Annotated in this window: 812 protein-coding genes, 18 tRNA genes, 6 rRNA genes, 3 pseudogenes and 1 CRISPR repeat array (2 of these 840 only partly in view); of the genes and pseudogenes, 443 read left to right on the top strand and 396 right to left on the bottom strand. The window is 42.4% G+C overall.

What is annotated here, in order from left to right:
• The 3 genes from L6E24_RS02625 to L6E24_RS02635 all read left to right on the top strand — a co-directional run.
• Nucleotides 1–233, top strand: partial view of a hypothetical protein gene (locus tag L6E24_RS02625; protein WP_257743175.1) — the 3' portion only. It extends 379 nt beyond the left edge of the window; 233 of the gene's 612 nt are visible here — the last part of the coding sequence; its start codon lies off the left edge, out of view; it ends in the stop codon at nt 231–233.
• Nucleotides 234–388: 155 nt separating this feature from the next.
• A tRNA-Arg gene (locus tag L6E24_RS02630) sits at nt 389–460 on the top strand.
• 211 nt (nt 461–671) lie between these two features.
• The gene (locus tag L6E24_RS02635) at nt 672–1,844 is read left to right on the top strand and encodes a YwqI/YxiC family protein (protein ID WP_257743176.1); all 1,173 of its coding nucleotides are present in this window, start codon (nt 672–674) and stop codon (nt 1,842–1,844) included.
• Nucleotides 1,845–2,012: 168 nt separating this feature from the next.
• Here L6E24_RS02635 and L6E24_RS02640 read toward each other — a convergent pair whose 3' ends face one another.
• The 8 genes from L6E24_RS02640 to L6E24_RS02675 form a co-directional block, all read right to left on the bottom strand.
• On the bottom strand, nt 2,013–2,417 hold the full coding sequence (locus tag L6E24_RS02640) for a hypothetical protein (protein ID WP_257743177.1): 405 nt from the start codon (nt 2,415–2,417) through the stop codon (nt 2,013–2,015).
• A gap of 171 nt (nt 2,418–2,588) precedes the next feature.
• Nucleotides 2,589–3,827: an aldo/keto reductase gene (locus tag L6E24_RS02645; protein ID WP_257743178.1), complete on the bottom strand. Its 1,239-nt coding sequence runs from the start codon at nt 3,825–3,827 to the stop codon at nt 2,589–2,591.
• A 264-nt stretch (nt 3,828–4,091) separates the two neighbouring features.
• Nucleotides 4,092–4,213: ribosomal RNA gene (rrf, locus tag L6E24_RS02650) — 5S ribosomal RNA — on the bottom strand.
• Nucleotides 4,214–4,321: 108 nt separating this feature from the next.
• Nucleotides 4,322–7,248, bottom strand: a 23S ribosomal RNA gene (locus L6E24_RS02655).
• 148 nt (nt 7,249–7,396) lie between these two features.
• Nucleotides 7,397–7,469, bottom strand: a tRNA-Ala gene (locus L6E24_RS02660).
• 79 nt (nt 7,470–7,548) lie between these two features.
• Nucleotides 7,549–9,017: ribosomal RNA gene (locus L6E24_RS02665) — 16S ribosomal RNA — on the bottom strand.
• The 16S, 23S and 5S rRNA genes sit together here with 1 tRNA gene alongside, the layout of an rRNA operon.
• A 552-nt stretch (nt 9,018–9,569) precedes the next feature.
• Nucleotides 9,570–10,037: a hypothetical protein gene (locus L6E24_RS02670; RefSeq protein WP_257743179.1), complete on the bottom strand. Its 468-nt coding sequence runs from the start codon at nt 10,035–10,037 to the stop codon at nt 9,570–9,572.
• Nucleotides 10,038–10,066: 29 nt separating this feature from the next.
• Complete coding sequence (locus tag L6E24_RS02675; RefSeq protein WP_308219139.1) at nt 10,067–11,650, bottom strand: RNB domain-containing ribonuclease; 1,584 nt, start codon at nt 11,648–11,650, stop codon at nt 10,067–10,069.
• 99 nt (nt 11,651–11,749) lie between these two features.
• Here L6E24_RS02675 and L6E24_RS02680 point away from each other — a divergent pair, with 99 nt between their 5' ends.
• From L6E24_RS02680 to L6E24_RS02765, 18 genes are all read left to right on the top strand, one after another.
• Complete coding sequence (locus L6E24_RS02680; RefSeq protein ID WP_257743180.1) at nt 11,750–12,403, top strand: hypothetical protein; 654 nt, start codon at nt 11,750–11,752, stop codon at nt 12,401–12,403.
• Nucleotides 12,404–12,521: 118 nt separating this feature from the next.
• Nucleotides 12,522–13,400, top strand: a complete 879-nt coding sequence (locus L6E24_RS02685; protein ID WP_257743181.1) for a PadR family transcriptional regulator — start codon at nt 12,522–12,524, stop codon at nt 13,398–13,400.
• Nucleotides 13,401–15,485, top strand: coding sequence for a CDC48 family AAA ATPase (locus L6E24_RS02690; RefSeq protein WP_257743182.1), 2,085 nt, complete (start codon nt 13,401–13,403; stop codon nt 15,483–15,485). It begins immediately after the preceding gene.
• 156 nt (nt 15,486–15,641) lie between these two features.
• Nucleotides 15,642–15,851: a gas vesicle structural protein GvpA gene (gene gvpA, locus L6E24_RS02695; RefSeq protein ID WP_257743183.1), complete on the top strand. Its 210-nt coding sequence runs from the start codon at nt 15,642–15,644 to the stop codon at nt 15,849–15,851.
• Between the two features lie 32 nt (nt 15,852–15,883).
• Entirely contained in the window at nt 15,884–17,092 is a 1,209-nt protein-coding gene (locus tag L6E24_RS02700) for a hypothetical protein (RefSeq protein ID WP_257743184.1), read from the top strand.
• 82 nt (nt 17,093–17,174) lie between these two features.
• Nucleotides 17,175–18,119 carry a gas vesicle protein GvpN gene (gene gvpN / locus L6E24_RS02705; RefSeq protein WP_257743185.1) on the top strand — a complete coding sequence of 315 codons (945 nt, stop codon included), beginning with the start codon at nt 17,175–17,177 and terminating at the stop codon, nt 18,117–18,119.
• A gap of 6 nt (nt 18,120–18,125) precedes the next feature.
• Nucleotides 18,126–18,500 carry a hypothetical protein gene (locus L6E24_RS02710; protein WP_257743186.1) on the top strand — a complete coding sequence of 125 codons (375 nt, stop codon included), beginning with the start codon at nt 18,126–18,128 and terminating at the stop codon, nt 18,498–18,500.
• The gene (locus L6E24_RS02715; RefSeq protein ID WP_257743187.1) at nt 18,478–19,347 is read left to right on the top strand and encodes a GvpL/GvpF family gas vesicle protein; all 870 of its coding nucleotides are present in this window, start codon (nt 18,478–18,480) and stop codon (nt 19,345–19,347) included. The genes L6E24_RS02710 and L6E24_RS02715 overlap by 23 nt, the downstream gene beginning before the upstream one ends.
• Nucleotides 19,348–19,423: 76 nt before the next feature.
• The gene (locus L6E24_RS02720) at nt 19,424–19,606 is read left to right on the top strand and encodes a hypothetical protein (RefSeq protein WP_257743188.1); all 183 of its coding nucleotides are present in this window, start codon (nt 19,424–19,426) and stop codon (nt 19,604–19,606) included.
• A gap of 4 nt (nt 19,607–19,610) precedes the next feature.
• A complete protein-coding gene (gvpO, locus tag L6E24_RS02725) occupies nt 19,611–19,886 on the top strand; it encodes a gas vesicle protein GvpO (protein WP_257743189.1) in 276 nt (91 codons plus the stop codon).
• Nucleotides 19,887–19,914: 28 nt separating this feature from the next.
• The gene (locus L6E24_RS14820; RefSeq protein ID WP_308219140.1) at nt 19,915–20,283 is read left to right on the top strand and encodes a gas vesicle protein; all 369 of its coding nucleotides are present in this window, start codon (nt 19,915–19,917) and stop codon (nt 20,281–20,283) included.
• Nucleotides 20,264–20,839 (top strand): gas vesicle protein, encoded by a 576-nt coding sequence (locus L6E24_RS02735; RefSeq protein ID WP_257743190.1) that lies wholly within the window; start codon nt 20,264–20,266, stop codon nt 20,837–20,839. The genes L6E24_RS14820 and L6E24_RS02735 overlap by 20 nt, the downstream gene beginning before the upstream one ends.
• Nucleotides 20,840–21,127: 288 nt before the next feature.
• A complete protein-coding gene (locus L6E24_RS02740; protein ID WP_257743191.1) occupies nt 21,128–22,129 on the top strand; it encodes an ArsA family ATPase in 1,002 nt (333 codons plus the stop codon).
• Between the two features lie 87 nt (nt 22,130–22,216).
• Entirely contained in the window at nt 22,217–22,447 is a 231-nt protein-coding gene (locus tag L6E24_RS02745) for a hypothetical protein (RefSeq protein ID WP_257743192.1), read from the top strand.
• A gap of 134 nt (nt 22,448–22,581) precedes the next feature.
• Nucleotides 22,582–23,340 (top strand): GvpL/GvpF family gas vesicle protein, encoded by a 759-nt coding sequence (locus tag L6E24_RS02750; protein ID WP_257743193.1) that lies wholly within the window; start codon nt 22,582–22,584, stop codon nt 23,338–23,340.
• A gap of 151 nt (nt 23,341–23,491) precedes the next feature.
• A complete protein-coding gene (locus tag L6E24_RS02755) occupies nt 23,492–24,022 on the top strand; it encodes an Hsp20/alpha crystallin family protein (protein ID WP_257743194.1) in 531 nt (176 codons plus the stop codon).
• 11 nt (nt 24,023–24,033) lie between these two features.
• Nucleotides 24,034–24,342, top strand: a complete 309-nt coding sequence (locus L6E24_RS02760; protein WP_257743195.1) for a gas vesicle protein K — start codon at nt 24,034–24,036, stop codon at nt 24,340–24,342.
• Nucleotides 24,339–26,009 carry a GvpL/GvpF family gas vesicle protein gene (locus L6E24_RS02765; RefSeq protein ID WP_257743196.1) on the top strand — a complete coding sequence of 557 codons (1,671 nt, stop codon included), beginning with the start codon at nt 24,339–24,341 and terminating at the stop codon, nt 26,007–26,009. Before L6E24_RS02760 ends, L6E24_RS02765 begins: the two co-directional genes overlap by 4 nt.
• A 19-nt stretch (nt 26,010–26,028) precedes the next feature.
• Here L6E24_RS02765 and L6E24_RS02770 read toward each other — a convergent pair whose 3' ends face one another.
• The 6 genes from L6E24_RS02770 to L6E24_RS02795 form a co-directional block, all read right to left on the bottom strand.
• Nucleotides 26,029–27,231 carry a PAS domain-containing response regulator gene (locus L6E24_RS02770; protein WP_257743197.1) on the bottom strand — a complete coding sequence of 401 codons (1,203 nt, stop codon included), beginning with the start codon at nt 27,229–27,231 and terminating at the stop codon, nt 26,029–26,031.
• Nucleotides 27,232–27,380: 149 nt separating this feature from the next.
• Nucleotides 27,381–27,731 carry a DUF1622 domain-containing protein gene (locus tag L6E24_RS02775; RefSeq protein WP_257743198.1) on the bottom strand — a complete coding sequence of 117 codons (351 nt, stop codon included), beginning with the start codon at nt 27,729–27,731 and terminating at the stop codon, nt 27,381–27,383.
• 222 nt (nt 27,732–27,953) lie between these two features.
• Nucleotides 27,954–29,321 (bottom strand): MBL fold metallo-hydrolase, encoded by a 1,368-nt coding sequence (locus L6E24_RS02780; protein WP_257743199.1) that lies wholly within the window; start codon nt 29,319–29,321, stop codon nt 27,954–27,956.
• 30 nt (nt 29,322–29,351) lie between these two features.
• Nucleotides 29,352–31,154, bottom strand: coding sequence for an SLC13 family permease (locus L6E24_RS02785; protein ID WP_257743200.1), 1,803 nt, complete (start codon nt 31,152–31,154; stop codon nt 29,352–29,354).
• A gap of 241 nt (nt 31,155–31,395) precedes the next feature.
• Nucleotides 31,396–33,135, bottom strand: coding sequence for a cache domain-containing protein (locus L6E24_RS02790; protein ID WP_257743201.1), 1,740 nt, complete (start codon nt 33,133–33,135; stop codon nt 31,396–31,398).
• A 137-nt stretch (nt 33,136–33,272) separates the two neighbouring features.
• The gene (locus L6E24_RS02795) at nt 33,273–38,210 is read right to left on the bottom strand and encodes a hypothetical protein (protein WP_257743202.1); all 4,938 of its coding nucleotides are present in this window, start codon (nt 38,208–38,210) and stop codon (nt 33,273–33,275) included.
• Between the two features lie 506 nt (nt 38,211–38,716).
• On the opposite strand from L6E24_RS02795, the gene L6E24_RS02800 reads away from it, so the two are divergent.
• The 7 genes from L6E24_RS02800 to L6E24_RS02830 all read left to right on the top strand — a co-directional run bounded on the left by L6E24_RS02800 (nt 38,717) and on the right by L6E24_RS02830 (nt 47,683).
• Nucleotides 38,717–41,989: a PEGA domain-containing protein gene (locus L6E24_RS02800; RefSeq protein WP_257743203.1), complete on the top strand. Its 3,273-nt coding sequence runs from the start codon at nt 38,717–38,719 to the stop codon at nt 41,987–41,989.
• 20 nt (nt 41,990–42,009) lie between these two features.
• Nucleotides 42,010–43,347 (top strand): metallophosphoesterase family protein, encoded by a 1,338-nt coding sequence (locus L6E24_RS02805; protein ID WP_257743204.1) that lies wholly within the window; start codon nt 42,010–42,012, stop codon nt 43,345–43,347.
• A gap of 23 nt (nt 43,348–43,370) precedes the next feature.
• On the top strand, nt 43,371–44,237 hold the full coding sequence (locus tag L6E24_RS02810; protein WP_257743205.1) for an argininosuccinate synthase: 867 nt from the start codon (nt 43,371–43,373) through the stop codon (nt 44,235–44,237).
• Nucleotides 44,238–44,241: 4 nt separating this feature from the next.
• Nucleotides 44,242–45,129, top strand: a complete 888-nt coding sequence (locus L6E24_RS02815; protein WP_257743206.1) for an argininosuccinate synthase — start codon at nt 44,242–44,244, stop codon at nt 45,127–45,129.
• A 9-nt stretch (nt 45,130–45,138) separates the two neighbouring features.
• A complete protein-coding gene (locus tag L6E24_RS02820; protein ID WP_257743969.1) occupies nt 45,139–45,765 on the top strand; it encodes a molybdopterin-binding protein in 627 nt (208 codons plus the stop codon).
• Nucleotides 45,752–46,768 carry a tungstate ABC transporter substrate-binding protein WtpA gene (gene wtpA / locus L6E24_RS02825; RefSeq protein WP_257743207.1) on the top strand — a complete coding sequence of 339 codons (1,017 nt, stop codon included), beginning with the start codon at nt 45,752–45,754 and terminating at the stop codon, nt 46,766–46,768. Before L6E24_RS02820 ends, wtpA begins: the two co-directional genes overlap by 14 nt.
• A 105-nt stretch (nt 46,769–46,873) precedes the next feature.
• Entirely contained in the window at nt 46,874–47,683 is an 810-nt protein-coding gene (locus tag L6E24_RS02830; protein WP_257743208.1) for a sulfite exporter TauE/SafE family protein, read from the top strand.
• On the opposite strand, the gene acpS is transcribed toward L6E24_RS02830, so the two are convergent.
• The 6 genes from acpS to L6E24_RS02860 form a co-directional block, all read right to left on the bottom strand.
• Entirely contained in the window at nt 47,657–48,067 is a 411-nt protein-coding gene (gene acpS, locus L6E24_RS02835; protein ID WP_257743209.1) for a holo-ACP synthase, read from the bottom strand. The two genes, L6E24_RS02830 and acpS, sit on opposite strands and share 27 nt — an antisense overlap.
• Nucleotides 48,067–48,384, bottom strand: coding sequence for a TFIIB-type zinc ribbon-containing protein (locus L6E24_RS02840; protein WP_257743210.1), 318 nt, complete (start codon nt 48,382–48,384; stop codon nt 48,067–48,069). Before L6E24_RS02840 ends, acpS begins: the two co-directional genes overlap by 1 nt.
• A 97-nt stretch (nt 48,385–48,481) precedes the next feature.
• Nucleotides 48,482–49,129: a DUF1016 N-terminal domain-containing protein gene (locus L6E24_RS02845; RefSeq protein WP_257743211.1), complete on the bottom strand. Its 648-nt coding sequence runs from the start codon at nt 49,127–49,129 to the stop codon at nt 48,482–48,484.
• Nucleotides 49,116–49,589 (bottom strand): Fic family protein, encoded by a 474-nt coding sequence (locus L6E24_RS02850; RefSeq protein ID WP_257743212.1) that lies wholly within the window; start codon nt 49,587–49,589, stop codon nt 49,116–49,118. Before L6E24_RS02850 ends, L6E24_RS02845 begins: the two co-directional genes overlap by 14 nt.
• On the bottom strand, nt 49,586–49,891 hold the full coding sequence (locus tag L6E24_RS02855; RefSeq protein ID WP_257743213.1) for a virulence RhuM family protein: 306 nt from the start codon (nt 49,889–49,891) through the stop codon (nt 49,586–49,588). Before L6E24_RS02855 ends, L6E24_RS02850 begins: the two co-directional genes overlap by 4 nt.
• Nucleotides 49,878–50,045 carry a hypothetical protein gene (locus L6E24_RS02860; protein WP_257743214.1) on the bottom strand — a complete coding sequence of 56 codons (168 nt, stop codon included), beginning with the start codon at nt 50,043–50,045 and terminating at the stop codon, nt 49,878–49,880. Before L6E24_RS02860 ends, L6E24_RS02855 begins: the two co-directional genes overlap by 14 nt.
• Before the next feature lie 271 nt (nt 50,046–50,316).
• Between L6E24_RS02860 and L6E24_RS02865 the strand changes: the two genes are divergently transcribed.
• From L6E24_RS02865 to L6E24_RS02875, 3 genes are all read left to right on the top strand, one after another.
• Nucleotides 50,317–50,901 (top strand): flavodoxin family protein, encoded by a 585-nt coding sequence (locus L6E24_RS02865; protein WP_257743215.1) that lies wholly within the window; start codon nt 50,317–50,319, stop codon nt 50,899–50,901.
• 107 nt (nt 50,902–51,008) lie between these two features.
• A complete protein-coding gene (locus L6E24_RS02870; RefSeq protein ID WP_257743216.1) occupies nt 51,009–51,569 on the top strand; it encodes a LemA family protein in 561 nt (186 codons plus the stop codon).
• Nucleotides 51,570–51,582: 13 nt separating this feature from the next.
• Nucleotides 51,583–53,406: a DUF2207 domain-containing protein gene (locus L6E24_RS02875; RefSeq protein WP_257743217.1), complete on the top strand. Its 1,824-nt coding sequence runs from the start codon at nt 51,583–51,585 to the stop codon at nt 53,404–53,406.
• Between the two features lie 90 nt (nt 53,407–53,496).
• On the opposite strand, the gene L6E24_RS02880 is transcribed toward L6E24_RS02875, so the two are convergent.
• Nucleotides 53,497–53,874: an HIT family protein gene (locus L6E24_RS02880; protein ID WP_257743219.1), complete on the bottom strand. Its 378-nt coding sequence runs from the start codon at nt 53,872–53,874 to the stop codon at nt 53,497–53,499.
• 213 nt (nt 53,875–54,087) lie between these two features.
• On the opposite strand from L6E24_RS02880, the gene L6E24_RS02885 reads away from it, so the two are divergent.
• The 5 genes from L6E24_RS02885 (at nt 54,088) to L6E24_RS02905 (ending at nt 59,565) form a co-directional block, all read left to right on the top strand.
• Complete coding sequence (locus tag L6E24_RS02885) at nt 54,088–55,356, top strand: cation diffusion facilitator family transporter (protein ID WP_257743220.1); 1,269 nt, start codon at nt 54,088–54,090, stop codon at nt 55,354–55,356.
• A 183-nt stretch (nt 55,357–55,539) separates the two neighbouring features.
• A complete protein-coding gene (locus L6E24_RS02890; RefSeq protein ID WP_257743221.1) occupies nt 55,540–56,946 on the top strand; it encodes a phosphoadenosine phosphosulfate reductase domain-containing protein in 1,407 nt (468 codons plus the stop codon).
• Nucleotides 56,924–57,535, top strand: a complete 612-nt coding sequence (gene hisH, locus L6E24_RS02895) for an imidazole glycerol phosphate synthase subunit HisH (RefSeq protein WP_257743222.1) — start codon at nt 56,924–56,926, stop codon at nt 57,533–57,535. Before L6E24_RS02890 ends, hisH begins: the two co-directional genes overlap by 23 nt.
• A gap of 517 nt (nt 57,536–58,052) precedes the next feature.
• The gene (locus L6E24_RS02900) at nt 58,053–58,898 is read left to right on the top strand and encodes a MerR family transcriptional regulator (RefSeq protein WP_257743223.1); all 846 of its coding nucleotides are present in this window, start codon (nt 58,053–58,055) and stop codon (nt 58,896–58,898) included.
• A gap of 58 nt (nt 58,899–58,956) precedes the next feature.
• A complete protein-coding gene (locus L6E24_RS02905) occupies nt 58,957–59,565 on the top strand; it encodes an antibiotic biosynthesis monooxygenase (protein WP_257743224.1) in 609 nt (202 codons plus the stop codon).
• 48 nt (nt 59,566–59,613) lie between these two features.
• Here the strand turns inward: L6E24_RS02905 and L6E24_RS02910 are convergent, their stop codons facing one another.
• Entirely contained in the window at nt 59,614–61,707 is a 2,094-nt protein-coding gene (locus L6E24_RS02910; protein ID WP_257743225.1) for a histidine kinase N-terminal 7TM domain-containing protein, read from the bottom strand.
• A gap of 393 nt (nt 61,708–62,100) precedes the next feature.
• Between L6E24_RS02910 and L6E24_RS02915 the strand changes: the two genes are divergently transcribed.
• Nucleotides 62,101–62,781, top strand: a complete 681-nt coding sequence (locus L6E24_RS02915) for a ferredoxin-like domain-containing protein (RefSeq protein WP_257743226.1) — start codon at nt 62,101–62,103, stop codon at nt 62,779–62,781.
• 139 nt (nt 62,782–62,920) lie between these two features.
• Here L6E24_RS02915 and L6E24_RS02920 read toward each other — a convergent pair whose 3' ends face one another.
• From L6E24_RS02920 to L6E24_RS02940, 5 genes are all read right to left on the bottom strand, one after another.
• A complete protein-coding gene (locus L6E24_RS02920) occupies nt 62,921–64,366 on the bottom strand; it encodes a PKD domain-containing protein (protein ID WP_257743227.1) in 1,446 nt (481 codons plus the stop codon).
• 168 nt (nt 64,367–64,534) lie between these two features.
• Nucleotides 64,535–68,188: a PKD domain-containing protein gene (locus L6E24_RS02925; RefSeq protein WP_257743228.1), complete on the bottom strand. Its 3,654-nt coding sequence runs from the start codon at nt 68,186–68,188 to the stop codon at nt 64,535–64,537.
• A 629-nt stretch (nt 68,189–68,817) separates the two neighbouring features.
• Nucleotides 68,818–70,206: a COG1361 S-layer family protein gene (locus L6E24_RS02930; RefSeq protein WP_257743229.1), complete on the bottom strand. Its 1,389-nt coding sequence runs from the start codon at nt 70,204–70,206 to the stop codon at nt 68,818–68,820.
• Between the two features lie 16 nt (nt 70,207–70,222).
• On the bottom strand, nt 70,223–71,509 hold the full coding sequence (locus tag L6E24_RS02935) for a COG1361 S-layer family protein (RefSeq protein WP_257743230.1): 1,287 nt from the start codon (nt 71,507–71,509) through the stop codon (nt 70,223–70,225).
• Nucleotides 71,510–71,651: 142 nt separating this feature from the next.
• On the bottom strand, nt 71,652–73,079 hold the full coding sequence (locus tag L6E24_RS02940) for a 4Fe-4S binding protein (RefSeq protein WP_257743231.1): 1,428 nt from the start codon (nt 73,077–73,079) through the stop codon (nt 71,652–71,654).
• 319 nt (nt 73,080–73,398) lie between these two features.
• Here L6E24_RS02940 and L6E24_RS02945 point away from each other — a divergent pair, with 319 nt between their 5' ends.
• Both L6E24_RS02945 and L6E24_RS02950 read left to right on the top strand, forming a co-directional pair.
• Complete coding sequence (locus tag L6E24_RS02945) at nt 73,399–75,642, top strand: efflux RND transporter permease subunit (RefSeq protein ID WP_257743232.1); 2,244 nt, start codon at nt 73,399–73,401, stop codon at nt 75,640–75,642.
• A 70-nt stretch (nt 75,643–75,712) separates the two neighbouring features.
• On the top strand, nt 75,713–76,429 hold the full coding sequence (locus L6E24_RS02950; RefSeq protein ID WP_257743233.1) for a CatB-related O-acetyltransferase: 717 nt from the start codon (nt 75,713–75,715) through the stop codon (nt 76,427–76,429).
• A gap of 233 nt (nt 76,430–76,662) precedes the next feature.
• On the opposite strand, the gene L6E24_RS02955 is transcribed toward L6E24_RS02950, so the two are convergent.
• The 5 genes from L6E24_RS02955 to L6E24_RS02975 form a co-directional block, all read right to left on the bottom strand.
• Entirely contained in the window at nt 76,663–76,947 is a 285-nt protein-coding gene (locus tag L6E24_RS02955; protein WP_257743234.1) for a YciI family protein, read from the bottom strand.
• An 84-nt stretch (nt 76,948–77,031) separates the two neighbouring features.
• The gene (locus tag L6E24_RS02960) at nt 77,032–77,721 is read right to left on the bottom strand and encodes a hypothetical protein (protein ID WP_257743235.1); all 690 of its coding nucleotides are present in this window, start codon (nt 77,719–77,721) and stop codon (nt 77,032–77,034) included.
• A gap of 184 nt (nt 77,722–77,905) precedes the next feature.
• Complete coding sequence (locus tag L6E24_RS02965; protein ID WP_257743236.1) at nt 77,906–78,091, bottom strand: hypothetical protein; 186 nt, start codon at nt 78,089–78,091, stop codon at nt 77,906–77,908.
• Between the two features lie 122 nt (nt 78,092–78,213).
• Nucleotides 78,214–79,539, bottom strand: a complete 1,326-nt coding sequence (locus L6E24_RS02970) for a BaiN/RdsA family NAD(P)/FAD-dependent oxidoreductase (RefSeq protein ID WP_257743237.1) — start codon at nt 79,537–79,539, stop codon at nt 78,214–78,216.
• 135 nt (nt 79,540–79,674) lie between these two features.
• Nucleotides 79,675–80,454 carry a TrmB family transcriptional regulator gene (locus L6E24_RS02975; RefSeq protein WP_257743238.1) on the bottom strand — a complete coding sequence of 260 codons (780 nt, stop codon included), beginning with the start codon at nt 80,452–80,454 and terminating at the stop codon, nt 79,675–79,677.
• Nucleotides 80,455–80,531: 77 nt separating this feature from the next.
• On the opposite strand from L6E24_RS02975, the gene L6E24_RS02980 reads away from it, so the two are divergent.
• Nucleotides 80,532–80,963 (top strand): hypothetical protein, encoded by a 432-nt coding sequence (locus L6E24_RS02980; protein WP_257743239.1) that lies wholly within the window; start codon nt 80,532–80,534, stop codon nt 80,961–80,963.
• Between the two features lie 102 nt (nt 80,964–81,065).
• Nucleotides 81,066–83,405: an efflux RND transporter permease subunit gene (locus L6E24_RS02985; protein WP_257743240.1), complete on the top strand. Its 2,340-nt coding sequence runs from the start codon at nt 81,066–81,068 to the stop codon at nt 83,403–83,405.
• 101 nt (nt 83,406–83,506) lie between these two features.
• Here the strand turns inward: L6E24_RS02985 and L6E24_RS02990 are convergent, their stop codons facing one another.
• Nucleotides 83,507–83,725 carry a hypothetical protein gene (locus L6E24_RS02990; RefSeq protein WP_257743241.1) on the bottom strand — a complete coding sequence of 73 codons (219 nt, stop codon included), beginning with the start codon at nt 83,723–83,725 and terminating at the stop codon, nt 83,507–83,509.
• Nucleotides 83,726–83,935: 210 nt separating this feature from the next.
• Here L6E24_RS02990 and L6E24_RS02995 point away from each other — a divergent pair, with 210 nt between their 5' ends.
• Nucleotides 83,936–85,141, top strand: a complete 1,206-nt coding sequence (locus L6E24_RS02995) for an ammonium transporter (RefSeq protein WP_257743242.1) — start codon at nt 83,936–83,938, stop codon at nt 85,139–85,141.
• A 43-nt stretch (nt 85,142–85,184) separates the two neighbouring features.
• On the opposite strand, the gene L6E24_RS03000 is transcribed toward L6E24_RS02995, so the two are convergent.
• Nucleotides 85,185–86,102 carry an AEC family transporter gene (locus L6E24_RS03000; protein ID WP_257743243.1) on the bottom strand — a complete coding sequence of 306 codons (918 nt, stop codon included), beginning with the start codon at nt 86,100–86,102 and terminating at the stop codon, nt 85,185–85,187.
• 222 nt (nt 86,103–86,324) lie between these two features.
• Here L6E24_RS03000 and L6E24_RS03005 point away from each other — a divergent pair, with 222 nt between their 5' ends.
• Both L6E24_RS03005 and L6E24_RS03010 read left to right on the top strand, forming a co-directional pair.
• Nucleotides 86,325–88,592 (top strand): S8 family serine peptidase, encoded by a 2,268-nt coding sequence (locus L6E24_RS03005; RefSeq protein WP_257743244.1) that lies wholly within the window; start codon nt 86,325–86,327, stop codon nt 88,590–88,592.
• A gap of 106 nt (nt 88,593–88,698) precedes the next feature.
• Nucleotides 88,699–93,306, top strand: coding sequence for a NosD domain-containing protein (locus L6E24_RS03010; RefSeq protein ID WP_257743245.1), 4,608 nt, complete (start codon nt 88,699–88,701; stop codon nt 93,304–93,306).
• Nucleotides 93,307–93,384: 78 nt separating this feature from the next.
• On the opposite strand, the gene L6E24_RS03015 is transcribed toward L6E24_RS03010, so the two are convergent.
• Complete coding sequence (locus L6E24_RS03015; protein ID WP_257743246.1) at nt 93,385–94,578, bottom strand: M24 family metallopeptidase; 1,194 nt, start codon at nt 94,576–94,578, stop codon at nt 93,385–93,387.
• A gap of 210 nt (nt 94,579–94,788) precedes the next feature.
• Nucleotides 94,789–97,479, bottom strand: a complete 2,691-nt coding sequence (locus L6E24_RS03020) for a UPF0182 family membrane protein (RefSeq protein WP_257743247.1) — start codon at nt 97,477–97,479, stop codon at nt 94,789–94,791.
• Between the two features lie 322 nt (nt 97,480–97,801).
• On the opposite strand from L6E24_RS03020, the gene L6E24_RS03025 reads away from it, so the two are divergent.
• Nucleotides 97,802–102,856, top strand: a complete 5,055-nt coding sequence (locus L6E24_RS03025) for a PAS domain S-box protein (protein ID WP_257743248.1) — start codon at nt 97,802–97,804, stop codon at nt 102,854–102,856.
• Here the strand turns inward: L6E24_RS03025 and L6E24_RS03030 are convergent.
• Complete coding sequence (locus L6E24_RS03030; protein ID WP_257743249.1) at nt 102,836–103,489, bottom strand: response regulator; 654 nt, start codon at nt 103,487–103,489, stop codon at nt 102,836–102,838. The genes L6E24_RS03025 and L6E24_RS03030 overlap by 21 nt on opposite strands.
• A 227-nt stretch (nt 103,490–103,716) precedes the next feature.
• Between L6E24_RS03030 and L6E24_RS03035 the strand changes: the two genes are divergently transcribed.
• On the top strand, nt 103,717–105,006 hold the full coding sequence (locus tag L6E24_RS03035; protein WP_257743250.1) for a PAS domain-containing protein: 1,290 nt from the start codon (nt 103,717–103,719) through the stop codon (nt 105,004–105,006).
• Between the two features lie 7 nt (nt 105,007–105,013).
• The gene (locus L6E24_RS03040; protein ID WP_257743251.1) at nt 105,014–105,592 is read left to right on the top strand and encodes a DUF7504 family protein; all 579 of its coding nucleotides are present in this window, start codon (nt 105,014–105,016) and stop codon (nt 105,590–105,592) included.
• Nucleotides 105,593–105,818: 226 nt separating this feature from the next.
• On the opposite strand, the gene L6E24_RS03045 is transcribed toward L6E24_RS03040, so the two are convergent.
• The gene (locus tag L6E24_RS03045; protein ID WP_257743252.1) at nt 105,819–108,062 is read right to left on the bottom strand and encodes a sensor histidine kinase; all 2,244 of its coding nucleotides are present in this window, start codon (nt 108,060–108,062) and stop codon (nt 105,819–105,821) included.
• A gap of 160 nt (nt 108,063–108,222) precedes the next feature.
• Here L6E24_RS03045 and L6E24_RS03050 point away from each other — a divergent pair, with 160 nt between their 5' ends.
• The gene (locus L6E24_RS03050) at nt 108,223–108,402 is read left to right on the top strand and encodes a hypothetical protein (RefSeq protein ID WP_257743253.1); all 180 of its coding nucleotides are present in this window, start codon (nt 108,223–108,225) and stop codon (nt 108,400–108,402) included.
• Nucleotides 108,403–108,681: 279 nt separating this feature from the next.
• Nucleotides 108,682–112,227 (top strand): RecQ family ATP-dependent DNA helicase, encoded by a 3,546-nt coding sequence (locus L6E24_RS03055; RefSeq protein WP_257743254.1) that lies wholly within the window; start codon nt 108,682–108,684, stop codon nt 112,225–112,227.
• A 104-nt stretch (nt 112,228–112,331) separates the two neighbouring features.
• Here the strand turns inward: L6E24_RS03055 and corA are convergent, their stop codons facing one another.
• The 8 genes from corA to cas3g all read right to left on the bottom strand — a co-directional run bounded on the left by corA (nt 112,332) and on the right by cas3g (nt 130,744).
• Nucleotides 112,332–113,474, bottom strand: coding sequence for a magnesium/cobalt transporter CorA (gene corA / locus L6E24_RS03060; RefSeq protein ID WP_257743255.1), 1,143 nt, complete (start codon nt 113,472–113,474; stop codon nt 112,332–112,334).
• Nucleotides 113,475–113,712: 238 nt separating this feature from the next.
• Entirely contained in the window at nt 113,713–116,556 is a 2,844-nt protein-coding gene (locus L6E24_RS03065) for a PAS domain S-box protein (RefSeq protein WP_257743256.1), read from the bottom strand.
• A gap of 651 nt (nt 116,557–117,207) precedes the next feature.
• Nucleotides 117,208–121,099: a CRISPR direct-repeat array (repeat unit 36 nt; unit sequence GCTTCAATGGAGCCACATCTTTTCAGATGTGGAAAG).
• A 291-nt stretch (nt 121,100–121,390) separates the two neighbouring features.
• The gene (gene cas2, locus L6E24_RS03070) at nt 121,391–121,687 is read right to left on the bottom strand and encodes a CRISPR-associated endonuclease Cas2 (RefSeq protein WP_257743257.1); all 297 of its coding nucleotides are present in this window, start codon (nt 121,685–121,687) and stop codon (nt 121,391–121,393) included.
• Nucleotides 121,688–121,691: 4 nt separating this feature from the next.
• Nucleotides 121,692–123,356, bottom strand: coding sequence for a CRISPR-associated endonuclease Cas4g/Cas1g (gene cas4g/cas1g, locus L6E24_RS03075; protein ID WP_257743258.1), 1,665 nt, complete (start codon nt 123,354–123,356; stop codon nt 121,692–121,694).
• Nucleotides 123,357–123,388: 32 nt separating this feature from the next.
• Nucleotides 123,389–124,864, bottom strand: a complete 1,476-nt coding sequence (gene csb2, locus L6E24_RS03080; RefSeq protein ID WP_257743259.1) for a type I-G CRISPR-associated protein Csb2 — start codon at nt 124,862–124,864, stop codon at nt 123,389–123,391.
• Nucleotides 124,865–124,881: 17 nt separating this feature from the next.
• The gene (gene cas7g, locus L6E24_RS03085; RefSeq protein ID WP_257743260.1) at nt 124,882–125,913 is read right to left on the bottom strand and encodes a type I-G CRISPR-associated RAMP protein Csb1/Cas7g; all 1,032 of its coding nucleotides are present in this window, start codon (nt 125,911–125,913) and stop codon (nt 124,882–124,884) included.
• A 21-nt stretch (nt 125,914–125,934) separates the two neighbouring features.
• Nucleotides 125,935–128,349 (bottom strand): type I-G CRISPR-associated protein Cas8g1/Csx17, encoded by a 2,415-nt coding sequence (gene cas8g1, locus L6E24_RS03090; protein ID WP_257743261.1) that lies wholly within the window; start codon nt 128,347–128,349, stop codon nt 125,935–125,937.
• Complete coding sequence (gene cas3g, locus L6E24_RS03095; protein ID WP_443987714.1) at nt 128,342–130,744, bottom strand: type I-G CRISPR-associated helicase/endonuclease Cas3g; 2,403 nt, start codon at nt 130,742–130,744, stop codon at nt 128,342–128,344. Before cas3g ends, cas8g1 begins: the two co-directional genes overlap by 8 nt.
• 658 nt (nt 130,745–131,402) lie before the next feature.
• Between cas3g and L6E24_RS03100 the strand changes: the two genes are divergently transcribed.
• From L6E24_RS03100 to L6E24_RS03115, 4 genes are all read left to right on the top strand, one after another.
• Entirely contained in the window at nt 131,403–132,032 is a 630-nt protein-coding gene (locus L6E24_RS03100) for a hypothetical protein (protein ID WP_257743263.1), read from the top strand.
• Nucleotides 132,033–132,376: 344 nt separating this feature from the next.
• Nucleotides 132,377–132,589 carry a type II toxin-antitoxin system HicB family antitoxin gene (locus L6E24_RS03105; protein WP_004078501.1) on the top strand — a complete coding sequence of 71 codons (213 nt, stop codon included), beginning with the start codon at nt 132,377–132,379 and terminating at the stop codon, nt 132,587–132,589.
• A 95-nt stretch (nt 132,590–132,684) separates the two neighbouring features.
• On the top strand, nt 132,685–132,816 hold the full coding sequence (locus tag L6E24_RS03110; protein WP_505481589.1) for a type II toxin-antitoxin system HicA family toxin: 132 nt from the start codon (nt 132,685–132,687) through the stop codon (nt 132,814–132,816).
• A gap of 261 nt (nt 132,817–133,077) precedes the next feature.
• Complete coding sequence (locus L6E24_RS03115) at nt 133,078–133,272, top strand: type II toxin-antitoxin system MqsA family antitoxin (protein WP_257743264.1); 195 nt, start codon at nt 133,078–133,080, stop codon at nt 133,270–133,272.
• Nucleotides 133,273–133,405: 133 nt separating this feature from the next.
• Here L6E24_RS03115 and L6E24_RS03120 read toward each other — a convergent pair whose 3' ends face one another.
• From L6E24_RS03120 to L6E24_RS03130, 3 genes are read right to left on the bottom strand one after another with little or no spacing between them, the layout of a single operon-like run.
• A complete protein-coding gene (locus L6E24_RS03120; RefSeq protein ID WP_257743265.1) occupies nt 133,406–136,513 on the bottom strand; it encodes an MTBMA_p00010-related P-loop-containing protein in 3,108 nt (1,035 codons plus the stop codon).
• Nucleotides 136,510–136,872 carry a hypothetical protein gene (locus L6E24_RS03125; RefSeq protein WP_257743266.1) on the bottom strand — a complete coding sequence of 121 codons (363 nt, stop codon included), beginning with the start codon at nt 136,870–136,872 and terminating at the stop codon, nt 136,510–136,512. Before L6E24_RS03125 ends, L6E24_RS03120 begins: the two co-directional genes overlap by 4 nt.
• A complete protein-coding gene (locus L6E24_RS03130; protein ID WP_257743267.1) occupies nt 136,865–137,056 on the bottom strand; it encodes a hypothetical protein in 192 nt (63 codons plus the stop codon). The genes L6E24_RS03125 and L6E24_RS03130 overlap by 8 nt, the downstream gene beginning before the upstream one ends.
• A gap of 763 nt (nt 137,057–137,819) precedes the next feature.
• Here L6E24_RS03130 and L6E24_RS03135 point away from each other — a divergent pair.
• The gene (locus L6E24_RS03135; RefSeq protein ID WP_257743268.1) at nt 137,820–138,872 is read left to right on the top strand and encodes a sensor histidine kinase; all 1,053 of its coding nucleotides are present in this window, start codon (nt 137,820–137,822) and stop codon (nt 138,870–138,872) included.
• Nucleotides 138,873–139,007: 135 nt separating this feature from the next.
• The gene (locus L6E24_RS03140; RefSeq protein ID WP_257743269.1) at nt 139,008–141,179 is read left to right on the top strand and encodes a methyl-accepting chemotaxis protein; all 2,172 of its coding nucleotides are present in this window, start codon (nt 139,008–139,010) and stop codon (nt 141,177–141,179) included.
• Between the two features lie 110 nt (nt 141,180–141,289).
• Here the strand turns inward: L6E24_RS03140 and L6E24_RS03145 are convergent, their stop codons facing one another.
• On the bottom strand, nt 141,290–143,038 hold the full coding sequence (locus L6E24_RS03145) for a PAS domain-containing sensor histidine kinase (protein WP_257743270.1): 1,749 nt from the start codon (nt 143,036–143,038) through the stop codon (nt 141,290–141,292).
• A 135-nt stretch (nt 143,039–143,173) separates the two neighbouring features.
• On the opposite strand from L6E24_RS03145, the gene L6E24_RS03150 reads away from it, so the two are divergent.
• Entirely contained in the window at nt 143,174–143,398 is a 225-nt protein-coding gene (locus tag L6E24_RS03150) for a hypothetical protein (RefSeq protein ID WP_257743271.1), read from the top strand.
• A gap of 67 nt (nt 143,399–143,465) precedes the next feature.
• On the opposite strand, the gene L6E24_RS03155 is transcribed toward L6E24_RS03150, so the two are convergent.
• The 3 genes from L6E24_RS03155 to L6E24_RS03165 form a co-directional block, all read right to left on the bottom strand.
• Entirely contained in the window at nt 143,466–143,639 is a 174-nt protein-coding gene (locus L6E24_RS03155) for a hypothetical protein (RefSeq protein ID WP_308219152.1), read from the bottom strand.
• 144 nt (nt 143,640–143,783) lie between these two features.
• Nucleotides 143,784–144,026, bottom strand: coding sequence for an AbrB/MazE/SpoVT family DNA-binding domain-containing protein (locus L6E24_RS03160; protein WP_257743272.1), 243 nt, complete (start codon nt 144,024–144,026; stop codon nt 143,784–143,786).
• A gap of 383 nt (nt 144,027–144,409) precedes the next feature.
• Nucleotides 144,410–144,709 (bottom strand): zinc ribbon domain-containing protein, encoded by a 300-nt coding sequence (locus L6E24_RS03165; protein ID WP_257743972.1) that lies wholly within the window; start codon nt 144,707–144,709, stop codon nt 144,410–144,412.
• A gap of 365 nt (nt 144,710–145,074) precedes the next feature.
• Here L6E24_RS03165 and L6E24_RS03170 point away from each other — a divergent pair, with 365 nt between their 5' ends.
• The gene (locus tag L6E24_RS03170; protein WP_257743273.1) at nt 145,075–145,626 is read left to right on the top strand and encodes a master DNA invertase Mpi family serine-type recombinase; all 552 of its coding nucleotides are present in this window, start codon (nt 145,075–145,077) and stop codon (nt 145,624–145,626) included.
• 183 nt (nt 145,627–145,809) lie between these two features.
• Here the strand turns inward: L6E24_RS03170 and L6E24_RS03175 are convergent, their stop codons facing one another.
• Entirely contained in the window at nt 145,810–146,724 is a 915-nt protein-coding gene (locus L6E24_RS03175) for an Rpn family recombination-promoting nuclease/putative transposase (protein ID WP_257743274.1), read from the bottom strand.
• Nucleotides 146,725–147,374: 650 nt separating this feature from the next.
• Here L6E24_RS03175 and L6E24_RS03180 point away from each other — a divergent pair.
• The 3 genes from L6E24_RS03180 (at nt 147,375) to L6E24_RS03190 (ending at nt 149,996) form a co-directional block, all read left to right on the top strand.
• Entirely contained in the window at nt 147,375–147,650 is a 276-nt protein-coding gene (locus tag L6E24_RS03180) for an AAA family ATPase (RefSeq protein ID WP_257743275.1), read from the top strand.
• A 282-nt stretch (nt 147,651–147,932) separates the two neighbouring features.
• On the top strand, nt 147,933–148,925 hold the full coding sequence (locus tag L6E24_RS03185) for a hypothetical protein (RefSeq protein WP_257743276.1): 993 nt from the start codon (nt 147,933–147,935) through the stop codon (nt 148,923–148,925).
• Nucleotides 148,926–149,045: 120 nt separating this feature from the next.
• Entirely contained in the window at nt 149,046–149,996 is a 951-nt protein-coding gene (locus L6E24_RS03190; RefSeq protein ID WP_257743277.1) for a LamG-like jellyroll fold domain-containing protein, read from the top strand.
• Nucleotides 149,997–150,000: 4 nt separating this feature from the next.
• Here L6E24_RS03190 and L6E24_RS03195 read toward each other — a convergent pair whose 3' ends face one another.
• From L6E24_RS03195 to L6E24_RS03205, 3 genes are all read right to left on the bottom strand, one after another.
• Complete coding sequence (locus L6E24_RS03195; RefSeq protein ID WP_257743278.1) at nt 150,001–150,336, bottom strand: hypothetical protein; 336 nt, start codon at nt 150,334–150,336, stop codon at nt 150,001–150,003.
• A gap of 2 nt (nt 150,337–150,338) precedes the next feature.
• Nucleotides 150,339–151,625 carry a Fic family protein gene (locus L6E24_RS03200; RefSeq protein ID WP_257743279.1) on the bottom strand — a complete coding sequence of 429 codons (1,287 nt, stop codon included), beginning with the start codon at nt 151,623–151,625 and terminating at the stop codon, nt 150,339–150,341.
• A gap of 102 nt (nt 151,626–151,727) precedes the next feature.
• Complete coding sequence (locus tag L6E24_RS03205; protein WP_257743280.1) at nt 151,728–152,444, bottom strand: M48 family metallopeptidase; 717 nt, start codon at nt 152,442–152,444, stop codon at nt 151,728–151,730.
• A 107-nt stretch (nt 152,445–152,551) separates the two neighbouring features.
• Here L6E24_RS03205 and L6E24_RS03210 point away from each other — a divergent pair, with 107 nt between their 5' ends.
• On the top strand, nt 152,552–153,025 hold the full coding sequence (locus L6E24_RS03210; protein WP_257743281.1) for a hypothetical protein: 474 nt from the start codon (nt 152,552–152,554) through the stop codon (nt 153,023–153,025).
• Between the two features lie 65 nt (nt 153,026–153,090).
• The gene (locus L6E24_RS03215) at nt 153,091–153,552 is read left to right on the top strand and encodes a hypothetical protein (RefSeq protein ID WP_257743282.1); all 462 of its coding nucleotides are present in this window, start codon (nt 153,091–153,093) and stop codon (nt 153,550–153,552) included.
• On the opposite strand, the gene L6E24_RS03220 is transcribed toward L6E24_RS03215, so the two are convergent.
• Together L6E24_RS03220 and L6E24_RS03225 are read right to left on the bottom strand one after the other, a co-directional pair.
• Entirely contained in the window at nt 153,545–154,003 is a 459-nt protein-coding gene (locus L6E24_RS03220) for a type I restriction endonuclease (RefSeq protein WP_257743283.1), read from the bottom strand. The genes L6E24_RS03215 and L6E24_RS03220 overlap by 8 nt on opposite strands.
• 17 nt (nt 154,004–154,020) lie before the next feature.
• Nucleotides 154,021–155,613 carry a DUF4062 domain-containing protein gene (locus L6E24_RS03225; protein WP_257743284.1) on the bottom strand — a complete coding sequence of 531 codons (1,593 nt, stop codon included), beginning with the start codon at nt 155,611–155,613 and terminating at the stop codon, nt 154,021–154,023.
• Nucleotides 155,614–156,253: 640 nt separating this feature from the next.
• On the opposite strand from L6E24_RS03225, the gene L6E24_RS03230 reads away from it, so the two are divergent.
• Nucleotides 156,254–157,396 carry a Fic family protein gene (locus L6E24_RS03230; RefSeq protein WP_257743285.1) on the top strand — a complete coding sequence of 381 codons (1,143 nt, stop codon included), beginning with the start codon at nt 156,254–156,256 and terminating at the stop codon, nt 157,394–157,396.
• Nucleotides 157,397–157,687: 291 nt separating this feature from the next.
• Here L6E24_RS03230 and L6E24_RS14705 read toward each other — a convergent pair whose 3' ends face one another.
• The gene (locus L6E24_RS14705; protein WP_308219141.1) at nt 157,688–158,533 is read right to left on the bottom strand and encodes an acyltransferase; all 846 of its coding nucleotides are present in this window, start codon (nt 158,531–158,533) and stop codon (nt 157,688–157,690) included.
• Between the two features lie 394 nt (nt 158,534–158,927).
• Between L6E24_RS14705 and L6E24_RS03240 the strand changes: the two genes are divergently transcribed.
• Both L6E24_RS03240 and L6E24_RS03245 read left to right on the top strand, forming a co-directional pair.
• Complete coding sequence (locus L6E24_RS03240) at nt 158,928–159,911, top strand: hypothetical protein (protein ID WP_257743286.1); 984 nt, start codon at nt 158,928–158,930, stop codon at nt 159,909–159,911.
• 107 nt (nt 159,912–160,018) lie between these two features.
• Nucleotides 160,019–161,368 carry a radical SAM/SPASM domain-containing protein gene (locus L6E24_RS03245; protein WP_257743287.1) on the top strand — a complete coding sequence of 450 codons (1,350 nt, stop codon included), beginning with the start codon at nt 160,019–160,021 and terminating at the stop codon, nt 161,366–161,368.
• Between the two features lie 275 nt (nt 161,369–161,643).
• Here the strand turns inward: L6E24_RS03245 and L6E24_RS03250 are convergent, their stop codons facing one another.
• The 5 genes from L6E24_RS03250 to L6E24_RS03270 form a co-directional block, all read right to left on the bottom strand.
• Nucleotides 161,644–161,880 carry a Nif11-like leader peptide family natural product precursor gene (locus tag L6E24_RS03250; RefSeq protein WP_257743288.1) on the bottom strand — a complete coding sequence of 79 codons (237 nt, stop codon included), beginning with the start codon at nt 161,878–161,880 and terminating at the stop codon, nt 161,644–161,646.
• A gap of 228 nt (nt 161,881–162,108) precedes the next feature.
• Nucleotides 162,109–163,482 (bottom strand): IS701 family transposase, encoded by a 1,374-nt coding sequence (locus tag L6E24_RS03255; RefSeq protein WP_257743289.1) that lies wholly within the window; start codon nt 163,480–163,482, stop codon nt 162,109–162,111.
• A gap of 526 nt (nt 163,483–164,008) precedes the next feature.
• The gene (locus tag L6E24_RS03260) at nt 164,009–164,248 is read right to left on the bottom strand and encodes a Nif11-like leader peptide family natural product precursor (protein ID WP_257743290.1); all 240 of its coding nucleotides are present in this window, start codon (nt 164,246–164,248) and stop codon (nt 164,009–164,011) included.
• Between the two features lie 177 nt (nt 164,249–164,425).
• Nucleotides 164,426–164,563 (bottom strand): hypothetical protein, encoded by a 138-nt coding sequence (locus tag L6E24_RS03265; RefSeq protein ID WP_257743291.1) that lies wholly within the window; start codon nt 164,561–164,563, stop codon nt 164,426–164,428.
• A gap of 477 nt (nt 164,564–165,040) precedes the next feature.
• A complete protein-coding gene (locus L6E24_RS03270; RefSeq protein ID WP_257743292.1) occupies nt 165,041–165,277 on the bottom strand; it encodes a Nif11-like leader peptide family natural product precursor in 237 nt (78 codons plus the stop codon).
• A gap of 224 nt (nt 165,278–165,501) precedes the next feature.
• On the opposite strand from L6E24_RS03270, the gene L6E24_RS03275 reads away from it, so the two are divergent.
• A complete protein-coding gene (locus L6E24_RS03275) occupies nt 165,502–165,741 on the top strand; it encodes a hypothetical protein (RefSeq protein ID WP_257743293.1) in 240 nt (79 codons plus the stop codon).
• A 188-nt stretch (nt 165,742–165,929) separates the two neighbouring features.
• Here the strand turns inward: L6E24_RS03275 and L6E24_RS03280 are convergent, their stop codons facing one another.
• Together L6E24_RS03280 and L6E24_RS03285 are read right to left on the bottom strand one after the other, a co-directional pair.
• Nucleotides 165,930–166,178: a Nif11-like leader peptide family natural product precursor gene (locus L6E24_RS03280; protein ID WP_257743294.1), complete on the bottom strand. Its 249-nt coding sequence runs from the start codon at nt 166,176–166,178 to the stop codon at nt 165,930–165,932.
• 136 nt (nt 166,179–166,314) lie between these two features.
• Complete coding sequence (locus L6E24_RS03285) at nt 166,315–166,554, bottom strand: Nif11-like leader peptide family natural product precursor (RefSeq protein ID WP_257743295.1); 240 nt, start codon at nt 166,552–166,554, stop codon at nt 166,315–166,317.
• A gap of 506 nt (nt 166,555–167,060) precedes the next feature.
• Between L6E24_RS03285 and L6E24_RS03290 the strand changes: the two genes are divergently transcribed.
• The 8 genes from L6E24_RS03290 (at nt 167,061) to L6E24_RS03320 (ending at nt 175,505) form a co-directional block, all read left to right on the top strand.
• On the top strand, nt 167,061–167,681 hold the full coding sequence (locus tag L6E24_RS03290; RefSeq protein ID WP_257743296.1) for a hypothetical protein: 621 nt from the start codon (nt 167,061–167,063) through the stop codon (nt 167,679–167,681).
• Nucleotides 167,682–167,696: 15 nt separating this feature from the next.
• Nucleotides 167,697–169,910 carry an NHLP family bacteriocin export ABC transporter peptidase/permease/ATPase subunit gene (locus L6E24_RS03295; protein WP_257743297.1) on the top strand — a complete coding sequence of 738 codons (2,214 nt, stop codon included), beginning with the start codon at nt 167,697–167,699 and terminating at the stop codon, nt 169,908–169,910.
• A 5-nt stretch (nt 169,911–169,915) separates the two neighbouring features.
• The gene (locus L6E24_RS03300; protein WP_257743298.1) at nt 169,916–172,759 is read left to right on the top strand and encodes an NHLP bacteriocin export ABC transporter permease/ATPase subunit; all 2,844 of its coding nucleotides are present in this window, start codon (nt 169,916–169,918) and stop codon (nt 172,757–172,759) included.
• A 161-nt stretch (nt 172,760–172,920) separates the two neighbouring features.
• Complete coding sequence (locus tag L6E24_RS03305) at nt 172,921–173,556, top strand: GNAT family N-acetyltransferase (protein WP_257743299.1); 636 nt, start codon at nt 172,921–172,923, stop codon at nt 173,554–173,556.
• 137 nt (nt 173,557–173,693) lie between these two features.
• A complete protein-coding gene (locus L6E24_RS03310; protein WP_257743300.1) occupies nt 173,694–173,873 on the top strand; it encodes a RelB antitoxin-like protein in 180 nt (59 codons plus the stop codon).
• Between the two features lie 3 nt (nt 173,874–173,876).
• On the top strand, nt 173,877–174,143 hold the full coding sequence (locus tag L6E24_RS14745) for a type II toxin-antitoxin system RelE family toxin (protein WP_373021176.1): 267 nt from the start codon (nt 173,877–173,879) through the stop codon (nt 174,141–174,143).
• Between the two features lie 158 nt (nt 174,144–174,301).
• Nucleotides 174,302–174,571, top strand: coding sequence for a GNAT family N-acetyltransferase (locus tag L6E24_RS14750; protein WP_373021256.1), 270 nt, complete (start codon nt 174,302–174,304; stop codon nt 174,569–174,571).
• A gap of 43 nt (nt 174,572–174,614) precedes the next feature.
• Nucleotides 174,615–175,505: an Rpn family recombination-promoting nuclease/putative transposase gene (locus tag L6E24_RS03320; protein WP_257743302.1), complete on the top strand. Its 891-nt coding sequence runs from the start codon at nt 174,615–174,617 to the stop codon at nt 175,503–175,505.
• A 122-nt stretch (nt 175,506–175,627) separates the two neighbouring features.
• On the opposite strand, the gene L6E24_RS03325 is transcribed toward L6E24_RS03320, so the two are convergent.
• Nucleotides 175,628–176,248 (bottom strand): hypothetical protein, encoded by a 621-nt coding sequence (locus L6E24_RS03325; protein ID WP_257743303.1) that lies wholly within the window; start codon nt 176,246–176,248, stop codon nt 175,628–175,630.
• Between the two features lie 232 nt (nt 176,249–176,480).
• On the opposite strand from L6E24_RS03325, the gene L6E24_RS03330 reads away from it, so the two are divergent.
• A complete protein-coding gene (locus L6E24_RS03330) occupies nt 176,481–177,701 on the top strand; it encodes a DNA adenine methylase (RefSeq protein ID WP_257743304.1) in 1,221 nt (406 codons plus the stop codon).
• A 247-nt stretch (nt 177,702–177,948) separates the two neighbouring features.
• Here the strand turns inward: L6E24_RS03330 and L6E24_RS03335 are convergent, their stop codons facing one another.
• The 6 genes from L6E24_RS03335 to L6E24_RS03360 form a co-directional block, all read right to left on the bottom strand.
• Entirely contained in the window at nt 177,949–178,101 is a 153-nt protein-coding gene (locus L6E24_RS03335; protein WP_257743305.1) for a 30S ribosomal protein S27ae, read from the bottom strand.
• Between the two features lie 5 nt (nt 178,102–178,106).
• The gene (locus L6E24_RS03340) at nt 178,107–178,406 is read right to left on the bottom strand and encodes a 30S ribosomal protein S24e (protein ID WP_257743306.1); all 300 of its coding nucleotides are present in this window, start codon (nt 178,404–178,406) and stop codon (nt 178,107–178,109) included.
• Nucleotides 178,407–178,592: 186 nt separating this feature from the next.
• On the bottom strand, nt 178,593–179,372 hold the full coding sequence (locus L6E24_RS03345; RefSeq protein ID WP_257743307.1) for a hypothetical protein: 780 nt from the start codon (nt 179,370–179,372) through the stop codon (nt 178,593–178,595).
• Nucleotides 179,373–179,549: 177 nt separating this feature from the next.
• On the bottom strand, nt 179,550–180,509 hold the full coding sequence (locus L6E24_RS03350) for a type II toxin-antitoxin system antitoxin SocA domain-containing protein (protein WP_257743308.1): 960 nt from the start codon (nt 180,507–180,509) through the stop codon (nt 179,550–179,552).
• 152 nt (nt 180,510–180,661) lie between these two features.
• On the bottom strand, nt 180,662–181,333 hold the full coding sequence (locus L6E24_RS03355; RefSeq protein ID WP_257743309.1) for a response regulator: 672 nt from the start codon (nt 181,331–181,333) through the stop codon (nt 180,662–180,664).
• A gap of 34 nt (nt 181,334–181,367) precedes the next feature.
• Nucleotides 181,368–181,517, bottom strand: a complete 150-nt coding sequence (locus tag L6E24_RS03360) for a hypothetical protein (protein WP_257743310.1) — start codon at nt 181,515–181,517, stop codon at nt 181,368–181,370.
• A 508-nt stretch (nt 181,518–182,025) separates the two neighbouring features.
• On the opposite strand from L6E24_RS03360, the gene L6E24_RS03365 reads away from it, so the two are divergent.
• Entirely contained in the window at nt 182,026–182,877 is an 852-nt protein-coding gene (locus L6E24_RS03365; protein ID WP_257743311.1) for a YecA family protein, read from the top strand.
• Nucleotides 182,878–183,059: 182 nt separating this feature from the next.
• A complete protein-coding gene (locus tag L6E24_RS03370; protein WP_257743312.1) occupies nt 183,060–184,775 on the top strand; it encodes a hypothetical protein in 1,716 nt (571 codons plus the stop codon).
• Between the two features lie 70 nt (nt 184,776–184,845).
• On the opposite strand, the gene L6E24_RS03375 is transcribed toward L6E24_RS03370, so the two are convergent.
• The 3 genes from L6E24_RS03375 to L6E24_RS03385 all read right to left on the bottom strand — a co-directional run bounded on the left by L6E24_RS03375 (nt 184,846) and on the right by L6E24_RS03385 (nt 187,141).
• Nucleotides 184,846–185,061: a hypothetical protein gene (locus tag L6E24_RS03375; RefSeq protein ID WP_257743313.1), complete on the bottom strand. Its 216-nt coding sequence runs from the start codon at nt 185,059–185,061 to the stop codon at nt 184,846–184,848.
• 167 nt (nt 185,062–185,228) lie between these two features.
• Entirely contained in the window at nt 185,229–185,840 is a 612-nt protein-coding gene (locus L6E24_RS03380) for an RloB family protein (protein ID WP_257743314.1), read from the bottom strand.
• Between the two features lie 2 nt (nt 185,841–185,842).
• Nucleotides 185,843–187,141: an AAA family ATPase gene (locus L6E24_RS03385; protein ID WP_257743315.1), complete on the bottom strand. Its 1,299-nt coding sequence runs from the start codon at nt 187,139–187,141 to the stop codon at nt 185,843–185,845.
• A gap of 176 nt (nt 187,142–187,317) precedes the next feature.
• Here L6E24_RS03385 and L6E24_RS03390 point away from each other — a divergent pair, with 176 nt between their 5' ends.
• The 4 genes from L6E24_RS03390 to L6E24_RS03405 all read left to right on the top strand — a co-directional run bounded on the left by L6E24_RS03390 (nt 187,318) and on the right by L6E24_RS03405 (nt 190,935).
• Entirely contained in the window at nt 187,318–188,409 is a 1,092-nt protein-coding gene (locus L6E24_RS03390; RefSeq protein ID WP_257743316.1) for an AAA family ATPase, read from the top strand.
• A 3-nt stretch (nt 188,410–188,412) separates the two neighbouring features.
• Entirely contained in the window at nt 188,413–189,045 is a 633-nt protein-coding gene (locus tag L6E24_RS03395; protein ID WP_257743317.1) for a DUF3226 domain-containing protein, read from the top strand.
• A gap of 133 nt (nt 189,046–189,178) precedes the next feature.
• Nucleotides 189,179–189,904: a hypothetical protein gene (locus L6E24_RS03400; RefSeq protein WP_257743318.1), complete on the top strand. Its 726-nt coding sequence runs from the start codon at nt 189,179–189,181 to the stop codon at nt 189,902–189,904.
• A 209-nt stretch (nt 189,905–190,113) separates the two neighbouring features.
• Complete coding sequence (locus L6E24_RS03405) at nt 190,114–190,935, top strand: EFR1 family ferrodoxin (RefSeq protein ID WP_257743319.1); 822 nt, start codon at nt 190,114–190,116, stop codon at nt 190,933–190,935.
• A 197-nt stretch (nt 190,936–191,132) separates the two neighbouring features.
• On the opposite strand, the gene L6E24_RS03410 is transcribed toward L6E24_RS03405, so the two are convergent.
• From L6E24_RS03410 to L6E24_RS03420, 3 genes are all read right to left on the bottom strand, one after another.
• On the bottom strand, nt 191,133–191,459 hold the full coding sequence (locus L6E24_RS03410; RefSeq protein WP_257743320.1) for a hypothetical protein: 327 nt from the start codon (nt 191,457–191,459) through the stop codon (nt 191,133–191,135).
• A 225-nt stretch (nt 191,460–191,684) separates the two neighbouring features.
• Nucleotides 191,685–193,103, bottom strand: a complete 1,419-nt coding sequence (locus L6E24_RS03415) for an MATE family efflux transporter (RefSeq protein ID WP_257743321.1) — start codon at nt 193,101–193,103, stop codon at nt 191,685–191,687.
• A gap of 27 nt (nt 193,104–193,130) precedes the next feature.
• A complete protein-coding gene (locus L6E24_RS03420; RefSeq protein WP_257743322.1) occupies nt 193,131–193,661 on the bottom strand; it encodes a MarR family winged helix-turn-helix transcriptional regulator in 531 nt (176 codons plus the stop codon).
• A 156-nt stretch (nt 193,662–193,817) separates the two neighbouring features.
• Between L6E24_RS03420 and L6E24_RS03425 the strand changes: the two genes are divergently transcribed.
• Entirely contained in the window at nt 193,818–194,231 is a 414-nt protein-coding gene (locus tag L6E24_RS03425) for a very short patch repair endonuclease (protein WP_257743323.1), read from the top strand.
• On the opposite strand, the gene L6E24_RS03430 is transcribed toward L6E24_RS03425, so the two are convergent.
• The 4 genes from L6E24_RS03430 to L6E24_RS03445 all read right to left on the bottom strand — a co-directional run bounded on the left by L6E24_RS03430 (nt 194,228) and on the right by L6E24_RS03445 (nt 202,439).
• The gene (locus L6E24_RS03430; RefSeq protein ID WP_257743324.1) at nt 194,228–195,493 is read right to left on the bottom strand and encodes a DNA cytosine methyltransferase; all 1,266 of its coding nucleotides are present in this window, start codon (nt 195,491–195,493) and stop codon (nt 194,228–194,230) included. The genes L6E24_RS03425 and L6E24_RS03430 overlap by 4 nt on opposite strands.
• A gap of 81 nt (nt 195,494–195,574) precedes the next feature.
• Nucleotides 195,575–198,022: an AIPR family protein gene (locus L6E24_RS03435; protein ID WP_257743325.1), complete on the bottom strand. Its 2,448-nt coding sequence runs from the start codon at nt 198,020–198,022 to the stop codon at nt 195,575–195,577.
• 67 nt (nt 198,023–198,089) lie between these two features.
• Nucleotides 198,090–200,939, bottom strand: coding sequence for a Z1 domain-containing protein (locus L6E24_RS03440; RefSeq protein ID WP_257743326.1), 2,850 nt, complete (start codon nt 200,937–200,939; stop codon nt 198,090–198,092).
• A gap of 12 nt (nt 200,940–200,951) precedes the next feature.
• A complete protein-coding gene (locus L6E24_RS03445) occupies nt 200,952–202,439 on the bottom strand; it encodes an ATP-binding protein (RefSeq protein WP_257743327.1) in 1,488 nt (495 codons plus the stop codon).
• 445 nt (nt 202,440–202,884) lie between these two features.
• On the opposite strand from L6E24_RS03445, the gene L6E24_RS03450 reads away from it, so the two are divergent.
• The 6 genes from L6E24_RS03450 to L6E24_RS03475 all read left to right on the top strand — a co-directional run bounded on the left by L6E24_RS03450 (nt 202,885) and on the right by L6E24_RS03475 (nt 219,400).
• Nucleotides 202,885–206,016 (top strand): DEAD/DEAH box helicase, encoded by a 3,132-nt coding sequence (locus L6E24_RS03450; RefSeq protein ID WP_257743328.1) that lies wholly within the window; start codon nt 202,885–202,887, stop codon nt 206,014–206,016.
• A 16-nt stretch (nt 206,017–206,032) separates the two neighbouring features.
• Nucleotides 206,033–210,631 carry a sacsin N-terminal ATP-binding-like domain-containing protein gene (locus L6E24_RS03455; RefSeq protein ID WP_257743329.1) on the top strand — a complete coding sequence of 1,533 codons (4,599 nt, stop codon included), beginning with the start codon at nt 206,033–206,035 and terminating at the stop codon, nt 210,629–210,631.
• Nucleotides 210,632–210,766: 135 nt separating this feature from the next.
• On the top strand, nt 210,767–212,656 hold the full coding sequence (locus tag L6E24_RS03460; RefSeq protein ID WP_257743330.1) for a UvrD family DEAD/DEAH box helicase: 1,890 nt from the start codon (nt 210,767–210,769) through the stop codon (nt 212,654–212,656).
• 11 nt (nt 212,657–212,667) lie between these two features.
• Complete coding sequence (locus tag L6E24_RS03465; protein ID WP_257743331.1) at nt 212,668–215,877, top strand: helicase-related protein; 3,210 nt, start codon at nt 212,668–212,670, stop codon at nt 215,875–215,877.
• Entirely contained in the window at nt 215,867–217,705 is a 1,839-nt protein-coding gene (gene drmB / locus L6E24_RS03470) for an MrfA Zn-binding domain-containing protein (RefSeq protein ID WP_257743332.1), read from the top strand. Before L6E24_RS03465 ends, drmB begins: the two co-directional genes overlap by 11 nt.
• 6 nt (nt 217,706–217,711) lie before the next feature.
• Nucleotides 217,712–219,400 carry an NERD domain-containing protein gene (locus L6E24_RS03475; RefSeq protein ID WP_257743333.1) on the top strand — a complete coding sequence of 563 codons (1,689 nt, stop codon included), beginning with the start codon at nt 217,712–217,714 and terminating at the stop codon, nt 219,398–219,400.
• Between the two features lie 29 nt (nt 219,401–219,429).
• On the opposite strand, the gene L6E24_RS03480 is transcribed toward L6E24_RS03475, so the two are convergent.
• Nucleotides 219,430–219,879, bottom strand: coding sequence for a nucleotidyltransferase family protein (locus tag L6E24_RS03480; RefSeq protein WP_308219142.1), 450 nt, complete (start codon nt 219,877–219,879; stop codon nt 219,430–219,432).
• 311 nt (nt 219,880–220,190) lie between these two features.
• On the opposite strand from L6E24_RS03480, the gene L6E24_RS03485 reads away from it, so the two are divergent.
• Nucleotides 220,191–221,504, top strand: a complete 1,314-nt coding sequence (locus L6E24_RS03485; RefSeq protein WP_257743334.1) for an ATP-binding protein — start codon at nt 220,191–220,193, stop codon at nt 221,502–221,504.
• A gap of 184 nt (nt 221,505–221,688) precedes the next feature.
• Here L6E24_RS03485 and L6E24_RS03490 read toward each other — a convergent pair whose 3' ends face one another.
• The 8 genes from L6E24_RS03490 to L6E24_RS03525 all read right to left on the bottom strand — a co-directional run bounded on the left by L6E24_RS03490 (nt 221,689) and on the right by L6E24_RS03525 (nt 226,064).
• Entirely contained in the window at nt 221,689–222,192 is a 504-nt protein-coding gene (locus L6E24_RS03490) for a winged helix-turn-helix domain-containing protein (RefSeq protein WP_257743335.1), read from the bottom strand.
• A gap of 119 nt (nt 222,193–222,311) precedes the next feature.
• Entirely contained in the window at nt 222,312–222,587 is a 276-nt protein-coding gene (locus L6E24_RS03495; protein WP_257743336.1) for a hypothetical protein, read from the bottom strand.
• Nucleotides 222,588–222,698: 111 nt separating this feature from the next.
• Nucleotides 222,699–223,331 (bottom strand): hypothetical protein, encoded by a 633-nt coding sequence (locus L6E24_RS03500; RefSeq protein ID WP_257743337.1) that lies wholly within the window; start codon nt 223,329–223,331, stop codon nt 222,699–222,701.
• A gap of 133 nt (nt 223,332–223,464) precedes the next feature.
• Nucleotides 223,465–223,818, bottom strand: coding sequence for a putative zinc-binding protein (locus tag L6E24_RS03505; RefSeq protein WP_257743338.1), 354 nt, complete (start codon nt 223,816–223,818; stop codon nt 223,465–223,467).
• Nucleotides 223,819–223,890: 72 nt separating this feature from the next.
• Nucleotides 223,891–224,316 (bottom strand): arsenate reductase ArsC, encoded by a 426-nt coding sequence (locus L6E24_RS03510; RefSeq protein ID WP_257743339.1) that lies wholly within the window; start codon nt 224,314–224,316, stop codon nt 223,891–223,893.
• A gap of 47 nt (nt 224,317–224,363) precedes the next feature.
• Nucleotides 224,364–225,086 (bottom strand): aromatic aminobenezylarsenical efflux permease ArsG family transporter, encoded by a 723-nt coding sequence (locus L6E24_RS03515; RefSeq protein ID WP_257743340.1) that lies wholly within the window; start codon nt 225,084–225,086, stop codon nt 224,364–224,366.
• Complete coding sequence (locus L6E24_RS03520) at nt 225,083–225,544, bottom strand: nitrophenyl compound nitroreductase subunit ArsF family protein (RefSeq protein WP_257743341.1); 462 nt, start codon at nt 225,542–225,544, stop codon at nt 225,083–225,085. The genes L6E24_RS03515 and L6E24_RS03520 overlap by 4 nt, the downstream gene beginning before the upstream one ends.
• Nucleotides 225,545–225,692: 148 nt before the next feature.
• Nucleotides 225,693–226,064, bottom strand: a complete 372-nt coding sequence (locus L6E24_RS03525) for an ArsR/SmtB family transcription factor (RefSeq protein WP_257743342.1) — start codon at nt 226,062–226,064, stop codon at nt 225,693–225,695.
• A 251-nt stretch (nt 226,065–226,315) separates the two neighbouring features.
• Between L6E24_RS03525 and L6E24_RS03530 the strand changes: the two genes are divergently transcribed.
• The 5 genes from L6E24_RS03530 (at nt 226,316) to L6E24_RS03550 (ending at nt 230,050) form a co-directional block, all read left to right on the top strand.
• Nucleotides 226,316–227,386, top strand: coding sequence for a permease (locus L6E24_RS03530; protein ID WP_257743343.1), 1,071 nt, complete (start codon nt 226,316–226,318; stop codon nt 227,384–227,386).
• A gap of 50 nt (nt 227,387–227,436) precedes the next feature.
• A complete protein-coding gene (locus L6E24_RS03535) occupies nt 227,437–227,673 on the top strand; it encodes a thioredoxin family protein (RefSeq protein WP_257743344.1) in 237 nt (78 codons plus the stop codon).
• Nucleotides 227,674–227,676: 3 nt separating this feature from the next.
• Entirely contained in the window at nt 227,677–228,576 is a 900-nt protein-coding gene (locus tag L6E24_RS03540; protein ID WP_257743345.1) for a putative zinc-binding protein, read from the top strand.
• A 281-nt stretch (nt 228,577–228,857) separates the two neighbouring features.
• The gene (locus tag L6E24_RS03545) at nt 228,858–228,956 is read left to right on the top strand and encodes a thioredoxin domain-containing protein (protein ID WP_257743346.1); all 99 of its coding nucleotides are present in this window, start codon (nt 228,858–228,860) and stop codon (nt 228,954–228,956) included.
• A 98-nt stretch (nt 228,957–229,054) separates the two neighbouring features.
• Nucleotides 229,055–230,050: a hypothetical protein gene (locus L6E24_RS03550; protein ID WP_257743347.1), complete on the top strand. Its 996-nt coding sequence runs from the start codon at nt 229,055–229,057 to the stop codon at nt 230,048–230,050.
• Nucleotides 230,051–230,189: 139 nt separating this feature from the next.
• Here L6E24_RS03550 and L6E24_RS03555 read toward each other — a convergent pair whose 3' ends face one another.
• Entirely contained in the window at nt 230,190–231,251 is a 1,062-nt protein-coding gene (locus L6E24_RS03555) for an RNA-guided endonuclease TnpB family protein (protein ID WP_257742101.1), read from the bottom strand.
• A 273-nt stretch (nt 231,252–231,524) separates the two neighbouring features.
• On the bottom strand, nt 231,525–231,710 hold the full coding sequence (locus L6E24_RS14755; RefSeq protein ID WP_373021182.1) for a LysE family transporter: 186 nt from the start codon (nt 231,708–231,710) through the stop codon (nt 231,525–231,527).
• On the opposite strand from L6E24_RS14755, the gene L6E24_RS03565 reads away from it, so the two are divergent.
• The 3 genes from L6E24_RS03565 (at nt 231,646) to L6E24_RS03575 (ending at nt 232,527) form a co-directional block, all read left to right on the top strand.
• On the top strand, nt 231,646–231,780 hold the full coding sequence (locus L6E24_RS03565) for a hypothetical protein (protein ID WP_257743349.1): 135 nt from the start codon (nt 231,646–231,648) through the stop codon (nt 231,778–231,780). The two genes, L6E24_RS14755 and L6E24_RS03565, sit on opposite strands and share 65 nt — an antisense overlap.
• Nucleotides 231,781–231,913: 133 nt before the next feature.
• On the top strand, nt 231,914–232,120 hold the full coding sequence (locus L6E24_RS03570) for an antitoxin VapB family protein (RefSeq protein WP_257743350.1): 207 nt from the start codon (nt 231,914–231,916) through the stop codon (nt 232,118–232,120).
• Nucleotides 232,117–232,527 (top strand): type II toxin-antitoxin system VapC family toxin, encoded by a 411-nt coding sequence (locus L6E24_RS03575; protein ID WP_257743351.1) that lies wholly within the window; start codon nt 232,117–232,119, stop codon nt 232,525–232,527. Before L6E24_RS03570 ends, L6E24_RS03575 begins: the two co-directional genes overlap by 4 nt.
• Before the next feature lie 29 nt (nt 232,528–232,556).
• Here the strand turns inward: L6E24_RS03575 and L6E24_RS03580 are convergent, their stop codons facing one another.
• Nucleotides 232,557–233,180 carry a LysE family transporter gene (locus L6E24_RS03580; RefSeq protein ID WP_257743352.1) on the bottom strand — a complete coding sequence of 208 codons (624 nt, stop codon included), beginning with the start codon at nt 233,178–233,180 and terminating at the stop codon, nt 232,557–232,559.
• A 115-nt stretch (nt 233,181–233,295) separates the two neighbouring features.
• Nucleotides 233,296–233,628, bottom strand: coding sequence for a hypothetical protein (locus tag L6E24_RS03585; RefSeq protein WP_257743353.1), 333 nt, complete (start codon nt 233,626–233,628; stop codon nt 233,296–233,298).
• 459 nt (nt 233,629–234,087) lie between these two features.
• On the opposite strand from L6E24_RS03585, the gene L6E24_RS03590 reads away from it, so the two are divergent.
• Complete coding sequence (locus L6E24_RS03590) at nt 234,088–234,591, top strand: hypothetical protein (protein WP_257743354.1); 504 nt, start codon at nt 234,088–234,090, stop codon at nt 234,589–234,591.
• Nucleotides 234,592–234,728: 137 nt separating this feature from the next.
• Here L6E24_RS03590 and L6E24_RS03595 read toward each other — a convergent pair whose 3' ends face one another.
• From L6E24_RS03595 to L6E24_RS03605, 3 genes are all read right to left on the bottom strand, one after another.
• Nucleotides 234,729–235,010: a hypothetical protein gene (locus L6E24_RS03595; RefSeq protein ID WP_257743355.1), complete on the bottom strand. Its 282-nt coding sequence runs from the start codon at nt 235,008–235,010 to the stop codon at nt 234,729–234,731.
• Between the two features lie 128 nt (nt 235,011–235,138).
• Nucleotides 235,139–236,224, bottom strand: coding sequence for an HsdM family class I SAM-dependent methyltransferase (locus tag L6E24_RS03600; protein ID WP_257743356.1), 1,086 nt, complete (start codon nt 236,222–236,224; stop codon nt 235,139–235,141).
• A gap of 237 nt (nt 236,225–236,461) precedes the next feature.
• Complete coding sequence (locus L6E24_RS03605) at nt 236,462–236,596, bottom strand: type I restriction-modification system subunit M N-terminal domain-containing protein (protein WP_257743357.1); 135 nt, start codon at nt 236,594–236,596, stop codon at nt 236,462–236,464.
• A 107-nt stretch (nt 236,597–236,703) separates the two neighbouring features.
• Here L6E24_RS03605 and L6E24_RS03610 point away from each other — a divergent pair, with 107 nt between their 5' ends.
• The 6 genes from L6E24_RS03610 (at nt 236,704) to L6E24_RS03635 (ending at nt 238,675) form a co-directional block, all read left to right on the top strand.
• Entirely contained in the window at nt 236,704–236,907 is a 204-nt protein-coding gene (locus L6E24_RS03610) for a hypothetical protein (protein WP_257743358.1), read from the top strand.
• A gap of 94 nt (nt 236,908–237,001) precedes the next feature.
• Nucleotides 237,002–237,262 (top strand): UPF0175 family protein, encoded by a 261-nt coding sequence (locus L6E24_RS03615; protein WP_257743359.1) that lies wholly within the window; start codon nt 237,002–237,004, stop codon nt 237,260–237,262.
• On the top strand, nt 237,243–237,746 hold the full coding sequence (locus L6E24_RS03620) for a PIN domain-containing protein (RefSeq protein ID WP_257743360.1): 504 nt from the start codon (nt 237,243–237,245) through the stop codon (nt 237,744–237,746). Before L6E24_RS03615 ends, L6E24_RS03620 begins: the two co-directional genes overlap by 20 nt.
• Before the next feature lie 138 nt (nt 237,747–237,884).
• Nucleotides 237,885–238,055 carry a type II toxin-antitoxin system HicB family antitoxin gene (locus L6E24_RS03625; RefSeq protein ID WP_257743361.1) on the top strand — a complete coding sequence of 57 codons (171 nt, stop codon included), beginning with the start codon at nt 237,885–237,887 and terminating at the stop codon, nt 238,053–238,055.
• Nucleotides 238,056–238,093: 38 nt separating this feature from the next.
• On the top strand, nt 238,094–238,330 hold the full coding sequence (locus L6E24_RS03630) for a nucleotidyltransferase domain-containing protein (RefSeq protein WP_257743974.1): 237 nt from the start codon (nt 238,094–238,096) through the stop codon (nt 238,328–238,330).
• Between the two features lie 120 nt (nt 238,331–238,450).
• Nucleotides 238,451–238,675: a type II toxin-antitoxin system HicB family antitoxin gene (locus L6E24_RS03635; protein WP_257743362.1), complete on the top strand. Its 225-nt coding sequence runs from the start codon at nt 238,451–238,453 to the stop codon at nt 238,673–238,675.
• Nucleotides 238,676–238,775: 100 nt separating this feature from the next.
• Here the strand turns inward: L6E24_RS03635 and L6E24_RS03640 are convergent, their stop codons facing one another.
• From L6E24_RS03640 to L6E24_RS03650, 3 genes are read right to left on the bottom strand one after another with little or no spacing between them, the layout of a single operon-like run.
• Complete coding sequence (locus L6E24_RS03640) at nt 238,776–238,955, bottom strand: hypothetical protein (protein ID WP_257743363.1); 180 nt, start codon at nt 238,953–238,955, stop codon at nt 238,776–238,778.
• 56 nt (nt 238,956–239,011) lie between these two features.
• The gene (locus tag L6E24_RS03645; RefSeq protein WP_257743364.1) at nt 239,012–239,350 is read right to left on the bottom strand and encodes a Fic family protein; all 339 of its coding nucleotides are present in this window, start codon (nt 239,348–239,350) and stop codon (nt 239,012–239,014) included.
• Nucleotides 239,343–239,549: an ATP-binding protein gene (locus L6E24_RS03650; protein ID WP_257743365.1), complete on the bottom strand. Its 207-nt coding sequence runs from the start codon at nt 239,547–239,549 to the stop codon at nt 239,343–239,345. Before L6E24_RS03650 ends, L6E24_RS03645 begins: the two co-directional genes overlap by 8 nt.
• An 89-nt stretch (nt 239,550–239,638) precedes the next feature.
• Here L6E24_RS03650 and L6E24_RS03655 point away from each other — a divergent pair, with 89 nt between their 5' ends.
• From L6E24_RS03655 to L6E24_RS03675, 5 genes are all read left to right on the top strand, one after another.
• Nucleotides 239,639–240,919 carry a site-specific integrase gene (locus L6E24_RS03655; RefSeq protein ID WP_257743366.1) on the top strand — a complete coding sequence of 427 codons (1,281 nt, stop codon included), beginning with the start codon at nt 239,639–239,641 and terminating at the stop codon, nt 240,917–240,919.
• A gap of 216 nt (nt 240,920–241,135) precedes the next feature.
• Nucleotides 241,136–241,324, top strand: a complete 189-nt coding sequence (locus tag L6E24_RS03660) for a type II toxin-antitoxin system CcdA family antitoxin (protein ID WP_257743367.1) — start codon at nt 241,136–241,138, stop codon at nt 241,322–241,324.
• Entirely contained in the window at nt 241,321–241,512 is a 192-nt protein-coding gene (locus L6E24_RS03665) for a hypothetical protein (protein ID WP_257743368.1), read from the top strand. Before L6E24_RS03660 ends, L6E24_RS03665 begins: the two co-directional genes overlap by 4 nt.
• 80 nt (nt 241,513–241,592) lie before the next feature.
• The gene (locus L6E24_RS03670) at nt 241,593–241,931 is read left to right on the top strand and encodes a hypothetical protein (protein ID WP_257743369.1); all 339 of its coding nucleotides are present in this window, start codon (nt 241,593–241,595) and stop codon (nt 241,929–241,931) included.
• A complete protein-coding gene (locus L6E24_RS03675) occupies nt 241,928–244,594 on the top strand; it encodes a hypothetical protein (RefSeq protein ID WP_257743370.1) in 2,667 nt (888 codons plus the stop codon). Before L6E24_RS03670 ends, L6E24_RS03675 begins: the two co-directional genes overlap by 4 nt.
• Nucleotides 244,595–245,004: 410 nt before the next feature.
• On the opposite strand, the gene L6E24_RS03680 is transcribed toward L6E24_RS03675, so the two are convergent.
• Together L6E24_RS03680 and L6E24_RS03685 are read right to left on the bottom strand one after the other, a co-directional pair.
• Nucleotides 245,005–245,430: a hypothetical protein gene (locus L6E24_RS03680; protein ID WP_257743371.1), complete on the bottom strand. Its 426-nt coding sequence runs from the start codon at nt 245,428–245,430 to the stop codon at nt 245,005–245,007.
• A gap of 204 nt (nt 245,431–245,634) precedes the next feature.
• On the bottom strand, nt 245,635–245,808 hold the full coding sequence (locus L6E24_RS03685) for a hypothetical protein (protein WP_257743372.1): 174 nt from the start codon (nt 245,806–245,808) through the stop codon (nt 245,635–245,637).
• Nucleotides 245,809–245,896: 88 nt separating this feature from the next.
• Here L6E24_RS03685 and L6E24_RS03690 point away from each other — a divergent pair, with 88 nt between their 5' ends.
• The 4 genes from L6E24_RS03690 to L6E24_RS03705 all read left to right on the top strand — a co-directional run bounded on the left by L6E24_RS03690 (nt 245,897) and on the right by L6E24_RS03705 (nt 249,980).
• Complete coding sequence (locus L6E24_RS03690; RefSeq protein WP_257743373.1) at nt 245,897–246,373, top strand: hypothetical protein; 477 nt, start codon at nt 245,897–245,899, stop codon at nt 246,371–246,373.
• Nucleotides 246,374–246,795: 422 nt separating this feature from the next.
• Nucleotides 246,796–247,074 carry a hypothetical protein gene (locus tag L6E24_RS03695; protein ID WP_257743374.1) on the top strand — a complete coding sequence of 93 codons (279 nt, stop codon included), beginning with the start codon at nt 246,796–246,798 and terminating at the stop codon, nt 247,072–247,074.
• Nucleotides 247,075–247,085: 11 nt separating this feature from the next.
• Nucleotides 247,086–247,913, top strand: coding sequence for a hypothetical protein (locus L6E24_RS03700; RefSeq protein ID WP_257743375.1), 828 nt, complete (start codon nt 247,086–247,088; stop codon nt 247,911–247,913).
• A gap of 3 nt (nt 247,914–247,916) precedes the next feature.
• The gene (locus L6E24_RS03705; protein ID WP_257743376.1) at nt 247,917–249,980 is read left to right on the top strand and encodes a hypothetical protein; all 2,064 of its coding nucleotides are present in this window, start codon (nt 247,917–247,919) and stop codon (nt 249,978–249,980) included.
• Nucleotides 249,981–250,860: 880 nt separating this feature from the next.
• On the opposite strand, the gene L6E24_RS03710 is transcribed toward L6E24_RS03705, so the two are convergent.
• The 3 genes from L6E24_RS03710 to L6E24_RS03720 form a co-directional block, all read right to left on the bottom strand.
• A complete protein-coding gene (locus L6E24_RS03710; RefSeq protein ID WP_257743377.1) occupies nt 250,861–252,075 on the bottom strand; it encodes an ATP-binding protein in 1,215 nt (404 codons plus the stop codon).
• A gap of 142 nt (nt 252,076–252,217) precedes the next feature.
• Nucleotides 252,218–257,488 (bottom strand): hypothetical protein, encoded by a 5,271-nt coding sequence (locus L6E24_RS03715; RefSeq protein ID WP_257743378.1) that lies wholly within the window; start codon nt 257,486–257,488, stop codon nt 252,218–252,220.
• A 37-nt stretch (nt 257,489–257,525) separates the two neighbouring features.
• Nucleotides 257,526–257,774, bottom strand: coding sequence for a hypothetical protein (locus L6E24_RS03720; protein WP_257743379.1), 249 nt, complete (start codon nt 257,772–257,774; stop codon nt 257,526–257,528).
• A gap of 169 nt (nt 257,775–257,943) precedes the next feature.
• On the opposite strand from L6E24_RS03720, the gene L6E24_RS03725 reads away from it, so the two are divergent.
• Nucleotides 257,944–258,495: a nucleotidyltransferase domain-containing protein gene (locus tag L6E24_RS03725; protein ID WP_257743380.1), complete on the top strand. Its 552-nt coding sequence runs from the start codon at nt 257,944–257,946 to the stop codon at nt 258,493–258,495.
• Nucleotides 258,496–258,700: 205 nt separating this feature from the next.
• Nucleotides 258,701–258,970 (top strand): HEPN domain-containing protein, encoded by a 270-nt coding sequence (locus tag L6E24_RS03730; RefSeq protein ID WP_257743381.1) that lies wholly within the window; start codon nt 258,701–258,703, stop codon nt 258,968–258,970.
• A 39-nt stretch (nt 258,971–259,009) separates the two neighbouring features.
• Here the strand turns inward: L6E24_RS03730 and L6E24_RS03735 are convergent, their stop codons facing one another.
• Both L6E24_RS03735 and L6E24_RS03740 read right to left on the bottom strand, forming a co-directional pair.
• Nucleotides 259,010–259,684, bottom strand: a complete 675-nt coding sequence (locus L6E24_RS03735) for a LamG domain-containing protein (RefSeq protein ID WP_257743382.1) — start codon at nt 259,682–259,684, stop codon at nt 259,010–259,012.
• A gap of 447 nt (nt 259,685–260,131) precedes the next feature.
• On the bottom strand, nt 260,132–261,289 hold the full coding sequence (locus L6E24_RS03740) for a transposase (RefSeq protein ID WP_257741824.1): 1,158 nt from the start codon (nt 261,287–261,289) through the stop codon (nt 260,132–260,134).
• 252 nt (nt 261,290–261,541) lie between these two features.
• On the opposite strand from L6E24_RS03740, the gene L6E24_RS03745 reads away from it, so the two are divergent.
• The 5 genes from L6E24_RS03745 to L6E24_RS03765 all read left to right on the top strand — a co-directional run bounded on the left by L6E24_RS03745 (nt 261,542) and on the right by L6E24_RS03765 (nt 269,049).
• Nucleotides 261,542–261,706: a hypothetical protein gene (locus L6E24_RS03745; RefSeq protein ID WP_257743383.1), complete on the top strand. Its 165-nt coding sequence runs from the start codon at nt 261,542–261,544 to the stop codon at nt 261,704–261,706.
• 402 nt (nt 261,707–262,108) lie between these two features.
• Complete coding sequence (locus L6E24_RS03750) at nt 262,109–263,215, top strand: iron ABC transporter substrate-binding protein (protein WP_257743384.1); 1,107 nt, start codon at nt 262,109–262,111, stop codon at nt 263,213–263,215.
• A 23-nt stretch (nt 263,216–263,238) separates the two neighbouring features.
• The gene (locus L6E24_RS03755) at nt 263,239–264,306 is read left to right on the top strand and encodes a FecCD family ABC transporter permease (RefSeq protein ID WP_257743385.1); all 1,068 of its coding nucleotides are present in this window, start codon (nt 263,239–263,241) and stop codon (nt 264,304–264,306) included.
• 616 nt (nt 264,307–264,922) lie between these two features.
• Complete coding sequence (locus tag L6E24_RS03760) at nt 264,923–265,759, top strand: nitroreductase family protein (RefSeq protein ID WP_257743386.1); 837 nt, start codon at nt 264,923–264,925, stop codon at nt 265,757–265,759.
• Between the two features lie 173 nt (nt 265,760–265,932).
• Nucleotides 265,933–269,049, top strand: a complete 3,117-nt coding sequence (locus L6E24_RS03765) for a PAS domain S-box protein (RefSeq protein WP_257743387.1) — start codon at nt 265,933–265,935, stop codon at nt 269,047–269,049.
• 47 nt (nt 269,050–269,096) lie between these two features.
• Here the strand turns inward: L6E24_RS03765 and L6E24_RS03770 are convergent, their stop codons facing one another.
• Nucleotides 269,097–270,110 carry a DUF4435 domain-containing protein gene (locus tag L6E24_RS03770; protein ID WP_257743388.1) on the bottom strand — a complete coding sequence of 338 codons (1,014 nt, stop codon included), beginning with the start codon at nt 270,108–270,110 and terminating at the stop codon, nt 269,097–269,099.
• On the bottom strand, nt 270,103–271,848 hold the full coding sequence (locus L6E24_RS03775) for an AAA family ATPase (protein WP_257743389.1): 1,746 nt from the start codon (nt 271,846–271,848) through the stop codon (nt 270,103–270,105). Before L6E24_RS03775 ends, L6E24_RS03770 begins: the two co-directional genes overlap by 8 nt.
• 310 nt (nt 271,849–272,158) lie before the next feature.
• Between L6E24_RS03775 and L6E24_RS03780 the strand changes: the two genes are divergently transcribed.
• A complete protein-coding gene (locus L6E24_RS03780) occupies nt 272,159–272,686 on the top strand; it encodes a hypothetical protein (protein ID WP_257743390.1) in 528 nt (175 codons plus the stop codon).
• 36 nt (nt 272,687–272,722) lie between these two features.
• On the opposite strand, the gene L6E24_RS03785 is transcribed toward L6E24_RS03780, so the two are convergent.
• Together L6E24_RS03785 and L6E24_RS03790 are read right to left on the bottom strand one after the other, a co-directional pair.
• Nucleotides 272,723–275,206: a YgjP-like metallopeptidase domain-containing protein gene (locus tag L6E24_RS03785; RefSeq protein WP_257743391.1), complete on the bottom strand. Its 2,484-nt coding sequence runs from the start codon at nt 275,204–275,206 to the stop codon at nt 272,723–272,725.
• Between the two features lie 143 nt (nt 275,207–275,349).
• Nucleotides 275,350–276,723, bottom strand: a complete 1,374-nt coding sequence (locus L6E24_RS03790; RefSeq protein WP_257743392.1) for an ATP-binding protein — start codon at nt 276,721–276,723, stop codon at nt 275,350–275,352.
• A gap of 219 nt (nt 276,724–276,942) precedes the next feature.
• On the opposite strand from L6E24_RS03790, the gene L6E24_RS03795 reads away from it, so the two are divergent.
• Nucleotides 276,943–277,107 (top strand): type II toxin-antitoxin system HicB family antitoxin, encoded by a 165-nt coding sequence (locus tag L6E24_RS03795; RefSeq protein ID WP_257743393.1) that lies wholly within the window; start codon nt 276,943–276,945, stop codon nt 277,105–277,107.
• A 56-nt stretch (nt 277,108–277,163) separates the two neighbouring features.
• On the opposite strand, the gene L6E24_RS03800 is transcribed toward L6E24_RS03795, so the two are convergent.
• Together L6E24_RS03800 and L6E24_RS03805 are read right to left on the bottom strand one after the other, a co-directional pair.
• The gene (locus L6E24_RS03800) at nt 277,164–278,594 is read right to left on the bottom strand and encodes a Fic family protein (protein ID WP_257743394.1); all 1,431 of its coding nucleotides are present in this window, start codon (nt 278,592–278,594) and stop codon (nt 277,164–277,166) included.
• Nucleotides 278,591–279,235, bottom strand: coding sequence for a DUF4062 domain-containing protein (locus L6E24_RS03805; RefSeq protein ID WP_257743395.1), 645 nt, complete (start codon nt 279,233–279,235; stop codon nt 278,591–278,593). The genes L6E24_RS03800 and L6E24_RS03805 overlap by 4 nt, the downstream gene beginning before the upstream one ends.
• Nucleotides 279,236–279,637: 402 nt before the next feature.
• Between L6E24_RS03805 and L6E24_RS03810 the strand changes: the two genes are divergently transcribed.
• Nucleotides 279,638–280,852: a tyrosine-type recombinase/integrase gene (locus tag L6E24_RS03810; protein ID WP_257743396.1), complete on the top strand. Its 1,215-nt coding sequence runs from the start codon at nt 279,638–279,640 to the stop codon at nt 280,850–280,852.
• Here the strand turns inward: L6E24_RS03810 and L6E24_RS03815 are convergent.
• A complete protein-coding gene (locus tag L6E24_RS03815; protein ID WP_257743397.1) occupies nt 280,815–281,741 on the bottom strand; it encodes a hypothetical protein in 927 nt (308 codons plus the stop codon). The two genes, L6E24_RS03810 and L6E24_RS03815, sit on opposite strands and share 38 nt — an antisense overlap.
• A 280-nt stretch (nt 281,742–282,021) precedes the next feature.
• Here L6E24_RS03815 and L6E24_RS03820 point away from each other — a divergent pair, with 280 nt between their 5' ends.
• The 5 genes from L6E24_RS03820 (at nt 282,022) to L6E24_RS03840 (ending at nt 286,723) form a co-directional block, all read left to right on the top strand.
• Entirely contained in the window at nt 282,022–282,159 is a 138-nt protein-coding gene (locus L6E24_RS03820; RefSeq protein WP_257743398.1) for a hypothetical protein, read from the top strand.
• On the top strand, nt 282,160–282,330 hold the full coding sequence (locus L6E24_RS03825) for a hypothetical protein (RefSeq protein WP_257743399.1): 171 nt from the start codon (nt 282,160–282,162) through the stop codon (nt 282,328–282,330). It begins immediately after the preceding gene.
• 259 nt (nt 282,331–282,589) lie between these two features.
• Nucleotides 282,590–283,489, top strand: a complete 900-nt coding sequence (locus L6E24_RS03830) for a hypothetical protein (protein WP_257743400.1) — start codon at nt 282,590–282,592, stop codon at nt 283,487–283,489.
• 370 nt (nt 283,490–283,859) lie between these two features.
• Nucleotides 283,860–285,530, top strand: a complete 1,671-nt coding sequence (locus tag L6E24_RS03835; protein ID WP_257743401.1) for a 3'-5' exonuclease — start codon at nt 283,860–283,862, stop codon at nt 285,528–285,530.
• The gene (locus tag L6E24_RS03840) at nt 285,527–286,723 is read left to right on the top strand and encodes a toprim domain-containing protein (protein WP_257743402.1); all 1,197 of its coding nucleotides are present in this window, start codon (nt 285,527–285,529) and stop codon (nt 286,721–286,723) included. Before L6E24_RS03835 ends, L6E24_RS03840 begins: the two co-directional genes overlap by 4 nt.
• A gap of 1 nt (nt 286,724) precedes the next feature.
• On the opposite strand, the gene L6E24_RS03845 is transcribed toward L6E24_RS03840, so the two are convergent.
• Complete coding sequence (locus tag L6E24_RS03845) at nt 286,725–287,177, bottom strand: hypothetical protein (RefSeq protein WP_257743403.1); 453 nt, start codon at nt 287,175–287,177, stop codon at nt 286,725–286,727.
• A 466-nt stretch (nt 287,178–287,643) separates the two neighbouring features.
• Here L6E24_RS03845 and L6E24_RS03850 point away from each other — a divergent pair, with 466 nt between their 5' ends.
• The 5 genes from L6E24_RS03850 (at nt 287,644) to L6E24_RS03870 (ending at nt 292,028) form a co-directional block, all read left to right on the top strand.
• Nucleotides 287,644–288,009: a hypothetical protein gene (locus tag L6E24_RS03850; RefSeq protein ID WP_257743404.1), complete on the top strand. Its 366-nt coding sequence runs from the start codon at nt 287,644–287,646 to the stop codon at nt 288,007–288,009.
• 2 nt (nt 288,010–288,011) lie between these two features.
• Complete coding sequence (locus tag L6E24_RS03855) at nt 288,012–288,440, top strand: hypothetical protein (protein WP_257743405.1); 429 nt, start codon at nt 288,012–288,014, stop codon at nt 288,438–288,440.
• Between the two features lie 341 nt (nt 288,441–288,781).
• Entirely contained in the window at nt 288,782–289,084 is a 303-nt protein-coding gene (locus L6E24_RS03860) for a hypothetical protein (RefSeq protein ID WP_257743406.1), read from the top strand.
• A complete protein-coding gene (locus L6E24_RS03865) occupies nt 289,081–289,917 on the top strand; it encodes a hypothetical protein (protein WP_257743407.1) in 837 nt (278 codons plus the stop codon). The genes L6E24_RS03860 and L6E24_RS03865 overlap by 4 nt, the downstream gene beginning before the upstream one ends.
• A gap of 5 nt (nt 289,918–289,922) precedes the next feature.
• Nucleotides 289,923–292,028, top strand: a complete 2,106-nt coding sequence (locus tag L6E24_RS03870) for a hypothetical protein (protein WP_257743408.1) — start codon at nt 289,923–289,925, stop codon at nt 292,026–292,028.
• A gap of 698 nt (nt 292,029–292,726) precedes the next feature.
• Here L6E24_RS03870 and L6E24_RS03875 read toward each other — a convergent pair.
• The 3 genes from L6E24_RS03875 to L6E24_RS03885 form a co-directional block, all read right to left on the bottom strand.
• The gene (locus L6E24_RS03875; RefSeq protein WP_257743409.1) at nt 292,727–292,891 is read right to left on the bottom strand and encodes a hypothetical protein; all 165 of its coding nucleotides are present in this window, start codon (nt 292,889–292,891) and stop codon (nt 292,727–292,729) included.
• A 97-nt stretch (nt 292,892–292,988) separates the two neighbouring features.
• Nucleotides 292,989–293,060, bottom strand: a tRNA-Thr gene (locus tag L6E24_RS03880).
• Nucleotides 293,061–293,247: 187 nt separating this feature from the next.
• The gene (locus L6E24_RS03885) at nt 293,248–293,556 is read right to left on the bottom strand and encodes a DUF3467 domain-containing protein (protein ID WP_257743410.1); all 309 of its coding nucleotides are present in this window, start codon (nt 293,554–293,556) and stop codon (nt 293,248–293,250) included.
• A 44-nt stretch (nt 293,557–293,600) separates the two neighbouring features.
• Between L6E24_RS03885 and L6E24_RS03890 the strand changes: the two genes are divergently transcribed.
• Nucleotides 293,601–294,377, top strand: a complete 777-nt coding sequence (locus tag L6E24_RS03890; protein ID WP_257743411.1) for a Dna2/Cas4 domain-containing protein — start codon at nt 293,601–293,603, stop codon at nt 294,375–294,377.
• Between the two features lie 59 nt (nt 294,378–294,436).
• On the opposite strand, the gene L6E24_RS03895 is transcribed toward L6E24_RS03890, so the two are convergent.
• Nucleotides 294,437–294,952 (bottom strand): cob(I)yrinic acid a,c-diamide adenosyltransferase, encoded by a 516-nt coding sequence (locus L6E24_RS03895; RefSeq protein WP_257743412.1) that lies wholly within the window; start codon nt 294,950–294,952, stop codon nt 294,437–294,439.
• 163 nt (nt 294,953–295,115) lie between these two features.
• On the opposite strand from L6E24_RS03895, the gene L6E24_RS03900 reads away from it, so the two are divergent.
• Nucleotides 295,116–296,432 (top strand): Glu/Leu/Phe/Val family dehydrogenase, encoded by a 1,317-nt coding sequence (locus L6E24_RS03900; RefSeq protein ID WP_257743413.1) that lies wholly within the window; start codon nt 295,116–295,118, stop codon nt 296,430–296,432.
• Between the two features lie 29 nt (nt 296,433–296,461).
• On the opposite strand, the gene mmp10 is transcribed toward L6E24_RS03900, so the two are convergent.
• Nucleotides 296,462–297,700 (bottom strand): methyl coenzyme M reductase-arginine methyltransferase Mmp10, encoded by a 1,239-nt coding sequence (gene mmp10, locus L6E24_RS03905; RefSeq protein WP_257743414.1) that lies wholly within the window; start codon nt 297,698–297,700, stop codon nt 296,462–296,464.
• Nucleotides 297,701–297,859: 159 nt separating this feature from the next.
• Between mmp10 and L6E24_RS03910 the strand changes: the two genes are divergently transcribed.
• A tRNA-Thr gene (locus L6E24_RS03910) sits at nt 297,860–297,931 on the top strand.
• A gap of 275 nt (nt 297,932–298,206) precedes the next feature.
• Nucleotides 298,207–298,278, top strand: a tRNA-Thr gene (locus tag L6E24_RS03915).
• Between the two features lie 30 nt (nt 298,279–298,308).
• Here the strand turns inward: L6E24_RS03915 and L6E24_RS03920 are convergent.
• Genes L6E24_RS03920 through kaiC form a run of 5 tightly spaced genes read right to left on the bottom strand, consistent with a single transcriptional unit; the run spans nt 298,309 to nt 303,904 of the window.
• Nucleotides 298,309–299,970: a PAS domain S-box protein gene (locus tag L6E24_RS03920; RefSeq protein ID WP_257743415.1), complete on the bottom strand. Its 1,662-nt coding sequence runs from the start codon at nt 299,968–299,970 to the stop codon at nt 298,309–298,311.
• Nucleotides 299,967–301,517 (bottom strand): sensor histidine kinase, encoded by a 1,551-nt coding sequence (locus L6E24_RS03925; RefSeq protein WP_257743416.1) that lies wholly within the window; start codon nt 301,515–301,517, stop codon nt 299,967–299,969. Before L6E24_RS03925 ends, L6E24_RS03920 begins: the two co-directional genes overlap by 4 nt.
• 19 nt (nt 301,518–301,536) lie before the next feature.
• On the bottom strand, nt 301,537–301,893 hold the full coding sequence (locus L6E24_RS03930; RefSeq protein ID WP_257743417.1) for a circadian clock KaiB family protein: 357 nt from the start codon (nt 301,891–301,893) through the stop codon (nt 301,537–301,539).
• A 5-nt stretch (nt 301,894–301,898) separates the two neighbouring features.
• Nucleotides 301,899–302,192 carry a circadian clock protein KaiB gene (kaiB, locus tag L6E24_RS03935; protein ID WP_257743418.1) on the bottom strand — a complete coding sequence of 98 codons (294 nt, stop codon included), beginning with the start codon at nt 302,190–302,192 and terminating at the stop codon, nt 301,899–301,901.
• A 5-nt stretch (nt 302,193–302,197) separates the two neighbouring features.
• Nucleotides 302,198–303,904: a circadian clock protein KaiC gene (gene kaiC / locus L6E24_RS03940; protein ID WP_257743419.1), complete on the bottom strand. Its 1,707-nt coding sequence runs from the start codon at nt 303,902–303,904 to the stop codon at nt 302,198–302,200.
• 529 nt (nt 303,905–304,433) lie between these two features.
• Here kaiC and L6E24_RS03945 point away from each other — a divergent pair.
• Genes L6E24_RS03945 through L6E24_RS03960 form a run of 4 tightly spaced genes read left to right on the top strand, consistent with a single transcriptional unit; the run spans nt 304,434 to nt 307,539 of the window.
• Entirely contained in the window at nt 304,434–305,888 is a 1,455-nt protein-coding gene (locus L6E24_RS03945; RefSeq protein ID WP_257743420.1) for a class I SAM-dependent DNA methyltransferase, read from the top strand.
• Between the two features lie 10 nt (nt 305,889–305,898).
• Nucleotides 305,899–307,008 carry a PDDEXK nuclease domain-containing protein gene (locus tag L6E24_RS03950; RefSeq protein WP_257743421.1) on the top strand — a complete coding sequence of 370 codons (1,110 nt, stop codon included), beginning with the start codon at nt 305,899–305,901 and terminating at the stop codon, nt 307,006–307,008.
• A 35-nt stretch (nt 307,009–307,043) separates the two neighbouring features.
• On the top strand, nt 307,044–307,220 hold the full coding sequence (locus L6E24_RS03955) for a virulence RhuM family protein (RefSeq protein ID WP_257743422.1): 177 nt from the start codon (nt 307,044–307,046) through the stop codon (nt 307,218–307,220).
• Complete coding sequence (locus L6E24_RS03960) at nt 307,210–307,539, top strand: virulence RhuM family protein (protein WP_257743423.1); 330 nt, start codon at nt 307,210–307,212, stop codon at nt 307,537–307,539. The genes L6E24_RS03955 and L6E24_RS03960 overlap by 11 nt, the downstream gene beginning before the upstream one ends.
• An 82-nt stretch (nt 307,540–307,621) precedes the next feature.
• On the opposite strand, the gene L6E24_RS03965 is transcribed toward L6E24_RS03960, so the two are convergent.
• Together L6E24_RS03965 and L6E24_RS03970 are read right to left on the bottom strand one after the other, a co-directional pair.
• A complete protein-coding gene (locus L6E24_RS03965) occupies nt 307,622–307,906 on the bottom strand; it encodes a GYD domain-containing protein (RefSeq protein WP_257743424.1) in 285 nt (94 codons plus the stop codon).
• A 391-nt stretch (nt 307,907–308,297) separates the two neighbouring features.
• Nucleotides 308,298–309,590 carry an RNA-binding domain-containing protein gene (locus L6E24_RS03970; RefSeq protein WP_257743425.1) on the bottom strand — a complete coding sequence of 431 codons (1,293 nt, stop codon included), beginning with the start codon at nt 309,588–309,590 and terminating at the stop codon, nt 308,298–308,300.
• Between the two features lie 631 nt (nt 309,591–310,221).
• Between L6E24_RS03970 and L6E24_RS03975 the strand changes: the two genes are divergently transcribed.
• The 5 genes from L6E24_RS03975 to L6E24_RS03995 all read left to right on the top strand — a co-directional run bounded on the left by L6E24_RS03975 (nt 310,222) and on the right by L6E24_RS03995 (nt 316,345).
• Nucleotides 310,222–311,253 (top strand): ABC transporter substrate-binding protein, encoded by a 1,032-nt coding sequence (locus L6E24_RS03975; protein WP_257743426.1) that lies wholly within the window; start codon nt 310,222–310,224, stop codon nt 311,251–311,253.
• A gap of 18 nt (nt 311,254–311,271) precedes the next feature.
• Entirely contained in the window at nt 311,272–312,852 is a 1,581-nt protein-coding gene (locus L6E24_RS03980) for a sensor histidine kinase (protein ID WP_257743427.1), read from the top strand.
• A 3-nt stretch (nt 312,853–312,855) separates the two neighbouring features.
• Nucleotides 312,856–313,215 (top strand): response regulator, encoded by a 360-nt coding sequence (locus L6E24_RS03985; RefSeq protein WP_257743428.1) that lies wholly within the window; start codon nt 312,856–312,858, stop codon nt 313,213–313,215.
• On the top strand, nt 313,212–314,771 hold the full coding sequence (locus L6E24_RS03990; protein WP_257743429.1) for a response regulator: 1,560 nt from the start codon (nt 313,212–313,214) through the stop codon (nt 314,769–314,771). The genes L6E24_RS03985 and L6E24_RS03990 overlap by 4 nt, the downstream gene beginning before the upstream one ends.
• Before the next feature lie 398 nt (nt 314,772–315,169).
• Nucleotides 315,170–316,345: a serine hydrolase domain-containing protein gene (locus L6E24_RS03995; RefSeq protein ID WP_257743430.1), complete on the top strand. Its 1,176-nt coding sequence runs from the start codon at nt 315,170–315,172 to the stop codon at nt 316,343–316,345.
• 589 nt (nt 316,346–316,934) lie between these two features.
• On the opposite strand, the gene L6E24_RS04000 is transcribed toward L6E24_RS03995, so the two are convergent.
• From L6E24_RS04000 to L6E24_RS04040, 9 genes are all read right to left on the bottom strand, one after another.
• Complete coding sequence (locus L6E24_RS04000) at nt 316,935–317,819, bottom strand: aspartate/glutamate racemase family protein (RefSeq protein WP_257743431.1); 885 nt, start codon at nt 317,817–317,819, stop codon at nt 316,935–316,937.
• A gap of 50 nt (nt 317,820–317,869) precedes the next feature.
• Nucleotides 317,870–318,430: a permease gene (locus L6E24_RS04005; protein WP_257743432.1), complete on the bottom strand. Its 561-nt coding sequence runs from the start codon at nt 318,428–318,430 to the stop codon at nt 317,870–317,872.
• Nucleotides 318,427–318,855 carry a hypothetical protein gene (locus L6E24_RS04010; protein WP_257743433.1) on the bottom strand — a complete coding sequence of 143 codons (429 nt, stop codon included), beginning with the start codon at nt 318,853–318,855 and terminating at the stop codon, nt 318,427–318,429. The genes L6E24_RS04005 and L6E24_RS04010 overlap by 4 nt, the downstream gene beginning before the upstream one ends.
• Nucleotides 318,856–318,950: 95 nt before the next feature.
• Nucleotides 318,951–321,059 (bottom strand): AlbA family DNA-binding domain-containing protein, encoded by a 2,109-nt coding sequence (locus L6E24_RS04015; RefSeq protein WP_257743434.1) that lies wholly within the window; start codon nt 321,057–321,059, stop codon nt 318,951–318,953.
• A gap of 97 nt (nt 321,060–321,156) precedes the next feature.
• A complete protein-coding gene (locus tag L6E24_RS04020) occupies nt 321,157–321,312 on the bottom strand; it encodes a zinc ribbon-containing protein (RefSeq protein ID WP_257743435.1) in 156 nt (51 codons plus the stop codon).
• Nucleotides 321,313–321,477: 165 nt separating this feature from the next.
• On the bottom strand, nt 321,478–322,215 hold the full coding sequence (locus L6E24_RS04025; RefSeq protein ID WP_257743436.1) for a hypothetical protein: 738 nt from the start codon (nt 322,213–322,215) through the stop codon (nt 321,478–321,480).
• Nucleotides 322,212–323,738: a hypothetical protein gene (locus L6E24_RS04030; RefSeq protein WP_257743437.1), complete on the bottom strand. Its 1,527-nt coding sequence runs from the start codon at nt 323,736–323,738 to the stop codon at nt 322,212–322,214. The genes L6E24_RS04025 and L6E24_RS04030 overlap by 4 nt, the downstream gene beginning before the upstream one ends.
• Nucleotides 323,739–323,889: 151 nt before the next feature.
• On the bottom strand, nt 323,890–324,675 hold the full coding sequence (locus L6E24_RS04035; RefSeq protein WP_257743438.1) for a hypothetical protein: 786 nt from the start codon (nt 324,673–324,675) through the stop codon (nt 323,890–323,892).
• 116 nt (nt 324,676–324,791) lie between these two features.
• Nucleotides 324,792–325,490: a hypothetical protein gene (locus L6E24_RS04040; RefSeq protein WP_257743439.1), complete on the bottom strand. Its 699-nt coding sequence runs from the start codon at nt 325,488–325,490 to the stop codon at nt 324,792–324,794.
• A 231-nt stretch (nt 325,491–325,721) separates the two neighbouring features.
• Here L6E24_RS04040 and L6E24_RS04045 point away from each other — a divergent pair, with 231 nt between their 5' ends.
• A complete protein-coding gene (locus L6E24_RS04045; protein WP_257743440.1) occupies nt 325,722–326,714 on the top strand; it encodes a hypothetical protein in 993 nt (330 codons plus the stop codon).
• A gap of 12 nt (nt 326,715–326,726) precedes the next feature.
• Here L6E24_RS04045 and L6E24_RS04050 read toward each other — a convergent pair whose 3' ends face one another.
• On the bottom strand, nt 326,727–326,876 hold the full coding sequence (locus L6E24_RS04050; protein WP_257743441.1) for a hypothetical protein: 150 nt from the start codon (nt 326,874–326,876) through the stop codon (nt 326,727–326,729).
• A 161-nt stretch (nt 326,877–327,037) separates the two neighbouring features.
• Between L6E24_RS04050 and L6E24_RS04055 the strand changes: the two genes are divergently transcribed.
• Entirely contained in the window at nt 327,038–328,927 is a 1,890-nt protein-coding gene (locus L6E24_RS04055; RefSeq protein WP_257743442.1) for a transporter substrate-binding domain-containing protein, read from the top strand.
• 119 nt (nt 328,928–329,046) lie between these two features.
• Here the strand turns inward: L6E24_RS04055 and L6E24_RS04060 are convergent, their stop codons facing one another.
• Complete coding sequence (locus L6E24_RS04060) at nt 329,047–329,607, bottom strand: flavodoxin family protein (protein ID WP_257743443.1); 561 nt, start codon at nt 329,605–329,607, stop codon at nt 329,047–329,049.
• A 110-nt stretch (nt 329,608–329,717) separates the two neighbouring features.
• Entirely contained in the window at nt 329,718–330,608 is an 891-nt protein-coding gene (locus L6E24_RS04065; protein WP_257743444.1) for a DUF6159 family protein, read from the bottom strand.
• A 200-nt stretch (nt 330,609–330,808) separates the two neighbouring features.
• On the opposite strand from L6E24_RS04065, the gene L6E24_RS04070 reads away from it, so the two are divergent.
• The 5 genes from L6E24_RS04070 to L6E24_RS04090 all read left to right on the top strand — a co-directional run bounded on the left by L6E24_RS04070 (nt 330,809) and on the right by L6E24_RS04090 (nt 334,416).
• Nucleotides 330,809–331,075, top strand: a complete 267-nt coding sequence (locus tag L6E24_RS04070) for a hypothetical protein (protein ID WP_257743445.1) — start codon at nt 330,809–330,811, stop codon at nt 331,073–331,075.
• Nucleotides 331,076–331,177: 102 nt separating this feature from the next.
• Entirely contained in the window at nt 331,178–331,744 is a 567-nt protein-coding gene (locus L6E24_RS04075) for a hypothetical protein (protein WP_257743446.1), read from the top strand.
• A gap of 88 nt (nt 331,745–331,832) precedes the next feature.
• A complete protein-coding gene (locus L6E24_RS04080) occupies nt 331,833–332,027 on the top strand; it encodes a helix-turn-helix transcriptional regulator (RefSeq protein ID WP_257743447.1) in 195 nt (64 codons plus the stop codon).
• A 198-nt stretch (nt 332,028–332,225) separates the two neighbouring features.
• Complete coding sequence (locus L6E24_RS04085) at nt 332,226–332,978, top strand: class I SAM-dependent methyltransferase (protein ID WP_257743448.1); 753 nt, start codon at nt 332,226–332,228, stop codon at nt 332,976–332,978.
• A gap of 175 nt (nt 332,979–333,153) precedes the next feature.
• A complete protein-coding gene (locus L6E24_RS04090; RefSeq protein WP_257743449.1) occupies nt 333,154–334,416 on the top strand; it encodes a C1 family peptidase in 1,263 nt (420 codons plus the stop codon).
• Nucleotides 334,417–334,525: 109 nt separating this feature from the next.
• Here the strand turns inward: L6E24_RS04090 and L6E24_RS04095 are convergent, their stop codons facing one another.
• From L6E24_RS04095 to L6E24_RS04115, 5 genes are all read right to left on the bottom strand, one after another.
• Complete coding sequence (locus L6E24_RS04095; RefSeq protein WP_257743450.1) at nt 334,526–334,930, bottom strand: pyridoxamine 5'-phosphate oxidase family protein; 405 nt, start codon at nt 334,928–334,930, stop codon at nt 334,526–334,528.
• Nucleotides 334,931–335,085: 155 nt separating this feature from the next.
• Nucleotides 335,086–335,655 (bottom strand): hypothetical protein, encoded by a 570-nt coding sequence (locus L6E24_RS04100; RefSeq protein WP_257743451.1) that lies wholly within the window; start codon nt 335,653–335,655, stop codon nt 335,086–335,088.
• 71 nt (nt 335,656–335,726) lie between these two features.
• Nucleotides 335,727–336,173: a site-specific integrase gene (locus L6E24_RS04105; protein WP_257743452.1), complete on the bottom strand. Its 447-nt coding sequence runs from the start codon at nt 336,171–336,173 to the stop codon at nt 335,727–335,729.
• A gap of 250 nt (nt 336,174–336,423) precedes the next feature.
• Nucleotides 336,424–338,610, bottom strand: coding sequence for an adenosylcobalamin-dependent ribonucleoside-diphosphate reductase (locus tag L6E24_RS04110; RefSeq protein WP_257743453.1), 2,187 nt, complete (start codon nt 338,608–338,610; stop codon nt 336,424–336,426).
• A 158-nt stretch (nt 338,611–338,768) separates the two neighbouring features.
• Nucleotides 338,769–339,254 carry a DUF2115 family protein gene (locus L6E24_RS04115; protein ID WP_257743454.1) on the bottom strand — a complete coding sequence of 162 codons (486 nt, stop codon included), beginning with the start codon at nt 339,252–339,254 and terminating at the stop codon, nt 338,769–338,771.
• A 121-nt stretch (nt 339,255–339,375) separates the two neighbouring features.
• On the opposite strand from L6E24_RS04115, the gene L6E24_RS04120 reads away from it, so the two are divergent.
• Nucleotides 339,376–340,158: a winged helix-turn-helix domain-containing protein gene (locus L6E24_RS04120; RefSeq protein ID WP_257743455.1), complete on the top strand. Its 783-nt coding sequence runs from the start codon at nt 339,376–339,378 to the stop codon at nt 340,156–340,158.
• Between the two features lie 553 nt (nt 340,159–340,711).
• Here the strand turns inward: L6E24_RS04120 and L6E24_RS04125 are convergent.
• The 6 genes from L6E24_RS04125 to L6E24_RS04150 form a co-directional block, all read right to left on the bottom strand.
• Nucleotides 340,712–344,575, bottom strand: a complete 3,864-nt coding sequence (locus L6E24_RS04125; protein WP_257743456.1) for a PGF-pre-PGF domain-containing protein — start codon at nt 344,573–344,575, stop codon at nt 340,712–340,714.
• A gap of 362 nt (nt 344,576–344,937) precedes the next feature.
• The gene (locus L6E24_RS04130) at nt 344,938–345,345 is read right to left on the bottom strand and encodes a hypothetical protein (protein WP_257743457.1); all 408 of its coding nucleotides are present in this window, start codon (nt 345,343–345,345) and stop codon (nt 344,938–344,940) included.
• Between the two features lie 142 nt (nt 345,346–345,487).
• On the bottom strand, nt 345,488–345,832 hold the full coding sequence (locus L6E24_RS04135; RefSeq protein WP_257743458.1) for a hypothetical protein: 345 nt from the start codon (nt 345,830–345,832) through the stop codon (nt 345,488–345,490).
• Nucleotides 345,833–346,109: 277 nt separating this feature from the next.
• On the bottom strand, nt 346,110–347,045 hold the full coding sequence (locus L6E24_RS04140; protein WP_257743459.1) for a flavin reductase family protein: 936 nt from the start codon (nt 347,043–347,045) through the stop codon (nt 346,110–346,112).
• A 96-nt stretch (nt 347,046–347,141) separates the two neighbouring features.
• The gene (locus L6E24_RS04145; protein ID WP_257743460.1) at nt 347,142–347,939 is read right to left on the bottom strand and encodes a hypothetical protein; all 798 of its coding nucleotides are present in this window, start codon (nt 347,937–347,939) and stop codon (nt 347,142–347,144) included.
• A gap of 101 nt (nt 347,940–348,040) precedes the next feature.
• Nucleotides 348,041–348,382 carry a hypothetical protein gene (locus L6E24_RS04150; protein WP_257743461.1) on the bottom strand — a complete coding sequence of 114 codons (342 nt, stop codon included), beginning with the start codon at nt 348,380–348,382 and terminating at the stop codon, nt 348,041–348,043.
• Between the two features lie 924 nt (nt 348,383–349,306).
• On the opposite strand from L6E24_RS04150, the gene ltrA (L6E24_RS04155) reads away from it, so the two are divergent.
• Together ltrA (L6E24_RS04155) and L6E24_RS04160 are read left to right on the top strand one after the other, a co-directional pair.
• Entirely contained in the window at nt 349,307–350,806 is a 1,500-nt protein-coding gene (gene ltrA / locus L6E24_RS04155; protein WP_257743462.1) for a group II intron reverse transcriptase/maturase, read from the top strand.
• A gap of 170 nt (nt 350,807–350,976) precedes the next feature.
• Nucleotides 350,977–352,704, top strand: coding sequence for an ATP-binding protein (locus L6E24_RS04160; protein WP_257743463.1), 1,728 nt, complete (start codon nt 350,977–350,979; stop codon nt 352,702–352,704).
• Nucleotides 352,705–352,884: 180 nt separating this feature from the next.
• On the opposite strand, the pseudogene tnpB (L6E24_RS04165) reads toward L6E24_RS04160, so the two are convergent.
• Nucleotides 352,885–353,998 (bottom strand): annotated as a pseudogene (tnpB, locus tag L6E24_RS04165) (IS200/IS605 family element RNA-guided endonuclease TnpB).
• A gap of 161 nt (nt 353,999–354,159) precedes the next feature.
• On the opposite strand from tnpB (L6E24_RS04165), the gene L6E24_RS04175 reads away from it, so the two are divergent.
• Entirely contained in the window at nt 354,160–355,098 is a 939-nt protein-coding gene (locus L6E24_RS04175) for a hypothetical protein (protein WP_257743465.1), read from the top strand.
• Nucleotides 355,099–355,184: 86 nt separating this feature from the next.
• On the top strand, nt 355,185–356,711 hold the full coding sequence (locus L6E24_RS04180) for a phosphoadenosine phosphosulfate reductase domain-containing protein (RefSeq protein WP_257743466.1): 1,527 nt from the start codon (nt 355,185–355,187) through the stop codon (nt 356,709–356,711).
• A gap of 123 nt (nt 356,712–356,834) precedes the next feature.
• On the opposite strand, the gene L6E24_RS04185 is transcribed toward L6E24_RS04180, so the two are convergent.
• Both L6E24_RS04185 and L6E24_RS04190 read right to left on the bottom strand, forming a co-directional pair.
• The gene (locus L6E24_RS04185) at nt 356,835–358,259 is read right to left on the bottom strand and encodes an MATE family efflux transporter (RefSeq protein ID WP_257743467.1); all 1,425 of its coding nucleotides are present in this window, start codon (nt 358,257–358,259) and stop codon (nt 356,835–356,837) included.
• A gap of 313 nt (nt 358,260–358,572) precedes the next feature.
• Nucleotides 358,573–358,959 (bottom strand): hypothetical protein, encoded by a 387-nt coding sequence (locus L6E24_RS04190; protein WP_257743468.1) that lies wholly within the window; start codon nt 358,957–358,959, stop codon nt 358,573–358,575.
• Nucleotides 358,960–359,481: 522 nt separating this feature from the next.
• Here L6E24_RS04190 and L6E24_RS04195 point away from each other — a divergent pair.
• The 23 genes from L6E24_RS04195 (at nt 359,482) to L6E24_RS04305 (ending at nt 387,349) form a co-directional block, all read left to right on the top strand.
• Complete coding sequence (locus L6E24_RS04195; RefSeq protein ID WP_257743469.1) at nt 359,482–363,033, top strand: methyl-accepting chemotaxis protein; 3,552 nt, start codon at nt 359,482–359,484, stop codon at nt 363,031–363,033.
• A 9-nt stretch (nt 363,034–363,042) separates the two neighbouring features.
• Nucleotides 363,043–363,501 (top strand): chemotaxis protein CheW, encoded by a 459-nt coding sequence (locus L6E24_RS04200; RefSeq protein ID WP_257743470.1) that lies wholly within the window; start codon nt 363,043–363,045, stop codon nt 363,499–363,501.
• Between the two features lie 23 nt (nt 363,502–363,524).
• Nucleotides 363,525–364,145, top strand: a complete 621-nt coding sequence (locus L6E24_RS04205) for a CheR family methyltransferase (RefSeq protein ID WP_257743471.1) — start codon at nt 363,525–363,527, stop codon at nt 364,143–364,145.
• 54 nt (nt 364,146–364,199) lie between these two features.
• Nucleotides 364,200–364,778 (top strand): CheR family methyltransferase, encoded by a 579-nt coding sequence (locus L6E24_RS04210; protein WP_257743472.1) that lies wholly within the window; start codon nt 364,200–364,202, stop codon nt 364,776–364,778.
• Between the two features lie 365 nt (nt 364,779–365,143).
• Nucleotides 365,144–367,726, top strand: a complete 2,583-nt coding sequence (locus tag L6E24_RS04215; protein ID WP_257743473.1) for a methyl-accepting chemotaxis protein — start codon at nt 365,144–365,146, stop codon at nt 367,724–367,726.
• Between the two features lie 12 nt (nt 367,727–367,738).
• Complete coding sequence (locus tag L6E24_RS04220) at nt 367,739–368,212, top strand: chemotaxis protein CheW (RefSeq protein WP_257743474.1); 474 nt, start codon at nt 367,739–367,741, stop codon at nt 368,210–368,212.
• Nucleotides 368,213–368,925: 713 nt separating this feature from the next.
• Nucleotides 368,926–371,946, top strand: a complete 3,021-nt coding sequence (locus L6E24_RS04225) for a methyl-accepting chemotaxis protein (RefSeq protein WP_257743475.1) — start codon at nt 368,926–368,928, stop codon at nt 371,944–371,946.
• 15 nt (nt 371,947–371,961) lie between these two features.
• On the top strand, nt 371,962–372,423 hold the full coding sequence (locus L6E24_RS04230) for a chemotaxis protein CheW (protein WP_257743476.1): 462 nt from the start codon (nt 371,962–371,964) through the stop codon (nt 372,421–372,423).
• A gap of 302 nt (nt 372,424–372,725) precedes the next feature.
• Entirely contained in the window at nt 372,726–374,747 is a 2,022-nt protein-coding gene (locus L6E24_RS04235; protein WP_257743477.1) for a GAF domain-containing protein, read from the top strand.
• Nucleotides 374,748–375,001: 254 nt separating this feature from the next.
• Nucleotides 375,002–377,230 carry a methyl-accepting chemotaxis protein gene (locus tag L6E24_RS04240; RefSeq protein ID WP_257743478.1) on the top strand — a complete coding sequence of 743 codons (2,229 nt, stop codon included), beginning with the start codon at nt 375,002–375,004 and terminating at the stop codon, nt 377,228–377,230.
• Between the two features lie 12 nt (nt 377,231–377,242).
• Complete coding sequence (locus tag L6E24_RS04245) at nt 377,243–377,704, top strand: chemotaxis protein CheW (RefSeq protein ID WP_257743479.1); 462 nt, start codon at nt 377,243–377,245, stop codon at nt 377,702–377,704.
• 145 nt (nt 377,705–377,849) lie between these two features.
• Nucleotides 377,850–378,686, top strand: a complete 837-nt coding sequence (locus L6E24_RS04250) for an STAS domain-containing protein (RefSeq protein ID WP_257743480.1) — start codon at nt 377,850–377,852, stop codon at nt 378,684–378,686.
• 3 nt (nt 378,687–378,689) lie between these two features.
• Entirely contained in the window at nt 378,690–379,052 is a 363-nt protein-coding gene (locus L6E24_RS04255; protein WP_257743481.1) for an STAS domain-containing protein, read from the top strand.
• A 20-nt stretch (nt 379,053–379,072) separates the two neighbouring features.
• On the top strand, nt 379,073–379,468 hold the full coding sequence (locus L6E24_RS04260; RefSeq protein ID WP_257743482.1) for an ATP-binding protein: 396 nt from the start codon (nt 379,073–379,075) through the stop codon (nt 379,466–379,468).
• Complete coding sequence (locus L6E24_RS04265; protein WP_257743483.1) at nt 379,465–380,469, top strand: ATP-binding protein; 1,005 nt, start codon at nt 379,465–379,467, stop codon at nt 380,467–380,469. The genes L6E24_RS04260 and L6E24_RS04265 overlap by 4 nt, the downstream gene beginning before the upstream one ends.
• On the top strand, nt 380,470–380,904 hold the full coding sequence (locus L6E24_RS04270; RefSeq protein ID WP_257743484.1) for a hypothetical protein: 435 nt from the start codon (nt 380,470–380,472) through the stop codon (nt 380,902–380,904).
• A 104-nt stretch (nt 380,905–381,008) separates the two neighbouring features.
• Nucleotides 381,009–381,572, top strand: a complete 564-nt coding sequence (locus L6E24_RS04275; protein WP_257743485.1) for a DUF7504 family protein — start codon at nt 381,009–381,011, stop codon at nt 381,570–381,572.
• A gap of 292 nt (nt 381,573–381,864) precedes the next feature.
• Nucleotides 381,865–382,419, top strand: coding sequence for a hypothetical protein (locus L6E24_RS04280; RefSeq protein ID WP_257743486.1), 555 nt, complete (start codon nt 381,865–381,867; stop codon nt 382,417–382,419).
• Between the two features lie 3 nt (nt 382,420–382,422).
• Nucleotides 382,423–383,679 (top strand): ABC transporter substrate-binding protein, encoded by a 1,257-nt coding sequence (locus tag L6E24_RS04285; RefSeq protein WP_257743487.1) that lies wholly within the window; start codon nt 382,423–382,425, stop codon nt 383,677–383,679.
• Complete coding sequence (locus tag L6E24_RS04290; protein ID WP_257743488.1) at nt 383,676–384,506, top strand: class I SAM-dependent methyltransferase; 831 nt, start codon at nt 383,676–383,678, stop codon at nt 384,504–384,506. Before L6E24_RS04285 ends, L6E24_RS04290 begins: the two co-directional genes overlap by 4 nt.
• On the top strand, nt 384,490–385,611 hold the full coding sequence (locus tag L6E24_RS04295) for a FecCD family ABC transporter permease (protein WP_257743489.1): 1,122 nt from the start codon (nt 384,490–384,492) through the stop codon (nt 385,609–385,611). The genes L6E24_RS04290 and L6E24_RS04295 overlap by 17 nt, the downstream gene beginning before the upstream one ends.
• Nucleotides 385,608–386,417: an ABC transporter ATP-binding protein gene (locus tag L6E24_RS04300; RefSeq protein ID WP_257743490.1), complete on the top strand. Its 810-nt coding sequence runs from the start codon at nt 385,608–385,610 to the stop codon at nt 386,415–386,417. The genes L6E24_RS04295 and L6E24_RS04300 overlap by 4 nt, the downstream gene beginning before the upstream one ends.
• Nucleotides 386,418–386,599: 182 nt before the next feature.
• On the top strand, nt 386,600–387,349 hold the full coding sequence (locus L6E24_RS04305) for a hypothetical protein (RefSeq protein ID WP_257743491.1): 750 nt from the start codon (nt 386,600–386,602) through the stop codon (nt 387,347–387,349).
• A gap of 64 nt (nt 387,350–387,413) precedes the next feature.
• Here the strand turns inward: L6E24_RS04305 and L6E24_RS04310 are convergent, their stop codons facing one another.
• From L6E24_RS04310 to L6E24_RS04330, 5 genes are all read right to left on the bottom strand, one after another.
• Nucleotides 387,414–387,833, bottom strand: a complete 420-nt coding sequence (locus tag L6E24_RS04310) for a hypothetical protein (protein WP_257743492.1) — start codon at nt 387,831–387,833, stop codon at nt 387,414–387,416.
• A gap of 853 nt (nt 387,834–388,686) precedes the next feature.
• Nucleotides 388,687–389,211, bottom strand: a complete 525-nt coding sequence (locus tag L6E24_RS04315; protein ID WP_257743493.1) for a hypothetical protein — start codon at nt 389,209–389,211, stop codon at nt 388,687–388,689.
• 85 nt (nt 389,212–389,296) lie between these two features.
• Nucleotides 389,297–390,055: a DUF4956 domain-containing protein gene (locus L6E24_RS04320; RefSeq protein ID WP_257743494.1), complete on the bottom strand. Its 759-nt coding sequence runs from the start codon at nt 390,053–390,055 to the stop codon at nt 389,297–389,299.
• Nucleotides 390,046–390,876: a polyphosphate polymerase domain-containing protein gene (locus tag L6E24_RS04325; protein WP_257743495.1), complete on the bottom strand. Its 831-nt coding sequence runs from the start codon at nt 390,874–390,876 to the stop codon at nt 390,046–390,048. Before L6E24_RS04325 ends, L6E24_RS04320 begins: the two co-directional genes overlap by 10 nt.
• A 28-nt stretch (nt 390,877–390,904) precedes the next feature.
• On the bottom strand, nt 390,905–391,162 hold the full coding sequence (locus tag L6E24_RS04330) for a hypothetical protein (protein ID WP_257743496.1): 258 nt from the start codon (nt 391,160–391,162) through the stop codon (nt 390,905–390,907).
• 217 nt (nt 391,163–391,379) lie between these two features.
• On the opposite strand from L6E24_RS04330, the gene L6E24_RS04335 reads away from it, so the two are divergent.
• The 3 genes from L6E24_RS04335 to L6E24_RS04345 all read left to right on the top strand — a co-directional run bounded on the left by L6E24_RS04335 (nt 391,380) and on the right by L6E24_RS04345 (nt 393,395).
• Nucleotides 391,380–392,777 (top strand): ATP-binding protein, encoded by a 1,398-nt coding sequence (locus L6E24_RS04335; protein WP_257743497.1) that lies wholly within the window; start codon nt 391,380–391,382, stop codon nt 392,775–392,777.
• Between the two features lie 94 nt (nt 392,778–392,871).
• Nucleotides 392,872–393,078, top strand: a complete 207-nt coding sequence (locus L6E24_RS04340) for a hypothetical protein (RefSeq protein ID WP_257743498.1) — start codon at nt 392,872–392,874, stop codon at nt 393,076–393,078.
• Nucleotides 393,079–393,161: 83 nt separating this feature from the next.
• Nucleotides 393,162–393,395 (top strand): hypothetical protein, encoded by a 234-nt coding sequence (locus tag L6E24_RS04345; RefSeq protein ID WP_257743499.1) that lies wholly within the window; start codon nt 393,162–393,164, stop codon nt 393,393–393,395.
• A gap of 174 nt (nt 393,396–393,569) precedes the next feature.
• Here the strand turns inward: L6E24_RS04345 and L6E24_RS04350 are convergent, their stop codons facing one another.
• From L6E24_RS04350 to L6E24_RS04375, 6 genes are all read right to left on the bottom strand, one after another.
• A complete protein-coding gene (locus L6E24_RS04350) occupies nt 393,570–393,767 on the bottom strand; it encodes a hypothetical protein (protein WP_257743500.1) in 198 nt (65 codons plus the stop codon).
• Between the two features lie 36 nt (nt 393,768–393,803).
• Nucleotides 393,804–393,875: transfer RNA gene (locus L6E24_RS04355), tRNA-Ala, on the bottom strand.
• A 295-nt stretch (nt 393,876–394,170) separates the two neighbouring features.
• On the bottom strand, nt 394,171–395,178 hold the full coding sequence (locus L6E24_RS04360) for a transcription initiation factor IIB (protein WP_257743501.1): 1,008 nt from the start codon (nt 395,176–395,178) through the stop codon (nt 394,171–394,173).
• 18 nt (nt 395,179–395,196) lie between these two features.
• Nucleotides 395,197–395,430 (bottom strand): H/ACA ribonucleoprotein complex subunit GAR1, encoded by a 234-nt coding sequence (locus L6E24_RS04365; RefSeq protein ID WP_257743502.1) that lies wholly within the window; start codon nt 395,428–395,430, stop codon nt 395,197–395,199.
• Nucleotides 395,431–395,521: 91 nt separating this feature from the next.
• Entirely contained in the window at nt 395,522–396,169 is a 648-nt protein-coding gene (locus tag L6E24_RS04370; RefSeq protein ID WP_257743503.1) for a histidinol phosphate phosphatase domain-containing protein, read from the bottom strand.
• A 2-nt stretch (nt 396,170–396,171) separates the two neighbouring features.
• The gene (locus tag L6E24_RS04375) at nt 396,172–396,441 is read right to left on the bottom strand and encodes a signal recognition particle subunit SRP19/SEC65 family protein (protein WP_257743504.1); all 270 of its coding nucleotides are present in this window, start codon (nt 396,439–396,441) and stop codon (nt 396,172–396,174) included.
• 53 nt (nt 396,442–396,494) lie between these two features.
• Here L6E24_RS04375 and hypB point away from each other — a divergent pair, with 53 nt between their 5' ends.
• From hypB to L6E24_RS04400, 5 genes are all read left to right on the top strand, one after another.
• A complete protein-coding gene (gene hypB / locus L6E24_RS04380) occupies nt 396,495–397,142 on the top strand; it encodes a hydrogenase nickel incorporation protein HypB (RefSeq protein WP_257743505.1) in 648 nt (215 codons plus the stop codon).
• 119 nt (nt 397,143–397,261) lie between these two features.
• The gene (locus L6E24_RS04385; protein WP_257743506.1) at nt 397,262–397,639 is read left to right on the top strand and encodes a 30S ribosomal protein S8e; all 378 of its coding nucleotides are present in this window, start codon (nt 397,262–397,264) and stop codon (nt 397,637–397,639) included.
• A gap of 182 nt (nt 397,640–397,821) precedes the next feature.
• Complete coding sequence (locus L6E24_RS04390; protein WP_257743507.1) at nt 397,822–399,747, top strand: hypothetical protein; 1,926 nt, start codon at nt 397,822–397,824, stop codon at nt 399,745–399,747.
• Nucleotides 399,748–399,857: 110 nt separating this feature from the next.
• Nucleotides 399,858–400,274, top strand: a complete 417-nt coding sequence (locus tag L6E24_RS04395; protein ID WP_257743508.1) for a hypothetical protein — start codon at nt 399,858–399,860, stop codon at nt 400,272–400,274.
• Complete coding sequence (locus L6E24_RS04400) at nt 400,267–400,743, top strand: DUF2240 family protein (RefSeq protein ID WP_257743509.1); 477 nt, start codon at nt 400,267–400,269, stop codon at nt 400,741–400,743. Before L6E24_RS04395 ends, L6E24_RS04400 begins: the two co-directional genes overlap by 8 nt.
• A gap of 32 nt (nt 400,744–400,775) precedes the next feature.
• On the opposite strand, the gene L6E24_RS04405 is transcribed toward L6E24_RS04400, so the two are convergent.
• Together L6E24_RS04405 and infB are read right to left on the bottom strand one after the other, a co-directional pair.
• Nucleotides 400,776–401,180, bottom strand: a complete 405-nt coding sequence (locus tag L6E24_RS04405; RefSeq protein WP_257743510.1) for a 30S ribosomal protein S6e — start codon at nt 401,178–401,180, stop codon at nt 400,776–400,778.
• A gap of 57 nt (nt 401,181–401,237) precedes the next feature.
• Nucleotides 401,238–403,040, bottom strand: coding sequence for a translation initiation factor IF-2 (infB, locus tag L6E24_RS04410; RefSeq protein WP_257743511.1), 1,803 nt, complete (start codon nt 403,038–403,040; stop codon nt 401,238–401,240).
• 510 nt (nt 403,041–403,550) lie between these two features.
• On the opposite strand from infB, the gene L6E24_RS04415 reads away from it, so the two are divergent.
• The 3 genes from L6E24_RS04415 to L6E24_RS04425 all read left to right on the top strand — a co-directional run bounded on the left by L6E24_RS04415 (nt 403,551) and on the right by L6E24_RS04425 (nt 404,797).
• Nucleotides 403,551–403,623 (top strand) — tRNA-His (locus L6E24_RS04415).
• A 529-nt stretch (nt 403,624–404,152) separates the two neighbouring features.
• Nucleotides 404,153–404,368, top strand: a complete 216-nt coding sequence (locus L6E24_RS04420) for an antitoxin VapB family protein (RefSeq protein ID WP_308219144.1) — start codon at nt 404,153–404,155, stop codon at nt 404,366–404,368.
• Entirely contained in the window at nt 404,369–404,797 is a 429-nt protein-coding gene (locus L6E24_RS04425; RefSeq protein WP_257743512.1) for a type II toxin-antitoxin system VapC family toxin, read from the top strand.
• A 444-nt stretch (nt 404,798–405,241) separates the two neighbouring features.
• Here the strand turns inward: L6E24_RS04425 and L6E24_RS04430 are convergent, their stop codons facing one another.
• Nucleotides 405,242–405,784, bottom strand: a complete 543-nt coding sequence (locus L6E24_RS04430) for an IS1096 element passenger TnpR family protein (RefSeq protein WP_257743513.1) — start codon at nt 405,782–405,784, stop codon at nt 405,242–405,244.
• Between the two features lie 232 nt (nt 405,785–406,016).
• Between L6E24_RS04430 and hsdR the strand changes: the two genes are divergently transcribed.
• The 5 genes from hsdR (at nt 406,017) to L6E24_RS04455 (ending at nt 414,540) form a co-directional block, all read left to right on the top strand.
• Nucleotides 406,017–408,293, top strand: a complete 2,277-nt coding sequence (gene hsdR, locus L6E24_RS04435) for an EcoAI/FtnUII family type I restriction enzme subunit R (protein ID WP_373021257.1) — start codon at nt 406,017–406,019, stop codon at nt 408,291–408,293.
• Between the two features lie 62 nt (nt 408,294–408,355).
• A complete protein-coding gene (locus L6E24_RS04440) occupies nt 408,356–409,798 on the top strand; it encodes a type I restriction-modification system subunit M (RefSeq protein WP_257743515.1) in 1,443 nt (480 codons plus the stop codon).
• Between the two features lie 55 nt (nt 409,799–409,853).
• The gene (locus tag L6E24_RS04445; protein WP_257743516.1) at nt 409,854–411,533 is read left to right on the top strand and encodes an RNA-binding domain-containing protein; all 1,680 of its coding nucleotides are present in this window, start codon (nt 409,854–409,856) and stop codon (nt 411,531–411,533) included.
• Between the two features lie 741 nt (nt 411,534–412,274).
• A complete protein-coding gene (locus tag L6E24_RS04450; RefSeq protein WP_257743517.1) occupies nt 412,275–412,649 on the top strand; it encodes a hypothetical protein in 375 nt (124 codons plus the stop codon).
• A gap of 100 nt (nt 412,650–412,749) precedes the next feature.
• The gene (locus L6E24_RS04455) at nt 412,750–414,540 is read left to right on the top strand and encodes a restriction endonuclease subunit S (RefSeq protein ID WP_257743518.1); all 1,791 of its coding nucleotides are present in this window, start codon (nt 412,750–412,752) and stop codon (nt 414,538–414,540) included.
• A gap of 14 nt (nt 414,541–414,554) precedes the next feature.
• Here the strand turns inward: L6E24_RS04455 and L6E24_RS04460 are convergent, their stop codons facing one another.
• Nucleotides 414,555–414,713 (bottom strand): hypothetical protein, encoded by a 159-nt coding sequence (locus L6E24_RS04460; protein WP_257743519.1) that lies wholly within the window; start codon nt 414,711–414,713, stop codon nt 414,555–414,557.
• 352 nt (nt 414,714–415,065) lie between these two features.
• Between L6E24_RS04460 and L6E24_RS04465 the strand changes: the two genes are divergently transcribed.
• From L6E24_RS04465 to L6E24_RS04490, 6 genes are all read left to right on the top strand, one after another.
• Nucleotides 415,066–415,956, top strand: coding sequence for a Fic family protein (locus L6E24_RS04465; RefSeq protein WP_257743520.1), 891 nt, complete (start codon nt 415,066–415,068; stop codon nt 415,954–415,956).
• A gap of 323 nt (nt 415,957–416,279) precedes the next feature.
• A complete protein-coding gene (locus L6E24_RS04470; protein ID WP_257743521.1) occupies nt 416,280–416,510 on the top strand; it encodes a type II toxin-antitoxin system HicB family antitoxin in 231 nt (76 codons plus the stop codon).
• 55 nt (nt 416,511–416,565) lie between these two features.
• Nucleotides 416,566–416,787, top strand: coding sequence for a type II toxin-antitoxin system HicA family toxin (locus tag L6E24_RS04475; RefSeq protein ID WP_257743522.1), 222 nt, complete (start codon nt 416,566–416,568; stop codon nt 416,785–416,787).
• Between the two features lie 464 nt (nt 416,788–417,251).
• Complete coding sequence (locus L6E24_RS04480) at nt 417,252–417,473, top strand: hypothetical protein (RefSeq protein ID WP_257743523.1); 222 nt, start codon at nt 417,252–417,254, stop codon at nt 417,471–417,473.
• Nucleotides 417,474–417,484: 11 nt separating this feature from the next.
• A complete protein-coding gene (locus L6E24_RS04485; RefSeq protein ID WP_257743524.1) occupies nt 417,485–418,093 on the top strand; it encodes a hypothetical protein in 609 nt (202 codons plus the stop codon).
• A gap of 69 nt (nt 418,094–418,162) precedes the next feature.
• Nucleotides 418,163–419,050 carry a Fic family protein gene (locus L6E24_RS04490; protein WP_257743525.1) on the top strand — a complete coding sequence of 296 codons (888 nt, stop codon included), beginning with the start codon at nt 418,163–418,165 and terminating at the stop codon, nt 419,048–419,050.
• Nucleotides 419,051–419,168: 118 nt separating this feature from the next.
• On the opposite strand, the gene L6E24_RS04495 is transcribed toward L6E24_RS04490, so the two are convergent.
• Both L6E24_RS04495 and L6E24_RS04500 read right to left on the bottom strand, forming a co-directional pair.
• A complete protein-coding gene (locus L6E24_RS04495) occupies nt 419,169–419,447 on the bottom strand; it encodes a type II toxin-antitoxin system HicA family toxin (RefSeq protein ID WP_257743526.1) in 279 nt (92 codons plus the stop codon).
• Nucleotides 419,447–420,514 carry a hypothetical protein gene (locus L6E24_RS04500; protein ID WP_257743527.1) on the bottom strand — a complete coding sequence of 356 codons (1,068 nt, stop codon included), beginning with the start codon at nt 420,512–420,514 and terminating at the stop codon, nt 419,447–419,449. The genes L6E24_RS04495 and L6E24_RS04500 overlap by 1 nt, the downstream gene beginning before the upstream one ends.
• 275 nt (nt 420,515–420,789) lie before the next feature.
• Here L6E24_RS04500 and L6E24_RS04505 point away from each other — a divergent pair, with 275 nt between their 5' ends.
• From L6E24_RS04505 to L6E24_RS04515, 4 genes are all read left to right on the top strand, one after another.
• On the top strand, nt 420,790–421,020 hold the full coding sequence (locus L6E24_RS04505) for a type II toxin-antitoxin system HicB family antitoxin (protein WP_257743528.1): 231 nt from the start codon (nt 420,790–420,792) through the stop codon (nt 421,018–421,020).
• A 127-nt stretch (nt 421,021–421,147) separates the two neighbouring features.
• Nucleotides 421,148–421,249, top strand: a complete 102-nt coding sequence (locus tag L6E24_RS14760) for a type II toxin-antitoxin system HicA family toxin (RefSeq protein ID WP_373021258.1) — start codon at nt 421,148–421,150, stop codon at nt 421,247–421,249.
• 398 nt (nt 421,250–421,647) lie between these two features.
• Nucleotides 421,648–422,895, top strand: coding sequence for a GTPase HflX (hflX, locus tag L6E24_RS04510; protein ID WP_257743529.1), 1,248 nt, complete (start codon nt 421,648–421,650; stop codon nt 422,893–422,895).
• Nucleotides 422,896–423,225: 330 nt separating this feature from the next.
• The gene (locus L6E24_RS04515) at nt 423,226–423,378 is read left to right on the top strand and encodes a hypothetical protein (RefSeq protein WP_257743530.1); all 153 of its coding nucleotides are present in this window, start codon (nt 423,226–423,228) and stop codon (nt 423,376–423,378) included.
• A 12-nt stretch (nt 423,379–423,390) separates the two neighbouring features.
• On the opposite strand, the gene L6E24_RS04520 is transcribed toward L6E24_RS04515, so the two are convergent.
• From L6E24_RS04520 to L6E24_RS04530, 3 genes are all read right to left on the bottom strand, one after another.
• Complete coding sequence (locus L6E24_RS04520) at nt 423,391–424,740, bottom strand: ATP-binding protein (protein ID WP_257743531.1); 1,350 nt, start codon at nt 424,738–424,740, stop codon at nt 423,391–423,393.
• A gap of 224 nt (nt 424,741–424,964) precedes the next feature.
• Nucleotides 424,965–426,410 carry a C45 family autoproteolytic acyltransferase/hydrolase gene (locus tag L6E24_RS04525; protein WP_257743532.1) on the bottom strand — a complete coding sequence of 482 codons (1,446 nt, stop codon included), beginning with the start codon at nt 426,408–426,410 and terminating at the stop codon, nt 424,965–424,967.
• A 536-nt stretch (nt 426,411–426,946) separates the two neighbouring features.
• Nucleotides 426,947–427,771 carry a DUF2202 domain-containing protein gene (locus L6E24_RS04530; RefSeq protein WP_257743533.1) on the bottom strand — a complete coding sequence of 275 codons (825 nt, stop codon included), beginning with the start codon at nt 427,769–427,771 and terminating at the stop codon, nt 426,947–426,949.
• A 237-nt stretch (nt 427,772–428,008) separates the two neighbouring features.
• Here L6E24_RS04530 and L6E24_RS04535 point away from each other — a divergent pair, with 237 nt between their 5' ends.
• The 3 genes from L6E24_RS04535 to L6E24_RS04545 are packed head-to-tail and all read left to right on the top strand — an operon-like array spanning nt 428,009 to nt 430,600.
• Nucleotides 428,009–428,917, top strand: a complete 909-nt coding sequence (locus L6E24_RS04535) for a metal ABC transporter solute-binding protein, Zn/Mn family (RefSeq protein WP_257743534.1) — start codon at nt 428,009–428,011, stop codon at nt 428,915–428,917.
• Between the two features lie 3 nt (nt 428,918–428,920).
• Entirely contained in the window at nt 428,921–429,736 is an 816-nt protein-coding gene (locus L6E24_RS04540) for a metal ABC transporter ATP-binding protein (protein WP_257743535.1), read from the top strand.
• A gap of 42 nt (nt 429,737–429,778) precedes the next feature.
• Nucleotides 429,779–430,600: a metal ABC transporter permease gene (locus L6E24_RS04545; RefSeq protein ID WP_257743536.1), complete on the top strand. Its 822-nt coding sequence runs from the start codon at nt 429,779–429,781 to the stop codon at nt 430,598–430,600.
• Nucleotides 430,601–430,663: 63 nt separating this feature from the next.
• Here the strand turns inward: L6E24_RS04545 and L6E24_RS04550 are convergent, their stop codons facing one another.
• Nucleotides 430,664–431,857: a branched-chain amino acid ABC transporter substrate-binding protein gene (locus L6E24_RS04550; protein WP_257743537.1), complete on the bottom strand. Its 1,194-nt coding sequence runs from the start codon at nt 431,855–431,857 to the stop codon at nt 430,664–430,666.
• Nucleotides 431,854–433,908 carry an Nramp family divalent metal transporter gene (locus tag L6E24_RS04555; RefSeq protein WP_257743538.1) on the bottom strand — a complete coding sequence of 685 codons (2,055 nt, stop codon included), beginning with the start codon at nt 433,906–433,908 and terminating at the stop codon, nt 431,854–431,856. The genes L6E24_RS04550 and L6E24_RS04555 overlap by 4 nt, the downstream gene beginning before the upstream one ends.
• Before the next feature lie 175 nt (nt 433,909–434,083).
• Between L6E24_RS04555 and L6E24_RS04560 the strand changes: the two genes are divergently transcribed.
• Nucleotides 434,084–435,103, top strand: coding sequence for a DUF3089 domain-containing protein (locus L6E24_RS04560; protein ID WP_257743539.1), 1,020 nt, complete (start codon nt 434,084–434,086; stop codon nt 435,101–435,103).
• Nucleotides 435,104–435,121: 18 nt separating this feature from the next.
• On the opposite strand, the gene L6E24_RS04565 is transcribed toward L6E24_RS04560, so the two are convergent.
• The 5 genes from L6E24_RS04565 to L6E24_RS04585 all read right to left on the bottom strand — a co-directional run bounded on the left by L6E24_RS04565 (nt 435,122) and on the right by L6E24_RS04585 (nt 441,572).
• Nucleotides 435,122–436,435, bottom strand: coding sequence for a methyl-coenzyme M reductase glutamine C-methyltransferase (locus tag L6E24_RS04565; RefSeq protein ID WP_257743540.1), 1,314 nt, complete (start codon nt 436,433–436,435; stop codon nt 435,122–435,124).
• Nucleotides 436,436–436,503: 68 nt separating this feature from the next.
• Nucleotides 436,504–437,832 (bottom strand): PEGA domain-containing protein, encoded by a 1,329-nt coding sequence (locus L6E24_RS04570; RefSeq protein WP_257743541.1) that lies wholly within the window; start codon nt 437,830–437,832, stop codon nt 436,504–436,506.
• A gap of 167 nt (nt 437,833–437,999) precedes the next feature.
• Nucleotides 438,000–438,572, bottom strand: coding sequence for a hypothetical protein (locus L6E24_RS04575; RefSeq protein WP_257743542.1), 573 nt, complete (start codon nt 438,570–438,572; stop codon nt 438,000–438,002).
• A gap of 103 nt (nt 438,573–438,675) precedes the next feature.
• Complete coding sequence (locus tag L6E24_RS04580; protein WP_257743543.1) at nt 438,676–439,752, bottom strand: ABC transporter permease; 1,077 nt, start codon at nt 439,750–439,752, stop codon at nt 438,676–438,678.
• A 2-nt stretch (nt 439,753–439,754) separates the two neighbouring features.
• On the bottom strand, nt 439,755–441,572 hold the full coding sequence (locus tag L6E24_RS04585; RefSeq protein ID WP_257743544.1) for a PrsW family glutamic-type intramembrane protease: 1,818 nt from the start codon (nt 441,570–441,572) through the stop codon (nt 439,755–439,757).
• Nucleotides 441,573–441,826: 254 nt separating this feature from the next.
• Between L6E24_RS04585 and L6E24_RS04590 the strand changes: the two genes are divergently transcribed.
• Nucleotides 441,827–442,720: an ABC transporter ATP-binding protein gene (locus tag L6E24_RS04590; protein ID WP_257743545.1), complete on the top strand. Its 894-nt coding sequence runs from the start codon at nt 441,827–441,829 to the stop codon at nt 442,718–442,720.
• Between the two features lie 92 nt (nt 442,721–442,812).
• Here the strand turns inward: L6E24_RS04590 and L6E24_RS04595 are convergent.
• A tRNA-Lys gene (locus L6E24_RS04595) sits at nt 442,813–442,886 on the bottom strand.
• 252 nt (nt 442,887–443,138) lie between these two features.
• Nucleotides 443,139–443,212 (bottom strand) — tRNA-Lys (locus L6E24_RS04600).
• A gap of 96 nt (nt 443,213–443,308) precedes the next feature.
• Between L6E24_RS04600 and L6E24_RS04605 the strand changes: the two genes are divergently transcribed.
• From L6E24_RS04605 to L6E24_RS04615, 3 genes are read left to right on the top strand one after another with little or no spacing between them, the layout of a single operon-like run.
• Nucleotides 443,309–444,799: a DHH family phosphoesterase gene (locus tag L6E24_RS04605; RefSeq protein ID WP_257743546.1), complete on the top strand. Its 1,491-nt coding sequence runs from the start codon at nt 443,309–443,311 to the stop codon at nt 444,797–444,799.
• A 29-nt stretch (nt 444,800–444,828) separates the two neighbouring features.
• Entirely contained in the window at nt 444,829–445,449 is a 621-nt protein-coding gene (locus L6E24_RS04610; protein WP_257743977.1) for a 6-hydroxymethylpterin diphosphokinase MptE-like protein, read from the top strand.
• Nucleotides 445,439–447,109, top strand: coding sequence for a radical SAM protein (locus L6E24_RS04615; protein ID WP_257743547.1), 1,671 nt, complete (start codon nt 445,439–445,441; stop codon nt 447,107–447,109). The genes L6E24_RS04610 and L6E24_RS04615 overlap by 11 nt, the downstream gene beginning before the upstream one ends.
• A 52-nt stretch (nt 447,110–447,161) precedes the next feature.
• Here the strand turns inward: L6E24_RS04615 and L6E24_RS04620 are convergent, their stop codons facing one another.
• Nucleotides 447,162–448,322, bottom strand: coding sequence for a CBS domain-containing protein (locus tag L6E24_RS04620; RefSeq protein WP_257743548.1), 1,161 nt, complete (start codon nt 448,320–448,322; stop codon nt 447,162–447,164).
• A gap of 52 nt (nt 448,323–448,374) precedes the next feature.
• Here L6E24_RS04620 and L6E24_RS04625 point away from each other — a divergent pair, with 52 nt between their 5' ends.
• Nucleotides 448,375–448,635: a PRC-barrel domain-containing protein gene (locus tag L6E24_RS04625; protein ID WP_257743549.1), complete on the top strand. Its 261-nt coding sequence runs from the start codon at nt 448,375–448,377 to the stop codon at nt 448,633–448,635.
• Nucleotides 448,636–448,658: 23 nt separating this feature from the next.
• On the top strand, nt 448,659–449,405 hold the full coding sequence (locus L6E24_RS04630) for a tRNA(His) guanylyltransferase Thg1 family protein (RefSeq protein WP_257743550.1): 747 nt from the start codon (nt 448,659–448,661) through the stop codon (nt 449,403–449,405).
• Between the two features lie 139 nt (nt 449,406–449,544).
• Here L6E24_RS04630 and ileS read toward each other — a convergent pair whose 3' ends face one another.
• Nucleotides 449,545–452,703: an isoleucine--tRNA ligase gene (gene ileS, locus L6E24_RS04635; protein WP_257743551.1), complete on the bottom strand. Its 3,159-nt coding sequence runs from the start codon at nt 452,701–452,703 to the stop codon at nt 449,545–449,547.
• 356 nt (nt 452,704–453,059) lie between these two features.
• Here ileS and L6E24_RS04640 point away from each other — a divergent pair, with 356 nt between their 5' ends.
• From L6E24_RS04640 to L6E24_RS04680, 9 genes are all read left to right on the top strand, one after another.
• A complete protein-coding gene (locus L6E24_RS04640) occupies nt 453,060–454,385 on the top strand; it encodes a D-aminoacyl-tRNA deacylase (protein WP_257743552.1) in 1,326 nt (441 codons plus the stop codon).
• Nucleotides 454,385–455,494 (top strand): cell division protein FtsZ, encoded by a 1,110-nt coding sequence (ftsZ, locus tag L6E24_RS04645; RefSeq protein ID WP_257743978.1) that lies wholly within the window; start codon nt 454,385–454,387, stop codon nt 455,492–455,494. Before L6E24_RS04640 ends, ftsZ begins: the two co-directional genes overlap by 1 nt.
• Before the next feature lie 10 nt (nt 455,495–455,504).
• Nucleotides 455,505–455,684: a protein translocase SEC61 complex subunit gamma gene (locus L6E24_RS04650; RefSeq protein WP_257743553.1), complete on the top strand. Its 180-nt coding sequence runs from the start codon at nt 455,505–455,507 to the stop codon at nt 455,682–455,684.
• Nucleotides 455,685–455,711: 27 nt separating this feature from the next.
• Entirely contained in the window at nt 455,712–456,185 is a 474-nt protein-coding gene (locus tag L6E24_RS04655) for a transcription elongation factor Spt5 (protein WP_257743554.1), read from the top strand.
• Nucleotides 456,186–456,296: 111 nt separating this feature from the next.
• A complete protein-coding gene (locus L6E24_RS04660) occupies nt 456,297–456,770 on the top strand; it encodes a 50S ribosomal protein L11 (RefSeq protein WP_257743555.1) in 474 nt (157 codons plus the stop codon).
• Nucleotides 456,771–456,841: 71 nt separating this feature from the next.
• The gene (locus L6E24_RS04665; RefSeq protein WP_257743556.1) at nt 456,842–457,486 is read left to right on the top strand and encodes a 50S ribosomal protein L1; all 645 of its coding nucleotides are present in this window, start codon (nt 456,842–456,844) and stop codon (nt 457,484–457,486) included.
• A complete protein-coding gene (locus L6E24_RS04670; protein WP_257743557.1) occupies nt 457,486–458,340 on the top strand; it encodes a 50S ribosomal protein L10 in 855 nt (284 codons plus the stop codon). Before L6E24_RS04665 ends, L6E24_RS04670 begins: the two co-directional genes overlap by 1 nt.
• Nucleotides 458,341–458,367: 27 nt before the next feature.
• On the top strand, nt 458,368–458,673 hold the full coding sequence (rpl12p, locus tag L6E24_RS04675) for a 50S ribosomal protein P1 (protein ID WP_257743558.1): 306 nt from the start codon (nt 458,368–458,370) through the stop codon (nt 458,671–458,673).
• Nucleotides 458,674–458,890: 217 nt separating this feature from the next.
• Nucleotides 458,891–460,225 carry a GntP family permease gene (locus L6E24_RS04680; RefSeq protein ID WP_257743559.1) on the top strand — a complete coding sequence of 445 codons (1,335 nt, stop codon included), beginning with the start codon at nt 458,891–458,893 and terminating at the stop codon, nt 460,223–460,225.
• Between the two features lie 73 nt (nt 460,226–460,298).
• Here the strand turns inward: L6E24_RS04680 and L6E24_RS04685 are convergent, their stop codons facing one another.
• Nucleotides 460,299–488,174, bottom strand: coding sequence for a PEGA domain-containing protein (locus L6E24_RS04685; RefSeq protein ID WP_257743560.1), 27,876 nt, complete (start codon nt 488,172–488,174; stop codon nt 460,299–460,301).
• Between the two features lie 950 nt (nt 488,175–489,124).
• On the opposite strand from L6E24_RS04685, the gene L6E24_RS04690 reads away from it, so the two are divergent.
• The 3 genes from L6E24_RS04690 (at nt 489,125) to L6E24_RS04700 (ending at nt 492,222) form a co-directional block, all read left to right on the top strand.
• Nucleotides 489,125–489,802: a peptidase associated/transthyretin-like domain-containing protein gene (locus L6E24_RS04690; protein WP_257743561.1), complete on the top strand. Its 678-nt coding sequence runs from the start codon at nt 489,125–489,127 to the stop codon at nt 489,800–489,802.
• 457 nt (nt 489,803–490,259) lie between these two features.
• Nucleotides 490,260–491,417 (top strand): transposase, encoded by a 1,158-nt coding sequence (locus L6E24_RS04695; RefSeq protein WP_257742442.1) that lies wholly within the window; start codon nt 490,260–490,262, stop codon nt 491,415–491,417.
• A 427-nt stretch (nt 491,418–491,844) separates the two neighbouring features.
• Nucleotides 491,845–492,222, top strand: a complete 378-nt coding sequence (locus tag L6E24_RS04700) for a response regulator (protein ID WP_257743562.1) — start codon at nt 491,845–491,847, stop codon at nt 492,220–492,222.
• A 122-nt stretch (nt 492,223–492,344) separates the two neighbouring features.
• Here L6E24_RS04700 and hypF read toward each other — a convergent pair whose 3' ends face one another.
• Nucleotides 492,345–494,555: a carbamoyltransferase HypF gene (gene hypF / locus L6E24_RS04705; protein ID WP_257743563.1), complete on the bottom strand. Its 2,211-nt coding sequence runs from the start codon at nt 494,553–494,555 to the stop codon at nt 492,345–492,347.
• A gap of 248 nt (nt 494,556–494,803) precedes the next feature.
• On the opposite strand from hypF, the gene L6E24_RS04710 reads away from it, so the two are divergent.
• From L6E24_RS04710 to L6E24_RS04745, 8 genes are all read left to right on the top strand, one after another.
• Entirely contained in the window at nt 494,804–495,316 is a 513-nt protein-coding gene (locus tag L6E24_RS04710; RefSeq protein WP_257743564.1) for an ArsR family transcriptional regulator, read from the top strand.
• Nucleotides 495,297–496,106: a DUF7839 domain-containing protein gene (locus L6E24_RS04715; protein ID WP_257743565.1), complete on the top strand. Its 810-nt coding sequence runs from the start codon at nt 495,297–495,299 to the stop codon at nt 496,104–496,106. The genes L6E24_RS04710 and L6E24_RS04715 overlap by 20 nt, the downstream gene beginning before the upstream one ends.
• Complete coding sequence (locus L6E24_RS04720; RefSeq protein ID WP_257743566.1) at nt 496,103–498,106, top strand: DEAD/DEAH box helicase; 2,004 nt, start codon at nt 496,103–496,105, stop codon at nt 498,104–498,106. Before L6E24_RS04715 ends, L6E24_RS04720 begins: the two co-directional genes overlap by 4 nt.
• 340 nt (nt 498,107–498,446) lie before the next feature.
• The gene (locus L6E24_RS04725) at nt 498,447–498,608 is read left to right on the top strand and encodes a rubredoxin (protein WP_257743567.1); all 162 of its coding nucleotides are present in this window, start codon (nt 498,447–498,449) and stop codon (nt 498,606–498,608) included.
• A gap of 1 nt (nt 498,609) precedes the next feature.
• Nucleotides 498,610–498,768: a rubredoxin gene (locus L6E24_RS04730; RefSeq protein WP_257743568.1), complete on the top strand. Its 159-nt coding sequence runs from the start codon at nt 498,610–498,612 to the stop codon at nt 498,766–498,768.
• Nucleotides 498,769–498,770: 2 nt separating this feature from the next.
• A complete protein-coding gene (locus tag L6E24_RS04735; protein WP_257743569.1) occupies nt 498,771–499,955 on the top strand; it encodes an FprA family A-type flavoprotein in 1,185 nt (394 codons plus the stop codon).
• A gap of 17 nt (nt 499,956–499,972) precedes the next feature.
• Nucleotides 499,973–500,353, top strand: a complete 381-nt coding sequence (locus L6E24_RS04740; protein ID WP_257743570.1) for a desulfoferrodoxin — start codon at nt 499,973–499,975, stop codon at nt 500,351–500,353.
• 106 nt (nt 500,354–500,459) lie between these two features.
• On the top strand, nt 500,460–501,917 hold the full coding sequence (locus tag L6E24_RS04745) for a TrkH family potassium uptake protein (protein ID WP_257743571.1): 1,458 nt from the start codon (nt 500,460–500,462) through the stop codon (nt 501,915–501,917).
• Nucleotides 501,918–501,942: 25 nt separating this feature from the next.
• On the opposite strand, the gene L6E24_RS04750 is transcribed toward L6E24_RS04745, so the two are convergent.
• The gene (locus L6E24_RS04750) at nt 501,943–504,003 is read right to left on the bottom strand and encodes an acetate--CoA ligase family protein (protein WP_257743572.1); all 2,061 of its coding nucleotides are present in this window, start codon (nt 504,001–504,003) and stop codon (nt 501,943–501,945) included.
• Between the two features lie 300 nt (nt 504,004–504,303).
• Between L6E24_RS04750 and L6E24_RS04755 the strand changes: the two genes are divergently transcribed.
• On the top strand, nt 504,304–504,864 hold the full coding sequence (locus tag L6E24_RS04755; RefSeq protein WP_257743573.1) for a TATA-box-binding protein: 561 nt from the start codon (nt 504,304–504,306) through the stop codon (nt 504,862–504,864).
• 141 nt (nt 504,865–505,005) lie between these two features.
• The gene (gene mreA / locus L6E24_RS04760; protein WP_257743574.1) at nt 505,006–505,383 is read left to right on the top strand and encodes an MreA family transcriptional regulator; all 378 of its coding nucleotides are present in this window, start codon (nt 505,006–505,008) and stop codon (nt 505,381–505,383) included.
• Here mreA and rpiA read toward each other — a convergent pair.
• The 28 genes from rpiA to L6E24_RS04900 form a co-directional block, all read right to left on the bottom strand.
• The gene (rpiA, locus tag L6E24_RS04765; protein ID WP_257743575.1) at nt 505,369–506,061 is read right to left on the bottom strand and encodes a ribose-5-phosphate isomerase RpiA; all 693 of its coding nucleotides are present in this window, start codon (nt 506,059–506,061) and stop codon (nt 505,369–505,371) included. The genes mreA and rpiA overlap by 15 nt on opposite strands.
• 185 nt (nt 506,062–506,246) lie before the next feature.
• The gene (locus L6E24_RS04770; protein ID WP_257743576.1) at nt 506,247–506,984 is read right to left on the bottom strand and encodes an SIMPL domain-containing protein; all 738 of its coding nucleotides are present in this window, start codon (nt 506,982–506,984) and stop codon (nt 506,247–506,249) included.
• Nucleotides 506,985–507,163: 179 nt separating this feature from the next.
• Nucleotides 507,164–508,120, bottom strand: a complete 957-nt coding sequence (locus L6E24_RS04775) for an EF-Tu/IF-2/RF-3 family GTPase (protein ID WP_257743577.1) — start codon at nt 508,118–508,120, stop codon at nt 507,164–507,166.
• 97 nt (nt 508,121–508,217) lie between these two features.
• Nucleotides 508,218–509,387, bottom strand: coding sequence for a histidine kinase N-terminal 7TM domain-containing protein (locus L6E24_RS04780; RefSeq protein ID WP_373021260.1), 1,170 nt, complete (start codon nt 509,385–509,387; stop codon nt 508,218–508,220).
• Between the two features lie 161 nt (nt 509,388–509,548).
• Nucleotides 509,549–510,682 (bottom strand): IS200/IS605 family element RNA-guided endonuclease TnpB, encoded by a 1,134-nt coding sequence (gene tnpB / locus L6E24_RS04785; RefSeq protein ID WP_257743579.1) that lies wholly within the window; start codon nt 510,680–510,682, stop codon nt 509,549–509,551.
• 229 nt (nt 510,683–510,911) lie between these two features.
• Nucleotides 510,912–512,600 (bottom strand): glutamate--tRNA ligase, encoded by a 1,689-nt coding sequence (locus tag L6E24_RS04790; protein ID WP_257743580.1) that lies wholly within the window; start codon nt 512,598–512,600, stop codon nt 510,912–510,914.
• Nucleotides 512,601–512,603: 3 nt separating this feature from the next.
• Nucleotides 512,604–513,569 carry a polyprenyl synthetase family protein gene (locus tag L6E24_RS04795; protein ID WP_257743581.1) on the bottom strand — a complete coding sequence of 322 codons (966 nt, stop codon included), beginning with the start codon at nt 513,567–513,569 and terminating at the stop codon, nt 512,604–512,606.
• Between the two features lie 19 nt (nt 513,570–513,588).
• Complete coding sequence (locus L6E24_RS04800; protein ID WP_257743582.1) at nt 513,589–514,935, bottom strand: RNase J family beta-CASP ribonuclease; 1,347 nt, start codon at nt 514,933–514,935, stop codon at nt 513,589–513,591.
• 3 nt (nt 514,936–514,938) lie between these two features.
• Complete coding sequence (gene fni, locus L6E24_RS04805) at nt 514,939–515,991, bottom strand: type 2 isopentenyl-diphosphate Delta-isomerase (protein WP_257743979.1); 1,053 nt, start codon at nt 515,989–515,991, stop codon at nt 514,939–514,941.
• Between the two features lie 162 nt (nt 515,992–516,153).
• A complete protein-coding gene (locus L6E24_RS04810) occupies nt 516,154–516,918 on the bottom strand; it encodes an isopentenyl phosphate kinase (protein WP_257743583.1) in 765 nt (254 codons plus the stop codon).
• Nucleotides 516,908–517,777 (bottom strand): mevalonate kinase, encoded by an 870-nt coding sequence (gene mvk, locus L6E24_RS04815; protein WP_257743584.1) that lies wholly within the window; start codon nt 517,775–517,777, stop codon nt 516,908–516,910. The genes L6E24_RS04810 and mvk overlap by 11 nt, the downstream gene beginning before the upstream one ends.
• A gap of 4 nt (nt 517,778–517,781) precedes the next feature.
• Nucleotides 517,782–518,588 carry an AmmeMemoRadiSam system protein B gene (gene amrB, locus L6E24_RS04820; protein WP_257743585.1) on the bottom strand — a complete coding sequence of 269 codons (807 nt, stop codon included), beginning with the start codon at nt 518,586–518,588 and terminating at the stop codon, nt 517,782–517,784.
• A 17-nt stretch (nt 518,589–518,605) separates the two neighbouring features.
• A complete protein-coding gene (gene rpsB, locus L6E24_RS04825; RefSeq protein ID WP_257743586.1) occupies nt 518,606–519,214 on the bottom strand; it encodes a 30S ribosomal protein S2 in 609 nt (202 codons plus the stop codon).
• Between the two features lie 19 nt (nt 519,215–519,233).
• Entirely contained in the window at nt 519,234–519,401 is a 168-nt protein-coding gene (locus L6E24_RS04830; RefSeq protein WP_257743980.1) for a DNA-directed RNA polymerase subunit K, read from the bottom strand.
• A gap of 44 nt (nt 519,402–519,445) precedes the next feature.
• Nucleotides 519,446–519,518, bottom strand: a tRNA-Pro gene (locus L6E24_RS04835).
• An 8-nt stretch (nt 519,519–519,526) separates the two neighbouring features.
• Nucleotides 519,527–519,715 carry a DNA-directed RNA polymerase subunit N gene (locus L6E24_RS04840; protein ID WP_004076523.1) on the bottom strand — a complete coding sequence of 63 codons (189 nt, stop codon included), beginning with the start codon at nt 519,713–519,715 and terminating at the stop codon, nt 519,527–519,529.
• A 32-nt stretch (nt 519,716–519,747) separates the two neighbouring features.
• On the bottom strand, nt 519,748–520,149 hold the full coding sequence (locus tag L6E24_RS04845) for a 30S ribosomal protein S9 (protein WP_257743587.1): 402 nt from the start codon (nt 520,147–520,149) through the stop codon (nt 519,748–519,750).
• A 16-nt stretch (nt 520,150–520,165) separates the two neighbouring features.
• The gene (locus tag L6E24_RS04850) at nt 520,166–520,588 is read right to left on the bottom strand and encodes a 50S ribosomal protein L13 (protein ID WP_257743588.1); all 423 of its coding nucleotides are present in this window, start codon (nt 520,586–520,588) and stop codon (nt 520,166–520,168) included.
• 7 nt (nt 520,589–520,595) lie between these two features.
• Complete coding sequence (locus tag L6E24_RS04855; protein WP_257743589.1) at nt 520,596–520,958, bottom strand: 50S ribosomal protein L18e; 363 nt, start codon at nt 520,956–520,958, stop codon at nt 520,596–520,598.
• Between the two features lies 1 nt (nt 520,959).
• Nucleotides 520,960–521,784: a DNA-directed RNA polymerase subunit D gene (locus L6E24_RS04860; RefSeq protein WP_257743590.1), complete on the bottom strand. Its 825-nt coding sequence runs from the start codon at nt 521,782–521,784 to the stop codon at nt 520,960–520,962.
• 3 nt (nt 521,785–521,787) lie between these two features.
• Nucleotides 521,788–522,186, bottom strand: a complete 399-nt coding sequence (locus L6E24_RS04865) for a 30S ribosomal protein S11 (protein ID WP_257743591.1) — start codon at nt 522,184–522,186, stop codon at nt 521,788–521,790.
• Nucleotides 522,186–522,734 (bottom strand): 30S ribosomal protein S4, encoded by a 549-nt coding sequence (locus L6E24_RS04870; protein WP_257743592.1) that lies wholly within the window; start codon nt 522,732–522,734, stop codon nt 522,186–522,188. Before L6E24_RS04870 ends, L6E24_RS04865 begins: the two co-directional genes overlap by 1 nt.
• 13 nt (nt 522,735–522,747) lie before the next feature.
• Nucleotides 522,748–523,197, bottom strand: a complete 450-nt coding sequence (locus L6E24_RS04875) for a 30S ribosomal protein S13 (RefSeq protein WP_257743593.1) — start codon at nt 523,195–523,197, stop codon at nt 522,748–522,750.
• 33 nt (nt 523,198–523,230) lie between these two features.
• Nucleotides 523,231–523,315, bottom strand: a tRNA-Ser gene (locus L6E24_RS04880).
• A gap of 115 nt (nt 523,316–523,430) precedes the next feature.
• Complete coding sequence (locus L6E24_RS04885; RefSeq protein WP_257743594.1) at nt 523,431–524,414, bottom strand: deoxyhypusine synthase; 984 nt, start codon at nt 524,412–524,414, stop codon at nt 523,431–523,433.
• 116 nt (nt 524,415–524,530) lie between these two features.
• Complete coding sequence (locus L6E24_RS04890) at nt 524,531–525,307, bottom strand: CBS domain-containing protein (RefSeq protein ID WP_257743595.1); 777 nt, start codon at nt 525,305–525,307, stop codon at nt 524,531–524,533.
• Nucleotides 525,308–525,497: 190 nt separating this feature from the next.
• Nucleotides 525,498–526,361, bottom strand: a complete 864-nt coding sequence (locus L6E24_RS04895) for a CBS domain-containing protein (protein WP_257743596.1) — start codon at nt 526,359–526,361, stop codon at nt 525,498–525,500.
• Between the two features lie 149 nt (nt 526,362–526,510).
• On the bottom strand, nt 526,511–527,077 hold the full coding sequence (locus L6E24_RS04900; protein WP_257743981.1) for a CBS domain-containing protein: 567 nt from the start codon (nt 527,075–527,077) through the stop codon (nt 526,511–526,513).
• 513 nt (nt 527,078–527,590) lie between these two features.
• On the opposite strand from L6E24_RS04900, the gene dipA reads away from it, so the two are divergent.
• The 3 genes from dipA to L6E24_RS04915 are packed head-to-tail and all read left to right on the top strand — an operon-like array spanning nt 527,591 to nt 529,108.
• Complete coding sequence (gene dipA / locus L6E24_RS04905; protein WP_257743597.1) at nt 527,591–528,232, top strand: divisome-positioning GTPase DipA; 642 nt, start codon at nt 527,591–527,593, stop codon at nt 528,230–528,232.
• A gap of 5 nt (nt 528,233–528,237) precedes the next feature.
• Nucleotides 528,238–528,618 (top strand): divisome-positioning protein B, encoded by a 381-nt coding sequence (gene dipB / locus L6E24_RS04910; RefSeq protein ID WP_257743598.1) that lies wholly within the window; start codon nt 528,238–528,240, stop codon nt 528,616–528,618.
• A 52-nt stretch (nt 528,619–528,670) separates the two neighbouring features.
• The gene (locus L6E24_RS04915; protein ID WP_257743982.1) at nt 528,671–529,108 is read left to right on the top strand and encodes a Zn-ribbon domain-containing protein; all 438 of its coding nucleotides are present in this window, start codon (nt 528,671–528,673) and stop codon (nt 529,106–529,108) included.
• A 138-nt stretch (nt 529,109–529,246) separates the two neighbouring features.
• Here L6E24_RS04915 and L6E24_RS04920 read toward each other — a convergent pair whose 3' ends face one another.
• The 3 genes from L6E24_RS04920 to L6E24_RS04930 are packed head-to-tail and all read right to left on the bottom strand — an operon-like array spanning nt 529,247 to nt 535,556.
• On the bottom strand, nt 529,247–533,641 hold the full coding sequence (locus L6E24_RS04920; protein WP_308219145.1) for a PKD domain-containing protein: 4,395 nt from the start codon (nt 533,639–533,641) through the stop codon (nt 529,247–529,249).
• A 41-nt stretch (nt 533,642–533,682) separates the two neighbouring features.
• Nucleotides 533,683–534,537, bottom strand: coding sequence for a type IV pilin N-terminal domain-containing protein (locus tag L6E24_RS04925; RefSeq protein ID WP_257743599.1), 855 nt, complete (start codon nt 534,535–534,537; stop codon nt 533,683–533,685).
• Nucleotides 534,538–534,587: 50 nt separating this feature from the next.
• The gene (locus tag L6E24_RS04930; RefSeq protein ID WP_257743600.1) at nt 534,588–535,556 is read right to left on the bottom strand and encodes a hypothetical protein; all 969 of its coding nucleotides are present in this window, start codon (nt 535,554–535,556) and stop codon (nt 534,588–534,590) included.
• Between the two features lie 228 nt (nt 535,557–535,784).
• Here L6E24_RS04930 and lysS point away from each other — a divergent pair, with 228 nt between their 5' ends.
• From lysS to uppS, 3 genes are read left to right on the top strand one after another with little or no spacing between them, the layout of a single operon-like run.
• Complete coding sequence (lysS, locus tag L6E24_RS04935; RefSeq protein ID WP_257743601.1) at nt 535,785–537,332, top strand: lysine--tRNA ligase; 1,548 nt, start codon at nt 535,785–535,787, stop codon at nt 537,330–537,332.
• Nucleotides 537,316–538,287 (top strand): radical SAM protein, encoded by a 972-nt coding sequence (locus L6E24_RS04940; protein WP_257743602.1) that lies wholly within the window; start codon nt 537,316–537,318, stop codon nt 538,285–538,287. The genes lysS and L6E24_RS04940 overlap by 17 nt, the downstream gene beginning before the upstream one ends.
• The gene (gene uppS / locus L6E24_RS04945; protein ID WP_257743603.1) at nt 538,284–539,063 is read left to right on the top strand and encodes a polyprenyl diphosphate synthase; all 780 of its coding nucleotides are present in this window, start codon (nt 538,284–538,286) and stop codon (nt 539,061–539,063) included. The genes L6E24_RS04940 and uppS overlap by 4 nt, the downstream gene beginning before the upstream one ends.
• Here the strand turns inward: uppS and L6E24_RS04950 are convergent.
• Nucleotides 539,051–539,572, bottom strand: coding sequence for an undecaprenyl diphosphate synthase family protein (locus tag L6E24_RS04950; RefSeq protein ID WP_308219146.1), 522 nt, complete (start codon nt 539,570–539,572; stop codon nt 539,051–539,053). The genes uppS and L6E24_RS04950 overlap by 13 nt on opposite strands.
• 274 nt (nt 539,573–539,846) lie before the next feature.
• On the opposite strand from L6E24_RS04950, the gene dph5 reads away from it, so the two are divergent.
• The 3 genes from dph5 to L6E24_RS04965 all read left to right on the top strand — a co-directional run bounded on the left by dph5 (nt 539,847) and on the right by L6E24_RS04965 (nt 542,293).
• Nucleotides 539,847–540,599, top strand: a complete 753-nt coding sequence (gene dph5 / locus L6E24_RS04955) for a diphthine synthase (RefSeq protein WP_257743605.1) — start codon at nt 539,847–539,849, stop codon at nt 540,597–540,599.
• A 3-nt stretch (nt 540,600–540,602) separates the two neighbouring features.
• Nucleotides 540,603–541,175 (top strand): DUF357 domain-containing protein, encoded by a 573-nt coding sequence (locus tag L6E24_RS04960; RefSeq protein WP_257743606.1) that lies wholly within the window; start codon nt 540,603–540,605, stop codon nt 541,173–541,175.
• 62 nt (nt 541,176–541,237) lie between these two features.
• Nucleotides 541,238–542,293, top strand: coding sequence for a lysylphosphatidylglycerol synthase transmembrane domain-containing protein (locus tag L6E24_RS04965; protein ID WP_257743607.1), 1,056 nt, complete (start codon nt 541,238–541,240; stop codon nt 542,291–542,293).
• Nucleotides 542,294–542,295: 2 nt separating this feature from the next.
• Here the strand turns inward: L6E24_RS04965 and ppcA are convergent, their stop codons facing one another.
• From ppcA to L6E24_RS05010, 9 genes are all read right to left on the bottom strand, one after another.
• Complete coding sequence (gene ppcA, locus L6E24_RS04970) at nt 542,296–543,774, bottom strand: phosphoenolpyruvate carboxylase (protein ID WP_257743608.1); 1,479 nt, start codon at nt 543,772–543,774, stop codon at nt 542,296–542,298.
• A 222-nt stretch (nt 543,775–543,996) separates the two neighbouring features.
• On the bottom strand, nt 543,997–546,174 hold the full coding sequence (locus L6E24_RS04975; RefSeq protein ID WP_257743609.1) for a response regulator: 2,178 nt from the start codon (nt 546,172–546,174) through the stop codon (nt 543,997–543,999).
• A 219-nt stretch (nt 546,175–546,393) separates the two neighbouring features.
• Nucleotides 546,394–546,515 (bottom strand): 5S ribosomal RNA (gene rrf / locus L6E24_RS04980).
• 108 nt (nt 546,516–546,623) lie between these two features.
• A 23S ribosomal RNA gene (locus tag L6E24_RS04985) occupies nt 546,624–549,550 on the bottom strand.
• 145 nt (nt 549,551–549,695) lie between these two features.
• Nucleotides 549,696–549,768 (bottom strand) — tRNA-Ala (locus L6E24_RS04990).
• 79 nt (nt 549,769–549,847) lie between these two features.
• Nucleotides 549,848–551,316: ribosomal RNA gene (locus L6E24_RS04995) — 16S ribosomal RNA — on the bottom strand.
• A 666-nt stretch (nt 551,317–551,982) separates the two neighbouring features.
• Entirely contained in the window at nt 551,983–552,705 is a 723-nt protein-coding gene (locus L6E24_RS05000; protein ID WP_257743610.1) for a segregation/condensation protein A, read from the bottom strand.
• The gene (gene smc / locus L6E24_RS05005) at nt 552,698–556,138 is read right to left on the bottom strand and encodes a chromosome segregation protein SMC (protein WP_257743611.1); all 3,441 of its coding nucleotides are present in this window, start codon (nt 556,136–556,138) and stop codon (nt 552,698–552,700) included. Before smc ends, L6E24_RS05000 begins: the two co-directional genes overlap by 8 nt.
• 50 nt (nt 556,139–556,188) lie before the next feature.
• The gene (locus L6E24_RS05010; RefSeq protein WP_257743612.1) at nt 556,189–557,091 is read right to left on the bottom strand and encodes a DUF7518 family protein; all 903 of its coding nucleotides are present in this window, start codon (nt 557,089–557,091) and stop codon (nt 556,189–556,191) included.
• 176 nt (nt 557,092–557,267) lie between these two features.
• On the opposite strand from L6E24_RS05010, the gene glyA reads away from it, so the two are divergent.
• From glyA to cofE, 4 genes are read left to right on the top strand one after another with little or no spacing between them, the layout of a single operon-like run.
• Nucleotides 557,268–558,539 carry a serine hydroxymethyltransferase gene (glyA, locus tag L6E24_RS05015; protein ID WP_257743613.1) on the top strand — a complete coding sequence of 424 codons (1,272 nt, stop codon included), beginning with the start codon at nt 557,268–557,270 and terminating at the stop codon, nt 558,537–558,539.
• The gene (gene folD / locus L6E24_RS05020; RefSeq protein ID WP_257743614.1) at nt 558,536–559,372 is read left to right on the top strand and encodes a bifunctional methylenetetrahydrofolate dehydrogenase/methenyltetrahydrofolate cyclohydrolase FolD; all 837 of its coding nucleotides are present in this window, start codon (nt 558,536–558,538) and stop codon (nt 559,370–559,372) included. The genes glyA and folD overlap by 4 nt, the downstream gene beginning before the upstream one ends.
• Nucleotides 559,359–560,174 (top strand): dihydropteroate synthase, encoded by an 816-nt coding sequence (gene folP / locus L6E24_RS05025; protein WP_257743615.1) that lies wholly within the window; start codon nt 559,359–559,361, stop codon nt 560,172–560,174. The genes folD and folP overlap by 14 nt, the downstream gene beginning before the upstream one ends.
• Nucleotides 560,171–560,950: a coenzyme F420-0:L-glutamate ligase gene (cofE, locus tag L6E24_RS05030; RefSeq protein ID WP_257743616.1), complete on the top strand. Its 780-nt coding sequence runs from the start codon at nt 560,171–560,173 to the stop codon at nt 560,948–560,950. Before folP ends, cofE begins: the two co-directional genes overlap by 4 nt.
• Here cofE and cofC read toward each other — a convergent pair.
• From cofC to L6E24_RS05070, 8 genes are all read right to left on the bottom strand, one after another.
• On the bottom strand, nt 560,894–561,532 hold the full coding sequence (gene cofC / locus L6E24_RS05035) for a 2-phospho-L-lactate guanylyltransferase (RefSeq protein WP_257743617.1): 639 nt from the start codon (nt 561,530–561,532) through the stop codon (nt 560,894–560,896). The two genes, cofE and cofC, sit on opposite strands and share 57 nt — an antisense overlap.
• A 259-nt stretch (nt 561,533–561,791) precedes the next feature.
• The gene (locus L6E24_RS05040) at nt 561,792–562,088 is read right to left on the bottom strand and encodes a ferredoxin-thioredoxin reductase catalytic domain-containing protein (RefSeq protein ID WP_257743618.1); all 297 of its coding nucleotides are present in this window, start codon (nt 562,086–562,088) and stop codon (nt 561,792–561,794) included.
• 27 nt (nt 562,089–562,115) lie between these two features.
• On the bottom strand, nt 562,116–562,811 hold the full coding sequence (purQ, locus tag L6E24_RS05045; protein ID WP_257743619.1) for a phosphoribosylformylglycinamidine synthase I: 696 nt from the start codon (nt 562,809–562,811) through the stop codon (nt 562,116–562,118).
• Entirely contained in the window at nt 562,808–563,053 is a 246-nt protein-coding gene (gene purS / locus L6E24_RS05050; protein WP_257743620.1) for a phosphoribosylformylglycinamidine synthase subunit PurS, read from the bottom strand. Before purS ends, purQ begins: the two co-directional genes overlap by 4 nt.
• 4 nt (nt 563,054–563,057) lie before the next feature.
• The gene (gene purC / locus L6E24_RS05055) at nt 563,058–563,783 is read right to left on the bottom strand and encodes a phosphoribosylaminoimidazolesuccinocarboxamide synthase (protein WP_257743983.1); all 726 of its coding nucleotides are present in this window, start codon (nt 563,781–563,783) and stop codon (nt 563,058–563,060) included.
• Nucleotides 563,784–563,796: 13 nt separating this feature from the next.
• Nucleotides 563,797–564,804, bottom strand: coding sequence for a 7,8-didemethyl-8-hydroxy-5-deazariboflavin synthase subunit CofG (gene cofG, locus L6E24_RS05060; protein ID WP_257743621.1), 1,008 nt, complete (start codon nt 564,802–564,804; stop codon nt 563,797–563,799).
• A gap of 158 nt (nt 564,805–564,962) precedes the next feature.
• The gene (gene fen / locus L6E24_RS05065) at nt 564,963–565,964 is read right to left on the bottom strand and encodes a flap endonuclease-1 (protein ID WP_257743622.1); all 1,002 of its coding nucleotides are present in this window, start codon (nt 565,962–565,964) and stop codon (nt 564,963–564,965) included.
• A 39-nt stretch (nt 565,965–566,003) separates the two neighbouring features.
• Nucleotides 566,004–566,318, bottom strand: coding sequence for a hypothetical protein (locus tag L6E24_RS05070; RefSeq protein ID WP_257743623.1), 315 nt, complete (start codon nt 566,316–566,318; stop codon nt 566,004–566,006).
• A 400-nt stretch (nt 566,319–566,718) separates the two neighbouring features.
• Here L6E24_RS05070 and L6E24_RS05075 point away from each other — a divergent pair, with 400 nt between their 5' ends.
• The gene (locus L6E24_RS05075; protein WP_257743624.1) at nt 566,719–567,639 is read left to right on the top strand and encodes a presenilin family intramembrane aspartyl protease PSH; all 921 of its coding nucleotides are present in this window, start codon (nt 566,719–566,721) and stop codon (nt 567,637–567,639) included.
• Here L6E24_RS05075 and L6E24_RS05080 read toward each other — a convergent pair.
• On the bottom strand, nt 567,575–568,552 hold the full coding sequence (locus tag L6E24_RS05080) for an NOG1 family protein (RefSeq protein ID WP_257743625.1): 978 nt from the start codon (nt 568,550–568,552) through the stop codon (nt 567,575–567,577). The two genes, L6E24_RS05075 and L6E24_RS05080, sit on opposite strands and share 65 nt — an antisense overlap.
• A gap of 48 nt (nt 568,553–568,600) precedes the next feature.
• Between L6E24_RS05080 and L6E24_RS05085 the strand changes: the two genes are divergently transcribed.
• The gene (locus L6E24_RS05085) at nt 568,601–569,479 is read left to right on the top strand and encodes a CBS domain-containing protein (protein ID WP_257743626.1); all 879 of its coding nucleotides are present in this window, start codon (nt 568,601–568,603) and stop codon (nt 569,477–569,479) included.
• Nucleotides 569,480–569,643: 164 nt separating this feature from the next.
• Entirely contained in the window at nt 569,644–569,895 is a 252-nt protein-coding gene (locus tag L6E24_RS05090) for a PRC-barrel domain-containing protein (RefSeq protein ID WP_257743627.1), read from the top strand.
• On the opposite strand, the gene L6E24_RS05095 is transcribed toward L6E24_RS05090, so the two are convergent.
• From L6E24_RS05095 to L6E24_RS05115, 5 genes are all read right to left on the bottom strand, one after another.
• Entirely contained in the window at nt 569,884–570,597 is a 714-nt protein-coding gene (locus tag L6E24_RS05095; RefSeq protein WP_257743628.1) for a phosphoglycolate phosphatase, read from the bottom strand. The genes L6E24_RS05090 and L6E24_RS05095 overlap by 12 nt on opposite strands.
• Nucleotides 570,598–570,615: 18 nt before the next feature.
• Nucleotides 570,616–571,590: a DNA repair and recombination protein RadA gene (radA, locus tag L6E24_RS05100; RefSeq protein WP_257743629.1), complete on the bottom strand. Its 975-nt coding sequence runs from the start codon at nt 571,588–571,590 to the stop codon at nt 570,616–570,618.
• Nucleotides 571,591–571,676: 86 nt separating this feature from the next.
• Nucleotides 571,677–573,518 (bottom strand): single stranded DNA-binding domain-containing protein, encoded by a 1,842-nt coding sequence (locus L6E24_RS05105; RefSeq protein ID WP_257743630.1) that lies wholly within the window; start codon nt 573,516–573,518, stop codon nt 571,677–571,679.
• Between the two features lie 22 nt (nt 573,519–573,540).
• The gene (lysA, locus tag L6E24_RS05110) at nt 573,541–574,836 is read right to left on the bottom strand and encodes a diaminopimelate decarboxylase (RefSeq protein WP_257743984.1); all 1,296 of its coding nucleotides are present in this window, start codon (nt 574,834–574,836) and stop codon (nt 573,541–573,543) included.
• Nucleotides 574,833–575,981: an LL-diaminopimelate aminotransferase gene (locus L6E24_RS05115; RefSeq protein WP_257743631.1), complete on the bottom strand. Its 1,149-nt coding sequence runs from the start codon at nt 575,979–575,981 to the stop codon at nt 574,833–574,835. Before L6E24_RS05115 ends, lysA begins: the two co-directional genes overlap by 4 nt.
• A gap of 363 nt (nt 575,982–576,344) precedes the next feature.
• Between L6E24_RS05115 and L6E24_RS05120 the strand changes: the two genes are divergently transcribed.
• Nucleotides 576,345–576,641: a DUF1894 domain-containing protein gene (locus L6E24_RS05120; RefSeq protein WP_257743632.1), complete on the top strand. Its 297-nt coding sequence runs from the start codon at nt 576,345–576,347 to the stop codon at nt 576,639–576,641.
• Nucleotides 576,642–576,662: 21 nt separating this feature from the next.
• Complete coding sequence (fdhD, locus tag L6E24_RS05125; protein ID WP_257743633.1) at nt 576,663–577,394, top strand: formate dehydrogenase accessory sulfurtransferase FdhD; 732 nt, start codon at nt 576,663–576,665, stop codon at nt 577,392–577,394.
• 180 nt (nt 577,395–577,574) lie between these two features.
• On the opposite strand, the gene L6E24_RS05130 is transcribed toward fdhD, so the two are convergent.
• The gene (locus L6E24_RS05130) at nt 577,575–580,385 is read right to left on the bottom strand and encodes a U32 family peptidase (protein WP_257743634.1); all 2,811 of its coding nucleotides are present in this window, start codon (nt 580,383–580,385) and stop codon (nt 577,575–577,577) included.
• 225 nt (nt 580,386–580,610) lie between these two features.
• On the opposite strand from L6E24_RS05130, the gene L6E24_RS05135 reads away from it, so the two are divergent.
• Nucleotides 580,611–583,676, top strand: coding sequence for a HEAT repeat domain-containing protein (locus tag L6E24_RS05135; RefSeq protein WP_257743635.1), 3,066 nt, complete (start codon nt 580,611–580,613; stop codon nt 583,674–583,676).
• 336 nt (nt 583,677–584,012) lie between these two features.
• Nucleotides 584,013–586,043 (top strand): HEAT repeat domain-containing protein, encoded by a 2,031-nt coding sequence (locus L6E24_RS05140; protein WP_257743636.1) that lies wholly within the window; start codon nt 584,013–584,015, stop codon nt 586,041–586,043.
• A 174-nt stretch (nt 586,044–586,217) separates the two neighbouring features.
• Here L6E24_RS05140 and L6E24_RS05145 read toward each other — a convergent pair whose 3' ends face one another.
• The 5 genes from L6E24_RS05145 to tuf all read right to left on the bottom strand — a co-directional run bounded on the left by L6E24_RS05145 (nt 586,218) and on the right by tuf (nt 591,500).
• Nucleotides 586,218–587,045, bottom strand: coding sequence for a hypothetical protein (locus L6E24_RS05145; RefSeq protein ID WP_257743637.1), 828 nt, complete (start codon nt 587,043–587,045; stop codon nt 586,218–586,220).
• Entirely contained in the window at nt 587,042–587,890 is an 849-nt protein-coding gene (locus L6E24_RS05150; RefSeq protein ID WP_257743638.1) for a polymer-forming cytoskeletal protein, read from the bottom strand. Before L6E24_RS05150 ends, L6E24_RS05145 begins: the two co-directional genes overlap by 4 nt.
• Before the next feature lie 281 nt (nt 587,891–588,171).
• A complete protein-coding gene (locus L6E24_RS05155; RefSeq protein WP_257743639.1) occupies nt 588,172–589,749 on the bottom strand; it encodes a flippase activity-associated protein Agl23 in 1,578 nt (525 codons plus the stop codon).
• A 132-nt stretch (nt 589,750–589,881) separates the two neighbouring features.
• Nucleotides 589,882–590,190, bottom strand: coding sequence for a 30S ribosomal protein S10 (gene rpsJ / locus L6E24_RS05160; RefSeq protein ID WP_257743640.1), 309 nt, complete (start codon nt 590,188–590,190; stop codon nt 589,882–589,884).
• Nucleotides 590,191–590,222: 32 nt separating this feature from the next.
• Complete coding sequence (gene tuf, locus L6E24_RS05165) at nt 590,223–591,500, bottom strand: translation elongation factor EF-1 subunit alpha (protein ID WP_257743641.1); 1,278 nt, start codon at nt 591,498–591,500, stop codon at nt 590,223–590,225.
• A gap of 197 nt (nt 591,501–591,697) precedes the next feature.
• On the opposite strand from tuf, the gene L6E24_RS05170 reads away from it, so the two are divergent.
• A complete protein-coding gene (locus L6E24_RS05170) occupies nt 591,698–591,985 on the top strand; it encodes a hypothetical protein (protein WP_257743642.1) in 288 nt (95 codons plus the stop codon).
• Nucleotides 591,986–592,217: 232 nt separating this feature from the next.
• Here L6E24_RS05170 and L6E24_RS05175 read toward each other — a convergent pair whose 3' ends face one another.
• Together L6E24_RS05175 and cobS are read right to left on the bottom strand one after the other, a co-directional pair.
• Nucleotides 592,218–593,075 (bottom strand): ferredoxin-like domain-containing protein, encoded by an 858-nt coding sequence (locus L6E24_RS05175; protein WP_257743643.1) that lies wholly within the window; start codon nt 593,073–593,075, stop codon nt 592,218–592,220.
• 124 nt (nt 593,076–593,199) lie between these two features.
• Nucleotides 593,200–593,925 carry an adenosylcobinamide-GDP ribazoletransferase gene (cobS, locus tag L6E24_RS05180; protein WP_257743644.1) on the bottom strand — a complete coding sequence of 242 codons (726 nt, stop codon included), beginning with the start codon at nt 593,923–593,925 and terminating at the stop codon, nt 593,200–593,202.
• A 194-nt stretch (nt 593,926–594,119) separates the two neighbouring features.
• On the opposite strand from cobS, the gene L6E24_RS05185 reads away from it, so the two are divergent.
• The 9 genes from L6E24_RS05185 (at nt 594,120) to L6E24_RS05225 (ending at nt 601,701) form a co-directional block, all read left to right on the top strand.
• Nucleotides 594,120–594,812 (top strand): molybdopterin-dependent oxidoreductase, encoded by a 693-nt coding sequence (locus L6E24_RS05185; RefSeq protein ID WP_257743645.1) that lies wholly within the window; start codon nt 594,120–594,122, stop codon nt 594,810–594,812.
• 39 nt (nt 594,813–594,851) lie between these two features.
• Nucleotides 594,852–595,076: a hypothetical protein gene (locus L6E24_RS05190; RefSeq protein WP_257743646.1), complete on the top strand. Its 225-nt coding sequence runs from the start codon at nt 594,852–594,854 to the stop codon at nt 595,074–595,076.
• Between the two features lie 92 nt (nt 595,077–595,168).
• Nucleotides 595,169–596,179: a nicotinate-nucleotide--dimethylbenzimidazole phosphoribosyltransferase gene (locus L6E24_RS05195; protein ID WP_257743647.1), complete on the top strand. Its 1,011-nt coding sequence runs from the start codon at nt 595,169–595,171 to the stop codon at nt 596,177–596,179.
• Nucleotides 596,180–596,266: 87 nt separating this feature from the next.
• The gene (locus L6E24_RS05200) at nt 596,267–596,827 is read left to right on the top strand and encodes a GMP synthase subunit A (protein ID WP_257743648.1); all 561 of its coding nucleotides are present in this window, start codon (nt 596,267–596,269) and stop codon (nt 596,825–596,827) included.
• A gap of 12 nt (nt 596,828–596,839) precedes the next feature.
• The gene (locus tag L6E24_RS05205) at nt 596,840–597,403 is read left to right on the top strand and encodes a YkgJ family cysteine cluster protein (protein ID WP_257743649.1); all 564 of its coding nucleotides are present in this window, start codon (nt 596,840–596,842) and stop codon (nt 597,401–597,403) included.
• Nucleotides 597,396–598,607 (top strand): TraB/GumN family protein, encoded by a 1,212-nt coding sequence (locus L6E24_RS05210; protein ID WP_257743650.1) that lies wholly within the window; start codon nt 597,396–597,398, stop codon nt 598,605–598,607. The genes L6E24_RS05205 and L6E24_RS05210 overlap by 8 nt, the downstream gene beginning before the upstream one ends.
• 214 nt (nt 598,608–598,821) lie before the next feature.
• Nucleotides 598,822–599,316: a nitroreductase family protein gene (locus tag L6E24_RS05215; RefSeq protein WP_308219147.1), complete on the top strand. Its 495-nt coding sequence runs from the start codon at nt 598,822–598,824 to the stop codon at nt 599,314–599,316.
• A gap of 178 nt (nt 599,317–599,494) precedes the next feature.
• Entirely contained in the window at nt 599,495–600,781 is a 1,287-nt protein-coding gene (locus L6E24_RS05220; protein WP_257743652.1) for a bifunctional hexulose-6-phosphate synthase/ribonuclease regulator, read from the top strand.
• Between the two features lie 491 nt (nt 600,782–601,272).
• Nucleotides 601,273–601,701 carry a dCTP deaminase gene (locus L6E24_RS05225; RefSeq protein ID WP_257743653.1) on the top strand — a complete coding sequence of 143 codons (429 nt, stop codon included), beginning with the start codon at nt 601,273–601,275 and terminating at the stop codon, nt 601,699–601,701.
• A gap of 71 nt (nt 601,702–601,772) precedes the next feature.
• On the opposite strand, the gene L6E24_RS05230 is transcribed toward L6E24_RS05225, so the two are convergent.
• The 8 genes and pseudogenes from L6E24_RS05230 to L6E24_RS05260 form a co-directional block, all read right to left on the bottom strand.
• Complete coding sequence (locus L6E24_RS05230; protein ID WP_257743654.1) at nt 601,773–602,930, bottom strand: hypothetical protein; 1,158 nt, start codon at nt 602,928–602,930, stop codon at nt 601,773–601,775.
• 87 nt (nt 602,931–603,017) lie between these two features.
• Nucleotides 603,018–603,971, bottom strand: a complete 954-nt coding sequence (locus L6E24_RS05235) for a methyltransferase domain-containing protein (RefSeq protein WP_257743655.1) — start codon at nt 603,969–603,971, stop codon at nt 603,018–603,020.
• Nucleotides 603,972–604,142: 171 nt separating this feature from the next.
• Complete coding sequence (gene dnaJ, locus L6E24_RS05240) at nt 604,143–605,282, bottom strand: molecular chaperone DnaJ (RefSeq protein ID WP_257743656.1); 1,140 nt, start codon at nt 605,280–605,282, stop codon at nt 604,143–604,145.
• A 23-nt stretch (nt 605,283–605,305) separates the two neighbouring features.
• Nucleotides 605,306–607,165, bottom strand: coding sequence for a molecular chaperone DnaK (dnaK, locus tag L6E24_RS05245; RefSeq protein WP_257743657.1), 1,860 nt, complete (start codon nt 607,163–607,165; stop codon nt 605,306–605,308).
• A 5-nt stretch (nt 607,166–607,170) separates the two neighbouring features.
• A complete protein-coding gene (locus L6E24_RS05250) occupies nt 607,171–607,770 on the bottom strand; it encodes a nucleotide exchange factor GrpE (protein WP_257743658.1) in 600 nt (199 codons plus the stop codon).
• Nucleotides 607,771–607,936: 166 nt separating this feature from the next.
• Nucleotides 607,937–608,143: a hypothetical protein gene (locus L6E24_RS05255; protein WP_257743659.1), complete on the bottom strand. Its 207-nt coding sequence runs from the start codon at nt 608,141–608,143 to the stop codon at nt 607,937–607,939.
• Nucleotides 608,144–608,191: 48 nt separating this feature from the next.
• Nucleotides 608,192–608,515, bottom strand: a pseudogene (locus L6E24_RS14765) (hypothetical protein); the annotation flags it as partial.
• Nucleotides 608,516–608,905: 390 nt separating this feature from the next.
• A complete protein-coding gene (locus L6E24_RS05260; RefSeq protein WP_257743660.1) occupies nt 608,906–610,141 on the bottom strand; it encodes an ISL3 family transposase in 1,236 nt (411 codons plus the stop codon).
• 186 nt (nt 610,142–610,327) lie between these two features.
• Between L6E24_RS05260 and purH the strand changes: the two genes are divergently transcribed.
• From purH to dinB, 5 genes are all read left to right on the top strand, one after another.
• Entirely contained in the window at nt 610,328–611,815 is a 1,488-nt protein-coding gene (purH, locus tag L6E24_RS05265) for a bifunctional phosphoribosylaminoimidazolecarboxamide formyltransferase/IMP cyclohydrolase (RefSeq protein ID WP_257743985.1), read from the top strand.
• A gap of 265 nt (nt 611,816–612,080) precedes the next feature.
• The gene (locus tag L6E24_RS05270; protein ID WP_257743986.1) at nt 612,081–613,589 is read left to right on the top strand and encodes a sodium:solute symporter family protein; all 1,509 of its coding nucleotides are present in this window, start codon (nt 612,081–612,083) and stop codon (nt 613,587–613,589) included.
• 266 nt (nt 613,590–613,855) lie between these two features.
• Nucleotides 613,856–613,984, top strand: coding sequence for a hypothetical protein (locus L6E24_RS05275; RefSeq protein WP_257743661.1), 129 nt, complete (start codon nt 613,856–613,858; stop codon nt 613,982–613,984).
• A gap of 33 nt (nt 613,985–614,017) precedes the next feature.
• Nucleotides 614,018–614,458, top strand: coding sequence for a DUF4143 domain-containing protein (locus tag L6E24_RS05280; protein ID WP_257743662.1), 441 nt, complete (start codon nt 614,018–614,020; stop codon nt 614,456–614,458).
• A gap of 44 nt (nt 614,459–614,502) precedes the next feature.
• Nucleotides 614,503–615,597, top strand: a complete 1,095-nt coding sequence (dinB, locus tag L6E24_RS05285) for a DNA polymerase IV (protein ID WP_257743663.1) — start codon at nt 614,503–614,505, stop codon at nt 615,595–615,597.
• 155 nt (nt 615,598–615,752) lie between these two features.
• Here dinB and L6E24_RS05290 read toward each other — a convergent pair whose 3' ends face one another.
• From L6E24_RS05290 to eno, 5 genes are all read right to left on the bottom strand, one after another.
• Entirely contained in the window at nt 615,753–617,342 is a 1,590-nt protein-coding gene (locus L6E24_RS05290) for a DEAD/DEAH box helicase (protein ID WP_257743664.1), read from the bottom strand.
• A 387-nt stretch (nt 617,343–617,729) separates the two neighbouring features.
• Nucleotides 617,730–618,380, bottom strand: a complete 651-nt coding sequence (locus L6E24_RS05295; protein WP_257743665.1) for a protein-L-isoaspartate(D-aspartate) O-methyltransferase — start codon at nt 618,378–618,380, stop codon at nt 617,730–617,732.
• Between the two features lie 133 nt (nt 618,381–618,513).
• Nucleotides 618,514–619,920 (bottom strand): MFS transporter, encoded by a 1,407-nt coding sequence (locus L6E24_RS05300; RefSeq protein WP_257743666.1) that lies wholly within the window; start codon nt 619,918–619,920, stop codon nt 618,514–618,516.
• The gene (locus L6E24_RS05305) at nt 619,917–620,255 is read right to left on the bottom strand and encodes a hypothetical protein (protein ID WP_257743667.1); all 339 of its coding nucleotides are present in this window, start codon (nt 620,253–620,255) and stop codon (nt 619,917–619,919) included. The genes L6E24_RS05300 and L6E24_RS05305 overlap by 4 nt, the downstream gene beginning before the upstream one ends.
• 117 nt (nt 620,256–620,372) lie before the next feature.
• Entirely contained in the window at nt 620,373–621,665 is a 1,293-nt protein-coding gene (gene eno / locus L6E24_RS05310) for a phosphopyruvate hydratase (protein ID WP_257743668.1), read from the bottom strand.
• Between the two features lie 186 nt (nt 621,666–621,851).
• Between eno and L6E24_RS05315 the strand changes: the two genes are divergently transcribed.
• The 7 genes from L6E24_RS05315 to L6E24_RS05345 all read left to right on the top strand — a co-directional run bounded on the left by L6E24_RS05315 (nt 621,852) and on the right by L6E24_RS05345 (nt 628,907).
• Nucleotides 621,852–623,165 (top strand): protoporphyrinogen/coproporphyrinogen oxidase, encoded by a 1,314-nt coding sequence (locus tag L6E24_RS05315; RefSeq protein ID WP_257743669.1) that lies wholly within the window; start codon nt 621,852–621,854, stop codon nt 623,163–623,165.
• Between the two features lie 117 nt (nt 623,166–623,282).
• On the top strand, nt 623,283–624,704 hold the full coding sequence (locus L6E24_RS05320) for an MFS transporter (RefSeq protein ID WP_257743670.1): 1,422 nt from the start codon (nt 623,283–623,285) through the stop codon (nt 624,702–624,704).
• Nucleotides 624,705–624,780: 76 nt separating this feature from the next.
• The gene (locus L6E24_RS05325; RefSeq protein WP_257743671.1) at nt 624,781–625,491 is read left to right on the top strand and encodes a glycosyltransferase family 2 protein; all 711 of its coding nucleotides are present in this window, start codon (nt 624,781–624,783) and stop codon (nt 625,489–625,491) included.
• Between the two features lie 140 nt (nt 625,492–625,631).
• Complete coding sequence (locus L6E24_RS05330) at nt 625,632–625,805, top strand: CxxC-x17-CxxC domain-containing protein (protein ID WP_004076623.1); 174 nt, start codon at nt 625,632–625,634, stop codon at nt 625,803–625,805.
• Between the two features lie 654 nt (nt 625,806–626,459).
• A complete protein-coding gene (locus tag L6E24_RS05335) occupies nt 626,460–626,633 on the top strand; it encodes a CxxC-x17-CxxC domain-containing protein (protein WP_257743672.1) in 174 nt (57 codons plus the stop codon).
• A gap of 263 nt (nt 626,634–626,896) precedes the next feature.
• On the top strand, nt 626,897–627,070 hold the full coding sequence (locus L6E24_RS05340; protein ID WP_257743673.1) for a CxxC-x17-CxxC domain-containing protein: 174 nt from the start codon (nt 626,897–626,899) through the stop codon (nt 627,068–627,070).
• Nucleotides 627,071–627,365: 295 nt separating this feature from the next.
• The gene (locus L6E24_RS05345) at nt 627,366–628,907 is read left to right on the top strand and encodes an AMP phosphorylase (RefSeq protein WP_257743674.1); all 1,542 of its coding nucleotides are present in this window, start codon (nt 627,366–627,368) and stop codon (nt 628,905–628,907) included.
• 63 nt (nt 628,908–628,970) lie between these two features.
• Here the strand turns inward: L6E24_RS05345 and L6E24_RS05350 are convergent, their stop codons facing one another.
• Together L6E24_RS05350 and L6E24_RS05355 are read right to left on the bottom strand one after the other, a co-directional pair.
• On the bottom strand, nt 628,971–629,915 hold the full coding sequence (locus tag L6E24_RS05350) for a ribose 1,5-bisphosphate isomerase (protein ID WP_257743675.1): 945 nt from the start codon (nt 629,913–629,915) through the stop codon (nt 628,971–628,973).
• A 567-nt stretch (nt 629,916–630,482) separates the two neighbouring features.
• On the bottom strand, nt 630,483–632,252 hold the full coding sequence (locus L6E24_RS05355; RefSeq protein ID WP_257743676.1) for a CHASE4 domain-containing protein: 1,770 nt from the start codon (nt 632,250–632,252) through the stop codon (nt 630,483–630,485).
• Between the two features lie 266 nt (nt 632,253–632,518).
• On the opposite strand from L6E24_RS05355, the gene L6E24_RS05360 reads away from it, so the two are divergent.
• Nucleotides 632,519–632,653: a hypothetical protein gene (locus tag L6E24_RS05360; protein ID WP_257743677.1), complete on the top strand. Its 135-nt coding sequence runs from the start codon at nt 632,519–632,521 to the stop codon at nt 632,651–632,653.
• 733 nt (nt 632,654–633,386) lie between these two features.
• Here the strand turns inward: L6E24_RS05360 and L6E24_RS05365 are convergent.
• Entirely contained in the window at nt 633,387–634,679 is a 1,293-nt protein-coding gene (locus L6E24_RS05365) for a response regulator (RefSeq protein ID WP_257743678.1), read from the bottom strand.
• 286 nt (nt 634,680–634,965) lie between these two features.
• Between L6E24_RS05365 and L6E24_RS05370 the strand changes: the two genes are divergently transcribed.
• The 8 genes from L6E24_RS05370 to L6E24_RS05405 all read left to right on the top strand — a co-directional run bounded on the left by L6E24_RS05370 (nt 634,966) and on the right by L6E24_RS05405 (nt 640,080).
• Nucleotides 634,966–635,181: a FeoA family protein gene (locus L6E24_RS05370; RefSeq protein WP_257743679.1), complete on the top strand. Its 216-nt coding sequence runs from the start codon at nt 634,966–634,968 to the stop codon at nt 635,179–635,181.
• The gene (locus L6E24_RS05375; RefSeq protein ID WP_257743680.1) at nt 635,178–635,408 is read left to right on the top strand and encodes a FeoA family protein; all 231 of its coding nucleotides are present in this window, start codon (nt 635,178–635,180) and stop codon (nt 635,406–635,408) included. The genes L6E24_RS05370 and L6E24_RS05375 overlap by 4 nt, the downstream gene beginning before the upstream one ends.
• Before the next feature lie 17 nt (nt 635,409–635,425).
• Nucleotides 635,426–636,040, top strand: a complete 615-nt coding sequence (locus L6E24_RS05380) for a FeoB small GTPase domain-containing protein (protein WP_257743681.1) — start codon at nt 635,426–635,428, stop codon at nt 636,038–636,040.
• Nucleotides 636,040–637,254 (top strand): nucleoside recognition domain-containing protein, encoded by a 1,215-nt coding sequence (locus tag L6E24_RS05385; protein WP_257743682.1) that lies wholly within the window; start codon nt 636,040–636,042, stop codon nt 637,252–637,254. Before L6E24_RS05380 ends, L6E24_RS05385 begins: the two co-directional genes overlap by 1 nt.
• Entirely contained in the window at nt 637,255–637,713 is a 459-nt protein-coding gene (locus L6E24_RS05390) for a hypothetical protein (RefSeq protein WP_257743683.1), read from the top strand. It begins immediately after the preceding gene.
• Nucleotides 637,714–637,838: 125 nt separating this feature from the next.
• Entirely contained in the window at nt 637,839–638,282 is a 444-nt protein-coding gene (locus L6E24_RS05395) for a metal-dependent transcriptional regulator (RefSeq protein ID WP_257743684.1), read from the top strand.
• Between the two features lie 139 nt (nt 638,283–638,421).
• Nucleotides 638,422–638,973 carry a ferredoxin domain-containing protein gene (locus L6E24_RS05400; protein WP_257743685.1) on the top strand — a complete coding sequence of 184 codons (552 nt, stop codon included), beginning with the start codon at nt 638,422–638,424 and terminating at the stop codon, nt 638,971–638,973.
• Between the two features lie 36 nt (nt 638,974–639,009).
• Nucleotides 639,010–640,080 (top strand): GHMP kinase, encoded by a 1,071-nt coding sequence (locus L6E24_RS05405; protein ID WP_257743686.1) that lies wholly within the window; start codon nt 639,010–639,012, stop codon nt 640,078–640,080.
• Nucleotides 640,081–640,190: 110 nt separating this feature from the next.
• Here the strand turns inward: L6E24_RS05405 and galU are convergent, their stop codons facing one another.
• The 10 genes from galU to L6E24_RS05455 all read right to left on the bottom strand — a co-directional run bounded on the left by galU (nt 640,191) and on the right by L6E24_RS05455 (nt 651,066).
• Nucleotides 640,191–641,060 (bottom strand): UTP--glucose-1-phosphate uridylyltransferase GalU, encoded by an 870-nt coding sequence (galU, locus tag L6E24_RS05410; RefSeq protein ID WP_257743687.1) that lies wholly within the window; start codon nt 641,058–641,060, stop codon nt 640,191–640,193.
• Nucleotides 641,057–642,331: a UDP-glucose dehydrogenase family protein gene (locus L6E24_RS05415; RefSeq protein WP_257743688.1), complete on the bottom strand. Its 1,275-nt coding sequence runs from the start codon at nt 642,329–642,331 to the stop codon at nt 641,057–641,059. Before L6E24_RS05415 ends, galU begins: the two co-directional genes overlap by 4 nt.
• A 169-nt stretch (nt 642,332–642,500) precedes the next feature.
• Nucleotides 642,501–644,240 (bottom strand): glutamine--fructose-6-phosphate transaminase (isomerizing), encoded by a 1,740-nt coding sequence (gene glmS / locus L6E24_RS05420; protein ID WP_257743689.1) that lies wholly within the window; start codon nt 644,238–644,240, stop codon nt 642,501–642,503.
• A 5-nt stretch (nt 644,241–644,245) separates the two neighbouring features.
• Nucleotides 644,246–645,400, bottom strand: a complete 1,155-nt coding sequence (gene glmU / locus L6E24_RS05425; RefSeq protein WP_308219149.1) for a bifunctional sugar-1-phosphate nucleotidylyltransferase/acetyltransferase — start codon at nt 645,398–645,400, stop codon at nt 644,246–644,248.
• Between the two features lie 2 nt (nt 645,401–645,402).
• Nucleotides 645,403–646,605: a bifunctional sugar-1-phosphate nucleotidylyltransferase/acetyltransferase gene (gene glmU, locus L6E24_RS05430; RefSeq protein WP_257743690.1), complete on the bottom strand. Its 1,203-nt coding sequence runs from the start codon at nt 646,603–646,605 to the stop codon at nt 645,403–645,405.
• Between the two features lie 22 nt (nt 646,606–646,627).
• Nucleotides 646,628–647,881: a phosphopentomutase/phosphoglucosamine mutase gene (locus L6E24_RS05435; protein WP_257743691.1), complete on the bottom strand. Its 1,254-nt coding sequence runs from the start codon at nt 647,879–647,881 to the stop codon at nt 646,628–646,630.
• A gap of 75 nt (nt 647,882–647,956) precedes the next feature.
• Nucleotides 647,957–648,565: a hypothetical protein gene (locus L6E24_RS05440; RefSeq protein WP_257743692.1), complete on the bottom strand. Its 609-nt coding sequence runs from the start codon at nt 648,563–648,565 to the stop codon at nt 647,957–647,959.
• Nucleotides 648,562–649,185, bottom strand: a complete 624-nt coding sequence (locus L6E24_RS05445) for a cyclase family protein (protein WP_257743693.1) — start codon at nt 649,183–649,185, stop codon at nt 648,562–648,564. The genes L6E24_RS05440 and L6E24_RS05445 overlap by 4 nt, the downstream gene beginning before the upstream one ends.
• A gap of 46 nt (nt 649,186–649,231) precedes the next feature.
• Nucleotides 649,232–650,350, bottom strand: coding sequence for a SufD family Fe-S cluster assembly protein (locus L6E24_RS05450; protein WP_257743694.1), 1,119 nt, complete (start codon nt 650,348–650,350; stop codon nt 649,232–649,234).
• The gene (locus tag L6E24_RS05455; protein WP_257743695.1) at nt 650,332–651,066 is read right to left on the bottom strand and encodes an ABC transporter ATP-binding protein; all 735 of its coding nucleotides are present in this window, start codon (nt 651,064–651,066) and stop codon (nt 650,332–650,334) included. The genes L6E24_RS05450 and L6E24_RS05455 overlap by 19 nt, the downstream gene beginning before the upstream one ends.
• 264 nt (nt 651,067–651,330) lie before the next feature.
• Here L6E24_RS05455 and L6E24_RS05460 point away from each other — a divergent pair, with 264 nt between their 5' ends.
• Entirely contained in the window at nt 651,331–651,513 is a 183-nt protein-coding gene (locus L6E24_RS05460) for a hypothetical protein (RefSeq protein WP_257743696.1), read from the top strand.
• Nucleotides 651,514–651,663: 150 nt separating this feature from the next.
• Here the strand turns inward: L6E24_RS05460 and L6E24_RS05465 are convergent, their stop codons facing one another.
• The gene (locus tag L6E24_RS05465; RefSeq protein ID WP_257743697.1) at nt 651,664–652,683 is read right to left on the bottom strand and encodes a phosphoribulokinase; all 1,020 of its coding nucleotides are present in this window, start codon (nt 652,681–652,683) and stop codon (nt 651,664–651,666) included.
• A gap of 397 nt (nt 652,684–653,080) precedes the next feature.
• Between L6E24_RS05465 and L6E24_RS05470 the strand changes: the two genes are divergently transcribed.
• Both L6E24_RS05470 and L6E24_RS05475 read left to right on the top strand, forming a co-directional pair.
• Entirely contained in the window at nt 653,081–653,728 is a 648-nt protein-coding gene (locus L6E24_RS05470) for a winged helix-turn-helix domain-containing protein (protein ID WP_257743698.1), read from the top strand.
• A gap of 216 nt (nt 653,729–653,944) precedes the next feature.
• A complete protein-coding gene (locus L6E24_RS05475; protein WP_257743699.1) occupies nt 653,945–654,379 on the top strand; it encodes a hypothetical protein in 435 nt (144 codons plus the stop codon).
• Between the two features lie 98 nt (nt 654,380–654,477).
• Here L6E24_RS05475 and L6E24_RS05480 read toward each other — a convergent pair whose 3' ends face one another.
• From L6E24_RS05480 to L6E24_RS05555, 16 genes are all read right to left on the bottom strand, one after another.
• Nucleotides 654,478–656,259 carry an SLC13 family permease gene (locus L6E24_RS05480; protein WP_257743700.1) on the bottom strand — a complete coding sequence of 594 codons (1,782 nt, stop codon included), beginning with the start codon at nt 656,257–656,259 and terminating at the stop codon, nt 654,478–654,480.
• Nucleotides 656,260–656,293: 34 nt separating this feature from the next.
• Entirely contained in the window at nt 656,294–657,400 is a 1,107-nt protein-coding gene (locus L6E24_RS05485) for a sensor histidine kinase (RefSeq protein WP_257743701.1), read from the bottom strand.
• Between the two features lie 65 nt (nt 657,401–657,465).
• The gene (locus L6E24_RS05490; RefSeq protein ID WP_257743702.1) at nt 657,466–657,606 is read right to left on the bottom strand and encodes a hypothetical protein; all 141 of its coding nucleotides are present in this window, start codon (nt 657,604–657,606) and stop codon (nt 657,466–657,468) included.
• A gap of 148 nt (nt 657,607–657,754) precedes the next feature.
• Complete coding sequence (locus L6E24_RS05495) at nt 657,755–658,498, bottom strand: MIP/aquaporin family protein (RefSeq protein ID WP_257743703.1); 744 nt, start codon at nt 658,496–658,498, stop codon at nt 657,755–657,757.
• 8 nt (nt 658,499–658,506) lie between these two features.
• Complete coding sequence (locus L6E24_RS05500; RefSeq protein WP_257743704.1) at nt 658,507–658,716, bottom strand: DUF2180 family protein; 210 nt, start codon at nt 658,714–658,716, stop codon at nt 658,507–658,509.
• A 19-nt stretch (nt 658,717–658,735) separates the two neighbouring features.
• Entirely contained in the window at nt 658,736–660,232 is a 1,497-nt protein-coding gene (locus L6E24_RS05505) for a DUF2193 domain-containing protein (RefSeq protein ID WP_257743705.1), read from the bottom strand.
• 274 nt (nt 660,233–660,506) lie between these two features.
• Complete coding sequence (locus L6E24_RS05510; RefSeq protein WP_257743706.1) at nt 660,507–661,532, bottom strand: DUF1848 domain-containing protein; 1,026 nt, start codon at nt 661,530–661,532, stop codon at nt 660,507–660,509.
• A 47-nt stretch (nt 661,533–661,579) separates the two neighbouring features.
• Nucleotides 661,580–663,163: an O-phosphoserine--tRNA ligase gene (gene sepS / locus L6E24_RS05515; RefSeq protein WP_257743707.1), complete on the bottom strand. Its 1,584-nt coding sequence runs from the start codon at nt 663,161–663,163 to the stop codon at nt 661,580–661,582.
• A 1-nt stretch (nt 663,164) separates the two neighbouring features.
• Nucleotides 663,165–664,064 (bottom strand): 4-demethylwyosine synthase TYW1, encoded by a 900-nt coding sequence (gene twy1, locus L6E24_RS05520; RefSeq protein ID WP_257743708.1) that lies wholly within the window; start codon nt 664,062–664,064, stop codon nt 663,165–663,167.
• Nucleotides 664,045–665,709 carry an arginine--tRNA ligase gene (gene argS / locus L6E24_RS05525; protein ID WP_257743709.1) on the bottom strand — a complete coding sequence of 555 codons (1,665 nt, stop codon included), beginning with the start codon at nt 665,707–665,709 and terminating at the stop codon, nt 664,045–664,047. The genes twy1 and argS overlap by 20 nt, the downstream gene beginning before the upstream one ends.
• 174 nt (nt 665,710–665,883) lie before the next feature.
• Nucleotides 665,884–667,158 (bottom strand): peptide chain release factor aRF-1, encoded by a 1,275-nt coding sequence (gene prf1, locus L6E24_RS05530; RefSeq protein ID WP_257743710.1) that lies wholly within the window; start codon nt 667,156–667,158, stop codon nt 665,884–665,886.
• A 216-nt stretch (nt 667,159–667,374) separates the two neighbouring features.
• Nucleotides 667,375–668,283, bottom strand: a complete 909-nt coding sequence (locus tag L6E24_RS05535; RefSeq protein ID WP_257743711.1) for an alpha/beta hydrolase — start codon at nt 668,281–668,283, stop codon at nt 667,375–667,377.
• 61 nt (nt 668,284–668,344) lie between these two features.
• On the bottom strand, nt 668,345–668,866 hold the full coding sequence (locus L6E24_RS05540; RefSeq protein ID WP_257743712.1) for an NUDIX hydrolase: 522 nt from the start codon (nt 668,864–668,866) through the stop codon (nt 668,345–668,347).
• A 38-nt stretch (nt 668,867–668,904) separates the two neighbouring features.
• Nucleotides 668,905–669,645 (bottom strand): 7-cyano-7-deazaguanine synthase QueC, encoded by a 741-nt coding sequence (gene queC / locus L6E24_RS05545; protein ID WP_257743713.1) that lies wholly within the window; start codon nt 669,643–669,645, stop codon nt 668,905–668,907.
• On the bottom strand, nt 669,645–670,259 hold the full coding sequence (locus L6E24_RS05550) for a 7-carboxy-7-deazaguanine synthase QueE (RefSeq protein WP_257743714.1): 615 nt from the start codon (nt 670,257–670,259) through the stop codon (nt 669,645–669,647). Before L6E24_RS05550 ends, queC begins: the two co-directional genes overlap by 1 nt.
• Nucleotides 670,260–670,285: 26 nt before the next feature.
• On the bottom strand, nt 670,286–670,696 hold the full coding sequence (locus tag L6E24_RS05555; protein ID WP_257743715.1) for a 6-carboxytetrahydropterin synthase: 411 nt from the start codon (nt 670,694–670,696) through the stop codon (nt 670,286–670,288).
• Between the two features lie 703 nt (nt 670,697–671,399).
• Here L6E24_RS05555 and L6E24_RS05560 point away from each other — a divergent pair.
• The 3 genes from L6E24_RS05560 to L6E24_RS05570 are packed head-to-tail and all read left to right on the top strand — an operon-like array spanning nt 671,400 to nt 674,702.
• On the top strand, nt 671,400–671,828 hold the full coding sequence (locus L6E24_RS05560; protein WP_004076668.1) for a 30S ribosomal protein S12: 429 nt from the start codon (nt 671,400–671,402) through the stop codon (nt 671,826–671,828).
• 5 nt (nt 671,829–671,833) lie between these two features.
• Complete coding sequence (locus tag L6E24_RS05565) at nt 671,834–672,469, top strand: 30S ribosomal protein S7 (RefSeq protein WP_257743716.1); 636 nt, start codon at nt 671,834–671,836, stop codon at nt 672,467–672,469.
• 37 nt (nt 672,470–672,506) lie between these two features.
• Complete coding sequence (locus L6E24_RS05570) at nt 672,507–674,702, top strand: elongation factor EF-2 (protein WP_257743717.1); 2,196 nt, start codon at nt 672,507–672,509, stop codon at nt 674,700–674,702.
• 142 nt (nt 674,703–674,844) lie between these two features.
• Here L6E24_RS05570 and L6E24_RS05575 read toward each other — a convergent pair whose 3' ends face one another.
• A complete protein-coding gene (locus tag L6E24_RS05575; RefSeq protein WP_257743718.1) occupies nt 674,845–675,444 on the bottom strand; it encodes a flagellin in 600 nt (199 codons plus the stop codon).
• 47 nt (nt 675,445–675,491) lie between these two features.
• A complete protein-coding gene (locus L6E24_RS05580; protein WP_257743719.1) occupies nt 675,492–676,052 on the bottom strand; it encodes an archaellin family protein in 561 nt (186 codons plus the stop codon).
• Between the two features lie 231 nt (nt 676,053–676,283).
• Between L6E24_RS05580 and L6E24_RS05585 the strand changes: the two genes are divergently transcribed.
• Genes L6E24_RS05585 through L6E24_RS05605 form a run of 5 tightly spaced genes read left to right on the top strand, consistent with a single transcriptional unit; the run spans nt 676,284 to nt 679,082 of the window.
• On the top strand, nt 676,284–676,598 hold the full coding sequence (locus L6E24_RS05585; RefSeq protein ID WP_257743720.1) for a NifB/NifX family molybdenum-iron cluster-binding protein: 315 nt from the start codon (nt 676,284–676,286) through the stop codon (nt 676,596–676,598).
• A 14-nt stretch (nt 676,599–676,612) separates the two neighbouring features.
• On the top strand, nt 676,613–677,473 hold the full coding sequence (locus L6E24_RS05590) for a nucleotide-binding protein (RefSeq protein WP_257743721.1): 861 nt from the start codon (nt 676,613–676,615) through the stop codon (nt 677,471–677,473).
• The gene (locus tag L6E24_RS05595; protein WP_257743722.1) at nt 677,470–678,336 is read left to right on the top strand and encodes an ATP-binding protein; all 867 of its coding nucleotides are present in this window, start codon (nt 677,470–677,472) and stop codon (nt 678,334–678,336) included. The genes L6E24_RS05590 and L6E24_RS05595 overlap by 4 nt, the downstream gene beginning before the upstream one ends.
• Nucleotides 678,336–678,743 carry a DUF134 domain-containing protein gene (locus L6E24_RS05600; RefSeq protein WP_257743723.1) on the top strand — a complete coding sequence of 136 codons (408 nt, stop codon included), beginning with the start codon at nt 678,336–678,338 and terminating at the stop codon, nt 678,741–678,743. Before L6E24_RS05595 ends, L6E24_RS05600 begins: the two co-directional genes overlap by 1 nt.
• A gap of 3 nt (nt 678,744–678,746) precedes the next feature.
• Entirely contained in the window at nt 678,747–679,082 is a 336-nt protein-coding gene (locus L6E24_RS05605; RefSeq protein WP_257743724.1) for a NifB/NifX family molybdenum-iron cluster-binding protein, read from the top strand.
• A 371-nt stretch (nt 679,083–679,453) separates the two neighbouring features.
• Here the strand turns inward: L6E24_RS05605 and L6E24_RS05610 are convergent, their stop codons facing one another.
• The 3 genes from L6E24_RS05610 to L6E24_RS05620 all read right to left on the bottom strand — a co-directional run bounded on the left by L6E24_RS05610 (nt 679,454) and on the right by L6E24_RS05620 (nt 682,245).
• Nucleotides 679,454–679,633: an MFS transporter permease gene (locus tag L6E24_RS05610; protein ID WP_257743725.1), complete on the bottom strand. Its 180-nt coding sequence runs from the start codon at nt 679,631–679,633 to the stop codon at nt 679,454–679,456.
• Between the two features lie 191 nt (nt 679,634–679,824).
• Nucleotides 679,825–680,874, bottom strand: a complete 1,050-nt coding sequence (locus L6E24_RS05615) for an AI-2E family transporter (RefSeq protein WP_257743726.1) — start codon at nt 680,872–680,874, stop codon at nt 679,825–679,827.
• A gap of 189 nt (nt 680,875–681,063) precedes the next feature.
• Nucleotides 681,064–682,245: an aminotransferase-like domain-containing protein gene (locus tag L6E24_RS05620; protein ID WP_257743727.1), complete on the bottom strand. Its 1,182-nt coding sequence runs from the start codon at nt 682,243–682,245 to the stop codon at nt 681,064–681,066.
• Between the two features lie 127 nt (nt 682,246–682,372).
• Between L6E24_RS05620 and L6E24_RS05625 the strand changes: the two genes are divergently transcribed.
• A complete protein-coding gene (locus L6E24_RS05625) occupies nt 682,373–683,485 on the top strand; it encodes an aminotransferase class I/II-fold pyridoxal phosphate-dependent enzyme (RefSeq protein WP_257743728.1) in 1,113 nt (370 codons plus the stop codon).
• A gap of 97 nt (nt 683,486–683,582) precedes the next feature.
• On the opposite strand, the gene L6E24_RS05630 is transcribed toward L6E24_RS05625, so the two are convergent.
• The 3 genes from L6E24_RS05630 to tnpB (L6E24_RS05640) all read right to left on the bottom strand — a co-directional run bounded on the left by L6E24_RS05630 (nt 683,583) and on the right by tnpB (L6E24_RS05640) (nt 686,601).
• A complete protein-coding gene (locus tag L6E24_RS05630) occupies nt 683,583–684,224 on the bottom strand; it encodes a trimeric intracellular cation channel family protein (protein ID WP_257743729.1) in 642 nt (213 codons plus the stop codon).
• Nucleotides 684,225–684,328: 104 nt separating this feature from the next.
• On the bottom strand, nt 684,329–685,273 hold the full coding sequence (locus L6E24_RS05635) for a magnesium transporter CorA family protein (protein ID WP_257743730.1): 945 nt from the start codon (nt 685,271–685,273) through the stop codon (nt 684,329–684,331).
• Between the two features lie 197 nt (nt 685,274–685,470).
• Complete coding sequence (tnpB, locus tag L6E24_RS05640) at nt 685,471–686,601, bottom strand: IS200/IS605 family element RNA-guided endonuclease TnpB (RefSeq protein WP_257743731.1); 1,131 nt, start codon at nt 686,599–686,601, stop codon at nt 685,471–685,473.
• Nucleotides 686,602–686,914: 313 nt separating this feature from the next.
• On the opposite strand from tnpB (L6E24_RS05640), the gene eif1A reads away from it, so the two are divergent.
• Nucleotides 686,915–687,232, top strand: coding sequence for a translation initiation factor eIF-1A (eif1A, locus tag L6E24_RS05645; RefSeq protein WP_257743732.1), 318 nt, complete (start codon nt 686,915–686,917; stop codon nt 687,230–687,232).
• Nucleotides 687,233–687,240: 8 nt separating this feature from the next.
• Here eif1A and L6E24_RS05650 read toward each other — a convergent pair whose 3' ends face one another.
• The 7 genes from L6E24_RS05650 to L6E24_RS05680 form a co-directional block, all read right to left on the bottom strand.
• Nucleotides 687,241–688,071: a DUF7289 family protein gene (locus L6E24_RS05650; protein ID WP_257743733.1), complete on the bottom strand. Its 831-nt coding sequence runs from the start codon at nt 688,069–688,071 to the stop codon at nt 687,241–687,243.
• Nucleotides 688,072–688,644, bottom strand: a complete 573-nt coding sequence (locus tag L6E24_RS05655; protein ID WP_257743734.1) for a hypothetical protein — start codon at nt 688,642–688,644, stop codon at nt 688,072–688,074.
• Between the two features lie 28 nt (nt 688,645–688,672).
• Nucleotides 688,673–689,059, bottom strand: a complete 387-nt coding sequence (locus tag L6E24_RS05660; RefSeq protein WP_257743735.1) for a hypothetical protein — start codon at nt 689,057–689,059, stop codon at nt 688,673–688,675.
• Nucleotides 689,047–689,562 carry a DUF7288 family protein gene (locus L6E24_RS05665; protein WP_257743736.1) on the bottom strand — a complete coding sequence of 172 codons (516 nt, stop codon included), beginning with the start codon at nt 689,560–689,562 and terminating at the stop codon, nt 689,047–689,049. Before L6E24_RS05665 ends, L6E24_RS05660 begins: the two co-directional genes overlap by 13 nt.
• A complete protein-coding gene (locus tag L6E24_RS05670; protein ID WP_257743737.1) occupies nt 689,556–690,560 on the bottom strand; it encodes a hypothetical protein in 1,005 nt (334 codons plus the stop codon). The genes L6E24_RS05665 and L6E24_RS05670 overlap by 7 nt, the downstream gene beginning before the upstream one ends.
• Nucleotides 690,561–690,630: 70 nt before the next feature.
• Nucleotides 690,631–691,251, bottom strand: a complete 621-nt coding sequence (locus L6E24_RS05675) for a hypothetical protein (protein ID WP_257743738.1) — start codon at nt 691,249–691,251, stop codon at nt 690,631–690,633.
• A 276-nt stretch (nt 691,252–691,527) separates the two neighbouring features.
• Nucleotides 691,528–692,787: a DUF1015 domain-containing protein gene (locus L6E24_RS05680; protein WP_257743739.1), complete on the bottom strand. Its 1,260-nt coding sequence runs from the start codon at nt 692,785–692,787 to the stop codon at nt 691,528–691,530.
• A 201-nt stretch (nt 692,788–692,988) separates the two neighbouring features.
• Between L6E24_RS05680 and rimI the strand changes: the two genes are divergently transcribed.
• The 17 genes from rimI to L6E24_RS05765 all read left to right on the top strand — a co-directional run bounded on the left by rimI (nt 692,989) and on the right by L6E24_RS05765 (nt 704,318).
• Nucleotides 692,989–693,453 carry a ribosomal protein S18-alanine N-acetyltransferase gene (rimI, locus tag L6E24_RS05685; protein WP_257743740.1) on the top strand — a complete coding sequence of 155 codons (465 nt, stop codon included), beginning with the start codon at nt 692,989–692,991 and terminating at the stop codon, nt 693,451–693,453.
• A gap of 117 nt (nt 693,454–693,570) precedes the next feature.
• Nucleotides 693,571–695,070 (top strand): cryptochrome/photolyase family protein, encoded by a 1,500-nt coding sequence (locus L6E24_RS05690; RefSeq protein ID WP_257743741.1) that lies wholly within the window; start codon nt 693,571–693,573, stop codon nt 695,068–695,070.
• Between the two features lie 91 nt (nt 695,071–695,161).
• Complete coding sequence (locus L6E24_RS05695; RefSeq protein WP_257743742.1) at nt 695,162–695,617, top strand: hydrogenase maturation protease; 456 nt, start codon at nt 695,162–695,164, stop codon at nt 695,615–695,617.
• Between the two features lie 137 nt (nt 695,618–695,754).
• Complete coding sequence (locus L6E24_RS05700; protein ID WP_257743743.1) at nt 695,755–696,336, top strand: hypothetical protein; 582 nt, start codon at nt 695,755–695,757, stop codon at nt 696,334–696,336.
• A 14-nt stretch (nt 696,337–696,350) separates the two neighbouring features.
• On the top strand, nt 696,351–696,875 hold the full coding sequence (locus L6E24_RS05705) for a hypothetical protein (RefSeq protein ID WP_257743744.1): 525 nt from the start codon (nt 696,351–696,353) through the stop codon (nt 696,873–696,875).
• 20 nt (nt 696,876–696,895) lie between these two features.
• The gene (gene minD, locus L6E24_RS05710; protein ID WP_257743745.1) at nt 696,896–697,699 is read left to right on the top strand and encodes a cell division ATPase MinD; all 804 of its coding nucleotides are present in this window, start codon (nt 696,896–696,898) and stop codon (nt 697,697–697,699) included.
• Nucleotides 697,689–697,883, top strand: coding sequence for a hypothetical protein (locus tag L6E24_RS05715; protein ID WP_257743746.1), 195 nt, complete (start codon nt 697,689–697,691; stop codon nt 697,881–697,883). The genes minD and L6E24_RS05715 overlap by 11 nt, the downstream gene beginning before the upstream one ends.
• A gap of 35 nt (nt 697,884–697,918) precedes the next feature.
• Nucleotides 697,919–698,164, top strand: a complete 246-nt coding sequence (locus tag L6E24_RS05720; RefSeq protein WP_257743747.1) for a 4Fe-4S dicluster domain-containing protein — start codon at nt 697,919–697,921, stop codon at nt 698,162–698,164.
• A gap of 1 nt (nt 698,165) precedes the next feature.
• Nucleotides 698,166–698,729 carry a hydrocarbon binding protein (contains V4R domain) gene (locus L6E24_RS05725; protein WP_257743748.1) on the top strand — a complete coding sequence of 188 codons (564 nt, stop codon included), beginning with the start codon at nt 698,166–698,168 and terminating at the stop codon, nt 698,727–698,729.
• A 13-nt stretch (nt 698,730–698,742) separates the two neighbouring features.
• The gene (locus L6E24_RS05730; RefSeq protein ID WP_257743749.1) at nt 698,743–699,660 is read left to right on the top strand and encodes an NADH-quinone oxidoreductase subunit B family protein; all 918 of its coding nucleotides are present in this window, start codon (nt 698,743–698,745) and stop codon (nt 699,658–699,660) included.
• Nucleotides 699,657–701,042, top strand: a complete 1,386-nt coding sequence (locus L6E24_RS05735) for a Ni/Fe hydrogenase subunit alpha (protein WP_257743750.1) — start codon at nt 699,657–699,659, stop codon at nt 701,040–701,042. The genes L6E24_RS05730 and L6E24_RS05735 overlap by 4 nt, the downstream gene beginning before the upstream one ends.
• 13 nt (nt 701,043–701,055) lie before the next feature.
• Nucleotides 701,056–701,403 carry a roadblock/LC7 domain-containing protein gene (locus L6E24_RS05740; RefSeq protein WP_257743751.1) on the top strand — a complete coding sequence of 116 codons (348 nt, stop codon included), beginning with the start codon at nt 701,056–701,058 and terminating at the stop codon, nt 701,401–701,403.
• A complete protein-coding gene (locus L6E24_RS05745) occupies nt 701,400–702,086 on the top strand; it encodes a roadblock/LC7 domain-containing protein (RefSeq protein WP_257743752.1) in 687 nt (228 codons plus the stop codon). The genes L6E24_RS05740 and L6E24_RS05745 overlap by 4 nt, the downstream gene beginning before the upstream one ends.
• A 275-nt stretch (nt 702,087–702,361) precedes the next feature.
• Entirely contained in the window at nt 702,362–702,754 is a 393-nt protein-coding gene (locus L6E24_RS05750) for a cupin domain-containing protein (protein WP_257743753.1), read from the top strand.
• Between the two features lie 15 nt (nt 702,755–702,769).
• Nucleotides 702,770–703,045 carry an NAC family transcription factor gene (locus L6E24_RS05755; RefSeq protein WP_257743754.1) on the top strand — a complete coding sequence of 92 codons (276 nt, stop codon included), beginning with the start codon at nt 702,770–702,772 and terminating at the stop codon, nt 703,043–703,045.
• Nucleotides 703,046–703,108: 63 nt separating this feature from the next.
• Nucleotides 703,109–703,429 (top strand): type II toxin-antitoxin system PemK/MazF family toxin, encoded by a 321-nt coding sequence (locus L6E24_RS05760; protein WP_257743755.1) that lies wholly within the window; start codon nt 703,109–703,111, stop codon nt 703,427–703,429.
• Nucleotides 703,430–703,532: 103 nt separating this feature from the next.
• A complete protein-coding gene (locus L6E24_RS05765; protein ID WP_257743756.1) occupies nt 703,533–704,318 on the top strand; it encodes a 4Fe-4S binding protein in 786 nt (261 codons plus the stop codon).
• A 53-nt stretch (nt 704,319–704,371) separates the two neighbouring features.
• Here L6E24_RS05765 and hmgA read toward each other — a convergent pair whose 3' ends face one another.
• The gene (gene hmgA, locus L6E24_RS05770) at nt 704,372–705,589 is read right to left on the bottom strand and encodes a hydroxymethylglutaryl-CoA reductase (NADPH) (RefSeq protein ID WP_257743757.1); all 1,218 of its coding nucleotides are present in this window, start codon (nt 705,587–705,589) and stop codon (nt 704,372–704,374) included.
• Here hmgA and L6E24_RS05775 point away from each other — a divergent pair.
• The 4 genes from L6E24_RS05775 (at nt 705,566) to L6E24_RS05790 (ending at nt 709,386) form a co-directional block, all read left to right on the top strand.
• On the top strand, nt 705,566–706,549 hold the full coding sequence (locus L6E24_RS05775; protein ID WP_308219150.1) for a class I SAM-dependent methyltransferase: 984 nt from the start codon (nt 705,566–705,568) through the stop codon (nt 706,547–706,549). The two genes, hmgA and L6E24_RS05775, sit on opposite strands and share 24 nt — an antisense overlap.
• A 163-nt stretch (nt 706,550–706,712) precedes the next feature.
• The gene (locus L6E24_RS05780) at nt 706,713–707,546 is read left to right on the top strand and encodes a mechanosensitive ion channel family protein (RefSeq protein WP_257743758.1); all 834 of its coding nucleotides are present in this window, start codon (nt 706,713–706,715) and stop codon (nt 707,544–707,546) included.
• A gap of 152 nt (nt 707,547–707,698) precedes the next feature.
• A complete protein-coding gene (locus L6E24_RS05785) occupies nt 707,699–708,736 on the top strand; it encodes an inorganic phosphate transporter (protein WP_257743759.1) in 1,038 nt (345 codons plus the stop codon).
• Complete coding sequence (locus L6E24_RS05790) at nt 708,733–709,386, top strand: DUF47 domain-containing protein (RefSeq protein WP_257743760.1); 654 nt, start codon at nt 708,733–708,735, stop codon at nt 709,384–709,386. The genes L6E24_RS05785 and L6E24_RS05790 overlap by 4 nt, the downstream gene beginning before the upstream one ends.
• A gap of 2 nt (nt 709,387–709,388) precedes the next feature.
• Here L6E24_RS05790 and L6E24_RS05795 read toward each other — a convergent pair whose 3' ends face one another.
• The 5 genes from L6E24_RS05795 to L6E24_RS05815 all read right to left on the bottom strand — a co-directional run bounded on the left by L6E24_RS05795 (nt 709,389) and on the right by L6E24_RS05815 (nt 713,402).
• Nucleotides 709,389–709,901, bottom strand: coding sequence for a TspO/MBR family protein (locus tag L6E24_RS05795; protein ID WP_257743761.1), 513 nt, complete (start codon nt 709,899–709,901; stop codon nt 709,389–709,391).
• 186 nt (nt 709,902–710,087) lie between these two features.
• Nucleotides 710,088–710,480 carry a Zn-ribbon domain-containing OB-fold protein gene (locus L6E24_RS05800; protein WP_257743762.1) on the bottom strand — a complete coding sequence of 131 codons (393 nt, stop codon included), beginning with the start codon at nt 710,478–710,480 and terminating at the stop codon, nt 710,088–710,090.
• A 2-nt stretch (nt 710,481–710,482) separates the two neighbouring features.
• Nucleotides 710,483–711,652 carry an acetyl-CoA acetyltransferase gene (locus L6E24_RS05805; protein WP_257743763.1) on the bottom strand — a complete coding sequence of 390 codons (1,170 nt, stop codon included), beginning with the start codon at nt 711,650–711,652 and terminating at the stop codon, nt 710,483–710,485.
• Nucleotides 711,652–712,698: a hydroxymethylglutaryl-CoA synthase gene (locus tag L6E24_RS05810; RefSeq protein WP_257743764.1), complete on the bottom strand. Its 1,047-nt coding sequence runs from the start codon at nt 712,696–712,698 to the stop codon at nt 711,652–711,654. The genes L6E24_RS05805 and L6E24_RS05810 overlap by 1 nt, the downstream gene beginning before the upstream one ends.
• A gap of 2 nt (nt 712,699–712,700) precedes the next feature.
• A complete protein-coding gene (locus L6E24_RS05815) occupies nt 712,701–713,402 on the bottom strand; it encodes a transcriptional regulator (RefSeq protein WP_257743765.1) in 702 nt (233 codons plus the stop codon).
• 113 nt (nt 713,403–713,515) lie between these two features.
• Between L6E24_RS05815 and L6E24_RS05820 the strand changes: the two genes are divergently transcribed.
• The 5 genes from L6E24_RS05820 (at nt 713,516) to L6E24_RS05840 (ending at nt 719,378) form a co-directional block, all read left to right on the top strand.
• Nucleotides 713,516–714,187, top strand: coding sequence for a DUF120 domain-containing protein (locus tag L6E24_RS05820; RefSeq protein WP_257743766.1), 672 nt, complete (start codon nt 713,516–713,518; stop codon nt 714,185–714,187).
• Nucleotides 714,180–714,857, top strand: coding sequence for a 3,4-dihydroxy-2-butanone-4-phosphate synthase (gene ribB, locus L6E24_RS05825; protein WP_257743767.1), 678 nt, complete (start codon nt 714,180–714,182; stop codon nt 714,855–714,857). Before L6E24_RS05820 ends, ribB begins: the two co-directional genes overlap by 8 nt.
• A 518-nt stretch (nt 714,858–715,375) precedes the next feature.
• Nucleotides 715,376–716,545, top strand: a complete 1,170-nt coding sequence (locus tag L6E24_RS05830) for a PAS domain-containing protein (RefSeq protein WP_257743768.1) — start codon at nt 715,376–715,378, stop codon at nt 716,543–716,545.
• Between the two features lie 274 nt (nt 716,546–716,819).
• Nucleotides 716,820–717,968 carry an iron-containing alcohol dehydrogenase gene (locus L6E24_RS05835; RefSeq protein WP_257743769.1) on the top strand — a complete coding sequence of 383 codons (1,149 nt, stop codon included), beginning with the start codon at nt 716,820–716,822 and terminating at the stop codon, nt 717,966–717,968.
• Between the two features lie 261 nt (nt 717,969–718,229).
• Nucleotides 718,230–719,378, top strand: a complete 1,149-nt coding sequence (locus L6E24_RS05840) for a PAS domain-containing protein (RefSeq protein WP_257743770.1) — start codon at nt 718,230–718,232, stop codon at nt 719,376–719,378.
• Between the two features lie 150 nt (nt 719,379–719,528).
• Here L6E24_RS05840 and L6E24_RS05845 read toward each other — a convergent pair whose 3' ends face one another.
• Together L6E24_RS05845 and L6E24_RS05850 are read right to left on the bottom strand one after the other, a co-directional pair.
• Nucleotides 719,529–719,960 carry an FAD synthase family protein gene (locus L6E24_RS05845; RefSeq protein ID WP_257743989.1) on the bottom strand — a complete coding sequence of 144 codons (432 nt, stop codon included), beginning with the start codon at nt 719,958–719,960 and terminating at the stop codon, nt 719,529–719,531.
• Nucleotides 719,957–720,328 (bottom strand): Mov34/MPN/PAD-1 family protein, encoded by a 372-nt coding sequence (locus tag L6E24_RS05850; RefSeq protein WP_257743771.1) that lies wholly within the window; start codon nt 720,326–720,328, stop codon nt 719,957–719,959. Before L6E24_RS05850 ends, L6E24_RS05845 begins: the two co-directional genes overlap by 4 nt.
• Nucleotides 720,329–720,537: 209 nt before the next feature.
• On the opposite strand from L6E24_RS05850, the gene L6E24_RS05855 reads away from it, so the two are divergent.
• Nucleotides 720,538–720,987 carry a universal stress protein gene (locus L6E24_RS05855; protein ID WP_257743772.1) on the top strand — a complete coding sequence of 150 codons (450 nt, stop codon included), beginning with the start codon at nt 720,538–720,540 and terminating at the stop codon, nt 720,985–720,987.
• An 87-nt stretch (nt 720,988–721,074) separates the two neighbouring features.
• On the opposite strand, the gene L6E24_RS05860 is transcribed toward L6E24_RS05855, so the two are convergent.
• Nucleotides 721,075–722,511 (bottom strand): dihydropteroate synthase-like protein, encoded by a 1,437-nt coding sequence (locus tag L6E24_RS05860; RefSeq protein ID WP_257743773.1) that lies wholly within the window; start codon nt 722,509–722,511, stop codon nt 721,075–721,077.
• Here L6E24_RS05860 and L6E24_RS05865 point away from each other — a divergent pair.
• Together L6E24_RS05865 and truA are read left to right on the top strand one after the other, a co-directional pair.
• Entirely contained in the window at nt 722,465–723,238 is a 774-nt protein-coding gene (locus L6E24_RS05865; protein WP_373021234.1) for a CehA/McbA family metallohydrolase, read from the top strand. The two genes, L6E24_RS05860 and L6E24_RS05865, sit on opposite strands and share 47 nt — an antisense overlap.
• Nucleotides 723,235–724,017, top strand: a complete 783-nt coding sequence (truA, locus tag L6E24_RS05870) for a tRNA pseudouridine(38-40) synthase TruA (RefSeq protein WP_257743774.1) — start codon at nt 723,235–723,237, stop codon at nt 724,015–724,017. Before L6E24_RS05865 ends, truA begins: the two co-directional genes overlap by 4 nt.
• A gap of 105 nt (nt 724,018–724,122) precedes the next feature.
• On the opposite strand, the gene L6E24_RS05875 is transcribed toward truA, so the two are convergent.
• Together L6E24_RS05875 and L6E24_RS05880 are read right to left on the bottom strand one after the other, a co-directional pair.
• A complete protein-coding gene (locus L6E24_RS05875; protein WP_257743775.1) occupies nt 724,123–725,037 on the bottom strand; it encodes a hypothetical protein in 915 nt (304 codons plus the stop codon).
• A gap of 99 nt (nt 725,038–725,136) precedes the next feature.
• Nucleotides 725,137–725,769, bottom strand: a complete 633-nt coding sequence (locus L6E24_RS05880; RefSeq protein WP_257743776.1) for a DnaJ domain-containing protein — start codon at nt 725,767–725,769, stop codon at nt 725,137–725,139.
• 168 nt (nt 725,770–725,937) lie between these two features.
• Between L6E24_RS05880 and L6E24_RS05885 the strand changes: the two genes are divergently transcribed.
• From L6E24_RS05885 to L6E24_RS05900, 4 genes are read left to right on the top strand one after another with little or no spacing between them, the layout of a single operon-like run.
• The gene (locus L6E24_RS05885; RefSeq protein ID WP_257743777.1) at nt 725,938–726,819 is read left to right on the top strand and encodes a thiamine pyrophosphate-dependent enzyme; all 882 of its coding nucleotides are present in this window, start codon (nt 725,938–725,940) and stop codon (nt 726,817–726,819) included.
• On the top strand, nt 726,813–727,925 hold the full coding sequence (porA, locus tag L6E24_RS05890) for a pyruvate ferredoxin oxidoreductase (RefSeq protein ID WP_257743778.1): 1,113 nt from the start codon (nt 726,813–726,815) through the stop codon (nt 727,923–727,925). Before L6E24_RS05885 ends, porA begins: the two co-directional genes overlap by 7 nt.
• Entirely contained in the window at nt 727,925–728,452 is a 528-nt protein-coding gene (locus tag L6E24_RS05895) for a 2-oxoacid:acceptor oxidoreductase family protein (protein WP_257743779.1), read from the top strand. Before porA ends, L6E24_RS05895 begins: the two co-directional genes overlap by 1 nt.
• Nucleotides 728,449–728,694 carry a 4Fe-4S binding protein gene (locus L6E24_RS05900; RefSeq protein WP_257743780.1) on the top strand — a complete coding sequence of 82 codons (246 nt, stop codon included), beginning with the start codon at nt 728,449–728,451 and terminating at the stop codon, nt 728,692–728,694. The genes L6E24_RS05895 and L6E24_RS05900 overlap by 4 nt, the downstream gene beginning before the upstream one ends.
• A 53-nt stretch (nt 728,695–728,747) precedes the next feature.
• Here L6E24_RS05900 and L6E24_RS05905 read toward each other — a convergent pair whose 3' ends face one another.
• The 12 genes from L6E24_RS05905 to L6E24_RS05960 form a co-directional block, all read right to left on the bottom strand.
• On the bottom strand, nt 728,748–729,644 hold the full coding sequence (locus tag L6E24_RS05905; RefSeq protein WP_257743781.1) for an ATP-binding protein: 897 nt from the start codon (nt 729,642–729,644) through the stop codon (nt 728,748–728,750).
• A gap of 15 nt (nt 729,645–729,659) precedes the next feature.
• Entirely contained in the window at nt 729,660–730,502 is an 843-nt protein-coding gene (locus tag L6E24_RS05910) for a 2Fe-2S iron-sulfur cluster-binding protein (RefSeq protein WP_257743782.1), read from the bottom strand.
• Nucleotides 730,499–732,184, bottom strand: a complete 1,686-nt coding sequence (locus tag L6E24_RS05915; RefSeq protein ID WP_257743783.1) for a (2Fe-2S) ferredoxin domain-containing protein — start codon at nt 732,182–732,184, stop codon at nt 730,499–730,501. The genes L6E24_RS05910 and L6E24_RS05915 overlap by 4 nt, the downstream gene beginning before the upstream one ends.
• Nucleotides 732,174–732,668 (bottom strand): NADH-quinone oxidoreductase subunit NuoE family protein, encoded by a 495-nt coding sequence (locus L6E24_RS05920; RefSeq protein WP_257743784.1) that lies wholly within the window; start codon nt 732,666–732,668, stop codon nt 732,174–732,176. The genes L6E24_RS05915 and L6E24_RS05920 overlap by 11 nt, the downstream gene beginning before the upstream one ends.
• A gap of 41 nt (nt 732,669–732,709) precedes the next feature.
• Nucleotides 732,710–734,599, bottom strand: a complete 1,890-nt coding sequence (cooS, locus tag L6E24_RS05925) for an anaerobic carbon-monoxide dehydrogenase catalytic subunit (protein WP_257743785.1) — start codon at nt 734,597–734,599, stop codon at nt 732,710–732,712.
• Nucleotides 734,600–734,632: 33 nt separating this feature from the next.
• Nucleotides 734,633–735,250 (bottom strand): 4Fe-4S dicluster domain-containing protein, encoded by a 618-nt coding sequence (locus L6E24_RS05930; RefSeq protein WP_257743786.1) that lies wholly within the window; start codon nt 735,248–735,250, stop codon nt 734,633–734,635.
• 500 nt (nt 735,251–735,750) lie between these two features.
• Complete coding sequence (locus tag L6E24_RS05935; RefSeq protein WP_257743787.1) at nt 735,751–736,281, bottom strand: hypothetical protein; 531 nt, start codon at nt 736,279–736,281, stop codon at nt 735,751–735,753.
• Nucleotides 736,282–737,038: 757 nt separating this feature from the next.
• Nucleotides 737,039–737,569: a hypothetical protein gene (locus L6E24_RS05940; RefSeq protein ID WP_257743788.1), complete on the bottom strand. Its 531-nt coding sequence runs from the start codon at nt 737,567–737,569 to the stop codon at nt 737,039–737,041.
• A gap of 247 nt (nt 737,570–737,816) precedes the next feature.
• Nucleotides 737,817–738,638, bottom strand: coding sequence for a hypothetical protein (locus L6E24_RS05945; protein ID WP_257743789.1), 822 nt, complete (start codon nt 738,636–738,638; stop codon nt 737,817–737,819).
• A gap of 523 nt (nt 738,639–739,161) precedes the next feature.
• Nucleotides 739,162–739,234, bottom strand: a tRNA-Asn gene (locus L6E24_RS05950).
• A 43-nt stretch (nt 739,235–739,277) separates the two neighbouring features.
• The gene (locus L6E24_RS05955) at nt 739,278–739,580 is read right to left on the bottom strand and encodes a hypothetical protein (protein ID WP_257743790.1); all 303 of its coding nucleotides are present in this window, start codon (nt 739,578–739,580) and stop codon (nt 739,278–739,280) included.
• A 228-nt stretch (nt 739,581–739,808) separates the two neighbouring features.
• Nucleotides 739,809–740,006 carry a hypothetical protein gene (locus L6E24_RS05960; protein ID WP_257743791.1) on the bottom strand — a complete coding sequence of 66 codons (198 nt, stop codon included), beginning with the start codon at nt 740,004–740,006 and terminating at the stop codon, nt 739,809–739,811.
• 109 nt (nt 740,007–740,115) lie between these two features.
• Between L6E24_RS05960 and L6E24_RS05965 the strand changes: the two genes are divergently transcribed.
• The 5 genes from L6E24_RS05965 (at nt 740,116) to L6E24_RS05985 (ending at nt 744,754) form a co-directional block, all read left to right on the top strand.
• Nucleotides 740,116–741,234, top strand: coding sequence for a M24 family metallopeptidase (locus tag L6E24_RS05965; RefSeq protein WP_257743792.1), 1,119 nt, complete (start codon nt 740,116–740,118; stop codon nt 741,232–741,234).
• A complete protein-coding gene (map, locus tag L6E24_RS05970; RefSeq protein ID WP_257743793.1) occupies nt 741,231–742,124 on the top strand; it encodes a type II methionyl aminopeptidase in 894 nt (297 codons plus the stop codon). The genes L6E24_RS05965 and map overlap by 4 nt, the downstream gene beginning before the upstream one ends.
• Nucleotides 742,125–742,419: 295 nt before the next feature.
• Nucleotides 742,420–743,703: an ATP-binding protein gene (locus tag L6E24_RS05975; RefSeq protein ID WP_257743794.1), complete on the top strand. Its 1,284-nt coding sequence runs from the start codon at nt 742,420–742,422 to the stop codon at nt 743,701–743,703.
• Entirely contained in the window at nt 743,700–744,419 is a 720-nt protein-coding gene (locus L6E24_RS05980; RefSeq protein ID WP_257743795.1) for an MBL fold metallo-hydrolase, read from the top strand. Before L6E24_RS05975 ends, L6E24_RS05980 begins: the two co-directional genes overlap by 4 nt.
• Before the next feature lie 65 nt (nt 744,420–744,484).
• Entirely contained in the window at nt 744,485–744,754 is a 270-nt protein-coding gene (locus L6E24_RS05985) for a DNA-directed RNA polymerase subunit L (protein WP_257743796.1), read from the top strand.
• 186 nt (nt 744,755–744,940) lie between these two features.
• Here L6E24_RS05985 and L6E24_RS05990 read toward each other — a convergent pair whose 3' ends face one another.
• On the bottom strand, nt 744,941–745,552 hold the full coding sequence (locus L6E24_RS05990; protein ID WP_257743991.1) for a translation initiation factor IF-2 subunit beta: 612 nt from the start codon (nt 745,550–745,552) through the stop codon (nt 744,941–744,943).
• A gap of 195 nt (nt 745,553–745,747) precedes the next feature.
• Between L6E24_RS05990 and L6E24_RS05995 the strand changes: the two genes are divergently transcribed.
• From L6E24_RS05995 to L6E24_RS06045, 11 genes are all read left to right on the top strand, one after another.
• The gene (locus L6E24_RS05995; protein ID WP_257743797.1) at nt 745,748–748,699 is read left to right on the top strand and encodes a PAS domain S-box protein; all 2,952 of its coding nucleotides are present in this window, start codon (nt 745,748–745,750) and stop codon (nt 748,697–748,699) included.
• Nucleotides 748,700–748,842: 143 nt separating this feature from the next.
• Entirely contained in the window at nt 748,843–749,214 is a 372-nt protein-coding gene (locus L6E24_RS06000; protein WP_257743798.1) for a response regulator, read from the top strand.
• A 254-nt stretch (nt 749,215–749,468) separates the two neighbouring features.
• Nucleotides 749,469–751,541: a phosphoribosylformylglycinamidine synthase subunit PurL gene (gene purL / locus L6E24_RS06005; RefSeq protein ID WP_257743799.1), complete on the top strand. Its 2,073-nt coding sequence runs from the start codon at nt 749,469–749,471 to the stop codon at nt 751,539–751,541.
• 924 nt (nt 751,542–752,465) lie between these two features.
• Nucleotides 752,466–753,404, top strand: coding sequence for a GTP cyclohydrolase MptA (mptA, locus tag L6E24_RS06010; protein ID WP_257743800.1), 939 nt, complete (start codon nt 752,466–752,468; stop codon nt 753,402–753,404).
• A gap of 268 nt (nt 753,405–753,672) precedes the next feature.
• Nucleotides 753,673–755,043, top strand: coding sequence for a coenzyme F420 hydrogenase subunit alpha (gene frhA, locus L6E24_RS06015; RefSeq protein WP_257743801.1), 1,371 nt, complete (start codon nt 753,673–753,675; stop codon nt 755,041–755,043).
• 5 nt (nt 755,044–755,048) lie between these two features.
• Nucleotides 755,049–755,615 carry a coenzyme F420-reducing hydrogenase, FrhD protein gene (gene frhD, locus L6E24_RS06020; protein ID WP_257743992.1) on the top strand — a complete coding sequence of 189 codons (567 nt, stop codon included), beginning with the start codon at nt 755,049–755,051 and terminating at the stop codon, nt 755,613–755,615.
• The gene (gene frhG, locus L6E24_RS06025) at nt 755,548–756,600 is read left to right on the top strand and encodes a coenzyme F420 hydrogenase subunit gamma (RefSeq protein WP_257743802.1); all 1,053 of its coding nucleotides are present in this window, start codon (nt 755,548–755,550) and stop codon (nt 756,598–756,600) included. The genes frhD and frhG overlap by 68 nt, the downstream gene beginning before the upstream one ends.
• 1 nt (nt 756,601) lies before the next feature.
• Entirely contained in the window at nt 756,602–757,465 is an 864-nt protein-coding gene (gene frhB, locus L6E24_RS06030; RefSeq protein WP_257743803.1) for a coenzyme F420 hydrogenase subunit beta, read from the top strand.
• A gap of 165 nt (nt 757,466–757,630) precedes the next feature.
• Entirely contained in the window at nt 757,631–757,987 is a 357-nt protein-coding gene (locus L6E24_RS06035) for a response regulator (RefSeq protein ID WP_257743804.1), read from the top strand.
• Between the two features lie 10 nt (nt 757,988–757,997).
• Nucleotides 757,998–758,597: a chemotaxis protein CheC gene (locus L6E24_RS06040; protein WP_257743805.1), complete on the top strand. Its 600-nt coding sequence runs from the start codon at nt 757,998–758,000 to the stop codon at nt 758,595–758,597.
• 1 nt (nt 758,598) lies between these two features.
• Nucleotides 758,599–759,714, top strand: coding sequence for a PAS domain-containing sensor histidine kinase (locus L6E24_RS06045; protein WP_257743806.1), 1,116 nt, complete (start codon nt 758,599–758,601; stop codon nt 759,712–759,714).
• Nucleotides 759,715–759,821: 107 nt separating this feature from the next.
• Here the strand turns inward: L6E24_RS06045 and L6E24_RS06050 are convergent, their stop codons facing one another.
• Nucleotides 759,822–760,304, bottom strand: coding sequence for a DUF2124 domain-containing protein (locus tag L6E24_RS06050; protein WP_257743807.1), 483 nt, complete (start codon nt 760,302–760,304; stop codon nt 759,822–759,824).
• Between the two features lie 97 nt (nt 760,305–760,401).
• Here L6E24_RS06050 and L6E24_RS06055 point away from each other — a divergent pair, with 97 nt between their 5' ends.
• Nucleotides 760,402–761,922 (top strand): GAF domain-containing sensor histidine kinase, encoded by a 1,521-nt coding sequence (locus L6E24_RS06055; RefSeq protein WP_257743808.1) that lies wholly within the window; start codon nt 760,402–760,404, stop codon nt 761,920–761,922.
• A gap of 41 nt (nt 761,923–761,963) precedes the next feature.
• Here the strand turns inward: L6E24_RS06055 and L6E24_RS06060 are convergent, their stop codons facing one another.
• Nucleotides 761,964–763,157 carry a cation:proton antiporter gene (locus L6E24_RS06060; protein ID WP_257743809.1) on the bottom strand — a complete coding sequence of 398 codons (1,194 nt, stop codon included), beginning with the start codon at nt 763,155–763,157 and terminating at the stop codon, nt 761,964–761,966.
• 229 nt (nt 763,158–763,386) lie between these two features.
• Between L6E24_RS06060 and L6E24_RS06065 the strand changes: the two genes are divergently transcribed.
• From L6E24_RS06065 to L6E24_RS06080, 4 genes are all read left to right on the top strand, one after another.
• The gene (locus L6E24_RS06065; protein WP_257743810.1) at nt 763,387–763,968 is read left to right on the top strand and encodes a flagellin; all 582 of its coding nucleotides are present in this window, start codon (nt 763,387–763,389) and stop codon (nt 763,966–763,968) included.
• Between the two features lie 74 nt (nt 763,969–764,042).
• Entirely contained in the window at nt 764,043–765,275 is a 1,233-nt protein-coding gene (locus L6E24_RS06070; RefSeq protein ID WP_257743811.1) for a COG1361 S-layer family protein, read from the top strand.
• A gap of 10 nt (nt 765,276–765,285) precedes the next feature.
• Nucleotides 765,286–766,488: an ABC transporter permease gene (locus L6E24_RS06075; RefSeq protein ID WP_257743812.1), complete on the top strand. Its 1,203-nt coding sequence runs from the start codon at nt 765,286–765,288 to the stop codon at nt 766,486–766,488.
• 78 nt (nt 766,489–766,566) lie between these two features.
• Nucleotides 766,567–767,244, top strand: coding sequence for an ABC transporter ATP-binding protein (locus tag L6E24_RS06080; protein WP_373021265.1), 678 nt, complete (start codon nt 766,567–766,569; stop codon nt 767,242–767,244).
• Between the two features lie 74 nt (nt 767,245–767,318).
• On the opposite strand, the gene L6E24_RS06085 is transcribed toward L6E24_RS06080, so the two are convergent.
• From L6E24_RS06085 to L6E24_RS14845, 4 genes and pseudogenes are all read right to left on the bottom strand, one after another.
• Complete coding sequence (locus L6E24_RS06085; protein ID WP_257743814.1) at nt 767,319–767,489, bottom strand: hypothetical protein; 171 nt, start codon at nt 767,487–767,489, stop codon at nt 767,319–767,321.
• A 55-nt stretch (nt 767,490–767,544) separates the two neighbouring features.
• Nucleotides 767,545–769,047, bottom strand: coding sequence for a transposase (locus L6E24_RS06090; RefSeq protein ID WP_257741295.1), 1,503 nt, complete (start codon nt 769,045–769,047; stop codon nt 767,545–767,547).
• Between the two features lie 134 nt (nt 769,048–769,181).
• On the bottom strand, nt 769,182–769,364 hold the full coding sequence (locus L6E24_RS06095) for a hypothetical protein (RefSeq protein ID WP_257741296.1): 183 nt from the start codon (nt 769,362–769,364) through the stop codon (nt 769,182–769,184).
• 156 nt (nt 769,365–769,520) lie between these two features.
• Nucleotides 769,521–769,592 (bottom strand): annotated as a pseudogene (locus L6E24_RS14845) (hypothetical protein); the annotation flags it as partial.
• Between the two features lie 207 nt (nt 769,593–769,799).
• Between L6E24_RS14845 and L6E24_RS06100 the strand changes: the two are divergent.
• A complete protein-coding gene (locus L6E24_RS06100; RefSeq protein ID WP_257743815.1) occupies nt 769,800–770,741 on the top strand; it encodes a hypothetical protein in 942 nt (313 codons plus the stop codon).
• 38 nt (nt 770,742–770,779) lie between these two features.
• On the opposite strand, the gene L6E24_RS06105 is transcribed toward L6E24_RS06100, so the two are convergent.
• Entirely contained in the window at nt 770,780–771,673 is an 894-nt protein-coding gene (locus L6E24_RS06105) for an HdeD family acid-resistance protein (protein WP_257743816.1), read from the bottom strand.
• Between the two features lie 150 nt (nt 771,674–771,823).
• Between L6E24_RS06105 and L6E24_RS06110 the strand changes: the two genes are divergently transcribed.
• From L6E24_RS06110 to L6E24_RS06125, 4 genes are read left to right on the top strand one after another with little or no spacing between them, the layout of a single operon-like run.
• Nucleotides 771,824–772,405 carry a flavodoxin domain-containing protein gene (locus tag L6E24_RS06110; RefSeq protein ID WP_257743817.1) on the top strand — a complete coding sequence of 194 codons (582 nt, stop codon included), beginning with the start codon at nt 771,824–771,826 and terminating at the stop codon, nt 772,403–772,405.
• A gap of 36 nt (nt 772,406–772,441) precedes the next feature.
• A complete protein-coding gene (locus L6E24_RS06115; RefSeq protein ID WP_257743818.1) occupies nt 772,442–772,576 on the top strand; it encodes a hypothetical protein in 135 nt (44 codons plus the stop codon).
• Entirely contained in the window at nt 772,551–772,973 is a 423-nt protein-coding gene (locus L6E24_RS06120; protein ID WP_257743819.1) for a hypothetical protein, read from the top strand. The genes L6E24_RS06115 and L6E24_RS06120 overlap by 26 nt, the downstream gene beginning before the upstream one ends.
• A 12-nt stretch (nt 772,974–772,985) precedes the next feature.
• Nucleotides 772,986–773,552: a VTT domain-containing protein gene (locus L6E24_RS06125; protein ID WP_257743820.1), complete on the top strand. Its 567-nt coding sequence runs from the start codon at nt 772,986–772,988 to the stop codon at nt 773,550–773,552.
• Nucleotides 773,553–773,760: 208 nt separating this feature from the next.
• Here the strand turns inward: L6E24_RS06125 and ltrA (L6E24_RS06130) are convergent, their stop codons facing one another.
• Complete coding sequence (gene ltrA, locus L6E24_RS06130; RefSeq protein WP_257743821.1) at nt 773,761–775,224, bottom strand: group II intron reverse transcriptase/maturase; 1,464 nt, start codon at nt 775,222–775,224, stop codon at nt 773,761–773,763.
• Between the two features lie 1,030 nt (nt 775,225–776,254).
• Here ltrA (L6E24_RS06130) and L6E24_RS06135 point away from each other — a divergent pair.
• Genes L6E24_RS06135 through L6E24_RS06145 form a run of 3 tightly spaced genes read left to right on the top strand, consistent with a single transcriptional unit; the run spans nt 776,255 to nt 778,172 of the window.
• Nucleotides 776,255–777,490 carry an ISL3 family transposase gene (locus L6E24_RS06135; RefSeq protein WP_257742375.1) on the top strand — a complete coding sequence of 412 codons (1,236 nt, stop codon included), beginning with the start codon at nt 776,255–776,257 and terminating at the stop codon, nt 777,488–777,490.
• A 46-nt stretch (nt 777,491–777,536) separates the two neighbouring features.
• On the top strand, nt 777,537–777,743 hold the full coding sequence (locus L6E24_RS06140; RefSeq protein WP_257743822.1) for an antitoxin VapB family protein: 207 nt from the start codon (nt 777,537–777,539) through the stop codon (nt 777,741–777,743).
• On the top strand, nt 777,744–778,172 hold the full coding sequence (locus tag L6E24_RS06145) for a type II toxin-antitoxin system VapC family toxin (protein WP_257743823.1): 429 nt from the start codon (nt 777,744–777,746) through the stop codon (nt 778,170–778,172).
• Between the two features lie 75 nt (nt 778,173–778,247).
• Here L6E24_RS06145 and L6E24_RS06150 read toward each other — a convergent pair.
• From L6E24_RS06150 to L6E24_RS06160, 3 genes are all read right to left on the bottom strand, one after another.
• Nucleotides 778,248–778,330: transfer RNA gene (locus tag L6E24_RS06150), tRNA-Leu, on the bottom strand.
• A gap of 261 nt (nt 778,331–778,591) precedes the next feature.
• Entirely contained in the window at nt 778,592–787,438 is an 8,847-nt protein-coding gene (locus L6E24_RS06155) for a glycoside hydrolase family 94 protein (protein ID WP_257743824.1), read from the bottom strand.
• A 747-nt stretch (nt 787,439–788,185) separates the two neighbouring features.
• Nucleotides 788,186–792,073: a DNA-directed DNA polymerase II large subunit gene (locus L6E24_RS06160; protein WP_257743993.1), complete on the bottom strand. Its 3,888-nt coding sequence runs from the start codon at nt 792,071–792,073 to the stop codon at nt 788,186–788,188.
• Here L6E24_RS06160 and L6E24_RS06165 point away from each other — a divergent pair.
• Both L6E24_RS06165 and L6E24_RS06170 read left to right on the top strand, forming a co-directional pair.
• Nucleotides 792,072–792,239: a hypothetical protein gene (locus L6E24_RS06165; protein ID WP_257743825.1), complete on the top strand. Its 168-nt coding sequence runs from the start codon at nt 792,072–792,074 to the stop codon at nt 792,237–792,239. The genes L6E24_RS06160 and L6E24_RS06165 overlap by 2 nt on opposite strands.
• Entirely contained in the window at nt 792,232–792,924 is a 693-nt protein-coding gene (locus L6E24_RS06170) for a thymidylate synthase (protein WP_257743826.1), read from the top strand. Before L6E24_RS06165 ends, L6E24_RS06170 begins: the two co-directional genes overlap by 8 nt.
• Before the next feature lie 113 nt (nt 792,925–793,037).
• On the opposite strand, the gene tnpB (L6E24_RS06175) is transcribed toward L6E24_RS06170, so the two are convergent.
• Together tnpB (L6E24_RS06175) and L6E24_RS06180 are read right to left on the bottom strand one after the other, a co-directional pair.
• On the bottom strand, nt 793,038–794,150 hold the full coding sequence (gene tnpB, locus L6E24_RS06175; RefSeq protein ID WP_257743827.1) for an IS200/IS605 family element RNA-guided endonuclease TnpB: 1,113 nt from the start codon (nt 794,148–794,150) through the stop codon (nt 793,038–793,040).
• Between the two features lie 164 nt (nt 794,151–794,314).
• Nucleotides 794,315–794,827 carry a HEAT repeat domain-containing protein gene (locus tag L6E24_RS06180; protein WP_257743828.1) on the bottom strand — a complete coding sequence of 171 codons (513 nt, stop codon included), beginning with the start codon at nt 794,825–794,827 and terminating at the stop codon, nt 794,315–794,317.
• A gap of 148 nt (nt 794,828–794,975) precedes the next feature.
• Between L6E24_RS06180 and L6E24_RS06185 the strand changes: the two genes are divergently transcribed.
• Nucleotides 794,976–795,299: an acylphosphatase gene (locus L6E24_RS06185; RefSeq protein ID WP_257743829.1), complete on the top strand. Its 324-nt coding sequence runs from the start codon at nt 794,976–794,978 to the stop codon at nt 795,297–795,299.
• 116 nt (nt 795,300–795,415) lie between these two features.
• On the opposite strand, the gene cas1 is transcribed toward L6E24_RS06185, so the two are convergent.
• Nucleotides 795,416–796,351 carry a CRISPR-associated endonuclease Cas1 gene (gene cas1, locus L6E24_RS06190; RefSeq protein ID WP_257743830.1) on the bottom strand — a complete coding sequence of 312 codons (936 nt, stop codon included), beginning with the start codon at nt 796,349–796,351 and terminating at the stop codon, nt 795,416–795,418.
• Nucleotides 796,352–796,607: 256 nt separating this feature from the next.
• On the opposite strand from cas1, the gene L6E24_RS06195 reads away from it, so the two are divergent.
• From L6E24_RS06195 to L6E24_RS06220, 6 genes are all read left to right on the top strand, one after another.
• Nucleotides 796,608–797,411: an ABC transporter substrate-binding protein gene (locus L6E24_RS06195; protein ID WP_257743831.1), complete on the top strand. Its 804-nt coding sequence runs from the start codon at nt 796,608–796,610 to the stop codon at nt 797,409–797,411.
• A 147-nt stretch (nt 797,412–797,558) separates the two neighbouring features.
• Nucleotides 797,559–798,242: an amino acid ABC transporter permease gene (locus L6E24_RS06200; protein ID WP_257743832.1), complete on the top strand. Its 684-nt coding sequence runs from the start codon at nt 797,559–797,561 to the stop codon at nt 798,240–798,242.
• 3 nt (nt 798,243–798,245) lie between these two features.
• Entirely contained in the window at nt 798,246–798,995 is a 750-nt protein-coding gene (locus L6E24_RS06205) for an amino acid ABC transporter ATP-binding protein (RefSeq protein ID WP_257743833.1), read from the top strand.
• Nucleotides 798,996–799,007: 12 nt separating this feature from the next.
• Nucleotides 799,008–799,676 carry an amino acid ABC transporter permease gene (locus L6E24_RS06210; RefSeq protein WP_257743834.1) on the top strand — a complete coding sequence of 223 codons (669 nt, stop codon included), beginning with the start codon at nt 799,008–799,010 and terminating at the stop codon, nt 799,674–799,676.
• Between the two features lie 143 nt (nt 799,677–799,819).
• Nucleotides 799,820–801,514 carry a CHASE4 domain-containing protein gene (locus tag L6E24_RS06215; protein ID WP_257743835.1) on the top strand — a complete coding sequence of 565 codons (1,695 nt, stop codon included), beginning with the start codon at nt 799,820–799,822 and terminating at the stop codon, nt 801,512–801,514.
• Between the two features lie 19 nt (nt 801,515–801,533).
• Nucleotides 801,534–801,896, top strand: a complete 363-nt coding sequence (locus tag L6E24_RS06220; protein WP_257743836.1) for a response regulator — start codon at nt 801,534–801,536, stop codon at nt 801,894–801,896.
• Between the two features lie 139 nt (nt 801,897–802,035).
• Here the strand turns inward: L6E24_RS06220 and L6E24_RS06225 are convergent, their stop codons facing one another.
• A complete protein-coding gene (locus L6E24_RS06225) occupies nt 802,036–802,836 on the bottom strand; it encodes a basic amino acid ABC transporter substrate-binding protein (RefSeq protein ID WP_257743837.1) in 801 nt (266 codons plus the stop codon).
• A gap of 186 nt (nt 802,837–803,022) precedes the next feature.
• On the opposite strand from L6E24_RS06225, the gene L6E24_RS06230 reads away from it, so the two are divergent.
• From L6E24_RS06230 to L6E24_RS06245, 4 genes are all read left to right on the top strand, one after another.
• Nucleotides 803,023–804,315 (top strand): phenylacetate--CoA ligase family protein, encoded by a 1,293-nt coding sequence (locus L6E24_RS06230; RefSeq protein ID WP_257743838.1) that lies wholly within the window; start codon nt 803,023–803,025, stop codon nt 804,313–804,315.
• Complete coding sequence (locus L6E24_RS06235) at nt 804,312–805,613, top strand: phenylacetate--CoA ligase family protein (protein WP_257743839.1); 1,302 nt, start codon at nt 804,312–804,314, stop codon at nt 805,611–805,613. The genes L6E24_RS06230 and L6E24_RS06235 overlap by 4 nt, the downstream gene beginning before the upstream one ends.
• Nucleotides 805,613–806,047 (top strand): ACT domain-containing protein, encoded by a 435-nt coding sequence (locus L6E24_RS06240; RefSeq protein WP_257743840.1) that lies wholly within the window; start codon nt 805,613–805,615, stop codon nt 806,045–806,047. Before L6E24_RS06235 ends, L6E24_RS06240 begins: the two co-directional genes overlap by 1 nt.
• Before the next feature lie 238 nt (nt 806,048–806,285).
• Nucleotides 806,286–806,357, top strand: a tRNA-Arg gene (locus L6E24_RS06245).
• A gap of 36 nt (nt 806,358–806,393) precedes the next feature.
• Here L6E24_RS06245 and L6E24_RS06250 read toward each other — a convergent pair.
• The 3 genes from L6E24_RS06250 to L6E24_RS06260 form a co-directional block, all read right to left on the bottom strand.
• Nucleotides 806,394–809,441 (bottom strand): VWA domain-containing protein, encoded by a 3,048-nt coding sequence (locus tag L6E24_RS06250; RefSeq protein WP_257743841.1) that lies wholly within the window; start codon nt 809,439–809,441, stop codon nt 806,394–806,396.
• A 236-nt stretch (nt 809,442–809,677) separates the two neighbouring features.
• The gene (locus L6E24_RS06255) at nt 809,678–811,084 is read right to left on the bottom strand and encodes a collagen binding domain-containing protein (protein ID WP_257743842.1); all 1,407 of its coding nucleotides are present in this window, start codon (nt 811,082–811,084) and stop codon (nt 809,678–809,680) included.
• A gap of 330 nt (nt 811,085–811,414) precedes the next feature.
• A complete protein-coding gene (locus L6E24_RS06260; RefSeq protein ID WP_257743844.1) occupies nt 811,415–813,949 on the bottom strand; it encodes an MEMAR_RS02690 family S-layer glycoprotein in 2,535 nt (844 codons plus the stop codon).
• Nucleotides 813,950–814,667: 718 nt separating this feature from the next.
• Here L6E24_RS06260 and L6E24_RS06265 point away from each other — a divergent pair.
• Both L6E24_RS06265 and L6E24_RS06270 read left to right on the top strand, forming a co-directional pair.
• Nucleotides 814,668–814,740: transfer RNA gene (locus tag L6E24_RS06265), tRNA-Gln, on the top strand.
• Between the two features lie 625 nt (nt 814,741–815,365).
• Nucleotides 815,366–815,569: a hypothetical protein gene (locus L6E24_RS06270; RefSeq protein WP_257743845.1), complete on the top strand. Its 204-nt coding sequence runs from the start codon at nt 815,366–815,368 to the stop codon at nt 815,567–815,569.
• Nucleotides 815,570–815,626: 57 nt separating this feature from the next.
• Here L6E24_RS06270 and L6E24_RS06275 read toward each other — a convergent pair whose 3' ends face one another.
• The 5 genes from L6E24_RS06275 to L6E24_RS06295 form a co-directional block, all read right to left on the bottom strand.
• Nucleotides 815,627–816,331 (bottom strand): DUF1614 domain-containing protein, encoded by a 705-nt coding sequence (locus L6E24_RS06275; protein WP_257743846.1) that lies wholly within the window; start codon nt 816,329–816,331, stop codon nt 815,627–815,629.
• A gap of 139 nt (nt 816,332–816,470) precedes the next feature.
• On the bottom strand, nt 816,471–816,824 hold the full coding sequence (locus L6E24_RS06280; RefSeq protein ID WP_257743847.1) for a type II toxin-antitoxin system VapC family toxin: 354 nt from the start codon (nt 816,822–816,824) through the stop codon (nt 816,471–816,473).
• Between the two features lie 33 nt (nt 816,825–816,857).
• Nucleotides 816,858–817,085: an antitoxin VapB family protein gene (locus L6E24_RS06285; RefSeq protein ID WP_257743848.1), complete on the bottom strand. Its 228-nt coding sequence runs from the start codon at nt 817,083–817,085 to the stop codon at nt 816,858–816,860.
• A 71-nt stretch (nt 817,086–817,156) separates the two neighbouring features.
• On the bottom strand, nt 817,157–817,771 hold the full coding sequence (locus tag L6E24_RS06290) for a fibrillarin-like rRNA/tRNA 2'-O-methyltransferase (RefSeq protein ID WP_257743849.1): 615 nt from the start codon (nt 817,769–817,771) through the stop codon (nt 817,157–817,159).
• Nucleotides 817,768–818,676, bottom strand: a complete 909-nt coding sequence (locus tag L6E24_RS06295) for an NOP5/NOP56 family protein (protein WP_257743850.1) — start codon at nt 818,674–818,676, stop codon at nt 817,768–817,770. Before L6E24_RS06295 ends, L6E24_RS06290 begins: the two co-directional genes overlap by 4 nt.
• Before the next feature lie 275 nt (nt 818,677–818,951).
• Between L6E24_RS06295 and L6E24_RS06300 the strand changes: the two genes are divergently transcribed.
• The gene (locus L6E24_RS06300; protein ID WP_257743851.1) at nt 818,952–819,869 is read left to right on the top strand and encodes a calcium/sodium antiporter; all 918 of its coding nucleotides are present in this window, start codon (nt 818,952–818,954) and stop codon (nt 819,867–819,869) included.
• A 94-nt stretch (nt 819,870–819,963) separates the two neighbouring features.
• Here the strand turns inward: L6E24_RS06300 and L6E24_RS06305 are convergent, their stop codons facing one another.
• The gene (locus L6E24_RS06305; protein WP_257743852.1) at nt 819,964–821,169 is read right to left on the bottom strand and encodes a tripartite tricarboxylate transporter permease; all 1,206 of its coding nucleotides are present in this window, start codon (nt 821,167–821,169) and stop codon (nt 819,964–819,966) included.
• Between the two features lie 153 nt (nt 821,170–821,322).
• On the opposite strand from L6E24_RS06305, the gene L6E24_RS06310 reads away from it, so the two are divergent.
• The 4 genes from L6E24_RS06310 (at nt 821,323) to L6E24_RS06325 (ending at nt 824,930) form a co-directional block, all read left to right on the top strand.
• Nucleotides 821,323–822,012 carry a uroporphyrinogen-III synthase gene (locus L6E24_RS06310; RefSeq protein ID WP_257743853.1) on the top strand — a complete coding sequence of 230 codons (690 nt, stop codon included), beginning with the start codon at nt 821,323–821,325 and terminating at the stop codon, nt 822,010–822,012.
• 1 nt (nt 822,013) lies between these two features.
• Nucleotides 822,014–822,991, top strand: a complete 978-nt coding sequence (locus L6E24_RS06315; RefSeq protein ID WP_257743854.1) for an RNA-guided pseudouridylation complex pseudouridine synthase subunit Cbf5 — start codon at nt 822,014–822,016, stop codon at nt 822,989–822,991.
• A gap of 195 nt (nt 822,992–823,186) precedes the next feature.
• A tRNA-Ser gene (locus L6E24_RS06320) sits at nt 823,187–823,272 on the top strand.
• Between the two features lie 59 nt (nt 823,273–823,331).
• Nucleotides 823,332–824,930 (top strand): tyrosine-type recombinase/integrase, encoded by a 1,599-nt coding sequence (locus L6E24_RS06325; RefSeq protein WP_257743855.1) that lies wholly within the window; start codon nt 823,332–823,334, stop codon nt 824,928–824,930.
• Between the two features lie 26 nt (nt 824,931–824,956).
• Here L6E24_RS06325 and L6E24_RS06330 read toward each other — a convergent pair whose 3' ends face one another.
• Nucleotides 824,957–825,859: a hypothetical protein gene (locus L6E24_RS06330; protein WP_257743856.1), complete on the bottom strand. Its 903-nt coding sequence runs from the start codon at nt 825,857–825,859 to the stop codon at nt 824,957–824,959.
• A gap of 253 nt (nt 825,860–826,112) precedes the next feature.
• On the opposite strand from L6E24_RS06330, the gene L6E24_RS06335 reads away from it, so the two are divergent.
• The 6 genes from L6E24_RS06335 (at nt 826,113) to L6E24_RS06360 (ending at nt 830,911) form a co-directional block, all read left to right on the top strand.
• Nucleotides 826,113–826,340 (top strand): AbrB/MazE/SpoVT family DNA-binding domain-containing protein, encoded by a 228-nt coding sequence (locus L6E24_RS06335; protein ID WP_257743857.1) that lies wholly within the window; start codon nt 826,113–826,115, stop codon nt 826,338–826,340.
• Nucleotides 826,341–826,365: 25 nt separating this feature from the next.
• The gene (locus L6E24_RS06340; protein ID WP_257743858.1) at nt 826,366–826,524 is read left to right on the top strand and encodes a hypothetical protein; all 159 of its coding nucleotides are present in this window, start codon (nt 826,366–826,368) and stop codon (nt 826,522–826,524) included.
• 262 nt (nt 826,525–826,786) lie between these two features.
• On the top strand, nt 826,787–827,689 hold the full coding sequence (locus tag L6E24_RS06345; protein ID WP_257743859.1) for a hypothetical protein: 903 nt from the start codon (nt 826,787–826,789) through the stop codon (nt 827,687–827,689).
• Entirely contained in the window at nt 827,686–828,006 is a 321-nt protein-coding gene (locus L6E24_RS06350; protein ID WP_257743860.1) for a hypothetical protein, read from the top strand. Before L6E24_RS06345 ends, L6E24_RS06350 begins: the two co-directional genes overlap by 4 nt.
• A 41-nt stretch (nt 828,007–828,047) precedes the next feature.
• Nucleotides 828,048–829,718 carry a 3'-5' exonuclease gene (locus tag L6E24_RS06355; RefSeq protein WP_257743861.1) on the top strand — a complete coding sequence of 557 codons (1,671 nt, stop codon included), beginning with the start codon at nt 828,048–828,050 and terminating at the stop codon, nt 829,716–829,718.
• Nucleotides 829,715–830,911, top strand: a complete 1,197-nt coding sequence (locus L6E24_RS06360) for a toprim domain-containing protein (RefSeq protein WP_257743862.1) — start codon at nt 829,715–829,717, stop codon at nt 830,909–830,911. Before L6E24_RS06355 ends, L6E24_RS06360 begins: the two co-directional genes overlap by 4 nt.
• An 18-nt stretch (nt 830,912–830,929) precedes the next feature.
• Here L6E24_RS06360 and L6E24_RS06365 read toward each other — a convergent pair whose 3' ends face one another.
• Nucleotides 830,930–831,364 (bottom strand): hypothetical protein, encoded by a 435-nt coding sequence (locus L6E24_RS06365; RefSeq protein WP_257743863.1) that lies wholly within the window; start codon nt 831,362–831,364, stop codon nt 830,930–830,932.
• A 204-nt stretch (nt 831,365–831,568) separates the two neighbouring features.
• On the bottom strand, nt 831,569–831,742 hold the full coding sequence (locus L6E24_RS06370) for a hypothetical protein (protein ID WP_257743864.1): 174 nt from the start codon (nt 831,740–831,742) through the stop codon (nt 831,569–831,571).
• Nucleotides 831,743–831,830: 88 nt separating this feature from the next.
• Here L6E24_RS06370 and L6E24_RS06375 point away from each other — a divergent pair, with 88 nt between their 5' ends.
• The 4 genes from L6E24_RS06375 (at nt 831,831) to L6E24_RS06390 (ending at nt 835,860) form a co-directional block, all read left to right on the top strand.
• Entirely contained in the window at nt 831,831–832,310 is a 480-nt protein-coding gene (locus tag L6E24_RS06375) for a hypothetical protein (protein ID WP_257743865.1), read from the top strand.
• Between the two features lie 365 nt (nt 832,311–832,675).
• A complete protein-coding gene (locus tag L6E24_RS06380; protein ID WP_257743866.1) occupies nt 832,676–832,954 on the top strand; it encodes a hypothetical protein in 279 nt (92 codons plus the stop codon).
• An 11-nt stretch (nt 832,955–832,965) separates the two neighbouring features.
• Entirely contained in the window at nt 832,966–833,793 is an 828-nt protein-coding gene (locus tag L6E24_RS06385) for a hypothetical protein (RefSeq protein ID WP_257743867.1), read from the top strand.
• Nucleotides 833,794–833,796: 3 nt separating this feature from the next.
• Complete coding sequence (locus L6E24_RS06390) at nt 833,797–835,860, top strand: hypothetical protein (RefSeq protein WP_257743868.1); 2,064 nt, start codon at nt 833,797–833,799, stop codon at nt 835,858–835,860.
• A gap of 560 nt (nt 835,861–836,420) precedes the next feature.
• On the opposite strand, the gene L6E24_RS06395 is transcribed toward L6E24_RS06390, so the two are convergent.
• From L6E24_RS06395 to L6E24_RS06420, 6 genes are all read right to left on the bottom strand, one after another.
• Entirely contained in the window at nt 836,421–836,564 is a 144-nt protein-coding gene (locus tag L6E24_RS06395; RefSeq protein ID WP_257743869.1) for a hypothetical protein, read from the bottom strand.
• A gap of 338 nt (nt 836,565–836,902) precedes the next feature.
• A complete protein-coding gene (locus tag L6E24_RS06400) occupies nt 836,903–839,620 on the bottom strand; it encodes a protein kinase domain-containing protein (RefSeq protein WP_257743870.1) in 2,718 nt (905 codons plus the stop codon).
• 461 nt (nt 839,621–840,081) lie between these two features.
• The gene (locus L6E24_RS06405) at nt 840,082–840,915 is read right to left on the bottom strand and encodes a PP2C family protein-serine/threonine phosphatase (protein ID WP_257743871.1); all 834 of its coding nucleotides are present in this window, start codon (nt 840,913–840,915) and stop codon (nt 840,082–840,084) included.
• A gap of 117 nt (nt 840,916–841,032) precedes the next feature.
• Nucleotides 841,033–843,018, bottom strand: a complete 1,986-nt coding sequence (locus L6E24_RS06410) for a zinc-ribbon domain-containing protein (protein WP_257743872.1) — start codon at nt 843,016–843,018, stop codon at nt 841,033–841,035.
• Nucleotides 843,019–843,057: 39 nt separating this feature from the next.
• Nucleotides 843,058–843,672: a hypothetical protein gene (locus L6E24_RS06415; RefSeq protein WP_257743873.1), complete on the bottom strand. Its 615-nt coding sequence runs from the start codon at nt 843,670–843,672 to the stop codon at nt 843,058–843,060.
• Nucleotides 843,673–843,696: 24 nt separating this feature from the next.
• Entirely contained in the window at nt 843,697–844,299 is a 603-nt protein-coding gene (locus L6E24_RS06420; RefSeq protein ID WP_257743874.1) for a chromosome assembly protein, read from the bottom strand.
• A gap of 139 nt (nt 844,300–844,438) precedes the next feature.
• On the opposite strand from L6E24_RS06420, the gene L6E24_RS06425 reads away from it, so the two are divergent.
• The 6 genes from L6E24_RS06425 (at nt 844,439) to L6E24_RS06450 (ending at nt 851,947) form a co-directional block, all read left to right on the top strand.
• Nucleotides 844,439–844,972, top strand: a complete 534-nt coding sequence (locus L6E24_RS06425; protein WP_257743875.1) for a hypothetical protein — start codon at nt 844,439–844,441, stop codon at nt 844,970–844,972.
• 123 nt (nt 844,973–845,095) lie between these two features.
• Entirely contained in the window at nt 845,096–846,301 is a 1,206-nt protein-coding gene (locus L6E24_RS06430) for an ATP-binding protein (protein ID WP_257743876.1), read from the top strand.
• 488 nt (nt 846,302–846,789) lie between these two features.
• On the top strand, nt 846,790–848,430 hold the full coding sequence (locus tag L6E24_RS06435; RefSeq protein WP_257743877.1) for a hypothetical protein: 1,641 nt from the start codon (nt 846,790–846,792) through the stop codon (nt 848,428–848,430).
• A 2-nt stretch (nt 848,431–848,432) separates the two neighbouring features.
• The gene (locus L6E24_RS06440; RefSeq protein ID WP_257743878.1) at nt 848,433–849,389 is read left to right on the top strand and encodes a hypothetical protein; all 957 of its coding nucleotides are present in this window, start codon (nt 848,433–848,435) and stop codon (nt 849,387–849,389) included.
• Nucleotides 849,382–850,767: a zinc ribbon domain-containing protein gene (locus L6E24_RS06445; protein ID WP_257743879.1), complete on the top strand. Its 1,386-nt coding sequence runs from the start codon at nt 849,382–849,384 to the stop codon at nt 850,765–850,767. Before L6E24_RS06440 ends, L6E24_RS06445 begins: the two co-directional genes overlap by 8 nt.
• A 178-nt stretch (nt 850,768–850,945) precedes the next feature.
• Complete coding sequence (locus tag L6E24_RS06450; protein ID WP_257743880.1) at nt 850,946–851,947, top strand: zinc ribbon domain-containing protein; 1,002 nt, start codon at nt 850,946–850,948, stop codon at nt 851,945–851,947.
• 166 nt (nt 851,948–852,113) lie between these two features.
• Here the strand turns inward: L6E24_RS06450 and L6E24_RS06455 are convergent, their stop codons facing one another.
• Nucleotides 852,114–852,725 (bottom strand): DUF2179 domain-containing protein, encoded by a 612-nt coding sequence (locus tag L6E24_RS06455; protein WP_257743881.1) that lies wholly within the window; start codon nt 852,723–852,725, stop codon nt 852,114–852,116.
• A 97-nt stretch (nt 852,726–852,822) separates the two neighbouring features.
• Between L6E24_RS06455 and L6E24_RS06460 the strand changes: the two genes are divergently transcribed.
• A complete protein-coding gene (locus L6E24_RS06460) occupies nt 852,823–853,254 on the top strand; it encodes a DUF2178 domain-containing protein (protein WP_257743882.1) in 432 nt (143 codons plus the stop codon).
• Nucleotides 853,244–853,435 carry a helix-turn-helix transcriptional regulator gene (locus L6E24_RS06465; RefSeq protein ID WP_257743883.1) on the top strand — a complete coding sequence of 64 codons (192 nt, stop codon included), beginning with the start codon at nt 853,244–853,246 and terminating at the stop codon, nt 853,433–853,435. The genes L6E24_RS06460 and L6E24_RS06465 overlap by 11 nt, the downstream gene beginning before the upstream one ends.
• A 118-nt stretch (nt 853,436–853,553) precedes the next feature.
• On the opposite strand, the gene L6E24_RS06470 is transcribed toward L6E24_RS06465, so the two are convergent.
• The 3 genes from L6E24_RS06470 to L6E24_RS06480 are packed head-to-tail and all read right to left on the bottom strand — an operon-like array spanning nt 853,554 to nt 856,741.
• On the bottom strand, nt 853,554–854,762 hold the full coding sequence (locus tag L6E24_RS06470) for an ABC transporter permease (protein WP_257743884.1): 1,209 nt from the start codon (nt 854,760–854,762) through the stop codon (nt 853,554–853,556).
• A complete protein-coding gene (locus L6E24_RS06475; protein WP_257743885.1) occupies nt 854,752–855,435 on the bottom strand; it encodes an ABC transporter ATP-binding protein in 684 nt (227 codons plus the stop codon). The genes L6E24_RS06470 and L6E24_RS06475 overlap by 11 nt, the downstream gene beginning before the upstream one ends.
• A gap of 19 nt (nt 855,436–855,454) precedes the next feature.
• Nucleotides 855,455–856,741 carry a COG1361 S-layer family protein gene (locus tag L6E24_RS06480; RefSeq protein ID WP_257743886.1) on the bottom strand — a complete coding sequence of 429 codons (1,287 nt, stop codon included), beginning with the start codon at nt 856,739–856,741 and terminating at the stop codon, nt 855,455–855,457.
• Nucleotides 856,742–856,935: 194 nt separating this feature from the next.
• Between L6E24_RS06480 and L6E24_RS06485 the strand changes: the two genes are divergently transcribed.
• Nucleotides 856,936–857,898: a mechanosensitive ion channel family protein gene (locus L6E24_RS06485; RefSeq protein WP_257743887.1), complete on the top strand. Its 963-nt coding sequence runs from the start codon at nt 856,936–856,938 to the stop codon at nt 857,896–857,898.
• Nucleotides 857,899–857,989: 91 nt separating this feature from the next.
• Here L6E24_RS06485 and L6E24_RS06490 read toward each other — a convergent pair whose 3' ends face one another.
• The gene (locus tag L6E24_RS06490) at nt 857,990–858,610 is read right to left on the bottom strand and encodes a hypothetical protein (RefSeq protein WP_257743888.1); all 621 of its coding nucleotides are present in this window, start codon (nt 858,608–858,610) and stop codon (nt 857,990–857,992) included.
• A gap of 350 nt (nt 858,611–858,960) precedes the next feature.
• On the bottom strand, nt 858,961–860,547 hold the full coding sequence (gene serA / locus L6E24_RS06495; RefSeq protein WP_257743994.1) for a phosphoglycerate dehydrogenase: 1,587 nt from the start codon (nt 860,545–860,547) through the stop codon (nt 858,961–858,963).
• Between the two features lie 308 nt (nt 860,548–860,855).
• Here serA and ppsA point away from each other — a divergent pair, with 308 nt between their 5' ends.
• The 6 genes from ppsA to L6E24_RS06525 all read left to right on the top strand — a co-directional run bounded on the left by ppsA (nt 860,856) and on the right by L6E24_RS06525 (nt 867,635).
• Nucleotides 860,856–863,123: a phosphoenolpyruvate synthase gene (gene ppsA / locus L6E24_RS06500; RefSeq protein ID WP_308219151.1), complete on the top strand. Its 2,268-nt coding sequence runs from the start codon at nt 860,856–860,858 to the stop codon at nt 863,121–863,123.
• A 13-nt stretch (nt 863,124–863,136) separates the two neighbouring features.
• On the top strand, nt 863,137–864,234 hold the full coding sequence (gene mfnA / locus L6E24_RS06505; RefSeq protein WP_257743889.1) for a tyrosine decarboxylase MfnA: 1,098 nt from the start codon (nt 863,137–863,139) through the stop codon (nt 864,232–864,234).
• Entirely contained in the window at nt 864,227–864,778 is a 552-nt protein-coding gene (hpt, locus tag L6E24_RS06510; RefSeq protein WP_257743890.1) for a hypoxanthine/guanine phosphoribosyltransferase, read from the top strand. Before mfnA ends, hpt begins: the two co-directional genes overlap by 8 nt.
• Nucleotides 864,756–865,706 carry a diphthamide biosynthesis enzyme Dph2 gene (gene dph2, locus L6E24_RS06515; protein ID WP_257743891.1) on the top strand — a complete coding sequence of 317 codons (951 nt, stop codon included), beginning with the start codon at nt 864,756–864,758 and terminating at the stop codon, nt 865,704–865,706. Before hpt ends, dph2 begins: the two co-directional genes overlap by 23 nt.
• Nucleotides 865,707–865,836: 130 nt before the next feature.
• Nucleotides 865,837–866,442 carry an METTL5 family protein gene (locus L6E24_RS06520; protein ID WP_257743892.1) on the top strand — a complete coding sequence of 202 codons (606 nt, stop codon included), beginning with the start codon at nt 865,837–865,839 and terminating at the stop codon, nt 866,440–866,442.
• Nucleotides 866,443–866,447: 5 nt separating this feature from the next.
• Entirely contained in the window at nt 866,448–867,635 is a 1,188-nt protein-coding gene (locus L6E24_RS06525) for an MFS transporter (protein ID WP_257743893.1), read from the top strand.
• On the opposite strand, the gene L6E24_RS06530 is transcribed toward L6E24_RS06525, so the two are convergent.
• On the bottom strand, nt 867,628–869,022 hold the full coding sequence (locus L6E24_RS06530; protein WP_257743894.1) for a HEAT repeat domain-containing protein: 1,395 nt from the start codon (nt 869,020–869,022) through the stop codon (nt 867,628–867,630). The two genes, L6E24_RS06525 and L6E24_RS06530, sit on opposite strands and share 8 nt — an antisense overlap.
• Nucleotides 869,023–869,360: 338 nt before the next feature.
• Here L6E24_RS06530 and L6E24_RS06535 point away from each other — a divergent pair, with 338 nt between their 5' ends.
• Both L6E24_RS06535 and L6E24_RS06540 read left to right on the top strand, forming a co-directional pair.
• Nucleotides 869,361–870,413 (top strand): PAS domain-containing protein, encoded by a 1,053-nt coding sequence (locus L6E24_RS06535; RefSeq protein ID WP_257743895.1) that lies wholly within the window; start codon nt 869,361–869,363, stop codon nt 870,411–870,413.
• Nucleotides 870,414–870,428: 15 nt separating this feature from the next.
• Nucleotides 870,429–870,992 carry a DUF7504 family protein gene (locus L6E24_RS06540; protein WP_257743896.1) on the top strand — a complete coding sequence of 188 codons (564 nt, stop codon included), beginning with the start codon at nt 870,429–870,431 and terminating at the stop codon, nt 870,990–870,992.
• 216 nt (nt 870,993–871,208) lie between these two features.
• Here L6E24_RS06540 and L6E24_RS06545 read toward each other — a convergent pair whose 3' ends face one another.
• The 5 genes from L6E24_RS06545 to L6E24_RS06565 form a co-directional block, all read right to left on the bottom strand.
• Nucleotides 871,209–872,417, bottom strand: a complete 1,209-nt coding sequence (locus L6E24_RS06545) for an RNA-guided endonuclease InsQ/TnpB family protein (RefSeq protein WP_257743897.1) — start codon at nt 872,415–872,417, stop codon at nt 871,209–871,211.
• 656 nt (nt 872,418–873,073) lie between these two features.
• A tRNA-Gln gene (locus tag L6E24_RS06550) sits at nt 873,074–873,146 on the bottom strand.
• A 244-nt stretch (nt 873,147–873,390) separates the two neighbouring features.
• Entirely contained in the window at nt 873,391–873,747 is a 357-nt protein-coding gene (locus tag L6E24_RS06555) for a hypothetical protein (RefSeq protein ID WP_257743898.1), read from the bottom strand.
• Nucleotides 873,748–873,884: 137 nt separating this feature from the next.
• Complete coding sequence (gene tnpB, locus L6E24_RS06560) at nt 873,885–874,997, bottom strand: IS200/IS605 family element RNA-guided endonuclease TnpB (protein ID WP_257743899.1); 1,113 nt, start codon at nt 874,995–874,997, stop codon at nt 873,885–873,887.
• A gap of 102 nt (nt 874,998–875,099) precedes the next feature.
• Entirely contained in the window at nt 875,100–875,465 is a 366-nt protein-coding gene (locus L6E24_RS06565) for a tyrosine-type recombinase/integrase (RefSeq protein ID WP_257743900.1), read from the bottom strand.
• Nucleotides 875,466–876,110: 645 nt separating this feature from the next.
• Between L6E24_RS06565 and L6E24_RS06570 the strand changes: the two genes are divergently transcribed.
• Both L6E24_RS06570 and cofH read left to right on the top strand, forming a co-directional pair.
• Entirely contained in the window at nt 876,111–876,812 is a 702-nt protein-coding gene (locus tag L6E24_RS06570; RefSeq protein ID WP_257743901.1) for a S24/S26 family peptidase, read from the top strand.
• Complete coding sequence (cofH, locus tag L6E24_RS06575; RefSeq protein ID WP_257743902.1) at nt 876,809–877,900, top strand: 5-amino-6-(D-ribitylamino)uracil--L-tyrosine 4-hydroxyphenyl transferase CofH; 1,092 nt, start codon at nt 876,809–876,811, stop codon at nt 877,898–877,900. Before L6E24_RS06570 ends, cofH begins: the two co-directional genes overlap by 4 nt.
• A 91-nt stretch (nt 877,901–877,991) precedes the next feature.
• Here cofH and recQ read toward each other — a convergent pair whose 3' ends face one another.
• Nucleotides 877,992–880,190, bottom strand: coding sequence for a DNA helicase RecQ (gene recQ / locus L6E24_RS06580; RefSeq protein ID WP_308219153.1), 2,199 nt, complete (start codon nt 880,188–880,190; stop codon nt 877,992–877,994).
• A gap of 706 nt (nt 880,191–880,896) precedes the next feature.
• Between recQ and L6E24_RS06585 the strand changes: the two genes are divergently transcribed.
• Together L6E24_RS06585 and L6E24_RS06590 are read left to right on the top strand one after the other, a co-directional pair.
• The gene (locus L6E24_RS06585; protein WP_257743903.1) at nt 880,897–881,256 is read left to right on the top strand and encodes a tetratricopeptide repeat protein; all 360 of its coding nucleotides are present in this window, start codon (nt 880,897–880,899) and stop codon (nt 881,254–881,256) included.
• A 20-nt stretch (nt 881,257–881,276) separates the two neighbouring features.
• Nucleotides 881,277–881,828, top strand: coding sequence for a hypothetical protein (locus tag L6E24_RS06590; protein ID WP_257743904.1), 552 nt, complete (start codon nt 881,277–881,279; stop codon nt 881,826–881,828).
• Between the two features lie 303 nt (nt 881,829–882,131).
• Here the strand turns inward: L6E24_RS06590 and L6E24_RS06595 are convergent, their stop codons facing one another.
• The 4 genes from L6E24_RS06595 to L6E24_RS06610 all read right to left on the bottom strand — a co-directional run bounded on the left by L6E24_RS06595 (nt 882,132) and on the right by L6E24_RS06610 (nt 888,141).
• Entirely contained in the window at nt 882,132–886,235 is a 4,104-nt protein-coding gene (locus tag L6E24_RS06595; protein ID WP_257743905.1) for a tetratricopeptide repeat protein, read from the bottom strand.
• Between the two features lie 131 nt (nt 886,236–886,366).
• Nucleotides 886,367–886,939: a flavodoxin family protein gene (locus L6E24_RS06600; RefSeq protein WP_257743906.1), complete on the bottom strand. Its 573-nt coding sequence runs from the start codon at nt 886,937–886,939 to the stop codon at nt 886,367–886,369.
• 138 nt (nt 886,940–887,077) lie between these two features.
• On the bottom strand, nt 887,078–887,545 hold the full coding sequence (locus tag L6E24_RS06605) for a GIY-YIG nuclease family protein (RefSeq protein WP_257743907.1): 468 nt from the start codon (nt 887,543–887,545) through the stop codon (nt 887,078–887,080).
• Entirely contained in the window at nt 887,545–888,141 is a 597-nt protein-coding gene (locus L6E24_RS06610; RefSeq protein ID WP_257743908.1) for an MBL fold metallo-hydrolase, read from the bottom strand. Before L6E24_RS06610 ends, L6E24_RS06605 begins: the two co-directional genes overlap by 1 nt.
• A gap of 39 nt (nt 888,142–888,180) precedes the next feature.
• On the opposite strand from L6E24_RS06610, the gene thiC reads away from it, so the two are divergent.
• Nucleotides 888,181–889,449: a phosphomethylpyrimidine synthase ThiC gene (gene thiC, locus L6E24_RS06615; RefSeq protein WP_257743909.1), complete on the top strand. Its 1,269-nt coding sequence runs from the start codon at nt 888,181–888,183 to the stop codon at nt 889,447–889,449.
• A 40-nt stretch (nt 889,450–889,489) separates the two neighbouring features.
• Here thiC and purE read toward each other — a convergent pair whose 3' ends face one another.
• Nucleotides 889,490–889,885: a 5-(carboxyamino)imidazole ribonucleotide mutase gene (gene purE, locus L6E24_RS06620; protein ID WP_257743910.1), complete on the bottom strand. Its 396-nt coding sequence runs from the start codon at nt 889,883–889,885 to the stop codon at nt 889,490–889,492.
• 114 nt (nt 889,886–889,999) lie between these two features.
• Here purE and L6E24_RS06625 point away from each other — a divergent pair, with 114 nt between their 5' ends.
• The 12 genes from L6E24_RS06625 (at nt 890,000) to L6E24_RS06680 (ending at nt 900,710) form a co-directional block, all read left to right on the top strand.
• Complete coding sequence (locus L6E24_RS06625) at nt 890,000–890,656, top strand: HAD family hydrolase (RefSeq protein WP_257743911.1); 657 nt, start codon at nt 890,000–890,002, stop codon at nt 890,654–890,656.
• 551 nt (nt 890,657–891,207) lie between these two features.
• Nucleotides 891,208–892,338, top strand: a complete 1,131-nt coding sequence (locus L6E24_RS06630; protein ID WP_257743912.1) for a pyridoxal-phosphate-dependent aminotransferase family protein — start codon at nt 891,208–891,210, stop codon at nt 892,336–892,338.
• 14 nt (nt 892,339–892,352) lie between these two features.
• Nucleotides 892,353–892,814, top strand: a complete 462-nt coding sequence (gene ribC, locus L6E24_RS06635) for a riboflavin synthase (protein ID WP_257743913.1) — start codon at nt 892,353–892,355, stop codon at nt 892,812–892,814.
• A 44-nt stretch (nt 892,815–892,858) separates the two neighbouring features.
• On the top strand, nt 892,859–893,266 hold the full coding sequence (gene ribH, locus L6E24_RS06640; protein ID WP_004076844.1) for a 6,7-dimethyl-8-ribityllumazine synthase: 408 nt from the start codon (nt 892,859–892,861) through the stop codon (nt 893,264–893,266).
• 30 nt (nt 893,267–893,296) lie between these two features.
• Entirely contained in the window at nt 893,297–894,433 is a 1,137-nt protein-coding gene (locus tag L6E24_RS06645) for a pyridoxal phosphate-dependent aminotransferase (protein ID WP_257743914.1), read from the top strand.
• Between the two features lie 154 nt (nt 894,434–894,587).
• A complete protein-coding gene (locus L6E24_RS06650) occupies nt 894,588–895,319 on the top strand; it encodes a small multi-drug export protein (protein ID WP_257743915.1) in 732 nt (243 codons plus the stop codon).
• 99 nt (nt 895,320–895,418) lie between these two features.
• Nucleotides 895,419–895,829, top strand: coding sequence for an arsenate reductase/protein-tyrosine-phosphatase family protein (locus L6E24_RS06655; RefSeq protein WP_257743916.1), 411 nt, complete (start codon nt 895,419–895,421; stop codon nt 895,827–895,829).
• A gap of 70 nt (nt 895,830–895,899) precedes the next feature.
• A complete protein-coding gene (locus tag L6E24_RS06660; protein ID WP_257743917.1) occupies nt 895,900–896,910 on the top strand; it encodes an arsenate reductase/protein-tyrosine-phosphatase family protein in 1,011 nt (336 codons plus the stop codon).
• A 115-nt stretch (nt 896,911–897,025) separates the two neighbouring features.
• Nucleotides 897,026–897,664: a Yip1 family protein gene (locus L6E24_RS06665; protein WP_257743918.1), complete on the top strand. Its 639-nt coding sequence runs from the start codon at nt 897,026–897,028 to the stop codon at nt 897,662–897,664.
• Between the two features lie 9 nt (nt 897,665–897,673).
• The gene (locus L6E24_RS06670; RefSeq protein WP_257743919.1) at nt 897,674–898,837 is read left to right on the top strand and encodes a COG1361 family protein; all 1,164 of its coding nucleotides are present in this window, start codon (nt 897,674–897,676) and stop codon (nt 898,835–898,837) included.
• A 32-nt stretch (nt 898,838–898,869) separates the two neighbouring features.
• A complete protein-coding gene (locus L6E24_RS06675; RefSeq protein ID WP_257743920.1) occupies nt 898,870–899,547 on the top strand; it encodes an ABC transporter ATP-binding protein in 678 nt (225 codons plus the stop codon).
• Nucleotides 899,544–900,710, top strand: coding sequence for an ABC transporter permease (locus L6E24_RS06680; protein ID WP_257743921.1), 1,167 nt, complete (start codon nt 899,544–899,546; stop codon nt 900,708–900,710). Before L6E24_RS06675 ends, L6E24_RS06680 begins: the two co-directional genes overlap by 4 nt.
• A gap of 55 nt (nt 900,711–900,765) precedes the next feature.
• On the opposite strand, the gene L6E24_RS06685 is transcribed toward L6E24_RS06680, so the two are convergent.
• From L6E24_RS06685 to L6E24_RS06705, 5 genes are all read right to left on the bottom strand, one after another.
• The gene (locus L6E24_RS06685; protein WP_257743922.1) at nt 900,766–901,044 is read right to left on the bottom strand and encodes a hypothetical protein; all 279 of its coding nucleotides are present in this window, start codon (nt 901,042–901,044) and stop codon (nt 900,766–900,768) included.
• 17 nt (nt 901,045–901,061) lie between these two features.
• Complete coding sequence (locus tag L6E24_RS06690) at nt 901,062–901,811, bottom strand: DUF2953 domain-containing protein (RefSeq protein ID WP_257743923.1); 750 nt, start codon at nt 901,809–901,811, stop codon at nt 901,062–901,064.
• Between the two features lie 43 nt (nt 901,812–901,854).
• Complete coding sequence (locus tag L6E24_RS06695) at nt 901,855–902,265, bottom strand: GerW family sporulation protein (RefSeq protein WP_257743924.1); 411 nt, start codon at nt 902,263–902,265, stop codon at nt 901,855–901,857.
• A 103-nt stretch (nt 902,266–902,368) separates the two neighbouring features.
• The gene (locus tag L6E24_RS06700) at nt 902,369–903,217 is read right to left on the bottom strand and encodes a hypothetical protein (RefSeq protein ID WP_257743925.1); all 849 of its coding nucleotides are present in this window, start codon (nt 903,215–903,217) and stop codon (nt 902,369–902,371) included.
• A gap of 40 nt (nt 903,218–903,257) precedes the next feature.
• Entirely contained in the window at nt 903,258–904,559 is a 1,302-nt protein-coding gene (locus L6E24_RS06705; RefSeq protein ID WP_257743926.1) for a DNA methyltransferase, read from the bottom strand.
• 101 nt (nt 904,560–904,660) lie between these two features.
• On the opposite strand from L6E24_RS06705, the gene L6E24_RS06710 reads away from it, so the two are divergent.
• The 3 genes from L6E24_RS06710 to L6E24_RS06720 all read left to right on the top strand — a co-directional run bounded on the left by L6E24_RS06710 (nt 904,661) and on the right by L6E24_RS06720 (nt 907,607).
• Entirely contained in the window at nt 904,661–906,022 is a 1,362-nt protein-coding gene (locus L6E24_RS06710) for a TrpB-like pyridoxal phosphate-dependent enzyme (protein ID WP_257743927.1), read from the top strand.
• An 8-nt stretch (nt 906,023–906,030) separates the two neighbouring features.
• Nucleotides 906,031–907,161, top strand: a complete 1,131-nt coding sequence (locus L6E24_RS06715) for an ATP-NAD kinase family protein (RefSeq protein WP_257743928.1) — start codon at nt 906,031–906,033, stop codon at nt 907,159–907,161.
• Nucleotides 907,162–907,307: 146 nt separating this feature from the next.
• Nucleotides 907,308–907,607 (top strand): YunC family protein, encoded by a 300-nt coding sequence (locus L6E24_RS06720; protein ID WP_257743929.1) that lies wholly within the window; start codon nt 907,308–907,310, stop codon nt 907,605–907,607.
• Between the two features lie 150 nt (nt 907,608–907,757).
• On the opposite strand, the gene L6E24_RS06725 is transcribed toward L6E24_RS06720, so the two are convergent.
• From L6E24_RS06725 to L6E24_RS06740, 4 genes are all read right to left on the bottom strand, one after another.
• Entirely contained in the window at nt 907,758–908,246 is a 489-nt protein-coding gene (locus tag L6E24_RS06725; protein WP_257743930.1) for a helix-turn-helix domain-containing protein, read from the bottom strand.
• A gap of 62 nt (nt 908,247–908,308) precedes the next feature.
• Nucleotides 908,309–908,698, bottom strand: coding sequence for a hypothetical protein (locus L6E24_RS06730; protein WP_257743931.1), 390 nt, complete (start codon nt 908,696–908,698; stop codon nt 908,309–908,311).
• 139 nt (nt 908,699–908,837) lie between these two features.
• Nucleotides 908,838–910,649 carry a methyl-accepting chemotaxis protein gene (locus L6E24_RS06735; protein WP_257743932.1) on the bottom strand — a complete coding sequence of 604 codons (1,812 nt, stop codon included), beginning with the start codon at nt 910,647–910,649 and terminating at the stop codon, nt 908,838–908,840.
• 385 nt (nt 910,650–911,034) lie between these two features.
• Nucleotides 911,035–912,258: a phosphoglycerate kinase gene (locus L6E24_RS06740; RefSeq protein WP_257743933.1), complete on the bottom strand. Its 1,224-nt coding sequence runs from the start codon at nt 912,256–912,258 to the stop codon at nt 911,035–911,037.
• A 71-nt stretch (nt 912,259–912,329) separates the two neighbouring features.
• Here L6E24_RS06740 and L6E24_RS06745 point away from each other — a divergent pair, with 71 nt between their 5' ends.
• The 4 genes from L6E24_RS06745 to L6E24_RS06760 all read left to right on the top strand — a co-directional run bounded on the left by L6E24_RS06745 (nt 912,330) and on the right by L6E24_RS06760 (nt 914,698).
• Entirely contained in the window at nt 912,330–912,509 is a 180-nt protein-coding gene (locus L6E24_RS06745; protein WP_257743934.1) for a hypothetical protein, read from the top strand.
• 85 nt (nt 912,510–912,594) lie between these two features.
• Nucleotides 912,595–913,341, top strand: a complete 747-nt coding sequence (locus L6E24_RS06750) for a class I SAM-dependent methyltransferase (protein ID WP_257743935.1) — start codon at nt 912,595–912,597, stop codon at nt 913,339–913,341.
• A gap of 50 nt (nt 913,342–913,391) precedes the next feature.
• The gene (locus L6E24_RS06755) at nt 913,392–914,000 is read left to right on the top strand and encodes a flavodoxin family protein (protein WP_257743936.1); all 609 of its coding nucleotides are present in this window, start codon (nt 913,392–913,394) and stop codon (nt 913,998–914,000) included.
• A 152-nt stretch (nt 914,001–914,152) separates the two neighbouring features.
• The gene (locus tag L6E24_RS06760) at nt 914,153–914,698 is read left to right on the top strand and encodes a YqhA family protein (protein WP_257743937.1); all 546 of its coding nucleotides are present in this window, start codon (nt 914,153–914,155) and stop codon (nt 914,696–914,698) included.
• An 85-nt stretch (nt 914,699–914,783) separates the two neighbouring features.
• On the opposite strand, the gene L6E24_RS06765 is transcribed toward L6E24_RS06760, so the two are convergent.
• Nucleotides 914,784–915,266, bottom strand: a complete 483-nt coding sequence (locus tag L6E24_RS06765; protein ID WP_257743938.1) for a YkgJ family cysteine cluster protein — start codon at nt 915,264–915,266, stop codon at nt 914,784–914,786.
• A gap of 182 nt (nt 915,267–915,448) precedes the next feature.
• Here L6E24_RS06765 and L6E24_RS06770 point away from each other — a divergent pair, with 182 nt between their 5' ends.
• The 7 genes in view from L6E24_RS06770 to L6E24_RS06800 are tightly spaced (at most 24 nt apart) and all read left to right on the top strand, a layout consistent with a single transcriptional unit that may run on beyond the window.
• Nucleotides 915,449–916,036, top strand: a complete 588-nt coding sequence (locus L6E24_RS06770; protein ID WP_257743939.1) for a restriction endonuclease subunit S — start codon at nt 915,449–915,451, stop codon at nt 916,034–916,036.
• On the top strand, nt 916,036–917,559 hold the full coding sequence (locus L6E24_RS06775; protein WP_257743940.1) for a type I restriction-modification system subunit M: 1,524 nt from the start codon (nt 916,036–916,038) through the stop codon (nt 917,557–917,559). Before L6E24_RS06770 ends, L6E24_RS06775 begins: the two co-directional genes overlap by 1 nt.
• A 4-nt stretch (nt 917,560–917,563) precedes the next feature.
• Nucleotides 917,564–918,442: a DNA damage-inducible protein D gene (gene dinD / locus L6E24_RS06780; RefSeq protein WP_257743941.1), complete on the top strand. Its 879-nt coding sequence runs from the start codon at nt 917,564–917,566 to the stop codon at nt 918,440–918,442.
• Complete coding sequence (locus L6E24_RS06785) at nt 918,442–919,494, top strand: virulence RhuM family protein (RefSeq protein ID WP_257743942.1); 1,053 nt, start codon at nt 918,442–918,444, stop codon at nt 919,492–919,494. Before dinD ends, L6E24_RS06785 begins: the two co-directional genes overlap by 1 nt.
• Nucleotides 919,484–920,737: a restriction endonuclease subunit S gene (locus L6E24_RS06790; RefSeq protein WP_257743943.1), complete on the top strand. Its 1,254-nt coding sequence runs from the start codon at nt 919,484–919,486 to the stop codon at nt 920,735–920,737. Before L6E24_RS06785 ends, L6E24_RS06790 begins: the two co-directional genes overlap by 11 nt.
• A gap of 2 nt (nt 920,738–920,739) precedes the next feature.
• Nucleotides 920,740–922,308 (top strand): DUF6119 family protein, encoded by a 1,569-nt coding sequence (locus L6E24_RS06795; protein WP_257743944.1) that lies wholly within the window; start codon nt 920,740–920,742, stop codon nt 922,306–922,308.
• Between the two features lie 24 nt (nt 922,309–922,332).
• A protein-coding gene (locus L6E24_RS06800; RefSeq protein ID WP_257743945.1) for a type I restriction endonuclease subunit R crosses the window boundary here: on the top strand, nt 922,333–922,746 show its beginning. It continues 2,772 nt past the right edge of the window; 414 of the gene's 3,186 nt are visible here — the first part of the coding sequence; it begins with the start codon at nt 922,333–922,335; its stop codon lies beyond the right edge, outside the window.

Here is a 922,746-nt window from a genome sequence, read left to right on the forward strand (position 1 = left end):
CAACAAATCCAAATCCGGCTGCATTTTATTATATACGTGTATATGATGACTGCTCCGGCGAGCTGATTAAAGAAACCGGAATTGATCAGTTTGCAAAGCTTAGCCAGAGAGGGGAAATGAAAATATTCGCACCCGGAAAGATGCATATTGAATTATATGGCAATATTGCAGATGTCAAAACTAAGATCCATGTCGCGCCCGATAACATAAATGCAACATCTGCACCCTGCTGAAAATCCAGAATTTTATTTTTTTCAGGCACACATATCGCCGATTGACTGCTTAATTTTGAAACAGACCACACATTGGCATTTTACAATGACCAATTTAATTTCGGCAGACATATATGTGAGATGATCCAATGTATGTAGGCAACTCTAATGTGAGTGTCCCGATAGGGTAGTGGATATCCTAGAAGCTTGCGGAGCTTTTGACCCGGGTTCGAGTCCCGGTCGGGGCGTATCTAAAAACGTTCAACCCTCTTTTTTACAGATTCACTTATCTGAGATCAGTTCTGTATTTTTAGTTTATTCCTCAAAATTTGGATATGATACAATTGTCCGGAGATGGATAGTGAATATTCATCAGTATTTTTGGGTTAATCCGGAGATAGGAGTGTGTACAATACATTATGCTTATTGCATTTTGCCAATATACTAACAGTAGTTAATATGAAAATTCGGGATTTTACCAGGAGAGGCGGCAGACAGAAAAATATTCCAAATTGTGTACCGAATGTTACAGAAAGCCCTGTTTTAAGGAATATAATTGTATTTTGTCTTCTGATTGCAGCACTTTCTTTTGCCGGGTGTATATCAGCAGACTTAGCTGATGACAGTCAGAAATATCCGGGAATATCATATGAAGGCAGTCCGGAATATGAAGAATCACTTTATGATTTTAAATTCCGGGACAATATAGCCTCATTAAATATTCCGGTTGACAGCAATCTCTACAATACTGCAAAAAATACAGATAAAAGCGCTTATCTTACTGACGAAGAGAGCAGCACAAATGAGTGGTCAAAGGAATATTATAAATCTTTCATAAATGACCCTGATCTTGAAGAGACATATGGATCTGTAATATCCGGACTTCAGGGCATCAAAACAGGAATGAATCTTGATGATGACGGTTATGCAGAATTAATTACAGCTTTTGTCCAGTCCATACCCTATAAAACTGATAATGAAAACCCGGACCCAAAATTTCCGGTTGAGACAGTATATGAAAAGAGCGGGGACTGTGACGACAAGAGCATTCTTCTGGCAGGGCTTTTACAGAAGGAAGGTTATGACGTTGTTCTCTTTGAATTCATTGATGAAGAGCATATGGGTGTCGGAATTCTCTCGCCAGGATGCGGATATGCAGGAACTGATTATGCCTACATCGAAGCAACAGATATAAATCTCATCGGGTGGCCTGATATTACTCTTGACGGTGACATAAAAATTACCGAAAAACCGTTTGTAATTCCGGTTGCGGGCGGAGATAAAGGATATGGCAAATGCAAAGAAGTAATGGCAATATATGAGAAATATCAGAATTCCGGGAATAAAATTGATGAACTCGAACCTGAGATTAGCAGACTGAAAAGAGAGACTGAGTCGCTCCATGCCGAAATTCTGACAATGGATTCTGAGATGGAAGGGCTTGAGACTTCAGGGAAGGTTAAACGTTATAATGACCTTGTTCCGGAATACAACTCACTTGTTAAAGATTACCAGGCACTGAACTCAGAATATAAAGATATTCTGAATGAATATAATGGATATGTAGAGATTCACAATATGATCATTGATAATCAGCACGATCGTCAGGGACTTTATGAATATTTATTCTGAAAATACTGCCCCTGACAAATCTCTGAAAATTTTTAGCGGAAAATAATGAAGAATGGCCAAAATGCCGGAATTATTTTTATGGTGGATTTATAATGGGATGTAATGTAACTTCTGTTTTTGGCCATTCGGACGTATCATCATTATTTTAACATTTAAAATGGGTAAATATTATTCTGCCGCTATCAGCTGACAGACATCTATATTTAGATCATTGTGGATCTCTTTCAGGATTTCAACTGCAGTGTCGTAGTCACCTTCTGATATTAAAAGTCTGATCTCTGTAATATCATATCCGTCTTTTTCAAGTTCTTCAAGGCACTCAAGAGGAGTTAGGGGGACTGTCGGATCACGTGGTCTTGGGGGGAGTTCTTTGTCAGTATATTCTTCTACTAATTCTATTTCCTGAACAGAATCGGTGGTTTTTCCGGATATTTTCTTTAAAATACTGGTATTGGATGAAGCAGAGGCTTCCGAGTATTCAATTGCTGATACTGTGGGAACTGCAAGGATCATTGCAAGCATCAGAAGTGATATACACCGGATAATCGTGCTTTTATTCTCTTTTCGTATCATATTTTTATTTCCATATATTGTATTCTGACGAATCCACTCAGGGACTCTATTAAAAAAAGGCATTATAAGGATATAAATGCATAAAACACTGATGTTTATATGAGTTAACCGGAATGTTATATGCCGGGATTAAAATGGTTGCAGTTTTTTTATTCCTTCAGCCATAATTTCTTACCGGACTTTCTTTTTTATTTTCAGAACTTCGGATATTTTACCCCTTAAAGTGAGATAAAAACCTGCAATGCCGGAGAATGCTTTGGTTACAGGGGTGTCAAAGTCCTTTGCAACTTCCTTTAAACGAAGGGGAATGTCTATATGCTGAGGGCAGGCTTTTTTACATCTCCCACAGCCTGTGCAGAGTGAAGCATGGGATTTTTTTCCGTCCATGATACCGTGGCTTCTGAATACATACTGCCATTTTGCCCAGTTTCCGTTCTTGAACATATGATAACTGTTGTAATATTCAAAGCAGGACGGGATATCAACACCGGCAGGACAGGGCATGCAGTACCTGCATCCCGTGCAGCCGACTTTCATAGTCTCTTTGTATTTATCCCTGACTTTGCCGATAACTATTAGCTCATCTTCAGATAATGAGGCAGGAAAGGCATCCTCTGCAACTCTGATATTCTCCTTCACCTGATCTATAGATGACATTCCGGAGAGTACTGTTGTAACTTCCGGATGATTCCATACCCACCTCAAAGCCCATTCAGCAGGAGTTCTATGGACTTTTGCACTCTTCCAGATGTCCATAATGTTCTCCGGAATATTGCCTGCAAGATTACCACCTCTCAGAGGTTCCATCACCATTACTGCAAGTCCGGATTTTGCAGCGTACTTAAGACCTTCTGTTCCTGCCTGATTTTTCTCATCAAGAAAGTTGTACTGAATCTGGCAGAATTCCCAGGGATAGGCATTAACAACATCTTTGAATGACTCAATATCACCATGAAATGAAAAACCTGCATTCCTGATTCTTCCGGAGGCTTTTTCCAGGTCCAGAAATTTCTTTATTCCAAGGTCGTCCAGATTATGCCAGCTCTCACCGGACAGACTGTGAAGCAGGTAATAATCTATATATCCGGTCTTCAAATCTTTCAGCTGTTTTTCAAATATACGACTTATATCATCCGGATTTCTGACTGACCAGTGGGGCAGTTTTGTTGCGATGAAAACTTTATCCCTTAAACCTTCCTTTTCAAGGAAATCTCCGATAAAAGATTCGCTCTGTCCTTTGTGGTATGGAACAGCAGTATCAATATAATTAACACCGTTTTCTATTGCATATGCAAGCATCTCAGATGCCTTTGCCCTGTCTATTCTTCCGGCAGTTTCCGGAAATCTCATTGCACCAAAGCCAAGTACAGGAAGTTTATCACCGGTTTTGGGTATTATTCTGTGCTGCATCCTTTTCCCTCAGTGAATAACCTTATAGTCTGCTTATGGGTTATATTTCTTATGAATTACAGACTTTAAACATGATAAACAAAGATTCCGGAGTGAACTACCTCTGGGCTAAAGACCAAGGGGATTTACGCTAAATTTTTAAAAGTGCATAACAGCCGGTTATACAAAATAGATTAGAAACAATCTAAACACAGGATTTCAGGAATAGCTTAACAGCTGACACTGGCATAATAACTTTTCAGAAGAGACAATCACTCACATAAGCAATTGCAGCGTTAGGTGGTTCCCAAGAACTCTCGTATCTTAGTACAGCACCCAACGTGGGCGGGCTTAACTGCCGGGTTCGAGATGAGTCCGGGTGTTTCCCCGCCGCTATGGCCGCAATCACAGACCGGACATCAGGTCATGAACCTGAATTATTGTCTGCAATTATCCGGCATATTGGCATTCACACAACGATTTCGTCTGGATTTTAACGGTTAAGTAATGTTTCCGTTGCCGAATTATCGGACTTTAGTACCTGTGGACTGAACACGTCGTTGCCTTCGTGCGTACATCCCAGGTCTATCAAACGGGTCTTCTACCCGCGTCCTGTGACGGAGTCTCTTTTCAGGTCAGGTTTCAAGCTTAGATGCTTTCAGCTTTTATCCCTTATCGCGTAGCCACCCGGCATTGCCCTGTCGGACAACCGGTCTACCAGTGGCGACGACGGAAAGTTCCTCTCGTACTATTTCCATCTTACCTTCAGACTCCCGACACCCCATATAGATAGTAACCGACCTGTCTCACGACGGTCTAAACCCAGCTCACGATCCCCATTAATAGGCGAACAACCTCACCCTTGGCTGCTGCTGCACAGCCAGGATGGAAAGAACCGACATCGAGGTAGCAAGCCGCCGGGTCGATATGTGCTCTTGCCGGCGACGACTCTGTTATCCCCGGGGTAGCTTTTCTGTCGTCAATAGCACTCATCAAAAGCGCGTATTGGTTCGTTAGACCCGAGTTTCCTCTCGCAGATACTTGCTATTCGTATCAGCGTCAGGCCAACTTTTGCTCTTGACACTCTTCTGTGAGTTTCTGACTCACATGAGTTGACCTTGGGGCACCCTTGATACCTTTTCGAGGGTGTGGCGCCCCACCCAAACTGCCTACCTACCGATGTCCTCGTAAACGAGTTAGTGTTACAGTAAACCAAGGATGGTGTCTCAGATTGCGACTAACCTGCCCCCACAAGGGCAGGATCAAAGTCTCCCATCTACTCTGCGCAAGGAATACCGTAACACAACGACAGGCTGCAGTAAAGCTCCACGGGGTCTTCACTTCCCATATGGGGTCCCTAGCCTCTGCACTAGGATAAAATGTTCAACGGACTTGTGTTTGGGACAGTAGGACTCTCGTTAATCCATTCATGCAAGTCGCCAATTAAGCGACAAGGTACTACGCTACCTTAAGAGGGTCATAGTTACCCCCGCCGTTTACGGGTCCTTCGTCCGGTTGTACCCGGTTTTCAGATGCCCGCACTGGGCAGGAATCACAGACTATACTAGTCGTTTCCGAGTTGCAGTCTGCTATGTTGTTATTAGACAGTCGGAGTCCCCGAGTCACTGCGACCTGCTTGATCTCCAAGCAGGCACTCCTTATTCCAAAGTTACGGAGCTATTTTGCCGAGTTCCCTAAACACAATTAAACCGATACGCCTTGGCCTTCTCAGCCAGGGGCACCTGTGTCAGATCTCGGTACGGTCATCTGGCCCCCTTTTCACGGGCTCCAGGAATTTGCTGTATTACTTCATCACGCTTTCACTCAATTCTCACCATTGCGGTTCTCCAAGAGCTTATACGATTAAACAGGGCGACGGCCCTGCACAGCATATCCCGAAGCGTCAGGATTATTGGCCGATGGTACAGGAATATTAACCTGTTTCCCTTTCGACGTACTCGAGTTACGATACACCTTAGGACCGACTAACCCTCGACTGACGAACATTGTCGAGGAAACCTAGCCCCTCCGGCGGATGGGATTCTCACCCATCTAATGCTTCTACTAATGCCAGAATTCTCATTTCTGCACGGTCCACAGGAGCTTACACCCCTGCTTCTGCCCATGCAGAACGCCTCTCTACGCCATCATATTAATATATGGTCCGTGGTATCTGTGGTAGGTTTGAGCCCCGTCCATTTTCTGCGCCCCAAACCTAGACTGGTAAGCTGTTACGCACTTTTTAAAGGGTAGCTGCTTCTAAGCTCACCTTCCAGTTGTTTTTGGCCTGGGACCTCATTTAGTGTTTACACTTAACCTACACTCAGGGACATTAACCACGGTCTGGGTTGTCTCCCTTACGCACTACAAGCTTACCCCGCAGTGCGGACTTCCGGACTTCTCAGATGACGGGGAATTCGGAGTTTGACAGCAGGGTAAGGAATTTCTTCCCCAACTCCCACAATCAGTGCTCTACCTCACCGTCTATCTCCATCCAGGTCATGCTACGGCATGTTTCGAGAGGAACCAGCGGATGCCTAGTTCGATTGGCCTTTCACCCCTATACGCAGGTCACACGAATGATTTGCATATCAATACCGCTTCGGCCCTCCACGCAACTTTCGTCACGCTTCAGCCTGCCCACGCATAGATCACTAGGCTTCGGGTCTTATCCTGCCGACTTCACGCACTTTTAATACGTCGTCCCATGTGCCGTAAGGCACTACGAACCTGTCGCTTTCGCTTCGGCTTCCCGCAGGGTTAACCTCGCCGACAGAATAAACTCTCTGGCCCGTTCTTCAAAACGTAAGTTATGACGCTGGCAATACCGCCCATACTACAGCCTCGCGGCTGATTCTTTCGCGGTAAAGATCCTTTAACGCCATAACACACCATCGCCTGCCAGTTTCAGGCACTTTTAACCACCTTTTCAGGGTTACTTTTCAGCTTTCGCTCACGCTACTATTACACTATCGGTTTCGAGGAGTATTTAGTTTTGGAGGTTGATGACCCCCGGATTCACGCGAGAATTCCAACCCGCGCTACTCAGGACACCACATATATGTGAGAGATTTACGTGTAGGGGACTGTCACCCTCTTTGGTTTGACTTTTCAGAACAAATTCCACTTCATATCTCACAAAAACAGTGGGCCTATCAACACCACATCTCCCGTTGCCGGGATTCAGTTTGAACTCTGTCGTTTTCGATCGCCTTTACTAACGACATCTCGTTTGATTTCTCTTCCTCCCCCTACTGAGATGTTTCAATTCGGGGGGTTACCGATCGTTACCGATCGTGACTTAATGTCACAGGATGTCCCATTAGGGTATCTCCGGATCATAGAATCCTTGCGTCTTCCCGGAGCTTATCGCAGCTTGGCACGCCCTTCGTCGGCACTCGAACCGAGCCATTCACTGACAGGCAGAACGTAATTCAGCATTTTATCGGTTTAACCGTTAAAATCCATTTAACGTCGTTGTGTGAATACCTATACACGGCCTCAAAGAGTCCTTACTGACTCTCAGCCCTTCCCCGTCGATTCACATCAACGGGTGCATTGAAAAGCCGTAAAGTTAGACTTTACGGCTATGGACCCAGGGGGATTTGAACCCCCGGCCTCGGCGTTGCAAACGCCGCGCTCTTCCAGCTGAGCTATGAGCCCTCTGCTTTTTATTTATGTTAACACTGACAATTTTACAGTTTGTTTAATAACCGCTAATTACCCCTCACGATATTTCGTTAGGAGGTGATCCAGCCGCAGATTCCCCTACGGCTACCTTGTTACGACTTAACCCCCCTTGCGAAACCTAGATTCGACTGCGGCAATTAACCACAGCCTCATCCAAACCTCACTCGGGTGGTTTGACGGGCGGTGTGTGCAAGGAGCAGGGACGTATTCACCGCGCTATGTTGAAACGCGATTACTACGGATTCCAGCTTCATGTGGGCGAGTTGCAGCCCACAATCCGAACTTGGGACAGGTTTAGGGGATTGACTACACTTCTCAGTGCCGTTACCCATTGTCCTGACCATTGTAGCCCGCGTGTAGCCCGGATAATTCGGGGCATGCTGACCTACCGTTGCCCATTCCTTCCTCCTCTTTAGCAGAGGCGGTCCCAACAGTGTCCCCATCATTCCGGAGAACATGCTGGCAACTGTTGGCGTGGGTCTCGCTCGTTGCCTGACTAAACAGGATGCTTCACAGTACGAACTGACGACGGCCATGCACCTCCTCTCAGCTGGTCAAACAAAGTCTTCAACCTGGTTATCATTCCGCTGTCTTATCCGGTGAGATTTCCGGCGTTGAGTCCAATTAAACCGCAGGCTCCACCCGTTGTGGTGCTCCCCCGCCAATTCCTTTAAGTTTCAGCCTTGCGACCGTACTTCCCAGGCGGTACGTTTCACGGTTTCCCTTCGGCACCCCGGAGACTCGTGGTCACCGGCACACCTAACGCACATCGTTTACGGCTGGGACTACCCGGGTATCTAATCCGGTTCGCTCCCCCAGCTTTCGTTCCTCACTGTCGAAGCCGTCCTGGTGAGATGCCTTCGCCATCGGTGGTCCCCCGGGGATTACAGGATTTCACTCCTACCCCCGGAGTACCTCTCACCTCTTCCGGTTCCTAGAACAACAGTTTCTCTTAAACGCCTGCAGGTTAAGCCTGCAGATTTCCCAAGAGACTTATTATTCAAGCTACGAACGCTTTAAGCCCAATAAAAGTGGCCACCACTCGAGCCGCCGGTATTACCGCGGCGGCTGGCACCGGTCTTGCCCGGCCCTTTCTTCGGATGCTTTTTAGACATCCGGACAGCCCGCAGATACGGGCACTCGGGGTTCCCTTATCACAGTTTCCTGCATTGTAAAGTTTTCGCGCCTGCTGCGCCCCGTAGGGCCTGGAATCGTGTCTCAGATTCCATCTCCGGGCTCTTGCTCCCACAACCCGTACCGATTACAGGCTTGTTGGGCCACTACCCCAACAACAACCTAATCGGCCGCAGATCCATCCTAAGGCGCCGGAACTTTCGGTTAAAGAACATTCCAGTATCTTTAACCTATGGAGTATTATCCCCAGTTTCCCGGGGTTATCCTCCACCTTAGGGCAGGTTATCCACGTGTTACTGAGCAGTCTGCCGAGGGTCTTAACCCTCTCAACTCGCATGGCTTAATCGAACCCCGATAGCAGTGACCTCTGGCAGGATCAACCAGAATTAATTGTTTGAAGTACTTACACTTCGGCACACTATCGATTTTTCACTAGTTTATCTAAAAGGAATTAGCGGTTATTAAACAAATTTCCGCATTGTCAGTGCCAACGTCAGAACCGACACCCCCATCCGGGTGCTTTCGGTTCTCCATCTAAGAATCGAGGTAACAATGTTAGGTTTATTGTTATATAAACACATTGTTTTACGATTTACAAAAAGCAGAGGAAAGCATATCTCAGCGAATCCATCTTAGCTTTACTTCCACCCTGTGAAAAAACTCACAGGACTTTCCCGAATTAAACATCACAGCCACCCTGAGGCGTCTGTTCCCGTAATACTTCGGCCTTACAATGTTGTATGCCGCCACATATAAACCCTTGCAGGAAATGATAGAATTTTCAGGAAAAACCCAATCATCCGTAACAAAAAAACGGCAGAACGGCGTTTTTCCATGACATTTTGATCACTCGCGCAAATTGCACCCATGAAGACTGGATGGCCATCAGAAAAAATTCACAATAAAAACGAAGAAAAAATGCTTTGAAAAAAAAATGTCTTATCTTTCAGTTAAAGCATCATGTTTTGTCATAGAATCCGGATTTTTGTAATCCGGCTCTTCCCTTACAGGAGTATCTTCCTCAAGTACTGAATTACAGGCAACACCATCAGAATCCTTATCAATACCATGAACATCACCCTTCCCAATGCTCATACAGTAGTCATAACATCTCTGCGCATCAGACTTTGAATCAAAATCCTGACAGTCATAACAGTTTCCCGCACAGCTGCATACGCCGGAAAAATCACTACAGGCATCAGAACCCTTCACCACATCCGGTTCATTATCAGTGCACCCACAGGAAATCACAGATAATATCAAAATTATCATCAAAATTCCGGCAAAAATATATCTGTTAAATCTTCGCAATTCAGAATTCCCACCGGATAAATTGACACCAGCGCATAAATTACAGTTATCAGAGAGAAGAACAACCCTATAGCATTTCTTAACTTTATTTTTCATATTAAAACCCCCCAAATTATAAAAGGCAGTTATCTCCTGCCCTTCCGGAGACATTCAAAGTCGATATAACCACGATAGGCATCAGTCATTAAAAGGGAGACTTTTACCTTCCGGCCGACATAAAGCCCCTCATACCCCTCCATAACCCTTCCTTCAACAGGCGGGTCATAAATTCTGACATAAGTTCCTCTCCCGGAAGCACCCGTAACAATAGCATCAAAGACCTTGCCTATACTTTTGGAGAGAAGAACAGCAGCAGCAGACTTTAGCATAAAACGCTCAACCTTCTGTGATGCCTTGTCCCTGTCCGTCATACGGACAGAAAGCCTCTCAAGTTCACCCGGTGTATAAGGAACCTTCTTTCCGTCAAGAACCGACTTTACAATTCTCTGAATAATCAGGTCGTTATACCTCCGGTTAGGAGCTGTACTGTGGGTGTAATCCGGAACTGCAAGTGCAAAATGTCCGACAGGAGCATCTCCCGGATTGTATGGTACATATTCACCATGCCCAAGAAGTTTAACAATAGTCAGTGAGAGATCAGGGAAGGTTTTGGGATCTGAAACTCTTTGTCCGGCTAAGAACTCAGTCAGAGCCTTTGAATCCGGACTGTCAGGCAGGGTTACGCCATATCCGGCAACAACCTCACAGATAAGGTCCCACTTCTCCGGAATCTTAACAACCCTGTGCGTCATAGGCACACCGGCATCCATCAGAAATCCGGCAAATGTCCGGTTGGCAGCAACCATAAACTCCTCAATGATTCTGTGTGCTTCATTCTGCTTCATTGATATTATATCAGACACATCATTACCCCGCATAACCGGACGTGCCTCGGCTGTTTCAAGATCAAGAGCGCCGTTTTGCATCCGGAATTTTCTGAGGCGAAGGGATGCCTTATGCTGAAGCAGGATCTGATCTTTTAAACCCGGAATACTGCCAACGTCATCAGGAATACTGCCCTTCTTCTCAATCCAGTTACCAACCTCCTCATAGATGAGTTTTGCCTTATTGGATACAACAGCCCTGTACACACCCACATGCTCAATATCACCGTCCGGTAAAATATCATATTCAGCGACCACAGCCTGACAGTCTTTACCCGGAAGAAGGGACGATATATTGCCGCAAAGCTTAAACGGGATCATAAAAAAGGTCTCAACTCCGGTATAGACAGCCGTAGTATTGTATGCAGCATAGCGATCTGTTGCTGAATCTTTAGGAACGTAACAGTCAACATCGGCAATGGCCACCTTCACATTGATAATGCCGCCATCCTTCTCCTCACAGAATTCGATCTGATCCAGATCCTTAGAATCGAAATTATCAATTGATGACCAGAGAAGATGCCTTAAATCTGCTGCCTCTGTTACATTATCAGGAAATATTCTCCCGGAGATGTTCTCACTCTCGCGGATGACCTGATCAGGAAAACGCGGTGCAAAACCATATGATTTCATAGCATCACGGGCAATTGCCTTTAAATCCGGACGATGTCTCTGTTTCATATTTCTAAATCTGCTCCCAAGTATAAATAATGAAGTGTCAGAGAGGATTATATCCAGAATTGAGGCTGATTTTACGATTGGATTTGAATGAATGATTATAATCAATCCCCGTAAAGCATTCCGGAATAAATCACCGGCAAAGAATATCTATTTATAATTCCCCATCCGATAACCATACATCACAGAATATTTTCCGGGGATAACATGGGGAAAAAATTACTGATTATTCCGATAATTCATAGTGAAGAAGAACTTGGCAGCCTTAAAGATCGGATTTCCGGGATTAAAGAAGAAAAACTCGGCTCAGAAGTGCATAAAAAACAGATAGAAGAAGTTCATAAATTATGGAGAGATATTGCCGGGACGATTTCTGAAATAATGCAGATTATCAAACCTGAAAAGATTCAGATTTTTCAGGACGGTATGCCGGCCGGTGGAGAAACCGGGGAAAAAATAGTCAGGGAATGTGCGGCAAACAGAAGCATAAATTATGTAATACTTGCTGAGATGATAAATTCCGGAGCGGAAATTGAGCAGACTGAATCCCCTCAATATCTTAAGGAAGAGTACGATATCATCAGAGAAATTTTCTCAGCCAAATCTCCTGAAGAACAGAATAAATTGTCACTCAAATACAGAGAAAAACTGCACGGACTTGGTATTAACAGAGACAGATTTATCGCTGAAAGAATAAATTCTTCATTAAAGGAAGGATATACAGGGATTCTGTTTATAGGTGCAACTCACAATATTACTCCCGGACTCTCAGATGAGATCAATTATTATATCTACAACTATGACAGAAGAGCAGCAATACACTGGATAAATGACGGAGTGGACAATCAGAATAATCTGTAATAACTGAGCATCAGATGCTCAAATAAAGATAGCTGAAGACTGTAAGATAGATATAAATATTGACTGCACCAGTATGTAAAATACTACATAATATCATAATTCCGGGGGTCATGGGGATATGAGAGAGAATGTAAATCAGAAATTAAACAAAAAAATTATACTACTGAATGATTTTTTCAGTGAAGACATCCTTTATTTTTATGGCGACAGTGCTGACAAATACTCGATTTTTACAAGCGGACTTGAGCACGGACTTACAAATTCAGAACTCTGCCTGTACGGATTTTACCATACACAGATATTAACGAGATTTAACGAAGACATTCAGCAGAGAAGGATGGAAATTTTTGAGTTACGAAACGGTATAGACAATCTCATAGAATCGATTGAAAAATGCTGTGACAGAATATATAAATCAAACTCACTGATGGCATTCAGATTCCTCTTTGACTTCTCCAAAGTAAAAGAGATTGAAAATATAATCCTGCTCAAAAATATAATCCATGAGAAAAAAGAGCAGTCATTCCCGATTTCAGGAATATATGCATTTAATATTAAAAGTCTGAAAGCCAGCGAGATCAGCAGGATTTCAAAAGAGATTCCAAGAGTGATAATGGAGACAAATGACGAACATCTCATCTCATTTCCTATCGGCAGAAACAATCCGGGCGATTCTGAGAATCTGATGAATATGGTTGATCAGAATATTGTGGAAGATGTAATCAGAAAATCACTTGACACAGTAATAATATCCCTTCTAAACCGCCCAATGTCGGGACTGGATATCATCAGAGAGATACAGACCCGTTTTGGAGTCATAATTCCTATGACAAGAGTTTATTCTTATCTCCTGGAACTGGAGTATGAAGATGTTCTGAGCACCCATAAGAGCGGGAATAAAAAGATCTACACCCCAACAAAAACCGGAAAAATAACTCTTGATAAGAGAAGAGAGGACACTGCAAAGGTATATGCACATATTCTGAACGGAGGATAAATGAAAGTTACTATTAAAGAGGCACGTCCGCGTGACGTTGGAAGAGCCATAGCCCGTATAAATCAGGAAATAATGGCAGAACTGGGTCTGAACACGGGGGACATCGTTAATATTAAAGGAGGACGCTCTGCCTATGCCAGGACACTTCCTGCATATCCGGAAGACGGGATGGACGGCAGCATTCAGATAGACGGCATAATCAGGACCAACATAAAATCAGGAATCAATGAGACCGTCACTCTTGAAAGAACAGAAATACCGCCTCTTGACATGGCAGTACTAAAACCACTTGAATCAACATCCGGAAAAGACATTGACTGTAGCCTTCTTTCAGGATACCCGCTTCAGAAGGATGACATGGTAAGACTTGCTGTTTTTGGAAGGCAGATCACATTTCATATTGAGGATGCCCATCCGGACGCAGGAGTGGTTAATGAAAATACCATAATCAGAATCAGAGGGCAGACATCTAAAGAACCGGAAAAAAAACGCGGTTTCACATCATATGAAGATATAGGCGGTTTAAGGCCGCAGCTGCAAAAGATCAGGGAGATGGCAGAACTCCCACTCAGATATCCGGAACTCTTTGAAAAGGTGGGCATAGATCCGCCAAAAGGTGTTCTTCTCTACGGCCCTCCGGGAACAGGCAAAACCCTGATTGCAAAAGCGGTTGCAAACGAAGTCAATGCCCATTTCATCTATATATCCGGCCCTGAAATCATGGGTAAATATTACGGTGAATCCGAAGGTAAACTCAGGGAGATCTTTTCAGAAGCAAAGAAAAATGCTCCGGCTGTAATTTTTATTGACGAAATTGACAGTATAGCGCCTAAAAGAGAGGAACTTGGCGGGGAAAAACAGGTAGAGAAGAGAGTTGTGGCTCAGCTTCTCGCATTGATGGACGGAGCACAGAAGAGAGGGCAGGTTATGGTAATAGCCGCAACAAACATGCCAAACCTTCTCGACCCGGCCCTCAGAAGACCCGGAAGATTTGACCGTGAGATTGAGATAGCAATACCTGACAGAGACGGGCGACAGGAAATATTTGAAATACATATGAGAGGCATGCCAATAGAGGACGATGTCGCAATAGAAGAGATCGCCTCAGCCACACACGGATATGTCGGTGCAGATATAGCAGCACTGTGCCGTGAGGCTGCAATGTGTGCACTCAGAAAAATTCTGCCTGAGATTGACTTTTCACAGGATTATATTCCATACAGTATTCTCTCCGGACTTGTAATCACAAATGATGACATAAATTCAGCAATGCTTGAAGTCAGGCCTTCTGCCCTTCGCGAGGTATTTATTGAGAGGCCTGATGTAAAATGGAGCGATGTAGGCGGGCTTTCGGAGATAAAGGAGAAAATAAAAAACCTGGTTGAACTTCCGGTTAAGAGGCCCGGATTATACCGTTATGCAGGAGTTAATCCTCCGAAAGGCATAATGATGCACGGCCCTCCCGGTACAGGAAAGACCCTTATTGCCAGAGCAGTTGCAGGAAAAACAGGGTCAAATTTCATATCTGTAAAAGGGCCGGAGATATTCTCAAAATATCTCGGCGAATCTGAAAAAACAATCAGGGAAATATTCAGAAAGGCCAGAATGGCTGCGCCGTGCATAATTTTCTTCGATGAAATTGATGCCATTGCACCGGCAAGAAGTGCAGGTGAGGCCAATGGGAATGCAGACCGGGTTATTTCTCAGCTCCTCATAGAGATGGACGGCATTGAAGAGTTAAAAGGAGTAATTGTTCTTGCAGCCACAAACCGGCCCGATATTATAGACTCTGCTCTCATGCGTCCGGGAAGATTTGACTTTGTACTGGAACTGCCTCTGCCGGACGAAGATGCAAGAACTGAAATTCTAACAATACACCTTAAGAATAAGCCTTTAGCCGGCAATATATCTATTAATTCTCTGGCCGGCCGGACAGAAGGATTTTCAGGTGCAGAACTGGAGTTCATATGCAAAAATGCTGCTCACCTTGCAATTAAAGAATTTGCAGGCGGTGATGATGAATTGGACAATCTAATAATCCGGGAATCTCATTTAGACTCTGCATTAAGCGAGATAAGAAAATAATTCATTCCTTTTTTTAAAACAGATTCTGAAATACCAATTAAGATATATCTCCTCGAAGAGCATTTCATTCTATGGGGCCGTCATTTAGGAGAAAAATCAGCTAATGAATGTTTGACAACGTTCAGATGGTCTCTGTAAATAAGGAGTGAATAAATAATGGTAGAAAAAATGAATTCATCCTCAAGCCTTGTGGATGTTGTGGACAGAATCCTTGACAAGGGAGTTGTAGTTGATGCATGGGTTCGCGTATCCCTTGTAGGAATTGAACTGATAGCTGTTGAAGCCCGTGTGGTAATATCATCAGTTGAAACATGGATTAAATATGGAGAGGCAGTAGGGCTTCTTGCCGAGGAAGTTGCGGCATAGGCCCAACTTCCCATATTTATGAGAGATTACTAATGACTATTTTTGAGGATATGGCTCTTTTGCGTGGGGAAATTAATCTTGAATCAGAATACAGACGTGAACTGGCCATCAACAGAAAAGAAGAAGCAGAGATCAGAAAAGAAGAAGCAGAGAACAGAAGGAAAGAGACTAAACTAATGATCTCCGGAATTTCGGCTGAAAGGAAGGAGAAAGGAGAGGCACTAAAAGAAGAGATGGTTCAGGTAAAAAAACGGTTAAAGAGTGATGTAAAAGAGTCCAGGGACAGAACGGAAAATCTTATTGAATGTTTTAACTCTGAAAGGAAGGAGAAAGGAGAAGCACTAAAAGAAGAGATGACTCAGGTAAAAAAACGTTTAAAGGGTGATGTAAAAGAGTCCAGGGACAGAACGGAAAATCTCATTGAATGTTTCACCTCTGAAAGAAAGGAAAACAGAAAAATTATGATGAAAACTCTAAAAGAGGACTTGTCTGACTTAAGGAATAACATCAGAAATTTTGAAAAAGAGACAAGAGAGATGATAAAAGGGGTTTCGGATAACAGGAAGGATGAAACCGAAATATTAAGAACAAATCTTAAAAACGAGAAAATTCAGCTCAAAAAAGAGGCTGCAGAAGAGAGAAAATCAATCCGGGAAAATCGCATCAGCATTTCAAAAGCATTGATGGAAGACATCTCAGAGAGATTAAAAGATATATCGGTATCAAACTCAGAGCTAAAAGATTACACTCATAAACTGTTAAATGACGCTAAAACTGAACTGGATGGTTATAATAACGAAAGAAGCCGGATGCATAATGCCTGGATAAAAAATACAGCATATGACATTTCAGAAGATTCAACAGACATTCAGTACAGCCACGGTGGAGAGACCGGCCCTCCGGAAGTAAAAATTCAGGCAGAAATCGCCGTACAGGAGATTAACATTCCTGAGCCAAAAACAGCTTCAGATACTAAAGATCCAAAGAATGTGACAGTTGATGAAGCCGAACTATCAGATGATGAGATGAGCAGTTTAGACTCCGAAGAAATTCATGAAAGCGAATTTGAGAATTTAACCGGAAAAATATACGATGCAATTCAGAATTCAGGCAACGGAGTTTCTCTGAGAGATATTGGAGATAAACTCGATATTGAATGGAGGAAACTGATCCGCCCTGCAAAGAAACTGCTTGACGAAGAGTCGATTAAAAAAATAGATGTCAATTACTTTCCTGCCTGAGCAGGAGATTAATTTTAAGCCAAAACGGACAGGATGATAATATCCTGCCCAATTTCTGATTTTGAGGGGAAAGCTGATTATAATGGTTTCAAAAACAACAACAGGAAAAGAGAAAGTCACAGTCATCAATCCCAGGCAGACAAAAGGTTTTGTTCATACAGAAGCTATAAATTTACTGGCAAAAAGGGGACTGAGATATCTTAATGCAGGCTACCCAATACATTATTCCGGGCCGACAGGGTGCGGAAAAACAACCCTTGCCATGCATGTCGCATCCCTGCTCAATCGTCCGGTCATTCTTATAAATGGTGATGACGAATACAGCACATCGTCATTTATAGGAGGGGAGCAGGGTTATCGTAAGCATATGGTTGTGGATAAGTTTGTATCAAGAGTTACAAAAGTTGACGAATCATACAAAAAACAATGGGTCGATGAAAGACTTACAGCAGCATGCAGGTATGGATTCACACTGATCTACAACGAATTTACACGATCAAGGCCGGAGGCAAATAATATACTTCTCTCGGTTCTTGAAGAGAGAGTACTTCCAATACCGGGGATGGCAAGCCGTACAAACAGCAGCAGTTTTTTAAAAGTTCATCCTGACTTTTCAGCCATTTTTACGAGCAATCCTGAAGAATACGCCGGAGTTTACCGCTCACAGGATGCCCTCATTGACAGAATGATAACTCTGGATATGGATTATTACGACAAAGAGACAGAAATTGCGATAGTAATGGCAAAATCCGGCCAGTCATATCATGATGCAGACATAATTGTAAAAATTATAAGAAAACTCAGGGATTCTGATTTATGTGAATTTCCGCCAACATTGCGGTCATCAATAGTTATAGCAAAGACAACCTCAGGCGTTAACGATGAATCATTCAGAGAAGTATGCCTTGATGTTCTTTCACGAAAAATCGGTCTTGATAATGAAAACGGACTGAAACCTGAAATTGTCATTGATGACATTTTTAATGACATATTTAAGGAAGAAAAAACTGTGCCGGATTTAAGGTGAACAGGTATGTGCACAAGAGTAAAATCAAGCCTTGATATTATCAGGAAAAATGGAGTGAACTGCAGGACGAAATACAGAGAAAAACGGGTAAAGGATGAAATTGTAGAGAAATTCGGGGAAATTACAATTCCTGAGAAACAATACAGAAAAATAATGAGACAGGATGCAAACCACAAAAAAAAGATGGAAAAGATGCAGAAATCCCTTATGAAGGCATTTCAGCAGAAGGAAAAGGCACGCCTGATTCAGAAATTAAGGAATGAAAAAATCCCAAAAACAGAATCTTCAGCAGATAAATTAAAATCTGAGAAAAAAGGAACGAATTCTCTAAAAGAATCAGATGAAACAGGTGTTTTTGATGAGATCGAGATTGGATACTGAAGAGAAGAATGACAGTGGCATGTCATCTGAGAGAAGGTCAGATAAGAGATCAGGCCGGAAAAAAACAGCCGGAACTTTTGGAAACTCTATGAGGCATTCATCCAAAAAATCACCAAAAAGTGCCTCATACAGATATGTTTACTGTATAATACCCTCAGAATCTGCCGGAAATCTGCCGGAGATAACCGGCATTGACGATACTGAAATCAAAGCACTGTCACGCAAAAAAGTCTGTGCTGTAGTTTCTGAAACAAAAGATAAGAAACATGAGATTCTTGACAACGGAGTGATGCACCAGTCAGTGGTTGAGGAAGTTTTGAAATATTCACCCCTGATCCCTATGGGATTTGGACAGATCTCATCAGAAGTGTCCATATTATCATTTCTGGAGAAGAACAGCTACCGCCTCGGTCTTCTGATGCAGCAGTACTCCGGAAAGAGAGAACTTGTCTTAAAGGCATCATGGAAGATGGATCAGGTTTTAAAGGACCTGTGTGATTCTGATGACCAGATAAGAATAATGCATAACCATCTGAACCGGAAGGATGACCTTAAAAATCACAGGATGAAGATTAAAATAGGACAGAAGGTATCAGATTCCATAGATAGAAGAAGTGACAGTACAGGAAACGAATTTCTGAAAAAATTAAAACCCTTCTCTGACAGAGTAAAAATTAATAAAAACCTCAACAATGATATGTTTTTAAATGCAGCATTTCTTGTGGACAAAGTTTATGAAGAAAATTTTGATCTGGCAGTCAATGATCTTGAAGATAAATACTCAGAAACCGTCAGTTTAAACTATACTGTGTCAGCACCATATGATTTTATAAACCTAAGACTATGAATATCTTACAGATTATGGAGGTATTATTATTGTATTAATTGTTGATGACATCCTTAAAATTCCGTTTACAATTGGCATGAAAGTCTTAGAAGAGATATCAGCACAGGTGGATGATGAGCTGCTCTTATCTGAAGAGTCCATCAGAAAGAAGATAATTGAAATACGCCTTGAGTATGAGAACGGAAATATTAATCAGGAAGATTACAGTCAGATAAACAGAGACCTAAGAGAACGCCTTGCAGCTGCAATGCAGGACTGAGAATATGAAACTAAACCAGATTATTGAGAATGCCAAAATAAACACCTCAGAATTTACGGGCATGCCCATAAACTCACTTACAGGTATGACCAGAGATCCGGAGACGAAAAATCTCAGACTTGAGATCGAACTTCTTGAGAAGAGAGGCATACCCGACTCAATGGATCTTTTAGGCATTTACGAAGTTCTTGTAGATGAAGAAGGGGACATATGTGAACTGTCAAGAACAGGAATGAGAAAGAGAGGGGATACGTCAATAGAACAGATTGAGGAATATTAAGTGAGCAAATCTGTGGAAGTGAAAACAAATGCTTGAAGCACAAAGGAGCAATTCTCCGGCATCACTTGTTGATGTAATTGACCGGATTCTTGACAAAGGTCTGATCATTAATGCTGACATCACTGTATCCATTGCCGGAATAGAACTGCTTGGAATTAGTCTCAGGGCATCGGTTGCATCATTTGAAACGGCAGCAAAGTACGGCCTCAGCTTTCCGGCCGGGACAGATTTTAATAAACCTGCATGGGATAATGCAATCGTTGAAAAAGAGACATGCCCACAATGCGGTAAAACTGTTCCTGTCGAGGAGTTACTAAATGAGAGCTGTCCCTGGTGCGGCTGGGTAAGTGCGAAGGCAAACGGCAGGAATATGCTTGATGATGGAAGCAGAGCGTGAAAGCAAAGCAACTCTTGTAGATCTGCTTGACCGGATTCTTGATAAGGGTGTGATAGTAAATGCCGATGCAATAGTTTCACTGGCCGGCATTCCACTGATTGCAATTCAGTTAAATGCACTTGTGGCAAGTGTTGAGACAATGCTTTCATACGGCATGTGGCATGACTGGGACTCGGCCATCCGTGCCTCAGCAAGAGAAAATCACAGACAGAACGCCGGATTACTACCTTTTTCACAGAATGATGATGAGATATTAATCTCAGAATTTCCCGGTTCATACTGGTATAGTAACGGAATCTCAGGTACATGGAAGAGCGGAAAAATCCGCCTGACTGATAAGAGAATACTTCACTACAGGGCCAGACCTCCGGAAATGTTTATGGACATAAAACATGAGGACATCATATCAGTCAGAATTAATGAGGAAGCTGACAGAGGCAATATAAATGCACGGCATATTGATATCAGGCTTAAAAACGGGAGAACTGTGAATATTATCGCATCCGAAATAATGCTTAAAAAAGGCTTTTCAGATCTGACAACTACCCCGGACTGAGTCACGGATATATGAACAACCATCGCACTGCTGCTTCAGTGCGTGCATTTGGTATAAAACATCATTGTGGCCTTTCTCCGGTTGTGCAGTCCGGCCGATAATACGCTATCATTCACAATAAATACGCTTTCGCAGGAGATGACCTCTCCCACTATAAAATAACGGGGATTTGAAAGCTCCCGGTCCTGAAATGCCGGCACAGAAAGATGTTGCCGCCAAAGATATGAAAGGCAGTGGTTATTATCCGGAAGATCTCCATGACCGGAAAAACAGAAAAGAGAAGAAGATATGGCAGGCAATGGACTTCTAAAACAGGATTTTGAGAGAATAATTCAGGATTCACAGACTAAACTGATTATTTTTGGCGGAAAAGGAGGGGTTGGAAAGACAACCTGTGCCTCCGCAGCATCAGTTAATCTGGCAGAGAAGAAAAAGAAAGTTCTGCTGATATCTTCTGATCCTGCTTCGTCAGTATCTGATATATTTCAAAGAGAGATCGGCGGTGAAATTACAGAGATCAATGAATATTTAAGTGCTGTTGAGATTAAACCGGAACAGTTTTCAGAAGAGTTCCAGAGCACCTATGGTGATCTCTTCTATAAAATAATATCATCCATAATTCCGGTGAAAAAAAGTGATACAGAGATAATTCCGGACGAGATAGCACCCGGAGTTGAAGAGCTGTTTCTTCTGGCATATATCATGAATATGCTTTCTGAGGATTATGATGCAATAGTCCTTGATACCGCACCAACCGGTCATACCATGCGTCTTCTTCATCTTCCTGATCAGATTGGAAAGTACGCAAAGGCCGGAATTACCCTTAATTCTAAAATATCGGGTAAAATTGACACCATAAAAGTCTGGTTTGACATGGATACATCTGAGGATATTCTCAAAAATACTTTGAATGAACTTCTGTCATCAGTTGAGTCTATAAAGAATGTGCTTATAAATCCGGACATTACAGAATTTATTCCTGTTATGATCCCCGAATTTCTCTCAGTCTCTGAAACAGTGAGACTTATTAATGAACTGGATCTGAATAAAATACAGGTTAAAAGGCTGATCATTAATGGCATCACTCCTCAAAACAACTGCATCTTCTGCGGTAAAAGAAGAAAAATGCAGAAGAAGTACATTGATGAGACAATAGATAAATGCGGGTCAAAAATGCAGATAATAACCGCACCATTATTTCCGGAAGAGATTGCAGGTATAAATTCAGTGGCAAAGTTTGCATCCGAAATTTTTCCGGGAGATGAATCTGCCATTGATCTGCTGCAGTGACAGAATTAAATGAATATTGTACAGGTTAATTTCCGGATTATAAACCGGTCACAGAGATTATCAGATGATGACCGGAGATGATGGAAAATGAGTATTATGAACAGATGGAGATTCAGAAAAAAAGCTTTCAGAAAGAGGAGTTACCCGGATAATATCATGAAGATATCTCCGGATGTGAAGACACACAGTAAAACTGAGGAGATTTCCCCGGTTAATATAATACCGGGGCTTGAATGTGAGGGTACAGAGATCGGAATCGCTGAAGTTGAAAAGAAGAAGACAGTATATATCAGGTTGTGGCTTAAGAAAGAATTCTAAGCAGTAAACATAATATAACTGATTTGATGTCAGTCATCAGCACGGATTATTATGCGATGTATCAATAATTAATAAAAGTAACATCTGACCGATTATCATCCGAAATTTACCAGTAAAAGTTTAGAGGGTTAAAAATGAGAACTACTGCAAAAAAAAGGATAAATACAGCACGTTACAAGTATGTATTCTGTATTATTGCGAACCGGAAAAATTATTCTTTTGTGATGAATGACAGGGAGAAAAAAGAGATCTACTCCATTCATTATAAGGATATATCTGCCGTTGTTGCTGATGCCTGGTCTGAAAAGTACGAAATACTTGATGACGGAATGGTACATGAAAAAGTTGTGGAGACTGCCTCTAAGCATTTCCCGGTAATTCCTATGGGTTTTGGACAGGCATCAACTGAGGAGGACATAAAAGCATTTTTAATGAAAAATTACGCGGCCATTAAAAAATTATTCAGAAACCTTAAGGGTAAGACTGAACTTGGGGTCAATGTCTCACTGAATGAAAAAAAACTTATTGAGGATATATACAATGAAAATGAAAAAATACGTATTTTCTCAGCCGGAATTAAGGATCAAAACGATAAATTAAACCATAACATAAAGATTAAAATCGGCAGAATTGTTTCAGAAGAGTTTGATAAGAAAGGAAATAAGATTGCAGAGGATTTTTACAGGAGTCTTAAGAATATTGCTGATTCAGATATAAAATGCCGGAGCATAAACAAACTGATGGTATTAAACAGTGCATTTCTGGTTGAGAATGATAAAATACCGGAGTTTGACAGAGTACTGAGCGATATGGAGAATAAATACGGAGATGCGGTAAATATCAGGTATATTATTTCTCCGCCATACAATTTCAGTAATCTCAGAGTAAGTTAACTAAAACTGCCCGTAATATCGACACAATTCCGGATATCAATATCATATGACAATCCGGAAAAACCATTATGGGACGTAAAAACCTACAGTTGGTAAAGGTACAGGAAAATTAAGCAGAGAACCAAATAATTGCAGCCCGGAGGGGGAAGTTATGGAAGATAAAGAGAAAAAAGAGAGTGAAAATTCAGAAGAAAGTACGGATAAAAACATTGTTGAAGAGACGATTGACCAGATAATGCCCGGACTTGGAAAGCTTGTAAACAGGCTGAAACTGACTGCACCGGAACTTGAAAGCAGACTTAATGAAGCAGATATTGAAATTAAAAAAAGAATTCAGGATGGTTATTCAGGAAAGCCAAAGGTATCCTACAGCTATAATATAAGAACTCTGTCGCAGGAGAGCAGAGTTAAATCACCGGAGAGGAAAAAAGAACCCGGTTTTACTGAACCGGTTGTCGATGTCATAAAATATGACAATTCTGTCAGGGTTATAGCTGAGCTTCCCGGAGTTACAGAGGATGAGATTAAACTGGAGATCAAGGAAAAATCCATAAATCTTGAGGCAAAAAGCAGTTCAAGAAGATACCGTAAGATAATTCCTCTCCCCGGCAGAGTTGCACTTATTGAACAGAGATTCATTAACGGAATTTTTGAAGCAAATTTTGAGATGACAGATGACTGAGATTATTCAAAATGGCCCTTGATATAGACGAAGATAATCTTAAATCAGGCATTCTGGGAATAGTTATAGCTGTAATTGAGATTGTACGTGACGCAATAAGGATTCAGGCTATCAGACGGATGGACTCAGGCAGACTGACTGACGATGAGATAGAACGTCTTGGACAGGCACTTATGGAACTTGATATTGCAATTGAAGAGATAAAAGTGGAGCATGATCTTACTGACACGGTTTCGGAGATTCGTAATGGTCTTGATGATCTTGTCGATGATCTGCTCAATCAGATATTAAATCCGGAAATTCCTGAGGAGATTAGATGAGAAATAATAATTCGGATGGCCGGCCAGGCGGCGATAATTGTCCTGATAATGAGACGCATAATAACAGCAGTAATTGTCCTGAAGATTATTCTGATAATTATGATTATTCAGCAGAAGGGAGAATGTTAAAAGAAATTATCTCCCGGACTGTCAGAGAAGAGATGCAGAAATCCTTTGATGAGATAAAAACTGAAATCATTGAGATCGTCCGGAAAGAATCAGCTGCTCAGCTCCGGGCATTAATACAGAAAACCTATTCATCAGCCGTAAATGAAGGTGAGAGGTCAAATCCGGAAAAGACTGAAAAATCTGAAGAAATAATAAAATCTGAAAAAATAAAAAAATCTGAAGAAATAGAAAAAATTGAAAAAAATAAGATAAAAGAGATCAATGAGAAATTTAATCGGGTACTGAATGCAGTGCATGAGACTGATGCACTGAAAGATATGAATTTTATCTCCAGAAGCGAGGATATCCCAGAAGATAATCCGGTCATCTTTTCGGGTATAAATTCAGTAAATAAATCAGACAATAAGGGCACTGACGGCAATATCAGCAGAAAAAATGAATATGTCTCAACAAATGATGATTTTAATAATAACATATATCTCACTGACAGCCGTGTAAACAGCAGTAAAGACGGGAATAAGGGTTTAAATCCGGAAATCGTATCAGATGATGAGAATATAAATGCTGATGATCATATAAAAACTGATGACGATATTACCGGACCTTATGACAAGAATATAAATGCCGAGAATATTACCAAATCTGATTCTGAAAATATAAATATTAATGACAGTACAGCCATCGACAATAACAACAACAATAACAACAACAATAACAACAACAATAACAACAATAATAATTATAATAGCAATAATAATGGAAATAATAATAAAGAAGCTCTGTACCTGTATGCAATAACCAACCGGCAGGATAATTTTAATCCTGGAAATATTGGCATTGAAGAAAGTTCAGTGTACACCATACCACTTGACAATCTCCCGCTTACAGCAATTGTGCATAAATGCAGTGAGGAACCTTACCAGAGTGACAATCAGGAAACTGTAACAAACTGGGTAAATACCCACCAGAATGTTATTGATAAGGCCATTGAGAGATATGAGACAGTACTGCCATTTGGATTTGACACAATTATATGTGGCACAGATCTTCAGTATTCTGAAGAAGTTCTGAAAGACTGGCTTGCAGATGAATATCATTCACTGAAGAAGAAACTGGATTTTTTAAGTGGAAAAAAAGAGTATGGAATCCAGATCTTCTGTACGCCTTCAGCCCTCACCGGCAACCCTGAAGATAATGAAGAGATTATGAAAATCAGAGAAGAGATTAAGAATAAAGGTGCCGGCGCTGAGTATATGTACAATAAAAAAATAGAGCAGATCAACGAGAAGATCCGGGGTGAAAAACTTGTTTCGCTCTCAGATGAATATACAGATAAAATAGAGAGTATCTCATCCGCAGTAAAGGTGGATAAATGCAGAAAATCAAACGATTCTGAAAAAATAATGCTGCTTAATCTCTCATGCCTGGCGGATGATAATGATTACAAAAAAATTGGGGACTTTTTAGAAGAGATCTCAAATAAAGATGGATACTTTGTCCGTTTCACAGGGCCGTGGCCCGCATATTCATTTGTCTGAAAATTTCCGGCAGACAAAATTATCTCTCATAACCTTTTTCTGCACTATAGACTTTCCTGTAGTTGACAACCGAAATTACATATCTAAACCCACAGTTTGTGTAAATACGGGCATGGACATCACACAGCAGTTTCTTTTTATCCTTTGAGACATGTATCATCTCAAAATCAGCCTCTCCATACTTCTCAATATTTTCACAAATCTCCGGCAGATCATAACGGCAGCATTCCTCATCAAGTCCACCAACAACCATTGAGAGAAGTTCTTCCCGTGAATATCCAAGAGCAGAGACTGCAACGTCATTGACTTCAATGATATCTGAAGGGCGGCTGTCATCACCCCACCTGTGAATAAAAATCGCTGAATTTACATTATTAAAGATAAACTGATATTTTTCCGTTAACAGAGCAAGATCATTAATCGTCTCCTTCATTTCAGTTACATCAGTAACTGTAATGACAGAACCTGCATAATACGGACATTTTTCTCCAAGTGGTGCAATTCTGACAATTACTTCTGCTCCCTTACCACCATAAGCAAAATTAAGTCGCTTATGTTCGCAGATAACATCCGATAACCCGGCAGGATTGTTTATAATACATTCTGTATCTGTTATGTGACCGGGAATAAGAGATAAAATCTCATTTAGAACTGAATTTTCAGAAGCCAGCAGTTCATATAATGATCTCCCCAGAACAATCGGTTTACTTATCCCGGATAACAATTCAATGTTTTTATTCCATGCACTGATACATTTATTTTCATCAATTACAAAGGAGGCTTCCGGAAGGCATTCAATTATCTCTCCAAACCTTCTGTTACTGTATTTTAATTCATTGACCGCTTTATTCTTAGAAACGCCTGTCAGAATAATATTTTTAAAAGCCTTTAATGTGGGAGAGGTCATACAACCCTTCTCAAGATAATAATCAGCACCGTTTTCAAGTGCCTCAAGCGCAATATCATCTCTTCCATGGCCTGTAAAGATATAGAATAACATATCCGGGTACTGAGATTTAACTTCCTTTAAAAATTCAATCCCATTCATTCCGGGCATAACATAATCTGAAATTATTGCATCGTAATTACCCGTATTTAATTTTTCAAGCCCTTCTTTTACTGAATAAGCGCTGTCAACAGAGAACCTTTCATCTCTTTCAAAATACTTCCTTAAGCTGAGTATTATATATTTTTGGTCATCAACCAGAAGAATACGTATCATTCAGATAAAACAATAATACAATATTATAATTTAAAAAAGTATCTATAATTCCGGAAATCAAAATTAAATTATGTCAAAAATGCAGGAGATAATGCTGCTGTCAGTCTCACAAAAATCATACAGACCACTCCATTTATATCACTGCCCAATTATCTCCCGGACTCTTCAATTCTGAATTCACGGGCCTCTTTTTCAAGGAAATATCCAAGAACAGTCCTGATTATAACAACTGCTGCAAGCATAATCAGTTCCTCCTGTGAAGGTGAGACTATCGTTGCAAGAATATCTGCCGCGATCAGAAATTCAAGCCCGAATACAATTTTTCCTGTCAGTTCCAGCCTAATCTGATTGTACAAATAGCTTTTTTTACCAAACTCATGCAGCAGAACCTTTCCGGTTGCAAGAATACCCCCGTATATTATCAGAAGTCCGCCCACAAACTCAAAGAAGTAAACCACAAGTAAAATCAGATCATAAAAGGGGCTAATATCCATAATCATTCTATTACCCGGAAGGGATATTATCTTTATTCCCTGAAAATGCTCCGGTTGTGAATCCGGCAAATCAGTCAGGGGCGATCTAAACCGGAAAAATCATGAAAAAAAGTAAAGATCCGGAAGAGCAGGAAAATTAAAAAAGATAACTGAATTATTCTCCGGAATCAGGATATTAAGCCGGAATTCCGGAGAAAAAAATAACTGTCACCGCTATCAATTTTCCCTTCAGACAGAAAATCCTGCCGACAGATAGCCTGTAAATCCACCCGCAGCATTATAAACCTCTGTAAAACCCCTCTGCTTCAGAAGACTGCATGCAAGGCTTGAGCGATGCCCCGTTCTGCACATGCAGATGACAGGTATCTCCGGATCAAATTCAGTAAATCTCTCCCTTACATCCATAGCCGGAACGTTTACAGCACCTAAGATATGCCCCTCAGAAAACTCTTCAGGTGACCTGACATCCATAAGAAGAAACCCATCTGAATTTATCTTCTCATCAACCTCATGTGCCGACAGCTGCGGGATATGTGCAGTATCAAATCCTGACATAGCCCAGGCATGAGTCCCGCCTTTAAGGTACCCAACAAGACCGTCAATACCAACCCGCCTGAGCATTACCACAGCTTCTTCTGCCTGCTTCTGATCATCACCAACAAGCAGAATATCCTTATCCGGCGGAATCACCCATCCGGCAAAGGTTGAGAAATTGCTGTCGATGTCAATATGATAACTGCCCGGAATATGCTGTCCGCCAAAACCGGCATAATCTCTGATGTCCAGAACAATGATATCGTCATCATCCATCAGTTCCTTAAAATCTTCGGGTACAAGAGAAGCAAGTTTTGGAAGCGAACTCAGAAGAGCCGGCCCTCTCCTGTTAATATCACTGCACCTGCTGAAATGATCAGGAGCAGGAGGCATATCCTCAGTCAGTGATCTGATAAATTTCTCCTTATCATCTATCCGGAGGGCCGGGTTGAACTTCTTCTCATAGCCAATTGTTGAAAGCCTCATCGCACCCATCGCCTTACCACAGAGTGATCCTGCACCGTGGGCAGGATATACTATACAGTGATCAGGTATTTTTTCAACGATATTGTGAAGATTGTCATAAAGCTGGCCTGCAAGCTCATCAGCCATTCCGGGAAATAGATCAGGCCTTCCGACATCCCCCACAAAGAGCGTATCTCCGGTGAATGCAACCACAGGTTCATCACTCCTGGACCTGTCAGAGACAAGATACAAAAGGCAGTCCGGGGTGTGCCCCGGAGTATCATGGACATAAAAATCCATATCCTCAATAGAAAAAGATGAACCCTCACCAACCGGAATATGCTCAAATTGACATTTACCGTTACCCGGAGCATAAATATCAGCGCCGGTGATGTCTGCAAGATCCATATGACCGGATACAAAGTCAGCATGGAGATGAGTTTCAAGAATATGGGTTATCTTAAGGCCCTCTTCCTCTGCCGCAGCAATATACCGGTCAACATCACGGCAGGGGTCTACTATTGCACATGCCCTTTTACCACCAATAAGATAGGAACTGTGGGCAATTTTTTCAATGAAAAACTGTTTTATGATCATAATTATCCCCTAAACTTATGAATGAGAATGTCACACGAATAATATATAAACCATACTGACAGCAACTGCCAGAAACAGTACAGTCATAATTCCACCAGCCCTGAGATAGTCGGAATTGTGATAGCCACCCGGATTCATCAGAAAAGCATTAACCTGATGTGTGGGGAGAATAAAGGAATTGGAAACACAGACTGCAACAAGCAGAGCAAGCCCCCTTGGATCAACTCCTGTCGAATTGCCGATAATAATTACCAGCGGAACAAGGAGAACGGTTGCAGCAACATTAGTCATAAACAGACTGAAAAAAGTGGCCAGAATTCCAATTGCGAAGAGCAGAACAATCACCGGACTGTCTCCAATAAGAACCATAAGATTTTCTGCAATATACGCAGCTGTACCCGTCTTATCCATTGCAATCCCAAGCGGAATCATGCCTGCAAGAAGAAAAACGATCTTCCAGTCCACTGCCCGGTATGCCTCATCGGGCGTAACAACTCCGGCCAGAAGCATTGCAACTGCCCCGGTAAAAAGAGACAGAGACAGAGACAATCCAGTAAATGAGAGCATAAGAGCGCCTAAAAAACATGACACTGCAATAAGGCCCTTATCCTTCCTGACAGACTTATTCTCAGGCTGCACAGAAGAGACAAAATCATGATCATGCCCTATGGCCTCAATTTTATCCCATGGCCCGTAAACAACAATAGTATCTCCGGTTTTCAGATATGTATTTGAAAATTTCTTTCTCCTCTCCTCGGTCTGAGAGAGTATAACAATAATTTCAAGCCCGTAAGTTTTCCGGAAGGCAATTTCCCTGATAGTCTTTCCGGCAACTGACGACCTCGGACGGATCATAATCTCTGCAAATCCGGCATTTATGTCCCCAATCTTCTCAGTCAGTCCTTTCTGATCTTCCGCCTTAAAAAGACCGTAATCAGAGGCAAACCGGTCTGATTCCTCCTCAAAACCAAGAAATGTGAGAATATCTCCGCCTGAAAAAACAGTATAACGCCAGGGTGCATACAATATATCCCTCCCGGTACTGACTGCAAGAAGATTGAGGGAATATTTACTCAGCAGATGAAGGTCCTCCCTTTTAAGTCCGATTATCCGGGAATTATCAGGAACAAAATAATGGTGCATACTACCCGGAAGATCCCAGGTCTCAATCAGTTCATTCTGGCCGCCATAAGTACTTTTACCGGCCTGAACTTCGGGAAGCACAAAATGACCGAGAATCAGAAAGTACAGTATTCCGGTCAGGAGAAGTGCCAGACCTACAGGAGTTACATCAAAAATACCAAAAGGCTCAAGATCGCCCTGAATAAGAAAATCATTGAGCAGTATCAGGGGAGATGACCCAACCATGGTAAGAGTGCCCCCAAGGATAGCCGCAAATCCCATAGGCATAATCAGGCGTGAAACTGAAATACGGGTCTTTGATGAAATTCTGAGAACTGCCGGAAGGAAGAGGGCAACAGAGCCGATATTCTGCATAAAGGCTGAGAGAAATCCTACTACAGAAGATATAATAGCAATTATTTTTTTCTCACCGACACCACCGGTTTCCACAATTTTATGAGCAAGAGCGAACATAATTCCGGTGCGTTCAATACCATGGCCAAGGATCATAATTGCAATAATTGTCAGCACTGCATTGCTGGCAAAACCTGAAAATGTGTCTGCCGGAGTTACAATCCCTAAAAGGCCAAGGGACAGCATGATTATCATTGCAGTTACATCAATTCTGAAGGCCTCGGTTACAAAAAGAATCACTGTAACTGCAAGTACTGCAAGGACTATCACAATTTCCGGAGTCAGAATTTCGGTCATGATAATTTAACTGCCTGAGTTAGAGGATAGATGTGAACAGAGATATAATTTATTGTATTTCTGAACCGGAAAATCCGGTGAAATAATGAATAACTTTCAGACAGACTGACAGGGAAATGAATATTCAGCCATCTGAAAATATGCAATATGGCAGATCATTATAATCCGCCACATCATTATAACCGACCATATTTCCGGCAGAGAAACTTCCGGAATTTAATTCGGACCAGCAGATCCATAATCATATGCTTTCAGTATAGGTCCCTGATCCGACAAACCAGTTCTCATCCACCGGAAGAACATAGCAGAGCTTAAATCTGCTCTCATTGTAATCAGGGTCCGGATACTGCACATAGACAAACCCGCCGCCGTTCTCTGCTTCAGTAATCTCAAGTTTCAGGACAGGCACACCATAGATATCAGTGAAATTGAGGCGGTTTGTCCCGATTAATTCCGGCTGATAAGGCAGTGCAAGCGTTGTGCCGTCTGTTTCATATGCAAATATATATGAGCCGCCTTCTGCGAATTTTCCGGAGATATTATTATATTCAGATATTACGGTCTCTTTATCATTATCCTGTGCATACTGCCTTGCAGACTTTACTCTCAGAACAAGTTTCTCAATATCATCTGCACTGAAATTCACAGGTATGTCCGGGACGTAAATTCCCGATCCGACAAACCAGTTCTCATCCACAGGTTCAGCATATGAGAGTTTCAGTTCCTTCCTGTAGTCATGTGACGGGTTTGTATAGACATAATATATATATCCCCCGCCGTCTTCCGCAAGATCAATCATACCATTGATGAAATCAGCACCGTTTGGATCAACAGATTCAGATCTGTCACTGCCTAAAAGGGCCTTCTGGAAAGGCAGTGCAATAACAGTCCCGTCCATCTCATAGGCAAAGATATACTTATCACCGTCTGTGAAAGAGCCGTTAATATCGTTGAATTCCGCAAGTGCCTCAACTTTTCCGGAATTACGGGCAAATTCAGCAGCACTGTGAACATATTCCCTGAGCACTTCATATTCTGCTGAAACACCGGCAGGCAGTGAGGTTACATCATCTGAAATAACAGATTTGCCACCATCTTTACTCCACGTTATAACAATTCTCCACTCAGTGCCGTCAATGCCTGCTGTATCCCACAGAGCATATTTCTCAACAGGATTTGCCCATTCCTTATCCCAGAACGAATATTTTCCTGTGCCATTCCGGTTATCAATAACCCCTCTGACAAACGCCTGAATATCATCACTCTGATATGATTCATCAGTTAAGAGATTCCGTCCGACCTCTTCAGGAGTAGTGTCATAAATCTCTGTCCCGTCAGTCTGCACAACCCATACATCAAAATCAGTGCTGTCAGTTACAGGTTTAATATATCTGCCGAGGAAATCCTGTGATTTATAGGTCATATCAACAGAACCGGGATATGATCCGTCTTTATCATAAACCGGATAACCCTGGGATAATGCATTAAAGCCCTCTTCCATCCGGAAAAAACTGCTCAGGTACGGTTTTCTGTCGTCCGGTGCCTGAGCCACAATCCCTTTTCTGCCGAGATCCATACCAACAAGATTTCTGTAATTGTCCGGATATGCGTTCACAACAATCCCATTTTCATCAAATACAAGTGAAGAGATCGAATACGGGTGTTTAACGAGATAATCTGAGATAACCTTCCCGGTTTCGGGTGAGGACGGCCCAAATGCAGCAACAGCATCTGCACCGGATTTCAGATCGCTTTTTACAGCTTCAAGCCCGGAATTTACACCGGATATTATCTCACTGAAGTTCTCCTTCATCGGCCCGTATTGATCCGGCATTTCATCTGGTATTGGTATTTCAGCCGGAATTTCTGTCTGCGGGTCCGCACCTGTGCTTTCATCTCCGCTGCCAGTGCCGGTGCATCCGGCAGACAACAGTAAAATAAGAAATATTCCGGAGATAAATAACCCCAAAACTTTATTCATATCCAAATATCATTCCGGCAGGCAAAATAATTATCTTACTGCGTCTGTTAAGACCATGACATAGGCCAATTGAGCAGTACAGAGATCATCAGCTATCCGGCAGATAAAGAAATAAATTACGCTTAAAAAATGAAAAATTAGAGGTATTCCAGTTTGCCTATGTAATACCAGGCAATCTTGGCTGCATCTCCGGTATCGACCTCTCCATTATCGTTGAAGTCCGCTTCCGGATATATTACAGTTGCTTTGCCTGCTATCATATATGCAACGTTGGAAACGTCACCAATATCCACATAACCATTTCTGTTAAAGTCGCCTCTCTGCCTTATTTTAAACGTACCGTCCATTCCATACATTTTATTATTCAGGAAGGACTGGTCGCTCCATTCAGCACTTACGACTTCAAAGAGACAGCTATATCCGGCTTTGAACAGTGAAGCTCTCACATTCAGATCAAAGATTGGTGATTCATCTTCAGAAGTCATGCCATCTTCATTGGTAACTGAAACAAAAACAATGCCATCAGTGAGATTTGCATAAAAGGATGAACCTGAGAAGACTGTACTGTTAAAGGTTACAGATTCAACGTCTGCAATTTCCGGATTCCACTTAATTCTGACACCAACTCCTGAAGCATTCACTAAATCCCTGACTGACACAGGAATTGTAACAGTGCCATTATTGTAGATGCAGGCATCCGGAATTATGATCTCCGGCATATCCTCAAATACTAGCTCAATTTCTGTAATATTGCCGATTGAATCTGTTTCGGTAATATTTTCTCCGGTGAGCTTTAATGGCCAGTTCCCGTCTGCCGGATCAATGAGCTGGTTGTTCATCTCATTTGCAATGATATAATTACTGCTTTTGATGGTGAGCCTGCTGTCAATTGTAACAGAATTTCCATCACTATCGGTAATTACAATATTATACCCTTCTGCTGCAAGCGTTTCGTTGTATGATTTGCCGGTGTGTGGATTGTCGTCATCAACAAATCCGCATAAAAGCCAGAGCGGCATTCCTGACCACTCATCTCCGCTGTTGTCAGTGAACTCTACCTTGTGTGATTCCTCACCCTGTGCCATTGTACAGCCGAGTGCTGCCTCAAAGTAACCCTTTGAGATTGTTGCATTAATTGCGCCATCAAGTTCAAGGTTCCATGTGGGGTCCGGCACAGTCTGAATTTCAATTCTGTTCAGATATTTGGCTGAAAGACCTGCACATGACGGCAGACCTGAGTTGTAATGCCAGTAATTTGCCGGGATTGTCTCAAACATATCATACTGTCCGAAGATGTGATCCTCTGTATCAAAGAATACCCTGAATCCATCTTCGTAATAAGGCATTGCACCTTTTTCATTGCCGTCTCCGGTATATCCATACCATGCAAGAACGGGTGTTCCGAGTGCAGGGACCTCTGACGGATCGTTGTAGATCACATCGTATGACAGTTTGCTTGTCCAGCCGTCTTTTGCTATGAAAGTAATCTCTGTGCCTTCGTTCATGCCTCCTGCAAGGCTGCATATATCCTTTATTGAAGTTCCCTTCATAGGTTCGGTGATCTTAAATCCTCCGGGATATGTCTCATTCTGATCCCAGGGGTCTGCCGGAGGGAAACACAGTCCTTCAAATTTGTATAATGTCTCCCCATCACCATGTACGGCAAACTGTTCAATAAGATCTGTGTAGTCAACGGATACATTTGCAACTTCAGTTACGTGATCTGCACCATACTTGACAATTGTTAGTTTTGGAATATCTGTTGGTTCTTCAAAGTCAGTCAGTTTGATCTTTGCAAGCTGACCTATACTGTAACTTGCTGAAGGAAGACCAGGGCCGACAACCCTTAACGGCCATGAACCATCCGGCGGAAGTTCAAGCGCCTGACCATTGCATTTGTTTGCAACGATTATTTTAACTGAATAATTATCCTTGCTTTCAAGAATAAGGCTGCTGTCAAGTTCTTTGGAATAGCCGTCAGATGCTGTGATTATAACCGTATAACCAGCTTCTGCAAGTCCACGGTTAAATCCGGAAGAACCGTGCGGTACCCTGTCATCAACCCATCCGCAGAAGTCATACAGCGGGACACCGCTCCAGACATTTTCATCAGCGTCTGTCCAGGTGGACTCATGGTGGCATGCAAGGCCCTGTTCAAAATATGTCTGTGTAATAACTGCACCAATCTTTCCTTCACAGGTAAGATTCCACGATCCGGCAACAGGTGGCTGAGGAATTAGCCCTACAAGATCAATGGTTGCAACCTGTCCGATTGCAGAACCTGAAAATCCGCCCTTCTCCTCACTCCAGAGTGGTGATCCAACAAGTCTTACAGGATATGCTGAATCATCTCCGGTATCAGGCAGTGGCTCTCCGTTGCATTCATCTGCAAGAATGTAGCTGTCATTTCTCGCAATGTCCGCACTTGCAAATTCTCTTGAGAAGCCATCTGATGCAATAATTTTAACAGTGTAGCCTTCTGCCGCCGCAGCATCACTGAATGTCCAGTGGTTTGTGCTTTCAATATTGTCAGATACTGCAACAATTACCCAGAGCGGAACACCAGACCATTCATTTCCGTCAGGATCTGTGTAAGTCTCTCTGTGGCAGCTGCCCTCTTCAAATTCCGCCTGTGAAATCTTATCGCTGATAACCCCATTTACTGAGATTGACCAGCCTTCAACAGGCTCAGGAAGTCCGATAAGTTCAACGGACACAATAGCTCCGATTAACTGGCCGGCACCAACGTCATCTCCAACCATCCTTAGAGGATAGCATGGCTTTTCTTTTTCTCCGATAGTCTGCGGCAGATCTGTTGAATTCAGAGAGTTTGCCATGATATAACCATCACATTCAGAGATGTCAGCGCTCTCAAAGTTGATTGAATATCCGTCTTCGGATGTTACTTTTATTGAATATCCCTCTGCTGCAAGTGCTGTATTGAATGTCTCAGGATCATTGTCATCAACAATTCCTACGATCTTATACAGCGGAAGTCCGCCCCAGAGGCCGTTGTCATCCGTAAATTCAGCTTCGCCATGAGATACAACTTTTGCTTCAAACTGACTTTTTGTAAGAGTAACATTACTCTTTCCGGCGAGGCTGAGGTCCCATACAGAAGGTTCTCCGGATGACACTTCAATTGCAACCTTTGCAACTGCTGTCTCTTCTGTTACATCATCTCCACCGTAGAGGAAGAGGACTTTGTCACCGTCTGAAAGTGGATAGATATTGAATCCTTCTGTTGCATAATTACCCCAGTCATCAAGCACTTTTCCGTTTACAGAGCAGATCCATGAACTTTCATGTTTGACAAAGAAGTACTCATTGATATCATTGAGAAGAAGAATACCTTTATCATCATAAGACTTGTCTGTGACATTGACTGCCAGACTTTCTTCACTGGCAACTGTCTGAAGTGCACCAAGAGGCGTTAATTCATTGACATCATAGCTGGTGCCCTCAATGGATTCAACCGAAACTGTGCCTTCACCAAGTGTGACAGTCCCGTCAAAGAGTGTATCACAACTGCTGCCGGAAGTAACCGTTATTGCAACCTTTGCAACTGCTGTCTCTTCTGTAACATCATCTCCGCCATAGAGGAAGAGGAGTTCATCGCCTACAGAGAGCGGACAGGTATTAAGACCTTCAGTTGCAGGATTGCTGTAGTCATCAAGGAGATTGCCATTCAGGTAGCAGACCCAGGAATCTCCGCCCTTGACATAGAGGTATTCATTAATATCGTTGAGAAGAAGAATGCCCATAGTTTCAAACTTCTTATCAGTGACATTTACTGAGATGCTTTCTTCAGATGCAACGGTAAAGAGTGCACCAAGTGGTGTTAATTCATTGACATCATAACTGTTGCCTTCAACGGATTCAATTGCAACCGTGCCTTCGCCAAGTGCGACACTGCCGTCAAAGATGGTATCGCAGCTGCTGCCGGAAGTAACCGTTATTGCAACCTTTGCAGTTGCTGTTGCCTCTGTAACACCATCCCCGCCGTAGAGGAAGAGGAGTTCATCGCCTACAGAGAGCGGACAGGTATTAAGACCTTCAGTTGCAGGATTGCTGTAGTCATCAAGGAGATTGCCATTCAGGTAGCAGACCCAGGAATCTCCGCCCTTGACATAGAGGTATTCATTAATATCGTTGAGAAGAAGAATGCCCATAGTTTCAAACTTCTTATCAGTGACATTTACTGAGATGCTTTCTTCAGATGCAACGGTAAAGAGTGCACCAAGTGGTGTTAATTCATTGACATCATAACTGTTGCCTTCAACGGATTCAATTGCAACCGTGCCTTCGCCAAGTGCGACACTGCCGTCAAAGATAACATCTGTAGTGGGTGCCGGTTCGTCTGTCAGAATTTTAATTGTGTTGATATTTTTAACACCAAGTCCTGTTGTTGCAGGTTTGCCGTCAAAATAGTGCCAGTACTTCTCATCAAGTGTGGCATTCATATCCTGATTGCCGAATATGTGTTCGCCCCACTCATTGACAGATGTATCAGCAAAGAATATATTTTTCATACCATCAGTGTAACCATCACCAGAGTAGCTTCCGTTCTTCCACCAGGCAAGAACTATCTTTCCCTGCCGGCTTTCCGGACTGTAAACATTATCATACCCTACCTTCTTGGAATAACCGTCAGATGCAACAAATACTATCTCATCTCCTTCGGATGCACCGCCTACAAGATCACAGAGGTCCTTTGTGTCGGTCCCTTTTACGTTTCCCATATCCTTTATCGGATAAGAGTTTACATCCTCACGGGGATTCCACATATTATATGGTTCACCGGGATGGACACCAGTCCATCCGTCTTCACCGTCTTCAAAGACAGGCCCCTGCATATAATAATGTGTTGTTCCGTCTCCCTGAACGTCGAGGTTATTCTCCATATAATCCACATCAACAGTCATCTCTTTGATAACTGATGTTCCGTCTGCGGCAATTTTTTTCACTGTCACCTGATCAGTGCCAGCCGCAGATGCCGGATTTACTGAAAAGATAAATAAAAGCAGAAGAACTGCAAATATCACACTTTTCCATTCTGGTCTCAAATTAGTCATAAATACTCCAGATTAACGAAATCAAATTAACTCAACATACCAATTCATTTCAATTAGATAACAGTGGTAATTTTAAAAATATTCTATAAAGAGTATTTGGAATAAAAAACAGAAAAAATATGACATAAATAAGAATTTAAAGCAACATATGTCATTTATTTCAGAAAAAACATGCAAAAATACGCCAATCAATACAGTAAAATTAATTAAATTAACCCGATTAAAATCAAAAACATAGCCAAAATAAATGAATAAATTATCAAATACACCGCAGGAATAGTTAAAAAACAAAATAACCACAATTAATCAATTAAATTAAAGTACAGTAAATTCCGGAGCGCATACTTATGCAAGAACATTTAACCATCAAGTAAAAGATGCCGCAGAGACAAGTAAACCGAGTTTAATTGATTAAATTGATTTTATTTACAAAATATATAACAGCACATTTATTAATTTTAAATCCAAAATTATTCAAATCCGAAAACCTCCGGAGAGTCTGAAATTTGAGTTATAAATCATTCACCCTGATCACAATAATATCATTAATTGTAATAAGTTCAGCCTCAGCAACAACAAATCTTGAGATAATAAAATACGCTGAAGACGGCAGCACAGTACTGGGCAAAGATTCGGCAGACTACAGTTGGATGGAGCAGAACCTTCCGGTAAAAGGTGACGGCAGAACACACTATTACCTCCAGGGACCTGTATTTGAGGCAAAATGGAGCGAAGTTCATCCCGATCTCCCATACGATATGTGGAATCCGCAGGAGGACATCAACTATGAAGGAAAAGATCTCGGTGCAGTAAAAGGGACATCACTGCGTGACATCTGCAACCTTGCCGGAGGAATGAACGAAGGAGACATTGTCAGAGTGCAGGCACAGGATGGATTTTATAAGAATTTTCCCTATGAAAATGTCTATTCACCAACGTCAGCACAGGGCGAGATAATAGTTGCATGGTACTCAGTCTTTGATGACGGACGCGGGGGTTATGTTCCGGCAGATTACAGCAGTGGCATGCGACTTGCATTTCTTGCCGATACATCAGTAAACCCGACAGGTGATCACGTATTCGGAGTAACGGATATGAAGGATTCCCTGCCGGACGAATACTGTCACTATTTCAACGGCCAGTATCCGGCAACCACCGGACTTTCAGTACAGGGAATATCTAAAATAATCATCTACAGTGATGATGAAGCACCGCCCGGAAAGATAACAGTCACAAGTGAACCAAAAGGGGCAGAGGTTTATCTCAATGATGAATATATGGGAAAAACGGACATTACCATAGAAGACCTTGATGACGGTGATTATGAAGTAACTGTAAAACTTGACGGGTATAAGACACCGGATCCAAAGAGTGCATCCGTTACACTGGCATCCGAAACAGTTCTTGAATTTGTACTGGAAGAGAACTTCTCCGGATACAGTGGGGACGAACTTAAGAGATTTAAAAAATCGGAAGTAAAAGGAAATCTTAACATCTGTTATTCTGAGAACCAGCCATATATTCTCAGTCAGGGAAAGACAAAAGAGATAACGCTCAATACCGGAATTTCAGACTACGAAAATGTCACATATTCAAGGCTGTGGGTCTATGCCGGAGATTCACATAACAGAAATGACAATTCCGGAGCAAAACCTGAAATCTCACTGACTGCCGGTGGCAAAAAGCTGATGGCAGAGGCAGAATATTATGACCGGAAGGATGACGGTGACCGGGAATATTCTGCAACTTTTGCATATACTCCTGATTTAAGCGGGATTAAAAATCCGGAGATAAAAATTGAGATCTCCAATGCAGGCACAGCGAATGAAGAGTTTACATTATACGGCATTGCACTATTAACTGAAGATAAATCAGGGAATGATACGACATTCTGGGAGGGATATGAGGGATGTGACATCATCTGGCCCGGATATGAAACAGGCGATGGTTCATATTATTCATATGCAGACACAGACAGCCCGGACAGCCGGATTTCAGAGGCGAAAGCCACCTGCATTGCAACCGGAATGAAAAACCCGTCCCCTGAAGATGTCTCGTTTGAATTTAACGGAGAAGAATGGTCTGAAATATTTACCGATGAGGACTACGGGCTTTTAAACCGGACTTTTGATGTATTTCTCTTTCTTGACGGGAGATCGGCTACAACCGGAATAAAAAGCAGCACCTCCTCGTCTGAAAAAGGGTATATTGAAGCCAGAAATCTGATATTTTCCGGAATAATAAATGAAGATATTTCTTCAACTTCAGAGCCTGATACAAATCTGACCACGACAGATAAAACAGAGCCGGAAGATGACACAGAAATTTTCAGTAAAGCCAATAAATCCGCTGATTTAACAGGAGATAACTATTCAAAGACCAATTCATCACAGCCCATATATCCGGATTACTGTGACAGATGTACCGGCTACAGAGAAGAGAAGAAAAGTCTTCTTGATGAAGTAATAGATCTCTTCTTCAGGTTATTTTCCGGAAGTGAACCTGACAATCCGGAATATGACTGTGATCTCTGCGTGGGTTTTAATGAAAGCCGGATCTATCAGGTAAATTCAACGCATATCCCGGAGAATGATACTGAAACTTATAATGAGAATATTTATGAAAATAAGATAATATCTGTTGAATCAGAGCCACAGGGCGCTCTCATTTACATTAATGGTACATATACCGGAAAAATAACGCCATACAGATATGAATCAGATAACATCTACAGCAAAACCCTCACATTAGAAAAAGAAGGGTTCAGAGCATATAATCTCCTGGTAAGTAGAGAAGATGAAACCATCAGGCCAGTACTTACACCTTCAGACAGTCACATATCTGAAAAATCACTGCATTCGGTGAAAAACGGAAACGAAACTGTTTCAGAGACCGGAAGTTTATATGTGAAAGGTTCTTCAGAAGACCTGATGGTATTCATAGACAACCGTAATACTTTCAAAAAAACCCCTGAAATAATCAGCGGGATAAAAACAGGAGTGCATACCATATACCTGAAATCATACGATGATTTCAGCGGCAGTTCAGACAGTTACGGAAGCAGAAAAATATATGTCTATGAAAACTGTATAACGCCGGTATTTATTCCTGACAGTGAAAAATACTCAGGGAAAGTTTCTTTTGTATCAGATGATTACAATGGTAAACCTGCAAGCGTAAACGGAATTTATCAGAGATACAGCATACCTTTTACATCAGACGAGATCTATTACGACAGAACATATCTCTGCATAGATGATGAAAATAAATATATTTCGTACTACATTCCGGCAGATTCCTATGTAGAAGGAAAATTTGTGATACCAGAATATGAAGGGAATTATTACAATGTTTTTTTTGACTCTGAACCACAGGGTGCAGACATATTTATAGACGGATTTGATACCGGATATCACACACCTTTTCAGATAGAGAATATCTCAGCCGGACATCATAAAGCTGTAATCTCAAAGCCGGGATATATTCCGGAAGAGAAGGAGTTTATGGTTCATGCCGGAGAAGAAGACCCATCTGCCGGAAGTTACCACTTCAGCATTGAGGAATATCCGTCAGGTTCAGTATTTGCAGACACTATCCCTTCCGGAGCAAAGGTTTACCTTAATGATGTAAACACAGGTGCAGTAACACCAGTGACCATTCCATATCTGAATATAGGAACTTACAAAATAAGGTTTATAAATGGTTCAGTACGATCAGGGCTTCTGGATATTACTGTTCTTCCGTTTGAAAAGACAGAAATTATTGAGGATATGCAATGATAAATCTCCGGTATTTCTGCATGAAAACAGCAGAAATTCTTATTCTGACATCTGCACTATTTCTTATAATATCGCCGTCCTGTGCACTGACAACCCACGAAGAGATACAGTGCGGAAACTATTTTTCAGGCGTTTTTATGACAGAAAAAGCAGAGGGAGTTATATCTGTCAGATGGGTCACTGAAGGTTATGATGATAATTTCAGTATAAGGTATCATTTCAGCAGAACAGAACCGGATGAAGATCAGACCTGCGGGCAGACTGACGAACAGACAGAAGAGCAAACAGACGGATATATTTTAAACAGCAGTATTAACAGGCAGAATATTTCCGGTCTGATGCTTTATTCAGCCGGAATTTTAACATATCCCGGATGCCGGGTTTCCGGGAGACTGCTGAGAGGAGAAGATCAGATACAGCCGTTCTCATTTAAAATTCCGGACAAAAATTCCGGGTTTGAATTTATAGTGCTCTCTGATCTGCATTCATCTCCGGATGATAACGTAACCGCCGGAACAAAAGCTCCGGTAAACTCAGTTATTAACTGTATCAGTTCATGTGAAGACCCTTCCTTTGCTGTAATATCCGGAGACCTCGTTGACGATGGATATATCCCGTTACAGTGGCAGGAATTTTTTATCCGGACATCTGCCCTGCTCAATACAACTGTGCTTTATACAACTCCCGGAAACCATGAGAAGAACAGCACATATTATTACGATCTCTTCGGCTATCCACAGTTTTATCAGGAAGAAATCGGAGGCAGCCGGTTTGTATTTCTTGACAGCAATGACAATGCAGCGGTACAGTTCCCGGCTCAGAAAGAACTTATAGATGATAATACCCATAATTCCGGTTCAGATGAAAGTACAGGTCTGAATTTCATCTTCTTCCATCATCCGCCGTACAGCAGTGACGGGAGGCATCCCGGCGGGTGGACAAATATCCGCAAAGCCTGGGGCGATTCGTTTGAAAATACCCCGGACACTGTAGTATTTTCGGGCCATGTCCATGCCTATGAGAGGTTTGAAATCAAAAATGCGACCTACATCACCTGCGGTACCGGAGGCGGGGAGCTGTATAATCTCGGCATATATCCGGATGATGAAGACAGTCCTGAAATGTCGGTTGAGAAGAGATATGGATATATGAAGGTAAAAGTTCCTCCGGGTGGCAGTTCTGCTGATATATCCTTCATCTCACCTGTAATATCAGGCGACAGCTCAACTGCTACAGGAGATTTAAAATATTCACCAGAAATTATTGATTATTCTGTAGCAGGCAACCATTATCCCAACAGCCGGTTTATGGAGAACATTATGAAAATTTCAGAAAAACTCCCATTTAAAGGGATTTAATCCACAGTATGAGGTTTAAAGATATGAAAATTAAGATGATCAATTATGAGAAGTACCGTCAGAATTCCGGCAGGAAATTCAGCAGTTTTCACCCCGGAATAATAGCGGTACTCTTTCTGATGGCTGTATTTATTATCCAGCCGGGATTTTGTGCAACAGAAGAGCTTACAATCTCCAGATTTGGTGCAGATGGCAGTCTCATTGACGAGAAGACCTATACCTACCAGTGGCTTGAAGAGAATCTGCCGGTTTACGGGGACGGTGTTACTCACTATTACATGCAGGGGCCGACCTTTGATGAAGCTGACGAGTGGAATCCCGCAGAGGATGTAAATGTTCTCAGCCGCGATATGGGCGCTGTAAAAGGCACTGACATCAAAGACATCTGTGATACTGTCGGGGGTATGACTCCGGGCGGGACAATTAAGATTTTATCAGATGACGGTTTCTCAAAAAAGCTGGATTATGATAATATATACAATCCAAAACCACGTCAGGGGCCGGTATGTGTCTGCTGGTACAATGGTGAGGAGTCATCTCCGGAAGCAAAGGCACAGGGTTCAGGTTACCCGCCGGAATTCTACTCAGGCATGAGGATTGTATTCTTTGCAGATGATTCAGTAAATCCCTGGGGTTATCATGTCTTTGGCAATGAAGATATGAGAGAGACCGTCAGTGAGGAGAATATGCACTATTTCAATGGTGAATGGCCCTCTTCAGGTGGTCTTTCAGTAAAATACGTTGAAAAACTTGAGATGTACGAACCGGAAATTCCGGCAGGGGATGAGACAAAAGAAGGGAGCACAGCAGACGACAATACAAAAACTCCCCTCTCAGTATTCTGTATAATTGCAGCGGTCTTTGCATGCTTTGCAGTACGGAGGATTTAAAGATATGAATGGGAAATTTGAGCAGAATAAATTATTAAGAATTATTGTTGGACTGTTAGCGGCAGGAATGCTTCTTTCCGGACTGGTAATGACGGCATCAGCTGAACCAACTACTGAGGTTACAGTATATGTCATAGATGAAAACGGCAGTTCAGTCTCAGAAAAGACTGTTGATTATGAATGGATGGAGGAGAACCTGCCGGTTTACGGGGACGGTGTGACGCATTACTTCCATCAGGGCCCTGTATTTTCGGATGACAGGGAGATACGCTGGGATTTAAACGAGACCGCCAATTTTAAGGATCGCGGTGCAGTCAGGGGAACAGCAGTACGGGATCTCTGCGACATGGCCGGAGGTATGCAGTCCGGAGATGATCTTATGATCAGTGCTTCAGACGGATACAATGTTGTCTTTGATTATGAAAATGTTTATGAGGCAACTGAAAGACAGGGAGAGATCGTCCTCTGCTGGTATAATGGTGAAGAGGCTGCCAAAGGAGAGAGGCAGGGCACAGGATATCCTCCTGACTACTATAACGGCATGAGATTAATTTTCTTTGCTGACAATTCCACCAATGAAGAAGGGCTTCATGTATTCGGAAATACCGACATGAGGGTTAGTTTTCCCGAAGAGAGGATACATCTCTTTGACAATCTGTACCCATCGACCGGCGGATACAATGTGAAATGGGTTGACAGTATTACAGTATTTAAGGGCGGATATGAAGGCGGATACGAAGTGCCTTCAAAGTCTCTTGCAGCAGAAAAATCTATGAATACTTCAGCTGAAGTTCCGGCTGAAAAATCAGGGTCAGGATTTATTCTTCTCTCAGTTCTTATCTCACTTGGAGTTGCAGCATTTGCGGCTATGTCCGGTAAGGAGAGGAAGTGATTGGCCAAAATGATTTATATCAGAAATATTCTGAGAGGATTTCTGCCCGTTTTTCTGGTTGTTCTTCTTCTGGCGTTTTCTGCCGGATGCACAGGCAGTGCTGAATCAGCACCGGGCGATAATGGCAATCAGAAAGTGGCTGCTGAAGAACCTTCAGGCAATATAACGCTTGTATATAAAGACGGGACAGAAAAAATACTGAATTATGATGACCTGAGCAGTCTGCCACAGCAGACAGGCTGGGGATATTCAGTATCAACAGTGGGGATAAAATACGGCCCTTACAGATGCACAGGCCCACTCCTGTCCGATATTGCCGGACTTTCAGGCGGAATGAAAGAGGATGATCTGATGTGGGTGTCAGCAGATGACGGATATATGTGGGTGTTTGATTATGAACAGGTGAACGGAGACGGGTATATCACACTGGATGAAAACCTCCGGGAGAGAGAATCACCTGAGCTTAAAGTGATACTTATGCACACAATTGACGGCCATCCGCTCGAATACAATGACGGTGCGCCATACAGGGTTGCGATAATATCTGACAGTGATGAGGTAATCACAGAAGGGAGCTGCTGGGTGAAGTGGGTCTCAGAGATCGAGATTAAGGGAGGTCCGGATGAAGAGAGCTGATAATTTACACATATTATTTTTTGCTCTTTTCTTCACCGGAATTCTGATCTTATCTTCCGGATGCACATCTGATTCTGCCGGTTCTGAGGAGAAGACAGTTTTGAAAATTCTTCCTGCCGGAAGCCTGATGCTGCCTTTTGAATATCTGGAAGAGGACTATGAAGCAGAAAATCCCGGCATTGACGTTCAGTATGAGGGGCATGGCAGTATCCAGTGTATAAGACAGGTAACTGATCTGGGCCGGAATTTTGACCTTGTTGTTGTTGCCGACAGCAGTCTTATTCCTGATATGATGATGAGGGAAAACCCGGAGACGGGGAATAATTACTCAGATAGCTATACCGAATTTGCCACAAATGAGATTGTGATCGCCTATACAGATGAGAGCCTTTATTCTGATGAGATAAATGCAGACAACTGGTATGAGATCTTACAGAGATCTGATGTTACTGTCGGCTTTTCAAATCCCATGCTTGATGCAGCAGGATACAGGGCATTCATGCTCTTTCAGCTTGCCGGGCAGTATTACGGCGATGAAAATCTAATGTCTGAGATTGCAGGCGATCATATGAAGGGGGGCATCACTGTTGAAAAATCCGGGGATGTGGAGAGGATAATGCTCCCGGAATTAGTGCAGCCCTCTGATGAAAAACTTAAGATCAGGGACGGCAGTATTTTTCTGTTATATCTGCTTGAAAGCGGTGGCGTTGATTATGCCATTGAGTACAGAAGTGTTGCAGAGGGACATAATCTGAATTATATCGGACTGCCCGAAGAGATTAATCTTGGTAATTCTTCAATGAACAGTGTCTATGATGATGTATCAGTAAATCTTGGCTTTGAGCGCTTCTCATCCATAGGAAGTGAGAGAACCGGAAGATCTACTGTTTACGCATGGACAATTCCGGATAATGCAGACAACCCGGATGAGGCAGTGAGATTTGCGGAATACATGGAGGATGAGTTCAGGAATAACAGATACGGATGGCCTCCGGCATTGTAATCTCTCTTTTATCCTCTTTTTTCCCCCTGATCTTTCCGGACATATTCTGTTCCGGGTTTAGCTGTAACATGGGAATTATTATATCATTTCACTGAAATTCTCATAATGGACTTTATCCTCCCCCTCGCAGTGCTGGTTATTGCCGGACTTTTAGCAGGTCTTGCCGCCGGAATGCTTGGTGTGGGAGGTTCTTTTATCACAGTGCCGGCTCTGTACTGGGTTTTTGTAAATTTTTACGGGATTGATGAGACAATTGCCATCAGGGCGGCTTTTGCAACCGGACTTGCAGTGGTTGTTCCGACTGCACTCTCCGGGGTGTACGGGCATAATAAAAGCCACAATATCGAGTGGAAGTCTGCTGTTACAGCCGGAATTACGGGATTTTTTGGCGGGCTTGCCGGAGCTTACGCAGCGACTGTGCTTGACGGCGAAATATTACGGTTTCTCTTTGCAGGGCTTTTGGCAGTTACTGCAATACGTCTCTTCCTGGACCAGAGAAAAAAAGAGGGCGGCATTCCGGTGTATGACCCGTTTGTTCTTCTTGCAGGTGGTTTCATCACCGGGATTGCATCAGGAATGTTCGGGATTGGCGGAGGGGTCATTCTTGTCCCGTTCTTAATTGTAATAGTCGGATTTCCGACAAAGAAAGCAGTAGGCACATCATCGGCATATATCCTCTTCTCTGCAGCCGGCGGGATAATCATGTACCTCTTCAGGGGCATTGGAGCAGGTGTTTACCTGCCTTTTCCTTCAGCCGGATATATATCCCTCCTTCACTTTGCAGTGCTTGCTATGGCAACAGTAACAATGGCAAATGCGGGAGTGTTCTTAAACAGGAAATTCAATGAAAAAGTTATCAGGGTGATATTTATTATTCTGCTGATATTCTCAGCTCTGGAAATGATCAGGGCCTGACTTTTTTACAGAATCAAGGAAGATCAGGTTTTTGGTTGAACGCTCAGCAATGACAAAAGCAACCGCCTGAGACTGTGAATGTGACAGGCTTATCTTAAACTCAAACTTCTGCCCTTCCTTTGTTAGGATTCTCACATTGGGAATGCCGGAGTCCTCATTTGTAACTTCAATATCCCTCATATCAGGGACAAGTCCGGATGGTGCAACAGCCTTAATTACTGCCTCTTTGGCGGCAAACCGGACAGCAAGATGCTGTGCAGGATGTCCGTGTGACATACAGTACCTGATCTCATTGTCTGTAAATACCTTCTCGATAAATGCCTTATTGTTGATTAAATCCTCATCAAACCTGTGAATGTCAATAATATCAACGCCAATCTCCATTAAAACACCCCTGCAATGCCAAGTATAACTATCATAAGAAAAAGAGCCACAAGAATCAGAAGCACTATAAATCCGGCAGTAAGCGATCTGCTGTCACCCGGAATTTTTTGCCTGTCGTTATCCGCAGGTTTTTCCCCGGCAAAATCCTCGTCATCGTACTCTATTACCAGTGCACCCTCATAACCGCAGTCCTTGCAGTGATAATAATTGCCGGTATATCCGCCGGCAGGGATATATATATTCGTGGAATTACAGTCGGGGCAGTGTAATACCCTTGAATGTTTCTTCTCCACAGAATTGTTATCAGATCCTGACATTTTAATTTACCAGATTTTAATATTCAGTTTATTCTCTCTAAGTATTGATATTAGTTTCCCGGCATCACTCTCCTGAATTCCTGAATATTTTAATCTTTTAGCTCAGCACAAGCGATTTATATACGGCATCAACCGGATCTTCATAGAGTAGTCGTGCTTTGGTCTTTCTCACACGCATCAATGACCGGTAGTGCAACCATCCAAGTTGTGGATTAAAACCCACATTTGAAGTATTTTTTTCTGTTTTGTCCTTATTTAATGGACTATCTGAATTCGCTACCCGTCGGGTAGCAAATTCATATGATTTAAATTTGTCTGTCTCAGAATCTTCATCAGAATTATTAAGTGAGGTTGTGGCAGAACTTTTGGAAAAAGATGTCAGGTTATTTTCATAATCATCATATTCCGGGTTATCCGGCATACGATCAGGATATGTCATATAGAACTGCCTGAATAACCTGAGATTTGCTTTTGAAAATCCTTTTCCGTACTGTCTGTTCAGGTTGTCTGAAAGTTCTTCAGGTACCTGTCTGCCGTATTCGGCCCTCTCCTTTCCTTCCTGTAATTCTTCGACAATCTCCCTGCCGATAAACCAGTAACAAAGAACCATATTGGAATTGACGGCCCGGACTGTGTTTGTTCGTGCCTGCTCAATTATAGAGGCAACACGGAAAAATAAAGTATTAATGCTGTTATTGTTCTCTTCAGGAGAGTTATCCCTGTTATTTCCTTCATACAAAGTCATTTGATCTTATCCCCTGTTTCTTCAGGTAATCGTACATAAATGTAGGGCGGTGGTTCAGTCCAGGACCGCCCATTGTATCTTTAACGCTCGGTGATTTTTCCCTGAGGCAGATCATAAGCCTTCTTACTTGTTCGGTTACTTGTTCGGTTACTTGTTCGGTCACTTGTTCGGTCACTTGTTCTTGTGACTCTGGCCGTAACTCTGGCCGTAACTCTGGCTGTAACTCTGGCCGTAACTCTGGCTGTGTCATCTCAACAAAACCACCTTTTATTGCCGGTTTCAGATAATCGTACATAAATGTAGAGCGGTGGTTCAGTCCAGGACAGCCCATTGTATCTTTAACGCTCGGTGATTTTTCCCTGAGGCAGATCATAAGCCTTCTTACTTGTTCGGTAACCGGGTCGATGACTGGGTCGGAATTAGTTTTGTATTGTCCAAATGTCTGGTTATAGGGTTTCATTCTTCCGGCAGTTTTGTCTCTTTCAGCATCCGGTCAGAGTCACTCTCATACAGCCTGTCCTGAACTATTCGGAATTTCCTAATAGTTGCCTCATATTTCAGTTCCCCGCTCCCGTAGATATTTTTCAGGTGTTCATTTATTGTCGGAGTTGTCACATCAAAGAGTACAGCCATCATCTTCTGGCTGAGCCATATCGTTTCATCCTCATACCTGACCTCAATCGACTCTTCGCCACTCTCTGAAGTGAAAATCAGAAATTCGGCTGTGCTGTTTCTGATCAGTTTTCTGTCAGTATTGCTCATATTTCTGCTCCATTGAATGCCGGATAAGCAGTTCACTCTCAGGCGGGTAATCAAATATCCAGAAAGGAACTTCGTTGCCAAGTCCCCGCCCCTGTAGAAAATCATCTTTAATAATCTCTTTTTTCAGCAGTTCAATCCGGCTCTCAATATTCATAATATATATATCCTGATAAATGTGATTATATAATATTTTATGGAACGATCTACATTTAAAAAGAATCGGTTTTGATCCGGAAATGTAGTACAACTGATCTCTCCATCCACTGGCCGGAGTTTTATACTATCATGAAATTCCGGTAAAAATAATACCAGCAGTACAGGCCCTGAAATCTGAAAATTCACAGAAGATCTGCTGTCGGACTTTTTTTCCTGCAAATCAGAACTGCAAAATAATTATATCAGTCCTCCCGGAAAAAAGAATACTCATGAAAGTACTTGGCATCAGTGGCAGTCCGAGAAAAGGCGGGAATACTGACATAATACTCAACGAGATTCTTTTGGGTGCAGAAGAGTCCGGCATGGAAACAGAAGCAGTGTCCCTGCGTGACTATACCATAAATTCCTGCATTGGCTGCGAGAAGTGCAGAAAAGCACTTACCTGTTCACAGTTCAATGACGGAATGAATCTTATCTATCCAAAAGTAGAGGAAGCGGATATATTAATCACCGGTTCTCCGGTGTACAACTACAACATAACAGGCCTCATGAAGACATTTATTGACAGATTATACCCTTACTATACATTTCATGGCAAAAGGCCTGGCAGATACAGCTCACGGCTTCAGGATAAAAAGAGGGAAGCACTCGTCTTTTCAGTCTGTGAACAGATTGATCCAAAAGAGAATGATTTTGCAATAGAGGCCATGTCAAGGCCTTTTGAGGCCCTTGGATATAATATCATTGATAAAATGGCAATACGCGGCTATTTTGAAAAAGGATCAGTGCTCCGTGATGATGATCTCATCCGGAAGGTGCACTCTGCCGGAATTAAGCTATCAGAGATGAAATGAATTCTCCGGATAAATACTTCTGATCGTTTAGAATACCCGGATCATCATATAAATTAATATAAACTGAATTAAAACTGAACTAATACAAAAAAACACGAGGATTAAAAATGTTAGGACTAATTATCGGCGGAGTCATCATACTGGTTGTAATAGTGCTCATACTGTGGTCAGTAAGCATCTACAACAGATACTTCAGCCTTAAAAACTCATCAGAGGCAACACTGGGACAGATCAAAGTCGCTATGAAAAAGCGTCTTGACATGATCTCACAGCTTCTCGGCTCAGTAAAAAGCTATGCGGAATTTGAGAAATCAACACTTGAATCCGTAACAAAGATGAGAAGCAGTGTCGGCAGTGCCGGAGCAGGAGATTTAAACAAGATCGAGGCTGAATCCAGATCAGTTCTCGGCAGGCTCTTTGCCGTGATGGAGAATTACCCCGACCTTAAGACCTCACAGACAGTTCAGGAACTGATGTCATCAATAAAAGAGATCGAGGATGAGATTGCCAGACAGAGATATACATACAACAACATCTCACAGCAGTTCAACACCATGCTTGAGACAATCCCCTCAAACATAATCGGAAACATGATCCACATGCAGAAGCTCGATTACCTCGAATTTGCAGACGAAAATCTTGAAAAAGCTCCGGAAATAAAATTCTGATGGGTAAACCATAATGGATGAAAAGAAACAGATTGCAGTAATTATTGCTGTAACCCTTCTAATCGGCCTTTTTTCAGTATTTATTGCAGAAGCATTCCAGTCACTGCCGGCAGACTTTGGAGGAGATCTCACAGCAGAGTCATATGAAGTGACCTGGAATGAAGACGGCACACTGACAGAGAAATATGTATATGACGTACAGTCATCCGGAGATTACCGGATGCTGTACAGAGTCTGGGCAGCCCCGCTTACATGGTCAGGCAGTCCCGAAGAAATACAGAACAGCGGATATATAGAACTTACAGGAGTCAAAGCTCCGGATGGAACCGTTGGATACATCAAAACAAAGTCCGGTGCAGTATATATAATCGGCAAAGACTCACAGGCAGGATCATTTGTAACAGACAAAGCGTACGAAAATGAGGCCGGAATCTTAAACCTCAATTACTTTAAGCCTGGAAAATATGAGGTTGAATATACATACAACATCTACCCTCCAATCGAATATGATGAAGAGGCTGTTCATGTAAACCTGATGTTTGCAAGCGAACACATCCCTTACAAAAGTGTGAAAATTACACTTGAATCGGATGATATAACCGAGGTATTCCCACATCCGCCCACATACAATGTCGAAAAGGAAGACGGCAGAGTTGTCATAACCGGAAGTTCACCTGAGAATGAAATAATTGAGACAGAATTCCTGATGAATCCGGAGGTACTAAATTCACTTACAGGTTACAAGAGGCAGATCTCCGGAGTGAAAGAGAAGACATTATCTGCAAATGACAGTTACGGCATTGGATTCTTCCTTGCAGACCTCTTACTGCTCATCGGAAAGATAATTGTCATCTTAACACCGCTTCTCTTCATACTGCTGTACCTGAAATCAGGGCGGGAAAAGAAGTTTACAGTCCCGGAATACCTGAGCACAATTCCGAACAAAAAACTCACCCCCTGGCAGGTAAACCTCGTATTCAGCAAAGATGCCTTTGAATCTGACGAGAACGGCTTTTATGCAACCCTTCTCTCTCTTCATAAGCAGAAAAAACTCCGGATGAGTGAAAAGCCGGATAAGAAAGGCATTCTCATAGAACTGCTTGACCCAGAAAGTCCGGACAGATATGAACAGAATGTCTTAAACTTTGTCTCCCTCTATTCCGGAGATGACAATATTCTCGATACAGAATACTTTGAGAGCATTGCAAAGAGTGCAAGGCATTCATCGGCCGATGAACATCTGGCCCTTGCAGTAAAGGAGAACCTCCAGTCACTAACCAGTGGTTCTGATCAGTCCATATCAGGAAAATATGCAACAGACGGCAGGGGACTTATCCTGCCTTTCATAATCGGCGGAATAATTTATATTCTGCTGGCAATTGCCCTCTTTGTATTTGCAGAAGATGCAGCAGGAATGATCTTCATAGCCATATTCCTTGGAATTGTGATGATTGTCCAGTCAATAGTAGCAATGGTATTTCCTTCCACAGTATTTGGAAACTGGAAAGAGGACTACTACAAAGAAAAACTTGAATGGGACTCATTTAAAAAATTCCTCTCCGACTTAAGCCAGATAAAGAAGTACAGTCCTGACGACATCAATATGTGGGGCGAATGGCTCATCTACGGCACTGCACTCGGCGCAGGCAAAAATGTCGAAAAAGCAATGAAAGAACTCAATGTAAACATCTCAGAGTCCGGGTACTTCTATCCCCACTATCTCTGGTATGCAGGATTTTACTCCATAAGCACATTCACGCCACCCTCACAGGGGGGAGCCGGCGGAGGATTTGGCGGAGGAGGCGGTTTTGGAGGTGGTGGTGCAGGCGGAAGATAACCACCACAACCAATAACAGACAGATATTACTGTAATAAAAATATACTCTCTTTTTTCACCATAATATATTTCAGACAGATATCTCTGTGCTCAGAACTTCTTCTCATTGAAGACAATTTTTTTAATCCCGCCCGGAGGATTGTCAGGCTCTTCGTGATAACGTGGGATTACATGGATATGGCAGTGCATGACAGTCTGTTCAGCAGCCTCGCCCACATTTGCAACAATATTGTATCCTCCGGGACCATATTTCTCATCCAGAACTTCTTTTGCCAAAATAATCATATCAGAGAGCGTTTCCCTCTCATCGGCAGTCAGCACAAAATAATCCACACAGTGACGGAAGGGAATTATCAGGAGATGTCCCGGAGTTGCAGGATAATCATCCCATCTTGCATACCACAGTAAATTTTTAAAAACAATATCTTTTTCTTCCGGTGAACAAAAAGGGCATATTAACTGATCCATACATAAAACCTCATCTATGATTTTGGAAGTGCTGCCCGGAATTGTGATGAAAATCAATAATTTCGGGAATAACTTAACACTACCAAATCTGATAACAGTTATTAACATTGATGCAGGATAATCATCACGATATTGCCTTATAATGTCAATTACACCGGCCCGGAATCAGAATGATAAGATTACTAATACAACTTCATAATTGCGGACAAAAACATGCAGGAAGAGAGCGCTAAAATTCCGGACAGAAAACACGAGGACTCAATTGTCAGAAGAGTGGCATGGTACTCACTGATTGTCAATACCATGCTTGTAGCAGTCAAACTGTACCTCTCATGGGTGTCGGGCAGTCTTGCACTTGAAGCAGATGCCATCCACTCATTCATAGACGTTCTTGCATCTGTGGCCCTTATTGCCGGAATATGGCTTTCCGGACTTAAAAGCAGCAATTATCCATACGGGCTTTATAAAATTGAAAATCTGGTCTCTGTAATTATTGCCCTTCTGGTCTTTCTGACTGCCTGGGAGATCCTCACTGAAGCCCTCTCCGGAGGCGATACAGCCGTAGCATTCAGCGGATGGGTGCTCTTTGCAGTTGCGGCACTGGTATCTGTACCATATCTTCTCGGCACATATGAAGTCAAAATGGGGAAGAGATACAACTCCCCCGGACTGATAGCAGACGGTAAACAGCACAGGGTGGATGTCCTCTCAACATCAGTGGTATTTTTTGCACTATTTGCCCAGTACTTCGGAATTCCGGTGGACAGCATTGCAGCAGTAATTGTGGCGTTATTCATTGCATATTCCGGGTGGGAGATACTAAAAGACAGCATGAGAACCCTGCTTGACGCTTCAATAGATTATGATACCAGAGATGTGATTAAATCTGCAATTTTATCAGACCCAATGGTAACCGGAATAAAAACTCTTACTGCAAGAAATTCCGGGCGGTTCATCTTTGTTGAAGCAACGGTGAACATGAAGAGATCAGATTTTTCAGGGGCACATATTGCAAGTGAGAGAATTGAATCAAAAATCCGTGAACTTGTACCGAATGTTGAGAGAACTGTCATACATTACGAACCAAAAGAGAGACTGCATCTGAGATACGCCGTTCCAATCAACGGTCCTGAAGGAGAGATCTGCTCCCACTTTGGAGAAGCACCGTATTTCACAGTACTGGAATTCAACCTTAAGGATGCAAAACTCATGCGAAAGGAGACAATATCCAACCCGGCGAGCATGATGGAGAGGCAGAAGGGAATCCGTTCGGCAGAATTCCTCTTAACCTGCAAGCCGGACATTATATATTCAAAACAGCCACTCACCGGAAAATCTGCTGAATATGTCTTTGAGTCTGCCGGAATTCTGGTTAAAATAACGAATGCTGACACAACTGCTGAACTGATAACAGAGATTAAAGCTGATTTGACCGCAGGGATGACTGAATCTGACAATGATGAAAAAACACAGGCTGAGTGACTGTTTCACCGGACAGGGGCGCAATACTGCCAGCCGGACTATATTTTAAAATTTTGTTGGGTAAGAATATCCGTGATATAAGAATCTGCAACAGATTCGGCCCGGTTTTCATATAGCAGAATGTCACATGGACACTGCAAAAAACAACCTCTTTTATCCGGTTAAAACCAGATATTAAGGATAATGTCCAAAGCATTTCTTGGAAAACTCGTCCTTAACTGGTGTGACACCTGTCATACCCCGGTTTTAGGGAAAAAATGCTCATGCGGGGCTGAGACCAGACAGGTCTCTGTCACACCTCCGGGTGACATCAGGCCGGCATTTAAGAAGGATATCGAGCATATCAATAAAATATATTCTGAAAATTTCGGCACTATGCTCATACCCGAAGGTCACCTTGTAATCCTCAACAAAGTCCCTGACAAAGACAGGATGGAAGAGGTAATTATGGGCGGGGCAGTAGTCTGCGCTATACGCTATCTTCCGGCTGAGAAGAGATGGGAAGTACTCCCGCGTGTCCATGCCGCAGAGTATTTCAGACCGGAGAAAGGCTACGTAGTAGCCGACAATGGCGCAGTTGAGCCGGTTAAATCCGGAACAAGTCTGTTAGCACCCGGCCTTGTGGATCTTCATCCGGATGTGAAAGCCGGAGATGAGGTATTCCTGGTCTCAAGGGATATGGAATCTATAGCTGTCGGCAGGGCAAAAGTCGGATATGAAGAAGCAAAGGGGATGGAGAGAGGGCAGATTGTCAGGACCAGAAAACCAAAACCCTCGGTATGCGTACCCGGCGCTGCAACCTGGGACGATGCGGTAAATTCCAACAAATATATTATGGACAGTCATGAGTCTGAAGCGGTCAGATTTACAAAATCTGTCGTTGAGAAAAATCCGGATATGCCTGCAACGGTCTCATATTCCGGCGGAAAGGACAGCCTTGCAACCCTTCTGATTGTCCTTAAGGCAATCGGCAAAGTTCCGCTGATATTTTCAGATACAGGACTTGAATTTCCGGAAACATACAAAAACATAACTGATGTCGCTGAAAGATACGGACTTGAGATTATAAATACAAGCGGCGCTGAAGAATTTAATAATAAGTTTGAAGTTCACGGCCCGCCGGCTGTGGATGTAAGGTGGTGCTGCGCCGTATGCAAACTAAACCCCGTAAAGTCCCTCATCACCGAAAAATGGGGCGAATGTCTCTCATTTATCGGACAGAGAAAGTATGAGTCACTTGCGAGGATGAAAAGCCCCAGAATATGGCGGAATTTCAAGGTGCAGGTGCAGCTCTCTGCCGCACCATTGCAGCACTGGACTGCAATGCATGTATTTCTCTACCTCTTCAGGGAGAAGGCACCATACAATCCCCTGTATGAAGAGAGGATTGACAGAATCGGGTGTTTCATGTGTCCGTCAAGTGATCTTGCAACCTTTGAGATCATTAAGGAAGATTACCCTGAACTATGGAGTACCTGGGAAGAGAAGCTGAATTCATGGAAGGAGAAGAACAACCTTTCTGATGAATGGATTACAAACGGAGAATGGAGAAAGAGAGGAGGACCGGATGACACAAGTAGCTATTCTTGATTACGGACTTGGAAATATAAGAAGTGTACAGAAAGGTCTTGAAAAGGCCGGAGCAAAGGCCATCATCACATCTGACTGTGAGGAGATGATGGCATCTGACGGAGTCGTCCTTCCGGGCGTAGGTGCGTTTTCGGAAGGGATGGAACAGCTGGGCGATATGAAAGGGACTCTCTTTGAATTTGTAAAAAAACGCCCGGTTCTTGGGATCTGCCTTGGGATGCAGATGCTACTTGAAATTAGTGAGGAGTACGGCATTCATGAGGGCCTTGGACTTGTGCCCGGAAGAGTCAGGGGTTTTGAGAAGAAGGAAGGATTTAAAATTCCGCATATGGGCTGGAATAACCTGACATTAACCGGCAGTGATCCACTTTTTGAAGGAATAAAAGATCAGACATATGTGTACTTTGTCCATTCATATTATGCAGATACAACTCCGGAGTACACAATCGCAGAGACTGATTATATCTGTCCGTTCTCATCGGCTGTGAGGAATAAGAATGCCTGGGGGACGCAGTTTCACCCGGAAAAAAGCGGGGATGCCGGACTTAAAATCCTTAAAAATTTCATTGCGATTGCAGAGACACAGTGAAATTATTAAGTGATATGATCTCTTAAACAGACAGTGCCGGCTTAAATCAGATGAAAAACTGATCTATGCCTAAAAATGATCAGTCATCACTGATTTTTCAGACAGTGCCGCCTTAAGAGAATGGTTCACCAAATGGTGTAGGTAATTATAACAAATCCCATAAAATCACTTATATTTTTAGCAGGGTTGTGACGCATTTTTCAGTCAAATCCCAGATTTACGGAACCTTTGACTTAATTTCTGATTCTACGCATTAAATGCTACCCACTTAAAACAGCGAGGAGCCAGTTTACTGATTTATAATCTCTTTAAGAATCATAAAGCAGATAGACACTAAATTCTAAAAAAATCCTATGGGTTCAGTAGCCACCAATTTAATATTATCACTGCCGCCGTTAAAATATAGAAAATATAATATTTGTGCAGAAAAAGATAATGTCCGAACCAGAATATAAACTATAACCCGGGTAAGAGAAATACAGACTATAACAGATCCAGAATAATAATAAGATGTAATATGCCATCCGACAGAATAACAATCAGCAGATTTTCACTCTTTACATACCTCTCACAGAAAGCCCTGCGCCTGTATGACAAAAAAGGGATACTCGTCCCTGAGGAAAAAGATCGGTTTACAGGATATCGCTATTACACAACCAGCCAGATTGAAAAGGCACTAAAAATCAAGACTCTCAGCAATCTTGGATTCAGCCTCAGTGACATATCAGATCTTCTTCAGGCATTAGATGATAATGACGATGAATCAGTCCGGAAGATTATCACAAAGTACCACAGTAAGACAATGAAGGAGATTAAACGGCTGGAGAAGATAGAGTCCATACTTAAAGAAAATAAGGAGTTTATGGAGTTATTTAAGATGAATGTATCAGAACCTGTTATAAAAGACGTGCCTGCAATGAGAGTAATTTCATGCAGGAGAATTGGATCGTATGAGGAAGTCTGCTCAGAAGTATCAGAAAACCTCATAAAAATAATATTTAACCCTGCCAACCAGAAGGAAGGAGTTAAAATCACCGGCCCGTTCATTACAATATGTTATGATGGCGAATACAGAGAAACAGATGCAGACATTGAGATGGCTGTACCCGTTCAGGGACAAATCGCAATTGATGAAGACGGATATCAAATCAGAAACCTTAGACCATGCCGGGTAATATCCGTCATCTACAAAGGACCATATGAACATGAAGGATTTTCAGCAGCTTACAACGCCGCATTTAAAATTGCAACAGAAAAAGGACTTGAAACAATTGGCCCTGAGAGACAGATATATCTCAACAATCCTGATGAAACAACACCGGAAGAACTGCTGACAGAAATTCAGATTCCGGTTAAAAAATAAACTTTTTTCCGGAATAATACACAAACCTATTTTCTCATTTAAACTATAATTAATTTTAATGAGTGATGAAACTCAGAATCCAGACCCGGTTACAATAGTCAGGACACATTTTGTAAAACCGGGTTTTAAAGAAGAATTTGAGGAGGAGATCATGCACCTGTCAAAGATATTATCCCAATATCCCGGATATCTCGGTGTAAACTTCTTCAGGCCGCTTGATCCGGCCGATGGTGACTACAGAATAGTTATAAAATTCCGGACTGAAAATGATCACAAAAACTGGAGAGCTTCAGAAGACTACAAAAGATGGGAAGAAATTGAGAAGAAAATTACCATAGCTCCGCCCAGGACATATAAATTAGACGGCCTTGAGACATGGTTCACACTTCCGGGAAACAGAGTTATAAAACCTCCCCGAAAAGAGAGGCAGTATTTTGTAACCTGGCTTGCCATCTGGCCGGTAATTTCAGTACTTGGCCCTATTGAAGCCATAATTTTTGGAGATCTGCCATATATTCTTCAGAAGATGATTGATGTTGCAATCCTCGCATTCCTCATGACTTACATCGTTATGCCGTTCATGACAAGACTATTCAGAAAATTCCTGTACCCAAAAGGAACAAGAAAAATTCTTGACGATAATGACAGACTGATAAACGAATTTTAACCGGAATAAAAAGGATTTCTCAGAAAAACCTTATTTCCACGGGTCTTTTCAGTTATCAGCCTCTAAACGGTATGTTCCTTTTGGAACTATAATCTCAAACCTTGCCCCTTCACCCGGAATGCCTGTCTCCTTTATCTCAATGCCCGTAATTGAGAGAATCTCCCGCGATAAAAACATCCCAAGCCCCGTATTTCTGAAATATCTCCGGTTGAAAATATTCTCCTTCTCCTTCTCAGGAATTCCTATACCATCATCCTCAAGGATTAGAATCAGACAGTCATCCTCTGTTTTTAACGACAGGGAAATATAGGTCAGTTTCTCCCCATAATGAAGGGCATTTTCAACAAGATTGTAAAATACCTTCTCCAGAAGAGGATCGGCATATATTTCAATATTTCCGACATCCACAAGAATACTCACACCATTTGAATTAATATACTGAACGGACCTGGAAAATATAATTTTAACATTCTGCCATCTGGGAGACTGAATACCAATATCCTGATAATCTTCCGTAAATTTAATCTGCTGATGAATAATCTCTGCCGCATTAGATTCTTTATCAAGATATTTAATAAGCAGAGAGTCCGGATCAGCTGTATTGCTGAGATGTTCCCTGGATAAATCCTGATAACCCTTCAGTATTGTAAGCTGATTTAAGATGTCATGACGGGTTATTCCGGAGAGGAGGTTCAGTTTTTTATTAGCCTGATAGAGGGATTCTTCACTCTTCTTCCTCTCAGTTATATCATACAGAATACAGTGTGTCCGTACAAAATTCCCTTCAGGATCGCGCTGTATGCGCCCGGATATTATCACCGTAACCAACTGCCCGCCCTTATGGACAAGTTCAAGTTCTCTGTATATCAAATCCTCACCTGAAAATGCCCTGAAATAATCTCTGAAATGATGTCTGGTTCTCTCTGAAAAGAAACAGGCAAGGGATTTACCCAGTACCTCTTCTCTGTTATACCCCAAAATACTGCTCCATTCGGGATTTATCTCAATTATTTTACCGTCACTGTTCAGCGACTGATAAGCTACAGGTGACTGCAGAAAGAGATTCCTGAATCTTTCCTCACTCTTCCGTAATGTAGCCTCTGCATTTCTGCGTTCAGTTACATCCAGCAGTATAATTATTAATCCCTCATTATGTCCGTACCTGTCCTTTAACGGAGTTGTCTGAATATTGACTGTCTTTCTGAAGTCATCATACTGAAAAACGATCTCCTCTTCACTACTGACAGGAACATCCTTCAGAAGACCATTTATGTAGCCATCAAATTCCGGCCATTTTGAGCAGTATTCAGATAGAACCTTCCCGGAATCGTCCTGGACATTACATCTCAGAAACTTATCCGCGGAGTCATTTGCACCAATAACATAGCCGTAATTATCAACTATCAGCACACCTGAAGGAATTGCATTGAACACCAGGTCATATGCAACAGGGGTGAGAGAGAAGAGCCTGTACCGGAATAACGCCCAGAAAGTGATAACTGATACAGACAGAAAAGCGAGTGGTGAGATATCAATATGGTAGTAAGGCCCTAAAATAAAGATATAAGCAATATATGCAGCAAGTGTAATTATAGCCCCATAAATTATAATCGTCACCTGTTTCTTAATCAGGCCATGAGTTCCGGGCAGAAAATCAGAAAGAATCAAAATTCCGGATATAAATGCCAGTATAAAATATAAGGCACTGAGAAGATATACAAGCCCCGGACTGATTGAAAGCAGCAGCAGATCTCCATACCTTACAAAATTCACAGACTGATACAGCAGAGGTATGAGATAGCCGGAATTTACAGTGATCAGAGTCACAACCGGAATTGTGAAAAATAATACGTAAACCGGAAAATTGAGTACATCCCTGTGCCGTGTGTAAGTTAAGACAAATATCAGCCACAGCGGAGGTATGAATACAATCCCGAAGTATTCAATCCGGATCATCAGCAGTATCAGTTCCGGATCAGTAAGTGCCAGTTCAATTCCATATGTAATTGAGTAGTACGATACTGCCAGTAAAAGGAGTATAAAAGCATTGGAAGTTCTGGATGGTTTTTTCCCTAGAACAAAGGATATCAGGATAAAACCCAGAATTCCGGTGAACAGAAAAACAACTGATGCAAAATTCATAACATTATATATCTCCTGATTACTGATTTATTCTGAATTACTCCGCCAAATAATATAATGAATCTCACAAAACATTTATCGTACTTATAATCTGTGCAGGCATAAACTGTAAACAGGAAAAAGCTGTCTGCTCTCAGATTCCTGCAAAACTTCAGTTACAGAATAGGTCCACAGCTCATTATTCCGGATGACAATCTTAGAAGGCATATTCTTAATTTTTAAAAATATGCCATATTATTATAAATAACCATCGTGGGAGATCTCTGCCACACACCAATATTATGAATTATCCACTAACATCACACAGCCGGTCATCTTCCGGCTGGCATCAGATATATATATTATTGGAATGAATAGTGAATCAACCCCTTTGGTGAGGGAGGAGAAATGATCATGGCTGAAAAAATCAAAGGAGCAATAATCCAGAGAGATAGAGAGACCTACGCAATTGTCCCCAGAAGTCCGGCAGGGATAGTCACTCCTGAAAATCTTGAAGAGATCGCAAAGACTGTCAGAAAATATGGAATTCCGATCATAAAGATGACATCCGGACAGAGAATGGTGCTGGTGGGGATTAAGGAAGAAGATATTGACAATGTCAAAACAGACCTCGGTATGCCAATAGGAGAAGCTACCGCACCCTGCCTTCATTATGTACAGACCTGTCCGGGAACAGCAGTATGCAAGTACGGAAACCAGGACTCACTTTCACTTGGTCTTGAGATTGAAAAGCTGTATCAGAATCTCAATCTTCACGCAAAATTAAAATTCGGTGTATCCGGATGTCCAAGATGCTGTGGTGAGAGTTATGTCCGTGATATAGGGATATTTGGCTCAGGCAAGGGATGGACTGTAACATTCGGTGGCAATTCAGGCGGAAGGCCAAGAATCGGCGATGTAATTGCAAAGAATATTACAAAGGATGAGGTACTGGACCTGACAAAACGCCTGCTTGAATATTACAAAATGAATGGAAAACCCGGAGAGAGGACAGCACGCTTCATGGAGAGAATCGGATTTGATGCACTTAAGAGTGAACTGCTGACCACAATTCCATACATTGAGCTGGAGTAATCCAAAAAGACAGCAAAACCCAAAAATTTCTTTTTTAAGCAGAGATGATAAGATTGCAGACTGCAAAAAATATTTGTGGCCGGCTGTATAGCCCATATTTGCGGATGAGAATACAGCACACACCTGACATCAGGCATTATTATAATGCTGAAATCTGTCCAATGATGAAATAAGCGATCTTTGCGGCATCACCGACCTCAACAAGAGAATTGTCATTGAAATCTGCTGCCGGGTCAGGAGTTTCCTTATCTGCAACCATATATGCCACCTTTGAGACATCACCGATATCAACAACATTATTGCCGTTGAAATCACCCTTTACTCCGATTGTAATGTTTCCAGAATTGTAAATACCACTATAGCTTATCCCTTCAGCGTCCTTACATTCCGGATCTGTGATCATGATATGGGTTGTGTCACCCGGAACTCCGGATCCCCTTACAACAATTTCAAATAGAACTGCCGGATTTTCGGCTGTAAATCCAGAATCACTGTTAAATTCAAGCCCTGCACCATATTCCTCATACCAGACACTCATCTCAGTGTCCTCAAATGCAGAATTTAAAATACTGATGCCAGTGACATTAACAACCGCAGGATCATATGAGGCAGTCCCTGAAAGACTTTTAATTCCGGAACAATTGCTCAGATAAACCGGAATTATTGTATAGCCATTCAGGGGCACGGTAACATCCGGAAGAGTCAGCACTGCACCAATGGCAGATGATCGTACACTGATAAATTCATATTTTGTTATTATATCAGAACCGCCCGCATTTGTTGCAGTGAGAGTTACATCATACGCTCCGGGTGTGACATATGTATGCTCAGGATTTTCTTCAGTGGATGTATTGCCATCACCAAAGTCCCATAACCATTCCGAAGGACTGCCCGATGAGAGATCACTGAACTGAACTGTAAGATAATCTGTGCCGGTCACATTTCCGGCAGTGAAATCTGCAACAGGCACCGGAGGTGTACCTCCGACTGAGATCACCTGTGAGGAGATCACTTCACCGTCAACGAGAACGGTTATGACAGCATTACCTTCATCTATACCATTAAGGCCAAAAGTTATTGATGAATCATCAGCACCGTTTTTTTTGCCTTCAAGCTGAAGTGTAAGATTGACAACTGAAGTGCCTGCATCCAGCTCACCAAACAGTTTCAGAGAGTCAACAGTGCCTGAACCTAAACTGTCAAGTCCCTGAGAAAAATCCACAATATTATCATCACCAGCAATATATTCAAGTGACTTAACTGATCCGTCATTCTGTGCCCTAAGTCCGGCACTTACGACAGGTTCTGCCCGGACATATACGTCAGGATTTCCAAGTGAAAACGGAAGGAGAACACTGGTTGCCTCAAAGGCAAAACTCTCAGCACCTTCAACATTCATATCAGACTGCATTTTAAGTGCAAATGTGCTTTCGTCAGCAAGATCCTGAATGTCTATTGTGATCGTATCTCCTTCCTGGATGTAATCCGGACTGACTGTGACTGTAACAGCGGATGCCCCGGCACAGATAAATGCCAGAAAAAATATACATCCGGTAATGATGTAATTGCTATAATGGTAGTTCATAAATTGTCTCACAAAAACTGGTTTATCTCTTAATTTTTGCATTCAGCACTTAAATGTGTACTGAAATCCTCCCGTACAAAACAGATTAGACAGATATAGCAGGAATAACAGCAGAACGACCACACAATAATTTAAAAAAGAAATAATATTTCCTGGGAGAACTCAATCCTACAGTTCACTGACTTTACCAATGAAGAACCAGGCAATTTTGGCAGCGTCACCGACATCAATATTCTCATTATAATTGAAATCTGCCATAGGATCATATGGCAGAAGTCCGGCAGACATATAAGCAACCTTTGACACATCACCTATATCAACAACATCATTTCCGTTAAAATCACCTTTGACTCCTATTTCTATAAGTCCTGATTCAGTATTCATACTGTAAATGCCAAAAGAGTCATCGGTATATTCAGCCTTTACAAAGTCAAAACCCGAATTATCACCATTACTGCCAAGTGAAGTCAGAGTTATATTGAGTATCTCATACTGAGACGTTATTGTAACAGCATCCTTAAGGACAAGCACTGCCACAGCCTGCCCCTCAGTAATATTTTTAGTCAGGGATGCACCATCAAATGCAGAATTAAACTGGATATCCTCAGCTGAAAAGAGAGTTTCATCAAAGATAACTGTTATTCCAAAACCAGCTGCACAGTTTACATTCTTCACAAATACCGGAATATTGCCTGAGTTCCCTGCGGCAATCTTCGTCTCCGGCATTCTGACATAAGGCTCATCAGACGATCCATTTACGACTTTGATATAGTCCTTCTTTGCCAGAGTATCTTCACCTTCAGAATTACTCACTGTCAGACTCACGGTGTACAGCCCTTCCTTATCATAAACCTTAACAGGATTCTGATCTGCTGATGAATCACCATCCCCGAAATCCCATTCCCATGATGACGGACTTCCGGTTGACTGGTCTGTAAATGCCACAGATAAAGGCAGCCGCCCCACCGTAGCATTCACCGAAAATGCAGCCTTTGGAACATATGTAGGACCATCCATAGAAGTCAGCCAGAAATCAGCCGAACCATGATTTCCTGAAACATCAATGTCATTGGAAACAGTCATCCCTGCAATAACAAATGTTCCGTCCGGCTTTCGCAGCATTCCGGCATCTTTATCAGATTTTGACCCACCCATACAGCGCTGCCATACCAATTCTCCGTCTTTATCCACTTTCACAAACCAGATGTCACCGAAGTACCAGTCCGAATCATACTGCCGGTTGAAATATCGTACAGGAATATCTCCGTCATGGGACATTGTACGGCCCGCAACCAGGAACCCACCATCTCCCGCCTGTTCAACAGAAACACCATATTCTTCAAGACTGCCTCCGAGGCATTTCTGCCATATAATTCCGGAACTAAGTGATCCCTTAACAACCCAGATATCATATAAACCATGATTCCCGGAAACATCATTATCATCTGAACCTGTAACACCACAGACCACATATTCATTGTCCGGAAGAACTATAATTGAACGTGCATAATCATCATTTGTCCCTCCAAAGGATTTACTGTACGTAATTGCTCCAAGATTACTGATCCTGAATATCCAGAAATCTTTATCGCCATAATTTTCAGAAAGGTCATGGTCATCTGATTCCGAATATCCGGCAGCAAGATACTCAGCATCATTAATTTTCCTTATTCCTGAAATAGAATCCTCTTCAGTGCCACCATAACAGTTATTCCATTTAAGATAACCGTATTTATCCAGTTTTAATATCCACCCGTCATAATCATAACCATAAGCAGGAGTGAATATTTTACCTGTTACATCTCCGTCATCAGAAGCTGTTTTCCCTGCAATGAGATAACCATCATCATAAAATTCCAGAGCATCGTAACCAACATCGCTGTCTGTTCCACCATAACATCCACTCCAGTCAACAGAGCCGTATTTATTCATTTTGATAACAAGAAGATCAGATGTAAGATATGTCTCATGCTCATGATAGCCCGTAATATCGCCATCGTCCGAGTACGTATAACCAACAACCAGACATCCGCCATCTGAGGTTGGAATTACAGCTTCACCAGCATCCTCCCTGCTTCCGCCAAACGACTTCTGCCAGACAAGATCACCAATTACGTCTGTTTTAACAATCCATACGTCCTCTTCACCTTTATTAACTGTAACATCTCCATTTTCAGACATCGAATATCCGGTAAGGAAGTAACCCCCATCTGATGCCTCTTTCACATCTTTGCATACATCTGATTTGTTTCCCCCAAAGGTATTCTGCCAGTCAGGTACAGGGATGTCGCTGCCCCAGACACCGACATAATTCTCTTCAGAAGTAGTATTACTGCCATCAGTGTTTGTTGCTGTCAGAGTCACATTGTAGGTCCCGGCAGTTGTGTATGTATATACTGGGTTCTGCTCCTCAGAAGCTGAACCGTCACCAAAATTCCATAACCACGAATCCGGATTTCCGGTAGATTCATCTGTAAAATTTACTGTCAGAGGCACTTTTCCGACATTGAGCCCAGATGAAAACTGAGCACCCGGAATGACAGAATCACATTTAAACTCAACAGCCCATAGATCATACCAACCGCCATGATTACCGGAGACCTCTCCGTCGTTGGAGGCAGACTGGCCGCATAAAACATACGATTCATTGCCTGTATAAATGACAGACGGATAATATTCATAGTCAGTACCCCCAAAACACCTCTGCCATGAAATTTTACCATCATCATCTGTCCTGACAGCCCAGTAATCCGCACGTCCGTGGTTGCCTGAGACATCAATATTATTGGATTCTGTATAGCCGGAGATGATAAAACCACTCCCCGGATGTTTAATGATGTCATAGGCTTTATCTGATCCCGTACCTCCATAGCAGTTTTCTGAAACAAGTTCACCGGAACTGTCAATTTCAACAATCCAGAGATCATAATTACCATTATTACCAGAAACCTGCCCGTCTGTTGAAGAAGTTGTTCCGGCAACCATGTATGAATCACCTGTTCCCTTACATACAGACATGCCTTCATCAAGAGCACTTCCACCAAAACAGTTCTGCCAGATAAGATCACCATAACTGCCAATTGAGATTACCCAGTAGTCACCATTTCCGTGATTGCCTGATACATCACCATCATCTGAACCTGTTTCTCCGGCGATGACTGTCGAATATGAATCCGAATAGATATCGTAACCACAATCTCCATTACTGCCGCCATAGCATTTCTGCCAGTTTATATCTCCATATTCGCCAATACTAAAAGCACAGACATCATTTCCTCCATGATTTCCAGAGACATCTCCATCGTTGGACTCCGTTATTCCGGCAAATATATATCCGCCGTAGAAATGAGAAGCAATTGAATTGCCTTCATCGTTCTGGGTACCACCAATGCATTTCTGCCAGATAATATCTCCATAACTGTCAATCTTTACAACCCAGATATCCCTGCCGCCGTGATTGCCCGATACATCACTATCGTTTGAATATGTATAACCTATAAAAATGAAATTTCCATCATCTGACTGCATAATATCATTGCCAGAGTCAGATTCAGAGCCACCGTAACATTTTACCCATTCCTTCTCTCCGGAAGATGTCAGTTTGACAACAAAGACATCATATTTGCCATGATTATCCGATACATCACCATCATTGGAATTTGTGGAACCAATAATTATAATACCTCCGTCAGAAAGCTTCTCTACAGAGCCTATCCTATCTATACCTGAACCACCAATGCATTTCTGCCACGTTATGTTTGTCACTGCTTCGTCTATCCTGACGATATCCTCACCGGAAACCGGCAGAACAAAAAGAAACAAAATTACCAGGATTAAGAATACAGACTTAAACCCAAAACCAAAAAATCTCATACCTTAAGGTGAAGTTAGCCATATATATATCTATCGCCTGTGATATGCAAACAACAGTCTGAAAGGCACTGTCTGAAAAATCAGTGACGAATAATTATGATGACAATAATAATAAATATTATGCAAAAATTAGTTTTCCAGACGATCTAAGCTCAAATTGTCCGTTTAAGAGATCACATCACTGAAAAATACGACTGTGCCATCCGGAATAACTAATTTCAATAAATTATATAAAACTTATGCCAGCCGGATTTTTAAATTCCTGACAATCAGGGGTATTCCGGTGTTTTCAGGATTTTTTCGGAATACCACCTATTTTACAGCAGTCAGCAGTCAGCAGTCAGCAGTCATCAGTTATCAGTCATCAGTTATCAGTCATCAGTTATCAGTCATCAGTTATCAGTCATCAGTTATCAGTCATCAGTTATCAGTCATCAGTTATCAGTCATCAGTTATCAGTTATCAGTCATCAGTTATCAGTCATCAGTCATCAGTCATCAGTCATCAGTTATCAGTTATCAGTCATCAGTTATCAGTCATCAGTCATCAGTTATCAGTCATCAGTTATCAGTTATCAGTCATTTCTGATTCTTCTTCCTCAGTACAAAATAAATACCAAAGAGAATAACAGCCAGTATAAGAGCATCCACCACAGGATTTGTAATTAATTCTCCAATGCCGGATTTCTGTACCGCAATTAACTCCACCTTCAGTTCATCAGAGAGGCAGAGATTATCATATTCATCCCGGTATTTTATCTCGGAATTTAAGGCATAGGGCTTTAAAATTGCCTTTCCGTCAAGAGAAAGTTTATATTCGGCAGTGACCGTCTCTCCGGGTGAGATGTCACCAAGAATTACTGAATCGGTCACTGCTGTAAACGGACTTTTCGCAGTAATTCTTGAATTTGCACCATATGCAGTTGCATCTCCGGTATTTCTGTACTCAACACAGACACTTCCGGTATCTCCCGGAGAGAATGTAATTTCTTCAGATAAAACCTCAAATTTCGGCCCTTTGCCAACCGGAATCCCGATTACTGCCACCTCAGACTGTGCTGAATTACCAAATTCGTCAGTATATATTACAATAAACTCAGCCGGATATATGCCGCTCTCCACATCACCGGAAACAATCGCCTTAAACCTCGCACTGCCTGCATCTCCTGAAGCTATATCACCAAGATATACACTGCCTTCCTCAACTGTTACCGGAGCATAGGGAGACAGAATGATCTCTGCTTCGGCATCCTTTCCAAAGGCATAACCGGAATTGATAAAACCGACATTTATGTAACCCTCCTTTCCGGAATTCAGATTTTCCGTTGTGACATTCAGTTCCTCCGGAATAAATTTCCCCTTTATCTTCACCGGAATTTCAGTCTCCTGAATAGAATTTCTGAAATCGTACCTCAACTCCCCGGACTCATCAAAATAACTGGAAAAAACATACCTGGATTCAGTCATCAGGACCAGATTATAACTGCCTGCCTCCGCCCCATCATTAACATAAATGCTGTATGTAACAGTAAGGCTCTCACCCTGCCCGATATTGCCAACCATATAACTGTCACTCTTTACAATTACAGGTGCATCTCCGGACGTTAACGCTGCATCAGTGCCAAGTGCATCTGCCGGATCAATCTCCATCATTGGATAATCAAGGGCAAGAAGCTCCTCGGTATCAACAGCCATATTCTCAATCAGAACAGTCACAGAGTATGTATTTCCGGGGAAGAACTCATACGATCCTTCAATTGTCGCAGTAAGCTGTGGTTCACTCCAGATAAATTTCTCTCCCGCACCGGATACAGGCATAGCCAGCATGCAGATCACCAGAATGGCAGCAATAAGACAACCGGTCAGGGAAGGTCTCAGATTGCCTGAAAACCGAGTATGGGGCAGAATGGGTGTGACATTCTCTTTTCTCTTCCGGAATGATAAATTTATAATATCAAATATTATCATAATCTCTTCCAGTCAGTTATTTACCGTTCTTCTTTTTTGAATAGAACCATGCACCCACTCCGAGAAGGATGACAAGCACCAGAAATCCGGCAATTAACATCATACTGTCTGACTTCTTATCAACAGTCACTAAAACTTTAACAGTATCTGAGACATAATTATTGTTTTCAGCGTCATTATAGCGGACTTCAGAGTCAAGTGCATATTCCTTTGCAGTTGCATCGGCAGATACTTTTACCTTATAGACACCCTGCACCGAATCTCCGGGTTTTAAATCACCAAGATAGACATTTGAGTCATCGCTGGAGAAGGGATCAACCACGCTAATTCTCCCCTCTGCCTGATATGCAGTGGAATCGCCGGTATTTTTGTATGTGACATATATTAATGCATCTTCACCGGAACTGACCACAGTCGGATCTCCGGTTGACTTAAACCGGATCTTTCCTTTAAATCCAATTCCGACAGATACAGGGGCGGTCTTCTCTATCTGGTCCTCATAATTATTATATGTTGCATAGACCTGCATCGGATAGACCTGAGTCGGGTCAGCATCCTTTGAGACTGAGACTTTAAACCTGACACTGACTGAATCTCCGGAGTTCATATCACCGACATATACACTGTCCTCCACCGGAGTAACAGGGCTTTTTCCTACCGGCTGAATGAATACCGCGGTCTCTGTACCATCATCAGAGCCGTCATTTTTAATCTCCATTGTGACGTAACCCTCACCTCCGGCATAAAGCTCCTCAGAACGTACACTCTTAATGCTGAGGTGAAGTGACGGTTTGATGACTATCCTCACCGGAATTTCCTCAGATACTTTTTTGAAGGTATATGATATCTCATCCGTTCCTGACTGATCAGCATTGTACATATAATCATAATCGACCTTCAGGAGAAGCTCATAATCTCCTTCCTTTGCATCCTGCGGAATATTGATCTCAAATTCTGCCGGTTTGTAATAGCCGGAAGGAATATCCCCTAATATCTGCGGATCAGATTTTACAGTCAGAGGAGAATTCCCGGAGATTAAAGTTGCCTTAACAGCTTTTGCTGTTGTCGGGCTGTAATCCGGAGTAATGTCCGTTGCCTTGACAAATTTCATATCTATAAGGCCGCGGTTCTCAACGAGAATTACAATGCTCCCATCAAGTCCCGGAGCCAGCTCATTTGTCCCCTGGACTGCCGCAGACAGTTCAGGCCCGTTGGAATAGAATTTATCACCGGCTGATACAGGGATTATAACTGCTGCAAATACAAGAAATACAACAAAGAGATATAAAGATATTTTTTTCATTGTTATCACTGGTTATTCAGGATATGCGTTCAGATAATATAAGTGCTATTGGATTGTTCTTTCTATTCAGTCTGAAAACGGGATATTGAATTTTATCTTTTGCTTTTGATTTTTAAATATATCTCCCTATGATTTTTCCGGGTTACTGTTCCCGTAACTCTTCCCGTAACTCTTCCCGTAACTCTTCACGTAACTCTTCCCGGACTGGGGAAACGGCTGATTTTTCCGGAGCACTTAAGGTTTTGGAGAGGCCGTATTCCAGTGCACCATCAACCGGGCAGACATCAAGACACCTGCCGCAGAGATAACATTCATCCTTTGCAGCATCCCTTCCTGCCACACCGGCAGGACAGATTCTTTCACATTTCCCGCAGTTAATGCAGGAGTCAGTCCTTTGGATTTTATTCCTGCTGAATATGCCAAACAATGAAAATATCAGACCATAAGGGCATACAAACCTGCAAAATGGCCTGTATATAAACAGGGAAATTATCAGAAAAGCTGAAAATATGTAAAATCCAACTGAAGAAAAGATAAGCCCGAAGAAATATGAAGTGCCGGTATATTCAGATATGCCCAGTGATAAAATACCTCCGGCAATGAACACAATAAAAACAAATAACCGGACAACCTTTGGGAAATTATTATTCCGGATATTAATCTTATTAACCGGAATTTTGGATAACAACTCCTGCAATGCCCCTACAGGGCAGATGTGCCCGCAAAATACCCTGCCTGATATAAGAACAGTTGCAGAAATAAATACCAGCGATATAAAACCAAGTGTAACTATATTAACCGAGAGGAGATTTTTCACCTGTGATGAAAATCCGTCAGGTGCAAGCGGGGCAACAAATAAAAAGCCGACAAGCACTGTAAGCATTAAAAACGGAATGCTGACATTACGGGACATTTTCTCTTTTTTATGAAGATATGAAGCAATAACGGTTCCAACAGCAAGATATACCATCCCAAAATAGAGATCAATAATATCAGCTGTCTTTTCAGGAATACCTGCAATTTCGGGGTGGTTTAATAAAAGATATAATACTGCAAAAGGTGGCAGAATATATCCAATTCTAAGAAGAATAAGCTTATTCTCAGTTACGTCCTTATTGTTCATCTTCAGATATATCAGATAAAATATTGCAGACATTGCAATTGCAATAAGAATAAATGACGCAATGTCAGCCGGATTTATCCCCGAAATTGTATCATTCACCCCGGAAACAGAATCTACAGTATCTCCGCCACCCCTTATTCTCATTCTTCCGCCATCTGAAAGACTTTCACTGACAGAAGTGCCGTTGCTGACATTATTGACCGTGCCGGGTACATCAGAATCAGCAGTGCCGGCTAATGATGATGCCTGCGATTCAGCTTCAATATCGGCAGATGTATAATCACAGAGGGAATTGCCGTCTGCATCAATATATAATGAACATCTCCCGGGAAACGGGCATTCACTCCTTCCTCTTGGACATACAGCAGCACATGCCGGTTGTGTAGCTAAGGCAGTGACTCCAAATCCACCAGAGATTATCTTTCTGAGATTTTTTCTGATATCCATAACCAAATATCCAACAACCTTTAAGATATAAAATTATTCTGAGACATTAAATATTTTCTACTCACTGCACACTTCAGGACAACGATAAAATAACACCTCAGCCATTTTTCCGGATAAAATAAGAAATTATATCTGCCATTGTGATAAAAACCTCCGGTATATACCAATATAAATGAGAAATGATGCAGTATCAGGATTTTTGTTATCAGCCGGTTTTTTAAAGTATGATTGTATGGAATAACTAAGCATTTCAGAATTTCTGAAAGATATAAATATAAGATAATGGCGAAAATCCGGATTGGAAAAAGGAGATCAATTAATGTCAGGGTTAAATAAAGCATACCGGAAGACCGGAGAGATAATAAACAGGCATCCAAAGGCAATACTTCTGGTAATGATTGTTCTTTTTGTCTGTGCAGGGTATTTCACTACATTCATACAGTCACAGAATATGTCAGACCAGTACCTTGACAAATCAACTCCAAAAGGGATAATCTATGACCAGTACAATGACAATTTTGTATCTGACACCTACATCCTGTTAATCCAGACTGCAAATCCTGCTGATTACGAGCTGTTAAAAGATCTGCTGATAATGGAGGAGCAGATAAACAGGCTTGATTATATCCAGTCATCCACATCAATTGGAGATATTGTTTCAGAGATGAACGGCGGGGTTCTGCCGGATAATAACGAAGAGATAAACGAGCTGATCTCACTTCTGCCGGAGAAAAATTCCGGGATGTTTATACCTGACAGTGAAACCGCCATTGCATATATAAAGGTTGAACAGGGCATCTCAACCGATATTTCAGCCACAATTCTCCCCAGTGTGCAGGCAATTGTTGATACCGCCGTTCTGCCGCCCGGAGTTTATATTGAGGTTACAGGCGGCACACCGTATAATGTAGAGATGCAGACAGCAATGGTTGAGAATGGTGTTGTACTTGTCCTTGGTGCATTTGTCCTGATGTTTATAGTTCTTGGACTTCTCTTCTCAAATATGAGGCACTGGTATCTGCCGATCGTTCTCCTGCTGGTAAGTCTGATCTATACCTTCGGATTTATGGGTGCATTTAATGTCCCTTTTAACAATGGCGCTGTGGCAGCACTGCCGATTCTTCTTGGCCTTGGGATAGATTATGCAGTGCAGTTCCATGCCAGATTTGACGAGGAGAGAAGAAAAGACCAGTCAATACACGATTCAGTGCTTGAGACGGTATCAAACACAGGCCCGGCAGTCCTTCTTGCAATGCTTGCAACGACAATGGGCTTTATTGCAATGATCCTAACCCCGATTCCAATGATTCAGAGTTTTGGAATTGTGGCTATAATCGGGGTTGCATGCAGTTATCTGACAGCACTCTTCGGATTTCCGGCAATTGCGTCAGTTATGTCATACGAACCGAAAAATGACAGCAGCGGCCCTGCACACAAAATCATGTCATCATATGACCTTATCCTTGGCAGGTTGTCCAAAAAGATCGTCAGGGTGTCAGTGCCGATATTAATAATTGCAGTCTCAGTTGCATACATCGGTCTGGTCACAGATTCAACGATTGCAATAGATACAAGCACCAAAGACATGGCCCCGCCTGACCTTCCTGCACAGTTGTCCCTTGATAAAGTGCAGGATGTCGCAGGATCTGTAACTGCTTTTCCTTATTACATAAAAGGGGATGAACTTACAAATATTGAAGTTATAGAATGGATTGACAGGTTTGGAACTTTTGCTGAGAATAATCATGAGGAGATAACCGGAGTTGACAGTATTGCCACAGTCATCCGGAAATACAACAACAATGAAATACCCGATGATCAGGGAACTCTGAATACAGTGCTAAAAAATATTCCGGATGACGAGAAGAGCACCTATCTTCAGGAACCGGATGAGGCAGTGGTATCATTCTCAACAGTGAGCCTCTCAATGGATGAGGAGAACGAACTTAAAAGAGCGGTTACAGCCGATATAACCTGGCTTAACCCTCCGGCAGGAATAGAACTCTTCCCCACAGGTGATTTCGATCTCTATACTGCCCTTATATCCCAGATTGCAGAGAGCAAAGATCAGATGACAATTACAGGTTTCATCCTGATATTCTTCTTCCTGCTCTTTGCATACAGAAAACTGGTAGCAGCAACCCCGATAATTCCAATCATCTGTATTGTAGGCTGGAATACTGTTGCAATGCTCATTCTCGGCATGGAATACAATCCGATCAGTGCCTGCCTTGGCTCAATGACAATAGGTGTTGCATCTGAATATACTATTCTTGTCATGGAGAGGTATATTGAGGAGTATGAGAAGTCCGGAAATAAGACTGAGGCCATTGTAACTGCGGTTAAGAAGATAGGCTCTGCAATAACTGTATCAGGACTTGTGACTGCAAGCGGTTTTTCAGCCCTTATGCTCTCAGCATTCCCAATCATCGGCACTTTTGGTCTTTCAACCGTTATTGCGGTCGGGTTCTCACTTATCGGTGCGATATTCATAATGCCTGCCATTCTCACATTCTATGCCGGCGCTGAGGACAGGATGAAAAAAGACAGTACATTATTATAATTATATTATTTTTTCAGTCATCCGGGCCGGTTACAAAAAATATTAATCATTTCAGTTCAATTATTCCTGTATGTTTGATCCTGACGATGAGAGATTCAATTTTACCGGAAATCCACTGGAAGACGGCTGTATCGGGCAGTATGCAGTATATCACGATGGAAAAAAACTCAATTCTGAACTGATGAAGACATTTCCGGGTGCGATAATCTTTGAGGGATCAGTAGTTTTTCCGGACTGCAAACTCGGTGATAATGTGGTTATTCATCCTGGTGTCGGGATTTCATCATCTGTAATCGGGGACTATACATATACATGGTCGGGCATGCACAATACTACGGTTGGGAAGTTCTGTTCAATTGCCCTGCATAACAGAATTGGTTATGGATTTCATCCGTCCGGAACTTTTGTTGCAACCCATCCGGCATTTTATTCAAAATGGAATCCGGGAGTTTTAGCATCTTTTACAGACGAAACAACATTCCAGGAGAGCCTGCCGATAACAATTGGAAATGATGTCTGGATCGGTACCGGATGCACCATACTTGACGGAAAAACAATCGGTGACGGAGCAATTATAGGTGCGGGTGCGGTTGTGACAAAGGACGTTCCGGATTACGCAATAGTTGCAGGGACACCGGCAAAGGTTATAAAATACCGTTTTAATGAGGATCAGATCTCACTTCTGAAGGAATTTAAGTGGTGGAATAAGGATATTGAATGGATAAAGGAGAATGCCGGATTATTCAGGGACATAGAGAAGTTCTGTACGTATATTCAGGAGGAGTAAGGAAAATAACTGACAGAAGAAACGAAGAAAATAACTGACAGAAGAAATGAAGAAAATAACTGACGGAATAAACGAAGAGAAGAGACACGTTAAGGAATGAGAATACAGAGAACTCCGGATTTCCAAAAATCCGGCAACAGAATAGATACAGTCACTAAAAATTGATTCGGTACTGCCACAAAACCCGGTTATATCATTTTTACTGCCGGAAAAATACAGTTTTTTATTATTATTCAGAGAACCCATTCAAGTTCTTCACATGACATTGTCGGTTCAAATTCAATGAATTCATAATCAGCAATGTTGTTAATCTTAAAGGGATCTCTTTCAATTATTTCTTCAAGTTCATCCCTGCTGCACACATTTGCAAATATGATACCGCCGGTGCGGGGGATTTGTCTTCCGGAAATTATGAAATTTCCGTTATCATATTGTTCCGCCAGATAATCCCTGTGTGCCGGAAGATAACTGTCAATCTCCTCCAGTCCTTTGATGTATTTCAGTAATACTACAAACATAATGTTTATCAAATCAATATTCTGCATCAGAATTAATAAGTGATGTGGTGGGAATGCCTCCCGGAATTTTGTTAAAGAAATTTCTCAGCATTCATCATCAGCAAGTCCGCCCATGTATCCACAAACTCCTGATCGTGGGGAGTTTGCAACCAAAAGCCAGGCATCATCACCGCATTTATGCTTTGCATGGCATTCATCACAGTAAAATATGTCATCCGGATCTTCATAAAGGCGGAATATATAGGTTGCCGACCTTCCGCATTTTGAACAGAAAATCTCCGGTTTTTTATTTCTGGCAACGATCTCTGTTTTTCTGTCTTCTTTTGTCCGGTACGGAAGCTCACATATAACCTTAAATTCCAGAGTAGTCGGGCTTCCATTGTCATATACATACTTTCCAGTAAGATTCTCTGAAAAGAAATCCCCAACCACAACATCGGCCATATCAAGCCCTTCGCTGTAATAGGAATCTTCAGGCGGATCAGATTCATATTCCTTTCCGACTATGTAAAACGACGAGAGATGGCCACAGCATTCAAGCCAGACATCCCTTAACTTCTGATCAATATCTTTAAGGGTTGCATATTTATCCACGAGCAGATATAGCCAGAATTCAGGCTCTTTAAATCCGGTGAAAAATACAAGCCATGAAGCAGGTTCGGATTCTTCCCTGCGATCTTTTTTCAGCGAAAGAATTATCTCATTCTCTACCTTTCTTTTTGTTGTATCTAATCCTGAAATCAGGCATCTGCCAGGATAAGTTCTCCGCACCATAAAACATATTGGACATATTAAGGAATTAAATGTGTCCAACGATATTATATGAGTCAGAATTATAATAACAGAGCATATAGACAGATAATGCTGTACAAATCACAGAACAGATATAAATTTTAATAAAGGGACAATATTAGATTCGGATAACAAAAGTAAAAAAAAGAATAGGCCAAAAACAGGTTTACTCGTATGCCACGAGTTTAACACCGATTTCTGACTCGACATTCTGAATTGTCTTTAAAGCCTCTGCGGAGAGATCTGCTACCTTTGGTTCTTTCTCTACAGCCAGAAGAACAACATTCATCTTGTCTTCACATTCTTTAAGTTTTGAAATATCCTTCTCTTCAAGTTTCGCATACCCTGTCATTTATCTCACCAGATTACAATCATCGTTAAGACATATAATTATATCTGCCATTAAATCAAACTGTTTTGATATATATCAAACCACAATGTATCAGCCTGGATTTGAGCATCACTCAGTTTTTATCAGCCAATTTTTTTGGAACTGACAGCCCTCGCAGCAGCAAAAGCCGTTGAAAATGCAGCCTGAAGATTATAACCGCCGGTATCCCCGTCAATGTCAAGCACTTCACCGATAAAATACAGTCCGGAGATTATCTTTGATTCCATCGTCTTACGGTTGATCTCCTTTAGATCAACGCCGCCCTTTGTCACCATCGCCTCATTTAAGCCTGAGAGAGAATCCACCCTGACTTCATAACCCAGAAGTCCGGATATAATTCTGTTTCTCATCTTCTTATTCAGGTGGGCACAGGTAAGATCTTCGGAAATTTCTGAAATATCAAGATATTTTCTTACAAATCTGTCAGGAAGGCCAAATTCAGAAAGAACCTTTCTGATCATTTTTGTACTGTTACCTTCAATTTCAGCAGTTATCTCCTGCCTGAAAATTTCAGGGTTTTTTCCGGATATGAAGGATATCCTAAGATGATCTCCGGGGACAATATGCCTTGATAAATGAAGAACGCAAGGCCCTGAAAATCCCTTATGGGTAATCAGCAGATCTCCGGACTGCTCTGAAATCTTATTATTATCCCTGAATAAAGAGACTTTAACATCCTCAAAGGAAATCCCGGACAATTCAGATAGCTCAGAATTCCGGGTATAAACAGCAGCAAGTGCAGGTGACGGACTGATAACAGTATGACCAAACCCTTTGGCAAACCTGTACCCGTCACCCGCTGAACCTGTTGCCGGATAGGTCATCCCTCCGGTTGCGACAACCAGATTTCTGCACTCATATCTGTTATTCTCCGTATGAATGACAAATGTCCGGTCTGAACAACCTTCCTCTGAGATATTTTCACCTGACAAACCCGGATCTCCGGGCAGTTTATTGTTCAGATATTCAGTTCTGATCACAGTGTCATCAGTGTTTATCCGGACTCCTCCCTTTTCACATTCACGTATTAACAGATCAAGGACATCTGCGGCTTTTTTCGATTCCGGAAAGATCTTGCCGTTTTTATCTGTCACCAGTGGCAGCCCTCTGTTCTGAAAATAACTGATTAGGTCAGTATTTGAAAAGGAAGAAAACGATGGTTTTAAAAAATTACCATTGCCGCCATAATGGGCCGGAAATTTTTTGATCTCCTCTGTATTGGTGATATTGCACTGCCCTGTGCCGGTAATTAAGAGTTTTCTCCCGCAGAGTTTTTTCTTCTCTAAAATGAGAATTTTTTTTCCGGAATTTTCGTCTATATCTTTTTCACCGTTTATTTTAGCAGCACAGAAAAGCCCGGCAGGTCCTCCGCCGATGATTATTGTATCAAATATAAAATTATTATTCATTGCAAAAGTTCTCCGGATTTTGGTTCATATTTTAATTTTATCATGGATGTAAATATTATCAAAAGTATTGTCAATGACAAGTCTGTTGCAGGGAGATTGATATTTACATATATTCATCAGAATACGGGACGGTATTCAGGTTACATCATCCTCTAAGAATTTAATATTAACTTTAAGCATATAAACCAGTGCAGGCATCATAATCACAGTGCCAAATACCTCATCCTCAGTGGAATATATCGCAAAAGCAGTTGACTCATCAATGATCATAACCAGCTTATCCTTCATTGCCTGTCCTGAAAATCCCGGCCGCCTGTCCCCAATCTCCTCTAATTTTAAATCAAACTCACGGGTAAATTTTCGCCAGCTCTCCGAATATTCCGATACCCTTAATCCGGTCCCTTCAAAATCTGATTTATTATCTGCATAGATCTCAATATTAAGCCTTTTCTTTGCTTTTACAACATCTTTCTGTGCCCATCTGAAAGTATTAAAATCTTCAACAATGAATATAATCTCTTTATTGGCATTCAAAATTAAGGATTTAAGCCGGTTCTTTATCGACCATTCACTGCGTATGGTCCAGAAAGGAGAGATGGGCTTTGTATCAAAATGAAGATCACCAAGATATTTTATTGAATCATCAATATCTTTATTTATTCCCATACGGAATGAGTTTAAAATCATTGATGGATCAGATGATGAATAAAATGCAGGATTTCCTTCCTGAACATCAATAAAACCTTTATCAGCAAGAGACTTTAACACAGAATATATTCTGCCAAGGGGAACTCCGCTGTTTTCATGTATCTCCCTTGCAGAAGATATGCCAAGGCCGACAATAGAAACATAGGCTTTTGATTCATACTCAGTCAGTCCAAGCGTTTTCAGGGTTTCAATAACCTTATTTTTCATTTACAACTCTATGAGTTGTACCTCATTAATATTAGATTCTTTCCAGATATTATTGTGCAGGCTATGAGGCAGTATAAATGATCAGGAATACAGTCCGGCACACCGGAACAAATAAAGAATTATCCGGCCTGGAAACGTATCATATATGGAATGAAACCGGATTTTTTCCGTCTGTTTATTATATATCCTTAATAGAGATGCTCCATCAGGCAGATTCATCGGCATATATCATTCCTGATGACCTGATTCTTCATGCAATTCAAAACCTTGAGAATGAAACCATCTCAGGCTGCGGGTCATATAAATTATACTCACGGGAAAAGATGATAAACTTTGCCGGAATATGCGGTATTTATAATAACAATTCAGATATATCTGATGATAATTACCTGATGGCAAAAATTACAGAGTCACTGATAAGTGACTATCTAAGCCTTAAAAAACAATTTAAAAAAGTCATTCATGAACCTGCGGGTTCACAGATGGTGGATGAAACAAATGTTTCATAGGAGAGAGATCAGGAGATCTTAAACAGATTATTCCAAAAAAAAAAGGATAATCTGCCATTCTGATATATAACCGGCAAATTTTAAGAAGAGGGAGGATTTTTTTTGAAATCACCATTTGAATACATAGCCAATTTGATAAATAAACACCCGTATGTCGTTGCCGGAATTGTGATAGGAGTTCTCCTCTTTGCAATGTATGGTGCCACCCTGACAACAATGGAGACAGGGACTGAGACATATCTGGACACTGAAAAACCTGTCGGATCCCTGCTTATACACTATGAAAACGAGTTCGGATCAGATACGATAATTCTGATAATTGAAGGAGATGATGTAACCAGCCCGCAGGTTGTCGGATATATTGATGATCTGGAAACAGACATAGAAGACGAGCAGTATATCGACAGTGTCACCGGACTTCCCGACCTTTTAAGGCTTGGGAACAATGGAGAACTTCCGGATTCCATAGGTGAGACCAGAGAGGTAATAGATGCGTTACCTGAGGATTATGTAAGCGCCATTCTCCCGTCAGATATGATGACACTTGTCAGCATCCCTCTTGAGGCAGGATCACCCGAAGAAGCCTCGGAAGCCCTTGTTAAAACCGTTAATACCCTGATTAAGTTCTCCGAGCCTCCCGCAGGAATTACTGTAACAGTCTCCGGCAGTCCATCCTTTACTGTCGAGATGAAGGAAGATATGCAGAAGAATATGGGAACCCTCATAGGACTTGCAATGCTGCTGATGATTGTTGCAATGGCTCTTCTGTTTGGCCATGTCAGGTACAGGATGCTCCCTGTATTTGTGGTATTCTGCGGAATAATTCTTACATTCGGATTCATGGGCCTTGCAGGAATCGGCCTCAGCTCAATAGTAGTAGCTGCGTTTCCGGTGCTGATAGGAATAGGAATTGATTACGCCATTCAGTTCCATTCGAGATTTGACGAGGAGATACGGCGTGTGCCGATAAAAGAGGCGGTATTTACAACGATTACAAGTTCAGGCCCGGCCATTCTCCTTGCAATGGTTGCAACTGCCCTTGGATTTATTGCACTCTCAGCACTTGCTCCGGCACCAATGGTTGCTGACTTTGGGACAATCTGTATCATCGGGATTGTATGCTGTTACCTCTGTGCAATGATAATTGTCCCGCTCTTCGCCCTTATAATGAATTATACTCCTAAGGAGAGTGGGAACAGACTTGACGAAGCAGAAAGCTGCCAGTTTGACTGGAAAGGCTGCGACCACAATCCTGTCAATTCGCATGCCGTTTCCAAAGGCTCCATGATGGAGAGGTATGACAAATTCCTGGGCAAAGTGGCAGTTAAGATTGCCAAAAACCCGGTACCAATTATAGTAGTGCTGCTTATGTTTGCAGTGATCGGCTTTCAGCTTGACGGAAATGTCATCATTGATACCGATGAAGATTCAATGGTTCCACAGGGTATGCCTGCCAAAGTATCAATGGACAAACTTGGAAGTGTCATAGGATCAACGAGCACCATTACCACATTTATAAAGGCGGATTCTGTAAAGGATATTGACACTATAAAATGGATTGACGGATTCAGTGATTATGCCCTTGAGAAGCAGAGCGATCTGACAGGTGCAACAAGCATTGCAACATATCTGAGAGCGTACAATGACGGAGAACTTCCGACTGACAAACAGACCTTAAATGAAGTATGGGACAAAATTCCGGAGAGCTACATTGAGAATTATATCAATGGCAATACAGAAGCTGTAATCCAGTTCAGTATGGAGGACATCTCAATTCCGGCAACACAGTCGCTGATTGAGGATATGCAGAAAGATCTCGACTGGTACACGATGCATCCCGGAATGAGTGCGGAATATACCGGACAGATGGTGATGTTTACTGACCTTATCAATGGAATAAAAGATACCAAAAATCCGATGACATATCTCGGATTTGTACTGATTCTGATATTCCTGCTGCTTGTGTACCGGAATTTTTCAGCAATATCACCTCTTGTTCCTATTGTCATGATTGTCGGATGGAATGGCCTGATTATGTATTCATTCGGCCTTAACTACTCGCTGCTGACAGCAACGCTTGGTGCGATGACAATCGGAATTGCATCCGAATATACCATTCTTATAATGGAGCGTTATCAGGAGGAGAAGGCAAAAGGTGAGGATATGCTCACTGCTATTCAGACCTCAATACAGAAGATAGGAACTGCCGTATCGGTCTCCGGGCTGACAACAGCCTTTGGTTTTTCAGCCCTTCTGCTCTCCACATCACCGATAATTCAGAATTTCGGAACTGTCACAGTGCTGACAGTAGGATTTTCACTGATAGGTGGTATTGTGGTTATGCCGGCAGTAATTTCACTATTTGAAAGATTTGCCGGAGATGTCCATAATCCGGATGAAAATAAGAGCCAGAGTCAAAAAAAGTCTGATTTTCTGGACTGAAAAATGAAAATAGCAGCCACGAAGATTAACTCTTAGCGGCCCAACAGCCGGACAGATGCTGATCTGTTCAACTGTTTTTTTACCATTAATCCGTTTTAATATCAGTCCCGCTGATTTATTGCTCCCTGTATTTTCTGTTCGTTTGGAAGACCGTGCCGGACTTTTGCCATCCGGGATTTTATTGCTGCTTCCTCCGCTTTGCTTCTCTCAATCTCTTTTCCTGCAAGTATTTCTGATTCCTGATGCAGACGGGTCTCCTCTGCTTCAGCTTTCTCCTTTTCCAGATGCTTACTGGTGTCTGTTCTCTTTTCTGCTGACATTATTACTCCCCCCCATTGTTGAGGATTAATATCCTTCAATGCTCTGTCAGATAATATTTGTTTCGGATACTTTATCAGGGAGATCTCACCTTTTCTCTTTAGATTATAGAGCAATTACAAAAAATATATACATTAAATAGAAAATTATAAATAATGATAGAAATTAATTTCCTTCCCACAATTTGGAGATAATTATCGTTAGTGATTATAATGGAATGTAACGAAATAATGATCAATTCCGGATTTGTACTGATATGTACAGCTATGGTAATGCTGATGACACCGGGAGTCGGTCTCTTTTATGCCGGACTTGTCAGAAAAAAGAATTTAATCTCAATGCTGACGCTTTCATTCATCTCTTTTGCTCTTGTAACCATTCAGTGGGTTGTAATCGGCTACAGTCTTGCATTTGGCCCTGATGTCGGCGGAATTATTGGCAGTTTTGATTATTTCATGCTCAATGGTGTCGGATTTAACGGAGAACCGATCCCTGACATCCTGTTTATGGCTTTTCAGCTTGTTTTTGCGGCAATAACACTTGCAATTATTACCTCAGCAGTTGCTGAAAGGATAAAGTTAAGCTCTTTTATTATATTCGGCCTGTTATGGACGACACTCATCTATGATCCACTTGTTCACTGGGTATGGGGTGGCGGATGGCTGTCACAATTAGGCGTTCTGGATTTCGCAGGCGGAATTACGGTGCATATAGGCGCAGGATTCGGAGCGCTCGCTCTTGCATTTGTAATAGGTAACAGACTTGGATTTGGTGACCACACCATGGAGCCGCATAACATCACATTAACCCTGATCGGCGGTGCGCTGTTGTGGTTCGGATGGTTTGGATTTAATGCCGGAAGTGCACTTGCAGTAAATGAGATTGCCATCAATGCCTTCATTGTGACAAATATCTCTGCCTCTGCCGGCGCTCTTGCATGGCTTGGTGCATCCTGGATAAACGGCAAACCGGGTTCAATGGGTATGATTTCAGGTGCAGTTGCCGGTCTTGGCGCAGTAACTCCTGCTGCCGGTTATGTAGGGCCGGTATCTGCCATATTTATAGGCATTGTATCAAGCATGTTATGCTATGGGGCACTTCTCTTCAGGATGGATAAAGGATGGGATGAGTCACTCGATGCCTGGGCAATTCACGGAGTCGGAGGTCTGTGGGGAACCATTGCCCTTGGAATATTTGCGGTTCCGGCGATTGGCGGAATAGCCGGAGTGATCTCCGGAGGATATGAACAACTGGGGATTCAGATCTTTGGTGCAGTCGTGACTGTAATATTCGCCTTCGCAGGAACTTACATTCTGGCAAAAATTATCGACAGAATATACGGCTTAAGAGTTAGTGAAGAAGAAGAGTATGTGGGACTTGACATCTCGCAGCATGGTGAAGCAACCATTAACTCCTGATGACCACTCAGTTTTTCCAAATCAAAAAATACCAATTTTTCCTCTAAAGCAGGAAATATGCCATAAGAGGAATTGTAAAAATACAGAGCAGTGTTGAGATAAAAACACCTTTTGAAGCGGCAGTTGAATCTACATTGTACTCCTCTGCCAGCAGTACTGCATTTGCCGCAACAGGCATACCTGCAAGAATTACAATAATACCGAGAAGCAGTCTGTCGGATACAAACGGAACCAGTATCAGATAAAGGACTGCCGGGATTATTATCAGCCGGAATAATGACATTGCATAAATTCTGAGATCCTTAAACATGGAGGCTGCCGGCATGGTGGCCAGCAGTGATCCTGTTACTACCATTGCCAGGGGAGTTGTCAGTGATCCAAGTATCTCAAGAACATCAATAAAAGGGGCCGGGATCTGAAATCCGGTGAAGAAGAAGAGCAGACCTATAAAGGATGCAATAATGCCGGAGTTTAAGAAGAGTTTAGGATCGAAATACTTCCCCATATCCGGTCTTAACATCAAAATTCCGACTGAGAAGGCCAGTATCCCAAACGGAAGCATGACAAGTGATGTGTAAAATACTGCTTCACTGCCAAATATTGCCGCCGTTACAGGGATGCCCATAAATCCGAGGTTTGAAAATACCAGCATGAAACTGTACACTCCTTTTTCAAGGTCACTCTCTGTGAGGTATTTCGGAACTGTAAATGCAAATGCAAATGAGAGAATATAATAGATGACTGCAATTGCAAACATCTCCATTGTCCTTCCAAAAGTTTCATCGCTCAGCGGTATCTGCATTGAGACAATAATAAGTGACGGAAGTGTGATATTTACGAGAAATGATGAAAGTCCGTGTGCACCGTCACGGGTTATAATTCCGGACTTATACGCTGCATATCCAACGCCCATCAGCATAAAGAGAATTACAATACTGTCAATTATTGTCAGGAAATTCATCTGTGAGGATAGATTATGTCTCAGAGATAATTAAACCGGCGTTTATGCAGAGAATCTCAGATCAAATCCGGAAAAATCAAAAAATCCGGATGCAGTAAAGGGAGATAATATATATTCTGAAAATCCATAAAATTAAATCAGGTTATAACATTAATACAGTTATAACATTAATCCGGTCATAGCATATTCCCCTTACCGGAAAAGAGCATATCAGGCGTAACAATGGATAAAAATCCGGCATCAAAACGAACTATTCAGAAAGCAGCTTCATCAGTAATAGTGTACGGTATATTAATGTGCCTGTTATTAGTTCCGGCATCAGTCAGTGCAGCTGATGACATCATAGGATTTCCGGATGAATCAGGAGATAATTCCACCGAGATTAAACCGGATTCAATAATAGTTATGATGAATCCGGATACACCTGTAAAATTAATGTCCGGAAGTTATGCTGTAAAAGATGCCAGTACAATTAATGAATCAGTTAATTCCGGCCAGGATTCAGAATCTCTGATTACAGATGAAAATATCATCAGAGACTATTCAGATGCCGGTATTCCCGGACTTAAAGTAGTTAAAATTCTGGAAAACTCATCTCTGAATGAAACTCTGCACGCTTACAGCAGCAGCCCGGATGTACTGTACGCAGAACCGAATTACATCCGTTATGCCCACGATATGCCGGATGATCCATATTTTGGGCTACTCTGGGGACTTGAAAATACCGGGCAGTATGTAAACGGAGTGTCAGGCACTTCCGGTGCAGATATTGATGCCTTAAATGCCTGGAATATCACCACAGGGTCGGATGACGTTGTAATAGCTGTTATTGACACCGGAGTTTTGCTCACCCATCCCGATCTGAGTGAGAACATATGGACAAATCCGGGTGAGATAATAGACGGTATTGACAATGACAATAACGGATATATTGACGACATTCACGGGTGGGACTTCTGTTCAAATGACAATGACCCGACTGACGAGAACAGTCACGGCTCTCATTGTGCCGGGATAATTGCCGGTGTCGGGAATAATTCAGTCGGCATTACAGGTGTTATGTGGAATGCAAAGATTATGCCGCTTCGTTTCCTCGATGAAAGAGGTTCAGGAGATACTTCGGATGCGATAGAGGCTATTATTTATGCCCGGAATAACGGGGCAGACATTATCAGCAATTCATGGGGCGGCGGAGGATATTCAGTTACCCTTAAAGATGCCATAGAGGATTTTGCAGGCCCTGCCATATGTTCCGCCGGAAATGATTATGGTCATAACACTGATATTTTACCAAATTACCCTGCATCTTATGACCTTGACAATATCATAGCCGTTGCTGCAACTGACAGCGATGATGACCTGGCATACTTCTCAAATTATGGCCCTGTATCTGTTGATGTCGCTGCTCCGGGGGTGAATATCTACAGTACAGTTACAGGCAGTTCATACGCCTATAAAAGAGGCACGTCAATGGCAGCACCTTATGTTTCAGGGCTTGCAGGACTTGTTCTCGCGTTAAACTCAACCCTTTCGGCAACCGAGGTTAAGGATCTGATTATTGACAATGTGGATCCGATTCCGTCACTCTCATCGGTAACGGTGTCAGGCGGAAGGATAAATGCGTTTAAAACGCTTTCTGCTGTCATTGCTCCGTCTGAACTGCCAAAAGCCAATTTCACCGCAAATATGACTGAAGGAGATCTTCCGCTTTCTGTCTCATTTACTGACCTCTCAGCCGGAGAACCGGATGTCTGGCTCTGGGACTTTGGGGACAATACAACGTCGGCAGATAGAGATCCGATGAAGGTATTTGATAAACCCGGAATATATTCAGTAAGTCTGACGGTTGCAAATTCAGAAGGGGCTGATAATCTTACAAAGACCGATTATATCAATGTAACCGGAAAAAATACTCAAATTGCATACCTGATAATGCCATCCGGAAATATAGAGCCGTCCGGCAGCGGCATATTTTCAGTCCATGCCGGCAATATTTCCGATGCAGCAGGTCTCTCCTTTGAGATTGTCTATGACCCATCTGTTATTTATGTTGAAAATATCACCTTAAACTCCACAGTTGCAGATGCAGACTTTACAGTAAATATTACAGATGGGAAAGCTGTTGCAGATCTTGCACTGACTACGCCTTTCACGTCCGGAAATGAGACTGAATTATTCTGTATCAATATCAGCGCAGCAGGGGAATATAGGAGCAATACAACACTGAACTGCCAGAATGCGACATATACTGATGATTCAGGCAGTTCTTACAGCATTGCCGTTACTGACGGAATAATCTCAATAACAATTAAAGGCGACTTCAACGGCAACGGATTTGTTGACATCGGTGACGTATCAAGGGTTGCCTATATGGTTGCCGGAAAAATACCGGAAGATATGACGGCTGACTTCAACGGCAATGGTGAGGTTGACATCGGGGATGCAGCTAAGATTGCATATTATTTCGTATGTATGATCTCAAACATATAATTCTAAAATTATCAAATTGAATGTTTTTTACGATACTGTTATGGTGCATAAACTCATTTTTAAGTATATAATCATATCCAGTGATTAAATTTCAGGAATGATAATTATGTTTTGGGGTAAGAATAAAATTGCTTTAATCAGCTTAATGCTTCTAATATCTTCACTGATATTATGCGGTGCAGCAGCAGCAGAAGATTTACAGATATCTTCCGGTTCGGAAACAGAGTCAGATAATAGAAATAATTACTCAGTATCTGAAAACAGTTCTTTGTTAAATAATGAAAATAACAGTTATCCGGTAAATAATGAGAATAACAGTTATCCGGTAAATAATGAAAATAACTATTCTGTATCAGTACCGGCTGTTCTGCCTGAACAGGTCAATGCAGAAGAAGATACAGGCACGGATGTCCCTGATGTCTACCCAAACATTTCAGCAGCCATTGATGCTGCAAATCCGGGTGACACAATCACTGTCGGGAGCGGCACTTACAATGAAATTATTGAGATCAATAAACCTCTCACAATCAAAGGAGTTGACACAGGAGGCGGCCTGCCTGTTATCAGCGGCGGGGGGATGAGTTCTGCCCTGGCAGTGGTATCCATAAACTGCAATAATTCAGTTATTGATAATTTCCATGTCAGAGATTATGAAGGATCTCACTGGTATGGATCAGGAATATTCCTGAATGCAAGTCATTGCAGCATACTTAACAGTACAATTTCTGATTCTGTAAATGGTCGCGGCATTTATTCAGGATACATCAATTATTATAAAGAAATAACCAATTCAACAATTTCAGGAAATATAATTCACTCAAATAATAAAGGAATCTATCTTGACCGGGGATGCAGCAATATAAAAATTACATCCAATGAGATCAGGAATAATACATACGGATTCAGATCATATAATAACCCACATCTGTTCCTCCGGAATAACAGTCTCCATGACAATTCCTACAATCTGATATTGTTCGATTATACCGGAGACGGTGATATAGACACAAGTAATCTCGTTGACGGAAAACCGGTTTACTACTTATCCGGCGAGTCAGGAAGAACAATTGACTCATCAACCAATGCCGGCATGGTCATCCTTGTAAAATGTGAAGATATCACAGTATCCGGTCTTGATCTATCTAATTGTGGTACTGGAATTTTTATTGCAGGCTGTAATAACTGCAAAATTTCCGGGAATACAATAAAATATTCAGAATACGGAATAGAAAATACAGGATCAAACGGAAGTACAATATCTGACAATCAGATGATTGACGGATGGTGTGGCATTATTATTGATGGCTCCACAGACGTAACACTACGGAGAAATGAGGCATCAGGAAATAATTTCAATTATGCAATGTGGTCATTTGCAGGAAATGATATAGATCAGACAAATACAGCAGACAAAAAACCGGTTTTATATTATGACGGAGAAACATCCTTAGAGATCACTTCAGAAGATAATCCCGGTGCGGTATTTTTAACCGGATGCAGCGATATTTACATTCATAATATTGAAATCAGCAATGAGGATGCAGGGGTTCACATTGAAGAGAGTACAGGAGTGAGAACAGAAAACTGCAATTTCTCAGACATTTACAGTGCAGTCATTCTGGATGAATCTGAAGAATGCTCACTCAAATATAGTGATGTAGAAGACTGCCACATTCTTGCAGAACTCTATAACTCCAATAATAATTCAGTTAATAAAAATGAGGGCCGGAATTGTAATGAACTTGCATACATATCTTCAGGCAGATATAACAGTATAAAAAGAAATAATATCAGTTCTGCTTATTCCGGTTTGTACCTCACAAATTCTGATTACAATCTTATATCCAGAAATACTATCAGTACAGGCGGAATTTACCTGAACACCTACAATTCTGTAAACAATTCTGTTTATCTCAATGATTTCATTACCGGAATTTACTATAATGATAATTTAAATGACGGTTTTGACGGGATTCAGTCATCTGTGAGCAGATATTACCTGCACAAACCGGAATTAAACTCAGAAACAGAACATGATTATTACCGGAATTACGATAACACCGGCCCATACACCGGATATGGCAGCATCATTACGAATGAAATTCCGGATGGCACAGTAATAATAGATGAATCCTACTCCAAAAATCTCTGGAATTCAACATATCTGACTTACCAGTATGAAGAAAAGACCTATTCAGGATATATGGGCAACTTCTGGACATCATATTCCGGAACAGACACAGACGGCAATGGAATAGGAAATACTGAACATTATATCGGGTATGAGGAATATGACCATTATCCTCTGATAAAAACACATGATAATTATATAATCTGTTCAGAACAGAACAATGCGGATTTCACTGCAAATCCTTTATTTGGAGCAAAACCGCTTGAAGTAACATTTACTGACAGGTCAGTCGGTGATCCCTATGAATGGTCATGGGACTTTGGAGATGGATCAAATTCAACTAAAAAGAATCCAGTACATACATATACACAGACAGGAACATTCTCAGTCTCACTCAATATAACAAACAGCACAGGTACATATTCAGCAGCAAAATATGACTACATAAAAGTAACAGATCCCTTAGTTGTGCCTGACAATTATCCAACAATCAGCGCAGCAATCAGTGCAGCAGAAAACGGAGATACAATTCAGGTTAAAAGTGGAGAGTATAACGAGATTGTAACGATCAATAAAACCCTGATTTTAACCGGAATTGATACAGGAAGCGGACTTCCGGTTATAAACGGAGAGGGCCTATCAGATGCCAATTCCCTTGTTTCACTTGACTGCAACAATTCAGTAATTGAAAATTTTGTCATTCAGAATTTTAAAGGAGATTACTGGGCATCTTCCGGAATTTATATGAATGCAAGCTATTGCAGCGTATTAAACAATACAATCTGTGACTTAAATTATGGAATTTATAGCAGCTATATCGGTTACTACAAAGAAAGGTTCAATAATACAATTTCCGGAAACACTATATCTTCAAATAATGAAGGAATTTATCTTGACCGGGGATGCAGCAATATAAAAATTACATCCAATGAGATCCGGAATAATACCTATGGATTAGAATCATATGATAACTCCTACCTATTCCTCCGGAATAACAGTCTCCATGACAATTCCTATAATCTGATATTATTCGATTATACCGGAGACAGTGATATAGACACAGGCAATCTCGTTGACGGAAAACCGGTTTACTACTTATCCGGCGAGTCAGGAAGAACAATTGACTCATCAACCAATGCCGGCATGGTCTGCCTTGTCAACTGTAGTGATATAACCGTTTCAGACCTTGATCTATCAAACTGCGGTGTTGGAATCTGGATTTCAGGCTGTAATAACTGCACAATCTCCGGGAATACAATAAAATATTCAGAATACGGAATAGAAAATACAGGATCAAACGGAAGTACAATATCTGACAATCAGATAAGTAACGGCGGATGGTGTGGCATTATTATTGATGGCTCCACAGACGTAACACTACGGAGAAATGAGGCATCAGGAAATAATTATAATTATGCAATGTGGTCATTTGCAGGAAATGATATAGATCAGACAAATACAGCAGACAAAAAACCGGTTCTATATTACGACGGAGAAACATCCTTAGAGATCACTTCAGAAGATAATCCCGGTGCGGTATTTTTAACCGGATGCAGTGATATTTACATTCACGATATTGAGATCAGCAATGAGGATGCAGGGGTTCACATTGAAGAGAGTATAGGAGTGAGAACAGAAAACTGCAATTTCTCAGATATTTACAGTGCAGTCATTTTAGATAAATCAGAAGAATGCTCATTTAAATATAGTGATGTAGAAGACTGCCACATTCTTGCAGAACTCTATAACTCCAATAATAATTCAGTAAATAAAAATGAGGGCCGGAATTGTGATGTACCTGCATACATATCTTCAGGCAGATATAACAGTATAAAAAGAAATAATATCAGTTCTGATTATTCCTATTTGTACATCAGTGATTCCGATTACAATCTTATATCCAGAAATACTATCAGTACAGGCGGAATTTACCTGTACACCTACAATTCTGTAAATAATTCTGTTTATCTCAATGATTTCATTACCGGAATTAACTATAATGATAATTTAAATGACGGTTTTGACGGGATTCAGTCATCTGTGAGCAGGTACTACCTGCACAAACCGGAATTAAACTCAGAAACAGAACATGATAATTACCGGAATTACGATAACACCGGCCCATACACCGGATATGACAGCATCATTACGAATGAAATTCCGGATGGCACAGTAATAATAGATGAATCCTACTCCAAAAATCTCTGGAATTCACCAACTAAATTAACATATCAGTACAGAGAAGGCAATTATTCAGGATATATGGGCAACTTCTGGACATCATATTCCGGAACAGACACAGACGGCAATGGAATAGGAAATACTGAACATTATATCGGGTATGAGGAATATGACCACTACCCTCTGATCAACACAACTGATAATTACATATTATACTCAGTCAAAGGCGACTTTAACGGCAACGGATTTGTTGACATCGGTGACGTATCAAGGGTTGCCTATATGGTTGCAGGCTTAACTCCGGTTGACATGGCAGCTGACTTCAACGGCAATGGTAAGGTCGATATTGGCGATGCGGCAATGATTGCCTGGTACTTTGTCGGAAAAACAGCAGAACTTTAAGAAAAGTTCTGCCAAAAAAATATATATTTTATTTCAGACTGAACCGGCATCTGCCGGATATTCCGGATATTCCGGATATCATTCTACAACCATAAGTCCGGGATGCTTTCCCGTAACACTCTCTGCCCCTCTGGCAGTCACAATAAACGTATTCTCAGTCCCAACCATACCAAATCCTTCAATTCCCTTCTTAGGCTCAATTGCAAAGACCATATTCTTCTCAATTGGTTCATCAAACCTTTTTGCGATCACCGGAAGTTCATCAATCTGAAGCCCTATACTGTGACCAAGAAAACTGGCCCGCCGGTTTTTAAAGCCCATGAAATTATCCAGAAATTCCGGCTCAATCGTTCCCATTATAGTATCATAAATTTCAGAAGGTATTGCACCCGGCTTTAAGAGCTTTGCAGTCTCCATCTGAATATCATACAGCCGGTCATTAATATCGGAAATATCATTTTTCGGATGGCTGTTCATCATATAAGTCATCGTCTTATCTGTATGGTACCCGCATACACCACAGCCAACATCAATGAATACAAGATCTCCGTTCTTTAGCTTCCGCCTTCTGCTTCCAAGAACAGGCACTGAAGTCCCCATCCCCAGAAATCCGCTGGGACTGTCAAAATTTGTCGGATTTAAGGAATTGTCACCAAATGCAATCTGCCCAAGCACAAAATCGGTATCAAAGGCCCTGAATCTTATCATACCCTGATGCCCCTCATCAATCAGCGCCCTGAATAATTCAGCACCAAGATCGGCTTCAGTCATTCTCTCCTTTAAAATTCCGGGAATGACATCCTCAAGAACAAACCTGTGTATCTTTCCGGCCTCACGGATAAATCCAAGTTCATACCGGCTTTTTACTGACCGGAGTTTCAGTATGGTATTATCAACACCCCGGATCTCCTCTACAGGGAAATGCTTTGTAAATCTGTCCATAAGTGAGAGAGGGACAATCTCTTTTTCGGTATAAATTATCTTTGGTGTCCCTCCCATCTCAGATGCAGCGTCCCTGTAACTTCTCATCTGTTTTATGACCGGAAAATTTGATTCAGCCTCAGCTCTCTCAAAACTCCTCCGGACAAAAAATTCTGCCTCACCATCAGAAGGTATGAGCAGAACACCGTCCTGCATCGTCCCTGTAAAATAATACTGATTAACTTTACTGAAGACTGCCGCCATTTCCCAGTCCGGATCTATTCCTGACATCTCATCCCTGAAGCGTGTCATACGCCTCTTAAGTTCCGGTGCCGGCACCTTCGTATGCATAAATAATATTTATTCCGGCTGATATATACGGATAACTAAAGCAGCCGGAATAAACAGTAAATAAATGATAAATCACCTCCGGATAAGAAAGGAAAAAGAGAAACAACGCAGGTTAAATCTGACAGGATAAAATTTATACTGCATATTAACCACATTTCAAAAAAATATCTGAATAATTATTCAAATGTTAAAACGATGAAAACAGATAGATCAGGATTTAATAATGCTGCCTATCTGATCAATATTTCTCTGGTATTCTCCAAGATCACCATTATTAAGCGCCACCTGTGCACTGTCATACAGTACAGCAATCCGGTTTAATTTATCCACTACCTCGCTGCTGAGGACCTCGACCTCTTCACCTGCACCAATGCCCTCACCGGCACCTCCGACAGACCTTTCGACAGCAATATTACCAAATATCTCATCCAGTGCCTCAGCAAGAGTATCCTGCATAGTCAGGCGGTCGCCATAGGCAACAATCACACGCTTAAGCTGCGGAAGAGTGCCCTTCTCCGTTGCCTCAAGATAAAGCGGTTCAACATACAGCAGTGAGTTTTCAATCGGAATTATGAGCGTATTACCTCTTAAAACCGAAGATCCGGACTGTGACCACAGGGTAATATCCTGTGATATCTCAGTATCCTGATCAATTCTGGCCTCAATCTGCATAGGCCCGTATGTCAGCTCCTGCTTGGAGAACTGATAGACCACAATACCGCCGTAATTTGGTGTGTCAGACCTGACAGCCATCCAGGCAATCAGATTCTCCTTACTGCGTGGAGTAAACGGCAGCATCTGAATAAACTCCTCAGACTCCTCGCCCGGAAGCTTCATGATGACATAATACGGCTCCATCCTCTGCCTTGAACCCCTGTACACCTCATCCGGTACATTCCAGGCATCTTCCCGGTTATAAAACACCCTCGGATCAGTCATATGATACAGTGAATAGACCTCAGACTGAATCTCAAAGATTCCCGCCGGATACCTGACATGCTCACGCAGGTTTTCAGGCATCTCTGAAAAGTCCTTAAATACACCCGGAAACATCCCTTCATATGCCCGAATCAGGGGATCATTTCCATTGACAACATAATAGGTAATATCACCGTTGTAGGCATCAATTACAACCTTGACACTGTTTCTCAGATAATTGAACTCTTCATAATCAGATGCCTGAACAGTTGCCGAATACGGGAATTTATCCGTTTTAGTATAGGCATCAATTATCCAGAAGAGCCTGCCGTCTGAAACAACAACATATGGATCTGAATCATATGACAAAAAGGGTGCAACAACATCTGCACGTTCAAGAATATTCCTGTTCATCAGAATTCTGCTGTCAGAATCAAGTGATCCCGAAACCAGAAGCTCTACTGATTTAAACTTAATAGCATAGATCAGCCTCTGAATTATTCCGGATAGTTCAACGCCTCCGGAACCCTGATATGTGGTATAAATATTGTCATCACTGGACGGATAATCAAACTCCTCAGTCTTTGTCATAACAACAGAGTAATCATCCAGGCCCTCACCATAATAAATTCCGGGCTGGTCAAGACTGATGTATTCAGAAGTGGGCGGAATGTCCTTTAAGTAAAAATCAGGCAGGCCCTCTTTGGATACAACATCAACCGGACTCATAACAGCCCCATAACCATGAGTATAGACCAGATGAGTATTAACCCACGTCTGTGCCTGTGACGGAAGATCTTTAATATTCATCTCCCTTGCTGAGATCAACACCTCCTTATAACTGTCATCGAAGGTATAGCGGTCAACGTCAATATCATTGAATTCATAATATGTCCTGAAGAGCTGCAACTGTTCATATGTCGTCTTCAGCGGCCTCCAGTCCCAGAGACGGATATTTTCAACAGTAGGACCGTTATTAATTATGTCTGCTGATGTCAGATTATAATCGACAGTGAACTGCTGCTCATCCACATCATCAAGACCATAAGCAGCAAGAGTGCTGTTTATATTATATGACAGATACGTCTTTTCAAGATTGAACTCATTTGGCGATACAATGAGAACCTGGACAACTCCGCCTGCAACAACTCCCAGAATGGCAACTGCAATGAAGATGACAACACCGTATTTAATAACTTCCGGCCTGCGCAGCTTTTCATTGATCAAAAATCCTATTCCAATCAGGAATGATACAAATGTCAGCACTGCCATAACCGGCAGTGTAACTGTCGCATCGGTATAACCTACACCAAATACTGTTTCACCGGGAGTGAAGAGCAGATCATAGCGTGCAAGCCAGATACGGGCAGATATTGCCGAAAACAGGAAGAAGAGCAGAACGCTGAGCTGCGGAATGAAAGAATCGATCTTAAACTGCCCTTTAAATTCAGTTATTGGATATTCACTGAAATTGAGAGTCAGAATTTCAGATTCCAGAAGGTAACCCAAAAAAGAGACAATTGTCGAAAATATGACAATTCCAATGAAAAAATTCACAACCAGGTTAAAAAACGGCAGTGAAAATACATAAAATCCTGCATCAAGTCCGAAAATCGGATCTAAGATGCCAAAGGGACTCTGGTTTAAAAACATCAGCACAGTTTCCCACTGTGATGATACAGATAATCCGCCAAAAAGTGCTCCAATGGCACAGAGAAGCATAACTATTCTCTTGTTTATAACCGAAACGTCACCCCCGTTTGCTGCTGACTTCAGCGAAATTCTGGCACATATATAACTAAAACCAAAAAATACAACTGCCGAAATTACTCCGAGAATTACTGACACTGCGATTATATTTAAGAAAATACCGGCATAACCGACAGAATCAAACCAGTAGTAATCTCCCAGAAATGAGATTAATGCCGCACATACTATAATTATTATTACAGGTATCAGTGCGAGATAATGAGAATATTTCATAATGCACATATAGGGTAAATAGGAAAATATTTAAAACCATAGCATACTTTAAATCCCGGCATAACTTTAAAATTTCCAATAAATATACAGAACAGAGAAGCAGTAAATCAGAGTTATTCATCCGGAAAATTATATTGCAAATTAATATAATGAATAAAGCCGGTAAAAAAAGAGAAAGTGTTTAAAACTGCACAATAATAAAGCCCACAACATATATTATTAAGTGTAACCGGAGAATCTTATTTATATCTTGAAAGTTACTTTTAATTAGTATCCGGAATTATACAGGTTGATCTCCGGAATTATAATATCATGATATCTAATGAAACGGGGTGTTCTCATAATTAATGTTTTGGCCATTGTTGAGCAGAATGAGATATTTAACGAAGTTCTGTCAATAATTAAGAGAATAACAGATATAACAGTAAAACCGGTAACAGATTCAGAACTGATTAAATTATCAGCCGGCAGCAACTCTTCAGATCTTATCTGTGATGCCGCAGTTATCTGTAAATCTATAATAGACAGAGAGACAGACCAGATCATTAATAATATAGCGGAATTGTTGCCCGACATCCCGATTATACTTATCACAGACGGAAATGAAGAAGAGAACAGAGAAGAAGAACTGTTAAACAATATTGATCTTTATATCGAATACACCTCCGGAAATGAGAAAGATAGAGATTTTTTAGCCGGAAGAATCATTAATTTTTTAAGAACAATAGTTACAGAAAGAGAGAAAGAATACATAAAAGATCTCTCCTTAATCCTCAATCTCATGCCCGGATTTTCATGTATTATAAGACCGGATATGTCCATCTATCTGGCAAATGATGAATTTATCCGGATATTTGGGGAACCGGACGACCGTACATACTCTGAATTAACCGGATGTCTAACAGCAGATTCATATAACTGCCCGGTATATGAAGTCTTAAAGACAAAAGAAGAGCAGTCTTCGAGATGGACAAAGGATGACGGAAGAATTTATTCTGTACATGACAACCTGATAAAAGGGCCGGCAGGCGGGGAGATGGTAATTGAGCTTGGCCTTGACATTACTAAGAGAGTTAATGCAGAAGAAAAAGCCGGAGCCTTCTCAAAAAAATTAAAAGAGCAGATAAATATAATCAATAAAAGTAAGGTGATAATCTACCTGCAGAATAGAGATGGACAGCAGAATACAGAACTGATCAGTGATAATATATCGCAATTCGGATATTCTCCGGATGACTTCACATCCGGAAATCTAAACTATACATCCCTGATTCATCCGGATGACCTGCCGGTGGTTACTGATAACATTACAAAGAATATAATTTCCGGCAATGAAGAGTTTATCCTTAATTACAGGATTTATGACATCAATAATAATATCAGATTTATTGAAGATCATGTATTCACAATATATGACAATAGCGGGAAACTGACACACCTTCAGGGTATTATTATTGACATAACAGAAAAGAAAAGATCTGAAGATACCATAAGAATATTTAAAACAGTTTCAGATAATGCAAATTATGGCATTGCAATTGCAGACTTAAACGGCATACTGACCTATACAAACAGATGGTTTGCAGATCTGCACGGATACAGTCAGGAGGAGTTAAGCGGAAAACCAATTAATTTTCTGCACTCCGGAGAAGAGATTGGCTATGTAAATACACTGCTGGATCTACTGAAGGAAGAAGGGCATTTTGAAGATAAAGAGGTCTGGCACAGGCACAAAAGCGGCAGAGTATTTCTGACAAGGATGAATGCAAATATCATCTCAGATAAAAATAACAATCCCTTATATCTCTCAACAACACTATCCGACATTACTGAAGAGAAAGAAAAAGAGAGAATTATCCGGGATAATGAAGAAAAAATCCGGCTAAAACTTGAAAGTATTCTCTCTCCCGATTACAACATAAAAGAAGAAGAATTAAGGAATATTATAAACACCAAAGAGATACAGTCACTGATGGATGACTTTTACAGAATTACAGATGTCGGAATTGCAATTCTGGATATAAAGGGCAATATTCTTGTTGCGGCCGGATGGCAGGAGATATGCACAAAATTTCATCGTATCAATCCTGAAACAAAGAAAAACTGTACTGAAAGCGATTTGGAACTGACAACGGATATAAAACCCGGAGAGATCAGGCAGTATAAATGCAAAAATAATCTCTGGGATATTGCAACACCAATTTATATCGCCGGCAGGCACATGGGAAATATGTACCTGGGTCAGTTCTTCTATGAAGATGAAATTCCGGATTACTCAGTCTTTGAGAAGCAGGCAGAAATTTACGGTTTTGACAGGACAAAATATCTTGCAGCACTGGAGAAGGTACCCCATTTTAACAGGGAGAAAATCAGGAATATAATGTCATTTTATAAAAAATTTGCACTGATGATCTCAAAGCTGAGCTACAGCAATATTAAGCTTGCAAGACTCCTTATTGAACATAAAGAGACAGAAAAAAGGCTTAAATCATCTGAAGAAAAATACCGCAGCTATATTGACAGATCTCCGGAAGGGATCTTTGTTGCAGATGAGCAGGGCCGTTACGTTGAAGTTAATAAAGCAGCCTGTGAAATGCTTGGATATACCGAAGATGAACTTCTCACAATGTCAATCCCGGAACTTGTAATTAAAGAAGAATCTGACAAAGCACTTGAATATTTTGAGAAACTAAAAGAGAGACATCAGTATATTAATGAAATTAACCTTAGAAGGAAAGACAATTCCGCATGCCCGGTAATAATCAGTACAACGGTACTGCCGGACAGGAAATATCTTGCATTTTCAACCGATATAACTAACAGAAAAGAGGCCGAATCTAAAATATCCCAGTTAAACCGCCTGCTTGGCGCAATCAGAAATATAAACCGTTTAATTGTGGGAGAGAAGAGCAGAGAGAAACTTATTGAAAAGACATGCAGAATACTGACTGATAACGGCGGATACACCAATGCCTGGATTATTTTACTTGACAAAAATAAAAAAGTTATATATTCAGCACAGTCAAATCCGGATAAGAGTAATAATCCCTTCAAAAAATATATTGAAGAAGGAAATATTCCCGGTTGTGCAGAAAAAGCCATAAAATCCGGTGAAATAACTGTCATATCAGTAAATCATGAAAACTGTGGTGACTGCCCCCTCTCTGACAGTTCCAAACGGATTAACCGCCTGACCGGAAACCTGAAATATAAGGATAAACTGTTCGGAGTAATTTCAATATCAATTCCGGACGGAAAAATTCCGGATGGTGAGGAGTATAACCTTTTTTCAGAAGTATCAGGCGATCTTGGATTTGCACTTAATAGTATTGAACTTGAGGAAGAACGCCTCATTCAGGAAACAGAAATATTAGAGATTAACAAAAGGCTGACAATTGCATATAAAGAGCTTGAAGAGAATGAGGAAGAATTAAGGCAAAGTTATAATGAAATTCTTGAGAGCCAGGAAAAACTGCGTGAGAGTGAAAACAGGCTTTCAAATATAATAAATTTCCTTCCGGATGCAACTTTTGCCATTGATAAAGAAGGCAGGGTTATCACATGGAATAAGGCAATGGAAAAAATGACCGGCATTTCTGCATCAGAAATAATTGGAAAGGGAAATTATGAATATTCAATGAAGGTATATGGCAAAAGAAGACCCTTACTAATAGATTTTATTCTCAACGATAAGCTAAAAAAAGAGATTAATTATCCGGTATTATATGAAGAGGGAAATAAACTGATAGCAGAGAATTATGTGCCCTATCTTGCAGAAGGAAAGGGAGCATATATCTGGTTTACCGCATCACCCCTTTATGATTCAGAAAAAAATATTGTCGGCGCTATAGAATCAATGAGAGATATAAGCGAGGTTAAATCTGCGGAAGAAAAGATTGTTCAGACATCCTTTGAATTATCCGAAAGAGTCAAGGAACTAACTGCATTAAAAGATCTCTCTGATCTCATGATTAAGAAACCGGACGAAGATGAATTTTTTAATACAGCAGCCAGTATCATAAAAAATGCCATGCAGTATCCTGAGTCCACCGGTGTTTTAATTGAAACGGATGGGAAAAGATATCAGACAGAAGGATTTTATGAGACTGATATTGCAATAAAAAATGATTTTTACTCAGATTATATAAAAGAAGGCAGTATAACTGTCTGTTACCTCAACCATTCTCCAAACGGGTATTTGGGAGAATTTCTGAACGAAGAAAAAGATCTTCTTGGAATTATCTGTGAGAGAATAGAAAATTATATTGACAGAAAAAATACAGAGATTGATCTGAAGAACAGCGAGGAGAGATTCAGGGAACTGTTCAACAATATGAGCAGTGGTGTTTCAGTATATGAGGTGACTGATAACGGGAGCAACTTTATTTTTAAAGATATTAATAAAGCATCTGAAGAGATCGACAGTATCAGAAGAGATAATGTAATAAACAGAAGCATTTATGATATATTTCCCGGTGCTGAGAAATTCGGACTCATTGATATACTAAAAAGGGTCTGGAAAACAGGAAAACCTGAGCATTATCAGTTAAGCGAATATAAAGATGAGAGAATTCACGGGTGGAGAGAGAATTTCATATACAGGCTTCCTTCCGGAGAAGTTGTTACAGTTTATAATGACCTGACTGATAAGAAGAGAGCAGAAGACGCATTAAAAAAGAGCGAACGGAAATATCATGAATTATTCAACAATATAAATGAGGCAGTATTTCTCCATAAGATCAAACAGGATAACGAACCGGGTAATTTTGTTGAGGTCAATGATATTGCCTGTCATCGTCTGGGCTACACAAGGGAAGAACTCTTAAAACTTTCAATCGCAGCCATTAACAGTAATAATGTAAATAAAGAGGAACCGGAAATAATAAACACTCTTAAGAAGAACGAACAGATCTCCTTTGAAGCCGAACATAAAAGAAAAGATGGATCAACCTTTCCGGTCCATGTCAAGGCAAGAATGATTGAACTGGGTGAACACCAATATGTTATTTCACTTGCCCGGGACATCACTGAAGAAAAAGAGGCAAGAATACGTGAAAATACCGCCCTTCATCAGATTGAAGAAAATATAGCACAACTTGCAATATTAAATGATAAGATCAGAAATCCGCTTACAATAATAATCGGCCTTGCAGATTTAGGGGGAGAAATATTTAAGGATAAAATTATTGAACAGTCTATGGAAATTAATGATATAATTACACGCCTTGATCGTGGATGGCTTGAATCTGCCAAAATAAGGGATTATCTGACAAAACACCACGGTATAGAATCAGAAAATGATAAAAATAATAAAAACCGGAGACTGAAAGAGAATATGAGAATAAATGAGATAATTTCAGATATAACTGATAAGTGAAGCCGGAATATATTCTTCAATATCAAACTCTGTTACCTTTTCTATAAATTTTTGTTGCAAAGCATCAAAATGACTGTTTAACTTTTCAATATCGGCATCCAAATCATTATCGGTTCTTTCTGAATTATCTTTTAAATTAACATCAATGAGCTTATCAGTCATCTTTCTGAAAAAAAGCATATCTTCGGCAGTTTTTCCAACATCCAGAGCTATTTCATAATCAGACGTTTTTAATGCTGTTTCCTTAATAAATATATCAATCTCTTCTTTCTCTTTAAAAAATGAATTGATACATTTAATGAGACTTTCAACCTTCAGAGGTTTTTTAATGTAACCGCTGATCATGCCACCGTACTGAAAAATATCATCAGGTAAAAGTTTTTTTGCAGTCATCATTATTACAGGTATATCTGAAATTTCAGAATCGGCCCTGATATAATCCAGAGTTTCCCAGCCATCCATAACAGGCATTATGATATCAAGAAGAATTAAATCTGTTTTGACTGACTTAAGCTGCTCTATACCTTTTAATCCGGAAATTGAATTATATACACTGTAGCCCTCATTTTCGAGAACTTCAGCGAATATATTATTGATTAGTTCCATATCATCGATTATAAGTATCGTTTTCATGACCGGATTCCGTATAAATAGATCAAACATTATACTCAGTGTTGAGACATAAATGTTGATTCCAAATAATAAATAACAAATTTATTCTCAAAGTAAATAAGTATTCTGAATTGTATTTATATGTACAACTGAATAATTATCTCAATTTAGATGTAATTAATATTAATGTCTGAAAGAAAATCTAAAATTCAAAAATACATTTATACTTGTAAAAAAAACCAGAGAATATGAAATTACTGACAAATAATAAATTATTCATAGATACAATTCTCATCTTTTCAGTCCTGATAACAGTAATAATTACATGGTACTGCCTTCAGAATCAGATACTCAATGTTTTTCCGCATATATACTATATCCCTGTAATATTATCTGCCTATATCTACCGGAAATACGGAATGATACTGATATCAGGTCTCTGCATATATTACATTACAGCTGTTGGATTTTTTTATTTCACGGATTTTACAGTTATGATGTCTGCGGTAATACGGGTCCTTGCATATATTCTGATTGGCTATATAATAATCATTCTTGCTGAAAGAATAGAGGACGAACGTAAGATATTTCATAAAACATTTGAATACTCAAAATGCGGTCTTGCACTCATATCTCCGGATTTAAAGATCCTGGTTATGAATCCGGAAATGGAAAATATCTCAGGATATACAAATTATACTGAAAAAAAACTTGAAATAAAAGATCTCTTCAGCGATAAAAATTATAACGAAATAGACAGCTGTGTCGAAGGTAAAAAAGAATTCTGCTACAGGGAAGTAATTTTAAAATCCAAAAGCGGTGAGGATAAAACTGTCATAGTTAATTTTACAGATTTAACAGAGAAAAATCTGATATTACTCTCATTAACAGACATTACAAAAAGAGTTGAAGCGGAATATAAGATCAAATCTTCAGAGATGAAATTTAGGACACTGTGGGAGAATATATCCGCAGGAATGATTATCATTGATGAAAAAACACATGAGATCATATCTGCCAATCCGGAGATAAACAGGCTGAGTGGATATGATAAAGAAGAAATTGAAGGTCAGATCTGTCATAATTTCATCTGCCCAAATAAAGCGGGCAAATGCCCCATATCAGATCTGAAGCAGGACGTAAATCATACAGAAACAATACTGATTACAAAGAATAAAGACAGAATTCCGGTACTAAAATCCGCTGCCATTGCTGAAATTGATGATAAAAAGGTTATCATTGAAAATATAATAGATATCAGAAAACAGAAAGAGGCCGAACTTGATCTATTATCATATGTACGTGAGACGGCACTCAGAATTAAAAATCCTGTTGATATAGTGAAGCAGTATCTGATTGATCTTATCTGCGAACTTAAAGAAGAGCAGGAGATTGACAGAGAAGATTTAATAATACAGCTATCAGTACAGATCTATAACCTCAGGGTAATAAAAGACAACCTTTCTGATATGGACAGAGCAATTGCAGAGAACAGAAAGGAAATTCCGGATGCATTCAGAGAATACCTTACAAAATAACCAGTTTATGGAAAAAATAAATATTTTCCCGGATGATAATCCGGGGATAATGCTTGCATTTATAACGCCGGAGAATATGAGAGATACAACGATATATCTGGTGAAAAAAGCCTCAGAAATAGCAGATCAGATCATATATCTCTCAGTTAATCAGCCAGCACCTTACCTTAATAAACAATTTAAAAAATCCGGAATTGATGTTTCAAAAATATATTATATTGACACAATTACAAAATATGCCATAGGTAAACCACCTGATGATTTTGATCAGGGTACATTCTTAAATACACCATCTGATCTGACGGGCATGAGTGTTGCAATATCTGAGTGCATAAAAGAATACAATAAAGGAAAGGTGGTTGTGTGCCTGGATTCAGTTAATGCAATGCTTATTCATATGCCTTCCAAGAGTGTATCAAAATTCATACATTTTATAACGTCAAAGATGAAGGTATTAAATATTTCAGGAATATACTTCGCCATTGAAGAAGGGCTTGATCCTGTAATTATCTCTCAGCTGACCGTATTTTCAGATTCAATATTCAAAACCGGAAATCTGCCGGAAAGTCCTGAAAACACGGATTAACTGCAATGCAGGCAGACAGACCATTTCTGTTCAGAACCATAAATCAGGGACAGATTATTCAGAAGAGATCTTTTCAATGAATCCGGATATATAAAGTCATTCATAAACCCGCGGGTTCACAGATGGCAGATGAAACAAATGTTTCATAGAAGATTCACGATCATAATATGCAGATGCACAATCAGATAATAACCAGGTTATCTGACCGGAGATTTAGATTAACTGTTCATCTCTCTGAAAAGCGGAAATATTCTTTTGGAATATAAATCTCAAACTTTGCACCTTCACCATAAATGCCCGTCTCCTTTATTGTAATTTCAGTGATTGACAGTATTTCTACAGATAAAAAGAGTCCAAAGCCGGTATTCTGATAATATTGTCTCTTAAAGATCTTCTCTTTTACATCCGGAGGAACACCCACGCCATCGTCCTGACATACAAAGACAAGTTTATCCGGCATCACTTCATATGAAAATGAAATGGTGGTTATCTTTTCGCCATATTTTACTGCATTGTCAAAGAGATTATAGATAACTTTTTCAAAGAGCGGATCTGCAAATATCTCAAGGTTATTGACCGGATTTACAGTCTGAAGATCACTGAATGACTTTATCCGGGAAATTTTCCGGATGATAAAACCAACATTCTGCCAGTGCGGGGATGAAGCACCGAGATTACTGTAATCCCTTGTGAAGAGTATCTGTTTTTCAACAATATCCACCGAAGAGACGACATTTTTAAGATATTCAGAGGTTTTTGTGCCGGCAGGAATCTCATTACGATCTCCAATCAGTTCAAGATATCCTTCAATTGCTGTAAGCTGATTTAAGACATCATGTCTGGTAATGCCGCTCAGGAGGTTTAGTTTCTTATTTATCTCCTGTAAAGCTTTTTCTGCTGCTTTCTGTTCTGTTACATCCTGCAATGCACCGGAAACTTTTATGGTTATGCCATTTTTATCCATAATGCGTTCAGCCACAGATTTAATAATCTTCTGAGGACTGCCGTCTGCCGGATTAATTACAAATTCAAGGTTGTATTCCTTACCACTCTTTATAAGATCCACCAATGCCTGATGAACTTTATCTCTTTCAGGAATACATGCTTCAATATCCTCAATTGGAAATATATTTCCTTCCGGAGGATTATAGCCATAAATTCTGAATCCCTCATCAGACCCCCAGATTTCACCGGATGCAGTATTATACTCCCAACTGCCTGTGTGACTGATCTCCTGTGTCTTACTTAACCTCTCTTTTTCAACAGCAATCTGATTCTCATATTTAATCCTGTCAGTAATATCCTCCCCTGAACTGAGTGTACCGATAATTATTCCCCCATTATCTCTTAAAATACGGTTATGCCAGAGAATAGTTCTTAACTCTCCGGTTTTTGTGACAATCTCATTCTCATAGGATTCAGTGAATTTTTCATCACCGGAGATATTCATTCTGCGTAATGAATTTACTTTTCCTTTCTCCTCTTCCGTTACAAAATTCTCCACCCATTTCTTTCCGACAATATACTCTCTCTCATAGCCAAGTATCTCACATCCTTTTGGGTTGATAAGTTTTACAAAACCGTCTGTATCAAGGATTAGAAATATCACTCCGGCCACATTGATATACAGGTCCAGCATATCCCTCTCTTTTCTGACCTCAGTCTCTTTCTGACTGAGTGACCGAAATATTGTCTCATATGGCCGCCTGATGCCTGAATCCACAATTGCATAATATATAAGGGCAAATTCAGTAATTTTAAACAGATGTCCGATAAGGTTTGAAAAGCCATAGACACTGATATAGAAGGTAAATGCAATCTCAGAGAGAATTGTAAATATTATTGAGAGGATTATCAGATTATAGACTTTCCGTTCAAAATGCTCTCTTTTCCGGAATAAAAAATATATTGAGATGAAGAGCATAATTGAAATGAGGTATTCACTGTAGATTTTAAAGCCGGTGAGACCTTTTCCCTCAATGTAGCAGTCCGGAAAAAAGCCTGAAAATATTGAGATGATCAGAAATACTGTAATAAAGGAATAAATTATTATTTCAGACGATACATTCGTTTTTTTATGCATCAGAAGAGGAGCAGCAATCAGTGTTGCTGCCTGCATATATCTTGAAGCAATCCATAACTCTGTCGGCAGGTTGGCACCATATCCGGTAAAAATATTCATGCCTTTGTATGCAAGGGTATGCAGAAAGTCAATACTGCCGATGAAGAGAAATGCAATTCCTAAAAAAAGCAGGTAATAATTTGTGATATAATCCCGGCTGTTCCATGCTATTATAAAAATTATTGCTGCTATTACAATACTGAACAATTCAGTTACTGTATGAAAAAGCAGATAGCTGTACAGTGATGAGAGAGTAAAAAATGTCAGAATCAGGACAAGAGCAACTAAAAACGATATATCATTTTTATTATGCAGAAATTTTGTACTGATATTAATTGCTCCACCCATAATTGATCATTATATGAGAATACACCGGAAAATATTTATTATTATTGGATGAATCTCCAAAAATCAATATTGAGAAAGGCATGATTTCCGGAATTATGACCTGTCAGAGGGGAAAATAAATTTAGTAAATCTTTTAAAGTCAATCGCCAATATGGAATTAATGAAAAATATTGAAATGACTGTTGAAGGAAATATTCTGACTATGAAGATAGATATTTCAAAAGACTTTGGAGAGTCAAAATCCGGAAAATCGATCACAATTGCATCAACGGAAGGAAATATTTCCCTGCCGGACAATGAGGATATTAAGATCGGAGTTAATGTTTACCGGAAAAAATAAAATACTGCATGATTTTGTTCCGGGAATAATCTGTAATTTCAGCATGATGATCAAATCCGGGCTGTGACAGAATGACTGATCTCAATAAGTAAAAGCCTTATCTGAGCTTCATTTTGTGATCTTCATAAATACTGTAACTTTTACGATGCAGTGCTGTCACTGCCCAAATCCCTCTTTTTTTATAACCCTCTTCAGATTCATAACTAAAGTGTAAGTATTACCTGATAATTTCACCACAAATATATGTCTTGTTTAACTAAACTAAACCTGATAATAATTATGCCATCTTCCGAGGATATTTTAAAGGAAAAATTTGGCCACAGTGAATTTCTGCCATTTCAGGAGAAAATAATTGATGATATATTAAATGGCAGGGACACACTTGGTATTTTAGCCACAGGCAGCGGCAAATCAATATGCTATCAATTGCCGGCACTGCTTCTCGATGGCATTACACTTGTTATTTCACCACTTAAAGCACTGATGAAAGATCAGGTTGACAACCTGAAGATAAACGGAATCCCGGTTGCGACAATAAACAGCTCAAATTATGAAAAACATGATGAGATCAGGAGAAGAGCGGAAAATAATGAGATAAAGATCCTCTTTGTCTCACCCGAAAGGGTGACAACTGACAATTTTATTCTGTTTCTGAAGAGACTGAAGATATCACTGATTGCAGTTGATGAGGCACACTGCATCTCAATGTGGGGGCATAATTTCAGGCCGGAATACCGGGAAATCCGGGTATTAAGAGATGCCTTTTTGGATGTTCCTGTGGTGGCACTGACTGCAACAGCAATTCCGGAAGTGCGAAAAGACATTATACAGCAGCTGGAATTGAGAGATCCACATGTCTATGTGGGAAGTTTTAACCGGAAAAATCTGTTTTACTATATAAAAGAGAAGAAGAAGGCTAAGGAACAGATTTTGCAGTATTTAAATGAAAATCCCGCCGCCTGTGGAATTATATACTGCCTTTCAAGAAAAACAACAGAAGAGATTGCCGGATTTCTTCAGAATAACGGTTTTAATGCAAAACCATTCCATGCAAACCTACCGGAGGATATTAAGCAGGAGACACAGGAAGATTTCCTCTATGGAAAAACTCCGGTCATCTGCTCAACTGTCGCATTCGGAATGGGAGTTGATAAGCCGGACATACGGTTTGTCATTCATTACGATCCTCCAAAAGATCTGGAGTCATATTACCAGGAGACAGGACGTGCAGGGCGTGACCGGGAAAACAGCGACTGTATCTTCTTTTATTCACCTGGTGATTTCTCAAAGATAAGAAATATGGTCTATGAGAATAATTCCGGAAATTCGGGGCATAGATCGGTTGCCATGAAGAGAATTAATGATCTCATCAATTTCTGTGAAACCTCGTGCTGCCGGAGAAAATATCTCCTCAGTTATTTTGGAGAGGAGTATGACGAAGAACCATGCCCCGGATGTGACAACTGCATAAACAGATCTGAAAAAATAAACGGCAGGGCAGTTGCAAATCTGGTATATAACTGCCTGCGGGAGATGAGAGGTAAATCATCAGCCGGACAGATTGCAGATGTTCTCAGAGGGTCAAAGAGTAAGGACATTCTGAAATTCGGTCGTGACCGCCTTAACTCCTATAACAAAGGTCTTGCTTATGGAAAAGATGAGCTTAAGAGTTATATCTATCAGCTGGTATCGCAGGGATATTTTGAATGGACTGATGATAAATATCTGCTTTTAAGCATATGCGAAAAGAGCCGGACAATTGAGGACGAAGATACTGAAATATTCCTCAGAAAACCAAATAACAGGTATATACCAACACTTCAGGCAATGTCTGAAAAGAGAAGTGAGATCAGTTATGACACGGAACTTCTTGATAACCTGAAAGGACTGACAGAGAAAATATCCACTGAAATGAGGGTAATTTCATTCAATATCTGCCCGGCAGTAGCACTTAAAAATATGGCGGCAACTCTGCCAAAGACCAGAGATGAACTATACAGAATAGGCGGTTTCAGTAAAAACAGGGTGGATGAGTTTGGAGATCTGTACCTAAAAGAGATAGCGGAATATTGCAGAACAAAAGACAATTCTGCATCTTCCGGTGAGAATAATAGCGGGAATGACGATAAAATCAGTAATAATTTAGATTCTGAGATCATCAGTGATAATACAGGTTTCAAAACCACCGCCAATCCCGAAATTTCCGGCATAGATTCTCAGCCGGAAAATATCACATCTATATCCTCAGCAGATGCAGAAAGAGCAGCAGATTGTCCTCCAAAAAATTGCGGGGAAGTGATTTCCGGAAATTGCAGCATGAATACGCCGGAAGGAAAGGACCGGAATTACTCTTTAAAAGACGATACTGATTCACCACAGAGGGATGATTCAGACAGAATAACATATGAATTTTCAGAAACAGGAGAACACTGGATTAATGATTACCTCAGTAAGTATGAGCCAAAACTGCTAAAGATACATAAAAATGTATCAGATACGCTTGAACTTTTAAGAAAAGGTTATGACATCCCGGCAATTATATTAATCACAGGTTTTGAAAAAGAAACCATACTGGCCCATATAATCCCGCTCATAATATCAGGCAACCATAACATTCCGGATAATCAGAGAGATGAATTTAATTCGCCTTTCTTCCCGGAAATCTCAGAGATAATGATTGATGCCCTTTATTCAGGTACTGAACCTGAAGAACTGAATTATGAACTCTCATTATACACACTTCCGGATTATTATAGCACTATAATCACCATTGCCGGCAGGATCAATGGTGAAAATTTCCGGGTGAAGAATAATGATAATCACCAGACATTCCGGAATATCAATTACAGATATAATATATCAAATCTCCGCTCAGCACTTTATCCTGGAGTGACAGGGGATTTTGATGTCAATTCATACCAGTCCCTCAAATATAACGGTAAAAAGGCATTTATAAAGCAGCTTACAAAATCCGGGTCAGATAATACGATTGCAGTTCTCAGAGAAATTTTTCATGCCGAGGATAACATCCGGATAAAACTGATGATAATAAGAGGTCTTAACAATATGTACTCTCCGGAGAACAGAGAATTTCTTGAGAGGTGCATATCCGAAGAAAAAGATTCAAAGGTCATCAGTTATTCATTTTCAGCACTGGCAAATAATGATCCGGAGACGGTCAGAAGTAAAATAATGGAATATGCTGCAATTCCTGAGATTAAAAAGGATGTGATCTATTTTATGGGGGGCTGTTCTGACACAGATACTTTAAGGTACCTCATAGAAAAACTCTCCTCATCAGACGAGACGGAGGTCAGTTCTGCCATAAAAGCACTTGGCAGAAGAAAGAACAGGTCTGCAATAAAAAGTCTTGTAAAAATTTCAGGCAGAGATGAACGAACAGATGGTGAAATAATATCTGCACTGGGAAATATCGGCAGTGATACATCAGCTGAATTCATTGAAAGATATCTTGACAGTCAGGATGAAAATCTTAAAGGGAGAGCAATTGAAGCACTGATAAGTATTGACAGAAGAAAAATTCATGAATATATTGAACGTTACAGTGAGAATGAATCCGAAATTATCAGAAAAGCAGTTGCATATGCCGCATACGGAATTTCATCCCCGGAATTATGCCCGTTATTTCTCCGGTACGCATATGACCCTTCTCCGGCAATCCGTGCCCTTGCTGCTGAATGGATGGGAAAGACCTGTTATATATTAATGGCAGATGCAGTCAGTGATCTGATGAAAGATGAATCAGTTCCTGTAAAAAGAAAGGCACTCAGTGCTTACATGGAATATTATTACAGGTACTGCTGAAAAACTGAATTTAAAGCGTGTATGTAGTTTAAGGTGATCTCTTAGGATATCATTCACGGAATTTCTGAAACTGTCAGGGAGAATTTAGCCGTCATAAATAAAGACTAAATCCACTTCTTTTTTCTGAAATAAACGAGCATAACAAGAGCAATTGCAAGCATTAAAATAACTGCCGACGGATAGCCAAATTCCCACACAAGTTCAGGCATATAAACAAAATTCATACCGTAAATTCCGGCAATGAAAGTCAAAGGAATAAATATTGTTGCAATTATAGTCAGAACCTTCATAACTTCATTCATCCGGTTGCTCAGAGTCGATAAATAGATCTCATAAAATCCGGTTGACATCTCCCTGTATGATTCAAGAATATCATTTAACTGATGGAGATGATCGGATACATCACTGAGATATACCACAGTCTGTTCAGATACTAATTCCGGCTGATTCCTGACAAGTCCTGACAACATTTCCCTGATAGGCCAGATCTGCTTGCGGATATACAAAAGATTTCTTTTGAGTGTATAGATCTCTTCTATCTCCACATCGTCACTCCCTTCAATAATCCTTCCTTCAAGATCTTCAATATATTCACCCAGACTTTCAAACACAGCAAAATATCTGTCAACAACACAGTCTGTAAGTGCATACATGAGATAATCCGAACCGTACTTTCTGATACGGCTTTTCCTGTCAAAAAGTCTTTTTATAATACTATCTAAGAGATCACTGCCGGATTCTTCAAAAGAGCAGACAACCCCATCGCTAAGAATAATACTTATCTGCCTGGAGGAAATCCTGCTGTCCTGCTGAAACAGTTCCCTGGAAAAATAATTTGTGGCGGCAGTGTTCTTATCAATAACAGATTCAGTAAAATTACCGGGCATTCTGTCATTACGGATTATTTTCAGAACCAGAAAAATATAATCATCAAAATCCTCATATTTCGGGCGCTGTTCTGTATTAAGAAGATCTTCAAGAGTTAAAGGATGAAGTTTGAGCAGTTTACCTATTCTGTTAATTATATCAAGGTTAAAAAGACCGGATACATTAATCCAGATATTATTCTCCCCTGCCCGGAGCAGTTCCTCCAGACATTCAGGATTTTTTTCTTCTGCAAAATCCGGACCATATACAAATACACGGACACTGGTTGGTTCAGGGTCCCTCTCCCCCACATACTGCAATGTTCCCGGAGGAAGTCCTGCTTTTGAAGACTGTGAAACTGCAATCTTTCTCCTCAGCATAACAAACCAGAATTACACTTAATAGATGAAAAACATAACCGCATAGAACAGTACACACATTAATATAATACAATGCACAGAACAGTAATTTCCGGCAGGATGCCAGGTATTAAATACAGATATACTGACGAAGATGCCATAACCGGAAAATAACAAAAAAAGTCATACATGAACCTGCGGGTTCACATATGGTGGATGAAACAAATGTTTCATAGGAGATTTATTCAGAAACCGGCCACTATATTTTCCACATTCCATCAGGCACTGTCATCTCAAATCTTGCACCTGAACCGGCCCTGCCATTCTCCTCAATTGTAATTCCGGTAATAGAGAGTATCTCCCTTGCAAGAAACAGGCCCATGCCGGTATTTTCACCAAAACCGCGATTGAAGATCATACCTTTCTTCTTATCCGAAATTCCACCCCCGTCATCTTCATAAATTATTTTACAGCATTTATCTTCCGGCTCAAAATGAACACTGACAGAAGACGGGTTTATTCCATGACGGACTGTATTTTCAAAGAGATTGTTAAAGACCATCTCAATCATGGGATCAGCATAGATATAAAGTCCGCTGCAATTGTCTCTGCATGAGAGGCCATCTGTTATACTCGTCTTTATAATTTTAGAGACTTCATACCACTTTGGATTCTCAATTCCAAGTTTCTGATAATTTCTGGAAAATTCAATCTGATTTAATACAACATTAAGACTTTTTTCTATCTTCTTAAGGTATTCATTGAGTTTTGGATTTACATCCTCATCCGAAACGATCTCCCTTGAAAACATTGTATAAACTTTAAGTGCTGTAATCTGATTTAAAATATCATGACGGGAGATCTCAGAGAGCATCTTTAATTTATTATTGCTCAGCTTTAGTGCTTCTTCAGCATTTTTACGGGCAGTAATATCTATATGAGTGCCGTATATTATCTGAGGAATTCCATCAGCATCAGATTTTTTTACCCTCCCTCTTGCATGCACCCAGATCCATCTGCCGGATTTATGCTTCATTCTGTACTCAGTATCATAATAGCCGGAATTACCATTGATGCAGTCATCTAACCTCTCCCGTACATAGCTGACATCATCCGGATGAATTAGATTCAGCCATAACTCAGAACTAATACCGGATTTTGTTATACCCGGAAAATCATCCGGAGAATACCCCAGTATTTCCTCCCAGGTATCAGTAAACTGAATTTTAATTATATTGTTTTGAGCATTATACTCCCACAGTCCTGCCCGGCTGCCGTTCAGGGCTTCATCAAGAATAAACCTGCTCCTGTCAAGTTCACGCTCAGACTCAACCCTGTCGGTAATATCAATTATTATTGCCGCAAAAACCTCTTTTTTACCGGACTTTGTGATTTGAAGATGCACCTTAACAGGATAGCATGAACCGTCTTTTCTTCTGTGAGCTGTGATAAAATCCACATATTCAGCTTTACCTGATTTAAGCGGTGCAATAACTTCTTCAAACTTTTCAGCCGTAAATTCCGGTTTTAAATCAACAGGAGTCATATTCAGCAGTTCTTCTTCAGAATAGCCAATATTTATCCTCGCACCACGGTTGGCATACTGAAATTTCAGTGTATCTGTATCAAATATATATATTTCATTTAAGGAATTTTCAAGTATGTGACCGAGCTGCTCCGCACTCTCCTCTGCCTCCTTTTTAGCAGTTATATCATTAAATATTGTCGCAAAATATCCGGGTTTGGGTGAATATGCCGATACTGAGAAATATTTGCTGATTTCATTGCTGTATCTCTCAATCAGTAATGGTTCTCCGGTAAGTGCAACCTTTCCATAACTTTCAATCCAGTAATCTTCAGTGCCGGGAAGTACCTCAAGAACTGTTTTTCCGGCAATATCACAGTTTTTCAGCCCGGTCAGTCTCTCAAAAGCCGGATTCACCTCTACAAAACGATAATCAGAAGGCTTTCCTTCCCCGTCTGTAATAATTTCATGCAGGGCAAACCCAAAATTTAAATTCCTGAATAACAGGCAGTACTTCTCCTCACTCTCAATTAACGTCCTCTGTGCCTCCAGAAGAATTTCAAGCTGCTGCTTTAATTCCTCTTCAGCCGCAGATAGGGTCTCATTGGATGCAATAAGTTCTTCATTCTTTTTAAGAAGTGAAGTATCCTTCCTCAGCCTTTCTATTGCACCGCTGAAAATGTCTGCCACGACTGTCAGAATTTCCATATTTCCGGTTGTACATCCGGGTGACACTTCAAAATTCTCAATAGAGATAAATCCATCGAGTTTATTGTTTACAGTTATGGGGAGAAGAATCAGTGAGTTAATACCAATATCAGAGAGATATTCATAATCTCTTCTTCCTTCTTCAGGAACTCTGTCACATGACGTAAGATAAATAAATTTCCTCTCTTTAATTCCGGTTAAGAGCCAGGAAATTTTCCCTTCCGGAATTGTGACAATCTTCTCTCTTTTTGCCGTATTTTCCCGGACCCATGAGTTTGTCAGGTCATATATATTATTGACATTATCTAAAAGGAAGAGATTTACACGCTCTGCACAGGTAAAACCCCCCAAATCATATATTGATTTATCCACCACCTCTCTGAAATCTTTAAAATTAACAAAACGGGATGAAATTTTAGATATTGTTTTTTCAAACAGATATCTTCTCTGAAGTATTTTCTCGGTTATTCCCTTTGATGCGATATTGCGGATTCTTAATTCAAGCTCCTTAAACTGTGCCTCAGTATCGTTATTTTTATTGATATAATAATCAACACAGTTATTTATTGCTTCTATAGCTACATCCTTATCTCCTTTGCCTGTAAAAAGTATGAAAGGTATATTCTCGTGGTTCATCCGGACATATTTTAAAAATTCTATACCATCCATTCCGGGCATCAGGTAATCTGAGACAATTACATCATATTTTTTACCTGACAGTAATTCAACTGCATCGTCTGCATCTGAAACTGCTGTGACATTTATTCCGCCGGAACTTTCAAGAAATTTTTTAATTATTTCAAGAAATAATGAGTCATCATCAATTAGTAATATCCGTATTTCAGATTCTTCATATTTATACGGGTACATGTAATTTTTGATATGCACCAACCATAGATAAAACTGCCACATAATACAAATATTAAATGTGATATTCCGGGAACTTTTCAGACATAATATTTTATAATTTTGGATATTAAGAAATAATAGTTCATATTTCCGGAACATACCAAAAGAATATTATATAGTATCAGGTACAAATGCAGGCGCGTATTATTACAATAATAGATAATACATGACATATCTCATTTTACAGATTTCCACACGCAAATAAACAATAATCACATAAGGTATTGTACAGGCCCCTCGCTTTTTTAAGTGGGTAACATTTGATGGGTTGAATCACAAATTAAGTCAAATATTCCGTAAATCTGGTATTTGACTGAAAAAATGCGTCACAACCCTGCTGAAAATAGAAGTGATTTTATGGAATCTGTTATAACTACCCACATAACCATCACTTACTTCAATGGAGCCACATCCTTTTGGATATGGAAACTATTCAGGCAAATTATAAAATTAATTCTTATAATCGTGCTTCAATGGAGCCATATCCTTTTAGACATGGTAACATGACTGCCTGAAGTAATATATATGGGGTATAAGATTACTTCAAAGTATCATATCCTCCCGTATATGATAACCAGCTTGTGGATTTTTTCTGGCTACTGCATCCCTGGTGCCTAAATGGAGCCACAACTTTTCAGATGTGGAAAAAACTCCGGATGTTACACCTTTACGGGTGTGTGGATTGCTTCAATGGAGCCACATCTTTTCAGATGTGGAAAGTTGAGTCACAGCGATGATTGAAACCCGATAAGGATCACTTCAATGGAGCCACATCTTTTCAGATGTGGAAAGTGGGAAGAAGAGACCCATCCACTAAAACAAGGATTCCTTCAATGGAGCCACATCTTTTCAGATGTGGAAAGAGCTTGGCAACCTGCTCCGGAGTCCAGCCAGCAGCCTGGCAGCTTCAATGGAGCCACATCTTTTCAGATGTGGAAAGGGCAGTAGAGCACTTCTGTATGTTGCAACAGTTAGAGCTTCAATGGAGCCACATCTTTTCAGATGTGGAAAGTTGCATTGCATCATAATGGAAATCGGGGTTATCAGCGCTTCAATGGAGCCACATCTTTTCAGATGTGGAAAGCACATGGCCGGAACATTATAGGATTTGGAGTTGTGATGCTTCAATGGAGCCACATCTTTTCAGATGTGGAAAGCAGCAGCACCAACCCCCGACCACAGATCCACAGAGCAGGCTTCAATGGAGCCACATCTTTTCAGATGTGGAAAGGGCTTGTATCAGCAGCACCAAAAAAGCCAGGTAATGCTTCAATGGAGCCACATCTTTTCAGATGTGGAAAGAAGATGCTGAAAAGGGAATTCTTCAGATGCCACTCACGCTTCAATGGAGCCACATCTTTTCAGATGTGGAAAGAATTTCGTGCCGGTTTATGAAATGCTCCATTATTTCCAGCTTCAATGGAGCCACATCTTTTCAGATGTGGAAAGGTGTGTTGGCATCGGACAGCTCTTCATCGGGTGCACCTCCGCTTCAATGGAGCCACATCTTTTCAGATGTGGAAAGGAATTATTATTCATCATGCCTGATGCCGCACCCGCCAGCTTCAATGGAGCCACATCTTTTCAGATGTGGAAAGTAGATGGTGTCGCATGGGATATGGCATTTACAATAGCTTCAATGGAGCCACATCTTTTCAGATGTGGAAAGAAAAAATACTGACAGGCCGGGCTTTCAGAAGATGTTGCTTCAATGGAGCCACATCTTTTCAGATGTGGAAAGAAAGATATGACAGAAAAAGCAACAAAAACCAGAGTGAGCTTCAATGGAGCCACATCTTTTCAGATGTGGAAAGCTGGTCTGTATTGCAGTATGCCATACAGAACTCTTCGCTTCAATGGAGCCACATCTTTTCAGATGTGGAAAGAAGGTAATAAGATCTGAGCTATATGAAGCGGATTGCATATCCTTCAATGGAGCCACATCTTTTCAGATGTGGAAAGTACGCCAATAGACTGTATGAATTCCTGGAGATGAAGCTTCAATGGAGCCACATCTTTTCAGATGTGGAAAGTATATGCCAGAGTCAGCACTGATGATCAGAACTTGGGCTTCAATGGAGCCACATCTTTTCAGATGTGGAAAGAGTATGTAACAGGTGAGCAGAGAAATTGCGCCTGTAAGCCTTCAATGGAGCCACATCTTTTCAGATGTGGAAAGACCGACAACACGCCGGAGACTGTTTATACAGGCTGTAAGCTTCAATGGAGCCACATCTTTTCAGATGTGGAAAGGTCCCATCACCATCGCACCCAAAACCAACGTATATCGCTTCAATGGAGCCACATCTTTTCAGATGTGGAAAGAAGAGATAATCCGGTATGGTGTCAGCTGAAAGGTGGGGCTTCAATGGAGCCACATCTTTTCAGATGTGGAAAGTGTTGGAGACCCGCCTCGCTTTCCTGTTTCAGGATTTATGCTTCAATGGAGCCACATCTTTTCAGATGTGGAAAGTGAAGAAAGGATCGCCTTAATGGAAACGAATCTGTAGCTTCAATGGAGCCACATCTTTTCAGATGTGGAAAGGACTCACTGTCTTTTTTCGCCCGTTCAAGGCGCTTGCTTCAATGGAGCCACATCTTTTCAGATGTGGAAAGTCGTTGATGCAGCTGTCTCCGGAGACGGCTTTGCAGAGCTTCAATGGAGCCACATCTTTTCAGATGTGGAAAGTTACTATATGCTGAAGGCCCTTCAAGTCCGCCAAGGCTTCAATGGAGCCACATCTTTTCAGATGTGGAAAGCTCGTGAATGGCCGAGCGGTACAAAGATCGCGGCAGTGCTTCAATGGAGCCACATCTTTTCAGATGTGGAAAGAGTACGTGGCATTATTCTACCGAAAAACTGCAATTTTAGCTTCAATGGAGCCACATCTTTTCAGATGTGGAAAGAGTGCACTCTGTATTGTAGGAACTTCATCTGGCATATCGCTTCAATGGAGCCACATCTTTTCAGATGTGGAAAGTCTTAAGGCCAGATGTATCTGAAGTGATTGCAATTAGCTTCAATGGAGCCACATCTTTTCAGATGTGGAAAGTGTCCTGACAGCGAAGGCGCGTCCGGCCTATTGCAGTTCCTTCAATGGAGCCACATCTTTTCAGATGTGGAAAGATTGTCTGTGTATATTTCATCACGGGCATCATATACCCTTCAATGGAGCCACATCTTTTCAGATGTGGAAAGTTCCGAAAAAGACGGCCATAGGTCAGAGAAAACCACCCTTCAATGGAGCCACATCTTTTCAGATGTGGAAAGATAAAAGGGGCAATTACAGAATATGCCTTAATTGGCCTTCAATGGAGCCACATCTTTTCAGATGTGGAAAGTACTTGATGTAATGTGCTGTGAGGTCAGCCCCTTAACTTCAATGGAGCCACATCTTTTCAGATGTGGAAAGGATGCGCTTAACGAAGCATGGGAAGAAGCAGAGTATTTACTTCAATGGAGCCACATCTTTTCAGATGTGGAAAGTGAATCCGTTGGAGCGATGATGTCGAGTGGATTATTACTTCAATGGAGCCACATCTTTTCAGATGTGGAAAGCGTCACAGAGTTGTCGTGGCCTGACTGAGAGGCATACTTCAATGGAGCCACATCTTTTCAGATGTGGAAAGCTTTGGATATGGGATTTGATCTGAGGTTTTGAGAGATACTTCAATGGAGCCACATCTTTTCAGATGTGGAAAGTTTCTGATTGCCCGTACTACTGCGCCCCAATCCTCTAAACTTCAATGGAGCCACATCTTTTCAGATGTGGAAAGGTGGAATAAACTCAGGCGTGGGTGTGAGCTAAATTACACTTCAATGGAGCCACATCTTTTCAGATGTGGAAAGGAGACAAAAGCAGACCTGGACAATATAAAGGTGCCACTTCAATGGAGCCACATCTTTTCAGATGTGGAAAGGACAGTCAGAAACGATCAGGATATAAATATGCTTGCACTTCAATGGAGCCACATCTTTTCAGATGTGGAAAGTATATCCCGGTGCGTGCATTGTCATAATATGCGCTACTTCAATGGAGCCACATCTTTTCAGATGTGGAAAGGAGACATAAAGAAATTCAGTCTCTGGTTTTTTCCGGAACTTCAATGGAGCCACATCTTTTCAGATGTGGAAAGATACGGTTCATCTTCACACTTCAGAGGATATATAAACGGACTTCAATGGAGCCACATCTTTTCAGATGTGGAAAGGTTACCTTGATTTTATCACTTCCTTTAATTCACCCTTACTTCAATGGAGCCACATCTTTTCAGATGTGGAAAGAAAAAATAGTCAGAGTGAAAATCCGGAATTACGCGAACTTCAATGGAGCCACATCTTTTCAGATGTGGAAAGGGGTTGTGGGACGAATCCATTAAGATTTATTCCGGCACTTCAATGGAGCCACATCTTTTCAGATGTGGAAAGATCGGTGGTCTCAATTTCAACGCCCTTCCAGGTGCGCTCACTTCAATGGAGCCACATCTTTTCAGATGTGGAAAGAGTCCCTGTTATATATAATGAAAAAATGAAAATAAATAGCTTTTGGAACTTCTGATTTTCAGTCAATTTCGGATCAATAGAATTTTTATCGTTCCATTTTTCAGACAAATTCATCATTAGCAACACAAGACAATATATTAGATAATTGAGCTCAATATTGGATAATACATCTAATTTAAGATTCATTCAGATCCATTTTTTTAAATATCTGAAACAATCCGTTTTTCGAGAGGGTATTAAAACACCAGCACACCACTCCGGCTCTCGAAATTTGACCAAAGTCATACATAATTAGAATATTATTGCCTGATTGTTATTTTCCTCCGGATGAACCCCAATTAGATCTATACGATTATCAACATCCCCACAAGCAAATCCAAGATCAATAATCATAATCCTGTCTTCATCATGCTTAATAATCTCTGACAATATCGCGATTAATTCAATTTTATCTTTATCTGACAGATTACATCTGAATACAGAATAATGTATCGGGTCGCCAAACCCTTTCATCGTTTTATGCACTCTGTACAATCTCTTAGGATCAGAAACATCATAACTGACAATAAACACCTTAAGCCGGCCCATAATATCACCTTGTCAGAAACGGAGGATATTCATCAATTTCCCCATCTAAAACCCTGGCAATTAACCTTGCCTGAACTTCAAAAATACGCCTGTAACTGACCTTATAGCCAAACAAAGGATGTTTCACTTCGGTATTAATCCGTCTTTCATATCCATTAAGTACTGTCTTTTTTCCCTCAGGAGTCATAGTTACTCCCAGACCTCTGCATATAAAATCCGACTCTGAAAGCTCCCCATTATTAAACAAAGTAAAAGTAACCGAATCAGCAATTATCGGCCGGAACTCTTCCATAAGATCAAGTGCAAGGGCAGGTCTTCCATAACGTGGCTGATGATAAAAACCAAGATATGGATCAAACCCGGTTGCAAGAAGAGTAACAAAGAACTCCTTCACCATAACACCGTAAAGATACGAAAGAACTGCATTAACAGGATCTTTCGGTGGCCTCCGATTCCGGTTATTAAATAAAAACCACTCGTCCTGTGATTTTAACAGACTGTTAAACCTGGAAAAGTATATCTGAGCAGCACCACCCTCAATTCCCAGCAGTGTCCGGAAATTTTCTGAAGATTCAGCATCATTTGCAAGCTTTTTCAGAGAACTCAATACATCCGTAGATACACCCTGATCATTCCTCCGTAAAATCGTCCTGCAATTAAGAATTTTCCCATTTACAAACTTCTGTGCCAGTTTCAGGGATTTTTCATTGTCACCGGCAACAGAAAACTGTTTAATCCGGAGTTCAACATTCTTATGTGAATTCCCCTGGGAAAAACCATAAAACCAGCCACCATAAGAAAAGTAGCTTATGGGAATGTTCCTCTGCAAAAGTTCCGTAAATACCGGAGTTGTAGCAGAAACACCTCCATAAAGGGATACCTGCGATAATTCCCTTATTTTTGCATCTCCCAACTTCTCTTTCTTTGACCAGATCTCAATCCTTTCACCTTTTTTCCTTAATAACTGGCCATATCCTGAAACATACAGAGGCACCTGATCATCTCTTGCCGGAAGAAATTTCCTGACCTGTAAAGTTCCTTCATCGGCCTTTTCAGATTCTCTTAAAGAGTTAATCTCATCAGGAAGACAGATTCCTGAAATTGAGCAGCGGATACACTTAGGACTATCTATAAGTGGTGGAGGGATTTTGCCGGATGCAGCCATTTCTCTTAAACTATCTAAGAGTTCCTTTGTCCGGTTGATTAGATAATCATCAAATGGAACAGATACTTTCCGCTTTGATTTGACAAAGTAGATCATGCCCTCACTGCATTCATAACCATTTTCTTTAAGTGCAAGTCCCTGAGCACAGAGCTGAACTTTATCAGATTCATACGCTCCACCTTCAACATCGGGCACAGATCCACGTTTATACTCTACAGGTGTAACAGATTTACCATTACCCCCGACAAGATCAAGGCGGCATATAATCCCAGTCTCTGGTGCGGAAATATCAACAGATCTGGCATTAAATTCCTTAATTTCCTCAGAATCAGGCACCACCCCCCGACTCTGATCTACTCTTCTGTGCTGGAACCGCCCATCTACAGTATCAGCATTATCCTCAAATTCCCCCTGCACCCATTCAATGTAACACAACCTCGGACAGTATGTAAATTCATTAAGCATCCGGGCCGGAATTAAGTCAGGAACTTCTTCCCCATCCATTTTTGATCAATCCCCATGATTAAATTTAATTTTTATTCCGGAACAAACTGGCCAAGGCCAAAATGTGCACCATAACCAAGAGCAACGGGACCGGAAACAGGCTCTGAAAATACAATTTCAAAACCATACCCAATCTGCCTGTTTTCCCCTTTTCTGCTACGCCTGAATTCAAGCCACCGAAGAGATCTTCCATTATCCAGTAACAGTTTCTCAACCGGTTTTACTTCTACAGGCTCCGGCAGACCATGATAAACAGCCTCCTTCTTCACTTCACCTGCAAGCCATTCCATAAAGTCCCCCCGACCTTTTCGGTAATGTCTTGGCGGTACAAACGGTGTTGAACTGATGAATTTCGTTTTTGGAATTTCATCAGGAATTTCTTTATAATTCCCCCATTTAAGCGGAACAAAATAAATATCCGGCTTACCCTTCGGCTGCCATACTTTATCCAGACGATCCAGTGCAGTTATTTCTTCAGAGCTAAAAGGTTTTTTTGAAACTACAACAAGATGATCCAGCCAGCCATCCTTATCCATGTCAACCGGCAGAATGTAGGCGTGCTTATGATCTTTAAGTGGGCTTCCATCAGCATCCCTTCCACTAAAAGCGGCAGACCTATTCTCAGGATCATTAACCACTCTCTTATAAATGCCCATAATCTTCCGGTGAAGACGTTCAGACACCTCAATAGTCTCCCTTACAGATGGAGTCACCTTTGACTCAAGTGCATAAATTACTCCGGTATATCCTGAACGATCAGACTCAGAAATTACTGGTTTTGTAGATTTAAAGCAGTTGGCCTGCCTGAGATATGTAACAAACTGAAATCCGGGCGGAACATTAAGACCTGAATCAAGCATATCTGAAGTTTTGAATGTAAAAGAATCCATCCAGTTGACTTCCCGATCCTTTTCCTTTTTTTTCTTTGCCTTTACAATATAAGGATTTTTTTCGTAATCTTCAGCAGCAACAGGACAGGCAACCTTTACAGGTTCTATATTCCTGTCTTCAACTTCACGATATTCAGGACCACAATTCCAGCCTGTACCATTAACCTCAGAGATTATTTTAGCATCAACCCACGACTCAGATCTTCCAAAATAATTGAGCTTAGAGAGCATAGCGTTCAAATCCTTGATTTTATCCTCCGGAAGTTCTACATTACGCCACATCATCTTAACTACAGATTCACGTGGAATTATTACGAAAGCATCGAATATTAGAGCTTTATCTGTAATTTTTTCTTTATTCTGACTGAGATAAGATCGTGTATGTGATGCATTGGCTTCAGGAAGTTCAAACACAGGACACTCACTGGCAAGTTCACAGAAGATTGATTCCACACGCCCTTCCGGCCAGGAAGGCAATTTACGTTTCCACACATCATAAAGAGCACGAATAAGACGGTATGGTGAAGGTGGCCACTCCGGAACACCCTCATTCACATTTCTCCCCCACGGAGTTGCATGGAAACGTCCGGTAAGAAACCTCATTTCAATAGCGAGCATGGCTTAAGGCCCTCCTGTTAGCTTGATTCACTTTTCTTATCCGAATCATTGACTTTCTTTATTACTTCGGTTGACAACTCAGTAACTGCCGGATCTGCAAAGAGACCTGATGATTTGCATACCTGAATTCTGTCCATTACAATCTTAAGAAGCTCAGATTCAGAAGGAATAACAAAATCACCAGAGCTTACTACTTTGACATCATCCTTAACAACAAAATCACAGGATGTTCTAAGCCTCAGACCATTGTTGAGCAGTTTCCTGATCTTGTATAAACCCAGTGCAATAAGAAGTTCTTTTGCCTCTTTAGGAAGACCATATCCTTCAAACAATGAAATATCAAAGTTAAAATATGCAGTAATTCTCTCAGCAGTATATTCCATACGGTGATAAGGAACATTTCCATAGACATCCTTATCATAATTGTCTGCCCTGATTTTACCAGTTGGATCAAGAGGATTATTCTTAACTCCACCTGAAGAAACCTCATTGATTCCCTCTGCTTCAATGAAACCCGTCAGTGCACGCTGAACTTTGACCCTTCCATCTTCAAGATTTGCCATAAAAGCACCATGAAGAAGAGAGTTTGAATCATAATAGAGGAGTGCTGACGCAATCTTCTTCCAGTTCAGTGGTTTACCTTTATCATATTCTGCTTTTTTCTTAAATTCTTCCTTAAATTCGTCATTGCTGATAATAAACGGAGAATTTATTCTGTGAGCTTCGATCAAAGATGTGGTACTTGCTGAATACTTATCATCATCTACCTCTCCGGAAAGCTTAGCTCTTATATATGGCAGTCCTTCAAACTCTTCTGCAATTTCTATTCCGGATTCATCAAGGATTGTAGCCTCAAGCCTGTTGGCAATTGACTGAGCTGATTCAACAAGGATCATTCTTTTGCCATCCGGCTTTTCGTACACAGCTGCACCCAAATCCGGGAAACCCGTAGGCTGGAACCTGTCACCCTGGATAACTTTTAAATCAGCTTCGATTAATATTCTTGGAACGTTCTTAAATTTTTCAGAATCTATTGTTACTTTAGTCATTTTTTACACCTCAAATTAAATTTAAATCTTTTTTTCCTCTTTCAGTACCAGCTTCTTAAGCCGACCCTCTTTTCCTAAAGGAATAAGAAGAGCTGCTGAGATACGAACACCATCCTTTCCATCCGGAAAAGAGTTTGTAACCGGAATGAAATCTTTTGTTCTTAGTCTGCGATCAGCAATTTTGCAGGCATCATTTATCCGGTTTGCACAGAGAAGCGAAATTACAGATGGCTCCGGCTTAACAGCAATTTTTGTATCACCTTTTTTAATGCCATCAGGCAAGAATAATAGCTTTAAAAGTGCATATGGCCGGGAGACAAAACCCTGTTTTACAGGTGTGTTCCATCCCCCATCTCCCTTAAACAGATACTTTCTTAATTCACCAATCTCATCTTTTTTATTCCAGTTTATCCAGCTAAAACCAAATATAAGATTTTCAAGCAGGGATTCATCAATACGTCCTTCAATAAAGGCACTGATATCTTCCTCTGAAATTCTGATTGCTCCCCAAAGTGGATTATACTTAACTCCCAGCCGGTTGGCATCCATCATCCTTCTGGCCAGAACTGAACTAAGTCTTGCATAAACTGAATTTCCTTCCCATGCAAACTGCCCTCTTCCCTTATCCCATTGATAAGGATTTTTAGGATCAACATGAGAAATATTTGCTCTGACTGAACCAACACTACCGGTTGGCCCTATAGAAGCAATTGCAGCCGCAATCCTGACTTCCAGGCTGCCATCATCAGCAAATTCAATCCAACGGGGAGATAATCCTGAAATTGGTTTTTTGATAACCGGATCATTTCCATTTCCGGATTGAGAAACAAGTTTTTCAAACTCACCAATTGCTGATACAAGAGATTTTACATTTGTCTTACCCCCATAAATTAAAGCATCATATAATTTTTTATCAATCTTTCTCCTTGCAGATTTAAAGCTGCCAGGAACATTATCTCCTCTAAGTGCAGAATCGATCTGTGATAATGGCCTGTTAATCTCGCGTATCAGGTCACTTTCCTCTTTATAATGTACATTGATGATTCCTGCCGGAAGAGCCAGATAGCTTTTACCTCTTCTCTCAAGGAGATTATATCTGACAAAGTCTGAAATCCCCCTGTCAACACCCAGAGATGTAGCTGCTTCTGCGAACTCTATGCTGTTTGTTGCCGTATCTCTGCCAACATTTGTTCTCCCCTCGCTTAGGAATAATTTTAATTCTTTGTAATCTGTTGGATTTTTCCACAGTGGCATCCAGATCTCTGCACGTGATTTTTCCTGTTCTGAAGATGAGCTATATCCTACCTGAACAGATCTAACGGTAAAAGGACTTCTTATTAGATGATTACCCCCCAATTTCATATTTTTACTTTTTACAACAGAACTTGCCCACGGAATTGACCCTTCAAAAGTCAGTATAAATACCCAGGGATTTGCTTTAAACTCATCTTTGTTTTCGATGCCATTGCCCTGATTAAATCCTCCGGTTCTGCTTGGGTCATATTGTCCTATTGAAATTTTCTGAAGATTTTCTGTCTTCTTATCAAGAACCGCATTTCTCAGGAGACTTTTTGAAAAGTTATCACTTTCAAGAAGCATACTTCTAAGACAGCCCATAAAATTGTTTGAAAACTCAAATCTTCCATCATTCCCGCCGGTTCCAAGAATCGGAGGATATACGGCTTTACCATCCGGAGCAATTAATGTTGAGGCATCTATCCATTCAGCAACCTGATCACTCAGACGATCACGACAGGCTGATATAATATCTTCTTTACCTGTGCCTTTTTTCTTCTGAATCTGTTTAACCTGACTTCGTATTTTTTTTGCTTCTTTCATCACAGATTTTATTGAAGCAGACCGCTTTTTTTCTTCTGCCGAAGCTTTTTTTGGAACTTTAGCCTTATTATCAAGTTCTTCGATAGTATAACTCAGAATATTTTCATTAGGGGATAAGGAAGGTACTTTCTGTGCTAATTTCTCTGTATTATCTAAAAGTTCAAGAAATTCTTCACCTTTCTTTCCTTTCATTTCAATAGCTTCTGCACGAAGGAAAGAAATTAATCCACTAACCGGAAAATCAGTGTTTGGTATTTCCGGGAATGAACGAATTCTCCTTATAGTTTCACGATATACAGCAAAACGTTCAGAATCATCTTCCATTATGGCATTTATGCTGTCTGTATTGTCACCATCATTAAAACCAGAACCGCCGTTCCACGGTGAAACAATCGGAGTAGGATGATATTCTTCAAGGAAGAAATTGACTAAGCCTTCTTCATCAAGGCATGAATCCAGATGAAACACACCAAGATCGTCCCACCAGCCTTTAGCATCAGGGTCTTTTTGTTCACTGACAAGCCTGAGTACTGCCAGTGCTGACAGATAAGAAGACATCGGCTCATAAGTACAGCCTTTCAGTGCCAGATCAGTCATTCTTACCACCTCCGCTTGCCCTTTCATCTGAAGCTTTCATTAATGCTTCCAGATAAGCCAGTCTGAAAGGGCCAATCTCCGGAGAATCCCTGAGTTTAAGAACTCTTGCAGACCAGCTTGGTCCGTTCTCTCCCGCACCAAGATCCATATAAGAAAGATCAATCTCAGTTTCCGGCATAATTATTCCCCCACCAAGATCAGTTTCATAAACAACATCCCCATCCCATACTCCACGGGCAAACCTCCGTTTCTTATCCGAAGGGATAAATTCATCCGGCATTGACCTGATAGAACCACGAACCTTTCCATGATGTGCTGCTGCAAGGTATGCTGCCAGATCACTCCTGTTATTCTGAAGTGCTAAAATTCCGGATGCAAGTTCATGACGGAAATATTTCCTTCTTTCATCATCACCCGGATTTTTCAGGCCGGAATAATTTTTCCACGCACCATTTGGAGCTTTTGCAGCAGGTGGAGCTGAAAAGTCCTTTAAAGATTCCTCTTTAATCATGGCCTGAAAAGAATTGTGTGCCTTTCCGGAATCATGCCAGCGTGCACCTTCAATTAGAGATTTGGAAAGATTACTATCTAAACCAATTTCTCTTAAAATTGATTCCATCTCTCTGCACACTTCATCAGTATGCTCTGCAACAGATTCCCATTTGCCCTCAGAAATGGTATTATCAGAATAAAATTTATTTCTGGATTTTTCTGAGCATGGAATTACATCAACCTTCTTTTTTGATTTAACATCCCAGCCTTTGGCATTAGTATATCCACCCTGCTTAGCATCAAGCATCAAAGTTACTCCGGGATATATCTCATTATAATTCCAGACAAGCTTCCATTCTCCATCAATATGGCCCCAGATCCAGACATCGTGTTTATCTTTCAGATTTTTTATATCACTTACAGGGACAGAACAAAGCTCCTCCCGATGTGGCAGACCTTCATCTTGAATTTTTGATTTTTCAATATCCCGCCAGAAAACTGAAAAATCCATATCATCACTGTCCCGAATGTATCTGGAGATGTCAATATCACTGCCGGTTAGATCAGGAGTTGTATCAAAAAGCTCAAATATCTCTTTTTTCCGGATAATCTGCCTGTGAACAAAACCTTCAACCTTATCCGGAAGATTTGCAGGACCAACGCTCTTCCCTTCCAATTCAGTTAATGTTACAAGAGAATCTGAAAACTCTTTTTCATCATATGGTGCAGAATCTTTTTCCGGAACATCAATCCAGTAGATTTCTGCATTATCATATTCGCCATAACGATTGCACCTTCCAAATCTCTGAACAAGAGAGGACCAGGGTGCAAGTTCGGTAAAGAGAACCTTAGCTGAAACATCAACACCAGCCTCAATTACCTGAGTAGAGACAGTAATTGTCCCTGATTCGCCAGGTTCATCAAGAAGAGACTGAACAACCTTTTTCCGGTCAGATGGTCTGAATCTTGAATGTATCAGAACAAGTTCAGCATCAGGCTTATTATTCTCAATATGTTTAAAGAGTTCAGTCGCTCTTTTTACTGTATTGACAACAACCAGTGTTCTGGTGCCTGCCTGGTGTCTGGAAATTATCTCTTTTGCAAGGTCTTTTTGTTTTTTTGAATCATTATCTGCCCTTTTTAATGTCTTAACCGCATTTATGCGTTTATGGGCAGGTGGTACATTTAGATCATCATCACCTAACTTCAGAACTGTATTAACCTCTTTTTGTGGATCAAAATCCACAGTCCTTAACCAATCCTGATTCAAAGTTGCACTCATCCACACTGACTGTGCCGAAAGAGAATCAATTGTTCCAATCTTATTACGGAATGCCTGAAGCTGAATTGTTGTGGACAGACCTTTTCCCATAAGCTGAATTTCATCCATAACCCAAAGGCAGTCATTATTTAAAAGACCAAAATGAGTCGGCCACCTGTATCTGCTCATACCATAACCGCGGTTAAGAGCACGGGAAAGAAACATATCCTGCGTACCGATGATAATTGCATCCCTTTCGGGGTAGAGATCCCAGTTTTGTTTGTCCTCTCCTCCCATCAATACAGTGACAGAAATCTTATTTCCATCAGTTTCCGAATTACTCCCGGAAAGATTTAGATTATCAAGCCAACCTTCAACTTTATCTTTTGTCTGCTCAACAAGAACCCTCATTGGAAGGCAAAAAAACAATCTTCTGGGAGTTAAAGCCCTGATATGATCTCCTGCAAACCGCCTTCTCCAGAGCCAGGCAAGTATTATTGCATCAGTCTTTCCAAGACCTGTAGGCACCTCAACTATTTCAGGAAAGTTCTCTGACATTGCCAGTCTTTCCTGATATGGATAAGGAGTATGACCTGTAGCAATACTAAAAAGGTCATGATAATTATTAATTTTCGATCCCACTAACTAACCCTCCAATACGTATTTTTAATTTTTTGTTCACTAAAATCCTCCAAACATTTTACCAACACTAAAATCCATAATGAATTATCAACATTGGCTTAAATGATATAGGAACCCAAAGCATATAATACTTATTATCGTAAAATGAAAAATTAACAATAATTCCATAAATGTATTTTACATACCAAAATATCCAAAAAAGCCGGAATTGTATATGACAGTTGACCGAATTTAAGGGTAAAATGGGAGTTTTATTTTTTGAATGTTCATGTCACATTAAATCTAAGCTCAAATTAAGGATATTTTGAGAGATTATTCTGCAAAAGTATGTAACTGTCAAATTCTTTTTTGCCACAAATGGGTGGAAATACATGAACTGTCAAACTTAGGTTACATTTAGAGCCGGGAATTTCTGCAACAGGCTGTTTCAGATCCATAAACTTTATATAATCACGTGCACACAATACCACATACCAGAGATATCCTGCTGAAAATCCCTTCATTTACGGATTCTGCCATTAATAATCATATTCATACCAATTTTACTTTCCCATCATTTCAGAATGAAAGAAAGTATATATCCAAATGATGTCATTAGAAACATATGAAAAATCAGGATATAAAAACGGATAGAAACCAGCACAGAAAACTGAAGACAATGACTAAAACTAAAAACAGAACAAAAACAATCGCAGCAATTCTCCTTCTGATATTCCTCGCTGCCGGCAGTGCCTCTGCATACATCATAAACTTCGATATGCCTGCTACTGTGCAGTCCGGAGAAACGCTGATAATCTCCGGAACAGGCACACTTCCGGCAGGATTCTCTACCGGAATGGAATTCTACACAAAGATCCAGACAGGCAACAAAAAGGTTGCAACAGTGCCCTTCACAATACAGAACGATGGTCTGTGGTCTGCTGAAGTGGATACCACAGGATGGCTTCCAGGCATATATACAGTAACCATACTGAAAAACTCAGAGTATTCATATGGATCGTCATCAACACTCCAGAAGTCCTTCACAGTCACCAAAAGCACAACAGCAAACACAGAGAGCAAAACAGCCACAGCACCAACAGACATAACATCAGTTACTGAGAGCACAACAACAGCCCGGACAGAAACAGGAGCAGTTACTGAGAGCACAGCAGCACCTGAAAACATCCCCGCCGCCAGTACCGCAGAAGCCGGTGCAGCCACTCCAAAAGGCACACCCCTCCCACTCTGGATACCTGCCCTGGCACTATGTACAGCAGTATTCCGGATAAAAACAAAAAACGAATAACCAACTATAACCAGAGTAAATACTCAAATATCATCTTTTGAAGAAATCAGTAAAACAGAACCTGACCGGCAGCCACATATAATCCTCAGACAGGGGAAAAGCCACACGGGGACTCAGGATTCCAAATCATAAGGAAACTGCAAAGGGAACAATGACCATCTTAACGGCACTATCTGAAAAAGTAGTGATGGCCGCTCATTTTAAAGCATAGATTAGTTTTTCAGCTGATCTAAACTGACATTGTCTGTTTCAGACATCATATCACTGAAAAATACGACTGTGCCGGAGCACCTAAACCAATATATAATATTAAAAGAACCCAAATATTATATCACTGAAGTCATATGAAATTCAGAGTCATTATAGAACAGGATGAAGATGGAATATTTATTGCCGAATGTCCTTCGCTTCCGGGATGCATATCTCAGGGAAAAACCAGAAATGAAGCCCTTGAAAATATAAAAGATGCTGCCAAAGGATACTTAGAAAGCTTAAAAAAACATAATGAACCGATTCCACCTTCCATATTTGAAGAGACAGTGGAAATATATGCCTGACTCATGTCAAAATTACCCGTAATATCATCATTTGAAGCAATAAAAGCGCTCAATAAACTGGGGTATGATATTGACATCAGACCGGCAGCCACATTATCCTCAGACAGGGGAAAGAACCACATCGGAGGCTCACGATTCCAAATCATCAGGAAATTGCAAAGGGAACAATAATCAGCATTATCAAACAGGCAGGGCTTACAAGAGAAGAATTTCTGAAATTATTATAGCATAATAACATACAGTCAGGACAGTTCACTATTATCGACACAGTAGGATTTTACAGTGATGCGTAAGTAGGAAACTGATTCTCCTGGCCTAAATCAACTGAAAAGGGAACTGGTCATTATGAATGATCAGTCATCACCACTATTACAGATGTCGCCCATACCATTTAGTTACAGGCATATGCAAAGACCATTTAAGGATAATTACAGTTTACCACCCTGATGAGTTACACTGGATTAATCCAAAAGTAAGGAGAAAAAATAATGATTCCTGACAGGTGCAGTTATTGTAAAGGAAAATTAAATACGAAAAAGACAGAATTTATCGCTGAGTCAGGCGAAAAAATAATTGTAATCAGAGAGATCCCTGCATATATATGTAACCAGTGCAAAGAAGCATATTTCACACCGGAAATTTCCCGCAAAATTGATGAAATTATGAAAAGACTTCCACAATGACAAAATCTGCTGCCGTCTTTGTTGCAGCCGGAGAAATAGAGATCAGTGCATAAAAGATCTTATCTTTTTTCCTCTTTTCAGCAAAAATCAAAGACCTCATGTCCTTTCCTGTGTCACCATAGGTCCCAAAAAGTCATCTCCCCCTGTACCACCCCTCACCCTTCATAATCTTCACCATACAGGAGTCACAGATATTTATCCGGAAATCCTCACACCTAAACCTCACCTTGCCCTTCCCGCAGATATGACATACCCCAAGATCCTTATACACCCTTGAGAAATCTCCGGCCTTAAACAGACCAGGAAGAGGCATTACAGGGTTTTTTTCCTGCACAGAACTAATAAACCTGAACCTGTTATACTCCTCATCCGGAGGAGAAGCCCTGCCGGAATCACCCCCGGAACTATGCCCCGTCAGAGAAGCAGAAACAAAACCATCACAGCATACAGCCCCGCCACCTCTGCCGGAGATATACCCCGGATCAGAAGAACAGCCGGCAATATTAACCGGCATAACGCAAGGACCAGCCCCATTATTAAATGAGAGATCAGCATACCCATTTTGCAACATGACACCCTCATACACCCCCGGAGTGCAACTTAGATCTCCCCTTAAATTTCCCCTATAGTCAAACAAGCGTGAATAGATAGTACTATGATCAGTAGTTGCACTCATTTCAGAAATGCAGCAGCCATAACCGGAAATATCAGAGAGACAACCATGCTGTGCCCCAAAAGATGAGTGCAAAATGGTATTTTTGCCATCTGAAAGAGCACCAGCACCACTCCGATTCATAAAAAGCCCGCAATCATCAGGATTTGGATTTTGCACCCCGACCGTGTTTTCACCGTGCAGTGCTGCAACTTCACCACCCGCCGGACCACCCGCGTCATCATCTGACAGAGACCCAAAAACCTCACCGGCAGTACATCCCGGCAGATCACCGTCACCCGGCCCTGAATCATCATCATCATCAAGAACAACCGAACAGGAATTAATCCACCCCCGGTACACCTCAGCATTAAAGAGAAACCTCTGCTCCTTCTTCCTCAGAGTCCCGGCCGGAGTATCCTCCGGAACAACAGTATCCACATACGAGACCGCCGGACACTTAAATAAAAGCCCCGGATACTTAACACCCCTCGCAGAATAACCATGAAATACCCTCCTCACCTGATGATAGGAGAGATCAAGCGAATCCTGAAGCATCTTAATAGTGGCATAATCCCACTCCATAGTCTCAAAAAATGAGAGCATCCTGGCCTCATTTTTTGAAAGATTAGAGGTAAGAGCACCTGAATCACCCTCAATCTTCTTATACACCTCAAGAGCCGCATAAAAATCAGAGAGATCAGCCTCAATCGTCTTAACACCCGGTACATCATCAACCTCCCTCCTCTGGAAACTAAAGAGCAGAGCATGACACTTAGTAAGGTCAAAGAGCACCGAAGGATTTCTCCGGTTAGAAAAACCTAAAAACCTGATCCTCTCAGAATACGGAATTGTCACATAAACAAGTCTCTCCTTTAAAATCCGCCAAATCTCACAGCAGACTGAAATATCACCCACATCAGAAACATCCTTCTTAAGCTTCCTCTCAGCAGTCCTCAGGTACTCAAGAACACGTCCGTCCTGTTCAGCCGAATCATCGATCCAGACCGTCAGCATACGGTTCATCACCTGATCATCCCCTGCATCATCAACCTTTGAAAGCCACCAGACACACCGCTCAGGAATACTGCACACCTTAAGCTTCCTCTCCGTAGTAAGCGTCATATGCTCAATACGCGATTCAAAATTCGAGGTAGAATTCTTTAAAACCTCCTGAAAATCCTCAGAAAGTGCAGTATCATCAAACCAGAACACCGTCCCTGCCCGCAAATCCGGATTATAAAAGAGGGCCTTATCACTCACACTCCCCGACAGCTTGAACTCATCCGGAATCAGCCTGAGCATACTCTTACAGACATGAGTCTTACCCTTCCCCGAATTACCCGACACAGAAACATGCAGGCCCATCGTATTATCAACCGACTGAGAAGCAACCGACATAATCATACACTCAGCAACAATTTTGTCACCAATATGACACTTAGAAAAAGTATCAAGCATAAACTTCAGCGGGTCACCATTGCTTAAAATATCAAAGGCACGGGCATGCAGATCAGGATCAGCCTTCACCGGTTCAGCAGCCACCTCCCTCTTCACAGGCTTAACCTTCTTCTCATACATGCCACGAAGCTCACTCCACCTCTGCTCACCGGCCCCGCAGGAGTTGTGATGACAGCCGGCAAAAACCGCACCATTCCCAAACTGAACCGCAAAAGCACCATCACTGTGTGCAGACGAAAACGGACAGTCATCAAGAACAAAAAGTGTTCCACCCTGCCACGGCTTCTCAGACTTAACTAAAATACCATTGGAAGAGAGCCACTCACCCAGATCAAAACCCTTTTTCATCCCGGCACCGGAAAGAGCAGGAATCTTTCGCTTATTCCTCCCCGGAATGAACTCCGAGAGCTTCACAAGCTTATTCTTTGAAACAACAGAGAAATCATCAGGCACAGAAATAATTCCTGACCTCCTGTGAGGCCGGTCAGCAGTATCATCCCCCTTACAGGCCTTAGTCCCGTACAGCTTCCAGATCCTCGAAGCATTATAATTCCCCTTATCAACAGCCGCCCGGCTGTCAGAAAATAGGGCATCCAGAACCTCAAGGCAGTGCTTAACCAGAAGACCGGAATCACCGTCATTGGGCAGGGAAATCCTGTACAGCAGATGTGCACCATTACCGGAATCAGCAAACAGAGGCTTTCCAAAACCAAGACCACCCAAAAATTCAGCAACCCTGCCGGCCATTGAAAGAGCATACTCATGCTCATCATCAGAGGACGAAAGGCCCGAAGGTCTGAGAGGATCGATGTCCACCGGAAGAAAACATCTCCGTACAATATCAGCATCCGAAGTGGTGGCATCCTTCTTAGAAAGTCTCTTAACCCTGTCAGCCCTCCTTGAAAAGAGGACAGGATTTACCCTGTTAAGAGTCACATAAATGCCGTTCACACCAGCTGACTCAAGGGCTAAAGCCTCCTCCGCCAGCCTGTCAGAATTCTTAAAATACCCGCTGTAAGTCTTAAAATCCGACAACGCCCTCACCTCAGCCACATCTCCGGGTGAGAAGAGCAGGGATGCCGCTCTCTTAATCTCCCGGCCGGCATCCAGAGCCTCATCGCAGTTCAAAGTTTAACCCCCGAAACAGTCATAGCAGGCGAAATCACAGCCGAAACAACCTCACCCTTACAGACATCACAGAAAGTCTTAAGCGGCAGAATAAAAGCCGCATCATCTGCAAGAATTATAACAGCCCTCCCCGAAGGATTGAGCTTCACAGTCCCGCAGGGCTGAACCTTCCCCAAAGGCAGAGAACTGCCGTCAAGAACACCAGGATGAATACACTCAACCCTGAGATTATACAGAGAGCCGGCCCCCGAACTGAACATAATCCTCTTCGCATCCCGTCCGGTGATAAAATAGAGTGAATCTTTTAACGAGACCACCACCTCACCATAAATTCCGGTATGGACTCTTTCCTCACTCATCCTTCTCCTCCCCGTCTGAGACAACTGTCGTCATAACACGGAAACTGTGCCCCCCGGTCCTCTTTATATGCAGACTCCGGATCTTATCCTTATGCTTATCAATCTCATCCTTAACCACCTGAGGGATTAAAAAGAGCGGATACTTCCCCCTGTTCAACTCAATATTACTGCCTTTCTCTGCCATAAGCCATCACACCCCCCTGATATTTCCGGCATTGCCAGGGCATAAGAGATCCCCGGCAGTCCTTCCCGGATATATGCCGTATTCATCCACTGCACTGTAAATTATCTGGTATTTATCTGAATTCATATGATCAATTCCCACAGCAAAACGCTGTAATATTCAGAGACAGATAAGAACTGCATAGCTAAAGCTAAACAGAACTGACCTTTACCCGGACAACTGCCCAAAAATGAGGGCAGACTCTGATTCAAAAAGCCCTGAAAATGTCCGGGATATAAATCCTGATCAAAAGGAAGTGTCACTTAATAGTGAACGGGCATATACTCTCTTCCGGCCTACAATGAAACAGATCTATTCTGTTCCGGTCATCTCTTCTATATTGAGATTTAATCAGGCAGTATATGAACTTTGGCCGCGTGGGGTGAAAGTAAAAACCCGATATCTTCAAAAAATCTTAGCTGTATATATCCTTTACTTAACATAGACAGAAATTTTCAGGGTGATAAATTCCGGCACCAAAGAGAGTTTGGGGCAGGCGCGAAAAGTCAAATAATTCCTGCCCGTTATGACCTTATTTCCTGAGACAAGAATGACCTGCCACATCCATAAGTCAATCGCCGAATCAGAACAGAGCAACCATATGCCTGACAGATTTACATATCAAATACCACAATTATTATTACATCAGACAATAGACTATAATTAACAAAAAAAAGGGATCATGATTATTCTCCGGTGAAAAATCAAACATCCGGGTGCAAAAATGGAAAATATCTCACTATTACTGGTAGAAGACGAGGACGTAGTAGCCCTGCCCCTCGAAAAAACCCTTCAGTCAATGGGTTACGTCATAACCGGCAGGGTTAAATCAGGAGAGGATGCCTTAAAACATCTTGAGGACTCATATCCCGACCTGATAATGATGGACATACACCTCGAAGGGGAGATGGACGGTATAGAAGCTGCCGAAGAGATAATATCACGGTATGAAATTCCGGTAATATACATAACAGCCGATTCAGACCATGACACTCTTGAACGGGTCAAAAGAACTGCACCGTTCGGCTATATACTAAAGCCGTTCTCACCCGAAAGCTTAAACCTCGGCATTGACATAGCAATTTACCGGCACAGAATGGAGAAGGAGCTTGAAGAGAAGAACCGGGAACTTGATGCCTTCACCTACTCCGTATCCCACGACTTAAGAGCACCTGTCAGAAACATATCACGCTATGCTGAACTCCTCCTCGAAGACTCCGGAAAACGCGAAGAGAAAGAGGATTATATAAAAAGAATACTCTTTTCAACCGGAAAGATGGATGAGATGATAGACGGATTTTTAACACTCTCCCGTGTCGGAAGATCAGAGCTTAATCCGGAAAGGATCTCACTGGATGAAATATCAGAGGGAATTGTTAAAAACTTAAAGGAGTCCAATCCGGACAGAAATGTCAGGGTAAGTGTTGAACCGGGCATAACTTATTTCGGCGATAAAAAACTGATCTCAATTGCACTTGAAAATATGATAAACAATGCCTGGAAATATACCGGGAAAGTGGCAGACCCGGAGATTGATATAGGCACAGTAAACCATGAAGGCAGAATACTCTACATAAAAGACAACGGTGACGGTTTTTCCCCGGAAAAATCAGAAGATATATTCAGGCCCTTTAAGCGGCTGCACAGTGAATCCGATTACCCCGGAACGGGGATTGGGCTTGCATCCACCAAGAAGATCATTGACCGGCACGGCGGGAAGATCTGGGCAGAAAGTGAACCCAAAAAGGGCACAACCATTTATATGGCACTGCCATAACCCCTCTTTTTTATATCTTAACCTCTACATAAGTCCATAATCTGTAAAAATAAGCCTCCAGTAACATTTAATAATCTTCTTATATCTGCATATCATTGATCAGATATTATACACAGATTTTGAGGATTTATTACAATGAGCGAAGTTATATCAGTTATAGTTCTGGAAGATTCAAAGGATGATGCTTTCTTTAACTTAAAAGAGCTTCAGAAGGGCGGATACGAGACCGACAGCATCTGCCTTGACAATGACAGAGACTTCAGAAAGGCACTCAGTGACAGAGAGTGGGACATAATCATAAGTGACTATGATATGGGCGCTTTTAACGGAAAAGATGCCTTAAAAATCCTTAAGGAGAGGCATGACCTCGACATCCCGTTCATCCTTGTATCCGGTGCTGTCGGAGAGGATACAGCCGTTGAAATGATGAAATCCGGATGTACAGATTTCATAGCAAAGGACTCACTCTCACGACTTTATCCGGCTGTGAAGCGTGAGATCAAAGACGCAAAAATAAGGAAGGAAAGGATAAAGGCCCAGGCTGATCTTGACAGAAATCTGACTGAGATGAAGGAGCTGACATTCCGGCAGAATACCATGCTTGAGGAGAACCCCACTCCCCTGATACTGATGGACTTAAATCTCAATATCAAATTTGTTAACCGGGCATATGTGAAGCTGAGCGGATATTCAAAGGATAAGCTGCTCACAATGACGGCCCGTGACTTTAAGGTGCTTGAGAAGAGCGGGCACGGGTTAAAAGAGGCACTTGCAACGAAGAGCGGCGTTACGGGTGATATAACAGTCGAATTCCCCACCGGAATCAAACTCATTGAACAGGACACGATACCGATTGCAGACAGTGAGGGCAATATATCCGACATCCTCGCCGCCTATAAGGATATGACTGAGATCAGACGGGTCAATGAATATCTGCATAAGGAGGTCATAAAGGTCTCAGAAAACCTTGAAAATCTTGCTGAGGGAAACCTGGATATATCACTTGAGATTGAAAATCCGGATGAATATACAAAAGAGGCATATGAGAACTTCAACCGGATAAACGAGAGCATGAAAGCTCTTAAAACTGCTGTCAACAGGATGGTTGAGGATGCCGGGATGCTTGCAGAAGGCGGCAAGAACGGGAAATTTAATGTCAGGGCAGATATTTCAGTTCATAAGGGCAGTTTCCGGCAGGTCATTGAAGGCTTCAATGAGACCCTTGAGGCATTTATAGTGCCGTTAAATGAGGCAAAGAAAATAGCCCTTGAATATGCTGACAATAACTTCTCCGCCCGCTTTGATAAAAAGATACAGATCTCCGGCGAGTTTGTGGAGTTTGCAGAGGCGCTGAACAATACCGGGATCTGCCTTGGTGAGACTATAGCCGGGGTTAAGGAGACGGTTGAGAAGACAAACTACAATGCAAAGGAGGTGAACAAAGGCACTGAGGATGTCGGACGGGCAGCGGAGGATGTCGCATCAACGAGCCAGAAGACAGCAGATGTCGTTGAAAAACTGCTGGTTAAGATGGAGGACATCAACAACCAGATTGCCGACCTCTCGGCCTCAAATGAGGAGATTGCCAGCACTTCGCAGGAGGTATTAAAAGGTGCACTCAATGTCGTTGATATAGGAAAGAAGGCACAGGTTGCCGGCGACGATGCCAAGCATAAGATGGCAAGCGTGGAGGAGATCGCCGGAAAGAGTGTCGGCGAGATCAATTCACTGAAAGATCAGATCTCAGAGGTTGGTACGGTTGTGAAACTCATCTATGAGATTACCGGACAGATCAACCTTCTTGCACTGAATGCGGCAATTGAGGCGGCCCGTGCAGGTGAGCACGGACGTGGTTTTGCAGTCGTTGCCGGAGAGGTGAAGAATCTTGCAGGTGAGGCACGGCAGGCAACGGACAGTATTGAGAAGGTCGTTGCCGCTGTTCAGGCCAACAGTGAGAGTGCGGCAGCATCGATCACCGGGGCCAATAAGGAGATAATAAACGGCGCTGAGAGTGTAAACAACGCCCTTGAGGCACTCAATAAAATTATCATAAGTGCAAACCAGGTCCAGAAGGACATCGGTGACATCACTAATGCTATTGAGAATCAGGCAGATATTGCAAACAAGGTGGTAAGCGTCACACAGGAAGGTACGGTTATGACACATGAGGTTCAGAACCAGACTGTTGAGCTTGCCTCACTTGCCGAGGAGGCCAGTGCATCAGTTGAGGAGATTGCCAGTGCGGTATATGAGGTTACTGAACTTACAGCCGGTCTGAGAACAGATATGGATAAGTTCCGGCTGTGAAATCCGGAAAAATACTTTTTTTAATCCGGAATTAATATCAGGGTAATTTACCGGACTGATCTCAGAAAGGAAGCATTATTATTTTTGGATTAAATTTTTCCGGGTGATTACTAATTCTTACCGGAATTTAAGCCGGCAGATTCAGACGTTTGCTCTCTGAAATATCTCCACCTATTCTCAGGTACGGTCATCTCAAACCTTGCACCTTCTCCGGGAACGCCACTCTCCGCTATTGAGATGTTTGTTATGTCAAGAATTTCTTTTGTCAGGAATAGTCCAAAGCCGGTATTCTGGCCATAACCTCTCTCAAAGATCTTCTCTTTTTTCTTCTCCGAAATTCCGCATCCGTCATCCTCAACTGTGATTATACCTTCACCGTCATCTCCGGATTTAAAGCTCACTGTAATCCTGACTGCCCCTTCTGCGTATTTGGAATTTTCAAAGAGGTTGTAGAATACTTTATTGATCATCTGGTCGGAAAATATCTCTATACCTTCTGTCTGATCATTCACAGCAAGGCCGCCGGAGTATGCTATATGCTCTTCCTGCCTGATTATATCATTTAAGTTCTGCCATGAAGGTGCATCTACTCCAAGGTTGTGGTACTCTTTTGTAAATGAGATCTGCTTCTGTATTGTGGTTGAGATGGAGTCCATTTTGTCGATGTAATCCTTTGCCTCCTCATCTTCAGGCGGTAATTTATTTTCAAGGAGCCTGTTGTAGAGAACAAGTGCTGATACCTGATTGAGGATGTCATGCCGGGTTATACTTGAGAGCAGATTTAATTTTTTGTTTGCCTCCTCAACGCTCTCCTGATATTTTCTCATATCTGTTATATCCTGTGATATGCCAATGAGTCTTTTTGGTTTGTATGTATCTGAAAATTCCACAATTTCACCTAATATGAGATACCATCTGAGATCTCCGCCGGGCAGCTGGACTCTCTGCACGCTGGAGAGATATTTCTGCTCTCTGTTGAGGGCTTTTCTCATCTCAGTCTGGAAAATCTCAAGGTCATCAGGGTATATATAATCGTAAAATTCAGATATTGATAATGATTCAGGAAATGAAGAACTGAGATCATAGTTCTGCTTATGAATATTGATTATATCTTCTTTAAAATTATATTCAAAGAGATTGAGCCTTGCCGCCTTAAGTGCAAGTTTAAGCCGTTCTTCGCTCTCATTAAGCTCTTTTTCCTGTCTTTTTCTCTCAGTGATGTCATCAAAGACTACGATTATCTCTCCGGACGGGATTTTATAGATGAAAAGTTCTGTCCAGCCTGTGCCGGTTCCGTTGCCGTCTCTTTCCCTGACAAAATGAAGTTCTTTTCCGGTCTCTGAAACTTCCTTTAGTTCGTTGTAGATATCAAAGCTGCCTGCACTGTGGGAATATTTATTTAAGTTTAGCACAAAGTCCTTATTCTCCGGAATATTCTTAATAATACGGCCCTTTCTGTTGAGATCAGTGAGGATGAAGTCGTCATTTTTCCGATCCTCTTTTACAATTGCGATGCCACTGCCTATATTGTTGAATAATTCCATGAATCGGTTTTTGTTAATCTCAGACTCCTCTTTTGCCTCTCTCTGAATTTCAGAGAGGTAGCAGACGACAGTTCCGACAAGTATGAAAATTACTCCACGAATCACTGCCGAAATTATGATTCCGGAGTTTATATCCGGAAGAAGCGCCATGCTTAACAGATAAACTATGCTGACAAATCCGGCAAACTTTGTGCCATATTTTGGGTAGTAGTACGATGCAAGAATTATCGGGATATAGAATATATGAGGGAAAACGGTTGTTATTCCTATTGATAAGCAGTAAGCGGAGACAGAGAAGCAGATAATTGTAATCAATACAATCAGCTTGAGTGATATTGACCGGAAATATTCTTTTATTTTTTGCATCGCTGCTAAATAGTATTTTTATATAACATATATACTTTCTCATTTAAGCTCTCTTCCGGAATGGACAGCTGACAGGTTAAGTAAATGGTTCAGCTGTTTCACAAAGTATCTTTTTTTCGCTTAAGAGGTGTTGTACTTGGCCGTCCCAAAGGAAGTAAATCAAAGCGGGTGAAACTATCCGGACAGGAAGATGTCATCCGGGTTTTACTGGAAAGAAAGGTTTCCAAATGTGAAATTGCACGTATTTTTGGTGTTCACCGGACAACCGTTGATAATTTCATCAAAGAGAGGATGTTGAGCAGGCTTTAACCCTCATAAGGGTGAACCAAAGCCAAAAGCACTCAACAGCATAAACAGAAAATCTTTAAAAAGACTTTCAGCTGGTAAAAATACGAATAAGCGTATTTTCAACCTCTTTAATTTTGCTTTTACAGAGCTTCCCGGCAGAATATCTGACAAGTATTTTATCCATCGTAAATAATCTCTGTGGCCGGATGAAACTGTTCATATGAAAACCTCCTACCTCAAAGTCAGACTGGATAATCTCTATGGAAGTACAGTCATTCCTATGCCGGCTTGTAATCTGGCAGACAATGATGTCTTCCCCTTCAGGAACTAAAAAGCACTAAAACAGGCCGTTTCTTAACATCTGAGAGATCAGAGAAAGGGAAAGGAACAACCAGCACTTCTCCTTTTACAAATTCTTCCATGCTTCATCTTCTTCTTCTAAAAGCCATTCCTTTGCCAGCGTTTTTTCACTTGCATAAGCACATGAAAGGGCTGTATCAATTTCATCAAGAGGCCTTATCTCAATTCTGTCTTCGTATGCAAGAAATGCAACCTTGGTTCCGGTCTCAAACATATCCCGGATACCCTTAGGAATAACAATCTGGCCCTTTCTGGTTATTGTTCCGGTCTTAACATCTATCAGAGTCATATGACTTACATATCTTATAAGTAAGATACATATTAAATAATATCTCTGTCAGCATCAGCCTTTTTCAGTGCCGCTTAAAATATTCAGTTGATACGACTAAAATCCGGCTCCTCGCTAAATCCTGTGGGCGATTATAAATTCTACTCTGATGAATATACTAATATATTTGGGATAAATCCCTCCTTATTCCGCTATTCTGATATTCCACCATTCTGCAATTCTACGATCTCATTATTCCGTCATGATGAATTCATCTTAATCCGGCACACTTTGGACTAGTGAACTACCTCTGGGCTAAAGACCCAGAGGCTTCCTGCTTCATACCCCAAACCATTGTTCGTAAGTCCACAGGCCCTTCCCCTCGTTCCAAGGGTGCAAAGATATTATATTCCAATTAGATTCTGTCTATCTAAAGCAAATTTCCTGATATTTATAGCGGCATTGATATCCCGGTCATGATGTATCCCACAATCCGGACAAATCCAGTCTCTATCAGATAAATTCAAATCCCTGTTGTAATATCCACATTCACTACAGATTTTTGTAGATGGTTCTAATTGTCCAATCCGTAAGATAGTTTTACCTTGTTTTTGTGCTTTATATTCCAATTGAGTAACAAACTCAGCGATGACAAATACAAAAATGAAAAATATGGCAGTTAAATTGAACACACCCAGGTGCATATTGATCAGCAAAAAACTTTATGCGCCGGTATATGTGTACAGATAAATATGCCGGAAAAAACTGTAAACCTCTCAGAAGAAGCATATGGATGCCTGAAAACGTGAAAGAACAGTGAAGATGAGAGTTTTTCAAGTCTGATACTAAGAATTCTTCCAAAACACCGGACAGTCAGAGAAGTCTTTAAAGAATTTCATAGTAAACATGAGGGCCTGACCAAAGAAGAAGCCGATAAAATGAAGAAGGTTATAGAGTAAATGACCACTTACAACCACTAAACAAAAATTCGTTTGGAATATGAAATATCAATTTTGAAACATACGCCATGAATTATGGCTATATAAGAGTCAGTACAGACAAACAGACTGTGGAAAACCAACGTTTCACAATAAACAATTTCTGTGAGCAGCAGGAGATAAAGATCGACTGCTGGATTGAAGAGACAATCTCCGGCACAAAAGAATATAACAAACGTGCTCTTGGGGATCTGCTGAATAATATAAAAAAAGATGACATTCTCATATGTGCTGAACTTTCCAGACTTGGCCGTAACCTCTTTATGATTATGGAAATCCTAAACATCTGCATGAGGAGGGAGTGCAAAGTCTGGACGATAAAGGACAACTACCGGCTTGGAGATGACATTCAGAGCAAGGTTTTAGCCTTTGCATTTGGCCTAAGTGCAGAGATTGAACGAAATCTTATAAGTCAGCGCACTAAAGAGGCTTTGGCAAAGAAACGGGCCGAAGGTGTTGTACCTGGCCGTCCCAAAGGGAGCAAATCAAAGCGGGTGAAACTATCCGGACAGGAAGAAGTTATCCGGGTTTTGCTGGAGAGAAAAGTATCCAAATGCGAAATTGCACGAATATTTGATGTTCACCGGACAACCGTTGATAATTTCATCAAAGAGAGGATGTAAGAGAGACTATAATTCAGGAAATGTATCTGATTATTAAACATCAGGCAGAGGTATTTCAGGATTGTCTTTATGAACGGTCTGAATACCTGACAGGGGTTGGGAAGGAAGGGAGGAATATTGCAGCGATTATTGAAAAGATGTAAAAAATATATTTCCGGAAGATGAAGGATTAATCTTTAGTTCTCATTCCGGTTTGATTTCAGACCTGAGCTGAGTTATCTTCTCCGGAGAAAGTCCTGTTGCCTTATTTATAATCTCATTGTCCATTCCAAGTAATATCAGGTTCTTCGCAGTATTAATGCGTTCTCTGATGGCTCCTTCTTCTCTTCCTTCCTCTCTTCCCTCTTCTCTTCCCTCCTTCTTAGCCGCTTCTATCTTGAGATCAACCTCAATTATCTGGGTTATCCTCTCCTCGTATAAGCGCCTGTTCTCCTCGTCATCGCTCATCTCAACTAAACGATCAAATGCCTTTGAAATCTTTGGTTCAGCTTTAGCGGCCATCTTTAACTCCTCCTCTGTTCCTGCGTTCAGAAACATTAACCACGGTATTTCAGGATTATTCTTATGTTGACTTATTATATTATTAAGTTTTGGTAGTTCTACAATATGCACTTCCAAAACATCTGTCAGTTCTATCTCATTCTTCCGGTCATAAAACCTGTACGTTGTGTGCATCGGTTCAACCTCAAAGAGAGTGTAATCAAGAATCACGAGAGATATAGTCCTCTTAAGCACACGGTAATCTTCAGCGGATGATATCTGTGAGGTATATAATTTTGAAAGATAAAAGAGCACCCTCTCCTTAATTGCCGGATGATCACTCAGCTGAATTTCCACATCAACCTGCACTCCGGAATCAAGAACAATTCTGATGTCGAGAATTCCCGTCTTATCTCCTGCTACCTGTTTCAGGAGAAATGGATCTTTAATAGTTATGTCTTTGACCGGAATTTTGAGCATGGCACGCAGGAAAGATATTGTTATTTCTTTGTTCTTCTCATCCCCAAATAACAGCCTGAAGGCAAAGTCATTTTTCGGAGACATTATAAAAGATCCATCCGGCGTTGTTATTGTGGGTGGAAAATTACGTTTTGTCATAGAAATAAACTTAATTATGACAATATCCGACCACATATATATTGATTCCTGTTTTATTTGGAAACCTGAATGAATTAAACTGGGGAAAATTAAACCTACATTGAAAAAAATATAATAGTTTTTAAAGAATTATTACTAAATATAAATCGGAGGTGAATTTTGGGTAGTTACATTTTTATAGGAGGAGGCGTAGCAAGAGCCGTAGTAAAAGCTACGATGAAGGGATTTGAAAGTTTTTTTAATTGGTTTGACTGTCTTAATCCTTTTGCAAAATTTTGTGTAATCTGTGTGTTTGTATTTATGCTATGGTGGGTAATAGATAACTTATAATCATTCATCCGCTTTTTGATTGATTAGTATATACCCATAATTTCCTGGAACAATACCCATAGAAATAGTATTTAGACATTCTGATTTTTAATTATTATAACCCTAAAAAACATCTATAGTCTAACGAAAGTACCAAAACAAATTCCGATGATAAATATACTGCTTATCCCTTCTCAGAATATAACCACCTTCTTACCATTTCAAAGAAGGAAGTCATAACACTTGATTTGAAATATCATAGATTATAACCTACAATAAATTATAAAATCATAGATTATAACCGATGGTTTGGTGATTTATCAGAGACCGTAACCTGTTGTATGAACCCAAGTACGCAGATGGCACTTGAAAGCCAGAACCCCTGGTGGTTTTCAAAGAGTTTCAATACAGGAATCAACCGCCTGCACATGTTTCCGGAGATAATGCAGTATTTAATAGCCAAAGAAGTCCTTATCCTGACCGGAGCAAGAAGAACCGGCAAATCAACCATTGTTTATCAGATAATTGACCATCTGTTACATTCAGGGACAGAGAAAGAGAATATTCTGTATTTTATAATCAGATTAGAGCTATTGAATACCTTAACAATTCCCTGAATTTTAGATACAAATACCAAAGCGTGCACTCTGACCGCACTACATAGTCTTGAGCAAACTTTCCGGAAAGTTTTGCATCAGACTATACTATACTAACCCTTTCTTTACCATGAATAGTTTTTCAGGCAGGGCAGTTAAAAAGAAGTCATACATGAGCCTGCGGTTCACAGATGGTGGATGAAACAAAAGTTTCATAGGAGATAATGCGGACAAAAATGCAAAAGCTCCCGGACAGTCTTTTGTCCAGTCAGTTTTTTCTGTATTCTGCACTAAATTATCTGTATGATACTTGAAGAGCGGATCACATTTCTCACAGAGGATGCGGCTGAGGAGTTTACAGAATGGCTGAGCGATAATGACTGCAAATCAGAAGTGAGGAAATATTCAGACTTTTCTCTGAATATGCTTGCAAGAGGAACTGTAGATGACATAATCAACTGGTGCGATGATATGACTGAGGAGGATGAAGAGCAGTGGGAGGACTTTTCTGTCCTGCACGAGTTTAATGAGGACTATAAAGAAGCATTATCTATCCTTATTGCCGGGAAAAAACCCGGAGATCTGCTATATACACATGAGGACTTTGAGATCTCAACCGTTAAACTTATCGCCAGTGTCTGCCCGGATTTGGAACTGCCGGATGATGTGGAGCTTCCCGGTTATTCATCAGAGACACTTGAAGATGAGATATTCAGTGAGGTTCCGCTCTCAATAATCCATACTAACCTTGAAGAAGAGTGTTATGTTAAAGAGTCTGAGAGAGGCTTTATACTCTTTACAGATAAAGAACCGGGTGAGATGATAACGGAGACTGACGTTACTTCCTTTGAACTGCCGGATCTAAAGAATTATCCCGGAATAAGCTATGTCTCCGCATTTATCGCAGATGAGAGCTTTGAGGTATCATTCCGGATGCCGGCGTACCTGGCCATAGAAGCCAATGAACTCGGCAAAATTCTGATTGAACTTGGACTTGATGAAGAGGATGTTATGGATATTGCAGACAACTTCCGCCTGAAAAGATCCATTCTGACATATGTACTGGGTACTGTTGAAAAATACGGTGAACTTGACGTTGATGACCTGAGAAAAAATATCGAGAAGTTATGGAGAGAATCAGGTGTAAAAACCGACAGCAGCACAAAGATAGCCATCACAGCCGGACTTATGAAATCGCTGACCCAGGAGCTTAAACATGACGGTATTTTAACCGGGGAAGGGGATATGGTTACTTTCTCACCTTCATGGATGGAAAGGCTCAGTACAAAGCTGTAGGGTATAACAGTAACTGTTCCTCCGGATAAAGAGCATATCTGGAAATTATCGCCGGACTTCTGGATAATGCCAAAGTCAAGAAAGTTATTAAGCATATAAATTCAGAAATATTATTCAGATATGACTCAGGGAGAACGCGATGCAGGGATTTCACCAGTAATTGCTGAAATCCTGATGATTTTTCTTGTAATTCTTGCAGCCGGAGTAGTCATTGTGATCTTCTCAGATGAAGCACCTGTCCCTGAAAAAGTGCCTGTTGTAGCAGCTAAAATAGAAAAGGACAGCACAAATATTATTATTCAGCATCTTGGCGGTGACGAACTTCCATCTGATGATTTTTATGTATCAGTTAACAGTGAGATAATCCAAAAGGACAACATCACCCTTCAGGGTGGTTCGTATCCATGGTCTCCGGGTGAGAACCTGTATATTAATTATTCTGATACCGGTTCTGTTCAGGATGTTGCTTTGGTATTTGACGGAGATAAAAATCCTGTTATTCTGGCAAGGAAGCATTATGACTATGTGAATACGAGTGACTCCAATACTACTCAGGATGATTACGTCCGTTATCCGGGATTTACCGCTGAAGCATGGATAAAGTGGAATGTAAATCCAAATCCCGGCGGAGATTCGTCACGAAAGTGGGCGACAATTGTCATTGACGGAAATACCGACAATAACAGGAGATACCAGCTTCAGCATAACAGTGACAATTCAAAATTTGAATTTGCGGTTGCAACAGAGAGCGGTGGCGGCAGTGGGGTGCCGCTCTTCTCATCCACATCTCCTGTGAAGGATGAATGGTATTACCTTACCGGAATATATAATAAAACCGACGGGAAGGTCTTTTTGTATGTAAACGGAAACCTTGATTCTTCAAGGTCATATGACACTTCAGGACTTAGGGACTCTCCTGATATGTATCAGGTCGGCGGGCCTTTGGGCATACTCTGGCACACCAGCACCGGCCAGAGGAAATTTAACGGGGAAATTTCCGGACTTAACACATATGGGGAGGCATTCTCACCTGAGGAGATAAAAGCTCATTATGATGCCGGCCGGGGATGAAACATTATTTTTTCTCTTCTTCTTCCTGCCGGCAGCCGGGATATTCGTAGCCATGTGTCAGTAAAGAGCATGACCAACGGTTACGGGTAACTATCCCGGAAGCACCTGTATCAGTCATTTCCCACACTGTGTCAGTTATCGTCATCTCCGGTATGGTAATCTCCGGATCATGCCTGATCATATCAGCAATTTCTTCCGAAGATTTTTTCCCTGCTTTAACCATGCGGATGAATGTCCTGAAACCATCAGTTACGGAATCAGGTTCCGGCAGACCGGCCTCACTGAAACGCCGGATCATATCACCCGTTCCTGTACCCATCCGCTCAATATAGTAAAACATTCTTATGCCTGATTCTTATTTATGCCATTGAAGATGAAATAATAGGTTTTACCTGATTTTTTGCCAATCAGATAACCCTTCTTCTCAAGGGTTAAGAGATCTTTTCTTGCCGTTGCATAGGCCACATTCCAGACTTCAGTTATCTCTTTTATTGTTACAGGCTCTTGCGGCTTTTTCATCACTGATTTTAGTATTTCAATCTGGCGAAGACTGAAGTCTTCTTCTTTTAAAATATCAATTGCCTCAGTATTTTCTTTCTGTTTTCTCTCTATGTATTTTATGATCTCTTCAACAGCTGCTGTTATTGCACCAAGATTGTATTTCAGGAAATATGTCAAATCCCCATCATCGCTTTCTGTGTACTGGTAAGCAAGTTTATACTTACCTCCGGAATTATTTATTACTCTTGAAACTGCCATGTACTCAAAGAGCCAGTAATCATTTTTAAGCATAAACCAGTAGAATATACTCCTTGCACACCTTCCGTTTCCGTCATTGAACGGATGAATATAGCCCATAAGGAAGTGCAGGATTATTCCCTTTATTGCCGGATGAATAAATTCTTCATCTTTTCCGTTTGCAAATTCACAGAATTCATCTATATATTGGTCTATCTTTTTGTAATCCGGAGGTGTATGCAGAACATTTCCCCTGTGGTCATAAATTCTGATCTCATTGTTGTCCCTGAAACACTCTTCATCGGCAGGATTTTCAAGGGTTTTTTCTGTAATCATCCTGTGAATCGTTAAGATCAGTTCCTTTGTCAGATCCCTGTTTTTTATCCGGAGAATATCCTTCATTGTGAGATAGTTATTGAGGATCATCCTTTCGTCTTTATTTCTGGGTTTTCTCCTCTTCTGAAGCATTTCCTTTGCAATTCTTCTTGTAACTGCTGCACCTTCAATCTGGCTTGATGCAATGGCTTCCTCCATTAAGGAATTTATTATGAAGCGGTCTTTCTCCAGGTTCATGGACTCCAGACCCGATGATATACTTCCTGCGGCTGATTTGTCCAGGAAATGAAGTTTTTCGGAGAAATCATCCAATAAATTATATTTCAGGAGAATTTCATTAAATTTCAGGAACTTCTCATCTTTACTCCTGAAAGCCTTCATCAGAATCCAGATGTATAAGGGATCTGCCGGAAGTTCTCTTCTCCTAAGTTCTTCCCAGTGCAGGTATTTCCTGTTGTATCTGAACACTGCATTAAGTACTTCAGGATCTTTTGCACATTCCCATGCAGATTTTAGATCTTCCTGGCTGAATTCAGGAGTTTGGGGGAGTAACATATTATTAGCATATAATTATTTCTGATCTATATTATCATTATCTATCAGTTTATCACAAACTGATAGATATTGATAGATGTAATTATCAGAGATTATACTGTTTTAGTATGCCCAGTTTTCATGTGCCAGGGGTGACTGATTCAGTTCATCACGGTATAACTGCCACTGTGGCATGAATTTATCCATAAGTTCCCTGAAGTGCCCGTTGTGATTACGCTCTAAAAGATGCACCATCTCATGCACAATAATATATTCCAGGCAGATTTCCGGTTTTTTGGCAAGTTCAAGATTTACCCAGATCCTTTTTGCCTCCGGATTGCAGCTCCCCCATTTTGTCTTCATCTTTTTAACGCCCCACTTTGAAACTTTTACACCAATTACCGGCTCCCACTTCTCAATCAGTGACGGGATTCGGGCTTTAAGCTCTTTTCTGTACCATCCGGAAAGAATCTGCTCAGGTTTCCGGCTGTCAGAACCTTGTGGCACATACATATCAATCACAGATTTATTCCTGATTAAAACCTCAGATTTTCCCTTCTGTTCAGTAATATTCAGGAGATATCTTTGGCCGAAAAAATAGTGGCTTTCACGGGGCAGGTACTCTCTTGGTGACTGGCGTACCTGCTCTCTGTATTCCTTCTGGCAGCGGCGAATCCATCCGAGTTTTGATATTACTGCCAGTCTTACCGCTTCGTCATCAAAACCGGAAGGTGCAGAGATACGCACTTTCCCGTCAGGAGGATAGACTCCGAGGTGCAAGTGTTTTATCTTTTTCTGAATTACGTCAAACTCAAGTCCGGCAACTGTAATCCGGTGCATCTAAATGTATTCCTCCTGATTTTTCAGAAGTTCAAGCGTTTTATCGGTAGTGTCCTAAGATGGCATACTATATTGTGTGATGAATGACATATATTTATGTGATACATATGGCTCGCCCACGTGGAAAAATAGATGTTGTCTGCCAAAATCCTGAGTGTCAATATTATCTCAAAGAGGAAGGAAAGGATATAATCAAACGAGGAAAAGATGCCAGAACTTCTCATCAACGATATTACTGCAAACACTGTACAAAATTTTTCATGGAAACTAAAGGTACTCCCCTATTCTACAAACACCTATCTGAAAAAGAAATTATAACCATTTGCAAGCATTTTGTGGAGAAAAATGGAATAAGAAGCATCGAAAGATTAACGGGTCACCACCGCGATACAATTGGACGGTTGCTTACTGATGTAGCTGAGCATGCAGCAAAGATGAATGATATACTCATTGAAGAACTTGATCTAAGCCCTATAGAATGTGATGAGTTCTGGAGTTTCATTAAAAAAAACAAAAAAATGTTGTCAAAGAAAGCTCAGAACCAGATTTCGTTGGCAATGCATGGACATACACAGCAATAAAACGAAAATCCTATTTTATAATTTCTTTTGCAGTTGGAAAACATAAACAAGCAACCTGTAATGTCATGATGAATGACCTTTATGAAAGAATTAAGCTCCCTGATCCACAATCAAAACTTGAAATTTATACTGATGGGAATGACCAATATCTGACAAGTTTAAATGCTCTTTACGCTAATCCCTGCGTTAACTATGGTCAGTTAATAAAAGTCCGGAAAAAGGGGAGAGTTGAAGAAAAATACAAAATTGCAGTTATTGGTGAGCCGCCGTTATCCAAAATTGAAACTACTGATGTTGAAAATTCTAATGGAATCCTTCGTGAAAGAGTTGGCCGTTTGGTGAGAAAAGCGAAGACATTCTCAAAGTTAAAACCAAAATTAGAATCAGCATTAGATATTTTTCAATTTTATTGGAATTTTATGAATGAATTCAAGAAAAAACCTACACCAAGAATGATTGAAGGTATAATTGATAGAAAGATTACATGGCCAGTATTTTTACATTCAATAATTAAGTATGTTAATTGATGTCACTACCGTTTATGTACAGGACTATGTCGGGCCGTTTTGTGTTATTGCCTGTGACAGTTACTTCTTCTGCTATAGCAAAATGGTTATTTTCAGGTTTTTTCCAGTTGATTAAACGGACTGTCTTTGAATTTTCTCCGGCTTCTCCTTTTACGTTTACGCCGTAACGAAGAAGGGTATAGACATCTTTGTTTACGTCATAGAGATGTCTGCTCTGATCACCTGAGACGCGGTTTAGTTCAAAAAGGGCCTTGTTTATGATTTCGTCATCATATTTTCCGGATTTATATCTGTCTGTGCTTTCAAGGTAGCGGCGGAGGTATTCCTCTTCGATGTTTTTATTGTCCTCTCTGTCCTGCCAGTCTCCAAGGTATTCATAGCCCAGTTTTTCGGTAAAGAGCCTGATTACCCTCTTTTGGGTAACAATCTCAAGGGCACCTATGTCAGTCATTTCCCGTAACACCCGTGTCAGTTGCTGCCATCTCCGGCAATCTCCCAGTGGCCGCCTTTTTTTGGCCCGGACCGTTTTATCCGCCCGGAATTTTTCAACTGCTTTATCTGCCATTCTACTCCTTTGGATGATATGCCGGTCTTTTGTGCCATTTCGTCCATGGTGACAAACGGGTTTTCTGAAATCAGAGTGATAATTTTTTCGCGGGTTTCTTCAGTTTTATCCCTGGTACTTTCAGTTTTATCCCTGGTACTTTCAGTTTCTTCCCTAGTACTTTCAGTTTTTTCCCTAGTACTTTCGGTTTTTTCCCTGGTACTTTCAGTTTCTTCCCTAGTACTTTCAGTTTTTTCCCTAGTACTTTCGGTTTTTTCCCTAGTACTTTCGGTTTTCTCCGAAGGTTTTTCCTCTGCTTTGACCATATGGATAACTGTCCGGAAACCATCAGTTACAGTAAACTCCGGTTCAGGCAGACCGGCTTCAATGCAACGGCGTATCATATCACCTGTTCCTGTACCCATCCTTTCAATGTACTTAGTAAGGTACATTGGTTCTGCAAGGAGTGGATTTTCCGGAACTGAGCCATGTGCAACCCGGAGCTTTTCAAGGGTAAGGGAGGGTGGAAGTGCACCAGGATTCCAGATTTCCAGACGATCTGAGAAGAGCATGACCTGAACACTGCCATTGCTGGCATAATCCCGGTGAGCAACAGCATTAACGATTGCCTCTGCAACCACTTCTTTTGGAATTTCATACCGGACGGGAGCCTGAGAGCCGTTTTCACGGGTTCCGACATACAGGTCAATTTTGCTGAGGACAAAATCAACTGCCTGATCCACAAGTTCAAAGACTGTACCCTTGTACACCTGATATGAGGGGATGGGTTTTCTGACCTCAGTCCCGTGGAAACGTGCACATTTGATTTCAGAAGAGATGAGAAAACGCTGAGGTTTTTTCCCAAAGAGCAGGACTGCTGCATTTGTAAGGTAGTCGCCGTCCATAAGGTTAAGATGTTTGAGCAGTTCGCTGACACTGACATCGCCGGAGAGGGGGAAATGTCTGCCGGATCTTGCTGTCCGGATGAACCACTCAATCCTCTCAGAATCAAGATCTGAGATGTCTGCTTTCATGCAGGGTGAGGCATCAAACGGCCCTGATCTGATGAGCTGTTTATCGGCAAGATAATCGACAAGAGCGGCATAAACTCCGGCTAACAGCTCAGAAGCTGTACTGAACCTCTTTCTTATAAGGTCTGACTCAACCCTGCTGATGAGTGCCTGCATTTTGGGATGACGGCCTGCATTGTCTCTTCCCCGGATATAAATAAGGCGGTATTTTCCAAGTTCTGTGGCACGGTCAAACTCCTGTTCTGTCGGGGATTTTCCGGACGGTTTTAGGTTTAAATTGTCCTCATATACTGAACCGTACTGTGTGCCGAAGAGTCCTATGTAGATGTCACACTTCTCTACCTCGTCCAGATATAATCTGTCCGGGTGTCTGTCAGTAGCAGGCACATCCTCAAAGACAAATACCTCAAAGAAACGCCTCATCAGTGCATCTCCTCTCAGATAATCACGCAGCGTAACCCTTTCCTCTGCAAACTCAGTCTGCACACTACTGATAAAAATCCTGACCGGTTTCACACATATGCCTCCATTATCTGCTAATCTGCCTTTGTTGTAGGTGCGGTGCTTTTAATCCCTTTTTCTGGATCTCCCTTACTCTCCCCATTAAAAGCTCCTGTATTATTTCTTCTTTTATCTTCCGGACTTTATGCCTCTTTCGTTTAAGTTCCCGGATCTCAGCACCCGTCTCTGAAAGTGTCCCATCTATTTCTCTCCCCTCAATGCCGGATTAAGGCACCAAAATACACCACATTAGTATTGCTATGAAGTGCCTTAAGTATGAGGACATATGTCCCAAATGTAAATGATTTAAGATTTATTGTGGATTAAAATGATTGTTTAGCTATTTATAAAACTGAATTGCATTAGTCTTACAGATATTTGGTATATCTGCAATTCCGGATATATGCTGAATCAGGGAGTGATTTCTATTAATATTTGATCTTTTATAGAGATAATACAGTCCCAAAACGCCGGTTATAACTAATGCCAACCGGAAATTTTTGATTACAAAACAAAAACTGAATATAAAGTAGGTCATCAAATACGCCTTCATTTCTCAGAATTTCATATTTTACCGTGAAAAAGATATTTAATTATTCCGGATGATATATTACAGAGTACAGTTATGGCTGAAACTTTTTATCCGGAAAAACTCCCTCTGAAAGATATCGACTGGGTAAGCCATATACCCCTTATCGGAAGATCAAATGCTGCTCTTGCAAAATATGAAGGTATTGTACAGGGCATTCTCAATCCGGAAATACTCCTCTCACCATTTATAACAGAAGAGGCCATTTTATCCTCAAGAATTGAGGGTACGGTTACAACACTTGAGGAGATACTTGCATCTGAGAGTTATTCCGGAAAAGAAATGTCTGATGCCAGAAAAGCAGACATTCAGGAAGTTAAAAACTATTTAAAAGCCATAAGAAGTGCTGAAACTGAACTAAAAGATAAACCGCTTTATATGCCGGCGATAAAATCCCTGCACAGGACACTGCCTGAAGGCGTAAGGGGCAGGAATAAAGAACCGGGAGTTGTCCGGTCGTGGCAGAACTGGATCGGCCCATATGGCTGTTCAATGAATGAAGCCGCATATGTACCACCACCCCCTGCACTTGTATGGGAATATCTGAATAACTGGGAGGATTATATGGACAGTACAGAAAAAGACCCTATAGTCCAGATTGCAGTTTTAAAAGGTCAGTTTGAACTGATACACCCGTTTTCCGATGGAAACGGGCGTATCGGGAGAATGCTCATACCACTGCTGATGTACAGAAATAATCTGATTTCCCGCCCATTCTTCTACATAAGCGGTTATTTTGACAAAAACCGTGATGAGTATTACAGCTGTCTTCCCGGCCTCTCAAAAAACAATGACTGGGACAGATGGATTGAATTTTTTCTCCGTGCTGTGGAGTATCAGGCAAATCAATACTCCGGAAAGGCACAGAAGATTATAGCCCTTTATTCTGTGATGAAATCCGAAATTCCACAATTACTGAATTCAAAATATTCAGTTCAGGCCATAGATGCTATATTTTCCCGGCCAATATTTACACCAAAGGATTTCTCTCAGGACACCAAAATCCCATATGATAGCGGGTTGAAGATAATCAGAAAATTAGAAGAAGAATCATTCATTAGTTTAAGAAAAGAAGGCAGGGGTCAGACACCTTCAGTATATGAATTTTCTGAACTCATAGAGATTACTAAGTCTCACAATCAAATAAGGCAGGATGTCAATGACTTTAGCCGTGGGTAACTGACTGATCATTATAGATTTTTGTGACTGACAAAACTATTTGTACGTAACAGATCGGGGTTTCATTACGGACAAATGAAGTTGTACGGATTCTATGACTGACAAAACTATTTGTACGTAACAGATCGGGGTTTCATTACGGACAAATGAAGTTGTACGGATTCTATGACTGACAAAACTATTTGTACGTAACAGATCGGGGTTTCATTACGGACAAATCAGGCTGTATGGATTTTTGTGACTGAAAAAAATATTCATACAGAGCGTAAAACCTCTCCGGTTAAAAATTATCTACTCAGCACCCTTTTCAGACTTAACTGCGGATTTCAAATCCGGAAGCACCCCGGCAAAGGGGCTTTTCTTCTCCGGAATTTCCTCTTCATCCTGGAATGCTCCCATGTTAAACCAGATATGCTTAAGTTCAGCACCGGATTTTCCTTTATGCTCCCTTTCACGGATAAATTTAGCCGGATTTCCGGATACGACCGACCAGGCATGGACATCTTCTGTCACAACCGAACCTTCCCCCACAATTGCACCTTCACCAACGGTAACTCCAGGCAGGATGAGAGCACCCGCAAGTATCCGGGCATATGGTTCAACTGTTACCGGACTGTATGACCTTTCTGTATGATCTGATTCACTGTGTGAATGCGTCATAATCCTGACATATTCACCGATTTCAACAGAGCTGCCTATTTTTATACCGCCTTTTGTATCAAAGAATGCCCCCCTTGATATGAAGACATCATCGCCTATGGACAACCTCCTCCCGAAGTTGAACCTGACATCTGATTCACAGATCAGATTTCTTCCGCATGACAAAAAAGCCCGTTTTGCAATGATACGGCGGTAAGGATAGGCGAAATTTACCGCAAGTGATATGGGATATCTGTCGATTGCTTCCCAGAGAAACTGGAGATTTCTCTCCTTCTCGGTAAAGCCAATATCTTCTGCCACAGGGAGATATTCACTGTATATTCTAAGCTCAGAGATCATATCCGAACAGCACGCTATGCCTGTAGTCTGCATAACCGCACGCACCGCCTCATGATTGGTGCTGTCGTCAAGAATGAATTCTATTTTAGCAAGAGTTTCATCAATTCTGCTGTTCTCATAGCTCATTATATTAATCATATCCCAATTTTATTCCTTTACGCAGGCAGAGTATATTATAATGACTGCTGCTTTTTTTTCACCCGGAAGTATTAAATAAAAACCCAGCATATAATCTGAATATATTCCATTTTACCAGCTTTTCCGGAAATAATCACTATATTCCCCCCAAATTATGCAGACATCCAATAACAGAGAGAGAATATCCGGACATCCAAATCTGACCGGGTAATTGACAGATTATTAAGGATTTTCTGGCTCACAATTCAATCTGTCCGGAAGATAACTCAGGCTTCCGGGTTTTAATTCCGGAAAACTTACTCCATAGATAATGAAAACTGATATTTTACAATGCCTGCTGAAAAGTTGATTTTTTTAAGGACGATATATTTATATTCCGGATCAATAATTATTAATGATATTTGATGAGAAATTTGTTTTTTATGACCGGGAATCTGCCAAAGATTTTATTCTGGTTATGAAAAAATTCGGTGCTAAATGTCGTATAAATGAAGTCCTCCATAACGAACCGGAAGATATTATCACCGGAAAAATGGATGACATAAACAGGTGGATTCTTGCAATTGCAGATAACAACGATAGCGACATTAAAAATATTTTTCTCGCAATGCATGAGAAAAATGAGATAATAAAAGATACAATTGATCAGTATCTAAAAGATAAATCCAAAGGTGACTTCCTGTACTCCCATGATGAACTGGCAGAAGATGTAACGGAGGTAAGTGAAAGAATGGAGGAGCAGATGCACGGAAAAGACCGGGACAATCCTTATGATCTGATTGACTTACTATCCACATTTATTGAGAGTTCGCCATTAAGTATAATTAACAGGGTTCTGGAAGATCAGGGCGTTCTTGAGGAGACTGAAGAGGGATTTTGGCTTAAGGAAAAAATAAGCGGAGGAGATATAATTTATCAGGTTCCGGAGATAGAAGACAAATATTGTACAGGTCCGGAATTTTCCGGATTAAAACATACAACAATATTTAAACCAATTATAAAATACGAGATCCCCGTCAATATTATGGATATTATTGACCTTGATATGGATGACATAGGTACTATTATGATGGGATGTGGAATGGATCCAGATGATACGGCCAATCTGATGTCAGATTATTTATTTAAGAAGACTATTATAGAGCTGATCTTAACGGGAGTTGATGAAAACAGAGGAATATCTACCGAAGAGTTGTCTGCCGATATTATGGATGAATGGAGCTCTGTATCATATATGGGGGATTTGGATTCCAGACTTTATTTAAATCCGGAAGTCATACCTGCTTTTATAACAGAACTTAAACGTGCAGGTATATTATCCGGAAATCTCAATAGTATTAAGCCTGCCTTAACTAAAAGCCGTAAAAAAAGAAGATAAAATTATTGCAGATAAATAATAAGATAAAACTGGAGATATTCATGCAATGGTCACGATATAACCGATTATTCCGGTCAGAAAACAAAAGAGGCTACCTTTACAGCATCATGTCCAACACTCTTTTTGAAGTTGACGAAGTACATTATCAGATCCTTGAAGGGTTTTTGACCGGAAAAACAGATACTGCTCCCTGCAATGAAACTTTTTTAAATATTCTGCATGAAAAAAACGTCCTGGTAAAACCCGGAGAAGAGAAAAATCTGCTCCAAAACTGCCAGTACATGCGTCAGGCTGCCTGTTTTGACAACACTCATCTTGCCCTTACTATCTGCCCCACACTCAGCTGCAATTTCCGTTGTCCCTACTGCTTTGAGCAGAGCCAAAACGACAGATCAACCATGAACGGGGATACAACAGACAGGCTTATTACATTTATTCAGAGTCACCACGATGCCCAACACCTTGATGTGACCTGGTACGGCGGTGAACCTCTTCTTGCATTTGATATTATCTGTGAACTGACAGAACGCTTCAAAGACCTTGATCTCCATTATGAAAAAGCAGGACTTGTTACAAACGGCTATCTTTTAGATGAAAATAAGATCTCCCGGTTAAATGAACTTATGATAAAGTCCATCCAGATAACACTGGACGGTCCGCGGGAGATCCATGATACACGCCGGGTACTTGCCGGCGGTGGTCCCACATATGACCGGATTCTTGCCAATATCACTGCACTGCTTGATTCAGATTATCAGGGGAGCTTTAAGATCAGGGTCAATATTGACCGTGAGAATATGGACCACTATATCCCGCTTAGGAATAGTCTTATGGAAGAGTTCAGAGGAAAGAAGATAACAGTGCAGACCGGACATGTCCAGACGGAGATCACCAGCCCCTATTATAACCGGACCCTTAACACAGACGAATTTGATAATTTCAACTTAGGCCTCTTCCGGCAGGAGGGCATACTTCCACCGGGCGGCTTTTATCCGGAAAGTTACCTTGGCAGTGTCTGTCTTGCCAACCGGCATATGGGATTTGTTGTCGGCCCAAAAGGAGAACTCTATAAGTGCTGGGAAGACCCCGGAAAACCGGAGATGGTTATCGGTTCGGTATATAATGATGAACCGGTTACAAATCCCGTTCTTAGAGCACAATATACTGTCGGAACAGACCCATTCTGTGACCCTGAATGCACGGACTGTGAAATGCTTCCCATATGTGGCGGCGGATGTGCCAATAAAAGGCTAAGGGCAAAGGAGTTCGGCGAGGAAGGGCCTGAATACTGCACAGCCTGCAAAAACCACCTGAATGAACATCTGGAGGCGTATATCAGGACATTTACGACAAAAGAACTCTGTAAGGACCTTTTTGACACAAAAAAAGAGAAAAAACCGGACCCCGGATACCGTATCATCTCACCACAGCCGGAAAAAAGAAGCAAAGATGTGTAAGGGTGTTAATCAAAACTTTGCCGGTTTACTCATACCTGATATGACATATCATCTAATCAAGACTAATCTGTCCATATCACACCATTGCACCATTTTATAGTGCAGAACCTTACGTTTAGGAATAATCTGAATGAAATGAAAATTATTTATAGGCGTGCATTCTAATCGCACTACATAGTCTTTAAGCAAACTTTCCGGACTTTTCCGGAAAATTTTGTATTAGACTATAGTTCAACATGGGTGAGAATCAATATCAATAAGAATTCTAATGTATTTCACCAGTAATTATGACAAACTGTAATGCAGTCAGGAACGCTCCCACCCGTAACAGCCTTAAGTTCTTCGTCTGAGAGCTGTTCCATCACCTGCTCCATCTCTTCTCTGGTGAAATCAAACCCGGCTTCTCTGAGGATTTTATGCCTGGTTTCTGAGTCTTCCTTCTGAATCTTCTCGCAGAAGTCCTTGTCGGTCTGCATCTTCTTTACAAATTTTTCTGCACTTTCAAGTGACATATATCTCTACAATGTCACTTTTAACAGAATAAAGTTGTCCCTTATTCGTTTTTAGGACTTTGACAACCATTTTTGTTCTAAAATGGATCTAATTTAAATTAAGAATAATTTTACATTAATTTGTGCACCCAAATATTACATTGGAAAGACACATATCGTAAAAAAACAAAATGATATGTCGAAGCTGTTAGCTATCTAAATGCATATAGGGTGGTTTAGACTATAGCTTCAACTTACATTTTTTGGGCACTTTTTCTTTGATTTCGACAATTTTGTTCTCTCTTGGTTTATGCAATTCCGCACTATAATATGGGCAACTTTTTCACTCGTAATAGGATTCAAAGGATATTTACATCGTATTATGAGCTTCATATGATAAATTGTAAGTTCGAATTCTGTCTTACTTGCCAAATTTTTGAAATCAAGCCATAAATAGAACATAGCAAGAATTACAAGTGCTATATGGTGATGCCATCCTCTCCATCCTCTAACCTGATAATCATCCATTTTTGCAAGATCCACAGCATCCTGGAAAGAGCGCTCAATCCAGTACCTTGAAGCCTGCATCTCTGCTAATTTCTTCAGAGAATTGATAGTAATATCATTACAAAATGAATATTTGTGCACTATTTTGTTATTTTCATCCAACTCTCTACGAATAAGAAGCAGAACTGGAAGTGGTCTGTTTTCTTTACTATCTATCCTCCAAACTTTTCTGACAATAAATTCTGCTTCCAGTGGACCTTTCGTAGAGTCTCTGACCTTGATTTTTTCCCAATCATTGGCCAATTTCGCAATTTTTGAAATATAGACTGGTGTACCGTTTAGAACTCTTACTCTGGTTGGTATCCTTCCTCTTTTGCCTCTCCTTGGTGGAATTCCATATTTTGGCTCTTCCAGATAAACTCGATTTGCTGACTTAACTGAGGCCATATATGTTATTCCCATCTCTTCAAGTTTCGTCAGCAACTGTGGAATACCCCCGTAGAATCCATCCATACAAACATAACTAAATTTAATGCCCTCCTCTATTGCCCGAACTATCAATTCAAGGCACAATTCTCCTTTAGTTTTAAAGACTCTGTATTCCTGGGGAACTCCTGCTCTATCACATCTTTCAGAGTCATCGCACCATTCTTTAGGGAGATAAAGCCTAAAATCAAGAATTATTCTTTTTGCTGCCTTTACATAGCATGAATAGACTCCTACCTGACAGTTGTCAACTTTTCCCACATTTCCGGAATATTGCCTTTTCACCCCAACTGAATGTTTTCCTTTCTTTTTTGAACCTTTCTCATCAATGACTAATGCACCGTTTTTCCCAACAAAATCATTAACATTTGAATAAATCCACTGTGTTATCTTAGAATGATCCCACGGCGAATTTGAGAGAAAATGAGAAAAGGCCTGATTATCTCTTTCGCTTGTACAATCAGAGATCTTTGTAAGGTTAGCTCTACTTTCAATTGTAAAAAGACCTTTAATACAGTCTATACCAATTGGAAATAGATTATTAGTCTTTGTTTTAAAAAAGTCAATAAAAACCTCTGATTTAGGTAACTGTCCCAAGTTTGATCGAAAAGTACGAATCCTTTTTGTCAAACTAATTTTATTGTACAGCCTTTCATTTGTACACAAATATAAAATATATATTTTAAAGTATTTATATTTTTTTATTTACCTCAGTGCATGCTCGCCCATGTGCTAATTTGACATAGTAGAGATATGCCAATGGACCTATGGTGTCATTATGCCGTTGGAAAATATGATTATTTACTCCAATAAATAAGTGGAATGGGAGGGATAAATCCTAAAAACACTATTTTTGTGACAGCAGGTAGTTTTTTGCATGTAACTCATACTGTGGTATGATATGTCACTACATCATATGATTGTCACCATACAATAATAATGGCATATTAGAAATGCATGAAGAAAATTGGCTACACTGATAAGTATTTAGTGAGCCAAAAATCCAACCCTATTTTGACACCATAGCAATGGACATTACAACCACCTAAATATTTAGGTTCAGAGCAGGACAGATCCACGCCCGTTTAGAACATTAAATGAAAATCTGACCTATCCTAAAGGCACCCATTGTTCAGGAACCTTTGATTCATTTAACCTAAAAATGACAATGGACATAGCAGTCAGCAACGCCCGAATCGCTCCCGCCTGTAACTGCCTTAAGTTCTTCGTCTGAGAGCTGTTCCATTGCCTTATCCATCTCTTCTCTGGTGAAATCAAACCCGGCTTCCCTGAGAATTTTATGCCTGGTTTCTGAGTCTTCCTTCTGAATCTTCTCGCAGAAGTCCTTATCTGTCTGCATCTTCTTTACAAATTTTTCCGCACTTTCAAGTGACATATATGCCAATGGGCATTACGACCACTTAAACTTTTAGGTTCAGAGCAGGACAGAACCGCGCCCGTTTAGAACGTTAAATGAAAATCTGACCAGTCCTGCCATAAAAACACACGTCCGGCAGACACCTTTGATTTTCACACTCATAAAGCATTCACAGACATCATAATGTTTTACACACTATCTATGCGCTGACAGAACCTGCCGGCAGATGAGTGATTTTAATGGACAGCACAAAAACCACATTTGCCCAGACTCCTTTTCACCCGTAACTGCCTTAAGTTCTTCTTCTGAGAGCTGTTTCATTGCATTATCCATCTCCTCTCCGGGAAATCAAAATCGGCATCTAAGATGACATTACACCTGTTTTCCTCTATCTTTTTCTGAAATTACCCGCAGAAGTCCTTATCAGTCTGCATTTTCGTTACAAATCCTTCTGCACTTTCAGGTGGCATATATAGTTGTGAAGATTTTTGACTGCTTAAATTTTCTAATCATTTTTCTCTGCCTGAGATCCACCTCCTCTACGGTGAAATAAAATATAGATCAAACGGTTTGTCTTCTAAAATGGAGGTATTGTGGGGGAGAATAGTTAAAAACCAGCACTGTAGCCCGGACTACGCGAAAAGCAGCCACGCATATTGCGGTTGTTTTATAGTGCAGAACCTTACGTTTAGGAATAATCTGAATGAAATGAAGATTATTTATAGGCGTGCATTCTAATCGCACCACATAGTCTTAAGCAAACTTTCCGGACTATTCCGGAAAGTTTGTAATATACTATACTAATGTATTTCACCAGTAATTATGGCAATGTGCAAAGCAGTCAGGAACGCTCCCACCCGTAACAGCCTTAAGTTCTTCGTCTGAGAGCTGTTCCATTGCCTTATCCATCTCTTCTCTGGTGAAATCAAACCCGGCTTCCCTGAGGATTTTATGCCTGGTCTCTGAGTCTTCCTTCTGAATTTTCTCACAGAAGTCCTTATCGGTCTGCATCTTCTTTACAAATTTTTCTGCACTTTCAAGTGACATAAACTTCAATTAGTATTATGACCACTTAAATTTTTAGGTTCAGAGGCACTGTCTAAAGGTCCAGTGATGAATGATTATTTATAATAAACAGTTCATTTTCCGGTTGATTTGAGCAGGCAAAATCAGTTTCCTACTGATACATCACTGAAAAATCCGACTGTGCCGATCCATCTCCAGTGCCACAATGGCTTTTCATCCGTAACAGCCCTTAGCTCTTTGTCTGTATGCTTGCTTTCAGACTTAGAATAGCATTGGAAATTATGATTAAATCTTCTGATTCTAAGGATATGAAACTAACAACCGGGGACTTCTTAAGGAAACTTAAGAGGGTGGAGAGAACGGACATTGATTTGGGAGATGAAATTGAAGTCTGCCACATGAATATGACTGGTGATGTTCGGAAGCAACCTGATGCACTAAACATGAAATCTTTGCTCGTAAATGGAAGGGTCAAAAAGGAATAGTGCATATTTTTTAGCTATTTGGGTTACTTCCTCTCTTAACTCGCCTGATCCAAGACATAGTGATTAATTAATCACCAGAATATTCAATGTCATTTAATCTATTTGGGGACCTAAATCAAAAATATAATGCATAAAATTGGTTGTATTGGGGTTGGGGAAATAAACCTATTGATCATATAATGCTCTGTTCACGCCCAAAATGCATGCTCGGGAAGGAATCTACGACAGTCTGAACCGGCTCCTCCACCCGTAACAGCCTTAAGTTCTTCATCTGAGAGCTGCTCCATTGCCTTATCCAGCTCTTCTCTGGTGAAATCAAACCCGGCTTCCCTGAGGATTTTATGCCTGGTCTCTGAGTCTTCCTTCTGAATTTTCTCACAGAAGTCCTTATCGGTCTGTATCTTCTTTACAAATTTTTCTGCACTTTCAAGTGACATAAACTTCAATTAGTATTACAACCACTTAAATTTTTAGGTTCAGAGCAGGACAGATCCACGCCCATTTAGAACATTAAATGAAAATCTGACCTATCCTAAAGGCACCCATTGTTCAGGAACCTTTGATTCATTCAACCTAAAAATGACAATGGACATAGCAGTCAGCAACGCCCGAATCGCTTCCACCCGTAACTGCCTTAAGTTCTTCGTCTGAAAGCTCTTCCATTGCCTTATCCGGCTCTTCTCTGGTGAAATCAAACCCGGCTCCCCTGATGATTTTATGCCTGATTTCTGAGTCTTCCTTCTGAATTTTCTCACAGAACTCTTTATCAGTCTGCATCCTCTTTACAAATTCTTCTGCACTTTCAGGTGGCATATATAGTTGTAGAGACTTTTTAGCTCCTTAATCTTTACGATCTCCATAGAACCCCTTTACAGCCATATTCAGGTAATTTCTGCCGGAATAACACAATAAATCTTAGTAGCATCCGGACAACAGCACCTCAGCCATAACAGTTTTTACGAAAGCGTAAAACCACATAATCTATCACCATAAGTTATATCCGGAAAATATAAGCATAAAAACCTACTACATATGGATATTACCGGTTCTTACAGTTTCATCACCCGGATGCCGGTTACAGAATGTAAGAACACAGGTGACACTAAGGAATTATTCATAACAATAAGGCAGACCCGGGTACCGGTTACAGTTCTGACATACTGTGTATTATGCCAGATCAGCTGCCATTCTGAAATAAAAATAAGAACAGTAAAATGTTCAGCCGTCATAAAATAATTTAAAGCCCCCATGGTAAAAATTCTGCTGAACAGCCCCATATCCGGATAATTCATACAGACCACCAAAGGACAGGAAAAAACATGAGAAAAGACCTGTTTAGAAAAGAACCATTAAAGAGGCTGGCCGCTCCCGACAATACTCAACAGCTCATCGTTCAGCCCAGGCTGTCCTTATGGATTCTGCTTGCTGCTCTGGCAGTCATACTTATTACAGTGTCATCAGCGTATCTGACCATGACCATATACAGCACAGTAAACGGCAACGGAATTTTCATAAGCAATTCATCGGACCATGCCCCTAAATCTCCGCTGGATTATGAAGTTCTGCTTTTCATCCCGATAGATGAAGGAAACAAAGTATCCACCGGAATGAAAGCACAGATAACTCCGCAGAACATGGACATGGAAGAATATACATACATAAAAGGAACAGTCACCGGCATTTCATCATGGCCGGTAACAGAAGATGAGATAACAGAAAGACTCAATCATTCAGAACTTGGGGATTACTTCCTGAAAAAAGCCGGAGATCCGGTGTACATAGTAACAGTCTCTCCCATACAGGACAAAAAAGACCCGGAATCATTTGTTTATTCTGCACAGACAGGCGAAGAACCGGTAATAAAACCCTACTTCATGTGCCACGGACGGATAATAACAGATGAAGAGACCGTTCTGGAAAAATTCTTCCCGCCACTATAAACAGTAACATATCTTATGAAGTTAATCGATACTAAGTTTATCAATTTTCATAACATGATCCGCCCAGCAAAAAGGGTAAAAACTCCGGTAATACTACAGCTTGAGGCAGTAGAATGTGGAGCTGCGGCTCTGGCAATTATTCTTGGCTATCATAAACTTTTCCTCCCGCTGGAGAAGGTCCGGGCAGATTGCGGAGTATCACGGGACGGAAGCCAGGCCATTAATATGGTAAAAGCCGCCCGGAAATATGGCATGGTGGCAAAGGGGCTTAGAAAAGACGTTGACGGACTAAGAGACCTTGAAATGCCAGTTATACTCCACTGGAACTTCAACCATTTCATAGTCCTTGAAGGATTTACCGGAGATAAAGCGTACATCAACGACCCAGCCATTGGCAGACGGACAGTAAAGATGGAGGAGCTAAATCAGTCTTTTACAGGAATAGTCCTCAGCATCACCCCCGGAAACAACTTCAGACCTTCAGGTTCACGGACAAATATCAAAAGCCTGTTAATACCCAAAATAAAGCCTGAAATCATCCCGCTGATATACCTAATCATTGCAGGAGTGGCAATGTTAATTCCGGGAATTGCCCTTCCGGTTGCAAACAGTATATTCTTTGATGATATTGTTCTGGCAAACCGCTCATCACTGCTGTACCCGCTTCTTTTATACATGAGCTTTTTTGTGGTACTCCAGTTACTGATCAGCTGGGCAAGGGAGACATGCCTTGCACAATGGGAAAACGACCTGTCATTCAGACTATCAAGGACTTTTTTTCATAAAATATTATTCCTGCCGGTCAGTTTCTTTGATCAGAGGTACGCAGGGGAGATATCATCAAGAGTTGAACTAAACAACCAGGTATCAGCGATCATATGCGGGAAAGGTGCAACAGCAGTCCTTGACATCTTCATATCAATAGTCTATCTTATACTGCTCTTCATACTAAGCACTGCACTCTCAGTTGTAGCCTGCTTCATTGCCATAGGAAACCTCGTATTTTTAAGCTGGATTTCATCAAAAAGAATAGACTTAAGCAGAAAACTCATCCTTGAACAGGGAAAGATCAGTGGGGTTGCATACTCCGGAATCGGGATGATCGAGTCGCTTAAAGCCAGCGGAAAAGAATCAGAATTCTTTGAGAGATGGGCAGGACATCATGCACAGTACATTAATACCGAGCGTTCTGTCTCAAAAACCTCCTCAATGATGGCTATTGTTCCGGTAATGATAAACGGTCTTGGAACAACTGCCATCCTTGCTGTAGGAAGCAATCTTATCTTTGCCGGCAGCATCACAATCGGTTTCTTCTTCGCATATCAGGCACTGCTTGCAAATTTCCTGATGCCAATCCAGAGGCTTATAAACGTAGGAGGGGACTTATCAGAGCTTGAAGGCACACTTCAGAGACTTGCCGATGTTGAGCGCAATATCCCGGACGACAAAAAATTATCCATCCTTGATTCGGAGCCCCTGACAGGGAATAAGCAGAGAAAACTGGACGGTTATGTAGAGTTTAAGGATATAACATTTGGCTACAGTCCCCTTGAAGCTCCGCTGCTGGATAATTTCTCATTTTCACTAAAACCGGGAAGCCGTGTTGCACTGGTAGGGCCTTCAGGATGCGGCAAGAGTACTATTGCCCGTCTGATGGCCGGACTGTATGAACCATGGTCAGGAGAGATACTCATAGACGGCAAAAAAATCTCTGAAATTCCAAAGCAGCAGCTGTACCTCTCTCTTGCATTCGTGAATCAGGAGATCTTCATCTTTGAGGGAACAGTCCGGGACAATATTACTTTGTGGGATAAAACCCTTCCGGATGCCAAAATAATCCAGGCTGCAAAGGATGCAGAGATACACGACCTGATCTCATCACTTTCAAAAGACTATGACCATCCGGTCTCAGAAGGTGGCCGGGATTTAAGCGGGGGTCAGAAGCAGCGGCTTGAGATAGCACGGGCAATTGCCAAAGACCCATCCATTCTTGTTCTTGATGAAGCCACCAGTGCCCTTGATGCACTCACTGAAAAACAGATTGAGCATAATCTAAGGAAAAGAGGCTGTACATGTCTTATAATTGCTCACCGGCTGAGTACTATCCGGGACTGTGACAATATTATTGTCCTTGATAAAGGTAAGATCGTTGAAGAGGGAACACATCAGCAGCTTATGAAGAATAAAGGGCCATATTTCCGGCTCATAACAGCTGAAGAGGAGGCATGACCCGGATGAACTCAGAATCAGATGCGGTAAATAAATACAAAACCGGCGAAGAGGTAGTTTTTTCCAATCCGTCAGTCTGCTACCGTGTTGTAAAAGGCAGCCTCATCGTCTATATCACACAACATTATAGCAATTCATGGGGAAGGCACCTGCCAGGTCTTTATCTTGAACCGGGAGAGTCGGTTTTTGGATTTATTCCCGGAAATGTGGGTCTGACAGCAGTTTTCCAGACATATTCAGAGATAGAAGAGACTGACATAGAGAATTTAGATGCTCCCAGTGAAGATACTCTCCGGAGATGGGCTGAATGGATCGGCCACCCCCTTCTGACAGATAATAAACAGTCATATCCGGGCCATATTTCTTTGAAATCCGGAATAAAAGAGATAACAGAAGGGCAGCAGATCAGATTTAACTTAATGGAAGAACCCTTCCTTTTATGCAGGGTTACTAAGGGAACACTCCGGGATACAATCTCGGATATGACATTCACAGATGAAACAGGTATATTTCCGGTTCTGAGCAACACGGTACTGTATGCAGCATCTGATGTTTCACTGGAGATACTGCTTCCTGAAACAGAGACGATAAATATTGACATCACGCTATTTAACAGCACCTGCAGGGAATGGATGCTCTCAAGGGTTACTGCCAGAAGCAAAAAATATCTGAATGACGAAGAGAAACGGATTAATGCCTGGATTACACAGGAGGAGGAGATCAATGAGCGTATTATTCATAAGTCCTCTGAACCGGAGGGAAGCAATAATCCACTCTGGCCGGCTTTTTCACGGGTTTTAAGGGAAATTGGCATACCGGATGAGGATTGTTCCCCTCCTAAGCAGCATGCACCGGTCAAAGATGAAAAGGAGGTATTCACCGAGCTTATCCGGATGGCTGAACATTCCGGTGTCAGGATACGAAGGGTAGGACTCACATATAAGTGGTGGAAAGAAGATTGCGGACCACTTCTTGTGACTACAGAGGACGGGACCATGCTTGCGGCTATTGCAGACAGACCGGGACGCTATACTCTCTACTCCGGCAATGATCCGGTGGCGAAGAACCATGAGGCAGGAAATATAGCCCTTTCTCCAACCGCTTATATGCTGTACCCTACATTTCCGGACCGGAAGCTTTCTTTTACAGACATTTTTATGTTTCTGTACAGGGCTGTCTGGAAGCGGGATATTCTGTTTTTACTGGTCTTTGGAATGATTGCAGGAGTTTTAACCACTGCAATACCTCTTGCAACCGGACTTGTTTTTAATAATGCAATACCGCACCATGACTATCCTCTGTTTCAGGCGATAATTCTTGTACTCTTTATGAGTGTGATCTCGTCTGCACTCTTTCAGCTGGCACGGGAGATCGCAACCATACGGATGGAAGGGCGGATCGGCAGTGTATTTGAAGGAGCGGTATGGGACAGGCTGTTAAAACTGCCGCCGTCTTTTTTCCGGAACTATAACTCCGGAGATCTTGCTTTAAGAGCAGGAATTGTTGATGAGATAAGAGAACTCATCTCCGGCGTTACAGTTACGGTGTTATTCGGGGCTGTATTCTCGGTCTTTAATATCATACTTATGTTTGCCATATACCCTGATGTTGCCCTGTATTCAGTTCTTCTCGTTGGTGGGTTCTTCCTTTTAACTGTGGCAATTGGTTATATCAGTGTCAGATACAGACAGAGAATGCTTGATCTGCGGGGGCATCTTGGAGGAGTATCATTTCAGATACTATCAGGAATTACAAAGATAACTGCTGCCGGAGCACAGAACCGGGCATATGTCTGGTGGGAGAAGGAATTTAAAAAGCAGATGGACTATAAACTAAAGGTCAGCACCTGCAATGCCTATATCCGGGTATTGACTGTTTTCTGGCCCGGTCTTCTGACGATACTGGTCTTTGCCCTTACCGGCAGTGCTCTTTCTGTTGTACATCCTGATCAGGATCACGGCTGGTTCCTTGCGTTTTATGCTGCGGTCGGGGCATTTTCCGTAGCATTTACCGGTCTTGCCGAGGCATCGGTTATGATGTGGAATGTCAGGCCAATGTGGGACTGGATAAAACCCATTATCACTTCAGAGACTGAGGTGAACAGCGGTCATATTTCACCGGGAGTACTCTCAGGTGCTGTGGAACTGAACCATGTCAGTTTCAGATATTCACAGAATAGTCCGCTTATTCTTGATGATGTCTCCATATCTGTCAATCCCGGTGAGTTCGTGGCAATAGTCGGTCAGTCCGGCAGTGGCAAATCCACCCTGCTCAGAATACTACTTGGGTTTGAAAGACCGTTTTTAGGGTCTGTAGTATATGACCAAAAAAGGCTTGCCAATCTAAATGTACGTGAGGTCAGAAAACAGATTGGAGTCGTTATCCAGGATGAAAGCCTGATGTCAGACAGTATCCTGAATAATATTGCCGGATCGCGATCAATTTCAATGGAAGAGGCCTGGGAGGCTGCTGAAATGGCAGGTATAGATGAGGACATAAGGGAGATGCCTATGCAGATGCACACCATTATCAGTGAGGGATCGGGAAATATTTCAGGAGGACAGAAGCAGCGGATCCTGATTGCACGTGCCATAGCTTTTAGGCCCGGAATTATGTTCCTGGATGAAGCGACAAGTGCACTTGATAATACCACTCAGAAAAAGGTCATGGAGAGCTTAAAGCAGCTCAATCTGACACGGATTGTAATTGCCCACCGGTTGTCGAGTATAAAGGGTGCTGACCGGATTTATGTCCTTGATAAAGGGAAAATTGCCGAGGCGGGCACTTATGAGGAACTGATTCAGAAGGGTGGTATATTCTCGGATCTTGCAAGGCATCAACTTATATGAATATCTGAAAATACCCGCAATATCCGGCATGTGATCTGTCAATATCTGCCGGATATATAAATCCCATGCTCTTCTACCGGATGCTTACGAAATGAGAACAGAAGATAATATGTACCGGAAGTTTACAGAAATATTACTTAAAGGAGAGGACATTGCATAAGATGTTAATTAACAGTAGCCCGATAACGATCCGCCCGTTTGAAGAGAGTGACTCTCCGGCAGTGAACCGGATACTTGCACAGTCCTTCTTCAGCAAGGTCCATTCACTGACCGGGCTGTCTGAGGAGAAGGCTCTCCGGCTTGCAGAAGACGCAGAGATATTCCCGGACAGGCCAATTGACGGATATTTCATTGCCGAATACAAGGGAGAAATCGCCGGTGCAGTCCTGCTGAAGTTTACAGGACAGAACAGGCCGGCAGAGGATGTGAACTATTGGCAGGTCGCGAAAAAACACGGCATTATCAGGACCTTAAAACTGCTCTTCGGATTTTCAGTGCTGGTTGAGAGCGTAAGGCCGGAGGAATGCTATATAGAATTTATCGCCACCGGAAGTGAATTCAGGGGAAAGGGAATTGCTACGGCACTCATCCGCCATGCCGGAAATTATGCAGAAAAAGGTGGCTTTGAGGAGTTTACGCTGTATGTGGCATCCGGAAATCCGGCACAAAAACTCTACGAGAGACTTGGGTTTAAGGTGCAGAGTTCATACAAGAGCAGGATTACAAAAATAATCTTCGGCATTGACACCTGGGTTTACATGACAATGCCAGCCTGGAAATCCGGAAGAGAAAAATGAGACATTAGGTTACCGGAAATAACCATTACAGAAAGCAAACAGATTTTGTTTATTTATGATAACTACATGATATTATTATCCGGATGAATAGAATTAAGAAGTTTAAAATCAGATATAATCACATTGGGAGCTTTAAAATGACATCCTGTTCAGAGCAGTATATTGTAGATGAAAATGGCAATAAAATATCTGTAATTCTTCCATTTTCAGAGTATCAAAAGATGCAGGAGGATTTACACGATCTTGCTGTTATTGCGGAAAGGAAAAATGAAGAAACCATTGACATCAATGAACTGAAGAGAAGAATTGGAAAATAAGACATGATTCCGTATTCTATTGGATATAAAGACGGAATTAAAAGAGATCTTAATAAAATCAGTAAAATATATTATGATTCCATCTTTTCACGAATAGGTAAATTATCTATAGAACCTATACCCTCAGATTCTGTGAAAATAGCCGGTTCTGACAATTATTACCGTATTCGTTCAGGAGATTACCGAATAATATACACCGTAATACATGAACAAAACTCGGTTATAATATATTATATAAGGCACAGGAAGAATATATACCGGGATTTTTAAAGAGTACATCAACATATATTTTTTAGAACATATCTTCTGATCATCCAGGCATACAATACATATGTTTTATTCTAAGTTTAGAAGAGGACTTCCGGAACACAAAAGACCTCTTTTAATTTTATATTCCTGTCAGAAAAATAAGACCGGAGGAATGCTATATAGAATTCCTCGCCACCGGAAGTGAATTCAGGGGAAAGGGAATTGCCTCGGCCCTTATCAGGCATGCCGGAAATTATGCAGAAAAAAACGGCTTTGAGGAGTTTACGCTGTATTTCGCATCCGGAAATCCGGCAGAGAAGTTATATAAGAGACTTGGGTTTAAGGTGCAGAGTTCATACAAGAGCAGGATTACAAAAATAATCTTTGGCATTGACACCTGGGTTTACATGACAATGCCAGCCTGGAAATCCGGAAGAGAAAACAAGTAAATATATAAATAACAGTCAGATATTGTTATCCTGGATTTTTATCATGACAAAACGTAACTTTCCACCTGAAATAACCACGGCAGACGGTTCTTTTATAATGTCTCCAAAGAATGACTTTGCCTTCAGGCTGCTCTTTGGGGATGAGAAGAACAAAGAAATAACAATATCTTTCCTGCGTGCCATGCTCAAAATTCCGGTCAAAGACATAACTATTAAAGATCCATTTCTCCTGAAACAGGTGGCAGGGGATAAAACGGGAATTCTCGACATCAGAATTGTGCTGGATACAGAAGTTCAGGTGGATGTTGAGATTCAGCTGAGTGATCATCCGGCAATTAAGGAGAGGGTGCTCTTTTACCAATCAAGACTGTATGCCTCACAGATATCATCCGGTGAAGATTACCGCGTGCTTAAGAGGACCATCTCTTTGGTAATTCTTGATTATATCCTCTTTGAGGTTGAACAGATGCACACAACGTACAGGTTTTATGACCGGAAAAATGAGATAGAACTGACAGATGTTTTGGAAGTGCATATTGTAGAACTACCAAAACTTAATAATATAATAAGTCAACATAAGAATAATCCTGAAATACCCTGGTTAATGTTTCTGAACGCAGGAACAGAGGAGGAGTTAAAAATGGCCGCTAAAGCTGAACCAAAGATTTCAAAGGCATATAATCGTTTAATTGAGATGAGTGATGACGAGGAGAACAGGCGATTATACGAGGAGAGGATAACTCAGATAATTGAGGTTGATCTCAAGATAGAAGCGGCTAAGAAAGAAGGAAGAGAGGAAGGAGCCATCAAAGAACGCATTAATACTGCGAAGAACCTGATATTACTTGGAATGGACAATGAGATTATAAATAAGGCAACCGGACTTTCTCCGGATAAGATAACTCAGCTCAGGTCTGAAATCAAACCGGAATGAGAACTAAAGATTAATTCTTTATCTTCCGGAAATACAGATATTCATCACCTGCCATCTCTTACAGAAGTGACGGCATACCCTCAGAAGATAAGATTAAAGAAATGATAAAAAGGTATAGGAATTTAGCTCTTCTTACCCTTCCCGTATGCCTTATCCATATGCCACTTCTTTTTTACAAGTGTATTGTAAGTGCCCTTTGAGATGATCTCTTTTTTCAGCAGACTCCCCGCAATTTCCACTCTTCGGTCATATATATCATCATAGATCTCAGACCTGATCACCAATTTCGGGAATTTCCGGAAATTTAAGAGCAGAATTTCTTCATCTGTTATATTACTGTGCTCAGCCACCAATTTTTTCATCACAATGTACTTGGTTATTGTCTCCGGATCAAGTTTCATTTTTACAATGATCTGCCCTGCAATATCTCTGCCGTACTCTGTCAGTCCAACATAGCCACCGCTTAGTCTGTCATCTTCTTCAGGTTTTGTGTATCTGAACTCCTCATCGTTAAAGATTGGATCTTCAACCGCCCGCCTGACATCTTCAGAGGCTGCACCAAGTTCTGAAGGGAGAAATCTCTTCTCAAAATATACTGAAAGACCACTGTTATAAGCATTAAAGAGCATCTTTTCAAATACTGTATATGACATCCTCTTATCACTTAGCCCAAGCATAACGAGGATAAAACTCTCAAGAGTAGCTTCAGCCTCAAATTCTTCTTCATCTTCATCAAAAAACATATGATAACGACCTCTTACTGTCAGCAATCTGTTATAACATTGCCACTTAATAATAATAAACCTAAAGTTTTGATAACTGAAAAATTCAGGTCATTTCCGGAAATAAAAGCAGACATGAGATCCGGCAGGAGATGACATTACTCCCAAAAATCCGGCAATCCGGCAATTTTTCTCTGAAATGAATAAAAATAAGAGGTTCTGATACATACATAACAGACAGTTTTTTTCTTCTATGTCAGCCTCAAAACAGCAGCAGATTACAGATGCCGGAGAAGATCATCACCTCACAAACTCAGAATATTCTGAGATTCCGGTAGATTTTAGAAATTCCGAAGAGGAAAACAGAGATTTGTGCAACAATAATAATTACCATCATGATGATCACAATAATAATTTACCCATGAATAATAATTGCAGGAAGAACCATCCATTCCCAGCCACCCGATACCAGGGATCAAAGGCAAAGATTTCCGGATGGATCTGGGAGAGCATAAAAGACATAGAATTTGATACCGTACTTGACGCATTCGGCGGTACAGGCTGCATATCCCATATGCTGAAGAGAAAGGATAAGACTGTCACATACAACGACATCCTGAAATTCAATCATATAATCGGAAAGGCACTGATTGAAAATGATAATATAACACTGACCGGCCCGGATATTGAAATTCTGCTCAGAAAGGATGAGAAGAGAGAATATCCAGCTTTTATTCAGGAGAATTTCAGGGATATATTTTACCTTGACGCTGAGAATGCCTGGCTGGATATGGTGATTAAAAATATCAGCCACCTTGACGGCGAATATAAACAGTCCCTTGCATATTTTGCCCTGTTTCAGTCATGTATAATAAAAAGGCCGTACAATCTCTTCCACCGGGCAAACCTCAATGTCAGAACATCAGACGTAAAGCGTAGTTTTGGCAACAAAACAACATGGGACAGACCATTTGAAGAACTATTCATAAAATTCATAACAGAAGCAAATAATGCAGTATTCAGCAATAAAAAGCCGTGCAGATCCATAAACTGTGACGCACAAAAAATTCCGGAAAACAATTATGACCTCATATATATCGACACACCATACATATCCTCCAAAGGTGTGGGCGTTGACTATATAGACTTCTATCACTTTCTCGAAGGCATGACAGACTATGAGACCTGGGAAAATAAAATACTGAAGAGATATAAACATCTCCCGATAGACGGAAGAGGAGAGAACGTCTGGGCAGACAAAAAGAGAATCTACGGTGCTTTTGAAGATTTAATCCGGAAATATAAGGACTCAGTGCTTATCATCTCATACAGAAGTGACGGCATACCTACAGAAGATGAGATAAGAAATCTGCTGAATAAATATAAAGGAAGTGTCTGTGAGGTCAGAAATACGGATTACAGATACGCCCTCTCAAACAAAAAGACCTCAGAAATCCTCTTTATTGCTGAATGATTCAAACCCCGCATAGGTTATGCGAGAACCCACATCCATGTAAACATAGTAAAAACCGTTTGTTGTGAATTCTCACACATACGGGCATTTGAAAAAATATATTTCCTCACCGGAAACCTGCCTCAATGAAGGCAGAAGAGATCCATAGTATCTCTCTTCCGGAAATGAAATTATAACAGACTTTTAAATTTAAAAGGACACAGGATTAATCACTGAACTATCAGATAAAATCCTGATTAAATATTTTTTAGTTGTTGAATTCAGTGTACCCGCACTTACCGCAGGAGACACGATCTTTATGCTGAGCCATATAGACTCCGGCTCCGCAGCGTGGGCAGTTCTTCTTCTGCACTTCTGCCTTGTCGCCCTCAACATTGTAATACTTGTAGCGGCTCACCATTAGAATCAGGCCTCCTCTTCTGCCTTAACTTCAGGTGAGTTGCGCTTCACCAGATAATCAAGCTCAGTTGCCTTCAGCATCTCTGCATCTGCATAAATGCGTGCCTTTGCGAGGATTTCCTGCTTACCAAATTCGCTTTTGAGTGAATCAATGACGCAGTTTTCAACCGGAACATTGCGCAGTGCACAGAGTTTACCGAGTATCTCTTTTCTCGAAGGTGTCGCACCCTCGTAATTAATTACGAATTCAAGCTCTGTGCGGTTCAGAAGCTTGTTTTCCCCTTCCTTATTGAATACAAATTCCATGAATATCTATAGATATTGTATGCAGATTTATTTAAAACTATCAAATAGCAACAGATATTTTTAAAACTGCCCCTGCCAGTCCGGCATCTGCCTGTCTCCGGAGATCAGATATTCACCGGCGTTTTCCCGGAAAAATTACCAGGCCGCCCGCAGCAGATTTCCGGCCGGAATTAACAGCAGGCCGGATTAATCCTGCCATCTGTGCCATTCATCAACTGCAAGCTCTCTGTATCTCTCTTTGTCAATCCTGCCCTTTTTCAGCAGCTTTTTGGCTATAACTTCCCTTTTGCCGTATATTTCGTCATAGAGATCAGACCTCTCCGCATATTCGGGGAAGGCATTATACGATAACATAAGCATCCCGGCATCGGAATATTCATTATATGCTTTTCTGACAGCCCGGATATTCTTCAGATATCCTTTAAAGTCCTCATCTGTGCCTGTGTGAATACTCTCATTATACATTTCTTTGCCGGATGCTGTCAGGACGATATGCCCGCCGCTGTAATGGTCATCCATCGCCGGAGAAGTGTACTCCCATGCACCTTTCAGATACTCCGGGTTCATCACCGCATCTTCGAGCTGATCAGAATATTCACCCATTACATGCGAATGGAACTCAGATTCAGTATATCCGGAGATACCCTTAAGCTTCAGGACAAAAAATATCTTCTCAAGCAAAAGCAGGGATATTTTCTTCTTATTAGCCCCCAAAACAAGCAGAACTGAATTTTCAAGCGCAAATTTCAGGTCTTCACACTCTCCCTCACCGGAGACATCATTATTTATATCCGTATTATCTGTACTCTCAGTCATATCTTCACCGGAGACATCATTATTTATATCTGTATTATCTGTACTCTCAGTCATATCTTCACCGGAGACATCATTATTTATATCCGTATTATCTGTACTCTCTGCCATATCTTCACCAGCCATATTATCATTTATTTCATTATTATCCATATTATTCTTCCTCTTTTCCCTGCCGGAATTTACAGTCAGAAGAACAGTTTAAGGTACACAGACCCAGGAGCTGTGCACAGGCAACGGCAAACTTTCCGGTAATGAACACAAATGACATTACGAAATCATGACAGTCCGACAGCAGCCGTGAACGATAACTGCCCGGCTTTATCTGACTTATAGAAGCAGACTGCCGTCAGAAGGTGTATCCATCTTCAGTTTTGTTACATTCAGGGAATTATTACAGGACTTTATCAGTTCAATAAAAGCTTTATCTGAATTTTTTCCGGGCAATTTTTTGGAGAAATTATCATCATCAGCCAGAAAATCAGAGATCTCCTTTATCTTTAAACTGTAATCATCATGTGCACACTGTACAAGACTGCTGTATTCAGAAGAACTGCATTCATTTGTAGTTATGCAATAGTTTTCGCAGAACTGCCGCCCTAAGACATCGGCGAAGACATGATAGTCCTTAACAAGCAGCCTGAAGGCCTCATCCCAGTCAAGATAGATATCATAAAAGAGATCACCGGAGTATTCCGGAAATTTATCCCTGATCTCATTTAGTTTCCAGTTTACAAGGACCTTATCAGGCCGGCCCATACCGGAGACCTCTTTTGAGAAGAGATTGATACTCCGGGTAAACTCCTGCTCCTCAGTTATATGTGAAAAACCAAAAGAACTGAGTTTTCCTGCATCGTCTGAATCGAGATAAAATTCCTTCAGTGGTATTGTTCCAAGCCCTTCAGCCTCAGAAGAGAGATTAAAACTGTTGATATAATCTGAGAACTCCTCACATTCCATATCCCCGGCCTTACTTAAGACCTTATTCAGGAGATAATACTCATATATGCTGAATCTGCTGAGATCCTGCCTTTTTTGAAGAAGAGAGGCGGCATCTCCGGATTCATCCCCGGAAACCTTCTTTAACCTCATATTTGCGGATAACAACTCCTCCATTTTACTATAGGCATATGCAGATACAGGGCCGTATGGCATCCGGAGATATGTATTATCCAGAATTGTTGTGCCAATCTGGTTATAAGAGATGAGATCGATTAAAAAAGGAATATTTACAATCCTGTCCTGTCCTGCATCCGGATATTTCTCAAAAGCATACATTATAGCATTCAAAGATTTCGTGCAGAACATGAGATATTAATGATATATCATAATGTAGTAAATAACTTTTCTTTTGATTAGCACTGTCTGAAAAATCAGTGATGACCCGCACCCTGCTAACGCGGTGATGGGGCCGGATTTAAATATGAATCCGGATTTGCCAATTAATTTCTTCTCATGCAGACACAAGCATCTTTTAACTCATCAGTCAGCAGATCTGAGAGTCCAAGTTCATCAGTAAGACTATAAAATATCTTACTCCGGGTCAGGCACTTCTCCATAATCTGATCGAGGATATCAGGCATGCCGGTATAAACTGCACCTTCTTTTAATATATCGCCATATTCTTCCTCAAAGACACCTACAAGATTTTTAAGGGTGTAAAACTGCCGGCCATTCTCCGCCCACTGATCCACCTTATCAGAATCGCCGGACATCTCATGTGCCTTAGAGACAGCAGAGAGATATTCCTGCCGGATTTTGTAAAAATTATTAATACGCTCAGAAAGGGCATTAAGAGTGAAGGGCTTAATCAAAAAACCGTCAATATATTCACCATAACTATTGATGTCCTCAATCGTGAGTGCCTTTGCTGTGAGCATCAGAACAGGAATACTCTTTGTCTCAGGATTAGAGCGGATCTGCATAAGAGTCTCCCATCCATCCATGCCGGGCATCATGATATCCATCAGAACCACATCCGGAACTTCGGTCTTCAGGGTATTGAGGCAATCAAAACCCGAAACAGAATGTATAACCTCAAAACCCCTCTCCATAAGTCCGGTTGTATAAATCTCAACCAGCATTTTATTATCATCAACAATTAATAGTTTCATCAGTTTTCCCCATCATCACCACATATCTGGTGCTTCAAATATTTACAGATTCAGACCTGCTTCTGTCAGGTTTTAAGATACTATCATATAGAATTTCAACCTGATTAATATATATCTTCTGAACCCCGCATCCATCACAGCTTACAATTCCGGCAATGAAAGCCGGGATCTCCGGCTTAACCATTTAATCCTTAAAGCTGAACCGTATTATCCTTAATCTTATCCAAAGCTTAGGATTCACTCCTATGAAACATTTGTTTCATCCACCATCTATGAACCCGCAGGTTCATGAATGACTTTTTTAAATTCAGGTCATGCACAGGCGACAATATATTATTTCCGCCGGATTCTATTAACTTTGCCTTTAGATGGACCGGATATGGTGAACCGGCACTTATTATCAACTCAGTATCAGATGTACTTTTCCTTTATGAATGATGCTGTAACAGCCCGGCCGGCCCGTTTTTCCGCCGGAAATCTGATGACAATCAGGACAAAAACGTGCAGTTATAAGGCATTTCATAGTAAAACCGCCCATGTGGCATCCCTTAGATAATTACAGATCTTTTGCGCTTCGGTTCTGAATGATTGTCCCCCTTTGGTTTGCCGGCCGGCTTCTATGTAATGCCAGTTTATTTAACTGTGAAACTGTATAGTTATGTAATAATTTCGTTTAATTCGGGGTATGAATTATGAATAATAAAACCGGCAGAAATGACCCCTGCCCATGCGGAAGCGGGAAGAAATACAAGAAATGCTGCATGAAGAAAGACAGGGACGAGATGAGGGAATCCGCAGAAATAAGAGTTTTTGAAGATGAACTCAAGAGTTTAATCAATAATAAGCAGGACCTGGATGAACCCACGAAAAGACTGCTCTTTGGAGATGAATCTAAAATAACTGTTAAGGATGAGGAAGAGTTATATTATAACCTTGCCCCGATTGAAGTTGATGCAATTCCGGATTATGGAGCCTTTCCCAAGGATTATATCACCTTTGATCAGAAAAATCTGCTTAGTATGAATCCTCTTGAGCTCTTTTATGATGAACTGTGCTATGGACTTGAGGGGCAGATGGATTTAGAGAAGGCTGCAACCGAAAATAACCTCTTTGCTGATGAGATGCGGAATAAGATCCAGGATTTAAAAGATCCGGAGTCATTCATTGGAAATTTTGACGAATATTATATTCCCGTCATTAACGCATCTGCAATAAAAAAGTCAATGGAGTTTGGCATAGCCACAGGGCCGGTTATCTTTGAACACCTGAAAGATACTGAATCCCTTATTCTCTCAGAACTGTTTATTAAGATGCTTCATTTCAGTCCCTGTGATTTCAGGGACGGGATTTTGGAGGTTATAAATTTGCCGCCAAAAAACCCTTATGTTCTCTCAGCGCTCTGCATTGAGCTTTCATTTTATGATAATCCGGAGGATATGCAGATCTTCTGGAACTGTTATAATTTCTTTAAGGAGTACTATCCGGATGTGCCGCTTCAGGAAGGGCCGGTCATTGCACTTAACCATGTTCCTTCATCCGGATAATTTCATCTTCTCATTTTTCTGAGCAGGCCTGTTTAACTATAGTCAGTTAACATTCAGGATCAATTCAAAAGACATTATTGTCTCTTATGCAGAGATCATAATTAGTTCCGGGTTATGTTACCTGAAGGGATCATTCAGGGTTTTTATCCGGATTTTTAATTAATATTATACGTGAGGTTTTTATGGCGAAGAAATATCTAATTTATCTGATAATTGCAATTGGTATGATTCTCTTTTCATCTCCGGCATATGCAGAGGAGATTTCAGGAAGTTTCAGAGATGCCGGTATTGCAGAAAAATGGACGCTGATGGTGTACGGGTGCGATACCAAAGTCATATCAGAGACGGATTTTAAGAATTTAAAGGCTGAACATCCGGCATATTATACTGACAGTGCAGGGGATGTGTACTCAGGAATTCCGCTCACATATATTGCAGGGCTTGCTGATGATGCAGATCCTGAGACATTTAATAATACACTTGCTGAAGATGGCTATACTTTTGTCTTTCGGGCCACTGACTGGCATGACAGGCAGTTGTCATCTTCGGGTGTGACTGATGAGGGGTATATTATTGCTGATATGGTGAATGGTGAACAGCTGCCGGCACAGTATGGCGATATTAAGATAGCTCCGCTTATGCTTACAGGCAGTGATGTCACTGACGATATGGTGATTGGCAATATTATGGATATTACGCTTGACGGCAGTGTTATCTCAGGAGGGGCATTGGATGATAAAATTCCGGTAACTGTGATTAAGTATGGTACGGATGGCAGAACGGTTGTGAATGAGACGACAACTGACTGTATGTGGCTTAAGGATAATTTCGCAGTTTACGGTGATGAAAAAACCCACTATAAATTCCAGGGACCAACCTTTGATACCGGAGATCTCTGGAATCCGGGCGAAGATAAAAACCTTGAGAAGGTTGATGAGGTTGTGATGGGCACTGCCATCTCTGATATATGCAGTCTTGTCGGCGGGATGAGTCCGGGCGATGAACTGAGGCTTACTGCCGATGACGGTTATGTCGTCAATCTGATGTATGAGAATATCTATGAGCCAAAGCCCCGGCAGGGAACGGCAATTTTAGCATGGTGGAGTGAGAAGCAGGGTTTTGCACCGGAATTCCGGGGAGCACCGGCACTCTTCTTCCTCGCTGATGATACTGTCTTTGGCAATGTGGATATGCAGGAGTGTATGAAGAGGAGCTACTGGCGTTTTTATTCCTGTTCGGGCACTGAATATCCTTCAGCTGCCGGAATGGCTGTCAGGAATGTGAATAAGGCCGAGATCTATCCGGCTACTGAGAAGGACTGGACGTTTGATCTGGATGGTTTTTTTGATGTTGAGATTACAAGGCCGGGTTTTGAGATGGGTATCTCCTGCGGCGAGCGGGCCAAAAATCATAAGATGAGTTATACAGATGATGAGGGGCATGAATGGACAGGAATGCCGCTTTATCTCTTTGCCGGATATGTGGATGATGCCTGTTCACATGATGAGAATAAGGTTGATAATAAGGCATACAATCTGACCCTTGCAGAGAGTGATGCCTATACCGTTGTTGTTGAAGGTATTACCGGGGATAAGGCTGAGTTTTCATCCTCTGAGATTATGTGGGATACAGGTTATATCATTGCCAATGAGGTGGACGGTCATAAGTTTGATGAATCGGGTGATTTCTGGCCGGTGACTCTTATCGGTGAGAAGGTAGGCGATGAGAGGGAGGTATTCGGAATTACCGGGATTTCGCTTAAGTATAAGGATAAAAGTGCAACAGGTGATGATTCCGGCAAAAAGAGCAGTTCTGCAAAAGAGTCATTTATTCCGGAGATTGCTGTTATCGCCGGAATTTTAGGTTCGTTTCTGATTGTCAAAAGAAGACGCGGGTAAAATATAGCAGATATTTACTCTCTTCTTCTGCTAAATTTTTATTTAGATCTTCAGGATGAATATTGCAGTTTCAGGCGATCTGATCCAGAATTATTCTTTTGTTGCGTTTTATTGCCGGGATTATCTTTACATCAGTCGGCTCTTCTGCTATGACAGCATCGGTAATTTTTCGGTTCAGCCGGGCAATCTCTTCGTCTGTGAATTTACCGCCGGTTTCTTCTTTAGTGAGGCCGGAGAAGGTCATAAACTGTTCAATGTCGGATGGTGTCATTATGAATCGTGTCATATATCGGGTGTTTCCTTAATTTAAGTAATTCTTAGTTTTAGATTTAAGTTTCTGTAAAATTATCTTTTGGTTGATAACCTGTGTATATATTTATCTTGACGATATACCTTAAAAATGTGGATAGGAACAGATATAATCCCGGATTATTTCTGATGATGACCTGTAGTTTACAAAGAATTCAGAAATGAGATCAGCTCATCCACATTGGTATATGGATTTACTGAAACAGAATGGAGATCCGGGCACTGATTCTCAGTTTCATGAAATTTTCTGAGCCGTTCTGCATTTTTTATCGCGTCTTTCTCTTTCAGCCTCAGAGAGTTATAGATATTATCAACATCCGGTTTATCATAATTTCTTTCATATTGTCTTAATTTTTCGATAGGTTCCCGGCAGGCAGGATTATCCTGATAATACCGGTAATGCAGGAGAAACCAGAATTCAAAGTCCGGGTTTGAGATGATGAGATTCATGTTTTCAGGCATTTTCTTCATTGCCGATTTAATATCCCCGTCTCTGGCATCATCAAGATCCATAACCAGGAATACTTTATCATTTTTGTTCCTGTTATAGTCCCTTGCCTTTATATTCTGCTTCGCATAACTGACAAGATCTACCGCAGTTTTTCTGTTAGAATGTACTGCCTCAATTCTGATATTCCGGTTACCCCTGAGATCACCTTTTTTGAGCCTGAAGTAATTAATTTCCGTTTCTCCGCTTGAAAAGATCAGTATTAAAGGGTTTATCTGCCGTTTTTGGGATTTTCGAGTTCTTGCCATCCCTAAATACTCCCGTAAAAGATATCCGGCAGTCCTCCATAGCGTCCTGAGAGATATGCTTTCTCTACCGAACGATCAACCCGGTCTTCATAGTCAAAAAGGGAGTATAACTCAGTGTTCCTGTTCTCTTTGTTCTTCTCAGTAAACCAGATCTGCTCTCTCCTGAAGAAATCCTGTGAAAGCATTCTTGTATTATGGGTGGTTACGATCAGTTGTGAACCGGATTTATTGTATTCATCGTCATGAAATATCCTGAGCAGGTACATGATAAGATCAGGATGAAGCCTTGTATCAAACTCATCCATCACAAGAATTCTCTGGTGGCCTTCAAGAGCGTCAAGGAATACTCCAAGCATTTTAAAGAAGACAATGGTTCCTGCGGATTCAAATTCTTCAAATTCCGAAATGAATTCGCTGCCGTCATCCCTCCTGTGAATACTTTTAAGTTCGGTTTTTGAAAATTCTCCATCTTTCAAAGGCTTGTTTGTATCTTTTTCAATGGCATCCAGTATGAAATCCGGAATATCCGATCTCTCCATTTTAATCTTTTCACCGGATACATCTTCAATATCAAAATCTGCATTTTTAAGAATATTTAAAACTCTCTTCTTATTTTCTTTTGATTTATTCATGTAGTCAATGATGAGATCATCCCTGATTGCAGCAGTCTGTCCGATGTACTGAAGACTGATATTAAACCACTCAAAAACCTCACCAAACGGTTTGTATTCATTATTTGCCTTTGACAAAAAGAGTACATTGTCTCCGGTATGCTTAAATAGCCCCCTTAATTCATCTTCATCCACAGACACCTCAATCTGATCTCTTTTCCGGCAATAAACCCTGATTTTATTTTTATTTTTGAAATAACTCAGTTCCTCAGAGATAATCTCATTCGCATTGTATGAGAAGGAATACCTGTACTCCTTTTTGCCACTGATGAAATCTATCTCAAAATATGTAGGCTCCTCATCATACCCACTGCTAAGCATAAACGGATAATAAGGAAGTTTATCCCCTTTATTGAGGTTTTTTGACGTTAAAACAATAAATTTGATGAGATCAAGTGCACGGATCTGGTTTGTCTTCCCGGATGCGTTGGCACCATAGAGAACTGAACTTTTCAGTAATTTTGTAATACCCGGAATGCCTTTTATTTTGATTAGATTATGCTTCTTCCTTCTCTCTTTTGAAGTCAGCATGGAAAGTGTCGTTTTATCTGAAATGGAACGGAAATTTTCGACACTGTACTCAATCAGCATGAATATTACAGTGCCCTGAGAGACAATATAATTTGTCATTCTACGAAAAAATCGTAGAATCTTACGACCAAAATAAGCATAATTATTAATCATATATAAATCAATATCATTCACAGCACATTTGTATTACAATAGCACACAGATAAATATACTATTCAGTCTGTGTACAGCCAAATATCAACAGGAAATCTGTAAAATAAATAAGGGGCAGAAAGATGTACAAATCATTCGGAATAAAAAATTTCAGAGGCTTTAAAGAATTAAAAATAGAGAATTTAAAACGTTTAAATCTGATTTCAGGGAAGAATAACGTTGGAAAAACTGCCATACTTGAAGCATTATTCATACACTGCGGTGTGTTGAATCCTGAGCTGGTACCTGTAATAAATGCAATTCGTGGATATGATATAATTAAACTGAAGAACAGAGGTTCATCAGCTGAAACTACCTGGGATCCGATATTTTATAATTACAATACATCCGAGAAAATAGAACTTTCCGGAACTTATTCAGATAACCATAGAAGAATGCTGGAGATTTCAATCAAATCCAGCAGAAGAATAAACATCCCTGCTGCTATTAAAGAAGAAGATAACTCATATAATCAGATTCATACCAATTCATCAAACGCAATGGATCAGTATTACCCTGCACTCGAATTAAAAAGTTCTGAACCCAAAAAAAAAGCACTGGTAAATGATATTGTGATATGGCCGGGTGGAATAAGTATAAAGCAACCATATAAACCCACAAATATTAGTTATTTCCTTCCTTCAGGAAGAATTACTAATCCAAAGGAAAATGCTGAATTACTGGGAGAACTTGAAATTAATCTTAAAACTGAAGAGATAATCCCAATAATGCAGATTATTGAACCCAAACTTATAGCCCTGAACACTATCCCAATGGGTAACAATTCAGTAATTCATGCCAATATTGGTATTGGAAAACTGATTCCGATATCTCTTCTTGGCGAAGGGATTAATAAATTAATGACCATAATAATCCGGATAATTAATGCTGAAAATTCCTGTATTTTCATTGATGAAATTGAAAACGGATTTCATTACTCAATCATGAATCAAATCTGGGAGGTCATTGACAGTGCTTCAAAAAAGTATAATGTACAGGTTTTTGCAACTACACACAGCCTGGAGTGCATTAAGGCTGCACATGAAACACTGAGCAGCAGTGATTATGATTTTTCTTTAATCAGGCTTGATAAAACCGATGAAATCATTGTTCCGACATACTATGACTCTGAATCACTGGACATCTCAATTGAGAATGAATTTGAGGTCAGGTAATTCATGTCTCTCCGGATAACAAAAAGAAACCTCCTCATTGTTGAAGGATGCGATGAACATCACTTTTTTAATGAATTTTTCAGACATATTACAGATTCCGGAAAGGATGACTGCATAGTTCCGGACGATATACAGATAATTCCCCTGCATGGAAAGGACAAACTGAAGAGAGAATTAAAGGCACTGTCAATGACAAGTGAATTCAAATCCGTTGAAAAAATCGGTATCCTGCAGGATGCTGACAATGATCCCAAACTTGCATTTAATCAGATAGCTGAAATATTAAAAGAGCTAAAATTTACCCCGCCGGAAAAACAGATGACATTATCCGGAGGAAATCCATCCTGGATAATTCTTATAAATCCTATGGATAAACCGGGTATGCTCGAAGATTTAATAGTTGAGAGTTTTTCCGGAGATCATGCAATGAAATGCGTTGATTCTTTTCACGAATGTATTCTTAATGCCAGAGAAAATAAGCCAAAAAATTATTCCAAAGCCTATTTGCAGACATATTTTTCATCAAACCATAAATATATAAAAGACATCGGAGTTGCTGCCAAAGAGGGAATACTTAATTTTGAACATGAAGCTTTTGAAAATCTCAGAACCTTTATTGACATTTTAACCAGTTAACAGAGGCCATTTCAGTCACATACAATAATTATATGTCATTAAGATAATTTATATTGTAACTGAAAGGAATAATCAATAATATATCATGACTGCCGGAAAGAGAAAAAAAGCGATCCGCCCCGGATTTCTCCTTTTGCTAATAATATCTGTAGCAGTCGCTCTTCTTCTTATCTTCTCTTCAGCGGCCGGAATCTCACTCAGGGATAATGTCTATCCTTCCATAACTCCTGAAGGTGATGACACCCCGGTAAATATTACAAACAGTTTCATATTCAGGGGAATAACCCGTCAGGTCACAGTTCCGGTTGAAAATGACATCCTTACAGGAGCGGTGAATGCACGAAAGGAGGCACAGATCTTTAAGAAATCTGAGATAACCGATACTCTGAAGAAATATTATGCAGCATTCATATTCGACCCGGCACAGGACGGTATGTACTCTGAAATATCCTCGGCGTTGCGTGAGATAAAAGCCGCTGAAAATCTTTCAGACTCAGAATATGTCGATCTGATGTCTGCATTTGTCCAGTCAGTTCCGTACAGGGGAAATGCTACGGACACCGGGGCCGGATTTCCGGCTGAAACCCTCGCTTACGGCGGCGACTGTGACAGCAAAAGTTCCCTTTTAATCGGAATGCTTGCCCGTGAAGGATATAATGTTTCCATGCTGATGTTTCCTAAAGTCCGGCATACGGCAGTCGGGGTTGCATTCACAGGGGATTTGGAATATATGAATTCCGGCTATATATACATCGAAACGACCACAATCTCACCTGCCGGATTTACCCCTGATATTGTAAAAGATGCGGAGAGATTTTTGGTAATTCCATACGGGAACGGCGATAAGAGTTATTCATAAAAGTGAATATCAGACTGAAGACCTAAATCTTTCATTACAATAAGTCCGCCTGAAAGGACTATTTGAGAATACCTATAAATATAACAGTATCACAGATCAATCAGATACATTTCAACCGCAAAAACCTCTGACAAAGGGCGGGCAAAGTAATATTGAGAGATTTCGTGGATGCTGCCTATATCTTAGAAGAGATCTCAGGACTATAAAATATGAAAACAACAGTCTATTATTTCACAGGAACCGGAAACAGTCTGTGGGTTTCAAAGGGCCTTGCAGAACAGCTTTCGGAGAAGACCGGCCAGAGCACTGATTTATGCAGGGGCGAAGCAGAGTTAATTCCGATAGCAGAGGTGATGAGATCAAAAAATCCGGTTAAATGCCCGAAAGGTGCTGCCGGGATAGTCTGTCCGGTGTACCAGGGCGGAATACCTCTGATTGTCTCTGAATTCATAGAGAAAGCCGACCTTACACTTCCGGATTATATCTTCATAATTCTGACATATGGTGCATATACCGCATCTGCTGAAGATCTGATCTATGATCAGTTAAAAGACGCAGGAAGGGCTCCGGACTATGTCAATAAGATTAAAATGGCAGATAATTATCTACCCATATTTACTCCGCCTTCCGGTGAGAAACTTGACAGTCTTATGAAGTCCGCTGAATCTGAGCTTAATATCGTTGCCGGAGATATAGCCGGCAGAAAGAAGAGGATTCCGGAATCAGGAATAATTGCAGACCTGGTCACAAAATTCATGTACGGCGATCTCATAAGAAAAGGGCACGTTAAGGATAAGAAATTCCATGCAGATGAGAACTGCAACGGCTGCGGGACATGCGCAAAGGTCTGTCCGGTTGAAAACATCACAATAGAAGACCAAAAACCGGTCTGGCATAACAACTGTGAATTCTGCTTTGCCTGCCTGCACCTCTGCCCGAAGATGGCCATACAGTACAAAAATTCCACAAAGAAGAAGCCGAGATACAAAAATCCGGAGATAAATATCAGTGACCTGATGAGAAAGTGGTAACTGTCAGATATAATAGAGTCCGGACCGTAAAAATAATACCGGGAGGGTAATATTCCGGACCGGAAAAATAAGATGATTACCGGCAGACTTTCTAATCTGCCGGTTTATGCCTGTATTCATATCAGGCATATTCACGAAATTATGAGGCTTTCACCACATTTTCATATTAAGATATTATTCCGGATGGCATTTGTTGATCAGACAGGACGCTCCAGGATCTCATAGCCAGTCTCAAGCTCCCTCTCTGCCTCACCGAGGAATGTATCCACCCTCTCACGCCTCTCAGCCCACATATCTTCAGTTGAATTTTCGATCATTTCGATCTCAACACTGGCCTGGCTGAGATGGCTTTCAAGGTTTTCAAACCATGTCTCAAGTTCTGAGCATGTATCCTTTGGTGCTGTCTTCATTCTCCTTCTGATGTCCTTTTCCATCCCACGGACTTCCTTCATCCGGGTATTAGCCTGACTGAGGAAGTTTCTCCTCGTTTCACTCATTTTTTTAACTGATTCCATCTCTGGCATAATTTATCCCCCCACGTTATGGGTTGCGAGGTATTGCACCTGATAATATTTAAAACCATCTTATGCACAGGAATAGCCGGATATATAAAAATCCATCAGGTAATCCGGCAGAACAGACTTAATATTCCGGTTATGCCCGGCAAAACGGGTTTTTTGATCAGGTGAAAGATACTGCTGTTATAAAAAAAAGGAATGAGCATTATGCCGGGAGATTTCCTGCCGGAATTATACTGCACCCTCTGCCGGGCGGGAAATGTCCGTAATTTCTTTAACAAGCAGCCTGCTGATGTAGTACTTTGCCCAGATGTATGTGATTATACTGCCAACAATATTTCCGGCAACAATGCCCCACCAGACACCTGCTTCACCCCAGCCGAATGTGACGGCAAATATCCATGCAAAGACTGCAATAAGAACTATTTCTCTGATGAAGGTTAAGACAAAGGATGTCATTCCCTTTCCGACTGCCTGGAAAAGTGCCGTTGACATCATGCCGACAGGGACTGCCAGGTAGAACATGCACATTACCCTTAGAAATGCCGTTATTGAGGGTGCAAGATAGGCACTCTCAGGTGAGTAGGTGAATACTGCCGAGATTGCCGGTGCGAATATGAAAGTTGCAATACTCATTATAATGGCGATTACCATGCCGAGTTTCATTGAGTATGTATGTGATACTGCCATTTTACCAAACTGCTCTGCCCCGAATGCCGCTCCGGCGACTGTGACAAGTGCTGTTGCAATTCCCATAAGCGGCACAAGTGCAATCATTACCACACGCCACCCGGAGGTGTACACCGCAACTGCATCTGTTCCTGCTACGATTACAAAGATTCCGTTGAGTATTATGACAAGCATTGAGATTAAAAACATCTCTGCACTTGCAGGCAGGCCGACTCCGAGAATATCTCTGACCACTTTTCTGTCCGGTCTGTATGAACTTTTCTCAAATGTGAGGTATGTATCCTTCTTTATAAACAGCCAGTGGCAGAGGATTATACAGACGAATACGTTTGATATGACTGTTGCCCATGCTGCTCCGGCTATGCCCATATCCAGAGTGTATATGAATATCGGGTCAAGAACGGCGTTCATTATGGCAGATACCGCCATTAAGTACATTGTTCTTTTTGCATCACCTTCTCCTCTGAGTATTCCGGAACCTACCCCTGAGAAGAGCATGAATATAATTCCGGCAAATACAACCTGTCCGTATTCGAGTGCCAGTCCGGTTGTTGCTCCTGCACCGGAGAGTTCCATTAAGGGACGGAGGAAGGGAACGAAGATTACCGTCATTATGACAGAGACAATTACGCAGATGATTACCGAGTGCATTGCACTGTTTTCTGCACCCGGTTTGTCTCCTGCTCCGATTCTGCGGGATATCGCTGATGTTGCACCTGCACCAAGTCCGTTCATTAAGCCAATTATTAACATGAAGAAAGGAGTTATAAATCCAATCGCAGCAATTGCATCCCCGCCAAGTCCTGCAACCCAGACTGCATCTATGAGGTTGTAGGCACTCATAAGAAGCATTGCAATTACCATTGGAACTGCCATTTTTATGACCGCACGTTTGGGATCGCCTGTGATTATATCAACGCCTTCCGTTTTTTGGGCCATGTCTGAATTATTTTCTCTCATTTTTCTGATTTTACCTTTAATGCCTTTTTATCCCGAAATCTCTTCCTTATCATGAGATCTTGCATATTTATGGCTTTTTTCGGCAATTATGCGAAATGCCCCGGTTATATGCTCTTTTTCCTCTGTGGAGAAACCAAAGAGCAGCTCCTCTTCCCATCTCCGGTCCAGGGCCATGATCTCAGGAACGATTCTCCGACCCTTCTCTGTCAGGTATAAGTGATATTTCCGGCGGTTTTCCGGGTCCTGTCTTCGTGTAATAATTCCATTATCCTCCAGCTTCCGGACCGCCCTTGCTACCGTTCCTTTGTCTATGAGAAAACACTCCGCAAGTTCGTCCTGTGTGCGGCCCGGTTCAAATGACAGCCTCATGATAAAAGGAAACTGTCCGGCTGTCAGTTCTTCCGATGGTTTATTTGAGTTTACATAAATTCCATACATGCGGTGGATAACTGATACAAGCCCGGCGAGTGGCATGCCCTGAGGAATGTCACCATTTAAGCATTTTTTTGGCATTTCTGAGGCATTACCGTTATTTTCATCTACATTTTTCCTGCTCATTGACTGGATTGTCCTTTTTGATATTTTTTCTGTATAACATTGATTCCTTTCAGCAATAAATGTTGCACATGCAACAGTTGCATAGACAATGAATTAGATATTTACTGTAAGCAACCGTTCATTTCAATATAAAAGATTACAAAATATTCCGGAGAGATGTCTGATGTTCACACACCGAAACAGCGTCATTACAATATGTCCCGAATCCGTGGCAAAAATACAAAACCTGAGATGATAATCCGCCGCCTTCTCTGTAAAGAAGGACTAAGGGGATACCGGATACATTATACTCTGCCGGGAAAACCGGATATTGTTTACATAAAAAAAAGAGTTGTAATTTTTATAGACGGATGTTTCTGGCACAAATGTCCTGAATGCTTCAGTATTCCCAAAACAAACACTGATTTCTGGCTCGAAAAAATCAATAAGAATGTTCTGAGAGATAAGGAGATAAATAAAAAACTTTCAGATGATGGCTGGACTGTACTGAGATTCTGGGAACATGAGGTAAAAAAAGATCCGGAAGGCGTTGTCAGGAAAATTAAAGAGATATTAGAAATATCCGATTAGTTTCTGTTTAATCCTTTCTCAATCTCTTTTGCTATTCCGGATGCCATAAGCGGAGGCACTGCATTGCCAATCTGAACGTACTGTGCTGTCCTCGGCCCCTCAAAGAGATAATTATCAGGGAAGGACTGAATTCTTGCTGCTTCCCTGACTGTAATTGATCTGGCATATTTTATATCCGGATAAATGAAATAATGGCCGTCTTTTGCAAGATGTGCCAGGACCGCATGTGAAAGCCCTTCCTTATCAATTACCTTAAAACGGTCTGTGAAAACCTTTCTTTTTTTATGGGTTTTTAATTCTTCAGGCAGTTCATCATAATGAAGTCTCTCTCTCCCGGATTCCCACTTGCTGATTACTTTCCGGTAAATTTCCCTGTCCCTTTCATTATGATTCCTTGCTATATGATTTCTAACAACAGGCTCATCAGTTCTGAGACCTTTCTCTTTTAGATAGCCGGAAGATCTTTTGGTTAAATATTTCTGAGGATCATTACTGCCTTCTCCGGGATAGAGAGGCGGAAGATCATTAAAAAGATCTCCGGTATTATATTCTGATTTATTCTGCTGAAAATCAGGATATTCAAAATCAAGCTCTTTTTTCCAGCCGATATATATTATTCTTTTCCTGTTCTGGAGTACACCAAAATCAGCAGCGTTGAGTATTCGTGCATTGGGGTCTCCACAATACCCCAGTTTACCAATCTTTTCGTTAAAATCCTCAAAAACTTTCCCATTTAATGAACTTATAATTCCGGGAACATTTTCAAAGACAAATATTTTTGGTTTAAATGTTTCAATCGCCTTCAGATAATAGAGATATAACAGATTCCTTGGATCATTCACCATACCATCTTTTGAACGGCCCCTTCCTGCAAGGGAATATGCCTGACATGGAGGACCACCGATAATAACATCAACGGATTCCTTACCTGTACTATCCAGTCGTTTTTTTATCGAATTTATGAGATCTGATTCAGTTTCCGGAGATATTTCACAATGATAAATTCCGGTGCCCTCAGGAAAATAATCCTGACTGCCGGCAATGAAATCTTCACGGGTTATTTCACCGGAAAAATATCTGTAATAGAAATCTTTTTTCCCATTATTGCATAATTTATGATACCTAATCCTTGTATCAAGAGTCTGTGTGGCATATTCATTCATTTCAACATGAGCCACAAAATCAAAGGAATGCCGAATAAAACCTTCGGTAAGACCGCCCGCACCTGAAAATAAATCAATGCCTGTATATTTCTCTTTCACTTTCGTTATTAATTACGCCCCTTTTGTGGATAAGATTTTCTTATCCCGGGTCACTTCCTTTCCAGGTGGAAATTGTAATGACTAAGCAGTTCCGGAAACTGAATCACCTTCTTCTGCCTGGGACTGACAGTATTCCTTTCCATCTTTAGAGAGAGATAATTTGCCGGCAGTCATTTTTTTCTCAATAAAACCTTTCCTGATCAGATCGAGTTTACCCCTCAAGAATTCTTTTTTTATTTCCCTCACACTAACAGGAATTCCCTTAAACATCCCTGATTCATCATTATGGCTCATATACTGGAGTTCATAGGATACTGTTTTCAGGGATGCTGAACCACGGTTATTATGCAGAATAAACAAAATTGCTTTTTCAGTATCTGTAAACTCCGGTGAAGGATTTTTCTGAGAATTTAAAGACGAGTTAACTTCATCTGAAATATCCGGTTCTTCACTCATATCCGGACTTTCAGGAGTTAATTCCCGGATCATCCTGTCAACATCAAACCCATTAAATTCTGCTTTTTTTATTACAGAAACTGCATTTTCAAGTTCCTTTTCAGATGGTTTCCTGTTTTTACGTCCGGCTGTCCTCATAATACCTGCTGTGTTTCTTTCTTCAGGCATCAGATAACCTTTTTCACGGGACCAGTCAGCAATTACTGACCATATTTCCGGAGGAAGAGACAAAATATAGTCATATTTCCCATAATCATCCCTTTCATTCTCTTCAGTAGAATCAGAAACCAGAGCATCAGAAAGATCATGACTTAATGTAATTCCGGATTTCAGAAGGACCTGCCAGCATTCTTCTTTTTTACACCACTCTGTAACATTTCTTCCACCCGGAGGATTTGTAATTACTTCCCTGACCTCATGGATTAATTCTGACAATTCATCTTTAAGTTCCGGACGGAGATCCTGTTCATTCCATATTTTTCTGAGATTGATTTTATGCCCGGTGAGGCTGAAAAGAAGTGATACAGTATACGCTACGATATTTGCCCAGTAACCACTTCCTTTCAGTTCCTTTCTGACAATGGAATATGTCTGCCGGTGGATAACTGCTTTTGCAACGAGATCACGGAAGTATTCTTCATCAGGCGGAAGAATATTATCTTTCTCCTTTATTCGGTCCAGAAATCTGATGTAGTTCTTCTGTCTTCCAAGGCTGACATCATATGGCCTGCATTCATAGAGGTGTTCAAATATTGCTATATCGGGCTTGGTAAATTTCTGAGTCTTGGGATATTGGCGGTCAAATATCTTTTTCCTGGCTGGTGTTGTCCCTTCCCGGTTTCTTCTGTCATCATACTGACCGCGTACCCTTTCAAAGTACCAGTAGGTTTCCATCTGACTACCACCGACTGCAGGGGCCCTGATCCTCTTTGAGACTGAATCAAGTTCTACAAGAAACGGATTGTTGGATGAAAAGTCAGCAGCATCAATTTTATTCTGTGTATTTGCACACCTGGAAATTTCAGGGACAAATTCATCCAGATCCTCTGTATTGTGGAGAACTGTAAGTTTTACCGGAACATGAAGGAATGAGAGATCAACTTCATCTTTAAATTTATTGCAGGTATAATGTATCGTTGCTGTGGTCTGTGCTCCGTTAACAATCTGGAAATTTTTAATTCTGGAAATACATTTCTGTCCTTCATATTCAGTTACAGTAACGTCCTCAGCTGTTGCGGACAGGCCATTGTTATACGCAAGAAACATTTCAGGGTTTTCCAGTATGGTATCCTTTATTCCCTTGTTTACTTTACCTCTGACCTGCAGAAAAGATCTTACATTTCTTTCAAGAACTCTCGGACCATAAGTATCATATATTTTTACAAGAGTATCACCGGGCATAATTAACTGATAGGAAGTGTACACCGGATTATCATCATCAGGGCAGAGAAATGGAAGCATCTTCCCTGTATCCTGATAAAAATCAATTTCAATCGGTTCACTTCTGATCCCCGAACTGATAAGCCCGTATATTCTTTTGATATCCCAGACATTATACTGGTAAGTAATTTCGTTTTCTTCATGATCCGGAATTTTTTCTGTTTTTACTGTTGAATCCGAGAGAATGAAAAATCTGATTTTTCTTATTATCCCACGGGATTCATACAACTGAATAGCAAGATCATATACCGGCTGAGCTTCTTCAAGGTTAACATAATAACCCTCAAAACACCTTTTAAGGAAATTCTGCAGTCTTTTAAAATAGGCATCAATTTCCGTTTTTGGAAGTGTCGTTATGTCCTGATGACCCTTATAAGCGCTTACAAAAAGCTCAAGGGTATCCCTTTCGTCACCTGTATATGAAAAATTATAGGCATTGACCTTAATTCCAAGTTGTTTTTTCCGGTGAGGGCTTAAAAAGTAACCCTCAATAATCTCAGTATCTTCAAAGTTCAGAAGAACTGTATCAGTAAATGAATCTTCAAGTGGAACTTCTTCTTCCGAAGCTTTCCTGTATATATCATTTCTGAAATCACTGTAAAACCTTCGGAATTCTTTTTCCTCAGCTTTCATTCGGTCACCACGGTAAAATCTCTTATCCCGGAACTGTTACCGGCACTCAGATGAATAATATCCATACTTATACAGCCTCATTATTGCTGAATATCCGGTTCACCCGATATTCTACAACATCACAATACCTGCTTTTTGGAAAACTAACTGCAAAACCAACTGTTTTTATAACTGTTTCACCCCTTCCGGAAATGTTACTGCCATCACTGGATTTTTCCCTGAGATCAAGAGGGTACAGAAGTAAAAGTCCGTTTTTTTCAGACCTGTTTTCCCTGATAATTATACCTGAAGGATTCGATGGCGGTTTTTTTCTTCTGCTTTTTTCCTTTGATATTTCATATTCATTAAGTGTTTCCTTCATAATCCGGTCCTGCATTTCCCTGTCAAAATCAAGCCACTCGTCTCTTGGGCTTACAAGCCTTTTTATCGAAAATTTACCTCCCTCTCCTTCGATACTTCCTGAAAGACTTCTTATTATACAGCTGACATCATACCCGCCAGCATTTACCCTTTCCCTTTTACCGGAACTACCCCCTGAGAGCAGTATTACAGTCCATTCCCTGAGTTCATCTCTTCTCAGTGCATTCCGGATATAATTTTCAAGAAGATGTGAATCTGCTTTAAAAGAGTCCTCATGTGTTTCAATATCACTAAAAAGTCCAGCTACAGATTCTCCGGGTACAGCAGTCCATTTATAATATTCCTTTTTCCCCTCATACTTAGACGGTGTTTCAAGTTTTCTGAGAAATTCTGAATATATTGCGTTATTTTTCTGAATTATGCCTCTGTCATTATGATATACAACAGATTCACTTATTGTTCCTGAATAGGAAACTCTGACAGTTTCTCCTGCCCTCATTTTGTTCAGACTTGTAATTATCAGAGTATCCGGATGATTTCTTACACGAAGACCATACTCCTGTGGTGTCATTCCACGGTCTGCCATGTGTCTTAGTTCTTCTCTGAGTTCCATATTTGCCAGTGCAATGTGGCTGTACCAGTCTGAAAGCTCCGGAGTTGTAAATATTCTGCACAGATCCGGATAACCGGGATGAAAACCAAACCATCTGCCCATCTGCATAAGCGTATCATACATCCTTGAAGCACGGAGAAAATAACTGACAGTGAGACCTTCAAGAGTCAGACCCCTTGAGAGCTTGTCTCCACCGACTACAATTGCACTAAGACCACTTTCCCTGTGGCTGCGGTATTCAAGTGCTTCTTTTGAGGAGCCATTCGCAGTTATTACCTGTGTTTTAAATGCATATTTTAGGAGATGTTTTTCAACATCATCCCATCTGCTGACACCGACTGCACTATCGTCAATTTCATCAGACTCAGCAATAAAGGCTGAAACCGGAACAAAATTATCTTCCCAGAGCTTTCTGAATTCATCACGAATGTCCAGGCTGCTTTTTCCTTCTCCGTACTTCAGACGATGACGTATGATTTCAAGTTCCTTCAGAAGCAGTTCAGCAACCTGATTCTGTACATCAACAAATCTTGTTACATGAACCAGCATGGAATTATGGGTATTTTTCTGGCCTCTAACCTCACGGGCAGCAGATGCAAGTATAAAATAACGGACTGATTTTTTCAGGGAGGGCGGCAGTTCATCAATTTTGAGATATTTGTTATGCCTGTCGGGAATATAATCTCCATAGTCACTGATATTTATCACAAGAGGAAGTCCTTCTGTTTTTTCAACATTTATTTCCGGAGCTGAATTAAGTCCGAATATTTTATCCGGACCGATATAGCCGGAAGATGAAGGGAGAGACACAATAAAACTTCTTGGGAACAGATCCTGACCGCAGATTCCCGATTCACTTTCAGGATCTATGAATATATTGGCAAACGGAGTTGCTGTATAACCTATATATGCAGATTTTTCATATTTGGTAAGTATTTCCCTGATAAGACCGTTAATGCGTGTTATGTCAGAATCAGTATTGACATTCCCAGACCTGTCATATATTGAATTTGTATTAACTGATGCATTGTCGGCCTCATCATCTATCATCAGAAACGGGACATTTTCAATGTATTTTCCCTGTTCCGTATCCTTAGCCCAGGCAGTAGATTCAGTCCACCGGAGTATATTCCTTAATACTGAATAATTCTTTTTTACTACAAGCACCAGTGGGATCTGTCCGGGATAAATTCCTGCCTGACCTGCAACTTTCAGGCTGAAATCTCCGTTTTCAACTGAAGAAGTAAGCGTTGCTGCCTTATGTTCCCTAAAATCATCAAGTTTACCAACACCGGTTTTATGGGCAAAACGCCCTTCAATCAATGATTTATCAGGAGGTGTGTCAAAACCAAGAACACCCTCATTAACCCTGATCTGGGTCTGACTTCTGAGACTGTTGTGCATGCCGGCAAGAATGATAATCAATTTATAACCGGAATCGAGAGCTTTATTAATCAGACCTATGTAATTTGCTGTTTTACCGGACTGGACATCACCAACAACCATTCCACGCCTGTCCCACTGGCCATCCCTTTCAGGATCCTCTATTTTTCCAAGAATGAGATCAGTTGAATAGTCAAGACTTCTGATAAGACTCTGACTCCAGTTTTTTCCAAGAGAAAGGTACTGAGCATATCGGTCCCAGAAATCAAATTTAATCTCAGATTTTCTGTTTTCCAGCCAGGGAATGTGATCCTCATTAAAATCAACAGAATTTATGTCTCCTGCAACGGTAGTAAGCAGGGAATTAATAAGGGAATTCATAAGTAATTCCTTTATTTCTTCTTTATCACCAGAAAATCCGGGATTTACAAAACCCAGAAAGCTCTGAAAATTAGAATCGATATATTTCCGGATATAATCCTCTGATAGATCCTCATTATCATTAAGTACAATCCAGAACATCTGCTGTATTTTATTCAGCCACTTCTGATCATCAGTCAATTATAACCCTCCTTAATTATCACAAATATCATCAAGAACTTTCTCAATCAACTCGGATTTTCCGGAAAAACCATCCATCAACTTAATTTTTTCAGATGCTTTAACAGGTTCATCACCGCCGGTTATCAGGACTTCAAAAAGTATTCTTATATTATTTTCAATCTCCTTTTCATCAGAATATTCAAAAGGAGAGGAGAAAGAATCAGGGTTCCCGCTGTTTGTTAATGCAATAAGCTGAACGGGAACTGTTTCTTCTATAATACTTATCAGGGCTTTAATTTTATCCGGTTCTGAACCATTATCCCCACTCAAAAGTTCGCTGACAAGGGGATGATTCCTGTTAATTCTGAAAAAAAAACTACCATGTTTGCTGATCCTTTCCCACATCTGAACAAAATCAGCTGATGTATTATGCGAAACAACTTTACCTCTGTGCCTGTAAATTTCCGAGGCTCTTGACCGTGCATGTTTTGCAATTCTGTTTAAATCTTCTTTTATTGCCGGAGGAGGTCTTGCAACAGCCTTTTTAATATCAATCTGCCATTCACTGTCAAGGGTATTCGGAATGTCAATCAGTATTCTTGCAAGTTTATAGTGCTCTTCTTTCTTAAAACCAAGATTCAGCCAGCTGCCAGGAACAAGGAGCCTTTTGTTCCGGTAAACATAGAAACCCTGCTGGGCATTCCACCCACGCGGACCGGCAGCACAGGCATGTTCATCTGAATCCATCTTTGAATGATGGGGCAGTATATAAGGATCTATTCTTATTATTTCATCCATAACCGGCCAGTTCTCATCGGTAATATCCTGAGTAGCGGGATGTTTTGAAAGGAATGGATCCCAGGGTTCAATTTCAGTCCGGTTTACAAAAATGTGTAATCTTCCCGGTCCTTCCATATAACGGTGAAATGTCATTGACAGGTGTTCACACACTCCATCAATCATTTTATGGAAGTTATCCATGTCACGTCTGGATTCAGTATTCATGCCTTTGGTAATCCGGTCAGTATTTTCCCATATGATAAGTGTTCCCGAGTTATAATCTGTGAGATCAGGTGACATTTCCGGTCTATAATAACTGTCAGGAATCAGAAGCTGCCACTTGTTTACACTTACAACATGGTCAAGGTCCCAGCATCTTGCTTCAGTTCTGCCACCCGGAGGTTTTGATACAACAGTAAGTTTTCTGCACTGTGAAAACGAGGCAGTTTTAAGGCCAAGTCCAAATCTTCCGAGATCGTTTTTATCTCTCAGATCAAGAGGACTAAAACTTCCCGGACGCATGCCATTAATGAGATCAGTCTTCGTCATCCCCCGGCCGTCGTCAAAAATGGAGATTACAGAATTTTCACCATCCCATGAAAATTCAATATGAATATTTTCAGCCCCGGCAGATATACTGTTATCTATAAGATCTGCGACTGATGTTTTTAAATCATAGCCAAAAGCACGCAGTGACTCTATAAGTGCAGAAGGATTTGGTTCTGCAAATTCCCCCAAAGTCGCCTGGCCGGATTTAATGGAACATTTAATGTTATGTATCTGTTTCCCCTCCCATTCTATGGATTAATATTTCTGTTTACTATAGAAATAGTTATCTCCCGGAGATAATATTGTCAATATTATTATTGGGACATATGAAAAATTTCCAGAGCATTTGAGAATTCATTATCTCTGATTTCAGTCACAGAATCATACAATCAGCTCTCACTTACCTTTTTAAATAGGAGTTACGCAGTACAAAACTTAACTTAAACTTATGGAAACCAAAAATTATTATTTTGACCAATTGTTCATCATATTGGGTCATCAAAATGTTTGTTTCGCGCAAGTCCTATTAAAACAGAAATTCATAGAATCCTGTTTCTAAAAATATGATGCAGAATATAACAGACAAATCGTAATATTTATTTCATTTTACATATCAGATTCATACAGGGACAATATGGGGAATATCAATAAAACTCCGTTATTTAAAACCGGAGAAAATGTAAGATTTACATCGAATGGTAAAATAGGCACCATTAATGACATAATTGAGAAAAAGAATTCATTTGGATACCATGTAACTCTGGAAGGAAAAAAATACACCGTTCAGGAGAAGCATCTCTCAAAGATGGAGACTGAAGACAGGATATTTGACTCATTCAGTTCCGGAACAAAGGGGAATAAAGAGGACTTTCAGCTTTTTCAGACATGGTTCCGCCTAAAAAGACCTGTTGAGGGTAATTTTTACAGTTATCTTGCCAGTAAAACTGTATTTAATCCTTACCAGTTTAAACCTCTGAGCAAATTCATTTCTCCCGGTTCTGACAGTCGTCTGTTTATAGCAGATGAAGTTGGTGTCGGAAAAACTATTGAAACAGGAATTATTCTGACTGAACTTCTTGCACGCGGAAAAATTGACCGGAAATCTCCTGTATTAATTGTATGTCCAAACTCACTGTTACCCAAATGGGAAAAGGAGATGCGTAAGAGATTTAACCTGCATTTCCATATCCATGATGGAAAATCCCTGAAAAATTTCTTTAAATCTGCAAAAGACGGAAATATTCCCGATGGGATGATCTGGTCACTTGTCAGCCTGTCACTGTTGCGGACGGAAAAACATTATAGTAATCTAAGGGAACTTCATGAAAACAGGGAAATTCCCCTGTGGTCCCTTGTTGTTGTGGATGAATCGCATCATATGCGGAATTCCTCAACCTATAGCTATCAGACCGGAAAATATCTGAGTGATCTGACTGAAATGATGGTAATGCTTTCAGCAACACCACTGAACCTAAAGGACGAAGACCTCTTCAGTCAGATGCATATTCTCAATTCCAGACTGTTCCCCGATTTACAGTCATTTTCAAATATCCTCTCCCCTCTCAAAAATATTAACATATGCAGACGTCTTCTGCTTCAGGATACAGAAGAATCCAGAGCTGAAGTTTGTGGAATTCTCAGAAACCTGAAAACCGGTGCTACAGGCGAAGCAATATCGGGCCATCCCGGAATAAAAAAACTTGAAGAGAGGCTCTCATCGGAAAAACCCCTTTCAGCAGAAGAAACAGCCCATTATGACAGAGTACTTGGGAATTTAAGTCCCATTGACAACTCCTTTACCCGTACGCTTAAGAGAGAAGCATTTGAACACAGGGTGACAAGGGAGCCTATTAAAGTTCCTGTAAAGCTTTCACCGGCCGAGAAAGATTTCCATGATGAAATAATTGAACTTACAAAGGATCTGTATCTTGATAAGGGTGGCGAACCTTCCGCTATTGGATTTGTAACAAACGTTCCACGCAGAATGGCCGGGAGCTGCCTTCCTGCAATGAAGGAATATCTTGACTGGTGCATAGAAAATAATTCCGTATATGATTTGAAACCTTCGGAAGATGAACCGGATGATGACCTGGCTTTTGGTGAAATGGCTATCAGCCAGGATATTAAGGACAGATTTATTCAGCTTCGTAATGATGCCCGGAAAATTTCCGGGCTGGACACAAAATACGATGAATTTCTGAAATTAATAGGCAAACTCCAGGCTGAAAGTGAGAATCCACAGATTGTAGTCTTCTCATTTTTCGTAAGAACTCTTAAATATCTTGAAAAAAGGCTGAAAGAGGATGGATACAGAGTCGGTCTGATATACGGCGACACACCAAACTCAGGTGACGGCCAGGCACAGTCAAGATATGAAATTATGGAGGCATTTGAAAGGGGAGAATTTGAAGTACTCCTTTCAAGTGAGGTTGGCGGAGAAGGTGTTGATTTCCAGTTCTGTCAGTCCATAATAAATTATGACCTGCCATACAACCCTATGAGAATTGAGCAGAGAATTGGGAGAGTTGACCGTTTCGGACAGAAGGCAGATAAAATATTTGTTGCATGCATGTATATCCATGACAGCATTGATGAAAATATTTATGACACCCTTTACGTGAGAATAAACCTTATTCAGGACAGCATAGGAGCACTTGAACCTATTCTCGGCAATACTCTTGCTGATCTCAACAATGATATAATACAGGGTTCCTTTACCGATAAACAGATCCAGGAAAGAATTCGGACAATGGAAATAGCCGTTGAAAATTCAAGAATCGAGATGGAAAAATACGAACAGAACCGTAAGGAACTGCTTGGGGAAGACCATTTCAACAGCATTATACAGAAGCCTTCAATGAGTACTGAGTTTGTGCAGCCTGTGGATGCACTGTGGCTTACGGACAGATGCCTTTCATCATGGGATGGGTGTGAATTTAAACAGACTGATTCAGATTCCGGAAAAATCAGACTCTCAAAGGCAGTAATGTCAGAACTTGAGGATTTCAGGAGAAGACCCGGTTCAGAAGGATGTGAAGATGAACTGGGCCGTATATCAGAATCAAAGGGTTTTACAGAGGTCGTATTCAACGGAATGGCAGCAACACAAAGGATGAATGCTGTTTTTCTGCCACCATGCGGATTCTGGATAAAATTCCTGCTTTATAAGCTTGAAATGAGTGAAAATATACCATGTTCCTTTTCTCTGTCTCTTGAAAGCAGTGATGCCGGAATCAGTCCGGGAGATTATTCTGTTCTGTTTTATGAAGTTACACTTGAAGGTTTTTCCAGGGAAATTAACCTGATGGCCGTGCCTGTTGATATTCAGACAATGCAGGTTCCAAAATGCGATTTCAGAAAATTTTCACGCTTACTGAAAGAATATTCTGTGTCCTGTGAGGATTATTACACAGATTTTGATATTGAAGAAGTCAGTGACACAGCAGAAGATGCTCTGGAATCATTTATGGAGGTGGAAATTTCTGAGATGGAAGCTGAAAACAGCTACAGAATTCAGTCTTATGTTAACTCTGTTGAAAAGTCAGCAGAATCCCAGACTACTGCAGTTGACAGAAAAATACAGGAACATTGTGAGAAGAGAATAAGGGATAATCAGGAACCAAACGAGAAGTTTCTCCGCTTAATGCAATACCAGAAGGATAACATAAAAAAAAGAAGTGAAAACAGAATTAAACAGCTAAGGGCTAAAGACGGGCTTTTTATGGGGAAAGACCTTGTTGCTGTTTCTGTACTAAAGGTGATCTAAAGGAGGTGTTCTGAAGATGTCGGTAAATATTGAAAATGAAAGAACACAAAAGCTTGACAGGATAAAAAGATTCCCACCGGAGGAATCAATACACGAACTTCACTCTTTAAGGAAAGACTATGACTGGGCAATTCCAGGTTACAGAAACAGTCTGAATATATTAAGTGATACAGCATATCAGGACAGGAAGCATTTTATTCTTGAACTAATTCAGAATGCTGATGATGCAGATTACTCAGAAAGAAATCCGGCAATCAGATTTGTAATAGATAATTCCGGAATAAAAATTAATTATAATGAAGATGGTTTCTCCGTTGACGATGTAATAGCTATTACAGATACAGGCGAATCCACAAAAATAAAAAAAGACCGTTCATCCCATACTTTTATTGGCGAAAAGGGAATTGGCTTTAAATCTGTTTTTGCCCTTGCGTCTTCAGTTGAGATCAGGAGTCACCCCTGGTATTTCAGACTTAATAAGGATGAATGTGTTATTCCCTATCCTGTTGAAAACAAAAAAACTGAACAGACTGAAGGTACTGAATTAAAAATAACTTTTGTAGACCCGGATAAAGTAAATCCGGTTGCTGATGAAATTCTGAAAATTGCAACAGGACAGATGGAGTCCATGCTGTTCCTGAATCAGTTGTCCTCCATGACTGTTGAGGACAGAAGAAAAGAACCTCCGGTCTTTAAAGAACTTAATATTCAGCCTGAAAACAGAAACGGGGAATATCTGGAGATAACCTCAGCCGGAAATCAACATAAAAGAAAGTACTACCTTTATCGTAAGGATCAGGACTTCCCAGGAGATCTTGTGAAACAAAGATGGGAAAAATTTGATTTCGGAGGGAGTTCATTAAAAAGGCGTGTTTCAGTAGCCTTTCCGGTTGTTGATTCAGCAGAAACCCTGCCTGAAGGAAGGTTATACTGTTATCTCCCGACTCTTGTAACACTCCCTTCCCCTATGTTCCTTCAGGTTGACGGTGCCACTACAGCTGACCGTGAAAAGCTCCACGATCCTGAGAACAATGAATGGAACAGATACATGCTGTCTGCCCTTCCGGGAATAATTGCAGACGCAGTTATTTCACTTAAGAAAGTTCCTGCAGCAGCTGACAGGCTGCCAGATTATATCCCGTCAGACAGCGGGGATCAGCAGCTTTCACCTCAGTTTGATAAGGTTATAGAGCTGCTTAAGAATAAAAAATGGGTTAAAACCATGTCATCCGGAAAGGATGAGTGGGTTTTACCTGAGGATGCAGTTATCCCTTCAGAATTCCTGAGAACACTAATAAAGACTGAACCTCTGTTCAGATCAAGGGCAGAAAAATATCTTGGGAAAAGATTTGTAAATACTGAATGGATAGTTAAAAAAGAGTGGAAATCCAAACTAAAATCTTACGGTGTTCCTGAACTGGATGATATGAAATTTATAGAAATTATCCACGAGGGTGTAATTCCCAAAGAATGGATGAAAAGTTCAGAGAATCTGATTTCACTTTATTCAGAAATCAGAACTGTATTATCTAAAAATAAACCAAATGATTACCATCACGGAATAAAATATGAAAATTTATGTGATTCTCTGCTCAGATCTCCAATATTTCCGCTTCCCGAAAGAGGATTTTTCCCTCTAAAATCTCCAGAAAAGGAAAATAAGATATTCTGGATAAAATCCCGGTCCTCAAGAAAAACTGGTCTTGAAGACGGTGTAGATTATACAATAGTCAGTACCGAATACACTTATGAACCAAGAATCAGAACTGACAGGAAATATACTATAAATGATGAAGCGGAATTAAAATTAAAAATAGAGAGAAACAGGAAACTAAGAGAACTATTAAAGGAACTCAATGTTCAGGAACTGGATGATGAAAATATATTAAAGGAACTTCAGATTCCATATCTTATTGAAAATACATTTTCCAAGGATAATGGTAAAACAAAATATAGCATCCTCTATGCAGTTTTTGAAAAATACAGGAACAGAATAAATAAGGACGGCTCTGAAACTGACAAATTCAACGAAAACCTTTCCAGATTAGGAGAAGCTGAATTTATATCTGAAAAAGGGAATATTTTTAAAATAAAGGATTTATTATTACCGGAAATACTTAAACTGTCCTCCGAAGATCATATTTACGACAATTTTTTTGATAATCTGAAAATTCCAGGCAATTATTTTCCAGCATCAAAAAAACCCAGAAGAAAGTCAGATCGAAGAGCAGATTCAGAGAAAATAAAAAAACTAAAAGAAAACTTCCGTGAATTTCTGATATTGACCGGAATTCGTCACCTGCCCACAATATATACTATAAAAGAAGAATATGAGAATGTAAATGATTTCAGAGAGAAACAACCGAAAATATTTGATGTCTGGGATAGGAAAATCAATTCTAATTATACCTATTATAACCCAGTAACTACTTATCGGCTTGAACTTGACTCTTATACAAAAAAAATAATAAATAATTGGTCAGATGAAATCTGCTATGTTTCAAAACATATCTATAATCAATGGTGTTCTGAGAAAGAAGGAATTAAAAATCCATTTTCTTGGAGAAAGATAAAATTTGGAGATTTTTGTACAGAATATTTTAGAAGAACCGATCAAAATAAAATATTTAGAGATCCACACTGGTGTGGACTGGAAAGATCACTTATTCCTGTTCAGGACGTTAATGATGAAACGGTTCCTTCAGGAAACTGTATAAAGGTAAAAGAATCAGATTTGAAGAAATTAAAGAAAGTAGGGAATTATTTCCACATATGTGCCGAATCAGATTGTGTAAACCCGGATGAAAATGGCAAATATCACCACGAATATCTGGAATCACTTGAAGTTAAATACCCGGATGTAAATCTGATAAACAGAAAACTAAATGATTCAAAAGCTGATTCTGAATTATATGAAGATATTCTGAAAACTGTAACTGAATTTCACTCCGTGGGTACCAACATAAGGGACCTCAAAATAAAAGATAAAGTTACAGGGAATATCAGACCGGTTACAGACTTCTGCATGGGAAAAGAGTCTCCCGATAACCGGCCTCTTATTGAGGTCCAGTATGGCAAAACCGGAACAGAGATTGGCGAAATTGTTGGACTTCAGGATGCAGCCGGAGCCGGAATTTATTCGGGATTTTTTGAGAGTATATTAAAGAAAAGAGTTATTTCAGGGATAAATCAGGAGATCCTTCTGGATATCCTCCGTAGTTATCCATCATGGAGCAGATCAGATAAAAGAATGATCGACAATGAATTTTCAGATTTCCTGAGTAGTTCCGGAAGATCTGAAGCAACAATTGTATTTGGAGATAAAGAAGCTTATGATTCCCTTTACAATGCAAAGATATGGGTTTTTAATGCCGAAGTCTCTGATGATGAACTTTTCGGAATTAAAGAAACTGCAGAAAACATTGGCTTCATATTCTCAGAAGAGATCGGAGAACTTATTGCTGATGGAAAAAAAGCAATCAGTGAAGAAGAAATTAACTCTCTTAACAGAATTCTCTTAGAATATGAAAAAAATCTCAGCAATCAAAAAAGCAAATCAAAACTCAAATCCAGATTAAGCAGCATTGGAATATCAGATTTTAATGTTACTGACTTTTTCAGAGCCAATAAAATATTCCGTAAATTGGACTCCGAAGAAGAAGGCAGACCGATTTCTCTTCCATATTTTGATACCCGGAAAAATATTTTTTATATTAGCTCAGATGCAGACATCTGTGATATTTTTGCTTTTGTCCTTGAATCTGCCGACTATGGTAACTCTGAGGACCTTATTGAAAGAGTCAGAAAAATTCATGATAATATTCTGAAAGGAGATCAGTCCACTGAAACTGATGAATCAGTGGATGATATTGATACAGAAACAGAGATTACTCAGCCGGAAGATAACACTCCGGAAAATTCTGTGGATGAAATCAGAAAATTATCAAAAGAAAATCTTGTCCGGAATAAAGGTAATTCGTCCGCAGTGGAAGAAAAATCCGGATGGAAAGTCAGCCCTGATCCCATTGAAGATTTAAAAATAAGAGAAATTCTCAAAAAAAGACTGAAAAAGAGTCTGGAAGAAGGACCGGAGGTTTATGACCGGAGATTAAGAAAACAAAGAAAAAGAACATCAGGAAAAAGCGGCAGTACAGCATTCAAAGATCCCGATTCTGTTGATCCAAAATCTTACTTTGAAGAAGAATACGGGGGCAGATGCCAGGTATGTGGTATACAACTCAGACTTAAAAACGGGAACCACTATTCTGTGACATATCATATTGTAGAGAATCAAAAAGGAAAAACATGGTACAAAGACCGGCCGTTCAATACAATATGTATGTGTCCAAACTGCCATGCACTCGCCAAAAATGGCGGTTGTGATTTATTAAGTGGTATTTTTGAAGATGCAGAAAAATATGACAATAATGATCTGATTCCCGATGAAGTTCCGGAATTTAACGGCGATTATTACCTGACTGAAGTTGAAATTAATGGTGAGAAAAAAACCCTTAAGATCAGTCCTAATCATATGAGAGAATTTGCTGCATTCTACTGTATGGAAAGAAATAACGGAACAGACGATGATAAACAGAATAAAAGCAATTCAGAATAAAGAGAATTCTGCCATAAAATTGCTTCAGAAGAAAAATCTATGGTTTGTACCCAGGGATATAATAAATCAATAATACAAACAGATATTTTTTAAACATGAGAATACAATAATTTATTAATCAGGGAATATGGGGAAATGACTTATTATAATATCCGGGAAAACATCGGCTTTCCTGACAATTATCAGAAAGAAATAATAGAAACGGCACCAGGAAAAAGAATGATCGTGGATGCCGGTCCCGGAACAGGTAAAACAGCAGTTGCCTGTGCCAGAGTTGCATGGCTCATCGACAACGGCGGTGTAGAACCGGTAAACATATGGCTTGTCAGTTTTACAAGAACAGCAGTTAAGGAAATTCAGGACAGAATAAAAGATTATCTGAATAACCCCGATGATGTTTATTCTGTAAGGACTGCAACACTTGATTCACACGCATGGAAAATACATTCCGGATTTGATAAAAAAGCAGCATTAACCGGAAGATACGAAGACAATATCGAAAATCTGAAATATAAAATAAATGAGAATAAAGAAGAAGCAGATTTCATCAGAAATCAGATTAAGCATCTTATAATTGATGAAGCGCAGGACATTGTCAAAACCAGAAGTGAACTTATACTGTCAGTTATTAATCACATGGATAAAAGTGCAGGTATTTCAGTCTTCTCTGACGATGCGCAGGCAATTTACGGTTTTAACAGAGGGAAATACGGACAAATTCTTACAGATTCACTAAAGGAGAATTACGGGGATGAATTCTCCGTAAAACATCTGAAGACAATTCACCGTACAGAATCTCCCGGACTCAAAAAAATATACAGAGATACAAGAACACAAATCCTTAATAATTCAGATAAGAATAAATTTGAAGCTGTAAGGGAGGACATTATCAGTTACTCCGAAAAAATACCATACAAAGACAAATATATATTTTCAGATAAGAGCTGTTTTTATCTGCACCGGAAAAAAGCGGGTGTACTAAGAGATTCAGGATTTGTTAAAATACCACACCGCCTCAGAATGTCCGGACTTCCTGTATGCATTTATCCATGGGTCGGTATAACACTTCATGATTATACTGAAAAAAAACTGAAAAGAAAGGATTTTTACGAACTGTGGGATGAAAGAATAAACGGAAAGAACTTCGGAACAGCAAAGTCTGAAGATGCCTGGAATATTATATGCAGACTGGGCGGCGAATCCGGGACAAGGATCATTATGGATGTTCTGAGACAGTACCTTGGTGCATCCAGACCTCCTGCGGAGGTTTGCTACCCGGAATTTGGTATATCCGGGCCTGTATTAAGTACAATTCATGCATCAAAGGGGAGAGAATCCAGAGAAGTCCGCCTTGTTCTTAACAAAAATTATACAGAAGATGATGAAGATAAAAAAAGTGACGATGAAGAAGCCAGGGTACTGTTTGTAGCGGCAACAAGGGCCCGCGAAAAACTTCTGTACAGCGAAATGAATCAGATAAGAACCCTTGATGTTAAGGATTCACAAAGAGAATTCTGCCGGACAAATAAAAAAAATTCCCTTCAGATACAGATTGGTATAGCAGGCGATATAAATGCCGAATCAGTTGCAGGAACCGGACATTTTTCATCTCCTGATGATATAATTCAGAATATCAGAACAATGGCCGAAAAATGCACGGAAATGACTGATGCATATGCATGGCGGGATGCAGAATGCGGCCACTTTTACAGAATTGTACCCTGTGAATCTAAAGGACCAAAAATGTGGGAATTCAATTCCTCCGAACTTAAATCACTCAGAAGGAAATCGATTGCTGTCTTTGCCGGGTCACTTAACAATGACATATTTAAAGCAAAAGAAAAAATTGGCGCAGAATCCAAATCTATACCCCCCAATCTGAATTACCTCAGAATTTTTGGTCTCCGGACAATTGTTCTTCCTCCGGGGAGTAAAATGTCTGAAAAACTACACGAACCATGGTCTGAAAGCGGAATTATTCCTGCACCCATTATCTCAGGATTTCCGACAATTTATTTTAACTGAGAGGAACACATATGCCATCTGAAAAAGAACGTGAACTATTACTAAAAAGACTTAAAGAGGACATTTTAGGTCCATATGGAGAAGATGAGATTCTGGAGTCAAAGCCATCTGATGTTTATCTTACCGGAATATTATGGCCCAGACAGACACGTTATGATGAGGAACAGGATGAAAGTCTGAATACAGAGTCCGGTTCAGGTGAAGAGGGTGCCAATGATTCTGATGAGGAAATAGCTGCATCATCAATGAACCGCCAGTCGGTTGCAGGAATCTCATTTTCAGTTTTGATTAATGGAGAAAATCCTTCGATAATGGCAACAGTATCATTTGCACAATACAGGCACTTTAAGGAAAAGCAGACTGATGAAAAAACCGGAGAGGAAAAAGAGACTGCAAAGTGGAGAAGGATCCCTTATCTCTTTGAAAATATACCCATATCCACTGAAAAAAGCGGTTCAGAAAGAATTAGCCTGAATTATAACGGAGAAACTTCAGGGATATATCTCCACAGGAAAATCGTTTCGAGAGAAAAATTCTGCCTTGTCACTATAACACTTGTTAATGAAAGAAATCCGGACATTTCATCCGGGAAAAAAACAGTAAATGTAGAATCAGCAATATTTCAGACAGGAATAAAAATATGTCCAGGCAATAACAGTGAACTTGTTCCGAGACCTTCATCGGGAACAGACAGATTTGCCGGAAAAACCGATGAGGATGCATCTCTTGCCCTGCTTTACAGGAACTCTCCTGAGTTTGCAACCGGACATACCTGTTCGGCTGAATGGACCGCAGATCCGGATGACAGAAGAAAAGCAGTTCAGGTCAGAACAGCGTGGATACCAAAAACCAAAGTAGTGGCCACAAATCCCCATGGTCATGAGGTATTCTCTGAGATCCTAAAAAGTTCCGATGATTCCCCGCTATCTCCTGAATATCTTTCAAGGGCTTCAGATAAAGATCTTAAAGATTCCCTTCTTAAAATTCCCCGGCTTTACAAAAGATGGATTGAACTGAAAGAAACTGAAATAAGCTCAGTTGATCCGGATTACCGCAGGGCTGCGGAACAGAATCTCAGTGAATGCCTTGAAGTTATGAACAGAATGCAGGCTGGAGCACTCAGAATATCTGAAGATCCTGTAATGACAGAGGCTTTCAGGCTTGCAAACCGTGCAATTCATCTGCAGTACAGCTGGAATAAAGAAAGATCTAAAAAAGGACCATTTATGTGGCGGCCATTTCAGCTTGGATTTATTCTTTTATGTGCAGAATCAGTTGCAGACAGAAAACATCCTGACAGGGAAGTTATGGATCTGCTCTGGTTCCCTACAGGAGGAGGAAAAACAGAGGCATATCTTGCACTTATAGCCTTTATTGCATTTTACAGAAGATTATCCTGTGATAATCCGGATGATGGTGCAGGTGTTGCTGCCGTGATGAGGTACACTCTAAGGCTTCTTACAACACAGCAGTTTTCAAGAGCTGCATCACTCATACTTGCATGTGAAGCAATCCGGAGAGGGAAAACCGGTTATAATTGTTCAGATAAGCTTGGAAATGTCCCTTTTTCAATAGGTCTGTGGGTCGGTGGAGGAGCAACTCCAAATAACTACAAAGATGCAAAGGGTTATCTCTCCGGTTCCAGAACAAATGAAAATCAGGTTGCATCTCCGAAACAGCTTCTTTTATGCCCTGCGTGTGGAAAAAAACTCAAATGGTCTGCTGATGACGAAAAAAGAAAGATTGTTGTTAAATGTCAAAATAAGAACTGCATACTGAACAGTGAGGAATCACTGCCCGTATATACTGTTGATTCTGACATCTATGATGAACAGCCGACTTTACTTATAGGAACTGTGGACAAATTTGCCCAGATTGTCCGTAATAAAGAAATAAACAGGTTATTTGGAATAAATACAAATAATCCTCCGGATCTCATTGTTCAGGACGAACTTCACCTTATATCCGGACCGCTTGGGACAGTAACGGGATTATATGAGGTAGCAGTTGACCGGCTTTTTACCAGAGATAAACATCCGCCAAAAATTATCGGATCAACAGCTACAATAAGAAGGGCAGACGAACAGATAAAGTCACTTTTTAACAGAGATACCTGCAGGTTTCCACCTTCGGGAATTGATGTTGAGGATTCAGGTTTTGCAGTTACTGATCCGGAAGCTCCCGGAAGATTATATGCAGCAGTAACAACCGCCGGAAGATCTGGTAAATTTACCCTGCAGGCCGTTTCTGCCTCACTTCTGCAGTCTGCCGGAGAAGGAATTAATGATGATAAACTCGCTGATCCGTACAGAACTCTTGTAACTTACTTTAATTCCCTTAGAGAACTTGGCGGTGCCCTCGTCCTTATGCATGATGACGTGAATGATTCTTTATTAATAATCGCCGAAAGAAGAAAAGAAAATAAATTCAATCCGGAGAGAATAGAGGAACTGACATCCAGAAGAACTCAGGAAGAAATCAGGGATATGCTTGAAGATCTTACAATTCAGGCAGGGGAGGAAGATACAGTTGATATTCTTCTTGCAACAAATATGCTCAGTGTTGGTGTCGATATACCCAGGCTTGGCCTTATGGTCGTCCAGGGCCAGCCAAAAGGAGTTTCAGAATATATTCAGGCAACAAGCCGTGTAGGAAGAGGAAATGTACCGGGCCTTGTTGTTTCTATCCTTAATAACGGAAAAGTCAGGGACAGATCAAGATATGAAACATTTGTTTCCTGGCACAATACACTGTACCGCGATGTTGAGGCTACAAGCGTCACACCTTTTGCTTCCCGGAGCAGGGATCGTGCATTAAAGGCGGTGCTTGTTGCACTTATAAGAAATCTGGGGACTGATATGCTTGAAAATCCGGATTTATCATCATTAAAAACTGAAGAAAAAGAAGAAATTATCAGATATATCACTGATAGGGCAGAATCCATAGACTGCTCAGAAAAAGATGTTGAGAAGGAGATACGCAGAAGTATTGATGTATGGTGGAGGATGGCTCCGGAATATTACCTTTACAGAAGAGAACCGGAGAAATCCCTCCTGCAGGATGCTGATGCAGCAGCAACCAGAAGAGCAATGGGAATAAATCCCGGTTGTGCCTGGCCTGTAATGAATAACATGAGAAGTGTTGAAACATCCACACCCTTCAAACTCCTCAGAGGACTGAAAAATCTTGAAGAATTGAGGAGTGATAATAATGGCATATAATCTTGGCAAACTCAGAAGGAGTGCAGTTCTTATGACACACGGGCCAGGTTCAGTAGTTGACTTCAGGGCAGGAGATGCTGCTGTATCAGCTGTAGTTTCCGGTCTTGATTCTTGGGACTGGGATTTCGGACCTGAAGGCCTTAAAAATGAGCAGGTTATTTTTGAAGAAAGACTCCAGAAAAAACTCGGAGTAAACGGATTTCGTCTGCCGCCTGTTGTTGAGGAAGATTTTTTTGGGAACAGGAAAACAGAAAAGGCCCTTTCAGCAGTCAGATTCCCAAACTGGCTGCAGTGTCCGGAATGCAAAAAAATCGGACCTTCAGATAAATGGATGGAAGATCCGGGAAGTGCAGGGCTTTACTGCCCCTCATGTTCAAACAGAAAACCAGGGAGACAGAAAGCATATGTTGTCCCTGTAAGATTCGTCATTGCCTGTAAATCCGGCCATCTTGATGATTTTCCCTGGCACTGGTGGGTAAATCATGAGGAAAACTGTAACAATAAAAAACAAAGGAGTTTTCTAAAACTTGAATCAAAAGGGGCAGGTCTTGCAGGTATTATTCTAAGCTGTCCGGAATGTGGTGCATTCAAATCACTTGACGGAATATTTGGTGAAAAGGCACTGAAGGGTTTAACATGCTCCGGAAGAAGGCCATGGCTGTATGGTAAAAATGAAGAATGTGACCAAACTCCAAGAGTTCTTCAGAGAGGAGCTTCAAATCTCTATTTTCCGGTAATAGAATCTGCGCTTAGTATTCCGCCATGGTCAGATGAACTCAGGGAAGAGATTGGAACTTACTGGAATGATATAATTAATACTGATGATGAAGACAGAATCAGTTTTGTCAGAATACTCGCAAAGAACAGCCTGAAAAAAACACTTGAGTATCTCCATATGACACCGGAAGAACTTGTCAGGAAAATCAAATCAAGAAAAAAAATGTATGAAAAAATAGATCCTGAAAGAATAAAGGATGAGGAGTATCTGCAGTTTACTCTTGGTACAGATACCAGAAGAGAGGATGGGGGTGAATTTGAAACAAGAAAAGAATCTGTTCCTGAAAATATCAGACCATATATTAATGGAATTGTACGTGCTGTAAGACTCAGGGAGGTCCGTGCAATCAGAGGTTTTACGAGGATCAATCCTCCGGGAGATGAGGATGACATAAATATATCTCCAATATCTGTTGCAAAAAAAGACTGGCTTCCTGCAATTGAAGTCAGGGGAGAGGGTATATTCATAGATTTTAATAAGGAAACTCTTAACAGGTGGAAAAAAGGAGAATCTGTATGTAAAAGGGCAGCAGAACTGAATTTCAGGATGGCGGAGGACTGGATGAAGAAATACGGGAGCAAAACGCCACCCAGAAAAATAACCCCACGTTTTCTCCTTATACATACCTTTGCACATGCCCTCATGCGCCAGCTGACACTGGAATGCGGTTATTCATCAGCTTCACTGAGAGAAAGACTTTATGTAAGCGAAAACACTCATGAATCAGAAGAAATGGCAGGTCTTCTGATTTACACTGCAAGTCCGGATTCTGACGGAACACTTGGAGGACTTCAGAGGCAGGGTGAATCCGGAAGAATTGAGGAGACAATTATTTCAGCGATAAAGTCGATGGAATGGTGTTCTTCCGATCCCCTGTGTATTACAGGGATGATGGCAGTTCCGGAAAGCCATTCATTTGCATCATGTCATGGTTGCTGTATGGCACCTGAAACATCCTGTGAAGAGTTCAACCGTTTTCTTGACAGGAGTATGCTAATCGGAGATAATGATGATCCTGAATCCGGATTTTTCAGGAAATTATTAGGTTGATCATTTATGGCAAAAATGTGGCCGGCAGATATTCCTGCCGATATAAGGGAAAATATTCTCAGAAGTGCTGAAATCCGTGTTTTTGAGAAATTCAGACAGGAACTGGATGACAGTTTTATTGTTTTTTACTCAAGACCATGGCTTGGTCTGACAAGGTATGGTGAGGAAGTTGATGGGGAGTGTGATTTTGTTGTTGCCCACAGAGAATACGGAATTCTGACAATAGAAGTCAAAGGAGGAGGAATCTCATATAATCCCGAAACAGATGTCTGGAAGACCACAGACCGCAACGGAATAAATATCAGAATAAAAAATCCTGTTTTTCAGGCTAAAAATTCCAAATATCAGATTCTTGATAAGCTTAACAGATCACCACTGTGGAGAACAAGGAGAATCAGGAATGCACACGGTGTTATTTTCCCGGATTCCGTTATGCCAGAAAGGGATCTTGGCATGGATGCACCTCTTGATATTTTCTGCTTTGAGGCTGAATTTGAAACAGATTTAAATGGCTGGATTTGTGACATGATGAAAGCAGGATCTGAACCTGAGTTTGGCAAAAATCCTCTCGGTGATGACGGAATAAATGCACTTGAGGACCTGCTTGCAAGACCTTTCAGACTTCATTATCCTCTTGGAAATATGATCCGGGATGATGAAAATGAAATCCGTTACCAGACTCAGCAGCAGTTTCATCTATTTGAAATGATGAAAAAAATCAGAAAAATTGCAGTCTACGGAGCAGCAGGAACCGGTAAAACTGTCCTGGCTGCTGAAGAAGCTCTCAGATGTGCTGACGAAAATAAAAAGGTTCTTTTCGTCTGCTACAACAGTCCTCTTGCAGAATATCTTGATAAAAAAATAGGTTATAAAAGAAACATAGATGTTTTTACTTTTCATAAATTATGCAGTGATTCAGCAGCAAAAGCAGATCTAAAAATTCCTTCCAATGTACCTGAGGATATACTTTTCAGATATGTATATCCTTACCTTTTAACAGAGGCTTTCAGAACCGGAAATATTCCCCGTTATGATGTGTTGATTATTGATGAGGGACAGGATTTTTTCAGAAACTGGACGGATGCCATCATGGAAACTTTAAATCCGGATGGTCCGGGTACTGCAAGAATATTTCTGGATAATAATCAGAGAATTTATGGTTCCTTAAATTCAGTACCTGCCGAATTTGAGAGATCACCCTTAGTTCTTTCAAGAAATCTCAGAAATACAAAAAAGATATTTAATGCATCTGAAAAATATTACTCCGGTTCACCGGTGACTCCTGCCGGACCTGACGGTGTTGACATTGAATACTGTTACACCAAGCCAATCGTCCCAGAAATAAGAAAAACACTTGAAAAAACTGTTCAGAGGCTGATTTGTGATGAAAAAATACTGCCAGAGGATATTACAGTTCTGGCACCTTCTGTTTCAGAACTAAAAAAGATAAATCCTGCCGATAAAATAGGAGATTATTATACAACTGATGCCGGAAACACTGCTGAAGGGTATATATGTGCAGACTCCCTCAGAAGATTTAAGGGTCTGGAAAGCAGTGTGCTTATAATTATTGGAACACCGGATATTTATGCAACAGATGAACTGATGTATACCGGAATAACAAGAGCAAAATCAATGCTTATTTTCATTGGAAGTGATTTTCAGAAGTTGAAATCTCAATCAGACCTTCAATAATTTTCTAATTCTGAAAAACAGGGAATACTTCACGTGACATAAATAACCTCACTCATCACGTCATCCCGGATATGTGGGTTTAAACCGTCATATGTGACAAGGTCAACATTTCTCTTAAAGAGGGATTCAAGATAGAATTTAAGTTCCATATAATTGTCAAAAGTTTTTTCTCCTTCCCTGAATTCAACAAATACATCAACATCACTATCCGGAGTATCTGTTCCCCTAACATATGAGCCAAATATGCCAATCCTTAATACCCCGAACTTCTGAAATATTTCACCCTCAGATTTTTTCAGGAGGTTAACTGGTGATGTTATGTGTGACAGTGCAGATGACATAATGTGTGGTATTGTATGTGGTGTATCATTCAGTGGCTTATCATTACTATTATTGTCGCCACAATTATTCTCTGATGTTTTCGGGTTATCTGATGAGCCAGTTTTTTCTGTTGATTTTGAATTATATGATGGATTCATCTTCTGTACCGGACATATGTTCTTAGATAATAAATAACTGCTGCTTACCCGGGACTTTCTGCCTGTAAGAAATTACCAGGTCACCGGTCATACAGAAATCTCTCATTAACTATTATCCATATCTCCGGACAGTTCTGATTTAGGATTAACTAATGTCCAACAATACATAATGTAAGAATTAACTAAAACAGGACATAATTTAATTTAAAAATTAATTAATATTGAATAAAACATAATGTAAAAATTAACAAATACTCATTAAAACATAAATCACACTAAAACATTATATCCTGTCACGGCAATAACTAATCATGCAGGAACTCACAAAACTTGAGATCCTGGAGATCCTGAATGACTGGAATTACTGGAACAGGGACTTTGAAGAATACATCCCAAGACAGGAATACCTTGACAGGATAAAACTCTTCAGGAGATCAGGAGAAATAATTGTCCTGACCGGGATTCGGAGGAGTGGAAAATCAACTCTCCTTAAACTTGAAATGCAGTCTTTAGCAGAGGAAAAAAGCAAAAAAGAACTGCTCTATATCTATTTCGAAGACCCAAGACTATCAGACAACCTGAACACAAAAACACTTGACCTAATCCTTGAAGTGTACAGGGAGAACATAAACCCGGATGGTGAAATCTTCCTCTTCCTTGATGAAATCCAAAACGTTTCCGGATGGGAAAAATGGGTCAGAACTGCCTATGAATTAAAAAAAGCAAAAATCTACGTAACCGGGTCATCATCAAAACTTCTCTCAGGAGAAACTGCAACGTCAATTGGTGGCAGGTACCTGAACATTGACGTCTATCCCTTAACCTTCCGGGAATACCTCATCTTTAAGGGAATAAAATGCACAGACCTCATGGAATACACTATAAGAAAAACTGATATAAACCGCTTCTTCACTGAATATCTTAGATACGGAGGATTTCCGCGAATTGCAACCGTAGAAGAAGACTTAAAAAAAGAGGAACTGATCTCATATTTCAATACAATACTGTTAAAAGACATAATGGCCCGATACGGGCTTAAAAACTACGACAAACTAAAAACACTTGCCGAATACATACTCTCAAACGACACAAAACAAAACAGCATAAGCAGCATAGGAAAAGCACTAAAATACGGGTATAACACAACCGGAGATTACATTGACTACCTAAAACAGGTCTATATGCTCTTTGAAATCAGAAATTACAATTACTCCCTTAAAAAACAGATAGCATCTGATACCAAATACTATACAACAGATACGGGTTTTGTAAACACTCTTTCGTTCTCATTCTCAGGAAATACAGGCAGACTGTTTGAAAATATCGTCTTCAACGAACTTAAGCGAAGAGGTGGGGAGATATTTTTCCTGAACGCTAATGGCCATGAATGTGACTTCATTGTTAAATCCGGTGATAAAATAACAGAATGCTTTCAGGTCTGCTACAAACTTAACGAATATAACAAAAAAAGAGAGACTGAAGGACTCCTCATGGCCTGCAGGAAATTCGGGCTGAAAACGGGCTTTATCATAACCGAGAGCTATTCCGAAGCATTTTATGAAGATGAAATAAAGATAGAACTAATCCCTATAACAGCGTTTCTGTTAAAAATCCCGGTTAGCTGATAAAAATATCATATCCCTTCTGACGGGAATAATCACATACACTTTTTTTGCTGCAAAATGTAATTATTGCTAAAAAGCTGAAAGGAAATTTCTACCGGCACTTTTCCGGCGGTCAGAAAATTCCGGCTAATGCAGCAGTATATATCTGATTCCGGGGAAATTCAGACCTTTAAAATTGTCAGAATTACCTTTCCCCTTTATGACCGTGACAGACATATTTATGCTCCTCTCCGCAGTATCCGGGCACCGGATCATTACCATCATCCCCACCGGTATTGTAACCGTTATTGCTGTCACTATTGTCAGTATTGCTGCTACCATTTATTCCGGATGAAAATGCCGTGCTCTTTGAATTCTGAACATTTTGCCTTTCAGAGATGTACTCTGAAATTTCATTTAATTTCTCTTCGCCAAGCATCTCTCCAATAATTGCATTGTTTAGTGCGTCTACACTCTTTACAATTGGAGAATCCGGATTTATCGAATATTCAGTAACACCACGATCATGAACATTAAGTATATTCCATTCAGCAAATTTTTTTATAACCCTGCCGGCAGTAACCCGTGAAATTTTAGCCTCTTCAGCCAGTTCTGTAACATTGAATTTAATCTCCCTAAGCGGCAGGAGAAATTCAAGTATTCTCAGCTCACAGGTATTGCCAAATATTCCTTCAAAAGGACGATTCATATTCCACCAGTATTTTTCAGATATTATTCATTTTACTTTCAGAGTTTCAGGATGATCATATATATTATCACAAGTGATAAAAATATTTTGCAGAGCCCTGATATTGTAATATTAAAATATTATAATTTGTGAACTCCACCTTTAGCAATGCTTATTCCATGAGAATCAAGTGCTGAAGATACCTTTTTAATATCAATTATATAATATTTGATATCTTTTTTCTTCACCTCGCTTATATAACTCCCATTAAGCAGATAAGAGACAGCATCATCAAATTTTAAATAATCTTTACCAGGATATTTTTTTAAATACAATTTGTTCAACTTTTTAGAATTATAACCACGGTCTGATCTGAAGCACCGGCCCTTGTATAATACATTGAGAATATAAATCATCTCAGCAATTAATATACAAATCACCTTTAATCATAACTTTTACAATTCCGGTCCGTTGAAGATTTCGCAGAACAATTACGAAATAACCCGGAAAAGCAGTAACTTTTTTCGTCAGTCCAGGTATGGCATATGTGCTCTGGAAAATATCACCGGCGGAAATTCATATAACGGGTCCAGTTCACCTGCATTTTTATTGATAATCTCATAAACCCTGAATATTCCAATATCATCCCCGCTGCCGGATTCCTTATACCTGTAGTCAATGCCGGCCACAACCCTCAGCTTAAGATCGTATCCAAATGAAATAACCGGACCATCCGGATACATAAGGCCTTCTTCCTCAATCTCCGGCAGTGAACGATCACAGATCTCACCTGCATTTACTGTATAGGAATAAGGGCTGTTTCTTTCAGAGTGTTCTTCAATGAAATACTGCATACTTCCGGAATCTGCCGGATTTGCAGGATAATTATGCTTCAGGAATTTCCGGCTTTCCGGATATTGCAGTCCGCTAAAATCAGCGGCAGGCCCTGCAAACATTATCGCTGCCGGATCTCCGTTCGGTGATAGCAGAAAGTCAATCTCCTTAACCTGCCTCTCTGCATATGTCCCGGAGACTGAATTAAAACTGCATCTGTCAAAGGCTGTCAGACTGACAGAGGCTGAAGCACCCTGAACAAAAATTCCGGTCAGAATCAAAAATAAAATCAATAACGTAATCTTCCCGTACCATATCTCCCTCATATAATCCCCTCTCCTCAGAGTATCTGTATCAGATCATCTGAACTTACATATTATAATCTGAACTTACACATTATTAAATGTGCAGCCAAAAGAATTTACCACACTATGACCTTCAGATCAAAAATAAGAGAATTCAAAGCCTCCTGACAGCCTTCCTAAGCTCAGAAGAGAGAATATCAATCTCCCAAAATGTAGGCTCATCCATACCCCTCTTCTCAATACCAAAGTCTGTGGCAGTTATATGAAGGGCAGGCTCAACCCCAAGCGGCTTTAATCTCTTACATGAACAGCAGTCAGAACATCCGTCAAAAACAACAACACTCACGCCATCCGGAAATAGACCAACACCTCCGTCACTCAGACCGGAAGCAGAGATATGCCCCTCAAAAACTCCGGGGTTTCTCTGCATAAAGGCCTTTGCAGCCTGCTCAGTAAGCTTACCTGTAATTGAAATACCCGAACAGGTCACAAGAATCTTATCAGCCATATTATCAAAAACCTCATCTGCCGGTCACATCAGAATAATAAAAAATCAGATCATTCCGGGCCGCATCACTCATCAGAAATCCCTTTCATCTCCAAACTCCACATCAATAAATTCAATAATCTCATCCCTTACATTCCGGAAAATATCCATAATCTCCCCGTCACTGCCGGAAGCGGACGTTGGATCAGAAAAATCCCCGTGAATCCTCTTCTTTGCCCAGAGAAACATAGGGCATGTCTCCCTGGCACAATCACAGACAGTTACAATACAATCCATCCGGACTCCAAAAAACTCATCAATTCTCTTAGAACGATGAGAAGATATGTCAACGCCAATCTCATTCATAGCCCTGATGGCATAAGGATTTACGGAAGTAACCTCAGTTCCGGCTGAAAACGCCTCATATCTATCTCCATAAGAAAAATTCAGATACCCTTCAGCCATCTGTGACCTTGCACTGTTATGAGTACATACAAACAGAACCTTCTTCTTCGTCATAACTATCACAACATCTCACAGAATAATCATCATGAAATACAGAGAGATCATAATAACATCCCTTTAATCCACAACACAATATAATAAACTCCTCCGGCAATGAAAATATAACCGGCAGCAGTCCGGATATACTTATCAGCCTCATTCACCCTGCCCATAAACTTCGCAGCACCCGAAATTCCGCCTGCAAGCAGCACAGAAACCAGGATTACCGGAATCGCAGTACCAAGGGCAAAAGAGGCAGGAACAAAGAGGGCATCCGAATTCTTAATGGCAACCGGAATTAACATCCCAAAGAAGAGTGCTGCACTAAACGGGCAGAAACTCAGAGCAAAAATAAACCCAAGCCCGAAACTGCCAGAAATACCACGCTCAAAGAGCCAGACTTTCAGCCTGCCGGAATAATCCTTACCCGAGATACCGGGAATATCAAAAGTGAACTCCTTTAAAATTACAACCCCGATAATCAGAAGAAACGGCCCAAGGAGCATCTCACCATAACTGCGTAAAAACGCTGAGACAGGTACAACACCAACTCCAAACCAGACAACCAGTGCTGCAACGAGGATATATCCAAAAGCCCGGCCACCGGCATAAAGAATTCCGGCTGACAAAGTCCTCCGGAAATTCTCACCCTTCCCTGAGATATAAGCAACTGCCGCTATATTGGTTGCAAGCGGACAGGGGCTGAAGGCCGTCATAAGCCCTATGAAAAATGCGGCAATAACGGGAATGCTGCTCATTCCCATTGCCTCCATAAACCCTGTCAACTACTGCCACCCAGCAGAGGATCAAGAATACCCCTCAGGTATTCTGAATATGATTCAGGATCGCTGAGCCTGTACCAGGCACCAACGAGATCTTCCTTATAAAACTCACCCTCACTGTTATAGACACCAATCCAGAGCGAAGAACCGGCAGCTCCGTATCTCTCAGAGATCTCTGAATTCTCCTCATCATCAATATTGATGTGGGCAAATACGAGCCTTCCGGAATCAAGCTCAGGTTTGTAATACTTCTGTACAGTATCATTTGCAAGTTCACCAAGAACTACACATGAGTAACACTGGCTGTCAGTATAGAAATGATACAGCTCAATTTTTTCAGCACCGGAATTTGCTGTATCAGCAGAACCCGGCATGCTGCCATCTCTATTATCAGTACACCCCGCAATGAAAAAAACAGAGAGTAAAGTGATTATAATTCCGGTTTTAACAATAATTCTCATCTTCAAACCAATCCTCATATAAAATGACCGAATGGCATTTCAAATTTTATTGAAATATTGATGGCATCTTAAAGGATATAAATATTATTACAGTTCAGTCTCTGAAACAGTAAAAAAAGTAAGGATAAGATATCAGATTATAGGAATTTTACAGATTTCCGGATAAAAACCACTCTCTCCCCTTTTCAGTGAGATTATACACAATCCAGTTACCCTGCTGCTCCCCTGTAACAAATCCGGCTTTCTTCAGAACAGACAGATGATAAGAGAGCTTTGAATCAGCAATATCCATTATCACCTTTATAACACAGACACAGAGCGGCTGAACATTAAGCATTGCAAGTATCTTCATCCGGTTCTGATCGGCAAGTACACGATGAATGTTACAGATGGCCTCAATATCTGTTTCAGCAGGCAGACACTCTTTTAATCCTTCAATTCCCCCACAGTCACAGAGTGACTTCTCTACACCCACGGGAAGTTCAGGACAACCCTCTTCATTCAGGTTTTCTTCTGTCATCTCTCAGCCATCCACATTTCAACAGATTATGAAATACCTGCATATATATGAGTGCCGATCTATGTTCATATTACCACACAGTCATTTCAAATTATGTTGAAATAGTAAATTATATATTGTCCGGAACACAATAACTATTTCAAATCATATTGAAATATCCGGATCAGGAAAGTTAATGCAGCTTCAACGCTATGGGATGGATAAAGACATATGATTTACTGAAATTAAGATACACGGCCAAGGGGAAAATTATGATTGATCTACTTATCGGCTCACTGATGACGGGCTGGGATACACTTGCAGGATATCTTGCCGAGCATGTGGTAACCTGTCTTATTCCGGCTTTTTTCATAGCCGGAGCAATAGCTGCTCTGGTTAAAAAAGAGGCAATACTGAAATATTTCAGTCCGGATGCAAAAAAAAGCACTGCATACGGGCTTGCATCCATATCAGGAACTGTCCTTGCGGTATGCTCATGCACCATACTGCCGATGTTTGCCGGACTTTTCAAGCGTGGAAGCGGAATCGGGCCTGCAACGACATTTCTCTATGCCGGCCCCGCGATTAACATCCTGGCAATTGTCTATACTGCCAAAGTATTAGGATTTGACCTTGGAATTGCAAGGGCGGCCTTTGCAGTCGTTATGGCGATAATAATCGGGCTTATAATGGCATTTCTCTTCAAATCGCATGATGCCGATACAAAGAAGAAGACAGCCGCCATGCCGTCTGTTCCTGCATCCGGTGATGCTGAAAAACCCCGGTGGGTAATTCCTGTATTCTTTGTCTTCCTTGTCGGAATTTTGATTGCCGGAACTGCACAGGCAGACTGGCTCATCAAATTTCCGGTGATATACGTCCTTACACTCGGAACTGCATTTCTGCTGATATACTACTTTGAGCGGGATGAGGTCACTGAGTGGGGGCTTGAGACTTGGGATCTTACAAAGAAGATCTTTCCGATACTGATTATCGGAACATTCGCCCTTGGTATGCTCTCGTTCTTCCTGCCCGCCGAGACATTCCAGCCGTTCTTCGGTACAAACTCGCTTGGTTCGACCTTCCTTGCATCAATTGTGGGAACGATTCTGTATATGCCGACCCTGCTTGAAGTTCCGGTTATAGGAACGACATTCGGCTATACATCAGGAGTTATGGCCGGAGGGCCTGCACTCGCACTCCTGCTCTCAGGGCCGAGTGTCAGCCTGCCCTCACTCCTTGTGATTTCAAAGGTTATGGGGCCAAAGAAGACCATTGTATATGCCGGACTTGTAATCGTCTTTTCGGCAGTTGCGGGATTTATCTACGGAAATATTATCTGATAAAGAAGAGAACAAAAACTGAAATGATCAGAATAAGGAATGATTAAATTATGAAGATTGAAGTACTTGGAACCGGATGCTTAAAATGCAAGAGACTTATGAAGAATGTCGAAAAAGCTGTCGCAGAGTCAGGTGTATCAGCAGAGATTGTAAAGGTTGAGGATATAACGGCAATTATGGAGAGGGATGTCATGCTCACACCTGCACTGATGATAGACGGTGAACTGAAGGTCTCCGGAAGGGTTGCAGACGTTAAGGAAATAACAGAGCTTATAGGCGGCAACTAAGGAATGTCTGATATTTTACAGTGCAGCTGTACCTGCGGTGATGCACCGGCCGGGAAGAAGAGAATAATCTTCTCCTGTTCCGGGGCCTCAAATGTCGGTGAACTCTCCAATGCTGCGGCTGTCACCCTTACAAAGGAGGGTTTTGGCAGCAAGGCATGTACGGCCTCACTTGCAGTCAAGACACCTTCCGTTATGAAAAAGGCCAAAGATGCGGATGAGATTGTAGTAATAGACGGCTGTCCGGTCGCCTGTGCCGGACAGATTGCAGAGAATGCCGGAGTGGATGTGGATCAGTATATCATAATAACAAAACTCGGCATAAAGAAGACTGCCGATATGGATATTATTGAAGATGATCTTGAGACTGTCGTATCTGCCGCATGGGAAGGAAAGTCCCTCTGCCTGGAAGACGATGAAATTCCTGAAGAGGAAATTTCCGGGGATGCAGGATGTACATGCGGCGGTGGATGCGGGTGTAATTCCGGGGATGAAAATAAAACCGGAGTTTTAACTGTTGAATGGAGGCATGTCGGAGAGGATATAGATTCAACCTGTAAGCGCTGCTCTGCTACCGGAAACACACTTACAAAAGTTCTGGCTGAGATTGAACCTCTGTTCTATGAAATGGGAATAAAAACAGAGATTACAGAGACTGTACTTCCAGACGAAAGGATAGATGAGTCCAACATCATACTCTTCAACGGCGTACCGCTTGAAGATCTCATTGAGGATATGACAGTGACAAAAACTCCCTGTGCTTCCTGTGCCTGCATCACAGGAGACGATGATGTCGAGTGCAGGGCTGTTGATTACGGGGGAGAACTGTATGAAGCTGTTCCGGCTGAAATCATCCGGAAAGCTGCATTAAAGGCTCTGGAGAACTCCGGTCAGTACCGGACATAATAACAGGCCCCCCACTCTTTTTTCCCGCCGGGTTTCATATCTTTCAGTATTTTTCTGCATGCTCCTCACAGACAACCTGCCTGCAGCAGCCAAGGATCTGAATTCCTATTGCATCTTTACCGCAGAATTCGCATCCTGATTCTTTCTCAGGAATGGTCATTGAAAAATATTTAGAATCAGAATTATTTAATTATTTTTCCCGGATTTAAATGCATTGTGAATGTACATATGCCGGGTGGATTATACTGAAAATACTGACAGGGGATTTATAATCATGGATATTGTGCTCATACCCTGCGCCGGCGACTGACGGTAAACTGAAGGTCTCCGGAAGGGTTGCAGACGTTAAGGAAATAACAGAGCTTATAGGCGGCAACTAAGGAATGTCTGATATTTTACATTGCACATGTGGCTGTGGTGATGCAGGTAAGACTGCCCGGGAGAATTATATTATGGCTGTCCCGCCCAAATAATAATTATGATACTTGAAGAGCGGATTGTCCTTAGAACCAGAGAACAGGCCGCAGAATTTGCAGAATGGCTGAAACAGGAAGGATGCAGACCAAAAATAAATGAGATTTTCAGTTCCTCAATAGAGGTTCTTGCAAAAGGCACCTTTGACACCATAAATAAATGGTGTGAATATATGTCCGGGCAGGACGAGGATAAAAGGGAGATGTATCAGCTGATAAAAGAAAATAATCAGAATTATATTGATATAATTTCTATGATCATTGACAACAGCAGGACCAGTGGCCTGCTATATACTCATGATGACCTGAAAGCCTCAACAATTGCTACATTAATCAGGTATCACGATTTACATCAGACTGAGATACCTTTTGAAATCCCTCAGTATTCCTCAGATATATTTAACAAGAAAATATTTGAGAGATATCAGCTCTCTGTAATCCATGCTATCCTCGCAGATGAAGGCTATGTAGAAGAGACCGAAGAGGGCTATATTCTTGCAACAGATAAAAAAATTGGCGATATGATAACAAAAACCGGTGTTAATGTAATTGCAGACATGCCAATCCCCGAATTTACCGGAATTGAGATTGTGCCGGGTTTCCTTCCGGAAATGCAGTATGAAGTGTCATTCTCAATGCCGGCATATATTAATGTATATCCTCAGCAGCTTGAAGATGTCCTTTCAGAACTGGGAACAGAACCTGATGACATCAGAGAATATCTGAATGATTATGCCACCAAAAGAAATATTGTCACTATACTGCTAAAAATGACAGAAAATAAGGGAACTGTCAGAAATGAGGATCTTAAAGAAGCATTTGAAGAATTCTGGGATACTCAGACTGAAGAAGAAGGGTGTAAATCAAAGGTAAGCATAAGTTCAGAACTTCTGGAAAAATTTGCTGCTGAACTTAAGCGTGCCGGATATATATCCATAAAAAACAACAGAATTACGCCTGCTTCAAAGAAGGGCCGGAGATGGCGAATTCCGATGGTTTAACCTGTCAACATAATAACCACACATATGAATCCGGGTGAACTACCTCTGGGCTAAAGACCCAGAGGCTTCCTGCTTCATACCCCAAACCATTGTTCGTAAGTCCACAGGCCCTTCCCCTCGTTCCAAGGGTGCAAAGATATTATATTCCAATTAGATTCTGTCTATCTAAAGCAAATTTCCTGATATTTATCGCGGCATTGATATCCCGGTCATGATGTATCCCACAATCCGGACAAATCCAGTCTCTATCAGATAAAGTCAAATCCCTGTTGTAATATCCACATTCACTACAGATTTTTGTAGATGGTTCAAATTGTCCAATCCGTAAGATAGTTTTACCTTGTTTTTGTGCTTTATATTCCAATTGAGTAACAAATGAACTCCATGATGCATCAGCAATATGTTGTGCCAGTTTATGATTTTTTAACATCCCTTCAACATTCAAAGTTTCCAGTGCAATTGCTTGGTTCTCGCATACTAATCTAAAAGAGAGTTTGTGCTGGAAATCGCTTCTTTGATTGTGAATTTTTTCATGAATTTTTGCTACTGCATTTTTTGCTTTATTTCTGTTGTTAGAACCTTTTTGTTTTCTACTCAATCGTTTTTGCAACACTTTCAGTCGGAGAAGTGACTGCTTCAAATATCGGGGATTGTCAATCTTTTCCCCATTGGAAAGTATTGCAAAATCTTTGATACCTACATCAACACCCATAGTTGTATTTACATCAAAACATTGTGCAGGAGGTTGCTCCTGTCCATCATCTATCAGAATACTAATGAAAAATTTGCCCGTTGAGGTGACTGACACTGTTGCAGTTTTTTCAACTCCTTCATATTTCCTGTGTAATTTTGTTTTAACCCATCCAATTTTAGGTAATTTAATTTTATGAGTATCAAAATTCACAATATAATGTTGTGGAACTGAAAATGACTGCACTGGATTTTTTCGGGATTTGAATTTTGGAAATCCTTTCTTTTCCCGGAAGAAACGAGTAAATGCATTCTCAAGATTTAACAATGCACTCTGTATTGATTGCGAATTAACATCTTTCATCCAATCATGCTCTGATTTCAAATCAGGTAGCATTTTTTGTAATGCAAATCTCGATATTGATTTTCCATCTGTTTCATAAGTTCGGATCTTATTTTCCAGACCCCAATTGTAGATAAACCTACAGGCACCGAAATGCTGAAAGAACATTTTCTCCTGTTCTTTGTTAGGATAGATTCGGTATTTGTAGGCTCTCAACATATATATTTGGTTTGATTTCAACCCCCCATATATTTTTTGGTAAAACTACAATTACGAAATATATATATGAGAACAAAGATGATGTCGCTTACATCCCCTTGGCTAAAGACCAAGGGGATTTACGCTAAATTTTTAAACTCCATAAGGGAACAATAAAATGACTGAAAGATTCCAGCTTAAAAACAGCGTCCATGTTGATTTCAGGCTTAAATATTCACCATATCACAGGTTCATCCCGGAGATGAGGAAATACAACCCAAAACCTATCAGAAAAACCCCGCAGGCGGTAAGCAGAACCCGGTATTCCCTCTGCTTAAGTAAGAACCGGCCCCTGTGAACTCCGGTGGATACAAGGGTAAACCATCCTAAGTCTGATGCCCAGTGCCCGGCAATAAACGCCACAAGCACAGCTCATCCGCCGGAAAGGGCACTGATAAGCAGTGAACTTCCGACTGTAAACCACCATATCCAGAAGTAAGGGTTTGAGACTGAGGTTACAATTCCGGCAGTGACCGGATTTTTTGCATTTTTCAGGCTGCCTGAGAATGTAATAGATCTCTGTTATTCATAATCACAAAACATTTTTATGCTAATGTGCATATACTGTCATTATGGCTACAGTAACAGTAAACCTTTCAGAAGAAGCTTTTGAGAGATTAAATAAATGGAAGAAGACAGAAGAAGAAAGCCTTTCAAATGTGATACTGAGAGTTCTCCCTAAAAACAGGACTGCTGAAGAGATTGATGAAATATTAAGAGAATCAGAAATATTTCTGACAGATGAAGAAGCCGATAAAATGTTAAAGGACATTGAATGATAATCTTTGACACCACTTTTCTGGTTGATCTGATGAGAAGCTACAATAATTCCAATTACAAAAGAGCCATCTCTTATCTGAAGGAAGTTACAGACAGTGATGAAACATTTGCAACAACTTTTGCAAATGTTTTTGAGCTATACAAGGGTGCACATAAAAGTGATAATCCTCACAGGTCAATAGAAAAGATAGATTATATTTTAAAATTAATTCCAGTTCTTGAATTTAACAGAGATTATTATGATTCATATGGTAAGATCTCTGCTGCTCTTGAAAAAAAAGGCACTCCGATTGGCAAATTCGATGAGCTGATAGCAGCCATAGCAATATATCATAATGCAGGAGTTGTCACCAATAATACCCGTGATTTTTCAAGGGTTCCGGGTATTGAAGTAATCAACCATTAAAATAATCCGGAACTATAACTTTTTTGAAATCACAGGTTCATTCCGGAAATCAGGAAATATATTCCAAAACCTATAAGAAAAAACCCGCAGGCAGTAAGCAAAATCCGGTATTCCCTCTGCTTAAGTAAGAACCTGCCCCTGTGAACTCCGGTGGATACAAGGGTAAACCAGCCCAAATCCGCCGCCCAGTGCCCGATAATAAACGCCAGAAATACAATAACCCCTCCGGAAACTGCTGTCAGCAGAAGTGCACTTCCGACTGTAAACCACCATATCCAGAAGTAAGGGTTTGAAGCAGAGGTTACAATTCCTGCAACAACCGGATTTCCTGCATTATCCGGACTCTTTGAGAGATCAACAGAGGCATTTTTCGCGTCCAGAGTTGTGAGTGCACCAAATACAATAAGGGCAATCCCACCCACAATTACTACAAAAAGTGAGTATTCACCGAGAAATACGTACAGCCCGGTGAGGATAAAAACAATCATAAAGATTTCAGCTATTGCATGCCCAAGTGTAACAAGCGGTCCGGCTTTCCACCCGGATTTAAGGGTGGAATTGATGGCTGCAACAAGAGTGGGACCTGGTGCAAGTGCACCGGTAAGACCGACTGCAAATCCGACTATAAGCATCTCAATAATTCCGGGTGCCATAATTTTTATCTGCTTATAGTTTAAAGCTTCATCCGGTTAAGAATATTGGTGTAAATTAGTCTGAAAATGATTATACCGTAAAACTGAGGATCTCCACAACGGATTTATAACAGAACTATCCACCGCCAATAACTCTCAGCAGAATGGCAGCAAGACTGCCTGCACCGGCACCGATTCCGGCTGAGATCTGCCTCTCCTTCTTATCCATGCCGGTAGTTTCCGACCGGAAAGTCTCAAGTTTTCTAAGCCTCTTCTCAAAATCTTCATCCCTCCTCTCCATCCGGCGGAGAGCCTCACATATCCACTTCACATCCCCCGATGTCTCATACAGAACCTCAACTGCTCTTTCGTTAAAATTCCGGTCATCACCTGTACTTCTCCTCTCCGGAGTTCTCTCATTATATCTCATTTTAATCACAATCCTTCCGGCACTCATTGATTTACTCATGCGAATGTATGCAGTCTGTTTAGTATTGTATGGCCGGGGGGTGATATATGCTTAGCTTTACACCCGGAAATCTCTGCAAATGTCGCCCCCTGATGAGATTAGAACTATATCCGTAGAATATTATCAAAATTTCCGGGCCGCACAGGTCTGCACAAAGTGCCATGTCAGAGGCGGCACACCAGACAATCACTTCCGGAATTATATATCCGTTTCCTAACAACAAACCGCCAGAAGCTGCACCATTCCGGAAAATAACACCAAAGTAAAGCCAGATTTATCTATATGCAGGTACCACAATGTATTGTCTGTAAGATGTCCGGACAGATAAGGCACAGACCCGCAAAGGTCTCTGCCGGCACTAAAACCTGAGCTGATTATAAACCGGCCTGATCCCCGGTTAAATTCAGAGTTCGGGTTTTGGTGCTTTTGCAGGCGATAAAGTCAGGAGATAAGAGATAAATGACAGATTTTATCGAGACAAGCAACACAAAGGCATCGACAAGAGAATTCACAGACAGCATCACAGATCTCTCGGTCTTTCAGTCTGTAATAACAAGCCTCATCGAAGACAACCCCTTTGAGTGCACAAGTTATTACCAGTCAGGTGAGGAGACTGACGGCGTTGTAAAATCAAAGGAGTATTACACAGCGAAATTCATCTTTGAGGACAACGACGCAAAGACAGTCGGCACACTATCTGTAAAGTGCCCGACAGTTGCAGCATACAACGCCGCTGTGACAGCAGTACTTGCCGATACCGCCCTTGCAACAGCCATCGGCGGTGACTGCATCCACAGCTCTGAGAAGGACACCTTCTCATGCACTCTTAAGTGCCATGACCCGAATTCAGAGATCTACTACCTCACACTCACAAAGGAGAAGGCAAGGCTGACATCATACCAGGATGAGGCCATCAGGACAAAGGTTGAGACATGGGCAGACGGTGTGGCTGCTCTTGTATGATTTCAGGAAAACAAAAGCAGCCGGATAAAAACCCGGACATAACCTCCTAAAAACACACCCCTCCATGAAAACCGGATTTTTCCGGTTTTATGACCTCATTTTTTTAAAAAAAACAAAAATCACCCATAAATCCGGTTTTAAAAATCCTTTATATAGCCGATTTCAAAGTTTAAAGGACTTTCAAGGGCAAGATTATCTTTTTCAAAAACATCCATATAAACCAGGCCGTCCTTTGATATGTAAATATTATGGCTGTATGGCAGTGCAAAAGGCATTGAAAATAGTAAAAACTGCCTGAATTTGTTTATATCGCCCATTGTTGATAGATTGTTTAAGACCTCCTCTAAATCTTCAATCTCATCCACATTATCTGATAGTTTCAGGATATAATCATTGATCTCAACTTCTTCATTATTCATATATCCACATTGGAATGACAGGCATTTATTTGTTCATATGACCCTGCCCGGAAATATCTCATAATCCGGATTTTCAGGATAAAGATCACGGATCTAAGCACTATTTTAACAATTGATGCCGGGTAATATCATTCCGCTTTTAAATCCTCATAAATATCTGAAAACTGCACAAGTGCAGTCTGAAGGCTCTCAGTAATCTCTTTGGCTATGACATCAGGCTCAGGCAGGTTTTCAGTGTCCTTTAAGCTGTCGTCTTTGAGCCAGAATATATCAAGGCTGACTTTGTCCCTTTTTATTATATCATCATAGGCAAACTGCCTGAAACGTTCAGTTTCCCTTCTTTCGTGCCGGTTTTTCGGGTTATAACAGGCAATGAAGTCTTTTAAATCCTCTCTTGTGAGAGGATTTTCCTTCAGGGTAAAGTGTATATTTGTCCTTAAATCATAGATCCAGAGCATATCTGTCCATGGTTCTCCCCTACCGGGTTTACTATCAAAGAAGATGACATTCGCCTTAACACCCTGTGCATAGAAAATTTCGGTGGGGAGCCTTAACAGTGTATGGACATCACATTCTTCAAGTAGTTTTCTTCTGATGGTCTCTCCGGCACCGCCTTCAAACAAGACATTATCGGGGACAACGACTGCCGCACTGCCGTTTATTTTTAAGAGGCTTTTTACGTGCTGAAGGAAGTTTAGCTGTTTGTTGGATGTTGTCGCCCAGAAGTCATCCCTTTCGTATGTCTGCTTCTCTTTTTCCGCTTTTCCGTCACCGTTGATTATTGTGTAGCTGCTCTTTTTCCCAAACGGAGGATTGGTGAGGACAAGGTCGAAGTGCTCTTTTGGCTCTGAGAGCAGGGAGTCGCCTACGCTTATCGGGCTTTCATCGCTTCCAATCCCGTGCAGATAGAGGTTCATGGCACAGAGGCGTGCTGCACTGTCTACGATTTCAACGCCCCTGAAGGTCTCTTCCTTTAAAAATCTGCTCTGGTCACGGTCGAGGTTGTAGTTTTTTACGAGATAGTCCCGTTCTGCGAGGAAGAATCCGCCTGTTCCGCATGCAGGATCGGTTATTGTCTGGAGGGGCTTTGGCCCTGTCACCTCAACTATTGCCTGTATTAAAGGTCTTGGAGTGAAGTACTGCCCGGCACCGCTCTTTGTGTCCTCCGCATTTTTCTGTAAAAGTCCTTCGTAGATCTCTCCCTTGACGTCCATGTCAAGTCCAATCCACGTCTCTTTTCCGATGAGGTCAACGAGGCGTTTTAGTTTTGCCGGGTCCTGTATTTTGTTCTGGGATTTTCTGAATATTATGCCGAGAAGACCTGACTCTTTGCCGAGGTTTTCGAGTGTGTGGCGGTACTGGAGTTCAAGTTCATCGCCGTCTTTTGATGTCAGTTTCTCCCAGTTGTATTCATCCGGAATTGTGGACGGTCTGTTGAATGGCGGGCGGCTTTATTCGTCTGCCATTTTTAGGAATAAAAGATATGTGAGCTGTTCAACGTAGTCCCCATAGCTTACGCCGTCATCTCTTAGTACATTGCAGTAATTCCATAGTTTTTGCACAAGTGCTGCAGATTCGGATGCCATGATTTGCTATTTAGTTTTAATTCTCCGGGTGCTTTATTCTGTTGGATTTACTGCCGGAATTCTAAAAAGGGTAGTTTGGGGGAGAATTGGTAAATTACCGGGTAAATATGGACAATCATCTTATTCTGGATATAAAAATCCTGATAACTCTTATGGAGTGCCGAAAACTTCTGGATGAACTTATACAAAACGCCATTGCGGCTGTAAAACTCCATTTTGAGGATAAAGAACCGGAAATAAATAATGCTGAATGCAGATGGTCAAGGGACATTATCACTGTTAATATGATTTTCCATAACCATTCCGGATAAATTACCAGGAGAAATATAAATCCTGATACCAGCATTTATAAATTCATAAGTCATTTATAATTTATCAATACATAATCTATTCAAAGAGGCAGAAATGACAGATATAACCATAACAGTCCCCCAGAATATTATCCAGGCATTACGCCTTCCTCCGGATAATATACAGGCTGAACTTAAACAGGAGCTTGCTCTTGCCTTATATCAGAGAGGTATTTTGTCATCCGGAAAGGCATGTGAACTCGCAGATATGAAAAGATTGGAATGGGAAGAACTTCTTGGCAGGAGAAAAATTCCAAGGCACTATACTGATGATGACTTAATGCAGGATTTGGAATATGCCAATAGCAGTGAGTAACTCCTCTCCATTAATCAATCTCTCTGCAATAGGCAGGATTAATCTGTTATACCAGTTTGATTCAGTAATCATACCTCCCGCAGTATGGTACGAAGTTGTAATTCAGGGAAAGAACAGGCCAGGATCAGAGGAATTAATCTATTTATCAGAGTCTGGACATATTAAGGTAAAAAAACCTGAAAATACGCACTTATTAAAAGCACTGATGCAGGAACTTCATGCAGGAGAAGCAGAAAGTATAGTCTTGGCACTTGAAGAAAAACCGGATGTAGTTCTTCTGGACGAAACTGAGGCTCGCCGTGTTGCCTCAACATATGAACTCAGGGTTACAGGAATACTTGGATTACTTATTAAAGCAGGAAAAAATGATGAGGCGATTTCTATTAAAGAAGAGATGGATAAATTAAGGGAAACAGGAAATTTCTGGATAAATAAAAGACTGTACGACCAAATATTAAGCATTCAAAATAAAACTGAATCATAGTCAAATTGACAAATAGTTTTCATTAGCGATCTAAATATCCTTGATTATACAGATAAGGAAATCTACAGCACCATTGAGATCAAATAAGTGGGATTGCCAAACAATTATATTAAACATTTAAAATATACGTTGACCAAAATGAAACCTGAAATTGTATTTGAAGAAGATGACGGCACATATTCTGTTCACTGTCCTGCTCTGAAGGGATGTCATTCACAGGGAAATACAAAGGAAGAAGCCCTCCAAAATATCCATGAGGCTATCGAACTTTATCTTGAAGCAGCCAATGGGAAAAGCCACAAATCCTGAAGACCCTTGAAAATCCGGAGAACAAAGTCAGCCTGATAATTCTTTTTGGAAGTTGTGCAGGTGGTGAGGACTCTTTGGAGAGCGATATTGACCTTTTAATTGAGACTGATGAGAAGAAGAAAGTCTCATCTGTCCTTAATTCCTATGAATTTATCAAAGAGAGAAAGTTATCTGCTGTTATCGTAACGCCCGGTGAGCTGAGGAACATCATAAACAGGAACCTGCCGTTTTATGAGCAGGTAATACAGGTCAGGGAACTATACAATAGATCTTAAGATGAGAACAGGATTTGAGAATAATTACATAAATTTGATGAGGATTAAAGAGGAAAATACCCACAAAGAGACAGATTATATTCATGTGAATCAAACATAAAAAATAGAGGAGAAAGAAGTATGCTGATAAAATTTAATATATATCGTGATGGAGAATTCTGGTGTGCCCGTGGAATTGGGACTGATATATTTACACAGGGTAAATCACTGGATGAACTTATGCAAAATATTAACGAGGCTGTAGAATTGCATTATGAAGATAATATTAATGACGGGGAAGACATTACTGTTGTTTCTCTGACTGAATTCCAGGTTGGTTCATTTGCCAAAGTTTCCGGTTGTTAGTGGTTCTCAGCTAAGAAATACTTAAATTGCTGAAATAATTCAGGACCACAGAATATTATATCTGTTCATTCTTTCTTCTTTTATTTCCTTCTTCATTTAGTTATTTTTTTACCTTCTTCTCCTGTTTCAGCCATTCTGCAAATTCTGCCCTCTCTTTCTTCTCCGCTAAAATCCTCTCCGGAAGAACGGATGCCGGTTCATCATCAGGGTCCTGCGGGATAAGTCTGCCCTCAAACGCTTTTTTAAGAATACTCTGCCAAAAGACTCTTTGCCCGGACAAGTGACTCATCAACTGCCTTTTCAATATTATCTATGACAGTCTCCTCTCAATCCCGATTACGATTTCATGTTGTTCTTCAGTTCCTTTCCTTTTCCAGTAAGCCGGTATTTCTGTAGTCTGCTCTTTGGCTTATCGGGAATTGTCATCTCAATTAACCCCTCATTCAGAGCCGGGAGGATGTATGCCTTACGGAAATATTTGGCATCCTTTAAACCGAGCATTTCCTGAAGTTCATTTCTTGACATCTCACCATTTAAGGCATTTAGTATTCTCATTACTTCAGGGGTGACTTGGGGGTTGACTTGGGGGGCAAAGAAAGTAAGTGTAACATTATGCCCGTCTTCTGACCATTCAGGAATAGGAAGCCCTGATTTTGTGCATGACTCTCTAATCATTACACTGCCACGTCCTAACCGTTTTCATAAATCCACGAAGATACATAACGTGAGCAATATCCGGATTCCGCAGGACTGAGATATGGCCGGATGAGAGTTTTTCCGGAGTGACACCTTCGGGGAAAGAGCCGGAGTTTGTAATTTCGAGGTGGTCCGGGTAGATTTTTCCGGACAGTGACAACTCTGATTTAATAATCAAAATCCTTAGCCGGACTTCTTTTTTTATTTATATAAAATACGTTAATCCTGCACACCACCATTATATATATCTTCAGCCTATTTTTTACTATGGTAGGAAAGAAGAACCATCGTTTTCATTCTAAAAACTCAAGTTTTGCAGATTACAGAAAAAACTGTATAGCCGCCGCTTTAGAAGAAAAACGGATAACTGAAAATGATGCTGACCTTATACAAAAATTTGTCCTGGAAGAGACATCTTCATGCACCCCTGCAAGGAAGTATAAGCTCACTTACGTCCTGGTGAACTGGAGGCAGTTTCTGCCGGAGTTCAATAAGGTCACACTGACCAGCCTGTTACAGGGGATTGAAAACTTAAAATTTGCAAAAAAACCGGATGGAGAAGAAGACCTGTATAAACGCAATTCGCAGATTGATTATATCAGAACGATAAAGCGTTTTGTTCTCTGGATGATTGATGAGGAAATTGTTGCAATATCTGAGAAGAAAGTTCGGTCAAATGTCAAAACCCCGTCATATCGGTCAACGAAAACGAATGAAATGATGCTCTCCTCGGAGGAGATCCGGGCACTCATTGAAGCGTGTAGATGCAACCGGGACCGGGCATTTATTGCAATGCTCTATGAAAGCGGTTGCCGGGTTGGTGAACTTGCGGATATGACTTGGGGGCAGCTATCCTTTGATGACTGGTCGGTAAAGTTAATCATCACTGGAGAAAACAAGACCGGAAAAACGCGGTATATCCCTTTGGTAATGTCGAGGGCGTATTTGGCAGCCTGGAAGGACGAGTATTATCACCTTTCAAAAACTGAAAAATTCCTGAATAAATGGCCGGAAGGAATGACACCCGACAGTTTTCTATTCTTAACAAATAATCGCTACCAGCCAATGCACTATTGCAGCACAGTTAAACATCTCCGGAAGCTGGCAGAGCGTGCAGGGATTGAGAAACATATAACTCTGCATCTATTCAGGCATTCAAGGATTACCCACCTGTTACAGCAGGGAGTTTCAGAAAGTATCATAAAATCGTTGATGTGGGGCAATCAATGCACCGACATGCTGGGAACATACGGCCATCTCTCCAACGCAGACACAGATGACGCAATGGCCAAATTGGCAGGTATTAAGCTTTCATCCGGACGGTGCAGAAGGAAAACGCTTGAACCGTTACAGTGCAGCAGGTGCCAGACGATTAACCCGCCGACACAAAGATTTTGTGGAACATGCGGGCTTGAGCTGACAGTTGAGGCGGTTGATGAGGCAAAGATTGCCAAAGAGCAGGCGGAGATGTTGCCGGAGTATCAGGAGCTCATGAAAGAGTTTGAAGATAAACTTCGGCGGCTGAGTGCGGCGGGGAATTATGACTGATTGCAATCATTGTGCGCTTTATGATACAAAAGTGTCTATTAAACGGTGTTTTGCTGAATTATTAGACAGTTTATTTACTAATTTGATAATAAAAATGTTAATTACCACGAGTAATTTTTTATACTATCGAGGAGTTATTAGCTTTAACCCTGTTCAAGTGGACGGCGGTAATCGGAGGAAAAAATGATAATTACGTATGCGAATGGCAAGCGGTTCATGCACACAAATGTCTCTGTGGATGAGCATCTACACAAATTTGCAAGAGAAAATAAGATCTCCATATCTGGGATTTTGAGAAAAGCCCTGGAAGAAGAATATGAAAAGGCGAATCAGCACCCAGGTCGCCAAACTCATGGTGCTGATTCATCTACTGACCACTTAAATTTAAAGGAAGGTTCAGTATGAATACTGTTTTACACAGGTGTAATAATAAAGGTTTCCATTGCAGTAATCCTGCTGAGATTCCAAAACAGATGATTGAAAAATTCCGGATAAAAAGGGATGTTCTTGAAAATCTGGATGGCCTTCACAGATTAGCAGCCGAACAGGCTATCAGGAATGGTACCTGGATTCTGGTTGATGGAGATGACTGAATGTCAATCTGTACAATCAGAACAGAATACATTCTGTCCGGAAATATATATATATTTTTGTATTCCGGAGGTGTTTTTTGATGGCTACCAGAAAATACCCGGCACCACACATTACAACATCAGCAGATAAGGATGTTGTGATCTTCTGCGATGGGGATTTTTTCATAGTGAATAATGTGCAGTTGCAGCATTTTTTGCCGTATGGTGGAATCTGTTCGGCATATTCAAACGTTGATGATTCGGTTGCTGTAATCCGGACACATGGACATGAGGGGTTTTACATCGATGTTTTCGACAGAACTTTTCATGTGACAATAAAAGACTTTTTAGCTGTTCGAAGTGGAAAAAGAGATAAAAAAATCCTTCACGAAGTTTTTACCTTTTCACGGGGGCATGGAAAATGTTATCCGGAGAAATGACCGCTGAACAGCGTGAGGAAATCATAAAAGCCCTGAAAATATTTAAAAATCCGGGTGAATTGTTCGAGATACGGGCAATTTTTCCAAATAACAAAATATATTCAGGAATTTATGATAATTTTGAAGAGGCTTCGGATGATGTTTTAAATCTGGTTGACCATGAGGCAAAAGGGACATACTTTATTTTTAATGAGATTAACAAATCCGGAAAAAAAGCAGGACATGGTTTAGCACCAAGTAGCAAAACAACCAGGGATGCAGACATAATAACCCGCAGGTGGATCCTTCTGGATATCGACCCTGACCACGGTGCAGGAACAAATGCAACCGATGAAGAGAAGGCCGATGCCCTTAAGGTTCTGAATAAGAGTTTATTGTTCTTGAGAATGGCGGGATTCCCGGAACCTGTAAAGGTTGATTCAGGAAATGGCTATCATGCCTATTTCAAAGTAAATCTGCCAAATGATACGGAATCAAGGCAATTGGTCAAGGATTTTCTATATGTTCTTGATGGTAAATTTTCGGGGAAAGCTAAAGTTGATACTGGGGTTTTTAACTCATCAAGAATCTCAAAACTACCTGGAACACATACGCGGAAAGGCCTGAATACAGCGGAAAGACCACAAAGAATAAGCCGGATTATATCAGTTCCGGAAAAAATCGAATTGGTAACCCCTGATGCAATAAAGGCAGTTGCTCAGCTTTCTTCTTCCGGAAAAAAAGATTACCAGAAGAAAAAGGGGCACAGGAAAGTTATAATTGAAGAATTTAACAAGAAATACCTTGCTTCTGAAGTTTTAAACTGGTATTGTCAGAGGGAAGGAGAGCGGTTTATCAGCCCAAATTCCAAGTCTCAGACACCTGGAATTGTAATTCTTGACAACGGCAGATTTTACTCACATCATGATTCTGATAATCTGGACCCTGACCATTCAAACTCTCCGTATGATGCAATGCTGGAATATGGTTATTCCGGCAATGATGAGAAAGCCCTGGAGAAAGCCGCTGAGCTGTTGAAAATGCAGCTGATAAAAAAATCAGCCGAAGAGAAACCACAGCTCACACCGGAAAAAAAAGAAGAAATTCTGAAAGATTTTTCAGAAAAAAATGAATCCGGTTTAACTCCGGTTACATTCCTTCAGGAGCAGGTCAGAGATACAGCAGCCACTGTCTTATCAGAACTACACCGGCACAACAATCCTCCATCAATTTTTACGCGGCATAATCAGTTGGTCAGGGTGATCCGTGGCAGAGAAGGCAGACCGACAGTAGAGCAGCTTACACGGACTCATATGAGGTATAAGATGGAGCGTTCTGTTGACTGGGTAGCAATCCGCAAAAACGGAAAAGAATTAACTGCTGTTCCTGATGTGTGCCCGTGGCCTGTTGTGGATGATCTTTTATCCATGCCTCCGGATGAATGGCCGTTTCCTAACCTGAAGGGAATAAGTGAAGTTCCAATTTTTCATCCGGACGGTTCTATTCACACAGTGCAGGGTTATGATCCTGAATCTGAATATTATTTTTGCCCAGAAGAAGGCTTTACTATGCCGGATATTCCGGAAAATCCAACAGAAGAAGATGTTAAAAAATCAGTTGGTTTTTATAAGGACCTCTTTACAGATTTCCCGTTTGTTGATGAATGCAGCCGGACAAACGTCATTGCTGCGGTGTTTACTGCTGTTCTCAGGAAATATGTTGGGGAAATATGCCCGGCTTTTGTAGTAGATAAACCACAGGCGGGCACGGGAGCGAGTTTGCTGCAAAAAATTGTCGGCATTATTGCAACAGGTGATATCCCAGCTTCAAGAAATTTTGGAGAAACTGAGGAATTGCGCAAGGAAATTTTTACAGCGTTAAGAGATGGTGATAATATCATATTTTTCGATAACCTAAGCAGAACTATTTCAGCTGGAATTTTGGCAAAGGAATTAACTTCACCGGAAATTGGGGGGAGAATATTGGGTAAATCCGAAAACATGAAATTAAAAAATGATGCCTTCTGGATGTTGAATGGCAACAATGTTGCCATTGGTGGAGACCTGGCAAGGCGAATATGGATTTCAAAGATTGATGCAAAGGTTGCCATTCCCTGGCAGAGAACCGGATTTAAACATGAAAATATTAATGAGTATATTTTACAGAATCGGGGAACAGCCCTTGCAGCCGTTTACACAATAGCCCGTGCATGGGTTAAAGCTGGTTGCCCCACACCAAAGAAAATACCAAAGGTGGGAAGCTTTGAAAAATGGCGTGATATTATTGGCGGAATTGTTGAATTTTCCGGATTAAAGGATTTCATGAAAAATTCAGATGCTGTTTATTTTGAAGCTGATTCTGAACTTGAAGAGTGGGAGGATTTCTTAAGTTTCCTGCACAAACGCTTTGATGAGCCGTGGACTGTGGCAAAGATTATTGATGATTTAAAAGCTGACCATGCAGAAAAACAGAGTCTGGAGATTATTCACCATCTGCCAACAGAGATGGCTGATGCCTGGGCAAGTAAGAAATCAGCATCATCCCGGAGCATTGCAAAAGAATTGCGAAAGCAGAAGGATAGACGTTGGCCTGGAGGGTGGATTCTCCGGGAATCTGGTTTAACCACTGACAACAAAAAACACTGGTTTGTTGAGCACAACGGACCACAGACAAAAATATTCTAACATTTTTTCCTTTTCTTAAAAAAATAACTTTTGTAAAAAAAATGTAAAATTTTAAAAAATTTTGTAAATTTTTTGTTTTTTTTCATATAGAATTGCTTAACTTTTTTAAAAAAATCATAACTTTGTGTTGACTTAAAAATTAGATAATTAGGTAAATTAGGTAAAATCCCTCCTTACGCGGGGGCGGAAAAAAAGTTTTTTTTTTTATTATTACATAAGTGCAAAAAAAAAAAAAAAAAAATTAAAAATATACGTATGAGTTATGGTGGGAATCAACCTAATTTACCTAATTATCTAATTTTTAAGTCAACACAAAGTTATAGATTTTTAAAAAAAGTTAAGTAATTCTATATTTAAAAAGACAAAAATTTACAAAATTTTACAAAAATTTTAAAAAAAATTTTAAAAATTTAAAACTGGGGTAAACATGATCCTTTTACACAAAACGCATCTTCAGGAAGTGACTTTATTTCATCCGGAAATCTCACCCTTTTTTTAACTGTGTCAAAATTGAAATTTCTATCAATCGCAAAGATCAGATGATTCCGTTCTGAAACTTCTAATCCCAACCGAGCAAAATCACCCCTCACCCCAGGCCATTCATCAGCAACCAGGAGAAATTCTTTCAGCAGTGCAAGAGCTGCAAACTCCCGCTGTTCAGCACAAAAAATCTTCATAGCCATTTTCTGATTTGGCACAATGTGCAGCTGATAATTTGTTGACTGGTTTTTAATCAGCATTTCAAAATTTTTAAAAAAATCAATCTGCAGCCGAACGGGATAATTTTTCACTACCACATTCAGACCAGTCAAAATTCCAATTTTGTTGAATTTCATAACCATTGGTTATTTTTTTAATATAAAATCATTACCAAAAGTGATATTTGATAATTTCGCATCAGAGCCACACCAGGCCACCTAAAATCTATTTTAGATATTTGATGGATAAAACACACAGTGCAACCTGAGAAAAGACAACACAGGCAAAGTGTGAAGGTCAAAACTTACCATTGGTGATTATGAATTACTCATATAGATAATTCAGTCATCGGCCGGACATTTTTCAATAATAAGCCGTTGACCATCAACAGTAACCCGGATTTTTTCACCTGGTGTGAATGGATAGGCATCATCACTTGTAATCAATGCAGGTATCGAAACGTAGTGTGTCCGTGATGAGGACATTTTTATAACTTTACCAAAACCTTGCTTCATAATTCACTTAACAAATAGGTTAGTAAATTATATATACTAATTGCTCTAATAAGTGTATCACTTAATATAATGTTAAGTGGTGAAAAACATGGTTGATGAAAAACAAATTTCCAGTCTGGAAGCACGACTGCAAAAAATTGAGAACCGCATATTTGGATTAGTTGAAAAGTTCCGACCGGCGCATTATGATGAATACCAAAATCTGCATGCGAAAGGTGAATTCTTCCCGGAGATGAATGATATTTTCCTGGCTTGTGAAGGTATGACGATTGAGAGCTTGCAGGTTATGGACCGGCAAAGCCAAACCTGTATGTTTAACGAACTTTCGCTTATAAGTGAGATTGAAGAGATTACGACTTGTGCAGTCACCGTAAAAAACCCGGACGGCACACAAACAATCTATCCAGGTCGCATTGAGTTTATCAGGCACGTGGATCCAGAGGATGGTGAATATGAGCATCGCTGGTTTACAGTTGATCTTGCAAACACATTGACCCCAAAACAGAAGGGGATGAACGCCAGTGACATAACATCAAAGGCTGTTAAGACAATGTCCAGTGAATAAACTAAAATCTCCTAAAAAACATTCACTCTTTTCCAAATATCAAAACGTAACATCTCATTACCCCTGAAAGAAATTCGGCTCAAAATTTTTACTGTACAAGTTATTTTAATAGTCGTCGCCCGCGTGCGAAAAAAAACCCGCTCTCTTCATTCAGGTAATCTGAAATTTGCTCTTGATATTTCCTCACACATCAAAAACATCTGGATATCAACATATTACCCCTGAAAGAAATTCGGCTCAAAAATTTTCTGTACAAGTTATTTTAACAGTCGCCGCCCACGTGCGAAAAAAAAATGCATAAATGCCTTTAAGTATATTGCAATTTTAATAAAAATATAATAATTATTTAATAGATAACAATTTTATATGTTGTTGACCTTAATATTATTTAAACATAACAAAATTTTTTATGGAGGATTGAGATGAGGAATCGTTTTCAAAATATAATCGTGCTGCTGCTTTTGTCAGCTGCAATTGTGCCAGCTGCAAGTGCTGCATTTCAGGTTGTGCCCTGGGTTGAGCCGACACCAGAACCAACACCTGTTGAGGAAGAACCACTGCCAATTATTCCGGCGCTGATGCTTATTGGCGGAATTAGTCTAATAGGATATTTTTTTATCCTGCCAAAATATGAAGCTAATCAAAGAAAGAAGGCTTTTGAAAAGATACGGGCGGAATCTGCACGTTTAAGGGATATTTGATGGGGATTTAATTGATTCGCGAATTAATAGCCCTATTTTTTATTTTTTCGTTAACCGGGATTTCGTGCGCTGCAACTGACGAAAGAATTTTGGATGGTGACTTTTCAGATGGTTTTGATTTTTGGCAGCGTGCCCGCCTGGACGGCGGTGCATTCCCTGTTATGTCAGACGGACAGGTTTATTTTGAAACGGAAAGCTCAGGCTTCAGCAGTATTTCACAGACAGATGTCGATTTAACAGGTGTTGGAATTGTAACTTTCACATGGTCCGGTTCTGGTTCTGGCAATTTTAAAATTCTTCTGGATCTCACAGAAATTTACTCAGAAGATGTGAATTTCTGTTCTGGAAACTCACAGGTAGATGTAAGTGATTTTTCAGGGACATACACTCTATATTTCAGGCTAGTCTCTGATTCAACATCAGAAGTTTATTTGGATGATGTTTCGGCGAAAACATCCTCACTTTACAGACCGACCGCCTCGGCTACCATCGCCATGATGAATGAAGACTCATCCGATATAATTATGTCTTATCTGGGAATTGACCAGCCTTATATAAGCGAAGATTCTACCGGCATGAATCTGTCTGCACTTGCAGGTGAGGTTTTCGGGGTGTATTCTGATTCTGGCTTAGGGCCGTTTGCGTTGTTGATTGTGTTTTGTATGCCGTTTGTTGGTCTGTGGATTATGCAGCGTGATATGATTATTCCGGGCGGAATTGGTATTTTGTTCTCCGGTTTCGTGCTTGTACGGCTTCCGGCTGATTTCCAGGGAGTGGCGGTTATGATGATCGCTGTCTGTGTTACAGCTGTGATTTATTCGATTTATGTAAGGAGGTAAAAAATGGCATTTGACAATTTTAACTACAAACACAACAACAGGGGAGCCTCAGACCCGGCACTTAAAGTACCCTCTGCAACCGGAGGTCAGCCATCACAGGCCGACATAAACCGGCAGAAGAAGAAGGAGTCAATCTTTGCCGCACGTAAAGAGCGTGAGGAACGAAAAAAGCGGGAAAAAGCACAGGAGACATTCATCAACCGCGCTTACAACCCAAGAACCGGTGAGCATTACGAGCTTAAGAAGCCCGAAGATAAAGACTCAGATTTCTCCGGGTTCTCTCAGTTTGCCGCACGGTCCGGAATTAAAATATCATCACAGTTTGGTCAGGCAAACCAGAAAATCAACCAGACGTCTGACATAGATCCTATTTTAAAAAAATTGATGACAACGACCAGTGATGTTCTCGGCGGAACCGCCCAGGTGGCCGGCTATGCCCCGGCAACAGTTGAAAAGGTATTCCAGGTTGCCGGGAAGAAAGGTGTCACCGGTGCGGCAGGAACTGTTGTGGGCGCTACACAAACCGGACTGCAACACCAGGCAAAAACAGCTGCTGAAAATCCGGTTGACACTCTCTTACAGCTTGCCGTTGGCGGTGTGATCCTCGGTGGTGCACGTGCAGCTGCAAGACCCATAACAGCACCCTTCAGATCATACGGCACTGAAGCGGGAATCATCATCAGAGCACCCAAAACAGATGCAGCTGCAATTCACGCAACATCAAACATTGGTCGCCTTACAAAAGGCGTAAACAGTAAATTCCTGAAAGACCCCGACCTGACAAAAATAAGAAATTTAGGTCCGCAATCCGGGAAAACCCTTGAAAGCATTCTTTCAAATGAGCCACATTCATTGTATGGGACCGTAACAACGTACGGCCAGATGCCTAAACCGCCCCGTGTAACATCTGATTTAGACGTTTTTGTGAAAAATCCGGCTGCTTTTAATGAAAACGTGCTTTCAAAACTTGGCAAAAATTATGAAATTAAGGGTTCCGGTATCGTGAATAAGGTAGGGTCTGAAAAAACTGCTCATGCTGTGGATACCCACCCAATCCCGGATGGTTATCCGGGATTTAAACAACCCAAAACAGTAAAAACAAATATTTACGCCGGAGACAAAGCGCCCAAATTGCCTTTTGACTGGATGCCTGATAAACTGCTTAAGGCTGACAAACTTACACAGGAACCCTTATACAGTCAGGCCGGCCGGAAGGCTGCCGGAGTTATGGGTGGTCCAGAAGGGAAACTTAAATGGAAATATGGTCCTGCCCCACACAGGGGAAAAGACCTTGTGGACCTCGTGGATGTAAGCCAGTACCTTGCAGAACAGAAGAGGCAGACAATAAACCCCTTTAAGAAGGTTCAGGCGGTCAGGCTACAGAAATCAATTGATACCCTGAAGGGCACCGGAATGTATAAAGATGCCCTTAAAGCATCGCAGAAGGAAATTACAGGGAAACCCGGAGAACTTACAATAAATATCAATAAAAGTCCGAGTCCTGGTAAAATCAATGTGATAAAACCTGTATTCTCACCATCACCAACAATACCCGGAAACAGGCGGCCATCGCCCACACCGTCAAAAACGAAAGGAAAAAGAGAGGAACCTTCTTCCCCTCCAACCGGTGGAGGTGGTGGAGGAAGAGATTATGATTTTGTTGGTAAAGGATCCCCAAAGGTTCGTGACCCGCTTGTAGGTTGGCGCCCAATAATAACGAGTCCAAGACCTGTGAAGGACCCGGACGGTTCAAAAGTCCCTGACCCGCTTATAGGTGGAAACCCGGTAATACCTATCCCTGTGGTTCCTATCCCTGTTATTCCATCCCCGACCGGGGATGATAGTGCTGGAAGACGCGCAAGTAATGCAAAATATCCAAGGTACCATTCCGGAAAGAAGAAAAGTACGAAATCTAAAAAATCTAAACGGAGCGTTGATGATTGGTTTAGGACGAATCCTATGCCTGGTGTTATATCCGGGAAAACACCCAAAATGCCAACGTTTAAATTAAAAACCCCTGCTTTTAAATCACCATTTGTAAAAAAAACCGGGAGAAAAAAGAAGTGAACCGGATATGTATAAAATAATATTTTTTTCCACCATAATAATCAACAGTAATATTAATATGATCATGGGTGAATGTTCTATCGCGGAACGGCATTTCTCCGGGTGATGTTTAACCACAGCCTTTCATCATCGGACCCGCCGGATTCAGGCCGTTGTTGCCTGAACGTCTCCGCACAGATATGATTTCTCCTGAGGTTTTCATATATAATATCTCGAAAAAATCAAAAATTCTCAAACATCCTTCTTGCAGAGGAAATTCAAACCAATCTTATAGTCATGTTTCAAAATAAAATGCGATACAGGGCCGTACAGAACGGCCTGTGTAAGGTTCTTAACGGCGTTTAGGGTTTTATTACCATAACCAAAACAAAACCCTTCTCATCCTTTCTTCATGATTTTTTTGTTAGTGGTAAACTATTGCCACCAACCAGGTATGAACTGTTTCCAAAATGGAAAGAGGTCACAATGACCTTTTGCCAATAACTCAAAATGGCAAGATGCAACAATTGCCCCTTGCCAAAAAAAGCAGATCCGCCACAATGACGACTCTGCAAAAGGACAAAATGTCCCTTTGATAACTGCACCATATTGTTAACGTTAACAAAATGGTTATTCTATTCTTCCGGCAGGTCATTCACAAACCACCCACAAAAGGGACACCACCAGCCTACCGGAAGAAATGTTTGTTTCCCGTTAACCTTTGGTCTGATGTAAGTTCGATTCATACATGCCGCACCTTCACACATTGGGTTATCGCATCTTCTTAATTTTGTGCGTGCCATAGTAACTTTTAATATGAAAGACACAAATATAAATTTATCTCAGAAATATGATAATTTTTAAAAATAATCTAATATTAAATATAAGCAGGATTACGACATTAAAACGCTAAATAGTTCTTAGCCGGAATTATGCTTATCTTTCTGCCATCAACAGTAATTTCATCCTTCTGGTTAAATGTCAGGATATAACCCTCATCCAGACCAAACTTCTCCATCGCCTCCAAAAGTCCGTTTATTTCCCGGCCCTTATTCCGGTTGTTAAGATCATAGCATACCTGAACCGCTTTTGTTATCTTTGTATTTTCCTTTACCAGAAAATCGCATTCACCCTTCTCCCTGAAATAGAAGACCTCACGGTACCTCTTCCGCAGTTCCAGAAATACATAATTTTCAAGGAGTCTGCCATAATCATCTGAAAATCCGGTAGAATTCGCCCGGATAAAACCATTGTCAACCGCATACACTTTCTTTGGATTAATCTGACGGCTTTTTATCGAATAACTGAATCTTGGCAGTGTAAATATAATGTAACTGTCCTCAAGATAGTCCACATATGAGGCAATGGTTGTAACAGAGCCAATGGACGAAAATGTCTTCCGGAGTTTTGACAGGGTAAACTCACGTGAGATATTGGCAAGCATATACACTGCAATCTCAGTAATTACTCCCGGATTTTTGATATTGTACCTGAACAGAATATCCCTTGCAATAATATCCAGAAGAAGGTTTTGCAGGACCTCATCCATGCCGGTTCTCAGGTATTCGGGAAATCCTCCGGTGAAGAGATAACTATGGAAATTTTCCTCAGAGTCATCTTTTTTCATGAATTTCAGATATTCCCGGTACGAAAAAGGAAACAGTTCAAGCCTGAGGTTTCTTCCGGTTAGTTTTGTACCAGGCTCACGGCTTAACAGAGATGCATTGGAACCTGTAATTATCACTTTTCTGTTGTTGTCCAGAAGGTATCTGACATAGGATTCCCAGCCGGAGAGGTTCTGGATTTCATCAAAATAATAGAGTTCATTCTCTCCGTAGTTCTCTTCAAAGACCTCTTCAAGAATTTCAAAATCATTCAGCTCAAATTCGCTCAGGCGTGGGTCCTCAAAATTCAGATAAAAATATCCATCTTCACCTTTCATGGACTGGAGAAGAAGAGTGCTTTTGCCGCATCTCCTGATCCCGGATATTACTATGGCAAAGTTCTCCAGAGGTCTGATCTTTTTAAGGCTCTCTCTTGATGTTCCCGGACTGCGGTGTTCAATGCCGCTTCTCTGTGAAGCGGCAATCCTTCCAAGTTCATCCTTAAGGATCATATATGATAATTAATCTGAATAATCATTAATTTATCCATTACAAATGGACAATATTGATCATTCAGGATGAAAACTTTTTAAAAAAAAGAATTGGGCATCATCTGCCCTTTGTATTTGAGATCTGACCTGAACATCAGGCAGATTAATGCTTCTTCCTATACTGTAATACTCCGGCAGCCGCGAATATTCCGGATACGACCATCAACACAGAAAGAGGCGTTGTGGTGGGCACAGGCGTACCACCCTTCATATCTCCGGCTGGCTCTGCTGTTGCAGTGGGAGATGCCGGAGTTACGGATTCTGCCGGTTCTTCAGACGGAATTTCCGGCCCTGGTCCAAGAGGCAGGGTTTCATTGCCTAAAATCAGTTCCACCGGAATTCCTCCGACTGCGAACCACCCGAATCCGGGCATCTCAGGTTCAGAGACTGCAAATATATATCCGTCCTCTGCTTTTGTACTCAGGATTTCCGCCTTATTCCACAGACCGGCTGATTCATTGTAGTACCAGACTGCCGGAAGTGAACTGTTGTTATTATCCAGCCATTCTACAGGGATTTTTGCTGTATATGACACTCTCTCAAGCGATGAAGCAGCGGTATAATAAAGAGTGGTCTTTATGTATTCCAGAATCTCTGCGTCCTTTGGCACACCCATGCCTGCACCCGGATAATTCATCTCCTGTGTGGTAATCCTTAAATCAGAGATATCCTTTGCAGGAGTAATGGAAATCTCTGTAAAGGCTGTGCCGGTCAGTTCAGTCACAGACAAAGAACCTGCCTTCAGGTTATGCAGATCCTTTACGCAGACGGGATTATCGTCACTGCTGCTGTCAGAAGGTGCCTCAGCCGGAGTGAATCCTGCCACACCATATACAGAGAATCCGTCAGTTACTGCCCGGAATAGTGATTGCATTCCGGAAATACCAAGATACTGTGGTTTAATCTGTTCGGACGTTCCGTCATCCTTCCACCTGACAATGGTAATTTTATCCGGCCCGCCCATTGAATTTACCCATGTGGTATTGACAGAGAAGTCCAGTACTGCTCCTGTAACAGAGGAATCTGTATCAAAGCCGGATTTCGTGAAATAAACCGTATAGGCGACCTCATTTAAACCCGGACAGGCAACCGAGAAGGCATTTTTCGCATCATCTGCACAGCCCTCACTGATCTCAGTGGTAAGGCTGGCATCCTCGTTATAGGAGTTCATCGTCATAGAAACCCCGACAGATGCGTTTCCAGGACTGCCGTTGAATGCCGCATTAAGGTCTGGCTGCTGCATTGTTACGGATGAAATCTGACCGGTAACATTCCCGCCGCTCACTGTCGGACTTCCGGTTGTGTTAATATTGATCCTCGTTCCGTCAGGTCTTTCAATGATTATGCTGCCCGGAGTTGTGGTTACATTGCCCGCCAGTGTTTCATTAATGATTAACCTCTGTGACCCGTCCGGAAGTGTTTCAGTCACAGTTCCGTTAATCTTCACAGATGCTTTTTCTGAGGCTTTAGGGTTCGGTGGCGGGGCCGTTACAAGTATTGTCTTTGTGAGTGATGTTGTGGTATTGCCATTATTCCAGATGGCATCAAGAGTGACATTGTAAATGCCGGTTTCAGCAAATACAGTCCGTACACTATCTCCGTCATATGAAGAGATTACTCCGTCCGGAGATGCTATATGCCATTCCCATGATTTAACGTCTGCTGATGTCTTTGTACCATTTGCCACAAAGTCAAGAGGTGACGATCCTGAACCTGTTGAGCGGAACTCAGGGATGTCTGTAAATACATGCCTGACATATACCGGAGAAGTGGGATTAATCTCTGCATTATAGGTTGGTGAATTGAAATAATTCTCAAGGAACATCTCAACTGTGGATTCCTCCGCCAGCATATAATATCCGGATGGTGATATTCTGCCATATGAATTACCATTTACGAGGACATCAGCACCTTCAGGAGATGATAATGCGATGATAGTGCCATATTCCGGATTATAATACAGCGGCCTTTCATCTGTTCCGACTAAGGTCTTGTCTGTGTCGTATATTATACATTTATCAGAGTCACAGATGCCATCAAGGTCCGCATCTGTGCAGGTCTGTGAGATGCCTTTTTTGTCCGGAGATCCCCATACATTACCTCCGCCATATGGACTCGTGGTGACTGTGAATGTCTTAATATCAGTTACGTTGAACTGGACATTCCAGTCAAAAGGAGCCGGATATGTGGATTCTGCCCGGATGTTCTCTCTATTTATCAGGATGTTGTCATAATTCATGAGATTTTCTGTATCCTGAATATAAATTCCGGATCCGGCAGGCGCTATGTTATCTGTGATAAATGAAGATGTCAATAATGTGTTACTGGTGGAGATCAGTGATACACCACCGCCCGATTTAATGGCAGTGTTTTTCGAGATATTGCATTCCAATATCAAGGTCTGCTCTGAATCAATTACATTAACGCCTCCGCCGGATTTAACAGCTCTGTTCTCTGTTATATCTGAATTTATGAGAAGGATGATAAATTCCGGATTCAGGACGGTCGCCTCTTCTGCAAATAATCTCTCATCTGCATCAGCCTGTGACTGTATGAACTGAATTGAATTTTCGCTCTGCTTTATCTCGGAGATCTCTGCCGGAAATACTAATTTATCCCAGGTTTCCGGAAGTACATCTGTGATATTCTTAATCTCAATGATATTGATTGCACCTCCGCCGGAGTAATTGCCGCTGCCAAGGGCAGAATTGCCGGTAAATTCACTATTATAGACCACTAATCTATCAGATGCTGAGTTTAGTCCGCCTCCGCCAAGGCCTGCGATATTATCTGAGACATAACAAAATTCAAGCACCGTTTCTCCGGCTATTGAACTGATACCTCCGCCGAAGAGCAGTCCTGTATTATTCATGAAATCAGTCAGTAAAACCTCAGAGACAGAGGCGACAGAACTCATACCGCCGCCTATTGCTGCTTTATTGCCGTAAATATCATTAAGGAACATTCCGGTACTGGATAACATTATTCCAACTCCGCCACCGGCTGTGGCAGTGTTGTTTATAATGCTATTGGCATAAATTCTGGCATCAGAGGCCAGAACCCTCACTCCTCCACCAGAAATCCCGGCAGAGTTTTCGACTATGACATTGTTAAATATTAGTGTATTTTCTATTGAGTCATCTGTACTTACTGCCCCGGAGAGTATCTCCTCTTTGACTGAATCAGACATCTCCCCTGTGAAATAACCCTCATATACCAATAGATCTGCTGTCAGCTTATCTTCGTCAACTGATATGCCGGCATCAGGCACTGATATGCCCTCCGGAATTCCGGCTGTAAGGAATAACGATTCAATAAGATCTATGCCTGCCGGAAGATTTTCTTCATCAGTTATCTCCTCTGCAATAAGGGAATCTCCTAATATATTATGTCCTATGAGAAGAATTCCTCCTCCACCGGATATTTCAGATGAGGCATCCCCTGCGGTGTTTGATCTGATGGTATTAAAGGCAATATTTGAAATGCCGGCTATCTGACAGACTCCGGCACCGCCGTATCCTGCATTGTTCTCAGGGATAGTGTTCTTATAAATAAGATGTTCTCCTCCGATTATCTGTATTCCGCCTCCGGCAATCGTTGCATTATTCTGTGATATTGTATTTCCCCCAATATTTGCATTTCCTGAGAGGAGGCAGATTCCCGCTCCGGCAACTGTTGCATTATTATTTTCAACTGTATTCCCAAATATTTCAGTGCTGGAATTCTGGCAGAATATTCCTGCACCGAGATCGGCGTAGTTTTCACTTATTGTGCTGCCTGATAAGGCCCCTGTGGACCGGACTAATGCAACTCCGCTTCCAAGCAGGTATGAGGTCTGGTTTACACCAGGTCCGTTGAATGCGATCTCGCTGTATGAAATAATGAAATTATCCGAATCTTCGACCAGAATTCCGGCACCGTAACTCAGGGATATATCATCGGGGAGGTTAAGGTCATCAGTTTTGAAATTAAAGTACTCCGCGGGAATCAGATCTGATACGCAGTCTGATATGACTGCCCCGTCAGTAATTCCTGTATTTTCCCGGATCTGAAAGGCTGCCTGGCTGACTTCGGAATTATCTGTTAAGATGGAGTTATACAGGATTTTTGTTCTGGTGATTGAGGCATCCCCGTCTCTTATGTCAATGCCTGCACCTGAAATTGCATAGTTTCCTGATATATCGCAGTTGGTTATGCTGTCAGCGCTGTCTCTGCCTGAGAATCCACCACCTTCATATGCAGAATTGTTTATCAGTTCTGAGTCCTCAAGTTCTGTAGCGGAGAACTGACTGAGTATTCCACCTCCCCTTACCGCATAATTTTCATCAAATGAGGATTTATAAATTAAGGAGTCACCGGCCAGAGTTAAGAGTCCTCCGCCAAATATTCCATAATTTTCTGAAAAACTGCTGTTGCTGATCTCAAGTTCAGATTCACTTGACATGAATCCGCCACCGATATACCCGGTATTCTCAGAGAATTCAGAACCACCTATGTAACATTCACTGTCGGAGAAATATCCCCCTCCACCCGCAGCGGCTTCGCTGTTATGTATTTTTGATTTATATATCATAACAGAGCTGTTTGCTGATAAGAGAGAACCTCCCATTTCAGCGGTGTTATTGAATAACTCACTCTCCCTTACTGCCCCGCTTCCATCTACAAAAGATACTCCTGCACCGCCGATTGCGTTATTTTCGGAGATGATACATCTGTAAATATCAGTGCTTTTGCATCCATATACAGATATTGCACCTCCCATTGTTTCCAGTGAATCGGTAGGGTTGTAGCATCCGGAAATATTTAACATTGACAGCGTGACGTTGTCTGCCAGGATCTCTGCCCCTGTGCCGTTTGGATTTGAGATGAGAGGGTATTCGTTAGGATTATCAGATTCCGAGCTGATCTTCACATCCGGAACTGTGACTGTAAAATTGCTGTATTGTGCTCCACCGGCATATGCAATGAGTATGGTATTGTCATCTGAGGTATTGCAGGCATCAAGGGCTGTCTGGATCTGCTGGTAGGGCCTTTCCTTAGATCCGTCTCCTCCGGCAGGTGCACCGGCATTCACGTACCAGGTCTTTATCTCAGCTTCATTTTGCGAGTTTTCGTATGAATCGTCCGGATAAGAGAGATCTTCCCGATAATCAGTATTCCGGCTGATAATTTCCGTTTCCGCGGCCGGATTTGCTGTCGTCTCTTCTGAATTAGCAGGAATCAAATCAGCTTCACTGCCTGATATATTTCCTGAACCTAAGGCATAGCTGATATTGCCCGATGATTCTTCTGCTAAAACCGGCTGAATACCAGCCATAAGAGTAAGTGTTAATATTAAAAACACTGCCAGAGATGAAAAGAAATGATCTGTCATAATATTTCCTGAATGGACTAACCTTAGGGCTTGCCAGTTAAATAATATTCTGTAATGCTACACTGTCCTGAAAAACTATGGGATTTTTAAACTCAGGCATAACCGCTTGTACTGTCCCATACCACAGTGCCGTTATCAGCTGTAACATTAATGTGTATATCCACCCGTTCGCCCGGACTTTTGGTGATGTTGAGTTCAGTTCAGTCGTGTTTTCGGGCGTTATTCCGCTGAGACTGTCAGATCCTGTGAAGTAGTTTCCCGCACAGCAGGGGTTTTTGTCATCCATAAGATTTTATGCCGGCGGCAGGCCGGATTCAGGGTTTAAATATACGCGAAGATGTTAATCTCTAACCTGAACCCGCATCTGATGAGATGACTTCAGGAGATAAAGAGGAACAGATTGAAATTACAGTATAGAATATCTTTAAATCTATTAAATTCAAATACTGAAACATATGTTTCATAAATTAAACATATGTTCCAAAAATTCATTCATCATTCTTAAATTCCTTGGCAGAAATGAAGGAAAATCATTCTATGTCAGGGAGATTGCTGGAAAAGTTGATTTAAGCCCCGGAACTGTGAGCAGAACACTTTCAGGTCTCAAAGAGTCAGCAATTGTATCAAGGGAAGACCGAGGCCGCCTTGCCATGTACATGGCCGATAACAAAAATCCACTGTTAAGGGAGATCAAAATAGTCATTACATTAACTGAGATAAATGAACTTTTGATCGATCTAAAACCTCTGACCTCAAAAATTATCCTGTTTGGAAGCTGTGCCAGAGGTGAAGACAGATATGACTCAGATATAGATATGCTTATACTCTCTGAAGATAGAAAATCAGTGCTTAGAAAGACCAGCAATTTTTTGTCAGAAAGAAAATTGTCAGCAATTGTCATAACAAAAGATGAATACTTCCGCTTAAGGACTCAGGACAAACCCTTCTATAATCAGATAAAATCCGGTAAATTGCTCTGGGAGTCTGAGCGGGAATATGACGATTAAGTAAAAAACATGACTATTATCCAGAAAATCTGAATTTAACGACAGACAGGGGTGTGAATAACATCAGGTATAAATTTGATGAATGTCTCAGAAAGAAAAGAATAGTTAAAACTGATATTAAGGCTGAAATAATTCAGAAAGAGAGAGATGAAGCGAAAATGGATCTTGAAACTGCAAAAATCTCTCTAAAAGCAGGTAATGAAAAATGGTCGATTATTCAGGGTATTATTCTCAGTTTCATTCCTTAAAAGCACTGGTTTTTTCAGAGGGATATCGGGAAAAAAGCCATTCATGTCTTCTTTATGCTGTTGAAGCCCTTTTTGTTGATACCGGCAGGATTGATTATTCTGTTGTTGAAAATTTTTCAGATGCTATGAGAATGAGAGAAGATGCCGACTATGGATGTTTTTATAATGCTGAATCGGCTGAATCTGTGGTAAACACTGCCGGGGAGTGCACTTTGGGCAGTAAATAATATTCTAAAATAAGATGAAATAAAATCAATTATGATCATTCAGGCATAACCGCTTGTACTGTCCCATACCACAGTGCCGTTTTCAGCTGTAACATTAATGTGTATATTCACCCATTCGCCCGGACTTTTGGTGATGTTGAGTTCAATCGGATTTTTTGCAGAAATTCCGGTGAGAGTATTAGATCCTGTGAAGTCGTTGCCATATTCACGATCAACCTGGTATTCTATAGAATAATTGGCAGTCTCCTCTCCGGTTGGAACTACCCTGAAGATGACACCCTCCGGATTGACATATGCCTCTTCATGAAAGATTGATTCATTCCCCGTTCCAATCATCTCCTGCACAGCAGAGCTTTTTGTGTCACCCGGAATATCTGCATTCTGATCCGGGCCGAAACTGAAAATTGATGACGTTGAGCCGGTATTTCCGGGGAAGAGGAAAAGAGCTGCCAGAACAATTACCACAATTGCAACTGAAGCGATAATTAATATGGCTGCGGAGGCTTTTGTGTATTTATTCACGGGATTTCCGGTATTTGCAGAACCCACAGATTTCCCGGTATTTGCAGATTTCCCGGTATTTGCAGAACTGCCGGAAATCTTTGATTTTACTCCGGAATCCGTTTTTTTCCCTGGTGTTTTGCCTGGTGTTTTCCCTGATATTTTGTCCGGTTTTTTGCCTGATATTTTACCCGGTTTTTTGCCTGATGTCATGATATATTATAACTATTTCATCCGGACAAACTTATTATTTCTTATGAGGTTTTTCAGCCCTCATTCCGGTAAAATGCCCTCTGCAACAACCTAAAATAGAAACATGATTAATGTACAGTACTTTAAATTAAGTGCTCGATTAATATTTAAAATTGATGAATATTGTTTTAAAAATGTCTTACTGTATGCCCCTAAATTGAATATTATATCCAAATGTCCTGCATTTCAAATTTGAGGGATAAAAATGTATTTTGTAAACCGATTTTGGTTAACACCATTTTATCCCACTTGAACCACAACACACTGCTTCATATTTCATGAATAAATGTCTGAATAAATGAGTTTGAATCGAAATTATACCGTTTCCAGTAAAGATATTGTAAAATTTAAAATAGCTACCGCTAAACCTGGCCATCTGCATACTCAATTCATGAAGATGTCTGAATATCAGCTTATGGCAATTTCATTAAGGCTCAATAAATGGAAATGCTCCCAAGCCTCTTTAATTAAGATAGTGATAAAATGGTGCAAGGGAAATCGATCTCTATAAATTACCTTTGGTCCCCTCTGAAGTTTTGCAAATCTCTTCCATTTGATTGAAACCCAATGGTTCTGTATTATAAAAGAAATTAAAAAATAATAAAACCTAACTACCGGATCCTTAGTGGATGTCCTTGCACCACTTTTATTAGCAAGGACATATGTGGACTCAATGGCAAATCTGTGTTTATACAATCTTCTAATCGATTTTGGAGATTTACATACCTTATAAACTACAAATGCTCGATGAAGTACACCATTTTTGCCTTTCTTTCCCATTTGATAGACAATACAGTCAACTATTTCTATCTCCAATGGGAACTTTGATTTTGAATTTAGGGTGTGTTTAAAGGATTTTGATTTTTTACCTTTTAGATTCTTTTTGAGTTCCTCACCATGTTGCTTCACCGGCATGAGGTGTGGGACATCTGATTCTTTTAGGTAGCTAAAGATTTTACCTGTGTAGAACTCCCTGTCTAACATTAAACATTTTATTTTCAGACCTAAACTCCGAATTAACTCAACACATGTTTTTATTCCATCTAAATTATTATCATTATCTTTCCAGGGAATAACAAGAAGGGTGAGGTGCTTATCCTGGTCCACAATCGATAAAGTCATGTAAGCAAAGAACTTGGTTGTCGATGCTTTCTTCTTGTTGCGTATAATATTAGGATCTTCTTCTTCGTCTTTAACCCCATAATATGGCTTGAGGGTTTTATCAATAGCAAAATTGTAAGCCCTGCCTTCTATAATTATGCCTTCCCCTGCCAATAAAAGTATTTTAGAGGAATCTGATTCTAATTTCTCCATGTCAATATTATGTAAATATTTCAGACAGGTTGTATGGGATGGCAAACCATCTGTCATTTTTACAAGTCCTGAAATCGAATTTTTAGAACATGCCGCTGCTATTGTTCCTCTTACAATTGTTTTTGAATCATAATATCTGCCATCTGGAAAGGAGATATGATCCTCAATAATATCACAGATCAATTCAAGTTTTCCAAGCTTCAGTCCTGTATCTGACTGGATTTTGCTGTTTTTTTGACCAAATATTGCCACAAGGATGATGTTTTGGAGGCAATATATATCTATTGATTGGCAATTGGTACATCAAAAAAACAAGATCATATTGAACATTTGTCTGATTCAGATTGTGCAAACATTCCACGGCACGCAGCAGAGGTTTTGACACAATATAATATTGAGAAGTACTTAACTATTTGAGTTTAGGCAGAAAACTCCGGGGTCTTATGTGATGAAATTTGCGGAATCTTTAAAGTACTGATGTAACAGATGGAGACCACACAGCATATGTTAGTGAAAGTTAAAAAACCGGACGGAACAGCTGCAACAATAGAGATGAAGGATACAATGTGGCTGGAGATAGGTGATCACCTTCCGGACGGATCAGTTGTCATTGAACTAAAGTATCCGGATGACATCGACGATGACATGGAAGCCCTTGATCTCTATTAACATAGTCAGGATTAACATAGCCAAGATTAACACAGTTAAGACAGTCCGGTTCTTTGATCAGATCAGCTATCAGGTCATTTATCAGATCATCTATCAGGTCATCTACTCCGACCCTCTGGTTTGATACTTCAATCCGGACATTTAAATCCGGGAATCATATAATTAGTCAATTCTTATTTACCCGCAACAAAATAATACGTACAATAAAAAATTTATGAGAAATTATAACCAAAATATTCAAAATCTTATTTTTTGTTATCAACTGCACAAAATATTTGATCAGAAAAGTTAAATCAAATGGTTTTAACTAAAAACACATTAAATTGATATATGACAATTATGGACAGATATTTGAGACATTTAACAACAATATCAATATTATTTGCATTAACCATATTAATTATGGTTTGTGGATGTACAGGAACATCCGCACAGACAGATGCAGATATAAACAGCAATGATCAGACAGAAATGGTGACCATCACCGACTCCAACGGAAGAGAAGTCACCATACCTTCAAACCCGCAGAGAGTCGTATGTTCCGGCTCAGGATGCCTTCGTCTCCTCTCATACCTTGGAGGAAACGAACTTGCTGTCGGCGTTGACAACATAGACAAAAAAGACAATTCCTATGACAAAGAGACATACAATGCAAGAGCATACTACCTTGCATATCCGGAATACGCAGATCTCCCATTAATAGGAAACCATCACAGTGATGACGACCCTGAATCCATCATAGCATGCGAACCGGAAATCATATTCAGAACAGACGGCTACAGGGCTGCAATAAATGACGATGAACTTCAGGAAAAAACAGGAATCCCGGTAGTCGGCCTTAACTACGGAGACCCCACAGATAACCGCCAGGCGATGTATGACTCCCTCAGACTGATGGGTCAGATAATCGGCAGAGAAGATCGTGCTGATGAAGTCGCAGAATTCTTTGAATCACAGATCGGCGACCTTGGGGAAAGAACCACAGACGCTGACCCTGCAATAACACCAAAAGTTTACATTGCCGGAATTTCAAACAAAGGCCCGCAGGGACTTCTCTCAACATCACTCACATATGCACCATTTACATACATAAACGCAGACCGCTTCAATGTTGCAGACAGTGACGAAAACACAATGACACAGGCATTCATAGCAAAAGAGAAGCTGATTGACTTAAACCCGGATACAATATTCATCGAACTCGGCACAGTTCAGCTTAACCCCTCAGCCATTGATGAACTAAAAGATGATAGCTGCTACAGATCACTGGATGCAGTTAAAACAGGAGATGTGTATGGAATGCTCCCATACAACTGGTACTCATACAACTATGGAACAGCAATAATATCTGCATACTATGCAGGAAAGATGATCTATCCGGATCAGTTTGAAGATATAGAGATAAAAGAGAAAGCAGATGAGATCTATGAATTCTTATTTGAAATGCCGGAATATGACATACTGAATGAAAGATTTGACGGAATTGGCTATACAAAAATTTCCCTCTAATCAGCATTTTTTGGAGAAACTCATTGAATACCACAGAAAAAGACTTTAATCTGAAATATAAGGATTATATTCTGAATAAAAAGTACTTTCTCCTGTCCTCGTTAATCCTGACATTAATAATATTTATAATTTCAATATCACTGGGTGCGGTCAGAATACCAATCCATGAAGTCATATCGGCATTTACAGGAAACAGCATCTCTGAAGAGACATATATAATTATCCGGGATGTCCGGCTGCCACAGGCATGTGCTGCCCTCATTGCCGGAATCGCACTCTCATTATCAGGGGTTGCCATGCAGGCAGTGCTGAAAAATCCCCTTGGTTCCCCTTTTACATTAGGACTCTCTCACGCAGCAGCATTTGGTGCTGCAATGGCAGTGATAATTTTTGGCACCGGAATGATGACAAGCGGAATTTCCGGTTCAATAGTCATAAACAATCCATATATCACCTCTGCTTTTGCCTTTCTTTTCTGTATGACCGCAACCGGACTGATACTTGGGATATCAAACCTGAAATCAGGTCAGCCGGAGACAATTGTGCTTGCCGGAATTGCAATAGGGTCACTATTTACCGCTGCAACAATGGCACTTCAGTACTTTGCTGACGACACCCAGCTTGCATCAATAATCTTCTGGACATTCGGCGATACCGGCAGGGCAGGATGGAATGAGATTATAATTATGCTTATACCTACTATAACTGCATTAGTGTACTTCCAGAAAAATTCCATGGATTACAATGCAATCAGCCTGGGAGACGAAGTTGCACACGGACTTGGTATCAATGTAAAGAGAAAAAGGCTTACAGGAATGGTGATTTCCTCCCTTGTAACGGCAGTAGTTGTCTCATTTCTTGGAGTAATAGGATTTATCGGGCTTATCAGCCCGCATATTGCACGGATGTTAATAGGAGGAGATCACAGATACCTGATTCCCGCATCATGTATAACAGGTGCTGCCATCCTGCTCTGTGCTGACACTGCTGCACGTATGATTATGGCACCCTTTGTCATTCCGGTGGCAGTGCTTACATCCTTTATTGGAGCGCCTCTGTTTTTATTCATACTCTTTAGGAATAAACTATAACTCAGATAAAGGAATTTACAGAAACATCAGGGATAATTTTTTGCCAGAAAAACAGCATTTCACCGGAATTATCATACCGATGAACAATTTCAATACATTCATTCCGGTCTCAGACACTGAATATATCACTAAAAATTACAGAATTCACCCGGCCTGAGAATAATTATAACAAAATGATTCTGAGATAGATAAGAAAACATATATATGATCAGGATCAATACCAGTATCGGGCGGTGTTTAATCCAAATCACTTCAATCGTCCCACAGATAAAACCCCGTGCCGTTCCGCCCCATCGCTTTCATTGCGGCATTTCCGGGATTTTGGATGAATGGAACCGGGCAATAGCAGATAATCCACAATAACTCCCGGCCCATATAACCATATTATCAGGACTGTACCGAAACAGTATCTGACGCAGAGATCTGTAATAATCAGATAATAAAAAGCTCAGAACTCTCTTCTCCTATACTGAACAGATATTGTGTCAAAGCCTGTATTACTCTTCATATTGCTGCCCCTTAATCAGCAGAAGATCATTGCAGTCAGATCTGTCTGTTAATTCAGAATAGTTTTAAATACTTCCGGAGATACTAATGACTCTAAACGGAGGGAAAAATGTCAATAATAGTAGATCCTGAAAGATGTAATAACTGCGGAATCTGCGGCCACGTATGCCCTGTAAACTGTATTATTGTAGATAAAAAAACACTGCCATACATCCCGGAGGAACTGACAGAGACCTGCACATCCTGTGGACAATGTGAAGCATTCTGCCCGAAAGCCGCCATAATATGTGATTCCGGCGGGGAATATTCAGAATTCACCGACCTCAATGCTCCGGATATAACAGTTGAACAGCTCCACCGGTTCCTGCTCAACCGAAGACCATTCCGGAATTTCAGATCAAAGCATGTTGACCCTGAGACGATCCAGAGGATACTTGACACGGCCAGATATGCCCCCTCTGCCGGAAATGAACAGCCGATAAAATGGATAATAATTACAGGAAAAAAAGCGATCAGTCTTGTTGTCCGCCGGGCCGTCATAGCGATGGAAGAGGAGATTAAAAAAGACCCAAAGAGCAGATATATCCACATTATTGATAAAGTAAAGGATGCCTGGCTCAATGGAGAGGACCTGATCTGCCGGTCTGCACCACATATTGTAATAGCTTCAGTTCCGGAAGAAAGCCCGTATTATGATGTCGATTCAGTAATTGCACTATCCTGGTTTGAGCTTGCAACATATTCACATGGAATAGGCACAAGCTGGTGCGGACTGTTGCAGGTTTTGAGCAATGAGAACGAACACCTGAGAAAACAACTCAGAATTCCGATAGGCTACAAATCCGGATGCGTCATGATATTTGGCTACGGAAAATTCAGGGTAAGGCAGATCCCGCCAAGAAACCCGCCTGATGTATCCTGGTTCGGAGAATTAAGGCCCGAATAATATTTTTAAAAAAATCCGGCAGCAGAGATCAGACCAGAAAATATCACAGCCACATAAAAGGCTTAAAAAAATAATTATAATTACCACAGATAAAAAACAGATCAAAGATCTGACAGACCCTATTTTATAACAGATAATCAAATACCGGATCACCTGAAGTAGTAGCTTTATAATTGAATAAAAACAAAATGAATTATTCAGTATTCCTGCCAATACCCTTTCTGACAGTCGATCAGACTGAAATGGAATACCTTCAGGGGCATACAATGATATCAGTTCTTTATACCGACGATGAACCTGCCCTTCTTGAGTTAGGAAAAATCTTTCTTGAGAGAACAGGGGATTTTACAGTCACAACAGCAACAGGTGCAGATGAAGCCCTTCATATGCTTGAAAAAGAGAAATTTGACGTAATTGTTTCTGACTACCAGATGCCGGGAATGGATGGCATAGAGTTTCTTGCAGAAGTCCGTAACAATTATGGAAACCTCCCGTTTATCCTCTTCACAGGAAAAGGCCGGGAAGAAGTGGTTATTCAGGCCATAAATTCCGGAGCAGACTTCTATATCCAGAAAGGCGGCGAACCAAGAGCACAGTTTGCTGAACTATCCCATAAAATAAAAACAGCAGTATCCGGAAGACGGGCAGAAGAGGCACTCTGCAGAAGTGAAGAGCAGTCCAGAGATATTCTCTCGGCAATGCCTGATATCGTAATGGTTTACAGGGAAGGGATAATTGTTTATGCAAACCAGATGACACTGGAGGTATCCGGATATTCATCTGAGGAACTTATTGGATCATATATTATTAAATTCATAGACCCCGGATACCACAAATCCATCCGTAAAAAGATGGATATGAGAAATTCCGGCGAAAATACAGATGACTATGAGATAGAACTTGCAGATAAATCCGGCTCACTTCATCATGTTATTGTCCGCACTGCCCCTATGATCTTTAACGGCCTGCCTTCAACCGTGGTAATTCTGACAGACATAACCGAACGGAAAAGAATGGAGACCGCCCTTAGGGAATCTGAAACTCTTTACAGAACAATTTTTGAAAATACCGGTGCCGGAACGATAATAATAAGAGAAGATAACATAATTGAGAAAGCAAGTGCAGTCTTTTCTGAACTGTCAGGATATTTGCTCAGTGAAATTGAAGGTAAGAAGAGCTGGACTGAGTTTGTTGCTCCTGAAGATCTCGAAATAATGAAGATTTATCACATTTCAAGGCGCAAAAATCCGGATACAGAAAAAAAGACATATGAATTCAGATTTTTAGACCGTTATGGTAAGATAAAGGACTGCATAAACAATGTTGCTATAATTCCCGGCACAGGCATGAGTGTAGCCTCCGTTGTTGACATATCATACAAAAAAGAAGCAGAAACAGAACTGAAAAATAATAATGAAGAGCTTAACGCCTCATACGAACAGATAAAAGCTGCCGAAGAAGAGCTTAAAGCGCAGTATGCCACACTTGCTGAAAGTGAAGGCATTATCCGGCTGAGTGAAGAGAGACTTCTTATGGCACAGGAGATAGGCCATACCGGGTGCTGGGAATATAATATAAACTCAGGTAAAATCTGGGCATCCGATGAGGCACTCCGCATTTTTGGAATTTCGGACAGAGGGGAGGAACTGCCCACCGAAGAGATTGAGTCCTGCATTCCGGAATGGGGAAAAAACCATAAGGCACTCTTTGATCTAATCTCAGAAGGAAAAAAATATGACACTGAATTTTATATACACCCGGCAGACGGCTCAGCTCCAAGATATATCCATTCAGTTGCAAAAAAAATTGAAGGTCATAATAACAGCCCCACAAGAATTTTGGGAATTATCCAGGATATAACAGAACATAAAAATGCAAAAGAGGCACTGAGACTTAAGAATTATGCAGTTGAATCATCAATGGACGGCATAGGAATAGCTGACCTTTCAGGTATTATGACTTATGCCAACCCTGCATTTATATCCATCATGGGTTATGATGATCTGAGCGAAGTAATCGGCCTGCATTATCAGAATTTCCCGTTCAATACTGAAGAAGGTCAGGAGATATTTAATGAATTAAAGGAGCATGGGAGATGGTCGGGCGAGGTCATGGGCCGGAAAAAGAACAAAACTCCGGTTGTTCTCGATTTCAGCATAAATATGATTAACAATTCAGAAGGGATTCCGGTTGCGATGATGTGCACATTTTCAGACATCACCAAAAGCAAACTTGCAGAAGAGGCACTGAAAAAGAGTGAAAACAGATACCGGAGCATATTTGATAATGCAAATGACGAGATAATTATCCATCAGATGGCTCCTGATCACCACCCGGGAAGGATTACTGAGGTAAACAGGCGTGCAATCAAAACACTTGGCTACAGCCGTGATGAACTGTTAAATATGACAATTGAGGAGATCTCACATCCCCACACCACCGAAGAGTGCAATCAGATTAATAACATAATCCTCAGAGATAACAGGGCAATATTTCCGGCAACCCAGTTTACAAAAGACGGGAGAAAAATTCCGGTTGAGGTGAGCACAAATTATTATGAATATGAAAGCAGTCCTGAGTGTGTGGCAGTCATCCGTGACTTATCTGAGCGCATAACTGCTCAGGAAACGCTTTCACGTGCACATAATCAGCTAAAACTCATTTCAGGAATAACACGCCACGACCTTTATAACCAGGTGACGGCCATGATGGGTTACCTTGAAATTATGAAATTGGGTGAAAACGACATCTCAAATGGAGAATATATTGAAAAACTTGACGCTTCATTACGGAGAATATATTCCATTGTCGAGAAAACAAAATATTACGGGGAGATTGGCATCAATGAACCTCTATGGCAGAACTGCCATATATCAGCAGACAGAGCAGTGAAAGAACTCTCTCCTGAAAACGCAGTTATCAGAAATGATATCTCCACCAATACTGAAATCCTGGCAGATACTTTACTCTTCAGAGTCTTTTACAATCTGATAGAAAATTCACAACGGCATGGGGGAGACATTACTACCATCAGATTCTCCACAGAAGAATCAGGGGATGATTGCCTTATAATATATTCAGATAATGGAAACGGCATCCCGACAGCAGAGAAAGAGAAGATATTTGAGAAGAGTTATGGAAAAAATACCGGCCTTGGCCTGTTTTTCTCAAAAGAGATTCTGGCTACAACCGGAATTACTATCCGGGAAAATGGTATCTGTGGTGAGGGTGCACGCTTTGAGATTAGAGTTCCAAAGGGTTCATGGAGAACTGCCGGCCCTGACAACTGACAGTTCCGGACGAATACAGATAAAACCCGGACATAAACCCCGGATTGTCACTGCCAGTGGATTTTTGTCTTTGAATCACCACACCTGAGCAGTGAATCAGATATTTCCGGAAGATTATTTTTTGCCCACTGCTCCAGAGACCGAAACAGTTCAGTACTGAAAAAATCATTCCTGTCATAGAGATTTCTAAAAAGCCTCTCTAAGTCTCTTAACAGAACCTTTTTGCCGTCCATCTGCGGATAATTTACGTTTATGTCAGCAAGCAGGGCACACATAAGGTCATGGCCACGGCACAGCTGCATCGGATGATTAAAGTAATCCGGATTTTTATCCTTCTCCTCACTGAGTGCCTCCCTGAAAACCTCAGACTTTTCCACGTTCCTGCCGGAGATGAGAGCCAGAAGCTTATCCTCATCACATATGAGTGTGACAGGGTCTGTAAACTCCATAAAGAGGTTCTTCTTCTTGCAGTTGATATGCTTGAATGTCATATTAAGACTGTATTTCTGGTTGACATAAAGCGAAAGCCCTATGAGCACCGAGCAACGGACAAGGGATGACAGAATGCTCTCCTTTCTGAGGCTGTCTATCATACTTCTCTGAAATTCACCGCCGGCTGAACGCTTCTTATAATATTCAAGGACTTTTCCGATGAGTTCATCAGATATAATCATCGTCTCGATGTCATGCGTATCTGTCATAAAGAGATTCTCCCTACCCTCTGTTCCGTCAGGGATGAAGAATGAAAAATCCCGGTCAACAATTCCTATAACTGAACTGCCTGTCCCTTCCTTAAGTGTGGCAGAGAGATCATCAAGGATTTTAATGACATTATCCTTTGAATTTGCAAACCTGATCTCAGATATTTCTCCGTTAAAGAACCGGGAATAGAACTCATAGTCGCCCGGCCCTTCGGTGAGGATGAAAACCCTGGATTTAAGGCCGGGATAATTCTTCTCCATCTTCATGATGGTCCCGCCAATCTCTTCAGGGTCTGCCCATATATCCTCAAGCCTGTAACTGTCTCCGTATCTGCCAGGCCGTCTTCTGCCTTTAATCATTCACTATTTGCCCCTCTGAGAGATCGACTGTATAGTCCCAGTTGGTATGAATAAGCTGGGGAGAATGGGTTGCAATGATGAACTCGGAACCTGTGATGTCTGTGATCTTTTTTATGTAATCGAGGTACTGCCTCTGCCAGACGATGTGAAGTGAGATCTCCGGTTCGTCAATTAAGACGAGTGTACCGGGGTCTGTGAAAAATATCAGGTCATAGTACATCACAAGCTGGTTCTGCTCTCCGGAAGAGAGCTTCTCAGGCTTTATCTGCTCACTGTCGCCGAACATGAAGTAAAAGCCCTTGTCTGCCCTGATTTCAAACGAGAGGTTTAGGAATAGGGCGTTTATTATTTTTATCAGCAGGTCGATCTTCTTTTCAAGGTCGCTGAATATGAGGTACTTCTTCTCAGTGTCTTCGATGTACAGTGTCAGTGCGGCCAGAATTCCGGTCTCGTCCTTTATCTCATCTTCATCTATCTCAAATATCTCTCCTTTTGCCGGTTCGTGAGAAAGAAATCCGAGTTTTTTCAGCTTCTTCTGCTCCGCCCGGATCTTTGATAAGCTCTGAATGATACCCTCTGCCGGTGGCGGGAATCCTTCTGCCAGTTTATAACAGAGTTTCAGGTACCTTGTGGGGTATGTGGCATCGAGCTGCTGTGTGCTGGCGGCGTAATCGTTTAGCATCGCCTGAATGCGTTTTTTTATGTCATCCGAATGGTTGAGTATTGTCAGTTCATATGTTCTCTTTGCTCCGGGAATGTGGCTGGTTAAGAGATCGTCCTCGCTTCTGTCCCCTAATTCCATGTTCTGCCAGAGTCTCTGGGCTGATATGAATTTTACAGGAATCGGCGGTATTATCCGGGAGAGTTCCCATGAGGTCTCATCTTTGCTGTAGTTGTCCGGATTTACGGTGTATTCAAGTCTTTTTTTGTTATATTCTGTGCTGAAATGTAAGGACCACAATTCTCCGGAGGGGAGTTTTCTCCCCTTTGGCCTCTCCTGACTTTTCTCTATTGTCAGGGTTCTTCGCTCTGTTGAATTCTCTTCTTCTGTGTAAAAGCCAATCTCCGCTGATTTGAATGGAATATCCCTCATCTCTTTTATGTTTCCGACAAATACGGCCCGAAGGAGCCTGAGGATTGTCGTCTTTCCGTACCCGTTTGGTGCTGTGACTATGGAGATGTGTTCGCCGTTCTCAAGCGGAATTTTATGGTTGAATGTTGAGAAGAGGCCTTTGATATCTATGTATTCCAGTTTTATCCGGTTAAACCGTAAGGGGGAGTCCCTTGTTATGGCATCTATGAGCCGGCCGAGCATGGCTTCGGTATTCTCTGCATCCAGAAGCGGGTATTCCACCCATTTGTCCGAGAAGAGTTCTGATACGACTGCTATGTATTCGGAATGGAGCTTTCTGCTTCCGAGAAACACGACTCTTTCGTAGTTTAAGAGTCCGTCTGATTCTGCGTTTATCTCTATTGTGTCATATTCAAGGCCGGATTCTGCAAAGGTTTTTACACTGTAGTCCGGAATCTCTTCGTGCGGGAGGAGAAATCCAAAGCGTGGCGAGAGTATGACATAGTCTTCCTCATAGAAGTTTTCACAGTATTCCCGGCATCTTTCGGCAAGTCTGCCGGTATATGCATCTTTTGCCCTGACGTGCCGGTTTTTGTCGAGGTTTGTATCCCAGTCCCAGATCTTTTCCTCCCCTGCCGGGATAATTACCAGGGTCTTTAGTGCCATTCTGTTTAATTATGAGCCGGACTGCAAATTAATGTAGCGAATGAGTGTTATGACAGGGATTTTTGACTCCCGGAAATCCAAATAACGGTCATAATTAACAGGCACAGTCAGGCCGTTTCAGTCACTGTGTATTTTTCATAGTAAAGGACGGAAAGGAAGCAACTGCTGTTACATATCCGGATCTCACCGGGAGATGGATTGTTACCCGGACAGAAGTTGAATCTCAGGATTTAAAAATTTAGCGTAAATCCCCTTGGTCTTTAGCCCGGAGGTAGTTCACTTGTTGCAAAGATGGATGGGCCGGTATTTTATGGCAGTTATCAGTGTAACAACTGACAATGCCACAACTGAACATGATTTTGTCGGTGCTGTGTATGCTGCTGATGAAAACGTGGTATATGCAATTGGTTATGACGGAGAAGGATGTTTCGGAAAGATAGAGATCTCCGGCGGGGAATTTATCCGGAACTGGATTGATAAGGATAGTGCCTCTTATGATGTTCATATGAGAGAAGGTGCTGACGATCTGAAATATTCTTTACCACAATTAACTGATATTTCCGGAGATTATCAGGACCGGTATTGTACTATGGTTTCCGCAGATGGGTTTGAAAAAGACGATTCCGATTATTTCTGGTCGCTTTCTCAGAAAATTTCCGGCAGTTACATAATTTCATCCAATGATACAGAGACAGGTTTTCTTCAGCAGTACCCGGACGGTTCAGTCTTTTTCATGGACGAGGGCTTTTATTACAATGGCTGGATAAAAAACGGAGTGATCTGCTCTTTTGTGGCAGATGAGGAAAGTGCTGAGATGTATATCTCACCCCGGATTTAGGCCAGGCATCTGAAAATACCCCTGTTTTCCTGATTTTCAGTGCTCTTTTAACAGCTCAATTCTGTAATTTTTCATCTCTTCTTTTCTCATATCCGATTCAGGCATTGCTTCCCTTAAAGTACTGTAAAAGCGCTTACTATGGTTTGGATGGTGGTAGTGGCAGAGTTCATGGGCAACGATATATTCAGTCAGATGACCTGAGACCATAGCAAGCCTTTCATTGAATTTAACGAGATTAATTCCCGGTTTGCACTGTCCCCAGAAACTTTTGGAGTAGCAGATCTCTATATCCGGAACTGATATTCCAAAGATTTTTGAATATTTTGGCAGGTATTTTCTCACCTCCTGTCTCGTTAAATCCTGCATATATTCTGTAACTTCCTGTTCTATGCAGTAATTCTCATCAATGGCATCCTTTGGGATGGTGACAGTCAGATAACCTTTTTTCAGTTCCGGTTTTCTCATCTTATGTGATTTTACCGCCCGGATCTTTACTTTCTTCCCTTTAATATAGAACGGTGCTCCGTTATAGAACCCGATTCTCTTTGCAGTCTTTCTCTCTTCATTACTGATTGTTTTGTGAATGAAGGCAGCATTGTCCGTCACCATCTTTTCAACATCTTCCGGTGCTGCACTGAAGGGCACTATCACCTCGACTGTATCATCCTCAAGTATTTTTATGCTGAATTTTTTGGCTCTCTTTGAGTATTTTACTGTGTAACTGTAGGTTTCGCCATTGTATGTTATGGTGTGGTCAGTTCTGCTGTCAACTCCGGCCTTCTCAACAAGGGGGTAATTTTCTGCAATCCACTGCCGGTTGTATTTTAAAACGGAATATATCTCTTTTTCTTCTGCACCAAAGGGGGCGGTGACAATGAGCTTTGGCCCGTTTCTAATCTTAATTCTTACCTTCCTGAAACGGCTGCCATACTCTACTGTGAAGGGAATGTCTCTGCCGGAAACTCTGAAAGTCCCTTCACAGGTTCCAGGCTCATAAGATGGCATTTCCACCTTTGGTTCCGGAATATTACCCAGATTTCCGGCTGTAAATGCCTTCAGTCTCCCGATTTTTTCGTGGATTTCAGGAGCACTCTCACTTACAATTCTCTCAACTTCCTGCACATCTGCATGAAGGGGGGCTGAAACTTCAATTATTCCGCCCTCTTTTATATTGATTCTTATGTTTTTTGACCTCTTTAGGTACCTGACTGTATAACTGTATATCTCACCGTTATATGTCAGGGTGTGCTCACTCCGGCCATTTACTCCGGCCTTCTCCACAAGCTGGTAGTTGTCATAGATCCACTCAGCGTTCATCTCCAGTGTACCGCTGATGAAATCCCTGCCCACACCCGAAGGGACGTTGACAACAAGTTTTGGACCTTCTTTTATCTCAACGCCGGCGCTTCTCAGCCGGCTGTTATATTTAACTATGTAAGGTATTTCCCTGCCGGAAACTTTGAAAAGTCCTTCGTGAAGTTTCCGGAAATCAATGTCCTCATCCGGATTTTTCCCTGAGCCTCTAAGGTGTTCATGAATATTGGAGATATGGTCCAGAACCGCAGCCTCAATATCATCGGTTTTTGTATACCTTGGGGAGGTAACTTCGATTATGCCGCCTTTTAGTGTTTTGAACTCAAATCCTTTAACCTTCCTGCTGTATCTGACTGTATAACTGTAGGTGACACCATCATACTCAATGCAGCCATCTGTTCTGCTCTCAATTCCGGCATATTTTAAAAGGATAAATTTTTCACTGATCCAGTCTTTGTTTGCTTTCAAAAAACCGGTTATATCCTCCTCTATCACTCCGGCCGGTGCAGTAATGAGAATTTCCGGTCCTTTTTTAATCTCTATTCCAATATTTTTGTGCCCGGTCCCGCATCTGACAGTGACCTGGATCTCAGCGTCTGCTATATGGATTGTTCCGCTGCTAAAGAGAGAGCTGTCTGCTCCATCATAATTATCCGGCATCATTTTAGCATTTTCCTTTCTCTTCTCTTCTTTTGCATCGTTAAGCCTTTCATCTATGGTCTTTAGTGTGTATCTCTCAAATATTTCGTTCAGTCTCATTTCGGCAGGATTTGGATCAGAACTATCATTATGAGATCTTTGGGAGTTATTCTCTTTATCTCCCTTTTCCGGTTCTGCCACGTTTCCAAATGAGAATAAGCCCTTCTGCTCGCTCTTAACGAAGGCCGGGTTTTTAATCTTCTCACCCGCAATTATGAGTTCTGCATCCTCTGCACTGACCGGCACTTTATGCCATGAATCAGATAAACTCATCCCCGGCACCGGATTTTTGCCAAATACACGGCTTAATCTGGTAAATCCCCTTTGCAGACTTTTAAGAGAATTAATTGTGAGGAGATTTGATTTTATCATGGGCGTTAAAGCCATAAGCAGTATGCGTATCTCCTCTTCGTTAAATTTTGGCGGAGAGAATACCAGTACTTTGTTTTCACCTCTGAATTCAATCCCTATTTCATCTCTTCCTTCGATATACTCTGTTTTATACATGAAGGAAAGACCGTTGTACCGGCATCTGCCCATTATTATTTATTTTATTTCTAAAGAGAAAAGAGGTTTTTGTTTTTGCAGTTTATCTATTATGTCCCTGCCGGATAAGTGGTACAGATGTTTTAACCCGGAATATTTAGTGATTACATATCATCAAGGTCAAAGACTAAGTAGCCATCCTTACGCAAAGACTCTTTATCGTGGACTTTTTTCGCAAAGAGTGCAAAATGCTCCTTTCTGGTTTCATTGTTCCATTTCACATATTCTGACTTTCTTTCAAGGTCTTTTATCACTTTAACGGCATCTTTTTTATCAAGTGTTTTCCACTTACATTCACCAAATAAGACCTCTTTTGTCTCCTGACTGACCACAACGATGTCTATTTCCTCTTCTTTATACCACCAGCGGTTAACATCCGAAAAGTAAAAAGGCATGAGGATCTCCTTTGTTTTGATCTGCTCTATTACAAAGTTTTCAAATTCTTTTCCATAATATGAATTAATCTGAAAAGAAATCCGGGAGTAAACCTCATCCACAAGTCCGATTTCAAGGTCAGAAAGATTTGGATAAACAAATCTGAACCAGAACCTGAAATACTGGTCGTTGATTTCATAGATTCCGCCCTTTCTTTTTCCAAGTGGCAATATATGCTCAATGAAATGAAGATTCTGAAGCACTGAAAGATATTTTGAGAGATTTCCCTTCTCTATTCCGGTGACTGAAGATATTTCGCCCTGCTTATTATAGCCCAGTGAGAGATATTTAAGAATCAGGGTATAGACCTTTGGTTCCCTAAACTCCTCCCTTAGTAAAAACAGGGGTTCATTATAAAGAACCTCACCCTTCTTCAGTATTTTTTCCCTGATGTTTTCTTCAACGGTTAAGGAATTGTCCAGTTTCCGGAGATAAAAAGGAACTCCGCCACATATGGCACGGAACCTGAACAGGTCTGCCTTATCATGGGCACTGAAAAAATGTTTCATATGCTTAAACTGCATTGGAGATACTTTCCACTCGCCTGTACGCCTGCCATAAAGGGGACTTTTGTAGCCCAGAACTTCAGTCTCCATCATTCCCATTGAAGAACCGCATATTATCAGGGATATGTTACTGCCTGCAAGAATTTCATCGCAGAGCTTCTGGAATACTGATACAATCCCACGGTTTAACTCTATCAGGTATGGAAATTCATCAACTGCTATTATTGCCTTTCTGTTTCCCATTTCATCTCTGAGATATCTGAAGAGATCATAAAAGTTTGAGGGGTCTAAATTCCGGAAGTAATCTTTTCCGGTTAAAAGAGCAAATTTCTCCTTCATCTCCTTTATGTTCTCTGCAATGCTGTCATTGGTACAGAGAATGTATACGCCTTCTTTGTCTTCAATGAACTTTTTTATAAGCTCAGTCTTTCCAATCCTCCTTTTACCATAGATGACGATGACCTGGGATGAATCTTCTGCATATTTCCCGTTTAAAAAATCAAGTTCCCTCTCTCTGTTGATGAATGATTGTATCACAAGTATAATACTTTACCTACAACTATTTAATGTTTTTAGACGGATTAAGGCACTATTCTTTACTGCCCCTCTTTAATTAATGTATCGTAGATGTACAAATTTTCTTCTTTCAAAGTCCTTTATACAGAAATAAAGACAAGATCGTAGAAATGAATCAGTATGGATCAAAAACCAATGACCACACAGGATCACTTTTGGTGACCTTTTACAAGAATCAAAATGAAACCTGAAATTGTTCCGGAAGAAGAAGAGGACGGCACATATTCTGTTCACTGTCCTGCCCTGAAGGGATGCCATTCACAGGGAAACACAAAAAAAGAGGCCATCCGGAATATCCGTGAGGCTATTGAACTTTACCTTAAAGCAGTGAATAAAAGAACCTGAAAAAACTGAAGAGAGTCAAACTACTAATAAACCGGCATTAACACACTCAATATTCCTCATATTTCCATGCTGCTCTTCAGTTCCCTGCCTCTTTCAGTCAGCCGGTATTTCTGTAGTCTGCTCTTTGGCCTATCAGGTATTGTCATCTCAATTAACCCCTCATTCAGAGCAGGGAGGATGTATGCCTTCCGGAAATTTTTAGAGTCTTTTAAACTGAGCTTGTCCTGAAGTTCATTTCTTGACATCTCACCATTTAAGGCATTTATCATTCTCATCACTTCAGGAGTGACTTGGGGGGTGACATAGGGGGTGACATAGGGGGTGACATAGGGGGTAAAGAAAGTCAGTGTAACATTATGGCCGTCTTCTGACCATTTCGGAAGAGGAAGGCCCGATTCTGTGCATGACTCTCTAATCATTACACTGCCACGTCCTAACTTTTCCATAAATCCACGGATATACAGAACATGGGCAATATCAGGATTTCTCAGAACTGAGATATGGCCGGTTGAGAGTTTTTCCGGAGTGACACCTTCAGGAAAAGTGCCGGAGTTTGTAATTTCAAGACGGTCTGGATAAACGTTGACAAAAATCCCTCCTGAAAAACTGCTGTAATCCCGGTGAACAAAAGCATTCACAAGTCCTTCACGGATAGCAAAAGGAGGATATAAAGACTCATCCCGGCGTTTCAGATTTCCGGAACTGAAATGTGAAATTGTCTGCGTATTCCTTTGAATAAAGCGATATAGATCATCTAAAACAGGCAAAAGAGGCCCTTCAAAAGATTTCATATCATTATATTTATCTCCACCTTTATCTGTGGAATAACATGCAGCACGGACACGAATCTGTGGAAATCTCATTGCAGGATTTTTCCCAAAGAGGACATCTCCCCCGTTTGTCAGCCGCCCATATCTGCAAACAGAAAAATCCTCAAGAATCATGTTCAGATCATTAACAGAACGAAAATTAAAACCGGAACCTGCATCCATTACAGCATTATGGACCTCTGTCAGGTCCAGATCATCACCCGGATCTGCTGTTGAAAAACGGCGTTCCCATCTTTCAGGCTCAATCTGTTTTCTGAGGATCATATCCCTGATAATGTCAATATCAGCTTTATCTGTGGAATTATTTTTCCGGAGATAAAATATATCCCGGAATGAATAGGGGAGATCCTTTCCCGCCGGAACTTCAATTGAGATCACTTTTTTCCCTTCAATATCGACCGTATCAACTGAAATTAGTGCCTTAGGAGATATTTTTTCCTGAAGTACCTGTACAATATTTCCTGCTCCGGAATCTGAATCATCAACACCAACAATATTTCCTGTCTCATCAACACCGCATACAATATAACCACCGGAAGTATTCAGAAAACCGCAGACAGTTTTACCAATAGCGTTGATGTCCTGGCAATCCTTTTTAAATTCGATATTTTGCCCTTCTCCAAGCATGAGGTAATCTCTGATATTATCCTGAATCATGAACTTCCACCACCATTGTGAATAATCCCGGAAACCTCATCCGGATCATTAAAATTCTCATTTACAAACGCTTCAACTTCCTGATAACGAAAAAACTGAGCTGTAGCAAAAAGTGCGGCATCATTATCAGAGGTGAACTTCTGAACCCAGTTGCCCTGCCGGTCAGAAAGGGCGTTTTGGGACAGAATAGCATCTTCATACATATCAATGACACGGAGATCATCTAAAATAATATTTTTCTTTAAAGAGAGCTTATTCCTGCCATTTTTGCCATCATAACCAAGATTATGAAGCAGTGATCTTGAAAAAACCACATAATCATGAGCAAGCAGCCATCGTGGTTTATTCAGCTCTATGGCTTTTTTTAGTTCCTGATGTGTAATAGATATTTCATCGCCTTCTTTTCCGGAACCATAATGCGGAGTAATAAGGCCGAGGAAGAGATCACATTTTGTTACTCCGGCTATACAGTTATCAAAGGCCGAGTGGCTCGAAAATACAGGGAGAGTTCCTTTATGTGACATCCAGACTTCATAACCAAAACTGGTCAACAATGTATAAATACGGTCAAGAAGTTCTTCAATACCATAAACAGTAGATGAAACCATGATAGTAAGTTTCTTATTATCTTTCATTGCCATTTATCAACCTCCGTTTATTACTGCAAAATATCCTTATGAATCTCCGTCACTGTACCCTGTTAAATTCAGAACTTATCTTATCCACCGAACCAGACAGCCAGATATTGTAGATTAAGATTTTAATTTATATATTAACTGTCATCAGTTATAACTCTCAATGAATATTATCTGTCCGGTAGTTTTACGGTTGAAGTTGTTTTCACATTCTGAAGCAGAAATATTTACACTCATTCATTGTAATAAATTATATTTTCAGATTTTGATCAGGTTTATCTTTATTCCACAGATAAACTGTAACGTAGCGAACAGAGAACTATAACAATGAAGACCGGAACAAAAACAGGAGAGCCGCTGGGGGGACTTGCTCAAAATGTTCATATCCCCTGAAGTAGATTAATGATTATGGCAAACCAAACCTTCCACCATCAAGAAAAGCCAAATTATCATGAAGAATTACTAAACAAGGCTTTAGAATCAGGCAAGCTTCTTCAGGAAGATTACATTATCATTAAAAAATTCATAAATTCCAAATCGGTTTCCCGGTTAAGAAGGGTAAAACTTGTTCAAACTCTCATATCATGGAGAAAGTTCTTCCAGGTATCTTTCCTTGATGCAGATATTGACGATCTTCATATAGCAAAAAACAACATGGAATCTTATACTAAAGAAGATGGAAATCCATTCTCTAAAAATACAAAAAATGATTATATCAAGATTCTTAAGACTTTTTACAGATGGCTTATAGGGCGTAATCTTACTGAAATAACCCTTCAGAACATGCAGGAAATTAAAGCGCCGGGCATGGATTATAACACAACGCAGCCGGAAGAACTCTTAACATTTGATGAAATATCAAAGATTGTCAGTGTATGCAAGTCACACAGGGATAAGGCAATTATTTTCATTTTGTATGAAACAGGCGCAAGGATAAAGGAATTGTGTTTCCTAAAATGGAAAGATGTTCATTTTGAAGAGAACGGAACTATCAGCCTTAAAATACTGAATTCCAAGAATGAGAAGGAAGCATATAGACATGGCCGGGTAATTATGGGAACTGAATATCTGGCAGCATGGAGAAATAATTATTTTGGCTTTGATGCAACTGGGGAAAATTATGTTTTTATCACTTCCGGAGGCAAACCACTTGAATACAGAGCAGCATCTCAGATAATTACCAGAGCAGGAAAAAGAGCGGGTATAAGAAAGAGGGTTCATCCTCATTTGTTCAGGAAGAGCAGAATAACACAGCTTGTTAGAGAAAATTACCAAGAGTCTGTGATAAAACAGATGATGTGGGGAAATTTAAACACTGATATGTTTCAGGTTTATGTGAAACTTAGTAGTGATGATATCGACAAAGAGATTTACAGAAAATCCGGAATGGAACTTCCGGAAGAAGACGAAAAAAAATCACACCTCCCGAAACAGTGTAAATTCTGTTTTGCCATGAATTCCCCAGCAAGCAAATTTTGTCATATGTGCGCTAAACCATTGACACAGGAAGCTGCACAACAACAGGCAAAAATAACTGATGAACTTCACCGGATGCAGAAGGAAGACCCGGCAAAGTTACAGGAACTTATGATTCAGATGATTTCACGGGTTGGGATGTCTTAAAATCCACACTGACATTTATATCATATTTTTTATCAATATCCGACATCCAAACGAAAAAAGCCTTATATTCTTCTGATTTTTTAATTAACCATTCTGAAAACATTTTTTCCCAGACAGGGGTTTCAAGGACAATTTTATAAATCTCTCCCATGCAGTCAACACCAGGCACAGCTGCACAATCCATCATACTTTTAGATTCAAAAATCACGCCAAAGAATTCATCAATTAAGCAGGGATTGAAATTATTTACCATTCTAATGTCTGATAATTCACCGACAATAGCAAGACGTTTGTTCCTCACATCAATCCTCTGAATTAACCGCTCAATAGCTATTTTCAGAGCCAGGAAACAGTAACCATGCCAGATATTCGCCGCCCATTTTTCTTTGTTCTGTGACACGCCGGCTTTTTTAAATAAGCCTGATAATTTATCCCAATCATCAGGCGATAAAGCATCGACCATACTTTGAAGTTGTTTGTCATTGTTTAGCAGAAGAGCGAAGTTTTCAAAAACCTCTGGTGACAATTCCGACCAGATAGCCATTATCTTAAGATAAAAGTCAGAATCAATTGGGCTGAATATATTGCCGGCTTTTACTGAGAGAGATTTATCTAAAGCACGATTAAAATATGTTAGAACTCCAAGGAATGTAGGACCATAATAATATTTTTCCTTCCCGTTTTCACCAATTTCAGTTCTTTTGTGTTCAACCAAATTATCTTTTAAAAGAATTTTTATGTAATTGTGATGTGCTGTGTAAGTTCTGTTATATGGGTCATTTTTTTGCAAATCATAAACAGTATTCTGACCATTTTCTACAAGAAAATTTAATTCGTTCTCTAAAGCGTCAGCACGCAATTTTTTCAGAGGTTTTTTTTCCTTAACCATATCACACACCGGATATGTAAAATGTACATGATATATTATAAAATCATATGCTTTTTGTTATATACCACACAGAGAAGATGTTTTTGTTACAGTATAAATCACCCATGATATAGTATATCACCCATTTTAGATAGGATTATATAGTTTACTTGCGTATTTTATGATCATGGAACGATTTGTGAATGTGCTTAAATGTTATAAAAATGGTGGTTCTGTTGTTGTGCGGATACCAAAAGAGATTTGCACAACAGTGAAAATAAACGCAGGAGATAGATGGATTATGAAAATAGACGAATCTAACAGATTAATTTTGGAAAAACTTGAATTTCAGGAGATGGCAACCAAACCTTCCACAGTGACGGGAGCCATCCCCCAGCGCCAACAGGTTACTAATTCAGTAATCCAGGAGGCATTATAAATGATGCTTCACCAGCCAAAATACTTATCGAAGTTCCTATACACTGACCGGGAGACAATTAACAGCTTGCCATTTATGGAAAAGATGATGGCTGAATTCTTAATCGAGGTCGGGGATATCATTTTAAACGAAGAAGAGCAGAAACAGAATTTTGGGAGGGTTGCCAATTGAATCAGCAACACACAACACCAAACTTTAGGCAGGATTTTATTTATCTTAAAAATATAAATAAGCTTTGTCGTAATTCCGGATTTATTAAACCGGATGGTGATAAAAATATTTTATTTTGCAGCTTGATGCAGCATCTTGCTATAAGAATCCGGAACAAAAACGCCTTATTTGAAATTGCTGTTAATTTTAACCGGATTTGTCTGAAAAACGAATTTAAGAAACAATTTGTTTTTGATGTTGTTTATGCGGGGTACAGTAGATGACCTCCGGGCAAACATCAACCGGAATTGTTCCACTCCTTTCTGACTTGGAGATAGAAATTTGTGCCAAAGATTGTGGAGGCTGGTCAACGGTAATTACCCAAAAGGGGATTACCGTTGCAAAGGAAGACACGAAAACGGAACCCTGGGTTCAGACTGAGATTGTAAAAAAACTTTCGAAGCAGGTTGGCAATAAAACAGCATACAAGTCTGGAGCAATCCAAGACGCAATATCACAGTATTTTGAAGAGTTCAAAGCATCAGACGATGGGAAAGCCCTGTTGTCGGAACCTGCAAGAAAAGTAATTGAGGAAACTGAGGCGGTTATCTGGGAAACAAGCGACCCACCCATCATTAGGATAATTTTAAAATCGGGCGATGAGTGGATATTTAAAATTTCGGAGTTGGCATCACCACAACCAAAAAACCTTAACAGTAAGTGGCTGGAGACATACGAGGGGGTTTTATATGCTACAACAAAAGATTTTAGTCGTTGTATCGAGTTCTGGTTAGAAATTAAGCAGAAAATCGAGGTATTTGAGGATATACCCGAATTTGAAAATGTTTTGCGTGATTTACGACTTGAAATTTCACAATGCACAATATCAGATGACAGAAAAAAAATTCAGCAGGAAGGATGGGTAAGAATTGGTGAAAATATTGTTGTCGCCCCGTTCAAGATTCTTGAATTTCTTGAAAAACACGGGAAGGGCAGCAATGATAGAGCGAGGTTTTCAAAGTTTATGAGAAAGTCGGGATTTATGATAAAAAATACCTCTCCTTTACGCATAGATAACGAAATAATTAGAGCATGGTTTTTAAACGATAAAATCCTTCTAAAAAATACATCTTCCATGGATAGTGTGGAAGATATTTCATCAGTTGATGGGGTGGTGTAAATGTATCGGGTACATCTATGTATCGCGTGCGAGGGATATGTAGTCGCGAAAAAAAAGACAACACAAAACTACCCGTTACACCCGTTACACCAGTTACATAAAAGTAGAATATGCCAAAATACCTGTGAATGGACGGAAAAAGCACAGAATAAAGATTTTTTTGTAACGGGGGTAAGGGGTGCAGTCCGTTACATCCGTTACAAAGGCTCTGTGCCCTGTTTAGGGGAAATAAGAAAACTTCTGTCTGAAAAAAAGTGTTTGATATTCACACGCACGCGATATAAAGGCAAAATAATATCAGGTGGTTTCTGTTATGGGTGCTGATGTAATCCGTTGGTTAGGTGGTCCAGGGTCTGGAAAAACTTATCAGTTGCTAAATTTCATTCGTGATGAACTGGATTCAGACTTTCGTGTAGCAGACATTCAGGCAATGACCTTTTCAAAATCCCAGGCTGTTGATATGGGTCTTCGGATGCTCTCTGAAGGAATTGTTCGGGATAAAAAAACGGCAAAGCGACAATGCAGCACTATTCACAGTGTAGCATTCCGGGCATGCCGGGAAGCCGGGATTATAGAATCCTCTGAACAGATAATTCAGCTGAATAATTCAGATGCAGATGAAAACCATCATTACAAGGATTTTGCTGAAAAAAACAACCTTAATTTCAGTTTCAAGAATCAACCCCTGACTGAAGAGGACGATGTCGAAAAAAATCAGCAACCAGGGAATGAACTATTTCAGATATCGGGGTTTTTGACAGCAAGCCTGTTACCCCCCGGTGAATGGCGAACTGCTGCACACCACATGACACTAAAAAACCCTGAATGTATGATTTTTTCCGGTGAAGAAAATATCCGGGCATGGCTGGAATTTAAAACAGAGAGAGAACTTTTTGAGCATGACGATTATGTAAAAGCAGCCCTTGACCGAGAACTTCCACCACCGGGACCGGTTCTTGTGGTCGATGAATATCAGGATGTATCACCCCTTCAGCATGCGTTAATCCGGTCCTGGATAGAGCACCCTGACACAGAACGGGTATATCTGGCAGGAGACCCCGACCAGTCGATATATGGTTTCCGTGGATGTTCTCCGGAACTCTTCCGGAATATACCTGCAACTGACAAGGGTGCAGGCGGGGTTTATGGAACTCCGGTTTCCAGAAGATGCCCTATATCCATAGTTCAGCAGGCAGAAAGGATCCTTCAGCATGAACCAAACATTCAGCCAACCCCTGAACGTCAGGGTCAGGTAATCCGGGTTAACGCATATTCTTCAGAAAAATTAGCTCAATATGTGGAAGCTGCGGTTCTTCTGGCACGGAAGTGTAAACCGGAAAATCCACAAATCTATATTTTAAGCCGTTTCAGGCAGCAGGCTGATAAAATTGCATTTCGTTTATCTGAACAGGGGGTTCCATGCAGCAGCATAAAACCAGACCGGATAAAGTATTGGTTAAAATTAGAAGTTGGGGCCAAAAAACCCTATTCATCCGACACAATCGAACCTTATTCCCTTCTAAAAGGGATGATGAAATATCAGTCCGGTTCAGCCATAGATACGATATCTGAATCAGAGGCTGTAAACCTCGTTAAGGCCACAATGGCAAATCCAGCAAGAAAACACATTGTAACCCGGTTTAAGAAGATAACATCAATCAGACCTCTTAGGGTAGGGGATGTTATTGATAATGCCAAAAAACTCCCCCAGGACAACAGTTTATATGAAAAATTAAACCTCCGCCCGTGGTTGGTTAATCAAATCAGAAAAGGGGTTGAAGCAGAAAGGCAGCGTGGTTTTTCAATCAACCCCAATCAGGTAAAGGTTGATACAATCCACCAGTCAAAAGGTCTTGAAGCCCCCGTCGTATTTCTTCACACCGGACACAGCCGGGAACGGATACAGCAGCTGATAAACCCTGAACGCATGGGAGAAGAGAGGCGGGTTTACTTTGTCGGAGCCACACGGGCATCCCATAAACTGATTTATCTGGATTACGGGCAAAAACCCGCCGTTCCAATCCTGGGAGGTGTATTATGAATTCTGAAATCCGGAATATTCTTGAAGACGTATGTAATTTCTATGAACAGAACCTTAACACTGACCAACTGAAATTTTTAAACTCAAGATATGGTCTGAATTCAGATTTCGTTCACAAAATGCGGATAGGTTACGCACCGGAATTTAGCAACAGCACATTAAGCCACCTAATGGCTCAGGGGCATGACATTTCAGACATATTTGAATCCGGGCTTGTATCCCGATACGATAATAAAGTTGTTGAGGCATTCAAAGGCCGCCTGATGTTCCCTTACCTGGATTGCGGGCAAAAACCCCTTTACTTCATTGGCAGGGCAACCGAACAGACCCCCCACATGCCCGATAAGCTCCCCCCGAAATATAAAAAACTGAAGGTAACTGAAACCGGACCCACCGAACTGATATTTGGAAGCTGGTCTATCATAAACGGTAAACCGCTTGTTATCACAGAGGGCGTAACGGATTGTCTGATTGTCCTTCAGGAAGGTTACCCTTCAATCAGCCCCGTAACAACCCGGTTCAAAAAGCAAAAAATTGAAGATGTGGCTTTGGAATGCGGCCGTGCGGGACCTGTCTATCTGATAAACGACAACGAAGAGAGCGAAGCAGGTCTGCAAGGTGCAGCCAAAACGGCAACAACTCTTCTTCAGAGCGGCATAACAGAAGTTTTCATCTGTGAGATCCCCCGCCCTGAAGGGATTGAAAAGGTTGACCTGAACGATTATCTCCGGAGTGGTGGAGATATTCAACCTTTGATTGATGGAGCAACCCCCGGAGCTGAACACCCCAGAGTAAAACAGGAATATGTAAACCAGCGGATGGCAGGAATAACCCGTCTTCGTTCAAGTCTATCAAAAACCCGGTGGCAAAAGTCGGGACGGGAAAAAAATAGCAGCGTAATTGATGCGAAAAAGCTGAAGATGTGCATGCCCAATGTATCACAGTATGCAGGAATCCCGCCGGGATGTCGTGGAGTCCATCCGGTGTATGGTTCAAGTACCGGACAAAACTTCGCGGTATCAGATGATGGTGAGACATACACATCATTTCATGGAGGGGCACAAAAGGGGCGTGGTGGAGATATTTTTAAACTGGTCGCCCTTGAACAGGGTTATCTAAACGATGAAGATATGCCACTGCGGGGAGAGGCATTCTTAAAAACCATCCGTTACTGTAAGGATAATTGGGGTTGATTCAATACCCGAATCTTTTCAGCAGGTAACACCTTTTTTCAAACCGCAAAAAAAAACCATCATCCGGCAACTCAGAATATTGATAATCCGGCAACTCACATTCAAAATTCTTCCCTGTCGATGCAGCTTCCCCCAGGTGAAATTTTCTCACAAGCATGAAATCAACCCAGGTTCGTTCAGCCATACCGAGACCGAGTAACGATAAGTCACAGTGGACCCCGGACCAAGTGTCAGCTGTTCTGAGAAGTTCCAGCAACAGTCCGAGAACCAAATATTCTTTTGCAGCAACAGCCCGGGCAAACATTTTTTCATTCGGAATGAAAACAATCTGATTTTTTCGCTTTAAATTCGTAATAACTAAATTATTTGAATTTAATTTAAGAGTCAGTCTCAAATCATAGCGCTCTACGAATATTTTACACTCAACCAGCCGGCTAAGTTTACTCATTTTCATAACCAACAGTAATTTTTAATACATATAATAATTACTAAAAGTCATGTTTTGGCAATTTCGTATCAGAGCCACACCAAGCCCATTAAAATTATCTTTTGTAATTTTAGGATGAAACACACAGGGTTGGATGAGAAAAGATAACAGCACGAATCTGTGTAGGTCAAAAATTACCACTGGGGTATTATGAATATCCATGTGATTATTTCATTCATCGGCCGGACATTTTTCAATAATAAGCCGTCGATCATCGACGGTAACCCGAACCTTTTCACCTGGTAAGAATGGGTAGCTATCATCACTTGTAATCAATGCAGGTACCGAAACGTAGTGTGTCCGTGCTGAGGACATTTTTATAATTTTACCAAAACCTTGCTTCATAATTCACTTAACAAATTGGTTAGTAAATTATATATACTAATTGTTCCAATAAGTGTATTACTTAATATAATGTTAAGTGGAGTGACAAATGTCAGAAAAAATACAGAAAAACAACCTTCATCGCCTTGAACAACAGATTTCAGACATTAAAAACATCCTCACCCATGATAGGTGTGGGATGAATTCACAAATTCTGAAAGCAGCGGAGTGTTTGAAGGGGTGCAAACTTGGAGATATGTCTTTTGTCGAATTGCAGGAACAGCAGGTTAATTTCATACCGGAAACCAAACGCACCGAGATAAAAGAAAAATGTCTTTTCGTCGTAGAGCTGCAAAAGCCCAACGGCGATACTGTGAGATGTCCTGCAAAGGTTTCATACAGTCATGAATCCGGACCGCATGACCTGGAAAGCGAAAACCTACAAATTGAATTTGATTTATCGAGGGAGTTATAAAAATGACAAATATTCTGGAAATAAAAAAGGAGCTCAACGAGCTTCAAAATAAAATGAAAGTGCTCTGTAAGCCATTACACGCCCCGTGGTTTGAGGAATATGTATCATTGAAAGAAGAAGGAAGAAATTTTTCTGAGGTTGATAAAGCCGCGGAACTTTTAAAATCCGGTATATCAATAACAGGCATTGAGTTTGTGAAAATCGACGAACAGACTTGTTTTTTTGAAGAAAGGATGTTTGAAACAGTGGCATCCCAAACCAATTGTTACGCAGCAACGGTGAAATATCCTGATGGAACCTGCAAGAACCACCCGGCCAACGTCTGGTTTGAGAAACGATACGACCCCCAAGACAGAAGCGATGATTCAGAGATACTTCTAACTATACGGTTATCAAGAACGGTCGAATCAAAACAACAGCCCACCCCATAAAAAACCTTTTTTCTATTAGGGGAGAAGCTGAAAATCTTTTAAAATTCTCCAAGATTATATTAAAACCACTACAGGCGCGAAATAAAAACCCGCTCTTTTCCATCAGGTAATCCGAATGATGCAGAACAACATCTTACTCTACAAGGAGAAAGTCGGCTTTCATATTTATTGTACAAGTTATTTTAATAGTCGTCGCCCGCGTGTGAAAAAAAAATGCATAAATGCCTTTAAGTATATTGCAATTTTAATAAAAATATAATAATTATTTAATAGATAACAATTTTATATGTTGTTGACCTTAATATTATTTAAACATAACAAAATGATGAGAGTTTATTGAGATGAGAAGGGATATTTTGATTTTATGTGTCTGTCTGGCAATGTGTCTGTCTGGCAGCGCTTCAGCAGTGAAGGTCATTCCGTGGGATGAAATGCAGCAGCTTCAAAACACCGAACCCGAAACCTGTGAAAGCTGTGTGCTGCCAGTCCTACCCTGGTTGTGCCTGGTGGGTGGTGCAGGAATTTTTGGGTACCTGTTTTTCCTGCCAAAATATGAGGCGATGCGGAAAAGGAAAGAATTTGAAAAACTGATGTTAGAATATGGAATCCCGGAACACAAAATAAAACGGGGCAGGAGAACGTGAACTATTTACAGATACTTGCCGGGGTATTTTTTATTATTTTTTCGTTAACCGGGATCTCATGCGCTGCAACTGACGAAAGAATTTTGGATGGTGACTTTTCAGATGGTTTTGATTTTTGGCAGCGTGCCCGCATGGACGGCGGTGCATTCCCTGTTATGTCAGAAGGACAGGTTTATTTTGAAACGGAAAGCTCAGGCATAAGTGGTATTTCACAGGCAGATGTCGATTTAACAGGTGTTGGAATTTTAAAATTCACATGGTCCGGTTCTGGTTCTGGCAGTTTTAAAATTCTTCTGGACCTCACAGAAATCTACTCAGAAGATGTAAATTTCTGTTCTGGTATTTCACAGGCAGATGTTAGTGATTTTTCAGGGATATATAATCTGTATTTCAGGCTTGTTTCTGATTCAACGTCAGAAGCTTATTTGGATGATGTTTCAGCAAAAACATCATCACTTTACAGACCGACTGCATCAGCGACCATTGCCCCGTTGGATGAGGGGTCTTCTGATTTGGTTATGTCGTATCTGGGTCTGGAGCAGCCATATGTTGATGAGGAGAGTACCGGCATGAATCTCTCTGCTTTGGCAGGTGAGGTCTTCGGAGTTTATTCTTCTTCGGGTTTAGGTCCGTTTGCGTTATTGATTGTATTTTGTATGCCGTTTTTAGGTCTATGGATTATGCATCGTGATATGATTATTCCGGGCGGGATTGGTATTTTGTTCTCCGGTTTCGTGCTTGTAAGGCTTCCGGCTGATTTCCAGGGAGTGGCGGTTATGATGATCGCTGTCTGTGTTACGGCTGTGATTTATTCGATTTATGTAAGGAGGTAAAAATTATGGTATTTGATAACTTTAATTGGAAACACAATAACAGGGGAACATCTGACCCTGCACTAAAAAAACCTTCTGCAACAGGAGGACAGGCATCACAGGCAGACATAAACCGGCAGAAGAAAAAAGAATCAATCTTTGCTGCAAGAAAAGAGCGTGAAGAAAGAGAAAGGCAAAAAAAAGCACAGAAACAAAAACCGGAAACCTACCGGGCATATGACCCGGCAACAGGGGAACATTACGAAATTGAGAAAAAGGAAAAGCCTAAAGATAAATATTCTGATTTCTCAGGATTCTCACGTTTTGCAGCAGAAACGGGAATAAATGTCGGCGGTGAGTTCCAGAAGGCTAACCAGAAAATCAACCAGATGGAAGGGGTTGACCCGATTGTGAAAAAACTCATGACCACAACTTCTGATGTTCTCGGCGGAACTGCACAGGTAGCAGGTTTTGCACCTGCAACCATTGAAAAAATATTCCATGAAGGGCAGGAGAAGGGAGCTGTAGGAGCTGCCGGCACCGTTGCAGCAGCCACAAAAACCGGTCTTGCTTATCAGGCCAAATCAGCCGTTGAAAATCCGGTTGATACTGCCCTTCAGCTTGCCGTTGGTGGTGTGATCCTTGGTGGTGCAAAAGGGGTAACAAAACCAATTACCAAACCATTTGGTTCATATGCTACCGAGGCGGGAATAATCATCCGGGCACCCAAAACAGATGCAGCTGCAATTCACGCAACATCAAATATTGGCCGCCTGACAAAAAACGTAAACAGTAAATTCCTGAAGGACCCCGACCTGACAAAAATAAGAAATTTAGGTCCGCAATCCGGGAAAACCCTTGAAAGCATTCTTTCAAATGAGCCACATTCATTGTATGGGACCGTAACAACGTACGGCCAGATGCCTAAACCGCCCCGTGTAACATCTGATTTAGACGTTTTTGTGAAAAATCCGGCTGCTTTTAATGAAAACGTGCTTTCAAAACTTGGCAAAAATTATGAAATTAAGGGTTCCGGCATCGTGAATAAGGTAGGGGCTGAAAAAACTGCTCATGCTGTAGATACCCACCCAATACCTGATGGTTATCCGGGATTTAAACAACCAAAACCAGTTAAAACAAATATTTACACCGGAGACAAAGCGCCCAAATTGCCTTTTGACTGGATGCCTGATAAACTGCTTAAGGCTGACAAACTTACACAGGAACCCTTATACAGTCAGGCCGGCCGGAAGGCTGCCGGAGTTATGGGTGGTCCAGAAGGGAAACTTAAATGGAAATATGGTCCTGCCCCACACAGGGGGAAAGACCTTGTGGACCTCGTGGATGTAAGCCAGTACCTTGCAGAACAGAAGAGGCAGACAATAAACCCTTTTAAGAAGGTTCAGGCAGTCAGGCTACAGAAATCAATTGATACCCTGAAGGGCACCGGAATGTATAAAGATGCCCTGAAAGCATCACAGAAGGAAATTACAGGGAAACCCGGAGAACTTACAATAAATATCAATAAAAGTCCGAGTCCTGGTAAAATCAATGTGATAAAACCTGTATTCTCACCATCACCAACAATACCCGGAAACAGGCGGCCATCGCCCACACCGTCAAAACCGAAAGGAAACAAAGAGAAAACTTCTTCTTCTCCTCCACCTGGTGAAGGTTCAAAAATAGATTATGATTTTGTTGGTAGAGGCTCTCCAAAGGTTCGTGACCCACCTATAGGTGGGGTACCTGTTGTGGTTGTACCAAGTCCCAGACCAGTGAAGGACCCGGACGGTTCAAAGGTCCCTGACCCGATTGTAGGCGGGGTTCCAGTAATACCGAGCCCCATAATTCCACCTCCACCCGGCGGAGGAGGAAGACGGCCAAACAGTATGAAATATCCAAGATATTCCACAGAAAAAAAATCAAAAAGCAAAACCGGGAAAAAAATACAGAAAAGCGGTTCAGAGTGGTTCATAACAAACTGGGGGGCTGGTTTTAGACCCGGTTCCGGCTTATTGCCATTGAAAATCAAAACTCCAAAGAAACTAAAATCAAATGCCTCCGCTTTAAACAAATCGTTTAAACCGCTAAAATTAAAAACACCAAAGTTCAAGGCACCAAAATTCAAATGATATTAATCACAATAATATTTTACCACACAATAATTACCGTAGGGAATGTTTATTTTGTTGTGGGTATATCAATATGTGCGGACGGCATTTCAACGATTGATGAAAAATAAACACCAGCCTGTCATCACCCAGACCCGCCGGATGCAGGCCGTTGTTGCCTGCACGTTTCCGCACACAAAAAATACTCCTTATAATTATATTATATCCTCGAAAATAAAAATATAAAAAACTGTATTTGTGCAAAGCATGTTGAAATCATAGTTTATTACTCGTATCGGAATAAAATCAAATACAGAGGCTTACAGAACGCCCTGTATTGTCTTCTTAACGGTTCTAAGGGGTTTTGCCATACCTAAAATAAAACCCCATCTCGTCCTTTCTTCAGATTTTTTGGTTAGTGCCAACTATTACCACCAACCAGATTATACAGAGTCCTCACAATGTCAAGGGGTCAAAATGTCCCTTTGATAACTGCTGAAAAAATAGCAGAGGGGTCATTGTTGCCTCTCTGCACCATGTCGAGGATCTCCACGAAATGGTCTTGGCATATTTTTAATGAGCTGTTTCCAAAATGGAAAGAACTCAAAGTGGCAAGGGGTCAAAATGACCTCTTGAAAATAAAATGGCAAGAGGCAACAATTGCCCCTTGCCAAAAACTGCAGAGTCGTCATTGTGAGGACTCTGCATCATATTGTTAACTATTCATCCGGGAGGTCGTTTACAAACCAGCCACAAAGGGGACACCACCAGCCTACCGGAAGATAACTTTGTTTCCCGTCATGGCGTGGTCTGATATAAACCCTGTTCATCAGTGCATTATCACATTTGGGATTTGTGCATGTGGGAGCCTTGAGTTTAGACATGAGCATGCTTAGTATATATACAACCCATAAAAAGATTGTGGATATAAAAATACAATGACCTTAAATTTACAAAAAGAGCTTAGAACATTTCTAAAAGAGCCGCTGGGGGGACTTGAACCCCCGGTCTGCTGATTACGAATCAGCCGCTATACCACTAAGCCACAGCGGCACTGCAACTGTGCCTGTATATATTGTACCCGCGAATTAATAAAACTGTCATTTCACATACGAAAGAATGCCGGATAAATAACAGAATTATAATAAGAAAACTGCCGGAATTTAAAAAACATATGATAGATTATTCCGGTAAGAAAAATAAAATATAATAAAATATAATAAAGTAAAACCCTGATAAATCAGGAATATCCCTTTATTGTAACGTTCTTATCGTCAAACTCTCTCTTCTCACTGCCGGACTTAGGCGCTTTAATCTCACCGAACTTCTCCTCATAGCCCTTTACGGTATTGGCTAACACCTCAGAGAAGTTCTTTGCATGCTTGGGGCTTATCGAGACAATCGACTTTGCACGGGCCTGGTTCGTTCCCGGAATTTCATGCATAAATACAAAAGTGAACTCGTCATCCTTAAAGGCGACCTGAATGCGGTTAGAATATACAGGATCAAGATCCTGAGGGATATTTACTGCTATCTCTCTCTTCTCCATGCCATTATATTTTATGCTCTAAGAGGTTAAGGTTTATTAAAGGCATGACGGAAGAAAGACTGACAGATATTTATACAGTAAAGAGCAGCAGACCGGAATCAGGGGATGAACTTAAATTCGGGAGATATAACGGAGAAGAACAAGAGGATGAAAAGCCGCAGTTAACCCCGATAAGCGGAGTGGTTGCCTGCCACGCCTGCCCGTTCCGCTACTACCTCGAAAAAAACCGGGAGAGAGGCGAAGAACCGGCTGAATACACCATAGCCAAGCAGATATCCTACCACACAGGCGATGAGATCATAGAGGCTGAGATCTTGGAAGAACTTGAGACAGTAAACCCTGACCTGACAGACGAGGACAGGCAGAACCTTAAAGAGTGGATCACTGCATGCAGGAGAGAGAAATGGCAGAGACCGGCAGAATATGACGTAAAGCTGAAATCAGAAAAGTTCGGGATATACGGACGGGCCGACCATATCTTTGACAGACCACCATATGTCGGCATAGTCAGAACCGCACCGGCCCCTGAAGCCGGAGTGTACGGAGCAGAGAGAATCCGGGCAGCAGCATTTGCATTCTGTGCTGAAGAGACCCTTGATGTACAATGCCGGGAAGTTTTAATTGAATATATCCCATCCGGAATATCAAGGATATGTAAAATCCAGCCAAAAGACCGGCGTGAAACGCTTAGGGCAATAAAGAAGGCAAAGGAGATTGACGGTGGAAAAATCCCAAAAAAACCAAAGGACGCACCCTGTGAGAGATGCTATCTCAGGGACGAATGCCCCGACATGCCAAAGAGCATACTTGACATATTATAAAGAACAAGGCCAAAAAATAGAATATATCCAGAAACAGGCAGAGTTCCGGGTGTTAAGAATCAGTACTCAATCCCTTCCCTGCCTTTAACGCCCTTATCGTAGTAATGCTTCACCTTCCTCATCTCAGTTACAAGATCTGCCCTCTCAATCAGTTCTTCCGGTGCATTCCGGCCCGTCATAATAACCTCAACATGCCCGGCCTTACTGTCAAGTGCAGAGAGAACATCTTCCACTTTAATAAGCCCCTTTGATATCGCAACATTAACCTCATCCATGACAACGAGGTCATACTCTCCACCCTTTAAAATTCCGGCAACCTTCTTCAGCCCCTCCTCAGCAGAACGGATGTCGTTATCATCCGGAACCCTGCCCAGTAAAAAGCCCTCGCCAAACTGCTCAATGGTGAAATTCTCAAAATAGTCCGGAACAGATAGTTCAGCAGTATTTCCCTTCTTGATAAACTGCCCGAAGAAGACTTTTCCTCCGGAAATCAAAGTTCTTATAGACAGTCCAAGAGCCGCTGTCGTCTTTCCCTTGCCATCCCCTGTATTAATGTGTATATATCCTTTCCTCATAATTTTACCTCCGGGATTACAGAATAATCCAAAAAAGAGTTCAATAATGAATAATTGGAGATAAGACCATTTTAATTTGATCATTTGACCGGACATTTCAGCAGGGATTTTCCGGAATTTTCAGCGGGAAAGAATATATCAGATTGAGACCATCCTTAAAAACATGGAGAATGATCATGATATATTCAGTGCCGAGGAGAACCTCTATGATTCGGTCAGGAAAAACATCTGTACCTGTGCCACCGATATGGAGATCACCCCCGACATTGAGGGATTTTTAAAGAAACCCATGAGGGAGCTCCATGTCTCACTTCCGGTGAGGATGGATGACGGCACAATAAAGACCTTTCAGGGTTTTCGGGTTCAGTATAACAATGCAAGAGGGCCGACAAAGGGCGGAATCAGGTACCACCCGGACGAGAACGCCGACACCATCCGTGGCCTTGCGGCGATAATGGCGATGAAATGTGCCCTGAATGAGCTGCCGCTCGGAGGGGCGAAGGGTGGCATCATATGCAACCCAAAGGAGATGTCAGACGGCGAGGTTGAGCGGATGTCAAGGGCATATATTCAGGCTCTCGGCCCGTTCATCGGGCCTGACATCGACATTCCTGCACCGGATGTGTACACAGACAGCAGAATTATGGGCTGGATGGCCGATGAATACTGCAAATACAGGGGCAGCAGCCACTTTGAGGTCATCACCGGAAAGCCGCTCTCAATTGGCGGTTCGGAAGGCAGAAGCACCGCAACGGCCAGAGGCGGATGGTTTACAGTCCGGGAGGCTGCAAAGGAGATGGGGCTTGAGCTTAAGGAGTTTTCTGCCGGACATCTGCCCGATCAAAATTCCGGTACGAAAAAACCTCTCGCTGCCGTGCAGGGTTTTGGCAATGTCGGCTATAATGCGGCACTGATTGGAAAGGAAAGTTATGACTGCCGGATCGTTGCCTTAAGTGACAGCAGGGGGGCTATATATAATGAGGAGGGCTTTGATCCACGTCCGGTCATGAAATTTAAGAAAGAGAATAAGACCCTTACCGGTTATCCCGGCTCTGAGAGTATCTCCAATAAAGAACTGCTTGAGCTGGAGGTTGACATTCTTATTCCGGCCGCACTTGAGCATGTGATAACGAATGAGAACGCCGGAAATGTCAGGGCAAAGATTGTGGCAGAGTTTGCCAACGGCCCTGTAACAACCGATGGTGAGGAGATATTACTTGAGAAAAATATTCATATTATCCCGGACATCCTCTGCAATGGCGGCGGTGTCATAGTCTCATATTATGAGATGGTTCAGAACCTGAATATGGATCACTGGGATGAGAATTTTGTCAATAAGAGACTTGATGGTAAGATGACAAAGACCTATCATAAAGTCCTGGCATCCTCAAAACTGCATTCGATATCTATGAGAAAAGCAGCCTATACTATGGCACTCAATAAGCTTGTTGAGTCTATGGCTGCAAGGGGCTGGATCTGAAAATAAGGCTTTTTTAGGAGGAAAAATCTTTATTTTCCATACATATTTATCAGCCGGATTAAGTCAGCAAAGCCTTCCATCTCCATCTCAAGAACCTCATTTTTTGTCATACCCATGCTGGTCTCGGCATCGGCTGTGAGCATATCAGGCCCTCTGACAACAGTTCTTTCTATGCCGTCTTCTGAGAGAATCTCCACTGCCTCTGCTTCAAAGATAAATGACCTGCCGGGGATTATTACGGTTTTTTCAAGGCGGGATTTATCCAGTTTCCTGAGGTCGTCTGATGTTAAGAGACAGGCTATCTCCTTTTTTGCCGGAACAACCCATGTGTCATTTCCGCATGCGTCAAGGATCTTCTGTATCGGGTGTGCGGCTATGCTTCCGCTGATGACACTTGCCTTTCCGGTTACACGGGGGAGTTTATCAAGGAGATCAGGTTCGTTGATAATTACGAAAGGTGAGCCGATTGACGGGTCATACATCGGCGTGCCGCTTATCTTCATATTGTAGCGGCTGTTTAAGCCCTCGACTATCTCTGCAAATTCCCTCACTGTATGCAGGAGGAAGACATCGTCCATTACAGGGGCATTGCCAAGGATTAAACCCTGATCTGTCCGGTTCGCAAAGCGCATTATAATAAATCCCTTTGCGCCGGCTTCGTCAAGCCACCGGCAGGTCTCTTCGAGAACTTCGCCGTCGTTTATGCCCGGAATTATGACTGCTGCGGCATAGACATCTATCTTTTCACAGAGGCGTTTTAGGACTGCGAGTGAGGCTTCAGGGTTTTTGTCGCCCATGTATTCGGCCCGGAGTTTTGGGTCGGATGCAAATATGGTAAATGATATCTCTGACAGGCCGCATTCTATCATGAAGTCGGCGAGGTCAGGATCGTCAAAGCCTTTTCCGCTGGTATAGCCTATATGAAGGGGAGCCTCCATTGAGCCGAGGATCTCCATTAGGTCTTTGAATTCCGGATAGCAGGACGGGTCTCCGCCGCCGCTTATTGTTATCTTGTCAAGAGAACCGCCTATCATCTGGAGGTTTGCAAGGACATCGTCTGCAACTTCTTTTAAGGGTTTGAAGTCCTCGTATCTCTCCCTCACTCCGTCTGTGCAGTATTCACAGCCTTTTGAGAAAGGAAGACAGTATTTGCACCCGAATGGTTCGGGATTCTCTTCCTTTTTTAATTTTTTAAAGTAACAGTAACTGCAAAAGCCCTGGCAGTCTATGCCAGGTCTTCCTCCTATATCCACGGTCAGGTGCGCCATTATCTTTCCTTCTTTAACATTGTAGGTATTCTCAGATTAATTGATTGGGTTTATGGCAGGTTCTGATTATATTTCAGGTCTTTTTCCACCACCGGCAACCCATGATGTCAGAACCAAATGACAGCTTATATATCGGAATAAATGCAACGTATATAGTGCGCCTCAGTGGCTTAGCGGTATAGCGGCTGATTTGTAATCAGCAGGTCACGAGTTCGATTCTCGTCTGAGGCTTATTCTTTTTTTATGGTTTTGTTAAATCCTGTAATGTGAATCAGAATTGTAGTTAAATTATGTCATAAATTTTTAAAGAGAGACTGCCATATTTCTGTAAATGGTCAGGATATACCAAATAATTATTTTACGATCATGGCAGCAGAAAGCCCACGACTTTAGCCGTGGGAGTATGTCAGCGGAGAAAAGTGAACAGTCCGGACAACTGTAATATTTCCGGATGCCGGCACCAAATAACAGCTTATATATAGGAATAAATTCAACCTAAGTAGTGCGCCTCAGTGGCTTAGCGGTATAGCGGCTGATTTGTAATCAGCAGGTCACGAGTTCGATTCTCGTCTGAGGCTTCAGGAATTTATATCCGGTTTTTCGCAAACTTATTTATCTTCGTCCTGTTTTTTTATGCCATGATGTTTCATGAGATAACTCCATATCTTCTCAGAGTCAACCCAGCCTACGTCAAGTTTAGTGATAAGGTCATTGATTAAACATATCTGTTCATCGATTATTTTCCGGTTTGATTCAGTATTCTCAAATTCATTGAGAATTCTGATTATGGCCAGAGGGTTTCGTACTTCATCATTTAAGGTTGCAAGCTGCATCATGTTCCGCTGGATCTGGGCGAGCGCCCTCTTTTCCCGCTCTTCCAGCCCGATGGTGTGCAGGCCAAAGGACACATCGTTGCAGACCTCATCAAAAAGATCAGGGTCTTCTTTCCCCAGAATTACTTTTTCCGGCAGGATAACCGAGAGTACACCATAGATCTCCTTTTCATACCTGAGCGGGCAGGTCAGGGTAATTCTGCCGGCACATAGTCCAAAAAGGGGGCATGTTTTACATTTCTCAGAAAGTTTTTCAACCGGGAGAACACCTTCCCGTTTTACCGCTTCACCCAGGCACCAGGGAATGTTTCCCTCCCGCAGAAAGGAATTCAGATCAGCAGAGATCATACCCAAACCAGATGAATATAATTTCAGGAAGGCACCGTTTTCATCAAAACGTACAATCCAGGCATCTTCAAACCCACGGTTTTCGCCCAGAATAATACAGACCTCCTGAAGAAGCTGATCAGGATCCCGCTCACGCACAAGGAGACGATTAACATTTCGTGTGGTCAGAAGCACCTTATTCAGGTAGAGGATGTGCTCCGCAGATGCCTTCTGAACGGTGATATCGGAAAGCACGATCACCGAGCCGGGAATTTCACCGGTCTCATTTCTCAGCGGTGATCCGCTGAAGAGGAGATCAAAACCCGCTGAATCTCCGCCTGCAAGATGCACCTCAACCCCCCGGAAGGTGCTGCCCGAAAGAAGAGCCTGAATCAGGGATTCTGCCGTTCTGTTTCCGGACGGAATCACCGGAAAGACTGTAGTAAACGGCTGAAAGACCGGATACGTCCCGGCCAGCCGGTTAGCCACAGCATTTGAACGTATAACAATTCCTTCGGGATTAATGACAACAATTGCCTCTCCTGCCTGCTCGAAGACGGAGCGGGCAAGCAGTTCTGACCGGATGACATCTTCAGTCTGTTTCCGGAAGGTCAGATCCGTGATAATCCCGCCGATGGTCTCAGAATCATCACCCGATATTCGTGAGAGTGAGAGCTGTACAGGCACCGGTTCTGTGCCGGTCTCTGAAGTGACCTTCAGGTTCAGTTCACCTGAGACCGGTCTTTTTATTGCTGTACTGAGCATTGCAGCAACCATCTCCCGGTCAGAATCAGCAACCAAATCAGGGAATGCCGATCCGAGGATCTTTTCGGGAGGCAGACGGATTATCTCTGCAAACCCACGATTCCCATAGAGAAGAGTACCATCAGAGCTGAGGGTAACAGCACCCTCTGAGATCGTCTCAATAAAATGCCGGTATGGTGTCTCAGCGCCTTTGAGCGTATAGATCTTCCCTCCGGTATCAGGCATGCCGACAATGGCATCCACCTCGCCGGCACGGATCGCCAGGAGCACCTCCTCAGTCTCTTCGAGACGGGCTTTCAGGTCTTCGTTCTCAGCGAGAATATCAGCAGCAGTTCTCTCATTCATGAATTATACTCTGCGAAACGCCAGGCACCCGTCGGAATCTGAATCTCAAACCGTGCACCTGAACCGGGAATTCCTGTCTCAGAGAGCAGAGAACCCGTAATGTCAAGAATCTCACGGGCGAGAAAAAGACCGAATCCGGTATGTTCACCATAACCACGCCCAAAGATCTTTTCTTTCTGATCAGAGGGAATACCAGGACCGTTATCTTCAACATAGACAACCATCCCGTCTTTTTCCATGCAGGAGATCGTAACTTCTGATGCCCTCCCGTGACGGAGAGCATTATCAAAAAAGTTCCGGAAAACATTAATGATCATGGGATCAGCAAGGATCTCAATATTTCCGCAGTTTACACTGACATTTAGATCAGCAAATTCCGGAGATAACGAAGCCTCACGAATGATCTCCGGGAGATTATTCCAGACAGGAGCCTTCACACCGAGTTCCTGGTAATTACGGGTGAAGGAGATAATACGTGAGATAGTCTCAGCTGATTTTATGCACCGTTCGAGGTTCTCTCTGTTCTCTTCCGGATCAGAAACAGATTCAGAAGCCATATCAAGTGAAATTAAGAGCACTGTGATCTGGTTCAGGATATCATGCCGGGTAATGCTGGAGAGGATATTGAGTTTTTTGTTTGCTACCCGCAGCGTCTCCTCATAACGGCGGATATCCGAGATGTCACGGACATCGATCGCCCATCCGATTATCATTTCAGACGCATCTTTCAGGCGGGAAGAGTGGACCATGAGGTTCATTTTCCCACCTCCTTCTGCCGGCAGTGTTACCTCAGACCATACTCCGTTTGAGGCATCATCAGGAGAAGGCAGTTTCCACGGAGTACTCTCCTCACCGGCAATGATTAGCGGCATTATCTCCGGGAATAACTTATTGACCGGATTACAGTTACAAATACGGTATGCCTCATAATTTGCCCGGATAACAGTATAGTCAGTATCACAGACAAAGACAGCATCACCAATATTCTCAAAGATGGACCGGGTGAAGTTCTCTGCCTGGATAATAATCTCATTTTTTTTCACGAGACTAAGGTCGGTCAGAATAACAGAATAGCTGCGAACACCGGCGGTTTCTTCCAGCAATCCAACATCCAGATGAACCGGTGTCCGGTTCCCGTCGGGGCGGACAAAAATTATCTCTTTTGAGAGTCGCTCCTTTGAAGAGAGAGCAAGAATCGCCCCGCAGGTACCCACATCAGCAGGTGTAAGAAAATCACAGGCAGGTGTTCCAATTACTGAACGGATATCACGACCAATAATGTCAGAAAATTTCCGGTTGCAGTAGAGCACTGTCAGATCACTGTCAAGGATAACGGCACCCTGATCCATATTCTCAACAAAATGCCGGTACGGTGTCTCTGCACTTTCCAGAGTGAAAATCTGACCGCCCATATCAGGCGTGCCGACAATGGCATCCACCTCACCGGCACGGATCGCCCGGAGCACCTCATCCAGTTCTTCGAGACGTTCTTTTAGGCGTTCATTCTCAGCGAGAATCTCAGCAGAGGAACATTCGGATTCTTTCATACTATCATAACCGTACTCTTCAGGAGATCTCTTTCTTCTTCAGACCCAGACCGGCCAGCACCCGTTCCCGGTCAGACATATCACCAACGAGCCGGCGGATAGGTGCAGGGAGTGTTTTTACCAGCGTTGGTGCCGCTACAAGCTCTGCATTCTTCGCAAGTTCGGGCTGCTGATAGATATCAATTATCTCCAGTTCATAGCGTCCCTGAAGCTCTTCATCGCAGATCTTTTTGATGTTTCTGATAGCCCGCTGAGAACCGGGTGTCTGACCGGTGATATAGAGTGTCAGAATAAAATTACCCTTTCCTATATTCTCTATCGCCTCTTCAAAACTCCGGGTTGTAGCCTGATCAGGATCAGAAGAATTTTCATCCATAGGAATCACCGTTGCACAATATCGAGACCTATCAGCACCTTTTCAGTGTTTGAGAGGTCGCCGATTATCTTTCGAACCGGTTCAGGAAGATTTCTAATCAGCGTCGGAATGGCAATGATCTGATCGCCTTCTGCCAGTTCGGGTCTTTCCAGCAGATCAATTACTTCAATAATATAGCGGCCCCGCAGGTGTTCCTCACAGATCTTTTTCAGATTTGAAAAGGCGGCCAGTGATTTTGGAGTCTGGCCGGCCACATAAAGTTTTAACAGATATTGCTCATCGTTTCCTTCATTTACCATACTTATCACTCCAAATCGGCACCGCGGTGCTCTTCCATCTTTTTTCGTGTTTCGGCGATAATCTGACTGCTCCTCTCGGACTCCTCATTCTCAAGGCGGGACCTGGTCTTCTCAAGCAGCAGTTCGGCCTGTAGTCTGGCAATTTCTCTCTCTATGCTCTTCTCTTTCTCCCCAAACATCAGCCGGTTCAGTTCACGTTCCTTTTGGGAACGGAGCAGTTCCCACTCTTCCTTTGACTCCTGAGCCAGGCGGGCAGCACCGGTTAAGACCTTCTCACCGCTTGCATATACATCTACAAGATCAATGCCGTCATCTGAGAGAATAAACTCACGCATCTGGTTTGAATGGGCCATCCCCCGTGATTTGAGGATATTAAGAACGCGGTTGCGCTCTCCGTTCCCTTCCACATATCCTAACAGAAGCCAGGTATCCATCAGGGAGGAGACTGCCTCCTGTGTGGATTCAGCAACGTCACCCCCGCGTGTCAGGTCTGTATAAAACGAGGTGATCTCCTTTATCTTCAGGAAGTCAATCAGGCGGGTGAGCATTGCTTTTACCTGCCGGTCGCTTCCAGCAGTGATGAGATTGGATATGGGATCTACCACAATGACATCCGGACTCAGGTCACGAATAATTTTGTGCATCCTTGCAAGATGCATCTCAAGGCCATACTGGGTCGGACGGGTACAGGAAAATATCAGCAGACCGCTTTTCACACCGGGATTCAGGTCAATACCAATGGATGCCATATTCCGGATGATCTGTGCCTCTGATTCCTCAAACGCAAAATACACACACCGTTCTCCCCGTGCCACCGCAGCAGCGGCAAAGGCAGCGGCCATCGAGGACTTGCCGCACCCTGCCATACCACTGATAAGAATGGAACTGCCTCGATAGTAGCCCCCGGCACTGAACATGGTATCGAGACGGGGAATACCGCTTGATATGCGTTCGGTGGGGGCCAGAGACTGAAGCCCCAGCGAAGAAAGGGGCAGAACGTTTACCCCGTCTCTGCCAATCAGATATGGATACTCATCAAGTCCATGGGTGCTGCCGCGGTACTTGATGATACGGAGCCTTCGGGTGGCAATCTGGTCATCAATCCGGTTGTCAAGATAGATGACGCAGTCGGCAACGTACTCCTCAAGTCCATAGCGGGTAAGCGATTTAGCTCCTGCCTCGCCGGTAATAACTGCGGTCAGGTTGTTCTCCTTAAACCAGCCAAAGAGCCGCTGGAGTTCTGAGCGGATGATTGCATGCTCTGAGAAGGTGGAGAAGAGTACCTCAATGGTATCGAGAACAATTCTCTTTGCTCCAATCTTTTTAACATGCATACCCAGCCGGATAAAGAGACCGTCAAGGTCAAAATCACCTGTCTCCTGATAGTCGCTCCGGCTCAGCGGGATATGATCGATGATGATTTTTCCGTCGGCGACAAGCTGATCCAGATCAAAGCCAACTGACGCAAAGTTCCGGGAAAGATCGATCTGCCGCTCTTCAAAAGTTACATAGATTCCGGGTTCATCAAATTTGGTTATGCCATTGACGATGAATTCCATGCCAAACATCGTCTTGCCCGAACCCGCACCCCCGGCAATAAGGGTCGGTCGTCCCTGTGGCAGACCACCAAAGGTTATCTCATCAAAACCGGCAATCCCGGTGGCACATTTTTTGAGTGCTTTTGCAGATAACAAATTATTTTCTGTCATCATATTTGCTCCGTATATTACGTAAATCTATTAGGAATTTGTCATTAAAACAAATGTAAGGTTGATCCCCCACCCTTTTTTTAATAATGCTTAATGTATGGGAATGGTAACTACGCTTAATTAAATGTATGTGTCACAATGCTCTCTCTGATGATTTGTGGTTAGTCACTGCGTTTGATCAGGAAGAATCCGGAAATGTTCATGAATCTGTCTCCGGAAAAATTTACATACCGGTTTTTATCATCTGTGATGCAGCCTGTCAGTTATCCGGCTATTAAGATTCCGGAAAAGAGGAGGAATTAAACCGTCATTGAAGGTTATCTCCATTTTTCCCGGATCACAGATTATGCCTCCACTAACCGGAATCAGAGGACTTAAATTATACAGTTAATATAACATAACTACATATCCGGAGAGGAATTACAGGGTTATTTTTCAGACTAAATACAAAGCAGGAAAAATATGAATTTATCCTTATAATCTTATTTTAGGATATAATTCCGGATTACACACAACAAAAAGAGACGACATAATGTTTGAACAGACCTTCAGAAATATTGACGATATCCTGTGGAAGGACTCCGGGGCTGACAGTGAACTTGACTATATCGGGCAGACATCATGGGTTCTTTTTCTCCGGTATCTTGACGAGCTTGAACGGACAAAGGCAGATGAGGCTGCATTAAGAGGGCAGGAATACGGGTTTATACTTGATGAGGAATTCCGGTGGTCTAAGTGGGCAATGCCAAAAGATGCTGACGGCAGACCTGATCATCACAGGGCTATGACAGGGCCGGATCTCGTCTCATTTGTGGATAATAAGCTCTTTGCCTACCTGGCAGAGTTCAAGCAGAAGGCTGACAGCCCCAGGACTATTGAGTATAAGATCGGCGAAATATTCTCTGAAATTCAGAATAAGATAAAGAGCGGCTACAACCTGCGTGAGATTATTGACTATGCCGATGAGCTGGAATTCCGGTCATCAAAAGAGAAACACGAGTTAAGCAGTCTTTACGAGACCAGAATTAAGAATATGGGAAATGCCGGACGAAACGGCGGACAGTACTACACCCCAAGACCTTTAATCCGTGCAATGATTCAGGTTATTGATCCGCAGATCGGCGAGACGATCTATGATGGTGCTGCCGGTTCATGCGGTTTTCTCTGTGAGTCCTATGATTATCTCTGCCGGAAGATGGATAAGACCACGGATAACCTGAGAGTTCTTCAGGAGGAGACTTTTTACGGCAAGGAGAAGAAGAACCTTGCGTATGTCATCGGGACGATGAATATGATCCTTCACGGGATCGAAGCTCCGAATCTTGTACATATTAATACTCTTACGGAGGATATCCGGCACATTCAGGAGAAGGACCGCTATAATGTAATCCTTACAAATCCTCCTTTTGGCGGAAAGGAGAGAAAGGAGATACAGCAGAATTTTGATATAAAGACCGGAGAGACTGCATTTTTATTCCTTCAGCATTTCATTAAGTTTTTAAAGACCGGAGGAAGGGCTGCGGTTGTTATTAAGAATACATTTCTGAGCAATACTGACAATGCCTCTGTGAGTCTTAGAAAACATCTCCTTAACTCCTGCAATCTACATACAGTTCTTGATATGCCCTCCGGAACTTTTCAGGGTGCGGGGGTTAAGACTGTTATTCTCTTCTTTGAGAAGGGTGAGCCGACTAAGAAGATCTGGTATTATCAGTTTGATCCAGGGCGGAATATGGGCAAGACCAATCCGCTTAATGATGACGACTTAAAGGAGTTTGTTAATCTTCAGCCTGAGATGCCGGAGACGGAGCATTCATGGAACTTTAATGTTGCAGAGATTAATGAGGAGACCTTTGACCTGAGTGTCAAAAACCCGAACACTCCAAAAGAAGAGCCTTTAAGAAGCCCGGAGGAGATTCTGGATGAGATGGAGAGGCTTGATGCTGAGACGGCTGAGGTGTTAAGGTCAGTTCGGGATCTGCTATGAGAGGGATTTTATGATGCCTGATATTATCCGGTCTGATGAGGAGTATAAGTCCTGGATTGCGGAGATCAAGTCGAGACTCCGGCAGGCACAGCTTAAGGCTGCTGTGTCGGTTAACACGGCCCTTCTTGAGTTTTACTGGCAGCTTGGTGCGGAGATTGTTGAGAAACAGAAGTCTGCCGCATGGGGGAGCGGTTTTCTAAAAAGGCTCAGCCATGATCTGATGGCTGAGTTTCCGGAGATGAAGGGATTTTCCGAGACTAATCTTCGTTTTATTCGCCGTTGGTACCTGTTTTACAATGAGGATCCATCTAATTCGGTCACAGGCTGTGACCGAATTGAACACGGGGACTTACCCGATACTTCAGGAGACAAAAATGGTGCACAGGCTGTGCACCTTTTGACAGAGATCCCATGGGGACACAACCGGGTGATAATTTCAAAGTGCAGTACCGTTGATGAAGCCCTATTCTATGTCAGGAAAACTATTGAGAACAACTGGAGCAGGAATGTATTAACTCATCAGATCGAAAGCCGCCTCTACGAACGGGACGGAAGAGCGATCACTAATTTCTCTTCAGCTCTTCCTGCACCGCAGTCTGATCTGGCACAGCAGATTCTAAAAGATCCATACAAATTTGATTTTCTCTCCCTTTCTCCGGAATACACAGAAAGAGAACTGGAAAAAGGGCTTATTGAGCATATAACTCAGTTTCTGCTTGAACTGGGTTCAGGTTTTGCATATGTGGGAAAACAGAAGATGCTCAAAGTTGGAGAACGTGAATTTTTTATTGACCTCTTATTTTACCACACCCGGTTGCACTGCTATGTGGTAATTGAGCTTAAAACCGGAGATTTTGAACCGGAATATGCAGGCAAGCTTAATTTCTACTTAAAGGCAGTGGATGCACAGTTAAAGACAGAAAAGGATGAACCAACGGTTGGCATTCTTCTCTGCAAGAGCCACGATGCTCTGGTTGTTGAGTACGCCTTAAGCGATATAAAAAAGCCAATCGGAGTATCCGAGTATGATCTTGTGACCTCACTTCCTGAAGATTTAAAGGACAGTTTCCCGACAGTCGAACAGCTTGAGGAAGAATTAAGGAGGCTTGACGAACAGTGACAGAAATTAAAGCCGGCCGGTTAACACAGCACCGGATGACAGAACTTTTCAACACAACAGAGCAGAGCATCAGCCTGCATATAAATAATATCTATTCAGAAGGCAAATCCCACAGGGCAACTGTAAAGAAATACCTGACAGTTCAGAATATCTTAAAAGGAGAGAGCCATATCAGAAAAATATCAGGAGGTGTACCTGAATATGACAGATAAAAAACTCATCAGAAACAGCACTGCTGAATTTTTGATCTTTACAGCAGAGGGCGGTGAAGAGTCGATTGAGGTCAGGTATGAAGATGAGACCATATGGCTGAGCCAGAAGATGATGGCAGTGCTGTTTGATGTAAATGTCAGGACAATAAACGAGCACCTGAAGAATATCTACGCAAGCGGGGAGTTGTCACATAAGGCAACTATCCGGAATTTCCGGATAGTTCAGACAGAAGGAAACCATGAAGTCACCAGAGAAATTGACCATTACAGTCTCGATGCTATAATTCCGGGATTTACCCGGACCTGTGCCAGCGGATAGTTATTAACTAATATTTCCTGAGAGAAAACCAAAGATCAGAGACACTTAATAAGGATCATATTCCGGATTATCATCTGTCAGTTCAGACCGGCCCGGACGGGTGTGATTCATCTGCCGGCACTGCAACCAGCATCTCGATATCCATTCTGTCTGCCCTTCTTAGAACCATATTCATTGCAGCCTTTTCGTCCAAAGCTTCAAACATGACAACTGTATCATACCGTCCAAGCGTCCAGTAGATACCAAGGTACTTAATCTGCCCCTCTGTATCGGTCTCTATATCTTTCATATTCTGCTCAACAACCTCTTTGCTGAGCGATTTTTTAAATTTTGCAAGTGCAATAAACATCATAGCAATAGCCCTCATCCTTCCGGAGGATAAGTTAACATTAGAGAAGATTATATATAATTATTAGCCGGAAACTGCACTTAAAAGAGAGGCCGGTTTTCCCGGATTCATCATTTACCGTTGCAGCCACGCCACAGAAAAATGCAACGGTAGCGAAGTTACTGTGCCATTTTCAGACATAACATTGTGGCACGGTAGAATGTAAATTACATAAACCCAAACAAGCCATAATCTGAGAATGATTCCTGGAAAAACAACCAAATTTCAGCCACAACGCAAAGGTAAAAATTCTCTCGCACCACTTCCGGGTGCAACAAAATGGTGCGACAGAGAATTAATAACACAGAATAAGCCCCATACCCCATATTATTTGCATAATAAACCCTTAATCACCAGTAAAAACACGAGTTCACTTCCTAATCACATAATGCGTCTGTGCACCCGAACCCTTCTTCTCGATAAGGCCAAGATCCCTTAACTTTTTAATTCTTCTTAAAACTGTATTTTTGGAAATCCCAAGCCGTACTGCCAGATCATTGCTCTGTAGAGGGACATTGAGATGCTTCAGTATCCGGTTATCAGTCTCATCAATAGCTGAAGATACGTCTTTTCTGAAGATCACTGTAAATGCGGCAGGAGTTGCCCGGAATTCGACCGAACAGAGCGGATGCTTATCCACCTCAGCCTCAATCATCTTAATTCCAAAACCATACCGCTCAATATAGCCGGTATCATATAACAGATTTGAAACTGAAGGATTCCTGGGGATGTGCTCCGGATCTTTAATATTCACACCCGGCATAAGCCCACCCGGATTTTTTATCTCAAACCTGTCAGGATAGCTCAGTATCCGGACATCAGCACTGATGGTATAATTCCGGTGTGCAACTGCATTGATTAATGCCTCACGAATTGCCCTTGGAGGATATTCTTCAATTTTAACCCTTCTTGTACCTATAACTACATCAGTTTTTTTCAGGTCATGAACCAGATCTGAATATGCTTCCTCAATAACCTTCCAGACCGGCCCTTCATATTCTTCACTCCAGACTGGGCCGTCCTCACCCATACCTGTTCTTCTTATCCTGGCACAGGAGATATTTTCTGTTGCTTCAGTGAAAAAGAGAATGCCTGCATTTGTCAGCCTTCCGTTTTTTATTGCCCCGTCACTTCTCAGATACCTTGACCTGTTGTCATCAGAAATTGTTTTTCCTCTCGTCTCCTTTACCCTTTCAAAGAACCATTCAATATATTCAGGCAGGGCATCTTCCTCTTCAAGCATGGGAATTTCATCCCAATTGATAGTTCCCATTTCTGAAGAGAGCATAATTATCTCCTGAAGTGAAAGCGGTCTTACTCCTGTACCTGTTCTGATATATACAACACCACCAAGAGAAGAGAGTGTTTTGCTTTTCTCAATACTTATTATGAGAAGATCTTTGTCATCGATTGACATTTTCTGCGTCTTTATAACCGGAGGCGGAATTATTGACTGAATTGAACTTGTTAATTTCTCAATAGCCCCCTTTGCATCAGTTCCTGTTATCTTCCCGTCATCTGTCACCCCGACAATTATTATTCCACCCTCTGAATTTGCAAAGGCAGCAACTTCATGATGAATATTTTTACCTGCTGTCTCTTTAAATTCAAGAGTTTCAGATTCTCCTGACTTAATCAGATAAATCAGTTCTTCCAGATCCATTGTTTACTGTTGCAACCGCACCACGGAAAAATGTAACGGTAGCGAAGTTACTGTGCCATTTTAGGGTGCAATGGCATGAGACGATAAACACTGAATACCGCAGACCACAACCGGACAAAAATCAGAGGTAATTCCGGAAAATACGGCAGATTTCAGGCATTACTTATGGATTAAAAAAATTAGTACCTATAGGATCAGAGCTGACAATGCAGACACAGTATAACAGAGATATAACAGGATACCTGTTCACTATCGCTGTAAGAAACGGCACAGCCGGATTTTACAGTAATGTGTAAGTAGGAAAATGATTCTTCCGGCTTAAACCAACCGGAAAGGGAACCAATCATTATGAATGATCAGTCATCACCGGAACTTCATACAGTTCCGGGGAACAGTTACAAATAAATACCCAAAAAATCAATTGTCAATTATCCGGCACTGATAAATGTGAGCTTCTGAACATATCTGTAAATGGTCATGAGAAACTGATCGGTCTTTAACAGCTATTCCTCATTTAATAATCCGGCAGGGGATTAGCCTTGTATGGAGAAGATCTGACTGCCAGTGGAACCACAAAAACACCCATCTGATGTAACGGCTGCCATTGGTTCTTAACAGGAGAACAATAATCATGGATGAAACAAAAAAGCCCGCTGACAGAACTTCCCTGAAGCCTGCTGTCATTGTGATTGCTGCCGTCATCATACTTGTAGTACCCGTCATTTATTTCATGGCACAGACTCTGATGCCACCAGAACATTCAGAACCCCTCATCATAGCAACCGGCCCTCCTTATCTCTCTGCTCTGACCCTTATTGCCGATGAAAACGGATATTTTGAAAAATACGGGCTGAATGTAACCCTAATCGAGACACCAACAGGCAATGATGCAGTGAGAAAACTCCTGGCAGGAACTGCGGACCTTGCATATGCAGCAGAGTATGTCGGAGTTAAAAACAGTTTTGACGCACCTGACCTCAGAATTATTGCGAGCACTATGAAAGCAGACATCGTCTCAGTTATTGTCCGCAGTGACCGGGATATATCTGTGCCGTCAGACCTGAAAGGAAAGACCATCGCTCTGTATAAAGGAACAATCGCGGACTATTACTTTGGAAAATTTCTCGCCGCAAATGGAATAGATCCCACAGAGGTTAACATTGTTTATCTTACACCGGAAGAAGTCGCAGAAAGTATCATCAGTGGCGATGCCGATGCCGCTGTTATCTGGCAGCCGTTTGTAAGTCAGATTGAGCGGCAGCTTGCCGGAGACAGTATAACCTGGTCTGTACAGGGCGGGCAGCGTTACTATCGGCTGACTTTTGTAATGGAAGAGACTATCCATGACCGTCCCGGTGTTTTACGTGATTACCTCCGTGCCATTGATGATGCAGAGACATTCCTTCATGCACATGAACCGGAGGCAAGGGAGATCGTCGGGCAGCGTGCAAATAAAACTTATGAAGAACTGGGCACAATCTGGGGAAATAACTGGTTTGTACTCTCACTTGATCAGGGACTTATCCCCACAATGGAAGATGAAGCACGATGGATGGCAGAGCAGAATATGACCGGCGGAAAAACCCCTCCATCGTATCTGGATATGATATACCAGGATGCAATGCTGGAGGTTAAGCCATCTGCTGTCACGGTGATCGGGTGATCTGCCCTGGGGTTTTTCATGAATATTAAAGACCGTATCCGGCTCAGTGTCATAATATCCCTGATAATTGTCCTTGCTATATCGGGGTCCATTATTTATACCACTATGGAGATGAAGAATCTGCAATATCAGGAGAATCTTGCTACTGAAGTGGTACGTGGAGGATATGAACTATCTCACCTTTCAAATGAATACAATCTCTTTGAAAAAACCCGTACTTATATCCAGTGGGATGAGAGTTATGCTTCTCTTCAGCCTGTTCTGAGCGGGCTGAAGCCAACGGATGCACAGGAAGAGCAGAGCATCTTAATGATCCTGGAGAGTAACGAAGAAATCGGCCTGATCTTGGATGAGATCCGGCAGGAACAGGAATCTGATGCCGGAGATATATTGTTACCTGCTGCTGATTCAATGGCTCTCTGGAACCGGAATCAGGCGCTTGCCCAGGTAATGATCTTTGAGGGACTGCAACTCCGCCAGTCATATAATGATGACCTGAATGAAATCCAGTTCTGGAATAATATTTTCATCATTATATTTATCCTGGCAATGCTTGCCATAATCAGCGTCAACTACCTGCTTCTCAGCCGCCGGTTTGTACGGTCGATACAGGAGATCAATGAGGGAACCGGGGCCTTCACTCAGGGCAACTTTGACTACCGGATACCGGTAACCACGAGTGACGAGATCGGAGGTATTGCCTGCGGCCTCAATACAATGGCAGAGAAAATTAAGAGCGTGACAGCTTCCCGTGACGAGCTGAATACGGAGATTGTCGAACGCAGACTCGTTGAAAAGCAGCTCAGGGAGGCTCATCGTGATCTGGAGCAGAAGGTTGCTGAGAGGACCAGTGAACTCTCAGATGCCAACCTTCATCTTCAGGAGCTTGACCAGCTCAAATCCATGTTTATCGCAGCGATGAGTCATGAACTCCGCACACCCCTCAACTCAATTATTGGTTTTACCGGGATTTTGCTGCAGGAACTTCCCGGAAATCTCAATGATGAACAGAAAAAGCAGTTATCAATGGTAAAAACAAGTGCTCACCATCTGCTCAGCCTGATCAATGATGTGATTGATATCAGTAAAATAGGTGCAGGGAAAATAGATTATGCCCACCAGACTTTTGATCTTGCTCCGGAGATCCGCGAAGTGGCAGCAGAGCTTGCCGGTAGTGCAGAAGAACAGTCCCTTTCCCTGACCATTGACTCACCGGAGCATCTGGAAATCGTAAGTGACCGCCGTCGTGTCAGGCAGATCATCGCAAATCTGGTCAGCAATGCAATAAAATTCACAGATGAAGGATCGGTGCAGATAACTCTCAGTCAGGAGGAGGAAAACGCCAGGATAACTGTTCATGATACAGGTATAGGTATCAGAGAGGAGGAGATACCACGGCTTTTTAAGGCATTCTCCCGTATCACGACTGAGGGAAGATTAACGGAAGGGACCGGACTGGGACTCTACCTCTCTCAGGAAATAGCGCAGGCTCTTGGCGGTAAAATCAGCGTAACCAGTGATTATGGGGCAGGCAGTATCTTTGTTTTGGTACTGCCCCTCAGACAAAAAGAAAAAATTACTGAAAAGGAGGAGGGATGAGGGATGAAGAAAATTCTTGTTGTTGAAGACAACCCGTCGAATCGATATCTGATCACGTATATTCTGGAAAAAAACGGATTTGAGGTAATTACCGCGGATACAGGGGAAGAAGGGGTACAGAAAGCAACAAAAGAAAGTTTTGACCTTGTTCTGATGGATATCCAGCTCCCCGGCATTGACGGTTTTGAGGCGACCCGTCAGATCAGGGCATCAGGAACTGACGGGACTCTTCCTATCATTGCTCTGACATCGTACGCAATGGTTGGCGACAGAGAGAAAGCAATTTCGATGGGATGCACCGGATATATCGAAAAACCGATAAATCCGGATACAATTATCGCAGAGATTCTTGAACATCTATGACTGAGCATACAGAAAAACTCACTGATAAAAAAAGCGGGGCAGTACCGGTTCTTATCATTGATGACCTGTATGAGAACCGGTACCTGCTTGAAGTAACTCTGAAATCAAAGGGATATCAGGTGATAACAGCCCGTAACGGGCAGGAAGCTATGGAATACCTCCACAATCATCCGGTTCGGCTGATCATTTCAGACATCCTGATGCCAAAGATGGATGGGTTCCAGCTCTGCCGTGAAGTAAAAAAGGATCCTGACCTGAAAAATATTCCTTTTATCTTCTATACAGCATCATATACCAGTGACAAAGACCGCGATTTTGGGCTTGATCTGGGTGCTGACAGGTACATCATAAAACCAACAGAATCCAGTGAGTTCCTTGCAGAGATCGATGACGTTCTTGCGGAATCAAACACCACCGTCAATTCTGAACCATTGCTGGGGCCGGAAAATGAGGGTGAATACCTGAAAGAATACAGTGAACGCATCTTTCACAAACTGGAGAAGAAGATCCGGGAGCTTGAAAAGAAAAATCAGGAATATGAAAAGTCTCAGCAAAACCTTCAGGAGAGCGAAGAGAAGTTCAGAGAACTGTTTGAGAATATCAGCAGTGGTGTGGCAGTCCTTGAGATGGCCGGAGAAGGAAGCGATTTCATCTTTGTGGATATCAATAAGGCATCAGAACAGCTGGATCATGTCAGAAGAGAGGATGTGGTTGGAAACAGTATATTCGGGATCTTTCCCGGCATTGAGGAGTTTGACCTTATTTCTGTGTTACAACGGGTCAATAAAACCGGAACTCCCGAACATATTCCCCTTGCAGCGTATAAAGATGAACAGACACAGGTATGGCGTGAGAATTATGTGTACCGTCTGCCGTCCGGAGAGCTTGTTGTGGTATATAATGATGTCACCGGGAAGAAACGGGCAGAGGATGCTCTCATTGAGAGTGAATTCAAATATCACGAAATATTCAATAACATTAACGAAGCGGTTTTCCTGCATGAGGTGATGTCAGATAATTCCCGGGGCAATTTCGTGGAGGTCAATGATGTTGCCTGTCATCGTCTGGGGTATTCACGTGAAGAGTTGCTGAATCGTTCTGTTGCAGATATTAATACCGCAACAGTTAGAAAAGATGACCCGGAACGGGTTCAGGCACTTCATAATAAAAAAGAGCTTTCGTTTGATGCTGAACATGTGCGAAAAGACGGGTCCGTCTTCCCTGTGCATGTGAATGCCCGGATGATTGAACTTCAGGGCCGTCATTTTATTCTCTCGATCGTACGTGATATGACGGAAGAATATGAGGCACGAAACCGTGAGGCAATTGCCCTTCGGCAGATTGAGCAGAACCTTACACAGCTTGCGATCTTAAATGATGAGATCAGAAACCCCCTTGCAGTGATCGCCGGTACTGTTGACCTTTATGATGAGAAGATAGCTACCCCTGTTCTTGAACAGGTTCAGATCATTAATGATATTATAATCCGCCTTGATCGGGGTTGGCTGGAATCAGAGAAAATACGTGAATATATGAGAAAATACCATGATATTTAGCGATGAGGTGATAATATAACGGCTATATTGCCGGGTTATGACAGTCAGGCACTAAAAGAGGCTGCTGCACAAATAATATTTGTTTGACAATTTTATGATTTACAGGCATAATTGGCACAGTTATTGTGGTGATTAACCAAAATTTGCTATCTGATTGTCTCACGGTCAGTTAAAAACAGCCATGCATAACTCCGGCATTTATTCTCTCAGCCTGAAGGCAGTCAGTCGAATAAGGGCGCAGGAGTGATCCTGTGCCCTTATTCGACTCATTTTTAAGCATAAATTACTTTTTAATCTGATCTAAGCTGACATTGTCTGTTTCAGACATCATATCACTGAAAAATACGACTGTGCCAGAGAATGGATAGATTTATCACAAAAACATCCAAATAGACCATATGAACTTTTCGGCTATCAGCCGGGTGCATACATGTATTCTGTGTGTCGTCATCTTCGGACTGATTTTTTCATGTGGATGTATCTCCGAATCATCTGTTTCTGAAAACACTTCACCCACAGAGGATACCATCCTGCCGTCTCCCCCGGAGGAGATCAGTGACGGACTACAGGACATTGTTACAACAGGTCTTGAAAAGACCGGGATACCGGGATTATTAATCGAAATTTCGACACCTGAATGGATCTGGAGTTCTGCCGCCGGGAATGCCTCCATTTCCCCCAATGTTTTAGCAACGCCCGATATGCGTTTCATCATCGCCAGTGTCACCAAATCCATCACCAGCACTGCCATACTGAAACTCAGTGAAGAGGGGAAACTATCCCTTGATGATACTATCGATCACTGGCTGCCTGAAGAGATAGCAGAAAAAATACCTAATTCTTCCAGGATAACCATACGGCAGCTCCTTGACCATACAAGCGGCATTGCTGATTACAACGAAGACGAGATTATCCGGACTGAATACCCAAAACCCGATCTTCCGGTACCATACCAATATGGGATGTGGCAGGGAATCAATGCAAGCCCACTCTTTGAACCGGGTTCGGACTATGAATATTCAAATGTGAATTATATACTCCTCACCCTGATCATTGACCAGGCAGCCCAGACACCGTATGAGGACTACATCACCAGGGCAATTCTTGTACCGGCAGGCATGAATCAGACCTTTGTCCACCGCACCAACAGCATCCCCGGACCACATATGGGGTGCCCTGGAGAAGAGTACGTTGACGGAGAACTGCCTGATTTTTCAAACCTGTATATTCAGTTTGACAGGGGAGCAGGGGATATTGTCAGTACACCGTCCGATATGAACAGATTCCATCTTTTACTCGAAGATGCGAAGATCATAAGTCCTGAATCACTTCAGGAGATGAAAACGATTAACAAAATGGATTATGGACTTGGATACGCAGGCATCACCAACTCTTCAATGAATTTAACACTGTGGGGACACACCGGAGGATATCCGGGATCATATACTATGTGGTACTACTGGGAAGAGGAAGAGACTGCATTAACTATCAATATGAATTCACTTGGAGATATAGGAGGAGCAAACAGGGAGATTCTAATCCCCCTTCTCAGTTATATTCAACAACAGGAGTGAAATCACACCCCCTTTTTCTTAGACCATAACAATAGAATAGCAGGGAATACAATTCAGATAATCTAAATAAGACCGAACTCAATTTTTTGCCGCAGGCCCATATCAATAAAACTTCTGAACCCAGCAGAAAGTCTTCAGGAGCTAAAGAAAAGATTCAGGTTTTTCAAAGTCCTTCAGCTCAAATGATGCCAGTCGGAGATCCTTAAAATTATTCAGCGGTTTTATGATGCAGCTCCTCTTAACCCCGGAATTCTGATACAAATTCCTGAACTGACTGAAATGATTGTTTTGTCTGTTCTGTGAGAGTTATTACCACCCGTAACTTTATCATCTCCATCATATGCAACAGTAACAGAGACATTTATGCATTCAAAATGTATGAATGTGTGCAATGGAAATATATGAAAATGTGCAGCAGAAATATATGGATCTGTGCAATGAAAATATATGATCTGCCATATGGAATGTAAATATCAGCTGGAAGAACCGGAATCATAACAATAACAACTGCACCCCGGCCAATGCAGATATTAAAAGAGCAGACGGACTTCCGGCAGAAAAAAGGATTAATATTTCAGAGAACCGGTTATCATCCCTTATTTATCGCATAATCAACAGCCGCCTGTGCATGTATCGTCATCGTGTCAAATACCGCAATATCAACATCCTCCTGAGATACAAGCAGTGGAATCTCAGTGCAGCCAAGAATTACACCCTCAGCTCCTTCTTCCTCAAGCCGGCCGATAATTTCAACAAACCCTGCCCTTGACTCATCAGTAATAATTCCGGCACATAGTTCATCAAATATCACGGAATTGACATAATCACGATCGGATTCATCCGGAACAATTACCTCAATACCATACTTATCCTCAAGAATATCCCTGTAAAAACTCTCCTCCATCGTATATTTCCTGCCCAGTAGTCCGACAGTCTTAACCCCTTTCTCCTTAATCCTCTCACCTGTTGCATCTGCTATATGAAGAACGGGGATATCGACATTATCCTCAATATCTCCGGCAGTCGAGTGCATCGTATTGGAGCAGATGATAATAAAATCAGCCCCTCCGGCCTCAAGCCTCTTTGCAGCTTCAACCATAGTATTCCTCAGAGGCCCCCAGTCACCATCCTCTGCAAGCCTCTCCTGCTTTGAAAAATTCCCAAACTCCACCGAACACATGAGAATCTCAGCAGAATGCAGCCCACCAAGCCTCTCATTAGCCATCTCATTCATCATCCTGTAATATTCAAGAGATGAAACCCAGCTGATACCTCCGATAACTCCAATAGTCTTCATCTCATCTGCCCCGGAAAAATAACCCAGATTACCGGTACCGGTATCCACACCTGAAGACTCCGGTTCAGCACATCCGGAATCAACACAACCTCCGGCTGCAAGTGACAGAGCAACCAAAAGCAGTAAAAATATCTCAAATATGTAACCAGGTCCAAATCTTTTCTTCAGTCCTGACATAATCCTTAAAATTCTTTTGTTCCTTCAGATAATTACAATTAACCCCGTTTTCATTCATCACCAACAAGAATTTCTGTCAGATAACCGCTGATTACTGAAAATATAAGCATATAAACAGTCAGCACAACGGTAAATAAGACCCCAAAGTAGAAGATCATCAGAGGCAGAAGCGGCACCTTAACAGCACGGTTGTACAGAAATACCGCAGCCAGGGACGGTCTCATTCCCTTACGACGAAGTTCGGCAAGAAACGGAAACCAGACATATACAGGACCGGAAGAGATAATCCCGCCGGCAATTGCCACAAGCCAGCCTGTAATGCCCGACTCACTTCCGAGATATTTAATGATCTTATCAGGCTTAACCAGAAGATCAGTAACGAGAATAAATACAAAGACCAGGCTTAAAACAGGTGCAATCTGAACAATCAGCCCTGAAAATATGTTTAATGCCCTTAATACCGCAGATATGTCAAAAGCTGCCACAACCGCATATAGAATAAGCACAAAGGCAAAAAAATACCAGCCGGACTTTGAAATGCCCTTATTACCCTGACCGTTACCCCCTGCACCTTTTTTTGGGAGAACAACGCCGGAATCTCTGTTACTCATAGCGAAACACCTGCAAAAATTAGTGTCAGCCCGACAAGAACAGCAGCAGCTATCGAAAATATAAACGAGAGCAGGTTTCTGACAAGAGCAAACCTTCGCCCCAAAATCTCCATCTCAGCCGGAAGCGAGATTAAGCCCACTGTCACCCAGGAGAGGATAAACGCAGTAACCGCCATAATACTCACATGAAGGGATAACAGTTCACCGCCGATTATATAACTGGTAATAGGATTACCACCGGCAATACTCCCAAAAGCCGCCCCGATGAATGGATCAATAATCCAGTTTCCGGTAAAAAAACCGGCATAGACCTCAGGGGAAACTGTCGCATTCACGAGGCTTATCAGCAGCAGAACACCAAGCAGAACAGGAATAACCTGAAGAAATGACCTCCCCGTCTTAAGGGCACTCCGGGAAAAATTCATAATATGCCATTTGATTCCTCAGATATTCAAATTAGTGGTGTAAAAATCTGAAAATAAAAAAATCTGTCTTAACCCATTCACAGGCAGCAAAAACATCACCACCTCCGGCAGAAGTGCTTCATAATATACTCACCCGTATGCTTGGGCGAGAGTTCAACAGAAGATGAATCCTCCCGGATATAAAACAACTCCTCACTTCTGCCCTCATGATTATTATCTCTCAGCACCACATAAAACGGAACATCCTCGGACTTAAAGACCTGAATCCAGCATAATATCTCTCCTCTCACCTCGTGAAAATCTATAGCAAAATAACGGCTGAAATGGTTCTTCACATCCTTAGGATAGATCATCTTATTGATGACCTCATCAACAATCTTTCTCCGGTAGCCGTCCTTATTGCGGTTATCCAGCTTTGAAAACTCACTCTCAATTCCGACAATCTTTAATGAATCATCCTCCGGATTCTCCTTAACGCCGATAATAAGATTTCCGCCATTACTATTCAGAAAAGAGACTATATTCCTGGCAATCTTAAACTTTGAATAGTCACGCCCAAGCCACCAGAATCTCTTATCATCAACAGTCTTCTCCGGATTCTCACTCCAGAAAATACTCGTCTTAAATTCAGCAGTGTCCCTCTCACCGGAATCAATAATATCCTGGAGATTCTGAAGTTTTTTCGGCTTAACCTCTTTATCCGGTCTTAAAGAACGGCTGAAATGAATATTATTAATACTAAGGGAATAGTCCAGATTCAGAATATCCTCATCACTCCTGGCAAAGATAACATCATTAACAAACTCACCAAAAAACTTCAGTGCCTTATCCCCTTCAGCCCATTCATGATAGCAGTGTAAAATTTCCACACCGGTCTCCTTCTCAACATATTCCCAGTCAATGCTTCTGTGATAACTCTCAACATCACAGTCTGTAAAATCAAAGATGAGCTTAATACCCCTCACAGTTACATAATCTGCCAGAATCTTAGAGAGGGTTTTATTCTTCGTCCACTGCCAGTAAGCCGCATTATCACTCCCAAACTGGCAGCTGTAATTCTGAACATACTCAAAAGGAGATAAAAGGCCGTAACATGCAGAGATTATCAGGAAATGCTTATCTGAAGAGAGAAGCCTCACCCTTCCTTCATCATCAAGTCCGTCATAGAAATCGCCGTTATACCTGAATACCGCCGGAAGATACTCCCCACTGTCATCACCGCCGGAAAAATCAGGGCCGAACCTGAGATCATCATTATTAATGATCTCATTCTCAAAATTGTCCCAGACAATTCTGTTACTCTTTAGCTTCCCGTAGATCTCAGCCCTGTTCTCCATAACAAGCCTGACAGATTCCGGACCAATCCCACTCTTAGCAATAGAAAATTCCGGCGAATAACCTGACTTCTCTTTATCAGACGATTTATGGAAGGAATCAATAGTTAGAATTAAAACAGAACCTTCAGGATTATAATCCGAAAAATTCAGATAAATGCCCTCATCCGGAAGTATAACCTCAGTTAAGGGACTGAGAACAACGCCATTAATCTGGGCATTGAATATTGCTTTCTCAACATCTGCCGCCCTCCACTTAGAGCCAGTCTTCTCCTCAAGAAGAGATGAATAATCCCGGCAGAACCCAGTCAGCCCCTTATATGCATTGTAATTGCTTATAGCGTCATCCTCACCTGTGCCGCTCACAACCCCTGACCGGAAAACAAAATCAGGCAGTCCGGAATAGCCAAACCTTCTCTTATTACTGTTCCACCATCTTCCGATATGCCGGTCAGTCATCGGATAATTGTCCGGATCATAAAATGAAAGAAAAGTAAGCGGAATGGCAAAACCGCCATCAAACCCGGAGAGGTGCCTCATATCAGAGAAATTTCCGATTGTGAAATCCCCGGCCAGCTTCTTAAGGGAATGTGCAAATTTATTCCAGACAACGGGATCAGAAAACCTTCTCAGTGTCCGGTATGTCAGCCTCTCCCTTCTCTCAGTACTGTAATAATTCTTCCAGAAGCAGACCTCACCGGCAACTGCAAAATTCGCAATACCTGGTTTTTTTACTGCCGACCGGAATTTTTTCTCAAATTCTGGGAGGTTTTCTGAATCAATCACTCCGGAAAAATAGCCGTCATATTCATGCGAACCGCTGAAATCAGAGAGATTCACATTCCAGGTGAATTCAGATGCAGCTTTCACCCAGGTCCCGGCTGCCTGATCAATACCCGCCATATATTAAAATGAACAGTAATGATAAAAAAGACCTTTTAATTGAAAGACAAAAAGGGAGAGATAGTTATTCCGGGTTAGAATCAGTTTTAATCCATTTTGTGCTGTCACATCTCGGACATGCCGGAAGCTTCTCTGAGTCTTCCTTAAGTATAATTATCTCAGAGCATAATATGCACCTGTAATTACCCTTACCGGCTGCCTCACCTGTTGAATGTTTCATTACATCACACCCTCATTTTAGAGCAGCTGACTGCCCGTACAGTATTGGAGCAGACAATATATAATACATTATAAAGATTATTATCCCACACAACAACATAAATAATACATAACAATTTATCAGTAAAATAAACAATATTGCCAAAAATGATAGTTTTTAGAAATATTATACAATAAAAAACCTGAATACTTCATAGACAGGTGAAGAATCATAACTGTCCACAGTATAAACATCCGGAATCATTTCCGGAAGAAGATACTCATTTATATCATATTTCAGTTCAGAACCATCCTTTGTTTCAAGACTGTCCGGAAGAACAATGTTTACCTTAACAAAGAAGGACTCAGGTGATTCTGCCGGAATTAAAGGTGCAGACAATCTGACCTCCTTAAAGGACTCATTTGATAAATCCCCGACATATATTCTGTCTATACCGGATTTTGGATCATACCTGCTGTATTCACCATATGCGCCGTCTGCATTCTTCTTAATCTGAATATCAGATACTGTCTCAAATGTGACATTGACGAGATCATAACCGACATTATTGAAGAGAAGAATATCAAAGTACAGCTTACCGTCCTTCACCTCTACATCAGGAGTATAAACCGGAAGATCAAAACCGGGCGGGAAGTGAGTGCTTACAGCAAAAGAAGAGTCATACCCTTTCGGCTTCATATGCAGCTCCCACTCTCCGTCATTATAATTCACCTCAGTTTCAGCATGATAACCGGGGATACCGTCCGGGGATAAGAAATAAAATGTATCTGAATAGTGCACCTCAAATACAGGCCCACATCGCGGATTGCAGTCGTCCGGAGCCGTAACATGCAGAACAACCGAACCTCCGGCAAAGAAGATTACAAGAGCAATAAGGGCATACAAAACAATATTTTCCTTCATCTCACAACCTCCGCCTTCTCTGTAGTATATGCACACAGATAACCCCCGTCAGCGGTCTGCATGATTTTTATGCCGGCAAAACTTCCGGGGATGAGTGTTTCTCCTTCATGACATCCTTTATCATAATACTCTTCGTCAAACGGGCAGCTCTTCATATAAATACCACTCATTCCAACGGAAGTAATATCTCCTGCTGTGAAGATGTCATAACCGGAAATTCCATCTTCAAAAACCTCCTGAGAGGAGGAAAAATCCACAAATACGTCATTATACTCTCCGGTATTGGTATTGTAAAACCTGAAATACCTGTCAAATTCAGAGACCGGCCGGTCATCATAGCGGATGATGTCTTCAGTCAGGACCATATCATCCCCGTTCTTACCGGCATATTCCTGAACAGTTGAAGCGTGACTGCTCCCGACAAACTCCTCCCTTACAAAATTTAAGGAATCATCAAGCCATACCACCTTAAGCCTGCCTGAATCATCATCTATCACTGATATGAAGTAACCTCCGCCTGAAGATGTCAGAATTCCTCCGGTATTCATACGATAAAGCCGCTCAGAATAACCAGACTCGCCGTATGACTTAATATCTGAGAAATTTCCGTCAAAGTTCATAAATGCACAGTATTTGCCCCATCTGAGGAAGAGTTCTTCACCGCCCGGATATACCATCTCAACCCGGTTTCCGCTTCTCTTCAGATCGTCCGGTACAGATGTGTGCAGGATGAGACTGCCGTCATAGTCTATGATGAATATATTCTTAGCCTCATCAGATATGGCAAAGCCGGTCCCAAAAATTTCAGTGCCACAGCTTACAGGGTGCGGACTTCTAAGGATGGGTATCTTATCCGAAGTTATACCATCATGATCGGTAAATGCCAGATAATTAATATCTCCCCTCTCTTTATAGTCATGTCCGAATATGGCAAATGTCCCGTTTTTCATCTCAACAACAGGCACTGAGCGGCCATATGTGGTGTTAAACTGCCCGATCTTACTTATGCTGTTCCCATCAGACGACATGAGAATTAACGAGAGATCATAATCATCATATTCTCCGTACCTGATAACCTCCGGCTCATACTGGTGAGCAAAAACAAGACCGAAAAATACCGGGACAAATATTACCAGGAGGATTAACAGGATGGAATATATTGAACTTTTCCTGAGATAACCGGAATTTAACCTGCCGGCAGAGACCAGCCTTCCGGCATAAAGAGAGCCGATAATCCCGGCCGCAGCTCCGGATATGACGAATGGGAAGAAGTTCATAAACGCAGAAATGAGTGTTCCAAACTGAAGTGCACTGTTAAAAAACCTTAAAGATGCAATGGCAAGCGGCAGCGCCAGTATGAAAATACCGGTAAAAAAACCTCCAAATGCCCCATAATATCTGAACTTTGCAGTATCGGGAGCACAACCCTTAAATTTCTCACAGATCAGAATTCCGGAGAAGAACCCGGCAAGGAACTGAACAAAGACGACAAGAAAGACAAACTGCCAGAATGCACCCGTCATAATGGCATACAGTCCATGACTCTCATAAAAATACACTATAACAAAATATGAGATCAGAATAACAGCAACCGCCAGTAAACCGCATTTCACGGATATTTTAAGCGAACCGAGAAATACAGACCGATTATCACACAGAGAAGATTCCCTCATATCAGATGACCTCATAATTCCGGTTAAAGTCCCTGCCGTAAATCCGGCCAATGCTTACTGAGATATTATCGGTATCTGCCGGAACAGGGTCAGACCGTATAGTAAAGCCAACCGCATCACCATCCCACCTGACAGAATTAAACCTGTCAAAATCCTCAGCATCACGACCGGAGACTGAGATATTGCCGTTCAGCACAGGTCCGGGGGGCATATTACTCTTATTCTGCGGGGTTGCAACCTCTTTGATAAACATTGCATGGGCCACAAAGTAAAACTCTGAACTCTTATTGGTAAACTCTGCCGACTCAAGTTTTACATCAAGACCGTCCTGCCGAAATGATATCCCCGGATATAATTTCGTATTCAGTGCACCCTTTAAAACAACATCATCGGGAAGTTTTGGTGCATACATCTCCGGATTGGAAGGTGTAATCATCGGCCCCTGGCTCACTTTCCGGTCAATCACCTCACCAGAACTTCCGACTGTGATGGTTATATACTGCAAAAGTCCGTAGCCTTTGGAAGGATAAGGCGAGAAACTAAAAGTATAAACCGGCCTTCCATCCTCCCCGACTGTAATTTCACTTTTATACTCTCCCGGATCGCTGCCCCCTGTCACATTCGTAAGGGCAGAATCATTAAGGGCGATTAGCAGTGCCTCATCTCCGTTAATCCCACCGCCGTCCTGAATACACCCGCAGACAGCACAGACAGATATTATTGTGACTGCCATCATTATTGTTATCATTATAGCCCGCAGTCTGCCGGACATATCTCCCAAATCCATATCTAAATCCAAATTATCTAATTTCATTGTATTACTCAACGGAATTTTATTCATAGCCCACTTCAATCATATGTTTTTTTCCATACATCCCAGATTCTTTATTTATGTCCGGAAATTTACTCATTTTCGCCGGAACTATTCAGCAGGACATCGGCACGGGTAGACTTACCGGAAAAATATTCCGGCGGAATAATATGCAGCGGTTCGTGTATGCCGGATTTCCGGTACACAACCCTGCCATTAACACTGGATATTGAAACTTTGCTTATATTGTAATCTTCAGTCTGTATCCTGAAATTATATATTATATTTCCATCATTCTGACTTGTAACATCAAATGTGTAATACGGCTGCCCATCCATCATGTAAGGTGAAATGCCCTGATCTCTAATATCTGATAGTGCCAGTTCCAGTGCCTCATCACGACTCACATGATGAGTATCATTATTATCCCCGTTCATCATCCCCGGAGGTCTTGGCGGCGGGAAAGAACTCCCGATATATACAACCTCACCATCCATACTCACCATCGGAATTACCTGTCCGGCAGGAAAACCGTCATCAGCATACTTCTGGATGACAATCATATAAACATCCCCTTCCGGAGATTCTGCCACTGCATAATCAGAGACAGTATAATTCACACCGCCAATATCATCCAGAACCTCAGAATTCCGAAGAGAAAGCCCAACGGCCTCAGCATAAGTTATATTTTCAGCAGCATCCGCATATGTGGCACTATCAAGGCAGCCGCAGAAAAAAACAGCCACAATTACCACAGGCAGCAGATAATGCAGATATTCTGACATCCCCATAATCATATCTCCTGAAATGCCGGTATATGGTTTACAGATTCAGTCAGATATAAATAGCAAACCGATGCCGGCATTTCCATAAATATATTAATGTCTAATCCACCCTTTACTTTTCCCCGGAAGATCTCCAGGTAAAATACCACATCTACCATTACAGATTAATTTTAATTTACTCAAATAATACTAATTAAGTAGTGTCAATTCATAACCATAGATCAGGAGAGAGAGATTGTGCAGTATAAGGAATTCATAAATTTTTCAGTATATGAGTATGACCTGAAGAAATTCGGAGGAGAGTGGGAGAGTATCCGGAAATTCCTGGCGGAAAATGAACTTGACGGGGTTGAGATGCTTGTAAACTTCGATGAAGTGCCAGAGAGCATCCCCCCTGATGTTGTCGGGGCTGTGCACCTGCCATCTTTTACAGGTTGGTACAGATTAAAAACCGATAACAGTTTCAAAGTCCCGGATTACTTTTCAGACGGTGGTGAGAAGTATTTCTACGGCGGAAGATCATATTCAGAAGTCATAGAGAATTTCATGGACTGCCTGACGAACGTCTCTTCCTTAAATCCTGCATATGGTGTATATCACGGTGGATATATAGAAACTGAACAGTCATTCTGCCGGGAAAAGTTCTGCTCAGACAGCGATGTGCTGACAGAAACAGCAGAATTCCTAAACGAAACTGCCTCCCGTTTTCCCGGAGGCGAACCTCCGTTTGATATATTCATAGAAAATCTCTGGTCTCCGGGACTTACATTCCTTGACTCAGGGGCAGTGGCAGAATTCTGCGACAGCCTCAAATTTAAAAAGTGGGGGCTTATGCTTGATACAGGTCATTTAATGAATGCCTCAAAATGCTGTTATACTGAAGAGGAGGGTATAGACTGTGTTCTCTCAGTCCTTGATGAGCAGGAGAGAAAAGTTATTAATAATATCAGGGGGCTGCATTTCCACTATAGCGCATCAGCAGAATATCACAACAATATGGCAGAACCTGAAAATTTCAATGATATGAACCAGAATGACAAATTTATCTGTATTATGGAGCATTTTGGAAAGATTGACCATCACAGGCCGTTTTCATCTGAAAGATGCAGTGAGATAATTGATTATGTAAAGCCTGATTACCTGACACATGAATTTATCATGCAGACATATGAAGAGATAGATTCAGCATTAAAACAGCAGAAAAATGCCATATGTGGCAAAAAAATATGATAATCTGAGAAATCAGCAGCTACAGCATGAGGAAAAACCTGTAATGTCCTTCTCCTCTTTTTTATAGCACTCCTCACAGATAAATACAGGCCCATAATATTTTTTATGATTTACCTTCATGTATTTCTCCTTCTCTTCACCACAGATTCTGCATTTAACCAAGTTTTATCACTCCTCTTCTCTGTGTTAGTTCTCACAGGATAAAATAATAACCACAGGAAAGATCCGGCTAACATAATAACAGAACGAAAAGTGTATATTTTGATAACTGCAAAGGCAGTATCATGCATAGAAGGGGCATATGCTCAGTCCTGACAGCCACAATGTTGATATTATTAACGGCATTTGCAGGATGCACAACGGAAACAGATGTTAATGGCGGGGATCAGATGAGCACAGTAACATATTATACTGAAGAATACCCGCCGTGGAATTATGAAGAGAACGGTAAGGCAAGAGGAATATCGGTAGATCTGCTGACTGAAGCAGCCCTCCTGTCCGGAATTGTAATTAAAAATGATGACATCACAGTTATGTCATGGTCTGATGCTTACAATAATACACTTAATAATGAAGACTCTGCCATATTTGCAACGGTAAAACTCCCCGAAAGGGAGGACAAATTCAGATGGGCAGGACCTATCGGCACAGAAAAAATGGTTGTTTTTTCAAAAAGGAGTTCCGGCATAGTTATTGAAGATGAGAAGGACCTGAAAGGATACAGAATTGAGGTTGTAAAAGACGATGCCGCAGCGGGTGAACTCATGGAAGCCGGATATGAGAGCAAATCCCTCGTAGTTGCCGGCAGCCCGGAGGAGATGATAAATTCCGTAATCAGCGGTGATGCAGATCTCTTCTGCTACGGTGAGGAGGCAGCAAAGTACTACTCCGCAGAGATAACCGGCAGTTATAACTTCTTTGAAGAGGTTTACACCCTTAATGGGTCTGAACTTTATTACGCATTCAGCAGGGATACCCCGGATGAATATATAGATAAGATTCAGTCCGGAATTGAGAGTATAAAGGAGAAGAAAGGTCAGTCAGGGCAGACAGGATATGACAGAATCCTCAGTGAATATCTCGCGTCCAAAGGATTGTCCGGATACAGTTACCTGACAGAGGAGTTCGCCCCTATGAATTACATGCAGGATGGTGAACTGAAGGGAATATCTGCTGAACTTTTAGAGATTATATTCGACCGCCTTGATGTGGAGAAAACTGCCGGCGATATAGAGGTTATGGACTGGCCGGATGCCTATCAGAAGACTTTAAACGAGGAGAATACCGTTCTTTTCACAATGGCAAAAACCCCCGAAAGAGAGGATCTCTTCAGGTGGGCAGGGCCGATAATGAGCAATACAAATGCCCTCTTTGCGAAGAAGGAGAGCAATATTGAGATAAACAATGCCGAAGATCTTGTAAAATATAAGATCGGCGTAGTGAAGGAGACCGCATCTTTCTCACTCTTAAAGGAGGCCGGATATCCGGAAGAGAAGATAACAGGGGCAGATTCACCGGAAGATGCCCTGAATATGCTTGATAGCGGAGATATTGATCTCTGGTCAACAGGCAGAATTGCAGGTGCATATTACATTGCTGAATTATCCGGAAGTCCGGAAAGCTACCTGACAGCCTATGAATTTGAGCCGTATGAATTCTATTACGCCTTTAACAGAGAAACTCCGGAGAGGATTGTTGAAGCATTCCAGAGAACGCTTGAAAATATAATAGCCGACAGAAAAGAGAAAGGCTACAGTGAATATGATGAGGTAATTTACAGGTATGCGGGTGCAATGCACACCTCATCCCCATATTCTGAGGGCGATGTGACTGAACTGGTAAAACTGACAGCCGGAGATATAAAAACAGATGCAAAAGGCACAATAGAGAAGATAAATCTCGGAGAGGCCCCTTACAAAGACAAAACCCACCCAAATCTATACATATTTGTCTTTTCCGGTGACGGAACTGTAACTGCAAACGCAGAAAGTATTGCCCCGGTGGGGACAAACCTTCTGGATAAAGGTGACATTACCGGAAAAATGTTCAGAAATGATATAATAAAAACCGCAACTGATGACGGTTCAGGATGGACTGAATATATCTATGTCAAACCTGATACAGGCGGGCTTTATTACAAGAAATCATATTCGGAATCTGTAACCGGCAGTGACGGAGATACTTACATTGTCGGTGCAGGGATATATACCTGAAACTCTTTTTTTTAAAGATCAGGGCTTTTTCCGGCCGGAAATCTTCCACAAAAAAACCGGGAGAAAAAAGAGGGTCAGGTAAAAAACCTGCATTCTCTGAATTCCCGGACTGCCCGGTTTTATATTTGCAGGTTTTTACTCTCCTCCATAAGTTTTGCCATCCAGGCAAGATTTCTGACCAGATACCCCACTGTCAGGTTTGTATAAAAATGCTTATCCCCTCCTGCATTTGGAGGAATGATACATCCAAGGCAGTTAAGGTCAAAAAGTGTGTCTGCCGCAACATTATAGGCTCCGTCTTCCTCTCCGGAAATTATTACTCCGGCAACCTTGCCGTAGAGCGGATTATGCCCGGATTCAGGAGAATCATACGAATATGACCCGTACAGCCGCTCCACTACAAGCTGTGCAACACTTGATCGTACACCGGAAGATACCGGAGAACCGATGACTACAATATCAGACTGACGGATAATCTCATATATTCCGGGCCATTCGTCATCCCCGCCCATATCAAATGTTTTTCCGAATTTGATGTTGTAATCGGTAATCCTGATAACTTCACTCCCGATACCTGCTTCACCAAAAAGCTCAACTGCCCTGTCAATCAGTGCCTGCGTCTCTGAAAGATCAGGCGGGTACTTTAAGGTGCAGTTGAGAAATACTGCATTTAACCCCATATGGCAGAATGGACATAAAAGAAGATAAATGTTTCCCGGAAATCCGGTGAGATGCAAAAATGGTATATCTCCATATGGGAGATCTGCAAAAAATGATATTTATCTGAAGATCAGATATTTCCGCCGGAGAATTTAACAGAACTGCTGCCTTTCTTCTCGACAAAGGCTTTCTCAATGAATTCCCGGTCAACAAGCGGTGAGATCTCGCCTGTCTTTGCATAGTGGTAGAGGAGAGCAACGAGAATGCCCTGAAGTGCGGATACTAATATTGCTGATACTGCAAAGACAAGTATTGTAAGTACAAGCATACCACCAAAGACAACAGACGGCATAAACATCGCTGAGAAGAATGTGCCGATCATGAGCAGAAATGCCGGGATCATCACAATTCCGAATGAAAACCCGGCGATGACAGTCTCGCCCCAGGTCTGCTTAAAGAGATGCCATGATTCCTTAATAGAAGGGATGGCACCTTTATCCTCAAAGATCATAACCGGAATTACAAAGAAGGTTACCAGATTCCAGACGGCACCGGCAATTCCGATTACAATTTCGGTGAGAAACCGGCCAAGAGGGTTGTCAGATTCACGCAGCAGGCTCAAAATAAGGCCGACTGTTGCCGCAATGAGCGCCCATGTGAATATTGATCCAATTTTAGGCATTGCAGCACTGATTCCGTCTTTGAATGCCGGATCATTGCCCTTTATGACTTCAGTTGCATTGTGCACAATTCCGGCTTTGAAGAATGACGACACAAATGCTGTCACCAGAAATATTACAAAGAGCATAACAATCCAGAGTGCATAGCCGGCAATGCCCATATTTTCAGGGTTTATCCCTGAACCCACAAATATAAAGAGTGTCGGGATAAAGAGCAGTCCGAGAATTAACAGAATTATAATTCCGGAGATGACCGGATATAATAATAGGCTCTTCTCCCTTGAGAGAATGGCGAATGTCTGCTTAAACAGCTGCCATCCTCTTCCAATTCTTTGAAACATATTCTTCTATTTGCTCTTTGGATATAATTTAATTCCGGAAAAACGGCTTTTTTTCTTAACTTTATCAAAACACGGATGCATCCTGAATTCCGGAAGATAATCTCTCATCTGCAAAAATGTTATATAGATCTAACAAGTTATATTATTCTAACAAAGTGTTGATTATTTCTAACACAGATGTGAATAAACGAGGTACATAAATGGAAATTAACTCAGATAACAGGCGTATTGTTGTTATTACAGGACTGGGTGCTGCGGCACTGATATTTTCAGTCATAGCAGTACTTTTCACCGGAGTTGGACTGGACGCAATCCCGGTAATATTTGTAGTTATTATGGCTATAGTCGCAATTATTGTCCTGAGAACTCTTGTGAGCAGGAAGGTAATCTATGTACTGATAATTCTCGGTCTGGCTGTCAGGCTGTTCCTTTATCTTCAGGGTTTCAGCCCACAGATGCAAATATGAAGATTACAGGAATAAACAGTATATATTTAACAATTCACGTCTTTCTGAAAAAAAGCGCTGATGATTTTGGGATAATTGTAAAACAGGTGAAAATAAATGGAAATGAACACAAATAAAAGACGGATTGCGGTTACAGCGGGACTTGCTGTGGTGGCGGTAGTTGTTGCACTCATTGCAGTATTTTTAAGCGGAGCAAAACCGGGTGCTGATATTATCGGAATATCGCTCGTAATAATTCTGGCAATAATAACAGTTGCAATCATTAAAACGGTTGAAAAAAAGAATATTCTTTACATCTGCCTTATCATTGGTATTCTTATGCTGGTGGCCGGCTCAGCCCTTGCCATGATTCCGGCATCCAAAGATAGTTCAGGGTCTTTCTCTGCAATGGCTATTATGGGGCTGATTATGGTGATTATTGCCGGTGTCAGTCTCAGAAAACCTGCTGATTATAATCTCAGGGATGAGAGGTCTCTTAAGATCGGGACATGGGCAATATCCTATTCATGGTACCTGGCATACCTGTTGGTTATTCTTATGTTCTGGCTCTCATTCTTTGAGGTTGTCGCATTATCGGCAGAGATTGTTCTTGGGGTGCTGATGTTTCTTATGCCTCTCAGTGCAGTTGTATTTCAGTGTTACTTCTCAAAGAAGGAAGATGTATATTAATTCCAGATGAAAATCTTTTAAAAACGGATTTCAGGGCAGATCTTAGAAATAAAAATAAAGGACGAAAATTATTCCGGGCAATTAAAATATGGATACAAGAATACGGGAATTCCGGGCAAAGAAGGGCATGACACAGGCTCAGCTTGCAGAGGCTGTAGGGGTCAGAAGGGAGACCATTGTCTTTCTTGAGAAGGGTAAGTACAATCCTTCACTTAAACTTGCACATGATGTAGCAGTGGCTCTTGATTCAGCCATTGATGAGCTGTTTATCTTTAAGGATTAAGCCTTTCATAAATTCTCTTTTCTGGCAGGAAAGTCAGGAAAAGCAGGTAAATTACTTAAAGCAACCTGATTTCAGGGAAATTACCTTATCGCACAAATAGAGATGAGGACTCATTTTGATTTTATGCAGCATAGGTACTAATGTCAGCGGTGCCGAAACGACCGAAAACTAAATGAAATCCTAAAATTAAAAGAATATATGGATAACAATCCAATTTTTAAGATTTTTGAATCGTCACCCAGTCTGGGGCCGGGAGATGATGAGCACACGGAAAAGGCATTTTCAATCATCGCAGAACCACTAAAAGGAGGTGGTGAGATCCTTGATATTGGTTGCGGGAAGGGTGTACAGACGATGGCCCTTGCCCGCCTGTGCCCGTCCTGCAGGATAATAGCGACTGATATACACCAGCCTTTCCTTGATGTGGTGGATGAAAAAATTGCAGCCGAAGGTTTTTCCGGGAGAATCAAAACGGTCTGTGCATCTATGGACGATCTTCCCTTTGAAGAGGAGTCTTTCGACATTATATGGGCCGCAGGATGTTCATTCATTATGGGCTTTGAAAATGCTGTGAGGTACTGGAAAAAATTCCTGAAACCGGGCGGACATCTGATGATATCTGATGTGTTCTGGTTCACGGAAAACCCATCGGCTGAGGCAGCGGAGTTCTACGCCGAAATACATCCCGCAATGATGATCGAAGATAAAGGATTTGAGATCATCCGGAATGCCGGATTTGAGCTGGTTGGATCCTTCAGGCTACCTTCACGGGTATGGGAAGAGAGCTTCTACGGTAAACTGAAGGGAAAGTTTGCAGAACTCGAAGAGGAATATGCAGATGATGAGGGCGCTCTGATGGTAATTGAAGGGTTGAAAAGGCAGACCGAAATCTTTGATAAATACTCAGATGAGTTTGGGAATACACATTATGTAATGAGAAAACCATTGTGAAGAATATTGTACTATATCACTTCTCATTTTTTTACCGGAAATTTATCGGCCATTTATCTGCTGTCTGCTTAATCCTTCTGTTACAGAAAACATTCGTGGATCATTTCTTCTGAATCGGCCCTTCTGTTATGACCTCCGGTGGCAAACCAAAATAATTTATAATCATTAGTCTAAAATGAAAATCGTGAAAAATCCAGCATATATCATTCTGATATTACTTATTGTAGTTATCATAGCCATAATATTCTCATTGCTCCCGCCAATATCTCCGCAGGACAAACTGAGCGGCTCAAACGACTCATCTGATTCATGCGCAGCACCTGACGGGATAATGATAGACGGAGTGAGCCTTGACACCATATTATCGGGCGATATGGAGGCTTTTCGTGATGTCGATCCACGAGAGTTCGGCAGGGCAATGGATATCAGCATGTATGACAGTGATGACTTAAACAGGCAGGCCGGATTTATGGACTGTGCAGTAACGACGGATCAGTCTCCTGAGGCATTTGCAGACCTTGCAATGAATATTCAGACTGATCTTGTACTTGCAATGCAGGAATCAAACAGGAACACACCGCGTTATTCTCCGTCAGAAGGGGCAGTGAGTGCTCTTCCGGAGAGTGTTTCACTTCTTGACAGATTTGCATATGTCCCTTCGGAATGGGACCAGACCGGCGGTTCACCTGATCACTGCGGCAACTGCTGGGTATGGGCAGATACAGGTGCACTTCAGATGGAACTTTTCCGGCAGGAAAACATAACTGACCGTCTGTCCGTTCAGTACTTCACATCAACATACCATAACGGAACAGGGATCTGGGCCTGCTGCGGCGGAAGTCCGGTATGGTTTGCAGATTTCTATAATACAACGGGAAAAGCAGTCCCCCTAAGCAACAGAAATGCAACATTTGCAGACTCTGCAACAATGTGCGAGAATGGTGAGTCAACCTCAGTTCCGGCAAAAACTATACAGACATCCCCGAATTACCCAATCGAAGAGATGCACGCCGAAATGATACCAACTAATTCTGCCTATGAAGAAGAGGATATATCCAAAGATGACGCAGTCGGCCTGATTAAATCTGCAATCGCGGGTGGCAGGGCTGTGGTCATTCTCTATACCCCGGACAACTGGGACCCGTTTATGTCATTCTGGGAGAACGAGAATGAATCCGCTGTTTTCAGACCTGAATTAACACCCGGAACAACAGGAAACGACGGCGGCCACGTTATGCTTATACTCGGATATAATGACACTGTCCCTGACGGGGGATACTGGACTGTGCTCAACAGCTGGGGTGCTCCGGCCAACAGGCCGGACGGGACATTCAGGCTTGATATGGATATGGACTATTCAATGCAGAATCCGGACGGTGTGAATTCATTTGAATTTTATGTGCAGAATGTAACGTGGGGCAGTATTTCGGGCACATGAAGAGACAACACTTCAAAGACTCTTCAGCCTGTTTTCAGGACCTAAACCGTATATGAAAACGGTGAACTCTCTCCTGTCACAGGTTATCGGGCAGGAATAAAAAAATAAATTAAATTAATTTTTTGCCGGCATCTGCACCAGGCATGCACTCAAATACTTCTGTTACCTTAATGATGACAAGTCCCTTTGCCGGAAGGTTAGGGTTTCCTTCATGAAACATCTTCTTTGCTTCTTCATAGTCAGCGCCTGATGTTACAAGCTCTGCATCGCCTTTGATCTGGTAACATCCCTTAACACCGTCACCGTAGAGATAGATGGATGCCTTTGGGTTCTCTGCAACATTTGCGGCGGTCTTCTGCATGAAATTGTCAAGAATCCAGATGGTTTCAGAATCTTTTAAGTGCAGGGTTGCCATAGGTGCAACATTCGGGACACCGTCCTTTGATGCGGTTGAGAGTGGCAGGACTTTTGTATTTTTGAATGCTTCAATCATTTCTTCGCTTAATATTACCATAATTATCCTCCTTTATACTCTGAATAATTAGACATAACATAGGTTAAGAATTTGCATTGCTTTTTTTTGGAATTTATGCTGGCCGGATGTTCTTTTGCCAGGTATGACAGAAAATTCTGATGATTACAGACCCAATTATCCTTTATCAGACCGTTTCAGTACTCTATTGATGACAATTGTTTCCCATTCCTTTCGCAAAAGTCATAAAGTGTATCCATCAGGGTGTCATAATAACCCCAACCCATATCAGCCGCCATATCAGCAATTCTTTCAAGCTGGGGAAGAAAATAATCTACAATCTCATCAGACTGTGACTCAAGTTCTTCTGTAACCTTTTCAAACATATTTTCAAGACCGACATAGAAATTTTCATACATATCACCATACTCATCGGTAAACTTTGTGCCCGTCTCAACATAATGAACCATAAGTTCTATTTTCCCGACCTTATCGTTTGTAGCTTTAAAATAATCAGATATAGCCTTTTTACCGGCAGAAAAATTTATCCCTCTGTTCCCCGGCACGGGCGGATAAAGTGCATCTGAGATGATTTTACGATAAGGTTCAGAAGATACCACCCCTGTCGGGTAACAGGCATGAAGAAAAATTTTATTCTCCTTATTCAGCCTGTAGAGATCACCAATAAGTTTTATCAGTTCCTTCTTATCTTTCTCTGCAATAATTTTCTTTACATCTGTCCATGTCTCTTTCTTCTTTTCTGCCATAATTAATCCCTGTATTTTAAAAACGGAATTCTTCCTGCTATCAGACACGCAATTTACATAAATTTCCGGGGCTAAAAACCCCATACCTCATCCATGTCCTCAATGTCCTCATCAAGATATCTCTTTACCGTTGCTATCCATTCGGGCATACTCTCTTTTATTGCCTCTTTTAGATCATCAAAGTCCTCTTTTGAGATTTCACCCTTCCCAAGCATGAACTGATAGAACTTCTTCAGGCTTGAAGCATTCTCTTTTATGGCCGCCGGCCCTGACCAGCAACCCTTTCTGATATACCAGTAACCAAGATACACGCCGATCTCAGATACTCCGTCTCTGGCTTCAAGTCCCTCATTGTCCATCAGGTAGTCATTTATGAAAAATTCAACATTTGAGATATGCTTATCTACAGTCCGTGGAGTAAGTCCTTTTTCTGTGAGATAATCCTTATATTCAGAGAGCAGATTTTCGTTGTATAATTCTATATCTTCACATTCATCTTCGTAATCTTCTGATGTCATAATATTTGCCTCTGGAACATTAAGAGAGAAGTTTAACCGGATTTCCGGTAAAACTAAAGTACTTTTATTTTGATCTCCGGGAAATAATTACTTTATTATCAAAAAAAGAATGAAACAGGCTTTGACACAATGCTTGATCGTTACAAAAGGAAGCCCAATATGGGCCCCCGGCCCAGGAGATATTTAAATTGGATGACTTCGTCATTATATTTCGGTCACAGCCAGGAAATATTTATTAAAAACCCCGGCTCTACAGGCACCCGCTCCATCCGCAGCTCTTGCAGATGCCATTGTTGCATCCTTCCCCGAAATCAAGCTCACAGCCGCATTCCGGACAGATGTTCTTCCCGGATTTTTTATTCCCCGAAACATCAGAGACCTCCCAGTCCCCAAGTGTTGTAATCTTCTGCATTGATGCTGCCATGTCTATGCACCTGCCGACTACATCTGCACATGAGAGACCTTCGGAATTTTTATTTCGTATCGCTGAGACGCAGTTCACCTTTGCAAACTGCCTGATGAACTTCTCATGCGGAACTCCGTTTTGCAGTCCGGTTGAGATGGAACGTCCGAGGGCATTTGAATTCGCTTCGCAGCCGCCGATGCCGACAGTTCTGATAAACACCTCCCACGGCTTTCCGTCTAAGAGGTTCACAGTCACATAGAGACGGCAGCACCCGGACTGGCAGAGATATGTCTTTCCGGAAAGCTCCTTTGGCCTTGTAACAGGATTTTCAGCCGGAATTTCATCGGGCTTCTCTTCCTTTTCAGAGAGTGACAGAACAACATCCTTACGGCTCCCCGTCCTGTAGATGGTAAGACCTTTGAGCTTCTCATGCCAGGCGAGAAGGAGGGCAGCCTCAATATCCTTCTTTGTTGAGGCGTTTGACATATTGATGGTCTTTGAAATCGAGGCATGGACATTCTCCTGAAATGCCGACTGCATCAGTATATGTGACCGCCAGTCAATGTCAAGGGCGGTCTTAAAGAGCCTCTTAAAGTCATCCGGCAGCCATGAAACATCCTGAACAGTACCTTTACTGTGGACATGCTTCATGACATCCTTCTTCAGATTTTCCGCCTCAGCAGGTCTTTTTCCAAGATCAAGAATTCTCTTTTCAAGCTCAGACTCAAATATCGGGTGAGTCACCTCAAATGTCTTCTGCACAGTATTCTTTCTGGTGTAGGAATACGAGAATACAGGCTCAATTCCGCTTGAACACTGTGCAAGAATGGATATGGTGCCTGTCGGGGCAATTGTTGTCACTGCGGCGTTTCTGACCGGAAAATCACCCCAGGAACTGCCTTCAAATGCCGGGAAAACTCCTTTTTCAGCTGCAAGTATGCGGGATTCGTCAATTGAGATCTTATTTACAAAATCCATGACATCTTTACAGAATTCCCTTCCTTCAGCAGAGTCGTAGGGAATTTTGAGCATAAGGAGGGCATCATGCACACCCATGAGGCCAAGGCCTATCTTTCTTGTCCTCTTTGTGGCCTCCTCTATCTGCGGAATGGGAAAGACATTACATTCAATGATACTGTCAAGGAACCGTACAGCTCTTCTCGTGCTCCTCTCAAGCATCTCCCTGTCAAGCGTTCTGCCTTCAGTAAACTTTGAGAGGTTTATGGAACCTAAGACACAGGACTCAAAATGTAAAAGCGGCTGTTCTCCGCAGGGGTTTGTAGTATCTATAGGGCCAAGGTTTGGGGTCAGGTTATTGCGGTTGATCTCGTCATAGAAGAGAACACCCGGCTCACCATTTCTCCATACGCCGTCAATGATTCCCTCCCATACAGCACCCACTGTTATCTCTTCTCCGGTATTCGGGTGTGTCAGCCAGACCCTGTCCAGCTTTCCGGCCTCAACAAGCTGCATAAACTCGTCATTTAGCATAACCGAGATATTGAAGTTTGAGATCTCTCCTTCAGTACTTTTGCATTTAACAAATTTCAGGATATCAGGGTGCCAGACATTTAAGATACCCATATTCGCACCCCTTCTTCTTCCACCCTGCTTTATGACATCGGTTGCGGAGTTGAATACCTTCATAAAGGAGATCGGCCCGGATGCAACACCGTCTGTGGAGTTCACTCCCGAACCTTCGGGTCTTATGTTAGAGAAATTATACCCCGTTCCACCGCCGGTCTTATGAATCAATGCACCCCATTTTATCGCATCAAATATCTCCTCTATTGAATCACCAACGCGGAGGGTGAAGCAGGCCGAGAGCTGGCCGAGTTTAGTTCCGGCATTCATGAGAGTGGGTGAATTCGGGAGAAAACGAAGTGATATCATCTCATCATAGAAATCTTCTGACTCTTTCTTATTATCCCCGATTGCATCGGCAACCCTCCTGCATATATCCTCAAAAGATGACTCACCCTCACGGAGGTACCTGGCCTTGATTATACTGTCTGTAATTGAACCTGTCATGAAGACTCCTGGCTTATAGATTAATATTTTCAGAACTGAAGAGAAGGATATTTCCTTTAAAATAAGTCTCAGTTTTCTGTTGTAGTTTTCCGGCAATCCAAAAATAATCCGGGGGAACATTTTGGACTTTTTACTTAATTTTAGTTATGGTTGATCTTTTACATCCGGTCACTTTCATCTGAAAGTTTCCGGCAGACACAATACCTGCAAAGAGAGGAACTGTCCTTAACATATCTGCTCTTTTCGCTGCAATAAAATAACCCGCCCTTCCTGATTATTGTAATCAACCCGGTCTTTGACATCTCCGGAGGATGCAGCGGTTTTTTGGCAATAAAAGTGAGATACAGGGAGACATTTAAGGTATAGATTTTCAGTTCAGAATCCCCGGGCGCATAGGTATCAAGGTACTTAACGAAAGCTTTGGTGAAACTTTCAACCCGGAAAGGGTCTATATCAAAGTCAGGGGAAATCCCGTTAAGGTCGCAGATATCCTTAAATGCTGAATAATTGTACTCCCTTAGATATGCGGAGACATCCGTTTTCTCTTCCCGGAAGCTCAGTGCCTTATTCTCAATCTCAGAGGTATAATCAGAGATTTTGATTAGTTCTGAGCGGATATGGGTTAGAAGTTCTGAAGCTTTCATAACTGAAAATGGCCGGCATAACTGACTGCCGCTCTGTGACTGATCTCTATTGGAGAGTAATTAATTTATATCTTAGCGTCACAGAAGTGTATTTAAGTACTCCTGTACACTCTGATGACCTATGAAGAACAAAATGATGACTCTCAAGACTGCCAAAAGCACAATGAATTCAGATGAAGTAGTAATGGCATTAAACAGCCTTTCTTCTGAGATTTCCGACCTGAAAAACGACCTTAAATACTATGCCAGAAAGACTGAGACAGGAATGATACATGCGGCGTATTCAGGCATGGGTGACAGCGCACTTCAAATGCTCTCAAAAGGATATGAGGAGGAAATCAGGGGAGTTATGGGGGTAATAGCCGGGGAATGCCCCATGCGTGAAGAATGCTCAGCCGCCTTCTCACAACTCCTCTCAGATATGATTACAGACTACAGAAAAGGGGAACTTGACGATGCAGGGGCTGATGAATACAGGCAGAAGATTACAGGGATGAGAGAGGCAGCACCATACCCGTCCTGCCAGAAATGCTTTGAAAAAAATGAGGATTTATTTAACAGGAGCATAAAAAGATGCTCGGCTTTCCAGGCTTTCTTCTCCGGAAGAACGCCTGCCTGTGAGGAAACACCTGTGCAGGAGATTAATCCTGAAAATATCGTGTCCTCCTACCTTGAACCGCTTGCGAATAAGCACAGGTTTAAGGTCTTACAGGAACTCTACTACGGCCCGAAATCCTTCTCTGAACTCTCGGAAGTTACAGGACTTCGCGGCGGAAACCTGCTCTTTCACATCGAAAAACTTGTTGGTACCACCATGATACTACAGAAACAGGAGAGGGGTGTGTATGTATTATCTGAAAAAGGCGCTAATGCTCTTAAAGTATCTGCCAGACTTTTGACATAGCCGGATAACGGCGAATCAGAGAAAAATCAGTTGAAATTCCGGACTAAAAAAAGGCAGATAAGACCCTGTTTGGGTAATATCTGCTGCTATTAATCTGGCTCTTATTTTATCTGGGCCTGGTCGTGTTATTACTGGTTTCTGGTCGTTTGGTTATTGCTTATTTTCTGGGACTTGTTGGGGGGGTTGTTATTGTGGGATTGTCTCTTCTTAAACCTGTTCTGGCATACAGGTTTTATAATGGCTGGATCAATATCTGGGTACAAGCGGAGGTAATCCGGGCCATTGCCAGGATATGCAGAAGAAAGGTCTGGTCTGTCTCCCTTTTCTGCCACCCTGATAAATAAGTCACCGCCTGAATATATAAATGGTTAAAATCCCGGCGATTCATGTATTTAACCGGACGGTTGAACGGCAATGGCCGCCCTTATGCGGGAATATTCAAAAAGGATAGCCTGGTTATTGTTAATTTAACGCCCTTTTGTGACAATGATAAAATAAACAGGTGATGGAGTTCACCTGAAAATGGAGTAGTAAACTCCATTTATCAGGGCCGTTAGTCTTCTTTCCTTCTCCGCCATGTGAGAGCCGCGGCCCCGGCAACTACTGCAATTACCGCAACCAATGCAAATGCAGGCAGAGTTCCACTGGCATTGCTCTTAGGGTCTGCTGCATCTGTGCTCACGGATTCTGCCGGTACAGTCTGTGCAGACGGAATTTCTTCAGAAACAGGGGCATTAGTCTTTGTGGGTATCACTTCGGTTTCCTCACCCGGAATTATTGTCTCACCAACAGCAATTCCTATTGCAAACCACGAAAATGACGGTGTTTCTGAGCTGTAATAGACATAGGTATTGTCTTCATGTATAAGAACAGTAGGGAGAGCCACCCACTTATCATTTATGTAGTGCAGCATGACCACATCGCCTTTTGTATATCCGTTTTTGGAAAGCCAGGCCTTTGCAACCCTGAATTCAAACACTCCGCCTGAAACTGCGGATGCGTCCGCATGGTACATTTTAACATCCTCATACTCATAGACATCTGTATCCGGAGCACCTACAGATGGAGGATAACTCTGTTTATGCACTGTTACCATCAGTTCTGGTGTATCCTCGGTGACTTTTACAGAGAAATCATATACAGCACCTTTACCGTTAAAATCAAATGATGCAGAATCTCCTGCTTTCAGATGTTTGGATGCACCAACACCCGTATCACTATTTGAACCACCGCCTGAGGAAGAACCGCCACCTGAAGGTGCTGCTGTCGGGGCAGGTGTAGGAGCAGCATTTACAGTAAACACACCTGTGACATTGACAGATTTCATATCCGGATTTGTGATATTAATGTCCCACATTCCGGTTGTAGCGCCGGTAAGATCAAATGAACAGGTGATGGTCTTATTTCCGGCAGAGACCAAAACTCCGGTTGCATTGATGTCAGACTGACCGGATTTTTTAAGGGCTACAAGGGGAGAACTATAAAAGTTAGCACCGGACACCGTAACTGCTACTGCCGGGTTACCGGTTGTACCTGTGGATGGGACAATGCCTGAAAAGATTGGTGCACCATATAATACTGTAAACTTATCCACGGCATTGACAGACTGCATATCCGGGTTGGTGATATTGACATCCCACATGCCAGGCGATGCTCCGGTAAGGTTAAACGAGCAGGTGATGGATGTATTGCCGGCAGGGACAGAGACGTTTTCTGCCGTAATATCACTCTGACCGGCTTTTTTAAGTTTTACAACCGGAGTTCCGTAGAAATTTATACCGGTTATTATAACTCCGGCAGATGCGTTATCAGCAGCACCGGACGACGGGGCAATTCCGGCAAAGACTGGTGCTCCGCATAGTACCTTAAACTTATCAGCAGCATTTACAGACTGCATATCCGGGTTTGTGATATTGACATCCCACATGCCAGGCGATGCTCCGGTAAGGTTAAACGAACAGGTGATGGTTGTATTGCCGGCAGAGACCAGAACTCCGGTTGCATTGATGTCAGCCTGACCGGATTTTTTAAGTATCACAGCCGGAGGATTGTAAAAGTTCATGCCTTTTATTGTAACATTGACTGAAGTATTGTCCGCAGCACCGGATGATGGAGTAATGCCCGAGTAGATGGGTGCTCCGTATAATACCGTAAAGGCATTGGCAGCATTGACAGACTGCATATCCGGGTTGGTGATATTGACATCCCATTTGCCGGGTGATGCTCCGGTCAGGTTAAACGAACAGGCAATGGTTGTATGTCCGGCAGAGACCAGAACGCCGGTTGCGTTGATGTCATCCTGACCGGATTTCTTTAGTGTTACTTCAGGTGTGGTATAGAAGTTAGTGCCCGAAATTACAACTCCGGCAGATGCGTTATCCGCAGCACCGGACGAGGGTAAAATTCCGGTGAAGGTGGGGGCTGATGCGTTTATGAATACATAGGCCTGACCACGGTTGACACCGCCGGAACCGGCCCCAAGTGCTCCGATAAGGATGGTCTCACCACTGGCAGAGACCGAACTGCCAAACTTGTTATCATTGGCCTTATCAGAGGCGGCAAGAACCTGTACCTCACCCCAGTTGTCCGCACCACCGCTGTCTTTACTGAAGAGATATACCTGTCCGCGATCGCTGCCGCCGGAATTTGCATCCGGAGCACCGACTATTGCAGTACCATTGGCGATGAAGACAGAAGAGCCAAAGTAGTTGGCATAGCCTTTATCTGACGCAGTCAGGATTTTCACTTCGCCCCAGTTGTCCACACCGCCGCTGTCTTTATAGAAGATATAGGCCTTGCCAGAGTTAGATATTCCGGAATCTGCGTCTTTGGCTCCGACAATTGCCGTGCCATTATTGACATAAACGGAATTGCCGAAATGATCGGCATCAGCCCTGTCAGAGGCCGTGAGGATCTTAACCTCACCCCAGTTGTCCGCACCGCCACTGTCTTTATAGAAGACATAGGCCTGACCGCGGGCACTGCCGCCTGAATCTGCATAATATGCACCGACAATTGCAGTTTCATTGCTGAGTGAAACCGAATAACCAAAGTAGTCACTATTGGTCTTATCAGAGGCACTGAGAATATTAACCTCACCCCAGTTGTCCGCACCGCCGCTGTCCTTATAGAAGACATAGGCCTGACCACAATCATTCCCACCGGAATCTGCATAAGGAGCACCTATAACTACAGTGTCATTGCTGAGTGAAACGGAATAACCAAATTGGTCGCTATTAGCTTTGTCAGAGGCACTGAGGATTTTTACCTGACCCCAGTTGTCCGCACCGCCACTGTCTTTATTAAAGACATAGGCCTGACCACGGTACAAACCGCCCGATTCTGCATAACGAGCACCGACAACTACAGTATCACCGCTTAGAGAAACAGAATAACCAAACTCATCTATATCAGACTTATCAGATGCAGTGAGGATTTTCACCTGACCCCAGTTGTCCGCACCGCCGCTGTCCTTATAAAAGATATAAGCCTGACCGCGGCTGTTGCCGCCTGAATCTGCCCCTTTTGCACCGACAACGGCAACATCATCACTGATGGAAACCGAATAGCCAAACAGGTCGCCGCTGGCCTTGTCAGAAGCTGTCAGGATTTTAACCTGTGTCAGCATAGGATCGATTGTAACCGGATATACGGCATCGCTGTCGTCAGCCTCCCAGATGATTTTATCACCCGAAATGGTCATTGACGAAGCAAGAGCTCTTCCGGAAGAGTCCCAGGCCTCAATTCCGCTGTACTTATAGACAGGTCCTTCACTGTCCAGCAGATATATGCTGCCGCCTGAAGAGGAGATGCTTAAATCTCCTGACACACAGAACTCTGCGACAAGACTGCCGTCACCTTCCGGTGCTGAAAAGACAGTCATGCCATGCTCAATTCCTTCATCATGATTTTTGTACCACTCGGAAAAGCCGTTATATACAAAAGTCAGAGAACGCCCGTCAGCATCAGGCACACCTTTTCCGGGAGCCTTCAGGTCAGCACCGTGTCCTACTCCGGCAAGGGCCATACCGAAAGTTCCCCTGCCGGTTGTAAAAACAAAAGAGCCTGAACTTCCGGCAGAGACCGTTATGTCCTCCCCGGAATTGTATGCCTGCCAGGTCCCTGAGTCTTTGTCATATGTGAAGGAGTGAAGCGAGTCCATTATACTGTGCTGAAGGTTTAAATCCGGCAAATCTCCGGAGAAAAGGCCCGTTGAAACCACATCGCCCCCTCCATTATCCACGCTAAAGACGGATTGGGCATCGTTCACTGCCGGAATATTAAAGACCGAAGCAGAGGCAGAAGCTGTAAAAAAAGCAGTCAGTATAAGTAAAACAGAAATCGCTACCATTCCGGCACGACGCCGGTCTCCTCTCATAAACGGAGGAGGATTAAGAAGTCTGTACAGAATTTCCATATAAAACACCTCAAAAATGTATCCGAATAGTCAATAATATGATATAATCACATTTAATAATTTATAATTCTGGGAACAGAAAAAACCACGACTTTAGCCGTGTGAGTATGTCAGAACTCAGACTTTATCAAACATATGAAAAATGACAGCGGAAATCTGCCAGAGATCATAACTATAGTCGTAAAATAAAAAACAGGACAAACGCAGATCAGTGATCATATTTCCGGTGCACAACAAACACTACATAAAGACAACAAAAAATTAACGCAGAGGAAATATATGCTCAGGTTCGGTTATCTCCGGGTCATTGTACCTGTCCATAGTCTCAAGATATTCCGGCATCTCCTCTGTAATACACTCCTTTAGATCAGTGAATTCCTCTTCAGAAATTTCTCCTTTTTTAGCATGAATTGGTAAAACTTCTTAAGGCCTGCTGCATTTTCCTTAATTGCAGTTTTACTGGCCCATCCTGCCGTTCTGATGAACCAGTAGCCAAGAAATGAATCTATATGTCCGGTGAACACACCCTCTTTTGCATCCTCCGGTTCATCATCAAACAACATCAGAAATTCATTGATGTAAAAATCAGTATTTGACCTGTGCTTCTTAACTGTCTTATCTGAAAGACCTTTTTTCCGGAGCCAGTCTTCAAATTCAGAGAGTTTTCTTTCATTATCATTCCGGATACGCTCACATTCGGCCTCATATTTTTTATATTTTTCCTCCGGTGATAGTTCATCCTCATCCCTGTCACTGCCTCTTAATTTCAATAAAAGTTTATCACGAAATTTCTCTGATTCAGCCAGCCTTTGCTCTCTCTTCAGATCTTAATTTATCCATATCTGTATTTTCACCATATCCATATCCGTTATTTCTTTAAGCAGATGATATAATCTGACCAGTTAAGATTAATTAATCTGTTTTTTCATCTGCCCTGCCTTTAAGGGCGGCTTCCCTGATTTTCAGCTCAGTCAGTCTTTTTTCCAGGGCCTTGATCTCCTTTCTGACTTCCTTAAGCTCTGTTTTGTTCTTCTGCTCCATAAGGTAGCTATCTCCCAGTTCTGAAGAGATATAGTCTTCAAGTTCTCTTCTAAGGAGCTTAAAGTAAGGGTTGCCATAGATATTTCCTTCCTTAAATTCCAGTTTCCCTTCCCTTATACCTTTTAGAATGAATTCCTGACTTATACCATATTCTTTCTGTGCAGTCTTATCACTAAGAGTTGCCCCTTTCCGTGTCCATTCGCCATATTCTGCCATTTTGTTCCCCTGTAAAAGATTTCCTCAGTCATTCACCTGTGAATTATTATTCATGGGCATCTTTGGTAATATAATTCTTTCCACACCTGCATGCCCCATAGAGATACTCTCCGGTCCTCCGGTAAGCAGTCATCTGACATCTCAGGGATTACTGCATCTGTTTTTTTATATCCGGACGGCTCTTTTCTGTGCAGTATTTATTTGCATATAAGCTTTAAATTCACCCTTATTTTCCTGAAACAGCAGGAAATTCATTACTTTTACAACTATGAACCTTTTACCATTCAGGATATGCTTTCATACCTGCCTTCATTGCACCTGCAATTGTTCCGTCAATAAACTCTTCTCCGGGGAAAATAGCCTCATCGTCGTAGCACCGGTCACTCCACAGATATATTGCAAAATCCCAGTCATCGATGTCACCGTTGTAAGTCAGGCAGCATAAAGGATTTATTCTCCCATACTCAAATCTGTCCAGAAAGCATTTTTTACCCTGAAAACGTGGAATGTAATAGCACGTCTCTACATCAAGATATTTCCGGTTGAAACCATCAACAATCTGCCGGACTTCCTCCCGGACTGCATCTTTGATCCATTTCCGGTCTTTTTTTACTTTAACTATCTCCGTTTCTTCACATAATTTATCTTTTTTCTCATCTGTGTAACCCTTTCCACATCCCCATGCCTTATCAACAAACTCACCAAGTCTCCAGTAGCGGTTGTCTGTCATGGTAAGAACCATTGCATCTGCTTTCTTCATGTCCGGACGGTTCTTATCCGTGCAGTCTTCGTCTGCATATACGCCTTTTATTTCACCAACGAAGAGGTAATTAGTGGGCAGTTCAACGGTCTCTACAAGTTCGCACTCCATCGTAACCGGACATTCACTTATCATGGGTGCACCCTTAAGTTCGCCGCTGAAAGTTTCAAAAACTCCGGACTTGTCCGTTTTTGCTCCTGAAACAAGCCCGCAGTAGTCTGTTGCCTTAGCCATATCTGCGTCTGGGACATTCACACTAAACGTTCTGTTCTTTAAGATACCCTCCGGAGTTTTGTGCTTCTTATTTATCCCAACCGAGATCATAGGCGGATTTGCATTCGCCCTTGATGCCCAGCCGACTGTCATGAAATTTGCACGCCCTTCAATCTCAGTTCCGACAAGCACAACCGGCATCGGTATATAGACATTATTTCCGCATTTTATTTTTGACACTAAAATCACCGCTGATAATAATAATAATTCATAACCAGAAATCTAAAAAAAGTTACAGGATCTGATTATCCTGCAAAAATATGAGATTAAAAGCCTTTAAGCTTCCTCAATGGAGACTGTCCATTCCCCGTCACATATGACATTCATGAGATAATTGCAGCTTTCAGTGATCTTCACCGTAACAACATTATCATATGCACCCTCATGGTATGCAAGTGGCATCTCAGCGTTGTCAACCATAACCGGATTTCCATAGTAATCCATCAGGTGAACCTCAATTAACTGGTTATTATCTGCCTTTATCGAGATATTGTAATCGCCTTCATTTATCTGGAAGAACGGTGTTGCCTTATTTCCGGCACCTGTAAATGTCTGTGGCACAATTCCGTTGATCATCTGCGGGAATGAGAAGTCAAGTGTCCATTCAGAGTCTGCATATACTTCAACGTCTGCAACTGCGTCCTCTTCAAGCATGAATGCCTGTGTCCAGTAATATTTGCCGTCCTTCATGGACTTGTCAGCGACTTTTTCATTGTACAGATTGGTAAGTCCGATGTAGTCCTTCTCTGTACGGACTGCAATCTCGCTCTTATCAGCCTTGTCCTGTGTAAATGTCAGGAGGTGGACTCCGCCTGCAAGCTCAACTGAGGCGTTGACATCGCCTTTTCCTGAAAGGGATGCTTTTTCCTCACCGGAAACCGGGGTTGGCTGTGGGGTCTTAACCGCTGTCTCTTCCGGAGTTGCAGCTGTAGTCTCTTCTGCTGTTGGAGCAGCAGTCGCTGCCGGTGTTTTGTCCGCACCGGAACTGCCCGTACATCCGGCTGATAACGCAAAACCTGCGATTAACAGAACCAGAAATGTAAATAAATAAATTCTGCCGTTTAACTTTGACATGACAAAAAAATTAAACTCAAGAGTATATTTTACTTTTGTAACTATATGCCATTTTTAATTTAATTCAGAAAAAAGTATATATTAATTTTATTTTAAAATGTTCAGGCTTTTTTAACCGAAATATTCCATTTCCTGTCACAGTTTATATTTAAGAGATAATTATTGCTCTTCTCAATCTTTGCAGTGACTGTCCCGTCATACTCCCCATCCTGATATGGAAGCGGAACTGCATCATAGTCTTCGCTGAAGTCCTTAGTAAGAAGGTAAGTGCCATCATTAAGTGACATTCCAGTCTTTTTGCTTCCTGTACCGGAGACTGTCACGGAGTCCGGATCAGGCATTACAGCCGGATTTTCACCTGTACAGCCGGCTGACAGTGCAAAACATGCGATTAAAAGAAGAAGAACTGAAAAAAATTTTAATTTACTGTTTATCAGAACCATTGGGACAATATTAAAGCTGAGATTATATATCAGCTCCTGAATTGCCGGGCAGATCTAAACAGATAACAATCATTCCCTGAGATAAACAATCCCAAAAAGGTAGGTTAATATTTCCCAGGAAGAGAAATAGATAATATTGAAAATATACAGGTGCCCTTTCGCTGATCCGAGATCCTAAATCCGAGATTGATACAAATGTCCTAATTCACCACAAATTTCACCCAAAAAACATCTCAGATTTCCAGAGATGAGAAGTAAAACCAGAATGCCATCTTACTCTCTCATGAATAATAATTTCATCTACAATCTGACACATATGGCCTTAATGTATAAATTAATCCCAAATATGAGGATTTAAGATTCAATTTGATTATTTGCCTTTTGAAATGGGCGAAAGGTCAGAGTGCGACAAGGAAAGCTATAACATAGATTGCGTAAGCTATCCTTTTCGTTTGGGACATCTCTACCGCAGCATGCATTTCCGGTAACGGAATTGTGTGAAGCCTGCGGAACAACGTGGAGAAAATCAGGAGTCTAACCTGATCAATCTGCCAGAGAAAGGATGCCATGGAGAAGCAAACGCTGAATCATCGTATGGGTCGTTATTCGCGACAAGCGAAATTTAGACTGCTACGCTTGAACCAAAATGGTATGGAATCAGGTTATAACGGTAACTGACACGATATAACGAACGAACAGACGATTCCCGGCCTAAAGATGACTCCTAAAGCATCTATATTATCTATGTTATAGAACTTGGAAACCCGTATGCACTCCTCCATGGGGGTATGAAGGCTGTGAAGCCAACAAATGGTGTAGACGGAACAGGATGTCCTAAAAAGCTAATGCCTGCCGTAACGGGTGGGATAGAAGTATTTGCTTCAACCTGAAAGGGTGCTGACGTAGGACAGGTATTTCTAAGCAATGAAGGAAGGTAAACTTATGAAAGTATGTCATTCAATGACGCAGAATTGCGAGAAGCATACTGACAGAGATCTTGCCCAGCAATGGAATTCTATTGACTGGTATAAAGTAAGATCTACTGTTAATCGGCTACAGATCCGGATTGCAAAGGCAACGAAAGAAGAAAATTGGAACTTGGTGAAACGTCTTTCTTACCTGTTAACTCATTCAAGGTCAGCAAAATTACTGGCCATACGAATTGTTACACAGAACAGAGGTAAGCGTACACCCGGAATAGATGGAGAAATCTGGAACTCAGCATCGGCAAAGATGCAGGCAGTTCTGAGCCTCACAGACAAAAATTACTGTGCAAAACCATTACGACGTATTTATATCCTCAAACCAGGTAAGAAAACAAAACGACCTATCTCAATTCCAACCATGTATGACCGGGCAATGCAGGCACTTTATGGATTGGCACTTCAGCCAATCGCAGAAACAACAGCAGATCCCCGCTCCTTTGGATTTAGACTCTTCAGATCAGCACAAGATGCATCAGAATATGCATTCACATGTTTAGGAAGAAAAACGTCATCTACATGGATTCTGGAAGGTGATATCAAGGGATGTTTTGATAATATCAACCACGAGTGGCTTAAGGAACACATACCTATGGATAAATCAATCCTCACACAGTTCCTAAAATCGGGATTTGTATTTGATAATTCTCTCTTTTCCACAGACAGAGGTACTCCACAGGGAGGCCTAATATCTCCAATCCTTGCAAACATGACACTTGATGGAATAGAGCACATTCTTAATGTACGATTCCCCAAGATGAAAATGCATTTCATTCGCTATGCAGATGACTTTTTAGTTATCATACCTACAGCGGAGACTGCGAATGAAGCAAAGGAGATAATAAGAGAATTCCTCGCAATAAAAGGCTTGGAATTATCGGAAGAGAAAACAGTGATTACTAATATCAATGATGGCTTTGACTTTTTAGGGTATAATTTCAGGAAATATAAAGGAAAACTCCTTATCAAGCCCTCTAAGAAATCAATCAAGTTAATCACAGACAAAATCAGGGACAAAACCAGAAAAGCAAGAGCATGGTCCCAGGATGAATTGATAAAGGTATTAAATCCAACAATACGGGGCTGGGTAAACTACCATCGCCATAATTCAGCCAAGGAGACTTTCCAGAAATTAGATAGTTATCTTTGGACAGTAACTTGGAAATGGGGAAAACGTCGGCACTCTAATAAAGGTCATAAATGGATAGCAAGTAAATATTGGCATGTAGAAGGTAAAAGGAACTGGGTTTTCAAAACAGAAGAGAATACTTTAATACAATTCTCGGAAAACTCTATCCGTAGACATTCCTATCCAAAGTTGAATGCAAATCCATATCTTGACAGGAAGTATTTCCTCGAAAGAAAGGAACGCATGAGAAGACAAACACCTTGGGTTCAAACCAATTTATTTTATTTCGCTGTGCCGCCCAAAAACGGGTAGTGAAATGCGTGAGCGTACTGCGGTGAAAGTCGCACGGTGCGTTCTTGGAAGAGGGCGTAGGAGAAATCCTGTGCCCTTATTCGACTACAGAGACAGAAAAAAAGGGAGATGAGATCATTTCAGCAGGTGCACCTTCAGAATATAACAGAACAGAAATATAGTCACTGCTTATGCCGGTTATAAATTCTGTCATAACAGTTACCACAGCATTCTGCCTGATATCGGCATTTATTACCTGTGGTCTTGGTTTTTTTGTCTATGCCCAAAAACCCGCGTCCACAGTGCACCGTCTCTTTCTTGCAGTAATGCTTTCAGCAACATACTGGGCAACGGGCGAATTTTTCATATGGCAGGCAGAAAGCCTTCAGGAAGTGACAATCTGGCTGAAATTCAGTTCATTCTGGCCCATAACAATCGCTTTAGCCTCACATTTTATACTGGCATTTACAGGCAGACTTCCGCATGATAAGAAAAAACGCAGAATAATCCTCACCGCATGCATATATGCCCCTGCTCTTATTCTCTCCATAATCGGAATATTTACAGAATGCCTCTTCACTGCCGGGTATGATCCTCTTGCAGGGTATATCTACCTCCCAACCCAGAACAATATAATCTGCCCGATAGAAATTTTTTATACCACGTTCATAATGCTCTGGGCGCTATATGTCGGCTTTATCTCCTGGAGACGTGCAGTGCCGGAGAAGACCCGCAGGCAGAACAGGCTTCTCTTTGCAGGCATTATTACTGTCGTATTCTTCGGAGCACTCTCCGGAGCAGTACTCCCCCTGTTCAGCATCCATACCCCAAACCTCGTCTTCTTTGGCCTCGTCATCTTCTCAATAATAATCATCTATACAATACAGCGTTACGGGCTTTTTACTTTAAGCCCGGAAACAGCCGTTCCTGAGATAATGAAAACGATGCCTGACGGCCTTATTCTTGCAGATCAGAACGGTATTATCGTTGCCGCAAATAAATCTGCCACAAAGATATTTCCATCCTTAAAAGAGCCGGCTGCCGGCAGATCTGTAAGCTCACTCATCACAGATGAAGAATACCTGACAATCAGTAATATCCTGGCAGAAAAGGGTGAAATATCCGACTTTGAGATCAGAATTACAGAAAAAAACCATCGGTATGTAAGCATAGCAGGTTCAGTTGTCCGGGACAGAAACAGCATACCGTCCGGAACTGTACTTATCATCAGGGATATTACGCACCGGAAAGCCTCAGAGACTGCTCTTCGGGTCGCAAATGACAAACTCTCCATGCTGTCAAGGCTTACCCGCCATGACATAGGCAACCTTGTAACTGCCCTCTCCGGCTACCTCTCAATTCTTGAGGGCAGAATCAAAAGTCCGGAAGAGAAGCATTACCTCTCACAGGCAACTGTTATTGTTGACAAAATTATGCTGCATCTTGAATTCTCACGCAAATATCAGGCGATAGGGTCAAAAAAACCCCAATGGGAAAAACTCAGACAGATTATAAATTCTGCAAAAGAGAGTCTGAAACAGGATAATATTGAGATCAATGTAAATATATCCGATATTGAGATGTATGCAGATCCTCTGCTGGAAAAAGTGGTGTACAACCTGCTTGAGAACGCTGTGAGGCATGGCGATAAGATAACAGAGATAACGATCACAACAGAAGAGCAGAAAGACGGCAGTCTGGTCCTGAAATTTGAAGATGACGGCACAGGCATACCTGAAGAAGAAAAGGAGAAGATTTTTTCATACGGCTATGGCAGAAACACCGGTTTTGGACTTGCATTTGCACGTGAACTATTATCTGTTACCGGGATCGGGATAACAGAGAGAGGTTTGTCTGGAAAAGGTGCGTCTTTTGAGATACAGGTACCCCCGGATGCATGGCGGAAAACCGGAGGATAATAAAACAGCTTTTGTATTACAGTCAGCAGGAAACTATATGAATTAAAAAGGCAACAGAATCTTACACCTTTTCACGTGAACTACCTCTGGGCTAAAGACCCAGAGGCTTCCTGCTTCATACCCCGAACCATTGTTCGTAAGTCCACAGGCCCTTCCCCTCGTTCCAAGGGTGCAAAGATATTATATTCCAATTAGATTCTGTCTATCTAAAGCAAATTTCCTGATATTTATTGCGGCATTAATATCCCGGTCATGATGTATCCCACAATCCGGACAAATCCAGTCTCTATCAGATAAAGTCAAATCACGGTTGTAATACCCACATTCACTACAGATTTTTGTAGATGGTTCAAATTGTCCTATCCGTAAGATAGTTTTACCGTGTTTCTGTGCCTTATATTCTAATTGAGTAACAAATGAACTCCATGATGCATCAGCAATATGTTGTGCCAATTTATGATTTTTTAACATCCCTTCAACATTCAAAGTTTCCAGTGCAATTGCCTGGTTCTCGCATACTAATCTAAAAGAGAGTTTGTGCTGGAAATCGCTTCTTTGATTGTGAATTTTTTCATGAATTTTTGCTACTGCATTTTTTGCTTTATTTCTGTTGTTAGAACCTTTTTGTTTTCTACTCAATCGTTTTTGCAACACTTTCATTCGGAGAATTGACTGTTTCAAATATCGGGGATTGTCAATCTTTTCCCCATTGGAAAGTATTGCAAAATCTTTGATACCTACATCAACACCCATGGTTGTATTTACATCAAAACATTGTGCAGGAGGTTGCTCCTGTCCATCATCTATCAGAATACTAATGAAAAATTTGCCCGTTGAGGTGACTGACACTGTTGCAGTTTTTCCGGGCTCCTTCATATTTCCTGTGTAATTTTGTTTTAACCCATCCAATTTTAGGTAATTTAATTTTATGAGTATCAAAATTCACAATATAATGTTGTGGAACTGAAAATGACTGCACTGGATTTTTTCGGGATTTGAATTTTGGAAATCCTTTCTTTTCCCGGAAGAAACGAGTAAATGCATTCTCAAGATTTAACAATGCACTCTGTATTGATTGCGAATTAACATCTTTCATCCAATCATGCTCTGATTTCAAATCAGGCAGCATTTTTTGTAATGCAAATCTCGATATTGATTTTCCATCTGTTTCATAAGTTCGGATCTTATTTTCCAGACCCCAATTGTAGATAAACCTACAGGCACCGAAATGCTGAAAGAACATTTTCTCCTGTTCTTTGTTAGGATAGATTCGGTATTTGTAGGCTCTCAACATATATATTTGGTTTGATTTCAACCCCCCATATATTTTTTGGTAAAACTACAATTACGAAATATATATATGAGAACAAAGATGATGTCGCTTACATCCCCTTGGCTAAAGACCAAGGGGATTTACGCTAAATTTTTAAAGAAAAGTAGTGTCAGCGGCAGAAGATGAACAATTCTGCGGCTGAGCTTACAGGAGAGAGTAATATGGACAACACTGAGAGCCTTGCTGCAATTTTGGGGAGTATTGCATCTTATCTCGTCAGTCTGCCGGAGAACGCACTGTCAGGTGATCTCTTTTCTGTAGTAATCCTGCTGATACTGTTGTATGCCATTGCCCTTCTGACAATCAAGGTTTCGTCAGTAATGATAAAATCAATCAAAATGATTGTCATTCTGGCCATAATCGCCATATCCCTCTACCTGTTCATTAATGACTTTATTTTCAGGCTGATCCATGAAGGTCTTTCGGCTGACAATGTAGTATTCGGTATGACCGGCCTCATAGCAGGAGTTATATCCATCCTTCTGGCATGGCACACAGCAAGGGTTTCAGTCAGAAAATACCGGGAGCATAAAGAAGAGAAGAAATTAAAAGAAGAGATCTCCCGCATTCAGAGGGAGAGAATGGAATATAAAAAAGTGGATACAGCAGCAGGAAATATCCCGGAAAAGAGACATCCTCAACCCGAAGAGGTTGCACAGGCAGCAGATGCAATGCCTGAACATGCCACCAATATATTTACAGAATTTTCCAGGGACAACCCGATAGGGACAGTTATTCTCTACCTCATTGTAGCAGAATTCGGAATTTTTTCATCCAAAACAATCTCGGCCGCCACACCTCAAACCGGCCTTGTCTTCTTTGTAATATTTATGGCACTTGCCTTCATTTTCATAAAATTTACATATAAATGCTACATAACCGGGCTTAAACACCTTGCAGTCGCCTTCGTAATCGGTTTTCTCCTCTCAGTCGTGCTCGGGCATTTCTGGGGTGCAATACCCCCTGAAGAACTGCTCTCAATTAACTACTTCTCATCCGATGCCCTCGTGGCTCTCATAACCGGACTGTCACTCAGCCTTTTTATGAGCAGCAAAGGGTAACATTCAGGTTATTCCTGACCTGTAAATAAGCCCGCTCCACCGCCGCAAACACTACCCTTATCCACCAAAAAAACCCAGTTATTAATGTGAAACGTGAGCCATCTGCCAAAAATAACCTAAACTGGTGTAAAAACTGCAATATCCCCCTGATTGGAAAAACCTGTTCATGCGGCAGTGAACCAAAAAATATACCCCTGCTCCGCCCATATGAAATCAGACCGGCCCTCTCAGCCGATTATAAACTGATTAAAACCCTGATAGAAGATAAATTCGGAGAGATACCATTATCACAGGTAATTCTCCTCAATAAAACCGGAGGAGCCGACCGTAACGATCTAATTATCATGAACGGGGAGAGACTTGGCTGGCTCATCTTCGACCCGGTAAAACGGGAACACAGATTTGATATCGCTGTAGAGGCCCTGCCATTTATATTCAGCCATATAACAAAAGGTATAATAGATATATATACAGATACCAATTACTCCAAAGAGCAGGGCAGAATAGGCGGAAAAAAACTAAAACTGAATTCTCCGGTTGAAAACGGGACATATATTGTAAAGTATAAGGCAAAGGCCGGAACCGGAATTGTAAAAGACGGCAGCATAAAAATTAAAGAGCTGATTCAGATTTTACCTCAGGAAGTCCCCGATCCTGACTGGGATGAAGTAATACAGAAGAATAAATATCATCTCAAAAACCTTGAACGCTCGGCTGTCAGAAGCATAAAACAGCATATTAACGACCGTCCGACTGCAAACGTCTCCTTCTCCGGAGGCAAGGACAGCACAGTAGTCCTCCATCTCGGTCAGAAAGCCGGCATAAAAAAAGCATTCTTCATAGATACAGGACTTGAATTTCCGGAGACAATAGAGTTCGTTGAATCAAAGGATCTGGATATAATCCGGAAAGGTGGTGATTTCTGGAAAAAGACAGAGACAGACGGCCCTCCGTCAAAGGACAGCAGATGGTGCTGCAAGCTGCTGAAGTTAATTCCCCTTAACGGATATCTCTCTGAGATCGGGCCCTGCGTTACAGTTCAGGGCAACCGCTGGTATGAATCGTGGAACAGGGCAGACCTTGAAGAAACAATTGAGAATCCGGGAAATCCGCTCCAGCTCAATATTTCACCAATTCGCAGCTGGAGAGCATTTGAGGTTTTTCTCTATATATGGTGGCAGGACCTCGAAGTAAATCCTTTGTATGAAAAAGGACTTGAGAGAATTGGCTGCTATCTCTGTCCGGCCATGCTTGAGAGCGAATATGAAGTGGTGCGTAATCTTCATCCGGAATTTACAGAAAGCTGGGATAAATTTCTTACCCTGTGGGCGGAGAAGAACGGATTTCCGGACGAATACGTAAAATGGGGGCTCTGGAGATGGAAATCACTGCCGCCGAAGATGAAGGAGATATGCAGGGATAACGGTATTCCAATAAACTATGGCAACTCCACGGATACAGAACCTTCAGATAACCGTGTAAAAGCCGGAGAGCCAAAACTCAGAAGGACACACGAACCTTCACGCAACTTAATGCCTGCCGGAAAGAAGAAAAATACTGAGAAATCTTCTGTAAGCAAAAAAGAGAAGACCAAAAGAAAAAACATCAGATAAAAAAACGGATTTCAGATATGACCACAAAAGGATAAGGAGGAATTTATCCATTATCCGGAGATGTCATAAATTCCGCCTTAATTTTGCTTTTTTTAAGAGAATATTTATCATCTGCCTGAATAATCAGGCAGATTCTGAGCTGATCCTCTCCTCAACACGGGTAAGCATTCTGAGATAGACCATAGCCCAGACGAGAGCCACAACTCCGCCAAGCACATCTCCGGCAACAATGCCCCACCAGACTCCTTCCTGTCCCATTCCAAGATAATATGTAAATATCCAGGCAATTACTGCAATAAACGCCAGATTTCTCAGGAAGTTGATGAACAGAGATGTCATACCCTTTCCGACACCCTGAAACATAGAGCAGGTCATCATTCCGGGCGGGACAAAGATATAAAAGAAGCACATAACCTGCAAAAAGGCGATCATGCCGGGTGCTATATGGGCACTCTCAGGAGAATATGTAAACATAAGTGTAATCTGCGGTGCAAAAATCCATGTGAGCAGACTTGTCGCCACGGCAATTATAAAGCCGAGCTTTAAGCTGTAAATATAGGCAATACGGAGTTTTCCAGGAAGACCTGCACCATAAGCCGCTCCTGCAACCGCAACGAGAGATGTCCCTATGGCAATCTGCGGGATTATCGCAAACATAACAACCCTCCATCCGGTGGTGTATATCGCAACCGCATCTGTGCCTGCAACCGAGACAAGTATGCCGTTTAGTGTGATAACAAGAAATGACATCAGGAAAAACTCGGTGCTTGCCGGAATTCCGACCCCAAGGATATCCTTAATCACCGCTGCTTTTAGGCGGAAATTTTTAAAGGAGATTGTAACATATGTATCCTTCTTAATCCAGATCCAGTAGAAGAGGATTACTGTCACAAACATAATCGAAATTACGGTTGCGAGAGCTGCACCGGTTATACCCATATCCAGATAGTAGATCAGAACCGGGTCAAGGATCATGTTAATAACAGATGATACTGCCATTGCATACATTGTCCTCTTTGTATCCCCTTCTGCACGGAGCATTCCATAGACGATATTTGTGAAGAGGACAAATACCGTTCCGGAGAAGATTACAACACCATAATCCGCAGCAAGTCCTGCAACATCACCTGCACCAAGAAGCAGTGATATGGCGGTAATATTTGGGACAAGGACAATTGTCAGAATTACTGAAACTGCAAGCATTATCAGAATCGAATGTGATGCCGCAAGATCTGCACCGGCCTTGTCCTTTGCACCAATCCTCCTTGATATTGCAGATGTCGCACCTGCCCCAATGCCATTACCAAAACCGATCAGGACCATAAAAACAGGGGTCATAAAACCGACAGCAGCAAGGGCATCGCTTCCAAGTCCTGCAACCCAGAAAGCATCGACAATGTTGTAGATTGTCATCAGGAGCATTGCTATAAACATAGGCCCGGCAAGTTTCCTGATTGCAGCCTTTGGATCTCCTGTTAAGACTGATACCCCTTTTGTGGCAATATCATGAATATCAGATTTTTCTGATAGTGAAGGTGATGATGTCATATTGATATGGCTCCTCATGAAATTTACTGAAATACCGGATAATGCCAGTTTAAATTAATTTTCTGTCTGTCCAACCGGAAAATATAGTTGTGGCAGGCTCTTTAACATTAATAATAAGGATTATTTATCATCCGGATAAAAAATTTCGTTATATTATATGTTTCAAAAGAGATATATATATTGTACAACAGGAAATTTATCGTTAAGGCCGGAATTTACCACCAGAAATTATGACAGTTCAGGAGTATTGTCCAAAAAAAGCAACTCCTGAAGGCCGGCATTATTCCGGAAGAGACAATGTTATACCCCATATTCAGTCTTTAACAAGGCATCTGCCATCATCAAGGGCATCTTTAAGGTTTTTAACCTCCTCTCTCTCCTCCATACCGAGCATCTCAAATATGCTGTCAATTAATTTAATTATCTCATCTGCCGCTGATATGAGCTGATCTATCAGTTCCTGAAGGGCACCAAGAGTCCCCAACGGATTTTCACTCAGATCAAGAGATTTTACCTCCGGGGAATATATCTTTGAAGTATTAATTTCAGTGTCAGTTAAGAGAGTACTCCCTTCTGTGAGACCTCCGGATATAAAATCACCTGACATTCCGGGAATAAAATATGAAGTACCTGCATATGCAGAACTGACAAGTGCAATCCCCATTACAAGTACAGGAATAACCCGCCTGTATATCATCATAAATAACTGGGACATACATGAACTTATTATTTTGCAGGGAGAAAGCAGAAGCAGAAGTGCAGGTGCAAAATGAACAACTGTATTTATAATTATTTATCATTAAAGACTGATAAGGCAGCCATAAATATATTAATAGATGGAAAATACAATGAAGCAATATATATTCATAACGTGTGAAAAAATTTTCACCAGATAATTATAGATTGAGTTAAGACAAAAATAAATCCAAAAATTTAGTACAGATCACAAGAGAAAATATCGCACAAAAACCATTACTTTTAAAAAATAACCGAAATTTTCCAACAAAAATTATAATTTACCATCACAACCCCTCGCAGAAAATAAATTCACTTTTGATAAATGTTAATTGTTACAATATAAAAAGAACACAGAAAAACAAATTTAATATACAGTTAGAGTATAATGATTTGTAAGACAAAAAATAAATCAGAAATGTACACCATGTGTGATATGCACATATGAATATGGAAACAATTGACAAACTAAAAAACAAGTGATCCCATGCAAACCAAATCAGATATTGAAATACAGAAAGATCTCCTTTTAAACTTCGTTTCCAGCCTTTCAAACGGAGAATTGATTGAAAAGATCTCAGATGATTATTCAGGCGAAACAAAAGAAGTCGCTGATGAAATAAATAAGACTATAGACATCGTTCATAACATACTCCATGAAACAGACAGGCTTACAGAGTCTGCAATCGCCGGAGAACTTGATGTAAGAGGAGATGCGGGCAGATTTCCGGGGGAATGGGCAAATATTATTGACGGAATAAACAACACCCTTGATGCTTCAACAGGGCCGCTCCTCTTAGCCGCAGAGCATATAGAGAGAATAAGCAGGGGAGACATCCCAAAGAGAATAACAAAGGAATACAACGGGGACTTCAACGAGATCAAGAACAATCTCAATCTCTGCATTGATTCCCTGAACAACTGCACATCCGACATCCACATAATGATAGATGCAGCCTACAAAGGAGAGATCGACACAAAAGTGGACTCATCCAGGCATAACGGTGTCTATGCAGAGATGATCGAAGGATTCAATGAGAGCTTTGAAGAGATGGCAAGGATCATGCACATCACCGGGGCATTCATTGAGAGCATAAGCCACGGAAAAGATTTCCCAAAGATTGAGAAGGATACAAGCGGATATTACCTCACCTTAAGGGATGAGATCAACCACTGTATTGATACCCTGAATAAACTCACTTCAGAGACAGAAACGCTCATTGATGCCTCAGTCAATGGAAAACTTGACATTCGCGGGGATACTTCCGGACTTGAAGGAAGCTGGAATAATATCCTCAGTGGTATGAACCAGACAATGGACGCAGTTGTTGAACCCTTTGTCCTGGCAGCGGAGTATATAGAAAGAATAAGCAGGGGAGATATTCCGGAAAAGATTACTGCTGAATACAAAGGGGACTACAACGAGATCAACAATAACCTCAACCTCTGCATTGATGCATTAAATGCCTGCATAGGTGACATCGGAATGATGAATAAAGCTGCATTCAGAGGAGAACTTGACAGCAGAATTGATATTTCGGGACATAAAGGAGACTTTGCAAAGATTGGCAGCGGATTTAATGAGACATTTGAAGAGATGGCAAGAGTCATCAAGGTCTGCATTGGATTTATGGACAATATCAGCCACGGAGTTGTTCCGCAGAGAATCACAAAGGAGACATGGGGATATTACCTCGATGTCAAAACCAATGTAAACCGGAGCGTTGATGTCCTTGAGAAACTCGGTTCAGAGACTGAAACAATAATAGATGCAGCAGTAAACGGAAGGCTTGATGTGCGTTCAGATACTTCCGGGCTTGAAGGTGCATGGTACACAACCTTAAACGGCATAAATAAAACGATGGACGCAGTAGTTGAACCTTTTGTTCTTGCATCAGAGTATATAGAAAGAATAAGCAGGGGAGATATTCCGGAGAGGATTCGGGCACAGTACAAAGGCGACTACAACGAGATCAACAACAACTTAAATCTCTGCATTGATGCCCTAAACCACTGCATCTCTGACATAGGCATTATGAATAAGGCTGCATTCAAAGGTGATCTTGACAGGAGAATTGACACTTCAGAGCATATGGGCAAATACGGCGAGATGATTGACGGATTTAACCAGACCTTTGAAGAGATGGCAAGGATTATAAAAGTCAGTATTGGATTTATGGACAATATCAGCTGTGGAGTTGTTCCGCAGAGAATCACAAAGGAAACATGGGGATATTACCTTGATGTCAAGAACAATGTAAACCGGAGCGTTGATGTCCTTGAAAAACTCGGTTCAGAGACTGAAACAATAATAGATGCAGCAGTAAACGGAAAGCTTGACGTGCGTGCCAATACTTCCGGGCTTGAAGGTGCATGGTACACAACCTTAAACGGCATAAATAAAACGATGGATGCAGTCACTGAACCGTTTGTCCTGGCTGCCGAATATATAGAACGGATAAGCAGGGGAGACATTCCGGAGAAGATAAGGGCACAGTACAAAGGCGACTACAACGAGATTAACAACAACATAAATCTCTGTATAGATGCCCTGGACGGCTGCATAAAGGATGTCATGATGATGAATGAGGCAGCCATCAAAGGCGATCTTGACAGGAGAGTGAATGTAGCAGGGCACAAAGGTGACTTTGCAAAGATCGGTCAGGGCTTAAACGATACATTCGGAGAAATGGCAAGGATTCTTAAAATTACCGGAGTATTCATTGACGGGGTACGCTATGGTAAACAGCTCACAAAAATAACCGCAGAGACAAGCGGATATTATCTTATAATGAAGAACGACATCAACGAGAGCATAGATGTCCTGACAAACCTTGTTACTGAGATAAACAAACTGACAGAAGCTGCAATGGCCGGAGATCTGGATACCAGAAGTAATATTTCAGAGTTTGATGGTGCATGGGCAGTAATTGTCGGCGGAATCAATGACACCATTGAAGCCTTTGCAGTGCCGGCAAATGAGGGCATAAGGGTCCTTGACGAATTTTCGGATAACAACTACACAGCACGCTTTGACAGCAAAATCAAAGTTTCCGGACGTTTTAAGAATTTCAGAAATTCCATAGATAATGTCGGCACCCAGTTCTCAACTGTTGTAACGGACACCAGCAAAGTTGTTCTTGAGATCAATGCAAATTCAAACGAAGTCTCCAAGGGAACAAATGAGATAATGAGGGCCTCAGAAGGGGTTGCAACAACCAGCCAGGAGACTGCCCGGCAGACAAAGGAACTTCTTGAAAATATTGTTGAGATAAACCGGCAGATTGCTGATCTTTCAGCATCCAACGAGGAGATCGCCAGCACATCACAGGAGATCCTCGGCAGTGCGGACAATATGGTGAAGATAGGTATTGATGCCCAGAAGTCAGGTGACGAATCCAAAGTTAAGATGGCAAGGGTTGAAGACATAGGAAAGAAGAATGTGGACGAGATAAACGCCCTCACAGAACAGATCAAGGAGGTCAGCAATGTTGTCAAGCTGATAAATGACATTACCGGGCAGATTAATCTCCTTGCACTCAATGCTGCCATTGAAGCCGCACGTGCAGGTGAGCACGGGCGTGGGTTTGCAGTAGTCGCCGGAGAGGTCAAGAACCTTGCAGCAGAGGCAAGGGCTGCAACGGATAACATTGAAAAGGTTGTATCCACTGTTCAGACCGGAGCCGGAAATACATCAAAGGCAATCAATGCAGCAAACGAGGAGATCCTTGACAGTGTTACAAGTGTCAATGAAACTCTTGACGGACTCTACACCATCATCAACAGTGCAAAGCAGGTCAGCTCAGACATTGGCGAGGTCACAAAAGCGATTGAGGATCAGGCAAATATCGCCAACAATGTCGTGTCTTCCGCAGACAAAGGCACACAGATGACAAAGAATGTCCAGGAGCAGGCCGAGGAGCTTGCAGCACTGGCAGAGGAGTCAAGCGCCTCAATTGAGGAGATCGGCAGTGCAATCCATGAAGTGACTGACCTTACAGACCGGCTGAAGACAGATATGGAAATCTTCAGAGTATAAGGAGATAACATGGAAATAACCGATGTTGTCCAGTTTCAGATTGGAAATACACTGTATGCACTTGACATTCACCTTGCAAGGGAGATTGTTGAGATGATGCCGATAACACCCGTGCCAAGAGCACCGGATTACATAGCCGGCATAATAAACCTGAGAGGTGAGATTACAAATATCTTAAATCTCAACACCCTGTTAGGCCTTGAAAACGACAATGGCAAAGAGGATAAGAAGATAATAGTTCTTGTACCTGATGCAGCCAATGGCTCAAATGTCGGGATAATTGTGGATAATGTTCACAGTGTCCTTCAGGTATCAGAAGACAGAATAGAAAATATAGACAATTCAATATCCAGTGAGGCATATGTAAGGGGAGTTATCAAAACCGGAAATGTGGAGGATAATGATGAAAACCTCGTCATATGGATTGACATTGCCAAAATCCTTGAGGATACTTTAACAGAGTGTTAAATCAAATATTTTATTAGATTTTAATGGCTTTCACATTTTTTTTCAGGGACGCTGAAGTACTAAACGAAATCCCAAAACTTACCAGGGAATTTCTCTCAGGAGAGGAGGAGATATCAATATGGGATGCAGGCTGTGCAACAGGAGCGGAAGTATATAGTCTGGTGATGATCTTAAGAGAAAATCTTGATGATGAGACATTTGATAAAGTCCGTATTACAGCATCCGACATTGACATAAGCAGCAAATTCAGAAAAATAATCACTGAAGGCATATATCAGAGAAACAAGCTTAACAGCGTTTCTGAAGATAGACTTGCAAAATTTTTCACAGCATCAGAAGAGCCGCAGAGTGAATGTTACCGGATATCCGGGGAACTCAGAGAGAAGGTTTCATACTTCAGAAATGATCTGACTCTCTTAAATCCTCCTGAACCTGGAAAAAAATATAATTTCATCGTCTGCAAGCATGTCCTCGAACATTTTCCGGATGACAAAAAAAGAGAGGTTGTCAGAATGTTTCATGAATCGCTTAAAGACGGAGGCTACCTCATGATGGAGCATTCACAGAAAATTCCGGAAGAAGAATCAGATACATTTATAAGAGCCAGTACTGAAAATAACATCTACAGAAAGAAGACAGAATAAATATAAGGAGGAACAGTTATCGGGGCAACATATTTTCACAGGGATCTGCATACCATGAAAAAACTGGTTATGCTCATACCGGATATTCTGAATTCCAAAGGGAATGTCAGAATCTGGAGTGCCGGATGCTCAAACGGTGCGGAACCCTTTACACTCGCAATTTTAATATCAGAACTATTCGGAGATAACTATCCGGACTCAGTTGATATTTTAGCCACTGATATTGACCCGGACAATAATTTTGAGGATTTTTTCAGATACGGAATTTATGATAAGGATCGCCTGAATAGAATTCCGGAGGATGTCTGCCGGAAATACTTCCACGGAAATGAAGATAATTCCGGAAATGTTGTTCTCAATGACTCCATTATTGAAAGGGTTGAGTTTATGAGGCATGATCTCCTCTCCGGAAATTTGCCAGGAGGGTTTTTTGATATAATCATCTGCAAGAATGTCCTGCTGCATTTTAATGAGTCTGAACAGTCAGAGATTGTCAGCCTCATTTATAATTCCATGAATGATAACGGTCTCTTTGTAACCGAACAGACACACAGGCTGCCGGATGAATGGGATGATCATTTTGTGAGGATTTTTCCGGATGCCAGAATATACAGAAAATTTTCTGAAATCTGATAAATTTATCAAAATCTCCCATTTTTCCCCCATAACAAAACATTATATATCATTATTCAGAGTTGTGTTAAATTCACAGAGAGGAAAGCAGGTCAGTTCAAAATTACAAAGTATAAATAAATTTGTAATAATTGCATAATATTAACCTCCGGATAAATTGTGAATTCAGGAGAATATTTTGAAAAATCATTCGCAATTTTTTTACAGACATCAATAATTATAACAATTTTAGCATCAGACAAAATATTTTTTGTTCAAATAAACAGCTATAAGATATAGAAGTGAATTATAGTTATTTACAAATTGCTATGCAATTTAGAGAGACACATAAACATATCACATATAAATCACTAAGAGGTTATCTTATGACAACAGACATAATAAAAAAAGCCATTGACGGGGCACTCAGTGGCAATATGAATGAAAAGATCGAGATCAGCAGGGTGGATCCCGAACTAAAGACTCTTGCAGAAGGAATAAATAAACTCATTGAAGGAAAAAAAGAGGACTCAGAGAAAGGGGAATTCTTATACCAGGCACTGATGAAAACTCCTGTACCAATGGCCCTTACAGATTCAAGGCTCAATATTGTAGATGTAAACGATAAATTCACAGATTTAACAGGATATTCAAAAGAGAGAATGCAGAGGCTCAATGTCTCTGATTTTCACAGGGAATTTAAACTGGAACTAATCGAAGGTAAAGGTTCAAAAGATGCCCTTGAAATGAAAAGAGAAGTCTGTGGAAAATTCAGTATGCTCTTTAAGGGAGAAGAGAGGATCGTGGAAATTCACAGTATCCCCCTTATGGACGAAAATGGAAGAGTAACCAATATTAACACTGCCTTACTGGACATAACAGAAATTGAAAACCAGAAGATATGGTACGAATCCATCCTTGACACAATACCATTCCCTGTTTCAGTCACGGACCTGAATATGAACTGGACCTACCTGAACCCTGCAACCGCCGGAATGGCAAACGTGGATAAAAAAGAAGCTCTTGGAACACAGTGCAGCAGGTGGAATGCAAACATCTGCAGGACAAGGGAGTGCGGTGTGGAATGCCTCAGGGCCGGCAAGGAGAAGTCATTCTTTGAGCAGGACGGCGGAAACTTCATGATTGATGTTGCCTGGTTAAAGAATAACAAAGGAGAAAAAGTAGGTCATGTCGAAGTAATACAGGATATAACCGAAACTGAAAACCTCAAAAAAGATGCAGAAAATCTTGCTGCATGGTATGAATCCATCCTTGACGCTATACCATTCCCTGTTTCAGTCACAGATCTCAATATGAACTGGACTTACTTAAACCCTGCAACTGCCGGAATGGCAAACGTGGATAAAAAAGGAGCTCTTGGAACTCAGTGCAGCCGGTGGAATGCAAACATATGCAGGACAAAGGACTGCGGTGTCGAATGCCTGAGAAGAGGACAGGATAAGTCATTCTTCGAGCAGGACGGCGGAAACTTCATGATTGACGTTGCATGGGTACGGGATGCAACCGGAGAAAAAGTTGGTCATGTTGAAATGATACAGGACATTACTGCAACAACGAAAGTAGGCGAGTACCTGAAGCAGGAGGTCACGAAGGTTGCAGCAGATCTTGAATGCATTGCAGCCGGAAATCCGGCCGGAATGAAACTTCAGGTTGGAGAGGCTGATCAATATACAAAGGAAGTAAGAGAGCAGTTCCTGGAGATAACCTCCTCAGTAAAAGCAGTAAACGATAATCTCCTTGCACTCGTTGCAGACATTCAGGCACTAGTAAATGCCGGAGAAGCAGGAGAACTGGATTTCAGGGCGAAGGCAGACAAATATGAAGGTGCATACATCGGACTTGTTGAAGGTATGAACAACCTCCTTAAGGCAGCCGCGGTTCCGACAAATGAATCCCTAAAAATCTGTGCAAGTTTTGCAAAAGCAGACTTTACAGCCCGTTTCTCTGATGACCTTGTAGTGAAAGGAGATTTCTTAAAGCTCAAAGAAGCCCTCAATGACATCGGAGTAAATGTATCAGAGAATGTCAGAAATTCAGTTGGTGTTACTAAACAGATCGCTGTAAACTCAGATGAGGTAGGTAAGGGAACGGACGAAGTGGCAAAGGCCGCAGAAGCGGTTGCGAACACAAGCCAGAAGGCAGCAGACCTTACAAAAGACCTCCTTGTAAATATTGAGGATATAAACCGGCAGATTGCCGACCTCTCGGCATCCAATGAGGAGATTGCCAGCACCTCACAGGAAGTCTTCAATGCGGCAAACCACGTTGTCGAGATAGGCAAAGAGGCACAAAACCTTGGAAATGATGCAAATAACAAGATGGGTCATGTTGAAAAGATAGCAAAAGAGAGTGTTGATGAGATCAACGACCTGACTGAGAAGGTTAAGGAGGTCAGCAATGTCGTTAAGCTTATAAACGACATCACAGGACAGATTAACCTCCTTGCTCTCAATGCAGCCATTGAAGCAGCACGTGCAGGTGAGCACGGACGTGGATTTGCAGTAGTTGCCGGAGAGGTCAAAAACCTTGCGGGAGAGGCAAGGGCAGCAGCAGATTCAATCGGAAATGTCGTCTCAATGGTGCAGACAAGCAGTGAGAAGACTGCAAATGCAATTAACAACGCCAACAAGGAGATCGTTGACGGTGTTGGAAGTGTCACAAAGACAATTGAAGTCTTAAATACCATCATCAAAAACGCCGGACAGGTGACAGACGACATAGGTGAGATCACAAAAGCAATAGAAGACCAGGCAAATATCTCAAACAATGTGGTAAAATCTGCTGAAAGCGGAACAGTAAAGACAAAGGAAGTCCAGAAAGAGGCAGAAGAACTGGCAGCCCTTGCAGAAGAGGCAAGTGCATCCGTTGAGGAGATTGGCAGTGCAATTCATGAGGTAAATTCACTTGTAAAGGACCTTGAAGCAGCCAATAATAAATTTAAGTACTGAGAGGGTGCAGATATGGCTGAGATGAAAGATGTAGTTCAGTTTGAGATTGGAGGAGTACAGTACGCACTTGATATCCACATCTCACGCGAGATTGTCGAGATGATGCCTATAACTCCGGTTCCAAGAGCACCGGTACATATTGCAGGCATAATAAACCTCAGAGGAGAGATAACCAATATTTTAAACCTCAATTTCCTGATGGGTCTTCCCGCCGGAAATAAGGCAGAAAACCAGAAGATAATCGTCCTTGTTCCGGAAGCCGCAAACGGTTCAAATGTGGGCCTTATTGTGGATGATGTCCAGAGCGTGCTTCAGGTATCTGAGGATGACATCGACCAGATGGATGAGACGATGTCAAAGGAGGCATATGTAAAAGGCATCATCAAAATGGGGAAGGGAAAGGAGAAAGACGAAAACAAGGATCTTGTAATCTGGATCGATATTGCCAAGATATTATCTGACACTCTTACAGAAACTGAACTCTGAGAGAGAATTATTAATATCACAGAATCATACAAATAAAATACTTTTTTCCCACCATTTACACCATTCTGACAGGATAAAGAAACACCCTGAAGAATAATTATATTTATTTCCGGAATAAATCACAGAATTTTTTACCGGAAAATAGCAGGGGCAGTTTCTTTCACATTAATACCTGAAAATCTGCAATTATTAAACAGTCAGACGGGATAAAAATACATAGCCACTATTTCCTCAAATAAAAGATAAATATCAGGTTTTAAACGCGCAAAATACGAAAGTTGTTCAGATTCACCACTTCACACGGGTAAAATATTCACCTGAATAACTGCACAGGATATAAATGAGAGTCCAATTTGTAAACATAGATCAATGAATTTTAAGATATGTACACAAAAAACAGTTTACAAAAATCAAAGATATCATCTTCTGAATACTCCGGATCATACACGGCTTTAATGCAAACCAGATTTAGAATTATAATTTAATAAAATAAACAAATGTGAAAGGATATTTCCAAAAAGTTCAAAAATAAAAAAAATCTTTCAGAACCCCAGCAACAAATAAGTTAGTTTTTTATATTGAATTAAACCATCCTTTCTATAATCACAGAATTAACCGGAATATTTGAGCATTATTCCGGTTAATAATACGTAAATGTAAGATTTTAGTGATTAACAAAACCGGCAGCAGAAAGGCCGGTTAAAAGGTGTGTTATGGCATTTAATGAATTTGAAAAAACAGTTGAAGAGTATATCAAAAACAGGGGAATTACCCTTATTGATGCAGAAAAATGCGAAGGTGAAGAGAAAAAATACGCTCAGCTCTTCAACAGTCTGGTGGAAGAGGTCGGGAAAAATGAAAGTAAATACAATAAAGAACAGAGAGAATCCGAAAGGCTTCAGAAACGTACAGGGGCACTTTTAGATTTCAACCCGCAGGGAATTACCGTCCTCGCTGCTGACAAACACAGAATACACCTAAACAAAGAGTACGAACGTATATGGCGTGGAACATATGATGAACTGATGGCAAAGAAACTCTACGATTTTGACATAACCATCACAGCCGGAGCAGATTTCTATGCATCATATGAGACAAAAAAGAATGAAATCTCAGATATGGAGATTAAATGGCCAAACAGAGAAGTTACTTACTTAAGACTATTCCAGACACCAATTCTCAACAATAAAGGTGAGATTGATGTCAACTATTACATCTACCAGGACTTAACCGAACAGGTTGAGAAGATGAATGACATCAAAAAACTGGAGGAGCAGTCCAAAGCAATTGTTCAGGAAAACCCGATGCCCATTGTCCTCTGGAATAAGGACATGACAGTCAGGGAGACAAATAAAGCATTTATTAAAATCAGTGGTTTTTCAGAGCTGGAAGCAGAAAATCTCACTATCCGGGATTTCAGGTATATAAACCAGGCAGGAAAATCAATTGCACAGACAATTGAGACAAAGAAGGCAAGCCACGGCGAAGCCACAATAGAATTCCCTGCCGGAATTAAAACAGTTGAGAGATACAACATTCCGCTTATGGATGAAAACGGCATGGTTGACTCTGTTTTAACGGTTTACAACGATATAACGGCGTTAAGGGAAGAGATAAACAACTCTGAAAAACTTCAGAAGCGTGCGGAGGCATTCTTAAAGGACAACCCTCAGGGAATAACCGTTCTTGCATCCGACAAGCACAGAATTGACCTGAATAAAGAATATGAGCGTATATGGCGTGGAACATACGATGAACTGATGGCAAAGAAGCTCTATGACTTTGACATCAAAGTTACGGGCGGTGACGACTTCTATGCCTCATATGAGACAAAGAGAAAGGCAGTCTCAGACCTTGAGATTAAATGGCAGAACGGCGAAATTTCCTACCTCAGGCTCTTCCAGACACCAATCCTTGACGAAAACGGCAATATTGATGTAAACTACTACATCTACCAGGACCTGACAGAGCATACAAATGAATTAAAAGAGGTCCAGAAGCTGCAGAAGCGTGCAGATACTTTCTTAAAAGACAACCCACAGGCAATAACTGTCCTTGCTCCGGACAAGCACAGGCTTGATTTAAATAAGGAGTATGAGAGGGCATGGCATGGAACATACGACGAACTGATGGCAAAGAAACTCTATGACTTTGACATTGACGTTACAGGTGATGACTTCTATGCCTCATATGAGACAAAAAGAAAGGCAGTATCCGACCTTGAGATCAGGTGGCCTGACCAGACAAAGTCCTACCTCAGACTGTTCCAGACACCGATTCTTGATGAGAACGGCAACATTGACGTAAATTACTATATCTACCAGGACAGAACAGCCGAAGTTTCACAGAACCTTTACATGGACAGAGAGGTTAAAAATATTGCAGCAGACCTTGAAGCCATTGCAGAGGGAAGACCGGAGGATATGAAGCTTGAAGTTGCTGAAGCTGACAGTTACACAAGAGAGATCAGAGATCAGTTCCTTGAGATTACATCCTCAATAGGAGATGTAAACGAAAGCCTCGCCAAACTTTTAGCCGACATTAATGCTCTTGTCAAAGCAGGAGAAAACGGAGAACTCAACTTCAGTGCAGATTCAGGCAAATATCAGGGTGCATATATTGACATAATCGAAGGAGTAAACAGCCTTCTTGTAACAGCCGCAGTGCCGGTGAATGAATCCTTAAAGATCTGTGACAGCTTTGCGGATGCTGACTTTACTGCAAGATTCTCTGATGATATTAAGGTAAAAGGGGACTTTTTGAGGCTTAAAGAGGCACTCAACAACATCGGAATAAATGTATCTGAAAATGTGAAGAAGTCTGTCGATGTTACAAGGCAGATTGCAGTTAACTCTGATGAAGTAGGAAAAGGAACTGATGAAGTAGCAAAGGCCGCAGAAGCGGTTGCGAACACAAGCCAGAAGGCAGCAGACCTGACAAAAGATCTCCTGATAAATATCGAGGATATAAACCGGCAGATTGCGGACCTTTCAGCATCAAACGAAGAGATTGCAAGCACCTCACAGGAAGTATTCAATGCTGCAAACAACGTTGTCGAGATAGGCAAAGAGGCACAGGGACTTGGAAATGATGCCAATGCCAAGATGGGCCACGTTGAAAGAATAGCAAAAGAGAGTGTTAATGAGATAAATGAGCTGACTGAGAAGGTAAAAGAGGTCAGCAATGTTGTTAAGCTGATAAACGACATCACCGGCCAGATTAACCTCCTTGCACTCAATGCTGCCATTGAAGCAGCACGTGCGGGAGAACACGGACGTGGCTTTGCAGTAGTTGCCGGAGAGGTCAAAAACCTCGCAGGAGAGGCAAGGGCAGCAGCAGATTCAATAGGAAGCGTTGTTTCGATGGTTCAGACAAGCAGTGAAAAGACTGCAAATGCAATCAATAACGCCAACAATGAGATCGTTGACGGTGTCGGAAGTGTCACAAAAACCATTGAGGTACTCAATACCATCATTAAAAATGCAGGACAGGTCACAACCGATATAGGCGAGATCACAAGAGCTATTGAGGATCAGGCAAACATATCAAACAATGTTGTAAGATCAGTTGACAGCGGAACCGAGAAGACAAAAGAGGTCCGGAGAGAAGCAGAGGAACTTGCAGCCCTTGCAGAAGAGGCAAGCGCCTCTGTGGAAGAGATTGGAAGTGCAATACATGAAGTAAATGCACTTGTAAAGGATCTCAATACAGCAAATGCTAAATTTAAGTACTGAATAATGGTGTAAAAAATGGCTGAAATGAAGGATGTAGTGCAGTTTGAGATTGGAGGAGTGCAGTATGCACTTGACATCCATATCTCACGTGAGATTGTCGAGATGATGCCAATTACTCCGGTTCCAAGGGCACCGGCACATATTGCAGGGATTATCAACCTGAGAGGAGAGATAACCAATATCTTAAACCTCAACTGTTTGATGGGACTCCCTCCCGGAAATGAGGCAGAAAACCAGAAGATAATCGTCCTTGTATCCGAGGCTGCAAACGGCTCCAATGTCGGACTCATTGTCGATGATGTACAGAGTGTGCTACAGGTATCTGAAGATGACATTGATCAGATGGATGAAACAATGTCAAAGGAAGCATATGTGAAGGGTATTATCAAAATAGGAAAGGAAGGGGATGAAAACAAGGATCTTGTCATATGGATTGACATCGCCAAAATCCTTGAAGATACCCTGGTTGAGAACTAATCAGAACAGATTTCAGATAACGGAAAGGGCAGGAATATATATCCGGCAGGAGATCCTTTCCGGCCGGAATCTGAGCAGAAATACTTTTTTTACACAAAAATCAGCCATATTACTAATTATTTTACATTTCAGAGAGAAGATAAATTATTGACTGAAATATGATCCGGGCGAACAGAGGTATTTTGCTAATATTAACGAAGGATATAATTATTATCAAAGAATAATCATACATTACTGGATTAGCAGGGGTTGGACCAATAAATACAGTTCTCTATGTAGATGACGAACCGGCACTTCTTGAAGTGACAAAACTCTTTCTTAAGCAGAAATACAACATTCCGGTTGAGACAAAAAATTCACCGGAGGAAGCCCTAAAATATCTGAATGAGAAAAATGTCGATCTGATCGTCTCAGATTACGAGATGCCGGATATGAACGGCATAGAATTTTTAAAAATAGTAAAAGAGGAATATCCGGGGATACCATTTATTATTTTTACAGGCAGGGGCAGGGAAGAAGTCGTAATTGAAGCCCTTAATTACGGGGTAGAATACTATATCCAGAAAGGCGGGGACCCAAAATCACAGTTTGCAGAACTTTCACACAAAATAAGGACTGCCATTGAGAAGAAAAAGGCTGATGAAAAACTGCTCATGGATGAAAAGCGGTTTGAAACACTGCTGGAGTTCACCAACAGATCAGACTCTGATCTAAAAAGCCTCATGGATTATGCACTTGAGGAAAATATAAAAAATACAGAGAGCACTCACGGCTATTTCGCCTTTGTTGAGGAGGAGAATGACCTTTTAAAGATGTACTCATGGTCAGTAAATGCAATGGATGAGTGCAGAATAAAAAATATATCCAAAGAATTCCGGATACCAAAGACAGGGCTATGGGGAGAGCCGATAAGACAGAGAAGGGCCATAATCACAAATGATTATTCTGCTGATAACCCCGGAAAAAAGGGTCTGCCAAAAGGGCATGTTGGAATAACAAGACATCTCGGTGTCCCAATATTTGACGGCGAAAAGATAGTCCTGCTTGCCGGTGTCGCAAATAAAGAGAAAGAATACGATGAATCAGACATCCGGCAGATAACTCTCCTGATGAAAGGGCTGTGGAATACCATCAGGCAGCACGAATATGAGAGAAAAATTGAAACAGCAAAGAGGGAGCTCAGGGATATAAAGGCAGGGATCAGCCCCGATAACAACAGCCCTAAGAAGAATGAGACGAACAGCCATTTAGCTGCATCACCTGAAATCTCCTCAAAAAAAACGGTTGAAACATTCCTGAACACAAACTACCTGAACCTAAAAAAACTTCAGGATGTCCAGGATTTACTCTCAGCGGTAACTGGAATATCAATGGTTATTTCATCAGCAGACGGACACCCTGTAACAAAATTCAGCAAATCCGGCAGCATATGCGATATTCTCAGTCAGAATTATGAAAAAGCAGGAGAGATCTGCAAAAAACATTCTGTACAGGCCATAGAATACATCAAAAGAAATAATATTCCAAAAACCTGGGAATGTGAGGCAACAGGACTGATCTGCGGAGCCGTCCCGGTAAATATCTCAGAAGAGCCTGACGGAATATGGTATATCGGCAATTGCAGGATTAAAACGGGATATGAAAAACTTACCCGTTTCCTGAAATCTGTTCAGGCTGACGAAGAGACTTCCAGTAAGATAATAAATGAATACCTGGCCCAAAAAATATATTCAAAAGATGAATTTGAAGACATCATCAGTCTGGTATGGCATCTGAGCATTTATCTCTCCCATATCAAAGATATAAACCTCAGACAATTAAGAGATGCTGAAGCAAGAGAGAGCTATTATGAAAACTCCGGTAAACTAAAGGAGATGGGACTGAAAATACTGAAAGCAGATTCTATTGACGAAATATTCAGAATAATTCTAAGTACTGCAATTGAGGTCTCAGATATGGACTGCGGTGCAATATATATTTACGATGAAAAATCCGGTTCGATGCACCTCAGGAATTATACCGGATTAACAGAGGAATTCATAAAATACATAGAAAAAACCGTTTTTTGCGACAGATATTACAATAGAATTCTCAAAGGCGACTGCATATATGACTGTTGCAGCAATACCTCCGGAGAATACAGCAAAGAGAATTTAGTCCACGAAAATCTTAAGACATCAGGAATAATTCCCATTATTCACTATTCCGGGATAAAAGGATGTATTGTAGTCGCATCCCATACAGCAGATCAGATAGAATATGATAAAAAACTCATTCTGGAAGCATTATCTGCACAGGTCGCAGTCAGTATTACCAAAGATTAATAATATATCCATTCCCTCACAGGGACGATAAATATACCTCTCTTTTTCTCTGCCCATAATTTACAGACCACGTCATAATTTCAAAGCCATAGAGCCGGCAAATACCTTAAGTCAGCCTATTAGCACCAAAGATATAACCATTCCGGCAGGCCGCCCCAACATGCACAAACTATTTATCAGATGATCTGCCAAGAAGAGTTTATAAGACTCCTTAAAAAGGGTGTAAAATAACCGAAATTCCGGTTGTGATTATCATGGATATAACAGAACTCACAAATAAACTTGAAAAATATTTGGGTGGCGACATAAGCACATCAGTCGATTTAGACAGAGTTGATGACGAATTAATACCCGTTGGAAAGTTGATCAACAGGCTGATTGAAGAAAAAAATAATTGCGACAAAAAGGGGGATTATCTTTACAAAACTGTAATTACAGCCCCGATTCCTCTGTTAATGATAGACCAGAATCTCGTAATTGAGGATCTGAATGATGATTTTATTGAATTATCGGGACTGAATAAAGAGAATATCATCTCACGAAAGATGAGTGATCTCTATTCTGAGTTTAACATCATAAAAATTGAGGGTGACGGGACAAAGGATGCCCTTGAGAAGAAAAGAAGAACAGAAGGCAGGTTCAACATGACCTTCAGAGGGGAGAAGAGAATAATAAAAGTAGCTGCAATCCCCGTCCTTGACGGGAAAGGTCATGTAAGAAATATAAACACAACATGGGTTGATATAACCGATATAGAAAACGAGAGAGCCTGGTTTGAATCAATTCTTGATGTAATACCATTCCCTGTATCAGTTACAGACATGGATATGAACTGGACCTATTTAAACACTGCAACAGCAAAAATGGCAAATGTCAGTAAAAAAGAGGCTATCGGCACACAGTGCAGCAGATGGAATGCAAATATATGCAAAACAAAAGACTGCGGTGTCGAATGCTTAAGAAAAGGAAAAGATAAGACATTCTTTGAGCAGGACGGCGGAAACTTCATGGTGGATGCCGCATGGATCAGGGATGCTGCGGGTAAGAATATCGGCCATGTTGAGATAATTCAGGACATCACCGCAACAACAAAAGTGGGGGAATATCTGAAGCAGGAGGTTGCAAAGGTTGCAGCTGACCTTGAATACATAGCAAAAGGGAGATTTGAAGATGTAAAGCTGACTGTCGGAGAGGCAGACCAATACACAAAGGATGTAAGGGAGCAGTTTGTGGAGATCACAGAATCAATAAGATCTGTAAATGACACCTTCAGAGGGCTTGTTGTTGAGATTGAGGAACTTGTCACTGCCGGAACAGACGGCAGGCTTGGAGTCAGATCTGATAGTAAAAAGTATCACGGCGAATATGTTGACCTCGTTGAAAACCTCAATAATTTAATGGATGCCATTGCAACGCCTATAAACGAGGCAATGACCATATGCAACAGTTATGCAGATGCAGACTTTACAGCAAGATTTTCAGACATTATTCCTGTAAAAGGTGATTTCCTGAAATTTAAGGAGGCAATAAATGCCATAGGGATAAATGTTGCTGAAGCGATGAAAGTGACAAGCAATGTCACAAAACAGATCTCAGCAAACTCATATGAGGTCGGAAAGGGAACTGACGAAGTTGCAAAGGCGGCAGAAGGGGTCGCAAACACAAGCCAGAAAGCGGCAGAACTGACAAAAGAACTGCTGATCAGCATTGAGGATATAAACCGGCAGATTGCCGACCTTTCAGCATCCAATGAGGAGATTGCCAGCACATCACAGGAAGTATTCAATGCCGCAAACCATGTCGTCGAAATTGGAAAAGAGGCACAGGGACTTGCCAATGATACAAACAAAAAGATGGGCAATGTCGAAAAAATTGCAAAGGAGAGTGTTGATGAGATATGCGACCTGACTGAGAAGGTAAAGGAAGTCAGCAATGTCGTAAAACTGATAAATGACATCACAGGACAGATTAATCTCCTTGCCCTCAATGCAGCCATTGAAGCAGCACGTGCGGGTGAGCACGGACGTGGATTTGCTGTTGTTGCCGGAGAGGTCAAAAACCTTGCAGCAGAGGCCAGAACAGCAGCAGATTCAATAGGAAGCGTTGTTTCGATGGTTCAGACAAGCAGTGAGAAGACAGCCGGAGCAATTAATAATGCCAACAAAGAGATCGTTGACGGTGTTGAGAGCGTGACAAAGACACTTGAAGCCCTCAATACAATAATCAGCAATGCCGGACAGGTCACAACCGATATAGGCGAGATCACAAAGGCAATTGAGGACCAGGCAAATATATCCAACAATGTCGTCCAGTCGGTTGACAAAGGAACATTAAAGACAAAAGAGGTTCAGAGAGAAGCAGAGGAACTTGCAGCCCTTGCAGAAGAGGCAAGTGCATCTGTAGAAGAGATTGGAAGTGCAATTCATGAAGTAAATGCACTTGTAAAAGAACTTGACACTGCAAATGCCAGATTCAAATACTGAGAGGAGATTAATATGGCTGAAATGAAAGATGTCGTACAGTTTGAAATAGGAGGAGTGCAGTATGCACTTGATATACATATTTCAAGAGAGATTGTTGAAATGATGACGATAACGCCTGTGCCAAGGGCACCGGCACACATCGCAGGAATAATCAACCTCAGAGGCGAGATAACCAATATACTAAACCTCAATTATTTAATGGGGCTTCCCGCCGGAAATAAGGCAGAAAACCAGAAGATCATCGTCCTTGTTCCGGAAGCCGCAAACGGCTCAAATGTAGGTCTTATTGTGGATGACGTACAGAGCGTGCTTCAGGTATCTGAAGATGACATAGACCAGATGGATGAGACGATGTCAAAGGAAGCATATGTAAAGGGCATTATTAAGATCGGAAAGGAAGGGGATGAAAAGAAGAACCTTGTAATCTGGATGGATATTGCAAAAATATTATCAGATACCCTTACAGAAGCCTAAAAATTAAAACCTTAAATTTAAAAACAGATTTTTTTAAAGAGAGATCAGGACATCCTGATAAATAAACAGATAAATAAACTATTTAATATCCGGAAACAACTGCTATCTCCGGATAAATACCCAAATATACAGACAGGTGGTTAATATGAAGAAAACAGAAGAACAACTGAAAAAAGAGCTTACAGAGAGAGAAAAAGAGTTAGTTTTCCTTCACAGCATATCAAATATTGTGGACAGTCAAGGCAAAAACGCTGATAACATCATCGTGGAAATAATAAAACGCCTCCCCGGCGCATTGCAGTATCCTGATATTGCATGTGCAGAGGTCAATTTAAAGGGACAGAAATTCAGAACCGAACCATTCAGGGAGACTGAATGGAATATGTCAGAGCAGCTTAAGGTTGAAGGAAGAGCAGTTGGTGAGATCACAGTCTATTACATGGAAGAAAAGCCAGGCTTTGATAAAGATCCGTTCTTAAAAGAGGAAAAAACTCTGCTTGAGATACTTTCTGAAAGGATGAGCAAAATAATTGAGAGGATGTGGTCAGAAGAGGCACTGCTTGAAAAAACAAAGGAGATCATTAAATTATCAACTCCTGTTACACAGATATGGAAGGACATCCTGATTCTGCCGCTCATCGGCACACTGGATTCTGAGAGAACCCTTCAGATGATGGAAGAGCTTCTGATAAAGATTCGTGATACTGGTGCAAGATTCATCATTATGGACGCAACCGGAGTAGGGACAATAGACTCAGCAGTTGCTGCAAATATCCTGAAAACCTCACAGGCTGTAAAGATGCTCGGATCACATATGATCTTTACCGGAATTAAACCTGAAGTTGCGATGACAATGGTGCATCTCGGAATAGACCTTGGCGATATAACAACAAGAGCAACCCTTCAGGAAGGTGTAGAATATGCCCTCAATGAAAAGGGTCTTACTATTGTCAGAAAGAGCATGGTCATTCAGGAGCATTAGGCCATGGACAGAATACCAATTCTGAAACTGCAAAGCTATCTTCTCGTCTCCATTCAGACAGATCTCCATGATCTGATAATCACTGCCCTTCAGGAGGATATTCTTGAGGAGATATCAAAAACAGGGGCCAGAGGAGTACTGATAGACATATCTGCCCTTGACATTGTGGATTCATTTATGGCAAGGACACTGAGGGACTGCGGCATTATGGCCGGACTTTTGGGTGCAAAGGTTGTTATAACAGGGATTCAGCCGGCAGTTGCCATAACACTTGTGGACCTTGGGCTTGACCTCTCCGGGATAACAACCGCATGTGACATTGACAGCGGCTTTGAGATATTGCAGGAAATTTCCGCGGGGAGATGAGAGGATATTACGGAGTTAGTATGTTTCTTAAATCTGTGGAGATAAAAGATGAAAGCGATATTCTCACCTCAAGGAGGATGGTCAGGGATGCTTCTTCAGGCATGGGATTTGGAATAGTGGACCAGACAAAACTTGCAACAGCAGCTTCCGAACTGTCCCGGAATATATACAGATATGCAGGATGCGGAACGGTCATCATTGAGAGTGTAGAAAGTCCGAACGGAATAAAAGTAATATTTGAGGATTTTGGGCCTGGGATAGAGGACACAGACATTGCGATGCAGGAAGGCTATACAACAACTCCGGGAAGCCTTGGCCTTGGTCTTTCCGGATCAAAACGGCTTGTTGATGAGATGAATATCCATTCAGAACCCGAAAAAGGGACAAGAATTGAAATTATCAAGTACCTGCCATGAATTCTGAATACAGTTGCAGAAGGATATATCTGCATGCACACAAATCAGCGGTAAAAAACGACATCCACAACCTTGCATCCCGGAATAATTTCCCGGATAAAGCGATGAATGAGATCGATCTCATTGCCGCAGAACTTGCCTCAAACCATATAAAACATGATACAATAAACGGAAGGATAAAATACGGAGTATTCACAGATGAAAAATCCGGAACTTATCTTGAGATAATTTCGGAAGATGAAGGGCCGGGCATCCCTGATTATGAACTTGCCCTTGAAGACGGATATACGACCTCATCCAGAAGTATGGGCGTCGGGCTTGGTTCAGTAAGAAGACTATCCGATGAATTCAGCATAAAATCCAGTGTTTCCGGGACGACAATAGCCATAAAAAAATACGCGGAGAAGATCCCCGTAATTCCGGAAAAGAAGCTTATGATAAGTGTCCTCACACGACCACATCCGCTTGAAAATGTCTGCGGGGATGGCTATTATATTGAGAGGTTTAAAAACGGGGCATGTATAGCTGTGATAGACGGCCTTGGACACGGCATTCATGCCCGTGAGGCTTCTGCATGTGCAGAGGAATATTTAAGGAATAACGCCTCAAAAACTTCAATAAAACTGCTGATTGACGGCCTCGGTGAGAAACTTAAAAAGACAAGGGGGGCAGTGGCGAGTATTATGTTCATCAATGACGATAGGGGATTTATGGAGTTTGGAGGTGTCGGGGATATATCAGTTCATCTCTATCCAAAGGAGGACCATATCAGTTTTCAGTCAGTACCCGGCATTCTTGGTATGAAAAGAAGGGAAGTAAAAGTTCAGTCTTACCCCTGGGTTTCAGGCAGAAATATGGCAGTCATACATTCTGATGGCATCAGTGCAAAAATTAACCTTGATGACTGCATGCCGGAGGAGAAACCTGATATTATTGCACATTATATCATGAATAAATACTGGCGGAAGAATGATGACGGAACAGTCATGGTGGTGAAATAATTGAGTGATAAACCGGATATAAATTACCTTCAGGAGAAGCTTGACAGAAAGACAAAGGAAGTTCAGGAGTTGAGTCTTGAACTTGAGAAGACAAACGAGGGCCTGATTGCTCTTTATACCGAGCTTGATGATACAAACCAGCAGCTCACGGAGAGCAATAAAAAACTGAAGGAGGAGGAGAAAAAAATCCTGACATATCTTTTTGAAACCGTGAACAAGACCAGAAATCCGGTTATGAGCATTACCAGGAATCTGGAGCTTCTTGAAGAGATGACAGTTCAGGAGGATTTTGACCGGAATGATGTCAGAACTATAATTGAGGTGATTAAATGCAATGCCAGGATGATAAATGAGAATATTTCGGAGTTAAACAAAGTTGCCCTCGCCGGTTCAGACAGGGTGCTTGACAGTTACAGGGAATTTCTGACTGAGTAAAAACCGGGTAAATTTCCGGTCAGAAAATAAATATCGCAAAATATTTCAAAAGGCGTAACAGAGCGCAGAATAATCGTATAAAGGAAATAACGGATAATAATTCAATGCCACCAATAACAGAGATTCTTTCTGAGAGTGAGATAATCATTGCAATGGCAGAGCCGCAGACACTGAGAAACAGTGTTATATCCACCATCTCAGAACTATGCAGTCTGGGATTTTCAGGGATTGTAATCTCTATCAATGAACCATGGTCAATATTAAATAAAGCCCTCGATAAAAAAGGTACAGATACATCAGATATATTTTTTATAGACTGCATAACCATTACGGCTGTTGGCCAAAAAAAAGATGAGAATAACTGCATATACATAAACAGTCCGGGACAGCTGACAAATATAGGGATTGCACTGACAAAGGCTATGGTGGCTATGAAGGATAAGGAGAATCTCTTCATGATGATAGACTCGGTGAATACAATGTTTGTCTATAACGATTCCGCTCAGATCATCCGCTTTCTGCATATGTTTGCAAATAAGGCAAGGCTGAACTCTGCAAAAGGTATTATGTATTCTGTAAAAAATGCAGTTGACCCTGTGATCTCAGCTCAGCTGGCAACCTTTGCTGACGAAACTGTGAACCTTGATGCTGATGTGGAGAAATCATAAAATCATATCAGTTATTAGCCCTGTAATATCCTTTTTTTCGGAAAAATCCAGATAATAAATACGTTCCGGATTTTCCATAATAATCCTGATTTAATGGACATTATCTAAAGATAACATAAATGATGGTTAATAATTTAATAGATAATGATAAAAATAAGAATGTTTGACCCAAAATACACAACAAATACCACTAAGAAATCAATTGGAAATCTTTTTTTATGAATAGGATTAAAAAAAGTATTACTAAATTTATTAAAATCCATTATTTATCACAAAACGTTGGAAAATGAACATGAAAATTATTAAATCCGGCAAATGGATTATTCTTACAGTGGTGCTAATCTCTGCACTGCTGACTGTGCCTGTTATGGGTGCTCCGGTTGTTGACCGGGATGTTTCGGTTAATGGAGATAAAGCAACAGTCACGTTTACTGTTGAATCAGACGAACCTTTCGCGGTCGGAATTGTAGAGACTGTGCCTGAGGGATGGACTTTTGCAGAGGATGAGAGTATGGTCTCTGCATCGGATAACTTTGAGACTGACCGGAAAAATGGTAAAATCGCATTCTTTCTCTCAGATGAAAAGTCCGTATCATATGAGCTGACCGGAAACGGAGACGGGAAGACAGGGTTTAAGACCGAATGGGTAGACCTCCTGACACTCACTCCGGATATGAATGAAGGAAAGGAGAGATGGACAGCACCTGGTGATTCCAATGCTCCGGAAGAGAAGGGCAGTGCAGATTCAGGGGCAGAGAAAAGTCCCGGATTTGGAATTATTGCGGGCATTGCTGCATTCATCACAGCCGGAGCAGTTCTCACAGTATCCGGGAGAAGGGAGGCATAAAATATGAAGATTACACTTAAACTGTTATTTACTGCTCTTCTCCTGGCACTTTTTGTATCTCTGCCGGCAGTTGCAGGCGACACACTTCCGTTGGGAGCAGACGGGGAGATTACAGAAGAGATGGTATCAGATGCTGTTTGCAGCTATATGCTTGGAAATAATGATCTGACACTTGATGAGGTTTCTGACGCGGCTTATGTCTATACAGTCTGGAACGGCAGAGCACATAATGTTGTAGATATGGACGGGCGGACTATGACCTTTTACCGCCCGATAGAGCGGATAATCACCACAAATCCTGACAATTCACGCCTTGTTATCGCTTACGGCGATGGCGATCTCCTTGTAGGATCTGATGAGTGTACTGTTGATTCAGGCTGTGTATGTCCGATGACAACCGGAGATGAGATCTATTGCGAGGAGTGCTGGGACAGCTGCACAGACGGCGGACTTAATAACGTTCCCCAGACGAGCACAAGATATGAGGTCAATTATGAGTATATGGCATCTTTAAGGCCGGACATCATCTTTGAAGCTGAATTCTGGAAGGACCGTGCTGATGACATGGCCGAGAAGACAGGTGCCCCGGTCTTTGTTTCCGGATGCGACTTTGAATACAGCACAATGAAGAATCACTTTGTATCAGTAGGAGAGGTTCTCTCAAAGGAGAAAGAGGCAGATGAACTCGTCTCCTTCATGGATGAAAAAATTGAGATGATAACATCCATAACAGACAATATTCCTGAAGATGAAAAGCTGACTGTTTATTTTGCTCCAAGAGGTGCAAAGAAGGGATTTTATGACGCAAAAGAGGGCAGGGACTTTACAAGAACGGTAAACACCTATGATGCCCTCACTATGGCAGGCGGAATTAATATTGCAGAGGGATGTGCAGACGGCGATGTAAATGTGGCAATTGAACAGATAATCGCCTGGAATCCTGATGTTATCCTTGTTGCATGCTCCGACCCTGAGGATGCCGGACTTCAGTTCATCCTTGATGCTCCTGAACTTCAGTCAATTAAAGCGGTCAAAGAGGGAAAGGTCTATAATGTCTTTTATCCAAACTGCCGCGGCCGTCCGACTGACATCAATCTCATCAACCTGATCTATATCGCAAAGATACTTTATCCTGAAAAATTTGCCCATATAGATATGGAAGCTGAAGGAAACGAGATTAAAGAGGCATTCCTTGATACAGATGGTGTATATACTGCATATTCTGAATACCTTAAATTCCCGGTGGAGCAGAAGGTATGATAGATATAGTTGATTATAACCGGATGTGGAGAATATTCCGGAGAAGAAACAACAATTCCTCTTTTGACTGGGACAGCAGGGCAGCATCATTTAATAGAGCTGTTTCAGGCACATCGGATGAAACTCTGAGAAATGTTGAGGCACTGGGACTTCTGCCCGCCGATACGGTGCTTGACATGGGTGCAGGAACAGGAAGGTATGCAGTGCCTCTTGCCCAGCATGCCGCCCATGTAACAGTACTTGAGCCATCAAAAGGCATGCTTGCATTTCTTGAAGAGAATATGAGAAACGCGGGTCTTTCAAATTATTCGGTGATCAACCGGAATTTTGAGGATATTGAGGCAGGTAAAGATATTCCGGTACATGACGTTGTCTTTGCATCCAACTCACTCGGTTTTGATGACCTTAAGGCCGGACTTGAGAAACTTAACTCACTTGCAAAGAGAACGGTCAATATTCTCTGGTTTGCCGGGCCGATGCGGCATATGCCTGACCCTGAGCTTATGAAGAGGCTTGGGGCTGAGACATCTGATATGACAACTCCGGATTATCTCACCATTGTGCATGTTCTGCACAGTATGGGGATATATCCGAATGTTTCGGTTGAGAAAAGCATACGGAGGCAGAGTTATGACTCGCCGGACGAGGCGGCGGATTTCTGGATCGACAGGGGAAATTATACAGAAGATATGCAGGAGGAAATCAGGGAATATATGAGGGATACTCTTATTCCGGATGATAACGGCAGATTCCGGACAGAGAGAGTATATTATCCGGTCAGAATCTGGTGGAATAAGGAGGATTTCTGCAATGAGTCCGGATTATGAGCCGGTATCCGAACATGCAAAAAAACACAGAATTGAGCGTACGAAGAAGCTTGAGGAGGTAAGGGAGGAGCATAAGAGGCTTAAAGGGAGAAAATTTCTCTTCCTTGCCGGAATTTTAGGTGCGATATTTATCGCAGCCGGATTTATAATCACACTCGGCCCTCTGGAGATATCTATTCTGCAGGTATATGAGACGCTCTTTGCAAGGTTTGTTCCGTCAGTCTTCAGTATGGATGATGTCTTTGAACAGGTGGTATGGAATATCCGGTTCCCAAGAATTATCGGCGGCATCTTTGCCGGGTTTGGGTTTGGGATATGCGGATGCGTCATGCAGGCAGTCCTGAAAAATCCGCTTGCAAGCCCTTTCACACTCGGAATTTCAGCCGGGGCACATTTCGGGGTTGCTCTTGCCGCCGTATTCGGCGTTGCCCTGATTGGCGGGGCATATATTCTTATTGCCAATGCTTTTATTTTTGCAATGGCATGCTCCTTTTTCATAGTCGCTCTTGCGGCACTGAAAGGTGCGACATCTGAGACGCTCATTCTTGCCGGAATTGCGGTTAACTACCTATTCTCTGGTCTCTCCCAGCTTATGGCATATTTTGCAAATGACGAGCAGTTACGCCTTATGACTACATGGGGTATGGGGGATCTCTCAGCATTTTCGTGGAATAAGTTCCTGCTATTCTTTGTTATCTTTGCGATATGCACACCTCTTCTGATGTCAAAGGCACAGGACCTGAACCTCATGACAATCGGGGACGATTCTGCAAAAAGCCTTGGAGTTGATACTGACAGGGTAAGGATGTTTACAATGATGGTCTCCTCCTTTCTTGTTGCAACGATTGTCTGCTTTACAGGGACAATAGGCTTTATCGGGCTTGTAGCGCCGCATATGGCAAGGATGATAATCGGAGCTGATCACAGGATATTAATTCCGGCATCCGGAATTCTTGGTGCAATGCTCCTTATAGCCGCTGATGCAGTTGCGATGAATATTATCGGACCTGTGGTTATCCCTACCGGAATTATGACCTCACTTCTGGGAGTGCCGTTCTTTTTGTATCTCATACTTAAGGGTAAGAGAAAGGAGTTCTGGCAATGAAGGTAAAACTGTCAGTTAAGGATCTTGAGTTTGCATATGATTCAGTTCCGGTTCTAAAGGGCCTGACACTTGACATAAGGGAGGGGAGAATGATCTCAATTCTCGGACCTAACGGATGCGGAAAGTCCACATTTCTGAAATGCGTCAATCAGGTGCTAAATCCCAAAGTGGGCCTTGTGGAGGTTGACGGTGAGAAGGTATCCGGAATTTCAAGGCGGGAGCTTGCAAAGAGGATGTCTTATGTCCCGCAGTCATCTGTGAGGGTATTTCCGCATACTGTCTTTGATGTAATATTAATGGGCAGGAGGCCGCATCTTGGCTGGACAAGTTCAGGTGAGGATGAGGAGAGAGTATGGGATGTGATAGAAGTTCTGGGACTTGAGGAGATTGCCCTTTCATCTTTTAATGCACTCTCCGGCGGGCAGCAGCAGAAGGCCCTCATCGGAAGGGCACTGGTGCAGGAGACCGGTTTTATGCTGCTGGATGAGCCGACTTCAAATCTTGACCTCTGGCATCAGATGGATGTGATGAGGATTGTTGAGGAGCTTGTCGAAGAGGGCAGAATTACGGCTGTGATGGCAGTCCATGACCTTAATATGGCGGCAAAATTCTCGGATGAGATCATTATGATGAAAAACGGGCAGATCATCGCCGCCGGGGAACCGTGGGAGGTTTTAACCCCGGAAAATATCCGGTTTGTCTATGGTGTTGAGGCCGAGGTTAGGGACATAGGAGATGGCAGAACACCCCTTGTTATTCCGCTGAGACAGATGAGGGGTGACTGCTGTATGCCGGTTCCCCCGTGATACTTTCTATATAACATTGCCTGATTTTTTGAGATAATTAAACCTGTCATATGAACTGCATGAGAGATATCCCATTCAGGCACAACTTTATTCACCTGGAATAAATGAATTATCTAAAGCAACCCGACAGTTACAGAAAGTATTCAGGTTCCTGCTTAAAAGAATTTCAATTCCAGGTGAATATGACAAAATCATATAAAAACGGGGAATTTGCCGACAGTATGAAGAAATTCATACAGAGAGTCTATCCGGATGAATATAGTCCTGAGCTTGTTGATCTGGATCTCTGCCGCATAAACCATTTTGAAGAGATGTTCCTCTGGCTTGATGAGATATATGATAACCGGGACAGATACAATCTTCACTGGGCACTGCATGAAGCGGGAGACATTTTTAAGAGGCTGATGGATGAGGCAGGGACAAATATAAGCCAGTCCCTCCGGAAGCACTATACCCAGGAAGAGAGGGAGAGGCTTAACGAACTTACATCAAAAATGGACTGGGTTGCAAGAGAAAAGGAACTTGCAATCGCCCGCAGAACAGAGTACTTCAATACTATATCCAATCTTCTCACACGTGTGGACATAATTATATCGGTTGCTCTGATCGTCATTATCTCGGAGATTTCACACTTGGGAAACACTATTTTTGGTTCGGTCATTCTTGTTATTATCTTCACCGGAATTGTGGCATTTCTGAAGGTTACATTTGACCGGTTTATTATAATTCCATGGATTGCCAGACTTGGCTGGAAGAAATATCTCAATGAGGTAGAGGTAACAAGGAAGATTCTGGTTGATGTAGAGGCAGTTAATGTAGTGGTAATAGCGGCAATTAAGGACGAGAAGGCCCCGGAGGTGACATATAAACTGATTGAAAGAGGCACCAGGGAGATCTCCATGATCTCAGATCATATATTTTTTCCGGAGTGAAAAAATAACTGCCTGGATTATACAGTTAAAAGCTAAAAAAAGTATTATAATAATGTTTCAGGGGTTATGACATATCCCCTCTTCCTCCGGGAGGCATGCCATCCTGTTGTGGCCCAAGTGCTTCCTGAAGTTCTTCGACAGTAACGCCAAGTTCTGAGGCTGCGGATTCAAGATCTATTTCTTCTCCTTCAACCCTGTCACCAAGTGCAGCAGCAAGCTGATCCTCTGTTACTCCAAGGGTTTCAGCCGCTAAGGCTAAGTCCACCGGCTCTACACGTCCTTCTTCTGACATTCCCATTCCTCTCTGAGTTCCTGCACCTGCCATTTCAGGATTTGCACCGGATGGAGGAAGAGCAATTATTTCTGCCTGATTTTCTGTTGCTGTACCTTCTGACTGTGATGTGCAGCCGCATGAAAAGAGGCACAGTGCCACCAATGAGACTGCAAAAAGCAATGATATACTCTTTTTTATCTTAGAATCCATGTTAATATCACCGTTTTAATTTATTCTGACTTCCTGAATTTCCAGACTTACTGTCAGTTTAAGATCTTTATTCATACCTGAATCATACATCTCCGATTCCATGTAAGAAATGTTTTACATAATGTTATTTATATGACACACACCCCTGTAGTTAAACGGAAATACCTGCTGATTAAAGGCACCTGGGTTCTGACATCTGAGATCAGGCAGATGAAGATGGGCCGCTGTACACCGGTTTTGTCCTCTGAAAGTTATGAAACATTCCGGAGTTTCATTCTCACCTGATATTTAAAATTATGAAGAAGAGTTATCCCACTCAGGCACAGCTTTATTCACCGGAAAGAGAGAAATTTACCATTTTGGCAATACTGTTTTTGGTTCTGTCATTCCTGTTCTTATCTCCGCCGGAATTGTAGCATTTCTAAAGGTTACACCTGACCGGTTCATCATCATCACATAGACTGCCAGACCTGGCCGGAAGAAATATACCGGGGGAATTAGAGGTAACAAGGCAGATTCTGACCGATATAAAAGCATTTAATGTAGCAGTGCCCAGGTCATGCCTGAGTTGTTGCAATGTCACATTACATTTTTAACCACATGTAAAACATTACGGACTGAAATCCGATATTATCATTTAAATTATCCACCAACCCCGACAGAATTCAATTGACAGTACAGTAGCAGTGGCGAAAATTAAAGAAGAACGTAATCCTCAGGGGACATACAAACTAATTGAGAAAGGTACCGGGGATAACTCTCCGATATGATTTCAGATTTTCACTCAGATTCAAGAGACATTAACGGAATTATAATGAAACCTGACAAAAAAAGAAAATTTAAAATAAAAATTTCAGCGTTGTCCCGGAGCTCCACCAGCGCCACCGGCTCCTCCACCGACTCCGCCACCGGCAGGCATGCCTGCCGGAACTCCAAGTGCTTCCTGAAGTTCTTCTACAGTAACGCCAAGTTCTGAGGCTACTGATTCAAGATCTATTTCTTCTCCTTCAACCCTGTCACCAAGTGCAGCAGTAAGCTCATCTTCTGTTACTCCGAGGGTTTCAGCCGCTAAGGCTAAGTCCGGCTCAACACGGACATCTCCTGACATCCCCATTCCTTCCGGTGCTCCTGCTTCTGTTCCTGCTCTGTCCACATTTTCAGGGGGCATCTCTTCCGGATTTACCCCATCACCTGTCATTTCAGGTCTTGTCATTTCAGGATCCGGACTGGAAGGTGGGGCAGCAGTTATCTCTGCCTGACTCTGTGAGGTTGTATCTGCTGACTCAGACTGGGATGTGCAGCCGCACGAGAGGAGGCACAGTGCCACCAGTGAGACTGCAAACAGCAATGATATCTTATTTCTGATTTTGTTTTCCATGTTATTACCACATATAGTTATTATTCTTATTCTGCCACAATACACTCAGAACGAACCATAACAGACATTGTCTGCCCAATTCTGATTATCTATCAGGTTCAGACTGATTAACTGAGCCCGATTCATTTACTAAGGTCGTATCCATTTCAGATTTATCACATGCTTTTAACTCCGGTTCATCTGTGATTTCATTATCCGTTTCAGGTTTGCTGTCCGGTTTCAAACCGGATTTATCACCTGAATCTGCTTCTGATTTTTCAGCTGAATTTCCGGAATAGAATATCCTGATTTCAGCTGCATCACGGAGAAAATCAATCTTTTCCACATCTACATCCAGAATATTCAGACCGGTTCTCTCTCTGAGGTCCTCAATAAGCTCTGCTTTTCTGCCTGCTTTTACAAGTTCTATCTTTTCATACAGGATCTCCTTTTGCATAACCTCCTTTTTAAAGCCCCAGCCGTTTTCAAGAATCCAGATGACAATTATTACTGCCAGGTTTATGACAATGATTCTGGTGTATTCCCCCGATTCAAAGAGCACTGAATTCAGGATTGGAAGGGCAACCATCACAAAGAGATATGTCATCTCCCTGATGGGGACTGTTTCTGTCCTGTATCTCAGAATGGAGAAGAGAGCAAAAAGCCCGAACCCCGCACCGATAGAGAGTTCAATGCTGGTAAAGAGGCCCATTATGAAATACACAATCACATTGAATGCAAGAAATGTGAAGATGAAATTAGGCTCGCTCCTTTTGGGATAGTAGATAAATCTGACAATTATGAAAGCACTGATGAAATTTATCACAAATCCCAGAACTAACAGCAGAGCTGAGTTTAGCAGCATAGTGCTTCACCTCCGGAAATCCGGGAGAGATACATCAGGTTTGGCTTGAAACGGTTGTGCTTCAGGTTTTTATAGATGAGTGATACCCCGATGCAGTACTTTGAAAAGCTCCTCTTCCGGACACCATACTTCTGCATTACAGATAGGGCCTTTGATTCAGAGGCGTTTTTGCCACTTTTAACCTCTGCGATCACAACTTCAGGCAGTGAAATTTTATCACCGGTGTTACTGAATGTCAGCCCGAAGTCAAAGGTGATCCTCTCGCTATAGTTCTTTGATACAAGAGTTACCCTTGAATATTCTGTTGTCAGAACCGGGTGGAAAGTATGGTAGTCATACGGAAAGTTGGACTTCAGGAAGAGATCCTGCTCTTCTTTTGGGAGTATGCCGGATTCTGTGGTTTCTATACGCTTCTTTATCGTGACTCCGGTATTCTTCTTCTCCTTAATCTCCACATAACTCTCACCTGAAGAGAGATAACGGCGGGTTCTGAGCTTGAAACGGTTCAGTTTTCCGCTGTGGTGCTGATGGTAGGTTATGAAGGAATTGTCATCATAATATACCGTCTCATAACCGCTTACTGTGCAGCCTTCAACATCAAGGATTCTGTAATCTCCTGACAGTGCAGAGATTATGTTAAGGCATTCCTCAAAGGTCATCAGGTATTTTGACTCACGCCTGCTCATGAGATTGGCATCAGACTTTTTCAGTTCTTCAAGGGTTATTATTTCATAATTCTCTATTCCGGATGAGATTTTCCGGATAATATCATCTGTTGTACTGTTATTTTCATCCGGAATTTTCTGTGCTGCTAAGTTCATAATTATATCTCCATATTTTGGGTTATTTTTATTGTCCGGAGATAAACTCCATGACCGCACCATAGCGGCTGTATGTATACTCTGTTGATTCATTCGGTGACGAAGTGAAATCTTCGGGACTTTCCAGGTGTGTATAACCTTCTGTTTCACCCTCCGTGCCTGTGACGTACGGCTCAATCATCGAATGGTAGCGGGTGTATAACCCCTCCGTCTTCTCCGGTTCAAAGGAGTTGGTTGCCACCGGCAGAGCAGATGCAAAAAGAACTGATATTTTTTTGCCGGACAAAATATTCACTCCCGGTTTCCCTTTTCCTTCAATATTCTGATTGTTAGCTATCGTCAGCACAATGTATAGTAAATCTTACATTATGTTATAAATATGATACACATCCCGATGGTTAAATGTACTATTGATATGATTATCAGCCCTGCATTGTGAAGATCAGCTCAGACAGTAAACAGGTGCCGGAAAATTATAATACTAATCACGATTAGTACTAATCATGATTAGGGATTTTATTGATCGTGAGAAGGAGCAGGAGGTTCTGAAGAGAGAATGGAATTCAGATGGAGGCCGCCTCATAATCATCTACGGCAGGAGACGTGTTGGAAAAACAAGGCTTGTAAATGAATTCATAAAAGGCAAAGAGGGTATAATGTTCTTTGCCGAAGATGTCACCGTTCAGATCCAGATTAACGGCCTCAAAGCTGAAATTGCCGGATATTTAAACGATGAACTTTTACAGGGCCTGACAATAAAATCATGGACTGAATTATTCACATATCTCATGAAAAATCCGCCGGATAAAAGATCTTATCTTATAATAGACGAATTCACGTACCTGATCAGAAGTGATAAAAGTATTCTTTCAGCAATCCAGAAGGCATGGGACAGGGGACTGTCTGACTCTTTATGGTGCATTATTCTCTCCGGGTCTCTGCTAAACCTTATGAGCGAATATGCCCTCTCCTATACTTCACCATTATATGGCAGAAGAACAAGGGATATGCTCTTAAAACCTCTTGAATTTAAAGATGCAAAATTATTTCTCAGCCAGAATGAGAAAGACAGCTTAAAAACCTATTTCACAACCGGAGGAGTGCCTGAATACCTGCAAAAGGCTTCGGAATATGAGACATATGAAGAATTTGTGAGAAATGAATTTTTCTCAAATTTCGGTTACTTCTACCGTGAGCCATATTTCCTCCTGTCACAGGAATTCCGGGAATTAAAGACCTACCAGGGAATACTCTCAGCCATTGCAGAGGGAAAGACAAAACCTTCTGATATTGCAGTAAACTGCGGAATAGATACCAGAAAGATATACCCATATCTGGATGGACTGATAAGACTTGGATTTATCGAAAAAGAGACACCACTCTTAAGCAGCCAAAAATCCGGAATATACATAATCAAAGATTCTGTTATTGATTTCTGGTACAGTTTTGTAAGTCCTAACAGAAATGAGATTGAGAGAGGATGTTACACAAATTATGACTTTAACAAATATTTCGGAAAAAAATTTGAATCTTTTGTCAGAAATGAAATTGCACCGGCTATATTTCCCAAAGCCAGAACCGGCAGATGGTGGCATAAAGGAGAGGAGATTGATCTGATTGCAGTAGATGATGATGCAGAAACGATAATATTTGCAGAAGTTAAATACGGTAAAAAATCCGCATCAGATGCTTTAAAAATACTTAATAAACTTGAACAGAAATCAGAATACGTCAAAAACAGCACCAAAAACAGCACAAAAAACAATGAGGATTATACAAAGAAATATGCGTTGTTTGCCGGAAAAATCACAGATAAAGATAAAATTACAGACAGAGATAAAATCAAAGGGGATAATTATCTGATTTATGACCTTGATGATATGATGAAATATCTGATGTGATAAATAATTTCATATGCTACTCTGAGAAATGATGAAATATCTGGTATGACAATTATGAATCCTGTAAATTTTGTAATGGAATGTGAGGATTAAAATGAAAACAGATTCTGAAATTAAGATTTCCGGTCTTGAAATACTAAACCAGCATCTTGGTATGGTAGAAGCTGAAAGATTTATTGCTCTTATTCAAAGGGATAAATTTGATTATACAAGATGGCGGGAATCCCTCTTTGAAGATTTAAGCGGAGAAGAGATAAGCAGAAGGGCAATGGAGCATCAGAAGCATCTTAAAGATGAATAAAACCTGAAAATAATAATACTAATCACAATTAGTACTAATCATGATTAGGTATTTTATTGATCGTGAGTAAAAACAGAGTTATAATGATTGAAGATTTAATCGAAGATTTCATCAGAGAATACAGCGGGGAATTCACAATAGCAGAACTCCGGAATAACTTTCCGGAGAAGATTAGCAGTCCGGAGTTTGAACAATTAACTGATGCCCTTAAAGAATCCAATAAAATCGGAACAGATGCAGACGGGTATGTTATCTGGATTTACAACCCGGAAATTTACAGGAAATATGCTGCACGTGATGATTTAAGAGTCCGATGAAAAACAGAGGCTAACCATATGACAATCTGATTGAAATTTTGGGCATCAATACCTGCTATATGGGTTATCTGTTGGAAAGAATATCAGCCCAACACTATTCCCGGGAATATTACTCTCAAAATCACTTATTACCTCAGAAGATCATTTCCAGAACCAGAACTCACATTGCCGGATTCATAATTTAACAAGAGCCTCTTCTGATCTTTTCTTCAGCTCTTCTCTTTTTTGCAGTATCTCACTTTGGATCTGCCGACCCACTTTTGTATCATCCAGACCCTTTCTGATAACAGATACAACATACTCCTGATCTTCTGTGGAGAGATTACTGATATCGCTTAAAATCTTATCTATCCGGAGTGAATGGTGGGACATATTATAAGCTTACAGATTTGAAAGAGATAATGTAGATGGACCTGGCGGGATTTGAACCCGCGGCCTTTACGATGCGAACGTAACGATCTACCCCTGATCTACAGGCCCTGACCAGCAATCACCCGATAATTGTCAGGCAATTATTGTACGATCTGCATTAATTAAAACATGCCGGAATTACACCGGACAATAATTTTGGGCAATAATCCCCGACCATAAACCCCCACCATCATAACACCTGCAAAAGGCATCAAAAAAATATTTCCCGGCCATATTCCAATATAGAAATATGGCGACATCAGATTAAATTCTCAGATAATGAGAGATCTTCCGGAGATCTATCAGAAATCAATCAAAGATTAATCGGAGATCAACCGAAAATTTAAGATAATCCTGTGAATACTCACAGAATAATCTCAATGTCAAGCTTCTCTGCAAGTTCTTTGTATCTGTTCCTGATAGTAACCTCAGTCACACCGGCAACCTCGGCAACCTCACGCTGGGTTCTGCGTTCTCCGCCAAGAATTGAAGAGATATAGATAGCAGCGGCAGCGACACCTGTAGGCCCTCTTCCGCTGGTAAGCTCCTTCTCACCGGCCTGCCTGAGAATCTCAACTGCCCTTGACTGAACCTCACCCTTAAGATTCAGACCTGAACAGAAACGCGGCACATAATCAATAGGTGATGTAGGCAGAAGTTTTAATCCGAGTTCCCTTGAGATGAACCTGTATGTCCTTCCTATCTCCTTTCTTGAGACACGGGATACCTCAGCAATCTCATCAAGTGTTCGCGGGACATTGCACTGGCGGCAGGCTGCATACAGTGCAGCTGCTGCAACACCCTCAATACTCCTTCCGCGAATGAGATTCTTGTCAACCGCATCACGATAGACAACAGCCGCAGTCTCACGGACATTCCTTGGAAGACCAAGAGCAGATGCCATACGGTCAAGTTCTGACAGTGCAAATGCAAGGTTTCTCTCCGTAGCATTTGATACACGAATCCTCCTCTGCCATTTACGCAGACGGTAGAGCTGTGCACGGTTCTTTGAAGAGATAGCACGGCCGTAGGAGTCACGGTTTCTCCAGTCAATCATTGTGGAGAGACCCTTATCGTGGATAGTAAAGGTCATCGGTGCACCGACACGTGAACGCTTCATCCTCTGATCATGATCGAAGGCACGCCACTCAGGACCCCGGTCAATAAACTCCTCTTCAAGAACAAGACCACAGTTCTGACAGGTAAGTTCAGCACGTTCATAATCCTGCACAAGCTGCCGGCTTCCGCACTCAGGACAGACAGTCTTTGTGGAACTCTCATGCTTATTCTTTACCTTCTCAACCGTAGTTGATCTGTTCTTAAGTGCCTCTCTCTGGCTCTGGAGTTGTTTAAGTTTTTCAAGTTCCTGCATATTTGTATCACCGAAATATTATTTAGTGTAGAGTTTTTCACCGGCTATACGATTCTTTGTGCTTCTGCAGCTGACAGATGCATAAGGCTTCTTAATATTTCCGTATATCTCTACAAGTTTTCCGACAGGTTTTTGCCTCCTGTCAACAACATCTGAATAGAGACGTGGAAGCTGAGCTGCATCACAGTTTATTACCAAAAGATGCTCACTTTGAATAAATTGTACATTGCCTGCCAACTTCAAAAAAACCATTCCTTAAAATCCGGGTAACTGGCGATAATTCGCAACCTATATATATTTATTTTGATCTTATAAAAAAGTTTCGTGAATATTTATATAATAATTAACTTTTGATCATCCAGTCGATATTTTCCATAGACAATATACTATTTGAACTTATTTCATCCATGCCGGCACCCATGGCAACAGCCTTTCGCGCGTATGAATCCATGAGATCCCCCGGCCCGTGTGCATCGGAATCCACAACAATTCTGCACCCGCAGAGCTTTGCAACTTTTAAAACATGACCGTTTGTCCGGTTATGGCCGCCTCTGCCTGTAATCTCAACGGCAACACCATTTTCAGCCGCTAAAAAGCCCTCTTCTTCAGTTAAAAAACCGGGATGCGCCAGAATATCAACATCAGAAGAACTGCATGCAGCCATGTTCGTCCCCGGACAGACAGGTTCTGTAACAGTCTCACCATGCACAATAACAACCCCTGCGCCCTCATCCTTCGCTCTTTTGGCAAGTGCTGCAATCTCATCAGGAGGGACGTGGGTGATCTCAACCCCGGCAATGACATGTACACCATACAGGGAAGACGAACTGACAACCTCAAGCACAGACGAGAGAACTGAAGAGATATTTGAGGCATCCACATGATCAGTAATCCCAAGAACCCTGTAGCCCAGCACAGAAGCCCTTCTCACAAGCTCAGACGGTAAAAGCTCACCATCTGAAAAGACAGTATGCGTGTGAAGGTCGTACATCTCTATTTTGCCCCGATTCCGGCAGCTATCTTCTTTAAAAGCTCTTCTTTAGGGCCGGAATATTTGACACGGACACGGCCCTTCTTATCCAGCCAGAATGCCGGATGGCTCTTCTCCTCGACAACCGGGTTTAAACCGGCTTTTTTTAAGGCAGAAACAATAGAATTCAGATCAGGAAACTGCACTGCAAGATTTTTCGGCACGCGCCTCCCCTCACTGCGCTTCAGCTTCTGATCAAAATAACAGGGATAAATGACCAGCTCTTTTTTCATAATAAATATATGACAGGTGCCCTTATTAACAGATCCCAGTCAAAATAGATCTTATGCATCATATTGACGTAAGCATCGAAAAAGATGTATTCGACGCTAACAACAAACTTGCACATAAGAACTTCCACAGACTGAAGGATAACAATATAAGGGCCATCGACCTTCTCGGCGCAATAGGATCAGGAAAGACAGCCCTCATAGAAAAAATAGTCCCGGAACTGAAGAAGAGAGGCATAAGAGCCGGAGCAATAGCAGGAGATGTCTGGGGAGACGACGACTTCAGAAGAATTGTCGATACCGGAATCCCGGCTGTAAACGCAAACACCGGAAAGGAATGCCACCTGGATGCACATCTGGTAGAGCATTCAATAGATAAACTTCCGCTTGAGGATATTGACATACTGTTCATCGAAAATGTCGGCAACATGGTCTGCCCCACCGACTTTCAGCTGGGCGCAGAGAAGAGAGTGGTTGTGATAAGCACAACCGAGGGCGACGATGTGGTAAATAAGCACCCTATGATGTTTAGAAACGGAAATATTGCAGTTATAAACAAGACAGATCTTGCAGAATACGTGGAATGCGACATATCGAGAATGGAAGATGACATACACAAATATAACCCCATAATGCCTATATTTAAGACCAATATGAAAACCGGAGACGGAATCTGCGAACTTGCGGATGAGATACTCCGGTAACGTTTGCGGTTAGGTTAAATAATTTCAGGATGAATATATATAGCAATTCAGGTGAATGGAAGAGTTGGCCAAAATCCGGCATTTCCGACTACCAAATTATAACTTAAAGGTGTAATAAAATGCTCTGGCAAGGTAAATCAGTAAGGTCAGCGACAGGAGGACGTGTCCACCTCTCACGCAAGAAGAGAAGAGTAGAAATCGGAAGAGCACCGGCAGAGACCGTAATCGGTGAAGACCGCCACAAGATCATCAGGACATTTGGCGGAAACCAGAAGGTCCGTTCACTCAGAGCAAATGTTGCAAATGTCTCAAATCCAAAGACAGGCGTAACACAGAAGGCTGAAATCAAGAATGTGGAAGAGAACAAAGCAAACCCGAACTATGTCCGCCGTAACCTTTTAACAAAAGGCGCAGTAATAAAGACAGATCTCGGCAAAGCTAAGGTAGTCTCAAGACCCGGTCAGGACGGCGTTGTAAACGCTGTTCTCATCGAATAATTTTTTTTACATTAACCGGAAAAATCCGGTTGTTTACGTTAAGCTGAAAAACATGAGCTCCGGCTCTCTTTTGAAACAGTTCAGATGTGCATTTTCTGCACCCAGACGGCATTTTAAATAATTTTAAAATAATGGTTTGAGTAACACGGCAGATATGCCGGAGAATTCCGGAGAAAAAAATCATGAAAAAAAATCTCCTGATACTGATAATTCTTACCCTTCTAATAGCAGATATCACAACAGCTTCATATCACCATGACGGAAATACCTATACGGTGGAAATTCCGTCAGGATGGAGTCTCTTTTCACTGCCGGTAAATACTGAAGAGAATACCGCAGCAGAGATATTTAAGACAGACAGTACAGAGAGCATAAAGTCAGTTCTCGGCTGGGACGGCAGTCACTGGTTTCAGCTCATGGAAAATGACAGGTTAAGCCCGTACACCGCCTATGCAGTACGTTCTGAATCAGATACAGAGATAACAGTTGTGGCATCAGATCCACAGCCATACCCGTATGACTCGTTTATCTATGAAGGTTTTTCCCTCTTTGGAGCAGTCCAGATCCCCGGAAATGATTACAGCCTGAGTAACATTCCGGTCAGCACCGCAGTGGAGGATCTCTATTCAGCACCAGACGGAGAGGGCTTCTTAAGAGTAGTAAGTCCACCCTACGGGCAGGATAGCTGGGAATATATACGGGACTCAGATTCCGGAGAAGAAGAGAATATAGAGCCGTTTAAGGGCTACTGGATCGAGATGAAGAATGGAGGTCTCATCTCCGCCTGGTATGACCGGAATAATTCCCCGTGGTCAGACGATGAGATACCAGGATGGGACTACTGGAATTTCACCGTGATGGACTATCTCGAAACAGTGAACAAAGACCATGCTATGTCATTTGAGGAGTATCACGCTAAGATTATAGATTTCCTGAAAGTGAATAAGGTCAGCCGCTACATTATATACGTAACAGACCCGTCATTTCACGGTTTTGAATATTACGACCCGGATAATGTCCCCGTACCCGGATCTACCGAATCCTTCGTGAGTTTCCTGAATACAACAGCACACGAAGCTCCGCAGACCGAAATCGAGCTGATGATCGAATCAGATTCCTTTGCAGAGAGTGGGAGTCTTCCGGAAGGTTACCCGCCCCTGCCGGCACACTGGTACACTCTTCCAAATGCCCTTGAATGGTTCAGTAACATAGCCAATAATCCCGGACTGAAGAGTTCAGCAGTAAAGGGTATCACAATTGATCCTGACCAGGACAATGCCGCAGGAAAACGTCAGGTCATAGACTATGTTGACTATTATAAATATGACAACAACCTCACAGCGTTCAGAACCGGAATGGCACTCGGAATAGATGAGAAGTCCACAACAATGTGGGGCATACGAAGGCTCACTGAAATTCCGGATTACAGAGACGGGGACAGTTCGCCAAAACTACAGACTGCGTACCTTGAGGCATACTATTACCCGTCGTTTTATTACTGGATGCAGGATGAAACAGGACCAAGAGATCCCCTCCAGGCAGCGGTTTACTTCCACAGGGCCATGAAGGACCAGTCATATGTCCCGGGCACAGGCATGATAACCTGCAATGGCGGACATTCACCATTTAGTGTATTCGGAGAGGGCACAGATTTTACCAATTATACACAATATCCTGACGGGCAGACGGTGAACCTGATTATGAGATCAGGAGAATATGTTCCGGAGATGAGTGCCGGAAGCTGGAAGGTCAGTGAGAGGACATCAGCAACTGAAATGAAGATGACAGGTGCACCAGAGGTTACCGGGCCTGACTACCACCATTTCATCAGGGGCGAGATTCCGCTCACCTATACCTTTGAGCCGTTTGATGAGGATATGGTAAGCAGAGTACAGATTATGTTCTCCTTTGAATATCCAAACGGAAATCACTTCTTCGGGAACTGGGAGAAGGACGATTTCCTTGAATTTATGTATTATCTGAAAGAAGAGGATAAGAAGGACCCAATATTTCATACGGCTGACGGAAGTGGCATTGAATTTCCGGACAACTACGCCATATTTGATACGTATTTTTTAAATGAGGCATGGGGAGGTATTATTACCTGAATGAGATGAGATCAAAGATCACCTTTTTTAGCAGGTCGTATGAAACTTTTTTTCCAGAAAAACTTCGCTTCATGAAGTATATATAAAAAAAGATCTTAATACTCCTTATAATGCGCAGAATATATCACAGATTTCCACTCAGATGTGACCTTGACTTTGATATTGAAATGTCCTTTTATGACGCAATTTCAAAGGTTATCAGCCTGAACAATACACATACCACATCAAAGAGGGGTGAGGATCTGGTTAAGCTTGCTGTACAGGTGGATGTTGCGGACAGAAAGACAAACATGATCAGTGTCGATGAAGTGCCCGATCTTGCAGAGGTATCAACTGATACGGTGGATTTCAGGATAAACCTCATTGAAACTATCCTTACAGGAGACAGAAGAATCCCGCGGGCCGGGACATCATACCTGCTTAAGGTCAGGGAAAACGGCATGATAACACAGTGCTTCATTGTAAAGGAGGGGACTTCAGGGGACACTGATGCCTTCGATATAAAGAAGATGATTAAGGGTGAATAAATTTAAGCCCATGCTGAAGCAGACCATCGCCTCACCCTTTAAGAGCATGAGAAAGGGTGGGCTGAAAAAAAATGAGATCATATACTACCTGACCCTTGACCGGAGATGGATGAATAAGGATCAGGCTGAGAAGCTGATTACAATAGGCCTTGAAGAGGGCCTGTTAACAAAGGAGAAGGATCTATTATCCCCGGCCTTTGATGCAGCATCTGTTGAGATACCAATAGGTTTTAAACCCGGATCTGAGATCCTTAAGAGACGCGATCCTGTGGAGGAGATCTTAGGCAGGATTGCGGAGAAGAATAAAACTGAAATTTCAGTTGTGACGGCTGAGATGAATGAAATTATCAGGGTCAGTTTTGACGGGCATCTAAGCGCAGCTGCCGCATCTGTGATTATTGCACGGAAATATGGTGTTCCCTTTGAGGAATACCTTACAGAGCTTAAAAAACAGGCTAAATCTGCCTGAAATAAACTCCTTAAAATAAAAAAATATCGTATTTATTCTGCTGCAGCTTCTGCCTCTTCAGGGGCAAAGTATGCTGCGAGTTCTTTCTGTCCGTATTCTACAACTTTTGCGTTGATCTGAACGAAATCTGCTGTTATCTCAGATGCACGGATCGTCTTTCTCTGACGCTGTCCGTCATAGGTAGGGCGGAATCCTGTGCTCTCGGAGAGAAGAAGTTTCCTCTTGCCTGCACCAGGGAGATCCTTTCTTGCCGGAATTCCGGTTCTGTCGGTTGCACCTGTAAGTTCAATCTTATATCCCTCAAATCCAAGTGCATCTGCACTGACTGTCTCTCCGAGCTTCTTGCCCATTAATGCGCCTGCCATTGCACCTGCGGCCTCAACTTTATAGGACATGCCGGTCTTTGGGTCGGACAGGACTACTTTGAAATCTGCCATTGATAATATACTCCAATATTTAGTTCTCTATTATTTTGGATTGTAACATTAAAAATGCTACTTACCCCAGAAGGGATCTTCTTTTCTTTTTATGTTTGTAAACTCTTCCAAAACATCGGCCATACTTGCGTTTAAGTGTGAAAGCATCTCAGTTTCAAGGACTTTTACGTGGCGCTCCGGAATTTCGACATAAAGAGTGTCGCCGACATCAATCTGACGGCCGACAGTTGCACCTTCAATTGATATTGCAACCTCTTTTCCCTCATGCGCCTCCTGGATATTGTCCTGACCCGACTTCATCTGTTTGAGTTTTCCGATTCTCCTGCCATCCCTCAATACGAGGTTTACTCCGGTTGTGAGCTTGCCGCCAAGCACCCTCACACCCACGACTGCCGGGTTGCTCTGCCGGAAAACACAGTCCGGAAGAAGGGAGATCTTTGCAGGCATGATGATCTTTTCAAAACTCTGCTTCTCCATCTCACGCCTTGTCTTCTCCTCCCATTCCACGTAGTCGTCTATCAGGTGATAAATGACCGCACTCTCAAAGAGCTGGACATTGCCTTTTTCTGCAAGTGAGTCTATCGCATCCGGAAGAAGGGGTGTATTGAATGCAAGGAGGACAGATCGTAATGGATCGCGGATTGTTGCGACCTCGATTATATCATGCCTGCTTACAGGGCCGACTTCTGCCCTGAAGACCGGGATTTCATGCTTCTCAAGCTCTTTTGAAAGTGCTTCAAGTGCACCGATGGTATCTGCCTTGATGAATATGCCGTCATCTGAGAGTTTTACCTCGATGTCTTCCATCTCATGGCGGACAGATTCGATAATTTCGTCCCGGTCTCCTCTGATAACCCTGAAAGGTGATCCGGCAACTGCACCGTCAAGTCCCGGCGCTGCGACCTTAATTCCCCTTGCGGCATTGACGGACTTTACACGCTCGAATTTGTCCTCGGTCAGGATCTCCTGCATCGGCCTTGGCTGAAGCAGGGATCTCACCTTTGTTGTGATGACCTCATTTTCTCCTCCGACTGCTATCTCGTCTCCGACTTTGAGTTTACCGTCATAGAGGATTACATCAAGTGTTATGCCAAGTCCTTTCTCTTCCTTCACTTCAAGGACAGTGCCGCAACCAGGCCCTTCAACGGTGAGTGCGAGGTTTTCTGTCATATAACGCTGGGCAAGACCTATCATGACCATTAAAAGGTCAGGGATACCTTCCCCGGTTATGCCGCTTACCGGCACTATTGCTACATTCTTCTGGAAGTCCGATATTCTGTCGTACCTTTCGCAGTTAATTCCTCTCTCCGAGAGATTTCCGACAAGCTCATAGATCTTTGTCTCAAGCATCGTCTGGACTCTCTCGTTCTGTGCTTTGTAGCAGGCAGCAAAGGGTGCGTTCTCGTTTATGCGCCAGCCGTGGATCCTGTCAACCTTTGTCGCCGCAACAACGAAGGGTGTTTTGTAGGATTTGAGGATCTCAAGGGCTTCGATGGTCTGGGGCTGAAAGCCTTCATTGATGTCAGCAACGAGAATTGCCATGTCAGCGAGTGCACCGCCCCTTGAACGGAGTGTTGTGAAGGCGTGGTGTCCCGGCGTGTCGATGAATAACAGACCAGGGACATCGAAACTCATTTTGCCTTTTGTTCCGCTCATCTCCTCTATTGCATCGAGAGGAACAATTGTTGCACCGATGTGCTGGGTGATTGCGCCGGCCTCCTTGTTTACTACCGAAGATCCCCTTATCCTGTCAAGCAGGGATGTCTTGCCATGATCGACATGCCCAAGTACGCAGACAATCGGTGTTCTGATCGATCCCTGTGCTTCTGAGTTCCCTGATTTCTTCTTCTTTTTTGCCATATTGTTCCCCTCCAAAAAATTTGGGTTTTCTGAATTCTTCTCTGTTTTACCACACAGGCATTTTTTTAGACATAGAGCCGGTTATAGCTGTTAAATGTGTATGCTCATTTAAGCATGCAGATTTAATTCTGCACCAGTATTCCGGCAATATGCAGACTGTTTCTCATTATAAGCTTAAACTTTTTAAAATGTTCTGTGAGTGCAAACTTTTGTATCTATATATACGTACACAAAAAGATATTAGACTATGCAATTCAGATGATATTGCCACAGAATTCCGGATAGTTTCAACTCTTATTTCTGCCGGAATTTCATTGCCAAAGATCAGTTATAATAAAGGTGCAGGGTTGCTGATCTTTTTGACCTGAAAAGGATACTGAATTTGCCATTTTACTCCGGCGCTCTCCTCCGGAAGCAGAATGCCGCCTGAAATATCAGATTCTGCCGGACAATTCCGGGACAAAATGAAAATATTAATTAACCAGCGAGGACAATGTTTGTAAGCAACATGCCGGGGTAGGGTAGTTGGATATCCTCAGGGATTGTGGCTCCCTGGACTCGGGTTCAAATCTCGGCCCCGGCCTCATTGTTTTTTTGTTACTTTTCTGATTCTTTTGCCTGCGGAATTTCATATCAATACTTCTAAAAAATATTCTGCTCCGGTTATGGTAAATCTCCGGCAGATGGGCAGAGCCTAAGACAGAGATGTTTTAAAACCGGGATATCCCCGGACATAATGATAAGTATAATTTCCCGGATTATTGAAAACAACTGCGGGAAGACTGACAAAAATAATTGTGACAATAGAAATAAGGTGATGCCTCAATAGAATAACTATAGTACGGGGTCATCAACATAAGATAATAAACACACATAATATTTATTCCTCTGCCATCAACGCTGCCATAAGAAGAAGAGAACAATGAAATATGTAAATTCTGAAATGCCGGAACCGGTAGTAAATGGATTCATGGAAATGGGAAATCAATCACTTCAACTGAGGGATTCCTGAGGCAAATATAGCAGTTTAATCCCCATATCAATCTTTTTTTAAAAAATATTCAGAATAATTACTTTAATCAAAACCATTATATATTCATATATAACTATATATGATCATGTCCAAAACGGTCAGCCTTTCAGACGAAGCATACGACAGACTGAAGAAATGGAAAAGTAATGACGATGAGAGTTTTTCAAGTGTTGTTTTAAGAACCATTCCAAGTGTTGCAACTCCTGAAGAACTGCGTGAAGCTATTAATAAATTTAAAGGCCGTCTTTCTGATGAAGATGCCGACATAATGACAAAGAGTGTTGAAGAGGATTGAATGATTATTTTTGACAGCACTTTTTTAATAGATCTAATCAGAAGTCAAAATAACATCAAACATAAGAAGGCTGTGACTTTCCTTGAAGAAGTAATAAAAAGCGGTAAAAACTTCAATACAACCTTTGTAAATGTCTATGAATTATATAAAGGAGCCTACAAAACAGAAGATGTCAATGAGTCAATAGAAAGAATAAAAGAAGTTTTAAGTGTTATACCGGTACTTAAGCATTCGGAAAAATACTATTCACTCTATGGGGAAATATCATCAGAATTAGAAAAGAACGGAACACCTATCGGAAAATTTGATGAACTTGTTGCAACCATTGTAATCTGTCAGAGTGCCAAAAATCCAGATGTAAAACTTGTCACTAACAACACTAAGGATTTCATAAGAGTTCTTCCACCTTCCAAAATATTAAACCACTAAACTTTCTTTTTAGAATATACGCCCCGGAACATCATGTAAGTGAGTCCACCGACAGCACCCCCTAATGCGGGGGGTCTTCGGATAAAGGAACTGAACTTTAAGTCTGACTATCAGCCCCGGACTTTATTTATATGGTGTTATTTTATTCTTTTACACTCAGATTATCATATCAATACTTCCGGAAAATATTCTGCTCCGGTTACGGTAAATTTCCGGCAGACGGGGATCATACATGCCTCAGAGCCGATATAGCTCAGGATATAATGATAAGCAGAATAGCTCATATTATTGAAAAAAAACTGCGGGAAGACTGACAATAAGAATAATAATAAAAATAAGGTGATGCCTCAATAGAATAACTATAGTACGAGGTCATCACCATAAAATAATAAACACACATAATATTTATTATTTTGCCATCAGCGGCACCATAAGAAGAAGAGATCAATAAATAATCTCTTCGGCATAGTGATCCCCGTGATATTTCTCGCGGCATTTATCACAGATGTAAACCATCTTCCCTTCCATATCTGTGCAGTCAACACATATCCAGACTGCAACCGTTTTTTTGTTCTCTTTTTTACAGGACTGACAGTAATGATTTCTCCTTTTGCTCTTCCCTGTTATTTCAGGATATTCCTTACCTTCTTCAGCATCCTTTACCTCTTCAAGCGTTATTGTATGCTGGACATTCGCTCCAAAATCATAGACATATTCAATCGTGTCACCTGTATCAAGGCCAAGTTCATTGATCTCCGGATCTGCTCCTTCACCATATCCACCAGGCTCAATATATCCATACCCACAGGAATCCCTGATTTTTCCGGGATAAAACTGACTCAGATGATCCATATCAAGCCCGAATGCTGTGCGTATCACTCTGTCAAATTCACCAAGCGTCTGATCCCCTCTTATTTCAATACGCCTCCAGAAGCTTTTCCGGACCTTAAAAGCGATTTTAAATACAAATACTTTTTTTTCAGTCATGTTAATAACCAATTATTCTGTAAAATTAATTAGAGGTCTACAGCAGAAAACAGATAAAATATCCGTTTGACTGAGAAAATCTGCCAAATAACATTTAATTGATTGCAGGGAAAACAATGGTTTTTTATGCCAATTTCCGGATGCAGACAAATAGCAAATTAAATAATAATAAAAATCCCATCATCAGATAACCGGGAGCATAAGGATTTTGGGAGAGATAAATAAGAAGGATATGAGTGAGAGGGAGATCTGCACTAAATTCATTACTCCCGCCATTATTAATTCCGGCTGGGAACTAAAGACACAGATCAGGGAAGAGGTAAATCTCACCAAAGGGCAGGTTTTGGTGAGCAGTGGCAGAACAAAGAGAGGTAAGAGAAAGTTTGCCGATTATGTCCTCTATAAAAAACCCAATATTCCGCTTGCGATAGTGGAAGCCAAAGACAATAAACATACCATAGGTTCCGGTATGCAGCAGGCGCTTGAATATGCTTCAATGATAGATGTGCCTTTCTCATTTTCGTCCAATGGTGACGGATTTTTAATGCATGACTCAACTCCGGACGCTTCTGTGATTGAGAGGGAATTAAAACCGGATGAATTCCCTTCTCCTGAGGAATTATGGGAGAAGTACAGACTGATGAAAGGGTTTGACAGCCGGAAATCTGACCTTTTCACCCAGGATTATTACTCAGACGGTTCAGGCAAATCTCCGAGATATTATCAGGTTAAGGCAATCAACAACACAATAGAAGCCATCTCCAAAGGGCAAAACCGCATACTGCTTGTAATGGCAACCGGAACAGGGAAGACCTATACTGCTTTTCAGATAATCTGGAGATTGTGGAGATCAAAGGCAAAGAAGAGGATTCTCTTTCTGGCTGACAGAAATATCCTTGTGGATCAGGCTAAAACAAACGATTTCAGGCCGTTTGAAAATGCAATGACAAAGGTTCAGAACCGGAAGGTGGACAAGAGTTATGAGGTTTATTTATCTCTGTACCAGGCAGTTACCGGAGATGAAGAGAGAAAGAAGATATTTAAACAGTTTTCCCCGGATTTTTTTGACCTGATTGTTATAGATGAATGCCACAGAGGATCTGCATCAGAGGATTCGGCATGGAGGGAGATACTTGAATATTTCAGTTCAGCAACCCAGATTGGCCTTACTGCCACTCCGAAAGAGACAAAATATGTATCAAATATTGATTATTTTGGAAAACCTGTCTTTGTCTATTCGTTAAAGCAGGGAATTGAGGACGGATTTCTTGCACCTTTCCGGGTTATAAGAATTGATCTCGATAAGGACCTTGCAGGCTGGAGACCGGAATACGGCAGGACTGACAGGTACGGAAACCTGATTGAGGACCGGATATATAACCAGAAGGACTTTGACCGGGAACTGATCCTTGAGAAGAGGACAGAACTTGTATCCGGAAAGATTACCGATTTTTTAAGAGAGAATGATCCTTACGGCAAGACGATTGTATTCTGTGAGAATATCGATCACGCCGAGAGGATGAGGCAGGCGATTGTGAATAAGATGCCGGAATTTGTCAGGGACAATCACAGATATGTTATGAGAATCACAGGTGATTCTGAAGAGGGAAAACTTGAGCTTGACAATTTCATAATGCCCGACTGCCGGTATCCGGTGATTGCAACCACGTCAAAACTGCTGACAACAGGGGTTGATGTCCAGACCTGCAGACTCATTGTTATTGACAAGCGAATTGAGTCTATGACGGAGTTTAAGCAGATTGTGGGCAGGGGAACGAGGATCAATGAGGAGTATGGGAAGTACTTCTTCACCATCATGGACTTTCGGAAAGCAACTGAGCATTTCTCTGATCCGGACTGGGACGGCCCATCACTTCAGGATGATGACTATGAGGGAGGCGGGCCTGGCAGGAGAGAACAGGGAGAAGAAGGTGAAGGTATGGTCCGTTATGTTGTGGATGACGTTGGTGTTTCGGTTGTCGCCGAGCGTGTGCAGTATTACGGTCAGGACGGACGGCTGATTACCGAATCTTTGAAGGACTACACCAGAAAAACTGTTGCCGGGCAGTACAGTTCACTTGATGAATTTCTGAGCAGATGGAGTGAGGCCGGGAAGAAGACGGCAATTGTTGACGAACTTGAAGAGCATGGGGTATTGTTTGATGCACTCCGCGAAGAGGTCGGAAAGGAGTATGACCCCTTTGATCTCATCTGCCATGTGGTATATGACAGGCCACCGCTTTCAAGGAAGGAGAGGGCTGAAAGTGTCAGAAAGAGGTCTTACTTTGAGAAATACGGAGCAAAGGCAGGGGAAGTTCTTGACGCTATTTTAAAGAAATATTCAGATGAAGGACTCTGTGATCTTGAGAGCATTGAGATTTTAAAGGTCGATCCGATCAGCAGTATCGGAACTCCGGTTGAGATTATAAACGGAATTTTTGGCGGCAGGGAGAAGTACATCTCTGCCATCCGCGGGCTTGAAAAATGCCTTTACGGAGCGGAATGTTAAGAGATCTGTTTTTTGCCTTGTGAACAGAACTATATAAACAGATTTTTTTCAGGTTTAATATTATGTCAGTCTCCACGACAATAAAATCAATACAGGATATAATGCGAAAGGATGCCGGTGTTGACGGCGATGCACAGAGAATAAGTCAGCTTGGATGGATGCTCTTCCTGAAGATCTTTGATGACCGGGAAACCGAGCACGAACTGATGAATCCGGAGTACAAATCCCCGATTCCGGAGGAACTCCGGTGGAAAAACTGGGCGGCAGATCCTGAGGGAATTACCGGGGACGAACTTCTTGATTTCATTAATAATAAGCTTTTTTTGGAGCTGAAAAATCTTACAGTTCCTGAGACGGGCGGCAGTATGGAGTATGTTATCCGGAGTGTCTTTGAGGACTCCTTCAATTATATGAAGCACGGGACACTCATCCGGCAGGTAATAAACGTCATTGAAGCCGGAATTGACTTTAACAAAAAGAAGGAGAGGCATCTCTTCGGGGACATCTACGAGAAGATCCTGAAGGATTTGCAGTCTGCCGGAAATTCGGGTGAGTACTATACTCCACGTGCCGTTACTCAGTTTATGGTGGATCAGGCAGGGCCAAAGCTTGGTGAGAAGGTCTATGATCCGGCATGCGGTACTGGCGGATTTTTAACGTCAGTTATTGATCTTATGAGAAAGGACGTCAGATCTGTCAGTGATGAAGAGTTGTTGCAGGAGAAGATCTTTGGAACGGAGAAGAAGCAGCTGCCCCATCTTCTCTGCACCACAAATATGATCCTGCACGGGATTGATATTCCGGATAACATCAAACGCGGCAACTCCCTCGCCCGTCCGCTTCGTGATTACTCATCGGCAGATAAGGTTGATGTGGTTGTGACAAATCCACCTTTCGGCGGAATGGAAGAGGACGGAATTGAGAGTAATTTTCCAAAGGCTTTTCAGACCCGTGAGACGGCTGATCTCTTCCTCGTTATGATTATGCACATTTTAAGGGACGGGGGCAGGTGTGCAATTGTTCTTCCGGACGGATTTTTATTTGGTGAGGGTGTTAAGACAAGGATTAAGGAGAAGCTCATCTCTGAATTTAATCTTCACACAATTGTCCGGCTTCCTAACGGAGTTTTCAATCCATATACCGGAATTAAGACAAACCTGCTCTTCTTTACGAAGGGTGAGCCTACAAAGGATGTCTGGTTTTATGAGCATCCGTACCCTGAAGGCTGCAAGTCATACAATAAGACCAGACCTATCAGGATTGAGGAGTTTGATACAGAGAAGAAGTGGTGGAATAACCGGAACGAGACTGAACAGTCGTGGCGTGTGCCGGTTGCCGATATAATTAAGGGCAATTACAATCTGGACATCAAAAACCCGAATGTTTTGGTGGTTGAGAACGGAAATCCGGAGGAGATTTTAGCACAGTACCAGTCGGCAAAGTCTTCTGCCGATGAGATAAGGGCCGAACTGTTGTCTGAGCTTAAATCCGCCCTTGAGAAGTAATATAATCTGACCACAGGCAATGGTGTTAGGAAGGAACTTTCTGATGGACCAAAAGATGAATGACAAGTTAAGGAAGATTATCAGGCTTCCGTCTGAGACGGAATGGATCGAGTTTAAGGAGGCAAAGAAGGACTTTGACTTTGAGAGACTTGGCAGGCTATTTTCCGCACTTAGCAATGAGGCCAACCTGAACAGAAAATCCAAAGGCTGTCTTATCTTTGGAATAACTGATAAGCCTCCCCGTAAAGTTGTTGGTTCAGATTACAGAAAGTCCCATCCGGGACTTGAGAGGCTTAAGGTACAGGTTGCAGATCACACCAACCACCGGATAACGTTCAGGGAAGTATATGAAGTGGAGTTCGATGGAAAAAGAGTTGTCATCTTTGAAATTCCGCCTGCCACAAGAGGAATTCCGACAACATGGAAAGGAAGGGCATATGGACGGGTTCATGATTCCTTAGAACCTCTTACACTTACCAAGATTGAGAGAATCAGGCAGCAGAATGCTGAATCTGACTGGTCAGCAGAGGTCTGCAAAGAGGCATCCATTGAGGACCTCGATGAAGAGGCAATTGGATTTGCCAGAGCAAAATTCCGGGAGAAAAATCCCGGCATTGCAGATGAAATTGACAGCTGGAGCGAAGAGGAATTTCTGAACCGGGCAAAGGTCTGTATTAACGGGGAAATTACAAATGCTGCTGTCATTCTTCTTGGAAAAGATGTGTCAGACCACCTCATCTCTCCATCGGTCGCACAGATTACATGGGTTTTGAAGGATGAATCCGGGTATGAGAGGGATTACACCCATTTTGGACCGCCGTTTATTCTTGCTGTGGATAAGGTGTATGCAAAGATCAGGAATCTGACATACAGGCACATCTCCGGTGATTCTCTCTTTCCAACTGAAGTCAGCCAGTATGACCCTTATGTCATCCGTGAAACCCTAAACAACTGTATTGCCCATCAGGATTACAGGAAATGTGCAAGAATTAACGTTGTTGAAAATCCCGATTCCCTTCTGTTTACAAACAGGGGGGATTTTCTGCCCGGAAGTATAGAAGAGGTCATCAGGAGTACTTCACCTCCGGAATTATACAGAAACCGTTTCCTTGCCGCTGCTATGGTCAGTCTCAATATGATTGATACAATAGGGACGGGGATTAAGAAGATATTTATGCATCAGCGTGAGAGGTCTTTTCCTATGCCGGATTATGATCTGAGCGTTTCAGGGAGCGTTAAGGTCACAATTACCGGAAAAATCCTTGATGAGAGATATACAAAAATGCTTGTTAAGAGGAAGGATTTAACCCTGTTTGATGTTATTGCTCTTGATAAGGTTCAGAAGGGGCAGAGTATTTCCGGGGATGAATTTAAATCACTGAAGTCAAAAAAACTAATCGAAGGGAGGCGGCCAAATAACCTCTATATATCCTTTGATGTTGCAGAAAAAATGGATTTAAAGGCAGAATATATCAGGAACCTCTCTTTTGACAAGGCACATTTTAAATTTCTGATTATCTCCTATCTGGAAAACTTTGATCATGCATCCAGAAGTGAAATTGACAGACTGTTATGGGACAAAGTATCAGATACGATGGACGATGAACAAAAAAAGTCTTTCATTAAAAATCTCCTTCAGGAAATGCGGAAAGAAGGAATCATTAAAAGAGATGGTTCTTTCAAAACAGGCCAATGGAGGCTCACAAATTCTTCAAATCGCAAAGTAAAATACTAAATATAAAATAAACTATCAATCCGCATTCAGTGTTTTCTTTGGATAAAGCAGAAATATTTTTAAGCACGGTAGAAATAAATTTCAGGAAAAGAACCACAGATTGACCGTATTCAGTATTTTCTTTGGATAAAGCCGGAATTATTTTAAGCCCGGTAGAAATAAATTTCCCGGAAAAAACCACAGATTAACTGTATTCAATATTTTCTTCGGATAAAACTGAAATATTTTTAAGCACGGTAGAAATAAATTTCCCGGAAAAAACCACAGATTAACTGTATTCAATATTTTCTTTGGATAAAGCAGAAATATTTTTAAGCACGTTAGAAATAAATTTCCGGAAAAGAACCACAGATTAACCGTATTCAGTATTTTCTTTGGATAAAGCTGAAATATTTTTAAGCACGGTAGAAATAAATTTCAGGAAAAGAACCACAGATTGACCGTATTCAATATTTTCTTTGGATAAAGCTGAAATATTTTTAAGCACGGTAGAAATAAATTTCAGGAAAAGAACCACAGATTAACCGTATTCAATATTTTCTTTGGATAAAGCTGAAATATTTTTAATCACGGTAGGAATAAATTTCAGGAAAAGAACCACAGATTGACCGTATTCAATATTTTCTTTGGATAAAGCCGGAATAATTTGAAGCCCGTTAGAAATAAACGAACAAAACCCCAATCCATTTTTCCGGTTGAAAAACTAATTATATCCCTACAAATAACATATTATTACCAGATATGAATCATGAGGGTTTGGGTAATAGTTCGGGGAATAGTTCAGGTGAAAATATAGTCAAAAACGATTTTCAGCCGGACAAAGATTTTTCCGGACATGACAATGAGATAAATTCCGGTGAAGAAGAAATCATTGTATCATTCATAAGGGAATGGAGCGGGCATTTCAGAAAAGAAGAACTCATAAAAGAACTCCGTGAAAATACTCGGGAAAAATTTCCGGAAGAGATCACATCCAGTAATTACAACCGGATAATCCAGAAACTACTCAAAACCAATATGATAGCAGTCGATTCCAAAGGTTACATTGGCTGGATCTTCAGCAGGGAATTATACACAAAATATGCCACAAAACCTGAACTTAGACTCAGACAATAACCATAACAAACCAACCAAACCAGATCAAAGAACATTCAGGCCACCAAACAACTCAAAATAGAAAAAATACAGCATCTCAGCCGGAAAAACCATGCAGAATATGAAATCAAAGACAGATCAAATGGATAAAACAGACAACGGGGATAGTGAGGATAGCAAAACAATGTCATCAGACATCCTGACAGAGAACTTCGATACAATAACAAAAGCAAACGGCGGCATAAAAAAACTCCGTGAACTAATCCTTCAGCTTGCAGTGCAGGGTAAACTTGTCCCCCAAAACCCCGGTGACGAACCGGCATCCATCCTCCTCGAAAAAATCAAAGAAGAAAAGCAGAACCTCATAAAGACCGGCCAGATTAAGAAGCAAAAACCCCTACCCCCCATAGAAGAAAACGAAGTGCCATATGAGTTGCCGGAAGGATGGATCTGGACAAGGTTAGAAACGATTCTATCTGAAGCACAAACAGGTTTTGCATGTGGTAAGAGAGATCCTGAGGGTATTATTCAATTAAGGATGAATAATGTAAATACTAAAGGTAGTTTCAATTGGAATAAGATTATAAGGGTTCCTAAAGATTATAACAATAAAATTGGTTTTTATCTTTTAAGAGAGGGAGATATTTTATTCAATAATACAAACAGCATAGATTTAGTCGGGAAAAGTGCAAGATTTGATTATTTTGAGCAACCCATTGTATTTAGCAACCATTTCACAAGATTAAGAGTAATTGAAGATACGCCAAATTCATCATTCATAACTATCTGGCTTAATAATTTGTGGAGTGCCAATGTTTTTAAGAATTTATGTAATAAGTGGGTTAATCAAAGCGCAATTAACAGAGATAAACTTAAAAACTTAACATTCCCACTCCCACCACTCGCAGAACAGCACCGCATAGTTGAACGAGTAGATGCACTCATGAAACTCTGCGATGATCTTGAATCCCGGCAGGAGAGCGAATCAGAGAACAGAAGGCTTCTTCTGCTCTCTGTCCTTAAAAACCTCGAAGATGCCGGAAGCGAAGAGGAGAAGCAGGAGGCATGGGAGATACTCTCCGGCAGGTTTGACGATCTGATAAACTCCGCTGAGGATGTAAAGGAACTCAGAAAGACAGTCCTGCAGCTTGCAGTGCAGGGCCGCCTTGTGCCGCAGAACCCGGAAGACGAACCGGCATCCGTCCTCCTCGAAAAAATCAAAGAAGAAAAGCAGAACCTCATACGAACAGGCAAAATCAAGAAGCAAAAACCCCTCCCCCCCATAGACGAAGAAGAAGTGCCGTATGAGTTGCCGGAAGGATGGACCTGGACGAGACTAAATGAAATCGTTTCTAAAATTGGTTCAGGAAACACTCCAAGAGGAGGAAAATCCGTGTACCAAAATTCAGGAATACCATTTATCAGATCACAGAATATCTGGAACGAAGGTCTCAAACTGGACAATGTAGCTTACATCCCAGAAGAAATTCACAGTAACATGGCAGGGACCTTTATTAAACCAAGAGATATACTCCTAAATATCACAGGTGCCTCTATTGGAAGAAGTTGTTTAATTAGGGATACTTTCAAAGAGGGGAATGTTAGCCAGCATGTATCAATTATTAGATCTTTAAATGAGAATACACGAGAATATCTACACTTAACAATAATTTCTCCATACTTCCAAAACGAGATCATGACCAAGCAGGTTGGCATTTCAAGAGAAGGTTTGAGTAAAAGGATATTAGAATCATTTGCAATCCCACTCCCACCACTCGCAGAACAGCACAGAATAGTCGAGAGGGTGGATGCACTTATGAAACTCTGCGATGAACTGGAGAAGAGGGTTGTGGCACGGGAGGAGGCGGCAGAGAGGCTTTTGTCGTCAGTATGTGCCGGGATTTGCGGATGAAAACTCTTGAAGAATTATAATTTAAAATGCTTTTTAAAGTCCGAAACAGGTTTGAATTTACCCTTTCTCAGCTCATCAATTTTTTTTAAATACTCTTCCCGGACTATAAATTCTTCTTCTGTGTCAAATTTCTCTGTCGGTTCAGACATCTTATATTCATCCATAACAATCAATTGGTTATTCTCCGGAATAGTCAGCAATACATTTACTTAAACAGAAACAGGATCTTTTCAGTTTCTAAAGATGATCATAAGACACAAATACTTATTGATTGATGAAATTATTCTTAGGTGTGTGAGACATATACTAAAATATCAGGGGAATTTATTTACGACATCAAATTCATAAGCGTGAAAAGTCAGGAGAAATTACCCAATCTTCACGATATTAAACCCATAAGCGTGAAAAGTCAGAAGAAATCCCCTAATTTTCACGATATTAAATTTATAAGCGTGAAAAATTAATTACATTTAACTAAGCGAAGAACAAATAACAAAATAATAAAATGAAAAAAGGAGTTTTGTCATGGCAAAAAAACCGGCTGTAATCAAAAATATTCCGGAACTAAGAAGGCGGTTCTATAAATCAGCAAGACATAAAGAATCCCTGCTTGCCCTCATAGCCGAAGCCGAGGTCACAGAACAGGTTTACAACTCCAATGCCATTGAGAACAGCACTCTCACATTTGAAGAAACTGACAAAATACTCCTTGAGATAGATCCCGGCAGATACATTTTGGTCAGGGAGCATTTCGAGGCAGTAAATCTTGCAGAAGTTATCAGATATATCAATGAAAACGCCAAAAAGGAAGAACTCACCCCGGAAATCGTCCTGAAACTTCATGAAATGCTTCTGTCAGACATCCGTGATGACATTAAGGGAAGATTCCGTAAAACCGGGGAATGGGTGCGTGTCGGAGGTCATATCGGACTTGACCCGGACCAGATAATGACTGCCATAGAAGAGATGTTTGCACACTATTACGCAACATCTGAAGAAAATATCATCAGAAGAATAGCCAAACTTCACCTAACCTTTGAATACATCCATCCCTTCATTGACGGAAACGGGCGTATCGGAAGAGTAATAATCAATTACCTCCTGATTCGCGAGGGATATGTTCCAATAACCATTACATTCACTGACAGAAGTCTCTACTATGACGCATTTGAAGAGTTTGAAAGTTCAGGAAAAACTTCAGTGATGGAAGCAATAATCGGAAAGGCACTCACAAACAGCTACCATAAACGGCTCACATATCTTGAAGGAATGGAGATTGTAAGCCTTCGGGAATACAGCCGGAGATTTAACATATCCCACTCAAACCTAATCAACAAGGCAAACAGGCAGACAATTCCGGCATTCCTCGAAAAAGGCAGGTGGAAGATCGGAATTCCGGCTGAAAAACAGAAATAAAAATAAAAATGAAAACAGAAATGAAAATAAAAATTTCACCACTTATATTTGATCATTTCCCCTGCCAGTATCTTATCCTGATGATGAAGTACTGCCATTTGAGTATTTCATATCCGGAGAACCTGTTCACCTGACTCCCACAACCCGCCGAATAATAAAGAATAATCAAAAGGGCGGATGCAATTATTTGACACATAATGAATGCCCGAACCGCCCCTTCTTGTAACCAAAATCTTATGGAATAACCCCCCCCTTTATTTGATTTTGGTTTTTTGCATCACAAATGCTTATATCACATTGAATTCAATTATCATCTGATTAGAATGTCCGGCAACCAGAAAAAAACCCTTAGATTTACTGTAATTATAGAAAGGGATGAAGATGGCATATATATAGCGGAAGTACCGCAGCTAAAGGGATGCCATACTCAGGCTAAAGATCTAAACACTCTCATTGACCGAATCAGAGAAGCTGTGGAACTTTGTATTGATGAGGATGATGCAATCAGTCCACTGGAATTTATTGGGCTTCAGCAAATCGAAATAACAGTATGAAATAAACCATCATCTCAGAATATCTTCCCAATTATTTTATTGGGAATTTTTAGATATGAAGCTGTCTCCAAAATCTCCGGAAAAAGTCTGCAGGGCAATTGAGAGGCTTGGATTTATAAATATAAGAATAAAAGGAAGTCATTATTTTTTCAGGCATCCGGATGGAAGAACAACTGTTGTACCTTACCATAAAGGAGAAGATATCTCTGTTGGTCTCATTGCAAAAATAATCAAAGACTGTGAAGTTTCAAAAGAAGAATTCTATGAGTTGTTATGATGATTAGACTCTTCACCGGTTTTCTGAGTAGGCACTCTATGAAAAATCAGTGATGGACAGATTACTCTTCCGGATCATTTACCTTTTCAGATGAATATTCTGGAATGGCCTGATTTGTGCTTTTGTATAACTGAAGAATTTCAAAGTGCCCTTAAAAATAATTAATTTTATTTAATTTTGCGATAACACCGGATTGTCGGGAGGGTAGATGCACTTATGAAACTCTGCGATGAACTGGAGGAGAGAGTTGTGGCACGGGAAGAGTCGGCGGAGAGGCTTTTGTCGTCAGTATGTGCCGGAATTTGCGGATGAAAATCAGCTATACAAAAGTTACTCTAAAATTTAATATAACAGTTAGATCATATAATATCATATACTACAATAAATGAGAACTCAAAAACTAAAATTTAACTGAAAATATAATTAAAAAATACAAAAACTGAAACATAAACAGGTAATTAAAAATGAGTAAAACTCTCTATTTTGAAAGAAAATATAAACAAAACATAGATAATTTTAATTTAACTACAGAAATAGACTCTGTTATTGAAAAAAAGACAGGAAAAAAGTTAAAATTAATTAAAAAAAGCAGCCCTGTTCTCAGCAGAGGAGGATGTATATTTAAAATAAAAGATTATAACCTCGAAAACAGGATTGAAAAAGCAATTAACCGATATTCTGAATAATCTCTTTTTTTATGAATAATTTCAATGAATTATACAATGATAAATTTTTACCTGCATACAGTGATCTTGTCGGCTACATAGCCAACAAACCTGAAGCAATTATCGAACAATTTGAGCGGGTATTTACTCATTTAATGGTCTATCATACAAATTCAGATGAATCTACCAGGAATGAAAATCTAAAAAAGGCCCACGACCATTTAATCAGAATAACACTTGACTGCAGAAAATTATTATGGGTAGAGCTGGACGAGATTGTCAAAACAATAATTGAAAGCCCCGAAAAGAGAAAACTCAGCCTTAATATAAATGAATCTGAATTGTTTGTAATGTACAGTGAATACATCAAAACTGCTCAGAATGCAAGACATATGGAAATCAGTTCAATAGGAATCGATCCGCTAAAGTGCATTGAAGAATATGAGAAAACCATAAAAATTGGATTTAAAATTATTGAAAGTCAGGATCCTTCTAAACTACACTATGTCAATGAACTTGTCGATAAAATAACTATAATTGAATGGATCAAAGCAAACATAATTCCCATATTTGTAGGTGGAGTAATAGGTGGGATTATTGCAGGATTAATTACTCAGTTCATATTGAATATTCTTAATTAAAATCATATTCTCGAAGAAGTACACATATGAGAACATTTTAGATAGCAACAATTCATTTTTAAAGCAGATATGGCAAAAAAACCGGCTGTAATCAAAAATATTCCGGAACTAAGAAGGCGGTTCTATAAATCAGCAAGACATAAAGAATCTTTACTCGACCTCATAGCTGAAGCCGAAGTTGCAGAACAGGTTTACAACTCCAATGCCATTGAGAACAGCACTCTCACATTTGAAGAAACTGACAAAATACTCCTTGAGATAGATCCCGGCAGATACATTTCAGTCCGGGAGCATTTCGAGGCAGTAAACCTTGCAGAAGTTATCAGATATATCAACCAAAATGCCGGAAATGAAGAGTTAAACCCCGAAATCGTCCTGAAACTTCATGAAATGCTTCTGTCAGACATCCGTGATGACATTAAGGGAAGATTCCGTAAAACCGGGGAATGGGTGCGTGTCGGAGGTCATATCGGACTTGACCCGGACCAGATAATGACTGCCATAGAAGAGATGTTTGCACACTATTACGCAGCATCTGAAGAAAATATCATCAGAAGAATAGCCAAACTTCACTTAACCTTTGAATACATCCACCCATTCATTGACGGAAACGGACGTATCGGAAGAGTAATTATCAATTACCTCCTGATTCGCGAAGGATATGTTCCAATAACCATCACATTCACTGACAGAAGCCTCTACTATGACGCATTTGAGGAGTTTGAAAAATCCGGAAAGACTTCAGTAATGGAAGCAATAATCGGAAGGGCTCTTACAAACAGCTTCCATAAACGGCTTGCATATCTAAAAGGAATGGAGATTGTAAGCCTTCGGGAATACAGCCGGAGATTTAACATATCCCACTCAAACCTAATCAACAAAGCACACAGGCAGACAATTCCGGCATTTTTGGAAAAAGGAAAGTGGAAGATCGGAATTCCGGCACCGGTTCATTGATAGCACAACCCAATAATAATCTTTCATCAAAATTTGTTAGGCCCGAGCACATAAGCAATATTGCCGATTAGAAATTTTAATTTGCAATACAATGTGTATCAACATATAAATGGTAAAATTATAATATTCCTTTTTCAGAATATATTTTAATTAAATCATTTTGCTGTAAATGGCAGTCAACAACATTTTCAAACTGTGATTTCGTCAGGGAAACCTGTTTTGCCATCTGACCAATCAACTGATCACTGATCTCTTTATTTCCATGGCTTACTTTCGTATGAACTGGAGTTTTTTTACCGTCATGATAAAAAATCAGTACTCTATGATCTGTATTTACCTTTTCAAAACCTTTTTTCAGAAGAGCTCTCTGTATTTTGGAATTCTTTCGGGATGTCATTAAGAAACCTCACCAAATAACTTCAGGAGCTGCTCTCTTAGTTGAATGGCGCTTTCGGTCAAATTTGAAACATCTTCATTAACATACTCTTTATACAGAACTATCAATTCTTCACTGATTTCTTCTATTCCTTCCTTTAAGTTTGGTACAATGGCCAGGAGTTTGAATTCTTCATTTGATATTATGTAGCTTTCACTCTCATCTTCATATTCAACAAGAATTTTAAGTGGATGGGTTAGTTTATTGATATTTCCTTCCCCAAAATCAACTTCAGAAATTAATAATGAATCAGTGGGTTGTAAAGCTGTTTTATCAGTAATTTCAATTGTATACTTATTCTTTTCCTGTTCAATCATTCCGGATATTGTAACAAGTTTTGTTAAATTATGAAAAATTACATCCTGCAGGTCCTGTTCATAATTACAATTTACTTCTCCATCAGGAGTATCAATGATGCACCTGCGTTTTCTATCAACCCTGATATCAATTAACCTGCCAGTTACTTTTCCCTGATATTTCTCTGGTTTCTTCTTTATTGCCTGTTGGATAATTGGTTTTCTCACAGGATCTAACTTTATTCTGTATTCATTGAATCCAACATCAAGTGTAAATTCAGATTTTTCATCAGGCCAGATGGTATCAAGTGCCTGAAGACATTTATGAACCCGGAATTCATCAGGCAATATATCAAAAATATTTGATGCTATTTCATCCTGACCTGACGAAATTTTAATGATTTCCTCTGTCATTTTCAAAGCACGTTTGCCTATTGTGCCCTTTTCCGGAAAATCAGGAAATGGTAGTGATGTTTGAGAGTCAGAAAGGCCAATTATTGCTTCAAAACTTCCATAATTTAAATTATTTACAACCAGATCACATCGTTTTTTAACGGAATTGGGAAAATTACCACCAGTACGATATTTATTTCCCTCAAGATAATCACCTGAAATATACATGATGGTCTGGAGTGTGTTCAGATAATCAGCAATAATAGATATTGAAACAGCAGACCCTGATTTACTTTTTGAAGCTATTTTAACTTTTATTTTATCAGTATCTTCTTTCATGATTATTATCCGGTGTAGCCGCAGCGTTCTTTACTTCACAATATAGAAATATCTGTGATTTATTACTTTTTTTATTGGTATATATTACCACCCACTTTATAATCAATATTTACTTAGCTACCACTCCCATCCTTCATTTGATCAGATAATACCTTCACAGGCTCCCGCCACCTATTACAACCTGAACCATATTAAATAACTTCACCCATTTTACTTCCAGGGTTTTACACTACTAATGATAATATCGCATTGAATTCAATTATCATCTGATTGGAATGTCCGGCGACCAGAAGAAAACCCATAGATTTACTGTAATTATAGAAAGGGATGAAGATGGCATATATATAGCGGAAGTACCGCAGCTAAGGGGATGCCATACTCAGGCTAAAGATCTAAACACTCTCATTGACCGAATCAGAGAAGCTGTAAAACTTTGTATTGATGAGGATGATGCAATCAGTCCACTGGAATTTATCGGGCTTCAGCAAATCGAAATAACAGTATGAAATAAACCATCATCTCAGAATATCTTCCCAAATATTTTTTTGGGAATTTTCAGTCATGAAACTATCACCAAAATCTCCGTAAAAAGTCTGCAGGGCCATTGAAAGGCTTGGATTTATAAATATAAGAATAAAAGGAAGTCATTATTTTATCAGGCATCCGGATGGAAAAACAACTGCTGTACCTTACCATAAAGGAGAAGATATCCCGTTGGTCTCATTGTATAAATAATCAAAAACTGTGAAGTTTCAAAAGAAGTATTCTATGAGTTGTTATGATAATTGGGCCCTTCACCGGTTTTCTGAGTATTACGACAATATAATTACAAGAAGGATTTATAATATTGTAATGTGAAGATCCCACAACACCACCATACAGCAAATATATACCAAACCACATAATGAAACAACAAATATATACCACAACCACATAATGAAACAAAAAATATATACCACAACCACACAATGAATCAACAAATATATATCACAACCATATAATGAAACAACAATGTTGTTGAATAGAGGATTTGCCAAACCACAAAATAGAGAATATATAAAATTACTAAAATTGAGGAATTAAATGACATTCGATACAGAATTCGTACAAATGATCAGGTTCATGGATGTAATATGAAAAGAATTATTGTTGCCCAGCGAAATGATCCAAATGCTGACACCGCTGCAAATTCCCGGAAACTGGCAGAGCTTAAGGAATTAGCACATGCTGCCGGCTATATGGTCGTGGGCACATTTGTGCAGTCAAAAAAGCCTGACAGGAATTACCAGATAGGCCGTGGTAAGGTGGATGAACTTGCGGAGTTTGTGGAATCTTTAGATGCTGAAAAAGTAATTTTTAACAACCAGCTGTCAGTGACGCAGATCTATAACATATCTGAGACATGCAAATGCGAAGTAATGGACAGATTACAGCTCATCCTGGAGATATTTGCTGCAAGAGCCACTACAAAGCGTGCAAAACTACAGGTAGAGATTGCAAAACTGCGATATGAGCTTCCTAAAGTAAAGTCTATCGTTTCCATGCAGAAGAAGGATGAAAAACAGGGATTTATGGGTCTTGGAAGTTACGAAAATTCCCATGAGCAGGACATCAGGAAAAGGATCACAAGGATCAGGGCCGAACTTCAGCAGGGAAGCGGGAGCGAGTCACAACGCATTTTCAGGCATGAAAGGGGATTTTCCCTTGTAGCTCTGGCAGGTTATACGAATGCGGGGAAAAGCACTCTTTTCCAGTCACTTGTAAAGGAAGAGACAATAGTTAAGGACATGCTCTTTACGACACTATCTCCTACAACACGTTCTCTCACAGTAAACAGCAGAAAAATGCTGCTGACAGATACTGTGGGATTTATCGAGGACCTCCCGCACTGGATGGTGGATGCTTTCAGGTCAACACTTGACGAAATATTCCTGGCTGATGTCATTCTTCTTGTGGTGGATATAAGTGATCCAATGGATATTATAAGACAAAAACTTGCTGTCAGCCATGATATCTTCAGGGAAAGAACAGAGGGTGCTGTAATAGTTACTGCTCTTAACAAGGCCGATCTTCTCCCTGATGAAGAACTGCAGGAAAAAGTGGAAGTTATCAGTTCCCTTACTCCTGCCCCGGTCATGATATCTGCAAAATCAGGAGAAGGTCTTAACGAACTTAAACAGCGATTATATGAGAAACTTCCGGAATGGGAACACTGCAAAATATCCATCCCGGTTTCCGAAGAGAGTATATCCATGGTGTCATGGCTTTATGATGAAAGCGTTGTGCACACAATCGAGTATGGCGACTCCATTCTCATGGAAATAGAAGCAAGAGATGAGATAATTCAGAAAATAAAGCCTTTCGCCGTGTTTTCTGAATGATATTAACATCCGGAAAATATCTGTGTGCACAGTTACGAAAAGTCGATATATAGATCATTTATGCAATTGAAAAGGAATATCTCCGTACATTCCCCTTCGCTTCATACTATTATCCCCATATTTTCTTTTTTTGATCAATTATGCAAAGCATTCTTCAGAAAGATTATAGCCGAACAGCACAGAATTGCTAAAATATATGACTTACTTCCGGCCCTGCAAAAACCGTTCTTTACCACTGACATACCCAATATAAATAATTGTTCTTTAGTAAAGAACGATCATATAACCTGAAGTTCAACAGCAGATTGAGACACAGACAAAGAACAGCTATTGGATGTAATCTTACAGCAGCAGGAATTATATAAAGAAGTTTCCGGGGATGTTACTGAACGTGAGATTAATTCCGAAAAATACATGCAGGGAAAAGAGATAATCATAATTCCGGTCTGGAAATACATGCTCTACCCCGAATTATATCCATAAAACACAGAAACATCAGACAGACCCGGAGGAGTCCGGACTGAGCAGCCACTTCCATAGCGGAACCATCCGGATACCACCATCCAACTCACCTTCAGTATCCTTTGTGAGAAGCAGCAGATCTACAGCACCAGTAAAACCGGAACTCTTACCAATCTGACATTTCTCTGAGAACTCCCCTGAAAATTCAATAAGTCCGGCAGTCTCCCGTTCTTTAATATCATCAGTATAGGTAACATTAATCGCCTGAAGGCTACCGTCCCTCTTTTTTATGACAAAATCAGCCTCTTTTCCTGTTCCCGTTTTCTTCCAGTAGTATGGAGAAAAACCACGCCTCATAAGCTCAACAAATACAAGGTTCTCAGCAAGCCTGCCAACATCCTTTGAAAAAGCAAAAGATACGGAATTTCTAAGACCATTGTCTATGCAATAGATCTTCTTCTGGTTCCTCTCCTGCGTCTTCAACGAATAGCTGAAATAACGGACCTCAAAGAGTATCTTTGCCATCTCAGCAAAATGTATGTATTCACGTATAGTCCCGCCATCGACCTGCAGAACATCCGACAGATTCCTGTACGAATAAACGGATGTAAAATTAGAGAAAAAATAGACCAGAAGCAAACTTAAGGCCTTCTGATTCCTGACATTCTGAATCCGGACAATATCCCGGTAAACAATACTGTCATAATACACCCTCAGATAATCATTTCTTATCTCTTCATCATCCTGCAAAACAACCTGAGGAAAACCTCCGGATTTAAGATAATCAGACAGATGGTTTATTATCTTATACTTATCTCCCGCAAGAGCCACAGGATCTTTGGAATAATCAAACCCTTTAAACATCAGATATTCTGAAAAATCAAGAGGATACACAGAAACCGGCAGATACCTCCCGCTCAGCAGAGCAGACAGTCCTGAATCCATAAGATATGAAGAAGAACCTGAGATAATTATCTTAAACAGCTTCCGGTCATAATAAGACTTAATCCACCTCTCCCACCCATCAATACTCTGTACCTCATCAAGAATCAGCCAGACATCATCCCCGGCATACACATCCTTCCTGTAAGTATCAATCACAGTTTCAAGTGGATTTTCAAATTCTGAAAGAAGAGGATCATCACAGTTTACAAAGAGAATTTTCTCAGGTGAAACTCCGCGTTTTAAGACCAGTTCGTCAACAGTCTGAAAGAGAATAGTCGTCTTCCCCGAACGACGCACTCCGTTTAAAACGAGAATTTCGCCAGTATCAAGGTATTTTCTGATCTTTTGGAAATATTTTTCACGTATAATTCCGGTTTTGAGCATCTCCCCTCTCCACCAGGGATTAAATGAAACCAGAAGATCAAGACATTTAGGCATCAGAATTTACTATGATTATAATCATACATAATACCTCTTTTACATAGATTATAACGCCATCAAAAACAGAAATTTACTAAGATTATAAACGGAACAAAAAACAGAAAAATCCTGAAAACATTACCAATCCAAAAACAGATTTTACGACCTTAGACCATCAAAAAAAGATTTAAAGCCCGGAAAAAGGTTTTATAAATGTCTGAAAAACCTCAGGGCACAAAACCTCAGACCATCTCTCCGGCCTCAAAAACATTCCATGATCGTGTCGGGAATGAATCGAGATAACCGTCAAGATATCCAAACTGGGGATGCTCTTCCAAATAACTCTTAGCATCAAATGCAATTCCGGACGGGGCACCCCACCGTGCATTGAAACTCATATTCAGAGCCATAGCTGAATTTACAGTCTTGCCGTCATACGAACCGGACGGCTTATAGGGCTGCCGGTTGTAAACCGGATTTGGGTCAAGCTCATAGTGGCCCTCAACCGTTCGTGATGACGGAATTTCCTCACAAAGCCAGACATCATAATGATCAGATAAAACAGCCTTCGCATTCTCCGGGTTTATCCTGCCCTTATACTCCTCCATAAGCTGAGGCAGCCGCACCATCCTTGAAGCAACACTGCCCCTTACATCTGTAGGATCAAGACCTGAACACTCAAAATTCCTGATCCTTGCATCCTCTACGGAATTTGCCCCGACAAAACAGCCATCCTTCGTCTTTGAGACATTAAAGAACTTCAGACCCTGCTCAAACCTCATAATCTCACCGGTATTCGCATCACCGACAAGCCAGGTATTTGCAAACCCGCCGCTCCGGTTGGTATTCATAATAGTGACAAAAGAATCAGGGTCATCAGCATACTGCGAAGCCTTCCTTAGCCTCATAAACGAAGGTGTCCTGTTCTCCTCATATTTGTTAAAACCGGAGATCGTAGTCTCTGTAATCATAAGCCCGGCATCAGTAATCAGAAAATCAGTCGAACTGTCAATCAGGCCCGGAGCACTCTGCATAAGAATGCGGTGGCCTGAATCAGGCTTCACATCAGCGATGATATGGAAAAACCTTGCACGCTCATACGGTGTCCAGGTGGTATGCGCCACAACCGCACCGCCGTCTTCCGTATAATTCCCAGTGGCAGCAAAGGCACTGCACGCCTCCATATCATAATCCATCTCACTGTAATATCCGGATTTGACAATCGGCCACCAGTACCCCACAGTCTCCTTGTAGGAGTTCCAGCCTAATATGTCCTGAAATGTAACATCGGCACCGGCAGCATCTGCACCATCGGCAATACCCTGCATCTCAAGAATATACTCCTCATCAATATTTGGCACATACATCCGGACGGAATTCTCCGCAAAGAAATCAAAATCCATCCCCGTATTATAATACGTCAGATACCTGATGCTCTCCATAATCTCCAAAATTTCGGGTGCCATCAGGTACCCGTGCTGATAACCCCTCTCATACGGTGAGCCCTCAATGTGAAGATATGTCCACCCGTCCTTCTCAAACCTGTATCCCATACCATCCGGGGATTTTTCAGCAGCCGAATCATCAGCTGCAAAAGCGGCACCCGCCTGAATGGCAAAGAGAAACAAAACTGCCAGAATAAAAGGCACAATACATACCCTGACCATAAAACCGGAATATTTACTCATATTTTTACCAGATATATAAATTATAAACAAAGCATATAAAACAGTTTCCGGAAATATTCACATAACAAAATATCTGACAGATGAAAGAATATAACGGTATAAACCGGACATATAACTTAAAATATACAGACCAGAATAAGAATTAAACCCCATTTTATGCCCAATTCACAACACCCACATAACGGCCCGTATTTCCTCTTTCCCTGCATCAACCATAGCAGACATCCTCCGGGTACAGACCACCGGTACAGACCCCTCATAGACCAGAAATCCGGGCATTAAAAACAATTTAAACCAGGATTAGCCCTTCGATTCCAGACATCAAAAACAGAGATCAAATAACAGTCAAAACAAAAAATTAAGCCCAATATGCCGTTTAAAAAAAGGAAGTCTCTGATAAATATCCGGAGACATCAGAGACACATACACAGACATAAATAATGAAGTCTGAATAATTATCCCGGAAAAAATCCACGATAACACAACAGACTGTAACACCGGAGATACTAAAAAAATTGCAGAAGAATATAAACCCCCTACAGAGTCCTCTGCCCTCTGTCAATATCCCCCTGCATAATCAGATCATATTCATCCTCTGATAGTTCCTGCGGTAAATAAGAGATACCATTCCTCTCAAGATTGCTGACAAAAGACCGAAGATGATTTTCTGAACCACGTCTCAGGTTCTCATAGATAAGAATAATATCCTGCTTATCTGTCCCGGCAATCGCATCATCGAGATCAATGATGTCAATCTCCTCAATAAGAGCACCGTTCTTTAAAGCATCAGTCTCAGATACCGAGCCGGACGTTACCAGACCATCATAGAGTGCCTGAAGTTCAGGGTTTTCAAACACTCCCCTCACCTCACCCTCAACAGGATTTACAAGACTATACCTCTCAATAAGAACAACCATACTGTCCATATGAGTCTCTTCTGCCGAGGCAATATTTGAAAAGACCGGCTGACCCCATTTATCATAATAATACAGATAGGCGTCACGTGCAAGCTTCTCCTCTTCAGCCATAAAGAGAATATCAGCAGCTTCAGCCTCAGTCAGATTTCCAACGGGATAAGCATCAGTACTCTGTTTAAAACCTGACGGATTAAAAGCTGTCACATATTCAGAATCATTAAATCCACCCTGACCACCGGCATATCCCGAACCATTCTGAATATGCTGACCGCCGTCAAATCCTCCGCCAGAATCATTCTGGCTGTTCATCCTCTGCCCGCCACCGCTTCCGTCCTGTTTATTCAGACCCTGACCGGTTCCCGGACTGTTATCAAGACAGCCCGAAACCATAACCATACAGGCAGCCACAATCAGAAGAGCCGCCAGAAATCCTGTTATACGCATAATAATCAAATCCTTTGTAACCTGTTCAGTCCGAAAATACGACCCGAAAGATTATATTCTTTTTTACGAAATACGACATAAAACCCAAAAAATTTCGCCCATAAAACATTATATCCAAATTAAAAACGAAAAATTATCAGAAACCAAAGAAATTTCAGAGGGACCTATATGAGAACCAAAAAAATAATATTAAATCCTGAAATATCCACCCGAAATAAAAAAGGGAGTATCCACAAATTGAAACCAGAATATAAAATAATTATACCGGCACTAATCCTCACAGTGCTCATAATCACCGCAGGATGCACAGAAAACCCAAAGAAAACAAAACCGGAAGGTGAAAATTCCGGCATGGAAGATAACAGCATACTACTCTTTGTAACCATACCACCACAAAAAGAGATGGCAGAGGCCGTCGGCGGAGATTACGTAACAGTAAAAACACTTGTTCCGCCCGGTGCAGACCCGCATTCATACGAACCCTCCCCCGGAACACTTCAGGAGATGTCAGTTGCGGATGCCTGTGCAATCGTTGGATCAGGCCTTGAAACTGAGAAAAACTGGCTTGACAAGATAACCGGACTTAACCCGGACCTAAAGATAATCAACTGTTCTTCCGGAGTGAAATTCATAAGATCAGATGAAGACGCTGACAATAAAGAAGGCTATACAGACCCACACATCTGGCTCTCGGTCTCAAACGGAAAAATAATGACAGAAAACATAAAAGAGGGCCTCATTGAGATAAAACCGGAACTCAGAGCAGAATTTGAGTCACAGACTCAGGATTACCTCAGCCGCCTTGACACCTTAAACTCTGAAATAGCAGATAAACTGAAAGAGAGAAGGGGCGAATACATACTCGTCTATCATCCTGCATGGAGATATTTTGCAGAAGAATACGGCCTTAACACCATAGCAATTGAAAAAGACGGAAAAGAGCCGACACCGGCCGGAATAAAATCAGTGATAGACCAGGCAGAAGAATACAACATAAATACAGTTCTCATATCACCACAGTTTAACAGAAAAAGTGCCGAAGTCATCGCAGAAGAGACAGGCAGCAGGGTTATGACAGTGGACCCGTTAAAGGAAGACTACATTGAAAACCTGAGAAATACAGCCGAAGTATTTTCAGAGGCATAACAGATGAAAGAACCGGCAATTGAGATAAATAACCTCACAGTTATGGGCGGAGGGCATCCCCTCCTTGACAGTATAAACCTCACTATAAACAGAGGTGAATTCCACGCAGTAATCGGGCCAAACGGCGGTGGGAAAACAACACTGTTAAAGGTCATACTCGGCCTGATAAAGCCAGACTCAGGCTCTGTAAAAGTATTCGGCAAAACTCCGGAGGAGAACCGCAGCCTTATCGGCTATGTCCCGCAGTTTCGGACATTTGAATTCGGATACCCCATATCTGTCATGGAGATGGTCCTCTCCGGAAGAATGGGCCATATAAAAGGAATCAGAAAAACCTACAGGGAAGAGGACATAAAAATTGCAAGAGAATCCATCGAAATTCTCGGCATTGAAGACCTCGCAGAGAGAAATCTCTCAGAACTTTCCGGCGGGGAACAGCAGAGGACAATAATCGCAAGGGCACTTGCAGGAAAACCTGAAATGCTGCTTTTGGACGAACCGACAGTCTATGTTGACACCCCAACAAACAGAATGTTCTTTAAAATGCTTGAAGAACTCCACGACATGATGACAATCCTCCTTGTAACACACGACATAGGAGTTATCTCATCCAATATTGACTATGTCGGATGCCTCAACAGAAAACTCTACACCCATCATACAAACCAGATCTCCCAGGACATGCTGGACTCTGCATACAAATGTCCGGTTGAACTCATAGCACACGGCATTCCGCACAGGGTATTTGAAGAGCATGATGAACGGGACAACTACACCGGCAGTAAAAATTCCGGTTCAGACCTGAAAAAAGAGAGATAATTATGAGAAAAACTGAATCATTCAGAAATAGGTGAAATTCCCATGCTTGAAATATTTGCATATGAATTTTTAAGAAATGCACTCATAGCCGGAGTTCTGGCAAGCATAATCTGCGGCATCACCGGGACATTTGTAATAGTTAAGAAGATGGTATCACTCTCAGGAGGCATATCACACGCCGCATTCGGAGGCATAGGCATAGGCTACTTCTTCGGCTTTGAACCTATCGCAGGAGCGGCACTCTTCAGCCTTGCAACCGCCGGCGGAATAAACTATATCAGAAAGAAAGCCGGAGAAAACCTGGACACACTTGTTGGTGCTGTATGGGCAGGAGGCATGGCACTCGGAATAATGCTCATATATATGACCCCCGGCTACGCACCCGGACTTATGACATATCTCTTTGGAAATATACTGCTTGTGCCGGAATCTGACATCATCCTCACCGGAATTCTGGCAATTGCAGTGATAATTATTGTATCCTTCTTCTTTAACCAGATGGTGGCAGTAACCTTTGACGAGGAGTATGCAACCGTAATGAACATCAGCACTGACCGCTTTATGCTCCTTTTACTCTGCATAATCGCACTCACCGTAGTTGTGCTCATACAGATCGTCGGCATAATACTTGTAATCGCACTTCTGACACTTCCGGCAGCGATAGCCCACAGGTATGCCTCCAACATAAAAAAAATGATGATACTCTCTGCCATACTCGGAGCAGTATTCACAACAACGGGCATACTCATATCATATTACCTTGATGTCCCTTCAGGTGCTGCAATAATTCTGCTAAGCTCAGCGGCATACCTGAGTGTGATCGCCAAAAGCAGCTTTAAAATGAGAAAAAACGGCCCAGTATAAGATAACAGGAGAGAAAAAATATTTTTCCGGATTTAAACCAGATATGCGCCCAAAATTCCGGCTTCAGTGCCCATAAGTCTCCTTTAACTCATCAGAGACAATCTCTCCCCATTTAATCCTCTCCCATTCACCATCCGTTACAGTGAGAACATCATATGCAGGATATATGTCGCCGTTTTCATCAAAATGACGCGGCCCGCAGAGACCGAGATACCTGATCTCCTTTAATGAATCCTTAATCTCACCGGCATCATAACCGCCATCTGCAATAGCTTCGGAGAGAATCTTTGTGGTGTCATAACCATAGGGAACAGGCCAGTTAATCACATCATTTCCGTATTTCTCATAATACCGCTCTTCAAAAGCATCAGAATGAATCTGACTGGACTGCATCGTTGCAGTAAGACCCTCTGAATAGTCACCGATCTCCTCAATGAGGCCGTCATTGATAAGCCCTTCAGAGCCAAACCAGACTGCATCAACCTCAGCATCCTCAGCAGCCTTCAGGATATTTACCGCCTGTTCATAGTATCCGATCAGAATTATGCCGTCGGGATCTGCTCCCTTAATCTTCTCTATAAGAGCACTGAAATCGTATATATTTGGATCAAAACTCTCAACCAGAATGAAATGACCGCCATACTTCGGATATGTCTCAAATACAGAATCACTGAGGCCGGCCCCATAGTCATCATCAGAGTAAATGAGAGCCACGCGGTTTAATTCCGGATGGAGCACTGAGAGCAGTTTTCCAATACCCCGCCCCTGATATTTATCGGACGAGATTGTCCGGAAGACATAATTTTTGTAATCCGAAAGGGCCGGATTTGTGGCTGACGGTGAGATTAAAACAATACCTCTCTCCTCTGCTATCGGTGCAATTGCCACCGTTGCAGTACTTGAAACAGCACCGATAACCGCAGGAATTCCTTCATCCGCATAATAATTAATTGCCCACTTGCTCATATAGGGATTGCCAATATTGTCAAAATAGTCAATTTCAACCATCTTCCCGGATATCCCGCCCCCACCATTTATCTCATCAACGGCCATATCAATGCCCTGCTTAAATTCCTGACCATAATTTGAGAGCGAACCTGAAAGCGGCAGAATTGCCCCTATAACAATCTCATCCGGATAATCCCCAGGCTCAATTATCAGTATATCATAAGCAGAGAAGAAGACAACCAGCCCTACAATTATCAGGCCGGCTATATTTACAGGAGTCAGAATCTCACATATATTTCCGGGCTTCATTTATCCGCCTCTCTGGAACTGTCATCTATGTCAGAAGAACCTGTTTCTTTCTCTTCATCAGTCCGGGACTTATTTTCCCCTTCTGCACCGCTTTTACGTAAATTCAGCCTGCACATAAGATACGATCTCTTCTCTTCAGCAGAAACCCCATCCTGCAAAGAATCTTCACTGATTTTTCCGGAATATTTCTTATAAAATCTTTCATACAGGAGTTCACGGCCCTGATCACTGAGGATATATACAAATATGAGAAGCCCGACCGTATTTGCAAGAACCATTGACGGAAATGCCGCAACAACCACACCGACATACTGTTCAAATGTAATCCCTTCAGTTAACAGCGGCAGAAGCACGAGAATATGAACACTTTCAATAATAATGCCAAGAATTATTGCATGATAATAGGTAAGCCTGCCCCTGGTCCATCTTATATATAATCCGGCTATAATTCCGGCAGCAACAGTCCCGGCAAAGCAGGCAGTGGCAGTCCAGCCGCCTGACGAATACCTGTAAAGTCCGCCGATCAGACCTGCAAGCCCGCCTACCAGAGGGCCACCTAAAAGTCCGGCAATGGCAGGCCCTGTATCCCTGAAATTGATGATAAGACCGTCAAACGGAATACCACGATATGTACCATAGACGGATATCGCACCAAAAATTGCTACAGCCCAGATTTTATCGAGATAATCAGCCCGCCCGTCAAGAAACTTCTGAAACATATCAGTCTTTGAAAAGGCATAGATAACAAACCCAATAACAAGAAGCCTCTCAATGAGCGGCAGGCCAAATGTCAGAAGGCTTGACTCAAGAATCATTGCGACATACAAAAATACAATACTGCCTGCACCTGTGATAAGAATCCATAATCTGCCCCCACGGGCATATTCAGGCAGTTTAAGATCGAGATATATTATCATAAAGCCAAGAATGCCAAACATCACCGAGGCAAATGCAGCAGTATGATGCACAAGAGCCACCGGATCAAAGAGTAACATTGCAGTAAGAATAATGCCGGTAAAGATGAGCAGGCAGATCCTGTAGATCACCTTTTCACTGCTCTTCACCGGGGTTGAATCTTTAATTATATGTGAGATCGCCCTTGCACGCCCGTCCATACCTGAAAGGGTTGCACCAAACATGATCAGATATCCGGAGAGAAGAAAGATCACAATACCATATGGGATATATGCAAGGACATAGAGCACCTGCGATACCATACTGTCAATTGTTATCGCCTCGCCGTGGCCAAGATATGAGACAGCAAAGCCACTGACCCCAAGGGTCATATAAAGAAATGTAATAATCCCCACAATTGTGAATGCAATGCAGAGATCGAGATTGATACTCTTTAAAAACCGCTTATAATTTATCTCCTCAGAAGTGCTTTCCATCTTCTCATGCAGCCATGTAGAATATAAAAGAAGGTTTAATCCCGAACCCACAGCACCCATCATAGCCATAATGGCAATGACTGAGCCTTCCGGAATATCAGGCTTAAACCCTTCAATTATTGCACCATAAGGAAGTGAAAACTCAAAGAGACAGTACATTATCGCGACAAAGAGACCAAGAACAAGGAAGATTACGAGCTTTTCAACCCGCTCATATGAGTCCTTCCAGAGCAGGAAGAGAATCAGAACAATAGAAGAGACACCGACAAACCAGGAGGGCCAGATTCCCGGAATCAGGTAGTCCAGAAATATTCCTGCATAGATGAGCATTCCTCCGAATGCGAACATCTCAAGGAAATAAATTATCATTACCAGATATGAACCCCAGTTGGAAGGACCCGGAAGCCGCCTGAATCCGTCAAATATTGTCTCTCCGGTTGCAAAGGTATAGCGTGCAATTCCGTTTGCAAAAGCAAACTTAAAGATAATGGTGAGAATTACGACCCATATCAGTTCAAAACCGAAATGTGCCCCAATCTCAACTGCCTCTGCTATCCCGCTCTCTCCGGCAGCAGCAATTGCTAAAAGCAGACCGGGACCAAGGAAAATAAAATAATCACGGTATTTTTTGGGTATTTTCTTTATGAACCGTCCAAACATCTTAAACTTGTTTAAATGTATTCGCTCAGATGGTAAATTAATTGTGTAGTCTGACAGGCAATAGCAGATTTCAGAATAAAAAATAATCCGGAATCAGAGGCAGATAAAAAACCAAAATATAAAAATCTTTGAGAATACAGATTACCTGTGAAGTTAACATCCGGGAGGATGAGATATGATGACACTAAAAGATTTAAAAGGACAAAAATTAGGTATTCCCGTAACCCTGCCGCCCTTTGATCCGGAAAAGGATGTAACCAATGCACCTGATTACAACAGACCGGAATGCTGGCTTACTTTGCCGGATCATTTCAGCAGGGAGAGGCAGCCGGTAGATGTGTTCTGGGTGTACCCGACTATTCTCTCTGATGATACGACCTACTTAATGGACATAACAGACCCAGGTCTGAGGGAGAAGGCAGAGTGGACAATTGTTGAGCAGGCGAGCATATTTGACGGTCAGGCCAACATCTATGCACCTTATTACAGGCAGAACAATGTCAAAATAAATCCCGTAATGCTCACCGCTGCAAGGCCGATCTTCGATTTGGGCCAGCAGGATCTCATCCGGGCATTTGACTACTTCCTGAAAAATATCAATAGAGGTGAGAGGCCGATAATTCTTGCCGCCCACAGCCAGGGATCTGTCAGGGTTGTTGAACTCTCAAAGGCAGGAGAACTCCTGACAGGCAGTGAGGATTCATTAAAGAAGCTTATTGCAGCCTATACTATAGGTTATTCTATAACACAGGAGGACCTTGACATAAACCCCCTGATGAGAATATGTGAAAATGCAGAAGATACCGGGTGTTTTATAACCTATAATTCAATCTCCGATGAAAAAAACAAAGAGAGAGAAGCTCCGACGATAATCCCCGGGACCTTTGTCGTAAACCCTCTGACATGGAAAACGGATAATGAGTATGCACCTGCATCATCCAATATTGAGGCAGCGTTTTTTAGGCATGAACACCCGGAAACGCCGAACAGGTACAAAAATTTCGCAGCAGCTCAGGTGGTAGGCAGTGACCTTATCTTAACAGACATTTCTCACCCTGAAGAACTTCCGGCAACGAGCGTTACATTCCCAAAAGGTGTGTACCATATGTATGACTACGCGATATTTTATGGTAACCTGAGGGCCAATGTCGCTGACCGCATCAGCTCATACTTTAAAAAAGATAATTCAGGATAATACCTGAATTATTAAGGGTTAATACTGGCTACCATAATACCGGAATAAAAGCTCAGTTGCAGCCCTGACCTCCTCCCCGTCTTTTCTGACACCTGCAAGATAAGCATTGAATACCTCATCTGTCACCACATGAAGTCCCGGTTTGAACATATCGGCGTGCATCTGAAGGTCAAATGACCTTGCTTCTGCCTCAGTAAGCTTCAGTGATCTGTATTCGCCGTCATGCGGGATATACACCGGATTATCTTCTCGTGGTGTTTTTAACACAAGATCGGCAAGCGGTGTCATCGGAATAGGTTCTGCAACCGAGACGAAGGCATCATCGAGGGAATGTCCGGTTACAAAATCTTTGGTAAGCTCAAAGTCCTCCTCAGTCTCCTTCGGGTGTCCCACAATGAAACTGCCGGCAACCTTTAACCCATGATCCCGGCACGCAAAGACCGCATCAGATGCCGCCTGAATATTTGCACCCTTGCCCATCTCCCGCAGAATCCTGTCAGAACCGGACTCAATGCCAAAGAAGACCCAGCCGATTGAATAATCCCGGATGGCATCAAGCACCCTCTCACTTATGCAGTCCACCCTTATGTCAGGCGATGATATATTCCTCGGCCCCATAATGGCAGCCATCTCCTTTAAAAGCCCGACAAAGGCATCCTCATTGAACTTACCGTCATCGGCCATGTAGAGCGATCCTGTTCCGCCGGAAATTGAGAGCCTCGTAGCGCCCATCCTCTTAAACTCCCTCACTTCGGCCAGTACATCCTCAAGCTTCCTGCTCCTGATATTCCGGCCAAAAAACCTCGGAACCTGGCAGAAGGTGCATGCGCCTGTGCAGCCCCTGTGGGTTTCTATATATGCGGATGCACCGCGGATGCTCTGGGCGCTGATGTCAGCCGGAATTAATGGCAGTCCACGGTTCACAGATGCCTGACCTCTCTTTTCCCGGATTACTATGCCTGAATTATCCTTAAAAGCAATTCCTGCAATATCCTTTGAAAATCCGGAATCCAGGAGATCAATAACGGTCTCCTCGCCTTCCCCGATGACGACAAAATCAGGCTCAAGTTCACCGATTACCATCTCAGGGTATGCCGAGACCGGCCCTCCGATGACAACAGTTCCGCCTTCTGCCCTCTTATTCCGGACAAACTGCTTAATTTCTGAAGACAGCAGATGCTGGGTGGAATACAGACTGAGCATTACGGGGTCTTCAGTATCGCCGGCAAAGTTATTGGCTATCGTTACCTCATGACCGCCGTCACGGAGAATACCGCCTATGAGCATGGCTCCGTATGTATATATTTCAGGTGAGATGACAGAGACTTTCATTTATAATTAGTCTTTGTCAGAACCGGAAAAAAAATGTCTGTTATGAACCGGAATAAATTCCGGTAATTTTAATCTCTCTTAATCTTCCCTATGCAGAAGATAAGTCCTGCTGCAAGGACTGCACCAATTACTGCAAATGGAGGCAGCCCGCTCTGTGTAGGCTGTGAAACAGGCACAAGATTGCCCTGAACAGAGGAGGTGCCGCCTGCATTGACAGTTGCTGAAACTGTTGAGTCAGAGTATCCTGTAAGCCTGAAGGTCACACTGTACTGACCTGCTGCCATTGACTGCTGGAAAGGTGCAATGCCCTTGTATTCATTATTGATATAGACATTTGCACCTGTAGGGTTGGATGTGACATCAAGTGTTCCTGTTGCCGCCGGAGTCGGAGTGGTTGAATCCATATTCACAGATACGGTTGCCGTCCCGCCACCTAAAACTGTAGTAGATACTGATTTGTCGGAATAACCTGACATTTTCAGGGTAACTGTATGTGTCCCGCTTGCGACATTGTCAATGACATAACTGCCTGAGTACGGCGTAACGCCAATATATGACCCGTCAAGGTAGATGTATGCCCCGCTCGGTGTTGAGGAGATGTAGAGAGTACCTGTTGAAGGGTTTGGAATTGCAGATAATGTCCTTGACACTGTGGTCACCTGTCCGGCATAGACATTTACCTGTCCTGACCATTCATAGTAGCCGGCTTTGTTAAGCTCAACGATGTGGGCACCTTTTGTAACACCGGAAATTGTAACCGGAGAGAGTCCCTGATAGTTTCCGTCAAGATATACTGATGCACGTGTTGGTGTCGAGGTGACTGCAATTGTTCCGTGATCGTTGACCGGAACAAGGGTTGCTGTGACTGAAGACTGCTGCCCTGCTGAGACTGATACAGTAGATCCCCAGTCCTGGTAACCGGATCTTGTAACTCTGACAGAGTGCGTACCTGTGGAGAGTCCGTCAACGGTGTGAGGGGTCATTCCATAGTACGTTCCGTCAACATAGAGTGCCGCATTGCTGGGGGATGACGAGACATAAACTGATCCTGTCGTCGGCCCCTGTGAATTTAATGTGAAATAATAATCAACAGTCTCACCAACTGACGGGGTGCTCAGGCTTGTAACCTGACTGTTTGTATAGCCTGCCTTTGCCGCATATGCAGTCGTTGGCATACTTGACGGGCTGCCGTCCAGATACACCGTATAGGTGTACTCCTGGTTCACTGTTGTTCCCACTGCAAGACCATCTACATAGATGGTTGCCCCGTCCACATTGGTATGGAAGGTGTACCAGCCAAGCTGATTTCCAAGAGGCTGCTCTGCTGAAGCCATCCCCGATAATGCCGCAAGGCAGAGAAGGGCAACTGCAAAAAACCTTAATTTTCCTGATGCCATAATAATCAAATGTAATTCAGCTATAGTATATATATACCTTCCGGAATATTGAGAACAGGCAAAAAATACGCAATAAGGTAAAAAAATGGAATTAAATAGAAAAAATTTCAAATCTGCACACAATCATCCGGATTACAAAACCCGCGGCGGAAAAAAAGAAATAAATATTATTTTCCTGAACCGGAATAATTCCTGGTTAAGAAAATCAGACCTGCAATGAGAGGTGCAGAGATGATATAGATAATCCCGGAAGGTGATTCCTTCTTCTCTCCTTTTGGATCTGTAATCTCAATCTCAGTAACGGCATAATTTCCGGATGAGAGCGCTTTTTCATTGTCGGACAGTGTTGTCACATGGATTTTGTAAATACCCTCATCAAGTCCGCCCACAACAAGCCCGGTATCCCATGAGTAATCCCACTCAGCACCACCTGAATAGATCTGGTGGTGCGGGATTCTTGCGTGCCGGACATCACCCTCAAGTGTGGTTCCGCTCTCAGGAAGATCAGGCCCTGTAATGAAGAGATAGACAGGTGCTGTATTCATACCAGCGCCTGCCTTACCCTTAAATTTGACAATATCGCCGATCTGTGCACTCTCCTGTGACGACTCAATTGTCATGGAATCTGTTGCCTGTGCCAAAACCGGAGATACTGCCAGCAGCAGAGCCGCCAGTATAAGAATACATAATGCCGGAAATGGCCGGCCCGCACCGGAGGAAGATAACCTTAATTTATCCATGTGATACATTGACAGCAGATAAAATATATCACTTCTGAAAAAAACTGAAAAGGTGAAAGGCCTGAAATTTACAGATATATCACAAAATACCTGTAAATCTCACTCAGATGACCTTACCTTCAACCCTCTTTGCATATCCGGTCATCAGGTACGAGAGTATGACACATACACCCATAACCATCGCAAGGACAAGCCAGTGAACCGGCCCTATAGAGTCCACCGAAAGCCTGACAATGAGATTTGCCGGATTCAGGGGCACAGCCAGTGAGGCAAGGATGACGACCACAAGGGCGGTTGAGAATATAAACTGGGCGTTTGTTCTTTCACGGTATTTAAGAGCGATAAGCGCCCCGATAAGTATAATCACCATAGATCCGGCGGTGACATGCAGAATTATCGGGACAAAACCGCTGATCGCTATGCCGTTGGCCATTAAGAGCAGGAGCCACCCGGCAGACTGCACAGGCACAAGTCCCAGACATGCAGCAGTCTTGCCCCAGATCATCTCAGGGAAGGTTACAGGAGTTGACATAAGTGTCTCAAGCGTATCCTGCTGGTACTCCTCCGTTATGAGATCGATTATCAGTGCACCGGAGATTATCGCCGGCATAAAGACCAGAAGCGGAATTAGCAGGCCGTACACAAACTCATAGAAGTCACTGGACGGGTTTGTCTCCGGAAGTATCAGTTCGACCGGCTTAAACTCAAGCCTTGACTGCCGGATCTTTCTGAGTCTGTCTTCATAGTCTAAAAGAGCATCCTTTAGCTTCACATTAACAATGCTTGACTGGATGTCATTTTGTATGACATACAGGGTAATTGTGATCGGATCTGCCGAATACTCCTCAATTCCCGGAATCCATATGACTGCCGAGAGTTTTCTCTCCTTTAAGGCCGCAAGTGCAGTGCCAAGCTCCATCTCATATATGACAAAATTGTCACTGGATGCAAGCTGCCCTGTAAGCGGTGATGTGGTATTTCCCGTAACCCCGACAGGATATTTGATCGTTGAATACTGACTAATCGAGTCAGGGTTGTACATAGATGCCAGCCCCACAAGGAGAAATGAGGAGAACATTGCGATGAAGAGCTGAAGCAGTATGGCAAGGAGTATAGTTTTTTCAGAAAAAAGCCCCTGAAGCTCTTTTTTTGCGATGATTATACAGTTTCTTCTCTTCATTGTTAAGCACCCCATCCAAGGATAAAGTACAGGTTATACAGGACATGCACTATCGTTGCCGCAATCAGCCCTATAACATATGCACGCCTTCCGCCGAGTTTCAGGCAGGATATGGTAGTCAGGACACCAATCATATGCAGCGAGAGCGGAAGCCAGAGCACCTGAAGGCTTGCAAACATAATCTCGCCAAATACAGACTCGGTAATCTCGGCAAGGGTTGCAAATAAGAGGAGCTTTTCAGCCACGAGAAAGCCAAGCGCTACTACAAAAGAACCAACAATAATATTTTTCAGGCTGAAGTACTCCGGCGATGTGTAGTACAGGGTATAAACCCCGACTGACTTTGCCAGCTCTTCAATGAATGCCGCAGATATGAGAATTGCAATCAGGGAATATGGCATTGGCAGATTGAAGAAGAGCACAAGAACCATCATCTGCGCCATAAATACAAAGGGAACGGTTATTGCACTTATTGCAAAGAGGGATGTATTTGTCCATCTGTCAGATATAACTGTCCGGATAAACTCCCTTAACCTTGGAATCAGCCTGTGATAGTTAAAGAGCCTCTCCTCGGTGAAATTTCTCGCTGAGAGGTAAAAGATCACACCTCCGGTGATGAAGAAGAGTGATGTCGAATATATGAAATCATAGAATGTAAAGCCGTCACCCTGAAGCTGAAGGATTATCAGAGTCAGCGGCGACACCAGGCTTACGACATGGATATTTGCAAAGATGCTTGGGAAGAATATATAGGATGTTGCAACGGTGGAGAAGAATATAGAGATGAAGGATAACTCCTTAAAACTCCTCGCAGTCATTCCGATTAGAAGAGCATTGGCAAGGAAGAAGAATATCACCGGAATAAGCGGGAGGAGAATTATGAACTCACCGCTTGTGAGGGCGGTCAGAATTGTTGAGATTGCAAGCATCATCAGGAAATAGGGAATTCCCTTACCAAGGATTATCTGCCAGCCGGGAACTGGTGAGGCAAGCAGGGCCTCACCGCTTCTGCCTATCCTCTCATTCATAATACTCATCATGAAGAACTGGGATGTGAAGTAGAGCGGAAATACGAATACAAATACCAGTATTATCGAGTCAAACGGAAGGGGCGGCGCAAGCTGAGAGGGAGTCTTGTACTCAAGGCCGTTTCCCCCGGATGAGGTGAGCATATCAGTATATCGTGATACCCGGCTGTCCTCACCCTCACCTTCAATAAGCCCGAACCTGAACTCATCAGGATTGATATTTCTTGCATCACCGGGCGGAGTTACGGGCTGCACAGGCAGTGATGGTTCAGGCGCTCTGAAAGGATTAGGCGGAGACACTGCCAGCTGTCCGCTCTGGGTTGCAAGAAAATCAAGTTCGCTCTTCACATACTGCTCGTCAATGAGCAGCGGATATACGGCAAATATATCAGTTTCACGGTTGTACACGGCAGTTTTATACCGGGTATAATCCTTCTCAAGTGCACTTAAGGCGGCGGATGCCTTCTCAGTGCCAAGGCGCGATACGCCGCCGTCAATTATTGTTATATCAAAATAATTATATGCTCCGGCTGAGGGGGAGGCAGAGTCAATCAGATAAACCTGAAACCGCTCATCCCCGGAAAGGACAGATGCCGCATCTACGCTGTCAATACCGGCAGTGTAGATGTCATCCTGGAGGTGCATACCGCTCTGCTGTGTAAGTCCGGTTGCGAGAATCAGGAGAATAAAGAGTACAATGGAGATCGGCAGGACATCCCGGCTCATTGTACCGGCAAACCGCTTGACCTCCCATTTTGAAATTGTGCCGATATTTCTCAGTGCATCTGCCATTTATCCCACATCTCCTCTGTTAATCCGGATTTTTCAGGAATTTAAGTATCATAATTTCCGGATAAATAATCAGGAAATAATAACTGCATAAATTCACTCTTTGATCTCTGCTTCTTTTATTATACTGATGATATAAGAAGATTTAGAGTACGGCAATCAAAAACCGGAATTCACAGGCAGGTGAAAAAATACTGCACTGCCGCCTCAACAGGAATTATTATATAAAAATGGTGTAAAGTAATCCCTGATACTAAATGATTCGCGCCCGATCTCTCGTAAAGGACTTTGACGGATTCACAGCTCTTGACGGAGTTGACTTTGAATTCGATAAACCCGGAATATTTGGAATAATCGGACATAACGGTGCAGGGAAGACGACACTGTTAAAGATAATGTCCGGGCTGATTAAGCCGACTTCCGGCGAACTTGAGATTAACGGAGTTGATGTGGTCAGGCATCCGGACATACATAAAAGGACTCTGGGTTATCTTCCGGAAGAGTCCAGGCTTTATGAAAATATGAATGTCTGGAGTTATCTTGCGTTTTTTGGTGAGATATACGGGATGAGTGACGGGGAGATCAGAAAGAAAAGCAGGGAACTGCTGTCAAAGCTGAAGCTTGATCCGGGCGACAAAAAGATGGGCGAGTTTTCAAAGGGTATGAAGAGAAAGGCAGCCATTGCACGATCACTGATGCATGACCCGTCCTTTCTGGTATATGATGAGCCAACCTCCGGGCTTGACCCTATGACATCGCGGTACATAAGCGAGTTTCTCCGTGAGATTAAGGAAGAAGGGGAGAAGACAATAATCCTCTCTGCGCACAATCTCTATCAGGTGGAAGAGATCTGTGACCGGGTGCTCATACTCAGAAGGGGCAAGACACTTGCTCTCGGAGATATGGACGAGCTGAGAAGTAAATTCGGTTCTGTATCATATGAGATAGAGTTCGTTCTTGACGACCGGGATCTGCTTGAAGGTGTTATAGGAGAGTATTCGGAGTCTGCCGGAATTATATCAGCAACGGTTGAGGATGTGGATGACTTAAGCAATCTGACGAATATCGTTGCAAAGGGCGGCGGGAGAGTTAAAAAGATTGAATCGCACTATCCAAGCCTTGAGGATATGCTGGTTATGATCGGTGAATAATTCCTTTTTTTCAGACATTGCCATTATACTATACAGAATTATCCGGAACAAAGCCTGCGCTAAAGAAGTAAAACCCTGAAAAGAAGTTGTAACGGGCCTGAAGGGAGTTGAACCCCTGGCCTACGGATTAAGAGTCCGTCGCTCTGCCTGACTAAGCTACAGGCCCACAACTGCGCCTCTGCGCCTACATAACTTATACTTACATTATTTTAGAACTTCCGGTTTTGATCTCTCCGGTTTAAACCAATGAGGAGAGACAAAAGTCCCGGCTATATTTTCAGAAACAAACAGGTTTTTCCGGCAGAGTCAAACCAGGCGGCTGCTCAGCGATAAAATTCAGACCATAGATAAAAAAATAACAATTCCGGGACGCAGAAAATCATAATTACTGAGAAAAAACCCTGAAAAGAAGTTGTAACGGGCCTGAAGGGAGTTGAACCCCTGGCCTACGGATTAAGAGTCCGTCGCTCTGCCTGACTAAGCTACAGGCCCACAACTGCGCCTTTGCGCCTACATAACTAGCATGTGGAACAATATATAGATTTCGGAAATCCCTTAATAAATCCAGAAGTAGATATATGATGATACATGCCAGATAGCCTGCCTAATGGCTCCTCGGATAAGGTGAAGTACCTCGTCCTTGGCTGTGGAAGCATCGGTTATAATGTCGTTGAAGTACTCGCGCATGATTCTGATGAGATCATAATCATCGACTCTGATGAAAAGAGAGTCGAGGATTTAAGAGATCAAAACTACGAAGCAATAGTCCGCGACATACAGAAAAACGATTTCCTGAACTCACTCCCGGTTCCGGAAGTCGTATTTGTCCTTTCAAGCGATAAAAATGCCAACCTCGAAGCAGTAAAGACGGTAAAGGAAACCTATCCTCCGGCTTACGTAATTGCAAGAGCTGTTGACAGGTTAAGCCTCACCCTGCTCGAACAGGCCGGTTCAGACATGACACTTTATCCGCAGGAAGTCTTTGCAAAATCCGCAGTACACCATATCAGAAAACTTCACTCGTCAAGGCTCGCAAGAAAACTCTACCATTACCTCTCTGAAATTGAAGGAATAATGGGTATATTTCTCCATGCTAACCCGGATCCGGATGCGATATCGAGCGCAATGGGACTCTGTGCAATAGCAAAAACTGCGAGCGGCGGGAAACTCGAATGCAGAATCGTATATGACGGCAAGATCGGCCATCAGGAAAACAGGGCATTTGTCACCCTTCTTGACATTGAGATGGTGAAATTCTCTGACGAAGTCATCGATGAATGTGATTATTTTGCACTTGTTGATTCACCGGGACCCGGAATAAACAATTCAGTCCCTGACAACATCCACGTCAATATAATAGTTGACCACCACATGCCTCCGGATAATGAACAGTCAGTTCCGGCTGAATTTGTAGATATAAGGCCGAATGCGGGCGCAGCTGCATCGATAATAACGCAATACATACAGGAACTCGGAATATCAATAGACCAGAAGGTTGCAACTGCACTTCTGTATGGCATCAGGGCAGACACAAGGGAATTCTCCAGAAATACAACACCACAGGACTTAAACTACGCCGCATACCTGCTCCCCCTGACAGATGGAGATCTTCTCGGAAAGATTACATCACCCTCAATGTCGCCAGAGACAATGGAAGGCTTTGGCAATGCCATCAGAAACAGGAAAGTCCAGAGCGGCTATCTCTTTACAAATGTCGGATATGTCAGAAACCGCGACATAATCCCGCAGGCCGCAGATCTGATGATTCAGCTTGAAGGCATAAATACAGCAATTGCATATGGAATAGGAGAAGAGTTCATCACCATATCAGCAAGAAACAAGGACATCAGGCTTCATGTGGGCAATGTCTTAAAAGAGGCATTCTCCGATATCGGTGAAGCCGGCGGCCATGCCACAATGGCAGCGGCACGAATACCACTCAACTCTTTTTCCCTTGTAAAGAATAAGGAAGAACTCCTTGCACTTGTAATTGACCCGATTCTCGAACGTTTTGCTGACCTCGTAGATATAAACAAAAAAGTCACAACACATGAACAGCGGCTTACAGAAAACGGATGAAACAGAGAAATGCTTCACAGGAGAGCATGATGAGATTTAAAGACTGGGAACCCCATTACACAAAAATACTCGACTATTTTGGATTTGACAGGGACGGAGATGAGAAAGCCGCCATCCTTGCATCAGAGCTTACGGACAGAGACGACATAAATCTCCTGAAAGAACTCTGCGGGGGCAATACAGTAACAGTATGCGGAAATGCACCCTGCCTTGACTCTGACATCAAAAAGATAAAGGGGAAAGTCCTCGCCGCAGATGCAGCATCTGAGAGACTGTATAAAGCGGGCATACTTCCGGATGCGATATTCACCGATCTTGACGGCTGTGATGAGAGTTTCATTGAGATGAATGATAAGGGAACGGTGATCGTTATCCATGCACACGGAGACAATATCTTTCTCCTCAAAAACTGGATACCACGGTTTAAAGGTCCGCTTGTGCTCACAACCCAGGCAGAACCCATATCAAATGTCCACAATTACGGCGGATTTACAGACGGAGACAGGGCGGCATTTACAGCAGACGAATTTGGTGCTGAAGAGATAATCTTTGCAGGCTTTGATCTCGACGACAAAACAGTAAATCCAATGAAGAGAGGCAAACTGATGATTGCCAAGGATCTCTTAAGAGAAATCGGATATGAGATCTGACAGTCCCGGTGGCAAAGTGCCAAAGGCTGTAATCATAGACGGATATGTAGATGAACCTGCATGCCTCGGAGTATCGCCCTATATCTCACCATATGTCCGCTATGCAGCAGGCGTATGTGCAGAGAGAGGGTTTAAAACCGGATATTACACCATTGATCAGTTAAGGAAAAATCCGGCGGTATTTTCTGAGCTTCAGGCAAGCGACTATGTCATTGTCATATCAGGGGTTACAGTGCCGGGGAAGTACTTTGCCGGAACTCCGGCAACGGCTACTGAAATCATGCAGATTGCAGAGTCGCTCACAGTGCCTGAGACATTCTTCGGAGGCCCGTTAAATCTTGGATATTCCGGCGGCGGCGGCCATTATGCAGAGAAGCAGTGCTTCTCATCCTACGATCACATACTAAAAGGAGAGATTGGAGCAGCCCTTGACAACGCTCTTTCCGGCAGACAACCGGAAGGGAAGCTGAACTACGAAAAGATTGACAGATTCAGCGCTGCCGGAAGCTTCATCATAAAACTTCATCCAAAATTTCCGCATGTGATCTGTGAGATGGAGACCGCACGCGGGTGCTCGAGATCTGTGACAGGCGGATGTTCATTCTGCACAGAGTCAGTGTACGGCGAGCCTGTATTCAGAAGTCCAAAGGGCATATTTGCAGAGACAAGGGCGCTGCATGAGAGCGGGGCAGAGCATATAAGAGTCGGCAGGCAGCCTGACATTCTGGCATACGGTGCTAAGATCGGGGAAGAATTCCCAACGCCAAAACCCGATGTGATCGAGAGGTTATTCTCCGGAATCAGGAGCAATGCGCCCGGCCTTCATACACTGCATATAGACAATGTAAACCCCGGCACCATTGCAGCCCATGAGGAGGAGGCAAAGGAAGCCCTGAGAGCGATTGTGAAGTGGCATACAGCAGGGGATGTAGCAGCATTCGGCCTTGAGTCAGCAGATCCTGCTGTTATATCTGCCAACAACCTCAAAGCCTCAGCAGAAGAGGTTATGAGAGCCATTGAGATTGTAAACGAAGTCGGGGCAGTCAGAAGAGACGGAGTACCGGAACTTCTTCCGGGGATAAATTTCGTCACCGGACTTTCGGGTGAGACAAAAGAGACCTACAGGCTCAACCTTGAATTTCTGCATGAGGTCGCCAGACGCGGACTGCTTGTCAGAAGGGTAAACATCCGGCAGGTGATGCCCTTTGAAGGGACAAAAGCCTATGATAACAATACACTTGGCATGCACGACAGGGAATTTAAGGCGTTTAAGGATGATGTCCGCCGGAATTTTGACCTGCCGATGTTAAAGAGGGTATTTCCGGCGGGAACTCCCCTTAAGGAGATAATCATTGAGGAGAGCGGCAAAACCTCATTCGGGCGGCAGATGGGATCTTATCCTATACTTGTCGGAATCCCGCAGGAGATAAAAGAAGGAACGGTCACTGATGCCGCAGTCACTGACTGGGGATTTAGATCAGTCACTGCGATGACCATTCCGGTTAAGATAAATGAACTATCAATACACGCCTTAAAATACCTCCCCGGAGTCGGAAAGAAGAGGGCCGCATCCATCATTGCAAAGAGGCCGTTTAAAAATATTGAGGAATTCAGAAAGATTGTGGGTGAGACACCCATTGATGATATAATCCAGTTCTGAGATTATAACTTTTTTTTCAGCCGGAATTTTATTAAGGCAGAAATCTGACAGTTCAGCTCTTTTTATCCCCGGAATATTCCTTAATTTCGATGAACTTCAGGATGTCGGTTCGTGTGACAATGCCGGCAACCCTGCCGTTTTTCACCACCGGAATCCTGCCGATATTCTGCATAGACATGATCTTTAACACATCTGCAAGTGGCTGTGATGGTGAAACTACCATAAGATCGGATGACATCACATCCCTTACAACCAGAGCATCACTGTCAATGGAGGCATGTGATCCCGCATCCGCAAGAGTTACCATGCCAACGAGATCCTCGCCGTCCATCACCGGAAAGCCAAGATGCCTCGTCTGATACATGAGATCAACAAGTTCTGAGATTGGCATATGCGGCCGTACAACCGTCACAGGCGAGGACATCGCATCCTTTACACAGACATCCCGGAGCAGCTCATTGTACTTCATCATTGATGCCTCCTGCCCGGCACCGAGATAGACGAATACTGCGATTATTATGAGCACAGGGCTGAATATTAACAGTCCGACAATACCGAATACTATCGCAAAACCCCGGCCGACATCTGCTGCTATTTTTGTTGCCCGGTGAACCGGCATCCTCTTTGCAAGAAGTGCCCTGAGCACCCGTCCGCCGTCCATAGGAAAAGCCGGAATAAGATTGAAGAGGAAGAGAAGAATGTTCAGAAAGCCCAGGTATCCAAGAATATAAAAGACGAGTGAGGCAAAGGCCGGCTGAGAGATCGTGACATACGAGATATAAGCCGCTACCGAGGTCACAATCCCGATGATAAGGCTTGCAAACGGCCCTGCAAGCGCCATTGGAAGTTCGATGGCAGGATCCGGAGACTTACCCTCATCTATGGATGATATACCGCCAAGTATCAGCAGGGTAATACCCGTAACTTCCAGCCCTTTTGAGAGAGCGACAACAGAATGTGCCAGTTCATGTATCAGAACGCCCGCAAAAAGTGAAACAGTCACAACAGCGCCGAGAGCATATGGCATTGTTCCGGCAGTGATAAGCGAGAGATCCATCTCATAAGGCAGACTGTAAATTTCCTCAAGAAAGGATGCGCTGTACTCAATCTGATAACCGATTATATACGTAAAAAGCGGAATAACCAGCAGAAATGTGAAATGTAACCTTATGGGAATGCCAAACAGCCTGCCTATCTGTATTGAATCCTGCATTGAGATAGATTATATTTTTAAATATTAAGTATTATACCTTCAACCGGTAACGATGAAAACACAAATCACCGAGCTCTTCGGGGTAGAAGTTTATACAGACAAGGCAGTCCGTGTCGGCACGGTTGACGATGCCATACTGAATATCGACACAAAAAAAGTAGATGCTCTTGCCATTGGAGATTTAAACCCTGAATTTGTTCAGATGAAGGGATTCACCGGAATAAAAATCCCATACAGGATTGTAAAGTCAATAGGAGACATAATCATCATCCGCCATATCAACAATATGTTCCAGAAGAATGAATCCAAATAAAAAAGGGAGAACTTACCGGTTATATGCAGGAAAGAGAGATCTTCAGTGGTATTTATGCAGTCCCGCCTGTCATTGTCAGGCTTGACGGAAGGGCATTTCACAGCCTGACCAGAGATCTGAATTTTAAAAAGCCATTTGATGAGAAGTTCAGCTCTGCCATGTGGAGAGTATCTGAGAAACTCATCTCCAAAAGCGGTCTTGAACCGGAATTTGCATATACATTTTCAGACGAGATAAGCCTCTACTTTGCAAATCTTCCCTTTAAAGGACGCATTGAGAAGATAAATTCAGTCTGCGCCTCATATGCGGCATCTGCCCTCCTCCTTGAACTTGGCCTGAATAAGCCGCTGGCATTTGATTCAAGGGTTATAATGATACAGAAAGACCAGACCGGAAAATATCTCTCATGGCGGCAGAGTGAGGCATGGAGAAACCATATGAATGCCTACTGCCAGAGCGCCCTCATATCCGAAGGAAATACAGGCACAGAGACTGCCAGGATAATGAAGGGGATGAAGTCGGCAGATATGCACGAGATGATGTTTAACCGGGGCGTGAATCTTTCGGAAACTCCGGCATGGCAGAGGCGCGGAACAGTCATTCATAAGGACAAAGTGCTCAGAAAGGGCTTTAACCCCATAACCGGCACTGAAGTTACAGCCTCCCGGACAATAATTACGGCTGACAAAAACCCGCCCCTCTTCAGTGACGTGCAGGCTGCGGACGAATATATAATAAAACTGCTCTCACGCGATGAAGAGACACAGTGAACAATAACCACAGTATCTCCGGCAGGCAATAATTTCCGGAGAAAAAATACTTTTTTACAGATAGAATCCGGTTATGCCAAAGATTCCGGCGGGCAGTATTTCAGACCCAAACAAAAAAAAATTAATTTAAGCCGGAAATTCAGGAAAGACCTGAAATTCCGATATTCATCGTTATTCCTTCAACGTCCCAGTCCTGAACAAGTGATGCTTCAACATCTCCCGTTTCAGAGATCTCAAGAGACTTTGCACGCACTTCGTTCATTATCATCTCTTTCCATCCGGAGACAAGACCCAGAATTTTTTCGTCCTCAATCTGAACGACTGCTGAAATAGAGTCATCAACCTGGAGATCAAGCTGCTTTCTCATCTCCTGGATTCTCCTGATGACCTCCCTTGCGTACCCTTCGGCTGTGAGATCGTCATCAAGGGTTACATCGACACAGACAATGCCCCCGTCCATCTTTGCGGAGAAGACATTCTCCGGAAGCTCCTCATCAAATGCAACATGCTTTGCTGTAATCGTGTACCCGGAGATCTCAACCGAGCCGTTTGCCCCGATCTCACGCTTAAGCATGGCTGCGTCCGCACCTTCGATTGCGGCTTTGACCTTCGGCCCTTCCTTTCCGAATTCCGGCCCGATTGCCCTCATAACAGGTTCGGCCTTTACGCCCATGCGGTCCCACGCACCCTTCACAACCGTAACTCTGCGTGCATTGGCACGCTGGCGGCAGAGTTCATTGAGCCTTATAACCGCAGCTTCAGAAACATCAGAGTCAGTGATGACAATAGCCTCTGCAACAGGCCATCTCAGCTTTCTTCTGCCGTCCTGCCTTGCAGTTGCAACAGCATCATCAAATGACCTTACAACCGCCATCTCGGCCTCAGCTGATGCTTCCTTTAAGGAGTCATCACCTGCAAACCAGTCGAGCATATGAACACTTGCAGGATCAGCCTCTGATCTGAGATTACTGTATATCTTCTCGGAGATATGCGGGGTGAACGGTGCAAGCAGACCTGAAAGCCGCCTCATGACATAGTACATCGTCTCATATGCCTGCCTCTTGCTGACAGAGTCCTCCTCAAGCCACATCCTTGAGCGGACCAGCTGCACATACCAGCGTGAGATGTCCTCCAGAATACATGATATAAGCAGACGGGTTGCACGGTGAAGCTCACAGGTTCCAATGTAACCGGTAACGTCAGATGCCACAGTATTGATTCTTGAGATGATCCATCTGTCCTCATCCGGCATTGACGCAAAATTCTCCCTGACATACTTTCCGTCCCAGATTCCTGATTCATCAGTTTCCGGTTCAAAAGAGTCAAGGATCATATACGGAAGCGGGAAGCGGTACACATTCCAGAGAATATTTGCCGCACGGTTGGTTGTTTTGACACCATCCCAGTTGAACTTGAGATCGTCCCAGGGAGCGCTTGCAGACATGATGTACAGCCTTAAGACATCAACACCGACCTTCTCAATGACCTCCTCAGGTGCAACGACATTGCCAAAGGACTTGCTCATCTTTCTGCCATCTGAATCGAGAGCAAAACCGTGCATCATCACGCTCTTGTATGGTGATCTGTCAAAGGCGATTGTTGAAGCGCCGAGCTGGGAATAGAACCATCCTCTCGTCTGGTCCTGACCTTCGGTTATGAAATCAGCCGGCCAGAGCTTCTCAAAGTCGTCAGTCTTTCCGGGGTAGCCGATTGTCGCCCATGAAGCCATTGCAGAGTCAAACCAGACATCGAATATATCCTCAACCCTTCTCATAGTCCCGCCGCATGAACAGGAGTATGTGATCTCATCCACATACGGGCGGTGCGGATCAGTAAGATTTGAGCCTGCCTTCTCATTCAGTTCAGCCATTGTGCCAAATGAATCATAATTATCACAGGAGTCGCACTTCCAGACCGGAATCGGAATGCCCCAGTATCTCTGCCTTGATATACACCAGTCACGTGCATCAGCGACAAAGTCATGGAATCTTGCACTGCCTGCCCACTCAGGGTACCACTTCACCTTAGCAATTTCTTCGAGCATCTGCTCTTTGATCTTCGGGATTGCAATGAACCACTGCTCAGTGGCAAGAGAGATGATAGGTGTCTTACAGCGCCAGCAGTGCCCGTATCTGTGCACAATCTTCATCTCACGCAGGAGATGATCACCGAGTGCTTCCAGAACCTTTGCATCAGCGTCCTTCACAAAGAGTCCTTCAAACTCTCCTGCCTCAGCTGTAAAGATACCCCTTCCGTCAACAGGGCAGACAATCTCCAGATTGTCCCTGAGGCCGACAAGGTAGTCGTCCCACCCATGTCCCGGTGCGGTATGAACCATTCCGGTATTCTCAAGGGTGACGTGATCTGCCATAACAACCCTGTGTGCGATCTCCTTTTGCCGGGGGACAAAATCAGCAAGCGGGGATTCGTACTCTGTTCCGGCAAGCTCTGCACCGGTCTTCTTCTCCACCACTGAAAAGTCCTTATACCTGCCTTTCTTCAGGACTTCCCCGGCGAGATCCTCTGCAATCCAGAGATATTCTGAGGAATCCTCCTTCTCTGCAAGGACTTTCACATAGACAAACTCCTCTTTGACAGCAACCGCAACATTTGCCGGCAGTGTCCACGGAGTTGTCGTCCAGATGACAAGGTACTCCTTCTCTGCACCTTTCACCGGGAATTTGACATAGATTGACGGGTCCTGCTCATCCCAGTACTCAACCTCAGAGTCCGCAATAGCAGTCTCACAGCGCGGGCACCAGTTTACCACACGGGAACCGGTCTCAAGGAGCTTCTTCTCATCCGCTTTCTTGAGCGCCCACCATGCTGCCTCCACATAGTCAGGAGTTATTGTCTGATACGGATTGTCAAAGTCCATCCAGATGCCGAGCGCTTTGAACTGCTCAGACATAATATCCTTATGAGTGACTGCAAAGTCCCTGCACTTCTCAATAAATTCGGATATGCCAAACTTCTCAATATCCTTCTTGGACTTAAAACCGAGTTCATTCTCAACGCGGACCTCAATAGGCAGCCCGTGCATATCATAGCCAGCACGATCTGTCACATTTAATCCGCACATCCTCTTGTAGCGCAGAATGGTATCTTTGAGAATCTTATTCCACGCAGTACCAAGATGGATATGTCCGGTAGTGTAAGGAGGGCCGTCAACGAAAAAATAATCGTCTCCTCCCTCTCTGAGTTCCTTAACTTTACCGTAGGTGTCGTTTTCGGTCCAGAATTTTAAGACCTCGCCTTCCACCTCTTTTGCATTAAAGCTGCTTGTCACCTCTTTCAACTGCAATCCCTCGAATAGTCCTGTAATGTTTGTAATTCTTTTAACATAGCACTTTGGAGAGCGGCAGATATTTTTCCGGAAGAAAAGGTGAAAATAACCGTGAGTGAAGTTCACCGCCGGAGACCTGATAACCTGTGAGGGAATGCAGAAAAAATGAGAAGATATACAAATATTCAGGCAGAATAGAGGTACATAAGCAGATATTACCACATAAACCCGGTGATGGCAATAAGCAGGAGACGGGAAAAGAGACATACAGGCAGATATTGTCACCGGAGTGCATCTCCTTCCGGACAGAAAACAGTAATTCACAGATGCAATACATATGGAAAAAATATCAGCAGCAGTAAAAAAATATGAAGATATCAATCGTTAATTCAGCAAAAGACCCCGCAGGATGTCATATCAGGAAAGAACTACTGAAGAAGACGGGGCACTCCGGAGAGGGGATATTAAGGTACTTCTCACATGAGATCGTATTTCTGGAGACAGAAGAGCGCCTCATATATGAGGACAATCTCGATGAGAGAACAGACTGTGACCTGATAATCTTCATCTCAAGGCATACAAGCGTAAACCCTGCCCCGGCCCTCACAGTGCATGTAACAGGGAATTTTAAGACGGCAGACTACGGCGGGGAACCGGAGTCACTTGCCATGGCAGCACCGGAGTGGATGCACAGGACCCTGAATATGCTTCATAAATACGCACCCGAAGGCTACAGTGTATCCTATGAAGTAACCCACCACGGGCCGACTGATCTGAAAACACCGTCATATTTTGTTGAGATAGGCAGCACTGAGAAGGAATGGGCGGACAGAGATGCCGCATCCGCCGTTGCCGACACACTCCTGGAAGTGTTAAAGGAAGATTCTCCGGATGTCATCCGGATGATCGGGTTTGGCGGAAACCACTACGCTGCAAGGGAGACTGAGATAGCCCTCAGCTCAAACGCGGGATTCGGGCATATATGCCACTCACGTGAAGTGCCGGGCGCAGGAGTGGAAACAGTCATCAGAATGATTGAAAATTCCGGCGCACAGGCGGCATACATTGACAAAAAAAGTGCCCCAAAGAGCGATCTGAGAAGAATTGAGAGGATACTTGCAGACCTTAACATGCCCCTGCTCTCAGAAGGCGAGATCAAATCAGCCGGAAAACTCGACTGGGAGACATTTCTTGAGATCAGAGAGATGGCAAAGGAGGTACGAGGTGCAGGAAAAGTAAGAATCATGGCCCTTTCAGGAAAAGGAGATATAATCCGGGCCGGAATAAATGCAGATCTTTTTGAGGAGGCAATGAAGGCAGATAAAAGCGCAGTCGTTAAAACGCTTCAAAAACTTCCGGTTGCCTGTATAATGTCACTTTCCGGGAATGTACTTCCGGAATTTATTTTATATAAAGAGAACAGATTAAAACTAATAAATGATTTAATTACTTTGTGTGTCAAAATCTTACACAAAGAAAAATATACTGCCATTGACAATGACAGAATAATTATCAGGAGAGTCAGGTTTGACCCGGACGCAGCAAAAAGGGCAGGAGTCACGCCGGGTCCGCTGTATGGCAGACTGGCATCCGGAAATGAGATAATTATTGAGGGGAGAAAAATCACTCCGGATATGGTCTCAGCAGTTGATGAGAAAATAATTCACTTAGAGGGTTTGGAAAGATATCTATGATGAAATCAATAGTGGAAGAAGCACTGTCAAGAAGCAGGGATGATAGTAAAATGATCGTTGATCGTCCCTACAGCAGCGAGGATGAGGATCTGGAGGAGATCCTCAAATCACTGAGGACAAGAATTACAGTGGTAGGTTGTGGCGGAGGCGGCTCAAATACCATTACAAGAATGGCAGAAGAAGGCATTGAAGGCGCAACCCTGTATGCACTGAATACCGATGCACAGCATCTCATCAGAACAAAGGCAGATTACCGGATTCTCATCGGCAGGAAGAGAACAAAGGGATTCGGTGCAGGCTCCGTCCCGCAGGTGGGAGAGGAAGCAGCACTTGAGAACGAAGATGAGATTAAGGCAAAACTTATGGACAGTGATATGGTCTTCATCACTGCCGGACTCGGAGGAGGAACAGGCACAGGTTCTGCACCGGTCATTGCACGGGCAGCAAGAGAAGAGGGCGCTCTCACCATCGCAATTGTAACCCTCCCGTTCACAGTTGAGGGCGCGATAAGGGCAGAGAATGCAGAAGCCGGCCTTGAAAGACTGCGCGATGTTGCAGATACCGTCATAGTTGTCCCGAATGACAGACTTCTTGAAGTTGTACCCAACCTTCCTCTGCATGCAGCCTTCAAAGTATCCGATGAAGTTTTGATGCGTGCCGTCAAAGGTATTACAGAACTTATCACCCAGCCGGGTCTTGTCAACCTTGATTTCGCCGATGTCCGTACAGTTATGGAACGCGGAGGAGTGGCAATGATAGGCATGGGCGAGAGTGACAGTGAGGATAAAGCGGCCGATTCAGTCAAGAAGGCGCTCAGATCTCCGCTTCTCGATGTGGACATCTCCAATGCAACAGCTGCACTTGTAAATGTCGTCGGTGGCCCCGACATGACAATGAAGGAAGCCGAAGGTGTTGTACAGGAAGTCTATGAGAGGATAGATCCGGATGCACGTATTATCTGGGGAGCACAGGTTGATCCGGATATGCAGCATAAAATGAGAACAATGCTTGTAGTTACAGGCGTAAGTTCACCACAGATTTACGGGAAGGGCGATGAGTATTCACAGAAGCCCGCAGCCCGCGAGTACGATATAGACTTTCTCAGGTGAGTAATACAAAATGTCATTTAATTTTAAGTTAGACGAAGAACTTTTCAAAAAGTACATGCGTGTTCTGAAGCTTGCAAGAACACCATCACGCGACGAATTCCAGAAAATCGCAATTGTTGCGGCGGCAGGTATTGCCCTTATAGGAATGATTGGATTTATCCTCTACGAAATAATCCTTTTAATCCCCTGAATTAATATTTCAGACAGGTACAGCAAAATGAGTACTGAAGAATCCGAGAATAAAATATATGCAATAAAGACCACTGCCAAACAGGAGAGGACAGTGGTTGACAATATTGTTGAGGCGCTGAAGGATCACGAAGAGATCCGCGTAATGTCAATTATGGCGCCTGATGAACTTAAGGGTTATGTGCTTGTTGAAAGTCCTGATCCCATCGCCAGAATGGAACAACTAAGAGAGATGGTGCCAAATGCAAGAACTGTGGTAAAAGGGGCATCATCATTCCGTGAGATAGAACATTTCCTTGTACCAAAACCGGTAGTGAGCGGTATTGATGAGGGAACAATTGTAGAACTCATTGCAGGGCCTTTCAAGGGTGAAAGGGCGGTTGTAAAAAGAGTAGATACATCAAAAGAAGAGATAACAGTAGAACTTTACGAGAGTATGGTTCCAATCCCAATCACTGTCCGCGGCGATAATGTGCGCGTGATAGAAAAAGTCCAGGAATAATCCTCTTTTTTTCAGGCCCACCTGAAAGATTTAAATCAGCATAAAATCAAATAATAAAGACCCAAGCTTGGCAGTGGAATCTATATCACTGTCAGCAAAGGTGATATTACAATGGGAGAAGTAGTCGAGGTATTGGTACCCGGCGGTAGGGCCACAGCAGGGCCACCATTAGGTCCGTCACTCGGACCACTCGGAATCAATGTGAAGGCAGTCGTTGATGAGATCAACAAGAAGACCTCCAGCTTTAACGGAATGCAGGTTCCTGTAAAAGTTGAAGTTGACGACAAGAAGAACTTCACAATTTCCGTTGGTGTCCCGCCAGCAACCGCACTTGTTATGAAAGAGTGTGGCATTGCAAAAGGCTCGGGAGAACCGAATGTCAACAAAGTTGGCGACTTACCGTTCGAGGCTGCTGTCCGCATTGCCAGCATGAAGTTTGACGACATGCTCTCATATGACATGAAAAACGCCGTAAAGGAAGTTATCGGGTCATGTGTCAGCGTTGGCGTCACTGTTGACGGCAAAGATCCAAAAGAGATGTTTGCCCTCATTGATGCAGGCGAATATGACGGTCAGCTAGTATAAAGAGCACAGACTATGAAAACCCATAGAAGATCCGGGATTATTCCGGGTCGTTGAACTATGGAGGTATTAATTTGGTAGAAAAGGTCCAGATTCTAAATGCCGTTAACTCGGCGATAGAAAAGGCGCCAAAGAGAAATTTCCAGGAATCAATGGAAATTATCGTCAATCTTAGAAATATTGACATGGCACAGCCTAAAAACCGTATAGATGAGACAATGCTTCTGCCACATGGCACAGGGAGAGTGGAAAAGATCGCTGTGCTTGGTAAAGGAGATATCACCACTCAGGCAAAAGCTGCAGGTGTAGATCTCATCATCGGACCTGAAGAAATTGAGCGTCTCGGTGGAGAAAAACGTGAAGCAAGGCAGATGGCCGACACTTACAGGTTTTTCCTTGCAGAAACAGGCGTAATGCCTCTTGTAGGCCGATTCTTAGGTACCAGACTGGGTCCGCGTGGTAAGATGCCACAGCCAATTCCCCAGGGAGTTGACATCGGACCTATCGTAGATCGTCTCCGCAAATCAGTCAAATTCAGAACCAAGGACAAAAAGACCTTCCACGTGAAAGTCGGTTCAACCGGTATGAATCCTGATGACGTTGCAGAGAATATTGATGCGGTTCTGAAGAAGGTAGAAGCCAATCTTGAAAGCGGAACTATGAACATTCGTTCAATTTACGTTAAAACATCCATGGGCCCGGCAGAGAGGTTAGTGTAATGACATTATATACAACACACCTGCCGCAGTGGAAAAGGGACGAAGTTGAGGAAATTAAGAGCCACGCAGAGGAATACAAACTTATAGGTCTTGTAGATCTTCATGGTATCCCTGCAAGCCAGATGCAGCAGATGCGCCGCAACCTTCGTGGAAGTGCAGTGCTTAAGATGACAAGAAATACACTCATCGAGCACGCTTTCACAGAGATGGGCGGTGAAATCGAGGGCATCAACAACCATATCGATGGCCACAGCGCTCTTATTTACACCAACGAAAATCCCTTCAGACTGTACAAAAGGCTTCAGGAAACAATGACAAAGATGGCTGCAAAGCCAGGTGACATTGCTCCTGAGGACATTTCAGTATCAAAAGGCCCAACATCATTTCCTCCCGGACCAATCGTTGGTCAGCTCCAGCAGGCAGGAATTCCTGCCGCGATTACCGCAGGAAAGGTAGTTATTCGTGAAACAAAAACCGTTGTCAAAGAAGGCGAAGTGATCAACGCAAAGATGGCAGACGTACTTTCAAAGCTTGATATCAGGCCAATTGATGTAGGTATGAGCCTTCAGATTGCTTTCTACGAAGGAACTTTCTTCGAGCCAAAGACACTGGCGATTGATGAGACAGAATACTTCAACAATCTCGTACTTGCAGCCCAGCAGGCATTTAACCTTTCAGTTAATGCAGTTATCCCAACCGCTACAACAGCAGGGGCAATTATTGGCAAGGCTGTACGTGAAGCACGCAACCTTGGTGTTGACGCGGCAATATATGAGAAGGATATTGTTGAGCTTATTATAGGACGTACACAGAGAGAATCACTCGCTGTTAAAGCGATTGTTGAAGAAAATTAATATAAAATAATATAAGGTGAATTAAAAATGGAATACATCTACGCAGCACTTATTTTGCACAACGCAGGAAAAGACGTATCTGAGGAAGCCGTAACTTCTGTCCTCGGTGCAGCAGGTATCGCAGTTGACGACAGCCGTGTAAAGGCACTCATTGCAGCTCTTGACGGCGTTGACATCGAAGAGGCAATTGCAAAGTCAGCAGTTGCAGCAGTAGCAGCAGCACCGGCAGCAGCAGCAGCACCAGCTGAAGCAGCACCAGCTGAGGAAGAAGAAGAGGAAGAAGAAGAAGATGCAGCAGGCGGCATGGCCGGTCTCGGAGCACTCTTCGGATAAATCTATTTTTTTTAAGTCTTACATTATATTTCAGAATCTGAACTTTTCTAAGCGATACATCCCGCTATTACAGAACATGATCTGTACATTAACGCTGACTGTATCATTGCTTCACTGTTATTCTGTCACATCACTGTAAATTCCGGCTGAATAAAAACCTGAAAATCTCAGTTGAGAATGTAAATTCTTATTCCTTTGCGGGTATCAGATATTCATAATGGATGCACTCATTATACTCGCTCTTACTCTCATTCTGATAACTGCACTTGCATTTTCAAGGAAAGTGCCGGTTTTTATCACCCTTTTGATGAGTGCCCTATTCTTCGGGCTTCTTGCCGGGTTTGATCCGGATACAGTCATAAAATGGGCTATTGCAGGCATGGGGAGGGTGTTCTCCGGATTTGCAATCATTATTCTGTCAGGCATAGTAATTGTCAGGCTTCTCTCTGATCAAAATCTCCTCTCTGCTATGATGTACGGGATAAACAGACGGATAAAGAACCCGTGCATCAGTGCCGGAATTTTAGGTTATCTCCTCTCGGTTCCGACAACCTGCTGTATTACAACCTATATGATGCTGGCACCGGCACTGAAGGGAACAGATAATGTTATCTCAGGGGCCGATAATTCCGGTAGTGATATAAATTCCGGGAATCAGAAGAGATCAAATACACTTCTGTACACGCTGGCAACCGGAAGCATAATCTCCTATGTATTTATATTCCCAACACCGGTGACAATTCCTCTGTTTGTGGCTTTCGCACCGGAATTTCCGGCATTCTCATTTGATCTGCTTGCAATACCGGTATCAGTTATCTCTCTTCTGGTGCTGATCGGGGTTTTCTGCAGGAGATACAAATCAGAAGAGTGGGGGGATGCTGCCCGGAATAAGGATGACAATGAACCGGACGGTGAGATCGCCCTGAAGACTCAGCTTAGGGCATGGGCACCATTTCTTACATTTCTGCTTACTATTCCGGCAGGGCTGTTTATACTCAAACTCTCCCATGCAACCCTCATGCAGTTCATCATGCTTATGGCAATGATAACCGCATTAATTCTTGCCCCCGATGAGAAGAGAAAGAAGAGCTTTTCAGAGGGTGCAAAATTTGCAGGGCTTATCCTCTTTGATTTCTGTGCCGCAGGAGCTATAGGAAGTGTAATCTCAGAGTCAGGCCTTGCCAACAGTGCGTTTGATAGCATGCTGCCGGTAATGCCGGCAATTGTGATACCTTTCCTGACCGCAGCAATGCTTGCAACCGCACAGGGGTCAAGGGTTGTAACAGCTGTAATCTCGGCTGAGATTATCGGCAAAAGTGCACTTGCGGACATCATACACCCTGTGCCCTTAATTCTCATGATAATTGCAGGGACATGCTGTATATCATACTTAACAGATCCTTACTTCTGGCTTGTAAAAAAGACAACCGGAGATGATATAGGAACTGTTCTGAAGAATTACACCCTGCCGCTTGCATGCTACGGGATTGTTATTTTTGTGATTGCTCTGATAATGTGGGCATTTGTATTTCCACAGCCGCCCTTCACATAGAGAAGAATATATTTCCGGAGCTTAAATCAATTCTGTCTCCGGATTTTAAAGGATTAAAATAAGAGCTGATAATTTATTTTTTCATCTTTCCACGGAGATATATCACAAAGCCGACCGCAGCAATCAGGGTTATGATTAAGACCCAGGACCACATTGTGGTGCTTCCCGGTACCTTGGGGGTTTTCTCCGGAGTAACTGATTTATCAGGTTCAGCAGACTGCTGAGCTGTATCCTCTGCAAAGAGAGCATAGTTGCTGAAGTGATCTATGCGAATAGTTACCGTCCTCTTATCAGCATCAGTTTCTCCGGAAATAATCTCCCATTCGCCGCTTTCGCTGTTATACCATCCCGCTTTTGCATCACTTCCGTATCTGTTCCATTCATCCTCTGTAAGTTTGAATGTCAGAGTAATTCCGGGTGTGAAGGTGGTACCGTCAGGCGTGCATTCATAGGCATGCAGTATCATAATCTCTCCGGAGATTCTCGTCAGTATAGCATTTGCGACTGCCGGAACTGAGTTTACAGGCACAGCTACTATACTTATACTATCCTGTATATTTCCGGATGAATCTTTTACGGTAACGCCTGTGCCGATGCTTAAGTATGCTGATATATCATCTGACCAGATCGTCACCGGCCCTTTGGTTTCACCTTCAGCACCAAGAGGCAGGTCTGCGGAACCGATAAACTCTTCTGGCTCAACTGTTGCCTGGGCTGTAGGTTCAGCTGTTGCTTTTACAGTAGGTTCAGCTGTCGGGGTAATTACAGGGTCATCATCGTGGCTGCTGCTTCCTCCGCCGCCACCGCTGCTGTGCCGGGATACAGTTATGAAATTCGCTTTTGCGGCATTTACATCACCATACCCGTTGGTGGCTGTCAGTGAGACAGAGTATGTACCCGGACTCTGGTAGGTGTGCACCGGATTCTGCTCAGATGAAGTCTGCCCGTCTCCAAATGCCCAGAGCCATGAATGTGGACTGTCTGTGGATGTGTCGGTGAAGCTTACAGTCAGCGGTGCATAACCACCGGTTGTATCAGCAGTGAAATCAACTGTCATCGGATTTTTAACGGTGATGTAATCCTGTTTTTCAAGCGTGTCAGATCCCTTAAGATTTGCTATTGTAAGGGTTACATCAAATGTTCCGGTTGAGTTGTAAATGTGTGACGGGTTTTGCAGGGCTGATGTCTTTCCGTCTCCAAAGTCCCACTGCCATGAAGCCGGACCGCCATCTGAGAAGTCGTTGAACTGTACCAGGAGAGGTGCATCTCCGGATACCGGGGTTCCTGAGAACTTTGAGACCGGATTAATCAGTGGTACAAATCCTACCAGTGCCTTGGATGAGAAACCATTCGGAGACAGACCGGTGAAGGTGTAAATGCTGTCGCTGAAGGTGTAAGTTGTGTCAAGAATTGTTACTGCACCGTCATCTGAAAGGCTCAGGAGTGAGAAGTTTGCAGGACCTCCCCATCTGCCGACGTAATCTTCAGGTGCTGTCATTACAATGACTGCATCTGAGACATTGATACCACCGAATGAGGATTTGTTTATCTCCATTGTATAGGCAACTTCCTCAAGTTCAGCATCCAGTTCATTCAGAACGGCAAGCTGGAAAGCACGCCCCTGGTTTTCATCAACTGCACCACGGGTGATAGTTATATCAAGCTGTGTGGAGGAGTTGGTAAGTGCTGAGAGTCTTCCGGATATGTTAGCTGAAATTCCGGTGCTGACATGTCCTACATCACCTTCAAGGTTGATGGAATTTGAGATGTTTCCAATCTGTGCTCCGGTGCTGTTGCCTGTCCAGCCTGAAGAGGAATTTTGCAGACCGGAAGTTTCGATCTTTATTTCAATTCCGGGATTCTGTACTGTGATCGTCTTATTGTCATTTGATATTGTTGCATTCCTGTTTTCTTCAATGTTTATCGAAACCTGGCCGGTGTTGTCATTATATGTCATATTGCTGACCACCGCCGGCTGATCCTTTTTAAGGGCAGAAGTTACCGGAGTTATGTTGATAAGTCCGGGTTCCATATCATCAAAAGCATATGTGGCACTGCTTCTTGTCCAGAAAACATTTACAAGTTCAAGCTCACGAACGCATGGCAGTCCGTTTGAATGGACATTTATGTCAACAAGCTGAATAGGTTCAATTCCTGTCAGGTTTGTTGTAGATGAACCATAGACCTGAAGCCAGCCGTTTTCATTTCTGATGACTGAATTTACCGATAGGTCAGGCACTGTGCCATTTGCACGAACATCTATAATCGACATGACAGTCCTGTTGAACTCCATGATGAAGGAGATATTTCTGACCTCATTGAGGCCGGAGGCACTGACTGTCAGGTATTTGGAGGACTCAACCGGAAGTGTGCCGCTTGGTGCTCCTATTACGGTACGCATCTCGACATCGATTGCACCGTCTCTGGAGATTACATGGCACTCCTTACCATATGAGCAGGCTTCTGTCTGTGTAAATGTAATTGGTGAAGTTTCTCTGAGTGTTGTCAAATTGGAAACTGCTTTGAAGTTTATTTCCGCAATTCCGGCCTTGTTTTTAGATGTTATTCCGGAATTGTCAGTGATGTTTATTGTGAGCAGGCCGTTTGTGTTATCAATTGTGTCCCTGAAGTCAGAACCTTTGGTTAATTCTGAGGCGGATGCATTCTCAACCGTAATTAATTCAGGGTTGTATGAAAGAACGAAGTTCATCTCTGTTATATTGTCAAGAGCTTCACCTGTTACCGGGAATTTAACTATGTCTCCTGATGGAATTCTGCCTGATGGTGCATAGAGCATTATTGTAGAGATGTCAGTTGCTGTGATGTAGTCTGTCTTTATGCTCGTATTACTGCCGTACGGGTTGGTTGTCGTAAGGCTGACATTATAAACTCCTTCTTCTGTGTAGATGTGTACCGGACTTTGTTCTGATGAAACATCTCCATCTCCGAATGACCAGCTCCACGACTGTGGGTTACCTATGGTTGTATCAGTAAAGGTCACATGAAGCGGTGTTTCACCTGACAATGGTGTTGCAGTGAATGAGGTCACTGGTTTTGTTCCTGACGGGACGAGAACAAATTCTGCCTTGGTTGTATCACCGGCTGTTACTGTTACAGTCTTTTTACTGTCGTAATACAGGGATTTTTTAAGCAGGATTTCATGGGTTCCTGCCGGAATTTCAGGCAGAGTGTTATTGGTCAGTACTGATGTGTTCTCACCGTCAAGCCATATCCAGGCATTGCCTGGTGAGGAGATGACAGTGATGTTTCCGGTCTTCTGCACAAGGTAAAAGAATACATCGGTTGTTTGGTCTTTGTTTACAACTACGCTTTTGTTTACTGACGGATAGTAGCCGGATTTTTCAACTGTAATATTATGGATTCCGGCTGAAACACCTTCAAGAGTGCTGTTGGTCAGTTGCCCTGTGTAGTTGCCGTCAAGCCAGATTACAGCTCCCGGCGGACTGCTGGCCACCCTTATGCTACCAGAGTCATGATCGGGAACAAGCTCAAATGAAACCTGTGAACTATCACCTTTGACAACTGTGATGGTTCTGTTTGCAGGTGTGACATAGCCGGATTTTATCACCGTCAGGTTGTGATCACCTGAACTTACATTCAGAAGTGTCGTATTAGTGAAATCTCCGGTCAGGATACCATCAAGCATAACACTGCCATTGCCAGGGGTACTGTTGACCACAATGCTGCCGGTGTCATGATCGGGAACAAGCTCAAATGAAACCTGTGAATTCTCACCTTTGACAACTGTGATGGTTCTGTTTGCAGGTGTGACATAACCGGATTTTATGACAGTCAGGTTGTGATCGCCCGAACTTACATTCAGAAGTGTCGTATTGGTGAAATCTCCGGTCAGGATACCATCAAGCATAACACTGCCATTGGCAGGGGTACTGTTGACCACAATGCTGCCGGTGTCATGATCGGGTTCAAGGTTAAAGCTTACCTCCGAAATTTCACCTTTGGTTATTGTGACAGTCTTATTTAATGGAGTAAAGTAACCGGACTTGACCACAGTTATGTTGTAAGTTCCAACTGGTTTGTCGGCCAGGGTTACATTGGTCAGTTTGCCGGAATCTGTGCCATTGAGATACACCATAGCTCCGGAAGGAGTGGAGTTGATCTGCAAAGTGCCGGTCTGCTCGGTTAAGTCAAAGATGACTGCCTCAGTTTCACCTTTGCTTAAGGTGACTATCTGACTGAAGGAATCGTAACCGGACTTTGTAACAGTTATGTTGTAAGTTCCAACTGGTTTATCGGTTAGGGTTACATTGGTCAGTTTGCCGGAATCTGTGCCATTGAGATACACCATAGCTCCGGAAGGAGTGGAGTTGATCTGCAAAGTGCCGGTCTGCTCGGTTAAGTCAAAGCTGACTTCTTCAGTTTCACCCTTGCTTAAGGTGACTACCTGACTGGAGGAATCGTAACCAGACTTTGTAACAGTTATGTTGTACGTTCCAACCGGTTTGTTGGTCAGGGTTACATTGGTTAATTCACCGGTGTCTGTGCCATTGAGATACACCATAGCTCCGGAAGGAGTGGAGTTGATCTGCAAAGTGCCGGTCTGCTCGGTTAAGTCAAAGATGACTGCCTCAGTTTCACCTTTGCTTAAGGTGACTATCTGACTGAAGGAATCGTAACCGGACTTTGTAACAGTTATGTTGTAAGTTCCAACTGGTTTATCGGTTAGGGTTACATTGGTCAGTTTGCCGGAATCTGTGCCATTGAGATACACCATAGCTCCGGAAGGAGTGGAGTTGATCTGCAAAGTGCCGGTCTGCTCGGTTAAGTCAAAGCTGACTTCTTCAGTTTCACCCTTGCTTAAGGTGACTACCTGACTGGAGGAATCGTAACCAGACTTTGTAACAGTTATGTTGTACGTTCCAACCGGTTTGTTGGTCAGGGTTACATTGGTTAATTCACCGGTGTCTGTGCCATTGAGATACACCATAGCTCCGGATGGAGTGGAGTTGATCTGCAAAGTGCCGGTCTGCTCGGTTAAGTCAAAGATGACTGCCTCAGTTTCACCCTTGCTTAAGGTGACGATCTGACTGGAGGAATCATAGCCGGACTTTGTAACAGTTATGTTGTACGTTCCAACCGGTTTGTCGGATAAGGTGGCGTTGGTTAACTCACCGGTGTCTGTGCCATTGAGATACACCATAGCTCCGGAAGGAGTGGAGTTGATCTGCAAGGTTCCAACCTGACTGACAAGGTCAAAGCTGACTGCCTCAGTTTCACCTTTGCTTAAGGTGACGATCTGACTGGAGGAATCATAGCCGGACTTTGCAACTGTTATGTTGTAAGTTCCAACCGGTTTTTCGGATAAGGTGGCGTTGGTTAACTCACCGGTGTCTGTGCCGTTGAGATACACCATAGCTCCGGAAGGAGTGGAGTTGATCTGCAAGGTTCCAACCTGACTGACAAGGTCAAAGATGACTGCCTCAGTTTCACCTTTGCTTAAGGTGACTATCTGACTGAAGGAATCGTAACCGGACTTTGTAACAGTTATGTTGTAAGTACCAACCGGTTTGTCGGATAAGGTTACATTGGTTAATTCACCAGTGTCTGTGCCGTTGAGATACACCATAGCTCCGGACGGTGTGGAATTGATCTGCAAAGTGCCGGTCTGCTCAGTCAGGTCAAAGATGACTGCCTCAGTTTCACCTTTAGCCAGTGTCACAATACGACTGGAGGAATCGTAACCAGACTTTGTAACAGTTATGTTGTAAGTTCCAACCGGTTTGTCGGCCAGGGTTACATTGGTTAATTCACCGGTGTCTGTGCCGTTAAGATACACCATAGCTCCGGAAGGAGTGGAGTTGATCTGTAAAGTGCCGGTCTGACTGACAAGATCAAAGATGACTGCCTCAGTTTCACCTTTGCTTAAGGTGACTATCTGACTGGAGGAGTCATAGCCGGACTTTGTAACAGTTATGTTGTAAGTTCCAACCGGTTTGTCGGATAATGTGGCGTTGGTTAACTCACCGGTGTCTGTGCCGTTGAGATACACCATAGCTCCGGAAGGAGTGGAGTTGATCTGCAAGGTTCCAACCTGACTGACAAGGTCAAAGATGACTGCCTCAGTTTCACCTTTGATTAAGGTGACTATCTGACTGAAGGAATCGTAACCGGACTTTGTAACAGTTATGTTGTAAGTACCAACCGGTTTGTCGGCCAGGGTTACATTGGTTAATTCACCGGTGTCTGTGCCATTGAGATACACCATAGCTCCGGAAGGAGTGGAGTTGATCTGCAATGTTCCAACCTGACTGACAAGGTCAAAGATGACTGCCTCAGTTTCACCTTTGCTTAAGGTGACTATCTGACTGAAGGAATCGTAACCGGACTTTGTAACAGTTATGTTGTACGTTCCAACCGGTTTGTTGGTCAGGGTTACATTGGTTAATTCACCGGTGTCTGTGCCATTGAGATACACCATAGCTCCGGATGGAGTGGAGTTGATCTGCAAAGTGCCGATCTGCTCGGTTAAGTCAAAGATGACTGCCTCAGTTTCACCTTTGCTTAAGGTGACGATCTGACTGGAGGAATCATAGCCGGACTTTGCAACTGTTATGTTGTACGTTCCAACCGGTTTGTCGGATAAGGTGGCGTTGGTTAACTCACCAGTGTCTGTGCCATTGAGATACACCATAGCTCCGGAAGGAGTGGAGTTGATCTGCAAGGTTCCAACCTGACTGACAAGGTCAAAGATGACTGCCTCAGTTTCACCTTTGCTTAAGGTGACTATCTGACTGAAGGAATCGTAACCGGACTTTGTAACAGTTATGTTGTAAGTACCAACCGGTTTGTCGACCAGGGTTACATTGGTTAATTCACCGGTGTCTGTGCCATTGAGATACACCATAGCTCCGGAAGGAGTGGAGTTGATCTGCAAAGTGCCGGTCTGCTCGGTTAAGTCAAAGCTGACTTCTTCAGTTTCACCCTTGCTTAAGGTGACTACCTGACTGGAGGAATCATAGCCTGACTTTGTAACAGTTATGTTGTAGGTTCCAACCGGTTTGTCGGCCAGGGTTACATTGGTTAACTCGCCGGTATTTGTGCCGTTGAGATATACCATAGCTCCGGAAGGAGTTGAGTTGATCTGCAAGGTACCGGTATGCTCAGTCAGGTCAAAGCTGACTTCTTTGGTTTCATCCTTGCCTAAGGTGACTATCTGACTTGAAGAGTCATAGCCGGACTTTGAAACTGTTATGTTGTAAGTTCCAACCGGTTTGTCGGATAAGGTGGCGTTGGTTAACTCACCAGTGTCTGTGCCGTTGAGATAAACCATAGCTCCGGAAGGAGTCGAGTTGATCTGTAATGTTCCAACCTGACTGACAAGGTCAAAGCTGACTGTCTCAGTTTCACCCTTGCTTAAGATGACTACCTGACTGGAGGAATCGTAACCGGACTTTGAAACTGTTATGTTGTAGGTTCCAACCGGTTTGTCGGATAAGGTGACGTTGGTTAACTCGCCGGTCTCTGTGCCGTTGAGATAAACCATAGCTCCGGAAGGAGTCGAGTTGATCTGCAAGGTACCGGTCTGCTCAGTCAGGTCAAAGCTGACTGTCTCAGTTTCACCCTTACCTAAAGTGACTATCTGACTGGAGGAATCGTAACCGGACTTTGTAACAGTTATGTTGTAGGTTCCAACCGGTTTATCGGTTAGGGTTACATTGGTTAACTCGCCGGTCTCTGTGCCGTTGAGATAAACCATAGCTCCGGAAGGAGTCGAGTTGATCTGCAAGGTACCGGTCTGCTCAGTCAGGTCAAAGCTGACTTCTTTGGTTTCATCCTTGCTTAAGGAGACTATCTGACTGGAGGAGTCATAACCGGACTTTGTAACAGTTATGTTGTAGGTTCCAACTGGTTTGTCGGCCAGAGTTACATTAGTTAATTCACCGGTGTCTGTGCCGTTGAGATAAACCATAGCTCCGGAAGGAGTCGAGTTGATCTGCAAGGTACCGGTATGCTCAGTCAGATCAAAGCTGACTTCTTTGGTTTCATCCCTGCTCAGGGTGACTACCTGGCTGGAATTGTCATAACCGGTCTTGACCACTGTAATATTGTAGGTTCCAACCGGTTTGTCGGATAAGGTGGCGTTGGTTAACTCACCAGTGTCTGTGCCGTTGATGTAGATCATAGCTCCGGAAGGAGTGGAGTTGATCTGTAATGTTCCAACCTGACTGACAAGGTCAAAGCTGACTGTCTCAGTTTCACCCTTACTTAAGATGACTACCTGACTGGAGGAATCGTAACCGGACTTTGAAACTGTTATGTTGTAGGTTCCAACCGGTTTGTCGGCCAGAGTTACATTGGTTAATTCACCGGTGTCTGTGCCGTTGAGATAAACCATAGCTCCGGAAGGAGTCGAGTTGATCTGTAATGTTCCAACCTGACTGACAAGGTCAAAGCTGACTTCTTTGGTTTCATCCTTGCCTAAGGTGACTATCTGACTGGAAGAGTCATAGCCGGACTTTGTAACTGTTATGTTGTAGGTTCCAACCGGTTTGTCGGCCAGAGTTATATTGGTTAATTCACCGGTGTCTGTGCCGTTGAGATAAACCATAGCTCCGGAAGGAGTCGAGTTGATCTGTAATGTTCCAACCTGACTGACAAGGTCAAAGCTGACTTCTTTGGTTTCATCCTTGCCTAAGGTGACTATCTGACTGGAAGAGTCATAGCCGGACTTTGTAACTGTTATGTTGTAGGTTCCAACCGGTTTGTCGGTCAGGGTTACATTGGTTAATTCACCGGTGTCTGTGCCGTTGAGATAAACCATAGCTCCGGAAGGAGTTGAGTTGATCTGCAAGGTACCGGTCTGCTCAGTCAGGTCAAAGCTGACTGTCTCAGTTTCACCCTTACCTAAAGTGACTATCTGACTGGAGGAATCGTAACCGGATTTTACAACAGTTATGTTGTAAGTACCAACCGGTTTGTCGGCCAGAGTTACATTAGTTAATTCACCGGTGTCTGTGCCGTTGAGATATACCGTAGCTCCGGAAGGAGTCGAGTTGATCTGCAATGTGCCAACCTGACTGACAAGGTCAAAGCTGACATCTTCAGTTTCATCCCTGCTCAGGGTCACAACCTGGCTGGAGTTATCATAACCGGATTTAACAACTGTAATATTGTAACTGCCAACCGGAATGTCAGAGAGAGTTGTATTTGTCAGTTCTTCCGTAGATGTTCCGTTAAGGTAGATCATAGCTCCGGAAGGAGTCGAGTTGATCTGCAACGTTCCAACCTGACTGACAAGGTCAAAGCTGACGTCTTCAGTTTCATCCCTGCTCAGGGTCACAACCTGGCTGGAATTGTCATAGCCGGATTTAACCACTGTAATATTGTAACTGCCAACCGGAATGTCAGAGAGAGTTACATTGGTTAATTCACCGGTGTCTGTGCCGTTGAGATATACCATAGCTCCGGAAGGAGTCGAGTTGATCTGCAATGTGCCAACCTGACTGACAAGGTCAAAGCTGACTTCTTCAGTTTCATCCTTGCCTAACGTCACAACCCGGCTGGAATTGTCATAACCGGATTTAACAACTGTAATATTGTAACTGCCAACCGGAATGTCAGAGAGAGTTGCATTTGTCAGTTCTTCAGTAGAGGTTCCGTTAAGGTAGATCAGAGCACCGGAAGGAGTTGAGTTGATCTGCAACGTGCCAACCTGACTGACAAGGTCAAAGCTGACTGTCTCAGTATCTCCTTTGCTTAAGGTCACAACCTGGCTGGAATTGTCATAGCCGGATTTGACAACTGTAATATTGTAAATGCCAACCGGAATGTCAGAGAGAGTTGCATTTGTCAGTTCTTCAGTAGAGGTTCCGTTAAGGTAGATCATAGCTCCGGAAGGAGTTGAATTGATCTGCAATGTGCCAACCTGACTGACAAGGTCAAAGCTGACTTCTTCAGTTTCACCCTTGCTTAAGGTGACTATCTGACTGGAAGAGTCATAGCCGGATTTGACAACTGTAATATTGTAACTGCCAACCGGAATGTCAGAGAGAGTTGCATTTGTCAGTTTTTCGGTAAAGGTTCCGTTAAGGTAGATCATAGCTCCGGAAGGAGTTGAGTTGATCTGCAACGTGCCAACCTGACTGACAAGGTCAAAGCTGACATCTTCAGTTTCATCCCTGCTCAGGGTCACAACCTGGCTGGAATTGTCGTAGCCAGATTTGACAACTGTAATATTGTAACTGCCAACCGGAACGTCAGAGAGAGTTGCATTGGTCAGTTCTTCAGTAGAGGTTCCGTTAAGGTAGATCAGAGCACCGGAAGGAGTTGAATTGATCTGCAATGTGCCAACCTGACTGACAAGGTCAAAGCTGACTTCTTCGGTTTCATCCCTGCTCAGGGTAACAACCTGGCTGGAGTTGTCATAACCGGATTTAACAACTGTAATATTGTAACTGCCAACCGGAATGTCAGAGAGAGTTACATTGGTTAATTCACCGGTGTCTGTGCCGTTGAGATAAACCATAGCTCCGGAAGGAGTTGAGTTGATCTGCAACGTTCCAACCTGACTGACAAGGTCAAAGCTGACGTCTTCAGTTTCACCCTTGCCTAACGTCACAACCTGACTGGAATTGTCGTAGCCGGATTTAACAACTGTAATATTGTAAATGCCAACCGGAATGTCAGAGAGAGTTGCATTTGTCAGTTCTTCCGTAGATGTTCCGTTAAGGTAGATCATAGCTCCGGAAGGAGTCGAGTTGATCTGCAATGTGCCAACCTGACTGACAAGGTCAAAGCTGACTTCTTCGGTTTCATCCCTGCTCAGGGTCACAACCTGGCTGGAATTGTCATAGCCGGACTTGACCACTGTAATATTGTAACTGCCAACCGGAATGTCAGAGAGAGTTACATTGGTTAATTCACCGGTGTCTGTGCCGTTGAGATATACCATAGCTCCGGACGGTGTGGAATTGATCTGTAAAATGCCAGTCTGCTCAGTCAGGTCAAAACTAACTTCTTCAGTTTCACCCTTGCTTAAGGTGACTATCTGACTGGAAGAGTCATAGCCGGACTTGACCACTGTAATATTGTAACTGCCAACCAGAATGTCAGAGAGAGTTACATTGGTTAATTCACCGGTGTCTGTGCCGTTGAGATATACCGTAGCTCCGGAAGGAGTCGAGTTGATCTGCAATGTGCCAACCTGACTGACAAGGTCAAAGCTGACTTCTTCGGTTTCATCCCTGCTCAGGGTCACAACCTGGCTGGAATTGTCATAGCCGGACTTGACAACTGTAATATTGTAACTGCCAACCAGAATGTCAGAGAGAGTTACATTGGTTAATTCACCGGTGTCTGTGCCGTTGAGATATACCATAGCACCGGAAGGAGTTGAGTTGATCTGCAAAGTTCCAACCTGACTGACAAGGTCAAAGCTGACTGTCTCAGTATCTCCTTTGCTTAAGGTCACAACCTGGCTGGAATTGTCATAGCCGGATTTGACAACTGTAATATTGTAACTGCCAACCGGAATGTCAGAGAGAGTTGCATTTGTCAGTTCTTCAGTAGAGGTTCCGTTAAGGTAGATCAGAGCACCGGAAGGAGTTGAGTTGATCTGCAATGTTCCAACCTGACTGACAAGGTCAAAGCTGACTTCTTCGGTTTCATCCCTGCTCAGGGTCACAACCTGGCTGGAATTGTCATAACCGGATTTGACAACTGTAATATTGTAACTGCCAACCGGAATGTCAGAGAGAGTTACATTTGTCAGTTCTTCAGTAGAGGTTCCGTTAAGGTAGATCAGAGCACCGGAAGGAGTTGAGTTGATCTGCAATGTGCCAACCTGACTGACAAGGTCAAAGCTGACTTCTTCGGTTTCATCCCTGCTCAGGGTTACAACCCGGCTGGAGTTGTCATAGCCGGATTTGACAACTGTAATATTGTAACTGCCAACCGGAATGTCAGAGAGAGTTGCATTTGTCAGTTCTTCAGTAGAGGTTCCGTTAAGGTAGATCAGAGCACCGGAAGGAGTTGAGTTGATCTGTAAAATGCCAGTCTGCTCAGTCAGGTCAAAACTAACTTCTTCAGTTTCACCCTTGCTTAAGGTGACTATCTGACTGGAAGAGTCATAGCCGGACTTTGTAACTGTTATGTTGTAAGTACCAACCGGTTTGTCGGTCAGGGTTACATTGGTTAATTCACCGGTGTCTGTGCCGTTGAGATATACCGTAGCTCCGGAAGGAGTCGAGTTGATCTGCAATGTGCCAACCTGACTGACAAGGTCAAAGCTGACGTCTTTGGTTTCATCCCTGCTCAGGGTAACAACCTGGCTGGAATTGTCATAGCCGGATTTAACTACTGTAATATTGTAACTGCCAACCGGAATGTCAGAGAGAGTTGCATTTGTCAGTTCTTCAGTAGAGGTTCCGTTAAGGTAGATCATAGCTCCGGAAGGAGTTGAATTGATCTGCAATGTGCCAACCTGACTGACAAGGTCAAAGCTGACTTCTTCGGTTTCATCCCTGCTCAGGGTAACAACCTGGCTGGAGTTGTCATAACCGGATTTAACAACTGTAATATTGTAACTGCCAACCGGAATGTCAGAGAGAGTTGCATTTGTCAGTTCTTCAGTAGAGGTTCCGTTAAGGTAGATCAGAGCACCGGAAGGAGTTGAGTTGATCTGCAACGTGCCAACCTGACTGACAAGGTCAAAGCTGACTGTCTCAGTATCTCCTTTGCTTAAGGTCACAACCTGGCTGGAATTGTCATAGCCGGATTTGACAACTGTAATATTGTAAATGCCAACCGGAATGTCAGAGAGAGTTGCATTTGTCAGTTCTTCAGTAGAGGTTCCGTTAAGGTAGATAATAGCTCCGGAAGGAGTTGAGTTGATCTGCAACGTGCCAACCTGACTGACAAGGTCAAAGCTGACGTCTTTGGTTTCATCCCTGCTCAGGGTAACAACCTGGCTGGAGTTGTCATAACCGGATTTAACTACTGTAATATTGTAACTGCCAACCGGAATGTCAGAGAGAGTTGCATTTGTCAGTTCTTCAGTAGAGGTTCCGTTAAGGTAGATCATAGCTCCGGAAGGAGTTGAATTGATCTGCAATGTGCCAACCTGACTGACAAGGTCAAAGCTGACTTCTTTGGTTTCATCCCTGCTCAGGGTAACAACCTGGCTGGAGTTGTCATAACCGGATTTAACAACTGTAATATTGTAACTGCCAACCGGAATGTCAGAGAGAGTTGCATTTGTCAGTTCTTCAGTAGAGGTTCCGTTAAGGTAGATCATAGCTCCGGAAGGAGTTGAATTGATCTGCAACGTGCCAACCTGACTGACAAGGTCAAAGCTGACGTCTTTGGTTTCATCCCTGCTCAGGGTAACAACCTGGCTGGAATTGTCATAGCCAGATTTAACAACTGTAATATTGTAAGTCCCGATTGGAGTATCAGAAAGCGTTGCATTGGTCAGTTCTTCAGTAGAGGTTCCGTTAAGGTAGATCATAGCTCCGGAAGGAGTTGAATTGATCTGCAACGTGCCAACCTGACTGACAAGGTCAAAGCTGACGTCTTTGGTTTCATCCCTGCTCAGGGTAACAACCTGGCTGGAATTGTCATAGCCGGACTTGACCACTGTAATATTGTAACTGCCAACCGGAATGTCAGAGAGAGTTACATTGGTTAATTCACCGGTGTCTGTGCCGTTGAGATATACCATAGCACCGGAAGGAGTTGAGTTGATCTGCAAAGTTCCAACCTGACTGACAAGTTCAAAGCTGACTGTCTCAGTATCTCCTTTGCTTAAGGTCACAACCTGGCTGGAATTGTCGTAGCCGGATTTAACAACTGTAATATTGTAACTGCCAACCGGAATGTCAGAGAGAGTTGCATTTGTCAGTTCTTCCGTAGAGGTTCCGTTAAGGTAGATCATAGCTCCGGAAGGAGTTGAGTTGATCTGCAACATTCCAACCTGACTGACAAGGTCAAAGCTGACTTCTTCGGTTTCATCCCTGCTCAGGGTCACAACCTGGCTGGAATTGTCATAGCCGGACTTGACCACTGTAATATTGTAACTGCCAACCGGAATGTCAGAGAGAGTTGCATTTGTCAGTTCTTCAGTAGAGGTTCCGTTAAGGTAGATCATAGCTCCGGAAGGAGTTGAGTTGATCTGCAATGTTCCAACCTGACTGACAAGGCCAAAGCTGACGTCTTTGGTTTCATCCCTTCTCAGGGTAACAACCTGGCTGGAATTGTCATAGCCAGATTTAACTACTGTAATATTGTAACTGCCAACCGGAATGTCAGAGAGAGTTGCATTTGTCAGTTCTTCCGTAGATGTTCCGTTCAGGTAGATCATAGCTCCGGAAGGAGTTGAGTTGATCTGTAATGTTCCAACCTGACTGACAAGGTCAAAGCTGACTTCTTCAGTTTCACCCTTGCCTAACGTCACAACCTGACTGGAATTGTCGTAGCCGGATTTAACAACTGTAATATTGTAACTGCCAACCGGAATGTCAGAGAGAGTTGCATTGGTCAGTTCTTCAGTAGAGGTTCCGTTAAGGTAGATCATAGCTCCGGAAGGAGTTGAATTGATCTGCAACGTGCCAACCTGACTGACAAGGTCAAAGCTGACGTCTTTGGTTTCATCCCTGCTCAGGGTAACAACCTGGCTGGAATTGTCATAGCCGGACTTGACCACTGTAATATTGTAACTGCCAACCGGAATGTCAGAGAGAGTTGCATTTGTCAGTTCTTCCGTAGATGTTCCGTTAAGGTAGATCAGAGCACCGGAAGGAGTTGAGTTGATCTGCAATGTTCCAACCTGACTGACAAGGTCAAAGCTGACTTCTTCGGTTTCATCCCTGCTCAGGGTCACAACCTGGCTGGAATTGTCATAGCCGGACTTGACCACTGTAATATTGTAACTGCCAACCAGAATGTCAGAGAGAGTTGCATTCGTCAGTTCTTCAGTAGAGGTTCCGTTAAGGTAGATAATAGCTCCGGAAGGAGTCGAGTTGATCTGCAAAGTTCCGACCTGCCGGGACAGAGTGAAACTCACAGATTCAGTCTGATCTTTACCAAGTGTCACAACACGGCTGGAGTTGTCATAACCGGATTTAACAACTGTAATATTGTAACTGCCAACCGGAATGTCAGAGAGAGTTGCATTTGTCAGTTCTTCAGTAGAGGTTCCGTTAAGGTAGATCATAGCTCCGGAAGGAGTCGAGTTGATCTGCAAAGTTCCGACCTGCCGGGACAGGGTGAAACTCACAGATTCAGTCTGATCTTTACCAAGTGTCACAACACGGCTGGAGTTGTCATAACCGGATTTAACAACTGTAATATTGTAACTGCCAACCGGAATGTCAGAGAGAGTTGCATTTGTCAGTTCTTCAGTAGAGGTTCCGTTAAGGTAGATCATAGCTCCGGAAGGAGTCGAGTTGATCTGCAAAGTTCCGACCTGCCGGGACAGGGTGAAACTCACAGATTCAGTCTGATCTTTACCAAGTGTCACAACACGGCTGGAGTTGTCATAACCGGATTTAACAACTGTAATATTGTAACTGCCAACCGGAATGTCAGAGAGAGTTGCATTTGTCAGTTCTTCAGTAGAGGTTCCGTTAAGGTAGATAATAGCTCCGGAAGGAGTCGAGTTGATCTGCAATGTGCCAACCTGACTGACAAGGTCAAAGCTGACATCTTCAGTTTCATCCCTGCTCAGGGTCACAACCTGGCTGGAATTGTCGTAGCCAGATTTGACAACTGTAATATTATAAGTCCCAACCGGAATGTCAGAGAGAGTTGCATTTGTCAGTTCTTCAGTAGAGGTTCCGTTAAGGTAGATCAGAGCACCGAAAGGAGTGGAGTTAACCTGCAAAGTACCGGTCTGCTGAGTCAGGCTGAAATTAACTAACTCAAGACCGCCTTTGACAAGAGTAACTTCATCGCTGGCATTGTCATATCCTTCAAGCTCAACGGTTACGTTGTAAGTGCCAGCCGGATAATTGGTGAACGTGAAGTTCGTGAAATTGCCGGTGCTGACTCCGTCAATATAGATTAAAGCGTCAGCAGGAGTAGAATTAACCTGCAAAGTACCGGTCTGCTGAGTCAGACTGAAATTAACTAACTCAAGACCGCCTTTGACAAGAGTCACTTCCTCACTGGCGTTGTCATAACCTTCGAGTTCAACGGTTACGTTGTAGGTTCCTACCGGATAATTGGTGAACGTGAAGTTGGTGAAATTGCCGGTGCTGACTCCATCAAGATAAATCAGGGCATTGGCTGGGGTAGAGTTGACCTGCAGATTACCAACAGAGCGTGTAAGATTAAACACCGCAACCCGGGTACCATCACCTGGGAGGACCAATACCTCAGATTCAGAATCATAACCCGTCAGCTCAATTGTAACATTATACTCCCCGGCAACCTGCTCAGTAAAGGTATGATTGGTTACAAAACCAGAATCCATTCCATTCAGGTAAATCGTAGCATTTTGTGGAACAGATTCAATCTGCAGAGTTCCGGTTTCAAACGTCATCCACTGGAATATCGGATATTTTGATTTTGAATCAAACGCCCTCCAGATTTTAGAATTATCACTGGAAGTGCTTATTATATCGGCCGACCATTTAAGGCCATCAGAATCCACAATTCCGGTGAGGAAATCATAGTCCTTAAACCTGGTAACATCTGTAACCAGAGTTCCATAACCGGAAACACCAGTGGTATAACGGTAACAGTTTGTAAACGTTGAACCATCATTTAAACCCAAAAGTCCTCCATATTCTCCCACTGCAGTAGCAGTGCCTGTTGCATAACTGTTGGTTATTGTAGAACTATACCGGTTAAGCCCGACAAGACCACCAGCATGGAGATTCGCAGCTCTGGCATTACCAGTTGCATAACAATTCTCTATTGAACCGCCATTCTCATTGGTCCCTACAAGTCCTCCAATATCATCTATATCACCCGTTGAATTACCGGTTGCATAACAGTTCGTTATACTGCCGCCATTATTCCAGCCAACCAGACCTCCGTTTGCGTAATTAGGTGCATACACATCACCGGATGCTGTACAGTTATTAATTGCTCCCAGATTCTGTCCAACAAGACCACCGGCATGTTTGTCACTGCCTGTGACATCACCTGTTGAATAGCAGTTACCGATTTCTCCGCCAGCCTCATTATAACCAACAAGACCCCCATTATTGATTTTGCCTGTGATATTTCCCTCAGAATGACACCCGTCCACTGTTCCCGTATTCCACCCGACAAGGCAGCCTACATTATCACCAGTGGCAACTGTATCTCCTGTCGCAGAGCAGTTTTCAATTGCACCGGAATTCCGGCCGGCAATAATACCAACATTATTTGTTCCTTTTACTCCAGCACCGGCAGTTTCAATATTTAAATCTCTTATAGCTCCGCCGGAGCCGACATATCCAAATAGACCAACATAATCTGAACCGCTTTCATCCAGCGTAAAATTAAAGATTGAATGTCCCCGACCGTCAAAATCTCCATTAAACTGAATTGTAGAATTACCAATAGCAGATTCCGGACCACCATCAGCGAGATCAATATCATCAGTCAGAATGAAATATTTGTTCCAATCGCCAGGATTATCAGACAGGCGTATAATGCAGTCACTATTACTCAATTCATACGGATTTTCTTTTGTACCATTTCCTCCACCATATTCCGGAACTAATGCAAATGTGACAACTTCAATATCACCCTTTGTAAGATTTACATCTTCATATGCAGATTTATAACCTGTTTTTGCTACAGTGACATTATATATGCCCTCCGGAATCTGAGAAATAGTTGTATTAGTTAATTCCCCAGTATCAAACCCGTTTAAGTAAACTGTAGCTCCATCAGGATCTGAATTAATCTGAAGAGTTCCATTTCCAAAACCAGAAGACTGCCACTGGAAGAATGGATACTGGCACTTATATGTGGATACTCTCCATGTTTTCGATAAATCAGCATCAGTGCTGATTATGCCTGTTGACCAGTTCAGACCGTTATTTTCCGTACTTCCGGTGAGGAAATCATAGTCCCTGAATTTAGTTATATCAGAAATATGGATGCCGTAACTGTTGCCATTATCAGCATAACGATAACAGTTTATTCCCGAACCATAATTCTGCCCAAAAAGACCACCGGCATATTCCGTTGCAGTGGCATTGCCTGTTGCATAACAGTTTATTAAATAGCCATGATAATCATTATAACCAACAAGACCGCCGGCATAATTATAATAAGAATTGACATTGCCCGTTGCATAACAGTTTGTTATTCTACCTTCATTATATCCTACAAGACCACCGGTTTGATATTTTGCAGTGGCACTGCCCGTTGCATAACAGTTTGTTAAGTTGCCGGAATTAGAACCGGCAAGACCACCAGCATGGTCATTCGCAGTGGCATTGCCTGTTGCATAACAATTCGTCAGTGAGCCACCATCATTACTGCCAACAAGACCGCCGGCATAATTACGTCCCGCAATGACATTCCCGGTTGCAGAACAATTGGTTATTGTACCGGAATTCCATCCGACAAGACAGCTTGCATTATCTCCCACAGATGTGGAGTCACCTGTCGCAGAGCAGTTTTCAATTGCACCGGAATTCCGGCCGGCAAGAATACCAACATTATTATTTCCTTTTACTCCAACACCGGCAGTTTCAATTTTTAAATCGCTTATAGCTCCGCCGGAACCGACATATCCAAATAGACCAACATAATCTGAACCGCTTTCATCCAGCGTAAAATTAAAGAATGAATGCCCATGACCGTCAAAATCTCCATTAAACTGAATTGTAGAATTACCAATAGCAGATTCCGGACCACCGGCAGAGAAATCAATATCATCAGTCAGGACGAAAGATTTGTCCCAATCGCCAGGATTATCAGACAAGCGTATAATGCAGTCACTATTACTCAATTCGTACGGATTTTCTTTTGTACCATTTCCTCCACCATATTCCGGAACTAATGCAAATGTGACAACTTCAATATCACCCTTTGTAAGATTTACATCTTCATATGCAGAGTGATAACCGGAAAGCTCAACAGTTACGTTGTAGGTTCCCACAGGATAATTGCTGAAGGTGAAATTGGTGGAATTGCCCGTGCTGACTCCATCAAGATAAATCAAGGCATTGGACGGAGTAGAATTCACCTGCAAAGTACCGGTCTGCTGAGTCAGACTGAAATTAACTAACTCAAGACCGCCTTTGGCAAGAGTAACTTCATCGCTGGCGTTGTCATAGCCGTCAAGTTCAACGGTTATGTTGTAGGTTCCTACCGGATAATTGCTGAACGTGAAGTTAGTGGAATTGCCGGTGCTGACTCCGTCAATATAGATTAAAGCGTCAGCAGGAGTAGAATTAACCTGCAAAGTACCGGTCTGCTGAGTCAGACTGAAATTAACTAACTCAAGACCACCTTTGGCAAGAGTCACTTCATCGCTGGCGTTTTCATAGCCGTCAAGTTCAACGGTTATGTTGTAGGTGCCAACCGGATAATTGGTGAACGTGAAGTTAGTGGAATTGCCGGTGCTGACTCCGTCAATATAGATTAAAGCGTCAGCAGGAGTAGAATTAACCTGCAAAGTACCGGTCTGCTGAGTCAGACTAAAGTTGACGAACTCAAGACCACCTTTGGCAAGAGTCACTTCATCGCTGGCGTTGTCATAGCCGTCAAGTTCAACGGTTATGTTGTAGGTTCCTACCGGATAATTGCTGAACGTGAAGTTAGTGGAATTGCCGGTGCTGACTCCATCAAGATAAATCAGAGCACTGGAAGGTGTAGAATTAACCTGCAAAGTACCGGTCTGCTGAGTCAGACTGAAATTAACTAACTCAAGACCACCTTTGGCAAGAGTCACTTCATCGCTGGCGTTGTCATATCCTTCAAGCTCAACGGTTACGTTGTAGGTGCCAACCGGATAATTGGTGAACGTGAAGTTTGTGGAATTGCCGGTGCTGACTCCGTCAATATAGATTAAAGCGTCAGCAGGAGTAGAATTAACCTGCAAAGTACCGGTCTGCTGAGTCAGACTGAAATTAACAAACTCAAGACCGCCTTTGGCAAGAGTAACTTCATCACTGGCGTTGTCATAGCCGTCAAGTTCAACAGTTACGTTGTAGGTGCCAGCCGGATAATCCGAGAACGTAAAGTTGGTATAATTGCCCGTGCTCTCGCCGTCTATGTAGATCAGGGCGTTGGCAGGGGTGGAATTAACCTGCAAAGTACCGGTCTGCTGAGTCAGACTGAAATTAACTAACTCAAGACCACCTTTGGCAAGTGTCACTTCATCGCTGGCGTTGTCATAGCCGTCAAGTTCAACCGTTACGTTGTAGGTGCCAACCGGATAATTGGTGAACGTGAAGTTCGTGGAATTGCCGGTGCTGACTCCATCAAGATAAATCAGGGCATTGGATGGAGTAGAATTAACCTGCAAAGTACCGGTCTGCTGAGTCAGACTGAAATTAACTAACTCAAGACCACCTTTGGCAAGTGTCACTTCATCGCTGGCGTTGTCATAGCCGTCAAGTTCAACCGTTACGTTGTAGGTGCCAGCCGGATAATTGCTGAACGTGAAGTTGGTGGAATTGCCGGTGCTGACTCCGCCAATATAGATTAAAGCGTCAGCAGGAGTGGAATTAACCTGCAAAGTACCGGTCTGCTGAGTCAGACTGAAATTAACTAACTCAAGACCGCCTTTGGCAAGAGTAACTTCATCACTGGCGTTGTCATAGCCTTCAAGTTCAACGGTTACGTTGTAGGTGCCAACCGGATAATCCGAGAACGTAAAGTTGGTATAATTGCCCGTGCTCTCGCCGTCTATGTAGATCAGGGCGTTGGCAGGGGTGGAATTAACCTGCAAAGTACCGGTCTGCTGAGTCAGACTGAAATTAACTAACTCAAGACCGCCTTTGACAAGAGTCACTTCATCGCTGGCGTTGTCATAGCCGTCAAGTTCAACAGTTACGTTGTAGGTTCCAACAGGATAACTGCTGAAAGTGAAGTTGGTATAATTACCAGTGCTCTCGCCGTCAATGTAGATCAGAGCGTTTGAAGGAGTAGAATTAACCCGCAGAGTGCCGACCTGTCTTGACAAAGTGAAGTTGACCTCACCAACAGTTCCACTGGCAATATTTACAGAATTGGTGGCATTGTCATAGCCGTCAAGCTCAACTGTCACATTGTAGGTTCCAGCCGGATAATTGGTGAACGTGAAGTTGGTATAATTACCAGTGCTCTCGCCGTCAATGTAGATCAGAGCGTTTGAAGGAGTAGAATTAACCCGCAGAGTGCCGACCTGTCTTGACAAAGTGAAGTTGACCTCACCAACAGTTCCACTGGCAATATTTACAGAATTGGTGGCATTGTCGTAGCCATCAAGTTCTACGGTTACGTTGTAGGTGCCAGCCGGATAATCCGAGAACGTAAAGTTGGTATAATTGCCGGTGCTGACTCCGTCAAGATAAATCAGGGCATTGGATGGGGTAGAGTTGACCTGCAGATCACCAACAGAGCGTGTAAGATTAAACACCGCAACCCGGGTATCATTACCTGGAAGGACCAATACTTCAGATTCAGAATCATAACCCGCCAACTCAATTGTAACATTATACTCCCCGGCAACCTGCTCAGTAAAGGTATGATTGGTTACAAAACCAGAATCCATTCCATTCAGGTAAATCGTAGCATTTTGTGGTACAGATTCAATCTGCAGAATTCCGGTTTCAAACGTCTCCCACTGGAATATCGGGTATTTGGATTTTGAATCAAACGCTCTCCAGATTTTAGAATTATCACTGGAAGTGCTTATTATATCGGCCGACCATTTAAGGCTGTGATATAATTTTGTTCCAGTGAGGAAGTTATAGTCCCTGAATTCCGTTATATCAGAAATATAGATGCCACCATAGCCTCCGGATTTATTATAACGATAACAATTATCTATGTCATTGAGGCTACTGCACCCAGTAAGACCGCCGGCATAGTTACTCGCAGTGCCACTGCCCGTTGCATAACAATTTGTTAAGGTACTATCAGGGGAATTATAACCAACAAGACCACCGGCATAATTACCAGAAGCAGTGGCATTGCCTGTTGCATAACAGTTTGTTATTTTGCCCTTATTATTTCTACCAACAAGACCACCGGCTTGTTCTGTTGTAGCAGTGGCACCGCCCGTTGCATAACAGTTTGTTAAGGTGCTATCTTTATTATAACCATTATAACCAACAAGACCACCGGCTTGCTTTGTAGCAGAAGCATTACCCGTTGCAGAACAATTCGTTAGGGAGCCACCATTATTCACCCCAACAAGACCACCGGCTTGTTCTGTTGTAGCATTGGCACTGCCCGTTGCATAACATTTTGTTAAGGTGCCAGAATTATAACCGGCAAGACCGCCGGCACCAGATTCTGCAGTGGCATTACCCGTTGCATAACAGTTTGTTAAGAGGCCAGAATAAATATGACCAGCAAGACCGCCGGCACCAGATTCTGCGGCGGCATTACCCGTTGCATAACAATTTGTTAAGGTGGCATAATTATTAAGATCACCAACAAGACCGCCGGCACCAGATTCTGCGGTGGCACTGCCCGTTGCAGAACAGTTTGTTAAGGTGCCCCTATCTTTAGAACCAACAAGACCGCCGGCATACTTATTTGCAGTGGCATTGCCTGTTGCATAACAGTTTGTTAAGAGGCCACTACCATCATAACCAACAAGACCACCGGCAGATTCTGTTGTAGCATTGGCACTGCCCGTTGCATAACTATCTGTTATGGTACTGGTATCAGATTTAGAACTAGAACCAACAAGACCGCCGGCATACTTATTTGCAGTGGCATTACCTGTTGCATAACAGTTTGTTAAGGTGTTAGCCAAATCATAACCAGCAAGACCACCGGCATGTTCTATTGTAGCAGTGGCACTGCCTGTTGCAGAACAGTTTGTTAAGGTGCTATAATAACTAATACCAACAAGACCACCGGCATAATCACGTCCCGCAATGACATTCCCGGTTGCAGAACAGTTGGTTATTTTGCCATTTCGATTATAACCAGCAAGACCACCGGCTTGCTTTGTAGCAGAAGCATTACCCGTTGCAGAACAATTCGTTAGGGAGCCACCATCATTCTTCCCAACAAGACCACCGGCAGAACCACCAGCAGCAGTGGCATTGCATGCTGCAGAACAGTTGATTATTGTACCGGAATTCCATCCAACAAGACCGCCGGCATAATTACGTCCCGCAATGACATTCCCGGTTGCAGAACAGTTGGTTATTGTACCGGAATTCCATCCAACAAGACAGCTTGCATTATCAACCACAGATGTGGAGTCACCTGTTGCAGAACAGTTTTCAATTAAACCACAATTCCAGCCGGCAAGAATACCAACACTATTATTTCCTTTTACTCCAACACCGGCAGTTTCAATATTTAAATCTCTTATAGCTCCGCCGGAACCGACATATCCAAATAGACCAAGATTATCTGAACCACTTTCATCCAGCGTAAAATTAAAGATTGAATATACCTGACCGTCAAAACTCCCGGTGAAATAAGTACTAATATTACCTATCGTCTCAGTAGGTCCGCTTTCATTAAGAGCTATATCATTGACCAGACTAAAATTACTGCCCCAGTCTTCAGAATGTCCGGACAGATAAATCAGATCTTCCTCTGTGCTGATATTATAAGGGTCATCTGAAGTGCCGCTGCCCCCGCTGTATTTCTGAATCGAAATTAAAGTAAAGTCAAGAGTTTCAGTCTCACCTGATTCAAGCACCACAACCGAAAATGCAGGACTGGAAGTATAACCACTATGGGATATTGTTACATTATACATCCCTTCCGGAATCTCAGAGAGAGTTGCATTGGTAGTCCTGATGGTATCAACACCGTTCAGGAAAACTTCTGCACCCGCCGGAGTCGAGTTTACATTAATAGTGCCAGTACCAAAAGACTGCCACTGAAATATTGGATAGTGTCCTTTGTAACTAAATGCCCTCCAGACTTTTGCTGAGTCAGCATCAGTGCTTATAATACCCGAAGACCAATTCAGACCATTATTTTCCGTAGTTCCGGTTAGGAATTCATAGTCCTTAAACTTAGTAATATCTGAAATATGGGTGCCTGAATCACCTTCATTCCCGGTATAACGATAACAATTATCAATAGTTCCGCTATTAACCCCAACAAGTCCGCCGGAATTACTATCTCCAACACCTCTTCCGGTTGCATAACAATTGACAATATCTCCTTTATTATCACCAACAAGTCCACCGGAATGACTATTGCCAATACCACTTCCGGTTGCATAACAATTGGTTATGGTGCCATCAAAATCGTTATTTCCAACAAGACCGCCGACATAATTATCAGATGTGGCATTACCAACTGAGTAACTGTCTGTAATTGTACCATGATTAACTCCAGCAAGACCACCGACATTAAAGTGGTCTGAAGAACTGGCGATTGCATCACCCGTAGAATAACAATATATTATTTCACTGCCGTCGGCATTCTCTCCAACAAGACCTCCGGCGTTATTAGAAAAGAGAGTAGTGGCATTACCAGTAGCAAAACTATTTATAATCTTACCATTATTACGCCCGACAAGAGCACCAACATTATAATGAGAGATCTCGGCATAAACGGAGGCACTACAATTATTTATAATACTGTTGTCATTAGTGCCAACAAGTCCACCGCCGTAATTTCTACTACAGGTTGCACTACCGGTAGCTGTACAGTTTATTAACTGGCTGTTTCCCTCATTAAAACCAATAAGACCACCGACATAATCAACGGCAGCAGTTGAATCACCAGTAACAGAACAATTTGTTATTATGCCCCCGCTGTTTTTTCCGGCAAGAATACCAACAGAGGTATTCCCATTAACGCCACCTGCTCCTGCTTCAACTCCCAGGTTTTTAATTTCTCCACCGGAAATGTAACCAAAAAGACCAATATTATCAGAGCTACTCTTATCAATTGTAAAATTGCTTATGGTATAACCCTGGCCGTCAAAACTGCCGGTAAACTTGGTAATTGAATTACCAATGGTCTCAGCCGGACTGCTGACAAGGGCAATATTATTAATCACACTGAAATTACTGCCCCAGTCTTCAGAATGTCCGGAGAGGTAGATCAGGTCTTCTTCTGTGCTGATATTGTAAGGGTCATCTGAAGTACCGCTGCCGCCGCTGTATTTCTGATCCAAAGTTAAAGTAAAGTCAACAGTTTCAGTCTCACCTGATTCAAGTGTCACTTCATCGCTGGCGTTGTCATAGCCGTCAAGTTCAACGGTTATGTTGTAGGTGCCAGCCAGATAATTGGTGAAAGTAAAATTGGTGTAATTGCCCGTGCTCTCGCCGTCTATGTAGATCAGAGCACTGGAAGGTGTAGAGTTTACCTGTAGTGTTCCAACATCTCTTTCCAGTGTGAAGTCGGCATATGCTGTTGTACCATCGGCAAGCATAATTGTCTGATATTTTGTCCCATAACCGTCTTTTGTTACTGATACATTATAATACCCTTCCGGAATCTCAGAGATAGTTGTATTAGTAACTACCTCAGTATCAGCCCCGTTTAAGTAAACTGTCGCTCCGTCAGGATCTGAATTAATCCGAAGAGTTCCATTTCCAAAAGACTGCCACTGGAAGAAAGGATACTGGCACTTATATGTGGATACTCTCCATGTTTTCGACAAATCAGCATCAGTGCTGATTATGCCTGTTGACCAGTTCAGACCGTTATTTACCGTACTTCCGGTAAGGAAATCATAGTCCCTGAATTTCGTCATATCAGAAATATAGGTGCCGTAACTATTGCCGTTGTCAGCATAACGATAACAATTATTTATGTTACCGTTATAGTTCTTGTCCCCAATAAGACCACCGGCATATGTATCAGCAGTGGCATTGCCTGTTGCATAACAGTTGGTTAAGTCGCCTCCAAAATTATAACCAATAAGACCACCGGCATATGTATCAGCAGTGGCATTGCCTGTTGCATAACAGTTGGTTAAGGCATCACAATTAGTATAACCAACAAGACCACCGGCATGTGTAGCAGCAGTGGCATTGCCTGTTGCATAACAGTTTGTTAAGGTGCTAATATCATAACCAACAAGACCACCGGCATCCTTATTTGCAGTGGCACTGCCAGTTGCATAACAGTTTGTTAAGGTGCCGAAATTATAACTAACAAGACCACCGGCATAGTCACCAGCAGCAGTGGCACTGCCAGTTGCGGAACAATTAGTTATTGTGCCTTCATTAACACCAACAAGACCACTGACATATCCTTTTGCAGTGGCACTGCCAGTTGCATAACAGTTTGTTAAGGTGCCTAAATTATAACTAACAAGACCACCGGCAAAATTCATTGTTGCAGAAGTATTACCAGTTGCATAACAGTTTGTTAAAGTGCCAGAATTAAAACCAACAAGTACACCAACATAACTCTTCCCTGTTACACCATCATCACAAGCTTCAACTCCAAGGTTCTTAATATCTCCACCAGTATGGACATAACCAAACAGACCAACATTATCAGAATCACTTTTATCCATCGTGAAATTGCTTATGGTATAATCCTGACCGTCAAAACTGCCGGTAAACCTGGTACTCGAATTACCAATCGTCTCAGTCGGACTTCCGGAAGAGAGGGAGATGTTATCTGTCAGAATAAAGTAATTACCCGGACCCCAGTTCCCGGAATCAGTTGATAATTCAATAAGATCCTCTTTAGTGCTTATCTGATAAGGATTCAAGGAGGAACCATCCCCCCCGCTGTATTTTATTTCAGTTAAAGTAAAATCAACCGCTTTGGTTTCATCCGATCCAAGCGTCAGCAGCAAAAATTCCGGTGAGGAAGCATAACCATCACGTACAACTGTGACATTATATTCACCCTCAGCTATATCAGATAAAACTGCATTGGTTGTAACCCCGGTATCAACCCCATTTAGGTAAACTTTCGCCCCATCAGGATCTGAATTTACCTGAAGAGTTCCGGTTTTAAAAGTCTGCCACTGGAACACCGGGAACTGGCTTTTATCTGCAAACGCCTTCCAAATCTTTGAATGATCGGCATCATTACTGATAATGTCAGGTGACCATGCAAGACCTTCATTGGGTGTCGTTCCGGTGAGGAATGCAATGTCCATGAACTTCGTCAGATTAGATACATATATGCCGTTAAGATTTCCTCCGTTATAATGCCTGTAACAGTTTGTTAAGGTGCTAATATCATAACCAACAAGACCACCGCCATTGGCATCACCAGTAGCATAACAGTTTGTTATTGGGCCTTCATTACATCCTACAAGACCACCGGCATCCTTATTTGCAGTGGCACTGCCCGTTGCATAACAGTTTGTTAAGGTGACGCCTTGATTATGACCAACAAGACCACCGGCAGAGTCCGTTGCAGTGACATTGCCAGTTGCATAACAGTTTGTTAAGGTGCCTAAATTATAACCAACAAGACCACCAACATTAACTGAACCAGTTGCATCACCCGTTGCAGAGCAGTTAATAATTCTGCCCAAATTTGCTCCGGCAAGAACACCAACATGACTCTTCCCTGTTACACCATCACACCCAGCCTCAACACCAAGATTTTTAATTTCTGCAACGGAATTAAGACAACCAAAAAGACCAACACAATCAGAACCACTTTTATCCATCGTAAAATCACTTATGATATAACCCTGGCCGTCAAAACTACCGGCGAAATTATCACCAAAATTACCAATTGTCTCAGTCGGACTGTTGACAAGGGCAATGTCATTGGCCAGGATGAAATATTTATCTCCGCCCCAGTTTCCGGAGTCTGTTGAAAGGGAGATGATGTCCGCCCCTGTACTTATCTGATAGGGATTACCGGAGGAACCATCTCCACCGCTGTAAGCACTCACAGTTCCCGTCAATACAAGTATTGCCACAAATAATGACAATAAAAAAACTCTAAAGTAAGAGAAACCTACTACGCCCGAATAAAAACGCTGACACTCCATTATAACCCAACTCCCCGAAACTTATGAGTAGAACCACCTACCCAGATTTGCAAATTAATATCGCATTTATGGTAACTTTTGACGGCCCCGCCATCCGGAAATAATATATAATATATCCTTTGCACCGATGAAAAAAATAAACAAGATTTACGGATACAAAAACTTCACTCATATCAGCCTCCAACCGACACCATAATGAAGTATATTACAAAGTCATCCTTACCAATCAGACCATAATTAAATTATACTGAATTATGTCTCCAATGAGTTATAATAATATTCACCAATAAATCATTAAAATCTGAAAAATTGTGAATAATATTGCCACATTACAGAGATTATTACAAAATATTTCGACACATCATAAATCAAACCCGGACGGATCATTTCAGCGATTACAGAATCTATCATCCAAATAACCAGATACACATATTATCCGGAATAAATAGATTGAATATTTACACATTATATTTGTTTATATTTCGCAACAAAAAAGTAGAAGATAAACAATCTGACAGAACAGTCAGCATCAAAGCCCCGCATAAAACCCGGAAATTCCCATACTGATTTAATCCCCATTAACGAAAAAAATTGTATGATAAACCAATCCGACATAAACCACATACGGGTTTATAAATATTTTAAGAACTGAATCATACCCTGCCTAATACCCGGACATTTCAGATATTTCCAGTAAAAAATTATAAAGACTAAAAAGGCAAATTATTCATAGAGTTCATTAACCGGTATGAAATGAACACAAAAGTCATATTGACGTAAATATGTCAAAGATGATGTAAAGAACACATAACAGGAAATAATTTTGATATTTCCTAACTATGGTGATTAAGATGAGAAAGGTATGTTTATCAGGAATTTTACTGCTATCCGTAATTCTCCTCGCAGGTGCAGCATCAGCCGCATCTGTAGGCGGAGATCAGGGATGGTATAATATCCACTGCAATGTGGACGGTGCAGCAGTCTATATGGACGGAGAATACAAAGGCGAGATTGTAAACGGAATACTTACAGTGCCTGTGTACTCCACCGGAACTCCGTACAAAACAATTTCAGTTGAAATGCCGGGCTACACAACATGGTTTGAGAACATTGACACAAACCCGGCAATGGGCGAGCAGGAAGATATCTATGCTACATTGAACCCTTCCACTGAACCGACTCCGGCACCAATAGGCGGCGACACAGGATACTACGTTGTGTACTGCAATGTTGACGGTGCTGACGTTTACTTTGGTTCAGACTACAAAGGACAGACAGCAAACGGCGAACTCACAGTTGAGATTTACACAACCGGAACCCCGTACACAACATATTCTGTTCAGAAGAGTGGATATACACCATTTACAGCACAGATTTCAGACTATCCTGCAAAGGGCGAGACTGTAAAGCTTCATGCAACCTTAAACCCTGCACCACAGCCAACAAAGTCGCCTGTCGCACCCGGAATCATCATGATCTCAGTTATGGGTGCCCTCCTCTGCGGATTCTTAATCTCCAGAAGAGAATAATTCAGAATTTATGATCATTTGAAATGATCATAAATCAACTTTTTTTAAAAAACGGAAATATTCCGGATTTCTTAAATAACCAGGCTATATAAGCAGGCCGGCAGTCAGTAACCAAAAAGTTCCGGCTGACAGAATAATTCATCCTACTCATCAGAAATTTTAGCCTTCCTGCCGGCCAATGAGACCGAAAAGCAGAGTTCAACAAAAATATTATTTCGCAAAACCCCAATATCAGTACTTTAAAGATTCCGCAAATTTCATCACATAAGACCCCGGAGTTTTCTGCCTAAACTCAAATAGTTAAGTACTTCTCAATATTATATTGTGTCAAAACCTCTGCTGCGTGCCGTGGAATGTTTGCACAATCTGAATCAGACAAATGTTCAATATGATCTTGTTTTTTTGATGTACCAATTGCCAATCAATAGATATATATTGCCTCCAAAACATCATCCTTGTGGCAATATTTGGTCAAAAAAACAGCAAAATCCAGTCAGATACAGGACTGAAGCTTGGAAAACTTGAATTGATCTGTGATATTATTGAGGATCATATCTCCTTTCCAGATGGCAGATATTATGATTCAAAAACAATTGTAAGAGGAACAATAGCAGCGGCATGTTCTAAAAATTCGATTTCAGGACTTGTAAAAATGACAGATGGTTTGCCATCCCATACAACCTGTCTGAAATATTTACATAATATTGACATGGAGAAATTAGAATCAGATTCCTCTAAAATACTTTTATTGGCAGGGGAAGGCATAATTATAGAAGGCAGGGCTTACAATTTTGCTATTGATAAAACCCTCAAGCCATATTATGGGGTTAAAGACGAAGAAGAAGATCCTAATATTATACGCAACAAGAAGAAAGCATCGACAACCAAGTTCTTTGCTTACATGACTTTATCGATTGTGGACCAGGATAAGCACCTCACCCTTCTTGTTATTCCCTGGAAAGATAATGATAATAATTTTGATGGAATAAAAACATGTGTTGAGTTAATTCGGAGTTTAGGTCTGAAAATAAAATGTTTAATGTTAGACAGGGAGTTCTACACAGGTAAAATCTTTAGCTACCTAAAAGAATCAGATGTCCCACACCTCATGCCGGTGAAGCAACATGGTGAGGAACTCAAAAAGAATCTAAAAGGTAAAAAATCAAAATCCTTTAAACACACCCTAAATTCAAAATCAAAGTTCCCATTGGAGATAGAAATAGTTGACTGTATTGTCTATCAAATGGGAAAGAAAGGCAAAAATGGTGTACTTCATCGAGCATTTGTAGTTTATAAGGTATGTAAATCTCCAAAATCGATTAGAAGATTGTATAAACACAGATTTGCCATTGAGTCCACATATGTCCTTGCTAATAAAAGTGGTGCAAGGACATCCACTAAGGATCCGGTAGTTAGGTTTTATTATTTTTTAATCTCTTTTATAATACAGAACCATTGGGTTTCAATCAAATGGAAGAGATTTGCAAAACTTCAGAGGGGACCAAAGGTAATTTATAGAGATCGATTTCCCTTGCACCATTTTATCACTATCTTAATTAAAGAGGCTTGGGAGCATTTCCATTTATTGAGCCTTAATGAAATTGCCATAAGCTGATATTCAGACATCTTCATGAATTGAGTATGCAGATGGCCAGGTTTAGCGGTAGCTATTTTAAATTTTACAATATCTTTACTGGAAACGGTATAATTTCGATTCAAACTCATTTATTCAGACATTTATTCATGAAATATGAAGCAGTGTGTTGTGGTTCAAGTGGGATAAAATGGTGTTAACCAAAATCGGTTTACAAAATACATTTTTATCCCTCAAATTTGAAATGCAGGACATTTGGATATAATATTCAATTTAGGGGCATACAGTAAGACATTTTTAAAACAATATTCATCAATTTTAAATATTAATCGAGCACTTAATTTAAAGTACTGAATATATTAAATATTATTTCAAAGATAGATGGTGTAAATCAATAAAGACTATTAAATGAGAGAATCAATAAGTGTACCATAATTATAAATGACCTATGTCAAGAATAATGATAGTTGATGATGAGGAAGCGATAAGGGAGATCATGACCCTTTTCCTAAAAAGAGACGGACACGACATAACTGCGATTTCATCCGGAAGTGAAGCAGTCATAAACTTCAAATCCAGTCTGAATTCAGGCACACCTTTCGATCTTGTAATACTTGATGCAAATATACCCGGGGATATCGGTGCAATCGAGATTATAAAATCAATAAAAGAGCATGACCCGGAGATATCAGCGGTAATTACAAGCGGAGATTCAGTAGGCGGGGCAATGAAAAAACCAGAGGATTTTGGATTTGCCAGGGCACTTAAAAAACCATTTAAATCCGCAGATTTGATAAACCTGGTTAAAAGTCTGGTCCACACTTAATACCTCCGGAATCCGGAAAAATAATAGACTTTTCTTTGCAGCATTATTTTGGGATCTGTACATCCCCTACAAATATAACTCCCATTTAAGCTTCAAATTCACAAAAAACGGAATTTTGGCCACTAAACCATCCTACCCGCATATACACACTGTCCATATGAGATACATCCGTCACCAAGCGGAAATTCACTGTTCAGAACAGGAATAAAACCTTCCCTCCTGATAATTCCGACAATGGTCTCCCGAATCATCTTATTATATGCAACCCCGCCGGAGACTGCAACCCTCTCATAACCTAAAATTCCGGCAGACTCCACAGCCATCTCAGCAATGCCTGCCGCAAGATTATACTGAAATGATGCCGCAATATCTGAAACATTCATACCGGAGAGGTAATCAGCACGTGCACGCCTGAGAAGTGATGAAGTCATAAAAACCCTGCACCCGGAATCGGTTTTAAACTCCCTCTCCCATTCCGCCGGAGTTCCGGCAGACGCAGAGGCTTCAAGCTTCATCGCAGGTTCACCATCATAGGTCTTCTCACGGCAGATACCAAGAAGAGCAGATGCAGCATCAAGCACTCTTCCCGTGCTGCTTGTTTTTGCAACATTAATTCCGGTCTTAACCTGCCTCCCTAAAACATTCAGCTCAAGATCAGACATACCCCGTCCGGCTAAAATTCCGGCAGTCAGATCATCGGGCAGAATTCCGTACAGCATTCTCTCAGGGAACCGTGTGGCAAGATCACCACCAGGCATATTAACAGTCTCAAGATGGCCAACCCTCTCAAGCTCAGGCACACATCCGGCAAAGACCTCACCGCCCCACACAGTTCCGTCATCACCAAGACCAACCCCGTCAATAGCAATGCCGACACATGGATCAGTGCATGCCGCAGCAATATGTGCACGGTGGTGCTGAACCGGGATAAGTTCAGCACCGGAAATCTCAGAGAGTTCCTTTGCATACCGTGTAGATAAGAACTGCGGGTGCATATCATGGGCAATAATATCATATTCAGCACCTGTAATAGCAGCCATCTTCTGAACAGTCTCTGTGAGATACTCAAGGGTTGATGGATTTCTCACATTGCCCACATGCGGCGATGTATAGCAAAAACCCTCTTTGTAGATTGTAATATTTGAATTCAGCTCAGGACCGACAGCAAGAATACAACCGTCACCCAGATCAGCAGACGTTCTCTTAGGAGCATAGCCGCGTGACATCCGGATGATATAACCATCCCGTACAACCGAATCATCACAGCGGTTGTTTATAACCCTGTTATGTGTCAGGAAATAATCAACTGATGAAGACAGCTTATCAATAGCAGTTTCATATTCGGTGATCATCGGATTTCCGGGTGAATTCGCACTGGTCATTATCAGAAACGGCGCTTTCAGGTTATCAAAGATGAGATGATGAAGGCCGGAATAGGGAAGCATAATGCCGATTGTATCCAGATTTGACACTTCAGAGAGCAGGTCCCGATCACGCTTCACAAGAACAGCAATCGGATGCTCAGGCCCTCTTAAAACATCCCTCTCCTCATCAGAGACAAAAGCTACAGAGTCGATAAAACTCATCCTCCCGGCCATCATCGCAAGTGCCTGCTCAGTCCGCCCAAGCCTCTCCTTTAAGAGTAAAGCCGACCGCTCAGTGCAGGCAATATGAAACCCGCCAATACCCCGGATTGCCATAATATGCCCGGCATCAAGCAGCTCGGCAGCCATCATTACAGGATCAGTGCAGTCAACCGGATCTCCGCATCTGTCATACAAAAACAGTCCGGGCCCGCAATTCCGGCACGCAATAGTCTGCGCATGATGCCTTCTTGAGAGTGGATCTTCGTACTCTGCCCTGCAACACCCACACATTGGAAATTCATCCATAGTCGTCCTCTCACGGTCATACGGAATCTCCGAAATTATGCTGTACCTCGGCCCGCAGTTTACACAGGAAGTAGCCCAGTACCTGTAATACCGGCCACCCACCTCCCTGATATCAGCAATACAGTCATCACAGATTGAGACATCAGCCGGAATAAAACCGGAAAGAGTGCCTGTACTGCTCTTATCAATATAAAATCCGGGACCTACTGTGCCGGAGTAATCCTCAGTCTCAACCGAGTCTATCTTTGAAAGAGGTGTACCCCTCCGGATCTCAGATAAGAAAAGACCAAAATTTTCTCCGGATGCGACAACCCTCACCTCACTACCAAGATTCTGTACTGAACCGTCAATGTCATATTTCTTTGCAAGAGAATAGACAAAAGGCCGGAACCCAACACCCTGCACAATACCTTTTACAATAATCCTGCCGCATTTTTGCATAATATTCTCCTCTTATTGGTGAAAGACTCCGGCAAAGAATAAACCAGGTCTTATTTATTATCCGGTTATGTTTGCAACATCCCATAAACTGACGATGTATTGCCTTATAAACGACGCATTAACAGACAAAAAGCAGTACACCTCTGCCGGAATATGATACTTATTTAAAAGAAAATTCCCTGTTCAATCCTTAAAATCACTAAATAGTTTTATTTTTTTTAAAGTCAATATATGTATTGGGTTTTACTTTGACGGGACATATTAGAATTGTTAATGATCCTCTGGATCTAGTTCCGCTTCTGATTACATTCAATGATCCGGATTTTAAGCTGGTTTACAGCCAGTTAAGCAAAAACTGGATGACTGAAGAAGAACTGTCTGAAGAAGCTGATTCTGAGAAAGTACGTGAATGTATTATTCTCTTAAAGAAAGGAAATCTGATTGAAGAGAAGTGGAGAATGCCAAAACCCGGTGGAAAACCGGCAATGGAATTTAAAACAACATACAGCAAATTCAGGGCAAATTTCCAGTGCCCTATGGATGACCTTGGAGATATAATATACATATCCGTCTCAAACAACGGGGACCTCAGAAACAGGGCAGACGAAATAATAAAAGATGTACGCGCAGGAAATAATTCTGTCAATGACATCGGAAGAAAATACGGGATAAGTCCTGTGTTTGTGAAAGGTCTTGCAAAAAGAATATCAAATCTTGAAGTAAAGGGGCAGGGGCTGATCTTTGTTGAAAAACCAGAATGATCCCCTATATATTATTCTAAGAAGCAAAAAAGAAGCAACACGTTTTCAGATTCTCGTTGAAATTGCAGAGAATCAGCCGGCCTTAAGGCAGCAGGAGATCGCTGCAAAACTAGGCGTAACTCCGCAGGCAGTCTCCGAATACATAAGAGAACTTGTCGATGACGAGATGGTGGCATCACAGGGCAGGGGAAGTTACACAATCACACCAAAAGGAGTGGAGTGGGTCACAAACAATGCCGAAGCTCTTGAATCCTACTCCAGACATATTACAAGGGACATTATCCAGAAGGTCTCAGTCTGGACTGCAATAGCTGAGTGCGACATACAGAAAGGTGATATTGCAGGTGTCGTTATGAAAGACGGCTACCTCCGCGCAAATCTCAGCAAAGAAGATGCCAGGGGAGAGGCAGTTTCAGATGCCAAAGCCGGCATGGATATAGGAATTTCCGGCCTTAAAGGAATAATTAATCACCACAGAGGAATCGTACACGTCTGCAAGGTACCAAGAATAGAGAGAGGAGGGTCAAAAAATGTCAGACCTGAACTATTACGGGATATTCTTGAGAAGAGCAGATTTATTGGTGCGATAGGTATAGAAGCAGATATTGCTATAATAAATGCCGGAGGAAAGGCAGACGCATTCTTTGGTGCACGCGAAGGAGTAATAGAAGCAGCAGTTCACGGGCTTGAATGTGCAGTCGTCATTGTTGATGAAGAATTCACAGACTATTTAAAAAGGCTTGAAACCGCGAACCTGAGATATGTGATTCATGACCTGATATCACGATGAAAATTATTATTTACCCTAAAAAAAGCCAGTATAGCCTTTTTTTTTACAACAAGCTTTCTGTTACAGCAACAGGAACGGTTGAGCTTTCAAAGACCTCAAGAGGTTACCGGCCGAAAAATTTCCGGATCAGGCATGCCGGCGGCAGGCATTACAAAAATACACCGACAAAAGAGCTGATCAACTTAATCAGGCACGCTGACATCAGAATAACATCAGAAGACAAAAAAATAGAATCATTTCTCTCAGATCTTCAGATTAAATTCACTCCTCTTACAGCATGCAGAATCTGCCTGGTTGAGGACAGGATAACACCGCTTAAGAATAAAAATTCAGTCAGTTACGGAAAGGAGAAGATCTGCCTTGACTGTGCAAAGAAGGAGCTTAGAAGAGAACTTGGCTTCATGGGCGGCATGGGGATTATGTCCACCGACCACCTTGAAAGGCTTCTGGAACTGTATATGGATCTTGACAGGGTTTTAGCGATAGTTCAGCCTGAAAATCCGGAAAAATCAAATACCCTCTTTGACACACTCCAGGCACATGAGATAAAGGAGACAACGGCGTTAAAAGACCTGCCACTCCCCAAAAAATTCATTGAGGCATCAGGTGTAGAAAATCTTATGCCTGTACAGGAGTTATGCGTCAAAAGCGGCCTTTTATCTGGGCGTGACATCCTCGCCGTTGCGGCGACTGCAAGCGGAAAGACGTTCATAGGTGAGATGGCAGGCATAAAAAACCATTCCGAAGGCAGGGGAAATATGCTCTTCTTAGTGCCACTGGTAGCCCTTGCAAACCAGAAATACTCAAGGTTTACCAAAAGATACCCTTACCTGAATGTCGCCCTTAAAACCGGAGTTTCAAGGCTCAATATTCCTGAAACGAAGGTAAAGGCACGCAGAAATATAGAATCATCAATAATTGTCGGGACATATGAGGGAATAGATCATCACCTGAGGCTTGGAAGGGAGTTAAAAAATATCGGTACGGTTGTGATTGATGAAGTTCAGACCCTTGAAGACCCTGAAAGGGGGCACAGGCTTGACGGACTGATTGCAAGGCTGAAAACAGTTGCACCGCAGGCGCAGTATCTCTACCTCAGCGCCACAATCGGCCTGCCGCATCTCCTTGCAAAGAAACTCAATGCAGAACTTGTCAGTTATGCGGAACGGCCGGTTGCCCTTGAGAGGCATCTAATCTTTCTGGAGAAGAAGCAGAAAGTGCCGACCATAAAGAGGATGGTGACAATTGAATTTCAGAAGAAGTCATCCAAAGGCTACAGGGGTCAGACGATAGTCTTCACGAATTCAAGGGCAAAATGCCATGAAATTGCTGAGGCTATCGGAAAAAATGCCGCGCCATACCATGCAGGACTTACTGCAAAGGAGAAGCACGAGGTTGAGGATAAGTTTGAGAACGGAAAAATCTCTTCCGTTGTAACGACTGCGGCACTTGCTGCCGGTGTTGACTTTCCGGCATCACAGGTCATCTTTGAATCGCTTGCAATGGGTATTGAGTGGCTCAAGGTGCAGGAGTTCTTACAGATGATGGGAAGGGCCGGAAGACCTGATTACCATGACATCGGAAAGGTTGTAATTCTTGCAGAGCCGGGTGCATCATACTCAAGAGAGACAAAGATCACTGAAGAGGAAGTTGCAATAAACCTTCTTAAGGGTGAGATGTTTGAAGTCGCCCCTGTCTATGACGATGAACAGTCTTCAGAGGAATTCGCCGCCAATGCAATCATCTGCAAAGGAAATATAAAGGATATTGAGAAGATGCAGAATACAATGGTCGGGGAGATGCAGGATATTGAAGGGGTTTTAAGGAAAGAAGGGCTGATCTCATACAACAGGGACAGGATAACAGTATCCCCGCTTGCAAGGATAATGGCTGAGCATTTCATAGGTATTGAAAGGCTCAGAATGATAACAAAACTTGTTAAAGTTAAAAAAGATCCTCTTGATATTGTAGCCGAACTTGACTGCCCTGAAGATGACTGATTAACAGAAAAACTAACATAACAAAACTATTTCCTTTTTTAAGCACATATTCTGCCGGATTAATCAGTGCAGAACGACCACAGGATAATATCAGCTATTCAGATCTGTTGCAGAATTTCCGGACAATTTATATCCGGAATTTTATCTCTTCATATTCTCATGAAATATTATCATCAAACGTCCTGATATTTCATCCATTCTGTGTGCAGGCAGAAATGCCGGCATATGTGTGACTCTTAAGACTGCATAAAAGTTGGGGCACACATTTAAATTATATTATATTGTATAGAAATCACAGGGAAATTCCATATGGGATTTTTCACATAATGAGGTGTTAATCATGACAAAATGGAAATGCAGAATGTGCGGATATGTGTACAACCCTGAAGCAGGAGATGAAAAAAGTGGAATCAAACCAGGTACAGCATTTGAAGATCTGCCCGAAGAATGGATCTGCCCCAAGTGCGGTGCAGCGAAATCAAAGTTTATAAAGGTCGGCTAAAATGGCTGAAAAGATGAAATGCTCAGTATGCGGCCACATCTACAATTCAGAAAAAGGTGATGCCGGAATCAAACCCGGCACTTTGTTCAGTGAAGTGCCGGAAGACTGGAGATGCCCGGTCTGCGGAGCAAATAAAAGTGATTTCGTAAAAACAGAATAAGCATGACTGTAAGAACGATTAAGGAAAATATCTACTCAGTAGGTGTTACTGACTGGGACAGGCAGATCTTTGATGAAATGCTGCCGCTTCCCGACGGAACAAGTTACAATTCATATCTTATCACAGGGTCTGAAAAGACTGCACTCATTGATGCAGTAGATTCTGATTTTGAAGAGGAATTTATCACAAACCTTGCAAAATCTGACGCAACCGCAATTGATTACATCATTGTCAATCACGCTGAACAGGACCATTCAGGTGCGCTGGGGATATTTATTGAGCTTTTTCCACAGGCAAAGATAATCACATCAGAGAAAGGAAAAGAACTCTTAAAAAGTATGCTTGGAATTCCGGATTTCAGGATGCAGACCGTATCTGACATGGAAGAGTTGTCCCTCGGAGATAAAACCCTCCGGTTCAGAATTACGCCCTGGGTACACTGGCCGGATACGATGATGACATATTTAAAAGAGGATAAAATTCTCTTCTCATGCGACTTCTTTGGAGCACATTATGCAACATCATCCCTCTTTATTGACGACTATCATTTACACTATATACTCTCAAAGCGTTACTTTGCCGAGATTATGATGCCTTTCAGAAAGAAGGTTTCAGAATATCTTGACATGCTAAAAGAGTATGATATTGATATTGTCGCGCCAAGCCACGGCCCTCTCTGCAACAGTCCGGAGATACTATTCGACCAGTACAGGGAATGGTCTTCTGATGATGTAAAAAACCGTGTAATCATCCCTTATGTATCCATGCACGGAAGCACAAAGAAGATGGTCTTATACTTAACTGACGCGCTTATCAGAAGAGGAATTGAGGTAAGGCCGTATGATCTTGGCCGGGCTGACTCAGGCGCAATTGCAATGGATCTGCTGGATGCCGCAACTATCGTTATTGCAACCCCGACAGTCCTCTTCGGTCCGCACCCAAAAGCAGCCAATATCGCATTTATTGCAAACATCTTAAAGCCAAAGGCAAAATTTGTCAGCATAATAGGTTCTTACGGATGGGGCGGAAAGACAGTGACTGATCTTCAGGCAATGACTGCAAAACTTGATGCAGAGGTTATAGAGCCGGTTTACATCAAAGGAACTCCGGCTGAGGATAATTTCCTCGCGCTGGACAGTCTTGCCGACGAAATATTAAAGAAGCATAAAGAGAAGAATATCGCATAATAACAGAGGTGCAGGAAATGCCAGAAAAATTTGAATTTTATAAAGGTAAGGAATGTAACGGAATTGTGATGCCCATCAATCCATATGAGGGAGACCTCTCATGCTGTGGCAGTGAAATGGAGCTTTTGGAAGAGAAAACAGCAGACTTTAAAAATGAGAAGCATGTCCCGGTGATTGAGAAGGTGGACGGCGGAATTAAGGTGACTGTCGGCTCGACACTGCATCCAATGGCAGAGGAGCACCACATTGAATGGATAGCAATAGCTGACGGGGACTGCTTCATGCTGAAATACCTAAAGCCCGGAGATGAACCTTCAGCCATATTTCCGGTGGACAACATCGCAGTAAAAGCTTTTGAACACTGTAATGTCCACGGCCTGTGGACAAACAAAAAGTAATTTTTATCACACAACCCCTTTTTTTCCGGAAAAACAGGTGAACTGAGATTCACTGCAATATGGAAAAGGTTTTAACTATGCCCTGATGATCTGAATGGTATTCAGGATGAATCGTCTGGAACAGTTTTCAATAATAGCAGATGATCTGGGGACAGTCTTCAGATTTTTAAGTGTCGGAACAATATTTCCGCTGCTTATTGCACTTTATTATCAGGAATGGGATATGCTTGTCCCGATGGCTCTTGTGCCGGTTGCCCTCTTCATTCTGGGAACAGTACTGTTACATTTCCCGGAGAACAAAAGAGAGGCAAAAGTAAGCCAGGCGCTCTTTTCAGTTGCATTCATATGGCTGGTATGTGCCTTTATCGGTGCAATACCATTCTCACTCGGCATTGACATGCCCTATCTTGATGCAGTCTTTGAATCAATGTCAGGATGGACAGATACCGGCATTACCATGCTTCATGACGTGGATTCAACACCACATACCCTACTCTTCTGGAGATCGCTTATGCAGTGGCTGGGCGGTCTTGGCATTGTTGCATTTACGGTTGTGATGCTCTCAAAGACAGGACTGAACCAGTCAAGATTTTACAGATCTGAAGGCAGAACCGAGGCATTTATGCCAAGTGTCGTGCAGCAGGGTCTTCAGATGTGGAAGATATATCTTATCCTAACCGGAATTTCAATAGTTGTTATTCTCTTATCAGGTGTGCCGCTGTGGGATTCTGTAAATATTGCCATGGTTGCAATTGCAACCGGAGGTTTTTCAGTGCATACCGCCGGAATTCCGTACTACAACAATGCACTGCTTGAAATGCTCATAATTCCGGTGATGATTGCAGGTGCCCTTCCCTTTAAAATATATTATACCATGTATTACAGGAGAAAATCCGGATTTTTAAAGGATGAACAGATAAAACTTCTGTTAATGCTCATACTGATCGGCTGCATAATAATCACTGCCGATCTCATCATGTACAGGGGGCTTTCAGGTTTTGATGCCCTGAGAAAAGGTCTTTTTATGGCAGTTGCAGGTGCAACAAGCACAGGTTTTCAGACAGCAGCAGTCAGTCTCTGGGCACCGGTTACTGTCCTCACCCTGATATTTCTTATGTTCATCGGCGGATCTTCAGGCAGTACAGCCGGAGGAATTAAACTGTCAAGGGCAGCTATGGCATACAGGGGGATTCTCTGGTGGTTCAGACGGAGCTATGTCAGCAGCAAAGTAATTGTTCCTTTCAGGTACGGCGGAAAGATAATTCCAAAGGCACAGGCAGAGACCGAAGTGTCCAGAAATATGATTATAATTCTGCTCTACATAATGACCATATTTATTGCTGTGGTGCTGATAATGCATTTTGAGACACCTGACCATGACACCAGTATGGTTCTCTTTGATGTCGTATCAGCTTCATGCAACAACGGGATAAGCACAGGATTTGCAGGGCCGGATTTAAGCCCTTTCAGCAAGGTTGTCTATATATTTATCATGTGGATTGGCCGCCTTGAGATATTCCCGGTGATAATGCTCTTTATGGGTCTTTTCAAAGGGTTTGAATGATATAAATTATAAAATAAAAAAAGGATTAAAAGAGTCCCTGACCCTTTGCACGGAATTTGCTCTGAAGTGTCCTGCCGACTACACGGAAGGCGGTCTCAAGCTCCTCAAACGGAGGCACTTTATTCTCTCTTAGGATCTCACGCCCTCCTGTCATCTCTGCACCTCCAAGAAGCACTGAAACTATGCGCTTGTCAGTGTCATCCGAGAGCTGCATAATCTGCTTTGCAAACCTCTCCGAGGTGAGCACAAGGTTAGGGAATCCTATTACCACACAGATGTCCCAGAGATCGTCATGCTTTGCAAGGACATTGAAGGTTCTTGCAAACCTCTCTCCGTCAGCATCACCCAGAAGATCGACAGGGTTGCCTTTGTTCCAGAATTCCGGCAGGAAAGTGTTCAGCTCGTCAATAACATTCTGCGGCAGATCAACTATCTCAATACCATAGCGCTCTGCATAATCGGTTGAGAGAACTGCAAAACCGCCTGCATTTGTAACCACTACAGCCCGTCTGCCAAGCGGATAGTGCTTGTGATGTGAGAGGAATTCAGCTGCAAGGAAGGCATCTTCAAGGTTTGTAACCGAAAGAATGCCTGCTTCCCGGAAGGCCTCCATATAGACCTCATAACTTCCTGCAAGAGATCCTGTATGTGATGCAGCGGCGGCACGGCCCCTTGCTGATGAACCGGATTTGATTGCAACAACAGGCTTTATCTTTGCAACCTCACTTACCCGCTTCATGAATTCCCTCCCGTTGTTTATCTCCTCGATATACATGATGATGGCATCGGTGTTCTCATCAGACTCTGCCCAGTGGAGATAATCAAGGAAGGTTAAATCACTCTGGTTGCCTACAGAAACGACAGATGAAAATCCGACATCATGCGTAAGACTCCAGTCCACAACAGCATTTACAATCGCACCGCTCTGTGACAGGAAGGCAATGTTTCCGGGAGTCGGAGATCTCTGGACATAGGTGGTATCATATCCCTTGTGGGGGCTGATAAGTCCAAGGCAGTTAGGGCCGACAATTCTTGTGCCATGCCTCTTTGCAATGGCAACCATCTTATCTTCAAGCTTTTTGCCCTCCTCGCTCATCTCCTTAAATCCGGCAGTGATTACAACCGCAATCTTTACACCCTTCTTGCCGCACTCCTCCATTACTCCGGGCACAAGCCTTGACGGAACTGTAATTACAGCCATATCGACATCCCCTTCAACGTCAAGAATGCTTGGATATGTCTTAAAGCACATAATGCGATCCCTGTTTGGATTGACAGGATAGAGTTTGCCTGGGAATGATGACAGTTTGTGCATAACAGCATAACCCATCTTTCCGGGAGTCTCGGATGCGCCTATGACTGCGATGGATGATGGATTGAAATATTCAACCGGAACAAGTTCATGCTCCTCCTCACTGCCATTGTGCTCATCACTGAAGATGAAGGCTGTGTCCACCGCACATGCACCATTTTCATACAGCCTGAGCGGGTTAATGTCAAACTCCTTTAAGTCTTCAGTCTCTTCAAAGGCTTTGCAGACATTCATTATAATCTTTACAAGTCCGTCCTCGTCCTTTGGTGTTGAACCCCTGTAACCGGAGATCAGTTTGTAGGAGTTGATCTCCCTGACCATCTTCCTGACCTCATCTTCAGTTAAAGGCAGGATTCTGAGCGAGACATCTTTTAAGAATTCGACAAGAGTTCCACCGATTCCGAATGTTATGGTCTTTCCAAAGGATGGATCAGTATTTCCGCCGATGATAAGCTCAACACCGGGTTCAGCCATCTCTTCAACAATAACACCCTCAATCTCCGCATCCGGATTCGCAGATGAAATGTTTGAGATTATCCTCTCATATGCCTTTGATGCCTCTTCTGCACTGCTCACACCAACGATGACACCTCCGGCATCGCTCTTGTGGATGATCTGCGGTGAGACGATCTTCATGACTACCGGAAATCCAATCTCAGTTGCAGACTCTGCTGCATCATCTGCGGATTTTACAATTTTGTATTCAGGTACCGGCACATCATATTTTTTGAGGAAATCATATCCCTCTGCTTCACTTAATAACCATTCTGCCATATTTTAATCCTCTTTTTTTATAAAGGGGGCTTTGGAGAGGCCCGAAAATGCACCTGTATCAGTTCAGATATTATTACAGAATCTGCATTTTCCGGCACAGACATACCCTTCAACAAATGACGAAAAAACATTCGTTAGGATTTGCTTACCATTAATTGATCTAATTTATAGATAAAATTTTGTAACAGTTAATCGTGTAGAATATAGAACACTTTAAATATGCATCCGGGTTGCGCATTCATCTGTCGAATTTGACAACCAAGCAATCATTTATATAACATATAAATCCTTTTTATAAACATGAAGGTGAATCCTGAAGATTCTTTAAAGATAGAAAATATTGTGGCCTCCGCAAAGGTCGCTGACAAACTTGATCTTCAGATGATAAATGAAGAGATCAAAGATGCCGAGTATAATAAGAAGAGATTTCCCGGCGTTGTACTGAGGATGCAGGACCCGAAGATAGCAGCGCTTGTTTTTGGTTCCGGAAAGGTAGTACTTACGGGTGCGAAGAGTGTTGACAATCTCTCAAAAGGTCTTGAGATCCTTGGAGAGAAACTCAGGGCACTAAAACTTGACATACCTGACAACCTTGAGTACAAAATCCAGAATATTGTGACATCAGCAGACCTTGGATCGCCAATAAATCTTAATAAAATAGCAGTCGGATTTAATCTTGAAAAGATAGAATATGAACCTGAGCAGTTTCCGGGACTGGTGTACCGCCTTGATGAGCCAAAAGTTGTTGTTCTCTTATTTGGTTCAGGAAAACTGATTATAACCGGAGGAAAACAGCCGAAAGACGCAAAAGCGGCAGTCATAAAAATCATGTCAGACCTCTCAAATCTGGGTCTCATATAATATTTTTGGTAAAATAACAAATTTCATTTTTACAGTTCAATATTCTTAGTATTAATTTCAGTACTGGAAATACCCTGATAAGGATAAACACCTATATATATCATTCTGACATAAATTCTAAGAAATAATTCTGGTGAAGATATGAAACTTGAAAGAGTACTGACATTTACAGATGCAGAAGAAGAACTTGCCAATCTGCTTACAGAGATCGGCATGAAGAGAAATGTCTCAAAGGTCCTTGTATATCTTGCAAATACCAATGAAGCAACATCAAGAGATATTGAGAGAGGAACAGATCTCAGGCAGCCTGAAGTAAGCATTGCTATGAGGACACTCATGGAGAAGGAATGGATTGACAGCCGCGAGAGCAAAGCAGAGAGCAAAGGCAGGCCGGTTAAGATCTATTCACTCTCAAAGGACATCAATGACATTGTTGATATCATTGAAGTCGAAAAAGAGAAGGAAATTAATATTCAGCTCAAACTTATTGAGAAGGTAAGAGGCTTAATCGCCAAGTAAAATAACCTCAACATCATTTTTCTTTCCGATTACAACTTTAGTTTTGGAAGAGTACTGTGTAAATAGTCCGCAGGATAATACTCCAGGTATATTATTCAGTCTGCTCTCAAGGTTTTCAGGATCAGATATTACTCCAAAAGAGCAGTCAATCTCAAAATTACCACTGTCTGTTATCACCGGCCCGTCCTTCTTTACGCCTTCCCTTACAACCGGAACTCCGCCAAGTTTCCTTATTGTCTCCATCATGGTTGAGCAGGCAAATGGTATGACTTCAACAGGAACGACTGCGTCAAGTCTGTCAGAGAGCTTTGAAGGATCGCTTACAACAATGAAACTGTCTGCCGCATCGCATACACATTTCTCCATGGTCTGTGCCGCACCTCTGCCTTTAATCATTCTGAGTTTAGGATCGATCTGATCTGCTCCGTCAATTGCCAGGTCAAGTGTAGGGTAATCATCAAGCGTCCCAAGCGGTATGCCATATTCCCTTGCACGCCTCATCGCCTGATAGGATGTCGGAACTCCTACTATGTCAAGGCCTTCGTTTATCATAGCGGATATTTTTTCCATTGCAAAAAATACTGTTGAACCTGTGCCAAGTCCGACAATCATCCCGTCTTCAACAAGTTCTGCGGCATAATAACCGGCATTCTTCTTCATAATATTAGCGTCAGTCATGAAAATTCCTGATTATAATTGCATAGCCATCTGAATTAAATTATTCCGGGAATTTATGCAGAAGAACCGGACAATGAGATCCGGAGAGTAAGAGATGACCGGAGATTCAGGCTTTAAAAGGTAAAAAATTTAAAAGATAATTGATTCCCGGAGAAATATACCAATATTGCCCCAAAAAATTCCGGTTACATTATCAGATAATCAATAGAGACCGATGCTGTAACATCAACGGTGTCAGGGCTTACCGGAGTAGGGGCAGCCATACCGCCCACAGACTTCTCCATTACCGCATAGTCCATACTGTTGCTGTAACTGTACGGCGTGTAGCTCGAACCGACATTGACAGATTTCACACCGGAGATTTTTACGCCAAGCGCTGCTGATACTGCATCTGCATCAAGTTTTGCCTGCTCAACTGCCGCAGTAATTGCCTGTGATCTCAGTGACTGTGACTTTTCGTCACTGAGTGTGAAATAGATACTGTTTATCCGGTTTGCACCACTCAGAACACTTGCATCAATGATGTCCCCCGCAAGATCAATCTTGCCTGTCTCTACCAGAACTGTATTTGTAACCTTATAGATCTTCTTATCCTTGCCAAACGGAGAGTCTGAACCTGTGGTATAGGAGTAGATATTGTAGCCTGCTGTGCTTATCTCGTCATCGGTCAGGCCGATAGCTTTTAAGCTGTTTACAGTCTGTGTCATTCTCTCAGCATTCTCCTGCTGTGCCTTAACGGCATCTGTATTCTCAGTCTCAACGGCTATGGTTATCTTCACAACATCCGGATCTGTCGTAACCTTACCTGTCCCTGAGACATGAATAAGCCTGTCATCCTCTGTAATCTCTGCCGATGCAGTGCCTGCCAGTGCCAGAACTGCAATGAGCATGACTGCGAGAATTATATTTTTTCCTGCCTTCATAGTTATCAGAAGATAGTTGTTCTTTAAAATATTAACCCTATCTTTGACTTCGAAAAAGATCGAAGTTAAAATAGAGCACAATTTCCGGAAAAACAGGATTAAAAAGAGAATTAAACAGGAAAAATATGAAAAAAAGATGTCCGTAAATTATTTCCGGAGTTAAATATAAATTTCCGGAGTCATTTCAGATTAACTGTGCCCATTACACGAAGTTTTCCTGAGTCAAGCTGGTGAATCACTGCCCGGTCACCCGGAAGATAGACAATATTCTTATCAAGTTTCAGTGTTATTTCAGGTTTTTTAGGGTCATTGCCTGAGACAGACTCAATCCTGCCGGATACATACTGCATCCAGTGGCCAAGATGAATCACCATTCCGGCTTCAATGGGTGCTGACCAGTATTTCACAATATCAGCCTCTCCGGAGAATGTATCTGTATATTTAACATTGTCATCTGTTGTCAGAACAAATCCGCGGTCGAGGTCATCTGCTGAGATATTTTTCAGAGCCAGACCGACACGGTCACCTGCATGTGCATCGGAGAAGTCATCATCATGCTTCTGAATTGATCTTAGCTGTGCAGTCTTCTCATCCGGAAGAACATTCAGGGAATCATGAACTTTAATTGTACCTTTCACAACCGTGCCAAGAATAACCGTTCCTATCCCCTTTACATTGAAGTGGTGATCTATGGATACAGTGCCGGGACTGTCATCTTTGCTTAACTCAAGGGATGCAGCCTCCTTTAGCAGCATTTCACGGAGAAAGATCGGGTCATCCTCAGAGAATTCGTAGTTCTCAAGGACTGTGCCCTTAATGAGCGGGGCAATCTGGGATTTATCAATATAATTTCTGAGAATGATACAGCCGGATATTATGCCGGCGCAGTCTGCCATCAGTACAGTCTCACCAAACTCAGCAGTGATGCCGTCAACAACAATGATGGCATAATCTGCCATTGATGCAGTATAAAAGAGCGGTGCAAGTTTCTCAGGGTACTTCACAGGTTCGATTAGGGTTACGGTGTCCTCTCCCTTCTTAAGATTGTATAATATTACATCGGACTGTGTTCCTTCCTTTCCGATGGTCTTTGCATACCCGGCACATCCGAGCACAGCTACATTAAGGTTTGGCATAGTGCCTTAATGTTAGAATCTATTGAATAATGATGCTTCTTATTGAGGGCGGTATCAGAGGATAAAATAGAGGGGAAATTTATGTATATAGATCTCATCAGTCCTTAAGTTCCATATCATAATGATTTCTAAGGACTCTTCTGATCTTGTCTGATTTGAGATAATTATTGTCAAGTTCATCAATTATCCGGTCAATTTCACCCGCCTGTTTCAGAATCTCTTTGTTATCCGGATTCTCATCAAGAGAGGAGATGGCCACAATAACAGATAATGGATTTCTGATATGGTCGTTTAAAATTGCCAGCTGTTCCAGATTTTTTTCGATCTGTACAATTGACTTCTTCTCCCTCATATTGCTTTCAAATTCAGATGTCTTATCCCTTAAAAGCAGAATAAATCCGCAATTTACCGCTTCAGGTTCAAGAGGTGCACTCTGAAAGAGAATATATTTTTTCCCGCCATCACCGTCTGTCTCAATAATCTTTCTGACATTGTCTCTGTTTAAATCATATACCATATCCTCTGAAATGTCCTGAAATATATCACTGACACGCAGACCAACCTTATCTTTCGATTTAATCTCCATTATAGTCTCTGCCGATGAATTGATGTCAATTATGACTCCATTTCTGTCTGCAACAATAACTCCCTCAATCATACTCCTGAATACTTTTTTGTAAGCCTCAGGAATTATCTCAGCAAGGGGAACTCTGAATACGCCAATATAGATCATAATTCCGGTTAAAAGAAAGAAGAATGGTGTCAGATCAAAAAGATTATCCGGCGCAAAACCTGTCACAAATATTATATTGCCGATAAACGGAATAAGGGCACCTGCCATAACATAAGAGATCTGCACCCTCTGATGACGCGGGGACGGGATATATGTCCATAACAGGAACAGAAATCCAAGAAATATAAGCAGGTAAGAGTAAAAAATATAGATATAATACCAGGGACCAAAAAATAACGAAATAAAACCAAAACCATCGATGCTATTATATGCAGCATTCACAAAAAGGCCGTGATAACCGTTTGTCAGAATAACTGCCAGTGTCAGAACCGGAATTATGAGAAGGCATGCCAGATTTCTAAGAGAGATGCAACTTTTTCTGCCGGTATAATCAAGGACAAAACAGAGCCATAAAATGGGAACAAATACCCCGGCAAAGAAGGGAAAGACATTGAATAGCATCATAAATGCATAATTAGAATAGTTATATTCAACAGCATAAAATAAAGACCAAAGGGATACAAAGACCATCAGTACTGAAAAAGGAACAGCACCAAGAACATGCTTTTTAGAGGCCGAAAGGTAAGCAAGTGAACTACCTCTGGGCTAAAGACCCAGAGGCTTCCTGCTTCATACCCCAAACCATTGTTCGTAAGTCCACAGGCCCTTCCCCTCGTTCCAAGGGTGTAAAGATATTATATTCCAATTAGATTCTGTTTATCAAAAGCAAATTTCCTGATATTTATTGCGGCATTTATATCCCGGTCATGATGTACCCCACAATCCGGACAAATCCAGTCTCTATCAGATAAAGTCAAATCCCTGTTGTAATATCCACATTCACTACAGATTTTTGTAGATGGTTCAAATTGTCCTATCCGTAAGATAGTTTTACCGTGTTTCTGTGCCTTATATTCTAATTGAGTAACAAATGAACTCCATGATGCATCAGCAATATGTTGTGCCAATTTATGATTTTTTAACATCCCTTCAACATTCAAAGTTTCCAGTGCAATTGCTTGGTTCTCGCATACTAATCTAAAAGAGAGTTTGTGCTGGAAATCGCTTCTTTGATTGTGAATTTTTTCATGAATTTTTGCTACTGCATTTTTTGCTTTATTTCTGTTGTTAGAACCTTTTTGTTTTCTACTCAATCGTTTTTGTAACACTTTCAGTCGGAGAAGTGACTGCTTCAAATATCGGGGATTCTCAATCTTTTCACCATTGGAGAGTATTGCAAAATCTTTGATACCTACATCAATACCCACAGTTGTATCTGCATCAAAATGTTGTACAGGAAGTTGTTCCTGTCCATCATCTATCAGAATACTAATAAAAAATTTGCCCGTTGATGTGACTGACACAGTTGCTGTTTTTTCAGCTCCCTCATATTTCCTGTGTAATTTTGCTTTAACCCATCCAATTTTAGGTAATTTAATTTTATGGGTATCAAAATTCACAATGTAGTGTTGTGGAACTGAAAATGACTGCACTGGATTTTTCCGGGATTTGAATTTTGGAAATCCTTTCTTTTCCCGGAAGAAACGAGTAAATGCATTTTCAAGATTTAACAATGCACTCTGTATTGATTGCGAATTAACATCTTTTATCCAATCATGCTCTGATTTCAAATCAGGTAGCATTTTTTGTAATGCAAATCTCGATATTGATTTTCCATCTGTTTCATAAGTTCGGATTTTATTTTCCAGACCCCAATTGTAGATAAACCTACAGGCACCGAAATGCTGAAAGAACATTTTCTCCTGTTCTTTGTTAGGATAGATTCGGTATTTGTAGGCCCTCAACATATAGATTTGGTTTGATTTCAACCCCCCATATATTTTCTTGTAAAACTACAATTACGAAATATATATATGAGAACAAAGATGATGTCGCTTACATCCCCTTGGCTAAAGACCAAGGGGATTTACGCTAAATTTTTAAAAGTGAAATTAATGATGTAAATATTAAAAATAAGTACAGATAGATTATACTATTCTCCCCCTTAACAGTCCTCCCCGGATGTTAATACAGTAAAATAGTATATAATATTATTGTTCACCGGTGGGTGAAGTATGCAGTTACATTGTCACCACTGACAGAATCAATCCTTACAAAACCAACTCTCTCAAACTGCACTTCCTCTCCTGCCATATCCTTAACACCTTCTTCACACAACCCTTCAATGTCACCGTCAGGTCTCTTCATCCGGCAGGGCACAGAAGCCCTGCCATAGGGCAGCCACTGAATAATTGATGCATGCTTCTCCTTTGCCTCTTCAAGTGAATCTCCGGCATAAGTGATGAGGATCACTCCATCTTTCTCTGTAATTGTTACATTGAAGAGATCCTTAAGCCTGACAAAGGATTTTCCTGCAATATCTCCTGGTGAGAGATGAAGCTTGCCTGTAAAATCAAGCTTTCTGACACCTCTTGAACTGTCATTCGGATAAAGGGGAATTTCAGCGGTTTTTGAAGGTGCACCGGAGATCTCAAATGTCACAGGTTCAGGGACAAAAAAATAACGGTTTGCAACCGGATCAATTATCGCCTTATTTTCGGCAAAGAGATTCTCCCATGAGAAGTTTATATCAGTCTGGCCGACTCCGAGATCAACCATCGCCTTCCTGACAGCTTCAGGCTTAATACCCCTTCGTGCAATTGCCTTTAAGGTTCCAAGCCTGATATCGTCCCATCCGGTATAAGTGCCATCCGAAATTCCGGCCTTCATCGCTGAAGTTGACAGTACCACATCTCCGACTGACATACGCCCATAGTGGTAGTACTCCGGCTGTTTCCACCCGAAATAATCATAGATATAGCCCTGCCGTCTGGTATTGGCGATGTGATCCTTGCCCCTGATGACATGGGTCATCCCAAGCAGGTGGTCATCCACAACGACTGATAAGTTCATCATCGGATAGACAGTTACATCTTTTCTGGGATGAGGTGGAGAATCCACAACCCTGAATATTGAAAAGTCCCTCATTGCAGGATCAGGATGCTCAACGTCAGTCTTAACCCTGACTGTAACAGTGCCTTCAGCAAATCCTCCGGCAAGCATCTTATCCCACTGCCTGAGATTTTCCTCAACGGAGTTGTCCCTGCACGGGCAGGGTTTCTTACTGTTTTTAAGCTCCCTGAAACTTTCGGCATCACAGGTGCAGATATAGGCACCGCCTATCTCAATCAGTTTCCGGCCGTGCTCATAATATATATCAAACCTGTCGCTCTGATAGACAATATCTGTAATATTTAAGCCAAGCCATGTGATGTCATCCAGGAGAAGTTTATAATTTTCAGGCTCAACACGCCTCGGATCAGTATCCTCAATTCTCAGAACATACTTTCCGCCATATTTCCGGACGTAATAATCATTGAGATATGCAGCCCTTGCATGACCAAGGTGAAGAGGCCCGCTTGGATTGGGTGCAAAACGCATCACAACGCCATTGTCACCAACATTCTTAAGCTCACGGAGAGGTTCCTTCTCCTTCTTCTCCTTCTTTTCGGTGAGGAGCTCAGGAGCAATAGCCATCAGCTTCTCCTTTCTCTCTTCCGGCGGGAGAGCCTCAACTTCGGATAAGACATCCTTAAGGATGGCAGACATCTCCTTTGCCTGCGTTCGGAATTCCGGATGTTTACCCATAAGCATGCCAAGAACAGTGCCGGCTTTTGGCACATTCTCATGCTGGACGGCATTTAAGAGGGCATGCCTGAAAAAAAAATCGCGTGGATCTAAAGACATTGCCTAAAATCCTCTGTTAATAAAATAATCTGTAATCTGGCAGAGGAGATCCTTCTCCTCACAGTCATCAAAGACTAAAAGCATCTGTTTTGCCTTCTTAACGTGCTCCATTGCAGTATTTCTGGTCTCCTCAATGACACCTGATTCAGTTAGTATGTCAATGGCCTCCTGAATCTCTTCATCGGTTAAGGATTCCTTCCTGTACTTTGAGAGATCAATGCCCTTCTCCTTTGCAAGAATTGCAATGAGTGTTTTTTTACCCTCGCGAAGATCCGAAGCCCTGTCCTTTCCGGTCTTCTCAGTCTCACCCATAAAGTCAATTAAGTCATCCTGGATCTGAAAGGCAATGCCACTGTGATAGCCCCAGTCATAAAGGGCCGAAACCTCTTTTTTACTGCCGCCTGCAAGCGTTGCACCTATTGATGCAGCAGCAGCATATAATTTTCCGGTCTTCTTGCCGACCATATCGATATATTCAAAGGAATCCACATCATCACGTGACTCAAATGACATATCCTCATGCTGACCCTGGCAGATCTCAACACAGGTTCTTGCAAGAATAGCAACACTGTGAACCTTTGCAAGATTGTCAGCAAGGCAGTTTGTGATAAGCTCAAATGCCTCAGCATAGAGAACATCCCCGGCAAGAATTGCTGTAGGTTCATCCCATTTTACATGAACAGTAGGTGCACCTCTCCTGACGGAATCGCCATCCATTATATCATCATGGACAAGGGTGAAAGTATGCGTAACCTCAAGGGCAAGAGCTGCCGGGAGTATATCCAGTGATCTGCCTTTAGAAACGAGATCAGCTGCAAGTAATGTCACCGCAGGCCTTAGCCTCTTGCCGCCCGCAAGAAGTAGATGGCTGCTTGCTTTCCCAAGCTGAGTAGGAAGCCCTCCAAATTGCCTGTTCAGTTCAAGATCCACAAGTTCAGCAGTTTTATCAAGATATTCTTCAAGTTTCATGGGATTTCCTCACATCAAATTATTTACTGACATTTACTCTCATACCGTTTCTTAAGATGTGTATATCATTATTTAAGGTATATCCGCAATCCTCTGCAAACCGGACATATGCCCCGGTCATATCAATATCACCGTGGGACGGGATGATATGCTGCGGATTGAAGAGATGAATCACCTCATAATGATCTTCCTTCTGGGCGTGACCGCTCACGTGAAGCTCTTCAAAGATACGTGCACCCTTCATCTTCAGGAATGTCTCCTGATGATATCTCTGACCATAGTTCATCGGATTAGGAATAATCTTTGCACTGTACATGATCTTATCACCTTTATCGACCCTGTAAGGCGTATTTCCGGCTGCAAGCCTTGTTAATATTGCACCCGGCTCACCCTGATGTCCGGTGACGATTGGCACGTACTTGTCCTTGCCCTCCTTCATAATCCTTCTGAACATCCGGTCAACAGTCTTCCTGTTGCCATACATTGAGACAGTATCCGGAAATCCTACCAGCTTCATCTGCTCTGCTGTTGAGGAATATCTCTCCATTGACCGTCCGAGCAGCACAGGTTTTCTGCCGATCTCATGGGCACACTCTGCAATGGTCTTTACACGGGCGATATGGGATGAAAAAGTGCTGACCATCATGGCGCATTTATCATCCTCATAACTTGTCATAACATCCCTGACAAGCTTATGGGCAACCTTCTCACTTGGGCATCTTCCCGGAAGGCTTACATTTGTACTCTCAACAATGAGTGCTAAAACACCCTCACGCCCAAGTTCTGCCATTCTGGCAAAGTCCGGCGGGTTTCCAAGCACTGGTGTTCTGTCAAGCTTGAAATCGTTTGCATATACAATAATTCCGGCAGGGGTATGTAAAACCGCCATTGCAGTATCAATTATACTGTGCTGGACATTGACAAATTCAAGGCTTATATCCGGAGTTATCTGGTACCTGTACTTCTTTCCGGCATTCAGCGCGAATACCTTATTATTGACACCAAACTTCTTCTCGCCTTCAATCTGCTGTTCGATAAGTTTTGCTGTGTAGGGTGTTCCGATGATTGGGGCATTATAGCGGTGCGCAAGCTTTGGAATTGCACCGATATGGTCAAGATGTCCGTGTGTGCAGACTATAGCCTTCACACTGCCCTCGACAGTATTCATAATAGTGTCATCAGGAATAGCCTTCATCTCAATGAGATCAAGGGAATGCATATTTTCTACTTCAGCATCCTCATGAATCATTATCTGGTCAAGGCGAAGACCCATATCAAAAATTACTATATCCTTTCCTACGCGGACGGCTGTCATATTACGTCCGACTTCTCCATAACCGCCCACGGCAATTATTTCTACTTCCATATTTTATTCATCTCCATATATTTTCATCTGAGCCGTCTTTCCCGTAATATAAGTCCTGACCTCTGACAGTTCAGCTAAATTTTCTGAGCCGGTCAGGTACATGGCAACGGTAAGTTCACGGTTTATAAGTTCAATCTCTTCAAAGAGCGCCTCACGCGATTTCATGGCCGGTTTTAAAAGCTTTAACGCCATGCCGCCGAGTGCTGCCCCCAGTGCAACTGATTTTGCAATATCTATTCCGGACTTTAAACCTCCGGTTGCTATAACAGGCACACCACAGTCCGCAACTTCCATTAAGGAGACTGCAGTCGGAATGCCCCAGTTATTAAAGTCATCACCCATACGGGCCAGAAGTTTCTCAGCCCTGAGCGCTTCAACAGCTGCCCACGATGTGCCTCCAAGTCCTCCGGTATCTATGGCAGAGACTCCTGCGTCACAGAGCAGTTTTGCAGACTCACCTGATATTCCACATCCTGTCTCCTTAACGATGACAGGATATTTAGAAGACAGGCAGAGATCCCTGACAGCCTGAAGGCATCCGCCGGAATCATGATCACCCTCTGGCTGAATTGCCTCCTGAAGCGGATTTAAGTGAATACATAAAGCCTGTGCATCAATCATCTCCACAGCACGATCTGCCCACTCAGGGCCTTTGTCTGCAAGCTGAACTGCACCAAGATTCCCGCATAAAAATGCATGGGGTGCACTCTCACGGACTATTGTAAAACTGTCCTCAAGTTCCGGGTTTTCAAGCGCAGCACGCTGAGAACCGACACCCATGCCAATATTAAAATGCTCTGCCGCCTCTGCAAACCTTGCGTTCACCTCAGCGGTATCACTATGCCCGCCAGTCATTGCGGCAATAAACAGCGGCGATGAAAGACTATAACCAAGAAATTCAGTGCCTCTGTCAATCTTATCCATATCACACTCAGGGAGTGCATTATGAACAAGCCTTATGTCCTCAAAACCTGAAAAACCTGATTCAACCGGTTTTTCACAGCATATCTCAAGATGCTCCCTCTTCCTTGAGGACGTATATCCGGATTTATCTATTATTGTCACCTCTTATATCTCCGGATTATTGGCATTATTGCGGCTGAAAAGCCGAATTTTCCGGATATTTGCGGATATATTACTGTGATAAGACCTGAACCGGATTAGCCGGGATCAAATCCTTCCCTGATCCCTTAACATATTACTGCTGCAATGCAAATGCTAACGGCTTTTGGTCACCACAGTTCCGCCATGGCTGCGCCCGTCCAGGAAATCACCGAGGCGATCTATATGGAATATACTGGAAGTTATCCCGGCTTCAGAAAGCAGAAGAAGTTCTTCTATTTTACCTTTCATCCCACCAGTCACATCGGTATTTCCTGAATCATTGAATGTCAGATCTGCAATTGACTCTGAGTCTATTGTCTCTATTACACTGCCGTCTTTGAGAACACCAGAGACATTGGTTGCAAGCCCGATCCTGTCAACTGCCATATTCCCTGCAAGGTAACTGACAAGTTGATCGCCTGATACAATACAGGCACCCTGACCCAGGTCCATCACAACATCCCCATGCAGAACAGGGACAATGCCATGACGAACCAGCATTTCAACAGGACCAAGCTCAAATGATATTAGACGTCCGTTTTTTGCGGTACATGCATCAAGCGGGTGAATGCCTACTGCCTCCACTCCACTGGCACGAAGCGCATCTACCACTCTCTCATTCAGTTTCCTGACTGCCGCATGAGTGATAAATATACCTGATTTATTATTAGGATCCAGGCCTTTATCAATATGATGTTCCTTCGCTTCCGGATGACCACATGATCCTGCACCGTGGATGATAACCGGAAAGATCTCCTTTCTGACGGAAATCTCTTTTGCAACCGCAGAAATCCTCTCTTCATCGATCATGCATCGCCCGGATTTGTCAGTGATGACACTGCCACCCAGTTTCAGAATAATCACTTCTCTAACTGTCATTCTCTGTCCTCACTCCGTCTGTATCTATTGACGTAATTATCGCCCTGCCTTCTGCCGCCTCTATCGCCTTTGCAATACGGTTCTTTGATCTCTTTGGACAGAGTGCAATCATGCAACCGCCACCTCCGGCACCGGTCATCTTTGCGCCATATGCGCCCGATGTACGTGCGGCAGTCACAAGGCGGGTGAGCATTGGATGGCCGACTCCGAGTGCCTCAAGGAGAGCATGATTGACATCCATATAACGCCCAAGAGTCTTCTGGTTATGGAAATTATGCAGTGATCTGATAGTGACCGCCTCAATGGCATCAAGTATTGGATCAACCACATACGGATTGTTCCGCCTGAATTCACCAACCATAGCAACAAGTTCAGCTGTCTTATGGGACACCATGGTGTTGCCGATGACAAGATTGAGGTTTTCAGGCGGAAGGATTCTCCTTTTATTGTCCTTCACCAGAACAAGGCCGCCATATGTGGAGACAAAGGTATCAGTGGGACTGGCTCTCCCGCGCTGTACCTTCTTCTCTATCTTAAAGGCAGTTGAGGCAATATGTGACCTGTCCATGCCAAGGTTATACTCCTCATTAATTGCTGAAAGTGTCGCAACAGTAACAGCAGCAGATGATCCAAGTCCTGAAGATGACGGCAGCTGCGAATGTATATAAGCACTCCCGTTAACTCCGGTGAGATCAAAACAGTTCTCAATATAGGGAGAATTTACCCTGGGAGGGTTTTTGCCCCTTCTGACCGTAACAAAGACTCTGGGTTTAATACCCATCGCAATGCCGGGTTTACCAAAGACTACTGCATGTTCACCAAAAAGAAATACCTTGCCGGGTGCGCTGCAGGTAGCCATACTGTTAAACCACCGCTAATGAAGCATAACCTACGACCTGACTGCGATCGCCGTTAATATCGCCGCTTGTACTGTAATGAAGCTTAATTGCTCTCTTTGCACCAAGCCTCTTTGAAACCTCAGCCATAACCGTAATCGGGCCATAACCGCATGCCGAGATGCCTTCATCAATAATTCTCTGATAAAATTCAGCAGTATCAAGATTTAAGAGTGCATCAATGGCATAGTTGTCAAGCATTCTGGCCTCCTTATCAGGGATATAATGGGAAAAATCCGACGAAGCGATTATTTTCACAGGACTTTCTGACAACTCAACAGCTCTGAAAACCTTCTCTGCAACAGACAGTGAATTCCTGCGTGTCTGACTGCCCATAAGGATTGGCACAATTTTGCAGTCCGGAAAACGGTACTTGATGAACTGCATCTGGACCTCAAGAGAATTCTCCTTCTTCCTGTGTGCGTAATTGTCCACCGGAATGTCAAGATTTTTTATGAAATCGTTGTCATTTTTAAGTGTCCCAAGAGGTGTCTCCCAGTTTTCAGAGGATACACAGTCAGGATAACCGGTATGGCTCGGCCCTATAACAACAAAAGTACCCGTAAATTCTTTGGGGATTGCTGAAAAGGCGTATGCTGATGTCTGTCCGGAGAATATAATTCCTGCGTGCGGTGATACAACGCCGAAGGGTTCGGGAAGTGCGGAAAGTGATTTATCAGGAATATTTGCAAAAAAAGATTTCAGTTGTTTTCTCAGAACAGAAGATTCCGCCGGATAAAAACTGCCGGCAAGAGTGCTCCTGCGTAATTCCATTAGGCTTTTCCCCCGGATTATAACTCTGCTTCAAAATCTTCAGGTGTAAGTGAAGTTGCAATGCCGCGTTTGCTCATTACTTCCTTTGCAAGGAGGTAATAGACAAGACTGAGGGCCTTTCTTCCCTTGTTGTTTGTCGGGATTACAAGATCAATGTACTTGGTAATATTGTTTGTATCACAGAGTGCAACAATAGGCACGCCACACTGGACAGCCTCGTTTATTACCTGAAGATCTCCGATTGGATCTGTTACTATTACAACATCAGGTTCGATGTATTCCCTGATGCTCTGATTGGTTAAAAGTCCCGGAATAAACCTTCCGACCTTTGAAACACCGCCGACAGCCTCTGCAAACTTTCTTGCAGGATACTGGCCGTACTGGCGTGATGTGACAACAAGCACCTTTGCAGGATCAAATTTAGCAATAAATTCTGCTGCGACTTTAATGCGCTCATCTGTCTGCTGAATGTCAAGGATGTAAAGTCCGTCTCCCCTTACGCGGTAAATGAACTTTTTCATATCCTGGCTCTTCTGCTGAGTTCCGATATGAACTCCGGCAGCCAGATATTCTTCTACAGGTACAAGTGATTCTTTCAGTTCAATCTCTATTTCATTTGAATTCAATATTACATCAGCTCCAGTACTATTTTCTCTTTACGGTAATGGGAATGACACCTGTTTCATACTCCTCAAGAGCGATCTCAAGCGGATCAATCCTGTCTGTCTTAACCAGAAGAGGTGCGCCCATTGATATCTGAAGAGAGCGTGCACCTACAATTCTGGCTCTCTCATATCTGGTGTATGTTTCCATCATAATCCCATAAAATCTGTATTTCTTTTTTTTAAATCTGACAATGGGGTCGCTGAGATTCGAACTCAGGTTACAGCATCCCGAACGCCATAGGATTCCAGGCTACCCCACGACCCCTCATAAATTTATTGGTAAGGGTTGAGATCATCAATGATCTCTTTATGGGTGAGCAGCATCCTCCTGCAACAGTAGCGCTCAAGCCCCAGATCATCAAGGATATCCCTGATCTCCTCACCGGCATCTCTTCTTTTCTTAAACTCTTCATAGTAAACGGAAACTACTCTTCCGCATGTAAAGCACCGGACCGGAATCATTTTTTGATCTCTCCCTTATAATTTTATCTGTTCTAACGATAAGACTTCTGGAATTTCTTCCTTGCACCACGGCCGTGCGGCTTTTTGGCTTCTTTCTGGCGTGAGTCATTGACAAGGAGTGTTCTGTCATATACAAGATATGCATCCTTAATCCTTGGATCATTGTGCCAGTTTACAATTCCACGTGCAATTGCCGTCCTTACAGCTTCAGCCTGGCCCATGTAGCCCCCGCCTGAAACATCAATAGTTACATCAACATCATCTGTTGAACCGGGGAAGAGAAGGATTGGCTCTGAAATTTTCATACGTGCAATTTCAGTGCTGTAGATTTCAAGGGGGATGGAATTAATTCTGATTCTTCCTTTCCCTTCCTTAAAGGTAGCCCTTGCAATTGCAGTCTTCTTTTTTCCGCTTGTGTTAATAATCTTAGACATATTATTCAAAGCCCCCTTAGAACTTTGCTCCAAGAATACTGCTTATTGTTCCGACAGCCACATATTTTGGTGTTGAAAGACCATCAATGTGGGCAGATTCAATAGTTTCGGCTTCTATGTCTGCAAACTCTTCAGGCACACCAACATAGACCTTGATACGGGCTAATGCCTCAATACCACGCTCTCTTTTATAAGGTACCATACCTCTGATGGTGCGTTTTACGATATGATCAGGCCTTCTTGGATAGAATGGTCCGCCTTCTCTGGAACCACGCTTCCTCTTCTGATCATAGTCTGCAAGAACACGGGCTTTTGCGCCGGAAATAACTGCAGATTCTGCATTGATTATTGCAAATTCCTCACCCTGAAGTGAACGTTTTGCAACAGTGCTTGCAAGTCTTCCAAGGCGCAGACCGGCTGCATCGATTACTGTAACCATTCTTAATTCACCTCAGAATCCTTACGCTTTTACCCTCGGGGTTTGACTTTACGAGGTCTTCTATGGTCATGCAGGTGCCATTGGCATTTTTAATCTTGTCAATGGCTGATTCGCTGAAGTTTAGTGCCGCAACAGTAACTCCTGATGAAAGCACACCGCTTCCAAGGACCTTGCCGGGAACTATTACAGTTTCGCCTTCGCGTGCGTATCTGCTGATTTTATTCAGATTAACTTCAGCGTGGTTTCTGGAGGGAGCCTCCAGCCTTTTTGCAATCTCACGCCATACACCTGCATCATTGGTCCTTGATGCATCCTTTAGAGTTGCAACCAGGGCAGAGTAGCGCGGATTTGTCTTAGTAGCTATCTTCATTTTAGATCGCTCCTGAAATGTCGCTTAATACATCCACCAGGCCACGTGATTTATTCCCGATTATATCCAGTGCACGGGTCATAATTTCCTTTACAGGCATTGAACCGTCACTTTCAACTACAAATATATATTTGCTGTCATGGGGATTAACACGTATCGCCGGCTCGTCTCCGATATCACTTGCCATACAGGCCTTTTCACAAAGCCTGCACATGGAACAGTCTTCCAGTCTGCTGTCAATGACTGACACTGCCTTACTACCGGCTTTAAGGACACTTCTCGGGCACTGCTCTATGCATTTCCCGCACCCGTCACAGTGATCGCTCACTTCAATGACAGGATATGCCTTATATCCACATGCAAGTGTCGGCTGCCACTTTGCATGTTCCATACCGGTATTCAGTTCTGCCCTTGCTTCAAGGACAACCTTCTGATCTTCGTCCAGTTTTACAATAGGAATGTCGGGGCTGACAGGGACTGCACGCGGATTCTGGGGAACCAAATCTCCGGACATTACAATTCCCGGACCTTCAACACTCAGGGTAAATACTGCCTGGCACTGTGAGCATCCTGCGCCTTCGCAGGAGCACTCGTCTCTTCTGACATATTCTGAAAGGTCTGTTGTAATCGGAATCAGGCCAAGGCGGTGAGTGAGAATTTCATCGAAGAGTGCACTGTTGTTGTCATACAGAAACACATCTTCGATTGCAAGTGTAGGCACATCTGTGATCATTGCCCTTCTGAAGGAATTTGCAAAAGCAAATGTAGTACCTTTCAGAATAAATTTTGCAGCATTCTCATCAAGCCTGCTGAATGTGATTTCCATTAATCAGACTCTCCTGCCCCTTCTTCCACCTTTAGCACGAATGCTGTCGTGTGGAACAGGTGTTACATCCTCAATACGGCCGATTCTCATTCCGGCACGTGCAAGAGCACGGATTGCTGCCTGTGCTCCGGGACCGGGACTGCGCTGTTTGCCACGTCCAGGTGCACGCACCTTTACATGGACACCGACAATACCCTTGTCCTTTGCTGCATTTGCAACATTGATTGCCATCTGCATTGCCGCATAGGGAGAGCTTTCATTACGTGCCTGCTTTACAACCATTCCACCACTTGATTTGGTGACGGTTTCTGCACCGGAAAGATCTGTAACTGTAATAACTGTATTGTTAAACGAAGCAAAAATATGAGCTACGCCCCATTTCTCTTTTGAATCTTCTGCCATTACTGTCTGCCTCCGGACATGATGCGACCGCGCTCAGGGTGTGCTTCACCAGTGAATGGAGAGTTGCCGTAATAAACTACTTCGGACTCCTCTGATTTCCTGATTCTGCATCCCGGAATTGTAACTTTTCTCCCGTTAACAGCCACATGACCGTGTGTGATCATCTGACGTGCCTGTTTAGGCGAGCGTGCAAGACCTTTTCTGTACACGACAGTCTGAAGACGGCGTTCAAGTTCATTTTCGGTCTTCATTGCCAGCACATCGCCGATACCTGCTCCTTCAGGAAGAAGGCCGTATTTTGCAAGATGGCCAAGAAGCTCATCTTCCTTTCTTGCAATAAGTGCTTCATCAGTCACACTTGATTTAAGAGCAAGAAGGTCACGGGCTGCACGGCGGTAGCGCCTTAATGTACTCTGGGCTTTCCAGAGTTCACGCTTGTTTCTGAGACCGAATTCAATGACAAGACGGTTCTCATCATCAATACGGCTCTTCTCAAAGCGCCTCTTTGGTGTTTCATACTGCTTGTGATTTTTACCAGGATATACCATTTAAACCACCCGATTATTTCTTCTTCCTGCTGACACCGACAGTCGATCCTCTTCTTCCTGAGGACTTGGTGCGCTGTCCGCGTACTTTCTGACCGGTCTCGTGACGGATACCACGGTAACAGCGAATCTTGCGCATCCTGTTGATGTCATCCTCAAGAGTCAGGCTGAGATCTGAACCGAGAAGCTGTTTTGCCTCTCCGGTATAGACATCCTTCTGACGGTTGAGCATCCATACAGGAACAAGATTCTGATAATCTGTCACCACATTGCGAATGCGGCCCACAATCTCCTCATCGAGAAGACCAAGGGTTGCACGCGGATCCGCACCTGCCATATCTGAAATTACAGCAGATGTGTGCATGCCGATTCCCGGAAGGCCGGTAAGTGCAATCTGAACGGATTTTGTTCCGTCAAGATCGGCATTTTCAATCCTTACAAAGTAATTAATCTCTTGTTCTTCCATTCAATAGCCTCACAATGAGATTTGCTCTAAAAGCGCTGAGGGAGGGATTTGAACCCTCGAGTCCCAGGGGGACACGGGGTTAGCAACCCCGCGCCATGCCAGGCTTGGCTACCTCAACAGAGTAATCTCGCATCTTACGACACTCGCGATAACAGGTATCGCTCCATGAATGTTGCTTAATTAGATATGACAAATATGTTATTAAGGGTTGTGGTATAGTGATACCGGATCAGCTACTCAAAGAAGGATTTCATATCCGGAATACCGGCCCGGAGAGGTTTTCTCTCAGTAAGTGCCGAGACAATGAGCGGGAGCGCGATTGTGGCATCGGCAAAACACTGGACGCGGAATGAGTCCGGCGCTTCCTTGCCCCAGCTGATGGCCTCTTCAAATGTGCAGCCCGAAAGTCCGCCCCAGTGCGGCGCATCTGTTGTGTACTGGATGGCATACTGGTGGCCGTCGGTATTTCTCTCATGTATTCCTGCAATGACATGGGTCTGCTGAATAAAATTCTTCGGGACACCTCCGCCGACATATATCACCCCTGTGCGAACCGAATTTTCGATGACTGTGGTTATCTCATCAACATCAGCGATCTGATCGACCGATATCTCAATGCCCCTTCTCCTCGCCATCAGAGCAGCTATCCCGACTGATGAATCACAGAGGGCCGGAATGAATACCGGAATTTTAGCTTTTGCACATTCATTTAACACAGACTCTCCGGCAGGGTTCTTACCTCCAAGCCAGACACCCAGTTTCTCCATCAGAACACGGGACGAGGCATTGAATGGAGAGATCTCTTCAATAAAAGAAGCTATTTCAGATTCAATACCACGGAACTGGTCATCATATGCAAAGACATCGTAGATACGATCAATACCCTTTGAAAAGAGTTCACAGTCATCAGCATTGTGGTGGCCCATATAGTGGCGCACACCCAGGTGTTCACAGGTATCATGAAACATATTCGCCCCGGTTGAGACAATACCATCAATATATCGGTTTTTAATAAGTTCTATGACGCATTTCTGCATTCCCGCAGGGATCATTGCACCTGATAGTCCAAGAAGGATGATGCAGTCCGGATCATCTATCATTTTCTTCCAGACTTCAAGTGATTCCCCCAGTTTTCTGCCCTGAAAACCGGTTTTTCCCATCCCTTCGATCAGTCCGGCAACACTTCCGGACGGTGATACTGACGTTGCTCTTTTCATGATTCTGATAATTAATAAAGAGAGATATGATAAAAAAAGATTCGATTGAGACGGAGCACTAAATATTCAATTGTAATGAAATATAAAAAAAGAAAATAATTTAGATTATTCCGGACTTAAAGCGCAACAATAAGGCTGTCCTTAGAGACCATACCTACAAGTTTGCCTTCCTTTGTTACCGGAACCGAGCTGATGTTTTTGCCGACAATAAGATCAATTGCTTTTGCAACATCTTCGGTTATCTCCATCGTAAGTGCAGGTGATGTCATTATATCACTGACATAAAGATTTCTGACCTGCTGCTCCTGATGCTTCTCACCGACTGATTCTCTGAATTCCATCATGGATTTTGCCACGTCAGTCTCAGTAACAATACCGATGATATTGCCTTCCTCAGTTACAACGAACTTTGCAGCTTTCTCATCAATCATTCTCCTGCGGAGGTGAACGACACGCTCACCAGGGTTGATGCTGTGAGGGTTCTGCATCAGGCTCTCAACTGAACCTTCAGGAACCATGACCTTTAACAGATCTGTTGAATCCACCTTTCCGACAGGTTTATGCTCTTCATCAAGTACAACAACGATCTTGTATCTCTGAAGCAGAGGGATGAGAATCTGTGCCTCTTCATCAGAATAGACTGAAGTGAAGTCATCATCTGCCCGGTTTACAACATGGATCTTTGTTGGCGGCAGGGAAGAGGTTTTTTTGCTTCCGAGAGTCTCTGCAATTGCCTTTCTTGAGATTGTACCTGTTACAACTCCGTTATTGGTTACGATCAGTGGATCGGCACCTTCAGATAACATTTTGTCTAGTGCTTCAGTTATTGGTGCTGATTTTGCTATTGTGACTGGCCTGGACATTACATCCTTTACAAGGGTTTTTTCATTCATTTTTTTAACCTCAAATCGGATTTGCATAAGTTATTGGTTATTTTTCATCATCCGTATCACAGGCATTTCAAAAATATGCCATTATGAAGGCAGATATATACTTTAACTCAGAGTATCATGGCGGAGAATTCATAGAATTCAGATTTCCGCAGATTTCCGGTATAGATCTGCCCGGTCATTCAATATATCGTTATTCTTTTGTCAGGGCTTTGACAAGATCAAACTCTGTAATTACACCAACCAGATGAGAATCCTCAATTACCGGAAGTGCACCTACATTTCTGCTGATCATCTCCTTTGCAACCTCACATATTGGTTTATCGGGGGTTGTTGTGTAGAGTTCACCATTGATTAGATCCCTGACCGGCACTGACATAAGATCAGATATATTACCTGTCACCATTCCTTTAAACAGATCACCTTTTCCGATGTATTTCATAATATCCATCGCAGTAATGATTCCAAATAAAACATCATCACTGACTACAGGCAGACGTCTGAATCTGCGGGCAATCATCTCTTTTGCGACATCAGTCATAAGCGCATCAGGGCTTGTGACATAGGGGTTAGGAGTCATAATCTCAGAGACAGACGTATAATTGTCTTCACACGATAGTGTCCTTAATATATCCCTCTCAGTAACAATTCCGACAACTACACTGGTATCAGAGATAATGGGAAGGCCGCCGCATTTCTTAACCACAATGGTTCCGACAACCTCATTGACCTTCGCATTTTCCTTCAGGGTAATGAGGCGGGTCGTCATTATCTCCCGTACATTATCGTTTAATGCGGCTATAAGATTCCCTTTGTGCTTGCCGGAAACGAGATTAAACTTCTCTCCGCCTCCTATAAAGTTCAGGATGTCCCCTGCTGTCACAATACCTATGATCTTTCCAGTACCTGAATCAGCAACAGGCAGACGCCTGAAACCTTTTTTTGTCATTATCTCAACTGCACCTATGATGCTCATCGTCGGTGAGACCGTGATGACATCTTTCGTTGCAATATCCTTTAAAATTATATTGTTCTGATTTTTATGATTTTTTTGCATGAAACCATTCCCATATTCAGACGCAGTATTTAAAATATTATACAGCGATATTCTCAGGAAATTTCTTATCTTATCCTTAAATTATTATCTCCGGGCCTCTCCCGGCATATAAGGCGGGATATGGATATATCCGGAATTTTTCCGGATCTCTAATCCGTATCGTCGCTTATCCTGCAGACCGAACAGAGCATTCTGCCGTCAACGAAGACGAGATCATCTGACATAAGGTTGCAGTTGTCACAGACTCCCGATGTTGCAGAACCGTTTGAATCCTCATAGTTATGATTGACTTTTATGAGATCAGACATTATCTCGTTCATCTCATTGGAGACCGAAATAATATCCCTGACTGTTACGATGCCGACAACCTTGGATTTGTCCACTACAGGAAGCCTTCTTACTTTATTTTTCACCATCATGTGAGTTGCTTCACCGACGGTTTTGTCAATGTCAATGGTAATTAAAGGTGTACTCATAATTTCACTTACATAAACATCTCCGGGTTTGCGATCTTTAGCTACTACTTTACAGTTAATATCCTCCTCGGTAACAATGCCCTTAGGCACATTATTCTGCAGTACTATACAACTTCCCACTCCTTTCTTGCACATCTTTGCGGCCGCTTTTGGAACGGTAGCTTCAGCGCCGATTGTGGCCGGATTGTACCTCATGACCTCCTTTACAGGAACATCTATTTTGAAGTGATTTGCGTCCATTATATTTTCGCTCACATGACCACCTCCTCCTCAGCAGGAAATACCCGCAGAAGAGAGGTCTACAGATTATCCTATGGTTTCCAGCACTATAAAAGGATATTCACTGACATTTTACATAAAACAGCCAATTATAATTCAGGTCAGCCATCAAGTATATATTATCCGGATATTTTCCTCAGAAATTATATGACCAAAGGATTTTTTGGTAATATCAGAACTTTTCCGGCCATTCTTCTTTTTGCCATAACAGCCACAGTTATATGTCTTTGAGGTCATAATCTGAATATCAATCAATTTTACCGGAAATTCTGGGAGCAGCATACAATTTACTGAAAAAAACCTGAGAGGTTATTATTTTGTACCCACAGACCACAAATATCAGATATTTTAATTTTACAGCTTAAAAGAACTGATTTTGATAATTATGCAGGATAAATAAGAAATTTTACCCCTCCGGTGAAAAAGGATATTAATTTATACTGTACCAAAACCAACATTTCAGGAGAATACAACATGAGCTTCTTCATCAGGACAAAAAAGAAATTAAAGAAAATAATTTCCAGATTATTTAAGAAAAAACAGATGCGTATAGGCATTTACGGGCCTCCCAATGCAGGAAAGACAACACTCTCCAACCGTATTGTCAGAGACTGGACAGGGGATGCAGTAGGGCCTGTAAGTGAAATACCACACGAAACACGCCGTGCCAGAAGAAAAGAGGGAGTCACAATTGCGGATGAAAAGGGCAATGCAATAACAATTGATATTGTTGATACACCCGGAGTAACGACCAAGATTGACTACAAGGAATTCCTTGAATACGGCATTGAGTCTGAAGAGGCAGTCGTCAGGGCACGTGAGGCAACCGAGGGGGTTGCTGAGGCTATGCACTGGTTAAGGGAGGATATTGAGGGTGTTATATACATGCTCGACTCAACTCAGGACCCTTTCATGCAGGTCAATATCATGCTTATCGGTATTATTGAGAGCAGGGGGCTGCCAGTAATAATTGTCGCCAATAAAAATGATCTGCCGGATGCATCCTCCACAAGAATAAAAAGCGCTTTCCCGCAGCACCCTGTAATTTCAATCTCAGGGCTTGAAGGCAATAATGTGGAAGAGCTGTACGAGAAAATGATCGATTTCTTCGGGTGATTTGTATGATTCAGGGAGTCCAGATAGATTTAATTTCTTCAGAACGTCTTGAGAATCTCACATCACTTGAAAAAATAAGGATGATTCTTGAAAAGGTTATCGATGGAAATGTTATCGTTCTTGAAAAAGGGCTTACGCCCGACGAGCAGAGTTTACTGATAGAGACAACTATGCGTGAGATAAAGCCGGACGGTTTTGCAGGAATTGAAATGGAGACTTATTCCAGTGAATCGGGTACACATCAGAAGAGCGGAGGGCTTTTCAGTGGACTTTTCGGGAAAAAAGATCACACTTCAGGCAGAATGACAGTAATCGGTCCTGCAAACCAGATGAAGACTCTGAAGAAGGACAAAAACCTTATAAGCGCCTGGGTATCATCCAGATAACAGGAAGCATAATGATCAGAGGTCCGGTAAAATTAAGGTGGATATTGTAAAGATGCCTCATAAATGCACACAATGCGGAAGAGAATTTAAGGACGGCTCAACTGAAATCCTTAATGGGTGCCCAAGCTGCGGCGGCAAAAAATTCCTTTACATAAATCCTGAAAACCTTCACCGGGATGTTTTGGAAGAGAAGAGTATAGAAGAAATTGCTGCCGAGACAGGTCAGGAGATCATTGAGATCAAAGAGCCGGAAGAGAAGAGAAATACAGATAGTAAAGACAGCGTAGAGAATGAGAACAGGAAGAACAGAAAGAAGATTGAACTCTACGACCGTGTTGAGAGCATCCGTGTGTTAAATCCGGGAACATATGAGCTGAATCTTGAAAAACTCGCCTCAAGCGATGGTATGGTCATGAAGATGGGAACGGATGGCAAATATGTTGTCGATATAATGTCAATGTCCAAATCCAAAAAGAAGAAGAAGAAGTGACAGAACGATTAAATCACTATTAAAAATATCAATATCTCTCTTTTACGAAATTTTCATACATTCTCCGGGCAGTATGTATATCATTCTAAGAGAAACTGTCACCTTAAAACTATAAAAAAAATAAAAGAACGGAGTTATTTATTTATCCAGAGAATAACTGCTGATTCCACCATCGAAATAAGAATCACTGTTTTTGATCAGTCTGAGATTAAACACCCCTGAACCTTCAGACTGTGTAAGTCCGTTAAGAGTTACCTCTCTGCCATCATAGTCGAATATTATGGTTTCTCCATCGTATGACAACTGTGTCCATCCCACCTTATTTTTGGTTTCCAGAACAAGTGTGCTCTTTAGACCGCTGAATTTCGGGACATAGGGCTTTGGGAGACCCTCTTTCCCGATAGAATTGCCGTTTACATAGACATCCACATCAGTAATGTTAAAACCATCCTGCCAGAGGCTTGTTCCGGAGATGAAAACACTTCCGTCTCTTATGTCTTTTGAAAGCTCAAACCTGACAATATCCCCGGATTCAAGAATATAACCATCAACTATGGTCTTCCCGTTATCTGTGTTTTCAATACTTATTGTAGGTATGATATACTGATCGCCTGTATCTTCCACAGTGAACTCAAGGTAATAATCCTTCTTAAGGGTAGCATCCTTGCTGTTATCAGAAATAAAGACTACATCATGAATATCTGAGGAAGTCGGATTTACAGTTATCATATCAGCATATGTTTTTGTGGACTGCCCACCGGTTCCCGTTACAGTCAGTGTGACATCATAAGTTCCCGCACTGCTGTAGGTATGTGAAGGGTTCTCTTCCGTTGATGTCTCACCGTCACCAAAGTCCCAGAGCCATGAAGCTGGTGAATTTGTTGAACTGTCTGTGAAGGTTACTGTAAGTGGTGCATTGCCACTGGTTGTATCTGCCGTAAAGTCTGCAACAGGAGCAGGCGGTGGAGTGCAGGTATCATAGATCTCTCTGACCTGGTCATCTGTAAGGGCAATTGTATAGAGCATCACTTCGTCCATCACACCTTTGTATCTGAAAAGATACGGAGAGTACATCTGCTGCATACCTATCGTCAGGGCATCGTCATTGGTGTCAAATGAATCCGGCAGGGATGAGGTGACAGTTCCGGCAGATTCACCGTTGATATACAGTTTAGCCACCCCGGTGTCAGTATCAGCAACAAAGGCAACATGCTGCCACTGTCCGTATTCATAGCCAAAACCTGTTGTACTGTACTCTTTATATCCTCCGTATTCTGTCTCAAATGATAACTCTGTACCTCCGTTAAGATTTCTTATGAATAATTCATAATTGTCCTCATCCTGAGATCCCTTGCATATAAGCGAGGTGAAATTCAGGAACTTAGTGACATCCATATCATCAGGGATTACCGGTGGTTCAGGCATAAGCCATGCAGCATATGAGAGATAATCCGGTGCATCAAGGGTATCGTCATTGGGGACAAGCACATAGGTACTTGTTCCGTCAAAATACAGACCGTCACCGCAGGCACCGTCCACACGGGAATATGTACCCTTAATAGATCCGTCATTGTCATTGCCGGAGGAATCAGTGGCTGTGCCTCCTGAACCTTCATCAAACTTCCACCATCCGGCAGGTGACGGAAGTCCGGTCACTGTGATAAATGAAGTCTTAACTTCTGTATCATAGCCACCCGCATTTCCGGCTCTCAGGCTTACATTATACACTCCGTTTAAAGTATATTTGTGCTGCGGATTCTCTTCAATTGAGACAGTTCCGTCACCAAAGTCCCAGAACCATGTGTCAGGGGCATTTGTGGAGAGGTCAGTAAAGGTTACTGTCAGAGGAGCAGAACCGGTTGTTGTATCTGCCGAAAAGTCTGCAACAGGAGCAGGCACAGGTGTGCATTTACCATAGATCTCCTGCACCTGACCTGCTGTAAGAGCCGTTGTATAGAGCATCACTTCGTCAAGTTTCCCTTTGAAGTTAAAGGTCGCCCAGTCAGGATAACCACCAGAAATCTTCTGCATACCTATGTACACCGGCTCATCATTAGGAACTAATGAAGACGGCGTGTCAAAGGTACCCACACTGGCCCCGTCAATATATACTGTCCCGGTTCCGGCTCCTGTATCCACAACACATGCCAGATGCTGCCAGCGGTTGTATTCATACGGAACACCGGTAAGATGATCAAGACGCTCATTAACGGATTCAAATGTGAAACGACTTACAGTATCGGTTTTTTTCATGAAGAATTCATAATTGCCGTCTCCATTGTCTCCTTTGTCAAGAACAGAGATAGTATTCCTGTATTCATCCCAAATTCCTGATTTATTTATGGGCAGTTCAGGATATATCCATGCACACAGAGTCACCTTATCAGACGCATCAAGCGTTGCACTGTCAGGTACTGAGATATAGGTAGTCACACCATCAAAGTAGAGCGCATCTCCACAGGCTCCGGCCATGCGAGAGTACGTGCCCTGTATAGATCCGTCATTGTCATTGCCGGATGAATCAATGGCTGTACTTCCTGAGGCTTCATCAAATGTCCACCATGCAGCAGGTGCAGGCCCTGACTGACACGCATCATCCTGGCAGAGAGGGATATCGTAGGTTCTTGCAATTGCTGACGATGACCATTCAAGGTGCAGGACTGCCATGCCGTTATTCTCAAACATCTTTACTTTTACCGGATGGCAACCTGCCGCCAGATATGTTGTTGCAGACTTTTCCTCAGGAATATGGTAACCGCCGTTATCTATGAGAGGAGGATCGGCATCGTCAGTATTATCAATCCAGAGATATGAACCGTCATCAGATGTAAGATAGAATGTGTAATCACCCGCTTCTTCTATTATCAGGTACCCATCATATATCACACTGAACTGCTCAGTCTGACCTATAATTCCCTCAGGCCAGCCGGTTATATCAGTTCCATATCCACGCCATGAAACTCCGTTCGGATCAGCAAATCTGAGTCTTTCATCCGATCTTTCAACAGGTGTCCCTTCAAAGTTCCGGTTATCGAAATAATAACCTGTCAGTCCCGGCCTTGTGCATACCGGCACAGCACTCACGATAATATCTTCAGAGTGGGATTCTGATTCACCATATATATCTGTAACTGTCAGGTTTACGGTATAACTGCCCGGATCTGTGAATATATGAACAGGGTTCTGCACAGTTGATGTTGTCCCGTCACCAAAGTCCCAGGACCATCCGGTAACTGAGCCTGTCGAGGTATCTGTGAAGCTTACATTCAGCGGAGCCAAACCTAAGATAGGGTCTGCTGTAAATCCGGCATTTAACGGCCTGCAGCATTCATCCACACAGAATGAATCAACAAATATCCTGTCAAAGTCACTTGATTCCCACTCAAGCTGAAGCACTGCATGAACTTTTTTCTCATACATTTTAATCTTCAGGGGATGGAAACCAACTGTCAGGTGTCTGTTACCGGATTTTTCTTCAGGGGAATGATCATCCCAGTTGTCAACAACCGGAGTATCCCCGTCACCCGTATTGTCAATCCAGAGCCTTGAACCATCATCTGATGTAAGATAGAATGTATAATCTGCCTCTTTGTCGATCATCAGGTAACCTTCATAGATTACACTGAAATCATCATCCCTGCCAATTATAGGATTTGGCCAGTCTGCAATATCGCTTACATAACCATAACGGTCTATGGCTTCCTGATCTGCAAATCTTATCACCTGATCAGTTCTTAATACCGGATTTCCGGTGAAATCATTGCTCCTGTAATAATATCCGGTAAGTCCCGAAACTTCACACGACTGTGAAGGCAGAACCGTAATGTACCCGGATTTTGTCTTTGTCCCGTCACCATGAGCATTGGTGGCAGTAAGAGTTACTGTAAATGTCCCAAACGATGAGTAAATATGTGTTGGGTTCTGTTCTGATGATGTTGCACCGTCACCGAAATCCCACTGCCAGGACGATGGTTCATTTGATGATGAATCTGTAAAGTTAACAATCAGTGGTGCACCTCCGGAGAGCGGGGTTGCTGTAAAGTCTGCCACAGGAGGATTACCCGGTACATCAGTTGGTACCGGAGTTGGAATTTCTGTAACTACTTCAATCGGCTTACCTGCATCAGATCCCAAAAGATAAATGACACTGGGTTCTTCATAATTCTGATAACTGACAATCTGTATATCGTCCGGTTTTTCAGAAACATCCAGATAAATTTCTCCTCCGGTATCCCATTCACCCCAGTCTGAAGAACCATCATTATTTACAAACTGATCAGTAACATCCTCTCCTTCAACAATGATCTGTAATTTATCTTTCTCAAGGAAATCTCCGCCATCATTTCTCAGAACCAGTTTCAGCTGATCACCATCATAATAAGCACCAGTACTTATCACAACCGCAGGTGCCTGATCATCGCCGGAATCTGTAACCATCGTTATTCCAATAAATCCTGCAATAACAACAAAAACAGCTACAAGCAATACAAATCCAATAGTTTCTGAAGCCGCTGCTTCTTCCCGGTAATACATAACATCACTCCCACTTAACAGAAAATTTTGTCAGAAAATTTTTATTTATTGTTCCTTGAAACCAAAAACATACCATTGGTCATGTAAGTCGTCCCTTCCGTCTCATTATAGCCAATAATAGAAAGGGATACATTTGCGGGCAGATCACTAGTTGACAATAGTACCTGTAATCCGCTAATCACAGCCTGATAATCCACATTGTCTGTGGTATCCATGGTCTGAGCAATTGCATCCTTTGCACCACCATCACCGGTATGGTCATAATCATAATACACAATATCAACACGATCCGCAACAAATACTGACTTATCGATTGTAACATTAAGAACAGGCTCATTCATTCGGACCTCAAATTCAACTGCAAGTTCGTCTTCATCATTTGTTATTTCAATTGGAGACTCAGTAATATTTATATCATCACCACCCGTTGAGGTTCCAATATCACCAATTACTGATACATTCGCAACCGTCTGATTGGAATATAATACAGGCGATGACGACAGCAGAGTCTCAGTATCACCGCCGATATAGACAATCTTTGTACCAATGGGCATTCCCGGACCTACATATTTTATGCCATCACCCGGAGACCACGTCCCGCCGGAGGGTGCTGAAAAATCACCCGGCACATATCCATTACCGTCATTAAGATCAACCAAAACCCTGTATTCTCCAGACTTAAGGGAGTCACCCCCGTTATTATAAAGGTAAAATTCACCGGTTCCGGATTTACCTGCCAAAATATCAACTACAGGTACCACTTCAGATGGTGCCGATGAAAAAAGCATTACTGATATTACTGCAATCCCTATTACCGAGAGAGATACAAGTAGTATCGCCCCGATTACTTCACTTACGCCCTCATCAGAGACCGGTTCCGGACATTTTTTTATCATCACAGCACCTCACACAATAATTAATATATTGTATATCATAAATCAGCAGATCACTCCAGAGAAGAAGCAACATTCTGGAGTGTAACCGAGAAATTCGCATTATAGATACTCAACTGAACATCGTCTCCCGTACTGCCGGGCGGACCTAATATATCAATCTTTACAGAGCGGGAACCCGGAAAGGTAATATCATACCAGTCCGGATTATAAACTCCCTCCCGCCAGAGAGCACTTTGAAACACTTTCTTCCAGACTACAGCCTCAAGACTGTCCTTAACAGTCAGCTCAATCTGAACACTCTGAGCACTCACAGTACCGGGAGGATACTGGCCCTCATTTTTATACCTTGTATCGGCCATAACCGGTCCTGAACCCCCGACACTCTGGCTGATAGTAGGGCACTTTACTGATACAGGAATTATATATACACCCAGTTTAGTTCCACCATCCAGCCCATAAAATGAAACAGTAGGATCAACCCTTGCAGTCACACCATCTGTCTGTTTCAGGAAAACGCCACCCATCTGATAATAGTATTCCTGATCGAGCCAGTAATTATTCTGAGAATTATAACTCATTTTTCCGATATCCTTGTCAAATACAGGATTTGCAGCATCATTATTTTTAGTAATTAATATATGACCGTCACTCTGGTTAACAGTCATATAACCTGCTGAGGGTACCGGGAAAAAAAGAGGCGCAATACCACTCCCCCCAGTCTTAAATCCGCCTCCTGTGCCCATTACAAAAGATGTACCAAGGTTTATGCCATAGGGACTGAAATTTACATTAGCTCCGGAGTTCTCAACTCCAAGAGAATTTATCCACAATGAATCAAGAGATATCTTATAATCGACAAAACGGTCTTTTATCCCGTTCATATGGTCTATTTCATCCATCTCTCCCTGGACCGGCACTTCATAAACAACATACATAGACATAGCTATAGTTAAAAGACCAAGTATCAGAATAAAACCTACAACCTCAGAGAGTGCCTCTTCCCGGACAAAAAATTTCATGATCCCGTTATCTCCGTAATATTATCTTATTTTATAATAAACCATCCCTAAATGCAAGAATTATGGATCATAACCCAATTCAGACCATAAAGAATCCCATTATATTAATCAGATCTTACAACTATCATACATATAATATCAATACCCAATAATGATACAGCACCGATCTTCAGACGTAATGATCAAACCTACATATTGTTAATCTTAAACTGATAATATATAAGCGACATGCAGAAACAAGGTGACAATTCAACAGATAAAATACAGATACACTGGGCAGATGTGATTGCATCAAAGGTTGATGCAACCGTCCCGCACAGAATTGCAACGGGCATCACCCCGTCCGGGCCTATACACATAGGAAATATGCGCGAGGTGCTCACCGGAGATATAGTATATAAGGCAATGACTGACAGGGGAATTGATGCCGAACTTATATACAATGCAGACGATTTTGACCCTCTAAGGAAGGTCTATCCTTTCCTCCCGGAAAGTTATACAGAATATATCGGAATGCCAATATGTGACATACCATGCCCCTGCGGAAAGCATGAGAGTTACGCAGACCATTTCCTCGAACCATTCCTGAAATCACTTGAGGAACTTGATGTAAAGCCAAAAGTTCTGAAATCAAGTGAATTATACAGAACAGGAAAATATACAGAACAGGTAAAGACTGTCCTTGGAAAGAGCACTGAAATTAAGGAAATTCTTGAGCGCGTATCCGGCAGGACGCTTCCGGACTCATGGGTGCCATTCTACCCAATATGCAAAGGGTGCAGAAAAATAAGCAATGCAGAGATCCTTGAGCATATTCCGGAGAAGAACCTTGTCAAATATAAATGTGAATGCGGACACGTTGACTACTGCGACTACTCCAAAGGCGAGGGAAAACTTGTATGGCGTGTTGACTGGCCGATGAGATGGTCAGCACTCGGAGTAACCGTTGAACCGTTCGGAAAGGATCACTCCGCAGCCGGAGGTTCATATGACACCGGAAAAGAGATTGTAGAGAAGATCTTTGGCGGCAGTGCACCTTTCCCAATCCAGTATGAATGGATCAGCCTTAAGGGTAAGGGCGCAATGGCATCATCAACAGGCGTTGCAATATCAATAGAGTCAATGCTTGAGATAGTGCCGCCCGATGTGCTAAGGTACCTGATAGTCAGAACAAAACCTGAAAAGGCAATCAGCTTTGATCCGGGAATGGGACTTCTGACACTTATAGATGAATATGCAAGATTATCCGATAAGGGAGAAGGACGCGAATATGAACTATCCGCAATATCAGATGTGGCAACCGACATACCGTTCAAGCACCTTGTAACAGTCGTGCAGATTGCACAGGATAACGATGCAATATTTGATATACTGAAGAGAAGCGGATATGATGTCAAAAACCGGGATGCTGTCCTTAGAAGAGCAGAGAGGGCAAAGATCTGGGTTGGAAAATACGCACCTGACATGGTAAAATTCACAGTAAGAAAAGAGCTTCCTGAAGAAGTACTCTCATTCAGTGCGGCAGACATTGATGCACTGACCCTGCTTATTGAAAAATACGCAGCACTGAAGGAATGGAAAGCCGAATTCCTCCATAATGCAATATACGATCTCGGCAATGAAACAGGTGCAAACCCGAAAGATATCTTCACATGCATTTACATGGCAATTCTCGGACAGAAGAGAGGCCCGCGTGCAGGATGGTTTATTGAGGCACTCGGACAGGATTTCGTTATGAAAAGGCTTCTTGAGACGGTGAATGCAGGTGCTCAGTAAGGCCTGCCGGCAATGCCGTGAAGGTGCAAAGATGGTGCTCTTTGTAACCGGAATGTGCAGTAAGAAATGCTGGTACTGCCCGATATCAGATGAGAGAAGAGGCAAAGACCGTGCCTATGCAAATGACAGGGTAATAATCCGGCCGGAAGATATGATCGAAGAGGCACGGATTATGTCAGCGCTCGGCACAGGGGTTACAGGAGGAGAGGCACTATTAGAGATGGACAGAGTCATGTCATTCTGCCGCCTCCTAAAACGTGAATTTGGTGAAGAACACCACATACACCTCTATACCGGAACTGCGCCCGATGAAGAGTGCTTAAAAAACCTTAAGGGACTTGTTGACGAGATAAGGATGCACCCGCCGCATGAAGTGTGGAAGGAGATTCTGAGTACTGACTATATCAAATCAGCAAAGAAAGCAAAAGAGATGGGTTTTGAGGTAACCATTGAGGTACCGTCACTTCCGGGACTAAAATATCTCATACCCGCTCTGCCTTATCTTGACTATATGAACATCAATGAGCTGGAATGGTCTGAGACCAATGCTGAAGAGATGAGAATACGTGGGTACAGCCTTGAGGATAACTACCACAATGCAGTACCAGGAGCAAAGGCATGGGCAGAGGAGATTTTAAAAGATCCTAAGGTTCACTGGTGCTCATCAACCTTCAAAGACTCAGTCCAGCTAAGAGAGCGCCTCAAAAGAATAGCAAATAATACAGCAAGACCCTTTGAGGAGATAACAGATGACGGAACAGTCGTGTACGGAGTATGGTATCCGGAATGTGACATACCGGAAGATCTCGAAGAAGACCAGTATGAAAAGTATGATGACAGGATAGAGACCTCATGGTGGATCTTAGCTGATTTTCCGGATGACTTCCCCGGCAGAAAAGAGATCATCGAGAGATACCCGAACAACGGAATGGTTGTAGAGGTTACACCTTTATGAAGAGAGCAAAAGCATATTTTGAATCGCTCTATGAGAAATACCTGCTGAGGCAGTGCAGGCATGTCCCAAAACATATAGCCATAATACAGGATGGCAACCGGAGATTTGCCAGAGAGTCCGGCATTGAGGTTGCACTGGGGCACAGGCTTGGTGCTGAGAAGACCGAAGCTGTCATGGACTGGGCACACGACATCGGTGTTACAGATATGACACTGTACTGTTTTTCAACGGAAAATTTCAGAAGAACCAAAGATGAACTTGGGGAACTATTTACCCTGTTTACCGAAAAAGCGATTGGCATTGTCTCTGACGAGAGAGTGCATAAGAATAAGATAAAATTCCAGATGGTCGGTGACAGAACCCTTCTTCCAGAGGATTTCCTCAGGAAGATTGAGAGAGTTGAGGAACTTACAAAGGACTATGACCATTTTACAATAAACCTTGCCATTGCATACGGCGGAAGAAATGAGATTGTCCTTGCAGCAAAGTCAATCCTTCAGGAAGCTCATAATGGAGAACTATCACCGGAAGAGATCGACATCAAAACAATCGAGGCTCACCTCTACAGGGAACAGAATATCCCGCCCGTAGATCTGATTATAAGAACAGGCAATGATAAAAGAACCTCTAATTTCCTGCCGTGGCTTGCAAACGGCAACGAATCAGCAGTATATTTCTGTGCGCCATACTGGCCGATGTTTCGAAAGATAGATCTCTTAAGGGGAATTCGGATGTATGACCAGAGAATTAAAAACGATTCTACCTACCTGCCATAACGCCTTTTACGGGTCTGATAATCCCTTAAGGCACGAAGGAATTCTGTTTTTCTAAACTGCTTCCAGTTTACATCTGAGAAGAAAAGTTCCGAGTACACAGACTGCCATATAAGAAAGTCAGTCAGGTAACTTCCACCGGTTTTAATGACAAGATCCGGCTCGTAATTGAAAGTCAGATATGACTCAATCATCTTTTCATCGACATCATCCGGATTTATTCCATCCTCTGCCATCTTCCTGACACACCTTACAATCTCATCGCGTCCGCTCATTCCTATAACAATATATACTTCCACTCCGTTTCCGGATACTTCGGTTTTATCACCGTAAGTGAGAGTAAGTTTTGCAAAAGAAGATATTTCACGAAGAAACGGGAGATAATTATCAGGATCATCCAGATTATCCGTATTTATATGGAAAATAACATTTTTGATGCCGCATTTAATGCACCATCCGGCAACTTCCTGAATTTTCTCCGGGGCATCCGTCAAATCACGGCCGGTAAGCATAAAACAAAGTGAATCTGGAAGGTACTTTAGTTCCCTCTCCAGTCTCCATTCGTAATACCTGTGCACCAGCATATTTCAAGATGCCCCAAAGACATTCCAGTCGTTCGGATGTATGTCTGCAATTGAAAAACCCGAAAAAACCCAAAGGGTATTTCGTAAAGCTGTCATGCAGATATTCTGCATAACAAACAGTCTTCCAACTACAAACTAACTTAATCTTTTTTCCTTCATAACATAAATATATACTAATTTAATCCGGAGAAATGATAACAACATGCTGATTTTTATAGGGCTTGGACTCTTTGATGAGCGAGATATATCAATAAAAGGGCTTGAAACAGTGAAAAGCGCAGACAGAGTATTCCTCGAGGCATATACTTCACGCTTAATGGGGGCAGGCACCGCAAAGCTTGAAGAATACTATGGAAAGGAAATAACTGTCCTGTACAGAGAGAATGTGGAAAACAATCCGGAAGAGATTCTTCTGGCTGCTGAGAGTGGAACTGCGGCATTCCTGACCGCAGGCGACCCTATGGTATCAACAACACATTCTGATCTTAGAATCCGTGCTGAGGAGAGGGGCATCAAAACCGGAATTATACACGGGGCATCAATACAGAGCGCTGTCTGCGGACTTTCCGGCCTTCAGAATTACAGGTTCGGCAAGTCATGTTCGGTGCCGTATCCGGAGAAGGGATGGTTTCCTCTGACACCGGCAGAGACTATAATGTCCAATATGAAACAGGGGCTTCACACCCTTGTCTATCTGGATATTAAGCCTGACAGGTTTATGACTGTCAATGAGGGTATAGAGATCATAACTGAGATGTGTAAGAGGAGGGAGGAAGAGCCGCCGGAACTCTTTGTCGGCATTGCAAGGGCGGGATCAGAGAATCCTGCTGTAAGAGCAGGAAAGGGGAGTGATCTTATAAGTTACGACTTCGGCGGACCGCTTCAGATTCTGATAGTGCCGGCAGAACTGCATATGATGGAAGAAGAATACCTGAAAGTATTTGCCGGTCTGTAAGAGATGAATGCTGAGAGTCTTGGAAATTTCCTTGAAGAGAAACTTATCAGCAGCCATGTGTTCGCCGTAAAGGGTTCATATGCTGAAAAAACTGCCCTGGAATGCAAAAATATGGCAGATTCATACCTGCATGACGGGAGAGGATTTTATAATTCCGGCGATGATGTCAATGCAGCTGCATCATTTACATATGCTATGGGCTGGCTTGATGCAGGAAGGTTTATCGGTATTATTGATGCTGATGGCAAATATTTCAATGAGTCAGGAGATGAGATCATTATAAGACCGGGGCTTGACGAACACCTCAATGAGAAGACAGGCCGTTATAAGAGGATGCTTACATCTGCCCTTGAATCTGTCAGACCCGGCCCGGACACTGAAAGCACAATGTACAATGCCTCAGAAAAAATAATCAGAAACGCAGAAGAACACCTTATTTCCGGGGATGAATTTCAGAACCGGAAGATGACTGTCAATGCGCTTGCTGAATTCAGTTACGGATATGGCTGGCTGGACTGCGGTGTCCGGGCAGGGATTATAATAATTTTAAAAAACAGAGGGCTTTTTACGGTATAAAAACCTGAAATGGTTTATATTTTGCAGACTTATGTTTTTTAGAGAATTAAGGATTTATTAATATGGATAAAAGTCAGGTAAAATGGCTGGCCATTTCAGTAGCCTTCAGTATCATTGTACTGGTCATTGTCCTTTATTTTACAATAGATGAAAATACAATTACCTATCTTAAGGAGCTTCAGCCACAGTTCCTTGTAGCAGCAATACTGCTTCATGTACTGTCTATGGGATTCTGGGCAGCAAGAATAAAGCTGATGTCACGTTCTCTAGGATACAAAGTTCCATTTATGCACTGCCTCAATATGGTATTTGCAAATCTGTTAATTGCTGCTGTAACTCCTTCACAGGCAGGCGGAGAGCCGGTGAGGATACATGAGCTGTACAGGGCGGATGTTCCGCTTGGCGATGCAACGGCGATAGTTATACTGGAGAGGGTTTTAGATGGCATTCTGCTGGGCTTAATAGGCGGAATTGCCGTTCTTATGCTCTGGCTTGGCAGTGAGGAGCTTGGCCTTGGCCTTGGAATTACACTGCCACTTGCATTCATGTGGATTATGATTATGGGATTTGTAATTCTATTTGCATATTCTGTCAAAAACCCGAATTTTCTCAAAAATCTTGTCAAGAAGATATCAGGATTTCTGACAAAGAGATGGCATGCCGAGAAGGCTGAAAAACTGATGAATAATATAGATTCTGAGGTTGACAACTTTCACGGAGCGCTCAAAAATTATATTGGCCATTCCAAGATCGGACTTTTATGGGGCGGAATTTTCACCATCTTATACTGGTTCAATGAATTCTTTATTGCATCACTTATACTGATGGGACTTGGACAGGCACCTCATATCATTGAATCCTTTGTTGCACAGATAATAATTGCAATCATTATGATGATACCGCTCACACCCGGAAGTTCAGGTATTGCAGAGCTTTCTGCGACATCACTGTACAGTCTGTTCATTCCGTCATCCATTGTCGGAATATTTGTGGTACTGTGGCGTATAATTCTATATTATATGAATATCTTTATGGGAGTATTTGCAACGGTTATAATCGTAAAAAGAGAAGTGTTAAGAAAAGCAATCAAGAAAAGAATATCAAAAAACAGGGATTAAAATTATCCCAGAAATTTCCTCTTTTCAGCGGCTCTCAGAATACCGGTCTCAAGGTCATCCGTCCTGTTATCTGCCAGATTACCTATAATTCCGGATGTTATAGCCATATGCTCATCATCAGTATCAAATTCACCTAAAATATCCTTTGCAAATTCAAGATCTTCAGCCGGAAGGTATGGAGAGTCGGGATTGACAAACATCAGGGCATCCCTTAGATCTATCTCAAAATTGAGATATACTTCATTCAGGTACTCACAATCCTCCTCTGATAATGTGGATATACCCAGTATTTCGGGAGGAACGCCAAGGGAGTAACAGGCAGCTGTGAAAGTGATAGCTCTTGGCAGATTCAGCCCTTCGTGATCTCTTGAATAACCAAAGAGGCCGATATGCAGCTTTCTGAGCCTTCTTTTAGGGACATAGCCTGCTACTTTGTTGATCACAGGTGCAAGTCCGGTCAGGCGGTTATGGTAAGCTGACGAACATTTTTCAAACAACTCCAGGGACCTTTCAGTGTCAACAGTCTGAGAAATCCCGGTTTCTCTTCCTTCAAGTTTTTTAATTCCTTCACAGACAATATCCACAGGAAAATCATATTTAAAGGCAGACTGTATTGTAAATGTATGAACGCCCGGATATTCCCTCACAAAACTGTCCACATTATCCGGCCTGAGATTACCCCTGAAAGGTGCGGATCCCACACCAAGTATTGGATATATTGGGACACCGGAATTATCTGAGAGTTCTTTCATCTTCATCAGGGCAATTTTATTGAGAATTACCGCACCTATATTTCCGTAATTTATGGCAGGGTCAGAGCGTGCGAAGAATACGCGCTGATATTCGAGATTCTTGTCTTCTATATATCTCCCGACAATTTCTCCGGAATTCAGCATCCCGTCCCTGTCTTCAAAGAGGGGAATTACATTTATCTTTTCAGGTTTAAATTCCCCAATCCAGTCGGATATTGTAATATCACGCCCACCAAGTCTCCCGTGCTGCTTTCCTATCACATAATCACAGTAATACTGATAGATGTTATCCACCGAGACATATGATGTTGTCATCGGAAGTATAACCTCAAATATCGGAGCTGTTTCATTTCCATAAAAAAGTTTTGCCAGGTCAAAAGAGCGTGGAATACTTTCGAGGGTTTCAAGGAGAATTTTTGCCTCGGCCTTCTCTACTTCCGGGTTTGGAAGTCTTAAAGTCAGAAAGAGATCCTTTCCAATCTGTTTCTCTGAGAAGTAGGATTTATATCGCGAGAGAAGTTTTTTTATGACAAAATTATCAACTTCTTTCCCTTCGCAGTCCCACATCTGTTCACCACATTTGAGATGAGAATAAGCATAATATGCCTCAAGAACTTCTTCTTCGCCACCCAGAAGAGAATTCCGCGAAAAAAACGGCATATTTACATTGTCCGGATGCTGTGTGCTCATCGTCTTTGGCACTCTGAAGTTACAATGATCTTTAATCATCTTTAAAATTCACAGTAAATATATGTGGTCAACCACCTAGAAATATGCGGTTGACAGGAGCAGGAAATATATCAGCCAGTAAAAATTAATATTCATTCAGGTGCGGCAACTGTCATCCGGAGATTCAGAAAAAAGGACATTTATCTCTTCCCGGACGGAGAAATAGCTACGTAAACAGGGTGGATAAAAAAAATGAGAAGACAATTCATAAGTAAATGTAATTCACTCCATCCTGTAACCGCCCTTTGGCACAGTAATCTCAAAGCGTGCTCCACTGCCTTCTGTACCTGTTTCTGAAATCGAAATTCCGGTAATATCAAGAATTTCTTTCACCAGAAAGAGTCCTAAACCGGTGTTTGAACCGACGCCATGCTCAAAAATCCTGTTCTTCATATTGACAGCAACCCCTTTGCCGTTGTCTTCAACCACAACAACACCAAAACCATCTTTCTCATGGAATGAAACCTTAATTTCGGTCACATTCTCACCATGCCAGAAAGCATTCTCAAAGAGATTGTAAAATACCTTTTCAAGCATGGGGTCTGCATAAATTTCAAGGGTTCCAGTATCAGATTTCACTTTTATCAGGGTACTGCAGATCTGCTGCATGACTGACTGAACCACAGATTCGATATTCTGCCATGCCGGAACATGAACACCAAGATCCTGATAGTCACTGGTAAACCTGATCTTCTTTTCAATCACCGCAGTTGCTTTTATCATCGGCTCAAGATATTCCCTGACTTTTTCTTCATCAATCTCACCTTTCAGCAGTTCCTGGTATGCCCTTATGCCGGAGAGCTGGTTGATGATATCGTGCCGTGTGACTGAGGATAGAAGGTTAAGTTTCTTATTCAGTGCCTTCAGTGCCTCTTCTGTCTGTTTCCGGTAGGTGACATCCACATGTGTCCCGACTGCCCTGTGAGGAATTCCCTCGTCATCTACTTCATATGACTTTCCCCTGCCCGATATCCACATCCAGCTTCCGTCCTTTTTCCGGAGACGAAAATCCTCCCGGTATGGCCTTGCTTCCTGTACATAACCATAAATTCTTGGCACAACCTCCCCACGATCCTCCGGGTGCATCAGATCAACCCATGTTGAGAGCGACATCGGCAATTCTTCCGGTTCATACCCAAGCATTGTATAATAACGCGGGCTGAAGTAAATCTCATCTGTATCAAGGTTCCAGTCCCATAACCCGTGTTCACTGGCATCCACAGCCAGTTCAAAGCGATTACGGATTTTTTGCAGTTCTTCTTCTGCATTCTTTCTGGCAGTAATGTCAACCATAGTTGTAAGAAGGCAGGGGATTTTCCCAAAGATAATGTAATCAACAGAGAAGAAACCATACATAATTTCGCCATTCTTTTTGCGTACCGGAATTTCGATATCTGTGACCCTGCCCTCCTCTTCAAGTATCTGGAATGCATTCAGCCTGTCCTCAGGATAAACAAAGAGATTCAGATCATTTGCAGTTTTACCCAGAACCTCATTCCGCGGATACCCGATCTTCCGGACGAAGGAATCATTGACATCTATATATCTGCCATCCTCTTTTGTCGAGACTGCCATAATGGATGCACTTGAATTAAAAACCGCTGAAAATTTATCCTCAGATAATCTGAGCTGTGATATATCCTTACTGATACCAAATATTGCAGGTTGCCCATCCCATTCACCCCATGAGACCTTTGTCTCAACCAGGATTTTATGCCCGTTCTTTGTCACAAGCGGAACCTGGTGGGAATCATATTTTCCGGCCAGTATATCATTCATGATGCAATCTGCTTTGTCTCTCTCTTCTTCCGGATGGAGCATAAGCACACTTTGCCCAAAGATCTCTTCTTTATTGTAGCCAAGACAATTTATGACCGCATCATTGACATTCAGGATAAAACCACGTTCGTCAAGCACAAATAAGAGAAGATCAATATTATTGAATAATGCCTCAATATTTTTCCTGGACTCTAATATTTTATTTTTATCCAGATTCTCCTCTGCACGCCTCTTTTCAACTAATTTAATAATATAATTCCGAAGTTCACCAAACCGGACCTTCGGTACGCCAGATTTTCGGAGATAATAGTCAGCACCGGCATTCAGGGCCTCCATTGCAACTTCTTCACTGCCTTTTCCGGTAAAGATGATAAAAGGAATATTGTTTCCACTGCCGCGAATATTTTTCAGGAATTCAATACCATCCATACCGTACAAAAAGTAATCAGAGACAATTATATCATATCTCCGGTTATGAAGCTTATCAAGCCCCTCTTCCGCAGATGACACAGTATCCACTTTAAAACCTAAGTCAGATTCCGAATATAATTCTGATAATTCAGAAGATGTTTCCTCACCATCAACATATAACAGATTAATCTGATTGATATTCTCCTCCATTACGAATAAACCCCAACTGTACAGTATAATTAAGACACTATTACAAATAAAATACAATGGATTATTAGTAAGTTAAATAGTACAATAATCCATAAAAAAACATTCTGATGGCTCAAAGTCCAATGTAATTGTTGGATAGTATAATTTAAACAAAATAACTATTCAAAACAGCTTACACTGACATAATAACTTTTCAGAAGAGACAATCACTCACATGAGCAATTGCAGCGTTAGGTGGTTCCCAAGAACTCTCGTATCTTAGTACAGCACCAAACGTGGGCGGGCTTAACTGCCGGGTTCGAGATGAGTCCGGGTGTTTCCCCGCCGCTATGGCCGCAATCACAGACCGGACATCAGGTCACGAACCTGAATTATTGTCTGCAATTATCCGGCATATTGGCATTCACACAACGATTTCGTCTGGATTTTAACGGTTAAGTAATGTTTCCGTTGCCGAATTATCGGACTTTAGTACCTGTGGACTGAACACGTCGTTGCCTTCGTGCGTACATCCCAGGTCTATCAAACGGGTCTTCTACCCGCGTCCTGTGACGGAGTCTCTTTTCAGGTCAGGTTTCAAGCTTAGATGCTTTCAGCTTTTATCCCTTATCGCGTAGCCACCCGGCATTGCCCTGTCGGACAACCGGTCTACCAGTGGCGACGACGGAAAGTTCCTCTCGTACTATTTCCATCTTACCTTCAGACTCCCGACACCCCATATAGATAGTAACCGACCTGTCTCACGACGGTCTAAACCCAGCTCACGATCCCCATTAATAGGCGAACAACCTCACCCTTGGCTGCTGCTGCACAGCCAGGATGGAAAGAACCGACATCGAGGTAGCAAGCCGCCGGGTCGATATGTGCTCTTGCCGGCGACGACTCTGTTATCCCCGGGGTAGCTTTTCTGTCGTCAATAGCACTCATCAAAAGCGCGTATTGGTTCGTTAGACCCGAGTTTCCTCTCGCAGATACTTGCTATTCGTATCAGCGTCAGGCCAACTTTTGCTCTTGACACTCTTCTGTGAGTTTCTGACTCACATGAGTTGACCTTGGGGCACCCTTGATACCTTTTCGAGGGTGTGGCGCCCCACCCAAACTGCCTACCTACCGATGTCCTCGTAAACGAGTTAGTGTTACAGTAAACCAAGGATGGTGTCTCAGATTGCGACTAACCTGCCCCCACAAGGGCAGGATCAAAGTCTCCCATCTACTCTGCGCAAGGAATACCGTAACACAACGACAGGCTGCAGTAAAGCTCCACGGGGTCTTCACTTCCCATATGGGGTCCCTAGCCTCTGCACTAGGATAAAATGTTCAACGGACTTGTGTTTGGGACAGTAGGACTCTCGTTAATCCATTCATGCAAGTCGCCAATTAAGCGACAAGGTACTACGCTACCTTAAGAGGGTCATAGTTACCCCCGCCGTTTACGGGTCCTTCGTCCGGTTGTACCCGGTTTTCAGATGCCCGCACTGGGCAGGAATCACAGACTATACTAGTCGTTTCCGAGTTGCAGTCTGCTATGTTGTTATTAGACAGTCGGAGTCCCCGAGTCACTGCGACCTGCTTGATCTCCAAGCAGGCACTCCTTATTCCAAAGTTACGGAGCTATTTTGCCGAGTTCCCTAAACACAATTAAACCGATACGCCTTGGCCTTCTCAGCCAGGGGCACCTGTGTCAGATCTCGGTACGGTCATCTGGCCCCCTTTTCACGGGCTCCAGGAATTTGCTGTATTACTTCATCACGCTTTCACTCAATTCTCACCATTGCGGTTCTCCAGGAGCTTATACGATTAAACAGGGCGACGGCCCTGCACAGCATATCCCGAAGCGTCAGGATTATTGGCCGATGGTACAGGAATATTAACCTGTTTCCCTTTCGACGTACTCGAGTTACGATACACCTTAGGACCGACTAACCCTCGACTGACGAACATTGTCGAGGAAACCTAGCCCCTCCGGCGGATGGGATTCTCACCCATCTAATGCTTCTACTAATGCCAGAATTCTCATTTCTGCACGGTCCACAGGAGCTTACACCCCTGCTTCTGCCCATGCAGAACGCCTCTCTACGCCATCATATTAATATATGGTCCGTGGTATCTGTGGTAGGTTTGAGCCCCGTCCATTTTCTGCGCCCCAAACCTAGACTGGTAAGCTGTTACGCACTTTTTAAAGGGTAGCTGCTTCTAAGCTCACCTTCCAGTTGTTTTTGGCCTGGGACCTCATTTAGTGTTTACACTTAACCTACACTCAGGGACATTAACCACGGTCTGGGTTGTCTCCCTTACGCACTACAAGCTTACCCCGCAGTGCGGACTTCCGGACTTCTCAGATGACGGGGAATTCGGAGTTTGACAGCAGGGTAAGGAATTTCTTCCCCAACTCCCACAATCAGTGCTCTACCTCACCGTCTATCTCCATCCAGGTCATGCTACGGCATGTTTCGAGAGGAACCAGCGGATGCCTAGTTCGATTGGCCTTTCACCCCTATACGCAGGTCACACGAATGATTTGCATATCAATACCGCTTCGGCCCTCCACGCAACTTTCGTCACGCTTCAGCCTGCCCACGCATAGATCACTAGGCTTCGGGTCTTATCCTGCCGACTTCACGCACTTTTAATACGTCGTCCCATGTGCCGTAAGGCACTACGAACCTGTCGCTTTCGCTTCGGCTTCCCGCAGGGTTAACCTCGCCGACAGAATAAACTCTCTGGCCCGTTCTTCAAAACGTAAGTTATGACGCTGGCAATACCGCCCATACTACAGCCTCGCGGCTGATTCTTTCGCGGTAAAGATCCTTTAACGCCATAACACACCATCGCCTGCCAGTTTCAGGCACTTTTAACCACCTTTTCAGGGTTACTTTTCAGCTTTCGCTCACGCTACTATTACACTATCGGTTTCGAGGAGTATTTAGTTTTGGAGGTTGATGACCCCCGGATTCACGCGAGAATTCCAACCCGCGCTACTCAGGACACCACATATATGTGAGAGATTTACGTGTAGGGGACTGTCACCCTCTTTGGTTTGACTTTTCAGAACAAATTCCACTTCATATCTCACAAAAACAGTGGGCCTATCAACACCACATCTCCCATTGCTGGGATTCAGTTTGAACTCTGTCGTTTTCGATCGCCTTTACTAACGACATCTCGTTTGATTTCTCTTCCTCCCCCTACTGAGATGTTTCAATTCGGGGGGTTACCGATCGTTACCGATCGTGACTTAATGTCACAGGATGTCCCATTAGGGTATCTCCGGATCATAGAATCCTTGCGTCTTCCCGGAGCTTATCGCAGCTTGGCACGCCCTTCGTCGGCACTCGAACCGAGCCATTCACTGACAGGCAGAACGTAATTCAGCATTTTATCGGTTTAACCGTTAAAATCCATTTAACGTCGTTGTGTGAATACCTATACACGGCCTCAAAGAGTCCTTACTGACTCTCAGCCCTTCCCCGTCGATTCACATCAACGGGTGCATTGAAAAGCCGTTTCCGAAAAAACGGCTATGGACCCAGGGGGATTTGAACCCCCGGCCTCGGCGTTGCAAACGCCGCGCTCTTCCAGCTGAGCTATGAGCCCTCTGCTTTTTGTTTATGTTAACACTGACAATTTTACAGTTTGTTTAATAACCGCTAATTACCCCTCACGATATTTCGTTAGGAGGTGATCCAGCCGCAGATTCCCCTACGGCTACCTTGTTACGACTTAACCCCCCTTGCGAAACCTAGATTCGACTGCGGCAATAAACCACAGCCTCATCCAAACCTCACTCGGGTGGTTTGACGGGCGGTGTGTGCAAGGAGCAGGGACGTATTCACCGCGCTATGTTGAAACGCGATTACTACGGATTCCAGCTTCATGTGGGCGAGTTGCAGCCCACAATCCGAACTTGGGACAGGTTTAGGGGATTGACTACACTTCTCAGTGCCGTTACCCATTGTCCTGACCATTGTAGCCCGCGTGTAGCCCGGATAATTCGGGGCATGCTGACCTACCGTTGCCCATTCCTTCCTCCTCTTTAGCAGAGGCGGTCCCAACAGTGTCCCCATCATTCCGGAGAACATGCTGGCAACTGTTGGCGTGGGTCTCGCTCGTTGCCTGACTAAACAGGATGCTTCACAGTACGAACTGACGACGGCCATGCACCTCCTCTCAGCTGGTCAAACAAAGTCTTCAACCTGGTTATCATTCCGCTGTCTTATCCGGTGAGATTTCCGGCGTTGAGTCCAATTAAACCGCAGGCTCCACCCGTTGTGGTGCTCCCCCGCCAATTCCTTTAAGTTTCAGCCTTGCGACCGTACTTCCCAGGCGGTACGTTTCACGGTTTCCCTTCGGCACCCCGGAGACTCGTGGTCACCGGCACACCTAACGCACATCGTTTACGGCTGGGACTACCCGGGTATCTAATCCGGTTCGCTCCCCCAGCTTTCGTTCCTCACTGTCGAAGCCGTCCTGGTGAGATGCCTTCGCCATCGGTGGTCCCCCGGGGATTACAGGATTTCACTCCTACCCCCGGAGTACCTCTCACCTCTTCCGGTTCCTAGAACAACAGTTTCTCTTAAACGCCTGCAGGTTAAGCCTGCAGATTTCCCAAGAGACTTATTATTCAAGCTACGAACGCTTTAAGCCCAATAAAAGTGGCCACCACTCGAGCCGCCGGTATTACCGCGGCGGCTGGCACCGGTCTTGCCCGGCCCTTTCTTCGGATGCTTTTTAGACATCCGGACAGCCCGCATATACGGGCACTCGGGGTTCCCTTATCACAGTTTCCTGCATTGTAAAGTTTTCGCGCCTGCTGCGCCCCGTAGGGCCTGGAATCGTGTCTCAGATTCCATCTCCGGGCTCTTGCTCCCACAACCCGTACCGATTACAGGCTTGTTGGGCCACTACCCCAACAACAACCTAATCGGCCGCAGATCCATCCTAAGGCGCCGGAACTTTCGGTTAAAGAACATTCCAGTATCTTTAACCTATGGAGTATTATCCCCAGTTTCCCGGGGTTATCCTCCACCTTAGGGCAGGTTATCCACGTGTTACTGAGCAGTCTGCCGAGGGTCTTAACCCTCTCAACTCGCATGGCTTAATCGAACCCCGATAGCAGTGACCTCTGGCAGGATCAACCAGAATTAATTGTTTGAAGTACTTACACTTCGGCACACTATCGATATTTCACTAGTTTATCTAAAAGGAATTAGCGGTTATTAAACAAATTTCCGCATTGTCAGTGCCAACGTCAGAACCGACACCCCCATCCGGGTGCTTTCGGTTCTCCATCTAAGAATCGAGGTAACAATGTTAGGTTTATTGTTATATAAACACATTGTTTTACGATTTACAAAAAGCAGAGGAAAGCATATCTCAGCGAATCCATCTTAGCTTACTTCCACCCTGTGAAAAAACTCACAGGACTCCCGAATTAAACGTTACAGCCACCCTGAGGCGTCTGTTCCCGTAATACTTCGGCCTTACAATGTTGTATGCCGCCACATATAAACCCTTGCAGGAAATGAGAGAATTTTCAGGACAAACCCAATCATCCGCAACAAAAAAACGGCAGAACGGCGTTTTTCCATGACATTTTGATCACTCGCGCAAACGGACAGGAATACAACACCATTCCCTGCAATAAAAAAACCATAAAATCAAACAAAAAAAACACAAAATAACAAACATCTCCAAAATATAAAACATGAAGAGCCCCATCCATCAAAACTCCCGGTAATAAGATGAGAAAACTCCCATACTCAACCCGGCAATAAGCGCTCCAAAGCAGCCGGAAAAATACCGCAAAACTCAGTTTTCTTCAAACTTATCCGGAGACCACCCGGAAATCTTAATCTCGCCGAAAAATTCATCCTGAAATATCATCAGCTTTCCTTCAAGCATCAGAAAGAGAAGCGGAAGATATACAGACCTGTGGTCCATTTTAACGTCCTGACATAACAGACTGAGAGTAGTCTCTCCGGAAGTACCGCAGATCTTCACAAAAGACGAGTAAACATAATCAGTTTCATCCTTAAAGTCCTCCTCATGAGCAACCGAGATGACATCATCCGCCTCAAAAAATACCGGTGATTCGGCCTTCTTCCGCTTCTGCTTACGAATCTGCATCTTTTCTGCGGTCTTTAACTCCTTGATAAGCTCATACAGTGTAACCGGTCTTTTTCGGTGACTCTTGCGTTTAATACGCCGCTGAATCTCCTTTTCAAGGCGATCAACAGGCTCTGCAATATCCCCGAATGTATAATCATCACCGCCGAACAGGTCATCACCGGAAAAATCATCACATAACTCATCATCCGGAGATTTACCCGACTCCTCAAGGACCTCAGACTTCATCCGGAGAAGAAGGGAAGCATAAAAGAGAGTCCGGCCTGAAACCCTCAGGTCGAGCTTATGCATCCTGTCAAGCTCATTTAAGAAACGATCAGTAACCTCAACTATATCAATATTCCATGGATCAATCTCGCCGGACTCCGACATCCTGACAAGAATCTCTACCGGTTCCTCATCCATTGCTCTTTACACCGGTAACATATGTACTCTTATCAGGCCTGGCAGTCACACCAATGATCCGGTCAGCCCTCTCAATAGTCGGGCGGCGAAGTGAGACACATATCGTCTGTGCATTGCCGGAGAGTTCACTGATCATATTGGAGATCCTCTCAACATTTGAACCGTCAAGCATCATATCCACCTCATCAAGCGCATAGAAAGGCGCAGGCATATACTGCTGAATAGAGAAGATAAATGCAAGAGTTGTGAGGGATTTCTCACCACCGGACAGTGCGGAGAGGAGATGAACCTTCTTACCCCTCGGCTGAACTGCAAACGTCATACCGCCGCTGAAGGGATCTTCAGTACTGTCAAGGGAAAGATTTCCGCTGCCCTCAGTGAGGCGTGCAAAAATACTCCTGAAATTTGAGTCAATTGCATTATAAGCCTCCATAAAAGAGTCATACTTCATCTTCTCATAATGCTCAATTCTCTCAATGATATTGGCCCTCTCCCTTGAGAGAACCTCCTTCTTGCCTGACCTCTCCTTTATCCGGGTGTCAACACGCCCATACTCCTCAATTGCAAGCATGTTAACCGCACCAATCCTCTTTATCGCCCTCTCAGAACTGTCAATTCCTTTCTCAATCTCATCAGGGGACATATCAGTCTCAACTCCGGACGTTTTGGCAGACAACTCCTCAATCTCTGAAAGAAGCGAACCTTCCCTCTCCATAAGAGATGAAACCTGAAGTTTTATCCTCTCCATCTCAGAATTAATGGCAAAAATCTTCTTCTCCACAGCCAGAACTGAACTGTTGAGCTCATCCCTCAGAGCCTGCAACTTATTTAGCTCAACCGAAAAGTTATCCTTCTTTTCCACAAGGGAATTTATTTCTGCCTCAGCTTCCGAAATTCCGGCCTGATTCTTCAGAACATCCTCATCAATCCTCTTAAAATCAGAATCAATCCTCTCCCTCTCATTCTGAAATTCTGTAAGGCGGCTCTGGAAATGCTGCCTCTCCCTCTGTGAGTCAGATATATCATCGTCCTTATTTCTAAGCCTGCGTTCCGAATCGGTGACTTTTCTCCGGAGAAAATCCACTTTCTCAGCAAGTTCCGGAATTCCAGTATCACCAAGCTTCTTCTTTAAGGATTCAATGCTCCCCTCAACAGAACCAATATCCCAGGATATTCCCTCAAGTACAGATTCAATCTCCTCAAGCCTGACAGCACCAAGAGAGAAATCACCAGCCATATCATCCTGTTTTTCCCTGATTCCGGCAATCTCAGCATTGAGGGAGTCATAGAGTTTTTGGAATTCTTCAACCAGCACCCCATACTTTGAGATCTGCCCGCCAATTTCAGACCGCCGGCTTCTCCTCTCACCGGCAAGATTCTCATATCTCTCAACAGCAGCCCTGAGATCACCCTCCTCAGCAGCAAGCGCCGAAATTTTTGCCTTAAGGGCATTTATCCCGTCATCTGCCGCGACACCAAAGCCCTGCATCTTCTTATGAACAGAACCTCCGGTCATAGCACCGGCGACCTCAATTAGATCACCGTCAAGAGTTACCATCCTGAAACGGCCCATCATCCTTCTGGCAGTGGCCATATCCTTTACAACAACAGTTCTCCCGAATACATGACGGAAGACAGAATCAAAGAGGGGATCATATTCTAAAAGATCTGCCGCATATCCAATCACATCAGGATCAGATATATGGGGCAGATCGGGGGCACGAAGTTTATTTAACGGCAGAAAAGTCATCCGGCCGAGACGGTTCTCCTTCAGATAGCTTATGCAGGAAGATGCCACAGAATCACTCTCGGAGACAATGCTCCTGAGTCTGCCCCCTGCCGCAATATTAAGAGCATTCGTATATTCAGGCGGCGCTCTCCCAAGCTGTGCAACAGTTCCGTATATTCCGTCCATGCCGAGGATGTAATCCATCGCCCGGCCTCCAGGCCCACCCGATGCCTGCTGCTGAGCCTCAAGCCTCATCAGTTCACGGTCAAGGGATCTTATCTCAGATTTAACCTTCTCAAGCGCACCTTTATTTTCAAAGAGCCTCCCTTCACTCACCGACAGTTCCCGGTCAATAACAGACTTCTCCGCACCAAGGGATTTTATCAGTTCAGAATACTCCTCAAGGCTGCCGGCCCTGCCCTTCAGCTCAGATTCCGCCTGAATGAGTCTCTCTGACAGGCGCTCTTTCTCTTCAGTCCGAAAACGGCTCTTCTCAATTAAGAGATCCTGCTCCTTTAAGAGATCAGATCTCTGTGAACGGAATTTTTCAAGCCTCTCCCGGAGGGAGAATAGTTCATCTTTTGCACCCTCCACAGTCCGGCTTTCTTTGGAGAGCTGATTCTCCGCATTCTCAAGATCTGCCCTGATGCCGGAGAGCTCCATTGAAAGACCGGAGCGGTCAACAGAGAGATTCCTGATCTTATCGGAAATCTCCTTTACTGTTGACTCAGCACGCCGCATATCGGCAAAATTCTTCTGCTGCGCCTCCTTTGACTTCTCCCTCTCAGCATTAAGCTTCGCGATCGACTGCTCGCAGAATCTCACCTTACCACGTGCATTCTCAATTTCAGAGAGCAGAGCAAGATATTCAGCACCGCTCTTATCATTGATCTCGTCTTCGATCTCCTTTGCCCTGACTTTTAACTGTTCCAGTTCATCCTGACGGACTGATTTATTCACGGAAAGTTTCTCAGATTCAGCATTCTGATCTTCAGTCAGAGATCTGACCGCCAGAAGTTCCTTATTTTTCTCAGCAAGTTTTGCAGACGAGAGGCAGTTTTTCAGGTGCTCAAGCTCCTCCTCAAGCGCCCTGTACTTTAAAGCCTGCTCCTTCTCCTCCTTAAGCTCAATAATCCGGTTCTCAAGCTCGGCAAGAATCAGCTCCTCCCTCTCAATCCTGTCGCGGACGATCTCCAGTTCAGAGAGTGCCTGATCCCTTTTCTTGTCAAATTCTGCAACCCCGGCAATCTCATCAATGATCTTCCTGCGCTCGGTATTGCTCATCTCAGTTATGCGTGTGATATCGCCCTGCATCACCACATTATACCCCTCGGATTTTATACCGTTTCTTGAGAGATATTCAACAATATCACCCACCTTACAGGCGCGATCATTGAGGTAATTGTAACTGTAATATCCATGAGGAGTTCTCTTAATCTTCCTGCGGATCTTTGTGCCTTCAGAAAAGGTGATTGAGACCTCTGCGGTATTTTTTCCGGAGTTAAGATTGATAAGGTCAGTCAGTTTCTCAGCGCGAAGACCCCTTGCGCCGGAGAGAGTCAGACAGAAGAGAACAGAATCAATTATATTGCTTTTACCGGAGCCGTTTGGGCCTGAAATGACAGTGAATCCCTCAAAAAACGGAATTTTGGTTTTTTTGCCAAATGATTTAAAATTGTCAACTTCAAGTTCGGTTATATACAAAGACCAGTAGCTCCTTTGAACGCTGAAAATATTGGATTTGTTATTTTAGATTACTTTCTTTTCTTAGTTATTTCCACTGCATCATCATCATCAGCATAAATAAGAGGCTTTCTGTCCCTTGGGTCTCTCTCAGATGCCCTCCTCACAGGAATGTGTCCACCCCTGTTGTCTGCAATGATCATACCGTCACCCTTCATCCTTTCAGGCTTCATTGTGCCATCCGGCTGAATGATCAGGACCTCTTCGGATCTCTCCTTCTCTTCCCGTCTGCGCACATCCTCACTCTTCTTAACTGCAATATCCACAGGCTTCTCCGGAACAGGATAATTCCTGCGCTCTTTTATAGCATCAGCCTCCTTCCTGTTATCAGTAGCCGGTCTTCTGACATCAGTAACTGGTCTTCTGTTATCCGCAGCTGTCCTTCTGGCATCAACATTTTTGTTATCAGCACCATTTTCATCCAGAGATCTTGACAGTTTCTGAATCCAGGCTTTGAGATCAAGCATCTCAGCAGTAAGACCCCTGACCATACCACTCATTTCATTGACCTGTCTTTCAAGAGATTTCACCCTCTCGTCATGTTCAGGACTGGCATCTTTTATTTCACTGACCTCTCTTTCAAGAGCTATCACTCTGTCATCATGTTCAGGACTGGCATCTTTCATTTCACTGATCTCTTTTTCAAGAGCCTTCACCCTCTCATCATGTTCAGGACTGGCATCTTTCATTTCACTGACCTCTCTTTCAAGAGCCTTCATCCTGTCATCATGTGCAGGACCGGCATCTTTCATTTCACTGATCTCTCTTTCAAGAGCCTTCACCCTGTCATCGCTTACAGGATTAGCACTGGTCATTTCCCTGACACTGTCTTTAAGCATCTCTATTTCACGCTCTTTTTCCCCGACTGTATGTTCGAGGTCTCTTATTCTGGCAGAAGAATCATTAATATCCATCAGGATACTCCGTTATATGAAAGTCATCTCATAGGTTAATTAACATTTTGTGTTTTTCCGTCTTATGCGCCATCATCCGGTTTTACTAAATGATAACTGAATAAGTTAAGTTTCAGTATAAACAGAAACATTTCTTCAGAAACAATATAATCCTCAGAAAAACAACTCTTTTGAATATGTCTGATCTGGCAAATTATGATCCGGATATTTACAATTTAATTGAAAAGGAGCGCCTTCGCCAGGTAAACGGCCTGGAACTCATCGCTTCTGAAAATGTTGTAAGCAAATCAGTCCTTGAGGCTGTAGGTTCAATTCTGACAAACAAATACGCAGAAGGATATCCCGGAAAGAGATATTACGGCGGATGTGAATTCCACGACCAGATAGAAGATCTCGCAAGAGACCGCCTCTGTAAACTATTCGGTGCTGAACATGCAAATGTGCAGGCAGTCTCCGGAAGTCAGGCAAATCAGGCAGTATATTTTGCCTTCATGCAGAACGGCGACAAAATGATGAGCCAGGATCTTGCACAGGGCGGCCACTTATCACACGGATCTCCTGTAAATATTACAGGAAAATGGTATTCCGTCTCGCATTACGGAGTTGACAAGGAAACCGAAACACTTGATTATGCGCAGATTGCCGAACAGGCAAGAAAAGAGAAGCCAAAGATGATTGTATGCGGTGCAAGCGCTTACCCGCGTACCATCGACTTTAAGGCATTCAAAGAGATTGCGGATGAGGTCGGCGCATACTGTATGGCAGATGTGGCGCACATTGCGGGACTCATAGCCGGCGGGCAGCACCCTACATCAGTAGGAGTGACCGACATTACAACCACAACCACACATAAGACACTACGCGGACCACGCGGCGGTGCAATCATGTGCGGCGAGGAGAATGCAAAAGCTATAGACAAGTCGGTATTCCCCGGTATGCAGGGCGGACCACTGATGCATGTCATCGCCGGAAAGGCAGTATGCTTCAGAGAGGCTCTTACACCTGACTTTAAGGAGTACGCAAAGCAGATCGTCAGAAACTCACAGGCAATGGCAGAGGTTATGATCAGCGAAGGACTTGACCTTGTCTCCGGAGGAACTGACAACCATCTGATCCTTCTTGACCTGACAAACCTTGCAGCAAACGGTTCACATCTGACCGGACTGGAAGCAGAAACCTTCCTTGGAGAAGCAGGAATAACAGTCAATAAGAATACCATTCCAAGAGAGAAGCTCAGCCCATTCGTCACAAGCGGCCTTAGAATCGGAACACCGGCTGTGACATCAAGGGGAATGAAAGAAGAAGAGATGAAGCAGATCGGACACTGGATTGCAGCTGTACTTAAGGATGTCTGTAAGGACAAAGACTCAAAGAAGGCAATTACAGAAGTCCGTGCCGAAGTAGAGGCACTTGCTTCAGGATTTACACTCTATCCGGAAGTCAAATGATATTAAACGGCAGGGAACTATCTGAAAAAATTCAGAATTCTGTAAAGGCTGAGATTGAAAAATCCGGTCTTACCCCATGCCTTGCAACTGTGATCGTGGGAGAAGATCCCGCATCGCAGATGTATGTCAGAATGAAACATAAGGCATGTGAAAATGTCGGCATAAAGTCAGCAGGAGTTGAACTTCCGGCAGAGTCCACCACAGAAGAGATACTTAAAGCAGTATCTGAACTGAATAAAGACCCGTCTGTTCACGGCATTCTCGTACAGCTTCCCCTTCCATCCCACGCAGATACAGAAAAAGTGATTGAATCCGTATCCCCTGAAAAGGATGTTGACGGATTTCACCCGTACAACCTCGGCAGGCTCTTTTCAGGAAGGCCTGACTTTGTACCCTGCACACCGGGCGGAATAATGACAATACTCTCAGAGTACGGCATAAATCCGGAAGGCAAAAGAGCAGTCGTCATAGGAAGATCTGTAGATGTCGGAAGGCCGATGGCTGCACTTCTGATAAATGCCAACGCAACCGTAACAGTGTGCCATTCAAGAACCAGAAACCTTGAAGATGAGATCAGAAATGCCGACATTGTGGTCAGCGCAATCGGCAGGGCGAAATTTATCAGAGAGGATATGATTCGTGACGGTGCAGTTGTAATCGATGTCGGCATAAATCAGGATGACAACGGAAAGTTATGCGGTGATGTTGACTTTGAAAATGTTGAGAAGAGAACATCAGCAATAACACCAGTCCCCGGCGGAGTCGGGCCGATGACAATCGCAACCCTTATGCAGAATACACTTAAATCAGCAAAACTGCATGAAGGACTTTAAAATAGGCAGTCTCACAATAAAAGAGAACGGGCCTGTAAAACTGATAGGGATTGTCAATTGCAGCCCCGAATCCTTTTTTTCCGAGTCTTACACCAGATCACAGGATGTCTTCAGCAAAGCCTCAGAGCTGGCAGATATGGGTGCTGATATAATTGACATAGGTGCAAGAAGCACTGCACTGAATGCAGAACCGATCTCAGTCAGTGAAGAAATATTTCGGGTAAAAACTGCCCTTAAGGACTTTTCCGGAAGCGGGATTCCGGTCTCACTGGATACCATGCACCCGGAAGTACTCACTGCCGCGCTCAGATATGATATAGACTGTATAAATGACATATCAGGCCTCTGCAACCCGGATTATGCAGAGATTGCCGGAGACAGCGGGCTTCCGGCAATACTGATGGCGGCAAAGGAAAAGCCTGGGGACAGTCTGGGAATAAAAGAGACCACAGAATATCTCAGAATAGTCATGCAGAGAGCAGAAAATTCCGGCATTGAAAATGTCATACTTGATCCCGGAATCGGAAGGTGGACTGATGAAAAAACACCGGAATCTGACTGGGAAGTATGCAGACAGTTCTCAGATCTGAAGGTTTTCGACAGACCCCTGCTTGCGGCTGTATCAAGAAAATCCTTCATAGGAGATCTGCTTAAAAAGCCGGCAGAGGAGAGACTCTCCGGCACTCTTGCAGTAACTATGCACCTCTTACATTCAGGTGCAGGCTTTGTGAGGGCACATGACACAGAAGAGACAAGAGATATAATAGATGTATATGAAAAATTAAATCTGATCTACAGATGAACTCTTCATATACAGTTTTCGGGATTAAAACCGGAATTATAATTCCGGGTGACAATATCACAGACACCATTTTAAACAGCCTGAAATACCCGGATTCCCTGAAAGACGGGGACATAATAGTAATTGCTGAAAGCGCACTCGCATCTTCCGAAGGGTGCATCATAGAGCTTTCTGATGTAAACCCGACAGACGAAGCGCTTATACTTAGCAGGAGATATAATACAGATCCAAAACTTACAGAAGTCGTGCTAAGGGAGAGCGACTCGGTAGTAGGCGGCATACCGGGATTTCTGCTCTGCATGAAAAACGGAACTCTGCTCCCGAATGCCGGTGTTGACGGCTCCAATGCTCCGGATGGCACAGTAGTAACACTCCCAAAGAACCCTGACAGAAGTGCTGAGAGAATCCATCATGAGATCTTTGAAAAGACCGGCATCAGAGCAGGTATAATTATTGCGGATTCAAGGACACATGCCATGCGCCTCGGATGTTCAGGTGTTGCAATAGGATGCTACGGCATAACCGCAGTATCGGATGAAAAAGGAAGAGAAGATCTCTTCGGCAGGGCGCTTGAGGTGACTGAGCTTGCCATTGCCGACAATATAGCATCTGCCGCCGAACTTGTGATGGGAGAAGCAGATGAGAGCACCCCTGTAGCCATCATACGGGGACTTGGACTTGAGATCAACAATGACATTGGGGTGCAGTCAATTGAGCCTTCAGGATGCCTCTTTATGGGTGTGGCGATGAACTCCAACCCTTCCCTTTTCAACTGACATTTTTACCCCAAGATTCTCAAGAAAGCCCCGGCTTTCACCTTCAGAGTGAAGGAAGATCTCAACGAGATCCTCTTTCTCATCAATATCGGTTGATAACCGGAAGGAGTCTATAACCTCAACCGTAAGTCCTTCATCACGGCATATATTCAGATGGTCAGAAAAGCTTGCGCCGTAGAAATCAACATGAAATTTATCAGGATTTTTCACAAATATTGCATTGGTCCCGCCGCCCCTTCCGGGAACGACTGCAATGTCAGAACCGGTCTTTACCATACCAATAACAGACTCTGCGGTTGCAAGAGGAAGATCTGACATTATGATAAAAACAGAGTCATCAGTCTCAGAGAGATATTCATTCAGCGCCTCATTTAAGCCAAGAGGTTTTACCACTGTTTCAGCGCCCTCAACTGATATATCCTCTGTGCAGAGAAGAACCGTCCGGCAGCATGCAGAATTGGTTGTACATATAACATCGGAGAGCATTGCCAGGGCAAATTTCTCCCTCTCCTCCTGACTTAGAATGCAGGACAGTCTGGTCTTCGGGTTCGTTGGCCTGAAGGGAATGACAGCATGAACCATTTAAATATTGTTACCCGGTATTTCTTTAAAAGGCATCGGATTGAACAGTAAAAAAATAGAGCAGGATTACCGGTTCAGAAAGAGACATTGCCAGATCTGACATACTCCCGGTACTGAAGAGTGGGCATTCTGCCAGTATTTAACATAAAAAAGCTAATGTGTATAACTTTACAGGCTTTCCGGCTGTATCAGATCCTTTCCAAAAAATCCGGCTCAAAAAAATAAAGGCAGAGAGATCTGCCTGAAAAGATGAGAATTACTATTCCTTTTTCTTAAATAACATGCAGTGGCAGTATCCGTCCTTTGCAATCTCATCCCTGTGGAATTTGCATGGGCAGATAATATCACGGTCAGCTTTGGGGTCTCCGGATCTGATTCGGCAGGGACAGTACCTTGCGCCATACATAACCCTGTTCTTTGCAAGGCCTCTGGCCACGACAGATGCCTGATCGTCTTTTCTGTTCAGCTCCCAGCCGTTCTTCTCTGCATATCTCTCAGCCCATCCAAGAATCTTCTCTTCAAGCTCTTCAAATGTCTTCTTTTCATCTTCAGTCAAATTACCAGCCCCGCCAGTTCAGATTATTTACAGTGACTCAATATATGAGATCATAGAGTCAAAGATTTTTTTGCCGTCTGATGAGCCAAGCACATCTTCTGATGCCCTCTCAGGATGAGGCATCATGGCAAGCACATTCCCACCTTTGCCAAGTATTCCGGTGATATTATCTGTGGTGCCGTTTGGGTTGGATTCAGGTGTTACTTCACCATCCTCATCACAGAAACAGAAAGCAACCCTCTTCTCCGCCTTCAGGGCAGCAATATCATCAGGTGAAGCGACATAACGCCCCTCCTTGTGGGCGATCGGGAGTCTGATGACCTCACCTTCCGAATAAGCGGATGTGAAAGGTGAATCAGCATTCTCAACCCTCAGAAAAACTTCCCTGCATATGAATTTAGGGTATTCATTGATGGTAAAAACACCAGGAACGAGACTGCTTTCAGCCGAGATCTGCGCACCATTGCATATCCCAAGCACAAGACCGCCCTTATCAGCATGTCTCACTACATCTGCCATAACAGGCGTTCTTGTAGCTATTGCACCTGCACGAAGATAATCACCATAGCTGAAACCTCCGGGAATTACAATACCGTCATAATCCCTTTTAAGCCCGTCCCTGTACCAGATAAGATCAGTATCAACACCGCATACATCCCTCAGCACATGAAGAGCATCCTTATCGCAGTTGCTCCCTCCAAACTGAAGAACGGCAAATCTCATTCTGTTACCTCAACAGAATAACTTTGAATTACCGGGTTTGCCAGAAGCCTGCCGCACATCTCCTCTGCCCTGGCTTTTGCAGATTCAGCATCCTCTGCCTTAATTCCAACATTGTAAAGCTTTGAATTGGTCAGATATTCTGTTTCAAACCCAAGGTTTGATAGTGCGTGCTGAATTGCACAGGCTTCCGGGTCAAGCATGCCTGATTTAAGTGAGATTATAATTTTTACGTCAAATATCATTTAATCACTCCATATGAGAGTCTTTCCACTGATTTATCTTTTCTACAACACGGGCGTATGCAGACATCAGATCTCCTTTATCAAATCTGTACACGTCCTTGTCAAATGATTCCATAGTACTCATGTCCCACAGTCTCATTGAATCCATACTGATCTCATCACCAAGGAGAATCATACCGTCCTTCCTTCCGAATTCGATCTTAAAATCAACAAGAATCAGGCCAAGTCCCTCAAAGAAATCAGAGAGAAGTCTGTTAATTGTAAGGGTTTTTTCACGGACATCCGCCAGTTCTTCAGGTGTTAAAAGACCAAGAGCCACAATGAGATCATCATTTATTGACGGATCTCCTCTCTCATCATCCTTGTAATCCGTAACAACAACCGGGGGGTCAAGAATCTGCCCTTCCTCAAAAGGAAACATCTTCACAACAGATCCCGCAGCGCGGTTTCTTGCAATAACCTCAAGAGGAATCATATTGAGTTTTGATACAATCATTGACCGTTCATCAACTGCTCTTAAATAGTGGGTCTTCACCCCGTTTTTCTCAAGAAAATCAAAGAAGAATGCTGACGCTGCGAAGTTGTACTCCCCTTTGCCTGCAAATTCATCCTTTTTTTCTCCGTTAAACGCTGTAATATCATCCCTGAAGACAGCAAGGAGTTCATCATCCTTATCTGTTCTGTAGATGGATTTCGCTTTTCCTTTATAGAGAAGTTCTCCGGTTTGCATTTTCATCATCTGCTTACTGGCTATTATTCAGACTATTAATTTCGTTTCTCTGCTGAATATCTTTACCCAGTTTATCTATGAGATCACTGAGTGCTGAAGGGTACCATCCTTTACGGATATACTTCTGATAGATGCACAGTCTCTCCTGAATCCCCCTGTCTCCGGCAATAACTTTCAGTTCATCAATTGCCGGCCAGGGATGTTCAGGGTTGACATAATCTATCGTTACAGGCGATACGCCGCCAAGGTCATCAACGCCACAGCCAATCAGGCGGGAGGCATCAGCAAGGTTTGGCGGGATCTGAACTGCGATGTCGCGGGGCAGGATCTCCTTTGCAGTCTTAATTGTCTCACAGATCTCACTGCTGCCAATAACGGGCCACCTCTCCATTGCAGTACCCTCTTTCGGGCAGAAATTCTGAATGATCACTTCCTGGATATGCCCGTATCTCTTATGAATACCGGCGATAACCTCAAAGGATTCCTCCCTGTCGCTTTCAGTCTCACCAATGCCAAGCAGAAGTCCGGTTGTGAACGGGATGCGGAGTTTACCGGCGTTTTCAATACACTCGATACGGACTTCCGGCCTCTTTCCGGGGCAGTTTTTGTGCGCCGGAATTTCGGCTGTTGTCTCAAGCATAAGGCCCATGCTCGCATTGACTTCAGACAACCATTCAAGGTCGTCATATTCAAGCACCCCGGCATTTGTATGCGGCAGCATGCCATATTCAATTGCCCTTTCCGAGAGATGGTAACAGTATTCAAGCACAGTTGAAAAACCCTGCTTCTCAATATTGTCAATAAATCCTGCCTCCTGTTCAGGCATCTCTCCGAATGTGAACAACGCCTCAGTGCAGCCCGCAGAGGCGCTCATTTCAAGGACCCTTTCGGCTTCCTCCCGTGCCATAACACAACCGTCGCCGACAGGCCTCCGGAATGTGCAGTAGCCACACCTGTTCCTGCATACAGATGTAAGCGGAAGGAATGCATTTCTTGAGTAGGTGATCACCCTTTGTTGCATTGAAGAAATATTTGAATTATTAGTACATCAACCAATCGGATGAACAGTATTTTAAGATAACACAGAGCGGCAACTGATACAAATCAGATAACCGGGAATTAAAGAAGTTTAAATTCCCAAAATATTTTTTTAAATTAAGATATTGGGCATAATTCCGGTCAGAACCACTGGTCAAGCGTCTTCTGACCTGCACCGGCATTTATCTTTTCAAGGACTGAATTTATTCTCTCCTCTGAAAATCCATGCTCTGCGCAGAGAAATTCTGTAACGCCTGCGCCGTCAACTGCCCCGTAATCAGGAATAATATTCTCAGTTACCGGCGGATTTAAGAAAAAGTCCTTCACCGGGAGATAGTCAAAATCAGGCACGCTCTCAGATAATATCTTCTCAAATGCGTTATCCCTGACAATCTTTAAAGCTTTCTTCGGCCCGATTCCACGTATCCCACTGTTAAAATCGGTGCCGATAAGAATTCCAATCTCAATAAGCTGCTCCCTTGTAATATCAAGCCCTGAAAGCACCTCATCAAGAGTAATAATCTCAGGGTTTACAGTTATTGTCCTGCTCCTGATCTTTCTCTTTCTGCTGACTGTTAAATTTCGGGCAAGTTTTTCCGCTCCGAAGAGAAGTGAGTCATAATCCTGTGATACGGAATAATCCACAATTCCTTCTGAGACCATAAATGCCGCCTGCGCTTCACCTTCTGAGGGCGCGTCAAGATATGGAATACCCATCAGGGAGAGAAGCCTTTTGGAACTGTCAATGATCTCCTTATCAACTCTCGTTGAAGATCTGGCATGGCGAAAAGCTGCCTGAATATCACCAACTTTTAAAGCCTCAACTCTTTGAATCTCCGCCTTCTCTTTAACAGCCCGCCGCTCTGAAATAGTCTTACTCTTAAATTCAGGGGGTTTGCCGTCAAAGATGAATACCGGAGATATACCCTTTTCGATAAAGTTTGTCAGCCGGAAAAACAGCCCGGAGAGGTGCGAGGTTACCCGCCCCTCATTATCCATCAGAGGGGTGCCGTCAGCCTGTCTTATTGTGGTCAGAAACTGATAGAGGGCATTATTGCCGTCAAATGCCGCCCGCCCTCTCAGACGATCCCATTCGGCAGGTCTTTTGTATTCTGTAAGAATATCACGTATTGCAACACCCATGAATAAATCCCGGAGTTTTGGGTCTGAAAATAAAAGATATTATCTGTATATTCTCCTTGCAATAGATGATACAACTTCATTTACCTCAGCCGACATATCATCACACTTCTCGTTTATCTCAGCTGAGAGCTGTTCAAGGTTCTGTCTCATATTCCGGTCCCTTTCATTTACGGAATTCTCAAGATTTTCAAATTTCCTGCAAAGGGATAATATCAGACCTGCAAGTGAGATCATCATTACTCCGGTTGCGAGGGCAACAATCCAGTCCTGCCATAACCTGACAACCATCACAAGAGTCGAGATGACAAGAATAACCGCGAGCAATATATCCCTTGTACTGTTACGCTCATCCATGTTGATAGATATTTACAGACCATTAATTAATCTAACTATCTTATTGTATCAGGGATTTATTATTCGGAGATCTGCCGGACTTGTAACAGATCAGTGTGTGCAGTAATGAGATAATCAGTATCTCAGAGATCCGGATTTAAGGAATTAATCCGGGATAAAGAATTAATACCGGAATTCAGGTGAAAATCCGGCATAAAATCCAGAATAAAGAATTAAAACCGGAATATATCCAAAAATCCCGGATACAAAAAAATACCACTGAGATCACCACAGCCCCGGCAGCAATATCACCGGACAGATCATCCTGTAGAGATTCACCCGGCAGGGCTGTTTAACCGGCAAAATTCCGGGCAGGACAACACTAAAATAAACATCTAAAGATAAATAAAGGACAAATAATATGGTTTCAGAAAAAACAGCAGAATATCTGCCATATGCGGCAATGTTTATAATGCTCCTTTTAGTGCAGGCAGGAGCGCTTCTTCTCACCCCTGCTATGAATGATGCAGGATATACTGCATTTGATGACCCTTCAGCAATTGAAAATATTGCCTTCTTCTTTGCAATACTCATAGGATTTACAGCTGTAATGCTCGTATTAATCAGATACGGTGGAAAAAAAGTTCTTTCAGCAATAATTGCCTTTTCGGTCTTTCTGATCTTTGTATATATCTTTGCCGCAGTGTCAGGGGCAGTATTTCATAATGATACAGTAACACTGCTGCTGACTGCCATACTCTCCATTGCAGCAACAGCCCTTCTGTATAAATATCCGGAATGGTACGTGATAGACATACTTGGTATTCTTATCTGCGCAGGTGCTGCGTCAATATTCGGCATATCACTGGAGATTTTTCCGGTAGTACTTCTCTTAATCATACTTGCACTCTACGATGCGATCTCTGTCTATAAGACAAAACATATGATAGCACTTGCAGAGGGTGTTATAAACTCAAAAGCACCAATTCTTGTTGTAATCCCGAAAAGCCGGGACTATTCATATATAAAACAGGGAGTTAACCTTGAGAAGGATAAAAAAGAGAGAGGGGCATTCCTGATGGGAATGGGGGATCTCATCATGCCCACGATTCTCGTGGTCTCATCCTCTGTATATCTGAGCGCCGGAAATATATTTTTCGGGGTCTCACTGCCGACACTCGGCGCGGCGGCAGGAACATTTGCCGGACTTGCAGTGCTCCTCTGGTTTGTTGCAAAGGGCAATCCGCAGGCCGGACTTCCGACTCTAAACGGCGGAGCTATTCTTGGATTTCTTCTGGGGTGTGCGGCTTCCGCCACGTGGTGCTGGATTCCCGTTCTCTGAGAATGAGATCAACAATTTCCCTGACCCCCGCCCTCGTCTGTGTGGACATATTCATGTAGCCCGGAAGTTCATTTAAATCGGCCTTGTTTATCACTATCTGCATAGGAACATCGCCAACCAAATCTTTCAGGTTTTCATACAGACCAAACTGATCCTCAATAGAATAACCGCAGGACTCACTTGAATCAACCATGAAAAGGATCATATCGGCTACATTTGAAATTGCACAGAGCGCCTGATTCTCGATCTCATTTCTCATCTCATACGGTCTGTCAAGTATTCCGGGAGTATCAACGATCTGTATCCTCTCGCGCCCTACTTCACGGTGACCGACAATGATGCACTTGGTCGTAAAAGCATAGCCTGCAATCTCAGGCAGCGCAGATGAAACCAGTTTTATGAAAGACGATTTTCCGACATTGGGATAACCTGCAACAACGACAGTAAACTCTTCTTCTCTGATTTCAGGGAGTTTACGCAGGACATTCCTCACTTCATTAAGGTACAGCAGATCTTTTTCAACCTGATGCACAATGGAGGAGATTCTTGCCGTTGCCTGCTTACGTAAGCCTTTTGTATCCTCAGACTGCCTCATCTGACGTGCATATGTTCCGCCGGTCTTTCTTGCCTGACCTGCGGCCCACTGTACAGCACCGAGTGATTTCTTAATCCGGTCAACATCAAAGAGAATATTTGAGATATCAAGGTAAAATTTCGGCAGATTATCAAAACTCGGAAATTTCTTTACAGTGTCATCAAGCTTGTCATATATTGAACTGTAAATTGATCGTACAAATTCCTCATTTGCCCTATCCTTATTCTTTTTCAGCCTTTGCGCCGCAGCAGCGCGGTGAAGTGCCCGATCCATAACCTCATCGGCGGTCGGAACAGTAGGTATTTTTTCGAATTCCACAGATAATAACCCGAATCTATATATGTTTACTTACATGATTAATCTATTATGGAGTTATCCCTAATCCAGAAGGATATTTTAATCACACTCATCACACTTTACCACCAGAAATCATCTGCAATTAAAGGGGAAGAGATTGCAGACATATTAAAAAGAAACCCAGGAACAGTGAGAAACCAGATGCAGGCGTTAAAGGCGCTTGCCCTTGTGGAAGGCGTACCCGGACCAAAAGGTGGGTACACACCATCTTCGGCGGCATACAGTGAGCTGAACCTGAATGATTATGAGAATGAGATTGAAGTTCCGATACAGAAGAATAATGAGGAAATACCCGGAGTCAATGTAGCTGAGATCCATTTTACGACACTCTGCAACCCGGATCTCTGCCGGGCAATGATAAAACTCATCGGAAGCGTAAAATCCTTCAAGATGGGCGATATGATCTCAATCGGGCCGACACCTGTGAACAAACTCCTCTTAAAAGGTGAAGTCTATGGCAAGGATGAGGTCAGCCAGTCCCTCCTGATTACAATATCAGAGATGATCTCCCTTCCTAAGAAACACATTGAGGCATATATGAGCACACCGGTATTTACACTGAATAATGACTCCACATTTACTGATGCAATAAAACTCTTCAGTGAAAAGCGGATTCATGGTGCGCCGGTCATATGTGACGGCAATCTGGCAGGGATTGTGACATTAAGCGACATTGCACACGGCATTCATGAGGATATGCCATTAAGCACCAGAATTGAGAAGATTATGACAGCAAAGGTTGTGACCACTTCTCCGGATGAGAACCTCTTCCAGATTATCGGTAAGTTCAAAAAGGAAAATATTGGCAGGATAATAGTAATAAAAGATGATAAACCGGTTGGTATTCTCACCCAGTCAGATATAATAAAGGTCTTCCCTGCCCTGTGAATATGCCTGATCACCCAAAATTCCGGCAGATACCACCAGATCATATATTTTTCCGGAATTTCAGAGATATATTCCGGAATTCAAGCATAATTCAGGAGATAAATTATCATTCTGCGGGCTATTTTACAATCATTTAAATACTATCATGTCCACTCTTTTTTAATATGAAGACGGCATTCTCCCGGAGTCTGTCAAAAAAGCAGGTAATGAGTACAGACGGGATAATCATAGGAACTATCCGTAATATAATGGTCGATCTTGATTCTGGAGAGGTCATAAATCTCGTTGTAAAACCTGAACCTAATTTTGACACAAGCGGATACACAATAGACGGGGACCGGCTCTTTGTGCCTTTTGAGGCAGTAAGGGACATCAGAGACTACATCGTTGTTGACAGATATCTCTCAAAACAATGATGGAAAATATTTTTTAACACCTTCAACAAAACCATCCCCGTATTTTCTGCTGCTGATCCAGTCTGCAGCTTCTCCGGCATTGCTGTCGCCCCCGGCAACTGCAACACCTATGCCGGCTTTTTTAAGCATATCAACATCATTGTGGGAATCCCCGAACGCCACAAAATCAGAGACCTTAAGGCCCATCTCATCTGCAACATAAGAAAACGCATTGCCCTTTCCCGAATTAGCAGACTGAATATGAACTGCAAAACCTGAATCAAGAATAACTACAGGCATATCAGATACAATCTCACGGACTTCATCAGGACTGACATTTCTGGCAAAGGCAACATCTGCAAACCGGTATTCCGGGCTGTACAGATTAAGCTCAATTCCCTTATCAGCATAATAACTCTCAACGCGGCGAAATGCCTCATTGCAGATCTTTTTGTCGCCCGGAATTTTAATCTCACCGTCATATTTCATCCTGTAAACACCACCGTTTTCACAGATTACTGTGCCGTCAGTGCCAAGCATCTTACATAGAAATGTCAGTGAGCAGAGAGTGTTCCCGCTGGCTATCACCACCGGAATATTATTGTCAAAAAGAGTTCTTATTGCTGATACGGCAGCAAGATTTATCCTCCTGCTTTTATCAGTGATTGTGCCGTCAACATCAGTAATAATTGCTTTAGGAAAAAAATTGGAATTATTCTGCATCTGTTATTAGGTTAACACTCATGCAGATTTAAGGCCTGTCATCTCCACAGAGAATGCAGCCTCGCCGTCCGGAAGATCAGGACTGTCCACAAGTTTTGCAACCCTCTTGCCACCCTTGCTCTTTCTTAAGTATAATCTGTATTTGGAGGCATGACCTACAATATTACCGCCTGTCGGCTTTGTAGGGTCACCAAAGAATACTGCCGGATTTGACTGCACCTGATTGGTTACAAGCACAACAGCATTGAACTCCTTTGCAAGTTTTGCAAGGTCATACATATGCTTGTTCAGTTTCTGCTGCCTGACAGAGAGAGTGCCCCTTCCGGCATACTCTGCACGGAAATGTGCCATCAGGGAATCAACCACAATCAGCCTGACTGGTTTGTCCGTATCCTTCAGTTCATTTCCAAGCTCCCTTACACTCTCAGTGAGGAGCATCTGATGATCTGATGTAAATGCCTCTGCTACGTGGATATGTTCAAGGAAATCCTCTACAGGAGGAACTTCAACATCCAGCTCAAGACCTTCCACCATCTGCCTTATTCTCTCAGGTCTGAATGTATTTTCAGTGTCAATGTAGATGACTGAACCGTCAAGCCCTCCGGCCTCCAGAGGAAGCTGGGCATTTACCGCAAGCTGATGTGAGATCTGACTCTTACCTGAACCAAATTCACCATAGCATTCACTGATAGACATCGTCTCAAACCCGCCTGCTAAAAGGTCATCAAATTCAGGCACAAGAGTTGAAAGTTTTCTGACCTTCTTTCTCTCCTCAAGAACAATAGTTCCGGTCTTAAAGCCCCCAATATCAGCCATCTTTCTGGCTTCCTTGATGAGCTTCTTTGCAGTTGACTCACCAATCTCTGCCGCCTCTGCAAGGTCGGCATATGATGCAGTTGCAATTCCCTCTATTGTGCTGTACCCCGATTCCCTTAATTTATCTGCTGTTGTCGGGCCGACACCAGGCAGATCCTCAATATCCAGTTCTGACATCTAAATTACCTCGGATGATTCTATACAAAATAATATGATCAGGATCTATTTAGAAGGGATACCGCGCAGGGTGAAAGTAAAACAAATCAACCATTGACGTTCCTTTGTGATTCAGAGAGCAGATTCACAATATCACTACAAATATTATTCTTAGATAATGCATTTATTCTGAAATTATCAACATCAATTCTCATACCATACAGGCTGCCCGAAACTTCTGCAGGCATGCCATTGCACAGCCCATCAGTCCTGCCGGACAATACATAGCAGAGAGACCCGTTCTCAATTATAAGCCCGGATGCTGTTTCAATAACCACACCATAAAATGAGATTTTTTCCCTGCCTGTGCAATAGCGGGATGTGACCACCCGCAGAAGAGAGTTCACGCCCGCATGTATCTCACACCCGCCGCAGGAATTATACATGGAATTGTTATTATCCGGAATTTTGGCAAAACCATTTACTATCTCAATAATCTCCCCTTCTGACACCGGAATTTCTGCATTATCACCCCATAAGACAACATTCCGGCAGACGGGTTCACCAGACGCAGCAGAGATGAGATCAGGCACAGATGATACAGACGGCAGACCAGGCCCGCAGGACGAACATTCAGTGCAGTCACCCTGAGAGTCAGAAACAGAGCAGTGGGTAGAGTCAGCACTATCAGACTCATAATCGGCCACAACAAGATTTCTTACGCAGGAGACACTTCCATTCACAGAATAAAACTGATGCACCCTTCCCACAGAGAGAAGACGGCAGATAAAAGATGCAGAATGACCCGGTTTAGCCTGAGAAGGTGAGGAATAAGTGAAATCAGCAGGATTGTAAGCCGGAATAAGAGTGCTCTTCCTTCCGGCTGAAAATCTGAGATCGCCACTGGCAGACGGGATGCGGATTAAATATTCTGCCTTTGCAGAGGTCCCCTCAGAGATATCTTCCGGAAGAGAAAAGTCCCTGAAGGTTATGGTGAAGGTATCAGTTCCTCTGCCGCAGAAGAGTCTGAAGTATAAGGGGTTGTCTCCCTCACCGGAGATGTTACAGCCGGAATATTCACCGGTTATGCTGCCGCATTTCGTACTGTTCCGTTCTCCCCTGTGAAACTGGGAACTCCCGCCCCCTTTATGACGGTAATCTCTGTCAGATCCTTTATCTCCATAATGCCCGAATTTAATCCCAAGAATGACAAAATCAACGGAACTGCAAAGGATCTTCTTCTGCCCGTCCTCCCTGGGCGAAATATAAGCATCAGAGAGCCGGAGATCAACAGCATAGACCTCTCCGGATGACTTATACCTGCCGGCAACCTCAAGCACACTTCCGGCAGGGACTTCCATAACGGCAGATGCCATCTCATCCCTGAAATGTACGATAACCTCGCCTGTTTCATCACCACAAAGAAGCATGAGCCTTATATTAGGAAATTCCGGAGAAAACCGGGGATTAGGTTTCAAACCGGATTCAGAAAAACTCTTCCCGGCACGTCCGGAGAGATTCTGACGGAGACGGGATTTCTGCGCCTGTCTGTTTGAGTGATAACTCTCCGAGGAAGTATTAACATAACGCCCGCCACCGTCAGAATAGTTGAAACTCTGAGAATAACTGCTGAAGAGATGAGACTCTTCATCCTGACCGGAACTGCCAGGATATTCTGAACCGGAATTTAACTCATCCGGGAAATTAACAGAGGCTTCGCTCTCAGGAGGCAGATAACGGTCAATAATCCGGCAGTAAAAAGATGTAAGGGTTGGCCCTTTTTTGATGTCCGCAATCTTTGTATGCAGGCGGCCCAGTTTCCCGGCTGCGGCCGCTGCTGCAGAATGGGAGTCATGATCCGGCGTTAAGCCACCGGAGGAAGAGAGAAGAAGTTCTTCAAACTCCTCCTCAGAAACCAGATCATCAACGAGTGCGTAATATGCCCTCACAGACCCGAATTACCCCTCTGTATCACTTCTCAACCCATGGAAGGTCAACCATGGTATTCAGTATATCGATGACAGTCTCACCACGTCTCATATAGGCCGAACGGTCACTACTGACCATAATCTCCGGGCATCTGGGGCGGCAGTTGTACTGGGATGCCATTGAATAGCCATACGCACCGCAGTCAAGTACGGCAATCAGGTCACCCCTGTCAACATGCGGCAGCGGTCTGTCAGCCGCAATAATGTCTCCGGACTCACAGATAGGCCCTGTGACTGTATATTCAAGCTCAGGCTCCTGATCTGCCTTATTTGCAACAACAACCTCATGATATGAGTCATACATTGCAGGGCGCAGGAGAAGATTGAATCCGGCATCGACATTTACAAATTTTTTATGCGCTGTCTTTACAGAATTGACACCTGTCAGCAGTATTGTGGTATCACCCATCAGGTTTCTGCCCGGCTCAACCCATAATTCCGGTTTGATACCAATTTTAGCAATACCTTCCAGGAATACCGGCATAACAGCATCTGCATACTCCTCAGGAGTAGGCGCGTTGTCTGTGTCATGGCGGTAAGGAATTCCAAGCCCGCCGCCTATATCAATGAACTTCAGTTTAACACCGATATCGGTGAGCTGACCGGCAATCTTCACCATGATCTCAGCCGCTTTGGCAAACGGAATAACATCGAGAATCTGTGATCCGATATGGCAGTGCATGCCAACCGGAGTTACATTCTCTGCATCAAGGGCTGAGCGGTAAGCGTCAAGGATCTGCTCCGCCGGTATCCCGAACTTGCTTGTCGCAAGTCCGGTTGCAATTTTAGGATGAGTGGGAACATCAATTGCAGGGTTTATCCTGAATGACACCTCAACCTCCTTTCCCTTCGCCTTTGCAACCTCTGAGAGCTGATCAAGTTCATCAAAGGAGTCGATTGAGACCTTAACGCCCTTTTCAACCGCAAGTTCGAGATCTTCCTTTGTCTTTGAACTGCCATTGAAGAGAAGCTTTTCAGGGTCCATTCCGGCAAGAAGGGCAAGATGAAGTTCTCCGGAAGAGAAGACATCAGCACCTGCGCCCATATCAGCAAAGGTCTTAAGAACGGCCATATTTCCGTTTGCCTTTGCAGCGTAGAGCATTTGTACATTATTATAATGTTTCTTTAACGCGCTGTTATACCGGGTGAAATTATCCCTTATTCTCTGCTCGTCAGTTACGTACAGCGGAGTCCCGTAACTCTCTGCAAGGGCATTGCAGTCATGGCTGCCGATCATAAGATGACCGTCCTTTATTGTCAGGTGTTTTGGAAGTTTCAGAAGTCAACACTCCTCATCCTTTCAATTGCCTCTCTTATTCTTTCAATGTTTCTGGTGATCGCAAATCTGACATATCCGTCACCATTGCTGCCAAAACCAACTCCCGGAGTCACAACAATACCGGCATCATCAAGCATCTTCTTTGCAAATCCCATTGAATCACTGACCTTTAACCAGACATAGAAGGTTGCCTCTGGTGATGTCACTTCAAAACCGAGATCTCTCAAACCGTTTACCAGGACATCACGCCTCTCCTGGTACACATCACAGGCATCTGCAACGCACTGCTGCGTGGAGGTAAGAGCTGTTATTCCGGCACGCTGTATGGCATCAAATGCACCAGAGTCAACATTTGTCTTAACACGGCCAAGTCCGGAGATGAACTCCTCCCCTCCGCATGCCATACCAAGCCGCCATCCGGTCATATTATAAGTCTTTGAGAGGGAGTGCATCTCCATTCCAACCTCTTTTGCACCGTCTGCCTCAAGGAATGATGGTGCTTTATAGCCGTCAAAGGTTATCTCAGAGTAGGCATTGTCATGAACGGCAACGATATCATTCTCCTTTGCAAATTCAACAACCTCCTCAAAGAATGAGAGAGGGGCAACTGCGGCAGTCGGATTGTTCGGATAGCCAAAAAACATTAGTTTAGCTTTCTTTACAACATCCTTTGGTATATCCTCAAATACCGGAAGGAATTCATTCTCCTCCTTAAGTGGCATCTCCCAGAGTTTTCCTTCTGAAAAGAGGGTTGAGGTCTTATATACCGGATATCCGGGATCTGTTGCAAGGACATAATCTCCCGGATTTACAAAAGCCTCCGGTACGTGGGCAATGCCCTCCTTAGAACCTATAAGTGCCAGAACTTCAGTTTTAGGATTTAAAGTGACACCAAATCGTGTACTGTACCACTCAGCAACAGCCTCACGGTATTCAATCATACCGGTGTAATCAGGATAATGATGGGTTGAAGGGTCCCTTGCTGCCTCACATAGTGAATCAACGATATGATCAGGTGTTGGAAGATCAGGATCTCCTACGCCGAGATCAATCACATCAACTCCCTGCGCACGTTTTTCTGCCTTTAACGCATCTATCTGAGCAAAAAGATATGGGGGAAGATTATCAAGTCGGTTTGCATACATGTGTCTTAAATGTAGTAATTGATCTTTAAAAATATAAGCCTTCAGAGCAGCAATATAAATTATATATTCTGCCCACAAATCCTGATTTAAAGTAATAATATTAAAAATTTTCAAGAACAGTCCAAAAATGACCATAGATAAAAAGCCGGATTTTTAAAAGGTGAAATGGCATTTAGTAAAAAGGATATATTCACTGTTTATCACCGGACAAAATTATATTCCGATTAAAGAAAACAATATATATATCAGAAAATAATAGTGCATAAAAGAAACTACCCACCACGGGGTAACCGGAAAGAAAAATAAATATCCGGCGTAGAAAATTGTCAAAAAATAAATAAAAATAAAAAAATAGGTGATGAGATGAACAGGTGCGCCAATAAACTCAGCCCTGAAATTATTGAAGATGAGATCAGTCCCGATGATGCAGTTGAATATATCAACAGGAGAGCATCAGAAGTGTATGAAATGCCTGAAGGATTCACAATAAAGGGCATTACAATACTTGGAGAACCACCCCTGTATGTAGGACTGAAACTAAAGAAAAAGGAAATTCTCTTCTATTTTAAGAAACCCTGTTTTGGTACACAGTTGATGAAAATCAAAGCCACAGAAGATGAATTTGACAAAATAAGGGCAGAAGGGAAGAGAACAAAGTAATATTTCATCATATAAGATATTATGACAGTAAAAATTATACAGGGAATTCTTGTAAATAATAATTCCGTAAAAGAAGTTGATGATCTGATAGTTACAGAGGAGAGAGTGAATATCTACCTCAACAATGAACTTCTTTCAACACAGGTTGCATCACCGGAAAATCTTGAAGAGCTCGGTGCAGGATTTGTAATAAGTGAAGGAATTTCTGAACATATAGAGTCAGTTAAAACCAGCGGTAATGAAATTTACGTGGAAGCTGAACTTAAAAGAAAGTTAAACCCGATAACATGCTCTTCCGGGGGCACCTGCTCAGATACGCCCTTCAGAGATGTCAAATCAGAACTCAGAATTAAAAAATCGGACATTCCAAAGGTGACAGATGAGATCGTCTCAGATCTCTGGAGACAGACAGGCGGAGTACATTACTCAGTTCTGTTTTCAGAAGGCAAAAAGATCACCGGATTTTCAGATATCGGCCGGCACAACACCATTGACAAGGTAATAGGTTACACCGTACTAAACAGAATAGATGCAGGCAGATGCTACATCGGCAGTACAGGCAGGCAGCCATCAGGAATGGTCTCAAAACTGGCAAATGCCGGAATTCCGGTTGTGATTACAAAAGCAGCAACAACAACAGACGGAATAAGGGTTGCATCTGACAACGGGATAACACTCATCTGCTTTGCAAGGGGTGACAGATTTACAGTCTATTCCCACCCGGAAAGAATAGAAGACCTAATCATCCCATAATATATTCCGGGTTATACAAGAAAAATCCAAGAAAAATCCAAGAAAAATCCAAGAAAAATCCAAGAAAAATCCAAAAAAAACCGATCCAAAATATCAGAACACCGTAAAATCAGGTACAGTCAGATCTTACAGAGATCACCCAAATATCCGGCAATAAAAATTGAAAATATAATCTCCCCGTCATTCACACCCTTTTGTGTAATGTCCGGATGTTATCCCGGCAGGAGACATCTTTTTTATTCTGGATTTCAGGGACGGAAGAGATTCAGAATGGCGAACCCTGTGCGTTTCTCCCGATGAAATATCATCCGGTTCTGACTGTGAAGTACCTCTGCTCCTGTTAAGATATGCTTTATAAATCTCACAGATCTTCCCGCAGTAATCAGCAGGTCTGTATCTGGAGTCAACAACTATGAAATCAATTCCTGAGCCTAAGATCTCAGGCAGATAATCTATCAGGCATGTATCAAATGAGTTGTAGATATGCGTCTTCTTCTCACCGTCAATACTGACAGGGAATTTATGACCCTTCATATCCTTTAAGAAATACCTGCCCCCGCACACAGATTCTTCCTCCTGAACTGAGGAGAGAATATTAATCCCTGAAACTGAAATTTCAGCCGCACCATGCACAATAATTCCGGATGCCGGCCTCTTATCCATCCGGTGAAGATTCTTCTCCATCAGAGCTATCTCATCCCCTGCAAGCTCGGATGAAACTATGACAGAGTTAAAGTACCTGCCAAGACTGAGTGCAGAAAAACTGTTGAAGACATTGAGTCCCGGCCCTCCGCAGATCTGAATATCAGGATATACCTCCCGTATGGCAAATGCGTCCCCGGCATTCTCGGCCATTATGCCGGAAAATCCCTCAACAGAAAGTTCTTTTATCAGCGGAACTGCAAAGTCAAGGAATTTCTTACCGGTAATTTTCGGCCATTTCCAGATCAACCTGCATTCTTCAGGCTTTTTGCCGGCAACCGAATTAAATAAGCCCAAAATCTCCTGCACTGTATTCTTCTTACCGGGAACTATAAACGGTTCGATACATACAGTATCCGCACCACCCGAAAATGCCGCCATAGCACCCCAGTAATCGCTTACTATGCAGAAGAGAGATCTCTTATCCATAAAATCATCTGCCGGCGAAAGTACTCCGCCATCAAAAGTATTCATAAGAGATAAATTATCAGGCTTAAGACCGCCGGATGAAGAACCGGCAGGCAGAGCAGTAAGCCCGTCAGACCCTGTAAATCTCAAAAATTCCTCTATATTTTTCCGGACCGAATTGATCTCATCTTCAGATGGCCTGAAATAATTATAAATTTTATCGTCCAGTGAAGAGAAAAGCTTTCTTCTCAGCTCATTTAACAGCCCTGCCGGCGCAAAAAGCCTGCCCGGATAATCTATAATAAATTCATCAGCAATAAACTGAGTTCCGCCCGTCTTGGAGAATATTTTCTTTAGTTCTTTGGAGGTGAGAGGCCGGCCCCTTGCCATCTCCATCTCAAACCAGCCCTCAATTTCAGAGAAGAATTCACGCCCGGAAATTATAGCCGACACTGAGCATACAGGAATTTTTCCTTTAAATCTGAGAGTGATAGTGCAGGGTATCTTCTCCGGAATACTGCCGTCACGGGCAATTATACCCTCAGCATCCTTCTCAAGCGCATCCCTCCTTGTAATAAATACACGGCTTCCGGTTTCCGGAACAAAGGGTGTCCTCACTTTCAGGGAATTTCCTGTCAGGGTAAAAGGCGCTCTCATAAGAAATCCTTCCTCTTCCGTTCCCGATTTGGCCATCATCCCATCATTTGCCTGCGGAATTAATGTACCATAGAGCTTTATGTCGGCAGTTTTGTTCTTCCGGCTATAACCCTGGACAGTCCCTACCTCAACACCGGCATTGCCGGATTTTTTATAGGAGATCATATCACCGGAGTTGCCTCCGGACAAAAATCCGGGTGTGAACCCCCTGTTAAATGCAAACATAAGATCCTCAGCCGCGGATTTGTGATCAATTACGGATGCAGAGCTGCCTTTGGTATTTTTCCGGGAAGAGTCATCAATGGCTTTCCTGTACCTGTCTGTTACAATGGCAACATATGAAGGATCTTTCATGCGCCCTTCTATTTTAAGGGATTTAACTCCGGATCTTACAATATCCGGGATATTCTCATATAAACAGAGATCTTTTGGAGAGAGGAGATAGTCACCCCTGGTCATAAGGGGCCTGCATTTCTGCATATCTGAATTATCGTCCTCCCCACAGCAGAGGAGTGAAAACTGCCTGCGGCATGGCTGGGAACAGATACCCCGGTTGCCGCTTCGCCCACCCGTAAGTGAAGAGATGAGACACTGACCGGAATAGCAGTAGCATAACGCCCCGTGTACAAATATCTCAATTCCGGGATGTATATCACCTGAAGCGGAGATGGCAGAGACCTCATCAATTGAAGTCTCCCTTGCCATAACGACCCTCTCAACTCCGTTCTCCTCCGCCCATTTAACACCCTCCTTTGTATGTACTGACATCTGTGTAGAGGCATGAACAGTAAGACCCGGAATCAGAGCCTTTACAAGCTTCAAAATACCGACATCCTGAATTAAAACAGCATCTACACCAATACTAGACAGGAAGAGAAGTTCAGAGAGCGACTCTCCGAGTTCACTCTCCTTCACAAGAATATTGTGAGTAACATATACCTTTACACCACGGGCATGGCAGAATCTTACAGCGCTGACAAGTTCATCTTCTGTGAAATTTGAGGCATAGCGCCTTGCACCAAATTTAACGCCGCCAAGATAGACAGCGTCCGCACCGGCAGAAACTGCTGCTGTGAGGCATTCAGCAGAGCCGGCAGGAGATAATAGTTCTGGGATAGAGGATTGCTTCATATAGTGATATAATATATTGCTCTGCCCGTATATCCGGTTATTTGTCACTGCATAGATCAAACAGTTGAGAAAGTCAGCTACCCTGCCCGGCATTCACAGCACAAATCTGATCATTTCTTCCGGCAGACACTCAGAAATTAAAATAATCTGCCAGTAAAGGACAACAGACCAAAAATCAAATATTATTTCCATATGCCCACACAATCTGAAAAAAATTCATCTGTAAAATCAGGTAAATAACAAAACAATTTAGCTTAAAAAATCAAAAATTTACTCTGGAATCATAAAAGGCAGTTTTGACAATATGGGAGAACAACAATGGCCATAATAAACAATAAAAAAGCAGACAATAACTCCCAAAAAATAGAAAATCTCGTTGAAGCTCTCGGCTCAAAAGACTGGAAAGAGAGAGAGGATGCCGCAATTGAGCTTACCACCCTGGGTCGTCCGGCAATAATAGGCCTTCTTAAAGCCCTCAATTCAGACAATACCATGCTCAGGAGTGGAGCGGCTGAGGTCCTTGGCACATATGGTGAGGCAGCACTCCCGACCCTGCTCAAACTGGTGGCAGCAGGGAAGGAAAATACAAGAGACGGCGCAGCCAGAGCCATAGCGCAGAGTGGTGAAACCGCATTAAATGAGCTGAAGAAAGCAGCAAAGGACAAAGACTACAGAAGAAGAAGGGGTGCAGCACTCACACTTGCATATCTTGGATACCTTGGTGATCCCACAAAAAATGTTCTGCTTGCACTCCTGAGGGACAGTAATGAAAAGGTCAGTTTTGAAGCGGCAAAATCCCTTAAAAGCATAAACTGGGAGCCGGAAAACAAATTACAGTCAGCAGTATTTTATTACTCCCTTGCCGATCCGGTAAACTCTGCAAAATACCCAAAAGAAATTATAACCCTTGCAATGCGGGATCTTAACAATCCGGATGACAACAGGCGTAAAAAAGCAATAGATCTCCTTGCAAAACTGAAATCAGAATCTGTAAAAGAGGCAATGCTGAAATACCTTGATGACAGCTGCGGAGAAGTCAGATTTACAGCGATAAAAACACTGTCAGGGATTTATGACAGAGAAATGATCCCGTGTTTCGTAACAGGCCTTAAAGATACACATTCCGGAGTGCGCCTTGAATCTGCATGGGCACTCGACAAATACGGCTGGAATCCTGTAAATCCCGAAGAAAAGGCAGAATATTACTTCATAAAAGAGAAATGGATTGACCTTCTTCAGATGAAGGATGCCGCAGTTCCTGTACTTATAAAAAATCTCTGTGATGAAAATCCTGTCATCAGACTGAGAGCAACCGAGGTCTTAAGAGCCATGGGCAAACCCGGTTACCTTGCAATAAAAAATGCACTTAAATCAGACGATGAAAATATCAGAAAACGGGCCGCAGAAGCAGTTGCAATAATAAACAAAAAGGATTCAGCATCAAATTCCGGAAAAGAAGAACCTATTCCGGAATTTTTTGGAAAATACAGCATTGAAGAAGAAATTAAAAAGCATAAGAGCCAGATTAAAGCAAGCGGAATTAAGAGCAGAGATTCATGGCTGAAGATTCTGTTAAACAGTGAAATTGAACATTCAAAGGCGGAAAAGATCTCAGGTGCACTTAGCAATGAGAATGATATGGTAAGGGCAGCCGCAATTGAAAACCTCAGACAGAGCGGCATTTCGGCCATAGAACCCCTGTTATACCTGTTAATTGATAAAAAGGACAATGTCAAAATTGCCGCAATTGAATCCCTTGGAGATCTTAAAGCAAGAAGGGCCACGCCATATCTGATAAAACTCTGTGGAAATGAGAACAGATTTGTCCGGATGGCATGCGCCGAATCACTTGGAAAAATCAGGGAGATAAAATCAATAGATGCACTGACAAATCTTTTTTCAGACCCTGACGAAAGCGTCAGAAAAGCTGCATCAGCAGCAGTTTCATCTATTGGACCGGATGCACTGCCAAAACTTAAAAGTATACTGGATGACTCAGATATGACTGTCCGGACGACAGCTATCAGAACAATCTCCGGAATTAATGACCCAATTGCAATATCCTATACCGTACGAATGCTCAATGACTATGAATTTGATGTCCGGGAATGTGCGTCAAAGGCAATAAAGAAGATGAGCAATAGTATGTTCAATCCGTTAATGGATGAATGCAGACGTATAATTGTGCAGGGAAATGAACTTGAAAAACTTGGAATTCTCTTTGCACTTGCAGATGTTGACGATTTAAGGGCAAAAGAGATCATAACGGTCTTTGCAGATGACAGAAATCCAAAAATCAGCCAGCGTGCAGCAGACCTGATAACAAAAACAGGAAAACGCCCGGAGATAAAGACAGAGATAATTCCGGAGCTGAAATACGGATCTGAGATTGATGAGATTATCAGCGGACTGAGAAGCACTGATACAGGAGTTCAGGTCAGCGCATCTGAAAAAGTCTTTTCAATGGGTGATGAGATAATAGAACCGCTCATTGAGTCTATGGAGAAGAGCAATCCGGAAGTTCAGAATCTTACAGCCGAAATTCTGATAGGTCTTGGAGATCCTGCAATTGACGGACTTGTAAAACATCTCAGCTCCGGAAGTTTATCTACAAAAATGATCTGTGCACAGAGCCTTGGAAAGATTCAGAATGAGAAGGCATATGCAGCATTATCCGGCGCAATGTACAATGAGAGAGATCCCGTAGTCAGAACGGCCGCCGCAGAATCACTTGGATTTGCTGGAGACGATATGGCATTTGATGCCCTGATTTTTGCAATAAAAGACGAGGATTCAAGAGTAAGGATAGCTGCCATAAGATCACTTGGTTATCTGAATAGTAAAAAAGCAATAAAGCCACTGATAAGTGCACTCAAAGAAGAAGACTTAAACATTATAAATCAGATCACAGACTCATTAAAAAGCCTGGGAGAAGATGCAGTCCGGGAACTTTCAGAGTCGCTTCACTCATGCAAAAACAGCACAATACGGTATAATATCGCAGAAGCCCTCGACAGCCTCTCCTGGGTTCCTGAAACAGAGAGAGACATCATCTATTATCTGATAGCAAAGGATAACTGGGAAGAGGTAAGAAAAACCGGAGAGGTTGCAGTCGGGCCACTTGAAGAGATACTCTCTGATGACAACTATGAGGTAAGACTTGCCGCCCTGGAGACAATAATAGCTATTGGTGGAAAAAAAACAATTATGCCGATGATTAAAGCTCTTATGGACCCCAATTCAATAGTCAGAAAAAAATCAGAGGCAGGGCTTGTAAAAGCAGGCGAAAGTGCACTGCCTTATCTTGAAAAGACGGTTGCAGAATCAGACAATCCAAACCTGAAGACATTTGCAATGAAAGCCATAGTAAAAATTACATCCTGAAAAGTAATTTATGATCTGCTGTATTTCCTGTGAAATTTTCAGTTATACGCCCACGATTAAAGTCGTGGGCTTACGGTCTGTTTTTTTTTAATCAGGCAACTTTCCGGGAAAGATTTATCCGGATTCATTGTATTATACAAGCATTAAAAGACTTAAAGCGGATATACAATTAACAGCAATCCGGCCCCATCAAAATAATAAAATATGATTTAACAGAACCCCGGCAAAATATTTGCAGATGACGGAAGAAACAGATAGATGTTTCAGAGGAATTATACCGGTAATTTCCGGCATTAACAGATAGTATAAACCGAAAACCAGGATACCTTCAGTGATATGACTTCAGAGGATAAGCGGGAAACCCCCATCGGCAATGACATTAACTCCGTTAAAACTGAAAGGCTTATAGCAGCCTTAGGTTCTGATGATCATGACACCAGAAGACGGACGATAGCCGAACTGCAATCATCGGATAAGTCAGCAGTTGCCCCGATGTTGAGAGCACTGAATTCAGAAAATCCGGATATAAGAAGTGGATCAGCTGAAGTGCTCTCCGGATATGGCGAAGCTCTTATGCCGACATTTATCAGAATCCTGACTACAGGAAAAGAGAATGCAAGGGACGGAGCGGCAAGAGCTATAGGCAGATGCGGAAAAAGTTCACTCAGATATATTGAAGAGATAATCAATGATAATGACTACAGAAAGAGAAGGGGGGCAGTGCAGGCACTGGGCTATCTCGGTGAAAAAGACCCCAGCGTAACCGAAATTCTTACTGCTTTTCTTTACGACAAAAATGAGAAAGTCAGTCTTCAGTCAGCAAAATCCCTGAAATATCTGAAATGGAAACCTCAGAACAAAATGGAGGCTGCTGCATATTTTTATGCCTCCGGAGAAGTAAAAAAAGGTGCCCGTTACCCTGTAGAGACTGTATCCGTTGCAGTACGGGATTTTAAAAACCCGGATGTACAGAGACGGAAAAAGGCAGCAAAGCACCTCTCAGAGATAAATTCAGAAATTGTTATTCAGCCTCTTGCCGCACTTCTTCAGGACAATTCGGATGAGGTCAGATATACTGCAATTAAAGCAATAAGCAATATCAACGAGAGAAGATTTGTCCCGTATCTTGTAAAGGCAATGGAGGACAAGAACTCAAATATCCGCAATGAAGCTGCATGGGGACTTGACAGATATGGCTGGAAACCGCGTACATACTGGGAGAAGACAAGATACCTGATAATTAAGGAAAAATGGATCGAAATTATCCAGCTTAAGGATTATGCAATCCCTGTACTAATTGAATATCTCTGCGATGAAAACCCTGCTGTCAGGCTTAAGGTGACTGAAGTCTTAAAGGCAATGGGCAAACCGGGATATTCTGCAATAAATGAAGCCCTGAAATCAGAGAACCCTCTGTTAAGAAAGAGAGCAGCGGAGGCAGCGGCAATAATAAAAAATAAAATATCAGGGCAGAAATCAGGTGGAAATGCAAATATCAAAAATATTCCCGGCCAGGAAAATATTGAGGAGGAGATGCTGAGAAGAAGAGAGGACTTAAAAGATAAGGGCCTTAAATCCAGTGATGCCTGGAATCTGATACTGACAAAAAGCGGCATCCGGCCATTTGCCGCCGAAAGATTATCAAAGGCATTAAGCAGTGAGAATGAGATGGTCAGATCTTCCGCAGCGGAGAAGCTTGCAGGTATGGATTCAGTCTCTGAAGAGCCACTCCTTCACCTCTTAAAGGACAGGAAAAACAGTGTAAAGATAGCAGCAATTGAATCACTGGGAGAGCTTAAATCAAAAAAATCAGTGCCACACCTTGTAAATCTTCTCAGATATGAGAACAGATCTACGTGTATAACTGTCATTGAAGCACTTGGCAAAATAAAAGATCCGGAATCAGTAATACCGATGCTTAAAATATCGGCCGAAGGAGACAGTGAACTTAAAAATACAGTTTCTGCCGCAGTCTCCGGCATGGAAACAGCTGCACTGCCAACCTTAAAAGATGCCCTTGAAGGGAATAACAGTGGGATCAGAGTTGCAGCTATTGAGGCACTGGCAGGGATAAAACATACTATTTCAATCAGATATGCGGTCCGGATGCTCAATGACTCAGATTCACAGGTGAGGGAATCTGCTGTAAACGCATTAAAAGATATGAGTGATTTTATGTTCAATAATATCATGGATGAATCAGGGCGGCTGGCAACACAGGGAACAGCTCCGGAAAAAACAGGAATAATTGAAGCTCTCTCACGGATAAATGATTTAAGGGCAAAACAGGCAATACTGCCCTTTACAAAAGACAAAAATGAGACTGTCAGAAAAAAAGCCTGTGCCCGCATGGAACAGTCACCATAAAAGTCATTCATGAACCCGCGGGTTCACAGATGGCAGATGAAACAAATGTTTCATAGGAGAGAGGTGATGAAGATAAAATCACTATTTAATAACATTCACCACTGTTCCTGAATGATCATTCCACAAAACACAGATAAAAAAACCGGAAATTATCTGCTCTTACCTGCCGGATATTCAGCAGAGACAGACCCACCGGTCATATATCGGATCATTCTCATTCTCAAATATCTCCGGAGTCCTTCCGGCATTCTCGCACCATTTCCTGATAAGCAGTGACTCCTTCTCGGTTGCAACTGTAATTAGAGTTTTTCCGGTCAGCATTAACATCTGTGCAACAATTCCCTGCCACAGATCTGAATTAAAACCGGATATATCACCGAGCATAAGGCCAGTGCCAAGATCAGATTTCGGGCAGAAATATGAGGAGAAAGAGGCATCAATGCAAAGAGTCCTCTTAGGGTCCAGCCTGCCCTTATGAAGGCCGACAGATATGAGATATGGATCATTATCCATTGAGAGAGGCAGATATCCGGCGGAGAACAATGCTTTGGATGCCACCCCTGAACCGCAGCAGAAATCTATTGCAGACTTACCATCTGAAACTCCCACAGTATCCTTAAAGAGATCAAGGATCATCTCATGCCTGCCCTCCCTGTTGTCCTCACCCACTTCAGGATACTCGTCCGTAATTTTCCCGCAGTAGTATTCTCTTAAGGCAGATTCATAATCATCCCTCTTCTCCTGAAAGATCTCCCCTGTGCACCCTTCAAATTTTCCGATAATATCATATGTGATATTTCTGTAAAGGTACGAAGAAATACTCCAGTTGCCATCAGAGTTCCAGGCAACTGCAAGCGGCATCTCATTCTCATCCACAAGAAGACGCGCTTCTCCGGCATTGACTGCAAGAACCAAAGTATTGTAATATTCATCAATATGATCAAATACTGAAGGTTCAATGCACTCTGCATCACCAATTTCAAAAAAATCCTTTAACTTCATCTCTCTCTCACTATCTTTACCCCTTCCGGAGCTTTAATTGTCCCGTCAAGTCTGGCATTCTCATCAAGTATTACAGAAGTGCATCTCACATTGCCAAGAACGTGCACACCCGGCATGACTGTAACCGCCCCTGAAGAACTTGTAACTGCACCATGTATTACAGAATTTCTTTCGACAACAATATCAGAATCAGCAGTTAAACTACCAAATACTGTATTATTCTCATGGATATGCACAGAAGATGCCCTTATATTGCCATGCATCCGGCAGCCCTTCCCAATTGTAAGACTCTTTGGAACAGAGAATAACTCCATATTTAAGACTGAATTCGGAGGTATTACAAGAGGAGTTATTTTCTCATCAGTCTCATCGTCACTGAAGAGTTTCCGGAAAAAGTCAGAGATATCTTCCTCCTTCTCAAGACCAAGCACTGCCACAAGATAAAGAAGAAGGTATGTAATAACAGGCATTGGGTTTCTTATGGAGATCCATCCCTTTGCCTCAAATCCTTCAGAGATAGAGACATTATCACCAAGATCAAGATCACCCTCAACCATAAGGCGACCCTTAATCTTCACACCTTCGCCGACATATGCATTTGCGCCGCAGTGAATATCCCCGTTTATCTCAGCCCACTTGTCAAGCCTCAGGTCATTCTCCGAATTAATATTGCCTTTTATTGATGTAAATTCACCGATGATTATCTCATCACCGGAAAGACCATAATCTATCTTACAGCGATCTCCGATTATCAGGATCCTTTCTGTCTTTAAAAAATGTTCCTGCAGCTCAGTGCCTTCAGGAATTGTACACTGCCAGAACCACTCAACTCTGTTATCATCCATCGGAAAGTACGCCTCTTTGCATAGAATAAATTAAATTTAAAATGCCATCATAGTTTTTGATCACAATTCAATGTCAATGAAAACACAGATTACAGATTCAGTATGACATTTCAGAATTTATAGTACAGCTTTTAAACTATTGCTCACATAAACAGGTAAATTCTCTCCTGAAAAGTTATATTTTAGATCTATCCGGCATAAAAGATCTGATTTAAATTCAGAGCAAAAATTCAGAAAATAAAAATGTTCTGTGCCGGAACTGAAATTCCGGCAGATCCATATCATACTGCCGGAATGTTTTTCCGGTAAACATCCATATTCAGGCTGCCGACCTTTGCATCCCTCGTACAGTAATATAATCCAATATTATCCAGGTCATTGCCAACAGCCCCGAAATATCCGGCATCTCCGGGATTAAGGCCGGACCATGGAGTCTTTACAAGATCATACACACTGAACCAGTAGTGCTTCTTATATGTGCTCTTATCATAACCGGAGATACCCGCGGGCGATTCGGCATCATGCAGAATTATCAGGTCAAAGTTATTATTCAGCACATAATCACTGTGATCCTGATAGCCGTTGAAATAAGAGATCTTATCCGGCCAGTCATTCCGGTAATACCAGACAAAAGGCCAGCGGACATCATTGGATATAGCTACATTATCTGAGGCATCCACCATTGCAAATACCTCCCTTAAATCCTCTGAATTCTGAACCTGAACGATAGGTTCGGCAATATCTGCCGGAGTGAATACCACATGAAAAGTCATCACAATCAGAAAGAGAGCAGCAACTGCCGGAACATATCTCTTATAATCCCCAATACAATAGACTGCCACAAATATCATCGGCAGGAGCTGATGAAGCAGAAGCCACGGCACTTTCTCTCCGATATATCCATAGAGAACAACTGAAAATACCATCCAGAATATACAGAATCCAGTAAATTCCGCATTTTTAAGTGATCCGGGCAGGTCTTTGATGAGTTTGGGGACAGCCGGAGGCAGAACAGCCCCGGAGTTAGTGCCGGAGAGATGATCAGTATCCGGAAGCATTCCTGAATCAGAAATTCCTTCAACGGTATTTGTATTCTTCCGGCGGAGAACAAACCTGTAAATCCCGATTGCTGCAAGAATCAGCACCGGAAGTTCGTATAGTATAAAGAGCAGGATATATGTATAAAATGGCCCGCCAAGCCTCTCCTCACCATGCACAGATGTCCAGTGCTCAATTGCATTCATCCATCCACTCATCAGCACTTCCGGATGGCTGCCCATTGACGAGTAAAAGAGAGCCATAATTCCGGTAGCAAGAATAATTCCGGCTGCCAGATCCCGCCACCAGAATTTAGGAAGCTGAATTTTGCCTCTGTAGATAAGATACAGGAGATACAGACCGAAAATACCTATTACAATGGGCATATTCTCCTTGGAAGACATTCCAAGTCCTGCCGCCGCACCCGCAAGAAGTGCATACCTCAGCTCATATTTCTCAAAATAACAGAGCAGGGCAACCAGAAGGAGCATTGTAAAGAACAGTATGAAGATATCATTTCTCAGGAAGCGTGAGAAGTATATCATATCAGGAGATAGCGCAATAAAAAGTGCTGCGACTATCGTCTGTTTTTTATCGAGATATCCAAGCCTGTGAATTACATATACAAGCGGGATTATTAATGCACCCAAAAGTGCGGGAATAAACCTTGCGACGAAATCCGACTCACCAAAGAGCGAGAATATTCCGGCAGTAATATAGTATAAAAACGGCCCGTGATATACAGGATCATAAACATACTCACCTGTTGTCAGGAGAGTCCATGAAAACCAGGCATGTATTGCCTCATCATGGTGAAACAACTTCAGATCCAGGAACGCAAACCTGAACACCAAAGAGAATAGAAATATTATTATAAAAACCCTCTCAAAAGTAAGGCTTTCCTTAAATTGAGAGGAAATATCCGCGGCTCTCATTGCCGCCTCCTATCCATATTAATTCTCAAGCACAATCTCAATGCCAATGTCTTTTGGCACCTGAATGCGCATAAGCTGCCTTAATGCACGCTCATCTGCATCGAGATCGATAAGTCTTTTGTGTACTCTCATCTGCCAGCGATCCCATGTGGCAGTTCCTTCTCCGTCAGGACTTTTGCGGATAGGTACAATCATCTTCTTTGTAGGAAGTGGTACCGGGCCTGCAAAGTTTACACCTGTACGTTCAGCTATTTCCCTGATGCGGTCACAGACATGCTCTACTTTCTCAAAATCTGTTCCCGTAAGACGGATTCTTGCTTTTTGCATAATTGATTCACCAAAAAATATTGAGATTTAAATTATCTCATCTGCTTGGCATCTACAGCTATGCACATTCCTGCTGCGACTGTTGATCCCATATCACGGATTGCGAAACGTCCGAGCTGTGGAATATCCTTGAAGTTCTCAATGACCATCGGCTGAACCGGGCGGAACTTAACGATTGCGGCATCTCCTGCCTTGAGGAATGTTGGGTTCTCTTCCTTGACCTGTCCTGTGCGTGGGTCAAGTTTCTTTAAGAGTTCAACAAAGGTGCATGCAACCTGTGCTGTGTGGCAGTGGAATACAGGTGTGTATCCGACTGTGATTGCACTTGGGTGCTGGAGAACAACGACCTGTGCAGTGAATTCCTCTGCAACGGTTGGTGGCTGCTCTTCAGGACCGCATACGTCACCACGGCGGATATCGTTCTTTCCGATACCACGGACGTTGAATCCTACGTTGTCACCAGGCTGAGCCTGAGGAACTTCCTCATGGTGCATCTCAATGGACTTGATCTCTCCTGACTTGTTTGCAGGCATGAATGAAACTTTCATTCCCTTCTTCATGATACCTGTCTCAACACGTCCGACCGGAACTGTACCAATACCGGAGATTGAGTAAACATCCTGGATTGGAAGGCGGAACGGAAGACCTGTTGGGAGTTCAGGCTGTACAAGGTCATCAAGTGACTCAAGAAGTGTAACACCCTTATACCATGGTGTGTTCTCAGAGTGTGTTGCAATGTTGTCGCCAACAAATGATGACATCGGGATGAATGGAATGTTTGCAGGGTTGAATCCGACCATCTTAACGAGATCGGAGATCTGTGCCTTGACTTCTTCATAGCGCTTCTCATCGTACTTGGAAGCGTCCATCTTGTTGATACCAACAATAAGCTGGTTGATACCAAGTGTCTTTGAAAGGAAGACGTGCTCTTTTGTCTGCTCCATTGCGCCATCAGGTGCTGCAACAACAAGAAGTGCTGCATCTGCCTGTGAAGCGCCTGTGATCATGTTTTTAACAAAGTCACGGTGTCCTGGGCAGTCTACAATTGTAAAGTAGAACTTGTCAGTGTCAAACCTCTTGTGTGCAATATCGATTGTGATACCGCGCTCACGCTCTTCCTTGAGGTTATCCATAACCCATGCAAATTCGAAGGAACCCTTTCCTTTTGATTCAGCTTCCTTACGGTAGTTCTCGATGATGTGTGCCGGCACAGCACCGGTCTCGAACAGAAGACGTCCAACTGTTGTGGACTTTCCGTGGTCGATGTGCCCAACCACGGCCAGATTCATGTGTGGCTTGTCAGATGCCATAATCCTAACCTCATATATTAAATTCGACGGGAACCCGTCCTATCGCATTGAAACGAGTATCTTATATATGGAAATCAGTAGTATAAAAGATTTCGTTGCATGACTGAAATGATGCTCACAGGGTCTTTTCCCTGATATCACGCAGATAGGTATTTTACCCAAAAAAAACCTAAATTTCTTCCATGAAGACACTCCCAATGAAGCGTGATCAGAGCGGACAGAAAGTGACAGTCGCATGCGCAGACAAAGAAGTTTCAGTTTACAGCCACTGCGCATACTGTAAACACTGTGAGGGCGTTCAGATCAGAAAAAGAGTTATTCCCACGCCGCAGAAGGAAAAAATAAACGGACTGGCAAAGGGAACTTCAGAAGATGATGACCTCCTCAACTCACAGATGATGTTTAACACTCTTATCCGGGACGGAGATGCCATTGTATGCAGCGATGATGAAAATAAGGGCTATACTTCAATGTACAGTTATTAATGAAAAATACGGAATAAAAATTCCGGTACGGAAAAACTCATTTTCCTTTCTGCGACCATAAGTAAAAGAGATTTACAGAGGGAAAAAAACCCGGCGCAAAGCCGGATCTGAAGCACAGAAGCGGATCAAACCCTCATAAATATCCTGATTTAAAAAAATTACAGATTGGGGATATAGATCCTTAACCTGAAAAAAACCGATTAACTGAGACTTAAATCTACATTAACGCAGTTTAAACCCCGGAGAGGATCTCCTGTTTAAATTCGTCAAACTGAATATCATCAAGCTGATCGCATAAGAGCCTTCCTGACCAGGCGCGCCTGTAAACGTAGTACACCAGGCGGTCAACAATATCGACCACTTCATCTTCAGTATTGACCTCTACAAGTTCCCGCCCGATTTTTGGATGCCTTCCGCGCTTACCGCCGACTGTAATCAGATACCCGCGCTCACTTGCACTGATCAGATCAAACGGGCATGATTCAATGCAGACACCACAGCGGATGCATACATCATGATCAACTTCCGCAATTCCCTGTCTTACCTTAATCGCCTCCTCCTTACAGTATTCAGTACAGCTCCCGCAGCCAGTACAGAGACCGGGAGTCCTTAACGGAGTTACAACACCCGTAATACCCACTTCGTTCAATACAGGGCTTGTACAGGCATATGGACATGCAGAGACAGAAATTCTCATCTTTACAGGCATTGATTTGCCAAATAACTTGTGATCAAGCTTTTTTGCAAGACTAATTGAGTCAATATTGGCAAACTTGCACCTGTCAGTGCCCGGACAGGCTACAATATTTACAACCTCATCCCTTTCAGAACCTATCGGTGCGTTAATTAAGGCAAGATCCTTCTCAATCTCCTCCAGCATTGAGTTATGAATATGAGAGATCTCAAGGGCCTGCCGGGTTGTAAGATGAACATTCTCCTGACCATATTTCTCAGCAACATCAGCCAGTCCCCTCATCTTCTCAACCGAAAGAACGCCTGCAGGGACCCTTATTCTTAAAGTACAGTGCTTACCATCCTTTTCTGTAATTACACCCCCGGAGGTGTGAATTCCCTGACAAAATTCATTCATGATATAAACTAAAGTGCCATTTACAGGTATATATACTGATTCAACCCTGCAAAGATAAATTCATCAAACAGCGCAATCTGTCAGACGGAGATATGCACTGAAAAAAGAAATGAAGATGATAATATCAGAGAACCAGCGCAAGGCAGGCAATGACTGCCATCCTTGAAATTTCAACCGATGCACCATCCATATCTCCGTTTACTCCGCCAAATATTCTGTTAAATATACTCAGCAGTATAAGCGGAACAGCTATTGATGCAATGCCTGCGGCCATAAAACCAGCCACACCGGGCGCAAGAAAGAGAGCCGGAACACAGAGAGCAAACGCTGCATACGGAAACCATCTCTTCCTGAATTCATGAGTATATGAGTGCATGCCTTCCTTTATCGGCTCTCCAAAGGTCAGCAGAAATACCGGGCTGAAACGTGAGAGAACCTCTGCAATAAGTATGACGTACGGAACCATTGCAATAGATGTAAGTCCGGAATACGCAAGCAGGATTACAAGCATACCAGAAGCTATGCCCCCCGCACCGACATTCTGATCAGAGAGTGCCTTTAACCTCTTCTCACGGCTGCCATGCGCCATCATTCCGTCTCCGAGATCCAGCAGTCCGTCAAAGTGATGAAAGCCGTTTAGGATCATCACAGCTGCAAGGGCAATCGCCGCAGAGAGCGCAGGATCAGATACAAGCATGGTAAGGAGCGCCGCAATGCCACCGGTGATATAACCGACCAGAGGGAAGAGGTAAAACCGCCGTGCATATGAATCATAATCAGAACTATCCCCAAGCGGAAGAATAGTGCAGAACTGAAGAGTTGATCTTACAGATTTGAGATACCCCGGCATATAATCAACATATTTTAATCATCAGGAATGTTTATTTTTTCGCATCCGGACAGAAAGACATTCAGAAAATTCTGCATTAAAATTACCCTGACCCCGAAATACAGAAATTAAAACATCCTGACAGATCATATGGTAGGGATACGAAGAAAACGATTTAAACTCACAAAATAATTCACATCCAGTGCGGGTGGATAATGAAGAGAGGAACACAGATAATCATAATAGCAGCTGTCATGATCACAGCAGTCATTTATGCTGTAGATCTCGCCGCGAACACAGGAATTAACCTATCAGGCGATCTTTCGGCGGACACAGACTACACAGAAATTAGAGAGTATGAAGGGGAAAAACTCTCATCAGTAAATGACTTTCGGGAAAATTCAATCAAAGGTCCGGTTTATCCGGATATGGACAAATACCAGCTTAAAATATCAGGTCTTGTAAAAAATCCCCTCTCATACACCTATAATGAAGCAATATCCGGATTCAGAAATCATTCAAAGGTTACAACACTGTACTGCGTTGAAGGGTGGGAAGCAACGATCTTCTGGGAAGGAATATCCGTCTCAGAACTTATCGGAAGTTCTGAACCGGAAGAAGCAGCAGACACCGTAATTTTTCATGCATATGATGGATACACCACATCATTCCCGCTTGAATATATAACCGGCAATGAAATCATACTTGCATATTCAATGAATGGGATAATACTCCCACCGCAGCGTGGATATCCCTTTCAGCTTGTTGCAGAGGACAAATGGGGATATAAATGGATAAAGTGGGTGACAGAGATCGAACTGTCAGATGAGAGAAACTACAGAGGTTACTGGGAGAGCCGCGGATATTCTAACTCCGCAGACCTTAATGAAGGTTTTTTTGGGAATTAAGGGATGAGCCACATTAGATGCAGATAACCGGGGATGTCAATGAAAATATACAGGGTTAAAAAAATAATTGCTACCATGCTGCTGATAATGACAGTAGTTTTGCTCATAAGCGGCTTTGGAATCACACACTACAACATTATAGAATCCCTTACATTTGGAATTCTGGACAAACCCCTTTCATACAGAATTCACACTATGACATGGGGAATTTTTCTGATACTCTTTATTCTGCACGTTTACTTCCCTTTTATGAAGAAAAAATGATTCCCGGTATTTTAAACATGGCCTGTAAACAAGCACACATGATTTAAATCCAAATCACATTCATTATTAAAAATGACTGAAAAAATATTACAATGAATTTTCTCTCAGAAAAACCCGACATTGAATTCAAAAAACCAATAATCGGGATGGTAATCGGCAATTCAGTCCTGTCAACAATTCCGGGCCTTTCTGCTGCCGGTGCAACGCCTGAGTCAACACTTATGACACCTGCACTGGATGCCTTTCTGATACAAAACGGCCCTCTGCCCGGAATGGAGATACCCTTAAGCCCCCTAGGCTGTGCAACACCGGCAACTGTCACAAGAGCCATGCTTGAACTCTGCGCCCTTAATCCCATCATTATAAATGCGGGACTGGCACAGAACCCCATTACCCCCTGCTATGATGTGTACGGAGCACCGGGACAGGACCCAAGAGTGGAGGATGCCATAAAAGATCCTGAAAGGCTCTACGAATTCGGGCGCAGAATCGGGAGACAGCTCTCAGAGGCAGGAGACCTGCTGGTACTCGGAGAAAGTGTTCCCGGAGGAACCACAACTGCCCTCTGTGTGTTAAGGGGACTTGGGTACAATGTCGGAGTATCAAGCAGTTACAGTGAAAACCCACATTCACTGAAGAATGAGATCTGTGAGGCGGCCCTCAATAAAATAAACAGCCTTGAGAATAAAACCGCAATGGAGATCATCAGGATTGCAGGCGATCCCATGATGCCGGTTGTAGCCGGAATTTCAAAGGGATATACCGGAACACTTGTTCTTTCGGGTGGAACACAGATGCTTGCCGTTGCTGCGCTGATAAAGCATCTCGGCAACGATGTCCCGCCGATTGTCACAACCGAGTATGTGCGTGCGGACACATCAGCAGAGATCGAAAAAGCAGCTGAAGAGATTGGAATAAAAGCCTGGTTTGTCGATCCTGACTTTGGCAATATCGGAGACGGGAGCCTTGCACGGTACTGCGGCGGCGAGGTAAAGGAGGGCGCACTTCTTGCCGGATCTCTGTGGCTTGCTTATATGACAGGTCACTCCAAAGAAGATATTTGGGGCGCAATTAAGACATTTCTCGAAAATTTCGGGAAATAAAACCATAGATCAGCAATCACTTTTTTCCCGGTTATTATCAGTCACCTATGAAAAATCTATAGCCTTCACAGAATAAACAAGTATTAAATGCAGCCGATATATCTGGTTAACAATTTCGGACAGTCCAACCACCTCATCAAGAGGATATTAAGAGATCTTGAAATTGATGCAGTAATGATAAAGAACGACACACCTGCAAAAGAGGTTGAAGACAACTGCCGCGGTATCATTCTCAGCGGCGGTCCGTCACTTGAGAGAGCAGGTTTTGGACCGGAGTATGTGGATCTCGGCCTGCCTGTTCTTGGCATATGCCTCGGCCTTCACATCATAGCCACAAGGCGCGGAGGAAGTGTGCAGCCCGGAAAGATGGGCGGTTTTGGCGGAGTAGAAGTTAAAATTCTTGAAGACAACCCGCTCTTTGAAGGATATCCGGATACGATCAGTGTCTGGGCTTCCCATGCAGATGAAGTAAATAAAATTCCGGAAGGATTTACCCTCTCCGCAGTATCAGACATATGCCCTGCTGAAGCCATATCAAAAGTTGATGAAAATATATATGGCATACAGTGGCATCCGGAAGTGAGCCACACATTTGAAGGACAGAGAATATTTGAAAACTTTGACAGAATTACAAGGGAAAATATCTGATAACCAACATTTATGACCTATTTTTCAGAAGAATCAGAAGAGATCACTTCAAAAATATTAAAGACAGGATTTAAATGTACACTCTGTGGGGACTGCTGCCGCAGGGTATCCGAAGATTCAAATCTTGTACTGGTAAGTGCACCTGAGATAAGGAAAATCATGAAGGAAACCGGACTTTTATGGGATGAAATTGCAGAACCATACCCGGATTTTTTAAAAAATGCTGACGGAACTGAATATACATTCAACTGGGCACTGAGAAGAGAGGGCAGCTCATGTATATTTCTGAATGACTCAGGAAGATGCAGAATATATGACATCAGGCCCGACATCTGCCGGACGTACCCTTTCATGATTCAGGATGATGAGCTTTTGGCCTTTGAATGCCCCGGCATAGGAGAGAAGGGAGATAAAGAAGATACCCGGATACTGGCAGAGGACCTGATCAACCGAAAAGAGAATGAAAATGAGGATTTCAGGAAGATAAAGGAGAATTATCTGCTGTTTAACGGGGACTGCCATAAAAAAAATAAGAGATATGTCATAGACAGTGAAGGGGCAAAAATAATTGAGTGAAATTAAACTTGTTGGGACAGCGCATGTATCCCAGAGAAGTATAGATGAAGTAAAGGCAGCAATAGAAGAGTTTGAACCGGATGTTATTGCAGTCGAACTGGACAGACCAAGGTTTGAGGCAATAAAGAACAAGGACACCAGAGCACCCAATGTAAGTGAGATTTTATCCGGCGGAAACTTCTCAGAACTTCTTGTCCAGTGGCTTTTGGCATATGTCCAGAAGAAGATAGGCATGGATGTCGGTGTTGAACCCGGTGCAGAGATGCTTGCCGCAATCAATGAAGCTGAGGAGAGAGGCATACCTATTGCGCTTGCTGACCGGGACATCAGGATAACACTCTCAAGGTTTGTAAACGGAATGACGCTCTTTGAGAAGCTGAAACTTATGGTTGCACTTGCGGGCGCTGTTACAGGCAGAGGAGAGGGTGAGGAGATTGACATTGACGAACTCTCGCAGAACAAGGATCTGATAGAGGCTGCCATTGAGGAGTTTGGGCGGTTCTCACCAGGAGGTGCGAAGGCACTGATAGCAGAGAGGGATGCCTACCTTACACATTCACTCCTAAACCTATCAAGGAGCAATGAGAAAGTCCTTGGTGTTGTCGGGGCAGGGCATGTAAAGGGAATTAAAAAATATATGGAGAATCCCTCTTCCCTGCCGGAGATGGCATCGCTTATCCAGAAGCCAAAACCCTTTCCGTGGGCAAAGGTTCTGGGTGTGGGATTTGTTGCACTCTTTGCCTTCCTGATAACCCTGATAGCTTTTTCAGGTGTCGGATGGGGAGTACTCCTTGAGGCAGTTATCTACTGGGTAATAATAAACGGAGTGCTTGCCGCAGGATTTACCCTTGCAGCCGGAGGCCATCCGCTCTCAGCACTCACTGCCTTTGGTGTATCGTGGATGACTTCGTTAAATCCAATGCTTGCAGCCGGATGGTTTGCCGCTATTACGGAAGCAAAGGTCAGAAAGCCCGGAGCGATGGATTTCAGAAAAATTATGGATGCCGAGAACTTCACGGAGATGAGAAAAGTTCCTCTCTTCAGAGTTGTACTTGTCGCCGCAATGGCAAATGTCGGCAGCACAATCGGAACGTTTGCATACTTCATATTCATCTTCCCGATTCTTGGAATTGACCCAAAAGTTGTTCTGCTTGACGGACTTTCAAACTTCTCGGCATTTATCGGATCACTTCTACCCTTTTAAGGGAGAAATCCCGGTTTCTGCCACAACCATTTTCTCACAGCATTTTGCCGGATTGCCTGAATCAGCCGGGGAAATAGAGACGGAGATGAACTGTTATGGCAATACGGCAGAACTTAAAATAGCAGATCATCCGGCAGACATCTGCCAGATTTCCGGACTATCATACCAAGGGTTTTTTTCTTAAAAATACTATATAGGTAGCATGAATCTTGGAATGACTATCCTTAAGGGAAGAAGGAGCATCAGGAAATATAAAGACGAAGAGATTTCTGAGGAGATAATCAGCGCTGCCATTGAAGCTGCCAAATTTTCACCGACTGCAAGAAACGCCCAGCCCTGGATTATTGGTGTTGTTAAAGAGAAGGAGACTATCAATAAGCTTTCAGAACTTGCAACCCACGGGAAATTCATAAAGGATGCAAAACTCTGCTTTGCTGTATTTACCGAGAAAGAGCATAAATTCTTCTTAGAGGATGGTTGTGCGGCAACTATGCAGATTATTCTTGGATTATGGTCATATGGCGTTGGTTCATGCTGGATTGCCGGAGACAAGATGGAATATGCAGATGATGTAAGAGCACTCCTGAACGTCCCTGAAAAATACACACTCGTATCACTCATACCCGCAGGCTATCCTGCTGACATCACAATACCCTCCAAAAAGAGTGCCGAAGAGATCTATTTCTCTGAAAAGTACAGCGAAGAGTAACTGAAATGGATTTTACAAGGAAAAAATAATCCTTTCTTTTGAAGAAATCCTACATTTATCCAACATTAATTAATAATTACTGACAAAACCAGTTAACTGTCATACGGGAGTTTAAGCGCTTAAAATTCCGGCAATTAAAAAACCCGCCTGACTTTGAAGAAATCAGGGTGAATAAAATATGTCCGGACCATTGCTTCAGGTTGCACTTGACCTGACAGAATTAAAAAGAGCGGTAGAGATTGGAAGAGAAGCCGTTGCAGGAGGGGCTGACTGGATAGAGGCAGGAACTCCCCTTATCAAAAGTGAAGGAATGAAAGCAGTCAGAAGGCTGAAAGCAGAATTTCCGGGAAATGAGATCATTGCTGATATGAAGGTCGCCGACACCGGAGGCATTGAAGTCGGGATGGCGGCAAAAGCCGGAGCAACGATTGTCTGTGTCCTTGCAGAAGCAGACGACTCTGTCATTGAGGAATCTGTCCGTGCTGCACGCCTGTACGGCATCAGGATAATGGCTGACCTCATCAATACTAAAGATCCGGTTAAGAGAGCAAAAGAGCTTGAAATACTCGGTGTGGACATAATAAATGCCCACGTGGGAATTGATCAGCAGATGACAGGAAAAAGTCCTGTTGATCTCATAAGAGAGATTGCCGGTGAGGTCTCCCTGCCTATAGGCGCAGCAGGAGGTTTAAATGCAGAGAGTGCGGCAGAAGCAGTAATAGCAGGCGCAGACATTCTCCTTGTCGGAAGCAGCATTACAAAATCCGCTGATGTCAGAAAGGCAACTAAAGAGGTAAGAAAGGCAATTGATGACCCCAAAGTTCCGGATAAGAAAACAAAGAGCCGTGATGATGAGATAAGGGAGATTCTAATGCAGGTCTCTGCACCCAATGTAACGGATGCGATGTTTCGGAAAGGTGCAATGTCAGGCCTCTTCTCACTCTGCGGCGATGTCAGAATGGCCGGAAAGGCAGTTACAGTTGAGACAGTGGCAGGTGACTGGGCAAAGCCTGTTGAGGCAATTGATGTTGCAGGAGAAGGAGATGTCATCGTCATTAACAACGGAAGGGCCACTCATGTCGCACCCTGGGGTGAGCTTGCCACGCATTCTGCAAAAAACAAGGGCATTGCCGGCATTGTCATTGACGGCGCAGTCAGGGATGTTGATGATATAAAAAAGATCGGAATTCCGGTTTATTCAACCGCAACAGCACCCAATGCAGGTGAGCCAAAGGGATTTGGTGAGATCGGGGCAGAGATCATCTGCTGCGGGCAGAGTGTGAGAAACGGTGACTGGCTTATAGGAGATGAGTCCGGCGTTGTTGTGATACCAAAGGAGAGGGCATATGAGATTGCAAGGCGTGCCCTTGAGGTGAAAAAGCATGAGATACGGATTCGTGAAGAGATTAAGCAGGGAAAGACCCTCTCAATTGTTATGGAGCTTAAGCGCTGGGAGAAGAGATGAATATTTCCGGACATACCATAAGAATCTGTAAATATCCGGAAATGTCTGTAAATATCCACAAAAATGTACAAATATCTGCATATTCCCGTAAATATCTGTAAAAACAGCATAAATCCAGAGATCTCTGAATAAACTCCGGAATTCTGTCACAACAGCAAAAAGATAAGTTCTAAATTATCTGAAATATCAATACTACTGGTGTTATTCACAATAAATGCGAATAGCGCTCCATGGGGAAGGCGGCCCCTTACACACCAATGGCTGCCTTTCTCGTCAACTACCCACGACTGAAGTCGTGGGCCTGCCCTTCCGTTTCCCTTCTAATTGATTAGAAGAGCGGAGTGAAAATTCTGATCGTTAAAGATTAGAGGGACTCTTTTAAGCAGAGATTACAGGTTATAACAGCTCTTTTAAACAGACATTACAGCTATAATGCACAATTCAGGCATATTTCATAAGATATTACAGGCTTCAGAACCAATAATCCTGAAATGATAATATCCAGTGATGAGATAATTGAAAGAGTAAATTCCGGAAATCTGACACTCGAACCGTACTCTGAAGGTTCACAGCAGCCTGCCTCCTATGACCTCAGGGCAGGGGAGGACTATATCCTTAAAAAAGGTGAATGCACCCTCGTCCATTCCATGGAAAAGGTCGGACTTCCGGCTGATCTCGCTGCAACCCTGATGTGCCGGTCATCATTCGGAAGAAGGGGAGTTCTTATAGGCGGAGGATATGTTGATCCCGGATTCCGTGGCAATCTCACACTCTGCCTTGTAAATATGGGGCCGGATGATGTGCCACTTACAACAGGTGAGAGATGCGTCCAGATTATAATGCACGAAGTCAGAGACGGAAAAGTCCTTTATGACGGACGATATCAGGACAGTGAAGGTTCTGTAGAAGCCAGAAATTAAAGTAAAACCAAAATTACAACAGCAGATAATTTGAGATAAGTTATCCGGATGCAGATATGCAGACCGGAAATTTACTTCTTCTGCCCCGGCATGCAGAGGAAATAATCCGCATAATATTCTGTAACCTTAGCCCCAAGTGAAGGTGAGAGATCCTCAAGCCAGATATAAAATCCGGTCATCTGCGGAGTTCTCTTGCTCTCAACCTTCAGCTCCCCGGACTTCTTCCTGACAACTTTCAGGTACTCATTCTTCTTCTTTGACCGAAGGTAGATAACCGGTTCATAATCAGGGATATCAACAGCAAGGACAACCTTTGAAAAGTCCCTTACCACCATACCATAATCATATACCTGCCCCTTCATCGAAAAGGTACGATCCCTCATAAGCGCCCTTATGCCTGAAGGATACAGTGCACCAAGAATTACCTTCTTTGATACCGGAGGAATCTCATCCCTCTTCATAATCTCAGACATCGGCTTTTCAGCCATCATAAGGCCAACCAGGCGGTCCCTCTTCTGGTCATGAAGTTTCTTGTAATCAAAGGGCCTTTTCACCGGAATTTTCGCAAGATCAAGCGCCTTGGGATGACTGATCGGTTTTCTTGGCACACCCCTGATGGAAGCAGGCTTAATCTGTGTCTTAATATCCTCAACAGGCAGGGTGATAATCAGTGCGCTCTCAGTCTCGCGGACAAGCCGCCTCATAATAGAAGAACGTGAAATATCAACAGATGAGAAGAGGATAAAAGGCACTATAACCTGCCCGTACAGATAACCAAGAAGTGCCTTTTTGTACTTTACCTCCTCCTCCATATCCTTAAGATCAGAAGCTGAAGTGACAATCTCAGCAAAGCAAACCCTGTCCTGATCATCAATGAGCATTATATCAAATTCAGCGATATCCTGACCATTGCCTCTGACATTGATATCCCCCCTGTTGGAATAATAAAGGCCATTCTGACCCATCACAACATTTTCCGGAGGGAAAGGGGCATCAGCACCCTTTTTAATCACATATTTTATAGAATCAGTCTTTCTGGAGATGTCAAGAACCATCTCATATATCAGGGATTCATACCATCTCCCCTCAGCCGCCCGCATCTGTGAGAGGTCCTTTGAGAAAAGCTGACCCTTCTCAATCTTCTTGAGGTGCCTTATTGAGCTTCTCGCAACCGACTTCTCCGGTTTGGCTTTCGGAAAATTTGCCCTGAGCCAGTATATTGTATCCATTAAATCTTCAAACCTAAAAATTTTAATATGATATTAGTATTAGAGATATGTATTATCTTATAATAAAAAGACCATTTATCCGGAATTTTATTCAAGAACCATAACCCTTCTTGTCAGACTCTTATGAACCCTCTGTTCAAAAAAGTCCTTCACTGTGAAATACTTCTCTGCCACATTCCTCACATCATTATGTGTGACAACAACAGCGCGCCTCTTCGGTTTAAGTATCCTTCTGATCTCTGATAGTGAACTATCATATAATTTATCAAGTGACCCGCCCATTATGCAGACCGACTGCCCATACGGCAGATCGGTTGCCACAGCATCAAAGGTTTCATCGCCAAAGGGCATTGATGACGCATTGGTCCTGAAAAGTTCCGCTGTGGGCAGATTCTGACGGCAGCCTTCAAGCATAAGAGGATCCATATCGCCGCCAAATATCCGGCATCCCAAAAGATCTGCCTCAAGCATTATCCCGCCTGTGCCGCAGAATGGATCATAGAAATAATCAGAAGGCATTGCAAGGGAGAGATTAACCATTGTCCGTGCAAAGAGCGGCATCATGACTCCGGGATGAAAGAACGGCCTTCTCATAGGATTTCTGCATGAAAAACCACCCCTGTCAATCCTGCATATAACCTTCCCGAAGAAACAGCGCTCACCTGAAAAAAGAGCACGATATTCATACTCAGGGTTATTCAGGGAAACAGACCCGCCTATCTTAGAACCGATTATCTTCTCAAGGGTCAGCTGTGACTCCTTAACGGAAGTGCCGGTGACCTTCTTTACCCGGCCTGCAAATGTCCCATCAGCCGACAGAGATAGTGAATTCAGCAGGTTCTCAAAAGATGTGGCATCAGCATGGCATTCACCAAGGTATTCCATCACATTATGGCTCATTGCAAGACGGCCGGCATCAGCAGGATTAACACACTCTGCAACCGCCACCTGCACCTCACGGTCAGTTATACTGCCCACGGATTCAATCTCAGCAAAGGGTATCTCCGGGTGTTCACCGGAAAGTTCAAAGATCAGACGCATATTTCTTCCGGAATATTTGTAAAGACAAGGGATTAACAGTTGGCATTAATGCCGGAAGGAAACTTCCGTGCCAAAGGCCGGCACCTGATAAAAAAAACATATTATTGGGGTTAAGATAGATATAAGCGGGGATCCCGGAGATTCCAGGATTATTTTAAGGTATTGCCGGACTTATTTCATTGAATCCTTGACTTTACCCACCACATCAGAGAAGAAGCCATGTTTCTTTCCTTTTTTATTGCTTTCAATCTCAACGATGCGGCTGTAAAGCTCCCTCTCCTCTTCAGTAATATGCTTCGGGATGACAATTTTGATCCTGACAAGCAGGTCTCCCGGCCTTCCGCGTCTTCTGACACCCTCTCCGGGTATCTTAAGCGCAATTCCGTGCTGCACACCTGCCGGAATCTTAAGCTCAACATCACGATCATCTATCGTCTTTATATCAACCTTAGATCCTACTGCGGCACGTGCAGCAGAGATCTCAACTGAAGTCTCAAGGTTATCACCGATTCTTCTGAAATTGTTATCCGGAAGAACCTCAACCTCAATGAAGAGATCACCATTGGGCGCACCGGGATCTCCGGCCTCGCCATACCCGTCCATGCGCAGGCGCATACCGCTCTCGACACCGGCAGGGATATTTACAGTAATTGTACGTTTTACCCTTGTATGTCCCGACCCATTGCAGGACTTGCAGACCTCTTCCGGAATTTTGCCGCGTCCGCTGCACATCGAACAGGTGACCATGGATACGAAGTTGCCAAACGGGGTCCTGTTTTCACGTTTCTCCTGCCCATTTCCGCCACAGCGTGGACAGACCCTTGTTTTTTTGGTCTTACTCCCCGTACCGTCACATTCCTGACATGGTTCGGTATGCATGACATCGGCATCCCTTGATGATCCAAGCACAGCATCCCTCAGAGAGATCTGTACCCTCATCAGGAGATCAGCGCCGGGCTGAGGGCCTCTTGGCCCGCGCCTTGGGCCGCCGCCGAAGAAGGCATCAAATATATCTCCAAAGCCACCGAAATCGGCTGTAAAACCCCCGCCTCCAAATCCTCCACCTGAATACTGCCCCTTTGAGGCACTTGTAAAGGTGTCATGACCCATATGGTCGTACTGGGCCCTCTTCTGGGAATCGGAGAGAACGCTGTAGGCCTCATTTATCTCCTTAAATTTATCCTCAGCGCCCTCATCCTTACAGACATCCGGGTGGTACTTCTTTGTCAGGGTGCGGTAGGCTTTCTTAATCTCCTGTTCAGTCGCATTCTTCGGGATGTTTAAGACATCATAATAATTATTCGCACCCATGATTCATACCGTCCATTAAAGAATTATTCCTTCTTCTCTGAATCATTCTTTACTTCATAATCGGCATCAAAGACAGTGTCATCCTCAGCCTGTGCACCGGAAGTTCCTTCTCCTTCCTGGCCTTTTGCTGCTTCTGCTTCGGCTGCTGCCTTCTGGTAAAGCTTTGTTGATGCTGCAAAAACAGCTTCTGTGAGTTCCTCGGTGTCCTTCTTGATTGCCTCGACATCATCCTCTTCAATGCTCTTCTTCAGCTTTTCAACAGATGTCTCAATCTTACCTTTATCCTCGGCATCAAGTTTATCCTCACTCTCCTTTAAGAGTTTTTCAGCGGCAAATACACCATTGTCAGCTGCATTGCGGACTTCTATCTCTTCACGCTTCTTCTTGTCATCTTCCTCAAAGTCCTTTGCCTTTTTGACCATCTCATCAATCTCATCATCGGTAAGCTTTTTGTCGCCGGAGATTGTTATAGCCTGACTGTTGCCTGTGCCTAAGTCCTTTGCAGAGACATTGATAATGCCGTTTGCATCAATATCAAAAGTAACCTCAATCTGAGGGATACCGCGTGGTGCAGGAGGAATTCCTGTAAGCTGGAACTTTCCGAGTGTGAAGTTGTCTGCCGCAAGGGCACGCTCACCCTGCACAACATGAATTTCCACACTTGTCTGGTTATCAGCTGCGGTTGTGAAGATCTGACTCTTCTTTGTCGGAATTGTGGTGTTTCTCTCAATGAGCTTTGTTGCAATGCCGCCCATCGTTTCAATGGAAAGTGTGAGCGGAGTTACATCGAGAAGAACAATATCCTTTGCTTCTCCTGTAAGCACACCAGCCTGAATGGATGCACCGACTGCGACACATTCGTCAGGGTTAATACCCTTATCCGGGTCTTTTCCAAGAAGGCTCTTTATTCTCTCCTGAACAAGCGGTACACGGGTTGAACCTCCGACAAGGAGAACATGGTCGATATCAGCAGCAGTAAGCCCTGCATCTTTAAGCGCCTGCTTAACCGGCCCGATTGTCCGGTCAACAAGATCACCAACAAGCTGTTCAAACTTTGAACGGGTCAGATCCATATCGAGGAATTTCGGGCCTGAAGCATCGGTGGTGATATATGGCAGGTTTATGTTTGTCTTGGGTGTTGAGGAGAGTTCCTTCTTTGCATTCTCTGCTGCGTCACGGATACGCTGCATTGCCATCTTGTCTTTGGTAAGGTCAATGCCCTCCTTCTTCTTAAACTCCCCGACAACATACTCAACGACCCTCTCATCAAGGTCATCTCCGCCAAGGTGGTTGTCCCCTGCGGTTGACTGAACTTCAAAGACACCGTCTCCGAGAGTCAGAATTGAGACATCAAATGTACCGCCACCAAGATCATATACAAGAATTGTAGCATCATGCTCTTTATCAATACCATAGGCAAGTGCACTGGCTGTAGGCTCATTTATGATACGGAGAACTTCAAGACCGGCAATCCTGCCTGCATCCTTTGTTGCATTCCTCTGTGCATCGTTGAAGTATGCCGGAACTGTAATCACAGCTTTTTTGATCTCCTCACCAAGATATGCCTCGGCATCCACCTTCAGCTTCTGAAGAATCATTGCAGAGATCTCCTGCGGTGTGAATGCCTTATCGTCAATTTTAACCTTCCTGTCAGTGCCCATATCACGCTTGATTGAGCTGATGGTCTTGTCAGAGTTTGTAACAGCCTGACGCTTTGCAAGACTTCCGACAAGTCTCTCTCCGTCTTTTGAGAATGCAACAACTGATGGTGTTGTCCTTGTACCTTCTGTATTTGCGATAACAACCGGTTTTCCACCCTCCATGACTGCCATGCAGGAGTTGGTTGTTCCGAGATCAATACCTATTACTTTATTTGAAACCATGATTTTTATTCCTCCTTACCTTTTGATACGGCAACTTTTGCGCACCGGATTACTTTATCATCCATGCAGTAGCCGCAGACAATTTCATCAATAATTATACCTTCTTCACTATCCGATGGCACATAGGCGATCGCCTCATGCTTATTCGGATCAAATTGTTTATCCACAGACTCCATGGGTGTTATAGAGTGGGACTTCAGGACTTTTTCAAGAATTTTCTGGATCTGTTCAAGGCCTTCCCTTAATCTGCTGTCATCGTCTGACTTTAAGGCGCGGTCAATGTTATCTGAGACTTCAAGGATCTCAATGGAAAAACTCTCAACTGCACGCTTTGAACGGTCAGAAATCTCCTTTAAACTTCTCTTTCTGTAGTTTTCAAAATCTGCTGCAAGTCTGAGATATTTACCCTTTAACTCCGCGTTCTCTGCAATAAGTCTTTCCTCAGCAGAGATCTCCTTACATTCATCCGTACCAGCAGAAGTGCCACTGCCATCTTCCGGGGGATTATCTCCCGGAATTTCAGGCCCGCTGCCCGGCCCAGTATCCGGATTATCCCGGACATTTTCCTCAGAAATTTTTTCTTCTGAATTATCCTTATTCATCATCCATCCTCCAAAGAGTCCTGATTATACTCGTAATACCATAATAGATGGATTGTAGTTCTATATAAATGTTTTCCAAGTGCCGCAAGCAGTTCTATAAATAGTTTTAGATCAGGCAAAATCAGCAAAAACAATTATAATTATTTATTTCCGGAAAAATGTAAATGGATTATCTGGTTTTTATCCCCATATCACGCACTAACTCTTTCATCCTGGGCGCAGGCTCTTTCCACCTCCAGAGTCCAAAGCGCACATATCCGGGATCAAGCTTATTCTTCTTCGCCCATTTTAAGAGATAGTCCTCCCAGGTCTTATACAGATCAGGAAGAATACCACGTGTCCTTCCGGCCTCACTCTCAAGCATTGCAGGGCACATCCGGCACACCACTCTCCCACAGCCTATATCATAGAGGGGATTTAACGGAAGTTCACGCCACCAGATGTACAGGAATACCTCCAGAGCACGCCAGTTCCTTATCGGAGAAAGCCTGACCTTAATGGAGTCATCTCCCAGAATACCGATGCCAAACCGTCGTCCAGTCCGGACAATGACAGAACCAGGTGTGTAATTCCGGCTGACAGGATCAAAAGAGATCCATCCAGAACTTAAACCATTGGCAATAACAGGATCATTTCTGTCAAAACCGCCGGTCTTGTTGAAGAGAATTACTTTTGGAATGTTATTACAGCCAAACCTCCCACTGAGAAGATCTGCTATCAGCTTAGCGGCCGTAACGAAATAAGTAATTTATTGTGTTTTAAAATAAATTTTGAAACCCTATGATATTGAAGATTATTCCTATATAATTATTATTTTGACCTTCAAATGTATCAGTTATTTTTGAGCATTCACTTATTATCATATTCAAGAGCAGGCCTGATATCATATGGCCTTAAAAGAGACATCCCTGTGCCCTTAGCCTTACAGCCACAGACACCACACCACCTAAAAGGGATACATTGCATTCAGGACAAAAGAAAAGGCTTTTTTTAATATTGTTTCAGGATTTTTATTCATCAGAACACATAAAGGCCACCATTATTTCCAATAATAATGTTTATAGTGCACTACACAGCAGTGAACAAACTTTCTTAAACAAACGTTCCGGATTATTACAAAAAGTGGCTCCTCGCTGTTTTATGTGGGTAATCCAAAGTTGAGATCCCCCAATCTGAGATAAATCATCTTAATTAGAGTCTTACTATTACGATATCCTCTGGCTGCTCGTTTGAATGTTTGGATAAGACTATTTGTCCCTTCAAGAATGGCATTTGTCATGCCTGATTTGACAATATTCAAAATACCTCCCTCATGTTTTTTAATTGTTTTAGCGACCCTAATCATGGGTTTAAGTTTGGATTCATTTGCCAGGACAACCCATTTATTTAAAGAATCAAGTGTATTTTCAGGGTTATCTTGGTTCCATAATTCTTGGAATCTACGCTTTAGTTTGTATGCTTCAGCGGTTTTGAGATTAACACAAAGGAGATTATTTAGCTCTATTCTCTGTTCTGGCTTTAAATCATTAGGATCTTTTAACCACAAGTATTTTGTTTTCTTTAGAATTGGTTGCTTTTTTGATTCCCCGCGTCTTATCTGATCAACTGCATCGCTTATGATTTTTATCACGTGAAATTTATCCAAAGTGACATTACAGTCAGGAAACGATTCTCGAAAACCCTTGAGAAATGCAGGAGACATATCGCAGCAACCAGAGTGAATTAAATCAGGATTTCCACCATGAGCGAGGAGTTCATTACGGAATGAAGTTAGTGTTGATGAGTCTTTACCGTCACAAACATAGATTACCCGTTTTGTTTCATAATCAACAACAAGCGTTACATAATTGTGCCCTTTCTTTACAGAAGTTTCATCAATACCAATGCTTGAAACTGACGAAAGATCTTCCTTATTAAGAGCTTTTACAACGTAGTATTCCACAATTCGCCATAATCTCGTGTCATGCTCTCCAATATATTCTGCCACTTGAGCCACAGGCATACGCTGGATGAGATATAGAACCATTGATTCAAATAATAAGGTGAATCCACTACCTTTTCTTGCCCACGGAACATCTGCAACATGAACTCCACAGGTTTCACAGCATACACGAGGTACTCGACAGTGCAAATAAGCTTTATGCTGAAAAAAATCAAGGTGCCGCCAAGTCTTTTTAGTGGTGTCATGTACTTTGCAGAGTGATGCACCACATATTGGACAGTTGAATTTTGCACCAGTATTAAAATCAACAGATATGTCTATTTGTTGAAGATTTGAGCTGAAATCAAGAGATTTAATGTGCCAAGGTGAAGTTATTCCAAGTGCCTGTTCAAAGAGAAAGTATTGATTTGATGAGTCATTATGTGAGAACATAGAATCTATTTACCTGTAATTTTTGAGGTATTTAACTCAAATATATTATTTAATACATCACAATTGAATTTATAATCACCCACAGGATTTAGCGAAGAGCCCAAAAAGTTCTGTATTATACTATATGATGGCCGAAATTCTGTACATCACGTGATCTTTATAGATTTTAAAATTAAATTGTATGGTATGAAATACGCACTTCTTTCAGTCTGGGACAAGACCGGGATCATCCCGCTTGCACAGGCACTCAATGATAATGGATATACAATTTTAAGTTCAGGCGGAACTGCAAAAATATTAAAGGAAGCCGGGCTTGATGTAACCGAAGTCTCCGAATATACCAGTGCTCCGGAGATGATGGACGGAAGGGTCAAGACACTCCACCCAAAGATTCACGGCGGTCTTCTCGGAAGAAGGGGAAAAGACGATGCAGTGATGGAAGAGAACGGAATCGGACCAATAGATATTCTTGCAGTAAACCTCTATCCCTTTGAGGAGATGTCAGGCAAAGATCTTCCGCTTGACGAACTCATTGAATACATTGACATCGGCGGCCCGGCAATGATCAGGGCGGCTGCAAAGAACTTTAAGGATGTTGCAGTAGTCATCGAACCGGCAGACTACAAAAAAATAATTGAATCCTTAGGAAAAGAGGGCCTAACCTACGATGACCGTAAAATCCTTGCAGCTAAGGTATTTACACGAATGGCAGCATATGACGGTGCAATAAGCAATTACCTTAATTCAGAGGGAAGTGCAGTGCCGACATCCTACACCGTTCAGTTCAAAAACGGAAGAGAACTCCGTTACGGTGAAAACCCACACCAGAAAGCCGCAGTTTTCGGCAATACAGGTATTGCCGGACAGTTACCCCTTCAGGGTAAGGCCATGTCATACAATAATTACCTTGACACTGATGCGGCAACCGGACTGTTGAGGGAATTTGATGAGACCGCAGCAGTGATTGTAAAGCACAATAACCCATGTGGTGTCGCAACCGGAGAAACACTCATTGAAGCATACCTTAAGGCAAGGGATGTCGATCCGGTCTCTGCATACGGCGGAATTGTCGCCCTTAACCGTGAAGTCGGTGCAGATGTTGCAGAAGAGCTTGCATCCACCTTCATTGAGGTGGTCATTGCTCCGTCCTACACCGAAGAAGCCCTTGAAATAATGAAGAGAAAGGAAAATATGCGCGTGCTCATTCTTCCGGAAGAGAACGAAAAGGAGGAGTTAAGAACAATTGACGGTGGTGCACTTCTCCAGAGAACACCAAAGATTGTTCAGGAGACCTGGGAGGTTGTCTCAGATCGTGATCCGACACCTGATGAGATTGACGCAATGAAGTTTGCAATGAAGATCTGCAAGCATACAAAGAGCAATGCCATCATCTTTGCAGACAAAAATTCCGCACTCGGTATAGGAGCCGGACAGATGAACCGTGTCAATTCAGCAGAAATTGCAGTTAAAAAGGCCAATTTCCCGCTTAAGGGTTCTGTTGTTGCATCCGATGCCTTCCTTCCGTTTGCTGACACACTTGAGGCCGTTGCAGAGGCAGGTGCAACCGCACTCATCCAGCCTGGTGGTTCAATCCGTGATCAGGAGGTCATTGATGCTGCCAACAGACTTGATGTTGCAATGATCTTCACAGGCATCAGATATTTCAGACATTGAATAATATAGACACAGACATACGTGTGCACATATACAATCAAATCTCTTTTTTTACAGACCATTATGCAGCAGAATTCCGGATTTAAACGATCGTGTTATATGATAGCATGCTACATATTAGCATGGAGTTATAGTATATGTTTTTCGGATTGCCTGATACAACCGTCTTTACAGTCTCAGGTGCCACTGCACTAATATTGCTTGCCCTTCTCATATGGGGCCTGTCCTTTAAGGGGGCAGACATTTGAACGGCGATTTTCTGACAATGGGAATTATTGCCCTTTATGCACTTGGCCTCATACTCATAGGGGGCTGGGCATCAAGAAAAGTTCATAATACCGAGGATTATGTCCTTGCCGGAAGATCGCTTGGGTTCTGGGTATTTACAATATTAATGGTCGCTTCGGTATGCAGCGGAATGACACTTGTAGGTGTCAGCGGTTTTGGTTATGCATCCGGATGGCCGGGCATATGGGAGCAGCTTGCTGTGCCTCTTGCGGCATCATTTGCAATAATTGTCTTCGGAGTAAAACTGCATTATATCGGAAAAAAAGCAGGATATATGACGGTTGAGGACTATTTTGCCCACAGATTTGAAAGTCCTAAGATGGTCAGGGGAATTTCAGCCATTGCAGGTATTGTCGTATCACTGATCTATCTGGTCGGCCAGTACACTGCTATAAGTATAGTTCTGGTCTGGCTCTTTGATATCGACCATAGAATTGCCCTGATAATTGCAGCAGTCATAATTACGGTGTATACAGTCATAGGCGGCATGTATGCCGTTTCATGGACAACACTGATTCAGGGAGGAATTCTTATTGTTGGGGTCTTTATCATGGCACCTCTTGTGATAATCTCAGCCGGAGGGCTTGAACATATAAATGATGTTCTCTCGTCCATTGATCCCAATATGGTGCAGCCGTATTACCCGTCAGCATATGCGGCTTATGCATACTGCACACCGGAATTTTTAGTCTCCTTTGTTGTACTGCTTACAGTCGGACTTGCATGTGCACCACATGTGGTAAATAATGTGCTTGCAGCAAAGGACGATAAGTTCTTCAAATGGTCACCTTTGATCGCATTCGGACTCTATCTGGTTGTGATGCTCCTTGTGAAGTTCTCAGGATTTGCCGTAAGAGTGCTTGTTGAAGAGGGCAAACTTGTGCTTCCTGACGCAGTCAATGCACAGGATTTTGCATTTATGTACGGGGTCGAGTATGCCGCACCAAATGTATTTATCTGGGCACTTTTTGCAGTAATTGTCCTCTCAGCCGTTATGTCAACAACTGACAGGCTTATGCTCACAATAGGGACGATGTTTTCATGGGATATATATAAAAATCTCTTAAAACCGGAGGCAACCGACAGGCAGATTCTGAGATTAAGTCAGATATGTGTATTCATCTCAGCGGCAGTATCACTTGTCCTGGCTCTGAATCCACCGGAAATGCTTGCATTCCTCATCTGGATGGGTATAGGTGTTATGCTCTCAACATTTGCAGTGCCGTTTCTTGCCGGACTGTACTGGAGAAGGGCAAACTCATATGGTGCAATTGCAGCGATGCTAACCGGACTTATAGCCTCAGGGATATTTGGCTATTACCACCAGTTTATTGACAAACTGCCAATGCACTTCTCAATGTATTCACTGGTATGTGCAGCCATTGCAATGATAATTGTAAGCCTGCTCACACCGAAAAACTCAGAGGAAGTGTTAGATCTGACATTTACCGGCCCATACATCCAGCCAAAAGAACTTAAAAAATAATATTTTCAGAAAATTCAGATAACAGCCAGTACATCATAGCAGAAATATCATAATCTGATGACAATGTCACAATGGTCTGTGATGAAGCAGGTATCAGCAACAGGCATCAGAATTTGACCTGTCTAATCTTCCCTTTTCCCATCCCTTCTGATATCTTCTCAACAGTATCTGCAAAAGAAAGATCTGTAAAATAAGATGCTTATTTTATTAAGAAAAGGACTGCAAATACCCCGGAACTGACAAAAATATCAGGACAATTATATCACATGGGACCTCCGGAAGATAGCTGCAAAACATTTAAATCACGCGATCTCGAAGATGCACTCTACTGGCTGTTCTACGCAGGAATTGTCCATAAAGTGGACAGGATTGAAAAGCCCGGTGTGCCGCTCTAAATTTACTCTGACAATACAAACTTTAAGATTTACATGGCAGATGTTGGCCTCCTGAGATCTCTCAGCGATTTTCCCGCAGCAGGTCTGCTGTCAGCAACGCCCGTAGTCTCGGACATGCGTGGGGCCATGGCCGAAAACTCCGCCTTAACCGAGTTACTGTCAGGTGACAGCCATAACCCGTACTTCTGGAAATCCGGCGGTAATGCTGAGATCGATTTTATCTTCCAGGACGAATTAAATATTATCCCTGTTGAAGTGAAGTCAGAAATAAATACCAGATCAGGAAGTCTTGCGGAGTATAGAAAACGGTTTCATCCGGAAATTTCCCTTAGAACAAGCCTTAAAAATATTTCTGTAAGTGAGAGTAATGGTGAAAAGATATTTGATATTCCACTATACCTTTTATGGAATCTGGATCAGTATCTCAGACTTAAGCAGTCAGAAATGAAACATAAACAGAACTCAAATCAATAAGATAATTATATATTAAGCATCCGGACACCAGGAATATCAGTATTATGCCCGAAGATGAAGATCAAAGGATAATCTTTCATATAGACATGGACAGCTTCTATGCCTCAGTAGAAGTGAGGGAACGCCCCGAACTTACCGGAAAACCGGTTGTGATAGGTGCTGACCCAAAAGAGGGTCACGGCAGGGGTGTTGTGAGCACCTGCTCATATGAGGCAAGAGCATTCGGAATACGATCAGCCATGCCGATATCAAATGCCTACCGGAAGTGTCCGGAATGTGTATTTCTTCCGGTAAATATGCCCCTTTACAGTAAGGTCTCTGAAAATGTGATGGAGATCCTGAGGCAGCACTCTGAAAAATTCCGGCAGGTGAGTATTGATGAGGCATACCTTGACATGAGCCATCTTGAAGATTATAAAACTGCTGAGATCGTGGGATACCGGATTAAGGAACAGATAAAAGAGGAGGAGAAAATCACATGCTCGGTTGGAATCGGCCCGTCAATGGTCATAGCAAAGATCTCTTCAGATTATAACAAACCGGACGGCCTTACTATTGTAAAACCTGAAGATGTAATGAATTTTCTCGCACCCATGCCTGCCGGAAAGATACCCGGCATAGGCAGAAAATCTGCTGCAAAACTTGAGAAAAACGGCATAATTACAATTGCTGACCTTAGAAAATGTGACGTTCAGAGCCTCATCTCTGCATTCGGCAGACACGGCGAAGCTATGTACTGGATGGCAAGGGGCACTGACAACCGGGAAGTAAGGGAGAGAGAGGGCAGAAAATCAATAGGGCGGCAGACAACCTATGAGGAGGATGTGACAGATACTGCCGTCATTATGGAGAGCATTAACCGGATATGCAGGGACATTCACAGAAGAATGTCAAAACAGGGTTACAGATGCAGAACAATAACTGTAAAAATAAGATATTCCGGATTTATTGACAGGACAAGGTCAAAATCCCTTAGCCGCCACACAGAAAATCTCTCAGAGATTATGAATACCGCAGAGAAAATTTTTGAAGAATTGTATGAGAATAAGCCGGTCAGGTCATTCGGAGTAACTATTTCAGGATTTGAAAACAGAGATTCCCATCAGACAGGGCTTAACGAATTTTTATCAGTTAAATAACTCAGTTCCGGATAGAAAGAATTACAGGACGTTTAAGAGTGCTCAAATGAGTCAGGATAATGATTGCAGATCAGAAATAACTGTAAAAAAAGGCTGACCGGCACATATCCGGAATTTACCGGATAAAAAAATATAATTTATAAAAATAATCAGGATTAATATTCAGCCTTCTTGGCCGGTTCAAACTTTATATCACAGCCCTTTATCGTCCGGCCGCCCATGATATTATGAACCTCTTTTGCAAACTTCAGAGGGATATCAACAAATGAGAAGTTCTCATAGATATCAATTGCACCAATTGAGTTGCCCGGAATTCCGGTCTCTCCGGCTATTGCACCGACGATGTCGCCCGGCTTAATCCTCTTGTTCTTTCCGATGCTGATGAAGAACCTTACCATGCCAGTCTCCCCGCCGGTCTCTTCGTAACTGTCCTCATCGGTCTTGACCTTATGTGAACCCATATAGATTTTAAGCATTGCAGCGGCAACATCTGAGGCATCACAGTCATTCTCTTCCAGGAAACGTTCAACAACAGTGAGGTAGCATCCGGAATCTTCCTCAGACATAATTTCCTTTACAGTCTCGATATATCTCTCAACACGGCTGTTTTCGACATCCTTTAAGCCCGGCTTCTGGATTCTCTTAAGTCCTGACTGTGAGATCCTCTTGAGCATCTTTAATTTGCCGTATTCCCTTGGGCCGACAAATGTGTATGATGTACCTGACCTTCCTGCACGTCCGGTCCTTCCGATTCTGTGAATATAGTATTCAGTATCCTGAGGAACATCGTAATTATAAACTGTGTCGATATCTTCAACATCAATACCTCTTGCAGCAACATCGGTTGCAATGAGAATATCAATTGTTCCGTTTCTGAACTTGCCCATCACACGATCCCTCTGCTGCTGTTTGAGATCTCCGTGAAGCCCTTCTGCGAAATATCCGCGTGAGCGTATAACTGATGACAGTTCATCCACTCTCTTTTTGGTATTGCAGAATACGATTGCCTGTCCCGGCCCTTTGATATCAATAAAACGGCAGAGAAGATCAGCCTTCTCGCTCTCCCTTACTTCAATGTAAAACTGTTCAATTGAAGGGACAGTAAGTGTCTTTGGAGTGATGCTTACAAACTGTGGATTGTTCTGGAAGGATTTTGAGATCCTGAGAATAGGTCCGGGCATTGTTGCTGAGAAGAGAACGGTCTGGCGTTCTTTCGGTGCATAACCAAGAATTTCTTCGAGGTCTTCCCTAAATCCCATATCAAGCATCTGGTCAGCTTCATCAAGGACAACAAAGTTAACTTCAGACATTGAGAGGGTCTTTCTTCCGAGATGGTCAATAACCCTTCCCGGAGTGCCGATTATGACCTGAACTCCACGTCTCATAGCTGAGATCTGCCTTTCAATTGGCTGACCGCCGTAGATTGGAAGGATCTTTATGTCATCCATATATTTAATCAGGCGATTGAACTCTTCTGCGATCTGGATTGTAAGCTCTCTCGTAGGTGAAAGAACAATTGCCTGGACTGCGAGTTTATTAGGATCAATTTTCTCAAGAAGAGGAATTGCAAATGCTGCTGTTTTGCCTGTACCTGTCTGTGCCTGAGCGGTTATGTCCTTTCCGGACATGATCAATGGAATTGAAATATTCTGTATGGGCGTTGGTTCTTCAAAACCCATATCTTCTATAGCTTTAAGTATTTCGTTTGAAATATCAAGTTCTTTAAATTTCAAAAAAGAAGACATTTGAGTATAATATGATCTATGGCTATATTATCTTTTAGTGTGTGACAAGAATTTTAAGTGCGAAATGACGGAATGTATCAATCCACAGCTATTGAATTAATATTCAGATCAGATCTGCTACAGCAGCAGAAATATTAAGAAATTCCACGCAATGCCCGTATAGAAGTGATTTACTGCCCGGTTGATTCAGCAGACATGTACATACCCGCAGACATATATCCAAACAGCAATAAGCAAATCAGATGAGATCATACTATGCACGCAGAAAAGAGCAGATAACCAGTCAGAATCAGAGAGCCATGCGGCACATATTAATAACTATCGTACAGCATGGCCCGCAATAATTCGGCAGGAATTTCAGGAAAACCTTCACAATGGAAATCCGTTCTATTCCCGCCATCCCCTCTTTCCGGTTAAAGGAACAAAACGGACTCCGCCATATGATGAAATAACAGGTTCTCCATTGGTCATCCTGATCCTCATCAGTGTCTGGGAGTAATAATCCCCCACAGGAACAACCATTCTGCCACCCTCATTCAGATTTAAGAACAGATAATCCGGCATCTGAGGAGACGCGGCAGTGATTATTATACAGTCAAAGATGCCGTAATCACGTGCAACCCCGGTTCCGTCTGCACAGATCACCTTAACATTATAAATTCCGGATTTCCGGAGGTTCTCCTCTGCGGCTTTCGCAAGCTCAGGGACTATCTCAACCGAAATAACCTCATGGACAATCTCTGCCAGTACTGCTGACTGGTAGCCTGATCCTGCACCAATTTCCAGAACCCTGTCGGATTTCTGTGGACTTAGAAGTTCAGTCATTATACCCACAATATACGGCTGTGAGATCGTCTGTCCATATCCTATGGGAAGCGGCTGATCGCTGTAGGCATGCCTCCTGAAATCTTTGGGGATGAAAATATGCCGCGGTACTTTCTCCATTGCCGCAAGAACGGACTTATCCACAACACCCCTCTGCCTAATCTGATATTCAACCATATCCATGCGCAGCTTCCGGTAATATTCCTCATCCAAAATTATCTCCTCCCAAAGGAGAGTAATAGACAGGGAAGTATATATTCTTTAACCGGGCATACAGTCAGACCACAATAAAATACACAGGGAATTTTCAGTTACAGAACACACAAAAATATAAAATAAAATCTGTTCACCGGGATTTTGCAGGAAAAACAATTTTTCCGGATAGCAGGACAAAAATTACGGCTGAGATAATGACCATAACCCCTGAAGAGTGATAATAAACGCCAAGTCCGTATATGTCAATTATAATCCCCCCGATTACCGGTGCAATCATATCACCAACACCTCTGACAGAGTTATAGATGCCCATAACAGCACCCATTCCGGCAACCCTCCCCGCATCAACCATATAGGCATTTAAGGCAGGATATACAAAAAGTCCGCCCACTGCATGCAATAATGAGAGCGCAAGGAGAAAAGGAAGACTTCCCGCAAAGGAGATGGCAATAAAAGCCACACCCATTATCAGGCATCCAACCGGCACAAGGTACCTTCTGCCCTTGCGATCGGCGATATTGCCAAATATCATCTGTAAAATTCCGGCTGAAAAAACATTCAGCGATATGATAAGACCGGCTGCACCCGGAGACAACCCGATTCCGGGAACATAGAGCGGAATGAATACCAAAAGGCCGATCATTCCGAATTCTGTCACAAAAGTGACAAGCAGAACTCCGGCATAGAGGGGATTTTTAAAGAGCAGTTTCAGGGCTTCGGATGATAAAATGCCGGATATACGGGACAACCACGAATTACCTGAATGTCCGGAGATCATGGATTTTCCGGCAGCATCACTCTTCTTCACCGCAGACTCCTCAGACCCTTTATATTTATCTTCAGACAGGACATTTCCGGAGATTTCATTCCGGATTTTTACCTCTGACGGCAGAAAGAGCACAAGAACAAGAAATGCAAGTGTGGAGAGGAGAGTCAGGGAATAAAATGCTGCCTTAAATCCGGAGAGGTCATAGAGATAGCCACCGATGAGAGGCCCTGCACCAAATCCGAAGAGAATTGCGGCCTGAAATTTCGCCATAAAACCGGCTTCCTCCCCCGGAGCTGCAATCTCTCCGAGATATGCCATAGCAACCGGCGCAATCATTGCTGATGATATGCCGTGGATCAGCCTGACTGCAACAAGTGCCAGCACATCACCGGCGATGATGTAGCCAAGAGAAATTACGGCATAGAGCAGAAGTCCGGATGCGATAATCTTCTTCTTGTCACACCTGTCAGAGAGTGACCCGAAGTATGGCATAAAGACTGTCCTTGAGAATGCAAACGCACCAAAGACGATACCAATCCAGAGTCCGGATGCACCAAGGTTGTCTGCGTAAACGCTGAAGAGAGGCACAACTATTCCAATGCCAACGAGAGATATGAAGACGCAGAGGGATAAGATCAGAAGAATCCTGTTTTTATCCGGATTTTTGGGCAAACCCACCCCGAAATTACGCTGATTGTTCTGGTTACAGATTTCGTTTTCATTCTCTTTTTTATTATGGTTCTGGAGTTTATTTTCGTCTTTATTCAATATTTAACTCCGGATTTACAGTTGAACAGTTCAGCAAGCCTGTCTTTCAGCAGAACCTCATCTTCGGTTAAATTATCGCCATTACCGGAAAGATAATTATCGTAAAGGAAACGGAAATTGTCATTAATGCCAAGCATCCCCTGCTTTAGGGTTGGGGCATTCACCTGCATATTAAACTCCTCACTGAATAGAATAAATTCCCCGTCCTCATCATCCCATTTTACCGAGAACTCAATATTCCGGGAGAGTTTACCCACATCATGCCTTGAGAATATCACTTCTGAAACCTGTATATTTCCAAATTCAGATTTCCGGTCTTTTGTCCCTGAGTCCATAAATTATATATTATCTGATTCCTGATCATTCCGGAGATATAGCATCATTACAATTACGATTACTCTCCCAAAAAGAGAATATAATTTTATTATTGGGTAACCGGATAAGGCCCGGATTTATCTTATGAAGGCTGCTCTTCCGGCATACCGTGCAGAGTCACCCATCTCTTCTTCAATTCTCATGAGCTGGTTGTACTTCTCAACACGCTCCCCCCTTGCAGGTGCACCTGTCTTAATCTGACCTGTGCCAAGTGCAACCGAGAGATCTGCAATGAATGAATCGACAGTCTCACCACTCCTGTGGGATACCATAGCCGCCCATCCGTTCTTCTGTGCAAGACGGACAGCGTCAATTGTCTCAGAGACAGTTCCAATCTGGTTTAACTTGATGAGGACTGCATTTGAGACACCCATCTCAATACCTCTCTTTATCCTCTCAACATTGGTAACAAAGAGATCATCCCCGACAAGCTGAACTTTATCGCCGATTGCATCTGTTAAAAGCTTCCAGCCGTCCCAGTCATCCTCCGCCAGACCGTCCTCAATTGAGAGGATAGGATATCTGTCACAGAGATCTGAATAGTATTCAACCATCTCTGCTGACGTTAGCTTCCTGCCTTCAGTCTTTAAGTCATACATTCCGTCCTTAAAGATCTCACTGGATGCAGGATCTAAAACAATGCCCACCTCCTCTCCGGGTTTATAGCCGGCCTTTTCTATGGCCTTCATAATCAGCTTTAAAGGCTCTTCATTTGAGGGAACTTTCGGGGCAAAACCGCCCTCATCACCGACACCGGTGCTGTGCCCCTCTTCCTTTAAAATTCCCTTAAGGGCCTGGTAGATCTCTGCGCCCCATCTCAGAGCCTCAGAGAAACTTCCGGCACCGACAGGTGCGATCATAAACTCCTGAAGGTCAGCGCCCTGCCAGTTTGCATGCGCTCCGCCGTTCATTATATTCATACATGGGACAGGCAGGAGAAAGTTATCCGATCCTGCAAGCTTACCAAGATATTTCCATAATGAAATACCCTCAGCATCAGCCACAGCTCTTGCAGAGGCCATTGAGACTGTCAGAATAGCGTTTGCACCGAATTTTGCCTTGTTGGGAGTTCCGTCTGCTTCTGTCATTATTCTGTCAAGGCCGGCCTGATCAGCTGCATCCATGCCGGAAACCGCACCTGAGATCTCAGAATTGACAGCCAAAACAGCTTTCAGTACACCCTTTCCGCTGTACCGTGACTTATCACCGTCACGAAGTTCAACAGCCTCGTGAATCCCGGTTGATGCACCGGACGGACATGCAGCCCTTCCTGTCACGCCGCACTCAAGTGTGACATCTGCCTCAACTGTCGGATTACCACGGGAATCCAGAATTTCCCTTGCTTTAAGTGACCTGATCTTTGTATCCATATTAATTTCTCCGGAAGCACGATGCCCCGTAAATTTCCGGATAATTGTTTGTCCTTTTATACAATAAATGTGCAACAGAATAAATTCATATCAGGCAGTGATTATCCGGCCGGAGAAGACTAACAGAGAACTCTGCCTATAGGCATTTGACAGGTTATTTGTAAATCAAAATCCAACCTGAATAATGTGAAGACTGCAATACTCGGAGCAGGGCTGACCGGACTTGCCCTTGCAAGACTTTTAAAAGAGAAAGGTCAGGATATAACTGTCCTTGAAAAAGAGAAAGAGATCGGAGGGCTATGCCGGTCAAAGACTGAAAACGGATTTACCTTTGACATCGGCGGATCCCACATCATATTCAGCCGGGACACTGAAGTCTATGACTTCATGTGCGACCTCTTAAAGGATAACAGGGACACCAGAGACCGCAATACCAAAATATTCTATAAGAACAGTTATGTCAGATATCCCTTTGAAAACGGACTGTATCAGCTGCCCCCTGATGACCGCTTCTTCTGCATAAACGAATTTGTAAAAAACCTCATATCGCTTGAAAAAGGTGAATTAAAAGATCCGGAAAATTTCAGGGAATGGATATATTACACATTCGGAAAAGGCATTGCAGAATCCTATATGATTCCTTACAATGAAAAAATATGGAATTTTCCGACAGAGAAGATGTCACACCACTGGGTTGACGGAAGAATCCCGCGCCCGCCTGTAGAGGATATAATAAAGGCATCAATCGGTATAGAGACCGAGGGCTATACACACCAGTCAGTCTTTTCATATCCGGTTAAAGGCGGCATAGAAGCACTCATACATGCCATAGCAGAACCTGTAACTGATGACATTAAGACTGAATTCTGCGTTAAAACCATAAGAAAAGATGGGGAAGGGTTTATTATCGGGGATGGAAATGAAGAGATAAGGTGTGATAAGATAATATCAACACTGCCGCCGCAGATAATTCTGCCCTGTATGGAAGACGTACCTGAAGAAGTCACTGTTGCCTGCCGGAATCTTAAGTACAATTCCATAGCCTGTGTGGGCATAGGCGTAAAAGGAGACTTAAATGAGATCTCATGGTTATATGTCCCGCAGACCGAACTTGGGCCGGCAAACAGGATCTCATTCCCGTCAAATTATTCAATGGAGGTCTCACCGGACGGTCATTCATCCATCCTTGCAGAAATTACATTCAATGAAGGCGATGCCATATCAGAGATGTCTGATGACGGGATTGCAGACGGGGCAATAGAAACATTATGCAGGATGGGAATTCTGGAAAAGCCCGATGATGCAGTGTATAAAACCGTTGAGAGATTTGAGTATGCATATGTAGTCTATGACACAGAATACCAGAACAATGTAAAAACAGTCAGGGACTATATCGAGTCAGCCGGAATTGATCCCGTAGGAAGGTTTGCGGAATTTGAGTATCTCAATATGGACGGCTGCATCAGAAGAGTTCTGGACTACACAAAAAAACTCAGCTGAAAAACTCAGCTGTAAATATAAGCTGAAGACTTTCCGGGCAATAATACCGGCCAATAAGTCACTCAGCCGGACAATAACTGAAATATCTTTTTTTAAGAGGCAGACCGATAATGACTTATGAATAACGGTCCGGGAAAATATTTCGGAAATGAAACCCTGCTTTTAGCTGTCATCTCCATAGGTGTTTTTATGGACGGACTTGACGGTGCAATTGTAAACGTCTCACTCCCGCAGATTGCTCAGGATTTCGGAGCGGAAATTGAACTGGTGTCCCTCGTTGTCACTGCATATCTCATCTTTCTTAGCGGACTGATGATAACTTTCGGAAAATTAGCCTCATACAAAGGGGCAAAAAAGATATACATCGCCGGAATTTTACTATTTACAGTATCATCACTTCTATGTGCCCTCTCCACAGGCATCGAGATGCTGATAATCTTCAGATCACTTCAGGGCATTGGTGCGGCAATGATTGCACCGACAGCTATTGGAATAGTAGCAAAGGAAATACCGGAAGAGAGGAGGGGAAAGTCCCTTGGCATTCTCGTTGCCGCATCATCGTTCGCTTTTGCACTCGGCCCTGTGGCAGGCGGATTTCTGACTGAATATCTGAGCTGGCACTGGATATTTCTGATAAATCTCCCCATAGGCATAGCCGCAGCAGCCCTCTCCCTGAAATTTATTCCGGGATCAGAGAATATTCCAGGCGATAAGCACAGAAATAAAGAATCCTTCGACTATGCAGGATCACTGTTATTTCTCATCTCAGTCGGAATTCTGATTACAACCCTTGGAATGGCCGGAGATGCCGGCCCGCTCTCGCCATCAGTGATAATCTCCCTGGCTGTATGCGCAGCTCTCTTTTATCTCTTCTACAGAAGAGAGAAATCAGCATCAAATCCGGTATTAGAGATCAGCATATTCAGAATTCCGGAATTCAACAGCTCAACCGCAACCTATATGCTGATTATGGGTGCATTCGGAGGCGCGGTTTTAATCCTGCCTTTTTATTTTCAATACATCAGATTATGGTCACCTGCAATGGCAGGGCTTGCCCTTCTGATACCATCAGTTATGATAACCATATTCAGCCCGCTCGGCGGGATGGCAGCAGACAGATATGGTGCGCGTGTGGTATGTATCATAGCCGGAATTCTGGCCACAGCAGGATTTCTGCTCACAGCATGTTATTCAGGAAATTCACCACTCATCTTCATTGCGGCAACGCTTCTTCTTCTCGGAGTGGGCTGCGGCCCTGTAATGAGCGCAGGTGCATCAGGGATCATCTCCTCCGCACCGGCTGAAAAAAAGGAGATTGCATCGGGCATCATGAGCACATCGGTATATCTTGGAACTGCCATAGGAACGGCAGTCTTCACTGCCATATTCAGCCTCTTTACCAAAACCGCCGGAAGTTCAATGAACCCCGGAGCAGAGATATTTATGGAGGGATTCTTTGCCTGTTTTATAGCCGGAACAGTATTCTGCCTCACTGCAACCCTCCTTGCATATACACAGAAGGCAAAAAAGATGACATAAACCCGAAATAACTTTTTTGAGGAATATTGCAGACCTACATCTATATTGCCTAAAAACCAGAAAATATTAAGAACAGATGGAACCCAGAATTTCGGTTGTAATACCAACCTACAACGAGGAAGACAATATTAGTGCCTGCCTTGAATCACTCTCAAAACAGACAATTCCAAGAGAAGAATACGAACTTATTGTTGTTGACGGTGGTTCGGCAGACAAAACACGGGAATTTGCCGAAAAATATGCTGACCGGGTGTTCATCCAGAAGAGCAAAAGGGTTGGCGGTGCAAGAAATGACGGTGCAGAGGCTGCAAAGGCCAAAATACTTGCAACAACCGATGCAGACTGCCTGATACCGGAAGACTGGCTTGAAACAATTCTTGCAATCTTTGAAAACAACCCCGATACAGTGCAGCTGTATGGAACAGTGGCACCAATAGAACCGGGAATAAAACATAAAATATCACTCATTCTTGCCAATGTCTTCTCCGGACTTGGATACTACACTCATACCCTGTATTACACTCTTGGGTGCAATACGGCATTTCGGGCAGAGGCATACCACTCCATAGGGGGATATAAATGCATTGATGCCGGAGATGATCTTGAGATCGCACAGAGAATGAGAAAGATCGGGAAAGTCAGGCTGAGCACTAAAATTAAGGTCCGGTTCTCAATGAGAAGATATGTTCAGTTTGGGACCCTCAAATCATTGTACATCTGGCTTTATATCGTGATAAAAGGCGGGAATTCAGCCAAATACACATATGCAAGACAGAAATACAAATAATAAAACAGAGAATATAATTCTATTTTGCCAATTTAAATATCACGAAATATTTTAAAGATATATATTATGCAATCAACCACACCTATTATTACCACAGAGAACATTCTATTTAAAGCAGACAAGTCTGCAAGAGTACTAAAATGAACGGAAGAGATAATTTCGGTGGACGCAGAAATTTCGGCGGACCAAGAGAGATGCACAAGACAACATGCTCAGACTGCGGAAAAGAATGCGAAGTACCATTCGTGCCTACCGAAGGAAGACCTGTATACTGCAACGACTGCTTCCCAAAGCACAGAAAGCCTAGATACTAAATATCCGGGAGAAAACATTGACCGGATTTACGGTCAGTTTACTTTTTTATCAGCTTATTATATTAATCATCAGCCAGCCGTATCATTATCGTCAGCTTATTATATTAATCATCAGCCAGTCGTATCATTACCATCAGCTTATTATATTAATCATCAGCCAGTCGTATCATTACCATCAGCTTATTATATTAATCATCAGTTAGTCGTATCATTATTATCGGCAGATCATATTACCCCCAAATTATATATGTATAGCGATACATGAAATAATTACTATACTAGGGAATAACCGATTATAGTCATTCACCTATGCTTCGTTAAGTTATCCTCTCAGGAATAAGTAGCGGCACTTTGAAATCTCCACAGATATTAGTCATATGCTTAAAAGAGATCAAACATAATTAATGAAAGTTACGTAAATGACCATACATAGCCATAATATTATCCGGTATTATAACGATAATCTGAAGTTATAAATTACTGCACAGCCACCCCTCAATTATCAGGTTAAACTGTCAGGATTATGCATTTAAATCTTTATTTCTGAAATTCATGCCAATTTCACTCAGATTGGCTGTACATTACCACCATCACAGCTATTATCAACTCAGGCAACATTCTATATAAAGCAGACAAGTCTGTAAGAGTACTAAAATGAACGGAAGAGATAATTTCGGTGGACGCAGAAATTTCGGCGGACCAAGAGAGATGCACAAGACAACATGCTCAGACTGCGGAAAAGAATGCGAAGTACCATTCGTACCAACCGAAGGAAGACCTGTATACTGCAATGAGTGCTTCCCAAAGCACAGAACGCCCAGATACTAAATATCCGGGAAAAATATTGACCGGATTTACGGTCAGTTTACTTTTTTATCAGTTAATTCATTATTGCTGATTTCATCATTATAAAATCCGATCATCAGTAATCTCTGAAATAATTTCTATATCCTGAGAGAATTATTAACACGGGCCGTAATCCCATCCGGAAATTATAACAATGATCTGAAGCTGTAAACTATCAGCTACAACATATATTATTGCCAAAGGAAACATTATAGATATTGCAGATATTCTGCAAGAGTACTAATATGAACGAAAGAGATAATTTCGGTGGACGCAGAAACTTCGGCGGCCCAAGAGAGATGCACAAAGCAATATGCTCAGACTGCGGAAAAGAATGCGAAGTACCATTCGTACCTGCCGAAGGAAGACCTGTATACTGCAGCGACTGCCTCCCAAAGCACAGAACACCCAGATACTAATATCGGGGACAATAAAGGGCCGGATTCCGGCCATCTTTTTTTATATCGGGATAAGATCCTGTACCGGATGGTAAAATAACTGTGACCCGGAGATTAAAGCAGAATGCAGGATACACAATGATGATAATATTTGTCAGGTCATATTTAATCAGACCATACTGCCGGAATTAGAATCTCCAGAGACAAACAGAAGAATTGTCCATTATTTCTCCGGAAAATTCAGAAATACGGGATTATAACCAAAACAATATATCTGATTCAGACTTAATCTGAAGTATCCCACTGAAGTGTTATTATGATTAAACTCAACGCAAAACTGATGGATATCGATTATCGGGGAGTTATGCTCAACCGTGAGGACTCAAGAACAGTCGGAGTCCTTGACGGAGATCGTGTCCAGATAATAAACCAGGAGAGAGGAGATTCAGTACAGGCAATAGTAACAACAACAGAGACAATCATTCCAAAAGGGACAGTAGGAATATTCTACGTCACAAATAAACGCCTTGATGCAAAAGAAGGAGAAATGTTAGAGATAAGAGTTGCAAATCGCCCTGTATCCATAGATTACATCAAGAAAAAGATGGACGGAGGTAAGCTAACCTCAGATGAAACATTCTCAGTCGTTAACGATATAGTAAATGACATTCTCTCACCCGGAGAGGTCAGTGCATACATTACAGGCTCTTATATCAACGGCCTTGACATGGACGAAATTGAGTACCTCACACGCGCAATGGTCTCAACAGGTGAAGAGATCTCATTTGACTCTCACCCGATTGTGGACAAGCATTCAATAGGCGGAGTTCCGGGCAACAAGATCTCACTCCTTATCGTTCCAATCATCGCCGCAGCCGGACTTAAAATTCCAAAGACAAGTTCAAGGGCAATAACAGGCGCGGGTGGGACTGCTGATCTCATGGAAGCCCTCTGCCCGGTCTCGTTCTCAGCAGATGAAGTCAGGAAGATGACCGAGAAAGTGGGCGCTGTTATTGTCTGGGGCGGCGCGACAAATATCGCCCCTGCTGATGACAGGATAATCACCCATGAATACCCGTTAAAGATCGATGCAAGAGGACAGATGCTTGCAAGTGTCATGGCAAAGAAGTATGCAGTCGGCGCTGATCTTGTTGTCATTGACATTCCGGTAGGGGAACATGCAAAAGTCAGGACACCTGAAGAAGGAAGAAAACTTGCAAGGGAGTTCATTGACCTCGGCGAAAGGCTTGGCATGAGAGTCGAATGTGCACTTACGTATGGTGACTCACCAATAGGTCACGCAATAGGTGTAAATCTTGAAGTCCGTGAAGCTTTAAAGGCCCTTGAAGGAGCGGAAATTCCCGGATCTCTGATACAGAAAAGTATATCTCTTGCCGGCATTGCCCTTGAAATGGCCGGAAAGGTGCAGAACGGCGAAGGAGCAAAGGCAGCAGACGAAATCCTCAAATCCGGAAAGGCACTTTTAAAAATGAAGGAGATAATTGAAATTCAGGGCGGAAATCCGGATGTTAAATCGGATGACATCGTTCCCGGAAGCTATTCATACGATATAAGAGCACCCGAATCAGGATATGTTGTTGAACTTAACAACAGTTCACTGATAACTATTGCAAGAGCCGCCGGAGCGCCAAACGATCATGGTGCAGGCATATATATCCATAAAAAGAAAGGCAATCATGCCAAGAAGGGCGAACCGATCTTCACAATTTATGCTGACAGGCCGTGGAGGCTTGAAAATGCACTTGAGACAGGCAGGCAACTTATGCCGGTAATTATTGAGGGAATGATGATAGACAGAGTGCCTTCAGACTACTGGAGAAGTTCCAGACGAACATAATACCCCTTAACAATTACAATAATTATTTTTTCACGATCACACAGCGTTAAAACCGGAATTTCCTCAGAAATCACGGTCAAAGTCGCCGATCTTCCAGCCAAGATAATCCTTGATGATAATATATGCCATCTCAGGGGGAATAGCACCCTCCTCCGTCACGATAAGATCAATATATTCCGCCGGAGTGATATCAAATGCAGGATTTCTGACAGTAACATTAGGCATTATCTCTGCAATTTCCGGACTTAACACCTCTGAATTATCCCTCTCTTCTATTTTGATCAGTTCTCCGGTGAGGGTCTTTGGAGCAAATTTATAGGTCTCTGCTGCGACCATAACTCTTGTTCTTGCCTCATGGGCAGCAAGGGCAATCTGCGAGGTTCCGATTTTGTTCACAACCGAACCATTGACCGTCACTGCATCTGTGCCTATGACCACAATATCAACATTCTTCATAAAATAGCGGGCCGCAGAATCAACAATAAAATTTGTCTTAATGCCGGCATCGTTAAGAGTTTTAATCGTAAGCAGCCCCTGATTCCTTGGCCGGACTTCCGTTGCGAATACCTCAATATCCTTACCCTGCCTGTGGGCCTCAAGTATGCACCCGATTGCAACCTGAGAGTTGCAGTGGGTAAGAACAGTATCCCCGTCACTGATACGCCGGGCACCAATCTCTCCGATTTTTCGCACAGCGGAATTTGATCTCTCAATAAAATCATCCGCCCGGCTGACAATTCCGGCCCTGATCTCACCGGTATCATCCTCACCATTCATGCCTGAAAGAACAATATTTACTGCATTTGGCAGGGATACAGCAGTAGGTCTTGTACTAAGCAGAACCTCTCCCGCAGATCTCATCTTAGTAATAAAGGCACTGCTATTTTGGTCATCAAGAGACTCTGCATGGCTTTTCAGAGCAAAAACTGCCTCACGGGCAATTTTTCCTGCCCCCCTAATTTCCATCGAACGGATTTTTCCGGCGGTCTCAGCAAGTACGGATTTCATAAATATGATGGTTATACAGCCACAGTATAATAATCCTGCCGGATTTCCAATTAAAAATAGTCATTCATGAACCTGCGGGTTCACAGATGGCAGATGAAACAAATGTTTCATAGGAGATTTCAGGAAGCAAAAATATCCAGGACTACTGAGAACATATGAAAAGGTTAATTATTACTAAAATTCAAAAAAATATTACTTTGTGTGCAAATAATATTTTAAATTTCTGAAATTGCCGGAAACAGACAAGCAATAAACTTTCAGAACAACCCGATTTAAATTACTGAATACCCGGAAGAGATTGGAATATTGTGCACAGAGCAGTAACATTTAATCCGGAAAATTTATCCTGCCAAATGGAAATATCATTAAGTCCCCGCATAAAATCAAAAGGCAGCAGTTCTGTATATAAGAAATAAAAAAGAAAATGAAGCAGGAAAGTGCAGAAGAATAATCTTCTTCTCTCCGGAATTTTAGTGGATTATAATAATATATTAACAATTGAACTTCTGACTCAGACGCATCTAAGCCAGACTCCCTAATTTTTCAAAAATTACCCGCAGTTTTCAACTATAATTTGTCCATCTCTCCGGTATATTCCTCCACTTTATTTTCATCATAACTCATGCCGTGATATCTTACAAGATAATCCCTGATCTTTAAGGATTCAAGCCAGCCCTTGTCAAGTTTATGGACAATAACAGTTATCTCTTCGATCTGATTAAGAATTACGTCAGGATTTCCATCTTCACCGAGCAGAACATGACTCATAATCACCTGAAGCGGGTTTCTTAGATTATCATTAAGTACTGCAAGCTGCCCGATATTCTTCTCAATCTGCTTGAGGGTTTCAGCCCTCATCTTCTCATTCTCAACCCTCTCAGTAATATCACGGGCAATCATAAGCGTTGCAGGTGACCCGAAATTATTGAATATATGGGCACTAACCTCAAAAGGGATCTCCCTTCCGTCTTTTGCAATAAAATATACCGTAAAGAAACTCTGCCCTTCCTTCATCCGGAGAAGAAATCCCGGATCATCCGAGATCTCCTCTCTGATGATATCCTCCGGACCAAGACCTGAAAACTCTTCTTTTAAATATCCAAGAATATCAACAGCGGCATCATTTACCTCAATGAAACTGCAGGAATTTTCACCATTACCACAAACAAGCACAACATCATTACCACTGTTAAAGAAGAGGCGGTATCTCTCCTCAGTAACATCAAGTTTAGTTTTGAGCTGTTTTTGTGAAGATTCAAGTTCTTCAAGCATCCCGTTTATACCGTCAGACAGTGATGAGATCTCATCAGAACCCTCGTCCTCAACCCGCTGTGAAAAATCGCGGTTTTTACCAATCTCATTTACAGATCTGCTAAGCAGAGATGTTCTTGAAAGGACAAACTTCTCAAGGAGAAGGAATATTACAACCTCCATAATTATTGCTGAGAATATGAAAAGGAGAATTGAGAATATAAGAGTGGATTTTCCCTGAAGATAGACCGCTCTTGGGATTGTTATCTCAAACAATATCTTTTCATCGCCATAGACATCGTTTATAAGGATTGTTCCAAGGAGATTGTCCTCATCTGCCGGAGTGATATCCATCGGTGCAAAGAGATAGAGGAGATCGTTTTCATAACGGGTAACCAGAGGATATGAGGTTTCATCATAATCTGAAAAACGCTCCATCTTCTGACTGATCTCTTCAGAATCAGTAACAGGCACAACAGGGAAGTTGGTTATGGCAGATAACCGGTCAAGCATCCGGTCATCAAAATATCTTGCCATAACTATTGTGCCGACCATCCCATCTCCCAAATCTGCATCAGCAACAGGCCTTGAAGTTATCATAACCGGCCCTTTTGGGAGGATAATTATGCCCATTAAACCTTCTTTGTTCTCCGGAGAGTATGAGTGGAAATTGAACTCCTTAATTACAGATTCAGAATTCTCATCAACATCTGAAAATACAGAATTTACAAGATCATACTCAGAACCATCTAATTTGTTCCCTTCCGAATCATAAAAATATATCAGGTTAAACTGGAGCCTTTCAAATGTTTCCGGAGTCAAAAGACCCTGAATATTTCCGGAAGATTTGTTTTCCAGATAATATTTAACCGAATCAGTGCTTGACCACTCAATGGCAACTGAGTCCAGATGATTGATATCATCACCAAATGCAGTGACAACCCTCTCAAGGTCCTGTTTAATAATATTCTCTTCAACATCAGAGTAACTGCCAAGGATAAATAAGCCATATGTGGCAATATGCAGAACAATAAGTACTGAAAAGACCGTTGCAACAATAATTACGGTTTTCTGTCGGATATTCATGGAACTCAGATTATATGTAATATATCTGCCGGATATAAAAACGTGCTGTAAACAAGAAGGCAGACAGCAATATTTTCGGAAAAATGATCGAAATTCCAAAAATAGTTCAGTGTAACCTCACATTTCCAATCTCTTTAGGTAAGTTTTCATCACAACCGAAATACCAATAAAAATATAGCACAACAGGGCAGGCACATAAGTAACCGAACCTCACGTGCACGAAATCAAGAATATCAGCATAAATCACAGAAAGGAGAATATGAAATATGAGCATAAAATCGTCAATATTTGACATTGAAAAATTAAGCGAAGGAAAAAGTGAAGACAGAAAGGAGATCGTCAGAGTATTTCTGGGCATTACCGGAAGCAGCAGCCGGATTTCCGAAAAAAATAACAGATGAAAGAGATGAAAATTACTATTTTCTGCCTCCGGAATCATCTGAGGAGAAGAACCGCAAAAAGAGCAATAAAGGAATAAAGGAGATAACCAAAGATTTAACCATGCGGAGAGCCGCGTCACGGACATATTCAGATTCTAAATATTATCGCCCGGACAACACATAACATATCCATAATATATTAAAACCTCTAAACACGCAACGCACATACGTAACCGATCTTCCGGGCACAACAGACACAAAAAAAATATCAGCACAATAACAAAATCCATTAAACACACCCATTTCCAACAAATATAAAAGTCTGTCAGCACAGTCTGATAAATCAGTGATGACTGATCATTTTTAAGTATAGATTAGTTTTTCAACCGATCTAAGCTGACATTGTCTGTTTCAGACATCATGTCACTGAAAAATACGACTGTGCCCTGTCGCAGGACTATTTTTAAACCGACAATAAGACAATTAAATGCCCTCTCTGGACAAATCCACAAGACGTTTGTAGCAACTGCACCCAAAAATTATACAATAATCCACCAAATTTTATTTGTGCAACAACCCCATAATTCCCAAACAATTCATGCACAATTGCTAAAAGAGCTAACAGACAGTATCCGGATTTAAAGACCGGATTAAAATAGTCATTCATGAACCCGCAGGTTCACAGATGGCAGATGAAACAAATGTTTCATAGGAGATTAAATCTTAGTTTTGGATAATATTTGGTATCCCTCACCTACATCGACAGCCACCATAAATCATCAGGCACCCCCATAAACGGCAGAGGTTCATGCAGTTCAGCAAATATGCACTTTACATCCCCTTCTGCATCCAGATACGCTGTGGCATAGAGGTATGCCGCAATCTTCTCACCTGACTTTTTCAGAACATTCAGCCTGTGATCCCTGACTGCCTTTCCATCAGCCAGAGAGCCAAAGATACCATCTGCTGCTTCAGGGTTTAAGAGCCATTCACGCAGGTGGCAGTTTACAATATCTTCACGCCCGCATCCGAGAAGCTTTTCAGTAGCGCCATTGACATCAGTAATCCGGAGATCAGGTGAGAGAGTGACAAGAGGATCAATATGAGACTCAATAAGCGCCTTCCTGTACTCATTCATTCTCTTAAGTTTCATCTCCGCTACCTTCCACTCAGTAATATCCCTTACCGATTCAATCGCACCTGCAACACTGCCGTCACCATCATAGAGATATGTACCCTTCGCACGCATGTAAGAGAGTTCACCGGACTGCATTGTGGAGATCTCTGCAATGATCATTGAACCGGAATTAGTTGTTGTATTATAATTATCAGGCATAACTGCACCGGAATTCAGCAGAAGATCAGCAAGTGACGGCCTGCCTGTTCCATACAGTACTTCAGAAGGATTAAAACCCTTCCTACCCACAACATCACCGGCATGTACACCAGTCATCTCTTCAATGGCCCTGTTCCAGGCAATAACAACGCCATCTCTGTTCACCGCATATGTCGGATCAGGCAGATGGTGAAAGAGTCCGGAGATGAACCTGTCAGAGTTTCCGGCACTCACCTCATACCTCCGGCTGTAAACCGCTTCAGTCATTACATGCGACAGTTCGGCAAAGAGTGATTTCGGGTCACCACCTTTTCGGATATAATAATCAGCACCATTGTTTATAGCCTCAATTACAACCTCTTCACGCCCTTTTCCGGTAAAGAAGATAAACGGAATATCACTGCCGGAACTCCTGATTTCAAACAGTAATTCAAGACCATTCATACCCGGCATCCCGTAGTCACTAACAACTGCATCATAACAGCCACATTCGAGTTCCCGGAGTGCCATTTCAGCCGAGTTACAGCATTTAACTATAAAATTCCCTTTTTTCTCAAGGAATATTTTGGTAACATCAAGGACACCTGATTCATCATCTACAAGAAGAACCTTTATTCGTTCATCATCCACGCCGGAAATAGCTTTCAGACAGGAATATTCATTGTCCGGCTGAGATTCAGAGCCGGAATTCTGAGCTGTATGTAAAAACATGATCTCCGGGTATAATATTCAGCCGATATATTACAAACCCAAAAAATATTTGTAATATGTCAAAAATCCAAATGTTTTAAGGACATCCCATACAATACCAAAATATCGCGCAACCACCCCTGATTACAACATAGCTACGCAATATTCACGACAAAATTAAACTGAAATCTGAGAAAATATTTTGAAGCATTGTAAATTTCCAAATTAATTTTGGAAATTATTCAAAAACCAAATTTGTTTCGTACCCCGTTAATATCAACCAAATAAAAAAAATAATTATGTGAAGATGCATCTCACTGAACTTTCACCCGGAGAGTCTGCCATTATAACAGAGATAAACGGTGGAAGAAACTTAATCCAGCAGCTTGCCCTCAGGGGACTCACCCCCGGAAAAAGGTTAACAATGATCTCCGGACGCTGCGGGCCTGTCGTTGTAAAAATCCATGGTGATTCTCTCGTCCTGGGCAGAGGAATGGCACATAAAATATTATTAGAGAGGTGATTATTCTGGAGAAAAAATTATCAGAACTGGAATCCGGAGAAACAGGAATTGTTTACACCATCCCATGTTGTGAACATATTTTAAACTGCCTTGGCATAAGACCAGGGAAATCAGTAAAGATGGTTACAAAACAGCCAATCAAAGGACCTGTTGTTGTTATAGTAAACGAAATCGAAGTGGCCGTCGATTACGAAATTGCTGAAAAACTAAAGATTAAGACAGAGTGACATAATCGAGGATTCAGATGGCTGGCAATAAAAATAAGGATAAAGAAAAAATTCTGATGGTTGGAAACCCAAACGTCGGAAAAAGTGCCCTGTTCAACAGGCTCACCGGTGCAGATGCAACGGTATCCAATTATCCGGGCACGACTGTCGATTATACAAAAGGCATGCTTGAGACTTCGGAGATAATTTATGAGATAACCGATGTCCCCGGCATGTACTCACTTGAACCAAAAGACGGGGCAGAAGAGGTTGCATTAAAAATACTTGAAAATAACAGAGATGCAACGATTCTGATGGTCCTTGATGCAACAAGGGTTGAGAGAGGATTATACCTGGCTCTTGAAGTGATAGAGAGGGGTTACAGGGCAGTATTAGTCATCAACATGATCGATGCCGCACATGAAAAAGGAGTTTCTGTTGATATATACAATCTCCAGAAGATACTCGGAATTCCGGTGATAACCACATCAGCACTGAGTGGAGAGGGACTGCTGGATCTCACAGACAGAATAAGATATGCACAGGCCTCAGATATAGAGCTGATAGAGAAGAGAGCAAAAGGAGAAGTTACAGAGGAAGAAAGCAAAGGTGGCTGTGCCGGATGCGGACTCTGTGGCGGGGGGTGTATCTGATGACAACACCCACAGCAAAGAGATGGGAGATTGTTGACCTGATTGCAAACCGGACAGTCACCGCAGGAGAATATAAACCATCAATCAAAGATTATCTGAGCGAACTGACAGTGAAGCCCCTCACCGGAATTCCGGTAGCATTAGCTGTCCTTTACGCATTCTGGAGCATATTTTCATCATTTGCAGGGGCACTTGTCACAGACGGCTTCATGGTAAAACTCTTTGACAATTACTGGCTGCCATGGATTCAGAATGTATGGCCAAACCCCGACAGCGTGCTTTACTTCCTCTTTGTCGGCGATCCGCTTGCAGACAACTGTTTTGAGGCATTCGGGATGCTCACATCCGGACTTTTTGTCTCGATAGGGGTGGTGCTGCCGGCAATATTCATATTCTATCTCATGATGACCATTCTTGAGGATTCCGGCTACCTGCCCCGACTTGCAGTATTAATGGATGGACTATTCCATAAGATAGGCCTTCACGGATATGCAATAGTTCCGGCAATACTCGGCCTCGGATGCAATGTTCCGGCAGTTACAGCAACCAGAAATCTTGAGACAAAAAAACAGAGATTTATTATGATGGTGCTTCTTGCAGTATTCATTCCCTGCGGAGCACAGCTTGGGATAATGCTGGATGTAATACCGGAGACTGTCGGATGGGTGATGCTGTACCTGATAATCGGATTCTGCCTCTTCGGATTCATACTCGGCAAATTAATTCCGGGAGGGAACCCCGAAATATTAATCGACATTCCACCATACAGAAGACCGGCATTGCAGAACATATGCAAAAAACTCTGGGTAAAAACAAAGGGATTCTTTATAAATGCGATTCCTTTCGTTCTGCTCGGAATACTATTTGTAAATGTCCTGTATCTCCTCGGAGTTATTCAGGCTCTTGCTGATCTCTTCGCACCACTATTTGTAACATGGTTTGGAGTGCCTAAAGAGACCGTCGGGCCGCTGATTGCAGCATTCTTAAGAAAAGATCTTGCAGTAGCACAGCTCTCTACAATTGCTATGACACCATACCAGATGATAACAGCTGTCGTACTTATATCCATATACTTCCCGTGTGTTGCAACATTTGTGGTTATGCTTAAAGAAGGAGTGAAAGAACTTGCCGCTGCTGTAGGAGTGCTTGCAGTAATAGTATTCCTATACGGCGGACTGATACACCTCATTGGAATATTACTGGGGGTAGCATAAATGGAAAATAAAAATAACATATTTGAGATATACACCGGAATTATCGGACTTGCCGCCATGATAACAGGCATATTAAATATAATCGTATGGTCAGGAATATACCAGACAATAGATCTTGGGCTATTCACTATTGGCGGAGATGACTTCTTCAGGTGGGTCTGGGGAAGTCTCGTTGTAATTTTTGGCGGGATTATGCTGATCTCCGGAGCAAAAGATATTCATAAGATCGAACAGTTCTCAAAATCATTTCTGGGCGCTGTAATGATCTGGATTGTTGCCGGAACAGACATATTTGCAACAATATGTGAAAACATTCCGGCAGGAGAGGAATCAGCAGAATTTTTCAATTCCCTGTCAGGTTTCGTTAGTGCCTTTGCACCTCCGTATGCACCGGCAGTAATACTCCTTCCGTTCACACTGGCATTTGCAGTCTATTATTTCAGACTTGAAAACAACTGAAGGTGAATAAAAAAGTATTAGATATATGAAAAAACTGTAGGTATATTATATACCCAAACCATAACAGATTACCCGGATTAAGATGCTCAGAACCAGAATATGACCATACTTGGCAGAAGTTATTAATGAAAGCTGAAAAAAAAGCATGCAACCTTTCCAGAAAAGTTGAGGATTACCTTGAATCAATCCTCAACGTCACCATTCAGAAAGGCTATGCAAGGACAAAGGACATAGCAGATGAGATGTCCCTCAGCCCCTCAAGTGTTGTTGAGATGTTTAAAAAACTAGACAGACTGGGGCTTGTTGAGTACCGGAGATATGAAGGGGTTGTGCTGAAGGAGAAGGGCAGGGAGATTGCCGAGGTTATAAAATACCGGCATGAGACACTCAAAAAATTCCTGATGCTGATTAAAGTGCCTGAAAAGACTGCAAATGAGGACGCATGTTTTATGGAGCATGAACTACATCCGGAAACAGTACGGCAGATCAGAACCCTGATTGAAATCCTTGAAAATAACCGGACAATCTCTGATGATATCAGAAGAATGATTGATTCCGGAAAATACTGACGGTTATATCTTCAGTACTGATCATCATAGTACTGACTGTTATATCACCAATGAGGTTCTTCTTTGGATATCGGATTATAATTAGAAAAATCACATATTTTCAAAGATTTTAAATATCCTAAGGGATTATGTAAATCTGATGTTCATCGAAAGTGAATGTGTTGAGATTGTAGCAAAACTTATGGCTCTCTCAGCACGCACTGCACCAAAATCAAAGGGGAGCGATGTAATTGAGATTAAAATCGTTTCTAAGGATGAACTTGGTGCACTTGCCGCTTCGATGAGGAGTTTCGGAGAGGAGAATAACCTGAAATTCTTCCTCCGCGATGCCGGAAACATTGAAAAAAGTGACTGTTGTGTAATTATCGGCGTAAAAGGTGACGGCTCACTTGGCTTAAACTGCGGAGGATGTGGTTTTCCAAACTGTTCCGGTATGCTCAGAGAGCAGAAAGCTATCCGGGATACAGGACGTGACACTGCATTTCATGGCCCAAACTGCGTATTGAGGCAGGCTGATCTCGGGATCGCAGTAGGTTCCGCAGCAAAGACTGCATCAATACATAACATAGACAACAGAATCATGTTTTCGGCCGGCGTTGGAGCACTGAAACTTGGCTGGCCCGGTGACTGCACCGTAGCATACGGCATACCGCTGTCAGCCTCAGGTAAGAGCATTTTTTTTGACCGATAATAAATTAAGCTCTGTTTTGATAAAAAGAGGATAATAATGCCCAGACTTATGATCCGGGGCGGAGACCTGGATCTTGTCGAGTATGATTTCTCACCATTTGAAGTGGGAGAGAATATCAGAACTCACGGTATCGATAAAAGGAATTTTAAACCGGAATTTTCAGAAAAGCCTGTAGAGGTCATAGTTCCGGCAAGAATCCATCTGACTGTTCTTGATATGAACAGGTTTGCACCCAACAGGCCCGGCGGCGGCGGCGTTGGATTTGCAATCCAGTGCTACTGCAATTCAGTGGTTGAAGTAACAGAAGGCGCTGATGAGATAGACTACAACCGTGAACCAATAGTCAGGCATCTCGTGGCAGTCTTTAAGCAGGTCACAGGCTATTCCGGTGGATTTAAGATCTGCGCAAAGGACCACGAAAAGAAGCATGTCGGCCTTGGATCAACAGGTTCAGTCCTCCTTGCAGTCTGCCACGGAATGAATAAGGCAATCGGCTCCCCTCTCACCCATGAGGAGATCAGATATCTCATCGGATGCAACTATGTCGAGGAGACAACAGATGGTAAAATAATCGGCGGCTTTGAGACCGGAGTCGGCCCTGCGGCGGCTACATACGGAGGTATGGCGGTTTTAGGTGACGAACTTACCCTTGTCTGCCACCACAGTTTTGCAGAGGACGAAAATGTCTATGTAATTATCCCTCCCACAAAAGCCAAGGCATCAGGAGAGGACGAATTCAATGTCCTGATGAACAGGGCAAGGGCACTTGATTCACGTGACCGGGAACTTAAGGCATATTTTGTACTGATGGATTTAATTCCGGCCCTATGCAGGAATGACATAACAAAACTCGGAGAGATCATCTGGGAGATGGACTTTCGGGGATCAAAGCGTGCCGAGGTTGAGCACAACTCATTTGAGATCTATTACTACATGAGCAGGCTAAAGGATGCCGGACTGGAGTTTGTAGGCATGAGTTCAGTCGGCCCTTCAGTTGCAGTAATAACAAAACTCGGAGAAGAGGAGATGAATGAGATCCTCAGACCAATTGGTCTTGAGATTGCCATCAAAACAAAGGTTGACAACATAGGCATTCAGTTCAGATAACTCTGTCACAAATTCCGGCAGAACAACCGGAATTCCGGGGAGAAAAATCAGGACATACGGATTTATATCCAAAATCCTGACAATAAAACATGACTTATTTTTTCCGGAAACTATCTCTTCAGGGCTTTGGACATATATTCACGGATGCTCTCAGAGATCTCAGGGTCAGCCATTGCAAAGTCAAAAATTGCCTTTAGATAGCCTATTTTGTCACCTGTATCATACCTCTTTCCTGAAAAAGAGAAGGCATAAACATCCTGAATTCCGTTCAGCATCCTTATTGCATCAGTAAGCTGAATCTCACCGCCGACACCCCTCTCAGTTCTTTTAAGGCAGTCAAACAGTTCCGGTGTAAAGACATAACGGCCAATTGCACCAAGCCTTGACGGAGCATCACATAGTGACGGTTTTTCAACAATGTCCATAATCTGATATAGGGATTTTTCGACCGATTTTCCGTCAATGATACCATAGCTTGAGACCTTCTCATCCGGAACTTCCTCAATGGCAATTACAGAAGATCCTGTTCTGCCATAGACATCAATAAGCTGCCTTGTGCAGGGCTGTGAGTTGGTAACAATATCATCGCCGAGGAGAACAGCAAAAGGACTGTCACCTATATGCTTCTCAGCCCGGAGTACTGCATCCCCAAGCCCTCTCGGCTCTTTCTGCCTGATGTAATGAATATCCGCAATATCTGAGATTTCACGTATCAGATTCAGTTCATCAGTCTTACCATTCATCTCAAGGTGCATCTCAAGTTCAGGAGAGTCGTCAAAGTAGTCCTCAATCGCCCTCTTGCTTCTTCCGGTGATGATAATGATGTCCTCAATGCCGGAATTGACAGCCTCTTCAACGACATACTGAATTGTAGGACGGTCTATTAGAGGGAGCATCTCCTTTGGCATTGATTTAGTTGCCGGAAGAAACCGTGTGCCAAGCCCTGCGGCAGGAATTACGGCCTTTTTAACAGATGTCACCAGCAGACACCCTCATATATCTCAGCAGTATCGGCCGCCTTTCTGATCCGTCTGCCGTCAATAACAAGCTTTCCTGAGTAATCAAGATCTTCAAACTCCGGCCATTCGGTTGTAATAAGCACAGCATCACATGCCATGACTTCGCCGCAGTCCTTTGCATATATAATACCGGGGAAGAGAACAGACATATTCTCTGATGCAAGCGGGTCATAGCCCACGACTTCAGCGCCCATTGCAGTCAGGGCTGATATGACCGGAATGGCGCGGCTCTCCCTGATGTCATCGGTATCGGGCTTAAATGCCAGACCAAACAGGCCGATCTTTCGTCCTCTGAGATCAGGCATATGCTTAGTCAGCAGGTCGATCATCTTTAATGGCTGAGCTTCATTTACATCGAGAACAGCTTTCAGAATAGTTGTATCAACTCCGGAATCCATTGCCCCTGATAAAAGCGCCCTGACATCCTTTGGGAAGCATGAGCCGCCAAAGCCTATTCCTGACCGGAAAAATGAGGGGTTTATCCTTGCATCAAGGCCGACACCCTTAAAAACTTCCTCAGTGTCAATGCCGGCCATTTTACAGATATTCCCGATCTCATTTGCAAAACTGATCTTGGTTGCAAGGAAAGCATTGCTCGTATATTTAATCATCTCAGCCGTCTTTATGCCGGTAACAACCTTAGGGCAGTCAAAGTTGGCATACAGTTCACCAAGAACCTCTCCTGCACCCTCATCATACGAACCTATGACAATCCTGTCAGGGTTCATGAAGTCCTCAATTGCAACCCCTTCCTTTAAAAATTCCGGATTGCAGCCAAGATAAAATCCTTCACCGGCAGTTTTTCCTGATGTTCTCTCAAGGGCATCAAGAACAACAGATTCCGTAGTTCCCGGAAAGACAGTGCTCTTTACGACAACAGTATGAACAGTCTTCTTATTGGTGTTGTTAAGGGCTGAACCGATATTTTCAGCCGCAGATCTGACGTAAACCGTATCAATAGTTCCATTCTCCGCACATGGAGTGCCTACAGATATAAAAGTCAGATCAGTACCTTCAATGGCAGAATTATAATCATCGGTTGCAGAGATAAGCTGCTTATTCTTCTTTAAAATCTCAGCAAGCCCCAATTCGTATATCGGCGGAATTCCCTTATTTAAGAGATCAATCTTCCTTAGATCGATGTCAACAAAAACAATCTCATGCCCGAATTCCGAGAGGCACGCACCGGTTACAACCCCCACATAACCTGATCCTATTATTGATATTTTCATGTAAATTTCCTTTTTTTATTATTTGTAGCCAAAGAAAAATGAACTTAACCTCTTACTTCCCATCCGGCATATCGAATGTAACTGTTGAATATTCCCGGAATTACAGTCTGAACCTGCAATCAACGGGAAATAAGTCTGGGATAAATGATCACTTCAGTGACCGCTGATTTCAGATAACCGTGACGCTCTTTGCCAGATTTCTCGGCTTGTCAATATCCCGGCCAAGAATTACCGCAGACTGGTATGCAAGCATCTGAAGGACCACAATTACCGCAAGCATCTCCCCAAGGGGTGTCGATCTCTTCACATAGATGCAGACATCTGCAACATCATCGAGATCCTCATCACCCTCAGTCCCGATTGCGATTACAGGAGCATTCCTTGCCTTCATCTCCTTTATATTGGAGAGCATGACAGGATGGGAGACATCCATTGTGCATACCGCAACAATGGGTGTCTCCTCACATAGAAGGGAGATTGGCCCGTGCTTTAACTCTCCGGCAGCATAGCCCTCTGCATGAATATAGGTTATCTCCTTGATCTTAAGAGCACCTTCCAGTGATACAGGGTAATAAAGACCCCTTCCGACATAAAAGATATCAAATGCCCCGGCGCATATCTCAGCCCCTTCAGATACATCCACTAACAGGGCATCCTCTATGACCTTGTGAATTTCACTGAGGTCCTCTTTGATATTACCATTACAGAGTTTCCTCACTATTGACATAAAGACTGCAACCTGGGCCGTATAGGACTTTGTTGCCGCAACACTGATCTCAGGCCCGGCTCTCGTATATAATGAGTAATCCACAACCCTTGTAACCGAACTTCCGACTACATTTGTTACAGCCGCAGTAGTGCAGCCGGAGGCTTTTGCCATATTTAAAGCTGCAATAGTATCAGCAGTCTCACCTGACTGTGTAACAGCTATCACAACCGAACATTTCCTTGGCTTAAAGAAGCGGCATTCAGAAGCAACCTCAACCCGTACCGGAGTTTCACAGTGCATCTCCATTAAGTATCTGAATAACAGACCTGCATTGTACGATGTCCCGCATGCTATGACACAGATCTCATCAGCAGAATTCAGTTCGCTGATGAAATCAGGGTCAATATCACTGTTAAATGACTGGTAAAAGACATCAGACTCTTCATAGATCTCCTTTTGCATATAATGATCAAAACCGCCCTTTTTGGCGGAATCGATCTCCCAGTCTATAACATCTGTCACAATCGCCTTTGGCATGCCGGAATTAAAGACTGAAACACCTTTGGAGTCAATTGAGATTATATCCCCGTCATTGACATAATAGACATTCCGTGTATATTCAAGTATAGGTGTAACATCAGAGGAGGCAATTATCTCATTGTCACCGATTCCGATTACAAGGGGATTTTTATCCCTTGCAGCAACAATCCGGTCTTCTCCGGCAGCCACCGATAAAAACGCATATGCCCCCTCAAGATCCTCTGTCGCCCTTGTTACGGCCTCCAGCAGATCACCGGCATAATACTTACCTATGAGATGTGCTATCACCTCACTGTCAGTATCTGATTTAAAGGTGCAGCCTTCCTTAATCAGCATTGACTTAAGGGACATATAATTCTCAATAATGCCGTTATGAACTATAGCAATCCTCCCGGTGCCGTCTGTATGAGGGTGGGCGTTAATCTCATCCGGAATTCCATGCGTTGCCCACCTTGTATGTCCGATACATACAGTACCGCCTGTACCGCAGATCTCACCTGACAACTCGGAGATGCGTCCGGCACATTTATAGACATTCACCTCCCCGTCCACAGTTGCAATTCCAAATGAGTCATAACCCCGGTATTCAAGCTTTTTTAAACCCTCAATTACAACATCTGATGCACTCCGGTACCCAAAATAACCGACAATCCCGCACATATTTATCACCTCACTATCGAATTTTCAGGAAGAATGCCTTCAATAGTCCTTCCGATCTCTATTTTACTGCCCGAACCTGCAATTGCACCTTTAAAGACGGTAAAAGGCGCAGCTTCAACACCATCACCGAGAATAGCGCCAAACCTGCCACGAATCAGGCCGCTTTCAGTCTCAACAAGCGACCGTGTGCTGACAGTTGATATATGATCCAGAAGAATGCAGCCCGAACCAATCACAGAGTCCTTAACCAGTGAATGTGATCCAATAACACTGTCCTCCATCACAATTGAATTTTCAATGCAGGTAAATGCCCCGACCTTTGTCCGGTTGCCAACCGAAACTCCGGGCATGATGCACGAATTAGGCCCAATCTCACAGCCCTCGCCAATAATTGCAGGCCCCTGAATAACTGCACCGGGAGCTATTGTTGTACCCTCACCAATGCTCACCTTTCCGCTTATAACTGCATTTCTGCTGATTTTTCCGGAAAACTGAGGTGAGATCATCTCAAGTGTCCTCTTATTCATACGCAGGAGATCCCAGGGGTATATCGCATCCCTCCAGCATTCTGTAGTGACTGCTTTAAAGGATCTGCCACTTCTCTTCAGGTATTCTATTATCTCCGGAATTTCACAGCGATCCAGAAATCTGAATATATCTGTATCAAAAGAGAAAATTCCGGTGCTCACAATAGAACTCTCCGTCTCACCGGGTTTTTCACGTATGCCGGAGATCTTTCCGTCAGATACCTTCACAACGCCGAAATTTGACGGGTATGGATGTTCGGAGATTAAAACCGCGTTATCCTCGTTTTTTATCCGTGATAGTGATTCAGCATCTATGTAATTGTCTCCCGGAAGAAGAAGGAATCTGCCATTTATAAGATCTTTTGCACAGAGAAGAGCATTTGCAGTTCCGATCTGCTTTTTCTGTGTAACGACTGTTACAGGATAGTCTGTATTGTTCAGATGGCGGATGAGCTGTTCACGCCTGTACCCCACAACAACAATTATGTCATTAATTCCGTTTTTTACAAGGGCATCCAGGACATAGTCGATTATCGGTTTGTTCGCAACCGGAATCATCACCTTGGCAATGCCCCTTGTAAGCGGCCTTAACCTGTGCCCTTCTCCCCCTGCCAGTACTACTGCCTGCATCATTATCACCGTCCGTATTTTGTATTGTCTGCTATCTTTCCTTCAACAAGGGTGCAGGGCGCTATTGCAGCACCGCTTCCGATAATCGTGCCCGGATTTACGGATGAGTTGATTCCAAATAACACTCCGTCACCGACAACCGCACCAAACTTTCTCCTCTTTGTATTTCTGTCTCCGGCCATGATATCCCGCTTGTCATGCCTGAGGTTTGCAATCTTAGAACCTGCACCGAAGTTGCATTTTGAGCCGATCACACTGTCACCTATATAATTGAAATGGGGAATTTTCGTGTCAGGGAGAATTACCGAGTTTTTAAGTTCGGACGAATGCCCGACATGGCAGTTGTCACCTATTGACGTTGCACCACGTATATAGGCATGCGGCCCGACTGTGCAGTTGTCACCGATTACACAAGGCCCTTCAATATATGTTCCTGACCTAATAGTGCTCCCCTTTCCAAGGGACACCGCACCTTTCAGTACAACAAAATCCTCAACTGTCCCTTCAATATTACCCTCTAAATTCTCAAGCATAGAGGCATTTGCATCGAGAAGATTCCACGGTTCTCCGACATCACTCCATTCAGAGAGATTATAAATTGTCAGATTTCCGGTTCTGACATATCCCATAAGGGCATCGGTAAGCTCAAATTCACCCCTCTCAGAGAGTTCAAGATCTGAAAGAATACTGAATATACCCGGTTCAAGGAGATATGCACCGGCGTTGATGAGATCACCTTTCGGCTCGGAGGTCTTCTCAAATATCCCCGTTATCCTGTTGCCTTCTGTTGTTATGATCCCGTAGTCCTGCGGGTGTGAACTTTTAAAGACAGCCATACACGGCGACACAGCACCCGAAAGTCCGGATATGTCCTCCGAATTTATGACCATGTCACCATTTAAGAGGAGAAAATCATCTGATACAAGACCCTTTACTGCGTTTAAGGCATCTGCCGTACCTCTCTGACTTCTCTGCACCGCATATCTTATACTGGCCCCGAATTCAGAACCATCACCGAAGTACTGCCTGACGGCCTCTTCATGATAACCGACCACAAATATGAAATCAGTTATGCCAGCCTTTATGGCAGAGTCCATAAGATGCTCAAGCATAGGCCTGTTTGCCAGAGGCAGCATTACCTTTGGCCTTGAGGTGGTAAGCGGCCTCATCCGTTTGCCTTCTCCGGCTGCAAGAATTACACATTCCATGTTAAAAATCCCTCTCTTAAAATTATTTTTTTGATACTGACTTTAAAAGGCCAAGGCCTCTCTCCCTCATCTTCTTAGCAGTATCCATTGATCTGCCTTCGGCTGTAATCCTGACCTTAGGCTCAGTGCCGCTTGCCCGGATGAGACACCATCCGTCCTCATCCTCAATCCTTATGCCGTCTGTCGGATTTTCTGCACCGAGTGCTGTCAGGACATCACGTCCGTTTTCACAGAAATAAGAACTCCTGAGAATCGGATAATCAGGAAGCTCATCTATCGCCTCTGCAATATCAGTCTCTGAGGCAATCCGGCAGAAGAGTGCTGCTGCATATATGCCATCCGGACATAGTGAATTTTTTGGGAATATCCAGCTTCCAGAAGGTTCTCCGCCGAAATCACCCCACGAGAGAAGTTCCTCTGAGACATATGAGTCCCCTACGGGGGTTCTTCTGACTTCTGCGGACTCTTCAATTGCCATTGAGGCATCAGCAGTTGTCACGACCTTTTTTGCACCGGCATACTCTGCAAAGAGGACGAGGAGATGATCGCCTTTAATATAACGTCCCCTGCCGTCTATTGCCATAAAACGATCTGCATCACCGTCATGAATCAGACCGCCGGAAAACTTTCCGTCCCTCACCATATTTTTAAGGTAATGAACATTCTCCTCAAGCGGTTCTGAAGGTCTTGGAAAAACACCGGACGGTGTACAGTTTATGCAGCCCACACTAACACCGGCCTCTTTCAGCAGAAGTGGTGTTATAACCGAACCTGCACCTCCGCCGCAGTCAAGAAGAACTGAGGCCTCCCCAATATCCACATTTTTTAAAATATTCTCGATATGTGGGCGGATGATATCAGTCTGCCGCACCTCCCCCTGGTTTTCCCAGCCGGAATTTTTGCAGGATTTGATTTTATCCTCTATTTCGGCCTGCTGTTTTTTTGTAAATGCAGAACCGTCCGGATTTATCAGTTTTATTCCATTATAGTTCTCAGGATTGTGTGAGGCCGTAACTGAGCATCCCGCACCTGCACAACAGTAGTTGATTGCATTTGCAATTGTAGGAGTGGGTGCAATACCACATGAAACAACTCCCGCACCTGAAAAGAGTGCCCCTGCTATAAAGGCATCAGACAATGCAGGGCCGGTTTTTCTTGTATCTGTACCAACAACGATGTTATCTACATCATTACCGGCAGCAAAACCGGCTTTCAGTCCGATGTCTAAAAGTTCAGGGCCAAATGGTCGTCTTATCCCCGAAGAGCCGAAAAGCATAATTTATGTTTGGTTTAATGAATAAAATAACTTATTAGAACGCTGTCATAGCAGACAGCCGGATATTAAAAGAGATCATCTCCTGCCAAAGGGGCAGAAGTGATTTAAGTTTAAAATATTACAGATACCGGCAGTGCCCGGTCCTGTGAAGAGCATCTCTTTTTCATCCCGGAATCGGTCTGTAATTTCAATGCCGGAATCACTGATAATGCCATCCGGAGAGATAATGATCAGATCAGATTCTTCAGGAGATGCAACAACCTGAGAGATAAGTTTTTCCTTCAGAAATGGCATATTTCCGTTTAGGAAGACCTTTTTATCGCCGATAATCTCCTTTAGCTTACAAAGGCATTCAGACTCCATACCCTCATCACAGGGTGAGGAGAGCCTTATAAAGCACATGAAATTTGTCATGGAATTAACAAGTGCACAGGCGGCTGCCCGCTTAAGGCAATTATTCAGCTCAGAATTATACATAAAAGAGATCTTTGTCTTCACCTCAAACGGATATTCAGTTGTCATATAAACACTCTTTCCACCATATGTGCTTCCCAGACATTTTCCTGTTGAAAAAGGGCATATCCTCCCGTCTGTCTTTATGCTGACTGCTGCAACTCCGTCATCACACCCGCTGCCAAATATATTTTCTTCAAGTTTTTTTACCGCTTCTTCAATAATATTCATACAAATTCATCCTCCATATCTGTGAGAATAACCCTTGCCGGAGACCCGTCAAGTCCTCTGAGACGTAATGGAAGTGCATACATAAAATATGAACCACTTCTGACATCTGATAGGTCCAGCAGTTCAATTACAGGAATATTTTCAGAGAGTATAATTCTGTGATTCTGTCCGTCTCCGCCATATGGATCAACTGAGGGCGTATCAATGCCAAATGACAGCAAACCGGCATCAGCAATTATCCGGGCAGCACCCTCAGAGAGATATGGATAATCCTCCCGGAAATTATTTTCATATGAAAATTCCGTCTTTATCAGCAACCTCTTACAGCCCCCCTCCACAATCTCAGAGGCAAAACAGTCTGCTGTAATTTCTCCGGATTTCACTCCGGAATCTGCCACCAGAACAGGGCCGATCAGCCTGAAGGGAGAGACCAGATCAACAGAATCCCCTTCAGGCAGATAATGTCTGGGAGCATCTATATGAGTACCGCTGTGAGAGCACATTTTAATCTCTGATACCATGCAGTCATCTGTAGTCTGAGAATAAAATTCAGCCTTTGGATCTCCCGGATAAGCCATAAGGCCACTGCAAACCTCTCTGGTCACATCATATACTGCCATAACACACCAAAGTCCATATTTCCGGAAAAAAACAGGTTATTATATCCTAAAATCCAGACTCTGACGCATCAATTGCATCATCGATCTGCTTCTGAAGCTGCTCAGGAAGTCCTTTGATCCTGACATCGAGGAAACCGCGGACAATCGTTGCCGTTGCCTCATCCTCATCAAGCCCTCTTGCCATAAGGTACTCAATTTCATCCTTTGCAATCTTTCCGACAGCTGCCTCATGCGAAAGTTCGGTCTGCTTAAGCCTGCCTTCAATTTCAGGAACAGCATGTATAATACCATCTTTAAGTATCAGACCTTTGCACTCGATATGACCTTTTGTATCCTCTTCTGCACCGATTATATGAGATCTTGATATAACAGAACCTCCGGTTGTGATAACCCTTGAGATAAGTTCGGCACTTGCCCCTTTAGCCTCTAACACAGCCCTCTGACCAAGATCCAGTTTTGAGCCCTCTGGTGCAAGAACAACTGAATTAAATCGTGCCACGGAATTTTCACCTTTAAGATGAGCAACCGGATACATCTGCACCTCCCCAACAGGTTTCAGACTGACATAATTGGACAGAAATGTTCCACCTTCGCTTATCTCTGTCGCACTTCTTGGGAATACATTAATATTTTCACCCCAGGTGTGAATCATTGTATTGCTGACAAGGGCATCTTTACCCACATAAATTTCGGTTATACCGTAATGTGTTCCTTTCTGACGGCCAAGGCTGCTTGTACATCCGGTGATCAGATGAAGTTCAGCCCCTTCCTCAGCAATAATTATGTTATGAACAGTCTGAACCTCAGATTTCTGCATAAAAAGACAGGACTGCAAAGGAAATATGTTTTTACTGCCTTTCTTTGCAATTACAGCAAAACCCCTGACACCACCCTCAGCCTCTTTTCCGGAAACAAACTCAGTATATTGGTCTTTATCCTTTTTGACCAGATTCCAGCAGTAATCCTTCAGCCAGTCATATTTATTAAGGGCAATTTCAAGAGGGAGCATCTCAATGCCCTCTATCTTTGAAGAGGAATGATGAATATGCTGATCAGTCTGAATAAATGTGCCTGATCTGTGTTCAGAGGATAACTCAATCCCGGAAAGCTTTATTCTCTCTCTGTCTTCTGCTGAAATATCCGGATTTATAATATCTTCTGGCATCTTATGCACTCCTGGTAGCCTTTTTCCTGAATTACCTTTAAAATCTCTCTGGGATTACCGTCACACTTTATCTCGCCGTCACAGAGCATATGCCCAGCATCGGCATCAATATAGTCCAGAATGTATCCGGTATGAGTTATAATCAGACCGGACTTATGCCGGTCTATTATGTGCCTGTCCTTTTCAACAAGCATTGCAATTGATCTGCCGATAAGAGAGATGTTCTCCAGATCCACCCCGCTTTCAGGCTCATCCAGCATTACAAAATCGGGCTGCTGAAGCATTAACTGCAGAACTTCGCTTCTTTTGATTTCCCCGCCGGAAAATCCGGAATTAACATCCCGGTCAAGAAAGTCATTCATATGCATTTTTTTGGCATAATCTCCAATAACCTTCTGATCTGCACCGGAAACAGCACCAAGAAGTTTCCCAAGCTTCAGGCCTGAAATCGTCGGAGGACGCTGAAACATAATTCCCATACCATATCTGGCTCTCTCATGCATAGGAACCTCAGTCACATCACGACCTTTAAAAAATATCCTGCCCTCTGTGACATCATATCCCGAAAAGCCCATCACCGCCCTTAGAAGGGTTGTTTTCCCGGAGCCGTTCGGCCCCATCAGGACATGCGTCTCCCCTTCCTTTATGTGAAGGTTTAAGTCATGCAGGACTTCCTTACCTTCAACACTCACATGGAGATTCTCAATTTTAAGCACTCATATCACATCCATTTCTTATCCGGAATTATCTTATTCGTACTGAATGTTCATAACAAAGCATTTCTCTTTCAGAGATTATCTGAAAGCCACTGCTTATCTGAGATCATTATGAATTAAATATCCGGCTGTAGCATAAAACTATTTAGTCTTTTTGAGACTTATAATATATCCATGTCGTCATTTAGTCATAATTTAAGGTTTTTTTACTTTCACCCTGCGCACGGCCAAATGACTTATATCAGGTGTTAGATAAATGCAGATATGAGCCAGACATTCTATCTGCTTGCAGAAAGGGCAAAGAATTATTCATCATCCGAGAGGAAATGCCAGTATTCAAAAATAAAAACAGAGACAAAAAAAGAGAATAAACACAATTATCCATCCCCAAATCAGAGAAATTTCGGAGATAACAGAAGAGGAGAAGGGATCATAATATATGCATAATTACCACAGCAGATTCAATATGGGTGAGCTGTGCAGCACACCCATAATTCACCTGTTAACAGGTATGGAAAATCAGGTAAAATAAAATCAGCAATTCAAAAAAAATTCGTTTTTCAGTCGGGAACTCCTTTTTTCCGGACAACTTAACGATCAGGATTCCATCTGAATTCTTCTGTTAATTATTCTCCAGGACAGTAAAAGCTGAATCATTTCAGTTGCAGTCACATAATCCCGCCCTTCAAAGAGCGAAACAGGCGAAACTCCGGTCTGCTCTTCAATATTTAATTCCAGACATCTGATAACATCATACTGGAATTCACCGTCAAGTGAAAGCGCACCAATCTTTTCGCCATCCCTCTCAGTCACCCTGAAATCAAAACCAAAGTCCCGGTCTGCCAGTGAATTAATAGCAAAGAGATCAAAGTTGAGACAGATATTTTTTACAGTCTTATCAAGGCGCTTCTGATGGAGTGTAATCCTGTAAACCCCTCTATCTGTCAGTGATAAATCATTAAAGGATGAATCGGAGATCTCAATTAAAGCATCGGCATACTCTGACTGTGGGAGAACAAAACTCTCATAATCTCTTCTTCTTGCCTCAAGTTCTGAGAGAACATCCTCTTTATCATAGCCCCTGACATTAACATCACGCTCAATCTTCCATCCATATTTTACATTTGTATCAGGATTGACATATATGGAGAAATCAGTCAGTCTTCTCAGTTCAGGGGTTGCAAAAGCATGCAGACCCTCAATAATAAGTATCTTTGATGATGAAAACAGAACAGGCTCATCAAATTTTCCGGTTTTATGGTTGTAAACCGGCTTTAATATCTCTTTTCCGGATTTCAGATCAGACAGATGCTCTTCAAGGATCCTGAAATTGTTTGCATCCGGATGAAGGGGTGTGATATTCATCTCCCGTCTCTCTTCCCTGTCAAGGATGTGATAATCATCAAGTGTTATTGTTGATACAAGGGAAGGGCCGAAGATCTCCCTGATTGCATCTGTAAAGGTTGTCTTCCCGGAACCTGAATCTCCTGAAACACCGATTATGAAGATCAGACCGGAATCTTCAATAATTTCCTTCAGATTTTTCACATTTCCAGAAGATGGCGGGCAATATTTACCATCACCGGAAACCCGGTTTGTAAATTTCCGCTCACTCATTAACTCATCTATGCCAGACATAACTAATTAGAATAAGATATTCTGTATTATAAATAATAGGCAGACAGAAAAAAATCCGGCAGGCATTGCTGCGGACAGATACAAAAAACGTTTTCAAATTAAAAATTTATATCCCCCTTTCATCCGGAAAATATGAAACACCGGGAACCGGGAGATAATTATATTATCATCTAACCAACATAACTCAAATGCACATATGCACATCATTAATATATAACAAATCAACAAATCATATATAGAAACGAGTATGTCAGCAAAAACCACAGGTATATTTTTTATACATACAAAATAACGGCAGCAGCCAGATTTTCAGACTGGCAGACAAAAGGGGGAGAGAAGATATTAAGAGAAAATATACGATTTGGAGGGAAGTCAGATGTTTAACATTAAGAATGATCCTTTATCGGATACTATCCGCAGAGAGATCACAGGATTTGCAGAACCTGAAAACGCAGACAAAATGATCAGTATCATGGAAGTAATAAAAGAAGATCCGAGAGGAGTTACAATTTCACAGTTGTCAGACACTCTGGAGATCAACAGAAATACAATACGAAAGTATGCCATGGTGCTTGCAGCAGCGGGATATATTGAGGCAAGATCATGTGGGCATACAAAAATATACAACATTTCAAAGAGAATTCCGGCAATCACAGTTATTGAAAATATATTTGAAGGGTTATTTGTTCTTAACTTTAATGATGAAGTCATTTACTACAATAAATCAATGAAGAAAATTATTGATGAGATAATTCCGGACAGCAAAATAACAACCGAAGAGAAGATCTCAACTTTGGTTGCAGGAAACGAAATTGGCATTCAAATCAGTGAATCAAGGAAAAAAATATTTAATGAATCAGATTCAGACAACATCTCAATACTGATGATGCCCTCCAATGGATACACAGCAAAAATAATTCCCTCTGTAAACCTTGAAGGAGAACCAATAACACTCGTAATGATGATAAAATCTCTCAATGAAAATATCGGTCCGGAAATTCAGAGAGAGTATCAGGCATTATGAACCGGACATACAGGTGAACAGAACATAAACCCGGCACCCATAACAAAACAGAAAATATTATGCAGCAGACAGCATAACACAGGCAACATCACCATAATCCCAATGATAAAAATCAGTAACCGGATACAGACATGAGTCCCACTTTGGACCAGCAGTTCTGAAATCACAGCGAATAAAACAGTTCAATAAATAAGCATTAGAATACAAAATAACTGCATGGAAGAATTACCCGAATATCAGATCTGCGAGCACTGCGGCAAGAGAGGTACACCAGTCTCAAAGACATGCTGGAACTGCCACAAACCATATTATCCGGAAGGGGAAACAATATTTCTAAAGCCAAACAGGAATAACCAGGAAGAGAACATCTCTCAGGAGAATAAAGAAGAGAATAAACCGGAGATAGAGATAGAAACAATAACACCATGCGGCCTTGAAAAGCTGGACCTTCCGGGAAGGATATTTGCATACAAACTGCTCTTTAACGGCGATATGCTCCTGAATTTCTGCGAATGTGAAACATGCAGAAAGTCATACAGGGAATTTCTGGCATTTATAAATGAAAAAGATGCAGAAGACTCAGAAATTATAAAAGAGGCAGAAGAAGCAGACATAAAAAATATTGAGATTGACATATCAGTATTCTCCTGAAAATAATCTGACAATCAGAATAATACATTAAGAAATCTTTTTTTCCCGGATTCAGCAATATAAATTATAACCGGTTATGAGCCGGAAGAGTGACCGCGTCAGTAATAAAAGAGATAGATCAGACTGACAGAGACCACAAGAAAAAGAACTGTCATTCCCAGACCGGCACGTATGAAATCAGAATTTTTATAGTTGCCCGGAGATTTGATAAGCGCATTCACCTGATGGGTCGGAAGAATAAAAGAATTCGATGCACAGATCCCGGCAAGCAGGGCCACAGGTGCAGGATGTATGCCAAGATCCGAGGACATCTGAATGAAAATCGGCACAAATACAACTGTAGATGCGATATTAGAGAGAATAATCGTTGAAACTGTCATCACAATTCCGGTTGCGACAAGAAACAGCAGCAGATTCCCTGCAAGATGTGCGCCTATAAATCCGGAGATCCATGAGGCAAAACCACTCTCTGAGAGAGCAACAGACAGAGGAAAAATACCGCCGATTAAAACAATAACTTCCCATTCAACTGAGCGGTATGCCTCATGGGATGAGAGTACACCCAGAAGCACCATACCTATTGCACCGATAAGAAAAGAGACTGCAATTGAAAGACCTGTAAATGTCAGAAATATCGAAGAGAGGAAACATGCAAGTGCACTCATCTCCTTTGTCCTGCGGTACGTATCACCCTCAATATGAGTGGTGACATAAAAATCATGATCACTGGAAATTTTCCTGATATTATCCCACAGACCCTGCACAACGATTGTATCGCCGGCATTGAGCGGCCTGTCAGAAAACTCTGCATTCTCCTCATTCTGCCCGGAGAAAAGAATAAGAGGTTCAAGGCCGTAACTTTTCCGGAAATTAAGTTCAAAGATACTCTTTCCAATCAGATGACTTTTAGGCCTTATTATGGCCTCTGCAAAACCCACCAGATCATTAGACATTGAATCTGCAAGTTTCCCTCCCGGAACAATGGTCACACCAAAGTCGCTGCAGAACCGGGATACATCCTCCTTAACTCCCATCAGTGCAAGAATCTGCCCGTCTGTGAATCTGGTATGTGTCCAGGGGGCATAGAGCACATCATTATTCTGGAGAAGAGCAATCAGATACAGATTATAATTTTTCAGCAGTTCTGCCTCCTTCCGGGTCACACCTTTCAGACGGCTGGTCCCTACAACACGCACATAATATATGGAAGAGACGAGATTCCAGGATTCAACAATTCCCTCCTGTTCCATGTCACCTTCCAGAGAATCCGAGTCAGGAAGAACATATCTGCCAAAAAAGAAGAAATAGAAAACACCCGTTATGACAAGGGCAATACCCACAGGAGTTACATCAAAAAGACCATAGGGTTCATATCCGGCTGAGAGAAGAAAATCATTCACAAGTATCAGCGTGGCAGAACCAATCATTGTAACCGTACCGCCGATGACTGCCGCATACCCAATCGGCAGCAGAATCCTCCGGGAAGGAATACCCGTCAGCCTGGAGATCCTCATAAGTGCAGGAATAAATAAAGCGGCAGAACCTACATTCTGCAAAAAAGCGGATATTAACCCTTCAAATATTGAAACAACACCAACAAGCCTCTTTTCATTCCGGCCGGCAACATCCAGAATATAACGGCTTGCCTTTATCATAAGCCCGGTTCTCTGAATCCCTGACGAGATGACCATAACTCCAACCATAGCAATTACAGCTTCACTTGAAAAACCTTCAAACGCCTCCTGAGGAGTTACAAGCCCAAGAATGACAAGAGTTGTAAGAATAATAAGTGCACTTACATCAGACCTTAATATCTCAGTTACAAAGAGAAAGACCGTCAGTATAAGAACAAAAAGAGTAAGGATAATCTGGACATCCATCAGATTCACCCATAAAACATATACATTATTAATATTATCTGACAGCCCGACTAAGCTTATATGTCCCCTTAGGCATCAATATCTCAAAAATACAGCCATTACCGTACACCCCACACTCGCAAACCTGCATATTGTGCATCATAAGGAGTTCTTTTACAAGAAATAGGCCAAGTCCGGAACCCTCACCAAATCCCTTCTCAAATATCAGAGCTTTCTGGTCATCCGGAACTCCGCACCCGTTATCTGAGACAGTCATCACTGCATATTCATCCCCTTCCCTGAAATCAATGGAAACAGTGAGATCAGAATTTTTAGAATGACGAATCGCATTTTCAAAGAGCACAGAATATATCCTGTAAAAGAGAACATCTCCAAGAATATTAAGATCATCAACGGAACTGTCCACAATTAGATTTATAATTCCAGTCTCATCCACTGATTTTTCAATGATCCGGCAGAAAGGCTGCCATGAAGGGTCATCAGAACCCAGCATGCTGATCGATTTTGTAAATGTTATCTGCTCATGGATATTATCTAAGGCTTTTTCAATTGATTTCAGATATATGGCAGCATCAGAACCCCCGTCAATCTCACTATGGAGAAGATCAGCATAACCAAAGGCGGCAGTAAGCTGATTCATAACGTCATGACGGATAACTCCGGAAAATAGGTTCAGTTTCCGGTTGGATTCCCTTATTGCATTCTTCACAGAGACCCGGTCATTGATGTCAAGGTGCACACCGGAAATCCGGGTAGGTTTTCCGCTATCATCACATTCTGAAACTTTACCACTGCTGAAGATCCATTTCCACGTTCCATCCCGGCATAGCATACGGAATTCAGCTTCGTAATACGGGCTGTCACCTGAGATATGAGAATTAATAGCATCAATCACTGTATTGTAGTCGTCCGGGTGAACAATTTTCAGCCAGTAAGATGGATCATCAGGAAATTCTTCCGGATTATAACCGAGCATCTCAGCCCAGCGCCGGTTTACAACCTGTGCATAGTCACTCAGATCAGTATCCCATACACCAAGATCACTCTCCCATATAGCCTTAGAAATCCTCCCTTCAGTATTTTCCGGAAAAAAATTATTTAAAGGCAGACTGTCTGCGTTATTATCTCTATTATCCCTCAATTTCCAATACCCCAATATTATCTGAAAATATAATTCAGAGATTAGCCAAAAACATAGCTATCATCTCAAAAACTATTACAAAACATCCTGACATCACCTGTATTGCCTGAGAACCACAGCTCATGAGTGACTATCCGGCACGCAACAGATGAAGAGACATTCACAGTTAAAGGTATTGTGTATTCTGCATTATAAAGTACTGGCATCTGAAATATCATGCAGAATATTACAGATATATTCAAAAAAACGTTGAAATGCAAAAAAAGAAAATATTGAGAAATTCAATACGCAAAGCAGATCAAATGTCAGATTTGTGCATATCACAATGCAATAACATTAGATCAATCTTCACCATCAATCCTCCTTATTAATCCACTCATAGAGGAATACAGCGACAACCGCCCCTAAGATCGGCCCAATCAGATATATAATAAAACTCCCCGTAACATTCGGTCCGCCAAGCAGTAGATCGCCCACCATCGGGCCGAAAGAACGTGCCGGATTGAGTGAAGCTCCGGATATATTCCCAATTGTTGTGATTATTCCGGCAACAGTAAGACCGATAATAAGACCTGCAAAGCCGCTGGGTGCTTTCTCATCAACAGCCACGCCCATAATCACCGACATCAGGACAAAAGTTCCGATAAATTCCGCAAGTATTGCCTCACCCATTGATATACCTGGGAAAGGTGCAGTTGCTCCGAGACCACCAATAAGTACAGCCTGATCTCCGACAGAGAATGCAAAGAGCAGACTTCCAAAAACTGCACCAATCAGCTGCGCAACTATATATGCACCGGTATCACCGGCAGGAAACTTTCCTTTCGCCCACAGTGCAATGGTCACAGCCGGATTTATGTGTGCTCCGGACACTCTTCCGAATGCGTAGATCACCGCAGCAATCACAATACCAAATGCAAGTCCTATAGCAAGCCATGTCGAAAGGCCACCGGCATCACCAATACCTATGGAATATTCAGAAGCATGTACACTGCCCTGCGTGAGCAACAGTGCAATAACAGCAGAACCGGCACCGAAATAGACAAGAAGTGCAGTTCCAATCAGTTCTGCAACTGATCTTTTAACAAGGGAAACCATTATTTACCTCAGCCCTTCTTCAGTGCATTGTAGCAGTCAGGACACAATATTCTGGGCAGGGACTTTGAAATACGGGATGCAGGGAAGGGATAACCTCCCTCCCACACATCATTATCCTCACGTATTGCATGCTCCATGCAAAGACCCATTCCACAGACTATGCAGACCGCTACAGCGTCAGAGTCAACACCCTCTTTAGCGCATATGTAGCATTTCATTTATCTCACCACAATTATATCAGACTGCGTCACGGTACTGGCAGTACTGGTGGCGGAAGTCAACACAGGATGCAGAAGCACAGTTCTTACATGCACGAACAGGCGCAGCTGCTGTTCCCTTGTCAAGAGCAATGACATTGGTCATCATAGTTGCTGTTATCGGCTCTGATGTAAGCAGGCACGGGTAGTCAGCAAGGCTCATCATGGCAGCAAACCTGACAGTAATCGCACATGCCGGATAGACGTACCTCTGCGGATTCTGAATTACATCATGCTTCTCAACCGGAGATAGATCAATACTCAGGCCACTGACATTGGGTTTAAGTCCTGCCGGAGTTCCTGCCTTAATCTTCCTTGCCCTGTCCATAATACCCCATCCGCGGTACACCATATCCATAAAGTCACAGTTGTGAAGCTCAGCAGCAGCGCCCCTTGTCGGATATAGCTGAACAAAGTTGTGGAACCTCTTTGTCAGTAGTTCAACAACGGAAAGGCCGTTAAACCCGTCAAGTTCAAGAATATACTCAGCAGCAGCGGCACTTGATCCGGTTGCGACACTCAGCACCTGATACGGGCTTTTAAACTTACTGATATTCTGCCTGAGAGAGCTGTCAATGACATCTGTTACAGCTTCAATAATTCCCATCACCATATCATCCTTACACATATTGTATGTGGACTGGGCGATGTGGTGGGCAATGTCACCGACACAGTATGCGGGAATAGTGACAATATTTGCATAATGAACCTCGTCATCAAGTGCGGCCATAACGGCAGGTTTGATATCTTTTTTATATCCTTCCATGTACTTCCGGGGATCAAATGAATTCATTCCAAGTGAGTCCATAAGATCGGCCTGTGCACTTACAGGCTGTTCGTAGATGTATTTTAACTCGGCAATCTCCTTCTCAACCGCAGATGCAAGAGTAGATCCTCCTTCTATTTCATGGGCAAATACATCGCCTGCACCATAGGATGTATTCATACCCCATGACTTTGCGGCAAGGATAGCTTTTTTGTGATCTCCCGGAATATCAGTCTTTCTCAGGATCTGGTTTACAATATTGCTTGTGCTGCCCGGAATCATGGCAAAGTCAACGACACAGGTAGGCCCATAAAATCCGGCGTATCTTCGTGCAGATTCAAGACCCACAATGGCCTCCTCTTTACCAATCTGTTCAATGAACTTGTCCACACTCTTCTTAAAAGCATCATCTTCCGCGTACAGCAGTTCAAGCACTGCCGGAGTCTGATAATGCTCAACAAAAGGATCATCCTCAGGCCGGACATAATCGGTAAGCGCCTTTAAATTATCAAAATGAGCATTCACTGAGATTTTATGCAGTCCGAAAACTGCCTCAGACTGCCCTTCGGCAACAGTCATCTTATTGACGGCATCAACATATGGCTTACCATCAGCAACTTTGAATTCTTTCCCCCTCTTCTCCCTGAGGATGGAAACATCAGCATACTGTGCCCCCATTGCCTCGTTTATCATTTTTTCATATATGGTCATTTCATTATACCTCCATTCGGGTCAATCTTCAGATCATCTGAGACATATATAATACTATTCTAACCAGAGATGTTTATATAATGAAATTCTAAGATGAAAATAAAAATAAAAACACCAGATAATCATTCAGTCACAAACATAATATTGCAGGAAGAAACATTTAAGTGCATAGAAATCACAGTTACAAAGTTCAGAGAACACATAACAATAAATTAATGTTTCATCAATGTGAACCTGCACCCGGTTCCAATACAGACATTTTCAGGCCACAAAATTACCGCCATAAGGAATCTGAAAAGGGATCTCTCCGGCAGGCATTATAATTCATCTTAACCTTCTCAGGAAAACGGTTGGCATAGCAGTATGCACAGAGATGAGGACAGGTGTTGTAAGAACCGACATCGGCACTTTCAATGCAGCCACATGCAGGACGCTGCCCTTTATCCTTTTTTGCGTGACGGGAAAGATATCTTTTCATATCAGGATCACCGGAGCAGAGGCGTGCAATCAACTCAGGATCTACACAGCGATTCTTTTCTATACCAAATTTTCTCAGGTCATAATTCTCACCGCATGTAACGGCATTTATACCCCATCTCCCACAAATCCTGCCCGCTTCCGCTGAGAATTCCAAAACCTCATCATCTGTAAATTCCCTGACTGAGCCTGCCGCCTTTATTCCGGACTTTTCCAGATTTCTCTCAACTGTTTTGTAGAGATCGATGAAGCTGAATACAAGCTTTTCGGTATAGAGATGTACCTCCTCACCGATATCTTCAATCCGCCCGATAAGTGTCTCAACAGCGATGTTATCGGAGAGAATAAGCGGATCAAAACGCCAGATCACTCTTTCCGGGCCGCAAATATCAGATAATATCTTAAAAGTCTCAATTCTCTCAGAAAGTGGCGGAACATTTCTCTCAAAACCCTCCCGGTCATAGTTATTTAAGGTGAACTGAAAGTAATAGCAAAGGCCCATTCTGTCAATCCCCGGCAGATATGAAATCAGAGGACGGGGATTTTTTGACCAGAATACAATCGCCCTTACATCATCGTAGATTATCCTGCGTGCCCTTCTGTTGTAAGGGTTTATCCTGACAGAATATCCGGCCTTCAGACGGTTCATAAACCATTCCGGATAGAATGCAGGAATATCGGTAGTCCTGCTCACAGAGATAATTTTCGGAGAAAAAGGGGAGTATTCAGACGGAAATATTGGTGGAGTACTGTCAGTTAACTTCTGTTCAGCAGACTCCCCCGACCCTGAACCGGAAAGAACCGCATCATTACCGGAATTCAAATCTCCAGCCACCCCCATAAAAAATAAAAATGTATAATTTCCGGAAATTACTCAAATTCCCATCTGACGGCTGTGAATACAGGCCCTCTGAGATCCAACTTCAGACCCCTGTCTGTGATATATCTCATAGCCCAGGGTTCTATTTTAATATTGAGATCTGACGGGAGTTTGGCCATCTTCACCTGAAGATCACCGGGCTCTCCGGTGAGGGAGGACTCCTCAATTCTTGCAGCTGCAAGGTTTGAAATTGCAGAAATATATGATATATGCGAGTTAACACCCTTGTCCCTCACCTTTCTGAAACTCTTGGTATCAGGAACACCGAGAACCTTCCCACCGGATATGAAGATCTCATTTCCTGCCGCAGGGCCAAGCAGTTTTGAGTTCTCCTCACGCTCTTCAACAAAGACCTTCAGTCTCATGCCGCAGAAATTATCAGACTCGTATGCTAAAAATTCACAGGGGCTTTCTGCATCACCATTTGAGACAGCAGCCTTTTCAATAGCATATGCAATCTCAATACCTTCCTGAGTTGACGGCTCTTCCCTAAGCCCGATTGCACCTGCAAGTTCAAAGTCGGAATATTCACGCGGATACATCTGCGGATAGGTTAAGACCCTGACATCATCAGACTGATATTCGATCATAGCAAGGCGCTCAACACCCATTCCAAGATTCATAACCGGAACTTCAATCCCATAAGCTGAAAGGGCATATGGGCTGTACATACCAAATGTCGCAACCTCAACCCATCCGTGAACAGGATGCTTTGCATAGACCTCAGTCTGCGTATCAGGCACATAATACTTTGATCTCTTCTCATCAGGCCTGAACTCAAAGTCAGTAAAGCCAAACGCAGATAAAAGTCCGGCAGTGACAGCCTTGCCATCCTCAATGGTAACATCCTCACCTGCAATAATACATGAAGCAGAATGATATGTCATAAGCCTTGTCGGCCCTTCCTCCTGCTCTCTTCTGAAACACCTGTCAATCGAGAACTGTTTTACCGGAAGAGGAGACTTATCCCACATCTCCCCAAGTGACATAAACCATCCGGAAGTCATATGTGAACGGAGTGTTGTCCTTGACGATTCAGGAGAGAGATCCTTAAATTCCGGAAATACCTCATCCATCATAGCTGCAACAACGCCGTCATCAGCTCCAAGCACAGCGGCAATCTCATGTGTCAGATCATCACCGTCAATCTCAGACTTCTTGTAGGCATGAAGTGTTTTTCTGAGTTTCTCCTCAGTCTCTTCGTTTACAGTTACTCCGGTAAGCTCAGAAATCCGTTCGATCTGTTTTCTTCCGATTCCCACATTGGGCCGGGGAAGACCGCCGAGATAAAAAACCCGGTCTAAAACAGCATTGGCCTCCGGGCCGAACTGCTTAAAGACATCCTTTTCATCTATAAACAGCGGGACTCTTGCCTCATCAAAGCCCATTGAGAGATAAACCTCCCTTAAACGCTGGATGGTCTCTGCAACGGGGTGTGCTTTTGCCCCTGCAAACTTTCCCCTTGGATAGCTCTTTGATACAGGAGCTTTTGGAATAAACTCCGGTCCCTTATGCCATGCGGCATCGAAATCCTCCTTTGCCAGTGCCCTGAATTCTTCAGAATCAAATCTCATATTACTCCCTCGTCATACATACAACCCTGGATACAGGGCTTTCATCATTAATTTTGTAATCACAGTGCTTCGCAATCTCCTCTGCAAAAGCCCTCACCTGTGAATGTTCAGGCATTGCAGTCCTCGGCAGCCTCTTCATTGAAAAGCCAAGGTGCATATACCCTTTAACCTCTATAAAGTCCGCACCGGAATCCTGGTACATCTTCGCATACCCCTCAGGAGTATGGTCATTGATACCCAGAACAACCGTGGTTCTCACAGCAGACCTTCTACCGCCAAGAAGTGAGAGGCTCTCATTAATATTATCCCAGTAATCCTCATCCGGACGGCAGATCTTAAGATAGGTCTCCCTCTCAGGCGCATCCAGTGAGATGTAGGTCTGGTACGGACTGCACTTCTCAATCATCCACGGCTTTGTTCCGTTTGAAACCAGAAATGTGGTATTGTCACCAGCATTTAGGATATCAATCAGCTCCGGAAGCTGAGAGTAGCAGGTAGGTTCGCCTGAGAGCGAGATTGCAATCATATTGGGGTTGAGTGCCTCCTCCCACATCTTCTCAGTTGCAGTGCTGGATTCAAGAACAGGATTGTATCCGCCAAGAGACTTCTTCTGAAGTTTCTTTATACCACTCACTATAACTTCCGGCGGGCACTCCTCCTCCTCGACAATCTCATATTCCATAGACCTCCAGCAGAAGAGGCATCTCTGGTTGCACTTCAGAGTCGGAGTCATCTGAACACAGCGGTGGCTGTCTATGCCGTAAAACTGATGTTTATAACACATATCACCGCCTGAGAGTGCCCTCTTATTCCACATGCACGGCTTAAGTGCAGCAGAGGACTTCTTCGAGAAGAACTGATATCCCTGTTTTATCAGGGATCTACATGCTTCGGACTGCATCGATACCAAGAGTCTCCAGAGCCTCTTTAAGTGTGTTCTGTGCTGCTTTCACAAGTGTGAGTCTTGAGTTCCGGAGATCTCCTTCGGCCTTCAGAACAGGGTTAAACCTGTAGAATGTATTGAACTGGTCAGCAAGCTCACGTGCATATATGGCAAGGACATGGGGTCTTAATTCCCTTGAAATCTCATCAATAATTTTTGGGAACAGTGCAATATGCTTCGCAAGAGAGATCTCCTGTTCAGACTCTGCTTTTGCGATAATATCAAAATCACCGGCCTTAGACAGAATTGAGCACGCCCTCGCATGAGCATACTGGATATACGGCGCACTCTGCTTCTCAAAGTCAAGCGCCTCAGTCCAGTTAAAGACCGTGCTCTTCTCCTGCGAAACACGGATTATATCATATCTTATTGCTCCGGCAGCGACAGAACGGGCAATCCCCCGCCTCTCATCCTCCGGCAGCTCAGGTCTTCTGACTGTTACTTCCTCAAATGCCTGCTCCCTGACCTTGTCAATGAGTTCATCTGCTGAGATGAATTTCCCCGCCCTTGTACTCATAGAACCTTCCGGAAGTGAAACAAACTCAAAGAAGACAATGTCGGGCACACGATCACCGAGAAGTTTCATCGTTGCCTGAAGCTGGGTTCCGATGAGCTTATGGTCAGCACCGAGGACATCAATTACCCTCTCAAAGTTGTCCCCTTTCCATTCATGAAATGCCAGGTCCCTTGCCGCATATACAGATGTCCCGTCAGAGCGGCGCAGGAAATATTCCTTCTCAAAGCCGAATTCACTCAGGTCAAGTGAGAGGGAGCCGTCAATCTTCGCCTCCGGAAGAGCCTCAAGTCTGTGGAGAACATTGAGCATAAGTCCGTTTTTGACAAAATCCGACTCAAAGATGAAACGGTCATGCTTTGCATTCATCTTAAGGAGGGTCTCCTTCATGCCGTCAAGGCAGAGAATTACGGCCTCCCTAAACTTTTTTACAGTCTCAGGATCTCCCTGCTCAATTAAGGCCATCCTGCGGTTGATCTCATTTTTTATCTCCGGATCTGCCTCAATGGCACGGTTTGCGGCGACATATACCCTTGCCACATAATGATCACCCTTCTCGCCCCCGTCTCTCTCAATACCAAGAGTTTCAAATCCCCAGGAGACGATAGCAATCTGGCGGCCCATATCATTGACGTAATACTCTGCCTCAAGGCTGTAACCTGCTTTTTTCAGGATTCGTGTGAGGGTATCACCGATGACAGTATTCCTGATATGCCCGACATGAAGAGGGCCGTTCGGATTTGCACTGGTATGCTCAATGCAGACACGCCCCGCCTTTGCCGGAAGGCTGCCATAACCTTCCTCAACAGCTTTGGTGATTACATTCGCTGTGTAGCCCGGACCAAATATAAAATTGATATAAGGGCCGGTAGTCTTAACCTCAATACCTGCATCAGAGAGAACATCTGAAATTTCGGAAGTGATATCTCCTGCAATCTTTGCAGGGTTTTCCCTTCTCTTCTTTGCAAGTGCAAATGCCACAGTGGAGGCAAGATCTGCATGATCCCCGCCATGTGTAAGCAGTACATCCTCTTCGCCTGTTGCCTCTTTAAGAACAGACTCTATCCTTTCGTAAGTCTCGAAAAACATATCTTTAATTCCCCGGATAAATTTATTTTTAAGGTATATTCAATTGAAATCAGCCACGTTTCCAGTCAGTTCTGTATATTCATTCTGTATAAATCCATCTTCCGAAAACATCTGCATCCCGGAAATAATCTGCACAATTAATATCCGGCCTGTAAAAAGAATAAAATTCCGGAATCAGTATCCGGTTCTGTACCTGAGTATAGCTGCGATACCGCCAAAAGCATTGTAAAGCATTGCACCTTCCTCAAAGTCATCAGAAATAATCATAACATTCGTTGAACTTGAATCCGCAGACTCTGTAAGCTCATCGATGATATCAGTTTCATCTGCCATATACAGAGGTGCAGAACATTCCGGACAGTTGCCAAATTCAATATCTGACATCTTTTTACCGGGTTCAACCTGGACAGTCTCTTCTTTTTCATAGTCACAGCTCTGGCATTTTATTGAAAGTCGTGATTTTCTCAGAACTGAAGAGAGAAGAAGGACATCAACGGCCCCGATCTCAAGGTTCTTTCTGACGCTCTCCTCACCATATGATGAAAGGCCGTCATCCTTGACAAGTTCCTTAAAGAAGCGTTCCATTACAACCTTCTCCTTCATCACCTCAACACCGCGGAGTGCCTCACTCGCATTGTCCACAAGTTCTGCAAGGCCGCTCTCGTTTGTATATGAACAGTCAAAGAGGCCGATCACTCTCTTCTGGAGTTCATGATGGATGAATTCGCCGGCATAAAATTCATCCTTCGTGGGTGTCGGCCCGCCGATCAATACACCCTTAAACCTCTCAAAGAAGTCAGGTTCTGCCATAAAAATATCTGTGGCACGGTCTCCGACTTTCTTATAATATTCATTGATGGCAATGAGACGCAGACGCTGAAAACGCATTGCAGACTGACCACCTTTTCTCTGTTTTCCCGGAACTGTAGAGGTCACACCTGAAACAGGTTCAATCCTGTTGCCCCTCAGAAAACCAATGTATGACTCCCTTCTGTCAATTACAATAAGCCCGTAAACCTCCTTTTCCACAAGCATCTGCTGAAGAGGTTCAAGCTCAAATTTGGAGGAACACCTGTACATATAGAGGTTCAGAGGTTCAGGGGGTTCGATGATGACACAGTCAAGATCAGTCCTGTCACCACCAAGCTTTACAGTACCGCAGAAAACTGCCAGACCGCTCTCCGGCGGCCTGTTATACTGCTTGAGCCTTGACAGGATTGAAGAGATGGCACTCTGTACATTAGTCTTAGTCTGTTTGCTTTTAATGTTGGAGCACTGCCCGTACTCGTCCTTCAACTGGTTTGTGACATCATAGATCTGCTTGTCGGGAGGTATGTATATAGTAATAAGCTCAGTTCCGCTTCCCTCTTTCTCATTGAGCTTCTCAAGAGTCTTTTTAAATTCGTAGCGCTTCCTTGCGCTGTCAATCTCAGTTACCTTTTCTGCCATCTGCTATAATTCACCTGCCGAAAAACCTTATTATTATTCAACTTTTATGACATTAAGCTTTAGTAATAAGGAATAATTAACAATTCATAATTCCGGTTGCCACAATATGGATTAAAATAATTAAAAACAGAGGCAAAAATCCGGAAAAATACGAAGATTTAATTCCGGTTAAGAAAGTCCCAGCCGGAAAATATACCGGTTTTTGCCGGATAAAAATCAGATTCCAGAAATGGGTTCAGCATCTGACAATGATTCCGGCTCTGATTCTGAAAGGATATTTACAATATTGTCATCAACTTCACCGTTTAAGCCGTGATTTCCGTTAAATGCAATAAATTCCTTGGGTTCCCCTGCAAGAGTATAGAAATCCTGCCCATATTCAAATTCAATGATATTGTCATCCGGAGAGTGGAATATATATACCGGAGACGGACTGATCATTCCGATGTAGTTATCCGGATTTATGCTTCTGATAAATCTGAGTGTCGCTGCACTGTAATCACCTTTTGGGAATGAAAATCCTGATGTTGAAACACCGAAATATCCGGAGAAATTGCTATCAATAGCGGCAGCAATGGCAGCATAACGTCCACCGTTTGATGATCCGACAGCATAAACAGGCACACCAAATCTTTCAGAGAGGTAACTTTCACCATAAGTCAGGTCACCGACAATGCGGTAATACTGAGGAATTTCACCATTGAGATAATAACCGAGATCTTTTGATATATCCAGCGGATAACCCTTGCTTTTACCACCATTGCCACGGATATCAACTGCCAGAAAAGCAATGCCGGACTCCGCATAACTCTCTGCCCTGGCTTTATGATCTACAGCAGAGACACCTGCACCGGGGGCAAAGACTACCGCACAGCAGGGATCTTCCGGATATGTGAGAACCGAATAAACAGGCGTGCTTCCTTCCACTGATATAACCACCTCTTCAGAAATAATCCCGTCTTTCTCATAGATTACAGTTGAAGCGGCAGAATATCCGGAGTTATCAACCGACAGTATGCCCTCATCAGAGACAGAATATCCCGATTCAGACGTATTATCCGTACATCCGCATGAAAATAATATCAGGGAAATTAAAACTAAAGATAAAAAAAGAGAATAATTCATATTGATTTTATTTCCGGAATATGTATTGATTTTATTTCCAAAAGGCCGCATAGCCATTATTTTATGCTCCCAGACATTTATAGACGAGACATATGGTCTTTGCATCAACTATCTTCTCATCATCAATCATTTCGCGAAGATCACTGATTCTGACCTTTACAACCGTTATATCCTCATCCGCATCCTTCTCAAACTCATCTGAAGGTAAAAGCCCTCTTGCCTCATAAAGGTAGATAATCTCATTTGTGTAGCCCGGAGATGTAAAGATATATCCCCTGGGAATCATCTCAGATGCTGAAAAACCAGTCTCCTCAATGATTTCCCTCTTTGCGGTCTCTCCCGGAGATTCACCCTCCTCTATCGTGCCGGCCGGGGCTTCATAGATGTAATCATCCACAGCATACCTGTACTGTTTTATGAGATAACAGAATTCATCATCCACAGGAAGCATAGCAACTGCCCCTCCGGGTTTTACAACGATTCTCTCAAGTTTGACCCCGCCGGGAAGATCAATCAGTACTTTCTCGACTTTGAGCCTCTTGCCTTTGTAAATTTCATCAACAAGTTCTTTTTTATCAGCCATTGAAATCAGACTCCACTCATTATTTTAGTTATATAACTTTAGTCACAGAGATTATTTCTGTATTCAATCGGATCACTTCTGCCGGCCTCTTTAAATGCCTTCAGCCTGAAATAGCAGGAATCACAGCTTCCGCATGCAGGATGATCATCCCTGTAGCATGACCATGTGTACTCATATGGCACACCAAGTTCAAATCCCTTCTTTAATATCTCTGTTTTATTAAGGTTGACAAAAGGCGTTATAAGCTTTATATCTGTATCATCCGAAGTGCCGAGATCAATCACCTTCTGAAAGGCATCAATAAATTCCGGGCGGCAGTCCGGATAACCACTGTAATCTGATGCCTGAACACCTATGAATATCGCATCCGCACCTTTGGCCTCAGCATAGCTTGTTGCAATTGAGAGGAGGTTTGCATTCCTGAACGGGACATAGGTATTAGGGATGCTCTCCCCGCCCTGATCATTATCCCGGCTCAAATCCACAGCATCACCGGTAGATTTACCGGAATTATCATGATCATGGACAGTAAGCCCTTTGTCAGTCAGAGAACTGCCGCCAAAAGAGGAGAAGTAGTCCAGAGGGACAACAGCAAACTCTACTGCTCCAAGAAGTTCTGCAATCTTTTCAGCACACTGCCCCTCTTTCTTCTCAGTCCTCTGCCCATATGTCGTATGGAGGGCACAGATATCATACCCCATATCCTTTGCAAGATATGCAAGGGTTGATGAGTCCATACCACCTGAAAGAAGGCATACCGCTTTTTTATTTTGAGCCATTATTTCACACCAATTATCTTATGCAGCTGAATCTGCATTCTGCATGGGAGTTTATTATCCAGAATATAATCTGAAACAGCCCTGTAGTCAGATCCGGATACAGGCGAGAGAAATATTTCCGGAAGGGAAGCACAGGATTGTATAACATTCTCAGCGTATTCCAGATCCTCCTTCCCGGAGACTACGAATTTAACAGAATCCCTGTTTCGCAGTTTTTTAAGGAGGGAGAGATCACTGACCTCACCTGAAGACGGACATTTAACGTCCATGCAGATCGAAGCAAAATCCATCAGCGGGGTCGGATCTATTGTCCCGTTAGTCTCTATATCGATGATATATCCTTCTGAATCAAGGGCACTTAAGAGAGGAAGAAGTTCATCCATCCACAGGAGGGGTTCTCCGCCGGTAATGCAGATGTTGCTAAAACTCCTCTTCTTAATCTCACCGATGACCTCATCGGGAGTCATCTCCTCCCCGGATGTACCGTCCTGTGATTCAGGCGTATCACACCAGGCGCACCTGAGGTTGCACCCGGAAAATCTGACAAAGGTCGTGGGACGGCCCTGATTCTTTCCTTCTCCCTGAAGGCTGCTGAAAATCTCTACTACTTTCATATCTGGTTTTTCCGGTTAAATCCAAATTACTCGGTTATGTTCCAGTCAGCATAGCAGGATGTTGACTCCCACACCCGGCAGCGTGTGACTGTTGCAGTGATGCCTGCATTGTCACATTCTGCCTGAATATCAGCAGCAATTCTTTCAGATAGAAGCTCACTGGTTGGGTCACCGTCTGTTTTAATTACTTCCTGAAACTGACCAAGGCATTCTGCCATAGGGTCATCCTTATTCAGGATGACCTCATGATCATAGCGGTTCACAGCCTCTTTAATCACATTATAATCAATAAGAATCATGCTGTCACCAGCAGTCTCACCCTCTGCCCAGACCTCAATTCTCCACTGATGTCCGTGAAGTCTGTTACACTTCCCTTTATAGTGCATAAGCCTGTGGCTTGCCTCAATATATACTTCCTTGTAGATGCGTATAGTCATAATTATCACAAATTCCCTGAACAGTATTTATACCCCGGAAGTAATGGACTATACTATCAGTACAGGTTTTGCAGGAACAAAAAACTGCCTGGAATCAGATATAATTTCAGCCATGCAAAGAGGCGGACATTACGCGCATAGAGAAATACTGACAAAACAGTCACAATATGTGATATAATTAAGAAACAGCCAGACAGGCAGACCTGACAGCAAAACTAAAAAAACGACAATTTCAACCCAATTGGCCAATCAAAAGATAAAATGAAGAAATTAACAGGCGCAACATTCCGGTGGACAAAAATATATGAAACCGGACAAAACGCGCAGAAATGGAAGATGAGTAATAGATATTAATACTCAGTAAGTCAAGATTTTAGGGAGAAATCTGGTACCGGTGGCAGCGGCGGTGAGGACAGCGGCGCTCGTGTATCTGCCCGTTTCCTGACAATTCAAAAAGATTAGCCTCGATCTTTTTCAGAGTTCTCATGGATCACTCAATAGCCACAATTTATCAATTTCAGGCGCCCAGCGCAAAATTAAGAGGCAAAAAATAGTATTTCCGGATGCGGGCAGCTATGTCACATCAGGAATTACGGCCACAAAGGAAAGACCTGTCTTTCTGATGAGGCACCCCAGGAAAACATCTGCATCCTGAAGAGGAAAAAGGTGTTTTCCAACAAAAAATATACATTGAGGTTATTCAATGGGAAACGGTAAATTCGCAGCAAGAAAGTGTAAAAGCGATGCCAAGAAGAACAGATGGCGCGACCCGAATTACGCGAGACGCCAGCTTGGTCTTGACATCAAGTCCGATCCTCTGGAAGGAGCACCACAGGGACGCGGTATTGTACTCGAAAAGGTAGGAGTAGAGGCAAAACAGCCAAACTCAGCTATCCGTAAGTGTGTCCGTGTTCAGCTTATCAAAAACGGCCGCCAGGTCACTGCATTCGCAGTCGGCGACGGCGCTATCAACTTCATTGATGAGCACGACGAAGTCACCATCGAAGGTATCGGCGGTCGTCTCGGCCGTTCAAAGGGAGATATTCCGGGAGTTCGTTTCCAGGTTACAGAAGTAAACAACGTCTGTCTCCGTGAAATGGTTCTTGGAAGGAAAGAGAAGCCACGCAGGTGATCCCTATGACAGCAGAAGAAATAATCGAAAATACAGAAGCTCCCGTTGTGGAAGAAGCAGAAGAGCCACAAACCAGACCGTGCTACCTCCTCTTCAACAAATGGGACCTCTCAGAAGTCCAGATCAACGATCCGGGTCTTGTCCGCTATGTCAGTGTTGACTCACTTATTGTCCCGCACTCAGGCGGAAGGTACCAGCACCAGCAGTTTGCAAAATCAAATATGCTCATTGTTGAGCGCCTGATTAACAGGCTGATGCAGACTGAGGCAAATACCGGTAAAAAAGAACTTACAACCAGAATTGTAAAGGATGCCTTTGATATCGTCAACAAGAAGACAAAGAGAAACCCTGTTGAGGTTTTAATTGACGCTATTGCAAATGCAGGCCCACGTGAAGAGACCGTACGTCTGAAGTATGGTGGTATCAACGTACCAAAGTCAGTCGATACAGCACCACAGCGCCGTATTGATACTGCACTTATCTTCCTTGCACGTGCTGTCCTTCAGGCAAGCCACAAAAAGAAGAAACCTGTCGCTGCATGTCTTGCAGATGAGCTTATCGCCGCTGCCGCAGGTGAATCACGCAGTTTTGCTGTTTCAAAGAAAGAAGAACGCGAACGTGTTGCAAAATCTGCACGTTAATATAATAAATTAATTACTTTTTTTTGGTGAATCTTACATGACCAGACGAAAAAAGATGGTAGAAAGAGTTACAGGACTGATGTCAAATCCGGAGAACATCAGAAACATCGGTATTGTAGCTCACATTGATCACGGAAAGACAACACTCTCAGACAACCTCCTTGCAGGTGCAGGCATGATCAGTGATGAGATTGCCGGAAAAGCATGCTGGATGGACTCTGATGAGGAAGAGCAGGCACGTGGAATTACAATTGATTCCTCAAACGTCTCAATGGTTCACACGTACAAGGGAAAAGAGTACCTCATCAACATGATTGATACACCAGGTCACGTTGACTTCGGTGGGGATGTCACACGCGCAATGCGTGCTGTTGACGGTGCAGTCGTTCTTGTGGATGCTGTTGAGGGAACAATGCCTCAGACTGAGACTGTTCTTCGCCAGGCACTCAAAGAGGGTGTAATGCCCGTTCTCTTCATAAACAAAGTTGACCGTCTTATCAATGAACTTAAAGTTGATGAGATGGAGATGCAGATCCGCCTTGGAAAGGTAATCGACAAGGTCAACAAGCTCATCAAAGGAATGAACGAAGAGGCCTACAAGAACGGATGGAAACTTGACGCAGCAGACGGCAGAGTTGCATTCGGATCAGCTCTCTATAACTGGGCAATATCAGTACCGTATATGAAAGAGAGTGGCATCTCATTCAAGGATGTCTATGATCTCTGTAAAGCAGAGAACATGAAGGAGCTTGGAAAAAGAAGTCCGCTCTGCGACGTTGTTCTTGACATGGTTGTCCGCCACCTTCCAAATCCGGATCAGGCCCAGAAACGCCGTGTACCTATCATCTGGCAGCACGGAGATCCAAGCACAGCTGAAGGCAAATCAATGCTCTCCTGCGATCCAAACGGGGCTGCATGCCTGATGGTCACTGACATCTCATTTGACCAGCACGCAGGAGAAGTTGCAACAGGCCGTCTCTTCTCAGGCACACTCAGACGCGGCAGTGAACTGTACGTCATGGGATCTGCAATGAAAGTCAACCGCCTCACACAGGTAGGTATCTTCATGGGTGCTGAGAGAATTGAAGTTGAGTCACTTCCGGCAGGAAACATCGCAGCTGTAACAGGCCTTAAAGATGCAATTGTCGGATCAACAGTCAGCTCCCTTATGGATATGACTCCGTTTGAGTCGCTCAAGCACTACTCAGAACCTGTCATGACAGTTGCTGTCGAGGCAAAGAACATGAAGGATCTTCCAAAGCTCGTTACTGTCTTAAGACAGGTTGCAAAGGAAGACCCGACAGTCCGTGTCACAATCGATGAAGAGACAGGAGAGCACCTCATCTCAGGTATGGGAGAGCTTCACCTTGAGATCATCACCGGACGTATTGCACGTGACAAAGGTGTTGAGATCGTAACCTCCCCGCCAATTGTTGTGTACCGTGAAACAGTCACAGGAAGAGCAGGCCCGGTTGAAGGTAAGTCACCTAACCGCCACAACAGATTCTACATCATAGTTGAACCTATGGCTGAAAACATTGTCAAGCTCATCAAAGACGGTGAACTCTCAATGGATATGCCACAGATGGAACGCCGTGAACTCCTTCGCGAATCAGGATTTGACAAGGACGAAGCAAAGAGTCTCAAAGCAATTGAGGGAACAAATATATTCCTCGATATGACAAAGGGTATCCAGTACCTGAATGAAACAATGGAACTTGTTCTTGACGGATGGCGCGAGGCACTTGAGGGCGGACCTCTTGCAGATGAACTTGTGCAGAATGTCAAGATCAGCCTGGTTGATGTAAAACTTCACGAGGATGCAATCCACCGTGGCCCTGCACAGGTTATTCCGGCAGTCCGTTCAGCTGTAAAAGCAGGTCTTCTTATGGCCGGCGATTCACTTCTTGAACCTATGCAGAATATCCAGATCACAGTGCCGCAGGATCACATGGGCAGTGCAACAGGACTTCTCCAGGGACGCCGTGGACAGGTCTATGATATGCAGTCCGAAGGTGACACCATGATAGTCTCCGGTAAAGCGCCGGTTGCAGAACTCTTTGGTTTTGCAGGCGATATCCGTTCAGCAACTGAAGGCCGTGCAATGTGGTCCACAGAATTTGCAGGATTTGAGACCATTCCGCAGGGAATGCTCAAAGAGATTGTAAAAGCTATCAGGCAGCGCAAAGGCCTTAAGGAACAGATCCCTGAGCCTGCTGACTACCTGGCATAATATTTTTTTAATTTAAATAATTTTTTTACCCGGAAAATTACCCCGCATGGTACGGTTTTAATCCGGAATTATTCCGGATTCCAGACTTTTCAGACTTATCAGCCGGAAGATCCAAACTAATTGACAATTCCGCACTAAAATTCTAAAGTACCACATAACACTTTGATTCAAGCCCTGCCGGAATTTCCTTCCTCAGAGTCATAACAGCACAGTCAGACGGCTGAATTTCGACAGTAAAGTCCTCATATGGCAGCAGTAAATTGAGCAGTTTCAAATCCAGAACAAATATCTCGCCGGATTCAAGGAAGTTATTTTCGTCACCATTGCTGACAGATTTTATGCTCCAGTGATTTATTGCCGGACTTTCAGTCATTAAAGGATCGGATGGAATTAATTCATCATAGTGATCCCTGCTTATACAGACAACATTGACCTTTGTGAAGTCAACAGGATCGCCTGTTGGATTTATTGAAACCGGGATTAATATCAGATCCACCCTTACCGGGGAAAAATGCCGGTTTACACCCGCATACATATCACCATTCAGATTCAGGAAAGTTGATGACATGCCCACACCATCATGAACTGATTTTACATCCTGTGCAGCAGCATTAAATCCGGCATCCAGAACCACATACGAGAATACAGCAGCCACAATAACAAATGCAATAAGGACTATTGCAGCTTCAAGTCCCGTAAATGCCTCTTCATCTGCGATTGCAGTAAAAATCCCCCCAGACATTCTATCCACACAAAAAAATAACTAAAATCAGACCATGACAGTTTATTTCAGACAAGTTCGTAGTAATCATTCTTAACCAGATTATCAGGAATATCACGACTGAAAAATATCCCGTGCCCTTCAGACGGAATGACAGAGCACTTAAATGAATCCCCTCCGGCAAGTGAGACGGAATCAGGATAAATCCTGACCCTCAGAATTTCACCATCCTCAAGAATGTTGTCATCATCCGGACTTATTTTCCAGACATATTCAACAGATGAATCTCCCGGAGGGAAATCCTTAATAAATTCATCAGTAGAGATTTCATACGAAATTTTATTGATATCAATGCCTGTTCCGCCTCCGCACTGCTCAAGATAAAACATTATGTACCTCAGTTCAGGATCAGATACTTTTACTTTGGCAACAACCGTTCCAAAGAGATTAAGGGAATTTGAAGTCTCCTTCAGGCCTGAATTTATGACCTCCTCACTCTTCTCCGTCACAAAAAAACCGGTTCCAAGCACAACAAAGGAAAATACTGCCGCAACTACGACAAATGAGATCAAAACTATTGCAGCCTCAAGCCCTGTGAAGGCCTCAAAACTCCCGGACCCCGACACCATTATTTCTTATATATAACCCATCATATTAAAGATTCCGGTTTGCAACCATACACAACATTATATATTAAAACAGGCCGCAGCCAAAATATAAAATTATTCCCGACAACTTCAGGAAGATATTTCAGCTCACCACGACTACATAATCCTAAATACTTATTCCGGCATGCAGTCCGGAATGTATAATAACCAAACTATTTATGCCCATATGAGCATAATTAACAGAGGTAAATTATGAAAGTAGCAGTAACATCCAAAGGGGAAAATAAAGATTCGGTTTTTGAAGGAAGATTTGGAAGAACACCATATTTCCTCATATTTGACACTGAATCAGATGAATGTAAGGCAGTTAAAAATCCATACTCTCAGGAGGCATCAGGTGTCGGCCCAAGAGCTGCACAGCTTCTTGTTGATAACAGTGTAAATAAGGTCATCACCGGAAATGTCGGTGGAAATGCTGCATCTGCACTTCAGATGGCAGGAATTGAAGTTGTTCTCGACCGTAACGGCGGCAGTGCCGAAGAAGTGTATAACAAAAATAAGGCCTGATTCAGGAGAACCTGATGAAGATAGCGGTTGCAAGCGGCAAGGGCGGAACAGGAAAATCCACAGTATCTGTAAACCTTGCATACAGCCTTGCATTAAGAGAGAAAGTGGTTCTTGCAGACTGTGATGTTGAGGAGCCAAATCTTCATCTCTTCTTTGATGCAGAGGAGACTGAAAAAGAGGTTAAAGTGCCTCTGCCTGAATTTGACATGGAAAAATGCACACTCTGCGGAGACTGTGCGAGGTTCTGCAATTATGGTGCACTGATTGTCGGAAAAGATAAACTTCTCTTCTTAAAAGAGATGTGTCATTCATGCGGCGGATGCAGAATACTATGCCCTGCTGATGCAGTAAGCGAAACAGAAGTTTCTATAGGCAGAATTCTCACATCACAGCCCTCAGAAAATCTGACACTGATTACAGGCATACTTAATATCGGCGAGATAAAAGCGCCTGATGTGATTAAGGATGTCAAAAAAGCGGCAGAGAAAATCACCGGTTCACAGATAACCATCCTTGATTCACCACCGGGCACTGCCTGTTCAATGGTTGAAACTGTTGACAGCATTGACTTTTCCATTCTGGTTGCAGAATCAACACCATTTGGAATGCATGACATAAAACTTGCCGCAGAGGTTGTAAAGGAGAGAAACATTCCGGCATGTATAGTCATAAACAGAAGTGACGGACAGGATGAAGTAATTGAAATACTTTCAGAAGAGATGAATATACCCATCCTGATGAGAATTCCGTTTGAAAAAGAGATTGCAGAGATACAGGGCAACGGAGAGATACTCTCTGCACATTCTGAAAAATACCAGAAAGAATTTCTGGCACTGTTTGATGAAATTCAGAAGATGGCAGGGGGTGAAGCATGAAAAAAATTGCAGTAATAAGCGGCAAGGGCGGAACAGGCAAGACGATTGTAACAGGCGGGCTTGCTGACCGGATCAATGCAAAAATGATAATCTGTGATGCCGATGCTGATGCCTCCAATCTGGATCTGATCTTAAAGCCCGAAATTATCCGGAGAATTCCACATGCAGGCCTTAAAATTGCTGAAATTGATCAGGACAAGTGTATAGGCTGCGGCGAATGCTATGAATTCTGCCGCTTTGATTCTGTAATTGACAGAAAGGACGGAACATATCTCATTGACAACCTGAAATGTGAGGGATGCGGAGTCTGCGGCCTTGTCTGCCCGGCAGAATGTATTGAACTTAATGATAATATCTGCGGTGAGGTATTCATAGCCAATTCCCCGTACGGCACAGTTGTTTATTCCGAACTGAAAGCAGGTGCCGGAGCAACAGGGCTTCTCGTTCATGAGATCAAGAAATACGCCCTTGAAGAGGTCACAGATGAAACGTTAATGCTCATAGACGGCCCGCCCGGAATCGGATGCCCTCTACAGTCCACAATGAGTGGCACTGATTATGCCCTCATTGTAACCGAACCAAGCCAGTCAGGGTTACATGACTTAAAGAGACTTGTTCAGGTTCTGGAAAAACTGCCGGTTGAGATATTCGCCTGCATTAACAAGGCAGATCTCAACCCCGGGATTACCAGGGAGATCAGGGACTACCTCAATGAATCAGAAGTCCCTATGCTTGGCGAAATTCCATTTGACAAAACAGTCATTGAATCTGTCAGAAGTGGAATTCCGGTTACGAAAATTAATTCTCCGGCATCAGACGCAGTAAAAAATATCTGCATAAATTTATCGGAGAAGATTCTCTGATGGAAGATGAAAACGAATTCAGGGGAAGGGGACGGGGCAGGCCCAGAAAAAGACGATCTATGGACAATAACAGTTCATGTGAGTTTTTTGAGCCAGCCTCACCCGGCAGAGGAGAGAATGAATTCGTTAGGATTCTTCCGGAAGAACTGGAATCAATAAGGCTTGTCGATCTCGAAGGGAACAATCAGGAGACTGCCGCATCAAAGATGGGAGTTTCAAGGAGAACGCTCTGGAGAGATCTTCATGAGGGCAGAAAGAAAGTTGCAGATGCCCTTGTAAACAGAAAACTGATAATAATCAGTAATGAAGATATTCATAAGGATAATTATCCGGGCAGAGGCAGATGCAGAAGAAGATCTGACGAATGCCCTTATTACGATGAAGAAATAAATTCAGGAAGTGATTAAAAAATGAAACTTGCTATAGCAAAACAGGGAGACGCTGTATCAGAACATTTCGGACAGTGCGAAGGCTTTGTCCTTTTTGAGATTGAAGACAAAGAGATAAAATCAGAGGATTTTGTTGAAAGTCCGGAACACAGACCGGGTGTTATTCCTGAATTCCTGTCATCAGTCGGTGTAACCGATGTCATCGCCGGAGGCATGGGCGGAGGCGCTGTCAATATCTTTAACAGTAAGGGAATAAATGTGTTCACCGGAATTGCAGGGCCAATCAGAGAAGTTGCTGAAGAGTTTGCAAAAGGCAATCTTGAAAGCTCAGGCAGCATATGCAGCCACAGCCACTAAATACTGAAATTTAACTAAAAACTCTTTTTTAACTGCGATTATAACCGGGGTTTTCTGACAGATATTCTAAAGGAGATACAGCAATATCCTCAGAAACAGAATATCCGGCAGTAATTTACCGGTGAACCTGATATGATACTGATAGAGGCAGTAAGGGTAAATCAATTCAGACTATATCAAAATTAAAGTCAGGATAAATATTTAAAAATATCCGGAATAATCATAAAAATCTCTCTTTAAAGTAAGAACACTACTGCATAAAACAGTAAGATTATGCAGAAAACACCGCCTTATCACAAAAAAAGTCATTCATGAACCTGCGGGTTCACAGATGGAAGATGAAACAAATGTTTCATAGGAGATTCAGAGAATCATTCCTGTTTAACAATCATATATCCACCGGAGAGCAGAACAACACCAAATATTATTGCTATTACCCCAAGAAATTTTTCAACAACAGTTTCAATAATATCAATTGAGAAAGTCATACCAACACCAAGAATAATAAGCATTATTCCAAGCAGAACCGAAATTGCACCAAGCCAATCCATTTATAAACCTCATAATACAGCATAACAAAAAGCCGGAGAAATAACAGTATCAACCTGTAATTCCGGAAATCTGACTATGCTCAACTATATACTATAAATACAGCAATCAGATATTAACTTTACCAATGTATTTTCCGGAAATTATTGAGGCGGGACCAGGATTTCATACCAAATACAAACTGCATCCGCCATCATAGATCAGATCTAACATCCCGCCCATCACCGTTACCATCACCAAATTTATGGAGAAGAATCCTGTAGCAGCCTATCAGCAGTGCGATGAAGACAGGCCCCATGATAAATCCTAAAATACCCATTACAGCAATACCTCCAAAGAATGCAATAAACATCAGTACAGGATTTATACTCGCTCTTTTGCCCATAAGAACAGGCCTCATCCACCAGTCAGGAATGGCACATAAAAGCGGCCATGCAATTGCAAGAATAATTAACAGGCCGTACCAGTCAGAGACTGAGACGGCATACAGAATAAGAAAGGCAATGAGCACAACCGGCCCGAAGATCGGAATTAAAGCCAGAATTCCGGAGAGAACAGCATAAAACATAATATGCCCATAGCCAAGAATATAAAATACCGGGAATGCCACAAAAAATACAGCCAGTGCAACTGCAATATGAACATTAAATAGTGCATAAAGCATATCCACAACGGAATTGCGCATAATTACAACTGTATCAGAACTGTCCTCAGGCAGAATGCCCTCAATCTCAGTGTACATCTTTTCACCGAATAACAGAAAGAGAAATATCGAGAGAAAGAGTATCATTATTTTTATAGCAAGCATTGGTGCCATTACAAGAAGGCCCAGCAGATAATTCCTCATCTCATCAAGTGAAGACTGGAAAAAATCCGAGATCCAGGGAAGTGGATTTACCTTCTCACCATAAACAGAACCACCTGAGAACAGTTCATTGTTAAACCACTCAAGGATAGAATTTATCAGTGACATCAGGTAGTCCAGATTATCATACAATACAATGGCTGCGACATACATTGCACCAACTATACCCACAGCAACGGCAGTGGTCAGAATTGCGGATGAGAAACCGCCTCTCATATACCGGCAGAGGTACCTGTGTGCCGGAAGAAGGAATATGGTAAATGATCCGGCGATGATAATTACGCCGGCAAAATCCCAGAATGCCAGGATTGAGGCGATGATGATAATTCCGATTATCGCATATGTTAATTTATCACCACTGCTTACATTTCCGGGCATAACAGAGATAATAGCGTTTCTTTAATAAATATATTTTTCCACAAAAAGTCACCCACAAAAAGAGTGACTTAACAATGATGGATGAAACACAGAAGTCACCCATCTCCCGTAATCTCTGCCAGCCCGAAGATAATGTGAAAAATATTAAGATAATATAGAATAATATTTCAGGAGACATCTGAACAAGGTTCAGACACCAAGGGATCGGAGTGCAGTATCAAGCCTTTCCAGACCGGTTTTTATCATCTCCTCATCTGCATTTGAGAAGTTGAACCTTATATTATCAAGTCCGCCGGAACCGGCATAAAATGGCACTCCCGGAAGAACAGCCACATTTTCTGCAAGTGCCCTCTCAAATAATGTCATTGATGAAATCCCCGCCGGAAGTCCGGCAAGCATGAACATCCCGCCTTCAGGATTTGTATGAGTCAGGCGGTCCATGAAGAGGTCGTCCATCAGATCCAGCATTAGACGGCATCTTGCAGAATATACTGATGTGATCTTTCTGATATGGCAATCAAGGTTATTATCCTGAAGGTACCTTGCCATAATCTTCTGGCAGAGAAAGTTTGAATGGAGATCTGCTGCCTGCTTTGCACTGTCAAACTGAGATATTATCTCCAACGGAGCATAGATCCAGCCAATTCTCATTCCCGGAGCTATAATCTTTGAAAATGAACCGCTCATAATCCCGTTTTCACCGGCAAATGCCTTAACAGGGATTCTCGGCTTTCTGTCAAAGGCGAGTTCCCCAAAGGCATCATCCTCATAAAATACCGTTGAAGAACCTTTTAGAATTTCTCCGATCTCCTTTCTGGTTTCCGGAGTATATGTTCTTCCTGAAGGGTTCTGAAAGTTAGGGATTCCATAGAAGAATGCAGGATTTTTCTTCCGGATAAGAGCTTCAAACTCCACTGTGTCAATTCCGTCATCAGAGAGGCCGACTGTTGAAAACTCAGGTTCATACAATGAAAATGCCTCAATTGCACCAAGATAGCCTGGCCTTTCCATGCCGATGCAGTCTCCGGAGTCAGTGAATATCTTGGCAACGAGATCAAGGCACTGCTGTGATCCATTGACAATTCTGATCTCATCAGGACTGGCATTAAGACCAAGCCGTTTATTGTACCTCTCTGCGATATACTCACGAAGCGGCATGTATCCGTCAGTGGTTGTGTACTGAAGCGCCTCGCAGCCGTCATCCTCAAATACAGAGATTGCTGCCGATTTTAAGCCCTCAACATCTAAAAGCTCTGCCGATGGAAGGCCGCCCGCGAAAGAGATGACACCTGGTTTTGATGAGAGTGAGAATAATCTCTCTATAAAAGATTCAGGCATCTTTGACATTCTTGCAGCAAACTGATAATTCATCCGGATAATATTTGCGGCATAAGACAATATAATTTGCACTGACAATAGCCAGATATAATCAGAAAAGAAGCTCTCTGCCTCTACTTCCGGCAGACTATATGAAGGATAAAAAAAGATATTATAACCTATGAAAATTGATGAATTCAGGCTTGAGAGGTTTCTGGCAGAATATGAATTCAGTGCACCACATCTCTTATGCACCTCAGACTGCCAGTCAATGACAATCAGTGAACTTCTTGCAATGACTGATTATTCACAATCTGAGCTTGGAGAACTACACCTTGGATATACGGAGTCCGGAGGATCACCTGTGCTGCGTGAAAAGATCTCTGAATTATACTCTGACCTCGATCCTGACGAGGTTATCGTATTTGCAGGTGCTGAAGAGGCAATATTTGTCTTCATGAACGTACTTCTGAGTGCCGGCGATCACGTAATTGTTCAGTACCCGGCATACCAGTCACTATATCAGATAGCAGAGGCAGCAGGATGCAGAGTAAGCAGATGGATGATGAATGAAGATGATGACTGGAAACCCGACATTGAAAAATTAAAAGAGATGATTCAGGAAGATACAAAGGCCATAGTAATAAACACACCCCACAACCCAACCGGTTATCATTTTTCATACGATGAATTTAAAGAGATCAGGGATATTGCAGCCGGAAAAGAAATAACCATACTGTCAGATGAGGTTTACAGGGGGCTTGAATATAACAAAAAAGACAGATTACCTGCAATAGCAGAAATTTATGACAGAGGAGTCTCAATCGGAGTTATGTCAAAGGCTTTCGGTCTGGCGGGGCTTAGAATAGGATGGCTGATATCCAGAGATAAAGAACTATTAAAGCGAATAATGGCCTTTAAGGATTACACAACAATATGCTCATCAGCACCCAGCGAATTTCTCTCCACCGCAGCCCTGACTATATCGGAGGATATTTTCCGGAAAAACATTGCAATAATACAGGAAAACCTCTCATATCTGGACAGCTTTTTTGAGAGATACTGGGGTGCATTCTCATGGGTAAAGCCAAAAGCCGGACCAATTGCTTTTCCATCCATCCTTTCCGGAGAAGGGAGTATGGACTTTGCATTAGAAGCGATAAATAATTCCGGAGTTCTTCTGCTTCCTTCAGAGATCTATGATTTTGGGAGCCGGAATTTCAGGATCGGATTTGGAAGAAGAGACATGAAGATATCGCTTGAGAAGTTTGAGGAGTTTCTGAACAGCAGATAATTTCCGGCACTCAGAAAAGATGATGGATATTATTTGACAGACTCAGAGATAGACTCCCGCTGCACCGGACATATATCCCTGCCGGAAAATACTGATATTAATCATTCTTTTCGGCTGCAACACGAAGAAATTCAGGATAACAGAGATTCCACCGAATTGCCGCGAATCTGATGACAATAACAGTCAGTGTACCAATAACTGTATTTAATGCAAATGTATCCGGGGTATATATCATCAGCATTACATAGATGATACCCCCGGTAAAAATCGGCGTTGCATACAGTTCAGGTCTTAAAATCAGATTTGTCCGGTCAGTAAGCATATCTCTGACAATACCGCCTGTAATTCCGGTTAAGATGCCCATAATAACCGCAACAGTAGGGCCGTACCCGAGAAGCAGAGTTTTGTCTATCGCCTGAATATTGAATACCGCAATTCCAACAGCATCAAGATGAAGAAGCGGTTTATGTGTTCTCCATAAGAGATCTTCCATAAAAAATGCCACAACTGCTGCAAAAACTGCAATCCACACATAGATAACATTATCAAGCCAGAATACCGGCGCATCAATAATTATATCCCTGAGTGTCCCGCCACCAAGTGCTGTTATCACGCCGACTACAACAACCCCAAAAATATCCATACCTTTTTTTGAACCTGCCAGTACACCTGTTATCGCAAAAACAGCCACACCCGCGACATTCAGAATAATATTAGATGTGATATACTCAAAAGGCATTTTTTACTCCGCCACATATGCTGATTTTTAAGTTATTTATGGATATTTCCGGAAGTTGAAATATCAGATAATATATGTTAGTTTTATACAAAAAATAAGTTCCATCACAGAAAATTCTTTCTCCACATGACTATTACAAGAACAGAAGAGAGAATAAATGAGAGAAGCATCAGCAGGGGAAAGGCCGCAGAATTATCAGACATCGGCAGAGGAACATTCATCCCGAAGAGACTTGCAATAATATTTGGAATTGCAATAACAATTGTGACAGATGCAAGCAGTTTCATAACCTGATTCATATTATTGTTAATGACAGACGCAAACGCATCCATCATTCCGGAGAGAATGCTGGAATAGATATTTGCCATCTCAATGGCCTGTTTATTCTCAATAATAACATCCTCGAGGAGATCAGTATCATCCTCATACATCTTAAGCGGCCTGAATTTCAGGATTTTTTCAAGTACCCCCTCATTTCCCTTCAGTGACGTGGAGAAGAATACAAGGCTCTTTTCAATATTTAAGAGCTGAATCAGTTCTCTGTTCCTCATTGACTTCTGAAGATTAATCTCAATTGCTCCGGATTTACGATCCAGAATTCTCAGGTAACGTAAGTACATCAGGGAGTTTTTATACAGAATCAGGAAGAGAAATCTTGTCCGTTTAAATGTGCTGTATTTCAGATATTCATCGTTTAAATATCCTGTAATCAGAGGATTTTTCCTCAGGCATACTGTAATCATATACTTTCCGGCGACCATTATCCCAAGAGGCAGTGTACTGTATTCATACGGAGTAGTCTCAGAAGTCTCCTCCGGAATATCAATGACAATAAGGGTTATCTCATCTTCAAATTCGAGGCGGCTTCTCTCCTCCTCATCAAGTGCCGCGTACAGATATTCTTCAGGGACACCGGTATGCCCTGCAACGAAGGAGATCTCATCTGAAGAAGGGCCGGTAAGGTGAATCCAGCAGTCTTCCTCAATGTCTGTTATCTTCTCCTGTTTTACTGTCACTTCCGACTTTCTGGTTTTAATAATTTCAATCATGCTTTTCTTTAAGAGAGATTACAGCATTCAGCCGGACTATTCAGAGACATTATGGGTTCAGTTAATAAGAAGACAGACCCATGCAGACATTCGTGAACTACCTCTGGGCTAAAGACCCAGAGGCTTCCTGCTTCATTCCCCAAACCATTGTTCGTAAGTCCACAGGCCCTTCCCCCCGTTCCAGGGGTGTAAAGATATTATATTCCAATTAGATTCTGTTTATCAAGAGCAAATTTCTTAATATTTATCGCGGCATTAATATCCCGATCGTGATGCATCCCACAGTCCGAACAAACCCAGTCCCTTACCGACAAAGTCATATCAGAATTATAATAGCCACAATTGCTACAAATTTTTGAAGATGGTTCAAACTGTCCTATCTGCAATATAGTCTTACCATACCGCTTTGCCTTATACTTCAGTTTGTCAAAGAAACCTGACCATCCGGCATCAGAAATACTTTTTGATAACTTATGATTTTTAAGTAAATTTTCAATCTTTAATGTTTCAACAGCAACTGCTTGGTTCTCGCTAATGAATTGAAAAGAAATTTTATGCTGAAAATCATTACGCTGATTACTTACTATCTCATGTTGTTTTGCTAACTGTAATTTTGCTTTTCTGAAATTTGAAGAACCTTTCTTTTTCCGGCTTAATCTCTTCTGAAGAACTTTTAACCGCGCTTCTGAGTTTTTCAGAAATTTAGGATTGTCGTATTTTCTACCATCCGATGTAACAACAAAGTCCTTTATACCTACATCAAGACCAATTGTAGTACTTGCGTCAAAGGTTTCAGGTGCTGGATACTCTGTACCGTCATCAACAAGAATACTTATGAAATATTTACCTGAACTGTTACGGGAGATAGTTGCAGTCTTTAAATCACCGCTAAACTGTCTGTGAAATATCGTTTTAACAGACCCAATTTTGGGCAACTTAACAAAATTCCGGTCAAAATCAACAGAATAATGCTGAGGAACTGAAAAGGACTGAACTGGATTTTTCCTGGATTTAAAGTTTGGAAATCCTTTCTTTTCTCTGAAAAACTTAGTAAATGCATTATCAAGATGTAATGTAGCTCCCTGAAGAGACTGTGAATTGACTTCCTTTAGCCATTCATTCTTTTGTTTTAGTTCCGGAAGCATATTGTTCAGCTCAAATCTTGACAGAGATTTACCTTCAGTTTCATAGTGTAAAATCTTCTTTTCAAGGGCAAAATTATATACAAATCTACAAGCACCAAAATGTTTCTCAATTATGTCAATTTGAGATTTATTTGGGTACATTCTAAATTTGTACGCAATTAACATGCAAATAATAATTGGCATAAACACAATAAATATTTTGCATTAGTGATTATCAGTGGACAAGACTAACGCTTACATCCCCTTGGCTAAAGACCAAGGGGTTTTACGCTTATTCTCATATAAATAGCTAATCTGTACTGAGTATTGGTTTAATATCCGAAGATATTAAATCATGTAAGGTATATATACAGACAATTCAGGACGTTATCAGAGATTACAGTTCCGGATGACAATAAATAACCGGAAAATTCAGAGAACAGTGATACAGTCAGACATAGAGTTATAATAACAAGAACAGATATAACCGATTAAAACAATATTATAATAACTGGAGTTGGAATTTCTGGCAAGTTATAAAGGGAACAATAATCCGGGCGAAGCAATAATCAGAGTTAAGCTGCCTAATAAGAAGAAAGATGAGATATTTGCTACCGCAGACCTGATGCTCGGTGCAAACCACATACGGGTCAGATGCTATGACGGCATAACAAGGACAGGCAGAATTAAAGGTAAAATCAAGAAGAGAGTCTGGATCAGAGAAGGCGACGTACTGATAGTAGTGCCGTGGTCATTCCAGGACGAAAAGTGTGATATCATCTACAGATATACCAGACCGCAGGTTGAATGGTTAAGGAAAAATAAATATATTTAATATATACATCACATATTTTCAATTTTAATTTTATATTCCTTAATCACTATTTTATTGACATTCTGAAGAGTAAACTCTCCGGGTGTTCCCAATGGAGTCAATCCTCCGGATTTAACTGAATCCCCGCTGAAAAAATTATCCCACGCGGCAGAGTAGTCATCGTCAGGATCAGGAACATATTTAATCGTAACGTCTGCTGTCTGATCACAGTCATTTATTGTAGTCTCAGGCGGACTTAACATACTCATCTGAAGATCACCTATACCGCTCAGGTACTGCTTAACCGTAGATTCTACAGAAATCAGATTGATCACCAGAGTGCCGGTATCGTCATCCATGAACCACCTTGGGTTTGCAGCCATAACAGAACCTTCAGTAAACTTCTGCCTTCTGACAAACGCACCGTTCTCAATTGACATAACAGCCTCACCTTCTGAAGAAGAATACCTCAGTTCTCCGGGGTAAAAAGTCTTAGACTGAGGCGAACCGTCAGACAGGGTATATCCAATGTCAAAATACTGTACACTCTCAGAGGAGTTAATAGTCTCAAGAGTACCTCCGGAAACCATAACGGAGAGATCACGATACGGAACATTGCTGAATGTCAGAATTTTCATATCATTCTGAATGGTTATCATTGTCTGCTCCATACTCTTCTCATCAGAACCAACCTGAGTCTTAATCAAAAGCGGATAGCCATAAAATGTCACCATTGCAATTCCGGTAATGACAATTGAGAACATAATTATAAACCCTATAGATTCCGAAACAGCACTGTCATCCCTTTTCGCTATGGAATTCTGGATTAGAACACAGAGTCCCCCAATACTTAACACCATCTAAAACCCTCCGGAATCATATGTTATCACATTTTCACCTGTACCTGTGGTATTTCCTGTAACACCCTTTGTTGCACCTATACCGGATATAGATATTCTGGTTGTAATATACCCGTCAGTGACAATAATTCTCTGTCCTGCACCTGTTGCAAGTGGGTCAAGCCTCAGATAATACTCTTTTCCGGCAACATCATCAGGAATATTAAAAGAGGTTACAACCCTTCCGGTTTCAGGAGCAATGGCATAAAGATCCACAATCCTCACACTCATTCCATTCCCAATATCCACAAAAGAGCTGTATTTGATGGTATTTGAAGGCTTTTCGATGAATATTGTGTTTGCCGCAAAAAAGACAACTACAAGCATTACAACCATAACTGTTGTAATATTTAAATACTCAATCATAGTGCTTACCGCACAGTCATCAGGTCGTCTGATAAGCCTTCTTAAATCCTGTACACCTCTGACGGAGAAAATACGCCCAAAACAGGATATTTCGGACCACACACATGATGCAGCTGTAAGATCATACCTCATACCCTCTTCTGACAACATACAACATTCAGATCTCATACAATCCTCTGACACCATATGGCAATCCTCATTTTTTCGTGAATAAATTGTAGGATTCATCATATGTTGTAATTCCGTTATTAAAGTGGATTAAAATTTCAGTATAATCATACAGTGCATTGTCACCAGGAGTACCTTCTGAAAGTTCAGATACTGAATTGCTCCTTGTCAGTGAGAGAAGCAAAAGTTCATCAGTCAGAGTATTTTTTGTGCCGTTATCCTCAATTCTGAAAATTTCAGATGATATATCCCTTACATCCTGAATTTCAGTCTTTGGAAATTCAAGTACGGCTTCTGAAGTAGTCTGCCCGACAAGTACAGACTGGTTTATCAGAAATGCCAGGAAAAATATCGAAACACTGACAATAAATCCCATAAGGACAATCCACTGTCCTTCATCATTCATTCTCTCCATAATATCACCTCAAAACGGACAATACTGTCACTCCCGCCCCATTCGGTCAGAAGATATCTCCCTGCACTGACAGAGGGCCTTCTTGCGTAATTTTCCGGATTATCGGGCAGTGATTTATTCACCACCACTCCGGCATCCACATAATATACAGCCGAGCTGAAATTAAATGAATCAACTATAGTAGTTGCACCTGTGCCGGATGAGATCAGTTCGCCAAAACTGTTCCTGAACTGAAGAGCAGCAGATGTCTCATTAACTCCACCGAGATCAATCTCAGAGACAATTCCCCCAAGTTCACTCTCAGCCCCGTAAATATAAGGTGTTGACATAACCCTTAAGGCATCAAAACCAAGCTGCTCCGTCTGCATATCGCTGATATGCACATCAGCCGGAGTGTAAACCGAAGCAGTACCCACTATAAAAAATACGGTTGTGAGCATGATAAGCCCGGCAACAAGCCCTTCAATGGTAAAAAGCTGTGCTTCATCTCCGGGAATTACCATATGGCAACCTCCATCACAACAGGAGTCAGATACGGTTCTGCCACATAATCCCGGCCATAACCATAATCAAAATCCCCGGATATGTAATTATGATCATATAAATTATTATCAAATTCATATGTCATATTCAGAACGACCTTAAATACCGCATCTGCCTGGGAAGAGAAGAGAGTTGGCGGGAGCAGCATAAACCTGATAGTATCAGAATCTGTCACATTAATGTCATCTGCTGAAGCATCACTCCCCATTGTATAATATATGCCATCAACATCGAACTGGTATGTGGAATTCTCAAACCGGTCATAACTCCTCGGGACATATGCACCGGACTTATAATAGCGTATCTTTGTAATTTTTGCTGAGGAGATATAGCTCTTATTCAGAGATGCTGAAAAGTTTGAGATCTCAAATAATGCAGTCTCAGATAAGGGATTTATTCTGTACTCCACCGGAATTTCGGCATTGATAAGTTCACTGTAATTTAAACTAAGTGTAATTCCTGTATTAACAGAGGTTAGATTTCTTTCAGCAATGCTTGTATTATATTCGCCGCAGTCAATCTCAGCCACAGGATCAATTCTTATAAGCCCGACCCGCCTCATATACCCATATCCCGTATCCGGCACGGGAGAACCGGCATAATAGGCAGCACCGTCCTCAATCTTTAAGGATATGTTATAGTTATACTCAATCTCACCAAAGACTGCAAGATCCCGGTAATCATCCTCTGTAAACTCAAAACTACCCTGATTAAAAAATTCAAGAACCTTTTTTTCAGATAAAACTGCCGGAGATTCAGATGACAAAGAAAGGCCAAACCTCTCAATGTCATCTTTATCCGAGACCTCCAGATATTCCCAGCCGGGATCTGAAGGAGAACCGGGATCTTCCATCAGAATTACAGATGTCCGGTACGCAACAGCATCATAATCAATACCGGCACCATTAATCCCGACAAAGAGCCCCGGAACAATATTGACCACCATTATAAAAGCCACAAGAAAGATCCCGAAACCGACAAGAAAGTCAATGGTAAGAAATCCTTCATCATTACAGTAATTTCTCAGTTCAGATCACATCCCCCGTCTTAGAATCAAATTTCAATGCTGTCAGTACTCCACCGTCATTGATAAGAATTCTGTAATAACCGGAACTAATCTCAAGATCCATATGGGGGTCAACAGAATTATCAATTATTCCGGAGATAAGGAGAGAATTATTTTCAAATAATTCAGAAGGTGAAATAATCTCATCAATGTTTATATCATCACCCCTGAGAACTCCGGGCCACGGCTCTTCACTCCATCCGGAGAGAGTGTATTTTAACAAAATATCTTCACCATCCCTCACCGCTCCAACAACCCAGGCATCACAATTGCCATAAATATCTGCATTAGTGCCACGGATTATCCTGAGGGAATAATTGTCTCCTGTAAGGTAACCGTCAGATACAGAGAGCATCAGACTCATAAATGCATAACTAAGGTCCATTCTGTTACTGTCTGACAGATCAGATCCGGAAGTTTCATTAAACAGTCCAAAAGATTCAGAATTATCAGAAACAGGTGTACCTTCTTCCGGCAGGGAAGACCCAGGCCCCTCACCCAGACATCCGGATAAAAGAACAAGTGATACAATGATAAGAAGAACTAAAAAGGAGAGACATTTCATAAGAACAACCCCGATCATATTTACAGATCCCATATATAAAATGAAACATTAATTAATCTTTGCCGGATGATTATCCGGCAACAAAAAATATTCAGAATAAATAACTCCGGTTATCAGGCACATATTAGATGTCGCCATCAGGAAAGCAGAGTCGGATTTACCAGTGATCTTTCAGGTGATTTTCCGGACAGCTCAATCAGGAATATATCAGAGAATACAAATTTCCGCACCAAGGATGTTTCATCTGCCACAACAGCAGAGATAGCGTAATGCAGGTAAAAAAAGAAAAATCCCTCATTCGAGGGTATGAATAACAAGCCCGGAGAGAAGTTTTGGTTCAAACCATGTGGACTTCGGAGGCATCACATTACCTTCATCAGCTACAGAGAGAACAGACTCTACTTTTACAGGCTGAAGTGAGAATGCAACTGCGAATGCACCACTGTCAACCCTTACTTTAAGGTCAGCAAGCGGTCTTGCACCGCCGAGATACTGAAGCCTTGGATCTTTTCTGGGATCAGTTATGCCAAGCATATCCTCCATAACCTCCTTCTGAAGCACTGATACATCGAGTGATGCAATCACGTCTTCCGGATTTTTGACAGGTGCAGACAGTTCATACCACTTGCCGGCAAGGTACATATGAATCGTATGAATTGGTATCTTAAAGTCTTTTAATGGCGGAATCCTGAATACAGTATCGTCAATCTCCCCATATTCCTTAACCTCAAAACGGGTTTTAATCTCAGCCATAAATGTCTCAGGATTATACTTTCCAAGATCAGTCACAAGCCTTGAATAGCCGTGGATCTTAACCCTGTCCTCCGCAAATATGACTGCCATGAAACGGTCAGACTCAGATGTCATCCGTCCTTCAGATTCCCTCTTCTCTGCTACATTTACAGATGACTTAGCACGGTGATGCCCGTCAGCGATATATAACGAATCAACGCCGGAAAAGATCTCTTCAAGCTCTGTCAGAATACGCGGATCTGAAATTCTGAATAGTTCATGCACCACACCGCTGCCGTCTCTTGCAACTGCATCGGGAGTTCCCTCAGGCACAAGGGAATTTACATACGAATAAATATCTCCTGAATCGCGATAGAGAAGTACAACAAGACCGGTATTTGCATTAGTAGTGTCAATATGCTTTGTTCTGTCCTCTTCCTTGTCATAGCGGGTATGCTCATGCTTTTTAATCAGGTCTGCCCTGTAGTCACCGACAGATACACAGGATACAAATCCAAGATAGATATTTCCGCCCTGCTTAATTCTGTACAGGTATATTCCGGGTTCTGTATCCTGCATTAAGAGGCCCTTTTCAATCAGACTATTGAGATTTTTACTTGCAGTGTCATAGACCTCAGGAGAGGCAGGATCAACACCGGGAAGGGTTGCTTCAGACCTGATGACACGCATAAAACTGTTGGGCTGAATTTCAATAATCTCCTTTGCCTCCTCTGTGCTTACAACATCATACGGAACTGAAGCTATATTGCCTGCTTCTTCTCTGACTGGTCTTACTGCCTTGAAAGGATATATTTTTACCATTTGTTAGTGCCTCTTTCAGATGCCTATTATTTGGTATTTCACAATGTTTATAATTGCCCGAATTATCATGCCGGAAAAGACCGATGAATAACGAACCAGACATCCGGACACAAAATAACTGTAAATGGCTATAACTCCAATTGGTATGTAGCCGGAGCAGAGAGAGAGAGAAATCATCAGGAATACCGGAGATATTATAAAATGGACAATGGCAAAATAATCATCAGAAGGGCAAAAACAGAGGACATACCTGAAATAATAAAAATAGAGAAGGAAATTTTTGATGACCCGTGGCATAAAGACTCCTTTTATGAAGCAATATTTCTATTCCCCGGACTTTTCTTTGTGGCTGTAAAAGACTCAGAGATTACAGGCTTTCTTACCGGAGGAATTGAAGATACCGGTGAGGAGAAATACGGTCATATAATGAATATCGGCACTAAAAAAAGCCATCAGGGAGAGGGTATAGGCAGTCTCCTCATAAAAAGACTTGAATATGAGCTTATTCTGCTTGGGGTGTCCGGCATTCAGCTTGAAGTGCGGGTATCAAATACCGGCGCACAGGAATTTTACAAAAAACTTGGATTTTGTGATGTCTTTGTAATATCCGAATATTACAGTGACGGAGAAGATGCCCTGCTTATGGGGTTCTGGTTTGACAAGTGATAATTGCATGAAAAAGCAGGAATAAAATATTAATCCTTTTTTTATCTGTGAACAGGCAGTAACAGATTAGAATTAATTATTTCTTAAAAAGTCATTCATGAACCTGCGGGTTCACAGATGGTGTATGAAAAATCGAAGTTTTTCATAGGAGATATATACCTCCCAAAACCATCTCATAGACTGATGGGGAGTAAAGATTACAAAATATCAGTGCATATTTTCAGGCGTGATCTCAGGCTTAATGACAATACTGCACTATTAAATGCACTTGAAAGGTCAGAAGAGGTCATTCCGGTTTATATCGCTGAACCGGAATTAGGTGTAAATAACCCACATATTCCGGTGATCAGGCATTCCTTCATAATCAGATCGCTGAACGAACTTGATCAGGAATTAAGAGATAAGGGAAGCCGGCTTTTTTATTTCAGTGAAGGTACCGGAAGAGCACTGAAATACCTGATAAGAGAGATCGGAGCAGATGCAGTATTTGCAAACCGCGATTATTCACCATACGCCGGAATAAGGGACATTAAGGTAACAGAAATTCTGAAATCTGCCGGAATTCCGGATTACAACCTGACACCCGATCTTATGCTGAATGATCCCGACAGGATACTCAGAAAAGACGGGGGGACATATAGCGTATTCACACCATATTTCAGACGTGCCGAGGAATATCAGGTAATAACACCTCAGAGATGCAGAGATGACAATTTTTACAGAAGTAATGATACAGATTCAGACAGAAATAAAATACCTGAAGACTATATCCGGAAAGAAGATAAATACGGCGAAGACATCCATAAAACAGATCCTGAAAGTTATCACCTGAGGGGGGGAAGGGGTGAGGCACTTTACCTTCTCGAAAAACTTGCAGAGCTTAATGACTATAGCAATACAAGAAATATTCCGTCTGTTAAAGGCACAACATATCTCTCGGCTCATTTAAGATTTGGTACAGTATCTGTGCGTGAGGTGTACCATGCAATATCCGGCACACAGGGATATGATTCTGAACTGTTAAGGCAGCTGTACTGGCGGGATTTTTATACATACATTGCCAGACACAACCCCCATATATTCTCCGGACCTTTCCACAGGAAATATGAGACCCTTCCCTGGAATAATGACAGGAAACTCTTTGAAAAATGGTGCTCCGGAAATACCGGATTTCCGATAGTTGATGCAGGCATGCGGGAACTGAACTCAACCGGATATATGCACAACAGGGTGAGGATGATAACTGCATCATTTCTGGTCAAGGATATCCATATAAACTGGATGTGGGGTGAGAGATATTTCGCATCAAAGCTTCTCGACTATGACCCCTGTGTCAACAACGGAAACTGGCAGTGGTCAGCATCAACAGGATCTGATTCCCAGCCATGGTTTAGGATATTCAATCCATGGCTTCAGCAGAAGAAGTACGATCCTGACTGCATATATATCAAAAGATGGATCCCGGAATTGTCAGATATATCGTCGGAATGGATACATAATCCCAATATAATGAATAAACATGAAATAGAAGGATATCCACGTCCGGTTGCGGAACACAGAGAAGAGTCACAATTCAGCAGGAAAATATTTACGGAGATCAGAAGAAAGATTTCCTGAAAAGATGGCGCAGAACGGTATTCGTGAATAATACTGCTCAGGAATAAAAATTGAGAAAAGGATCTTTAGGTATGAAAAATAATATATACATATGACCAATTCTGCAAAGAGAACAAGGGTTATAGGGTGCGGAAATCCTCTGATGGGCAATGATGGGGCAGGAGTTCTTGCAGCAGAAATGCTGAAGGAATTAAGACCTGACATCGATACAATTGAGGGAGGTACCGGAGGAATTGGACTGATCAACGATATGGAGGGATTTGATCGTATAATTATCATCGATGCAATGCTTGGGATAGGGGAGAATAAAGGTGATATAAAAATATTTTATGAAACGCCGCCTGTGATCCCTTCCACAATGTCAATTCACGATGCAGGAATATCTGAAGTTATTGAAGTCGCAAAAGAGATTATTCCGGGGATAGAAATCATAACGGTGGGTATTGAAGCAGACTTTGTTGAAGAATACAGTGAATATATTGATCCTGAGATTATAGCAGGCATAGATAAAGCACTGAAAGAGATAGTAATAATTCTTGAAAAATAACAGGAATATCAATACATATGAGGAGAATAACATAATTTTGTTCAACAAATATATGTTAAAACAGTTATTAATTCACTAAAATTCACAACAGAATCAAATGATAACATATATATTACTAATAGTCACCACAAATTATTATGCAACTGCCCAGAGGCAGATTTGAGCGTTTTGTTCGTGACGTTACAATAAAGGAAATTGTTGACGAACTGGGGAAGGGGAATTTTTCAGGCTGCTGCTCCGGAATATTCGGAGATACGCAGGGTGAAATTATATTTCAAAACGGGGAAATTGTTCTTGCAGAATCAATGAATAATTCAGGATTTAATGTTATCGCTGATTTTTCTGCAAGACCTGATGATCCAGCAACTGTAGAGTTATCTGTGTACAGTGAATCCCAGATTAAACTTTCAAAAGAGTTCAATTCAAAATTCATGGTAATCTCTGAAGAAAAAAGAGAAGTAATTAAGAGGGACAGTCCGGATAAGTCCAGAATCTTAAAAAAAGAGAGACCAGAGTCAGATAAAACCCTGAAAACAGCAGATAAAAAAAGAGACGACAAAATCAGGAGTAAATCCACACCTCAGCCATCTGATGAAGATGAAATTATCCTTAAACTGAATGATTCAGAAATTGAATCAATAACCAGAGATTTCCGGTCAAATATTTCAGACATTTTAAAAAAAGTGAATCTGGATCACCTTATTGAAATTAAAAAATAGAGAGATGAAAAAGAATGACTATTGATCCAATAATGTATGCAAATCTTATACTATCAGCAATTGCAGTTATACTGATTCTGATACTGGCGGCAATTGTTCTTATATTGCTTCACATGAGGTCTCTGCCGCCAAAGATTAAAGAAAAAGCAGAAGATAAAGAGAGTAACAAAAAAATAGAGAACGATAAAAAAACGAAAGATAAAGAAGTTGCTGAACCTTCCACCCTTTATAAATCAGAATCCATTGAAGAAAACTTAATGGAAATATTCAGACAGTATAAGCTTACCTCTTTTACAATGGCAACAATTGACGGCCTTGTAATCAGCTCAACGGAATCATACCCGGATGAAGATGCAGCAAATTACAGCTATATGTATCTTCAGGGCAGCCAGCCTGAATCACCCTATATAAAACTCATAGGAGTTCCATACAAAGGCGGGACAGTTGTAGGCATAATAAAATCAGAAAATGAACTTTCAGAGAACGATATTACCCTGATTGAGAGGGACATCCGGTATATCCTAAGGAAAAACATGTAGATTTAAATCCGGAGAAATGCATGACAACAGTAATAACTATAGCATCAGGGAAAGGCGGCACAGGAAAGACAACAGTTACCGCAAATCTTGGGTCTATGCTTGCCTACCACAAAAAGAGAACGTACATAATGGATTCCGACATGGGTATGGCCAATCTCGGACTTGTACTTGGTCTTGAAAATATGCCCATCACACTGCATGAGGTGCTTGCAGGAAAGGCCGACATTCATGATGCAATATATGAAGGACCTTTTGGAGTATCTGTAATCCCAAGCGGTCTCTCACTGGAAGGATTCAAAAATTCAGATCCTGATCTTCTGAGAGGAATAATGGCAGATATTGTTGACGAGTGTGACATACTCATGATAGATGCACCGGCGGGCATAAACCACGACGGAATAATTCCGCTTGCAATTGCAGACGAAGTGATTCTCGTTGTAAATCCGGACATAGCATCAATTGTAGACGGTCTGAAGACAAAAATGATAACCGAAATGATGGGCGGGAAAATTCGCGGCGCAATAATCAATCGTGTAAACCGGATAGATGATAAAGGAACAGAGGAGCAGATCGAAAAAATTCTTGATGTCCCTATTATCGGAATGATACCTGAAGATACAAATGTAAGGCGTGCATCTGCAAACCGGACACCCATTGTTGTAAAGTACCCGACATCAGATGCTTCAAGGGCATTTCGCCGGATTGCAAGTCAGACTATAGGCATAGAATATGATGAAGATGAAGAAAAGTCCGAAAAGAGAAAAGAGAATTTAATAGAGAGATTTGCAAAAGCGTTATTTCCGGGAGGAAGAGATGTCAACTGAAGCTATACTGCCGTTTGTACTTGGTGCTCTGAACATACTGTTCATCTTTATTATATGGGTGATGTATGTCCGCATACGTCAGCTGTTAAATGATGTAAAAGAACTTAAATCCAGAATGGAATTTTCCGACAATGAAATTGAACTACTTGCCGAAGCAGTCAGGGGGATCAGCAAAATAAAATGAGAACCATTTTACGATTAATTTTCAGGTGAAAGGATATGATTGAAATAACTGTTGATGAGGATTCCTGCGTAGGGTGTGGCCTGTGTGTGAAAGACTGCCCTATGAACGTTTATGAACTAAAGGACGGCCTGAGCACACCTGTAAGGCCACAGGACTGTATGGGATGCCTGTCATGCCATGAGATCTGCCCGGCCCAGGCACTGGAACATAAAGGAATTTATCCGGCAAAGAGGCATTACATCGACATAAGAGTCTGTGAGATGTTAAAAAAGGTGATCTGAGATGTCTGCAAGTTATATCGATGAGCTGCATGAAAAGTTCAACACCGATATAAAATACAAAGCTGAGGACGTTCCACTTGAATGCATCCCTCCGGCAAAGGAGATCGAAGCAACGCTTCACGGAGTCATGAAACTGAACGGTCTTGTCATAAGGTCTCTTGAGGAGATTGCAGGCCGGGGTGCAAACGCAGTGACATTCAGGGCAGGAAAGAAATTCGGACATGAGGTTGCGAAGTACTTTCAGAAGAGGGATGATATTGAGGATGCACTTCACGAACTATCAGATCTTCTTCAGGGGCAGTACACCTTTGAGGTATGGAAACCATCTGACAGTGATACATTCATAATAGAAGAAAATGGCGAGAAATTCATCTACCTCGTATTTCATGACTGTATTGTCAGACAGACCCTGCGAAGAAACGGTCAGGAACAGGCAGGCCCATTATGCCAGACATTATGCGGATATGTTGTAGGTGCTATTGAAGAGATCACAGGTTCACGGGTAAAACTTGAGATCATGCACACCGGACCTAATTCATGCCTGAAAAAACTAATTCTCAAATGAGGTGCAGTCAATTATGAAGATAGCAATAGAAGAACTTGCAGGATGTTCAGGCTGTACAATAGCTGTTCTGGACCTGCATGAGATGATACTTGATCTCTTAAATGATGCAGAAATAGTCTATTCTCCGGTAATAATGGATGTAAAAGAACCGCCTGAAGGGATAGATGTCGGTTTTGTTACAGGATGCGTGAGAAATGAGGAGAATCAGGAGAGGCTTGAGAAAATAAGAAAAAGATCAAAGATACTTATAGCACTTGGAACATGCGCCTGCTATGGCGGGATATCAGGCCTTTCAATGCTCAGCAGCAATGAAGAGATCTTTAACACAGTGTACAGGAATGTCGATACAGTAAAAGATGACGGCATCATCCCTACTGATGTCCCTCCATTCACATACCGTGCCTTTGCTGTAGGGGATCTTGTAAAGATGGACTACTACATAACCGGATGTCCACCAAAGGAACAGTTCCTAAAGCAGATACTCCCTGCACTGATTAAAGGTGATCAAAAAGAACTTTCAAGAAAATCTGTCTGTTCTGAATGTGACAGGAAGATGGGATCTGTTGAAAACTGGCACCTTAAAAGGCGCTATGAAGGAGAACCTGACAGAGAACACTGCCTGCTTGGACAGGGATATCTCTGCCTGGGCCCTGTAACATTCGGGAGATGCGGGGCAGCATGCCCTAAAAAGAACATACCATGCCACGGCTGTAACGGCCCGTCTCTGGACATACTGAGAGAACCCTGCCGTGACATATACAATATGATGGTCAGAAGAATTGCTGATCTGACTGACAGACCGCAAAAAGAGATAGAAAAGGAACTCTACGATGTTGCACACACCATGTATCCATTCACAATTGGAAGCCTTATAATGGAAGACAAGGAGAACTCAAAGATAAGGGACCTTGTAAAGGAGAGAAGCGGATGAAAGTAATCACAATAAATCCTGTTACAAGAATAGAAGGCCATGCAAACGTCAGAATAAACCTTGATGATCAGAATAATATAAGTTCAGCCCACTTTCAGGTAGTTGAACTCCGGGGATTTGAAAAATTTCTGATAGGCTCAGCCATTGAGGAAGCACCGAGAATAACACCGAGAATATGCGGGATATGCCCGACTTCCCACCACCTGGCGGCGGCAAAGGCATGTGATCAGATATTCGGGGTAACTCCACCTGAAACAGGAGAAAAACTGCGTGAACTTCTGATGATGGGCCAGTTTATTCATTCTCACTCACTTCATTTCTTCATGCTTGCAGCACCTGATTTTCTTGTGGGACATGATGCTCCGGCTGCTGAGAGAAGTATTGTAGGACTTGTAAAAAAAGCTCCGGATTTGGCTAAAAAAGCGATAGAAGTGAGAAAATTCGGCCAGAGGCTGACAGAGGCTATAGGTGCAAAACCGATTCACCCGTCAACATGCATACCCGGCGGAGTGTCGTATCCTCTCTCAGAAGAGAAGCGGACAGAACTTCTTGATATGGCAAAGAGGTCACTTGAGATTGCCAGTGAAGGATGGGATACAGCAAAGACAGTGCTTGAACAGACAGACCTCGGATTTGGAGCAGTTAAAACCGGATTTATGGGAATATCCAACAATGATAAATTTTCAGCATACAAAGGCCCGGTCTGCATAACAGGAGAAAACGGGGAAAACTCAGGTAGTTTTTCCGGTGAAGATTACTTAAACTATATAGAAGAGTATTCAGAGGACTGGTCTTATCTGAAGTTCTCAAGACTGAAATCACAGGAGTATTACCGTGTCGGCCCGCTTGCAAGGCTTAATATTGTAAAAGAGATGGGGACTCCGCTTGCAGATGAGGCACTATCAGAGTACAGAAACACATTTGGAACCTTTACACAGACAACCCTTGCATATAATCTTGCAAGATACATAGAACTTCTGTCATGCTGTGAAAAAGCAGTAGATCTGCTCTCTGATTCATCAGTCTGTGGAATGGATACCCGCACAATGACTGAAAGCATAGTGAACAGAAGAGGAGTCGGTATTGTTGAAGCGCCGAGAGGCACATTGATTCACGACTATTCGGTCGATGAAAAGGGTTTTATTACAAAATGCAACCTGATTGTGGCAACATGCCAGAACAACTATGCTATGGACAGAGGAGTTGAAGACGTTGCAAAGAAGGTAATTGAAAACGGAGTTCTGACCGAAAGTGCGGCAAACAAAATTGAGATGGTGATAAGGGCATATGATCCGTGCATATCATGCGCAACACATGCCATAGGCAAAATGCCCATCTCTATTGAGATAAACAGGGCGAATAATAAATTTAAACCGGAATAAGGACGGCATAAATATGTTAAAACAGATATTAAGTGAATTTTTACAACTTGACGGTGTCACGGCTGCGGTTGTCGCAGGCAGGGATGGTTTTGTAATTGAAAGTGCAGTATCAGGAGATGTGGATATAGAGGCACTTGGTGCAATGGCTTCAACAGGACTCGGAACATCCGAAGCTATGAGCAGAGAGCTTGGTAAAGAGACAATGAACCAGATAATAGTTGAGATGGAGGAAGGCCCGATTCTGATAGCTCCACTATCTGAGGATGAACTTATTGCAATTGTAGCTCAGAAGGGTATAAACGTCGGCCGTATAAGGTACGAACTTAAGAAAAACCGTGACAGAATAATGGCCGCATTATGATATCTTCACTTCCATCAGGCGAGCAGATTGCAGAGATGCAGATTTCACTTGCCGGACTTTTCAGTTTAAGCCCGGATTTTACCGGATATATCAGAACAGAGATTGAAAATACTGATGGTTGTCTCCTTGTTGAGAATGGAAAACCTGTTGCCGGGAGCTATATTGCAGGAGATCTGAAACTTTCCGGTTCTGACGCATATCGGGCAATGCTGAAGAAAGAGAGAATGAAATGTATCCTCAATACATACAGACCCGAAGAACTTGAGAGTGCAAAAGCTGCAATTGATGATAATTTTGTTATATCTGAGGATGCAGATAGGACAGAGATTAAAGGTGACAGTATATTATCACCCGAAACTTTGCTTAGTGTTATGCGCCAGCCCGGAGTCATTGCAGCCTCAGTATTTTTTGAAGGTTTTGCACTACAGTCAGCCGGAGATGCAGATTTTGAGCATGTAGCAGCAGTATCTGAGGATTTGGTCAGAACGGGAGCAAAGATGACCGATGACCTTATGATGGGGGAACTGAACCAGCTTCTTCTCGAAACAGACGAGGGAAAACTGATAGTCACTCCGGCAAGGGACCTGTTTATATGTATTCTCGCTGAAAAAGATGCTAATCTTGGCCTTATCAGGCTCGCACTCCAAAAGATCAGATATGATCTCAATGAAGAGAACAGTTAATTTTGAAATAACAACGTATTAAAGACAAAAGCCTTATCAGAAATAACAATAAAGCCAGATTAACCAGAAACATTCAGATATTAAAACTATACTTCAGTAAAATAATCAAATATCATTCAGCTTTTTCATTACAGGAGTTATCTGCCATGTAATTCAGATTATAAACTATCTGTGGCAAATCAGGCAGGTTAACTAATTAATACCATTATAAATCCGGCATTTCAACATAACAAAGATATTTATATCCATAATATAACCAGACATTAGTAGTAATTATGAGCACCAATAACAGGACTCAGCTTAAGGGAAAGATACTGAATTTAAAAGACCTTGTTGAATACCAGCCAGGAAGTGTTGCAAGCCGGATGGTTATAAAAAACTCCTGCGGGAGCATAACAGTATTTTCATTTGATGAGGATGAGGGACTTTCAGAGCACACAGCACCCTTTGATGCAGTGGTTACAATTCTTGACGGCGAATGTGAAGTATGGGTTGCAGGTGAGACAAATGTTATGAAAGAGGGGGATACAATCATATTTCCGGCAGATGTCCCGCACGCCCTCTCGGCAGTAACAGGATTCAAAATGGCCCTTACAATGATACGCGGAAATGAATCTGAAAAAGAGAGTGATTCACAGCATCCAAAAGATGATATGAAATTTGAATGAGTTGAGTGTGATACTTTGAGTGACGATAAAGACGGTGTTTACTGCACCATATGCGGCGGAATGGTACCTGAAGGAGACAATATAAAAAAAATTGACATTGATGGCATAATAACAGGAATAAATATGCTCAGCCGGATAATTCAGGATGTAAAAAAAGACCCACCCGGAACTGATGCAGGAATAACAGAAGAACTGCTTAAAAGAACTGAAAAATTGAATTATATACCATCAAAGAAGAGAGAGTCATATGGCAGGGCACTGCTGAGTGAATATAAAAATTTCATTGGGTGATTCAGGTCATCACACCGGGATCATACGTATCATTTAACCTTCATTAAAACCAAAATTTTTCAGATGCCGGCTTACACAAAAGGAGATGTAGTGCTTGCTACAGTCGGAATGAACGGGAAATATCCGGACAAAGTCAGACCTGCTGTAATTATGAAGGATTCCGGAGGAAAAGAGGTGGAACTATGCCCGGTAACAAGCAGAGTTCCAAATGGCGGATCATTTATCCCGGTTGAACTATATGACTTTGAATCCGGCGGGCTTGATCTGTTCAGTGAGAGCTATATTCTGCTCTCAGAGAAGAGAACAATCAGAAAAAGGGATATAGTATGCAGAAAGGGCAGGCTGTCATGGGAATTCATCATGGAAATCACAAACCGCACATAGCTCCTGAAAACTATTGCACTGTCCAAAAAATCAGCTAAAGTTATTTAAAGCCTGCCTGATTAAAGAAACATCTGTAGAATACATAAATATTCAGGATGACATCATGCCGGCAGACATCTTTCCAAAATTTATAGGATTTGCATATGCTTTTATTGTAATAATTCTTCTCGCATATCTCTGGAACAAAAAACTGATTACCAGAAAAAAAACAATACCAATACTAATACTCTCGACATTACTGGGCTTTTTGGTTTTTGCCCCCATTGCACCGCATAATTTTCAGAGCCTTATCTTAAAGGATACTGCAAGGCTTGGCGGCCCGCTGATAATTGCAACCATTGGAATGGCCGCAATGCTTCTTATGACCCTGATATTCGGGAGAATATTCTGCGGGCATATCTGTCCGGTGGGAACAGTACAGGAGCTTGCATCCTTAGCGCCAACACCTAAATTCGGCAGGAAACTAAAAAGAGAGACGATATCATTTCGTGCAATAGTCTTTGTAATCATTATTGCGGCAGCGTACTTTTACTCCTATGCAGTGGTTGACCTCTTCGGGATATATGAGTTCTTCCACCTCACAGCAGGCATACTGTTAATCGTATTTATTCTGATAATTATTGCATCAGCATTCTTTTACAGGCCGTTCTGTCGCTTAATATGCCCGTACGGAACATTGCTTGCCATATTTTCTGCTTACAGCGTGCTTGGAATTCAGAGGGGCAGTGAATGTATAAAATGCGGAAAATGCGAGAAGGTCTGCCCTGTTGACGAAGCTAAAATAGGAGATATGGGGGCAGAATGCTATATGTGCGGCAGATGCCTTGAGGTCTGCCCAAAATCCGGCGCAATCTGGTACGGCCGTCCGGAGAAGAAGGAGAGGAAATAACAACAAAAATACAAAGCAGAAAAAAACTCAAAAAATATTATTTTAACAGAGTTTTATCTCCCAAGCTGTTTATGCGCCCGTGCGAGATGGCCCGCACCAAGAGCGCCAAGCAGTGACAGTTCACCGGCTAAAACTGCTGATGCGATAATCTCCGCAAACTTTGAACTGTTTGAACCTGAGGTTTCACCACCACCTGCACAGCCCAGCATACTGAGGCATTCACGCTGTGTATCAAGCCCCGTGCCCCCGCCGACAGTTCCAACCTGAAGAGAAGGAAGTGTAACAGAGACATAAACGCCGCCTTCTGACGGGTCAACCGTTGTCATGGCATTCGCGCCCTCAACTACATGCGCAGGGTCCTGCCCGCATGCAAGGAATATTGCTGCAATCACATTCGCGGCATGTGCATTGAACCCGATTGCTCCAGCCTTTGCAGAACCGACAAGATTCTTTCTTGTGTTAACCTCCATCAGAGTTGCTGCATCGGTCTTAAAAATCTCCTTAATCATATCATCAGAGAGGAAAATTCCGGCGGACACAGTCTTGCCACGTCCAAGTATGGCATTTATCGCCGCCGGTTTCTTGTCCGTGCACATATTACCCGAAAGTGCAACCAGAACAGCCCCTGTCTTCTCTGCAACCTCACCGGCAATCCTCTCACTTGCAATGGTAACCATATTCATGCCCATAGCATCTCCGGTTGAGAACTCAATCCTCACATAGACACTTGTCCCTACAACAAAACAGAGAATATCCTTCATTTTGCCGTGGTTTGTGGTGCTCTCTGCAATCTCTCTCAGACTGCCGGTATTTTCCTCAATCCAGCAGACGATCTCATTTGCATGGGGAACTGACTTCGCCGCAAATACCGGCGCACGGGTCATGCCATCCCTGAAGATCCTGACTTCAGCACCTCCGGCCCTGGTAATTGCCTTGCAGCCTCTGTTCACCGATGCAATAAGTGCACCTTCGGTTGTTGCAAGGGGCAGATAATATTCCCCTTCTGCATACTCACCCTTAACCTTCAGTTTCCCCGCCACACCAAGAGGGATCTGGACTGCGCCTATCATATTCTCGCAGTTCTTGCTGCATGCCCGGCTGACATCCATCGAATAACTGCCGGCCTTCTCAAGAGAAACGCCGGTCTCTTCGCTGATGAAACTTCTCCTGACAGTAAGCGCATCATCAGGAGTAAGAAGCGACTCAAGTGCGTGCAGTTTGATGGTTCCTTTTTTCAGCCCGGAAATATGCTGCCTGAAATTCTCATCCATATTGATCAGTTATTGGTAAGGAAGATACAATATTATAGTGGTCTTATGCCGGTAAAATGCTGGGGAATAAAGGTAAATAAAACAACTGGAGAGGAGACGAGACAGCGACTTATTGCAGAGGGAACCCTCCATCCGGACTTTAAACCCAAAAAAGATGACAAATATCTCTACTTTCCGGTAAAGGAAAAAATACCGGATTCAGAGATATTTGAATTTGAGGAGAGGAGCAGGAAAGAGGAACTTCCAAGGCATGAACTAATAGGCGGAATTGCAGTCATTCATGAGAATAATATAAATGACGCAGAACTGCTTCTTAAATCAAGGCCGGTCATCCATACAGTACTCTATTCTGAATCTGCTGTAACCGGAGAATACAGAACAAAAGACTATCAGGTTCTTGCAGGTGAGAATACAACAGAAACGGACTATACAGAGTATGGTCTGAGATTTAAAATTGATCTCTCAAAGGCATACTTCTCGGCAAGGCTTGCCAATGAGAGGCAGAGAATCCTGAACAGTATGGAAGAAGGAGAGAAGGTATTTGATCTCTTTGCAGGTGTCGGCCCTTTTGCAGTTGCACTAAGCAGAAAGGCTTCAGTGGTAATTGCCAATGATATAAACCCGGATGCAGTACGGCTGATGGATGAGAATATCCGGCTCAACAGAATAAAAAATATTACACCCATGCTTGGCGATGCCCTGCATATGCCAGGTATATTTCCGGACGGCTCATTTGACAGAATTATAATGAACCTGCCTATGAACTCTGTACCATTCCTTAAAGCAGCATTTAAGCTCTGCAGAAAAGGCGGAGTTATACACTTCTATTCAATACAGGGTGAGGAAGGTGAAATGCTGGAGACTCTGAGGGGTTTCACCACCGGAAATATCACTGAAAATAAGGTTAGATCATATGCACCAAATCTTCACCATGCTGTGTATGACATAGTCTTTGAATGAATACTCAGATCAAATATTCCGGGGAGAGAGGCAGATCATCTCAATGAAGAGAGCAGATGTTTCGGGCAGTTACAACAATTTAAACCTGAATCAGACAAATAACTCAGGCAAATAATAATAAACCAGTCATAACATAATCAATACACTGAAGGGATTTCAAATTATGGCATCAATTGGTGATTTAAAACTGGATCAGGCAATGGACATAGGGAAGCTAACCCTGAGCCCGGAGAACATCATTGCCTGTTTCATAGCACTTATAGCAGGATATATTATCGTAAGAATATTATCCGGGAGACTGGAAGCGACCATTGCCAAGAACACAAAAATGCCAAAGATAATGACGAATCAACTCATAAAGGCAATTAAATTATTCCTGTATCTGATTGTAATTCTCATTGCCCTGGGATTTATTGGTGTCCAGTCGGCAACGATTATTATCAGTGTCATGGCTTTTGTAAGCATTATACTTGGTTTCGGTCTTCAGGACACAGTGAACAATATCGCATCCGGTGTATGGATAGCCTCATCCAAAGCCTATGATATTGATGATGAGGTAGTAATAGCCGGAGAGTCAGGCGTTGTAAAGGATATGAACGTCATGTCAACCGAAATTAAAAGGCTTGACAACACAAGGGTTTTAATTCCGAATGGCAAAATCTGGAACGGCAGCATAGTCAATGTAACAAGAATGCCAACAAGATTAATAGCAGTCGAATACGGGGTTGCATATGATACAGACATAAAAGATGCCATGGAAGCAGCACTTACAGTCTGCGAGAGACACCCAAAACTTCACAGAGAACCAGAACCAATTGTCAGGTTTAAGGAGATGGCAGATTCAGCAGTAATCCTGCAGTTAAGGGTCTGGATCGATACCAATGACTACTATCCGGTGAAATCAGATTTATTAAACATGCTCTATGATGAACTCAATGCAAGGAATATTACTATACCATTCCCGCAGAGGGATGTTCATCTGTACAGCAAAGAGTGAAAAAATACATTTTATAAACGGTCACAAATACGGACAATATCAATACTGAAAAGAAATCACAGCATTTCTCCAAACAGGTGGCAGAATCATGCCCGTAAATGATATTACTATCCCAAAACTAATCAGTGATTAAGGATTAAAGACTGTAATCCATGCTCATAACTGCCTGGCTGACAATTATTCTTGCATTTGTCTTTACATTCACAAACGGCTTTCAGGATGCAAGCTCAATAGCTGCCACATTTATAGCATCCCGGTCAGCAACGCCAAGAAAGGGCATACTGTTTGTAGCTTTCATGTCATTTTCAGGAGCACTGATGGGCGGCAGTGCAGTTGCTTTTACACTGTCAGGACTGCTCACCATAAATTCCGGTGCAGAAACCCTCAATGTACTTCTGATTACATTAATCAGTGCAACATTCTGGAATTTCCTGACCTGGAAATATGCCCTCCCCTCATCTTCAACCCACGCGCTGATAGGAGGACTTCTTGGTGCAGGCATTGCTGCGGCAGGCACAGGCAGCATATTCTGGGGTTTACATGAACTCCTGACTCCGCCTCATGAACTTACAGGGCTGGTAAAAGTCATATTATTCTTTGTAATATCAATACTCATCGGTCTTTGTGCAAGCTATATTATGCGAAAAACAACATCTGTAATTCTCCGGAATGCCAAACGGAGCGTTAATAAAAATATTGTAAGAGCAAACTGGCTTGCAGTAGCTCTGATGTCATTCTCAAACGGATCAAATGACAGCCAGAAACAGCTTGGAATAATTGCACTTGTTCTCCTCTCAGCCGGAATTACAACTGAAATCGAGATGCCAATCTGGGCAAGAGCCTTATGTGCGATACTGCTTGCACTTGGCACGCTTGGGGGCGGATGGAGAATTATGAACACACTCGGACACAGGATATTTAAGATAAAACCAATCCATTCCTTCGATTCACAGGTATCATCCGGACTTTCAATAGCCCTCTCAACAATGGCAGGCGCTCCCATATCATCAACACATATCATAACATCATCAGTGATTGGTGTCGGAGCCGCAGAAAACCGGAAAAAAGTAAACTGGAGTGTGGGGAAGGATATTATTATTGCTATGGTCATCACAATCCCGATAACAATGATAATTTCAGGCATTCTTTATTATATGACATTCTGTATCGGAGGTGCAGCACTACAATGAACAGAAAAAACGGGGAAGAGAGGTATAAAAAAAAGAAGGGTCTCTTTGGATCAATTTTTCCAAAAGATCATGATTTCAGATTTATGCTTGCAGATCAGGCGGACAAGACACTGGAAGGAGTACAGACTCTTGTAAACTGGCTAGATGAAAAACCCTTAAGAGATCCTATAGAACTTGAAATTATTGCAGGAGATGTTGACAAAATGCGCTACAACATGGAGGAGATATTAATTGAAGCATTTTCAACACCTTTTGACAGGCAGGACATATATAGTCTGTCAAGAAATATGGATTATATCCTCAATTACTCAAAGGAGACTGCAAGGGAGATATATGCGTATAAGGTAGATCCCGATCCCACAATCCTCGATATGTCAAACGCTCTCCTGCTTGGTACAAAATGTGTATATGAAGGGGTAAATTCAATCAATAATGACGGGGAAAAAATCCGGGAGATGATCCGCAGATCAAGAAATGCCATACACGAACTTGAGGACATCTATATCACCGGAACATCAGAACTTTTTAAATCAGATGATCCTATGGATGCACTCAAAAAACGAGAAGTTTACCATCATCTCAGGGATGCAGGCCGTGCACTGAGGAGCACTGTTGACACCCTGCATACCGTTGTAGTAGGTCTGAATTAAAATTATAATATTACCGGATTCAGTATCACCACAGCGGTATTGATTGCAGTTGCAATTGTCACCCATGAAATGTACGGAATGAGAAGATACGAGACTTTCCGGTTATAATTCCACGAATATACTATCAGGTACAGTATTGCCAGCCAGAGAACAATGATACATATCAGCCCGGAAACAGGACTTTTAAGACCAAAGAAGAGATAACTCCAGAGTGCATTCAGAAACAGCTGAACGGCAAAGACTGCGGTAAGGATACGTGCTCTCCTGTCGGCAGCATCTCCGCTTAAGAGGAGATATAACGAGATTCCCATAAGCAGGTATAAAATATTCCAGACAACCGGAAATACAATTCCGGGCGGAGTAAACCAGGGTTTTATGAGTACTGTCTGATACCAGGAGTCAGGACCGGTCTCTGTAAAGAGGGACCCTATAAAACCTGCAAGATAACAGAGAATAACAGAACCGGCGAGGAGCGGAATATTTACGGATGAAATACTAAAATTACCTTTAGCCATAACATCAGAGTATAATATGCAAAGGGATATAGACTTTACCCGTGCAAAAACAGAACCTAAATTCAGAAAATAAATAATATTCAGATTAATATTGGATTTTCCCGGAAATTAATCCGGAAAAAAGAGGTTTATTTCTGTTAGGAGTTGGAGTTAATCCTTACTTTTTTTATTCTGAAAGCCGTTCATTTATTTATCCGGCACAAACTTGGTACCGTACACTATCGTTCCGCTCTCGCCGTCTGCAACAATCTTTCTGAAGGTCTGTTTGACAGGCATCCCGATGTAGATCTCATCAAGACCACATACAACAGGTGCTGTCATCCTTGTGCCTTCGTCAAGTTCAATGATTGCAACGGGGAAAGGTGCCTCACGATCATAGGGTGAACTTGCGGTTCTGACAATCGAGTATGTTACAACCTTTCCTGTGCCCTTAAATTTGTGCTCTACAACTTTGCCGTTTCTTCTGCATGTAGGACAGAGAGTCCTTGGCGGGAAGAAGTACGAGCCACAGGTCTCACACTTTGTTCCGAGCAGATTATATCTGTGTGGCTGTTTACGCCAGAATCGTGGTACAGACATATTCAGACCCTCCCGAAGATATTACAGACAACAGTCGCACCTGTGCCGCCGACATTATGGGCCATCCCAATCTCAGCACCGTCAACCTGCCTTCCGTTTGCCTCGCCTCTCAGCTGTTCAACGATCTCACAGACCTGTTTTACACCGGTAGCACCGACAGGATGACCGCAGGCTTTAAGGCCACCGCTTGGATTGATCGGCAGATCACCATCAAGTGCAGTATAGCCCTCTTCAGTAAGCCTTCCGGCCTCACCTTTCTTACAGAATCCAAGATCCTCAATAGCACAGATCTCAGCAATGGTGAAGCAGTCGTGAACCTCAACAAAGTCAATGTCCTTTCTCTCAAGCTTTGCCATATCAAATGCACGGTTTCCGGCAGCAACAGTTGCATCAAGTGTGCTTATATCGCGCCTGTCATGCAGTGCAAGTGTATCCGTTGCCTGCGTGGTTGCAAGAACCTTGATAGGGGTATCGGTAAACTCCTTTGCCCTCTCAAGCGGACATACAATAACTGCTGCTGCACCATCAGTTACAGGTGAGCAGTCCAGAAGCCTTAGCGGATCTGCCACAAGAGTGGATCTCATCACAGCTTCAATTGAGATCTCCTTTCTGAACTGTGCGATAGGATTTCTTGCACCATTGTAATGGTTCTTAACTGCAACCTGTGCAAGCTGCTCCCGGGTCAGGCCATAGCGGTGCATGTAATCCTTTGCAATCATTGCATACAATGAAGGGAAAGTAACTCCATAGATGCCTTCCCATTCACGGTCAGCAGCACCTGCAAGGGTATCAGTAGTCTCGCCGCCGCCGACATCAGTCATCTTCTCAACACCGGCTGCAATGACAATATCCTGCATACCGGATGCCACACAGGTCACTGCCTGCCTGAAGGCAAGACCACCGGAGGCGCATGCTGCTTCAGTCCTTGTTGACGGGATATGTGTTGTTGATGCCAGGCCGGAGTAGTCGGATATAAGTGCACCAATATGCTCCTGAAGAACAAAACGGCCACCACTCATATTTCCTACAAACATCTCATCAATCTGGTCGCCGTCAAGATTTGCATCCTCAAGTGCCTTTGCCCCTGCCTCAACGCAGAGTGACCTGAATGATGTATCCCACTTTTCACCGAATTCAGTGAGACCTATTCCAATAACTGCTACATCTCTCATTATTGCATCACTATTTTTCCTTTATGTTTGGCATACTGTGCATAGTCCAGATATACCTTGTCACTTAGCATATCTGCAACAGTGGGTGAAGCCTTCCGGTCTATCTCGGTCTCGATTGCATCGGTCACGGTTATGTCAAATGCGTCACTACCTGCACCTGATCCATATGAAGTGACAAAAATTCTGTCGCCCGGTTTTGCAATATCAAGGGTTGCTGAAAGTCCGACAGGGACAGCACCGGAATAGGTATTACCAAGTGTAGGAACAGCAAGACCGGGATTAATCTGTTCAGATGTGAATCCAAGCATTGCCGCTACACTCCTTGGGAATTTGGCATTTGGCTGATGGAAGACCGCATAATCGTAATCTGACGGTTTTGTTCCCATCTGCTCAAGCATCATCCTTGCTGCACCCTGAATGTGCTTAAAGTATGCAGGCTCACCGGAGAATCTTCCGCCGTGCCTTGGATATGCCTGTCCCTCTCTTCTCCAGAAGTCAGGTGTATCAGTGGTAAATGAACAGGTGTGGTTTATCTCCGCAATTACATCATCATTGCCGATGAAAAACGCAGCTCCGCCGGCAGCGGCTGTGTATTCAAGAGCATCTCCCGGCGCTCCCTGTGCAATATCAGTACCTATGGCAAGGCCACACTTGATCATGCCACTCTTTACAAGACCCATACAGGTCTGGATTCCGGCAGTGCCCGCCTTACATGCAAATTCATAATCTGCTGCCGTCATAACCGGAGTTGCACCTATTGCCTCACCGACTGTTACTGCCGTTGGTTTGACTGCGTACGGATGGGATTCACTGCCGACATAAACGGCACCGATGTCATCCGGATTTACATCCCTCTTTAACAGGGCATTTCTTGCAGCACTGACTGATATAGTAATTGTATCCTCATCAAGATCCGGGACGGACTTCTCCATCACACCGAGTCCGGCGGCAATCTCTTTGCCGTTTGCGCCCCAGACCCGTGCGATTTCCTCCGTTTTTATCCGGAATCTTGGGATATATGCACCGTATGTAATAATTCCTACCATGGTTATTCCCTCAGAATTTCAATGATCCTGTCAACTTCCATTTCAGTGCTCATGAGGGTGATCTTATCCTTTGCCGCAAGTTCAAAGACAAGCGGATGGATTTTATCGGTAGTAATACCCTGAAGAATCACTGCCCTTGGCTTAAAAGGAGTAACGCGGATCGCTATCATAGGCGATTTGCCTGTTGAAATATTTGTGAAAATCAACGCTCTCTCAGTACTCCACCCATAAATCTTGTTAAATTCATTGGAGGATAGCTGAGTTATTGCGTTGAGACTGTCAACAATTGTATATCCATAGATCCTGCATGAAGTATTTCCGGTAAGGAGCTGACACCCTATTGCGTCACTAAGAGTCCGGAGTGAAATAGAGGCATCATAGTCATGCATGTCATAAATAACTTCATCATCAAAATCACTGTAGAGAATCTTGGCATACTTCTTCATGTACCTGCCTCCATTCTCTTCATCGATTCTTAAAATTGCGTCAACAATCTTTCCAACAACAGCAGTACCGGGACTTTTGCGCCGTCCACCCTCATAATCGGAGATGACTGACGGAGAAACCTCAAGTTTATCTGCCAGCACACCCGGTGGTATATTAAAATTAAGCCTCCATTTTCGGAGGGCATCCCCGGGAGAATCAGACATTGTGATCTCTCCGGCCATCTTTTCGGCAAGCCGGTTCCGCAGTGCGGATTTCATACATAGATATGTGTCATTACTGATTAATATAATTAGCGAAGGGCACTTCGGCATTTCGCGAAGATAACAGAAAGGCAACCCATATATGGGATGACAACCAGATCTGATATTTAATGTCTCCGGCAGAGGACCTTGCACCCTTAAAAAAAATCGGACTTATGGGGGGAATAAGCAGTTCTGTAGCAATATCTTCCCAGAAGTTTGCAGAAGAACTTGGAACAAGCCCACAGACCGCATCAAGAAGACTGATCTCACTTGAAAATGAAGGATTGATAACGAGAACCATCAGGACAGACGGTCAGTATATAATGATAACAAAGAGTGGTGAGCACCTACTCAGAAAAGAATATGCCGATTATAAAAGTATTTTTGAGAGAGAAACAGGCTACTTCAGATTAGAAGGAAAAGTTGTCAGCGGGCTTGGAGAGGGGAGATATTACGTTAGCATACCGGAATATCTGATCCAGTTTAAGGAGAAACTTGGATTTGAGCCGTATCCCGGAACGCTTAACCTGAAACTTGATCCGGCAGGTACTGAAGCCAGAAGAAAACTTAATAACCTGAGATGGACTGAGATCACCGGATTTACATCCAATGACAGAACTTTTGGAAGTGCAGGCTGCCTTAAATGCAGCATAGGCGGCCACATGTGTGCAATAATCGTGCCCGGACGATCACATTATCCCGAAGATACTGTGGAGATAATCTCTGAAGTAAGACTCAGAGAAGAAGAGGGACTGACAGACGGAGATATAATTACAGTAGAGGTTGAATACAATGATTGATAAAGCAGTAAAAGCACTAAAAGACGGAGAAATAATTCTTATTTTCGATTTTGATGATCGCGAGGGAGAAACAGATTTTGCAGTACGATCAGACGCAATAACACCTGAGATCATAGCAAAGATGAGAAATGATGCAGGAGGACTGATCTGCACAGCAATTGAAGGCAGAATTGCAGAAAAACTGGGCCTTCCCTTTGCAGGCGATGCACTGTCCGGCACAAACCTTGTTGAAAAGATAGGAGATATACCATATGACTCTGCAAACCACTCGTCCTTCTCTCTCTTCCTCAATCACCGCGGCACATTTACCGGAATAACAGACAATGACAGAACCCTGACTGCCAATAAGCTTGCAGAACATGTAAAAATGGCTGCAAACGGTGGGAACACAACATTTGCTGACGAGTTCAGGACACCCGGACATATGGCAACACTGAGGGCAAACGACAGACTTCTTGATCAGAGAAGAGGGCAGACTGAGCTTTCAATAGCACTGGCAAACATAGCAGGCATTACACCATGCGTAACAATATGCGAGATGCTGGATGACAATTCCGGAAAGGCACTTACAAAAGATGACGCTAAAAAATACGCAGAGGAACACGGCCTTGTATTTATTGAAGGATCTGAGATCGTAGAATACTGGAACAAAACCAAAAACAGCCAATAACCCACAAATCCTTTTTTTACCAGGAATAACAGCATATTATTGCCATCCGGAAGATAAAACCAGGCATCCGGGATACAATAATGTATGAAATCTCCGTATTTTAAGCTTAGAAGATACATACTGCATGACATCGTAATATCAGCAGGAGGAAGCATAAATTCCGGCAGAATTTAATAGATCATGAGAGACAGACATTAATAGATCATGACGGATATATATCCGGATTACAGAGATCAAAAGAAAAACTAAAATATATCCGGATTACAGAGATCAAAAGAAAAACTAAAATATATCCGGATTACAGAGATCAAAAGAAAAACTAAAATATATCCGGATTACAGAGATCAAAAGAAAAACTAAAATATATCCGGATTACAGAGATCAAAAGAAAAACTAAAATATATCCGGATTAAAACAATAAATCAGAATAAACGGCAATAAACATTAAGATAAATACCAGTAAATAATCAGTAAATTATCCGTATCCAAACGACATTAGGAGATATACCCATAATATCATGCCTGAAAATAAAAAAGAGAATGATTCCTCCGATAATAATACATTATCCCGGAATGAACTAAGAAAAATTATAATAGGCACAGAGGAAAATTCATTCAGAAAAAATTATTATCCTCAGCCTCATGAGAGACATACAGAGATGGAAAGATTCCGCAATCTCTTAGACAGGGTCAATGAATACATAGTAATAGTCAGGGCTGAGGACATGAGAGTTGTCGATCTCAACCAGTCTGCCTGCAAATATTTTGGGTATAAAAGAGATAATATTGCAAGCCTCAGCCTGACCGACCTTATACAGATTCCGGATAACAACACAAAAATAAACACCATTGAATCAGATGAGATAATAACACCTGAAAAATCCATCCTGCGTAAGAGAGACGGCAGCACATTCATTGCCGAATACACCATTAATGAGGTATTTTTTGGACCCAGCAGACATCTTGTGATCATTGCCAGAGACATCACAGATAATGAAAAAATGCACTCCTTAATCAGTGAATCAGAATACCATTACAGAGTCACAATAAATTCCATACCTGATGAGATGGTGGTTGTGGACAGCGACTTAACTATTACAATCTGCAACACTGCATTTGAGAAATTAACAAAAAAACACGGATATAAGGGAGAAATTATCGGAAAATCACTGATGGATGTTGCACCACACCTTACAGGAAAATATGGTCTGGAGTATAAATATGTATTCAGATCAGGTGTGAGACTTGATACAACCCTCAGAATTGAAAATGGCAGCAAAATAAAAATATATGAAGTAATAAAAACACCGGTAAATGAAAAGGGAAATGTGGGAAAGATAGTCACCCTGTTAAGAGACAGAACAAAGCACCATGAACTCGAAGATATAAAAAAAGAGGCATTCCTGCAGATCGAGAAGAACATGGAGCAGTTTGCTATATTAAATGATCATATACGAAATCCCCTTCAGGCAATTGTCGGACTTGCAGATCTGGAAGGGTCGGAATTTTCCTATAAAATAATTGACCAGGCAAAAGAGATCGATGAAATTGTTAAAAGACTTGATTCAGGGTGGATTGATTCAGACAAGGTCAGAGAGATGCTAATCAGACATTATGGAATGAAAGTCCATAAAAAACAGAACCTCTCTCCGCCGACAATATCAGAGAAAAAATCTCCAAAATCCTAAAATTAATATAATCCAATTCTACCAGAACAAACCCTTTTGACCGCGCATATTATGTACAGGTTTTACAGATCAATACTCCCGGAAGATCAGAAAACAATTAGCATACGGAAAAATATTGCAGAATAAAGCATCTTTCAGTCAGATAAAATATTCCTGAAAGAAAAAACTGGAAATATTCCTCCTCATTCAGACCAGAGGAGGAAAATAATTCCCAAAAGGTTAACCGGTATAAAGACACCAAAATGATCTAGGAAAAGGCATGCAGGATGAAATAATGGGGGAATTAAGAAAATTTGTAAGCCCGGAATTTATCACCGGAATTAATTCCAGAGCTTTTGCCGGCAGATATGCAAAAAATTTCAAGGCGGAAAGGGTGCTGCTTACAGTAGATCCCTCTGTATTTACTCTTGACTGGATGGAAAGCATTTTACAGAGCCTTGATGATGAAAAAGTGGAATATGTACCATTCTCTGAAATCACTGAAAACCCCAAGACATATGAGATAATGAAAGGGGCATCATTATTCCGTAAGAAGAAATGTGACGGAATTGTTGCTGTGGGAGGAGGAAGCACACTTGACTGTGCAAAGGGAATAGGAATTGTTGCTGCAAACGGGGGAGATATTACCGATTATATAGGAGTTGATCGCGTATCCATTCCAATGCCCCCCCTCATATGCATCCCGACAACGGCGGGAAGTTCAGCAGATGTATCCCAGTATGCAGTCATCAGTGACAATAAATATAAAAAACTTGTAATCTCCAAATCAGTGGTCCCTGATGTATCCCTTCTTGATCCACAGACCCTGATGACACAGCCGGAAAATGTGACATACTGTAGCGGAATTGATGCACTCTTCCATGCAATAGAAGCATTCTGCTCAAATGGTTCTTCAAAGGTTACCGACATCTTTGCATTAAAAACAGTTGAAGAGTTGTCATCCGGACTTGTGGAAGTTGCAGAAGATCCCTATAATCCGGAACTCAGGGAAAAAACAATGTTTGCAAGCCTCTATGCAGGACTTGCCTTCTCAAATGCAGGTCTTGGCCTCATTCATGCAATGTCACATTCCATAGGCGGACTTCTTGATATCTCCCACGGAGTAAGTTCAATGCTTACAGCCGGCCCTGTAATCAACTATAATTACAGTTTCTGCCCGGAAAAATACAGGAAAATATCGGCTGCAATGGGAATTGATGAATCCCGTCTCTCCGATACAGAACTGAAAGAGGCACTGATAAGTGCCATATATGATATTGCCGGAGAATATACTACCCATATTATTAATAATTTCAGGCTGGAGAGGGAACCTGAGGATATAATTGTCAAGAGAACCCTGAACGACCCCTGCATTGCCACAAATCCCGGTATTCCGGATGAAGATGCCATAAGGCAGATCTGGAGAGAAGTTTCAGGGAGATAATATACAGGAATATACAATTTTATATTTTTTTCAGCCGGAAAGTTACTGATTCCGGAATATATACGAAATTTAAGGAGATAAAATAGAGATTAAGGACGATTCAGCATACAAATCTATCCACAATCTGACAATTAATATATACCCAATTACAAAAAGTAAAACAGGTACAGCAAACATATAATACATAATATAACAATCTCTGCACCAGCTTAAAATCCCGGGAAAAAAAGCAAAACCAGTCAATTCAGGTAAATTCAGAAGATGAAAGAGAATAATTACGGAAATAACCTTGAAGAAGTGAGAAAAGGAATTATCGGCCTTGGTGAAGCTTCAATCAGGAAAAATTATTATCCGGCACTTCTCGACAAGCAAAAAGAACTTGAGAGATTCAGGGCAGTAATAGAACAGACTCCAGATCTGGTCTTCATAGTGTCATGTCCGGGCGGTGAGATAATTGATGCCAACCACATGGCAATGGCCTCAACAGGGCTGTCCAGTAAAGATCTGACTATTGCAAAGATTGGTGCAATACTTGAACTCGATGATAAAATACCCATTGAAATCAGGCTTAACGCTGAATGCAGAGAGTCTGAAATATTAAGGGGTACACTGAAAATTCAGGCAGACGGGAATATAGATAAAATACCCGTGGAGGTAAGCCTGGGCACATCAAAATACGGCGGCAGGATCTTTGCAGCAGCGGTATGCAGGGACGTTACCGTGCAGAGAAAGATGGAAAGGGCAATTCTTGAATCTGAACTTCAGTTAAGAATAACTATCGATGCAATACAGGACGCAGTTGTTGTACTTGACCATGATTTAAGAATTGTACTCTTTAATGACAGTTTTGCAGACCTTTACCTGAAATGGGATGCCGGGAATTTAAAACCGGGCATAAGACTAAATTTATTCTTAGAGCCAATTACAGAACAGGATATATCCAATGTCAGGGAACTCTTACTATCAGACGACATTCTTAATTTTGCCAGAAAAGTAAATGCCGGAGACGAAACAGCTGTATATGACATCAAAAAAATTCCTATTCTTGATTCCGGCAGAGTAGTTCAGACCGTTCTTGTGATCAAAGATGTCACAGCAGAACAGCTTACGGATCAGATTAAAAAGGAAGCTTTTGAGCAGATAGACAGAAATATGGAACAGTTTGCTATCTTAAATGACAACATAAGAAACCCGCTTCAGGCAATATCCGGAATTGTAGATTTAAAAGATCCTGAACTCTCTGAAAAGATCATGCCATACATATATGAGATAGACAGTATTGTAAAAAAACTTGACATTGGCTGGCTTGAATCTGAAAAAGTCAGGAAGATGATTGCAAAACATTATGCTGTATCATTAATCGACAAAAAAGACATCAGAGAAGTCATCAATTATCTGGACCTGCATTAATGATGGTTTTAAGGATTGCAGGCCATAAAATAAGTGAAAACAGTATAGAGAACAAATCCTATACAGACAACAATTTTGTGCCTGGACTCTCAACTAAGGAATAATATAATAAATCTTGTGAAAAAAATACCTGCTCAGGCATGGAGCAGTTCAATCCACACCATTGCATCTTCTGATTAGAATCTCTTCCATAATATTTCTGGAACTGCAGAAACCCTCACCCTCATAGGCTCCGACTCTGACAACATCGGCCCTTATGCCCCTCTCTTCAAGAGATTTTTCCAGATTTTCTATATTGAAATACTGATTAAATCCGATTGTAATAATATCGGGATCTATCTCCTCAATGGGCAGGAACATATCATTATTGTCGCCAAGTCGTGCATAATCCACCGTTTTTAAAGCTGAAACCATCGTTAACCTCTGAGTTTCAGGAACGACGGGTTTTGGCTTATGCTTAACGTTGACATCACGCGCAATGATGACACTGAGATGATCACCAAGATTTCGTGACTCCTCAAGATAGAAGAGATGCCCCGGATGAAGTATATCAAATGTCCCTGTTGCAACGACTTTCTTTATGGTACCACCTCAGGATCTGCCAAACGCCCGTCAGCCCTGAAACATCTCCACCCGGAGAGATCATAAGGCGGCCCGACGATGATATGCCACCTTCCTGACGCGGGGAAAAATCTCAGATCTGCATCTGAAGGTCTCAACGCACCGGACGGGTGGGAATGCGCACTTCCGGCATTATTGGTGGACAGCGGGAGCATATACTGGGAAAAACTGGCACTCGTCCGCCCGGTAATAGTTCCGGGTGCAAGCTCAAATTCGTCAATAACCCCGTCATTTATCTTAAGCAGGGCGAGAAACTCATCAGGATGCTGACTTTTACCAAGCGCAAGAAGTGTCTCGATCAGTTCCTTCTTTATTTTAATATCAGGCATCTGTACCCTCAAATATTAAACCTGCTGAATAATTACTCTTGCGAAGCATATCAGAACAAAGATGAATATTTTCGGAGATTTCTTAGGAAACGAATGCAGAATAACCTGAGTGAATGACTCCGTCATTTTAAAAATATTCAGAATAACAAATAATAGTATATCAGGCAATTTATGAAAGACTTATTAAGAATAATCCATTACAGATGACTATGTATTCAAAAATTCTGGTTGCAGTTGATGGATCAGAAACATCCATAAAAGCGCTTTCAAAGGCAGTTGAATTAGCAGAGGGTTGGAATGCAGAAGTACATGCAGTATATGCAATTGATCCGGGTATATACGGCACATCTGTTGTTGACCCTTCAGTCGGAGTCATAGATCCCACATCAGAAAGAATATTTAAGATGCTCAATGAAGAGGGAAAAAAGGTCATTGATAAATGTCTTAAAGTATCAGAATCTGCCGGATACAAGGTAAATTACCAGATCAAAATCGGAGATGCAAAAGATACAATAACAGACCTTGCAGAAGAGTTAAAAGCTGACCTCATAGTTATAGGATCAACCGGAAAAGGTATAACAAGACGCCTTCTTCTTGGAAGTGTAAGTTCATACGTTGTCACTCACAGCAAAATATCGACTCTTATTGTAAGAGGCTGAGTTTAGAAGAGAGATAGAAGGACAAATTATACGGAGTGAACTAAATTTCCGGATAATTAAAAATTCATACTATTCTCCAATAACGAATCAGAAATGACCGTCCTGCTCAAAACTGCGCCCGAATCGTAATGCAAGTTCTGCCTTATAGAGTTCTTTGCCAAGATATGCAGCATGATCCAGCAGCGAAACTTTACCGGATTTTATAATCTCATAAAAAACATCCTCCCAGCGATCTCCGGTTACTGCTGCGCCGTCGTTCACCGCAATAATTCTGCCGTCAACTATGCCTATCCTGAAGTTGCCGCATGGATCGAAAGTCACATTATCAGGCATCTTATCTGCTTCTTTTATACTGCTGTACTCAGGTTCAGGCTCACGCCTCTTTCTCTTCTCCTTAATACAGAAGAGATCGACTCCAAGATCCTTAGGATAAGGTCTATCTGAGGCAAGGTGCATCATCTCCACCGCCCGCCTCATCTCGGAAACAGAACCGGCAGTCTTGTCAGAATGCTCACTCGTAAAGACTATAGCCGCCTTAGCCTCCATCGCAAGTGAAGAGAGGAGGGCATTGACCCCTATTGAATCAGCATCAATAAGCTCGGTCACATTTCCGGCACCGAAGAACAACGGGCATCTGCCCTCTTCAGAGCGATTATATGCGGCAATATCGCCAAGAGACTCTAACAGACCCGAACCTGCGGGCTGCAAAAGCGGATCTGCAATTATATTTTCAATACCAAAATTACGTGCAGACCGGATATTTTCCGGAAGGGATTTTTCGCCCGGAACAACAACTGCCGCAACACCGGACTTTGCAACCTCTTCTGCAACCAGAGGGATATTTTTCTCCTGAAGTGAGAGAATAATATCAGCATAGGGAAGCGCGGCACGGATGAGTGCAGGGTCCTGTGTGTCTGCCGCGCAGATGACCGGAATGCCACATTTTCTGACAAGCTCAAAAGTCCTCCTGACATCTTCAGGCGTTGCATCAAAGCCAAATCCGAGGTCTATTATGTCTGCGCCGGATCTATGATATCTCAGAACAGCGGAGATGAGAACAGGATTTTTATGGGCATCCATAATCTCTGCCAGAACTTTTATCCGGGAACTGCCGCCGATCTTAAGACCATTTACTGTAAAATCACAGTTCGCAGCAGACTCAAGAGTTTCAAGCTTACTGTAAGCTTCCTGTTTTCTGGATGAGGATATAATCTCGTCTGCCGGAATTTTTGTGGAGAGTTCAATATTACCGATCATTGAGAGAACCATGCCGAGATCTGCCGCATGCCTTGGTCCAAGATATACAGGCACACCTGTCCGCTCATATATGCCGGAAAAGTCCGCAGTGCACATTCCGGATATGATAACCATACCATAATCACCTGTCCGGATCAGTTTTTCAAGCTTTGAAGGTGTCAGAAAAGAGGCAATTTTTCCTGTAACCCGTACATCCACATCAAAACCTTCTGAAGCCTTCATGACAGTATCATATGCCGCTTCTCCGGTTGGAAGTAGTATGCGCATAACACTTCAGTTAAGTAATCCAATGAAGAAAAATACTATTGATCTGATGCTTAATTGTGATCTGCATATTCACACTGATTATTCACGCGATGGTGAGAGCAGTGTCGAAGATATAATTGCAAGGGCTGTAAAAACAGGACTTGACGTAATTGCAATAACCGATCATGACACCATCGAAGGTGCCTTAAAAGCGGTTGAATATGCCAGAGAGTATTACCCGGAACTTCTGGTGATACCGGGAATAGAGATATCAACAAAACAGGGACACCTCCTTGCACTGGGAATAACAGAAGCAATACCGCCAAAGATTGACTTTGAAGAGACGGTTAAAACCGCGAGAGAAAAAGGAGCCTTTCTGATACTGCCGCACCCCTTCCACCAGTGGCGGCACGGTGCTGCACTGAAGGTTAAGGATGCAATCAGAATTGTTGACGCTGTTGAATCTTTCAACAGCCGTTACATATTCGGCACTGCGAACAAAAAAGCGGAGAGGAAGGCTGCTTATTTCAATAAAACCTGTGTCGGCGGGAGTGACGCACACAATGCAAAATTTGTCGGTTACGGAAGAACAATAATTGACGCAGAAAAGAATCAGGAATCTGTATTTTCTGCAATAAAAGAGGGAAATGTGGAGATCATGGGCAAAATGACCCCAATCAGAAGCTATACCAGGCAGTCTTTCAGAAATACCAGAAAAAAAATTATCAGAAGAGTTTACAGAAGATGAAAATTGCCTTAAAACTGGGTTATTTCGGGGATAATTTCTATGGGTCACAGCAGCAGTCCGGCATAAGGACAGTTGAGGGGGAATTCATAACAGCCTGCACGGAACTTGGTCTGATCAAAGACAGGAAGAGTTCAGGATTTTCAATATCAGGCAGGACTGACAGGGGGGTGCATGCAAGATGCCAGATATGCTCATTTTTCACCGACCATCCTGAAAGGGCAGTATATGCCATAAATGAAAAACTTCCGGGTGACATCTGGTGCAACGCATATGCAGAGGTGGATGAGTCATATAATCCCAGATATGATGTTTTCAGCCGGAAATACAGGTATTACTTCTATGAAGACGGGCTTGACCTTGAAAGTATGCAGAAAGCTGCAGAATACATAAAAGGTGTGCATGATTTCACATCCTTTGCAAAAATAAAGGGCAAAGATCCGGAGAGGAAAATTCTTGATACAGGAGTATTTACTGACGGGGAATATACTGTCTTTGAGATAGAGGGGCACAGTTTTTTATGGAATATGGTGCGCTGCCTATCATACGCCCTTAATCTCTGTGGAAAGGGACTATTAAGCCCCGATGATATAAAATATTCACTTGACAATCCAGGAAGGCCGAGATATCCCGCAATGCCTCCGGAGGGGCTTTTATTGTGGGACCTTAAAACAGAAGCTGAATTTAACCCGATGGTTGCAGGTGGAAAATCACTGGAATTCAGAAAGGAAGAGAAGAGAAAACTGGCGCAGGGCAGGAAAATTCTTGAAGTGATAAATTAAGGCAAAAATAAGAGAATAACTGTTTACCAACGGTTACAGCCCAGATTGAATATAAAATAGAGAACCGACAGGGGACTGTACCCCTGTCAGCCGGAACGATTTTTATCAGACCGGAGTTATATCCACAGACCCGGGCTTGAATATCCCAACCATCCATGAGGGCACAGGTGCTGAAGTCTTTGCAATTATCAGGAAATCATCCTTGTTCGTAACGACTCCGCGATATGTTGCAGTTATCTGATAATCGCTGTCAAAGAGCGCCATCCCAAACATACTTATTGTTATATGCTTCGCAGGGTATGTTGCACTCTCTCCAAGCGCCATCGTTCTCCTTACATTATCAATCATAAGAATTGCAGAATCACCGCTGCTTATAGCTGTTACAGGAACGCCTGCGAAGTCCAGGTTTGTGTTATCCGGAAGCCTGACATCATACTGTGCACTGTACGAAAGAGGATAGCCGTATGCTTCAAGATGATCATTGCCGGAAATCAGGGATATATATCCGGCAGCGAGAACTGCAACAATGAGCACAACCACAATGAGAATATTTCTCCCGGTATGACCCGCCTTTCTGCCTTCCTCTTTCTGCTTCTTTAAGATCTCCTTTTCAATCTCTTTACGCTTCTTCTCTTCCTCAGCTTTCTTCCTCTCCTCTTCACGCGCCCACTCATCACGCTCTTTATCTTTTTTTGCTTCCTCAGCCTGCCTTTCAGCCTCAAGCCTTGCAAGCTCCTGCTCCTTCTTCTTCTCAGCCAGCAGGCGCTCCTCCTCAGCCTTCTTCTCGGCTTCTATAGCTTCATATTTTCTGGCCTTTTCAGCCATATCACCATCATTCTTCTCTTTTTCAAGGCGCTTCCTCTCATCCTCACGGATCTTTTCAAGCTCCTCCTCTGTCAGACCCTCTTTATTCTCCGGAAGCGGTTCAACGCCTTTATCTTCATCAGAAGGCAGTTTTACAGCCTCGCCCACTTTTTTTGTTAATCCTTCAATTGATTTTTTATCAGGTAGTTTCACCATAAATCACCTCTGAAAATTCAGGTTTATTTAAGAATATTTAAGCTTATTGAGTAATGGCAGATATATCTTTCCGGTTTATCTGCCAGAATCACTGAACAGTCACATCTCCCTGATGAGATAACTCTCACCATCTATGACAACATACTCAGATCCACCCTGTATGTAATGTTCTGCATCTGTTACGACAGTTTCAGCACCGTCTATCATAAAACGCTCAGTCCCTTCATGAGTAAACCTCAGAATACCTCCCGTATCTATGAGCCTGTCATTGTAAACAATATAATCGTGATCGCCGGTGATAATATGACGGGCACGGGACATTTCAATCTCCTCACCATCAATCAGGAACTTCTCAGGCTTTTCAGAGTAATACTCATAGTCAGCCATGAGTGAGTATTCATCCTTACCGCCTTTTGTGCCGCCCCTGTCGTATGATGATTCATCACCATAATCCTCCCCGGAAAATCTGCGGCCCCCGCCGGCACCATAATCACAAGCATCTTCGCCTGAATCACCGCCGTTCAGCCTTAATGAATGGTCGTAATCCCGGCGCATTTCCGGCTCAGAAAGAACCCCGTAGGCTTCAGTAATCTTCAGAAAGAGAAGCTCCGCATTTGGATGTGTGGATATATCCGGATGAAAAGCCTTTGCAAGGCTTCGGTACGCACTCATAATCTCTTTTTGGGATGAACCTGAAGGAACACCAAGAATTTCATAATAGTTCTGCGCCATAAAATACTCCGCTTATTCCTTATCGCACCGGAATTATAAGTAAATTCCCGGATCATAAATCTGAAATCCCCCACCGGGCATCAAAGAATCACTTCGCTAATATTAATCAGACACCCAAGCCAAAATATCATTATAAATTATGACAAATCTTAAAGAGAGGTTTTAATATTGGCAGAAATTCCGGAAGAGGAATATATTCTTAAAACGACATCGGCATGTGCCGGATGCAGTGCATCCCTGATACTCCGGTATGTCACAAAAGCCGCAGGACCTGATACAGTTCTTGTAGTCCCTGCGTGCTGTACAAGTGTAATCCAGGGGATTTACCCTGATACCGCAATGAACATCCCTGTTTACAACGTTGCATTCGCTTCAGCGGCTGCTGTTGCATCGGGAATGAGTGAGGCATTCCGTGCCGAAGGAAAGGACACAAATGTGATCTGTTTTGCAGGTGACGGCGGTACGGTGGATATAGGAATACAGGCGCTGTCAGGTGCGCTTGAGAGGGGCACTGATTTCCTGTATATCTGCTATGACAACGAAGCATACTCAAATACAGGCATGCAGCGTTCAGGCGCAACGCCACTCGGTGCAAGAACGACCACAACTCCGGCCGGAAAAACAGAGTTCAGGAAAGACCTGGATGCAATAATTGCCGCACATAATCCGGTATATATGGCAACCGCATGCAGCGCCTATCCTGATGACCTGTATAAAAAGATTAAGAAGGCACTCTCAGTTCCGGGCCCGAAGTTCATGCACGTGCTCGCGCCATGTCCCCCCGGATGGAGATATCCGTCAGATAAGACGATTGATATGGGAAAGCTTGCCGTTAAATCCGGCATGTGGGTACTGTACGAGAGAGAGAACGGAAAACTGAGCATCACAGGTGCATCAAAGGCAGCAATGGTGAAGAGAATTCCGGTACTGGATTATATTAAGGTCCAGGGCAGGTTTAAGACAGCCACAGAAGAGGACATTGAGGCATTGCAGAAGAGCGTTGACCTTGGGATTGAGAAACTGAAGAAGGAGGCTGAAGGAATATGCTGACCATCGCAACCGGAAATAAGGCAGTTGCAACTGCTGTAAGGGATGCAAAGCCAAAGGTTGTCGCTGCATACCCAATTACACCCCAGACAGAAATAGTTGAGAATATTGCAGATTTTGTCTCTTCAGGAGAGCTTGACTCACGATATATTCCTGTCGAGTCAGAGCACTCCTCAATGGCAGCATGTATGGGTTCATCAATTGCAGGTGTAAGGACCTTCACAGCCACATCATCGCACGGACTGGTATATATGTGCGAGATGCTCCATATGGTTGCAGCCGCAAGACTGCCTATTGTTATGGCAAATGCAAACCGTGCACTCGGCCCCGGATGGAATGTCTGGGCTGAACATTCAGATTCACTCTCCATGCGTGATACCGGATGGCTTCAGGTCTATGTATCAACCGTGCAGGAGGCATATGATGCAACCCTGATGGCATTCCGTATTGCTGAGGACAATGATGTCCTGCTGCCAGTCATGGTAAACCTTGACGGTTTCCTGCTGACACATATCATGCAGGGCTTTGAGACCGTTGAATTAGGAGATTTCATCCCGGAAACTGACCTGCCGCATAAGATCGATGTCAACAATCCGGGAGGATACGGTACGCTCACCCCGCCAAATGAGCACTTTAAGTTCAGGTGGGACATTGAACGTGCACTTCGCGACTCAGTCAGGATCATTGAAGAGACTGAGAGCGAATTTGAGAAGCGCTTTGGCAGAAAATACGGCATGACCGAGGACTACCGCACTGAAGATGCAGTGGTTATCATCGTTTCCATGGGCACTCTTGGCAAAGAGATGGAAGTTGCAGTTGACAGCTTAAGAGAAGAGGGTATTAAAGCAGGTTCTGTCAGAATACGCTGGTACAGGCCGTTTCCGGACCTGAAAAGCAGGCTTGAGGGCCGGGACATTGTTGTAATAGACCGCGACTATTCATTCGGATTTGGCGGAATTGTTGCCAATGAGATCAGGGCAAAGTGCAATGTTAAACCTTACTCAGTCATTGCCGGACTTGGCGGACAGGAAGTGACATATGATGACATCGCAGAATTTGTCAGGGACAGAAAAGCAGATTCTGAATTCTGGTTTGGGGTGAATGAATAATGTATGAGATAAGACTTCATTCCAGAGGCGGCCAGGGCGGAGTAACAGCAGCAAAACTCCTTGCCCATGCCGCATTCCTTGACGGCAAGAACGCAACCGCAGCACCGTTTTACGGCGCAGAGAGACGTGGTGCTCCGGTAGTATCCTTCATCAGGATTGACGATAAGCCGATTAAGATCTATTCACAGATAAGAAAACCTGATCTGGTAATCGTTCTTGACATGGGCGTTATGGACACGGTAAATGTCCTTGACGGACTGAAGGAGGGTGGAAAGGTGCTAATTAACAGTCCGAATCCTGCTGAATTTGAAGGTTATAAGACCTACAATGTCGATCTCACAAATATCGCACTATCGCTCGACCTGATTGTATCCGGAAGTCCGATTCTTAACACCCCTCTTCTGGGCGCTCTTGCAAAAATGGGATTAGTATCAAGGGAATCTGTAAGAACAGCAATCAAAGAGGCATTTAAGGATGAAAGAAATGCAGAGGCAGCCATGAAGGCATATGAGGAGATGAAGATATGAGCGCAAAACTTGCTATTTCAAGGCCGAAAACCGGTGCTGTCGGCAAGACTGGATCATGGAGGACTTTCAGGCCGGAAATTGACCTGAATCTCTGCAATAAATGCGGTAACTGTGAAAAATTCTGCCCGGACGGAGTCATTGATAAGGAATATAATATCGACCTTGACTTCTGCAAAGGCTGTGGAATCTGTGCAGATGTCTGCCCTAAGAAAGCCATAACAATGGTCAGGGAATCCAAATAAAAAAATAATTTTTTTGCATAGATAACTATGCCTTTCCGGAGGGCAGTTCAGATTCAGACTTTTTTAGTCCCGTAATTTTCAAGCTTCTCCTGAATGTCCATAACTCCGGTTATGAACGAAGAACCAGGATCTCCGGATAGCATTGGTCTGACATCAGGTTCACATTCCAGCAGTTCCTCTTCATACGGAATAATGAACTGCTCTGTGAAGAGATCAAGGGTGTCACCGAGAATATCCTGCACTTTTGTGATGTCACGCTCTGACCTGACACGGTTGATTACCAGATGGATATAGGGGATGCCAAGATCCTTAGCAAGCCGGGCAGAATGCTTCACCACTGATACGGCATTGAAGGTGGGATCGGTTACAAGCAGAGCCTGATCAAACCCTTTTGCAATGGCACGCCCGAAATGCTCCACACCCGCCTGAGTGTCCATCAGAATGACTTCATTCTCCCTGAGATTGATGTACCTGACGACAGATTCAAGCAGGGCATTTTCCGGACATAAACATCCGGTTGCCGCCTGAACAACTGTTCCCATGACAAGAATGTTCACTCTCTCCGGCCCTTTAACACCAAAGCGCTCCACAACATCAGTCACATCAGGATTGAGCTTAAGCATAAGCCCCCAGCCTTCACCGGGGCGTGCACCTGTCTTCTCCTCGACATAATCAAGGTTATGGGTAAGCGGCACAATCATATCACTCTCTTCCCGCGGTACACCTATGGCATACGGCAGGTTCATCTGAGGGTCTTCATCAACTGCAAGTGTCGTGAACTCCTTCTCCGCGAAGAGATGGGAAAGAAGGGCAGTGATGGTAGTCTTCCCGACACCCCCCTTTCCGGTGATCACAACCCTGAATCCCTCTTCAGGCACTTTTTCTGTATTGTCCCTGATTGTATTCGCAGTATTGGTTATTCTCTTCCGCTCTGTTTTACTGTCGCACATATTAGTTATCTCTCCTCAGCGTCTGTTGGATGAAGCTGAAATCTCCTTAATGGCAATATTTCTGCTCCGGCATTTTGGGCACATCTCCTGAATATTCTTTGACAGAGGCGGGTTTATCTTTGCATACACCTTTTCAGCAAGGAGATCAGGCAGATAGTAATTCCCACATACAGGGCACTCTCTCATCTTCACCTTAGTCTCACCCCAGGACTTCATAATCCGCTCATCACCGGAGTCCCCGGTCACAATGGCATGGGTAGGGCAGACTGAAACACAGGCTTTGCAGCCGAGGCAGTCAGAATTCTCACCGGAAAAAGGTGTGCTGACCACAGTATAAGGCCCGCGGTTCACAAACGAAATTACACCTGCGCCTATTATCTCATTGCATACCCGGACGCAGAGACCGCAGAGAATACATTTGTTACCAAGCGGATCATCCTTATCGGTCTTCTTAAAAAACCGTGTCTTTGTAACGCCATAACGGGCTGCCAGTGATTTTATGACCTCAGACTTCGGAGCTTCTGCAAGATAAAGTTCCAGAATCATCCTTCTGTGGCGGAGAATCTCAGGTGAGTCAGTAACAACCTCAAGTCCGTCTTCTGCCCGCAGAGTGCATGAAGTCACCATCTCACTTCTGTCCCTGCATCTCTTCTCAACCATACAGAGCCGGCAGGCACCATAAGGTGAGAGTGATGCCTCATAGCAGAGGTGAGGAATCTCAATGCCCTCCCTTATAGCCACTCCAAGCATAACCTCGCCTTTCTTAGCCGGATATTCACGTCCATTGATAATGACAGTGACATCCTCAGAACTCTTCTTCAGCAGTTCTTCAGTACTGCATACTGTATTATCCGTCATAATTTCACCAGCGAATCATATTCTCCCCTGAAATATTCAAGTGTAGTCAGTACGGGATTTGGCGCAGTCTGACCAAGTCCGCAGAGTGAGGTTGCTGCAATTGTCTCAGAGAGTGACTTTAAGGTATCAAGATCCTCAGCCGTCCCTTTACCTGCAAGAATCCTGTTGAGAAGAATAAGCGTATGCTTCAGTCCCTCACGGCAGGGGATACATTTCCCGCACGATTCTCCGGTTGCGAAACTGATGAAGTAACGGGCAATATCAACCATGTTGGTGTCCTCATCCATAACGACAATTCCACCGGAACCCATAATAGAACCTATTGCATTCAGACTCTCAAAATCAACAGTCGTATCAAAGAGCCTGAGAGGGATGCACCCCCCTGACGGCCCTCCGGTCTGCACAGCCTTAACAGCCTTTCCGTCTGCACCGCCGTTTCCGATGTCAAATACAATCCTCTTTAAGGTTGTTCCAAGCGGCACCTCCACAAGTCCGACCTTCTCAACATCACCAACGAGGGAGAATACTTTTGTGCCGGAATTCTTCTCAGCACCGATATTTCTGTACCATTCACTGCCGTTTTTAATTATCACCGGAACATTGCACCAGGTCTCAACATTGTTGAGATCAGTAGGTTTTCCCCAGAGTCCGGAGTCAGTGAGACGCGGCGGGCGTGGATGTGGTCTGCCGGTTCTTCCTTCAATAGACGCAACAAGTGCCGTTGATTCACCACATACGAAAGCACCGGCCCCGGTTGCAATCTGAATGTCAAATGAAAAATCAGTACCGAATATATTCTCTCCAAGAATGCCCAACTCACGTGCCTCTGCAATGGCGTGCTTAAGTCTCCGGATAGCAAGAGGATACTCTGCCCTGATGTAGATTAGACCCTCATCAGTGCCGATGGCATAGGCACCAAGAATCATACCCTCAATGAGCATATGGGGATCACTCTCCATCTCATTGCGGTTCATGTACGCACCGGGGTCCCCCTCGTCGGCATTGCAGATGATGTACTTCTTATCGCTCTTCTTCTCTTTTGTTATCCGCCATTTCAGACCGGCGGGAAAACCTGCACCACCCCTGCCGCGAAGACCGGATTTCTCCACCTCTTCAAGGACAGTGTCCGGCTCCATATTCCGAAGAGCATTATAGGCAGCCGAATAACCGCCGACAGCAAGGAATTCATCAATATCCTCCGGATTTATAATGCCGGCATCCCTGAGGATCACCTTCTTCTGCTGCCCGAAAAACGGGATCTCATCATAGAGCGGGATCTCATCAAAGCCCCTGCCATATGTGATATTATGCCCCATCAGGTGATCCCACTCTTCTATCCGGCAGAGTGCCTTATCATGTGGAACTGTTCCGGAGAGGACAGCATTCAGGATATCATCACAGTCCTTCACGCTCACCCTGTTAAGAAGAACAAGAGGCTTTCCCGGATGTGCAACTGTGACAATCGGTTCTTCGCGGCAGTAGCCTATGCAGCCGGTTGGGACAAGTGAAAGATCAGGATTTCTCTTTTGGATACTCTCCCTTAGGCGCTCATATATTGCAGTCCCGCCAACCGCCGCACCGCAGGTTGCAAGCCCTACTGTGATGCGTGGAATATCGGGTTTTAGTTTTTTCAGCCCGGAATTTTCCCGGTTGATTATCCCGACAGGCAGTTCAGTCTTCATCTCTCCTCCATCCGTACTCTTTCAGAATTGTCGGGAGAGCCTCAGGTTTAGCATAACCGTAGAGGTTATTGTCAACCCTTAGAACCGGTGCAATACTACAGGCTCCGAAACACCGGGCGATCTCCAGTGTGAAGGCATTGTCATCAGTGGTGACAGGTTCTCTCTTCTCCTCAGTAATTCCCACAGGAAAACCAAGCAGCTCTTCAAGATTTCTGAGAATCTCACCTGCACCCTTAACATGACAGGCAGTACCCATACAGACGGTAATCCTGTGATCACCAACCGGCTCCAGGCTGAAGAATGAGTAGAAGGTTACAAGACTGTAGAGCTGTGAGAGATGAACATTCAGTTTACCTGAGAGCATCTCAAGTGATTCACGCGGGATATAACGCTCCTCATTCTGGATATCACTCAGGATACCAAGAAGCCTCCCTGATGGTGAATCATACCTGGAAATTATTTCATCCAGTGTTTTCTCATCCATAATATCTTCTCCGTTAAAAAAATGGAACTGATATTTTCTCTTCAGATTCCAAGCGCTGTTCTTTTGCGTTCGATCTCCGCCTCTAAAAGGTCAGCGGCAAGGACGGGATCAGGCTCCACAGCAAATGAGGCATTGACCACATCCTTTAATGTTACTGCCAGGAGTTTGAGAACATTCGGACTTCCGAAGATCTTTGGCGGTATGCCAAGAACTGTGTACACACCTGATGAGACAAAGTATGTCCCGATAGAAACAGCCTTTTGTGAGTACCATTCAGGCGCAGCACCGCCAAGCGGCAGATCGCCAATTCCGACACCAAGTTCATCTGCAACATGGGCAGCGAGCACCAGTATTCTTGAACAGTCAACACATGAACCCATATGCAGGACAGGCGGGATGCCGAGAGAATTGCATACAGCTTTTAGCCCGTCTCCCGCCAGATCAGCAGCCTCAGGGACTAAAAGTCCTGCTTTTCCGCTTGCAATTGCAGCGCATCCGGTCTCGACAACGAGGATATCCCTTTTGATAAGTTCCTTTGCAAGTGTTATATGGCCGTAGTCATGTCTGATCTTCGGGTTGTTGCAGCCGACAATACCGACAACACCTTTGATACTGCCTGCGACAATGGCATCAATGAGCGGTTTGTATGTGCCGCCCAGTGCCTTTCGGATAGCCTCCTCAGAAAATCCGGCCATGAGCTGAATCGGCTTTGAGGGAATCTTAACCCTGCCGTGGTTGCGGTTGGGGTAGTTTTCTATTGCTGCCCGGACGATCTCCTTTGCAGTGTCAAGACCTGTCTCCGGATGGAACTCTTTATAGGTTGCACCCTGCACCTTTGATTTCTCACTGGTTGAGATTACTTTTGTATGGTAGCAGCCGGCCGTATGAGTTATGGACGGGAATATGCACTGGTAATCTATGACCATCACTTCAACAGAACCGGTTGCAATAGCAAGCTCCTGATCGAGCATATTGCCTGCGATCGGAATTCCGTGGCGCATCAGCAGTTCATTGCCGGTGCAGCACATGCCTACGAGATTTATGCCCTTTGCGCCCATCTCTTCTGCATATTTGATCAGCTCAGGATCTTCAGCTGCCTTAACAATCATCTCGGAGAGAACGGGATTGTGCCCATGCAGCACCACATTAACTTTGTCATGTGAGAGCGTGCCGAGGTTTGCCCACGATGTTACAGGTGTGGGAGTGCCAAAGAGGATATCAGACCCTTCAGTGGCCATCATAGATCCACCCCAGCCGTCAGAGAGGGATGTCCTCATTGCATGCAGGAGAATGTTCACATAGTCCGCCCCGACACCCATGTGAATCCTGTGCATGGACTCCACAATTTCACGGTCAACACTACGCGGGTATATGCCTGCATCCTTCCAGAGCTGTTTAGTCTTCTCCGGTGCCCTCTCAACAAGCTGAATGCTGTTCTTGAGGGTTCCGTACTCCTCAAGCATGGCGCGGGCAAGATCCTCTGCAACTGCTTCCTTCTGCCTCCCTTCTGTTTTTATGCCGTACTCCTCTGCTATGGATTTAAGCTTCTCCTCATCAGTTATCTGATAACCCTGTGACTTTCCTTCGGCTGTCTCCAGTAAAACCTCCAGCACTTCACGTCCATGGTCAGAATGAGCCGCAGCTCCGGTTGAGAGATCGTCAAGCATATTTCGTGCAACAATCAGATCAGCAGTAGCCCCGCAGACACCCCTGTCCGGTTTTTTGCCAAACGGCTCAATGCGGCATGGTCCCATCGTGCACCTGTTGCAGCAGACACCAAGCTGCCCAAAGCCGCACTGCGGCTGCTGGCATTCAAGCCTGTCCCAGGCGGTCTCAACGCCATCTTCTATTGTTTTTACTATTATCTCCTGGTCGGCTGCATCCAAAGCTCTCTTTTCAGCAATCTTCTTTGCCTCTGATGTATCATACATTTCAATCACCATCTGTTACAGAAATTAAATTTATCACGCAGTTTCTTCCCTCGTCTCAGCTATCTTTTTCATAATATTCCGGAATGCAGCGATGTTCTCCGGAATTTTGGGAACTTCGACATCAGTTCCGGCAGACTTAATTATCCGCATGGAAAAGTCCTTTCTGCTGACCCGGATAAGCTCGTTGGCATCACCGAATTCAAGCGCACCGGTCTTGCATGCCTCGGCACAGGCTGGGATTCTGCCATCCTTCTGCCGCTCTATGCAGTTGTCACACTTGGCATTGACTTCACGATCATTATCTGTCTGAAAGACATTCTGAAACTGAATGATGCCAAACGGACATGCCATGGCACAGACTGAGCAGCCGATGCACTTTGCATAGTCAATTGCAACAGTGCCGGTATCCACGTCACGGTACAGTGCTTCAGTAGGACAGACCTGCATACAGGGAGCAGGGTCACAGTGCCTGCACCGGTTGGGAAAAGTCAGATAGTTTATTGCCGGTTCAACGTAGATTCGTGGTTTTGACACAGGATCTTCTACAATCGCATCGAAGAGATTTTTACTCTCTGCATGCTCAATAGCACATGCAACTTCACAGTGCCTGCACCCGATGCACAGTTCAGGCCTTACAAAAACAGTTTTCATTATTTAATTGCCTCCCATCTGCCAGCAGATGTTGTCATGCTCAGCACAGCACTTCTGGTGGCCAACATTGGGATTTATGCAATTAATAAGGATAATACTTTGGGTCACACGGCTAATGGCCCTAAACACTGATTACAGAACCGGAGAAGATGATACAGCCGGATGATTTTTCTGTGAACAGAACAAAAAAATGTGAGATGGGTTAAATACATCTATATATGTAAAATCCTGAACTTATGGATCAGTGACTCTCATTTCCGTTGGGGGCGGGATTATCTGTTTCAGGAGATCTGCAATATCTCCTGTGGGAGTACTTTTAAGTTATCTGACATCAGGATTATGAGTGATTTTCCGGGTTATATCCGGAAATATTGGATCTTTTCTCTCTTTTCCGTATTATTTTTAGGGATTGTTATCAACACTTATCTGTGGACAGACTGTGTATTATTGGCATTAAGATTTATCTTCACTATGCCGGCTCAGGCGGCTGTATTGTCTGCCTATGCTGTAACTGCACTCTCACCAGATGCTCCGGGGAATCTGACGTTTCCTCTCTGACCGGCTCCTTCAGGCGAATTCAGTTCTCCTTTGTGCCCGTCCATGAATGCCTTCATAAGTTCACGGGCGGTTTCTCTGTCACCGGACTCAAGAGCTGCACGGATGTCACTGACATCATAGCCCTGCTCTTCAAGCTTATCAAGGTGGCTGCTCATGCGGTCTCCGGCCTCACCGGATGCTGCACCGTTTCCTCTCTCGCCGGTTCCTTCAGGCGGAGTCAGTTCTCCTTTGTGCTCTTCGATGAACGCCTTCATAAGTTTACGGGCGGTTTCTTTGTCACCGGACTCAAGAGCTGAACGAATTTCACTGACATCATAGCCCTGCGATTCGATATTTGCAAGCGCTTTTGTCAGCAGATTTCCCCTGTTGATGCTCTGATCTGTAAATCCTTCATCCGCAGACACAGGAAATACTAAAGCTGCTGACAGGAACAGGAATGTCAGTCCTGCTGCAATAATTCCATTTTTCCTCATATTTTATCTCCTCTGGCGGGACTGAACCATGCAGTCCATGTAAAGTATATTTAACAATACGTAATATAATTGTTACTGATAGCTGCGGTTAAATCATTTATATAAACTGGAAACTGAAGGTACAGACCGCATATATATTCACACATAATTATCAGGACTTTTCACACATTTTAAAAATTTAGCGTAAATCCCCTTGGTCTTTAGCCCAGAGGTAGTTCACAAGGATTTCCCGAAAGAACAAAGCCATCCTTTCTTTTTCTGCCGGAAAAACAATACAGCAATAATAGGAATGAATACGGCTACAGTGCAGACAGCAATGGAATCAGCTTCCTTTGAAAAAATAACAGGTAAAGCACCGGAAGATCATATGGTGCGGCAAAAATCAACATAGAATCAGCATCAAATGAAAGCAGAAGAAGACCATAACAGAATAATGAAATCTGGTACAGCCGGATGATTTTTCAGTGAATGAAATAAAAAGATAGTGAGAGGAGCCTTAATCCTCACATATATTATAAAATCCTGACCTCATGTATCAGACACTCTTATTTCCGGGTTTTGGGGGCGGGATTATTCCAGAGTTATCTGATATCAGGATTATTGAGTGATTTTCCGGATCACATCCGGGAATATTGAACATTTGTCTTTTTCTGGATTATTATGGGAATAATTATCCACAAGGTTTGTGGACAGTCTGTGTATTATTGGTATTAAGATTTATCTTCACTATGCCGGCTCAGACGGCTGTATTATCTGTTTATACTACTGCAACTGCCCTCTCACCAGATGCTCCTCCTCTGCCGTTTCCTCTCTCACCGGCTCCTTCAGGTGGAGTCAGTTCTCCTTCGTGCCCGTCCATGAACGCCTTCATAAGTTCGCGGGCAGTTTCTCTGTCACCGGACTCAAGAGCTGCACGGATGTCACTGACATCATAGCCCTGCTCTTCAAGCTTATCAAGGTGGCTGCTCATGCGGTCTCCGGCTTCACCTGATGCTGCACCGTTTTCTCTCTTACCGGCTCCTTCAGGCGGAGTCAGTTCTCCTTCGTGCTCGTCCATGAATGCCTTCATAAGTTCACGGGCAGTTTCGTTGTCACCGGACTCAAGAGCTGCACGGATGTCACTTACGTCATAGCCCTGCTCTTCAAGACTATCAAGGTGGTTTGTCATCATCTCTCCTTTGTTGTTGCCCATACCCGCAGAATTACCATCCGCAGAAACTGGGAATACAACAAATGCAGTAAGGCACAGAAGTGCCAGTCCTGCCGCAATTATTCCTTTTTTCTTCATATTTTTTCTCCTCTGCCGGGACTGCCTTATGCAGCCCACGTAAAACATATTTTACAATATGTAATATAATTGTTACTGATGCCAGAGGTTAAACGATTGATCAAAAGAGAAACAAACATGATTAATACACATATGTCCACCAACAATAACCAGATAATTTATGAGCTTTAACCAAAAGAAATTGGCCGAAGGAAGAAATATTTTAAAATATTGATGGATTTTAATTGAAGATAAAAATCCAGAACCTCTATTCCTTCTTTTTCCGCCGGACAATTACTAAAGCTGCAATAACAATCAATAAAACAATGAAAATCATCAAAATAATAAATAAAAACAAAGAAGACTCTTTTTCCGGAAAAACTGCCTTATAATGGCAGTCCTTATCAAACCATGCTGATGAACCCGAATGCCACCCGGATTTATCATACGGTGCTTCCCCGGCCCAGTAGAGATAATCTCCTTCATCGACAACAATCGATTTACTCTCACCTTTTGATACATTCACCACGTAGTCTGCCGGAGTAAGATAATATTCAGAATAAAAATCTCCGGATTTCCAGAAAGAAAAATTAACTGTCTCCTTCCCATAATTTACAACTTCAATGACAGGACTGCCCGTTCCGGGCTTATATTCTCCCTCCCATAATGGAAGTGCATCATAGGGAATCACAGGCACACCGTGCAGCATTCCTGTTGCATCTGTATTATGCCCATCACCCTCGGTACCACCTTCACCTTCATCAATCTTAAGCGGCGGTGCATCGAGCATTTTTAACTCTTTATTGTCCAGATCGTCACTGACATAGATGTTGCCTTCAAAGTCAACATATACATAGCCTGAATCACCCAGCATCAGATGATTTCCCGAACTATCAAAATAATGTTCAGAATCTCCACCCTGTCTATCATATGCACAGACAAACACTATATCCTCTGATCCATCCGGCCCGGAAATCCTAAACTGTACTGAATCACCAACTTCAAGAGCACCTGCACCCGCTATGAAAAGAAAATTCAGAAGCAGAAAAGACAGCACAACCATTAAAAAACATTTTTTTTCAGAAAACATGAAAAACCCCATATACCAATTGATTCATTCTGAAACCATAATCTGAAAGATCTTAGCTAAGAAATTTTCATCAGATATGGTACCATCCCGGCAATCCCCGGGCAGATACTTTGCCCCAGACAGTAAACCAATCCTTTGCATCTCTGCAGCGGACCATAAAAACGGTATAAAGCAAAACAGATCAGTGGTAACATCAGAACATGAGCCCCCACGCAAAATGATATTCACCACATCACCATATTAAAAATAATGCAATCTGACTATTAATATTTGCCCAGAATTTCAGTCCACCGGCAGCATAATACCAACACCGGATATCGCCCAAACCAGATACCAATGTCCATACCAGGACTCACCCCTATCTGAACCAGAGATTATAATTCTGAATAATCACTTAATTCAAATAAAATTCCACTAAAATCAGCGCGGTGCAAATAACACAGAATTTTCACTAATAAAATAACGCAGAAAATACCGAAACAAAGAGAATATAAAAAATAAAAGACCTGAACTTCAGGTATTACGCCCCCAACAGGACTCGAACCTGTGACATTCTGGTTAACAGCCAGACACTCTACCAACTGAGTTATGGAGGCACTCAGTGTTGCCATACAATGTTACCTTATGCAGATATAAACGTTACGAAATGTCCCCGGAGAGCCGAACCTTAAGGTCCTCAAGCCGGAATATCAGAGCATCAATCTCGGAGTCAAGATTTTCCACAAGTTCAGATGCCTTATCGGTTGCTACAGCCCCCAAAGGCGATGCCCTGATATAACCAAACTGTTCAAGGACTTTTAACGAATATCTGACCCTGTGCATAGGAATATCAAGAATATCGGAGAGTTTCATAATACCTATCGGCTGGTTCTTTTCAACAACAAGTATCACCTCAAGATGCCTGCCGATAAGCTCAATCTCCGACTGAAGTTTCTGAAGCATAATCTAACCTATAAACTGAAATATTCACATCGGCACACATAAAGGCGCAGAACAATACCTTCCGGAACAGTTCGGCCATTCTGACAACTGCCCGTTACTTTTTGATAATATGTCACATTCAGAAGATAATTATATTCATATGCCGGCGCACTGCGAAAGGTCACAAAGACACAATAGCCGGAACAAAATATAACCTGACTGACAAATAACTAATCGGGAACTACGAGATCAGTCCTGACTCATCAGCCAGCTTTTATCCCTGTCATAATGCCTCTTAAAAATTACTGAAAGCAGGACGGCAGATACCGCGCACACAACTGCAATGGCCATGCTGTAATACGGGATCACACCAAATAAAGCGATAACCGAAAGAGCAGCAAGAAGTAATATGACATTGAGCATAATTGTCAGCTTGGCAAATTTCATCTTAAAAATCTGTTTTGCAGAATCATCCATTTAAGAATAATATGCCACCCATTCTAAAAGTACTTACGGCTTTGGATCAAAAACTTAACCTGTGAACTCTCCAGACCTGTTGGATAATACACTGAAAAATTCAGGCGCATCAGCATATGTCATCTATGCCTCATCCGAATCTCCGGATATGAGATATCTCACCGGATTTTCAGTCAGTGACCCTGTTGTATATATAAAAAAATCCGGAGAAGAAGGCCTGTTAATACTCCCGCAGATGGAAGTAGAAAGAGGCAGAAGGGAAGCAGAATGCCCCGTCATCAGCAGAGGAGATGCCGGATTTTTCAGGCATCTTGAAGACAAAACAGATCCAAAAGATGCGACTGCCGCAATGATTGCAGAAATTGCCGGAGGGGACATAATGGTTCCTGACGAATTTCCGATCTCACTTGCCAGAAAACTTGAAAATTTCTGCAAAGTTAACTTAGGAAGACCTGCAGTAGCAGAGATGCGGGCCGTTAAAAAAGCGGATGAGATAAAAAATATCAGGCATACACAGAGAGCAACAGAAGATGCAATAGGTTACGCTGCAGAGATAATCAGAAATGCCGCATCCGACAACGGAGAATTATATTACAATGACAATCCCCTCACCTCAGACATCCTGAGGGGCGAGATTCACTGCTACCTCATGAAAAGAGGATTTGAGGCACACGAGACCATAGTCGCCTGCGGAAAGGAGACATCAATGCCGCACAATACAGGAAGCGGCATATTGGTTGAGAACGAACCAATACTTATAGATCTCTTCCCGCGTGATACAAAGACCGGATATTACGCCGACATGACACGAACCTTTGTCAGGGGCGAACCTGACAGAGAACTCGTCCGGATGTACAATGCCGTAAAAGAGGCATGGAATCTCGGAAAGAAAAAAGCGAGAACCGGAATTTCCGGCAGTGAATTACACAATGCTGTAGTTTCATACTTTAAGTCACAGGGCTATGAATCCGGAAATGAAGGATTTACACACAGCCTGGGGCATGGAGTAGGGCTTGCAATCCATGAGATGCCCCCTGTATCACCAACAGATGCAGTTCTTAACACCGGAAATGTAGTAACAATCGAACCGGGATTATATTACAGCGATATCGGAGGAGTCAGACTTGAAGACATAGGGATGGTCTGTAAGAATTCTTTTGACTGCTTTACAGACTATCCTGCGGAGTTAATATTATGATAGAAGAAGAAATAAAGGAAAAATACCTGCTTGCCGGAAAAATAGCGTACAAATGCCTCACAGATGCAGCATCAAGGGTAAAACCGGGAGTCTCAATCGCAGAGATGGTTGAGGCAAGTGAAGACCAGATAATTGAAATGGGTGGTGAGATTGCATTTCCGCTGAATATATCAATCAATGCCGATGCAGCGCATGACACACCATCACCGGGAGACGGGAGAGTCTTTGAGAAGGGGGACCTCGTAAAGGTAGATCTCGGAGTTCACATAGACGGATATGTCGCAGATACTGCCAGAACAGTTGACCTTGGTGACAATGCACTGCTCGTTGAAGCCTCAAGGGAGGCCCTCAATACAGCAATAAGAATGGTAAAACCGGGAATTGTAACGGGCGAAATCGGTGCAGCAGTCCAGAATGAGATCGAAAAGAGAGGCTTTAAGCCGGTCTCAAACCTCACAGGGCATGGCCTTGGCCACTACATGCTTCACGGGGACCCGATGATCCCAAGTATTGCAATAAACGGCGGCACTACAATAGAGGAAGGCATGACCTTTGCAATAGAACCGTTCGCAACCACAGGATCAGGCCATGTATCAGAGTCATCCAGAGTAGAGATCTTTTCACAGATAGCAAAAAGACCTGTCAGAATGCCAGCCGCAAAAAAGCTGTACAAAGAAATAATAAAGATGAACAGCCTTCCTTTCGCGCGCAGACAATCCCACAGTGAGAAATTTGACATGGCACTGGCACAGCTGATCAGAAGCGGAGTGCTGCGCGGATACCCCGTCCTTCATGACATCAGTGGATCATTCGTATCACAGGCTGAACACACCATCATTGTAACTGAAGACGGATGCCTGGTAACCACAGCAGAGAATAACCAGGTATAAATAACCCGAAATACCGGACATAAATAATATAAAACATATGGATTATATCCGTCACTGCAATAAATAAGAAAAATAACTTTTTTAGAACCACTCTGCCGGAAAAACAGTCCGGGAAGGAGATGTCTGAAGAAAATAACATGCAGCAGGCAAAATCATGAGGCAGATCAGTATTGAGAAAAAACCCATATCCTAAGAAATAAAAAGCATTAAAAACCAATACGGGCAGAATTTTCGGCTAATTAACCATTAAAGATACTATTATCGCATTAAGACTATAACATTATATGTTACACGCATGTCCGAAGAAAAAAACTCCAGAATAATAGAAATACTAGAACTTCTCCTGACAGCGGAGTCGGTAAATAACTTTGAAGAACTGAATAAGACAGACCTGCCAAAAAAATACTGGAAAATGGCAGATAAAAACGGTTTATCACTGGATATTGAAAGACCGCTGATAATAAGCGAAACACTGATAAAAAATATTCTTGAGATTGACGGCTCATATGAAATTATAGAAAAAAATCCCTTTGTCAAATGTGATGAATTTGGAAAAAGGATGAATATAACCTCATTATCTCCGGCAGTAAAATGGTTTTACAAAAATACCGGAGATAAACACACCCTCTGCAACCCGGCTCTCTCCTTCCTGATGGAAAAAGAAGGAATTGACGGGGTATCATACAGCGCATCAAAGTCAGCATCACCCGATTACCTGAACTCAAAGGAGTACCTTGAGAAGAAGATTGAAGATCTGGTTGGTGATGATGAAGAGTTAAAAACCGCACGAAACCTGATAATCATCAGCTCTCCTGAAGAGATTGAAAATACAGTTGAAGATCTCGTATGCACCTGGAGGCAGACAGAGGCAATAAAAAAGATCAATATTGCCTTAAAAAACAGGGAATTTTTGAGGGAGAGAAAAATTTATGAGATTGGAAAACTTCTCTTTGTCGGCCCTCCGGGCACAGGCAAAACTTCCCTTGCGCTTGCAATGGCAAAAAAACTTGATATGCCCCTTCTTGAAGTCAGGCTTGCAATGGTAACCTCGCAGTATCTCGGTGAGACATCCAAAAATATCGACCGGATCTTTGACCTTGCAAGAAGGCTCTCGCCCTGCATACTCTTCATAGATGAATTTGACTTTGTAGCAAAGAGCAGAGTTACGGACGACAACGGGGCAATGAAAAGGGCAGTCAATATGCTCCTTAAAAATATTGACACCTTAAGTTTTGTGAGAAACGGTGTGCTGCTCATAGGCGCTACAAACCATCCGGGAATCCTTGATGAAGCGGCCTGGAGACGTTTTGATGATGTTGTAGAATTTCCTCTTCCGGATTATGAGAGAAGAAAAGAGATCCTCAAAAAGATCACGCAGAACCTCACCTGCCTATGTGATTATAACGAACTTGCATCCGAAACTGAAGGATTTTCCGGCTCAGATCTGAGAATAATGATAAAGGAGTCCCTGATTGCCGCCCTTATGCGTGACAGTTACGAGATGAATGAGAGTGACATTGATCAGGGGATGGAGATCATAAAAGGCAGAGACATAATCAGACAGAGCACATCAACATGAGAATTAAAATTCTGGGAACAGGAGATACCGTAGGTACACCCAGGGTAGGGTGTGACTGTAAAAACTGCCTTGAAGCTGTAAAATGCGGCACCGAGAGGCTCAGGACATCCATGCTTATCAGTTCAGAGGGAAAAAATGTGCTCATAGATACATCCCCGGATTTAAGGTATCAGCTCTTAAACTCAGGATCACCGCATATTGATGCAGTCCTCTGGACCCATGCACACTATGACCACATAGCCGGCTATAATGAGTTCTACAGAGTTCAGCATTTTCCGCCGGCATACGGACCAGAAGGTGTACTAAACGATGTATCCGACTTTTTCCATTTCTTAAAGATAGACAAAAACTATGTACAGCCATATGAACCGTTTGAATTATCCGGAGTAACCTACACATTCGGAGAAGTGTACCACCCTCCGGTTTACACCTGCGGCATACTAATGGAAGTAAACGGGAAAAAGATCGGTTATACAGCAGACACAGCAAAAAATATCCCGGAGAGAACAAAAGAACTCTTCAGAGACTGTGATATGCTGTTTCTTGACGCACTCATGCCCCCCGGCATCCACATTGGCAAGCATATGAATTATGATGAAGCCGGCGAACTTGCAGAAGAACTTGGGGCAAAAGAACACAGGTTTATTCATTTAAGCCACAGAATCCCCATTAACTGGAAACATATAGCAAAAGACGGTGAAATATACCGTTTTTAAAATATCCGGGAACAGGCCAAGACCAAAGATATATACTCAGATAAAAACCAAATATATGGCTATCTATGGAGATCAAAATTTTAGAGCTTAAAGAAGACCTCGTCCGGATTCTCTTTATCGGGGAAGGGCACACTTTCATGAATGCACTCTCTGACGAGATATTAAAAGATCCACAGGTGGATGTGGCAAATTATACAAGCAGATTTAAGTTTACAGACCCAATCCTGACTGTAACTGTAAAAGAGGGCGGAGATCCGGTGGAAGCAGTATTGAAAGCTGCCAGAAAAATCGGTGAAAACTGCGACAATCTCAAATCAGAGATAATAAAAGCCTGAATTAAGGCATATCAACTAAATTTCAAAGAGAGATTAACTTAAAACAGCTCAAAATAACTTAAAATTAAAAGTTACTTTAAAGCTGAAATATTTCCGGCAGAATTTCCGGATAAAATATTTTTTCCCCCCGGGACTTAAAATAAAAACAAACAGTTATCTAAAAAGTATTTTTGATATTGAGTAATATCAGACTCTTTCTGTAAAGGCAATAGAGCCTGCAACCCTTGTAATTTTCACCCTTACTTTCTGTCCCGGTTTTGCTTTGCTGACATACATCGTGTATTTGCCAATCTTTACAACACCGTCTCCCCTCTTGGAAAGGAACTGGATTTCAACGTCCATCTCTTTGCCTTCCTCGACATTGTTTGCAGGGTCAAATGCCTTTGACTTTCTCTTTCTGACAGGTCTGTGCCCTCCGCAGGCATCACAGCGGAGCATAAGAATACGGCCATCCTTTACAAGGCGCGTATCTGGTTTTCCGCATTCTGAGCATATAACATAATCCTCAGTATATTTTGATATCAGCCCGGCTATCTGACTCTGGTCAAACTTACCGTTAAATACGGCCCTTGAACCTTCAATCTTTCCGGCAGTACCGATTTCACCAAGCAGGTATTTCATCAGGTGATCCTGCTCGCGCCTCAGAGTGGACGCAATATCAGAAAAATTCTCAAGAATTGTGGTCTTGCCCTCAATATATACCCTGGCCGCAGGGACAGTGAAACGGCCTTCATCACCGGAGGTTTCTGTAATATTGCTGTATGCCTTATTTAAAAGTGCCTCATACGAATCAGTCATGTAATATATATTCGGGTGCATCTGTAATTAATACCTGTTTTTAAGGAAAGACAAAACAATAAAATTTGGCGAAATATGAAAAATGGAAAAATATTATTACTTTTAAGAGTCAGGATTTAATAAGCAGCCTGTAAATAATCGCGAAAAACTGATCCACCTTAGCACAGATAATAAAAAAACGGATGTAAAAAACCAATGTCCTCAGTTAAAAAAAAAGGCGCAGCATTATACAAACCACACACAATATCCAAGGACAAAATTATTCTGTTATTATCCGGAATATTATCCTTTTTAATCCTTACTTCAGAGATTAATCTCTACATATATGCAGACCCGCTTCAGTTCTATCTTGCCCACATATTCATATTTCCGGTAATACTCTTCTCCGTATTTATTCCGGAAAAAGGGTTCATACTCTCAGCAGGTACGGGATTTTGCTACCTGCTGGCATCACTGATCACCATCTCAGACGGAATGAGGGATATATTATCATCATCACTTGTATTTCTGGCATATATCACAACCGGGCTGTTACTCTCCATAGTTATTCAGGAAATAAAGGATAAGGAGAAAGAAATTGAGGACAGCAGAAAATTCTATGAAAATTTATTTGAAAATTCTCCGGACGGAACAATAATCTGCTCAGGAAATGGAGAAATTCTCTTCGCAAATGAAAGCGCAACGAAAATTCTTGACCTTAAAAAGGAAAAAATTATTGGAGAAAAGATATCCGATATAGGAATTAATCCGGAAAATTTTGAAAGGAAAAATGGCAATAATACAAAAACGGAGATGGAATCGTCAAAAGTAAAATTCACAGGCAGGAACAACCAGGAGACATGGGTTGAGATCTATGGAAAGGAGACCGATAAAAAAAGCGGCAGATATCAGATTCTCCTGCACAATATAACTGACAGCGTTAAAGCTGAAGAAGCACTCCTGAAAAGTGAAACAAGGCTCAGAGAACTGACCAGTCAGCTCCCGGAAGTAATATTTGAACTTGACATGGAAGGGAATTTTACCTACGCCACACGCTATTCAATGAATATTTTCAGAAAAGCACCCGAAGAACTTACGTCAGGAATGAAATTCTGGGATGTACTTGTACCTGAAGATTCAGAGAGGGCAATGAATAACTTTGAATGGTTCATGAATGGGAGAATAATTGGTTCAGTCGAGTACAGAGCCATTAATCCGGATGAAAAGGAAGTTCCAATCCTCGTTCATTTCAGTTATATAATAATAAATAATGAAATCCAGGGACTCAGAGGAGTTGCACTTGACTTAAGCCAGAGGAAACATATTGAAAAAGCGCTTAAACACAGTGAAAAGAATTTTAAAACTCTCTTTGAAAACTCAATTGATGCAATAATCACGCACAATATTTCAGGCAAAATATTTGAGGGCAATGAAAGCGCACACAGGCTTTTAAAGACAGGAAATGACGAACTAAAATCCAGAAACATACTGGATTTTTTCCCGGAAAATGAAATAAAGGAGATACAGAAGAGTATAAATGAGATGAAATCCGGAAAAAGTGTACTGTTTGAGTCAACACTTCTATCAACGGACAATAATATTTTAAATGTCGAAATGAGCTCAAAAATGATTGATCCCGCAGAGGAGAAAATTCAGACAATAATCAGAGATATAACCGAAAGGAAAAAGAACGAAAGGGCACTGACTGAGAGCGAAAAGAGATTCAGGAATTTAACAGATCTTCTCCCCCAGACAATATTTGAGACAGACAGTGATGGAAAGATAACATTTCTGAATAAGATGGGCTTCAGGACATTTGGAGTTAATGCTGAAAAACCGGATTATGAACTGTATATTACAGATCTGGTGAGTGACAGTGATAAAGAGAACCTGATGTCAGAATTTCTCTCAATACTGCCGGAAAAAGCAGCCAGTGTATCTGATGAAGGAAAGGAATACACAGGAATTACATCCATAAACAAAAATATGCCGCTCCTCATATATCTGAGTCCCATAGGTGCACAGGGTGAATGCAGAGGAGTCAGAGGCGCTGCAATAGAAATCAGTGGCATTAAAAAAGCAGAAAGGGCACTCAGGAAGAGTGAACAGAGGCTGAATCTTGCAATAGAAGGTGCCGGCATATGTGTATGGGACTGGAATATGGAGAAAGATGAGATGTTCTTTGCAGGCAATTACCAGGAATTATTCAGATGCTCTGTCCCGGAGCAGGACAAAAATCCTGAATCCTGGCGCGAAGTACTGCAGCTTAAGTTCTTCTCTGATATAATGGCCTTCTTTTCAGACATAACTGATGTTGATTCCAAAAAATATGACAGGGAAAGCCGCCACTTTGAATCTGAATATAAGATGAAATGCAGGGATGGAAACCACAAATGGATAAACGTACTTGGTAAGGTTGCAGAATGGGACGCTCACAGAATCCCAACGAGGATTGTGGGAATAATGATTGACATAACGGAAATCAGAAATTACCAGAATGCACTCTATGAATCAAACAAAAAATTAAACCTCCTGTCCAGTATAACAAGGCACGATATACTCAACCACCTTGCAGGTGTAAAAGGTTTCACCGACCTTCTGGACAAAAAGACACCCGAAGGAAATCCGGAACTGAAGCATTATGTGAAACTGATACGCCAGGCAGCAGACAATATCCAGGATCAGATCACATTTACCAGAGATTACCAGAATATCGGGGTCAAATCACCGATATGGCAAAACGCACTTTCGGTTTTAAATTCAGCCCGTGCCAGAGCGCAGCTGAGAGAGATTCAGGTAAGCGTAGATCTGGAGGATTTTGAGATATATGCCGATCCAATGCTTGAGAAGATATTCTTCAATCTTATGGACAATGCCATAAGGCACGGTGGAAATGTCACTAAAATAGATGTCACATTTGAGAAAAATTCAGACGGCGGCACGCTGATATTCAGTGACAATGGCATAGGTGTCCCTGAAAAGTTCAAGAAAAAGATATTTGAGCATGGATTCGGCAGCAATACCGGGCTTGGACTGTTCCTTGTAAAAGAGATACTTGAGATCACGGGAATGAAAATTTCAGAGACAGGAACTGAAGGAGAAGGTGCAAGGTTTGAGATAAGGATACCTCGTGAAAGCATCAGATATCATGAAAAAGAGATTGCATAAAATTAAAAGAAAAAAGGTCATAATAGCCATAATTAAAGCATAATAACAGTAAAGTACAGATAAGGCAACAATTATACAAATCAGACAAACCATCATTAAATCCATAGAATTAAATAAATAACAGATATTTAAGAGGAAAATAAATGTCAGACAAAAAACTTCTAATTATAGAAGATGATCCAATCATCTCAGAACTTATTATGTGGCGCCTGAAAGATATGGGCTATACAAACTGCAGATTTGTAAAATCAGGGGAGGATGGCATCACAGTTGCAGCAGATTTTATTCCGGACTTAATGATCGTTGATATTACCCTTGAAGGCGAAATTGACGGCATTGAAGCAGTTGAAGAGATAAAATCCAAAAATGCAGATATTCCGTTTATATATCTGAGTTCACATATGGAAGATGACATAATCGAGAGGGCACTTGAAACGAAACCATCCGGATATATTGCAAAACCATTTGAAGATTTTGAACTTAGAATGGGCATTGAAATTGCCCTTAACAGGTAAAATCAACCGGTCACTCAAAAAACAGATTATAAACATCCCCGCCTGGGATTATAACCACAATCAAAAGAGACAGGATACCTGCACTTAGACGCAGGTAACTGACTGAACCGTAAAACCGGCTGTACAGGTGAACTGCCACCCGCTTACGCAGGATTTCTTCCGGGAAAACAGATATAAATTATATCATTTTTTAATCCAGCAGGAGTGTTATCAGCAGATATTATCTTTTTGTAGATACAGATATTTACTCAGTTATGCTATCTCCGCGGGATATTGAATATATTGAAGGCTGCCTGAAGAGGCCGCTTTCTGTCCTTGAAAATGCATGTTTTGAAAACCTCTGGAGTGAACACTGTTCATACAGGTCCACAAAACCACTGCTCAGAACACTACCAACAGAAGGTGAAAACGTAATTTTAGGGCCTGGCGATGATGCAGCAATCGTCAGATTTTCTAAAGACAAAGCCATTGCAATCGGCATGGAATCACATAATCACCCAAGTTATGTTGATCCATATGACGGCGCAGCAACAGGTGTCGGCGGAATTGTAAGAGATATAATTTCAATGGGTGCAACACCCATCGCACTTATGGACCCGCTCTACTTCGGGGATCTGTCTGAAGAGAAGAACAGATATCTCTTTGAGCATGTTGTTCAGGGGGTCGGCGATTACGGAAACTGTATAGGGGTTCCGGTTGTCAGGGGCGAGCTTACATTCAACCGTGACTACGGCGGAAACCCGCTTGTAAACGTCGTCTGTGTAGGAGAAGTATCTCCCGACAATTTCCTGACTGCAAGAGTCAAAGAGCCGAAAAACCGGCTTATACTTTATGGCGCATCAACAGGCAGGGACGGCCTTGGCGGTGCATCATTTGCATCAAGGGACCTCTCAGAAGAATCTGAGGCAGAGGACAGACCGGCTGTTCAGGTGGGCGACCCGTTCACAGAAAAACTCCTGATAGATGCCACGCTTGAGATGGAGAAGACCGGAAAAATACTCTCATGCAGGGATTTGGGTGCAGCCGGACTTGCCGGTGCATCATCTGAGATGTCAAGCACATTCGGCGCAAGGATCGCTGCTGACCGCGTACATCTACGCGAGGGCGGCATGAATGAAATTGAGATCATGCTCGCAGAATCACAGGAGAGAATGCTAATGGAAGTCTCTCCTGACGATGTCGATGAACTGACAGCCATCATTGAGAAGTATGACCTTAAATGGAGTGACATCGGAGAAGTTACGAAAGAGAACAGGTACATCGTAACATTCCACGGCAGGGTAGTCTGCGATCTGCCGGTTGATCTCTTAGTAGGCGGAACTCCGGATGAGAAATGGCCAGGAAAACCGTACTCTATTGAAAAAACCTATAATAAACCGGAATCTGACATCAAAGAACTGATCTTAAAGGTTCTTTCCCACCCGGACATTGCAGACAAAAGCTGGGCATACAGCCAGTATGACCACGATGTCCAGTTAAGAACAGTCTCCACAGCCGGAGGCGCGGCATGCCTCAGATATGACGGCAGAGGACTTTTCCTCTCATGCGGTTGTTCACCGGAAAGAATCCGGTTAAAGCCATATGAAGGAACAGCAGAGACTGTATATGAAAATGCAGCAAACCTTGCCTGTCTCGGCGCAGAGCCGCTCTGTGTTGTAAACTGCCTTAATTTTGCAAGCCCTGTTCATGAGGAGATCTTCTGGCAGATCAGTGAATCTGTAAGAGGCATGGGAGATATGTGCAGGACACTTGGAATACCCGTAGTTGGAGGAAATGTATCACTGTACAATGAATCGGATGAATTTGGCACAAGCATCCCGCCGACACCATGTATAGGCATGGCAGGCAGAGGTGAAATCAGAAAGTTCAAACCGGCACTTCCGGGAATGACACTCGCAGTTGCGGGAGACTTCAGGAATGAGACAGGAGGCAGTATTCTTGACTACATAACAGGATGCGGCGGAAAAGGGCCGGAAATTCCGGATGTAAAAATCCTTGCAGCGATCAGGGACATGATAAACTCCGGAGCCATCTCTTCAGCATCCGACATCTCAAAGGGAGGAATACCCGCATCACTGGCTGAGATCTGCCCCGGTGCTGACATAACCATAACAGGAGATGCAGCTGTGCAGCTCTTCTCCGAATCTTCAGGCAGATTCCTTGTTGCATATGATAAAACTCCGGAATGCACAGATATAAAACTGCATGAAATTGGAACAGTCTGTGAAGAAGGACTTACCATCAGAACAGATAATAGTGTTATTTCAGTTGGAAAAGATGAGATCAATGCTGCACTATCATCCATAACCTCCCTTATGAAATTCTGAGTGAGAAAAACAGAGGAAATAAAGCAGATATAAATATCTCATCTCTGAAAAATGAGAGAGATCAACCCCGGAAACTTTTTTCAGACAATAACAAAGTATAAATACCACAGCATAAAATGCAATCATCTCCCCACAAAATAATATAAATAATTACTTCAGCAGTTTACTGCCGGAGAAGCAGTTTCCAGAGCAGAAATAATGACTAAAAGACACATAATTTATCAGAAACGACATTAAGCCACAGCCCGCAACATTAAACAGGCCAACACAGACAGACAAAAGATTGCTATTAATAATGAATCCGGGAGCATATGAAATTATACAGATTAACAGAAAATCCAGGTTAAAATATCCTGAAATCTGAAAGAGATTAAGCAATAAACAGCCGGATAAACCGTTAATTAAGTTAAAGCTGACAGTTCAGAACATACCGTGCAGATCAACAATCCTTCAACGGATAAAATACGGAATTTAACTCCTGATGCAGGCCACAGGCACAGCATAACGGCCATAATATATGGACATATGTTATTGTCAGCCCGAAAATAACATGCGTCCCCTGGATAAGCCAGGAGACATTCCCGGAATCGTGATCTGTCAGGAATAAACAGTAAACCATAGTATTATTAATTAATGCACATCACAAAAGAATGACATAAATTGAATGTAACATAAAATAAAGAGATTTAAGGGTACAATATCTGCCGGAATAATAACAGATCAATAAAACTAACGTACAGTCATAAATACTGATTATTACAAACTCATACACAGAAGTTCCCGGCCAACTTCATAAATATTATAATATCACCACAAAAAACTTAAAGAGACTATTTACTATAGGAACCACCCGGGAAAGGATGCGGCTCTTATGAATATATCCCGCAAAAAATCCCGGACAGGTTAGGACAGAGGTTAAATCAGATGGATCTACCAGATACACAGTCCACCCTTCCGGATGTTCGCATCAACTTAACAAGGGTAGGTGTCAGAAACGTAAAAAAACTCATTGAAGTTGCAAGACCAGGCAGACGGCCTGTAATTTTTATCTCGAACTTCGATGTTTATGTTGACCTTCCAAGCAGCCTTAAAGGTGCCAACATGTCAAGGAACTTCGAAGTAATAGATGAAGTTCTTCAGCAGGCAACAGAGGGAGAGGTTGACGGTATTGAGGAAGTATGCAATTCAGTGGCAAGAAAACTCCTCGACCACCATGAATATGCTGACAGAACAGAAGTCAGGATGAAGAGCACATTCATGATCAGACGCGAAACTCCGGTTTCAAAGACTGAATGTGACGAAGTTGTAAACGTGGTCGCAAGAGCGGTTGCAAAAAGAAACAACACAAATCCGATTGTCAGAAAAAGCATAGGTGCCCAGGTAACAGGGATTACCGCATGCCCATGTGCACAGAACATAATGAAGGAGATTGCTCACAATAAACTCCGTGACTTAGGCATAGAAGAGGAGAAGATTGAGACATTCTTAAATGAAGTTCCAATGGCAACCCACAACCAGCGTGGGCAGGGATTCCTCTGCATTGAAACGGATGATGATCAGCATGTAAATCTTGAGAAGATCATCAATGTCCTTAAAAACTCAATGAGTGCAAAAATCTACGAACTTCTCAAACGCGGCGATGAGAGCCATGTCGTCTTTTCAGCGCACAAAAACGCAAGATTTGTTGAAGACTGTGTGCGCGAGATGGCCAAAAGGGTTCTGCTTGATTTTGAATTCCTGCCCGGAGATTCACTCATTACAATAAGGCAGACAAATGAAGAGAGTATTCACCAGCACGATGCCTATGCGGAGAGGAAAGCAACAATTGCAGAACTCCGTGCTGAAATGAACGAAACCTACTGATTATTCCGGATTATTATTTTTTCGTAGCAATATCAGTCAAAACAGAGACAACCCAGTGACACATAATGAACCACACATGGGTAAAAAATAATACTTTTTTTAAAATAAATAATACTCGGCTAATTAACAACGAAAGGTATTTTTAACGATAAAACTGAAATTAGAAATTAGCGTACTGATTTCAAGGTACGTGTGTTGCAAAATAACATAGTGTGTTTACACGAGTATAGCGAATTGAACAAATAAATAAAATAATGAGGCGATAAATTTGTCGAAAGTTGTAGAGGTTTCCCCAACTACAAGACACGAGGGGCACACCAAGCTCGTTCTCAGAGTCAATGACGAGGGAATTATCGAGCGTGGTGACTGGCTCAGTCTTACACCAGTGAGGGGTATTGAAAAACTTGCCATTGGAAAGTCAATGCATCAGGCACCAAAGATTTCATCACGTGTCTGCGGTATCTGTCCAATAGCACATACCCTCGCCGGAATCGAAGCAATGGAAGGTTCAATCGGATGTGAAATTCCGGATGACGCTTACCTTCTCCGTATAATTCTACAGTGCGCAAACAGAGTCAGCAGCCACGCACTGCACAACATACTGTCACTCCCTGACATGTATCTTCCGGGTACAGATACACACATCAACCCGTTCACAGCAGAAGAACCTGTCAGAAGTGTAGCACTCCGTATTCAGAGACTGCGTGAGATTGCCCAGACTGCCGGAGAGATTGTCGGGGGAGAACCTATCCACCCAAGCAATCCACGTGTCGGCGGTATGTACAAGAACATCACACCACGTGCTAAATCAAAGCTCTTTGACCTTGCAAAAGAAGGTTCAGAACTTGCACGTGAACACATGGAGTTCATGATCACAGTCTTTAAGGACTGGAATAACCGCCCGACTGCATCTGTTGCATCCGGATATGAAGTAGAAAAGACCGAGAGATTCGGATCACATATCCAGGGATACATGGCAACAGATCCACTCTACGGCAGTTCAAATCTGGATGCAGATCCAAAGTGGTTCCCTGAGCGCTGGACAGAAGTTCGGCCATGGGACTGGTACATGGGTGAACAGGAGATCACACTTGACGATCCAAACTATCCAAACCACGCAACCACTCCTGCCGGAAACAAGGCATGGCCACAGATGGAAGCCTGCACCGCAGTGCCGATGTATGACGGTCAGCCGGTAGAGGTCGGCCCACGTGCACGTCTTGCAATGTTCCGCAATTATGACATGAAAGGTGCAATGGGTCTTCAGATTGCACGTCAGATGGAATATACTGACTGTTTCTACAGCATGATTGAAGCAATTGATGCAATTGATACATCAGGCTCAGTACTTGCAGACGAGATCCCACAGGGTGACGGTTCACTCGGATGGGCAGCAAATGAAGCACCACGCGGTACAGATGTCCACCTTGCAAAGGTAAAGGACGGACGTGTACAGTGGTATTCACTGCTTGTGCCTACAACATGGAACTTCCCGACATGCAGCCGTGCACTTGAAGGTGCACCATGGCAGCTTGCAGAAGTTATTGTTCGCGCCTACGACCCATGTGTGTCCTGTGCTACACACATGATGGTGGTCGATGAAGAGAAGAAGGTAGTCGCCCAGAAGCTAATTCAGTGAGTCTGATGTTGATGCAGGACTGGTACGCAGAATATATGATTGTCGGGTGCGGTAACACGCTCCAGACCGATGACGGTTTTGGGCCCGCAGTCATCTCCGAATTGAAAAAACTGGATCTCCCGGAGAATATTAAAACTCTTGATGCAGGCCTTGCAGGTCCGCATTACCTGTTTACCATGATGGCTCAGGCAGATATAACCGTTAAAAAAATGGTTATACTTGACATCATGGACTTTGGTGGTAGACCGGGTGAAATTACAAGAGTTACTCCGGATCTTCTCGCTCCCGGAGCGTACACCGATCCCCATTCCTGGGGACTTAAGGAACCTCTTCAGGTGCTTGCAGAGAGAACAGATATAATAATATTCGGGTGCCAGCCGGAAAGCATTGACATCTCCCAGATCGATAATGAGGCAGATGATGCCGAATTCTGGGTCACTGAATCTGTCAGGGAGGCCATTCCCAAAGCAGTGCATCTTGCATTAGCTGAAGTAGGAGTGGATTATGGGACTACTATCACGTCTCAAAGAGATCTTCACAGGGAAAGAGGAGGAAGAGGTCAGGAAGCCTGAAACTCCGGTAATAAAAAAGGAAGAGGAAATTTCTGAAATTGTGGAAGAACCGGCTCCTGAGCCGGCTGTTAAAACAGAAGACGCTTCCATCAAAAAGGAAGAACCTGTTCCTGAACCGGTAGTAGAAGCACCTGCCAAAAAGCCTGCCGAAAAACCAAATGATGTGGAGACTCGCCAAACGCTGGATGGAGATAAAAAGGAGGAAAAGCCTGTGGCAAATAAAATAACAGTTGGACACGTACACATGTCCGGATGTACCGGATGTCTCGTGTCACTTGCAGACAATTATGAAGGCCTCTTCAAAATTTTTGATGACTATGCAGACCTCGTCTACTGTCTGACATTAGCAGATGTCAGGCACATCCCTGAAATGGATGTTGCACTTGTAGAGGGGTCAGTATGTCTTCAGGACGAGACCTCAGTTAGAGAAATCAAAGAAACAAGAGAGAGGGCAAAGATTGTCGTTGCTCTTGGAGGATGTGCAGCATACGGAAACATCACAAGATTCTGCCGTGGTGGTCAGTGGAACCAGCCCCAGCATGAGTCATATGTCCCAATCGGAGACCTGATTGATGTTGATATCGTCATACCATCATGCCCTCCGGGTGCAGAATCAATCAGAAATGTATGTGTTATGGCATACCTGCTTCTTCAGGGAACTGATGAGCAGAAGGAGCTTGCAGCAGCATACTTAAAGCCTCTCATGGACCTTGCAAAGCGCGGTACAGAAGCCTGCGGATGTGACCTTATGTATGATGTCATAAACCAGGGACTCTGTATGGGATGCGGAACATGTGCAGCAAGCTGCCCTGTCCGTGCAATCACAATGGAATATGGCAGACCTGCCATTGACCGTGACATGTGCATCAAATGCGGAGCATGCTACGCACAGTGCCCACGCAGTTTCTTCAACTTCGATGTCATCAACCAGTTTGAGGGCATAATGGAAGCAATTGATGGTGCAATGGGCAAGGGAGGTGAGTGAAATGGTGCTTGGTAACTATAAATCAGTAATCTCAGCCCGTGCAGCAGATGCAGAAATCCTCAAGCGCTCGCAGGACGGCGGTATTGTAACCCAGCTCTTTGCATACGCACTTGAAGAAGGAATTATTGACGGAGCAATCGTCGCCGGACCAGGCGAAGAACCATGGAAGCCGGAACCTGTTGTAGCAACAACAAGGGCAGAGCTTCTCGCAGCACGCGGCACCCGCTATACAATCAGCCCGAACATGATGCTCATCAAGGAAGCAACACGTTCATACGGTCTTGACAAAGTAGGTATTGTAGGAACACCATGCCAGATGCAGGCAGTCAGAAAAGCACAGCTTTACCCAATGGCAATGCGCAAAGTGCCTGACAAGATTGCTCTTGCAATCGGTATCTTCTGCATGGAAAACTTCCCATACCAGGGTCTTGAAGCAATAGTTGAAGACCACTGCAATGTAAAGATGGAATCCGCAGACAAGATGGACATCGGAAAAGGCAAGTTCTCTGTTTACACAGAACGCGGTGCAGTTTCGCAGATTCCACTCAAGGCTACACACAAATATGAGCAGCCAGGATGCCACGTATGTCTTGACTACGTAGCAAACCTTGCAGATGTCTCAACCGGATCAGTAGGAAGTCCGGACGGATGGAGCACAGTCTTTGTCCGCACAAAGAACGGAGAGAATGTCTGGTCAAAAGCAATTGACGCAGGATACTTCGAGACAAAGGACATTGCATCTGTAAAACCAGGTCTTGACCTTGTAACAAAACTTGCAACAGATAAGATCGACAAGAACAAGAAATTTGTCGAGGCACGTGCAACCTTTGGTGTAAACAAGGGTCTGCGCAACCCATACATCTAATTTTTTTCTTTTTTTTGAATTTAAGACATTTTAGCTTTGTCCGGACGGCAGATATTATGCCATAAACGGGAATACAATAATCCACATCAAAGCCAACACTCAGATGAACCAAAACCAAATTTATTGAACTTTGAAATCAATAAATAATTTAAGGAAGGAAAAATTATGGTTAAAATTCTGATCACAGATGATTCACTATTTCAGAGAAATATTATCACCGAAATACTCTCTGAATCAGGTTATGAATATATAGAGGCAAAAAACGGACTGGCAGCCCTTGAAATTTTAAAATCCGAAATGCCGGATCTTATACTTCTGGATCTGCTGATGCCTGAGATGGACGGTTTTCATTTCCTTGATGAATTCAATAAATCCGGTTACAAAGTTCCGGTAATTGTTCTTACATCAGACATCCAGAATACAACAAAGGAAAGATGTATGAAACTCGGAGCCAGTGGATTCCTAAATAAACCGGTTGAGACAGAAGAGCTTCTCCCGCTTATAAAAGAGCTGACGGAGTGAGAATTCATTTATGCCGGAGAAATACTCAGAAAATGATATCGATGCTGTCCGTGAGATATTAAATATCGGGATAGGCCGTGCTGCGGGCATGCTGAATAAAATCACAAAGTCACACATCACACTTACAGTGCCGGATGTTGAGATAATATCACCAAAAGAATTCAGTGAGAGGAAAAATGCTGAAAACAAGGATAATCTTGCAACTGTAAAACTTGAATTCAGAGGCGAATTTTCAGGAACAACAGCAGTACTCTTCCCGCCCGACAGTGCTGCAAATCTGGTTATGGCAATAACAGGCGAGGAGGCAGGAACAGCGGAACTTGATTCCATCAGGATAGAGACACTTAAAGAAATAGGGAATATAATTATCAACGGCGTGATGGGTTCTGTCGGAAATATAATTAACAGCCCGCTGAACTATGAAATTCCGGCTTACAACGAAGAATCAATAAACAGTCTGATCGCACATTCAAAAATAATGGAAGAAGACGGAATTATAATTGCAATGACAAAGTTCAGTGTTGCTGATCTCAATGTTAAAGGGACTATAGTAATGGTGCTTGAGACAGGATCTATGGACATACTTCTGGAAAAAATAAACAGTATTTAATATGCCAAATCAGGAATCATTCAGAATAACAGAGAACTTCCCCATAGGAATATGCCTGATAGACCGGAATTTCAGGATAATTTACCGGAACAAAATCCTTGAAAGATGGTCGGCGAATAAAAATTCAGAAATAATAGGCAGATCTATTCTGGAATGTTACCCTCACCTTAAAGATGCCCTCTATCTTGACAGGATCAAGTCTGTTCTTAACGGCGGCCCTCCCGACATATTCTCATCTCAGCTTCACGAACCTCTGATTCCATCCTACCTTCCAGATGGAGAGAAGAGAACACAGACATTTACCCTGATGCCTTACACAGGAGATAACGGCATCTCAGGTGCCATGATCATTATTGAGGACGTAACTGAACTCAGAAAAGAGGTTGAGGCATACAGGAGAATGAAGGATAAAGCAGTCACTGCCCTGAATGACCGGATAGAAGCAGAAAAAGAGGTATTAAGAGCCAATGAGGAGGCAAACCTCTACCTTGACATTCTCCTTCATGACATAAACAATCTGAATACAATTATTCTTGGATATTCAGGACTGCTTGAGGAATCAGATGATAAATCAACAGAGGATTTTGCAAACCGAATATCACTCGCAGCAAAGCGAAGTGCAGGCATAATAGAATCGGTCTCCGGCATCAGGAAAATAAGGGAGGATAATTCCGAGCTTATCCCTGTATCTCTCGATAAAGCAGTAACAGATGCAGCAGGACATTTCAAAGATTCAGCCATTGAATATTCCGGAGGAGGGTGCAGGGTTATGGCAGATGAACTCCTCCCTGATCTTTTCTTAAATGTCATCGGCAACAGTATAAAATACGGCGATAACACTGTAAAAATTAAAATTACAGCAAAAGATTCCGGAGAACACATAGATATAAAAATTGAGGATGACGGGCCGGGAATTCCTAAAGAGAAAAGAGATGAAATCTTTGACAGGTTCAGCAGAATTAAAAACACAGGGGCCGAAGGAAAGGGACTTGGCCTTTATATCGTAAAAAATCTTGTTCAGAGATATGGCAGTGATATTTCAGTTACAGACTCAGAGATCGGTGAAGGAGAGAGAGGAATAGCGTTTACATTCAGACTTTTAAAAGCCCGAACCTAAAGAAATATCAAAAAAAATAAAAACTGGATTTTTCCAACGAAAAAAAGCCCTTGCATAAGCAGGAAAATAATGAATAAATCACCCTCCTGTCAGCATTTAGACGTTAATTACCTGCTGTAAAGATCAACAGGATCAATTACTGCATCAATTACCAGATCAAAGTCAATCTCATTAACCCAGCCTGATTTTTCAAACATGCTCATGCAGCAGCTTCCGATGACCGTACAGTCATATTTTGAGATTACTGCGTTCATATCCGCAGCAGAGACAGGGACGTTGTCCATCGAAAGTCCGCCCAGAATTACAATTAAGGATGGATCAACCTTTTCTGCCCCGCCTGTGATCTGCATCCCGATTTTTGGTACATTTACCAGGGACTTCGCTGAAGATTCATCCAGAAGCGGAACAAAAATATTCTGTACCGGCATATCCCTTATGGCATAGGAGAGCAGCTCCACAAACGGTGTGCATGTACCCGGACACCCGTAATAAACGATCTGTGAGCCTTCTTTTAGATCCATATTAGTAACATATTCCTTAAACGGCCTTAACATTCCGGGAATTCCCTTAAGGGTTGAAACTTTTTCCATATAATCCAGATTTAGTGTGAGAATATAAAATGATACCGTACCGGAAATTCTGCTACCTCAAATATTATGAAATATAAAATACAGAAGTGATCATGCAATGCAGAAATATTTTGACTGCCATGATACGGAATTTCTTGAGGAGATACTTGATGTTCCCTGCATCATATGTGACAGTAATATAAATATATTATATTTAAGCAAAAAATTCAATAAAATTATCTCATATATTCAGGAATTACCTGATGAAAAAAGCAGATCCGAATCTGAAGGTCCAAAAGAACATATTCCGGAAATAAATGAACAGCTGAAGCTTAAACTAAATACGGAAGAGAAGGATACGATAAAAAAGACAGAAATTACCCTGAACGGCAACAGGTTCATATTTTCAGTCAGAAAATTCAGCGGCAATAACAAATCAGAAGGATTTATCCTCAGATATGAACCGGAAGTCGAACCGGCAGACTGCGTTGTACATGTAATGAAACTCAATAAAATACTGCATACAATAAACAGAATAATCTGTGCCACATCGTCTGCTGAAAACCAGAGAGATCTTCTGCCCATTGCTCTGAGGATGACAGTCGAACTGATGAACTTCGATGCCGGAGCAATATATTTCCCCGACAGTAATCTGAGATCAGCATCCATGGATGTCTATTACGGACTGTATGACCTCTTCTTTGACTCCAAAATTAACCTTAAATCAGAAAATTCAAACTATTCAGGAGTATTCAGGGACAATAAAGCTATTTACACGGAGCAGTATCTTGGTGTGCCGCATGAGGAGAATGAGAGCGGAGTCTTCTCAATGGCCATAATTCCGGTTATTACAGATGAAAAAACCATCGCAATACTGAGCATTGCCACAAGCAATATCCACAGGTTTTCAGAACTTGAGAAGGAGACTCTTGAAGCGATAGGAAAAGAGATAGGCGGATTTATCAGGCTTGTAAAACTCCAGAGAGAACTTATATATGCCAATGAAGAGGCAAACCTCTACCTTGACATTATGACCCATGATATAAACAATGCAAATCTTATATCACAGGGCTATCTTGAAATTCTCGAAGAGATTTCAGCGGATAAACCGGAAAAATATGTGAAAAAGGCACTATCAGGAGTTGTTCAGAGCAGTGATATCATCAGGAATGTATCTGTTATCCGGCGTTTCAGAGAAGATAAGCTGAAACTTAAGAAGATATCTCTTGACAGAATACTTACTGAGATCATCCGGAATTACCCGGATGCCAATATTAAGTATGATAACTGCGGGCTTACTGTTACAGCTGATGAACTTCTGCCTGAGGTATTCCTGAACCTCTTTGGAAACAGCTTAAAACATGGCGGCAGGGACACCGCAATTACAGTATCTGCAAAAGAGGAAGAAGGGAAGGTTTTTGTTAATGTCTGCGATGACGGCACCGGAATTCCGGATGATAAAAAACCGGATATATTCAGGAGATATTACAAAGGCAGGATTCAGTCTTCCGGAAAAGGGCTGGGCCTCTCCATTGTGCAGATGATCCTTGAAAGATATAAAGCAAATATAACCGTAAATGACAGGGTCGCCGGAGATTACAGAAAAGGTGTCTGTTTTAGGATAACTTTCGAAAAATAAGTCAAAAGAGAATGTAAAATAGCCGGAATAAAATATTCCGGTTATAACTTACATTCAGATACCTCCTTTTTAAAGAGCCAGTTCCTGAATACGAGCGGTGTTACAATCGTTGTCAGAAGGCTCATAACAACTATTGAGGCATACACCTCCTGCCCGATAAGTGAGAGGTTAAGCCCAAGCAGTGCAACGATCATCGCAACCTCCCCTCTCGGAGACATTCCAAAACCTATTGCCAGTGAGTCCTTTCCGGAATAACCGAGAAGTTTTGCAGGAATGCCGCAGCCGATAACTTTAGTCAGTATTGCAATAACTGTAATCACAGATATGAATACCAGTACGGAAGCCGTCAGCACTTTCAGGTCAACAAGTATCCCAAGAGATACAAAGAACACCGATGCAAATATTATATAAAGATATTCTGCCCCTTCCGCCAGATTGTGGCTGTGTTCAAGGTTTATTCCGTTAAAGGAAACTCCGGCGATAAACGCACCGATAATTGCAGATATGCCGATAAATTCTGAAAGTGCGGCAAAGAGAAATGCCGTCATTACTGCAAAGATGAAGACAAATTCCGGGTATTTTTTCGCAACCGGACTTTTATCCATCTTCCTGATGAGCTTTGAGACGAACATGATTCCAACAAGTGCAATCAGGATCAAAAAACCGACCTGCTTCACTATTATGAATATAAAACTCTCAGGAGTGAAATTTCCGGATGCGACATCTGCTGTCACTGAAAGTGCAAGCAGACTGAGTATGTCATCAATAACTGCTGTTCCTATTATTGCCTTTGCGACATTTGTATCAAGCAGGCACATCTCTTTTAAGACATTGGCAGTTATTGCAATGGACGTTGCAGTAAGCGCCGTACCTATAAACAGGGCACTTTCCGGGCTGTAACCAAAAGCAATGGATACAAAGTACCCTCCAATCCAGGGCACAATTATACCGATCAGCCCGATAATTCCGTACCTGATATTGGTAAGATCTTTTATCTCAAATTCAAAGCCTATCACAAACATAAGAATGACAGCGCCGAGGCCTGCAATGGCCTGAACAAATTCGGTATATGTGATAAGTCCAAGGACAGACGGGCCGACTATAAGGCCAAGAATAATCTCGCCCACCACCGCAGACTGGTTTATCTTTGATGCCAGAAGGTATCCGGCAAGTGCAAAGAATAAGAGCAGGGTCATCTGAAGTTCAAGGTTTGGTACAGCACTCATTTCCTGCATATTAGAACCGGAGGGTATATCAGTTTATTGGAGGAATGACAGTTAAAAGATTCATATACTGCCGGTTTAAGGACTTACTGCGGATAAGATCAATGTGAACCCATAAAAGCAGATTAAGAGGAATAATATGATTAATTCACAGACCAAAAAGAATATTCAGGAACGTTAGTTTTGGCATAAGGCCAATAATTATTAAAAATGCTGTATCATAATTCACTGCCTGATCCAAATGAAAAATACTGATGCGTTCACCGGGCTTGAGGCCGTCCTTATTCTCATAGCATTCGTGGTAGTGGCAGCTGCATTTTCATTTGTAACACTAAATACAGGATTTTTCACCATTCAGAAGTCACAGAAGGTGATCTATGATTCAGTTGATACAACCGGACAGCCGGTTATAACCGAAGGTGCAGTCTATGGCCTTGCCAATGATACCAGCAATAAGATAAACAGGTTCAGAATAACCATAGGCTCACCCTACAGGTCTGAATATGTAAAGGATCTCAATAATTTTAAGATCACTTTCACCAATTATGACACAATTCTTAACATCCTTCCGTCAGATCCCCTGTACAATTCTTCAGGGCCGGAGATAAACCACTGGGCAGTTGTCAGGGCTGAAAAAGAGAGTGGTGCAGACATTCTGTCAGGCACTGAAAAAGTCACAATTGAAATTCTTCTCAGTCCGGAATATGAGACCGGCCCAAAGGAGGAGTTCAGGATATCAATCATTCCGGAAGGCGGAGCACCCTTTTCAATATCGTCAGACGGGCCCGACTCGATAAAAAAGATAAATATAATTCAGAAGTAGCCAGACATCCACAGTTTCTGCCACCTAATTTAAATCACATCCGGGCAATATTAATTTTCAGGAGTGATGATGAGATGGCACATCCGGGCAGAATTAAAGTTCATATAATCTTTCAGATAATATTAATAACACTATTGTTGATTACACCGGCAGTCGCAGATCAGCCCACCGTAATTGTGACTGACACAGAAGTCTCACCGGCGGTGATGATGCCGGGTGAGAAGGGGCTGATAACATTTACAATCAAAAATACTGCCACAGCGGCAACTATAACAAAGACTACCGGAAAAACGGCAGTTAGTGACGGGACAACAGTCAGCACAGAGATATATCCGACAATAAAAGGGGTGTATCTTGACGGAAAGAAGGATATTAAGGTTCTTGGCGGAAATTCGCAGTTTTCAGGTGACATCGGCCCCGGACAGGAGATTAAACTTACATTTCTGATTCAGGCACCATCAGAGAAGGGCATATATTTCCCGGTCCTGCTAATCGGAGTCTCAGATGCTGAAAATCTGAAATACCCGGTTCCTGTTAATGTCAATATGCCAATATCTGCCATGAGAAAACCAGTCATCACCCTTGAGAGAACAAATCCAGGATATGCAGTTCCGGGCGATAACTTCACGGTTGACTTTACGGTTACGAATACAGGAGAGAGCACTGCCGGGGATCTGACCATACGGATTGAACCGGACAGTCCGTCAGTCTCTCCGATGGCAAAGTCCCTATTTTACGCAGGCGATATGAAATATGGCGGGAGTTATGCCTTCAAAGTTCCTCTTCAGACAGACAAAAACGCAGAGACCGGCATATATGATCTTCCTGTGAAGATCACCTACAGTAACCCGGATGGAAATTATGTGACAGTTACTGAGACAACCGGAATTGACTTTCGCGGGAATGCTGAACTTTCCATTGCCTCACTGAAGACCGACCCTGTTCTTATATCTGAAGGGGATGAATTTGAGATCCTGATAAGAATTGAAAATACAGGAACAGGTGAGGCAAAATCCACCTATGCAAGCCCTGACATTCCCTTTGAGGGGACAAAAGGTGCATTTGTCGGAAAGATTAAGCCAAACAATGATGCTCCGGCAGTATTTACATACATCGCCGGAAAATCGGGAGATTACCGGTATAACCTGACAGTAGAATATGAAGATGATACCGGAGCATACAGTGAAAATTACATGCTCAACCTCAATATCAGAAAGGATAACGGCTGGATGGGCATTGCCGGAGTCTTAGCAGTTCTTGCCGTGGCAGGGTTTGCTGCGTACCGTTATTACTCCAGAAAGAAATGAGGGCAACCGGATGCAAAATGATCTTAAAGTGTCGGCATTTCTTGCTGTAAGAGCAATTAAGAGGGGGGGCAGGGCAGGGTTTTTACTGAATGTCCTGATCATTGCAATGGTATTTATGAATATGATACTCCTCTCCTCAATAATCTCAGGTTCTGTCAATCTCTTTTATGAGCAGACGATTGACTATGAGACCTCAGATGTGATAGTAAAACCAGATGATGATAAAAAGGTTATCAGCTCATCAGATGAACTGACAGATAAGATCAATGGAATTCCGGGTGTGAGGCGTGCAGCCCCGCACTATTCTATCGGGGCTACACTCTCAAATGAGGATAAATCTATAAGCATCCCGGTAACCGCAATAAAGCCAAGGGATGAGACTGAAGTTACAAAGGTCAGTGAGACAATTACTGAAGGCAATTATCTTGGAAGCGGAGATCTTGATGAGATAATAATCGGCTTTCAGGTTGCCGGAAACGAGGACGAGAGGAAAGACTTTTTTGATTCTCTTGGAGGGGCTAAAGTAGGCGACACCATCGAAGTTGCGTTTGCAAACGGAGTAATAAAGGAGTACAGGATTAAAGGGATTTTTCAGACAAAGTCCTGGACAGTCGATCTATCGGCGTTTGTTACATGGGATGAGATGAATTCTGTACTTGGATATGAGAACACCGAAGCGTCTGAAATTCTGGTAAAATCAATGAAAGGCTACTCTCCAGAAGAGGTGAAGTACAGCATGCTCACCTTTAATGTGCCCGATAAAATACAGACATGGGAGGAGTCAATGACCGGAATTATTGAGGAGTCACTTGAGACTTTCAGCATTATAAACAACATATCTCTGCTGGTAAGCCTTGTAATAGCCATTGTCGTGATATTTATTGTTATGATGATAAAAGCGATAAACAACAAAAAGCAGATTGCCATTTTAAAAGCAATCGGGATTCACAAAAATATCATTGTAAACTCCTATGTCATTCAGGTGCTGCTGATCTCAATCATAGGGATAATTCTTGGACTTATCGGCATTGAAGGCATAATTGCATATTTCACAGCCCATCCGATGGAGTTCCCCGACGGAAACGTGACTCCTTATGTTGAAACGGCCGTTCTGATTGAGAATGCTGTCATGCTCATAGCAGTGTCATGTATCGCAGGCTATATCCCTGCCAGAAGAATTGCCGGAGAAAATATTTTAGAGGCAATGAGGTGAGGAAAAACTTATGATCACATTAGCTGATTATGGCAATCTGTCCGGCAGCCGGTTTATTTCCGGAGATGAGTGTAGATGCTGATAGAAGCACAGGATCTTACAAAAATCTATAAGATGGGTGCTGTTGAGGTTCATGCACTGAGAGGTGTTGATTTTTCAGTCGGAAAGGGTGAGTTTGTCGGGATTACAGGTTCCAGCGGGAGCGGGAAATCAACCCTTCTCCATCTCGTGGGCCTTTTGGACGATGCAACGTCGGGCAGCCTTGAGATCGGAGGGGTTGATGTATCCGGACTTACTGATCATGAAAAGACAGAATTCCGGCTTAAAAGATTTGGTTATGTCTTTCAGGACTATGCCCTTGTATCTGAACTGAATGCAGTGGAGAATGTATATCTGCCATCCCTTGCCAGAGGGGAAGATAAGGAGAGGGCAGAAAAATCAGCCCTTGCCATGCTGAATACCGTAGGCATAGGAGAAAGATCAGATCACCTGCCGTCTGAACTTTCCGGTGGGGAACAGCAGAGGGTATCGATCGCCAGGGCACTAATAAACAGTCCTGAGATCATGTTCGCCGATGAGCCATGTGCAAACCTTGACAGCGTCAATTCCGGAAATGTTCTGGATCTCTTCAGAAAGGTGAGTGAGGAGTCAGGGCAGACCATTCTGATGGTCTCACATGAGGAATGGCATGCAGAATATTTTGAGCGTATAATAAGGCTGCATGACGGAGCGATTGCAGAGGATAAATATCTGTGAATTTTAAAAGGCAATACAGGATTTGACTGCCCATTGCGGGAATTATCGGAAAATCAGCTAAAATCAGCCACAGATTATATTATAATTAAAGCCAATGTTATTTCTATGAACAGCAGAACGGCAGGATTTGGATATGCTGCAATATTAATTGCAGTTCTTATTATGATAATCCCTGCATCGGCAGAAACGGTATGGGAAAACACTGAAATTCCTGTTGAAAACGGAAGTTTTACAGGAGGAGACATCTCCGGGGACAATATAATATTTCTGAAATCGGAAGGTATGGATCTCAGTTTAAACCTATGGCGTCATTATTCGGTTGGAAATATTGAATTTTGATAGCCATTTTTCAGCTGAACGTCCACCTTCAAGCAAGTTTATGAATTCTTCCAAATACTCCAATCTCTTACTGTCAGAATGTACAATTTCTTTATGTGCATATGGCCTCACCAGTTCACTTGCACTGCTGATCTCTTCAGCTGTAATATCCTGTATCTCTCGAATAAAATCTTTTATGTCATAGAGAATTTCTCTCACATAAGTTTCATTCTCAAGGTTTGAGAAAATGGCCATTAGTGCACCATATTGTGCCATTTCGTTTGTAGTTCTATTTCTTCCGGTTCGTCTTCGTATGTGCATTCTACTCCACCTATGGCCGCGTTCTTCAATATTATTATCTCTCATAATGTCAACTACATTACCAAATGTGTCTTTTACTTCCACAAAAAGTTCATCCATGTGTTTTCTGCAGTTGTTTGTTATTTGCCTTGCTCCGCGGAGTAATTCGCCCCCTTTGGTTACTCCATCTATGTCAATGGCATTCAGAATGATCTCAAAATCGTCTCTCATATTTTGAGCATTTGTGGTTATCATATCACTTCCATTTTGACTTAAGTGCCTGCCAACCCTTAAAGTAATCCTCACTTTCTCAAACCATTCCCATATCTTTTGAATTTTAGAATATTGGGAGTTTATGCCTGCATTGTTTGTGATATCATCTAATTTTTCAGAAAACTCCTTAATTTCACATACGTTAACTTTATGGGCCATATTCCATTCTAATATTTTGTGGGCCATTATTTGGACATCTAAAATTCTATTCATTATTTCAAAGTAGGGTAAACCAAATGGGTAATTTGAACTCCTTTCACGGCAGATAAGAAGATGCTCTATAGCAAGAATAATCCATTTTTGCTCTGCGAAGAATATATCTTTTTCAGAACCATGATGTTTTATTGCACTGAGGTCCCCTTTCATTTTCTTGATTTGACTTAGGATCCTCATTTTCACAATATCTTTGCGAAAAGTAGAGTATCTGGTTTTAAAAATGGTTTTACCAAGATTTTTAACGAAGTGATACTGACAAATTTGGTGCTTTACGTCAGGAAAAATCTCAAATGCTGCATCTCGAATCTGCTTGCTCATATCTCTAACAATGACTATTGGGTCCCCCAATAGTGATTTTAAGTTATTCAGGAAGATTTTAACATATTTTTTGCTCTCTGTTGGTATAATTTGGGCATCCATTGTAATTCCTGTATCCCCGTCCTTTGCCATAAAAACAATTTCATTTCCTGCTTCTCCGGTCCCATCCAGGTGAAGCTTTGCGCCACCTTCTCTCTCAAAAAAGGACTTCATTTGAGGCATATGTCTTTTGTGCAGAGCATAGAACCTTAACAAAAGCTCTTTAGACAGATTAGATATTTCACCAGTTGAAATACTAATTCCTCGAGATAAAAGAATGGTTCTTATTTCATCTCTTTGGAAATCAAAAAGAAATCGCAATAAACCAACAGCAACCATTATTTTAGTATCAAAGTTGCGTCCGGCAGGGCATATTTGATTGAAAATTGAGATTAATGGTTCATTACACGCACCATGTTCTTTACAGTATTTATAAACTATATTAAACCTGATCTCTCCCGATAATGTTTTAACTATTCTTTTAGCTGCTTTTTGGACGTAGAGTCTTTTTTTACAGACTGGGCATCTGTTATGGATTTTTTTGAGTTCTTTGGGTGGGAAAGGGAAATAGAGTACGTTTTTTTTCCAAAGTCGTAGGTAATACCTACACTCTTAAGGGATTCACGCGAGACAGGGTGTCCCATATTTTCCAACATATCTAATACCTCATTTGGAGTTAATTCTCTTTCAGTTAGTTGATTGGCTAAAAAAGAAAAATGGTCTTTATCTATAGTAAAATTATTTGGAAAAGATGGATCAGTCCCTAAAGGTCGGATGTATCGCTGGACAACTTTTCCATCAATTCGAACAGATTCAACTTCAGCAAAGTAGGTCTTAACATCTCCATTTTTGTTGTGACGAGTGTATTTCCGTATGTATGACACCCATAGTGATATATATCACCACATATATGAAACCATTGATTTAGAATTGAAAGTCAGATCAAAATTTAAAAGGAATGTAGGCTGTTTTGAGAGGGATTTAGGGAGTTATAAATCCAACTCTATTTTGACGCCATAGGTTTAAACAGGATCTGCCTTTACAACAGAGACGAAGAGAGAGTCAGAATAATTGGCACCCCGTCTCCGGGCATGACTGTTACAGGATACGGAATTTCAGGCAGCTACGCAGTATGGTTTGAGGAAGATGGGAACCCCTTTGAGATGAATGAATCGCTGACAAAACCAAATACAATATATCTGTTAAATCATGAGGATAACACAAAAAAAGCCCTCAATCTCTCATCAACCGCAAAATGGCCAAAGATAAGCGGTGAGAGAATATTCTGGTCGGAAGATGACAACAGTTCATACACCGGCATTGCAAATATCTATGACATCCGGACAGAGGAAAACACTGTAATTCCGGAGATAAAATCCATAGACTCTGCGGGAATTGTATTTGACAATGAAAATATAGCTTATCAGAATCCCCGTGGCGGAATTGACATATACAATACCAAATCAAAGGAAAACATATCTGTATTTGTCCCTGAACACAGCAATATTTCAAATTCCGGTATTGAATCCTTTGACATGGCAGGAGATTACGTAATATATTTAAAATCAACAATAGTTTTTGAAGGCACTGACAGGGGAAGTTATGATGAACCCTATATATATGAAATATCCACCGGCAGGACAGGTCTCATAAATCCATTAACCGGAGAATTCACAGATTCACTTACAAAAGATGAGAGAAAAGCTACTATAACTTCACCTTTCACAGACGGAAAGAGGGTTGGATTCGGCCTGATTAAAAGCGAGTCAGAATCCACAATTATACTAATCGATCCTGTTACAGGAGATTCGTCTATAATTCCGGCTGACGGTTCAGTCAGCAGTATTCGCATTGACAACAGCCGGATGATATGGGGCAGGTCAGTATTCCCGTCCTTTGATAGTGAACTTATCTATGCTGAAGAGAAAGGGGAGAAAACTGAATCAGCAGCTGCTCCCGGATTTGCAGTCTTTGCAGGAATAACCGGGGTGTTACTGTCAGTTCTTATTTTAAACCTCAGGAAGGGAATTTAAGCTCCCTTTTTGGAGATTAACGGGAAAATCAGAAAAAATTATGAAGAGATCTGCCTCTTCATAACTCTCCAGAGCCTGATTCCGTTTACGAAGAGCAGCAGGCCGATAAGGGACGTTATAAGGCCAAGAGTTATAAGTAAAATTCCGATTATTGTCGCCGGCTCCACGAACATATACACAGAAAGTGGGAGTGAAATTACTGCAATAATCATACGGCTTATGAAACCTTCGGGAACGGCACTTCTTCCTTTTTTTACACGCATCAAAAGCATAAGGGCGCTTGCAAGCATCCATAAACCCAAAACTGCCATAAGAACTGTAACCCACAACTGAAGCGAGAGATCAAAGGACACAATTCCTGCAATTAAAACAGCCACACCTCTGAATACATCCGTCCATGTGAATGATTCTGAATTTTTTGCTCTGAAAGGAGCAATGATCATAAGCAGTCCGACAACTGAGATCGCCGCCGGAATTATGAATCCAAAAACTCCCCGAAATATATTAAGCGGATTTAGAATGATATGAAATCCAAAGAGAAGCAGGAATATACCGGCAAAAACTGAAAGGTGCCATTCCCTCTTCTGTTCCTGAAGGACTTTTTTTGTATCCTTAAACTCCTTTCTCCTGATGTCTGATATTAACGTTATGAAGGTGTCACCTATCATCAGGAGAAGGGGAGCATCGTCAATCAGATGTAGAATCGGGTTCTTTTTTGGGTCATACCTGTCAAGATGCACCCGCCACTCACCCTCCGTCTCATGAACATGAAATCTTCCCTTGCGGTAGCTTGCAATTGTCTCCGGCGATGGCACATTAATGTCTGATTTCAGCCATTCAGCTCCAAGTGGTTCAGTTACTTTTTCCTTCGGAATCTCAACTTCCCAGACACCCTGGCTGAGGGGCTGAAGAAAATCATCAAGCCTTGTCAAATATTTACACTCCCTGATATTTTATCAGTTTATAGATTAATAACAGGGTCGATAAAAGTTTCATATACCCTGCCTGTTGCCATATCAGTTATACTGTTCATCATACAAAGATACCTGACAGGATCACCCTCACACAGGTACAAATTGCTGATGCCATGTCAATCGTACAGTTCATCATCCGGAGAGAACCTCCGCCCCAACATTTATTCAGTTATAAACCCGATAGAGGAAATTATGAATGGCAGAATACTCATTGCCTGTGCTACAAAATACGGCTCCACGTATAAAATAGCTGAATTCATGGGTGATGAACTGAAAAAAACGGGATTATCAGCAGATGTATATGCGGCAGAGGATGTAAATGATGTCTCAGCCTATAATCTGATAGTCATCGGAAGTCCGGTTTACGCCGGAAAATGGCTCCCTGATGCCACCAATATGGTACAGAGAAATCTTGCCGTGCTCAAAGGAAAGAGGGTTGCATTCTTCACAGCCGGAATTTCAATGAAGGACGATACGCCTGAAAACAGGGAGAAGCTAAAAGAGGCTTCAGGGGAAGCAGGAAGAGAGATAAACCCGGTTTCAGAAGGTTTTTTTGCAGGAAAAATTACTTACAGGGAACTATCATTCCTGCATAAAATTATGATTAAGGCAGTAAAAGCACCGGAGGGTGACTTCAGGGACTGGAAGAAGATTAGAGAATGGACACTGTCCCTTGCAGAATATCTGTGAACAGGTTCTTTCAGGGAAGTATTATAAGAAATAATTATGCTGACAAGATTATTTCAGGAGAAGAACGGAAAACAGCAGATAAACAGAATAAATATTGTAAATCTGACAATCAGAGCGGTCATCAGGAAAAATTACGGCAGGGACGATGCAGAACTCAGCAATAACAAATAAGGAGATAATACTTGCATTAATGGTTGTTCTGGCAACCGCCCTTATTTCACTGACAGTGATAATCTCAACTCCTGCCGGCATGCAGTTTTACGGAGATACTCTGATCCGGCTTGCAGGAAGTGAAAGCCATGAGGCAGGATTTTATGCCAGTTCAAAGGAGGATTTTTCAGAGATTTACAGCCTGAACGATTCATCCGGAAATTTCATAGCTTCATTTGAGGAGAGTTTTGGCACTGACAATAAAAAAGAGAACTTTTTCTTCATCTTTTATGACATCAGAGATCCGGATAACATATGTATCCGCACGAAATACGGGATTAACAGATATGCTGATCTCATATACATGAACAGACGGTGCATATGCAGTTCTCCTGATCTCTGCTGCAAAGAGTGGTAACAGGGGGTTTTAATGAAGGGACACTTTAGCTTTGACCGGAAGATTGTCCTTGCATTATGGCTGACTGCTGTAATTCTGATCCTCTCAGTTTACTTTCTGGATCCTGAGTTCTTTGAATTATCAAAGCTTGGTGCATTTGCAGAAAAATATTACTTTCCGGCCCTTATGATCTACTTTATTGTATTATCATTCCGGGGGCTTACGCTTCTTCCGTCAACTCCGGTTCTTATAGTCGGAATCCTGGTATTTAACCCGTACCATGTATTTTTCGTCAATATTGCCGGATTTCTGGTATCTGCAACGCTTGTGTACCGTTATTCAGGATATCTTAAGCTTGGTGATTACTTTGAGAGTAAATTTCCGGGAGAGATTGTGTGGATCAAAAATCTATTCAGAAAGAAGGAGATTCCAATCATTGCCGGGTGGAGTGTCTGCCCGTTTGTGCATACTGATCTGATAATCTACGTCAGTGCATCGCTTAATATCCATCTTAAAAAATGCCTTGCCGGTGTTTTAATCGGTGAGTCATTCATCAACGCCTTCTACATATTTTCAGTTACGAATATTCTCGGGCTTTAGATGACCGGACTTGTTACATTATAATAAGTAATGTCCGGATTAATAATTCTGTAAATATTACTCTGTTTCCACAGGATCAGCAGTGAAAATAACCGTAAAATAGTCGAATAGGGACACAGAATTACTTCTGCGTCCCCTTCTAAGAACGAAGCGTGCGATTTTCACCGCACTTCGCTCAAGCCCTTTACAACCCAAATTCAGGGCGGCTTCATGTGAAATATGATAGTTTTGTTTGAATCCAAGGTGTTTGTTTTCGTATCTTTTCAGTTCTGTTGTAGAAATATTCCTGATCCAGATAGGGACTTGCTTCAAGTTTTACCATTGAGTGTCTCCTAATTTTGGTTTCCGCAAATGAATTAAGATTGACGGATTCTGACTTGAAGACCCAGTTTCTAGCTCCTTCCTTATGCCAGTATCGTTGTGCAATCCATCTTTTGCCCTTATTATGATGTCTGCGTTTTGCCCATCTCCACAACATGTTCCAAAGGATAAAATCCAATTTTTGATATGTCCTTTTCGCAACAATGTGACGGTGATAATTAGCCCATCCTGTAATGAGAGGATTTAACTTTATAATCAGATCTTCTTGCGTCCAGGCAGCGCCCCTATGGATAATTTCTTTCATCTTTTCAATAATTTTCTTAATTGAATTTCGAGAGGGTTTTATGAGAAGTTTTCCGTTATATTTCCGAAAATTCCAGCCCAAAAAATCAAACCCTTCATCAATATGAGTGATTAGTGTTTTTGATTTGGAAAGTTTTAATCCTCTTTTAGCGATGAATATCTGAATTTGCCCACAGATTTCTTCCGCAATGTCCCTTGTAGGGGCAGTAACAAGGAAATCATCTGCATAACGTATGAAGTGAACCTTCATATTTGGAAAATTATCATCAAGCATTTTTTCTATGCCATCTAAGGCTATATTAGCCAATATCGGCGAAATTATCCCTCCCTGCGGTGTACCTTTATCTGTTGAGTAAAGCTTTCGCTCAAATACAAATCCAGCCCTAAGAAACTGATTTAAGACCGATTTCTCCATAGGTACGTTTATTTTCAGCCATTCATGTGAGATATTATCAAAACACCCCTGAATATCTCCTTCCAGAATCCACATGGCGGATTTTGGATGGTGAAGACAGAAGAATGCATATTGTGCTGCATCTTGGGTGCAACGAAATAATCTAAATCCAAATGAACGTTTATCAGCACGAGTTTCAGCAACTGGCTGGAGTGCAAGTGTATAAAGAGCCTGCATGGCTCTATCGTACATAGTTGGAATGGAAAGAGGGCGTTTTGTTTCTTTACCAGGTTTTGGGATGTAGATACGTTTTAGTGGTTTAGCGTGGTATTTTTTACTGGTTAGACTTAATGCTGCCTTCATTTTATCAGAATGACGCATCCAGCGTTCACCGTCAATACCCGCTGTACGAGCACCCCTGTTCTGCGTGACCATTTTTATTGCAAGTAGTTTTGCATAGTGAGAATGAGTCAGCAAATACTGGAGTCGTTTGACGAGATTCCATTTATTTTCACGTGTTGCCTTTGCAATTCGGGTCTGTAGCCTATTAACCTGATGTTTAATTTCTTTCCAGTCAATGGATCTCCATTGATTAGAGTAATCCTGGTCTGTACGTTTCTCACTAATTAGTGTCGTTGAATATCGTACATTCATGGGTATACCTCCTCTTATTGCCGTAAAGCACCAGTAACAAGTTAGCACCTTTTCAGGTTAGAACATATGTCCCTATCCTATCCATTATGGACAGACTTTTGCGTTTTGTTACCTCCTCTGCCCCCTGAGCCATTGAATATTCTCACGAATATCCTACCTCCAAAGGAGGAACTCATGGGGTTTACCATGTTCCATATTAAAGATAATTATGGATGCCTTAGGAGCCATCTATAGACCGGGAATTCTCTGTCCTTTCGTTTCCATGTGAGCCAAGCCATGAAAACCTAATTCCGTGCCATATTGGCTCAAGCGTATCAGCCTTCTTTTCACTTGTTCAGCGTAACGATCTTTATGATGATTCAGTTTTCACTTCTCCATAGCATCCTTATTCTAGCAATTTATCCAGGTAAGGCTCCCGAAGTTTATCACATTGTTCCATGAGCTTCACACAATCCCGTTGCCAAGAATGCATGTCATGGTAGAATTATCCCGAAAGGATGGCATAGCGTTTAGCAATCTCTAATATAGCTTACATGTCGCACTGGCTCCTCGCTGTTTTAAGTAGGTAACATTTGATGGGTTGAATCAGAAATTAAGTTAAATATCTCATAAATCTGGTATTTGACTGAAAAATACGTCACAACCCTGCTGAAAATATAAGTAATTTTATGGAATTTATTATCTTACATTCCGCAGGTAATCACTAATTCACATACAATATTATCATATTTTGAACCTTTGTGATTATATGGTACTAAAATTAATTTTGGTATCATCCAACCATACTTCTTATTAAAATATGGATTATTATTTGCTATTTTAGCCTTGCTGCGGAAAGTAGGATTATAACTACCCACACAATTTAGCGAAGATCCCCCTTTTTTCTATAAGTAATCAGAATAACCACTTCAATCAAAACTATTATTTATGGCTCTTCGCTAAATCCTGTGGGTGATTATAAATTCAATTGTGATGTATTAAATAATATATTTGAGTTAAATACCTCAAAAATTACAGGTAAATAGATTCTATGTTCCCACATAATGACTCATCAAATCAATACTTTCTCTTTGAACAGGCACTTGGAATAACTTCACCTTGGCACATTAAATCTCTTGATTTCAGCTCAAATCTTCAACAAATAGACATATCTGTTGATTTTAATACTGGTGCAAAATTCAACTGTCCAATATGTGGTGCATCACTCTGCAAAGTACATGACACCACTAAAAAGACTTGGCGGCACCTTGATTTTTTTCAGCATAAAGCTTATTTGCACTGTCGAGTACCTCGTGTATGCTGTGAAACCTGTGGAGTTCATGTTGCAGATGTTCCGTGGGCAAGAAAAGGTAGTGGATTCACCTTATTATTTGAATCAATGGTTCTATATCTCATCCAGCGTATGCCTGTGGCTCAAGTGGCAGAATATATTGGAGAGCATGACACGAGATTATGGCGAATTGTGGAATACTACGTTGTAAAAGCTCTTAATAAGGAAGATCTTTCGTCAGTTTCAAGCATTGGTATTGATGAAACTTCTGTAAAGAAAGGGCACAATTATGTAACGCTTGTTGTTGATTATGAAACAAAACGGGTAATCTATGTTTGTGACGGTAAAGACTCATCAACACTAACTTCATTCCGTAATGAACTCCTCGCTCATGGTGGAAATCCTGATTTAATTCACTCTGGTTGCTGCGATATGTCTCCTGCATTTCTCAAGGGTTTTCGAGAATCGTTTCCTGACTGTAATGTCACTTTGGATAAATTTCACGTGATAAAAATCATAAGCGATGCAGTTGATCAGATAAGACGCGGGGAATCAAAAAAGCAACCAATTCTAAAGAAAACAAAATACTTGTGGTTAAAAGATCCTAATGATTTAAAGCCAGAACAGAGAATAGAGCTAAATAATCTCCTTTGTGTTAATCTCAAAACCGCTGAAGCATACAAACTAAAGCGTAGATTCCAAGAATTATGGAACCAAGATAACCCTGAAAATACACTTGATTCTTTAAATAAATGGGTTGTCCTGGCAAATGAATCCAAACTTAAACCCATGATTAGGGTCGCTAAAACAATTAAAAAACATGAGGGAGGTATTTTGAATATTGTCAAATCAGGCATGACAAATGCCATTCTTGAAGGGACAAATAGTCTTATCCAAACATTCAAACGAGCAGCCAGAGGATATCGTAATAGTAAGACTCTAATTAAGATGATTTATCTCAGATTGGGGGATCTCAACTTTGGATTACCCACATAAAACAGCGAGGAGCCTTATTTATTCATATATGGCCATATGTATACTTATGTCCAAAACGGTGAGCCTTTCAGACGAAGCGTATGAAAGACTGAAGAAATGGAAAAATAATGACGATGAGAGTTTTTCGAGTGTTGTTTTAAGAACCATTCCAAGTGTTGCCACTCCTGAAGAATTACATGAAGCTATTAGTAAGATTGGTCGTCTATCTGATGAAGACGCTGATATAATGACTAAAAGCGTCGAAGAGGATTGAATGATCATCTTTGACAGCACATTTTTAATAGACTTAATTAGAAATCAAAACAGCTCCAGACATAAAAAAGCCCTCGCATTCCTTGATGAAATAGTAAAAAGCGGTGAAACATTCAGTACAACATTTGTGAATGTTTACGAACTCTATAAAGGGGCATATGGAACAAAAGACATTCAGGATTCAATAGATAAGATTAATGAGATTCTAAATGTAATTCCCGTAATAAACCATTCAAACAGTTTTTACGCACCATATGGTGAATTATCTGCAAAGCTTAAGGAAAATGGAACCCCTATCGGAAAATTTGATGAACTTGTTGCAACTATTGTAATCTATCAGAGTGCCAAAAATCCGGATGTAAAACTTGTCACTAACAACACGAAGGATTTCATAAGAGTTCTTCCACCTTCCAAAATAGTAAACCACTAAACTTTCTTTTTGGAATCTATAAAAGCCCCGACACATCATGTACTGGAGTTCACCGACAGCATTTAGAAGATATAGTGCGAGAGGCAGGATTTGAACCTGCGAACTCCTGCGAGATCGGATCTTGAGTCCGGCTCCTTTGGCCTCTCGGAAACTCTCGCGCTATTATACATATGCCTTATTAGCTAATAAAATTTCATAATGAATTACATAATAACAACCGGAAATCATCCATCACAGCCACAATTCATGAAAAAATAAAATGTGATCTCTTCCCCCGCATATCACACAGGTTTTCAGTGCCCAATCACTAATTATCGATCACAAATCAACAATTCTCAGTTACAAATCCTCAGTTACAAATACTCAGTTACAAATACTCAGTTACAAATACTCAGTTACAAATCCTCAGTTACAAATCCTCAGTCTCCAAGTTCTACCACAACCCGGTGCTCTTCCTGATCATCAGCCAGATGAATGATCTTATCAGCCTGATTAACGCCGTCAACAATAACAGATCTGATACATGATTTACTACCCCCTCCCGTACCTGATCCCTCACCTGAACTTTCACCTGATATTTTACCCGGAGCTTTATCTTCCTTACCGGAATTCTTAACCACAATATGATACATCGCTGAAAGATACCGGTAATCAACCTGGTACGAATCCCAGTCCGCCGGGATACAGGGGTCAAATGTCAGGCAGTCTCCGGAAAGCCTGACCCCAAGAAGCGACTCAAGGATAAGCGTGTACATATATCCCGCCGAACCCGAATACCAGGTCCACCCGCCCCGTCCGGTATGCGGAGCAGCAGCATAGATGTCAGAAGCAAGTGCATACGGTTCAACCCGGTACTTTCTGACATCCTCCTCCTTTCTGCTGTGATGAATAGGATTGATGAAAGGCAGCAGATCCCAGGCCTGCTCATTATCCTTCAGAACCGCAAAGGCTGCCACCACCCATATAGCAGCATGGGAATACTGCCCGCCATTCTCCCGTACACCCGGAACATAACCTTTGATATATCCGGGATTTTTCATAGTCTTATCAAAAGGCGGGATAAGAAGCGGCAAAAGGCGGTCCTCCCGAAGAATAAGATGCTCCTTCACTGCCTCCATAGCAGTGACCGCCCTCTCCTCTGAAGCAGCCCCTGAGAGGACTGCCCAGCTCTGGGCAATTGAATCTATCATGCACTCCTTATTAACAGCAGAACCAAGCGGCTCTCCGGAATCGAAATAGGCACGGCGGTACCATTCCCCATCCCACCCATATCTCTCAATATTCACCCTGAGCTGCTCAGCATTCACACGGCAGAACTCTGCAAAAGATAAGTCACCCCGGATCTCTGCAACCTTACTAAACCTCATCAGAAGATCAAAGATGAAAAATCCAAGCCAGACACTCTCTCCCTTACCTCCGGCACCGACAAGATTCATCCCGTCATTCCAGTCCCCGGTCCCCATCAGAGGAAGACCATGCTCCCCAAACCTCATGCCACGCCGGACAGCCAGGACACAGTGTTCATACAGGCTTGCAGAAGTTTCCGACTGATTAGGGAGATCATAGTACGAGTCCTCCTCAGGGAGCAGCTCACGCCCTTCGATAAACAAAATTTCCTCATCCAGAACTGCGAAATCACGGGTGCTCAGCACATAACGGCTGGCGGCAAACGGCAGCCAGAGATAATCATCAGAACAATGAGTCCTGACACCCCTGTTTAACGGCGGGTGCCACCAGTGCTGAGCATCACCCTCAATAAACTGATGCCCGGCACAGAGAAGCAGCTGCCTCCTCATAAGCTCCGGCCTTGTATGAATAAGCGCCATCACATCCTGGAGCTGATCCCTGAATCCAAACGCCCCGCCAGACTGATAAAATCCGGAACGTGCCCACAAACGGGAAGCAATTATCTGATATACCAGCCATCCGTTGGCGAGCAGATCCACAGACATATCAGGAGTCTTAACCTGAACTGCACCAAGTGTCCGGCCCCAGTAATCTTTCACTGCTTTGAGTGCCGCATGTGCAGGCTCCACCCCACGATTCTTTAAGAGAAGAGTTCTTGCATCATCGCCGTCCCGCCCCACACCAAGAGTAAATATAATCTCACGCTCTTCCCCGTCAGTAAGTTCACAGTGAACCTGCACCGCAGCACAGGGATCAAGACCAGCCCCGACTTTATTCGAGAGCCGGACCCTTTCCATCGCTGCCGGTCTGTCAGCCGAACCATTCCGCCCGATAAACTCATGCCGATCGCCGGTCAGAGTCCTGTTAATTATATTAGAGTCAAAAAATGCAACCCTGCCCGGAAATTCACAGTTATATGGATTTTTAGCAAAAACAGCTCCGGAGACCTGATCAATTTCAGTGACCACATAAGGCAGTGATTTCGATCTCAGCTCCCCAAGAACCCATTCCACATATCCGGTGACAGAGAGAAATCTTTTGCGGCCCGATCTGTTCCTGAGCTTAAGAGAGAGAAATTTCACAGGTGAATCAACGGAGACATATACAGTCAGTTCGGAACTAATTCCCTGCTCAGAATATTCAAAGACAGAATATCCAAACCCATGCCTGGTAACGTAACTGCCTGCCCCCCGCACAGGCCACGCTCCGGGGGACCAGAATTTGCCGGTCTCTTCATCCCTGATATACAGGCCCTCACCAGAGAGGTCCTGAACGGGATCATTCATCCATGGAGTCAGCCTGAACTCATGGGAGTTCTCACACCAGGTATAGGCGCTGCCATTCTCTGATACAACCGTCCCAAAATTCTCATTTGCAAGTATATTCACCCACGGCGCAGGAGTTACATTCCATTTATCCGTAATAATTACGTACTCCTTTCCATCCGGAGAAAATCCTCCGATACCGTTGAAATAAAGAAGCCCTTCTCCCGGAGAGCCTGAAATTCCGGATGAATCATGAGAAGGCGTTCTGGTAGTAAGCAGCTGGGGAACCTCAACCTCACACCAGCCAGCCCGCTCCATCTGTTCTGCAAGTGAACCGGCCCTGTCAGAAATAACTGCACGGGCTACAGTCTGCAACAGTATAAAATCCTCATCTGACATCAGTTCAAGATTAAGGATAAAGATCCCGCCTTTTTTATTTAACAACTGTGAATCAGACCCCTGAGGGACATGGCTTAGTATCTCATCCTGAAGCTCCTGACGATACCCGGATCTCTCCTCATTACAGATGACCAGATCAACCATCAGCCCCTTCATATGCCAGTATGCATGGGCCTGCACCATATCCCTGATAATACTGATCCTCTTCCTGTTTTTAATCCTCACCAGTACAATGGGAACATCTCCCGATATTCCATACCTCCACAGACCTGACTGACCAAGTTTATTCTTAATAAGAACTTTACCGGATGCCCTTCTGACAGGATTTGAATAAATAACTGACGAAGCAAGAGAGCTATATATCTGAGCATCCTGCTCAGTCGCATCCAGCTGCCTTAGCATAACCTGTGCATGTGTCCAGGCCATTTCAAGAACCCTGTCAGTAATATTCCGGTCATAATATTTCTCAATCATGGCAAGAGCATCATCACGGCTTTCACAGACCCCGGAAAATATATTGACACAGCCCGTCTCCTGCGGCTCAATGGAGATGGTGCATCTTATAGCCACAACCGGATCAAGAACCGACCCGGCAGTATCAGAAAGAGTTGAAGAATCGATCATCGCAACCGGTTGTGCAAGTGAATTGCCACGCCCGATAAATTTTAAACGGTCTGTCTCAAACGAGATCTTTCGTACCTGTTTACCATTGACAGTCATCAGATGAAACATCCAGGGCGGACGTTCACCTTCAGAACGCGGCCTTCTCGTTGCAAGGATGGCATTTCTCTCCGGGATCAGTTCAGTCTGAACAAACAGATTAGTGAAGGCCGGGTGGCTTTCATCTGAGGCCTGAGGTGCCAGCACCACCTCAGCATAACTGGTAAACTCTAAACTTCGGGGGTTCCATGACCTGTTTGTCACCCATACTCTTCTGAGTTCCACATCATCTTCAGGAGAGACGATGACCTCAGTCCGGGTATAAAAGTCCCAGTCTTTCCTGAGGAATTCAGCCTGTGCCTGCCGGAAAGTTGTCTGAAATGAAACCGGTTTCTTTTTAGTGGGCTGATATCCGTTTGACCAGAACTCACCGCTCGCAAGATCCCTGATATAACAGAAGGTGCCACTGCAGTCTGCGGTGGGATCCTCCCGCCATCTGGTTACAGCAAGATCATTCCATCTGCTGTACCCGGAACCGCTGTTGTTTACCATAACATGATATCTGCCGTTTGAAAGGAGATGCACCTCAGGCCTCGGAGTTTTTGCAGAATTAAAGGTGCGTGTAAGGGATTCCGATATATCAGTTGCCTTATGAACCCCTTCCACCTCGCCGGTATGCGGATAGAATGGAAGATTTAACGGCATCTTCTCCTGTAGCAGCATCGCAGCTGACTGAAGACTGAGATCTGACATAAACCTCCTCTGCATAGGGCGGTCCAGTATTACATAGGCAAGAGAGAGCAGAGCCATACCCTGATGATGTGCCATAAATGACTGAATTATCGAGTATTTCTGCCCCGGCGGAGTCCGGGAACGGGTGAAATCTATAGCTTCATAAAAGCCATATTCACCACAATATCCGGATGAACTCATCTTTTCAAGATTCCTGCAGGCCAGAAACGGATTTACCATCAGCCCCATCACAGCAGCATACGGGGCAATAACCAGATCATCCGCAAGCCCACGTTTGAAACCAAGTCCCGGAATTCCAAATGCCCGGTACTGGTAGTTCAGGCTTGTATCTGTGACATTATAACCGGATTCTGAGATACCCCACGGGATACCACGCCTCCGGGAATAGTCGATCTGTCTGGCAACGACTGCATGATATGTACGGTCAAGAAGGGTATTTTCGTACGTAGGCATCACAAGAAGCGGCATCAGGTATTCAAACATAGAACCACTCCACGAAATGAGAGTTGGCTTCCCGCCATCAATATTTGTGAGCAGACGGCCTAACGCGAACCAGTGATCCTGTGGAAGCTTCCCGTAAGCGATACCGACAAAGCTGGCAGTTCTTGCCTCTGATGCAAGCAGGTCATAAAAACTGGCATCCCGCCTGAGATCAGTCGCATTATATCCGATTGCAAGGAGATTACTCGCCCTGTCATAGAGAAATTCATACTCAATTTCAGAAAATTTCCGGCACTGAACAGAAAGACGTGATATCGACAGGAGTACCTCTTCAGCCCTCCCGACTGACTTTTCCATCTCATCAATGGTCCGAATCAGCCACATACGGCCCAGACCAAAGAATGAATCAGAATCAGAGGGATTCTCAAGCCATTCACGAAGAGGACCTATGTGATCATACAGAGAATGCCTGATTTCAGCAATTTCACCAATAGTAGGGATCTGATTATCCAGCCCCTCGATTGTGGTGCAGATCAGAGATACATAGGGTGTCAGATGCTCAGGAATTTCACGCCATACTGTGTCAGGAGGACTGCCGGTGGACTGCCACAATACAAAATAATTCAGATCCTTTATATGGGCCTCTGTCTGTCGTTTAACTGCACCGGCCCACCACCTGACATCATCATCCGGATGACTGCCCAGTGCATCCCGCACTTCCGAGGCAATCACATCAAGAGATGAGAGAGATCTCAGTGTTTCACCAGTCATAACCGGCATCCGGGCTGCGCCATCTTTCAGTTCTGCAATCTTTGACCTGCCATATGTGAAAGACTCTGCTCCGCCCTCTTTTTGGGCATTATCAAGAGCCTCAGAGAGAAGAGAGAGGGTGTCAGATAAACCGTCTGCAAATTTATCTGACATAATCTTAGTATCCGGAAGTTCACATAGTCCCTGCCGCAGTACAAGAAGGTGGCTGACAAGGTTGCCACTGTCAACTGTTGAGATATAACGCGGAAGAAGCGGCTTTAATGTGATAGTATCATACCAGTTGTAAAAATGACCCCGGAATCTCTTCAGCTGCCCCATAGTATTCATGGTATTTCCGGTACGCTCAATAAGTCCCCTGAGGGAGAGATAACCAAAGTCATACGCAGTGAGATTTGCAAGAAGTAAAAGCCCGACATCTGTCGGAGAAGTGCGGTGGGCAACTGCTGAAACCGGCTGCTCCTGATAATTGTCAGGCGGGAGGTAATGATCTTCAGCAGTGACAAACGTCTCAAAGAAACGCCAGGTTTTCCGTGCAACAGCTCTTAAAAATAAGCTCTGATCAGGAGTCAGATCAAAGACATGAGATCTCTGCGGCTGGCTGATCCATGATGCAATAATCGGCGAGAGAATCCATGCACAGGCAAAAAATGCAATAACCGGAGAAGAAACAAGACGCTCCTGAATCTGAAGGGCAAGCAGTCCGGCCCCGATTACCGGCCCGGCCCACATAATTCTGTACATTCCTGCAAGTCCTGAAGTTTTTGCCTGTGCAGCCTCCTGATTAGTAGTCCATTCCAGCAGATGCCGGTGGGAACCTGCCATACGAAAGCAGGACCTAAGCATAGCATCAAGTGAAATATATGCCTCATATGGGAGGAATATAAGATTGATCAGAGGGACAGTTATCTGACTCCTGACAAGAGAGGGCAGATCACGGAGATGCAGCATCCAGGTCTGCTTTTCAGGCTTTTTTACAACTCCCCGGCAGATGATGATGACTGAAGGGATCAGATACAGTGAGGCAATAAAGGCTGTCCAGAACAGAGGATTGCCAAAGCTGATCCACGACATGATAAGAAATAGTAATGCTGCCGGAGCTACGAGACTTCGTCTCAGATTATCAAATATCTTCCACCGGCAGAGAAGAGAAAGTGGATTTCTCTGTACTTTTGAAGAAGCGTCAAGAATAAATGGAAAAATCCACTGCATAATCTGCCAGTCGCCTCTGATCCACCTGTGCCTTCGTTTGATATCAGCGAGATAACTGTTTGGGTAATCTTCAAGGACCAAAACATCACTGACAAAGCCGGCTCTGGCATAACATCCCTCAAGCAGATCATGGCTTAATATAAGATTTTCAGGGAAACGCCCTTCAAATATTTGTGAGAATACTTCAAGGTCATAGATACCCTTACCGATAAATGACCCTTCCTTAAAGGCATCCTGATATAGATCAGATACTGCACGGGTATAAGGATCAATGCCCGGTTCACCTCCGAAGAATGAGGCAAATCGGGAGATGCCAGTCTCTCTCAGAGACAGAGCAACACGGGGCTGGAGAATTCCATATCCTTCCCTGATCACCTGGTTAACCGGGTCCATTACCGGCCGGTTGAGCGGGTGGGCCAGAGTACCTATAAGTTTTCCAGCACTGCTGCGGGGAAGTTCGGTGTCAGTATCAAGGGTTATCACATATCTGATACTGCCCAGAATCTCCTGATCACCAACAATACGTGAGAAGGATTTAGTCCCTCTTCCCAATATGAAAGTATTGAATGCACCAAGAATACCTCTCTTCCTCTCATAACCCATCCATACCCCTTCAGATTCATTCCATGTCCTGGCCCTGTGCATGAGGAAAAAGGTTGACGGCTTATCATCACAATATCTGCTGTTAAGACCTTCAATCCCGGCAGCAAGAAGACTGACCAGTTCTTCGTCTCCGGGCAGCTCCTGGACTGATGCATTCCGGAGATCGGTCAGCAGGGCAAAGTGCAGGTTATCATCACGGTTCGCCAGGTACCGCACTTCAAGTGAATCAAGGAGTGATGCGACATCTCCGGGTTCTGACAGAACTGTAGGAATTACAACGATAGTCCTTTGGTCATCAGGTATCCCCGATGAATAGTCCATCTTCGGAAGTAAAACGGGAGGGATGAGTATAGTATATACCCAGTTTATAACCGCAACTGCAACCTGACTTACCGGGAAGAGAAGGAGAAGCATGACAGGCAGAGTAATATACCATGCGTAAGCGGGAATATGCCCATACCCAAAAAGAGCTGCAATCAGGATTAAAGAGAGAATGCCTGAGAAATACAGCGGAAGGGTAAAGGAATAGACCTTTCTTCTGAACCGATCAGAAAACGGAGGAGTATAGGAGAGGGCTTCTTCAAGAGACACTCTGCCTTCATCTGTCAGATAATAACCAACATGGGATGCCCGAATCTCCCCGTCCTTATTATTCCGGTTATCACAGGCAAGCTCTACGGCTTTTCCTGCAACATCACCCTCACCGAGCCGTCCTTTTTTTGCAATCTCCTCAACCACATGCCGGTACCGGTCACGGGTTTCAAAGTCCATAGCTGCATAATTATCCGCAGGATCACTCCGGAGTATATGCTCAACAAGACTGACCTTTTCAACGAACTCACGCCAGTCAATCAGATCAAGGAGACGAAGGCTGTTAATGCAGTTTCCAAAGGAGACCTGATCAACAGCCTGGGCCTGAGCCTCCGCATTGACCATCTGCTCAATAGTCAGATTACTCTCAGAAAGCCTCTGTTCAATCCATGTAAGTGGAAATGCAAATGAACCGGACTGACCCTGCAGCTGCCTCGCCATCTCCGCAACAAAAGCGCTGGTCATGGGAAGGTCTGAACGTGCCATATCTGCAATAAACGGGATCAGACCTTTTGGATTATGACCTGCAACCTCAGTCATCTGGTCCACCCATTGATCAGCAGAGTCACAATCAAGCCTGTCTGCTGAAATCTTTCCGGATATCCTGCGCAGATTCTCAATCAAAGAGAGCCTGAGCATAATTGGCACAGCCCAGAGCTCCCCAAGCAGCAGAGGAGTAACACTCTGATACGAATTAATAAAATCCAGGAGAGTTTTGTCGTCAATCCTCCCGTCACTATGTGCAATTAATTCTGTAGCGATATGGTAAATCCGCGGAAATCCTTCAAAAGGCCCATTTTCCAGACGGGGAAACTCTTCACAGTACTCTTCGGAGAGGTGGCAGCGGGCAGTCAGAATCTGTTCATCAATAAGATAGAAGTTATCCAGCAGCCATTCACCTGCCGGAGCAATCCGGCGACTGGCCTCATTGGCAGCATTCAGCAGATTATAAGTGTCCAGCAGGACCTTCTCGTTATCAGCAAGCCGTGGAAGGAGACTACCGTATCCATTTCCAGGACCTGCCCTGTATATGCCTGCAATCTCCTTTGCATGCTGAACCATCTGATCCCTGCTGTACAGTTCATCCCGAAGCGGACCGGCATCAACCTGGCTTACAGATGCCTCTTTGTCATTAAATCTCCCCTTAAATCCAAATTTATTTCTCAATATAAACCGCCCCCAAAATTTCTGACAGGCCACTTCCCTGTGCAGACTGCCACCGGTTTTGGCAGCCAGCCCCCTGAAAGCGTACCGGAATAAAATACAGACCTTTTTTTACCATACATACAATCAGCTAATCTCCGACAGTCAGACCACGAATCACCCAGTTACAGGCATATCAAATCAGGACTGAGAGCATTTACTCATGCAACAAACAGGAAAAACTACATTCGTGAATTATAATCCATTTTCAGAGAGGTACCACCATATTTCTTCCCCAAAAAAGGAACAATTCCCATGATTATTCAGAATATTTATATTTTTTACCATCATACACTGCATTTAAGCCTCATACAACTTAAATCCAGCGTGAGCCGGATGATAAGAGATGCAGCACCAGGAACCACCATCAACACGGGAATCAATGCCCGATTTGCCATAACTGCCAATATTATTGATACATATGCAAAAAAGAACGAATTATAAATTGCAGCATACCTAATTTCCGGAAAAGATGAAAAAACGGATCAGCCGGCAATCCGGCACAGGCATTATATATATCCGGAGACAATATATCCATTCTTCCGGAAAAAAAGACAGACAGCACCAATTCTACACCGGGAGAATATCCTGATGCCCCCTGATGCCAAAAGGAGATTAGGAAATAGACAATACTTCAGACAAAGGGCCAATCTTAAGACCCTTTACGGAGAGATTTACCACCCGGATAAAATATGCCTGAATCTCCGGCAGTCACATAAAATCAGCCAGACCAAGCTGCTTCTCCGGCGGCTCGCCAAATGTCGAAATGACCGCCATATTCAGCACCTCAACCCTCTGCCGGGTGTAATCTGAAACATTGTACTCCTCACACATCTTAATCGACATACTGAGGTATTTCTTCACAGAACCCTCATGAACGGTGGCGATGAGCTTATTTCCGCATTTAGTACATTTTCCTGCAAGAGGCATTCTCCTGTAGCTTGAATTGCACTTAGTGCACCTCACCTTCTGCTTGGAGTAGGAATTCAGGTTGCCCATAATATCCCTGATGAAATGGGTATTCAAAACCCTCTCGGCTACATCATCCTCATCCACAGCACGAATAATCCGCCCCAGTTCAAGTTCAGCCTCAAGCTTTTCAACCATTGTCTGGAGTGTATTATATGAAGAGATCAGAGGTCCGGCAGAGATATCAGTTGTATTATGCGTAAACATAATCCCCTCATACTGCCCGGGTTTTCCAAGCCTGAGTTCAACATGATCAACAATCTTCTCAAGATCCTTGGGGTGCACATAATCAAGACCTGCAAGGTACAACTCAAGCGGATAGGAAGAACAGGCATCCACATTATGGCTCTCCTTATCAACCTCAGCCGGATCAATTCTCCGTGTCAGAACAAGAGGGGCATCCATCGAACCACCCCTTGTTTCCGGAAGAAAAGACCGTGAAAAATTGATAAGTCCGTCTAAAAGCAGCATGATACAGTCCTCATCCCCGTCACACTGCCCGGTAAATATCCCGTTTACTTCGACTGTATGATCCTCAGCAACCGTCAGGCAGTAGACATAATCCTCTGCACTGGCAACCACCTCTTTTTTAGTAATCATATCCGGAATCATAACCCCGCCTTCAAAACCGGGAATATAGTCACCCTCCTTCAGTTCAAGGGCCTTAATCTTCCTCTGGTAGTTAAGGTCAGAGACGAGCATAGCATGCTCAGGTGTCACCATGATACTTTTGCCGCGTCTTGTCTCAAAATAGAGAAGTGTATCGGGAGATTTATGAACGGAAACAGAAGTTACCTCTCTCATTCTGACATTACCATAAACATCAACGGCCCTCACCCAGTACGGCTTTACCGGATCTGAATAATATGTGCCTACACAGTCAACAGATTTGCAGCTCATATCAAAATTCTCAAGGACAAATTTCTTTATCGGAAGAGTATCCCACCTCTCACCGTCATATACCGTCAGTCCGGTCTCGCCCTGAAAACAGTTCCTCCTCTTTGCGGCATGAAAGAACGGATGGCCATAGCCGACAAGAGCCTTTGTAAAGCCTATCAGCCGCACCAGCACCCCGGCACTGGTATGCGGTGCAAGACCCATAAGAAGAGTACCGACAAGATCACCCCTCTTAGAGGCATTATAATATGGCTCTAATCCATAGACCTTCTCAAGCAGTTCATCAACAAACTTTGAGACCTTGACAAGCCACTCACCGCAATGTTCAGAGACTAAAATATCCTGGCATTTAAGCTCAAGAATCTGTTCATCTGATTCAAGAGGCCTGCCATAGACATCGTGGGTATATCCAAGCTCCAAAAGCTTCTGGTAACTGACTCCGATCTCACGCGGAATAATCTGTGTGAGCGGAAGATCGATCATATCGTACCGGAGTGTGCCGTCCTTAAAGACATAAAGATCCTGCCTGGCCCTTAAAATTCCCTTCTCCAGAGCCTCAACACATCTCTCCTTTGACATCAGGCCCTTTACACCCTTGACAAGTTTAAGCTCGGAATCCCGCATGACAAGCGCCTTTAATGCACGGTCATACTCCTCCTTCACATTGATAGTAATAGTCTGTGCACATACTCCGTCAACCCCGCATACCGGACATACACCCTTTACTACATCATGCTGACATCTTGGGCAGACATAAACAGGCTCAGTATGTGCACCGCATTCACAGACATTTTTATAGGTCTTAAAACCGCAGGAAGAACATCTTCTAAGGCCCACCTCAGCAGTGATAAAACCGCCGTCACGGTTATCCCTTGACTTTGCGACCTGCTGAAATGACCTCCTCGAACCGCCTTCATTTCCGACAGGATACAGCACATTTGGCGCAGGATTCATCTTTCTCTCCTTTGATTTACCAGGTCTGCCCATCCTTCCGCCTATGCGTGTGCCGGCCTTTGACCGAACCTTAAATCCGGAGAGATAAGAGACAAGCTCAAGGGGGTCATCAGGATATTTCTCATCCGGAAATTCCTTTCTATTCAGGCTGTCATCAAGACCGAGGCATGCGATAAAAACTGCTGCGTCAGAAACGACCAGATTTCCGGAGATGACCTTGTGAGGCAGGAGAAGCAACTCCAGCAGATCTTTTGTCCGGGATGTATTGGGCATTGTGAGGGAATCTCCTGACACAACACCCTCTGCCGATACAATCTCTCTCAGCTCAAGGATCTCCGCCGCTGTCAGATCGTCCCAGATATACATAAAATCAGGGTGGAGATATGCACCGGCAAGTGTCAGATCAATGGCCTGCCTGCCGGATTCCGGCCTATCTTTGCCCCCTTCAAGTATCCACCATTCATGACAGTATGCAGCCGGGATCAGCATGTGATTATTCTCCAGAAACTCGCCGTATGATATGAGAATTTCACCGACATCGAGAATTCTCTCGACACTGTTCCCAAGTTTAATCGCTGTAGGAATATCATCAACCCTCAGCACTTCTCCGGAATAGAGCCTGACAGTCGGCCCTTCGACTGTATCAACCGGAACAACACCACAGGCTTTGCCGGGCCGCTCCACCTTCATCTGAGTGCCCACTGCCAGAAAATTGCCAAGCAGATGCAGACCCGACGGATTAAAACCGGCGGCAGCAAATCCGGTATTTCTTGAACGGCCATATCTCAGCCTGAAACCACCCGGTCGTAAAGGATAGGAGAAGACCGGCCTGCCGCCGACAAGATCACGGATATACTTGTCCTTTGGCTTAATTTTACACTTTTTTGCTGAATCATCCTCTTCCACCTCTTCATCATCTCCACCCGATGATGCGGACGAGAAGGATCCGGAGACGAGATCATCAAGCCATTCCCACCCTTCCATCTTGACCTTACGCACAGTCTTCTGGATCTTTGGTGCCTTTAATGCAAGACCTTCAGCCACAACAAGACCCATACCGCCCCTCACAGTATTGGTCTCAATCCTCTCAAGATTCCTGTATCCGGATACCTCAACCCGCTCAGTAGGTTCACCCTCAACACATACCGGACAGTTCCTAATAATATGCCTCAGCTCGTCATCTGACGGCATATACTGAAGGCTTGATATGGAGTTGTACTTCTTAATCTCCTCAACATATCTCTCAACCTCCTCTTTTCTTGGGATATAACGGTTGATCCCAAGACCTTTCCGGACATAATCCCCGACAAGAACAGAGAGTGCCTGTGCTGTACCTCCTGCACTCCGGATAGGACCTGCATAGTATATTTTTAAATATTCAGTCCCGTCATCATTTTTCCCAAGTGATATATTTCCTATCCCTTCGGTTGGTGCGGCCACAACACCCTCGGTAAGAAGTGCCATTGATGTCCGTATGGCATGGTCAAGGATCTCCTCCTTTGTCTCCTCACCAAATCTTTTTGCGATGAAATCATCACCTATCTTCAAGGAGACCTCCTCTCTGGACATCATCTCTCCAAGTTCCCTCAGCCTTACAGCAACACCCGGATACCCTAACAGCGCCTCCACCCTGTCAGCAAGGTCGCTCGCCACCGGAATTTCAACATCAAGCGCCGGATCAATTCCAACCTTCCTTGCCTGTTTTGCTATTTCTATGGCCTTATAGAGGTCATCCTCAAGCGATTTGAAATAACTCTCCATCTCCGGCGATGCCTGCATGACCATAATATTGGCAGATCATTTCATTAATGTTAGTGCATCCGGCACAACACTCACACAGGAAAATGAAGAAGATAATTATCTTCAGAAAAAAGAACAAATAGTTATTCAGAACTGTACCGAAATGATACAGCTCACAACAGGGAGAATATATCAAGATGTTTAATATCAGGGCGTTTTCTATAGGCAAAGGGCATGAAGAGGCAATAAAGACAATAGTGAAACACGGATGTCATCTCATCACTGAGGATGGGGAAAAGACGATAGAACTGCCCGAACCAATGAATATTCATGTAAAAGACCCTTTTGCTGAATATATGATAAGCCCGTACAATATGTTTGGTGAAGGCGCGATGAAACAGTATGTACATGATCTCCTGCACGGCACTGACAATGAATTCGCCTACACTTACCATGACCGCCTCTTTGACCATCCTGTAAAAGACGGGGAGATATTCTCAGGTGACGGCGACGGGAAGGGAATTGACCAGATAGAATATATTGTCCGGAAACTGAAGGAAGAACCAAATTCCCGGCGTGCACTCGGCATAACATGGTTTCCCCCGAAAGATACGGAATCAAGAAATCCACCCTGCCTTCAGAGAATTCAGTGCCTTCTGCGTGACAATAACCTGAACATGCACGTTGAATTCCGTTCAAACGATATGCTCTCAGCACTCGGCGCAAATATGTATGCCCTTGTAAACCTCCAGAAGATGATTGCAGAGAGACTTAATGCCAATACCGGGTGGTACTCACATACATCAGTATCCGCACATATATACCACGAGCGCGACTATGAAGAGCTAAGCAGGTACATAAAGGGTCTTGGCTTAAAAGATATCCCCTGAAACATAAGGTGAACTACCTCTGGGCTAAAGACCCAGAGGCTTCCTGCTTCATACCTCGGAGTAACCTCCACAGGTCCACAGGCCCTTCCCCCCGTTCCAAGGGTGCAAATATATTATATTCCAATTAAATTCTGTCTATCAAGAGCAAATTTCTTGATATTTATTGCAGCATTAATATCTCTGTCATGATGCATTTCACAATCCGGACAAACCCAATCCCTTATTGACAAAGTCATTTCAGAATTGTAATATCCACAATTACTGCAAATTTTTGTAGATGGTTCAAACTGTCCTATCTGTAGTATAGTCTTACCATATCGCTCCGCTTTATATTTTAATTTTTCAAAAAAAGCGGACCACCCGGCATCAGAGATACTTTTTGCTAATTTATGATTTTTAAGTAAATTCTCAACTTTTAATGTTTCAACAGCAATTGCTTGGTTCTCGCTAATAATTTGAAAAGAAATCTTATGCTGAAAATCATTACGCTGATTACTTACTTTTTCATGTTGTTTTGCTAACTGTAATTTTGCTTTTTTGAAATTTGAAGAACCTTTCTTTTTTCGGCTAAATCTTCTCTGAAGAGTTTTTAACCGTTTTTCTGAATTTTTCAGGAACTTTGGATTGTCATACTTATTACCTTCAGATGTAACAACAAAGTCCTTTATACCTACATCAAGACCAATTGTATTACTGGCATCAAATGATCCAGGTAATGGATACTCTAACTCATCATCGACAAGAATACTTATGAAATATTTACCTGCGTTATTCCGGGAAACAGTTGCAGTCTTTAAATTTCCGTTAAACCTTCTATGAAGTATCGTTTTAACATATCCAATTTTAGGCAACTTAACACAATTCCGGTCAAAATCAACAGAATATGCTTGAGGAACAGAAAATGATTGAACTGGATTTTTTCGTGATTTGAATTTAGGAAATCCTTTTTTCTCCCTGAAAAATTTAGTAAATGCGTTATCCAGATGTAATGTAGCTCCCTGAAGAGATTGTGAATTAACTTCCTTTAACCATTCATTTTCTTGTTTTAGTTCCGGAAGCATCTTGTTTAAAACAAATCTCGATACTGATTTTCCATCAGTTTCATAAGATTTTATCTTAATTTCAAGTGCAAAATTATATACAAATCTACAAGCACCAAAATGTTGTTCAAATTTTTCAATTTGAGATTTATTTGGATACATTCTAAATTTGTAAGCAATTAACATGCATATAATAATTAAACCTAACACATTAAATGCTTTGTGTTATAAACACTATATTGTCGCTTACATCCCCTTGGCTAAAGACCAAGGGGTTTTACGCTAACCTTATAAAAAACTGTTTTTTTCGGGAAAACTTCCCGTAAATACATTCAGAGATGATCAGAACACTATCTAAAAGTTTCAAATGCACTCTCAACTTCTTCGGGTCTGTCTATGCCGATCTTCTGGAGTGTCAGAAGAGCGCACCGGTGCGCAACATCATCTGAACATTCAATAAACTCACTGAGAGGTTCAATAGATGGCTTTCCGATTTTAATTAATGCAAGTGAAGCATAACCCCTCAGTTTCGCATTCCCTGTAACAAAAAGGGAAATCAGTGCCTCTATGGCAGGTTCGCCGATAGTTCCAAGTGTGGATGCGGCATATTTCCGGATACTGTCATCCTCATTTTCATTCAGAATTTTTACAAGTGAGGGAATTGCCGGTTCACCAATTGCCGCCATAACATTTGCCGTATACCACCGGAGATCGTTGTTATCGGTCTCCAGAAATGTAGCAGTAACTAAAGGAAGGCATTCCTCCCCCATATCCGCCAGACAAAAGACTGCATTCCTCTTCTCATCAAGGGTGCCGCATTCAAGTGCCTTAATCAGCTCATCCACATTATTCTTATTATCCATATCAGAGAATTTGGTCATATTAACAGAATAAATATACAGTTTATGCACCACAGGAGAGCCTGCATGAAATCGGATGTCTAAACATGGTTCACCATGATATGCAGAAAATTATGAAAGAATTAATTACACTTTGCCGAGAATACCCTATATGATGGTCTCCGAATCATATGGTTTTCAGGAGCCGGAAACCAGAAATCAAAGAACATTAACAGTTGAAGCATATATCTCCGGAAAAGTCCAGGGTGTTGGTTTCAGGGCATGCGTAAATAAAATTGCAGCTCACCTGTCACTGACCGGGGAAGTGATGAACATAGAAGACGGGAGAGTGTACATAATTGCAACAGGGGAACTTGTAATAATTGAAAAATTTTTTTCGATACTCCACGAATGCCCAAGAGCGCATGTGCGTGAGATAGAATACAGGGAAACCAGACCGAAATCTTTCAGTGATTTTTCAATAACCCGGAGATGATGAAATATTTCCGGACAAATAAATATTTTCTTTTTTAAAACCACGAAAAATGCAGCAATTCAGGGATTAACGATAATATAGGCAGCAATAATAAAAATAATATCTGAAATTCCGTTTCAGTAATAAATTCTCAGAGGGGTTTTTTTCATCAGATGATCTGCATAAGAAGAGACCATCATATCAATTCTCTTCTGGTCTATTGATTTATGAAGGCATTCGGAGAGAACAGCCATCAGGTCATCCCTTAAATGGCATCTTTTCGTACTGAGATCATAGTGATCCGGAGTCAGATACTCTCTTGCTACCCGGAAAACAGCAGAATCCACCATTCCTGCCCTTAAAGGAGCCATGAGATCATATATCAGTGATCCGCCACCCTCTGATAACACCCCATAATCCGGATTCAGATGAGAACCTGCAACAGAGACGCTGACATTACCAAAAAGCATAGCATAACCTATAGAGAGCATGGCATTCACAGGATCATTATGCGGCCTTTTTGTGCGTCTCCTAAAGCCATGAATGGGGTTAATTCCTCTTGAAACAACCTCATAATACATATCTGAAATAAGCCTCTGAAGCCTGCGGAGTTCATCAATCTTCACAAGATAGTCAACATCCTCAAGGGATTTTAAGAAGAGTTCATATTCGCCTTCATAAAATAAAACCCGCCCCGCCTCCTTCATAACCTCATCAATGAGGTTCATCCTCGATTTTACTGAGGAGCGGACAAGCTCTGAAGCTGCATGATAAACAGGCGTTTTTCTCTGAAAGTTCTCCATATATTCACTGCTGTCATCACCATAAGGACTGAGAATACCCAGAGGGGTGGCATCTGCATCAAAAAATGATATTGAGGATTTCTGCTTCAGAAGATTGGAAACTGCGGAAGTATGCAGGTTATGCCCACCCACAAGCAGGAGATGTTCAACCTTTTCAAGAGGTATTTCCCTGAAATCACTCTTCTGCCGGATAGAAAGGGTTGTGGACGAAGCCTTAATATGTGCTCCAAATCCAAAAACCGAGTGCCAGGGCATTGTAATTTTCTTCATAATTTGCAGTTCCCACAGTTTGAAGTATCATTAAATATCTATTCTGACAGACTGATTAATTAATCGTTTATGCCCGGAAATATCAGCAAAATTAACTGCCTGGTTCATCATCAGCCAATAACAGTGAAGAAAAATTTCCGGAAAGCCTCCTTCTGCCGGGAAATGAAATCAGAAACTTTCAGATCCTGCATGTCACTGATATGGCCAAAAATTCAAGTCATAAAAGATATATCAATATTTAACTAAGTATCTTCTGATGAACAGAAAGGTTTATGGAATACTTCTTATTCTTATAGCTGTGGCAGCAGTTGCATTCTCCGGATGTACCGGAAATGCACCTGCTGAAACCGGAGATTCCGGACAGTCAGGCACTGTAGTGGAAAAAACAGTATATGTAGTTGGTATTGACGGTGAATATCCACCATACTCACTCATTGACAAAGACGGCGGCTCAACAGGATTTGATGTTGAGTCAATTCAGTGGATTGCTGACGATATGGGCTTTGAAGTAGAGATAAAGCCTATCGCATGGGATGGCATGATACCTGCACTTCAGGCAGGAAAGATTGACATGGTCTATTCAGGAATGACAATTACAGATGAGAGACTTGACAAAGTGAATTTCTCAATTCCATACCTGAATATCAACCAGTCAGTTGCAGTTCATGACGACAATGAGTTTACACTTGACCAGTTCAAGGCAGGAGAACTTATCATCGGCGCACAGAGAGGAACAACAGGACAGATCTGGGTTGAGGAAAACCTCATTGAAACCGAAATTATTCCTAAGGATAACCTGAAACTTTATGACAACTTCCCGCTTGTCATTGAGGACCTTAAAAACAAGAGAATTGACGCAGCAATCTATGACAGACCTTCAATGGTTGCAGCAATCGAAGAAAAACCAATCCACATAACAGGTGAGATTGACACCGGAGAAGAGTATGGTGTCGCAATCAGAAAGGACGATGTGGTACTTCTTGAAACAATTAACACCGGACTTGCAAAGCTCCACAAGGATCAGAAGTGGACTGAGCTTAAGGACAAATACGGACTTTAACCGTAAAAACCAAACTTATCTTTTTTAAATTTACTTAAAATATAATTCTGCCTGAAATCGGCAGAGTAAATAAGGATTAAACAGAAAACAAAATTAATGTTGTACCGGAATCATAGCTACCGGTTTCGGTACCGGGAATAATCAGGCATGGACACAATATCTATATTAATAGACTGGCTGCCGTATCTCCTATCCGGGGTAGTTGTCACAATGGGCCTTGTTGCCGCAGGACTTGGAATTGGTGTTCTTCTGGGCCTGCCAATGGCACTTGGACAGGTGTATTCAAAATGGCCGGTCAGGGCCGCCGTAGGTATTTATGTATGGTTCTTCAGGGGTCTTCCGGTCCTTGTTCTTCTCTTCCTCTTCTACTTTGGTTTATTCCCTGCACTTGGTCTGGATGATCTGCCGGCATTTGTCGTTGGTGCAACTGTACTTGGGCTGAGAGGAGCAGCATATCAGTCTCAGATATTCAGAGGAGCTATCCAGTCAATAAGTGACGGCCAGATGACGGCTGCCCGATCTCTTGGGATGAGCAGATTTACAGCAATAAAATCTATAATTCTCCCCCAGTCAGTAAGAATAGCACTTCCGGGATGGTCAAATGAATACCCCAATATTCTTACAGATTCAGCAGTCTGTTATGCTATCGGAGTAATGGAATTAATCACAAGAACTTCACAGATAGTATCCCAGACATACATCACAATGCCAATTTACATCGCCTGTGCCGGAGTATTTATTCTCTTAAACTATGCAGGGATGAGAGGACTGTACGCACTTGAGAAGAAGCTGGCTGTACCAGGTTTTGGCGGGAACAGCGGAGAAGTATAAATTATGTCAGATAATGATTATATCCTCAGAATAGAGGACATTCATAAAAAATACGGAAACAATGAGGTATTGAAAGGCGTATCCCTAACTGTAAAAAAAGGTGAGACAATCGTCTTTATCGGATCTTCAGGTACAGGAAAGAGCACGCTGCTGAGGTGCATAAATCAGCTGACACCGCCTGAAAAAGGAAGAGTTTTTCTGAACGGTGAAGAGGTCACAAATTCAGGAAACAGAATCAATGAATTCAGGCAGAAGATCGGAATGGTATTTCAGAACTTTTACCTCTTTGACCACTTAACAGCAGTCAGAAATGTTGAGGTTGCCCTGATTAAAGTCCGCGGAATGAAACCCGAAGAGGCAAGAAAAAAAGCCATGGAAGAACTCCGCCAGGTCGGGATGGAAGACTGGGCAGACCATTACCCGGCAGAACTCTCCGGAGGACAGGCACAGCGTGTCTCAATAGCACGTGCCCTTGCAATGGACCCTGAAGTTATCCTCTTTGATGAACCGACATCTGCACTTGATCCTGAACTTACAAGAGAGGTCCTTGAGGTCATGAAGAAACTTGCAAAAGATGGCATGACAATGCTTGTCGTAACCCATGAGATGGGATTTGCCAAATCGGTTGCGAACAGAATTATATTTATGGAAGCCGGAAAGATCCTTGAGGAAGGCACACCTGAAGAGATTATGAACAACCCGAAATCAGAGAGGACAAAGAGTTTTATCGGGCAGTTTCAGAGCGGGTACTGAGTGGGGATTTAAATGGACCAGATGACATTTATTGCAGAAATTCTGATGCCGGCACTCATAGGCGGACTTGTAATTACACTTCAGCTCATTGCAGTATCCGCTCCTTTCGGACTCCTGGGCGGTATAGGTGTTGCTGTCGGAAGGACATACGGCGGACGCTATACGGTTCTCTTCTGCAAGGCCTATGTCACGTTCATCAAAGGGTGTCCGCTTCTGCTTCTCCTCTTCATTCTGTACTTCGGTCTGCCCTCAGTCGGCATCACACTATCTGCCTTTGTGGCATCTATAACCGGATTTATACTCTGCAATTCAGCTTACAGTTCAGAGTATATCCGTGGATCGATGAAATCAATCAAGGAAGGTCAGCTCATTGCAGCAAGAGCACTTGGCATGACAGAAAGACAGGTAATTGTCAATATTGTTCTCCCACAGGCACTGAGAAGGGCAATTCCCGGACTTTCAAACGAATTCATCTATCTGATAAAATATTCATCCCTTGCGTATATGCTCACAGTAATAGAGCTTACAGGTGCAGGAAAACTGGTAGCAACCAAGTATTTCACCTACAATGAGACATTTATTATGGTCGGTGCAGTGTATCTTCTCCTCGTTACAATAACAACATTTGGCGCAAACATGCTTGAGAAGAAATACGCAATACCCGGCATTGACAGCCGCTGAAAGGAATAAACCACTCATTATTTTAACCATTAAAAAAATCTCTATATACGGGCAGATCATTCAGATGGTTAATTTAACAGGATCAACCCTGACATACTTCACCTTCTGATTTATCTGGCAAGTATCTGAAGAAAGGGATTGTAATGAAGATCAAAACAAAAATTAACCTGCTCACCCTTATTGTAGCCTCAATACTTGTTTTGGGTCTTATTGCCGGCTCATACATAATAGTTCTTAACGGTCTATTTAATATTGAAGAACATGAGGCCATAGATAATTCAGAAAGGGCAGAGAACTATATTTTTTATAAAATAACCAATATTGACAATATAGACAAAGACTGGGCGTTCTGGGATTCCTCATACTATTTTATGGATGACAAAAACCCGGAATTCATCGAAGAGAATTTTGTTGAGTCAACATTTTATACTCTCAATATCAATTCAATCCTTTATTTCGATCTCAATGACAGCTTTTTTTACGGTGAATACTATAATCTGGATGAAGAAGAGTTCACTGACATTCCTGAAGGACTCATAAATTCCCTCACAGAGCTGGATGCAATAGTAAACCCAAAAAGTCAGGGAAGTGTCTCAGGATTTATTCAGGCAGACGGAGAACTCTATATTGTGGCCATAAACCCTGTTTTAACGAGCAATGTTGACGGAATACCAAAAGGAAATCTTGTAATGGCAAGGGAAGTATCCAGAGAATATATAACCGGCATTTCAGATGAGATCAATATTAACCTTGAAGTAACGAAAATTCCGGATTTGAACAATAAAAACACTGAAATTTACGATAAAATATCCCGCGTTATTTCATACAGCTCAAATGAGGATGAAATCTATGCCAAATCACTGATATATGACATCAATGGATTACCTGTTGCAGAATTAACAGTAACCGATAAGAGGGAATTATTCGGTCTTGGTCTTGAAACAATGGTATTCTTTACCGGATTTGCACTTCTCCTCTCAGCAGCAGTTACTATACTGCTAAACGTCATATTCGAAGCATTGTTCACCAGAAGACTTGAATCTGTATCTTCTGAACTGAAAAGGATAGCAAATACAAAAGATTATAAATCACGTCTTAAAGATGAGCATGATGATGAAATCTCATTAATATCAGATTCTGCAAACATTTTGCTTGATACTATTCAGACAAATGTACAGCATCTTGAGGATAAGAACACTGAATTAAACAAAACCCTGCTGAAAAAATCAGAACTGATTGCAGAACTTCACCACGGGGTTAAAAACAACCTTCAGTATATAATAAGCCTTCTTGGAATCAAGTCACTGAAGATAAGAGATCCAGAGGCACTTGAAGTGATAAATGATGCAACCGGAAGGATCAAATATCTCGGAATGATCCATGATGACCTCTACAGAAAAGAGGAGAGAAAAACCCTTTTCTTTAAGAGTCATCTCTTTGACTTAACAAACCTTATCATGGAAGGTCTGCCCGAAGAGAAGAGGGAGAAGATATCTGTTCAGATAACAGGCGATGAATTTGAAACTGATCTCTCATATGCAATACCTCTCAGCACAGCCATTTATGAACTGATCAAAAACTCAACCGAACATGCTTTTGGTGAAGGAAGGGGCAATATAGGTATTGAACTTGAGAAGAAAAATTCCGGACTTAGAATAAGTATAAAGGATGACGGATCAGGATTAGATGAATCAGGCAGTGGAGAGTTCAGCTTTGGAATTAATTTTGCCAGAAATATTATTACAAAACAGCTGTCAGGAACAATGAAAAATATCGGGTCTGAGGCCGGGACATGCTGGGTGATCTCACTGACAGATACAGCCGGAGATAAAAAATAAATCAGGAAATGTGATTGAAATGGCACTGATTCTTATTGTCGAGGATGAAGACCTGATTGGAGAGTTTATAAGAACGGTCGTCACCGAAGTTCTGGGTTATGAAAGCATAGGCCCTGTAATTTCATGCAGGGAGGCATATCAGGCCGCAATATCGGAGAGACCTGATTTGATCCTGATGGATATACGCCTTGCCGGAGAAGGCGACGGAATTACTGCTGCTGAGAAAATCAGGAAGAAAGGGATCGATGTCCCGATAATATTTGCATCGGCAAGTACTGAGGCAGCCACAGTGAAGAGGGCTGAAGGGATCAGCAACTCAGAGTTTCTTAAAAAACCCTTCGAAATAAAAGATCTGATTAGATACATCTCAAAATATGTTTAACAGGAAAATCGGGAAATCGGGAAATCAGAAAATATCCGGATCTTCTCCAGGATCCCAAATATAATTCCGGCTGTAAAACCGGAATCTTTTCAGAAATAACCGTAAAATCTAAAAAATAGTTTAATATTACCTGAATGTCTCAGGCAAGTTTGTATTTCTCAATAAGTTCATCCCAGTACGGGTCTGCCATAAGCATGTCAAGGCCGTCATTAAGTGTGTTAAGAAGCCTTACATCGTCCTTTCTGACAGCAATTCCGTACTCTTCATCAGTCTGAATTGTACCGAGCATAACAACATCATCCTTCTCAGCAATAATGTCTTTTACAACCGGAGTATCATACATTGCTGCATCAATTCTCTTGTTCTCAAGATCTGCAATCGCAAGCGGGAAGTTGTCATAGAGCTTCAGATTGTCCTTTGGCATAAGTTCTGTCTCAATAAGGTTTGTTTCAATCCATTCTGCTGCTGTTGAACCTCTCTGTGCACCACATACGACCTTTCCGGCCTTATAGTCATCAAGTGTTATTTCAGAGTCTGCTCTTACTGCAACTGCCTGGTTTGCAACCCAATATGGCTTTGAAAAGTTTACTTTCTCAAGTCTCTCTTCATTTATGGTCATTCCGGAATAGACCATGTCAATCTTTCCAGCCTGAAGTGCAGGAATAATGCCGTCCCACGCCATTGGCTGAACTTCAACATCGAATCCTTTCTTATCTGCGATCCACTCAATTGACTCAACATCAAAACCTGTAGGGTTTCCGTCTTTGTCAATATATGAGTAAGGAGGATATTCACCATCAATTCCGACAATGTACTTGACATCGATGATTGTCACTTTCTCTACAACAGGGACTGTCTCATCCGCCCCGGTGCAGCCTGCAATGGCAACCGTCATTACAGCAAGCGCGAGCATAAACACAGCAGTAAGCTTTCTGTCCATAATGAAATTTAGGGCAGATAAGAATATATCGGTTATGAATCTTACCCACAGAAAAGGACCTGATAACCGCACCACCATAATTACAGAAAATTATGTGCAGATTTGTGAAAATAAGAGTTAAGCAATGCAGAATATCTCCGGATAACAAAATATTCATGCCATGCTAAAGCATAACATACTATAGACATGTACTGGAACAAAGAGATGGAGACGCTCAGAGGAGATGACCTTGACAACCTCCAGGCAAAACGACTTCGCTGGACGGTAAAACAGGCACAAAAAGTTCCATTTTACAAAAAACTCCTGAATGAGGCAGGAATTCATGCAGACGACATTAAAAGGAAAGAAGATATTGTAAAGCTTCCTTTTACAACAAAGAAAGATTTGCAGTCCGGATATCCGTTCGGATTTTTTGCTGTCCCTAAAAAAGAGATTGTACGGATACATACCACATCCGGCACTACCGGAAAACCGACTGTAGTCGGATATACCAGAAAGGACCTTGACAACTGGTCTGAACTCATTGCCAGGAATATGACAATGGTCGGCCTTACAGATGAGGATACATTCCAGAATGCAGTGAACTACGGCCTGTTTACAGGCGGACTTGGATTTCACTACGGTGCGGAAAAAGTCGGTATGACAGTAATTCCAAGCGGCACAGGCAACACCAAGCGCCAGATTGAGATGATTGATGACTTTGGTGTAACTGCACTGCACTGCACCCCAGGTTATGCGCTCCATCTCGCCGAGGTTGCAGAGCAGATGGGAACAGAGCTTGAGAGCTTTAAAACCGGAATGTTCGGTGCTGAGCCGTGGTCTGAAAATATGAGAAAGACACTTGAGGATAAACTCGGTGTCACTGCATATGATTCATATGGCATGAGTGAGATGTATGGTCCGGGCGCTGCATTTGAATGTCCGGAAAAGGACGGCCTTCATTTCTGGCATGACTCATACTTAATTGAGATAATCGATCCTGAGACAGGCGAGAGTCTGGCACCCGGAGAGAAGGGCGAACTTGTTGTAACTCCGCTGGTAAAAGAGGCAATGCCACTTATAAGATACAGAACAGGGGACATCACACATATCATTGATGACGAATGCCCCTGCGGGAGAGGGGACCGCATTGCAAGGATCACAGGAAGAAGTGATGATATGCTGGTAATTCGTGGAATTAACATCTTCCCGTCTCAGATTGAGCATGTGCTAAGGTCACTTCCGGAAGTAGGTGATCAGTTTATGGTCTATGTTGACAGGGTAAACCACCTTGATGAGATGACCATTGACACTGAGATAAAAAGAGAGTATTTCAGCGGTGAACTCTCAGACCTTGAAAATATCCAGAGAAAGATAGTTCATCAGTTAAGGGAAACACTGAATATAAGGACGGGCGTGAACCTTGTCGAACCTGAATCACTGCCCCGTTTTGAAGGAAAGGCAAAGAGAGTCATTGATAAGAGAGGCGACAAGATATGAAAATCTGGGACCCAAGAATTGAGGAAATGCCGGCAGAAGAGCTGAAAAAGCTTCAGTACCGCCATCTTAAAACGCTTGTTTACCGTCTTTACAGTTTTTCAGAGTTTTATCACCGGAGAATGGATGAGCAGAAGGTTCATCCGGATGATATAAACTCACTGGCAGACATTACAAAACTGCCGTTTATGTACAAGAGTGACCTAAGGGACAATTACCCGAACAAAATTTTCACAGCTCCGCAGGATGAACTTGTACGGTACCATGTCTCTTCAGGCACAACAGGTAAGCCGACAGTGGTCGGATATACACAGAAAGACCTTGAGATCTGGACAAACTCACTTGCACGGTCGCTCACTGCGGCAGGGCTTGGAAGAGGCGATGTCATGCAGGTATCATATGGGTACGGTCTCTTCACAGGCGGGCTTGGCCTGCATTACGGCGCAGAAAAGATCGGTGCAACAGTTGTCCCGACAAGTGTCGGCAATACGGAGAGGCAGATTGAACTGATGCAGGACCTCTCTGTGACGGCTATCGCCTGCACACCATCATATATGGTTCACCTCGGTGAGACTGCTGAGAAGATGGGCATATCAATAAAGAATGATACTGACCTTAAAACGGCAGTTCTCGGAGCAGAACCCTGGTCTGAGGCAATGCGCCGGAGAATGCAGGAGCAGATGGGAATTTCGGCATACAACATCTACGGCACATCTGAACTTTCAGGCCCGATGTTCACCGAATGTTCGGAGCAGAACGGGATTCACATCTGGGGTGACATTGCATATACTGAGATCATCGATCCGGATACCGGAGAGCAGCTTCCTTCCGGGGAGAAGGGCGAACTTGTGATGACAATTCTTCAGAAGGAGGCACTGCCCATGATTAGGTTCAGAATAGGCGATATTACATCTATTGATGAATCCGTCTGCCCATGCGGCAGGACGCATCCGAGGATTGAGCGGATTCAGGGCCGTGTGGATGACATGCTGATTATACGGGGCATCAATGTATTCCCGTCACAGGTAGAGCACGCACTGCTTGGAATTCCTGAAGTATCGGGACATTTCAGGATTGTTGTTGACCGGAAAGGTGCACTTGACACTATGCTTGTGCAGGTTGAGTTAAATCCGGATTCTTTCTCAGATAAATTATCTGATATAATGGACATACGAAACAAGGTCTCGCATCTGCTGAAAAATCAGCTCAATGTCGGTGTTGGCATTGAACTGGTTGCGCCGGGTGCACTCCCAAGATTTGAAGGAAAGGCTAAGAGAGTAACTGACAGGAGGGTTATGTAATGAAAACCGAGGATTATATAATAAAACAGATTTCCGTATTTTCTGAGAACAGACCGGGAAGACTTGCAGCAATTGCAAAGGCAATGGAAGAGGAGGAGATCAATATATTCGCCTTTTCAATTGCAGAGGCAAAGGGTTTTGGTGTTGTCAGGGTTTTGGTTGACAGGCCAAAAGACGCACTTGACAAACTTGTGAACATTGGATTTATGGTCTCATTTACAGACGTAATTGCGGTGAGCATGCACGATGTCCCCGGCGGGCTGTATGAGATTGCAAATATTCTTGCTAAGAGTGAGATTAATATTGAGTATTCGTATGCTTATTCCGGAAAGGAAGCTGCGGTTCTGATCCTTCGTGTGGACCAGGCAGAAGAGGCAGTGCAGCGCCTCCTGGATAACGGGGCAAATCTCCTTAAATCAGAGATGTTTGCCTGAGAACAGAGATTATGGAAGAGATCCGGCAATAATAAAAATAATAGTTCAGCCGGAAATTCTGGGATTAATTTTTTTATCCCTTATCCGGCCCGCCGGAGTAATTGACAGGAATTGACTCCCGGAGTTTTATTCCGGGTGGTAAAGCCAAAATATAACAGAGATTAAATCATATTAGTTAAGGTAATTCCGGTTACAGCAGTAATCAGGAATATTTAAAGAAACTTTATGGCGCTTTCCCGGACCCATAGGGTAGAGGATATCCTTTTGGGCTTCGAACCCAAAGACGCGGGTTCGATTCCCGCTGGGTCCGCTAAAAATTTATTTTAAATAATTTAATTATTGAACATCATTCTATTTTTATATATGACACATTTCCGGAGGCCACACCTATCGCCACCGGAACAGTTTCCGGATCATCGGCTGCATCAATCGCGGTTGCTATTACCCTGAACTGATAATTTCCGGAGGGAAAGCCATATACATTGATGGTTTCACTCTTTACATAGTCATTCAGCGGCCCTGATAATCCGTTAAGTGTCTTATACGGCAGCCAGATGCCGTCACCCTCGCGGAGGTAATATATTCTGTGATTTACCTGTTCAGTGCCGGAATAATTGACCTTCCATCCCAGGTCAAACCTGTCAGTTACAATATCTCCGGATGTAACTGATAGTTCCTTTATATCCAGTTCGGTGAAGGTGACTCCTGTTGAATTCAGGTCAGCCACTGCCGTGACATATGTGATCGGAAGGGAGAGGTAATCTGTTCCGTTGTTGAAGGTTATTGTTGAACCCGGACCGAATATATTCAGGTTGCCGCTCTTCATAACCTTCAGCCTGAAGCTGGTCTCCCAGTGCTGGCCAAGCCTTATTGTTCCGACATTGAAATCCAGATTCTGATCGTCCTCCCAGTCTGAAGTATCATCAATAGTATGAAACGGCGTTATTACGCCTGATGAATTCCACGACTGAATGGTTGTTGAGACACCATCCAGATAGACGTAGTCAACAACAGGATCTTCCTCTGTATTCTGAACAGTCACATTGTTCAGTTCAATATTGTCAAATACAAGCTGCATCGTTGTATTAACTCCGGCTTCGACTTTAAGTTCTCCGGCAATGCTTGTATATATGGCCTGCAGTTCATCACCTGTGGGTGCATAGTAATATTCACCGCCTGTGCATTCCGCAATTTTTTCGAGAACGTCTTTTCCGCCGGATGAAATACCATCACTGAAAGCAATTGAATATATTGTGACATTATTATTATTTGCATATACTGTAAGATTCTGCTCTGCCGAAGTGAGACCTGAAAACGGATAATAGTTCTCAGTCAGGGTGTCGTAGTCTGTGGGGCTGTAATAATAATATTTATGTCCATAATAATAGTAATAACCGGCATAACCCCTTGCAAGCGGATCGCCATAGTAATTGTAATCACCATCGGATAGGAGAATTACACCCTTTACTGCATCTGCCCTTCCATTATCAACAAGTTCCTTTATAGCAAGGTACAACCCCTTCCTCATCGGAGTACCACTCATCGGGACAATTCTGTCCACTTCAGTCTCAAAATCTGAATGATCCAGAGTCAGCGAGAGATCAGTTGTTGCATAACTACTGTAATATCTCCCGTTTCCGGGATAATGTAAACTTATGTATGATCCATCATCTGAACTTCTGTCATCACGGCCGGCCCAGTAATCATAACCGTAGTAATAGATATTAGACGATCCGGAAACCCCAAATGAGGTAATTCCAACCTGATCACGCCCTTCAGACATCTCTGAATTGAATGTTTTTAAAGCAGACATAGCCGAAACCATCCTGTCCGGATAATCCTTTAACATACTGCCGGAACGGTCAACCGAGACCATAACATCAATCGGATCGGGAGTCAGTTCATAGCCGTCACCGTATATGCTCACACTCACATCAAGAGTGCCATTCACTGCCACAGTCTCAGGTTCTGCCAGAGTTGTGACACTTATATACGGATAATTCTTCCACTCAACTTTTATTGTCCGGCTTACATTATTCCACTGGGCCGTAACTGTGCAGTTTGCCTCAGCAAGTTCGTTATAGTTTGGAGATGACCAGTCAGTCTCAAATTCTCCGGGTATAAATTCAACTATTGCCTGTCCGTCCTCATCAGTTACAGCACTTGCCTGAAGAAGCTGAGGATCTTCAGTCTGGTACGCAGGATATGTCTTATCTTCAAGTAAGAATGACACTACTTCGCTCTTCACCGGATTTCCTCTCTCATCAACAACCTTTGCACGGATACGTGACTTTGAATCAGGAAGTACATCCACACTCGGCATAGTCTCCGGATTTGCAGTCAGGAGCATATTGACAGGTTCTGTGCTGTCAAAAAGGAGGTCGTCGCTGACTGATGCACTTGAATTGTCTGTAGATGTTGCAGTCAGTGTAAACAATCCCTTCTGGCTTTTTGGACCATACGTAACACTAATTCTGCCGGCAGAGTTAGATCGTAAAGTAAAGTCCTCTTCGGTAGGATCTGATGAACTTATGAGAACCGTTCTGTTTCCGGAAGGATTGCCAAAGACATCATACAGAAAATATGTAATTGTAAACGGAGTCTCTCCGTCTGCGGGAACATAAGGGGGATCTGCTGCATGTGGACTGACAGCAGATTCAATTATTGCAGGCGGAGCTGTTGAAATTCCGTTTATCACAATAAGATCCTGACTTACAGGTTCAGGTGGTTCAATATTGATAAGGTTCTCACCCGGAGTTATGGATATGAGAAATGTTACAGTTACAAGACCGTCTGAACCTACTGTTTCTGTAATTGTATCCTCTGAATAATCAAGACCGTTCCAGAACCCCGAAGTATCTCCGGAGGATGAAAATGTTATCTCTTCCGGATTCCCGCCCTCAGCATCTTCCCTCTTACTGTCGATAATATTTCCATAGGCATCCTGTATCCGTACAGAAATATCTGTTTCACTTCCGACTTCAGATTCATAATCATAATGTAAGTACGATATGCTTTCAGTAACGGAATGATCAACATTCAGAGTTATTATTTTAGAGAGAGAATATTCAGAATCATCAACTGTATAGTTTACCTCCGCAACAATAGACGCTTCTCCGCTTTTGGTAGTGGTAAATGTTGTTGAGTAGGGAGAGGAGGAGTCAGAGGTAACACCCGGTTCACCATAAATTTCCGGCTGGGTGCAGTAAAACTCTACCGAAGATACAGAAACACTCAGATTATTAATCTCAACTGTTATTTCAGCAGCTCCTCCACCGGCAGTTATCCACTGGCTGTCAGGTGTAATATCTACTTCAGATTCCTCAAGTGCCGCAGAGACACCACATAACAGAGAGGCTAATATCAGAAAAATAAATATAGTAATGAATTTCATAATCTCTCATCCGCTGATCATTCAGATGGGTAAAAATATGCAATTTCAGAAGATATATCTTTTGGATATAATTCAGACTGAAAAAAATAATATATTTCTCTGAAAAAACCAAATAATATTTCCCTGCAATTGTGCAGGGGTCATAACCGGAAGAATGACCAGTTGGCATTATACCGGAATCAGGACCAATAAAAACCCCTAATTTCAGGACATAATTATTTTTCCGGAAGATCAGATCAGAGGTTGCCGCCGCCCTTCCGGCCGGATCTTCCCCTCGAACCACCTTTTTTAGATCCTGATAATTTCTTCAGGACAAGAAATACCGCTGCACAGATAATTATTATCAGCAGTGCCATTCCGCCTATGAAAATTATGTCAGTCTCTTTTTCAATTGTCAGGATGATCTCCATCTCAGTACTGCCCTTTGGCACATTTTTTGTGATTGCAGTATCTTTGTAACCTTTGCAGGTTATATCAAATGTATAGTCCTGACCTGAGAGAAGTTGTGTGGTTATCTTTCCGGATGAATCAGTCACACCAATTGTGCTGTTCTTTGACTTCACAACCGCACCGGAGACTGCTTTATGATCACCATCTTCAACAAATATTGTGACATCCGATTTGCCGTATTCTATTACTGCAATTATATTGTCATCTGTACCGTCTATTGTGTATTCATTGTACCAGTCTTCATAGCCGGCCTTTCTGACCTCAAATGAGTGTTTTCCGGCGATAAGATTTGTAACGCCGGATCGTCCATATGTGTCGGATTTGCCGAAATAATCTGTATCTATGTAAATTTCAGCAAATTCTACGGGGCGTTTTTCAGTATCATATACTGAGAGTGTAATTGGATATAATGACTTTGAGAGTGTTACAGGATAGATCACTTCATCACTTCCAAAGAAGTGGCTCTCTTCAAATACCTGATATTCATCTTTCTGGATTCTGATATCATAGGTTCTTTCATGTTCGATATATGTGGTAAGTCTGCCATCGCTTCCTGTTGTGCCCTGGAGTATCTCTTCGACATATACTGATGTGCCCGGAAGTGGGAGTCCGTTTTCAGCTTCTTTTACCTGAAAGACAATGATGTCATTTCTTTTGAGGAGATAGTCCACCTTTTTTGTGCTCTGGTCCATCTCAACGGTCTTCTGTGTGGTATCATACCTTGGCAGCTGGATTTCCAGAACATAAACTGACTGGAGGGGCACTTCAAATACTACTTCTCCGGATGAGTCCGTTGCCTCGCTGTCCTCAGTTCCGGTGCCGGAGATCTTCACCACCGCACCTGAGAGTGCTTCAAGGGTGTCGGCATCAAGGACATTTATTGAGAGTATTCCTTCTTCTCGTATCATCTCCGCAAAGAAAGAGGTCTTTGAGCCGGAGATGAGATCATTTAAATATTTATAGCCGCTTTTTTCAATACCTACTCTGAGTGAGTCAGAAAAGGAGTGCGAGTATGTGAACTGGCCATCACTGTCCGTACTTCCGACATATGCACCGTTTATGTAAACCGATGCACCTTCAACAGATGTCTGGTCAAATTCATCCCTTGCAGTAATTGTCAGGGTTGTGGCCTGAACTATGCAGCAGAGGGTTGTTAGTATTAATGCCAGGGCAATTATCCGGCGGAGAATCATGAAAAACTATTCTATCTTTATATTTTTAAATATGCGGGTTGTAATTCCCGTATGTGATATCCGGCAGTCGTTGCCAAGGTATTTGATCAAATACCTGCCGGAGCAGTTATTTAGACTCAGATTATTGTTCATTAGAGCATAAAAAAAGCCTTCAATTACCAATAAACACCTATTTCATGGGTAATTAACTCACCAGAATAAAATTTTTTCTTCCGGAGAATCTATCAGGCAGATGAATAACTATGAAATATAGTAGACATCAGAACAACTGAGTTATAAGAAGTAAATAATTTAAAAAAACTGCAAAAATAAAAAAATGATTTGTTTAATTTAGTCTTTTCTGAGAACCAGTGCTGCGACTGCTCCAAGACCAATCAGTGCAATCAGTGCGCCAAATCCTGGTGAAGCTGTTGGCTTCGGGGTTGGCTGCTCTGTAGGTGCAACTGTTGGTGCGGTTGTTGGACCGGTTGTTGGTGCAGTTGTTGGTGCAGTTGTTGGTGTGGTTCCCTTAAGAACATTGAATGTTGTGGTTGCGGTTGCATCTGCTTCGATTGCTTCTGCTTTAACGATGTACTCGTCAGGCTTGAAGGTTGAAGCGTCAACGTCCATTGACCACTCATTGTATGTTGTTCCCTCTACAACCTGGATGGTTGAAGATACGCCGGAGAACTCGCCGCTCTGTGTCTTCTGTGTTGGTGCGAATGATGAAGATGTTACTTCAACAATAATATCGTCGCCAACAGCGAGGTTTGTTGTTCCGGTAAGTGTGAACTGGTCACCAACGTAGTGGTCACCGATTGAGTTGATCCTGATCCATGGCTCTTCTACGAGGAAGGTCAGCTTGTAGTATGTATCATCAATGTCTGGTGAGTTGATTGCATCAATAAGAGCTTCTGCAGCGTCTGAGCCCTGAAGCTTTCCATCTCCCCAGATATAGAACTGATTGTTTGTAACAGCGCCTACTGTATTTGCTACCTCAACAGGGTTACTGTTTGCAACGGTATCAACATCAAATACACCATTGTACATTGGATGCTGAACAACTACAAAGTACTGACCTGCAGCAAGATTCTGTGTAATTCCAGTTCCCATCTCATATTCAAAAGAACCGTCATCGTTTACGGTTTCAGTGACCATAGCTGAGGTTGGAATGTTAGTTTTATCAGCACCGTTCCAGTAGTTCTTTCCGAGTACCCAGATACCAACACCCTGAGTTGGGTTGCCTTCTGCGGTTCCACGAATGTAGAGTTTATCTCCCTTTGCTACTGTTGATGCTGAGGTTGTTGCTGTAACGAATGGTTTCTTAATTACAATTGAAACGGTATCATATTTTACAGTTGTAAGTCCTGACTTGTCAACATTACCCGATACAACATAGATTGTATATGTACCTGCATCAAGTGGAATGTTAGAGGTATCCCATTTGTATGACCAAGTGTCGTCAGTCTTTACTGTCTCATGTGTTTCATTATTTGCAGCTCCAACTGTGTGAATTGCAGTCTGAGGTGCTAATAATGAACCACCATTTGATGGAAGGTTTGGTCCGGTAATAAACATATAGACATCATTTGTGTCAGTGTTTGTACCTGAAAGGGTTACTTCCTCACCAAGGTAGTATGAACCGTCACCAGATGCTGTGATTGTAACAGATCCCTTTTCCACTTTTACTTTAACAGTATCATAAAGCTGAGAGTTAAGAGTATTGTAACCTGTTACTTTCTGTGCACGAATTGTATAAACGGCATCCTTTGTATTACCATCAGTTGTAAGACCAATAGTGATCTTACCATCGCTGCCTGTTTCAGCATCGACTGACCAGAACTGAACTAAATTAGCTGGCTGAGTAGGAACATCATTTCCAACTGTTATAGTTGTTCCTTTGTAGACTGTGTTAGTTAAGTTATCCATAACAAGATAGCTAACACTGTCCTGATTTGGAAGGAACTTTGGTGCAGTATTGGTTTCATTGTTATAGCTGTTTGTTCCGGAAATCCACACAAAGTAATGTGTCTTTGGTGCTCCTTCAACTGAAACAGTGAAATCATTGTTGCGTACAACTGTTTCCTTATCAGCTGTGATTGAAACTGTGTCCTTATCGATGAGAAGTGTTCCAATCGCGGACTTAGTAACACCAGTTACTGTTCCAAGGTTATCTTTCATGGCATTAACATTAGATGAAGCATAAACCTTGTATGTACCTGCTTTATACAGATCCTGGTCAAGAACCCAGACTGGTTCATAAGCATTGTGCTTTGTACCAACCCAGTAGAGAGTATTATCAGGTCTAACTGGACTGAGTTTAACTGAACCTGTACCATTATATAATCCAGTAAGAGTTGCACCATCAGGTGTTTCTACATAAACATCAATGCCCGCAGTTCCACCACCAAGACGCTTTGTAGTGTCAAATAAGGCATCAAGGTTACTGTTCACACGGATTGCAACTTTAGCATTTGTAATTGCTTTCTGGTTTGTGATATCCTTTAATGTATCATTGTCAAACAGTGATACTGAAAGAGATGGTTTCTCAACATAGAATGTTGCATTTGCAATTGTTGTACCTGACTGATTGTACCATGCTCCGGTTTTACCTGAAAATACATCGGGCGAAACATAGAAGTTAGCCAGATCTGAAATTGTAATCACTGCTGAAGGTGCATCAGATTTTGGATTACTTCCAGCTGCATACCATCCAAGAACAGTAGCTCCTCCGGTTGCACGAGAAATATCTAGACCTGATTCTCCAGTATAAACTGTAGCTTCCTTAGTAATGGTTGTACCATATGCTGCTGCCATTGCAGGCGCTGCAAGAAGAAGTACAGCTACTAGAGCAATCAGTGCCATTCCTATCTTTTTACTTGTCAATTTAAACCTCCTTTAACATACTTGTAAGGATCAGGCCGTCAACCCAGTCCGGCAATTATAACGAAACAGGCCAATTGGCACTTTGTGGCACCATTATGACCAGTTCGACTTTTGCCGAATGAGGATTCACCTTGCCCCATACTCCGAACGACGGAATATACACCAATATTTGTGGAACACTAATTATATCCTTTGTGGTCGGATTGACGGACTGAAGGTTATAAAGAAAGAAGAAAAGAGAATCATAACGACAGCCATTTAATGTTATGCCCACTCTATAAGAAAATATAGCCGCCAGGAGAGATTATCCGGCAGTAAAATCTGAAAGAAAAAAATTCCTGCCGGAAATTGCAGGAACAGCTAAAATCATTTTAATTTCAACCGGATAAACAATCAGGATGTTATTAACAGGATTTTTCGCATGCGCTTTTTTCGTCATTTACAACAATTTCCAGATAGTGTGAGCAGGACAGACAAAATTAAGGCAATATTAATTGCAGTTTTCCGGAAAAAACGCGATTATCCAGTGAAGTAACAAAAATAAACTCTCCACTTACCCCGACCCTCCCCTACTGAGAACCTGTGCGCAGTTACACCCGATATTTACGCAATTACCATAATTCCGGATCAAATGTTCCAATTTTCAGACAAATTCTCCGGCCCGATTCGTCAGATTAATAAATCACCAGTACCAATATGTAAATGCACAATCTACTAAAGTCCGGTAGTGTAGCGGTCAATCATGTGAGACTCTGGATCTTGCGACAGCAGTTCGAATCTGCTCCGGACTATAACATTTTTTAGGTATTTAAATTACAATTCACCTCAATATTCTTAAAATATGATTTTGTGACAGATTTTATGATCATTAGCAGGTATTCTGCCAGCTCCCCACAATACTTACATCAAACAAAAAACTATAATCCCAAACCTGCAATATAATGCATTATGCAGGCAGAAGAACAACACTCAAGGGCAACATTAACCATTCATCCGGACATCAAGGATCGTGTTTGTTCACTTAAACCTGGATTCCCGGAGACACATAACTATAGCGAGGCATGTGGGGCCAAATTCATGTTTAATTGTCATTTGGCCAATATAGTTTGGGCATTTTAAAAATGCACGGCCCAGTTATGTTTTGTAATTACTACCTAACGAGCGAAGCAACACCCATCAATAAAATACACTCCATTTCTAATTTAAAATGAGATACGGCCATTTTGAAAATGGCTCGTTAGGAATTTTCGGGAATCTAGGCTTAAAAGAGGAAATGATACATATAACGATATTTTAAAGACAATACCTGACACCGTAGAAATCGGTGAGGAAGGAGATTGCCACGGCATCATATTTCTCCATTCAGTTCTAGTAAAAGGTGACCTGAAAAAGTTAAAAAAACCCATCACTCTGCGTATGCACATAGAAGATAACGGCACAATAAACCTTGCAAATACTGAATTTAAACTTCTGGTTTCATGTGATAACTTAAACGAAGCTATTAAAGAGGCACAATATGAATATTCAGATTTATTTGACATCTATAATAATTCAGAAACCAAAATGAGTAAGGATGCAGAAGAATTTGGTAAAAAACTGAAAGATTCTGTCTGGATGTAAATATGTGTTCTGAATATCAATTATTTCAAAATCCAGTAAAACTTTACATCAACTACCCTACGCCAGCAGTGCCGCTATAATTCCGGTAAGGAAAACGCCGTCAAAAGTTCCGGCACCACCAATGCTTGCAACCGGAGCACCAATATCGCCAAGCCTCCTCAGGTTTAAGAGATCAGCGCCGGCAAGAGTGCCCATAGTGCCACTAATATATGCAATGACAGGTGCGGCAAGGGGATCGCCCCATCCAAAGATGATACCACATATCAGAGCACATAACGGCGGTATGAAAAACGGAGTCACAATACCAATACCCTGAACCGGCCCTGCAAACCTGTTTGTGACAAATGCTACAATTAAAACAGCAACAAGAATTGAAATATATAATCCGGAATCATAACCCAGACTCATCGTCCGGAAGAGCAGCACAATGCTGATTAATACAGGAATTACAGCACCGCCGAAATTTACAGCAATCACAGTTTCGGTTGAGAAATCCGAGACCCGATAATACCTGTTCATTAAAAGACCATGGGGAACTTTACAGGCCGCAGGATTTGACTTTATTTTTGCAACCGGAATATTGATAAAACTCCCGATAATCGAACCAAAAAGGATCAGAACAACCCCGGCAGGACCAAAACCAAGCCTTGCAAGAGCACTACCTATAATACCAAGAAAAATCAGCGGCAGCAGGAAAATTAGTGCAATTATCAGAAATATAAGAATTATTATCGAAAAAGGATTGAAAAAATATCTGTGCATAACTGATGAGAAAATAGGTTTTTGATATATTTAAAATTCATGAAGAGTAACTACCAGAGACATTGCCGGCAATAAAGTCCTCCATGTTCAGCCATATCTGCCTGCTGGACACAGAATAATGGATTGATGTCTGAAAAGATCAATAATTTATTATTTCGAGATCAGGGACTTTTGAGAATTGATTATCACGGGTAATCAAAACCCGATCATGACAGAGTACCATTGCAGCAATTACCTCATCAAAATCACCGATAGGAATACCCTTCAATTTCAAATCTGCTGAAAAATGTCCAAAAGTCTCGCAAACGTCCTGACTGAAAGGTAGAATGTCAAATAATGACAAAACCACTCTGACTTTTTCCAGATTCAAATTAGACATCTCAGACAAATTTGCCCCTTTATGGAGTTCAAGAGTTGTAATTACAGTAGCCAGAGTAATTCCCTTAGATTCATATAATCTGTACAAATCTATTGCTCCGGATTTATTTCTCATAAGATCTATTAAAACAGGTATCGGCAACAGGCATCAGAATTTAACCTCTCTCATTTTCTCACGTCGCATCTCCTTTGATACCTTTTCAATGCTGTCAGCAAGATCATTACAGTTACCTATTTCATTCAGAACATCTGATAATTTCCTTTTACCAGAGTAATTTCTTATTATAACATCCGAAAAACTTTCCATATCCGTTTTTTTAAGGCCCTTCAGAAGATTATATGCCTCATCAGATATGGGTATCGTCCTTGTTGTCATAAACTTTGATAGGTACTACAAATAAATAAATTATTAGGTTTGGGGAATATAAATTCTGAAAAGAATAATAATCAGGCAATTATCTCCCCTTTCCGGCAGATAATACAGGCATGGTCATGATGATAAGGCTCAAGCCAGAGAGTGTCCTCAACAACAAGGCCACCAGCTTCCAGCTCAAGGATTGATGCCTCAAAGACCTCTTTAGCAGATCTGGTGACATCAACACTTCTCGTCTTCAGCATAAGGATCAGAATGCCGCCGTCCTTTAATAAAGGCAGATTTTTTATTGCAATCCCTGTCTGATCCGGCTGGGCAACATCCTGATAGAGCATATCAGCCGGTTCGGTGATCATAGCATACTCAGAAGGCCGGCCCGCATCCCCCATAATCGGGACAATATTCTTTCTCCGCTCCGAAACAGCCATCAGATCCTGCATGGGACGTGGGGCAAATTCCACAGCATATACCGTATCCACATAATCAGCAACGTGAGACACCGTCGTTCCGTTAGCAGCACCAAGATAAAGGACAATAAACTCAGGAGGGAGATCAATATCCTTTCTCTTCATCACAAGTGCAGCAAATTTACTCCGGTAAGGGTTCCACACCCTGTAACCGTCCATCATCCTCTCCCCGTAAACCCCGCCTTTGCCTTCAGAGAGAAGCACATTATTAATCCGGATCATTCAGCATCACCACTGTTATTTTTATTACCTGCTTCTTTTTTTTCGTATTCAGCCCCGTACAGAGTCCGGTCTATCCTCTCCTGTGCCTCACATATAAACTCTTCATTAAAAGAACCGGTATAATAATCTATTTTTGCAGCAATAGCCAGTTTTCCGGCCAGCACCCTGGCAACCTTCCCGCGAACAGGTTTTGGGGCATTATGGACACGCCTGTGCTGAAAGATAATCCCGTGCTTGGGCGGCGGAGTTTTAGCCCGCATATGTGTAAACAGTGCACTTTCAGCACCAATCACCTGAATTGAAGAGGAAGGCAGCCCTGACAGCTCCTTAAGGCTGCCTGCCCGTGAGATAAGTCTTGCAGCAACCAGTCCGCCGACAAGTTCACTACAGTTTGGTGCAAGTTTACCGGCCATAGCAGATATAGCCTTCATAAGCCTTGTACGCTCATCTGCAAGTTTTTCAATATGCCCGGCAAGATAACCAAGGCCCGTGCCCCTCTCCCTCTTCATCTGGCCAAGCATCTTCTTTGCCGGAATATTCTTATATTTCCTTGAAAAACCGGGCTTCCTGACCAGGTACCACTCAGTTGCCCTCTCAGTCATCAGATTAATAACATTGTCCATCTCATCAAGCATCCTCACCATCTGGACAAGCTCAAGGTCCTCCTGACTGTAATGCTCCTTTATCTTCTCTTCTGCATGGGCAAAACAGACCTTTCTGAGGGCAGAGAGATATTCACGCCGATCACTGAACATTCCTGCATCAATAGCAACTCCGGGGTCCACCGGCACAACATGCCCGGAAGAGGACAATTCCTTAATACGGGCGATAAATTCCTGAATATCACCTTCAAAGGGCTTAAAAACCCCGTCTTCATCCATATCTCCAAACCAGAAACTCTGCATACTGCAATATCATCAGTCAGGATTTTATAAAAAATGGCGTAAATATGCGCAGGTCACAACTCTGCGGCAATCAGAATATATAGACATAATCCACATTAATTAAAGAAAAAATAAGACCGGCATTGCAACAGAAAAAGGAAGATAATGAGATCAATTCCCAATATAATTCCGGAAAACAACAAATAACCAACATTCAGAGAATTTTTGGTGCGCCATAAAATATCAGGAAATACTGACATACCAATATTACCACAATTAACGGACAGAATAACAAAATGATCATCGAAGCAGCATTATTTATCACCGGACTGATTTTCCTAGTAAAAGGAGCAGACTACTTTGTAGAAGGAGGAGGAGGACTTGCATCAAGATATGGGGTATCCCCTTCAACAATAGGACTTACAGTTATCGCATTCGGGACTTCGCTGCCGGAATTTGTGGTTAGCATAAATGCAATACTTAGTGAAAATCAGGGCATTGCACTTGGCAATGTTGTAGGAAGTAATATCGCAAATATAGGGTTTATTCTTGCCTTCTGTGCAGCCATTAAACCCGGAATATTCCTGCTCAAGAAAAAGAAGGGACAGATTCTTTCAAATGAAGCCGGAATGATGATTGCGGCAACACTGCTCTTCCTCGCATTTGCTGCAACAGGTGCACTCACCTTCACCGCCGGAATTGCATTCCTGATATTATTTATAATTATAATGATATTCCTGTGGAAAAGCACCCCCGGAGAGGATGAGAAGATAGAATCTCATGGCATAATGGATTTTGTTTACCTTATCGGCGGGGTACTGGGAGTAATTATAGGATCACAGCTGGTGGTAAACAGCTCAACAGCCATAGCAGAAACATTTGGAGTGCCGTCATATATTATAGGAATTTCAATGGTGGCAGTAGGGACGTCACTGCCGGAATTTGCCACATCCGTAGTTGCGATATGGAAAAATCAGGGTGGCATATCAATCGGAAACATACTCGGCAGCAACATATTCAATCTGCTCTTTGTAATGGGAATAGGCGTGTTAATCCGTCCGATAGAGATCCCATCAATGACCGACATCCTGATAATGACAGGATTTTCATTTGCAGCCCTTCTGCTCTTTGTAAGATCAAAGGGATTTATCAGGGCACTTGGAATACTGCTGCTAATGTCCTACGCCGGATATATCTGCATGCTCTTTCTCTGAGTATCCGGACTGCAATTTTTTTTCACTATTTTTCACCAGTAACACAAGTTACTCTATGTAATCTTACTCTGGCAGATAATATCCCTGCAATTATTCACATCAGCTCAAGGGACCACAAAATAACGGGGAGCATAATTGCACCCATGCACGATACCCTCCTGACATTAATTACTGAGGGCACAACACCGACAGCCGTCGCAAGTGCCAGGATGAAAAGACCATAAGGCCCGGTCAGTATGAAACTGAGAATAACACAGAAGATTATGACTGCTATACTGACATTCCGGACATTGAACCCCTTAAAAATACCCATACGTCCGGCAAGGAAGAATGTGACCAGGTAAGCAATGATGGCGGCAAGTGCACCAAATGCAACAAGGAGCAGCACAGGCGGGAGATCAATCAGGGAAATTGCAACCATAATGCCGTTTCTGGTCCTTGAAAGGGCATAGAGTGCCGCAAGGCCTAAGAAAGCATTGGCAGTATTTGCAGCACCGGTGGCCACAATAAAACCGCCGCCATCCCTGTCATAATTGAGAAAGGATGCCAGAACAGCATTGGCAGAGGCGTTTGACAATCCCGGAAGCCAGCCGACAACAGCACCGGCAACAGTGCCGGCAAGGCTGCATGTAAGTACTGAATTATCCCGGCTCCATCCTGAATTGTTAACCTGTTCAGGCATCACACCTCCGGATGATAAGAGCAGAACAGAAATTCCAAAAAGCCCGGTAAGAAGCGGCATAAGTATCCCGGACTGCCCGGCAATGCCGGTTGCAAGATATGGATAATTAAATGTAAACATACCCAGTATTCCGGATGTCAGAAAAACGGCAGTGAACCACTCAGGAGATTCAGATGAGAGCGCCAGAATACCTGCAACAGCAATCAGTAAAATTCCAATCCACCAGTCGATATAATCCTGAAATACCGGAAGGACTGTACAGAAGATAACAATAAGCGGCATTGAAAATATAACTGCATACAGGCCGCCGACAGCAGAGAGGCGTACAGCCTCACTCCCCCTTCCTTCCAGTATGAATTTGTGCGCCGGAAGAACAGTTATTGCTGTGTCTGCGTCAGGGATACCAAAGACTGTAGATGGGATAATGTCCAGAAATGTATGGGTAATCAGTGCAGAGAAGAGAGATACCGCCATTGCTTCCGGCCCTAAGATGAGAAGAACTGCCGCCTGAAAGGAGAGAAGAAATCCTGCCATCGTATTCGCATGTATTCCGGGAATAAGGCCGCTGATGATTCCCATAATAAGGCCCAGAGCAAGACCTGCGAATAATTCAGGCAACAACTGTCAGTCACATCCGGATAACCTGATATTCTGCTGACAGTGCAATAATAATTATGATCTTATCCCAAAAGTCAGCCACAATAAAAACTGCATAAGATATTCTAATATTGAGATAGTTTTTATCTGTATCAATCATATATTCATGATACAATGAGAATCGCAGTCACAAGACTGAAGGAGAAAGCCGGCAAAGACAGGGAAACCTGCAAAGAATACGGCCATTCCTGCTATACAGTCTCACCGCTAAAGTCTGAAATATACCATGATTCAGCCGATATATTTATTGAAAAGGCAAATGACGGAAATTATGACTGCATCTTCTTTACAAGTGCACTTCCGGCTGAGATAATTGCGCCACGCCTCAGCGTCAGTGCAAGAGTTGTTGCAATAGGCCCTCAGACTGCCGCAACACTTGAAAAATATGGTATAAAAACCGAGATCCTCCCCGCCTTTTATTCAAGGGATTTTGCGCCATACCTCGGTGAATGGCTGAAAGGAAAAAATATCGGAATACCACGTGCAGATGTGCCCAATCCCGTTCTAATTAGTTCAGTTGAGGATGCAGGCGGAATTGTGGATGAAATTCCGGTATATGCCCTTGAAGCCACAGGCGAGAGGCTCAATCTTGACGATGCCGATGCAGTACTCTTCACAAGCGCAAATTCATTCTCACTTGCAGTATGGGATAAAGATACGGAAATTATCAAAATTGCAATAGGTGACATCACCGCCGGAAGAATGAGGGATGCAGGTATAATTCCGGATGTGACTGGCGACGGATCACTGAAGGGCACACTAAGGGAAATAAACAGATATACTGATAATTTAAAGAGAGACTGAAATGGTTACTGATGCAGAATTAAGTAAAAAGCTCAAGAGCGGGATTATTGTCATAGACAAGCCGCAGGGGCCTTCAAGCCACCAGGTGACGGCATGGGTAAAGGAGATACTCGGTGGTGAGAAGACCGGCCACGGAGGAACTCTTGATCCAATGGTCTCAGGTCTGCTTGTGATAATGCTCGGGCGGACAGTAAAACTTGCCCCTATTCTGTTAAACCACAGAAAAGAGTATGTCGCACTGCTAAGGCTTCACGGGGATGCAGACAAGGAGGATATCGAAAGGGTCGTATCAGAGTTTCAGGGGAAGGTGTACCAGAGGCCGCCAAGAAAAAGTGCCGTTAAAAGGCAGCTTAGAATCAGGGAGATGTACGATATTGAGATCCTTGATATAAAAGACAGGCTTGTTCTGCTGCGGGTTGACTGTGAGGCAGGGACATATATCAGGTCATTATGTATCCATATCGGGCTTGCACTCGGCACAGGCGGGCAGATGGTGGAACTCCGGAGAACAAAATCAGGCCCGTTTACAGAGAAGGACTGCATAAGGCTTCATGACTTAAAGGATGCCGCGGTTTATGAAGAGGAGGGAAATCCTGATCTGCTGTCAGAGATGATCCTGCCGGCAGAAAGGCTTGTTGATACAATGCCAAAGGTTGTCATCCGGGATTCTGCTGTCGATGCTATATGCAGGGGTGCTGCGCTTGCGGGTGTTGGCGTTCTTCAGACAGAGAGCTACAAAAGAGGCAGCACAGTTGCTGTAATGACAGAGAAAGATGAACTTGTCTGCACTGCCAAAGCTGCAATCTCCTCTGAGGAGTATAAACCAGGAGATACGGGCATTGTTGCAAGATCAATAGCAGTCATCATGGAGCCCGGAACATATCCACGCGGATGGACCAAAAAACCAAAGGATGATATAAAATCCAAAAAAGCCAAGAATTCCAGAAAATATGGAAACGCAAAAAAATACAGAAGATAATAAAAATCAAATCAGGAAATAAAACTTATTTTTATCCGGACATCTGAAAAAAATACCCGGAAAACAAAACATTCACAAATTATTTCATAAACGAAAAGTGGATCAGATTCTCCGGACAAAAGAGATAGAATTAATAAAAACCGGGTCTAATAAGATAAGGCACAGGAAGTGTGCATGATTTCGTTACACTTTTCTGCTGAGGTAGTCTAGTCTGGAAGGGCGCAGGCCTGGAAAGCCTGTGGGGCATCCGCCCCTCGGGAGTTCAAATCTCCCCCTCAGCGTACATATCCTTGTTACGTAATCCGAAGGCAATTAATAATATTGTAACCAATAATATAATATGCCAAACGTAACTATTCAGTCAGGGGAAGAGCCTGATTTAGGACAATATAGCATTGCTATAGCTAAGGCTTTGGACAAAGCCTATTTTACGGAACAGATTACAGAAGAAGACTATAACCTGGTAAAACAGTTTATGGTTGATGTTCACCCGTTCGACACAACACAGAAGAAATACCGGGTGCAGCATAATCTATTATTCATAAGGAATTTCATAAAACCATTCCGGGAAAACACCATAGAAGACCTGAGAATCTGTGTTAACACCTTAAACAACGGATGGTCAAATGAAGGAAAGCCGATAACAACATCAGGGATCCTAAACTACATCCGGACTTTAAAGAGGTTCTATAAATGGATGATTGACAGGGAGTTCTGCAGCTTCCAGAAACAGGACTTAGACAGCCTGCCAACACCAATTATGGATGCAAGTTATCACAAGGGATTCCACCTTGCAACAGAAAAATATTATGACTATTCTGAGGTTGCATTAGAGCGGGCATTAACTGAAGGCAGATGCACAGAGGATGATGCAGACCTGTTAAGAGAATATATTTCTGAAATATCCGTAAACCTCAGTGCAAAGAGGGTTTACAAATATTATTACATTATGATAGGCTGGAGAAGGTTTGTTGGTCCTTTCAGATACAACAAGGCAACAGACCTGTTTGCAGGGGTTGAAAAACTTAAGAGAACGTCAGGTTTTGCAAAACATACTATTGCTGATTATGTGCAGTTTATCAAGCGTTTTTACAGGTGGATGGTTGAAAATGATTATTCTGATATTCCGGAAAAGAAGATTCAGAAACTGAGGATACCAAAGCCTGATAAGATGACTGTTACCGCTGAAGAGCTGATAACAGAAGATGAAGTTCTCCGGATGATAAAGACGGCGTGGTGCTCAAGGGACCGGGCGTTAATTGCTGTGTTGTGGGAGTCAGGATGCCGGATAGGTGAACTTGGAACACTGCAATGGAAGCAGGTTAAATTCACTGACTGGAATGCCTTGATTAACACTGATGAGAAGACAGGATCCCCCAGGCACATTCCAATGGTTATGGCGCGGCCATATCTTGCAGCGTGGAAACTTGATTATCCTTATGAACCATCAGGGAATAATTATGTATTTCTTAACCTGGATACATGGGAACCTGTACAATATCGCGGACTTCAGGAGAAGCTTAAAAAGATTGCAAAGAAGGCCGGAGTCACACGAAAGATTAAACCGCACCTATTCAGACATAGCCGGATAACCGATTTAATCCGGAAGGGTTACTCCGAATCTGTTGTTAAAAAAATGGCATGGGGAAATGTCAATACAGGCATGTTTGCCACATACCTTCATCTGACAGATTCGGACATAGATGCAGAAGTAGCAAGGAAAGCCGGCATTACCACCGAAGAGGAACGGGAGAAGTCACCACTTGAAGCGAGACAATGCCCCAGGTGCTTTACAGTTAACGGGCCGACTATGGATTACTGTTTGCAGTGTGGTCTTGCACTTACAGAGGAAGGATTAGCAACATCAGAACTTCTTAAAAACCAACTTGCAAAACTTTCAAAAGAACAGATTATAGAACTGCTTTCAAAAAGCAGTTAAAAACATATTTTATTTTATAACATTTCTTAAGATTTTGGGGAGGAAACTGTTTCCTCACCAAATTGAATATCAAATTCTTTGCCAAGAGTATCAGTCCACGAGATGAAATCAAATGATTCCTTCCGCTTTGCAGAAAGCCATTTTACAAAGAGGTCTTTCCATACCGGAGTCTGAAGGATGATTCTGTATATACCAGACATATAATCTGAATTTCCGGTTATTTCCTGTTTTATGTTCTCTGATGAAACATTGCTCACATACAAAACTACTGAAAAGAATTCATCTGTTAAATCATTATTTTCTAATTCATAGGGATTAACGCTTAAATTTTCGTAATCTCCTATAAAAGACAGTCTTTTTGTAACAAATTCATAGTGCTGAATCAGCCTTACAACAGTCAGGCGCAAGGCAAGAAAACAATATGATTCCCATATGTGTTTTGCAAATTTTTTGTTAGATGGTGCTGATATTCCCTGAATTTTAAAAGATTCATGCAACTTCTTCTTCTGGTCTGATGTAAGATCATCCTCCATCTTCTGAAGCTGTATTTCTGAATTTAATAACATTTCAAAATTATTTAAGAAATCCGGGAACAGTTCAGACCATGTCTTCATTGCCAGAAGGATTTTTTCAGAATCAAACTGGCAAAACATATCACCGGTTTTTCTTGATAATTCAGCATTTAATTTTTCATTAAGATATGTTAGAAGTCCGTACTTTGTTGGTCCCCAGTAATATTTTTTCTGTTTATTTTCTCCTATTGCTGTTTCTTTAATCTCAATAACATCCTGCTTTAACAATTCCTTCACATAACCATGATGCGATGAGTAATTCCTGTTTTTGGGATCCTGCTTTTCCAAGTCATAAACTGTAAGAGGTCCATTTTCAACTAAAAAATTTAATTCAAAATTTAAAGCTTCATGTCTCATTCGAGGGGCACTTTGTCTTTTTTTTTTCAATTGAACACCCACATTATAATATATCATATTATGTACGATACATTTTAAAAAACTATGTTTTCTAATGATATATCAAAGACTGATATAGTGGCTGTGCATGCACTGACTTATATAATACAGTATATCGAACCATATTAGATATACAATTAAATATCATGAAGTATAACTATAGATTATGGAAAAGTTTTTGAGAACGGTGCGGTGCTATCAAAATAGCAATAGTTTGGTAGTTACACTGCCAAAAGAGGCAGTATTGGCAAACAACATACAGCCAGGAGATAAAATAGCCGTGTTCTTGACAGAAGAAAACGAAATCCGGATGGTTCCACTAAACGGTTCAAAAGATGTAGAATTAGTTATCAGGGAGGGTAAATCGTTGCCAAACGTAACCACAGGGGTTAAAACACCCTCCCAAAGCCACCAGGACGAAAAATCACAGGAGGCATTATAATATGCGTCTGCCAGCAAAAAAATACTTGCATTCTCGCAATACTCTTAGGGTTTCACCGGAGGTAATTGAAGGGCTTGATCCAATAGATCGAAGAATCTGTGAAGTTCTCATAAGACTTGGTGAAATTGAAGTCGTTGGAATTGAAGAAGAGCATTCAAATTTTGAGCGGGGGTGTGCTCACTGAGCAACACACACACATCAAAATATGACAAACGTGATTATATTTTCCTTAAAAATATAAAAACCCTTTGTCATGTTTCGGGATTTATCAAACCGGAGGGTGCTGATAAAATGGTTTTATTTTGCAGCTTGATGCAGCATCTTGCTACAAAAATCAGGAACAAATCTGCTTTATTTGAAATTGGAACGCATTTTAACCGGATTTATTTAAAAAATGAATTTGAGAGTAAATTCATTTTTGATGTTGTTTATACGGGGTCTAGTAGATGACCTCCGGGAAAACATCAACCGGAATTGTTCCCCTGCTGTCTGACCTGAATATAGAAATTCATGCCAAAGATGGTGGAGGCTGGTCAACGGTAGTTACCCAAAAGGGGATTACCGTTGCAAAGGAAGACACAAAAACAGAACCCTGGGTTCAAAATGAAATAATAAAAAAATTGGGGAAACAGACAGCTGATAAAACAGCATACAAGTCTGGAGCAATCCAAGACGCAATATCACAGTATTTTGAAGAGTTCAAAGCATCAGACGATGGTAAAGCCCTGTTGTCGGAACCTGCCAGAAAAGTAATTGAGGCAACCGAAGCAGTTTTCAGAGAGAAATGTAACCCGCCGAAATTCAGAATATGCTTGAAATCCGGAAATGAACTTTTGTTCACAAACCGGGAACTAACAGCAATGCGACCCATGGACCTGAATGATAAGTGGTCAGCGATTGAGCGTGAGCGGCTGAAGGCAACAAGGGGCGATTTCGACAAGATAATTGATTATTGGTTTGAAATACAGCAGGATTCAGAAACCTGGGGAGCTGCTTCAGAATGGGAAGCCGTTTTACAAAAATTGTGTACTGAAATTTCACTCAAACACATTTCAGATAAAAAGGAAAGGTTATTGGATGACGGAATTTATCGCGAGGGTGAAATTCTTTGGGTTTCAAATGAAGTCATCCGCAAAGTCTTATTAGATTTTGGGAAAGATATAACCGATTCATCTTTTCAAAAATATCTGAGGGATGAGGGTATGTTATTGGGACCCTCAAAATATATCCGGGTAAATGGTTTTAGACCAAGAGCCTGGCAGTTCAGTATATCAGTTTACATTCAGCAAGGAGAAGGATTGTATCATGAGGACATTGACCAAATCCCATTTGCGGAGGGGGAAATATGAAACTCAAAATTCCTTCTGTCGCACGCGAGGAAACATTAGTCGCGAAAAAAACGACAACACAAAAACACCCTCACCACCCTCACCACCCTCGACAAACTCAAAAAATATCAGCAATGGAGTTATATTTTTTAAAAACACGGGAAAAAAACGTCGAGGGTGAAAAACAAACCACCCTCACCACCCTCACCACCAGCCCCATGGTTTTAGGGGAAATAAGAAAAGTTCTGTCTGAAAAAAAGTGTCTAATATCCCCACGCACGCGATATAAGGCAAAAATAACAATATCAGGAGGTTTTCTGTTATGGGTGCTGATGTAATCCGTTGGTTAGGTGGTCCAGGGTCTGGAAAAACTTATCAGTTGCTAAATTTCATTCGTGATGAACTGTATTCTGATTTCAGCGTAACAGACATTCAGGCAATGACCTTTTCAAAATCCCAGGCTGTTGATATGGGTCTTCGGATGCTCTCTGAAGGAATTGTTCGGGATAAAAAAACGGCAAAGCGACAATGCAGCACCATTCACAGTGTAGCATTACGGGCATGCCGGGAAGCCGGGATTATAGAATCAACAGAAGAACAGATAATTCAGCTGAATAATTCAGATAAAAATAAGAATCATCATTACAAGGATTTCGCCGAAAAAAACAACCTTAAATTCAGTTTCAAGAATCAACCCCTGACTGAAGAGGATGATACAGGACGCGATCAACAACCAGGGAATGAACTATTTCAGATATCGGGGTTTTTGACAGCAAGCCTGTTACCCCCCGGTGAATGGCGAACTGCTGCATCCCACACGTCACTAAAAACCCCGGAATATATGCTATTTTCCGGTGAAGAAAATATCCGGGCATGGCAGGAATTTAAAACAGAGAGAGAACTTTTTGAGCATGACGATTATGTAAAAGCAGCCCTTGACAGAGAACTTCCACCACCGGGACCGGTTCTCGTGGTCGATGAATATCAGGACGTGTCACCTTTGCAGGATGCGTTAATCCGTTTCTGGATAGAGCACCCTGACACAGAACGGGTATATCTGGCAGGAGACCCCGACCAGTCGATATATGGTTTCCGTGGATGTTCTCCGGAACTCTTCCGGAATATACCTGCAACTGACAAGGGTGCAGGCGGGGTTTATGGAACTCCGGTTTCCAGAAGATGCCCTATATCCATAGTTCAGCAGGCAGAAAGGATCCTTCAGCATGAACCAAACATTCAGCCAACCCCTGAACGTCAGGGTCAGGTACTCCGGGTTAACGCATATTCTTCAGAAAAATTAGCTCAATATGTGGAAGCTGCGGTTCTTCTGGCACGGAAGTGTAAACCGGAAAATCCACAAATCTATATTTTAAGCCGTTTCAGGCAGCAGGCTGATAAAATTGCATTTCGTTTATCTGAACAGGGGGTTCCATGCAGCAGCATAAAACCAGACCGGATAAACTATTGGTTAAAATTACGAGTTGGGGCCAAAAAACCCTATTCATCCGACACAATCGAACCTTATTCCCTTCTAAAAGGAATAATGAAATATCAGTCCTGTTCAGCCATAGATATAATATCTGAATCAGAGGCTGTAAGCCTTGTTAAAGCCACAATGGCAAATCCAGCAAGAAAACACATTGTAACCCGGTTTAAGAAGATAACATCAATTAGACCTCTCAGGGTAGGGGATGTGATTGATAATGCCAAACTTCCCCAGGACAACAGTTTATATGAAAAATTAAACCTCCGCCCGTGGTTAGTTAATCAAATCAGAAAAGGGGTTGAAGCAGAAAGGCAGCGTGGTTTTTCAATCAACCCCAATCAGATAAAGATTGATACAATTCACCAGTCAAAAGGTCTTGAAGCACCTGTTGTATTTTTGCACACCGGACACAGCCGGGAACGGATACAGCAGCTGATAAACCCCGAACGCATGGCAGAAGAGAGACGGGTTTACTTTGTCGGGGCAACAAGGGCATCCCATAAACTGATTTATCTGGATTACGGGCAAAAACCCGCCGTTCCAATCCTGGGAGGTGTATTATGAATTCTGAAATCCGGAATATTCTTGAAGATGTGTGTAAATTCTATGAAAGGAATCTTAACACAGACCAACTGAAATATTTAAAAACAAGATATGGTCTTAATTCAGATTTCGTTCACGGAATGCGTATAGGATACGCACCGGAATTTAGCAACAGCACATTAAGCCATCTTATGGCTGAAGGACATACCCTTTCAGACATATTTGAATCCGGGCTTGTATCCCGATATGACAACAAAGTTGTTGAGGCATTCAAAGGCCGCCTGATGTTTCCTTACCTGGATGATGATAAAAAACCCCTTTACTTCATTGGCAGGGCAACCGAACAGACCCCCCACATGCCCGATAAGCTACCACCGAAATATAAAAAACTGAAGGTAACTGAAACCGGACCCACCGAACCGATATTTGGAAGCTGGTCTATCACAGACGGTAAACCGCTTGTTATCACAGAGGGCGTAACGGATTGTCTGATTGTCCTTCAGGAAGGTTACCCTTCAATCAGCCCGGTAACAACCCGGTTCAAAAAGGAAAGAATTGAAGATGTGGCTTTGGAATGCGGCCGGGCGGGACCTGTCTATCTGATAAACGACAACGAAGAGAGCGAAGCAGGTCTGCAAGGTGCAGCCAAAACGGCAACAACTCTTCTTCAGAGCGGTATAAAAGAAGTCTTCATCTGTGAGATCCCCCGCCCTGAAGGGATTGAAAAGGTTGACCTGAACGACTTCTTACGTAACGGTGGAAACATTCAACCTTTGATTGATGAAGCCACCCCAGGAGCTGAACACCCCAGGGTAAAACAGGAATATCAAAATCAGCGGATGGCAGGAATAACCCGCCTTCGTTCAAGTCTATCAAAAACCCGGTGGCAAAAGTCGGGACGGGAAAAAAATAGCAGCGTAATTGATGCGAAAAAGCTGAAGATGTGCATGCCCAATGTATCACAGTATGCAGGAATCCCGCCGGGATGTCGTGGAGTCCATCCGGTGTATGGTTCAAGTACCGGACAAAACTTCGCGGTATCAGATGATGGTGAGACATACACATCATTTCATGGAGGGGCACAAAAGGGGCGTGGTGGAGATATTTTTAAACTGGTCGCCCTTGAACAGGGTTATCTAAACGATGAAGATATGCCACTGCGGGGAGAGGCATTCTTAAAAACCATCCGTTACTGTAAGGATAATTGGGGTTGATTCAATACCCGAATCTTTTCAGCAGGTAACACATTTTTTCAAACCGCAAAAAAAACCATCATCCGGCAATTCAGAATATTGATAATCCGGGAAATCACATCCAACATTCTTCCCTGTCGGTGCAGCTTCCCCCAGGTGAAATTTTCTCACAAGCATGAAATCAACCCAGGTTCGTTCAGACAGACCGAGACCGAGTAACGATAAGTCACAGTGGACCCCAGACCAGGTGTCAGCTGTTCTGAGAAGTTCCAGCAACAGTCCGAGAATCAAATATTCTTTTGCAGAAGAAGACCGGGCAAACATTTTTTCATTCGGAATGAAAACAATCTGATTTTTTCGCTTTGAATTCGTAATAACTAAATTATTTGAATTTAATTTAAGAGTCAGTCTCAAATCATAGCGCTCTACGAATATTTTACACTCAACCAGCCGGCTAAGTTTACTCATTTTCATAACCAATAGTAATTTTTCACACATATAACCATTACCAAAAGTGATATTTGACAATATCGTATCAGAGCCACACCAGGCCACCTAAAATCTATTTAGATATTTGAAGGATAAAACACACAGTGCAACCTGAGAAAAGGCAACAGCACGAATCTGTGGGGGTCAAAAATCACCGCCGGGTATTTATGAAATACCCATGTGAGAATTTCATTCATCGGCCGGACATTTTTCAATAATAAGCCGTTGACCATCAACAGTAACCCGGATTTTTTCACCTGGTGTGAATGGATAGGCATCATCACTTGTAATCAATGCAGGTATCGAAACGTAGTGTGTCCGTGCTGAGGACATTTTTATAACTTTACCAAAACCTTGCTTCATAATTCACTTAACAAATTGGTTAGTAAATTATATATACTAATTGCTCTAATAAGTGTATCACTTAATATAATGTTAAGTGGTGAAAAACATGGTTGATGAAAAACAAATTTCCAGTCTGGAAGCACGACTGCAAAAAATTGAGAACCGCATATTTGGATTAGTTGAAAAGTTCCGACCGGCGCATTATGAGGAATACCAAAAGCTGCATGCGAAAGGTGAATTCTTCCCGGAGATGAATGATATTTTCCTGGCTTGTGAAGGTATGACGATTGAGAGCTTGCAGGTTATGGACCGGCAAAGCCAAACCTGTATGTTTAACGAAATTTCGCTTATAAGTGAGATTGAAGAGATTACGACTTGTGCAGTCACCGTAAAAAACCCGGACGGCACACAAACAATCTATCCAGGTCGCATTGAGTTTATCAGGCACGTGGATCCAGAGGATGGTGAATATGAGCATCGCTGGTTTACAGTTGATCTTGCAAACACATTGACCCCAAAAGCACAGAAGGGGATGAACGCCAGTGACATAACATCAAAGGCTGTTAAGACAATACTCAGTGAATAAACTAAAATCTCCTAAAAAACATTCACTCTTTTCCAAATATCAAAACGTAACATCTCATTACCCCTGAAAGAAATTCGGCTCAAAAATTTTTTGTACAAGACTAATTTAATAGTCTCGTCCGTGCGAAAAAAAACCCGCTCTCTTCATTCAAACAACAACATACCTGTGAAAGAAGTTCGGCTCAAAAATTTTACTGTACATGACTAATTTAATAGTCTCGTCCGTGCGAAAAAAAATTTTGCATAAATGCCTTTAAGTATATTGTAATTTTAATAAAAATATAATAATTATTTAATAGATAACAATTTTATATGTTGTTGACCTTAATATTATTTAAAGATAACAAAATTTTATGGAGGATTGAGATGAGGAATCGTTTTCAGAGTATAATCGTGCTGCTGCTTTTGTCAGCTGCAATTGTGCCAGCTGCAAGTGCTGCATTTCAGGTTGTGCCCTGGGTTGAGCCGACACCAGAACCAACACCTGTTGAGGAAGAACCACTGCCAATTATTCCGGCGCTGATGCTTATTGGCGGAATTAGTCTAATAGGATATTTTTTTATCCTGCCAAAATATGAAGCTAATCAAAGAAAGAAGGCTTTTGAAAAGATACGGGCGGAATCTGCACGTTTAAGGGATATTTGATGGGGATTTAATTGATTCGCGAATTAATAGCCCTATTTTTTATTTTTTCGTTAACCGGGATTTCGTGCGCTGCAACTGACGAAAGAATTTTGGATGGTGACTTTTCAGATGGTTTTGATTTTTGGCAGCGTGCCCGCATGGACGGCGGTGCATTCCCTGTTATGTCAGAAGGACAGGTTTATTTTGAAACGGAAAGCTCAGGCATGAGTGGTATTTCACAGGCAAATGTCGATTTAACAGGTGTTGGAATTGTAACTTTCACATGGTCCGGTTCTGGTTCTGGCAATTTTAAAATTCTTCTGGATCTCACAGAAATTTACTCAGAAGATGTGAATTTCTGTTCTGGAAACTCACAGGTAGATGTAAGTGATTTTTCAGGGACATACACTCTATATTTCAGGCTAGTCTCTGATTCAACATCAGAAGTTTATTTGGATGATGTTTCGGCGAAAACATCCTCACTTTACAGACCGACCGCCTCGGCTACCATCGCCGTGATGAATGAAGATTCATCCGATATAATTATGTCTTATCTGGGAATTGACCAGCCTTATATAAGCGAAGCATCTACCGGCATGAATCTGTCTGCACTTGCAGGTGAGGTTTTCGGGGTGTATTCTGATTCTGGCTTAGGGCCGTTTGCTCTCCTGATTGTATTTTGTATGCCGTTTGTTGGTCTGTGGATTATGCAGCGTGATATGATTATTCCGGGCGGTATTGGGATTATGTTCTCCGGTTTCGTGCTTGTCCGATTACCTGCAGATTTCCAGGGAGTGGCGGTTATGATGATCGCCGTCTGCGTTACGGCTGTGATTTATTCGATTTATGTAAGGAGGTAAAAAATGTCATTTGATAATTTTAATTGGAAACATAATAACAGGGGTTCTTCAGACCCGGCACTTAAAGTACCCTCTGCAACCGGAGGTCAGCCATCACAGGCCGACATAAACCGGCAGAAGAAGAAGGAGTCAATCTTTGCCGCACGTAAAGAGCGTGAGGAACGAAAAAAGCGGGAAAAAGCACAGGAGACATTCATCAACCGCGCTTACAACCCAAGAACCGGTGAGCATTACGAGCTTAAGAAGCCCGAAGATAAAGACTCAGATTTCTCCGGGTTCTCTCAGTTAGCCGCACGGTCCGGAATTAAAATATCATCACAGTTTGGTCAGGCAAACCAGAAAATCAACCAGATGTCTGACGTAGATCCTGTTCTAAAAAAATTGATGACAACGACCAGTGATGTTCTCGGCGGAACCGCCCAGGTGGCCGGCTATGTCCCGGCAACAGTTGAAAAGGTATTCCAGGTTGCCGGGAAGAAAGGTGTCACCGGTGCGGCAGGAACTGTTGTGGGCGCTACACAAACCGGACTGCAACACCAGGCAAAAACAGCTGCTGAAAATCCGGTTGACACACTCTTACAGCTTGCCGTTGGCGGTGTGGTCTTCGGTGGTGCACGTGCAGCTGCAAGACCCATAACAGCACCCTTCAGATCATACGGCACTGAAGCGGGAATCATCATCAGAGCACCCAAAACAGATGCAGCTGCAATTCACGCAACATCAAACATTGGTCGCCTTACAAAAGGCGTAAACAGTAAATTCCTGAAAGACCCCGACCTGACAAAAATAAGAAATTTAGGTCCGCAATCCGGGAAAACCCTTGAAAGCATTCTTTCAAACGAGCCACATTCATTATATGGGACCGTAACAACGTACGGCCAGATGCCTAAACCGCCCCGTGTAACATCTGATTTAGACGTTTTTGTGAAAAATCCGGCTGCTTTTAATGAAAACGTGCTTTCAAAACTTGGCAAAAATTATGAAATTAAGGGTTCCGGCATCGTGAATAAGGTAGGGGCTGGAAAAAATGCTCATGCTGTGGATACCCACCCAATACCTGATGGTTATCCGGCATTTAAGCAACCAAAAATAGTTAAAACAAATATTTACACCGGAGACAAAGCGCCCAAATTGCCTTTTGACTGGATGCCTGATAAACTGCTTAAGGCTGACAAACTTACACAGGAACCCTTATACAGTCAGGCCGGCCGGAAGGCTGCCGGAGTTATGGGTGGTCCAGAAGGGAAACTTAAATGGAAATATGGTCCTGCCCCACACAGGGGGAAAGACCTTGTGGACCTCGTGGATGTAAGCCAGTACCTTGCAGAACAGAAGAGGCAGACAATAAACCCCTTTAAGAAGGTTCAGGCAGTCAGGCTACAGAAATCAATTGATACCCTGAAGGGCACCGGAATGTATAAAGATGCCCTTAAAGCATCGCAGAAGGAAATTACAGGGAAACCCGGAGAACTTACAATAAATATCAATAAAAGTCCGAGTCCTGGTAAAATCAATGTGATAAAACCTGTATTCTCACCATCACCAACAATACCCGGAAACAGGCGGCCATCGCCCACACCGTCAAAAACGAAAGGAAAAAGAGAGGAACCTTCTTCCCCTCCAACCGGTGGAGGTGGTGGAGGAAGAGATTATGATTTTGTTGGTAAAGGATCCCCAAAGGTTCGTGACCCGCTTGTAGGTTGGCACCCAATAATAACGAGTCCAAGACCTGTGAAGGACCCGGACGGTTCAAAAGTCCCTGACCCGCTTATAGGTGGAAACCCGGTAATACCTATCCCTGTGGTTCCTATCCCTGTTATTCCATCCCCGACCGGGGATGATAGTGCTGGAAGACGCGCAAGTAATGCAAAATATCCAAGGTACCATTCCGGAAAGAAGAAAAGTACGAAATCTAAAAAATCTAAACGGAGCGTTGATGATTGGTTTAGGACGAATCCTATGCCTGGTGTTATATCCGGGAAAACACCCAAAATGCCAACGTTTAAATTAAAAACCCCTGCTTTTAAATCACCATTTGTAAAAAAAACCGGGAGAAAAAAGAAGTGAACAGGATATGTATAAAATAATATTTTTTTCCACCATAATAATCAACAGTAATATTAATATGATCATGGGTGAATGTTCTATCGCGGAACGGCATTTCACCGGATGATGTTTAACCAGCCTTGCATCACCCGGACCCGCCGGATTCAGGCCGTTGTTGCCTGAACGTTTCCGCGTAGATATGATTTCTGATATTTTTCATATCTAAATATCTCGAAAAAATCAATATTCTCAAACAGCATTCTTGCAGAGAAAATTCAAACGATCATTATATCGTTCTTCCCAAAAAAACACAACACAAGGGCGTACAGAACGCCCTGTAGAAGGTTCTTAACGGCGTTTAGGGTTTTGCCATAACCAAACAAAAAACCTTCTCTCATCCTCTTTCATGAAATTTTTTGGTTAGTGGTAACTTTTGCCACCAGCCAGTGATGACCTCTTTCCAAAATGGCAAGAGGTCACAATGACCTTTTGCCAATAACTCAAAATGGCAAGATGCAACAATTGCCCCTTGCCAAAAATAGCAGAGGGACCATGTTGTTAACGTCAACAAAATGGTAATTCTATTCTTCCGGCAGGTCATTTTCAAAGAACCTGCATACAGGACACCACCACCCGATAGGAACCCTTTTCTGTTTACCATCTGACCTATCAACAAGGCGGATGTATGCCCTTCTCATATCCGGGTTTCTGCAATCAGGATTCATACACACCGGTGGTTTTAACTTCATATGATACCTAATTGTGACTTGGAGATAATTTAAACATTACTCCAATAATAACAGTATTGAAGTGTAAAACAAGGAAGGATTACGTAACATAGATTATTGTGCCCCCCCTCAGCGCTCAGATTTAAATTTAAGAACTTAAATCCGGATGTGGACATCTGTACTTTGATATACCTGATTTTTATCACAGTGTAAATCTGCGCAGGATTTAATCATAAATACGTTCATTATGGAATCAGAGACCATTAAAGGCATAATTCTGTCAGGTTATGAAAAAATCTGACATTTTTTAAAAAAAAAGGTATGGGGAGAAGCATTTAGATGTGGTCCATAAGCAACTGATGAATCAGCACTTCAGAACGTATTAACAGATCATCTGAGACCTCATCAACTCCGTACTCAATACTCATCCCAATCTCCTTACTCAGATCTGTGAACTCTTTCTGCTTATCCTCAGGAATAAGACGGATAATATCAAGAATATAAGAGTAAGCCTTTGGAAGATCTCCCATCTTCAGATTGATCATAATGAGATCTGCACAATAATATACTGCCTTCCCGGTATTATTGAGTGAGAGACTCTTCTTCATCGTCTGCTTAAGCTCAATATCCAGATATGCCCCGACATCTGCCTGGAGATCAGCAGCCTTCTGATATCTTTCGTCTTTATTCTTCCTCAGACACTTCATTATAATATCATCAAGCGGTTTAAGTTCCGGATTAAAACTCGATGGAAGAGCCGGGTCCTCAAAGATTATCTTTGTACTGATCTCAGCGACACCACTGCCGTTATAAGGCAGATGACCAGTCACCAGTTCATAGAATATAATGCCCAGCTGATAGAGATCTGTCCGGGAATCTGTATTCCCAAATTTATCTGATGATACCTGTTCCGGAGCTGCATACAACGGAGATATAGCAATCATTGTTGATGTCTTCTTATGCGATTCTACCTTGGAGAGACCCCAGTCCATAATCTTTGGCTCCCGAAGTTCGTTGATTAGAACATTGTGGGGTTTTAAATCACGGTGGACTATTCCCTTGCTGTGAGCAAACTTCAGACCCTCAGCGACATCAAAGATAATGCGGGCTGCTTCACGGGCATTGATTGGTTTTTTCATCTCCTCGATACTGCCGGAGTCAATATACTCCATCTCAAAATACGGAATCGGAAGAATGTTGATATCGTACAACTCAACGATATTTTTATGTTTAAGTTCTCCCCAGCTTTTTATCTCTTTTAAGAAACTTTTCCCGGTTTCAGGGTCCATCTCAAGAGGGAATTTAATAGCAACTTCTTTCCCGTCACTGATCCTTGTTGCCTTAAAGACCATTCCAAATCCTCCTTTTCCGAGATACTCTGAATCTGAGTATAGATACATAAGTTTTTCCGGAAATTCCCTTGGAAGAGACTCATAAAGGTGCCTTTTGGACGAACGGGTATTTTTTGACCTTGTGATTGTATTTCCGACAGGAACCGGAGGAGATCTCCGCTTCATATATACGACCACACCACCTATGAGAAGACAGAACAATATCCCTCCTCCAAAGATAAAACCAGGATTTAAACCGGAGATCGTTGGCAGGGCAATCATTTCAGGTGGCCTCTCAGTAAGGGTGAGATTGAATTCAACGGTCTCAAACGCAACCACCTGAACCTGACCGGAACTGTTCAGATAACCATCCATCTCAATATTAATGAAGTAGCTGCCCTCCGGAAGTGATTCAATAACACAGGGGGACACCCCATAATACTCATTGTCAAGATAGACATAAGCCCCTTTAGGAGTGCTGTTTATGGCAAGATCTCCGGGACCTCTGCTGAGAGTGGTTGAAAATACTGATGTCTCACCCGCTTTTGTTCTGATTACCTCAGAAGATTCCTCATAACCATCCATATTCAGCGTTATGGGATATGCACCCTCTCTGAGATCCGATAGAGTGAATGGAGTAGTTCCGGCAACCGATCCGTTTACAAACACCTCAGCCCCCTGAGGGGAAGAGTCTATAGATATAGCAGATGGTTTCGTTGACACAAAATGAAGTGCACCATCGACATATGCAACATACAGAACATCGTCACTGAAGGAAAAATCCCGGAGAGGTTTTGAATTCTTATAGACATAGATAAGATTCCCCTTACTATTGAAGAGATAAAGTATTGAATCAGATGCAGCTGCAAATTGATCACCGGAAGGCAATACATGGATATAGTTAAGAGGATATCCGTCCAGTGACCAGATACTTGTATCCACATAACTCACAAAGTCAAATGAGAATACCTGCTGATCATTATTCGCCCCAAAGAAAGAGTTATCTCTCGGTGAAAATGCATATGTGTGGATTTGAGATGCATTTTGAGGGTATCTCCAGATCTCAAGCCCGTCCTTATTCCACGCTATTGGATATTGCGTGCCCCCCACACAGACATCGCCATTCCATGAGACAGCACTTTTTGCACCCCCTACGCTCTTCGACCAGAGCAGATCTCCATCCCCGTTCAGATAACAGCATTTACATCCCGTTATCACACAGACACCACTCCCGTCTTCCGCAACCGAGACAGAATCAATCCTGGATTCAAAGGGAGAACTCCAGATTAATCCGTCTTTACCAAACAAAAACACTTTATCCGAACCGACAGCCAGATATTCACCCAATACCGAAAAAGAATGAGAGATTATATCAGACCCGATATTCTCCTCCCATACAATATCCCCTTCAGGATTTATCAGCATTATAGAACCTGAACGGGTAAGCGCGTACAATGAACCCCCATCATCAGTAAAAGAGAAATCAACAATTCTGGAATTGAGATTTTTTCTCCAGAGTAATTCCCCGACATGATTCAGAAGCATCAGATCACTGCTTACAGAACCAGCAGCAATGTAAGAACCATCATGAGATACATCAACAGATTCAAGTTGAATTCTGTCTGAGTAAGAAAATATCTCAAGAGAATTTGAATCCCCGGCTACCCCCTCAGTTGCCGCAACAGGCAATACTGATACCAAGACAATAAGAGTAACAAGCAAAAGAATGGTACATGATATATACCGTTCAATAACTGGTTTCATACGATTACTATAATTTCATATGATATATATCTGTTTATTTAATCCAATAGCTCAGGAAGAGTCTTTCCAGTCACCCACAATCATATCAGCCCAAACTCCGGTTGAAAAGTGGATTATCAACCAAAATATATTTAATTGAACTTATTTTATGAATACAGACCCATTGCATTGAGAAATATCCCACAACATAATCCCCAATAAATTTTGGGTTTGAACAGACAGAAATATTGACCAAATATATTTTAATTCAGAAAATCAACCCAAATTGTAAGAATTAGGAAAGAAACCCCTAATTCATAACCGGAGTTTGGGATCTACTAACAAAACAGAGTTGTCGCGGCATTCATATCCGCCATGCTTTTGCTACCCAAAATCAAGGATTGGGACTGCCACAAATTGATGAAATAAAGTTCCTGGCATCAGGTCCCCTTCCGGATAATTACCGAGATATTATCATTTGATCCATACATCAGACTCTCAGCACAGATCATCTCACAGATCTCTTCAAAAGTGTATTTCTGATCAATTAACCCACAGAACTCACAGATCTTCTCATCACTTAAAAACCCGGAGACACCATCGCTCATAACCATAATGATGTCATTATTTCTAAGATGGCACGCTGCAATATCAACAAGAAAATCAGTTCTCATGGTATGAGTCACAACAGAAGACATAGGATGATCATCTGCCTTATCCTCAGAAACAATTCCCGCCTCCACCATCTCACGGATCAGTGAATGATCCTCTGTCACATGCCTGACACTGTATTTTCCGTTATCTCCCAACGATAAGAGATAGGCCCTGCTGTCCCCGGTATTTGCATAAATGATACTGTCATCATATCTGAGGGCTGCAACGAGAGTACTGTTCAGATCCGACCTGAGCAAAGCACCTTCCTCTTCAACCGCATCACGTGCTGCAACAAATGCATTTTTGATTATATCTTCCGGATTTTTGATTTTTTCAGACCCCAAAAATGACTTCTTTACAGATCTACAGGCCGCAGATACTGCAACAGAGGATGCCTTCTCACCGTAGTCAGCCCCACCAAGGCCATCAGCAACAACAAGGAAATCAACATATTCCCCGCTTAATACACCAATCGAATCCTCATTTGAGCCACGAATTCCGGGGACCGTTATGCCGGCAAAATTTCCAAAAAAAATCTTCCCTGACTCACCTCCGCCGATAATCCTCTCATCTTTAAGGGCCGTTTCTTTTTTCAAAGAAGAGAATGAAAAAGATGTCATCTTTACCGCACCATTCTAACCTTATTCACAATCATATCAGCTATATCCATCAGCTCACCGGTTACCCCATCTACCCTATCATGAGAAATTAATCGCAGTGATATAATAATACCGCAATTACAGTTTCTCCCCGCAATCAGTGCAAAAAGCCGCTGATGAACTTAGCTCAGCCCCGCACGCAGGACACTCCTTAACGCCCTCAGGATTAACCCCTTCCGGCACAGCTTTGCCCTGCGTGTCATTCTCAGAGCCGCCACTATCCGGCTGAGTGTTCTGCTGCACCGGATTTATAATAACCGGCTGACCACCAAAACCACCGCCTCCGGTAACGACAGTTGACCCCTGCGCCTGCTGTGCACTGCTCCTTGCAGTAGCCGTACTGCCCATAGCACCCAGAGCCTGATTCATAACATCGACCATACGGTCTGAATTCTCGCCAAAAGTCGCCTGCACCATAGCCATATACCTCTGCTGATCCTCAAGACGTGCAGCATGCATCTTCTCCATCTCTTCGGAGCCAAACTTCTGTTTTATAGCTTCGGCAGCTGCAACGGAATCCCTGGCAGAAAGGGCTACAATCTGTTCGGCACTAAGGGAGGCTGCACGTTTCATCTTCTCTAATTCAGTGATCTGCTCAGCAGCATCACGACCGGCCATTGTGATTAAGGCCTCAGCAGAAGCATTTGTTCTGTGACTGAGTTTAACCCCCTCAATCTCAGCCTCCTTATCAAGATCACGATGAAGGATCTGCTGCTCTCCGGTTTCCCTCTGCAACTTTGCCTCAGTCATCTTCATCTTCATATTCAAGAGAGAATCCATCTCCCTCATATCACGTTCATGCTCACGTCCAGCCCACTTATCCTCATGCTCTTTCTGCGAATCATCCATTCTTATGCCATGCTCATTATAAGAAAACTCCTGACCCATTTTATTAGAAAGCTCAGCATTTGACAGATCATGACCATGTGCCTGAATAGCCTTCTCCCTCACAATAGCACGAATAAATTCTGCATCATCCCGCCGGTGTGAGATCTTAATTTTTAACTCCTCCAACTCATTTTTACGGATAAGCCCACCAATCACAAGTTCATGGACGAAAGCTTCAACATCATCATCATTCTGAAGCCTGTGCATTTTGTCATCCGAAAGAATTTCCCTGAGCTTTTGTTCAATATCAACATCAACGGTTTTTCCGGTGATTAACTTTGTACCACTGCCCTTCTTACCGATAATTTCACTCCATTCAGCTTCATCGCAATTAACAAACCTGAGATGTTCTATTGAAAAACCATAACTGATTAGCGTCGGAGATACCTGCATCAGGGTTTTCTGCTCAATCTCATCTTTAATCTTAAGATTGCCATGAAGGTCATCCATCTTATAACTATAAAACGCAGACTGAACAACAGCCAGAATGTCGTGCTTTAGTTCATCCTCAAGATCACTTAACAGAACCTGATTTTTACCCTTCAGATAATTATCAATAAAACTCTTGGAATTAACATTTTTAACTGTCAGCTTACCGCTGACACCTACAGGAACAGAATCTGCGGTTCTGACCTGCGTATTATCAAAGGAAAAATCAATGCTTATTATACCATCATCAATAAGTACGACAGTCGCACGATCATCCAGATTTACAGGCAGCTTTGTCTCAAGAATATTGCCTAAACTGTAATGACCGGGTGTAAGATCACCAACAAATGCCCCCCCCTGAAAAAGCATTGCCCGCGTCCCTTCAGTAACTGTAACTGTTTTTTTAAGAATCCCGCGAAGTTCATCAACCTCAAATCTCCTGGCGAAATCTTCAGGATTCCTCCTCCATTCACGTTTACGTGAAAATTCATCCCTGCTGTTTCCGGGATCTATAATAGCCTTTGATTTCTTCACATTACTCCCACAGCCAGGGCAGAACTTAGAATTAACAGGAACAGCAGCACCGCATTTGCCACAGAAAAATGTTTCAACTCTCTGCCCGCAATATGGGCAGAATTTTGCTTTATCATCAAGTCCTGAGCCACATTTTGGACAGACTTTACCACCATCATCAGACCTTACATCTCCGGAATCGGATTTTTTACTGTTTCTCCCAAATAGTCCCATAAAACACACCACCAATAAAAACCTAAACTCACATATAACTTAAATAAGTGTTCCTGAATCTGACAACTCCGCTTCCTGAGAAGATAATTTATCAAAAAATTTATTCTTAGCAGAATTAACCGTAATATTATTATCTTTCAGATCATTAAGCAGAGAATTAAAAAAAGATTCATCAACAGGCTGAATCCCACCTTCTGTGAGATTATTCCTTGTAATATCTGAAAGTTCATCCACCTGCTTCCTGTGATTCAATGATTTAACATTCAACTTAGCATACCAGTTCTCAAGCATTTCAGGATTCAGATCATCAATTTTATTCAGGATCTGAGCCTCATTTAAAGTTTTTTGCTGCTCCCTGACTGAGATCAGAGTTGTTATGAGACTATAATCTTTTTCAAGATTTAAGCAGGTATCATTTTTTAACTGCCAGGATTCAGAAATTGTCCTTAAACGTAAAGTATAATTGGCTATCTCCACATTATTCTGAAGAGCTGAAGCTTCTGAAAAGAGTATATTTATCTGTCTCTCAAGATTATTTCTCTCAGACTTAACTTTCTTTAACTGATAATCAAGTTTTGCCGCTGATTTTTTAAGCTCCCCTGTTTTAATTGAATCAAAAGAATTTTTTTTAAAAATTCCGGAGAAGATTTTCATAATTACACCCCGTATTTATCGAATTTACCTCTCGCTTTCTTCCATAGCTTTCTCAATATCCTTTTCTATTGAGAACATATGATCAGCTTCATCAAGGTCCAGAGTTCCGGTTTCCACATTATTCCAGATCTCAAACATCTCCTTCTCTGAGTCATCAAGGTCACTGTCAGAATCAGCTATATCCATTGCAAAGATCTGATTAAGATTGTCTAAAACATTATCAAATCCTTTCCCTGCAAGATTTACTTTAATTAGTGAACTTTCAAAGACTTCAGGAGATATATTCTGGATTTTACTCCAGATCTGAGTTTTCTGCAGTTCACGCTGATATTTTTTTATGACAATAAGATTGGTAATAAACATATACTGCTTGTGCATACCCATAAAATTGCGGACTTTTAATTTAGCCTCCATATCAAGTTGTTTAAGCTCCTGAGCAATCATCTTCTTCTTAATCAGATCCGCTCCCACCCCCTCACTAAACTTTAACTTCTTTTCCTTCTCAATTTTGTCAATTTCCTTACGAAGCCGGTTTATGCGGCTTTTAAGCTTAAACTCTTCCTCCTGCAATTCAGGAATTTTAAGTTTGTCAAACTGATTTCTCTTAAAAAGTTCTTTAATGTTCATGATTACCCTCAAAGAGATACTTTTCTTTATTACTAAATAAATCTATCCTCCCAAATGGAGCCACTGCAATAACTCCAACAAATGCCAATCCATAATGGAGGCAAGCATTTATAGAGTAAAAAGTACATTGAATAACAGAATGGGATATCTTTTAATCGTAGATTACAATTCAGATGCTGAACGGAAACGAATTGATGCTACTATTGACAGATGGAAAAAAAGAAAAAAAATTCATAAAGAGAAAGGAGTGATAATACGATTAGGGGACGAAAACATTGAAGACTTCCTAAAGGATCTCTATGCAAGAATGGACGATGGAAGAAAAAATGTCCGGATTTTCTCAGCAGAGAGATGTAACACCGATATTGATGAAATTTCAGAGCGGTATCAGTATGAAACCAACATTGAAACTGAGGTAGTCAGACGTTTTATCCGTTATATCCTCTCAAAATTTAATTCAGGCTATGAGGGAATTAATAACGGAGTTGAGTCCTTTACAGCCTACACGAGAAAAGGACAGGCAAAAGTTGATATTATTTATTTCACGCACCCGGAAAATACAAAGATATCATTATCTGTAAGTGGTTATGGTTCCGTGGTATCTCTGGTTGCAAAGCGTATTGATGAAGAATTAAAATCATATCTCAATAATTATGATGAGAACACACAGTGATATATTGTTCAATAATCTAATCAGATTATCAGAACATGATCTTTTGTTCAGGACTTATAACCGGTAAGACATTTATGCCGGGTATAACCGGAATAAAATTTAAATTAATAAAAGAGGGATTATATGGGAATCGATCTGAGTGGGGTTTTATCAACAGAACTGAAGAAAAATGTAGAGGAATACAAAAAGGCACGCTCCAAAAACGATATCGGAGAGTGCCGCGATAATGCCCATGCATGTGCTGTTTTATGCTACCAGATTGCAGAGCAGCAGCCGGCTTTCAGGGATAAATATATTGCAAATGCAAAGAAATGGGAAAATATCGCCACCGGAAAAATCACCCCTTCTTCCGGAAGTCACAATAAAAATTCTTCTTCCGGGCCGGTAGCAGTAAAAGGTTCTGAAAAAAACTCAGGTAATTCTTCTGAGATTGATTTTGATGCCTCATCGCTTATAGAAACCTCAAGTGTAACCTGGAATGATATCGGAGGGCTTGATGAAGTAAAAAGACTTGTAAAAGAGACTGTTGTGATAGCCGGCCTGAAAAAACCTGATGCGATTAAACCCTGGAAGGGAATTCTTTTATTTGGGCCTCCGGGGACGGGAAAGACAATGATTGCCGCTGCCGCTGCCGGCAGCCTCCATGCTACTTTTTTTAATGTCAAATCAGACAGGGTTTTGTCGAAATATTTTGGCGAGTCATCCAAATTAATATCCTCCCTGTATGAGACAGCAAAAGTAAAAGCTCCATCTATTATTTTTATCGATGAATTCGATGCACTCGGTTCAGCAAGGGGAGAAGGGACAAGTGAGGCATCACGAAAGGTTCTCTCATCTCTGCTAATAGAACTTGACGGTCTTCAGAATAAAAAGAGCGACCACCTTCTTCTGAGTATGGCTGCAACAAATACACCCTGGGATCTGGATACGGCTGTACTTTCACGTTTCCCAAGAAGAATATTTGTTACACTTCCGGATGAGATATCCTGCCGCAGTATTATCCAGATAAATACAGTAGGCCTTGACACCTCAGGGCTTGACTTACCAGGACTTGGAAGAAGATGTGTTGAAAAACTTTATTCCGGAAGAGACATCCAGAACCTCTGCCAGCAGGCAATATGGAATATGATTCATGACAAAAATCCAAGGATGGATGAACTGGCTGATCTTCCGTTCAACGAGCTGAAAAACCGTGTTTTAAATACGAGAGAATTAATAAACAGTGATTTTGAGGAGAGTTTTGAGAGAATACATTCTCCACTGAATAACGATGATCTCAAACAATATAATACATGGAATGATGAATATGGAGAGAGAAGCCAGTGTTAATATTCCAGGTTCAACAGCAGTCCCTGACAAAAATCATAAAAACTACATAATCTTTCAGAAATCAATTTAAAACCCCAAATAAATCCGCATCCACGGCGCGCAAAAAATAGTATGCTATTTTGATATGGCGAGTCATAAGAAGACATTTTTCCTATTTATATTTATTCGGAAGGAAAAAGGAATTCAAAGTAAAAATTAGCATCAAAAAATACAATACATACAATAATAATTTTAAACCATAAATATTAAATGTGCAAAATACAATTGGATTTTTTTGCAATAAACCCAATAATTAAGTAAAATGTAATTTTTAAAAAAAAATTATTAAGCAGACAATCTGACACACAATATATTTCAAAACAGAAATTCATTTTTAAAAATAATTATCAAATAAGAGAATTTTTGATTTTTAAAATTATTCTGAGATTAGAATCGGATTTTAACCAAATAAAAAACATTAATAAACAGATACGATTTCATACGTAATTATGGAAACAATCAATAACAAAAAACACGTCTCAAATGCACATCAGATAACCCTTCAATCAGCCATTTTAGAAGACAATGTACCAATAGATGAAAAACTTGAAACCGCAGAAGTTTATTCAAAAGCCTATAATATCGCAGCAGGAGATTACTTCAAGAAAAAAACGACTTTAAAAAATTCCATTGCCGAGATACTGATGAAGCGGAATAATCTGGTTTACGGATCTGTCGCAGTTGCAGTATTATCATTAATAGTTATATTTATTCTCTTTTTTAACAATGTTCCGGCCACCATAATCTGGGGGATTCCTCCGGTAGTAATTTTAATAGACATAATTACCGCAAACCACCTGCACTCAAAATATACTCAGATGTATGAATCAAAAAATGATGAATTAGACAGACTGAAACCTTCCGGAAAAGTATTGGGTTTATCAAAGGTTTATCACCAGTATTTTATAATTCCCCATGGGAATAGCTCAATGCTTTTCGATTCGAAAAATCTTGGAACCAATGAGAAGATTTCTGTAAAATATATTGATGGCAGTAAGCTCACATATGCTGTAAACAGACTTAACAATGAAATCGATAATTACTCGGATTTTTTCTCAGAAAAACATTCTATTAATGAAATTAAGTTATATTCTCCGGATGCGATTAAAAATAAAAATATTGATATTAAAATTCAGGATTCACTTCAGAGCATAAATTCTGTTATGGAGGATACAAATAGCGAAGATTTTGAATTCAATATCCACCGCCCATCAGGTACATCAGCTGAACTAATAAAAAAGTTGCTCTTCAACGTAAAAGTCAATAATGACCCGTTAATTAATTTAAAATCTGAAAATAAAAATAAAGATTTCAAGGCTATTCCGCCAGACATTACAATTGAAGGGGTAATAAAAAATATCGAAGGGATCATAAGAATTGAGAAGGAAGCAAAAGAAGGTGAAAGCATTGATATCATAAATAAATGTAAAAACCGCTTTTCAGCAATAGACAAAATAACTGCACAGATGAGCATAAATCAGAATAACATTACAAACCATTGCAATAACATAAAATCCTATATAGAATCGTTATCCACAATTGCACTGTGCCCCGAATGCATAAAAAAATATGAAGAGGAGCACGAATCGTATAATATCCGGAATATTATTGAGCAGCGCCTTGAATATACAAAAACCGAACTTAAAAATATGAATATTGATTCAGGAATTTCATTTTTAGATTCAGAAATGGAAATACTGGATGATTTTGGCCTTATACTTCCCAATTCCCTGCTTTATGGTGAATATATAGAAAAAGACCTGCTGGATGTCCATCATGAAGACGGTAAACTTAAAATTACTGCAAATTGTGATAACCATACACAAAATGAAAATATAAGTATTTTTTGCTCAAGCCATGTATTCTGCCGTCCCGCCATGAGCGTTTTTAACGAGCTTAAACAACCAATATTAAATCTGGCTGAAAATATGGACTCTGAACTACAACTTTCAGGGGCAAATATGAGGAATGAACGGTTATCATTAGCCCCATATCATAATATATACAAAGAGCTGGAGCAGCAATACAAAGAGATAGAAATCAGAAAAGAGATGAATAATGAATTTTTAAGAGTAATCCGGGGGATTTAGTTATGGATCAGTCAGAGATAACCATGTTAAATAGCGGATTTAAAAGAATTGAAGATCAGATGAACAGACTTAACAGCCAGTTCAGTTCTATGAATTCAACGTTAAATTCAATTAATCAATTACAAAGAGACGTAGCTCAGGCCGTAAAAGAATCATCTTCGACAATAAATAAACTAAATGAAAATATTAAAAAAATTGAGATTGAGAAAGCAAAAAGTGAGATAAATATCCTGGAAAAACAGGAATCAATAGTTAAATCTTATAAGGATAATATGGAAAAAATATACCGGCTTGAAGAAAAAATACTAAAAAAAGCATACTTTGATTCAATAAAAAATGCGGTTACAAAATTTTCAGATTCAATAAAAAAAGGCTCAGTCAATACAAAGCCGCTGAGATCTGTTATTGACTCCAATCAGACAATCATTAAAGGCTATGAGGAAATGCTTTCATCAATTGATGAATATAATAAAATCACACCGGAGATATACATAAAACGATCAAATGACCTGATCACCAAAAAAAATAACATCTTAAAACAGATGGATAATTTTTTGAGAGAACGCAAAACAATTGTGGACAAAATCAATGGATGGGGCACAAAAGTAAAGTTCAACTCCCCGGTAGTGATAAATGTCCCTTTCTGGGTTGCCTTAATTGAAAAAGACGGACAGATATCAACAATAAAAATCCCAGTATCTGAACTGGGAGAAGCAGAAACAGAACCTACCGAAGAGATACCTTATATTGAACATCTAGCCGGTTCAAAGTCCTTAAATTTCAGCGATGAAGTTAACAAATTCTATAACACAGAGATAGAGAAATTTGCAGTAAATAACCAAATCAGCTATTCAAAAGAGGATCTGCTTTCCGGACTGAAAATGATGCAGGATAAGAAATTCGTTCATGAAGAATTTGTCAATACCATCTCCCGATTTGAGGTGAATAACAATGAGTAGCTCATATTCAAGCAATATTGTCAGAAAATCTGTTGAAACTGATGATGCCACTTATGCAACGGTTCTTCCCGATCAGACCTGCGATAAACCTCTTATCCCAAAAAGCAACCCCATAAAACAGCTGGACTGGAAAATATCCTTAGGGAAAGGTTGTACTTATCTCCCGGAAGAAGGCATATATGCAAAAAATGTTGAAATCGGGTATGGTTCGTGGATAAACGGGAGCATATTTGGCAGGGAAAATATTACTCTCGAATCCGGTTCTTCTTCACGGGGTGGAGGGATAATAAATGGTTCGGTTTTATCAGAGGGCACTGTTAAGATAAAAACTCCGGAATGGAAAAAAGAAGAATTCAAACAGGATTATTTATATATAAAAGGAGACATTATTGGCGAGAATATTAATATTTCTGCCCCGGTTATAGTACAGGGCAACATTATTGCCCATGACGCTGTTGAAATATCTGAAAAATCAACTATATTTGGAGGAATTTTTTCAAAAAACAGACTTATTGCCAAAAACATGGTGTCATCATTTATAATAGGAAAAGATATTCTGCTTGGAGAAAATACATCTGTATTTGCTCCATATATAGTTGCCAGTTCCCAGCTTAATATGAATAAAGTCAGAATTATTTCAGGGATCTGTACAAAATGTAAAAATTCAAACAAAAAGGATAATTTTCACTGCAATTTTGAATCATGCGAACAATGCCTATACCTGACCAGTGAGGACATCATTACAAAAGGAAATCATAAAATTGCTTCCCATACCTGGAGAACCTATTTTGAAGATAACAATAACTATGCACCATTAAATGAAATTTTTGCTAAACTTCACAATAAAAAGAAAGAAGAGGTATCCTTTGGAAAACAGAAATTCAGTGAACTTTCTGAGAACGAACGACAGACAATTATCCAGAATATTCAGTCTATGGTTATGGGAGACTATGTTTCTGAGAAAATTGATGGAGATAAAATAATCTCTACGGAAGGCAATTATATTGAAAGCGGAGCAACAGTCATTTCTGATTCAATAATAAACAGGAGTACCATAGATTCATCAGAAAAAGAAGAAACAAAAAAAGGTACAATTAAAGATACAAATACCGGGAATGCTGTAATTTCTGATTCGATAATAAACAGGAGTACCATAAGTTCATCCGAAAAAGATGAAACAAAAACAGGTACAACTGAAGATAAAAATACCGGGAATGCTGTAATTTCTGATTCGATAATAAACAGGAGCACCATAAGTTCATCCGAAAAAGATGAAACAAAAACAGATGATGCAGAAAATATCAAGTGCAAAAAATGCAATACCACTGTTCCTGAAGGTCATAAATTCTGCACAAAATGCGGTACAAAAATGGAATAAAAATTTCTTTGTAAGTGGTTAGATCCATTACATACTTATGCAATACTATAAACAACAAATCATCAAAGTTATGTAAAGAATGTAGAGAAAAAATTGCAAAAATACAAATTTTTATCGAGGAATATTGTATATAGTATATTCCACAATAATCTCCAATAAACAATTTAAGACGGCATACATGTTCAACAAAGTGAATCTCAACGGTGCAAAGGATTTAATTTCAACAGCTGAAAAAGTACTTAACAGTGGCTCTTCCATTTCCAGACGATCCTATGATGAAAGAGTCAGACTTATGCAGGAGATCCATGAGCAATATTCACGTTTCCAGGACGGCGAATGTGGATCTTTTAATTCAACATTTAACACTTTATTCAGGTCTAAATTTGAAGCTGCCCTCCTGACCATTGCAGTGAGTTTTAATAAAGCAAATGAAGAATGCAGTGAGGTTCCCGGCCAATATACTGACGATGAAATCTCCCTTTATGAGATCATTGAACGTTACAGAGTCCTGCCTTCAAAAAAAGAACTCATTAACCTTCTAAGTTCCCCTGATTCAGGTGGTGCTGCTTTTCTGCAACTGCATTACCAACATATTGATGACCTCGTTGAGGAATTCTGCAACCAAAAAAACCCTGTTAATCCATATCTTGTCAGTTATATGAAGAAGGAATGGGAGAAGTATGATAAGAAACTCCAGGAAGTTATTGTTGAACTGATCCAGGATAACGGATTAAAATGGTTCATAACATTTATTGCAAACGATATGAAGACCGCAGAGCAGATCATCTATAATATCTCAGGAGGGATCGTAAACCCTGGGAACGGGGTTCAGGTTATTGACAGCATAATGAACCGTGCCGGCATAACAACTGCTGCAACAGATCCCGTTACAAAAGATACAGACCGCGGTGAAGTAAGAATAAATCCGGGAAGCAGATCAGATATAAAATATTCCGGGGGCATAGAAAATACAGAATCAGAAGTTTTCGGTGTACATATCGAAGACAGCATTCTGAACCGCTCGCACGTAAACGGAGGGCCAGCAATAAAAGATGAGCAGCCTGCCCTTTCAGAGGTGTACTGCCCGGCATGTGGGACTCAAATACAGGATAATGCACAGTTTTGCACCAATTGCGGAAAAAAGAGACAAAACCAAACCAGCGGTAAAAAACCTGAATAATCATAATAATGTACCCCGCAGATGATTCAGAGATTATTGTGGAGCATTTCACCAAAAATATTGTCATCTGAAGCTTAAATGCCCGAAGATCATTTACTATCAGAGATGAAATAAAGGGAAGTCTATAACTGAAAACACGGCACCAGGTTAGACACCATTCCAACAATCACTTTGCCTTTCTCGTATATCTCGCAACACCACGTTTTGGAGTAATCCCGTCCGGGGAAAACATAGGCCCTCCGGCATGCCTGATGTCCTCAATGGTGTAAAATGCATTTGGATTGTACTTATGCACCTGCCTTAATGCCTCAGAGATGTCTTTTCTCTTAACAACAGAATAAATAATACTGACCGGCCCGAACTGACCCATTGCATTCACCGAGGTTGTCCGAAATCCCGACTCTTTTAACTGGAAGATGAGTTCCTCAGCATTATACTGTGTAATAACCCTTACAACAGAGATCCCAAGTGCCATCTTCTCCTCCACAGTAATTCCCACATAATTTCCGGCTGCAAAACCAAGTGCATAGGCCAGAAATGCAGCAGGAGAGAGACCCTGGCTGAAAACCTCAGATATTGCCAGAAGCCATATACTTATCTCAAAAAATCCAAGAACAGCCGAAAATAACCTCATACCTCTCGATATGAAGATAATTCTGAGAGTGCCGCATGTAACATCAGCAATCCTTGCAAAAAATATCAGTGCCGGCAATATTAAAAAACTGACAATCTCCGGATCAATAGTAACCAAAAATCCACTCCCTCCTCTGATAAGCATAAAACATCAGATAATTTATCACTTCCGGCAATGACAAAAAAATGAAGATCATGACATCAAATTTAACATAAATGCCTGAGATCTAATACTAACGAAGATGAAACGAAACACATATTTTATCATAATCGCAGGAATTGCTTTCCTGGAGTTATGCCTAATATGGTGGATAATAAAAAGTCCTCCAAGGCCCCCCGGAAAGGAGATTTTAGCAATCGGAATCGCTGCCGGAATTATCATTGCACTTCTCCTTAAAGGTAAAACTGAAAATCTTACGGAAGGGGATGAGAGGCATCATTTAATCAACGAAAAATCTGCGATTAAAACACTCCAGATAACCTGGATTCTGCTTTTCTCCTTCGCAGCATCATCAATCGTCTTCATTGTAGAGAGAGGCGACTTCTTTATAAAACATTTCCTCGGATTCCCGTTCATCCAGATGATAATACTGTTCGCCGTAATTGTTGTCTTTGCGGCCTTCAGGATTTATTACACCAATAAATACGGGGGATTTGACTCCGATGAAGAATAAGATCAAGGTATTCCGTGCAATGAATGATATGACACAGGAAGATCTTGCAAAGGAAGTTGGTGTCACGAGGCAGACAATACTTGCAATAGAAAAAGGAAAATATGATCCGTCGTTAAGCCTTGCCTTTAGGATATCAAGGGTATTTAAGGTAAATGTAGAAGAGGTATTCTTTTACGACTGAACTCCTATGAAAAACTTCGATTTTTCATCCACCATCTGTGAACCCGCAGGTTCATGAATGACTTTTTTATCAGCCGGAACAGATTAAGTTCAGAAAAATATTTTATAGGAATATTTCTTTATTCTGCCCTTAATGCCTCGATCGGATCAAGATTTGATGCCCTCCACGCAGGGTAAATTCCGGAGAGGACACATACCAGAACACCGATAACAATTCCAACCGGGATGTATATCATACTCTCAGGCATGAAGAAATAATCAGTTGTGCCAATCATACCGAATGTCAGTGTATATCCGCCTATAAAACTCATCACCGCACCTATAAGCGAACCGATAATTCCAAGCAGCAGAGACTCATAGAGAAACATCCTCCTGATCTCCCTTCTCTTTGTCCCTATACTCCTTAAAATACCAATCTCCTTAATTCTCTCAGTAACTGACATCATCATTACATTGAATATTGAAACTGCTGCAACGAGAAGTGAAATTGCACCGATTGCCGTCATAAATGAGGTGATCGTACCAAGAGATTCACTTATTCTCTCAAGCATTGAACCGGAGTCCTGAATACTCACCTCATCCTCGCGGTAATTTAGCTGCCTGTCAATTTCATCCTCCAGAGCATCAATATTATCAATATCCGCGGCAACCACATTCACCTGATCATACTCACCTTCCCCTCCGTAAAATGAAGTAAACCACTTCTCATCCGCAAGAATGGCATTATCAGAATTTAAGTCCATAGACATACCCTTCTCCTCTAAAATGCCATTGACCTTGACCGTGCTCTGTCCCTCATCCTCATCACCGACTTTGATCCTGCTTCCGACTTTAAGATCATATCTCTCTGCAAGTGTAGGCCCGACAACAACACCGCTTGAGCTGACCGGATAACTGCCCTCCGCAACATCAACAAGTTCAGGGATTACAGAAGTATCAAGTCCATATATCGTTGCCCGGCCATCCTTACCTCCGACACTTATGGAATCGGACTCTGAATACAACGCGACAACAAGATTTTCAGCACCGGAGATCTTCTCAATATCCCGGAGCTGACTGTCATCAATATACTCATCATCATCGGAGGAACTGCTGCTACTTCCCGGACCACTGCCTCCCCCCCCACCACTGTCAGGGGAGATCATAATGATATTGCCGCTCTCAGATAACTGGGCAGTAACTGAAAGCGTCATATTGGCACCCATTATGCCAATTGATGTGATTGCAACGACACCTATTACAATACCAATTGCCGCAAGCAGCGACCGGAGAAAGTTCAGCCTGATATTTCTGAGAGACAGCTCAAAGAATATATCCTTAATTATCATGTACAATCCTCCCGTCAGAGATCACAATTTTCCGGTGAGCATACTCAGCAACACTGTCCTCATGGGTAACCATAACAATAGTCCTCCCGTCTCTGTTCAGATCTGACAGGATCTCCATAATCTGTGCACTGGTCTTGGAATCCAGATTTCCGGTAGGTTCATCACATAACAGAATAGCCGGATCGTTTACAAGTGCCCTTGCCACCGCAACCCTCTGCTGCTGCCCTCCGGAGATCTCAGCCGGTTTATGCTTAAATCTATTATCCTCAAGGCCGACCATTTTAAGGAGCTTTTCAGGATAACCGGATTCATCCTTTTTTTTGTGCTTCAGAATGAGCGGGTACTCCACATTCTCCCTAAGATCAAGAAGTGGAATCAGATTGAATTTCTGGAAGATATACCCAATCTTATCCCTTCTCAGTTCAGTCAGCTCATCATCATTTAAATCACGGATATTCCTGCCGTCAATATAGAGATCACCTGATGTAGGGATATCAAGGCAGCCGATCTGATTCATGAGTGTTGATTTCCCCGAACCCGAAGGTCCCATTATTGCCACAAATTCACCTTCGCAGATGTCAAGTGAGACATTATCAAGAGCCACCACTTCATCAGACGGAAGAACATATACCTTAGTCACATTCTTAAGACTGATTACAGGTTGTGGAGTCATCTGCTGCCACCTACAAAAATCACTTCTTCCCCTTAGCAAGTTTTGCCTTCACTGCTTCAGATCCTTTTTTTATGTAACCTTTCTTCCATATGACTACAAGTCCAAGTCCGGCAATGATGATGACAACAATCTCAAGGACTGGAATCTTTGAAAAGCCTCCGCCCATACCTCCCATCATGCCGCCTCCGCCTCGTTGGGTGTTTGAACCGACATCAGAGGGATCAGGTGAGGAAGAACCTGAAGATACAGCAGATCCAGAACCTGATGAAATGGAATACTCCTTCTCATAGTCATTCCCGTTCAGGTCCTTGTATGTAATAATCACAGGAATCTCAGCTGAATATTTATCACTCTGCAGCTCATAAGTGACATCAAAGCTTGAGAAGTCATCAGGTTCAAGTGAACCGATCACATATATCTTGTACGGGTCAACAGGAACTGCCGGAGAACCAACTGTAACAACTATTGACATTGCATCCTCAAGTCCGGCATTGGTGATGTCACCACTGACAGTGGAATAGCTTCCCGATGTTTTGGTCTCCACATTGTTTAAAATCGGATCCGCACCTGTTTTGTCATCACCATAGGATACCGGGATTGATACGGACGAAATGTGCTTATTTATGCCGTTTCTCCATGAAGCATCAAATTCAATATATTTTGCATCCTCCGGCGTAATATCAAATTTCATCTCACATGACTCATCGGGTTCAAGATTTCCGATAAAATAACTTGTCTGGGAAGAGGTGACACCTTCACCCAAAGGGGATATCTCAACTCCGTTAACTGTATTCTCCCTTGGATTGCCAATGAGAAGAGTAATCTTTTCCTCATTACCTTCCTGCCATGAATCCGGAGAGTCAATTACTGAGATAGACAGTCCTGTGCTCTCAATCTTTACAGGGATATTATAGGAAAAACTGTTTGAACCTGTATAGTCAAGATAAAATCTCGGATAGTAAATCCCGTCCGGAGCATCGGCATCCACAGTGAACGAAAACTGCATCTCATTGCCGGCACCAATGGGGGTTACGGTATCATATGCATCATCGTTTACCACCGAAATATCATTGGAATACAGTTCAGCCCGGTTTATTGAAACCGATTCTGTGCCTGTATTTTTTACTGTAATTGTAATTATTCCGGTATCACCCTTTACAAAAACGCCCGGATCAAGATTCACATCCGTTACTGCGACCTGCGTATAGGCACTGCTCTCAGAATCATCTGCCGATACAATACCACAGAACGACACTGCAATAATAAGGAACATTAAAATTCCTGAAAATATTCTTTGCTTATTCATATTATCTCAAATCCTGAACGTTACAATTTGTAAAAAATATTTAACATTATGCTATAAATATGATGGCAATACCTGAAGTTAAACGGGCATTTTAAGTTGCAGATTTAAAAAATCCGGAGATAGCAATAGACATTTATGTCCTGAACCAAAAAGAGAAGTATTATCTTAAAGATCATAAGCAGAAAGAGGAGTTCATGAAAAGGAATACTGCAAATATTATAATAATCTACACATCTGCTATTCTTCTGCTACTGATTGATATATATGTATATCCGGATAAAAACATCCGGAATACACTATACTCAGCATTTGCCCTTGCTTCAGTCCTTGCCGGTGTAAAAATAATAAATGAGTATATTCTTGAAAAGAAAATAGAAGACAGAAAATCATATTATAGCCTGAAAAAAGCTGTATCAGTCATTGCAGGTATGATATTACTTGCCATAATCTTCAGAATATGGGTTGAAAATACAGAGTCGCTCCTTTTGTCATACGGAATTATAGTTGCAGGAGTTGCAATATCCCTTCAGGACCTGTTTAAGGACTTTGTGGGGGGGATTTCCATCATTGTACTCAGCAGTTTCAGAGTAGGAGACCGAATCGAGATAAATGGGATTACAGGTGATGTAATGGACATAGGAATAATGAATACAACCATGATGGAGATTTCCGGACTTGGAAAATGTGACAGAACATCAGGAAGAATTGTAACTGTCCCAAACGGATTACTACTGTCCAATACGCTTTTAAATTACACCAGAGATCACAATTATGTATGGGATGCCATAATTGTACCAATTACATATGACAGTAACATACCACTCACAGAAGAACTCCTATTAAAAGCCGCAGACAGAGAAACTGATACAATATCAAAGAAGGCAAAAGAAGAATTCCAAAAGATTGGCAGGAAATATTACCTCCCCGAAAAACCGACAGAAACTTCAGTTATGATAAACCTGACCGATAACTGGATAGAATTTGAAGTAAGGTATATATGTGAAGTAAGATCTCTTACACTTACGAGAAATTTAATCTCAAGGGAGATTCTTGGAATAATAAGGGACAATAATGACATCAAAATAGCAGGTGAAAGCCTCTCACTCAGCGGAGAGCATAAAGTTGAGATTATTTCAGAGAAAATATCACATAATTAAAAATTTCAGGAGTATTAAGAGATATTTTCCCGGAGAACAACTTTATGATCAATCTTACCATGAATTATTATAATCTGAATTTTAGGGAGAACTACTCCCCATATTCACTGCCAAAGAGTATCTCACTCAGCTCAGGCGGGATTCTTACTCTGCCAAAATGATATATCGTATCAAAGATTCCTGCATCGGAAATATTAACTTCATTTTCAAGAAAGCCCTTCATGCCGGAGAGCATCCTGTGGCTGTATCTTCTCTCATTTGATGAAACCGGATTTTCATACACAAAAGTTCCTTTGGCAGCAATGCTGTCCCAGTCCGGCCTTTTTTCCTCAAATGCACTCCTCAGATAGTCAATATTTGTCCATTCACCTTCAAGGCTCTGTCTGAGGCTCTCGCGGTGATGATTAATCTCATCAAGAAGGAATTTAAAGTCCTTAATAAACTCAAAATAATTTGCCTTAAACTCATCAAATATAATATCAGCCTTCTTCTCGGCATCAGGAGGGTCCAGAATAAGGCCAAGAACTGATGATCCGACAACAACATAAAAGCTGTTCATAAATCTCTCAAATGAATCCCATGCTTTAATCAGCGGATTTTTGACACTATTCTGTGCCTCACCGGCATCCTCAGCGCTGTAAATTCTTTCATACAGCATAAGGAAAAATGCAGGCAGTGTAGCCAGCACCGAAACAAAGGAGAATATTCTCATATATTCTCATTTATCCGGGTGTGAAATAAACCCTCTGCCGATATGAGAGAGAAAACCGTAAAAAATATGACAGATAACAACCCGGCCACCACAGGCAGGCCACAAAAAAGCACAACAGACGAAAAGCCGCCGGCCGGAGAGATCAAAAACCCATACAATTCATGGATGAAGTTAAGGGCACACAACAGGCCACCAAAAATACGGGAAAAAATAACCCTGAGGCATTACAGGCACCTGAAATTCAGTGGTAGCACTCAGCTACAGAAAATTCCGGGAAAAAATAATAGATTGAAATTGGGATTAACTGTCGTTCGGAATTAATCATGTCCGGATAATTAAATCCGGATAAATCAGATTTTCGCATATTTCGCTGTAAATACACCGTCAATCTGTACTATCTCATCCATGGCATCCTGTGGCACTTCAGAGTCCACATTTAAGACCATGATTGCCTCATCACCAGGACGGTTTCTTCCGACCTGCATACCGGCAATATTCACATTCTTATGCCCGATGATCGTTGCAAACTTTCCGATAACTCCGGGGACATCATGATGCCTTGAGATGACAACATGCCCTGTCGGAGTCATGTCTGTCATGTACTCACCAATCTTAACAATTCTTGGTTTTCCCGGTGACGAAACATTTCCGGATACAGACTCTTCCATCTTATCAGTCTTAACTCTGATTGTGATGACATTGGTAAAGCCAAATGACTCTTCAGTTATAGTCTCAGAGACGCGGATGCCTCTCTCTTTAGCGGCAAGCTCAGCATTGACAATATTAACAGGAGTCTGAAGAATGGGATCAAGCATTCCCTTGAGGGCAAGCCTTGTTATATATTTTGTATTCTGCCCGAATTCCGCAGTTTTGCCACCATACTCCACCTCAACAGATTCAATTCTGCCTTCAACAAGCTGAATCAGAAGCTTTCCCATCTTCTGGGCAAGGTTTGCGTATGGTTCAATCCTCTCCACCTGGTCAGGCGGGATCATAGGTGCGTTTACGACAAATTTTGCAGAACCGCCCTTTAATACTTCAATACACTGCTTCGCAACCGAAACTGCGACATTGAGCTGAGCCTCGACTGTGGATGCACCAAGATGAGGAGTGCAGATAACCTGATCCAGAGAGATAATTCCTGAAGCCTTTGGTGGTTCTTCCTCATAGACATCAAGCGCCGCACCTGCAACCTTTCCCTGCGCAATCGCGTCGCAGAGATCAGCCTCATTGATGATACCGCCGCGTGCACAGTTGATAATCCTGACACCATCTTTCATCGTTGCAATGGTGGTGGTGTTGATTAAGTGCTTCGTCTCCTTGATAAGCGGGGTATGGACTGTAATGAAGTCCGCAACCGGAAAGAGTTCATCAAGTGTCATTACTTCAACACCGAGTTCTTTTGCCCTCTCGCGGTTGATATATGGGTCATATGCCACAACCTTCATCTCAAGGGCTGATGCACGCTTTGCAAGCTCCTGACCGATTCTTCCGAATCCTACAATTCCAAGAACCTTGTCATTAAGCTCAACGCCCATAAATGCAGAGCGCTTCCATTCACCCTTCTTAACAGAGGCTGTTGCCTGGGGGATGTTTCTTGCAAGTGATGCCATCATTGCAAGGGTGTGCTCACATGCCGCAAGTGTATTGCCCGCAGGCGCATTTGCAACAATGATTCCCTTCTTTGTTGCCGCATCAAGATTGATATTATCAACACCGGCACCGGCGCGTCCCACAAACCTCAGTTTTTCAGCAGCTTCAATAACAGACTCAGTAACCTGTGTACCGCTTCTGACGAGAAGACCATCATATTCACCGATTATTTTTATTAACTGCTCCTCGCTCAGTCCTGTTCTGACATCCACTTCGCAAAAACCGCGAAGAATCTCTATTCCTTCCTCTGCCAGCGGATCGCTGACAAGCACTTTATAGTTCACTTCAAAGTCCCCGTTATTAATTTGGCTTATCTTATCTTCATATTTTCCGAAAAATTCATAAAAATTCCGGCAGTAAATTACATAATCCTTATCTGTCACAGGCAGTCCAGTCTGAATTTATGGTTCTGCCATTATCATACAGCTGAACCACAGATAATACCTATCCCTCATATGAACAATCAGGTTCCATTATCATTTTCAGGTGGTCCGGCAACTTATCATGACCCTATTTTTCAGCAAGGATTGGCAAAGGTAAATTTAGCCTTTGACAATATATAATATACAACCTGATTAGGTGATGTTATAACATGAATAAAATGCCGGACATTCTGTGGCTAGCAGAGATAAAAAAAGAAGACATCCCCTCTGTCGGTGGCAAGGGAGCATCGCTTGGAGAGATGACAGCCGTGGGACTGCCCGTACCACCCGCGTTTGTTGTTACAGCTCAGGCCTTCAGAAGATATCTTGTAGGTGCCGGAGTTGAAGAGAGACTCTACTCAAAACTTGAAGGGCTTGACGTGGATGACGCTGAACTCCTGGAAAATACTGCAAATGATGTAATGAACATCATAATGGAGACCGAAATGCCGGAAGCGCTTGGCAGAGAGATCATTGCCGCATACAAAAAGATGGGCGACAATGAGATCGTTGCAGTACGATCAAGTGCAACAGCAGAAGATCTTCCGGATGCGAGCTTTGCCGGACAGCAGGAGACTTACCTCAATATAAAAGGGGACGAGGACCTTCTGGAGTCCATACACAAATGCTGGGCTTCGCTCTTCGGTGGAAGGGCAATATATTACAGGGCCAAACAGGGTTTTGACGACCGGAGCGTTGACATTGCCGTGGTTGTACAGAAACTTGTCTTCTCTGAAAAAGCAGGAGTAATGTTCTCATCCCATCCGGTTACCGGAGAGACCACAACAATAATTGAAGGTTCGTGGGGACTTGGAGAAGCTGTAGTCTCAGGTACAGTATCACCTGACAATTATGTATTTGACCAGAGCACCAAAAGAGTCGTTGACAGGTATATTGCAAATAAAATAGTTGAAATCCTCCCTGACGGCGAAAAAGGCACAAAAGAGGTTGAAGTGGACAAAGAACGCCAGGATATTGCTGTACTCAACGACAATGAGATCAAAAACCTGGCAAAATTTGCAAAGATTGCAGAAGAGCACTACGAAAATCCACAGGATATTGAATGGGGCATAGTAGGAGATGAAATTTACATCCTTCAGTCACGTCCGATAACCACAATCAAAAAAGGATCAGACAAAGAGGAAGCTAAAATGGAAAATGAAGGCAAAATACTCCTCGAAGGTCAGGGCGCGTCACCGGGAGTCGCAACCGGAAAAGTGGTCATTGTAAACACCATAAAGGATCTCGGCAAGGTAAATGATGGGGACATTATGGTTGCAAAGATGACCAACCCAGACATGGTTCCGGCAATGAGAAGAGCATCTGCCATAATCACTGACGAGGGCGGAATGACCTGCCACGCCGCAATTGTCAGCAGAGAACTGGGAACGCCTGCAGCAGTAGGCACAAAGAAAGCAACAAAAGTGCTGACCGCAGGCCAGACTGTCACAGTTGACGGTGAGAAAGGAATAGTCTATGAAGGTGCGGTTGCAAAAAGCAGTGATGCAAACCCTGCGGTAATGCAGGCATCATTTGCAGCGGCACCTATCATCACCGCAACGAGCATCAAGGTTAATGTTTCCCTTCCTGAAGCCGCAAAGCGTGCAGCAGCAACAGGTGCGGATGGTGTAGGACTGCTAAGAATTGAACACTTAATCCTCGGCCTTGGCAGGACACCAAACTGGTATATCAGAAATGATAAAGAGGACGAATTCATCAATGAACTCTACACCGGAATTAAGACTGTAATGGATGAGTTCAACGGCAAGCCTGTATGGGTGAGAACCCTTGATGCACCAACCGATGAATTCAGGAATATGAAGGGTGGCGAGGATGAACCTGAAGAGCACAACCCAATGCTTGGATGGCGTGGTATCCGCCGCGATCTTCAGTCATTTGATCAGTTCCGCCTTCAGGTTGAGGCATTTAAGAAGCTCTGGGATGAAGGATATGACAACCTTGGCATAATGTTCCCGCTTGTCGGACATCCGGACGAATTCCTCCAGGCAAAAGAGATGATGTATGACCTCGGCGTTGATGTTGATGCCAGGACACTTGGAATAATGGTGGAAATCCCAAGCAGTGCCATCTTAATTGACGACTTCATCGAAGCCGGAATCGACTTTGCATCATTTGGAACAAACGACTTAATCCAGTACACACTCGCAATTGACAGGAACAACCAGAATGTTGCAGATATGTACATGCCAAAACACCCGGCCGTCCTTAAGATCATCAAATTTGCAATTGACCGCTGCCGCAGAGGCGGGGTTGAATGCTCAATCTGTGGACAGGCAGGATCAGATCCTGAGATGGTAAAATGGCTTATTGAGACCGGAATTACAAGCGTTTCAGCAAATATAGATGCAGTGCAGAAGATCCGCGAGACGGCTGCAAGAACAGAAACAAAGATAATACTTGACGCATCAAGAAAATAAATCTGTTTTTGCCATGCGGAAAAAGGGTTGCTCAGAAGAAGAAATCTTCTCTTTTCTATCTTTTGCAAGAGAAAAGGACAGAAAATACGATAAAGTTCTGTCATCAATGTGCACCATACCGCACCCTGTTGCGGTACGTGCACACAATATGTTTATTGAATCAAATCTCGGAGATCCAGGTCTTTTTGCAGGCACTGACGAACTGGAGAGCCTCTTAGTCAGAAAGATCGGTGAACTGATGCACATCCCGGATGCCTGCGGCTATGCAACATCAGGCGGCACTGAGTCAAATATTCAGGCACTGAGGATTGCAGGCAAACAGGCCCGTAAGAAGGTACCAAATGTTGTTGTTCCGGAATCTGTCCACTTCTCATTTGAGAAGGCATGCGATATCCTCTCATATGAACTGAGAACTGTTCCCTGTGATGGTAACCAGAGGATAGACACAGCAGTGCTTGAGGACTATATTGACAGAAACACAGTGTGTATAACAGGCATTGCCGGTTCAACTGAATACGGCATCGTGGACCCGATAGAGCACCTATCAGACATATGTGTGGATCGGGAGATATTTCTTCATATTGATGCCGCATTCGGCGGTTTTGTCCTGCCCTTCCTGAAAAATCCCCCAAAATTTGACTTTGAACTGGACGGGGTATCAAGCATATCGGTGGACCCGCATAAAATGGGCATGTCAACCATTCCCTGCGGATGTTTTATAGCAAGGGATCCATCATATTTCAGGTCAACCGAGGTTGAGACACCCTATCTGACTGTGAAGAAGGAGTGTACCCTTCTGGGTACAAGGCCGGGCGGGCCTGTTGCCGGTGCACTGGCAGTTCTTGAATATCTCGGAAGAAGCGGTTTTGAAGAGATAGTTGAGAGGTGCATGAATAACAACAGAAGGCTCATAGACGGCATGGCGGACTTGGGCTATGAAGTGGCCGTCCAGCCGGATGTAAACGTAGCCTCATTTATATGTGACCAAAGCCCCAATGGCTGGATAGTCTCAAGGACGAGAGCCGGGCATATGAGAACGGTCTGCATGCCCCACATTACAGAAGATATAATTGATGAATTTTTAAAGGATATTGGTGAGATGAATGTTTAATAAGCTGACAGAGTCGCTGGAAAAATGCCCGATTGTTAAGAGAGGCGAATATAATTATTTTATACATCCGGTAAGCGACGGAGTGCCCATCGTTGAACCGTCACTCCTAAGGGAAGTTGCGGTTCTAATGGTAAAAAGTCTGGACCTTGAGGGCGTTACAAAGATTGTGGTCGCCGAGGCCATGGGCATACACATAGGGGTTGCACTCTCCCTTATGACTGACATTCCGCTCACAATTATCAGGAAGAGGGAGTACCAGCTTGAAGGTGAAATTGCCCTTCACCAGACTACAGGATATTCAAAAGGAGAGCTTTACCTCAACGGAATTGAGAAAGGCGAGAAGGTTGTTGTCATTGACGATGTATTCTCAACCGGAGGAACCATGAAGGCCATCCTTAAGGGCATTGCTGAGAAAGGTGCTGAGGTTTCAGATGTTCTTGTTGTAATCAAACGAGGAGAATGTGACATTGGAAGGCCATACAAATACCTCGTTGAGATTGAAGTGACCGGAGACGGTGTGCGTGTCACTGACACTAAATTCTGATCTTTTAGAGAAGATTAAAGAATCAGGTGCTAAGACAGTTGCACTCCAGTTCCCTGAAGGCCTTAAAAGAAAGGCATTCCTTTTTTCAGAGCAGTTAAAAAAAGAGGGGTACAGGGTTTTCATCTCCGGAAATCCATGCTGGGGCGCCTGTGATCTCGACCTTGAGATACTCGGCCGGGCAGATATTCTGGTTCATTTCGGTCATGCACCTGTAGGTGATTTTGATAGGGTTATTTATGAGCCTTATTTCCAGAAGATTGAGATCAGAACGCTGGAAAAAGTGCTGCCACATCTGTCATCCGGAAATATATCCATTGTAACGACAGTTCAGCATGCTCCTCAGACAGATGAAATTATAGAATTTTTCAGATCAAAAGGTTACTCATGCACAACAGGAAAAACCTCTGAGAGAACACCATACAGAGGGCAGGTGCTCGGATGCACGTACAGTGCCGCCAAGAATACCGGTGCTGACGAGATACTGTATATTGGCACAGGAGTATTTCATGCAATCGGAGTGAAACTTGCCACCGGAATAAAGGTGACTGCATTTGATCCGGTCACAGGTGAGATTCAGGTTATTGATGAATCAAAGATGCTGAGAATCCGGTTCGCAAAGATAGAAAAAGCACGCAGTGCAGAGAAGACGGCCATTCTCGTCAGCACAAAATCGGGGCAGATCAGAGAGGAGCTTGCAGAGAGGCTCCTGTCGCTCTCCAAAAAGGCAGATATTGTATATATTAAAGAGATTACACCCGATGCACTCCTCAATCTGGGTTATGAGGCATATGTCAATACAGCATGCCCGCGTCTTGCATATGACGATAATGTCCGCTTCCCCGCACCACTGCTCTCGCCTGAAGAGTATGAAATTCTTCTCGGTGTACGGGAGTGGGAAGATTATGAGATAGATGAGATTGTCAGATAACAGGATGCCGGACAATCAGAGATTAAGCTGATTCCGGAGAACTCCTGCACCCTCAGGCAGTTCTGAATAATTATGGCCGGAGGGCCAGAGTAAATCCCGGAAAATAAGCATAAAAAGGCAGGTACAGCAATTGAAACTAAGAAAACTTGAAATGATACTTCAGGGACTGAAGGATTTCAAAAATCCCGATGTATTCCTTGAACAGTACTCAACACCAGCAGAGGTCGCTGCCAGAATGCTCTACCACGCTTATATGAAAGGCGACATTGAAGATCTTAATATTCTGGACTTAGGGTGCGGAACAGGTGTTCTCTCCTGCGGTGCGGCACTTCTGGATGCTTCTGAGGTTACAGGGATTGATACTGACAGCAGCGCACTTGCCATTGCTAAAGGTAATGCTGAAAAACTCTCACTGGACATCAGCTTCATTGAGGCTGATATACAGGAGGTAAGTTGCGAAAACTTTGACACTGTTATTATGAACCCCCCTTTTGGTGCACAGAATAAACATGCTGACCGGCCTTTCATCGACAAAGCGGTTGAATGTGCAGAGATAACCTACGGGATCTTCAATGAGGGGTCATCCGGTTTTGTAGGTTCATACCTTAAGGGAAAGGCGGTTGTGGATGAGAAGATCAGGTGCGAATTCCCTATGAAGAGGACATTCTCCCATCACAAAAAGGACTGCGTTGAAATCCGCGTTGAAATTCTCCGAATCAGAAGGACAGAGGGCTGACAACTATGGAGAAAAGAGTCAGATCTGTGCTCGGACTTTCCGCAGCACACTGTATAAACGATATTTACTCACCCGTTCTTCCGGCAATACTGCCACTTCTGATTATTCAGGAGGGGTATTCATACTTCCTCGCCGGAATGCTGGTCACTGTCTATAACCTCTCGTCATCCTTCACACAGCCGGTTATCGGATGGCTGTATGATAAAAAAGGCATAAGAATACCGATTCCAATATCAGTGCTGTTCTGTGCATTTTTCATGTCCTTTATAGGGCTTATGCACAGCTATGAGATGATGCTCATATTTGCAATCGGAGGTGCACTCGGCCATGCCTTCTTCCATCCGAGTGCCCTTGGACTTGTAAGCCGGATTGCAAGCGGGCCGGACAGGGGAAGACTGACCTCACTCTTTGTTGTCGGCGGAAACTTAGGTTTTGCTATAGGGCCTGTGCTTGCCGGAATTCTGGTTGCATTCGGAGGGACAGATGCTCTCGTATTTCTGATAATACCGGCACTTGCAATTGCCATTGTTCTTAAAAAACTCCTGCCGCCGGTCTCTGAGCTTGAGAAGGATTATGCGAAAAACGATGATAATTCCGGGAAGAAAAAATTCCCTGTCGGCCCGATATCCATGCTGGTAGCGGCATCTGCATTCAGGTCATGGGTCATCTTCTCATCAGTGGCCTTTATCCCGACATTTCTCACCACAAGAGGTTTTGATCTGATAACCGCAAACCTGCTGACATCACTCATGCTCATAGGAGGAGTTGCAGGCCAGATAATCGGCGCTACGATGTCAGATAAATACGGCAGAAAGGAGTATATTATATTTGGAATGATAACCGCAATTCCGCCGTTCTTCCTCTTCCTTGCAACTGAGGGGATATTGTCGATAATTGCAATGTTTGCATTCGGATACTTCCTCTGGTCCACATTCTCAGTTACGGTTGCAATGTCGCATGAACTCGCACCCGGAGGCACAGGTACGGTCTCAGGGCTTATGCTCGGTTTTGCAGTCGGTGCAGGCGGTGCAGGGGTTGCCGTTACCGGATATATTGCAGATCTTACATCTGCGCAGACGGCGTTTACATTCCTGATAATACCGATAATAGTTGCACTGGTACTCTTTATTCTCCTGCCATATCCATGGAAACTGTTAAAACGTGGCAGAACTCCGGCAGGGAAATTCAATTGAACCCATATATTTTTCTGTAGTGGGCAAATTCCTCGCCGGCAGCTTCGATAAGTTTCTTTCTCATTTCATGAGGAGATTTGTCCACAGCCTTCTGAATTTCAGCCATTGCATCCTCAGTTCCTATAAGCCCCAGTGACTCAACAATCCTCTCCTTAACCTGAGGGTCATCCTCATTAAAAAGCCTCTCAGATAACGCTTTTACAGTCTCATTGCCGGAGGTTTTACCAAGTGCTCCGGCGGCTGCAAGCCTTACACCCCTGACGGAATCGTTCAGAAGTGGGGTGAGGGACTCCGCATATCTCCCGTCCCCAAGCCGCCCTACTGTCTTGGCAGACTCCCGGCGGACATAATGGTTCTCATCCTCAAGAAGCGGGATTATATATCTGAGTGATTCACTGACACCAATGATACGCAGTGAGGTGATGCAGCCTGCCCTTATCTTCCAGCGCCCGTCAACCAGTGAGTCAATAAGAGGTGCTACCGCCGGCTCACCAATCCTTGCAAGTGCCTGAACAGCAGAGTTATGCACACGACGGGATCTGTCGCTCAGGGAATCTATCAGGGCACATATGTTATCAGGAGAACCGATTATACCAAGCATCTTTGCCGAGTTCTCCCTTACCGGAATAGAGTCATTACTCTCAAGCGCCTGTACCAGAAATTCCTCGGCAGGCCTTCCTATTGCAAGTATAGCAGATTCAGTGTTGACCAGTATATCACGCTCATTTATCCGGAAAGATTCGATAAGCGGCATTATCTGTTCCGGAGGAATGGCCTGTGCAGATAAATCCGCCCCGGCACACGGTGAAATCAATCCTTTCTCCTGTCCTGCCGGATAACCCGCAGAACCGGCAGAGACTGAGGTTCCGGTCTGCACAGATATACCTGTGGCGGGAAATGATTCTTCTTCTCTGACGGAGAGATCAGGGGAACCTGACGCTGTGATGCATGCATCCGGAGAAGACTGAGAAGATAGGGATTTCACTGTAGAATCCTTCTCATCCGCAACACCCGAATAGCCCGGAATTTTAAGTATGGCAAAGAAAACCCAGAGATATATTACTGAGGTAAATACCACAAACATCGCGTCAATGCCTGGTCCATAGAATATAAACGAGAAGAGAACCGAGACGAAGACAACCAGCAGTATTAAAAACTGAACAGTCCTGTGGCGGGGATACCACAATGCAGTGAGCACAAGAGGGATGTAGATTAGATGCGGAGTCATTCTCGCAATGATATAGGCACTTTCATCAGTTTTTGAGGATGAAAAAGAGTAAAATCCCAGTATTGCAATGACAATAAAATAAAGGATTATTACATACACCTTAATGAAATCCGAATGCCTTCCTGCTGTGAATTTCCTGTAATAATCTTTTTTATTCATATTATTCTCCGGATTTATTCAAGATAAACACAATAATTGCAGAGGGGAAAAATTACTATGACATCTCATATGAAATATAACTATTATTTTTTAAAATAGTCATTTAATAGTATTATAACCTTCTTTTGTTATTTTAAGAGATAATATTCGGGACAATAGATAGTTATTTATGCGATGTCTAAAACATTTAGAATCTGACAGAAATATTCCGAGAGTGCCGGATTTCCGGATGGAATATACTCAATAAATAACTATGCCGGGCGGGTATAGATATAACATTACCATTATTCACAATTTCAAGCCGGAATTATGACTAATAAAGATAAAGGGGATTTGCAATGAATACAAAAACTGAATTCAGAACTGATGAAGCAGGGCTTAAATTATGGGCCGAGGAGGAGGAGAAAAATCCTGAACTTATGTGGGAGAAGATCTATGACGCAATAGCTGATCCCATATTCATTCTGGACAGCACCGGTCTGCTATTGAGCATGAATAAGGCCTCCGAAGAACTTCTCGAAGTTAAATTTCCGGATATAAAGGGCAGCAGGTGCTATGAGATAGTCCATAAAACAGCTACATTTATTGACGGCTGTCCATTCAGGAAATCAATGAAATCAGGGGAGAGGGAGAGCTACAAACTTCAGATAGGGACACGCTGGTACAGGGTTTCGGTTGATCCGATAAAAAATTCAGGAGGGGATGTCATCGGAGCCGTCCATATAATTACCGACATTGATGAACTGATTAAGACCCATGCAAAACGCGCCCAGCTTGGAGCTGTAATAGAGAATACAGGAGAGGCTGTGATAGGGACTGATCCTGACGGTATAATCGAGAGCTGGAACAACGGGGCAGAGGAGATATTTGGATTTACAGAAGATGAAATAACAGGCAAACCGTTCCTGAAACTTATAAAGGAAGATCATACTGATGAGCCTGAGGAGATCATGAGAGATCTGAAGAAAAACTACCGGACCTCCGGAAGGGAATGGAAGATGATCAGAAAAGACGGATCAGAAATTGAGATCGAACTCAGTTTTTCCCCGATATATGATGAAAGGGGAGTATTTTACGGGGCATCATATATCGGTCATAATATCGGCCCTCAAAGACTTGCCGAGAGAGAACTTCTGGCATATATGACTGAATCGTTCATCAGAATGAAAAAGCCGGTTGAGATAATCAACAGCAATCTCAGTGAGATCTCAGAACTTTATGAGAAGGATGAGATCAGTGCCGATGATACAAACGAGATGATAAAGATCCAGATTAAGAATGCGGAACAGATTCTCGCAAATCTCTATGATCTAAACAGAAAAATGGTTGAGAAAAAGATTGGAATTCCGGATGAATACTGCACATTCTTCCTTGAAAATGAGAATAAATAAACAGAGGAGGAAATTATGGATCAGGCAGAAAGTATGGACACTGAAGAGACTATAACTGATGAAGAGAGCATTATCCTTTATTTTTCCGAACCGGAAAAAGGGCGTGCCACCAATACGAAGGTGATACAAAAATCCATAGATAAAGGCTACAGAGTGATAGTGGTCACCAATAATTTCCCCTCTAAAATTCTTGAAAAGCTCTATCTTAAAAACGGTATGAATCCGGAGGAAGTATTTTTTATAGATTCTGTTACCTCATTTGCAGGGGGGAGTTCTGTAAAATCTGACAGCAACCATATAATGGTCAGAAGCCCGCAGGACCTCACAGGCCTTTCGATGGCATTTTCTGATGCCTTAAAGAAGTTCAAAGAAGATCATATATTCATTCTCTTCGATTCACTGAGCACTATGCTCATCTACCTGCCGGCTGACAAAGTGGTGAAGTTTATGCACTTTATTACAACAAAACTGCGGACACTTGAGGAATCAGGGGCAATCCTTGCAGTAAAAGGGGGTCTCGACCCAATGCTCTACTCACAGATGGGATCACTTGTGGACGAAATCGTGGATGATGGATGATAAGCAAACCCCGGTATTTATACGGAATTTCCGGAACGCAGCAATCAAAGCAGAGATCATTATTCAGGATTTACAGATTCCGGCACAAAATTCCAGGATCATACCACATTTAAATATAAACAGAACCAATATTTTCAGGAAATTTTAGTTACAATATTGCTATGAACTCCCGTGGTGTAGCGGTCAATCATGTTATGAAAATTGATAAACTCAGTATCAATTAACTTCATAAGATGTAATCAAACATCTTTTTGGGTGTAACACTACACCCTCTATCCCATCCGCAAATGCATTTGGGAGTGCTTTTCTAATAATATTAAGTGCGCCATTGACATCAGCATTAATCAATTTTCCTTCTTTGGACCTGAACATCCCACGCTGAATACGTCTGCCGCAATATTCTGTATGTTTGCAGACTTTTTCATTGTCAAGAAAACTACATTTTGATGTATAACTTTCTTCATTTACTATAATAATTATACCACAATCTTCAGCTTTGTATTGAAGCATATGGATTAATCTGTTAAACGGAAGATTTACAAAATTCTGGTTGTTACGTTTACCCATGTTGGATTCCTGTTTCCAGCCATTATTTTTACCAATTACAATTGTACCCACATTATGCTCTTTACAGTAATTAACGATAAATCTGCTAAGTTTATGAAAATAATCATTTATTTTTAAATTCCGGGAATAGTAAAGCTTTTCGAGTTTTTTACCGGATTTAATTTTCTGTAAATCATATATACTTTGTAATCTACCTTTTTTCTTATTATAAAACTGATTTATGCTCTTAACAACGCCGCCCTTAACAACAGTTGGCTGCTCACCAAAGTTATTTGCAATAGTTACAATGTTTGATACTCCTAAATCAATTCCTATAACATTCGATTCATCTAAATCATCACATTTTACCTCTATTTTATAAACAATCTCACACACCAGATCAAACTGATTTGGTATGATTCTGACTTCTCTCAAATTTATATCGTCCGGTAATCTCGTTTTTAATGTCAGTTGTACTCGTTTTGGAAATTTAAGATAACCATCTTTGATCTTAACCTGCTGATTCGTAAAAACTAATAGGTTAACACCATCTTTAGGTTTATATTTCGGCAAACTCGGTCTGCCATTATATTTATCCGGATGTTTTTCCCAATCTTTGATAGATTCAAAAAACGATTTCCAGTTTCTATCAAAAACCATTAAAATCTGTTGAGATGTCTTTGCAGGAAGTTGTTTATAACAACCCTGACATTTAACCAAAGTATATAATTCATTATATCTAATCCATCTTTGATTATGGATATATTCCTGACGAACGACATAATTTGAATAATTGTATAAATTTTTTGATAGGTGGCACATATTTGAAACTACATCCGATTTGAAATGTATTTGTTCCGTGCGTACCACTTCAATCATTATTTGGAGTAGGTCAACAAAATATATACTGGTTTCGGACATTACGTCAATTTTAAATTGATATTGTTGCGTAGTGCTACATATTATTATAATTATTAAAAAATCAAACTATATATTGCAGTTTTCCTTTTAACATCTTTACTCCACGTCCGCTCATTTCAAAAGGTAAATGATCAAATTTGATTAGATATTGCTATATTTGGAGCTATTTTTGTAATTAGGGCTACATGTAGCATATTCTGGGCCAGCAAATTATATGTAGCGGATTGGATAATATTCCTATTTTGTTCTGCACATTGGGAATAATATGATCTTTTTGGGACAAAGTCCGGGTGATTTTAGAACATTCGTCTCAATCTGTGATTTATGATTTAGAATGAGTGAAAGGACAGTTATAAGTAATTTATAACCGGCATTCCCGGCACACATAACTATGGAGTGAAAAATAAGAGATAATTTATTTATGATTTTCATTTTGGCGGCATATTACCAGCATTCTGAAAATGTTTGCCTCCGTTGTGTGTTGCGACAGACACATAACGAGCACAATTATATTCATCAATAAATGTCACCCCGTTTAGAATTTAAGCCGAAATTCAGCCATTTTTAATGTGATTCGTTATGAATTTGCGGGAATCTAGGTTATAAGTAATTAATACCCCTGGGCGGATTCGAACCGCCGTTTCCAGCTCCAAAGGCTGGAATGATTGACCGCTACACTACAGGGGTTCTGTAAAATTGGAATATAATGTTTATTTTTAAGGTTTAAAATTTCTTGTTATCTCTCATCGCTATAACCTGCCTTAATCTATCAATTCTGATTATTCAGTTCACTCTGATCAATCTGAATATTTGCAAGCTTTGCCGCAACAAAGGCCTGAAAGTCTGACTGCTGCATAAGCATAGATGCAGCGGTCTGAGCCATCATATCTTCCTTCTGCTGCTTTAATGCAAATTCCCTGTCAAGAATTAATTAACATGAATTACAGTAAATCGCACCATATGAGTATATTGTTGAGCAGCGCGGGCAAATTCGCGGTTTATAATCATCCTTCAGCTCCTCCGGCTCTTCAATACCTGCATTTGAAAGCAGCTTATTTCTCACCACACTCTTCTGCGACCGGATATAATGTATGTTGGCAACCAAACTTCCGGCAACCCATCCGTAACGGATCTCCATCTCCTTTTGAGTGAATATCTGTGAATAATAAGTAGCTGAACCACTTCTCACAGCCTTTGGAGTGAATATTTTAATCAGCCCGGCCTTATTCCTCCAGCCCTTGAATTTTACTGAAACAGTTCTGTGATTAAGTGGTTTATTCTCCTGCACCCAGCGGTCACCTGCAAGCTTAAGAGTATTGAGTGAACTACCTCTGGGCTAAAGACCCAGAGGCTTCCTGCTTCATACCTCGGAGCAACCTCCACAAGTCCACAGGCCCTTCCCCTCGTTCCAAGGGTGTAAAGATATTATATTCCAATTAGATTCTGTCTATCAAGAGCAAATTTCCTGATATTTATTGCAGCATTTATATCTCTGTCGTGATGCATTCCACAGTCAGGACAAACCCAGTCCCTTACTGACAAAGTCATTTCAGAGTTGTAATACCCACAATTGCTACAAATCTTTGTAGATGGTTCAAACTGTCCTATCTGCAATATGGTCTTACCATATCTTTCTGCTTTATATTTTAATTTTTCAAAAAAAGCAGACCATCCGACATCAGAGATACTTTTTGCTAATTTATGATTTTTAAGTAAATTTTCAACTTTCAATGTTTCAACTGCTATTGCTTGGTTCTCGCTTACAAATCGAAAAGAGATTTTATGCTGAAAATCATTGCGTTGATTACTTACTTTTTCATGTTTTTTGGCTAATTGTAATTTTGCTTTCTTGAAATTTGAAGAACCTTTCTTTTTCCGGCTAAGCCTTCTCTGAAGAACTTTTAACCGTGTTTCTGAATTTTTCAAGAACTTTGGATTGTCGTATTTCCTGCCTTCTGATGTAACGACAAAGTCCTTTATACCTACATCAAGACCAATTGTAGTACTGGCATTAAATATTTTAGTTTTGGGATACTCTATACCGTCATCAACAAGAATACTTATGAAATATTTTCCTGCGTTATTCCGGGAAACAGTTGCAGTCTTTAGATCTCCATTAAACTGTCTATGAAATATTGTTTTAACAACCCCGATTTTAGGTAACTTAACAAAATTCCGATCAAGATTAACAAAATACCCTTGAGGAACAGAAAATGACTGAACTGGATTTTTTCGTGATTTAAATTTAGGAAATCCTTTTTTCTCTCTAAAAAATCTAGTAAAAGCATTATCGAGATGTAATGTGGCTCCCTGAAGAGATTGTGAATTAACTTCCTTTAACCATTCATTTTCTTGTTTTAGTTCCGGAAGCATCTTGTTTAAAACAAATCTCGATACTGATTTTCCATCAGTTTCATAAGATTTTATCTTTATTTCAAGTGCAAAATTATATACAAATCTACAAGCACCAAAATGTTGTTCAAATTTTTCAATTTGATATTTTTTTGGATACATTCTAAATTTGTAAGCAATTAACATGCATATAATAGTTAAACCTAACATATTAAATACTTTACGTTAGTTATATTATATTGTCGCTTACATCCCCTTGGCTAAAGACCAAGGGGTTTTACGCTAATCTTATAAAGGCGCATCAGGATCTTTATTGAATTTGTGATGCCTAAACCATTCCTGAACATCAGGAATGCTGTTTATGAACTCAACCATCCTCTCACCCGCCTTACCCCTGAGAAAGACTTCACCATAGTTCAGATGGATTCTAACATCCTTTATCCGGACATTAACAATCTCACTCCTTCTTGCTCCGGTCTCAAACATAAAATTAAGGAGAACCTTATCCCTGAGATTCTCAATAACACCAAGAATCAGATCAATATCTTCACAGGTTATGTGATCTTTTGGCGGGACTTTAGGCCTCCGGGGCTTAATATCAGAAAAGTAATCTTTCCTCTTATCAGGCTGAATAAAATCACAGAATAATTTCAAAGACTACACTTCACCGTATATTGTGGATTCACTTTTGACATTGAGAATAGAGCCTAAGTTTGACAGTTCATGTATTTCCACCCATTTGTGGCAAAAAAGAATTTGACAGTTGCATACTTTTGCAGAATAATCTCTCAAAATATCCTTAATTTGAGCTTAGATTTAATATGACATGAACATTCTAAAAATAAAACTCCCATTTTACCCTTAAATTTGGTCAACTGTCATATACAATTCCGGCTTTTTTGGATATTTTGTGGGTGTAAAATAGATTTTTGAACAAGTGTCAAACTTGGGATAGAGAAATAATATTCTTCAAGTTCTTCCTTCCCTGCAACCTTAAAATCATTAAATCCGGTAAATTTTAAAAAATGGTATATTCTCCAGATATGAGTTCTGACAGTCTCCGGTTTTTACCATAAAGGATCATTCTCCGGCGATAGTTCTCAAGATGATTAAGATTAACAGGATCTATATCCGGCAAAACACCAGGGCTGACATACTCATAATTTGACATAATAAGTGAACTACCTCTGGGCTAAAGACCAAGGGGCTTTATGCTTGTTTTGTAAACCCGGATTCCGGATTTTCTTAACCGGAATAAAATAGAGGCATAACTCTATTAATCACCGGAATAAAAACTTCATGAATAATATGGGAAAAACCCGGAAAAATAATCAAAAAAATAATACAAATATCCCGGACGAGAAAAATAATAATCTGCGTGGGCATCTTGACTCATTTTTAAAGAGTGAAGATCCTGTAAAAAGCACAATAAGAGACATTCTCTGGGTAGTTGTTGTTGTTGGAGTTATAGCGGCAGGATTATTTCTCTTCTCAGGCACATGGCCGGCAGTGGTAGCCGTAGAATCGGAGAGTATGGTCCCCAATATGAATATAGGAGACCTCATCTTTGTTGTGGAAGAAGACAGGTTCGGAGAACTTCAGACCTGGATGGACGGAACTGTAACTGGCTATGGTAAGTTCAACAGCGAACCCGACCTTCAGGGCAGAACAGTCTATGGTGATGTGATCATCTACAAACCAAACGGCGATGAATCTGTTCACCCCATCATCCACAGGGCTGTCGAATGGTATGAAGGAAATACAGGCAGCGGTTATATAACAAAAGGGGACAACAACCAGATAGCCGACCAGTTAAGTGGCATATCAGGAATAGGACAGATAATGCCGGTTAAGAAGGAATGGATTGTCGGAAAAGCACTCTTTTCAATACCATTAATTGGATATGCCCCCCTGCACATAGTGGAATTTGCTATAATATTAATTCTGATAATGGTTGTGCATGAACTGTACATACGATCAGACAGGAGAGATAAGAAATGAACCAGAAGAACCTGAAAACACTCCTTGAGGATACCCTTGAAGGCCACCGCCTTACAGTGACAGAAGCAGAACAGCTCTTTAAGGTAAAGGGCAGAGATGTATGGGAGATCGTATCAGCAGCAGACAGGCTGCGTGAGGAGAAGGTCGGAGATACGGTAACATATGTCAGAAACCAGAACATTCATATAACAAACATATGCAAAAACCTCTGCGGCTTCTGCGGATTCGGGAAGCCGAAAAACTCACAGGATGCCTTCATCTTCAGCACTGAGGATATGATCAGAGGCGCAATGCTCGCAAAAGAGAGGGATGTCACCGAAGTCTGCCTCCTGTCAGGCGTTCATCCGGACTTTGACACTGAAAGATGTGCAGATATAATCAGAACAATCCACCATGTCATCCCGGATGTGGACATACATGCCATGAGTCCGGATGAGATAATCCACTGTGCAGACAAAAGCAATATATCAACAGAAGAAGTCCTGGAAATATTCCGTGACGCAGGAATAGGAACATTACAGGGCACTGCCGCAGAGATTCTTGTAGATGATATAAGAAAGATAATCTGCCCGCTTAAACTCTCAACATCAGAATGGGTGAGGATCATCAAGGAAGCCCATCATATGGGAATGAAATCAACAGCAACCATAATGTATGGCACAGTTGATAATGGATCAGACCGGGCAGAACACCTTGGAGTACTACGGGATATACAGGATGAAACAGGCGGCTTTACAGAGCTTGTAACCCTTCCATTCCTCCATAAAAATACAAAACTCTACGAGAGAGGGCTTACACCCGCAGGAGCAACCGGAAGGGAAGACATACTGATGTTTGCAGTATCAAGGCTCTTTCTGGACAACTTTGACAATGTGCAGGTCGCCTGGGGAAAATTAGGAAACAAATTCACACAGCTCGCCCTTATGGCAGGAGCAAACGACTTCGGCGGCACAATGTTTATGGATTCAGTCTCAGTTGAAGCCGGAGGAGAAGACTCCGATTACCTGGACCCCGCTGAGATGAAAAGAATCGCAGAGGATGCAGGCCGGAAACTCAGGCAGAGAGATACAAAATATAATCTGATCTAAGAGAAAATTCCAAATAATATTTTTCCCGATCATTAAAGCAGATCACTTTTGATGAACCTTAATGCACCAGACAAAAACCCGGCAGATAAATTCAGATTCTGCCAAGCCTTCTTAGTTCTGCCCTGACTATACGCACCTCACTGGCAGTGATGCAGAGATCAGAACAATTCACAATATCCTTAATCCCGCTTCCGGGACTGAGAAGAATTTTATCAGAGATTAACTCTACCTTCCTATAGGGCAGAATATCCCCCAGATCAATCACCTCACCAGACTCTATCATATCTGCAATATGAAGTGATACAATATCAGGATTCAGTCCCCTCTCCTCTGCAATCTCTGCCAGAGTATAGCCGCCCCTGAAAAATTCAAGCGTAACTTCAGCAGATTTCAAATGAGTGGCACTCTTTTCAGAAGCATCAGGAGAAATCCGGGCAGCATTATCCGAATCTGTGGAAATAGATGAATTAATCAGTTTGAGAAACTGCCTGCCGTAATTCTGAGCCTTCACATCCCCGATTCCCTTTATCTCTTTAAGACCGGAGATATCAGCCGGCCTGTTCCTGACCATTGCTGAAAGGACAGAGTTTGAGAGGATTAGACAGGGCATTATACCCTTATCCTGCGAGATCTCCTTCCTGAGAGACTTCAGCTTATCCAGCAGAATCTCATCATCAGCGGAAAGAGCAGGGGCCTCTTCAGCCCCGGACGGTGGAGCAGGAGATCTCTTTCTGCCCTTACCTTTCTTCCCGGCTACTTTAAACCTGACTGAGAGATTTCCGGAGAGAAAATCATTAACCCTCTCTCCTGAAGAGATTACCGGGTATTTCTTCCCGGTCCTGCACAGAATACCCGAACTTATCATCTGATTTATAAAAGAGGATAACTCCTGCCTCGAATAATTCTTTCCGCTTCCAAAGGCCCTCAGGCTGTCATGGCCCCTCCCCTTAACCTTCTTCGATTTTGAGCCACGGATTATATCGGAGATATGGGTAGAACCATACGGGGTTCCGGCTTCCATCACACAGTCAAGAATAAGTCCTGCCACTTCCCGTCCGTCAATATATTCAGGAGGATTTATGCAGTTGTCACAACGCCCGCACCTCTCTGTTGCTGCCTCTCCGAAGTACTTCAGCATATATAAGACCCGGCATCTCTCAGACTCACAGAACTCAGTCATTACATCGAGCTTTTCCCTTGCAACCCTCTTCTGCTTCGCACTCTGCATCTTTCCGATGAAATACTCAGCCTTAACCAGATCCCCCCTGCTGTAGAACAGTATGCAGTCTGAAGCTTCACCATCCCTTCCGGCACGCCCTGTCTCCTGATAATATCTCTCAAGATTTGGCGGAAGGTCATAGTGCAGCACATACCTGACATCAGACTTGTTAATTCCCATGCCGAAAGCTACAGTGGCAACTACGACAGAGACCACGCCTTTGATGAACTTCTCCTGTGTCCTTGTCCTTTCATCCTTTGGCAGACCTGCATGATAAGGCAGGGAATAGACGCCATACGAATTCAGCTTCTTTGCCAGATTTTCAACTGAATTCCTGCCGGAGCAGTATATAATGCCACTCTCACCTTTCTTCCGTCTGATATACGAGAGAATCTGCCCCAGAACATCCACCTTCTCCCTCACTTCATAATTCAGATTGCTTCTCCTGAAACTGCCAATATGGATGAAAGGATCTGTTAACTTAAGCTGCCGGAGGATATCATCCCTCACCGCCGGATTCGCAGTTGCAGTGAGTGCAATGACAGGCACACCCGGAAATTCCTTTTTGATCAGGTTAAGCTGCCGGTATTCCGGCCTGAACTCATGGCCCCACTGTGAGATGCAGTGAGCTTCATCCACAGCAAAAAGTGAGATCTTCGCATTTTTAAGAAGTTTTCTGAATGAGTGTGAGGCCATCTTTTCGGGCGAGACATATAACAGATCGATTTCCCCCCGTCCGGCATCAGCTGAAATCCGCCCATAATCCCGGATATCAAGACTGCTGTTGAATGACTCGGCATAAATTCCACTCTTCCGGAGGGAATCTGTCTGGTCCTTCATAAGAGAGATCAGCGGAGAGATGACAACCCCCATACCATCTGAGAGCAGTGCCGGGAGCTGATAGCAGATCGACTTGCCACCCCCTGTTGCAACTACGCCAAGTACATCCCTGCCGGACATTACAGCATCAATAATCTCTTCCTGATAGGGATAGAGGGAATCATAGCCAAAATGCTTCTTTAAGAGATAACACCTCCGGGAACTGCTGCTTATACCGGCACACTCCAGGATTCAGACATAAAACTCATTAACCTGTACACGTTTGGATCTCCGGAAAAATTAAGGTTCATATCATAGGGCACTGTCTGAAAAATCAGTTACGAATAATAATAATCAAGCAAAAATTAGATTAACAGCCAATCTAAACCCAGATTATCTGTTTCAGAGATTACGCCACTGAAAAATATGACTCTGCCCGAACAGAGACAAATTTAAGATAGTCATTCATGAGCCAGCGGGTTCACAGATGTTGGAGGAAACAAATGTTTCATATGAGTATATCACAGGAATATTTTGGACCGGGTAAAACGCCGGCCCCTCATCTCCTGCCAGAAATTCTGAACCTGTCTATATCCTTCTCCATAATAACGGACATTCCATTTACATAATCCATAGCAGAGAGCAGACACATACGATATGCATCACCAGATAACAGAATGGATAAATCATACAAAACATCCACTACATAGAAAGTTTAAGCAAAATACAGAACAATAGAGGAATTATACCCAAATACACAATATAACCCACATAACTGGAGATATTATGTATTCAGACCCATAGAGATGATTAAAAAAACAGGAGAAGCAGAGATAATTAATTATAATTACAATAACAACAAGAAAATATTTACCAAACAGTTAATAGAGATATTTTTTAAATAATAATGGATTAGAGTAGTTCAGTTATTCCTCATGCAATAACTCGGGATTTTTAAATGAAAGTCGGCGTCAGATACTGGTACAAAAAAGGAGTGGCACTCTCAGAGGCAGAACTATACGAAAGAGCACTCAAATGCTTTGATAAAGCAGTTACGCTCGAAACAGAAGATGCAGAGATCTGGTTCAGGCGTGGACTGTCCCTTTTTCATATAGGAAATCCCGAAGAGGCCGTCAGGAGTTTTGATGAGTCCATCAGAATCAATCCTGAAAATGCAGCAGCACTGAACAATAAAGGGGTAGCACTTGCAAAAATGAACAAAACCGATGAGGCCAAAGTCTGCTTAAATAAAGCACGTGAGATTGACCCTGAAAATCCCGCAATAAAATTAAACCTTAAAATTTCCCTTGACAAATAATAATAGCCGGTGACAGACTGATGAGAGCTACAATAACAATAGATGATGAACTTGCATCCGGAATTACAACTGCAGCAAAAGAAGAAGGTATTACAAAAGAAAAATGGATGATTGCCGCATGCAGAAAAGCACTTGAATCCGGAGAAAATTCAGAAAGCAGTCCGGCAAAGATCCCGGAAGAACACGATAAACTGCAGAATTCGCTCAAAGAAAAAGATAATGAAATTATCTCCCTGAAAAAAGAGATTAATCACCAGACCGAACTGAAAGAGACATACAGCAAATTCCTTGAAGAGAAAACCCAGAGAATAGATGACTTAAAAGAAGAGATCGCAAGGATAGAGTCAATGAGTATGACAATGACTGACCAGATACTTCTTGACAGGGATGAGAGGATTAAAGATCTCAATCATATGATAGAGCACCTTCAGGCGCAGGCGGCGGCACATTCTGTTGCCCTGCAGTCTGCCATAAGGCCGGCACTTGAGGGGAAAAAGGAGATGGAAGAGATCAGAGATCTGGAAGAAGATGAAAATAAGCCAAAGAAAAGAAGATGGTTCTTCCGGAAATAATAAATCTATTTTACTGAGCATTCAGTCATATAATAACCGGATAAAATACCGGAACAAATAATTTTTTAGTACCATCATCAGATTTCTGAGATCTATTCTCAGTTCAGACCTCAGTTATAAAATACAGCATGTGAACTACTTCCGGGCTAAAGACCCAGAGGCTTCCTGCTTCATACCTCGAACCATTGTTCGCAAGTCCACAGGTCCTTCCCCGCGTCCCAAAGATGTAAGATTAATATTTATATATGTCGCTTACATCCCCTTGGATAAAGACCAGGGGGATTTACGCTACGCTTTTAAAAATCAGATCTTATTTCTGGCCATAATTATTCCACGGCCGGCCTTTTTATTGGATGGATTAATCATCAGAACCTTCTCAAAGCAGTCAATTGCCTCAGCAAATCTGGCAGTTTTACCATAAAGCACCCCAAGTGAAAAATATCCGGATTCATTGTAATCATCAATAACAAGAGCCTGAAGCAGTGATTTTTCCGCAATATCATAAAAGCCGGACTTTGTAAGTTCAATGCCCTTCCGTACCAGTTCATTGGGGTCCTTCTCTTTATCTTCCTCAAATCTTATAGAATGACTTCTGGGTACTGATCTTTCAGACGAAATTTTACCATCTGATAACTCCCGCGCATATTTATCAAGGTCATCTTCGGAGATATCGTAAGGATAATCATGACCACGAACAGAAAGATCCGGTTTACTCTCAGACATATCCCGCCTTTCTGCGGAATCCCTTTTAGGCCTGTAACTTTCAGGAGAAGGAGGGATAACCACTTCTTTTGCCATCAGGAAAGAAGCTGCATTGATTCCGGATTCAAGCCACCGGTTTCCAAACTCAGGATTAGCCTCAAGTGACTTTTTATAGCATCTAAGTGCTTTCTCCTTTTCACCGAGGCAGAGCAGGGATATTCCGAGATTAAGCATAACCTCAGGGTCATCCCGCTTTTTAGCAAGTACACGGTTAAAACAGCTTACAGCCTCACGGTGCCTCTTTACCCCAGCCAGAATAAGTCCCTTTGAAAGCAATAGATCAGTCTCTTCAGGCATAAGGGAGATCAGCCTGTCATACACAGGCAGAGCTTCTTCAAGCCGTCCAAGGGAGGTGAGAAGATCAATCAGTTCCATCAGAATTTTGGTGTTTTTCCTGTCAAGGTTTAATGCAGCATTGTAAAGTACTATAGCCTCATCAGGCATTCCTGTTCTGATGCAGGCTATTGCCTTATCAGCTATGAGAGAAGCGTCCGAAGGATTCTGAATGATCAGAAAGTTGTAGTCCGGAAGTGCTTCCTCATATTTTCCCTGAGAGACAAGTACACGAATTCTGCCGCGCAGACCATCCTGACTGGTTGGGTCCAGTTTAAGTGCACGGTTATAGGCCAGCATTGACTCGTCAAACTGGCCGCTGTTTTCAGATAGTTTTGCAATGGTCAGCCAGATTTCAGGATTGTCCGGTTCAAGTGAAGATATGCTGACATAAGCGTCCTTTGCTTCAGCAAATAAATGGCTTTTGAGAAGTAGCTCAGCCTTGTTCTCAAGGGCAGACACCTCAGCCGGATTTATCTCCAGTATTTTATCGTAAATATTTACAGCTTTTTCATTATGCCCGGATTTCTCATATGATGAGGCAAGCCCGAATAAAGCCCATATGGATTTGGGGTCAGACTTTACAGCATTTTCATACTCCTGCACAGCTTCACTGTAATTTCCCTCAGCCAGTAAAATTCCTGCCTTCTCCTTCAGTGCATCGTTGTCTGACGGATTAATCTCAAGGCACTTCTCAAATGATGACAAAGCCTCATCATTTCTCAGAAGGGATTTGAGAACAAGCCCTTTTGAGTACCAGACTTCAGATACTCCGGGTTTTAATTTTGTAAGCTCACTATAGCATTCAAGGGCCTCATCATTTCTGCCTCTTTTGATGAGAAGAAGTGCCAGTTTAGCCCACGCAAGAGTGTTTTCATGGTCAAGGATGACGGCTTTTTTAAGCTCACGCTCTGCAACGTCATTATTGCCAGCCATCTCTTCAACAATCGCCTTATCATACAATAATGAGGAATCCCATGGCTTCTTCCGGATTAAAACATTGATAAATTCAACTGCTTCACTATAGGATTTCTTCCCTTTAAAGATGTAAAAGAGACCTGTTAAGGCATCTTCATCACCAGAGTCCAGATTTACCGCCTGAGTAAAGGCATATTCGGCCTCCTCAGTCATGCCTCTTTTTGCAAGGACACTCCCAAGCCCGGACCACCCGGAAGGGTCCGAAGGATTCTTTTCAGTCAGATTCCGGAAATATTCCACTTTATCCCCGGAAAAACCTTCAACAGCAGTATTATCAGAATCTGACAGTTCAGGTAACACTGAAAGGCCGGTTTCGCCTCCGGATTCTTCCACAATAAATTCTGTATCAGACGATTCAGACGAACCTTCACTATCTGTAAAATCATCAGAGAAATCCGGCAATAGAGAATCAGAATCTACATCAGCAGAGCCTGCATCAGCCCCCTCAAAATCAACTGACACATCCAAATCTTCAAAGCCTTCAAAATCATCAAAAGCCCCGGGATCATCGAAATCACTGGGGAGAGCGTGCAGATCAATGTCACCACCATCAACAGCCACATCAGCAATATCGGCTATATCCCCGACATCAGCCATATCAGCAAAACCTGAATCAGCCTCTACTTCACCACCAGATACATCCAGAACCTCAAAGTCTTCAAAACTTTCAATGCCTTCAAAATTATCAAAAGACCCGGGATCATCGAAATCACTGGGGAGAGCAGGCAGATCAATGTCACCACCATCAACAGCCATATCAGCAATATCGGCTATATCCCCGACATCAGCCATATCAGCAAAACCTGCATCAGTCCCTACCTCATCACCAGATACATCCAGACCCTCAAAGTTTTCAAAACTTTCAATGCCTTCAAAATTATCAAAAGCCTCAGGATCATCGAAATCTTCAGGCAAAGCAGGCAGATCAATGTCACCACCATCAACAGCCATATCAGCAATATCGGCTATATCCCCGACATCAGCAATATCAGCAAAACCTGCATCAGTCCCTACCTCATCACCAGATACATCCAGACCCTCAAAACTTTCAAAATCAATAGAGGTACTGAGGTCATCCAGATCTGCAATATCCGGAATTAAACCGGATATTATTTCAGAGTCGGACACTTCGGATGAAAGTTCTTCAGAATCACTGTCCGGGAGATCAGGCAGTACTAAGCTCTCTGCCCCGCCAGATTCCTGACCGAAATAACTATCAGACCGGAGGAAATCTTCTGCACCCATATCCACATCAGATTCGGATAGTGATTCATCACCCGGAGCAGCATTTAGATCAGAAAAGTCTTCATCGGCAGATTCGTCCGGAAATTCACCGGAAAAAGTATCCTCCGGGATAACAGAAGATAAACTGTCATCAAGGATAAATTCATCATCATCAGATATATCCTCCGGATTAAAAGATAATTCAGATAGCAGAGAGGAATCAAGCGGATCAGAAACTCCGGAGGAGAGGAAATCAGAGGCATCCGGCGGCAGATCGGGGAGAACAAGCCCGGAATTCTGCAGAACCTGTTCGGAATCAGACAAAGGTACATCTGTTCTGAAGAGATCATCATCAGAAATCAGGGGAACATTACCGGATTCTTCAGAATCGGAAATACCAGTCAGTTCATCAATGTTGAGGAAATTATCAGTCTCAGAATCATCAGATAATTCATCATAACCAAATGCTTCAGCATCAACCGGCAGAAGAGATTTATCTTCATATTCAATAGAAAGAGATAAATCCTGACCCTCCGTCTCTTCTGCCATGACAGAATCACCTACATTATCCGCAGAAGGGCTTAGAGGGCTGCTTCTTTTCAGGACAGGGAAATTAAGTTTATCTCCGGCAGATTGAGTATTTTCAGAAATTTCATCCCCGGAACTCTCAGATCCGACTCTGAAAGAGGATTTAAAACTTAAACGATCACGCAATGAACTCTTCTCCGGCTCAAGCTTACTTATTAAGTCAGAACCGGAATAATCATAAATCAGCTGATAGTCTTCAGCATACTCAGAACCAGGAGAATATTCACCGGAAAAATTATCATTCTCAGCAGAGCCTATATTATCTCCGGCATTTTCCCAGGACAGTCTTATCCTGTCAATGAGATCATTGATCTGATCCGCAGCCCCTTCAATCATTGAACGTTTGGATGGCAGTGAAACAATGATTTTATCCTGACCAGGTTCAACAGTAAGCAGATTATAATCAACGGATATCTCATCCATAAGCCCCTGATCAGAACTATCAAGACTTATCGTAAACTCCGCAGGAAATAACATACCGTTATTTTCTTCAAAGTATCTTTCAATATTAATTTTTGCCATCCTCTACCTCAATATATTGATAGGCAACATACATTGACCACAATGTTTTATCAATCGGGGTAACTGCCTATATAGAATCAGAATAGAATTGAAGAGGAGATAATAAAAAATTATTGTCTGTTATAAAAAAATTATCTCTTTCCTTCACGATGTGTATTGGAAAGAAGTTTCAGTATTTTTTCAGCTATATCAATAGCTTTTTTAACAGCATGTTCATCTTTTAGGACTTCACCCTCACCAAATCCCCTGCCGGAGATATAACCAAGTGATGAAAAGTTATGGGTATTTACAAAACCTTCAAGTGTTTCAAGGGTTCTTTCACATCCACGATCAGCACAGACAGCAACAACGACAGCATTTTTACCCCCAAGTTTCCGGTCATGATAAAGAGAATATGTCCGGTCTATAAAATTTTTGGTCTGCCCGTTTACATCATAAAAGTAAGTAGGTGCACCAATGATCAAAACATCACAGTCCATAACTTTTTCAGCTATTTCGTCCCAGTCTCCACCCCTGACACACCACTTCTTATCCCTGCACAGTTCACATCCGATGCAGGGTTTAATATCCTTGCCTGCAAGAGTGACAAACTCCGTATCAATCTCAGAACACCCTTCTGCCTGGATATGTGCCAGAATCCTCTTGATAAGCATTGCAGTATTGCCCTGATTACGCATACTTCCAGAAATACCAAGTACCTTCATAATAAAAACACGACTTTAAATTATTTGATATTTGTCTTCAAGAAAATTAGAAGCATAATGTCTGATCATCAGGTACCTTCAAAATTCCGGACGTAAAATCCATACAAAAAACCGGAAAATTACAGCAGAAACATAATTCTATTCAGATTGGATTGCAACCGTAAAAGGAATGAGCCCGGCCCTTTCAAACGCCTCATGTACTTCAGAAAGAGGAGATTCTTCCCGGTAAAAGAGATGCGAACCGCACCGGCAGTCACTGCACCCGAAATTTATGACACAATCTCCACCGATATTTCCGGCAACCTCACATTCCCTTCTTTCAGAGGTATTTGCAGCCACAATGAATTTAAGAGAGAAATCCGGCGATGCAGAGATATAATCGACATGCCACCTCAGACTACCACACTTTCTCCGGTTGATCCCAGAATGCCTCACAGCTCTCTTAAGGCCTCCGGGACCAAGTGCAGATCCGACATAGATGTGCCACCCGGAATTAAATGTAATCTCTCCAAGACTGCCGACAGCAACGCAGGAAGGGCTGTTTTGGAAGATAAGGCAGTATATCCCCTTTCCACAGAGCTTTTCAGAGAACAGTGAATCTGACATCAGCACAGTCTGATCATCTTCAGAGCAGAGAGAATATGCCCGTTACCGTTGGACTGTACCGGAATGCCATGCCCCGGATAGAGACCCTCAACATCATAACTGCGTAATTTATCTATGGATCTCTCAAGATCCTCTGCGCTTCCGCCCGGAAAGTCACATCTGCCATAACCTCCGTCTGTAAAGACGGTATCTCCGGATATAAGGGCTTTCTCTTCTTCGATATAACCACATATACCGCCGGGAGTGTGGCCGGGGGTGTGAATAATCTTAATCCCGGATATATAATCACCGTCATTCAGGACTCTGTCAGGAGTTATTCCCGGACTTCTCTCCCCAAACATCATTGACAGGTTTCTGTGGCCTTCCGTAAGTCCGGAGACATCCAGAGAATGTATGCAGACTTTCCCGCCTGTAAGTGCCTTAATCTCTCTTACATGGGCAATGTGATCGTAATGGCAGTGCGTAAGTATGATTGTATCTATTACATCCCAATAACCGGAGATCTGATCGGGCAGAATTCCGGCATCGAAGAGAACATTTTCATACACATATGAATTGGCATAATATCCTGTACCTCTGATCCACTCAACTGTCATGCAATTATTGTTTAAATTAATCAGGACTAAAGTATATCCATGAGTACTCTTGTAAAAAAATGCAACTCCGTAGTGCCCGACATTATTGCCAGGGCAGCACAAAAGGAGGGTATTGACGGGAAAGAACTCGCATTGGCGATAGCTAAAGGAAAGGCAGTAGTACCGGCAAATCCTGCAAGGGAGCACGACCCGATAGCAATAGGGGAAGGCTGCACTGTAAAAGTCAATGTAAATATAGGGACATCAGGGGCAAGATGCGACCCGGAATATGAATATAATAAAGCAGCGTGCGCAATAGCAGAGGGTGCGGATGCTATTATGGATCTCTCCACCGGAGGAGACTTAAAAGAGATCAGAAAAAAGATCCTCACTCTTAACGCAACGACCGGAACAGTGCCCATATATGAAGCAGTTAAACGTGCAGGTAATGCACTTGACGTAACCCCTGACCTCTTATTCAGTATAATCAGGGAGCACTGCAAAGAAGGAGTTGACTTCCTCACTCTTCACTGCGGCGTCAATAAGGAGTCATATGAATCACTCAGGAAGGATCCAAGGGTGACCGGTGTAGTCTCAAGGGGAGGAGCATTTCATACCGCAATTATAGCCACAACAGGTGAGGAGAACCCCCTATATTCCGAATATGACTATCTGCTTGAAATTCTGGCTGAAAATGAGACGATAATCTCACTTGGAGACGGCATGAGACCGGGAGCAGTCATAGATGCCGGAAGACGGGCAAAGTCAACGGAGTACCTGACACTCGGCGATCTCTCACAGAGAGCACTTGAGGCAGGGGTACAGCGCATAATTGAAGGTCCGGGGCACATCCCGATAGACCAGATAGACTACAATGTCAGGTTTATCAAAGAGGTCACCGGGAATGCGCCATTATACCTCCTCGGCCCTCTTGTCACTGACATATTCCCCGGATATGACCATGTATCAGGGGCAATAGGCGGTTCAATCGCAGCTATGAGCGGCGCAGACTTCCTCTGCATGGTCTCCCCTTCAGAGCACCTTGCTCTTCCGGATATTGATGATATCAGGGAAGGCACAAGGGTTGCAAAACTCGCTGCCCATGTAGGAGATCGCGGACGAAAAGGAGATAAATGGTTTGACAAAGGTGAGACGGGTATGGCTTTTGCCCGGAGAAATCTTGACTGGAATGCACAGTTTTCACATGCAGTATATGGAGACTATGCCAGAAGCATCCATGACAGAGACGGTGAGACTGAGACCTGCTCAATGTGCGGTGATCTCTGCGCAATAAAAATACTGAAAGAATGTCTGGAAAACCGGAATTAATTCCGGAATTCAATACTTATTTTACCAGACATCCGGCTGGCTACAGCCTGCCTGCAACTGCAAGAATCTTAACTGCCAGATGTGCCGCATTTGCACCATTGTCAATACCGACACAGCCGACGGGGACACCACGCGGCATCTGCACAATTGAGAGCAGGGCATCAAGTCCGCCAAGAGTGCCCGATACTGGCACACCAATCACAGGCTTATTGGTTTTTGAGGCAACAACTCCCGGAAGGGCCGCAGAAAGCCCGGCTATACAGATGAATACAAGTGAGTCAGAACTCTTCACATAGTCATCAAGTTCATCGGGATTTCTGTGCGCAGATAAAATCTGATAATCATAATCAATACCGGCTTCATCAAGTACACGGGTTGTCTTCTCAACAATCTGTTCATCAGATGCAGATCCGGATATAATGGAGATCAAAGACATACAGATCATAATGAATCTCTTTTAATTAATCTTTTATGGACAAAATTTCATGCAACAGTCCCGAAGTGAGCATGAAGGATTATATTATTAGTATGTCAGATAAAACATGATTCAATGATTGACCTGATAATACTCGATTTTGACGGAGTTATCCTTGAATCAGTCTCTGCAAAGACAAAAGCATTCAGTAAGCTTTTTTCCGGGGAAAAACCAGAAGATCTCAGGAAAATAATCGACTATCACCTTAAGAACGGCGGGATGCCAAGGTTTGATAAGTTCAGGCATATCTACACAGAAATCCTCGATAAAGAACTTACTGAGGAGAAGATGAAGGAGTTATCTGAGAGTTTTGAGAAGATTGTGAAAAATGAGGTGATAAACAGCCCGTTTGTATCAGGGGCAGAAGAGTTCCTCTCCGGAATTACGGGTAAAATTCCGCTGTATGTGGTATCTGCAACACCGCAGGATGAGATAAGAGAAATTGTAAAGGAGAAGGGCATTAACAGATATTTCAGGGGGGTATTTGGGTCGCCGGAGACAAAAGCGTCACATATCAGAAAAATTCTTGAGGATACAGGCGCAAAACCGGAGAACACAGTATTCATCGGTGATGCTAAGAATGACTGGAAAGCTGCTGTTGACAACAGAATAAGGTTTATCGGCAGGGTGTGTGATAAGATTCCGGATACGATTACAGGGCTGCCGGATGTCGAGAAAATTGTGGAGGACATGAAGGATTTTGAGATGTATATAAAGGCATATATGCTCTGAACAATTCAAAAGCCCAGACTCAGGTCATAATTTAGCAATTATGGCCAGATTCAGCCTTAGTCTCCACTGACCTGAAATATCAGGAATCCAGGAGAACCCTTAAATTTCAGTTCAGAAAGTATCAGCCAACCACAGCAATTCAACGAAATAATATTTCATATTTAGATCCAGACAGAAATAATAGCCAAACAAAAGTAGTTCATAAATACCTTTTTTAACATAAATACAGACTATTTATCCGGCCATAGTCCCCAACAGAAGAAATGGCCGAAGTAAATATAATAAGAGGAGAGGTTTAGTGATGTTTGACCAGGCAGCATTTCTGAGTCGAATTACAGAGAAATTGAGGCAAATTGCATACAGCGGCTTATTATCATAAGCCGGAATACAATCAGATTTTTTTCCATATTTGACATATGCCGGTGATTTTACCCACCGGAAAAATTCCGGCAACTATCCCGGAATCCACCGGAATTTTTAAGACTTTTTTTGATCATTAATCGACATAATAAATTGTCTTTAACTGAAAACGTTATTACAACTGATTTATTATGCAGGACGAAACACTTCTCATGATGCCAGGCCCTGTCCCGATGCCTCAGCGTGTCAGGATGGCAATGGCAAGACAGTCGATAAACCACCGCGGCGCCGAGTTCGCTGAATGCCTGAAAGATTTAAACAGAATGTTAAAACCAATGTTTGGAACGGAGAATGACATAATGGTAATCTCCGGTTCAGGCACTGCTGCAATGGAGGCATCGGTTGCAAACTTCTGCGCCGGAAAGAAGGTATCTTCACTTGTAAACGGCAAGTTCGGCGACAGACTCTTTAAGATCAGTGAGATCTATGCAGAAGAGGCCACAGAACTTAAATCTGACTGGGGAACACCGCTTCCTCTCGAAGAGCTTGAGAAAGCGCTTGAGGAGGGCACAGAGGCTGTAACACTTGTTCACAACGAGACATCCGCAGCAATCAAAAATCCGGCTGAAGAGGTTGGAAGGCTGTGCAGAAAGCATGATGCGCTCTTTATTATGGACGGGATCACTTCCATTGCAGGCGATGAGGTGCTTGCAGATAAGTGGGGCGCTGATGTTACAGTTGTAGGGTCACAGAAATGCCTCGCTGCGCCGGCAGGTCTTTCCGCAGTATCCGCATCAGAGAAGGCATGGGAGAATCTCGCAGAGAAGAGGCCGTTTTACCTCGACCTTGCGGCATACAAAAAGAGTGCGGCAAAGGATCAGACCCCGTTCACACCCGCAGTACCGCTCTTCTTTGCAATGCGCGAGGCATGCAGTATAATTGAAGAGGAAGGACTTGAAAAGAGGATTGCACGCCACAGAAATATGGCAGAGGCTGTGCGTGCGGCTGCACAGGCATGGGGGCTTGAACTCTTTGCAAAGCCTGATAAATTCCATTCCTACTCAAACACTGCAACCGCAATATCATATCCTGACGGAATAAGCGACAGTGACTTCAGGGGAGCGGTTAAGAAGTACGGCATTGAGATCTCCGGCGGGCAGGATCACATCAAGGGCAAAATATTCCGTATAGGCACAATGGGCGCAACCGGCATACCTGAGGTTCTTTCGGTTATCGCTGCTGCTGAAAAAGCTCTTCGTGAACTTGGATATAAAGTTGAGAGTTCAGGTACAGAAGCCGCCGCAGATGTTCTGAAGATATAAGTCAGGAATTAATTATGAAGATCGGAATTGTGGACACAACCTTCTCCCGTGTTAACATGGGTGCAATGGCAGTGGATGAGATCAGAAGGCATGCAAGTGTTGCTGTTGAGAGAATCACAGTCCCCGGAGTGAAAGACCTCCCTGTCGCCTGCAAAAAGATGATAGAGGAGAGGGCGTGCGATATTGTAATGGCACTCGGCATGCCCGGAGGCGTTGATAAGGATAAGATGTGTGCCCATGAAGCTTCACAGGGACTGATTAAGGCACAACTTATGACAAATACCCATATCATTGAGGTTTTTGTCCACGAGGACGAGGCAAAAAACGAAAATGAACTTGCATGGCTTGCAGAGAGAAGAACAAGAGAGCATGCAGTCAATGCAGTTAAGCTGGTACTGTACCCTGAGGCCCTTGTAAAAGAGGCCGGCACAGGTCAGAGGCAGGGCTTTGACGATGCCGGCCCGGCACGAAGGTAGGGTATTATAGCTATATCAGAATATAATCAATAAGAGGATTTGAAATGACAATAAAACTAGGATTCGTAGTTGCGGAATTCAACCGTGACCTTACATATATGATGGAGATTGAGGGAGAGGAGCACGCAAAGTTCCTCGGTGCGGAGATTGTTGACAGGATCTACGTTCCGGGAGCATATGACATGCCCCTTGCAATCAAGAAACTCCTCAAAGATGACAATATTGACGCTGTTGTAACAATCGGATGTGTCATCGAAGGTGCAACAAGCCATGATGAAATTGTAGTCCAACATGCGGCAAGAAAGATCATTGATCTCTCACTCGAATATGACAAGCCGGTCGCACTCGGAATTTCAGGTCCTGGCATGACAAGACTTGAAGCAACACAGAGAATCGACTACGCAAAGCGTGCTGTTGAATCTGCAATAAAGCTCGTACAGAGACTTAAATAATTAATTCTTTTTTTCTGGTGTTAATTAATTATGAGAAAACTCTCTGAAAAAATTCAGGGATTACCCCCATCGGCAACGATCGAGATTACGGACAAGGCCCGCCGCATGAAAAAGGAGGGCATAGATGTAATCTCCCTCTCAATAGGCGAACCTGACTTTGATACTCCCGGCCATATCACCGAGGCATGCATAAATGCCTTAAAAGAGGGAAAAACCCACTATGAATCGAGCAGAGGCATTCCGGAACTATGCTCTGCAATCTCAGACAAACTGAAGACTGAGAACAGAATTCCCACCTCACCTGAGAATATCATAGTCTCCTGCGGTGCAAAGGATACCATCTATGAGGGAGTACAGGCATGTATAAATCCCGGAGATGAAGTCCTGATACTTGATCCATCATGGGTATCATATGACCCGATTGTCATGCTTGCCGACGGAAAACCTGTACACCACCCTTTGGACGATGTACACTTCCAGTTAAAAGATGACGTTCTGGAAAAGATTACACCAAAAACAAGGATGTTAATCTTCAACACTCCTTCAAACCCGGCAGGATCAGTTCTCAATTCAGATTCACTCAGTCTCATCAAAGACATATGTGAGGATAATGACATAATCGCACTTGCGGATGAGATTTATGAAAAACTGATCTACGGAAAGGAGCATATCTCAGTGGCATCACTCGGCGATATGTACGAGAGGACAATAACCGTAAACGGTTTTTCAAAGGCGTACGCAATGACTGGCTGGAGAATAGGATACGCCTCGGCACCGGACGAAATCATAAGACCAATGACAAAGATCCAGCAGCATACAATAAGCCACCCTACCACATTTGCGATGTGGGGTGCTGTTGCCGCACTGAAAGGCGATCAGTCCTGTGTTGAGAGTATGAGGCAGGAGTTTGACAGCCGGAGAAAGTATATCACAGGTGCACTTTCAGATATGGGGATGAGAACAGCTCCGGCAGAGGGTGCATTTTATGCCTATGTAAATACAGGAGGCAATGACACAGAGGTTGCCGCAAGATGGCTTGATGAGGCACATGTCGCAGCAACTCCGGGCACGGCCTTTAACACACCAGGATGGATTCGACTCTCATACGCTGCCGGAACTGACAGGCTGCGCGAGGCAATGAGACGTATTTCAGAATTATCTGATTAAACACAGAGCAATCAGAGGGAAAAACAGATCATATAAAATTCCGGGAAAAACAATGCGGGTTTCCCGGAATTTAAAATAATATAACATATATTCCTCTTTTGGCAACCGGAATATACCCTGATTTTATCAGGTTTTAACAATCATAATTATTGAAATGACTGAAGAAGAGATCCCGGTTAAAAAATTATCCGGACACCTGATGATATTACTGAGGTTTTTTCTTCCCTTTATATTAGGCATCGCCTATGTAGGCGGATTATACATCTCAATGCCCTATGGCGAATTTCTCACACTTGCCGGGCTGATGTTCGTCTATTTTGTTCCTCCGGCAGGAAAGGAATCAGTAATACCACTTGGAATTGCGATGGGAATTCCCTGGTGGCTCATTGCATTTTCAGTGGCCCTGATGGATATATTGTCGTCATTCTTCATGGTGCTGAACTTTGACCTTGCGCTGAAGATACCGGTTCTTGGGGATCGTTACATGAAATCCTTTATGGAAGCAGGAGAAGGATTTTTTGAGAAGCACAGATATATTGAGAGGCTTTCAACCATAGGGCTTGCAATATTTGTAATGATACCGATGCAGGGCACGGGCGGAGTATCAACACCAATAGTCGGCAGAATGATTGGCATTCCACCGGTCAAAGTAATGATTGCCGTAATAACCGGATCGCTTCTCGGCTGCACAATAATCGCTCTTGGAACGGAGTATATAAAAGATATTTTTGCTACGGATTTCACAACCGGAATATTAGTTATTGTCGGAATTGTACTGGCAGCTGTTGCCGGATTTTTGATCTACAGGAAGCATGATGCAAAACTCCGGTCAAAAAAACCACACCATCACCACCAGCAGACATCAGATTCCGGGCAGGAAAAATAGGAATAAAATGGAAGGGCCGCAGAAATAACCGGAAAATCACTCGTATGCAGGCAGATTGTGGATTAAAAAACACATAACAGAAAGTTGTTACCGGAAATTATGGCAAAAAAACGAAGGATATTATTCATCTGCACATATAATTCAGTGAGGTCACAGATAGCTGAGGCCATAATAAACAGCAGATATTCAGAGAGATTTCATGCTGAAAGTGCAGGACTAATACCCGGAGGGGTCGATCCATATGCCATTTCAGCCCTTAATATGAGAGGGATTGAGACATTGTACCTTAAATCCAAATCCATAGGCCAAATATCTGACAGAAAGTACAGTCTGATAGTATTCCTCTGTGAGAATGCCTATTTAAGAGCAGAATATCTGCCTGTATCTGACATAACAGAATGCCGGTTTGTCTCACTCCCGCCCGGAAAAAGCATTGATCCGGTTTCAGCCTATTCCAGACTCACTGACATCCTGATCAATATGTTTGAGACTGACCCCCTATTTAATTAACAATTTAAAGCACAAATTTCCGGAATAATCCACAATTCACAATTTAAAATCCATTTCAGAAGGTTAAATAATGGAGAAAAAAATGAAGAAGAAGGTATTATTTATCTGCAACCACAATGCAGGAAGATCACAGATAGCTGAAGGATTACTGAATAATTTGTATGGTGACAGGTACGAGGCATTCAGTGCAGGGTTAAACCCGACAGATTCAGTAAATCCACATACAACAGCAGTGTTAAGGGAGATCGGCATTGATATCTCCGGAAAAACTCCTCTGCCGGTATCAGAATACCGGAATATGAGATTTGACAGAGTTGTAATATCATGCGATTATAACCCAAAAGATCATGAACTGCCAGCTTCAGAAGATATAACCGAGAAGAAATTCCCTGATCCCTATCTCTTCTCAGGTTCAGACGATGACATCCTGAAAGGGTTCAGAGAAGTAAGGGACGAGATAAAAGAGTGGACAGATAAGGAATTTTCCGGAGACAATGGGATGAATAATAACAATAATATCGGCAATAATAACATAAATATAGATGATAAAAATAATGATCTGAATTACAACAATAATAGTGACAACGTAAATAACAATATCAATGATAAAAATAATGATCTGAATTACAACAATAATAGTGACAACGTAAATAACAATATCAATGATAAAAGTAATGATCTGAATTACAACAATAATCCCGAAAATCATAAATGCAGGCTGATTACAGTAACTGTTTTCGTACCCGATGACCCATTAAAACCACCTTTCCGCTCTCCGGATACAGGCAGAAGCTTAAGCGAAGTGGTAAGGGACATAAGTACCATGATGAAAAATCAGGGCTTTGAGATAAGATACGAAGAGAGACCGGAAGATGAGAACAGAACTAAAAGCCTTCTTCTGATAAACAGCAGGCCGATAGAGGATTTTGTCCCGCTTCCCGATCCGTCAAAATACTGTGGAATGGCATGTGCGGACTGTGGCGGCAGCCGTTCAGATGCACCATGCAGCAGGATATACGAGAATATACCGGAATCAGTGCTCAGACTTGCAGTAAAAAAAGCGGCTGATTTCAGAGATTAAAGACAAAACAGAAACATTCAGGCAAATAAATAAACCCACATACAACAACATCTGTCATATCCGGTATAAGTGGCATCTGCAATATTTATAATGTCGTGCAGTCATAATAAGCGGTATGATACCGATAAAGGAAATTATTCTTTCACCAAAGAGCTTCTTTGACGGCTTATGTAATCAGCCTGAAAGCCTTGGCAAACCCTTTTTAGTCATCAGCATTCTGGGCCTCATCTCCGGGATTTCCGCGGCGATTGTGTCCCAGAAATCAGCAGGCCTCCTGCCTGCCGAAGCACAGTTCATGGCCGGAATTCTGCCTGTTATCGGATTTGTAGGCGCTGTCATTATGACATATATTATCTGGCTGTTATGGTCGGTGGTTTTCTTTGTTATATCGTCCCTTCTGAAAGGAGAGGGTTCATTTAAACGAATGATGGAGATAACCGGATACGGTTCAGTGCCACAGATAATCGGAGGCATATTCAGCGCAATAATAACTGTATATTATATGTCCGGCCTCGACATCAGACCAATAACAGATCCCACACAGATAGAGGCATACACCCAGACCCTTATGGCAGATCCGATGATGATTGCAGCTGCATTTATTGGAATTATATTCCTGCTATGGAGTGCAAATATCTGGATCTTTGGAGTAATGAAATGCAGAAAGCTTGACTTCAAAAAATCGGTAATAACTGTCCTTCTGCCAGTAATCATATATATTATTATATTTGATCTGCCGCTTATAGGAATGTAGGAGCATAACATGAAAAAATACATCTCAATAAAAGGAATAATCGTAGCTGCACTGATATTATGTGCATTGCTGCTCACACCGGCATCTGCTGTATTAAATGAAGATGCAACACACATATCCATAGCATCATACACCGTTGAACCTGAAGCACTGATGCAGTATGATACAGGCATTATCACTGTAAAAGTTACAAACTCCGGCACATCTCCGGTGGACATCAGAAGAGTAACACTATTCTCTGAGGATCTTCTCCTGATTAATGAACGGTCATACGATACAGTCGGCGCAATCGGCCCGGCCACATCAAGGGAATTTACATTCTCAGTCAAAGCAGCAGCACCTGACGGAATTTATTACCCGAAATTTTACATAGACTTCTCATCCGGAGGAAGCCTCTCATATCTCATACCTGTAACAGTGCAGAGCACACCAATTGAGATATCGGTAGTCAGCGAACCGGATGAGTACAAAAAAGACGTGGAATCCACAATAAAACTCTCCATAGGCAATCCCCGTGACAACAGAGTAACCGGCGTTGTTGTACGGCCTGTAAGCGACTCCGCAGAATTCACACAGAACAGCTATTTTGTTGGTGAACTTGAAGCCAACAAAAACAAGGAAGTAACCTTTGAGATGACACCATACTCTGAAGGCGAGGTGCAGTTCATCGCAGAGTACAGAAACGGAATAAACAACCATGAATCTGTCAAAACCCTCGATTTGAATCCAGGAACAGGAAAGAAGGATGCAGATCCGGTAATAAACAATATAGAGTCCGGATACAGGGACGGGATACAGTACATTGCAGGAGATGTAACAAATGCAGGCCTTAAAATTGCCAAATCAGTGATTGTGACCACCAAAAGCCCGGCAAAACCAACAGAGCCTAACAGACTGTATGTAGTGGGCGAACTTGAACCTGATGACTTTTCAAGCTTTGAAGTTACATTTGAGACCGATGAACCCGGAGAGATACCTCTGATTGTAGAATACAAAGACGAGGACGGAAACAGTTATTCAAAGGAATTTCCGGTTAAAACTGACTCATACACATCGTCAAATGCAAAAACCACAGGCTCAGGCGATGAAGGAATGCCGGTTGTGATAATAATACTGATAGTCGTGGTTATCGCTGCAGTCGGCGGGATAATATATCATACATGGAAAAAATAATCATGAATTCACATTTTCCGGAGGAATAAACTGTGAATACTACATCTCCGGTAATAAAACTTGAAGATGTCAAAAAAATATATGAACTTCCCTTTGGAGAGGTGAGGGCGCTTGACGGGATCACACTGGAGATCTTTCAGGGTGATTTCATAGCAATTATGGGGCCTTCAGGATCAGGAAAATCAACACTCCTTAATATGGTCGGCTCACTTGATGTCCCAACCTGCGGAGAACTTTACATAGACGGAATAAATGTAAAAAAATTAACTGATGATGAACTTACTGATCTCAGAAGGGATACCATAGGCTTCATCTTCCAGCAGTTCAATCTCATTCCCCTGCTGACCGTAAAAGAGAATGTAGAATATCCGTACATCCTGAAATACCGCCATTCAGATAAAGAAGGCAGATGCGAGGCCCTTCTCGACAAGGTAGGTCTGACAGACAATCTGATTCACCACAAGCCAACCGAACTTTCCGGCGGACAGCAGCAGAGGGTTGCCATTGCAAGGGCACTGGTCAATGATCCAAAGATACTGCTCTGCGATGAACCTACCGGAAATCTGGACTCAAAGACCGGAAAACAGGTTATGGACCTATTAAATGAGTTAAATAAAGCCGGAAAAACGGTAATCATGGTTACACACGACTCAAACACAGCAGAGTATGCCCACAGGACAATCAGAATAGAGGACGGCGTGATCATATGAGTACTGCTATTTTCTTTGAATTTGCAAAGAGAAGTACCAGGCTTCACTTGCTGAGATCCCTTCTCGCAATAATCGGCATAGTAATAGGTGTAGCTGCAATAGCCTCAATGGGAATGCTTGGAAACAGTCTTGTACTCTCGGTCTCAGAATCACTATCTGACGTAGGGGATTCGGTAGTGGTTTACCCACACGGAGGCGTACAGCAGGGGCCGGGCTCAGCATCTGTAAAGGAGTACATCACTGAAAGGGATTTAAAGGATATCAAAAGGGCAGCAGGTTCAAATGATGTCATACCTGTGCATTCAACAGCTGACAGGGTATATATCGGCAATGAGGAGACAATATCATCTATATACGGGATGTACGAAGACGATGCTGAAAAACTCCTCCATCTTACAGACGGGCAATGGCTTAAAGGGTCATCGGGCGCACTTGCCGGCTCAAAAGTTTCAGACGACTATAACCTTAAAGTCGGAAGTCGTGTCAAAATAGGGGACGACAGCTTCAGAATTGCCGGTATTCTTGAAGAGAGAGGGATGGGATTTGATATAAACCCTGACAATTCTTTTATCATATCAGAAAAGGCATTTTCATCAATTTACGAGCAGGATGACTTTAATTTCGTAATTGTAAAAGTCAAAGATCTTGATGATATTGATATAGTAAAAGAAGACATTGACAATAAGATGAACAAAAGAGATGATGTTGTCGATGTCTTTGACACAAAAGCCATACTTGAGGTAATCCTTGACACCTTCGGCAAAATTTCGGCATTCACAACCGCAATTGGGGGAATTTCACTGATTGTAGCCGGAGTTTCAATCTTCAACGTCCAGATGATGTCGGTTACAGAGAGAATCAAGGAGATTGGAATCATCAGGAGTATAGGCACAAGAAGAAGAGAGGTTATGAAGACATTTCTGTATGAAGCCCTCATTCTCGGACTGCTGGGATCGGGATTAGGTGCTGTATTCAGCATTGCCGGAGGATATCTGATAATTCTTTTTATGCTCCAGGAAACCTCATACTTCTTTGAACCCAGCACACTGATATATATCCCGTTCGGAATGATATTTGGATTGGCAACAAGCCTTATATCAGGACTTTATCCGGCATGGAAAGCCGCAAACTTAAACCCGATTGAGGCACTCAGATTTGAGTAGCCTCAGACAATACATACATGGGCTTAAAATGAGAGATAAACTGCCAGGATATATTTCACTCATCACCCGGCTTTTTATCAGGGGATGATGAACCGGCAGACAGAATAAAGTCATTCAGACATTTATCATCAATATCCCCACAATTCCCACCCAGATCAAAGTAATAATATTTCCCCTGCACAGCAAAGAGCAGAAACTCAGGACTGACATCTGCGTGAACAAATGAATTACCTGAGATCACCTGCGTACTCACAAGCGGAATAATTCTTACCCCACCAATTAAAACTGATTTCCCGGAGATATTTCCGGAAGTGATTTTTACTGAACTTCTCATTCATAGCACCCTAAAAATCAAACAGGATTATTATGCCCGGTTAAGGACGATTCAGCACCTTTGACCTTTGAAATGTCATCCTTATTACCTGACGATGTATCCCTGCTATCATCCCGTTTACCGATAAGGCCTGCTGCCTTCAGTCTCCTGTACATCTTCACCGCAAAGATCATTATTCTGTAAATTCTGCAAACCCTGATGCGCCCGTCACAGTAAATCTCAAATGCCGGCCTGTCAAAACGTGAATATACATTTAAAGAGAGATATCTGTGTGAATACAGGTACCCGCTGACTGCCATCAGATATCCATAGATCTTTCCGGTTGCAACCGGATCATCAAGACCAACGGTAATGTCCGTATGGAACCTTTCAAAATCAATCTGCCTGAGAAGAGAACCAAATTCCCCTGTCAGGAGATTATCCCTGATAAAACATATAATCTTCAGATAATCTGTTTTATCCTCTGCCGGCAGATCTTTGGTATCCTCAGCCTTTCCGGAATCTTTCTTTGCTTTTTCTTTGGAATTTTTATCTTTGAGATCGCTTAAAGGTCGTCTGAATACCTTCAATCCGTACAGCCTGACTGTAAGAAGATCATCCTTCACTTCGCCGGAGATCATTCCAATACCCCAGCGGAGATCAAAAACAATGCCGGACTTTACCGGATAACCACCCTTAAGCCCGATATGTACAGGGAGCAGGAAAATGTGCAGAACCGCAGTTAAAAGTACTATCAGCAGAAAAAGAAAAATGATCTGTAGAATCATTGTTTTGGAAGTTTAGCGGCCTGCATCAGAACTATCCGGAGAACTACTCTTCCGGATTTTCTTCTGATACCTCTGCCTTCTCTTTCTCCTCTTCCTTTCCCATCTCTTTTTTTATGATTTCAACCACTTTGGGAAGGATGTCCTCACCGACTGCGGTAATTGCCTCGGTGACAACTCCGGGCTTTCTTAACGGAACTACCCTTATTCCCTCAGGTCCGCTGACATTCTTCTCGATAACTACCAGGGCTACAGGTGAGACTCCGCCACCGGCACCAGTACCCGCACCCCCGTTACTCTCACTTCCGCCTGCACCGGCACCAAATCCGAACCCAAATGCTGCAACAGGGACAATTACCCTGTCACCCATCTCAACAGGATCTCCCATAACAGTGCCTGCATTTACAAGACGGTCAATCTCCGCAAGTGCTTTTTCAAATAGATTATCTGCATCCATATTTTAATACCTCATATTCTGTTACTATTGAGTAATAACTGTAATAATATAAAAAATAAAGGGTTGCAGGAATTCCCGGATTATAACCGGATTATCTACTGCCTTAGAGGTCCCGGATGACAAAAACCCTCCAGTTATTATCCCACATATCAACTGTCGTCCAGAAGGCCTCTTTCCTGATCTTCTTATCAAATCCCGTATCATAGAAGCTGTACTCATAACTGCCGGACCACTCTTCCGAGTACAGCCGGGCAAAGATTAATATCTCCGGAAAATCCTCATATTCAGGATTTCCAAATGTTTCCTTACCAACCTCTTCAGGATCTGGATCGTATAAAATAAGCCCTCCGGGCTGCGCAGCCATAGCTGAAAATCCGGTACGCAGATTTAAATTTTCTGCACTCTCACGTACCAGTTCAGACGGAAGGAAAGAGAGGCTGACAAAACCTCTGTATCTCCCTTCAGAATCAAATACCGGATAATAAAGAGCAGAAGCATGGGTTTTGTCATGGAGGATAAAACTATCAGTCAGCATGGGCACTTTTATCTCAGTCTGCTCCCTCACACTTGACTGTGAGAGCAGATTCATGCCGGAAATATTCCCGCCTGCACCGGAATTATTTATTTTTACAGTCCCGGAACTGTCGATATAGACCACAGTATAAACAGCAGGATTTTCTGCAACAATTTTATCAAAGAATTCAGTTACAGATCTCTCATCGCCCCCATCTTCCGCGACCTTTCTGCCGCAGTCCTCTGTTATACTGCCAAGAGCTTTAAGGTCAGTACTGACATCCCCCTGAAAAGCCATCAGTTCTGAGAGTGCAGCATTCCGGTCGGCAATATCATCCGGACATTCACCGGCAGGATTCACACATCCGCATGTGACAATAACAGAAAAAACCACGAGGCTTGAAATTACAAAGACCAGCAGATTCACCATATTCCCCATTACCAAAAATTAGTTCCGGACAATATATCACTATTCTCATTCAGGATTTTCTGAATACAACAATCCGGTTTGTATTTGTCCCTCTCTTTTTATTGCTCACTCCCCAGATGTTAGAGGTCTTGGTAAAGTTCTGCTCATTAATCAAAACTCCGGCACACTCAAATCCGGCATTGATCCCGACAGGAACTATATAATCATCAAGACGAATCTTACCTTTTCTGACCTCACCGACTTCAAAGGCAACCCAACCTCCCGGTTTTGTTATCCGGAAAAGTTCATGAAATACATCCTGCATACGGGATGACCATTCTGAGGCAGTACGTGCCATCGTGATCTTTTTCCCTATGGACTGTGCATCAAGAGAGTTAAACCAGCATCTCAGCCAGTTGTCATCGCGGTAATTAACAATGTCAAGAAACGGAGGGGAAGTTACTGTCAGGCTGATGCTCTCATCATCTATATGGGATGTCTCTGCCGCATCCTCATTCAGAAATACTGCATTTTCTCCTGCTGATCTCAGGTTAACAAGGGCCTTATCACCAATATCCTTCAGGAGTGACCTGCTCTTTTTTTTAACCAGCTCTCTTGTATCCCTGTATTCCGGAGACTGACCCCTCTTATCATTTATTTTGATCTGCCTCTCCGGCAGCACTGCCTGGTTTGGCGGCAGGGTATATACCGAGAAAAAACCGGGAGAATGACCGGTGAGACGGTTTGTTGCGACCATTCTTATCCAACGGTCAGTATGATCCTCATCCCCGGAATTTTTCCTTTCATCAAGGTAATTTTTCAGTGACATAATCTCTGATGCTGTCCTTTCATCATAAAACATAGAGAGATCAATATCAGGTGAGAGGTTGTAGTCATAGGGTACTGAATTCATCCTCTCTGTGATCTCTGCGACAGAAGGCGGATTCATCCGTGGTTCACATATTATTCTGCTTAACGGACTGATATCATTGGAGAGAACATTTCTTCCGAGAAGTGCTGCCTCTATTATGGTAGTGCCACGCCCTGTAAAGGGATCATACACTAAATCACCCTCATCTGTCAGGATTTTTATAAAAAATCCGGGAAGCTGCGGCTTAAAGCATGCCCGGTATGATATTTCATGAAGCCTCGATGCCGCTCTCTGCTTTGAGGTCCAGAATTCATTTGTGTAAACCGGAATTTCGGGATTTATGGCCGAAGAACTGACAGCTGTACTGCGGGCTTCATTTCCGGCCACATCTTCAGAGATTATCAGCTCCTGATCTATTCCGCAGCTGCGGCTCCAATATTCTGAAAAAATAAAATCTGTTATATATTCGCGAAACTCAGTGGCTGAATTAATTAATGGCATTCTGCTACAGTATTGCACCATATATAGAATCATTATAACTCCAACTTCCAGAAATATAAGCTCAGCAATGTATAAATATATACAGGATCATACAACTTAGTATGAAATCACGCATCATTCTTGATGAGAATGAGATACCAAAACAATGGTATAACATTCAGGCGGATATGCTAAATATCCCAAAACCACCGATAAATCCTGCAACGATGAAGCCGGTAGGGCCGGATGACTTAAAGCCGATCTTTGCAGAAGAGCTTATCAGGCAGGAGATGAGCACAAAGAAATATATTGATATTCCGGATGAAGTCAGAGATATTCTCACCCAGTACAGGCCAAGCCCACTCTACCGTGCAAAAAGACTTGAGGAGAAACTGAAGACAACAGCAAAGATATACTTCAAATACGAGGGATTAAGCCCGCCGGGATCTCATAAAGCCAATACCGCCATTGCACAGGTATATTACAATGCAAAGCAGGGCATTGAGAGAATTTCAACTGAAACCGGGGCAGGACAATGGGGGTCTTCACTTGCATATGCAACACAGATCTTCGGCCTTGAGTGCATGGTCTATATGGTCAGGGGCAGCTATGACCAGAAACCCTACAGAAAAATAATGATGGAGACCTGGGGAGCGCAGTGCTATCCAAGCCCGACAGATATGACAGATGCCGGAAGGGCAGTGCTGAAGAAAAATCCGGATACAGCCGGAAGTCTGGGCATTGCCATATCTGAAGCGGTTGAAGACGCTGCAAAGCATGACAATACCAACTATGCACTTGGTTCGGTCTTAAACCACGTATGTCTTCACCAGACAGTCATCGGACAGGAGACACAGAAGCAGCTTGAAATTGCGGAAGAGAAGGCCGATGTAGTAATCGCATGCGCAGGCGGCGGATCGAATTTTGCCGGAATTGCATTCCCGTATATAAGAGATCAGATCTCCGGCAAGGAAAGAGATACCGAAATCGTAGCAGTTGAGCCTTCTGCATGCCCGACCCTCACAAAAGGGCTGTACGCCTATGACTTCGGTGATGTGGCAGGCCTTACACCGATAATGATGATGTACACTCTGGGCCACGGCTTTATCCCGCCGGCAATCCATTCAGGCGGGCTGAGGTACCACGGAATGTCTCCACTGGTATCAAAACTACATGCAGACGGGTACATAAACGCAATCTCATATCACCAGAATGAGGTCTTTGAAGCGGCAGTTATGTTTGCAGGATGTGAAGGAATAATTCCCGCACCGGAGTCCGCACATGCCATAAAAGCAGCTGTTGATAAAGCCATTGAGTGCAGAAAGAACGGTGAGGAGAAGACCATAGTGTTTAACCTCAGTGGACACGGGCACTTTGATCTCTCATCATACCAGGCATTCCTCGCAGGAAAACTTCATGATTATGAATATCCTGCTGAACTGATAAAGGAATCACTTGGCGACCTGCCAAAGGTTGAGGTCTGAAGACCGGAATGATAACTCCAAAAAAAGAGATAATGAGAAAGATTGGGTTTGTCATAAACCCTGTCGCCGGGATGGGCGGCAGGGTGGCACTAAAAGGCACAGACGGGATGGCTGATGCAGCAGTAAGCCTTGGTGCAGAACCTATGGCATATAAGCGGGCAAAGGTTTTTTTAGAGGCTCTGGACACCCATAAGCTTAGAAGGGAAGGTGCTGAATTCCTCACTGCCGGAGGTGATATGGGGGAGAATGCACTCAGGATAAGCGGAACTGAAAATATAAGGATAGTCCACATACCGGAAGAGAAGAGTTCTGCCGATGATACAAAAGAGTCATGCAGGCAGTTTAAAAAGGAAGGGGCAGATCTGATAGTATTCTGCGGAGGGGACGGCACTGCACAGGATGTGATATCAGTTACGGGAGAGGAGATACCTGTGCTTGGCATTCCTTCCGGGGTAAAGATGTACTCCGGAATTTTTGCCCGGAGTCCGGCTGCGGCTGCAAATATCATCAACAACCCTGAAAAAACGGCTTACATTTCAGCAGAAGTTCTTGACATTGACGAGGATAAATACCGGGCAGGAAAACTGGAACTAAAACTCTTCGGGATCGCAAAAACACCCACGATTCCTGATATGACCCAGAGTTCAAAGATGCCTTCTTCCGGGAACGAAAAAGATGCTCAGAATGAAATTTCCGGATTTTTAACCTCACTTTTCGCCAGAAAAACACTCTGCCTGATAGGTGCAGGTTCAACTGCAAAATCCCTGTGCAGTTCTGCTGAAGGGGAATGCACCCTTCTTGGAGTTGATGCCATGTACGAAGGAGAGATCATAAAAAGAGATCTATCTGAGAAGGACATTCTTGAACTTCTTGATGAATATGAGAGGGTAAAGATAATTGTAAGCCCCATAGGAGCACAGGGCTTTATTTTCGGCAGGGGAAACCAGCAGTTCTCTCCGGAAGTGCTTAAGAAAGCAGGGAGCAGAAACGTAATCGTCATCGCAACGCCCGCCAAACTGGAGATGACTCCCAGACTCTACATCGACACCGGAGACTCTTATGCCGATAATAGTTTTGGGGAGAGCATCCAGGTGATATGCGGATATGCGGCTGCAAGAAGAATACCCCTGATACATTAGTCAGTCACTGCTGTCCGCTTACAGATCAAACCTCCTTCAAAAACAGATAAAAAAGTCATTCATGAACCTGCGGGTTCACAGATGGCAGATGAAACAAATGTTTCATAGGAGACAGATTAAATTATATTAAGAGAGGATATTAACAGATGACAGAATCAAAGATAGAAATATCCGGAAAAGAAGTCGAATGCTTTGAGATACCGATTGGAGATGTAAATCTCGTATTTGCAAAGAACGATAAAGGGCTTATCGGATGTGGTGCTTTTGATGTCATAGCGCTTGAAAAGTTCTCATATGCAGCAGCAAAGGTGAAGCCATCAGGAAATTCCGTTAAAAATACAGAAGATCTCTTAAACGGTGAGATTGCCCTTGCAAACAAATTTGCAAAGGAGAAAGGCATAACTGAAGGCATGTCAGGCAGAGAAGCCATAGAAAAGCTGATCTGAAAATATTCCTGCCGGCAGAGACATAAAAAAAGATAAAACTGAGAGGGAATAACAGCCGGATTAGGGACAGCAGTTATTGCTGCCGGGAAATATTCTACTGCACTGAGGCAAAAAGACGGGTGTAAATCCCGGATTTTCTGTGCGAATAAATTATTCCAGTCTATTTTCAAGTGACTTTATCGAGTCAGTCATGGCCTTATTTCCGGGTTTCATAATCACAACCGGAATGTCAACAATTCTCTCGACAAGTGAGGCCAGAACCGGTGCACAGACAATACCGCCTGCACCGTCCTTCTCGGCTTTAACGGCGGAGACGATACATTCCTCCAGAGAGTATGACGGATAGCCCTTTATCCTGTACTCCTTTCCCGCAGCAGTGATGCTTTTTGTATCAATATCATCCAGAAGAAATTTTGCACCGATTACTGCCACAAACTCCCCGCCTGAAGGTTCAAATGCAGCACAAATTGCCTTTATTGTTGAAAATCTCGGATCACGTTCTCCGGATGTAATTTTATATATCGTTGCAGAAGGAATACCTGCCTTCTCAGAGAGATCTTTTATAGACATCCCTGTTCTCTTTAATTCATCTTCAAGGACGGTCTTAAAGTCATAATGAAATATTTTTCTGGAAAACATATGATTAATACAGTAGTACCACATTATTTAAAAAAATTTACTTTGGGGAAAATTACCCCTCCTCAGTAGCAGTGAAAGATGCACTCTGTTTCATCATTATAGAGGTGATCAAATTCCAGATAGAAAAGTTCTGCCTCTGCCTCAAAACCCCTGATGTTTCCGGATTTAACATATTTGGATGCTTTATTAAAATGCAGCCTAAGTGTCACGGCATCCCGGCCTTCGATTCCGGCGACTGTGAGCATATCCCCCATCGTTGAAAGTTCATCGGGAGACCGAATCTCAAGTATTTCACTATCTCCACACTCACAGAGTCCGTCTTTTTCATAAGCCAGTGGTTCAGTGACGGAGAGGAGTGATGCGGACCGGAAGGACTCTTCAACTGCGCCAAAAGTTACGCCCTTCTTTACCTCCAGGCATTGTACCCCATTTAAGCCGGCTTTCTTCATCATAATCACCATAAAGCTCTCAGTGTGTAATTGGAATTTGGATTAAATAAATGAATTATATGCCGGAGATTAACCGTTATAACCTTCAGGTTATACACAGAGAGCCGGATGATCTCAGTCAATAGAATATTACAGATCTCTTTCATATGGCATATTTATCCATATTCTCATTCAAAAATCCTGCGAGATCTGTAACTTCATGGATTGCACTTCCAATCTCCTCAATTGAGGCATTTGTCTCCTCTGCAAGGGCTGCAAGTTCATCCATTACATCATTTACTTCCTTTGTGAGGGTTGTTCCCTCATCAGTATCCCTTACAATATTATTCGCAATATCTGCCTGATCTTCAATCGCTGTCACAATATTACGGATGTCTTCATTCACTTCTTCAGCACTGAGGATGATATCATTCAGCCCGTCAATTGCCTCATTTACACTATTGACACTCTCATGTATCTCTTCATTGGATTTTTTAATGAAGGAAACAGTCTTTTCACCTGAAACCTGGACAACTGAGACCACCTTTTCGATACTGTCCGTTGCCGACCTTGCTTCAGCGGCGAGATTTTTGACCTCACCGGCAACGACTGCAAAGCCCCTGCCGTGTTCACCGGCCCTTGCGGCTTCAATGGCTGCATTAAGAGCAAGGAGATTGATCTGCCCGGTAATATTATTGATCAGCTTCAGCACATTTGAGACTTCATTAATCTGCCCGAATAGTGAATTTATCTCATCCTCACTCTCCTTTGCAATGGATTCCACGGCATTCATTTTATTTTTAGAGAGATCTCCGGCGAACTGTGCTTTGCGGCCCGTTTCTACAACCAGATTAGTCTTTTTATACACTTCATTCGAGGTTGAGGCGATCTCCTCATTTGAAGCTGATAGATCAGAGATCCGGTTATTAATATTCTCAATTTTTCCGTATAATTTTCCGGTAAGCTGAGCGGCTCCCGAACATGATGTGGCCACCTTCTCCGATGTCTTATAGACATCATCCGAACTTCTGCTCACCTCTGCACAGTTATTATCAATCTTTGAAACCGACTCAGAGACATCTGAGACAACCCCTGAAAAGGACTCGCCGACAGTGTTGAGGCTATTTTTAATGACAGCCATATCCCCTTTAAAATCGAGGTTCTCATCAACTCTTGCCCGGAAGTTATTTCTCTCAAATTCCTGGGATATCCTCCCGATCTCATTAATTGTTTTACCAATCTCATCTCCGGCTTTATTGACACTGTTTTTAAGCAGGAGAAAATCACCCTGAAACTTATTCTCCCTGTCCATCACAACACTGAAGTCGCACTCCGAATAGCTCTCAAAGATCTTCATAAGCTCCTTAAAGAAAAGCCCGTATTCATCGAGGACATCATTGACACCGGATACGACCTTCTTTAATTCACCTTTATGCCACGAAGCTTCAATTCTTCCCCTGATGTCTCCTTTCCTGATATTATCACTGATATACAGGATGTCCTCAATTGCACGGGCATTGGCATCCTTCTGGTTGAAGATATTCATCGATGCCGGAAGAAGGCTCCCGATAACATTGATCAGGTTTCTCTCCTCTTTAAGAAAAGGCCCTTCATAATTCTCCACCTTCTCTTCAAGATAGAGCACATCAAGAGTGCCGGAGATTCCGTCAGAATCGGTAAATTCAACACTCTGAATCCAGGGAGTTTCCCTGTACCCCGGACTTCTGATATCAATATCCTTATACCTGAATCTCGCAACCGTAATTTCGGGATACTGCCATCCGGGCGGGATCATATCAACCACATTTCTGAGAATATATTCCCTCTCAAGAGTTCTGTCAAAAAGTATTGCAGATATTCCGTTTACAAGGGCCTGCTCCTTCAGTCTTTCATTATACTGATATGCAAGCGTTTCAAGTTTTGTCTCCACCTTCTCATCTGCACTGAGCAGCTCCCTAAGTCCTTCAAATTTCATATGACATCATCTAAAATATTTCAACTGCATTTGTCTCAAAACCCGGATTATAGTCAATTTATGTAACTCTCAATAATCAAGCTTGTTCTCCTTAAGCATATGACTTTAAAATTTGCAGTAATTTTAAAATGCCGCATTTATTCATTAAAGGATAACTTAACGAAACATAGGGAAGGACCATATTCACAAAATCCGGAGATTAAATATAAATCAAATTTCAGCTTTAATAGTGTCATTAAGAATTACAGATATATTAACCAAACTACATAATAATAAATAGAATATATAGTTAAATGCCAGATCCGGCATTATGGAGAGAACAGGTGAAAAACAGAGAGATAAATATAAAAAAACGTCAGGATCTCTTCAGATTTAAAATACGGAATTAATTTTTATTCCCGAATATCTGCCAGGACTCCTCAAGGGCAACAACTGCGGGCAGTTTTTTTCCGGTTAAAAACTCAATACAGGCCCCGCCTCCGGTTGAGATATGGCTGAATTTATCATTAATACCAAGTGATTCAACAACAACTGCCGTATGACCTCCGCCGACAACCGAAAACTCCGCCTCAGCAGATGCCCTTAACAGTTCAAAAGTTCCGGTTGAGAAGATCTCCTCTTCAAAAACCCCGGCAGGACCATTAAATACAACAGTGCCGGAATTTTTGATTATTCCGGTAAACTCCGCAAGTGAATCTATGCCGAGGTCAAGAACAGGCAGATCCTGCGGGATTTTGTCCACCGGATATTCAGCTCTGATTCCTTCTTCCCGGACTGCCACATTATCAGGAATTATAACCTTATCCTCATGTGCAGAGAGGATCTCCTTTGCTTTCTCAATCTCTGATATATAGCCAAGTTTTCGTATAAGCTCCATTGCAGGTTTTCCGACATTTATCCCTTTTGCAAATAAGAAGACATTTGCAACAACGCCGACGGCCATAACCTGATCGGCAATTCCTGAATCAAGGACATTTTTTGCTACATCCAGAGAGTCATCCACCTTTGTTCCGCCAAGTACAAAGGTTACAGGAGATGGTGCATCAGTAAAGACTCTTGAAAGAGTCTTAACTTCCTTTTCCATCAGAATTCCGGCAACAGATTTCATGGCAAACGGAAGGCCGACAATTGAGGGCTGTGACCTGTGAGCAGTGCCGAATGCATCATTTACAAAATAGTCGCCCATCGAAGAGAGGCTCCTGACAAGATGAGTCTGTGCAGCTTCAGGCCCTGAAAGTTTAAGGATCTCTTCAGAACTGAACCTGATATTTTCAAGCATAAGAACATCACCGGCATCCATTCTTTGTACAGCGTCCCTTGCGCACCGGCCGAATATGTCATCTATATACTTTACATGCCTGCCAATAAGCTTCTCAAGCTTATCAGCGTGGGCACTAAGAGTAGTAAAATCCTTTTTTCCCGGCCTGCTCTGATGTGCGAGAATTACACACTTTGCATCCTCAAGCGCCCTTACAGTAGGTAAATGCTCCCTGAACCTTTTATCATCAAGAATCAGGCCGGAAGCAGGATCTATTGGTGAATTGAAATCCACACGAAGAAGTGCTGTCCCTTTGAGTGTATCAAGATCATTGAATGTACCGAATTTCATACTTGCCCGCCACCGGAGAATAACTATTATTACATATATTGGTGCGGCACTGAAATATTGGTTTTCTTCCTGTGCCGGAATATTCAGGATCAGCACCCCGGATAAATGACTACTATATACCGCTTGAAAAAAAGATGATGAAATTAAAAGAAGGGATACTGAAAAGTGAAGAGGAAGAGATTCTTAATTTCATCCTCAGAAAACACAGCTCAGAATACGGTCATACACTTTTCATAACAGAGAATGCATAAATATATCTCAACTGACGGCCCTGAAGATAGGACCACCCGATCTTTTTACCACAAAGATTGTATTGCCTGAGAAAAATTAGTAGATATGGACGATTCATATTTCTTCAGTATATATGAAGGCCTGCCCCGGCAGGGGCCGGGAGATAACAGTTGCACGGCAAAAGCATTTGCTCTGACAGCACCCCCTCCGGGAAAAACGGAAATTATTGATATTGGCTGTGGAAACGGTATGCAAACCATTGCACTTGCAAAACTATGCAGCGACTGTATGATAACTGCAATTGATATTTATCAGCCTTTCCTTGATGAACTGGAAGAAAGGGCTGAGAAAGAGGGGGTTGAAGAGAAAATAAAAACAATCTGTACCTCTATGGATGAACTGGACTTCAAAGAGGAAATATTTGATATTCTCTGGGCTGAAGGGTCTATTTTCATACTTGGAGTTGAAGAAGCAGTAAGCAAATGGAAAAGCCTTCTTAAACCGGGCGGAAAAATTGCATTTACTGAAGCTGTCTGGATCACAGAAGAACGAACAGCTGTAGCTGAGGAGTTCTGGCTTAATGGATATCCGGGCATGAAAAATGAGGAGGAAATATGCCATATTCTCGAATCAGCCGGATTTAAGAACGTCAAAAAATTCAGGCTGCCGGATTCTGCATGGCTGAAGGATTACTACATCCCGCTTGAGAAGAAGGTTATGAAACTTAAGGGAGAGAAACACGATAAAGAGGAGGAAGAGATACTTGACTTTATTCTGTCAGAGATTGAAATATTTAGAAAATACAGCAATGAATATGGATATGCATTCTTTATTGCAGAAAAAATAGAGTGAAGAGATGGGATTTTGTAAAAATTCGATAAATCAGAAGGGGAGGATTCTAAATGAAAGTTGTAATGTTTAACGGAAGTCCGAGGAAGAAGGGCAATACAGGAATTTTACTAAAAGAGGTTGAAAAAACCCTGAATGATGAAGGTATAGAGACAGAGATTGTGCAGATTGCCGGAAAGAAATTTCACGGATGCACAGCCTGTATGAAGTGCTTTGAGAACCAGGACTGCAAATGTGTCTTCGATGACGATTTTATCAATAATTGTATTGAAAAGATGGCTGATGCAGACGGGATAATCATAGGATCACCCACATATTTTGCAGATGTTTCAGCTGAAACAAAAGCTCTTATTGATAGAGCTGGTTTTGTCGGCACAGCAAACGGAGGTCTTTTCAGAAGAAAAGCAGGGGCTGCTGTAGTTGCTGTAAGACGGGCCGGTGCAGTGCATGCCTACGATACAATAAACCACTTCTTTGGAATAAGCAGTATGTTTACTGTCGGGTCATCTTACTGGAATCTTGGAATCGGACTTGATGAAGGGGATGTACTGAAGGATGAAGAGGGCCTTTTAACGATGCAGGAGCTTGGAAAAAATATGGCCTGGCTTTTGAGGAAGATAAATTCAGACGGAAAAGAGGAAGAAGAAGAGGAAATAATCTGAATTAATTCCGGAATCAGGGACTGCAAAATCCTCCAGGTGAACACTGCTGTCAGCCGGAAATATTTCCGGAATTATTATCATCAAAGTCAATTTTTATTATCCTTAAGGACTGATATTTAAGATCCAGAGATTATCTGAAATAAGGATCTAATATGAGTCAAAATACAGAAAACAGAATTACAGACAAAAAAGAGCAGGGGACAATAGAGAAAACATTTGAAAAATTCCTCTGGAGCCTCAGGTATGTCGTAATTTTGGGAGTGATATTCGGCGCACTCAGTGCCATTGTTCTCTTCATTATCGGTTCAAAGGAAATTCTTGATATAATTATCGAGAGTGTTTCTATCACATCCGGCCATGTAAGTCATGAATCCATACTTGTTGGCCTGATTGGAGCAATTGACTTTTACCTGATTGGTCTTGTCCTGCTGATATTCAGCTTTGGAACATATGAACTGTTTATATCCGAACTTGATATCGCAAGAAAATGCGGGGGATTTGCAAGCATTCTTGAGGTTAAGAATCTCGATGATCTCAAGAACAAGATAATCAAGGTCATAATCATGGTCCTGATTGTAAACTTCTTCCAGAGGATATTATCTATGGAAATGACTAATGCCATGGATATGCTCAGTATGGCAGTTTCCATCTGTGTAATATGTATAGGGGTTTACTTCCTTGGGAAGCATAACTATTAATCCGGAAATTGTCCATACAAATAAATTTTTTATTTGTTTGATATGCAGCCCGAAATGAAGTTAAACTGTCAGTCAGACCAAATTTTCACGTCCTGACAGTATACCCGGCTTTTCTTAATTTATCTATGATGATTCTGTCCCATTTTTTTGTGTCAGGTTCTCTTATGTCCTTTATTTCTTCCTGCCGGAATTTCTCAAGTTCGGATGTCTCCGCCGAGAAGTAACGATCTTCCATCACCCTGCCGGCCCTCTTCCCGTTTTTGTCAAGAATCAGAATTCTCCAGCAGGAATAGCTTTTGCACATTTCAGTTCTTGTTGCATGGACTGTGCAGCAGACGCGGTTGTTCTCCGGATCTGCCCTGAGAAAAGGGCAGGCACATGGTTCTTTATCAAATATGCTTCTGTCTGAAAAGAGATGCCTTTTGTCCTCATCAACGATTACGTGGTGCTCCTCGTTTGTGTACTCATTCCGGATTTTAAACTCATATTCTCCGGTCTGCTCAATAATTACAAGGACAAGTCCAAGGCATGAGCAGCACTCCCCGCACTGCTGACAGTAAAATGACATATTTAATCCTGAATAGTATATTATATCAGACAATTGATATATCCAACATATTTTTGCAATCCGGATATGAGCACAGTCACTCTTTTGTCAGAACAAACTACAAGGCGCAGCAATTGTAAAACGCATACAACACCATTCTTTAGAGATAGACATTTATACTGTTGTAACCAATATACAATACAATGACACACACCACAAGACTGAAAGATATAGCATCTCTCAATCTGGGCCGGCCATTCAGAAGGAAACTTGAGCATGACAGCTCGGGCACTGTCTGCATCATACAAAACAGAGACATTCTTCCGGACAGCACAATAGATTACAACAACTGCCTGAGACTGTCTCCTTTTGATGTCAGTGATAAACACAGGGTGAATAAAGGAGATATCCTTTTTCGCTCACGCGGGCCGGATACCTGCTCTGCAATCATCGAAGAGGAAACTGAAGAAGCAGTCTTTGCCTCCCCGCTTATGAAAATAGAAGTAAATGACAGAGAACAGGTTTTACCAGAATACTTAAACTGGTTCTTAAATCAGAGACCATCACAGGCGTACTATGCAAACAACAGGAGGGGCTCTGTTGTTATGATGATAAGTATCTCCACACTTTCAGAATTACCCGTATTTATTCCGGAACTTAAGAAACAAAAAGGTTTTGTAGAATTCTCTGAACTGATTAAAAGGGAGAGAAGGACATCTGAAAAACTTTCAGAGAAGAGAGAAAAGATCAGCCTGGCGATTTTAGAGAGAACAATGAAGGGTGAAGCATAATGGCATATAATTCAGATTTCAAAATAGAACAAAAGGACATCAATGACGCAGCCTGGGCAGCATGCGATACATTCAGAGGAGTAGTTGATCCTGCACAGTATAAGGACTACATTCTCGTCACATTATTTTTAAAATACATATCCGATGTATGGAATCAGCATTACCGGGAGTATAAAGAAAAATTCGGAGATGATAAAGAAAGAATCCTCCGAAGACTTGAACGTGAGAGATTTGTACTTCCGGAAGAATCCAACTTCTACACCCTGTATAAAAGGCGCAATGAGAATAATATCGGAGAACTGATAAATGAAGCCCTTGTCGCTGTTGAAGACAAAAACAGGTCAAAACTGGAGGGCGTATTCCGGAATATAGACTTTAACAGTGAATCCAACCTTGGCAGGACAAAAGAGAGAAACCGCCGGCTGAAGACCCTGCTTGAGGATTTTAATAAACCACAACTGGATATGAGCCCGGGCAATGTCTCAGAAGATGTGATCGGAAATACATACATATATCTGATTGAGAAATTTGCATCCGATGCAGGAAAGAAGGCTGGGGAATTTTACACACCACACGCAGTATCAAAGCTTATTGCTAAACTTGCAAAGCCAAAAGATGGCGACAGGATCTGCGATCCTTCCTGTGGTTCCGGGGGACTGTTGATTGAAGCCGGAAGAGAGGTTGGAAGTGACAATTATGCTCTCTTTGGTATGGAGGTTAACGGCAGCACCTGGGCACTTGCACGGATGAATATGTTCCTTCATAACGCTGACGGGGCAAGAATTGAATGGTGCAATACTCTGACAAACCCCGCCCTGGTCGATGGTGACCGCCTGATGAAGTTTAATGTTGTTGTTGCCAATCCTCCGTTCAGTCTGGATAAATGGGGTGCTGACGTAGCTGAAACTGACATATTCAACCGCTTCTGGCGCGGCATTCCTCCGAAGAGCAAGGGCGACTGGGCGTTTATAAGCCACATGATAGAAGCGGCACTCAATAAGGAGGGCCGTGTTGCCGTAGTTGTCCCACACGGCGTATTATTCCGTTCAGCAAAGGAAGGAAAAATCCGTCGGAAAATGATCGAGGAGAACCTCCTTGATGCAGTAATTGGCCTGCCTGCAAACCTCTTTCCGACTACCAGCATTCCGGTTGCAATCTTAGTCTTTGACCGCAGCCGTGAAAGAGGCGGAGATAATGAGAACAGACGAGATGTATTATTTATTGACGCAAGTTCTGAGTATATCTCCGGAAAAAACCAGAATTCACTCTCAGATTTACAACTGGACAGGATTGTTAAGACATACTATGACCGCACAGATGTGGAAAAATACGCTCATGTTGCCAATATGGAAGAGATTGAAGAGAATGACTTCAACCTCAACATTCCCCGCTATGTGGACACCTTTGAAGAGGAGGAGGAGATTGACATAGATGCAGTTCAGATGGAGATTGATGAACTTGAAAAAGAACTCGGTGAAATCCGTCTGAAGATGGCCCATAAACTTGATGAGATCCGGAGATGATCAGATGAACTCAGAAAACATTGAAAAAAAGCACCATCTGACTTTTGAGGAGATGAAACAGACAGATCCTGATGGGAGTGAATTCTGGATGGCACGTCGGTTATCCAGAGTTTTAGAATATGCAGAGTTCCGGAATTTTCAGCCGGTGATTGAGAAAGCAAAAAAGGCCTGCGTAAATAGTGGCCAGAATGTAAAAGACCATTTCGTGGAGATGCACGAGATGGTCAGGATAGGTTCAGGCGCTGAAAGAAAAATGGACTCATACGCTCTCTCACGCTATGCCTGCTACCTGATTGTTCAGAACGGAGATCCGTCAAAACCGGTTATTGCCAATGGCCAGACATATTTTGCCATTCAGACACGAAGGCAGGAACTGGCTGATGATGAGGCTTTTCAGCGCCTTAAAGAGGAGGAAAAACGGTTGTTTCTTCGTTCCGAGATGCGTGAGCACAACAAACAGCTCATGGAGGCAGCACAGCAGGCCGGTGTTGTTTCCGGGATGGACTTTGCTGTTTTTCAGAACCACGGGTACAGGGGACTTTATGGCGGACTGGATGCCAAAGCGATTCATAAGAGAAAACAACTGAAGAAGAACCAGAAGATCCTTGACAATATGGGCAGCACTGAACTTGCAGCCAATCTCTTCCGTGCAACACAGACCGACGAAAAGATACGCAGGGAAGAGATCCGGGGAAAAAATAACGCCAACAGGACACATCTTGAAGTCGGCAGCAAGGTGCGCCAGACAATTGAAGAACTTGGCGGAACTATGCCTGAAAACCTCCCTACGCCTGATAAAAACCTGAAAAAGCTGGAAAAGAAGGCGAAATCTCCGAATACAAAGATGGTTAATTCCGGACATTCAGCAAAAGAGGAGAGATAATGGCTAAAGGGAAGAATGGAATTATTCCTGCAAGCCGCGATAACCCTACTGAGTTTTTGTTATATACATCTCCTGACGGTGAGGTTAAAGTTGAAGTTTTCCTTCATGACGAAACAATCTGGCTGCCGCAGAAGAAGATTGCTGAGTTATTTGGTGTTGGTGTTCCGGCGATATCAAAACACCTGGATAATATTTATGAAAGCGGTGAGCTTGATAGAAATTCAACTATTTCCATTTTGGAAACAGTTCAAAAAGAGGGTAATCGCAATGTTAAAAGAAAGCTTGAATATTACAACCTTGACGCAGTCATATCCGTAGGCTATCGTGTCAATTCATCCAAAGCAACGCAATTTAGGATCTGGGCAACAAAACTGCTCAAAGAGTTTATCATCAAAGGCTTTGTGATGGATGATGACCGGCTCAAGAATGGTCATTACTTTGGGAAGGACTATTTCAGGGAACTGCTTGAGCGTGTCCGGTCTATCCGGGCAAGTGAGCGGAGAATTTATCAGCAGATTACAGACATTTTTGCAGAATGCAGCATTGATTATGAACCAGGATCAGATACGACAAAGCAGTTTTACGCTCATGTCCAGGATAAATTTCATTTCGCTATCACCGGGCATACTGCCGCTGAGACAGTATATCTCAAAGCAGATGCAGAAAAACCGCTTATGGGACTTAAAACCTACAAAAATGCTCCGGATGGCCGGGTGCTTAAGTCCGATATTACGGTGGGCAAAAACTACCTCTCTGAAGAAGAAATAAAACGGCTTGAGAGAACAGTCTCAGGTTTTTTTGATTATATTGAAAATATCATTGAAAAGCGGACCACAATTACAATGGAGAGTTTTGCAGGAAGCGTTGATAAATTTCTTGACTTCAACGAATTCAGAATTCTTGAGGATTATGGTAAGATTTCCAGGAAAAAAGCCGAAGAAAAGGCAACTGAGGAGTATGAAAAGTTCAACAGGAAACAGAATATTGAATCTGACTTTGACCGGATGATTAAGCATTTGTCAAAGAAACACGGGGAATTAAATGAACAATAGTCTCCTTAAACAGCCAGACAAAGACATAATGGCAGATTATGCGGAGATGTGGGAGATAAAAAAACTCAAAGACTTAACTTCAATTAGAATATCTAACGGTGCATTTAATGATCCTAATAAAACAGGAAATGGTTATAAGCTGATTAATGTTAAGAACCTGTATAATGAACCTCACATAAATGCATCAGGACTTAGCTTACTAAACATATCTGAAAAAGAATTTGAAAGATACAAGGTAAAAAAAGGAGATTTATTCTTCACAAGATCTTCACTGAAGGCTGAAGGTATAGCCCATTGCAATATTTTTACCGAAATACCTGATGACATAATTTATGAATGCCACATTATGAGAATTCGGCCAGATGAAGAAATTATTGATCCATTCTACCTGTTTCATTTTTGCAAATCTTTCCATGCGAGAAAATATTTCATTCGCCATTCAAAGGTTGCAACAATGACAACAATTGATCAAAATGATCTGGGAAATTTACCAGTTCTCCTCCCCCCAATCCCCGAACAGAAAGCCATTGCAGATCTCCTCTCCACCTGGGATGATGCAATAGAAAAGACCGAACGGCTGATTGAAGCGAAAGGAAATGTTTTTAAAAAACTGATAAATGACTTAATTTATATTCCAACAGTTAATGGAAAATGGGAAGAATTAAAAATGAAATTTCTCTTCAGTGAACGCAAAGAATCCAAAAGAGATGACCTGCCACTGTTGGCAATTACAGAAAATGAGGGCATTATACCTAGAGAAAATACTAACCGTAAAGACACATCCAATAAAGACAAATCCAAGTACCTGAGAATTTGTCCCGGAGACATCGGTTACAATACAATGAGGATGTGGCAAGGGGTTTCAGCTCTTTCAATGTTTGAGGGAATTATCAGTCCAGCATACACAGTTTGTATTCCCGGTAAAAAACTTTCACCACAGTTTATATCTTATTTATTCAAGACACCATTTATGATTCACCGTTTTTACCGGTACTCACAAGGTTTGACATCAGACACATGGAATCTTAAATACTCTAACTTCTGTGAAATCAAAATGCCTCTTCCATCATTACCCGAACAGCAGCAGATAGCAGAAACATTGTCAACAGCACAGCAGGAAATTGACCTCCTGAAAAAACTGGCAGAGAAGTATAAAGAACAGAAGAGGGGGCTAATGCAGAAACTGCTGACCGGAGAATGGCGGGTGAAAAGTGAAATTTTAAATCAATATAAAGGAGCGTAACTATGGTAAAGAGCAGAAGTTTTTCAATATATTTATTAAAAAAGGGATTTTCAGCTGAAAACTCATTAAAAGAACACCATGAGCTCATAGAAAATATAACTGCTGATAATCTTCCAGATGGGGCAACGCTCTTTTTACTTGACAAAAATCCATCAAACCCATGGTGGAAAGATTTCTGGAAAATAAAGACAGAACTAAAGCAGACACTAAAAGGCGCAATTGTTTTTCTTCCTGTTTATGATCGATGCTTTGCCTTTACTTTTGGACATACATACCACAACTTAAAAGAGGAGAGCTATGAGTATGATTTCGGTTTGAGAAGTACTTTAAACGCAGTAGATCCCGATAAACTTAAAAGTACTGATATATTACAACCAGAAAATGCTAAAAGAGAAAGTATTCAAAGTTCAAATACTGTTAATTTAACTTTCTTTGATTTTGATAAGGACGAATCAATTGTAAAAAGAATTTCAGGAAAAGTAAAAGAAGAGTATAGGTATCTCTTTTCAAATGTTACTGGAGCAAATAGCATACGGATTGATTCAAAACTTCAAGCAAGAGAACTACCTGAGTTATGCAGGAATATTTTGGCACTATATAACAAAGACGATTTTAAAATACATTTTCCAGACATTCAAAATATCATACCAGTAAAAGATCCAAATATCATATCCAAATTAAATAAACAATTATTAAAGGTATTTCGTGAGGAATTGACAGATATTGCACTGACTGTTCCTGAAATTATCAATTATCAGGAAAATTTTCAAATAAACTATTCCATAGGGAAGAATAATTCAGAAACACATGATGATGCTCATATAAATCATTATATTAAATTTTTTAAAAGTAGAAATATTTCTCCTGACGAAATAGATATTGGCAAACTTAATAAGCACAATCTGAATATCTGCGATGAAAATAGGCATATAATACAAAGTTTTTCGATATATAAGAGTCTGCTTTTTGACTGTGAATTTGAGAGTAAGCACTACCACATATGTGAAGGTAAATGGTATGAGTTAGACAAAGATTATATAGTCAGATTAAAAAAACAATTAGATCCTTACTTCAAAAATAACATTTTACCAAAGTGCGACTACAAAAGAGAAGATTCTTACAACAAGCATGTAAGTGATACAAATCATAAATTTATTTGTTTAGATAAAAAAAATATTTCACCTAAAGGACAATCCTCAGTAGAACCATGCGATCTTTATACTTCCACAGATAACAAGGCAACACTGATACATATAAAAATATCAACTCGATCTGCCAATTTAAGTCATCTTTTTAATCAAGGCTTAAATTCAGCTGAAATTATACGACTTCACGAAGAATCTAAAGATAAACTAAAAAAACTTATAGGAAATAAAGATACAGAAATTATAGATGGAGATAAATTTGAAGTAATATATGGGATAATTACTGCTAAAAACCCAGATAAGAAATCCAACAATTTACCTATTTTTTCAAGAATTAGTTTATTGAGATGCATTAACTCCTTTAAATTAATGGGTCTGCATGTCTCGATCATGCTTATTGAGGATGAGTATGACAGAAAAAAGTAGTTTTGATTTTAACGGAGAATAAATATGACTCCACCACCAATAACAGAAAAACTTCAGTCACAGATACCGGCATTACAACTGCTGATAAATCTTGGATATACTTACCTGACACCTGAAGAGGCCCTGAAACTGAGATATAACCGGACTTCTGAGGTAGTGCTCGAAGAAATCCTGAGCCGGAAACTTAAAGAGATAAACAGAATCAGATACAAAGGAATGGAATACCTCTTCAGCGAAGAGAACATCCAGTCTGCTGTTCAGAGGCTGAAAAACATACGCTACGACGGACTACAGACAACAAACCAGGAAGTATATGACATACTCACACTTGGCGAATCATTTGAGCAGACCATAAACGGGGATAAAAAGAGCTTTCATTTAAACTACATAGACTGGAAAAACCCTGACAATAACTCATACCACGTAACAGCAGAATTT

Source organism: Methanoplanus endosymbiosus (genome assembly GCF_024662215.1).
Classification (GTDB): domain Archaea; phylum Halobacteriota; class Methanomicrobia; order Methanomicrobiales; family Methanomicrobiaceae; genus Methanoplanus; species Methanoplanus endosymbiosus.

What these genes read in the sequence shown, in the direction of transcription:
- L6E24_RS05785 (WP_257743759.1), top strand. Translation starts at nt 707,699, where the DNA reads ATGCTCATAACTGCCTGGCTGACAATTATTCTTGCATTTGTCTTTACA.
- L6E24_RS03840 (WP_257743402.1), top strand. Translation starts at nt 285,527, where the DNA reads ATGAATTCTGAAATCCGGAATATTCTTGAAGACGTATGTAATTTCTAT.
- L6E24_RS05335 (WP_257743672.1), top strand. Translation starts at nt 626,460, where the DNA reads ATGAACGGAAGAGATAATTTCGGTGGACGCAGAAATTTCGGCGGACCA.
- L6E24_RS02700 (WP_257743184.1), top strand. Translation starts at nt 15,884, where the DNA reads ATGACTATTTTTGAGGATATGGCTCTTTTGCGTGGGGAAATTAATCTT.
- L6E24_RS03295 (WP_257743297.1), top strand. Translation starts at nt 167,697, where the DNA reads ATGAAGTTAATCGATACTAAGTTTATCAATTTTCATAACATGATCCGC.
- L6E24_RS04640 (WP_257743552.1), top strand. Translation starts at nt 453,060, where the DNA reads ATGAAGATATCAATCGTTAATTCAGCAAAAGACCCCGCAGGATGTCAT.
- L6E24_RS06275 (WP_257743846.1), bottom strand. Translation starts at nt 816,331, where the DNA reads ATGCACAGATATTTTTTCAATCCTTTTTCGATAATAATTCTTATATTT.
- L6E24_RS06000 (WP_257743798.1), top strand. Translation starts at nt 748,843, where the DNA reads ATGTCAGACAAAAAACTTCTAATTATAGAAGATGATCCAATCATCTCA.
- L6E24_RS03920 (WP_257743415.1), bottom strand. Translation starts at nt 299,970, where the DNA reads ATGAATGAGAGAACTGCTGCTGATATTCTCGCTGAGAACGAAGACCTG.
- L6E24_RS03355 (WP_257743309.1), bottom strand. Translation starts at nt 181,333, where the DNA reads ATGAAACTATTAATTGTTGATGATAATAAAATGCTGGTTGAGATTTAT.
- L6E24_RS05215 (WP_308219147.1), top strand. Translation starts at nt 598,822, where the DNA reads ATGACTATCCTTAAGGGAAGAAGGAGCATCAGGAAATATAAAGACGAA.
- L6E24_RS06570 (WP_257743901.1), top strand. Translation starts at nt 876,111, where the DNA reads ATGAATAATATGGGAAAAACCCGGAAAAATAATCAAAAAAATAATACA.
- L6E24_RS06725 (WP_257743930.1), bottom strand. Translation starts at nt 908,246, where the DNA reads ATGTTTTCCAGAAAAATATTTCATTATGACTTTAAGACCGTCCTTGAA.
- L6E24_RS02950 (WP_257743233.1), top strand. Translation starts at nt 75,713, where the DNA reads ATGTTTGATCCTGACGATGAGAGATTCAATTTTACCGGAAATCCACTG.
- hypF (WP_257743563.1), bottom strand. Translation starts at nt 494,555, where the DNA reads ATGCAAAAATGCGGCAGGATTATTGTAAAAGGTATTGTGCAGGGTGTT.
- L6E24_RS03735 (WP_257743382.1), bottom strand. Translation starts at nt 259,684, where the DNA reads ATGACATCAGGCAAAAAACCGGGTAAAATATCAGGCAAAAAACCGGAC.
- gvpN (WP_257743185.1), top strand. Translation starts at nt 17,175, where the DNA reads ATGGTTTCAAAAACAACAACAGGAAAAGAGAAAGTCACAGTCATCAAT.
- L6E24_RS04205 (WP_257743471.1), top strand. Translation starts at nt 363,525, where the DNA reads ATGGCTTTCACATTTTTTTTCAGGGACGCTGAAGTACTAAACGAAATC.
- argS (WP_257743709.1), bottom strand. Translation starts at nt 665,709, where the DNA reads ATGTTTTTCGAGACTTACGAAAGGATAGAGTCTGTTCTTAAAGAGGCA.
- L6E24_RS05795 (WP_257743761.1), bottom strand. Translation starts at nt 709,901, where the DNA reads ATGGCTAAAGGTAATTTTAGTATTTCATCCGTAAATATTCCGCTCCTC.
- L6E24_RS03960 (WP_257743423.1), top strand. Translation starts at nt 307,210, where the DNA reads ATGACAGATAAAAAACTCATCAGAAACAGCACTGCTGAATTTTTGATC.
- L6E24_RS03760 (WP_257743386.1), top strand. Translation starts at nt 264,923, where the DNA reads ATGTCAATAATAGTAGATCCTGAAAGATGTAATAACTGCGGAATCTGC.
- L6E24_RS02995 (WP_257743242.1), top strand. Translation starts at nt 83,936, where the DNA reads ATGGAATGTAACGAAATAATGATCAATTCCGGATTTGTACTGATATGT.
- L6E24_RS05910 (WP_257743782.1), bottom strand. Translation starts at nt 730,502, where the DNA reads ATGACGGATAATACAGTATGCAGTACTGAAGAACTGCTGAAGAAGAGT.
- L6E24_RS02720 (WP_257743188.1), top strand. Translation starts at nt 19,424, where the DNA reads ATGAAAGTCTTAGAAGAGATATCAGCACAGGTGGATGATGAGCTGCTC.
- L6E24_RS04275 (WP_257743485.1), top strand. Translation starts at nt 381,009, where the DNA reads ATGCCACCAATAACAGAGATTCTTTCTGAGAGTGAGATAATCATTGCA.
- L6E24_RS06600 (WP_257743906.1), bottom strand. Translation starts at nt 886,939, where the DNA reads ATGAAGGTACTTGGTATTTCTGGAAGTATGCGTAATCAGGGCAATACT.
- L6E24_RS04605 (WP_257743546.1), top strand. Translation starts at nt 443,309, where the DNA reads ATGCCAGATAGCCTGCCTAATGGCTCCTCGGATAAGGTGAAGTACCTC.
- L6E24_RS05595 (WP_257743722.1), top strand. Translation starts at nt 677,470, where the DNA reads ATGAAAAAAATTGCAGTAATAAGCGGCAAGGGCGGAACAGGCAAGACG.
- L6E24_RS04325 (WP_257743495.1), bottom strand. Translation starts at nt 390,876, where the DNA reads ATGAACTTAGCAGCACAGAAAATTCCGGATGAAAATAACAGTACAACA.
- L6E24_RS06240 (WP_257743840.1), top strand. Translation starts at nt 805,613, where the DNA reads ATGAAAACCGAGGATTATATAATAAAACAGATTTCCGTATTTTCTGAG.
- L6E24_RS04470 (WP_257743521.1), top strand. Translation starts at nt 416,280, where the DNA reads ATGTCCGGCAACCAGAAAAAAACCCTTAGATTTACTGTAATTATAGAA.
- L6E24_RS05195 (WP_257743647.1), top strand. Translation starts at nt 595,169, where the DNA reads ATGAATTTTCTCTCAGAAAAACCCGACATTGAATTCAAAAAACCAATA.
- L6E24_RS05250 (WP_257743658.1), bottom strand. Translation starts at nt 607,770, where the DNA reads ATGATGAATAAGGATAATTCAGAAGAAAAAATTTCTGAGGAAAATGTC.
- L6E24_RS06185 (WP_257743829.1), top strand. Translation starts at nt 794,976, where the DNA reads ATGATGGTCTCCGAATCATATGGTTTTCAGGAGCCGGAAACCAGAAAT.
- L6E24_RS03660 (WP_257743367.1), top strand. Translation starts at nt 241,136, where the DNA reads ATGCACACAAATGTCTCTGTGGATGAGCATCTACACAAATTTGCAAGA.
- uppS (WP_257743603.1), top strand. Translation starts at nt 538,284, where the DNA reads ATGAAGAGAGCAAAAGCATATTTTGAATCGCTCTATGAGAAATACCTG.
- L6E24_RS05760 (WP_257743755.1), top strand. Translation starts at nt 703,109, where the DNA reads ATGCCGGCTTACACAAAAGGAGATGTAGTGCTTGCTACAGTCGGAATG.
- L6E24_RS05690 (WP_257743741.1), top strand. Translation starts at nt 693,571, where the DNA reads ATGGTGTATGAAAAATCGAAGTTTTTCATAGGAGATATATACCTCCCA.
- tnpB (WP_257743899.1), bottom strand. Translation starts at nt 874,997, where the DNA reads ATGTTAATTGCTTACAAATTTAGAATGTATCCAAAAAAATATCAAATT.
- L6E24_RS05395 (WP_257743684.1), top strand. Translation starts at nt 637,839, where the DNA reads ATGAAAGCTGAAAAAAAAGCATGCAACCTTTCCAGAAAAGTTGAGGAT.
- L6E24_RS06590 (WP_257743904.1), top strand. Translation starts at nt 881,277, where the DNA reads ATGAGAGCTACAATAACAATAGATGATGAACTTGCATCCGGAATTACA.
- L6E24_RS06255 (WP_257743842.1), bottom strand. Translation starts at nt 811,084, where the DNA reads ATGATTCTCCGCCGGATAATTGCCCTGGCATTAATACTAACAACCCTC.
- L6E24_RS06145 (WP_257743823.1), top strand. Translation starts at nt 777,744, where the DNA reads ATGATCATCTTTGACAGCACATTTTTAATAGACTTAATTAGAAATCAA.
- purQ (WP_257743619.1), bottom strand. Translation starts at nt 562,811, where the DNA reads ATGAGATTTGCCGTTCTTCAGTTTGGAGGGAGCAACTGCGATAAGGAT.
- L6E24_RS03520 (WP_257743341.1), bottom strand. Translation starts at nt 225,544, where the DNA reads ATGAGAATTATTGTTAAAACCGGAATTATAATCACTTTACTCTCTGTT.
- L6E24_RS03945 (WP_257743420.1), top strand. Translation starts at nt 304,434, where the DNA reads ATGTTTGAACAGACCTTCAGAAATATTGACGATATCCTGTGGAAGGAC.
- L6E24_RS05675 (WP_257743738.1), bottom strand. Translation starts at nt 691,251, where the DNA reads ATGATCGGGGTTGTTCTTATGAAATGTCTCTCCTTTTTAGTTCTTCTT.
- L6E24_RS06090 (WP_257741295.1), bottom strand. Translation starts at nt 769,047, where the DNA reads ATGGTTGCTGTTGGTTTATTGCGATTTCTTTTTGATTTCCAAAGAGAT.
- L6E24_RS05920 (WP_257743784.1), bottom strand. Translation starts at nt 732,668, where the DNA reads ATGGATGAGAAAACACTGGATGAAATAATTTCCAGGTATGATTCACCA.
- L6E24_RS03450 (WP_257743328.1), top strand. Translation starts at nt 202,885, where the DNA reads ATGGGGAATATCAATAAAACTCCGTTATTTAAAACCGGAGAAAATGTA.
- L6E24_RS03100 (WP_257743263.1), top strand. Translation starts at nt 131,403, where the DNA reads ATGACTAAAACTAAAAACAGAACAAAAACAATCGCAGCAATTCTCCTT.
- L6E24_RS04790 (WP_257743580.1), bottom strand. Translation starts at nt 512,600, where the DNA reads ATGTCTTTAGATCCACGCGATTTTTTTTTCAGGCATGCCCTCTTAAAT.
- L6E24_RS04625 (WP_257743549.1), top strand. Translation starts at nt 448,375, where the DNA reads ATGAAAACACAAATCACCGAGCTCTTCGGGGTAGAAGTTTATACAGAC.
- L6E24_RS03485 (WP_257743334.1), top strand. Translation starts at nt 220,191, where the DNA reads ATGCAGGAACTCACAAAACTTGAGATCCTGGAGATCCTGAATGACTGG.
- L6E24_RS04870 (WP_257743592.1), bottom strand. Translation starts at nt 522,734, where the DNA reads ATGGTATATCCTGGTAAAAATCACAAGCAGTATGAAACACCAAAGAGG.
- L6E24_RS05805 (WP_257743763.1), bottom strand. Translation starts at nt 711,652, where the DNA reads ATGAGAGATGTAGCAGTTATTGGAATAGGTCTCACTGAATTCGGTGAA.
- L6E24_RS02680 (WP_257743180.1), top strand. Translation starts at nt 11,750, where the DNA reads ATGGGGAAAAAATTACTGATTATTCCGATAATTCATAGTGAAGAAGAA.
- sepS (WP_257743707.1), bottom strand. Translation starts at nt 663,163, where the DNA reads ATGAGATTTGATTCTGAAGAATTCAGGGCACTGGCAAAGGAGGATTTC.
- ppsA (WP_308219151.1), top strand. Translation starts at nt 860,856, where the DNA reads ATGAATAAAATGCCGGACATTCTGTGGCTAGCAGAGATAAAAAAAGAA.
- L6E24_RS05175 (WP_257743643.1), bottom strand. Translation starts at nt 593,075, where the DNA reads ATGAATGAATTTTGTCAGGGAATTCACACCTCCGGGGGTGTAATTACA.
- queC (WP_257743713.1), bottom strand. Translation starts at nt 669,645, where the DNA reads ATGGCTCAAAATAAAAAAGCGGTATGCCTTCTTTCAGGTGGTATGGAC.
- mvk (WP_257743584.1), bottom strand. Translation starts at nt 517,777, where the DNA reads ATGGCTACCTGCAGCGCACCCGGCAAGGTATTTCTTTTTGGTGAACAT.
- L6E24_RS06070 (WP_257743811.1), top strand. Translation starts at nt 764,043, where the DNA reads ATGGCACATCCGGGCAGAATTAAAGTTCATATAATCTTTCAGATAATA.
- L6E24_RS06610 (WP_257743908.1), bottom strand. Translation starts at nt 888,141, where the DNA reads ATGACAGTTGAGTGGATCAGAGGTACAGGATATTATGCCAATTCATAT.
- L6E24_RS02855 (WP_257743213.1), bottom strand. Translation starts at nt 49,891, where the DNA reads ATGAGCAATACTGACAGAAAACTGATCAGAAACAGCACAGCCGAATTT.
- L6E24_RS03375 (WP_257743313.1), bottom strand. Translation starts at nt 185,061, where the DNA reads ATGACACGATTCATAATGACACCATCCGACATTGAACAGTTTATGACC.
- L6E24_RS05145 (WP_257743637.1), bottom strand. Translation starts at nt 587,045, where the DNA reads ATGAAGTTAAAGGATTTTTTTGAAATTGGTGATGCAGAGTGCATTGAA.
- L6E24_RS03305 (WP_257743299.1), top strand. Translation starts at nt 172,921, where the DNA reads ATGTTAATTAACAGTAGCCCGATAACGATCCGCCCGTTTGAAGAGAGT.
- L6E24_RS06380 (WP_257743866.1), top strand. Translation starts at nt 832,676, where the DNA reads ATGAGGAATCGTTTTCAGAGTATAATCGTGCTGCTGCTTTTGTCAGCT.
- L6E24_RS04850 (WP_257743588.1), bottom strand. Translation starts at nt 520,588, where the DNA reads ATGGTTACAGTAATCGATGCAGCCGGTCTGCGCCTTGGAAGACTTGCA.
- L6E24_RS03970 (WP_257743425.1), bottom strand. Translation starts at nt 309,590, where the DNA reads ATGGATCTGGAAGAACTGATTTATCTGATTAAGTCAGGAGAATCTGAA.
- rpiA (WP_257743575.1), bottom strand. Translation starts at nt 506,061, where the DNA reads ATGACTGACGCTAATATTATGAAGAAGAATGCCGGTTATTATGCCGCA.
- L6E24_RS02640 (WP_257743177.1), bottom strand. Translation starts at nt 2,417, where the DNA reads ATGATACGAAAAGAGAATAAAAGCACGATTATCCGGTGTATATCACTT.
- L6E24_RS06415 (WP_257743873.1), bottom strand. Translation starts at nt 843,672, where the DNA reads ATGAAAATCTTCTCCGGAATTTTTAAAAAAAATTCTTTTGATTCAATT.
- L6E24_RS06660 (WP_257743917.1), top strand. Translation starts at nt 895,900, where the DNA reads ATGGAGAAAAAAATGAAGAAGAAGGTATTATTTATCTGCAACCACAAT.
- L6E24_RS03500 (WP_257743337.1), bottom strand. Translation starts at nt 223,331, where the DNA reads ATGAGGGAGATATGGTACGGGAAGATTACGTTATTGATTTTATTTTTG.
- L6E24_RS06035 (WP_257743804.1), top strand. Translation starts at nt 757,631, where the DNA reads ATGGTTAAAATTCTGATCACAGATGATTCACTATTTCAGAGAAATATT.
- L6E24_RS05140 (WP_257743636.1), top strand. Translation starts at nt 584,013, where the DNA reads ATGACTTCAGAGGATAAGCGGGAAACCCCCATCGGCAATGACATTAAC.
- purC (WP_257743983.1), bottom strand. Translation starts at nt 563,783, where the DNA reads ATGCAAACCGGAGAACTTCTCTATAAAGGAAAAGCGAAATCCATCTAC.
- L6E24_RS03645 (WP_257743364.1), bottom strand. Translation starts at nt 239,350, where the DNA reads ATGATTAGAGAGTCATGCACAAAATCAGGGCTTCCTATTCCTGAATGG.
- L6E24_RS03010 (WP_257743245.1), top strand. Translation starts at nt 88,699, where the DNA reads ATGTTTTGGGGTAAGAATAAAATTGCTTTAATCAGCTTAATGCTTCTA.
- L6E24_RS04255 (WP_257743481.1), top strand. Translation starts at nt 378,690, where the DNA reads ATGGACAGAATACCAATTCTGAAACTGCAAAGCTATCTTCTCGTCTCC.
- L6E24_RS03395 (WP_257743317.1), top strand. Translation starts at nt 188,413, where the DNA reads ATGTCTCTCCGGATAACAAAAAGAAACCTCCTCATTGTTGAAGGATGC.
- ribB (WP_257743767.1), top strand. Translation starts at nt 714,180, where the DNA reads ATGATTGATAAAGCAGTAAAAGCACTAAAAGACGGAGAAATAATTCTT.
- L6E24_RS06140 (WP_257743822.1), top strand. Translation starts at nt 777,537, where the DNA reads ATGTCCAAAACGGTGAGCCTTTCAGACGAAGCGTATGAAAGACTGAAG.
- L6E24_RS04465 (WP_257743520.1), top strand. Translation starts at nt 415,066, where the DNA reads ATGGCAAAAAAACCGGCTGTAATCAAAAATATTCCGGAACTAAGAAGG.
- L6E24_RS06200 (WP_257743832.1), top strand. Translation starts at nt 797,559, where the DNA reads ATGGACACAATATCTATATTAATAGACTGGCTGCCGTATCTCCTATCC.
- L6E24_RS06365 (WP_257743863.1), bottom strand. Translation starts at nt 831,364, where the DNA reads ATGAAAATGAGTAAACTTAGCCGGCTGGTTGAGTGTAAAATATTCGTA.
- L6E24_RS05205 (WP_257743649.1), top strand. Translation starts at nt 596,840, where the DNA reads ATGACCTATTTTTCAGAAGAATCAGAAGAGATCACTTCAAAAATATTA.
- map (WP_257743793.1), top strand. Translation starts at nt 741,231, where the DNA reads ATGATAGAAGAAGAAATAAAGGAAAAATACCTGCTTGCCGGAAAAATA.
- L6E24_RS04185 (WP_257743467.1), bottom strand. Translation starts at nt 358,259, where the DNA reads ATGACATCATCACCTTCACTATCAGAAAAATCTGATATTCATGATATT.
- L6E24_RS02645 (WP_257743178.1), bottom strand. Translation starts at nt 3,827, where the DNA reads ATGCAGCACAGAATAATACCCAAAACCGGTGATAAACTTCCTGTACTT.
- L6E24_RS05275 (WP_257743661.1), top strand. Translation starts at nt 613,856, where the DNA reads ATGGGACCTCCGGAAGATAGCTGCAAAACATTTAAATCACGCGATCTC.
- L6E24_RS04250 (WP_257743480.1), top strand. Translation starts at nt 377,850, where the DNA reads ATGAAGAAAACAGAAGAACAACTGAAAAAAGAGCTTACAGAGAGAGAA.
- L6E24_RS04230 (WP_257743476.1), top strand. Translation starts at nt 371,962, where the DNA reads ATGGCTGAAATGAAGGATGTAGTGCAGTTTGAGATTGGAGGAGTGCAG.
- L6E24_RS03340 (WP_257743306.1), bottom strand. Translation starts at nt 178,406, where the DNA reads ATGGAATTTGTATTCAATAAGGAAGGGGAAAACAAGCTTCTGAACCGC.
- L6E24_RS05360 (WP_257743677.1), top strand. Translation starts at nt 632,519, where the DNA reads ATGAGCATAAAATCGTCAATATTTGACATTGAAAAATTAAGCGAAGGA.
- L6E24_RS04090 (WP_257743449.1), top strand. Translation starts at nt 333,154, where the DNA reads ATGAAAATCGTGAAAAATCCAGCATATATCATTCTGATATTACTTATT.
- L6E24_RS06420 (WP_257743874.1), bottom strand. Translation starts at nt 844,299, where the DNA reads ATGAACATTAAAGAACTTTTTAAGAGAAATCAGTTTGACAAACTTAAA.
- L6E24_RS05070 (WP_257743623.1), bottom strand. Translation starts at nt 566,318, where the DNA reads ATGGATGAGCGTAACAGTACAAGGGATATATTGCTCGCGGTTATTCTT.
- L6E24_RS06125 (WP_257743820.1), top strand. Translation starts at nt 772,986, where the DNA reads ATGAAGGGACACTTTAGCTTTGACCGGAAGATTGTCCTTGCATTATGG.
- L6E24_RS03115 (WP_257743264.1), top strand. Translation starts at nt 133,078, where the DNA reads ATGATTCCTGACAGGTGCAGTTATTGTAAAGGAAAATTAAATACGAAA.
- L6E24_RS03875 (WP_257743409.1), bottom strand. Translation starts at nt 292,891, where the DNA reads ATGTCTAAACTCAAGGCTCCCACATGCACAAATCCCAAATGTGATAAT.
- L6E24_RS05600 (WP_257743723.1), top strand. Translation starts at nt 678,336, where the DNA reads ATGGAAGATGAAAACGAATTCAGGGGAAGGGGACGGGGCAGGCCCAGA.
- L6E24_RS03065 (WP_257743256.1), bottom strand. Translation starts at nt 116,556, where the DNA reads ATGTACCCGTATAAATATGAAGAATCTGAAATACGGATATTACTAATT.
- L6E24_RS04855 (WP_257743589.1), bottom strand. Translation starts at nt 520,958, where the DNA reads ATGAAGATAGCTACTAAGACAAATCCGCGCTACTCTGCCCTGGTTGCA.
- radA (WP_257743629.1), bottom strand. Translation starts at nt 571,590, where the DNA reads ATGTCAGAACTGGATATTGAGGATCTGCCTGGTGTCGGCCCGACAACA.
- L6E24_RS03405 (WP_257743319.1), top strand. Translation starts at nt 190,114, where the DNA reads ATGAAAACAACAGTCTATTATTTCACAGGAACCGGAAACAGTCTGTGG.
- L6E24_RS05940 (WP_257743788.1), bottom strand. Translation starts at nt 737,569, where the DNA reads ATGAAGAAAAAAGGAATAATTGCGGCAGGACTGGCACTTCTGTGCCTT.
- L6E24_RS03140 (WP_257743269.1), top strand. Translation starts at nt 139,008, where the DNA reads ATGAGCGAAGTTATATCAGTTATAGTTCTGGAAGATTCAAAGGATGAT.
- L6E24_RS05490 (WP_257743702.1), bottom strand. Translation starts at nt 657,606, where the DNA reads ATGCCAGTACTTTATAATGCAGAATACACAATACCTTTAACTGTGAAT.
- L6E24_RS05745 (WP_257743752.1), top strand. Translation starts at nt 701,400, where the DNA reads ATGATATCTTCACTTCCATCAGGCGAGCAGATTGCAGAGATGCAGATT.
- L6E24_RS03635 (WP_257743362.1), top strand. Translation starts at nt 238,451, where the DNA reads ATGCTGATAAAATTTAATATATATCGTGATGGAGAATTCTGGTGTGCC.
- L6E24_RS03775 (WP_257743389.1), bottom strand. Translation starts at nt 271,848, where the DNA reads ATGGCACTAAAGACCCTGGTAATTATCCCGGCAGGGGAGGAAAAGATC.
- L6E24_RS03770 (WP_257743388.1), bottom strand. Translation starts at nt 270,110, where the DNA reads ATGATTAAAGGCAGAAGACGGCCTGGCAGATACGGAGACAGTTACAGG.
- L6E24_RS02980 (WP_257743239.1), top strand. Translation starts at nt 80,532, where the DNA reads ATGATCAGGAATACAGTCCGGCACACCGGAACAAATAAAGAATTATCC.
- ribH (WP_004076844.1), top strand. Translation starts at nt 892,859, where the DNA reads ATGACAATAAAACTAGGATTCGTAGTTGCGGAATTCAACCGTGACCTT.
- dipB (WP_257743598.1), top strand. Translation starts at nt 528,238, where the DNA reads ATGATTCAGGGAGTCCAGATAGATTTAATTTCTTCAGAACGTCTTGAG.
- L6E24_RS06300 (WP_257743851.1), top strand. Translation starts at nt 818,952, where the DNA reads ATGATCATCGAAGCAGCATTATTTATCACCGGACTGATTTTCCTAGTA.
- L6E24_RS06390 (WP_257743868.1), top strand. Translation starts at nt 833,797, where the DNA reads ATGTCATTTGATAATTTTAATTGGAAACATAATAACAGGGGTTCTTCA.
- L6E24_RS03550 (WP_257743347.1), top strand. Translation starts at nt 229,055, where the DNA reads ATGATACTTGAAGAGCGGATTGTCCTTAGAACCAGAGAACAGGCCGCA.
- L6E24_RS05270 (WP_257743986.1), top strand. Translation starts at nt 612,081, where the DNA reads ATGGGAATTATTGCCCTTTATGCACTTGGCCTCATACTCATAGGGGGC.
- L6E24_RS03460 (WP_257743330.1), top strand. Translation starts at nt 210,767, where the DNA reads ATGACTTATTATAATATCCGGGAAAACATCGGCTTTCCTGACAATTAT.
- L6E24_RS04135 (WP_257743458.1), bottom strand. Translation starts at nt 345,832, where the DNA reads ATGGCAGAATATGGCGAATGGACACGGAAAGGGGCAACTCTTAGTGAT.
- L6E24_RS03280 (WP_257743294.1), bottom strand. Translation starts at nt 166,178, where the DNA reads ATGTCACTTGAAAGTGCAGAAAAATTTGTAAAGAAGATACAGACCGAT.
- L6E24_RS02805 (WP_257743204.1), top strand. Translation starts at nt 42,010, where the DNA reads ATGAAAACAGCAGAAATTCTTATTCTGACATCTGCACTATTTCTTATA.
- L6E24_RS02735 (WP_257743190.1), top strand. Translation starts at nt 20,264, where the DNA reads ATGATGGAAGCAGAGCGTGAAAGCAAAGCAACTCTTGTAGATCTGCTT.
- L6E24_RS03465 (WP_257743331.1), top strand. Translation starts at nt 212,668, where the DNA reads ATGCCATCTGAAAAAGAACGTGAACTATTACTAAAAAGACTTAAAGAG.
- L6E24_RS03005 (WP_257743244.1), top strand. Translation starts at nt 86,325, where the DNA reads ATGGATAAAAATCCGGCATCAAAACGAACTATTCAGAAAGCAGCTTCA.
- L6E24_RS06655 (WP_257743916.1), top strand. Translation starts at nt 895,419, where the DNA reads ATGGCAAAAAAACGAAGGATATTATTCATCTGCACATATAATTCAGTG.
- L6E24_RS04890 (WP_257743595.1), bottom strand. Translation starts at nt 525,307, where the DNA reads ATGAATGAAAAAACCCTTGTAAAGGATGTAATGTCCAGGCCAGTCACA.
- L6E24_RS06290 (WP_257743849.1), bottom strand. Translation starts at nt 817,771, where the DNA reads ATGATCCGGATTAATAATGTGCTTCTCTCTGAAGGCAAAGGCGGGGTT.
- L6E24_RS04895 (WP_257743596.1), bottom strand. Translation starts at nt 526,361, where the DNA reads ATGCAAAAAAATCATAAAAATCAGAACAATATAATTTTAAAGGATATT.
- L6E24_RS06665 (WP_257743918.1), top strand. Translation starts at nt 897,026, where the DNA reads ATGATACCGATAAAGGAAATTATTCTTTCACCAAAGAGCTTCTTTGAC.
- frhB (WP_257743803.1), top strand. Translation starts at nt 756,602, where the DNA reads ATGGTGCTTGGTAACTATAAATCAGTAATCTCAGCCCGTGCAGCAGAT.
- lysS (WP_257743601.1), top strand. Translation starts at nt 535,785, where the DNA reads ATGCAGAAACAAGGTGACAATTCAACAGATAAAATACAGATACACTGG.
- L6E24_RS04265 (WP_257743483.1), top strand. Translation starts at nt 379,465, where the DNA reads ATGAATTCTGAATACAGTTGCAGAAGGATATATCTGCATGCACACAAA.
- mreA (WP_257743574.1), top strand. Translation starts at nt 505,006, where the DNA reads ATGAAACTTGAAAGAGTACTGACATTTACAGATGCAGAAGAAGAACTT.
- L6E24_RS05495 (WP_257743703.1), bottom strand. Translation starts at nt 658,498, where the DNA reads ATGGTTTCCCTTGTTAAAAGATCAGTTGCAGAACTGATTGGAACTGCA.
- L6E24_RS04490 (WP_257743525.1), top strand. Translation starts at nt 418,163, where the DNA reads ATGGCAAAAAAACCGGCTGTAATCAAAAATATTCCGGAACTAAGAAGG.
- amrB (WP_257743585.1), bottom strand. Translation starts at nt 518,588, where the DNA reads ATGGAATTACGCAGGAGCACTCTTGCCGGCAGTTTTTATCCGGCGGAA.
- L6E24_RS06280 (WP_257743847.1), bottom strand. Translation starts at nt 816,824, where the DNA reads ATGAGAAATAAATCCGGAGCAATAGATTTGTACAGATTATATGAATCT.
- L6E24_RS05365 (WP_257743678.1), bottom strand. Translation starts at nt 634,679, where the DNA reads ATGTTTTTACATACAGCTCAGAATTCCGGCTCTGAATCTCAGCCGGAC.
- L6E24_RS03980 (WP_257743427.1), top strand. Translation starts at nt 311,272, where the DNA reads ATGAATATTAAAGACCGTATCCGGCTCAGTGTCATAATATCCCTGATA.
- L6E24_RS04085 (WP_257743448.1), top strand. Translation starts at nt 332,226, where the DNA reads ATGGATAACAATCCAATTTTTAAGATTTTTGAATCGTCACCCAGTCTG.
- L6E24_RS04245 (WP_257743479.1), top strand. Translation starts at nt 377,243, where the DNA reads ATGGCTGAAATGAAAGATGTCGTACAGTTTGAAATAGGAGGAGTGCAG.
- L6E24_RS06770 (WP_257743939.1), top strand. Translation starts at nt 915,449, where the DNA reads ATGACACACACCACAAGACTGAAAGATATAGCATCTCTCAATCTGGGC.
- L6E24_RS03595 (WP_257743355.1), bottom strand. Translation starts at nt 235,010, where the DNA reads ATGAATAATGAAGAAGTTGAGATCAATGATTATATCCTGAAACTATCA.
- L6E24_RS05460 (WP_257743696.1), top strand. Translation starts at nt 651,331, where the DNA reads ATGAGCCAGACATTCTATCTGCTTGCAGAAAGGGCAAAGAATTATTCA.
- L6E24_RS06445 (WP_257743879.1), top strand. Translation starts at nt 849,382, where the DNA reads ATGAGTAGCTCATATTCAAGCAATATTGTCAGAAAATCTGTTGAAACT.
- L6E24_RS04585 (WP_257743544.1), bottom strand. Translation starts at nt 441,572, where the DNA reads ATGGCAGATGCACTGAGAAATATCGGCACAATTTCAAAATGGGAGGTC.
- tnpB (WP_257743731.1), bottom strand. Translation starts at nt 686,601, where the DNA reads ATGCCAATTATTATTTGCATGTTAATTGCGTACAAATTTAGAATGTAC.
- L6E24_RS06790 (WP_257743943.1), top strand. Translation starts at nt 919,484, where the DNA reads ATGAACAATAGTCTCCTTAAACAGCCAGACAAAGACATAATGGCAGAT.
- L6E24_RS03240 (WP_257743286.1), top strand. Translation starts at nt 158,928, where the DNA reads ATGATATTTGATGAGAAATTTGTTTTTTATGACCGGGAATCTGCCAAA.
- L6E24_RS05715 (WP_257743746.1), top strand. Translation starts at nt 697,689, where the DNA reads ATGTCAACTGAAGCTATACTGCCGTTTGTACTTGGTGCTCTGAACATA.
- ltrA (WP_257743462.1), top strand. Translation starts at nt 349,307, where the DNA reads ATGAAGGAAGGTAAACTTATGAAAGTATGTCATTCAATGACGCAGAAT.
- L6E24_RS04620 (WP_257743548.1), bottom strand. Translation starts at nt 448,322, where the DNA reads ATGCAGGATTCAATACAGATAGGCAGGCTGTTTGGCATTCCCATAAGG.
- L6E24_RS06455 (WP_257743881.1), bottom strand. Translation starts at nt 852,725, where the DNA reads ATGCTTATCAGAGGAGGGAGTGGATTTTTGGTTACTATTGATCCGGAG.
- ribC (WP_257743913.1), top strand. Translation starts at nt 892,353, where the DNA reads ATGAAGATCGGAATTGTGGACACAACCTTCTCCCGTGTTAACATGGGT.
- L6E24_RS05445 (WP_257743693.1), bottom strand. Translation starts at nt 649,185, where the DNA reads ATGGCAGTATATGATGTGACCAGAGAGGTTTGCAGTGGCCTTATGGCT.
- L6E24_RS03390 (WP_257743316.1), top strand. Translation starts at nt 187,318, where the DNA reads ATGTACAAATCATTCGGAATAAAAAATTTCAGAGGCTTTAAAGAATTA.
- L6E24_RS06075 (WP_257743812.1), top strand. Translation starts at nt 765,286, where the DNA reads ATGCAAAATGATCTTAAAGTGTCGGCATTTCTTGCTGTAAGAGCAATT.
- L6E24_RS05150 (WP_257743638.1), bottom strand. Translation starts at nt 587,890, where the DNA reads ATGGATGATAACAGAGTTGAGTGGTTCTGGCAGTGTACAATTCCTGAA.
- L6E24_RS05960 (WP_257743791.1), bottom strand. Translation starts at nt 740,006, where the DNA reads ATGAAATTTGCCAAGCTGACAATTATGCTCAATGTCATATTACTTCTT.
- L6E24_RS03220 (WP_257743283.1), bottom strand. Translation starts at nt 154,003, where the DNA reads ATGACTGACATAGGTGCCCTTGAGATTGTTACCCAAAAGAGGGTAATC.
- L6E24_RS03345 (WP_257743307.1), bottom strand. Translation starts at nt 179,372, where the DNA reads ATGGATAATAATGAAATAAATGATAATATGGCTGGTGAAGATATGGCA.
- L6E24_RS03045 (WP_257743252.1), bottom strand. Translation starts at nt 108,062, where the DNA reads ATGGGTGGAGCAATTAATATCAGTACAAAATTTCTGCATAATAAAAAT.
- L6E24_RS06350 (WP_257743860.1), top strand. Translation starts at nt 827,686, where the DNA reads ATGAAACTCAAAATTCCTTCTGTCGCACGCGAGGAAACATTAGTCGCG.
- L6E24_RS05630 (WP_257743729.1), bottom strand. Translation starts at nt 684,224, where the DNA reads ATGCCTTTTGAGTATATCACATCTAATATTATTCTGAATGTCGCGGGT.
- L6E24_RS03900 (WP_257743413.1), top strand. Translation starts at nt 295,116, where the DNA reads ATGGAGAATGATCATGATATATTCAGTGCCGAGGAGAACCTCTATGAT.
- cas4g/cas1g (WP_257743258.1), bottom strand. Translation starts at nt 123,356, where the DNA reads ATGGATGGGGAAGAAGTTCCTGACTTAATTCCGGCCCGGATGCTTAAT.
- L6E24_RS06395 (WP_257743869.1), bottom strand. Translation starts at nt 836,564, where the DNA reads ATGAATCCTGATTGCAGAAACCCGGATATGAGAAGGGCATACATCCGC.
- L6E24_RS04810 (WP_257743583.1), bottom strand. Translation starts at nt 516,918, where the DNA reads ATGACAGTTAGAGAAGTGATTATTCTGAAACTGGGTGGCAGTGTCATC.
- L6E24_RS14820 (WP_308219140.1), top strand. Translation starts at nt 19,915, where the DNA reads ATGCTTGAAGCACAAAGGAGCAATTCTCCGGCATCACTTGTTGATGTA.
- L6E24_RS05575 (WP_257743718.1), bottom strand. Translation starts at nt 675,444, where the DNA reads ATGTCTGGGGGGATTTTTACTGCAATCGCAGATGAAGAGGCATTTACG.
- L6E24_RS04440 (WP_257743515.1), top strand. Translation starts at nt 408,356, where the DNA reads ATGTCAGTCTCCACGACAATAAAATCAATACAGGATATAATGCGAAAG.
- L6E24_RS03245 (WP_257743287.1), top strand. Translation starts at nt 160,019, where the DNA reads ATGTCCAACACTCTTTTTGAAGTTGACGAAGTACATTATCAGATCCTT.
- L6E24_RS02810 (WP_257743205.1), top strand. Translation starts at nt 43,371, where the DNA reads ATGAAAATTAAGATGATCAATTATGAGAAGTACCGTCAGAATTCCGGC.
- L6E24_RS02955 (WP_257743234.1), bottom strand. Translation starts at nt 76,947, where the DNA reads ATGTTTGTAGTATTACTGAAATACATCAAAGGACTGGAGGAGATTGAC.
- L6E24_RS02920 (WP_257743227.1), bottom strand. Translation starts at nt 64,366, where the DNA reads ATGAACTACCATTATAGCAATTACATCATTACCGGATGTATATTTTTT.
- hypB (WP_257743505.1), top strand. Translation starts at nt 396,495, where the DNA reads ATGCATCATATTGACGTAAGCATCGAAAAAGATGTATTCGACGCTAAC.
- L6E24_RS05550 (WP_257743714.1), bottom strand. Translation starts at nt 670,259, where the DNA reads ATGAAAGTAGTAGAGATTTTCAGCAGCCTTCAGGGAGAAGGAAAGAAT.
- L6E24_RS05500 (WP_257743704.1), bottom strand. Translation starts at nt 658,716, where the DNA reads ATGAAATGCTACATATGCGCTAAAGAGGGTGTTGACTCTGACGCTGTA.
- L6E24_RS05700 (WP_257743743.1), top strand. Translation starts at nt 695,755, where the DNA reads ATGCAACTGCCCAGAGGCAGATTTGAGCGTTTTGTTCGTGACGTTACA.
- L6E24_RS04215 (WP_257743473.1), top strand. Translation starts at nt 365,144, where the DNA reads ATGACAACAGACATAATAAAAAAAGCCATTGACGGGGCACTCAGTGGC.
- L6E24_RS02885 (WP_257743220.1), top strand. Translation starts at nt 54,088, where the DNA reads ATGCAGGAAGAGAGCGCTAAAATTCCGGACAGAAAACACGAGGACTCA.
- L6E24_RS04120 (WP_257743455.1), top strand. Translation starts at nt 339,376, where the DNA reads ATGAAGAACAAAATGATGACTCTCAAGACTGCCAAAAGCACAATGAAT.
- thiC (WP_257743909.1), top strand. Translation starts at nt 888,181, where the DNA reads ATGAGTACTCTTGTAAAAAAATGCAACTCCGTAGTGCCCGACATTATT.
- L6E24_RS04145 (WP_257743460.1), bottom strand. Translation starts at nt 347,939, where the DNA reads ATGTCAAAGTTAAACGGCAGAATTTATTTATTTACATTTCTGGTTCTG.
- L6E24_RS04920 (WP_308219145.1), bottom strand. Translation starts at nt 533,641, where the DNA reads ATGTATTACCGGGAAGAAGCAGCGGCTTCAGAAACTATTGGATTTGTA.
- L6E24_RS06225 (WP_257743837.1), bottom strand. Translation starts at nt 802,836, where the DNA reads ATGGACAGAAAGCTTACTGCTGTGTTTATGCTCGCGCTTGCTGTAATG.
- L6E24_RS04750 (WP_257743572.1), bottom strand. Translation starts at nt 504,003, where the DNA reads ATGGCAGAATGGTTATTAAGTGAAGCAGAGGGATATGATTTCCTCAAA.
- L6E24_RS04690 (WP_257743561.1), top strand. Translation starts at nt 489,125, where the DNA reads ATGAGAAAGGTATGTTTATCAGGAATTTTACTGCTATCCGTAATTCTC.
- L6E24_RS05840 (WP_257743770.1), top strand. Translation starts at nt 718,230, where the DNA reads ATGAAAGAGAATAATTACGGAAATAACCTTGAAGAAGTGAGAAAAGGA.
- L6E24_RS04950 (WP_308219146.1), bottom strand. Translation starts at nt 539,572, where the DNA reads ATGCTTACCGGCCGTGATTTGACGGATGCCCCGGAGAAAATTCAGGAA.
- L6E24_RS05415 (WP_257743688.1), bottom strand. Translation starts at nt 642,331, where the DNA reads ATGAAAATATCAATAATAGGATCAGGTTATGTGGGGGTTGTAACCGGT.
- L6E24_RS02850 (WP_257743212.1), bottom strand. Translation starts at nt 49,589, where the DNA reads ATGAAACCCTATAACCAGACATTTGGACAATACAAAACTAATTCCGAC.
- L6E24_RS02790 (WP_257743201.1), bottom strand. Translation starts at nt 33,135, where the DNA reads ATGAATAAAGTTTTGGGGTTATTTATCTCCGGAATATTTCTTATTTTA.
- L6E24_RS02780 (WP_257743199.1), bottom strand. Translation starts at nt 29,321, where the DNA reads ATGATCATAAAACAGTTTTTCATTGAAAAAATTGCCCACAGTTCCTAT.
- L6E24_RS04740 (WP_257743570.1), top strand. Translation starts at nt 499,973, where the DNA reads ATGCCAGAAAAATTTGAATTTTATAAAGGTAAGGAATGTAACGGAATT.
- L6E24_RS06465 (WP_257743883.1), top strand. Translation starts at nt 853,244, where the DNA reads ATGAAGAATAAGATCAAGGTATTCCGTGCAATGAATGATATGACACAG.
- L6E24_RS05750 (WP_257743753.1), top strand. Translation starts at nt 702,362, where the DNA reads ATGAGCACCAATAACAGGACTCAGCTTAAGGGAAAGATACTGAATTTA.
- L6E24_RS03050 (WP_257743253.1), top strand. Translation starts at nt 108,223, where the DNA reads ATGAAAAATATTGAAATGACTGTTGAAGGAAATATTCTGACTATGAAG.
- hflX (WP_257743529.1), top strand. Translation starts at nt 421,648, where the DNA reads ATGAAAAGAATTATTGTTGCCCAGCGAAATGATCCAAATGCTGACACC.
- L6E24_RS06480 (WP_257743886.1), bottom strand. Translation starts at nt 856,741, where the DNA reads ATGAATAAGCAAAGAATATTTTCAGGAATTTTAATGTTCCTTATTATT.
- L6E24_RS05625 (WP_257743728.1), top strand. Translation starts at nt 682,373, where the DNA reads ATGAAAATTGATGAATTCAGGCTTGAGAGGTTTCTGGCAGAATATGAA.
- L6E24_RS04225 (WP_257743475.1), top strand. Translation starts at nt 368,926, where the DNA reads ATGGCATTTAATGAATTTGAAAAAACAGTTGAAGAGTATATCAAAAAC.
- L6E24_RS04650 (WP_257743553.1), top strand. Translation starts at nt 455,505, where the DNA reads ATGTCATTTAATTTTAAGTTAGACGAAGAACTTTTCAAAAAGTACATG.
- L6E24_RS03555 (WP_257742101.1), bottom strand. Translation starts at nt 231,251, where the DNA reads ATGTTCTTTCAGCATTTCGGTGCCTGTAGGTTTATCTACAATTGGGGT.
- L6E24_RS05655 (WP_257743734.1), bottom strand. Translation starts at nt 688,644, where the DNA reads ATGAGATCTGAATGTTGTATGTTGTCAGAAGAGGGTATGAGGTATGAT.
- L6E24_RS05465 (WP_257743697.1), bottom strand. Translation starts at nt 652,683, where the DNA reads ATGAGTGAGCGGAAATTTACAAACCGGGTTTCCGGTGATGGTAAATAT.
- L6E24_RS06735 (WP_257743932.1), bottom strand. Translation starts at nt 910,649, where the DNA reads ATGAAATTTGAAGGACTTAGGGAGCTGCTCAGTGCAGATGAGAAGGTG.
- L6E24_RS05470 (WP_257743698.1), top strand. Translation starts at nt 653,081, where the DNA reads ATGTTTAACATTAAGAATGATCCTTTATCGGATACTATCCGCAGAGAG.
- L6E24_RS03180 (WP_257743275.1), top strand. Translation starts at nt 147,375, where the DNA reads ATGAACCCAAGTACGCAGATGGCACTTGAAAGCCAGAACCCCTGGTGG.
- L6E24_RS05330 (WP_004076623.1), top strand. Translation starts at nt 625,632, where the DNA reads ATGAACGGAAGAGATAATTTCGGTGGACGCAGAAATTTCGGCGGACCA.
- L6E24_RS06755 (WP_257743936.1), top strand. Translation starts at nt 913,392, where the DNA reads ATGAAAGTTGTAATGTTTAACGGAAGTCCGAGGAAGAAGGGCAATACA.
- L6E24_RS06050 (WP_257743807.1), bottom strand. Translation starts at nt 760,304, where the DNA reads ATGGAAAAAGTTTCAACCCTTAAGGGAATTCCCGGAATGTTAAGGCCG.
- L6E24_RS05230 (WP_257743654.1), bottom strand. Translation starts at nt 602,930, where the DNA reads ATGGATACAATATACTGGCTCAGGGCAAATTTTCCGAAAGCCAAACCG.
- L6E24_RS06330 (WP_257743856.1), bottom strand. Translation starts at nt 825,859, where the DNA reads ATGAGACATGAAGCTTTAAATTTTGAATTAAATTTTTTAGTTGAAAAT.
- L6E24_RS06730 (WP_257743931.1), bottom strand. Translation starts at nt 908,698, where the DNA reads ATGATGAAGAAAGCCGGCTTAAATGGGGTACAATGCCTGGAGGTAAAG.
- L6E24_RS06065 (WP_257743810.1), top strand. Translation starts at nt 763,387, where the DNA reads ATGAAAAATACTGATGCGTTCACCGGGCTTGAGGCCGTCCTTATTCTC.
- L6E24_RS03670 (WP_257743369.1), top strand. Translation starts at nt 241,593, where the DNA reads ATGGCTACCAGAAAATACCCGGCACCACACATTACAACATCAGCAGAT.
- L6E24_RS04900 (WP_257743981.1), bottom strand. Translation starts at nt 527,077, where the DNA reads ATGGACGCAAATCACTTCAAAATAGATGTTCCTGTAAAGGAGGTCATG.
- L6E24_RS05665 (WP_257743736.1), bottom strand. Translation starts at nt 689,562, where the DNA reads ATGGTAATTCCCGGAGATGAAGCACAGCTTTTTACCATTGAAGGGCTT.
- L6E24_RS04800 (WP_257743582.1), bottom strand. Translation starts at nt 514,935, where the DNA reads ATGGAAGTAGAAATAATTGCCGTGGGCGGTTATGGAGAAGTCGGACGT.
- L6E24_RS04540 (WP_257743535.1), top strand. Translation starts at nt 428,921, where the DNA reads ATGAAAGAACCGGCAATTGAGATAAATAACCTCACAGTTATGGGCGGA.
- L6E24_RS05735 (WP_257743750.1), top strand. Translation starts at nt 699,657, where the DNA reads ATGAAAGTAATCACAATAAATCCTGTTACAAGAATAGAAGGCCATGCA.
- L6E24_RS05635 (WP_257743730.1), bottom strand. Translation starts at nt 685,273, where the DNA reads ATGATTGAAATTATTAAAACCAGAAAGTCGGAAGTGACAGTAAAACAG.
- L6E24_RS06715 (WP_257743928.1), top strand. Translation starts at nt 906,031, where the DNA reads ATGATAACTCCAAAAAAAGAGATAATGAGAAAGATTGGGTTTGTCATA.
- L6E24_RS04375 (WP_257743504.1), bottom strand. Translation starts at nt 396,441, where the DNA reads ATGAAAAAAGAGCTGGTCATTTATCCCTGTTATTTTGATCAGAAGCTG.
- L6E24_RS05325 (WP_257743671.1), top strand. Translation starts at nt 624,781, where the DNA reads ATGGAACCCAGAATTTCGGTTGTAATACCAACCTACAACGAGGAAGAC.
- L6E24_RS02715 (WP_257743187.1), top strand. Translation starts at nt 18,478, where the DNA reads ATGAGATCGAGATTGGATACTGAAGAGAAGAATGACAGTGGCATGTCA.
- L6E24_RS05085 (WP_257743626.1), top strand. Translation starts at nt 568,601, where the DNA reads ATGGAGTTATCCCTAATCCAGAAGGATATTTTAATCACACTCATCACA.
- L6E24_RS02830 (WP_257743208.1), top strand. Translation starts at nt 46,874, where the DNA reads ATGGACTTTATCCTCCCCCTCGCAGTGCTGGTTATTGCCGGACTTTTA.
- L6E24_RS04210 (WP_257743472.1), top strand. Translation starts at nt 364,200, where the DNA reads ATGAAAAAACTGGTTATGCTCATACCGGATATTCTGAATTCCAAAGGG.
- L6E24_RS03525 (WP_257743342.1), bottom strand. Translation starts at nt 226,064, where the DNA reads ATGACAGAAGAAAACCTGAATGAAGAGGGTTGTCCTGAACTTCCCGTG.
- L6E24_RS04720 (WP_257743566.1), top strand. Translation starts at nt 496,103, where the DNA reads ATGAAAATTATTATTTACCCTAAAAAAAGCCAGTATAGCCTTTTTTTT.
- L6E24_RS04450 (WP_257743517.1), top strand. Translation starts at nt 412,275, where the DNA reads ATGAATCATGAGGGTTTGGGTAATAGTTCGGGGAATAGTTCAGGTGAA.
- L6E24_RS02875 (WP_257743217.1), top strand. Translation starts at nt 51,583, where the DNA reads ATGGATGAAAAGAAACAGATTGCAGTAATTATTGCTGTAACCCTTCTA.
- L6E24_RS06210 (WP_257743834.1), top strand. Translation starts at nt 799,008, where the DNA reads ATGGACCAGATGACATTTATTGCAGAAATTCTGATGCCGGCACTCATA.
- L6E24_RS04555 (WP_257743538.1), bottom strand. Translation starts at nt 433,908, where the DNA reads ATGTTTGGACGGTTCATAAAGAAAATACCCAAAAAATACCGTGATTAT.
- L6E24_RS05235 (WP_257743655.1), bottom strand. Translation starts at nt 603,971, where the DNA reads ATGCGTCTGATCTTTGAACTTTCCGGTGAACACCCGGAGATACCCTTT.
- L6E24_RS05505 (WP_257743705.1), bottom strand. Translation starts at nt 660,232, where the DNA reads ATGACCATATATGAAAAAATGATAAACGAGGCAATGGGGGCACAGTAT.
- L6E24_RS04160 (WP_257743463.1), top strand. Translation starts at nt 350,977, where the DNA reads ATGCCGGTTATAAATTCTGTCATAACAGTTACCACAGCATTCTGCCTG.
- L6E24_RS04305 (WP_257743491.1), top strand. Translation starts at nt 386,600, where the DNA reads ATGACAAAATCATATAAAAACGGGGAATTTGCCGACAGTATGAAGAAA.
- L6E24_RS04280 (WP_257743486.1), top strand. Translation starts at nt 381,865, where the DNA reads ATGAAAATTATTAAATCCGGCAAATGGATTATTCTTACAGTGGTGCTA.
- L6E24_RS04845 (WP_257743587.1), bottom strand. Translation starts at nt 520,149, where the DNA reads ATGTCTAAGATTATTAACACAAGCGGAAAAAAGAAGACTGCAATTGCA.
- L6E24_RS06430 (WP_257743876.1), top strand. Translation starts at nt 845,096, where the DNA reads ATGGGAATCGATCTGAGTGGGGTTTTATCAACAGAACTGAAGAAAAAT.
- L6E24_RS02990 (WP_257743241.1), bottom strand. Translation starts at nt 83,725, where the DNA reads ATGTCAGCAGAAAAGAGAACAGACACCAGTAAGCATCTGGAAAAGGAG.
- L6E24_RS06040 (WP_257743805.1), top strand. Translation starts at nt 757,998, where the DNA reads ATGCCGGAGAAATACTCAGAAAATGATATCGATGCTGTCCGTGAGATA.
- L6E24_RS04445 (WP_257743516.1), top strand. Translation starts at nt 409,854, where the DNA reads ATGAATGACAAGTTAAGGAAGATTATCAGGCTTCCGTCTGAGACGGAA.
- L6E24_RS04100 (WP_257743451.1), bottom strand. Translation starts at nt 335,655, where the DNA reads ATGGCAGAAAAGAAGAAAGAGACATGGACAGATGTAAAGAAAATTATT.
- L6E24_RS05985 (WP_257743796.1), top strand. Translation starts at nt 744,485, where the DNA reads ATGGAGATCAAAATTTTAGAGCTTAAAGAAGACCTCGTCCGGATTCTC.
- truA (WP_257743774.1), top strand. Translation starts at nt 723,235, where the DNA reads ATGAAAATTGCCTTAAAACTGGGTTATTTCGGGGATAATTTCTATGGG.
- L6E24_RS06720 (WP_257743929.1), top strand. Translation starts at nt 907,308, where the DNA reads ATGACAGAATCAAAGATAGAAATATCCGGAAAAGAAGTCGAATGCTTT.
- L6E24_RS02765 (WP_257743196.1), top strand. Translation starts at nt 24,339, where the DNA reads ATGAGAAATAATAATTCGGATGGCCGGCCAGGCGGCGATAATTGTCCT.
- L6E24_RS03480 (WP_308219142.1), bottom strand. Translation starts at nt 219,879, where the DNA reads ATGAATCCATCATATAATTCAAAATCAACAGAAAAAACTGGCTCATCA.
- L6E24_RS06045 (WP_257743806.1), top strand. Translation starts at nt 758,599, where the DNA reads ATGCCAAATCAGGAATCATTCAGAATAACAGAGAACTTCCCCATAGGA.
- L6E24_RS03585 (WP_257743353.1), bottom strand. Translation starts at nt 233,628, where the DNA reads ATGAGTAAATCAATGAGTGCCGGAAGGATTGTGATTAAAATGAGATAT.
- L6E24_RS03820 (WP_257743398.1), top strand. Translation starts at nt 282,022, where the DNA reads ATGAAAATAGACGAATCTAACAGATTAATTTTGGAAAAACTTGAATTT.
- L6E24_RS03535 (WP_257743344.1), top strand. Translation starts at nt 227,437, where the DNA reads ATGAAGATTGAAGTACTTGGAACCGGATGCTTAAAATGCAAGAGACTT.
- L6E24_RS04190 (WP_257743468.1), bottom strand. Translation starts at nt 358,959, where the DNA reads ATGATGATATACAGGCGGGTTATTCCTGTACTTGTAATGGGGATTGCA.
- L6E24_RS03040 (WP_257743251.1), top strand. Translation starts at nt 105,014, where the DNA reads ATGGAAAAAATAAATATTTTCCCGGATGATAATCCGGGGATAATGCTT.
- L6E24_RS02900 (WP_257743223.1), top strand. Translation starts at nt 58,053, where the DNA reads ATGCCATCCGACAGAATAACAATCAGCAGATTTTCACTCTTTACATAC.
- L6E24_RS06490 (WP_257743888.1), bottom strand. Translation starts at nt 858,610, where the DNA reads ATGAGAATATTCTCCTTTGTTTCGGTGCTGGCTACACTGCCTGCATTT.
- L6E24_RS05865 (WP_373021234.1), top strand. Translation starts at nt 722,465, where the DNA reads ATGACAGTATCATATGCCGCTTCTCCGGTTGGAAGTAGTATGCGCATA.
- L6E24_RS06470 (WP_257743884.1), bottom strand. Translation starts at nt 854,762, where the DNA reads ATGATAATTAAGGATATATTCTTTGAGCTGTCTCTCAGAAATATCAGG.
- minD (WP_257743745.1), top strand. Translation starts at nt 696,896, where the DNA reads ATGACAACAGTAATAACTATAGCATCAGGGAAAGGCGGCACAGGAAAG.
- L6E24_RS04425 (WP_257743512.1), top strand. Translation starts at nt 404,369, where the DNA reads ATGATTATTTTTGACAGCACTTTTTTAATAGATCTAATCAGAAGTCAA.
- cas8g1 (WP_257743261.1), bottom strand. Translation starts at nt 128,349, where the DNA reads ATGACTGATCTGGCACTGAAAGGCTGTACTTATGAGCCGATGTCTTCT.
- frhG (WP_257743802.1), top strand. Translation starts at nt 755,548, where the DNA reads ATGGGACTACTATCACGTCTCAAAGAGATCTTCACAGGGAAAGAGGAG.
- gvpA (WP_257743183.1), top strand. Translation starts at nt 15,642, where the DNA reads ATGGTAGAAAAAATGAATTCATCCTCAAGCCTTGTGGATGTTGTGGAC.
- rpl12p (WP_257743558.1), top strand. Translation starts at nt 458,368, where the DNA reads ATGGAATACATCTACGCAGCACTTATTTTGCACAACGCAGGAAAAGAC.
- L6E24_RS03780 (WP_257743390.1), top strand. Translation starts at nt 272,159, where the DNA reads ATGGCAGTTATCAGTGTAACAACTGACAATGCCACAACTGAACATGAT.
- L6E24_RS04770 (WP_257743576.1), bottom strand. Translation starts at nt 506,984, where the DNA reads ATGAAGGCAGGAAAAAATATAATTCTCGCAGTCATGCTCATTGCAGTT.
- L6E24_RS03885 (WP_257743410.1), bottom strand. Translation starts at nt 293,556, where the DNA reads ATGGAGAAGAGAGAGATAGCAGTAAATATCCCTCAGGATCTTGATCCT.
- L6E24_RS03750 (WP_257743384.1), top strand. Translation starts at nt 262,109, where the DNA reads ATGGTTTGTGGATGTACAGGAACATCCGCACAGACAGATGCAGATATA.
- L6E24_RS04865 (WP_257743591.1), bottom strand. Translation starts at nt 522,186, where the DNA reads ATGGCAGAAGATTCAAAAGAGAAATGGGGCGTAGCTCATATTTTTGCT.
- L6E24_RS03620 (WP_257743360.1), top strand. Translation starts at nt 237,243, where the DNA reads ATGCCAATAGCAGTGAGTAACTCCTCTCCATTAATCAATCTCTCTGCA.
- hpt (WP_257743890.1), top strand. Translation starts at nt 864,227, where the DNA reads ATGTTTAATAAGCTGACAGAGTCGCTGGAAAAATGCCCGATTGTTAAG.
- L6E24_RS04075 (WP_257743446.1), top strand. Translation starts at nt 331,178, where the DNA reads ATGAACACAAATAAAAGACGGATTGCGGTTACAGCGGGACTTGCTGTG.
- L6E24_RS03530 (WP_257743343.1), top strand. Translation starts at nt 226,316, where the DNA reads ATGATTGATCTACTTATCGGCTCACTGATGACGGGCTGGGATACACTT.
- L6E24_RS04660 (WP_257743555.1), top strand. Translation starts at nt 456,297, where the DNA reads ATGGGAGAAGTAGTCGAGGTATTGGTACCCGGCGGTAGGGCCACAGCA.
- L6E24_RS02670 (WP_257743179.1), bottom strand. Translation starts at nt 10,037, where the DNA reads ATGAAAAATAAAGTTAAGAAATGCTATAGGGTTGTTCTTCTCTCTGAT.
- L6E24_RS03575 (WP_257743351.1), top strand. Translation starts at nt 232,117, where the DNA reads ATGATAATCTTTGACACCACTTTTCTGGTTGATCTGATGAGAAGCTAC.
- L6E24_RS03675 (WP_257743370.1), top strand. Translation starts at nt 241,928, where the DNA reads ATGACCGCTGAACAGCGTGAGGAAATCATAAAAGCCCTGAAAATATTT.
- L6E24_RS06700 (WP_257743925.1), bottom strand. Translation starts at nt 903,217, where the DNA reads ATGGGGAATATGGTGAATCTGCTGGTCTTTGTAATTTCAAGCCTCGTG.
- L6E24_RS05075 (WP_257743624.1), top strand. Translation starts at nt 566,719, where the DNA reads ATGGTTTCAGAAAAAACAGCAGAATATCTGCCATATGCGGCAATGTTT.
- L6E24_RS06095 (WP_257741296.1), bottom strand. Translation starts at nt 769,364, where the DNA reads ATGTTGGAAAATATGGGACACCCTGTCTCGCGTGAATCCCTTAAGAGT.
- L6E24_RS06540 (WP_257743896.1), top strand. Translation starts at nt 870,429, where the DNA reads ATGGATCAGGCAGAAAGTATGGACACTGAAGAGACTATAACTGATGAA.
- L6E24_RS05900 (WP_257743780.1), top strand. Translation starts at nt 728,449, where the DNA reads ATGAGCGCAAAACTTGCTATTTCAAGGCCGAAAACCGGTGCTGTCGGC.
- L6E24_RS04310 (WP_257743492.1), bottom strand. Translation starts at nt 387,833, where the DNA reads ATGGATTCTAAGATAAAAAAGAGTATATCATTGCTTTTTGCAGTCTCA.
- L6E24_RS04930 (WP_257743600.1), bottom strand. Translation starts at nt 535,556, where the DNA reads ATGAAATTTTTTGTCCGGGAAGAGGCACTCTCTGAGGTTGTAGGTTTT.
- L6E24_RS04335 (WP_257743497.1), top strand. Translation starts at nt 391,380, where the DNA reads ATGATTAGGGATTTTATTGATCGTGAGAAGGAGCAGGAGGTTCTGAAG.
- L6E24_RS06120 (WP_257743819.1), top strand. Translation starts at nt 772,551, where the DNA reads ATGCAGAACTCAGCAATAACAAATAAGGAGATAATACTTGCATTAATG.
- L6E24_RS05650 (WP_257743733.1), bottom strand. Translation starts at nt 688,071, where the DNA reads ATGGTGTTAAGTATTGGGGGACTCTGTGTTCTAATCCAGAATTCCATA.
- L6E24_RS02710 (WP_257743186.1), top strand. Translation starts at nt 18,126, where the DNA reads ATGTGCACAAGAGTAAAATCAAGCCTTGATATTATCAGGAAAAATGGA.
- cas2 (WP_257743257.1), bottom strand. Translation starts at nt 121,687, where the DNA reads ATGGGCCGGCTTAAGGTGTTTATTGTCAGTTATGATGTTTCTGATCCT.
- L6E24_RS04200 (WP_257743470.1), top strand. Translation starts at nt 363,043, where the DNA reads ATGGAAATAACCGATGTTGTCCAGTTTCAGATTGGAAATACACTGTAT.
- cofE (WP_257743616.1), top strand. Translation starts at nt 560,171, where the DNA reads ATGAACTCTTCATATACAGTTTTCGGGATTAAAACCGGAATTATAATT.
- L6E24_RS03380 (WP_257743314.1), bottom strand. Translation starts at nt 185,840, where the DNA reads ATGGCAAGAACTCGAAAATCCCAAAAACGGCAGATAAACCCTTTAATA.
- L6E24_RS04745 (WP_257743571.1), top strand. Translation starts at nt 500,460, where the DNA reads ATGAATCGTCTGGAACAGTTTTCAATAATAGCAGATGATCTGGGGACA.
- L6E24_RS02775 (WP_257743198.1), bottom strand. Translation starts at nt 27,731, where the DNA reads ATGATTATGGATATTAGCCCCTTTTATGATCTGATTTTACTTGTGGTT.
- cofG (WP_257743621.1), bottom strand. Translation starts at nt 564,804, where the DNA reads ATGCAACAAAGGGTGATCACCTACTCAAGAAATGCATTCCTTCCGCTT.
- L6E24_RS03540 (WP_257743345.1), top strand. Translation starts at nt 227,677, where the DNA reads ATGTCTGATATTTTACAGTGCAGCTGTACCTGCGGTGATGCACCGGCC.
- wtpA (WP_257743207.1), top strand. Translation starts at nt 45,752, where the DNA reads ATGAAGAGAGCTGATAATTTACACATATTATTTTTTGCTCTTTTCTTC.
- L6E24_RS02795 (WP_257743202.1), bottom strand. Translation starts at nt 38,210, where the DNA reads ATGACTAATTTGAGACCAGAATGGAAAAGTGTGATATTTGCAGTTCTT.
- twy1 (WP_257743708.1), bottom strand. Translation starts at nt 664,064, where the DNA reads ATGCAGTCCGAAGCATGTAGATCCCTGATAAAACAGGGATATCAGTTC.
- L6E24_RS06680 (WP_257743921.1), top strand. Translation starts at nt 899,544, where the DNA reads ATGAGTACTGCTATTTTCTTTGAATTTGCAAAGAGAAGTACCAGGCTT.
- L6E24_RS05850 (WP_257743771.1), bottom strand. Translation starts at nt 720,328, where the DNA reads ATGCCTGATATTAAAATAAAGAAGGAACTGATCGAGACACTTCTTGCG.
- cas7g (WP_257743260.1), bottom strand. Translation starts at nt 125,913, where the DNA reads ATGACTAAAGTAACAATAGATTCTGAAAAATTTAAGAACGTTCCAAGA.
- L6E24_RS04455 (WP_257743518.1), top strand. Translation starts at nt 412,750, where the DNA reads ATGAAATCAAAGACAGATCAAATGGATAAAACAGACAACGGGGATAGT.
- L6E24_RS02745 (WP_257743192.1), top strand. Translation starts at nt 22,217, where the DNA reads ATGAGTATTATGAACAGATGGAGATTCAGAAAAAAAGCTTTCAGAAAG.
- L6E24_RS03455 (WP_257743329.1), top strand. Translation starts at nt 206,033, where the DNA reads ATGTCGGTAAATATTGAAAATGAAAGAACACAAAAGCTTGACAGGATA.
- L6E24_RS06100 (WP_257743815.1), top strand. Translation starts at nt 769,800, where the DNA reads ATGACTGTTACAGGATACGGAATTTCAGGCAGCTACGCAGTATGGTTT.
- L6E24_RS03795 (WP_257743393.1), top strand. Translation starts at nt 276,943, where the DNA reads ATGAAACCTGAAATTGTTCCGGAAGAAGAAGAGGACGGCACATATTCT.
- L6E24_RS03690 (WP_257743373.1), top strand. Translation starts at nt 245,897, where the DNA reads ATGGTTGATGAAAAACAAATTTCCAGTCTGGAAGCACGACTGCAAAAA.
- L6E24_RS05790 (WP_257743760.1), top strand. Translation starts at nt 708,733, where the DNA reads ATGAACAGAAAAAACGGGGAAGAGAGGTATAAAAAAAAGAAGGGTCTC.
- L6E24_RS04055 (WP_257743442.1), top strand. Translation starts at nt 327,038, where the DNA reads ATGTTGATATTATTAACGGCATTTGCAGGATGCACAACGGAAACAGAT.
- L6E24_RS02940 (WP_257743231.1), bottom strand. Translation starts at nt 73,079, where the DNA reads ATGGATATCAGAAAAAATCTCAGAAAGATAATCTCTGGTGGATTTGGA.
- purH (WP_257743985.1), top strand. Translation starts at nt 610,328, where the DNA reads ATGAAATACGCACTTCTTTCAGTCTGGGACAAGACCGGGATCATCCCG.
- L6E24_RS06695 (WP_257743924.1), bottom strand. Translation starts at nt 902,265, where the DNA reads ATGGATGCAGATAATCTATTTGAAAAAGCACTTGCGGAGATTGACCGT.
- L6E24_RS04125 (WP_257743456.1), bottom strand. Translation starts at nt 344,575, where the DNA reads ATGGAAATTCTGTACAGACTTCTTAATCCTCCTCCGTTTATGAGAGGA.
- L6E24_RS03860 (WP_257743406.1), top strand. Translation starts at nt 288,782, where the DNA reads ATGAGAAGGGATATTTTGATTTTATGTGTCTGTCTGGCAATGTGTCTG.
- L6E24_RS06750 (WP_257743935.1), top strand. Translation starts at nt 912,595, where the DNA reads ATGGACGATTCATATTTCTTCAGTATATATGAAGGCCTGCCCCGGCAG.
- L6E24_RS06205 (WP_257743833.1), top strand. Translation starts at nt 798,246, where the DNA reads ATGTCAGATAATGATTATATCCTCAGAATAGAGGACATTCATAAAAAA.
- L6E24_RS03590 (WP_257743354.1), top strand. Translation starts at nt 234,088, where the DNA reads ATGACAGATTTTATCGAGACAAGCAACACAAAGGCATCGACAAGAGAA.
- L6E24_RS03020 (WP_257743247.1), bottom strand. Translation starts at nt 97,479, where the DNA reads ATGAAATATTCTCATTATCTCGCACTGATACCTGTAATAATAATTATA.
- L6E24_RS14745 (WP_373021176.1), top strand. Translation starts at nt 173,877, where the DNA reads ATGATTCCGTATTCTATTGGATATAAAGACGGAATTAAAAGAGATCTT.
- L6E24_RS05095 (WP_257743628.1), bottom strand. Translation starts at nt 570,597, where the DNA reads ATGCAGAATAATTCCAATTTTTTTCCTAAAGCAATTATTACTGATGTT.
- L6E24_RS03435 (WP_257743325.1), bottom strand. Translation starts at nt 198,022, where the DNA reads ATGAAAGCTGAGGAAAAAGAATTCCGAAGGTTTTACAGTGATTTCAGA.
- rimI (WP_257743740.1), top strand. Translation starts at nt 692,989, where the DNA reads ATGGACAATGGCAAAATAATCATCAGAAGGGCAAAAACAGAGGACATA.
- L6E24_RS03655 (WP_257743366.1), top strand. Translation starts at nt 239,639, where the DNA reads ATGGTAGGAAAGAAGAACCATCGTTTTCATTCTAAAAACTCAAGTTTT.
- L6E24_RS05585 (WP_257743720.1), top strand. Translation starts at nt 676,284, where the DNA reads ATGAAAGTAGCAGTAACATCCAAAGGGGAAAATAAAGATTCGGTTTTT.
- L6E24_RS03505 (WP_257743338.1), bottom strand. Translation starts at nt 223,818, where the DNA reads ATGGCTGATAAGATTCTTGTGACCTGTTCGGGTATTTCAATTACAGGT.
- L6E24_RS03580 (WP_257743352.1), bottom strand. Translation starts at nt 233,180, where the DNA reads ATGGCACCCGGAATTATTGAGATGCTTATAGTCGGATTTGCAGTCGGT.
- L6E24_RS06220 (WP_257743836.1), top strand. Translation starts at nt 801,534, where the DNA reads ATGGCACTGATTCTTATTGTCGAGGATGAAGACCTGATTGGAGAGTTT.
- L6E24_RS06525 (WP_257743893.1), top strand. Translation starts at nt 866,448, where the DNA reads ATGGAGAAAAGAGTCAGATCTGTGCTCGGACTTTCCGCAGCACACTGT.
- L6E24_RS02890 (WP_257743221.1), top strand. Translation starts at nt 55,540, where the DNA reads ATGTCCAAAGCATTTCTTGGAAAACTCGTCCTTAACTGGTGTGACACC.
- L6E24_RS04960 (WP_257743606.1), top strand. Translation starts at nt 540,603, where the DNA reads ATGAATGCTGAGAGTCTTGGAAATTTCCTTGAAGAGAAACTTATCAGC.
- L6E24_RS04875 (WP_257743593.1), bottom strand. Translation starts at nt 523,197, where the DNA reads ATGGAAGAACAAGAGATTAATTACTTTGTAAGGATTGAAAATGCCGAT.
- L6E24_RS04860 (WP_257743590.1), bottom strand. Translation starts at nt 521,784, where the DNA reads ATGGAAATCACATTCAGCAGGCTTGATGAGAATGCTGCAAAATTTATT.
- L6E24_RS06375 (WP_257743865.1), top strand. Translation starts at nt 831,831, where the DNA reads ATGGTTGATGAAAAACAAATTTCCAGTCTGGAAGCACGACTGCAAAAA.
- L6E24_RS03785 (WP_257743391.1), bottom strand. Translation starts at nt 275,206, where the DNA reads ATGTATAAAACAGAGTATATCGAAGGAAGAGATGAAATAGGGATTGAA.
- kaiB (WP_257743418.1), bottom strand. Translation starts at nt 302,192, where the DNA reads ATGGTAAATGAAGGAAACGATGAGCAATATCTGTTAAAACTTTATGTG.
- L6E24_RS05995 (WP_257743797.1), top strand. Translation starts at nt 745,748, where the DNA reads ATGTCCTCAGTTAAAAAAAAAGGCGCAGCATTATACAAACCACACACA.
- L6E24_RS04630 (WP_257743550.1), top strand. Translation starts at nt 448,659, where the DNA reads ATGCAGGAAAGAGAGATCTTCAGTGGTATTTATGCAGTCCCGCCTGTC.
- L6E24_RS05475 (WP_257743699.1), top strand. Translation starts at nt 653,945, where the DNA reads ATGGAAGAATTACCCGAATATCAGATCTGCGAGCACTGCGGCAAGAGA.
- L6E24_RS04080 (WP_257743447.1), top strand. Translation starts at nt 331,833, where the DNA reads ATGGATACAAGAATACGGGAATTCCGGGCAAAGAAGGGCATGACACAG.
- purS (WP_257743620.1), bottom strand. Translation starts at nt 563,053, where the DNA reads ATGATATTTGACGTAAAAATTATAATCTCACTTAAATCAGGCATGCTT.
- infB (WP_257743511.1), bottom strand. Translation starts at nt 403,040, where the DNA reads ATGGCAAAAAAGAAGAAGAAATCAGGGAACTCAGAAGCACAGGGATCG.
- L6E24_RS03030 (WP_257743249.1), bottom strand. Translation starts at nt 103,489, where the DNA reads ATGAAAACGATACTTATAATCGATGATATGGAACTAATCAATAATATA.
- L6E24_RS05980 (WP_257743795.1), top strand. Translation starts at nt 743,700, where the DNA reads ATGAGAATTAAAATTCTGGGAACAGGAGATACCGTAGGTACACCCAGG.
- L6E24_RS04670 (WP_257743557.1), top strand. Translation starts at nt 457,486, where the DNA reads ATGACATTATATACAACACACCTGCCGCAGTGGAAAAGGGACGAAGTT.
- L6E24_RS05185 (WP_257743645.1), top strand. Translation starts at nt 594,120, where the DNA reads ATGAAGAGAGGAACACAGATAATCATAATAGCAGCTGTCATGATCACA.
- L6E24_RS06370 (WP_257743864.1), bottom strand. Translation starts at nt 831,742, where the DNA reads ATGAAGCAAGGTTTTGGTAAAGTTATAAAAATGTCCTCAGCACGGACA.
- L6E24_RS02785 (WP_257743200.1), bottom strand. Translation starts at nt 31,154, where the DNA reads ATGACCGAAATTCTGACTCCGGAAATTGTGATAGTCCTTGCAGTACTT.
- L6E24_RS04220 (WP_257743474.1), top strand. Translation starts at nt 367,739, where the DNA reads ATGGCTGAGATGAAAGATGTAGTTCAGTTTGAGATTGGAGGAGTACAG.
- L6E24_RS03270 (WP_257743292.1), bottom strand. Translation starts at nt 165,277, where the DNA reads ATGTCACTTGAAAGTGCAGAAAAATTTGTAAAGAAGATGCAGACCGAT.
- L6E24_RS04350 (WP_257743500.1), bottom strand. Translation starts at nt 393,767, where the DNA reads ATGTCCCACCATTCACTCCGGATAGATAAGATTTTAAGCGATATCAGT.
- tnpB (WP_257743827.1), bottom strand. Translation starts at nt 794,150, where the DNA reads ATGTTAATTGCTTACAAATTTAGAATGTATCCAAATAAATCTCAAATT.
- L6E24_RS05385 (WP_257743682.1), top strand. Translation starts at nt 636,040, where the DNA reads ATGACAACACCCACAGCAAAGAGATGGGAGATTGTTGACCTGATTGCA.
- L6E24_RS05765 (WP_257743756.1), top strand. Translation starts at nt 703,533, where the DNA reads ATGCCGGCAGACATCTTTCCAAAATTTATAGGATTTGCATATGCTTTT.
- L6E24_RS04405 (WP_257743510.1), bottom strand. Translation starts at nt 401,180, where the DNA reads ATGGCAGATTTCAAAGTAGTCCTGTCCGACCCAAAGACCGGCATGTCC.
- L6E24_RS02880 (WP_257743219.1), bottom strand. Translation starts at nt 53,874, where the DNA reads ATGGATCAGTTAATATGCCCTTTTTGTTCACCGGAAGAAAAAGATATT.
- L6E24_RS05835 (WP_257743769.1), top strand. Translation starts at nt 716,820, where the DNA reads ATGGGGGAATTAAGAAAATTTGTAAGCCCGGAATTTATCACCGGAATT.
- L6E24_RS03815 (WP_257743397.1), bottom strand. Translation starts at nt 281,741, where the DNA reads ATGGTTAAGGAAAAAAAACCTCTGAAAAAATTGCGTGCTGACGCTTTA.
- L6E24_RS05945 (WP_257743789.1), bottom strand. Translation starts at nt 738,638, where the DNA reads ATGTTTTCTGAAAAAAAATGTTTTTTAATGGTTGTGCTGTCTTTTCTG.
- L6E24_RS05880 (WP_257743776.1), bottom strand. Translation starts at nt 725,769, where the DNA reads ATGGCGCAGAACTATTATGAAATTCTTGGTGTTCCTTCAGGTTCATCC.
- L6E24_RS06060 (WP_257743809.1), bottom strand. Translation starts at nt 763,157, where the DNA reads ATGCAGGAAATGAGTGCTGTACCAAACCTTGAACTTCAGATGACCCTG.
- L6E24_RS03410 (WP_257743320.1), bottom strand. Translation starts at nt 191,459, where the DNA reads ATGCCAGAGATGGAATCAGTTAAAAAAATGAGTGAAACGAGGAGAAAC.
- L6E24_RS03125 (WP_257743266.1), bottom strand. Translation starts at nt 136,872, where the DNA reads ATGAGTGAGGAAAGAGTCCATACCGGAATTTATGGTGAGGTGGTGGTC.
- L6E24_RS03285 (WP_257743295.1), bottom strand. Translation starts at nt 166,554, where the DNA reads ATGCCACCTGAAAGTGCAGAAGAATTTGTAAAGAGGATGCAGACTGAT.
- dnaJ (WP_257743656.1), bottom strand. Translation starts at nt 605,282, where the DNA reads ATGGGTGCGAATAATTATTATGATGTCTTAAACATCCCGAAGAATGCG.
- L6E24_RS06360 (WP_257743862.1), top strand. Translation starts at nt 829,715, where the DNA reads ATGAATTCTGAAATCCGGAATATTCTTGAAGATGTGTGTAAATTCTAT.
- L6E24_RS03870 (WP_257743408.1), top strand. Translation starts at nt 289,923, where the DNA reads ATGGTATTTGATAACTTTAATTGGAAACACAATAACAGGGGAACATCT.
- L6E24_RS06160 (WP_257743993.1), bottom strand. Translation starts at nt 792,073, where the DNA reads ATGCAGGCATCGCCGGAGATGGAGAGTTATTTCAAATCGCTTGAGGAT.
- L6E24_RS04035 (WP_257743438.1), bottom strand. Translation starts at nt 324,675, where the DNA reads ATGGATTTGGGAGATATGTCCGGCAGACTGCGGGCTATAATGATAACA.
- L6E24_RS04240 (WP_257743478.1), top strand. Translation starts at nt 375,002, where the DNA reads ATGGATATAACAGAACTCACAAATAAACTTGAAAAATATTTGGGTGGC.
- L6E24_RS04840 (WP_004076523.1), bottom strand. Translation starts at nt 519,715, where the DNA reads ATGATTCCGGTCCGGTGCTTTACATGCGGAAGAGTAGTTTCCGTTTAC.
- glmU (WP_257743690.1), bottom strand. Translation starts at nt 646,605, where the DNA reads ATGGAATGTGTAATTCTTGCAGCCGGAGAAGGCAAACGGATGAGGCCG.
- L6E24_RS06740 (WP_257743933.1), bottom strand. Translation starts at nt 912,258, where the DNA reads ATGAAATTCGGTACATTCAATGATCTTGATACACTCAAAGGGACAGCA.
- L6E24_RS03990 (WP_257743429.1), top strand. Translation starts at nt 313,212, where the DNA reads ATGACTGAGCATACAGAAAAACTCACTGATAAAAAAAGCGGGGCAGTA.
- eno (WP_257743668.1), bottom strand. Translation starts at nt 621,665, where the DNA reads ATGGATACAAAGATCAGGTCACTTAAAGCAAGGGAAATTCTGGATTCC.
- L6E24_RS03715 (WP_257743378.1), bottom strand. Translation starts at nt 257,488, where the DNA reads ATGACAGATCATTTCTTTTCATCTCTGGCAGTGTTTTTAATATTAACA.
- L6E24_RS04505 (WP_257743528.1), top strand. Translation starts at nt 420,790, where the DNA reads ATGTCCGGCGACCAGAAGAAAACCCATAGATTTACTGTAATTATAGAA.
- L6E24_RS05820 (WP_257743766.1), top strand. Translation starts at nt 713,516, where the DNA reads ATGTCTCCGGCAGAGGACCTTGCACCCTTAAAAAAAATCGGACTTATG.
- hsdR (WP_373021257.1), top strand. Translation starts at nt 406,017, where the DNA reads ATGAGTGAGAGGGAGATCTGCACTAAATTCATTACTCCCGCCATTATT.
- L6E24_RS04345 (WP_257743499.1), top strand. Translation starts at nt 393,162, where the DNA reads ATGATTGAAGATTTAATCGAAGATTTCATCAGAGAATACAGCGGGGAA.
- L6E24_RS06585 (WP_257743903.1), top strand. Translation starts at nt 880,897, where the DNA reads ATGAAAGTCGGCGTCAGATACTGGTACAAAAAAGGAGTGGCACTCTCA.
- cofH (WP_257743902.1), top strand. Translation starts at nt 876,809, where the DNA reads ATGAACCAGAAGAACCTGAAAACACTCCTTGAGGATACCCTTGAAGGC.
- L6E24_RS06710 (WP_257743927.1), top strand. Translation starts at nt 904,661, where the DNA reads ATGAAATCACGCATCATTCTTGATGAGAATGAGATACCAAAACAATGG.
- L6E24_RS03385 (WP_257743315.1), bottom strand. Translation starts at nt 187,141, where the DNA reads ATGACAAATTATATTGTCTCTCAGGGCACTGTAATATTCATGCTGATT.
- fen (WP_257743622.1), bottom strand. Translation starts at nt 565,964, where the DNA reads ATGGGTGTTGCAATACGTGATATTCTTACAGAATACAAAAGACCTGCC.
- L6E24_RS05320 (WP_257743670.1), top strand. Translation starts at nt 623,283, where the DNA reads ATGAATAACGGTCCGGGAAAATATTTCGGAAATGAAACCCTGCTTTTA.
- L6E24_RS04830 (WP_257743980.1), bottom strand. Translation starts at nt 519,401, where the DNA reads ATGGAAACATACACCAGATATGAGAGAGCCAGAATTGTAGGTGCACGC.
- ppcA (WP_257743608.1), bottom strand. Translation starts at nt 543,774, where the DNA reads ATGATTAAAGATCATTGTAACTTCAGAGTGCCAAAGACGATGAGCACA.
- L6E24_RS04430 (WP_257743513.1), bottom strand. Translation starts at nt 405,784, where the DNA reads ATGACTGAAAAAAAAGTATTTGTATTTAAAATCGCTTTTAAGGTCCGG.
- dph5 (WP_257743605.1), top strand. Translation starts at nt 539,847, where the DNA reads ATGCTGATTTTTATAGGGCTTGGACTCTTTGATGAGCGAGATATATCA.
- L6E24_RS03625 (WP_257743361.1), top strand. Translation starts at nt 237,885, where the DNA reads ATGAAACCTGAAATTGTATTTGAAGAAGATGACGGCACATATTCTGTT.
- L6E24_RS04260 (WP_257743482.1), top strand. Translation starts at nt 379,073, where the DNA reads ATGTTTCTTAAATCTGTGGAGATAAAAGATGAAAGCGATATTCTCACC.
- L6E24_RS04885 (WP_257743594.1), bottom strand. Translation starts at nt 524,414, where the DNA reads ATGAAAAGAGCAACGTCAGTATCACCGTCCGGAAGTGTTGCCGGACTG.
- L6E24_RS02865 (WP_257743215.1), top strand. Translation starts at nt 50,317, where the DNA reads ATGAAAGTACTTGGCATCAGTGGCAGTCCGAGAAAAGGCGGGAATACT.
- L6E24_RS04315 (WP_257743493.1), bottom strand. Translation starts at nt 389,211, where the DNA reads ATGGAAAACAAAATCAGAAATAAGATATCATTGCTGTTTGCAGTCTCA.
- L6E24_RS04725 (WP_257743567.1), top strand. Translation starts at nt 498,447, where the DNA reads ATGACAAAATGGAAATGCAGAATGTGCGGATATGTGTACAACCCTGAA.
- L6E24_RS05915 (WP_257743783.1), bottom strand. Translation starts at nt 732,184, where the DNA reads ATGAAGACTGAACTGCCTGTCGGGATAATCAACCGGGAAAATTCCGGG.
- L6E24_RS04730 (WP_257743568.1), top strand. Translation starts at nt 498,610, where the DNA reads ATGGCTGAAAAGATGAAATGCTCAGTATGCGGCCACATCTACAATTCA.
- L6E24_RS02750 (WP_257743193.1), top strand. Translation starts at nt 22,582, where the DNA reads ATGAGAACTACTGCAAAAAAAAGGATAAATACAGCACGTTACAAGTAT.
- L6E24_RS05120 (WP_257743632.1), top strand. Translation starts at nt 576,345, where the DNA reads ATGAACAGGTGCGCCAATAAACTCAGCCCTGAAATTATTGAAGATGAG.
- L6E24_RS04115 (WP_257743454.1), bottom strand. Translation starts at nt 339,254, where the DNA reads ATGAAAGCTTCAGAACTTCTAACCCATATCCGCTCAGAACTAATCAAA.
- L6E24_RS03230 (WP_257743285.1), top strand. Translation starts at nt 156,254, where the DNA reads ATGGCTGAAACTTTTTATCCGGAAAAACTCCCTCTGAAAGATATCGAC.
- L6E24_RS04615 (WP_257743547.1), top strand. Translation starts at nt 445,439, where the DNA reads ATGAGATCTGACAGTCCCGGTGGCAAAGTGCCAAAGGCTGTAATCATA.
- L6E24_RS05440 (WP_257743692.1), bottom strand. Translation starts at nt 648,565, where the DNA reads ATGAATATTATTGAAGAAGCGGTAAAAAAACTTGAAGAAAATATATTT.
- L6E24_RS06670 (WP_257743919.1), top strand. Translation starts at nt 897,674, where the DNA reads ATGAAAAAATACATCTCAATAAAAGGAATAATCGTAGCTGCACTGATA.
- L6E24_RS06195 (WP_257743831.1), top strand. Translation starts at nt 796,608, where the DNA reads ATGAACAGAAAGGTTTATGGAATACTTCTTATTCTTATAGCTGTGGCA.
- L6E24_RS05370 (WP_257743679.1), top strand. Translation starts at nt 634,966, where the DNA reads ATGCATCTCACTGAACTTTCACCCGGAGAGTCTGCCATTATAACAGAG.
- L6E24_RS05830 (WP_257743768.1), top strand. Translation starts at nt 715,376, where the DNA reads ATGCCTGAAAATAAAAAAGAGAATGATTCCTCCGATAATAATACATTA.
- L6E24_RS03720 (WP_257743379.1), bottom strand. Translation starts at nt 257,774, where the DNA reads ATGGATGACAAAAACCCCTGCTGTGCGGGAAACTACTTCACAGGATCT.
- L6E24_RS05305 (WP_257743667.1), bottom strand. Translation starts at nt 620,255, where the DNA reads ATGGACTCAGGGACAAAAGACCGGAAATCTGAATTTGGAAATATACAG.
- L6E24_RS05010 (WP_257743612.1), bottom strand. Translation starts at nt 557,091, where the DNA reads ATGGATATTAATGATTCTTCTGCCAGAATAAGAGACCTCGAACATACA.
- L6E24_RS06170 (WP_257743826.1), top strand. Translation starts at nt 792,232, where the DNA reads ATGTTTAATATCAGGGCGTTTTCTATAGGCAAAGGGCATGAAGAGGCA.
- L6E24_RS03260 (WP_257743290.1), bottom strand. Translation starts at nt 164,248, where the DNA reads ATGTCACTTGAAAGTGCGGAAAAATTTGTAAAGAAGATGCAGACAGAT.
- L6E24_RS06230 (WP_257743838.1), top strand. Translation starts at nt 803,023, where the DNA reads ATGTACTGGAACAAAGAGATGGAGACGCTCAGAGGAGATGACCTTGAC.
- L6E24_RS04175 (WP_257743465.1), top strand. Translation starts at nt 354,160, where the DNA reads ATGAACAATTCTGCGGCTGAGCTTACAGGAGAGAGTAATATGGACAAC.
- L6E24_RS04420 (WP_308219144.1), top strand. Translation starts at nt 404,153, where the DNA reads ATGATCATGTCCAAAACGGTCAGCCTTTCAGACGAAGCATACGACAGA.
- L6E24_RS04795 (WP_257743581.1), bottom strand. Translation starts at nt 513,569, where the DNA reads ATGAAACTTGAAGAATATCTTGATAAAACTGCTGAACTTGTGGATCTT.
- L6E24_RS03985 (WP_257743428.1), top strand. Translation starts at nt 312,856, where the DNA reads ATGAAGAAAATTCTTGTTGTTGAAGACAACCCGTCGAATCGATATCTG.
- L6E24_RS03810 (WP_257743396.1), top strand. Translation starts at nt 279,638, where the DNA reads ATGGCAAACCAAACCTTCCACCATCAAGAAAAGCCAAATTATCATGAA.
- L6E24_RS05280 (WP_257743662.1), top strand. Translation starts at nt 614,018, where the DNA reads ATGGCAGATGTTGGCCTCCTGAGATCTCTCAGCGATTTTCCCGCAGCA.
- L6E24_RS03725 (WP_257743380.1), top strand. Translation starts at nt 257,944, where the DNA reads ATGTTTCATAAATTAAACATATGTTCCAAAAATTCATTCATCATTCTT.
- L6E24_RS03685 (WP_257743372.1), bottom strand. Translation starts at nt 245,808, where the DNA reads ATGAAGCAAGGTTTTGGTAAAGTTATAAAAATGTCCTCATCACGGACA.
- L6E24_RS03200 (WP_257743279.1), bottom strand. Translation starts at nt 151,625, where the DNA reads ATGTTACTCCCCCAAACTCCTGAATTCAGCCAGGAAGATCTAAAATCT.
- L6E24_RS05565 (WP_257743716.1), top strand. Translation starts at nt 671,834, where the DNA reads ATGACAGCAGAAGAAATAATCGAAAATACAGAAGCTCCCGTTGTGGAA.
- L6E24_RS05855 (WP_257743772.1), top strand. Translation starts at nt 720,538, where the DNA reads ATGTATTCAAAAATTCTGGTTGCAGTTGATGGATCAGAAACATCCATA.
- L6E24_RS04560 (WP_257743539.1), top strand. Translation starts at nt 434,084, where the DNA reads ATGATGACACTAAAAGATTTAAAAGGACAAAAATTAGGTATTCCCGTA.
- folD (WP_257743614.1), top strand. Translation starts at nt 558,536, where the DNA reads ATGATATTAAACGGCAGGGAACTATCTGAAAAAATTCAGAATTCTGTA.
- L6E24_RS06795 (WP_257743944.1), top strand. Translation starts at nt 920,740, where the DNA reads ATGGTAAAGAGCAGAAGTTTTTCAATATATTTATTAAAAAAGGGATTT.
- L6E24_RS03000 (WP_257743243.1), bottom strand. Translation starts at nt 86,102, where the DNA reads ATGAATTTCCTGACAATAATTGACAGTATTGTAATTCTCTTTATGCTG.
- L6E24_RS03710 (WP_257743377.1), bottom strand. Translation starts at nt 252,075, where the DNA reads ATGATCCTTAAGGATGAACTTGGAAGGATTGCCGCTTCACAGAGAAGC.
- L6E24_RS05895 (WP_257743779.1), top strand. Translation starts at nt 727,925, where the DNA reads ATGTATGAGATAAGACTTCATTCCAGAGGCGGCCAGGGCGGAGTAACA.
- L6E24_RS05720 (WP_257743747.1), top strand. Translation starts at nt 697,919, where the DNA reads ATGATTGAAATAACTGTTGATGAGGATTCCTGCGTAGGGTGTGGCCTG.
- L6E24_RS03855 (WP_257743405.1), top strand. Translation starts at nt 288,012, where the DNA reads ATGACAAATATTCTGGAAATAAAAAAGGAGCTCAACGAGCTTCAAAAT.
- L6E24_RS05130 (WP_257743634.1), bottom strand. Translation starts at nt 580,385, where the DNA reads ATGCCGGGCAGGGTAGCTGACTTTCTCAACTGTTTGATCTATGCAGTG.
- L6E24_RS04775 (WP_257743577.1), bottom strand. Translation starts at nt 508,120, where the DNA reads ATGCCAAACCTTAATGTAGCTGTGCTCGGATGTGCCGGGTATGCAAAG.
- L6E24_RS04580 (WP_257743543.1), bottom strand. Translation starts at nt 439,752, where the DNA reads ATGAAGAGAAGAAACTGTATAATCATCGCAAAAAAAGAGCTTCAGGGG.
- L6E24_RS03360 (WP_257743310.1), bottom strand. Translation starts at nt 181,517, where the DNA reads ATGGTTAAGCCGGAGATCCCGGCTTTCATTGCCGGAATTGTAAGCTGT.
- L6E24_RS05255 (WP_257743659.1), bottom strand. Translation starts at nt 608,143, where the DNA reads ATGTGCCCTGCAATGCTTGAGAGTGAGGCCGGAAGGACACGTGGTATT.
- L6E24_RS05200 (WP_257743648.1), top strand. Translation starts at nt 596,267, where the DNA reads ATGCAGCCGATATATCTGGTTAACAATTTCGGACAGTCCAACCACCTC.
- L6E24_RS03310 (WP_257743300.1), top strand. Translation starts at nt 173,694, where the DNA reads ATGACATCCTGTTCAGAGCAGTATATTGTAGATGAAAATGGCAATAAA.
- L6E24_RS02690 (WP_257743182.1), top strand. Translation starts at nt 13,401, where the DNA reads ATGAAAGTTACTATTAAAGAGGCACGTCCGCGTGACGTTGGAAGAGCC.
- L6E24_RS04485 (WP_257743524.1), top strand. Translation starts at nt 417,485, where the DNA reads ATGAATAATTTCAATGAATTATACAATGATAAATTTTTACCTGCATAC.
- L6E24_RS03335 (WP_257743305.1), bottom strand. Translation starts at nt 178,101, where the DNA reads ATGGTGAGCCGCTACAAGTATTACAATGTTGAGGGCGACAAGGCAGAA.
- kaiC (WP_257743419.1), bottom strand. Translation starts at nt 303,904, where the DNA reads ATGATGACAGAAAATAATTTGTTATCTGCAAAAGCACTCAAAAAATGT.
- drmB (WP_257743332.1), top strand. Translation starts at nt 215,867, where the DNA reads ATGGCATATAATCTTGGCAAACTCAGAAGGAGTGCAGTTCTTATGACA.
- L6E24_RS03605 (WP_257743357.1), bottom strand. Translation starts at nt 236,596, where the DNA reads ATGGCATCCGAATCTGCAGCACTTGTGCAAAAACTATGGAATTACTGC.
- folP (WP_257743615.1), top strand. Translation starts at nt 559,359, where the DNA reads ATGAAGGACTTTAAAATAGGCAGTCTCACAATAAAAGAGAACGGGCCT.
- L6E24_RS05615 (WP_257743726.1), bottom strand. Translation starts at nt 680,874, where the DNA reads ATGCCCGGAAATGTAAGCAGTGGTGATAAATTAACATATGCGATAATC.
- L6E24_RS04150 (WP_257743461.1), bottom strand. Translation starts at nt 348,382, where the DNA reads ATGGTTCTGATAAACAGTAAATTAAAATTTTTTTCAGTTCTTCTTCTT.
- gvpO (WP_257743189.1), top strand. Translation starts at nt 19,611, where the DNA reads ATGAAACTAAACCAGATTATTGAGAATGCCAAAATAAACACCTCAGAA.
- L6E24_RS04755 (WP_257743573.1), top strand. Translation starts at nt 504,304, where the DNA reads ATGAAGGTGAATCCTGAAGATTCTTTAAAGATAGAAAATATTGTGGCC.
- csb2 (WP_257743259.1), bottom strand. Translation starts at nt 124,864, where the DNA reads ATGCTCGCTATTGAAATGAGGTTTCTTACCGGACGTTTCCATGCAACT.
- L6E24_RS02815 (WP_257743206.1), top strand. Translation starts at nt 44,242, where the DNA reads ATGAATGGGAAATTTGAGCAGAATAAATTATTAAGAATTATTGTTGGA.
- L6E24_RS05345 (WP_257743674.1), top strand. Translation starts at nt 627,366, where the DNA reads ATGATTAAACTCAACGCAAAACTGATGGATATCGATTATCGGGGAGTT.
- dnaK (WP_257743657.1), bottom strand. Translation starts at nt 607,165, where the DNA reads ATGGTTTCAAATAAAGTAATAGGTATTGATCTCGGAACAACCAACTCC.
- acpS (WP_257743209.1), bottom strand. Translation starts at nt 48,067, where the DNA reads ATGGAGATTGGCGTTGATATTATTGACATTCACAGGTTTGATGAGGAT.
- L6E24_RS05355 (WP_257743676.1), bottom strand. Translation starts at nt 632,252, where the DNA reads ATGAATATCCGACAGAAAACCGTAATTATTGTTGCAACGGTCTTTTCA.
- cas1 (WP_257743830.1), bottom strand. Translation starts at nt 796,351, where the DNA reads ATGAAGAAAATTACAATGCCCTGGCACTCGGTTTTTGGATTTGGAGCA.
- L6E24_RS02970 (WP_257743237.1), bottom strand. Translation starts at nt 79,539, where the DNA reads ATGAATAATAATTTTATATTTGATACAATAATCATCGGCGGAGGACCT.
- L6E24_RS03150 (WP_257743271.1), top strand. Translation starts at nt 143,174, where the DNA reads ATGGTTCAGCTGTTTCACAAAGTATCTTTTTTTCGCTTAAGAGGTGTT.
- L6E24_RS06325 (WP_257743855.1), top strand. Translation starts at nt 823,332, where the DNA reads ATGCCAAACGTAACTATTCAGTCAGGGGAAGAGCCTGATTTAGGACAA.
- L6E24_RS05570 (WP_257743717.1), top strand. Translation starts at nt 672,507, where the DNA reads ATGACCAGACGAAAAAAGATGGTAGAAAGAGTTACAGGACTGATGTCA.
- L6E24_RS06055 (WP_257743808.1), top strand. Translation starts at nt 760,402, where the DNA reads ATGCAGAAATATTTTGACTGCCATGATACGGAATTTCTTGAGGAGATA.
- L6E24_RS04570 (WP_257743541.1), bottom strand. Translation starts at nt 437,832, where the DNA reads ATGGCATCAGGAAAATTAAGGTTTTTTGCAGTTGCCCTTCTCTGCCTT.
- L6E24_RS04320 (WP_257743494.1), bottom strand. Translation starts at nt 390,055, where the DNA reads ATGCTGCTAAACTCAGCTCTGCTGTTAGTTCTGGGATTTGTGATAAAT.
- L6E24_RS03190 (WP_257743277.1), top strand. Translation starts at nt 149,046, where the DNA reads ATGACTCAGGGAGAACGCGATGCAGGGATTTCACCAGTAATTGCTGAA.
- L6E24_RS06705 (WP_257743926.1), bottom strand. Translation starts at nt 904,559, where the DNA reads ATGCCATTAATTAATTCAGCCACTGAGTTTCGCGAATATATAACAGAT.
- L6E24_RS04610 (WP_257743977.1), top strand. Translation starts at nt 444,829, where the DNA reads ATGAGATTTAAAGACTGGGAACCCCATTACACAAAAATACTCGACTAT.
- L6E24_RS06110 (WP_257743817.1), top strand. Translation starts at nt 771,824, where the DNA reads ATGCCATGTCAATCGTACAGTTCATCATCCGGAGAGAACCTCCGCCCC.
- L6E24_RS04915 (WP_257743982.1), top strand. Translation starts at nt 528,671, where the DNA reads ATGCCTCATAAATGCACACAATGCGGAAGAGAATTTAAGGACGGCTCA.
- L6E24_RS05340 (WP_257743673.1), top strand. Translation starts at nt 626,897, where the DNA reads ATGAACGAAAGAGATAATTTCGGTGGACGCAGAAACTTCGGCGGCCCA.
- L6E24_RS06485 (WP_257743887.1), top strand. Translation starts at nt 856,936, where the DNA reads ATGAAAAGGAATACTGCAAATATTATAATAATCTACACATCTGCTATT.
- L6E24_RS05955 (WP_257743790.1), bottom strand. Translation starts at nt 739,580, where the DNA reads ATGCTTCAGAAACTTCAGTCGGAGATTGAGCTTATCGGCAGGCATCTT.
- porA (WP_257743778.1), top strand. Translation starts at nt 726,813, where the DNA reads ATGCTGACCATCGCAACCGGAAATAAGGCAGTTGCAACTGCTGTAAGG.
- L6E24_RS02870 (WP_257743216.1), top strand. Translation starts at nt 51,009, where the DNA reads ATGTTAGGACTAATTATCGGCGGAGTCATCATACTGGTTGTAATAGTG.
- L6E24_RS03370 (WP_257743312.1), top strand. Translation starts at nt 183,060, where the DNA reads ATGGCGAAGAAATATCTAATTTATCTGATAATTGCAATTGGTATGATT.
- L6E24_RS03035 (WP_257743250.1), top strand. Translation starts at nt 103,717, where the DNA reads ATGAAATTACTGACAAATAATAAATTATTCATAGATACAATTCTCATC.
- L6E24_RS04525 (WP_257743532.1), bottom strand. Translation starts at nt 426,410, where the DNA reads ATGAGTAAATATTCCGGTTTTATGGTCAGGGTATGTATTGTGCCTTTT.
- L6E24_RS04395 (WP_257743508.1), top strand. Translation starts at nt 399,858, where the DNA reads ATGCGCAGAATATATCACAGATTTCCACTCAGATGTGACCTTGACTTT.
- L6E24_RS06685 (WP_257743922.1), bottom strand. Translation starts at nt 901,044, where the DNA reads ATGAGAAGTTCAGTAAAAATCACTTCCGGAAATATCTCCGGGAAATCA.
- L6E24_RS02840 (WP_257743210.1), bottom strand. Translation starts at nt 48,384, where the DNA reads ATGTCAGGATCTGATAACAATTCTGTGGAGAAGAAACATTCAAGGGTA.
- L6E24_RS03600 (WP_257743356.1), bottom strand. Translation starts at nt 236,224, where the DNA reads ATGGACGTCAAGGGAGAGATCTACGAAGGACTTTTACAGAAAAATGCG.
- L6E24_RS06165 (WP_257743825.1), top strand. Translation starts at nt 792,072, where the DNA reads ATGACCATAATATTGGCAGATCATTTCATTAATGTTAGTGCATCCGGC.
- L6E24_RS05660 (WP_257743735.1), bottom strand. Translation starts at nt 689,059, where the DNA reads ATGGAGAGAATGAATGATGAAGGACAGTGGATTGTCCTTATGGGATTT.
- L6E24_RS04295 (WP_257743489.1), top strand. Translation starts at nt 384,490, where the DNA reads ATGAGTCCGGATTATGAGCCGGTATCCGAACATGCAAAAAAACACAGA.
- L6E24_RS03930 (WP_257743417.1), bottom strand. Translation starts at nt 301,893, where the DNA reads ATGGATGAAAATTCTTCTGATCCTGATCAGGCTACAACCCGGAGTTTT.
- L6E24_RS03130 (WP_257743267.1), bottom strand. Translation starts at nt 137,056, where the DNA reads ATGGCAGAGAAAGGCAGTAATATTGAGTTGAACAGGGGGAAGTATCCG.
- L6E24_RS04590 (WP_257743545.1), top strand. Translation starts at nt 441,827, where the DNA reads ATGATTCGCGCCCGATCTCTCGTAAAGGACTTTGACGGATTCACAGCT.
- L6E24_RS03475 (WP_257743333.1), top strand. Translation starts at nt 217,712, where the DNA reads ATGGCAAAAATGTGGCCGGCAGATATTCCTGCCGATATAAGGGAAAAT.
- purE (WP_257743910.1), bottom strand. Translation starts at nt 889,885, where the DNA reads ATGTCTTTGATCTCCATTATATCCGGATCTGCATCTGATGAACAGATT.
- L6E24_RS04360 (WP_257743501.1), bottom strand. Translation starts at nt 395,178, where the DNA reads ATGCAGGAACTTGAAAAACTTAAACAACTCCAGAGCCAGAGAGAGGCA.
- L6E24_RS05695 (WP_257743742.1), top strand. Translation starts at nt 695,162, where the DNA reads ATGACCAATTCTGCAAAGAGAACAAGGGTTATAGGGTGCGGAAATCCT.
- L6E24_RS05590 (WP_257743721.1), top strand. Translation starts at nt 676,613, where the DNA reads ATGAAGATAGCGGTTGCAAGCGGCAAGGGCGGAACAGGAAAATCCACA.
- L6E24_RS05540 (WP_257743712.1), bottom strand. Translation starts at nt 668,866, where the DNA reads ATGGCTGATAAAAAAGAACTTGTTGATGAAATTTACAAAGGCAAGAGG.
- L6E24_RS05860 (WP_257743773.1), bottom strand. Translation starts at nt 722,511, where the DNA reads ATGCGCATACTACTTCCAACCGGAGAAGCGGCATATGATACTGTCATG.
- L6E24_RS04020 (WP_257743435.1), bottom strand. Translation starts at nt 321,312, where the DNA reads ATGAAACATTCAACAGGTGAGGCAGCCGGTAAGGGTAATTACAGGTGC.
- L6E24_RS03570 (WP_257743350.1), top strand. Translation starts at nt 231,914, where the DNA reads ATGGCTACAGTAACAGTAAACCTTTCAGAAGAAGCTTTTGAGAGATTA.
- L6E24_RS04365 (WP_257743502.1), bottom strand. Translation starts at nt 395,430, where the DNA reads ATGGTTTTTTTGAAGTTGGCAGGCAATGTACAATTTATTCAAAGTGAG.
- L6E24_RS03955 (WP_257743422.1), top strand. Translation starts at nt 307,044, where the DNA reads ATGACAGAACTTTTCAACACAACAGAGCAGAGCATCAGCCTGCATATA.
- L6E24_RS03160 (WP_257743272.1), bottom strand. Translation starts at nt 144,026, where the DNA reads ATGACTCTGATAGATGTTAAGACCGGAACAATAACCAGAAAGGGCCAG.
- L6E24_RS05905 (WP_257743781.1), bottom strand. Translation starts at nt 729,644, where the DNA reads ATGTGCGACAGTAAAACAGAGCGGAAGAGAATAACCAATACTGCGAAT.
- L6E24_RS06085 (WP_257743814.1), bottom strand. Translation starts at nt 767,489, where the DNA reads ATGTCTCCTCCTGTAAAACTTCCGTTTTCAACAGGAATTTCAGTGTTT.
- L6E24_RS03055 (WP_257743254.1), top strand. Translation starts at nt 108,682, where the DNA reads ATGCCATCTTCCGAGGATATTTTAAAGGAAAAATTTGGCCACAGTGAA.
- L6E24_RS03325 (WP_257743303.1), bottom strand. Translation starts at nt 176,248, where the DNA reads ATGTTTTTTGATGAAGATGAAGAAGAATTTGAGGCTGAAGCTACTCTT.
- L6E24_RS02860 (WP_257743214.1), bottom strand. Translation starts at nt 50,045, where the DNA reads ATGAATATTGAGAGCCGGATTGAACTGCTGAAAAAAGAGATTATTAAA.
- L6E24_RS05380 (WP_257743681.1), top strand. Translation starts at nt 635,426, where the DNA reads ATGGCTGGCAATAAAAATAAGGATAAAGAAAAAATTCTGATGGTTGGA.
- L6E24_RS03320 (WP_257743302.1), top strand. Translation starts at nt 174,615, where the DNA reads ATGACAAAACGTAACTTTCCACCTGAAATAACCACGGCAGACGGTTCT.
- L6E24_RS02740 (WP_257743191.1), top strand. Translation starts at nt 21,128, where the DNA reads ATGGCAGGCAATGGACTTCTAAAACAGGATTTTGAGAGAATAATTCAG.
- L6E24_RS05435 (WP_257743691.1), bottom strand. Translation starts at nt 647,881, where the DNA reads ATGCTTTTCGGCTCTTCGGGGATAAGACGACCATTTGGCCCTGAACTT.
- L6E24_RS03015 (WP_257743246.1), bottom strand. Translation starts at nt 94,578, where the DNA reads ATGCATACGAAGGTGCCGGCACCGGAACTTAAGAGGCGTATGACACGC.
- L6E24_RS02905 (WP_257743224.1), top strand. Translation starts at nt 58,957, where the DNA reads ATGAGTGATGAAACTCAGAATCCAGACCCGGTTACAATAGTCAGGACA.
- L6E24_RS04340 (WP_257743498.1), top strand. Translation starts at nt 392,872, where the DNA reads ATGAAAACAGATTCTGAAATTAAGATTTCCGGTCTTGAAATACTAAAC.
- L6E24_RS05975 (WP_257743794.1), top strand. Translation starts at nt 742,420, where the DNA reads ATGTCCGAAGAAAAAAACTCCAGAATAATAGAAATACTAGAACTTCTC.
- L6E24_RS06235 (WP_257743839.1), top strand. Translation starts at nt 804,312, where the DNA reads ATGAAAATCTGGGACCCAAGAATTGAGGAAATGCCGGCAGAAGAGCTG.
- L6E24_RS05580 (WP_257743719.1), bottom strand. Translation starts at nt 676,052, where the DNA reads ATGGTGTCGGGGTCCGGGAGTTTTGAGGCCTTCACAGGGCTTGAGGCT.
- L6E24_RS05090 (WP_257743627.1), top strand. Translation starts at nt 569,644, where the DNA reads ATGAAGACGGCATTCTCCCGGAGTCTGTCAAAAAAGCAGGTAATGAGT.
- L6E24_RS03490 (WP_257743335.1), bottom strand. Translation starts at nt 222,192, where the DNA reads ATGAATCGTCCTTTTGAAGGAATATTTGGCAATACCTGTGAGCTGAGA.
- L6E24_RS04480 (WP_257743523.1), top strand. Translation starts at nt 417,252, where the DNA reads ATGAGTAAAACTCTCTATTTTGAAAGAAAATATAAACAAAACATAGAT.
- L6E24_RS03830 (WP_257743400.1), top strand. Translation starts at nt 282,590, where the DNA reads ATGACCTCCGGGCAAACATCAACCGGAATTGTTCCACTCCTTTCTGAC.
- L6E24_RS04700 (WP_257743562.1), top strand. Translation starts at nt 491,845, where the DNA reads ATGTCAAGAATAATGATAGTTGATGATGAGGAAGCGATAAGGGAGATC.
- L6E24_RS05810 (WP_257743764.1), bottom strand. Translation starts at nt 712,698, where the DNA reads ATGGTAGGAATTATTACATACGGTGCATATATCCCAAGATTCCGGATA.
- mmp10 (WP_257743414.1), bottom strand. Translation starts at nt 297,700, where the DNA reads ATGGCGCACCTGACCGTGGATATAGGAGGAAGACCTGGCATAGACTGC.
- L6E24_RS05450 (WP_257743694.1), bottom strand. Translation starts at nt 650,350, where the DNA reads ATGCCAGAAGATATTATAAATCCGGATATTTCAGCAGAAGACAGAGAG.
- L6E24_RS04025 (WP_257743436.1), bottom strand. Translation starts at nt 322,215, where the DNA reads ATGAAGGAAAATATTGTTTTGTATGCCCTTATTGCTCTTGTAATCTTC.
- L6E24_RS03890 (WP_257743411.1), top strand. Translation starts at nt 293,601, where the DNA reads ATGACGGAAGAAAGACTGACAGATATTTATACAGTAAAGAGCAGCAGA.
- L6E24_RS03730 (WP_257743381.1), top strand. Translation starts at nt 258,701, where the DNA reads ATGGTCGATTATTCAGGGTATTATTCTCAGTTTCATTCCTTAAAAGCA.
- L6E24_RS04000 (WP_257743431.1), bottom strand. Translation starts at nt 317,819, where the DNA reads ATGTCAGGACTGAAGAAAAGATTTGGACCTGGTTACATATTTGAGATA.
- L6E24_RS05135 (WP_257743635.1), top strand. Translation starts at nt 580,611, where the DNA reads ATGGCCATAATAAACAATAAAAAAGCAGACAATAACTCCCAAAAAATA.
- L6E24_RS02770 (WP_257743197.1), bottom strand. Translation starts at nt 27,231, where the DNA reads ATGATACGTATTCTTCTGGTTGATGACCAAAAATATATAATACTCAGC.
- L6E24_RS03135 (WP_257743268.1), top strand. Translation starts at nt 137,820, where the DNA reads ATGGAAAATATCTCACTATTACTGGTAGAAGACGAGGACGTAGTAGCC.
- L6E24_RS03265 (WP_257743291.1), bottom strand. Translation starts at nt 164,563, where the DNA reads ATGGATAATGCAATGAAACAGCTCTCAGAAGAAGAACTTAAGGCAGTT.
- L6E24_RS02915 (WP_257743226.1), top strand. Translation starts at nt 62,101, where the DNA reads ATGGCTGAAAAAATCAAAGGAGCAATAATCCAGAGAGATAGAGAGACC.
- L6E24_RS06295 (WP_257743850.1), bottom strand. Translation starts at nt 818,676, where the DNA reads ATGCAGAGTTTCTGGTTTGGAGATATGGATGAAGACGGGGTTTTTAAG.
- L6E24_RS03825 (WP_257743399.1), top strand. Translation starts at nt 282,160, where the DNA reads ATGATGCTTCACCAGCCAAAATACTTATCGAAGTTCCTATACACTGAC.
- L6E24_RS03495 (WP_257743336.1), bottom strand. Translation starts at nt 222,587, where the DNA reads ATGATTTATATTCTCAATGTATTATACAAGGGCCGGTGCTTCAGATCA.
- fdhD (WP_257743633.1), top strand. Translation starts at nt 576,663, where the DNA reads ATGACAGTAAAAATTATACAGGGAATTCTTGTAAATAATAATTCCGTA.
- L6E24_RS04300 (WP_257743490.1), top strand. Translation starts at nt 385,608, where the DNA reads ATGAAGGTAAAACTGTCAGTTAAGGATCTTGAGTTTGCATATGATTCA.
- L6E24_RS04655 (WP_257743554.1), top strand. Translation starts at nt 455,712, where the DNA reads ATGAGTACTGAAGAATCCGAGAATAAAATATATGCAATAAAGACCACT.
- L6E24_RS03995 (WP_257743430.1), top strand. Translation starts at nt 315,170, where the DNA reads ATGAACTTTTCGGCTATCAGCCGGGTGCATACATGTATTCTGTGTGTC.
- L6E24_RS04070 (WP_257743445.1), top strand. Translation starts at nt 330,809, where the DNA reads ATGGAAATTAACTCAGATAACAGGCGTATTGTTGTTATTACAGGACTG.
- L6E24_RS03975 (WP_257743426.1), top strand. Translation starts at nt 310,222, where the DNA reads ATGGATGAAACAAAAAAGCCCGCTGACAGAACTTCCCTGAAGCCTGCT.
- L6E24_RS05115 (WP_257743631.1), bottom strand. Translation starts at nt 575,981, where the DNA reads ATGTATGCAAACCGACTTGATAATCTTCCCCCATATCTTTTTGCTCAG.
- L6E24_RS02845 (WP_257743211.1), bottom strand. Translation starts at nt 49,129, where the DNA reads ATGACTTTGTATGAAGGAAATAACAGGGATAACTCTCCTGAAGAGAAC.
- L6E24_RS06605 (WP_257743907.1), bottom strand. Translation starts at nt 887,545, where the DNA reads ATGTCAGATTCACTGTTCTCTGAAAAGCTCTGTGGAAAGGGGATATAC.
- L6E24_RS04110 (WP_257743453.1), bottom strand. Translation starts at nt 338,610, where the DNA reads ATGACAGGTTCAATTACAGACAGTATAATCAAGGCCAGGTACCTCCGT.
- L6E24_RS06315 (WP_257743854.1), top strand. Translation starts at nt 822,014, where the DNA reads ATGGTTACTGATGCAGAATTAAGTAAAAAGCTCAAGAGCGGGATTATT.
- L6E24_RS04065 (WP_257743444.1), bottom strand. Translation starts at nt 330,608, where the DNA reads ATGTTTCAAAGAATTGGAAGAGGATGGCAGCTGTTTAAGCAGACATTC.
- L6E24_RS14705 (WP_308219141.1), bottom strand. Translation starts at nt 158,533, where the DNA reads ATGATTAATATAATGAGCTATGAGAACAGCAGAATTGATGAAACTCTT.
- L6E24_RS04545 (WP_257743536.1), top strand. Translation starts at nt 429,779, where the DNA reads ATGCTTGAAATATTTGCATATGAATTTTTAAGAAATGCACTCATAGCC.
- L6E24_RS05620 (WP_257743727.1), bottom strand. Translation starts at nt 682,245, where the DNA reads ATGAATTATCAGTTTGCTGCAAGAATGTCAAAGATGCCTGAATCTTTT.
- L6E24_RS03290 (WP_257743296.1), top strand. Translation starts at nt 167,061, where the DNA reads ATGAGAAAAGACCTGTTTAGAAAAGAACCATTAAAGAGGCTGGCCGCT.
- L6E24_RS03365 (WP_257743311.1), top strand. Translation starts at nt 182,026, where the DNA reads ATGAATAATAAAACCGGCAGAAATGACCCCTGCCCATGCGGAAGCGGG.
- L6E24_RS04680 (WP_257743559.1), top strand. Translation starts at nt 458,891, where the DNA reads ATGGATGCACTCATTATACTCGCTCTTACTCTCATTCTGATAACTGCA.
- L6E24_RS06595 (WP_257743905.1), bottom strand. Translation starts at nt 886,235, where the DNA reads ATGGCAAAAATTAATATTGAAAGATACTTTGAAGAAAATAACGGTATG.
- L6E24_RS05775 (WP_308219150.1), top strand. Translation starts at nt 705,566, where the DNA reads ATGCTGCCTGAAATTCTCATCCATATTGATCAGTTATTGGTAAGGAAG.
- L6E24_RS05260 (WP_257743660.1), bottom strand. Translation starts at nt 610,141, where the DNA reads ATGTTCTCACATAATGACTCATCAAATCAATACTTTCTCTTTGAACAG.
- L6E24_RS03745 (WP_257743383.1), top strand. Translation starts at nt 261,542, where the DNA reads ATGTTAGTGAAAGTTAAAAAACCGGACGGAACAGCTGCAACAATAGAG.
- L6E24_RS03175 (WP_257743274.1), bottom strand. Translation starts at nt 146,724, where the DNA reads ATGACAAAACGTAATTTTCCACCCACAATAACAACGCCGGATGGATCT.
- L6E24_RS03300 (WP_257743298.1), top strand. Translation starts at nt 169,916, where the DNA reads ATGAACTCAGAATCAGATGCGGTAAATAAATACAAAACCGGCGAAGAG.
- L6E24_RS04965 (WP_257743607.1), top strand. Translation starts at nt 541,238, where the DNA reads ATGGATAAAAGTCAGGTAAAATGGCTGGCCATTTCAGTAGCCTTCAGT.
- L6E24_RS02960 (WP_257743235.1), bottom strand. Translation starts at nt 77,721, where the DNA reads ATGGTGCGGAGAACTTATCCTGGCAGATGCCTGATTTCAGGATTAGAT.
- L6E24_RS04925 (WP_257743599.1), bottom strand. Translation starts at nt 534,537, where the DNA reads ATGATAAAAAAATGTCCGGAACCGGTCTCTGATGAGGGCGTAAGTGAA.
- L6E24_RS03705 (WP_257743376.1), top strand. Translation starts at nt 247,917, where the DNA reads ATGGCATTTGACAATTTTAACTACAAACACAACAACAGGGGAGCCTCA.
- L6E24_RS02965 (WP_257743236.1), bottom strand. Translation starts at nt 78,091, where the DNA reads ATGACAGGGTATGCGAAACTTGAAGAGAAGGATATTTCAAAACTTAAA.
- L6E24_RS05990 (WP_257743991.1), bottom strand. Translation starts at nt 745,552, where the DNA reads ATGACTGATTCGTATGAGGCACTTTTAAATAAGGCATACAGCAATATT.
- L6E24_RS03275 (WP_257743293.1), top strand. Translation starts at nt 165,502, where the DNA reads ATGCTTGCTTTCAGACTTAGAATAGCATTGGAAATTATGATTAAATCT.
- tuf (WP_257743641.1), bottom strand. Translation starts at nt 591,500, where the DNA reads ATGGCATCTGACAAGCCACACATGAATCTGGCCGTGGTTGGGCACATC.
- hisH (WP_257743222.1), top strand. Translation starts at nt 56,924, where the DNA reads ATGACACAAGTAGCTATTCTTGATTACGGACTTGGAAATATAAGAAGT.
- L6E24_RS06135 (WP_257742375.1), top strand. Translation starts at nt 776,255, where the DNA reads ATGTTCCCACATAATGACTCATCAAATCAATACTTTCTCTTTGAACAG.
- L6E24_RS05875 (WP_257743775.1), bottom strand. Translation starts at nt 725,037, where the DNA reads ATGGTGAAACTACCTGATAAAAAATCAATTGAAGGATTAACAAAAAAA.
- L6E24_RS06270 (WP_257743845.1), top strand. Translation starts at nt 815,366, where the DNA reads ATGCACATAGAAGATAACGGCACAATAAACCTTGCAAATACTGAATTT.
- L6E24_RS05170 (WP_257743642.1), top strand. Translation starts at nt 591,698, where the DNA reads ATGAAGCGTGATCAGAGCGGACAGAAAGTGACAGTCGCATGCGCAGAC.
- corA (WP_257743255.1), bottom strand. Translation starts at nt 113,474, where the DNA reads ATGCTGAGGAGAAAGATTGCAGTTTCACAGTCTTCAAAAGCAGGACTT.
- L6E24_RS06215 (WP_257743835.1), top strand. Translation starts at nt 799,820, where the DNA reads ATGAAGATCAAAACAAAAATTAACCTGCTCACCCTTATTGTAGCCTCA.
- L6E24_RS05815 (WP_257743765.1), bottom strand. Translation starts at nt 713,402, where the DNA reads ATGAAATCCGCACTGCGGAACCGGCTTGCCGAAAAGATGGCCGGAGAG.
- L6E24_RS02930 (WP_257743229.1), bottom strand. Translation starts at nt 70,206, where the DNA reads ATGATAATATTTGATATTATAAATTTATCATTCCGGAAGAGAAAAGAG.
- L6E24_RS02975 (WP_257743238.1), bottom strand. Translation starts at nt 80,454, where the DNA reads ATGAAAAATAAGGTTATTGAAACCCTGAAAACGCTTGGACTGACTGAG.
- L6E24_RS02935 (WP_257743230.1), bottom strand. Translation starts at nt 71,509, where the DNA reads ATGAAAAAAATATCTTTATATCTCTTTGTTGTATTTCTTGTATTTGCA.
- mfnA (WP_257743889.1), top strand. Translation starts at nt 863,137, where the DNA reads ATGCGGAAAAAGGGTTGCTCAGAAGAAGAAATCTTCTCTTTTCTATCT.
- L6E24_RS03925 (WP_257743416.1), bottom strand. Translation starts at nt 301,517, where the DNA reads ATGAAAGAATCCGAATGTTCCTCTGCTGAGATTCTCGCTGAGAATGAA.
- L6E24_RS04500 (WP_257743527.1), bottom strand. Translation starts at nt 420,514, where the DNA reads ATGAAAGAAGATACTGATAAAATAAAAGTTAAAATAGCTTCAAAAAGT.
- L6E24_RS06475 (WP_257743885.1), bottom strand. Translation starts at nt 855,435, where the DNA reads ATGACTCCACAACCTGTAATCAGTCTTAAGAATGTGACTAAGGTATAT.
- L6E24_RS02760 (WP_257743195.1), top strand. Translation starts at nt 24,034, where the DNA reads ATGGCCCTTGATATAGACGAAGATAATCTTAAATCAGGCATTCTGGGA.
- L6E24_RS06775 (WP_257743940.1), top strand. Translation starts at nt 916,036, where the DNA reads ATGGCATATAATTCAGATTTCAAAATAGAACAAAAGGACATCAATGAC.
- L6E24_RS06460 (WP_257743882.1), top strand. Translation starts at nt 852,823, where the DNA reads ATGAAACGAAACACATATTTTATCATAATCGCAGGAATTGCTTTCCTG.
- cobS (WP_257743644.1), bottom strand. Translation starts at nt 593,925, where the DNA reads ATGCCGGGGTATCTCAAATCTGTAAGATCAACTCTTCAGTTCTGCACT.
- L6E24_RS03615 (WP_257743359.1), top strand. Translation starts at nt 237,002, where the DNA reads ATGACAGATATAACCATAACAGTCCCCCAGAATATTATCCAGGCATTA.
- L6E24_RS03205 (WP_257743280.1), bottom strand. Translation starts at nt 152,444, where the DNA reads ATGCACCGGATTACAGTTGCCGGACTTGAGTTTGACGTAATTCAGAAA.
- L6E24_RS03195 (WP_257743278.1), bottom strand. Translation starts at nt 150,336, where the DNA reads ATGTTTTACTATATTGAGCGGATGGGTACAGGAACGGGTGATATGATC.
- L6E24_RS05225 (WP_257743653.1), top strand. Translation starts at nt 601,273, where the DNA reads ATGATAATATCCAGTGATGAGATAATTGAAAGAGTAAATTCCGGAAAT.
- frhD (WP_257743992.1), top strand. Translation starts at nt 755,049, where the DNA reads ATGTTGATGCAGGACTGGTACGCAGAATATATGATTGTCGGGTGCGGT.
- L6E24_RS06250 (WP_257743841.1), bottom strand. Translation starts at nt 809,441, where the DNA reads ATGAAATTCATTACTATATTTATTTTTCTGATATTAGCCTCTCTGTTA.
- L6E24_RS04530 (WP_257743533.1), bottom strand. Translation starts at nt 427,771, where the DNA reads ATGCGTATAACAGGATTTCTGGCGGCTCTTCTGATTGTGGCTGCCTGT.
- L6E24_RS06545 (WP_257743897.1), bottom strand. Translation starts at nt 872,417, where the DNA reads ATGATTGAAGTGGTACGCACGGAACAAATACATTTCAAATCGGATGTA.
- L6E24_RS04060 (WP_257743443.1), bottom strand. Translation starts at nt 329,607, where the DNA reads ATGGGGTTAAATGCAGTATTTCTCAACTGCACCTTAAAGTACCCGCCT.
- rpsJ (WP_257743640.1), bottom strand. Translation starts at nt 590,190, where the DNA reads ATGCAAAAAGCAAGAATCCGTCTTACGGGAACAGATTTTGAGAAAGTA.
- L6E24_RS04975 (WP_257743609.1), bottom strand. Translation starts at nt 546,174, where the DNA reads ATGGAGGAGAATATCAATCAGATTAATCTGTTATATGTTGATGGTGAG.
- L6E24_RS05350 (WP_257743675.1), bottom strand. Translation starts at nt 629,915, where the DNA reads ATGAAATCCGTACTTGCTGAGACCGCCGGAAAAATCCGTTCGATGGAA.
- L6E24_RS04105 (WP_257743452.1), bottom strand. Translation starts at nt 336,173, where the DNA reads ATGACATCAGAAGATTACGAAGATGAATGTGAAGATATAGAATTATAC.
- L6E24_RS04290 (WP_257743488.1), top strand. Translation starts at nt 383,676, where the DNA reads ATGATAGATATAGTTGATTATAACCGGATGTGGAGAATATTCCGGAGA.
- L6E24_RS02635 (WP_257743176.1), top strand. Translation starts at nt 672, where the DNA reads ATGAAAATTCGGGATTTTACCAGGAGAGGCGGCAGACAGAAAAATATT.
- L6E24_RS06285 (WP_257743848.1), bottom strand. Translation starts at nt 817,085, where the DNA reads ATGACAACAAGGACGATACCCATATCTGATGAGGCATATAATCTTCTG.
- L6E24_RS03950 (WP_257743421.1), top strand. Translation starts at nt 305,899, where the DNA reads ATGATGCCTGATATTATCCGGTCTGATGAGGAGTATAAGTCCTGGATT.
- hmgA (WP_257743757.1), bottom strand. Translation starts at nt 705,589, where the DNA reads ATGGATGAGAATTTCAGGCAGCATATTTCCGGGCTGAAAAAAGGAACC.
- L6E24_RS03850 (WP_257743404.1), top strand. Translation starts at nt 287,644, where the DNA reads ATGTCAGAAAAAATACAGAAAAACAACCTTCATCGCCTTGAACAACAG.
- L6E24_RS06760 (WP_257743937.1), top strand. Translation starts at nt 914,153, where the DNA reads ATGAGTCAAAATACAGAAAACAGAATTACAGACAAAAAAGAGCAGGGG.
- mptA (WP_257743800.1), top strand. Translation starts at nt 752,466, where the DNA reads ATGGATCTACCAGATACACAGTCCACCCTTCCGGATGTTCGCATCAAC.
- L6E24_RS05480 (WP_257743700.1), bottom strand. Translation starts at nt 656,259, where the DNA reads ATGGATGTCCAGATTATCCTTACTCTTTTTGTTCTTATACTGACGGTC.
- purL (WP_257743799.1), top strand. Translation starts at nt 749,469, where the DNA reads ATGCTATCTCCGCGGGATATTGAATATATTGAAGGCTGCCTGAAGAGG.
- L6E24_RS05560 (WP_004076668.1), top strand. Translation starts at nt 671,400, where the DNA reads ATGGGAAACGGTAAATTCGCAGCAAGAAAGTGTAAAAGCGATGCCAAG.
- L6E24_RS03215 (WP_257743282.1), top strand. Translation starts at nt 153,091, where the DNA reads ATGATGAATGACCTTTATGAAAGAATTAAGCTCCCTGATCCACAATCA.
- L6E24_RS06310 (WP_257743853.1), top strand. Translation starts at nt 821,323, where the DNA reads ATGAGAATCGCAGTCACAAGACTGAAGGAGAAAGCCGGCAAAGACAGG.
- L6E24_RS04390 (WP_257743507.1), top strand. Translation starts at nt 397,822, where the DNA reads ATGAAAAAAAATCTCCTGATACTGATAATTCTTACCCTTCTAATAGCA.
- L6E24_RS05680 (WP_257743739.1), bottom strand. Translation starts at nt 692,787, where the DNA reads ATGGTAAAAATATATCCTTTCAAGGCAGTAAGACCAGTCAGAGAAGAA.
- L6E24_RS03330 (WP_257743304.1), top strand. Translation starts at nt 176,481, where the DNA reads ATGTCAGCCTCAAAACAGCAGCAGATTACAGATGCCGGAGAAGATCAT.
- L6E24_RS04575 (WP_257743542.1), bottom strand. Translation starts at nt 438,572, where the DNA reads ATGGATAAATTAAGGTTATCTTCCTCCGGTGCGGGCCGGCCATTTCCG.
- L6E24_RS05935 (WP_257743787.1), bottom strand. Translation starts at nt 736,281, where the DNA reads ATGAGGAAAAATGGAATTATTGCAGCAGGACTGACATTCCTGTTCCTG.
- L6E24_RS06405 (WP_257743871.1), bottom strand. Translation starts at nt 840,915, where the DNA reads ATGACATCTTTTTCATTCTCTTCTTTGAAAAAAGAAACGGCCCTTAAA.
- L6E24_RS03185 (WP_257743276.1), top strand. Translation starts at nt 147,933, where the DNA reads ATGATACTTGAAGAGCGGATCACATTTCTCACAGAGGATGCGGCTGAG.
- L6E24_RS05930 (WP_257743786.1), bottom strand. Translation starts at nt 735,250, where the DNA reads ATGAAAACTGTTTTTGTAAGGCCTGAACTGTGCATCGGGTGCAGGCAC.
- L6E24_RS03425 (WP_257743323.1), top strand. Translation starts at nt 193,818, where the DNA reads ATGTCTGATGTTCACACACCGAAACAGCGTCATTACAATATGTCCCGA.
- L6E24_RS06690 (WP_257743923.1), bottom strand. Translation starts at nt 901,811, where the DNA reads ATGATTCTACAGATCATTTTTCTTTTTCTGCTGATAGTACTTTTAACT.
- cooS (WP_257743785.1), bottom strand. Translation starts at nt 734,599, where the DNA reads ATGTATGATACATCAGAGGCAAAGAAGATTGCTGAAAAGAGAGCTTTG.
- L6E24_RS05390 (WP_257743683.1), top strand. Translation starts at nt 637,255, where the DNA reads ATGGAAAATAAAAATAACATATTTGAGATATACACCGGAATTATCGGA.
- L6E24_RS06535 (WP_257743895.1), top strand. Translation starts at nt 869,361, where the DNA reads ATGAATACAAAAACTGAATTCAGAACTGATGAAGCAGGGCTTAAATTA.
- dinD (WP_257743941.1), top strand. Translation starts at nt 917,564, where the DNA reads ATGAACTCAGAAAACATTGAAAAAAAGCACCATCTGACTTTTGAGGAG.
- L6E24_RS03165 (WP_257743972.1), bottom strand. Translation starts at nt 144,709, where the DNA reads ATGCACCTGGGTGTGTTCAATTTAACTGCCATATTTTTCATTTTTGTA.
- ltrA (WP_257743821.1), bottom strand. Translation starts at nt 775,224, where the DNA reads ATGAATGTACGATATTCAACGACACTAATTAGTGAGAAACGTACAGAC.
- L6E24_RS06765 (WP_257743938.1), bottom strand. Translation starts at nt 915,266, where the DNA reads ATGTCATTTTACTGTCAGCAGTGCGGGGAGTGCTGCTCATGCCTTGGA.
- L6E24_RS06625 (WP_257743911.1), top strand. Translation starts at nt 890,000, where the DNA reads ATGATTGACCTGATAATACTCGATTTTGACGGAGTTATCCTTGAATCA.
- cofC (WP_257743617.1), bottom strand. Translation starts at nt 561,532, where the DNA reads ATGGTTCATGCTGTCATTCCCTTCAGGCCAACGAACCCGAAGACCAGA.
- L6E24_RS05400 (WP_257743685.1), top strand. Translation starts at nt 638,422, where the DNA reads ATGTTCATCGAAAGTGAATGTGTTGAGATTGTAGCAAAACTTATGGCT.
- L6E24_RS02685 (WP_257743181.1), top strand. Translation starts at nt 12,522, where the DNA reads ATGAGAGAGAATGTAAATCAGAAATTAAACAAAAAAATTATACTACTG.
- L6E24_RS04285 (WP_257743487.1), top strand. Translation starts at nt 382,423, where the DNA reads ATGAAGATTACACTTAAACTGTTATTTACTGCTCTTCTCCTGGCACTT.
- L6E24_RS05725 (WP_257743748.1), top strand. Translation starts at nt 698,166, where the DNA reads ATGTCTGCAAGTTATATCGATGAGCTGCATGAAAAGTTCAACACCGAT.
- L6E24_RS05535 (WP_257743711.1), bottom strand. Translation starts at nt 668,283, where the DNA reads ATGAATTATTCTCTTTTTTTATCTTTAGTTTTAATTTCCCTGATATTA.
- L6E24_RS02820 (WP_257743969.1), top strand. Translation starts at nt 45,139, where the DNA reads ATGATTTATATCAGAAATATTCTGAGAGGATTTCTGCCCGTTTTTCTG.
- L6E24_RS06530 (WP_257743894.1), bottom strand. Translation starts at nt 869,022, where the DNA reads ATGAATAAAAAAGATTATTACAGGAAATTCACAGCAGGAAGGCATTCG.
- L6E24_RS05605 (WP_257743724.1), top strand. Translation starts at nt 678,747, where the DNA reads ATGAAACTTGCTATAGCAAAACAGGGAGACGCTGTATCAGAACATTTC.
- L6E24_RS05555 (WP_257743715.1), bottom strand. Translation starts at nt 670,696, where the DNA reads ATGACTATACGCATCTACAAGGAAGTATATATTGAGGCAAGCCACAGG.
- L6E24_RS04005 (WP_257743432.1), bottom strand. Translation starts at nt 318,430, where the DNA reads ATGAGTAACAGAGATTCCGGCGTTGTTCTCCCAAAAAAAGGTGCAGGG.
- L6E24_RS03415 (WP_257743321.1), bottom strand. Translation starts at nt 193,103, where the DNA reads ATGAGAGAAAATAATTCAGACATGGCCCAAAAAACGGAAGGCGTTGAT.
- L6E24_RS06785 (WP_257743942.1), top strand. Translation starts at nt 918,442, where the DNA reads ATGGCTAAAGGGAAGAATGGAATTATTCCTGCAAGCCGCGATAACCCT.
- L6E24_RS05220 (WP_257743652.1), top strand. Translation starts at nt 599,495, where the DNA reads ATGTCCGGACCATTGCTTCAGGTTGCACTTGACCTGACAGAATTAAAA.
- L6E24_RS05190 (WP_257743646.1), top strand. Translation starts at nt 594,852, where the DNA reads ATGAAAATATACAGGGTTAAAAAAATAATTGCTACCATGCTGCTGATA.
- L6E24_RS06345 (WP_257743859.1), top strand. Translation starts at nt 826,787, where the DNA reads ATGACCTCCGGGAAAACATCAACCGGAATTGTTCCCCTGCTGTCTGAC.
- L6E24_RS05740 (WP_257743751.1), top strand. Translation starts at nt 701,056, where the DNA reads ATGTTAAAACAGATATTAAGTGAATTTTTACAACTTGACGGTGTCACG.
- L6E24_RS03895 (WP_257743412.1), bottom strand. Translation starts at nt 294,952, where the DNA reads ATGAGGAAAGGATATATACACATTAATACAGGGGATGGCAAGGGAAAG.
- L6E24_RS04550 (WP_257743537.1), bottom strand. Translation starts at nt 431,857, where the DNA reads ATGAAGCCCGGAAATATATGTGAGATTCTGACTCCTGTAAATATAGCC.
- L6E24_RS03695 (WP_257743374.1), top strand. Translation starts at nt 246,796, where the DNA reads ATGAGGAATCGTTTTCAAAATATAATCGTGCTGCTGCTTTTGTCAGCT.
- L6E24_RS03210 (WP_257743281.1), top strand. Translation starts at nt 152,552, where the DNA reads ATGGCTCGCCCACGTGGAAAAATAGATGTTGTCTGCCAAAATCCTGAG.
- L6E24_RS02910 (WP_257743225.1), bottom strand. Translation starts at nt 61,707, where the DNA reads ATGAATTTTGCATCAGTTGTTTTTCTGTTCACCGGAATTCTGGGTTTT.
- dinB (WP_257743663.1), top strand. Translation starts at nt 614,503, where the DNA reads ATGCCCGAAGATGAAGATCAAAGGATAATCTTTCATATAGACATGGAC.
- L6E24_RS03845 (WP_257743403.1), bottom strand. Translation starts at nt 287,177, where the DNA reads ATGAAAATGAGTAAACTTAGCCGGCTGGTTGAGTGTAAAATATTCGTA.
- L6E24_RS06630 (WP_257743912.1), top strand. Translation starts at nt 891,208, where the DNA reads ATGCAGGACGAAACACTTCTCATGATGCCAGGCCCTGTCCCGATGCCT.
- L6E24_RS05610 (WP_257743725.1), bottom strand. Translation starts at nt 679,633, where the DNA reads ATGGATTGGCTTGGTGCAATTTCGGTTCTGCTTGGAATAATGCTTATT.
- L6E24_RS06435 (WP_257743877.1), top strand. Translation starts at nt 846,790, where the DNA reads ATGGAAACAATCAATAACAAAAAACACGTCTCAAATGCACATCAGATA.
- L6E24_RS03965 (WP_257743424.1), bottom strand. Translation starts at nt 307,906, where the DNA reads ATGAGGGCTATTGCTATGATGTTTATTGCACTTGCAAAATTTAAAAAA.
- L6E24_RS02945 (WP_257743232.1), top strand. Translation starts at nt 73,399, where the DNA reads ATGTCAGGGTTAAATAAAGCATACCGGAAGACCGGAGAGATAATAAAC.
- L6E24_RS04565 (WP_257743540.1), bottom strand. Translation starts at nt 436,435, where the DNA reads ATGAAAGTCTCTGTCATCTCACCTGAAATATATACATACGGAGCCATG.
- ftsZ (WP_257743978.1), top strand. Translation starts at nt 454,385, where the DNA reads ATGAAATCAATAGTGGAAGAAGCACTGTCAAGAAGCAGGGATGATAGT.
- L6E24_RS03665 (WP_257743368.1), top strand. Translation starts at nt 241,321, where the DNA reads ATGAATACTGTTTTACACAGGTGTAATAATAAAGGTTTCCATTGCAGT.
- L6E24_RS06425 (WP_257743875.1), top strand. Translation starts at nt 844,439, where the DNA reads ATGGGATATCTTTTAATCGTAGATTACAATTCAGATGCTGAACGGAAA.
- L6E24_RS04095 (WP_257743450.1), bottom strand. Translation starts at nt 334,930, where the DNA reads ATGGTAATATTAAGCGAAGAAATGATTGAAGCATTCAAAAATACAAAA.
- L6E24_RS03610 (WP_257743358.1), top strand. Translation starts at nt 236,704, where the DNA reads ATGGACAATCATCTTATTCTGGATATAAAAATCCTGATAACTCTTATG.
- L6E24_RS03805 (WP_257743395.1), bottom strand. Translation starts at nt 279,235, where the DNA reads ATGGCAATGAAAGATAATAAGAAACTTACTATCATGGTTTCATCTACT.
- L6E24_RS06645 (WP_257743914.1), top strand. Translation starts at nt 893,297, where the DNA reads ATGAGAAAACTCTCTGAAAAAATTCAGGGATTACCCCCATCGGCAACG.
- L6E24_RS06410 (WP_257743872.1), bottom strand. Translation starts at nt 843,018, where the DNA reads ATGGGACTATTTGGGAGAAACAGTAAAAAATCCGATTCCGGAGATGTA.
- L6E24_RS06650 (WP_257743915.1), top strand. Translation starts at nt 894,588, where the DNA reads ATGACTGAAGAAGAGATCCCGGTTAAAAAATTATCCGGACACCTGATG.
- L6E24_RS05730 (WP_257743749.1), top strand. Translation starts at nt 698,743, where the DNA reads ATGAAGATAGCAATAGAAGAACTTGCAGGATGTTCAGGCTGTACAATA.
- L6E24_RS05705 (WP_257743744.1), top strand. Translation starts at nt 696,351, where the DNA reads ATGACTATTGATCCAATAATGTATGCAAATCTTATACTATCAGCAATT.
- L6E24_RS03250 (WP_257743288.1), bottom strand. Translation starts at nt 161,880, where the DNA reads ATGTCACTTGAAAGTGCAGAAAAATTTGTAAAGAAGATGCAGACCGAC.
- L6E24_RS04385 (WP_257743506.1), top strand. Translation starts at nt 397,262, where the DNA reads ATGCTCTGGCAAGGTAAATCAGTAAGGTCAGCGACAGGAGGACGTGTC.
- glmS (WP_257743689.1), bottom strand. Translation starts at nt 644,240, where the DNA reads ATGTGCGGGATTGTCGGTTATTTTGGGTACCGGAGTGCATCAGATGTT.
- L6E24_RS04495 (WP_257743526.1), bottom strand. Translation starts at nt 419,447, where the DNA reads ATGACATCCCGAAAGAATTCCAAAATACAGAGAGCTCTTCTGAAAAAA.
- prf1 (WP_257743710.1), bottom strand. Translation starts at nt 667,158, where the DNA reads ATGGCAGAAAAGGTAACTGAGATTGACAGCGCAAGGAAGCGCTACGAA.
- L6E24_RS06450 (WP_257743880.1), top strand. Translation starts at nt 850,946, where the DNA reads ATGTTCAACAAAGTGAATCTCAACGGTGCAAAGGATTTAATTTCAACA.
- L6E24_RS02755 (WP_257743194.1), top strand. Translation starts at nt 23,492, where the DNA reads ATGGAAGATAAAGAGAAAAAAGAGAGTGAAAATTCAGAAGAAAGTACG.
- L6E24_RS04940 (WP_257743602.1), top strand. Translation starts at nt 537,316, where the DNA reads ATGCAGGTGCTCAGTAAGGCCTGCCGGCAATGCCGTGAAGGTGCAAAG.
- L6E24_RS04520 (WP_257743531.1), bottom strand. Translation starts at nt 424,740, where the DNA reads ATGCCTAAATGTCTTGATCTTCTGGTTTCATTTAATCCCTGGTGGAGA.
- L6E24_RS03105 (WP_004078501.1), top strand. Translation starts at nt 132,377, where the DNA reads ATGAAATTCAGAGTCATTATAGAACAGGATGAAGATGGAATATTTATT.
- L6E24_RS04735 (WP_257743569.1), top strand. Translation starts at nt 498,771, where the DNA reads ATGACTGTAAGAACGATTAAGGAAAATATCTACTCAGTAGGTGTTACT.
- L6E24_RS04040 (WP_257743439.1), bottom strand. Translation starts at nt 325,490, where the DNA reads ATGGGGATGTCAGAATATCTGCATTATCTGCTGCCTGTGGTAATTGTG.
- L6E24_RS03025 (WP_257743248.1), top strand. Translation starts at nt 97,802, where the DNA reads ATGAAACGGGGTGTTCTCATAATTAATGTTTTGGCCATTGTTGAGCAG.
- L6E24_RS03800 (WP_257743394.1), bottom strand. Translation starts at nt 278,594, where the DNA reads ATGATTCAGGATAATATCAGAGATTACCTCATGCTTGGAGAAGGGCAA.
- L6E24_RS05780 (WP_257743758.1), top strand. Translation starts at nt 706,713, where the DNA reads ATGGCATCAATTGGTGATTTAAAACTGGATCAGGCAATGGACATAGGG.
- L6E24_RS05290 (WP_257743664.1), bottom strand. Translation starts at nt 617,342, where the DNA reads ATGTCTTCTTTTTTGAAATTTAAAGAACTTGATATTTCAAACGAAATA.
- dipA (WP_257743597.1), top strand. Translation starts at nt 527,591, where the DNA reads ATGAGCTTCTTCATCAGGACAAAAAAGAAATTAAAGAAAATAATTTCC.
- L6E24_RS03680 (WP_257743371.1), bottom strand. Translation starts at nt 245,430, where the DNA reads ATGAAATTCAACAAAATTGGAATTTTGACTGGTCTGAATGTGGTAGTG.
- glmU (WP_308219149.1), bottom strand. Translation starts at nt 645,400, where the DNA reads ATGATGCAGGCAGTAGTACTGGCAGGGGGAGAAGGGCACAGGTTAAGG.
- L6E24_RS06180 (WP_257743828.1), bottom strand. Translation starts at nt 794,827, where the DNA reads ATGGATAATAAGAATAATGTGGATGAGCTGATTAAGGCACTTGAATGC.
- L6E24_RS03420 (WP_257743322.1), bottom strand. Translation starts at nt 193,661, where the DNA reads ATGAGCAGGAAAAATGTAGATGAAAATAACGGTAATGCCTCAGAAATG.
- L6E24_RS04475 (WP_257743522.1), top strand. Translation starts at nt 416,566, where the DNA reads ATGAAGCTGTCTCCAAAATCTCCGGAAAAAGTCTGCAGGGCAATTGAG.
- L6E24_RS04010 (WP_257743433.1), bottom strand. Translation starts at nt 318,855, where the DNA reads ATGAATTTTTCCCGGAGTGCCCTTAAGACGGGGAGGTCATTTCTTCAG.
- glyA (WP_257743613.1), top strand. Translation starts at nt 557,268, where the DNA reads ATGTCTGATCTGGCAAATTATGATCCGGATATTTACAATTTAATTGAA.
- L6E24_RS05800 (WP_257743762.1), bottom strand. Translation starts at nt 710,480, where the DNA reads ATGTCTGTACCACGATTCTGGCGTAAACAGCCACACAGATATAATCTG.
- L6E24_RS06440 (WP_257743878.1), top strand. Translation starts at nt 848,433, where the DNA reads ATGGATCAGTCAGAGATAACCATGTTAAATAGCGGATTTAAAAGAATT.
- L6E24_RS06115 (WP_257743818.1), top strand. Translation starts at nt 772,442, where the DNA reads ATGCTGACAAGATTATTTCAGGAGAAGAACGGAAAACAGCAGATAAAC.
- L6E24_RS04030 (WP_257743437.1), bottom strand. Translation starts at nt 323,738, where the DNA reads ATGACGGGTGCATTCTGGCAGTTTGTCTTTCTTGTCGTCTTTGTTCAG.
- L6E24_RS05405 (WP_257743686.1), top strand. Translation starts at nt 639,010, where the DNA reads ATGCCCAGACTTATGATCCGGGGCGGAGACCTGGATCTTGTCGAGTAT.
- L6E24_RS04195 (WP_257743469.1), top strand. Translation starts at nt 359,482, where the DNA reads ATGCAAACCAAATCAGATATTGAAATACAGAAAGATCTCCTTTTAAAC.
- L6E24_RS05000 (WP_257743610.1), bottom strand. Translation starts at nt 552,705, where the DNA reads ATGGATGAGGAACCGGTAGAGATTCTTGTCAGGATGTCGGAGTCCGGC.
- L6E24_RS04370 (WP_257743503.1), bottom strand. Translation starts at nt 396,169, where the DNA reads ATGTACGACCTTCACACGCATACTGTCTTTTCAGATGGTGAGCTTTTA.
- L6E24_RS03510 (WP_257743339.1), bottom strand. Translation starts at nt 224,316, where the DNA reads ATGACGAAGAAGAAGGTTCTGTTTGTATGTACTCATAACAGTGCAAGG.